Annotated in this window: 687 protein-coding genes, 3 tRNA genes, 3 rRNA genes, 73 pseudogenes and 1 riboswitch (2 of these 767 cut by a window edge); of the genes and pseudogenes, 373 read left to right on the top strand and 393 right to left on the bottom strand. The window is 69.7% G+C overall.

Annotated features, from left to right (window positions below):
- The 3 genes from AC4BEG_RS30885 to AC4BEG_RS30875 form a co-directional block, all read left to right on the top strand.
- On the top strand, nucleotides 1-715 hold the 3' portion of the coding sequence (locus AC4BEG_RS30885) for an acyltransferase family protein (protein ID WP_490702949.1). The gene continues 407 nt to the left of window position 1, outside the view; 715 of the gene's 1122 nt are visible here — the last part of the coding sequence; its start codon lies beyond the left edge, outside the window; it ends in the stop codon at nucleotides 713-715.
- Nucleotides 716-1245: 530 nt separating this feature from the next.
- On the top strand, nucleotides 1246-3294 hold the full coding sequence (locus AC4BEG_RS30880; protein WP_490702948.1) for a galactose-binding domain-containing protein: 2049 nt from the start codon (nucleotides 1246-1248) through the stop codon (nucleotides 3292-3294).
- 225 nt (nucleotides 3295-3519) lie between these two features.
- Complete coding sequence (locus AC4BEG_RS30875) at nucleotides 3520-4014, top strand: MFS transporter (RefSeq protein WP_490702947.1); 495 nt, start codon at nucleotides 3520-3522, stop codon at nucleotides 4012-4014.
- On the opposite strand, the gene AC4BEG_RS30870 is transcribed toward AC4BEG_RS30875, so the two are convergent.
- Complete coding sequence (locus AC4BEG_RS30870; RefSeq protein WP_490702946.1) at nucleotides 4011-4658, bottom strand: TetR/AcrR family transcriptional regulator; 648 nt, start codon at nucleotides 4656-4658, stop codon at nucleotides 4011-4013. The genes AC4BEG_RS30875 and AC4BEG_RS30870 overlap by 4 nt on opposite strands.
- Before the next feature lie 61 nt (nucleotides 4659-4719).
- Between AC4BEG_RS30870 and AC4BEG_RS30865 the strand changes: the two genes are divergently transcribed.
- From AC4BEG_RS30865 to AC4BEG_RS30855, 3 genes are all read left to right on the top strand, one after another.
- Entirely contained in the window at nucleotides 4720-6054 is a 1335-nt protein-coding gene (locus tag AC4BEG_RS30865) for a GH1 family beta-glucosidase (protein WP_490702945.1), read from the top strand.
- A gap of 448 nt (nucleotides 6055-6502) precedes the next feature.
- A complete protein-coding gene (locus tag AC4BEG_RS30860) occupies nucleotides 6503-6844 on the top strand; it encodes a hypothetical protein (RefSeq protein ID WP_490702944.1) in 342 nt (113 codons plus the stop codon).
- Nucleotides 6813-7181 carry a DUF4232 domain-containing protein gene (locus AC4BEG_RS30855; RefSeq protein WP_490702943.1) on the top strand — a complete coding sequence of 123 codons (369 nt, stop codon included), beginning with the start codon at nucleotides 6813-6815 and terminating at the stop codon, nucleotides 7179-7181. Before AC4BEG_RS30860 ends, AC4BEG_RS30855 begins: the two co-directional genes overlap by 32 nt.
- A gap of 253 nt (nucleotides 7182-7434) precedes the next feature.
- Here the strand turns inward: AC4BEG_RS30855 and AC4BEG_RS30850 are convergent, their stop codons facing one another.
- The gene (locus AC4BEG_RS30850; RefSeq protein ID WP_490702942.1) at nucleotides 7435-8286 is read right to left on the bottom strand and encodes a LysR family transcriptional regulator; all 852 of its coding nucleotides are present in this window, start codon (nucleotides 8284-8286) and stop codon (nucleotides 7435-7437) included.
- 81 nt (nucleotides 8287-8367) lie between these two features.
- Here AC4BEG_RS30850 and AC4BEG_RS30845 point away from each other — a divergent pair, with 81 nt between their 5' ends.
- The 4 genes from AC4BEG_RS30845 to AC4BEG_RS30830 all read left to right on the top strand — a co-directional run bounded on the left by AC4BEG_RS30845 (nucleotide 8368) and on the right by AC4BEG_RS30830 (nucleotide 11653).
- A complete protein-coding gene (locus AC4BEG_RS30845) occupies nucleotides 8368-8862 on the top strand; it encodes a cupin domain-containing protein (protein ID WP_490702941.1) in 495 nt (164 codons plus the stop codon).
- 253 nt (nucleotides 8863-9115) lie between these two features.
- Entirely contained in the window at nucleotides 9116-9811 is a 696-nt protein-coding gene (locus AC4BEG_RS30840) for a hypothetical protein (protein WP_490702940.1), read from the top strand.
- A gap of 383 nt (nucleotides 9812-10194) precedes the next feature.
- Entirely contained in the window at nucleotides 10195-11457 is a 1263-nt protein-coding gene (locus AC4BEG_RS30835) for a vanadium-dependent haloperoxidase (RefSeq protein WP_490702939.1), read from the top strand.
- A gap of 28 nt (nucleotides 11458-11485) precedes the next feature.
- Nucleotides 11486-11653 carry a hypothetical protein gene (locus AC4BEG_RS30830; protein ID WP_490702938.1) on the top strand — a complete coding sequence of 56 codons (168 nt, stop codon included), beginning with the start codon at nucleotides 11486-11488 and terminating at the stop codon, nucleotides 11651-11653.
- A gap of 142 nt (nucleotides 11654-11795) precedes the next feature.
- Here AC4BEG_RS30830 and AC4BEG_RS30825 read toward each other — a convergent pair whose 3' ends face one another.
- From AC4BEG_RS30825 to AC4BEG_RS30815, 3 genes are all read right to left on the bottom strand, one after another.
- Nucleotides 11796-12497, bottom strand: a complete 702-nt coding sequence (locus AC4BEG_RS30825; RefSeq protein ID WP_490702937.1) for a zf-HC2 domain-containing protein — start codon at nucleotides 12495-12497, stop codon at nucleotides 11796-11798.
- Entirely contained in the window at nucleotides 12494-13003 is a 510-nt protein-coding gene (locus tag AC4BEG_RS30820) for a sigma-70 family RNA polymerase sigma factor (RefSeq protein WP_490702936.1), read from the bottom strand. Before AC4BEG_RS30820 ends, AC4BEG_RS30825 begins: the two co-directional genes overlap by 4 nt.
- A gap of 481 nt (nucleotides 13004-13484) precedes the next feature.
- Entirely contained in the window at nucleotides 13485-13886 is a 402-nt protein-coding gene (locus AC4BEG_RS30815; protein ID WP_490702935.1) for a hypothetical protein, read from the bottom strand.
- A gap of 985 nt (nucleotides 13887-14871) precedes the next feature.
- Here AC4BEG_RS30815 and AC4BEG_RS30810 point away from each other — a divergent pair.
- Together AC4BEG_RS30810 and AC4BEG_RS30805 are read left to right on the top strand one after the other, a co-directional pair.
- Complete coding sequence (locus AC4BEG_RS30810) at nucleotides 14872-15171, top strand: hypothetical protein (RefSeq protein WP_490702934.1); 300 nt, start codon at nucleotides 14872-14874, stop codon at nucleotides 15169-15171.
- Nucleotides 15172-15248: 77 nt separating this feature from the next.
- On the top strand, nucleotides 15249-15434 hold the full coding sequence (locus AC4BEG_RS30805; RefSeq protein WP_490707350.1) for a hypothetical protein: 186 nt from the start codon (nucleotides 15249-15251) through the stop codon (nucleotides 15432-15434).
- Nucleotides 15435-15863: 429 nt separating this feature from the next.
- Here the strand turns inward: AC4BEG_RS30805 and AC4BEG_RS30800 are convergent, their stop codons facing one another.
- A complete protein-coding gene (locus tag AC4BEG_RS30800) occupies nucleotides 15864-16757 on the bottom strand; it encodes a methyltransferase domain-containing protein (RefSeq protein WP_490702933.1) in 894 nt (297 codons plus the stop codon).
- A 1312-nt stretch (nucleotides 16758-18069) separates the two neighbouring features.
- On the opposite strand from AC4BEG_RS30800, the gene AC4BEG_RS30795 reads away from it, so the two are divergent.
- Nucleotides 18070-19179 carry a metal-dependent hydrolase family protein gene (locus tag AC4BEG_RS30795; RefSeq protein WP_490702932.1) on the top strand — a complete coding sequence of 370 codons (1110 nt, stop codon included), beginning with the start codon at nucleotides 18070-18072 and terminating at the stop codon, nucleotides 19177-19179.
- Between the two features lie 396 nt (nucleotides 19180-19575).
- Here AC4BEG_RS30795 and AC4BEG_RS30790 read toward each other — a convergent pair whose 3' ends face one another.
- Nucleotides 19576-20088 (bottom strand): hypothetical protein, encoded by a 513-nt coding sequence (locus AC4BEG_RS30790; protein ID WP_490707263.1) that lies wholly within the window; start codon nucleotides 20086-20088, stop codon nucleotides 19576-19578.
- Here AC4BEG_RS30790 and AC4BEG_RS30785 point away from each other — a divergent pair.
- The 3 genes from AC4BEG_RS30785 (at nucleotide 20087) to AC4BEG_RS30775 (ending at nucleotide 20930) form a co-directional block, all read left to right on the top strand.
- Nucleotides 20087-20416 (top strand): hypothetical protein, encoded by a 330-nt coding sequence (locus AC4BEG_RS30785; protein WP_490702931.1) that lies wholly within the window; start codon nucleotides 20087-20089, stop codon nucleotides 20414-20416. The genes AC4BEG_RS30790 and AC4BEG_RS30785 overlap by 2 nt on opposite strands.
- A 63-nt stretch (nucleotides 20417-20479) precedes the next feature.
- Complete coding sequence (locus AC4BEG_RS30780) at nucleotides 20480-20728, top strand: hypothetical protein (RefSeq protein ID WP_490702930.1); 249 nt, start codon at nucleotides 20480-20482, stop codon at nucleotides 20726-20728.
- On the top strand, nucleotides 20712-20930 hold the full coding sequence (locus AC4BEG_RS30775; RefSeq protein ID WP_490702929.1) for a hypothetical protein: 219 nt from the start codon (nucleotides 20712-20714) through the stop codon (nucleotides 20928-20930). Before AC4BEG_RS30780 ends, AC4BEG_RS30775 begins: the two co-directional genes overlap by 17 nt.
- Before the next feature lie 214 nt (nucleotides 20931-21144).
- Here AC4BEG_RS30775 and AC4BEG_RS30770 read toward each other — a convergent pair whose 3' ends face one another.
- On the bottom strand, nucleotides 21145-22215 hold the full coding sequence (locus tag AC4BEG_RS30770; protein WP_490702928.1) for an Lrp/AsnC family transcriptional regulator: 1071 nt from the start codon (nucleotides 22213-22215) through the stop codon (nucleotides 21145-21147).
- A 118-nt stretch (nucleotides 22216-22333) separates the two neighbouring features.
- On the opposite strand from AC4BEG_RS30770, the gene AC4BEG_RS30765 reads away from it, so the two are divergent.
- Entirely contained in the window at nucleotides 22334-23560 is a 1227-nt protein-coding gene (locus AC4BEG_RS30765) for a M20 metallopeptidase family protein (RefSeq protein ID WP_490702927.1), read from the top strand.
- Nucleotides 23561-23615: 55 nt separating this feature from the next.
- Entirely contained in the window at nucleotides 23616-24941 is a 1326-nt protein-coding gene (locus tag AC4BEG_RS30760) for an MFS transporter (protein WP_490702926.1), read from the top strand.
- Nucleotides 24942-25050: 109 nt separating this feature from the next.
- Here the strand turns inward: AC4BEG_RS30760 and AC4BEG_RS30755 are convergent, their stop codons facing one another.
- The 4 genes and pseudogenes from AC4BEG_RS30755 to AC4BEG_RS30740 all read right to left on the bottom strand — a co-directional run bounded on the left by AC4BEG_RS30755 (nucleotide 25051) and on the right by AC4BEG_RS30740 (nucleotide 28353).
- Entirely contained in the window at nucleotides 25051-25527 is a 477-nt protein-coding gene (locus AC4BEG_RS30755; RefSeq protein ID WP_490702925.1) for a hypothetical protein, read from the bottom strand.
- An 846-nt stretch (nucleotides 25528-26373) separates the two neighbouring features.
- Nucleotides 26374-26742, bottom strand: coding sequence for a hypothetical protein (locus AC4BEG_RS30750; protein ID WP_490702924.1), 369 nt, complete (start codon nucleotides 26740-26742; stop codon nucleotides 26374-26376).
- 113 nt (nucleotides 26743-26855) lie between these two features.
- A pseudogene (locus tag AC4BEG_RS30745) lies at nucleotides 26856-27383 on the bottom strand (transposase); the annotation flags it as partial.
- A 400-nt stretch (nucleotides 27384-27783) separates the two neighbouring features.
- Nucleotides 27784-28353, bottom strand: a complete 570-nt coding sequence (locus AC4BEG_RS30740) for a TetR/AcrR family transcriptional regulator (protein WP_490702923.1) — start codon at nucleotides 28351-28353, stop codon at nucleotides 27784-27786.
- Between the two features lie 70 nt (nucleotides 28354-28423).
- Here AC4BEG_RS30740 and AC4BEG_RS30735 point away from each other — a divergent pair, with 70 nt between their 5' ends.
- The 3 genes and pseudogenes from AC4BEG_RS30735 to AC4BEG_RS30725 all read left to right on the top strand — a co-directional run bounded on the left by AC4BEG_RS30735 (nucleotide 28424) and on the right by AC4BEG_RS30725 (nucleotide 30952).
- Nucleotides 28424-29317 (top strand): NADP-dependent oxidoreductase, encoded by an 894-nt coding sequence (locus AC4BEG_RS30735; protein ID WP_490702922.1) that lies wholly within the window; start codon nucleotides 28424-28426, stop codon nucleotides 29315-29317.
- Nucleotide 29318: 1 nt separating this feature from the next.
- Nucleotides 29319-30137 (top strand): annotated as a pseudogene (locus AC4BEG_RS30730) (FAD-binding protein); the annotation flags it as partial.
- A complete protein-coding gene (locus AC4BEG_RS30725) occupies nucleotides 30134-30952 on the top strand; it encodes an SDR family oxidoreductase (RefSeq protein ID WP_490702921.1) in 819 nt (272 codons plus the stop codon). The pseudogene AC4BEG_RS30730 and the gene AC4BEG_RS30725, both read left to right, overlap by 4 nt.
- 524 nt (nucleotides 30953-31476) lie before the next feature.
- On the opposite strand, the gene AC4BEG_RS30720 is transcribed toward AC4BEG_RS30725, so the two are convergent.
- Entirely contained in the window at nucleotides 31477-32109 is a 633-nt protein-coding gene (locus tag AC4BEG_RS30720; RefSeq protein ID WP_490702920.1) for a TetR/AcrR family transcriptional regulator, read from the bottom strand.
- 332 nt (nucleotides 32110-32441) lie between these two features.
- On the opposite strand from AC4BEG_RS30720, the gene AC4BEG_RS30715 reads away from it, so the two are divergent.
- The 8 genes from AC4BEG_RS30715 to AC4BEG_RS30680 all read left to right on the top strand — a co-directional run bounded on the left by AC4BEG_RS30715 (nucleotide 32442) and on the right by AC4BEG_RS30680 (nucleotide 45756).
- Nucleotides 32442-32828 (top strand): ATP-binding protein, encoded by a 387-nt coding sequence (locus AC4BEG_RS30715; protein ID WP_490702919.1) that lies wholly within the window; start codon nucleotides 32442-32444, stop codon nucleotides 32826-32828.
- A gap of 489 nt (nucleotides 32829-33317) precedes the next feature.
- On the top strand, nucleotides 33318-34793 hold the full coding sequence (locus AC4BEG_RS30710) for an APC family permease (RefSeq protein ID WP_490702918.1): 1476 nt from the start codon (nucleotides 33318-33320) through the stop codon (nucleotides 34791-34793).
- Nucleotides 34794-34893: 100 nt separating this feature from the next.
- Nucleotides 34894-36495, top strand: coding sequence for an amidohydrolase (locus tag AC4BEG_RS30705; protein WP_490702917.1), 1602 nt, complete (start codon nucleotides 34894-34896; stop codon nucleotides 36493-36495).
- Nucleotides 36496-36881: 386 nt separating this feature from the next.
- Nucleotides 36882-38924, top strand: coding sequence for an NAD(P)H-dependent oxidoreductase subunit E (locus tag AC4BEG_RS30700; RefSeq protein WP_490702916.1), 2043 nt, complete (start codon nucleotides 36882-36884; stop codon nucleotides 38922-38924).
- Nucleotides 38921-41608: a formate dehydrogenase subunit alpha gene (gene fdhF, locus AC4BEG_RS30695; protein WP_490702915.1), complete on the top strand. Its 2688-nt coding sequence runs from the start codon at nucleotides 38921-38923 to the stop codon at nucleotides 41606-41608. The genes AC4BEG_RS30700 and fdhF overlap by 4 nt, the downstream gene beginning before the upstream one ends.
- 22 nt (nucleotides 41609-41630) lie before the next feature.
- On the top strand, nucleotides 41631-44447 hold the full coding sequence (locus tag AC4BEG_RS30690; protein ID WP_490702914.1) for a cation-translocating P-type ATPase: 2817 nt from the start codon (nucleotides 41631-41633) through the stop codon (nucleotides 44445-44447).
- Nucleotides 44444-45103, top strand: coding sequence for a potassium channel family protein (locus tag AC4BEG_RS30685; protein WP_490702913.1), 660 nt, complete (start codon nucleotides 44444-44446; stop codon nucleotides 45101-45103). Before AC4BEG_RS30690 ends, AC4BEG_RS30685 begins: the two co-directional genes overlap by 4 nt.
- Nucleotides 45100-45756: a potassium channel family protein gene (locus AC4BEG_RS30680; RefSeq protein ID WP_490702912.1), complete on the top strand. Its 657-nt coding sequence runs from the start codon at nucleotides 45100-45102 to the stop codon at nucleotides 45754-45756. Before AC4BEG_RS30685 ends, AC4BEG_RS30680 begins: the two co-directional genes overlap by 4 nt.
- Before the next feature lie 36 nt (nucleotides 45757-45792).
- Here AC4BEG_RS30680 and AC4BEG_RS30675 read toward each other — a convergent pair whose 3' ends face one another.
- The 4 genes and pseudogenes from AC4BEG_RS30675 to AC4BEG_RS30660 all read right to left on the bottom strand — a co-directional run.
- Nucleotides 45793-46212, bottom strand: coding sequence for a CBS domain-containing protein (locus AC4BEG_RS30675; protein WP_490702911.1), 420 nt, complete (start codon nucleotides 46210-46212; stop codon nucleotides 45793-45795).
- Nucleotides 46213-46394: 182 nt separating this feature from the next.
- On the bottom strand, nucleotides 46395-49031 hold the full coding sequence (locus tag AC4BEG_RS30670; protein ID WP_490702910.1) for a cation-translocating P-type ATPase: 2637 nt from the start codon (nucleotides 49029-49031) through the stop codon (nucleotides 46395-46397).
- The gene (locus AC4BEG_RS30665; protein WP_490707349.1) at nucleotides 49028-49237 is read right to left on the bottom strand and encodes a hypothetical protein; all 210 of its coding nucleotides are present in this window, start codon (nucleotides 49235-49237) and stop codon (nucleotides 49028-49030) included. Before AC4BEG_RS30665 ends, AC4BEG_RS30670 begins: the two co-directional genes overlap by 4 nt.
- A gap of 34 nt (nucleotides 49238-49271) precedes the next feature.
- A pseudogene (locus tag AC4BEG_RS30660) lies at nucleotides 49272-49457 on the bottom strand (universal stress protein); the annotation flags it as partial.
- A gap of 273 nt (nucleotides 49458-49730) precedes the next feature.
- Here AC4BEG_RS30660 and AC4BEG_RS30655 point away from each other — a divergent pair.
- The 4 genes from AC4BEG_RS30655 to AC4BEG_RS30640 all read left to right on the top strand — a co-directional run bounded on the left by AC4BEG_RS30655 (nucleotide 49731) and on the right by AC4BEG_RS30640 (nucleotide 52518).
- Nucleotides 49731-50501, top strand: coding sequence for a CBS domain-containing protein (locus AC4BEG_RS30655; RefSeq protein WP_490702909.1), 771 nt, complete (start codon nucleotides 49731-49733; stop codon nucleotides 50499-50501).
- Between the two features lie 66 nt (nucleotides 50502-50567).
- A complete protein-coding gene (locus tag AC4BEG_RS30650; RefSeq protein WP_490702908.1) occupies nucleotides 50568-50822 on the top strand; it encodes a hypothetical protein in 255 nt (84 codons plus the stop codon).
- Nucleotides 50823-50845: 23 nt separating this feature from the next.
- Nucleotides 50846-51514, top strand: a complete 669-nt coding sequence (locus AC4BEG_RS30645) for a CBS domain-containing protein (RefSeq protein ID WP_490702907.1) — start codon at nucleotides 50846-50848, stop codon at nucleotides 51512-51514.
- Nucleotides 51515-51639: 125 nt separating this feature from the next.
- The gene (locus AC4BEG_RS30640; RefSeq protein ID WP_490707262.1) at nucleotides 51640-52518 is read left to right on the top strand and encodes a universal stress protein; all 879 of its coding nucleotides are present in this window, start codon (nucleotides 51640-51642) and stop codon (nucleotides 52516-52518) included.
- A gap of 21 nt (nucleotides 52519-52539) precedes the next feature.
- Here the strand turns inward: AC4BEG_RS30640 and AC4BEG_RS30635 are convergent, their stop codons facing one another.
- The 5 genes from AC4BEG_RS30635 to AC4BEG_RS30615 form a co-directional block, all read right to left on the bottom strand.
- A complete protein-coding gene (locus tag AC4BEG_RS30635; RefSeq protein ID WP_490702906.1) occupies nucleotides 52540-55269 on the bottom strand; it encodes a bifunctional acetate--CoA ligase family protein/GNAT family N-acetyltransferase in 2730 nt (909 codons plus the stop codon).
- Nucleotides 55266-56168 carry a polyphosphate kinase 2 gene (gene ppk2, locus AC4BEG_RS30630; RefSeq protein WP_490702905.1) on the bottom strand — a complete coding sequence of 301 codons (903 nt, stop codon included), beginning with the start codon at nucleotides 56166-56168 and terminating at the stop codon, nucleotides 55266-55268. The genes AC4BEG_RS30635 and ppk2 overlap by 4 nt, the downstream gene beginning before the upstream one ends.
- A 33-nt stretch (nucleotides 56169-56201) precedes the next feature.
- Nucleotides 56202-57074: a universal stress protein gene (locus AC4BEG_RS30625; protein ID WP_490702904.1), complete on the bottom strand. Its 873-nt coding sequence runs from the start codon at nucleotides 57072-57074 to the stop codon at nucleotides 56202-56204.
- Between the two features lie 115 nt (nucleotides 57075-57189).
- Entirely contained in the window at nucleotides 57190-58044 is an 855-nt protein-coding gene (locus AC4BEG_RS30620) for a universal stress protein (RefSeq protein WP_490702903.1), read from the bottom strand.
- A 110-nt stretch (nucleotides 58045-58154) separates the two neighbouring features.
- Nucleotides 58155-58829: a CBS domain-containing protein gene (locus AC4BEG_RS30615; RefSeq protein ID WP_490702902.1), complete on the bottom strand. Its 675-nt coding sequence runs from the start codon at nucleotides 58827-58829 to the stop codon at nucleotides 58155-58157.
- Nucleotides 58830-59044: 215 nt separating this feature from the next.
- On the opposite strand from AC4BEG_RS30615, the gene AC4BEG_RS30610 reads away from it, so the two are divergent.
- Entirely contained in the window at nucleotides 59045-60271 is a 1227-nt protein-coding gene (locus AC4BEG_RS30610) for an Acg family FMN-binding oxidoreductase (RefSeq protein WP_490702901.1), read from the top strand.
- A gap of 32 nt (nucleotides 60272-60303) precedes the next feature.
- Here the strand turns inward: AC4BEG_RS30610 and AC4BEG_RS30605 are convergent, their stop codons facing one another.
- The 3 genes from AC4BEG_RS30605 to AC4BEG_RS30595 all read right to left on the bottom strand — a co-directional run bounded on the left by AC4BEG_RS30605 (nucleotide 60304) and on the right by AC4BEG_RS30595 (nucleotide 62145).
- Nucleotides 60304-60972, bottom strand: coding sequence for a CBS domain-containing protein (locus AC4BEG_RS30605; protein WP_490702900.1), 669 nt, complete (start codon nucleotides 60970-60972; stop codon nucleotides 60304-60306).
- A gap of 100 nt (nucleotides 60973-61072) precedes the next feature.
- The gene (locus AC4BEG_RS30600; protein WP_490702899.1) at nucleotides 61073-61399 is read right to left on the bottom strand and encodes a hypothetical protein; all 327 of its coding nucleotides are present in this window, start codon (nucleotides 61397-61399) and stop codon (nucleotides 61073-61075) included.
- Nucleotides 61396-62145 (bottom strand): GAP family protein, encoded by a 750-nt coding sequence (locus AC4BEG_RS30595; protein WP_490702898.1) that lies wholly within the window; start codon nucleotides 62143-62145, stop codon nucleotides 61396-61398. Before AC4BEG_RS30595 ends, AC4BEG_RS30600 begins: the two co-directional genes overlap by 4 nt.
- Nucleotides 62146-62775: 630 nt before the next feature.
- On the opposite strand from AC4BEG_RS30595, the pseudogene AC4BEG_RS30590 reads away from it, so the two are divergent.
- The 6 genes and pseudogenes from AC4BEG_RS30590 to AC4BEG_RS30565 form a co-directional block, all read left to right on the top strand.
- Nucleotides 62776-63456, top strand: a pseudogene (locus tag AC4BEG_RS30590) (amidohydrolase family protein); the annotation flags it as partial.
- The gene (locus AC4BEG_RS30585) at nucleotides 63453-63683 is read left to right on the top strand and encodes a hypothetical protein (RefSeq protein WP_490702897.1); all 231 of its coding nucleotides are present in this window, start codon (nucleotides 63453-63455) and stop codon (nucleotides 63681-63683) included. The pseudogene AC4BEG_RS30590 and the gene AC4BEG_RS30585, both read left to right, overlap by 4 nt.
- Nucleotides 63638-64003 (top strand): AMP-binding protein, encoded by a 366-nt coding sequence (locus AC4BEG_RS30580; RefSeq protein ID WP_490707261.1) that lies wholly within the window; start codon nucleotides 63638-63640, stop codon nucleotides 64001-64003. The genes AC4BEG_RS30585 and AC4BEG_RS30580 overlap by 46 nt, the downstream gene beginning before the upstream one ends.
- 174 nt (nucleotides 64004-64177) lie before the next feature.
- Nucleotides 64178-64759 carry a PAS domain-containing protein gene (locus AC4BEG_RS30575; protein ID WP_490702896.1) on the top strand — a complete coding sequence of 194 codons (582 nt, stop codon included), beginning with the start codon at nucleotides 64178-64180 and terminating at the stop codon, nucleotides 64757-64759.
- Nucleotides 64759-65517, top strand: a complete 759-nt coding sequence (locus AC4BEG_RS30570) for a PP2C family protein-serine/threonine phosphatase (protein WP_490702895.1) — start codon at nucleotides 64759-64761, stop codon at nucleotides 65515-65517. The genes AC4BEG_RS30575 and AC4BEG_RS30570 overlap by 1 nt, the downstream gene beginning before the upstream one ends.
- Nucleotides 65514-65939: a SpoIIE family protein phosphatase gene (locus tag AC4BEG_RS30565; protein WP_490702894.1), complete on the top strand. Its 426-nt coding sequence runs from the start codon at nucleotides 65514-65516 to the stop codon at nucleotides 65937-65939. The genes AC4BEG_RS30570 and AC4BEG_RS30565 overlap by 4 nt, the downstream gene beginning before the upstream one ends.
- 30 nt (nucleotides 65940-65969) lie before the next feature.
- Here AC4BEG_RS30565 and AC4BEG_RS30560 read toward each other — a convergent pair whose 3' ends face one another.
- The 4 genes from AC4BEG_RS30560 to AC4BEG_RS30545 form a co-directional block, all read right to left on the bottom strand.
- Nucleotides 65970-66686: an acetate uptake transporter family protein gene (locus tag AC4BEG_RS30560; RefSeq protein WP_490702893.1), complete on the bottom strand. Its 717-nt coding sequence runs from the start codon at nucleotides 66684-66686 to the stop codon at nucleotides 65970-65972.
- 374 nt (nucleotides 66687-67060) lie between these two features.
- Nucleotides 67061-67675, bottom strand: a complete 615-nt coding sequence (locus AC4BEG_RS30555; protein ID WP_490702892.1) for an FMN reductase — start codon at nucleotides 67673-67675, stop codon at nucleotides 67061-67063.
- The gene (locus tag AC4BEG_RS30550) at nucleotides 67672-68769 is read right to left on the bottom strand and encodes an LLM class flavin-dependent oxidoreductase (protein WP_490702891.1); all 1098 of its coding nucleotides are present in this window, start codon (nucleotides 68767-68769) and stop codon (nucleotides 67672-67674) included. The genes AC4BEG_RS30555 and AC4BEG_RS30550 overlap by 4 nt, the downstream gene beginning before the upstream one ends.
- Nucleotides 68770-69220: 451 nt before the next feature.
- A complete protein-coding gene (locus AC4BEG_RS30545) occupies nucleotides 69221-69799 on the bottom strand; it encodes a Dps family protein (protein ID WP_490702890.1) in 579 nt (192 codons plus the stop codon).
- A gap of 239 nt (nucleotides 69800-70038) precedes the next feature.
- On the opposite strand from AC4BEG_RS30545, the gene AC4BEG_RS30540 reads away from it, so the two are divergent.
- On the top strand, nucleotides 70039-71406 hold the full coding sequence (locus AC4BEG_RS30540) for a dihydrolipoyl dehydrogenase family protein (protein ID WP_490702889.1): 1368 nt from the start codon (nucleotides 70039-70041) through the stop codon (nucleotides 71404-71406).
- Nucleotides 71407-71456: 50 nt separating this feature from the next.
- On the top strand, nucleotides 71457-72584 hold the full coding sequence (locus tag AC4BEG_RS30535) for a low temperature requirement protein A (protein WP_490702888.1): 1128 nt from the start codon (nucleotides 71457-71459) through the stop codon (nucleotides 72582-72584).
- 88 nt (nucleotides 72585-72672) lie between these two features.
- Here the strand turns inward: AC4BEG_RS30535 and AC4BEG_RS30530 are convergent.
- Both AC4BEG_RS30530 and AC4BEG_RS30525 read right to left on the bottom strand, forming a co-directional pair.
- Nucleotides 72673-73314: pseudogene (locus tag AC4BEG_RS30530) on the bottom strand (alpha/beta hydrolase); the annotation flags it as partial.
- Nucleotides 73236-74207, bottom strand: coding sequence for an alpha/beta hydrolase (locus AC4BEG_RS30525; protein ID WP_490702887.1), 972 nt, complete (start codon nucleotides 74205-74207; stop codon nucleotides 73236-73238). The gene AC4BEG_RS30525 and the pseudogene AC4BEG_RS30530, both read right to left, overlap by 79 nt.
- A gap of 429 nt (nucleotides 74208-74636) precedes the next feature.
- On the opposite strand from AC4BEG_RS30525, the gene AC4BEG_RS30520 reads away from it, so the two are divergent.
- The 5 genes from AC4BEG_RS30520 (at nucleotide 74637) to AC4BEG_RS30500 (ending at nucleotide 80669) form a co-directional block, all read left to right on the top strand.
- Complete coding sequence (locus AC4BEG_RS30520) at nucleotides 74637-76523, top strand: amidohydrolase (protein ID WP_490702886.1); 1887 nt, start codon at nucleotides 74637-74639, stop codon at nucleotides 76521-76523.
- Between the two features lie 124 nt (nucleotides 76524-76647).
- A complete protein-coding gene (locus AC4BEG_RS30515) occupies nucleotides 76648-77310 on the top strand; it encodes a hydrolase (protein ID WP_490702885.1) in 663 nt (220 codons plus the stop codon).
- Nucleotides 77311-77358: 48 nt separating this feature from the next.
- Nucleotides 77359-77883 carry a DoxX family protein gene (locus tag AC4BEG_RS30510; RefSeq protein ID WP_490702884.1) on the top strand — a complete coding sequence of 175 codons (525 nt, stop codon included), beginning with the start codon at nucleotides 77359-77361 and terminating at the stop codon, nucleotides 77881-77883.
- Nucleotides 77864-78601: a YoaK family protein gene (locus tag AC4BEG_RS30505; protein WP_490702883.1), complete on the top strand. Its 738-nt coding sequence runs from the start codon at nucleotides 77864-77866 to the stop codon at nucleotides 78599-78601. Before AC4BEG_RS30510 ends, AC4BEG_RS30505 begins: the two co-directional genes overlap by 20 nt.
- 409 nt (nucleotides 78602-79010) lie before the next feature.
- Nucleotides 79011-80669: an MFS transporter gene (locus tag AC4BEG_RS30500; protein ID WP_490702882.1), complete on the top strand. Its 1659-nt coding sequence runs from the start codon at nucleotides 79011-79013 to the stop codon at nucleotides 80667-80669.
- A gap of 316 nt (nucleotides 80670-80985) precedes the next feature.
- Here AC4BEG_RS30500 and AC4BEG_RS30495 read toward each other — a convergent pair whose 3' ends face one another.
- From AC4BEG_RS30495 to AC4BEG_RS30485, 3 genes are all read right to left on the bottom strand, one after another.
- The gene (locus tag AC4BEG_RS30495) at nucleotides 80986-82014 is read right to left on the bottom strand and encodes an AraC-like ligand-binding domain-containing protein (RefSeq protein WP_490702881.1); all 1029 of its coding nucleotides are present in this window, start codon (nucleotides 82012-82014) and stop codon (nucleotides 80986-80988) included.
- Nucleotides 82015-82307: 293 nt separating this feature from the next.
- Nucleotides 82308-85055: an ATP-binding protein gene (locus AC4BEG_RS30490; RefSeq protein ID WP_490702880.1), complete on the bottom strand. Its 2748-nt coding sequence runs from the start codon at nucleotides 85053-85055 to the stop codon at nucleotides 82308-82310.
- The gene (locus AC4BEG_RS30485; RefSeq protein ID WP_490707260.1) at nucleotides 85056-86459 is read right to left on the bottom strand and encodes a helix-turn-helix domain-containing protein; all 1404 of its coding nucleotides are present in this window, start codon (nucleotides 86457-86459) and stop codon (nucleotides 85056-85058) included. It lies immediately after the preceding gene.
- A 310-nt stretch (nucleotides 86460-86769) separates the two neighbouring features.
- Here AC4BEG_RS30485 and AC4BEG_RS30480 point away from each other — a divergent pair, with 310 nt between their 5' ends.
- Entirely contained in the window at nucleotides 86770-89517 is a 2748-nt protein-coding gene (locus AC4BEG_RS30480) for an ATP-binding protein (protein WP_490707259.1), read from the top strand.
- Nucleotides 89518-89570: 53 nt separating this feature from the next.
- On the opposite strand, the gene AC4BEG_RS30475 is transcribed toward AC4BEG_RS30480, so the two are convergent.
- Entirely contained in the window at nucleotides 89571-89912 is a 342-nt protein-coding gene (locus AC4BEG_RS30475) for a GNAT family N-acetyltransferase (protein ID WP_490702879.1), read from the bottom strand.
- Between the two features lie 10 nt (nucleotides 89913-89922).
- The gene (locus AC4BEG_RS30470; RefSeq protein WP_490707258.1) at nucleotides 89923-90903 is read right to left on the bottom strand and encodes a pirin family protein; all 981 of its coding nucleotides are present in this window, start codon (nucleotides 90901-90903) and stop codon (nucleotides 89923-89925) included.
- Nucleotides 90904-91029: 126 nt separating this feature from the next.
- Here AC4BEG_RS30470 and AC4BEG_RS30465 point away from each other — a divergent pair, with 126 nt between their 5' ends.
- The 7 genes and pseudogenes from AC4BEG_RS30465 to AC4BEG_RS30435 all read left to right on the top strand — a co-directional run bounded on the left by AC4BEG_RS30465 (nucleotide 91030) and on the right by AC4BEG_RS30435 (nucleotide 97384).
- Nucleotides 91030-91536, top strand: a complete 507-nt coding sequence (locus tag AC4BEG_RS30465; RefSeq protein ID WP_490702878.1) for a carboxymuconolactone decarboxylase family protein — start codon at nucleotides 91030-91032, stop codon at nucleotides 91534-91536.
- Between the two features lie 431 nt (nucleotides 91537-91967).
- On the top strand, nucleotides 91968-92804 hold the full coding sequence (locus AC4BEG_RS30460) for an alpha/beta fold hydrolase (RefSeq protein ID WP_490702877.1): 837 nt from the start codon (nucleotides 91968-91970) through the stop codon (nucleotides 92802-92804).
- Nucleotides 92805-92947: 143 nt separating this feature from the next.
- Nucleotides 92948-93246, top strand: a pseudogene (locus tag AC4BEG_RS30455) (integrase); the annotation flags it as partial.
- A 382-nt stretch (nucleotides 93247-93628) separates the two neighbouring features.
- Nucleotides 93629-93859 carry a hypothetical protein gene (locus AC4BEG_RS30450; RefSeq protein ID WP_490702876.1) on the top strand — a complete coding sequence of 77 codons (231 nt, stop codon included), beginning with the start codon at nucleotides 93629-93631 and terminating at the stop codon, nucleotides 93857-93859.
- Between the two features lie 204 nt (nucleotides 93860-94063).
- Complete coding sequence (locus AC4BEG_RS30445; protein WP_490702875.1) at nucleotides 94064-94855, top strand: GNAT family N-acetyltransferase; 792 nt, start codon at nucleotides 94064-94066, stop codon at nucleotides 94853-94855.
- On the top strand, nucleotides 94852-95076 hold the full coding sequence (gene infA / locus AC4BEG_RS30440) for a translation initiation factor IF-1 (RefSeq protein WP_010981942.1): 225 nt from the start codon (nucleotides 94852-94854) through the stop codon (nucleotides 95074-95076). Before AC4BEG_RS30445 ends, infA begins: the two co-directional genes overlap by 4 nt.
- 736 nt (nucleotides 95077-95812) lie before the next feature.
- Complete coding sequence (locus tag AC4BEG_RS30435) at nucleotides 95813-97384, top strand: FAD-dependent monooxygenase (RefSeq protein ID WP_490702874.1); 1572 nt, start codon at nucleotides 95813-95815, stop codon at nucleotides 97382-97384.
- A gap of 205 nt (nucleotides 97385-97589) precedes the next feature.
- Here AC4BEG_RS30435 and AC4BEG_RS30430 read toward each other — a convergent pair whose 3' ends face one another.
- The 3 genes and pseudogenes from AC4BEG_RS30430 to AC4BEG_RS30420 all read right to left on the bottom strand — a co-directional run bounded on the left by AC4BEG_RS30430 (nucleotide 97590) and on the right by AC4BEG_RS30420 (nucleotide 100828).
- Nucleotides 97590-98792: an IS110 family RNA-guided transposase gene (locus tag AC4BEG_RS30430; protein ID WP_490702873.1), complete on the bottom strand. Its 1203-nt coding sequence runs from the start codon at nucleotides 98790-98792 to the stop codon at nucleotides 97590-97592.
- Nucleotides 98793-99284: 492 nt separating this feature from the next.
- Nucleotides 99285-99613, bottom strand: a pseudogene (locus tag AC4BEG_RS30425) (transposase); the annotation flags it as partial.
- Nucleotides 99614-100093: 480 nt separating this feature from the next.
- Nucleotides 100094-100828, bottom strand: coding sequence for a dienelactone hydrolase family protein (locus AC4BEG_RS30420; RefSeq protein ID WP_490702872.1), 735 nt, complete (start codon nucleotides 100826-100828; stop codon nucleotides 100094-100096).
- A gap of 460 nt (nucleotides 100829-101288) precedes the next feature.
- Here AC4BEG_RS30420 and AC4BEG_RS30415 point away from each other — a divergent pair, with 460 nt between their 5' ends.
- The gene (locus AC4BEG_RS30415) at nucleotides 101289-102275 is read left to right on the top strand and encodes an NACHT domain-containing protein (RefSeq protein WP_490702871.1); all 987 of its coding nucleotides are present in this window, start codon (nucleotides 101289-101291) and stop codon (nucleotides 102273-102275) included.
- A gap of 1 nt (nucleotide 102276) precedes the next feature.
- On the top strand, nucleotides 102277-102738 hold the full coding sequence (locus AC4BEG_RS30410) for a hypothetical protein (RefSeq protein WP_490702870.1): 462 nt from the start codon (nucleotides 102277-102279) through the stop codon (nucleotides 102736-102738).
- A gap of 289 nt (nucleotides 102739-103027) precedes the next feature.
- Here the strand turns inward: AC4BEG_RS30410 and AC4BEG_RS30405 are convergent, their stop codons facing one another.
- Together AC4BEG_RS30405 and AC4BEG_RS30400 are read right to left on the bottom strand one after the other, a co-directional pair.
- The gene (locus tag AC4BEG_RS30405) at nucleotides 103028-103870 is read right to left on the bottom strand and encodes a MerR family transcriptional regulator (RefSeq protein ID WP_490702869.1); all 843 of its coding nucleotides are present in this window, start codon (nucleotides 103868-103870) and stop codon (nucleotides 103028-103030) included.
- A gap of 49 nt (nucleotides 103871-103919) precedes the next feature.
- Nucleotides 103920-105254 carry an IS701 family transposase gene (locus AC4BEG_RS30400; RefSeq protein WP_490702868.1) on the bottom strand — a complete coding sequence of 445 codons (1335 nt, stop codon included), beginning with the start codon at nucleotides 105252-105254 and terminating at the stop codon, nucleotides 103920-103922.
- Between the two features lie 187 nt (nucleotides 105255-105441).
- On the opposite strand from AC4BEG_RS30400, the pseudogene AC4BEG_RS30395 reads away from it, so the two are divergent.
- The 3 genes and pseudogenes from AC4BEG_RS30395 to AC4BEG_RS30385 form a co-directional block, all read left to right on the top strand.
- Nucleotides 105442-105549, top strand: a pseudogene (locus AC4BEG_RS30395) (IS481 family transposase); the annotation flags it as partial.
- A gap of 28 nt (nucleotides 105550-105577) precedes the next feature.
- Nucleotides 105578-106363, top strand: a complete 786-nt coding sequence (locus tag AC4BEG_RS30390) for a hypothetical protein (protein ID WP_490707348.1) — start codon at nucleotides 105578-105580, stop codon at nucleotides 106361-106363.
- A 9-nt stretch (nucleotides 106364-106372) separates the two neighbouring features.
- Nucleotides 106373-107290, top strand: coding sequence for a haloalkane dehalogenase (locus AC4BEG_RS30385; protein ID WP_490702867.1), 918 nt, complete (start codon nucleotides 106373-106375; stop codon nucleotides 107288-107290).
- A gap of 179 nt (nucleotides 107291-107469) precedes the next feature.
- Here AC4BEG_RS30385 and AC4BEG_RS30380 read toward each other — a convergent pair.
- The 3 genes and pseudogenes from AC4BEG_RS30380 to AC4BEG_RS30370 all read right to left on the bottom strand — a co-directional run.
- Nucleotides 107470-107571, bottom strand: a pseudogene (locus tag AC4BEG_RS30380) (IS5/IS1182 family transposase); the annotation flags it as partial.
- Nucleotides 107572-107735: 164 nt separating this feature from the next.
- The gene (locus tag AC4BEG_RS30375) at nucleotides 107736-107972 is read right to left on the bottom strand and encodes an nSTAND1 domain-containing NTPase (protein WP_490702866.1); all 237 of its coding nucleotides are present in this window, start codon (nucleotides 107970-107972) and stop codon (nucleotides 107736-107738) included.
- Between the two features lie 37 nt (nucleotides 107973-108009).
- Nucleotides 108010-108736: pseudogene (locus AC4BEG_RS30370) on the bottom strand (IS5 family transposase).
- 301 nt (nucleotides 108737-109037) lie between these two features.
- Between AC4BEG_RS30370 and AC4BEG_RS30365 the strand changes: the two are divergent.
- Complete coding sequence (locus tag AC4BEG_RS30365; RefSeq protein ID WP_490702865.1) at nucleotides 109038-109478, top strand: hypothetical protein; 441 nt, start codon at nucleotides 109038-109040, stop codon at nucleotides 109476-109478.
- An 11-nt stretch (nucleotides 109479-109489) separates the two neighbouring features.
- Here the strand turns inward: AC4BEG_RS30365 and AC4BEG_RS30360 are convergent, their stop codons facing one another.
- Complete coding sequence (locus tag AC4BEG_RS30360) at nucleotides 109490-110236, bottom strand: TetR/AcrR family transcriptional regulator (protein WP_490702864.1); 747 nt, start codon at nucleotides 110234-110236, stop codon at nucleotides 109490-109492.
- A 134-nt stretch (nucleotides 110237-110370) separates the two neighbouring features.
- Here AC4BEG_RS30360 and AC4BEG_RS30355 point away from each other — a divergent pair, with 134 nt between their 5' ends.
- Together AC4BEG_RS30355 and AC4BEG_RS30350 are read left to right on the top strand one after the other, a co-directional pair.
- Nucleotides 110371-111570 (top strand): FAD-dependent oxidoreductase, encoded by a 1200-nt coding sequence (locus AC4BEG_RS30355; RefSeq protein WP_490702863.1) that lies wholly within the window; start codon nucleotides 110371-110373, stop codon nucleotides 111568-111570.
- The gene (locus AC4BEG_RS30350; protein WP_490702862.1) at nucleotides 111567-112412 is read left to right on the top strand and encodes an alpha/beta fold hydrolase; all 846 of its coding nucleotides are present in this window, start codon (nucleotides 111567-111569) and stop codon (nucleotides 112410-112412) included. The genes AC4BEG_RS30355 and AC4BEG_RS30350 overlap by 4 nt, the downstream gene beginning before the upstream one ends.
- A gap of 10 nt (nucleotides 112413-112422) precedes the next feature.
- Here the strand turns inward: AC4BEG_RS30350 and AC4BEG_RS30345 are convergent, their stop codons facing one another.
- From AC4BEG_RS30345 to AC4BEG_RS30335, 3 genes and pseudogenes are all read right to left on the bottom strand, one after another.
- Entirely contained in the window at nucleotides 112423-112653 is a 231-nt protein-coding gene (locus tag AC4BEG_RS30345; RefSeq protein ID WP_490707347.1) for a hypothetical protein, read from the bottom strand.
- Between the two features lie 62 nt (nucleotides 112654-112715).
- Nucleotides 112716-112856, bottom strand: a pseudogene (locus tag AC4BEG_RS30340) (membrane dipeptidase); the annotation flags it as partial.
- Between the two features lie 138 nt (nucleotides 112857-112994).
- Complete coding sequence (locus AC4BEG_RS30335; RefSeq protein ID WP_490702861.1) at nucleotides 112995-113237, bottom strand: membrane dipeptidase; 243 nt, start codon at nucleotides 113235-113237, stop codon at nucleotides 112995-112997.
- A gap of 145 nt (nucleotides 113238-113382) precedes the next feature.
- Between AC4BEG_RS30335 and AC4BEG_RS30330 the strand changes: the two are divergent.
- A pseudogene (locus tag AC4BEG_RS30330) lies at nucleotides 113383-114481 on the top strand (helix-turn-helix domain-containing protein).
- A 196-nt stretch (nucleotides 114482-114677) separates the two neighbouring features.
- Nucleotides 114678-115070, top strand: coding sequence for an integrase core domain-containing protein (locus AC4BEG_RS30325; protein ID WP_490702860.1), 393 nt, complete (start codon nucleotides 114678-114680; stop codon nucleotides 115068-115070).
- A gap of 271 nt (nucleotides 115071-115341) precedes the next feature.
- Here the strand turns inward: AC4BEG_RS30325 and AC4BEG_RS30320 are convergent.
- Nucleotides 115342-116609: pseudogene (locus AC4BEG_RS30320) on the bottom strand (IS256 family transposase).
- Between the two features lie 104 nt (nucleotides 116610-116713).
- Nucleotides 116714-117730, bottom strand: coding sequence for a sugar ABC transporter substrate-binding protein (locus AC4BEG_RS30315; RefSeq protein ID WP_490702859.1), 1017 nt, complete (start codon nucleotides 117728-117730; stop codon nucleotides 116714-116716).
- A gap of 350 nt (nucleotides 117731-118080) precedes the next feature.
- On the opposite strand from AC4BEG_RS30315, the gene AC4BEG_RS30310 reads away from it, so the two are divergent.
- From AC4BEG_RS30310 to AC4BEG_RS30295, 4 genes and pseudogenes are all read left to right on the top strand, one after another.
- Nucleotides 118081-118380 carry a transposase gene (locus tag AC4BEG_RS30310; RefSeq protein WP_490702858.1) on the top strand — a complete coding sequence of 100 codons (300 nt, stop codon included), beginning with the start codon at nucleotides 118081-118083 and terminating at the stop codon, nucleotides 118378-118380.
- Between the two features lie 207 nt (nucleotides 118381-118587).
- Nucleotides 118588-118665, top strand: coding sequence for a hypothetical protein (locus tag AC4BEG_RS30305; RefSeq protein ID WP_490707257.1), 78 nt, complete (start codon nucleotides 118588-118590; stop codon nucleotides 118663-118665).
- Nucleotides 118666-118894: 229 nt separating this feature from the next.
- Nucleotides 118895-119364, top strand: a pseudogene (locus AC4BEG_RS30300) (integrase); the annotation flags it as partial.
- Between the two features lie 468 nt (nucleotides 119365-119832).
- Nucleotides 119833-120246 carry a VOC family protein gene (locus AC4BEG_RS30295; protein ID WP_490702857.1) on the top strand — a complete coding sequence of 138 codons (414 nt, stop codon included), beginning with the start codon at nucleotides 119833-119835 and terminating at the stop codon, nucleotides 120244-120246.
- A 333-nt stretch (nucleotides 120247-120579) separates the two neighbouring features.
- Here AC4BEG_RS30295 and AC4BEG_RS30290 read toward each other — a convergent pair whose 3' ends face one another.
- The 4 genes and pseudogenes from AC4BEG_RS30290 to AC4BEG_RS30275 all read right to left on the bottom strand — a co-directional run bounded on the left by AC4BEG_RS30290 (nucleotide 120580) and on the right by AC4BEG_RS30275 (nucleotide 123911).
- Nucleotides 120580-121005, bottom strand: a complete 426-nt coding sequence (locus AC4BEG_RS30290; protein ID WP_490702856.1) for an integrase core domain-containing protein — start codon at nucleotides 121003-121005, stop codon at nucleotides 120580-120582.
- A 642-nt stretch (nucleotides 121006-121647) separates the two neighbouring features.
- A pseudogene (locus tag AC4BEG_RS30285) lies at nucleotides 121648-122091 on the bottom strand (integrase core domain-containing protein); the annotation flags it as partial.
- 367 nt (nucleotides 122092-122458) lie between these two features.
- On the bottom strand, nucleotides 122459-123025 hold the full coding sequence (locus tag AC4BEG_RS30280; RefSeq protein ID WP_490702855.1) for a DUF5994 family protein: 567 nt from the start codon (nucleotides 123023-123025) through the stop codon (nucleotides 122459-122461).
- Between the two features lie 601 nt (nucleotides 123026-123626).
- Nucleotides 123627-123911 carry a hypothetical protein gene (locus AC4BEG_RS30275; RefSeq protein WP_490702854.1) on the bottom strand — a complete coding sequence of 95 codons (285 nt, stop codon included), beginning with the start codon at nucleotides 123909-123911 and terminating at the stop codon, nucleotides 123627-123629.
- 756 nt (nucleotides 123912-124667) lie between these two features.
- Here AC4BEG_RS30275 and AC4BEG_RS30270 point away from each other — a divergent pair.
- Nucleotides 124668-125150: a hypothetical protein gene (locus AC4BEG_RS30270; protein WP_490702853.1), complete on the top strand. Its 483-nt coding sequence runs from the start codon at nucleotides 124668-124670 to the stop codon at nucleotides 125148-125150.
- A 6-nt stretch (nucleotides 125151-125156) separates the two neighbouring features.
- Nucleotides 125157-126074, top strand: a complete 918-nt coding sequence (locus tag AC4BEG_RS30265) for an SRPBCC family protein (RefSeq protein WP_490702852.1) — start codon at nucleotides 125157-125159, stop codon at nucleotides 126072-126074.
- Nucleotides 126075-126156: 82 nt separating this feature from the next.
- Here the strand turns inward: AC4BEG_RS30265 and AC4BEG_RS30260 are convergent, their stop codons facing one another.
- Genes AC4BEG_RS30260 through AC4BEG_RS30250 form a run of 3 tightly spaced genes read right to left on the bottom strand, consistent with a single transcriptional unit; the run spans nucleotide 126157 to nucleotide 127705 of the window.
- Nucleotides 126157-126516 carry a hypothetical protein gene (locus AC4BEG_RS30260; protein ID WP_490702851.1) on the bottom strand — a complete coding sequence of 120 codons (360 nt, stop codon included), beginning with the start codon at nucleotides 126514-126516 and terminating at the stop codon, nucleotides 126157-126159.
- The gene (locus tag AC4BEG_RS30255; RefSeq protein ID WP_490702850.1) at nucleotides 126513-127178 is read right to left on the bottom strand and encodes a hypothetical protein; all 666 of its coding nucleotides are present in this window, start codon (nucleotides 127176-127178) and stop codon (nucleotides 126513-126515) included. The genes AC4BEG_RS30260 and AC4BEG_RS30255 overlap by 4 nt, the downstream gene beginning before the upstream one ends.
- Entirely contained in the window at nucleotides 127169-127705 is a 537-nt protein-coding gene (locus tag AC4BEG_RS30250) for an RNA polymerase sigma factor (protein WP_490707256.1), read from the bottom strand. The genes AC4BEG_RS30255 and AC4BEG_RS30250 overlap by 10 nt, the downstream gene beginning before the upstream one ends.
- A gap of 340 nt (nucleotides 127706-128045) precedes the next feature.
- Here AC4BEG_RS30250 and AC4BEG_RS30245 point away from each other — a divergent pair, with 340 nt between their 5' ends.
- The 9 genes from AC4BEG_RS30245 (at nucleotide 128046) to AC4BEG_RS30205 (ending at nucleotide 134917) form a co-directional block, all read left to right on the top strand.
- Complete coding sequence (locus tag AC4BEG_RS30245) at nucleotides 128046-128528, top strand: Asp23/Gls24 family envelope stress response protein (protein ID WP_490702849.1); 483 nt, start codon at nucleotides 128046-128048, stop codon at nucleotides 128526-128528.
- A 34-nt stretch (nucleotides 128529-128562) separates the two neighbouring features.
- Nucleotides 128563-128823: a hypothetical protein gene (locus AC4BEG_RS30240; protein ID WP_490707346.1), complete on the top strand. Its 261-nt coding sequence runs from the start codon at nucleotides 128563-128565 to the stop codon at nucleotides 128821-128823.
- Nucleotides 128820-129236: an Asp23/Gls24 family envelope stress response protein gene (locus AC4BEG_RS30235; protein WP_490702848.1), complete on the top strand. Its 417-nt coding sequence runs from the start codon at nucleotides 128820-128822 to the stop codon at nucleotides 129234-129236. The genes AC4BEG_RS30240 and AC4BEG_RS30235 overlap by 4 nt, the downstream gene beginning before the upstream one ends.
- Before the next feature lie 31 nt (nucleotides 129237-129267).
- A complete protein-coding gene (locus AC4BEG_RS30230; RefSeq protein ID WP_490702847.1) occupies nucleotides 129268-129963 on the top strand; it encodes a DUF6286 domain-containing protein in 696 nt (231 codons plus the stop codon).
- A gap of 46 nt (nucleotides 129964-130009) precedes the next feature.
- Nucleotides 130010-130606, top strand: a complete 597-nt coding sequence (locus AC4BEG_RS30225; protein WP_490702846.1) for an alkaline shock response membrane anchor protein AmaP — start codon at nucleotides 130010-130012, stop codon at nucleotides 130604-130606.
- Nucleotides 130607-130925: 319 nt separating this feature from the next.
- Entirely contained in the window at nucleotides 130926-132092 is a 1167-nt protein-coding gene (locus AC4BEG_RS30220; protein ID WP_490707255.1) for a PP2C family protein-serine/threonine phosphatase, read from the top strand.
- Between the two features lie 151 nt (nucleotides 132093-132243).
- Nucleotides 132244-132399 (top strand): DUF6131 family protein, encoded by a 156-nt coding sequence (locus AC4BEG_RS30215; protein WP_490702845.1) that lies wholly within the window; start codon nucleotides 132244-132246, stop codon nucleotides 132397-132399.
- A gap of 675 nt (nucleotides 132400-133074) precedes the next feature.
- Nucleotides 133075-133965, top strand: coding sequence for a hypothetical protein (locus AC4BEG_RS30210; protein WP_490702844.1), 891 nt, complete (start codon nucleotides 133075-133077; stop codon nucleotides 133963-133965).
- A gap of 115 nt (nucleotides 133966-134080) precedes the next feature.
- Nucleotides 134081-134917: an integrase core domain-containing protein gene (locus AC4BEG_RS30205; RefSeq protein ID WP_490702843.1), complete on the top strand. Its 837-nt coding sequence runs from the start codon at nucleotides 134081-134083 to the stop codon at nucleotides 134915-134917.
- A gap of 150 nt (nucleotides 134918-135067) precedes the next feature.
- On the opposite strand, the gene AC4BEG_RS30200 is transcribed toward AC4BEG_RS30205, so the two are convergent.
- Entirely contained in the window at nucleotides 135068-136063 is a 996-nt protein-coding gene (locus AC4BEG_RS30200; protein ID WP_490702842.1) for an Lrp/AsnC family transcriptional regulator, read from the bottom strand.
- 136 nt (nucleotides 136064-136199) lie between these two features.
- Between AC4BEG_RS30200 and AC4BEG_RS30195 the strand changes: the two genes are divergently transcribed.
- Nucleotides 136200-137798, top strand: a complete 1599-nt coding sequence (locus tag AC4BEG_RS30195; RefSeq protein ID WP_490702841.1) for an AbgT family transporter — start codon at nucleotides 136200-136202, stop codon at nucleotides 137796-137798.
- A gap of 45 nt (nucleotides 137799-137843) precedes the next feature.
- On the top strand, nucleotides 137844-138998 hold the full coding sequence (locus tag AC4BEG_RS30190; protein ID WP_490702840.1) for a M20 family metallopeptidase: 1155 nt from the start codon (nucleotides 137844-137846) through the stop codon (nucleotides 138996-138998).
- A gap of 583 nt (nucleotides 138999-139581) precedes the next feature.
- Here AC4BEG_RS30190 and AC4BEG_RS30185 read toward each other — a convergent pair.
- Nucleotides 139582-140634 (bottom strand): annotated as a pseudogene (locus AC4BEG_RS30185) (integrase core domain-containing protein).
- Between the two features lie 121 nt (nucleotides 140635-140755).
- On the opposite strand from AC4BEG_RS30185, the gene AC4BEG_RS30180 reads away from it, so the two are divergent.
- The 6 genes and pseudogenes from AC4BEG_RS30180 to AC4BEG_RS30155 all read left to right on the top strand — a co-directional run.
- Nucleotides 140756-141325 (top strand): hypothetical protein, encoded by a 570-nt coding sequence (locus AC4BEG_RS30180; protein ID WP_490702839.1) that lies wholly within the window; start codon nucleotides 140756-140758, stop codon nucleotides 141323-141325.
- A 1-nt stretch (nucleotide 141326) separates the two neighbouring features.
- Complete coding sequence (locus AC4BEG_RS30175; RefSeq protein ID WP_490702838.1) at nucleotides 141327-143519, top strand: MMPL family transporter; 2193 nt, start codon at nucleotides 141327-141329, stop codon at nucleotides 143517-143519.
- A 51-nt stretch (nucleotides 143520-143570) separates the two neighbouring features.
- The gene (locus AC4BEG_RS30170) at nucleotides 143571-144758 is read left to right on the top strand and encodes a sensor histidine kinase (RefSeq protein ID WP_490702837.1); all 1188 of its coding nucleotides are present in this window, start codon (nucleotides 143571-143573) and stop codon (nucleotides 144756-144758) included.
- Nucleotides 144759-144760: 2 nt separating this feature from the next.
- A pseudogene (locus AC4BEG_RS30165) lies at nucleotides 144761-144919 on the top strand (response regulator); the annotation flags it as partial.
- Between the two features lie 94 nt (nucleotides 144920-145013).
- Nucleotides 145014-145229 carry a hypothetical protein gene (locus AC4BEG_RS30160; RefSeq protein ID WP_490702836.1) on the top strand — a complete coding sequence of 72 codons (216 nt, stop codon included), beginning with the start codon at nucleotides 145014-145016 and terminating at the stop codon, nucleotides 145227-145229.
- A gap of 6 nt (nucleotides 145230-145235) precedes the next feature.
- A pseudogene (locus tag AC4BEG_RS30155) lies at nucleotides 145236-145845 on the top strand (integrase); the annotation flags it as partial.
- A 95-nt stretch (nucleotides 145846-145940) separates the two neighbouring features.
- Here AC4BEG_RS30155 and AC4BEG_RS30150 read toward each other — a convergent pair.
- Nucleotides 145941-146150 (bottom strand): hypothetical protein, encoded by a 210-nt coding sequence (locus tag AC4BEG_RS30150; RefSeq protein WP_490707345.1) that lies wholly within the window; start codon nucleotides 146148-146150, stop codon nucleotides 145941-145943.
- Between AC4BEG_RS30150 and AC4BEG_RS30145 the strand changes: the two are divergent.
- From AC4BEG_RS30145 to AC4BEG_RS30135, 3 genes and pseudogenes are all read left to right on the top strand, one after another.
- Nucleotides 146055-147048 (top strand): annotated as a pseudogene (locus AC4BEG_RS30145) (integrase core domain-containing protein). The gene AC4BEG_RS30150 and the pseudogene AC4BEG_RS30145 sit on opposite strands and share 96 nt — an antisense overlap.
- A gap of 110 nt (nucleotides 147049-147158) precedes the next feature.
- Nucleotides 147159-148208: a transposase gene (locus AC4BEG_RS30140; RefSeq protein WP_490702835.1), complete on the top strand. Its 1050-nt coding sequence runs from the start codon at nucleotides 147159-147161 to the stop codon at nucleotides 148206-148208.
- A gap of 319 nt (nucleotides 148209-148527) precedes the next feature.
- Nucleotides 148528-148914: a transposase gene (locus AC4BEG_RS30135; RefSeq protein ID WP_490702834.1), complete on the top strand. Its 387-nt coding sequence runs from the start codon at nucleotides 148528-148530 to the stop codon at nucleotides 148912-148914.
- Nucleotides 148915-149132: 218 nt separating this feature from the next.
- Here AC4BEG_RS30135 and AC4BEG_RS30130 read toward each other — a convergent pair whose 3' ends face one another.
- The 7 genes from AC4BEG_RS30130 to AC4BEG_RS30100 form a co-directional block, all read right to left on the bottom strand.
- Nucleotides 149133-160790, bottom strand: a complete 11658-nt coding sequence (locus tag AC4BEG_RS30130; protein WP_490702833.1) for a type I polyketide synthase — start codon at nucleotides 160788-160790, stop codon at nucleotides 149133-149135.
- 32 nt (nucleotides 160791-160822) lie between these two features.
- Complete coding sequence (locus AC4BEG_RS30125; RefSeq protein ID WP_490702832.1) at nucleotides 160823-171637, bottom strand: type I polyketide synthase; 10815 nt, start codon at nucleotides 171635-171637, stop codon at nucleotides 160823-160825.
- A gap of 54 nt (nucleotides 171638-171691) precedes the next feature.
- A complete protein-coding gene (locus AC4BEG_RS30120; RefSeq protein WP_490702831.1) occupies nucleotides 171692-187249 on the bottom strand; it encodes a type I polyketide synthase in 15558 nt (5185 codons plus the stop codon).
- Nucleotides 187250-187299: 50 nt separating this feature from the next.
- Entirely contained in the window at nucleotides 187300-193938 is a 6639-nt protein-coding gene (locus AC4BEG_RS30115; RefSeq protein ID WP_490702830.1) for an SDR family NAD(P)-dependent oxidoreductase, read from the bottom strand.
- Nucleotides 193939-193999: 61 nt separating this feature from the next.
- Entirely contained in the window at nucleotides 194000-210577 is a 16578-nt protein-coding gene (locus AC4BEG_RS30110; RefSeq protein WP_490702829.1) for a type I polyketide synthase, read from the bottom strand.
- Between the two features lie 495 nt (nucleotides 210578-211072).
- Entirely contained in the window at nucleotides 211073-211549 is a 477-nt protein-coding gene (locus AC4BEG_RS30105; protein WP_490702828.1) for a thioesterase II family protein, read from the bottom strand.
- A gap of 73 nt (nucleotides 211550-211622) precedes the next feature.
- A complete protein-coding gene (locus tag AC4BEG_RS30100) occupies nucleotides 211623-211835 on the bottom strand; it encodes a thioesterase domain-containing protein (RefSeq protein WP_490702827.1) in 213 nt (70 codons plus the stop codon).
- A 267-nt stretch (nucleotides 211836-212102) separates the two neighbouring features.
- Here AC4BEG_RS30100 and AC4BEG_RS30095 point away from each other — a divergent pair, with 267 nt between their 5' ends.
- Entirely contained in the window at nucleotides 212103-213098 is a 996-nt protein-coding gene (locus AC4BEG_RS30095) for an FkbO/Hyg5 family chorismatase (RefSeq protein WP_490702826.1), read from the top strand.
- Nucleotides 213099-213218: 120 nt separating this feature from the next.
- A pseudogene (locus AC4BEG_RS30090) lies at nucleotides 213219-213430 on the top strand (tRNA (adenosine(37)-N6)-threonylcarbamoyltransferase complex transferase subunit TsaD); the annotation flags it as partial.
- A 25-nt stretch (nucleotides 213431-213455) separates the two neighbouring features.
- Here AC4BEG_RS30090 and AC4BEG_RS30085 read toward each other — a convergent pair.
- From AC4BEG_RS30085 to AC4BEG_RS30070, 4 genes and pseudogenes are all read right to left on the bottom strand, one after another.
- Complete coding sequence (locus AC4BEG_RS30085; protein WP_490702825.1) at nucleotides 213456-214259, bottom strand: integrase core domain-containing protein; 804 nt, start codon at nucleotides 214257-214259, stop codon at nucleotides 213456-213458.
- Nucleotides 214256-215352, bottom strand: a pseudogene (locus tag AC4BEG_RS30080) (integrase core domain-containing protein). Before AC4BEG_RS30080 ends, AC4BEG_RS30085 begins: the two are co-directional and overlap by 4 nt.
- A 398-nt stretch (nucleotides 215353-215750) precedes the next feature.
- Nucleotides 215751-216689, bottom strand: a complete 939-nt coding sequence (locus tag AC4BEG_RS30075; RefSeq protein ID WP_490702824.1) for a fumarylacetoacetate hydrolase family protein — start codon at nucleotides 216687-216689, stop codon at nucleotides 215751-215753.
- A gap of 230 nt (nucleotides 216690-216919) precedes the next feature.
- Nucleotides 216920-217744 carry an MBL fold metallo-hydrolase gene (locus tag AC4BEG_RS30070; protein WP_490702823.1) on the bottom strand — a complete coding sequence of 275 codons (825 nt, stop codon included), beginning with the start codon at nucleotides 217742-217744 and terminating at the stop codon, nucleotides 216920-216922.
- Between the two features lie 335 nt (nucleotides 217745-218079).
- Here AC4BEG_RS30070 and AC4BEG_RS30065 point away from each other — a divergent pair, with 335 nt between their 5' ends.
- Nucleotides 218080-218643, top strand: a complete 564-nt coding sequence (locus tag AC4BEG_RS30065; RefSeq protein ID WP_490702822.1) for a TetR/AcrR family transcriptional regulator — start codon at nucleotides 218080-218082, stop codon at nucleotides 218641-218643.
- Between the two features lie 345 nt (nucleotides 218644-218988).
- Here AC4BEG_RS30065 and AC4BEG_RS30060 read toward each other — a convergent pair whose 3' ends face one another.
- Entirely contained in the window at nucleotides 218989-219765 is a 777-nt protein-coding gene (locus tag AC4BEG_RS30060; RefSeq protein ID WP_490702821.1) for an IclR family transcriptional regulator, read from the bottom strand.
- 172 nt (nucleotides 219766-219937) lie between these two features.
- Between AC4BEG_RS30060 and AC4BEG_RS30055 the strand changes: the two genes are divergently transcribed.
- The 8 genes from AC4BEG_RS30055 (at nucleotide 219938) to AC4BEG_RS30020 (ending at nucleotide 227522) form a co-directional block, all read left to right on the top strand.
- A complete protein-coding gene (locus tag AC4BEG_RS30055; RefSeq protein WP_490702820.1) occupies nucleotides 219938-220768 on the top strand; it encodes a CoA transferase subunit A in 831 nt (276 codons plus the stop codon).
- A complete protein-coding gene (locus AC4BEG_RS30050; protein WP_490702819.1) occupies nucleotides 220768-221493 on the top strand; it encodes a 3-oxoacid CoA-transferase subunit B in 726 nt (241 codons plus the stop codon). Before AC4BEG_RS30055 ends, AC4BEG_RS30050 begins: the two co-directional genes overlap by 1 nt.
- A gap of 90 nt (nucleotides 221494-221583) precedes the next feature.
- Nucleotides 221584-221985: a Zn-ribbon domain-containing OB-fold protein gene (locus tag AC4BEG_RS30045; RefSeq protein ID WP_490702818.1), complete on the top strand. Its 402-nt coding sequence runs from the start codon at nucleotides 221584-221586 to the stop codon at nucleotides 221983-221985.
- Nucleotides 221986-222271: 286 nt separating this feature from the next.
- On the top strand, nucleotides 222272-223807 hold the full coding sequence (locus AC4BEG_RS30040; RefSeq protein ID WP_490702817.1) for a long-chain-fatty-acid--CoA ligase: 1536 nt from the start codon (nucleotides 222272-222274) through the stop codon (nucleotides 223805-223807).
- A 53-nt stretch (nucleotides 223808-223860) separates the two neighbouring features.
- Nucleotides 223861-224709 carry an SDR family oxidoreductase gene (locus tag AC4BEG_RS30035; RefSeq protein ID WP_490702816.1) on the top strand — a complete coding sequence of 283 codons (849 nt, stop codon included), beginning with the start codon at nucleotides 223861-223863 and terminating at the stop codon, nucleotides 224707-224709.
- A 230-nt stretch (nucleotides 224710-224939) separates the two neighbouring features.
- Complete coding sequence (locus AC4BEG_RS30030; RefSeq protein ID WP_490702815.1) at nucleotides 224940-225506, top strand: helix-turn-helix transcriptional regulator; 567 nt, start codon at nucleotides 224940-224942, stop codon at nucleotides 225504-225506.
- A 64-nt stretch (nucleotides 225507-225570) separates the two neighbouring features.
- Complete coding sequence (locus AC4BEG_RS30025) at nucleotides 225571-226728, top strand: acyl-CoA dehydrogenase family protein (protein WP_490702814.1); 1158 nt, start codon at nucleotides 225571-225573, stop codon at nucleotides 226726-226728.
- An 83-nt stretch (nucleotides 226729-226811) separates the two neighbouring features.
- Nucleotides 226812-227522 (top strand): enoyl-CoA hydratase-related protein, encoded by a 711-nt coding sequence (locus AC4BEG_RS30020; protein ID WP_490702813.1) that lies wholly within the window; start codon nucleotides 226812-226814, stop codon nucleotides 227520-227522.
- A gap of 398 nt (nucleotides 227523-227920) precedes the next feature.
- Here the strand turns inward: AC4BEG_RS30020 and AC4BEG_RS30015 are convergent, their stop codons facing one another.
- From AC4BEG_RS30015 to AC4BEG_RS29995, 5 genes are all read right to left on the bottom strand, one after another.
- Nucleotides 227921-229153 carry an IS4 family transposase gene (locus AC4BEG_RS30015; RefSeq protein WP_490702812.1) on the bottom strand — a complete coding sequence of 411 codons (1233 nt, stop codon included), beginning with the start codon at nucleotides 229151-229153 and terminating at the stop codon, nucleotides 227921-227923.
- Nucleotides 229154-229345: 192 nt separating this feature from the next.
- A complete protein-coding gene (locus AC4BEG_RS30010; RefSeq protein WP_490702811.1) occupies nucleotides 229346-229525 on the bottom strand; it encodes a hypothetical protein in 180 nt (59 codons plus the stop codon).
- Complete coding sequence (locus AC4BEG_RS30005) at nucleotides 229513-229890, bottom strand: transposase (RefSeq protein ID WP_490702810.1); 378 nt, start codon at nucleotides 229888-229890, stop codon at nucleotides 229513-229515. Before AC4BEG_RS30005 ends, AC4BEG_RS30010 begins: the two co-directional genes overlap by 13 nt.
- Nucleotides 229891-230082: 192 nt before the next feature.
- Complete coding sequence (locus tag AC4BEG_RS30000; protein ID WP_490702809.1) at nucleotides 230083-231987, bottom strand: ATP-binding SpoIIE family protein phosphatase; 1905 nt, start codon at nucleotides 231985-231987, stop codon at nucleotides 230083-230085.
- Between the two features lie 607 nt (nucleotides 231988-232594).
- Entirely contained in the window at nucleotides 232595-233167 is a 573-nt protein-coding gene (locus AC4BEG_RS29995; RefSeq protein ID WP_490702808.1) for a PadR family transcriptional regulator, read from the bottom strand.
- Between the two features lie 236 nt (nucleotides 233168-233403).
- Between AC4BEG_RS29995 and AC4BEG_RS29990 the strand changes: the two genes are divergently transcribed.
- Nucleotides 233404-234777 (top strand): carotenoid oxygenase family protein, encoded by a 1374-nt coding sequence (locus AC4BEG_RS29990; RefSeq protein ID WP_490702807.1) that lies wholly within the window; start codon nucleotides 233404-233406, stop codon nucleotides 234775-234777.
- Between the two features lie 531 nt (nucleotides 234778-235308).
- Here the strand turns inward: AC4BEG_RS29990 and AC4BEG_RS29985 are convergent.
- Nucleotides 235309-235505, bottom strand: a pseudogene (locus AC4BEG_RS29985) (transposase); the annotation flags it as partial.
- Between the two features lie 2 nt (nucleotides 235506-235507).
- Between AC4BEG_RS29985 and AC4BEG_RS29980 the strand changes: the two are divergent.
- Nucleotides 235508-235735: pseudogene (locus tag AC4BEG_RS29980) on the top strand (transposase); the annotation flags it as partial.
- A gap of 847 nt (nucleotides 235736-236582) precedes the next feature.
- On the opposite strand, the pseudogene AC4BEG_RS29975 reads toward AC4BEG_RS29980, so the two are convergent.
- Both AC4BEG_RS29975 and AC4BEG_RS29970 read right to left on the bottom strand, forming a co-directional pair.
- A pseudogene (locus AC4BEG_RS29975) lies at nucleotides 236583-238781 on the bottom strand (glycosyltransferase family 39 protein).
- Nucleotides 238778-239743, bottom strand: a pseudogene (locus AC4BEG_RS29970) (GtrA family protein); the annotation flags it as partial. The pseudogenes AC4BEG_RS29975 and AC4BEG_RS29970, both read right to left, overlap by 4 nt.
- Nucleotides 239744-239867: 124 nt before the next feature.
- Here AC4BEG_RS29970 and AC4BEG_RS29965 point away from each other — a divergent pair.
- From AC4BEG_RS29965 to AC4BEG_RS29955, 3 genes are all read left to right on the top strand, one after another.
- Nucleotides 239868-240215, top strand: a complete 348-nt coding sequence (locus tag AC4BEG_RS29965) for a DUF6247 family protein (RefSeq protein ID WP_351904950.1) — start codon at nucleotides 239868-239870, stop codon at nucleotides 240213-240215.
- Nucleotides 240212-240472, top strand: coding sequence for a hypothetical protein (locus AC4BEG_RS29960; RefSeq protein ID WP_490702806.1), 261 nt, complete (start codon nucleotides 240212-240214; stop codon nucleotides 240470-240472). The genes AC4BEG_RS29965 and AC4BEG_RS29960 overlap by 4 nt, the downstream gene beginning before the upstream one ends.
- A gap of 489 nt (nucleotides 240473-240961) precedes the next feature.
- The gene (locus AC4BEG_RS29955; RefSeq protein ID WP_490702805.1) at nucleotides 240962-241906 is read left to right on the top strand and encodes a methylenetetrahydrofolate reductase; all 945 of its coding nucleotides are present in this window, start codon (nucleotides 240962-240964) and stop codon (nucleotides 241904-241906) included.
- A 48-nt stretch (nucleotides 241907-241954) separates the two neighbouring features.
- On the opposite strand, the pseudogene AC4BEG_RS29950 reads toward AC4BEG_RS29955, so the two are convergent.
- Nucleotides 241955-243034, bottom strand: a pseudogene (locus tag AC4BEG_RS29950) (IS256 family transposase); the annotation flags it as partial.
- A gap of 278 nt (nucleotides 243035-243312) precedes the next feature.
- Here AC4BEG_RS29950 and AC4BEG_RS29945 point away from each other — a divergent pair.
- The 8 genes from AC4BEG_RS29945 to AC4BEG_RS29910 all read left to right on the top strand — a co-directional run bounded on the left by AC4BEG_RS29945 (nucleotide 243313) and on the right by AC4BEG_RS29910 (nucleotide 248985).
- Complete coding sequence (locus tag AC4BEG_RS29945) at nucleotides 243313-243636, top strand: integrase core domain-containing protein (RefSeq protein ID WP_490707254.1); 324 nt, start codon at nucleotides 243313-243315, stop codon at nucleotides 243634-243636.
- Between the two features lie 372 nt (nucleotides 243637-244008).
- A riboswitch (guanidine-III (ykkC-III) riboswitch) is annotated at nucleotides 244009-244079 on the top strand.
- 132 nt (nucleotides 244080-244211) lie between these two features.
- On the top strand, nucleotides 244212-244370 hold the full coding sequence (locus tag AC4BEG_RS29940) for a hypothetical protein (RefSeq protein ID WP_490702804.1): 159 nt from the start codon (nucleotides 244212-244214) through the stop codon (nucleotides 244368-244370).
- A 4-nt stretch (nucleotides 244371-244374) separates the two neighbouring features.
- Nucleotides 244375-244803, top strand: coding sequence for an ACT domain-containing protein (locus AC4BEG_RS29935; RefSeq protein WP_490702803.1), 429 nt, complete (start codon nucleotides 244375-244377; stop codon nucleotides 244801-244803).
- Between the two features lie 95 nt (nucleotides 244804-244898).
- Nucleotides 244899-245852, top strand: a complete 954-nt coding sequence (locus AC4BEG_RS29930) for an ABC transporter substrate-binding protein (protein WP_490702802.1) — start codon at nucleotides 244899-244901, stop codon at nucleotides 245850-245852.
- Nucleotides 245853-245899: 47 nt separating this feature from the next.
- Entirely contained in the window at nucleotides 245900-246838 is a 939-nt protein-coding gene (locus AC4BEG_RS29925) for an amino acid ABC transporter permease (RefSeq protein ID WP_490702801.1), read from the top strand.
- A gap of 5 nt (nucleotides 246839-246843) precedes the next feature.
- Nucleotides 246844-247596 carry an amino acid ABC transporter ATP-binding protein gene (locus AC4BEG_RS29920; protein WP_201871674.1) on the top strand — a complete coding sequence of 251 codons (753 nt, stop codon included), beginning with the start codon at nucleotides 246844-246846 and terminating at the stop codon, nucleotides 247594-247596.
- Nucleotides 247597-247605: 9 nt separating this feature from the next.
- Complete coding sequence (locus tag AC4BEG_RS29915) at nucleotides 247606-248073, top strand: integrase core domain-containing protein (RefSeq protein ID WP_490702800.1); 468 nt, start codon at nucleotides 247606-247608, stop codon at nucleotides 248071-248073.
- Nucleotides 248074-248571: 498 nt separating this feature from the next.
- Nucleotides 248572-248985, top strand: a complete 414-nt coding sequence (locus AC4BEG_RS29910) for a transposase (RefSeq protein WP_490707253.1) — start codon at nucleotides 248572-248574, stop codon at nucleotides 248983-248985.
- A gap of 70 nt (nucleotides 248986-249055) precedes the next feature.
- On the opposite strand, the gene AC4BEG_RS29905 is transcribed toward AC4BEG_RS29910, so the two are convergent.
- Together AC4BEG_RS29905 and AC4BEG_RS29900 are read right to left on the bottom strand one after the other, a co-directional pair.
- Nucleotides 249056-249873 (bottom strand): IS5 family transposase gene (locus AC4BEG_RS29905; protein WP_490702799.1). Its coding sequence is split into 2 segments (ribosomal slippage): nucleotides 249056-249531 and nucleotides 249531-249873, totalling 819 coding nucleotides; the frame shifts between segments, so codons are not numbered across the junction.
- 45 nt (nucleotides 249874-249918) lie between these two features.
- Complete coding sequence (locus AC4BEG_RS29900; protein ID WP_490702798.1) at nucleotides 249919-250503, bottom strand: DinB family protein; 585 nt, start codon at nucleotides 250501-250503, stop codon at nucleotides 249919-249921.
- A 5-nt stretch (nucleotides 250504-250508) separates the two neighbouring features.
- Here AC4BEG_RS29900 and AC4BEG_RS29895 point away from each other — a divergent pair, with 5 nt between their 5' ends.
- From AC4BEG_RS29895 to AC4BEG_RS29885, 3 genes are all read left to right on the top strand, one after another.
- On the top strand, nucleotides 250509-250637 hold the full coding sequence (locus tag AC4BEG_RS29895; protein WP_490702797.1) for a hypothetical protein: 129 nt from the start codon (nucleotides 250509-250511) through the stop codon (nucleotides 250635-250637).
- Between the two features lie 73 nt (nucleotides 250638-250710).
- Entirely contained in the window at nucleotides 250711-251736 is a 1026-nt protein-coding gene (locus AC4BEG_RS29890) for a hypothetical protein (protein ID WP_490702796.1), read from the top strand.
- 535 nt (nucleotides 251737-252271) lie between these two features.
- Entirely contained in the window at nucleotides 252272-252670 is a 399-nt protein-coding gene (locus tag AC4BEG_RS29885; protein WP_490702795.1) for an integrase core domain-containing protein, read from the top strand.
- Nucleotides 252671-252738: 68 nt separating this feature from the next.
- On the opposite strand, the gene glgB is transcribed toward AC4BEG_RS29885, so the two are convergent.
- The 5 genes from glgB to pgm are packed head-to-tail and all read right to left on the bottom strand — an operon-like array spanning nucleotide 252739 to nucleotide 262298.
- Entirely contained in the window at nucleotides 252739-254940 is a 2202-nt protein-coding gene (glgB, locus tag AC4BEG_RS29880) for a 1,4-alpha-glucan branching protein GlgB (protein WP_490702794.1), read from the bottom strand.
- A complete protein-coding gene (locus AC4BEG_RS29875) occupies nucleotides 254937-256988 on the bottom strand; it encodes a maltotransferase domain-containing protein (protein ID WP_490702793.1) in 2052 nt (683 codons plus the stop codon). The genes glgB and AC4BEG_RS29875 overlap by 4 nt, the downstream gene beginning before the upstream one ends.
- 10 nt (nucleotides 256989-256998) lie before the next feature.
- On the bottom strand, nucleotides 256999-258171 hold the full coding sequence (glgA, locus tag AC4BEG_RS29870; protein WP_490702792.1) for a glycogen synthase: 1173 nt from the start codon (nucleotides 258169-258171) through the stop codon (nucleotides 256999-257001).
- A 51-nt stretch (nucleotides 258172-258222) separates the two neighbouring features.
- Complete coding sequence (glgP, locus tag AC4BEG_RS29865) at nucleotides 258223-260655, bottom strand: alpha-glucan family phosphorylase (protein ID WP_490702791.1); 2433 nt, start codon at nucleotides 260653-260655, stop codon at nucleotides 258223-258225.
- A 5-nt stretch (nucleotides 260656-260660) separates the two neighbouring features.
- Nucleotides 260661-262298, bottom strand: a complete 1638-nt coding sequence (gene pgm, locus AC4BEG_RS29860; protein WP_490707252.1) for a phosphoglucomutase (alpha-D-glucose-1,6-bisphosphate-dependent) — start codon at nucleotides 262296-262298, stop codon at nucleotides 260661-260663.
- A 412-nt stretch (nucleotides 262299-262710) separates the two neighbouring features.
- Between pgm and AC4BEG_RS29855 the strand changes: the two are divergent.
- A pseudogene (locus AC4BEG_RS29855) lies at nucleotides 262711-263949 on the top strand (IS110 family RNA-guided transposase).
- Between the two features lie 42 nt (nucleotides 263950-263991).
- Here the strand turns inward: AC4BEG_RS29855 and glgC are convergent.
- The 3 genes and pseudogenes from glgC to AC4BEG_RS29840 form a co-directional block, all read right to left on the bottom strand.
- The gene (gene glgC / locus AC4BEG_RS29850) at nucleotides 263992-265230 is read right to left on the bottom strand and encodes a glucose-1-phosphate adenylyltransferase (RefSeq protein ID WP_490702790.1); all 1239 of its coding nucleotides are present in this window, start codon (nucleotides 265228-265230) and stop codon (nucleotides 263992-263994) included.
- 221 nt (nucleotides 265231-265451) lie between these two features.
- A pseudogene (locus tag AC4BEG_RS29845) lies at nucleotides 265452-266263 on the bottom strand (helix-turn-helix domain-containing protein); the annotation flags it as partial.
- 139 nt (nucleotides 266264-266402) lie between these two features.
- Nucleotides 266403-266861 (bottom strand): ATP-binding protein, encoded by a 459-nt coding sequence (locus AC4BEG_RS29840; protein WP_490702789.1) that lies wholly within the window; start codon nucleotides 266859-266861, stop codon nucleotides 266403-266405.
- A gap of 790 nt (nucleotides 266862-267651) precedes the next feature.
- Here AC4BEG_RS29840 and AC4BEG_RS29835 point away from each other — a divergent pair.
- Nucleotides 267652-268887, top strand: a complete 1236-nt coding sequence (locus AC4BEG_RS29835; RefSeq protein WP_490702788.1) for an ROK family transcriptional regulator — start codon at nucleotides 267652-267654, stop codon at nucleotides 268885-268887.
- A 527-nt stretch (nucleotides 268888-269414) separates the two neighbouring features.
- Here AC4BEG_RS29835 and AC4BEG_RS29830 read toward each other — a convergent pair.
- The 5 genes and pseudogenes from AC4BEG_RS29830 to AC4BEG_RS29810 all read right to left on the bottom strand — a co-directional run.
- On the bottom strand, nucleotides 269415-270893 hold the full coding sequence (locus tag AC4BEG_RS29830) for a carboxylesterase/lipase family protein (protein ID WP_490702787.1): 1479 nt from the start codon (nucleotides 270891-270893) through the stop codon (nucleotides 269415-269417).
- A 28-nt stretch (nucleotides 270894-270921) separates the two neighbouring features.
- Nucleotides 270922-272157: an MFS transporter gene (locus AC4BEG_RS29825; RefSeq protein WP_490702786.1), complete on the bottom strand. Its 1236-nt coding sequence runs from the start codon at nucleotides 272155-272157 to the stop codon at nucleotides 270922-270924.
- A 473-nt stretch (nucleotides 272158-272630) separates the two neighbouring features.
- A complete protein-coding gene (locus AC4BEG_RS29820) occupies nucleotides 272631-272846 on the bottom strand; it encodes a lantibiotic dehydratase (protein WP_490702785.1) in 216 nt (71 codons plus the stop codon).
- Between the two features lie 227 nt (nucleotides 272847-273073).
- Nucleotides 273074-274525, bottom strand: a complete 1452-nt coding sequence (locus tag AC4BEG_RS29815; protein WP_490702784.1) for an amidase — start codon at nucleotides 274523-274525, stop codon at nucleotides 273074-273076.
- Nucleotides 274526-274770: 245 nt separating this feature from the next.
- Nucleotides 274771-275519: pseudogene (locus tag AC4BEG_RS29810) on the bottom strand (transposase); the annotation flags it as partial.
- 170 nt (nucleotides 275520-275689) lie between these two features.
- On the opposite strand from AC4BEG_RS29810, the gene AC4BEG_RS29805 reads away from it, so the two are divergent.
- A complete protein-coding gene (locus AC4BEG_RS29805; RefSeq protein ID WP_490702783.1) occupies nucleotides 275690-276829 on the top strand; it encodes an ROK family transcriptional regulator in 1140 nt (379 codons plus the stop codon).
- A 41-nt stretch (nucleotides 276830-276870) separates the two neighbouring features.
- Here the strand turns inward: AC4BEG_RS29805 and AC4BEG_RS29800 are convergent.
- Nucleotides 276871-277650, bottom strand: a pseudogene (locus AC4BEG_RS29800) (transposase family protein).
- A gap of 90 nt (nucleotides 277651-277740) precedes the next feature.
- On the opposite strand from AC4BEG_RS29800, the pseudogene AC4BEG_RS29795 reads away from it, so the two are divergent.
- A pseudogene (locus AC4BEG_RS29795) lies at nucleotides 277741-277986 on the top strand (helix-turn-helix domain-containing protein); the annotation flags it as partial.
- Here the strand turns inward: AC4BEG_RS29795 and AC4BEG_RS29790 are convergent.
- A pseudogene (locus tag AC4BEG_RS29790) lies at nucleotides 277985-278386 on the bottom strand (transposase); the annotation flags it as partial. The pseudogenes AC4BEG_RS29795 and AC4BEG_RS29790 sit on opposite strands and share 2 nt — an antisense overlap.
- 327 nt (nucleotides 278387-278713) lie before the next feature.
- Here AC4BEG_RS29790 and AC4BEG_RS29785 point away from each other — a divergent pair.
- From AC4BEG_RS29785 to AC4BEG_RS29765, 5 genes and pseudogenes are all read left to right on the top strand, one after another.
- Nucleotides 278714-279559: pseudogene (locus tag AC4BEG_RS29785) on the top strand (MFS transporter).
- Nucleotides 279523-279846, top strand: a complete 324-nt coding sequence (locus tag AC4BEG_RS29780) for an MFS transporter (protein WP_490702782.1) — start codon at nucleotides 279523-279525, stop codon at nucleotides 279844-279846. The pseudogene AC4BEG_RS29785 and the gene AC4BEG_RS29780 overlap by 37 nt, the downstream one beginning before the upstream one ends.
- 33 nt (nucleotides 279847-279879) lie before the next feature.
- A complete protein-coding gene (locus AC4BEG_RS29775; RefSeq protein ID WP_490702781.1) occupies nucleotides 279880-280893 on the top strand; it encodes a carbohydrate kinase family protein in 1014 nt (337 codons plus the stop codon).
- A gap of 38 nt (nucleotides 280894-280931) precedes the next feature.
- Complete coding sequence (locus tag AC4BEG_RS29770) at nucleotides 280932-283244, top strand: glycoside hydrolase family 65 protein (protein WP_490702780.1); 2313 nt, start codon at nucleotides 280932-280934, stop codon at nucleotides 283242-283244.
- 23 nt (nucleotides 283245-283267) lie between these two features.
- The gene (locus AC4BEG_RS29765) at nucleotides 283268-283987 is read left to right on the top strand and encodes an HAD family hydrolase (RefSeq protein WP_490702779.1); all 720 of its coding nucleotides are present in this window, start codon (nucleotides 283268-283270) and stop codon (nucleotides 283985-283987) included.
- 665 nt (nucleotides 283988-284652) lie between these two features.
- Here the strand turns inward: AC4BEG_RS29765 and AC4BEG_RS29760 are convergent.
- From AC4BEG_RS29760 to AC4BEG_RS29720, 9 genes and pseudogenes are all read right to left on the bottom strand, one after another.
- On the bottom strand, nucleotides 284653-287382 hold the full coding sequence (locus AC4BEG_RS29760) for an AAA family ATPase (RefSeq protein ID WP_490702778.1): 2730 nt from the start codon (nucleotides 287380-287382) through the stop codon (nucleotides 284653-284655).
- A gap of 316 nt (nucleotides 287383-287698) precedes the next feature.
- The gene (locus AC4BEG_RS29755) at nucleotides 287699-287818 is read right to left on the bottom strand and encodes an integrase core domain-containing protein (protein WP_490707251.1); all 120 of its coding nucleotides are present in this window, start codon (nucleotides 287816-287818) and stop codon (nucleotides 287699-287701) included.
- Between the two features lie 177 nt (nucleotides 287819-287995).
- Nucleotides 287996-288145 (bottom strand): hypothetical protein, encoded by a 150-nt coding sequence (locus AC4BEG_RS29750; protein WP_490702777.1) that lies wholly within the window; start codon nucleotides 288143-288145, stop codon nucleotides 287996-287998.
- 39 nt (nucleotides 288146-288184) lie between these two features.
- Nucleotides 288185-288730, bottom strand: a complete 546-nt coding sequence (locus AC4BEG_RS29745) for a transposase (RefSeq protein ID WP_490702776.1) — start codon at nucleotides 288728-288730, stop codon at nucleotides 288185-288187.
- Nucleotides 288727-290048, bottom strand: a pseudogene (gene ccrA / locus AC4BEG_RS29740) (crotonyl-CoA carboxylase/reductase). The gene AC4BEG_RS29745 and the pseudogene ccrA overlap by 4 nt, the downstream one beginning before the upstream one ends.
- A 64-nt stretch (nucleotides 290049-290112) precedes the next feature.
- A complete protein-coding gene (locus AC4BEG_RS29735; RefSeq protein WP_490702775.1) occupies nucleotides 290113-290664 on the bottom strand; it encodes a hypothetical protein in 552 nt (183 codons plus the stop codon).
- A gap of 249 nt (nucleotides 290665-290913) precedes the next feature.
- Entirely contained in the window at nucleotides 290914-291747 is an 834-nt protein-coding gene (locus AC4BEG_RS29730; protein ID WP_201875085.1) for an SDR family NAD(P)-dependent oxidoreductase, read from the bottom strand.
- A gap of 348 nt (nucleotides 291748-292095) precedes the next feature.
- Entirely contained in the window at nucleotides 292096-293277 is a 1182-nt protein-coding gene (locus tag AC4BEG_RS29725) for an LLM class flavin-dependent oxidoreductase (RefSeq protein ID WP_490702774.1), read from the bottom strand.
- Nucleotides 293274-293573 (bottom strand): hypothetical protein, encoded by a 300-nt coding sequence (locus tag AC4BEG_RS29720; RefSeq protein ID WP_490702773.1) that lies wholly within the window; start codon nucleotides 293571-293573, stop codon nucleotides 293274-293276. The genes AC4BEG_RS29725 and AC4BEG_RS29720 overlap by 4 nt, the downstream gene beginning before the upstream one ends.
- 727 nt (nucleotides 293574-294300) lie before the next feature.
- On the opposite strand from AC4BEG_RS29720, the pseudogene AC4BEG_RS29715 reads away from it, so the two are divergent.
- Nucleotides 294301-295676, top strand: a pseudogene (locus AC4BEG_RS29715) (IS1380 family transposase).
- A 286-nt stretch (nucleotides 295677-295962) separates the two neighbouring features.
- Here the strand turns inward: AC4BEG_RS29715 and AC4BEG_RS29710 are convergent.
- The 11 genes from AC4BEG_RS29710 to AC4BEG_RS29660 all read right to left on the bottom strand — a co-directional run bounded on the left by AC4BEG_RS29710 (nucleotide 295963) and on the right by AC4BEG_RS29660 (nucleotide 334351).
- Complete coding sequence (locus AC4BEG_RS29710) at nucleotides 295963-297159, bottom strand: cytochrome P450 (RefSeq protein ID WP_490702772.1); 1197 nt, start codon at nucleotides 297157-297159, stop codon at nucleotides 295963-295965.
- Nucleotides 297160-297185: 26 nt separating this feature from the next.
- Complete coding sequence (locus tag AC4BEG_RS29705; RefSeq protein ID WP_490702771.1) at nucleotides 297186-297377, bottom strand: hypothetical protein; 192 nt, start codon at nucleotides 297375-297377, stop codon at nucleotides 297186-297188.
- A 58-nt stretch (nucleotides 297378-297435) separates the two neighbouring features.
- The gene (locus AC4BEG_RS29700) at nucleotides 297436-298257 is read right to left on the bottom strand and encodes a thioesterase II family protein (protein ID WP_490702770.1); all 822 of its coding nucleotides are present in this window, start codon (nucleotides 298255-298257) and stop codon (nucleotides 297436-297438) included.
- A gap of 155 nt (nucleotides 298258-298412) precedes the next feature.
- Nucleotides 298413-298889 (bottom strand): nuclear transport factor 2 family protein, encoded by a 477-nt coding sequence (locus AC4BEG_RS29695; protein WP_490702769.1) that lies wholly within the window; start codon nucleotides 298887-298889, stop codon nucleotides 298413-298415.
- A gap of 96 nt (nucleotides 298890-298985) precedes the next feature.
- A complete protein-coding gene (locus AC4BEG_RS29690) occupies nucleotides 298986-299828 on the bottom strand; it encodes a mycofactocin-coupled SDR family oxidoreductase (protein WP_490702768.1) in 843 nt (280 codons plus the stop codon).
- Nucleotides 299829-299936: 108 nt separating this feature from the next.
- Complete coding sequence (locus AC4BEG_RS29685; RefSeq protein ID WP_490702767.1) at nucleotides 299937-300359, bottom strand: allene oxide cyclase barrel-like domain-containing protein; 423 nt, start codon at nucleotides 300357-300359, stop codon at nucleotides 299937-299939.
- Between the two features lie 28 nt (nucleotides 300360-300387).
- Entirely contained in the window at nucleotides 300388-300747 is a 360-nt protein-coding gene (locus tag AC4BEG_RS29680) for a nuclear transport factor 2 family protein (protein WP_362437366.1), read from the bottom strand.
- Between the two features lie 39 nt (nucleotides 300748-300786).
- A complete protein-coding gene (locus AC4BEG_RS29675) occupies nucleotides 300787-302037 on the bottom strand; it encodes a cytochrome P450 family protein (RefSeq protein ID WP_490702766.1) in 1251 nt (416 codons plus the stop codon).
- Nucleotides 302038-302102: 65 nt separating this feature from the next.
- Nucleotides 302103-320480, bottom strand: coding sequence for a type I polyketide synthase (locus AC4BEG_RS29670; RefSeq protein WP_490702765.1), 18378 nt, complete (start codon nucleotides 320478-320480; stop codon nucleotides 302103-302105).
- Entirely contained in the window at nucleotides 320477-333508 is a 13032-nt protein-coding gene (locus AC4BEG_RS29665; protein WP_490702764.1) for a type I polyketide synthase, read from the bottom strand. Before AC4BEG_RS29665 ends, AC4BEG_RS29670 begins: the two co-directional genes overlap by 4 nt.
- A gap of 321 nt (nucleotides 333509-333829) precedes the next feature.
- A complete protein-coding gene (locus tag AC4BEG_RS29660; RefSeq protein ID WP_490702763.1) occupies nucleotides 333830-334351 on the bottom strand; it encodes a pyridoxamine 5'-phosphate oxidase family protein in 522 nt (173 codons plus the stop codon).
- Between the two features lie 368 nt (nucleotides 334352-334719).
- Here AC4BEG_RS29660 and AC4BEG_RS29655 point away from each other — a divergent pair, with 368 nt between their 5' ends.
- From AC4BEG_RS29655 to AC4BEG_RS29630, 6 genes and pseudogenes are all read left to right on the top strand, one after another.
- Nucleotides 334720-346521 carry an SDR family NAD(P)-dependent oxidoreductase gene (locus tag AC4BEG_RS29655; protein ID WP_490702762.1) on the top strand — a complete coding sequence of 3934 codons (11802 nt, stop codon included), beginning with the start codon at nucleotides 334720-334722 and terminating at the stop codon, nucleotides 346519-346521.
- 54 nt (nucleotides 346522-346575) lie between these two features.
- Nucleotides 346576-350637: a type I polyketide synthase gene (locus AC4BEG_RS29650; RefSeq protein WP_490702761.1), complete on the top strand. Its 4062-nt coding sequence runs from the start codon at nucleotides 346576-346578 to the stop codon at nucleotides 350635-350637.
- Between the two features lie 29 nt (nucleotides 350638-350666).
- Nucleotides 350667-351566 carry an SAM-dependent methyltransferase gene (locus tag AC4BEG_RS29645; RefSeq protein ID WP_490702760.1) on the top strand — a complete coding sequence of 300 codons (900 nt, stop codon included), beginning with the start codon at nucleotides 350667-350669 and terminating at the stop codon, nucleotides 351564-351566.
- A gap of 526 nt (nucleotides 351567-352092) precedes the next feature.
- Entirely contained in the window at nucleotides 352093-352896 is an 804-nt protein-coding gene (locus AC4BEG_RS29640) for an SMI1/KNR4 family protein (protein ID WP_490702759.1), read from the top strand.
- Nucleotides 352897-353240: 344 nt separating this feature from the next.
- Nucleotides 353241-353927: pseudogene (locus AC4BEG_RS29635) on the top strand (IS701 family transposase); the annotation flags it as partial.
- A gap of 271 nt (nucleotides 353928-354198) precedes the next feature.
- The gene (locus AC4BEG_RS29630) at nucleotides 354199-354699 is read left to right on the top strand and encodes a transposase (protein ID WP_490707250.1); all 501 of its coding nucleotides are present in this window, start codon (nucleotides 354199-354201) and stop codon (nucleotides 354697-354699) included.
- A gap of 94 nt (nucleotides 354700-354793) precedes the next feature.
- Here the strand turns inward: AC4BEG_RS29630 and AC4BEG_RS29625 are convergent, their stop codons facing one another.
- The 7 genes from AC4BEG_RS29625 to AC4BEG_RS29595 form a co-directional block, all read right to left on the bottom strand.
- Nucleotides 354794-356209, bottom strand: a complete 1416-nt coding sequence (locus AC4BEG_RS29625; RefSeq protein WP_490702758.1) for a sensor histidine kinase — start codon at nucleotides 356207-356209, stop codon at nucleotides 354794-354796.
- Nucleotides 356206-356940, bottom strand: a complete 735-nt coding sequence (locus tag AC4BEG_RS29620) for a response regulator transcription factor (protein ID WP_490707249.1) — start codon at nucleotides 356938-356940, stop codon at nucleotides 356206-356208. The genes AC4BEG_RS29625 and AC4BEG_RS29620 overlap by 4 nt, the downstream gene beginning before the upstream one ends.
- 196 nt (nucleotides 356941-357136) lie before the next feature.
- On the bottom strand, nucleotides 357137-357691 hold the full coding sequence (locus AC4BEG_RS29615; protein WP_490702757.1) for a hypothetical protein: 555 nt from the start codon (nucleotides 357689-357691) through the stop codon (nucleotides 357137-357139).
- A 52-nt stretch (nucleotides 357692-357743) separates the two neighbouring features.
- Complete coding sequence (locus tag AC4BEG_RS29610) at nucleotides 357744-358148, bottom strand: PepSY domain-containing protein (protein ID WP_490702756.1); 405 nt, start codon at nucleotides 358146-358148, stop codon at nucleotides 357744-357746.
- Between the two features lie 256 nt (nucleotides 358149-358404).
- Nucleotides 358405-358812 carry a hypothetical protein gene (locus AC4BEG_RS29605; RefSeq protein WP_490702755.1) on the bottom strand — a complete coding sequence of 136 codons (408 nt, stop codon included), beginning with the start codon at nucleotides 358810-358812 and terminating at the stop codon, nucleotides 358405-358407.
- Nucleotides 358809-359156, bottom strand: coding sequence for a hypothetical protein (locus AC4BEG_RS29600; protein WP_490702754.1), 348 nt, complete (start codon nucleotides 359154-359156; stop codon nucleotides 358809-358811). Before AC4BEG_RS29600 ends, AC4BEG_RS29605 begins: the two co-directional genes overlap by 4 nt.
- 33 nt (nucleotides 359157-359189) lie before the next feature.
- Nucleotides 359190-359576, bottom strand: coding sequence for a hypothetical protein (locus AC4BEG_RS29595; protein ID WP_490702753.1), 387 nt, complete (start codon nucleotides 359574-359576; stop codon nucleotides 359190-359192).
- A 30-nt stretch (nucleotides 359577-359606) separates the two neighbouring features.
- Between AC4BEG_RS29595 and AC4BEG_RS29590 the strand changes: the two genes are divergently transcribed.
- Nucleotides 359607-359897, top strand: a complete 291-nt coding sequence (locus AC4BEG_RS29590; protein ID WP_490702752.1) for a hypothetical protein — start codon at nucleotides 359607-359609, stop codon at nucleotides 359895-359897.
- A 262-nt stretch (nucleotides 359898-360159) separates the two neighbouring features.
- On the opposite strand, the gene AC4BEG_RS29585 is transcribed toward AC4BEG_RS29590, so the two are convergent.
- Nucleotides 360160-361290: a hypothetical protein gene (locus tag AC4BEG_RS29585; RefSeq protein WP_490702751.1), complete on the bottom strand. Its 1131-nt coding sequence runs from the start codon at nucleotides 361288-361290 to the stop codon at nucleotides 360160-360162.
- A 317-nt stretch (nucleotides 361291-361607) separates the two neighbouring features.
- Here AC4BEG_RS29585 and AC4BEG_RS29580 point away from each other — a divergent pair, with 317 nt between their 5' ends.
- Nucleotides 361608-362108: a hypothetical protein gene (locus AC4BEG_RS29580; protein ID WP_490702750.1), complete on the top strand. Its 501-nt coding sequence runs from the start codon at nucleotides 361608-361610 to the stop codon at nucleotides 362106-362108.
- A 369-nt stretch (nucleotides 362109-362477) separates the two neighbouring features.
- Here AC4BEG_RS29580 and AC4BEG_RS29575 read toward each other — a convergent pair whose 3' ends face one another.
- The gene (locus AC4BEG_RS29575; protein WP_490702749.1) at nucleotides 362478-362756 is read right to left on the bottom strand and encodes a hypothetical protein; all 279 of its coding nucleotides are present in this window, start codon (nucleotides 362754-362756) and stop codon (nucleotides 362478-362480) included.
- A 295-nt stretch (nucleotides 362757-363051) separates the two neighbouring features.
- Here AC4BEG_RS29575 and AC4BEG_RS29570 point away from each other — a divergent pair, with 295 nt between their 5' ends.
- Complete coding sequence (locus AC4BEG_RS29570) at nucleotides 363052-363849, top strand: S1 family peptidase (RefSeq protein ID WP_490702748.1); 798 nt, start codon at nucleotides 363052-363054, stop codon at nucleotides 363847-363849.
- Nucleotides 363846-364661 carry a S1 family peptidase gene (locus AC4BEG_RS29565; RefSeq protein ID WP_490702747.1) on the top strand — a complete coding sequence of 272 codons (816 nt, stop codon included), beginning with the start codon at nucleotides 363846-363848 and terminating at the stop codon, nucleotides 364659-364661. The genes AC4BEG_RS29570 and AC4BEG_RS29565 overlap by 4 nt, the downstream gene beginning before the upstream one ends.
- Before the next feature lie 130 nt (nucleotides 364662-364791).
- On the opposite strand, the pseudogene AC4BEG_RS29560 reads toward AC4BEG_RS29565, so the two are convergent.
- A pseudogene (locus tag AC4BEG_RS29560) lies at nucleotides 364792-364908 on the bottom strand (DNA-binding response regulator); the annotation flags it as partial.
- Between the two features lie 647 nt (nucleotides 364909-365555).
- A pseudogene (locus AC4BEG_RS29555) lies at nucleotides 365556-366431 on the bottom strand (helix-turn-helix domain-containing protein).
- Nucleotides 366432-366598: 167 nt separating this feature from the next.
- Between AC4BEG_RS29555 and AC4BEG_RS29550 the strand changes: the two are divergent.
- The gene (locus tag AC4BEG_RS29550) at nucleotides 366599-366898 is read left to right on the top strand and encodes a putative quinol monooxygenase (RefSeq protein ID WP_490702746.1); all 300 of its coding nucleotides are present in this window, start codon (nucleotides 366599-366601) and stop codon (nucleotides 366896-366898) included.
- 230 nt (nucleotides 366899-367128) lie between these two features.
- Here AC4BEG_RS29550 and AC4BEG_RS29545 read toward each other — a convergent pair whose 3' ends face one another.
- The 6 genes from AC4BEG_RS29545 to AC4BEG_RS29520 form a co-directional block, all read right to left on the bottom strand.
- A complete protein-coding gene (locus AC4BEG_RS29545) occupies nucleotides 367129-368118 on the bottom strand; it encodes a hypothetical protein (protein WP_490702745.1) in 990 nt (329 codons plus the stop codon).
- The gene (locus tag AC4BEG_RS29540) at nucleotides 368060-368494 is read right to left on the bottom strand and encodes an ATP-binding protein (protein WP_490702744.1); all 435 of its coding nucleotides are present in this window, start codon (nucleotides 368492-368494) and stop codon (nucleotides 368060-368062) included. The genes AC4BEG_RS29545 and AC4BEG_RS29540 overlap by 59 nt, the downstream gene beginning before the upstream one ends.
- A 93-nt stretch (nucleotides 368495-368587) precedes the next feature.
- Nucleotides 368588-369169 (bottom strand): GTP-binding protein, encoded by a 582-nt coding sequence (locus AC4BEG_RS29535; protein WP_490702743.1) that lies wholly within the window; start codon nucleotides 369167-369169, stop codon nucleotides 368588-368590.
- Nucleotides 369156-369518 (bottom strand): DUF742 domain-containing protein, encoded by a 363-nt coding sequence (locus tag AC4BEG_RS29530; protein ID WP_490707248.1) that lies wholly within the window; start codon nucleotides 369516-369518, stop codon nucleotides 369156-369158. The genes AC4BEG_RS29535 and AC4BEG_RS29530 overlap by 14 nt, the downstream gene beginning before the upstream one ends.
- A gap of 85 nt (nucleotides 369519-369603) precedes the next feature.
- Entirely contained in the window at nucleotides 369604-370050 is a 447-nt protein-coding gene (locus tag AC4BEG_RS29525) for a roadblock/LC7 domain-containing protein (protein WP_490702742.1), read from the bottom strand.
- A gap of 58 nt (nucleotides 370051-370108) precedes the next feature.
- Entirely contained in the window at nucleotides 370109-372385 is a 2277-nt protein-coding gene (locus AC4BEG_RS29520) for a sensor histidine kinase (RefSeq protein WP_490702741.1), read from the bottom strand.
- Between the two features lie 1362 nt (nucleotides 372386-373747).
- Here AC4BEG_RS29520 and AC4BEG_RS29515 point away from each other — a divergent pair.
- Nucleotides 373748-374826, top strand: a pseudogene (locus AC4BEG_RS29515) (integrase core domain-containing protein).
- Nucleotides 374827-374921: 95 nt separating this feature from the next.
- On the opposite strand, the pseudogene AC4BEG_RS29510 reads toward AC4BEG_RS29515, so the two are convergent.
- Nucleotides 374922-376173, bottom strand: a pseudogene (locus AC4BEG_RS29510) (IS21/IS408/IS1162 family transposase).
- Between the two features lie 596 nt (nucleotides 376174-376769).
- Between AC4BEG_RS29510 and AC4BEG_RS29505 the strand changes: the two are divergent.
- The 4 genes from AC4BEG_RS29505 (at nucleotide 376770) to AC4BEG_RS29490 (ending at nucleotide 380362) form a co-directional block, all read left to right on the top strand.
- Nucleotides 376770-377252, top strand: coding sequence for a hypothetical protein (locus tag AC4BEG_RS29505; RefSeq protein WP_490702740.1), 483 nt, complete (start codon nucleotides 376770-376772; stop codon nucleotides 377250-377252).
- The gene (locus AC4BEG_RS29500; RefSeq protein ID WP_490702739.1) at nucleotides 377245-379458 is read left to right on the top strand and encodes an ATP-binding protein; all 2214 of its coding nucleotides are present in this window, start codon (nucleotides 377245-377247) and stop codon (nucleotides 379456-379458) included. Before AC4BEG_RS29505 ends, AC4BEG_RS29500 begins: the two co-directional genes overlap by 8 nt.
- Before the next feature lie 474 nt (nucleotides 379459-379932).
- Complete coding sequence (locus tag AC4BEG_RS29495; RefSeq protein ID WP_490702738.1) at nucleotides 379933-380064, top strand: hypothetical protein; 132 nt, start codon at nucleotides 379933-379935, stop codon at nucleotides 380062-380064.
- Between the two features lie 85 nt (nucleotides 380065-380149).
- On the top strand, nucleotides 380150-380362 hold the full coding sequence (locus AC4BEG_RS29490; protein WP_490702737.1) for a hypothetical protein: 213 nt from the start codon (nucleotides 380150-380152) through the stop codon (nucleotides 380360-380362).
- Between the two features lie 265 nt (nucleotides 380363-380627).
- On the opposite strand, the gene AC4BEG_RS29485 is transcribed toward AC4BEG_RS29490, so the two are convergent.
- The 3 genes from AC4BEG_RS29485 to AC4BEG_RS29475 form a co-directional block, all read right to left on the bottom strand.
- Complete coding sequence (locus tag AC4BEG_RS29485) at nucleotides 380628-381530, bottom strand: HpcH/HpaI aldolase/citrate lyase family protein (protein ID WP_490702736.1); 903 nt, start codon at nucleotides 381528-381530, stop codon at nucleotides 380628-380630.
- Between the two features lie 31 nt (nucleotides 381531-381561).
- On the bottom strand, nucleotides 381562-382779 hold the full coding sequence (locus AC4BEG_RS29480; RefSeq protein ID WP_490702735.1) for a CaiB/BaiF CoA transferase family protein: 1218 nt from the start codon (nucleotides 382777-382779) through the stop codon (nucleotides 381562-381564).
- A 177-nt stretch (nucleotides 382780-382956) separates the two neighbouring features.
- Entirely contained in the window at nucleotides 382957-383583 is a 627-nt protein-coding gene (locus tag AC4BEG_RS29475) for an ATP-binding protein (protein ID WP_490702734.1), read from the bottom strand.
- Nucleotides 383584-383921: 338 nt separating this feature from the next.
- Between AC4BEG_RS29475 and AC4BEG_RS29470 the strand changes: the two genes are divergently transcribed.
- The 4 genes from AC4BEG_RS29470 (at nucleotide 383922) to AC4BEG_RS29455 (ending at nucleotide 388852) form a co-directional block, all read left to right on the top strand.
- A complete protein-coding gene (locus AC4BEG_RS29470; RefSeq protein WP_490702733.1) occupies nucleotides 383922-384887 on the top strand; it encodes a LysR family transcriptional regulator in 966 nt (321 codons plus the stop codon).
- Between the two features lie 240 nt (nucleotides 384888-385127).
- Nucleotides 385128-386330 (top strand): M20 metallopeptidase family protein, encoded by a 1203-nt coding sequence (locus tag AC4BEG_RS29465; RefSeq protein WP_490707247.1) that lies wholly within the window; start codon nucleotides 385128-385130, stop codon nucleotides 386328-386330.
- Complete coding sequence (locus AC4BEG_RS29460) at nucleotides 386327-387904, top strand: amino acid ABC transporter permease/ATP-binding protein (protein ID WP_490702732.1); 1578 nt, start codon at nucleotides 386327-386329, stop codon at nucleotides 387902-387904. Before AC4BEG_RS29465 ends, AC4BEG_RS29460 begins: the two co-directional genes overlap by 4 nt.
- A 108-nt stretch (nucleotides 387905-388012) precedes the next feature.
- Nucleotides 388013-388852: an ABC transporter substrate-binding protein gene (locus tag AC4BEG_RS29455; RefSeq protein WP_490702731.1), complete on the top strand. Its 840-nt coding sequence runs from the start codon at nucleotides 388013-388015 to the stop codon at nucleotides 388850-388852.
- Nucleotides 388853-388963: 111 nt separating this feature from the next.
- Here AC4BEG_RS29455 and AC4BEG_RS29450 read toward each other — a convergent pair.
- The 3 genes and pseudogenes from AC4BEG_RS29450 to AC4BEG_RS29440 form a co-directional block, all read right to left on the bottom strand.
- A pseudogene (locus tag AC4BEG_RS29450) lies at nucleotides 388964-389498 on the bottom strand (polyphosphate kinase 2 family protein); the annotation flags it as partial.
- 39 nt (nucleotides 389499-389537) lie between these two features.
- Nucleotides 389538-389618, bottom strand: coding sequence for a hypothetical protein (locus AC4BEG_RS29445; RefSeq protein WP_490707246.1), 81 nt, complete (start codon nucleotides 389616-389618; stop codon nucleotides 389538-389540).
- Nucleotides 389619-389714: 96 nt separating this feature from the next.
- Nucleotides 389715-389915 (bottom strand): hypothetical protein, encoded by a 201-nt coding sequence (locus AC4BEG_RS29440; RefSeq protein WP_490707245.1) that lies wholly within the window; start codon nucleotides 389913-389915, stop codon nucleotides 389715-389717.
- Between the two features lie 382 nt (nucleotides 389916-390297).
- On the opposite strand from AC4BEG_RS29440, the pseudogene AC4BEG_RS29435 reads away from it, so the two are divergent.
- Nucleotides 390298-391098 (top strand): annotated as a pseudogene (locus AC4BEG_RS29435) (integrase).
- A gap of 116 nt (nucleotides 391099-391214) precedes the next feature.
- On the opposite strand, the gene AC4BEG_RS29430 reads toward AC4BEG_RS29435, so the two are convergent.
- The 3 genes from AC4BEG_RS29430 to AC4BEG_RS29420 are packed head-to-tail and all read right to left on the bottom strand — an operon-like array spanning nucleotide 391215 to nucleotide 393720.
- On the bottom strand, nucleotides 391215-391520 hold the full coding sequence (locus AC4BEG_RS29430; protein ID WP_490702730.1) for a hypothetical protein: 306 nt from the start codon (nucleotides 391518-391520) through the stop codon (nucleotides 391215-391217).
- The gene (locus tag AC4BEG_RS29425) at nucleotides 391517-392152 is read right to left on the bottom strand and encodes an RNA polymerase sigma factor (RefSeq protein ID WP_490702729.1); all 636 of its coding nucleotides are present in this window, start codon (nucleotides 392150-392152) and stop codon (nucleotides 391517-391519) included. The genes AC4BEG_RS29430 and AC4BEG_RS29425 overlap by 4 nt, the downstream gene beginning before the upstream one ends.
- Nucleotides 392149-393720, bottom strand: a complete 1572-nt coding sequence (locus tag AC4BEG_RS29420; protein ID WP_490702728.1) for a sodium:solute symporter family protein — start codon at nucleotides 393718-393720, stop codon at nucleotides 392149-392151. Before AC4BEG_RS29420 ends, AC4BEG_RS29425 begins: the two co-directional genes overlap by 4 nt.
- Before the next feature lie 169 nt (nucleotides 393721-393889).
- Here AC4BEG_RS29420 and AC4BEG_RS29415 point away from each other — a divergent pair, with 169 nt between their 5' ends.
- The 4 genes from AC4BEG_RS29415 to AC4BEG_RS29400 all read left to right on the top strand — a co-directional run bounded on the left by AC4BEG_RS29415 (nucleotide 393890) and on the right by AC4BEG_RS29400 (nucleotide 397193).
- Entirely contained in the window at nucleotides 393890-394114 is a 225-nt protein-coding gene (locus AC4BEG_RS29415; protein ID WP_490702727.1) for a DUF3311 domain-containing protein, read from the top strand.
- A 48-nt stretch (nucleotides 394115-394162) separates the two neighbouring features.
- Nucleotides 394163-396283 (top strand): carbon starvation CstA family protein, encoded by a 2121-nt coding sequence (locus AC4BEG_RS29410; RefSeq protein WP_490702726.1) that lies wholly within the window; start codon nucleotides 394163-394165, stop codon nucleotides 396281-396283.
- Nucleotides 396280-396468 (top strand): YbdD/YjiX family protein, encoded by a 189-nt coding sequence (locus AC4BEG_RS29405; protein ID WP_490702725.1) that lies wholly within the window; start codon nucleotides 396280-396282, stop codon nucleotides 396466-396468. The genes AC4BEG_RS29410 and AC4BEG_RS29405 overlap by 4 nt, the downstream gene beginning before the upstream one ends.
- A gap of 332 nt (nucleotides 396469-396800) precedes the next feature.
- Entirely contained in the window at nucleotides 396801-397193 is a 393-nt protein-coding gene (locus tag AC4BEG_RS29400; RefSeq protein WP_490702724.1) for a hypothetical protein, read from the top strand.
- A gap of 226 nt (nucleotides 397194-397419) precedes the next feature.
- Here AC4BEG_RS29400 and AC4BEG_RS29395 read toward each other — a convergent pair whose 3' ends face one another.
- Nucleotides 397420-398247 carry a helix-turn-helix domain-containing protein gene (locus tag AC4BEG_RS29395; RefSeq protein ID WP_490702723.1) on the bottom strand — a complete coding sequence of 276 codons (828 nt, stop codon included), beginning with the start codon at nucleotides 398245-398247 and terminating at the stop codon, nucleotides 397420-397422.
- Nucleotides 398248-398324: 77 nt separating this feature from the next.
- Here AC4BEG_RS29395 and AC4BEG_RS29390 point away from each other — a divergent pair.
- Nucleotides 398325-399602: pseudogene (locus tag AC4BEG_RS29390) on the top strand (IS701 family transposase); the annotation flags it as partial.
- A 157-nt stretch (nucleotides 399603-399759) separates the two neighbouring features.
- Here AC4BEG_RS29390 and AC4BEG_RS29385 read toward each other — a convergent pair.
- On the bottom strand, nucleotides 399760-400302 hold the full coding sequence (locus tag AC4BEG_RS29385) for a class I SAM-dependent methyltransferase (protein WP_490702722.1): 543 nt from the start codon (nucleotides 400300-400302) through the stop codon (nucleotides 399760-399762).
- A gap of 304 nt (nucleotides 400303-400606) precedes the next feature.
- Here AC4BEG_RS29385 and AC4BEG_RS29380 point away from each other — a divergent pair, with 304 nt between their 5' ends.
- The 3 genes from AC4BEG_RS29380 (at nucleotide 400607) to AC4BEG_RS29370 (ending at nucleotide 403903) form a co-directional block, all read left to right on the top strand.
- Complete coding sequence (locus AC4BEG_RS29380; RefSeq protein ID WP_490702721.1) at nucleotides 400607-402082, top strand: tyrosine-type recombinase/integrase; 1476 nt, start codon at nucleotides 400607-400609, stop codon at nucleotides 402080-402082.
- Nucleotides 402083-402556: 474 nt separating this feature from the next.
- Nucleotides 402557-402832 carry a hypothetical protein gene (locus AC4BEG_RS29375; protein ID WP_490702720.1) on the top strand — a complete coding sequence of 92 codons (276 nt, stop codon included), beginning with the start codon at nucleotides 402557-402559 and terminating at the stop codon, nucleotides 402830-402832.
- Between the two features lie 510 nt (nucleotides 402833-403342).
- Nucleotides 403343-403903 carry an enoyl-CoA hydratase-related protein gene (locus AC4BEG_RS29370; protein ID WP_490702719.1) on the top strand — a complete coding sequence of 187 codons (561 nt, stop codon included), beginning with the start codon at nucleotides 403343-403345 and terminating at the stop codon, nucleotides 403901-403903.
- A gap of 429 nt (nucleotides 403904-404332) precedes the next feature.
- Here the strand turns inward: AC4BEG_RS29370 and AC4BEG_RS29365 are convergent, their stop codons facing one another.
- On the bottom strand, nucleotides 404333-405487 hold the full coding sequence (locus AC4BEG_RS29365; RefSeq protein WP_490702718.1) for an FAD-dependent oxidoreductase: 1155 nt from the start codon (nucleotides 405485-405487) through the stop codon (nucleotides 404333-404335).
- Between the two features lie 118 nt (nucleotides 405488-405605).
- Between AC4BEG_RS29365 and shc the strand changes: the two genes are divergently transcribed.
- The 10 genes and pseudogenes from shc (at nucleotide 405606) to AC4BEG_RS29315 (ending at nucleotide 417654) form a co-directional block, all read left to right on the top strand.
- Nucleotides 405606-407498: a squalene--hopene cyclase gene (shc, locus tag AC4BEG_RS29360; RefSeq protein WP_490702717.1), complete on the top strand. Its 1893-nt coding sequence runs from the start codon at nucleotides 405606-405608 to the stop codon at nucleotides 407496-407498.
- Nucleotides 407499-407513: 15 nt separating this feature from the next.
- Nucleotides 407514-408257 (top strand): class I SAM-dependent methyltransferase, encoded by a 744-nt coding sequence (locus tag AC4BEG_RS29355; protein WP_490702716.1) that lies wholly within the window; start codon nucleotides 407514-407516, stop codon nucleotides 408255-408257.
- Nucleotides 408254-409156 (top strand): prenyltransferase, encoded by a 903-nt coding sequence (locus tag AC4BEG_RS29350; RefSeq protein ID WP_490702715.1) that lies wholly within the window; start codon nucleotides 408254-408256, stop codon nucleotides 409154-409156. Before AC4BEG_RS29355 ends, AC4BEG_RS29350 begins: the two co-directional genes overlap by 4 nt.
- Before the next feature lies 1 nt (nucleotide 409157).
- Nucleotides 409158-410249, top strand: a complete 1092-nt coding sequence (locus tag AC4BEG_RS29345) for a polyprenyl synthetase family protein (RefSeq protein ID WP_490702714.1) — start codon at nucleotides 409158-409160, stop codon at nucleotides 410247-410249.
- Nucleotides 410246-411592 carry a cytochrome P450 gene (locus AC4BEG_RS29340; protein ID WP_490702713.1) on the top strand — a complete coding sequence of 449 codons (1347 nt, stop codon included), beginning with the start codon at nucleotides 410246-410248 and terminating at the stop codon, nucleotides 411590-411592. Before AC4BEG_RS29345 ends, AC4BEG_RS29340 begins: the two co-directional genes overlap by 4 nt.
- A gap of 10 nt (nucleotides 411593-411602) precedes the next feature.
- The gene (locus tag AC4BEG_RS29335; RefSeq protein WP_490702712.1) at nucleotides 411603-412850 is read left to right on the top strand and encodes a flavin-dependent oxidoreductase; all 1248 of its coding nucleotides are present in this window, start codon (nucleotides 411603-411605) and stop codon (nucleotides 412848-412850) included.
- A 1023-nt stretch (nucleotides 412851-413873) separates the two neighbouring features.
- Nucleotides 413874-414943, top strand: a pseudogene (locus AC4BEG_RS29330) (integrase core domain-containing protein).
- 177 nt (nucleotides 414944-415120) lie between these two features.
- Nucleotides 415121-415426 carry an integrase gene (locus tag AC4BEG_RS29325; RefSeq protein ID WP_490702711.1) on the top strand — a complete coding sequence of 102 codons (306 nt, stop codon included), beginning with the start codon at nucleotides 415121-415123 and terminating at the stop codon, nucleotides 415424-415426.
- Nucleotides 415427-415807: 381 nt separating this feature from the next.
- Nucleotides 415808-417044 (top strand): annotated as a pseudogene (locus tag AC4BEG_RS29320) (IS256 family transposase).
- Between the two features lie 49 nt (nucleotides 417045-417093).
- On the top strand, nucleotides 417094-417654 hold the full coding sequence (locus AC4BEG_RS29315) for an integrase core domain-containing protein (RefSeq protein ID WP_490702710.1): 561 nt from the start codon (nucleotides 417094-417096) through the stop codon (nucleotides 417652-417654).
- Nucleotides 417655-417812: 158 nt separating this feature from the next.
- Here AC4BEG_RS29315 and AC4BEG_RS29310 read toward each other — a convergent pair whose 3' ends face one another.
- The 3 genes from AC4BEG_RS29310 to AC4BEG_RS29300 all read right to left on the bottom strand — a co-directional run bounded on the left by AC4BEG_RS29310 (nucleotide 417813) and on the right by AC4BEG_RS29300 (nucleotide 419251).
- On the bottom strand, nucleotides 417813-418247 hold the full coding sequence (locus AC4BEG_RS29310; protein WP_490702709.1) for a DUF2267 domain-containing protein: 435 nt from the start codon (nucleotides 418245-418247) through the stop codon (nucleotides 417813-417815).
- A gap of 68 nt (nucleotides 418248-418315) precedes the next feature.
- Entirely contained in the window at nucleotides 418316-418711 is a 396-nt protein-coding gene (locus AC4BEG_RS29305) for a DUF2267 domain-containing protein (RefSeq protein WP_490702708.1), read from the bottom strand.
- 108 nt (nucleotides 418712-418819) lie between these two features.
- Nucleotides 418820-419251 (bottom strand): Hsp20/alpha crystallin family protein, encoded by a 432-nt coding sequence (locus AC4BEG_RS29300; protein WP_490702707.1) that lies wholly within the window; start codon nucleotides 419249-419251, stop codon nucleotides 418820-418822.
- Between the two features lie 128 nt (nucleotides 419252-419379).
- Here AC4BEG_RS29300 and AC4BEG_RS29295 point away from each other — a divergent pair, with 128 nt between their 5' ends.
- A complete protein-coding gene (locus tag AC4BEG_RS29295; RefSeq protein WP_490702706.1) occupies nucleotides 419380-420030 on the top strand; it encodes a type III effector protein in 651 nt (216 codons plus the stop codon).
- A 198-nt stretch (nucleotides 420031-420228) separates the two neighbouring features.
- Here AC4BEG_RS29295 and AC4BEG_RS29290 read toward each other — a convergent pair whose 3' ends face one another.
- Entirely contained in the window at nucleotides 420229-420573 is a 345-nt protein-coding gene (locus AC4BEG_RS29290; RefSeq protein WP_490702705.1) for a helix-turn-helix domain-containing protein, read from the bottom strand.
- A gap of 1971 nt (nucleotides 420574-422544) precedes the next feature.
- Here AC4BEG_RS29290 and AC4BEG_RS29285 point away from each other — a divergent pair.
- Nucleotides 422545-422757 carry a type II toxin-antitoxin system VapB family antitoxin gene (locus AC4BEG_RS29285; protein ID WP_014059306.1) on the top strand — a complete coding sequence of 71 codons (213 nt, stop codon included), beginning with the start codon at nucleotides 422545-422547 and terminating at the stop codon, nucleotides 422755-422757.
- A complete protein-coding gene (locus AC4BEG_RS29280; protein WP_490702704.1) occupies nucleotides 422754-423173 on the top strand; it encodes a PIN domain nuclease in 420 nt (139 codons plus the stop codon). Before AC4BEG_RS29285 ends, AC4BEG_RS29280 begins: the two co-directional genes overlap by 4 nt.
- Nucleotides 423174-423517: 344 nt before the next feature.
- On the opposite strand, the gene AC4BEG_RS29275 is transcribed toward AC4BEG_RS29280, so the two are convergent.
- Both AC4BEG_RS29275 and AC4BEG_RS29270 read right to left on the bottom strand, forming a co-directional pair.
- A complete protein-coding gene (locus tag AC4BEG_RS29275; RefSeq protein WP_490702703.1) occupies nucleotides 423518-424519 on the bottom strand; it encodes a hypothetical protein in 1002 nt (333 codons plus the stop codon).
- Nucleotides 424520-424590: 71 nt separating this feature from the next.
- The gene (locus tag AC4BEG_RS29270; protein ID WP_490702702.1) at nucleotides 424591-424731 is read right to left on the bottom strand and encodes a hypothetical protein; all 141 of its coding nucleotides are present in this window, start codon (nucleotides 424729-424731) and stop codon (nucleotides 424591-424593) included.
- 318 nt (nucleotides 424732-425049) lie between these two features.
- Here AC4BEG_RS29270 and AC4BEG_RS29265 point away from each other — a divergent pair, with 318 nt between their 5' ends.
- The 5 genes and pseudogenes from AC4BEG_RS29265 (at nucleotide 425050) to AC4BEG_RS29245 (ending at nucleotide 431099) form a co-directional block, all read left to right on the top strand.
- The gene (locus AC4BEG_RS29265) at nucleotides 425050-426609 is read left to right on the top strand and encodes a DUF1254 domain-containing protein (RefSeq protein WP_490702701.1); all 1560 of its coding nucleotides are present in this window, start codon (nucleotides 425050-425052) and stop codon (nucleotides 426607-426609) included.
- 51 nt (nucleotides 426610-426660) lie between these two features.
- Nucleotides 426661-427329, top strand: a complete 669-nt coding sequence (locus tag AC4BEG_RS29260) for a hypothetical protein (protein ID WP_490702700.1) — start codon at nucleotides 426661-426663, stop codon at nucleotides 427327-427329.
- Nucleotides 427330-427389: 60 nt separating this feature from the next.
- Nucleotides 427390-428814, top strand: a complete 1425-nt coding sequence (locus AC4BEG_RS29255; protein WP_490702699.1) for a DUF1254 domain-containing protein — start codon at nucleotides 427390-427392, stop codon at nucleotides 428812-428814.
- A 243-nt stretch (nucleotides 428815-429057) separates the two neighbouring features.
- Nucleotides 429058-429341, top strand: a pseudogene (locus tag AC4BEG_RS29250) (transposase); the annotation flags it as partial.
- Between the two features lie 273 nt (nucleotides 429342-429614).
- A complete protein-coding gene (locus tag AC4BEG_RS29245) occupies nucleotides 429615-431099 on the top strand; it encodes a DUF7059 domain-containing protein (RefSeq protein ID WP_490702698.1) in 1485 nt (494 codons plus the stop codon).
- An 81-nt stretch (nucleotides 431100-431180) separates the two neighbouring features.
- Here AC4BEG_RS29245 and AC4BEG_RS29240 read toward each other — a convergent pair whose 3' ends face one another.
- The 4 genes from AC4BEG_RS29240 to AC4BEG_RS29225 form a co-directional block, all read right to left on the bottom strand.
- A complete protein-coding gene (locus AC4BEG_RS29240) occupies nucleotides 431181-432482 on the bottom strand; it encodes an HTTM domain-containing protein (protein ID WP_490702697.1) in 1302 nt (433 codons plus the stop codon).
- Between the two features lies 1 nt (nucleotide 432483).
- Nucleotides 432484-433131, bottom strand: coding sequence for a DUF5819 family protein (locus tag AC4BEG_RS29235; protein WP_490702696.1), 648 nt, complete (start codon nucleotides 433129-433131; stop codon nucleotides 432484-432486).
- Between the two features lie 28 nt (nucleotides 433132-433159).
- Nucleotides 433160-433447 carry a hypothetical protein gene (locus AC4BEG_RS29230; protein WP_490702695.1) on the bottom strand — a complete coding sequence of 96 codons (288 nt, stop codon included), beginning with the start codon at nucleotides 433445-433447 and terminating at the stop codon, nucleotides 433160-433162.
- Between the two features lie 139 nt (nucleotides 433448-433586).
- Nucleotides 433587-434243: a DUF5819 family protein gene (locus tag AC4BEG_RS29225; protein WP_490702694.1), complete on the bottom strand. Its 657-nt coding sequence runs from the start codon at nucleotides 434241-434243 to the stop codon at nucleotides 433587-433589.
- Between the two features lie 686 nt (nucleotides 434244-434929).
- Between AC4BEG_RS29225 and AC4BEG_RS29220 the strand changes: the two genes are divergently transcribed.
- Nucleotides 434930-435610 (top strand): universal stress protein, encoded by a 681-nt coding sequence (locus tag AC4BEG_RS29220; RefSeq protein ID WP_490702693.1) that lies wholly within the window; start codon nucleotides 434930-434932, stop codon nucleotides 435608-435610.
- Here the strand turns inward: AC4BEG_RS29220 and AC4BEG_RS29215 are convergent.
- Nucleotides 435534-435818: a hypothetical protein gene (locus tag AC4BEG_RS29215; RefSeq protein ID WP_490702692.1), complete on the bottom strand. Its 285-nt coding sequence runs from the start codon at nucleotides 435816-435818 to the stop codon at nucleotides 435534-435536. The two genes, AC4BEG_RS29220 and AC4BEG_RS29215, sit on opposite strands and share 77 nt — an antisense overlap.
- Before the next feature lie 1144 nt (nucleotides 435819-436962).
- Between AC4BEG_RS29215 and AC4BEG_RS29210 the strand changes: the two genes are divergently transcribed.
- The gene (locus tag AC4BEG_RS29210) at nucleotides 436963-437247 is read left to right on the top strand and encodes a DUF1540 domain-containing protein (protein WP_490702691.1); all 285 of its coding nucleotides are present in this window, start codon (nucleotides 436963-436965) and stop codon (nucleotides 437245-437247) included.
- Nucleotides 437248-437506: 259 nt separating this feature from the next.
- Here AC4BEG_RS29210 and AC4BEG_RS29205 read toward each other — a convergent pair.
- Nucleotides 437507-437717: pseudogene (locus AC4BEG_RS29205) on the bottom strand (universal stress protein); the annotation flags it as partial.
- Between the two features lie 259 nt (nucleotides 437718-437976).
- Here AC4BEG_RS29205 and AC4BEG_RS29200 point away from each other — a divergent pair.
- The 5 genes and pseudogenes from AC4BEG_RS29200 to AC4BEG_RS29180 all read left to right on the top strand — a co-directional run bounded on the left by AC4BEG_RS29200 (nucleotide 437977) and on the right by AC4BEG_RS29180 (nucleotide 440581).
- Complete coding sequence (locus AC4BEG_RS29200; protein ID WP_490707244.1) at nucleotides 437977-438378, top strand: Crp/Fnr family transcriptional regulator; 402 nt, start codon at nucleotides 437977-437979, stop codon at nucleotides 438376-438378.
- A 24-nt stretch (nucleotides 438379-438402) separates the two neighbouring features.
- A pseudogene (locus AC4BEG_RS29195) lies at nucleotides 438403-438474 on the top strand (CBS domain-containing protein); the annotation flags it as partial.
- A gap of 4 nt (nucleotides 438475-438478) precedes the next feature.
- Nucleotides 438479-438925, top strand: coding sequence for an IS110 family transposase (locus tag AC4BEG_RS29190; RefSeq protein ID WP_490702690.1), 447 nt, complete (start codon nucleotides 438479-438481; stop codon nucleotides 438923-438925).
- Nucleotides 438926-438939: 14 nt separating this feature from the next.
- Entirely contained in the window at nucleotides 438940-439503 is a 564-nt protein-coding gene (locus AC4BEG_RS29185) for a transposase (protein ID WP_490702689.1), read from the top strand.
- A pseudogene (locus AC4BEG_RS29180) lies at nucleotides 439484-440581 on the top strand (integrase core domain-containing protein). Before AC4BEG_RS29185 ends, AC4BEG_RS29180 begins: the two are co-directional and overlap by 20 nt.
- A gap of 16 nt (nucleotides 440582-440597) precedes the next feature.
- Here AC4BEG_RS29180 and AC4BEG_RS29175 read toward each other — a convergent pair.
- Nucleotides 440598-440969, bottom strand: a complete 372-nt coding sequence (locus tag AC4BEG_RS29175) for an SRA domain-containing endonuclease (RefSeq protein WP_490702688.1) — start codon at nucleotides 440967-440969, stop codon at nucleotides 440598-440600.
- 170 nt (nucleotides 440970-441139) lie between these two features.
- Nucleotides 441140-441589 carry a very short patch repair endonuclease gene (locus tag AC4BEG_RS29170; RefSeq protein WP_490702687.1) on the bottom strand — a complete coding sequence of 150 codons (450 nt, stop codon included), beginning with the start codon at nucleotides 441587-441589 and terminating at the stop codon, nucleotides 441140-441142.
- A 295-nt stretch (nucleotides 441590-441884) separates the two neighbouring features.
- On the opposite strand from AC4BEG_RS29170, the gene AC4BEG_RS29165 reads away from it, so the two are divergent.
- On the top strand, nucleotides 441885-442013 hold the full coding sequence (locus AC4BEG_RS29165; RefSeq protein WP_490702686.1) for a hypothetical protein: 129 nt from the start codon (nucleotides 441885-441887) through the stop codon (nucleotides 442011-442013).
- 194 nt (nucleotides 442014-442207) lie between these two features.
- Here the strand turns inward: AC4BEG_RS29165 and AC4BEG_RS29160 are convergent, their stop codons facing one another.
- From AC4BEG_RS29160 to AC4BEG_RS29125, 8 genes and pseudogenes are all read right to left on the bottom strand, one after another.
- The gene (locus AC4BEG_RS29160; protein ID WP_490702685.1) at nucleotides 442208-443608 is read right to left on the bottom strand and encodes a tetratricopeptide repeat protein; all 1401 of its coding nucleotides are present in this window, start codon (nucleotides 443606-443608) and stop codon (nucleotides 442208-442210) included.
- Between the two features lie 55 nt (nucleotides 443609-443663).
- Nucleotides 443664-443795: pseudogene (locus AC4BEG_RS29155) on the bottom strand (IS110 family transposase); the annotation flags it as partial.
- Between the two features lie 829 nt (nucleotides 443796-444624).
- Nucleotides 444625-445341 (bottom strand): nucleotidyltransferase domain-containing protein, encoded by a 717-nt coding sequence (locus AC4BEG_RS29150; RefSeq protein WP_490702684.1) that lies wholly within the window; start codon nucleotides 445339-445341, stop codon nucleotides 444625-444627.
- Between the two features lie 163 nt (nucleotides 445342-445504).
- Nucleotides 445505-446755 carry a hypothetical protein gene (locus AC4BEG_RS29145; RefSeq protein ID WP_490702683.1) on the bottom strand — a complete coding sequence of 417 codons (1251 nt, stop codon included), beginning with the start codon at nucleotides 446753-446755 and terminating at the stop codon, nucleotides 445505-445507.
- 767 nt (nucleotides 446756-447522) lie between these two features.
- A complete protein-coding gene (locus AC4BEG_RS29140) occupies nucleotides 447523-447858 on the bottom strand; it encodes a helix-turn-helix domain-containing protein (protein ID WP_490702682.1) in 336 nt (111 codons plus the stop codon).
- Nucleotides 447855-448049, bottom strand: a pseudogene (locus AC4BEG_RS29135) (tyrosine-type recombinase/integrase); the annotation flags it as partial. The pseudogene AC4BEG_RS29135 and the gene AC4BEG_RS29140, both read right to left, overlap by 4 nt.
- 184 nt (nucleotides 448050-448233) lie before the next feature.
- On the bottom strand, nucleotides 448234-449157 hold the full coding sequence (locus AC4BEG_RS29130; RefSeq protein ID WP_490707243.1) for a GNAT family N-acetyltransferase: 924 nt from the start codon (nucleotides 449155-449157) through the stop codon (nucleotides 448234-448236).
- 257 nt (nucleotides 449158-449414) lie between these two features.
- A complete protein-coding gene (locus AC4BEG_RS29125) occupies nucleotides 449415-449822 on the bottom strand; it encodes a hypothetical protein (protein ID WP_490702681.1) in 408 nt (135 codons plus the stop codon).
- Nucleotides 449823-449842: 20 nt separating this feature from the next.
- On the opposite strand from AC4BEG_RS29125, the gene AC4BEG_RS29120 reads away from it, so the two are divergent.
- Entirely contained in the window at nucleotides 449843-449977 is a 135-nt protein-coding gene (locus tag AC4BEG_RS29120; protein ID WP_490702680.1) for a DUF8832 domain-containing protein, read from the top strand.
- Nucleotides 449978-450024: 47 nt separating this feature from the next.
- Here AC4BEG_RS29120 and AC4BEG_RS29115 read toward each other — a convergent pair whose 3' ends face one another.
- Nucleotides 450025-450210, bottom strand: coding sequence for a hypothetical protein (locus AC4BEG_RS29115; protein WP_490702679.1), 186 nt, complete (start codon nucleotides 450208-450210; stop codon nucleotides 450025-450027).
- 25 nt (nucleotides 450211-450235) lie between these two features.
- Nucleotides 450236-451069, bottom strand: coding sequence for a GntR family transcriptional regulator (locus AC4BEG_RS29110; protein ID WP_490702678.1), 834 nt, complete (start codon nucleotides 451067-451069; stop codon nucleotides 450236-450238).
- A gap of 276 nt (nucleotides 451070-451345) precedes the next feature.
- Here AC4BEG_RS29110 and AC4BEG_RS29105 point away from each other — a divergent pair, with 276 nt between their 5' ends.
- From AC4BEG_RS29105 to AC4BEG_RS29070, 8 genes and pseudogenes are all read left to right on the top strand, one after another.
- Complete coding sequence (locus tag AC4BEG_RS29105) at nucleotides 451346-452551, top strand: NAD(P)/FAD-dependent oxidoreductase (RefSeq protein WP_490702677.1); 1206 nt, start codon at nucleotides 451346-451348, stop codon at nucleotides 452549-452551.
- 101 nt (nucleotides 452552-452652) lie between these two features.
- Nucleotides 452653-454011, top strand: coding sequence for a rhodanese-like domain-containing protein (locus tag AC4BEG_RS29100; protein ID WP_490702676.1), 1359 nt, complete (start codon nucleotides 452653-452655; stop codon nucleotides 454009-454011).
- Nucleotides 454012-454051: 40 nt separating this feature from the next.
- Nucleotides 454052-454345, top strand: coding sequence for a rhodanese-like domain-containing protein (locus AC4BEG_RS29095; protein ID WP_490702675.1), 294 nt, complete (start codon nucleotides 454052-454054; stop codon nucleotides 454343-454345).
- Complete coding sequence (locus AC4BEG_RS29090; RefSeq protein WP_490702674.1) at nucleotides 454342-455088, top strand: sulfite exporter TauE/SafE family protein; 747 nt, start codon at nucleotides 454342-454344, stop codon at nucleotides 455086-455088. The genes AC4BEG_RS29095 and AC4BEG_RS29090 overlap by 4 nt, the downstream gene beginning before the upstream one ends.
- Before the next feature lie 353 nt (nucleotides 455089-455441).
- Nucleotides 455442-455654 (top strand): annotated as a pseudogene (locus AC4BEG_RS29085) (transposase); the annotation flags it as partial.
- 330 nt (nucleotides 455655-455984) lie between these two features.
- A pseudogene (locus AC4BEG_RS29080) lies at nucleotides 455985-456254 on the top strand (FtsX-like permease family protein); the annotation flags it as partial.
- Between the two features lie 169 nt (nucleotides 456255-456423).
- A pseudogene (locus AC4BEG_RS29075) lies at nucleotides 456424-457404 on the top strand (ATP-binding protein); the annotation flags it as partial.
- 439 nt (nucleotides 457405-457843) lie between these two features.
- Nucleotides 457844-458146 (top strand): annotated as a pseudogene (locus AC4BEG_RS29070) (SDR family oxidoreductase); the annotation flags it as partial.
- A gap of 7 nt (nucleotides 458147-458153) precedes the next feature.
- On the opposite strand, the gene AC4BEG_RS29065 reads toward AC4BEG_RS29070, so the two are convergent.
- The 4 genes and pseudogenes from AC4BEG_RS29065 to AC4BEG_RS29050 form a co-directional block, all read right to left on the bottom strand.
- On the bottom strand, nucleotides 458154-458996 hold the full coding sequence (locus AC4BEG_RS29065) for an IS5 family transposase (RefSeq protein WP_490707242.1): 843 nt from the start codon (nucleotides 458994-458996) through the stop codon (nucleotides 458154-458156).
- A 465-nt stretch (nucleotides 458997-459461) separates the two neighbouring features.
- A pseudogene (locus AC4BEG_RS29060) lies at nucleotides 459462-459580 on the bottom strand (amino acid ABC transporter ATP-binding protein); the annotation flags it as partial.
- 241 nt (nucleotides 459581-459821) lie between these two features.
- Nucleotides 459822-461243, bottom strand: coding sequence for an amino acid permease (locus tag AC4BEG_RS29055; protein ID WP_490702673.1), 1422 nt, complete (start codon nucleotides 461241-461243; stop codon nucleotides 459822-459824).
- Nucleotides 461244-462081: 838 nt separating this feature from the next.
- On the bottom strand, nucleotides 462082-463758 hold the full coding sequence (locus AC4BEG_RS29050; protein WP_490702672.1) for a PucR family transcriptional regulator: 1677 nt from the start codon (nucleotides 463756-463758) through the stop codon (nucleotides 462082-462084).
- 101 nt (nucleotides 463759-463859) lie between these two features.
- Here AC4BEG_RS29050 and AC4BEG_RS29045 point away from each other — a divergent pair, with 101 nt between their 5' ends.
- Genes AC4BEG_RS29045 through AC4BEG_RS29035 form a run of 3 tightly spaced genes read left to right on the top strand, consistent with a single transcriptional unit; the run spans nucleotide 463860 to nucleotide 466854 of the window.
- Nucleotides 463860-464642: a GNAT family N-acetyltransferase gene (locus AC4BEG_RS29045; protein ID WP_490702671.1), complete on the top strand. Its 783-nt coding sequence runs from the start codon at nucleotides 463860-463862 to the stop codon at nucleotides 464640-464642.
- Complete coding sequence (gene menC, locus AC4BEG_RS29040; protein WP_490702670.1) at nucleotides 464639-465748, top strand: o-succinylbenzoate synthase; 1110 nt, start codon at nucleotides 464639-464641, stop codon at nucleotides 465746-465748. The genes AC4BEG_RS29045 and menC overlap by 4 nt, the downstream gene beginning before the upstream one ends.
- A complete protein-coding gene (locus tag AC4BEG_RS29035; RefSeq protein WP_490702669.1) occupies nucleotides 465745-466854 on the top strand; it encodes a M20/M25/M40 family metallo-hydrolase in 1110 nt (369 codons plus the stop codon). Before menC ends, AC4BEG_RS29035 begins: the two co-directional genes overlap by 4 nt.
- A gap of 412 nt (nucleotides 466855-467266) precedes the next feature.
- Here the strand turns inward: AC4BEG_RS29035 and AC4BEG_RS29030 are convergent.
- The 3 genes and pseudogenes from AC4BEG_RS29030 to AC4BEG_RS29020 form a co-directional block, all read right to left on the bottom strand.
- A pseudogene (locus tag AC4BEG_RS29030) lies at nucleotides 467267-467485 on the bottom strand (Tn3 family transposase); the annotation flags it as partial.
- 81 nt (nucleotides 467486-467566) lie between these two features.
- A complete protein-coding gene (locus tag AC4BEG_RS29025; RefSeq protein ID WP_490702668.1) occupies nucleotides 467567-467722 on the bottom strand; it encodes a hypothetical protein in 156 nt (51 codons plus the stop codon).
- A 112-nt stretch (nucleotides 467723-467834) separates the two neighbouring features.
- Nucleotides 467835-468778: pseudogene (locus AC4BEG_RS29020) on the bottom strand (integrase core domain-containing protein).
- Nucleotides 468779-469018: 240 nt separating this feature from the next.
- Between AC4BEG_RS29020 and AC4BEG_RS29015 the strand changes: the two are divergent.
- The 3 genes and pseudogenes from AC4BEG_RS29015 (at nucleotide 469019) to AC4BEG_RS29005 (ending at nucleotide 471786) form a co-directional block, all read left to right on the top strand.
- The gene (locus AC4BEG_RS29015; RefSeq protein ID WP_490702667.1) at nucleotides 469019-469606 is read left to right on the top strand and encodes a hypothetical protein; all 588 of its coding nucleotides are present in this window, start codon (nucleotides 469019-469021) and stop codon (nucleotides 469604-469606) included.
- A 69-nt stretch (nucleotides 469607-469675) separates the two neighbouring features.
- A pseudogene (locus AC4BEG_RS29010) lies at nucleotides 469676-470125 on the top strand (NACHT domain-containing protein); the annotation flags it as partial.
- Between the two features lie 500 nt (nucleotides 470126-470625).
- The gene (locus AC4BEG_RS29005; protein ID WP_490707241.1) at nucleotides 470626-471786 is read left to right on the top strand and encodes a formylglycine-generating enzyme family protein; all 1161 of its coding nucleotides are present in this window, start codon (nucleotides 470626-470628) and stop codon (nucleotides 471784-471786) included.
- Here AC4BEG_RS29005 and AC4BEG_RS29000 read toward each other — a convergent pair.
- The 8 genes and pseudogenes from AC4BEG_RS29000 to AC4BEG_RS28965 all read right to left on the bottom strand — a co-directional run bounded on the left by AC4BEG_RS29000 (nucleotide 471758) and on the right by AC4BEG_RS28965 (nucleotide 479252).
- Nucleotides 471758-472147: a hypothetical protein gene (locus AC4BEG_RS29000; RefSeq protein WP_490702666.1), complete on the bottom strand. Its 390-nt coding sequence runs from the start codon at nucleotides 472145-472147 to the stop codon at nucleotides 471758-471760. The two genes, AC4BEG_RS29005 and AC4BEG_RS29000, sit on opposite strands and share 29 nt — an antisense overlap.
- Nucleotides 472148-472526: 379 nt before the next feature.
- Nucleotides 472527-473951, bottom strand: a complete 1425-nt coding sequence (locus AC4BEG_RS28995; protein WP_490702665.1) for a DUF6177 family protein — start codon at nucleotides 473949-473951, stop codon at nucleotides 472527-472529.
- A pseudogene (locus AC4BEG_RS28990) lies at nucleotides 473948-474219 on the bottom strand (hypothetical protein); the annotation flags it as partial. The pseudogene AC4BEG_RS28990 and the gene AC4BEG_RS28995, both read right to left, overlap by 4 nt.
- A gap of 157 nt (nucleotides 474220-474376) precedes the next feature.
- Nucleotides 474377-475249 carry an immunity 49 family protein gene (locus AC4BEG_RS28985; RefSeq protein WP_490702664.1) on the bottom strand — a complete coding sequence of 291 codons (873 nt, stop codon included), beginning with the start codon at nucleotides 475247-475249 and terminating at the stop codon, nucleotides 474377-474379.
- Nucleotides 475246-478044 carry a hypothetical protein gene (locus AC4BEG_RS28980; protein WP_490702663.1) on the bottom strand — a complete coding sequence of 933 codons (2799 nt, stop codon included), beginning with the start codon at nucleotides 478042-478044 and terminating at the stop codon, nucleotides 475246-475248. The genes AC4BEG_RS28985 and AC4BEG_RS28980 overlap by 4 nt, the downstream gene beginning before the upstream one ends.
- On the bottom strand, nucleotides 478037-478495 hold the full coding sequence (locus tag AC4BEG_RS28975; protein WP_490702662.1) for a DUF6507 family protein: 459 nt from the start codon (nucleotides 478493-478495) through the stop codon (nucleotides 478037-478039). The genes AC4BEG_RS28980 and AC4BEG_RS28975 overlap by 8 nt, the downstream gene beginning before the upstream one ends.
- 90 nt (nucleotides 478496-478585) lie before the next feature.
- Nucleotides 478586-478897, bottom strand: coding sequence for a pore-forming ESAT-6 family protein (locus AC4BEG_RS28970; protein ID WP_490702661.1), 312 nt, complete (start codon nucleotides 478895-478897; stop codon nucleotides 478586-478588).
- Nucleotides 478898-478919: 22 nt separating this feature from the next.
- Complete coding sequence (locus AC4BEG_RS28965; protein ID WP_490702660.1) at nucleotides 478920-479252, bottom strand: hypothetical protein; 333 nt, start codon at nucleotides 479250-479252, stop codon at nucleotides 478920-478922.
- A gap of 411 nt (nucleotides 479253-479663) precedes the next feature.
- Between AC4BEG_RS28965 and AC4BEG_RS28960 the strand changes: the two genes are divergently transcribed.
- Nucleotides 479664-480785: an IS630 family transposase gene (locus AC4BEG_RS28960; RefSeq protein WP_490702659.1), complete on the top strand. Its 1122-nt coding sequence runs from the start codon at nucleotides 479664-479666 to the stop codon at nucleotides 480783-480785.
- A gap of 72 nt (nucleotides 480786-480857) precedes the next feature.
- On the opposite strand, the gene AC4BEG_RS28955 is transcribed toward AC4BEG_RS28960, so the two are convergent.
- Both AC4BEG_RS28955 and AC4BEG_RS28950 read right to left on the bottom strand, forming a co-directional pair.
- Nucleotides 480858-481235, bottom strand: coding sequence for a nuclear transport factor 2 family protein (locus AC4BEG_RS28955; RefSeq protein ID WP_053663874.1), 378 nt, complete (start codon nucleotides 481233-481235; stop codon nucleotides 480858-480860).
- A 73-nt stretch (nucleotides 481236-481308) separates the two neighbouring features.
- A complete protein-coding gene (locus tag AC4BEG_RS28950; protein WP_490702658.1) occupies nucleotides 481309-482238 on the bottom strand; it encodes a hypothetical protein in 930 nt (309 codons plus the stop codon).
- A 1386-nt stretch (nucleotides 482239-483624) separates the two neighbouring features.
- Here AC4BEG_RS28950 and AC4BEG_RS28945 point away from each other — a divergent pair.
- Together AC4BEG_RS28945 and AC4BEG_RS28940 are read left to right on the top strand one after the other, a co-directional pair.
- Nucleotides 483625-483894 (top strand): hypothetical protein, encoded by a 270-nt coding sequence (locus AC4BEG_RS28945; RefSeq protein WP_490702657.1) that lies wholly within the window; start codon nucleotides 483625-483627, stop codon nucleotides 483892-483894.
- On the top strand, nucleotides 483891-484247 hold the full coding sequence (locus AC4BEG_RS28940; RefSeq protein ID WP_490702656.1) for a hypothetical protein: 357 nt from the start codon (nucleotides 483891-483893) through the stop codon (nucleotides 484245-484247). Before AC4BEG_RS28945 ends, AC4BEG_RS28940 begins: the two co-directional genes overlap by 4 nt.
- A gap of 179 nt (nucleotides 484248-484426) precedes the next feature.
- Here the strand turns inward: AC4BEG_RS28940 and AC4BEG_RS28935 are convergent.
- Both AC4BEG_RS28935 and AC4BEG_RS28930 read right to left on the bottom strand, forming a co-directional pair.
- Nucleotides 484427-484696, bottom strand: a pseudogene (locus AC4BEG_RS28935) (4-hydroxy-2-oxovalerate aldolase); the annotation flags it as partial.
- A complete protein-coding gene (locus AC4BEG_RS28930) occupies nucleotides 484651-485019 on the bottom strand; it encodes a hypothetical protein (RefSeq protein WP_490707344.1) in 369 nt (122 codons plus the stop codon). The gene AC4BEG_RS28930 and the pseudogene AC4BEG_RS28935, both read right to left, overlap by 46 nt.
- A gap of 681 nt (nucleotides 485020-485700) precedes the next feature.
- Here AC4BEG_RS28930 and AC4BEG_RS28925 point away from each other — a divergent pair.
- From AC4BEG_RS28925 to AC4BEG_RS28905, 5 genes and pseudogenes are all read left to right on the top strand, one after another.
- Nucleotides 485701-487050, top strand: coding sequence for an ABC transporter substrate-binding protein (locus AC4BEG_RS28925; protein ID WP_490702655.1), 1350 nt, complete (start codon nucleotides 485701-485703; stop codon nucleotides 487048-487050).
- Nucleotides 487051-487128: 78 nt separating this feature from the next.
- Nucleotides 487129-488088 carry a carbohydrate ABC transporter permease gene (locus AC4BEG_RS28920; protein ID WP_490702654.1) on the top strand — a complete coding sequence of 320 codons (960 nt, stop codon included), beginning with the start codon at nucleotides 487129-487131 and terminating at the stop codon, nucleotides 488086-488088.
- Entirely contained in the window at nucleotides 488085-488969 is an 885-nt protein-coding gene (locus AC4BEG_RS28915) for a carbohydrate ABC transporter permease (protein WP_490702653.1), read from the top strand. Before AC4BEG_RS28920 ends, AC4BEG_RS28915 begins: the two co-directional genes overlap by 4 nt.
- Nucleotides 488966-489963, top strand: a pseudogene (locus AC4BEG_RS28910) (alcohol dehydrogenase catalytic domain-containing protein). Before AC4BEG_RS28915 ends, AC4BEG_RS28910 begins: the two are co-directional and overlap by 4 nt.
- Nucleotides 489960-490697 carry an HAD family hydrolase gene (locus AC4BEG_RS28905; RefSeq protein WP_490702652.1) on the top strand — a complete coding sequence of 246 codons (738 nt, stop codon included), beginning with the start codon at nucleotides 489960-489962 and terminating at the stop codon, nucleotides 490695-490697. Before AC4BEG_RS28910 ends, AC4BEG_RS28905 begins: the two are co-directional and overlap by 4 nt.
- Nucleotides 490698-490981: 284 nt before the next feature.
- Here the strand turns inward: AC4BEG_RS28905 and AC4BEG_RS28900 are convergent, their stop codons facing one another.
- Nucleotides 490982-491155 carry a hypothetical protein gene (locus AC4BEG_RS28900; protein ID WP_490707343.1) on the bottom strand — a complete coding sequence of 58 codons (174 nt, stop codon included), beginning with the start codon at nucleotides 491153-491155 and terminating at the stop codon, nucleotides 490982-490984.
- Between AC4BEG_RS28900 and AC4BEG_RS28895 the strand changes: the two genes are divergently transcribed.
- Nucleotides 491084-492025, top strand: coding sequence for an integrase core domain-containing protein (locus tag AC4BEG_RS28895; RefSeq protein WP_490707240.1), 942 nt, complete (start codon nucleotides 491084-491086; stop codon nucleotides 492023-492025). The two genes, AC4BEG_RS28900 and AC4BEG_RS28895, sit on opposite strands and share 72 nt — an antisense overlap.
- 309 nt (nucleotides 492026-492334) lie before the next feature.
- Here AC4BEG_RS28895 and AC4BEG_RS28890 read toward each other — a convergent pair whose 3' ends face one another.
- From AC4BEG_RS28890 to AC4BEG_RS28880, 3 genes are all read right to left on the bottom strand, one after another.
- Nucleotides 492335-492685: a hypothetical protein gene (locus AC4BEG_RS28890; protein ID WP_490702651.1), complete on the bottom strand. Its 351-nt coding sequence runs from the start codon at nucleotides 492683-492685 to the stop codon at nucleotides 492335-492337.
- Nucleotides 492682-493269, bottom strand: a complete 588-nt coding sequence (locus tag AC4BEG_RS28885; protein WP_490702650.1) for a hypothetical protein — start codon at nucleotides 493267-493269, stop codon at nucleotides 492682-492684. Before AC4BEG_RS28885 ends, AC4BEG_RS28890 begins: the two co-directional genes overlap by 4 nt.
- A gap of 197 nt (nucleotides 493270-493466) precedes the next feature.
- Nucleotides 493467-494204 carry a hypothetical protein gene (locus AC4BEG_RS28880; RefSeq protein ID WP_490702649.1) on the bottom strand — a complete coding sequence of 246 codons (738 nt, stop codon included), beginning with the start codon at nucleotides 494202-494204 and terminating at the stop codon, nucleotides 493467-493469.
- Nucleotides 494205-495607: 1403 nt separating this feature from the next.
- Here AC4BEG_RS28880 and AC4BEG_RS28875 point away from each other — a divergent pair.
- The 3 genes from AC4BEG_RS28875 to AC4BEG_RS28865 all read left to right on the top strand — a co-directional run bounded on the left by AC4BEG_RS28875 (nucleotide 495608) and on the right by AC4BEG_RS28865 (nucleotide 498064).
- Nucleotides 495608-496177, top strand: a complete 570-nt coding sequence (locus AC4BEG_RS28875; protein WP_490702648.1) for a transposase — start codon at nucleotides 495608-495610, stop codon at nucleotides 496175-496177.
- 135 nt (nucleotides 496178-496312) lie between these two features.
- Nucleotides 496313-496678 (top strand): hypothetical protein, encoded by a 366-nt coding sequence (locus tag AC4BEG_RS28870; RefSeq protein WP_490702647.1) that lies wholly within the window; start codon nucleotides 496313-496315, stop codon nucleotides 496676-496678.
- A 114-nt stretch (nucleotides 496679-496792) separates the two neighbouring features.
- Entirely contained in the window at nucleotides 496793-498064 is a 1272-nt protein-coding gene (locus AC4BEG_RS28865; RefSeq protein ID WP_490702646.1) for an IS256 family transposase, read from the top strand.
- Nucleotides 498065-498152: 88 nt separating this feature from the next.
- Here the strand turns inward: AC4BEG_RS28865 and AC4BEG_RS28860 are convergent.
- Nucleotides 498153-499237: pseudogene (locus AC4BEG_RS28860) on the bottom strand (integrase core domain-containing protein).
- A 155-nt stretch (nucleotides 499238-499392) separates the two neighbouring features.
- The gene (locus tag AC4BEG_RS28855) at nucleotides 499393-500184 is read right to left on the bottom strand and encodes a phytanoyl-CoA dioxygenase family protein (protein WP_490702645.1); all 792 of its coding nucleotides are present in this window, start codon (nucleotides 500182-500184) and stop codon (nucleotides 499393-499395) included.
- Nucleotides 500185-500261: 77 nt separating this feature from the next.
- Here AC4BEG_RS28855 and AC4BEG_RS28850 point away from each other — a divergent pair.
- Nucleotides 500262-500907, top strand: a pseudogene (locus AC4BEG_RS28850) (transposase family protein); the annotation flags it as partial.
- Nucleotides 500908-501518: 611 nt separating this feature from the next.
- Here AC4BEG_RS28850 and AC4BEG_RS28845 read toward each other — a convergent pair.
- Nucleotides 501519-502352, bottom strand: coding sequence for an integrase core domain-containing protein (locus AC4BEG_RS28845; protein ID WP_490702644.1), 834 nt, complete (start codon nucleotides 502350-502352; stop codon nucleotides 501519-501521).
- A gap of 697 nt (nucleotides 502353-503049) precedes the next feature.
- Between AC4BEG_RS28845 and AC4BEG_RS28840 the strand changes: the two genes are divergently transcribed.
- From AC4BEG_RS28840 to AC4BEG_RS28800, 9 genes are all read left to right on the top strand, one after another.
- Nucleotides 503050-505872, top strand: coding sequence for an AAA family ATPase (locus tag AC4BEG_RS28840; RefSeq protein WP_490702643.1), 2823 nt, complete (start codon nucleotides 503050-503052; stop codon nucleotides 505870-505872).
- Nucleotides 505873-506273: 401 nt separating this feature from the next.
- Nucleotides 506274-506456 (top strand): hypothetical protein, encoded by a 183-nt coding sequence (locus AC4BEG_RS28835; protein ID WP_490702642.1) that lies wholly within the window; start codon nucleotides 506274-506276, stop codon nucleotides 506454-506456.
- Between the two features lie 138 nt (nucleotides 506457-506594).
- Complete coding sequence (locus tag AC4BEG_RS28830) at nucleotides 506595-507782, top strand: M50 family metallopeptidase (RefSeq protein WP_490702641.1); 1188 nt, start codon at nucleotides 506595-506597, stop codon at nucleotides 507780-507782.
- A complete protein-coding gene (locus AC4BEG_RS28825) occupies nucleotides 507779-510325 on the top strand; it encodes a hypothetical protein (protein WP_490702640.1) in 2547 nt (848 codons plus the stop codon). The genes AC4BEG_RS28830 and AC4BEG_RS28825 overlap by 4 nt, the downstream gene beginning before the upstream one ends.
- Nucleotides 510322-511143, top strand: coding sequence for a thiopeptide-type bacteriocin biosynthesis protein (locus tag AC4BEG_RS28820; RefSeq protein WP_490702639.1), 822 nt, complete (start codon nucleotides 510322-510324; stop codon nucleotides 511141-511143). Before AC4BEG_RS28825 ends, AC4BEG_RS28820 begins: the two co-directional genes overlap by 4 nt.
- A complete protein-coding gene (locus AC4BEG_RS28815; RefSeq protein WP_490702638.1) occupies nucleotides 511124-512488 on the top strand; it encodes a YcaO-like family protein in 1365 nt (454 codons plus the stop codon). Before AC4BEG_RS28820 ends, AC4BEG_RS28815 begins: the two co-directional genes overlap by 20 nt.
- Nucleotides 512489-512499: 11 nt before the next feature.
- A complete protein-coding gene (locus AC4BEG_RS28810) occupies nucleotides 512500-513150 on the top strand; it encodes a hypothetical protein (protein ID WP_490702637.1) in 651 nt (216 codons plus the stop codon).
- Nucleotides 513147-515579 carry a nitroreductase family protein gene (locus AC4BEG_RS28805; RefSeq protein ID WP_490702636.1) on the top strand — a complete coding sequence of 811 codons (2433 nt, stop codon included), beginning with the start codon at nucleotides 513147-513149 and terminating at the stop codon, nucleotides 515577-515579. The genes AC4BEG_RS28810 and AC4BEG_RS28805 overlap by 4 nt, the downstream gene beginning before the upstream one ends.
- A 30-nt stretch (nucleotides 515580-515609) precedes the next feature.
- Complete coding sequence (locus tag AC4BEG_RS28800) at nucleotides 515610-517226, top strand: SagB/ThcOx family dehydrogenase (protein WP_490702635.1); 1617 nt, start codon at nucleotides 515610-515612, stop codon at nucleotides 517224-517226.
- Between the two features lie 102 nt (nucleotides 517227-517328).
- Here AC4BEG_RS28800 and AC4BEG_RS28795 read toward each other — a convergent pair.
- The 5 genes and pseudogenes from AC4BEG_RS28795 to AC4BEG_RS28775 form a co-directional block, all read right to left on the bottom strand.
- Nucleotides 517329-517418: pseudogene (locus AC4BEG_RS28795) on the bottom strand (transposase); the annotation flags it as partial.
- 130 nt (nucleotides 517419-517548) lie between these two features.
- The gene (locus AC4BEG_RS28790; protein WP_490702634.1) at nucleotides 517549-519915 is read right to left on the bottom strand and encodes an ATP-binding protein; all 2367 of its coding nucleotides are present in this window, start codon (nucleotides 519913-519915) and stop codon (nucleotides 517549-517551) included.
- On the bottom strand, nucleotides 519912-521069 hold the full coding sequence (locus tag AC4BEG_RS28785) for an ABC transporter permease (RefSeq protein WP_490702633.1): 1158 nt from the start codon (nucleotides 521067-521069) through the stop codon (nucleotides 519912-519914). Before AC4BEG_RS28785 ends, AC4BEG_RS28790 begins: the two co-directional genes overlap by 4 nt.
- On the bottom strand, nucleotides 521066-521953 hold the full coding sequence (locus AC4BEG_RS28780; protein WP_490702632.1) for an ABC transporter ATP-binding protein: 888 nt from the start codon (nucleotides 521951-521953) through the stop codon (nucleotides 521066-521068). The genes AC4BEG_RS28785 and AC4BEG_RS28780 overlap by 4 nt, the downstream gene beginning before the upstream one ends.
- Complete coding sequence (locus tag AC4BEG_RS28775; protein WP_490702631.1) at nucleotides 521950-522375, bottom strand: GntR family transcriptional regulator; 426 nt, start codon at nucleotides 522373-522375, stop codon at nucleotides 521950-521952. The genes AC4BEG_RS28780 and AC4BEG_RS28775 overlap by 4 nt, the downstream gene beginning before the upstream one ends.
- 535 nt (nucleotides 522376-522910) lie before the next feature.
- Between AC4BEG_RS28775 and AC4BEG_RS28770 the strand changes: the two genes are divergently transcribed.
- Together AC4BEG_RS28770 and AC4BEG_RS28765 are read left to right on the top strand one after the other, a co-directional pair.
- Nucleotides 522911-523456 (top strand): IS3 family transposase, encoded by a 546-nt coding sequence (locus tag AC4BEG_RS28770; RefSeq protein WP_490702630.1) that lies wholly within the window; start codon nucleotides 522911-522913, stop codon nucleotides 523454-523456.
- Between the two features lie 33 nt (nucleotides 523457-523489).
- Nucleotides 523490-523876 carry an integrase core domain-containing protein gene (locus AC4BEG_RS28765; protein ID WP_490707239.1) on the top strand — a complete coding sequence of 129 codons (387 nt, stop codon included), beginning with the start codon at nucleotides 523490-523492 and terminating at the stop codon, nucleotides 523874-523876.
- A gap of 649 nt (nucleotides 523877-524525) precedes the next feature.
- On the opposite strand, the gene AC4BEG_RS28760 is transcribed toward AC4BEG_RS28765, so the two are convergent.
- Nucleotides 524526-524596, bottom strand: a tRNA-Leu gene (locus tag AC4BEG_RS28760).
- Between the two features lie 301 nt (nucleotides 524597-524897).
- Nucleotides 524898-525551 (bottom strand): integrase core domain-containing protein, encoded by a 654-nt coding sequence (locus tag AC4BEG_RS28755; RefSeq protein WP_490702629.1) that lies wholly within the window; start codon nucleotides 525549-525551, stop codon nucleotides 524898-524900.
- Nucleotides 525552-525655: 104 nt separating this feature from the next.
- Between AC4BEG_RS28755 and AC4BEG_RS28750 the strand changes: the two genes are divergently transcribed.
- From AC4BEG_RS28750 to kdpB (AC4BEG_RS28725), 6 genes are all read left to right on the top strand, one after another.
- A complete protein-coding gene (locus tag AC4BEG_RS28750) occupies nucleotides 525656-527626 on the top strand; it encodes an APC family permease (RefSeq protein WP_490702628.1) in 1971 nt (656 codons plus the stop codon).
- 92 nt (nucleotides 527627-527718) lie between these two features.
- The gene (locus tag AC4BEG_RS28745; RefSeq protein WP_490702627.1) at nucleotides 527719-528243 is read left to right on the top strand and encodes a hypothetical protein; all 525 of its coding nucleotides are present in this window, start codon (nucleotides 527719-527721) and stop codon (nucleotides 528241-528243) included.
- 555 nt (nucleotides 528244-528798) lie between these two features.
- Entirely contained in the window at nucleotides 528799-529617 is an 819-nt protein-coding gene (locus AC4BEG_RS28740) for an SDR family NAD(P)-dependent oxidoreductase (RefSeq protein ID WP_490702626.1), read from the top strand.
- 26 nt (nucleotides 529618-529643) lie between these two features.
- A complete protein-coding gene (locus tag AC4BEG_RS28735; protein WP_490707238.1) occupies nucleotides 529644-529721 on the top strand; it encodes a 50S ribosomal protein bL37 in 78 nt (25 codons plus the stop codon).
- Nucleotides 529722-529882: 161 nt separating this feature from the next.
- Nucleotides 529883-530662: a GNAT family N-acetyltransferase gene (locus tag AC4BEG_RS28730; RefSeq protein WP_490702625.1), complete on the top strand. Its 780-nt coding sequence runs from the start codon at nucleotides 529883-529885 to the stop codon at nucleotides 530660-530662.
- A gap of 424 nt (nucleotides 530663-531086) precedes the next feature.
- A complete protein-coding gene (kdpB, locus tag AC4BEG_RS28725; protein ID WP_490702624.1) occupies nucleotides 531087-533228 on the top strand; it encodes a potassium-transporting ATPase subunit KdpB in 2142 nt (713 codons plus the stop codon).
- Between the two features lie 40 nt (nucleotides 533229-533268).
- On the opposite strand, the gene AC4BEG_RS28720 is transcribed toward kdpB (AC4BEG_RS28725), so the two are convergent.
- Nucleotides 533269-533550: a hypothetical protein gene (locus AC4BEG_RS28720; protein ID WP_490702623.1), complete on the bottom strand. Its 282-nt coding sequence runs from the start codon at nucleotides 533548-533550 to the stop codon at nucleotides 533269-533271.
- A gap of 116 nt (nucleotides 533551-533666) precedes the next feature.
- On the opposite strand from AC4BEG_RS28720, the gene AC4BEG_RS28715 reads away from it, so the two are divergent.
- Entirely contained in the window at nucleotides 533667-534059 is a 393-nt protein-coding gene (locus AC4BEG_RS28715) for a hypothetical protein (protein WP_490702622.1), read from the top strand.
- A 22-nt stretch (nucleotides 534060-534081) separates the two neighbouring features.
- Here the strand turns inward: AC4BEG_RS28715 and AC4BEG_RS28710 are convergent.
- The 3 genes and pseudogenes from AC4BEG_RS28710 to AC4BEG_RS28700 form a co-directional block, all read right to left on the bottom strand.
- Nucleotides 534082-534356: pseudogene (locus tag AC4BEG_RS28710) on the bottom strand (potassium-transporting ATPase subunit B); the annotation flags it as partial.
- Between the two features lie 126 nt (nucleotides 534357-534482).
- Nucleotides 534483-535817, bottom strand: coding sequence for a diaminopimelate decarboxylase (gene lysA / locus AC4BEG_RS28705; RefSeq protein WP_490702621.1), 1335 nt, complete (start codon nucleotides 535815-535817; stop codon nucleotides 534483-534485).
- A gap of 14 nt (nucleotides 535818-535831) precedes the next feature.
- Nucleotides 535832-536071 carry an SAV_915 family protein gene (locus AC4BEG_RS28700; protein ID WP_490702620.1) on the bottom strand — a complete coding sequence of 80 codons (240 nt, stop codon included), beginning with the start codon at nucleotides 536069-536071 and terminating at the stop codon, nucleotides 535832-535834.
- Nucleotides 536072-536470: 399 nt separating this feature from the next.
- On the opposite strand from AC4BEG_RS28700, the gene AC4BEG_RS28695 reads away from it, so the two are divergent.
- Nucleotides 536471-537049: a universal stress protein gene (locus AC4BEG_RS28695; protein ID WP_490702619.1), complete on the top strand. Its 579-nt coding sequence runs from the start codon at nucleotides 536471-536473 to the stop codon at nucleotides 537047-537049.
- A 140-nt stretch (nucleotides 537050-537189) separates the two neighbouring features.
- On the opposite strand, the gene AC4BEG_RS28690 is transcribed toward AC4BEG_RS28695, so the two are convergent.
- Together AC4BEG_RS28690 and AC4BEG_RS28685 are read right to left on the bottom strand one after the other, a co-directional pair.
- Nucleotides 537190-538317, bottom strand: coding sequence for a hypothetical protein (locus AC4BEG_RS28690; protein WP_490702618.1), 1128 nt, complete (start codon nucleotides 538315-538317; stop codon nucleotides 537190-537192).
- Nucleotides 538305-539468, bottom strand: a complete 1164-nt coding sequence (locus AC4BEG_RS28685) for a hypothetical protein (protein WP_490702617.1) — start codon at nucleotides 539466-539468, stop codon at nucleotides 538305-538307. Before AC4BEG_RS28685 ends, AC4BEG_RS28690 begins: the two co-directional genes overlap by 13 nt.
- 594 nt (nucleotides 539469-540062) lie before the next feature.
- Here AC4BEG_RS28685 and AC4BEG_RS28680 point away from each other — a divergent pair.
- From AC4BEG_RS28680 to AC4BEG_RS28655, 6 genes are all read left to right on the top strand, one after another.
- Nucleotides 540063-540404 carry a hypothetical protein gene (locus AC4BEG_RS28680; RefSeq protein WP_490702616.1) on the top strand — a complete coding sequence of 114 codons (342 nt, stop codon included), beginning with the start codon at nucleotides 540063-540065 and terminating at the stop codon, nucleotides 540402-540404.
- Between the two features lie 186 nt (nucleotides 540405-540590).
- Nucleotides 540591-540680, top strand: a complete 90-nt coding sequence (kdpF, locus tag AC4BEG_RS28675; RefSeq protein ID WP_490702615.1) for a K(+)-transporting ATPase subunit F — start codon at nucleotides 540591-540593, stop codon at nucleotides 540678-540680.
- Nucleotides 540680-542344, top strand: a complete 1665-nt coding sequence (kdpA, locus tag AC4BEG_RS28670; RefSeq protein WP_490702614.1) for a potassium-transporting ATPase subunit KdpA — start codon at nucleotides 540680-540682, stop codon at nucleotides 542342-542344. Before kdpF ends, kdpA begins: the two co-directional genes overlap by 1 nt.
- Complete coding sequence (gene kdpB / locus AC4BEG_RS28665; protein WP_490702613.1) at nucleotides 542344-544479, top strand: potassium-transporting ATPase subunit KdpB; 2136 nt, start codon at nucleotides 542344-542346, stop codon at nucleotides 544477-544479. Before kdpA ends, kdpB (AC4BEG_RS28665) begins: the two co-directional genes overlap by 1 nt.
- Nucleotides 544480-544502: 23 nt before the next feature.
- Nucleotides 544503-545132, top strand: a complete 630-nt coding sequence (gene kdpC, locus AC4BEG_RS28660; protein WP_490702612.1) for a potassium-transporting ATPase subunit KdpC — start codon at nucleotides 544503-544505, stop codon at nucleotides 545130-545132.
- A gap of 158 nt (nucleotides 545133-545290) precedes the next feature.
- A complete protein-coding gene (locus tag AC4BEG_RS28655) occupies nucleotides 545291-547210 on the top strand; it encodes an NAD-binding protein (RefSeq protein WP_490702611.1) in 1920 nt (639 codons plus the stop codon).
- 60 nt (nucleotides 547211-547270) lie between these two features.
- On the opposite strand, the gene AC4BEG_RS28650 is transcribed toward AC4BEG_RS28655, so the two are convergent.
- From AC4BEG_RS28650 to AC4BEG_RS28640, 3 genes are all read right to left on the bottom strand, one after another.
- Entirely contained in the window at nucleotides 547271-548494 is a 1224-nt protein-coding gene (locus AC4BEG_RS28650) for a diaminopimelate decarboxylase family protein (protein ID WP_490707237.1), read from the bottom strand.
- Nucleotides 548495-548689: 195 nt separating this feature from the next.
- On the bottom strand, nucleotides 548690-551260 hold the full coding sequence (locus tag AC4BEG_RS28645) for a sensor histidine kinase (protein WP_490702610.1): 2571 nt from the start codon (nucleotides 551258-551260) through the stop codon (nucleotides 548690-548692).
- A gap of 228 nt (nucleotides 551261-551488) precedes the next feature.
- On the bottom strand, nucleotides 551489-551578 hold the full coding sequence (locus AC4BEG_RS28640) for a potassium-transporting ATPase subunit F (RefSeq protein WP_490702609.1): 90 nt from the start codon (nucleotides 551576-551578) through the stop codon (nucleotides 551489-551491).
- 205 nt (nucleotides 551579-551783) lie between these two features.
- Between AC4BEG_RS28640 and AC4BEG_RS28635 the strand changes: the two genes are divergently transcribed.
- On the top strand, nucleotides 551784-553346 hold the full coding sequence (locus AC4BEG_RS28635) for a Na+/H+ antiporter (RefSeq protein ID WP_490702608.1): 1563 nt from the start codon (nucleotides 551784-551786) through the stop codon (nucleotides 553344-553346).
- 14 nt (nucleotides 553347-553360) lie between these two features.
- On the opposite strand, the gene AC4BEG_RS28630 is transcribed toward AC4BEG_RS28635, so the two are convergent.
- Nucleotides 553361-554569: a GlnX family signal transduction membrane protein gene (locus AC4BEG_RS28630; protein ID WP_490702607.1), complete on the bottom strand. Its 1209-nt coding sequence runs from the start codon at nucleotides 554567-554569 to the stop codon at nucleotides 553361-553363.
- Nucleotides 554570-554586: 17 nt separating this feature from the next.
- On the bottom strand, nucleotides 554587-554709 hold the full coding sequence (locus tag AC4BEG_RS28625; protein WP_490702606.1) for a hypothetical protein: 123 nt from the start codon (nucleotides 554707-554709) through the stop codon (nucleotides 554587-554589).
- A gap of 725 nt (nucleotides 554710-555434) precedes the next feature.
- Here AC4BEG_RS28625 and AC4BEG_RS28620 point away from each other — a divergent pair.
- The 5 genes and pseudogenes from AC4BEG_RS28620 (at nucleotide 555435) to AC4BEG_RS28600 (ending at nucleotide 560934) form a co-directional block, all read left to right on the top strand.
- Nucleotides 555435-555884, top strand: coding sequence for a hypothetical protein (locus AC4BEG_RS28620; RefSeq protein WP_490702605.1), 450 nt, complete (start codon nucleotides 555435-555437; stop codon nucleotides 555882-555884).
- A 9-nt stretch (nucleotides 555885-555893) separates the two neighbouring features.
- Complete coding sequence (locus tag AC4BEG_RS28615; RefSeq protein WP_490702604.1) at nucleotides 555894-556913, top strand: hypothetical protein; 1020 nt, start codon at nucleotides 555894-555896, stop codon at nucleotides 556911-556913.
- 578 nt (nucleotides 556914-557491) lie between these two features.
- Entirely contained in the window at nucleotides 557492-558853 is a 1362-nt protein-coding gene (locus AC4BEG_RS28610; protein ID WP_490702603.1) for an IS5 family transposase, read from the top strand.
- Between the two features lie 235 nt (nucleotides 558854-559088).
- A complete protein-coding gene (locus AC4BEG_RS28605) occupies nucleotides 559089-559448 on the top strand; it encodes a hypothetical protein (protein WP_490707236.1) in 360 nt (119 codons plus the stop codon).
- A 453-nt stretch (nucleotides 559449-559901) separates the two neighbouring features.
- Nucleotides 559902-560934, top strand: a pseudogene (locus tag AC4BEG_RS28600) (integrase core domain-containing protein).
- A 33-nt stretch (nucleotides 560935-560967) separates the two neighbouring features.
- On the opposite strand, the gene AC4BEG_RS28595 reads toward AC4BEG_RS28600, so the two are convergent.
- The 3 genes and pseudogenes from AC4BEG_RS28595 to AC4BEG_RS28585 form a co-directional block, all read right to left on the bottom strand.
- Nucleotides 560968-561198, bottom strand: coding sequence for a hypothetical protein (locus AC4BEG_RS28595; RefSeq protein WP_490702602.1), 231 nt, complete (start codon nucleotides 561196-561198; stop codon nucleotides 560968-560970).
- Nucleotides 561199-562007: 809 nt separating this feature from the next.
- Nucleotides 562008-562145, bottom strand: a pseudogene (locus tag AC4BEG_RS28590) (dienelactone hydrolase family protein); the annotation flags it as partial.
- A complete protein-coding gene (locus AC4BEG_RS28585) occupies nucleotides 562142-562663 on the bottom strand; it encodes a glycosyltransferase (protein ID WP_490702601.1) in 522 nt (173 codons plus the stop codon). The gene AC4BEG_RS28585 and the pseudogene AC4BEG_RS28590, both read right to left, overlap by 4 nt.
- Before the next feature lie 98 nt (nucleotides 562664-562761).
- On the opposite strand from AC4BEG_RS28585, the gene AC4BEG_RS28580 reads away from it, so the two are divergent.
- Both AC4BEG_RS28580 and AC4BEG_RS28575 read left to right on the top strand, forming a co-directional pair.
- On the top strand, nucleotides 562762-563784 hold the full coding sequence (locus AC4BEG_RS28580; RefSeq protein WP_490702600.1) for a helix-turn-helix domain-containing protein: 1023 nt from the start codon (nucleotides 562762-562764) through the stop codon (nucleotides 563782-563784).
- Nucleotides 563785-564171: 387 nt separating this feature from the next.
- Complete coding sequence (locus AC4BEG_RS28575) at nucleotides 564172-565446, top strand: site-specific integrase (protein ID WP_490702599.1); 1275 nt, start codon at nucleotides 564172-564174, stop codon at nucleotides 565444-565446.
- Nucleotides 565447-565561: 115 nt separating this feature from the next.
- Here the strand turns inward: AC4BEG_RS28575 and AC4BEG_RS28570 are convergent.
- Both AC4BEG_RS28570 and soxR read right to left on the bottom strand, forming a co-directional pair.
- A tRNA-Pro gene (locus AC4BEG_RS28570) sits at nucleotides 565562-565638 on the bottom strand.
- A gap of 159 nt (nucleotides 565639-565797) precedes the next feature.
- Nucleotides 565798-566271 (bottom strand): redox-sensitive transcriptional activator SoxR, encoded by a 474-nt coding sequence (gene soxR, locus AC4BEG_RS28565; protein ID WP_490702598.1) that lies wholly within the window; start codon nucleotides 566269-566271, stop codon nucleotides 565798-565800.
- Between the two features lie 117 nt (nucleotides 566272-566388).
- On the opposite strand from soxR, the gene AC4BEG_RS28560 reads away from it, so the two are divergent.
- Nucleotides 566389-567090 (top strand): thiamine pyrophosphate-binding protein, encoded by a 702-nt coding sequence (locus AC4BEG_RS28560; RefSeq protein ID WP_490702597.1) that lies wholly within the window; start codon nucleotides 566389-566391, stop codon nucleotides 567088-567090.
- Nucleotides 567091-567146: 56 nt separating this feature from the next.
- The gene (locus AC4BEG_RS28555; RefSeq protein ID WP_490702596.1) at nucleotides 567147-568037 is read left to right on the top strand and encodes a transketolase family protein; all 891 of its coding nucleotides are present in this window, start codon (nucleotides 567147-567149) and stop codon (nucleotides 568035-568037) included.
- 51 nt (nucleotides 568038-568088) lie between these two features.
- On the opposite strand, the gene AC4BEG_RS28550 is transcribed toward AC4BEG_RS28555, so the two are convergent.
- Nucleotides 568089-569057, bottom strand: coding sequence for an alpha/beta hydrolase (locus tag AC4BEG_RS28550; protein ID WP_490702595.1), 969 nt, complete (start codon nucleotides 569055-569057; stop codon nucleotides 568089-568091).
- A gap of 275 nt (nucleotides 569058-569332) precedes the next feature.
- Here AC4BEG_RS28550 and AC4BEG_RS28545 point away from each other — a divergent pair, with 275 nt between their 5' ends.
- Nucleotides 569333-572584 (top strand): amidohydrolase family protein, encoded by a 3252-nt coding sequence (locus AC4BEG_RS28545; protein ID WP_490707235.1) that lies wholly within the window; start codon nucleotides 569333-569335, stop codon nucleotides 572582-572584.
- Between the two features lie 101 nt (nucleotides 572585-572685).
- Here AC4BEG_RS28545 and AC4BEG_RS28540 read toward each other — a convergent pair whose 3' ends face one another.
- Complete coding sequence (locus tag AC4BEG_RS28540) at nucleotides 572686-573111, bottom strand: VOC family protein (protein ID WP_490702594.1); 426 nt, start codon at nucleotides 573109-573111, stop codon at nucleotides 572686-572688.
- 43 nt (nucleotides 573112-573154) lie between these two features.
- Nucleotides 573155-574198 (bottom strand): LysR family transcriptional regulator, encoded by a 1044-nt coding sequence (locus AC4BEG_RS28535; RefSeq protein WP_490702593.1) that lies wholly within the window; start codon nucleotides 574196-574198, stop codon nucleotides 573155-573157.
- A gap of 70 nt (nucleotides 574199-574268) precedes the next feature.
- On the opposite strand from AC4BEG_RS28535, the gene AC4BEG_RS28530 reads away from it, so the two are divergent.
- Nucleotides 574269-575501, top strand: a complete 1233-nt coding sequence (locus tag AC4BEG_RS28530; RefSeq protein ID WP_490702592.1) for a TDT family transporter — start codon at nucleotides 574269-574271, stop codon at nucleotides 575499-575501.
- Here the strand turns inward: AC4BEG_RS28530 and AC4BEG_RS28525 are convergent.
- The 3 genes from AC4BEG_RS28525 to AC4BEG_RS28515 form a co-directional block, all read right to left on the bottom strand.
- Entirely contained in the window at nucleotides 575473-576210 is a 738-nt protein-coding gene (locus tag AC4BEG_RS28525) for a helical backbone metal receptor (RefSeq protein WP_490702591.1), read from the bottom strand. The two genes, AC4BEG_RS28530 and AC4BEG_RS28525, sit on opposite strands and share 29 nt — an antisense overlap.
- A gap of 142 nt (nucleotides 576211-576352) precedes the next feature.
- Complete coding sequence (locus tag AC4BEG_RS28520) at nucleotides 576353-578977, bottom strand: ABC transporter permease/substrate binding protein (protein WP_490702590.1); 2625 nt, start codon at nucleotides 578975-578977, stop codon at nucleotides 576353-576355.
- Entirely contained in the window at nucleotides 578970-580118 is a 1149-nt protein-coding gene (locus tag AC4BEG_RS28515; RefSeq protein WP_490702589.1) for a quaternary amine ABC transporter ATP-binding protein, read from the bottom strand. Before AC4BEG_RS28515 ends, AC4BEG_RS28520 begins: the two co-directional genes overlap by 8 nt.
- A 189-nt stretch (nucleotides 580119-580307) precedes the next feature.
- Here AC4BEG_RS28515 and AC4BEG_RS28510 point away from each other — a divergent pair, with 189 nt between their 5' ends.
- Both AC4BEG_RS28510 and AC4BEG_RS28505 read left to right on the top strand, forming a co-directional pair.
- Nucleotides 580308-581264 (top strand): 5'-3' exonuclease, encoded by a 957-nt coding sequence (locus tag AC4BEG_RS28510; protein ID WP_490702588.1) that lies wholly within the window; start codon nucleotides 580308-580310, stop codon nucleotides 581262-581264.
- 47 nt (nucleotides 581265-581311) lie between these two features.
- Nucleotides 581312-582184: a siderophore-interacting protein gene (locus AC4BEG_RS28505; RefSeq protein WP_490702587.1), complete on the top strand. Its 873-nt coding sequence runs from the start codon at nucleotides 581312-581314 to the stop codon at nucleotides 582182-582184.
- An 85-nt stretch (nucleotides 582185-582269) separates the two neighbouring features.
- Here AC4BEG_RS28505 and AC4BEG_RS28500 read toward each other — a convergent pair.
- Nucleotides 582270-582690 (bottom strand): annotated as a pseudogene (locus AC4BEG_RS28500) (hypothetical protein).
- Nucleotides 582687-583160: pseudogene (locus AC4BEG_RS28495) on the bottom strand (hypothetical protein); the annotation flags it as partial. The pseudogenes AC4BEG_RS28495 and AC4BEG_RS28500, both read right to left, overlap by 4 nt.
- 448 nt (nucleotides 583161-583608) lie before the next feature.
- Between AC4BEG_RS28495 and AC4BEG_RS28490 the strand changes: the two are divergent.
- Nucleotides 583609-584394: an IPT/TIG domain-containing protein gene (locus tag AC4BEG_RS28490; RefSeq protein ID WP_490702586.1), complete on the top strand. Its 786-nt coding sequence runs from the start codon at nucleotides 583609-583611 to the stop codon at nucleotides 584392-584394.
- A 146-nt stretch (nucleotides 584395-584540) separates the two neighbouring features.
- On the top strand, nucleotides 584541-586304 hold the full coding sequence (locus AC4BEG_RS28485; protein WP_490702585.1) for an IPT/TIG domain-containing protein: 1764 nt from the start codon (nucleotides 584541-584543) through the stop codon (nucleotides 586302-586304).
- A 29-nt stretch (nucleotides 586305-586333) separates the two neighbouring features.
- On the opposite strand, the gene AC4BEG_RS28480 is transcribed toward AC4BEG_RS28485, so the two are convergent.
- The 11 genes from AC4BEG_RS28480 to AC4BEG_RS28430 all read right to left on the bottom strand — a co-directional run bounded on the left by AC4BEG_RS28480 (nucleotide 586334) and on the right by AC4BEG_RS28430 (nucleotide 597822).
- Nucleotides 586334-589156 carry a DEAD/DEAH box helicase gene (locus tag AC4BEG_RS28480; RefSeq protein WP_490702584.1) on the bottom strand — a complete coding sequence of 941 codons (2823 nt, stop codon included), beginning with the start codon at nucleotides 589154-589156 and terminating at the stop codon, nucleotides 586334-586336.
- Nucleotides 589157-589296: 140 nt separating this feature from the next.
- On the bottom strand, nucleotides 589297-590271 hold the full coding sequence (gene tatC / locus AC4BEG_RS28475) for a twin-arginine translocase subunit TatC (protein WP_490702583.1): 975 nt from the start codon (nucleotides 590269-590271) through the stop codon (nucleotides 589297-589299).
- Nucleotides 590272-590334: 63 nt separating this feature from the next.
- Nucleotides 590335-590625, bottom strand: a complete 291-nt coding sequence (gene tatA, locus AC4BEG_RS28470) for a Sec-independent protein translocase subunit TatA (RefSeq protein ID WP_490702582.1) — start codon at nucleotides 590623-590625, stop codon at nucleotides 590335-590337.
- A gap of 230 nt (nucleotides 590626-590855) precedes the next feature.
- Nucleotides 590856-591083 carry a hypothetical protein gene (locus AC4BEG_RS28465; RefSeq protein ID WP_490702581.1) on the bottom strand — a complete coding sequence of 76 codons (228 nt, stop codon included), beginning with the start codon at nucleotides 591081-591083 and terminating at the stop codon, nucleotides 590856-590858.
- Nucleotides 591084-591186: 103 nt separating this feature from the next.
- Entirely contained in the window at nucleotides 591187-591438 is a 252-nt protein-coding gene (locus AC4BEG_RS28460; protein WP_490702580.1) for a hypothetical protein, read from the bottom strand.
- A gap of 4 nt (nucleotides 591439-591442) precedes the next feature.
- A complete protein-coding gene (locus AC4BEG_RS28455) occupies nucleotides 591443-592402 on the bottom strand; it encodes a helix-turn-helix transcriptional regulator (protein WP_490702579.1) in 960 nt (319 codons plus the stop codon).
- A gap of 19 nt (nucleotides 592403-592421) precedes the next feature.
- The gene (locus tag AC4BEG_RS28450) at nucleotides 592422-593399 is read right to left on the bottom strand and encodes a helix-turn-helix transcriptional regulator (protein ID WP_490702578.1); all 978 of its coding nucleotides are present in this window, start codon (nucleotides 593397-593399) and stop codon (nucleotides 592422-592424) included.
- A gap of 114 nt (nucleotides 593400-593513) precedes the next feature.
- A complete protein-coding gene (locus tag AC4BEG_RS28445; RefSeq protein WP_490702577.1) occupies nucleotides 593514-593885 on the bottom strand; it encodes an FKBP-type peptidyl-prolyl cis-trans isomerase in 372 nt (123 codons plus the stop codon).
- A gap of 40 nt (nucleotides 593886-593925) precedes the next feature.
- Nucleotides 593926-594921 (bottom strand): FKBP-type peptidyl-prolyl cis-trans isomerase, encoded by a 996-nt coding sequence (locus tag AC4BEG_RS28440; RefSeq protein ID WP_490702576.1) that lies wholly within the window; start codon nucleotides 594919-594921, stop codon nucleotides 593926-593928.
- A gap of 114 nt (nucleotides 594922-595035) precedes the next feature.
- A complete protein-coding gene (gene pafA, locus AC4BEG_RS28435; protein ID WP_490702575.1) occupies nucleotides 595036-596397 on the bottom strand; it encodes a Pup--protein ligase in 1362 nt (453 codons plus the stop codon).
- A gap of 135 nt (nucleotides 596398-596532) precedes the next feature.
- Nucleotides 596533-597822, bottom strand: a complete 1290-nt coding sequence (locus tag AC4BEG_RS28430) for an MFS transporter (protein ID WP_490702574.1) — start codon at nucleotides 597820-597822, stop codon at nucleotides 596533-596535.
- 175 nt (nucleotides 597823-597997) lie between these two features.
- On the opposite strand from AC4BEG_RS28430, the gene AC4BEG_RS28425 reads away from it, so the two are divergent.
- Nucleotides 597998-599083: a LacI family DNA-binding transcriptional regulator gene (locus AC4BEG_RS28425; RefSeq protein WP_490702573.1), complete on the top strand. Its 1086-nt coding sequence runs from the start codon at nucleotides 597998-598000 to the stop codon at nucleotides 599081-599083.
- A 369-nt stretch (nucleotides 599084-599452) separates the two neighbouring features.
- On the opposite strand, the gene prcA is transcribed toward AC4BEG_RS28425, so the two are convergent.
- The 5 genes from prcA to arc form a co-directional block, all read right to left on the bottom strand.
- The gene (gene prcA / locus AC4BEG_RS28420; RefSeq protein WP_490702572.1) at nucleotides 599453-600217 is read right to left on the bottom strand and encodes a proteasome subunit alpha; all 765 of its coding nucleotides are present in this window, start codon (nucleotides 600215-600217) and stop codon (nucleotides 599453-599455) included.
- Between the two features lie 53 nt (nucleotides 600218-600270).
- Complete coding sequence (gene prcB / locus AC4BEG_RS28415; protein ID WP_490702571.1) at nucleotides 600271-601116, bottom strand: proteasome subunit beta; 846 nt, start codon at nucleotides 601114-601116, stop codon at nucleotides 600271-600273.
- A gap of 112 nt (nucleotides 601117-601228) precedes the next feature.
- The gene (locus AC4BEG_RS28410; protein WP_069869121.1) at nucleotides 601229-601447 is read right to left on the bottom strand and encodes a ubiquitin-like protein Pup; all 219 of its coding nucleotides are present in this window, start codon (nucleotides 601445-601447) and stop codon (nucleotides 601229-601231) included.
- Nucleotides 601448-601582: 135 nt separating this feature from the next.
- Entirely contained in the window at nucleotides 601583-603094 is a 1512-nt protein-coding gene (gene dop / locus AC4BEG_RS28405; protein ID WP_490702570.1) for a depupylase/deamidase Dop, read from the bottom strand.
- A gap of 258 nt (nucleotides 603095-603352) precedes the next feature.
- Nucleotides 603353-605119: a proteasome ATPase gene (gene arc, locus AC4BEG_RS28400; RefSeq protein WP_490702569.1), complete on the bottom strand. Its 1767-nt coding sequence runs from the start codon at nucleotides 605117-605119 to the stop codon at nucleotides 603353-603355.
- 257 nt (nucleotides 605120-605376) lie between these two features.
- On the opposite strand from arc, the gene AC4BEG_RS28395 reads away from it, so the two are divergent.
- Nucleotides 605377-605667 (top strand): ferredoxin, encoded by a 291-nt coding sequence (locus tag AC4BEG_RS28395; RefSeq protein WP_490702568.1) that lies wholly within the window; start codon nucleotides 605377-605379, stop codon nucleotides 605665-605667.
- 19 nt (nucleotides 605668-605686) lie between these two features.
- Here AC4BEG_RS28395 and AC4BEG_RS28390 read toward each other — a convergent pair whose 3' ends face one another.
- From AC4BEG_RS28390 to AC4BEG_RS28380, 3 genes are all read right to left on the bottom strand, one after another.
- On the bottom strand, nucleotides 605687-606283 hold the full coding sequence (locus AC4BEG_RS28390; protein ID WP_490702567.1) for a hypothetical protein: 597 nt from the start codon (nucleotides 606281-606283) through the stop codon (nucleotides 605687-605689).
- 126 nt (nucleotides 606284-606409) lie between these two features.
- The gene (locus tag AC4BEG_RS28385; RefSeq protein ID WP_490702566.1) at nucleotides 606410-607372 is read right to left on the bottom strand and encodes a tRNA (adenine-N1)-methyltransferase; all 963 of its coding nucleotides are present in this window, start codon (nucleotides 607370-607372) and stop codon (nucleotides 606410-606412) included.
- A 129-nt stretch (nucleotides 607373-607501) separates the two neighbouring features.
- Nucleotides 607502-608743 (bottom strand): site-2 protease family protein, encoded by a 1242-nt coding sequence (locus tag AC4BEG_RS28380; protein ID WP_490702565.1) that lies wholly within the window; start codon nucleotides 608741-608743, stop codon nucleotides 607502-607504.
- Nucleotides 608744-608871: 128 nt separating this feature from the next.
- Here AC4BEG_RS28380 and AC4BEG_RS28375 point away from each other — a divergent pair, with 128 nt between their 5' ends.
- Nucleotides 608872-609804 carry a RecB family exonuclease gene (locus tag AC4BEG_RS28375; protein WP_490702564.1) on the top strand — a complete coding sequence of 311 codons (933 nt, stop codon included), beginning with the start codon at nucleotides 608872-608874 and terminating at the stop codon, nucleotides 609802-609804.
- A gap of 27 nt (nucleotides 609805-609831) precedes the next feature.
- Nucleotides 609832-610503, top strand: coding sequence for a response regulator (locus AC4BEG_RS28370; RefSeq protein ID WP_201881745.1), 672 nt, complete (start codon nucleotides 609832-609834; stop codon nucleotides 610501-610503).
- A 111-nt stretch (nucleotides 610504-610614) separates the two neighbouring features.
- Here AC4BEG_RS28370 and AC4BEG_RS28365 read toward each other — a convergent pair whose 3' ends face one another.
- The 4 genes from AC4BEG_RS28365 to metH form a co-directional block, all read right to left on the bottom strand.
- Complete coding sequence (locus AC4BEG_RS28365; protein WP_490702563.1) at nucleotides 610615-612207, bottom strand: ABC transporter substrate-binding protein; 1593 nt, start codon at nucleotides 612205-612207, stop codon at nucleotides 610615-610617.
- Nucleotides 612208-612262: 55 nt separating this feature from the next.
- Nucleotides 612263-613867 (bottom strand): ABC transporter substrate-binding protein, encoded by a 1605-nt coding sequence (locus AC4BEG_RS28360; RefSeq protein WP_490702562.1) that lies wholly within the window; start codon nucleotides 613865-613867, stop codon nucleotides 612263-612265.
- Between the two features lie 338 nt (nucleotides 613868-614205).
- A complete protein-coding gene (locus AC4BEG_RS28355; RefSeq protein ID WP_490702561.1) occupies nucleotides 614206-614907 on the bottom strand; it encodes an HAD family hydrolase in 702 nt (233 codons plus the stop codon).
- Between the two features lie 138 nt (nucleotides 614908-615045).
- The gene (gene metH, locus AC4BEG_RS28350) at nucleotides 615046-618555 is read right to left on the bottom strand and encodes a methionine synthase (protein ID WP_490702560.1); all 3510 of its coding nucleotides are present in this window, start codon (nucleotides 618553-618555) and stop codon (nucleotides 615046-615048) included.
- Between the two features lie 293 nt (nucleotides 618556-618848).
- On the opposite strand from metH, the gene AC4BEG_RS28345 reads away from it, so the two are divergent.
- From AC4BEG_RS28345 to AC4BEG_RS28320, 6 genes are all read left to right on the top strand, one after another.
- Nucleotides 618849-619613, top strand: a complete 765-nt coding sequence (locus tag AC4BEG_RS28345; protein WP_490702559.1) for an IclR family transcriptional regulator — start codon at nucleotides 618849-618851, stop codon at nucleotides 619611-619613.
- A gap of 254 nt (nucleotides 619614-619867) precedes the next feature.
- Nucleotides 619868-620665: an MIP/aquaporin family protein gene (locus tag AC4BEG_RS28340; RefSeq protein WP_490702558.1), complete on the top strand. Its 798-nt coding sequence runs from the start codon at nucleotides 619868-619870 to the stop codon at nucleotides 620663-620665.
- Between the two features lie 38 nt (nucleotides 620666-620703).
- A complete protein-coding gene (gene glpK / locus AC4BEG_RS28335; protein WP_490702557.1) occupies nucleotides 620704-622251 on the top strand; it encodes a glycerol kinase GlpK in 1548 nt (515 codons plus the stop codon).
- A gap of 3 nt (nucleotides 622252-622254) precedes the next feature.
- Entirely contained in the window at nucleotides 622255-623865 is a 1611-nt protein-coding gene (locus AC4BEG_RS28330; RefSeq protein WP_490702556.1) for a glycerol-3-phosphate dehydrogenase/oxidase, read from the top strand.
- A gap of 269 nt (nucleotides 623866-624134) precedes the next feature.
- A complete protein-coding gene (locus tag AC4BEG_RS28325) occupies nucleotides 624135-624605 on the top strand; it encodes a hypothetical protein (RefSeq protein ID WP_490702555.1) in 471 nt (156 codons plus the stop codon).
- A 137-nt stretch (nucleotides 624606-624742) separates the two neighbouring features.
- Nucleotides 624743-625414 (top strand): FadR/GntR family transcriptional regulator, encoded by a 672-nt coding sequence (locus tag AC4BEG_RS28320; RefSeq protein ID WP_490702554.1) that lies wholly within the window; start codon nucleotides 624743-624745, stop codon nucleotides 625412-625414.
- A gap of 15 nt (nucleotides 625415-625429) precedes the next feature.
- Here the strand turns inward: AC4BEG_RS28320 and AC4BEG_RS28315 are convergent, their stop codons facing one another.
- From AC4BEG_RS28315 to AC4BEG_RS28285, 7 genes are all read right to left on the bottom strand, one after another.
- A complete protein-coding gene (locus AC4BEG_RS28315) occupies nucleotides 625430-626281 on the bottom strand; it encodes an amidohydrolase family protein (RefSeq protein ID WP_490702553.1) in 852 nt (283 codons plus the stop codon).
- 11 nt (nucleotides 626282-626292) lie between these two features.
- Nucleotides 626293-627294: an aldo/keto reductase gene (locus AC4BEG_RS28310; RefSeq protein ID WP_490702552.1), complete on the bottom strand. Its 1002-nt coding sequence runs from the start codon at nucleotides 627292-627294 to the stop codon at nucleotides 626293-626295.
- Between the two features lie 26 nt (nucleotides 627295-627320).
- The gene (locus tag AC4BEG_RS28305) at nucleotides 627321-628358 is read right to left on the bottom strand and encodes an ABC transporter permease (RefSeq protein WP_490702551.1); all 1038 of its coding nucleotides are present in this window, start codon (nucleotides 628356-628358) and stop codon (nucleotides 627321-627323) included.
- The gene (locus AC4BEG_RS28300) at nucleotides 628355-629998 is read right to left on the bottom strand and encodes a sugar ABC transporter ATP-binding protein (RefSeq protein WP_490702550.1); all 1644 of its coding nucleotides are present in this window, start codon (nucleotides 629996-629998) and stop codon (nucleotides 628355-628357) included. Before AC4BEG_RS28300 ends, AC4BEG_RS28305 begins: the two co-directional genes overlap by 4 nt.
- A 2-nt stretch (nucleotides 629999-630000) precedes the next feature.
- Nucleotides 630001-631038 carry a sugar ABC transporter substrate-binding protein gene (locus AC4BEG_RS28295; protein ID WP_490702549.1) on the bottom strand — a complete coding sequence of 346 codons (1038 nt, stop codon included), beginning with the start codon at nucleotides 631036-631038 and terminating at the stop codon, nucleotides 630001-630003.
- 65 nt (nucleotides 631039-631103) lie between these two features.
- Entirely contained in the window at nucleotides 631104-631907 is an 804-nt protein-coding gene (locus AC4BEG_RS28290; protein WP_490702548.1) for an SDR family NAD(P)-dependent oxidoreductase, read from the bottom strand.
- Nucleotides 631904-633376, bottom strand: coding sequence for an enolase C-terminal domain-like protein (locus tag AC4BEG_RS28285; protein ID WP_490707234.1), 1473 nt, complete (start codon nucleotides 633374-633376; stop codon nucleotides 631904-631906). Before AC4BEG_RS28285 ends, AC4BEG_RS28290 begins: the two co-directional genes overlap by 4 nt.
- A 255-nt stretch (nucleotides 633377-633631) precedes the next feature.
- Here AC4BEG_RS28285 and AC4BEG_RS28280 point away from each other — a divergent pair, with 255 nt between their 5' ends.
- Nucleotides 633632-634765 (top strand): PAC2 family protein, encoded by a 1134-nt coding sequence (locus AC4BEG_RS28280; RefSeq protein WP_490702547.1) that lies wholly within the window; start codon nucleotides 633632-633634, stop codon nucleotides 634763-634765.
- Between the two features lie 306 nt (nucleotides 634766-635071).
- Here the strand turns inward: AC4BEG_RS28280 and mshC are convergent, their stop codons facing one another.
- From mshC to AC4BEG_RS28260, 4 genes are all read right to left on the bottom strand, one after another.
- Entirely contained in the window at nucleotides 635072-636301 is a 1230-nt protein-coding gene (gene mshC, locus AC4BEG_RS28275; protein WP_490702546.1) for a cysteine--1-D-myo-inosityl 2-amino-2-deoxy-alpha-D-glucopyranoside ligase, read from the bottom strand.
- Between the two features lie 199 nt (nucleotides 636302-636500).
- Complete coding sequence (locus AC4BEG_RS28270; RefSeq protein WP_490702545.1) at nucleotides 636501-637418, bottom strand: SCO1664 family protein; 918 nt, start codon at nucleotides 637416-637418, stop codon at nucleotides 636501-636503.
- The gene (locus AC4BEG_RS28265) at nucleotides 637382-637972 is read right to left on the bottom strand and encodes a DUF3090 domain-containing protein (RefSeq protein ID WP_490702544.1); all 591 of its coding nucleotides are present in this window, start codon (nucleotides 637970-637972) and stop codon (nucleotides 637382-637384) included. Before AC4BEG_RS28265 ends, AC4BEG_RS28270 begins: the two co-directional genes overlap by 37 nt.
- Before the next feature lie 147 nt (nucleotides 637973-638119).
- On the bottom strand, nucleotides 638120-638815 hold the full coding sequence (locus AC4BEG_RS28260) for a histidine phosphatase family protein (protein ID WP_490702543.1): 696 nt from the start codon (nucleotides 638813-638815) through the stop codon (nucleotides 638120-638122).
- A 95-nt stretch (nucleotides 638816-638910) separates the two neighbouring features.
- Between AC4BEG_RS28260 and corA the strand changes: the two genes are divergently transcribed.
- Nucleotides 638911-639903, top strand: a complete 993-nt coding sequence (gene corA, locus AC4BEG_RS28255) for a magnesium/cobalt transporter CorA (protein ID WP_490702542.1) — start codon at nucleotides 638911-638913, stop codon at nucleotides 639901-639903.
- A gap of 115 nt (nucleotides 639904-640018) precedes the next feature.
- Here corA and AC4BEG_RS28250 read toward each other — a convergent pair whose 3' ends face one another.
- On the bottom strand, nucleotides 640019-640816 hold the full coding sequence (locus tag AC4BEG_RS28250) for a ferritin-like domain-containing protein (RefSeq protein WP_490702541.1): 798 nt from the start codon (nucleotides 640814-640816) through the stop codon (nucleotides 640019-640021).
- 245 nt (nucleotides 640817-641061) lie between these two features.
- Nucleotides 641062-642111, bottom strand: a complete 1050-nt coding sequence (locus AC4BEG_RS28245; protein WP_490702540.1) for an LLM class F420-dependent oxidoreductase — start codon at nucleotides 642109-642111, stop codon at nucleotides 641062-641064.
- A gap of 127 nt (nucleotides 642112-642238) precedes the next feature.
- On the opposite strand from AC4BEG_RS28245, the gene AC4BEG_RS28240 reads away from it, so the two are divergent.
- Nucleotides 642239-643219, top strand: coding sequence for an aldo/keto reductase (locus AC4BEG_RS28240; protein WP_490702539.1), 981 nt, complete (start codon nucleotides 642239-642241; stop codon nucleotides 643217-643219).
- A complete protein-coding gene (locus AC4BEG_RS28235) occupies nucleotides 643216-645765 on the top strand; it encodes a helix-hairpin-helix domain-containing protein (RefSeq protein WP_490702538.1) in 2550 nt (849 codons plus the stop codon). Before AC4BEG_RS28240 ends, AC4BEG_RS28235 begins: the two co-directional genes overlap by 4 nt.
- A gap of 270 nt (nucleotides 645766-646035) precedes the next feature.
- Here AC4BEG_RS28235 and AC4BEG_RS28230 read toward each other — a convergent pair whose 3' ends face one another.
- Nucleotides 646036-646701 carry a hypothetical protein gene (locus AC4BEG_RS28230; protein ID WP_490702537.1) on the bottom strand — a complete coding sequence of 222 codons (666 nt, stop codon included), beginning with the start codon at nucleotides 646699-646701 and terminating at the stop codon, nucleotides 646036-646038.
- Nucleotides 646702-646748: 47 nt separating this feature from the next.
- Between AC4BEG_RS28230 and AC4BEG_RS28225 the strand changes: the two genes are divergently transcribed.
- Complete coding sequence (locus AC4BEG_RS28225) at nucleotides 646749-646937, top strand: DUF5703 family protein (protein ID WP_014059547.1); 189 nt, start codon at nucleotides 646749-646751, stop codon at nucleotides 646935-646937.
- Nucleotides 646938-647054: 117 nt separating this feature from the next.
- Here the strand turns inward: AC4BEG_RS28225 and AC4BEG_RS28220 are convergent, their stop codons facing one another.
- Both AC4BEG_RS28220 and AC4BEG_RS28215 read right to left on the bottom strand, forming a co-directional pair.
- Nucleotides 647055-647933, bottom strand: coding sequence for a chaplin (locus AC4BEG_RS28220; RefSeq protein WP_490702536.1), 879 nt, complete (start codon nucleotides 647931-647933; stop codon nucleotides 647055-647057).
- A 385-nt stretch (nucleotides 647934-648318) separates the two neighbouring features.
- Nucleotides 648319-649656 (bottom strand): M20/M25/M40 family metallo-hydrolase, encoded by a 1338-nt coding sequence (locus AC4BEG_RS28215; protein WP_490702535.1) that lies wholly within the window; start codon nucleotides 649654-649656, stop codon nucleotides 648319-648321.
- A gap of 251 nt (nucleotides 649657-649907) precedes the next feature.
- Here AC4BEG_RS28215 and AC4BEG_RS28210 point away from each other — a divergent pair.
- Nucleotides 649908-649995 (top strand) — tRNA-Leu (locus AC4BEG_RS28210).
- An 87-nt stretch (nucleotides 649996-650082) separates the two neighbouring features.
- Here the strand turns inward: AC4BEG_RS28210 and AC4BEG_RS28205 are convergent.
- Nucleotides 650083-650211: a hypothetical protein gene (locus AC4BEG_RS28205; protein WP_490702534.1), complete on the bottom strand. Its 129-nt coding sequence runs from the start codon at nucleotides 650209-650211 to the stop codon at nucleotides 650083-650085.
- Nucleotides 650212-650510: 299 nt separating this feature from the next.
- Here AC4BEG_RS28205 and AC4BEG_RS28200 point away from each other — a divergent pair, with 299 nt between their 5' ends.
- Nucleotides 650511-651383 (top strand): DMT family transporter, encoded by an 873-nt coding sequence (locus tag AC4BEG_RS28200; protein WP_490702533.1) that lies wholly within the window; start codon nucleotides 650511-650513, stop codon nucleotides 651381-651383.
- Between the two features lie 257 nt (nucleotides 651384-651640).
- The gene (locus AC4BEG_RS28195; RefSeq protein ID WP_490702532.1) at nucleotides 651641-652192 is read left to right on the top strand and encodes a hypothetical protein; all 552 of its coding nucleotides are present in this window, start codon (nucleotides 651641-651643) and stop codon (nucleotides 652190-652192) included.
- 162 nt (nucleotides 652193-652354) lie between these two features.
- Here the strand turns inward: AC4BEG_RS28195 and AC4BEG_RS28190 are convergent, their stop codons facing one another.
- Entirely contained in the window at nucleotides 652355-660775 is an 8421-nt protein-coding gene (locus AC4BEG_RS28190) for a type I polyketide synthase (RefSeq protein WP_490702531.1), read from the bottom strand.
- Between the two features lie 183 nt (nucleotides 660776-660958).
- On the opposite strand from AC4BEG_RS28190, the gene AC4BEG_RS28185 reads away from it, so the two are divergent.
- The 9 genes from AC4BEG_RS28185 to AC4BEG_RS28145 all read left to right on the top strand — a co-directional run bounded on the left by AC4BEG_RS28185 (nucleotide 660959) and on the right by AC4BEG_RS28145 (nucleotide 666249).
- On the top strand, nucleotides 660959-661141 hold the full coding sequence (locus AC4BEG_RS28185) for a hypothetical protein (protein WP_490702530.1): 183 nt from the start codon (nucleotides 660959-660961) through the stop codon (nucleotides 661139-661141).
- Between the two features lie 273 nt (nucleotides 661142-661414).
- Nucleotides 661415-661993, top strand: coding sequence for an MPN domain-containing protein (locus tag AC4BEG_RS28180; RefSeq protein WP_490702529.1), 579 nt, complete (start codon nucleotides 661415-661417; stop codon nucleotides 661991-661993).
- Nucleotides 661994-661998: 5 nt separating this feature from the next.
- Nucleotides 661999-662424, top strand: coding sequence for an SgcJ/EcaC family oxidoreductase (locus AC4BEG_RS28175; protein ID WP_490702528.1), 426 nt, complete (start codon nucleotides 661999-662001; stop codon nucleotides 662422-662424).
- A gap of 17 nt (nucleotides 662425-662441) precedes the next feature.
- A complete protein-coding gene (locus AC4BEG_RS28170) occupies nucleotides 662442-662849 on the top strand; it encodes a VOC family protein (protein WP_490702527.1) in 408 nt (135 codons plus the stop codon).
- Between the two features lie 580 nt (nucleotides 662850-663429).
- Nucleotides 663430-663828: a hypothetical protein gene (locus tag AC4BEG_RS28165; protein WP_490702526.1), complete on the top strand. Its 399-nt coding sequence runs from the start codon at nucleotides 663430-663432 to the stop codon at nucleotides 663826-663828.
- 10 nt (nucleotides 663829-663838) lie between these two features.
- Complete coding sequence (locus AC4BEG_RS28160; RefSeq protein ID WP_490702525.1) at nucleotides 663839-665182, top strand: hypothetical protein; 1344 nt, start codon at nucleotides 663839-663841, stop codon at nucleotides 665180-665182.
- Between the two features lie 221 nt (nucleotides 665183-665403).
- Nucleotides 665404-665547, top strand: a complete 144-nt coding sequence (locus AC4BEG_RS28155; protein WP_490702524.1) for a hypothetical protein — start codon at nucleotides 665404-665406, stop codon at nucleotides 665545-665547.
- Between the two features lies 1 nt (nucleotide 665548).
- Complete coding sequence (locus AC4BEG_RS28150) at nucleotides 665549-665986, top strand: VOC family protein (RefSeq protein WP_490702523.1); 438 nt, start codon at nucleotides 665549-665551, stop codon at nucleotides 665984-665986.
- Between the two features lie 38 nt (nucleotides 665987-666024).
- Nucleotides 666025-666249, top strand: coding sequence for a hypothetical protein (locus AC4BEG_RS28145; RefSeq protein ID WP_490702522.1), 225 nt, complete (start codon nucleotides 666025-666027; stop codon nucleotides 666247-666249).
- A gap of 2 nt (nucleotides 666250-666251) precedes the next feature.
- Here AC4BEG_RS28145 and helR read toward each other — a convergent pair whose 3' ends face one another.
- The 3 genes from helR to AC4BEG_RS28130 all read right to left on the bottom strand — a co-directional run bounded on the left by helR (nucleotide 666252) and on the right by AC4BEG_RS28130 (nucleotide 670313).
- Nucleotides 666252-668420, bottom strand: a complete 2169-nt coding sequence (helR, locus tag AC4BEG_RS28140) for an RNA polymerase recycling motor ATPase HelR (protein WP_490702521.1) — start codon at nucleotides 668418-668420, stop codon at nucleotides 666252-666254.
- Between the two features lie 296 nt (nucleotides 668421-668716).
- On the bottom strand, nucleotides 668717-669469 hold the full coding sequence (locus AC4BEG_RS28135) for an ABC transporter permease (RefSeq protein WP_490702520.1): 753 nt from the start codon (nucleotides 669467-669469) through the stop codon (nucleotides 668717-668719).
- 55 nt (nucleotides 669470-669524) lie between these two features.
- Complete coding sequence (locus tag AC4BEG_RS28130) at nucleotides 669525-670313, bottom strand: ABC transporter ATP-binding protein (protein WP_490702519.1); 789 nt, start codon at nucleotides 670311-670313, stop codon at nucleotides 669525-669527.
- A 73-nt stretch (nucleotides 670314-670386) separates the two neighbouring features.
- Between AC4BEG_RS28130 and AC4BEG_RS28125 the strand changes: the two genes are divergently transcribed.
- Nucleotides 670387-671025 (top strand): TetR/AcrR family transcriptional regulator, encoded by a 639-nt coding sequence (locus AC4BEG_RS28125; protein WP_490702518.1) that lies wholly within the window; start codon nucleotides 670387-670389, stop codon nucleotides 671023-671025.
- Nucleotides 671026-671027: 2 nt separating this feature from the next.
- A complete protein-coding gene (locus tag AC4BEG_RS28120) occupies nucleotides 671028-671336 on the top strand; it encodes a DUF6204 family protein (protein WP_490702517.1) in 309 nt (102 codons plus the stop codon).
- A 32-nt stretch (nucleotides 671337-671368) separates the two neighbouring features.
- Here AC4BEG_RS28120 and AC4BEG_RS28115 read toward each other — a convergent pair whose 3' ends face one another.
- A complete protein-coding gene (locus AC4BEG_RS28115; protein ID WP_490702516.1) occupies nucleotides 671369-672103 on the bottom strand; it encodes a CDP-alcohol phosphatidyltransferase family protein in 735 nt (244 codons plus the stop codon).
- A 125-nt stretch (nucleotides 672104-672228) separates the two neighbouring features.
- Here AC4BEG_RS28115 and AC4BEG_RS28110 point away from each other — a divergent pair, with 125 nt between their 5' ends.
- The 5 genes and pseudogenes from AC4BEG_RS28110 to AC4BEG_RS28090 all read left to right on the top strand — a co-directional run.
- Nucleotides 672229-673206 carry a zinc-dependent alcohol dehydrogenase gene (locus AC4BEG_RS28110; protein ID WP_490707233.1) on the top strand — a complete coding sequence of 326 codons (978 nt, stop codon included), beginning with the start codon at nucleotides 672229-672231 and terminating at the stop codon, nucleotides 673204-673206.
- Nucleotides 673207-673306: 100 nt separating this feature from the next.
- Nucleotides 673307-673705 carry a 6-pyruvoyl trahydropterin synthase family protein gene (locus AC4BEG_RS28105; protein WP_490702515.1) on the top strand — a complete coding sequence of 133 codons (399 nt, stop codon included), beginning with the start codon at nucleotides 673307-673309 and terminating at the stop codon, nucleotides 673703-673705.
- A gap of 32 nt (nucleotides 673706-673737) precedes the next feature.
- Nucleotides 673738-674808, top strand: a complete 1071-nt coding sequence (locus AC4BEG_RS28100) for a glycosyltransferase family 4 protein (RefSeq protein WP_490707232.1) — start codon at nucleotides 673738-673740, stop codon at nucleotides 674806-674808.
- Nucleotides 674736-675647, top strand: coding sequence for a class I SAM-dependent methyltransferase (locus tag AC4BEG_RS28095; protein ID WP_490702514.1), 912 nt, complete (start codon nucleotides 674736-674738; stop codon nucleotides 675645-675647). Before AC4BEG_RS28100 ends, AC4BEG_RS28095 begins: the two co-directional genes overlap by 73 nt.
- Nucleotides 675644-676582, top strand: a pseudogene (locus AC4BEG_RS28090) (lysylphosphatidylglycerol synthase transmembrane domain-containing protein); the annotation flags it as partial. The gene AC4BEG_RS28095 and the pseudogene AC4BEG_RS28090, both read left to right, overlap by 4 nt.
- A 171-nt stretch (nucleotides 676583-676753) precedes the next feature.
- Here AC4BEG_RS28090 and AC4BEG_RS28085 read toward each other — a convergent pair.
- Nucleotides 676754-677398: pseudogene (locus AC4BEG_RS28085) on the bottom strand (RibD family protein); the annotation flags it as partial.
- Nucleotides 677395-678147, bottom strand: a complete 753-nt coding sequence (locus AC4BEG_RS28080) for a creatininase family protein (RefSeq protein ID WP_490702513.1) — start codon at nucleotides 678145-678147, stop codon at nucleotides 677395-677397. The gene AC4BEG_RS28080 and the pseudogene AC4BEG_RS28085, both read right to left, overlap by 4 nt.
- A 97-nt stretch (nucleotides 678148-678244) precedes the next feature.
- Between AC4BEG_RS28080 and ribA the strand changes: the two genes are divergently transcribed.
- A complete protein-coding gene (ribA, locus tag AC4BEG_RS28075) occupies nucleotides 678245-678901 on the top strand; it encodes a GTP cyclohydrolase II (protein WP_490702512.1) in 657 nt (218 codons plus the stop codon).
- Nucleotides 678902-678933: 32 nt separating this feature from the next.
- On the opposite strand, the gene AC4BEG_RS28070 is transcribed toward ribA, so the two are convergent.
- From AC4BEG_RS28070 to AC4BEG_RS28055, 4 genes are all read right to left on the bottom strand, one after another.
- Nucleotides 678934-679944, bottom strand: coding sequence for a Gfo/Idh/MocA family protein (locus tag AC4BEG_RS28070; protein WP_490702511.1), 1011 nt, complete (start codon nucleotides 679942-679944; stop codon nucleotides 678934-678936).
- Nucleotides 679941-680942, bottom strand: a complete 1002-nt coding sequence (locus AC4BEG_RS28065; RefSeq protein WP_490702510.1) for a Gfo/Idh/MocA family protein — start codon at nucleotides 680940-680942, stop codon at nucleotides 679941-679943. Before AC4BEG_RS28065 ends, AC4BEG_RS28070 begins: the two co-directional genes overlap by 4 nt.
- Before the next feature lie 55 nt (nucleotides 680943-680997).
- Complete coding sequence (locus AC4BEG_RS28060) at nucleotides 680998-681774, bottom strand: SDR family oxidoreductase (protein WP_490702509.1); 777 nt, start codon at nucleotides 681772-681774, stop codon at nucleotides 680998-681000.
- A gap of 72 nt (nucleotides 681775-681846) precedes the next feature.
- On the bottom strand, nucleotides 681847-683025 hold the full coding sequence (locus tag AC4BEG_RS28055) for a phytanoyl-CoA dioxygenase family protein (protein ID WP_490702508.1): 1179 nt from the start codon (nucleotides 683023-683025) through the stop codon (nucleotides 681847-681849).
- 108 nt (nucleotides 683026-683133) lie between these two features.
- Between AC4BEG_RS28055 and AC4BEG_RS28050 the strand changes: the two genes are divergently transcribed.
- The gene (locus AC4BEG_RS28050) at nucleotides 683134-684192 is read left to right on the top strand and encodes a LacI family DNA-binding transcriptional regulator (RefSeq protein WP_490702507.1); all 1059 of its coding nucleotides are present in this window, start codon (nucleotides 683134-683136) and stop codon (nucleotides 684190-684192) included.
- A 31-nt stretch (nucleotides 684193-684223) separates the two neighbouring features.
- Here AC4BEG_RS28050 and AC4BEG_RS28045 read toward each other — a convergent pair whose 3' ends face one another.
- From AC4BEG_RS28045 to AC4BEG_RS28035, 3 genes are read right to left on the bottom strand one after another with little or no spacing between them, the layout of a single operon-like run.
- Nucleotides 684224-686170, bottom strand: a complete 1947-nt coding sequence (locus tag AC4BEG_RS28045; protein ID WP_490702506.1) for a GMC family oxidoreductase — start codon at nucleotides 686168-686170, stop codon at nucleotides 684224-684226.
- Nucleotides 686167-687633, bottom strand: a complete 1467-nt coding sequence (locus AC4BEG_RS28040; RefSeq protein ID WP_490702505.1) for a tocopherol cyclase family protein — start codon at nucleotides 687631-687633, stop codon at nucleotides 686167-686169. The genes AC4BEG_RS28045 and AC4BEG_RS28040 overlap by 4 nt, the downstream gene beginning before the upstream one ends.
- Nucleotides 687630-688322, bottom strand: a complete 693-nt coding sequence (locus tag AC4BEG_RS28035) for a FadR/GntR family transcriptional regulator (protein ID WP_490702504.1) — start codon at nucleotides 688320-688322, stop codon at nucleotides 687630-687632. The genes AC4BEG_RS28040 and AC4BEG_RS28035 overlap by 4 nt, the downstream gene beginning before the upstream one ends.
- Before the next feature lie 180 nt (nucleotides 688323-688502).
- Here AC4BEG_RS28035 and AC4BEG_RS28030 point away from each other — a divergent pair, with 180 nt between their 5' ends.
- The 13 genes from AC4BEG_RS28030 (at nucleotide 688503) to AC4BEG_RS27970 (ending at nucleotide 710582) form a co-directional block, all read left to right on the top strand.
- Nucleotides 688503-689018, top strand: coding sequence for a 2Fe-2S iron-sulfur cluster-binding protein (locus AC4BEG_RS28030; protein ID WP_490702503.1), 516 nt, complete (start codon nucleotides 688503-688505; stop codon nucleotides 689016-689018).
- On the top strand, nucleotides 689015-690004 hold the full coding sequence (locus AC4BEG_RS28025; RefSeq protein WP_490702502.1) for an FAD binding domain-containing protein: 990 nt from the start codon (nucleotides 689015-689017) through the stop codon (nucleotides 690002-690004). The genes AC4BEG_RS28030 and AC4BEG_RS28025 overlap by 4 nt, the downstream gene beginning before the upstream one ends.
- Nucleotides 690001-692130: a xanthine dehydrogenase family protein molybdopterin-binding subunit gene (locus AC4BEG_RS28020; protein WP_490702501.1), complete on the top strand. Its 2130-nt coding sequence runs from the start codon at nucleotides 690001-690003 to the stop codon at nucleotides 692128-692130. Before AC4BEG_RS28025 ends, AC4BEG_RS28020 begins: the two co-directional genes overlap by 4 nt.
- A gap of 89 nt (nucleotides 692131-692219) precedes the next feature.
- Nucleotides 692220-692852 carry a nucleotide exchange factor GrpE gene (locus AC4BEG_RS28015; RefSeq protein ID WP_490702500.1) on the top strand — a complete coding sequence of 211 codons (633 nt, stop codon included), beginning with the start codon at nucleotides 692220-692222 and terminating at the stop codon, nucleotides 692850-692852.
- 36 nt (nucleotides 692853-692888) lie between these two features.
- Nucleotides 692889-694466 (top strand): Hsp70 family protein, encoded by a 1578-nt coding sequence (locus tag AC4BEG_RS28010; RefSeq protein ID WP_490702499.1) that lies wholly within the window; start codon nucleotides 692889-692891, stop codon nucleotides 694464-694466.
- A 34-nt stretch (nucleotides 694467-694500) separates the two neighbouring features.
- Complete coding sequence (locus AC4BEG_RS28005) at nucleotides 694501-697185, top strand: hypothetical protein (RefSeq protein WP_490702498.1); 2685 nt, start codon at nucleotides 694501-694503, stop codon at nucleotides 697183-697185.
- A gap of 34 nt (nucleotides 697186-697219) precedes the next feature.
- A complete protein-coding gene (locus AC4BEG_RS28000) occupies nucleotides 697220-698362 on the top strand; it encodes a TRAFAC clade GTPase domain-containing protein (protein WP_490702497.1) in 1143 nt (380 codons plus the stop codon).
- Nucleotides 698363-698368: 6 nt separating this feature from the next.
- The gene (locus tag AC4BEG_RS27995) at nucleotides 698369-700219 is read left to right on the top strand and encodes a GAP1-N2 domain-containing protein (protein ID WP_490702496.1); all 1851 of its coding nucleotides are present in this window, start codon (nucleotides 698369-698371) and stop codon (nucleotides 700217-700219) included.
- Nucleotides 700220-700223: 4 nt separating this feature from the next.
- Complete coding sequence (locus AC4BEG_RS27990) at nucleotides 700224-703040, top strand: hypothetical protein (RefSeq protein ID WP_490702495.1); 2817 nt, start codon at nucleotides 700224-700226, stop codon at nucleotides 703038-703040.
- A gap of 31 nt (nucleotides 703041-703071) precedes the next feature.
- Nucleotides 703072-703500, top strand: a complete 429-nt coding sequence (locus AC4BEG_RS27985; protein WP_490702494.1) for a hypothetical protein — start codon at nucleotides 703072-703074, stop codon at nucleotides 703498-703500.
- A gap of 9 nt (nucleotides 703501-703509) precedes the next feature.
- Nucleotides 703510-704403: a hypothetical protein gene (locus tag AC4BEG_RS27980; RefSeq protein WP_490702493.1), complete on the top strand. Its 894-nt coding sequence runs from the start codon at nucleotides 703510-703512 to the stop codon at nucleotides 704401-704403.
- 51 nt (nucleotides 704404-704454) lie between these two features.
- Nucleotides 704455-707853 (top strand): CHAT domain-containing protein, encoded by a 3399-nt coding sequence (locus AC4BEG_RS27975; RefSeq protein WP_490702492.1) that lies wholly within the window; start codon nucleotides 704455-704457, stop codon nucleotides 707851-707853.
- Nucleotides 707854-708017: 164 nt separating this feature from the next.
- Nucleotides 708018-710582: an ATP-binding SpoIIE family protein phosphatase gene (locus AC4BEG_RS27970; RefSeq protein WP_490702491.1), complete on the top strand. Its 2565-nt coding sequence runs from the start codon at nucleotides 708018-708020 to the stop codon at nucleotides 710580-710582.
- A gap of 18 nt (nucleotides 710583-710600) precedes the next feature.
- Here the strand turns inward: AC4BEG_RS27970 and AC4BEG_RS27965 are convergent, their stop codons facing one another.
- Nucleotides 710601-710975 (bottom strand): winged helix-turn-helix transcriptional regulator, encoded by a 375-nt coding sequence (locus AC4BEG_RS27965; protein ID WP_490702490.1) that lies wholly within the window; start codon nucleotides 710973-710975, stop codon nucleotides 710601-710603.
- A 169-nt stretch (nucleotides 710976-711144) separates the two neighbouring features.
- On the opposite strand from AC4BEG_RS27965, the gene AC4BEG_RS27960 reads away from it, so the two are divergent.
- On the top strand, nucleotides 711145-712098 hold the full coding sequence (locus AC4BEG_RS27960; protein WP_490707231.1) for an NADP-dependent oxidoreductase: 954 nt from the start codon (nucleotides 711145-711147) through the stop codon (nucleotides 712096-712098).
- Between the two features lie 231 nt (nucleotides 712099-712329).
- Here AC4BEG_RS27960 and AC4BEG_RS27955 read toward each other — a convergent pair whose 3' ends face one another.
- Nucleotides 712330-713184, bottom strand: a complete 855-nt coding sequence (locus AC4BEG_RS27955; protein WP_490707230.1) for a Rossmann-fold NAD(P)-binding domain-containing protein — start codon at nucleotides 713182-713184, stop codon at nucleotides 712330-712332.
- Between the two features lie 99 nt (nucleotides 713185-713283).
- Here AC4BEG_RS27955 and AC4BEG_RS27950 point away from each other — a divergent pair, with 99 nt between their 5' ends.
- A complete protein-coding gene (locus AC4BEG_RS27950) occupies nucleotides 713284-714234 on the top strand; it encodes an AraC family transcriptional regulator (protein WP_490702489.1) in 951 nt (316 codons plus the stop codon).
- Here the strand turns inward: AC4BEG_RS27950 and AC4BEG_RS27945 are convergent.
- On the bottom strand, nucleotides 714185-715384 hold the full coding sequence (locus AC4BEG_RS27945) for a glycosyltransferase (protein ID WP_490702488.1): 1200 nt from the start codon (nucleotides 715382-715384) through the stop codon (nucleotides 714185-714187). The two genes, AC4BEG_RS27950 and AC4BEG_RS27945, sit on opposite strands and share 50 nt — an antisense overlap.
- Nucleotides 715385-715660: 276 nt before the next feature.
- Here AC4BEG_RS27945 and AC4BEG_RS27940 point away from each other — a divergent pair, with 276 nt between their 5' ends.
- Nucleotides 715661-717604: a glycosyltransferase family 2 protein gene (locus AC4BEG_RS27940; protein WP_490702487.1), complete on the top strand. Its 1944-nt coding sequence runs from the start codon at nucleotides 715661-715663 to the stop codon at nucleotides 717602-717604.
- Nucleotides 717605-717653: 49 nt separating this feature from the next.
- Here the strand turns inward: AC4BEG_RS27940 and AC4BEG_RS27935 are convergent, their stop codons facing one another.
- The 3 genes from AC4BEG_RS27935 to AC4BEG_RS27925 all read right to left on the bottom strand — a co-directional run bounded on the left by AC4BEG_RS27935 (nucleotide 717654) and on the right by AC4BEG_RS27925 (nucleotide 720869).
- Nucleotides 717654-718349: a cytochrome b/b6 domain-containing protein gene (locus tag AC4BEG_RS27935; protein WP_490702486.1), complete on the bottom strand. Its 696-nt coding sequence runs from the start codon at nucleotides 718347-718349 to the stop codon at nucleotides 717654-717656.
- A complete protein-coding gene (locus AC4BEG_RS27930) occupies nucleotides 718333-719064 on the bottom strand; it encodes a molybdopterin-dependent oxidoreductase (protein ID WP_490702485.1) in 732 nt (243 codons plus the stop codon). The genes AC4BEG_RS27935 and AC4BEG_RS27930 overlap by 17 nt, the downstream gene beginning before the upstream one ends.
- Nucleotides 719065-719213: 149 nt before the next feature.
- Nucleotides 719214-720869: an FAD-binding dehydrogenase gene (locus tag AC4BEG_RS27925; RefSeq protein ID WP_490702484.1), complete on the bottom strand. Its 1656-nt coding sequence runs from the start codon at nucleotides 720867-720869 to the stop codon at nucleotides 719214-719216.
- 251 nt (nucleotides 720870-721120) lie between these two features.
- Here AC4BEG_RS27925 and AC4BEG_RS27920 point away from each other — a divergent pair, with 251 nt between their 5' ends.
- Genes AC4BEG_RS27920 through AC4BEG_RS27905 form a run of 4 tightly spaced genes read left to right on the top strand, consistent with a single transcriptional unit; the run spans nucleotide 721121 to nucleotide 723130 of the window.
- Nucleotides 721121-721789 carry a hypothetical protein gene (locus tag AC4BEG_RS27920; RefSeq protein WP_490702483.1) on the top strand — a complete coding sequence of 223 codons (669 nt, stop codon included), beginning with the start codon at nucleotides 721121-721123 and terminating at the stop codon, nucleotides 721787-721789.
- A gap of 27 nt (nucleotides 721790-721816) precedes the next feature.
- Nucleotides 721817-722386, top strand: a complete 570-nt coding sequence (locus AC4BEG_RS27915) for an NUDIX hydrolase (RefSeq protein ID WP_490702482.1) — start codon at nucleotides 721817-721819, stop codon at nucleotides 722384-722386.
- Nucleotides 722383-722793, top strand: a complete 411-nt coding sequence (locus AC4BEG_RS27910) for a YidH family protein (RefSeq protein ID WP_490702481.1) — start codon at nucleotides 722383-722385, stop codon at nucleotides 722791-722793. The genes AC4BEG_RS27915 and AC4BEG_RS27910 overlap by 4 nt, the downstream gene beginning before the upstream one ends.
- A 4-nt stretch (nucleotides 722794-722797) precedes the next feature.
- Nucleotides 722798-723130: a DUF202 domain-containing protein gene (locus AC4BEG_RS27905; protein WP_490702480.1), complete on the top strand. Its 333-nt coding sequence runs from the start codon at nucleotides 722798-722800 to the stop codon at nucleotides 723128-723130.
- Between the two features lie 779 nt (nucleotides 723131-723909).
- On the opposite strand, the gene AC4BEG_RS27900 is transcribed toward AC4BEG_RS27905, so the two are convergent.
- Nucleotides 723910-724836, bottom strand: coding sequence for an NADP-dependent oxidoreductase (locus AC4BEG_RS27900; protein WP_490702479.1), 927 nt, complete (start codon nucleotides 724834-724836; stop codon nucleotides 723910-723912).
- A gap of 327 nt (nucleotides 724837-725163) precedes the next feature.
- Between AC4BEG_RS27900 and AC4BEG_RS27895 the strand changes: the two genes are divergently transcribed.
- Both AC4BEG_RS27895 and AC4BEG_RS27890 read left to right on the top strand, forming a co-directional pair.
- Nucleotides 725164-726186, top strand: a complete 1023-nt coding sequence (locus AC4BEG_RS27895) for a phosphotransferase family protein (RefSeq protein WP_490702478.1) — start codon at nucleotides 725164-725166, stop codon at nucleotides 726184-726186.
- Between the two features lie 6 nt (nucleotides 726187-726192).
- Entirely contained in the window at nucleotides 726193-727410 is a 1218-nt protein-coding gene (locus AC4BEG_RS27890; protein ID WP_490702477.1) for an acyl-CoA dehydrogenase family protein, read from the top strand.
- A 261-nt stretch (nucleotides 727411-727671) separates the two neighbouring features.
- Here AC4BEG_RS27890 and AC4BEG_RS27885 read toward each other — a convergent pair whose 3' ends face one another.
- From AC4BEG_RS27885 to AC4BEG_RS27870, 4 genes are all read right to left on the bottom strand, one after another.
- Nucleotides 727672-728265, bottom strand: coding sequence for a TetR/AcrR family transcriptional regulator (locus AC4BEG_RS27885; RefSeq protein ID WP_490702476.1), 594 nt, complete (start codon nucleotides 728263-728265; stop codon nucleotides 727672-727674).
- Nucleotides 728266-728285: 20 nt separating this feature from the next.
- Nucleotides 728286-729929 (bottom strand): class I adenylate-forming enzyme family protein, encoded by a 1644-nt coding sequence (locus tag AC4BEG_RS27880; RefSeq protein ID WP_490702475.1) that lies wholly within the window; start codon nucleotides 729927-729929, stop codon nucleotides 728286-728288.
- A gap of 147 nt (nucleotides 729930-730076) precedes the next feature.
- Nucleotides 730077-730862, bottom strand: coding sequence for an SDR family oxidoreductase (locus AC4BEG_RS27875; RefSeq protein ID WP_490707229.1), 786 nt, complete (start codon nucleotides 730860-730862; stop codon nucleotides 730077-730079).
- Between the two features lie 164 nt (nucleotides 730863-731026).
- On the bottom strand, nucleotides 731027-732076 hold the full coding sequence (locus tag AC4BEG_RS27870; protein ID WP_490702474.1) for a LysR family transcriptional regulator: 1050 nt from the start codon (nucleotides 732074-732076) through the stop codon (nucleotides 731027-731029).
- Nucleotides 732077-732370: 294 nt separating this feature from the next.
- On the opposite strand from AC4BEG_RS27870, the gene AC4BEG_RS27865 reads away from it, so the two are divergent.
- From AC4BEG_RS27865 to AC4BEG_RS27855, 3 genes are all read left to right on the top strand, one after another.
- Nucleotides 732371-736774 carry a putative T7SS-secreted protein gene (locus AC4BEG_RS27865; protein ID WP_490702473.1) on the top strand — a complete coding sequence of 1468 codons (4404 nt, stop codon included), beginning with the start codon at nucleotides 732371-732373 and terminating at the stop codon, nucleotides 736772-736774.
- 2 nt (nucleotides 736775-736776) lie between these two features.
- Nucleotides 736777-737031 carry a hypothetical protein gene (locus tag AC4BEG_RS27860; RefSeq protein ID WP_490702472.1) on the top strand — a complete coding sequence of 85 codons (255 nt, stop codon included), beginning with the start codon at nucleotides 736777-736779 and terminating at the stop codon, nucleotides 737029-737031.
- A gap of 110 nt (nucleotides 737032-737141) precedes the next feature.
- Entirely contained in the window at nucleotides 737142-738431 is a 1290-nt protein-coding gene (locus AC4BEG_RS27855; protein WP_490702471.1) for a lipase family protein, read from the top strand.
- Nucleotides 738432-738530: 99 nt separating this feature from the next.
- On the opposite strand, the gene AC4BEG_RS27850 is transcribed toward AC4BEG_RS27855, so the two are convergent.
- Nucleotides 738531-741353 carry a penicillin acylase family protein gene (locus AC4BEG_RS27850; RefSeq protein ID WP_490702470.1) on the bottom strand — a complete coding sequence of 941 codons (2823 nt, stop codon included), beginning with the start codon at nucleotides 741351-741353 and terminating at the stop codon, nucleotides 738531-738533.
- 213 nt (nucleotides 741354-741566) lie between these two features.
- On the opposite strand from AC4BEG_RS27850, the gene AC4BEG_RS27845 reads away from it, so the two are divergent.
- Together AC4BEG_RS27845 and AC4BEG_RS27840 are read left to right on the top strand one after the other, a co-directional pair.
- Nucleotides 741567-742181, top strand: coding sequence for a hypothetical protein (locus tag AC4BEG_RS27845; RefSeq protein ID WP_490702469.1), 615 nt, complete (start codon nucleotides 741567-741569; stop codon nucleotides 742179-742181).
- Between the two features lie 229 nt (nucleotides 742182-742410).
- Nucleotides 742411-742872: a MaoC family dehydratase gene (locus AC4BEG_RS27840; protein ID WP_490702468.1), complete on the top strand. Its 462-nt coding sequence runs from the start codon at nucleotides 742411-742413 to the stop codon at nucleotides 742870-742872.
- A 376-nt stretch (nucleotides 742873-743248) separates the two neighbouring features.
- On the opposite strand, the gene AC4BEG_RS27835 is transcribed toward AC4BEG_RS27840, so the two are convergent.
- Entirely contained in the window at nucleotides 743249-743878 is a 630-nt protein-coding gene (locus AC4BEG_RS27835; RefSeq protein ID WP_490702467.1) for a TetR/AcrR family transcriptional regulator, read from the bottom strand.
- A gap of 115 nt (nucleotides 743879-743993) precedes the next feature.
- On the opposite strand from AC4BEG_RS27835, the gene AC4BEG_RS27830 reads away from it, so the two are divergent.
- Entirely contained in the window at nucleotides 743994-744515 is a 522-nt protein-coding gene (locus AC4BEG_RS27830) for a DUF402 domain-containing protein (protein ID WP_490702466.1), read from the top strand.
- Nucleotides 744516-744586: 71 nt separating this feature from the next.
- Here AC4BEG_RS27830 and AC4BEG_RS27825 read toward each other — a convergent pair whose 3' ends face one another.
- The 5 genes from AC4BEG_RS27825 to AC4BEG_RS27805 form a co-directional block, all read right to left on the bottom strand.
- Nucleotides 744587-745669 carry a Zn-dependent alcohol dehydrogenase gene (locus tag AC4BEG_RS27825; RefSeq protein ID WP_490702465.1) on the bottom strand — a complete coding sequence of 361 codons (1083 nt, stop codon included), beginning with the start codon at nucleotides 745667-745669 and terminating at the stop codon, nucleotides 744587-744589.
- Between the two features lie 211 nt (nucleotides 745670-745880).
- Nucleotides 745881-747194: an MFS transporter gene (locus AC4BEG_RS27820; RefSeq protein ID WP_490702464.1), complete on the bottom strand. Its 1314-nt coding sequence runs from the start codon at nucleotides 747192-747194 to the stop codon at nucleotides 745881-745883.
- Nucleotides 747195-747197: 3 nt separating this feature from the next.
- Nucleotides 747198-748640, bottom strand: coding sequence for a CitMHS family transporter (locus AC4BEG_RS27815; protein WP_490702463.1), 1443 nt, complete (start codon nucleotides 748638-748640; stop codon nucleotides 747198-747200).
- A gap of 128 nt (nucleotides 748641-748768) precedes the next feature.
- Nucleotides 748769-751018, bottom strand: a complete 2250-nt coding sequence (locus tag AC4BEG_RS27810) for a molybdopterin oxidoreductase family protein (protein WP_490702462.1) — start codon at nucleotides 751016-751018, stop codon at nucleotides 748769-748771.
- 168 nt (nucleotides 751019-751186) lie between these two features.
- Nucleotides 751187-751846: a TetR/AcrR family transcriptional regulator gene (locus tag AC4BEG_RS27805; RefSeq protein ID WP_490702461.1), complete on the bottom strand. Its 660-nt coding sequence runs from the start codon at nucleotides 751844-751846 to the stop codon at nucleotides 751187-751189.
- Nucleotides 751847-751922: 76 nt separating this feature from the next.
- Here AC4BEG_RS27805 and hmgA point away from each other — a divergent pair, with 76 nt between their 5' ends.
- The 3 genes from hmgA (at nucleotide 751923) to AC4BEG_RS27790 (ending at nucleotide 756177) form a co-directional block, all read left to right on the top strand.
- Entirely contained in the window at nucleotides 751923-753260 is a 1338-nt protein-coding gene (gene hmgA / locus AC4BEG_RS27800; protein ID WP_490702460.1) for a homogentisate 1,2-dioxygenase, read from the top strand.
- Nucleotides 753261-753327: 67 nt separating this feature from the next.
- Nucleotides 753328-754077: a GntR family transcriptional regulator gene (locus AC4BEG_RS27795; protein WP_490707228.1), complete on the top strand. Its 750-nt coding sequence runs from the start codon at nucleotides 753328-753330 to the stop codon at nucleotides 754075-754077.
- A gap of 888 nt (nucleotides 754078-754965) precedes the next feature.
- Complete coding sequence (locus AC4BEG_RS27790; protein WP_490707227.1) at nucleotides 754966-756177, top strand: type ISP restriction/modification enzyme; 1212 nt, start codon at nucleotides 754966-754968, stop codon at nucleotides 756175-756177.
- Nucleotides 756178-756431: 254 nt separating this feature from the next.
- Here the strand turns inward: AC4BEG_RS27790 and AC4BEG_RS27785 are convergent, their stop codons facing one another.
- Nucleotides 756432-757157, bottom strand: coding sequence for a TetR/AcrR family transcriptional regulator (locus tag AC4BEG_RS27785; RefSeq protein WP_490702459.1), 726 nt, complete (start codon nucleotides 757155-757157; stop codon nucleotides 756432-756434).
- 64 nt (nucleotides 757158-757221) lie between these two features.
- Between AC4BEG_RS27785 and AC4BEG_RS27780 the strand changes: the two genes are divergently transcribed.
- Together AC4BEG_RS27780 and AC4BEG_RS27775 are read left to right on the top strand one after the other, a co-directional pair.
- Nucleotides 757222-758214, top strand: a complete 993-nt coding sequence (locus AC4BEG_RS27780) for an ATP-binding cassette domain-containing protein (protein ID WP_490702458.1) — start codon at nucleotides 757222-757224, stop codon at nucleotides 758212-758214.
- Nucleotides 758211-759011 carry an ABC transporter permease gene (locus tag AC4BEG_RS27775; RefSeq protein WP_490702457.1) on the top strand — a complete coding sequence of 267 codons (801 nt, stop codon included), beginning with the start codon at nucleotides 758211-758213 and terminating at the stop codon, nucleotides 759009-759011. Before AC4BEG_RS27780 ends, AC4BEG_RS27775 begins: the two co-directional genes overlap by 4 nt.
- Nucleotides 759012-759159: 148 nt before the next feature.
- Here the strand turns inward: AC4BEG_RS27775 and AC4BEG_RS27770 are convergent, their stop codons facing one another.
- On the bottom strand, nucleotides 759160-759423 hold the full coding sequence (locus AC4BEG_RS27770; RefSeq protein ID WP_490702456.1) for a hypothetical protein: 264 nt from the start codon (nucleotides 759421-759423) through the stop codon (nucleotides 759160-759162).
- Between the two features lie 222 nt (nucleotides 759424-759645).
- On the opposite strand from AC4BEG_RS27770, the gene AC4BEG_RS27765 reads away from it, so the two are divergent.
- The 4 genes from AC4BEG_RS27765 to AC4BEG_RS27750 all read left to right on the top strand — a co-directional run bounded on the left by AC4BEG_RS27765 (nucleotide 759646) and on the right by AC4BEG_RS27750 (nucleotide 765904).
- Nucleotides 759646-761157 (top strand): DUF4331 domain-containing protein, encoded by a 1512-nt coding sequence (locus tag AC4BEG_RS27765; RefSeq protein ID WP_490702455.1) that lies wholly within the window; start codon nucleotides 759646-759648, stop codon nucleotides 761155-761157.
- 120 nt (nucleotides 761158-761277) lie between these two features.
- Nucleotides 761278-762630 carry a tetratricopeptide repeat protein gene (locus AC4BEG_RS27760; protein WP_490702454.1) on the top strand — a complete coding sequence of 451 codons (1353 nt, stop codon included), beginning with the start codon at nucleotides 761278-761280 and terminating at the stop codon, nucleotides 762628-762630.
- Nucleotides 762627-764210 carry a HoxN/HupN/NixA family nickel/cobalt transporter gene (locus AC4BEG_RS27755; protein WP_490702453.1) on the top strand — a complete coding sequence of 528 codons (1584 nt, stop codon included), beginning with the start codon at nucleotides 762627-762629 and terminating at the stop codon, nucleotides 764208-764210. Before AC4BEG_RS27760 ends, AC4BEG_RS27755 begins: the two co-directional genes overlap by 4 nt.
- Nucleotides 764211-764254: 44 nt before the next feature.
- Entirely contained in the window at nucleotides 764255-765904 is a 1650-nt protein-coding gene (locus AC4BEG_RS27750) for a serine/threonine-protein kinase (protein WP_490702452.1), read from the top strand.
- A 2-nt stretch (nucleotides 765905-765906) separates the two neighbouring features.
- Here the strand turns inward: AC4BEG_RS27750 and AC4BEG_RS27745 are convergent, their stop codons facing one another.
- Nucleotides 765907-766713 (bottom strand): SGNH/GDSL hydrolase family protein, encoded by an 807-nt coding sequence (locus AC4BEG_RS27745; protein WP_490702451.1) that lies wholly within the window; start codon nucleotides 766711-766713, stop codon nucleotides 765907-765909.
- A 421-nt stretch (nucleotides 766714-767134) separates the two neighbouring features.
- Between AC4BEG_RS27745 and AC4BEG_RS27740 the strand changes: the two genes are divergently transcribed.
- Nucleotides 767135-768247, top strand: coding sequence for a DUF5925 domain-containing protein (locus AC4BEG_RS27740; RefSeq protein WP_490707226.1), 1113 nt, complete (start codon nucleotides 767135-767137; stop codon nucleotides 768245-768247).
- 66 nt (nucleotides 768248-768313) lie between these two features.
- Here the strand turns inward: AC4BEG_RS27740 and ddaH are convergent, their stop codons facing one another.
- Together ddaH and AC4BEG_RS27730 are read right to left on the bottom strand one after the other, a co-directional pair.
- Nucleotides 768314-769090, bottom strand: a complete 777-nt coding sequence (gene ddaH, locus AC4BEG_RS27735) for a dimethylargininase (RefSeq protein WP_201877322.1) — start codon at nucleotides 769088-769090, stop codon at nucleotides 768314-768316.
- A 72-nt stretch (nucleotides 769091-769162) separates the two neighbouring features.
- On the bottom strand, nucleotides 769163-769540 hold the full coding sequence (locus AC4BEG_RS27730) for a GntR family transcriptional regulator (protein WP_201877323.1): 378 nt from the start codon (nucleotides 769538-769540) through the stop codon (nucleotides 769163-769165).
- A gap of 149 nt (nucleotides 769541-769689) precedes the next feature.
- On the opposite strand from AC4BEG_RS27730, the gene AC4BEG_RS27725 reads away from it, so the two are divergent.
- The gene (locus AC4BEG_RS27725) at nucleotides 769690-770619 is read left to right on the top strand and encodes a GNAT family N-acetyltransferase (protein ID WP_490702450.1); all 930 of its coding nucleotides are present in this window, start codon (nucleotides 769690-769692) and stop codon (nucleotides 770617-770619) included.
- Here the strand turns inward: AC4BEG_RS27725 and AC4BEG_RS27720 are convergent.
- From AC4BEG_RS27720 to AC4BEG_RS27690, 7 genes are all read right to left on the bottom strand, one after another.
- Nucleotides 770582-771766: a methyltransferase domain-containing protein gene (locus tag AC4BEG_RS27720; RefSeq protein ID WP_490702449.1), complete on the bottom strand. Its 1185-nt coding sequence runs from the start codon at nucleotides 771764-771766 to the stop codon at nucleotides 770582-770584. The genes AC4BEG_RS27725 and AC4BEG_RS27720 overlap by 38 nt on opposite strands.
- 37 nt (nucleotides 771767-771803) lie before the next feature.
- Entirely contained in the window at nucleotides 771804-772553 is a 750-nt protein-coding gene (locus AC4BEG_RS27715; protein ID WP_490702448.1) for an SAM-dependent methyltransferase, read from the bottom strand.
- Between the two features lie 74 nt (nucleotides 772554-772627).
- Nucleotides 772628-773236, bottom strand: coding sequence for an NADPH-dependent FMN reductase (locus AC4BEG_RS27710; protein WP_490702447.1), 609 nt, complete (start codon nucleotides 773234-773236; stop codon nucleotides 772628-772630).
- Between the two features lie 203 nt (nucleotides 773237-773439).
- Nucleotides 773440-774705, bottom strand: a complete 1266-nt coding sequence (locus tag AC4BEG_RS27705) for an MFS transporter (protein WP_490702446.1) — start codon at nucleotides 774703-774705, stop codon at nucleotides 773440-773442.
- Nucleotides 774702-775871 (bottom strand): PLP-dependent cysteine synthase family protein, encoded by a 1170-nt coding sequence (locus tag AC4BEG_RS27700; protein ID WP_490702445.1) that lies wholly within the window; start codon nucleotides 775869-775871, stop codon nucleotides 774702-774704. Before AC4BEG_RS27700 ends, AC4BEG_RS27705 begins: the two co-directional genes overlap by 4 nt.
- 714 nt (nucleotides 775872-776585) lie before the next feature.
- The gene (locus AC4BEG_RS27695) at nucleotides 776586-777317 is read right to left on the bottom strand and encodes a cation efflux transmembrane domain-containing protein (RefSeq protein WP_490702444.1); all 732 of its coding nucleotides are present in this window, start codon (nucleotides 777315-777317) and stop codon (nucleotides 776586-776588) included.
- Nucleotides 777318-777319: 2 nt separating this feature from the next.
- On the bottom strand, nucleotides 777320-777655 hold the full coding sequence (locus tag AC4BEG_RS27690; RefSeq protein WP_490702443.1) for an ArsR/SmtB family transcription factor: 336 nt from the start codon (nucleotides 777653-777655) through the stop codon (nucleotides 777320-777322).
- 445 nt (nucleotides 777656-778100) lie between these two features.
- Between AC4BEG_RS27690 and AC4BEG_RS27685 the strand changes: the two genes are divergently transcribed.
- Together AC4BEG_RS27685 and AC4BEG_RS27680 are read left to right on the top strand one after the other, a co-directional pair.
- Entirely contained in the window at nucleotides 778101-778949 is an 849-nt protein-coding gene (locus tag AC4BEG_RS27685) for a helix-turn-helix domain-containing protein (protein WP_490702442.1), read from the top strand.
- Complete coding sequence (locus tag AC4BEG_RS27680; protein WP_490702441.1) at nucleotides 778928-779140, top strand: DUF397 domain-containing protein; 213 nt, start codon at nucleotides 778928-778930, stop codon at nucleotides 779138-779140. Before AC4BEG_RS27685 ends, AC4BEG_RS27680 begins: the two co-directional genes overlap by 22 nt.
- A gap of 15 nt (nucleotides 779141-779155) precedes the next feature.
- Here AC4BEG_RS27680 and AC4BEG_RS27675 read toward each other — a convergent pair whose 3' ends face one another.
- The 5 genes from AC4BEG_RS27675 to AC4BEG_RS27655 all read right to left on the bottom strand — a co-directional run bounded on the left by AC4BEG_RS27675 (nucleotide 779156) and on the right by AC4BEG_RS27655 (nucleotide 787103).
- Nucleotides 779156-780346 carry a type III PLP-dependent enzyme gene (locus AC4BEG_RS27675; RefSeq protein ID WP_490702440.1) on the bottom strand — a complete coding sequence of 397 codons (1191 nt, stop codon included), beginning with the start codon at nucleotides 780344-780346 and terminating at the stop codon, nucleotides 779156-779158.
- Nucleotides 780343-782082 (bottom strand): IucA/IucC family protein, encoded by a 1740-nt coding sequence (locus tag AC4BEG_RS27670; protein ID WP_490707225.1) that lies wholly within the window; start codon nucleotides 782080-782082, stop codon nucleotides 780343-780345. The genes AC4BEG_RS27675 and AC4BEG_RS27670 overlap by 4 nt, the downstream gene beginning before the upstream one ends.
- An 86-nt stretch (nucleotides 782083-782168) precedes the next feature.
- Complete coding sequence (locus AC4BEG_RS27665; RefSeq protein ID WP_490702439.1) at nucleotides 782169-784109, bottom strand: IucA/IucC family protein; 1941 nt, start codon at nucleotides 784107-784109, stop codon at nucleotides 782169-782171.
- Nucleotides 784106-785395: an ATP-grasp domain-containing protein gene (locus AC4BEG_RS27660; RefSeq protein ID WP_490702438.1), complete on the bottom strand. Its 1290-nt coding sequence runs from the start codon at nucleotides 785393-785395 to the stop codon at nucleotides 784106-784108. The genes AC4BEG_RS27665 and AC4BEG_RS27660 overlap by 4 nt, the downstream gene beginning before the upstream one ends.
- 76 nt (nucleotides 785396-785471) lie before the next feature.
- The gene (locus tag AC4BEG_RS27655; RefSeq protein WP_490702437.1) at nucleotides 785472-787103 is read right to left on the bottom strand and encodes a carboxyl transferase domain-containing protein; all 1632 of its coding nucleotides are present in this window, start codon (nucleotides 787101-787103) and stop codon (nucleotides 785472-785474) included.
- Between the two features lie 276 nt (nucleotides 787104-787379).
- Here AC4BEG_RS27655 and AC4BEG_RS27650 point away from each other — a divergent pair, with 276 nt between their 5' ends.
- Nucleotides 787380-788420 (top strand): lytic polysaccharide monooxygenase auxiliary activity family 9 protein, encoded by a 1041-nt coding sequence (locus tag AC4BEG_RS27650; RefSeq protein ID WP_490702436.1) that lies wholly within the window; start codon nucleotides 787380-787382, stop codon nucleotides 788418-788420.
- A 260-nt stretch (nucleotides 788421-788680) separates the two neighbouring features.
- Here the strand turns inward: AC4BEG_RS27650 and AC4BEG_RS27645 are convergent, their stop codons facing one another.
- On the bottom strand, nucleotides 788681-789163 hold the full coding sequence (locus AC4BEG_RS27645) for a MarR family winged helix-turn-helix transcriptional regulator (RefSeq protein ID WP_490702435.1): 483 nt from the start codon (nucleotides 789161-789163) through the stop codon (nucleotides 788681-788683).
- A gap of 115 nt (nucleotides 789164-789278) precedes the next feature.
- On the opposite strand from AC4BEG_RS27645, the gene AC4BEG_RS27640 reads away from it, so the two are divergent.
- Complete coding sequence (locus tag AC4BEG_RS27640) at nucleotides 789279-789695, top strand: organic hydroperoxide resistance protein (RefSeq protein ID WP_490702434.1); 417 nt, start codon at nucleotides 789279-789281, stop codon at nucleotides 789693-789695.
- A gap of 151 nt (nucleotides 789696-789846) precedes the next feature.
- On the opposite strand, the gene AC4BEG_RS27635 is transcribed toward AC4BEG_RS27640, so the two are convergent.
- The 3 genes from AC4BEG_RS27635 to AC4BEG_RS27625 all read right to left on the bottom strand — a co-directional run bounded on the left by AC4BEG_RS27635 (nucleotide 789847) and on the right by AC4BEG_RS27625 (nucleotide 796025).
- Nucleotides 789847-790653: an esterase/lipase family protein gene (locus tag AC4BEG_RS27635; RefSeq protein WP_490707224.1), complete on the bottom strand. Its 807-nt coding sequence runs from the start codon at nucleotides 790651-790653 to the stop codon at nucleotides 789847-789849.
- 291 nt (nucleotides 790654-790944) lie between these two features.
- Nucleotides 790945-791997, bottom strand: a complete 1053-nt coding sequence (locus tag AC4BEG_RS27630) for a DNA polymerase Y family protein (protein WP_490707223.1) — start codon at nucleotides 791995-791997, stop codon at nucleotides 790945-790947.
- A 452-nt stretch (nucleotides 791998-792449) separates the two neighbouring features.
- Nucleotides 792450-796025 carry a DNA polymerase III subunit alpha gene (locus AC4BEG_RS27625; RefSeq protein WP_490702433.1) on the bottom strand — a complete coding sequence of 1192 codons (3576 nt, stop codon included), beginning with the start codon at nucleotides 796023-796025 and terminating at the stop codon, nucleotides 792450-792452.
- 190 nt (nucleotides 796026-796215) lie between these two features.
- Between AC4BEG_RS27625 and AC4BEG_RS27620 the strand changes: the two genes are divergently transcribed.
- Both AC4BEG_RS27620 and AC4BEG_RS27615 read left to right on the top strand, forming a co-directional pair.
- Nucleotides 796216-796701: a PPOX class F420-dependent oxidoreductase gene (locus AC4BEG_RS27620; protein ID WP_490702432.1), complete on the top strand. Its 486-nt coding sequence runs from the start codon at nucleotides 796216-796218 to the stop codon at nucleotides 796699-796701.
- Nucleotides 796702-797132: 431 nt separating this feature from the next.
- Nucleotides 797133-797576: a subtilase-type protease inhibitor gene (locus AC4BEG_RS27615; RefSeq protein ID WP_490702431.1), complete on the top strand. Its 444-nt coding sequence runs from the start codon at nucleotides 797133-797135 to the stop codon at nucleotides 797574-797576.
- A 176-nt stretch (nucleotides 797577-797752) separates the two neighbouring features.
- Here AC4BEG_RS27615 and AC4BEG_RS27610 read toward each other — a convergent pair whose 3' ends face one another.
- The 5 genes and pseudogenes from AC4BEG_RS27610 to AC4BEG_RS27590 all read right to left on the bottom strand — a co-directional run bounded on the left by AC4BEG_RS27610 (nucleotide 797753) and on the right by AC4BEG_RS27590 (nucleotide 803433).
- A complete protein-coding gene (locus AC4BEG_RS27610) occupies nucleotides 797753-798826 on the bottom strand; it encodes a S1 family peptidase (protein WP_490702430.1) in 1074 nt (357 codons plus the stop codon).
- A 485-nt stretch (nucleotides 798827-799311) separates the two neighbouring features.
- Nucleotides 799312-800244, bottom strand: coding sequence for a slipin family protein (locus AC4BEG_RS27605; RefSeq protein ID WP_490707222.1), 933 nt, complete (start codon nucleotides 800242-800244; stop codon nucleotides 799312-799314).
- Nucleotides 800245-800479: 235 nt separating this feature from the next.
- Nucleotides 800480-801385 carry a S1 family peptidase gene (locus AC4BEG_RS27600; protein ID WP_490702429.1) on the bottom strand — a complete coding sequence of 302 codons (906 nt, stop codon included), beginning with the start codon at nucleotides 801383-801385 and terminating at the stop codon, nucleotides 800480-800482.
- A gap of 325 nt (nucleotides 801386-801710) precedes the next feature.
- Nucleotides 801711-802029 (bottom strand): annotated as a pseudogene (locus AC4BEG_RS27595) (F420-dependent methylene-tetrahydromethanopterin reductase); the annotation flags it as partial.
- Between the two features lie 147 nt (nucleotides 802030-802176).
- Nucleotides 802177-803433: a DUF5685 family protein gene (locus AC4BEG_RS27590; protein WP_490702428.1), complete on the bottom strand. Its 1257-nt coding sequence runs from the start codon at nucleotides 803431-803433 to the stop codon at nucleotides 802177-802179.
- A gap of 232 nt (nucleotides 803434-803665) precedes the next feature.
- On the opposite strand from AC4BEG_RS27590, the gene AC4BEG_RS27585 reads away from it, so the two are divergent.
- Complete coding sequence (locus tag AC4BEG_RS27585; protein WP_490702427.1) at nucleotides 803666-804100, top strand: cell division protein SepF; 435 nt, start codon at nucleotides 803666-803668, stop codon at nucleotides 804098-804100.
- 274 nt (nucleotides 804101-804374) lie between these two features.
- On the opposite strand, the gene AC4BEG_RS27580 is transcribed toward AC4BEG_RS27585, so the two are convergent.
- Together AC4BEG_RS27580 and AC4BEG_RS27575 are read right to left on the bottom strand one after the other, a co-directional pair.
- Nucleotides 804375-805562: an acyl-CoA dehydrogenase family protein gene (locus tag AC4BEG_RS27580; protein ID WP_490702426.1), complete on the bottom strand. Its 1188-nt coding sequence runs from the start codon at nucleotides 805560-805562 to the stop codon at nucleotides 804375-804377.
- A 167-nt stretch (nucleotides 805563-805729) separates the two neighbouring features.
- Entirely contained in the window at nucleotides 805730-807514 is a 1785-nt protein-coding gene (locus tag AC4BEG_RS27575) for an MFS transporter (protein WP_490702425.1), read from the bottom strand.
- Between the two features lie 319 nt (nucleotides 807515-807833).
- Between AC4BEG_RS27575 and AC4BEG_RS27570 the strand changes: the two genes are divergently transcribed.
- Together AC4BEG_RS27570 and AC4BEG_RS27565 are read left to right on the top strand one after the other, a co-directional pair.
- Complete coding sequence (locus AC4BEG_RS27570; protein ID WP_490702424.1) at nucleotides 807834-809021, top strand: hypothetical protein; 1188 nt, start codon at nucleotides 807834-807836, stop codon at nucleotides 809019-809021.
- Between the two features lie 321 nt (nucleotides 809022-809342).
- The gene (locus AC4BEG_RS27565) at nucleotides 809343-810401 is read left to right on the top strand and encodes a phosphatase PAP2 family protein (RefSeq protein WP_490702423.1); all 1059 of its coding nucleotides are present in this window, start codon (nucleotides 809343-809345) and stop codon (nucleotides 810399-810401) included.
- 145 nt (nucleotides 810402-810546) lie between these two features.
- Here AC4BEG_RS27565 and AC4BEG_RS27560 read toward each other — a convergent pair whose 3' ends face one another.
- Nucleotides 810547-810762 carry an I78 family peptidase inhibitor gene (locus tag AC4BEG_RS27560; protein WP_490702422.1) on the bottom strand — a complete coding sequence of 72 codons (216 nt, stop codon included), beginning with the start codon at nucleotides 810760-810762 and terminating at the stop codon, nucleotides 810547-810549.
- Nucleotides 810763-811363: 601 nt separating this feature from the next.
- On the opposite strand from AC4BEG_RS27560, the gene ctaD reads away from it, so the two are divergent.
- Nucleotides 811364-813046, top strand: a complete 1683-nt coding sequence (gene ctaD / locus AC4BEG_RS27555) for an aa3-type cytochrome oxidase subunit I (protein WP_490702421.1) — start codon at nucleotides 811364-811366, stop codon at nucleotides 813044-813046.
- A gap of 13 nt (nucleotides 813047-813059) precedes the next feature.
- Here the strand turns inward: ctaD and AC4BEG_RS27550 are convergent, their stop codons facing one another.
- Nucleotides 813060-814019: a helix-turn-helix transcriptional regulator gene (locus tag AC4BEG_RS27550; protein ID WP_490702420.1), complete on the bottom strand. Its 960-nt coding sequence runs from the start codon at nucleotides 814017-814019 to the stop codon at nucleotides 813060-813062.
- A gap of 63 nt (nucleotides 814020-814082) precedes the next feature.
- On the opposite strand from AC4BEG_RS27550, the gene AC4BEG_RS27545 reads away from it, so the two are divergent.
- Nucleotides 814083-815270: an epoxide hydrolase family protein gene (locus AC4BEG_RS27545; RefSeq protein WP_490702419.1), complete on the top strand. Its 1188-nt coding sequence runs from the start codon at nucleotides 814083-814085 to the stop codon at nucleotides 815268-815270.
- 34 nt (nucleotides 815271-815304) lie between these two features.
- Here AC4BEG_RS27545 and AC4BEG_RS27540 read toward each other — a convergent pair whose 3' ends face one another.
- Entirely contained in the window at nucleotides 815305-816165 is an 861-nt protein-coding gene (locus AC4BEG_RS27540) for a hypothetical protein (protein ID WP_490702418.1), read from the bottom strand.
- 65 nt (nucleotides 816166-816230) lie between these two features.
- The gene (locus tag AC4BEG_RS27535; RefSeq protein WP_490702417.1) at nucleotides 816231-817469 is read right to left on the bottom strand and encodes a glycosyltransferase family 4 protein; all 1239 of its coding nucleotides are present in this window, start codon (nucleotides 817467-817469) and stop codon (nucleotides 816231-816233) included.
- Between the two features lie 280 nt (nucleotides 817470-817749).
- On the opposite strand from AC4BEG_RS27535, the gene AC4BEG_RS27530 reads away from it, so the two are divergent.
- Complete coding sequence (locus tag AC4BEG_RS27530) at nucleotides 817750-818649, top strand: DUF8842 C-terminal domain-containing protein (RefSeq protein ID WP_490702416.1); 900 nt, start codon at nucleotides 817750-817752, stop codon at nucleotides 818647-818649.
- Nucleotides 818650-818804: 155 nt separating this feature from the next.
- The gene (locus AC4BEG_RS27525) at nucleotides 818805-819113 is read left to right on the top strand and encodes a hypothetical protein (protein WP_490702415.1); all 309 of its coding nucleotides are present in this window, start codon (nucleotides 818805-818807) and stop codon (nucleotides 819111-819113) included.
- Nucleotides 819114-819272: 159 nt separating this feature from the next.
- On the opposite strand, the gene der is transcribed toward AC4BEG_RS27525, so the two are convergent.
- From der to pyrG, 14 genes are all read right to left on the bottom strand, one after another.
- Nucleotides 819273-820736, bottom strand: coding sequence for a ribosome biogenesis GTPase Der (gene der / locus AC4BEG_RS27520; protein WP_490702414.1), 1464 nt, complete (start codon nucleotides 820734-820736; stop codon nucleotides 819273-819275).
- A 58-nt stretch (nucleotides 820737-820794) separates the two neighbouring features.
- Nucleotides 820795-821400, bottom strand: a complete 606-nt coding sequence (locus AC4BEG_RS27515; RefSeq protein WP_490707221.1) for a lysophospholipid acyltransferase family protein — start codon at nucleotides 821398-821400, stop codon at nucleotides 820795-820797.
- Between the two features lie 68 nt (nucleotides 821401-821468).
- Complete coding sequence (cmk, locus tag AC4BEG_RS27510) at nucleotides 821469-822185, bottom strand: (d)CMP kinase (RefSeq protein WP_490702413.1); 717 nt, start codon at nucleotides 822183-822185, stop codon at nucleotides 821469-821471.
- 121 nt (nucleotides 822186-822306) lie between these two features.
- Nucleotides 822307-823392, bottom strand: coding sequence for a prephenate dehydrogenase (locus AC4BEG_RS27505; RefSeq protein ID WP_490702412.1), 1086 nt, complete (start codon nucleotides 823390-823392; stop codon nucleotides 822307-822309).
- Nucleotides 823389-823751 carry a chorismate mutase gene (gene aroH / locus AC4BEG_RS27500; RefSeq protein ID WP_490702411.1) on the bottom strand — a complete coding sequence of 121 codons (363 nt, stop codon included), beginning with the start codon at nucleotides 823749-823751 and terminating at the stop codon, nucleotides 823389-823391. Before aroH ends, AC4BEG_RS27505 begins: the two co-directional genes overlap by 4 nt.
- Nucleotides 823752-823915: 164 nt before the next feature.
- The gene (locus AC4BEG_RS27495; protein ID WP_490702410.1) at nucleotides 823916-825016 is read right to left on the bottom strand and encodes a pseudouridine synthase; all 1101 of its coding nucleotides are present in this window, start codon (nucleotides 825014-825016) and stop codon (nucleotides 823916-823918) included.
- Nucleotides 825016-825687 (bottom strand): SMC-Scp complex subunit ScpB, encoded by a 672-nt coding sequence (gene scpB, locus AC4BEG_RS27490; protein WP_490702409.1) that lies wholly within the window; start codon nucleotides 825685-825687, stop codon nucleotides 825016-825018. The genes AC4BEG_RS27495 and scpB overlap by 1 nt, the downstream gene beginning before the upstream one ends.
- Nucleotides 825684-827675, bottom strand: a complete 1992-nt coding sequence (locus AC4BEG_RS27485) for a segregation and condensation protein A (RefSeq protein ID WP_490702408.1) — start codon at nucleotides 827673-827675, stop codon at nucleotides 825684-825686. The genes scpB and AC4BEG_RS27485 overlap by 4 nt, the downstream gene beginning before the upstream one ends.
- 68 nt (nucleotides 827676-827743) lie before the next feature.
- Entirely contained in the window at nucleotides 827744-828331 is a 588-nt protein-coding gene (locus tag AC4BEG_RS27480; protein ID WP_201877400.1) for a hypothetical protein, read from the bottom strand.
- The gene (locus tag AC4BEG_RS27475) at nucleotides 828316-829332 is read right to left on the bottom strand and encodes a ParA family protein (protein WP_490707220.1); all 1017 of its coding nucleotides are present in this window, start codon (nucleotides 829330-829332) and stop codon (nucleotides 828316-828318) included. The genes AC4BEG_RS27480 and AC4BEG_RS27475 overlap by 16 nt, the downstream gene beginning before the upstream one ends.
- A gap of 513 nt (nucleotides 829333-829845) precedes the next feature.
- The gene (ald, locus tag AC4BEG_RS27470) at nucleotides 829846-830961 is read right to left on the bottom strand and encodes an alanine dehydrogenase (protein ID WP_490707219.1); all 1116 of its coding nucleotides are present in this window, start codon (nucleotides 830959-830961) and stop codon (nucleotides 829846-829848) included.
- A gap of 189 nt (nucleotides 830962-831150) precedes the next feature.
- On the bottom strand, nucleotides 831151-833673 hold the full coding sequence (locus AC4BEG_RS27465) for a tetratricopeptide repeat protein (protein WP_490702407.1): 2523 nt from the start codon (nucleotides 833671-833673) through the stop codon (nucleotides 831151-831153).
- A 322-nt stretch (nucleotides 833674-833995) separates the two neighbouring features.
- The gene (locus tag AC4BEG_RS27460) at nucleotides 833996-834622 is read right to left on the bottom strand and encodes an NUDIX domain-containing protein (RefSeq protein WP_490702406.1); all 627 of its coding nucleotides are present in this window, start codon (nucleotides 834620-834622) and stop codon (nucleotides 833996-833998) included.
- A gap of 82 nt (nucleotides 834623-834704) precedes the next feature.
- Nucleotides 834705-836360 (bottom strand): CTP synthase, encoded by a 1656-nt coding sequence (gene pyrG / locus AC4BEG_RS27455; protein WP_490702405.1) that lies wholly within the window; start codon nucleotides 836358-836360, stop codon nucleotides 834705-834707.
- 437 nt (nucleotides 836361-836797) lie between these two features.
- Here pyrG and AC4BEG_RS27450 point away from each other — a divergent pair, with 437 nt between their 5' ends.
- Together AC4BEG_RS27450 and AC4BEG_RS27445 are read left to right on the top strand one after the other, a co-directional pair.
- The gene (locus tag AC4BEG_RS27450; protein WP_490707218.1) at nucleotides 836798-838600 is read left to right on the top strand and encodes a glycoside hydrolase family 15 protein; all 1803 of its coding nucleotides are present in this window, start codon (nucleotides 836798-836800) and stop codon (nucleotides 838598-838600) included.
- A gap of 47 nt (nucleotides 838601-838647) precedes the next feature.
- Entirely contained in the window at nucleotides 838648-840303 is a 1656-nt protein-coding gene (locus AC4BEG_RS27445) for a PucR family transcriptional regulator (RefSeq protein WP_490702404.1), read from the top strand.
- A 44-nt stretch (nucleotides 840304-840347) separates the two neighbouring features.
- On the opposite strand, the gene AC4BEG_RS27440 is transcribed toward AC4BEG_RS27445, so the two are convergent.
- From AC4BEG_RS27440 to AC4BEG_RS27415, 6 genes are all read right to left on the bottom strand, one after another.
- Nucleotides 840348-841511: a glycoside hydrolase family 64 protein gene (locus AC4BEG_RS27440; RefSeq protein ID WP_490702403.1), complete on the bottom strand. Its 1164-nt coding sequence runs from the start codon at nucleotides 841509-841511 to the stop codon at nucleotides 840348-840350.
- Between the two features lie 136 nt (nucleotides 841512-841647).
- The gene (locus AC4BEG_RS27435) at nucleotides 841648-842787 is read right to left on the bottom strand and encodes a glycosyltransferase family 4 protein (protein ID WP_490707217.1); all 1140 of its coding nucleotides are present in this window, start codon (nucleotides 842785-842787) and stop codon (nucleotides 841648-841650) included.
- 246 nt (nucleotides 842788-843033) lie between these two features.
- Complete coding sequence (recN, locus tag AC4BEG_RS27430) at nucleotides 843034-844785, bottom strand: DNA repair protein RecN (protein WP_490702402.1); 1752 nt, start codon at nucleotides 844783-844785, stop codon at nucleotides 843034-843036.
- Between the two features lie 258 nt (nucleotides 844786-845043).
- On the bottom strand, nucleotides 845044-845922 hold the full coding sequence (locus AC4BEG_RS27425; protein ID WP_201877451.1) for an NAD kinase: 879 nt from the start codon (nucleotides 845920-845922) through the stop codon (nucleotides 845044-845046).
- A gap of 68 nt (nucleotides 845923-845990) precedes the next feature.
- Complete coding sequence (locus AC4BEG_RS27420; protein ID WP_490707216.1) at nucleotides 845991-846863, bottom strand: TlyA family RNA methyltransferase; 873 nt, start codon at nucleotides 846861-846863, stop codon at nucleotides 845991-845993.
- Nucleotides 846864-846905: 42 nt separating this feature from the next.
- On the bottom strand, nucleotides 846906-847265 hold the full coding sequence (locus AC4BEG_RS27415; RefSeq protein WP_490702401.1) for a hypothetical protein: 360 nt from the start codon (nucleotides 847263-847265) through the stop codon (nucleotides 846906-846908).
- A gap of 63 nt (nucleotides 847266-847328) precedes the next feature.
- Between AC4BEG_RS27415 and AC4BEG_RS27410 the strand changes: the two genes are divergently transcribed.
- Nucleotides 847329-847676, top strand: coding sequence for a sterol-binding protein (locus AC4BEG_RS27410; protein ID WP_490702400.1), 348 nt, complete (start codon nucleotides 847329-847331; stop codon nucleotides 847674-847676).
- On the opposite strand, the gene AC4BEG_RS27405 is transcribed toward AC4BEG_RS27410, so the two are convergent.
- The 4 genes from AC4BEG_RS27405 to AC4BEG_RS27390 form a co-directional block, all read right to left on the bottom strand.
- Entirely contained in the window at nucleotides 847624-848532 is a 909-nt protein-coding gene (locus AC4BEG_RS27405; protein WP_490707215.1) for an ABC transporter ATP-binding protein, read from the bottom strand. The two genes, AC4BEG_RS27410 and AC4BEG_RS27405, sit on opposite strands and share 53 nt — an antisense overlap.
- A gap of 191 nt (nucleotides 848533-848723) precedes the next feature.
- Entirely contained in the window at nucleotides 848724-849785 is a 1062-nt protein-coding gene (locus AC4BEG_RS27400; RefSeq protein ID WP_490702399.1) for a FecCD family ABC transporter permease, read from the bottom strand.
- Nucleotides 849782-850831 (bottom strand): FecCD family ABC transporter permease, encoded by a 1050-nt coding sequence (locus AC4BEG_RS27395; RefSeq protein WP_490702398.1) that lies wholly within the window; start codon nucleotides 850829-850831, stop codon nucleotides 849782-849784. The genes AC4BEG_RS27400 and AC4BEG_RS27395 overlap by 4 nt, the downstream gene beginning before the upstream one ends.
- Before the next feature lie 236 nt (nucleotides 850832-851067).
- On the bottom strand, nucleotides 851068-852120 hold the full coding sequence (locus AC4BEG_RS27390; RefSeq protein WP_490702397.1) for an HAD-IIA family hydrolase: 1053 nt from the start codon (nucleotides 852118-852120) through the stop codon (nucleotides 851068-851070).
- Nucleotides 852121-852199: 79 nt separating this feature from the next.
- Between AC4BEG_RS27390 and AC4BEG_RS27385 the strand changes: the two genes are divergently transcribed.
- Nucleotides 852200-853486 carry a DUF1015 family protein gene (locus AC4BEG_RS27385; RefSeq protein ID WP_490702396.1) on the top strand — a complete coding sequence of 429 codons (1287 nt, stop codon included), beginning with the start codon at nucleotides 852200-852202 and terminating at the stop codon, nucleotides 853484-853486.
- Nucleotides 853487-853545: 59 nt separating this feature from the next.
- Here AC4BEG_RS27385 and AC4BEG_RS27380 read toward each other — a convergent pair whose 3' ends face one another.
- The 6 genes from AC4BEG_RS27380 to AC4BEG_RS27355 all read right to left on the bottom strand — a co-directional run bounded on the left by AC4BEG_RS27380 (nucleotide 853546) and on the right by AC4BEG_RS27355 (nucleotide 862148).
- The gene (locus tag AC4BEG_RS27380) at nucleotides 853546-854382 is read right to left on the bottom strand and encodes a tetratricopeptide repeat protein (protein WP_490707214.1); all 837 of its coding nucleotides are present in this window, start codon (nucleotides 854380-854382) and stop codon (nucleotides 853546-853548) included.
- A 23-nt stretch (nucleotides 854383-854405) separates the two neighbouring features.
- Nucleotides 854406-855608 carry a hypothetical protein gene (locus AC4BEG_RS27375; protein WP_490702395.1) on the bottom strand — a complete coding sequence of 401 codons (1203 nt, stop codon included), beginning with the start codon at nucleotides 855606-855608 and terminating at the stop codon, nucleotides 854406-854408.
- Nucleotides 855609-855830: 222 nt separating this feature from the next.
- Nucleotides 855831-855947, bottom strand: a 5S ribosomal RNA gene (rrf, locus tag AC4BEG_RS27370).
- Between the two features lie 109 nt (nucleotides 855948-856056).
- Nucleotides 856057-859181 (bottom strand): 23S ribosomal RNA (locus tag AC4BEG_RS27365).
- Between the two features lie 257 nt (nucleotides 859182-859438).
- Nucleotides 859439-860960: ribosomal RNA gene (locus tag AC4BEG_RS27360) — 16S ribosomal RNA — on the bottom strand.
- Together the 16S, 23S and 5S rRNA genes form the textbook arrangement of a ribosomal RNA operon.
- 525 nt (nucleotides 860961-861485) lie before the next feature.
- Nucleotides 861486-862148, bottom strand: coding sequence for a DNA-3-methyladenine glycosylase (locus AC4BEG_RS27355; RefSeq protein ID WP_490702394.1), 663 nt, complete (start codon nucleotides 862146-862148; stop codon nucleotides 861486-861488).
- Between the two features lie 169 nt (nucleotides 862149-862317).
- Here AC4BEG_RS27355 and AC4BEG_RS27350 point away from each other — a divergent pair, with 169 nt between their 5' ends.
- The gene (locus tag AC4BEG_RS27350) at nucleotides 862318-863100 is read left to right on the top strand and encodes a sporulation protein (RefSeq protein WP_490702393.1); all 783 of its coding nucleotides are present in this window, start codon (nucleotides 862318-862320) and stop codon (nucleotides 863098-863100) included.
- Between the two features lie 96 nt (nucleotides 863101-863196).
- Here the strand turns inward: AC4BEG_RS27350 and AC4BEG_RS27345 are convergent, their stop codons facing one another.
- The gene (locus AC4BEG_RS27345) at nucleotides 863197-863514 is read right to left on the bottom strand and encodes a barstar family protein (RefSeq protein WP_490702392.1); all 318 of its coding nucleotides are present in this window, start codon (nucleotides 863512-863514) and stop codon (nucleotides 863197-863199) included.
- A 263-nt stretch (nucleotides 863515-863777) separates the two neighbouring features.
- Between AC4BEG_RS27345 and AC4BEG_RS27340 the strand changes: the two genes are divergently transcribed.
- Complete coding sequence (locus tag AC4BEG_RS27340; RefSeq protein WP_490702391.1) at nucleotides 863778-864317, top strand: YbhB/YbcL family Raf kinase inhibitor-like protein; 540 nt, start codon at nucleotides 863778-863780, stop codon at nucleotides 864315-864317.
- A gap of 104 nt (nucleotides 864318-864421) precedes the next feature.
- A complete protein-coding gene (locus tag AC4BEG_RS27335; RefSeq protein WP_490702390.1) occupies nucleotides 864422-864925 on the top strand; it encodes an HNH endonuclease in 504 nt (167 codons plus the stop codon).
- Nucleotides 864926-865016: 91 nt separating this feature from the next.
- Here AC4BEG_RS27335 and AC4BEG_RS27330 read toward each other — a convergent pair whose 3' ends face one another.
- From AC4BEG_RS27330 to AC4BEG_RS27320, 3 genes are all read right to left on the bottom strand, one after another.
- Nucleotides 865017-865976: an SPFH domain-containing protein gene (locus AC4BEG_RS27330; protein WP_490702389.1), complete on the bottom strand. Its 960-nt coding sequence runs from the start codon at nucleotides 865974-865976 to the stop codon at nucleotides 865017-865019.
- 150 nt (nucleotides 865977-866126) lie between these two features.
- Complete coding sequence (locus AC4BEG_RS27325; RefSeq protein WP_490702388.1) at nucleotides 866127-866552, bottom strand: NfeD family protein; 426 nt, start codon at nucleotides 866550-866552, stop codon at nucleotides 866127-866129.
- An 82-nt stretch (nucleotides 866553-866634) separates the two neighbouring features.
- Complete coding sequence (locus AC4BEG_RS27320) at nucleotides 866635-867426, bottom strand: ABC transporter ATP-binding protein (RefSeq protein WP_490702387.1); 792 nt, start codon at nucleotides 867424-867426, stop codon at nucleotides 866635-866637.
- A 109-nt stretch (nucleotides 867427-867535) separates the two neighbouring features.
- Between AC4BEG_RS27320 and AC4BEG_RS27315 the strand changes: the two genes are divergently transcribed.
- On the top strand, nucleotides 867536-868339 hold the full coding sequence (locus AC4BEG_RS27315) for an Rv1486c family protein (RefSeq protein WP_490702386.1): 804 nt from the start codon (nucleotides 867536-867538) through the stop codon (nucleotides 868337-868339).
- Nucleotides 868340-868468: 129 nt separating this feature from the next.
- On the opposite strand, the gene AC4BEG_RS27310 is transcribed toward AC4BEG_RS27315, so the two are convergent.
- The 3 genes from AC4BEG_RS27310 to AC4BEG_RS27300 all read right to left on the bottom strand — a co-directional run bounded on the left by AC4BEG_RS27310 (nucleotide 868469) and on the right by AC4BEG_RS27300 (nucleotide 870724).
- Complete coding sequence (locus tag AC4BEG_RS27310; RefSeq protein WP_490702385.1) at nucleotides 868469-868705, bottom strand: chaplin; 237 nt, start codon at nucleotides 868703-868705, stop codon at nucleotides 868469-868471.
- A 218-nt stretch (nucleotides 868706-868923) separates the two neighbouring features.
- The gene (locus tag AC4BEG_RS27305; RefSeq protein ID WP_490702384.1) at nucleotides 868924-869574 is read right to left on the bottom strand and encodes a response regulator; all 651 of its coding nucleotides are present in this window, start codon (nucleotides 869572-869574) and stop codon (nucleotides 868924-868926) included.
- Nucleotides 869567-870724: a GAF domain-containing sensor histidine kinase gene (locus AC4BEG_RS27300; protein ID WP_490702383.1), complete on the bottom strand. Its 1158-nt coding sequence runs from the start codon at nucleotides 870722-870724 to the stop codon at nucleotides 869567-869569. The genes AC4BEG_RS27305 and AC4BEG_RS27300 overlap by 8 nt, the downstream gene beginning before the upstream one ends.
- 446 nt (nucleotides 870725-871170) lie before the next feature.
- On the opposite strand from AC4BEG_RS27300, the gene AC4BEG_RS27295 reads away from it, so the two are divergent.
- On the top strand, nucleotides 871171-871956 hold the full coding sequence (locus AC4BEG_RS27295; protein WP_490702382.1) for a transglycosylase SLT domain-containing protein: 786 nt from the start codon (nucleotides 871171-871173) through the stop codon (nucleotides 871954-871956).
- A gap of 162 nt (nucleotides 871957-872118) precedes the next feature.
- On the opposite strand, the gene AC4BEG_RS27290 is transcribed toward AC4BEG_RS27295, so the two are convergent.
- Nucleotides 872119-874794, bottom strand: a complete 2676-nt coding sequence (locus AC4BEG_RS27290; protein WP_490702381.1) for an ABC transporter ATP-binding protein/permease — start codon at nucleotides 874792-874794, stop codon at nucleotides 872119-872121.
- A gap of 235 nt (nucleotides 874795-875029) precedes the next feature.
- Between AC4BEG_RS27290 and AC4BEG_RS27285 the strand changes: the two genes are divergently transcribed.
- From AC4BEG_RS27285 to serB, 3 genes are all read left to right on the top strand, one after another.
- Nucleotides 875030-876496: a streptophobe family protein gene (locus tag AC4BEG_RS27285; protein ID WP_490702380.1), complete on the top strand. Its 1467-nt coding sequence runs from the start codon at nucleotides 875030-875032 to the stop codon at nucleotides 876494-876496.
- A gap of 207 nt (nucleotides 876497-876703) precedes the next feature.
- Nucleotides 876704-876913, top strand: a complete 210-nt coding sequence (locus AC4BEG_RS27280; RefSeq protein WP_490702379.1) for a hypothetical protein — start codon at nucleotides 876704-876706, stop codon at nucleotides 876911-876913.
- 78 nt (nucleotides 876914-876991) lie between these two features.
- Nucleotides 876992-878227: a phosphoserine phosphatase SerB gene (gene serB, locus AC4BEG_RS27275; protein ID WP_490702378.1), complete on the top strand. Its 1236-nt coding sequence runs from the start codon at nucleotides 876992-876994 to the stop codon at nucleotides 878225-878227.
- Nucleotides 878228-878357: 130 nt separating this feature from the next.
- Here serB and AC4BEG_RS27270 read toward each other — a convergent pair whose 3' ends face one another.
- The 4 genes from AC4BEG_RS27270 to AC4BEG_RS27255 all read right to left on the bottom strand — a co-directional run bounded on the left by AC4BEG_RS27270 (nucleotide 878358) and on the right by AC4BEG_RS27255 (nucleotide 880925).
- The gene (locus tag AC4BEG_RS27270) at nucleotides 878358-878876 is read right to left on the bottom strand and encodes a SixA phosphatase family protein (RefSeq protein ID WP_490702377.1); all 519 of its coding nucleotides are present in this window, start codon (nucleotides 878874-878876) and stop codon (nucleotides 878358-878360) included.
- Nucleotides 878877-878991: 115 nt separating this feature from the next.
- Nucleotides 878992-879246, bottom strand: a complete 255-nt coding sequence (locus AC4BEG_RS27265; RefSeq protein ID WP_490702376.1) for a hypothetical protein — start codon at nucleotides 879244-879246, stop codon at nucleotides 878992-878994.
- A 127-nt stretch (nucleotides 879247-879373) separates the two neighbouring features.
- Nucleotides 879374-879490 carry an SGM_5486 family transporter-associated protein gene (locus AC4BEG_RS27260; protein ID WP_490702375.1) on the bottom strand — a complete coding sequence of 39 codons (117 nt, stop codon included), beginning with the start codon at nucleotides 879488-879490 and terminating at the stop codon, nucleotides 879374-879376.
- 73 nt (nucleotides 879491-879563) lie between these two features.
- Entirely contained in the window at nucleotides 879564-880925 is a 1362-nt protein-coding gene (locus AC4BEG_RS27255; protein ID WP_490707213.1) for a CynX/NimT family MFS transporter, read from the bottom strand.
- A gap of 106 nt (nucleotides 880926-881031) precedes the next feature.
- Here AC4BEG_RS27255 and AC4BEG_RS27250 point away from each other — a divergent pair, with 106 nt between their 5' ends.
- Nucleotides 881032-881733, top strand: coding sequence for a FadR/GntR family transcriptional regulator (locus AC4BEG_RS27250; RefSeq protein WP_490702374.1), 702 nt, complete (start codon nucleotides 881032-881034; stop codon nucleotides 881731-881733).
- Between the two features lie 246 nt (nucleotides 881734-881979).
- Here AC4BEG_RS27250 and AC4BEG_RS27245 read toward each other — a convergent pair whose 3' ends face one another.
- The 3 genes from AC4BEG_RS27245 to fabG form a co-directional block, all read right to left on the bottom strand.
- The gene (locus tag AC4BEG_RS27245) at nucleotides 881980-882303 is read right to left on the bottom strand and encodes a hypothetical protein (RefSeq protein ID WP_490702373.1); all 324 of its coding nucleotides are present in this window, start codon (nucleotides 882301-882303) and stop codon (nucleotides 881980-881982) included.
- A gap of 215 nt (nucleotides 882304-882518) precedes the next feature.
- Nucleotides 882519-883289 (bottom strand): enoyl-ACP reductase FabI, encoded by a 771-nt coding sequence (gene fabI, locus AC4BEG_RS27240; protein ID WP_490702372.1) that lies wholly within the window; start codon nucleotides 883287-883289, stop codon nucleotides 882519-882521.
- A 5-nt stretch (nucleotides 883290-883294) separates the two neighbouring features.
- The gene (gene fabG / locus AC4BEG_RS27235) at nucleotides 883295-883999 is read right to left on the bottom strand and encodes a 3-oxoacyl-[acyl-carrier-protein] reductase (RefSeq protein ID WP_490702371.1); all 705 of its coding nucleotides are present in this window, start codon (nucleotides 883997-883999) and stop codon (nucleotides 883295-883297) included.
- A 310-nt stretch (nucleotides 884000-884309) separates the two neighbouring features.
- Here fabG and AC4BEG_RS27230 point away from each other — a divergent pair, with 310 nt between their 5' ends.
- The gene (locus AC4BEG_RS27230; RefSeq protein ID WP_490707212.1) at nucleotides 884310-884663 is read left to right on the top strand and encodes a DUF6247 family protein; all 354 of its coding nucleotides are present in this window, start codon (nucleotides 884310-884312) and stop codon (nucleotides 884661-884663) included.
- Nucleotides 884660-884932: a hypothetical protein gene (locus AC4BEG_RS27225; protein ID WP_490702370.1), complete on the top strand. Its 273-nt coding sequence runs from the start codon at nucleotides 884660-884662 to the stop codon at nucleotides 884930-884932. Before AC4BEG_RS27230 ends, AC4BEG_RS27225 begins: the two co-directional genes overlap by 4 nt.
- Before the next feature lie 16 nt (nucleotides 884933-884948).
- On the opposite strand, the gene AC4BEG_RS27220 is transcribed toward AC4BEG_RS27225, so the two are convergent.
- Complete coding sequence (locus AC4BEG_RS27220) at nucleotides 884949-885485, bottom strand: ATP-binding protein (protein ID WP_490702369.1); 537 nt, start codon at nucleotides 885483-885485, stop codon at nucleotides 884949-884951.
- A gap of 101 nt (nucleotides 885486-885586) precedes the next feature.
- On the opposite strand from AC4BEG_RS27220, the gene AC4BEG_RS27215 reads away from it, so the two are divergent.
- The 8 genes from AC4BEG_RS27215 to tyrS all read left to right on the top strand — a co-directional run bounded on the left by AC4BEG_RS27215 (nucleotide 885587) and on the right by tyrS (nucleotide 897178).
- Nucleotides 885587-886477: a helix-turn-helix domain-containing protein gene (locus AC4BEG_RS27215; RefSeq protein ID WP_490707211.1), complete on the top strand. Its 891-nt coding sequence runs from the start codon at nucleotides 885587-885589 to the stop codon at nucleotides 886475-886477.
- Nucleotides 886474-886692 (top strand): DUF397 domain-containing protein, encoded by a 219-nt coding sequence (locus tag AC4BEG_RS27210; RefSeq protein ID WP_490702368.1) that lies wholly within the window; start codon nucleotides 886474-886476, stop codon nucleotides 886690-886692. The genes AC4BEG_RS27215 and AC4BEG_RS27210 overlap by 4 nt, the downstream gene beginning before the upstream one ends.
- Before the next feature lie 221 nt (nucleotides 886693-886913).
- Nucleotides 886914-887234: an SseB family protein gene (locus AC4BEG_RS27205; protein ID WP_490702367.1), complete on the top strand. Its 321-nt coding sequence runs from the start codon at nucleotides 886914-886916 to the stop codon at nucleotides 887232-887234.
- The gene (locus AC4BEG_RS27200; RefSeq protein ID WP_490702366.1) at nucleotides 887221-887742 is read left to right on the top strand and encodes a hypothetical protein; all 522 of its coding nucleotides are present in this window, start codon (nucleotides 887221-887223) and stop codon (nucleotides 887740-887742) included. Before AC4BEG_RS27205 ends, AC4BEG_RS27200 begins: the two co-directional genes overlap by 14 nt.
- The gene (locus tag AC4BEG_RS27195) at nucleotides 887742-892199 is read left to right on the top strand and encodes a putative T7SS-secreted protein (RefSeq protein ID WP_490702365.1); all 4458 of its coding nucleotides are present in this window, start codon (nucleotides 887742-887744) and stop codon (nucleotides 892197-892199) included. Before AC4BEG_RS27200 ends, AC4BEG_RS27195 begins: the two co-directional genes overlap by 1 nt.
- A gap of 550 nt (nucleotides 892200-892749) precedes the next feature.
- Nucleotides 892750-894291: a TldD/PmbA family protein gene (locus AC4BEG_RS27190; protein ID WP_490707210.1), complete on the top strand. Its 1542-nt coding sequence runs from the start codon at nucleotides 892750-892752 to the stop codon at nucleotides 894289-894291.
- Nucleotides 894288-895700: a metallopeptidase TldD-related protein gene (locus AC4BEG_RS27185; protein WP_490702364.1), complete on the top strand. Its 1413-nt coding sequence runs from the start codon at nucleotides 894288-894290 to the stop codon at nucleotides 895698-895700. Before AC4BEG_RS27190 ends, AC4BEG_RS27185 begins: the two co-directional genes overlap by 4 nt.
- 59 nt (nucleotides 895701-895759) lie before the next feature.
- The gene (gene tyrS / locus AC4BEG_RS27180) at nucleotides 895760-897178 is read left to right on the top strand and encodes a tyrosine--tRNA ligase (RefSeq protein ID WP_490702363.1); all 1419 of its coding nucleotides are present in this window, start codon (nucleotides 895760-895762) and stop codon (nucleotides 897176-897178) included.
- A gap of 138 nt (nucleotides 897179-897316) precedes the next feature.
- On the opposite strand, the gene AC4BEG_RS27175 is transcribed toward tyrS, so the two are convergent.
- Entirely contained in the window at nucleotides 897317-897598 is a 282-nt protein-coding gene (locus tag AC4BEG_RS27175; RefSeq protein WP_490702362.1) for a GlsB/YeaQ/YmgE family stress response membrane protein, read from the bottom strand.
- 211 nt (nucleotides 897599-897809) lie between these two features.
- On the opposite strand from AC4BEG_RS27175, the gene AC4BEG_RS27170 reads away from it, so the two are divergent.
- A complete protein-coding gene (locus tag AC4BEG_RS27170) occupies nucleotides 897810-898214 on the top strand; it encodes a DUF3099 domain-containing protein (protein WP_490707209.1) in 405 nt (134 codons plus the stop codon).
- Between the two features lie 193 nt (nucleotides 898215-898407).
- A complete protein-coding gene (locus AC4BEG_RS27165) occupies nucleotides 898408-898644 on the top strand; it encodes a hypothetical protein (RefSeq protein WP_490702361.1) in 237 nt (78 codons plus the stop codon).
- A gap of 39 nt (nucleotides 898645-898683) precedes the next feature.
- On the opposite strand, the gene moaA is transcribed toward AC4BEG_RS27165, so the two are convergent.
- The 3 genes from moaA to AC4BEG_RS27150 all read right to left on the bottom strand — a co-directional run bounded on the left by moaA (nucleotide 898684) and on the right by AC4BEG_RS27150 (nucleotide 901805).
- Nucleotides 898684-899673, bottom strand: a complete 990-nt coding sequence (moaA, locus tag AC4BEG_RS27160; RefSeq protein ID WP_490702360.1) for a GTP 3',8-cyclase MoaA — start codon at nucleotides 899671-899673, stop codon at nucleotides 898684-898686.
- 216 nt (nucleotides 899674-899889) lie between these two features.
- Complete coding sequence (locus tag AC4BEG_RS27155) at nucleotides 899890-901491, bottom strand: solute symporter family protein (RefSeq protein ID WP_490702359.1); 1602 nt, start codon at nucleotides 901489-901491, stop codon at nucleotides 899890-899892.
- Nucleotides 901488-901805 carry a DUF485 domain-containing protein gene (locus AC4BEG_RS27150; RefSeq protein WP_490707208.1) on the bottom strand — a complete coding sequence of 106 codons (318 nt, stop codon included), beginning with the start codon at nucleotides 901803-901805 and terminating at the stop codon, nucleotides 901488-901490. The genes AC4BEG_RS27155 and AC4BEG_RS27150 overlap by 4 nt, the downstream gene beginning before the upstream one ends.
- Before the next feature lie 605 nt (nucleotides 901806-902410).
- On the opposite strand from AC4BEG_RS27150, the gene AC4BEG_RS27145 reads away from it, so the two are divergent.
- The 6 genes from AC4BEG_RS27145 (at nucleotide 902411) to AC4BEG_RS27120 (ending at nucleotide 908941) form a co-directional block, all read left to right on the top strand.
- Nucleotides 902411-903952: a S8 family peptidase gene (locus AC4BEG_RS27145; RefSeq protein ID WP_490702358.1), complete on the top strand. Its 1542-nt coding sequence runs from the start codon at nucleotides 902411-902413 to the stop codon at nucleotides 903950-903952.
- A gap of 233 nt (nucleotides 903953-904185) precedes the next feature.
- Nucleotides 904186-905181 (top strand): DEDDh family exonuclease, encoded by a 996-nt coding sequence (locus AC4BEG_RS27140; protein WP_201874403.1) that lies wholly within the window; start codon nucleotides 904186-904188, stop codon nucleotides 905179-905181.
- 63 nt (nucleotides 905182-905244) lie between these two features.
- Nucleotides 905245-905478: a hypothetical protein gene (locus AC4BEG_RS27135; protein ID WP_201874402.1), complete on the top strand. Its 234-nt coding sequence runs from the start codon at nucleotides 905245-905247 to the stop codon at nucleotides 905476-905478.
- An 82-nt stretch (nucleotides 905479-905560) separates the two neighbouring features.
- Nucleotides 905561-906364 carry an SURF1 family cytochrome oxidase biogenesis protein gene (locus AC4BEG_RS27130; protein WP_490702357.1) on the top strand — a complete coding sequence of 268 codons (804 nt, stop codon included), beginning with the start codon at nucleotides 905561-905563 and terminating at the stop codon, nucleotides 906362-906364.
- A 28-nt stretch (nucleotides 906365-906392) separates the two neighbouring features.
- Nucleotides 906393-908180 carry a glycoside hydrolase family 15 protein gene (locus AC4BEG_RS27125; RefSeq protein WP_490702356.1) on the top strand — a complete coding sequence of 596 codons (1788 nt, stop codon included), beginning with the start codon at nucleotides 906393-906395 and terminating at the stop codon, nucleotides 908178-908180.
- Between the two features lie 5 nt (nucleotides 908181-908185).
- Nucleotides 908186-908941, top strand: a complete 756-nt coding sequence (locus tag AC4BEG_RS27120; protein ID WP_490702355.1) for an SDR family oxidoreductase — start codon at nucleotides 908186-908188, stop codon at nucleotides 908939-908941.
- 681 nt (nucleotides 908942-909622) lie between these two features.
- On the opposite strand, the gene amaP is transcribed toward AC4BEG_RS27120, so the two are convergent.
- Genes amaP through AC4BEG_RS27095 form a run of 5 tightly spaced genes read right to left on the bottom strand, consistent with a single transcriptional unit; the run spans nucleotide 909623 to nucleotide 911899 of the window.
- Nucleotides 909623-910180 carry an alkaline shock response membrane anchor protein AmaP gene (gene amaP, locus AC4BEG_RS27115; RefSeq protein WP_490702354.1) on the bottom strand — a complete coding sequence of 186 codons (558 nt, stop codon included), beginning with the start codon at nucleotides 910178-910180 and terminating at the stop codon, nucleotides 909623-909625.
- A gap of 6 nt (nucleotides 910181-910186) precedes the next feature.
- Nucleotides 910187-910810, bottom strand: coding sequence for a DUF6286 domain-containing protein (locus AC4BEG_RS27110; RefSeq protein WP_490702353.1), 624 nt, complete (start codon nucleotides 910808-910810; stop codon nucleotides 910187-910189).
- 16 nt (nucleotides 910811-910826) lie between these two features.
- Nucleotides 910827-911156 (bottom strand): Asp23/Gls24 family envelope stress response protein, encoded by a 330-nt coding sequence (locus tag AC4BEG_RS27105; protein WP_490702352.1) that lies wholly within the window; start codon nucleotides 911154-911156, stop codon nucleotides 910827-910829.
- 9 nt (nucleotides 911157-911165) lie between these two features.
- Nucleotides 911166-911357, bottom strand: a complete 192-nt coding sequence (locus AC4BEG_RS27100; protein WP_490702351.1) for a hypothetical protein — start codon at nucleotides 911355-911357, stop codon at nucleotides 911166-911168.
- A 41-nt stretch (nucleotides 911358-911398) separates the two neighbouring features.
- On the bottom strand, nucleotides 911399-911899 hold the full coding sequence (locus AC4BEG_RS27095) for an Asp23/Gls24 family envelope stress response protein (protein WP_490702350.1): 501 nt from the start codon (nucleotides 911897-911899) through the stop codon (nucleotides 911399-911401).
- Between the two features lie 222 nt (nucleotides 911900-912121).
- On the opposite strand from AC4BEG_RS27095, the gene AC4BEG_RS27090 reads away from it, so the two are divergent.
- Nucleotides 912122-912835, top strand: a complete 714-nt coding sequence (locus AC4BEG_RS27090; RefSeq protein WP_490702349.1) for a nucleopolyhedrovirus P10 family protein — start codon at nucleotides 912122-912124, stop codon at nucleotides 912833-912835.
- A gap of 74 nt (nucleotides 912836-912909) precedes the next feature.
- Here the strand turns inward: AC4BEG_RS27090 and AC4BEG_RS27085 are convergent, their stop codons facing one another.
- Both AC4BEG_RS27085 and AC4BEG_RS27080 read right to left on the bottom strand, forming a co-directional pair.
- Nucleotides 912910-913524 (bottom strand): response regulator, encoded by a 615-nt coding sequence (locus tag AC4BEG_RS27085; RefSeq protein WP_490702348.1) that lies wholly within the window; start codon nucleotides 913522-913524, stop codon nucleotides 912910-912912.
- A complete protein-coding gene (locus AC4BEG_RS27080) occupies nucleotides 913521-917855 on the bottom strand; it encodes a HAMP domain-containing protein (protein WP_490702347.1) in 4335 nt (1444 codons plus the stop codon). Before AC4BEG_RS27080 ends, AC4BEG_RS27085 begins: the two co-directional genes overlap by 4 nt.
- A gap of 94 nt (nucleotides 917856-917949) precedes the next feature.
- Here AC4BEG_RS27080 and AC4BEG_RS27075 point away from each other — a divergent pair, with 94 nt between their 5' ends.
- Entirely contained in the window at nucleotides 917950-919833 is a 1884-nt protein-coding gene (locus AC4BEG_RS27075; RefSeq protein ID WP_490702346.1) for a SpoIIE family protein phosphatase, read from the top strand.
- A 97-nt stretch (nucleotides 919834-919930) separates the two neighbouring features.
- Here the strand turns inward: AC4BEG_RS27075 and AC4BEG_RS27070 are convergent, their stop codons facing one another.
- The 3 genes from AC4BEG_RS27070 to AC4BEG_RS27060 all read right to left on the bottom strand — a co-directional run.
- Complete coding sequence (locus AC4BEG_RS27070) at nucleotides 919931-920710, bottom strand: enoyl-CoA hydratase/isomerase family protein (protein WP_490702345.1); 780 nt, start codon at nucleotides 920708-920710, stop codon at nucleotides 919931-919933.
- Between the two features lie 115 nt (nucleotides 920711-920825).
- The gene (locus AC4BEG_RS27065; protein WP_176183654.1) at nucleotides 920826-921047 is read right to left on the bottom strand and encodes a helix-turn-helix domain-containing protein; all 222 of its coding nucleotides are present in this window, start codon (nucleotides 921045-921047) and stop codon (nucleotides 920826-920828) included.
- Between the two features lie 421 nt (nucleotides 921048-921468).
- On the bottom strand, nucleotides 921469-922746 hold the 3' portion of the coding sequence (locus AC4BEG_RS27060; RefSeq protein ID WP_490702344.1) for an ABC-F family ATP-binding cassette domain-containing protein. The gene runs 321 nt beyond the window's last position; the window shows 1278 of its 1599 coding nt (coding positions 322-1599); its start codon lies beyond the right edge, outside the window — the gene reads right to left on this strand; it ends in the stop codon at nucleotides 921469-921471.

Below are 922746 nucleotides of genomic sequence, written 5' to 3'. Positions count from 1 at the left end.
CTGGAAGGAGCAGTGGTGGCAAGCACTCAACCCGGTCAGCTGGTCGCTGACCTGCGAGGCGTTCTTCTACGCGGCCTTCCCCGCCATCTTCGCCCTCCTGCGGCGCCTCGGCCCCCGCCCCCTCACCGCCCTCACGATGGCCAGCACCGCGGCGGTGATCCTCATCCCATGCGTCAACCTGACCTTCGCCCTGGGCTGGAGCCCCCACTTTCCCCTCGTACGCCTCCCCGAATTCGTCGTGGGAGCCGCCGCCTGCCGCCTGGTCCAACTCGGCGCCTGGCGCGGCCCCGGCCTGGGCACCTCCACAGCCTTGAGCCTTACCGGCTACATCCTGATGTGGCCCCTTCCCAGCGCCTTCGGCTACGCCGCCTGCACGGTCATCGGCCTGGTCTGCCTCATCTCGGCCGCCGCCGTCGCTGACCTCAACGGCACACCGACCAGATGGCGCCGCCCCCGTCTGGTGCGCCTGGGAGAGTGGTCCTTCGCCTTCTACATGATCCACATCCTGGTCATGCGCACCGGCGAACAGCTCTTCGCCATCAGCCCCCGCCTCGACATTGCCCCCGCCCTCGCAGCGACGACCGCCGCCTTCCTCGTCTCCCTCGGCCTGGCATGGGCGCTCTACGTGGTCGTGGAACAGCGGTGCAGGCACTGGATCCTCCGGGGCATCCAACGCCCGAGGCGACTGCGCCTCTCCCCTCCCGCTGAGCACTGACCGTTCTCTGTTCCTCCGTGTTCGCGAGGAGGTTGATGGAGGCCCAACCGTGGTCGACCGGGACGCCGAGCGCGACCAGGACGTCGGTTGCAAGGCATGAGGGCAGGCGCGCAACACCGTGAGCCGGGATTCCGGCAGTTCGCCTACTCGAGTTCACACCAACCGATCAGCACCGTGAGGCCGTGCCGGGCGGGTTCTCGCCGAACCGCGGTCAGCAGGGCCCGATAGTGCTTGAACACTGCCCAGTGAAGCGTCTGTTGAGTAGTGGCGAGGCAGTTCCCTGGGGTTCGTTCGGGGTGACTGGTCAAGGTGTCTGTGACCATGCGTAGATGGGTGCTCCAGCGCGACCTACCGGACATGTAGCGGTGGACCGTTCCGTAGGCGACGCTGCCACCCTGACCAAGGATGCGTGAACTGCCGAACGTGAACGCCGCCAGGGGGTTGGCGTTGCGGGCTCGCGTCCCTAACGTAGAGCAGAATATGAGCCCTGCTCACCTTTAAGGATCTACGCGATGGTCATCGTTCAACCTATGCGCCGCAGACTCAGATCACTCGCGGTGGTGTCGCTGCTAATCGCCGTGACCGCCCTGGTGCTCGGTCCGGTGCCCAGCTCCGCGGCGGAGTCCAACTGGTGGGATCCCTCCGCGAGGCCCGCACCCGACTCGCAGATCAACGTCACGGGCGAGCCCTTCAAGGGCACCGACGCGCAGGGCCGCGTCAGGGGCTTCGTCGACGCCCACGACCACATCATGTCCAACGAGGGCTTCGGCGGCCGGCTGATCTGCGGTAAGCCGTTCTCGGAGCAGGGCGTCACCGACGCGCTCAAGGACTGCCCCGAGCACTACCCCGACGGCTCGCTCGCCATCTTCGACATGATCACCAAGGGCGGCGACGGCAAACACGACCCCAACGGGTGGCCCACCTTCAAGGACTGGCCTGCCCACGACTCGCTGACCCACCAGCAGAACTACTACGCCTGGATCGAGCGGGCATGGCGCGGCGGCCAGCGAGTGCTGGTCAACGACCTGGTCACCAACGGCGTGATCTGCTCGGTCTACTTCTTCAAGGACCGCAGCTGTGACGAGATGACCGCCATTCGTCTCGAGGCGAAGAAGACATACGACATGCAGGCCTTCGTCGACAAGATGTACGGCGGCCCGGGCAAGGGCTGGTTCCGGATCGTCACGAACAGCGCGCAGGCCCGAAAGGTCATCGAACAGGGCAAGCTGGCCGTCGTCCTGGGCGTCGAGACCTCGGAGCCGTTCGGCTGCAAGCAGATCCTGGACGTCGCGCAGTGCAGCAAGGGGGATATCGACCGGGGCCTGGACGAACTGAAGGAACTGGGCGTCAGCAGCATGTTCCTGTGCCACAAGTTCGACAACGCCCTGTGCGGGGTGCGCTACGACTCCGGCACCCTCGGTACGGCCATCAACGTGGGCCAGTTCCTGTCGACCGGCACGTTCTGGAAGACGGAGGACTGCCGCGGGCCGCAGCACGACAACCCCATCGGCAACGCGGCGGCACCGGAGGCGGAGAAACGGCTCCCGAAGGGCGTGGCCGTCCCCACGTACGCCTCGGGCGCGCAGTGCAACACCCGCGGGCTGACCGACCTGGGCGCGTACGCGGTGCGCGGCATGATGAAGCGCAACATGATGCTGGAGCTTGACCACATGAGCGTCAAGGCCGCTGACCAGGCCTTCGACATCCTCGAATCCGAGTCGTACCCCGGCGCCATCTCCTCGCACAGCTGGATGGACGCGGGCTGGACCGAACGCCTCTACAAGCTCGGCGGGTTCGCCGCCCAGTACATGAGCGGCTCCGAGGCGTTCAGTGCGGAGGCCAAGCGCACGGCCGCGCTGCGCGAGAAGTACAAGGTCGGCTACGGCTACGGCACCGACATGAACGGTGTCGGAGGCTGGCCGGCGCCACGGGGCGGGGACGCCCCGAACCCGGTGAAGTACCCCTTCCGCAGCACGGATGGCGGCTCGGTGATCGACAAGCAGACCACCGGCGAACGCACCTGGGACTTCAACACCGACGGCGGCGCGCACTACGGCATGGTCCCGGACTGGATCGAGGACATCCGGAACGTCGGCGGCCAGGGGGTCGTCGACGACCTCTTCTCGGGAGCCGAGTCCTACCTCCGCACCTGGGGGAACACCGAGAAGTACCAGGTCGGGAAGAACCTGGCCGCGGGCGCGGCCGCGACGGCGTCCTCGTCGGAGTGGTGGAACCCGGCCGTCAGCTTCAAGCCCGGGAAGGCGGTGGACGGCGACACGGGCACCCGCTGGGCCAGCGAGTGGAACGACGACCAGTGGCTGCGGATCGATCTCGGATCCGCGCAGCCGGTCAAGCGCGTCACCCTCGACTGGGAGCGGGCGTACGCGAAGTCGTACCGCGTCGAGCTGTCGGAGGACGGCACGAACTGGAAGACGGTGTGGTCCACAGCCTCCGGTGATGGCGGCCTGGACACGGCCCGTTTCGCCGGAGCCCAGGCGCGCTACGTACGCGTCAAGGGGCTGGAGCGCGGCACCAAGTGGGGGTACTCGCTTCGCGAGGTCGGCGTCTACGCCGACTGAGGCACCGACGAGGCGGTGTCCAGGGCCCGGCCCCGGTGGAGCGATCTTCGACAGCCCGGTCAGGGGGTGAGCGTTGGGGGCTCGCGTCCCTCACGTATGTGCGGAACATGAGCCCAATCCACGTGTCAGGATTCGAGTGATCACTCACCACTCCGAAGCCAGCCTCTGGCTTCGGAGCACTCCTGGCACCTCCTACGCCTTTCGGCTGGCGACGTCCCCCGGCATATGCACTGGGGCCGGCCGCTGACCCTGGAACTGGCCGTCCTCATCGCGGCCGACCTGCCCGAAGAGGACCCCGACGGCGGCGACCCCGGGGAGGAGTACGTGGTCGAGGGCGGCCTGCACTTCGGGACGCCGTCGCTGACCGTCCGGTTCGGCGACGGCGTCCGCGGCTTCGACTCCTGGACGACTACCGGATCAGCCCGCGCGCGCCCCGACTTCGTCCGGGCGATGAGCTCCCGGTTCATCATGGGCCTGGGCTACGGCGTGTACCTGGCCGTCGACACCGCTCTGGTCACCGAGGTGCTCCCTGCCTCGGCGGACCGCGGCACGGACATGGCCCTGGCCAACCTGATGACTTCCCTGCCGTACGTTCTCGTTCCCCCGATCGCCTCGGTGGTGCTCGGCAGTCGGGGGGGCTACCACTCGCCGTTCCTCCGCTCCGCGGCCATGTCCGCACTCGGTGCGGTACTGGCCCGGAAGGTCAAGACCGTCCGCTAGGACTGCTGACTGGTCGCCAGGAGCCGGAAGCGATCGTTCAGATAGCTGTTGAGGACCCGTTTGCACTCGGCGATCAGCTGGGGGTCGCCCTGCGGATCGGTACGGAAGGCCAGTTGCAGCACGCCGTCCGCGCACTCAAGGGCCACCCGCACGGCGATCTCGAGTTCGGCGTTGTCCTGGACACCGGTCAGGGAGGCGGTCAGTGCGCGCAGCGATCCGGCGACCGCAGTGTTGTTGTCCCGGTTCGGCTCCAGGATGTGGTCCTGTCCCACCGCGCCGAAGTCGACCACGCCGAACCCGGTGATCGTCCGGCGCATGGCGACGAACTCGTCGACGGTCACCTCCACGATGCCCGAGACGCCGTCGGGCGCCTCGCGCTCCAGCCGGTCCGCGACCCGCGCCAGGAAGGACTCCAGATTGCGGGCGGCGAGCGCGCCGATCAGCCCCTCCCTGTCGGAGAAGAACTGGTAGAGGGTGCCGATGGGCACCTCGGCTCTGCGTGCCACCTCCTTGGTGGTCAGCGCGGCATAGCCGACCTCGTCCAGGAGTTCGGCGCAGGCATCCAGCAGCCGTTCGAAGCGTTCGACGCTGCGCTTCTGGACCGGCAGCCGGCGCAGCGTCCCTGAAGTGCGGTCTTGATCCATGCTTCCATCATCCCATCGGAGCGACTAACGTGAGCACTACTCATGTTTCGGGGGGTTGTACGTGACACTGGACCATCTGCCCGCGGACTTCATCTGGGGTGCCTCGACGGCGTCGTATCAGATCGAGGGCGCCACCGAGGAGGACGGTCGCGGACCGTCGGTATGGGACACCTTCACCGCCCGCCCCGGTACGATCCGCGACGGGCACACCGGTGACGTGGCCTGCGACCACTACCACCGGTACGAGGAGGACCTCGCGCTGATGGCCGAGGCGGGCCTCACCGGCTACCGCTTCTCCATCGCCTGGCCCCGGATCCAGCCGACCGGCAAGGGCGAGGTCAACCTCCGGGGCCTGGACTTCTATGACCGGCTGGTCGACGGCCTGCTGGCACGCGACATCGAGCCCGTCCCGACCCTGTTCCACTGGGACCTCCCGCAGGGCCTCGAGGACGATGGCGGCTGGCTGAACCGCGACACCGCGCACCGCTTCTCCGAGTACGCCGCCGTCATGGCCGACAGGCTGGGAGATCGCGTCCAGAAGTGGATCACGATCAACGAGCCGTTCATCCACATGGTTTGGGGCTACGGCCTCGGCACCCACGCACCGGGCCGCGCCTTGTTCCTGGACTGCCTGCCGGTCGCCCACCATCAGCTGCTCGGTCATGGCCTGGCGCTGAGGGAGCTGCGGGCGCGCGGCCTCCAGGTGATGATCTCCAACAACTGCACCCCGGTCTGGCCCGCCTCGGACACCCCCGCCGACCGTGCCGCCGCGCGGGCCTATGACAACCTGCACAACCGCCTGTTCAACGATCCGATCCTCACGGGCACCTACCCCGATCTGTCGGCCTTCGGCTCGGACGCCACTCTCGGCGGCTCCGTCCGGGACGGCGATCTCGAACTGATCTCGGCCCCCCTGGACGCGCTCGGTATCAACTACTACAACCCGACCCGGATCCAGACGCCGACGTCCGAGGGGCTGCCGTTCGAAGAGGCCCCCATCGAGGGCTACCGCCGCACCGCCTTCGACTGGCCCGTCGTCCCCGACGGTCTACGGGAACTGCTCGTCGGCCTCAAGGAGCGCTACCCGGCACTCCCGCCGGTCTACATCACGGAGAACGGCTGCTCGGCCGAGGACGTCGTCGCCGCGGACGGCACCGTCGTGGACCTCGACCGCATCGACTACCTCGACACCCATCTCCGGGCCGTCGACGCCGCCGTGGCCCAGGGTGTCGACGTGCGCGGCTACTTCACCTGGACCCTGATGGACAACTTCGAATGGGCCGAGGGTTTCCACCAGCGCTTCGGACTCGTCCACGTCGACCACGACACCCAGGTGCGCACCCCGAAGGCGTCCTTCGCGTGGTACCGCGACCTCATCCGCGCGCAGCGCAGTTGAGCTCCCGGAACAGGGCCACAACGCAGGTCAGGCAGCCCCCAACAGCGTTCGCACCAGCTCAGCGTCCACTTCGGTGAGGTCGAAGCGCGGTCCGCTGAGGAGATCTCCGACCGGGCCATCACACAGTCCAGCAACGGACGCCGGCGACGCCCACGTAAGGCGTCCACGTACGACAGCTCGACGTACGGCTCCGCAAGATCTACCCCAGCCGGTACAGCCACCCGCCACCCCCAGCACGATCACCCGCACGACTGGGGGTCCGCTCGTAATGTCTACGGCAGACGGACATGTAGCACCGCGTGACGGGGGTCGAGCGATGGCGTGGAGACCAACGCTGGGCCGTGTCAGCCGGGTGTTGGTGGAGCGGCAGCCTCCCAATAGTGGCCTCGACCAGAGTGGGTGACGTACCGAGGAGAGACCGACACAAACCGCCCCGGGGGGAACCGAAATGAGCTCCAGCACCACTGTCCGCACCGCCCGTCGCCGCACCCTGCGCGTCGCCGCCGCGGCCCTGACCGCAGCCGCCGCTTTCTCTCTGACCGCCTGTAACAACTCGGACGACACCGCCTCGAAGCCTGCGGCCGGGTCCAGCAGCGCGGGCTCCTCCGCCGGAGCGCAGGGCACCGATGGCCAGCCGGACAGCGCCAAGTCGGGCTCCGGCGACGACACCTCGCCCGGTGCCGACTCCGGGAACGGTGCGGCGAAGGGCGGGGGGGAAGAGCACGTTCTGCCGCACGAGCGACCTGACCATGGAGGCCGTGGACAGCTCGCCCGACGAGACGGTGGGTGAGGTCACCGTTCAGATGACCAACAAGGGCGCGAAGACCTGCTCGGCGACGGGCTTCGCGGGTGTCGACTTGAAGGACGCCGATGGCACGTCCGCCCCTGTCCACCGCGGTGGTGAGCAGCCCCGCGTCACCGACCTGAAGCCCGGTGACACCGCCACCTTCAGCATCTCGTACAAGGTCGACTTCAGTGGCGACAGCCTCGCGTCCCCGACCGACATCATCGTGACGCCGCCGAACGAGACCCACAGCGTGTCCCTGAAGTGGCCCGCGGATGCGCTGAAGCTGGCCGGCCCGTACGACGACAAGATCCAGGTCCACCCCGTCGGCATAGCCAACTGAGTACCGCGAAGACGGCCCTGTGCTGGTGAAGCTCCGGCCGGAGCTTCACCAGCACAGGGCCGTCCAGGTTCGGTGAGACGGAAGGCACAACGACTCGGTTCGCCGAGTAAACGACTCGACCGGATGACAGCGGTCAGCGGCCACTGGCTCTGTACCCGAGAAGGGCAGCAGATGTTCACCACTTCGGGAGGCAGTCCCGGAGGCCGCGGCGTGCGAATTGTTCACGAGCTGCGGCAGCGTCGGTTGCCAGCGCTCAGCGACGGTACGCGGCTGTCGCGATCTCGATGAATGATCGGATCAACGGGTTGGTGTCACCTTCGTTCCACACCGCTACCACTCGGCTCGGCGTCATGTCGGCCAGCGGTACCACGGCCAGCTCCGCGGGCAGGTCATGTCCGAGCGGGGTCAGGCCGACCGTGCCGTTCCACAGCACGGCTTGCAGGCATTCCTGGACGGCGCGCACCACTGGTCCCTCGCGTGGCCTGCCGCCGCTCCAGTACGACTGCCAGATGGGGTCGGTGCCCTGCGGGAACTGGAACCAGCGGCGGTCGCTCAGCTCGGCCAGCCGCAGCCGGTCGCGGCTGGCCAGCGGATCGTCAGCGCGCAGGACCACACCGACCGGATCGGTCCTCAGCGCACGCACCGTCAGGGCCGTCTCGTCGAACGGCGCCCGGGTGAGGGCGACGTCGACCCGTCCGGCGCGCAGCCCGCACGTCGGGTCGGTCAGATCGGTGTCGCGGATGCGGATGTCGATGCCGGGGTGGTGTCGGCGGTAGGCCCCGGCCAGCCTGGACACTCCCGGGTCGGTGCCGTCGCCCAGGATGCCGACGGTGATGGTCGCGACGCCGACCGCCGCGCTCACACGTACACGGACGCGGTCGGCATGGTCGAGTAGGGCTCGCGCCTCCTCGAGCAGCACGGTGCCCACCGGAGTGAGCGTGACGCCGGCAGGCGAGCGGGCGAAGAGCAGGGCCCCGACATCGGCCTCCAACTGCTTGATCGCCCGGCTCAGCGGCGGCTGACTCATGTGCAGTCGGGTGGCGGCCCGGCCGAAGTGGAGTTCCTCGGCGACCGCCACGAAGTAGCGCACGGTTCGTAGCTCCACACTGCAACGATACCCACGAGGTATCGGCGCCGCGGGACAGGTCTTGGACAGCCCTGGGGCCCCGGCGGTGAACTCGTGAACATGACCGAAGAAACGAAGACCGGCGAGCCGCAGGCCGACCCCGCCGTATCGGTGATGGGTCCCGGCGATGGCGAGATGATCGTTCTGGGTACCACACGCATGCGGGTTCTGGAGGACGGCAGCCACACCGGGCATCGCCTCGCGATCGCCGAGTCCGTCCTCGCCCCGCATACCCAGGGACCACCGCAGCACCGTCATGGCCAACACGACGAGGGCTTCTACGTCCTGTCCGGCACCGTGCGGTTCACCGTCGGGGACGAGGACTACGACGCCACCACGGGCACGCTCGTGATGGTTCCGCCCGGCACCCCGCACACCTTCGCCAACCTGACCGACCAACCCGCCGTCATGCTCAGCACATTCACCCCCGACCTGTACGTGCAGTACTTCCGAGACCTCCAGGAAGTACTCGCCGACGGCCGGCCGCTGACGCCACAGGCCAACATCGACGCGATGAACCGCTACGCGACCGAGCCCGCCACCGACCTCACCTGAACCCGACGGGACGGAACGGCCCGGCCGCCCTCCCCTCGACCAGCAGGGCCGTGGCGCTCCCGCCTTTCATGTCCGGACCCCTCGGACGACGGACCGGGCCTTCTCCAGGGGCTTGCCTGGCAATCGACGCAATCGACGGGCCCCACGAATTGACAGAGAGGGATGCATTACTGGTCAACCTGCGGGCTGAACCGGGTGCCGCATGTGGTCGTACACGTGACCGCAAGCCTCCCAACACTCAGGAGAACACGTCATGAGGAAGAAGAAGCTCGGCTGGACCCTCGGCGCGGGTGCGACCATGACCCTCGGCCTGGGCGTCGCGGCCTCCGGGCTGTCCAGCGCGAACGCCTCAAGCCCGGACATGTCCGCCTCCACCAAAACGCACCCGGTCAAGGTGGAGGTCCTCGCACCCAAGAGCGGGGACAACGCGGGCGTGGAGGGCAAGGGCTGGTTCGTAGACCTGAAGCTCTCCTTCCGGGGGAAGACCCTGGCCCAGACCGGCTTCAACGGGCTCCAGCTCACCGGCCCGGCCGCGCACAACAACATCGCCCCCTTCCCCGGCACGTTCTCCACCGGCCAGGACGACAAGATCCCTGGACTGGTCGTGCTGGACTCCACCACCAACAGCACCCTCCCCGGCTTCTCCGGGCCCGGCACCAACCTGGCCAACCTGTTCAACCTCTCCGGCGTCACCAACCGCACCCCGCACAAGACCGAACTGTGGGACAGCTGGATCGTGGGCGCCCCCATCGCGGGGCAGAATGTCGACACCACCCTGACCGTGGCCGTCGTCGACGACCTCAACCACGACGGCATCTACGACGACGCGCCCAATGCCGTGAAGGACCTCAACGGCGATGGGAAGACCGACGCCAAAGACCTGGAACTGATGGGCGTCGCCTCCAACATCGTCACCGTCCCCTTCCACATCAACGCCGACCCCGCCTGATCCCCGCCAGGTCAGGAGGGCGCCGCCGCTGGGCAGGTGAACGCCTGCGCGTGCGCCGCGGTGCGCGCTGGTGCTGATGAGACGGAGCGACGACGATGTCGTCTCGGCCGTCTTCGTCTGCTCCGTACGTGGTCCCCTGCGGACACCCGTCACTCGGCCGCAGACATGCCTGGGCACTTCCTGGGCACTTGCTGGGCTCGTCAGTTCCCCGGATACATCGTTGCCGGCGCACGCCCGGCCATGCCGAAGACCGCCCCTGCCCGCAGTGGTATCCCTCTCCGCGGGCAGGGCGTCCGGTCTCAACTCTCTACGTCCCGTCGCACATGACTGCCAGACGGGGTGGGGCCGACACCCGGCCCCACTCCATATGAGGAGCTACGCTCATGAACTCCCCGAATACCCGTGTGGCCCTGGTGGCCTCCACGGCACTGCTGGTCGCCTCCGGCGCAGCGCCGAGCGTCACCGCCGCCCCTGCGCCTGGGCACGGTCGCACCTCCGTGGCGCTCGCCTGGTACGACACCACAGCTGACACGATCGCGAAGGCTGGCTCATCACTCGCTGCAGTGACCAACAGCCGTACTTGGGCGGTCAGTTGGATCGGGGCGGCGCGGGCCTTGCAACACGTGCCGCCGGGGGTCGACCGCAGGGACTACCAGGACGCGGCGCTGGCCGCCGCGGTGCACCGTGCCCTGGTCGAGCTGGTGCCTTCCCGTGCCCCGGAGCTGGATGCCGCCCTCCAGCAGACCTTGGATCAGACCCCCGACGGCCCGGCCGAGACCTTGGGCACCGCAGCCGGCGAACACCAGGCGCTGAAGGCCCTGCACGAACGCGAGGGAGACGGGCTCGACGCGGCCTCGGTGAACGCGCCCTTCACCCTGCCGCCGGGCGCGCCAGGCGTCTGGCAACCCACCCCGCCCGCGTTCGCCCCCGCCATCCAAAACGGCAGCCGGTTCGCCCAGCCCTTCCTGCTGAAAAGCGCCGGCCAGTTCCGACTGCCCGCGCCTCCCGCTCCGACGTCCAAGCGGTACCAGACCGACCTGAAGGAGGTTCGAGACTTCGGCGAACTGAACAGCACCGTACGCACCGCGCGGCAGACCGACACGGCCAACTTCTGGTTCGACTCCTCTCCGGCCCTGTGGACCAAACCGATTCGCGTCGCGCTCGCCGCAACCTCCCACCAGCCGCTGCTCAAGCAGGCCGAACTCGTCGCCCTGGTCAACGCCACGCTGGTGGACACTCAGATCGCCACCTCCGACAGCAAGTACACCCACCAGCTGTGGCGCCCTGTCACCGCGATCCGAACCGGCGTCGGCGAGATCCCTGCCGACCCGTCATGGACCCCGCTGCGCACCACCCCGGCGCACCCGGACTACCCCAGCGGCCACAACACCTACGCAGGTGCGGCGGAAACCGTTCTCACCGCCCTCGTAGGACCGCGCACGGCCCCGTTCACCCTGACCAGCGCCACCGCACCAGGCGTCGTCCGCACCTACACCGCATGGCACCAGCTCACGCTGGAGAACATCGACGCGCGGGTCTGGCTGGGCATCCACACCCGACTCGCGGACGAGGCCGGGGAAAGACTGGGTACCGATGTCGCCAGGTACGGCCTGGACCACGCCCAGTCGCTGTTCCAGGAGCACTGAGTGGGGGTTTAGAGGCGGCACCGTTCAGGTGGAAGCGGACCGCCTCGATCTTCGAGGCCACGCCCAGGGCCTTGAGATCCTCTTCCTCGACGCGCCCGTCACCGTTCGCATCCTTCACGGCGGCGGGCGCGTCGTCGTACACCCCGTTGTGGTCGAGGTCGTCGACAACGGCGACGGTCAGGACGGTGGTCCGTGAAGGGGGTTGTCACGGTGACCCTGTTCCTACGGAACATCCTCGTTCCCACTCTGACCTCCTCCGATGACCGGTTCCGGTGCCGTGTACGCCCGGTGGTGCCATCCGTTTCACCGGTCGCGGAAGATAGATCGGGACTGAGTGTTCAGGGACGCAGTTCGAGCAGGGGCTTGCCGTTCTGGGTCGCCACGCGCATCATCACGACCCGGTCGCGCGGTATCGAGGACGCGCCGCGCAGGCGTGCGCTGCCGTTCGGTGTAGAGGCCCAGACGGCGGCCTGCTCACGGTGTCCGTTCCGGTCGACGACCCATGCCACGAAGCGATCGCCGCGTGGCATGCCCTCGATGTGCAGGGCGACCTCGGTCCCCCAGGGCCGCGCTTCGAGGCTGCCGTGGCCGCTTGCGGAGCTGCCCGCCATCGCGATCAGAGGTTTGCCGTCCGCGCCAGGTCCGGCGGACCCGCTGGAGTGGTCACCGTTCAGGGCGACCATGCCGACCGCGCCGCCGCTGAGGACCAGGGCTGCCGCGGCCGCAGCGGCCGCCAAGGCCAGGCGCGGGCGGCGGGTCCAGGGCCCGCGGCGGACGGTGGCTCGCTCCGCCCGCTCCGAGCGGGCGGAGGCGATCAGCTCGTCCCACATCGGCTGCGGCGGCGGGACGGGCTGCGGCGGTGGCCCCGCCTGGTGGAGCAGTCCGGGCAGGACGGCGTACTCAGACAACTCCTCCCGGCAGGAGTCGCACCGCGTCAGATGAGATTCCAGCCGCTCCCGGTCCCCCGCGCCCAGGCCGCCGAGCACATAGGCCCCGAGCAGCGTCCGCAGCTCCTCGTGCTGCTGCCCCAGCTCTGTCATCGGACCACTCCCATTTCCTCCAGCACCGTTCGGAGCGAACGTACGGCGTAGTACGCCCGGGACTTCACGGTCCCGGCGGGTATCCCGAGCTTCTCGGCGGCCTCGGCGATGCTGCGCCCCACGTAGTACAACTCGACGATCGTCGAACGGTGCTCGGGAGAGAGTCGTTCCAGCGCCTCGGTCACCAGCCAGCCATCGAGCATCCGCTCGAGTTCGTCGGCAGCCGCCGCGGACTGCATTGCCTCGTCGTTCTGGATCAGGCGCGGCCGACGCTGCTCGGCGCGCCACTGGTCGGTCAGGATGTTGCGCGCGACCGAGAACAGGTAGGAGCGCGGATTGCCCTGGTGCGGGTCGATGGCATCCAGATTCCGCCAGGCCCGCAGAAGCGCCTCCTGGACCACGTCCTCCGCACGCTGCCGGTCGGACACATAGCGCAGTACGAAGGCGTGCAGAGCTCCCGCGTGTTCGTCGTACAGCGCGCGCAGCAGGTGTTCATCCGCCGTCATGGCCCACTTCCGGTCCGCCGATCATTAGGTCACCACGGGGGTGTACGTCGGGCTTGCGCCCGCGGTTCACGGCGCCGTCGGGTCGCACCGAGCGGCAGCACGCGGTGCGGCTGGATCGCCACCAACTTCCAGTGCACCCACCCAGCGCCTCGTACCGGTCGGCCAACCGCAGGGGCCGGGCTGCGGGGCGCCCGGCGTGGGCGCGGCTGTGTCCGGCCCGCCGCTTCCGAGCGCGAGGTCGGCTGTGGAACATCGTTGGGAAGGTCGCTCATGGCGGGCAGCTGCACGGCCCATTCGTCGCGGCGGGCAGGCGTCAATGCGAGAAGAGCAGCCATGCGGCATCAACGATGGAGAACCGATGCGCTTCCGCGTACTCGACCCAGAGGGTCACGACGGCGTGCGGTGTTCGACATCGATACCGCTGTACTCCGACTCCCCGCTTTCAAGCACACGGAGCAGGAAAGCCGTGACGACGCGTGTGCTACGGCCGATCCATAGGCACCTCGGTGCGCGGCGCTCCGGTGTGCTCCAGAGCCTTGCGGGCAGCGAGATAGCCCGCAATTTTGAAGGCCAGCTCGTGGGAGCCGAATGTCTCGGCGCGGGCCTGCCGCAGCACCACCTTGGTGGCGGTCACGACACCGTGCTCGGGAAAGCTCAACTGTTCCTTGATCCCCGCGGCGACTGCGCCGAAGAAGGGCGGCAGATCCCCGGCGGGTTCGTACTCCACCGTCAGCCCCTCGGCCACTTCGAAGGAAAAGCCCTCGGCCGCGGGCTCGAAGTCCACCGTGATCTCCGCGAAATGCGGTGCGCAGTTCTGCCGTTGATGGAGCACGCGCACGCCACGGATCGGGTACGGCGGGAACCGGGTCGGCACTGACGTCATGCCGCAACGCTATCCCTCCGTGACGTGCGCCTGTCCTTGTGACAACTCTCGTGCTTCGGCGCAGCGGCCCGCCCCGCTGAGCCGAAGCACGTCAGGGCCTCCCGGGACGGGGCGGGTCGGTGATGGCCAGGCAGGTGCTTCAGGCGCCAGCGGGCGGTGATGGTCCCGGATTGCCGAAGCCCGCACCATCGCTCAGGCCAGCGGGACCCAGGGCACAGCCAGAAAGCCAGATCGAGCGGGCTTGCGCGGCCTGGAACCTCGCCGCCCTCATCGCGGCCGACTACGGCATGCCCGGCCTCGCAGCAGACCTGTGCCGGAGAGAGTTCGGCACCTTCCGTGCGGCGTGGCCGGTTACCGGCCGAACCGCGATGCGTTCTTCCGCTCCCGACTCGGCACGACCGCGATTGACCTCGCCGACAATGTGTGTCCCACGGCAGCTAAGGCCGTGTGCGTCAGGCTGATCCGTGATACCGCATCGTCTGACGATGCCTTTACCGCTCGGGAAGTCCTGCGCCACAACTCGACCCGGAGCCATATGACGGCCGACGAGGAACACACCTTGAGTGCACTCGTCCGAGAGGCTGGCCTTGGTCGCGGAGCTATCCCTCCGTCATTGCTCGCCAGCCTGATGGAATCAGTCGAGATCGCTGCCACCAGCCTCACCGGAGCCCTTGGGGTGTCCGCGTAGACCGATCGAACCGCCCCCTCTCCGCGAAGCGGGCTACCGGTTGGGTGATCTTCGAAGTACCGGAGGACCGCGAGCCCTGGTGGGGGTACGCCGGATGGTGGGGTTCGCAGCAACACGTGAGCGGGTTCAACGGGCCGATGGGCCCCTACCCGAAGCGTCAGCCGCCGGGCGTATTCACCGACGAGCGGTGTGAGGGTGGCGCCGACCGGCCCCCGGCGGATCCCTCCGGGGAACAGCCCACGCCCAGGACGAAGGAGGGAGCGATCCGGCGGTACGAGCAGTACGTACCTCCACGCCTTGGGCCGGGAGGACATCGACACGGTCTGCGAGGTGGCCGGGCCCGCGGCGAAGAAGGCGCAGGACCAGGGGTACGGTCCGTGCACGTCGACGTACGCCGTCGTGTTCCAGATGATCTCGCCCGCGCAGAAGAAGGCGCTCCAGACCGCGACGGTCGACCCTCAGCGCGTCGTCGTGCAAACACCCGACAGGGTCGAGATGCCGGTCGAGGCGGTCAGGGCCTCGGCCACCTTCTCCGAGAGCGACCTCGGCAGCTACACCTTGGAGTACATCAAGGGCAAGTGGTACATCACCGACTGAAGCCGGCCCGACGAGCCGTGTGTACGGGCCGTCCTCTCGCTCGTCGGACAATTCGCCCGACGCGCACGTGGTCGGCGATGCCGCTCGCGTTCCCGGCGTTGCTGTTGCGCCGGGATAAGGCCAAAGACGCGGAACTGCTGGTGCTGCGACACCAGAACACGGTGCTGCGCACGCAGCACACGAGGCCCGTGCGGTACGAGTCGGCGGATCGGCTGTGGTGCGCGGCGCTGTCGTCGCTGATCCCCCCCGACCGCCAGCAGTGAGGTGGCTCCGGTCAGTACGGCACACGCGCTCAGCGCGAGCACGGCGGCCAGGGCGTGGAGCACTCCGCGCGGGTCACGCGGGTCGGGCACTTCGGCCAGCCGCTCCAGCAGCCCCGGGATCTCCTCGGAGCGGGGTTCGGGCTGCTCGCGGAGTGGGTCAAGAGCAGCCGGGATCGGGGAGGGTGTGTCGACAGGCACGGTCTTCCACTCGGATCACGGGGTGTCGAGAACTCCATGATCTTCGAAGCCCGTGCCTGTCTGTCGGTGTGTGGGCTCAGGACTTGGTTGACGTTTTGTCGTTGGGAGATGTTTGACGGGATCGCGGGCTGGCCCCAACTCCGGTGACGCGCGGCGCGCACCTGCGCGAGCTGCCTGGCCTCCCTCGACGAACAGCGCTGTGGGCAGGTCGGACAACGCCTGGATCCGCACCTAACCGAGTGCCGACGGGTGCTCGGCTGGACGGCGTCCCCAGGCCGAGATCAGCGGCGCGAGTGTCAGGTCGAGTTTGCCCGCCTGGATGGCGGCCAGGTGCGCGTCGATCTCGGCGTCGTCGGCCAGGCCGGCCGCGAGCAGCTCGCCGCGCACGTGCCGGATGGTCGCCGCCTCCAGCCGGTCGCAGGCCAGCCCGCCGACCGGGAAAAAGCCCCCCGCGGCGACATCAACCAAGCCGGCCTCACGCAATGCCCGCGGCAGTGTCCGGCCGTAGCGCAGGTCCGCGCCGCGGCGCGTCAGCAGCTCCCGGACCGCGTCACGCAGCCGGTTGGCTCGCCGCTGCGCAGGGCCGCTGTCGTCCAGGCATGCCAGTGGCTGCAGAGCGGTATCGGCGTCCTCGACCAGCAGCCAGCCGCCGGGCCGTAGCGCTGCCGCCATCGTGGCCAACGCCCGAGCCCGGTCGGGTACATGGACCAGCACGAGCCGGGCGTGCACCAGATCGAACGTCCCCGGCTCCGGGGGCGGGTCGGCTGCGACGTCGTGCTGGCGCACCTCGTACCCGTCGCCTGTCTTCAGCCACGACGGGTCGATGTCCGTGGTCAGCACGTGCCCGGTCGGACCGACGGCCGCCGCGAGCGCCTCCGGGATACTGGGGCCACCGGCCCCCACTTCCCAGCAGCGCGAGCCAGCCCTGACCCCCAGTCGATCGAAGTGCCCGCGCGTCACACCGTCGAACAGCTCGGCCAGCCAAACGAATCGCTCGCCCGCCTCGGCGCGCGCGTTGTCCAGCAGGTACCCGCGGGCGGGAGCGGACTCTCCACCGAGCCCGGTAGTCCCGTCTATCGGATCCGGTCGGCCAACAACGTGCGGCGGGCGGGTCGAGGAGGTCATGACTACATGGTCAACCTTCCCAGGCCGCCAGCGCCACGACGACGGGAGAGGGATGTCTCACACAGCCAGCCAACCCCGCACGTCCTACAGCACGGTTCTGCACCGTGACGCGCCGGAAGGTCGGCTACGGCCGGTTCGACCTCGTACTGGACGCCTTCGATCACGACGTGAAGTCGGGGCCAGCGGATCCAGCAGGGCACGTCCCCGTTCATGACGGGTGGTACCTCTTCTCCGGTTCGGGATCCGGGGCTGTCCGGCACTGTCTTACGCCCAGGGCTTCCCACCCGACAGACCCTCATGAACCGGACACCATCCGACTACGCCGAAGCCCTGCACAAACACCCGCGACGGGTTTCCCGAAACGGCACAAGCTTGACCGACTCCGCAGCACCGCAAGCCAGCTGTAACCACTCACGACCCGCTTGGCACACTATTTTCATCAGCCTGTCCCGGTCGGCCCTATCACAACGGCACACCAGAGACCGATACGGCACTCACCCCCTGGGAGTGCCCCGTCTGCCGCCCGGAACCAAGGGGCTTTGCCCCGCCTTGATGTGGCAAGCATCTGGCGACCGGAGAGCCCACACGGCGACTGCCTGCGGAAACGACCGCCGGATGCCGCCAACGCAGCCAAGCCTCCCCCGTCGCATGGGGAGCACGAAGCCGTGCTCCCGCCCAGAAAAGGGGTCGGGAGCCGTCAAGGGGTTCTTATGCCTCTCGACGACGAGGACATTCATACCGGCAGGGCGACCTCGGCGCCCTACGGTTGACAGCACGCACAGCTGCGCACTACCGCGCACTAGGTCGACCGGATCGGGTGACAGACAAATCTGACAGACTTGCCCCGTCTGCGAGTTGGGAGCATGAGGGCCCCCAGAGGGCTCCCCATCGCTCCCAGCCTGGGAACGACAAAGGCCGCTCCCGCTACCCGCGGAAACGGCTTGGTTGCAGCGGCTCGACTGAAGGCGGCACTGAGGGTTTAAATGAAAGGAAGTCCCGTTCCAGCTAGTTCAAGCACTAGTCACGACCGTCCCACTATTTCCGAATTGCCCGGTGGTGGAGACCTGGTCAGTGAAGTTGTTTGGCTGTCGCGGACCGGGGTAGCTTTTCGCGCATTCACTGGTTGTCGCGGATCGGTGAACGGTCGCCCAAGTTAGCGGTTGTCGCCCAAGTTAGCAATTATCGACTTGTGAGGAGACACGGCCGGGTGGTTACCAGCGGCGAACAACAGCATGTGCAGCGTCGGGGGATCTGGGCGGTCCGCGCGGCGCGGCTATTTGACGGGCATACGTTGCGACCGGGGCGCCCACTTGTGCTCATCGATGGTTCGCGCATTGCAGGTGTCGATATGACGGGAGCGCCTCCTTCTTCCGACCTGCGTGTTCTGGATCTTGGTGATGCCACGCTCTGCCCAGGGCTCATCGACTCTCACGTACACCTTGCTTTCGACCCCGACGACAAGTCGAAGCAGGCGATGGCAGAAGAAGACGATCACATCACCTTGGCGCGCATGCGCGTCCATGCCGGACACCAGCTGCGGGCGGGTGTCACCACCGTACGGGACCTCGGCGATCGTCGTTTTCTTGCCATATCGCTCCGGGACCACTACACGGCAGGGACGGAGATAGGGCCGGAGCTCCTCGCCGCCGGACCGCCCATTACGCGAACTCGCGGACACTGCTGGTTCCTGGGCGGCGAAGCCGACGGCATCTCGGCCGTGGAGGCCGCAGTCGAGGAGCGCGTCGCACGCGGCGCCGACGTAGTCAAAATCATGGCAACCGGTGGCGTGATCACCCCTGGATGGGGGCCGCACCAGTCACAGTACTCATTTGACGAACTCGCAGCAGTGACCTGGGCAGCCCATGCACACGGCAGACCGGTCACAGCACATGCTCATGGTCGGCAGGGAATGGCTGATGCTGTCGCGGCCGGCGTCGACGGTATCGAGCATGCCTCCTTTTTTACCGAAGACGGAGTCGAACCCGATTGGAGGACCGTTGAGGCCGTGGTGGAGGCAGGCATCTTCATCGGTGCCACCGAAGCATGGCTCCCGACAGGCACGATGGTCGCACCACACATGGCCAAGCGCGTAGAGCAGCGAAGCGCGAATTTTGCGCGGATGCACCGCGAAGGGGCGCGGCTGGTCTGTTGCTCCGACGCTGGTGCCGGTCCCCGCAAACCCCACGGCGTGCTACCCCACGGAGTCATCCACTTCGGCTCGCTCGGCCTCACCAACACCGAAGCCCTGGCTTCGGCCACCACCCTCGCCGCGCAAGCATGTGGACTGGCCGATCGCAAAGGAAGGATCGCCGTCGGTTACGACGCCGACCTCATCTCAGTGGCTGGCAATCCCCTGGACCACCTGGAAACCCTGCTCGATGTCCGAACCGTGATCCGAGCTGGAAGGATATTCAAAGGCTAATACTCCAGCAGGATTTCGCTGTCTGACCTGTGGGTTTGACTGGGCGGCTGGAGTGTAGCGGGCCATGGAGCGGTGAGGAGCGGTCTTATGGAGGCCGCCCCTCGTACGTGTGCCGTCGCCGCTGGTAATGGCAGTGCCGGGGAAACCTGTGGGGCTCGGCTATTCTCGCCCGCTCGGATGCCTCGAAGGACACAGGGATTTTGATGCTCCGGCATCAACTCGCCATCGCACGCCGTGCCCAGCCACGGCCGCGCTTCTCCTGGAGCGACAGGGCTGCACATCGCCGACATCACCCGACCGCGACCGGCCCCTGGATCACCCAGCAAGCACGGCCCAGCGCAGGCCACCATGCTGCCGGTCATTGAGATCGACCGGCATCCGACAGGGCAGTAGCGCTCAACGGCCCAGCCGGTGCCGAACGTAATCTGGCTGGGCCGCACCGACCTCGATGCGGTTCTCGTCGAGGCCGTTGACGATCCGCAGGCAGTCTCCGGCGAAGACGAACTCCACCGCTACCGTTCCGGCCGCCAGGTCACGGTCTGCTGGCCGCCACTCAAGCAGCGCGACCTCGCACAGCTCCTGGCCGACAAACGGCTCCAGGCGTTCATCATGGTGAGACCACTGAGGCGTGAGCTCGAACCACTCCCACCCGGTGATAGTCGCCCCAGTGTCGATCGTGTCCCAACCGATCGAGAGTTCATCGAACTTCGAGTGGGAAACCTCTACCTGAACGCCGTCGAAGTCCAGCACCACCGGGCATTCGGCGAACCAGTCTCCGTCCTCGACGAAGCGCACGAGGGCGAACCCTGTCAGCCGCCTCTCAGCGAGCGCTGCCAGACCTGATTCGTGCGCCTGTCGAACCGCCTCGATCCCGACCAGGAAGGACGGCTTGAAACCAGAGAGCCCCATGTCCACAGCAGCGAGTCTCCCGGCCTTCAGCCCGCCCGGCCAGCCCCCCGAGGACCTGGCCCACATCTCGCCGTACCTGACCGAGCACATCCGCCGCCTCGGCGAGTACTCCACCTACGAACTCGGCCTTGAGCCCGAGGCGTACGAACCGCACCTGGACGTCGACTTCAGCGCGCCGCGCGGCGAACGGCCCCGGCGCGGACGGCTACGGCCAGGCAGCCTGACCACCCATGCCAGGTCACTACTTCAGCGGCAGCGTGATGCCGTCCGGCACCAGCGCCATGCACACGCACGCGCACTTGGATCGGCGAGTGTGCGGCCGGTGTAGGAGGTCGAAATACTGATCTTGCGCCACGAGGTCGCGACCCTGCGTCGGCAGGTTGCTGCCCCGATGCCGACATGGGCTCACCCCACCCCCGCCTGGGCGACCCAGCAGGCCCGCCAGTTGCACTGGCAACTCGACGACCGCGCAACCAAGTTCACCCACCTGGTCCGCGACCGGGGCACAAAGTTCACGGCCGCCTTCGATGCCGTCTTCGCCAGCGAGGGCATCACCGTAGCCAAGATCCCTCCGAGGAGCCCCAACTGCGACCCGCACGCCGAGCGGTTCGTGCACCCGGTACGTGAAGAAGTGCACTGACCGCCTGCTCATCTTCCACCGCGGACACGCCGAGAAGATCCTCCACGACTGCGCCCGGCACTTCAACGGCCACCGACCCCATCAGGGCCGAGATCAGCTCGCGCCGCTGGACGCCCCAGACGTCATCCCCCTGCCGTCAACCCGGATCGAACACCGACAAGCCGTTGCCGGACTCGTCAACGAGTACCGCAGCGCCGGCTGACCACCCGACGAAACCCCGGCGCACCGGCTATGAAGCCATTCTGAAGCGGTACGGTGCGGCGTTGGCGGAGTCCATCTGTGCCCCGAACGAGCCGGGCCGTCTCGTTGAAGGCCTGGAGAAACCCTCCACTGCGGGCGGCTGAGTAGGGGGCGGAATGACAGCCTCCGGCTCTGGCGTGGGCCAAGCAGGCAAGTCCCCCGGACGCGGGGGCTGCTTACTGTCCGGGCTGCTCGTCCGGGTTCGTGTTGATGTGGGTGTCGTGGGGGATGTCCGCCCAGGGATTGACGGGTACCGGGCTGGTATTTCGACCGTGGTCATCGAGTAGCCAGCCCATGCGTTTGCTCATGCGCAGGACGATGGCGCGTTCGGTCAGTGTCAGCGTGGGGAAACGTTCGGCGAGTCTGGTCTCCAGACGCTGGCTGTCGCCAAGGGAGCGCAGCCAGACGATGACGAGCAGGTTGTCCGTTCCGGTGATCGCGGCGCACATCCTGATTTCCGGCAGTGTCAGCAGCGTCTGAGCGATCCTGTCGAGTTCGTGGGCAGGGACGCGGGCCCAGAAATAGGCGTGCACGGGCCAGCCGCTGATGATGTCGGACACTTCGCAGCGGAAGGACACCAAGCCCTCTCGGGCCATGCGTTCCAGGCGCCGCCGGGTGGTGGACACGCTTGTCGAGGTGAGGGCGGCAAGTTCGGCGGCTGTCCGGCGGCCGTCGGAAGACAGGGGAAGCAGAAGATCGCGGAACCCTTCGTGGGACGTCCGGCTTCCTGGAGAGGTTTGCGGGTTGTGGCGGGTCAGGTGGGCGCGCTGGTCGGGCGAGAGGGCTTGGAGCCGCCACTTGTTGCCTTCGCTGTAGAAGCGGGTTGCGGTGCGGGTACGGGTGCCGCGCACTCCGGGCAACTGGCTGACGTAGTCCAGCACGAACCGCGACAGCGCCTGAAGGTCGGTGAACAGGGCCACAAGGAACAGGTCGCGGCCGCTGGCGACCTGGGAGACCGAGGCGATCTGCGGCACCCCGGCGAGCACGTCCACCACCTGCTTCCGGGCGGTGGGTTGACAGTCGACTTCGATGAAGGCCAGACAGCGCTGTTCGGTCCACAGCGCCAGGTTCGGGTAGGCGGTCACCCAGACGACGCCCTGTTCGGTCATGCGCTCCCAGCGCCGCGCCACAGTGGCCGAGTGGAGGCCGAGAACCTTTCCCACTTCGGTCCAGGTAGCCCGCGGCGCTATCTGCATCACATTGATCAGCGACAGATCAGCTTCGTCGAGGCTGAACGAATCTTGCATTGGATCGCACCCTGTGAACGTTCCTGCTGATTTCGGCGCTGCTGTCGCGCGCCTGTCCACCCTAGGGACATCCGCCGTTCGGCACCATGCCCAAGCCTCTGGAGGTGCATCCGCTGTCATGGCGATCTGTGAGGATGCGACTGCGTTGCGCGATGATCTGGTCCGGCTGCGCCGCAGCCTGCACACCGATCCCGAGGTGGGGTTGGTCCTGCCGCGCACCCAGGAGAAAGTGCTGGAGGCGCTGGACGGCCTGCCACTGGAGATCTCCACGGGCGGCCGGCTGTCCTCGGTCACGGCAGTGCTGCGCGGAGGGCGGCCGGGACCCGCGGTGCTGCTCCGGGCGGACATGGACGCCCTGCCGGTGACGGAGCGCACCGGTCTGGAATTCTCCTCCGCGACACCGGGCGTCATGCACGCCTGCGGCCACGATCTGCACACCACGATGCTGATCGGTGCCGCCCATCTGCTCGCCGCGCGGCGGCGGGATCTGGCCGGCGACGTGGTGCTGATGTTCCAGCCGGGCGAGGAGGGGTGCGACGGAGCCGGGGCGATGCTGGCCGAAGGCATCCTGGAGGCGGCGGGACCCCGGCCGGTCGCGGCCTACGCACTGCATGTGTTCACCACCGACTTTCCCACCGGTGTCTTCATGGCGCGCAGCGGTGCGACCATGGCGGCGACCAACGACGTGGATGTCACCGTCATCGGGGCCGGCGGACACGCCTCGGCGCCGCACCGTGCCAAGGATCCGGTGCCCGCGGCATGCGAGATGGTCACCGCGCTCCAGACCATGGTCTCCCGAACCTGCGACCCCTTCGATCCGGTCGTCCTGACCATCGGTTCCTTCCACGCCGGCACCCGCCGCAACGTGATCCCCGAAACGGTGCGGCTGGAGGGCACCGTGCGCACGTTCTCCACCCGGGCGCAGAACCGGATGCAGGACGCGGTGGTGACCCTCGTACGCCAGATCGCCGCCGCCCACGGTCTGCGGGCGGAGGTTGAGTTCACCAAGCGCTACCCGGTGACTGTCAACGACGAGCGCGAGACCGCCTTCGTCCGGTCCACCGTCACCGAGACCTTCGGCGAGCACCGCTTCCGGCCGCTCGCCCACCCCCTCACCGGCGCCGAGGACTTCTCCCGCATCCTGGGCGAGGTGCCCGGCAGCCTGGTCATGCTGGGCGCCGCTCCGTCCGGTGCAGACCCCTCGACCGTGGCGAACAACCACTCGCCGTATGCGGAGTTCGACGAGGGCGTGCTGTGTGACGGCGCAGCTCTCTACGCCGATCTCGCCACCCGCCGACTGTCAGCACAGCCAGCCGGCGGAGTTGCTTCGGCTCTCGCCTGCTGACCGACCCCCGTCGCTCACCTTGGCCGCCCCCCCGTCGCTCACCTTGGAGGTCCCCTTGTCACCCGCGCCCTCGACCCGCTCGGTGCCCGTCACCGCGCCGGGCCACAGACGCTCCAGCCGAGGACAACGGCGCGCCCTCGTCGGCACCGGCATCGGCAACGCGCTCGAGTGGTACGACTGGCACGTCTACGGCATCTTCGCGCCGTTCTTCGCCCAGCAGTTCTTCAACCCGGACAACGAACTGTCGGCCTTGCTGTCCACACTGGCCATCTTCGCCGTGGGCTTCGCGATGCGGCCGATCGGCGCCTTCGTCTTCGGTCGGCTCGCGGACCGTAAGGGCCGGCGCCTGGCCATGCTGCTCTCCATCGGCATGGGGTCGGCGGGCAGTCTGGCAATAGGCCTCGCCCCCACCTACGCGAGCATCGGCGCCGCGGCCTCGCTGATTCTGCTCCTGGCCAGGCTCATACAGGGCATGGCCCATGGCGGCGAACTCCCCTCTTCCCAGACCTACCTCGCCGAGACAGCCCCACCCGAGCGCCGCGGCCGGTGGACCAGCGCCATCTACGTCTCCGGGGCCTGCGGCATGCTGATCGCCACCCTGCTGGGTGCCGGCCTCGCAGCCCTGTACGGCACGGAAGCCCTGGAGGCATGGGGCTGGCGGGTACCGTTCGTCATCGGCGGGCTGCTCGGCGTCTACGCCCTGTTCCTGCGGCGCAAACTCACCGAGACGCATGCCTTCGACAAGGAGCACACCTCCCACAGTGCGGCCCCGCAGCGCCTGTCCGTGCTGCGCGGCATGTGGCAGAACCGTGCCGCTGCCGGGCGGGTGATCGGCCTGACCGCAGGCTTCACGGTGACCTACCAGGCCTGGACCACCGCTGCCCCCACCTACGCCATCAGCGTGACGAAGCTGGACTCGACCGCAGTGCTGCTCGCCGAGGTGGTCGCACTCTTGATCTTCATCGCTGCGCTGCCGCTGTGCGGATCGCTGTCCGACCGGCTCGGACGCCGACCCAACATGCTGATCTTCGCTCTGGGCATGGCAGTGCTCGCCTACCCCTTGCTGCTCCTGGCCCGAGCGGGCCGAGTCTGGCAGCTCGGCCTGGCCATGACCATCGCCCTGCTGTTCACCGCGATGTGCGCGTCCATCGCGCCCGCGATCTTCGCCGAACTGTTCCCCACCCACGTGCGTACCACCGGCACCGGCGTCCCCTACGCGATCGCCGTGGCGCTCTTCGGAGGAACCACCCCCTACCTTCAGACCTGGCTCGCCAGCCACCACGCACAGAACTACTTCACCGGCTACAACATCGCTCTGCTGCTCGTCAGCGCCCTGGTCGTCCTCACCAGCCCCGAGACACGAGCCAAGCCACTGGAGTAGGCCCCAGCCAGACCAACGGCGGGCCGCGTCCTGCCACCACCCGAGGCGGCCGGGGCCCACCGTCCGGGCCTGTCCACGCCGCGTGCTGGCCGATGTACGGGCGTGGATGTCAGCGGGCAGGGCGCCGGAACCAGTACTTGGATTGCTTCTGGGCGAGTAGGACCAAGATGACGACGCCAGCCACGAACTGCACGAGCACGGCGGGCAGTTGCCGTAGCGAGCCAAATCCCACAGCGATCATCAGCACAGCGATGACCGTCGCGGACCCCTTGCCCTTCCCCTTTCCAAAACGCAGAGCACTGACGAACCCGATGAACACGTGAAGGTTTACCCCAGTGATCATTCCGGACTTCTCCACGTCGCCAGTCGTGGCAGCGATCACGATGCCGAGCAGTGCGAGGCCCGCCGCTATGAAAAAAGTGATCTGCGCGGCTCGGACTGTCCCTGGCATGCCCATTTGTTGCGGCAGACCGCCATCGATCCCGGGGCCATGCGGATGAGGAGCGTTGGGAGCCGGTGGGCCGTAAGCCGTGGGGTAGGGGGACCCGTAGCTTGCATTCCATTCTGGAGGTTGTTGACTGGACATGATCAGCAACCTATCAGCGACAATTTGCTCAACACCAGTTACTCCTACGACAGTTGCCACCCAATGTTCAAAGCCGCACGGGATCTGGAGCACCGCGGGCGGCCCTACCTGGACTGACTCCCTGCCATGCCTGAGAACGTCCACGAGTAGCGAATGATGCGGCCACGCATGGCCGCGGGCGCGCCCGTACAGCTCCCGCTGTGGCTGCTTCGGAGCCTGTCGCACTCGCCCGTTCCGTTCGGGGGGTGCAGGTGTATTCACGCCAGACGTTGGGCGCCTGCGTACCGACATATGGGAGGGTAGAGCTGGATTTTGAGCCGCTGCCCGACGGGGTGGCGTCCTATTGCGAGTTTGCCTGTACAGCGCAGCCAGAGCCGGAGCCTTGCTACCAGGATGCACTCCGAGGACGTCATGCAGGAGCTGGCCGGCGAGAAGGTCGAGGGCGCTGAAGGCCGTCGTGGCAACCCGGTGAGGGCGCGTGTCGTCGTACGCGCCTTGTCCTGGCACTGGGTCGCTGCCTGTGAGCAGGTCCAACGCCCACTGCGAGAGAATCATCGGCACCCTCCGCCGAGAAGTCCGTGACCACGCACTCATCCTGAGCGAAGCTCACGCGTAACCAGACCCTGACCACGTACCAAAGGCACTACAACACACATCGCCCCCACCGGGCCCGATGCCAACTACCTCCCCAAGCCCCCGAACACCGCCCCCGGTCCCCATGTTGGTCAGCCGCAGAGTCCTGCGCACCCGCGTGCTCGGCGGCGTGATCAACGAGTACAGACATGCCACCTGACCACGAGCGATGATTATTCGAGCCCCACAAGTCGGCGGCGCCTGCCAATGCCACTACCGACTCATTCCGTTCTCAGCTTGCGGTTTCCGGCTCGGTTCTTCGCGATGTTTCGTGTCTTCTTGGTTCTGCTTGACTCGGCGATCAGGGCGAGTACCGCCGGCGACGTCGACTCCTTGGCGAGGACGCGCTGCATCCAGTCCGTGACCTTCGCCCTCGGCCGGTGTCGGCGGATGACCATCCTTGATGGACAGGTAGACCAGCCAGTCGTGGATGCGGCGGCGAATGAACTCGCGGTACGCCTCCGTCTTGAGCTGGTCGATCTCCGGCAGGAGTTCGGCCGACCACTGCCGGAACTCGGCGGGACCGGTCACCTTCATCGCGATCCTGTCCACGAGGTCGACCACCGCCGTCTTGGACACCATGTCGATGGGGTCGGACGTGCTCGTCCGCGACGGCATCGTCGACGTCCACGTCGACGATGCCGGCCCCCGCCAGCAAATCGGCCACATCCGAATGCAATGTCATCGCTTCATCCGCGCAGTTGTCGGGCGGTGACGGTGGCGGTGTCGTCGCCGGATGCCAGGCGGAGGGCGTCCAGGGGCGCGGTCCACGAGCTGCGGCCGGGCGCGAGGGCGCAGATGATGGAGTACGGCCAGCCGGGGATGGGGATGTGCTGGACTTTGCCGCGGCCGTAGGTGTGACACCGGATCCGTTCCGGTGAGGTGTGGGCGTCGGGCCGTAGCCAGCAGGTGATGTCGATGGTCAGGACCAGCCGACCGTCGGCAGCCCTGGGCAGTGGCACCGCGGCCAGGGCCCGCCGCAGTCGGCCGGTGTTGACCCGGCCCTGGGCGAGGGCGGCGTAGAGCCCTCCGTGGCCGCGGTGGTCTTCGCCCACCAGCGGGGGTTCGGCCAGCGACCTCACCGGCCCGTCGCCACACAGAACGGCATCAGCCAGCTCGAACAACGCACATCCGAACGAGCGGTCAGACGGCGTAGAACTCGCCCCGGAAGCATGACAGTTCCGCCCATGCATCCTGCCGGCATCGTGATGCAACAGACTCATCCTCGCGGCCTTCGTGCTGGACGTGTGTGTTCCTTGGTCGGAGCACGTGTTGCGACGAAGGCCGCTTTGGCGTACGGCGGTTACCTAACCGCGTGATCAAGTTCGACACACCATTCGACGCCGGACGTTAAAGATCAAGCTAGCGGTGGATCCCCCACGAAGCCGTCTCCGCCCCCCGAGCATGGGAACGTGTCCGCATCGACATCCTCATCGCCGACGACTGGTGACCCCACGCGACGAGATGAGCATCGCCACCGTGCCGCAAAGCCACCAGCGAGTTCGAACGGTTCGTCGTCGCCTGCCGCGGCGACGCCGGCTTCGTGTGCTGCCGCGGTGGCTGACGCGTTTCATGCGCCGTCGGCCGCGGCCAACCGCGGCCCTGACGACTGCTCGCAGAAGATCAGGCGGCCTCCCAGGCCGCCTCGATCATCCGGAAGATCTCGTCCACGGCGGCCTGCGGGTCGTCCGCCTCGCGGGCCACCGCGTAGGCGTCGATCACGAACCGCGCGATCGCCCGGCACGCGGTGGTGGCCGGTGGCAGGCCGAGGTCGGCGGCGATGGCCGTGGCCAGGGACTCCGCGTGGCGCAGCCGCATCGACTCCTCGTACTCCCGCAGGGCGGGTGACGCGTCGATCATCTGCCAGACCGGGGCGTTGCTGTCCGCCGTGCAGTGGCGCACCAGGGCCTGGGTCTCGCGGCGCAGTGCGGGGATGAGCGGCTCGCCGGGGGCCCGGTCGGTGGCCGCCCGGGTGAGGCGTTGCTCGAAGTCCTGGTCCTGCTCGAAGACCAGGGCCTCCTTCGCGGCGAAGTGGGAGAAGAGCGTGGTGACAGCCACGTCGGCCTCGGCGGCGACATCGCGGATGCCCACCGCGTCGTACCCGCGTTCCAGGAAGAGCCGCAGGGCGGTGTCGGCGATCTTCTGGCGGGTCGCGGCCTTCTTGCGCTCACGGCGTCCGGTGGGCTCGGTCATGGCCTGACGCTACCAAATGCGAATCTGTAACCGTTTCAAAAAGCTAATTGCTAGTGTTACGGTCGGCGGCATGAAGAAAGTGAGCTTCGCCGAGTTCGGCGGCCCTGAGGTCCTGCAACTCACCGACGCCGAGGAGCCCCACGCCGGCCCCGGCCAGATACGCGTCGCCGTACGGGCGGCGGGTGTGAACCCCGTCGACTGGCGGATCCGCGAAGGCCAGTTCCAGAAGGTCCGTCCGGTCGAATTGCCCGCCGGAGTCGGGCAGGACGCCGCCGGGGTGGTGGACGAGGTCGGTGAGGGCGTCGAAGGGATGGAGGTCGGCACCCACGTGTTCGGGCGAGGCTCAGGCGCCTATGCCGAGTTCGCCGTGCTGGCGGCCTGGGCCCCGATGCCCGAGGGGCTGTCGTTCGAAGAGGCGGCCGGCTACCCCTCCGTGGTGGAGACCGCGCTGCGCATCATGCGCCAGACTGCGGTGCAGCCCGGGCAGACGCTGCTGGTCAGCGGCGCCTCCGGCGGGGTCGGATCGGCGGTGCTGCAGATCGCCCGTGACCGCGGCATCACGGTGATCGGCACGGCCGGGGCCGCGAACCAGGACTACCTGCGCGGCCTGGGCGCCCTCGCCACGACGTACGGCGAGGGCTGGACCGAGCGGGTGCGACAGCTCGGCCGGATCGACGCGGCCCTCGACCTGGCCGGCTCGGGTGTGATCCGCGAACTTGTCGAACTGACCGGAGACCCGCAGAGGGTGGTCTCCATCGCCGACCTCGGGGCGCCGGAGTTCGGTGTCCGGTATTCCGGCGTGACCGGGAACGTGCCGCAAGCCCTCGCCGAGGCCGTCGACCTCATCTCACGGGGAAAGCTCCACATCCCGGTCGAGAAGTCGTACACGCTCACCGAGGCCGCGGCGGCACACATCGACAGCAAGGCCGGTCACACGCGCGGGCGCCGGGTCATCGTCGTCTGAGCCGATTCCCGACCACGCGATCCGGATCATTCCCGGCCCGTCGCCGGTGTGGCTCGACGCCAACGGTGACCGCCTTCAGGCGCCGTACTTCCCCGGGTCCGACACGCTCGGGACGCTCAGGCGGATCCTCTCCACCGGCCACGACTACTCATGGTTCATCCTCAACGAGACGATCATCGGCAGGGAGTTCACGCTGTCCGGCTCCGAGCAGAACCCCGACATCACCGGCAAGGACATCAGGCACACGCTCCGCAGCCGGCTCGCGAAGGGCGCACCCGGGCCGGTCGACGCGTTCCGGCGCAAGGGCATCGACTTCGTCGTACGCGACAACCTGCGCGACCTCGTGGCCGGAATGAACGAACTCGCCCGCGGGCCCAAGCTGGACCACGACCATGTTGAACGCCAGCTGCGAGCGCGTGACCGGGAGACCGGGAACGCGTACTCCAAGGACGCCCAGCTGGCTGCCATCGCGAACGCGCGCCGCTACCGAGGCGAGCGGCTTCGCATCGCCAAGCCGCACCGGCTGCTCGATCCTCGGCACGGGCCGCTGATCGCGGTGCGCCTCAACATCCTCACCCGCAAGACCCTCGGCGGGATCGAAACCAACCTCGACTCGCAGGTCATGCGCACGGACGGCAGCCCGTACCCGGGGCTGTACGCCGCCGGCGAGGCCGCCGGGTTCGGCGGCGGTGGCGTGCATGGCTACAACGCGCTCGAAGGCACCTTCGTCGGCGGCTGCATCTTCTCCGGCCGCGCTGCCGGACGGGCGCTCGCCCGCCGGCTCGCGCCCGCCGACCGTCGTACGGAGGGACGCGCATGAGCAGGCAGCGGACCGCGCTGATCACCGGCGCCACATCCGGCATCGGCCGCGCCACATCCGACGCGTTCATCAACCGCGGCTACACCGTCATCGGCACCAGCCGCGACCCGGACTCGATCGATCCCGCCGCTCGGATCGACGGCGTCCGGTACCTGGCGCTCGATCTGGCCGACCGGGACAGCATCAAACGCTGTGCGAACAGCGTGGGGGCCATCGACGTACTGGTCAACAACGCCGGGGAGAGCCAGGTCGGGCCACTCGAAGAGCTCCACGACGACGCCGTGCAGCGGCTCTTCCAGCTCAACGTGCACGGCCCCGTCCACCTCACCCAGCTGCTGGTCGGGGGTATGCGAGAACGCCGTTACGGGCGAATCGTGATGGTCGGATCGATGAACGCGAGCTTCCCCGCCGCGTTCCGCTCCGCCTACGTCGCGTCAAAAGCGGCGCTCAAGGGATTCGCGACCGCCGCCCGCTACGAACTCACGCCGTTCGGAGTCTGGATCACCACCGTCGAACCCGGGGCGATCAGCACGGGCATCAGCGGGCGGCGAACGAAATACATCGCCGACGACTCGCCCTACCGCGAGCGCTACCGAACACTGCTGACCGCCCTCGACCGCAACGAACGCCGCGGCATCGACCCGGGGCGCGTCGCCGCGACGATCGTGTCGGCGATCGAAGCACGCCGGCCGAAACCCCTGTACGCCGTCGGCAGCAACGCCCCCATCGCGTTCGCGCTCAAACGGCTCCTTCCCGGCTCCGCGATGGAGCGGATCACCGCCAAGACCCACGACCTGGATCGACCATGGAGATGACATTCGACGAGTGGGTGGCCGGAGGCCGGCTTCCCTCAGCTTCAACCCCACTGCTACGACAGCGGGTTGGTGCATTTTTCACCTCCACTCCACCAACAACGCCTCACGGCGCAAACAAGATCAGCGACACACCTCGTTCATCCGAGCGCGATCCTGCACTTCAGCTCGCACGTGGGCACCTGTGCCGAATGCGGCTGATGGCCGCACCGACAGCGTGCCGCGTCGGCACACGAACTGATCCGACTCCCCGTGGTCCGGCGCAGATGCTGAGGTCCTTTGCCGGGACCGGCTCCGCGACCGCGGACACGATCTCCAGAATCGCGCCTGGGGCGGCAGCGCGCTCGTGTCCGTCCCCCGGCGCGCGGTGCGGGACCACAGCAGGCTGCCCGTTCCGGGTGCTCCGGTTCTTCAGCTATGACCGTGGTCTCGGCCGGTCCGGCCCGCTCGGCCTCGATGAACTGCCCGATCACCACCTCGGCCGCCCCAGGGCCTGGACACCGGACGCGGGGTCCTGCCGGGCCGGTTCACCCGGAGAGGAAATTTTCGGTGAAGCCCGCGAGCAGGGCGGCCAGGCCCACCTCGAAGGCGCGCTCGGCGCGCTCCGCGCCATGGGGTGCGGCCTCCAGGGCCCTGGCCAGTTCAGGGGCCTCGGCATCGTCGGGGATCTCCCACATGACTGCGGGGGCTGCAAGGTCCAGCGCGGAGCCGATGATGAAGTTCTCGACCGCGGTCACGACGGTCAGGGAGTCCTGGTCGGAGAAGCCCGCGTCGTGCAGCATGGCGATCACCCGCTCGTACGCACTGATGGAGAGGGGTGCGCGGACGGTGGTGGTGGCGAGGATGGGCACGAGGCGCGGATGGGCGGCGAACACCGCGCGGTAGGACCGGGCGAAGTCGGCCGTGTTCGCCTGCCAAGGGCGCTGGCCGAGCTGGTCGAGCCTGCCGAATTGGTCGAAGTCCATCTCCTCGACGACCTTCTCGCGCAGCAGTTCGATGACGCCTGCACGCCCGTCGACGTGGTGGTAGATGGAGGAGGTCTGCACGTTCAGTGATCGGGCGATCGCGGGCACGGTGAAGTCCCCCGTCTCGTCAACGATCGCCATGGCGGCGTTGGCGATGCGTTCGCGGTCCAGCAGCGCTACGTGCGGCCTGGCCATCGACAGTCCCCTCCTCGCGAGTTTTTTCTGTGGACTCTTCCTTCTCCGTGCTGCCCATGTTAGCTTGCATTTATCTAAAACGAAACGGTTTAGATAAAATGACCGGCGCCCTTGGATCGGCGCCCGCTCACCCTGGACCCTGCGATGGACGTCACCAGGACAGATTCCCCCCACACCGCCGCTACTCCACACCAGGTGCGGCGCGGCAACATCGGCGCCGACACCGTCTCGGGGGGCGTCGCCCACCCGCTTCCCCCCGGTCCGCCGGAGCCCCGCAGCCGCTGCGTCGCCCGACCGCCACCCGCGTCGGCGGCCGGCACACCTCCTGGCCCGTGGGCTGCGATCTGGCCGAAGTCGGTCGCGTCCGGCGCCGAGTCACCGCGCAGTTGCACAACTGGGCCCTGGAAGAAGACCTCATCGACACCGTGGAGTTCCTGGTCAGCGAGCTGGTCACCAACGCCCTGCGCTACGCCCCCGGCCCTGTCCGGCTCAACATACGGGTCCTTGGGCCCTTGCTGCGGTGCGAGGTCGAGGACACCAACCCCACCAGGCCACAACGCCGCACCGTCGCCTTGGACGCCGAAGGCGGTCGCGGCACGGTACTACTCGACGCGTTCACCGAAGCCTGGGCAAGTACCAGCACTCCCACCGGCAAGACCACCTGGTTCACACTGGCGCTTCGCGACACCTGGAAGAGCGGCCCGCGCACCGCTGCCTGAACTCACGACGAGCCCAGGGCAACCGGCGACGGCCACCGCCGCTAGCTGCGGCTCCAGCCGATGGGCACCTCTGGCCGAGCAAGCACTCGGCCGCCCCAGGGTCCAGGCGCCGGGCGCGGGCCCCTGCCAGGGCCGGTTCACCCGGCAGGCAGGCTCTCGGTGAAGCCCACAAGCAGGGCGGCCGGGGCCACCTCGAAGGCGCGGTCGGCGGGTTCCGTGCCATGGGTGCGGTGCCGCCTCGACGCCGAGCCCCCTGAGTCACGCAGCAGCTCGACAGCGGCGGCGCGTGACGGCGGCGAGAAGAGGTCTGCACGTTGAGTGCTCGGTCGGTGCCAGTTCCTCCACCACGTGACGTTTTCGAGACCCCCAGGCTCTTCCCCTCCGGTGCCGCACAGGTTAGCTTCCAGTTATCTAAACCGAAACGGTTTAGATAACTGCTGGCGCCCGCCGGTCGGGCGCCCGCCCCCTGACCCTGCGATGGGAGTCGCCATGACAGATTCCCCCCTCACCCCCGCTCCTCCGCCCCAGGCGCTGCGCGGCAATCTCGGCACGGGTGACGTCGCCTTCTTCGTGATCTCTGCTGCGGCTCCGCTGACCGTCATGGCCGGGATCGCCCCGGTCGCGATCATGTCCGGAGGCATCGGCGCACCCGCCGCCTACCTGTTCGCCGGTATCGCACTGGCTGTCTTCTCCGTCGGCTTCACCACGATGGCGCGCCACGTCGACGCAGGCGGTGCGTTCTACGCCTACATCACCCGAGGCATGGGCAAGCGGACCGGCATCGCTTCCGCATGCCTGGCCGTGTTCGCCTACAACGCCTTGCAGATCGGCATGTACGGGCTGTTCGCGACCGCCACCCAGGCCACTGTCCAGAGCCTTGTCGGCCTCGACATCCCGTGGCCGGTCTACGCGTTCGCCGCGATCGCCCTGGTCGCCCTCGCCGGCTACCGCAACATCGACTTCGGCGCGAAGCTCCTCGGTGTCCTGCTCGTCGCCGAGACCGGCATCCTCGCGCTCACCGACGCCGCGGTCGTCGTGCGGGGCGGAGCGCATGGCCTGGAGCTGTCGTCGTTCGCCCCCACGAACGCGGTCAGCCCCGGCACCGGGATCCTCCTCGCGTTCGCGTTCGGCGCGTTCATCGGCTTCGAGTCCACCGCGATCTACCGCGACGAGGCCCGCGACCCCAAGCGCACCATCCCCCGCGCCACCTACATCGCCGTCGGTTTCCTCGCCCTCTTCTACGCCTTCACCTGCTGGACCATCATCGAAGCGGTCGGCGCCGACCACGCCGTCCAAATCATCACCAAGGACCCGACGTCCGTGGTGTTCACCATGGCTGGCCAGTACCTCGGCGGCTGGGCCAGGAGCACCATGTACCTGCTGTTCGTCAGCAGTGTGTTCGCCGCGCTCCTGGCCTTCCACAACGCGATCAACCGCTACACCTTCAGCCTGGCTCGGGAAGGCATCCTGCCCGCCCGCCTCGGCCACACGCACCCCAAACACTGCTCCCCGCACACCGCCGGCACCGTGCAGACCGCACTCGCCGTCGTAGTCGTCGCCGCGTTCGCAATCGCCCACGCCGACCCCTACCTCCACCTACTGATCTGGGTGAACACCCCCGGGGTCATCGGCATCGTGCTGCTCCAGACCCTCACGGCACTCGCCGTCCCGCTGTACTTCAAGCGCACCGCCCACCAGGAAGGCCTGGTGCGCACCACGGTGGCGCCGGTCGTTTCCGCAGTCCTCATGGCAGGCGCGCTCTGCCTCATGATCAGCAAGATCGTCCTCCTCACCGGCGCGTCGGCCACCGTGAACAGCGTCCTGGTGGGCAGCGTCCCCGTCGTCCTCGTCGCCGGGTATGCCGCCGCCGCCGTGGTCCGTTCCAAGCGCCGCGAGGCCTACGACAGCCTCGCCCAGCCGCGCGAGGCTCTCACCCCCGAGCCCCCCGCAAACACTGCGAGCTGACCCGCGAAGCCCATGCCCCTTCGGTCCGGGCCACCCGACCCCCGTCTCCCCCCGCCTCAGCTTCGCCACCCCGCCCTTGTTGATGTGAGGAGCCAGCACCATGCCGCAGGCCGACACGATCGTCCTCGCCCACCGAATCCACACCCTCGACCCCGACAAGCCCGGCGCCACCGCCGTCGCCGTCACCGACGGCCTGATCACCGCTGTCGGCGACCACCACGACATCCGCGACTGGCGCGGCACGCACACCGAGATCATCGACCTCGAGAACTGCTATCTCACCCCTGGCCTGGTCGACGGCCACACCCACCCCGTCATGGGCCTCGACCTCGCCACCGGTATCGATCTGTCCACCGTCGCCACTCTCGACCAACTGCGCAACGTCCTCGCGAAGGCCGCCCAGTCCACTCCCCGCAGCGGCTGGGTCACCGGCTTCGGCCTCGAACACAGCGCCTTCGACGGCACCCCCATCACCGCAACAGTCATCGACGACGTGCTCGGCGACGTCCCCGCGCTACTGGGCCTGTACGACGGGCACTCCGCGCTCGCGTCCACCACAGCCCTGCACCTGGCCGGCATCACCGGCCCCCGCGACTTCCCCCAGCGCTCCACCATCGTCTGCGACCCGGACGGCCGACCCACCGGACACCTCCTGGAAGCGGCCGCCATGGAACTCGTCCACCGCATCGTCCCCCGCCCCGACAAGGCCCAGCGCCGCGCCCAACTGCGCACTCTCCTCGACGACATGGCATCCGCAGGCCTGACCGGCGGGCACGTCATGGACTGCGAAGGTGACGCCCTCGACCTGCTCACCTCACTCGACGACGAAGACGGGCTGCCACTGCGGCTGCGCCTGGCGCCGTGGTGCAGCCCCGGAGTCACCGACGACGAGCTCGACAGCCTGATCCGCGACCACGGCCGGCACGGCCGTAACTGGCAGCTCGGTGCCGTGAAGTTCTACATCGACGGAACCGTCGAAGGCGGCACCGCGTGGCTCGAACACGCCGACTGCCACGGGCAGGGCACCGAATCCTTCTGGCGCGACCCCTCCGCATACACGCGCGCCGTGCACCGTCTCGCGGCCGCGGGCGTCCAGACCGCCACCCACGCGACCGGCGACGCCGGAGTCCGCCACGTCCTCGACACCCTTGAAAGCGCCGACACCCGCTCCGTCATGCATCGCATCGAGCACATCGAGTCCCTGCCCCTGGAATACACCGGGCGATTCGCGAAGCTGGGCGTCGCCGCCTCGATGCAGCCAACCCACGCCGCCTACACCCGGGCCGATCACACCGACGAGTGGTCCCGCCGACTCGGACACCAGCGTGCCAATCGAGCCTGGTGCACCGGCGACATCCACGCCACCGGTGCCACCCTCGTCCTCGGCTCCGACTGGCCCATCGCCCACTACGACCCTCGGGAAGTCCTCGCGACCGCACGCCTGCGCCGCCTGCCCAGCCGTCCCGACGCCGCCCCTGTCACCCCCGGGCAGGCACTCGACGCGCTCGCCGCGCTCCATGGCATGACCACGAACCCCGCGAAAGTCGCCGGAGAGCAAGCGTCGACAGGGCGTATCGCCCCCGGCTACCGAGCCGACATCACCGTGTTCGGCGCGGACCCGGTGCACGCCCCCGCGGACGAACTCGCCGACGCGCCCATCGCGCTGACGATGCTCGGCGGCAACGTCACCCACCGCGCCTGACGCAAACGGGGCATCGATCTGACGACCTCGCGTAGTAGCCGAGCATGCGGGCGACCACGGGGGCGGGGTGGCGCAGCACGAGGTGGCGGATTGCCGTTCCGTGGTCCGCACGAGGAGCGGCACGCAGGTGTTCGCCGAGGGCGGCCAGTGGCAGATCGATGCCCTCGACTCCGGGCAGCACAATAGGCCAAGCCCTCCACCGTGCGCACAACGCCTCTGGTCATCTGACGAACCGACGTTCCGTCCGCCAGCACTCGCCTCAGTGATCTCGAACCTGCAGGGGCGCCGTATCGGCAACTCGCGTCAGGAGCGTGACTGCAAGATCGTGTAAGTGCTCATGCAGAGAGACGGCATCAGGAGGTGAAGGGATCGCCGCAGCGGCCGGAATGACCGGACAGGAAGTCACCTCGCTCTACCGACTGCTCGCCATCGCCAAGTACCACGACCGCTACGTCATCCCCACCGCATACGAAGCAGAAGGCCGACAGCTCGAAGAGACCGGGTGCAGTCTCATCGCCGCCCCGGAACAGCGGGGCGCCCGGATCAACCTGCTGAACTGGGACGCAGGGGCTGCCCCGATGGTCTCTTCCCGCCCGAGCGCCCGCAGGCGAAGGCGGCCGTGTCCGGGGCGCCGACAGCCCAGTGGAGGCGCCGTCCAGGCGCGAGCGGTCCCCCTGCCACAGTCGCACGCACACGGCGGTGTCGGGGATGCGGCTTCGGGTGACTGCCTCCACGATGAGGTCATGGTTCCCGTGGGTCCTGCGGACCGTTTCGATGCTTTCCGGGCCCTCGCCTCCCGGCGTGGGCGGCCGGGAGACCGGCTGATCGAGTCGCTGACCAAAGCCAGGGCGGGCAGAGCGGACGATCCCGAGGTCTGGGCTCCGGCGGTCGCCGCCGGTTTCGGCCTGCCCGCCGCCACCGCTCTCGGACCGGCTGGCTACTACGCGGACCTCGCCGCCCCGCACGGCCGCCGTCACGTTCGGGTCTGTGTGGCGACGGCGTGCTTCGCCTCGCAAGCCGGGCGGCATCTCACTGACGTGGAGGGGGAGCTGGGCGTCACCGCGGGCACGGTCTCACCAAGCGGCGCGGTGTCGGTGCAGGCCGTGCGCTGTCTGGGGTACTGCTACGCGGCACCCGCGGCGCTCGACGATGACACGCCCTGCACCGGCCCGACGCTGGCCGGTCAGCTGGCAGGGCACGAGCCCCCGCGGGCACCGCCGATCCCGGCGGCCGACGACACCGGAGACCCCGTGCTGCTGGGAGGCGTGGTCGCCGGTGAGCCCGCGTGGCAGGTATGGCCGCGGATGGTGACGGCAGGCACTCCTGACGAGGTCCAGCTGGAAGTGGCCGCATCCGGGCTGCGGGGGCGTGGCGGCGCGGGCTTCCGGGTCGCGGCGAAGTGGGAGGCGGCCGAGCGGGCACCCGGCACCGTTGTGGTGGCCAACGGAGACGAGGGAGATCCCGGCTCCTATGCCGACCGGCTGCTGATGGAGGCGGATCCCGAGAGGGTGCTGGAGGGCTTGGCGCTGGCCTGCTTCGCATGCGGAGCACGGCGCGGTGTGGTGTTGGTGCGCTCGGAGTACCCGCGTGCGCTGGCGCTGATGCGGGAAGCGGTCGGGCAGGCATACGCGGACGGGCACTTCGGCCCGGCGGTGCACGGCACAGACACGGCACTGGACGTCCAGGTGGTGGAGGGTGCCGGGTCGTATGTCGCGGGTGAGGAGACGGCCCTGATCGCGAGTTTGGAGGGGGACCGGGGCTGCGCCCGGCCGCGCCCGCCCTACCCGACCCAGCGCGGGCTGTGGGACGCGCCGACGGTGGTGAACAACGTCGAGACCCTGGCCGCCGTCCCGTGGATCGTCTCCCGGGGCGGTGAAGCGTACGCCCGGCGCGGGGCCCGCAACGAAACCGGGACGAAGCTGGTCTGCCTGTCCGAGCGGTTCGCCCGGCCGGGGGCGTACGAGGTCGAGCTCGGCACCCCGGTAAGGCGGATCGTCACCGAGCTGGGCGGCGGTCTGAAAGAAGGCGCCGAGTTGGCCGTGGTCCAAGTCGGCGGGCCGCTGGGCGGCTTCCTCGCCCCCGACGCACTGGACGTACCGCTGACCGCCGCCGACCTCGATGCCCGGGGCGCCGCCCTCGGCCACGCGGGTCTCGTCGCCTTCGACCAGCGCGTTGCTGCGGAGGATGTCATGCGGCACATCTGGCAGTTCGCCGCGGCCGAGAGCTGCGGAGCGTGCTCGCCCTGTCGCGTGGGCTCGCGCCGGGGCTTGGAGCTGGCCGCCGCGGGCGACCCGCCGGGAGATCAGTGGCAACGGCTGGCGCACGTTCTGGCCGAGGCGAGCCTGTGCGCCTTCGGACGGCGGATCCCCCCTGCTGTGCACAGTCTCGCCCGCGCCTACGGAGACCGGCTCGCGGGATGGGCCCCATGACCGGAATCGAGATCGAGGTCGACGGCAAGGGCGTCGACGTGCCCGAGGGAGCTTCGCTGCTCGCGGCGGTGCGGGCGGCCGGAATCGAGCTGCCCGCACTCTGCTCCGACGACCGGCTCAGCCCCGCCGGCTCCTGCCGTACGTGTCTCGTGCGGGCCGACGGGCGGATCGCGGCGGCCTGCGTGACCCCGGCCGCATCCGGGGCCCGGATCGAAACCACGACCGACGATCTTCGGCAGTTGCGCCGGGACGCGGTGGAGCTCATCGCCTCCGCCCTGCCGTCCCGTGCCCTCGCCGACGACAACCCCAGCGAGCTGGCGCATGTCTGCCGGTCGCTGGGGATCAGCCGCGAGGCGGCGCAGGGGGCCGGAGGCCGGGGCGGGGACGAGTCCCACCCGTACGTTCATCTCGACCGCGACCTGTGCATCGCCTGCGGCCGGTGCGTCCGCATGTGTGCCGAGGTGCAGGGCACTTTCGCCCTCACCCTGCTCGGCCGGGGTGCTGACACCGTCGTGGCCCCGGGTACAGGAGGGTCCTGGGCCGACTCGGACTGCGTGGCCTGCGGCGGCTGCGTCGACACCTGCCCCACCGGGGCGATCAGCGAGCCCGGTCCGGCGCGTGGGCTCACGTCCGGGATCCGCCCGGTGGCTGCCCGCACGCGCACCACGTGCGGCTACTGCGGCGTCGGGTGCGCGCTGGACGTCGTCACCAGCGACGGCGAGGTCACAGCGGTTCTGCCCGCCCGGGACGGCCCGGTCAACCAGGGGCACGCATGCGTCAAAGGGCGCTTCGCCCACGGATACCTCACCTCCCCCGAACGGCTCACCCGGCCCCTGATGCGACGCGGCGGCCGCCTGGAGCCGGTCGGCTGGGACGAGGCACTCAGCCATGTCGTCCGGGGACTGCGCGCGGCCGTTGACGCCGGCGGCCCGGACGCCGTGGCGGCGATCTCCTCGGCCCGGGCCACCAACGAGGAGAACTACCTCATCCAGAAGTTCATGCGGGTCGTCTTCGGCACCAACAACGTCGACAACTGCTCCCGGCTCTGCCACTCCCCCTCCGCCGCCGGCCTGACCGCCTCCTTCGGGCTCTCCGGCGGCACCGACAGCTTCGACGACGTCGAACGGGCCGACTGCCTGCTGGTGGTCGGAGCCAACCCCGTCGAAGCCCACCCCGTGGTCGGAGCACGACTGTTTCGCCGCGTGCTGCACGGGGCCAAGCTGGTCGTCGCCGACCCCCGCGCCGTCGGCCTCGCTCTCCATGCCGACGTTCACCTGCGCCCCCGCCCCGGCACCAACGTCGCGCTCTTCCACGGCCTCGCCCATGTCCTGCTCGTCGAAGGACTGACCGACGAGGAGTTTCTACGCGAGCGGGCCAACGGCCTACCAGAACTCACCGAGCTGCTGAACGACTACCCGCCCCACCGGGTCTCCGGCATCACCGGCGTACCCGCTGCGGACCTGGTCGCCGCCGCCCGGCTGTACGGCCGCGCCCGGCGGCCCGCGATCGTCTACGGCCTGGGCGTCACCGAGCACCTCCACGGCACGGACGGGGTGCGGTCGCTGGCCAACCTGGCGATCCTGCGCGGCGCCGTGGGCACCGACAGCGGGCACGGGGTCAACCCGCTGCGCGGCCAGAACAACGTCCAGGGCGCCTCCGACATGGGCGCATTGCCCGACCTCCTTCCCGGCTACGGAAAGGTGAGTGACCCGGCCGCACGGTCCCGGGCCGAGGCGGTGTGGGGCGTACCGGTTCCGCCCCGGCCCGGCCTGCGGATCCCGGACATGTTCGCCGCCGCACGGGGTGGGGATCTGCGTGCGCTGTGGGTCATCGGCGAGGACGTCTGCGCCACCGACCCCGACGCCAACCGGGTAGCCCAGGCTCTGGACGCGTGCCCGCTCGTGGTGTGCAACGAACTGTTCCTGTCCGAGACGGCCCGTCACGCGGACGTGGTGCTGCCGGTCGCGTCCTGGCTGGAGAAGGACGGCACCTTCGTCAACTTCGACCGCCGGTTCCAGCGGGTCCGCCCCGCCGTGCGCCCGCCGGGGGACGCCCGGACCGACTTCGATGTGATCCACGCCGCCGCCTCCGCGATGGGTGTCGACCTCGGTTGCCCGACCCCGGCCGACGCCCTGGCTGAGTGCGGACGGGTCGCGCCCGTCTTCGCCGGTCTCTCCCACGACCGACTGGACCGGGAGGGCGCCATCCCGTGGCCCTGCCCGGAACCCGGCCGTCCGGGGGAAGCCACCCTGTACGCGGAGAGGTTCGCGACGCCGGACGGGCGGGCCCACCTGGCCGCGGCCCCCTATCTCCCGCCCGGTGAACAGCCCGACGACGACTATCCGCTGGTCCTGGTCACCGGTCGGCGCTGGGCCCACTACAACTCCGGCAGCATGACCCGACGCGGCGCCAACCTCGCACTCGATCCGGTCGACTTCCTCGACCTGCACCCCGACGACGCCATGCGGTACGAGGTGCGGGACGGCGCGCAGGTCGCGGTGGAGAGCCGGCACGGGCGGGCCCGGCTCATCGCCCGGGTCAGCGAACAGACAGCCCCCGGACAGGTCTTCTGCTCCTTCCACTTCCCCGCAAGCGGCGTGAACCGCCTCACCTCCGACCACGCGGACACCGTCACGTCCTGCCCCGAGTACAAGGTCACCGCGGTACGCGTGGCCGCGCCGTGACCGCGTCCCGCCAAGGTGGCCGATGGGTACCGGAACTCCCGTACTGAAGCCCGGTGACGGGGACCGCGAGCCGGCGGCCCCCAGCGGGGAGCGCGGCCCCGCGGTGCAGACCCTGGCAACCGAGGACGTCTTCGCCACGCTGGAGACCTCGCCGCGGGGCCTGGCGGCGGCGGACGTGGCGGCGCGGCGGGACCGGTTCGGGTCCAACGAATTGCCACGCGCCGGGCGGAGAGGGCTGTGGCGAGACCTCGCCGGCCAGTTCACCGACCTGTTCGCCGTCGTGCTGCTCGTCGCATCGGCGATCACGTTCCTGGCCTATGGGCTTCAGGAGCCCCGTGACGTGGGCACCTTGCAGCTGGCCGTGGCGATTCTGGCCGTGGTGTTGCTGAACGCGGCGATCGGCTTCGCGCAGGAGTACTCGGCCGAGCGGACGGCGGAGTCGCTGCAGGCGATGGTGCCGCACACCTGCCGGGTGCTGCGCGACGGGGAGCGGCAGGAGCTGCCCGCGCGGGACCTGGTCCCCGGAGACGTCGTCGTCCTGGAAGCCGGTGACGCGGTGTCGGCGGACTGCCGACTCGTCGAGGCGCACGAGGTCTCGGTGAACAACGCGGCCCTGACCGGAGAGAGCGACGCCGTCGCGCGGACCGGTGAACCGGTGGCGAGCGGCCCGGTGCTTCAGGCCCGCAACTGCGTCTTCATGGGCACCGATATCGTGGCGGGCTCCGCGAAGGCCGTGGTGTTCGCCACCGGTGCGGCAACGGAGTTCGGACGCATCTTCCGGCTCACCGCAGCGGCGCCGCGGCAGAAGACCCCGCTACAGCGCCAGGTCGCCTTGATGGCCCGCCGGGTGGCGGCAGCGGCGTTGGCCATCGGAGCGGCCCTGTTCGCGGTGCGGGAGCCCACCGGGCAGCCATTCGTGGAGACCTTCGTGTTCGCCCTCGGGGTGATGGTCGCACTCGTGCCCGAAGGGCTGCCCGCGACGCTGTCAGTGTCGCTGGCGATCGGCGTTCGGCGCATGGCCCGTCGGCACGCGCTGGTCAAGCAGCTACTGGCGGTGGAGGCGCTCGGCTCCACCACCGTCGTGTGCACGGACAAGACCGGGACACTCACCCAGGCCGAGATGACCGTCGTCCAGGTGTGGGCCGACGGCGTTCCCCATGCCGTGTCCGGGGTGGGGTACGCGCCGGTCGGCGACGTGGCCGATCCCGGGCCGGTGCGCGAGCTGCTCCGGGCGGCGGGGCTGTGCTCCAACGCCCGGCTGGTCCTGCCGTCGGACCGCGAGGGTTGGCGGGTGCTCGGCGACACCACTGAGGGGGCACTGCTCGTCGCCGCGGCGAAGGCCGGTCTTGACCTGGCCGCCGAGGAAGCCGCCGCGCCACGTGTGGCGGAGTACCCGTTCGACTCAGCACGCAAGCTGATGAGCACCGTGCACAAGACATCCGATGGGTACAGCGCCTTTGTCAAAGGCGCACCGCAAGAACTCCTCGCCCGCTGCACCGCCATCAACTGGAGAGGTGAGCGGCAGCCGCTGACCGACGCACTGCGCGCGGCGGTGACCGTCGCCAACGACCAACTGGCTTCCCCAGGGCTGCGCGTGCTGGCGGTGGCATCGCGGCCCCTGGCCGAAGCCCACCCCGACCGGCACGAGGCCGAATCGGAGCTGACCCTTCTGGGCCTGGTCGGCATGCTCGACCCGCCGCGGCCGGAAGTCAGCGACGCCGTCGACGCCTGCCGACGGGCGGGGATCCGCATCGTCATGGTCACCGGGGACCACCCGCTGACCGCGGAGGCAGTCGCCCGTCGCGTCGGGATCGTGCGTCAGCCCGCGCCCGATGTCGTGACCGGCGCCCGGCTGGCCACGCTCGACGACGACGACCTTGACGGTCTGCTCACCGACTCCGGCGAGCTGCTGCTGTGCCGGGTCAGCCCCGAACACAAGATGCGGGTGGTCACCGCTCTGCAGCGGCGCGGAGAGGTCGTCGCGGTCACCGGCGACGGGGCGAACGACGCCCCTGCCCTCAAGCACGCTGACATCGGCGTCGCGATGGGCGCCTCCGGCACCGACGTCGCCCGGGAAGCCGCGGTCATGGTGCTGCTGGACGACTCCTTCGCTTCCATCACCACCGCGGTGAGACTCGGCCGATCGGTCTACCAGAACATCCGCAAGTTCCTGATCTACCTCTTCAGCCACAACATCGCCGAACTCGTGCCGATCCTGGCCGCGACCTTCGCCGGGTTTCCCCTGGTGCCGATCACCGCCGTGCAGATCCTCGCGATCGACCTCGGCTCCGACGTCCTGCCCGCCCTGGCGCTCGGCGCCGAGCCGCCAGAACCCGATGTCATGGACCGCCCGCCGCGCTCCCGGCGCGAACGGCTGTTCTCCACCGCCGTGATGGGGCGCATCCTCTTCCTGGGAGGCATCCAGGCCCTCGGCGTGACCGCCGTGTTCTTCTGGCATATCCACGCCTCCGGAATTCCGTACGCCGACTTCACCGAGGACGACGCCGTCTACCGGGAGGCGATCACCCTGGTCCAGGCAGGAATCGTGGTCAGCCAGTTCTTCAACGCACTCGCGGTGCGCACCGACCAGCAGAGCGTGTTCCGGATCGGGCTGCTGTCCAACCCGTGGCTGCTGGCCGCCGGATGCTTCGGCATCACCCTGATGGCGGCCATCAGCTACCTGCCCCCACTGCAAGCCGTCTTCAACACCGCGCCGCTGGACGCCGCCGACTGGGCGGTCCTCGCCGGGTTCGGAGCACTGCTGCTGGCCGCCGAGGAGACCCGCAAATGGTGGCTGCGCCGCCACCGGCCGACGAGTTCCAAGGGAGCAGCGGAATGAGAGTGATCATCACGGGCTGTGGGCGGGTGGGATCCACGCTCGCCGTCCAGCTCGTCGCCGAAGGCCACGACGTACGGCTCATCGACCGCCTGCCCAGAAGCCGCAGACTGCTGCCGACCGGTTTCCCCGGCCAGTTCCACGAAGGCAACGGGTACAGCCGCGCCGTGCTCGAGGCCGCCGGAATCGAGCACGCCGACGCGTTCGTCGCTGTCACCTCCGGGGACAACAGCAACATCGTCAGCGCCCGGACGGCGAAAGAGACCTACCGGGTCCCGATCGTCCTTGCCCGCATCTACGACCCCCGCCGCGCCGACATCTACCGTGAACTCGGCATCCCCACCATCGCCAGCGTCCGCTGGACGGTGCACCAGATCCACCAGATGCTGCTGCACCGCCACCTCACCCCCGAACTCACCTTCGGCAACGGCGAAACCCTCCTGATCCGATCCGAACTCCCCGCCTACCTCACCAGGCGGCGGCTGACCGAGTTCGACGTCGACGGCGAAATCCGCGTCGTGGAAGTCACCCGCGGCGGGCGCTCTCTCGTGCCCGCCCACAGCACCCCCGCCGAACCCGGCGACGTGGTCACCTTCGCCGTCGCCGCCACCGCCCTCGGCCGCCTGCGCGTGTTTCTGGACAAGGAGCTGGGGACATGAAGGCCCTCATCGCCGGCGCCGGGCGCCTGGGCACCCAGATCGCCCAGGTCCTCGCCGCCGCCCGCAACGACGTCACCCTCGTCGACGTCGACGAGGACCGCATCGCCGAGCTCGAAGGCCACCTTCCCGTACGCCTCGTCGCTGGTGACGCCTGCGAGCCCACCCTCCTCGAACACGCGGGCGCACTCACCGCCGACCTCATCATCGCCGCCACCGGCAACGACGAGGACAACCTCGTCATCAGCCTCCTCGCCAAGCGGCAGTTCGCCGTCCCCCGCGTCGCGGCGCGCGTCAACGACGCGGAGAACACATGGCTCTTCGACCAGGACTGGGGCGTCGACACCGCAGTCCCCACCGCCACGCCCCTCATCTCCCTCATCGAGGAAGCCACCGGCGCCACGGACACCGTGGCCCTCCTGCGCCTGAGCAAAGCGGGTGTCGATGTCATCGAAACCGCCATCACACCCCAGTCCCGCGCCGCAGGCCACACGCTCGCCGAGATCAGCCTCCCCGCAGGCACGGTCATAGCCACCGTCATCCGCGAAGGCCAACCCACCGTCCCGGCCCCCGAGATGCGGCTCCAGCCCGGCGACGAACTCCTCGTCGTCTCCCACGCCGCCACCGAACAAGAGATCCACGCCGCCTTCCAGTGACGGCCGTGGGCCCGCCCGGGGCCCACGGTCATGTGGTCACTTCGCGGCGCAGACGACCTCGACGAAGTGACCCACCTGCTCCTCCGGCAGACGACGCGCGAGATCCGCCTCACTGATCATGCCGACCAGGCGACGGTTCTCGATGACCGGAAGCCGCCGGATCTTGTGCTCCTCCATGGCCCGCAGGACTTGGTCCGTGTCGGCCGCCGCATCGATCGTGATCGGCTTGCCCTGCTCGAGCATGCCCGCGGTCATCGTCTTCGGGTCCTTGCCCTTGGCGAGACACTTCACCACGATGTCACGGTCGGTAATGATCCCGTGGAGCCGGTCGTCCGGCCCGCAGATCGGGAGAGCTCCGATGTCCAGCTCACTCATCCGTCGCGCCGCGTCCGCCAGCGTCTCGTTCTCCTGGACGCAGGTGGCACCGCTGTGCATGATCTCCCGTGCAGTGGTCATGACCGTCTCCTTCGAGCCTAGTGATCCGCGCGGGGAGAGCTTATGGAGCCGGGCCCGCCCCGACCGGTACTCCCTCAGCCCAGTGTGGATTCTTCGCATCCCGTGCGCATGCCGGGAAGATCCGAAGACCGGCGGCCAGGTCACACTGTGGCGCTCGCCCGTGTCCCGGAGCGACGACGTTCTCAACGTCCCCGGGCTTTCGGTGCGCCCGTTGGTGGGCGTTCCGGTCTCAGCCGTGCTTGGAGACGCATGACGACATGGCCGAGGCCGGACAGAACGCAGGCGATCGCCAGGTCGATGAGCGGAAGTGGCTCCGTACCCAGCAGGTCCCGCAAGGCGGGCAGATAGACACCGGCTGCCTGGAGGCTCAGTGCCGCGCCTACGGCGACCAGCAGGAACGGGTTGGCAAGGCTTCCCGGGCGAGCCCGGGAACCCAGCGCCACGCCGAGCTGCGTGGCACCGAGGATCAGGAACATCATGGACTGCCAGGGGCGGCCGGTCTCGCGCGCCCAGACGCCGGCCGCGAGGGTCACCGTGGCGACGAAGGCCCCCATGAGCAGGATCCGCGGCCACAGTCCGGCACCCAGCACGCTCTCCTCCGGAGGCCGGGGCGAGTGGCGCATCGTCTCCGGGGCGACGGGCTCGGCGCCGAGAGCGACACCGGGCAGGCCGTGGGTGAGCAGGTTGATCCACAGGATCTGCGCGGGGAGCAGCGGCAGTGGCATCCCCAGGAACGGACCAACGAGCATGACCAGGATCTCCGCGGTGCCCCCGGCGAGTGCGTAGAGCAGGAACCGGCGCACGTTCGCATAGACACGGCGCCCCTCCTCAACGGCCGACACGATGGTGGCCGGGTTGTCGTCGGCGAGCACGAGATCAGCCGCCTGGCGTGCCACCTCGGTGCCGCGCCGCCCCATGGCGACGCCGATGTCGGCCCGGCGCAGAGCCGGGCCGTCGTTGACACCGTCGCCCGTCATCGCCACCACGTGCCCCGCCCCGCGCCACGCCTGAACGATGTCCAATTTCTGTTCCGGCGTGGTCCGCGCGTAGACACGCACGCCCGTCAGGTCGCCCGCTGTGCCTTCCCGGATGCGCTCGCCAGTGGTGACCTCCTCATCCCGGGAAGCAATGCCCAGCCGCCCGGCCACGGCCCGTGCGGTCAGCGGATGGTCACCGGTGATGAGTACGGGGACGATGCCGGCCCGCTTACAGGCGGCCATCGTCGTCTCCGACGCGCGCCGGGGCGGATCCAGGATGCCGACGAGACCGAGAAGCGACAGGCCCGACTCCCACGTCCGAGGCCGTTCCGCCGGTTCCTCATGGTCGGCCGACGCGACGGCGAGCACTCGATACCCGCGGCGTGCCAGCACCTCCGCCGAAGCCGCCGCCCGGGCGAGCACGTCCGAGCCCTCGGCCAGAACCTCCGGCCGGAGAAGCGACTCCGGCGCTCCTTTGCACGCGACCCACACTCCGCCCTCCGGCCGACGGTGCACGGTCGTCATGCGTTTGCGCCCGCTGTCGAACGGAATCTCCTCCACCCGCGGCATCTTGCGCTCCAGCGCCTCCCGGTCCAGCCCGAGGCGGGCCCCGGCCACGAGCAGGGCGGCCTCCGTGGGGTCGCCCAGGGCGCGCCATTCCGCGGAGCGGTCCGACGGTGGCTCCAGCGCGGCGTCGTTGCACAGCATCGCGCCCCGCAGCAACGCGGCCAGGTCGGGCGCATCGCCCGGGGTGACCGTCTCGCCGTCGCGGACGACCCGGCCCTCGGGTTCGTAGCCCGTACCCACGACTGTGGCCTCGCCGCTTGGCGTCCACAGCTGCTCGGCGGCCATCCGGCCCTCGGTCAGGGTGCCGGTCTTGTCGGTGGCGATCACCGTCACAGAACCCAGGGTCTCCACCGCGGGCAGCCTGCGGACGATCGCCTGCCGATCCGCCATTCGCCGTGCTCCCAGCGCGAGAGCGAGCGTCACGACAGCGGGAAGGGACTCCGGAACGGCAGCGACTGCGAGGCTGATCGCCGCCACGATCATCAGCTCCACGGGCTGTCCGCGCACCAGCCCGAGCGCGAGAACGACGGCACACAGCGCCACGGTGACAGCTGCCAGAACCCGGCCGAAGCTCGCCAGCCGATGTTGCAACGGCGTCAGGCCGGGCGCGGCGCCCATGAGGGAAGCGATCCGGCCGAGCGCGCTCTCGGCTCCGGTGGCGGTGACCACGACGCGTCCTCGACCGCGGACAATGACCGTGCCCGCCGACACCGTGCCGCGCGATGCGTCGCTGTCAGGGGCCTTCTCCACCGGAACGGACTCGCCCGTCAGTGAGGACTCATCCGCCAGCAGCAACGCCGCGGCCTGCACGTCTCCGTCCGCGGGAACGATGTCTCCCTCAGCTACCAGGACCAGTTCAGCGGGCACCACCTCGGCAGCCGGGATGGAACGTTCCTCGCCGTCCCGTACCACCCTCGCGGCGGGGGCACTTATGGCAGACAGGGCCATGACCGCGGCCTCTGCCCGTACCTCCTGCACGACGCCGACCACGGTGTTCACGGTGATCACGAGCAGAATCACGGCGGCATCGGAGAGATCGCCGGTGGCGATCGTCAGAGCGGCGGCCACGAGCAGTACCAGGATCAGCGGATCGCGCAGCTGCTGAAGCACCCGCCGCCACACGGGGGTCCGTCGCTCCTCCGGGATCTCGTTGCGCCCGTAGAGTTCCAGTCGCCGCGCGGCCTCGTCCGACGACAGGCCCACCGCTGCGGGTGTTGTGCTCCGGAGTTCGTCGCCGTCCGCATCGGGCCTCCGGCTGCCCCTGTACTGGTTCACTGCCTCAGCGGAGCCGCATCCGCACGTCCACGCAGCTGGGCGCTTTGCGCCGGAGTGGCGATGACGGCGGCCTGGATTCGCCATTCCGTACCGAGCTTGGCCACTACGCGCGAGATCTGGTTCTCGACCGCCTTCTCAGCGAGGTCGAGCCACTGGCCGATCTGCCGACCCGGAGTGTCAGAGCCGGGCCTTTCGCTCTTTGCCATCAACCGCTCCCGTGGGGTACCGAGCCAGCGCCCCTGCCATGACCTCTTCAGCGGGACGCCCCGTGCCGAAGGACAGGCGGCCTCCCTCGTAACGCTCCCGCAGGGACGCATGGATCAGACGCAAGGGAAGCCCGTGGCGTGCCGCTCCGTCCATCGCCCAGTCGACCGCTGGCAAGCTGAGATCCGATCCATCGACACCCACGACCAGCGGGAGCTCCATCCTTCCCACCGCCTTCTTTTCGGCCACTGAGAGCGTCCCTGTGAATACCGTCGCACCACACGAGGTCCACCGCGACATGCGGACCGGCTCTCAGGGGGACCTTCGGCCAGGTCGCACCGCGCCGGTTCGGGGCGATGGTGGAGTCATACGGCCCGGTCGGCCCACCTTCGTGCCCTCTCAGACCCTGGGGCCGGGCGCCTTCTCGCCGGAGGCTGTAGCTGAGGGCAGGACAAGTGGCCGGAGAAGGCCCCACCTGGAGAGGGAAAGCTATCGATGAAGCACAGCAAGATCGGCAACCTGATGGTCAGCGACGTGGTCTCGGTGATTCCGCAGACCCCGTTCAAGGAGGTCGCCAAGCTGCTCGCGGTGCACCGGATCAGTGGTCTGCCCGTGGTCGACGCCAACGACAAGGTGCTCGGGGTGATCTCCGAGAGCGACCTCATACTCCGGCAGGCGGACGTTCCGCCCGAGCCGGGACCTATCCGCAGCGCACGGCTGGCCTGGCGGACACCGCCGACCGGTGGCGCCGACACCGCAGGCGACACGGACACCAAGGCGCACGCGATGAGCGCCGAGGACCTGATGTCGCAACCGGCGATCACCGTCCAGGCCAACGAGACGGTCGCCGTGGCCGCCCGCACCATGGCACAGCATCGCGTCGAGCGGCTGCCCGTGGTCGATGAGAAGGGCCGCCTGGTGGGCATCGTGACCCGCCGCGACCTGCTTCAGGTCTTTCTGCGACCGGACCCTGACATCCGCCGGGAGATCGTCGACGAGGTCCTGGACCGGACGCTGTGGGTGTCCCCCGGCGCGGTCAACGTACGGGTGATCGACGGTGTGGTCACCCTCGAAGGACAGCTGGAGCGGTTCAGCGAGATCCAGGTCGCGGTCCGGTTGGCGCAGCAAGTGGACGGGGTGGTCTTCGTCATCGACAGGCTGACGTACCGCTATGACGACTCCGGCTCACGTCCTGCCCGGCAGACGCCACCTCCTGTCCAGAACGACGCCGGGCGCGGCGGCGTCCATCGGGAGAGGTCACCGTGATCACGCGGAGTGGTTTCTTCAGGCCACTGCCCGAGGAACAGCGCGGTCGGCTCATGTCACTCTCCCGTGAGGTGTCCTTCGCAACAGGCGTGGTCCTGGCTGACCCCGCCCCAGCACTGGCACCTGGGGGACGAGGCCGGCAGGCCGGTGCGCGCCTGCGCGTTCGATGTGTCCGCGGTCCGTGAGCTGCGCGGGAAGGCCCCCGCGCTGGACCGTGCGCTGTACGCCTATGTCGCCGGGTTGATCGCAGACCGGCCCAGGGCTGACAGCCGACCGCTGCTCGATCTGTATGCGCCCTACAGCGCGGGCCAGGTGCCCTGACGAGGGAGAGGAGGAGGTCTGACGTGCCTGAGACTCCGCACATCGTGAGCGATGTGATGTCCCTGCCGGTCGCAGCCGTCGGGCGGGACGTGACCTTCAAGGAGATCGTGCGGATCATGAAGCAGTGGAAGGTCAGCGCCCTGCCGGTACTGGAGGGCGATGGTCGCGTCATCGGTGTCGTCTCCGAGGCCGACCTGCTGCCCAAGGAGGAGTTCCACGACAGTGCCCTGAACCTCATCCAGCAGCGGCAGCGCCTGACCGACCTCGCCAAAGCGGCAGCAGTGTCCGCGGAGGAGCTCATGAGCACCCCTGCCGTCACGGTGCATCCCGGCGCCACCCTGGCGCAGGCCTCGCGGATCATGGCCGTGAAGCACATCAAGCGACTCCCCGTGGTCGACGACGAGGACATGCTGCGCGGTTTCGTCAGCCGTGCCGATCTGCTGAAGGTCTTCCTCAGGCCGGACGAGGAGATCGAGGAGGAGATCCGCCGCACGGTGGTCGCCTTCCTCTTCCCCGCCTTCAGCCACGCCATCCACGTAAACGTGAACGAGGGAGTTGTCACCCTCCGCGGACAGATCAGCGACACCTCACTCATCTCCGCTGCCGCGCGTCTCGTCCGCGCCGTGGAGGGCGTCGTGGACGTCGAGTCCCATCTCACCGGCGAATCAGCGCCACCGGAAGGCGCGCGATAGCAACTCCACCCCCCGGATGACTCGCCGGGTATGACGGAGACGCGGGCGCTGACCCCGAGCGGTGCGACGGCGGCCAAGGGGTACCCGGCGTGGAACCGTCAGTCACAGGAAAGGCGGTGGGGACGATGGAGCTCCCGCTGGTCGTGGGCGTCGACGGATCGGACTCCAGTCTGCAGGCGGTGGACTGGGCCGTGGACGAGGCGGCGCGCCACGGGTTGCCCTTGCGCCTGGTGCACACCTCCCGATGGGAGCGCTACGAGGAAACCCTCCCCTCCTTCGGCACCGAACGCCCCTCGGGGGAGGTGCTGGCCGAGCACATCGTCGCCTCCTGCGCGGAACGCGCCCGGCTGCGGAAGCCGGATGTGAAGGTGTCCTGCGAGGTGATTCCCGATGACGCGGTGGATGCGCTGCTGGAGGAGAGCCGCCAGGCTTTCGCCGTGGTGACGGGCAACCGCGGCCGAAGCGAGCTGCCCGCGATACTGCTGGGGTCGGTGAGTCTGGCGGTGGCGGCCCGGGCCGTGTGCCCGGTGATCGTCGTCCGCGGCGCGGAGCGAAACCGCAACGGGGAATGGGGAGCGGTGGTCCTCGGGGTCGGCGACCTCACAGAGGACTCGACGGCCGTACGGTTCGCGTTGCGCGAAGCGCAGGTGCGGGGCGCCGAACTGGACGCCGTACGAGCCTGGCGCCGTCCGGCTCACGAATCCGTGAACCAGCCACTGCTCATGCGGGAGGCCGGGTCCCTCATCCGTGAGGAGCAGGCATCGGCGATCATCAGTGACGCATTGGGCCGGGTGGAGCGCGACCCCGACAAGACCGCCTTGCGACGCGATGTGGTCGAGGGGCCCGCGCACAAGGTTCTCCTGGCCGCGTCGGAACGCGCAGACCTGCTGGTTGTCGGTGCCCTCAGGCCCCATGGCCACCTCGGGCTACAGCTCGGCCGGGTCAGCCATGCCGTGCTGCACCACGCCGCCTGCCCGGTCGCAGTCGTCCCGCAGCAGGTATGACCGCGAGCGTCCAGGGCGTGTTCAGGCTCGGCGCTGCCGTCCGGCGGCACGCAGTCGGCGCAGGTAGGGGTCGTGGGCGTGGCGGGGCAGGATGCGCAGCCGGACGTCGAGCGCGACGACGCCGTCGGGGCGGACCACCACCGGGTTGAGGTCGGCCTCGGCGAGCTGCGGCAGGTCGCAGGCCATCCGGGACAGCCGCAGGAGAAGCTGTTCCAGCCCCTCCAGATCCACCGCCCTGCCGCCCCGATACCCGAACAGTAGCGGGGCGCAGCGCGGCGACGTGATGAGGGTGTGCACATCGCGGTCGGTGAGCGGGGCGAGTCTGGCGGCGTGGTCGGCGAGGAGGTCGGTGGCGGTGCCGCCGAGGCCGAAGAGCACCAGCGGGCCGAACACCTCGTCCTGGACGACTCCGGCGAACAGCTCGGTGCCACGGTGTGCCATGGGCTGCACCAGCGCCCCGGTCATGCGATCGCCGAAGCGTTCCCGCAGGTCACGGTAGGCGTCGCGGACCTGGTCCGCGCCCTGGAGGTCCAGCAGCAGCGCACCCTGGTCGCTCTTGTGCACCAGACCGGGCCAGTACGCCTTCAGGGCCACCCTCGCGTCCCCTTCAGCAAGGTGCCGGAGGGCCGCCGCGGCGGTGTCCTCGTCCTCGGCCCAGGCCCAGGGCAGCTGGGGGATGCGGTAGTGGTCGAGCAGGGCGGCGCAGTCACGGGGATCGAGCCATCCGCCGCCGGGGTGGTGGGTGAGGAATTCCTCCACGGTGGCCGTGGCCCCGCCAGGGTCGATCCCTGACAGCGGCGGGATGCTGCCTGGCGGTTCGGCACGCCAGCGGGCGTAGCGGGTGGCGTGAGCGAGGGCGCGGGCGGCCGATTGGGGCTCGGCGTAGGACGGGATGGTGCATGCGTCGGCGCTCGGGAGCAGGCGTACGAAGGCCTCCTGGTCCAGGAGGACCGCAGCCACCGGGCGGGGGCGCGGGCCCGGGGTCCCGGTGAGGGCCAGCAGGGGGTCGTCTTCGGTGCCGGTGGCCAGCGCGGTGGGGACCAACACCACCAGCACCGCGTCGACGGCTCCATGAGCGGCGAGCCGGTCCACGCAGCCGCGCATTCCATCGGCGGTCACCGCGGCCGTGGTGTCCACGGGGTTGGTGGTGGCCGCGCCAGGCGGGAGGAGCGCCCCGAGTTCCTCGGCAAGGGCGGCGTCAAGGGCGGGCACGTTCAGCCCCGCCTCCGTACAGGCGTCGGCGGCGAGCACACCGGCGCCCCCGGCATTGCTGACCACCGCCACATCGGCTCCCTGGGGCAATGGCTGGGTGTACAACAGAGCCGCGGTGTCGACCAATTCGGCGATGCTCCGGGTGGCGATGATCCCGGCCTGGTCGAAGAGCGCCCGGCGGGTCATGGTGGGGGTGGCCGCGGCTGCGGTGTGCGAGGCGGCGGCGCGCCGTCCAGCCTCGGAGCGGCCCGCGTCCACGGTGAGGACGGGCATGGTGCGGGCGACGCGTCGCGCGGTGCGGGAGAACGCCCGCGGGTTGCCGAAGGACTCCAGGTGGAGCACGGCGAGGCGGGTTCCCGGGTCGGCCTCCCACCACTGCAGCAAGTCGTTGCCGCTGACGTCGTACTTGTCACCGAGCGAGACGAAGCTGGACACACCGATGCCGAGGCGGCCGAACCGCTCCAGCAGGGCGATACCGACGCCTCCGGACTGCACGGCGACACCGGCGCACCCCGGCAGCGGGGGGTGCGCGGCGAATGTGGCGTTCAGGCGCGCCTCGTCCGCCGTATCGGCGATACCCAGGCAGTTGGGGCCGACCAGGCGCATCCCGTGGCGTCGGCATGCGGTGAACAGCGCCTCGGCCTGGTCGGCGTCGAGCCCGGCCGCCAGGACGACCAGCGCCCGCACCCCCCGGACGCCGCACTGCTCGGCCACTTCCGGGACCGCCGCGGCGGGTACGGCGAGCACGGCGAGGTCCGGTGCCCCGGGCAGCGCCGCCACCGACGGGTACGCCGGTGTCCCCCCGACGACCGGGGCGTGCGGGTTGACCGCGTACAAGGTTCCGCGGAATCCGCCGGAGCGGAGATTTCCGAGCACGGCACGTCCGACGGATCCGGGGCGGCGGCCCGCCCCGACGACGGCCACCGAGCGCGGCCGCAGCAGCGGACGCAGGCTGGCCACATCTGCGATCCGGCCGCGCCGGTCCACTGCTGAGAGATAGCGCTCGTGCTCCTCCAGGTGCACGGTGCAGCGGACGTCGGTGCCGTCGAAGTGCCGTGAGGTCCTCAGTCCCAGATCGGCGAAGACCTTCAGGACCTCGTGGTTCTCGGCGAGCGCCTCGGCGGTGAAGGTCGAGATCCCCGCGTCCCGGGCGGCGTGGACGAGGTGTTCCAGCAGCAGGGTGCCGATGCCCTGTCCGTGGTGGCCCTCGGCGACGGCCAGCGCGATCTCCGCGGAGTTCTGTTCACCTTCGGCCGGGGGAAGGGCGGTGTATTCGGCCACGCCGACCACGCGCTCGCGCGCCACCGCGACGAGCGCCTGGTAGCCGTGGTGGCCGGGCGCGCAGATACGGTCCGCTGCCGCGTGTGCGTAGCGCGGGTTGACTGCGAAGAACCGCAGCCGCAGATCCTCCGGCGACATCTCCTGATGCATGCGCAAGACCTCGTCCCGGTCCTGTGGCAGCGCGGCACGTATCTCGACGGTGGTGCCGTCGGCGAGCAGCGCGTGGACAGTGTCGGGTCGGTGCGACGTGTCCGTCATCCGTGGCTCCCTCCGCTGTCGGGCGAGCGGCCCTCCGAGCCGGCCGGCCGGCTCTCCGGCGCCATCAGTGCGGCGGCGTGGTCGGGCACATAGGTCTGCAGACGGCGCGGCGGCCGCTCGTAGCCGGTGGGCGGGGGGCGGTCCGGGAGCCGGAGGTCCGGCAGGTGGACATCGCCGTACGGAACGGTCGACAGCAGGTGCGCGATCATGTTGATGCGGGCCGATCGCTTGTCGTCGCTCTCGACGACGTACCAGGGGGATTCGGGGATGTCGGTGCGCGCGAACATCTCGTCCTTGGCCCGGGAGTACGCCTCCCAGCGTGTGATGGACTCCAGATCCAGTGCCGAGATCTTCCACCGCCGGGTGGGATCGCTCAGCCTGGAGTGGAACCGCTGCTCCTGGACGGTGTCGCTCACAGAGAACCAGTACTTGCGCAGCAATATTCCGTCGTCGACCACCATGCGCTCGAAGACCGGACATTGGTGCAGGAAGCGCTGGTGTTCCTCCCCGGTACAAAAGCCCATGACGCGTTCGACGCCGGCGCGGTTGTACCAGCTGCGGTCAAAGAGCACGATCTCGCCCGCGGCGGGGAGCTGCTCGACATAGCGCTGGAAGTACCACTGGGTGCGTTCGCGCTCGGTGGGCACCGGAAGGGCGACGATCCGCGCGATGCGCGGGTTGAGCCGCTCGGTGACCCGCTTGATCGTGCCGCCCTTGCCTGCCGCGTCCCGCCCATCGAAGAGCACCACGAGCCGCTCGCCCTCGGCCCGCACCCACTCCTGAAGCTTCACCAGCTCGATCTGGAGACGGCGCAGTTCTTCCTGGTACCGGGCCCGGGGCAGACGGCCGGGCTCGCCCTGGTTCCGCGGCGTGCCGTCCTGCGGTGTGCTGTGCGGCATCCACTTCCCTTTCGACGTGCTGCCGACCGTGCGTCATTCGTGGGGGACGACCGCGACGGGGCATGCGGCATGGTGGAGCAGGGCGTGAGCGACATGGCCGAGGCGCGGGCCCAGGGCGGACCGGGGCGTGTGCCGGCCGACGACCACCAGCCCCGCTCCCGCGGCTGACGTCAGCAGCACCTCCGCGGCGTTGCCCATCTCGACATGCTCGGTCACCGGCACCTTTGGGTACTTCTCCCGCCACAACAGGACGGCCTCGCCCAGCCGTTTCCGCTCACGGAGCTCGATGCCACCGGCCTTGCTGAGGGCCCGCAGCGACGCCGGGCCGTACTCGGACACCCCCGGCAGCTTCCAGGCCCGTACGGCGCGCACTCCCGCGCCTCGTGCCGCGGCCGTGGCGAACGCGAACTCGATCGGTGCGGCCGACTCGGGCGGATCCTGGATACCCACCACCGCATCTCCCCCTGAGGCCCCGGGCGTCTGGCCGCTCCTGCGTCGCACCAGCACGACCGGGCACGCGGTCCGGCCCAGCACCTGCAGCCCGGTAGACCCGAGCAGAAAGCCGGCCACGGCACCACGGCCCCGCGAGCCCAGCACCAGCATCTCCGAGTCCGCGCCATGGGCCACCAAAGCCGGGACTGCGGTCTCCGGCACCAGCTCGGTGGAGACCGACACGTCCGGGTAACGGGTGGCCAGGTCGGCTTCCGCATCGTCCAGGACCTGCTGTGCCCACTCCTTGCGGACCTCGGGAGCCTGAGCGGTCCGAGCCGTCTGCGGCGGCAGCGTCCAGGCGTACACCAAACGCAACGGCGTATGACGCCACCGCGCCTCCCGCGCCGCCCAGTCGACAGCGTCCGGGCACTCGGGCGACCCGTCCAGACCTGCGGTGATGGGCTGTGTGGTCATGCGGATCTCCAGCATCGGTGGCCGATTCCGCGCGAGGCCCACGGGAGTACGGCGCCCGGCGGACCCTGTCGTGGGACCGCCCTGGTGTGTGCATCACGGGCTGGCGCCATCGCGGTCACTCGTGAGGGATGACGGCGACCGGGCAGGCCGCGTGGTGTACGGCCGCCTGTACCACGGGGCCGAGGTGGGGGCCGAGGGCAGGCGGGTGCTTTCGCCGTCCGACCATCAGCAGATCGCGGTCGGCCGCTGCCCGTACGACGGCCTGGGCCGGGCTCTCCACGCGGACCTCGTCGATGACCCTGACCCGGGGAAACTTCTCCCGCCACGGCCGCAGAACATCATCCAGTTCCTCTCGCACACGCTGCTCGAGATCATGTGCGGCCTCGGCACCCACGCCCCGAGCGCCGTGGGCCCGGTCCGGTTTCCTTCCGTGGACGGCGTGCAGTGGCACGCCTCGCGTGAAGGCTGTGACGTAAGCGAACTCCAGGAGGTTGTCCTGCGGACCGTGCAGACTCAGCCCCACGACCACATGCCCCTGGCGTTCCTCCGCCTGCCGGTCCGCGCGCACCAGTACCACGGGCCGCTCCGCCCGGGTGACGACGTGCAACCCGATGTCGCCCAGGAAGAAGCTCGCCACCGGGTCCAGCCCCCGCGATCCGAGCACCAGCATCCGGGACCGCGCGGCGGCGTCGAGCAGGGCTTTCTCGGGCTCGTCCGCGACCATGTCCTCGATGATGGTCAGGTCGGGGTGGAGCCGGGCCAGCTCGGCGTGCGCATCGTGCACGATGCGCTTCGCCCAGTAGTTCTGGTCGTCCGCAGCCGGGCTGTCGGGAGTGGGCGGCGACAGCAGGATCCAGGCGTGGGTCAGGCGCAGGGCCAGTTCGCGCCGCTTCGCCTCGTCGGCGGCCCAGTGCGCGGCGGTCAGGCTCTCGGCCGAGCCGTCGAGGCCCACGGTGACCACTTGTTCCATGGCAGTGCCCCGTCTCCCGGAACGTCTCCGCTCGGCGAGTACCCCGAAGCGGCACAACCACCACGCGGATATCTCGAGCGCCTGCCCCGCTGTCCCGGCACTGTCGCCGGCTACGCGGCAGTGCCACTCGCGCCGGTGTCATCGGTCTCGTAAAGGATGTGCTCCGTGACCGACACCACCCCGTCCACGCTCCGGCACAGCCGCACGAGGACCGGGATCAGGCTCCTGGTCTCCACCGATCCGTTCAGCGTGACCTCGCCCTCCCGCACCTGGACCGTTACGGCCGAGGGAGCCAGGCGCAGGGTCCGTAGCAGCAGGTCCCTCTCGATCTCGTCCTGGATCGCTTCGTCGTGGCGAAGGAAGATCCGCAGGAGGTCACCACGGCTGATGATGCCGAGCAGCGTGCCGGTCTCGTCCACTACGGGAAGCCGCTTGATGTGCCGGTCCGACATCAACCGAGCCGCCTCGACGACCGACCACTCCGGACGCGCGCACACCGCGGGCGACGACATCAGTTCCTCCGCCCTCGCGCCCTCCGCCTTCGCGCGTTCCCACGCCTCCAGATGCGGAATCGGCAGACGTCCGGACGGGTCGGCCTGACCGGACGATTTGCGCAGCAGATCGGCCTCGGACACCACTCCGATCGGGTGTCCCGAACCGTCCACGACCGGCACGGCGGTCACATCGTGCTCCGTGAGGAGGCCCACGAGTTCCTTGAACGGCATATCCCGCGGGGCCCGGACCACCGGGCGCGTCATGAGCTCTCCGATCGTTCTGTGGTGCATGCAGCGCTCCTCTCGGGACTCACGGCAGGTCGGCCGATGTCCTCCCATCGAGCCTGTCAGCTCGCCGCCACGGCCGAGTGAGCCTCATGGCCCCCTTTCCCAGCCGCTCGGCCCACACCGGGGCCGTCCGGCCCCTGGCTCGAGGACTTTCCGCCCCAAGGACACCACCCGCGCGGGGTGACACATTGGAAGTCAGACAGAGAGGTGGGATGTCGATGCGTGCTCACGTCGGCGACCAACTGATTGTCGAGAGCCCCACCACCGGTGCCACCAAACGGGACGGTGAGATCGTCGGGGTCCACCATGACGACGGGACACCTCCCTATGACGTTCGGTGGTCGGACTCACAGCAGGTCACCCTTGTGTTCCCGGGTCCGGACGCACACATTCACCACATCGTGCGCGGGCCGGAAGGGCAAGCCGAGGCGCTGGGCGACCGCGGATCCTCAGGGGCGCCCCAGGGTGCGCTCTCCGAAGCGGTGGTCACTGCTCTGGTGCGGGACGCCACGGCCGCCCCCTCGATGCACAACGCCCAGCCCTGGCGGTTCCGGTACTTCCGGCGCAACCGCGTCTTCCAGCTGAGGGCCGACCTCCGGGGCTCTCTGCCGCACACCGACCCCGAACTCCGCGCCCTGCACATCGGCTGTGGTGCCGCGCTGATGAACCTGCGGGTCGCGGTCGCACACGAGGGCCGGCAGGCGGTGACCCGGCTGCTGCCCGACCCCGGCGACCGGATGCTGCTGGCCTCGGTAACGCTGACCGGCCCGCTCGGCGACGAGGACGATCCGGCGGCTTTGTACCCCGCTGTGCACACCCGGCACACCAGCCGGTACCCCTTCGCCGAGAGAGCGATACCCGATTCCGTGCGCACCGCTCTCGTCGAGGCCGCGCGAAAGGAGCGGGTTTCGCTGGACTTCCCCTCCGGCTGGCATCTGCAGTCGGTGCTGGACTTGATGCTGGAGGCCGAGGCCCGCAACCTCACCGATGCCGACACCGCGGCGGAACTGGCCCGCTTCACCCGCAGGGCGGACGATACGGGTCCGGCCACCGAAGGAGTCCCGGAGTCCGCCTTCGGGCCCCGCCGCCGGACCGGCAAGGCGCCCGTGCGGGACTTCGCGGGCGGCAGAACGGTCCCCGGCCGCCCGACCGCCGACTTCGAGACCACCCCCCACCTGGCCTTGCTCAGCACCGCACACGACCAGCCCGAGGACTGGTTGCGGACCGGTATGGCGGTGGAACGGGTACTGCTGACGGCCACCCTCGAGGGGCTGGCCACCTCGTTCGTCACCCAGGCCCTCGAATGGCACGAACTGCGCTGGCCACTGCGCGACCCGACCTCGGGCATGGCCTATGTGCAGATGGTGCTCCGGCTGGGGTACGGCCGCCCCGGTACGCAAACCCCCCGACGGCCCGTCCAGGACGTGCTGGACATCGAGCCGTAGGCACCACCCGCACAGCCCCGGAGAAATCACTCTCAGCCGGTGCGGGGGCCCTCGTCCGGTCCCACACCACGGAAATGGCATTCGGCATCGACAACACCTTCCACGGCCCGGGTCAGCCGCGCCGCCACCGGGATCAGCGCGGTGTCCCGCAGCTGTCCGCTCAGGGTGACAACTCCGTCGGCCACCCGGACGCGAACGCTGGTGTTGCCGGGGAACAGGTACGACACCACGGTGCGCCGGACCTCCTCCTCGATGTCCTCTTCCGGACGGAGGAAGACCTTCAGCAGATCCCCCCGGCTGACGATGCCCCGCAACATCCCCTCTGCGCCGACCACGGGAAGCCGCTTGACCCCATTGACAGCCATGATCCGCGCCGCCTCGGCCAAGGTGGCGTCCGTATGCACCGTCACCGCCGGGGAGCTCATCAGCTCCTCCGCCACCACCCCGCCGGCCTTCGCCAGGTCGGGGAGGCGTCGTACCTGCTCGAAGCGGTCCGGATCGGTGTCCCGGAATTCCTCCTTCGGCAGCAGATCCGCCTCGGAGACGACACCGATGACCCGCCCCTCGCCCTCCAGCACCGGCACGGCACTCACATGCCACTGGCCCAAGGTCTGCACCAGCTCTTTGAAGGGCGCGTCACGCCCCACAGCGACCACCGTCCGTGTCATCACATCACTCACGATGTGCGGAGTCTCAGGCACGGCACTACCTCCTTCCTCCCCCTTCGCAGGGCGCTCTCTCTCCCCACCAGTGCCAGTGTCCGGCCTCCGGCTGTCTGCCCACCACCGGAGACCAGTCCAGTCAGCAGACTCGGGGCAGTTGCTCGCCGAGCGGCAGATCCACGATCCGGCTGCCGCCGAGGCCAGTGCGGGCCGCGCAACGTCGTACAGACCCAAAAGGTCGCGAGCTCGCCAACCAGAGAAGGTCAAGCGGCTCCCGGTCGGCGAGCGGAAAGACGGCAATGAGAAGGCCGGAAAGAGCGCGAAGGCGCAGCTTGAGCAGCTGAGCGAGGGCGAGCTGTACGAGCAGGCGACCAACCTGGCCATCCCCGCCCGGTCCGAGATGAACCCACATCAGCTGATCCAAGTCCTCGGCAAGGCTGCCACTCCTGACAGGGATGGCTTTCAAAGCCGCTCCGCCGACCTGCTTTGTTGCATGTCTGCGATCGAACCACACAGCGATGCGAGCAAGCCGGTCAGGAGGTGAGGATGGAGATGCCGTCCCCGAGCAGTTTCAGCCCGAGGACGAAAAACAGGACCGCCATCACGGCGCCATTGTGCTGAGCTGCCCAGTCTTTCCAATTGCCGAGCGTGGTCCTGGCTCGCTCTCCCCCGAGCAGGAAAGACTCCCAGTGGGGCCAGCAGGCCGAGGGTGGCGATCAGGACGAAGATCGCCAGAGATGCGATCTGCTGCCCCACCGGCAGGCCGGCCGAGCCGATCGAGGCCCCCGCGGCCACGGTCAGCGGGGCGTTCTTGGCGTTGAGCGCGGCCAGGGCCAGCCCGAGTGCGAAGACCTTGACCGGCGTGAGGCGGTCGATCGCGCTCATCCACCTCGGCAGCCGGGCCCGCGAGGGATCCTTTGGGCGCCGGTGCCATTGCCGGACGCCGAAGAGGACGAGGAACAGGCCCAGGGCGAGTTTGAGGGCTCCCACCCAGGTGGCCGGGTGGTTGTGGGCGGAGGCGCCTGCGGGGGAAGCGATCGCCAGCATCACCGCGCCCAGCACCGAGAGTCCCAGGATCCAGCCGATGGTGAAGAGGACTCCGTTGAGACGTCCCCGAGGCGTGGCGAGTATGAGGATGACGGCGATGATGGGGAGCGGGCTGACAGCGACGGCGGACGCTAAACCCAGTACGTCACCGAGAACTGCGCCCATGGTTGACTCCGCATGAGGTCAGGATAGCGATCCGGTTGAGCAGGGCTTGACGCGAGCGGGGTCCCGACCGCCTCGGCGGCGCAACGGGTCGGTGTGCGATCGGCTGCGCCACTGTCTCCACGGCCGTGCGCAAGTGGCTGCCCGGGAATCGTGACGACGACGTACTCGGCACGTCCCACCCGTTCCATCTTCCTGCGCATGGCCGGATCTGTCCTCGGGAGCCTCTAGGGACGGGAGGGACCAGGCCGGACTCCGCAGTGCCGGAGTTTCCCGGCTGCAACGACAGGTGCAGCCCAGTCACCGCGCCCCGATCGGCCAGGCAGGTCGGATGGGGTCTGTAGCGAGTTCACTGTCTTCACCGAGATCAAGCCGGGTCATGCGGATGCGTTGCGTGAGGATCTCGCCGCGATGGCCGACGCGGCGGCTGCCGAGAGGACTCATGCGGCCTGTCGAAGACCCCTCCAGTCAACGCACTGCTGTCGAGCTACTGGACGATGGGCGCGGTCCGGCACGGGGACTACATCGCCAAGGTGCGCATCACCCCCGCCCCGTCCTCCGCCGCCGCGGTGGTCCGGCGCACCATCGACCCGACCTCCGCGCAGGAGGTCTTCCGGCCGGCCCTGCAGGCGGACGGGAAAGCCGCCCCGGGTCTCCAACGAGGAGATCGCCGACCAGGCGGAAGCGCATGCCGATGTGCTGATCCCGTTCGCGAGCGTCGACCCCGGGCGCGGGGCCGCCGCCATCCGGATGGCCAAGCGCCTGATCCGGGACCACGGTGTGCGGGGCTTCAAGTTCCACCCGAGTGACCAGGGCTTCTTCCCGAACGACCCGACGGTTTACCCGCTCTACGATGTCATTCAGGAGGCTGGGTTGCCAGCGCTCTTCCACAGTGGTCAGACCGGCGTCGGCGCAGGTCAGCGGGCAGGCGGCGGGATCCGGCTGAAGTACTCCAACCCGTTGCACCTCGACGACGTCGCCGTCGACTTTCCCGACATGCCGATCATCATCGCTCACCCGTCCGTACCGTGGCAGGACGAGGCACTCTCCATCGCCGCGCACAAGCCGCAGGTGTACATCGATCTGTCCGGCTGGTCGCCCAAATACTTTCCGCCGCAGCTCGTCGCACAGGCGAATTCGCTACTCAAAAGAAAGGTTCTTTTCGGTTCCGATTTCCCGGCGCTTACTCCAGAACGCTGGTTCGCGGATTTCGAGAAACTGCCGATCAAGGATGAGGTCCGACCGTTGATCCTCAAGGAGAACGCCGCCCGGTTGTTCGGGCTGTCCGGCTCCGCTCAGGAGAAGGGCGAATGATCGGCATGGACATGTCCTTCAGCACCATGTGGGAAGCGGTGGCCCGGATACTGCCCGGCGCGGTGGCGATCTCCGAACCCGGCCGCGACTACACCTATGCCGAGTTCGACGATCGCGCCTCACGTCTGGCAACCGCTCTTGAGGTGCCGGAGTCGGTCCCGGCCGTACCGTCGCCTGCTATCTGTACAACAGCGCCGCCTACCTGGAAACGGTGTTCGCCGCGCTGAAACTCGGCGCCATCCCCGTCAACGCCAATTACCGCTACACCGAGCAGGAACTGTCCTCCCTCCTTGAGGACGCGGACGCCGACGCGCTCGGCGGAGCCCTCGCCGGAAACGTGGCACACGCCGCCGAGCACGTCTCCACACTCCGGCTGCTGGTGCGCGTCGGAGACCTGCCTGCCGGCGGACCCTCTGGGCCGCAGGCGCCGACTCTGGAGGACGTCCTCGCTGTCACCGCGCCCAGGCCGGCCACCCCTCGCCCCGGAACGGACCGCCTGTGGTGTGCCACAGCGTCGGCTGGGCGGGGATCGCGGGCGGTCGGCTGACCGGAGCTGCGAAGATCATCGCTGAAGTCCTCCTCGTCCGGCGACTGCCTTGGCGTCGCGGGACTTCGTTCTCCGACTTCCTCACCATCCTCCGGTCGATCCGCGACGGGCTGCTGACCCCGGGCCGGACACTGTGGTGCTCACCGGACACTGCGAGGCCACAAACCATTGGCGATGTTCGGCGGCGTCGGTGTTCCGGTCGGCAGCCTGTTCCACGAGTTCTTCAACGCTCAGCACGCCCCGGAGGTGGAGCGCCGACTGCGTCAGGTCGTCGACGGGAATGCCGCCCTGTCCGGCTTGGAGATTCCCGTCGTTCCTGCGATCGGGTTCTCCGGCAATCCGTGCATGCTGTCCCTCACGGCCGCACGGCTGGAGGTCGAGGACGGGCAAACGATCGGGCTGGTGGTGGATCTCAGGGACGTCTCCGAACAGCACCGCTCGCGGCACCGCCTGGAACTGCTCCACAGGGCGGCAGACCAGATCGGCACATCGCTGGACGTCGACCGAACCACACGGGACCTCGCGGACCTGCTGGTCCCCTCGCTCGGCGATCTCGCCCACGTGTTCTTGGCCGAATCCGTTCTCGTCGGAGACGAGCCCCCGGAGTTGGCCGCCGGGGTGGGAAGGCATCACTTGCAGTGCGCTGCGGTGCGGTCCCTGGGTCCCTGGCCCGGCGGCATGATTTCGCCAGGAGAGCAGCTTCCTTCACTCCCCGACCGGCGGAGTACTCTCAACGTGCTTCGCGCAACGCCGTAGTGACCACCCCTCGCGAACTCGCGCACATCTACGGTGCGCACTCTCCACTCGTCACGCAGCTGATCCCGCCCGATGGGCATTCGGCAGTGGTCGCTCCGTTGTTCGCCCGCGGGCTGGCTCTGGGGAGTGTGGTGGTCTGGCGAGTGCAGAACGACTCCCCGTTCGACGAAAGAGACTCCCAGCTCCTGCTCGAGATCGCGTCCCGGGCAGCACTGAGTGTCGACAACGCCCGGCGCTTCACCAGAGAGCACCGCGCCGCCGTCACCCTGCAGCGCAGTCTGCTTCCGCTTTCCTCGGCCCACATCACAGCCGCGCAGACGGCCGGCGTCTACCGGCCTGCCAGTAGCGCAGCCGGCGTAGTCGGTGACTGGTTCGATGTCGTCGCCCTGTCCTCGCTGCGGGTGGCCTTCGTCGTAGGAGACGTCGTCGGGCACGGCTTGCACGCCGCGGCAACAATGGGAAGACTGCGCGCTGCCATTCGGACCATTGCCTCCTTGGACCTCCCACCTGATGAGGTCCTCATGCAGCTCGACGACCTGGTCGAGGAGCTCGCCACCGACGCCGAGGGCAGCGACAACGGTTCCGACAGCACCGGAGCGACGTGCCTGTACGCCCTCTACGATCCCGTAACCTGCCGCTGCGCGATCGCGAGCGCCGGCCACCCGCCCCCTGCGCTGGTAAGCGCCAAGGCACAACTGACTTCATCGAGCTGGCCCCCGGTCCCCCACTCGGTGTCGGCGGCATGCCCTTCGAAGTGACCGAGATCGACATTGAGCCCGCCAGCATCCTCGCCCTGTACACCGACGGATTGGTCGAGCAGCCACACATCAGCCTGGGCATGGAACGGCTCAAGTCCGCACTCACCCGAGCGTGCCGATCAGGATGCAACCTGCGGGAAGAGGGCGACCGGCTGCTCACACAACTGTGTGGCTCAACTACCCGTGATGATGCGGCACTGCTGCTGGCGCGCACTCATTGCGTGCTCGGCGAGAACACGAGGTCTTGGGAATTTCCGCGCGACCCCGAGATCGTCGCGCAGGCGCGCAACCTCACCTCGAGGCAGTCACCTGATACACCAGTGAGACGATCACCAGGCATGACCCCAGCGTGCCCACGAGGCCACCAGATCCCCGATGAGCTGCAGCGACGCTCAGTTCCCGGAATCCGGAATCCGGAATGAGCGTGCCTCCCCCTCGATGCGTTCACAGACTCACAGGGTGCGCCGGACGCCCGCCTGACGTTCGAGGTTGCGCAGTTGCACGGCCAGGTCCCCTTCCACTGCGTCGTACGCCGGGCCCCGACGTCCGACGGGTAGGACCTCCTCGCCCCTCATGTCCTCCAGCATGAGCGCGAACGCGGCATACATGGCCACACCCGCGAGGAGCAGTCCGAGGGCCCCGGACACGTAGCCGAGCCAGGCGACACCGGTGAAGTTGAAGAGCGCCGCGACCGCGAAACGCGGCACGGCCACGCACAGCACGAACCACATCACGCGCTTGCGGTGCGCGACGGTCGCCATCAGCAGGGCGAAGACGGCGAACACGAGGTTGAGCAAGCCGAGCACCTTGATGCCTGACGGCGGTTCGAGGCCCAGCACCAGGGAGTTCGCCAGCCAGGTTCCGGAGAAACACGCCATGAGCGTCGCAGCGAGCACGTCCCTCGCACCGAACGCCAGGATGCTGACGATCAGTTGCAGGATGAAGGCGGGCAGGATCGTCAGGGCGACCGCCCGATGGGCGCCGTCACCGAAGAAGCCCAGTTGCAGCCCTCCGGCGATGACGGAGGCGATTGCCACCGCGAAGAAGCCGACCGGCATCGGGGAAGCGATGGGGCGGAGATTGATGCGGGTCATCGCACGCAGGTCCGGTTCGAAGTGCCGGCCCGTCGGCTCGGCCCGCTCCGGGGATGATTCGGGACTGGTGCTCATGGTGAACTCTCCTGTGAGCCGTGCTTGCAAGGGGACAGAGGGGCGAGCCGGGTCCTGGGGTAGGCCTTGGCGTTGGGTACAAGCAGTTGAGCGCCTTGCTTCCTCGGGGACAACCGCAGCGTAGGAGCGTGCGGCGGTACCGGTTTTTCCGTCAACGCACGATGTGTTGACCCTGGGAGCACGCCCCGTGGGAGACGATCGTGATCGTCATGCCGTGAGGGAGGCAGTCCCCATTCGGCTGCACAGGGCGTGTTCTGCCGACGCTTGCAGTGACCCAGTGGACAGGTGAATGATCGGGCAATCCCGGGAGGCGATGAGCCTCTCTTGAAGCCGTTTACCAGGTGCTATTGACCGACGGGAATGCGATTGAGCGCTCAGTCGAAGTGCAGATTGGAGAGCTGCTTCTCGAACGAGGTGATGTCGTCTTCGGGTCCGGGATCGGCTGCCCTGGCGGCCAGGAGCGTGGCCAGCTCCCCGCCTGCCCGGCGTATGCGTGCGGGCAGGCCCTGCGTGTATGCGTCGCCGCCGGAGCCCCAGTCCTCGGACGCGGCGTAGACCGCCGTGGGGACGACGACGGCGCGCAGGTAGGTGAACAGCGGGCGCAGGGCGTGTTCCAGGACCAGCGAGTGGCGGGCCGTGCCCCCCGTTGCTGCGATCAGGACCGGCTTGCCGGTGAGGGCCTCCGGATCGATCAGGTCGAAGAAGGACTTGAACAGCCCGCTGTACGAGGCGGTGAACACCGGAGTCACGGCGACCAGGCCGTCGGCGCCCGTGACCGATTCGATCACGGTGGCCAGCTGTGGCTGGGGGAATCCGGTCACGAGGTTGTTGGCGACGGCGACGGCCAGGGCCCGCAGCTCGATGACGTCGACCTCCACCGTGTGGCCCCGGTCGGCGAGGTCATCGCGGACCGTATCGGTGAGCCGGTCGGCGAGCAGCCGCGTGGAGGACGGGACGCTCAGCCCCGCCGAGACGGCGACGAGCTTCATGGGGCGGTCACCTTCTCCGGTTCCGAGGCGGCGGCGAGCAGGGACTCGTGGGTGGGCCCGTCCGGCACCCCGGCCGCGCGCCCCTTGGCGAACTCCTCGCGCAGCACGGGCACGACCTCCTCGCCGAGCATGTCGATCTGCTCCAGGACGGTCTTCAGCGGCAGTCCGGCGTGGTCCATCAGGAACAACTGGCGCTGGTAGTTGCCCGCGTACTCCCGGAAGGACAGCGTCTTCTCGATCACCTGCTGGGGGGAGCCGACGGTCAGTGGCGTCTGATCGATGAAGTCCTCGAGGGACGGCCCGTGCCCGTACACGGGCGCGTTGTCGAAGTACGGCCGGAACTCGCGCACCGCGTCCTGGGAGTTCTTCCGCATGAACACCTGCCCTCCCAGACCGACGATCGCCTGCTCGGGCGTGCCGTGCCCGTGGTGCGCGTACCGGGTGCGGTAGAGCTCGACCATGCGCTTGGTGTGGTCGGCCGGCCAGAAAATATTGTTGTGGAAGAAGCCGTCGCCGTAGTAAGCGGCCTGTTCGGCGATCTCCGGCGAGCGGATCGAGCCGTGCCAGACGAACGGCGGGACCCCGTCCAGCGGCCGAGGGGTGGAAGTGAAGCCCTGCAACGGGGTCCGGAACTTCCCCTCCCAGTTCACGACGTCCTCGCGCCACAGCCGGTGCAGCAGCGCATAGTTCTCAATCGCCAGGTTGATGCCTTGCCGGATGTCCTGCCCGAACCAGGGGTAAACCGGGCCGGTGTTGCCCCGCCCCATCATCACGTCGACCCGGCCGTCCGCGAGGTGCTGGAGCATTGCGAAGTCCTCGGCGATCTTCACCGGGTCGTTGGTGGTGATGAGGGTGGTGGAGGTGGAGAGGACTAGCTTCTCCGTCCGCGCCGCGATGTAGCCGAGCATCGTGGTCGGCGAGGAGGGCACGAAGGGCGGGTTGTGGTGCTCGCCGGTCGCGAAGACGTCGAGGGCGACCTCCTCGGCCTTCAGCGCGATGGCGACCATGGCCTTGATGCGCTCGCGTTCGGTCGGCGTACGGCCCGTGGTGGGGTCCGGTGTGACGTCGCCGACGCTGAAGATCCCGAACTGCAAGGTTCCTCCAGTTGTCAGATGATTGAGTGCTTCTCGAACGGTAGGAGTCCACCGCATGGCTGGGATGACTGTGCGTGCATGGGAAGTGGTCCCACAGCGTTCTCTTCTCCTGCCCTGGTCATCGGAGCGGAGGTTCCGCATCGCATGCCGCGCCGTGCGACAAGCGAAGGCAGCGCTCGCCGAGGGGATTGGCTCTCTCGCGGCGCGTCAAGGCCGTGCCATGGCAGTTGGTGTGGACTCGTCGGCGGCCCGTTGGCCGACCGCGTCGCAGCAGCGGTCCGCGCCCTGCTCGCGTGCAACTCCGCCAGCTCGGAACAGGCACGTAGCCGGGCATGACGTTCGACGCTGCGACTGCCCGGATGGCCGAGAGGCGCCCGGTCGCCGTCAGGTGATGATGTGCCGCAGCAGCGCGGCGACCGCCGGGGGCGCCTCGCCGGGAGTCTGCCATTCTTCACGCGCGGACCAGCGGGGTGTCGACGAGATGCTCGGCCAGGAACCACGCCTGCCGTTCACCGGTCCGGATCACCTGTGACACCAGCAGGTCGATGGTGCCGTCGTCACCCCACTCGGCGGTTCGGGCGGCGGCGTCGTGCGCGGCGATGAGGATGGCCTCATGGGCCTCCAGCAGCCGTGACAGCATGGCCGGCACCTCCTCCACCCCGTCCGGGGGCCGCGGAATCGACGTGATCTCCGCGACGTGCCGGGGGTCCCCCACCGCGACGCCGCCCAGGGACTGGACGCGTTCGGCGATGGTGTCGACGATTTCGAGCTGCTCCCCCGCGTGCTTGTCCAGTACCAGGTGCAGCTGATAAAAGGTCGCGCCGCGCATCAGCCAGTGATGCTTCTTGTAGAGGCCGTAGAGGATCTGCGTGTCCGCGAGGACCTTGTTCAGGCGCTGGCATGAGTACATCCGTGCCTCGTAGGTCAGGCCGACCGGGAACTGCTTGACGGTCCCGAACTCCTGGATCACCTCGCCCTTCTGGTGCAGCCATGGCTGGCTGCTTTTCACGGGCTTGGAACTAGTGATCATGGTCCGCCTCCTTGTGGTGCCGTGTTGTGCGTACCCCGATGACGCTAGGTGCCCGGTCGGGGGACGGCTTGACCGGCAGCGCATGCGGTGGTGCCCGCCAGCGCACTGGGCCCGGTGCCCATGCCCGGCGTTCGCTCTCGGGCAAGCCTCCGTGCGCTGGCGGACTCGGGCCATCGTCCGGTCGCTCTAGCCTCGGCGGGACAGTCCATGCCCGGAGAGCCGGCGGAACGAGGAGAGGCATGAGCACGAACGAGCAGGCGGATGTGGTGGTTGTCGGGCTGGGGCCGGGCGGCGAGTACATCGCCGGCACGCTGGCCGAAGCGGGACTGGACGTGGTGGGGGTCGAGGCGGAACTCGTTGGAGGGGAGTGTCCGTACTGGGGGTGCGTGCCGAGCAAGATGATGATCCGGGCGGGGAACCTGCTCGCCGAGGCGGGCCGTGTGCCCACCCTCGCAGGCGACGCGGTCGCGACTCCGGACTGGGGCAGGGTTGCCGGGCGTATCCGCGGCGAGGCCACCGACGACTGGAACGACCAGATGGCCGCCGACCGGCTCGCGGCCAAGGGCGGTCGGCTCATCCGGGGGAGAGGACGCCTCGCCGGGCCGCGCCGGGTGACAGTCGGTGACCGCACGTTCGAGGCCCGGCGAGGTGTCGTGCTGGCCACTGGTACCCGGCCCCGGATCCCCCCGGTGCCGGGTTTGGAAGGAACGCCATACTGGACCAATAGGGATGCCATGGCTGCCAAGGAGCTGCCGGCGTCGATGGTGGTGCTCGGCGGGGGTGCCATCGGCGTCGAACTCGCCCAGGTCTTCGCCCGTTTCACGTGCGCGGTCACCGTGATCGAGGGACAGGACCGGCTGCTGGCGCAGGAGGAGCCGGAGGCAGGGGAGTTGGCCGCGCAGGTTCTGCGCGCGGACGGTGTCACCGTTCTCACCGGTGCCCGGGCGCGGCAGGTCAGCCATGACGGCACCGAGTTCACGGTCCGCCTTGCGGGCGATGAGCAGATGCTGAGTGCTGAGCGGCTCCTGGTCGCCACCGGACGCCACGCCGACCTGACCTCGCTGGCGGTCGACACGGTGGGGCTCGATCCGACGGCGGGAGTCGTGCCCACGGACGGGCAGATGCGGGCCGGGGAGGGGCTGTGGGCGGTCGGCGACATCACCGGCCGTGGCGCCTTCACCCACGTGTCGATGTATCAGGCGGAGATCACCGTTCGGGACATCCTCGGGCAGCCCGGTCCCGATGCCGACTACCGGGCGCTGCCCCGCGTCACGTTCACCGATCCGGAGATCGGGTCCGTAGGGTTGACGGAGCGTCAGGCGCGAGAACGGGGCCTGCGGGTGCGCACCAGCATGGTGACCATCCCTTCCTCCACGCGCGGCTGGATCCATGGGCTGGGCAACCAAGGGTTCATCAAACTCGTCGAGGACGCCGACCGCGGCGTGCTGATCGGCGCGACCTCGGCGGGGCCGGCGGGAGGCGAGGTGCTCTACGGGCTGAACGTGGCCATCCATGCCGAGGTCCCCGTCGACCGGCTTCAGCACATGATCTACACCTATCCCACCTTCCACCGGACGATCGAGGCGGCCCTGGGAGCCCTCCGCTGAGCCGCGTCCCGATCACGAGCACGGACCCGGCCGTCCGGCGGTGGCGCAGCATGGTGGGCCGCGACCCCGGCGAGCCGCACCGGGCCGCCACCTCGCTGGAGCTCTTCTTCGACCTGTGCTTCGTGATCGCGGTGGCGCAGGCGTCCGGGAGTCTGCGCGGGGCGCTGACAGACGGGAACTACGCCACCGGATCGCTGCGCTTCGCGCTGGTCTTCTTCACCATCTGGTGGGCGTGGATGAACTTCACCTGGTTCGCCTCCGCCTACGACCCGGATGACGTCCCGTACCGGCTGACGGTGTTCGCTCAGATCACGGGCTCGCTCGTGCTCGCCGCCGGCGTTCATCGCGCGTTCGAGGACGGCGATCTGCGCGTCATCACGCTCGGATACGTCGTGCTGCGTACGGCGTTGGCCGGGCTGTGGCTGCGCGCCGCCCTTTCCGATCCCGCCCGGCGGAGAACCACGCTGCGTTTCGCCACCGGGGTTATGGTGTGCCAACTCGGATGGGTTGGGCTGCTCTTCCTCCCCGCTTCCCTGCGGCTGCCCGGCATCGTGGTGATGATCGTCGCCGAGCTCTCAGTCCCTGTGTGGGCGCAGTCCGCTGGGATGACGCCATGGCATCCGCGCCACATCGCGGAGCGCTACGAGTTGTTCACCCTTATCGTGCTCGGTGAGTCCGCCGCGGCCGCCACCGTCGCCGTCCGGAACGCCTTCGACCGGCACCATGCCACCGGTTCGCTCTACGCGGTAGCGGCCGGCGGCCTGCTCATGGCCTACGCCATGTGGTGGCTGTACTTCGCCAGGCCCGCGCACACCCTGCTCGCGACCACGCACCAGGCCCATCGCAGGAGGTTCCCCTGGGCCTACGGCCACTACCTGATCTTCGCCTCGGCAACCGCCGAAGGAGCCGGCCTGGCCGCGTACGCCGATCACGTCACACGTCACTCCGGCGCCTCGTCGCCGGCCGCCGGTGCGGCGGTCTCCGTCCCGGCGGCCGTCTTCCTGATCACGCTGTGGGCCGTGCACCTCCGACCCCACCAAAGGAGCGCGGCCGAGCGGATTCCGTACCCCGTCGCCGCGGTGGGCATCCTGCTGGCTGCCTGGTCCCCGGCGCCTGCCCTGGCCGCTGGTGCGCTGCTGGCGGTCCTGGTCGCGGTGGTCACGGTGCAGCGCCGGTGAAGAGGCCCGCCCGGGACGGACAATCCGCCGGACGACCCCGTACGGGGAGTTCGTTCGCGCGGCTGTTCACGCTTCCGCTCGACGCTCGTCAGCTCGTCGCGCGTACCGCGTCGAGGATCAGATCGGCGACCTCCTTGGGCTGGGACACGGCCACAGCGCGCGAGGCGCCCGCAAGCTCGACGACCGTCGCCCCGGCCCGCTTGGCACCGAAGCGCTGGACCTCGGGGTTGATCGCCTCATCGGCGCCGGCCACGAGCGCCCAGGAGGGCTTGGCCTTCCAAGCGACCGCCGAGGCCGACTCCGTGAACGCCGCGGCGGCCAGCGGACGCTGCGCCACCGCCAGGACCTTGGTGACGGCGGCCGGGACGTCGGCGGCGAAGACGGCCGGGAACACCTCGGCCCTGATGGTGACCTCGACCCCGGGCTCCGCTTCCTCGACGGCGGGGTACGTCGCCTGCCTCAGGTTGCTGACGAGCGGAGAGCCGGGGAAGCGCCCTTGCAACTCGCGGCGGCCTTCGCCCTCTTCGAGGACGTAGGCTGCTACGTAGACCAGCCCGACGACGTTCTCAGTGGTGCCCGCCACGGTGATGAGCGCAACGCTGTAGGAATGGCCGACCACCGCGACGTTGTCGGCTGCGTCGGAGCGCGGTGTCAGCCGGCGTGGAGCACGGTGCGCAGGGTGCCGGTGGCCAGCGTGATGGCGGCCTCGGCGGCGTGCGTGCCGCGCAGAGAGTTGAGCATCACGAAGTCGTGGATGATGCCCTGGAAACGCACGGCGGTGACCGGGACGCCGGCCTCGCGCAGCTTGTTGGCGTACGCCTCGCCCTCGTCCCGCAGCACGTCGGCCTCGCCGGTGACGACCAGGGCCGGCGGCAGATCCCGCAGCTGCTCAGTGGTGGCCCGCAGTGGGGAGGCGGTGATCTGGGCGCGCTCGGCCTCGTCGGTCGTGTACTGGTCCCAGAACCACTGCATGCCGTCGCGCCGCAGGAAGTAGCCGGTGGCGAATTGGTGGTAGGAGCCGGTGTCGAAGCTCGCGTCGGTGACCGGGTAGAACAGCACCTGCTGCACCAGTGGGACGTCGCCGCGCTCCTTGGCCATCAGCGTCAGCGCGGCGGCCATGTTCCCGCCGACGGAGTCACCGGCCACCGCCAGCCGTGAGCCGTCCAGGTCCTTGGACGCGCCCTGCTCCACGACCCACCGGGCCACCGCGTAGTTCTGCTCGATGGCGACCGGATAACGGACCTCGGGAGAGAGGTCGTACTCCGGGAACACCACGGCGGCGTTCGCGCCGACGGCGAGTTCGCGCACCAGGCGGTCGTGGGTGTGAGCGTTGCCGAACACCCAGCCCGCGCCGTGGATGTAGAGAACAACTGGAAGGGCGCCCTCGGCGCCGGCGGGCTTGACGATGCGTGCCCGGACGCTGCCGGTCGGGCCGCCCGAGATGATCACCCACTCCTCGTCGATCTGCGGCTTGGCGATCTCGCCGGACTGCACCTCGTCGACCGCCTTGCGGCCCTCGGCGGGCGGCAGGTCGAAGAGGTAGGGCGGGTTGGCGGTGGCCTCGGCGAACGCGGCTGCCGCCGGCTCCAGGACCGGCTGGACCGGCTCGATGGCGTCGGACATGTGATTCTCCCGAGTTTCATGTGCTGCGCTCGTCTCTCCGGCGAGGGAAGGCGACTCCGGGCCGGACGCAGCGATCTGCGGAGTCGTCGATCACCACGCTAAACCGCGCGGGCGACGGAAATTGCCCACCAGCGCACCGGCGCTGGCCCCGCAGTGCACGGAAAGGGAGGCAGTGCACTGTCGGAACATATCCAGTGCACTGCCGGGATACACAGCTGCTTCCGCTCGAAATAGCCTGGCGGCGAAGCAGTCGCGGGTCGCCGGGGTTTGGGTCTGTGCATCACACAAAAGCCCACTCGAAATTAAGTTGGATTGAGTGCCGGAGCGCAGCGCATACCCCGCCTCTCTCCCGCGGGCCACGGTCGACGCAGAAGGAAGTCGATCCAGATCGAACTCGACGCTGTTCACGCCGAAGGAGGTTGCCGAAAGGTGTCCACCATGCCGGTCGGTGGGCTGGTTCCCAGCTCCACCGACAACGCCGCGGACCTCGTGGTCCGCAACGCGAAAATCCATACCGGAGACCCGGGCCGCCCGCAGGCCGAGGCGATCGCCATCCGCGACGGTGTCATCACCGTCGTCGGTGACGACAAGGACGTGGCCCCTCACGTCGGCCCGGCCACGAAGGTGGTCGACGCCCTCGGCCGCCGGATGGTCCCCGGCCTCAACGACTCCCATCTGCACGTCATCCGGGGCGGGCTCAACTACGTACTGGAACTGCGCTGGGACGGCGTCCCCACACTGCGTCAGGGCCTGGCGATGCTGCGCGAGCAGGCCGCCCGAACGCCGAAAGGGCAGTGGGTACGGGTGGTCGGTGGTTGGTCGGCCGAGCAGTTCGCCGAACGGCGGCTGCCGACCGTCGCCGAACTGAACGCCGCCGCGCCGGACACCCCGGTCTTCGTGCTGCACCTGTACCAGTCGGCCATCCTCAACCGGGCGGCGCTCAAGGCCGCCGGATTCACCAGGGACACCCCCGACCCCAAGGGTGGCCAGATCGTTCGGGGCCGGGACGGTGAGCCCACGGGCATGCTGCTGGCCGCCCCCAGCGCCCTGATCCTCTACTCGACGCTGGCCAAGGCCCCCGTACTGGAGGGTCAGGACAAGAAGACCTCGACCCGTCACTTCCTTCGGGAACTGAACAGGTTCGGACTCACCTCGGCGATCGACGCGGCCGGGGGATTCCAGAACTTCCCCGACAACTACAGCACGGTCGTCGAACTGGCCAAGGCCGGCCAACTTTCGCTGCGTATCGCCTATCACCTCTTCCCACAGACAGCGGGCCAGGAAATCGACGACCTGGCCCGCTGGATCGAAATGGCCCGTCCCGAGGACGGAGACGAATGGCTGCGACTCAACGGCGCCGGCGAGAATCTCACCTGGGCGGCAGCGGATTTCGAGAATTTCGCCGAGCCGCGCCCGGAACTCGCCGACTACGAAGCGGAATTCGAGAAGGCGGTACGTCTCCTCATGGAGAACGGCTGGGGATTCCGGCTGCATGCCACCTATGACGAGACCATCCGCCGCGATCTCGGCGTATTCGAGAAGCTGGCCGCGGAAGGACTCTTCCCGGCCGGGAACCGGTGGTTGTTCGACCATGCGGAGACGGTCTCCGCGGACAGCCTCGACCGCATAGCCGCCCTCGGCGGCGCCATGTCCGTGCAGAACCGGCTGTCCTTCCAGGGCGAGGCGTTCGTACGCCGCTACGGCCCCGGTGCCGCCGCAGACGCCCCTCCCATCCGGGCCATGCTGGAGCGCGGCCTGACCGTCGGTGCCGGCACCGACGCCACCCGGGTCTCCACCTACAACCCGTGGGTCGCCCTGCACTGGCTGGTCACCGGCCGCACCGTCGGAGACCTGGCCGTCCGCCCGCCGCAGAACCGCGTCGACCGGCGCACGGCGCTCGCGATGTTCACCGAGGCGGGTGCCGCGCTGACCGGCGAGCAGAGCGTCAAGGGAGTTCTGCGCCCGGGCTTTCTCGGCGACCTCGCGGTCCTGTCCGATGACTACTTCACCGTCCCTGAGCCGGACATCGCGCATATTGAGTCCCAACTGACGGTCGTCGGCGGCCGGATCGTCTACGCCGCCGCCGAGTACGAGGGCCTTGACGAGGAACTGCCGCCGATCAGTCCCGAGTGGAGCCCGGTGGCGCATTTCGGCGGCTACCAGGCCACGCCCGGCACCGGCCTTTCGGGTGCCCGCCAGGCCGAGTTGCTCGGCCAGGCCGTCGCCGAGTCGGAACAGCACCGTCAGTGGCGCGCGCGACGCGGCCTCGCCCCCGAATCCGCGAGCACGTTCTTCGACCCCTGCTTCTCCCTCTGATCTCCAGGGAGGGGCCCGGCCATGAGCCGCCCCTCCCTGGACACCCCTCGCGCCGTCCACCCGACGGCTGATTCCAACAGCGGACATCCGTCCGTGATCACAACACATATGGAAAGGCTCTCTCATGGTCAACGTCTCCGAGGTCACCGCGGCCCCCAGCCCCGACCTGCTGACCCCCGACAACTGCGCAGTGCTCTTTGTGGACCACCAGCCGCAGATGTTCTTCGGCACGGGCAGCGGCGACCGTACCGCGATCATCAACTCCACTGTGGGCCTGGCCAAGGCCGCGAAGGCGTTCGACGTCCCGGCCGTGCTGAGCACTGTGGCCGCCGAGTCCTTCTCCGGCCCGATCATGCCGCAGCTCGCGGACGTCTTCCCCGACAACAAGATCATCGACCGCACCACGATGAACGCATGGGAGGACCCCGCCTTCGTCGAGGCCGTCAAGGCCACCGGCCGCAAGAAGCTCGTCCTGGCCGGTCTGTGGACCGAGGTCTGCGTCGTACTGCCCGCCCTCTCGGCCCTCGCCCAGGGCTATGAGGTCTACGTGGTCACCGACGCCTCTGGCGGCGTCAGCCCGCAGGCCCACGAACACGCTGTCCAGCGCATGATCCAGGCCGGGGCCGTCCCGGTGACCTGGGTTCAGGTGCTGCTCGAGCTCCAGCGGGACTGGGCCCGAGGCGAGACCTACGGGGCCGTCATGGACGTGGTGAAGGAGCACGCCGGCGCCTACGGCCTCGGCGTCGTCTACGCGCAGGCCGTCATCGGCGCCCACGCCGCCGGCTGATCTCTTCACACGGTCATCGACGGAACGTCAGGAACAGGTAGGAACAGCATGGACTCCGGACTGTTGGTCCTCCGGCTGGTGGCGGGCCTTCTCATCGCCGGGCATGGAGTGCAGAAGGTCAGTTTCCGGCTGGGGGGCAACGGCCTGGCGGGCGGAACCGAGGAGTTCCGGCATGACGGTTTCCGCGGCGGCCGGCTCACCGCGCTCGCCGCGGGCGGCACCCAGATCGGCGCCGGTCTGTTCCTGGCGGCCGGCCTGCTCACGCCCGCGGCGGCGATGGCCGCGATGGGGGTGATGACGGTCGCGAGCACCGTCAAGTGGCGCAACGGGCTGTGGGTCCAGAACGACGGTTACGAGTATCCGTTGGTCCTCGTCGTCGTCTCCGCGGTGCTGGCGCTGACCGGTCCCGGCCACTGGTCGGCCGACCACGCCCTCGGGCTGACCCCCTGGCCGCTGTGGGTCTCCGTTGCGGCCATCGTGCTCGGCCCGGCCAGCGGACTGCTCACCCGAGTGGTACTGCACCGCCCGCCCGCTCCTGGCGGGAGGACTGCCTGTGCACAAGCCACTGACTGACACGGCCCGTACCGTGGCCCCGTCCAGGGGAGACCGGCACGGCCCTCTGCCGCCGCTCATGCTGACGCTGACAGTGGTGACCGGCCTGGTCGACGCTGTGAGCTATCTGTCGCTGGGGCACGTCTTCGTCGCCAACATGACCGGCAACGTCGTCTTCCTCGGGTTCGCCCTGGCAGGCGCCGACGGGCTGTCCGCGCCTGCCTCGGTCGTATCGATGGTCGCGTTCCTCGCCGGTGCGCTGGCGGGAGGGCGGCTCGGCACCCGGTTCGCGGCACACCGCGGGCGGCTGCTGACCATTGCCACGGCGCTCGAGGCGGTGCTCGTCGCCGGGGCGGTCATCGCGGTCGCGGCCTCGCACGGAAGGGTGACCACCACGGTCCAGTACGCCCTGATCGTGCTCCTCGGCCTCGCCATGGGTCTGCAGAACGCGGTCGCCCGGCGCCTCGGGGTCCCGGACCTGACCACGACCGTACTGACTCTGACCCTGACGGGACTGGCCGCGGACTCCACCCCGGCCGGTGGATCGGCCCCGCGGCCCGGACGGCGGATCCTGTCCGTGCTGGCCATGTTCCTCGGAGCCCTCGTCGGTGCGGCGCTGCTGCCGCACGCCGAGCTGTCCCTCACCCTGGGCCTGGCGCTGGTGTTGCTCGCGGTGACCTCCGTAGTCACCCATCGCCTCTCGGCATCCGACGCCGCCTGGATCAGGCCGCAGTCCTGAACGCGGCGTCGGCCCCTCATGCAGATCGCGGGTGAGGGGCCGACGCCTTCCCCTCACCGTGTTCCGCGCCGCCGAGCCGCCGAAAGGACCCGGGGTGAGCCCCACTGCGTTCGCTTGGACGCGGCCCGGCAGCGCAATGTGCGGGATGCAGTGCGACCGCAGTTCACTTCCGGACCGAAAGAAGTGCGTTGGTGAGCAATAGAGCTATGCCGGGGCGCCTTACGCCCTCCTGTGCGGGCCTGGTCGCGGAATACCGTCGTGGAGTGCGCTCAGGGGCGACAGCTGGTGCGCTCTTGGCCAACCGGCTTCCGCCGACCGCCCGCCGAATGACCATCGACCATGCCTGCGCGGCACCTGAAGACACTGCCGGATGCAAGGTGCGCGCGTCCTCCTTCCGGTATGGACCAGCATGAGTGCCACACCACCACCCAAAGTTCCCCGCCCCGCGCCGGATTCGGCCTGGGCCCCGCTCGCGGCGCGCGTCTTCCGCGCGCTGTGGATCGCGCAACTGGTCTCCAACATCGGCAGCTGGATGCAGACCGTGGGTGCCCAGTGGCTGCTGATCGGGCACGACGCCGCCCTGGTGACGCTTGTCCAGACCGCCTCCAGCCTCCCCGTCGTGCTGCTGGCCCTGCCCTCGGGCGTGCTGGCTGACCGTTACGACCGCCGTAGGGTGCTGCTGGCCGCGCAGTTCGCCATGCTCGCCGTCTCCACCGTGCTGACCGTGCTGGCGTTCGCGGACGCGCTCACTCCCCAGCTGCTGCTCGGCCTCACCTTCCTGCTGGGATGTGGCACCGCTCTGATGGGTCCGGCCTGGCAGGCGATCCAGCCGGAGCTCCTGGAACGCCGCCAGTTGGGACAGGCGGCCGCGCTCGGCGCCGTGAACATGAACCTGGCCCGCGCCCTCGGCCCGGCACTCGGCGGAGCGGTGGTCGCGGCAGCGGGCGCAGGCTGGGTCTTCGCCTTCAACGCCGCGTCCTACCTCGGCATCGCAGCCGTTCTCACGCTCTGGAGGCGGCCCCCGACCCAGGCGCCCACGGCTCAGGGCGAGAAGCTCCTGACGGCTCTGCACGCCGGCCGCCGCTACGTGTGGTACGCGCCCGGCGTCCGTCGAGTCCTGCTGCGTACGGTGCTGTTCATCCCCGGCGGTGCTGCGCTGTGGTCGCTGCTGCCCCTGGTCGCGAGCCGCTCCCTGGGCCTGGGCTCGGGAGGGTACGGGCTGCTCCTCGGCGCGGTCGGAGTCGGTGCCGTGGGCGGGGCCTTCGTGCTGCCCGCCGTCCGCCGCGCCCTCGGCGCCAACGGCACTCTCGCCGCAGGAGCCGTCGTCTTCGCCGGAGTGCTGGCGGTGCTGGCCACGGCCCGGATCCCCTGGCTCGCGGTGGTCGTGCTGCTGCCGGCCGGGCTGGCCTGGATCGGCGTGCTGTCCACCCTCAACGCGGCCCTCCAGACACGGCTGCCCGGCTGGGTCAGGGCACGGGGACTCGCCGTCTATCTCCTGGTATTCCAAGGCGGGCAGGCGCTGGCGGCACCCGTGTGGGGTGCGCTGGCCGACGGGCTGGGGCTGACCGTCTCCCTCCTGGTCGGCAGCGGGCTGCTCCTGGCCGGCGCGGTGAGCGTGCGCCGCTGGCCGCTGCACGGCGCGGACGGCATCGATCCGACCCCGTCCGACCACTGGCCCGTTCCACCCCTGCTGTTCGAGCCCGGACCGGCCGACGGCCCCGTGCTGGTCTCCGTCGCCTACCGGGTCGGCCCCGGGAACAGGGCCGCCTTCATCGACTGCATGGACCACGTGGCCCGTTCCCGCCGGCGCACGGGAGCCCTCACCTGGGGGCTCTACCAGGACGGCACCGATCTGGAGCGGTTCATCGAGAACTACCTGGTCGCCTCGTGGTCGGAGCATCTGGCCCAGCACCACAGCCGACTCACGACCACCGACCGCCGTTACGAGGAGCGGGCACGCCGCCTGCTCGTAAAGGGCACCGCACCGGAGGTGACCCACGCCTTCGACGCCGCCGCGGGCCCCGTGGTGCCCGTGACGGAGGGGACGGCCGACGCGATGAGCACGTAGGGGCGCCGGCTCTCACCGGAGGACCGGGCGAGGACGGACGCGACCGCGTTGCGCCTCAGTCCTGCTCGCCCGTGAGCTCGGCGAGGGCACGGTCCCTGTCCATGTGACGGCTCTCCGTCCCGGGAGGCACGAGTGAGACCGTCCGCCTCAGGAACGCGTCGACCGCTGACCCCGCGATGTCGACCAGCGCGTGGCCGGCGGCGCCTCAACATTGGCTGCATGAGTGGATTTCCTGCGAATGAGCCTGAAACTCCGCCAGGGGGCGCCTTATTGAGGAATGCCCGGAATATGGTCCGAGAAAGAACGAACATCGCGTTCAGGCATCAAGGAGCCGCGTGGGTGACGGGGTGTACTGCGTCAAGCCTTGGGTGTCGCGCCATTCACGTGGGGAAATCCCGTAGGCGGCCCGGAACACCCGGCTGAAATGCGCGGCGCTGGTGAAACCCCATTGGTGCGCCACCGCGGCGATCGTGGCGCCATTCGCGTGGCGCGCCAGATCGCGTCGGCACTCCTCCAAGCGACGCCGCTGGATCCACCGGCCGACAGTGGCGTCTTCGCTCTCGAACAGCTTGTGCAGATAGCGCAGGGATATGCGGTGGGCTCGGGCGATGGCCTGCGGGGTCAGATCGGGGTCCGCGATGTGACGGTCGATGAACGCCTGGATCCGCAGCAGCAGTGCCCGGTGTCCGCCGGGCGTGTCCGCGCTCGTCCGGCCGAGCCGCTCGTCGGCCAGCACGCCAAGCAGCTCCACGAGATTACGAGCCATCAACTCGCTGGCGCGTGGCGGGTAGGTTCCCGCGCCGTCCACGAGCCCGGCCAGGAAGGGCGACAGCAGCCCGCCCAGGGGCGTGTCGGGGCCGAGCGGGGAGGCCGTGACGTGAGCCATGTCGGACTCGCGCAGCCCCAGAACGTCTCTCGGCAGGACAAGGGACTTCGTCCGGAAGGGCTGGGGAAGGTCCAGCCGACCGGGACGCGCCATGTCGTAGACGAAGACGTCCCCCGGCCCAAGGAGTGCCTCACGGCCGTCCTGCTCGATTCGGCCGACTCCTCTGTCCAGCAGTTTGACGACCACGTGGTCGTCTTCGCTGCCCTGCGCGACGTGTCGCCGGGTGCGCAGGGCGGACAGGCCGTCGCCGTCCACGGTGACGGCCTGGAGCCGGCCGAGCGGTGTCGTACGGATCGTGCCGGAACACACCTCGTCGGGGACGGTCATCTCCACAGCGCCGAACGTCCGGGACAGGGCTTCGCGCCAGTACGCCCGTCTGCGGTGGGCGGGCACCGAATCCGTGGTGTTGAGGGTGCCCGGGAGCTGCCCGGGCTCCAGGGTCGAGGAATTCGGCGACATGATCTCCGCCCTTCAGCTGGTGTGCTTTCTGAAACACCGTGCCAGTGGGCCTGGGGCAGCACATCGCGTGAATCCGCTAGATCAGGGATGCAGGAGAGCTGGAACCTGCGATGACCATCGGCAGGTCGACGACGGCAGGATGAGGCATCGGTGAACGCCCCATGCACAAGCACGATGGTCGGCGCTACGGGGGGTGGGTTCGTGCATGTCGGTGACCTCCGCATGGATGTGGTTCCGCAGCCAAGCGCATTCAGGTACGACGGGGCATCGCGCGAACGTACCAACAGGTCCGCTCAGTTGTCGGGCAAGGCCATGACCAGGTTGGCGAGCTGAACCCGTGAGTTGACCGACAGCTTGCGGAAGGCGGAGGTCAGGTGAGTGTTGACCGTGTGCGGGGAGACGACGAGCAGGTCGGCGGCCGACCGGTTGGTGTAGCCCTCGGCGATGAGGCGCGCGACCTTCTTCTCTGAGGCCGTGAGGGCCCCCCATCCCTGGACGGGGCGCTGCGTGGACGCTGCCCTGCGGCTGCCGGCCCCCGCACCATCGAGATCGCGCTGCATGCGTGCCGCTGCGGCATGGGCACCTGACTCGGCGAACGTGCCCTGGGCGTGCGTCAGGGCGGCCACTGCCTGAGATCTCCGGCCCGCTGCGAGGAGTGCCTGTCCGAGATCGGCGTAGGCGGCGGCCCGGACCAGCGGGCGAGGGCTTGCCCTGAGCAGTGCCACGGAACGTTCCAGCAGGGCGAGATCGTTCTTCACGAGTCCGAGGGCCTGCGCCCCGATGCCCGTGGCGGTGGGCACGGCCGGGTTGCGTTCGGCATGGGCTTCGGCCTGTGCGGCGAGGTCCTCGGCGAGTTCGTGGTCCGCGCCCCGCAGAGCTATGCGTATCGCGGAATCAACCCAGTTGCGCAACAGTGTCCAGCGCATGAAGAATCCTTTCCGCTGCACCTGTCGAATCTTGTCGATGGCAAGCCCGATCTCTCCGTCGGCCTCGGCGTGGACCGCTTCCAGGAAGCGCACCGCTGCCGTGTTGCCCGGGTTCGGTTTGGCTGTCAGTCTTTCTTGCGCTGCGGCCAGGTGCTCCCGCGCCGCTTCCCGATCGCCGCGCAGCAGGGCGATCCAGGAGCGGATCACGCGAGCGTTCACCTGCTGGACGGGTACCTGTACGTCGTCTTCCAGTCGCTCCATTGTCACGAAGCCGGCGTCGGCGTCGGCGAGCCTGCCGAGCCCCAGATCGTGCTGACACTGTGCCCACAGCATCATTGCCTGACGCATCGACCCGGCATTGTCTGCTGCCTGCAGGAGCAGGCGTTCGCTGGACTCGAAGTCGTCCACGTGCAGGTGCGCGACGATCTCTTCGGGAAGGAAAGCGGAATCGACGGCACTGAGTGAGCTGAAGCACTCCAGCGCGACGACGTTCTCACCCGCGCTCCGCGCGATCTCGCCGAGCGCGGACAGCGTCAGGACGTGCGCCTCCCGGTCACCGATCGCGGTAGCGGCACGCAGCGCGGTCTCGCCGGCCTCGCGCGCCGCGACAAGATCATGGTCCCGGGACAGAGCCAGCGCACGCAGAGCGGCCAGCCTCGCCCCGACCTCCGGCGCGGCGACGCCGATCGCGAGGGCCGATTCGGCCCGTCGGCGTAGTTCCTCAGCGAGATCCATGTTCCACAGCGTCCTGCCGAGGGCAGCCTGCAGCCGACTGAATGCCTCCAGTGGCGGACGGAGGATCAGCAGCCGGTCGCCGGTCAACAGCGCCTCTCGGCTCCTGCCGGCCCGAGTCAGGCAGACGATCGCCTGCTCACCCACTTCGAACCGCAACGGCCGCGCGGGCGGCACCAATTCCAGGGCGCGCGTCATCAGGTCGGCCGCGAGGCCCGGCGTGACCGGCAGTACGTCGTCAGCGGCTTGCCGCAGCAGTGCCACGGCTTCCTCGTCTCCGGGCAGGGCGCCCCTGAGGATGTGCGGCACCGCGTCGATCGGCTGACGGCCCGCGGAGACAAGCTGGTGGGCGGCCTCTCGGTGCAGAGCCTTCCGGGCTGACGGCGGGATGTCGACGTAGATCGCTTGGCGCAGCAGATCATGCCGGAAGGTCAGATGATCGCCGTCGTCGTCCAGGAGGCCGGCGCGCACCGCCTCCTCGAGCGCCGCGATCAACGTTGCGGACGGTTGGCCGCAGAGCGCGGCGGCGTCGTGGAAGCCGAACCTGCGTCCCAACACCGCTCCCATCTGAAGGAAGCGCAGTGTGCTGGGCGGCAGGGATCTGAGCCTGGCGCGCACACCCACCACGAGCCCTGGGGGCACAAGTTCACCCGAGGCCTTGACAGTCCGCAGTCCCGCGGGCATCTCGACCGCCGGAAACGGGTTCCCGTCGGCTCCGTCGAGCGAGTCCCGTACCCATTCGTCAACGGCTGCACCCAGTGTGTCGCCGGCCGGTTGGCCGATGGTGGCGCCGGGCAGTGGCCCCAACGGCACAGTGAGCGTCGGGAGTGTGTCCATCGCGGCTGCGACGACCTCCTCCGCTGGACTGGCGGGCTCCAGTCGCCCGGTCAGCAACCACAGGACCGGCGAGGTCCGCAAGCGTGTCGGAAGCCGCTTCAGGGCGAACCAGCTCAGCGGGTCGGCCCACTGCACGTCGTCGAGAGCGATCAGCACCGGCACGCTGCCGGCTCTGGCTTCGATCGCCTCCGCCAGGCGCTCCACCAGCCAGATCCGGTGATCGTGATTGCGCGCAAGATCGGCAAGGGCATCGCCGGACAGCAGCGGCTGATCGCCATGCAGGATGCAGGTCGCCAGCGACGAGAGCGGGACGATGCGATGCAGCTCATCGGCCTTGCCGAGGCCGACTGAGAATCCCGCTGACCTGGCCCTGGTGACGGCCTCGGCGAGCAACGTGGTTTTGCCGACGCCCGGTTCGCCCTGGATCAGGGCCAAGCCGCCGCTTCCGGTCCGGGCCACCGAGGCGATCAGTGCCTGTAGCTCTTCGAGCTCGGCCTCTCGGCCGCGCAGACCATTAAGGGACAGCGATCCGCCTGACCCCGCCACTCACGCGCCTTCCTGTCCGCACTCGCCGGCCGAAGCCGGGCTCAGCCCCTGCCGACTGGTGACTGCGCCCTTCGGGGTCGCCTGTCGGCGCTGGAAGGTCTCAGCGCCGGAAGGACCGGCGAGCGCCTCGGGCGGCAGATCGGTGGCGGGCTCACGTTCTCCGTCGGCGTGGAAACGCCCGAGGGCGTGCGTGACGTCCAGCGGGTCGCGGCTCTCCGCGGGCTCGCCATGCGTGGCCGTCTCGCGGCAAGCCAAGCCCACCGTCTGAGAGTGCTTCGTCACTGCGGGTCTGCGGTCGTACTTCTCGTGCCGACGCGGAGCATGACAGAGATCGTCTTCCTCGACGCCGAGTGGGAGGCGGACGCGATCAGTGGCCCGTTCTCCTCGCTGATCATCATGCTGCTCGCCACGGCCACGGCGAGCCTCCTGCCGCACCCGTTCCGGCGCAATGCAGTTGCTCTCCGCTGACATCGGGAAAGGCCCGTCCACCACGGCTGACGGCTCGGTTGGCGTAGCGCCGGCCCGAGTGTCACGCCACTGGCTCGGAGACATGCCGTACGCATCGCGGAAGAGTCGGCTGAAGTGGGCCGGATTGGTGAAACCCCAACGCCGGGCCACGCCGGAGACTGTCGTCTCACCGATGTCGCCCCGGGCGAGATCCCTGGCACACTCCCGCAGCCTACGGCGCTTGATCAGGCGACTGACGGTGATCTCTTCCCCTTCGAAGAGCTTGTGGAGGGACCGGAGGGACATCCGGTGAGCAGCCGCGATGGTGTCCGGACTGAGCCCCGGATCCCCGAGGTGGCGGTCCACGTAGGCGCGGACTTCCCAGGTCTGGCGGTATCGGGAATCGACCGTGCCCTCCACGTCACCGGCGGCCTGCTCGGTGATGAGGGTGGCCACCAAGTCAGTGAAGTTGCGGGCCAGGCGGCCGGCAACACGCTCAGGACAGTCCGCCGCTTTCTCGGCCATCGTCACGAGAAGCGGTCCGACCAGGGCGGCCACCGGACCGGCCGCGTCGATCACGGTGGCCGTCACCCGCTCCAGTTGGTCGTCCCGTACGCCGAGAGCGCTGCGGGGGACGAGGCAGGCCTTGATGGCTACACCGCGCGGAAAGTCGACCACATGCGGGCGCTCCGTGTCCCAAAGGGCAAGCGTTCCGGCGGCGAGCTCAGCCGTTCTTCCGCCCTGCCGCAGCACAGCACTGGTGGCCCCCACGACGGCGACCACCACGAAGCCCTCGGTCTGCCCCGCATCACGGGCGATCCGTCGTCGGCTGCGGGTGAAGCGTTGCGGATCCGCGTCTGTCGTGACGAAGAGCAAGTGCCCCAGTGGCTGGGTCGTCATCCGGCCTTCCAGCGATGGCCCCCCGTACGAAGCAACCGACACCGGGAGAGTTGCCATGGAGACAGCCCGGCTCCAGCGGCGAATCCTGTTCCCGCAGTCCGGAAATCTGGCTGTGTCGATCACAGGTGTCATAGGGGTCCTCCAGCCGGTCACGCGTGCCGGAACCCATCGCCGCACAAGCTGTCGGCTCGGCACAGCGTCCATCTTGGAAGGCCCGATGACTTACGTCGTCGGCATGATGACTGCGAAGTGACTGTGAGGAGGCGGTGCGCCGAGAGACATGTGATTCTCAGTGCGCCGTGGTGTTCTCTGCGCGCACTTAGACTGTTCCTGTCCAGGTCAGAACAGTGGCGCAGGGGAACATCGGATGTCGGGCAACATACTGTTCGGTAGGGACAAGGAGCTGGCGACTGTCGACGAATGGGTCGACGGACTACCGGAGCGCGGCAGTGCACTGCTGATTCAGGGAGCCCCGGGGATCGGCAAGTCCTCCCTCTTGGCCCACGCTGTCACCCAGGCCCAGAACTCAGGATTCATGGTCCTCAAGGCGTCAGGTGTACAGGCGGAGACCCATCTGCCATTCGCGGGGCTGCACCAGCTGACCCGGACCATGGTGGATCGGGTCTCGCACCTTCCTCCCATCCAGGCGGATGCGCTGCGGGGCGCCTTCGGCATGGCAGAGCCGTCCCCCAGTGCCTCCGCGCCCCAGTTCTTCATGATCGCCCTGGCCACGCTCAGCCTGCTCGTCGAGGCGACCGCGGAAGCCCCCGTTCTGCTGATCGTGGACGACGCCCAGTGGCTCGACGTCCCGACCCTGGACGTTCTCGGATTCATCGCACGGCGCCTCGGCGCCGAACCTCTCGGCCTGCTGTTTGCCCTCCGTGAAGGCCACGCGGCGTCGCTGGGCACCCTGGACATCCGCGAACTGCACCTGAAGCCCCTGGAGCCAGCCGCGGCCGATGCTCTGCTGGACGCCCGCGAACCCGGTCTCGACCCGGGCGTACGTCGCCGTGTGGTGGAGACGGCCGCCGGCAACCCTTTGGCGCTGATCGAGCTCCCGATCACCCTCGGCGCTGACGGGGAGACCTCGGGGGCCGTGGCATCGACAGCACTCCCCCTCACCGCCAGACTCGAGCGTGCTTTCGCCTCACGCCTGGCCGATCTGCCGTCCGACACACGCAGTGCGCTGCTCGTCACCGCCGCCGACGACGGCGGTGCGCCGATCGATGTGCTGGCCGCCGCTTCGATACTCACGGGCACAGAGATTTCCGCACGCTCCCTGGAGCCCGCCATAGCCGCACGTCTGGTGTCCGCCGATGAGTTCCGCATCGACTTCACCCATCCCTTGGTGCGCTCGGCCGTCCTGGGCTCGGCAACGCTCGCGGACCGTCTCGCCGCCCACGGCGCACTGGCCGACATCCTTCATGGACAGCCTGACCGGCAGGCATGGCACCGGGCTGCGGCCATCGGTCGTCCCGACGAAGCGGTGGCGCGGCAACTGGACCAGGTGGCTCTCCGAGCGAAAGGGCGTGGCGCCGCCGCGGTGGCCATGATGGCGTTGGAACGCGCCACAACACTGAGCGAAATTCCTTCCGGAAGAGTGGCACGCCTCCTGGGCGCCGCGGAACTGGCCCTTGAACTCGGCCAGACGGACCGAGCGTCAAGCCTGTTGCAGCAGGCCGAACCGCTGGAGCTCGGCGTGCTGGAGCGGGCACGGCTACTCCTGCTGCGCGAGGGGCTCGAAGTGGATGTCGCGGGGAGCACTCCCCGGCTCCATCTACTGATCACAACAGCGGAGCGGGCCTCCGAGGCCGGCGATCCCGAACTGGCCCTGCGGCTGTTGCGCGCAGCCGCGCGGCGGTGCTGGTGGTCCGATCCCGGACGGGAACTACGGGAACGCGTAGTGGCTGCGGCCGAGCGGCTACCCGTTCCGGAACTCCACCCGGACCTGGTGTACACACTGGCCGCGGCCACCCCGGTGGAGCGGGCGGCGACGGTACTCGAACGCCTGGAGCGCGTCGAACGTCAGGGCGGGTACGACTTTCTGGCCGCTGCCACCCTGGGCACGGCGGCCACGATGGCGAACGCGTACGACCACGCCACCGGATTTCTCCGGCACGCGGCGGCCGGGCTGCGTGCCCAAGGCTGTCTGGGCCTGCTGGCCCAGACACTGGTGCCCCTCGCCTTCAGCGCCCTGCACACCGTCGACTGGGAGACCGGACTCCCGGCTGTGGCCGAGGCGATGCATCTGGCCGAGGAGAACGCCCAGCCGCGCTGGCTGACCGGCGCGCGAATCGCGAAGGCCCAGTTCGCCGCATTGCACGGAGATCTGGACACGGCGCTCTCCGTCATCGACGAGGCGGAGCGTCAAGGGTTGTCCGTGGCCAATGCCTCCAACCTCGCGTTCATCCAGATCACGCGCGGCCGGATCGGGCTCGCCGCCGGCAACCACGCCGAGGCGTTCCACTGCATCTGGCGGGTGTTCGACCCGACCGATCCGGCTTACCATCCGTTCCTGCAAACCACCGCCATCGCGGAGTTGGCCGAGGCTGCGATGGGCGATGATCAACGAGCCATGGCGAGGGTCGCGTTGCGACAGCTCGACGCGTCCGCCGGATCCAGCGAGGCCCAACTGATCCGGATAAACCTGGGATTCGCCCGTGCGCTGCTCTCCGACGATGAGCATGCGGAAGAGCGCTTCCGCTCGGCGCTCGATCTGGACATGTCCCATGCGCCCTTTGCCCGCGCCCGACTCATGCTCGCCTACGGCGCCTGGCTCCGACGGCGTCGCCGCGTGATGGAAGCCCGCACCCCGCTCCGGATCGCCCGAGAGTCCTTCGGGGTCCTCGGTGTGGAGCCCTGGTGCGAACGCGCCTGCCACGAACTCCGCTCGGCAGGCGAGGGCAGCAAGCGTCAAAGCCGTACCGACTGGGACCTGCTTACACCTCAAGAGCTGCAGATCGCCCAGCTCGCGGCGGAAGGCCTCTCCAACAAGGAGATAGGTCAGGAACTGTATCTGTCACCGCGAACGATCGGCGCGCACCTGTACCGCATCTTCCCGAAGCTCGGGATCACCTCTCGCGGCCAGCTGAGGGACAAGCTGAGCGCGAACTGAGCATGACCCTCCTGCCCCCACACGCTTGTTGTCCCGCACAGCACAGCGGGCAGTCACTGCGGCAGCACGGTCGCCAGCCACTGCTGGACTTCGGGGGCCACGGGGTCGGCTATGTCGGCGAACTCGTCGTGCTTCTTGAGGAACTTCGCCACGTAGGGACAGACCGGCACGATGCGCTTCCCGGAGGCACGTACGTCGGTCAGGGCCTGCTGGACGAGGAGCGAAGCCAGGCCCTGCCCGGCGAAGGCGTCGTCGATTTCGGTGTGGTAGAAAACGCGCTGGTCATCGCGGTCGCGGTACGCGGTGAGGCCGGCGGTTTTGCCGTCTACCAGGATTTCGTACCGGTCATTGGCGTCCACTCGCTGGACGGTCGGAGCGGCGGCGGGCTTTGTCATCGTGTGCCTTTCAGTGGCGCGTTGGGTTTGTGCGCGGCGAGATGGTGGCTTTCGGAAGGGCGGGCGCGGGAAGGCGATCGCCGTCGTAACCATCGACCCTGCCGAAGCGGTCGGATGCGTTCTGCCACGCTTCCCTGGCTTCGACGATGTCTTCGTGGCTGCGACCGATGAAGTTCCACCACATGACGATCTGTTCCTCGAACGGCGTCCCGCCCAGCAGCACCGCCCGGGCAGGGGTGTCCGTCTCGTTTGTCAGCGTCAGCGTGTCGTTTCCCGTGCCGAGGTAGCCCAGCTCCGCCGGGCGCAGGAGCGTTCCGGCCATGCGGACGTCCCCTTGGTCGACGAGAAGGCCGTGCTCGAAGGCGGCATCCACCGGGAGTGTGGCCGTCGAGCGCGGCTCAAGGACGAGTTCGGCGCCGAGCAAGGGCGTGAACGTTCGCACCGGAGAGGTGTCCCCGGAGAGGGATCCCAGAAACACTCTGATTTCTGCGCCGCCCACCCGGACCGGGCTCGGCGCGTAGTGCCGGAAGTCCCTGCTGGTGTGCCGGTGTTCTTCGGGCAGCACCACCCACAACTGGACGCCGTGCAGGGTCGTGGTACGGGTGGTGGAGACTTCCGAGTGGCAGATGCCGTACCCGCCGGTCATGAGGTTCAGCTCGCCGGGCCGTACGAGCGCGTGGCTGCCCAGGCTGTCGCGGTGCTCGATCTCTCCGCTGAACAGCCAGCTCGCGGTCTGAAGGCCGGTGTGCGGACGGGGAGCGACGTCCATGCCGCCCGTGTCAGCGACGTTGTCTGGGCCGTAGTGGTCGACGAAACACCAGGCCCCGATCAGCGTCCGGGCCCGCTGCGGCAGCGTGCGCCGCACCGTCGTCCCTCTTGGCCCGCCCAACGGGACGTCCCGCGCGGTCAGCACGTCGACCTGCGGCGCGGCCTCACCGTGGTCCGCGGCGCCGCAGCGCAGTTCGGCGGGATCCACTTCTACGTTGCTCATCGCACGCCCCTCTCGCACCCGACGTTGATTTCATATTCAATAATCACGCCTGATAGTAAGGTCCAGCCCCATCACATGCACGGCAGAGCGAACGAGGGCCGGGGGGCGGCCCTGAAGGAGTCCACGTTGAGTCACATCACAGCAGACCCCGCGAGCCGGCGTGTCTTCATCGACAAGCAGAGCCCCAAGGCCTACCACGCACTGGTCGAGACGGCCGATGCGGTCCGCGCGGTCGCCGCCGAGTCGGGGCTGGACCGCAGCTTGGTAGAGCTGATCAACCTCCGCGTGTCACAAATCAACGGCTGCGCCTACTGCCTCAACGTGCACACCAGGGCCGCGCTGCGCGCTGGTGAGACCACCCAGCGTCTGGGCGTGCTGGCCGTCTGGCGCGACACCGAACTGTTCACGGAACGGGAACGCGTGGCACTCGCCCTGGCGGAGGTGACCACCGAACCCGCGAACGCCGTCGCGCAGGAGAGCGCCTACGAAACAGCTCGCCACGTCCTCAACGACGACGAGATCTCCGCCGTGATCTGGGTGGCGATCACCATCAACGCTTTCAACCGGGTCTCTATCCTGAGCAAGCACCCCGTCCGCGGGATCCCCCTGATACCTGGTTCCCCACGTGGGTGATCGCCACCTCGGTCCGCTCAGCAGACAGCGCTCAAGATCAGGTCGGTAACGGGGCCGGGCGGGACCGGCGCAGGCGGTGTCCGAGCCAGGCGATGGGCCGCAGGCTTGAACAGCACATCAGGGGCGGCCGGTGGAGGTGCCGTGTCTGTTGGTGCACCACGTGGTCCGTCCGCGCCTCCGAGGGGTGCGGGGGCGTCTTCGACGTGCGCAGCAGCGGGCCGGGACACGTCCCTTCCTGGCACTTTCAGGCAAGAAGCGGTGCATTCGAGGACAACAGGCGGCGCGATGTCGCCCTAGCGTGATGACATCCCGTGCCGCGAAGCCCGGACGTCGGACGCCGATGGGTCGATGCCGTCCGTACAGCGCCCTGCCTCATCGAGACAGAGCGTGGTCCTGCGCGCGCCAGTCACTCCGGACGAAGGAACGCGACCTTGCCGTACATCACCGTGGGTCAGGAGAACTCCACCTCCATCGACCTCTACTACGAGGACCACGGAACCGGGCAGCCGGTCGTCCTCATCCACGGATTCCCGCTCGACGGCCACTCCTGGGAGCGGCAGAGCGCCGTGCTGCTCGACGCGGGCTACCGTGTGATCACTTACGACCGCCGCGGTTTCGGGCAGTCCAGCCAGCCGACGACCGGCTACGACTACGACACCTTCGCGGCCGACCTGAACACCGTGCTGGAGACCCTCGACCTGCGGGACGCCGTCCTCGTCGGGTTCTCGATGGGTACCGGTGAGGTCGCCCGGTACGTGTCCCGCTACGGCTCCGCCCGGATCGCCAAGGTCGCTTTCCTGGCCTCGCTGGAGCCCTGCCTGCTGAAGAGCGACGACAACCCGGACGGGGTCGCCCCGAAGGAGTTCTTCGACGGCGTGGTCGCGGCCGTCAAGGCGGACCGCTACGCGTACTACACCGCCTTCTACAAGGACTTCTACAACCTCGACGAGAACCTCGGTACCAGGATCAGCGAGGAGGCGGTCCGTAACAGCTGGAACATCGCCGCGGGCGGCGGCTCCTTCGCCGCCGCTGCCGCACCGTCGACCTGGTACACCGACTTCCGTGCCGACATCCCGGCCATCGACGTGCCGGCCCTGATCCTGCACGGTACTGCCGACCGGATCCTGCCCGCCGAGGGAACCGCGCGGCCCTTCCACAAGGCGCTCCCATCCGCCGACTACGTAGAGGTCGAGGGCGCCCCGCACGGACTGCTGTGGACCCACGCGGAGGAGGTCAACAACGCGCTGCTCACCTTCCTGAGCAAGTGACCCCCTGCCAGAGCAAGTGACCCCCTGCCGAGGCCCGCCCGGCGGGCCTGCGGATCGAGGCTGCTGTCGGGATCGCTGGGGACGGGGATGCCGACGGCGCTCGCGCGCGGTCGGTGCCGCTGCGGTGTGCCTCGTAGGAATGTCGCCGGATCCACGGCGAACTCGCGGCCCTGGCATCAAACTCGCCGCCTCCACCGTCTGGGAGATCCTCCGCGAGCACGGCATCCCACCCGCACCCGAACGGCAGAGCACCACCTGGACCGACTTCCTCCGCAGCCAGGCCGAGACCCTTCCCGCCTGCGACCTCTTCGAAGTCCGCACGCTGACCGGAGCACGCCTGTACGTCTTCACCGTCACCGAGCACATCACCCGTCGCATCAGGATTCTGGGCGCCAGCGCACATCCGACCGGGGACTGGACCGTGCAACTCGGGCCCAACCTTCCTGCACCAGGACATCGCCTGGCAGCAACTCCTCCCGCTGGACCTGGGGTTCGGGTCCGGGCAGACCTGCTGGCGGCGCCTGGACCGCTGGCAGCGGGCCGGAGTCTTCGAGCGGTTGCACCGGATCCTGCTCGCCGAGCTCAACGCGCCTGGCGAGCTCGACTGGACCCGCACGTGCGTGGACGGCTCTCACGTGCGCGCGAAAAGGCGCCGCGACCGGTCCGTCACCGGTCGACCGGCGGAAGACGGGCAGCTAGCACCACCTGGTCTGCGACGGCAAGGGCACCTCGCTGCACGTCATCACGACCGTCGCCAACGTCAACGGCATCACCCAGACCATCGACCTCGTCGACGGCATTCCGCCCGTCGCCGGACGAAGGATGTGCGTGAGCTGCGACGCCGCCGCATCCAGGCGGTGATCTCCCGCAAGGGCTCCCCGAACATCAAGGGCCTGGGCAGGCTCCGCCACGTCGTCGAGCAGACCTTCGCCCTGCTCCACCAGTTCAAACGCCTCGAGGTCCGCTGGGAAGGACGTATCGAACTCCACGACTCCTTCCTCTCGTTGGCTTGCAGCCTCATCTGCTGGAGACGCCTCAAGAAGACCGGATCATGATCGCGTCATGAGCTCATAGGAAAGGAGTTGAGCGAGGCGGCACCCGCTGCTACTTTCGCGGTGGACCGTGAAGTCGTCGTATGGAGGTGAGCCCCGTGAACACAGTCACCCATGGGTGCTCCCTCAACCCGTCACGGTCCGGCGGCTGACGTTCGGTGTCGCCAGGAGCGCCTGAGATCGAGGCACTCCTGGAAGGAGACTCCGATGAACACGAAGCCCTTCACATCTGGCCTGAGCGAGAACGCGGTAATGATCACACGCGTCGCGGACAGGCAATGGCATGCACTGGATGACAACCTGGTGGTCGGCCGCGGGCATGCGCAACACCGGCCTGACGGACGCTTGTTCGTCAGCATCGACGCCTGGCACGACGCCACCTTCGACCGGCTCGCCGAGGCGATGCTGGCGGAACTGCCGGCGCCGCTGTACACGGTGGTCGACGAAGCCGACATCGAGCTGACGGCCGGCTGGCGGCGGGCCGGTTTCACCATCCGGCGCCGCGAGTGGGAGTACGTCGTGCCGACCGACCCGCGGGTCACAGGGCTCGAAGCAGTCCTGCCGCCTTCGGGCGTGACGATCGTGCCCGCCGGTCAGGCGGACCAGAGTCTGCTGCGGGCGGTGGACCGCGCGATCCGTGACGAAGTCGAGGCGACCGTCGGGTGGCAGTCGATGCCCGCGGAGGTAATTCCCCGCCCCGAAGACGACACCATCGTCGATTCGTCGAAGTACGCGGTGGCCGCGGCGCCGGACCGCTACCTGGGTCTGACCCGGGTGGTGACCGTGAAGCGGCCGCGCATCGGGCTGGTCGCGGTCCGGGCCGGTGAGCAGCGCCGCGGCATCGCGCGGGCCCTGCTGGCCCACACGCTGGGGACGCTGCACCGCTCCGGGTTCGCCGCGGCCTGGACCGAAGTCCACGAGTCCAACCAAGCAGCCTCGGCGCTGTTCGAGGGCATCGGCGCCCGGCCGATGAGCAGCAACCTGGAGCTGGTGCGATGACGAAGAACAAGAACGTCATCGAAGTCGAGGGCAAGGTCGTCGAGTGCCTGCGCAGCGCCATGTTCACCGTGGAGCTCGAGAACGGCCACCAAGTGCTCGCGCACATCAGCGGGAAGATCCGCAAGAACTACATCAAGATCATGCTGGAAGACCGGGTGCTGGTGGAGCTCCCGCCGTACGACCTGACGCGCGGCCGGATCGTGTTCCGGTACCGGAACTAGCGGCGATCGGCACCTTCCGCGGTACCTGATCCTGGGGCCCCGGTCACAGCGTTTCCGTGACCGGGGCCCCGATGATGGCTCGCACGGCCAGCGGCGGCCACCGCTCCAGCCTGTGCCGTTCAGAAACCCGTCCCGGCAGGTCAGGCCGCGTACCTGTACTGGTTGATCAGGCCGCCGAGGACGCGAGTCTGGAGTAGTCGTCGCGGAGTGCTCGCCTTGGTCAATGCTGCGACTTGGCGGTCGCTAAGGGGCGGACGTTGCCCTCGGGCCTGACGGGGGCGCCTCGTGGCGCACCACGGGATGTCACACACTCCCGGCGCGGGAGGCACCTGGTTCACTGACGGCGGGGGCATAAAACCGCAGCGCAACGCAGGGGCCCAATTCTGGAAACCCACACCCTCCGCGGTGCACGGTGGCTGTGCGGCACGTTCGGGTGTACGCCGAAGCGCCAGCATGGCGACCGGCCGCCGGATGCGGCAGATTGGCCTCATGGCGGTTCAGGTCATCGTAGAGGCGGCCATCGCGTCAGGGGATGGGATCGGCGTGCCAGTGGCGGCCAATGTGCGCCTACAGGTTGCATGCCTGTTGCGGTCACCCGGAAGCGCTCCGGCTGTCCGCCGAGGCCACCGCACCCGTTGTTGTCGGCGCCGGCCTGATCACCGTTGGGACCGGAGCAAATCGCGAGACGCATGGCTGACAGAAACAGAGTGCCCCAGGTGAGCAGCAGGAGCTCGATATGCCCGTAGCAAACGCCGAGGTGGCTGTATTGATCGTCGGCGCTGGGCCAGTCGGGCTCACCGCCCGAGCGCTACTGGAGCGCTGGGGCCTGCGAGTATTACTGGTCGAAAAACACGGCGAGCTGTCGCCTTTTCCCCGGGCCCGGCTGGTCAACCTGCGCTCGATGGAGATCTATCGTCAGCTCGGGCTCGCTGCCAAGATCACGGCCAATGCGTTCGCACCAGAGTACGGCCGCATCCGCTTCCGCGACACCCTACGCGACCGCGACTTCGCCACAGCAGCGATGGTCGGGGTCAACGCTCCGGTACCCGAGAGCCCCGTGATCGGTGTGGTCACCTCGCAGGATCTCTTGGAACCCACTCTGCTCGCCGCAGCAGACGCACACGTACGGTTCGGGGTCGAGCTCATCGGCCTGGCCGAAGAAACCGACAGCATCGTTGCCTTGCTGGTCGACCACCAACGCGGTAACGAGGTACGCGTCCGTGCCCATTATGTACTCGCCACCGACGGCGCGAACTCCACCGTCCGACGACTACTGGGAATCGACACCACTGGCCCCGGAGCGATGGGGGGCTTCACCACCGTCCTGTTCGACACCGACCTCAACCGCTGGTGCGCCCACCAGCCCGCCGGGGTCTACTTCACCGCGCACGGATTATTCGCCCCGCTCTACCCCGAACGAGGCTGGGCCTGGTTCACTCCCACACCCGAAGGCGCTGCGCACGCCGACTGGCCCGGACTCCTCTCGCACGCCCTTGGTCAGTGCGTCGGCGTACAAGCCGACGCATTGCGGGTCGAGCACTGGGTGATGAACGCGTTCGTCGCCGAGCGCTTCCGTCACGGCCGGATCCTGCTGACCGGCGATGCCGCGCACGCAATCCCCATCATCGGCGGCTTGGGCATGAACACCGGCATCGCCGATGTGCACAACCTGTGCTGGAAACTAGCGGGCGTTCTCCACGGGTGGGCCGAACCGAGCCTGCTGGAAACCTACGAGACGGAGCGACAACCCGTCGCCCACCGAACGCTCCGCCAAGCGGTGGCCAACACCCGGCTCATGCTCCAAGTGCAGAACCGGCGCCGCGAGCAGCGCCACATCAGCGAAGCAACGCCGAGCCACATCGAACTTCCCTGGTCGGACCGGTACTTCGCTCAGCTCGGCCTCGTGCTCGGCGTCACCTACCACTCTGACGCTGTCCTCACCGACAACAGCACCCCACCCGAGTCATCCGACACGGGCACGGATTATGTCGCCGCCGCAACACCAGGCCATCGCATGCCACACCTCTGGCTCACACGCAACCGATCCACCCTCGATGCCTTTGGTGAATGGTTCACCTTGCTCACTCCTGACCCCACCCACTGGGCACAACACACCACCGCAACATGGCCGCTACACATCGAGACCCTTCCCGACGAGCACATCGAGCTCTGCGATCTTCGCCCACATGGAGCACTGCTCATCCGACCTGACGGCCACATCGGAGCCCGCTGGCGCGACCGCCCACTGAGCGACGCGCCCCTCCACCACGCCCTCACCGCAATTACCCACCCCGCACCGCCCCCCTGATGGCGCAGCACCCCATGACAAGTACCGCCAGGCTGCCTGAGCGAAAGCATCGCCACAGCTCACGTGCGCCGCTCGAACATCACCGCCGCAAGTTGTCCGCCCTCACCTTGAGCACTCTTGACCACTGCGTGAGTCGAAGCTGTCTCCGTACACCGAGCCCCGCATGCCGCTGGTCGGGGGCTATAACGTGCCTCTATGTCTTTCGTCAAGCGAGGCGTGGGGTTCGGGGTTCGTAGAGGGTGCCGTCGCGGAGCATGGCGAACAGCACGCTGATGCGGTGGCGGGCGAGGCGGAGGAGGGCTTGTGTGTGGGTCTTTCCCCGGGCTCGGCAGCGGTCGTAGTAGGAACGGGAGGCGGGGTCGTGCAGGGCGGCGAACGCGGACAGGAACATCGCGCGTTTGAGCTGTCGGTTGCCGCCTCTGGGTGCGTGTTCGCTGTGGATGGAGGTTCCCGAGGACTTCGTTGTCGGGGCCAGGCCGGCGTAGGAGGCGAGGTGGGCTGCGGTGGGGAAGCTGGTGCCGTCGCCGACGGTGACCAGCAAGGTTGCGGCGGTCCTGACCGCGACCCCCGGCATCGAGGTCAGGACCTGGGAAAGAGGGTGTTCCTCCAGGAGGGCCGCAATCTGCGTTTCCAGAGCTTGCCGCTGTTTGTGAACGGCGGCAAGTGAGCGGGCCAGCGAGGGGATCACGACGTCGAGAGTGCCGGTTCCGGGGACGGTGACGGTCTGCTCGTCGAGTGCGTCGAAGACCTCGTCGATCAGGCGCTGGGCCATGCGTGGGGCCTTGGGCCGGATCACTTCGACCAGCCTGCGTCGGCCGGCCTTTCGCAGGGCGGCCGGGGATCCGTAACGTTCCAGCAGCCAGGTCACGGCCTGGTGGTCCAGGCGGGGCCCGAGGACGCGCTCCAGGCTGGGGTGGAACTGGGTGAGCAGGCCGCGTATCCGGTTGGAAGTGCGGGTGGCCTCGGCTGCGAGGTCCTGGTCGAAGCCGACCAGCACGGTCAGTTCGGCGGTGATCTCGTCGGTCACCTGAAGCGAGCGGATGGTGTGTGGCATCGTCCGGGCTGCGTCCGCGATTACTGCGGCGTCCTTGGCGTCGGTCTTCGCCTCGCCCGGGTAGAGATCGGCGATCCGCCGCATGGCCAGGCCCGGCAGGTAGGCGACCCGGCAGCCGGTGTCCCGGGCGACTGTCAGTGGCAGGGCTCCGATCGAGGCGGGCTGGTCCACGATCACCAGCACGGTGCCGAACTTCGCGGCCAGCTTGTCGAAGACAGCCCGCAGCTTCGGCTCGCTGTTGGGCAGCTGCTTGTCGAAGACCTTCTTGCCGGCCGGCGTGAGGCCGTGCCCGTGATGGGTGCTCTTGCCGACGTCCAGGCCGAAGAAGACGCCCACGTCGTCGATGTCGTCCAACCCATCCTCCCGAGCGGGGTTCGTGCGGTGCTGGCCAGGGGCTTCGGGGCCGTACGCGCGCATCCACGTTATGCAGACCTGCCGCCCGCAAGCGGCCTGGCGTTGCGCCAGGCCAGGCGGTAGTCGGACCTCTCATCAGCGTCTCCAACGGCACCCCTCGGGCCCGGCGACACCACCCCCCAGGTCATCCCTTCGACAGGGGGGAACAGTCATACCGGGCCCGGAGGCCAGCGGCCCTCTTGCAGGACCGCGAAGAAGATAACGGGGGGCGCGTGGTGAGCCTGCTGGACTTGCTTCCCGACGACTTCACTCCCGCCGGCGAGGGCGACCTCACGTGAAGAAAGCATTCAGGTCAGCCAGTTGCTCGACCGTGCTCCTTCGGTCAGGGAAGGCTACTGAGGGAGGGCGAGGGCTCGGGCCTGCTGTGACAGCCGTCGCCAGCAGATGAGTGCGCATCCAAGGGTGAGGAAGACACATCACGATGCCAAGGTGTCAAGCCGCGGCAGCCATCTGAGTGGGGAAGGCGGTCTCTTCATCGAACAACTCGCCTTTCTGGAGGCAGCGGTAGAGCTGGTCGAGCATGCGATTGAAGAGATGTCGCTGGGCGGCGGCGTGCCAGTCTCCGTGGTCGTCGCGGCGCCGCCGATAGTGGTCCATGGCTCCGGGCGAGGCCCGGAGAGCGGAGAAGGCCCATAGGTATGCGGCGTGTTGAGCCGGTCGTTCTTGACCCACCGGCGGGTGATACTCGGCTTCTTCCCGGAGGCCCTGGTGATGGGCGAGGAGCCGGCGTATGCCTTCAGGCCAACACCGGAGCCGAACCTGCACAACCTCGACGGCGGGCAGTCCCGTCCGTGCCTGCTCCAGGAGCGCGGCGCGCACCGGTACCCGTGCTGGCCTCGACCTGCCCCAGATGGAGTTCGTGCGGCGCGTGGACCTCCCAGTGCTGGAGTCAACTCGTAGATCACGTGATCCGACTGCGTACTTGACCAGTACGAACCCGAATAGTGCTTCTGCCCTATGTACCAGCGGAACGTCCGCCACGGCTCGGCCGCGTACAGCATCTCCAACGGCACGACGCCCACGCGAGACCTTCGGACGCCTCGTCCTCGGCAAGCCGAACACGTACCTCGGCATCCACCATCCGCCCCCCAGCGTCCGTGTAACTGACCTTGATCGCAAGGCAGTTACACGGGCACTGGAGTACGAACAGCCACACTCAATTCCGATCACCCGAAAGGGTGATCAACCAACCCCTAGGACTCCGGAGCCGTATGTTTCAGGTCGGTATCCAAGCTGGAGCCTCAGCTGATGGCCAGGGTGCGGTCCAGGAGGGGGAGCAAGCGATCCCAGTGGCGCTTCAGCCCGGAGGCGCTGAAAGCGTCGGTGTCGGACATGGTGAAGCCATGGATGGTGCCGGGGTAGATCTCGGAGGTGTAGCCGACACCTGCGGCATCCAGGGCCTGGTTGAGCTCGCCGAGTGCCTCGGGTGTCATGTCGCCTTCGGCGTGGCCGAGGTGGACCTGGGCGGTGAGCTTGGAGAAGAGGTCGGGTCCGTCGATGCCCACGGGGCCGTGGAATGCGGCGATGGCGGCCACCTGGCCGGGGTGGGCCGCGGCGGTGCGCATCGCCAGGAGGCCGCCTATGCAGTAGCCGGTCACCGCGACCGGTCCGGCGTCGACCTCGGGCTGGGTGGTGAGGAATCTGAGGTAGGCGTCGGCGTCACTCAGAACACGTTCGGTGGTGTGCGCCTCGATCAAGGGCATCAGCTGGGCGAAGACCGCGGGCCGGGCCTCTTCTCCGATGTGCTCGGGAAGCTCGACCACCGGTGCCGGGCCGTGCCGATAGAAGAGATTGGGGACGAGCACGTAGTACCCGTGCCCGGCCAGTTCGTGGGCCATCTCCCGCAGTACGGGCCGGATACCGAAGCCGTCCGCGTACATCAGCACCCCTGGGTGCCGCTCACCGGAGTCGGGGAAGGCGGCGAATGCGTCGGCCTGACCGTCCACGGTAGCGATCTGCAGCGTCTTGATGGGCATGAATCCTCCTGTCGTGGTTGATATGTCGAACCTGTGATCAACACGACAGAGGCGGAGCTCGCGCAGCAGCGCCAGATCCTCGCTCGAACAGCGGGCCCGCACCGGCCCGTACGGCGCTCAGAAGAGCACCGGGTCACCGATCCGTGTGTGGCGCGAGGCCGTCCCGGTAATCATGGTCGCGCAGCGTAGTCCACTGGACCAAGCCAACGCCAGCACGCAAGTCCCCATTGCGGGTTGGCGAGGATGGCCTCGGACTCGGAACCCAGTCGCCGCGCTGCCCGTCCGCTGCGGGTCACCTGGCCGTAGCGAGGACCTGGTTGGCGTCTCTCTGGCCGGGCGTGAGCTTGTCAGTGCGACTGACGGTGAAGCCCGCGCTGAGCCTGGAGACCCACGCCGCCGAGTACTTCCCGCCCGCTAGGTCGAGCTGTACGCGGCGATCCGGCGGGACCATCGCGGCGGCATGACGATGCGGGAGCTCGAACGCAAGTACAACCATGCCGCCGAGCTGCGCAACGTGCTGGAGACCACCGGCGGTGAACTGCTCAAGACCCGGCTGCCCAAGCTCACCCGGTTCGTCATCCTCGACGATGCGGTGGACCAGGTCCGCCCACTGCTGGGGCAGGATTACCGAATCGTGGGCTACGAAGGGTTCATCGACACCATCGTCGACCTTCAGACCCACTTGGCCTCCTGCGCCACGGCCGCACCGGAGATGCCGCGCGAGCGTCAGCCCTTACCCGGTGCCCTGTTCACCAGCGACCCGCGCACCGGCGAATCCCGCATCAGCGATGTGGAAGACGCTGAACCACTCCTGGCCCGGCTCATGCAGGAGTCGGCCAACGTCCTGGTCATCGGCAAGCCGGGAAGCGGCAAAAGTACCCTGCTGCGCGCCCTGGTCAATGACACTCCCGCTACGGCGCGCCGTTTCCGTTTCTACTTCGACCTCAGCTTGAAGCCCAAGGACGAGGCCTTTGCCGAATACGTGGCCCGCATGCTGGCGCCCTGTGTGCCGGGCGAACGGGCGCGCGCCTTCGACCTGTTTCTGTACCTGATCCGCTCCGGTTCAGCCCTGTGTGTCCTGGATGCCGTCGACGAGGCCGTGGACGAGCCCAGCCCCAAGGGATTCCTGCGTTTGTTCGCGGACCTGGCCTCGGTGCTGTCGGCCGAGTCCTGCGTCGTGCTCAGCTCCCGTGTCTCCTTCCTGGCCGATTCTCCGCAGATCCGGCGCCTGCTCGACTGCTCCAGCGCGAGGTCCGAGCAACTGGTCGAGCAGATGTACACCAACGGCGTGGATCCCCAGCGCGTCCCCCGCTTCAGCATGCTGCGCCTGACGGACGCACCGACCGACCGCGAGCCCCTCGGATACCGGCCCCGCCGTCCTGTCCACGCCGCTGGCACGACGCCTCCAGAACGCCCTGGACATCGCGGGGACCCCAACGGTTGCTGAGTTGATCGGCACCCATATCGACCAGGTCCTCGCCGACGCCGGCGAAGCCAACCGCCTCGCCGGCCTCGAACGCCGGATCGCCCACTTCCGCAGCACCTACTGGCGCCAGCACCTCACCACCCACGGCACCGCCAACGACCTCCTCATCGCCTACCAGCACCAATACCGCCTCTCCGACCGCTTCACCGAAATCCTCGCCGAAGCAGCCGACCACAACCGGCTCATCCAGACCCAGGAAAACCAGCAGATCAGCGGCGCCCTCGGCATCCTCACCATCCTCGGCCTCCCCCTCGGCACCGCCCGGGGCGCACTCCAAGTCCTCGGCGACCAGAACCCCTGGCACCTCCTCACCGCAACCACCGGCGCCCTCGCCGCAACCGCCGCACTCCTCACCACCCGCTATGGCCGCCTCGTCCTCACCTCGCTCCGAGGCCGCCGCCCCCTGACCGATCAAGACAACTGACTGGCTTCGTAGGTCTCTGGGAGCAGCAGTTGTCGGCGAGTTCGGGAGGTGGTTCGGGGCGCCTCGGCGCGGAGATGTCGACGAGAACCGACGGCACGTCTGCGGCCGAGGCGTCGTGGCGTCCCTCGCGCGGCGGATGGGCTGAGGTGTCAGCGGCCAGTCCGGAATCCCCACGTACGGCCAGTTGAGATGTCACTCTCGGTTTCGGATTGACCGGTTCCTGATGTGGCCGGTCACGTACAGGTGGACGCGATGGGATGCCGGCCAGGTCGGTACCGGGCACAGGCGATCAACTGTCTGCGCAGGCGTCTTGGCCGACGAGTTGTGCCACGCGCTCCATGCAGCGCATCCGGGCAGGAGAGAAGTCGTAGGGCATCTTGGTGATCGCCTCCGAGGCGCCCATCTGCGTGTCCTCCTCCTCTGCCAGGTCGGCGTCGCAGGTCTCGAAGAGCTCGTCATCGGCCGTGTCCAGCCCGGCTGCCGTGATGGCCTGCATGAGGGCCATGTGGTGGGTGTATCGCTGTACGGCGATTTCCTCGACGCGCGGGTCATCGGGGTCGACGCCGTCGTCGAGGGCGGCCTCAGCCTCGTCGAGACGGTCCTCCTCGGCCCGTAGGTCGGGATGGGTGGCCAGCACGATGTACACGCTGGCCTGTATTGCGGAGCCGAGCGGACCGAAGATCCGTTCCGTGACCAGCAGGGCCTCCATGTCGGAGGCGCGCAATGCGCCAGGGGGCAGGTGGCTGAGCCGATCCGTCACCAGCTCGGAGAGCAGGCCCTGCGGGCTGCCCACAGCCCGCAGGCGCCCGACGGCCGCGCGCTGACGTTTGATGTCGGCCTCCTGGGCAGCCAGGGATTCCTCCAGCCGGCCCAGGGTCTCCTCGATGTCCCCGGATTCGTCGAAGGCAGCTCGCATGTCGTCCAGACTGATGCCGACCTCCGCCATTCTGCGGATCCACAACAGGCGGATCATGTCGGCGTAGCCGTAGCGGCGGCGGCCGTCTCCACCGCGCTCGGGTTCCGGCAGCAGACCGATCTGGTGGTAGTGGCGGATAGCGCGGGGGGTGGTCCCGGCGAAGGCGGCAGCAGCGCCGATCTTGACCTGGCGGGGCGGTGTGATGGAGGGGTACATCGCAGACGGAGCCTTTCGTGCTGTGGTGCCTCGACGACACCACATGCCGCTACGGCAGGTGCAACAACACACCACCCGGGTTCCACCGACCGCAGCTCGCGGGCGACCTGGTAGAGACTCGGGCCGACGCCGTCTCTTTTGGGGAGCGGGTGATGCGCTGGAGGGTGCAGAAGGCGTGGGCGACGGAGACGAGGGTGACGTGGTGGTGCCAGCCTCGCCAGGTGCGGCCTTCGAAGTGGGCCAGGCCCAGGGCCTGCTTCATCTCGCGGTAGTCGTGCTCGATGCGCCAGCGCAGCTTCGCGGTGCGGACCAGGGTGGCCAGCGGGGTGTCGGCGGGCAGGTTGGACAGCCAGAACTGGACGGGTTCGGGCTCGGTGGCGGGCCATTCGGCCAGCAGCCAGCGCACCGGCAGTTCCGGGCTGCCGGCGGCCTTGCGGATCTCGCGTCCGGCGGGACGCACCCGCAGGGCCACGAAGCGTGAGTGCATGCGTTTGAAGCCGCTGCGGCCGCTGCCCGGGCGGGAGCCTTCGCGCCACTGCACCGGCTTTGCGGCCTGCTTGCCGGCCGCGATGACCAGCTTCTTCACCGTCTGGGCAGGCTCGGGGTAGACGGGCTGAGGCCGGGGGCCTCGACCGCCATAAGGCGGGGTATGCGGCCGTGCCGCTTCCGGCTGGGCGGTGGTCGTGGTGGAGATGCCGACCGCGTAGCTGAGGCCGTGTTCTTCCAGGCCCAGCCGGAAGGCTGCCGTATCGCCGTAGCCGCCGTCGGCAACGACGAGCGGGACCTCGATGCCCCACGACCTGGTCTCGTCGATCATGTCCAGGGCCAGCTGCCACTTCTCGACATGGCCGACCTCTTCAGGGATGCCGCACTTGGTGCGGCGGGCCACCTTGGCTCCATCAGCCTTCGGTGAAGCGGGGTCCCAGCTCTCGGGCAGGAACAACCGCCAGTCGACAGCCGCCGACGCACTGTCGGATGCCAGGTGCAGCGACACCCCGGCCTGGCAGTTGGTGACCTTGCCGGCGGTGCCGGTGTACTGCCTGGCCACACACGCCGACGCATCCCCGTCCTTGAGGAAGCCCGTGTCATCGACGATCAGCGCGGTCGGCTTGATCACCTGCTGCATCCGGCATGCCAGGCGGGCCCGCACATGCGCCGCCTCCCACGGGCTGGTGGTGATGAAGTGGGCCAGGGCCTGCCGGTTGCCGTCCTCACCCAGCCGGGCGGCCATCGGCTCCACCGACTTGCGCCGCCCCTCCAGCAGCAGGCCCCGCAGATAGACCCCGCCCCACCGGCGCTGATCCGCCCGCCCGAACGAATCGAACATCTCCGCCGCGAAGTCCTCCAGATCACACCGGACCGCAGCCAACTCCCCACCCATCACACCCAGTCAACGACGCACCAATCAGACGGACACGCCACCAGCGAATGAACCTGACCAAGCACTACTAGGTGTGTGGTCCGGGGACGTTGGTGACAGGTGACACGCTCTGAGTGGTCCTTGAACGAGGCGAGGGCCTCTGGTTTCGGTGTGGATTGCGACATCTACCACCGGCACGCAGGAGGCCCTCGTGATCCACCGTAACGCCCCGCTGACTCCGACCGGCAGGCTGCGTCTGGCCCGGTGCGTCGTCGACGACGGCTGGCCTCTGCGGCGAGCCGCCGAACGGTTCCAGGTCCCACCACGTCGCGCTGTACGCCCCCGTCATGTTCCGCCGCGAAGCCCGGCGGCGCGGGGCGGAGTTCCACGGCGCCGGAACGAACTGGACCTGCGATCCCCTCGTTCAGCAGACGGCGAGCGAGATCTGGACGGGCTTGGGGAACGCGCGCTTCAACGGGTACGTCTTCGGCCACCTCTGGCCGGAACAAGCCGAGGCGAAGGCCCGTGACCTGCTCATCGCGTGGACACGGGCACGGCCCGATCTGGTGATCGCCGAGTGCAGCGACCTCGGCGCGCACCTCGCGGCCAAGGTCCTGGGGCTGCCTCTGCTCGCAGCGGACAACGGCCTCGGACCGGTGCTTCTGGACCTCTGGGACATCGATATCGCGCCCGCGCTGCTTCCCCTCTACAAACAGTACGAGCAGGACACGCCCGTGCTTCCTCCGATGGTCGCCCCCGCGCCGGTCGAGTGGTTCTACCCGGTTCCCCCACCCTCGGCACGCCCGGTCCGACGCACCGTCGCGGGATTCCGCACCATCCTCCCCGGGTGGCTGGATCGCTCCCTCTCCTCCCGTCCGCTCGTCTACGTGAGCCTCGGCACCTTGACCACCGCAATGACGGGCCGGTCTGGCCGGGCCGCACGTGGACTACCTGGAACCCATCGTCCGCCGGTATCGCCACCTCAGTCGGCGGGGGCTTCCCCCTCCCACCGGGGTCGTGCCGGACTCCGCACCGGCGGCATGCTGGGCCTGCATACGGTGTGGCGCAGCGCGGGAAGGGATACGTTCCTGAAGGCTGATTGGCCACCTCCGGCAGACCGTACATCCCCCTAGAGTCGTCCTATGAATAGCCTTCGTACGCCTGATGAGCGGTTCGCCGACCTTCCGGACTACCCCTTCGCACCCCACTATGCCGACGTGGCGGCGGGCGACGGCAGCGACGAGTCGCTGCGGGTGCACTACGTCGACGACGGCGACGGTTCCTCGGGCGAGACCGTGTTGCTGCTGCACGGGGAACCAACCTGGTCCTACCTCTACCGGCACATGATTCCGGTCCTCTCCGCGGCGGGGCACCGGTGCGTCGCGCCCGACCTCGTCGGCTTCGGCAGGTCGGACAAACCGGCCCTGCGCTCGGACTACACCTACCAGCGCCATGTGGACTGGATACGCGAGGCTCTGTTCGACCGGCTGGACCTACGCGGCATCACCCTGGTGTGCCAGGACTGGGGCGGACTCATCGGCCTGCGCCTGGTGGCGGAGGCACCCGACCGCTTCGCGCGGGTGGTCGTGGCGAACACCTTCCTGCCCACCGGGGACCGCGATCCCGGCGACGCCTTCCGTGCATGGCGTGAATTCAGCCAGAAGACCCCGGAGTTCCGCGCGGGCGACATCGTCAACGGCGGCTGCACGACAGCGCTTGCTCCCGAGGTCGTCGCCGCCTATGACGCGCCCTTCCCCGACGAGACGTTCAAGGAGGGGGCGCGGCAGTTCCCGGTGCTGGTACCCGTGTCCCCGGACGATCCCGCCGCCGAGCCCAACCGCCGGGCGTGGCAGAAGCTTCGGAGCTTCGCCAAACCCTTTCTGTGTTCCTTCAGCGACCGGGACCCGATCACCCGCGGTGCCGACCGGGTCTTCCTCCAGCTCGTTCCCGGCTGCGCGGCGCAGGAGCATGTCGTGGTGAAGGACGGCGGACACTTCCTCCAGGAAGACCGGGGTGCCGAGTTCGCGGAGATCGTGAACCGCTTCATCGCCGGAAGCTGACATCCGGGCGCGGTGCACCTCCCCAGGCGAGGGGCGGCGCCACCCCGGTTCCCGACCCGTCTTCCCGCGCGGTCTTCCGCGTCAGACGGCATCGGCACCCCGGCGGCCGTCGGCCTGGCCTCATGACGCCTGGACCGGACGGTTGTCGGCGTAGGGGTACCCCACTCTTCTCGCCGGCGTCAGGTAGGGGTGTTCGCGCCGGTGAGGCGGCGGACCATCACATGGGTCATCGCCCAGTAGACGCGGGAGGACCGGGAGGACGAGGAGGAAGGGCGGTGTTCGCTGAAGGCGTCGTGATCGGAGCGCCGGCGCGGGAATGATGACTCCGACGGCTCAGCGCCCGCTGGTGACGCGAGGGCGCGTCGAGGTCGACCACCCCGTCGTCCACACCCCGCCTGCGGGGTCAGCGCCGCGCGGTGGGTGCGGGCCGGGTGCTCGCCCGGCGTCAGGACCCGGATGACGGCGGGCGGCGGTGGAGCCGACGGGCGCCACCGCCGTTCCCGGGGTTCCGGAGCGCGGGGATCAGCCCTGCCCGCAGGAGCGAGGACTTGCCGCTTCGGGAGGGGGCGAAGACGGCGGTGAACCAGTCGCTCCGCGCCAGCTCCATGACGTAGGCGGCTGGTGGTGACCGGCTGCCGTCCCTGACGGGAATGCGGTGGGCCGCCGCCTTCCTCGTCTTCATCTTCCATGTGAAGAGCATCGACTATTTACACCGTGTCCTACATGGTCGGTTTGAGGAGGCGCTTGTAGCAGCACAGGGCTGCGGCGAGTCCGAGAAAGGCCAGGTAGTTGCGGGGATGGCGCTCGTAGCGGGGTGACAGGCGGCGGTAGCCGGTGAGCCAGGAGATGGTGCGTTCGATGACCCATCTGCGACGGCCCAGTCGTTCGCTGGAGTCGATGCCCTTACGGGCGATGCGGACGCCGATGTGCTGGCTGCGCAGCCATTGCCGCAAGCCAGAGAGGTCATAGGCTTTGTCGGCGTGCAGCCGCTTGGGCTTGGAATGGTCGCCGTGGAGTTCGTGTCCTATGGGGAAATGGGCGACCATCGGCTTCAGTCCGAGGCTGTCGTGGACATTGGCGGCAGAGACACCGACGCGGAGGGCAGGCCGTTCGCGTCCGACAGGATGTGCATCTTGGAACCCGGCTTGCCCCGGTCCACGGGCGACGGACCTGCAAGTTCGCCCCCTTTTTCGCCCTGACATGGGCGGAGTCGAGGACGACGCGGGAGACATCGACCAGACCGGCGTCGTCCAGCCGGTGCAGGACGGCCTCGTGCAGCCGGCCCCACACACCCGCTCTGGACCAGATCAGAAACCGACGGTGGGCGGTTGACTTCGACACGCCGAAGCACGGTGGCAGGGCTCGCCACGCACACCCGCTGACCAGTACACCGGTCTTCAACCTTGAGGGCGGCGCCGGTAGCAGTGCCCTTGCCAGAAACCTCATCCGCCCTGGTAGGGGCTGGTGCATCAGGTTTCCCGAAATCTGGCCGCGGTCGTCTGAGTCGGCGCTCTCGCGCAGCTGCCGTCAGCACGTCATGATGATCGATCGTGCTGCCGCGGTGAGCGCCAGCCTCGCGAGAGCGCCTGTTTCGGCGACTTCGCTCGACCTCCGGTACACCGCGCGCACCGCCTCCCACCAGGGCGGATGACATTTTCGGCAAGCGCAGATCCTCACCTACGCCCCGCTCGGCCAGACCACCTACCAGCACCCGGATCTGATCCCGAAGACCCACTTCTCCTACCGGGTGCGGCCGTACTACGGACCCGCGTCCCGGCCGGTCGACGTCACCCTGCCGAAGGGGTCGTTCACCAAGGCGGAACAGCACCAGGAGCACACATGTGCGCCGCCGCGCACCATCCGGCGGGCCGGGGTGCGCACCAGCCCCGTCCGGCGACCCACCGCGACCCCGACCGATCTGCGCGCGACCGTCATGCACGCCAACGGCATCCGGTTCACCTGGACCGACCATGCCGAGGGCGAGCGCGACTATCTGCTGGAGGACCGGCCCCGGGGCGGCGGCTCCTTCCGCCCCGTCGCCGTACTCGACCCGGACATCAACTCCTTCGGGCTGATCACCCTGCCGAACGAGAAGCGGGCCTCCTATCGGGTCCGGCCCTTCACCTACGGCGAGCGGTCCAATATCGCCCGGATCACCACCGGCGAGCGGCCCGCCGGGCGCGGCTGAGCACCACCGCCTCAGTCGCCGGTGGCCTCGGTGGCCTCGGTGTCCGCCAGGGACGGGGAGAGCTCCTCCGGCAGCGGGGTGTGCCGCGCCCCGGCGACGAGGACATCGAAGGCCCAGGCCAGCCGGTCCTGGGGGGACCCGGACAGCAGCCGCGGACCGAGCGCGGCGATATGCGGATGGGTCCGCGGTGAGACGTCCCTCACCACCGTGGCGAGCGCCTGCCAGTCCGCCTCGTCCTGGGGGGTGTCGCCGGGGGCACGGTGGGCGTGCTCGGCCGCGGTCGCGGTGGCGAACTGGAGCAGTAGATCGAGCAGCCACGCGGCCCGGTCGGGCTCGAGGCCGCCCTCGTCCAGCAGCGCCAGCAGCGCCTCCACCAGATTCAGAAAGTGCTTCCCGAAGGGGCGGGCCACCAGGGCGGACTGGGCGAGACCGGGGTACTCGAACAGCACCGAGGTGTACGAGGTGAGGATCCGCACCAGCCGGTCGTGCCAGTCGCCCGCCGCCTTGGCCGGGCTCAGGTCGACCGCGCCGAGGAGCTCGTCCAGGACCGCCGCGTGCAGCTCGGCCATGTTGCGGACATAGACGTAGAGCGAGGCCGGCCCGGTGTCCAGCTCCTTGGCCAGGCGGCGCATCGTCACCCGCCCCAGACCCTCGGCACGCATGAGGTCGACCGTGGTGGCGATGATGCCTTCCCGGGTCAGGGCCGGTTTCGCCGGACGTTCCCGGCGGCTCCGCGGGGCGGTGGGGTGCGCTGTCATGGCGCCATCGTACCCGTTGGCGAACACGTTCGTGGCGAGCGCGTTCGTGACGAACCTGTTTGTCACGAACGCGTTCGCCGCCCTACGCTCCTCCCATCCGCCGGGCACCTACTCCGAGCCAGGGAGGCATCGCCATGGCCGCCACGGTCGCCATGTCCACTATGTCCGCTACCTTCGCAATTCCCCGTATCGCCATCGTGGGAGGAGGGCCGGGAGGGCTGACGCTGGCGCGCGTGCTGCACGTCCACGGCATCCCCTCGACCGTCTACGAACTGGACGCGTCGGCGACCGCACGCGACCAGGGCGGCACGCTCGACCTGGACGAGGAGTCCGGCCAGCGCGCACTGCTCCACGCCGGTCTACTCAAGGAGTTCCGGCCGCTCAGCCGTCCCGAGGGCGGGGAGTTGCGCCTGCTCGACAAGGACGCCGGCCTCGGCCTCCACATCCCCCCGCCGGAAGACGGCGACGGCAACGACCGTCCCGAGATCGACCGCAGGGTGCTGAAGGAGCTACTGCTGGGCTCGCTGCCCGAGGGGACGGTCCGCTGGGACCGCAAGGTCAGGGCGGTCGCCATCGGCGCAGCGGGGCGGCCCACGCTCACCCTGGCCGACGGCGCGACCGTCGAGGCGGATGTGCTGGTCGGCGCGGACGGGGCGTGGTCCAGGGTCCGGCCCCTGCTGTCCGACGCCGAGCCGGTCTACACCGGGGTGTCGTTCGTCGACGGTCTCCTGGACGACGTCGACACCCGGCACCCGGCCGTCGCCGAACTCGTGGGCCAGGGCTCGATGTTCGCCCTCGCGGATGAGAAGGGGTTGTGCGCCCAGCGCAATGGCGGCGGCCGGATCCGCGTCTACACCGCGGTCAAGGTGCCGGAGGAGTGGAGCCGTTCGGGCCTCATCGACCCGGCGGACCCGGCGGCGACCAGAAAGCGGCTGCTGGACCTCTTCCCCGACTGGGACGAGGGGCTGCGCGCGCTGATCGCCGACGGCGACGGCCCGCTCGTCCCACGGCCCATCCACGCCCTGCCCATCGGCCACCGCTGGGAGCGGGTGCCCGGCGTCACGCTCCTGGGCGACGCCGCCCATCTGATGTCCCCCTTCGCGGGGGCGGGCGCCAACCTCGCCATGCTCGACGGCGCGGAACTCGCGCTCGCCCTCGCCACCCACGACGACACGGAGACAGCCCTGAACACCTACGAGACGGCCATGTTCCCGCGCGCCGAAGCGGCGGCCGCGCAATCCGCCAACCACCTCGTCGACTTCTTCCAGCCGGACGCCCTGCGGATCATGCGGGACGTCTTCACCACGATGCGCGCCGGAGGCACGGACCGATGACCACAGCCAGCGAATTCACCGGGTCGCCCGGATCCCCCGGATCCCCTGAATCCCCCGTCTCCCCCGGGTCGCCCGGATCCCTTGGATTCACCATCGAGCCCTACCCCGGCCTGCCCCTGACGGTGCGGGACGTGGGCACGGGCCGGCCCGTGCTCGTTCTGCACGGCGGCGGCGGACCCGCCACCATGACCGGCGTCGTGGATCACTTCGCCGCCACCTCCCGGGTGCTGGCGCCGACCCACCCGGGCTGGGAGGACACCCCGCGGCCCGAGTGGTTCTCGGACGTGGGCGACCTCGTCGAGACCTATCTGGATCTGCTGGACGACCGCGACCTGCGCGATGTCCTGGTCGTCGGCTGCTCCTTCGGCGGCTGGATCGCCTCGGAGATGACCGTGCGCGACAGGGGCCGCCGCATCGGCGGGCTGATCATCATTGGCGCCCTCGGACCACGGGTCGAGGGGCACGAGGTGCGGTTCCCCACCGCCCCGCCCGGCCAAGGCTCCGGGCCCGGCCAGGGCCCCGGCCAGGACTCCGGACCCGGCGCACCGGCCCCGCGCCAGGGCCCCTCGCCCGCGGCGCTCCAGGCGGTGATGGCCTACGCGGGGCCGTTTAAGTCCGACCCGAAGCTGCTGCACCGGCTCGCCCGGGTGACGGTGCCCGCCCTCGCGGTGTGGGGGGAGAACGACACCGTCGTCACGCCCGACTTCGGCCGCGCGTACGCCGCCGCCATCCCCGGGGCGCGTTTCGAACTGATCCCGGGCGGGGGCCATATCCCCACCCGGGAGACCCCGGAGGCCACGTTCGCCGCGATCGACGCCTTCGTGGCCGCCGCCGGGCGATAGCCGCCGAAACTCAGCTGGGGCGGCCCAGCTCCTTGCGGAAGAGATCCAGCACATTGCCGCCGAGGATCTTCTCGATGTCCCCCTCGGGACGGCCCCTTCGGACCAGCGCCTCGGTCACCAGAGGCAGTCCGCGGGGGCCTTCGAGTCCGGGGACCACCAGTCGCGCGTACTCGACGTCCTCGCAGCACGGCGGTGTGGTGTCATCGCTGACCTCCTTGATGAAGTCCGGCCCCAGACCCATATGGCGACACCAATCACCTCGGCGATGTGGACAATGTGATCGCCCAGCCGGTCCACCGTACGGTCGGCCGGGGCGGTGGCCAGGAACTCGCCGAGGAAGTTCACGCACACCGTGCCGCCTGTCGCGGCGATCCCGCACAGCTGATCGTCGGTGAGGTTGCGATGGTGGTCCAGCAGCGCGCGGGCGGAGGAGTGGGTGGCCATCACCGGGCGGGTGGCCAGTCCAGCACATGGGCCACCCCAGAGGTGCCGAGATGGAAGACGTTGAAGAGGATGCCCAGGCGCTCCATCTCCGTCAGCGCCCGGACCCCGGCCTCGGTGAGCCGACTTCCGGTGGCGTCCTCACCGCTGCCGTCGGCCAGGGCGGTCGGTCCGGCCCCGGTGGGCGAGCGAGGCGATGCGCACCCCGAGGCGGTGGAGGGTCGGCAGGAGCTCCACGTCCGCGTCCAGCCCGGGGGCGCTCTCCAGCGCCAGCACCGGGGCGATCCGGCCGTCGGCGAGCGCCGCGTCGACGTCGTCGCCGTCCAGGCACAGCCGTACCTCGTCGGCGTTGCCCTCGGCGAGGGTGTGGGCGCACTCGATCATCCGCAGCGTCTCGCGCAGCGCTGCGCTTGCCGAAAAATCCGTCTGTCCTGGTGGGAGGCAGTGAGCGGGGTGTTCGGGCTTCGATGGCGATCGGTTGAGCCGCGCTCTCGCGCGGGTATCGATCACCGCGGAATGATGGTCGGCCGTGCTGCTGCGACTGGGCTACCTGGCTGTAACTCACGCGTTCGCCATGCTTCGCCTGCTGCCGATGAGCGACCGCGACAAGGACACGGAGATCCTCGCCCTGCGCCACCAGCTCATGGTGCTGGAGCGGCAACTCGGCAAGGAGAGGGGGCGGTTCACTCCGAGCGACCGGGCGATCCCGGCCGCACTGCTGCACCGGCTGCCACGGGACATGCTGAGCAGACTGCGACTGGTGGTCCGTCCCGACACGGTACTGCGCTGGCACCGCGACCTACTCGCACGCCGCCACGCGGCCACCTCCCGGCCCAGACCTCCGGGCAGGCCCCGTACCGTGCGTTCCGTCCGGGCCCTGGTGCTGCGCCTGGCGAAGGAGAATCCCGGTTGGGGCTACAGGAGGGTGCACGGTGAACTTCTTGTCCTGGGTGTGAAGGTCGCCGCGTCCACTGTCTGGCAGATCTTGAAGGAAGCTGGGCTCGACCCGGCACCCGAGCGGGCCTGCAGCACGTGGGCCGACTTCCTGCGTTCCCAGGCCGATGCCCTGCTGGCCTGTGACTTTCTGGAAACGGTCACCTTGTCCGGGGCCCGACTGTACGTGTTGGCGGTCATCGAGCACGCCAGCCGACGCATCCCGATCCTGGGTGCGACCGCGCACCCGAGCGCATCATGCGTGGGGCAGGTGGCCAAGAACCTCGTCACGGACCTTGAGGACGCGGGCTGCCGGGCGCCGTTCCTGATTCGGGACCGGGACGGGAAGTTCCCCGGCCTTGTTTGATGCCGTCCTTACAGATGCGGGGATTGTGGTCATGCTCAGCGGCGTTCGGATGCCGAGAATGAACTCGATTACGGAGCGTTGGGTGCAGACCTGCCGGCGTGAACTGCTGGACCGGACGTTGATCTGGAACCAGCAGCACCTGCTCCATGCGCCGCGGGAGTTCGAGCAGTTCTACAACGCTCATCGGCCACACCAGGGCCTCGCGAACGCCCGACCGCTGCACCCGTTACCCGCGCCGATCACCGAACCGGACCAGATCGCCAGTCTCGACAGACGAAGACGCGAGCGCCTCGGCGGCATGCTCCACGAGTACCGACATGCCGCATGACCTGCACGGATGAGATTTCCGGCAAGCGCAATCCTCGCCGCCGACTTCCTCCACCTCGACACCATCTCCTCAAGCGCCTGTACGCCCTGGTCTTCATCGAACACGGCACCCGGCGTGTTCACCTCGCCGGCGTCACCGCGCGCCCCACCGCCCGGCGGACCGTCCAACAGGCCAGAAACCTCACCATGACGCTGGGATGCCGGATGGACACCCTGCGCTTCCTCCTCCGGACCGGGACAGCAAGTACACCAGCGCCTTCGACGCCGTCTTCCAGGCCGACGACATGGAGATCCTGCTCAGCCCGCCTCGGGCACCGAAGGCGAACGCAGTCTGCGAGCGAGCCGTGGGCACCCTACGCCGCGAAGTCATCGACCGGATCCTGATCTACAACGAGACCCATGCCGTGAAGGTGCTGACCGAGTGCATCCGGCACTACAACCGGCACCGCCCCCACCAGTTCCGGCAGCAACTGCCCCCGGACAGTACCGAACTACCCGCTCTGGCCAACGTCACCGACCTCAAGGCCCATCGAATCGAACGACAGCCCGTCCTCGGTGGCCTGATTAACGAGTACCGCCAGGCTGCCTGACCGAACGGCATCGCCGCAGCTCACAGCACCGAATCGTATTTCCGAGCGGCACAAGAGTTCGCGGCCCTGCGTTACTTCGCACTCAACGGCACCGACCATCGCAGCCACGACGAACAGAACGCCGCCATCGCCGCTTACACCCGCTGCACAACGCCCGCGCCGAGCCGAAGACCAACTTCGCCCCCGACTCACCCATCCGCGCTTGGACCGATTCCCCCGCCAAGGTCCTGACGAGCGGGCGTGTACGGAACTTTGTGTAAGTCCTTGAGTTTCACATGGTGTTGAGCCGGTCCTCGAAGAAGAGTGAGAACTGGTTCCCTTCTTCCAGTGTGCCGCGACGTGGTTGATATCGCGCACTTTGGGGGTGATCTGCTCGCGGACGGCGAGGTAGAGCACCTTCAGCGCGGCCTGCTCGGAGGGGAAGTGCCCGCGGTTGCGGGTGGCTTTCCGTAGCCGTGCGTTGATCGATTCGATCAGGTTCGTCGAGTAAACGACCTTCCTTATCTCGGGCGGGAAAGCCAGGTACGGGGTGAACTCACTCCACGCGGACTGCCAGGTCCGCACGATCGCGGGATACCGCTGGCCCAGCTCGCCTGCCGCGAAATCAGCGAGGGCCTGCTCGGCGGCCTGCTCGGTCGATGCGGTGTAGATGGCCTTCAACTCCGGTACCAACCGTGCGTGATGCTGCTTGGCGGCGAACCTGAGCGAGGCACGGATCAAGTGGATCACGCAGGTCTGGACGGTGGCTTTGGGCCAGGTCGCGGTGACCGCGTCGGGCAGGCCTTTCAGCCCGTCGCAGGCGACGATGCACACGTCCTCGACCCCGCGGTTGCGGAGCTCGGACAGCACGGTCATCCACGTGGTGGCGCCTTCGCCCTCATCTCCGGCCCACAGGCCGAGCAAATCCTTGCAGCCGTCCATGTCCACCCCGACAGCCACGTAGACCGGCCGGGAGACCACCGACCCGGAGCGGATCTTCACCCACAGCGCGTCGATATAGATGATCGGCCAGATGGCGTCCAGGGGCCGGGTCTGCCAGGCGTCGAGTTCGTCGGTGACGGCATCGGTGACCTTGCTGATCAGGTCCGGTGAGACCTCGACGCCGTACACGCCGGCCAGGTGGGAGCGGATGTCGCGCACGCTCATGCCCCGTGCATACAGCGACAGAATCCGCTCGTTGAACCCCGCCAGCCGCCTGGCGTGCTTGGGCACCAGCTGCGGCTCGAAGGACCCGTCACGGTCCCGGGGCACCGCCACCGTGACGGCCCCGGCATCGGTCAGCACCGTCTTCGACGAGGTGCCGTTGCGGCTGTTGCCCGACCCACGGCCCGCCGGATCGTGCTTCTCATAGCCGAGGTGTTCGGTCATCTCCGCGTCCAGAGCCCGCTCCAGCACGGCCCGTGTGACCTCCGTCAGCAGCCCGCCATCACCCAGCAGCGCCACACCCAAGGCGTCAGCGCGGTCCATCAGCCGCTCGACGACCTCGTCCACCAGCTCGTCTCCGACCGGCTCGACAGCCGGAATCCCATGGTCGTTCATGTCCGTCCGTCCCAGCTGGTCAAGGCCCAGATCCAAGCCCAGGCCCAGGCCAGCCTGTCACATCACGGACTTACACGATCTTTCAGACACGCTCTGACGAGCCACTAGACGCGGTTGCCCCACAGTGATGGGTCGTTCACGTTTCGCTTGGTGACCACGGGGGCGGGGAGCTGGTCCTCAAGGAGTCCGCTGGGCAGCCGGACGATGGTGCTGCCGTGGTCCGTCGGCCCCGGTGTGAACTTCTGTCTCTCCATAGCCTTCTTAATGTAGCTCATGGCGTATTTCGCGTAGAGATCGATGGGCTGGGAGACGGTGGCGTCGATCTCTCCTTTGCGGATCGCATCGAGTTCCTGCGGGATGCCGTCGTTGGCGACGATGGTGATGTGTCTGGGGTCGCCGACCGGGAAGAGGGCGTTGTTTCGTTGCAGGATCGACAGCGCCGGTACCAGATAATCGCCGCCTGCCTGCAGGTAGATGCCTTTGATATTGGGATTGGCGTTGTACAGCGAATCCAGGCCGACCGCGGCCTTGCTGGCCTGCCAGTCCGCGGGGATGTTCAGAACCTTGATGCGCGGGTAGTGCTTGGCCATGCAGGTAAGGAAGGATTCCGTGCGGTCTCGGCCGTTGACCGACGCCAGGCCGCCCTGGATCTGCACGACCTTGCCGGTCTTGACGGCATCGCCGAGGTACTGGCATGCCTTCCGGCCAAAGGCGCGATTGTCCGCCCGGACCACCATGGCGACCTTGCCGCTGTCCGGTGCGACGTCCACCGCGACCACCGGCACCCCCGCCTGCCCGGCCGCACGCAAGCCGGGCCGGATCGCCGCAGAATCCAGCGGCCCGACGACGAGGCCCTTGACCTGCTGGACCAGCAGGGTGTGGATATCAGAGATCTGTTTGTCGATGTCGGATTCGGAATTCACTGCGGGGAGCATTTTGACGCCGTGCGCCTTGGCCTGCGAAGGGACGGCGGCATTGTAGGCCCGCCAGAATGGCGTGGTCTTCGGAATGACCACTCCGACCACCCCCGTGGTGGCCGTGGGACCGGCCGTTGTGCCGCCGCCGCAGCCCGTTGTCGCAAGGCCGCAGGCGAGCGCGAGGATGGTCGCGGCGGTGGCCATGCGCCTCGTGCGGCCCGGCCTCGGAACTCGGGGCACGGCGGAGCGGCTGGGGGCCCGGAGCACCGGTCGCCTCCAGAGTTCTCGCCCGTGATGTGTGCCCATTCAGCCGTTCCCTCGGGAAAGACACCTCGGCGCGGCGGTGAAACCGGGCGGGCCGTTCTCTGCCCGCTGCCTTCTTATCCTAGTGGCTCGTCAGGACCTTGGCGGGGTAATCGGTCCAAGCGCGGATGGGTGAGTCGGGGGCGAAGTTGGTCTTCGGCTCGGCGCGGGCGTTGTGCCAGCGTGAAGCTTCCCCTGGTAACTGGACACCTGGAGACTGAAACATGAGGTTCCAGAGGAAGTAGTGCCAGGTGGGTAGTCAGCACTCGAAGCGGTATTCGGAGGAGTTCAAGCGGGACGCGATCGGGTTGGCCCGTGCCTCCAGCAAGACCATCACGGAGGTCGCGCGGGATCTGGGGGTGAGTCCGGAGAGCCTGCGTGGCTGGGTCAAGCGTGACCGGATCGATGCCGGTGAGGGAGGGGCGGGTGAGCTGACCAGCGCGGAGCGCGAGAAGCTCAGGCGACTGCGCAAGGAGAACCTCGAGCAGCAGAAGACAATCGAGATCCTGAAAAAAGCCGCGGCCTTCTTCGCTCAGGACAGCGACCGGTGAGCGAGGTCTACCGGTTCATCGCCGCGGAGAAGGCCACATATCCGGTGGCCCTGCTGTGCCGTGTCCTGGGCGTGCCCCGCTCCTCTTTCTATGCCTGACTGGAGGCTGAGGAGGTCCGGCAGGCGCGCGAGCTTGTCGATATGGCTCTGCTCCACGAGATCACGGTGATCCACCTGTCCTCGAAGGGCACCTACGGGGGTACCGCGCGTGCACGCCGAACTGCGCAGACTGGGCCGGGCTGTCAACCGCAAACGGGTGGAGCGGATCATTGCGGGTGCCGATTAATCATCCACGCAGGTGGGGGCTTGATCAGCAATCTTCGGCTCTGCCTGAGCTCGCCCCGGCGTCTTCACCTGTCCATGGCTCCGAGGGCATGGTGCTGCTGCGCCTGACCTTGCGGGTGCCGATAAATCATCTACGCAGGTCGGGATCCTGATCACGGATCTTCGATTCTCCTCGACGTTCGCCCCGGGGTCTTCACCAGCGCAGGGCCCCGGCGGCATCATGATCTGTCGTGCTGCTGCGTCTGGCCTACCTCGCCGCGACCAGCGCCCTGGCTTCCTACGCCTCCTGCCGATGAGCGACAGGGAGAAGGACGTCGAGATCCTCGTACTCCGGCACCAACTGCTCGTCCATTAACGCCGGGTCAGCAAGCCGACCTTCACCGACACAGACCGCGCCATCCTCGCCGGCCTGCTCCACCACCTCCCCAAAGACAGACCGCGGCACCTTCTGCTCCTGGTCCGCCCCGACACAGTCCTGCGCCGGCATCGCAACCTGCTCAAGCAGCGCCATGCCGCAACCTGCGTACCCCGACGACGCGGACGCCCACGCACGATCCGATCGATCCACGCCCTGGTCCTGCGCCTGGCCAAGGAAAACGCCTCGTGGGGGTATCGCCGGATCCACGGCGAACTCGCAGCACTGGGTATCAAGATCGCCGCCTCCACCGTCTGGGAAATCCTCCGCCAGCACGGCATCCCTGAAGGGTGTCAATATTCCATTTAGGCTGCTGAGCTGGGCGTTTCCTGTGGATGGTGAGGAAGCCGGGGTGACGTGGTGTGGTACTCGTTGAGCAGTCCGCCGAGTACCTGGCGGCGCCTGACCGCGGCAGCGGGCAGGGGGATGACGTTCGGGTCGTCGTCGGGTGCTCGTAGGCCAAGGCTTCGGTGGGCGGCTTCGTTGATTTCTAGGAACAGCCTTTGTCGACGGCTTCCGGAGGAAGTTGGTGATCAACCGACTAGGGAATGTCGAGGAGAACTGACGGCACTGCCGTGGCCCCGGACGCGGGACGGCCGACCGCTCGTCTGACAGCGGCCAGCTCGCATTCGCCACGTACGACCAGTTGTGGTGTCACTCTGTGGAAGAGGGCGTCGCTGAACTCCGACGGGGCGATCTCAGAGATCGCGGTTGAGTCAGAACCGGAGCCGGAACTGGGCTAGAAAGGTGGGTATGGAACTCACCCAGATACGCTTGTTGGTGTCCGACTTCACCGCCGTCTACCGCTTCTACCGGGACGTGCTCGGGCTCAAGCCGCAGTTCGAGGCCGAGAGCGGCCCGTACGCCAAGCTCAGCCCCGACACTGGACAAGCCGGAATCGCGCTGCAAGACCGCACACAGATGGCCGGCGTGCTGGGGCGGTTGGGGGCAGAGCCGGAGGGATATCGCGCGCTGGTGGTGCTGCGGGTGGACGACCTGAACGCCGCCCACGCCGAGCTCACCTCGCGAGGTGCGGAGTTCACCCGAGGCCCGGGCCCGATGGGCGACCGGATGCGGGTCGCATACCTGGAAGACCCGGAAGGCAATCTGATCGAGCTTCAGGAGTGGCTGACGCTGCGCGAGCAGGCTGGTTGCGCGCCGGCCTAGAAGGACCACCGGCGGCCGGATAGGTACCCACCGACTGGCCGCCGACGGGGATAGCCCAACCGGCCGCACCAGCCAGGCCGAGTCCAACGCCTTCCGCACCGTCCGCCACGTCACGCCATACTTGCGCTCAAGCTCCCGCATCGACATGCCGCCCCGATGGTCACGCCGGATCGCCGCGTACAGCTCGACCTTCGACATCTGCGGCATGACCAGCACCTTTCACCAGGAGCATCCCGATGCTGCCCTGGCAAGAGACCTGGTGCCTCCCAAACTCATCAACACCACCCGACCGTGGATCGGGGCGCCTCCCAAACCCATCGACAAGTGCCGTCGCTACTGCTCGATAAGCCAGGTGGGCCGGTCCGTGTTGTAGTGCTCGGCGTACAGGTTGAGGACCGTACGCAGGTGTCGTTCACCGGTGATGAGGAGGCGGTCGGTGCATTCGGCGCGGGCTGTGCGTATCCATCGTTCGGCGAACGCTTTGGGCCGGGGACGTTGCGGCGGGGTCGGTATGACGGCTGTGCCGTTGTCGGCGAAGACGGCGTCGAACGCGGAGGTGAACTTGCTGTCCCGGTCACGGATGAGGACCCGGAAGCACCCAGCCCTGTCGCCGAGGTCCATGAGCAGATTGCGGGCGAGTTGAGTGACCCATGCGCCGGTCGGGTGGGCGGTGACACCCAGGACGTGAACGCGCCGGGTGGCAGTCTCCATGACGAAGAAGACGTAGAAGCGTTTGAGGAAGACGGTGTCCACGTGCATGAAATCGCAGGCCAGAAGCGTGTGGGCCTGGGCTCGGAGGAAGGTACGCCAGGTCTGCTGGGAGGCCCGCTGCGGTGCGGGCGGTAGACCGGAGCAGCGCAGGACGCGCCGGATCGTGGCGGCGGCAACCCGATGGCCAAGCCGTCGGGAGCTCACCTTGGATCCTGACGTACCCCCAGGTCGGGTTCTCTCGCGCCAGGCGCTGGATGAGCGCCGCAATCTCTTCTGCCAGCGGTGGCCGACCGGGTCTGACCGACGTCTGACGCCACTTCCAGCACACCAGACGACGGTGCCAGGCCAGCAGCGTCCCCGGGGTAACCAGCAGATGGCGGCGCAAGACGGATGGCAGATGCCGGGCGAGAGCGGAGAGCACGGCACGATCAGCCCATGAAAGCCACGGCCGCACTACTTACCGGCGAAGCACAGCCACCTCATGACGAAGCGCGAGGATCTCGGCGTTGTTCGCGGCGGTCGACCGGCCCAGCAAAAGAAGGCAGCCCAGTAGCCAGCAAAAGATCAAGTAGAGCAGTCACAGACCCACAATCAGTGATCATGCCCATACGTGGACGATCACAAAGCCCCAGGTCAGCGACCATACGGCAATAAAGACACCCTTCAGTCGTTGTGCCAGATCGCGGCGGTAATCAGCGCGTGATCGAGGAGTTCACACCGCAGTGTCCCGACAACTCTCTCGCAGTGCGCGTTCATCCGCGGGGACCGTGGGGCGGTCTTCAGGGTTTCGATGCCCTCGGCTTCGAAGACCGCGTCGAAGGATTCGGTGTATTTGCTGTCCCGATCGCGGATCAAGAAGCGCAGTGACTCCAGGCGCACACCTTCGTCGAGGGCAAGGTTGCGGGCCTGCTGGGCTGTCCACTGTGCGGTCGGATGTGCGGTCACCCCGGCGACGTGGACGCGGCGTGTTCCGTGCTCGAGGAAGACCAGCGCGTAGACCCGGCGAAGGCTTACCAGGTCGATGTGCAGGAAATCGCAGGCCACGATGGAGCCAGCCTGAGCCGTAAGGAACTCGCGCCATGTCGGCCCGCTGCGGTGGGGGGCAGGGTCGACACCGGCTGCCGTCAAGACCTCGGCGTCACCGCTCACCCCACCGCCGCCTGGGCGACCCAGCAGGTCCGCCAGTTGCTCTGGCAACTCGGCCACCGCGCAACCGAGTTCACCCACCTGGTCCGCGACCGGGGCACAACGTTCACGGCCGCCTTCGATGCCGTCTTCGCCAGCGAGGGCATCACCGTAGCCAAGATCCCTCCGAGGAGCCCTAACTGCAACCCGCACGCCGAGCGGTTCGTACGCTCGGTACGTGAAGAGTGCACCGACCGCCTGCTCATCTTCCACCGCGGACACGCCGTTCGTCCGTCTGCGTGCAGTCTTGCCCGAAGGACCGACTTGCTACCAGCCCGGACCGCGCCGGCTCCGCCACATGCGTGGTGACACATCCTCACCTCCCGTGGGCGGCGCTCAGCGTCCGGTCTGGTCGGCTTCCGGTCACCATCGAGGCAGGCCCGCCATCGGTCTCCCACTCCTCTTCCCTGCTGGCATCCTCCCGGGCGTCACGGACGGCGGTCTCGCTCGCCATCAGACCGCTGGCGGTGAGGTGGCCGCCGACGGTCGCCGCGGCGGCCATCAGCCGGGCGGCGGCTGCCGCACTCGTCTCCGGCGGGATCACCAGAAGATCCGAGCGGCCCGCGGTATAGGAGAGCAGAATCAACTTGTGGGGGTCCTGCTCGTCAGCGAACCAGCCCACGTGCACCGTGTGCCCGGTCGCAGGCACCTTGCGCGGGATCACGGGCCAGTGGGTCGGGTTCACGGAGACGCGAGTGATCCGGCCCCAGCGTGCGTCCAGCACATCCGTCAGGACAGGCAGCTCGCCCAGCAGATCGCGGGAACGAGGCCACCACGCACCGTCAAGAAGACCTGGAACCGGACTAGTCGGGGTCAGTGACAGGCGGACCGGTGGCGAGGGCACGCGCCCGTTGGCGGTCGTATGGTCGATGGTCACGGTCATGGCGCGACCTGTCCCCGGGCGCCTCTTCAACGTCCCGGTGTTGTTGCTCGCCGAGAACGACACCCGCGTGAAAGCGGTGTGCGAAATACTCCCGGTGATTTCAGCGTACTCCGAGGGCCCGCTGAGCCTCCGTGTGATCAGCGACTTCTTCAGGAACCCGGGTCGGGATCCGCAGGGCGTTGGGGGGAGCCCGGGCGTGGGCTCGAGGTACGGGGAGAGTGCCGCGGGGTGGGGGATGAAGCGGACGCCCGGGAGCATGGGTCGGCTCCCTGCCAGGAAAAGCGGGCAGTGTATATCCATCTCAGGATGCGGCGCCCATCGGTGGTTGACCTCCGGACGATGCCACACGGTGGCGTCCGCGGCGTCGGGCATGCGGTCACTGCGGGCAGCGACCCTGCCGATGCGGCAAACACCCACCCGTCTCATCGGGAAGCGGCAGGCAGGCTCATCTCACGCGGGCGGCGAACCGGGAGGGCGTGCCGTAGCCATGACGCGGAACCCGCTGATCGCCGGCGGCGACATCGGCGTGGAGAGGGTGACATCACGGGTCCCGGCGACCGGGCCCGTATTGCCTCGGTTTTGGCGTGGCCGTGGGGCCCTGCTACGCAGTTCCTGTCATCTGCCGTTTCCGGTCTCCGTCCGTGTGCGCCTTCCCCATCAGCGAGCCCTCTTCCTGCTCGTAGTGCGACAGGGCGAGGCCGAGGCCGAAGAACGTGGGTGCCCACTCGCCGACGTAGATGCCCCAGCGGTCAGCCCGGTCGAGTCCGACGCCGGGCTCGGCACGCAGGGACGTGGCCCAGGTCAGCATGGAAAGTCCGATGGAGGCGACAGCGGCGGTGTAGGCGTGCTCACTGCGCAGGCCCATGTCGTGAAGCTTCTTGATCATGGCGGTGGCTCCTTAAGGTAGTTCCCCCCTCGGGGCTCACCTTCGGGTTCCCCCTGCGTAGCGAGTGACGCGGGTCGAGCGAAGTATCCAGGGGAGCCCTTGAGAACGAAGTGAATGGGTCTTCGGGGCGCGTGCCGGTCTGGAGGGGCAGGGCCGGACCGACAGCCCGGTCAGCGACCGGAGCTTTGGCCGGGAGATCGCGCGTCGTGTTCGAGAGGCGCTCGACGCCCACACGGTCGGACCTCGTTGTCAGTCTGGTCGCGGAGTGAGCCCTTGGGGGCCATGGTGGAAATGTTGACTGCTTCGCTGTGGCGCACGGATATCGACTCCCCGCGCCGACGGCGGGCTGACAGAATTCGGCGCTTCCTCAGCCGTGGTGCGCCGCGCGATCGTCAGCTGCCGGTGGCGGCCCCATGAGCCCGGCATCTTCCCGGTCAGCCACGAGGAGGCCGCGACCGTCGGCGCGCCGCGATCACTCGCCATGCCGCAGTACCGATGCCGCATGGGTCCCCCGTCCTGAACTCCCGCTGCGAGGCGCATCACTGACCCTCCAGGAGGCGATCGGCGGATCACCGACGGCGACTCGTGCCGGCCCCTGGCGCTTGCGGCCAGAGGCTGTACGGCCCGCACCCGGCAGAGTCGTGGCGCAGCCATGACCCGAGGCATAGCCGCATTTCCCGATCGAGCGATATGCACCATACTTGTCTGTATGGCCTGATTGACGGCCTCGTCTTGGGGGCGGGAGGAGGAGCGAGCATGAAGAGCACCCAGGCTGCCCTGGCTTTCACCGGCGGTTATCTCGTCGGAAGCAGGCACAAGATGCGGTGGGCTATCACCCTCGCAGGACTGACGGCTGGGAGACGCCTCCTGTCCGGCCACGATGTGACCGGTGGGGGGCAGGCGAAGTCCTCCGAGCTCGGCCGGCTCGGCCAGGAGCTTCGCGGTGAGTTGATGACCGCGGGGCGTTCGGCGGCCATATCGACGATAAGCAACCGGATGAATTCGCTGAGCGATGCCCTGGGGGAGCGAGCCTCGGCGTTGCGTCCCGGCCCGAATGGCCAGGAGCCGGATGAGCCGACGTCGCAGGAGGACACAGCACGGGGGGATGAAGCCGAATCGCGGAAGGAGCCCAAGGACGAGGGGCGGTCCCGAGCCGGCACATCGAAGAAGTCAGCTGACCATCCGGCCGAGCAGGAAAAGCAGACCGAGGCCGCAGGGTCCAGACGGAGCGGAGGGTGATGGGGCATGGCTGAGAAACCGGACGACCAGCACACAGGCGGGCTCGGCACTCTCGCCCAGCAGTTGCCCACCGACCGCCTGAAGCAGGAAGCACAGAGCCTCCTCACCGCACTGGGCGAGAAGGCCCTGTCATCGCTGAGCAACATCAGCGGGGACGGCAACCCCGGAGGCGGGCTTGGCGACGCGGTGAAACCCATGATGAAGGCCGGATTGGGCATGGCCAAAGACAAGGTCATGGACAAAGCCAAGGAGGCCATACCGGGCCTTGGCGGCGGCGGTGGCGGCGGCAAGGACAAGAAGCTGAAGGTCACCAACATCGTCGAGCAGATCGACGTCAGTGCCCCCGTGTCCCTCACCTACAACCTGTGGACCCAGTTCGAGGACTTTCCCAACTTCATGAAGAAGGTCGAGGACGTCTCACAGGAGTCCGACACAGAAATGGAGTGGAAGGCCCAGGTCTTCTGGTCCCACCGCAAGTGGCACTCCGAGATCCTCGAGCAGGTGCCGGACAAGCGGATCATCTGGGAATCGCGGGCCGAGAAGGGTCATGTGAACGGGGCTGTCACCTTCCATGAGATAGCTCCGGAACTCACCCGGATCCTGCTGGTCCTGCAGTACTACCCCCAGGGCTTCTTCGAGCGCACCGGAAACATCTGGCGGGCCCAGGGCCGCCGCGCGCGTCTTGAGCTCAAGCACTTCCGTCGCCATCTCATGGCCGAGGTGCTGCTTGAACCCGACGAGATCGAGGGCTGGCGGGGCACGGTGCACGAGGGCGAGGTCGTGGAAGAGGAAGAAGAGCCCGAAGGCGAGGAAGAAGAGGAAGAAGAGGAAGAGGAAGAAGAAGCCGAGGAAGAAGAAGAGCCCGAGGACGCGGAGGATGAGGCCGAAGAGAAGGAGAAACCACGGCGGCGCTCGCGTCGTTGACGGAAATCTCCTCCTCAACGGGGACCGCGCTCGGGTTGCCGCGGAAGCACGGTGGATCCGGGAGAAGCCCGGTCACCGGGAATCACTCAATGCGGGTGACGACCACGACGACGGTGACGGGTTCCGGGGTGCCGGAGCGCGGCACCAGTGAACTGACCGTCGATCTGACGCTCCCCTGGACGTCGCGCGCGGTGTCCAGGGCACGGCGGTCCCCTGTGACGACGCAGCGGACTTCGACGATCCAGGCGCCGGTTCGAGGACTGCGCTCGGCGCGGATGCCCGCTTCGGGCGACGGCGTGGTGGAGCCCATGGCCCGCCGGACCCGGGCGCCCGCCACGGCCAGAGTGTGGCGCAGGCTCGGCTGCAGTCCGGCCACCCCGGGCACCGCCAAGGCCGCTTCTGCGGCGGCCCGTTCGATGCCCGCGGTGCCGAGCGGGGTCATCGTCCGCTCCGGTTCCGTGGCCTGGGTTCGGCGGGAGCGGTGGGTGTCGAGGGTTCCAGTTCGGACACGATGGCCAGGTCGATGCCGCTGACAGCGACGCCGAGTTCGTCCTCGGCGGCGCACCTGACCGCCCGGCGTACCTCGGCGGCCCGGCCGGGCAGGGGACGGTCGAGGGTCATGGCGAGGGTCATGGCGATGACCACCGTGGTGTTGCCCTCGTCAGGGATCAGGCGGCAGCTGGCGGCCCGCACTCCCGCGACGCGGTCGGCGGCCCGCCGCAGAACCTTCGCCGCCGCGGTCTCGGCGACCCACAGCTCCGTCGCGGAACCGTCCAAGGGCAGCAGCCGGCCGAGCCGGGCTTCGGCCCGCACCGCGCGCATGACCCGGTCCGCGACGATGTGAGCGCTCGGGCGCATCCCGCGGAGGGTACGGGCGGCCGCGTCCAGGGCGGTGAGTCCCTCGACCGCCTGGCGGCAGGACGCGCAGCCGGCCGTGTGGGAGTCGGGGCCACCGCTGGTCCGGGCCTGTTCCCAGACGTGGCTGATCAGTCGCCCGCAGGGCAGCTCTTCGTCTCCGACGAGCTGTGCCGCGTCGGTGTCCGTCCGGGCGCCGGTCGGCCCGTCACTCGCGGGTGTGGCACGCCCGTGGTCGTCTAGCGCCATGAGGCCATCTCCTTCACCAGTGTGCGCCGCGCCCGAAAGAGCCTGCCGCGTACGGTCGGTTCACTCTCGCCCACCACCCGCGCGATCTCCTCGTACGACAGCCCGTGCAGCTCCCGCAGGACCCAGCAGGCACGCTGAGCGGGCCGGAGCTCCCGGAGGGCTCGGGCAAGCGCTGCGGTGGCGGCCTCGCCTTCGGCGGCACGGGCTGGTTCGCCGCCGACGTCGTGGGCGGTCGGCTCGGGAATGGTGTCCAAGGACACGGGAGGGGCATGCCCGCGCAGGATGTTCATGCACTTGTTGGTGACGATGCGGTACATCCAGGTACGGAACGTGGCGTCTCCGCGGAACTCAGGAAGCCGCCGCCATGCGCTGATGAGTGCGTCCTGCACAGCCTCCTCGGCATCCGAGGCGTTCCCCAGCATGCGGCACGCCAATGCCAGCAGCGGTCCGCTGTGACGGTGCACCAGTACGGCGAACGCGTCCTCGTCGCCCTCGGAGGCCCGGGCGACCAGCAGCCCATTGCCCAGGTTCCACAGACCGTCCCCCGTGGTACCGCCGTCCCGCTCCGTCGAGCGCGGCTCCGCTCCGGCCGGCGGGGACGCACCCTCATGCCGGGACGGTGACAGTCCCTGCTTCCCGTTCACGGTTCGCTACTCACGCGATTCGTTCCGTGGAACGCGTGACCGCGCCGTCCCGGTTGCGCCTGACAGCGTGGTCCGACCAGGCGTTCCACTCATCAGCCTACGTGAGAAGGGATCCACGGAGAAAAACAGATCCGCGAAAAGAGTGAGGATTGCCGTCGCTCTGTGTCGAAAGTGATGACGGGCACTGATGCGGTGCCCCGCACAGCCCGACAAGGAGCACATCATGACGGACACGACACCCCGCCCGGCCACCGAAAGGAGCCGGCCTGCCGCAGAGACAACGGCACAGCACGGCCCGAAGCCCAGCCGCCAGGCGCCGGAGACCCGTGGGCGGACCACGATCGCGGACACCGTCGCGGAGAAGATCGCCGGGATGGCAACCCGTGAGGTCCCGGGCATTCACAACCTCGGCTCCGGAATGGCGCGGACCATCGGGGGCGTCCGTGAACGGATGCCCGGCGGACAGCCCAGCATGACCCGCGGTGTCCACGTCGAGGTGGGCGAGCACGAGGCGGCAGTCGATCTCGACGTCGTCGTCGACTACGGATACCCCATCACCGATGTCGCCGCCGATGTCCGCACCAGTGTCATCGCCGCCGTGGAACGCATGACCGGTCTGGACGTCGTCGAGGTGAACATCGCTGTCGACGATGTCGACCTGGGGGACGAGGACGAGGCCGAAGACGGTGAGCACCGGGTGGAGTGACTTCCCCCCAGCTCAAGAGACTGGTGAATGAACGATGAACACGACCATGGCGGGGCTCCTGACAGGTCTGGCACTGGGTTTCGCCGGCTACTTCGGTGGCTTCGGGGCTTTCCTCGTGGTGGCGGCTCTGGGCCTGGTGGGCTTGGTCGTCGGCCACCTGGCACGCGGCGATGTGCACATCCATGACTACGTCCGCACCCGGGAGAACGACGGCCACCGAGGGGAGACCTTCGAACGCCACCGGACCACATCAGGGCCCCACTCCCGCACTGAGCACAAGAGGCGTGTGCAGTGAGCAGCAAGCCCCCGTCGCACCCCCTCCCGGGCACCCCCAGAGGTGAGGAGGCGGACACAGCATCCCTCCCCGCGCCCGCGGGACGTGGTGCGACGCTGATCCCCGATGCCGTGGTGGCCCGCATCGCGGCGCGGGCGGCACGCGAAGCCCTCAGCCGGCAAGAGGGCGGAGCCCCGCCACGTCCCGGCCTCGGCACTCCCCGCTCCACGGCGACCGTGCACAACGGCGCGGCCCGCCTCGGTGTCTCGCTGGGGCTGCCCTATCCCGTCGACATCGCCGGTACCTGCGGCGAGCTACAGCGCTACATCGCCGACCGGGTCGGCTACCTGACCGGCATGCGCATCGACAACGTCAGCGTGTCCGTCCGGCGACTCGTCCCCGATGTGAACCCGCGACGAAGACGAGTCCGATGAGCCGGCGGCACGCGTCCGTGACAGGAGGAGCATGACTTCCCGCACGCCGAACGCCGCACCCCGCCCCGGCGGCGATCACTCGCGACGACGTCCGGACACCACGGCGGCACCGGCCGGGCACACACGGCCCGACGAGGTGCCCTCCGATCCGCCGACACGTCAGCCGACACAGACGGAACCATCCCGCCGCCCCTGGGGTGCGCGACGGGCCCCGGCCGGACTGGCCGCATCACTCATCCTTCTCGCGGCGGGCGCACTGCTCTTCGAAGCCGTGTGGCTGCGTACCGGACACCGGGCCACTCCTTCGTGGAGGAGCCTGACCGATCAACTGGCCACTCGGCCGGTGGACGATGTCTGGATCCTCTGCGGTGCCGCCCTCGCGGCCGCCCTGGGCCTGTGGCTGGTGATCCTGGCCCTCACCCCGGGTCTCCGCCGCCAACTGCCGTTGCGGGTCCCCGCCGACGGTCATGGGCGGATGCGCGCCGCGCTCAACCGCAAGGGCGCGGCGCTGCTCCTGCGGGACGCAGCGATGCGTGTCCCCGGGGTCAGCGCGGCTCGAGTCCGGGTGCGCCGCCGCAAGATCACCATTCGCGCCGATGTGCGCTTCCGGGAAACAGGCGACGTCAGGGATGAACTCACCACCGCCCTCCGGCGCGCTGAGCGCGAGCAACTCGCTCTGGTCCGCCTCCCGCGGCTGGCGGTCCGCATACGCCGGAACGCCACCTGACGGACGTGGACCAGAACACCGGCGCCGACACGCACAGGAGAAGACGATGACGGAACCCACCAAGACCAACCGCGTTCTTCTGGGTCTGCTCGGACTCGTGCTGCTGGGTGGCGGGCTCTTGGTGCTCGCCGCCGGCGGCGACCTCTACCGGCGCTGGAACCTCACACCGCCCGCAGGCTGGCCACTCACCGCTCCGCACGACGTCCTGTTCCCCCGCGCCGACCAGAACCGGTGGGCTGACCAGGGCTGGTGGTGGGTGGCTTCCGCGGCCGCACTGGCCCTGCTCCTCCTGCTCGCCCTGACGTGGCTGCTGTCCCAGCACCGGCGGCGCCCACACCGGCTGTCTGTCGCAAACACCTCCAGGGAATCCGTCGTGGTCAACAACCACGCGCTCGGCGAGGCCCTCACCACCGAACTCGACGTGTCGCGGGGCGTCCGGCGGTCCCGGGCACGCTTCTTCGGGCCTCCCACTCATCCGCGGGTCGGGATCGACCTCACCCTCGAACCCGGTGGCACTCCGGAGCACGTGCTGAAGGACGTGCGCGACGCCACCGATCGAGCCCGTAGCTCCGCGGGCTGGGACCAACTCCCCAAGGAGGTCCGCCTGGGCATTGCCCGCCATGGGCCGCACCGGGCCGAGTGACGACGGCGTTTCGCCCCCGCCCTGTGCCGGGCCCACCCTCCCCCGGCTCCGAACGCGGCGGAGCGTATCGTTGCGTCGGTCTGCGCCGTTCGAGGGTTTCGCCGTCGGCGAGTGTCGCAGGGACCGGTGGTTCCCGGGCCGGCAGGCGATGATCAGGCGATGCGAATCTTCGGCAGCCACACGACCGTGACCGCTGTACACGCATGGCCGACAGCCGGCCACTCAGGGACGACCAGGACCGTCCGTGACGGGGCCTGAGCGACTCCCTGACCCGGGGACGGTCGATCGCTCGGAAGGATTCGGCGAGCGATTGCTCGGGATGGTGCTCGATCGCGCCCATGAAATGCCGCCGCAGCTGATCGCCCCGCTTGTCGCGGAAGAGGTGGCCACCATCGGAGGCCGTGAGGTCTCGCTCTACCTCCAGGACTACGCACAGCTGCTCCTGGTGCCCCTGGAAGGCCGAGGACTGATGGTCGGCGAACCCGAGGACATCGACGCCTCCCACGTCGGCACGGCCTTCTTGCGCGCGGTCGTGACCGAGGTGCCGCAGCCCGACGGCATCCGGCTGTATCTGCCGCTGCTGGACGGCAGTGACCAGGTGGGGGTGATGGCCCTCACCCTGGACACCATCGATGACAACGACCGGCGGCTCCTGCGCAGACTCGCCAGTCTGGTGGCCGACATGCTGGTCATCAAGCACAGCTACACCGACGAGTTCTTCCTCGCCCGCCGCCGTGAACCGATGAGCGTCGCGGCGGAGATCCAATGGTCGCTACTGCCGCCGCTGACGATGGTCGTACCGCGGGTCGCGGTCGCCGGAATCCTGGAGCCCGCGTACAACATCGCAGGTGACAGCTTCGACTACGCCTTGAACGACGACGTCCTCCACATCGCGGTCGTCGACGCGATGGGACACGGCCTGGACGCGGCCACCATGGCGACCGTCGCCGTCGGTGCCTACCGGCACGCACGGCGTGCTGATGTCGACCTGGCGCACATCTACTCCTTCATGGACCAGGCCATCGCCGAACAGTTCGGGCCCGACCACTTCGCCACCGCGCAGATGATGCGCCTGAACGCCACGACCGGCCGTCTGCAATGGGTGAACGCGGGCCACCCCGCGCCGCTGCTGATCCGCAACCACCGGGTCACCCGGCAACTGCACGGTCCAACCACCCTGCCTGTCGGGTTCGGCGGTGAAGAACCCCTGATCAGCGAGGTGGAGCTGGAACCCGGTGACCGGCTGCTGTGCTACACGGACGGTCTGATCGAGGAACACCGCGACACTGGAGTGGAGTTCGGCGAGGAACAGCTCATCGACTGCGTCAACCGCATCGAACAGGCGGGAGAGGGAGTGCGGCGAGCGGTGCGCCGGCTCTCCCACACCCTGAAGCAGGAACGGGGTGGAATCACGAGCGACGACTCCACCCTGTTCCTGGTCGAGTGGCGCGGGGGCGCCGCCGATGACCTCGCCATCCTGGGCTGAGTGGTCAACCGGACGCGGACGGCAAGCACCTCGCGACGAGGCACGCTCACCATACGTCGCACCCGGCAGAGCGACGGAAGTCACCGACTGGCGCCGGAGCTATCGAGAGAACACAGTGAAAGTGAAGTGTTTTCCGAGATCGGAGGATGTCATGGTTATTCTCGGGGTCATTCTCCTCGTCATCGGGCTTCTGACGGGCCTCTCCATCCTGTGGACCATTGGAATCATCCTCCTGGTCATCGGAGCGATTCTGTGGGTCCTGGGCGCCCTCGGACACGCGGTCGGTGGGCGTCGGCACTACTGGTAGCGAACGCCCGCGTACGCGGGCAGTGGGGCTCCATGCGGCGGATACTCGGCCGGGGCGCCCTCCAGGCGGCTTCAGCGGCCTCAACGGTGGTGTGGGTGGGGAAGACCTGTTCCAGGCCCACGATGCGGAAGATGCGGCTGACACGGTCGGCGATCGCCGCCAGGGTTGCGCGCGGCGATCAGGACGGTGATCCCGGTGGAGTCGCAGAAGGTGAGGCGTCCGAGATCGAGGACGAGTTGTTGCCCCGCTCGCAGCTCGAGCCCCAGTAGCAGCGGTCGATGGCACCACAAGAAAAGGCCGGGCACATGAGGCGCGACCGGATAGGCGCGCCCTTGGGGTCCGGGCGGTCCCCGAGGCGTACCTCCGTTCCGAAGCGCATCAACTCCCCTGCCCGCGCTCGGCCTGTGGAGACGACGTTTCTCGGGGCCCGACCAGGGCGCGCGCGGTCCGGCATTCGGGGTGGTGTGAGGAGTCGACCAGGATCACCTAGTGTGTCGATTTGGTCACTCGAAGTGTTGTATGCGCGAACGGACGGCGCGCTGCCCACGCGTCCCGTCGACTCCGCAACCTTGTTCGACTCCGGGCGCGGAATGCGGGTGCCGCCTCTAGCGTGAAAAGCAGCGGCATGCTCGCACGCACACGTCGCATGCCCGTGCGCACACCGTGAGGGGCAGTATGAGAGACCACGCTGATGCGGAGCACGAGCCGGAGGACGAGGGTGAGCTCCTCAAAGGCGAGCTGGAAGAGGCGTCTCCGTCGCGGCCCGCCGCATCGTCCGGCGATCCGGACGTCCTCCTCGACGTACCGCAACTCCAGGTCGAGGAGATCAACTTGCAGGTCGAGGACCTGAAGGCCAGGGTCTCCCTCCAGGCGGAGGTCCTGGACCTCCTCAAGCTCAACGTGGGCGCCGATGTGTCGCTCGGCCATGTGGAGCTCGACATCAAGGGCGTGGAGGCGCAGGCGCTGCTCAAGGTCCGGCTCGACAATGTCGCCGCGATCGTCGGCCGGGTGCTGTCCACCATCGACCGCAACCCCCAGATCCTGGAGCAGTTGACGTCCGGCCTCGGGTCCGCTGCGGGGAGCCTGGGCAGCGGCGCCGAGAAGGCGGTCGGCGAGCTGGGGGAGGGCGCCGCAGAAGCAGTCCAGGACGTGGGCCAGGGCGCGGGCAAGGCTGTCGAAGAAGTCGGGGAGGGCGCGGGCGGAGCCGTGGAGGACGTGGGCCAGGGCATGGGCGGAGCCGTGGAGGGCATCGGTGAGGGGGCCGACAGAGCGGTGGGAGAGGTGGGCGAGGGGGCCGGGAAGGCCACCGAGGAGGTGGGGGAGGCGGCCGAGGAGACGGGCGGGACCGCGGCCGAGACCGCGCGGTCGGGCGGACGTACGGTGAAGAAGTCCATGGGCAGGGCGTCCGGCAAGGTCTCGGGCAAAGCCTCGGGCCACGCTTCGGAGGCCACTGGGCGAACCGCGAAGAAGCCGGGCTCGGAGACCAAGGGCGGGGGCAAGTCCGGGCGGGCCCTGCACAGGAGCAAGGGCACAACCCGGAGCCGCGAGCGGGAACAGCCGCCATGAACGGCCGCCCCGGACATCGAGGCCACCTCCACCGTGGAAGCCGACCGGCCGCGTTCCCGCAGGTCCTGCCATCGGTAAGGACGTCGAGCTCCTGGTCCTGCAGCACAAGGTTGCGGTGCTGCGCCACACGAACCCAAGGCCATCCTTCGGCTGGACCGACCGCGCCCACCTCACCGCGCTGATCCAACAGCTGCCCAGGGCGCTGCGCCGGCACCGTCTGGTCACACCCGGCACCATTCTGCGGTGGCACCGACAGCGCATCCAGGGTGAGCTCCTCAAGCTCGGTCACCATGTCGGCGCTTCGACGATCCGAAGGGTCCTCCAGCGCGTGAAGATACCCCCTTGCCTCCAAGCACCACACGACCCGACGTGGCGGCAGTTCCTCCGCACGCAGGCCTCGACCATGCTTGCGGTTGATTTCTTCCACGTGGACTGTGCGGTGACCCTGCGGCGGCTGTATGTGTTCTTCGCAAGGGAAGTCGGCACCCGCTATGTACACCTCCTAGGCACGACCTCTCATCCGAACGGCTTCTGGACCACGCAGCAGGTCCGCAACCTTTTCTTGGACCTCGGCGACCGAGCAGGGGAGTTCACGTTCCTGGTCCGGGACTGGGCCGGCCAGTTCAGTGCGGCCTTCGATGCGGTCCTGGCCGGAGCCGGCATCACCGTCGTGAGGATTCCTCCGCGTTGTCCCCACGCAAACGCGTATACGGGAAGGTTCGTGCGCACTGTCCGCTCACAGGTCACCGACCGAATGCTCATCTTCGGCGCGCGCCACCTGCACACCGTGCTGCACAAGTACGCCCAGCACTACAACGGACGAAGACCGCACCACGGATGTCACCTCCGCCCACCCCGGCTCGACCAGTCCGTCACCGACCTCTCCCAGGAGAGAGTCAAACGCCGCCCGATCCTTGGCGGCCTCATCAACGAATACGAAAGGGCAGCGTAAATCTGCAAGCCAACGCCGCAGCCCAGTTCTGGAACCCCACAGGGCCGACGGCAGCCACACCGGCAGCCTCATCGAGTACTGCTTCACCGCTCTCTCGACAAACGCAGCGACGACACGCGCGGCTTCGTGGTGCTGCCCAAACAGTGGCCGTCATCCGCCCGTGGAGACCAGATAGCCGTCCTCTCGGCCGATCCAGTACCGGCGCAGCACGTCGAGCATCACCGACACCTCGCAGGCGGTGATGCCAGGGAGGGCGGCCAGATCTCGGGTGAGCAGCTCGGCAAGCCCTTCCTCATCCCGGAACACGCCGTGGTGGATCACGGAGGAGGTGCCCGCGACGATCGAGACGTATCGCGACGACGGGTGACGGGCCAGCGCGTCGGCCACCTCCTGGATGGCTCCAGGGGCCACGTGCAGCTCGGCCACGACCTCAAGCGTGTACCCCAGGAGCGTCGGTTCGATCTCGACCCGGGGCCGTACCAGACCACGCTGGAACAGTGATTGGGATAGCCGGTAGGCGGTCGACTGGCTGATGCCGACCGCACGTGCCACATCGGCGGCGTTTGCGCGTCCATCGTGCCGGAGCAGCTCGACCGCCCGGAGTTCATCGGCGCTGAGGTCGGCGACGGTGCTGGGCTCGTCCTGCGTGTCGGCGACCTCCCGCAAGGCTCGCACCTGGGTGTCGTTGAGTCGACGCAGCCGCCACGAGTCGGACTTCGTCGAGGCCCGCAGGACCAGTTCTGTGTGTGCCGACCGGATTCCCGGGACGGACGGGATCTGTGTCATCAGCAGCTCGCGCGCCCGGCTCTGCCGCGCCGCGTGGACGGAGCAGTAGACATCCGTCCGTCCTGTGGTCGTCGCCACGAACGGGATCTCGGGCAGTTCGGCAAGGCGCCGGGCGACCTGTCGTGCCTGACCCGGGGCCGTGGACACCCATACATGCATGGGATTGCCCTCAGCCAGCATCGGCCACTCCACCTGTCCGATCACCCGCAGTAGCCGCTCTTCCTCGAGCCGGCTCAGCCGACGGCTGATGGTGCTGGCAGAGATTCCGAGGACATCGGCTAGCGCGCTCAACGGTGCCCTCGGGGCCACTTGCAAAGCGGCCACCAGGTCGAGGTCCACATTGTCCAGTTTCGACATCATGGACGTAACTGTATCGTGCGATTCAAGCCCTAGCAACGAATGATCCATGCATCACCTTCCCGCTTCTTGCCTTATTCCATTAAGCCATCTCTAATGGCGGCCATCTGCTGCGTCACCGACGAAGGAAGTGCGGACGGTGAATTCGAACGACACCACTACCACGCCCGACAACACGCCAGGCCGAACACCTCCGGACAAGCCTGGCGATGGCTCACCGGTGCTGTCGGGCCTGCTCCGGCTGCTTGGCGCCATCGAACGCGCGGGGAACAAACTGCCCCATCCGTTCTGGCTGTTCGCCGTCCTCAGCGCCATTCTCGCGCTGGTGAGCTGGGTGCTGGCCGCCGCGGACGTCTCTGTAGTCGATCCGGCCAGTGACAAGACCGTGGCCGTGCGCAGCCTGGTCTCGGCCGACGGCGTGCGATCGTTGATCACTGACGCCGTCACCAATTACGCCACCTTCCCTCCGCTGGGCACGATCCTGGTCGTCATGCTCGGTGTCGCCGTCGCCGACAAGTCAGGGATGCTCACGGCGATGTTGCGGGCCGGTGTCTCCCGGGTTCCGGCGCGGTGGATGACCTTCGCCCTGGCCTTCACGGCCATGATCGCCCACATAGCCTCCGACGCCGCCTACATCGTGCTCGTCCCGCTGGGCGGCCTGGCCTTCCGCGCGATCGGACGGAGCCCGATCCTCGGGATCGTGGTGGCCTTCGTGGGTGTGTCGGCCGGCTACGACGCCAGCCCGCTGATCACTCCGGTGGACGCTGTCCTGTCCGGGCTGACCACGGCCGCCGCGCACACCGTGGACCCGGACTATGTCGTCACCCCGCTGTCCAACTACTTCTTCTCGCTGGCCTCGTCAGTGGTACTGGCCGGTGTGATCACCTTCGTCACCGAGAAGGTGCTGGTCAAGCGGGTGGCAGCGCTGCCGCCCGAGCCTGAGGAAAACACCGCGGAGCCCAGCTTGGGCGAGCTCGCCCAGCGTCCCGAGGAGGCCCGGGGACTGCGCCGCGCCGGGCTCACCCTCCTCGTCTTCCTCGCGGTGGTCGTGGTGATGATGATCCCTTCCGGATCGCCACTGCGGGGCGAGGGCGGCAGCATCGTTGAGTCGCCTGTGCTCTCCGGCATCGCCGTGGTGCTCGGGCTTCTCTTCGCCGTCCTCGGCACGGTCTACGGGCGCGCGACCGGGACTGTGCGCGGCAGCCGCGACATCCCGGACTTCATGGCACAGGGCATGCGGGAAATGGCCCCCATCCTGGTCCTGTTCTTCGCCATCTCCCAGTTCCTCGCCTACTTCAAATGGACCGGCGTCGGCCAGGTGCTCGCCATCCGGGGGGCCGACCTGCTCAAGGACCTCGGAGTGACGGGGCCCATCGCCTTCCTGGGCATCGTGGTGGTATGCACGGTGATCAACCTGGCGATGACCAGTGGCTCGGCCATGTGGGCACTCGTCTCCCCGGTGTTCGTGCCGATGCTGATGCTGCTGCACATCCCCCCGGAAGCCACCCAGGCGATCTACCGCATCGCCGACTCGTGCACCAACGCAATTACCCCGATGAGCGCTTACTTCGTCATGACACTCGGCTTCCTCCAGCGCTACCGGCGCTCCGCGGGTATCGGGACCCTGGCCTCGCTGACCCTGCCGCTCTCCGTGGCCATGCTCATAGCCTGGACTCTCCTGTTCTACGCCTGGTGGGCGCTGGGCATCCCGCTCGGCCCCGGCGCACCGGTCCGCTGACCCGCTGCCGCCCCGCTTTCATGCAACCCGGGAAGGATCACCTTGATGACGATCTCCGACATCGCCGCCCCGACGCGGCAGGCGCTGCCCGAGATGATCAAAGACCTGCGGACACTGGTGGAACTGGAGACGCCGAGCAACGACAAAGGGCTGCTGGACGCAGGGCTCGCGGTGATCAGCAGATGGCTCGTCGAGCGGCTCGGCGAGCCGGACGAGTCGGAGCACCACGACGGCGGCCCGTACGGCGATGTACTCGCCATCACCTACCGTGGCACGGCGCCCGGCACGGTGCTGTTGCTGTGCCACTACGACACGGTCTGGCCGGCCGGGACGCTCGCCGAGTGGCCCTTCGAAGTGGTGGACGGCCGAGCGAGCGGGCCGGGCGTCTTCGACATGAAGACAGGAATCGTGCAAGCGGTGTGGGCGTTGCGGCTGCTGCGCGAGCTACGGCTGCCCCACCCCTCGGTACGGCTGCTGCTCAACGGCGACGAGGAGATCGGCAGCCCGGCCTCCAGGCCGCATATCGAGCGGCTGAGCGAGGACGCGCTCGCCACGCTGGTCTTCGAAGCGTCGCTGGACGGGGCGCTCAAGACCTCGCGCAAGGGCGTGGGGCTGTTCAACTTGACGGTGCAGGGCATCGAGTCGCACGCGGGGCTCGATCCGTCCGCGGGGGCGAGCGCCATCCACGCCCTGGCCGAGGTTGTTTCCCACATCACAGGCCTCGGCTCTCCGGAGCGCGGGACCACCGTGAACGTCGGGCTGATCAGCGGGGGCACGGGGCGTAACGTGGTCGCCGCGCAGGCGAGTTGCGGCATCGACATCAGGATCGCCGAACCGGCCGAGACGGCGCGGATCGACGCCGCGCTGAGCGCCCTCGCCCCCTCCGACCCGCGGGTGCGGCTGACCCTCAGCGGCCGGTGGAACCGCCCCCCGATGGTCCCGAACGACGCGTCTCGGCAGCTGTTCAAGCAGGCCCACGACGTCGCGGCCGAACAGGGCTGGGCGCTGGAGGAGACTGCGGTCGGCGGCTCGAGCGACGGCAACTTCGTCTCCGGACTCGGCCGTCCCGTCCTCGACGGGCTCGGCGCCCTGGGCTCCGGTGCCCACGCCCGGCACGAGTACACGCTGCTGGCCCCCATCCCCGCCCGTACCGCGCTCGCCGTCGGCCTGCTGCGTGCCCTGGCGTCCGACGCGTCGTAGAGACGTACCCGCGGAGTGATCAGCAAGGCCACCTGGATACGTCTTTGTTTGCTCACGATTCGGGGCAGTGGTGCCATGACGGCCCTGTCACTCCAGGAGAAGTGGGGCCGTGGCTGGGCGCTTCGTGCGATGGCGAGTTGATGCCGGAGCATCAAGATCTCTGTGTCTTTCGGGGCATCCGAGCGGGCGTGCAGGGCAAGCCTCGGAAGGTCTGGCAGGCGAGCAGGTAGATCAGCCATATCACCACGACCGGCATGCTGCCTCAGAAACGGCTTGTTGCTCCTGAGGTCTGGCAGATCCGAACCAGCAGGTCAGCCCGGGTGACATAATTCCCGGCACCCACAGGCTCCAAGGCCCTGAAGGGTGTCAATATTCCATTTAGGCTGCTGAGCTGGGCGTTTCCTGTGGATGGTGAGGCAGCCGGGGTGACGTGGTGTGGTACTCGTTGAGCAGTCCGCCAAGTACCTGGCGGTGCCTGACCGCGGCAGCGGGCAGGGGGATGACGTTCGGGTCGTCGTCGGGTGCTCGTAGGCCAAGGCTTCGGTGGGCCCGTCTGTGGGTGCCGATAAATCATCCGTGCAGTTCAGGCAGCATGCTGGTACTGGTGGAGGGTTCCGCCGAGTCGGTCTCGTCTGCGGACTTCCAGGTGAGCGAGTCGGGCTTGTTGCGTGATGGGTGTGGTTAGCGGGCAACATTAGCGGCTTGTTGCAGCGCTCTATGCGGGCGGTGTTCGTTGTAGAAGGCCTCGTACTCGCGCAGGGCGTGGAGGAGGTGGGTCTGGTTCCAGATCAGGGTCCGGTCCAGGAGTTCAGTGCGACAGGTCTGTATCCAGCGCTCCATGAGGGAGTTCATCCGCGGAATCCGAATGCCGGTAGTGACGATCTTGAGGCCGCCGTCGATCATCAGGGCGTCGAAGGCGTCGGTGAACTTCGAGTCGCGGTAGCGGATCAGGAACTTCGCCCTGCTGCCCACGTCCTCAAGGTCCATCAGGAGGTTGCGTCCGAGCTGCACGATCCACTCCCCGGTGGGGTGCGCGGTGGCGCCAAGGATCCGGATGCGCCTGGTGGTGTGCTCGATGACGGCAAAGACGTACAGGCGCGCTCCGGTCAGCGTGCGGACTTCGAAGAGATCGCAGGCGAGAAGGGCCTTGGCCTGGCTGCGGAGGAAGCTGGCCCAAGTCGTGTTCTGCCGTTCGGGTGCGGGTGGGATGCCATGCTCGCGAAGAATCTCCCAGACGGTGGAGGCGGCGACCTTGATACCCAGCGCCGCGAACTCGCCGTGGATCCGGCGGTATCCCCATGAGGCGTTCTCCCTGGCCAGGCGTAGGACCAGGGCGCGGATCGATCGGATGGTGCGTGGGCGACCGCGTCGCTTGGGCATACAGGCCGCGGCACGGCGTCGCCTGAGCAGTTCCCGATGCCAGCGCAACACCGTGTCGGGGCGGACCAACAGCAGAAGGTGCCGCAGCCTGTTTCGGGGGAGGTGGTGGAGCAGGCCGGCGAAGACAGCGCGATTACTCGTACCGCACCGGACCCGCAAGTTGCCTGCGTAGCACCGCGTTTTCATGCCGAAGCACCAGCAGTTCGGCGTCCTTGCCAGCCTGCTTGCGTAACAGCACCGCCGGAACGGAGAGCAGGCTCCGCGTCACCTGATACACCAGTGAGACGATCACCCAGGCATGATCCCAGCGTGCCCACGAGGCCACCAGATACCCTATGAGCTGCAGCGACGCATTTCTGAACGGCACACATCCCTTCGTGGCTCACCTCGCCGACGGCGTGCGCGAACACGTTGAGGCAGCCATCAGCGGACAGGTCGCACCTCACCACTCCAAGCGGGACAACCCGGCCAGCACGACCAGCCTCCGCGTCGATCTCGAACTGTCCCGCGAGGAGATCCGCAAACTCCACACCGAACGCGACCAGCTCCAGCACAACGCACGCCTCCACCTCGGCCAGCAGCTCGACCAGATCGGCGCCGCCGATCTCACCATTCGGGTCCATGAACTCAACCAGGACAAAGCCGAGTTGGAAGCACTCCTCGGCACCAAGATCGCCGAGGCCGAAGGCCTCGCACGCCTGGGTGACCGCGCTCGAAGACGAGCTCACCGCCGCCCGCACCAGCCTCCGTCAGATGCTCAAAAACCAGAGCAAAGGAGCCGCATCGTCCACATGACTACCCGGCAGCCGTCAGCTGTCCAGACAAACCTGACGGTCTTCCACACTCTCAGCTTCCACTCAGCCGGACGGGGGTCCACCAGTCGGTGGACCTCAAGTTCAACCGGTCACTGCTGTCGGCACCACACCCCCGACGAAGAGCATGGATGACATGAAGAATCTTCCCGTACGCATGGCTCGTTGGAGCGCCGCCCACCCCTGGCGGGGCATCGTCGGCTGGTTCGTGTTCGTCGTCCTGTGCCTCGGGATCGGCATCTCCGCCGGCACCAACGCGGCGACCACCGAGGACTTCCGCATCGGAGAAGCGGGACGCGGCGAGGCGATCGCCGCGGAGGGCGGGTTACAGCAGCGCCCAGTCGAACACGTCCTGATCACCGCGAAGCCGGGGACCGGAAAGCTCGACATCGCCGCGGCCGACTCGGCCGCCGCCGACGTCGCCGCCCGGATGGCCAAGCTGCCTGAGGTGCTCTCCGTCGCCGACCCGGTGCGCAGCGCGGGCAACACGGCGGTGCGGGTCACCGTCACCATGAAGGGCCCGGAGCTGGAGGGCAAGAAGCACGTCGACGCGCTGATCGAGCAGACCGCGGCCGTGCAGAAGGCCAACCCCGGGCTGCGCGTCGAGGAGACCGGGTCGCCGTCCATCAGCAAGGGCGTCGACACGCTGCGCGGCGATGACCTCTCGCGCACCGAGGTGATCGCCCTGCCGGTCACCCTCGTCACCCTGCTGCTGGTCTTCAGCTCCGTGGCGATGGCCCTCGTACCGCTGCTGCTCGCGCTGACCTCGATCGCCGCGGCCGTCGGGCTGTCGATGGTGGCCTCGCACGTCTTCCCCGACGCGGGCGTCGGCACCAACGTCATCCTGCTCATCGGTCTCGCCGTCGGCGTCGACTACACACTCTTCTACCTCAAGCGCGAACGTGAGGAGCGGGCGCGCGCCAGCGGCAGTCTGAGCCCGCAGGCCGTCGTCGAACTCGCCGCCGCCACCTCCGGTCGGGCTGTCGTTCTCTCCGGTCTCGCCGTCGCCGTCTCCAGCGCCACCCTCTACCTCGCCGACGACGTCGTCTTCTCGTCCATCGCCACCGGCGCGATCGTCGTCACCCTCGTCGCCGTCGTCAGCTCCCTGACCGTGCTGCCCGCCCTCCTCGCCAAGCTGGGCATGCGCGCCGAGCGCCGGGCGGCCCGCGGGCTCGCGCCGAAGAAGCAGAAGACGCACAGGACGGGCCCCGGCCGGCTGACCGCCGCTGTGCTGCGCCCCGTCGCCAAGCACCCCGTCGCCACGCTCACCGTCACCGTTGTCGGGCTGCTCGCCCTCGCCGCCCCGGTCCTCGGCCTCAAGCTCACCGACATGGGCCGTGAGACGCACTCCCGCTCCATCGTCGCCATGCAGGTCTACGACCGGCTGAATGCGGCCTACCCGGAGCTGAAGTCCATGCACCAGGTCCTCGTCCGCGCCGACGCCGACCGTTCGCCCGAGGTGACCGCCGCCCTGCGCGAACTCGCCGCCGACGCCAAGGACGACCCGCGCCTGACCGGCATCTCCCGGCTGACCACGTCTCCTGACAAGCGGATCGGCATGCTCCAGCTACAGGTCCCGCACTACGTCAGCAGCGACGAGGCCCAGTCCTCGCTCAAGGACATCCGCAACCGTTACATCCCGAAGACCCTCGGCCAGGTGAAGGGCGCCGAGTTCGCGGTGACCGGTGACGTCGCCCGCTACGCCGACTACCCGACCCACCAGGAACAGAAGCTGCCCCTCATCATCGGGGCACTGCTCCTGGTCACCTTCGCCATGACCGTCTACGCGTTCCGCTCCGTGGTCCTCGGCCTGGTCGGCATCGTCCTCAACCTCCTCTCCGCCGCCGCCTCGCTCGGCATCCTCGTCATGGTCTTCCAGCACACCTGGGCCGAAGGCCTGGTCGACTTCACCTCCACCGGGTCGATCGGCTCCCGTGTCCCGCTGTTCCTCTTCGTGATCCTGTTCGGCCTGTCGATGGACTACCAGGTCTTCGTGATCAGCCGGGTCCGGGAGGCCGCCCTGCGCGGAGTCCCGACCCGCAAGGCCGTGATCGAGGGCATCGGCAGCTCGGCGGGCGTGGTGACCAGCGCCGCCGTAGTCATGGTCACGGTCTTCGCCAGCTTCGCGGCACTGCACCTGATCGAGATGAAGCAGATCGGCTTCAGCCTCGCGGTCGCCGTCCTCCTGGACGCCTTCGTCATCCGTATGCTGGTTCTGCCGTCCCTGATGCTCCTGCTCGGCGAGGCCAACTGGTGGCCCTCCCGCGGAGTGCGACGTGCCCGCCGCAGCACCGAACAGGCCCCCCGCACCCTGGAATCGGTAAGCTGATCGACTCGACCGCCCGCCCCTCAACTCCCTTACATAACGAGGTGAATCAGCGTGGCTCAGCGGCAGCAGCAGCCGGGCGATCGGCTCACCCCGGACCGTATCCGACGCTGGAACTCGGCAGGCTGGATCCTGTTCGGCCTGCTGCCCCCGGCCATCGCCGTGCTCGACGCGTCGCCGGCCCGGAGGAACTGGCTGCTCGGCCTGCTCGCCCTGATCGCGCTGTGTCACACCGTCGCTGTCACCCGGCCGGACAACCCCCTCCTGCGTCCCCGCACCTACCTCGGTGTCCTCACGCTCGTCCTGGGCGCCACGGCCTACCTTCTGGACGGCGGGGCCGCCTTCTACGTGGTGTCCCTGCCGCAGTTCTGGCTCTTCACCCGCGTCCCGCGGGGCGCGATCACGCTCAGCGGGGCCGCCGCGGCGCTCACCGTGTTCGGCGGCACGCTCGGCCAGGGCTGGAGCCCTCAGTTCCTCACTGGGAACACGATGTTCACCGTCGTCGCCTACGTCGCAGGGGTGGGCGTGGGGCTGTGGGTGCACCGCTTTGTCGGCCAGAGCAACGAACGGCAGGAGCAACTGACCGCGGAACTCGTCGTCACCCAGGAGGAGTTGGCTGCCGCCTATCAGCGGCAGGGAGCGGCTGAGGAGCGCGAACGGCTCGCCCGGGAGATCCACGACACCCTCGCCCAGGGCTTCGCCTCCATCGTGGTGCTCGCCGAGGCCGCCCGCGCCGCCACCGTTGCCGACCCCGTACGCTGCGCCGAGCAGCTCACCTCCATCGAGCAGACCGCGCGCGAGAACCTGGCCGAGGCCCGGGTGCTCGTCGGCTCCGCCCCCAAGAGCGGCGTCGCATCCGGCTCGCTGGCCGCCACCCTGCGCAGAACCCTGGACCGTTTCGTCCAGGACACCGGTCTCACCGTCACCGCTGAACTGCCCGACATGGACCTGGACCAGCGCACCCGCATCGCCCTGCTGCGCTGCACGCAGGAGTCCCTCGCCAACGTGCGCAAACACTCGGGCGCCTCCACCGTCGGCGTCGTTCTCACCGAACTCACGGGCGGTGTCGAGCTGGAGATCACCGACGACGGCTGCGGCTTCGTCGTCGAGGAGTCCCATGGTTTCGGCCTCGACGGCATGCGCCGACGGCTGGCCGAACTCGACGGCGAACTCGCCGTCACCAGCTCCCTCGGGGACGGCACCCGTGTCCTCGCCAGCCTTCCCACGCACGGTCAGGACTGACCATGACCGACACCGCGTACGGCCGGATCCGCGTGGTCGTGGTCGACGACCACGCCGTGATGCGCGCCGGAGTCATCGCCCTGCTGACCAACGAGCCCACGATGGAGATCGTCGGTGAGGCGAGCGACAGCCGCGAGGGCGTCGACCTCGTCGAGCGGCTCTGTGGGTGCCGAAAACCTCATCCGTAGGCTGTGACCTGCAGGATTAAGGATGCGGCTGAGAGTCACCGGGCTGGGTACGCCAGGATGATCCATCGTGCTGCTGCGACTGCTCTACCTCACGCCTACCAACGTGTTCGTTCTCCTACGGCTGCTGCCGATGAGCGACACTGACAAGAACGTCGAGATTCTCACCCTGCGCCACCAACTGGCCGTCCCTCAACGCCAGGTCGCCAAACCCCGGCTCACTCCGCCCGACCGCATATTCCTCGCCGCCCTGCTCCACCGGCTCCCCCGCACCACACTCCAGTGACTTCATCTGATCGCCTCCCCCGACACGGTCCTCCGCTGGCACCGCGACCTCTTACGCCGCCGCCACGCCAACGCTTCCCGCCCCAAACGGCCAGGCCGACCCCCACCCACCACGGCATCCAAACCCTCATCCTGCGCATAGTGAGAGAGAACCCCGGCTGGGGATACAGAAGAATCCACTGCGAACTCGCCACCCCCGGGATCAAATGAGGCCCCTCCACGGTATGGGAGATCCTCCAGCGCAACGGCATCGATCCCGCACCCCAGCGCGACCGCCAGACCTGGACCACCTTCCTCCGCGGCCAAGCACACGCAATTCTTGCCGCCGACTTCTTCGAAACCCGGACGCTGACCGGAGCACGCCTGTACACCTTCGCCGCCATCGAACACGCCACGCGGCGTATCCGCGTCCTCGGCGCAACCGCCCACCCCACCACAGACTGGACCACACAACTCGCCCGGAACCTCGCCATGGACCTCCACGAGGCGGCGCGACGGTGAAGTACCTGATCCGTGACCGCGACAGCAGATACACGGATGCCTTCGACGCCGTACTCGAAGACGAAGGCGTCGCAATCATCAAGACCGGTATCCGCGTACCCCTGCGCTTGCCGAGAATGTCATCCGCCCTGGTAGGAGCAGGTGGACCGGGCCCCACGATCGCTGGCCTCGGTTGCTCGTGCGGACGCTCGCGTAGCCGGTAGTCCACGCGTCATGATGATCGATCGTGCTGCCGCGACTGGCCTATATGGGTGTGACGAATGCGTTCGCGATGCTGCGCCTGCTGCCGATGAGCGACCGGGACAAGGATGCGGAGATCCTGGCCCTGCGCCGTCAGATCACGGTCCTGGAACGCCAACTCCAGCAGAAAGAAGTCCGGTTCGGCCCAAGCGACCGGGCGTGCCTGGCGGCGCTGCTGCACCAGCTGCCGTTGCCCGCCCTGCGGCGTGTGCGGCTGCTCGTGCGTCCTGACACGCTGCTCCCGCTGGCATCGCGACCTCGTCACACGCCGTCATGCCGCCCTATCGCGCCCCAAGCGACCCGGCCGACCTCGCACGCTGCGCTCCATCCGGATTCTGGTGCTGCGTCTGGCGAGGGAGAACCCGCAGTGGGGGTACAGGCGTCTGCACGGCGAGCTGCTCGTGCTGGGAGTGGAGGTGGTCGCCTCGACCGTCTGGAAGATCCTGAAGGATGCCGACGTCGATCCAGCGCCCGACAGGAGCTCCAGCACGTGGGGCGACTTCCTGCGCTCCCAGGCCGACGCCCTCCTGGCCTGCGACTTCTTGAGACGGTCACCTTATCCGGCGCGCGGGTGTACATCCTCGCGGTGATCGGACACAGCAGCCGCCGCATCCGGATCCTGGGCGCCACCGCACACCCGACCACTTCCTGGGTAACACAAGTGGCGAAGAGCCTGGTCATGGGCCTCGAGGATGTCGGATGCCGGGCACGAGTCATGATCCGAGACAGGGACAGGAAGTTCCCAGGATTATTCGATGGCGTCCTCGCGGACGCGGGCAGTCGTCCTCAGTGGCATCCAGATGCCGAGAATGAACTCGATCACGGAACGGTGAGTGCAGACCTGCTGACACGAGCTCCTGGACCGAAACTTGATCTGGAACCAGCGCCACCTCCTTTACGCCCTATGAGAGTTCGAGCAGTTCTACAACTCCCATCGACCGCACCAGGGCATCGCGAACGCCCGACCGCTACGCCCACTGCCCACACCAATCGAGGATCCGGACACGTTAAGCCACCTCGACATACGACGCCACGACCGCCTTGGCGGCATCCTCCACGAATACAGGCATGCCGTGTGACCTGCACGGACGAGGTATTCGGCAAGCGAAGGATCTTGGTGGTTAATTCTAATTCACCTGCTGTGAGACGGAGTTATCGCTGAGGAACGACGACTCCAGCGGATGGGATCATGCTGATTGTTGATCTTGTGGTGGTTCCTTGTGGATCGGAGTGTGTCGTGTCGATGCAGCCGCAGTCCTGGCCTGAGCCGGATCCGCAGGTCGCGGCGGCGATCCGGGCGATGTATCGGGGCAGGCGGGAGGCGCCGCTTGCGGTGCAGGTTCGTGACCGGCTCGGGGAGCTGTTCCCGGACGCGGCCTTTGCTGACGCGTTCGGTCAGGTGGGCAAGCCGGGCTGGTCGCCGGGGCGTCTGGCGCTGGTCACGGTGCTGCAGAAGGCCGCGAACCTGACCGATCGGCAGGCTGCTGACAAGGTTCGCGAGAACCTCGCCTGGAAGTACGCACTCGGCCTGGACCTGGAGGATCCGGGCTTCGACCACAGCGTGCTGTCAGAGTTCCGCTCCCGTGTTGTCGCCCACGGCCTGGAGGAACGTGTGCTGGACCTGTTGCTGGAGCGCCTGCACACCCTGGATCTGGTGCGGGCGGCCGGCAGCCAGCGCACCGACTCCACGCACATCGTTGCGGCGGTGCGCGATCTGAACCGACTCGAGCTGGTCGGCGAGAGCGTCCGCGTGGCCCTGAACGCGCTGGCCGCCGCATGCCCCGAATGGGTCGATGAGGTGCTGGTGGTAGAGGACTGGAGCCACCGCTACGCGGACCGGATCGACAACTGGCGACTGCCTGCCTCCAAAACCAAGCAGCACGAACTCGCGCTCGCCTACGCCGCCGACGGCTACACGCTCCTGCAAGCCGTCTACGCCCCCGCCTCGCCGGGGTGGCTACGCGAGCTGCCCGCAGTGCAGACCCGCCGGCCCGGTCGCTGGTGCAGAACTACACCCGCACCACCGACCGGGCCGGCAGACTGCGGATCCGGCAGCGCGAGCGCACCGAGGACGGCGGCGACGGCCTGCCGCCCGCCCCGGCCCGCCTGGCCTCCCCCTACGACACCGACACTCGCTGGTCCGCCAAGCGTGACCTGTTCTGGAACGGCTACAAGCTGCACGTCTCAGAGACCTGCCACCCGCAGGCCGACGGCGACCGGCCGACCCGCCCGAACCTGATCACCAACGTCACGACCACCTGTTCCACCCTGCCGGACAGCAAAGCCCTGGACACGATCCACCAGGCCCTTCGCCGCCGCCACCTGCTGCCTGCCCGGCACTACCTCGACTCCGGCTACCCCAGCGCCGATCTGATCGTTTCGTCCGCCAAGGACTACGGCATCGCCTTGGTCACCCCGGTCCTGCTCGACACCTCCCGCCAGGCCAAGGCCCAACAAGGCTTCGCCGCACACGACTTCACCATCGACTGGGATCGCAAACGAGCCGTCTGTCCGACCGGAAAGATCAGCGCCACCTGGAACGACGTCGTCCAGGAGGCGTGCCCAAGACCGTCGTCGCCTTCGCCGCCCTGGAATGCATCCCCTGCCCGGTCAAGGAGCAGTGCACCAATTCACGAAAGGGCCGCCGGCTCAGCCTCTACCCGCGTGAGCTCACCGAGGCCATCCGCACCGCCCGCGCCCAGCAACAGGACGGAACCTGGCAGCGCGACTATGCGCTCCGCGCCGGGGTCGAGGGCGCCATCCGCCAGGCGACCCACACCACCGGCCTGCGCCGAGCCCGCTACCGCGGCCTTGCCAAGACACACCTCGACCACGCCACCAGCGCCACCTCCCTCAACCTCATCCGACTCCATGCCTGGTGGAACGGCCCCCCCTCGACCGCGCCAACCACAGCCACCTCGCCCGACTCCAACTCCGCCTCATAGCATAGAAGTTGGAATTAACCACCAAGATCGTGCAGAGCCCGAGCGCCCACCGTACCCGCCCGGTCGCCGCCGCGCCCGCGGCCGTCCCGCTGCGCCGCGGGTGACGGCGCCGAGAGACGACGGAGGAAGCGGAAAGACGCAGGGGCTTGCGCCGCGCGGCGCAAGCCCCTGCGTTCCGTGGCGCCACCCCGCGCGGGAGCGGGGTGGCGCCTGCGGGGTCACTCCATGTCCGCCAGCCACTCCTCGACGGCCTGCGCGGTGGACTCCGAGTGCTCCTCCAGAATCGTGAAGTGGTCCCCGGAGATCTTCACGACCTTGGCCGGGAGGTTCCACTGGGCCCGCCAGATGTCCTCGGGCACCTCGCGCAGTTGCTCGGAGAACGGGTCAGCGGCCTGGAGGAACAGCGTGGGCGTGCTGATCGGCTGCGCCTGCCACTCCATGAAGATGCGGTTGTAGCCTCCGCTCGCCGTGACACTCAGATCCGTGATGGACGAGTGCGTCCCGTCGCGCAGCAGCACCCCACTCATCATCGCGTCCGCCAGGTCGGTCCCCACCGCACCGCTGGCGGCGTAGCTGTCGAGGAGCACGAGCGCCGCCGCGGGCGTCCCGAGTTCCTCCAGCTTGGTGGCGACCGCGTGCGCGATCCACCCGCCCGCGGAACGGCCGACGAGGACGAACGGCTCACCGGCGGCGCAGCTGCGCGCCACTTCGGCCTGCACCCATGCGAGCGCGTCCACCGAGTCCGGCAGGCTCTCCCCCGGGGCGAACCCCGGCTGCGGGATCACGTAGACATCCCGCCGCCCGCGGAAGACGGCCGCAAACCGCGCGTACTCGTGAGGACCCGCGGTCACGCTGAACGACGGGAGGCAGATCAGCGCGGGACCGCTGTCACCACGAGCCAGCCGGAGGGGGACCGGCAGGCTCTCCACGTCGCTCGGGGAGGAGAAGGAGGGACTGATCGCGGAGGCGAGAATGCCGACCTGCATCGCCTCGGTGATCTTCCCCTGTTCACCCGCCTTCCGGTACAGCGCGGAGATGGTGACCGGCTCAGGACCGCTCGCCCCGGGCTCCGGAACGGCCGGGGCGGTGGCAGCCGAGGCCGCGGCGGAGGGATCACGGACGCCGTCCTCCACCAGCCGCGCCCGCACGTACGCCACCAGCGCGGCCGGCGTGGACTGGTCGAAGACCACGGTGGGCGGCAGCCGCAGACCGGTGACGGCGTTGAGGGCGTTGCGCAGTTCCAGCGCGGTCAACGAGTTGAAGCCCGACTCCAGGAACGTCACCCCGCTGTGCATCTCGTCGGTCGGCAGGTGCCCGAGCACGACCGCCGTCTGCGCACGGACCGTCTCCAGCAGGACCGCGTCCCACTCGGCCGCGGGCAGTGCGGCCAGACGCTGCCGCAGCACGACCGGCTCGTCGCGCACCGTTTCCACCGCACGGCGCGCCGGGGTCCGCACCAGGCTCCGCAGCAGCGCGGGAACCCCGGCGGGCCAGGACTGGCCGCGCAGCGCCGCGACGTTCAGCCGGGTCGGGACGAGCAGCGCACGGTCGTCCGCCAGACCGAGGCCGAACAGCGCCACGCCCTCCTCGGAGCTGAGGGGTGCCATCCCCGCACGGGAGATGCGCTGGGCGTCCACGTCGTCGAGCGCGCCGGTCATGGTGCTGGTCTCCTCCCAGGCACCCCACGCCAGGGAGACACCGGCCAGGCCCACGGCCCGGCGCGCTTGCGCGAGCGCGTCGAGGAAGGCGTTGGCCGCCGCGTAGTTGGCCTGACCGGCCGCTCCGAGGATGCCCGCCGCCGAGGAGAACAGCACGAAGGCCGACAGGCCGAGTTCGCGGGTGAGCTCGTGGAGGTTGAGCGCCGCGTCCACCTTGGGCCGCAGCGCTCCGTCCATGCGTTCCGGGTTGAGCGCGGAGATGATTCCGTCGTCCAGGACACCGGCCGAGTGGACCACACCCGCCAGCGGGCGATCCGCCGGGATGGTGTCCAGGAGTGCGGCGAGCGCATCGCGGTCCGCGGCGTCGCATGCCGCCACCGTGACCTCCGCACCCAGCGCCGTGAGCTCGGCCGCGGCTTCGGCCGCTCCCTCGGCCGCCGACCCGCGGCGGCTGGTCAGCAGCAGGTGCCGGACACCGCACTCGGTGACCAGGTGGCGGGCCACCAGCACACCGAGGGTGCCGGTGCCGCCGGTGATCAGGACGGTGTCCTGCGGGCCGAACGTCCCGCGCGGCACGGCCGTTGCCGTACCGGACGCGTCGAGTGCCGTGTCCCGTGCCTCGGCCACGGTGCCGTCGGCGGCGCCGTGCGAGGAGCGCGCCCGCACCAGCCGGGGCACCAGAGTGCTGCCACGGCGCACCGCCAGCTGCGGTTCGCCGGAGGCCACCGCGGCCCGCACGACCCGGCCGGCATCCTCCTGGTCCTCCAGCTCGTCCACGTCGAGCAGAACCAGCCGGTCCGGATTCTCCGACTGCGCGGAACGCACCAGGCCCCACACCACCGACTGTGCCAGACCTGGCACTTCCTCGCCGTCGACCGCCGCGACACTGCCGCGCGTCACCAGGACCAGGCACGAGGCGGCGAACCGTTCGTCCGCGAGCCACGCCTGCACCAGCGCCAGCGCCCGGTGCGCCGCACCGTGCACGGTGCCGGTCAGTCCGTCCGGGAAGCCGGTGGCTCCCCCGTCCGCCGGGTCCGACGGGGCGAACGGCGCCAGCACCACATCCGGCACCGCCACGCCCGCCTCGACGGCTTCACCGAGGGCGGCGAGGTCCGGGTGGGCATCGACACCGGCACCGGAGGCCAGCAGCGCCGCGGCCAGACCGATCCCCTCCTCGCCCAGCAGCGCCCATCGGCCGCCGGGCGCGGAGTCCGTCCGCGGCTCGGCCGCCGTCCACGCCACCTCGAAGAGCGACTCCTGCCGGCCGCCGCCCACCTGTCCAAGGGTGAACGGACGCAGCACCAGCGAGTCGACCGAGGCAACCGGCCGGCCGAGCTCGTCGGCAGCGGTCAGCACGACGGCGTCCGCGCCCTGCGAGGCGAAGCGCACCCGCAGCGTGGAGGCTCCCGAGGCGTACAGCCGGACCCCGCTCCAGACGAACGGCAGCCGGGCACGGCCGGCGTCCTCGACGAGCTTGCCGAGTCCGATCGCGTGCAGGGTGGCATCGAGCAGCGCCGGGTGCAGGGCGAAGCTCTCACCCTGCGGGCCGGCGTCGGCCTCCAGCGCCACCTCGGCGAAGACCTCGTCCGCCGCGCCGAGCCAGGCCCGCCGGAGCCCGCGGAACGCCGGACCGTAGCCCAGGCCGGACTCTTCCAGCCGGTCGTAGTGTCCGTCGAGGTCCACCTCGGTGGCACCCTCCGGAGGCCAGACCTTCAGGTCGTATCCGGCCTCCTGCGTGCCGGGGGCAACCACGCCGCTGGCGTGGCGTGTCCACTCCGCACCGTCAAGCCCTTCGGCGCGCGAGTGCACCGTCAGGCTGCGCTGTCCCGACGCGTCGGGAGCGCCCACGGCCATCTGCACCTGCAGCCCGCCCCGGTCCGGCAGCACCAGCGGCGCCTCCAGGGTGAGCTCTTCGACCCGGCCGCAGCCGACTTCGTCACCGGCGCGCACCGCCATGTCGACGAAGGCGGTGCCCGGCAGCAGCACGGTGCCGGACACCGTGTGGTCACCGAGCCACGGGTGAGCGTTGAGGCTCAGGCGGCCGGTGAACACATAGGTGTCCGTCTCGGCGACCCCGATCGCCGCGCCCAGCAAGGGGTGCTCGGCCGGGACAAGACCGGCTGACGTCACGTCACCGCTCGACTTGGAGGCATCCAGCCAGTAGCGCTCGCGCTGGAAGGGATAGGTGGGCAGGTCGACCCGACGCGCCCCACTGTCACCGAACAGCGACGCCCAATCCACATCGACTCCGCGCGCGTGCGCCTCGGCCAACGAGGTGAGCAGCCGCTCCCGACCGCCCTCACCACGGCGCAGAGTACCGATGGTCACCACCGGCCGGTCGGCACTCTCCGCCGACTCCTGCACGCCCATCAACAGCACCGGGTGCGCACTCGTCTCGATGAACGCACCATGACCCTCATCCAACAGCGTGGCAATGGCCTCGGCGAACTCCACCGTCTGCCGCAGATTCCGATACCAGTACCCCGCATCCAGACCCGAAGTGTCGATCCGGGCGCCAGTGACGGACGAATAGAACGGAACGCGGGCACTGCGCGGCTGGACCGGTGCCAGGGCCTCCAGCAGACGGCCCTCGATCTCCTCCACCTGCGCCGAATGCGAGGCGTAATCCACCGGCACCATCCGCGCCCGGACACCCTCAGCCTCCCACCCAGCCTGAAGCTCCAACAGCACCACACGCTCACCGGAAACCACCACCGAACCAGGACCGTTGACCGCAGCCACCGACACCGAGTCACCGAACCCACCGATCCGCTCAGCGACCCGCTCCACCGGCAACGCCACAGACAACATGCCGCCATCACCACTCAGACCCAGCAGCAACCCACTCCGCAGAGCAACAACCCGAGCAGCATCCTCCACAGTCAGCGCACCAGCCACACAAGCCGCCGCGATCTCACCCTGCGAATGACCCACCACCGCGGCAGGCTCCACACCATGGGACTCCCACACCGCGGCCAACGACACCATCACCGCCCACAACACCGGCTGGACCACATCAACCCGCTCCAGCCACACCCCCGACCCATCCCGCACCACATCAAGCAGCGACCAGTCCGTAAACGGCGCCAACGCAGCCGCACACTCAGCCATCCGAGCAGCGAACACCGGCGAAACCTCCAACAGCTCCACCGCCATCCCCAACCACTGCGAACCCTGACCCGGGAACACGAACACCACACCACCCGGGGAGCCCGACACCCCCCGGACGGCCTGGGCGGTGGCCTGGTCGTTGACGAGAGCGGTCAGCCCGCGAGCGAGTCCTTCGCGGTCCGTTCCGAGCACCACCGCGCGGTGCTCCAGGCTCGCCCGGCCGGTCGCCAGCGAGAACCCGGCCTCCACCAGGTCCAACTGCGGCTGGTCCTCGACGAAGGCAGCCAGCCGCCGGGCCTGCGCCCGCAACGCCTCCACACTCCGCGCCGACAACACCCACGGGACGAGGGCGACGGTCCCACCACTCGGCGCAGTCGCGTCCTCGGGCAGTTCAGGAGCCGGAACACCTTCGAGGATGACGTGGGCGTTGGTGCCACTGACACCAAAGGAGGACACAGCGGCCCTACGCGCCCGGCCCGTCTCGGGCCAGGCGATCTGCTCGGTCAGCAGCTCGACCGCGCCCGCCGTCCAGTCCACATGCGGCGTCGGCTCATCGACGTGGAGGGTCTGCGGCAGCACACCGTGCCGCATCGCCATCACCATCTTGATGATCCCGGCCGCGCCGGCGGCCGCCTGGGTGTGGCCGATGTTCGACTTCACCGAACCCAGCCACAACGGACGGTGGTCAGCGCGCTCCTGCCCATAAGTCGCCAGCAGCGCCTGCGCCTCGATCGGGTCACCCAGCGCCGTACCCGTGCCATGTGCCTCGACCGCGTCCACCTGATCGGCCGACAGCCGCGCGCTGGCCAGCGCCTGCTGGATCACCCGCTGCTGCGACGGACCGTTCGGCGCCGTCAGACCATTCGAGGCACCATCCTGGTTCACCGCCGAGCCACGGATGACCGCCAGCACCGGGTGACCGTTCCGCTCAGCGTCGGAGAGCCGCTCCACGAGCAGCATGCCCACGCCCTCGGACCAGCCGGTCCCATCCGCCGCACCCGCGAACGCCTTGCAGCGACCATCGGGGGAAAGGGCACGCTGGCGGCTGAACTCCACGAATCCCACTGGCGTGGACATCACGGTCACGCCGCCCGCGAGTGCCATCGAGCACTCACCCTGACGCAGCGACTGCGCCGCCAGATGCAGGGCCACCAGCGACGACGAACACGCCGTGTCCAGGGACACCGCGGGGCCCTCCAACCCGAAGATGTAGGAGATCCGGCCCGAGACCACGCTGCCCGCGCTCCCGGTGCTCAGCTGGCCTTCCACGGATTCGGGGGTCCGGGCGAAGCGGGCGGCGTAGTCCTGGCCCATCACGCCCGCGAACACGCCGACCCGCTCGCCGCGCACCGACAGCGGATCGATACCGGCGCGCTCGAACGCCTCCCAGGACGTTTCCAGGAGCAGCCGCTGCTGCGGATCCATGGCCACCGCCTCTCGCGGCGAGATCCCGAAGAACGCCGGGTCGAAGTCCGCCGCGTCATGCAGGAAGCCACCGTCGCGTGCGTAGCTGGTGCCCGTGTGCTCCGGGTCCGGGTGGTAGAGCGCATCAAGGTCCCAACCGCGGTCGGTGGGGAAGGGCGATATGCCGTCCCCACCCGCCGCGACCAGACGCCACAGGTCCTCGGGGGAGGCAATGCCGCCCGGGTAGCGGCAGGCCATACCGACGATGGCGATCGGCTCGTCGGCGGCCACGGATGCCGACGCCTTGGCTGGCGCACCGGCGCTGCCGGTGTCCGCCAGCTCGGCGTTCAGGTGCTTGGCGAGCGCCTCCGGCGTCGGGTAGTCGAAGATCAGCGTGGCAGGAAGCCGCAGCCCTGTCGCCGTGTTGAGCCGGTTGCGCAGTTCGATGGCGGTCAGCGAGTCGAAGCCGAGGTCGCGGAAGGAACGCTCGGCCACGATGGCGCCGGAGGACGTGTGCCCCAGCACGGCCGCCACATCGCTGCGGACCATGTTGAGCAGTGCCCGCTCCCGCTCGGCGCCGGAGAGCCCGGCGAGTTGCGGCGACGCCGCGCTCCCCGCCTCGGCGGCACGGCGGTTCGGCGCGCCGACGAGGCCGCGCAGCAGCGCCGGCACCTGGCCGGACTGGGCGCGCAGCCGCGCCACGGCCAGCCGCATGGGCACCAGCACGGACGCCTCAGCACCGTGGGCGGCGTCGAACAGCCCCAGCCCCTCCTCGTTGGAGAGTGCCTCGGAGCCATTGCGGGTCATGCGATCGACGTCGGCGCCGGTCAACTGACCCGTCACGCCGCTGCTCTGGGCCCACAGGCCCCAGGCGAGCGACTGCCCGGCCAGGCCCAGGCCGTGGCGGTGCTGCGCCAGAGCGTCGAGGAAGGCGTTGGCCGCGGCGTAGTTGCCCTGACCGGGCGCACCGAGGATCCCGGCAGCGGAAGAGAAGAGGACGAACGCGGACAGGTCGAGGTCGCGGGTCAGCTCGTGCAGATTCAGCGCGGCGTCCACCTTCGGACGCAGCACCGTCTCCAACCGCTCCGGCGACAACGACTCGATCACACCGTCATCCAGCACACCCGCCGTGTGAACAACACCCGTCAGCCGATGCTCGGCAGGGATCGTGCCCAGCAGCCCGGCCAGCGCCTCACGATCAGCCGCGTCACAAGCCACGACCGTCACCCGAGCACCCAGCCCGACCAGCTCATCACGCAGCCCGACCGCGCCCGGAGCCTCCACACCCCGGCGACTGGTCAGCAACAGATGCCGAACACCATGCTCAGCCACCAGATGCCGGGCCACCAACGCACCCAGAGCACCCGTGCCACCCGTCACCAAAACCGTGCCATCCACATCCCAGACGGGACCCGAATCGGCCGGCGCGGAGACCGCCGCACGCGCCAGACGCGGCACACGCACCACACCCGCCCGCACCGCCACCTGCGACTCACCCGAACCAACAACAGACGGCAGGACGGTCGCCGCATCAGCACCCTCGTCCACATCGACCAGAACGAACCGGTCCGGATTCTCCGACTGCGCGGAACGCACCAGACCCCACACCGCGGCATGCGCCAAGTCCGCAACGCCCTCACCGGCGCCCGTGTCAACGGCGCCGCGGGTCACCAACACCAGACGCGACGCGGCGAACCGCTCATCCCCCAGCCACTCCTGCACCAGCCCCAGAACACGACCAGTCGCACCACGCACGCCGGAGGCGAGGTCGGAGCGATCACCGTTGCTCACGGTGGTGTCGACCACGACGACTTCGGGTGCCTGGCTGTCATCCGCCGCCATCCGCTCTCGCAGAGCGTCGAGGTCGGGGTACGCCTCCGCGGTGGCCTGGCCCGTGTCCGATGCCGGGAAGAGGGGGCCGTCGGGTTCACCGAGCACCACCCAGCGGTCAGCCACGGTCCCGGCCGCGTCCTGCGGCACCGTCGGCAGGGCGACCCAGTCCAGGCGGAACAGCAAGTCGCGCGCGGCGGAATGGCTGTCGCGCAGCTTGTCCACCGCTACCGCTCGCATGGTCAGTTCGGCTACGCGGCTCACCAGTCGGCCGGTGCCATCGGCCAGTTCCAGCGACACGGCTTCGGGGCCGCTCGACGTCAGCCGTGCCCGCACCACCGAAGCACCCGCCGCGTGCAGCGACACGCCGCGCCAGGAGAACGGCAGCCAAGCCTGACCCTGATCGCCGGAGGGAGCCTGGAGGAGCCCGCCGAGGCCGATCGCATGCAGGGTGGCATCGAGCAGTGCAGGGTGCAGGCCGAACGCGCGGGCATCGGCCTCGGCCACCTCCGGCAGCGCGACCTCGGCGAAGACCTCTTCGCCACGCTGCCAAACGCCCCGCAGACCCCGGAACGCGGGCCCGTAGTCATACCCGGAATCGGCCAGACCGTCGTAGACGCCCTCGAGGTCGACCGCGGTGGCGTCCTGCGGCGGCCACACCGCCAGAGTGGACTCGTCCGCGTGCGGACGTGCGTCGGCCGGTGCGAGCACACCGGTGGCGTGCCGGGTCCAGCCGTCGTCGTGGGAAGCGTCGGCGATCACCGGTTGCGCCGTCTCCGGAGCCGGTCGGGAGTACACATCCAGCTGCCGCCGCCCCGCGTCATCCGTGGCACCGACCGCCAACTGCACCTGCACCGCACGATCGTCGGGCAGGAGGAGCGGCGCTTCGACCGTCAGCTCCTCGACCTGGCCACAACCCACCTCGTCACCGGCGCGCACCGCCAGCTCCACGAACGCGGCGCCAGGCAGCAACACCGACCCGGCCATCGCATGGTCGGCCAACCACGGCTGCGCGTCCAGGGACAGCCGCCCCGTCAGCACGGCCCCATCGGTGCCGGCCAGTACCACTACAGCGCCCAGCAGGGGGTGATCCACCGATCCCAGGCCGGCCGAGGAAACGTTCTCCGGGCGGATGTCGGACGGGTTCGGCCAGTAGTGCTGGTGCTGGAAGGCGTAGGTGGGCAGGTCGACCCGGCGGGCGCCGGTACCAGCGAAGACCGCCTCCCAGTCCAGTTCACCACCCTGGACATACAGCGCCGACACCGCGGTCAGCAGCGTCTGCTCCTCGGAGCGGTCACGACGCAGGACAGGGACGAGCACGGCCTCGCTGTCCTCGGCCAGGCAGTCGCGGGCCATGGCGGAGAGCGTCCCGTCCGGACCCAGCTCCAGGAACCGGGTCACACCCTGAGCCTCCAGCGTGCGAACACCGGCGGCGAACAGCACCGCCTCCCGCACATGCCGCACCCAGTACTCCGCCGAGCACAGCTCCTCAGCCGACGCGATCTCACCCGTCACATTCGAAACCACCGGGATGCGAGGAGCCTCGAAAGCAATCCCCGCCGCGACCCGCCGGAAGTCCTCCAGCATGCCGTCCATGTGCGGCGAGTGGAACGCGTGACTGACCCGCAACTGCTTCGTCTTCACACCCGAGGCGGCAAAACCCTCACCGATACGCGCCACAGCCTCGGCATCACCGGAAATCACCACAGACAACGGACCGTTGACCGCAGCCACCGACACACCGGCGGTGCCGACAAGCGCCGACCGGACATCCTCCTCCGGAGCCGCGATGGACACCATCGCACCACCCTGCGGCAGAGCCTGCATCAAACGAGCGCGCGCGGCCACCAACGCCGCCGCATCCGCCAGCGAGAGCACACCCGCCACATGCGCGGCCGACAACTCACCGATCGAATGCCCAGCCACGAAGTCGGAACGGATCCCCCACGACTCGATCAGCCGGAAGAGAGCCACCTCGATCGCGAACAGCGCAGGCTGGGTGAACCCCGTCTGATCCAGCACATCGGCCTCAGACGCGAAGATCACCTCACGCAGCGACCGCTCCAAATGAACGTCCAACTCCGCACACACCGCATCGAACGCCTCCACGAACACCGGGAAACGCTCACACAACTCACGGCCCATACCAACACGCTGCGCACCCTGACCCGTGAACAACACCGCGAGCTTCCCGCTGGACACCACGCCCTGAACCGTGTCGGCCGGGGCCTGACCGGCAGCCAGCGCCTCAAGAGCCGCACGGAACTCCGCACGATCCGAGGCCACCAGCGCGGCCCGGTACTCCAACGCAGCTCGCGAGACCGCCAGTGAATAGCCGACATCCGCCAGGCTCACATCAGACCGGGACCCCACGAACGCGGACAGACCCGCCGCCTGCCCCCGCAGCGCCTCCGCGCTCCGCGCAGACACCACCCATGGCACCACACCATCGGTGGCTCGCTGATCGGCCGATTCTGTATCGGCGGCCGGAACGCCTTCGAGGATGACGTGCGCGTTGGTGCCGCTGACACCGAACCCGGAGACGGCGGACCGGCGCGGCTGGCCGGTCTCCGGCCAGGCCACCTGCTCGGTCAACAGCCGCACGGCACCCGCCGACCAGTCCACCTTCGTGGACGGCTGGTCCACGTGCAGGGTCTGCGGCAGCACACCGTGCCGCATCGCCATCACCATCTTGATGATCCCTGCAACACCCGCAGCAGCCTGCGTGTGACCCAGATTCGACTTCACCGAACCCAGCCACAACGGACGGTCGTCGGGACGACCCTGCCCGTACGTCGCCAGCAGCGCCTGCGCCTCGATCGGGTCACCCAGCGCCGTACCGGTGCCATGTGCCTCGACCGCGTCGACCTGGTCAGCGGTCAGACCGGCACTCGTCAGCGCCTGACGGATGACCCGCTGCTGCGAGGGACCGTTCGGCGCCGTCAGACCACTGCTGGCACCGTCCTGGTTCACCGCCGAGCCTCGGATGACCGCCAGCACGGGGTGGCCGTTGCGGCGGGCGTCCGACAGCCGCTCCACGAGCAGCATGCCCACGCCCTCGGCCCAGCCCGTGCCGTCGGCGGCGTCGGCGAACGCCTTGCAACGACCGTCGGAGGCCAGCCCGCCCTGTCGGCTGAACTCCACGAAAGCGCCCGGCGTCGACATCACGGTCACGCCGCCGGCCAGTGCCATCGAACAGTCACCACGGCGCAGTGCCTGGCAGGCGAGGTGGAGGGTCACCAGCGACGAGGAGCACGCCGTGTCGACGGTGACCGCCGGTCCCTCCAGACCGAAGGAGTACGCCACCCGGCCGGAGAGGATGCTGCCGGCGCTGCCGTTACCGAGAAAACCGTCACCGCCGCCGGGCGTCCGCTCCACGAGCCCCGCGTAGTCGTGGTACATGAGTCCGGCGAATATGCCGACCTGGCTGCCGTGCAGCGACAGCGGATCGATACCGGCCCGCTCGAACGCCTCCCAGGACGCCTCGAGCAGCAGCCGCTGCTGCGGGTCCATCGCCAGCGCTTCACGCGGCGAGATCCCGAAGAACCCGGCGTCGAACTTCGCCGCACCGTCGAGGAATCCACCCTCATGGGTGTGACTCGCGCCCTTCGCCTCGGGGTCGGGATTGCGCAGTGCATCCAGGTCCCAGCCGCGATCAGTGGGGAAATCCGCCACCCCGTCGCCTCCTGAGGAAAGGAGTTCCCACAGGGCGTCAGGGGAGTCGATGCCGCCCGGATAGCGGCAGCTCATCCCGACGATGGCAATCGGTTCCGTCGATACTTTGGCGAGCTGCTGATTTTGTTGCCGCAGCCGCTCATTCTCTTTCAGAGAGGCACGCAGTGCCTCGACGATCTTCTCGGTAGAAGTGCTCACATTATCCTCCGCAACCGGCACTTTCGATTTCTTTATTCCTGAGCATTGCCCAGTGCCCGCTGCACGAGGCTTTCCACGTTCAATTCGTCGATGAGGTCCAGGTCCGTCGCGTTGCTTTCGTCCTGCGGCTCGTCGCTCTCGGATTCCGGTTGGGCCAGCTGAAGCAGTACGTCCAGCAGGCCCGCCTGCCGGAACCGGCTGATCGGAATGGACGCCAGCGCTGCTCGCAGCTCGGCCTCCGCGGGGTCGGTGTCCCCCGCCCCGCCGGCGCTCGGGAAGAGCTCCTCGCGGAGGTGCTGCGCGAGGGCGAAGGGCGTGGGGAAGTCGAACAGCAGCGTCGACGGCAGCCGCAGGCCCGTGTCGGCACCCAGGACGTTGCGCAGCTCGACGGCGGTCAGCGAGTCGAAGCCCGAGTCCAGGAAGCCCGCACGGGGCGGGAGCGCGTCCTGACTGGCGTGTCCGAGTACCGCCGCAGCCCGCGTGCGGACGAGGTCTAGGAGTACACGCTCACGGTCGGACTCGGGAGTGGCCAGAAGCTGCTCCTTCATCCCGCTCTCCTGGCCCCGACCCGCCTCGGCGACACGCCGTGCGGGCGTCCGCACCAGGGAGCGCAGCACTGCGGGGAGACCCGGCTGACCTGCCAGCGCAGCGCCGTTCACATGCAGCGCGGCCAGTGTGGCATCGCCCGCCGCTCGTGCCGCGTCCAGCAGCGCCAGACCATCGGACTCCGACAACGGACGCAGACCCGCACGCGTCATACGCGAGACATCCGCCTCCGACAGACCACCGGTCATGCCACCGGCCTGAGCCCACAGGCCCCAGGCGAGCGACTGCCCCACCAGACCCTCCGCACGACGCCGCTCAGCCAACGCGTCCAAGAACGCATTCGCCGCCGCGTAGTTGCCCTGACCCGACGCGCCGAGAAGCCCGGCCGCCGAGGAGAAGAGCACGAACGCGGACAGGTCGAGGTCACGAGTCAACTCGTGCAGATTCAGCGCGGCATCCACCTTCGGACGCAGCACCGTCTCCAACCGCTCCAGCGACAACGACTCCATCACACCGTCATCCAGCACACCCGCCGTGTGAACAACACCCGTCAGCGGATACTCGGCAGGGATCGTGCCCAGCAGCCCGGCCAGCGCCTCACGATCAGCCGCGTCACAAGCCACGACCGTCACCCGAGCACCCAGCCCGACCAGCTCATCACGCAGCCCGACCGCGCCCGGAGCCTCCACACCCCGGCGACTGGTCAGCAACAGATGCCGAACACCATGCTCAGCCACCAGATGCCGGGCCACCAACGCACCCAGAGCACCCGTGCCACCCGTCACCAAAACCGTGCCATCCACATCCCAGACGGGACCCGAATCGGCCGGCGCGGAGACCGCCGCACGCGCCAGACGCGGCACACGCACCACACCCGCCCGCACCGCCACCTGCGACTCACCCGAACCAACAACAGACGGCAGGACGGTCGCCGCATCAGCACCCTCGTCCACATCGACCAGAACGAACCGGTCCGGATTCTCCGACTGCGCGGAACGCACCAGACCCCACACCGCGGCATGCGCCAGATCCGCAACACCCTCACCGCCACCCGTGGCAACGGCGCCGCGGGTCACCAACACCAGACGCGACGCGGCGAACCGCTCATCCCCCAGCCACTCCTGCACCAGCCCCAGAACACGACCAGTCGCACCACGCACATCCGCAGCACTGGACCCACCGGACAAGCACGGCACCAGCACCACATCCGGCACCACACCACCAGCACCCAGCGAAGCAAGATCCGAAACGACCTCACCCACGCCCAACGACGCCGGCAGACCAGAATCCTCCGAACCCAGCACCGCCCAACCAGCAGCACCCACACCAGCCTCAGCCACCGACAGCGACGCCGACAGCGACTGCCAATCCACCCGGAACAGGGAGTCCTGACGGGTTCCCTGGCCCGCACGGAGCTGTTCCGCGGACAGCGGCCGAACCACCAGCGATTCGATGGACGCGACCGACTGTCCCGAGCCGTCGGCAACGGTCATCGACACCGCGTCGGTGCCGGTGGGCGTCAGCGCTACACGCAGCACGGACGCACCCGTCGCGTGGAGGGACACCCCGCTCCAGGAGAACGGGAGATGAGCCTGACGGGACTGTTCCGAGTCACCGACCGCCATGGCGTGCAAGGCGGCGTCGAGGAGGGCCGGGTGCAGACCGAAGCGGTCGGCCTCGGAGCTGATCCCCTCCGGCAGAGCGACCTCGGCAAAGGTCTCCTCACCACGCCGCCACACCGAACGCAGCCCCTGGAACGACGGCCCATACACCAGACCCGCATCCGCGAACCGCTCATACAGACCGGCAAGCTCCACCACCTCCGCACCCACCGGAGGCCACTCCACCAAACCAACCGACGACAACGCCACACCACCAGCGACCAACGACCCACTGGCATGCCGCGTCCACGGCTCATCCACCCCCAACTCAGCCGAGCGCGAATAGAACACAAACCCACACCGGCCACCCTCACCGGCCGCCGACACAGAAATCTGAAGCTGCACCGCCCCCCGCTCAGGCAAAACCAGAGGAGCCTCCAACGTCAGCTCCTCCACACGATCACACCCGACCTGATCCCCGGCTCGCATGGCGAGTTCAAGGATGGCCGTTCCCGGGACCACGGTGATGCCTGAGACGGCGTGGTCGGCGAGCCATGGGTGCGTGTCCACGCTGAGCCGTCCGGTGAACAGGTAGCCGTCGTCTTCCGCCAGTCCCACAGCGGCACCCAGCAACGGGTGATCGGCGGGGGCGAGGCCCGCCGAGGTGACGTCACCTGCCGGAGCGGTGGCGTCCAGCCAGTAATGCTGGTGCTGGAAGGCGTAGGTGGGCAGGTCGACCCGGCGGGCGCCGGTACCGGCAAAGACCGCCTCCCAGTCCAGTTCACCACCCTGGACATACAGCGCGGACACCGCGGTCAGCAGCGTCTGCTCCTCGGAGCGGTCACGACGCAGGACAGGGACGAGCACGGCCTCGCTGTCCTCGGCCAGGCAGTCCCGAGCCATCGCCGAGAGCGTCCCATCCGGACCCAACTCCAGGAACCGGGTCACCCCCTGAGCCTCCAGCGTGCGAACACCGGCGGCGAACAGCACCGCCTCCCGCACATGCCGCACCCAGTACTCCGCCGAGCACAGCTCCTCAGCCGACGCGATCTCACCCGTCACATTCGAAACCACCGGGATGCGAGGAGCCTCGAAAGCAATCCCCGCCGCGACCCGCCGGAAGTCCTCCAGCATGCCGTCCATATGCGACGAGTGGAACGCGTGACTGACCCGCAACTGCTTCGTCTTCACACCCGAGGCGGCAAAACCCTCACCGATACGCGCCACAGCCTCGGCATCACCGGAAATCACCACAGACACCGGACCGTTGACCGCAGCCACCGACACACCGGCGGTGCCGACAAGCGCCGACCGGACATCCTCCTCCGGAGCCGCGATGGACACCATCGCACCACCCTGCGGCAGAGCCTGCATCAAACGGGCACGAGCAGCCACCAACGCCGCCGCATCCGCCAGCGAGAGCACACCCGCCACATGCGCGGCCGACAACTCACCGATCGAATGCCCAGCCACGAAGTCGGAACGGATCCCCCACGACTCGATCAGCCGGAAGAGAGCCACCTCGATCGCGAACAGCGCAGGCTGGGTGAACCCCGTCTGATCCAGCACATCGGCCTCAGACGCGAAGATCACCTCACGCAGCGACCGCTCCAAATGAACGTCCAACTCCGCACACACCGCATCGAACGCCTCCACGAACACCGGAAAACGCTCACACAACTCACGGCCCATACCAACACGCTGCGCACCCTGACCCGTGAACAACACCGCGAGCTTGCCGGAACCCGCGACACCCTCGACCGCACCCGCCGGGGCCTCACCAGCAGCCAGCGCCTCAAGAGCCGCACGGAACTCCGCACGATCCGAAGCCACCACCGCCGCACGGTACTCCAACGCAGACCGCGACACCGCCAGCGAATACCCGACATCCACCAGGCTCACATCAGACCGAGACCCCACGAACGCGGACAGACCCGCCGCCTGCCCCCGCAGCGCCTCCGCGCTCCGCGCAGACACCACCCACGGCACCGCCACACCGGCGGCTCGCTGATCGGCCGATTCGGTGTCAGCGGCATCACTCGGTGTGGATTGCTCGATGATGACGTGGGCGTTGGTCCCACTGATCCCGAAGGAGGACACACCCGCCCGGCGGGGCCGGCCCGTCTCGGGCCAGGCGATCTGCTCGGTCAGCAGCTCGACCGCGCCCGCCGACCAGTCAATGTGCGGCGACGGCTCGTCGACGTGGAGGGTCTGCGGCAGCACACCGTGCCGCATCGCCATCACCATCTTGATGATCCCTGCAACACCCGCGGCCGCCTGCGTGTGACCCAGGTTCGACTTCACCGAACCCAGCCACAACGGACGGTCCGGAGAGCGGTCCTTGCCGTAGGTGGCCTGGAGCGCCTGGGCCTCGATGGGGTCGCCCAGGGTGGTGCCCGTGCCGTGCGCCTCGACGACGTCCACCTGATCGGCGGAGAGGCGGGCGTTCGACAGCGCCTGGCGGATCACGCGCTGCTGCGAGGGACCGTTCGGCGCCGTCAGACCATTGGACGCGCCGTCCTGGTTCACCGCCGAACCCCGCACCACGGCCAGCACCTGGTGGCCGTTCCGCTCGGCGTCCGACAGCCGCTCCAGCACCAGCATGCCGACGCCTTCGCCCCATCCGGTGCCGTCCGCCGCGCCCGCGAAGGACTTGCAGCGGCCGTCGGAGGCCAGACCACGCTGTCGGCTGAACTCCACGAAGACACCGGGGGTGGACATCACGGTCACGCCGCCCGCGAATGCCATCGTGCACTCGCCCTGGCGCAGCGCCTGCGCCGCCAGGTGCAGGGCGACCAGCGAAGACGAGCACGCGGTGTCCACGGTGACCGCGGGACCCTCAAGGCCCAGGGTGTACGAGATACGGCCAGTGGCCACGCTGCCCGAGCTGCCGTTGCCGAGGTAGCCCTCCAGCCCCTCCGGGATCTCCCGCACCCGTGCGCCGTAGTCGTGGTACATCACGCCGGTGAACACGCCGGTGCGGCTGCCGCGCAGCGACTGCGGGTCGATGCCGGCACGCTCCAGCGCCTCCCACGAGGTCTCCAGCAGCAGCCGCTGCTGCGGGTCCATCGCCAGTGCCTCACGTGGCGAGATCCCGAAGAACGCAGCGTCGAAGTCCGCAGCGTCGTGCAGGAATCCGCCCTCACGGGCGTAGCTGGTGCCCGAGCGACCCGGATCCGAGTCGAAGAGGCCGTCCAGCTCCCAGCCACGGTCGGTGGGGAAGGCGGACACGCCGTCGCCTCCGGATGCCACCAGCTGCCAAAGGTCCTCCGGCGACAGCACCCCGCCCGGGTAGCGGCAGCTCATGCCGATGATCGCGATCGGCTCGTCGTCCGTTGCCGAGGCCGAGACGGCCGGAAGCGCTGTGGCCGCCGCCAGGGCGTCGTCGCCCAGAAGCTCGGTCCGCAGCAGGTCCGCGATCGCGGTCGGCGTGGGGTGGTCGAAGACCAGCGTGGCTGGCAGTCGGAGTCCCGTGTCCGCGATCAGCCTGTTGCGCAGTTCCACGGCAGTCAGCGAGTCGAAGCCGACTTCCTTGAACGCACGCAGGGGCTGCACCGCGTCCGGTGAACCATGCCCGAGCACAGCCGCCACGTGGCCACGGACGAGGTCGAGGAGTACACGCTCACGGTCCTGCGCGGGAGTGGCCAGGAGTCGTTCCTTCAGCCCGCCCTCCTGGGCCCGCCCGGCATCGGCGACGCGCCGGGGCGAGGTGCGCACCAGAGAGCGCAGCACTGCCGGGAGACCTGCCTGACCAGCCAGCACGGAGGAGTTCAGGTGCACCGGAGCCAGTACGGCATCGTCCGCCGCGCGGGCGGCGTCGAGGAGGGCCAGCCCGTCGGACTCCGACAGCGGGCGCATCCCCGCACGCGTCATACGCGAGACATCCGCCTCCGACAGACCACCGGTCATGCCACTGTTCTGGGCCCACAGGCCCCAGGCGAGCGACTGCCCGGCCAGGCCCAGGCCGTGGCGGTGCTGCGCCAGAGCGTCGAGGAAGGCGTTGGCCGCGGCGTAGTTGCCCTGACCGGGCGCGCCGAGGAGCCCGGCCGCCGAGGAGAAGAGCACGAACGCGGACAGGTCGAGGTCGCGGGTCAGCTCGTGCAGATTCAGCGCGGCGTCCACCTTCGGACGCAGCACCGTCTCCAACCGCTCCGGCGACAACGACTCGATCACACCGTCATCCAGCACACCCGCCGTGTGAACGACACCCGTCAGCGGATACTCGGCGGGGATCGTGCCCAGCAGCCCGGCCAGCGCCTCACGATCAGCCGCGTCACAAGCCACGACCGTCACCCGAGCACCCAGCCCGGCCAGCTCATCACGCAGCCCGACCGCGCCCGGAGCCTCCACACCCCGGCGACTGGTCAGCAACAGATGCCGAACACCATGCTCAGCCACCAGATGTCGGGCCACCAACGCACCCAGAGCACCCGTGCCACCCGTCACCAAAACCGTGCCATCCACATCCCAGACGGGACCGGAATCGGCGGGCGCGGAGACCGCCGCACGCGCCAGACGCGGCACACGCACCACACCCGCCCGCACCGCCACCTGCGACTCACCCGAATCGACAACAGACGGCAGGACGGTCGCCGCATCAGCACCCTCGTCCACATCGACCAGAACGAACCGGTCCGGATTCTCCGACTGCGCGGAACGCACCAGACCCCACACCGCGGCATGCGCCAAGTCCGCAATGCCCTCACCGGCGCCCGTGTCAACGGCGCCGCGGGTCACCAACACCAGACGCGACGCGGCGAACCGCTCATCCCCCAGCCACTCCTGCACCAGCCCCAGAACACGACCAGTCGCACTCCGCAGCCTCGACGAGACGTCGGAAGCCTCGTCTTCGTCATCGGCGGCGACGACGAGAGGAACGAAGACGGTGTCGAGTATCTCTTCCGATCCTGCCGCGTCCGTCAGAAAAGCGACGGAGAGCTGGGGCAGCCCGAGGGCGGATGCCAGCCCGAGCGGATCGTCGTCCAGGACCGCCCACCGCTGAGTGGCCGGGGCCGGGCTGGCCGGAAGCGCCAGGGGCTGCCAGTCCATCCGGTACAGCGACTGCTGGTGCCCGCTCGCGAGCTGGTCTCGGGATATGGGGCGCAGTACGAGGGAATCGACCACGGCGACCGGCGCCCCGGTGCCGTCACTGACAGTCAGTGAAACCGCGTCAGCACCTGCAGGCGCGAGCCGTACCCGCAGAACGGATGCGCCGACGGCGTACAGCGACACGCCACCCCATGAGAACGGAAGGCGCGCGCCATCGGGTCCCTCCAGGCCGTCGGCACCCATGGCGTGGAGGACGGCGTCGAGGAGGGCCGGGTGCAGACCGAAGCGGTCGGCCTCGGAGCTGATCCCCTCCGGCAGAGCGACCTCGGCAAAGGTCTCCTCACCACGCCGCCACACCGAACGCAGCCCCTGGAACGACGGCCCATACACCAGACCCGCATCCGCGAACCGCTCATACAGACCGGCAAGCTCCACCACCTCCGCACCCACCGGAGGCCACTCCACCAAACCAACCGACGACAACGCCACACCACCAGCGACCAACGACCCACTGGCATGCCGCGTCCACGGCTCATCCACCCCCAACTCAGCCGAGCGCGAATAGAACACAAACCCACACCGGCCACCCTCACCGGCCGCCGACACAGAAATCTGAAGCTGCACCGCCCCCCGCTCAGGCAAAACCAGAGGAGCCTCCAACGTCAGCTCCTCCACACGATCACACCCGACCTGATCCCCGGCCTGAAGGGCCAGTTCCACGAAGGCGGTGCCGGGCAGCAGTGCCGAGCCCATCACCTCGTGATCGGCGACCCAGGGGTGGGTGCGCAGCGACAGCAGGCCGGTCAACAGCAACCCGTCGTCGTTGGCCAACGACATGGCCGCGCCAAGCAGCGGGTGGTCGGCCGCGTTGAGTCCCGCCGCGGTGACGTCACCCGACGAAGGAGCAGGGTCCTTCGGCCAGTAGTGCTGGTGCTGGAAGGCGTAGGTGGGCAGGTCGACCCGGCGGGCGCCGGTACCGGCGAAGACCGCCTCCCAGTCGGCAGCGACACCATGCACGTACAGCTGCCCGAGGGCCGTCAGCAGCGTCTGCTCCTCGGAGCGGTCACGACGCAGGACAGGGACGAGCACGGCCTCACCGTCCTCGGCCAGGCAGTCCCGAGCCATCGCCGAGAGCGTCCCATCCGGACCCAGCTCCAGGAACCGGGTCACCCCCTGAGCCTCCAGCGCACCGATCCCATCGGCGAAACGCACAGCGTCGCGCACATGCCGCACCCAGTACTCCGCCGAGCACAGCTCCTCAGCCGACGCGATCTCACCCGTCACATTCGAAACCACCGGGATGCGAGGAGCCTCGAAAGCAATCCCCGCCGCGACCCGCCGGAAGTCCTCCAGCATGCCGTCCATGTGCGGCGAGTGGAACGCGTGACTGACCCGCAACTGCTTCGTCTTCACACCCGAGGCGGCAAAACCCTCACCGATACGCGCCACAGCCTCGGCATCACCGGAAATCACCACAGACACCGGACCGTTGACCGCAGCCACCGACACACCGGCGGTGCCGACAAGCGCCGACCGGACATCCTCCTCCGGAGCCGCGATGGACACCATCGCACCACCCTGCGGCAGAGCCTGCATCAAACGGGCACGAGCAGCCACCAACGCCGCCGCATCCGCCAGCGAGAGCACACCCGCCACATGCGCGGCCGACAACTCACCGATCGAATGCCCAGCCACGAAGTCGGAACGGATCCCCCACGACTCGATCAGCCGGAAGAGAGCCACCTCGATCGCGAACAGCGCAGGCTGGGTGAACCCCGTCTGATCCAGCACATCGGCCTCAGACGCGAAGATCACCTCACGCAGCGACCGCTCCAAATGAACGTCCAACTCCGCACACACCGCATCGAACGCCTCCACGAACACCGGAAAACGCTCACACAACTCACGGCCCATACCAACACGCTGCGCACCCTGACCCGTGAACAACACCGCGAGCTTGCCGGAACCCGCGACACCCTCGACCGCACCCGCCGGGGCCTCACCAGCAGCCAGCGCCTCAAGAGCCGCACGGAACTCCGCACGATCCGAAGCCACCACCGCCACACGGTACTCCAACGCAGACCGCGACACCGCCAGCGAATACCCGACATCCACCAGGCTCACATCAGACCGAGACCCCACGAACGCGGACAGACCCGCCGCCTGCCCCCGCAGCGCCTCCGCGCTCCGCGCAGACACCACCCACGGCACCGCCACACCGGCCACATCCGCGGCGGGCTGCTCCGCAACAGGCTCGGCCTCAGCGGCCGGAGCGCCCTCCAGGATGACGTGCGCGTTGGTGCCGCTGACGCCGAAGGAAGACACACCCGCCCGGCGCGGCTGGCCGGTCTCCGGCCAGGCCACCTGCTCGGTCAACAGCCGCACCGCGCCCGCGGACCAGTCCACCTTCGTGGACGGCTGGTCCACGTGCAGGGTCTGCGGCAGCACACCGTGCCGCATCGCCATCACCATCTTGATGATCCCTGCAACACCCGCAGCAGCCTGCGTGTGACCCACATTCGACTTCACCGAACCCAGCCACAACGGACGACCCTCGGCACGCTCCTGCCCATAAGTCGCCAGCAGCGCCTGCGCCTCGATCGGGTCACCCAACGCCGTCCCGGTGCCATGGGCCTCGACCGCGTCCACCTGATCGGCGGACAGCCGGGCGCTGGCCAGCGCCTGCTGGATCACCTGTCGCTGGGCGGGGCCGTTGGGCGCGGTCAGGCCGTTCGATGCGCCGTCCTGGTTGACGGCCGAACCGCGGATGACCGCCAGCACCGGGTGACCGTTGCGCTGCGCGTCCGACAGCCGCTCCAGCACCAGCATGCCGACGCCCTCGGCCATGGCCGTGCCGTCGGCCGCGTCGGCGAATGCCTTGACCCGGCCGTCGACGGCCAGCCCGCGCTGGCGGCTGAACTCCTGGAAGATGCTGGGCGTGCCCATCACGGTGACGCCGCCGGCCAACGCCAACGTGCACTCACCCTGGCGCAGCGCCTGGCCCGCCAGGTGCAGGGTCACCAGGGAGGACGAGCACGCGGTGTCGACGGTGACCGCAGGGCCCTCCAGACCCAGGGTGTACGACACCCGGCCGGACAGCACGCTGGCCACGGCGCCGGTCATCAGATAGCCGTCGAACTCGTCGGACGACCGTTCCATGCAGGCCGCGTAGTCCTGGCCGTTGGTGCCGGCGAAGACGCCGATCCGGCTGCCCCGTACGGACTGCGGGTCGATACCGGCGCGCTCCAGCGCCTCCCACGAGGTCTCCAGCAGCAGCCGCTGCTGCGGGTCCATCGCCACGGCCTCACGCGGCGAGATCCCGAAGAACCCGGCATCGAATCCGGCGGGGTCGTCGAGGAAGCCGCCCTGCCGCACATAGCTGGTACCCGGGTTGTCGGGGTCCGGGTCGAACAGCCCCTCCAGGCCCCAGCCACGGTCCGCCGGGAAATCCGAAATGCCGTCACCGCCGGTGGCGAGCAGCTGCCACAGTTCCTCGGGCGTGCTGACACCGCCCGGGAAGCGGCAGCTCATGCCGACGATAGCGATCGGCTCCTGGTCCCTGGCATCCAGCACACGCAGGCGCTCGTGCGCCTGCTCCAGGTCAGCCGTTACTCGCTTGAGGAAGTAACGAAGCTTTTCTTCATTCCCCATCAGAATCTCCGTACTTGGGAACTCGACACGTCACAGCAGAAGGGAGCGGTGAGGTCAAGAAATTCCGAACTTCTTGCTGAGCAGGTCGAACATCTCGTCATCCGTGGCCGACTGGAGGTCGTCGGTCTCACTCGGCCCGGACTCCAGGTCGCCCGGCTCCCGCCACTGCGAGACCAGCGCCTGCATGCGCATCATGATCCGGGTGCGCACGGAGCTGTCGGGTTCCATCTCCAGGAGCGTGGTCTCCAGCTTCTCGAACTCCTCGAGGGCCGAGGCGGACGATGCCTCGCCGCCCTCTCCCGCCTCCGGGTCGAGTTCCTGCAAGAGGTAGTCGGCCACGGCCTCGGGGTTCGGGTAGTCGAAGACCAGGCCGGTCGGCAGGCGCAGGCCGGTGAGGGCACCGAGCCGGTTGCGCAGTTCGACGGCGGTGACCGAGTCGAGCCCGAGCTCGCGGAAGGCCCGGTCGCTTCGGATGGCCCTCTGCGAGGTGTATCTGAGTACGGCGGCCGCCTGGGCGCGCACCGCTTCGACCAGCAGCTGACGTCGCTGTTCCGCCGCGGTGTCGGCCAACTGCGCCACCAGCTCCGGCACCTGCGCCGCCGCTTCGGCGCCGGCACCGGCGTCGGTTCCGGAGCCGCGCAGTCGGCGCACTTCCTCGATGCCGCTGATGAACGGGTTCGGCCGACTGGCGGTCAGGGCGACGGAGAAGCGTTCCCAGGAGACGTCGGCGATCATGACGCAGGTGTCGTCGTGGTCCAGGGCCCGCCGCAGGGCGGCCGTGGTGAGACCGGGGTCCATCGCGGGCAGCCCATGCCGGTCCAGCAGCTCGCCGAACGAGCCCTCGGCCATGCCGTCGCCGTCCCAGGCGCCCCAGGCCACCGAGGTGGCCGGCAGTCCGCAACTGCGGCGGTGGTGCGCCAGCGCGTCCAGGTAGGCGTTTCCGGGCGCGTAGTTCCCCTGTCCCGAGGCACCAATGGTGCCGGCCACCGAGGAGAAGAGCACAAACGCGGACAGGTCCATGTCCCGGGTGAGTTCGTGCAGGTGCAGCGCACCGCCCACCTTCACCCGCAGGGCCCGGTCCAGCTGCTCCGGCGTCAGCGAGTCCACCATGCTGTCGTCCAGAACCGCCGCCGTGTGCACCACCGCGGTGAGCGGGTGCTCGGCGGGCACCGAGTCGAGGAGCCGCGCGAGGGCTTCCCGGTCGGTGACGTCGCAACGGGCCACGGTGACGCGGGTGCCGCTCTCGGCGAGCTCGGCCTCCAGCTCCGCGACCCCGGGTGCGTCGGGGCCGCGCCTGCTGACCAGCAGCAGGTGCTCGGCGCCCGCATGGGCCAGCCAGCGTGCGGTGTGGGCGCCCAGCGCGCCGGTGCCACCGGTGATCAGCACCGTGCCGGAGGGCTGCCAGTCCCCCACCGCCGGGGCCGCGCCCAGCGGGGCCCGCTCCAGCCGGCGGCCGAACACCCCGGACGTACGGACCGCGAGCTGGTCCTCGTCGTCCCTTCCGGCCAGCACCCCGCGCAGCAGGGACCGGCTCCGCTCGTCCAGCGTCTCCGGCAGGTCGACCAGGCCGACCCACTGCTCGGGGTGCTCCAGACCGGCGACCCGGCCGAAGCCCCAGACCAGTGCCTGGGCAGGGCTGGTGACCGGGTCGGCCGGGCTGACGCCGACGGCGCCTCGCGTCGCGCACCACAGCGGCGCCTCGATCCCCGCGTCGCCGAGCGCCTGGAGGAGCGCCACGGTCAGTGCGAAGCCGGCCGGAGTGTCCTGGTGCTCCTTCAGCGGCTGCTCGGCGAGCGCCAGCATCGACAGCACGCCGGTGAAGGCGGACACCTCGCCGTCGAACGGTTCCGTGTCGTCCTCCTCGCCGCCCGGGACCAGGCCGATCAGACGCTCGGCCAGAGCCGCGCGATCGAGGTCGGCTTCGCTCAGTTCGGCCGTGACGACGCGGACGCCGTGCGTGGTCAGCGCCTCGATGGCGCCGCTGACGGTTCCGTCGTCCTGGTGACCGGTCGTCGTCACCACGAGCCAGGTCCCGGACAGCGCACCGTTCGGTGTGCCGGCGAGCGGCTGCCATGTGGTGCGGTACCGCCAGGAGTCCGCCACTTCCTGCTCGCGGTGGCGCCGCCGCCAGGACGACAGGGCGTGCACCAGCGGGCTCAGCGTGGACTGCGCGTCGGCGCTGTCGATGGCCAGCGTGCCGGCGACCGCGGCGACGTCCTCACTCTCGACCGCCTCCCAGAAACGGGTCTCCGCGACCCCCGCGCTCTGCCCGGCGACGGACTCCGGCACCGGAGCGGAAGCGTCGAGCCAGTAGCGCTCGCGCTGGAAGGGGTAGGTGGGCAGGTCGACCCGACGCGCCCCACTGTCACTGAACAGCGACGCCCAATCCACATTGACTCCGCGCGCGTGCGCCTCGGCCAACGAGGTGAGCAGCCGCTCCCGACCGCCCTCACCACGGCGCAGAGTACCGATGGTCACCACCGGCCGGTCGGCACTCTCCGCCGACTCCTGCACGCCCGTCAACAGCACCGGGTGCGCACTCGTCTCGATGAACGCGCCATGCCCCTCATCCAACAGCGTGGCAATGGCCTCGGCGAACTCCACCGTCTGCCGCAGATTCCGATACCAGTACCCCGCATCCAGACCCGAGGTGTCGATCCGGGCACCGGTGACGGACGAATAGAACGGGATACGGGCACTACGCGGCCGAACCGGCGCCAGGACCTCCAACATGCGGTCCTCGATCGGCTCCACCTGCGCCGAATGCGAGGCATAACCCATCGGAACCGAACTCGTCCGAGCCCCAGCAGCCTTCCACTCAACCTGCAGAGCCTGCAGCACCTCACGGTCACCAGAGACGACCACCGAACCCGGACCGTTCACCGCCGCCACCGACACCGCACCGCCGAACTCCTCGACCCGCTCCGCCACCTGCTCCAACGGCAACGCCACCGACAACATCACACCGTCACCGGGCAGATCCGTCAGCAACCGACCCCGAAGCGCCACGATCCGCGCGCTGTCCTCCAGACTGAGCGCACCGGCCACACAAGCCGCGGCGATCTCACCCTGCGAGTGACCCACCACAGCAGCCGGCTCCACACCATGCGACTGCCACACCGCGGCCAGCGACACCATGATCGCCCACATGACAGGCTGGACCACATCGACCCGCTCCAGCCACTCCCCCGACTCATCCCGCACCACATCAAGCAAAGACCAGTCCGTAAACGGCGCCAACGCAGCCGCACACTCAGCCATCCGGGCAGCGAACACCGGCGAAGCCTCCAACAGCTCCACCGCCATACCCACCCACTGCCAGCCCCCACCAGGGAAGACGAACACAGCGCCGCCACCAGAGGCGTTCGCCTCGGCACGGACCACGCCAGGGATATCACTGCCCTCAGCAAGCGCGGCCAGGGAACGCAGCGCGGACTCGCGAGTTTCGGCGAGGACCACCGAACAGTGCCGGAACACCGACCGGCTCGTCACCAGCGAATAACCAACATCCACCAAACCCAGCTCGGTCCGGTCCACAACGAAGGCAGCCAACTGCCGGGCCTGCGCCCGCAACGCCTCCACACTCCGCGCCGACAACACCCACGGCACCACGGCACCGCTGTCAGCAACCGGGGCAGCCGCGTCCTCGGACCGCTCGACAGCCGCAACACCTTCCAAAATGACGTGGGCGTTGGTGCCGCTGACGCCGAAGGAGGACACGCCCACCCGGCGGGGCCGGCCCGTCTCGGGCCAGGCGATCTGCTCGGTCAGCAGCTCCACCGCGCCCGCCGTCCAGTCCACATGCGGCGACGGCTCATCGACGTGCAGGGTCTGCGGCAGCACACCGTGCCGCATCGCCATCACCATCTTGATGATCCCGGCGACACCAGCCGCCGCCTGGGTGTGGCCGATGTTCGACTTCACCGAGCCCAGCCACAGCGGACGGTCGTCAGCGCGGTTCTGGCCGTACGTCGCCAGCAGCGCCTGCGCCTCGATCGGGTCGCCCAGCGTGGTGCCCGTGCCGTGCGCCTCGACCGCGTCCACCTGGTCGGCGGAGAGCCGGGCGCTGGCCAGCGCCTGCTGGATCACGCGCTGCTGCGAGGGACCGTTCGGCGCCGTCAGACCATTCGAGGCACCGTCCTGGTTGATAGCGCTGCCTCGGACGACGGCCAGCACGGGGTGACCGTTCCGCTGGGCGTCGGAGAGCCGCTCGATGAGCAGCATGCCCGCGCCCTCGGCCCAGCCGGTGCCATCCGCCGCACCGGCGAACGCCTTGCAGCGGCCATCTGCGGCCAGGCCCCGCTGGCGGCTGAACTCAACGAACACGTCCGGCGTCGACAGCACGGTCACACCACCGACTAGCGCCATCGAGCACTCACCCTGACGCAGCGACTGCGCCGCCAGATGCAGGGCCACCAGCGACGACGAACACGCCGTGTCCACCGTCACCGCCGGACCCTCAAGCCCCAGCGTGTACGCCACCCGGCCGGTGGCCACACTGCCGGCACTGCCGTTGCCGACGTAGCCCTCGACACCGTCGGGGACCGAGGTCAGCCGCGCGCCGTAGTCGTGGTACATCACGCCCGCGAAGACACCGGTACGGCTGCCGCGCACCGACAGCGGATCGATACCGGCGCGCTCGAACGCCTCCCACGAGGTTTCCAGGAGCAGCCGCTGCTGCGGGTCCATCGCCAGTGCCTCACGCGGCGAGATCCCGAAGAACTCCGCGTCGAAGTCCGCCGCGTCGTAGAGGAATCCGCCACTGAGCGTGGTCGAGGTCCCGTGCCGCTGGCGGTCGGGGTCGTGCAGGCCGTCCAGCACCCAGCCACGGTCCGTGGGGAAGGCGGAGACCGCGTCTCCACCGGCCGACACGAGCCGCCACAGGTCCTCCGGGGAGGTGACCCCGCCCGGGTAGCGGCAACCCATGCCGACGATCGCGATCAGGTCGTCGTCGGTGGTGGCGGCGACCGTAGCCGGCGTCGCCGGGCCGGATACCCGCGCGGATTCCAGCAGCTCGCCCTGGAGGAAGTCGACCAAGGCCTCCGGCGTCGGGTAGTCGAAGACCATCGTGGCGGGCAGGCGCAGCCCGGTGACGGCGTTGAGCCGGTTACGCAGTTCGACGGCGGTCAGCGAGTCGAAGCCCAGCTCACGGAAGGCCCGCGTCTGCTCGATGCCTCCGCCGGACGCATGGCCGAGGACGGCCGCCGCGTTCGTCCGGACCATATCCAGCAGGACGCGGTGCGCCTCAGTACCGGAGAGGCCCGCCAGCTGCTGCCGGAGCGCCGAAGCACCGGCCTGCGCTCCCGCTGCGGACGCGGCACTGCGCCGGGCCGGTTCGCGAACCAGCCCACGCAGCAGTGCGGGCAGGCCGACGGCACCGGCCTGGGCGCGAAGCGCCGCGGTGTCGAGGCGCACCGGCGCGACCACGGCCTCGTCGGTCGTGCAAGCACCGTCGAACAATGCCAGGCCCTGCTCGGTGGAGAGCGGACTCAGTCCCATACGGGTCAGGCGCCGCAGATCCTCGTCGTCGAGGTCGCCAGTCATGCCACTGGCCTGGGCCCACAGGCCCCAGGCGAGCGACTGCCCCACCAGACCCTCCGCACGACGCCGCTCAGCCAACGCGTCCAAGAACGCATTCGCCGCCGCGTAGTTGCCCTGACCCGACGCGCCGAGAAGCCCGGCCGCCGAGGAGAAGAGCACGAACGCGGACAGGTCGAGGTCACGAGTCAACTCGTGCAGATTCAACGCGGCATCCACCTTCGGACGCAGCACCGTCTCCAACCGCTCCAGCGACAACGACTCCATCACACCGTCATCCAGCACACCCGCCGTGTGAACAACACCCGTCAGCGGATACTCGGCAGGGATCGTGCCCAGCAGCCCGGCCAGCGCCTCACGATCAGCCGCGTCACAAGCCACGACCGTCACCCGAGCACCCAGCCCGACCAGCTCATCACGCAGCCCGACCGCGCCCGGAGCCTCCACACCCCGGCGACTGGTCAGCAACAGATGCCGAACACCATGCTCAGCCACCAGATGCCGGGCCACCAACGCACCCAGAGCACCCGTGCCACCCGTCACCAAAACCGTGCCATCCACATCCCAGACGGGACCCGAATCGGCCGGCGCGGAGACCGCCGCACGCGCCAGACGCGGCACACGCACCACACCCGCCCGCACCGCCACCTGCGACTCACCCGAACCAACAACAGACGGCAGGACGGTCGCCGCATCAGCACCCTCGTCCACATCGACCAGAACGAACCGGTCCGGATTCTCCGACTGCGCGGAACGCACCAGACCCCACACCGCGGCATGCGCCAGATCCGCAACACCCTCACCGCCACCCGTGGCAACCGCACCACGAGTCACCAACACCAGACGCGACGCGGCGAACCGCTCATCCCCCAGCCACTCCTGCACCAGCCCCAGAACACGACCCGTCGCACCACGTACATCCGCAGCACTGGACCCACCGGACAAGCACGGCACCAGCACCACATCCGGCACCACACCACCAGCACCCAGCGAAGCAAGATCCGAAACGACCCCACCCACGCCCAACGACGCCGGCAGACCAGAATCCTCCGAACCCAGCACCGCCCAACCAGCAGCACCCACACCAGCCTCAGCCACCGACAGCGACGCCGACAGCGACTGCCAATCCACCCGGAACAGAGGGAGTTCGGATCCGCGCCGTGCGCCATCGAGCTGCTCCCTGGAAACCGGCCGCAGGGACAGCGCGTCGACGGATGCCACCGGAGCGCCGGTGCCGTCCGCGACCGCCAGCGACACCGCTCCGTCATCGGCCGGCGAGATGCGTACCCGCAGGACCGAGGCGCCGGAGGCGTGCAGGGAGACTCCTCGCCACTCGAACGGCAGCCGCGCCTCTTCGGAGTTCTCCAGCGCGAAGGCGTGCAGCGCGGAGTCGAGCAGGGCGGGGTGCAGACCGAACCGGCCTGCTTCCGCCACCGCGTGCTCGGGCAGGGCGAGCTCGGCGAAGATGTCGTCGCCGCGGCGCCATGCCCGCCGCAGGCCCTGGAAGATGTCGCCGTACACATAGCCGGCCGCGGCGAAGCGCTTGTAGGCGTCATCGGCGGCGACCTCCACGGCATCGGCCGGAGGCCATGCTTCGAGGTCGAAGGAGGCCGGCTTCACGTCGCCGGAGAGGACACCGCTGGCGTGGCGCGTCCACACCTGGTCGTCGGCCAGAGCGGCCTCACCCTCGACACGTGAGTGGATGGTCAGCGAGCGTCGGCCCGCTTCATCGGCTGCGCCGACGACGAGTTGCAGACGGGCCCAGCCCTGTTCCGGGAGCGTCAACGGTGCTTCGAGCGTCAGCTCCTCGACGCGTGCCCCACCGACCTCGTCGCCCGCACGGACCGACAACTCCACGAAGGCGGTGCCAGGCAGCAGCACGGTGTCCATCACCGCGTGGTCAGCGAGCCAGGCGTGCGTGTGCAGCGACAGGCGTCCTGTGAACAGATACGTGTCCGCATCGGCAAGGCCGATGGCGGCGCCCAGAAGCGGGTGGTCGGCCGGGGTCAGCCCCGCCGAACCGATGTCCCCCGCACCGGGTGCTGCGTCGAGCCAGTAGCGCTTGCGTTGGAAGGGATACGTCGGCAGATCCACCCGACGCGCCCCAGTACCCGCGAACACCGACGCCCAGTCCACCTCGACGCCCTGCGTGTACGCCTCCGCCAGGGAAGCCAACAGCCGCTGCTGCCCGCCCTCACCACGGCGCAGGGTGCCGATCGTGACGACCGGGCGGTCCGACGCGTCCGCGGTCTCCTGCACGCCCATCAACAGCACCGGGTGCGCGCTCGTCTCGATGAACGCACCATGACCCTCATCCAGCAGGGTCGCGGTGGCCTTGGCGAACTCCACCGTCTGCCGCAGATTCCGATACCAGTACGCGGCATCCAGACCCGAAGTGTCGATCCGGGCGCCAGTGACGGACGAATAGAACGGAACACGGGCACTGTGCGGCTGGACCGGTGCCAGGGCCTCCAGCAGACGGCCCTCGATCTCCTCCACCTGCGCCGAATGCGAGGCGTAATCCACCGGCACCATCCGCGCCCGGACACCCTCAGCCTCCCACCCAGCCTGAAGCTCCAACAGCACCACACGCTCACCGGAAACCACCACCGAACCAGGACCGTTGACCGCAGCCACCGACACCGAGTCACCGAACCCACCGATCCGCTCAGCGACCCGCTCCACCGGCAACGCCACAGACAACATGCCGCCATCACCACTCAGACCCAGCAGCAACCCACTCCGCAGAGCAACAACCCGAGCAGCATCCTCCACAGTCAGCGCACCAGCCACACAAGCCGCCGCGATCTCACCCTGCGAATGACCCACCACCGCGGCAGGCTCCACACCATGGGACTCCCACACCGCGGCCAACGACACCATCACCGCCCACAACACCGGCTGGACCACATCAACCCGCTCCAGCCACACCCCCGACCCATCCCGCACCACATCAAGCAGCGACCAGTCCGTAAACGGCGCCAACGCAGCCGCACACTCAGCCATCCGAGCAGCGAACACCGGCGAAACCTCCAACAGCTCCACCGCCATCCCCAACCACTGCGAACCCTGACCCGGGAACACGAACACCACACCACCCGGGGAGCCCGACACCCCCCGGACGGCCTGGACGGTGGCCTGGTCGTTGACGAGAGCGGTCAGCCCGCGAGCGAGTCCTTCGCGGTCCGTTCCGAGCACCACCGCGCGGTGCTCCAGGCTCGCCCGGCCGGTCGCCAGCGAGAACCCGGCCTCCACCAGGTCCAACTGCGGCCGGTCCTCAACGAAGGCAGCCAACTGCCGGGCCTGCGCCCGCAACGCCTCCACACTCCGCGCCGACAACACCCACGGCACCACGGCAGCACTGCCGGCAGCCGGGGCAGCCGCGTCCTCGGACCGCTCGACAACCGCAACACCTTCCAGGATGACGTGGGCGTTGGTGCCACTGACGCCGAAGGACGAGACGCCCGCCCGGCGCGGCCGACCCGTCTCGGGCCAGGCCACCTGCTCGGTCAGCAGCCGCACGGCACCCGCCGACCAGTCCACCTTCGTGGACGGCTGGTCCACATGCAGGGTCTGCGGCAGCACACCGTGCCGCATCGCCATCACCATCTTGATGACCCCGGCAACACCCGCAGCGGCCTGCGTGTGACCCAGATTCGACTTCACCGAACCCAGCCACAACGGACGGTCGTCGGGACGACCCTGCCCGTACGTCGCCAGCAGCGCCTGCGCCTCGATCGGGTCACCCAGCGTGGTGCCCGTGCCATGCGCCTCGACCACGTCCACCTGATCGGCGGAGACCCGGGCGCCGGCCAGCGCCTGCTGGATCACCCGCTGCTGCGACGGACCGTTCGGAGCCGTCAGACCACTGCTGGCACCATCCTGGTTCACCGCCGAACCCCGCACCACGGCCAGCACCTGATGACCGTTCCGCTCAGCGTCCGACAGCCGCTCCAGCACCAGCATGCCGACACCCTCGGCCCACCCCGTGCCATCAGCCGAATCCGAGAAGGACTTGCAACGGCCGTCCGCCGCCAGACCCCGCTGACGGCTGAACTCCACGAAGACACCCGGTGTCGACATCACGGTGACGCCACCGGCCAGCGCCAGGGTGCATTCGCCCTGCCGAAGGGCCTGGCAGGCCAGATGCAGGGTGACCAGCGAAGACGAGCACGCGGTGTCGACCGTGAGCGCGGGACCCTCCAGACCCAGGGTGTACGACACCCGGCCCGACACCACACTGCTGGCGCTGCCGTTTCCGAGGAAGCCCTCAAGCCCTTCGGGCACCTCATGGAGCCGCGCGCCGTAGTCGTGGTACATCACGCCCGCGAAGACACCGGTACGGCTGCCGCGCACCGACAGCGGATCGATACCGGCGCGCTCCAGCGCCTCCCAGGAGGTCTCCAGCAGCAGCCGCTGCTGCGGGTCCATCGCCAGCGCCTCACGCGGCGAGATCCCGAAGAACCCGGCGTCGAACTCGGTCGCGTCGTGCAGGAACCCGCCCTCACGCACATAGCTCGTGCCGGTGCGGTCCGGGTCCGCGTCGAAGAGGCGGTCGATCTGCCAACCGCGGTCGGACGGGAACTCCGAGATCCCGTCCCCGCCGGCTGCCAGCAGCTCCCACAGCTCCTCCGGCGAGGTGACGCCGCCCGGATAGCGGCAGCTCATCCCCACGATGGCGATCAGGTCGTCATCAGTGCCGGTCGACTCCGACGGGATCGGAAGCAGCGGACCCCGGGCCTCGCCGACCAACTCCTCACGCAGATGCTCCGCGAGGGCAATCGGCGTCGGGTAGTCGAACAGCAGCGTCGGGGGCAGCCGCAGGCCTGTGGCGGAGCCCAGCGCATTGCGCAGTTCTACCGCAGTGAGCGAGTCGAAGCCCGCGTCCAGGAAGCCCAGACGAGCGGGGATGGCGTCCGCTTCGGTGTGGCCGAGCACGGCCGCCGCTCGCGTACGGACCAGGTCGAGCAGCACCCGATCCCGCTCCGCGGCGGATGCCTGTGCCAGTCGCCGCATCAGCTTCTCGGCGTCGTCCCCGCCCGTGCTCGCACCAGCACCGGCGTGTGCGGTGCGGCGTGCCGGGGTACGGACCAGGGAACGGAGAACCGCGGGCAGCCCGGGCTGCGTTGCGAAGCCGGCCGGGTCCAGGTGGATCGGAGCCAGTGTGGCATCGCCCGCCGCTCGTGCCGCGTCCAGCAGCGCCAGACCATCGGACTCCGACAACGGACGCAGACCCGCACGCGTCATACGCGAGACATCCGCCTCCGACAGACCACCGGTCATGCCACCGGCCTGGGCCCACAGGCCCCAGGCGAGCGACTGCCCCACCAGACCCTCCGCACGACGCCGCTCAGCCAACGCGTCCAAGAACGCATTCGCCGCCGCGTAGTTGCCCTGACCCGACGCGCCGAGAAGCCCGGCCGCCGAGGAGAAGAGCACGAACGCGGACAGGTCGAGGTCACGAGTCAACTCGTGCAGATTCAGCGCGGCATCCACCTTCGGACGCAGCACCGTCTCCAACCGCTCCAGCGACAACGACTCCATCACACCGTCATCCAGCACACCCGCCGTGTGAACAACACCCGTCAGCGGATACTCGGCAGGGATCGTGCCCAGCAGCCCGGCCAGCGCCTCACGATCAGCCGCGTCACAAGCCACGACCGTCACCCGAGCACCCAGCCCGACCAGCTCATCACGCAGCCCGACCGCGCCCGGAGCCTCCACACCCCGGCGACTGGTCAGCAACAGATGCCGAACACCATGCTCAGCCACCAGATGCCGGGCCACCAACGCACCCAGAGCACCCGTGCCACCCGTCACCAAAACCGTGCCATCCACATCCCAGACGGGACCCGAATCGGCCGGCGCGGAGACCGCCGCACGCGCCAGACGCGGCACACGCACCACACCCGCCCGCACCGCCACCTGCGACTCACCCGAACCAACAACAGACGGCAGGACGGTCGCCGCATCAGCACCCTCGTCCACATCGACCAGAACGAACCGGTCCGGATTCTCCGACTGCGCGGAACGCACCAGACCCCACACCGCGGCATGCGCCAGATCCGCAACACCCTCACCGCCACCCGTGGCAACGGCGCCGCGGGTCACCAACACCAGACGCGACGCGGCGAACCGCTCATCCCCCAGCCACTCCTGCACCAGCCCCAGAACACGACCCGTCGCACCACGTACATCCGCAGCACTGGACCCACCGGACAAGCACGGCACCAGCACCACATCCGGCACCACACCACCAGCACCCAGCGAAGCAAGATCCGAAACGACCTCACCCACGCCCAACGACGCCGGCAGACCAGAATCCTCCGAACCCAGCACCGCCCAACCAGCAGCACCCACACCAGCCTCAGCCACCGACAGCGACTGCCAATCCACCCGGTAGAGCGACTGCTGCTGCGGGGTGGAGGCGAGGTCCTCGGGGGCGACCGGACGCAGCACCAGGGACTCGACGGAGGCCAGGAGGGCGCCGCGGGCGTCGGCCGCTTCGATCGAGAGTGTGTCCGTGCCGACGGACCGCAGACGTACCCGTAGGGAGGTGGCGCCGGTGGCGTGGAGCGACACTCCGGTCCAGGCGAACGGGAGGCGGGCGCCGCCCGTGTCCTGGACGAGCAGGCCGTCGCCAATGCCTACCGAGTGGAGAGCGGCGTCGAGGAGCGCGGGGTGCAGGCCGAAGAGAGGTGCGTCGGTCTCGGCGCCCTCCGGGAGGGCCACTTCGGCGAAGACATCCTCACCGCGCCGCCACACCCGCCGCAGTCCGCGGAAAGTGGGGCCGTACACGGTGCCGTTCTCGGCGAGGCGTTCGTAGACGCCGCCTATGTCGGCCTCGGTGGCGTCTGCCGGGGGCCAGGCTTCGAGGTCCGTGGCGGGGGTTCCCCGCTTGGCGGCCGCGAGGACGCCGCCCGCGTGGTGGGTCCAGGGGCCGTCGGCTTCGGCAGTCGCCTGCCGGGAGTAGAGGTTGAACGGGTGGCGCCCGGAGTCGTCGGGGGCGCCGACCGAAATCTGGAGCTGCACCGCGCCGTGCTCCGGCAGGACCAGCGGGGCTTCCAGGGTCAGCTCGTCGACTCGGTCGCAACCGGCCTGGTCCCCGGCTCGTACGGCGAGTTCGAGGATCGCCGTTCCCGGGACGACGACCGCGCCGCCGATCATGTGGTCGGCGAGCCAGGGGTGTGTCTCGACGCTGAGACGTCCGGTGAACAGGTAGCCGTCACCGTCGGCCAGGCCGACGGCGGCGCCCAGCAGCGGGTGCTCGGCCCGTGTCAGGCCGGCCGCCGAGACGTCACCGGCCTGGGTGGCGGAGGGCTTGGGCCAGTACTGCCGGCGCTGGAAGGCGTAGGTGGGCAGCTCGACGCGGCGCGCGCCGGTACCGGCGAAGACGGCTTCCCAGTCGGCCGGGACGCCGTGGACGTGCAGTCGGCCGAGGGCGGTGAGGAGCGAACGCTCCTCGGGCCGGTTGCGGCGCAGGGCGGGGACGAGCGCGGCCTCGGAGCCCTCGGTGAGGCAGTCGCGGACCATGGCGGAGAGGGTCCCGTCCGGGCCCAGTTCCAGGAATCGGGTCACGCCCTGGGCCTCCAAGGTGCGGATGCCGTCGGCGAAGCGCACGGCCTCGCGCACATGCCGGACCCAGTACTCCGCCGAGCACAGCTCCTCCGCCGTCGCGATCTTTCCGGTGACATTGGAGACAACGGGGATGCGGGGCGCGTGGTAGGTGAGGATGTCGGCGAACCGGCGGAAGTCCGCGAGCATCGCGTCCATGTACGACGAGTGGAAAGCGTGGCTGACCCGCAGCTGCTTGGTCTTCACCCCGTCGGCGCCGAAGCCCTCGCTGATACGCGCCACGGTGTCGGCGTCGCCGGAGATCACCACGGAAGCAGGGCCGTTGACCGCCGCCACCGACACTCCGGCAACACCCTCAAGCGCCGACCGGACGTCCTTCTCGGGGGCGGCGATGGAGACCATCGCACCGCCCTGCGGGAGGCCCTGCATCAGGCGGGCGCGGGCGGCCACCAGGGTCGCCGCGTCCTTCAGCGAGAGCACACCGGCCACGTGTGCGGCCGACAGCTCACCGATGGAGTGTCCGGCCACGAAGTCGGGGCGGATTCCCCACGATTCGGCCAGCCGGAAGAGGGCGACCTCGATGGCGAACAGGGCGGGCTGGGTGTTTCCGGTCTGGTCCAGCAGCTCGGCGTCGGATCCAAAGATCACCTCGCGCAGCGGCTGCGCGAGGAACCGGTCCAGCTCCGCGCAGACCGCGTCGAATGCCTCCGCGAACACCTGGAAACGCTCGTACAGTTCCCGGCCCATGCCGAGCCGCTGGGCTCCCTGGCCGGTGAACAGCACCGCGAGCTTGCCGGGGGACACCGCGCCCTGGACCGTGCCGGCCGGGGTCTCGCCGGCGGCCAGCGCCTCAAGGGCGGCGCGGAACTCCTCGTGGTCCGAGGCCACCACGGCGGCCCGGTACTCGAATGCGGTCCGGGTGGTCGCCAGGGAAAGGCCCACGTCGGCGAGGGACAGGGCGGGCGAGGAGGCCAGATGGGCGGCGAGGTTACGGGCCTGGGCGCAGAGCGCGTCGGTGCTCCGGGCGGAGAGCACCCACGGCAGGACCGGGGGGGCGTCGCCGAGCGGCGTGGGCGTCTTCTGCGCGTCGGCCGGCTGCTGCGGCTCGGGGGCCGTCGGGACCGTTTCGAGGATGACGTGGGCGTTGGTGCCGCTGACGCCGAAGGAGGAGACGCCGGCCCGGCGGGGCTGGTCGGTCTCCGGCCATGCCACCTGCTCGGTCAGCAGCTCGACGGCGCCGGCCGACCAGTCGATGTGCGGCGACGGCTCGTCGACGTGCAGGGTCTGCGGCAGCACGCCGTGCCGCATCGCCATCACCATCTTGATGACGCCCGCCACACCGGCGGCCGCCTGGGAGTGGCCGAAGTTGGACTTGATCGAGCCGAGCAGCAGCGGCCGGTCCTGCGGGCGGTCCTGACCGTAGGTGTCCAGCAGGGCCTGGGCCTCGATGGGGTCGCCCAGGGTGGTGCCCGTGCCGTGCGCCTCGACGACGTCCACCTGGCCGGCGGAGAGCCGGGCATTGGCCAGCGCCTGGCGGATCACGCGCTGCTGCGAGGGACCGTTCGGAGCCGTCAGACCGTTCGACGCGCCGTCCTGGTTCACCGCCGAACCCCGCACCACGGCCAGCACCCGGTGGCCGTTCCGCTCGGCATCCGACAGCCGCTCCAGCACCAGCATGCCGACGCCCTCGGCCCAGCCGGTGCCGTCGGCGGCCGCGGCGAAGGACTTGCAGCGGCCGTCAGAGGCCAGGCCACGCTGCCGGCTGAACTCGACGAACACGCTCGGGATCGCCATCACGGACACGCCGCCCGCCAGGGCCATCGTGCACTCTCCCTGGCGCAGCGCGTGGCAGGCCAGGTGCAGGGCGACCAGCGAGGACGAGCAGGCAGTGTCGACGGTGACCGCGGGCCCTTCCAGGCCCAGGGTGTACGAGGCCCGCCCGGACACCACGCTGGGGGTGTTGCCGGTCATCAGGTAGCCCTCGACATCCTCGGCGGACTGCCTGAGCAGGGTGGCGTAGTCCTGGCCGCTGGAGCCGACGAAGACACCGGTCCGGCTGCCGCGCAGTGACTGCGGGGTGATGCCGGCCCGCTCCAGCGCCTCCCAGGCGGCCTCCAGCGACAGCCGCTGCTGCGGGTCCATCGCCAGTGCCTCACGCGGCGATATGCCGAAGAACGTCGCGTCGAATCCGTCCGCGTCGTGGATGAAGCCGCCCTCGCGGACGTAGCTGGTGCCCGGCCGGTCCGGGTCGGGGTCGAACAGCTCCTCCAGGTTCCACCCGCGGCCGGTCGGGAACGCGGACATCGCGTCCCGACCGGCAGTGACCAACTGCCACAGCTCATCGGGGGAGGTGACGCCGCCCGGGTAGCGGCAACCCATGCCCACGATGGCGATCGGCTCCTGCGCCATGTCCTCGATCTCCTTCAGGCGTGCGTGCGCCTGGTCGAGGTCGGCCGTGACCCGCTGGAGGTACTGGAGGAGCTTGTCTTCGTTGTCCATGGGTTGTGTCACCTGTGTGAGTGGTCGAGGAGGGCGGTCGAGCGGGTCGGTCAGCTTGTGCCGTACTTCTGGTCGATGTAGGCGAACAGCGACTCTGCGGTGACCGGTTTCCCGGATTCGTCGTCCGAGCTGGTGACACCAGTCGGCGTGGCGGACTCATTGAGCTGCGTCAGCAGGGCTTGCAGGCGTTCCGCGACGCCGGTACGCGTGGCGTCGTCGGGGTTGGCCGAGGACAGCGCGGCTTCGAGCCGGTCCAGCTCCGCGTGGAGCGAGGCCGAGGTGTGGCCCGGTCCGTGCCCGCTGGGCTGGGCGGTTCCGCCGGCTGCCGCCGCTCCGTCGGGGAGCAGCTTGGCCGCCAGGTGGTCGGCGAGCACCGTGGGGTTCGGGTAGTCGAAGATCAGGGTCACCGGCCAGCGCCTGCCCGTGCTCGTGCCGAGGCGGTTGCGGAATTCGACGGCGGTGAGCGAGTCGAAGCCGAGTTCCCGGAAGGCCCGGTCGGGCTCGATCAGGTCCGGGGAGGAGTGTCCGAGGACCCCGGCCGCCTGGGTCCGCACCACGTCGAGCAGTGCGGCGGTGCGCTCCGGTGCCGGGAGCGCGGTGAGGCGTTCCAGGAAGGTGGGCCCGTCGGCGGTCGCCGGTCCGGTGGCCGCCCGGCGCGGGCGTCGGCTGCCGCCGGCGATCGCCCGGAACAGGGCGGGGACCTGGCCGTCCGGAGTGCGCAGTGAGGCCGTGTTGAGCGGGACGGCGACCATGAGCGACTCGTCGGAGGCGTCGGCGAGGTCGTACAGCTCCAGGCCCTGCTCGGAGGTGAGCAGGGCGGCGCCCTTCTTCTTGATGCGGGTCAGGTCGGTCGCGCCGAGGTGGCCCGTCATGTCGCTGGCCTGCTCCCACAGCCCCCACGCCACGGAGGTGGCGGGCAGTCCGCGGGCGCGGCGGTGCTGGGCCAGCGCGTCGAGGAAGGCGTTGGCCGCCGCGTAGTTGCCCTGTCCTGCGCTGCCGAAGGTGGAGGCCGCGGAGGAGAAGAGCACGAAGGAGGTGAGGTCCAGGTGCTGGGTCAGCTCGTGCAGGTTGACGGCCGCGTCGACCTTCGGTCGCAGCACCACGTCGAGACGATCCGGGGTCAGCGATTCGACCACACCGTCGTCGAGGACGCCTGCGGCGTGGACCACGCCGGTCAGCGGGTGTTCCGCGGGGACGGATGCCAGCAGCTCGGCCAGTGCCTGGCGGTCGGCGGTGTCGCAGGCGACCAGGTTGACCGTGGCGCCGGCGGCGGAGAGCTCGGCCAGCAGTTCGCCGGCGCCGGGCGAGTCGGGTCCGCGGCGGCTGGTGAGCAGCAGGTTCCGTACACCGTGCCGGGTGACCAGGTGGCGGGCGAGCAGGGTGCCGAGCGTTCCGGTGGCGCCGGTGATCAGCACGGTGCCCTCGGGTGCGGGGGCGGACGGCAGGGTCAGCACGACCTTGCCGATGTGCCGCGCCTGGCTCAGGAACCGGTACGCCTCGGGAGCGCGCCGGATGTCCCAGGCGGTCACGGGCGGGGGGCTGAGCACGCCGCGTTCGAAGAGCTCCAGGATCTGCTCGAGCAACTGCCCGATCCGCGGCTGGCCGGCTTCGCCGAGGTCGAACGCCCGGTAGCGGACGCCCTCGTGACGGGCGGCCACCTCGTCGGCGTCGCGGATGTCGGTCTTGCCCATCTCCAGGAACCGGCCACCGCGCGGCAGCAGGCGCAGCGAGGCGTCGACGAGTTCCCCGGAGAGGGAATCGAGCACCACGTCCATGCCCCGGCCGTCGGTGACGGCCAGGAACCGGTCCTGGAAGTCCGTGGTCCGCGAGGAGGCGATGTGCGCGTCGTCGAGGCCCAGGGAGCGCAAGGTGTCCCACTTGCCGGGGCTGGCGGTTCCGAAGACCTCCGCGCCGAGGTGGCGCGCCAGTTGCACGGCGGCCGTGCCGACTCCGCCGGCTGCCGCGTGGACGAGCACCGCCTCGCCCGGCTGCACGTCGGCGAGGTCGGTGAGGGCGTAGTACGCGGTCAGGAAGGTCACCGGCACGGAGGCGGCCTGGAGATACGACCAGTTGGCGGGCATGCGGGCGATGACCTTGCGGTCGGTGACGGCCACCGGGCCGAAGCCGCCGACGAACAGGCCCATCACCCGGTCGCCCGGGGCCAGGTCGGTGACGCCCGGCCCGACTTCGAGGACCACACCGGCGCCTTCGCTGCCCATGGTCTCCTCGTTGGGCACGACACCGAGGGCGAGCACCACGTCCCGGAAGTTGAGGCCGGCGGCGCGGACCGCGACCCGGACCTGGCCCTCGGTGAGCGGTGCCAGGGCCGCCGCGTTCTCGACGAGGGCCAGGTTGTCCAGGCTTCCCTTGACCGGGATGTCCAGGCGCCAGGCGGCGGCTCCGGCGGGCGGCGACAACCGTGCTCCGGTGCCGGCGGTGGCACGGGCGAGCCGGGGTGCGCGCAGGGTGCCGCGCCGGATGGCGAACTGCGGCTCGTCCTTCACGAGTGCGGCCGGCAGCACCGGGTACGAGCTGTCCTGGCCGTCCAGGTCCAGCAGCACGAACCGTCCCGGGTGCTCGGACTGGGCCGAGCGCAGCAGGCCCCACGCCGGGGCGTTGGCCAGGTCGGTGACGTGCTCGCCGCGCTCAGTGGCCACCGCCGCATGGGTCACCAGCACCAGGCGGGAGGAGGCGAACCGCTCCTCGGCCAGCCATCCCTGCACCAGCGCGAGGGTGCGGTGGGTGGAGGTCCGTACCGCGTCGGCGACGGTCTCGCCGCCGTCCACGTCGAACGGCGGGGCGAAGACCAGCACCGATTCGGGGACCGTGGTGCCCGCGGCGACGGCTTCTCCCAGGGACGCCAGGTCCGGGTAGCGGCTCACGTCGGCGAGGACCTTGGCCGCCTGCTCGGCGATGTCGCCGACCACGGCCCAGCGGCTCGCCTCAGGAGTCGTCCCCGGGGCGGCTTCGCCGGCCGGCAGGGTGGTCCAGTCGACGCGGAACAGGGCGTCGTGGTGCGCGCTCGGCGGGGTGAGCTGGTCCAGCTCCACGGTGCGGAGCGTCAACGCCTCCACGGTGGCGACCGGCTGGCCGGTGCCGTCGGCCACGGCCAGCGCGATCCCGTCGTCGCCGGCCGGCGACAGCCGGACGCGGAGGGTCGAGGCGCCGGTGGCGTGCAGGGAGACCTCGCGCCAGGAGAAGGGGAGGCGGGCCTGGCCGCTGCCTGCTTCGGCGCTGAGCCCGTCACCGAGGCCGATCGCGTGCAGGGCGGCGTCGAGCAGCGCGGGGTGCATGCCGTACCGCTCGGCGTCGGCGACCCCTTCCGGCAGGGCGACCTCGGCGAAGACCTCGTCCCCTCGCCGCCACGCCCGGCGCAGCCCCTGGAACGCCGGGCCGTAGCCGTAGCCGCGCTCGCGCAGGTCGTCGTAGCAACCGCTGACCTCCACGGCCTCCGCGTCCGCCGGCGGCCAGGTCAGGGCCTCGGCCGCGCGTGCGCGGGTGTCGTCGGCGGATTCGGGGGCCAGCAGACCGCTGGCGTGCCGGGTCCAGGGCTGGTCGTCCGGGGCGTTGTCGGGACGCGAGTAGAGATACATGGCCCGGGACGCGTCCTGGCTGTCCGGGTCGCCCGGCTCCTCGGGACCGTCGACCACCAGCTGCACCTGGACGCCGCCCTCTTGGGGCAGTACGAGCGGAGCCTCCAGGGTCAGCTCTTCGACCGTTGGGCAACCGACCCGGTCACCGGCGTGGGCGGCCAGTTCCAGCAGGCCCGTGCCCGGCAGCAGGACAGCGTCCGCCACGGCGTGGTCTGCGACCCACGGGTGCGACTGGAGCGACAGTCGGCCGGTGAAGAGGAATCCCCCCGTGTCGGCCAGCCGGACGCCGGCGCCCAGCAGCGGGTGTTCGGCCGATCGCATGCCGATGGACGCCACGTCGCGCAGCGAGGTGGACGTGGCACGCGGCCAGTAGCGCTTGCGTTGGAAGGGATACGTCGGCAGATCCACCCGACGCGCCCCAGTACCCGCGAACACCGACGCCCAGTCCACCTCGACGCCCTGCGTGTACGCCTCCGCCAGGGAAGCCAACAGCCGCTGCTGCCCGCCCTCACCACGGCGCAGGGTGCCGATCGTGACGACCGGGCGGTCCGACGCGTCCGCGGTCTCCTGCACACCCATCAGCAACACCGGATGCGCGCTCGTCTCGATGAACGCACCATGACCCTCATCCAACAGCGTGGCAATGGCCTTGGCGAACTCCACCGTCTGCCGCAGATTCCGATACCAGTACCCCGCATCCAGACCCGAAGTGTCGATCCGGGCGCCAGTGACGGACGAATAGAACGGAACACGGGCACTGTGCGGCTGGACCGGTGCCAGGACCTCCAGCAGACGGCCCTCGATCTCCTCCACCTGCGCCGAATGCGAGGCGTAATCCACCGGCACCATCCGCGCCCGGACACCCTCAGCCTCCCACCCAGCCTGAAGCTCCAACAGCACCACACGCTCACCGGAAACCACCACCGAACCAGGACCGTTGACCGCAGCCACCGACACCGAGTCACCGAACCCACCGATCCGCTCAGCGACCCGCTCCACCGGCAACGCCACAGACAACATGCCGCCATCACCACTCAGACCCAGCAGCAACCCACTCCGCAGAGCAACAACCCGAGCAGCATCCTCCACAGTCAGCGCACCAGCCACACAAGCCGCCGCGATCTCACCCTGCGAATGACCCACCACCGCGGCAGGCTCCACACCATGGGACTCCCACACCGCGGCCAACGACACCATCACCGCCCACAACACCGGCTGGACCACATCAACCCGCTCCAGCCACACCCCCGACCCATCCCGCACCACATCAAGCAGCGACCAGTCCGTAAACGGCGCCAACGCAGCCGCACACTCAGCCATCCGAGCAGCGAACACCGGCGAAACCTCCAACAGCTCCACCGCCATCCCCAACCACTGCGAACCCTGACCCGGGAACACGAACACCACACCACCCGGGGAGCCCGACACCCCCCTCACCACATCGGCCGCGCCTTCACCTGCGGTCAGCGCGTGGATGAGCTGCTCGCGGTCCGTTCCGAGCACCACCGCGCGGTGGTCGAGAGCGGCCCGGGTAGTGGCCAGCGAGTACCCCATGTCCGCCGGCGCGGTCTGGGGCCAGTCGCCGACGAAGGTTGCCAGCTGTGCCATCTGAGCGTTCAGCCCGGCCGCGTTGCGTGCGGACAGCACCAGGGGAACGACCGTGGGGACCGTCTCCGATCCGGTCTCGGTGGGCTGCGCCGTCGGCGCGCCTTCGAGGATGACGTGGGCGTTGGTGCCACTGACGCCGAAGGCCGACACGCCCGCCCGGCGGGGCTCGTCGGTCTCCGGCCAGGCCACCTGCTCGGTCAGCAGCTCGACCGCGCCCGCCGACCAGTCCACCTTCGTGGACGGCTGGTCCACATGCAGGGTCTGCGGCAGCACACCGTGCCGCATCGCCATCACCATCTTGATGACCCCGGCAACACCCGCAGCAGCCTGCGTGTGACCCAGATTCGACTTCACCGAACCCAGCCACAACGGACGACCCTCGGCACGCTCCTGCCCATAAGTCGCCAGCAGCGCCTGCGCCTCGATCGGGTCACCCAACGCCGTACCCGTGCCATGCGCCTCGACCGCGTCCACCTGGCCGGCCGACAGCCGCGCGCTGACCAGCGCCTGCTGGATCACGCGCTGCTGCGAGGGACCGTTCGGCGCCGTCAGACCACTGCTGGCACCGTCCTGGTTGATAGCGCTGCCTCGCACCACGGCCAGCACGGGGTGACCGTTCCGCTCGGCGTCCGACAGCCGCTCCAGCACCAGCATGCCGACACCCTCGGCCCACCCCGTGCCATCAGCCGAATCCGAGAACGCCTTGCAGCGGCCGTCCGCCGCCAGACCCCGCTGACGGCTGAACTCGATGAAGGCTCCGGGGGTGGACATCACAGTGACGCCACCGGCCAGTGCCAGGGTGCATTCACCGTGCCGCAGTGACTCGGCCGCCAGGTGCAGCGCGACCAGCGAGGACGAGCAGGCCGTGTCGACCGTGACCGCGGGACCCTCCAGACCCAGGGTGTACGACACCCGGCCCGACATGGCGCTGGCCGCGTTGCCGGTGCCGAGGTAACCCCCGGTGTCCTCCTCCGCGGCGGCGAGCAGCTGCATGTAGTCCTGGCCGTTGGTACCGGCGAAGATGCCGGTACGGCTGCCGCGCAGCGACAGCGGAGAGATGCCCGCCCGCTCCAGGGCCTCCCAGGAGGTTTCCAGGGTCAGCCGCTGCTGCGGGTCCATGGCCACGGCCTCGCGCGGCGAAATCCCGAAGAATCCCGCGTCGAACTCCGTGACCTCGTGCAGGAATCCGCCCTCGCGGACATAGCTCGTGCCGGAGTTGTCCGGGTCCTCGTCGAAAAGCTGCTCAAGGGGCCAGCCGCGGTCCGTCGGGAATTCCGAGATCGCGTCACCTCCGGCCGCCAGCAGCTGCCACAGCTCCTCCGGCGAGCTGACGCCGCCGGGGAACCGGCAGCTCATCCCGACGATCGCGATGGGCTCCTGCGCGCCGTCCTCCAGCTCGGACAGACGGCGGCGCGTCCGCCGCAGGTCGTTCGTGACCCGCTTGAGGTATTCGCGGAGCTTCTCTTCGTTCGGTACCTCATTGGACACAACACATCACCCCAGCTGGAATTTCGAGACGGTCGGATCTATCGGTTCGGATTCGTCGGTTTCAGAGGTCCCCGAACTCATCGTCGATGAGTGCGAAGATCTCCTCGTCCGTGGCCGCGTCAATCCGGCCGTCGTCGTCCTCGTCCGTTGCGCGCACGGTGCCGCGCCACTTCGTCAGCATGTCGTTCAACTTGGCGACGACCTTCGTACGATCCTCGTCCGACTCCATGGACGACAGCGCCGCCTCGACCTTGTTCAGCTCCGTCAGCGCGGAGTCGGCCGAGGCCGGATCATTCGCCTGACCGTCATGGTCGGCGGGAACGATCGCGGCACGCAGGTGCGCGGCGAGCGCGGCCGGCGTGGGGTAGTCGAAGAGCAGAGTCGCCGGGAAGGTGAGTCCGGTCATTCGCTGGAGTCCGTTGCGGAGTTCGACCGCGGTGAGCGAGTCGAATCCCAGGTCCAGGAAGCCGCGTTCGGGATCCACGGTCCGCGCCGAGGCGTGTCCCAGGACGGTCGCGGCGTGGGTACGGACCACGTCCAGCAGGACGCGCTCCCGCCCTCTCTCGGACAGACCGGAGAGGCGGTGGGTCAGGTCCGTGCCCGCGGATCCGGAAGCGGAGGCCGCATCCTCGTCCGACGCCGCACGCAATGCCTCGCGCGCCTCGGGCAGTTCGCCCAGCAGCGCGCTGGGGCGGGTGGCGGTGAAGGACTGGGCGAAGCGCGGCCAGTCCAGGTCGGCGACCGTGACCGCGGTGTCTTCATGGTCGAGCGCCTGCCGCAGCGCCGACAGCGCCAGCTCCGGTGCCATCGGCACGACACCGCTGCGGCGCAGCCGCTCCTCCACGAACTGGGCGTCGGCGGCCATGCCGCTGTCCGCCCAGGCACCCCAGGCGATCGAGGTGGCCGTGAGGCCGTTCTGCCGCCGGTGCTGGGCGAGCGCGTCCAGGAACGCGTTGGCCGCCGCGTAGTTGCCCTGCCCCGGGCTCCCGGCGGTGCTCGCCAGCGAGGAGAACAGCACGAAGGCCGACAGGTCCATGTCCTGCGTCAGCTCATGGAGATGCCATGCGGCGTCGGCCTTGGGCCGCAGCACGGCGTCGATGCGCTCTTCGGTGAGCCCGTCCACGACGCCGTCGTCCAGGATCCCCGCGGTGTGGACCACCGCGGTCAGCGGATGCTCGGCCGGCACGGCCGCCAGCACTCCGGCGAGCGCCTGCCGGTCGGCCACGTCGCACGCGGCCAGGGTCACGGACACCCCGAGCCCGGACAGCTCCTCGCGCAGCGCTTCAGCACCCGGCGCCTGAGCACCACGCCGGCTGACCAGCACCAGATGTTCCGCTCCCGCGGCGACCAGCCAGCGTGCCACATGCGCGCCCAAGGCGCCCGTGCCGCCGGTCACCAGCACCGAACCACGCGGCGACCAGCTTCGGTCGGCCGACCCGCCGCCGAGGCGGGCCCGCACCAGCCGGCGCACGTACACGCCGGACGAACGGATGGCGAGCTGGTCCTCCTGGCCGCCGTCGGCCAGCACGCGGCACAAGCGGTCCAAGGTCCGCTCATCCGCGGCCTGCGGGAGGTCGATCAGCCCGCCCCAGCGGTCCGGGTGCTCCAGCGCGACCACCCGGCCCAGGCCCCAGACCTGAGCCTGGGTGAGATGGGTGAGCTGATCGGCCGGCCCGGTGGACACCGCGCCCTGCGTGAGCAGCCAGAGCGGCGCCTGCACACCGGCGTCACCGAGCGACTGTGCCAGCAGCGCCGTGTCGGCGGCGCTCGTTGGCAGCGCGACCACCCCGGAGATCACCGGGTACTCCGACACGACCTCCTTCATCCGCTGAGCCAGCGCCGCCCGGTCACCCGCCGCGTCCGTCAGGTCGATGCGCATGACCTCGACGCCGCGCGCCGCCAGGGCGTCAGCGATCCGGCCGCTGTCCTCACCGGCTCCAGGAGCCACCACCAGCCATGCGCCGGAGAGCGGCGACACGGTCGGCTCGGCCGCGGGGACCCAGTCCACGCGGTAGCGCCAGTCCCGGATGGCCGAGCGCTCACGACCCTCCCGTCGCCACCGGGACAACAACGGCAGCATCGCATCGAGCGGCTCGTCTTCGCCGACCTCCAGCACATCGGCAAGCGCACTGACGTCCTCGCGCTCAACCGCCTCCCAGAAGGCGGAGTCCGCTGTATCAGCCGTCTGCCGGTCGGTCTCTTCCGGCACGATCCAGTACCGCTCACGCTCGAAGGCGTAGGTGGGCAGGTCGACCCGGCGCGCGCCGGTACCGGCAAAGACCGCCTCCCAGTCGGCAGCGACACCATGCACGTACAGCTGCCCGAGGGCCGTCAGCAGCGTCTGCTCCTCGGAGCGGTCACGACGCAGAGCCGGGACGAGCACGGCCTCGCTGTCCTCGGCCAGGCAGTCCCGGGCCATCGTCGAGAGCGTCCCATCCGGACCCAGCTCCAGGAACCGGGTCACCCCCTGAGCCTCCAGCGCACCGATCCCATCGGCGAAACGCACAGCGTCGCGCACATGCCGCACCCAGTACTCCGCCGAGCACAGCTCCTCAGCCGACGCGATCTCACCCGTCACATTCGAAACCACCGGGATGCGAGGAGCCTCGAAAGCAATCCCCGCCGCGACCCGCCGGAAGTCCTCCAGCATCCCGTCCATGTGCGGCGAGTGGAACGCGTGACTGACCCGCAACTGCTTCGTCTTCACACCCGAGGCGGCAAAACCCTCACCGATACGCGCCACAGCCTCGGCATCACCGGAAATCACCACAGACACCGGACCGTTGACCGCAGCCACCGACACACCGGCGGTGCCGACAAGCGCCGACCGGACATCCTCCTCCGGGGCCGCGATGGACACCATCGCACCACCCTGCGGCAGAGCCTGCATCAAACGGGCACGAGCAGCCACCAACGCCGCCGCATCCGCCAGCGAGAGCACACCCGCCACATGCGCGGCCGACAACTCACCGATCGAATGCCCAGCCACGAAGTCGGAACGGATCCCCCACGACTCGATCAGCCGGAAGAGAGCCACCTCGATCGCGAACAGCGCAGGCTGGGTGAACCCCGTCTGATCCAGCACATCGGCCTCAGACGCGAAGATCACCTCACGCAGCGACCGCTCCAAATGAACGTCCAACTCCGCACACACCGCATCGAACGCCTCCACGAACACCGGAAAACGCTCACACAACTCACGGCCCATACCAACACGCTGCGCACCCTGACCCGTGAACAACACCGCGAGCTTCCCGCCACCGACCGCGCCCTGAACCACACCAGGCGCCACGTCACCAGCAGCCAGCGCCTCAAGAGCCGCACGGAACTCCGCACGATCCGAAGCCACCACCGCCACACGGTGCTCCAACGCGGCCCGCGACACCGCCAGCGAATACCCGACATCCACCAGGCTCACATCAGACCGAGACCCCACGAACGCGGCCAGACGCGCCGCCTGTCCCCGCAGCGCCTCCGCGCTCCGCGCAGACACCACCCACGGCACCACACCGTCGATGAAGCGGACGTCCTCCTCGGACGCCTCCTGCTCGACGGCGGGAGCACTTTCCAGGATGACGTGGGCGTTGGTGCCGCTGACGCCGAAGGAGGACACACCCGCCCGACGCGGCTGGCCGGTCTCCGGCCAGGCCACCTGCTCGGTCAACAGCTCGACCGCGCCCGCCGTCCAGTCCACATGCGGCGTCGGCTCGTCCACGTGGAGGGTCTGCGGCAGCACACCGTGCCGCATCGCCATCACCATCTTGATGATCCCTGCAACACCCGCAGCAGCCTGCGTGTGACCCACATTCGACTTCACCGAACCCAGCCACAACGGACGACCCTCGGCACGCTCCTGCCCATAAGTCGCCAGCAGCGCCTGCGCCTCGATCGGGTCACCCAACGCCGTACCCGTGCCATGCGCCTCGACCGCGTCCACCTGGCCGGCGGACAGCCGCGCGCCGGCCAGCGCCTGCTGGATCACCCGCTGCTGCGACGGACCGTTCGGCGCCGTCAGACCATTCGAGGCACCGTCCTGGTTCACCGCCGAACCCCGGACCACGGCCAGCACGGGGTGACCGTTCCGCTCGGCGTCGGAGAGCCGCTCCACGAGCAGCATGCCCACGCCCTCGGACCAGCCGGTCCCATCCGCCGCACCCGCGAACGCCTTGCAGCGACCATCCGCGGCCAGACCGCGCTGACGGCTGAACTCGACGAACGCCGCCGGCGTCGCCATCACCGTCACACCACCCGCGAGCGCCATCGAGCACTCGCCCTGGCGCAGCGACTGCGCCGCCCAGTGCAGGGCGACCAGCGCGGACGAGCAGGCGGTGTCGACCGTGACCGCCGGACCCTCCAGGCCCAGCGTGTACGCGACCCGGCCCGACACCACGCTGGCGGCGTTGCCGATCCCCCGATAGCCCTCGGTGCTCTCCGGGGAGCTCATCGCGACCGTGGCGTAGTCCTGACCGTTGGTGCCGACGAAGACGCCGATCCGGCTGCCCCGTACGGACTGCGGGTCGATACCGGCGCGCTCCAGCGCCTCCCACGAGGTCTCCAGCAGCAGCCGCTGCTGCGGGTCCATGGCCACGGCCTCACGCGGCGAGATCCCGAAGAACCCGGCGTCGAAGTCCGCCGCGTTGTGCAGGAATCCGCCCACCCCGACATAGCTCTTGCCGGGGCTGTCCGGGTCCGGGTCGAAGAGCCCGTCGACGTCCCAACCACGGTCCGTGGGGAATCCGGAGATCCCGTTGCCGCCCATGGCCAGGAGGTGCCACAGCTCCTCGGGGGAGCTGACCCCGCCGGGGAAACGGCAGCTCATGCCCACGATCGCGATCGGCTCGTCGGCCACGGCCGCGGCGGGCGCATCGAACGGCGCGGCACCCGCGGGGTCCGCGTCCGGGCCGACGAGCAGGTCGGCCAAGTGCTGGACCAGGGCCTGCGGGGTCGGGTAGTCGAAGGCAAGGGTGGCCGGCAGCGTCAGTCCGGTGCTCCGCTGCAGGCGGGTACGGAGTTCCACCGCGGTGAGCGAGTCGAACCCGAGGTCCCGGAAGGCGCGGGTCGCCTGCACCGCGTCCGCTGTGGCGTGCCCGAGGGCGGCGGCCGCCTGCCCGCGGACGAGGTCCATCAGCTCGGATTCGCGTTCCGCGGCGGAAAGTCCCGCCAGCCGCTGCCGGAGGGTGGTGAGCGGGTCCGACGCGTCGTCGTTCGCCACCGATGCCGCCAACGCCTCCTGGGCCTCGGGGAGTTCGCCGAGCAGCGAGCCGGGGCGGGTGGTGGTGGCGAGCGTGGTGGTGAAGACGTCCCAGTTCAGGTCGGCGACAGCGATCGCCGTCTCGTCGTGGTCGAGCGCCTGCTGCAGGGCGGTCAGGGCGAGCTCGGGGGCCATCGCGGAGACACCGTTGCGTGACAGCCGCTCCTCGGCCGCCCGTCCGTCGACGGCCATGCCGCCGTCCGCCCAGGCGCCCCAGGCGATGGAGGTGGCCGTGAGGCCGTTCTGCCGTCGGTGCTGGGCCAGCGCGTCCAGGAACGCGTTGGCCGCCGCGTAGTTGCCCTGCCCGGCGCTGCCTGCGACGCCGGAGAACGAGGAGAACAGCACGAACGCCGACAGGTTCAGCTCGTGGGTGAGTTCATGCAGGTGGAGGGCTGCCTCGGCCTTCGGCCGCAGCACCGCCTCGACCCGCTCCCCGGTGAGCGCGTCAAGGATTCCGTCGTCCAGCACACCAGCCGTGTGCACCACCGCGGTCAGCGGGTATTCGGCCGGGAGGGCCGCCAGCACCCCGGCGAGCGCGTCGCGGTCGGCGACGTCGCAGGCCGCGACGGTCACCTGTGCGCCCAGGTCCGTCAGCTCGTCCCGCAGCGCCTGCGCGTCCGGAGCGTCCGAGCCGCGCCGACTCAGCAGCAGCAGATGCTCTGCGCCCGCACCGGCCAGCCAGCGCGCCACATGCGCGCCCAAGGCGCCCGTGCCACCGGTCACCAGGACCGTGCCGCTCGGCGCCCAGGCGCGGGACGCAGTGCCGGTGTTACGTGCCCTCACCAGCCGACGGGCCTGGACGCCCGAGGCGCGGACGGCAAGCTGGTCTTCCCCGCTGCTCGCCGTGAGCGCCCCGCACAACTGGTCGAGGGTACGTTCGTCGGCCGCCTGCGGGAGGTCGATCAGTCCGCCCCAGCGGTCCGGGTGCTCCAGCGCGATCACCTGGCCCAGCCCCCAGAGCTGAGTCGCGGCGGGACGGGTGAGCCGATCGGCGGGACCGGTGGTCACGGCACCCGCGGTGAGCAACCACAACGGGGCCTGAACACCGGCGTCGCCCAGAGCCTGCGTCAGCAGCACCGTGGCCGCGGTGGCCGCCGGAAGCGCGGAGTGGGTCGCCTCGGCCTCAACGCCCAGCCCCAGCAGCGACAGCACGCCGGTGACCGGCTGCGCGTCCGTGATGCCCCGCAACTGATCGGCGAGAACGCCACGATCGGCGGACTCATCGACCCGTACGGGCACGATATGAGCCCCGCGGGACTCCAGCCCCGTCACCCACGGGTCGCCGGCCTCGCCGGAGGGCAATACGGCCAGCCAGGTACTGGAGAGCGTCGAGGCACCGGCACCGGTGAGCGGGGTCCAACTGATGCGGTAACGCCACTCGTCCACAGCGGACAGGTCACGATGCTGCCGCCGCCAGGAAGACAGCGCGGGCAGCACGCTGCTGAGCGGGGCCTCATCGTCCACCTTGAGTGCGGAGGCCAGCGCGGTGAGGTCCTCGCGCTCGACGACCTCCCAGAAGGCGGAGTCCGCTGTATCAGCCGTCTGCCGGTCGGTCTCTTCCGGCACGATCCAGTACCGCTCACGCTGGAAGGCGTAGGTGGGCAGGTCGACCCGGCGCGCGCCGGTACCGGCGAAGACCGCCTCCCAGTCGGCAGCGACACCATGCACGTACAGCTGCCCGAGGGCCGTCAGCAGCGTCTGCTCCTCGGAGCGGTCACGACGCAGAGCCGGGACGAGCACGGCCTCGCTGTCCTCGGCCAGGCAGTCCCGGGCCATCGTCGAGAGCGTCCCATCCGGACCCAGCTCCAGGAACCGGGTCACCCCCTGAGCCTCCAGCGCACCGATCCCATCGGCGAAACGCACAGCGTCGCGCACATGCCGCACCCAGTACTCCGCCGAGCACAGCTCCTCAGCCGACGCGATCTCACCCGTCACATTCGAAACCACCGGGATGCGAGGAGCCTCGAAAGCAATCCCCGCCGCGACCCGCCGGAAGTCCTCCAGCATCCCGTCCATGTGCGGCGAGTGGAACGCGTGACTGACCCGCAACTGCTTCGTCTTCACACCCGAGGCGGCAAAACCCTCACCGATACGCGCCACAGCCTCGGCATCACCGGAAATCACCACAGACAACGGACCGTTGACCGCAGCCACCGACACACCGGCGGTGCCGACAAGCGCCGACCGGACATCCTCCTCCGGAGCCGCGATGGACACCATCGCACCACCCTGCGGCAGAGCCTGCATCAAACGGGCACGAGCAGCCACCAACGCCGCCGCATCCGCCAGCGAGAGCACACCCGCCACATGCGCGGCCGACAACTCACCGATCGAATGCCCAGCCACGAAGTCGGAACGGATCCCCCACGACTCGATCAGCCGGAAGAGAGCCACCTCGATCGCGAACAGCGCAGGCTGGGTGAACCCCGTCTGATCCAGCACATCGGCCTCAGACGCGAAGATCACCTCACGCAGCGACCGCTCCAAATGAACGTCCAACTCCGCACACACCGCATCGAACGCCTCCACGAACACCGGAAAACGCTCACACAACTCACGGCCCATACCAACACGCTGCGCACCCTGACCCGTGAACAACACCGCGAGCTTCCCGGAACCCGCGACACCCTCGACCGCACCCGCCGGGGCCTCACCAGCAGCCAGCGCCTCAAGAGCCGCACGGAACTCCGCACGATCCGAAGCCACCACCGCCACACGGTGCTCCAACGCAGACCGCGACACCGCCAGCGAATACCCGACATCCACCGGCGACATGTCATCCGCACGCTCGATGAGTGCGGTCAACCGCCCGGCCTGGGCGCGCAATGCGGTCCCGGTGCGTGCCGATAGCACCCAGGGCACCACACCGTCGATGACGGGTACGTCCTCCTCGGACGCCTCCTGCTCGACAGCCGGGGCGCACTCCAGGATGACGTGGGCGTTGGTGCCGCTGATTCCGAAGGAGGACACGCCCGCCCGACGCGGCTGTCCGGTCTCGGGCCACGCGACCTGCTCGGTCAGCAGCTCAACCGCGCCCGCCGACCAGTCCACATGCGGCGTCGGCTCGTCCACGTGGAGGGTCTGCGGCAGCACACCGTGCCGCATCGCCATCACCATCTTGATGACGCCCGCCACACCGGCAGCCGACTGGGTGTGGCCGATGTTCGACTTCACCGAACCCAGCCACAACGGACGGTCGTCAGCGCGGCCCTGCCCATAAGTCGCCAGCAGCGCCTGCGCCTCGATCGGGTCACCCAGCGCCGTACCCGTGCCGTGCGCCTCGACCGCGTCGACCTGCGCGGGGGACAGTCGGGCATTGGAGAGCGCCTGGTGGATCACCCGCTGCTGCGAGGGACCGTTCGGCGCCGTCAGACCATTGGACGTGCCGTCCTGGTTCACCGCCGAACCCCGGACCACGGCCAGCACCTGGTGGCCGTTCCGCTGGGCGTCGGACAGCCGCTCCAGCACCAGCATGCCGGCGCCTTCGGCCAGGCCCATTCCGTCCGCGGCACCGGAGAAGGCCTTGCAACGGCCGTCGGCGGCGAGGGCGCGCTGGCGGCTGAAGCCGGCGAACGGTTCCAGGGTGGGCATAACCACCACGCCACCGGCGAGTGCCATCGTGCACTCGCCCCGGTGCAGGGCCTGCACCGCCCAGTGGAGGGCGACCAGCGAGGACGAGCAGGCGGTGTCGACCGTGACCGCCGGACCCTCCAGGCCCAGGGTGTAGGACACTCGGCCGGAGAGCACGCTGGCGGCGGTGCCGGTGACGAGGTGCGCCTCCGCGCCCTCCGGTGCGTGCTTCGGGTCGCCGCCATAGCGCTGCGCGGCCGCGCCGACGAAGACTCCGCCCTGGGTTCCCCGCAGGCTCAGCGGGTCGACGCCAGCACGCTCCAGCGCTTCCCAGGAGGTTTCGAGGAGCAGTCGCTGCTGCGGGTCCATGGCCAGCGCCTCGCGGGGCGAGATCCCGAAGAACCCGGCGTCGAAGTCCGCCGCCTGGTGCAGGAATCCGCCCTCCCGGACGTAGCTCTTGCCGGGTCGGTCCGGGTCCGGGTCGAAGAATCCGTCCAGCTCCCAGCCGCGATCACCGGGGAAGGCCGAGATCGCGTCTCCACCGGCGGCCAGCAGCTGCCACAGTTCCTCGGGCGAGTTGACGCCGCCCGGGTAGCGGCAGCTCATGCCCACGATCGCGATGGGTTCGTCGTCCACCGTCGCGGCGGGCACGGGGGCCGGTGCGGCGCCCGCGCGGTCCGCTTCCGACCCGAGGAGCGTGTCGGCGAGATACCGGACCAGCGCCTGCGGGGTCGGGTGGTCGAAGATCATGGTCGCCGGGAGCCGGACGCCGATCGCCGTCTGCAGCCGGTTGCGCAGCTCGACCGCGGTGAGCGAGTCGAAGCCGAGGTCGCGGAAGGCGCGGTCGGTCGTCACGGCGTCGGCGGACGCGTGGCCGAGCACGGCGGCGGCGTGGGTGCTGACCAGCTCGGCGAGGGCCGAGTCGCGTTCGGCCTCGGACAGTGCCGCGAGCTGCCGCACCAGCGCGCTGCCCTCGGCCTCTGCGTCACCCGCGCCGGTGCCTGCTCCGGCCGTCACGGCCAGGTCGGCGCGGTCCGCGGATTCCACGGCCGCGCGTGCCTCGGGCACTCCGTCGAGCAGCGGGCGCGGTCGTGCCATCGTGAAGGCCGGGACGAAGCGCTCCCAGTCGACGTCGGCCACGGCGATGAAGGTCTCGTCGTGGTCGAGGACCTGCTGCAGCGCGGTGAAGGCCAGCTCCGGCTCGATGAACGGCAGGCCCTGCCGACGCAGTGCTTCGGGGAGGACCTCGGCACGGTCGGCGCCGCTGTCCCAGATGCCCCATGCCACCGATGTCGCCGTCAGGCCCCGCGAACGGCGGCGCTCGGCCAGCGCGTCCAGATAGGCGTTGGCGGCGGCATAGGCGGCGTGGTTGCCGCTGCCCCAGACTCCCGAGATCGAGGAGAAGAGCACGAAGGCGTCGACCTCGGGTCCGAAGATCTCGTCCAGGTACTCCGCGCCTCGGGCCTTGGCCTCGACCACGGCGGCGAAGTCGGCGACGTTCGTCTCGGCGAGTGCGGCCAGCTCGGTGTAGGCCGCCGCGTGGATCACGGCGCGTACCGGGGTGCCCTCGTCGGCAAGCCGCTCGGCCAGTGTGGCCACGGCGTTCCGGTCGGTCATGTCGCAGGCGACGGTGCTGAACCGGATGCCGAGTGCGGTGAGTTCGTCGGCCAGCTCGGTGGCGCCCCCGGCCTCGGGGCCTCGTCGGCTGGTCAGGACCAGATGCTCGGCGCCACTGCGGGCCAGCCAGCGTGCGATGTGCGGCCCCAGCCCGCCGGTCGCGCCGGTGACCAGGACCGTTCCGCGCGGTTCCCAGGTGCGGGAGCCGGGGGTGTCGGCGAGGGGCGCGCGGACGAGCCGGCGCACATAGACGCCGGACGGACGGATGGCGAGCTGGTCCTCGTCCTCGGCGGCGGTCAGCACGCCGCACAGCCGGTCCAGGACCCGCTCGTCAGCGGCCTGCGGAAGGTCGATCAGGCCGCCCCAGCGGTCCGGGTGCTCCAGGGAGATCACCCGGCCAAGGCCCCAGACCTGGGCCTGCTGCGCGTCGGTGAGCTCGTCGGCGCGGCCGGTGGCGACCGCGCCCTCGGTCAGCAGCCACAGCGGGGCGTCCACTCCGGCGTCTCCGAGGGCCTGCGCCAGCACCACAGTGGCCGCCGTGCCGCCGGGCAGGCCGGCATGGAGCGGATGGGCACCGTCTTCCAGGGCCGCCATCGACAGCACGCCCGCGACCGGGCCGGCGGCGCAGGCATCCCGCAACTGGCCGGCCAGCGAGCCGCGGTCCGGTGCCGCGTCCAGCTGGACGCGCACCAGGCGGCTGCCGCGCTCCTCCAGCGCCGCGACCCACTGCTCGCCGCCGCCGCTCGACGGCAGCACCGCGATCCAGGTGCCCGACAGCGAACGCGCCTGCGCACCCGGCAGCGGACGCCAGTCGATCCGGTAACGCCACTGCTCCACGGTCGACGCGTCCCGCTGCTGACGGCGCCACGACGAGAGCGCTGGCAGCACCGCACTGAACGGGTCCTCGTCCCCGACCCGCAGGACCGAGGCCAGCGACGCCAGATCCTCGCGCTCGACCGCGTCCCAGAAGGTGGTCTCGGCGGCACTGGTGCCCTGGCCGTTGGTGGGCTGCTGATCGGCTTCGGGAGCGTCGAGCCAGTAGCGCTTGCGTTGGAAGGGATACGTCGGCAGATCCACCCGACGCGCCCCAGTACCCGCGAACACCGACGCCCAGTCCACCTCGACGCCCTGCGTGTACGCCTCCGCCAGGGAAGCCAACAGCCGCTGCTGCCCGCCCTCACCACGGCGCAGGGTGCCGATCGTGACGACCGGGCGGTCCGACGCGTCCGCGGTCTCCTGCACACCCATCAGCAACACCGGATGCGCGCTCGTCTCGATGAACGCACCATGACCCTCATCCAACAGCGTGGCAATGGCCTTGGCGAACTCCACCGTCTGCCGCAGATTCCGATACCAGTACCCCGCATCCAGACCCGAAGTGTCGATCCGGGCACCGGTGACGGACGAATAGAACGGAACACGGGCACTGCGCGGCTGAATCGGTTCCAGAACCTCCAGCAGACGCCCTTCGATCTCCTCCACCTGCGCCGAATGCGAGGCGTAATCCACCGGCACCATCCGCGCCCGGACACCCTCAGCCTCCCACCCAGCCTGAAGCTCCAACAGCACCACACGCTCACCGGAAACCACCACCGAACCAGGACCGTTGACCGCAGCCACCGACACCGAGTCACCGAACCCACCGATCCGCTCAGCGACCCGCTCCACCGGCAACGCCACAGACAACATGCCGCCATCACCACTCAGACCCAGCAGCAACCCACTCCGCAGAGCAACAACCCGAGCAGCATCCTCCACAGTCAGCGCACCAGCCACACAAGCCGCCGCGATCTCACCCTGCGAATGACCCACCACCGCGGCAGGCTCCACACCATGGGACTCCCACACCGCGGCCAACGACACCATCACCGCCCACAACACCGGCTGGACCACATCAACCCGCTCCAGCCACACCCCCGACCCATCCCGCACCACATCAAGCAGCGACCAGTCCGTAAACGGCGCCAACGCAGCCGCACACTCAGCCATCCGAGCAGCGAACACCGGCGAAACCTCCAACAGCTCCACCGCCATCCCCAACCACTGCGAACCCTGACCCGGGAACACGAACACCACACCACCGGACGCGTTCGCCTGACCGCGAAGGACTCCGGCGGTGGCGTCGCCTGCGGCCACAGCGGTCAGAGCAGCCGTGAATTCCTCCCGGCCCGAGGCCACGATGGCGGCACGGTGCTCCAGGGAGGCGCGGGTGGTCGCCAGCGAGTAGCCGATGTCCGTCGGCGATGCGTCGGCCTCGCTCTCCACCAGCTGGATGAGGCGCTCCGCTGCCGCCCGCAGGGCCTCCGGGCCGCGGGCGGAGAGCACCCACGGGACCACGGCGGCATCGGTGTCACCGGCGAGGTCGGTCGCGTCCTCGGGCTGTTCGGGAGCCGGGACGGCTTCGAGGATGACGTGGGCGTTGGTGCCACTGACGCCGAAGGCCGACACGCCCGCCCGGCGGGGCTCGTCGGTCTCCGGCCAGGCCACCTGCTCGGTCAGCAGCTCGACCGCACCCGCGGACCAGTCCACCTTCGTGGACGGCTGGTCCACGTGCAGGGTCTGCGGCAGCACACCGTGCCGCATCGCCATCACCATCTTGATGATCCCGGCGACACCAGCCGCCGCCTGGGTGTGACCCAGATTCGACTTCACCGAACCCAGCCACAACGGACGGTCGTCGGTGCGCTCCTGCCCATAAGTCGCCAGCAGCGCCTGCGCCTCGATCGGGTCGCCCAGCGTGGTGCCCGTGCCGTGCGCCTCGACCGCGTCCACCTGGCCGGCCGACAGCCGCGCGCTGGCCAGCGCCTGCTGGATCACGCGCTGCTGCGAGGGACCGTTCGGCGCCGTCAGACCATTCGAGGCACCGTCCTGGTTGATAGCGCTGCCTCGGACGACGGCCAGCACGGGGTGACCGTTCCGCTGGGCGTCGGAGAGCCGCTCGATGAGCAGCATGCCCGCGCCCTCGGCCCAGCCGGTGCCATCCGCCGCACCGGCGAACGCCTTGCAGCGGCCATCTGCGGCCAGGCCCCGCTGGCGGCTGAACTCAACGAACACGTCCGGCGTCGACAGCACGGTCACACCACCGACCAGCGCCATCGAGCACTCACCCTGACGCAGCGACTGCGCCGCCAGATGCAGGGCCACCAGCGACGACGAACACGCCGTGTCCACCGTCACCGCCGGACCCTCAAGCCCCAGCGTGTACGCCACCCGGCCGGTGGCCACACTGCCCGCGTTGCCGGTTTCCAGGTATCCCTGAACGCCCTCGGGGAGGGCGTTCAGGCGGCTGGCGTAGTCGTGGTACATCACGCCCGCGAAGACACCGGTACGGCTGCCGCGCACCGACAGCGGATCGATACCGGCGCGCTCGAACGCCTCCCAGGACGTTTCCAGGAGCAGCCGCTGCTGCGGGTCCATCGCCAGCGCCTCACGCGGCGAGATCCCGAAGAACCCGGCGTCGAAGTCGGCGGCGTCGTAGAGGAATCCGCCCTCGCGGGCGTAGCTGGTGCCCGGGTGGTCGGGGTCCGGGTGGTAGAGCCCGTCGAGGTCCCAGCCACGGTCGGTGGGGAAGGCGGAGATGGCGTCGCTGCCGCCTGACACCAGGCGCCACAGTTCCTCGGGGGAGGCGATGCCGCCCGGGTAGCGGCAGCCGATGCCCACGATGGCGATCGGGTCGTCGGCGGCGGCGAGCGGGCCGCTCGGGCTCGGGCCGACGAGGGCGTCCTGGCTCTCCAGCAGTTCCGCTTGCAGGTAGCGGACCACGGCCTGCGGGGTGGGGTGGTCGAAGACGAGGGTGGCCGGCAGACGCAGCCCGGTGGCGGCCACCAGGCGGTTGCGCAGCTCCACTCCGGTCAGCGAGGTGAAGCCCTGCTCCCGGAAGCTCCGGCGGGGCTCGAAGGTGGCCTGGCCCAGGTCGCCGTGGACGGCCGTCGCCTGCTCGCGCACCAGCTCGTGCAGGGTGCGTGTCCGCTCGGCATCGGACATGCCGGCGAGTCGATCGCGCAGCGCGGACAGGACGGCGTCGCCGTCCCCGTGCTGCGGGTCGGCGTGGCGGACGGGCCGCAGCCGGGGGGCATAGGCGGTGCCGGCGCGTATCGCGAGCTGCGGTTCTCCCCAGGTGGTGGCGGTGGTGATCAGTGCCCGTGACGCTTCGTCATCGTCAAGGTCGAGCAGGGTCAGCCGGTCGGGGTGCGCCTCCTGGACGGTGCGCAGGAGGCACACCAGGTCGGCGTCGGCCGGGTCGGGTCCGCCCTCGCCGGGAGTGGCGGAGACTGCCCCCTGGGTGACGATGACCAGGTGGGAGGAGGTGAGTTGGGGGTCGACGAGCCATCCGCGGACCCGGTCCAGCGACTCGTCGCCGGTCGTGCGGGCCTGCGGGGGGTCGGCCGCGGGGGCGTCCGCCGGAGCGATGTGCCGGTGCGGGATGGCCACGAAGCCGGGGGTGGGCGTGCCGGAGTCGATGGCGGCGCCGAGCGCGGGAAGGTCCGGGTACGTCTGGGCGTCCGGCACGAGCGCGTCCGGGCCGATCTGTGCCCAGCCGGTGGCCGCGTGCGCGGTGTCGTCGGCGGCTCCGGTGGCGGCCGTCCCGCCGGCGGAACCGGTCACCTCGATCCAGTCCAGCCGGAAGAGCGACTCGTGGGAGGTGTCGCCCAACGCGAGGAGCTGGGCGGGCCGTTCGGCCAGGAGATGGCGGATGATCTTGCCGGAGCCGGTGCGCGGGATCGCGTCGACCTCGTACAGCTCCGCGGGCACCTTGTAGTTCGCCAGTCGATCCCGGCAGACCGCGAGGACCTGGTCGCGGTCGAACGCGCCGGGCTCGTCCAGGATCAGGTAGGCGATCGGGACTTCGCCCAGGGTGTCGTGGGGCTTGCCGGTCACCGCCGCGTCAGCGATGCCGGGGGCGGCGCGCAGCGCTTCCTCGACCTCGGCGGGGTGGATGTTCTCACCGCCGCGGATGATGAGTTCCTTGATGCGGCCGCTGATGGTGAAGTAGTCGTTGTCGTCGCGCCGGGCGAGGTCTCCGGTGCGGTACCAGCCGTCGTGCAGTGCCGCGGCGGTGGCCTCCGGCTGGTTGTGGTAGCCGACCATCAGGCTCGGGCCGCTGACCCACACCTCGCCCTCCGCGCCGGCCGGCACGTCCTGGCTGGTCTCCGGGTCGACCAGGCGCACTCCGAGGCCGGGCACCGGCTGCCCGCAGGAGCCGGTGACCCGCTTCCCGCCGGGCGGGTTGATGGTGATCAGGCCGCAGGTCTCGGTGCTGCCGTAGGCGTCCAGCAGGGGCAGGCCGAAGGTGTCCTCGAAGGAGCGGGCCAATGAGGGCGCGGTCACCGCTCCGGCCACCATGCAGGCGCGCAGCTCGGTGGTGTCCAAGGGCTCCTGGTCGGCGGCGAGCACCATGTGGTGGTACATGGTCGGCACGCCCACCAGCAGGGTGAACGATTCGGCTCGCATCAGCCTCAGGACGTCCTCGGCCACGAAGCCGCCCATGATCCGGGCGGTGGCTCCGGTCGCGGTGACGCCGATGACGCAGAGGATGTGGGCGAGGCTGTGGAAGAGGGGCAGCGGCCAGAGCACCCGGTCCCGTTCCGAGAGGCCCAGCACCGGTGCGTAGCAGGCGGCGACCGACCACAGGCAGCTTCGCTGGGTGGACAGCACGCCCTTCGGCCGCCCGGTCGTCCCGGAGGTGTAGAGCATCCAGGCGACCTCGTCGAGTCCGAGGTCGTCCCGGGCCGGCTGGGTCGGCTCGGAGGCGGCCATCGCCTCGAAGGAGGCGTGCCCGGCCGCCGGGTCGTCTTCGCCGACGACCACGACTCGCACCTGTTCGCGTCCGTCGGCCAGGATGCGGGTGACCTGTTCCAGGTGGGCGGTGTCAGCGAAGACGACTCGGGCGCCACTGTCGTCGAGCATGTGGGCGACTTCGCCGTCGGCGGACTGGGGGTTGACCGGCACGCCGACGCAGGCTGCCCGGGTGACGGCGAGATAGCTCTCGATCACCTCGACGCTGTTGTTGAGGAGGATCACCGCACGGTCGCCGCGCCGCAGGCCCAGCCCGGCCAGGTGTCCGCCGAGGCGAGCGGTGCGCCGCTCCAGCTCCCGGTAGCTCACGCTGCGCCACTCATCAGCGAAAGCGATCTGGTCGCCTCGCTGTTCGGCGTGGGCACGCAGCAGTTCGGGCAATGGCTGGATCAGCTCTGCACGCACCTTGGATTCCTTTTCCTCGCCTCGTTGACAGCACGTGCCGGGGTTCGTTCCCGGCAATGGGCGCACCAGCCCATGGATGTGTGTGATGGCGTGCCGCGACATTTCTCGCGGCAGGCCGACGCCTGTCAGGGAATGTCTATGCCGGCACCACTCAGTGCCGAGTGAATGCCCCCGCCGAAGAATTCGGACAGGTGTGGTGGGTAAGTTGCGAGGCTCCGATGACCGCGCCGAAACTCCGCGACCGCATGAACAGCGTCGCTGGCTCGGCTCCCCGTGATTGCTCCATGGCAGTGAGGTCGTGCCGGTCGAGCATGTGTGATTCTCCCCCGCGTCGTGCTGTCGCCACCCCCGCGACGAACAATAATTTCAGCGTTTACACGTGCGCATCGGCAGTATACCTCTCCCGCTCGACTGGAATTCGACCGGTCACTGTCAGGACCCCAGCGTACGTGGCGACCTGACAGTGCCTCGGCTCGGCGGGCGGGCGCCGGCGGCTCAGCGGTCCGCGGGGAGGCCGGGCAGCAGCCTGGTGGCCACGGCCTGGGCGACCTCCGTGCGGTGGTCGCTGAGGTAGAAGTGGCCGCCCGGGAAGGTCGGCAGCTCGAACGGACCGGTCGTGTGCTCCTCCCACGCCTCGGCCTCATCCCGGTCCACCCTGGGGTCGGCGTCTCCTGTGATCGCGGTCACGGGGCACGCCAGCGGCGGTCCGGGCTGGTAGACATAGGTTTCGGCTGCCGTGCAGTCGCCACGCAGGGCGGGCAGGACCATGCGCCGCATCCCCTCGTCCTCGAGGAGCCGGGTGTCGGTTCCGCTGAGTTCCGCCAGCTCGGCGATGAGGCCCGCGTCGTCACGCACGTGCTCGTCCTCGTGGCGGGAGCGGGACGGCGCGCCGCCGGAGACGAACAGGTGCTCCGGCGGGGCGCCTTGCCCCTCAAGGCGGCGGGCCACCTCGAACGCCAGGGTGGCGCCCATGCTGCGACCGAACAGTGCGAGGGCTGACCGATGTACGGCCCCAACTCCTCAAGGACGCGGTCCGCGAGTTCCCTCAATCCACGATGCAGGGCTCAAGGCGCCGACCCTGACGTCCCAAGTGCTGGATGGCCGGCATCTCCACGGCGGACGGCAGCAAGCGCGAGAACGGGTGGTAGAAACTCGCCGCGCCTCCGGCGTGCGGGAGACAGATCAGGCGCACATCGCCGGAAGGCACGGAGTCAAATCTCTGTATCCAGGCGCTGTTTCGGGCGACGTCAGTGGGCATCTGGCTTCTCGCCCTCCAAGCTGGGCTACTCGGCAGCTACGAAAACCCGTCAGGAAGCTGCAACGTCGCCCCGATCACAGAAAACAAGTTCGCATAGAGAAGTACTGACGTATGGTGGGGGCGTTGGCACGGATCGGCATGCGTCGCGCGGCGACCCTCCGACCCGCACCCTGGCCAGCCTTCACTCTGCGTATTCCTACGCATTCTTCCCGCAATTATCTGGTCCCTCATCACCAAGCCGTGACCTGCGGCGCGTTGGAGTTTCCCATGCTGCGATGCGATTACATCGTCCCCGGTCAATTGCCCGAGAACCAGCCTGGCCGCTTCGTCCTCGGGGAGGTCACATACGGACTGGAGGGCTCGAATCCGCTTGTGCTGGAGGGCGTGCCGGTGCTTCCCACGCACATGGCGGCCGATGAGACGGAGGTCCGCATCGAGCGGTGGACGGTGGACCAGCCCGTCCGCACGGGCACCGAGAACGGCCTGGTGTACGGGTATACCGACGACTATCTGTTCTGCGCGGGCCACATACCTGGGCAGGGCACGTACACCGATGCGACCCGGGCCGCCTACACGGCGGTCTTCGAGCTGGTCGAGCGGCTCGATTACCCCGGCATCTTCCGGATGTGGAATCTCATCGGCCGGATCAATGAGCCGAACGCCGAGGGGCTCGAGGTCTACCAGGACTTCTGCCGGGGCCGCGCCGAGGCGTTCGAGAGTTACGCGGCTGAGGGCCGGGACATGCCCTCGGCCACCGGCATCGGCTCCCGCGGGGAGGGCGTCGCCTTCTACTTCCTGGCCTCCCGGACCGCAGCCCGGGTCAACATCGAGAACACCCGCCAGATCCCGGCCTACAACTACCCGGAGCAGTACGGGCCGAAGGCGCCGAGCTTCGCCCGGGCCACCCATCTGACGCCGCGTGACGCCGAAGCCGGTGCGGCGCACCTCTACATCTCCGGCACCGCGGCCATCCTCGGCCACCAGACGGTCCACTCCGACAGCATCGACAAGCAGTGCCGGGTGGCGCTGGAGAACATCGAGCACCTCATCAGCGACCGGAACCTCCAGGAGCACGGCATCACCCGGGGCCATGAGCTGTCCGACCTGACCCAGGTGAAGGTCTACGTCCGACACCTGGACGACATGCCGCAGGTCCGCGAGGCGTGCCAGGAGGCCTTCCCGGACCCGGTCGACATCGCCTACTTCAATGTCGACATCTGCCGCGCCGACCTCCTCGTCGAGATCGAGGGCATCATCGCGTAACGCCCGCAGCCCGGGTAGGCGGCCTGTCCCACCAGGGCAGGCCGCTTCCGCATCTTATTGCAACTGATGTGCAACCACACTCCAGGGGCAATCAACGCGAAGACGGCGGGGAAGGCACTCATGGCAGCTCGGCAGATCGTGCTCGGGATCGAGTCCTCGTGCGACGAGACCGGGGGCGGGGCTGGTCAGCGACGGCCGACTGCTCGGACACGCGGTCGAGTCGAGCATGGACGAGCACGTCCGGTTCGGCGGTGTGGCCCCGGAGATCGCCGCGCGCCCATGTGCACGCGCTCACCCCGGTGGTACGCAAGGCACTGGACGAGGCCGGTGTGGGGCTCGAATAATCGTTGGTGCTGGTCAAGCGGCATACCTGTACTCGTTGATCAAGCCGCCGAGGACGCGAGTGCATAGGGCTTGGCGGCTGGTCGGCCCAAGGACTGGAGGTGGCTGTTCGTAAGCAAGGGGCGGTATTTGGCGTCGGGCCCGGTGGGGGCGGTGCGTGTTGTAGTGCCTTTGGTATTCGGCCAGGACTTGGCGCGCGTGAGCTTCGCCAAAGATGAGTGTGTGGTCGAGGACTTCTCGGCGGAGGGTACCGATCACGCGTTCGCAGTGGGCGTTGGCCCTTGGCGCGCGGAACGGGGTCTTGATGATCTCAATGTCCTCGGCCTGGAACACGGCGTCGAAGGTGTCGGTGTACTTGCTGTCGCGATCTCGGACGAGGAAGCGCAGCGAATCCATGCGTATGCCCAGGCCGGTGGCGAGGTTGCGGGCTTGCTGGGTGGCCCAGGCAGCGGTCGGGTGTGCGGTGACGCCGATGACGTGCAGGCTCCGGGTGTGGTGCTCGAGAAAGATCAGGGCGTACAGGCGTTGCAGGCCGATGGTGTCGATGTGGAGGAAATCGCAGGCGATCAGGCCGGTGGTCTGCGTAGAGACGAACTCGCGCCAGGTCGGGCCAGTGCGGCGTGGGGCGGGATCGATTCCTGCGGCGTGGAGGATCTGCCAGACGGTCGAGGCGGCGATCGGGTGTCCGAGCCGGGCCAGTTCACCTTGAATTGGGCGATGGCCCCATCGGCTGTTCTCGTGGGCAAGACGCAGCACGAGCTTCTTGATGGCAGCCTGCGTGGGCGTGCCCTTGCCGGAAACCGCATCCGTGCAGGTCACGCCACATGTTGATATTCGTGGAGGATGCCGCCGAGGCGATCGCGTCGGCGTATGTCGAGGCGGGCTAACGCGTCGGGATCGTCGATCGGCGGGGGCAAGGGGTGCAGTGGCCTGGCGTTCGCGATGCCCTGGTGTGGTCGGTGTCCGTTGTAGAACTGCTCGAACTCGCGCAGAGTGTGGAGGAGATGTCGTTGGTTCCAGATCAATGTCCGGTCCAGGAGCTCGCGGCGACAGGTCTGTATCCAGCGCTCCGTGATCGAGTTCATTCGTGGCATCTGGATGCCGCTGAGGACGACGTCGATCCCCGCGTCCTTGAGGACGGCATCGAAGAGGGCGGGGAACTTCTTGTCCCGGTCTCGGATCATGAACCGTGCGCGGCAGTCGAGGTCTTCGAGGTCCATGACGAGGTTCTTCGCCGCTTGCGCTACCCAGGATGCGTTCGGATGCGCGGTGGCGCCCAGGACGCGGATCCGGCGACTGCCGTGTTCGATCACCACGAGCACGTACATCCGCATCCCCGACAGGGTGACTGTTTCCATGAAGTCGCAGGCCAGCAGGGCATCAGCCTGAGAGCGAAGGAAAGTAGCCCAGGTACTGGAGCTCCGCTCGGGTGCTGGGTCGATGCCGGCCTTCTTCAGGATCTCCCAGACGGTGGGCGCGCCTACCTTCACCCCCAGCACGAGCAGCTCGCCGTGCAGACGTCTGTACCCCCAGCTCGGGTTCTCCTTCGCCAGCCGCAGGACCAGGATGCGGATGGAGCGTACGGTGCGTGGTCGTCCCGGGCGTTTGGGTCGGCAGGAGGAGGCATGGCGACGTGCGACGAGGGTGCGGTGCCAACGCAGCACCGTGTCAGGGCGTACGAGCAGCCGTAATCTTCGCAGGACGTGCAGTGGCAGCCGGTGCAGCAGCGCCGCCAGGAATGCCCGATCGCTGGGCGTGAACCGGACCTTGTCCTTGCCGAGTTGGCGTTCCAAGACGGTGATCTGGTGACGCAGGGCGAGGATCTCCGCGTCCTTGTCCCGGTCGGTCATCGGCACAGGCGAAGCATCGCGGACGAGTTCGTCACGCCGAGGTTAGCCAGTCTCAGCAGCACGGTCGATCATCTTGCCGCGGTGACCGCCAGCCTCGCGAGAGCGCCTGTTTTGGCGACTTCGCCGGTCGACCTCCGGTACGCCGCGCGCACCGCCTCCCACCAGGGCGGATGACATTCTCGGCAAGCGCAATCTCAAAGTCCTCCGGCAGGTTGCCGCCCCTATTGCCTCCCGGCATACGCCCTGCGCCGAAGGACATCGTCGTCGGTCCGGCCGTCGGGTTCACCCCACCCATCGCCGATCCGGATCCGCCACCCTCAGAATCGACGTCTTGACACCGCCGATCACCCCGTAACTTCATGGCCTTGCCCTTTAGCCCGGGAACAAGTGGTGTCACCATCCGCCCCAACACTCCGCCGAATGCCTGGCAATTTCAAGATCGCTACAACAACAGCAGCACTCAGAGCCGACGGCGGGCCGCGGGCACCGCGACTGCTGCCGTGCCGGGGACGACGGTATTGCTGATGGTGCCGATGCCTTCGACGATCATGGTCACCGTGTCGCCCGGCGCCAGGGGCGGCGGGGTGTGGGATCCGTTCCGGCCCCACAGTTCGGCCAGGCAGCCGCCGTTGCCGCAGGTGCCGGAGCCGAGGACATCGCCTGGTTGAACGGTCGTGCCGCGTGAGGCGTGGGCGATCATCTCCTCGAATGTCCAGGCCATGTTGGCGAGAGTGTCTTGGCCTACCGTGACGCCGTTGACTTCGACGGTCAGGTTCAGGTCGAGGAAGCCCTCAGCGTTGCGATGGGGTTCGATTTCGTCTGCGGTGACCAGCCAGGGGCCGAGTGTGGTGGAGCTGTCCTTTCCCTTGGATGGGCCGAGCATGACCTGCATTTCGCGGCCCTGGATGTCCCGCGCGGTCCAGTCGTTGAAGATGGTGTAGCCGAGGATGTGCTCACGAGCCTGTTCAGGCGTCAGGTCCCGGCCCGCGCTGCCGATGACCGCCGCGACCTCAAGCTCGAAGTCGAAGACCTCGCAGCCCGGGGGCACCGGTACGTCATCGTGGGCGCCGATCATGGCGTACGGATTGGTGAAGTAGAACACCGGCTCGGCGTACCAGGCATCGGGCACAGTGGAGCCGAAGCCGCGTGCGACACCTTCGAGATGGCTCTCAAAGGTCAGGTAGTCCCGTACTGTGGGCGGCTGAAGGGGTGGCAGTAGCCGGACGTCCGTCACGTCGTACGCCGACGGGCTGGCCGTGGCTGCCGCGTCCCGTAGGGCCTGCGGACCGCGCCGGATCAGCTCCAGCAGAGCCACTGCCTCCCCGAAGGGGTGGACGGAGCCGTCCCGCACCACCCCTGACCGCACTGTTCCCTGATGTTCGAAAGTAGCGAAACGCATTGTCCTGACTCCCACGAATTGGTACGGGTACGGATGTCTCAGCGGCCGGCAGCAGTGAGCTGCTCGGCGGACTCGGTCTGCGTAGGAGGGAGTCCGCCGAGATCGCAGCGGGGACATGCCGGCGGGACGGTGATGACCAGCCGGAAGCCGAGGCCATGGAGGAGCAACGGCGCCGAGGACGGGCATAAGGGCTCCGGGATCTGCGGTGCCGGAGACCATGGGAATCCTCCTCAGCTGTGAGGGGAAGGGTGTGCGAGTTCGGCCATGCAGCCGAAGAGGGCGAGGGCGTCGAGAGGAGCCAGTCCGGGATCGAGTTCGCGGTAGACGGTGTGTACGTTGACCGCCAGGCGTTCACTCTCCCCGAGCGCCGCGAAGGGCCCCAGACGGATGTCGCGGGCCGCTTCGACGGCGGGCATTCCTGCGGCGAATCGGGTGGCGGCCTGTTCGTGGACGTACTCCAGGTAATTCCGTGTGTCCCGGACCGCGTCCTTACTGGTCACGGGGCCGTGGCCGGGCACGATGGTGTCGACGTCAAGTCTCAGCAGCAGGTCGCAGGCCCGGACCCAGTTGTCGAACGGCCCGTGCCACACCACCGGAGTGCCGCCCGCGAAAATGATGTCCCCGGTATAGACAGTCCTGGCCCGCGGAACGTGCACGATCGTGTCGCTGATGGAGTGAGCCGGCCCGACGTCGATCAACTGGACATCGACACCGCCGATGTCCAGCGCGGTCTCGCCTTCGTAGACCCGGCTGGGATACACCGGCTCGACCGCTGCGAAGTCGAAGACGCCGAAGATCTTCCGGGCGAACGGCCCGGCGGGTGCTCCGCTGCTGATCAGCGCGTGCATCTCCCGCGGACTCACCTGCCGCATGTCGGTGAGGGAGCCGGCGGCGGCGATGATCTCGGTGTGGGCGACCAGTTGGTTGCCGAACCAGTGGTCGCCGTTGCCGTGCGTGTTGACCACCGTGGAGATCGGCGCGGACCGGGTCACCGACTGCAGCCCGTCCAGCATCTGCTGGGTAAGCCGCAGGTCGTAGAGGGTGTCAACCAGCAAGGACTCGCCTGCGCCCGTGATCAGTCCGGCATTGCTGAACCCCCAGCCACCGTCCGGCGAACCCCACGCATGGCAGCCGCCACCGAGGTCCGTGTGTAGTGCCGCATTTCTGGATCCCATTGCCCATCCCATCCGAGACACCGGACACGAACCCACACTTCAGTCCGTTGTTAGACTTGAGTATAGGTATGGATGGGAATCTAGTGAGCGAGCATGCGACTCGTCAAGAGAGGCCCTGATCCGTGTTTACTGAGACCATGACAAGCGCACGAGCAGCCACACCTCCGGCGGCGACCACGCCTCACCAGGGAAGACGGGAACGCAAGTGGCAGCAGATGCATGACCGGCTGTACACCTCTGCGGTCGAGCTCTTCATGGAGCGCGGCTTCGAAGCCACGACCATGGACGCCATCGGCGAGCGGGCCGACGTCGCGCGGGCAACGGTCTTCAATCACTTCCCGCAAAAGGCCAGCTTTCTGGACGAGTGGGGGGTACGGCGCTGGGTTCGGGTCACCGAGATCCTGAGCCGCGAACAAGCGGCCGGGCTGCCCGCCGCCATGCGCCTGCGGCACTATCTCCGCGCGTTGGCCGACCTCAACACCGAGTCCCGGGCACTGACAGTCGTCTTGATGGATGCCTCCACGCATTTCGGTCGGCTGCTGCAGGACCCATCACTGGGCGTGGAGCTGGCAGCAATCGTCGAGGACGGACAGCGCGACGGGGAATTCAGACCCGGCGTGGATCCCGGCCAGGCCGGCTCGCTGCTCGCGGTCGGCTACTTCTCTGAGGTCTCCCGGTGGATCGCCACCGAGCCGGCACCCGTCGACCTCGCCGACCGCCTCGTCGAGATGCTCGATCTCGTGATCTCCGGCTTGCACACCGACCCGCGGACGCCGTGAATCGGGAGCTGTCGTCCCAGGCCCGATTCCGATGCTGGGAGTTGCGCTGATCCGGCCTCGAGTCTTTCGAGCACCCACCCGCGCACGGAGCCCGCGCACGGAGCGGGCGACCGACGTTCTGTGCAGTGACGCCCAGCGCATGTGGCGGGCTCGCCTGGGGCGCACGCAGCCTGACGCCCGAGCGTTGCATGCGCCAGGTGCTCCGCACCGGTCACCCGCAGGGCCTGGACGAACCGTTGTGCAACGACCGTCCGGTCAGCAATGGCTCCCCGTGTGAGGAGCGCTGCTCCTGCTCAGCGCGGCCGGCGTCCCAGTTGGGGCAGCACCCGGGACGCTCGCCGCGGGCTACGCACGCGTACCCGGACGGGAACGGATCAGCAGGCCGGTCAGGCGATGAGCCTCGTCCAGCAGGAGCTGCCCCAGCTGCGGGCGCCGGTCAGGAGAGAACCGCTGCTCGACCCCTGTGAGTGACAGGGCTCCGACAGGGTTTCCCTGAACATCGAAGACGGCCGCCCCCATCCCCCAGCTGCCGGCGACGAGAAGATTGGGATTCGTCGAGTACCCGTCCCGCCGGGTCAGCACGAGCCGCTCACGGATGGCGGCCGCGGAATGACTCTCCCCCCAGGCGGACGTCAGGTCGTTGTCGGCCAGATAGGCGTCGGCCCAATGCTCCGGGAGGAACGCCAGCACCGCCAGCCCGGCCGAGGCCACCCCGAGCGGCAGTCGCAGTCCCTCATGAAGCACGAACGAACGGATCGGGAAGCTTCCGTCCTCCCGCACCAGACAAACGGTTTCCTCTCCGCGACGCGTCGAGAAGAAGGCGCTTTCCCCGGTCGCCTCCGCCAGACGGCGCACCGATGGACGGGCTTGCTCCGTCACGTCGAAGCGAGAGGCCGCGGCAGCACCGAGAAGGAAGAGTTCAGGCCCCAGCACCCACCTGCCGCCAGGGGTGCGATCGACGAAGGCCTCGGCCTGCAGGGAGGAGAGCAGACGGTGCGTGGTGGGGCGGGGCAGCCCGATCCGGCGCCCCAGAGCGGCCGTAGTCTCCCCGCCGGGCTCGGACTGGGCCAGGGCATGCAGTACGGCGGCGGCGCGCCCCAGAACGGAAGCAGGTGGGTTCACACCGGGCAGTCTATGCGTCCACTCAGTGAACGCGCGGGCTCGCCTTGTCTTGGGCAATGAGCAATCCCGCAGGGAAGGTCGATGTCACCTTGACCCCGTGACACCTGCGGTTCTTTCATCGGTGAGCCCGCCTCGGGCGGAAGACCGCTGATTTCCAAGGAGTGGACGACACATGGACAAGGTGGTGACGAGCGCGGCGCATGCCGTGGCGGACATCGACTCAGGAGCAACCATCGCGGTGGGCGGGTTCGGGCTGTGCGGAATCCCGTCAGTGCTGATCGATGCCCTGCTGGACCAGGGGGCCGACCAACTCGAGGCCATCTCGAACAACTGCGGAGTGGACGACTGGGGCCTGGGCCGTCTGCTCCAGGCCGGACGACTGCGCCGCGTGGTCTCTTCCTACGTGGGAGAGAACAAGGAATTCGCGCGGCAGTACCTGGAAGGTGAGCTGGAAGTCGAACTCACCCCGCAGGGCACTCTTGCGGAGCGGATGCGTGCGGGAGGCTCGGGAATCCCCGCCTTCTACACCGCCACCGGGGTCGGCACCCAGGTCGCCGACGGCGGGCTGCCCTGGCGCTATGACGCCGCCGGCGGGGTGGCCGTCGCCTCGCCGGCCAAGGATGTGCGGGTGTTTCCCACCTCCGAGGGCGAAAGGGAATTCGTCCTCGAATCCGCCGTCACCGCCGACTTCGGGCTGGTGCGCGCCTGGAGGGGGGACCGCCACGGCAATCTCGTCTACCGGTCCGCGGCACGAAACTTCAACCCCCTCGCCGCCATGTGCGGCCGCATCACCCTCGCCGAGGTCGAGGAACTCGTCGAACCCGGTGAGCTTGACCCCGACGAGATCCACACCCCCGGCGTCTACGTGCATCGCGTCGTCGCCCTGAGCCCCGAGCAGGTCACCGACAAGCGCATCGAGCGACGAACGCTCCGAGCCACGCCGGCAGCCGACCAGAAACAGCGGAGCACGGCCAGCCAGAGCAAGGGAAAGGACAGGAACTGATGGCCTGGACACGGGACGAAATGGCCGCCCGAGCCGCCGCGGAACTCACCGACGGCTCTTACGTCAACCTCGGCATCGGCCTGCCCACCCTCGTACCCAACCATGTGCCCGACAGTGTCGAACTGGTCCTGCAGTCCGAGAACGGGATCCTGGGCATCGGTGCCTACCCGGACAGCGAGGACGCCGTCGACCCCGACCTCATCAACGCCGGCAAGGAGACCGTCACGGTGCGCCGTGGAGCATCGTTCTTCGACTCCGCCACCAGCTTCGGCATGATCCGTGGCGGCAAGATCGACGCCGCCGTCCTCGGAGCCATGCAGGTGTCCGCCCAGGGTGACCTCGCCAACTGGATGATCCCCGGAAAGATGGTCAAGGGGATGGGGGGCGCCATGGACCTCGTCCACGGCGCCCGCAAAGTCATCGCACTCATGGAGCACGTCGCCTCCGACGGAAGCCACAAGATCGTCAACGAGTGCACACTCCCCTACACCGGGCGCCGCGTCATTCAGCGGATCATCACCGACCTGGCCGTCATCGACGTGCTCGATCCCACCACCGGCGCACAGGCGCAATCCGGTGCTCCCGGCCCGCGGGTCCTCCAGGTCGTCGAACTGGCTCCTGACGTCACAGTCGACGAGGTTCGTGAGAAGACGGGGCCCGAGCTGGAACTGGCCGACGGCATCGGGGACTTGTCAGGCCGTGCCACTGGTGGCGTGCCAACGTAGGACGGGACGGGCTGCTCTCCATGACGACCTGCCCGTTCGAACTCGTCGACCTTGCCAACCTCTCAACCATAAGGAAAGCGGGGTAGAGCGATGACCATCAGCACTGACCCGACGGTCACCACCGACCCCGCCGCCGCGGCGGATTCAGCCCCGACGCACCAGCCACCCGGCGCGCCAGTGGCGCTGTACTTCCAGCGCTGCGGCTGGTGTTCCAGCCCGGTGTTCCCCGCCAGGCTGGAGTGCCCTGTCTGCGGTTCCGGAGAGCTGAGACGTGAGCAGAGCCGGGGGACGGGCCGCGTGCACAGCCGCCGTAGCGGAAACCAGCAGTTCACGTCCGTGACGATCGAGCTCGATGAGGGTGTACGCGTCATGGCGCTGATCAAGGGAGTCCCGTGCGCGTGTATCGCGGTCGGTACCCGTGTCCGCTTCGGCGGGATGGACACCGGGCGTGACTCACTGCCGGTCTTCCACCTGGAGGCGGGTGACCACTGACCGTACCTGCGCCCGGCGCCGCACCCGCAGCCGGATCCAGACCTCCCAAAGGAGTGAAGTCCCGCCTTCAAGCTGCGAGTGGCCCAGCAGCTTCGACCCGCTCAGCAGCACCTCACACACCGCCACCGGCCATTTCGGCCCGTGGTTCAGCACAGCGGCGCACGCACTCCGACCACCACCCGCTGGCCGGCCCTCACCGCTCCCTGTTCCCTGATCTCCCATGGCCCGGGCATTGACACTCAGACATAGGTTGGCCCAACCTATTCATATAACTCATGCATTTCCGATGCCTTCCGAGGACGTGAACATGGGGATCAATCTCTGCCAGGTGCTCACCAGCAGTGCCGGCCTACACCCGCGGCGTCAGGCAGTCGCCGGGGCCTCGCCCACCACGTTCCGACAGCTGGACGAGCTGACCGGCCGGTTCGCCGCGCTGCTGCGCGGCAAGGGCCTGCAGCCCGGCGATCGGGTGCTGGTGCGAATGCCGAATTCGCTCGCGTTCGTCGTCGCGTACTTCGGAGCTCTCAAGGCCGGTGCTGTCGTCGTGCCTGCCACCACCATGCTGCGGCAGGCCGAGCTCGGCCACATGGTTACAGACGCCGACGTCACCTTTGTGGTCAGTCCTGACGAGGCTGCCGCCCGCTTCGCGGGCGTGGCAGTGGTGACCCTGCCGGCGGACGCAGAGGCCAGTGATCTCCTCCGTCTGCTGGCGTCGGAGCCTGCCAGCAAGTGGGTGGAACGAGCGCCGGAGGACATCGCGGTGGTCGTCTACACCTCGGGCACAACCGGCTGCGCAAAGGGTGCGGCCTTGACCCACTCGAACATGCTGTGGAACGCCGCAGTCATGTCGGACGCCCTCAGCTACACGCCGGATGATGTGGCGCTGATGGCGCTACCCGGCTCGCATGTGATGGGTCAGAGCATCATCCTCAACGCGGCACTGGCATCGGGTGCCAGCGTTCTTCCGCTCGCACGGTTCGAGCCGGAGACGGCGCTGCAGCAGATGGCCGAGTTCGGCGTGACGGCTCTTGTCGGGGTTCCCACACTGCTCACCGCGCTCCTCGATACGTATACGCCTGGCAAGCATGCCCGGCTCAACCTGCGGCTGGCGGGCGCCGGCGGAGCTCCAGTGCCCGACGCGCTGCTTCGCAGCTTCGCGGACGTCTTCGGCTGCACGGTTTTCGAGGGGTACGGACTGTCCGAGTGTTCCGGCGCAGCAGTGGTCACGCACACCGGCCGAGTTCGAAAGCCCGGATCGGCTGGCCAACCGATCTGGGGGGTCGAGGTCCGCATCGTCAACGCTCTCGGGGCTCCCGTGCCAGCCGGCGAAGAAGGCGAGATAGAGATCCGGGGGCACAACGTGATGGCCGGATACCTGAATCACAACGAAGCAACAGCACAAGTCATGCGGCCTGGCGGCTGGATGGCGACCGGCGACATCGGCCGCGTCGACGAAGACGGAGACGTCTTCGTCCTCGACCGCGCCAAAGACGTCATCATCAGGGGTGGCTTCAACGTCTACCCGCGTGAGGTGGAGGAGGTACTCCTCGGCCATCCTCACATTCGCGAGGCCGCGGTCGTAGGTGTTCCCCACCGACTCCACGGCGAGGAGATCGCCGCTGTCGTGGTGACTGACGGCGCTCAGCCGGACCCCGACGATCTGCGTGCCTTCGTCCGTGAACGGCTCGCCCCGTACAAGTACCCGCGGCTGGTCACCTACGTCGACCAGCTCCCGAAGGGGCCCACCGGCAAGTTGCTGCGGCGTGAGGCATGGACCAGCACTCTCAAGCCGGACGCCGGATCCCCCGACACCCCGGTCTGACTCTGCCCGCCCCAACCAAGCACTCCCTCGAAGCTCACCTCATAGGAGAACTAATGAACAAGCCCCTTGAAGGCCGTGTCGCGGTCATCACCGGATCCAGTCGCGGCATCGGCCGTGAGTTCGCGCTGCGGCTCGCCAGGGAAGGCGCCGACATCGTCATCACCGGCAAGAGCGAAAGCGACAGCGAACAGCTGCCCGGGACCATCTACTCGGTTGCCGAAGAGGTGCGCCAGCTGGGCCGCCGCGCGCTGGCGATCAAGGTGAACGTGCGGGAGGAAGCAGACGTTAAGCGCATGGTCGACCGTACGCGGGCCGAGTTCGGCAGGCTGGACATTCTCATCAACAACGCAGGGGCTCTCTGGTGGGAGCGTGTTATCGATACTCCGCCCAAGAGGGTGGCGCTGATGTACGAGGTCAACCTGCGGGCGAGCTACTATGCGACCTACTACGCCCTTCCGCACATGATTGCCGGCGGGTGGGGGCACATCATTATGAACAGCCCGCCCATCACGGTCGAGGCCACCCCCGGGTACGCGATGTACTACTCCACGAAGATGGGTATGACCCGCCTGGCGATCGGTGTCGCCGCCGAGCACCACGACGACAACATCGCGGCGAACAGTCTGTGGCCCGCGACACCTATCGAGTCCTACGCCACGAAGAACTGGTCCGAGGACAAGATGGGGCGCCCCGATCAGTGGCGCACGCCGGAGATCATGTGCGACGCCCTGATGGAGATCCTTTCCTCCGAGCCGAAGTCCTGCACGGGCCGGCAGATCATCGACGAGGAGTTCCTCCGCGAACGGGGCTGGACCGACGAGCGCATCGATACGTACTGGACGACCGGCGTCGCTCCGTCGGACCCGATGTGGATCGACGAACGCGCCTACCAGAAGAAGTAGTTCGCTGCCTCTGTCCTCATCGATTGCTGCGACGCAGACAAGGAACAGCCCGGGCCGCGAAGGACAGATAATGACACGTTGCGGTGGAAGTTCAGATCGCCTCCTCCTCACGTGGCTGCGTGCGCCGCAGGAAGCGCTCGACTCCCATGCGAGATGGCGTGATGCAGTGCTGCACGCAGTCCGCTGCCGTGATCGGCAGCGGGTGAATCGAGAGATGATGGGTGGAAACAATGGAGACGACCACATCCGGCTACGTCGTACTGGGCATGATTGCCATCGGTTCCCGCTCCGGGTACGAGGTCCGTCGTTCCGCGGAGCTGTCGCTGAGACACTTCTGGTCGATCTCCCCACCACAGATCTACTCCGAATTGAGCCGTCTGGAAGATGCCAAGCTGATCCGGGGCTCCGACGATCCGAAAGGCAATCGCAAGCGTCGCATCTATCAGATCACCGCGGACGGCACCCAGGCACTGCGGGAGTGGATCCTGCGAGACGACCGAGCGGACCTGGAGATCCGTGATCTGCTCCAGGTGAAGATCTTCTTCGCAGACGTCCTCTCCCTCGAGGAAACGCAGGCTCTGATCACGCAAGTCCGGGAACGTTCGATCCGCTACCTGGACAAGCTCAGGCAGAAGGTGCTCCCAGCGGCGCAGAAGACCCAGGACCGGCATGCGGCCGACGCTCCCATCCGTCTCGCCCACCTTCATGTCGAGCTTCACGAGTTCCTGCTGTCCTGGTGCGACCGGGTCTCCGCAGAACTCACCAACCCATCGCACCACACCGACGTCGAGCGCTAACGCCTCCGAGCGCGCTGCTGCACGCGCATCGCGTCGTCCGGAACCAACGCAAAGAGAGCCGTCTGTGGATTTCAACGAATCTGATGAACACCGTGCGCTGCGCAAGGCCGTATCGGAGCTTGGCACTCGCTTCGGGTTTGGCTATATGCGCGACAAGGCCAAGGCCGGACAGTCGACCACTGAACTGTGGCGGGAAGCTGCCGGGCTGGGCTTCCTCGGCGTACACCTGCCCGAGGAGTACGGTGGCGGTGGCGCTGGCATGTACGAACTCGCCCTCGTCCAGGAGGAGCTCGCAGCAGCTGGCTGCAGCCAGTTGATGATGGTGGTCTCGCCCACCATCTGCGGAACGCTCATCACACGCTTCGGTACCGAAGGCCAGAAGGAGCGTTGGCTGCCTCCCCTCTCTGACGGCTCCGTTCTCATGGCGTTCGGCATCACCGAGCCCGACGCCGGCTCCAACTCGCACAACCTCGCCACCACGGCACGTCGCGACGGCCAGCAGTGGGTCCTCAACGGCCGTAAAATTTACGTCAGCGGAGTGGACCAAGCCGCGGCGGTGCTCATCGTCGCCCGTACCGAGGACTCACGAAACGGGCGGCTGAAACCGGCGCTGTTCATTGTGCCGACCGACACCCCGGGCTTCGAGTACCGCCCCATCGACATGGACACCGCCATCCCGGAGAAGCAGTTCCTGCTCTTCCTCGATGAGGTACGGCTCCCCGCCGACGCGCTCGTCGGCAGCCAGGACGCGGGACTGGCCCAGCTTTTTGCCGGGCTGAATCCGGAGCGGATCGCAGCAGCAGCGATGTCCACAGGCGTCGCGCGCTACGCACTCGGCGTAGCTGCGTCCTACGCCAAGGAAAGAGTGGTCTGGGGACAGGCCATCGGCGCCCACCAGGGCGTCGCCCACCCGCTGGCGCAGATCAAGATCGAACTCGAACTCGCCAGGCTCATGATGCAAAAGGCCGCCAGTGCCTACGACGCGGGGGACGACAAGGCTGCCGGCGAAGCCGCCAACATGGCCAAGTACGCCGCAGCCGAAGTCGGCGTCAAGGCAGCAGATCAAGCTGTTCAAACCCTCGGCGGAAATGGGTTCGCCAGCGAGTACAACGTCAGCACGCTTCTCGCCAGCACACGGATCGCGCGCGTGGCACCCGTAAGCCGAGAAATGATCCTCAACTTCGTGGCCCAGTCCAGCCTGGGCCTACCGAAATCCTACTGACTCGCCGTGCCGGTCCCACATGCCCCGGCACGCGTCCGTGATCAGGCCACCACTCGGTATCCGCCACGCGAAGGAGCCCCGTCTTGCCACTGCTTGAGCGTGAGAGAGATGTATTCATCCTGACACTGGGTGCCACGGAGAACAGATTCCACCCGGACTGGATGGCTACCGTGTCCGCCCACCTCGACACCATCACGGGCACCCCCGGGCCGAGGGCACTCGTCACCACGGCGCACGGCAAATTCTTCTCCAACGGACTGGACCTCGAATGGCTCTCCAGCAACGCAACCCAGAGCGATGACTGCGTGATGCAGGCGCACCAGCTGCTCGCACGCGTTCTGTCACTGCCCGTGCCGTCGATCGCAGCGGTCCAGGGCCACGCATTCGGCGCGGGGGCCATGCTGGCGCTGGCCCACGACTTCCGCCTCATGCGACGGGACCGAGGGTTCTTCTGTCTGCCCGAGGTAGACATTGACTTGCCCTTCACCCTCGGCATGGCCCTGCTCGTCCAAGGACGCCTCCCGCAGCCGGTCGCCCACGAAGCGATGACAACTGGCCGTCGCTACGGGGGTGCGGAAGCCACAGATCTTCACATCGCCGAAGCTGCCGTAGACCAGGCGGCTGTTCTTCCGCTCGCTATTGAGCGGGCGGCCAAGCTCACCACCAAAGCGGGCCCCACCCTGGGCGCCATCAAGGAGCAGATGTACGGAGAAGTCCTGGCCTCGCTCCGCGATACCGAGAATCATCAAACCTCCAATGACACCGGTCCAACGATACCGCGGCGCCGTCCCTGAGGGAGTTGCGCTCCTTCAGATCAGACCCCACGCAAAAGCCCCGCTCATGCGTCGAGGACAGCACCACCACACATAACGAACGGTCTGCGGCGAGCGCACCGCAGGCGTCGCGGATCGGACGGGCCAGGTCCGTCGAGATGACGTCGGGTAGTTGGCCCACTCTCATTCTCATCGATCACCCGCGAGGAAGGCGTCTAACCTCAATACCGGTAATTTAGGGCGTTTATGTTCGTTTGACCCGTTTGGGTTTGGTGGCACCAACGATGGTGATGGCCAGCACGCGTGGGCGGTCTGTAACGCGGTGGGCGGCGCGTTTGAGGGGCCAGCTGGCGACTTTGCGTTTGATGACGCGGGGGTTGGTCCGGCGGCGTCGTGGTGGCAGGAGGCGTTCGAGGAGTTCAGCGTGGGTGGCTTTGACGGCGCGGGTGAGTCGGCCGGGGGGAAAATGCCGCCTGGTCGGTGACCTGGCGGCGCACGACGCGCAGTGAGCGGGTGAAGGAGATCCGGTCGGGGTCCCGGCCGGCTTGTCGTGCGGCCTGGTGCATCAGGTGCCGGATGGCGTGGTGGACGAGCAGGAAACCGTAAAGCTCCTGCTCGGCCCCGTCCGGGTGCTGCGACCGCAGTACCAAGTGCGACCCGCCAAGGTGGGTTTTGATTTCGTCGAGGGTGGACTCGAACTCCCATCGCTGGGCGTAGAGGGCGGCCAGTTCCGCGGCCGGGGCCTCGTCCGGGTCGAGGATCGTGGTGAGGAGCCGGTAGAAGCCCTCGTGGCCGGCGATGGTGTACTCCACCGCGCGCACCGGCACCCCACGACGGGTGTGGTGGATGTCGCTCCGGTCGAAGATCTCAGTGAGATAGGAACCGTCCGGCAGCTGCTCGACCACCGGCAGCACGAGGTCTTTGCGGACTCGCCACAGCAGGTCCGCCCCCGTCGCCGCGGCTGTGCGCCACAGGTCCACGCCGTAGAAACCACGGTCGGCCAGCAGCAGCATCCCCGGCCGCAAGGACACCAGGACCGCCCGGGCCAGAGCCTGCTCTCCGGTGCGCAGACCTCCGATCGCGGCATCGAAGATGGCGTGGGTGCCGCACTCCACCAGGCCGACCATGCGCAACTGCGGCCAGCCGACGTCCTGTTCACCGCGCCCGGAGCGGGGCGGACGGCCGAACGCCTCCACATTCGCCTTCGTATCGGGCAGGTCGAACGTGGTGCCGTCGACCGCGGTCAGCCGCCAGCCGCGGTAGAAGGCGCCCCGAGTGTCCGGTGTGGCAACCGGACGGCACACCCGCGCGAACAACTGCCGCAACGGCGCCACTCCCAGCCGGGACCTGGCTTTCCAGATCGCAGCCGTACTCGGCACCACCCACGATGTACGCCAACCCCGCGCACCCTGCAAACCCGCGGTCAGCAGTCGGGCGACCTCCTCGTAGCTCTGCCCCGAGAACAGGCACATCGCCAACACGAAGTAGACCACCAACCGGGCCGGCAACAGCCTGTTCCGCTGCTGCACCCGACCCGTCTCCGCCAACACCTCGTCCACAAGCGACTGAGGAAACGCCTGCGTCAGCACCCCGACCGCGACTCGGTCCGACAACCGCTCGCCAGATGACTTCAGCTGACCCGCTCTTGCCACGCCAACAACAACGACCAGATTGCCCCTAAGTTACCGGTATTGCGTCTAACCTCGCCGTTTCGGTTGGGGCGATGAGGCGTCGTTGATCGTCAGCTGTCGGGTGGGCGAAGTGTTTTCGCTGCTTGGTCATGGCGGAGCCCTGGCGCGGTTGCCGGGTTATCCAATGCCTTTCGAGTCGTGGGCGGGCAGGGGTTAGGTGTAGCCGCCGTCGACGAGGTGCTCGTTCTTGCCCAGGCGGACCGGACGGCCATAGCGGCGTCCCCACTCCTCGTCCACCAGGCCGACCAGCAGATGCGGGGCAGTGCCGGCGAGCTCCTCCAGCGCGGCCCGCACCGCCTCGCTGATCAGCCCCAGCCGAGTCAGGTCACGCACTGCGGCCAGGACATGAGTGGAACCGGTGCGCTGCGTGGTGCGCTCACGCACCAGCCCGGCCTCCTTGAGACGCGCCAGCGCGAGATCGAGGAGACGGTCAGCGCGATCGCCTGGGTGAGGCGCCCACGGAAGTCGGCCAGCACACTGTGATGGAAGCCGGGATCGTCCAGTTCCAGGGCCAGGGAGTACGTGAAATCGATGCGGCAGCGCACCGCCTCGGCAGCCTGCCGATCCGACAGGTCGAGCAGGAACTGCAGCACGCAGACGGTGGCCAACTGCGCGGGCGAGAGACCGGGACGTCCGTCCCGCGGGTACCAGTCGGCGAAGTCCTCATCGCACCACAGGCAGTCCAGCCGGTCTCTCACCCACATCGCCGTCGTCCCACCCGGGTTACTCGCCCGCTCAACCTGCGCAGTCAACGACGGGACCTGCTCACCGGAACGGGGACGGAGCGACAACGGACACCTCGACAACTGCATCGGCCTTCGGAACAACCCGAGCATGCCCGTTGATCACGCTGTCGCACCGGCAAAATCCAAGATCCCGACAGAGTCAAGTTAGCTGCCGATGGGCAGGTGTTGCTCGGTCCAGATTGACTTGCCAGTAGGCGTGTAGCGGGCTCCCCATCGGTCTGCGACTGCGGCGATCAGATAGAGGCCCCGTCCTCCCTCGTCGGTTTCCAGGGCACGGCGGATACGAGGCATGCTAAGGCTGCCGTCCGAGACCTCGCAGATCAGCGTCCGGCTACGCAGGAGGCGCAGTGCGACCGGTCCCTTGGCGTGACGCACCACATTGCCCACCAACTCGCTGACGATCAATTCGGTCGCCATCAGCAGTTCGTCCAGGCCCCATGCGGTGAGCTGCTCCCGGACGTAACCGCGGGCCCGCCCTGCGGCCACAGGGCCATCGGGCAATAGCCAGAAGGCGATATCCCCCCGGGCTGATCTGCAGGTGCGGGCGACCAGGAGGGCAACGTCGTCGCTCGTATGTCGCGGTTCAGGCACCAGCGCCGCAACAAGAACATCGCATATACGTTCGAGATCGGCGGTGTTGCTCCACTGTTCAGTGCCCCCGAGTTGCCGGGCGAGGTGGGCCATCCCCTGGCTGATGTCGCGTGTCGATGACTCGACCAAGCCGTCGGTGTAGAACACCAGGAGGCTGCTCTCGGGAAGCTCCAGTGTGCCCGTGTCGAAGGGCGGCGTTGCGGCGCCAAGTGGCGGATTCAGCGGGATGTCGGGGAAGCGGACGCTCCCGTCAGGTTGAACTACCGCTGGGGGCGGGTGGCCGGCCCTGGCGATGGAGCACTGGCCGCTGGTGGGGTCGTAGACGGCGTACAGGCATGTGGCGTAGAGGTCGTCACCAAGGTCGCTGATCATTTCGTTGAGGCGGAAGAACAGCTCGTCTGGGGGCAACTCCAGATCAGAGAGGGTACATACCGCCGTACGCAGACGACCCATGGTGACAGCTTCGGACAAGCCATGGCCCATGACATCCCCGACGACCAGCGCGACCCGGTCCCCGGACAAAGCGATCACGTCGTACCAGTCGCCACCTACCTCCGCTGCCTCACCGTTCGGCAGATATCGGGCGGCTACGGTGACGGCGGGGAGGGACGGCAAGGTGCGGGGCAGAAGACCACGCTGCAGTTCGCGAGCCCGGCGGTGCTCGGTGTCGTACAGCCGAGCCCGCTCCAGAGCCTGTGCCACCAGGCCGCTCAGCGCCGTGATAAGGGTGCGCTCCTCGGAGGTGAACGTGTGCGGCTGGTCGTATGAGATGACGCAGACCCCGACCGTGCGTCCCGAGACAACGAGAGGCAGGTACGCCCACGCCTGCTTACCGCTTTTAACCACGACCTCCGCTAGCTGCGGGTAGCGGCGGATGCTTTCCTCCCGTGAGGAGATGAAGATTGGGATGCGGTCGGCCAGGGCTTGTTTGATCGGCTGGTGGGGCTGGTTGGGCAGGATTCTCTCCAGCCACTCGAGGAACTCGTGCGAGTACCCAGTAGCACCCACAGCGAAGACGCGCCCACCTTCCACGGCCCAGATTCCGACACCAACCGCGCCGAACAGCGACAGGATGTGCTTGTCCACTACCTCTACGACATCTCGCGCAGTGACCGCCGCAGTAAGATCCCGGGTCAGCTCCGCGATCCGAGCAGTGACTTCCGGGGCGGATCCCGTCCTGGCTTGTTGGGCTTCGCGCTGCTGGGTGCCGGTGCCCGTCCGCCCCTGGGTGAAGTGGCTAGCGGTGACGGCCCGCAGGGTTCCGCCGCTCCATCGGGCCTTGTGCTTTTCTTGCCGAGCGGTACGCGGCCACATACCCTTCCACACTGCGAGCTCCCGTCGTGCCCGGTACTCGATGCTGTAGGCCGCGAGAACGTGGATCGCCTTGTTGAAGCCATGCACGCCCCCGCTCGGGGCGACTCCCGACCGCTGCGGCCAGTCCGCGTTCACCGGGCCCATGCCGCCGAAACGATGCCGCCCGGTACCAGCGCGGAGTCGCAGTTGGCTCCCTCTTCCGGCGTTGCATCGAGCGGAGGTGAATGGCGCGCCGCTAAAGAACGGATTCAACCCGGAAGCAACATTAAAACAACCCTACACCCCGTTCGGAGGGTGACCGAACGCATGAAACCCTGACGGGTGTCTTTATAGCTGTACGGTGTGACCTGGGGATTTGCGATCGCGTAAGGATCGACGTGATCACTGCTCGTGGGCCTGCGACGGCTCTACCTGATCTTCCGCCGACTACTTGGCTGCCTCCTCATGCTGGGCCGTTCATCCGCCGCGAGTAACGCCGAGATCCTGGTGCTTCGCCATGAGGTCGCTGTGCTTCGTCGACAGAATTGAGCGGCCGCGGCTCTCGTGGGCAGATCGTGCGGTGCTCTCCGCTCTCGCGCGGCACCTGCCGTCCGCCTTACGCCGCCACCGACTGGTCACCCCGAGCACGCCCGCCGCCTGGTGCGCTGGAAATGGCGCCAAACGTCGACCAGCCCCGGCCGGCCACCGCTACCGGAAAAGATAGTCGCGCTCATCCAGCGACTGGCGAGGGAGAATCCGACCTGGAGGTACGTCAGGATTCAAGGCGAGCTGCGCCGTGCCGGGCGCGCAGGATCTGGGCGGTCTGGGTGCACCATTCGGCCGTTTCCTTCTCGAAGCGGAGGCCGCGCAGGCAGGTCAGGTACGGACCGATCCGGTCGCCGGTGGCCAGGAAGGTCGGCTCGTCGAGGTCGCCGCGCAGGCGTGAGAGGGCGTTTTCGAAGATGTCGGCCTTGGCGGCGGCGAGGGTAGCTCGTTGGTCGAGCTGCTCGACCACGGCGGCGGCGGAGATATGGTCCACGGCCTGCACTTTGACCAGGAGGTCATCGCGGATCACGGAGGGTTTCGCCGCCCCTGCGGCGAAGCGCTCCAGCTCGGCCAGGCCCGCGTCGGTGAGGGTGAACAGCCGCTTGGTCGGTCGGCCCTCCTGGGCGACATCCCGGCCCTCGACGAGGCCACTCTCCTCCAGCTTGGACAGCTCCAGGTAGAGCTGCTGCGGCAGTGCGTGCCAGAAGTTGGCCACCCCTCGGTCGAATGTCTTGGCCAGCTCATAACCGCTGGACTCGCCGTCGAGCAGTGCCGCCAGCACCGCGTGTCGCAGGGCCACGGTTGGTCTCCTCCTGTGCTCGGTCGTTTCCGCTAGCTGACTCACGCGGAGCCACCCTGTCTAGCATAGTCATGAATGAGAGTAGTAATGTTTATGACTATCGAGAGTGCGGGTCCCGCACCCTGCTACGTCGAGTGCCGCGCTCGCGGCTCGCTCCCTCCAAGCAGAGCTCCAGCCGTCTAAAAAGCCCCCTCCCGCGACCACCGCACAGAAGCACCCCCATGAGAGGAAAGGGCATGAGCCTGACCAGTAGGCCCCCGTACACCGGCGGCTTTACACCGGTGACCGAGGAGGTCACCGCATTCGACCTGCCCGTCACCGGCCGCATCCCGGCCGCACTCAACGGCCGCTACCTGCGCAACGGCCCCAACCCGATGAACCTCGACGACCCCCGACTGCACCTGTTCACCGGCGACGGGATGGTGCACGGCGTACGGCTGCGCGAGGGCAAGGCCGAGTGGTACCGCAACCGATGGGTCCGCTCCGCTCACATCGCCGAGGCACTTGGCGAACAGCCCCGCAACGGAGCCTCCGTCCACCTCAGGGACACCGGCCCCAACACCCACGTCATCGGCCACGCCGGCCGTACGTTCGCCCTCGTCGAGGCCGGGCCGAGGCCGTATGAACTCACCTACGACCTCGGGACGGTCGGCCCCAGCGACTTCGGCGGCACCCTGCCTGCCGGCTTTACCGCCCACCCCAAACTGGACCCGGCGACCGGCGAACTGCACGCCGTCACCTACGGCCGGAGCGACATCGTCCGATACCTGGTGGTCTCCCCAGCCGGCCTGGTCACCCGCAGCGTGTACATCCCCGCCGCGCACGCCCCGATGATGCACGACTTCGCGCTGACCCAGAAGTACGCCGTGCTCTACGACCTGCCGGTCACCTTCAGTCGCGAGGCCGCCCAGGCGGGCAGCCCTCTCCCGGTGGCGTGGAACGAGAGCCGGGGCGGGCGCATCGGCCTGCTGCCTCGCGAGGGGGAGGAGGTGCGGTGGTTCGACATCGACCCCTGCTTCGTCTTCCACACCCTCAACGCCTACGACGACGGCGACAAGGTCGTGGTCGACGTGGTCCGGTTCCCGAAGATGTTCGTCAACGCCGAGCTCAGCGGCAACAGCCTTCCCACACTGGACCGCTGGGTCATCGACACGGTCACTGGGACGGTCACCGAAACCCGGCTCGACGACCGCCCACAGGAGTTCCCGACGATCAGCCCCGCTGTCGTCACCGGCACGCACCGCTACGGATACTCGGCCGTCACCGCGGACCTGCTCCGTTTCGCCGGCCCGGCCGCGGGATTGGAGGACCTGTCCAACGACTCGTTGACCGACGCACTGCTCAAGCACGACCTGAGCAAACAGCTCACCGAGGTCCGCTCCTTCGGCAGGGGACACCACACCGGTGAGGCGGTCTTCGTACCCGCCGAGAACGCACGGGCGGAGGACGACGGCTACCTCATGGCCTACGTCCACGACCCGGATCGCGGCGCGAGCGACCTGGTGATCCTCTCCGCACAGGACTTCACCGGTGCCCCTGTCGCAACCATCCACCTCCCCGCACGCGTACCGCTCGGCTTCCACGGCAGTTGGATCCCCGACCCGGCCTGACACCCCGCCGGGCATCACCGGCCGCCGCAGGTCAAGCTCTGGATCACCGCCCGTCACGTCCCGGGCAGCCCCTCCCGACCATGCGGAGACCAGTGCCGCATCAGGCACGTTCGGCATGCCGACGTCCGGCAGTACGTGCCGGTCGTCGGCATGCCGGTTCCGGCAGCCGACCGGTACGAACGGCTGCCGTCTGCGCACGGGTACTACGGGGTGCCCGCAGGTGGAATCCGGTTCCCGGTCGGCCTATGTCAACCTGCGCCCGGCCGAAGCCAGCCGGGCAGCCTGGAGCGAGGCGATGAGGAGGGCGGTCGCCCCGACTGCCGCTACTGCCGTCCCAGCGGACGGGAAGCCGCGAGAGGACCGCCAGGACAACACCGACCACCGAGATTGCGCGGACAACAGCGACCCTGTACTCAGCCAAGACCCGGCCGAGAGGCAACGACAGAGCGGAACCCACTGAGCAGACCGACAACGCGCTCCCCACTGAGCAGACCGACAAGGTGCTCCCTACCGAGCAGACCGACAGCACCGGGCGTCGGGGCCGTAGGCCCAGGTGCTGTGCCGGGGCTTGAGGGCCATCACGAACGGCAGGCCGGCGGCGTGCAGGCCGGCGCGCGGAAGCTGTCCTGGTCGCCGTAGGCGCAGTCGGCGGCCACCGCGCGGAAGACCAGCCCGGCCGCCCTGGCCTGGATGGCAAGGTCGGCCGCGATCTGCGGTTTGGTGCGAAAGGCTCGAACTGTCCCTGACCGCAATCGACCTGCTGGCCTGGACACGCCTGCTGCTGGACGGCGAGTTGGCCACCGCGGCACCCAAGAAGCTCCGCTACCGCATCCTGCACGTCGCTGCCCGCATCACCCGCGGCGGACGCCGCCTCCACCTGCGAATCTCCGCAACCTGGCCCTGGCGACACGAGCTGACCAGCGCATTCGCCCGCCTCACGGCCCTGCCACGGCCATCCACCTGGCCCGCGACACCGTCCCTGCCTGCCCACGACTCGAGGAACCCTGGAGCACCCGACCCGAGCGTCGAGCCCCAGCCATGCCCACTCGACGACCGGCAACCGAATCACCCAGCCGCCGCGATCAGGCCAGCTCAACCACCCGCAACGAAACAGGGAGACTAGTCTCTTCGCCCCGAACACGTCGGAAGCACCAGTCATCACGTTCAGCGAATCGCTTCGGTTCAGGAACTGGCGGAGCGCGGTGAGGAAGTCGTCCGGTACGACACGGCCGACTTCCCCACCGCTCCCGCCTGGCCGTCTCCCTCACGGGGGACGGCTGGCTTATTGAGAATTCTCATTCGTGCACGGCAGAGCGTCCTTGCGGGGCTGTGCCGGCCTCGCCCGCCCTGGCGAACCGCAACCGCGTTTGCCGTGACGAGGTCGCGGGCTGCTCGTTGAGCTGCGCATGGGTGGGGATGCCTTCACGCAGGACGCGGCTCGGTGGTCATCGGGGCCGCCCGAGTTGGACGAGCGGTTCATTCACCGGTTCGCTCGGAGTGAGCCGCGGTAGTCGGCGCTGGCGTATCCGGCTGATCGCTCCGCTGGAGCGGATATGCCATCCACGCCGGACCAACGGTCACCGCCACGACGAGTAACGAACTCCACCACATGACGCGCCGTCAGCCCGACAGGCTCGGAGACAGCACTCTGACCAGCTCGGGTACCGAATCACTGCTGGAGTCCAGAAGCCCCGCTCTACGCCGTACGGCGAATCGCCCCGTCTCGCCGCCCGCGTCGGACAGGGGTACGGGCCGGTGGCCGCGGGGGTCCCGGACACCGGCCCGTACGTTCGGGGCCGAAGGCGTCAGCTGGACGTCTTCGAGGACGTCGACGCCTTCTGGGTCAGGTCATAGAGCGTGGTGCTGCCCACGGTGACCTTCTTGTAGGTGGCCTTGACTCATGAGCTGATCTTGGAGGAGGTGCCGCCACCGCCGGGGCCGCCGCCCGCCTGGCCCGAGTCGATGAAGTAGTGGATCTTGCCCTGCTTCACATACGCCTGGAACTGGGCGAGGGTCGGGGACGGGTCACCGCCGGCGAAGCCGCCGATGGACATGACCGGGTCCTGGGTGGCGAGCTGGTACCCGACGGTGTTCTGCGAGCCGATCGCCGCGGCGACCCAGGTGTAATCGCCGGAGTGCTGCTCCAGCTTCGCCGTTACCTTGGCGTTGACCTGCTGGCCCACCATCCCCTGCTGGTTGCCCTGCCCCGGACTGCCGTTCTTGCCCGGGCCCTGTGTGCCCTGACCACTCCCCGTGCCGTTCCGCGGGGGCTGGCCGCCGCCCGGGAAACCGCCGCCGGGGAACGCCCCGTTCTGACGGTCCTGCGGGCCACCGCCCATGCCGCCACCCGGCTGGTCGTGACCGGTCTGACCCTGCTGACCGGCTGACCCTGGCCCTGGCGATCGCCCTGCATGCCGAACAGCCCGCGCCCGGGGCCTGCCGAGCCGCCCTTCACCGCGGGCCCGGCCGTCGGGATCGAGCCGCCGTGCGGGGTATCGACCGTGTTCAGGGTGTACGCGACCGGCCCGGCCAGCACTGCGGCGAGACCGAGCCCCGCCACGCCCAGTGCCAGACTCCGGTCCAGCCGCGCCGCCGGCAGCAATCCGACCGCCGCGGCGAGACCGGCGATCAGCACCACCCACCGCAGCCACGGGTGCCAGTCCGCGGAGCGGCCGAGCAGCACATACGGCCAAACGGCCGTGACCGCCACCGTGACGGCCAGCGCTGCCGAGGCCGGCAGGCCGGACCGCCGCTCCCACAGCAGCACCGTCCCCATGCCCACGATCGCCGCGATATACGGCGCGAGGGCGACGGTGTAGTACTGGTGGAAGGTCCCGGACATAAAGCTGAAGATGACCCACGTGATCAGCAGCGCCCCGCCCCACGCCAGGAACGCCGCGCGCTGGGTGTCCGTGCGCTTGGCCCGCCAGGTCAGCCAGATCCCCGCCGCCAGCAGAATGAAGGCGGCGGGCAGCAGCCAGGCGATCATGCCGCCCAGGTCGGAGCCGAAGAGACGGCCGATGCCGGTCTCGCCCCACACGCTGCCGCCACCGCCACCGCCACCGCCAAGGCCTTCACCGCCGGAGTGCTCGTTGCCGCTGATCCGTCCCAGGCCGTTGTAGCCGAAGGTCAGCTCCAGAAAGCTGTTGTGGTCCGAGCCGCCGATGTACGGCCGCGAGGATGCGGGCCACAGCTCGACGATCGCGACCCACCAGCCGCCGGAGATGACCAGCGCGAGCCCCGCGAGCAGCAGTTGGCTGATCCGCTTGCCGAGCCCGGCCGGGGCGCACACCGCGTACACCACCGCGAGCACCGGCAGGATCAGCCACGCCTGGAGCGTCTTGGTCAGAAAGCCGAGCCCGAAGCAGACGCCCGCCAGCACCAGCCACTTTGTCCTGGCGTCCTCCAGCGCGCGCAGCACGCAGTAGACGGCCGAGACCATCAGCAGACACAGCAGCGAGTCGGGGTTGTTGAAGCGGAACATCAGCGCGGCGACCGGGGTGACCGCGAGCACGCCGCCCGCTATAAGCCCGGCGGCCGCGCCGGACCTGCGCCGTACGGCCGCGTAGAGCACCCCGACCGTCGCCACGCCCATCAGCGCCTGGGGGGCGAGGATCGCCCACGAGCTGAGCCCGAAGAGCCGCACCGACAGGACCATCGGCCACAGCGCGGCCGGTGGCTTGTCAACAGTGATGGAGTTCGCGGCGTCCAAGGAGCCGAAGAAGAACGCCTTCCAGCTCTCGCTGCCCGCCTGGACGGCGCCCGAGTAGTACTGGTTGGCGTAGCCGGAGGCGCCCAGGCTCCACAGATAGAGCACGGCGGTCACGGCGAGCAGGGGCCCACAGGGCGGGGCGTGCCCAGCGCGGGTCCTCCGGCCGCCCCCACCACATCCGCGCCAGGCGCGAGCCGCCGGGGCCCTGCGGCCCCGCCCGGTGGGATGCGGCGGCCGGGGGCGGCTGGGGCGGTGCTCCGGCTTCCGAGGTGCCGGGGTTGTACGTCGTCATCGGGGGTTCCTCGGGTCGTGGTCGGTCGTGGTCCTGCTGTCCGACGGGAAGACCCAGGCTCGGAAGAGCAGGAAGCGCAGAACGGTCGCGGCGAGGTTCGCCGCGATCAGCACGGCCAGTTCGGTGCCGTGCGAGGGGGTGCCGGGGGCGGCGTCGAGGGCGGCGAGGGAGCCACTGGTCAGCACCAGGCCAATGCCGAAGACGACGAGCCCCTGCGCCTGATGGCGCACCGCCCGGTCCCGTCCGCGTACCCCGAAAGTGAGCCTCCGGTTGGCCGCGGTATTGCCGAGCGCGGACAGCAACAGCGCCAGCGCGTTGGCCGTCTGGGGGCCCGTGCCGAGCCGGAAGGCGGAGTACAGCAGCAGATAGACCAGCGTGCTGAGCGCGCCCACCACACAGAAGCCGACGAGCTGCCGGGGCAGTCCGCCCGGTACCCCGCTCAGTTCGCGGTCGCGCGGATCGTCACCGAAGGGGCGGCGCACCCGGTCCAACGGCAGCGCGCCGGTTGCCAGCGCGCGCCCCACCCGCCAGACGCCCTTGAGGTCATCGGTGGCCGTCCTGACGATGTGCACTGTGCTGTGCGGGTCGTCGACCCAGTCCACCGGCACCTCGTGGATCCGCAGCCCCGCCCGCTCGGCCAGCACCAGCATCTCGGTGTCGAAGAACCAGCCGGAATCCTCGACCAGCGGCAGCAGCCGCTCGGCGACGTCCTTGCGGATCGCCTTGAAGCCGCACTGCGCGTCCGAGAAGCGCGCGGCCAGACTGCCGCGCAGGATCAGGTTGTACGCCCGCGAGATCAACTCCCGCTTGGGCCCACGCACCACCCGCGAACTGCGGGCCAGCCGTGAGCCGATCGCCAGGTCGGAGTGGCCGGAGATCAGCGGGGCGACCAGCGGCAGCAGCGCGTTGAGATCGGTGGACAGATCGACGTCCATATAGGCGAGCACAGGCGCCTCGGACAGCGGCTTGCGGTCACGATTCCCCGATGCCGTGGCGCCCACCACGCACCCGCTTGTCCACACGCCCACACCGCTGGGCACCCGCACGGTATGGTGCGAACAGCAATCCCCCGCATCGGAGGTCATCGTGAGCGCGCAGCCAGACGGCCCGCATGGACCGCTGATCCCCATGCCGGACCTCACCCCTGATGCACTGCGCGCGGCTGTGGCCCGGATCGCTCCCAGCAGGATCCCTGCACTCACCCAGCATCTGTTCGAGGCAACTACAAACGCACAACAGACACAGAGCCTCGCTCCCCTTCGGGCTTTCATCCACTCGTGGGCTGTGTTCATCGCCATCGAGCGACACCCAGAACGTGCAGCCCGCCTCCGTGAACTCGAGCGAATCGTAGATACGGCCGAACAAGACCCCACGACGGTCATCGATGAAATTCAGCAGATCCGCAAGACAGCGGAGGCCGAGGCCGGGCTGTGACCGACTGGATCTGGGAGTACAACCCGAGCGAGGAGCACGTCGCTGGCGGACTTGCGCCGGGCGTAGTGGCAGAGGTTGAGCGGCTGGCAACCGAGTTCGCGGCCCTCGGAGTTGACGCGGCAAAGGTGGGCCGACCCTTGGACCGGGAAGGCGGACTCCGGGAATTCGACATTCTCGGCGGACGCGGCTTTATCAGCTTCCTCGCAGTGGCGCGCCACCACTGCGTCTACGTCTGCAGTATCACCTGGTACGGCTGACGTCGTCCGCGTTGCGCTCGAGGCAGGAAGATCAATCGGCCTGTCCCGCTCGGTAACTACGATTCTGTCTCTGGCCTGCAGCTTCTCCGCTCTGAGTGGCGGCCTGTACGGCGTCTGGGATGATCTCCCGATGCCACTGTCGATCGTGTGCCGCTCAGAAACGCGTCACTGCTGGTCATGCTGCGTACCTGTACTCATTGATCAGGCGCCGCCAAGGACACGGGTCTGGAGCAGCCGTCATGGGGTTTTCAGGTCGGTCAGCGGCGCAGTGTGGTGGTCGGCGAGGGGAGGTAGTTGCTCTCGGGCCTGATGCGGTCGATGTCCGTTGTAGTGTCCGGCGTAGGTGCTGAGAACAGGGAGAGCGGAGCAATTGTCAAATCCTGTGGATCTGGTCCGCGCGGCCGGACGTCAGTTGGTTCAGAACCGAGTCCGGTCTCACAGGGTGGTGTTCGCCTGCCGCATGGCGGATGAGCTGCTAACTTCCGCGTCATGGCGAACCAGAGCGACGGCACAGATCTCCGAAGCCGGGTGGCCGATGCCGACAGCGGTGTCCTGTTGTTCGGCATCACGCCGCCCCGCCTGAGCAACACTCCCGAGCGGATCCGGGAGATCACCGCAGCCACCCTGGCACGGTTGGAGTCCCTCGATGTCGACGGTCTGGCGCTGTACGACATCGACGATGAGAGCGATCGTAATCCGGCGCAGCGGCCGTTTCCGTACCTGCCGACCATCGACCCTGCCGTGTACCACGCGGACTATCTCGGCAAGTGGAACCGCCCGGTGGTCGTCTACCGGTGCGTCGGCAAGTACTCCCAGACGGAGCTGCGGACCTGGCTGCGGACGGCCGACGCCGACCGGCTGCTCGGCGTCTTCGTCGGCGCGTCCTCGAAGGGGAAGGCGGTGCGGACCGGCCTGTTCGAGGCGCAGGACCTGCGCCGCGATGTCCGCCCAGACCTGCTGCTCGGTGGCGTGGCCATCACCGAACGCCCCGAGGAGCATCTGCGGCTCGTCGCCAAGCAGGTGGCCGGATGCGCGTACTTCATCTCGCAGGTCATCTACAGCGCCGACGCGGCGAAAAGCATGGTCTCCGACTACTACTACGCCTGCCGCGAGCGGGACCTCGAACCGAGGCCCGTCCTGTTCACGCTCTCGGTGTGCGGCTCGGTGAAGACGCTGGCGTTCCTCCAATGGCTCGGCGTCGACGTCCCGCGCTGGCTGGAGAACTCCCTGCGCCATGCGGACGACACCCTGGCCGAGTCATACCAGCACTGCTTGGCGAACGCCCGGGACCTGATCGCCTTCTGCCGCAAGCTCGGCATGCCGTTCGGCTTCCTCGTGGAGAGCGTGTCCATCCGCAAGGTCGAGATCGACGCCTCGGTCGCCCTGGCCCACGAGCTCAGCAGGCTGCTCGGACGAGGTACACCCTCGGTGTGAAGCCGGGCACGAACGTGCGGCTGTCGAATCCCGCGATCGGGACGCGGCTCAGGCCGCGCTGGCGTCCTCCCGTTCGACGAGGACGCCGCGCTTGAAGCGGGCTCCGGCTCGCACAAGGGCGACCAGGTGCGGCGCATTGACCGCGCGCCAGCGTTCCTGGGCGGACTCGATCAGCTTGAACGTCATCGCCAGAGCGGCCGACCGCGACCCGGCGCCGCGGGTGACCTTGGTGCGCAGCCGCACGGTGGAGAAGGTCGACTCGATCGGGTTCGTGGTACGCAGGTGGATCCAGTGCTCGGCCGGGTAGTCGTAGAACGCCAGCAGCACGTCCTCGTCGTCGACGACCTTCGCCACGGACTTGGGGAACTTCGCGCCATACTGCTTCGCGAACGCCTTGACGGCGGCCCTGGCCTGGTCTTTGTCCTCGGCATTGTAGATGTCTGCGATCGCGTTCTTCGCCGCCGGCTGCGCCGACTTCGGGAGAGCGTCCAGGACATTTGCCGTTTTGTGCACCCAGCATCTCTGCTCGCGCGTTTCGGGGAACACCTCGCGCAGCGCCTTCCAGAAGCCCAGCGCGCCGTCACCGATGGCCAGTACCGGGGCGCGCATGCCGCGCCGGGCGCAGTCGCGCAGCAGGTTCGCCCAGGACTCGCCGGACTCCCGGTAGCCCTCGTCCAGGGCTATCAGCTCCTTGCTGCCGTCGGCCCGAACGCCGACCATGACCAGCACGCATGCCTTGGCCTCGTCCAGGCGCACCTTCAGGTGCACGCCGTCGGCCCACACGTAGACGAAGTCGGTCTTCGACAGGTCCCGTTTCTGGAACGCTTTGTGATCGTCGCTCCACTGCGCGGTCAGCCGCGACACGGTCGCCGACGACAGCCCGGCGGCCGAGCCGAGGAACTGTTCCAGTGCCGGGACGAAGTCGCCGATGGACAGGCCGTGCAGGTACAGCAGCGGCAGCACCTCCGATATCTTCGGGGTCTTGCGGGCCCACGGCGGCAGGATCGCCGAGGAGAATCGTTTGCGCTCCCCGGTCTCGGCATCGATCCGCCGGTCGTTCACTCGCGGCGCTTTGACCTGCACCGGCCCGGCCGAGGTGGCTATCGTCCGCTCTGCGTGGAAACCGCTTCCTGAAGTCCCAGACCCACGGCTTCCTCGCCACCGACCTGTTCCACGTCGACACCCTCGCCCCGCACCGCCTGTACGCCCTGTTCGTCATGGAGGTCCGCACCCGCACCGTGCACATCCCCGGCGCCACCGCTCACCCCACCGCCACCTGGGCGACCCGGCACGCCCGCCAGCTGCTCTGACAACTCGGCCACCGCGCAACCGAGTTCACCCACCCGGTCCGTGACAGGGACACAACGTCCACGACCGCCTTCGATGCCGTCTTCGCCAGCGAGGGCATCACCGTAGCCAAGATCCCTCCGAGGAGCCCCAACCGCAACCCGCACGCCGAGCGGTTCGTACGCTCGGTACGTGAAGAGCGCACCGACCGCCTGCTCATCTTCCACCGCGGACACGCCGAGAAGATCCTCCACGACTACGCCCGGCACTTCAACGGCCACCGACCCCATCAGGGCCGAGATCAGCTCGCGCCGCTGGACGACCCAGACGTCATCCCCCTGCCGTCAACCCGGATCGAACGCCGACAAGCCGTTGCCGGACTCGTCAACGAGTACCGCAGCGCCAGCCGACCACCCGACGAAACCCCAGCGCACCGGCTATGAAGCCATTCTGAAGCGGTACGACCGAAGGAGGACGTACTACCGGGTGTCCGTCGAGGACGAGGTGCGGATCACGACGAGACTCCGTGACAGCCGGGGCCGAGCTGGGTGTCGAGTACCCAGCTGGCGGTGGCCTGCCGGAGCGATGGATCCGCCCAACCGAGGTTTCCTCGACCGGCGAGGCATAGACGGCGCGCGGACTGCCCAGCGGCCGGGCCGAGCCGGGACGGGCGCTCACCTGGACGGTGAGTGACTACACGGGTTCGGTACGTGTTCAATGCCAGGTTTCCTGCTGGTCAGGCGTGGTAGGCGCTCGGACGGAAAGCCAAGGTGATTCCTATAGTCGTGGGCATGGAGTTCGTGCTAGCGTCGCCCGCGGCGGCGCTGTTCTGCGCCAGCCCCGGACGAGAGCGCTGCCGTACCCGGCCGAGCAAAGACGGCGCGCATCACAACGATGTCGCTTCAAAATCTTGCTGAGCTTTGTGGCTCTCTGTTCGTCCTCTCGTCCTTCCTCGCTGCGCAGGCAGGACGACTGAGCCAAGGTCCACTACCTCGCGCTCAACCCGGCTGGTTCCTCGGTGCTCGCGATCGTTGCGCTGGACCGGCATTCCTGGGGCTTCCTCCTCCTTGAGGGAGTCTGGGCTGCCGTGTCCGCAGCAGCCCTGGTGCCCGTTTCAGGAGCGGGGAGTGATCTCACCCCCCGGCTCCTCTCACCCTCATTTCATGGCAAGGAGTAGGAAGTTGGCTGGAGAAACCCATCTGTCAGCGCTGCTCAGCGGCATGCGTCCGGAACTTCACCCTGGTGAGTACGTATTCGTCTCGATCCCCGGTGCGGCGATTCCCGCAGGAGTGGCTCCGGTCGTGACGGTCGCGGAGGAAGAGGGGCTCACGCTCGTCCTGCGCAAGGAGGACGCCGACAGGCTAGGACTGGGATACGAGTACGTGGCCGGCTGGATCACACTGCGGGTGCATTCATCCCTGGCAGCCGTCGGCTTGACGGCTGCCATCTCCGAGGTACTGACCCGTGCGGGGCTCAGCTGCAATGTCGTGGCCGGTTTCTACCACGATCACTTGTTCGTCCCGCATGACAGCGCCGCCTTGGCGGTCAAGCTGCTCGAAGGTCTCGCTCGGGAGTCGCACGCTGGTCCTGGTCGCCCGGCCGCCGGATGAGCCAAAGTGCGGACACGATCAGAACGGGCCGGAGACACGCAAAAGTGTGTTCCCGCCATCTCGGACATCCCCTTCATCCTGCGGGAGGAACCAGCATGACCGCCAGCTTCACGCGCCGTCGGGCCACCACGAAGTCCCGGATGGCCACAGCCGGCGCGGTAGCGGTCGTGGGCGCCCTGCTCCTGACGGGCTGTGGCGACCAGACCGACAAGGCCACGGGCGGCTCCTCCAGCGCCGCGGGCAAGGGTCCGCTCTTCAGCGCGCTGCCGAAGCGGATCCAGGACGCCGGCGTGATCAAGGTCGGCTCGGACATCAACTATCCGCCGGTCGAGTTCAAGAAGAACGGCCAGGTCATGGGCCTGGACCCGGATATCGCCGATGCCCTGGGCAAGGCGCTCGGTGTGAAGTTCGAGTTCAACAACGCCACGTTCGACACCCTGCTCTCCGGTCTGCGCTCCAAGCGCTACGACATCGCGATGTCGGCCATGACCGACAACAAGGGTCGCCAGGAGGGTGTGGACCCGGACACCGGTAAGAAGGCGGGCGAGGGCGTCGACTTCGTCGACTACTTCACCGCCGGTGTCTCGATCTACACCAAGAAGGGCGAGACTGAGGGAATCACCAGCTGGAAGGATCTGTGCGGGAAGAAGGTCGTCCTCCAGCGCGGCACCGTCTCGCACGATCTCGCCAAGGCCGAGTCCAAGAAGTGCGGCAAGGACGGCAAGATCAAGATCGAGGCGTTCGCCAACGACACCGAGGCCCAGACCCGGCTGCGCGGTGGTGGCGCCGACGCTGCCTCCAGCGACTTCCCCGTGGCGGCCTACGCCGTGAAGACCTCCGGCGGCGGCAACGACTTCGAGATCACCGGTGAGCAGGAGGAGGCCGCGCCGTACGGCATCGCCGTCAGCAAGGACAACACCGAGCTGCGTGACGCCCTCAAGCAGGCCCTGGCCTTCATCGTCGCCAACGGCGAGTACGACAAGATCATCGCGAAGTGGGGCGTCAAGGACGGCGCCGTCACCAAGGCCATCATCAACGGCGGCAAGTGACCCGGCCCGTTTCCTTCCTCGCGCGCTCGCGCTGAAAGGCACAATCCGTGACAACTAAGATCGACAAGGCGGACCCGGTCGACGCCCCGCCGCCCGCGCCGGAGAACATCAAAGCCATCCCGGTGCGGCACTACGGCCGCTGGATCACCGCGGTCGTCGCCATCGCCCTCATCGTGACACTCGTCATGGCCTTCGCCCGCGGCGATGTCAACTGGGGCGCCATCCCGGACTACTTCTTCGACAAGGAAGTGCTCCGCGGTGTCCGCAACACCGTCTGGATCACCATCCTGTCGATGGCGCTCGGTGTGGTCCTCGGCATCATCCTCGCGGTGATGCGACTGTCGAAGAACCCGGTGACCTCCTCCATCGCCTGGGGCTACATCTGGTTCTTCCGCGGCACCCCGGTCTACGTCCAGCTGCTGGTCTGGTTCAATCTCGGCCTGGTCTTCAACTACATCAACCTCGGCCCGATCTACAAGGACGAGTGGTCGGACTTCATGACCCCGTTCCTGGCCGCCCTGCTGGGCCTGGGCCTGAACGAGGCCGCGTACATGGCCGAGATCTGCCGCGCCGGTCTCCAGGCGGTCGACGAGGGCCAGACCGAAGCCGCCCAGGCACTGGGCATGAGCCACGCCAAAACGCTGCGCCGGGTGGTCCTGCCGCAGGCGATGCGGGTGATCGTGCCGCCGACGGGCAACGAATTCATCAACATGCTCAAAACCACCTCACTGGTGATCGCCGTGCAGTACTGGGATCTGTTGCAGGCCACCACCAACGTCGGCCAGAACACCGGCGCCACCGCCGAGATGCTCTTCCTGGCCGCCGCCTGGTATCTGATCCTCACCTCGGTACTGAGCGTGGGCCAGTACTACCTGGAGCGGTACTACGCCCGCGGCTCCAGCCGCTCCCTCCCGATGACCCCGCTCCAGCGGATCCGGGCCAACCTGCTCTCCTTCAGCAACCGATCCGGAGGTGTCCGCGCATGACCGCCATGGTGAAGGCCGAAGGTGTGCACAAGTCCTTCGGCGCGGTCCAGGTCCTCAAGGGCATCGACCTCGAGGTCGCCCCCCGCGAGGTGTTCTGCCTCATCGGCCCGTCCGGCTCCGGGAAGTCCACCTTCCTGCGCTGCATCAACCACCTGGAGAAGATCAACTCCGGGCGGCTGTACGTCGACGGCGACCTGGTCGGCTACCGGCAGAAGGGCGACAAGCTCTACGAGCTCAGGGACCGCGAGGTCGCCGAGAAGCGGCGCGACATCGGCATGGTCTTCCAGCGCTTCAACCTCTTCCCGCACATGACCGCGCTGGAAAACGTCATCGAGGCGCCGGTCCAGGTCAAAAAGGAGACCAAGGCGGTCGCGCGGGAACGCGCGCTGAAGCTGCTGGACCGGGTGGGCCTGGCCGACAAGGCGGGCAACTACCCCTCCCAGCTCTCCGGCGGCCAGCAGCAGCGCGTCGCCATCGCCCGCGCGCTGGCGATGGAACCCAAGCTGATGCTCTTCGACGAGCCCACCTCAGCCCTCGACCCCGAACTGGTCGGCGATGTCCTCGACGTCATGCGCGGACTGGCCGAGGACGGAATGACGATGATCGTCGTCACCCATGAAATGGGCTTCGCCCGCGAGGTCGGCGACTCGGTCGTCTTCATGGACGACGGAGTCGTCGTGGAATCCGGACACCCGCGCGAAGTGCTGACCAACCCACAGCACGAGCGGACCAAGTCCTTCCTGTCCAAGGTCCTCTGACCAGAACCCATGCGACAACACCAGGGCGGTACGGCCATTGACAGGCCGTACCGCCCTCGCGCGTTACTGACTTCGGCTCGTCAGGGTGCACTTTCGCGAAGTCCCTGCTGGGCCTGGAGTGGTGGCTGTATCCCGTGGTGTGTGAGGTATGCGGATGCGGGCGGGCTGACTGCTGCGGGACGGCGGCGCCGGGAGACAGTACGGATGCAGGCGGCCGAGCTGTTCTGCGAACGGGTCATCGGAACCCTGCGACGCGAGGTCCTAGACCACCCGCTCACATGGAACGAGACCCACGCCCGGCAGACCCTCGACGCCTACGCCCAGCACTACAACCGCCACCGCCCACACCAGGCTCGGGCACAGCTCCTTCCCGTCGCCCACGAGCACCCGAAGCCCATGAGTGCCCCGACTGCTCACCGGCTCCTACACACCCCCATACTCGGCGGCGTGATCAACGAGTACAGATACGCTGCCTGACCAGCAGCGACGGGTTTCCGAACGGCACAGGTTCGCCACCGAGGCCCTGGCCACCGGTGGCCGCCGGCTGCACCGGAGTGCGTATCCTGCGGGCGGACTCGCAGTTCTACAACGCCGACGTAGTGGCCGCCTGCCGCCATGACGGAACCCACTCGATCAGTACGGGGATGAACCCCTCGATCAAAGCGGGCCATCGCCGCCGTTGCCGACACCGCGTGGCAGCCGATCCGCTATCCCCGGGCGGTCGTCGGCCCGGACAGCGGCGAGCTGATCTCGGATGCGGAGGTTCGCCGAGATGTCCGACTACACCGCCTTCACCGGCCGGAAGAAGGCCGAGCAGGTCACGGCCCGGCTCATCGTGCGCCGGGTCCGTGACCTGGCCAAACGCGCCACCATCGGCGAGCAGGGCGAGCTCCGGTTTGGCGCTACCACCCGTTCTTCACCGACAGCCCCTTCGCCACCCTCCAGGCCGAGCGGCAGCACCGCCACCACACGGTCATCGAGCAGGTCATCGCCGACGGCAAAGCCGGGCCCCTGGCCCACCTGCCCTCTGGGAAGTGCAACGCCAACGCCGCCTGGCTGATTCTGTGGGCGATCTCCAACAACCTGTTGCGGGCCGCGGGCACCCTGGCCTCGGTCTTCCACGCCAAGGCCACCACCGCCACCTTGCGCACTCACCTCATCCACATCCCCGCCAGGATCGCCCGCTCCGCCCGCCGCCTCACCCTGCACCTGCCAAAGCGATGGCCCTGGCAGCACGCATGGACACAGCTGTTCACCACCGTTCACGCCCACCCGACGCAGCCTGACCTCCCCGACCACCCCGCCCACCAGGGCCCGACCGGAGCCGAACTCATGGAAGAGCTGGACAGACCAGCAGATACCGCCTGCTCACAGCTGGCCAACGGCTGAAGAACCCGCCCCTCGAACTTCAAAAGATCACATCAGAAGCCGACCGGTGGATCGAGGCTTAGAGGGTGTCTCACGTGGCACGTTTCGCGAGCTTCTTGTAGCAGGTCAGGGCGGCGGCCAGGCCGAGGAAGGCGAGGAAGTGCGAGCCCTTTCGTTCGTATCGGACGGTGAGGCGGCGGTAGCCGAAGAGCCAGGCGATCGACCGTTCGATCTTCCAGCGGTGCCGACCGAGGCGTTCGCCGGACTCGATGCCGGGCCGCGCGATGCGCGCGACGAGCCCGCGCTCGCGCAGCCAGGCCAGGTGTTCGGCGGAGAAGTTCGCCTTGTCCGCGCGGAGTTTGACGGGGCGGCGCCGCCGTGGTCCCCGGCGGGACCGGACGGCGGGTATGCCGCGGATGAGCGGCTTGAGGGCGAGGCTGTCGTGCATGTTCGCGCTGGACACGGCGACGGCGAGCGGGATGCCCTGGGCATCGGACAGCACGTGCAGCTTGCTGCCCTTCTTGCCGCGATCGACCGGGTTCGGCCCGGTCAGCGATCCCCCCTTTTGGCGCGAACGGAGGCCGCGTCGACAATCGCCGAGGTCCAGTCCACATCGCCCCGGGCCCCGAGTTCGTCCAGCACCGCCCGGTGCAGCCGACGCCACAGACCGGCCTCGGTCCATACCGTGAAGCGGCGATGCGCGGTGGCGGGCGACGTGCCGAACGTCGGCGGCAGATACCGCCAGGCACAGCCGCTGGTCAACGCGTACACCACTGCCGTGAACACGGCCCGCTCGTCACACGGAGCGGTCCCACCACCTTGCGGACGAGCAGCGAACGACGGCAGCAACGGGGCGGCCAGCGCCCAGAGTTCATCAGGAACCAGACGCTTCGATAGATCAGCACCCACGACCGGCATCATGCCGCACGAACATCAAGTCACGTGAGACAACCTCTAAGCCTTGATTGATGCGGCCGACCTGGCGGCCTGCTCGATCTTCGCGCAGTAGGCTGCACGGGCTTCCTCGTCGATCTGCTTCTCGTTTTCGGCGCGCACCCCGGTCCGGCCGTCGAGGCCCTCGCGCAGGATATCGGCGTGCCCGGCATGCCGGATGGACTCGCCGAGGACATGGACCATGATGGCGAACAGGTTCGTGTTGGGATAAGGCTCCGGCCACCACGGCACGTGGCCGGGGGCGTCGAGGGGAAGCTCGTTGATCGTCGCGTCCGAGTGTTCCCACGTGCGCCGGTAGAACCCGATGATCTGATCACGGGTCTCGTCCTCGGTCGCCCACAGATCGCTGCCGTTGTAGTCCTGCCACCGGGACAGCGGTTCCGGGGGAGGGCGGTCGAAGACCTCGCCGAAGTACCTGGCCTCGACGGTGGCCACGTGTTTGACCAGGCCGAGGAGGTTGGTCCCGGTCGCTGTCAAAGGTCGGCGGGCGTCGTATTCGGACAAGCCGTCGAGTTTCCAGAGCAGCGCCTTGCGGTCCCGCCGCAGTCTCCCGTGCAGGTTGCCTTTCGCGAATTCATCGATCATGCGGCATGAGCCTGCCATGGGCTGCTCGTGGTCTCAAGATCCCGTACGTGGTCCGCAACGACTGGCAGATCCGAGGCCTGGCCATGGCCGCCGCCCTGACCTGCTACAAGAAGCTCGCGAAACTTGCCACGTGAGACACCCTCTTCGTCAGGAGGAGTGTCCGGCCTTCTTACATTCCTCTCACAACTGTGCTGCACCGTGGGGTTCATGGTGACCAAACGAACTGCTGTCGGTGTCGGAATTCTCGTGGCGATGGGCCTGACGGGCGCGGCCGCGGTGGCCTCTGGGGCTCCCGCTTCGGTGTCCGGAAAGGCTTCCGCCGCAGCGCCCGGAAAGAAGGCGAAGAACTATCTTTACGCCTCCATCGGGGATTTCGACGCCAATGTGAAGCCGTTGATCGATCGTCCCGATATCGCCGGCGTGCAGCTGGTGGTGCCGTGGAAGGCGATGGAGCGGCAGAAGAATCAGTACGACTTCTCGGAGATCGACCGGGCGCTGAACGCTCTGCAGTCCCGCCACAAGAAGCTGTTCATCCAGGTCCAGGACCGGTTCTTCGCGCCGCACCCGAGGCTCCCGGACTATCTGTTGAAGGATCCGGAGTACAAGGGAGGCGCGGCTCCGACAAAGAACGAGAACGGCCTCGGCACCGGTCCGCCCGGGGCGGTCGCGGCGCAATGGAACCCGCAGGTGCGGGACCGCTTCCAGCAGCTGCTGAAGATGATGTCACAGCGGTTCGACGGTCGCCTCGCCGGGGTGAACCTGCCGGAAACCGCAACCGAGGTGGACACCAAGAAGGACCACACCGGCTACAGCGACGACGCCTACTTCAAGGCAGAACTCGACAACATGGCCTACGGCAAGAAGGTCTTCACCAAGACGCCGTTCATCCAGTACGTCAACTTCTGGCCCGGTGAATGGAACAACAGCCGCAAGTACATGAGCCGCACCTTCGAGTTCGCCAAGGCGCACGGAATCGGCCTGGGGGGACCGGACATCCTGCCGGACCGCCCGGCGCAGATGGAGAACTCGTACCCCTTCTTCAAGAAGTACCGGGGGCAGCTCCCCATGGTGGCCATGGCCGTACAGGAACCCGACTTCCAGTACACCAACCCCAAGACGAACAAGCCATACACCCGGCAGGAGTTCACCGACTTCGGCACGAACACCCTCGGAGCCGACGTCATCTTCTGGGCCACCAGCTCGCCCTGGCTCCACCAGCCGACGGCACGATAGAGCCCCCCATCCCCCGCGGCTGGGGAAGGCGCCTTGTCACCTGAGGTCATGAGGTGACCTCACGCCCGTCGGCCAACCCACCCGGCGGGGCCAGTTGGGAAGGTGAGGTCTTCAGTCGCCGGAGCCGTTCTGCCGTGCCGACGCCTTGGTTTGGGTGACGGTCACCAGGATGGTGACCGTCATGCCGGGGTGCCGTGCCGGGCCAGGTGGTCGGTGACTGCCAGGCGGACGTGGTGGCGTACTTCCCGGGCGGTGTCCAGTGCGCGGCGCTCCTCGTGCAAGATGCAGCGCACTTCCACGCGCCAGCCGCAGGCCCCGGGGGTGCGTTCGGCCCGGATACCGGCTTCGGGGGGGGGCAGAGCAGGGATGCCTACGGCGTGTTGGGAATCGGCTGCGGCGCCGGCCAGTCTGTGGCTGAGGCTGGGCTGCGACTGGACGTTCAACGGCATCACACGGCACCCGGCGGGTGCACATCGCCGGCATCACCCGACACCCGACCGGCCCCTGGATCACCCAGCAGGCACGCAACTACCTCATGGACCTCGACGACCGCGCGGAGGCGATGAGGTTCCTCATCCGGGACCGCGGCGCGTACTTGACCGACAGCTTCGACGCCGTCTTCCAAGCGATCGGCGTGCGGGTCATCCCGACACTGCCGCAGGTGCCCCGGATGAACGCCATCGCAGAACGCTGGATCGGATCATGCCGCCGCGAGGCCACCGACCGCATCCTGATCACCGGCCAGCGCCACCTACACCTCGTCGTCAACGAGTACGCGGAGCACTACAACAGACACAGGCCGCACCGATCCCTCGAACAGCGGGCGCCGGACCGACTCACCGAGCCCGGACCACTCATCGCCGCCGACAACACTCGTATCCATCGACGCGACCGACTCGGCGGCCTCATCCGTGAATACACGCAGGTCGCATAGGGGTGACACAGTTTCCGGCACCCACAGGGATCAGCAGGCCATAGGCGCAGCGGTCGCGTCGGCGGGTCTCAGGCCGGACGGAGGGTGTGTTCGGCCGGCTCCAGCCAGATCGCGCCGCAGGGGGGTAGCTGGATCGTTGCCGAGGCCGGACGGCCATGCCACGGCTGTGCGGTCGCGGTGACCGTGCCGAGGTTGCCCACCCCCGATCCGCCGTAGTCTTCGGCGTCGGTGTTGAGCACCTCGCGCCAGCGGCCGGGGGCCGGCAGGCCGATGTGGTAGTCGTGGTGCGCTATCCCCGCGAAGTTCGCCACGCAGGCAAGGACACGGCGGTGGGGGTCGGCGGGGTCGATGCGAAGGAAGCTGAAGACGTTGCTGGCCGAGTCGTTCGCGTCGATCCAGGAGAAGCCGTCCGGTGTGTGGTCCGCCGCCCAGAGCGCGGGGGTTTTGCGGTAGTGCGTGTTGAGGTCGCGGACCAGGGTGGCGATGCCCGCGTGCAGCGGGTCGTCGAGCAGGTGCCAGTCGAGTGACTGCGTATGCGACCACTCGTCGCGTTGGCCGAATTCTCCGCCCATGAAGAGCAGTTTTTTGCCCGGGTGGGCCCACACGTAGGCCAGCAGTGCTCGCAGGCCGGCTGCCTTGTTCCAGTCGTCTCCTGGCATACGTGACCACAGCGAGCCTTTGCCATGGACGACTTCGTCGTGGGAGAGCGGGAGTACGAAGTTCTCGTGCCAGGCGTAGAGCTGGGCGAAGGTCATCTCGTGGTGGTGGTATGAGCGGTGCACTGGATCGCGTGAGACATAGCGCAGAGTGTCGTTCGTCCAGCCCAGGTTCCATTTGAATCCGAACCCCAGGCCGCCGTGGTGGGTCGGGTGTGTCACGCCTGGCCAGGAGGTGGAGTCCTCGGCGATCATCATCACGTCGGGGTGGTGTCGGTAGACGGTCGCGTTGAGTTCTTGAAGGAAGCACACCGCGTCCAGGTTTTCCCTGCCGCCATGCTCGTTGGGCAGCCAGGCCCCTTCGGGGCGGGAGTAGTCCAGGTAGAGCATCGATGCGACGGCGTCGACGCGTAGTCCGTCGATGTGGAACTCGGTGAACCAGAAAAGGGCGTTGGCGACGAAGAAGTTCCGGACTTCGGGTCTGCCGAAGTCGACGATGTAAGTTCCCCAGTCGGGGTGTTCGCCCCGGCGGGGATCGGGATGCTCATACTGTGCGGTGCCGTCGAAGCGAGCCAGCGCCCAGCTGTCGCGGGGAAAGTGTGCGGGGACCCAATCGATGATCACGCCGATGCCGCGGGTGTGGAGGGTGTCGATCAGATGGCATAGGTCGTCGGGTGATCCGTATCGGGAGGCTGGTGCGTAATAGGAGGTCACCTGGTATCCCCAGGAGCCGCCATAGGGATGTTCGGCCAGCGGCAGCAGTTCGACGTGGGTGAAGCCCATCCGGGTGGCGTAATCGGCCAGCGCGGTTGCCGCGGTGCGGTAGTCGAGTCCTTGGTGCCATGAGCCCAGGTGCACCTCGTAGATGCTGATCGGTGTGCGATGGGGCGGAGAGGCGGTGCGGGCGGAAAGCCATGCGGAGTCGTTCCAGGTGTAGCTGGAGTCGAAGACCACCGATGCCGTGCCGGGCGGAGTTTGGGCCCGAAAGGCGAGGGGGTCCGCTTTTTGGTGCCAAGTCCCGTCAGCGGCCAGTATCCGGAAGGTGTAAGGGGTGTGGGCGCCGATACCGGGCAGGAAGAGCTCCCAGACTCCCGCCGTTCCCAGCGAGCGCATCGGATACGCCTGGCCCGACCAGTCGTCGAACTCGCCGCACACGCGTACGCCCTGGGCGGTCGGTGCCCACACCGCGAACGAGACTCCCTCCACCACGCCGGAGGGTGTGTCGTAGCTGCGCAGGTGTGCTCCCAGGACCTCCCACAGCCGTTCGTGGCGGCCTTGGGAGATCAGGTGCAGGTCGAACTCGCCAAGTGTGGGAAGCCATCGATAGGGGTCGTCCAGGACGACGGTGTGGTCGTGATAGCGCACTTCGAGCTGGTAGTCGCCCAGGGGAGAGTCCACCAGGCCGGTGAAGAACCCGTCTGCCAGGTGGGTCAGCGCGACCCGCCTTTCGTCGGTGAGCACGGCGATGGCTTCGGCGCCCGGGCGATAGGCGCGTACGGCCGTGCTGGTGCCGTCGTGGGGGTGTGCGCCGAGTACCGCGTGGGGGTTGTGGTGGGTGCCGCTGGTGATCCGGGCGATGTCCGCTTCGCTGGGCCGATCGGCTGAGGTGGTCATCCCTGACCGCCTTCGGTGGTCGGGGCGGCGCCGTGTTCGGCGTGCTCGTGCGGTGGGTGGGGTGGGTCGAGGTGCACGATGTGGCATACCGCGTGCACCGGGTTGAGTTGAACGAAGTTGCGCTCGCCCCATTGCCATCTTTGCCCGCTCACTTCGTCGTATGCGCTCAGCTGGGCGTGGCTGGGGTATCCGAGTGCGGCAAGGTCGAGTCGCAGTGTGGCCGTCTGGACGTGGTGGGGGTCCAGGTTGACCACGACGACAACGGTGTCGCCGGTCGCCGGATCGTGTTTGGAGTAGGCGATCAGTGCGTCGTTGTCGATGTGGTGGAAGCGCAGCGTGCGTAGCTGGTGCAGTGCGGGGTGGCGCGCACGGATGGCGTTGAGCATGGTGAGCCATGGCTCAAGTGAAGCGGTCGCAGCGAGGGCGGCTGCGAAGTCGCGCGGGCGCAGCTGGTATTTCTCTGAGTCCAGGTATTCTTCGCTGCCTTCGTGCAGTGCCTGGCTTTCGAAGAGTTCGTATCCGCAGTAGACGCCCCAGGTCGGGGACAGCGTGGCGGCCAGGGCTGCTCTGAGGGCGAACATGGCTTTTCCGCCGTGCTGCAGTGTGGGATGCAGGATGTCGGGGGTGTTGGCGAACAGGTTGGGGCGCATCTCGTGGGCGTGCTCGATGAGTTCGTTTCCGAAATCGGTCAGTTCTTGTTTGGTGGTTCGCCAGGTGAAGTAGGTGTAGGACTGGCTGAAGCCGCGTCGTGCCAGACCGTAGAGTCGGGCGGGGCGGGTGAATGCCTCGGCGAGGAACAGTACGTCGGGGTGGGTTTGTTTGACGCGTTCGATCAGCCAGCTCCATAGGTGGGGTGGTTTGGTGTGAGGATTGTCGATGCGGAAGATCCGCACGCCGTGGGATATCCAGTGTTGGACGATTCGCAGGACTTCCTGGAACAGTCCGGGCGTGTCGTTGTCGAAGTTCAGCGGGTAGATGTCCTGGTATTTTTTTGGGGGGTTTTCGGCGTAGGCGATGGTGCCGTCGGGCTGTGTGGTGAACCATTGGGGGTGGTCGGTGACCCAGGGGTGGTCCGGAGCGCATTGCAGCGCGAGGTCGAGGGCCACCTCCAGGCCTAGTGCCCCGGCGCGGGCGACGAAGACGTCGAAATCTTCGAGGGTGCCGAGTTGGGGGTGGACGGCGTCGTGGCCGCCCTGGGCGGTGCCGATCGCCCAGGGGGAGCCGACGTCGTCCGGTGTTGCGGTCAGGGAGTTGTTGCGGCCCTTGCGGTGGGTATGGCCGATGGGGTGGATCGGTGGCAGGTAGACGACGTTGAACCCCATGGCCGCGATGCGTTCCAGGGCCGCCGCGGCGGTGTGGAAGGTGCCGTGGAGGGGTGTGCCGTCGGTGTCCAGGCCGCCTGTGGAGCGGGGGAAGAACTCGTACCACGCGCCGGCGAGTGCCCTGGAGCGTTCCACCTGGAGCCAGCAGGTGGGGCCGGGCGTCAGCAGGTCGCGTATGGGGTGATCGGTGGCGAGATGGTGCACCGGCTGCGACAGCGCCGCGGCAATGCGGGCGGTGACCGGTTGGGTGGCGTCGCGTAGGTCCTGGGCGGCTTGGGTGAGGGGCGTTGGTGGGGTGTCGGGTGGGAGGTGCCCGGCGATCCGGTCCAGCAGCCGTGCTCCGATTTCGAGGTCACCTGCGAGTTCGTCGGCGCCCTGGCCGGCGTCGATCTTGGCGCGCATCGTGCCGTGCCAGGTGCTCCAGGGGTCGCTCCATGCATCGACGCGGAAGGTCCACAGGCCCTCGGAGTCGGGGGTGATGGGTGCTGCCCAGCGGTCTGCGCCGGCGTCGAGCAGTGTCATCGGTGTGGTGCGCGGTGCCTGGTCGTGGGGGCCTTGCCAGACCACGGTCGCTGCGACCGCTGCGTGTCCCTCGCGCCAGACGGTCGCTTCGACGGGGATCTGCTCGCCGACCGTTGCTTTGGCCGGGTATCGGCCGCAGTCGACGACGGGGTGGACATCGTCGACGGCGAGCCGTGCGGGGGAAGCGGTGTCGGTGTGGATCACGCCACGCTCCTTACTGCCGGTGGTTGAGCAGGACCGAGCGGTAGACCGTCACCGTCCGCTCGGCGATCGAACGCCAGCCGAACTCGCGCTCTGCTCTGTCGCGGCCGGCCTCCCCCATGGTTTGCGCCCGTGGTGGATCGCCGATCACTGCGTTGATCGACGACGCCAGGTTGTGCCGGAAGGCTTCGGGGTCGTGTTCGTCGTAGTGCACCAGCAGTCCGGAGAGGCCGTGGGCGACGGCTTCTGGGATGCCGCCGACGTCCGAGGCCACCACTGCGGTGCCGCAGGCCATGGCTTCGAGGTTGACGATGCCCAACGGCTCGTAGACCGACGGGCAGACGAAGACGGTGGCGTGGGAGAGGATCTCGCGTACCTCGTGGTGGGTGAGCATCCGGTCGATCCACACCACTCCTGGTCGCGCGGCGGCCAGGGCGGTCACGTCCGTGCGGGTCTGTTCGGCGATCTGTGGGGTGTCGGGGGCACCGGCGCACAGCACGAACTGTGCGGCCGGGTCGAAGTGGTGGGCGGCGGCGATCAGGTGCTCGATGCCTTTTTGTCGGGTGATGCGTCCGATGAACGCGACGATCGGGCGGCCCGGATCGATACCGTGTGCGCGGAGTGTGTCGGTGGTGGTCACCGGGTGGAAGCGGGTGGTGTCGATGCCGTTGTGCACGACATGTATCCGTGCGGGATCGAGCGCCGGGTAGCAGGTGCGTACATCGGTGCGCATGTGGTGGCTGACCACGATGACAGCGTCTGCGGCCTCGTAGGCGCTGCGTTCCACCCATGAGGACAGCCGGTATCCGCCGCCGAGTTGTTCTTCCTTCCACGGCCGTCGCGGCTCCAGCGAGTGGGCGGTGACGACGTGGGGGATGTGGTGGAGCAGTTTGGCGGTGTGTCCTGCGAAGTTGGCGTACCAGGTGTGGGAATGGACCAGGTCCACCTCGCCCACCGCGGCGGCGATCGACATGTTGGTGGACAGGGTCGCAAGGGCGGGGCTTGCCGAACGCAGTGGGGGTGCGGGCTGGTGGGCGACGGCGTCGGGGCGTGGGGCGCCGAAGCAGTGGACGTCGACATCCACCCAGGTGCGTAGGTGCGGTACGAGGGCCGCTACGTGTACCCCGGCGCCGCCGTAGACCTCGGGTGGGTACTCGCGTGTGAGCAGGCCGATCCGTGGGGCCATCGCTGCCTCCCAAAGGTGGGCGGAGAGGGTTGGTGGTGTGTGCGTGGCGGGTCACTGACCCGGAGCGGGGTCGGCTTCGCACACCAGGCCCAGGGGGATCGGCCCGAGCTGTGGGTGATGGGGCACGATGCGGGCGGTGTAGCCGAAGGTGCCGGCGTGCGGCAGGGTGAGGGTGGCTTGGTAGTGCGGGTCTGGGCCTGTGGGGAGCATCGGCGCGGTGGTGGGGCTGAGCAGGTGGTCGGCGTCGAGGGGGCCGCAGAACGCCTGCACCTTGACGTCGTCGGGAGACAGTGGCCCAAGAACCACCTCGGCGCGCAGGGTGAGCAGGTGGTTGCCGTCGGCGGAGGTGGGGCCGAGGTGGGCGTCCAGGGTGTTGATGTGGACTTTTGGCCATGCCTGACGTACCCGGTCGGTCCAGGCGGCCAGGTGGCGGGCGAGGCGGTGGTCGTCCTGGGTCAGGGTGCGTGCGGCGTGGGCGGCCGGTGTGTAGAGGGACCTCACGTAGTCGTTGACCATGCGGTCGGCGAGCAGGGTGGGTCGCAGGTCGGTCAGGACGGCGCGGACCATGCGCAGCCATTGCCGGTGGTCGTGGTAGAAGAGCGGGATGACCTTGGTTTCCAGCAGGTCGTACAGGGCGGCCGCTTCGGCCGCGTCGCGGCCCACTGTGCCGGCGGGGCCGGGGGCGGAGTCGATGGCCCACCCGTAGGCGGGGTCGTAGCACTCCTCCCACCAGCCGTCGCCTATGGACAGGTTGAGGCCACCATTGAGTGCGGCTTTCATGCCTGAGGTGCCGCATGCCTCCTGGGGGCGCAGTGGGGTGTTCAGCCATACGTCGCAGCCGGCGACCATCCGTGCGCCCAGGGACATGTCGTAGTCGGGGAGAAAGACGAGGCGGCGGCGCAGGGCGGGGTCGCTGGAGAAGGCGATCAGTTGCTGGATCAGCTTCTTGCCGTCGTCGTCGGCCGGGTGTGCTTTGCCGGCTACGACCAGTTGGATCGGGTGGTCGGGGTGGAGCAGGAGGCGGCGTAGGCGGTCGGGGTCGGTGAGCATCAGGGTCAGACGCTTGTATGTGGCCACGCGGCGGGCGAATCCGATGGTCAGGATGTCGGGGTCGAGGCAGTCGTCCACCCAGGCGGTTTCGGTGGCCGGTCCGGTGGGGGGTGGTGCGGTGCGCAGGTGGCGGCGGGCGTGCTGAATGAGGCGGGTGCGCAGGTGGCGGCGGGCTGCGCGCAGAGCGTTGTCGTCGAGGGTGGCGTCGGGTGCGTGGGGCGCCCATGTGGCCCGGTGGACGCCGTTGGTGATGTGGCTGATGGGGATCTGTTCGTGAGCGAGTCCGGGCCACAGCGGGGCGAACATGGAGCGGGCCAGTGCGCCGTGGGGCTTGGAGACGCCGTTGCAGTGCTGGGCGAGGCGTAGCCCCATGTGGGCCATGTTGAACAGCGCGGTGGTGGGGTCGGCGCCGAGGTCGAGGCAGGCGTCGAGGGGTACGTCGGGCAGCGCGGCGGCCAGGTGGGCGCCGACCAGGTCGCGTGGGAACCGGTCTATGCCTGCGGGCACCGGTGTGTGGGTGGTAAACACCGTTGCTGCGCGGACGGCTGTCAGTGAGGTGGCGAAGTCCAGGCCGGCCGCGGTCAGTTCGCGGATGCGTTCCAGGCCGAGGAAGCCGGCGTGGCCTTCGTTGCTGTGGTAGACGGTCGGGTCGGGTGTATGGGTCAGGGCGCAGTAGGCGCGCAGGGCGCGTACTCCGCCGATGCCGAGCAGCAGTTCTTGGCGGAGTCGGGTGAGGGTGTCTGCCTGGTAGAGCCGGTCGGTCAGGGTGCGGTCGGCGGGGCTGTTGCGGTCGTCGTGGGTGTCGAGCAGGAGCAGTGGGACGCGGCCGAGCTGTGCGACCCAGATGCGGGCGAACAGTTGTCCGTGGTCGGGGAGGGTGAGGTGGATGTCGGTGTCCGCGAGCAGGGTGAGGCCGACGTCTTGGGGGTGGAGCGGGGGGTGGTGCTCGTGTTGCCATCCGTTGTCGGCCAGGACTTGTGTGAGGTATCCCAAGCGGTACATCAGGCCGACGCCGATCAAGGGTATGCCCAGATCGCTGGCGGTTTTGAGGTGGTCACCGGCGAGGACGCCCAGGCCGCCGGAGTACAGCGGCAGCGAGGGGGTGACGGCGAACTCCGGGGAGAAATAGCCCACGGTGGGCGCTGAGGTGGAGGTCGGCTGCTGCATGTAGGCGGTGAGGTCCGCGTGGAGTGCGTCCATCCGCGCCAGGAAGTTCGGGTCGGCGCGCAGTTGTGCGACGCGGGTGGTGGGCAGTGCCGTCAGTAGCCGATGGGGGTTGTGTCCGGTGGTGGTCCACAGTTGCGGGTCGGCGGTGCGGAACAGGGCGCGCGTGGGTGGGTGCCATGCCCATCGCAGGTTGGTCGCGAGCTGGTGGAGGGGGGCCAGTTCGCCGGGGAGCGTGAGCGGGACGTTGAGGTATTGATGAGCTCGCACCTGTGTTACCTGCCGTTCAGGGCAGCCGACACGAACGCCTGTGCCTGTTGTTGGATCTGGTGCAGGTGGTCTGCTGACTGGAAGGATTCGGCGTAGATCTTGTAGACGTCTTCGGTTCCGGAGGGTCGGGCGGCGAACCATCCCGAAGGAGCGACCACTTTCACCCCGCCGATGGGCGTGTGGGTGCCTGGTGCCTGGGTCAGGACGGCGGTGATGGGCTCACCTGCCAGGTCGGTGGTGTGGATCTGGGCTGCCGACAGGTTGGCCAGGGCGTGCTTGTCGCGCCTGGTCGCGGTCACGTCGATCCGCTCGTAGTGTGGGGCTCGGTGTTGCTGTACAAGGTGGGCGTAGTACTGACTGGGGGTTCGTCCGGTCGTTGCGGTGATTTCGGCAGCGAGCAGGCACAGCGCTATGCCGTCTTTGTCGGTGGTGAAGGGTGTGCCGTCTTTGCGCAGCATGGTCGCCCCGGCGCTCTCCTCACCGGCGAAGACCATCTGGGAGTCCAGGAGGCCGGGGACGAACCACTTGAAGCCGACGGGGACTTCGGCCAGGGCGCGGCCGTGGTGGTGTACGACGCGGTCGATCATGGAGGAGGACACGATCGTCTTGCCGACGGCTGCGGCCGGCGGCCAATGGGGGCGGTGGGTGAGCAGGTAGTCGACGGCGGTGGCCAGGTAATCGTTGGGTTTCATCAGTCCGGCGTCGGGGGTGACGATGCCGTGGCGGTCGGCGTCGGGATCGTTGCCCGTTGACACGTCGAACTCGCGGCGTTGTGTGACCAGCGAGGCCATGGCCCAGGGTGAGGAGCAGTCCATGCGGATCTGGCCGTCCCAGTCCAGCGTCATGAACTGCCAAGTGGGGTCTACGGTCGGCTGGGTGACGGTGATGTCCAGGCCGTGTGTGCTTGCGATCTCGCTCCAGTAGGCGACGGCGGCGCCTCCCATCGGGTCGGCGCCGATGCGGACTTTTGCTGCGCGGATGCGCTTGAGGTCGATCAGGGACGGCAGGTCCTCGACGTAGCTGCCCAGGAAGTCGTAGCGCATGGTGGTGGGGGCGGCTTTGGCGCGGGCCCAGGGGATTCGTCGGACACCTGTGAGGTCTGTTTCCAACAACAGGTTCGCCCGCTGTTGGATCCACTGGGTCGCGGCGGTGTCAGCGGGGCCGCCGTGGGGCGGGTTGTACTTGAACCCGCCGTCGGTGGGCGGATTGTGTGAGGGCGTGATGACGATTCCGTCCGCCCGACCAGCGGCGCCGCCGCGATTGTGGGAGACGATCGCGCGGGAGACGGCTGGTGTGGGGGTGTAGCCGTCTCGTTCGTCGATCAGCACGATCACCTCGTTGGCGGCGAGCACCTCAAGGACCGTGACGGTGGCGGGTTCGGACAGGGCGTGGGTGTCGCGGCCCAAGAACAGCGGGCCGTAGATGTGGTGTGCTGCCCGGTAGTCGCACAGAGCCTGGCTGGTGGCCAGGATGTGTTCTTCGTTGAAGCTGTGGTTCAGGCTGGAGCCACGATGCCCGGACGTTCCGAAGGCGACGCGCTGTGCGGGCAGGTGTGGATCGGGGCGTTCGTAGTAGGCATCGATCAGGCGCGAGAGGTCGACGAGATCGTCCACAAGCGCAGGTGTCCCAGCCCGTGGATGCATGGACATGGTTGTCTCCGTAAGTTGTCAAGCGGCCCGGGAGGGCCGGGTGTGGCTGATGGTTGCTTGCCGTTCGTGGCTTCCACGGAGTGGCCGCCGCCCTGGCTGCTGATTGAGATGTGCGCGCCATGTGCGGTCGCCGATTACGGAGATGACAGCGGGGTGTTCCTCGGGCCGACGGCATGCCGTGCGGAACGAGGGGGGCGGATGAGTGAGCGACGGGCCCGGACCTGGGCAGGCATCGACGCAGGCAAGGGCCATCACCGGGCGGCGATGGCCGATGAAACCGGCGCGAACCCGTCGTCAGGCACCCGAAAGTGTTGCTTCGAGCATGTGAATCAGATTCTTTTGCCTGCTTGGTCCCCGCCGGACGGCTGCTGCACAACAGCACACCGCACGAGGGGAGGACCGGGGCATGGACGTGGTCCACGAACGATGCGCCGGAATCGACATCGGCAAGGCGGATGTGAAGGTCTGCATCCGTATCCCCGGCACTGGCAAACGCCGGCGCAAGGAAGTCCGCACTTTCTCCACCATGACCCGGGACCTGCTGGCCATGCGGGACTGGCTGATCGCCGAGGGCATCACCGTGGTCGGCATGGAAGCCACCGGATCGTACTGGAAACCGGTGTTTTACCTGCTGGAGAACGACATCGAGACATGGCTGCTGAACGCCCGCCACATGAAAAACGTCCCCGGCCGCAAGACCGACGTCACCGACTCCGCGTGGATCTGAAAAATGGTCGAACACGGCCTGGTGCGGCCCTCGTTCGTCCCGCCGCCGGAGATCCGGCAGCTGCGGGACCTGACCCGCTACCGCACCGAGATCATCCGCGAACGCACCCGCGAAGCCCAGCGGCTGGAGAAGCTCCTCGAAAACGCCGGCATCAAGCTGTCCGCCGTCGTCTCCGACCTGCTGGGCAAGTCCGCCCGAGCCATGCTGGAGGCGCTGATCGCCGGTGAACGCGACCCGCTGGTCCTGGCCGAGATGGCCAAGGCCAGCATGCGGGCCAAACGCGAGATCCTGGCCCAGGCGCTGACCGGCCGGTTCACCGACCACCACGCCTTCCTCGCCCGCACCATGCTCGACCGGATCGACGCGCTCACCGCCACGGAGATCCGCCTCAGCTAGGAGATCACCCGGCAGCTCACCCCCTTTCGCCGCCAGGTCGAGCTGCTGACCACGATCCCGGGCGTCAACGCCAAGTCCGCCGAGGTGATCCTCGCCGAGATCGGCGTCGACATGGCCCGCTTCCCCAGCGCCGCCCACCTGGCCTCCTGGGCCGGAATGTGCCCGGGCAACCACGAATCTGCCGGCAAACACACCTCCGGCAAGTCCCGCCCCGGCGACCCCTGGCTCAAGGGCGCCCTCGGACTCGCTGCCACCGCAGCCGCCCGCAGCAAGGACACCTACCTCGCCGCCCGCTACAAACGCATCGCCGTCCGCCGCGGCAAGAAGCGGGCCCTGGTCGCCGTCGGGCACACGATCTTGACGTCCGTCTGGCACATGCTCACCAACGACGCCGAGTACCACGAGCTCGGAGGCGACTACTTCGTCCAACGAACCGGCCGGGCGGGGCAAACACGTCGCCTGGTCAGCCAGCTCAACATGCTCGGCTATCAAGTGTCCCTCCAATCAACGGAAGCGGTCTGACCTGCGTGAATGGTTGATTTTCGAATCAGACTCCACGGGCTGTCATCTCAGTGCGATGTGCTGCTGCTTGGCGACGACGACCACGCCGTGCTGGCTCATGGCGTAGGCGGTGCTGTCGTGGTCGTTGTCGATGCCGATGGTGGCTCCGGCGGGGATGATCACGTTCTTGTCCACGATCGCGTTGCGTACGACGGCGTTCGGGCCGATCTGCACGTTGTCGAACACGACGGAGCCCTCGATGTCGGCGCCCGCAGCGACCTGGACATCGCGGGAGAGCAGCGATCGGTGGACGCGGGCGCCGGACACGATCACGCCTGGTGACAGGACCGAGTGCTGGATGTCGGGCAGTTGGCCGTCTGCGGGGACTATTTTCGCCGGTGGCCGGGAGGGCTGATAGCTGAGGATGGGCCAGCGGTGGTTGTACAGGTTGAACACCGGGTCGTCGGCGATGACATCCATGCTGGCCTCGTAGTAGGCGTCGATGCTGCCCACGTCGCGCCAGTAGCCGCGGTCGCGATCGGTGGTGCCGGGCACGGCACCGTCGTGGAAGTCGAAGACGGCGGCGTCCCCCTCTGCTACGAAGGACGGGAGGATGTCACCGCCCATGTCGTGCTGGGAGGTTGGATTCTGGGCGTCCTTTTTGACGGCGTCGACAAGGGCTTCGGTTTGGAACACGTAGTTGCCCATCGATGCGAAGACTTCGTCTGGGGAGTCCGGAAGGCCGACGGCGTCGGTGGGCTTTTCCCGAAAGGACGTGATCCGGCGGCCGTGGGTGTCGGTCTCGATGACGCCGAACCGGTGGGCATCCGCCCTCGGTACTCGGATGCCGGCGACCGTCACGCCGGCGCCGCAGGCGCGGTGCGCGGCCAGCATGTGCCGGGGGTCGATGCGGTAGATGTGATCGGCGCCGAACACCATCACGTGCCGGGGTCGTTCGTCGTAGATGAGGTTGAGGGACTGGTAGAGCGCGTCGGCCGAGCCTTCGAACCAGCGGCGGCCGGTGCGTTGCTGGGCGGGAACCGGTGTGACGAAGTCGCCGAGCAGTGCGGGCAACCGCCAGGTCAAGGACACGTGGCGGTCCAGGCTGTGGGACTTGTACTGGGTCAGCACGATAATGCGCCGGATTCCCGCGTTGACGAGGTTCGACAGCGCGAAGTCGATCAGTCGGTAGGTGCCGCCGAACGGGACTGCCGGTTTGGCGCGGTCGGCGGTCAAGGGCATCAGGCGTTTGCCTTCGCCCCCGGCGAGAACGACGGCAAGCACATGGGTCACGTCCTCCATCACGCCTCCGTTTTGTGGTGGTGCAGCGTCCGCCGGCTGCATGCGGACTGTGGACGTCACCGGCAGGTGTGGGGCGATGCGCGACACAAACGTCGCTTCCGCCGCCTTCAGGCGATGCCGTCTACCGCGAGGAACCGGTGCATGCGGTTCTCTACGAGCCGGGTGGGTGTCTGGTGGTTTTGCCTGTCATGCATGGGCTTCATGGGTGATGCGCACAGCCGCCACTTCGCGACCCGCCGGCACCGCTTCGTTGTCAGGTGCGGGGAGTAGTTGTCACAGACGATCGCCATGCGTACGTCCATCGGGTGCAGGGAGCGCAGTGTGGGCGGGTGTACGTCGCTCGGCGGCGGGGCCGGGGCTCGCGGTCGGGATTCTTGTGTCGGCCACCACGTTCGGCCCTTTGCCGGCTGGGGTGGGGCTGGAGGTTGAGCGGCCCGAACTCGTCCATGCAGAAGATGACTTCAGGCTCGTCTTCCTCGGGTATGACCTCGCCGTCGGCGATCGCGTAGAGATGCTCGACCCGGGCCAACCCGGGCCTTCTTGCCCGCGTAGTCCGGGTCGTGTGACGTCTTCCAGGTCTTCACGCGTTGAAACCAGTCGCCCTCCTTGCGGAGCAGGACCCAAAGGCCCTCATGGCTGATGTCGTCGACCACCCCCTCGGCGACCAGGGAGTCGGCCGGCTTGGCCAGGCTCCAGGTCGAGAACGGCAGGCCGTCCTCAGCCGGCCTGGACTTGGCGATCTTCTTGATTTCCCGGCGTTCCGGGAGGGTGAACGTTCTTGGCCGACCGCCCTTGTACTTGGGGTAGAGCGAGTCGAAGCCGTCGGCGTTGACGTTGTGGAGCACGTCACGGACCCGGTCCGCGCTGGTGAACGTCGCCTCGGCGATCTTCGCCACAGGCATGCCCTGCACGGACAACAGCGCCATCTGGGCCCGCCGCCAGGTCACCACCGAACCGGTGCCTCTTCGGATGATCGCAGCAGCCGCCTGCCTTCGTCATCATCAATCTCCCGGACCTGCACGCGTTCAGCCACGTGATCATTCTGGCCGTCCGGTGCCGCCAGGCACAGCAACCAAGCGATGCGTCACGACGGGGCGAACGTTTCCTGATGTGGCACTAGGCCGCATGGTGGGGAGGGGCTTCAGCGGGGACGCGAAGGTTCCGCAGGCGGATCAGGCGGCCTCCGCATGCTGATTCGGCGTCTGTGAAAGGCTCAAACCGAATGATGCCCGCTCTCGGGGCAGAGAGCACCAGACTTCCGCGCTTTCGCCGCTCACACCCCAGCGGCCTCCGTACTCCGTCGTGATCGATGCGATGATGCGCAGGCCGCGACCGGACTCATCGTCGGTGGTCGGGGTTTTCATTCGGGGATGCTGGCTTGAGCAGGTTTTGACGGTGAGGTCAACGGAGTTGCGTCTACAGGCCAGGAACAGGGAGACCTCGGTTGAGGTGCCGTGTTGCAGTGCGTTGGTCACCATTTCGCTCGTCAAGAGTTCCACCGGTGCGACGAGTGTGTCCAGTTGGCAAAGGTGTAGTTGGGCCGCAACAACGTGGCGCATTTGCTGAACACGCTGGGCGTCCTGCGCCGGCAGTAGGCCGTCGTGAAGGGGCGGTCTTCTTTCGAAGGCCACGCAACATCTGCCTTGCGGTGTGGTGCGCGATGCGCGCCGGGAGGTCGCAGGAGGGGTCATGGTTCCGTGCCGCCGTGGCTCAAAAGGGTCTTTGGGGTGTGGTTCGCTCGGCGCCGGCAGCGCCCGGGCTGCGGGGCGCGCAGTGCCTGCGTGCCCTGCTCTGAGGTCCGGCCGCACTCAGGGGCCGTGCGACGCGTAAGGGTGGGGTGGTTGCGGTAGGCAGGCCGACGGTGGTGGCGAGGTGGTGGTGTGGTGCCGCCGGAGCGGGCAGAAGCGGGACCGCGCGACCTGCGCAGGCTGCTGTGGGAGGGACATCCGTGCCGCGGTCGGCCATGAGGGGCTGGTTTCGTCCCGCAGCGGGCCTGGCTTGGGTGGGGGTGCTTGCAGTGGAGACCGCAGGTGAGCTCTCGGCTTTCATCGGGGCCCTCCTCTCCACTGGCGGCGGCGTGGGCCGCATCACCGCTGTAAGACGAGAATCACACCCCATACCCAATTAAGTCAACACTTGAAATAAATAGAGTTGCCGTTGCGGGGGAATCCTGGGCCCCACCTGCATCGATACCCTCGTCGGCGGCAGAGCCGGGCCGCCTGGAGCGAGACAAATGGGTCAGACTTTGAAAAAAATGGATGCGCGGGCACCATGGGACCCGGGGGTGGTACCGATTTTCGGTGACACCGCAGCGACGAGGGAGGCGGGCCCGGCAATTATGACAAGGCTTGAAATAAATGGTACGTGCGACCACCGGGCATTCCGGCCCGGGGGAACACCTCAGAGCGGACGATGATTCCCATGGCTCCACGGGCAGACTCCGCCAGCGTACGACGCCACAATCTGTCCCTGGCGCTGCGCCACATCGCCGCCCAGGGCCCCTGTGCGCGCACTGAGATCGCCGAAGCCACCGGGCTGGTCCACGCCTCGGTGAGCGGGCTGGTCACCGACCTCATGGAACGCGGTCTGGTCCGTGAGGTCGGCAACGCCGCTCCCGTCTCCAGAGGACGGCCGCGCCGTCTCCTACAGATCGTCCCCGAACGCCTGACGACCATCGCGGTGCAGGTCTCGCAAGAATGCATTCATGTGCTGGCCGCCGACTTCGCCGGAAGCGTCGTCCATCGCGCATCGGTACCGCACCAAAGTCCCTACGGCGCCCCGGAAGCCGTAGCCGAGGCCATCGCCGGCGCCGTCACGCGCGCCGCGCAGGCAGTGGAGACATCGTGCCGGGCAGCCCACCTGGCACACCTCGTGATCGCGATGGCAGGTCCGGTGGCCCCCTCGGACATCGTCGCCATCGCCATCGACTTCGGCTGGCGCGTAACAGACCTGCGGGCGATGGTCGCCGCACGCCTCCCCCACCTGCCCTGCCCCCTCGCCGTGGTCAACGACGCCAACGTCGCGGCCCTGGCCGAAGACCAAGCGCTCGCCGCCCAAGGCAAAGACCGACCCGATACCGTCGCCTACATCAAGGCCGACACCGGCGTCGGCGGGGGCTTGCTGATCAACGGAAACATTCACACCGGCAGCCACGGCATGGCCAGCGAGCCCGGCCACATCCCGCTGGCCATGGACGGGCCGGCATGCGGCTGCGGATCGCGCGGCTGCATGGCCACCTACGTCGGCCCGGAAGCACTGAGCGACGCCGCCGGACTCCAGCACATCGCCCACACCCACGGCATCGACGCGGCCCTGGCGGAACTCGACAGAAGACTGCGCCTGGACGAACCACGCGCTGTCGCGGTCCTGCGCGAGGCCGGTGAAAGACTCGGCGCAGCCATCCTGACGATCAGCAGCCTGACCGACGCCGGTGAGGTCATCCTCGGCGGCTACCTGGCCACCTGGGGACCATGGCTCATGCCCGGCCTCGAAGCGCGACTGGCCGGACGAAAAGCAGCAACGTCGGGCGCAGTACCGACCATCACCTTGGGCACATTGGGACAACACGCGCCCCTGCAAGGAAGCCTGCAAGTAGGCCGCGACGCCGTCTTGGACAACCCCACCACCGTTCCCTTCACCACCCCCCACCCCGACTGAACCACCCACCGCACAACGATTACGCCCCCACCCCCGGCGACAGCGCGTGACACAGGTACCGGCCCCGCCGTGCGCGACCGGCTGCGCACGCTCACCCGCGTAAACCACCCGGCCCCGCCTCCTCACACCCACCCCACTCCCCCACCCCGACCACCGCCCTCGGATAGGCCCGGATTTCGCGAGTCGTTGATTCGTGCGGTGTGACCGGTTCGGGGGTGTCCTTGACGGGGGTGTGGCGTCCTGGCGAGCGCGACTTCCTGCTGGTCGCCGACTCCAAGATGTGACCTGCGGCGACTGGTGAACGGTGTGGTGCGGCGGTTCCGCACGGGCAGTCCGTGGCGGGACATGCCCGAGCAGTGGGCGGCTCCCGTGGCGGGCTGACCGCCAGGCCACGACCAGGACCCTTACCCCAAGCCCCTCCCCCGCCGCCTTACGCATACAGCCAGCTCCACCACACGACCTCACACCACCCACCACAGGCCACCCGCCCAACCCCGGGCCGGGCAGCAACCGTCTGCGCCTCCCCCTCATCGGGTCGGGGGTCTGGGGCGTGGCAAGGGGCTGACGAAGAGTTCCCGCTCGGGCCGCAACGGGTCCTGGGCGATACGAGGCTCGGCGTCCCACAGCATCGTGCTGCGGCGTTTTTGCTCATAGCGCGGCCAAAGGGCCCCGGGGTCGAGGTCGCGGATGAAGGCGGCCCAGCTGCCGTGCAGGGCGTCAGCCAGCGACTGGGACGGGTCCTGTCCGGCCGCTTCGATGACGCCTTCGGCGTGCAGCACATCGAAGGCGAACGGCAGGTCGAGGCAGTGGTAGGCGTATCCCTGACGCCGGGGCGCATGCGAGGTCCATTCAAACTGGTAGAGCCAGGTGGGCAGGCCATGGCGAATCCGGGCCTCGGCGATGCAGAGGGACGGTGCCCGGAAAATCGTGTCGGTCGCTGCCTGACCGGTGATCCGGGCCGCGCCGGCACCACCATGCCGGCCGACATACGAGGCGATGGCCTCGGGTGTCAGCCCCCAACCGGACAGCAGCGCATGCGCCTTCCCGGCCGGGGCGTCGTCCATGTCCGCGTGGAATTCGTCGCGGGCGAAACCGAGCACCATCGGCACCGGGGCGACGGCACCCCGCTCGAAGGCATCAAGAACCGGCTGGGGGATCAGCTCTCCGTCAGCGAACGGCGCAAGCACAAGATCAGGAAGCGGCTCCAGATCAGGTCCCGGGGTGTGGAGCTTATCCATCAAGGCCAGCAGCTCGCCGTCGGACAGGGAACGCAGCGCCGCAGCAGCAGCGGGCACGCCGGTACGGCGGGAAAAGACGCGGGAAATCGCGTGAGCATCGGTGCGACGCTGCGGTCGCATGATCGCCCCGGACATCGAAATCGCCGCGCGGAAAAGGCCACGGGCCGCTGGAGTCGCCAGCAGCGTCTGCACCGCGCCACCACCTGCCGACTGGCCGGCAATCGTGACCTTATCCGGATCGCCGCCGAAACCAGCGATATTCTCCTGCACCCATCGCAGGGCCGCGATCCAGTCCAGAACACCACGGTTGTCCGGAGCGTCATCAAGGTGAAGAAAGCCCTCGATACCCAGCCGATAGCCAATCGACACCAACACGACGCCGTCCCTGGTGAAAGACGAACCGTCGTACCACGGACTGGCGGCGCACCCAGCGATATAGCCGCCCCCGTGGATCCACACCAAGACCGGCAGACCAGCTCCCGGCTCCGCTACCGGGGTAAAGACGTTGAGGTTGAGCACACCCGGCCCGGGAATCGACGGTTCCGGGATGGTCGTTGGGCCATCAGAAAACGGCCGTCGCTGAGCCGTCGGCCCATAAGAACCAGCTTCCAGCGGTTCGGTCCACCGATCAGGCGCGACGGGAGCAGAAAAACGCAAACCTCCGATCGGCGGCTGAGCATACGGAATACCCAAGAAACGGGCCTGACGTCCATCCCACCGGCCACGGACCGGCCCTTGGGCCGTCACGGCTGTCACATGCTCTCTCACGAGGTCGTCCTTGTCCAGGTGATCCGATTTACCGGATGCTCTTGATCGGCATGATGGCAACCGCGCCGAGCAGAACCGCGAAGATAGCGAAGCCGAACATCACCCGGTAACCGGGCACCTTGTCGACCCCAGTGGAAAAGGCAGTGATGAGTGAGGCCGAAATAATCGGACCCAGAGCCTGGGGAACATTAGTGGCAATATTAAGGATGCCCAAATCCTTGCCCGCAGCTGACTTTCTGGGAAGGACCTCTGACATCAAGGCCATATCCAGCGCCATGTACGTACCAAAGCCCATACCAGAGATCAACGCGTAGGCGTACATCGCACCCAACGTAGGACTGACCATGGGGATGGCCACCGAGATCGCGAGGGTAATCGACGACGCCACCACGAAGATCTTTCTTCGGCCGGTGGCGTCAGAAACCTTACCGGCCGGGATCGAAGCTACCACAGTGCCCACGATGGTAAGCACAGACATCAGCGACTGGGCATCGTTCACCGCCGCGCCATCAAGGTGGACATAATCCTGAAGAGCGTAGCGCTGATACACCAGCACCCCGAAATACCCCAGGATCAGCGCCATCCTGGCAACGAAAGCCCAAGCGAAGTCCGGATACTTTCGCGGCGAAACCCAAAACCCAGACAAAAAGCCCTTCCAGGAGAACGGGTCCGCAGGCTCCGTCGCCGTCCGATCGGGGTTGATCAAAACGAACGCCAACGTGACGGTCAGCACCACCCCGGCAATGACCCCATACCCCAAACCAAGCCGGGCCGCATACCGGGCCGCCACTATCACCCCAAGCGTCGTACCCACCTGAATGCCAATACCGATGACCGCAGAAAACAACCCCCGACGCTCAACACGCACACGATCCGGCAACACCGCCGTCAAGGGAGCCTGAATCACATTCAGCAACACCTGCACCACCACCCACAACAACGTCAACCACAACAACGTCGTCGCATGAGAGATGGCCAACAACCCCACCGTCGAGCCCACAGCCCCCAACACCATCCACGGAGCACGCCGCCCCCAACGACTCCGCGTCCGATCCGAGAGCGCACCCACCACTGGCTGAACGAACAACGTCACGATCGACGACGTCATCGTCACCAGCGCGAGATTCGACTCCTTGGCCACCGCATCCAAGTGCTGCACCTGCACCGGCAACAGCACCACCACCAAACCGACATACGCCACATACAAGGCGGTGAATCCCGCCCCCATCGACCACAACAACGACGTCGACCCCTGCCCCGGCACGAGCCCCTCACGGGACCCCCCAGGCAGGTCAGCAGACCGATTCTGAGATGACATGACGACGACCTCTCCAGGAGGACAGCGGCCACACGACCGCAGGTGTCATGAGGATCGAGCTACCCCAGAAATAAGTCAAGGGTTGAAAAAAAGAATCTCCGCACACCCAAACCACCACGAACATCAGCAACCATGCAACGTCACCACGGACCCCACCACACACGAGCCGTAGAGGCACCAGGGGCAGACCGCAGCACACACCACCACCCCGTACAGACCACACGCCCGTCGGCGGCGCTTTCACCATCACACTCACCGCCCGCATCACGGCCCTCATTCGTCCTGGCCGCCACCCCCACCTGATGCGGCCAGGAAGCCAGGACGCCGCACAGCGACAAGGACCGTAAGGGGTCAAACGCCCCGGGGCCCCGAGTTACTCAGGGCCCCGGCCAGCGGCCAGCGGACATTGGACAGCGGCCTCAGGATGACCGCACGCGTGCCGCTTCTCCCTGGATGGGGCCCGGTTCCGTGCCGGGCTCGACCCTGGGCAACGTGGCACACGTCGTGCCGGTGATCTCGGGAAACAGGTGCCAGAACCGGCCCGTCATGGAACTGACGGACCGGCTGACGGTGGCCACCCGGAAGCGGAAGTCACCGCGGTCCGGGGCCCGCCTGGAGTGGGCTTGGACCTGCACCGCCAGTTCGAGGTCGGGCGGCGCACGGGCAATGACCGTCGTCAGGGTCGGCGCCAGCAGCGCAGCGAAGCTGCAGGCCCGGATCCGCTTCGGCCTCGCCGGTCCGGCGACCTTTTGTCGTGTTGCGGGAGGCGGGTGACATTCGCGTTCCGGGCAGCGGCTGCGCGCATTCGGAGGGTCTCGTCGTGGTCCGCACCTCGTCCTCGACGGACGCCCGGTAGTACGTCCTACGTGGGTGCCTGGAAGCCGCCGATCTTCTGCTCGAGCAGTTCGGCCAGCCGCAGCGGGGTGCGGTCCTCGAACATCGGCCCGATGAGCTGCACTCCGACGGGCAGGCCCTCGGGGGACCGGCCCGCTGGTATGGCGGTGGCGGGCAGGCCGGGCATGGTGGCCACACCGGCCCAGACGAGCTGGTCGAGGTACGGGTACTCGACGCCGTCGATGTCGATCCGGCGTCCCCTCGGATCGGGGGTGTGGTCGTGCGGGAACGCTGGAGTGGGCGTGATGGGACACACCACCGCGTCGAACTCGGCGAACAGCTGCCGCCAGCCGTGGCGGTGGAGCTCGCGACGGCTGTTCACCTCGATCCAGTCGCGATGGCTGAGCACCATGCCGCGCAGCCGCGCCGCATCGAGACTCTGGTCGTCCGCGCTCAGTCCGGCGGCGTGGGTCCGCAGCTGCTCGTACGCTTCGACGGGAAAACGCGCACTGGAGCTCGAGAAATGCAACTGCGTGTAGAGCGCCGCGGCTTCGGCCAGATCGGGCAGCAGCGCACTGTGCCGTTCGACGCGGGCACCGCCGTCGACAAGCGCGTCGGCCACCCGGTTCACGCCCGCCCGCACAGCGGACCCGGTCGGAATGAGCGGATGCGTGTCGAGGACGAGGACTCGGAAGTCGCAGAGCTGTTCGTGACGCGTGGGCGGCAGCGTCACGTCGTGCGCCACACCGAGCGTCAGCGGGTCCGGTCCGGCCATGACGTCGAGCAGGAGCATGAGGTCGCGGGCAGTGCGCGCCATCGGACCGACGACGGCGAGGTCAAGGTCGACCGGCAAGGCCGGCGCGGGCGGCGGGGCCATACCGCGGTTCGCCGCCAGCCCGAGTGTCGGCTTGTGTGCGTAGACACCGCAGAAATGTGCGGGGGTGCGCAACGAACCGCCGATGTCGGAGCCGATGGACAGCGCGCCGAATCCGGCCGCCAGGGCCGCCGCTGATCCGCCGGAGGATCCACCCGACGTGCGACCGTGATCCCACGGGTTATTGGTGGTGCCGTAGATCTCGTTGAAGCTCTGGATATCTTGCAGCCCCACGGGCACATTGGTCTTACCCAGCACCACCGCGCCCGCGGCCTTGAGCCGCGACACCTGCACCGCGTCCTCGGCCGGCATGTAGTCCCGGTGCAGCGGCATGCCCCAGGTCGTGGGCAGCCCCGCGATGTTGTACGACTCTTTGACCGTCACCGGAACGCCGAGCAGCGGCCGGTCCTCACCGCGGGCGCGCGCCTGGTCGGCACCGCGGGCGGCGGCCCGTGCACGGTCGAAGTCCGGCACACAGATCGCGCTGATCGCCGTGTCGTCCCGCTCGATACGGGCGATCGCCTCGTCGGTCAGTTCCGCCGAGGTCACCTCACCGGCGCGCAAGGCAGCCGCGAGTTTTTCGGCCGTCTGAAAATTCCCCTCCATGAATCGGACCGTACTGGCCTGTGTGGCAGGCCATGAAATGCCGCTTCGCGCAATGGGATTGGGGTCTCCATACTCATCATGTTTCTCTCGAGCCATAGACAATTCGCCCGACCGCCGGCGATGGCGACGCGCGGCGGGATCGGTGTCGGCCTGGGAGTTCAGGAGACCTTCAGCGGACACCCGCGCGTACTACGCTGCGGGTCTGGGACGCCGTCAACCACGAGCCGATCGGCGACCCGCTGCCCGGTCGCCGATATCCGCAAGCGCAGACACCGGCCGCCGCGGGTGAGGCGTGCGGCGACGTGCAGCAGCCGGTAGCGGAGCTTCTTCGGCTCGGCAGCCGCGAGTTCACCGTCCAGCAGCAGGACGCGCATCCAGGCCAGCAGGTCGATCGCTGCGAGGCTGAGTTCCAGCAGGCGGCATTGATGTTGAAGTCGCGGGAGGGGAAGCGGCCGAAGCCGGTGGTCTTGCCGCACCGGATGTGGTCCTCGACGCATGCATGGCCGCGGTGAGGGACCTCCAGGACTGCGCGGAGCCGCCACCGGGGTAAGGGGTGTCGGTGAGGAACACCTGATGACGCAGGGCCTCGTCCTGGTCGAACAGGGACAGCTGTGCTCCGGGGTGCGGCCTCTCCCGGCGCACGATGATGCGGGTGCCGGCCGGATAGCCGTCCAGGTCGACCATGCCGGTCAGCTCGGCGACCTCGGCGCCGTCACGCAGTGTCCCGTCCTGGTCCAGGGCAGGATGCCAGAGGTGGTTGGGCATGGCCCGAATGGCGCGGCGCCGCCAGTGTTGGCCAGGAAGCACAGCAGCGGGTGGTGGCCGAAGCCGCCCTTGTAGGTGGGTGCGGCCTGCTGTTTCTCGGAGTGGCAGGTGATCAGCGGGCATCGAGGTCCAGGACCAGACCGGGCAGCGTGCGTCCCGCGGCCCGGGCCGCGGGTATGCCCTCACCGTGCTCGGCGGCCTGCAGCCAGGCGACCTCCCGGGCCTGGGCGCACTGCCCGCCAACGCAATCGGCTCTGCCGTAGGGACGTACTATCGTAGCAGCGGTCACGGTGATCGGAGACCAGTGAGTAACAACCTCGAACCGGCGGGCGCGACGTGACATCACGCAGTGCGAGCCCTGGCTCGCCGTCGGCGTTGCGTGCCCTGAACCGTGAGCGCGTGCTGGCGGTGTTGCGGGCGTACGGCGGGATGGCGCAGGTCGAGCTGGCCAAGGAGACGGGTTTGGCGCCGGCGACGGTGTCGAACATCATTCGCGATCTGGCGACCGCTGGCGACGTCGTAGTCGAGTCCGGGCACGGTCGCCGGCAAAAGGTGCGACTCGCCCGGCAGGTCGGGGTCGTCGTGGGAGTGGATTACGGCCACCGTCATGTGACCGTGGCGGTCAGCGATCTGGCCCACGAGATCCTGGCGGAGAAGCGCGCCGACCTTCCTGCCAGCCTGTCGGCGGCCGACGGCATGGCGACCACCGCCCGGCTGATGACGCAGGTGCTGCGGTCGGCGGGGGTCCGACGCGCCGAGGTGGTGGGCGCGGGAATGGGTCTACCCGCCCCGATCGACTGGACCACCGGACGCGTCGGGTCGCCGTCGATCTTGCCCGGCTGGGTGGGTGTCGATGCGTCCGCCATGGCCACGGAGGCGCTCCGTCTTCCTGTCCAAGTCGCCGTCGACAACGATGCGAACCTCGGCGCGCTGGCCGAACGGCAGTGGGGTGCTGGTATCGGGCTCACGGACCTGGTGTACGTCAAGTTGTCGGAAGGCGTCGGCGCAGGACTCATCGTCGGTGGCCACCTGTTCAACGGCATCACCGGGACCGCAGGCGAGATCGGGCATACGACGGTCGACGAGTTCGGCGAGGTGTGCCGGTGTGGCAACCGTGGATGTCTCGAGACGCTCGTGTCCGCTCGCCGAGTCGTGTCGTTGCTGGCTCCGGTTAGCGACACCGAACTGCCGGTGAGCACCATCGTGAGCCGGGCCGAACAGGGTGATCGAGCGTTCGCTCGTGTGCTGCACGACGTCGGTCGCCAGGTGGGCAGGAGCCTCGCCGACCTGTGCAACCTCCTCAACCCACAACTGATCCTCATCGGCGGGGAACTCGCGCAGGCGTCGACGATCTTGATCCCTGCGATCGAGCAGGTGGTCGCGCGATGTGGGATCCCGGCGGCGTCCACTGCCGTCCGAATCGCGCCGGCTCAGCTCGGAGCTCGAGCGCATGTCCTCGGCGCCGTCGCACTTGCTGTGGCCGATGCCCACACGCTGCACGTCAAGGCTCGTGACGCCGACTCTTCAGAGACTCATTAAGCCTTTCTCGGTAACGTCTCGCAACTCTTGGTAATCTTCGCTCAGGTGGTGCGGTCGTCTTCGAGCTGGAGCAGGACGAGGGCGGCTCGGGCGATTCGGGTGATGGCTGCGGGGTCAAGGCTGACCCGGAGCAGGGCGTTGGCGCGTTCGGCGACGGCGTGGACGCCCCGGATCACAGCGTTGAACGCGTTGTCAGCGTAGGCGAGTTCACCGCCCTTGGGCTTTTTGACCGGGTGGCGGAAGCCGTCGCCGACGTTCTCGTAGCCGAGGCCGGTCAGGGTGGGGATGCCGAGCGTGGTGGCGATCCGGTTGAGGGCGTCGACGAGGCCGTGGGCGCGGGCGCAGGTGGTGTTGTGCTCGCGGCCCGGACGGACCGGGGAGACCCACAGCGGCGGCCAGCCGTCCGGGGTCGAGATGACCTGCACGTTCCGCCGTGGTGCTTGTGTTTGCCGGACCACCACAGGTCCGCGCCGTTGGGGCCGGCGGCGACCACGCGGTCGGTGTGGATCACGGTGCCGTCCAGGTTGAGGCGGGTGTACCCGGCTGCTGCCGCGCGCTCCAGCGCGGTGGACAGATCGGGTGCGTCGTCGGCCAACACGGTCAGGCCCTCGTGCAGGTAGCAGTAGGCGGTCGGGGCCGGGATGCCGTTGTCCCGGGCGAGTTGGGCCAGCTGGGGTGCCGTCGACGAACCAGCGCAGCACGAGCACCGCCTGCCTGAAGACGCCCAGTGCGCGGGTGCCCTTGCGGGTCCCGAGTCGCTCGCGGTGTCCGCGCAGCAGCTTCGCGAGGTGCTCGGCGGTCGCCCTACGTACATCGAGCACGGCGGTGTAGGTGATAGTGGACGACACGTGAAGCCCCTGGTCGTACCGAACGTGATCTTGGCAGACCCGTTCCTATCAGGGGCTTCACGAAGGCGTGTCCTGAACTCGCCGTGTCGGAAGCTGGGTTGCTTCAAGCAGGCCATGCTCGTCCTCCCCCACCCGCGGAAGAACGAGACGTTCGCCCAGGTGGGGGCCGCGTTCGGGGTGTCCGAGTCGACTGCGTGGCGGTACGTGGACGAGACCGTCGAGGTCCTGGCCGCCTGGGCGCCGGGCCCGCACGAGACCCTTATGGGTCTGGGCGAGGGCGACTTCGCCATTGTCCCCAATCGTGTTGTCAAGCCGTAGCAGTGACGGGAGGTGAGACGTGGTAGCACTCTCCGTCACGGATCATCGCCCACAAGACATTGAACCGACGGCGGGCGAGGGCCAGGACCGCCTGCTTGTGTCCCTTGCCTTCGCTCCTCTTGCGGTCGTAGTACGCCTTCGAGACCGGGCAGCAGCGCAGGCTGACCATGGCCGACAGATACATGGATCGCAGCAGTCCGCGGTGGTAGCGGCGGGGTCTTCGAAGGTTGCCGCTGACGCGTCCGGAGTCGCGAGGCTGCGGGGCCAGGCCGGCGAAGCCCGCCAGTCGGTGCGCGCTGCCGAAGGCGTCCATGTCTCCGCCAGTCGCGGCGAGGAACTCAGCGCCGAGCCTGGCACCCATGCCCGGCAGGCTCCGGATCACCTCCCCGTGTGATCCAGGACGGCCAGTTCGCTGTGTGCGCACGGAAGCCACCATGCCCGCCACGCCGAGATCAACGACCCGCGGGCTTGTTGATCGAAACTCACTTCAGCTTTGAACTCCACACTCGTCCTCATCGGACATTTACATGATCAGTCTTCACCCTCGCCCGATCTCGGAATAGCGGGACAAAAGGTATCTTCATTTCTTGAACATACATAGAAATTCTTACGCTAGTCGTTTCCATCTCTTGTATTTCGGGTGAGCACCCTGTTGTATATGGCCAACCCAAGTCCAGCGCCGAGTGCTCCTGGTCTCGGCATATCGAAGGGGTGAGGCATGAGCGAAGGCAGTGCGCTCACCAATCAGCAGTCAGAAGATGAACAGTCGTCCGGCAAGCGTGTCATCCGGATCGCTGCCGTGGCAGCGCTGGGCGGTCTGTTGTTCGGCTACGACAGCGCGGTGATCAATGGCGCTGTCGCATCGATCCAGGCGAACTTCCATGTCAGTGACGGCGCGCCGGGAGCCGCTGTCGCCTCAGCGCTTCTCGGCGCGGCGGCCGGGGCGATGACGGCCGGCCGGATCGCCGACCGCATCGAGCGACTGAAGGTGATGAAGATCGCCGCCCCGTTATTCCTTATCAGCGCGGTCCGCACGGCCCTCGCCCCAGAAGTGTAGACGCTGGTGATCTTTCGGGTGGTGGGCGGGATCGGGGTGGGCGTCGCGTCCGTCATCGCACCCGCTTGCATCGCCGAGACCTCGCCCGCACACATCCGGGGTCGACTCGGTTCCTTGCAATAGCTCGCGATCGTGCTAGGGACCTTCCTTTCCCTACTCGTCGACTACGTGTTCGCGCATGCGGTCGGCGGCGCCAACAACGAACCGGCGTTCGGACTGGCCGCCTGGCGATGGATGTTCATGGCCATGGCGCTCCCCGCGGTGGTCTACGGGGTGCTGGCGTCGGCGATCCCCGAATCACCGCGCTACCTGGTCGCCGCGCAACGCATTCCCGAGGCAGGGCGGGTGCTGACGCTTCTGTTCGGGGAGAAGAACCTCGAGCTCACCATCACGGCGGAGCACAACAGATCCCGAACGCGCAGGGTGTGCTCGAACCGCACCTGGCCGGGGCTGGCGGACCGATCGCGCTGGTGGCAGCCAACCTCTTCGTGGTGTTTTTCGGAATGAGCTGGGGTCCGGTGGTGTGGGTGCTGCTCGGCGAGATGTTCCCCAACCGGATTCGCGGTGCCGCCCTGTCGCTGGCAGCGGCGGGCCAGTGGGCGGCCAACTGGGCCATCACCATCAGCTTCCCCAGTCTCAAGACCTTCTCGCTGGGATTCGCCTACGGCATGTATGCCCTGTTCGCCTTGCTGTCGCTGTTGTTCGTCACCAGGTTCGTAAAGGAGACGAAGGGCATGTCGCTCGAGGACATGGACGAGGCCGTCGGCATCGAACACCCGACCGCCACAGCCTGACCGCACGCACGAATCACTACTCCGGAGTTCATCATGTCCGCATCATCGCCAACGCGTCCTGGCCGGGCCATCGCGGTACTTGGACCGATTCCCCGCGATCACATCACCACGCACCGCGGCGAGGTGATCGACAAGTACGGGTGTGTCCTGTACACGGTCGCAGCTCTTGCGACACTGCTGGGACCCCACGACGTGGTCCGCCCCATTGTCCACGTACGGGCGGCCGACCTCGACTCGATCCGAGCGCAGATCGCCGGGTTCACGAATGTCGACCTGACGGGCATCCGTGCCGAAAGCGACCGGGGCGACGTCGTTGAACTGACATTCCGGGACCAGAACTTCCGCACCGAGCGGCAGACCGGTTTCATGCATCCGATTTCGCCCGCGGACGTCGAATTCGCGCTCGACTCGGACGCGTTCGTGTGCGTACCGATCACCGACTACGAGGTAGCCCAACCGACACTCGCGTACATTCGGGCGAACAGCAACGGGATAATCCTGCTGGACTGCCACGGACCGACTGTGGCGCTCACCGCGGCCGGGCAACGGGTCGGCCGACTGTGGATCGACCGCGACGCGTGGCTTCCGACGATCGACATCATGAAGATGAACCTCGAGGAGGCCGGGTGCGCGTGGTTCCCGCCGCCCGGCAGTGATCCGGATCAGTTGGGCGCTCCGCTGGCGAAGGAGCAACTGCCGGAGTTCGCAGCACACTGTTTGAACAACGGAGTCAAGGCTGTGTGCGTCACGCTCGACGAGGATGGCTGCGCCTTGTACTTCCGAGAACCCGACGGTTCCATCCGGGAGGAAATGGTGCCTCAGATCGTGGTCGAGGACGTGGTGGACACCACCGGATGTGGCGACTCCTTCGCCGCCGGAATGGCATTCGGCTACCTCGAGTCGGGCGACTTCATCACCGCCGCCCGGTACGGCAACGCGATGGGCGCGCAGCGGTGCTCCGGCAAGGATCTGTCCGTGTACCGCACCCTGTCAGAGACGACCGCGCAGATCCGGGCCGCATACGGCAGCGAGGCAGTGGCGCTGTGAACACCAGTACTGATGCCTCGCCCGACACCGCTACCTGGGTGGTGACCGAAGACGGCTGGGATCCCGCTCGGGCCAACTACTTCGAGACGGTGTTCACCGTCGGAAACGGACGCCTCGGCACCCGAGGCAGCATCGAGGAGCGGCACACGGGAGCGTTGTCGGGGACCTTCCTTGCGGGCGTGTACGACGCATTCGACTCACCCGTGATCGACCTCGTGAACGCCCCGGACTGGCTGGTCACCGAGGTCGACGTGGACGGGCAGCGGCTGGATCCCGAGTCCGCGACGATTGAGTCGCACCGCCGTCAACTCGACCTTCGGGCGGGTGTTCTCTCGCGACAGACGGTGTTCGTCACGACCGATGGGAAACGAATCCAGCTGCGCACCGAGCGATTCGCGAGCATGGCGGATCGAGACCTGTGCCGTCTGCGGGTGGCGGTGACGCCGCTCGACGGTGCCGCCGAGGTCACCGTCAGGACCGGAATCGACGCGCACCGGCGCAACCTTGAGAGACTTCCGTCCTATCCGGACGGGACATCGTTCGGGTACGACCGGAAGTGGGACAAGTGGGCGCTGTCCACCCATCTCCGCTGCGCTGGCAGCGGGTTCGACGGTGACATCGGACACGTCGAGGCCCGCACCATCACGTCGGACATCGGTATCGCCTTTGCCTTCCAGGCCACGACCGCGACCGAACCCCTCAATACCCGCACGCTGCGCCGACGCGAATACGTCGGCGTGGAACTCGATTTCGAGATCGACGCGGGTGAGACGGTGACGATCGACAAGGCCGTGGGAATCGCCACCAGTCGCGACTTCGACAGGGACGCACCCCCGCTGGAACGAGCAGTGGCCACCGTCCGTCGCTCGGACAGCTTCGACACGGACGCGAACGCGTCGAAGGACGCCTGGGACGCCCTCTGGTCCGATTCGGACTGTGAGATCGTCGGTGACGCCCGCGCCTGCCTTGCCCTCCGGTTCTCGATCTACCATCTGCTGATCGCCGCCAATCCCGACGATCCCACGGTCAACATCGGCGCGAACGCGCTGTCCGGGGAGAGGTATCGGGGACACGTGTTCTGGGACACCGAGATCATGATGCTCCCGTTCTTCCTGTTCACCCAGCCTCGAACCGCACGGTCTCTTCTCGGGTACCGCCACCACACCCTGTCCGGCGCACGGGAGGTCGCCGTCGCGAACGGGACCACCGGCGCCCGGTACCCGTGGGAATCGGCGGACACCGGCCGTGAGGAGTGCCCGCAGTTCACCGCCGACGGACAGAACCGCTTGTACACACGCGAGGAGCAACTCCACATCACGGCCGACGTCGCCTACGCGATTCTGCGATACACGGACGTCACCGGGGACGTTGACTACCTGTACGGTGAGGGCGCGCGGATACTGTTTGAGACGGCCCGGTACTGGGTGCAACGCTGCGCGACCGACGGCGACACGATGGTGTTGCGCACCGTAATGGGCCCCGACGAGTTCCACTCCCACATCGACAACAACGCGTTCACCAACCGCATGGTGCGCTGGCACCTCGAGCGCGCCGCCGAGGTGTACCGGAACATGGACCAGCACCGCCCGCAGCAACTGGCCGCCCTGGCCGACACCATCGGTGTCACCGACGACGAGGCCACTGGCTGGGCGCACACCGCCCGGCGGATCGTCGCACCGACGAACCCCGACTGCGGGGTGATCGAACAGTTCGACGGCTACTTCGACCGTGAGATCGTGCCGATCGCCGAGTGGGACGTCAACGACATGCCGCGTTATCCCACAGGCTACAACCACTTCAACTGCGAGGGCACCTCACTGCTGAAACAGCCGGACGTCGTGATGCTGATGTTCCTCCTACCCGACGAATACAGCCTGCCGACCCGCCGCGCGAACTACGAGTTCTACGAACCCCGAACCCTCCACAAATCGTCGCTCAGCCCATCCATCCACGCCATCGTCGGCCTACAGGTGGGCGACCCATCCAAGGCCGAGCGCTACTTCGCGAGGTCGGCGTTCGTCGACCTGGATGACAACCAGGGAAACACCGAAGACGGCATCCATGTGGCGTCCGCGGGCGGCACATGGCAGGCAGCCACACATGGCTTCGGCGGATTCCTGGCCACCCACGACGACATCCATTTCTCACCCGCGCTGCCGGACTCATGGCGGCGCCTGCGCTTTTCGACCCACTGGCGGGGACACGCGATCCGCGCCGACCTCGGTCACGACGACGCGAGTTTCGAACTGGTCGGCGACGGTCCGGACCTCACGATTACGGTGTGGGGCGGAAAAGTGGTGCTCCGGCCTGGAGAGACGACGGTCGTACAGCGCCCTGGAGCGCCGCGATGACGGCGCCACACCGGAGACTGCCGGTGTTCGCCGCTGCCGCGGTGCTGTTCGACCTGGACGGCGTCCTCACCGACACCGCGTCGGTGCACCGCCGTGCGTGGGCCGACCTGTTCACTGCGTATCTCGGAACCACAGCCCCGGACAAGCCGCCGTACACCGACAATGACTACTTCACACTCTTGGACGGCAAGTCACGCATTGCCGGGGTGCGAGCAGTGCTCGAATCACGCGGCATCGACCTGGACGACGGAACGCCCGACGATCCCCCCGGCACCCCAACGGTCAACGGGCTCGCGAACGAGAAGAACGCCACGTACGGCGAGATCCTGCGGAACGAGGGCGTCAAACCGTTCGCCGACTCGTTGCGGCTCGTCGACGCACTGGCCGAAGCGCACATCCCCCTCGCGGTGGTTTCCAGCTCCCGCAACGCTCGCGCCGTGCTTGCGACAGCGGCCCTGCAAGATCGATTCGCCGTCGTGATCGATGGTGTCGACGCCGCACGGTGCGGCCTGCGAAGCAAACCCGCGCCCGACACATTCCTGGCCGCGGCCAAGCTGCTCCATGTCTCGCCCGAGCACTCAGTGGTGATCGAGGATGCCGTATCAGGAGTCGAAGCCGCGCGCGCGGGCGGCTTCCACGTCGTTGCCGTCGACCGCGGCAGTAGCAGACAGTCGCTGGCGGAGGCGGGCGCCCACGAGGTCGTGGCCGATCCCGCGGAACTGCTCCAGCGGGCAACTCCATAGTGGTGGTGCGGTAGCGAAACGTTGGTTACCCGCACACTGGGTGCGCAACAGCGACCGGCAACACGCCGATCGCGGCCGGCTGATCAACCACCACCAACAGAGGCCCGTGCTGCGCGAGCTTGTTGAGTCGGCGTGCTCCTGTGGGTGCCGGAAATTATGTCACCCGGGCTGACCTGCTGTTTCGGATCTGCCAGACCTCACCAGGCCGCAAGCCGCTCTGAGGCAACAGGCCCGTCCTGGTGATACGGCTGATCTACCTGCTCGCCTGCCAGACCTTCCGATGGCTTGCCCTGCTCGCTCGCTCGAGTGCAGCGAAAGACACAGAAATCTTGATGCTCCGGCATCAACTCGCCATCGCTCGACGTGCCCAGCCACGGCCCCGCTTCTCGTGGAGTAACCGGCAGAAGATCAAGTAGAGCGGTCGCAGACCCACAATCAGTGATCATGCCCATACATGGACGATCACAAAGCCCCAGGTCAGCGACCGTACAGCAATAAAGACACCCTTCAGGCTGCCCGAACCAGTAGGTCGCCCATCGTGCTGACCTCGGTGCACTGGACGCGCTCGGTCACGAGGTGCTCCCGGCGCGGTTCACCGGGGTGCTGGGTATCGCCCCGGGATTAGCTAGGCGGAGGCGTCCTGAAGAGCGGGGGGGTGGTTGGAGTCAGAGGCGGGACTGCAGCTGTACTCGTGAGCTGACCCCCAGTTTGCGGTAGGTCCGGGTCAGGTGCTGCTCCACCGTGCTGGTCGTGAGGTAGAGCTTGCGGGCGATCTCCCGGTTGGTCAGGCCCTTTGCCGCGGCCTTGGCGACCCTCCGCTCCGCATCGCTGAGGGCAAGCATGTCGACTTCCGTCTCCTCCAGCACGTCCGGCGCGCCGACCCGCCGAGCGGGTTGTTCTGCGAAGCACGCCTGCCTGATGCTGTTGGTCTTGCGTGCCACTGACCGCGCCCGGCCAGCATCACCAAGTTGGGTGTATGCATCGTGCAGGGCGGCGAGCGCACTCGCCAACTCGAACTTATCCCCGCTTCGGTGCAGCACATCCACAGCCTCGCACAGCATAGGTGGTCGGAGGTGCAGTTCGCGGGTCGCCGCCAGCAGCCGCATGGTGCGCCCGCGCACCCGCATGTGGCCGTCTGTGCCGATCCGGCGCAGCTGCTCGCGAGCGTAGCGCGCGGCTATTTCGTGGTCCCCGAGTTGCAGGTGAGCGGCGGCCATCTCCGTGCGCCACGGCAGTGTCTCGGTTTGGGCCATCCCCCACTGGTCGAGCAGGTCAGCGACGGCCTGGAAATCGTCGAGGGCGACCTGGGCGAGACCGCGCTCGACGTAGTGACGGCCGCGCGCCAGCAGGTAGGACAGGCCGAACGGCGTCTCGAACATCACGTCCGGCACTCGCAGGGCGAGCGTGCGTGCCGCTTCGTCGTGTTTGCCCTGCAGCGTTTGCGCCGTCAGCAGGGTACTCAACGGTTCAGCGGCCAGCACGCCCCATTCGGCGACCGGGATGAGTTCGAGCGCGGCGGTCGCCCGGGAGACCGCGACGCTGAGCGAGCCCCGGCGCAAGGCGATGTCCGCTGCGATCGCGCAAAACAGCGCACGCCAGGTGGGCGCCTGGAGGTCGAGACAGGTCTGCATCAGTTCCCGGCACCGCTGCTCGGCTTCCTCCAATCGCTCGGCATACACCATCGTGTGCAACGCGAGAATGAGCGGCAACAGATTGACCTCGGTCAGCGGCTGTTGCCAAAGCGCCTCGTCGGCTTGGACCAAGCGTTCCGCGGTTGCCCCCTGGTGGTGGGAGCTCTGGAAGTGTTCGAGCAATCGATAACCGATAGCGCCCGGAGGCATGATCGGCGTGCCGTTCGTCCTGCTCTCGTCGGCCACGCGCCGGAAGATGCCCGGATACATGTCGGCCAGCCACATCCGTACCATCTCGAACTCCCATGAGGGCCGGGAGCCCGGCGGCACGTCGGCCGCCAGCCGGGAGAGCACGGAGCAAGCATCCTCCACCCGCCCCTGGAGCAGCAGCATGATGATGGGCATCGTCGCGTGCCGACCCCGAAGTCGACCGCTCAGCATCGCCTCGGTCAGCTCGGGCAGATGCCCGACCGAGGCTCGCAGATCGTCCCGCCACTCCGCCCGCAGCAGCAAGGCCAGAATCTCCACCCGACGCCGGCCGTCGGTTTCGACCTGGTACGCCAGCCGCAGCAGCTCTGTGGCCCGCCGCGAGTGGCCCTCCTCCAGCGCCTGCTGCGCCCCCTCCACCAGGTTCAGCACGGCCGAGGGGTCGTCGAGACGGCCGGAGGCGACGAAGTGCTCCGCGATCGTCAAGGAGTCCGCACCGCACGCCTTGAGCAGATCCACAGCGCGCCGGCTCAGCTCGGATCGATCCGCGGCCGAGAAGGCGTTGAGCACGGCGCTGGCCATGATCGGGTGCCGCATCCGGCCGGCCTCCACCAAACCGGTCCGGGTCAGTACCTGCATGGCGACAGCGACCCGGTCCGACGCGACGCCGACCAGCCGGTCGAGGTACGCGAACCGCGACGGCTCACCGATCACCGAGATCGCACCCGCGACCCGCAACGTCACCGGATCGCACCGGCGCAGGACGAGCTGGACCGCCCGCTCGAACTCGGGCCCGGTGTTCAGCTCGGCCGGCGGGCCATCGCCGCGGGTGGCAGCCCGACTGTCCTCCAGTAACGCATGCAGCAGCAGCAGATTGCCACCGGTGAACTGGTGTGCCTCCGCGGCCAGTTCCGTCGAAACGGACTCGAGGAGTCGCTCGGTCATGACCTCCGCGACGCCGCTCGACGACAGTGGAGCCAGCAGCAGCCGCCGCAAGTAGGCCTGTTGGTAGAGTTCGGCACACAGTAGCCGGGAGTTGCTCGGAGACATCTCGATGTCGTCGTCGCGCCAGCCAAGGACGATTAGGATGCGGGCGAGCCCGGCACGGCGGATCAGATAGATCAGCCAATCCTGGGAGAACGCGTCGAGATACTGTGTGTCGTCAATGGCGATCACCACCGAGCTCTGCTCGGCCAACTCCAGAACCGCCGTCGCCAACCCGTCCAACACCCGAGAGCGACTCACCCCGTCGCACTCCGCATCGGCGAGCAGCTGGTGGTCGAGCAAACCACGCACGATCGCCGCCCTGTCGCGGTCGAAAACCTCACCAGCAAGCAACTGACGCACGATGCCCAAGGAAAGCGAGCACTCGGTCGGCGCCCCACTCGCCCGGAGAAATCGCGCCCCCGCCCCACGAGCCCGGCTGCCGAACTCCTCGATTAACGCTGTCTTACCGGTCCCGACAACCCCCTGAAGCACGACAACCCGCACACCCCCAGCCGCGGACTCGGCAAAAGCTGCATCCAGCTCAGCGAGCTCAGACTCTCGCTCGATCATGCACGATATCCTGTCCCTCATGGAGCGGTTCCTACGTCGCACGCACTGACAGACCGCGCGGAAGAAGGATCGGAAATACGGAAATCGACCGATTAAGACTAGAGATCAATGCCACAAAACTGATTCGACCATCCGTAGGGCTGGCATTGGCCACACCAATGGCCACACCCATGTCTACCCCAGTCGATCACGCCGTTGAACCTGTGGGCAGAATGGTGAACCGCCCCTGGTTCGATCTCAGTTGGTGGCTGCGAGCTGGGGGTTCGTGGTTGCTCGGTAATAGTTGGCTTCGTATGCCACAGGAGTAGTTGGCTTCCTATGCCACAGGCGGTATGTGCCCTATCTCACCGTGGAGCCGACGGTGGTTGTACCAGTCGACCCAATCGGCGGTGGTGAGCTCGACGTGCGAACGCGGCGTCGGCGTCGAGGGACAGATCGAGGGCGGCAGCCGCCGCCACTCCGAGTTGCAGCAGGTTCTTGCGCAATGTGGTCATACCTTTCAAGACTCTGGCCGGGCCCGCGAGGCCGACAGAGTAGAACATTCATTCTCCAGATAGAATGTACAAGGAGGGTCGCAACGTCAATAACGAACGTTCTGCCTCTAGTTGGACTGCTAGACCTCCTTGATCTGTTCCTTGATCTGTTCCTTGATCTGTCCCTTGAGTTCTTCGTCCCGCACGGTTCCTGGCGAGGGCGCCAACTCGCGTTTCCTGGCTGCGTAGTAGGTGGAGGGGGCGATGCTGATGCCGTGTGCTGCCCGCACGGTGCAGCCGAAGCAGTCCCGCAATCTCGTCGATGAACACTACGAGCGCGTGTGTGGCCGGTCGAGCTCGGCCGCGAAAAAGGCCGAGGCCGCCTTGCGGATCCCGTTCGCCCGCTTCAGCTCGGCGATCTCCTTCTTCAGGGCCTTGACCTGCGCGGCCTCCTCGGTCGTCGTTCCCGGCCGCTGCCCGGTGTCGATCTGGTCCTGGCGGATCCACTTGCGCAGCGTCTCGCGCGAACCGATGCCGAGCTTCTCCATCACCGCGTTCAGCGCGGCCGTCTCAGTCGGATAGTCGTCGCGGACCTCCGCGACCATGCGGACCGCGCGCTTGCGCAGCTCGGGCGGGTACATCGAGGGTCGTGCCATGCCTCGGAATCCATACACGGAATCGAGTCCCCACCTCACCCGGGGCAGTTCACCGACCCCGACCCCGAACTCGTCGCTTACGGCCACGCCTCCCTCCACGATGCCCAGCGAGTCCACACCCGCCCGGCTCAACGGCTCGGCGGGATCCATGTGCTCGAGCCGGGCACCCTGTTCGGCCAGCACGTCGATCAGGAAACGCGCCACAGTGTCGCGCGTCACCGGCCGGAATCCCGGTGCACCTGGCGGAATGCGTTGATGCTGCCGAGGTGCCGGGCACGCTTGTCCTTGTCCCGCACGCCGAGGCCCTCTTCCGGCGCGAGGCACAGCACGCCGACCTTGCCGTGGTGCGCGTTGCGGTGCACGTCAAGCGCGGCCTGGCCGGTGTCCTCCAGCGCGTAGGACTTCGACAGCGTCGGGTGGATGAGCCCCTTGTCGATCAGCCGGTTGGCTTCCCACGACTCCCGGTAGTTCGCGAAGTGCGATCCGACGATCCGCTTGAGGTTCATCCACAGGTACCGGTTGTCGAACTGGTGCGTGTACCCCGAGGTGGACGCGCAGGTCACGGTCCTGCCGCCCTTGCGGGCCGCGTAGACCGAAGCGCCGAACGTCTCCCGGCCCGGGTGCTCGAACACGATGTCCGCGTCGTCGCCGCCGGTCAGCTCCCTGATTCGGGCGCCGAACCGCTGCCACTCCTTCGGGTCCTGGGTGTGCTCGTCCCGCCAGAACCGGTACCCCTCGGCGCTGCGGTCGATGACCAGCTCCGCACCGAGGCGGTGGCAGATCTCCGCCTTCTCCGGACTGGACACGACGCACACCGGGATGCCGCCGCCGTTGAGGACGTATTGCGTGGCGTACGAGCCGAGCCCGCCGGAGGCACCCCAGATCAGGACCACGTCGCCCTGCTTCATGTTCGCACCGTTGCGCGACACCAGCTGCCGGTACGCGGTCGAGTTGACCAGCCCGGGGCTTGCCGCCTCCTCCCACGTCAGGTGCGCGGGTTTGGGCATCAGCTGGTTCGCCTTCACCAGGGAGATCTCGGCGAGGCCACCGAAGTTGGTCTCGAAACCCCAGATCCGCTGCTCGGGATCGAGCATCGTGTCGTCGTGGCCCTCGGGGCCTTCCAACTCGACGCTGAGGCAGTGCGCCACGACCTCGTCGCCGGGCTTCCAGCGGTGCACCCCGGGCCCGGTCCGCAGCACGACACCCGAGGCGTCCGAGCCGACCACGTGGTGGGGCAGGTCGTACCGCTTCGACAGCGGGGACAGCTTCCCGTAGCGCCGGAGGAACTTGAAGGTCGGCAAGGGCTCGAAGATCGAGGTCCAGACCGTGTTGTAGTTGATCGCGCTCGCCATTACCGCGATCAGCGCCTCACCGGGCCCGAGCTCCGGTGTCGGTCCTCCGCGTGCAGCGACTTGCGCGGGTCCTTGTCCGCGCCGGCGATGCCCTTGAACATCTCGGTCTCCTCGGCGTGCACGGTCACGCCGCGGTAGCTCTCCGGCACCCGCAGCCCGGCCAGCGTGCCCGGGTCCCCGGTCAGACGGCCTGCTGGATCTCCTTGATCTCTGCGTTCGGCACGGCTTTCCTTCCTTCGCTGGTCCGGTTCACGACAGGAGGCCCGCCTCGGCCTCGTCGTCCTCGCCGGCGGCACGCTCACCCGGGTGCCACCAGCCGTTCCCGTTCGCCGGCGGTCGTCCGGCCGCGGAGTCAAGGGGGTTGTCACCGGGCCTGCTCAGCCACTCCCGCAGCGCTTCGGCCCACCAAGCCGTGTCGACGACCCATTCGAGCGCCGGCTGGTCCGCCAGGTGCACCTGTCCCGCGCGGACGCGCGCCAGCTCTTCGGTCCAACCGGCGACGGCGGGTCCGAGAACGGCCTCCGGGTCGGCGACCCCGAGCGCCTCGCCGATGACCGGCCAGCCGATCCCCTCGGCCCGTGCGGCCACGACGGCCCTCTCCACGTAGCGGGAGACCAGCTCGGTCAGTGCTCGCCCGGCGCGCAGCGCGGCGAGATCGGTTTCGTGCGGCCAGTGGTGTTCCGGGACGACCGTGTGCCGCGCGCAGCGAGCAACCGCCCACGCTGCCTGCGCGGCGGCGACTTTCGCATGCAGTGCAACGGGAAGCCCGTCGAGTTCAGCGTCCGCGCGCGCGTCGGCCACGGCTTTCACCGGTCCCCGGTCCGGATCGTGCCGACCGGCAGCCGTTCCGTCACCGAGACCACACCTCGCTCGCTGAGAACCAAAGTGTGCACACCTCCGTTGCCACTGCTCACGGGCTAACAGGCCCGACTTCCGGATCACGGACTCGACCACGTCCACCCCGCCGGCCCGGGCGGCACGGCCGGGGGACGTTCGCGCCGTGGGGCCGAGCAGAGCCCGGCCCTGCGGCGCGATGCGAAACGGTCAGGCTCAGTCGCGGTGCGCGGTGGCCAGCGCCTTGCTGCGCCACGGGGCGATGTGCTCCGCAACCATCGCGTTCTTGACCTCGAGACGCTCGTAAGCGTCGCTGCCCACCAGCAGGTGCGAGGGCAGCGTCTCGCCGTCGGTCACCTCGACGATCAGCGCCGCGCCCTTGACCGGGTCCCCGGGCTGGGCGTGGTTGGCCGCGTCGACCCCGTCGCGCACGAGGTGGGCGGGGGTGCCGTCGTAGGCCGCCAGCCGCGCTCCGGAGACCGACAGGGAGCTGGCGTCGAAGAGGTCGGTGCGGAACGCCCCGGGCTCGACGACCATGCTCTGGATCCCCAACGGACCCAGCTCGGCGGCGAGGGCTTCGCTGATGCCGGCGACCGCGAACTTCGAGGCGCTGTACAGGCTCACCCCGGGCTCGCCCTCGAACCCCGCCCGGGAGCCGATGTGCACGATCTTGCCTTTGCCGGCAGCACGCATCGTCGGCAGGACCGCTCGCGTCACGTTGATCAAACCGAAGACGTTGACGTCGAACAGCGACCTGGCCTCGGCGTCGGTGACCTCCTCCAGTGCACCCACCAGCACGCGACCCGCGTTGTTGACCAGCACGTCGATCGTGGCGAACCGATCGACGACCTGCGCGACGGCACGGTCGATCTGGGCCTGGTCGGTAACGTCGAGGGTGACCGGATGGCATCGCTCGGCGCCGCGCAGGTCGTCGGGCAACGCGTCGACACGCCGGACGCCGACGGCGACGTCGTGTCCCGCCTCCAGGGCATGCCGGCCTATCTCAGCGCCCAGCCCTCGGGCGGCTCCGGTGATGAACCATGTCGCCATGACGGAAACGTCTCCTTCTGCAGGCATCGGTGCTCGCTGCCGGACCGCGGTCCACGGTCCGGCGAAGTTCCTTCTTGATGTGGCGGTGTCGCTCGCGGTGGGCGGTGGCTATTCGGCCCCGTTCTGCGCGGGACCCGGAACGTGTTCGGCCCGGTCGCGTCCGATCCGACGGTGTCCCGGCTGCTCACTGCGCTGGCCGGCGACCCGGTGCGGGGTCCTCGCTCCGGGTCGCCGGCCAGCGCCGCGGCCCCCAAGACCGTGTGGCGATGCGCCGGTGCCACAGCCCCGGACCACGAGATCCCCTGGCCGCGTTCGTCGACCACGGACAGGCGTGTCACGACGGCACGGTCAGGCCCCCCCGGCCACCTCGTCGGCGTACTTGCGGTTCATGTGCTCGAGCGCCGCGCCGGCTGCGATGCTCGCCTCCTCGCGCCGCGCGAGAATCCGGGCCCGGGCGTCGTGGGACGACTGGGCGTGGGTCGTCCCTGATCCCTGGAAGTGCGGGGCGACCTGACGGGCGACGAGTTCCCACGAGCGCCACTTCGCCGTCGGGTCGGCCCAGTCGTGCGCCAGCAGCAGCACGGTGCCGAACCCGCCGGACTGGTCGACCATGCGCTGGATCTGGCGGCGGACGTCGTCGGCCGTGCCAATCGCGCCCAGGCCCGATTCGTTGACGAACTCGATCAGCTCCCGCGTGCTGCCGTCGGGCAGCGCGAGCCCAGGCGTGGCCGCGTTGTCGTTCAGGTGCCTCGACCAGTCCCGCAGCCCGAACTCGACGTCGCGGTATGCCTGCTCCCGGGTCTCGGCGACGTGCACGTTCGTGACCAGCCGCCAGGTCGCGCGGTCGGGCGCCGGCCGTCCCGCGTGGGCGGCGCGCTCGGTGGCGATCCCCCAGTGGTACGCCAGCGCGTCGAATCCGTCCTGGCTCATGGTCGCCCCGAGCGAGATCAGGCTCGCACCGCGGCTGCCGGCCAGGCGCGCGCCGGTCGGCGACGCCGTCGCGGCCACCGCGATCTCGAAGCACGGCTCGGTGAACGGGCGCAGCTGCAGCGTCGCGTCGACCAGCGTGTGGCTCCCGACCGTCGTGGTGACCGACTCACCGGCCAGCAGCCGCTGGATAACGTCGAGATGGGTCTCGAGGAGCTCGCGGCTCTCGGTGGGGGTCATGCCGATCATGGCGACGTCGGAGGGCAGGGAGCCGGGACCGACCCCGAGCATCACCCGGCCCTGCGTGAGGTGGTCGAGCATCACCATCCGGTCGGCCACCCACAGCGGATGGTGGTACGGAAGCGAGGTCATGCCGGTCCCGAGGCGGATCCGGGTGGTGCGCTCCGCTGCCGCCGCGATGAAGATCTCGGGCGAGGCGATGAGGTCCCGACCGGTCGAGTGGTGCTCCCCGATCCACGCCTCGTCGAAGCCCAGCCGGTCGAGGTGCGCCATGAAGTCCAGGTCGTGGCGCAGCCACCACGTCGGGCTCTCCCCCAGCGGGTGGATCGGGGGCAGGAACGCACCGAAGCGCAGACTAGTCACAAGTTCTCCACCAGGTCGGCGTTCACATCAGTCACTCGCGGCCGCAGCGCTTCCACACGACGGGCGGTGAATGCGCCGGCGATGAGCCAGCGCGGACGGGTGTGCTCGGGCGGGTCGGTCGGCACCTGGCGCACGTCCTCGTAGCGCGTGACCAGCCAACCGGTCTTGCCGTCAGCGAGCCGGAACCGGGTGACCGGACGGTCCCGTTGCAGCTCGTTCAGCTCTGGCGGGGGATGGAAGAGTGACGGCGCGGGCGGAAAAGGGGTCAAGACTGGCGCTTGGTCGGCGTGAACCATGAATTAGCCTCCGGAAAGCTGCGTGCGCCCCACGGTAGGCTCTGCGACTCGGCGAGCCATCCCCTAGTTTTCCCGGTGAACCATCCCCTAGTTGTCACAAGGCATCTCTGGGGTCTCTGGGTCACCCTCCCCATGCCCGACCTGGCGGCGGGACTCGACATGCAGGGGCCGGCAGGCCCGACGTGGACGGAGCTGGTCTTCAGCGTCGTGGCGACCACACAGAGCCCTTGGGAGATCGTGAAGCCGCCCAACAGCCCGAGCATCGTCGCGGCCAGGTCCGCGGGCTCCGCATCGGGCAAGCGCTCCTCCTTCGACCAGATGGCACCGTCCGACCCAACCGGAGCCACGGGAACGGCCCGGCACCACGGGCGCCGGGCTGAGACGCCGCCCGGTGACACGGTCGGTCTCCGACATTGATCGCGACCTACCCAGGTTGTGATCTCGAGTCGGTGTTGGTAGGTCAGGCCACGTCACCCCGAAGCCAGCCGCCCCCTCTTACTGAAGACAGAAGACGAGCGCGCCGGCCGCCACGGCCCGAGCCCGCGCTTCGGTCGACGACCGAAGCGCGGTCAGGTCAGCGATGAATGCCGCGTCGTCGGAACTAGCCTCGCGCTTTCGCGAGTGTGGGTGTCCGAGGCTTGATCAAATAAGCGAGGAGTGCCGCTGGCCTAGGACGATGGGACTTGTCTAGGGTCCTGTTCGTCGCAGAGAAAGCTGCACTCCTCAGGTGAAGAAGCGTATCGGGTCGTATCCGCGTGTGCATGTCGAGGGGGTGGCCGTGGCATGGTGGGGCAGGCCGGATCTGTGCTGCTGGTGGAGACATCTCGCAAGAGCGGCCTGGACGTGGCGATATCGGCGGCGTTGGCGCCGTGGCGCAAGCCGCGTGCAGTACACGATCCGGGCAAGATCCTGCTGGATGTCGCCCTGGCGGTGGCGCTGGGTGGGGACTGCCTGGCCGATGTGGGCATGTTGCGGGCCGAGCCGGCCGTGTTCGGGCCGGTGGCCTGCGACCCCACGGTCTCCCGGCTGATCAGCAAGCTGGCGTCGGGCGGACAGCGGGTCCTGGCCGCGCTGCGGGACCGCCCGTGCCGAAGTACGCGAACACGTATGGCGGTTGGCCGGTGAAGCAGCACCGGACCCGGGCGGGCAGGTGATCGTGGACATCGACGGCGTCCTCGTCCTGGCGCACTCCGAGAAGCAGGACGCCGCCGCGACCTGAAGAAGACGTTCGGGCACCACCCACTGATGGGGTTCGTCGACCACGGCCGCGGCGGGTCCGGCGAACCGGTCGTGGGCATGCTGCGACCCGGCAACGCGGGATCCAACACCGCCGCGGACCACATCGAGGCCACCAAGCCGGCCCTGGCCCAGCTGCCGAAGCGGTTGCGGCGCGGCCGGCAGACACTCATCCGTACCGACTCCGGCGGCGGCACCCACGAGTTCGTCGCCTGGCTCGCCCAGCGCGGAAGGTGGCTGTCGTACTCGGTCGGCATGACCATCACCGACGCCATCCACCAGACCGTCCTGAAGGTCCCGGCCTCGGCGTGGACACCGGCCGTGGAACCCGACGGCGACATCCACGACGGCGACTGGGTCGCCGAACTCGCCGGCGACTGCTTGACGGGCCGGCCGAAAGGGCTGCGGCTGATCGTGCGCAAGGAACGGCCGCACCCCGGCGCCCAACTCCGCTTCACCGATGCCGACGGCATGCGGCTGACCTGCTTTGCCACCAACACCAACAACGTTGCGACCGCGGCTCTGGAGCTGCGACACCGCCAGCGGACCAGAGCCGAGGACCGCATACGCGCCGCACGGGCCACCGGCCTGCGCAACCTTCCCCTGCACGACGCCGCGCAGAACCAGCTCTGGCTGGAGACCGTCCAGGTCGCTCTGGACCTGCTGGCCTGGATGCCAATGCTTGCCCTCACCGGCACCGCCCGCCGGTGGGAGCCCCGCCGACTGCGCCTGCGGCTGTTCTCCGCCGCCGCTCAGCTCGTCACCACCGGCCGCCGCCGCATCCTCCGCCTGGCACAGCACTGACCCTGGACCGACGTGATCACCAACGCCCTCGCCCGGCTCGATGCCCTCCCAAACCCTGGCTGACCAGCAGCGTCCCGCCCCTACGAGCAGCACCACCTCGGAACCGTGGAACCCGACGCCCACCCGACGCGACAGCCGGGCCATCAACCTGCCCGCAAGCGGAAATCTCCGCTCTGGACAAGCGGAGAGTTTCCGTCAGCAAGCTGACAGACCCCCATACAAGATCGAGGCTAGAGGGCGTCTGAAAAGCTGGTCGGCGGGCAAGTGAAGCGGAAACTTACGGCCGGAGTACTGGAAGTAGGTCCACCTCGCCAACCAATGAGACAGATTGCCGCTCTCTGAAGATCAATCATGCCGCTTTGATCGGGATCCCCCGAAGGCCCCGCAGCGTGAAGTCGGGGCCGAATTCGATTTCGCCCGCGATCTCGTACTCCGGCAACTTGTCCAGCAGCCGATTCAACCAAATGCGCATCTCCATCCGAGCCATATGAATTCCAAGGCAAATGTGAGGCCCGAAACCAAAGCCAATATGTGCTTTACGGAGACGGAAGATGTCGAAGGAGTGTGGGTTGTCCCAGCGAGCGGGATCGCGATTCGCGCAACCCAGAAGAGCCACGACTGCGGAACCCTCGGGGATCGTAAAACCCTCGACCTGCGACTCGTCGCTACAGGCAAAGCGCAAAACCGACTGCGTGAGAGTCGACCAGCGGTGGACTTCCTCGAGCGCGGCCGGAACAAGCGACCTGTCGGCGACCAGCGCGCGACGTTGGTCAGGATGGCGTCCCAGCGCATACAACATCATCGCCATCACCTGCGCCGTACTCTCATTCGCCGCAACCGTCAGCATCGTCCCGTTTGCCAATATTTCCCGATCAGGCATGGACGGCGCGAAATCGTCGAACACCATCTGGGCCATAAGCGATCCATCACTCACACCCAGCGCACGGTGCTTTTCGATGAGGCCGGCGATGTACGAGTTCAAAGCAACTGCTGCCGCAGCGCCGTCGGCGATAATCTCTTGACCCCTCGGAGTCGGGTCCAGCCGTGCGCCGAGAACCGCCGCCGTTGCGTCACTCCATTTGATGAAGTCTTCGTACACATCCTCTTCGGCGCCCAGCAATTGGGCAGTGACAACAGTGGGGATAATCCGCGTCATCCCCGCGAGAGCGTCGAGAGATTCGCCGGAGCGAAGGCGTTCAACGAATTGATCCACGTATACGTCCACAACGCGATGTATCCGCGCCGCCCAGTCAGCTTCGACAGCCCTGCGCTCGAATCCTGGCTCCCAAATTCTGCGGACCGTCTGATGCCGTGCACCATCAGTGCCGAGAAAAGTCGGTCCGCCGAACGCTTTCTCCATCTCCGGGAGCACGTTTGCAGAGTTGAAATGGCGGATGTCACCAAGCACTCGCGCGCAGTTGTGATGCGACGTGATCATGTACTGATCGTGATGAGAGTTATAGACAACCGGCCCCAAGGCTCGCCATGCAGCCATGGTCTCATAGGGGTCCTGCACGAAGTCAGGATCAAGCATGTTCAGGTCCACGGTAGGACATTCCGCCACTGCAGAGTTCATTGCACGTCCTCTCCCTGATCGGGATCGATATCACCGGGCGTCATTGCGGCCAACACGTGTTCAGCGGGAACGTTATAGCGGTGGGCATCAATCGTGTGTAGCTGGGACAAGCGGATGAGCTCATCTTTGTCAGTCGCCTCGATGAGACCTCCGCACATCGGGCAGCTCACTTCAAGTCCGACGTCCATGGCCGCACCCCATTTCCGGTTCGTCGCTGAACAGACCCTGGCGTTCCGCCGTGACGCCTCATGAATGACCTCGACTCTGGGATGCCACATCGACGCGCAGCGGTCGAGTGCGTTCGGAACGGAAGCCGAAGAGCACACGCCTCACACAGTCGGCTATCTCGGCGACGTGCTCGTGTATGAAGAAATGGCCTCCGGTCAGGACCTTTATCTCGAAGGATCCCGCTGCATGTCCTCGCCAAGCACTCGCTTCCTCGAGCGACACGCTCGGATCGCGATCGCCGGTTATTGCCATGATCGGCACGTTCAACATCGTCTCTGTTGTTGGCGCACGATAAGCCTCGACTGCCCGATAATCGCCACGGATAACGGGAAGGATCACGCGTCTCATCTCGTCATCGTCGAGAAGAGCCGAGTCGGTTCCACCCAGCGATCGAAGGTTGGCAATGATACTGTCATCATCGGCCGCATGAGAATCCTCATCACGATGACACGACGGGGCGCGGCGCCCAGACGCGAACAATGCGAGCGGCGCGCGTCGCTTATCTCGCTGGAAGCGACGCGCTACCTCGAACGCCACCACCGAACCCATGCTGTGGCCGAAGAATGCGAGTGGCCGCGTTTCCCACGGGATCAACGCCTCACAAATCTCATCGGCGAGCTGACCAATGTCCTCGATCAAAGGCTCGTGACGACGGTCCTGTCGCCCTGGATACTGGACTCCGAGCACCGATATATCCGGTTCGAGCGAGTTTGCCAGCGAGCGAAAATACCCGGCGGAACCGCCCGCGAACGGAAAGCAAATGAGGTGTACTTGACCGCGCTGAGGTGAACTTCGCAGCGGCCTGATCCATGATCCGCCACTCGTGGTTGATGCGTGCACGTTCCTTCTTTCTCGGGCCACGCGACCGGCAATACTTCTGATCGCCGAGAATTGGAATCTAAAGCAATCGATGCACGACCACGTGGTCAGCACCGGCCGCGGGGAGTCCTGCGATCCGACACGCGATGGCAGCCTCAGACCGTGGCTGTCCAGGTCTACTGATCGAATGGGCTCTGCCCTGCCGGAAATTCGAAAGTACCGACTTCCGGTCTGGTCAACGGGATCACTTTGCGACTGGAGAACTTCCAGACCCCATCCTCGCGAACGTATTCATCCTTGTAGTACGCGGTAGCCCGAGAAATACCGCCGGCCCGTACATCACCCTGGGCGAAGACATGGCAGTTACCAGACGCTCGGGATTCGAGAATCTCGTTGATGACATGGTTGACCGTCATGTGGCAAAGATTCTCCATCTGTCCGTAGATATCGGCTTCGAAGTGATGCCGGATCTCGTCCTTCCCCGTGAACTTTCCCAGCCCGAAGCCTTCTTCGTCGAAAACCGGGCTGTCGTCGCTCCACAGCTCCATCAAAGAATCGAACTGGCGAGTATCGAGTCGATACGCATATTTGGCCGTCAACTCAATGATATCGAGTCGATCGACCATGAGAGAGAATGCGTTCTCCGCCATCATGAGAAAGCCTCCGGTAACTTGTTCGCGCCCCTGAGACGCTGACAGAATTTCGGTTGACCAATGAGCGACGTCTTATTCGTGGATCGGCACCAGCTCCTATCGCATTTTATTGGGAAGCATCATTCCAGCGTCCACGGGAAGAGTGATTCCAGTAATGTGACGCGCCTCTTCCGACGCCAGATAGACCACGGCGTCGCTGACCCCTTGCGAGTCCAGCCAGCCGGTGGGCAACGCGCTCATGTCTTTCATCACTTCGTTTGCGTCCTCCGGTGTCGGATCGGAGACTTCGGGCAGGTAGATTTTTCGCATCGGAGCATTGTTGACCATCGGCGTGTCGACATTTCCGGGATTGACCGAATTCACGCGTATGTTGTGTGGTGCCAGCTCTGCTGCCAAGGCACGCATCAACCCGACCACGCCGTGCTTGGATGCGGTGTAGTGCGCCATGGTCGGCACGCCAATCAACCCCGCTGTCGAGCTGATGAAGACCAGTGATCCGCCTTCATTCCGTTCGATCATGTGGGGAATCACCGCTTTGACGGTTTTCCACGATCCTGTCAGATTGACGTCGATAATTTCTTGCCAGGCTTCATCGGTAAGTTCCCATGAGAACCCGAAGCTGGACATTCCAGCATTTGCGCACACGACGTCGATATGACCGAACTCAGCTATCGCCTCATCGACGACACCCTGCAATTCGTTGAAGTTGCGCGTATCCGCCCGGCGTGCAAGGATCCGCCGGCCCAGCTGTTCGACCAGTTGCGTCGTCGAGGCAAGATCTTGACCGTTCGCTCCTGGATACGGCGCGGTTTCGAGGTCTGTGCACAGGTCAACAGCTACGATGTCTGCCCCTTCTTGGGCAAGTCGCACCGCATGCGAACGTCCCATTCCACGCGCAGCGCCAGTAACCAATGCGACTTTCCCGGCGACCCGGCCCATTTCTCAACCTCCACGTCAGAAAACAGAAGTGTCCAATTCGCGGCGAAAGAAATACCCTGAATATTGAACCTTGAGTACCCTCACCTCATCGCGGCACCGCGGGATCGTTCACTCAGCAGAGGCGAACATAATCAGTTTCACGTCGGCTCCTTCCACCTTACCCAGATCGTAAGGGCGCCAGGCCATGAAACCTGTTTGGCCGAGGTACCGGCCACTGGTACCCACACTCGGATAGTAAGCCCAGTCCCCTGACAGGAGTGAGCCGAGATCGATCCAACCGGCAACCCGGATCGTTCCGGACCCGTCCTCGAAGACGACTTCGTTGGTCAGATAAGCCATGAACTGCTTGTCGGATTCTCGCTGATAGAGAATCTTGTAGCCACCTGAGGTGGTGGCCACTTTTTCACCGGACTTGGTGAACAGGGCGTGCTCGTAGCTACCACCCTGGCCAACCTGGATGTCCTGAAAGTCCTCGATGTCAGTGGTGGCACTGATCGTTGTCTCGACCAGTTCCTCGTAGCTGTTGATCACGGTTTCGACCCCTTCTTGATTGAGTTTTTCAGGCCTTGCGGTAGACGTCTTTGAGCACGATCTTCCCGTCGCTCAGGATGAAGAGGTCAACACCACGATTGACCACCTTTCCGTCATCGGTCTCCACGGTCCACCGAACCAGCCCCATGTTCTCGCCGAACATGATCGGCGATTCGAACTTCCCGTCGACCCCAGAGGCGACCATCTTTTCGCGCATCGCGTTCATACTGGTGATCAGATCGCCGATCTGATCCTTGGTGTGGACCGTCCCGAGTCCGTCTCCGTCGGGCGTGATCCACTCCCCGTCATCGGCAAAACATTCGACGGCGGTCTCGATGTCGCCGGCACCCGAGCTCTTGAAGAATCGGTCGATCACTTCTGCTGACATGGGTCCGCTCCGTTCTCGTCGTTGACGGATGTTCATGAATCATGCGTGCAGCCTGACCGGTAGCCGCTCCAGACCACGGAACTGCAAGGTGTAACGCCAGGTGAGTCGTTCCAGTGGCTCGGCCGCCTCCCACTGCGGGAACCTGTCCAACAGCCGGGCCAGCACGATTTCGCCTTCCAGTCGTGCCAGCGGCGCGCCGACACAATGATGGATACCGTGACCGAAGGCCAGGTGCGTAGCAGCATTACGGCGAATGTCCAGCCGGTCCGGCTCCGCGAACCGATCCGGGTCTCGATTCGCCGAGGACAGCGCCAGAAACACCACTTCGCCGGCGGGGATAAGAGTATCGCCGACCTCCACCGGTTCGGTGGTGTAGCGCAATGTAGAAAGGTTCAACGGGCTTTCATAACGCAGGAATTCCTCCACTGCGTTCGGTATGAGAGTGGCATCCCCGCGCAATAGCTCCAACTGTTCGGGATGCTTCAGCAGAGCGTACACCGAGCTGCTGATCAAGTTCGCGGTGGTCTCGTACCCCGCGTTCATCATCAGGAAGATGGTGGAAAGCAGTTCGGACTCTTCGAACCGCTCCTCGTTGTCCGGATCGATCATCGCGTTGATCAGGTCGTCTGCGCCGTCATGACTGCTCGCTTTCTGGGCAACCAGGGTCCGGAAGTAGTCGAGTGACGCCATGTAGGCCTGATACTTCTCCGACGGCTCCGAGTCGACGCTGGTCAGCGCGCGGTTCCACCGACGAAGATCGTGGTGGGCGGCGCGAGGTACGCCGAGCAACTCGCCGATCACCGCAATGGGGATGGCCATCGCCACCGACTCCACCAGGTCGATCTCGGCTCCCGTCGGGACCGAATCAAGTAGCTCGTCGGTGAGTTCCTCGATGCGCGGCCGCAGATTCAGTGTCCGGCGCATCGTGAAAACCCTACTGAACATCCGCCGCAACCGCGAGTGTTGCGGCGGATCGCTGAACAGCATGCTGTCCGACGTGATCGACGCGCCCGAGACCTCCTCCGTGCTGTGCTTGGCGATGATCGGTGCGGCACCCCCGGCCGCCTTCGAGAGTCTGGGATCGGCGAGCAGCCGACGCACATCGCTGTATTCGGTGACCAGCCACGAACGCAGACCTGTGCTCAATGTCTTGATGACGAGCCGCCGAGGACCCGTCCCGGCGCGCATCTCCTGGTAAGTCAGGTACGGGTCCTGGATGAAGTCCCAGTTCAACAGGTCGGCCTCGGCTGTCTCGGTGCCGGAGGTGTAGGGCTTCGTGGAGTCAGTCATGAGGGGGCGTCCCTTGTGCTCAAGTGGCGAAACGAGGGAATCAACTGGTCTGGACTGGTCTCGATTCACTGGCTGGGACCGCCCAATTCTCGATTGATGAAGTCGAACAGTTCGTTGTCGTCGGCGTTCGCGATGAGCTGGCTCTGCTCGGAATGGCCGCCTTGATCGGCGAGCGCGGCGGCCATCTTCTGGACTCGCCGCAGCACCTGGTTCTTGGCCGCCTCGTCGATGCCGTCGTCTGCCGTCACTGCCGAGAGCACCTCCTCCAGCCGGTCGAGCTCGGCCAGCGCGGACTCGGCCTGGTCGGCGTCCGCGCCGAACATCGCCGTCCGCAGGTGGTCACGGAGCGCCAGCAAGGTCGGGTGGTCATAGGTGAGGGTCACCGGCAGCGTCAGCCCGGCCGCCGCGACGAGCCGGTTGCGCAGCTCGACCGCGGCGAGGGAGTCGAAACCCAGTTCGACGAACGCCTTGGTCGGCGACAGGGCCTCGGTCGAGCTGTGACCGAGCGCCTCGGCCACCTGCGCCTGCACCAACTCCATTAGCACGGCGTCACGTTCGGCGCCGTCCAGAGCGTCCAGCCGCGCCCAGGACCGGGACCCGCCGTTCGGCTCGGCGAGCCGATCCCCCGCGACGGCCACCGGGAACGCCGCCCGGTACTCGGGCAGGTCACTGATGACCGTGCACTTGACGGTGCCTGCGGTCGCCTTGATGAATCGGGTCCAGTCTACGTGCGTCATGGCGATGTAGGTCTCGTCGTGGTCCAGTGCTCGCCGCAGTCCGGCCAGCGACTGGCCGGGATCCATCGGGTGCAGACCCCGACGGCTCGCCCGGTCGGTCGCGCCGGTGTCGTCGGCCATGCCTCCGCCGGCCAGCAGGCCCCAGCCGATCGTCGTGGCCGGCAGACCGCGCGCCCGCCGGTGGTGGGCCAGGGCGTTGAGGAAGGCGTTCCCTGCCGCGTAGTGCGACTGGCCGGGTGAGCCGATGAGGCCGGCGGCCGAGGAGAACAGCACGAAGGCCGAGAGGTCCAGGTCCTGGGTCAGCTCGTGGAGGTTCCACGCTCCCTCCACCTTGGGCCGTAGCACGTTGTTCAGCCTGTCGAGAGTCAGCTCGGTGATGACGCCGTCGTTGGCCACCCCCGCGCTGTGGAACACGGCGGTCAACGGCAGGTCGTGGGGAAGGTTCGCGAGCAAGGCCTTCACCTCGCCCCGGTCGGCGACGTCGCAGGCGGCGATGGTCACCGAGGAGCCCAGGGCGGTGAGGTCGGCTTCGAGCTCGATGGCGCCCGGCGCTTCACGCCCCCGGCGGGAAGTGAGCACGAGGTGAGGCGCGCCCTGCTCGGCCAGCCAGCGCGCGGTGCGGGCGCCCAGGCCGGTGAGGCCGCCGGTGACCAACACACTGCCCGAAGGTCGCCATTTCCGACGAGGCGGCTCATCCGGGTCGGCGCGGACCAGCCGGCCGCCCAGAACGGCGCCGTCCCGCAGCGCTGCTTGCTCCCCGGTGCCACCGTCACCCAGCAGGCGGATCAGCCCGGCCGCCGAGGCGTCGTCGGGGGTGACCGGCAGGTCGACCATACCGCCCCAGCGGTCGGGGCGTTCCAGTGCGAGGGTCCGTCCGAAACCCCACAGCAGGGCTTGGTCGGGATGGTCGAGGTCGTCGCCGGGGACGACGTTCACCGCGCCCTGGGTGAGACACCACAGGGGCGCGTCGATCTCGCGGTCCTCCAACGCCTGGACCAGGCTCACCGTGGCGGCCAGACCGACCGGCACGCCCGGGTGTCCCGGGACGCGGGACTGCTCCACCGCCAGCAACGAGACCACCCCGGCGAGCGGCGGCTCGCCGAGCCGGGTCGCCAGCGCGGCCCGATCCAGCTCGTGCTCGCCGACCTCCAGGCCACGGACCTCGGCCCCGGCGGCGGTCATCGCCGCTTCGATCGGCGCGACCCAGGCATCGTCGCGGTGGCCGGTGGGCACCACCAGCAACCAGGTGCCGGTGAGCGTGTCCTCGGGCCGGGTCGGCACGGGCCGCCAGCTCAACCGGTACCGCCAGCTGTCCACCACCGTCTTCTCACGCCGGCCGAGGCGCCACCGGGTCAGTGCGGGCAGCACGGCGCCGAGGCCGTCCCGTTCCTCGGTGTCCAGCTCGGCGCTCAGCGCGTCGAGGTCGCCCTGTTCCACCAATCCCCAGAACCGGCTGTCCACGGCGTCCGGGTCGGCTGTTGTCGTGGCCGGTGTCTCCGGCGTGTCCGGCCAGTAGCGCGTGTGTTGGAACGCGTACGTCGGCAGCGGGGTCTGGCCCGCGCCGGCCGCGGGGAACAGAGCCGGCCAGTCGACCTCGACCCCGGTGGCGAACAGGGTGCTCAGTCCGGCGAGCACGGATTCGGTCTCGGGACGGCCTCGCCGGAGGCTTGGCACGGCGACGACATCACCACCTGTCACGCATTCGCGGACCAGACCGGTCAGGGTCGCGTCCGGCCCCAGCTCCAGGAAGCGGGTCGCCCCGCCGGCCCGGAGTTCGGAGACCGTGTCGGCGAACCGCACCGCGTTCCGGACGTGCTGGACCCAGTACTCGGGGGTGGCCACTTCGCTGCTGGTCATCGGTATCCGCGGTGGCTGGAACTCCAGACCGTCGAGCGCGGCCCGGAAGTCCGCGAGCATGGGGTCCATGAGCGGGGAGTGGAACGCGTGGCTGACGGCCAGTTGCTTCGTGCGGTGTCCGGCGTCGCGGAGGCGTTGTCCGATCTCGCTGACGGCGAGTTCGGTGCCGGAGATGACCACCGACTCCGGGGTGTTGACCGCGGCGATCGATACCGCGGCGCCCTGCTCGGCCACTAGCGGCGCCACCACGTCCTCACCGGCGTTGACGGACATCATGATCCCGCCCGGTGCGAGCCCCTGCATGAGCCGGGCCCGCGCGGTGACCAACGCGCAGGCATCGGTCAGCGACAGCACGCCCGACACGTGGGCGGCGGTGATCTCGCCGACGGAATGGCCGGTGACGAAGTCGGGCCGGATGCCCCAGGACTCGAACAGCCGGAAGAGGGCCACTTCGATCGCGAACAGCGCGGGCTGGGCGAACTCGGTGGTGTTCAGCCGGGCCTCGCCCTCATCGAAGATCATGTCCCGCAGCGACGGGTCCAAAGCCGCGCACACCTCGTCGAACGCCGCCGCGAAAACCGGGAAATCGCGGTGGAGTTCCCGGCCCATCCCACCTCGTTGTGACCCCTGGCCGGTGAAGACAACGGCCAGACCACCGCTGCCGGCCACACCGGTGGCCTCCGCGCCAGGTGCGGCGGTGTCGTCGGCGAACGCCGCGAGTCGCTCGCGCAGTTGCTCGCGGTCGGCAGCGAGCACCACCGCCCTGTGATCGTGCATCGCGCGGTCGGTCACCAGCGACCGCGCGACGTCGGCCAGCGTCAATTCGGGCCGGTCGGTCACGTGGGCGTGGAGGCGCGCCGCCTGGGCGTGCAGGGCTGCCGGCCCCCGGGCCGACAACACCACCGGCTGCACCCGCCTGCTCGCGGAGCCCTCGTTCGGGGCCGGCGCCGTCGGCGGCGTGCGGAAATCCTCGGGCGGTTGTTCCAGGATGATGTGCGCGTTGGTTCCACTGAGGCTGAACGCGGACACGCCCGCCCGCCGCGGATGGCCCTGTTCGGGCCAGTCACGGGCCCGGTCCAGCAGTGCCACCCCACCGGAGGACCAATCGGCCTCAGGGGACGGGGTCTCGGCGTGGAGCGTCCGGGGCAACAGACCGTGCCGCATCGCCATGATCATCTTGATTGTTCCGGCGGCGCCGGCGGCGGCCTGCGAATGCCCGATGTTCGATTTGATCGAACCCAGCCACAGTGGGGTGTCGGACTCACGTTCGCGTCCGTAGGTGGCCAACAGGGCCTGCGCCTCGATGGGATCGCCGAGCCGGGTCCCGGTGCCGTGTCCCTCCACCACGTCGACCTCGCTCGCCGTCAGGCCAGCATTGGCCAGCGCGGCGCGGATGACCCGTTGCTGCGACGGGCCGTTGGGCGCGGTGAGGCCGTTCGAGGCGCCGTCCTGGTTGACCGCCGAGCCGGCCAGGACAGCCAGCACGCGATGGTGGTTGCGGCGGGCCTCGGAGAGTCGCTCCAGCACGAGCAGGCCCACGCCCTCGGCCCAACCGGTGCCGTCCGCTCCGGCACCGAAGGCCCGGCACCGACCGTCCGGGGACAAGCCCCGCTGCCGCGCCATCTCCACGAACATGGCGGGGGTGGCCATCGTGGCGACCCCGCCGGCCAGCGCCAGCGAGCACTCGCCGGAGCGCAGCGCCTGGGCCGCCAGGTGCATGGCCACGAGCGAGGACGAACACGCCGTGTCGATGGAGACGGACGGCCCCTCGAATCCGAACTCGTAGGACAACCGCCCGGAGATGATGCTGGCCGCGTTGCCGGTCAGCACCCGGCCGCCGAAGTCACCGGAGTCGCGGGTCAGCAGTGCGGGGTAGTCGCTCCCGTTCGCACCCACGAACACCCCGACCGGGCCGCCGCGCAGGACGGAGGGGACGATGCCGGCGTTCTCGAACGACTCCCAGGCCGTCTCCAGCAACAACCGCTGCTGTGGGTCGATGGCGATGGCCTCGCGCGGCGAGATGCCGAAGAAGTCGGAGTCGAACTCGGCCAGGTGGTTGAGGAACCCGCCCCCCTGGGAGTACGTCGTGCCGACCTGGTCGGGATCCGGGTCGTAGAGGCCGGCCAGATCCCAGCCGCGGTCGACCGGGAAGCCGGTGATCCCGTCGCGGCCCTCGGCCACCAGCCTCCACAGTTCGTCCGGCGAGTTCACCTCGCCCGGGTACCGGCAGGCCATGCCGACGATCACGATCGGGTCGTCACCGATCGCGGTGACGGGCCCGGCCGGAGTGACGTCGACGGTGTCGACCTCGTCGCCCACCAGCTCGGACCTGACGAATGCGGCCAGCGCCTCAGGGGTGGGGTGGTCGAACACCAGCGTCGCCGGCAGCCGCAGCCCGGTGGCCGTGTTGAGCCGGTTGCGCAGTTCGACCGCGGTGAGCGAGTCGAACCCGACGTCGTGGAAGGCGCGGGTCATGTCGACCGAGGCGCCGCTCGGGTGGCCGAGCACGGCGGCGACCTGCTCGCGCACCAGTTCGCCGATGGCCTTCACCTGGTCGGCCACGGAGGAACCGGCCAGTCGCACCGCCTCCCGTCCCGCCACCGACGATGTTGCCGCGCGCCGGGCCGGACGCCGCACCAGGCCACGCAGCAGGGCGGGCACCGTGCCGGCCGACCGCACAGCGGCCAGGTCGAGGCGAGCGGCCATCACGTTCGGGCGAGCCAAATCGGCCGCTTTGCCCAGCAACTCGAGGCCCTGGGCGGTCGCCATCGGCAGCATCCCGCCCCGCCCCATGCGAGCCACGTCGGTCTCGTTGAGGTTCTCGGTCATACCGCTGCTCTCGCCCCACCAGCCCCAGCTGATCGAGACCGCGGGGAGGCCCTGCCGGTGTCGCTCGACGGCCAGCGCGTCGAGGAAGGCGTTGGCGGCGGCGTAGTTGGCCTGGCCCGGTGCTCCGAAGGCCGTGGCGGAGGAGGAGAACAGCACGAACGCGGAGAGGTCCAGCTCCCGGGTCAGTTCGTGCAGGTGCCAGGCACCGTCGACCTTGGGGGCCAGCACCGCGTCGACCCGGTCGGTGGTCAGGGAGTCGAACACGCCGTCGTCCAGCACTCCGGCGCAGTGCAGCACCGCGGTGAGCGGGAACTCGGGCTCCACCGAGCGCACCAGGGCCGCGACCTGCCCGCCGTCGGCGACATCGCAGGCGACGACGCGCACCGCGGCGCCGAGCTCCGCCAGCTCGGCAGCAAGCCGGACGGTCCGGGGCGAGTTGTCGCCCTGTCGGGAGGTCAGCAACACATGTCGCACGTGGTGGTCGGTGACGAGGTATCGAGCCACGTGCCCTGCGAGCGCACCCGAGGCACCGGTGATCAGTACGGTTCCAGCCGACCACGAGGTGGCTTGCACGGGGTCGGTGGTTCCCAGGCGGGCCAGCCGCCGGGCCCGGAGCACGCCGCCGCGCACCGAGACCTCCGGCTCACCCGATTCCACGGCCGCGTGCAGCGCCGCGGTGGTGGTCGCGTCGGCGCCACCCTCGACGAGGACAATGCGGTCGGGGTTCTCCGACTGTGCCGAGCGCAGCAGGCCCCGCACGGCCGCGCCGGTCAGGCTGTCGGTCGTCACCACCACCAGCCGCGAGGACTCCCAGGCGGGATCGGCCAGCCACGTCTGCACCGAGCGCAGCACGCTGTTCACCGCCGCGTGGACGTCGGCGGTGACGGCGAGCCCCTGCCCCGGTACCGACACCGCCACGAGGGCCGGAACCTCGGCTACCTCGTCCCGCCCGGACATCAGCTCCGCGAGCTTGAGCGGGCCATCCAGCACGGTGGCCTCGGAGCGGGGCGCGATGTCGTCGACCCGGCCACACTCGACCCAACTGATCTCGAACAGCGAGTCGTCGCGGGACGCGGCGGCGCGGAGCTGGTCGGCGGACACCGAGCGTGAGGACAGCGCCGCCACACTGAAGACGGGAGCGCCGGTGTCGTCGAAGGCGTCCAGGGCGACCGTGTCGGTGGCCACCGGTCGGACCCGGATGCGCAGCGCGGTGGCGCCCGAGGCGAACAGCCGCGCTCCGGCCCAGGAGAACGGCACCAGACCCTGGGGGGTGTCGGAGGTGAGGGCCCGGAGCACGCCGCCGTGCAGACCGGCATCCAGCAACGCCGGGTGAACGCCGAAGCGCTCGGCGTCGGTCCCGCTCGGCGGCAACGCCACCTCGGTGTAGAGCTCCGCACCGCGCCGCCAGCAGGCCACCAGCCCCTGGAACGTCGGCCCGTAGTCGTGGCCCGCCTCGGCGAACAGGTCGTACGCGTCGTCGACGTCGACGACGTCGGCTCCCCGCGGCGGCCATTCGGTGAGCGGATCGGGTTCCGGCAGGCTCCCCGTGCCGGACACCGTTCCGGTGGCGTGCCGTGTCCAGGGGGTGTCGTCGGCGTCGCCGTCGGGGCGGGCGGAGATCGTGATCTTCCGACGGCCCCCCTCGTCGGCCGCTTCCACCAGAATCTGCAGCGCGACCGAGCCCGCCGCAGCGATCAGCAGGGGCGCCTCGATCATCAGCTCGTCGAGCACGGTGCAGCCGACCTGCTCGGCCGCCCGCAGCGCCACGTCCACGAAGGCGGTGCCGGGTAGCAGGGCCTGCTCGAACAGCACGTGCTCCCCCAGCCAAGGCTGGGTCTGCGGCGCCAGCCGGCCGGTCAGCAGCACGGCCTCGCCGTCGGCGAACTCCACGCCGGCCAACAGCAGTGGATGGTCGAGCGGGTCGAGGCCCACCGCGGCGAGATCGGCCGGCGGCTCGGGGATGTCGAGCCAGTACCGCTGGTGCTGGAACGCGTACGTGGGAAGCGGGGTGTGCCGAGCTCCGGTGCCGTCGAACAGGGCCGGCCAGTCGACCTCCACTCCGGCGGCGAACAACGTGCCGAGTGCGGTGAGCACCGTGTCGGCTTCGTCGCGGTGCCGACGCAGGCTGGGGACTGCGACGACGTCCGGCTCGACGAGACACTCGCGGATCGCGCCGGTCAACGGCGCGTCGGGGCCGATCTCGAGGAACCGGGTGACGCCGGCGCCGTGCAGTTCGGACACCGTGTCGGCGAACCGCACCGTGTCTCGCACGTGCCGCACCCAGTACTCCGGGTCCGTCACCTCCTCGCCGCCCACCATCGGAATGCGGGGCGGCTGGAATGCCAGGCCATGGACCAGGGCGCGGAACTCGTCGAGCATCGGGTCCATGAGCGGCGAATGGAACGCATGGCTGACGACGAGCTGTTTCGTGCGGTATCCGTCCTCGGTCAGGCGCCGCACGATCTCGGTGACGGCCGGCTCGAGCCCCGAGAGCACCACCGAACCGGGGGTGTTGACCGCCGCGATCGACACCGATTCGGCGTACTGCGCGACCAGCGGGGTGACCACCTGCTCGCCGGCGGTCACCGAGACCATCACACCGCCCGGGTCGAGCCGCGCCATCAGCCGGCCACGCTCCGACACCAGCCGGCACGCATCCGGCAGCGACAGCACGCCGGCGACGTGCGCAGCCGCGATCTCGCCCACCGAATGACCGGTGAGGAAGTCCGGCCGGACACCCCAGGACTCGAACAGCCGGAACAGCGCGACCTCGACCGCGAAGAGCGCCGGTTGGGCGATCTCCGTGGCGTCGAGCCGATTCTCCCCGTCGCCGAGGATGGCCGCCCGGACGGCAGGATCCAGCTGATCGCACGCCTGGTCCAACGCGGCCGCGAAGACCGGGAACTGCCGGTGCAGTTCCGAGCCCATGCCGGGGTGCTGCGCGCCCTGACCGGTGCACACCATCGCCAGCGGGCCCCGCCGGGCCACATCGGCGACGGCCCCGGCTCCGTCGCCCCCGTGCGCGTACTCCGCCAACCGCTCCAGGGCCTGCGCGCGGTCGGAGGCGAGCAGTACCGCCCGGTGGTCGTGGCCGGCCCGGTCGGCCACCAGGGAGTAGGCGACGTCCGCCAACGCCACGTCGGACCGGTCGCGCAGGGAGGAGCACAGTCGATCCGCCTGACCCCGCAGGGCCGCAGGCCCGCGAGCCGTCAGCACGAGCGGCCACACCGGCAGGGTCGCCGCGGGAGGCGGGGCCGGGGCGGTGAACTCGGCCGGGGGCTGTTCCAGGATGACGTGTGCGTTGGTCCCGCTGACGCCGAAGGAGGACACCCCCACCCGGCGGGGCCGGCCACGATCCGGCCACTCCCGAGCCCGGTCGAGCAGCGCGATCGCGCCCGACGACCAGTCGACCTGCGGCGACGGGGTCTCCGCGAACAGGGTCTTGGGCATGATCCCGTGCCGCATCGCCATGATCATCTTGATCGTGCCGGCGATGCCCGCCGCCGCCTGGGTGTGACCGATGTTCGACTTGATCGACCCCAGCCAGAGCGGCGCGTCCTTGGTGTGCTCGCTGCCGTAGGTGGCCAGCAACGCCTGGGCCTCGATCGGATCGCCCAGCCGGGTCCCCGTGCCGTGTCCCTCGACGACGTCCACGTCGGAGGCGGACAACCCGGCGCTGGCCAGGGCCTGGCGGATCACCCGTTGCTGGGACGGACCGTTGGGGGCGGTCAGCCCGTTCGACGCGCCGTCCTGGTTCAGCGCCGAGCCGGCCAGCAGTGCCAGCACCTGGTGTCCGTTGCGCCGCGCGTCGGACAGCCGCTCCAGTACTACCAGGCCCGCGCCTTCGGACCAGCCGGTGCCGTCCGCGTCCGCGCCGTACGCCCGGCACCGACCGTCCGCAGCGTTCGCGCGCAGCCGGCTGTACTCCACGTACAGGTCGGGCGTCGCCATCACCGTCACGCCGCCGGCCAGCGCGAGCGAGCACTCCCCCGACCGCAGCGCCTGCGCCGCCAAGTGCATGCTGACCAGCGATGACGAGCACGCCGTGTCCACCGTCACAGCGGGGCCCTCGAAGCCGAACTCATAGGCGACCCGGCCCGACGCGATGCTCCCGGCGCTGCCGTTGCCCAGGTAGCCCTCGAGCTCCTCGGGCTTGGTGTGCAGCCGCGAGCCGTAGTCGTGGTACATCAGCCCGACGAACACGCCGGTCGGGCCGCCACGCAGCGAGGTGGGATCGATGCCCGCGTTCTCGAGGGACTCCCAGGCCGTTTCCAGCAACAGCCGCTGCTGCGGGTCGATCGTGATTGCCTCGCGCGGCGAGATGCCGAAGAACTCGGGGTCGAACTGGTCGGCGTCGTGCAGGAAGCCCCCCTCACGGGTGTAGGTGGTCCCGGGATGATCGGGGTCCGGGTGGTAGAGCTCGGCCAGGTTCCAGCCCCGGTCGGTGGGGAAGGCGCCGATCACGTCCCGGCCCTCGGCGACGACGTCCCAGAGCTCGTCGGGCGAACTCACCCCACCCGGGAAGCGGCAGGCCATGCCCACGATCGCGATCGGGTCGTCTCCGGTCCTGGCCGCGGTCGCGCTGACGGCCGGCCGGGCCGGGGCGGCCGCCTCGCCGCCGATCTCGCCCCGCACGAACTCGATCAGGGCGGCCGGGGAGGGGTAGTCGAAGATCAGTGTGGCCGGCAACCGCAGCCCGGTGGCCGTGTTGAGCCGGTTGCGCAGCTCCACCGCGGTCAGTGAGTCGAACCCCAGAGCGGTGAAGGGCTGCCGGTCGTCGATGGCGTTGCTTGCGGAGTGCCCGAGCACGGCCGCGGCATGGGTGCGCACCAGCTCGGCGACGACCTGGTCGCGCTCGGCTGGCTCCAGTGCCGCCAGGCCCTCGCGAGGTCCGGCCCCTCCGGCCAGGTGGGGTTCGACGACCCGCCGCGCCGGACGGCGCACCAGCCCGCGCAGCAGTCCCGGGACCGTGGCCGCGGTGGACAGGCCGGCGAGGTCGAACGGGGCGGCGATGACCCGGCCCTGTCGGCGGGCGGCCGCGTCGAACAGGGTGAGACCGAAGTCGTTGTCCACCGGGCGGATGCCGGTGCGGGCCATCCGGGCCCGGTCCTGGGTTCCGAGGTGGCTGCCCATCCCACTGGCCTCGGCCCACCACCCCCAGGCGATCGACACCGCCGGTAGGCCGAGTGTCCGCCGGTGCTCGGCCAGCTCGTCGCAGAACGCGTTGGCCGCCGCGTAGTTCGCCTGGCCGGCGGCGCCGAACGCCGACGCGGCCGAGGAGAACAGCACGAACGCCGACAGCTCGGCGTCCTGGGTGGCCTCGTGCAGGTGCCAGGCACCGTCCACCTTGGGCCGCAGCACCGCATCGACCCGGTCGGGGGTCAGTGAACCCACGGTCGCGTCGTCGAGCACACCCGCGCAGTGCACCACGGCGCTGAGCGGGAACTCCGGCGGCACCGAGCCGACGAGGTCCATCACCTCTTGGCGAACGGCGAGGTCACACGCGACCATCCGCACCGAGGCACCCGCCTCGGTCAGCCGCTCGACCAGCTCATCGGCACGCGGAGCGGCCGGACCCCGCCGCGACACCAGCACCAGCCGTCGCACCCCGCACTCGGCCACGAGGTGCTCGGCCACCAACCCGGCCAACACGCCGGACGCCCCGGTCAGCAGCACGGTCCCCGTGCCCCACACCGAAGACCGCTCGTCCGGCGCCGGCCCGGCGGGCTCCGGGAGCGCCTCGGCGGCGACCCTGTTCAGGCGGGGCGACCACAGCCGTCCGTCGCGAACCGACACCTCCGGCTCACCCGATTCGACCGCGGCGCGGGCGAGCGCCTCCACCGACCGCGCCCCGGCCGGCTCCGGATCGGCGAACGCCTGCTCGACGAGAACCACCCGCTCCGGGTTCTCCGACTGTGCGGAGCGCACCAGACCACCGACCGCCGCACCCACGAGTCCGCCGTCGGTCACCACGACCAGTCGCGACCGCTCCCACCGGGCATCGGCGAGCCAGTCCTGCAGCACCCGCAACGTGCCGTTCACCGCGGTGTGCACCGAGTCGACCGTCGACTCGGGTGCCCGGCGGCCGGGAACGCGCAGCACCACCAGCTCGGGCAGCGGCGCGCCACCGTCCACCGCCGAGCCGAGCGCGGCCAGGTCGGGGTGGAACCACGCATCGACCGTGTGCCCGTCCTCCGACGGCGCGGCCTGCGCCGGATCGGACGGCACCACCCAGCCGATCGGTCCTTCGACGCTCGCCCCCGAACCGGCCTCGGCCGGTCCGCACTGCACCCAGCCGAGCCCGAACAGCGCGTCGCGGTGTGCGGTGTCGACGTCGCGCAGTTGCTCGGCGGAAACCTCCCGGGCGACCAGTGAGTCCACCCTCAGTACCGGGCGACCGGTGCTGTCGAACCCGTCCACCGACCACGAGGATGGCCCCGTCGGGGAGAACACGAGCCGCAGTGCCGCGGCGCCCGAGGCGAGCAGCCGCACCCCGGACCACAAGAACGGCGCTCGCACGCCGGGGTTGTCCGGGTCAGCCCCCCGCGAGTCGAGCTGGTCCAACGCCAGGCTGTGCTGACCGGTGTCCATCAGGGCCGGGTGCAGGCCGAAACGCACCGCATCGGCCGCGAGTCCCTCGGGCAGCTCCGCCTCGGCGAAGACCTGGTCACCCATCCGCCAGGCCCGGCGCAGCCCGGTGAAGGCGGAGCCGTAGTGGTAACCGAGCGCGCTGAGCCGCTCGTACGATCCGGCGACGTCCAGTTCGGTTGCCCCGGTCGGCGGCCAGGTCACGTCTGTCGGCCACGGCGCCGGCTCCGGACTGTCGCCGGGCACCGCGCTCCCCCACGCGTGCCGCGTCCACGAGGCACCCACGGCCTCGCCGGGTTCCGCCGACTGGGAGTAGACCTCGACGGTGCGGCGGCCGTCGCCGTCGAGAGCCCCGACGAGCACTTGGACCAGCACGTCGTGCTGGCTCGGCAGGATCAGCGGCGCCTCGATGGTCAGCTCCTCCAGCCCGCCGAGGCCCGCCTCATCGGCTGCGCGGATCGCCAGCTCGAGGAACGCCGTACCGGGCAGCAGCGGTCGATCGAAAAGCGCGTGGTCGACGAGCCACGGGTGAGCGTGCGGCGAGAGCCGGCTGGTGAACAGGAAGCCGGCGTCACCCGCCAGAGTCATTTTCGCCCCGAGCAGAGGGTGATCGACCTGTTCGAGGCCGCTGGCGGCCAGGTCGCCGGGCGCGGACGCCGACGCAGTCGGCCAGTAGCGCTGCCGCTGGAAGGCGTAGGTCGGCAGGTCGACCCGCCGCGCCCCGGTGCCGGCGAAGGCCGCGGACCAGTCCACGGTGAGCCCGGCCCGCCACGCGGCAGCCACCGATCGCAGGAACATCTCCGGGTCGCTCTCGCCGCGGCGGAGGGTCGTCAGCACGGTCGCCTCGACGCCGCGCTCCTCGGCGGTCTCCTCGATCGCGGGAGCCAGCAGCGGGTGCGGGGCCACCTCCAGCAGCACGCGGTACCCGTCGGCCAGCAGCACGGCGGCGGTGTCGTGGAACCGTACCGGCTGCACGAGGTTGGTGAACCAGTACCGGCCGTCGAGCTCGTCGCCCTCCACCCGGCGGGCGAACGTCGTGGAGTAGTACGGCACCGAGGCGGTGGCCGGGCGGATGTCGCTCAGGAGCGCGAGGAGCTCGTCCTCGACCACCGCCATGTCCGGGGAGTGCGTCGGGTAGTCCATCGGGATGGGACGCGCGCGGACACCGGCGGCCTCGTACTCGGCCCGCAGCGCGGCGACTCGGTCGAGCGGACCGGTCACGACGACCGATCGCGGACCGTTGATCGCGCTGACGTGCACGTCGGTCAGCCGTGCGACCTGGTCGCGCACCTGCTCGACCGGCAGCCCGACCCAGAGCGTGGCGTACCCGGTCACCTGGCCGGACACGCGCGCCCGCGCGGTCAGGACCCGGGCCGCGTCGGCGAGGGTGAGGATGCCGGCGATGTGCGCGGCCGCGACCTCTCCCACGGAGTGCGCGATGATCGCGGAGGGCACCACCCCTCGGGAGATCCACAACCGGGCGAGCGAGACCATGACCGCGAACAGCATCGGCTGGACCTGCTCGGCGTGCTCGAGGTCCACGCCGTCCGCGCCGGCCAGAAGATCGCGCAGGGTGTGGCCGTGCCAATCCACGTACGGCGCGAGCGCCGCCTCGCACTCCGCCATGGACGCGGCGAAGACCGGCGAGGAGTCCCACAGCCGCAGGGCCATCCCGACGTACTGCCCGCCCTGCCCCGGGAACACGAACACCGGATCGGTGTTGCCGGAGCTGACGGGTCCGGTGACCGGGGTGGTGCCTGCCACCAGGTCATCCAGCCCGGACAGGAGTTCGGTGAGGTCAGCGCCGAGCACCACGGCCCGGTGATCCAGCGAGGAGCGGGTGCTGGCCAGTGAGAACGCCACGTCGGCCAGCTCCGCCGGGCCGGTGGCCCCGAGTGTCAGGAGGTGCTCGCGCAACCGCACCGCCTGACCACGCAGCGCGGCTTCGCCGCGGCCGCTGAGCAGCAGCGGCAGCACCTGCGGCGCGTGGGACCGATCCGCCGGTTCGACCTCGGGTTCAGTGTCCGGAGCCTGCTCCATGATGACGTGCGCGTTGGTCCCGCTCGCCCCGAACGACGACACCGCTGCCCGTCGGGGACGCCCGGTCGTCGGCCACGGCCGGGCGTCGCCGAGCAGCCGGACCGTTCCGCTCTCCCAGTCGACGTGCTCCGAGCGCCGGTCCACGTGCAGGGTCTTCGGCAGCACACCGTGCCGGATCGCCGTGATCATCTTGATGACGCTGCCGACCCCGGCCGCTGCCTGGGAGTGGCCGATGTTGGACTTGAGCGAGCCCAGCCAGAGGGGCTCACCCTCCCCTCGGTGCCGGCCGTACACGACCTGCAGCGCCTTGATCTCGATGGGGTCGCCGAGCACCGTGCCGGTGCCGTGCCCGTCCACCGCGTCCACCTCGTCGGGGCGCACGCCGGCGTTGGCCAGTGCCTGTCGAAGGACCCGCTGCTGGGCAAGGCCGTTGGGCGCGGTGAGGCCGTTGGAGGCACCGTCCTGGTTGATCGCCGAGCCACGGAGCACGGCCAGCACGGAGTGGCCGTTCCGGCGGGCATCGGAGAGCCGCTCCAGCACCAACAGGCCGGCGCCCTCGGCGAAACCGGTCCCATCGGCGCCCGCGCCGAACGCCTTGCAACGACCGTCGGCGGACAGCCCTTGCTTGTCGAACTCCTGCAGGTCGACCGGGGTCGCCATGACGGTGGCCCCGCCGGCCAGTGCCAGCGCGCACTCCCCGGAACGCAGCGCCTGCGCGGCCAGGTGCATCGCCACCAGCGAGGACGAGCAGGCCGTGTCGACCGTCAACGCCGGCCCCTCCAGGCCGAACTGGTAGGAGACCCGCCCGGCGAGCACCGCGGCGGAAGTCCCGGTGAGCAGGTAACCGTCGGCCAGCTCGGCGCTGCCGCGGAGCAGGTCCGCGTAGTCCTGGTCACTGGTGCCGGCGAACACACCGGTCTGGCTGCCCCGCACCGACTTCGGGTCGATCCCGGCCCGCTCCAACGCTTCCCAGGTCAGTTCCAGCAACAGCCGCTGCTGCGGGTCCATCGAGGCCGCCTCGCGCGGCGAGATCCCGAAGAACCGCGCGTCGAACTGCGCCACGTCGTCGAGGAAGCCACCGCCACGCACGTGGGTGGCGCCCTGACGCATCGAATCCGGGTGCAGCAAGGTGTCGAGGTCCCAGCCTCGGTCGGTCGGCAGCCCCGACACCGCGTCGCGCCCGCCGTCCACCAGCTCCCACAGCTGCTCCGGCGAGCCGACCCCACCCGGGTAGCGGCAGGCCATGCCGACCACGACGATCGGGTCGTCGGCGAACGCGGCAAGGGGGACGGCCGTGCCGGGTTCCTCGTCAGTCGCGTCGGTCACCAGTCCGACCAGGTACGACGCAAGGGCCGCGGGGGTGGGGTAGTCGAAGGCCACGGTGCCGGCCAGCCCGAGATCGAGCGCCGCGTTCAGCCGATCCCGCAGCTCCACCGCCGCGAGCGAGCTGAAGCCCAGGTCCTGGAAAGTGCTCTCGAGGTCGACATCGGCCGGCGAGTCGAGGCCAAGCACCAAGGCGACCGAGGTCCGCAACAGATCGTTCACGACGCGACGCTGGTCCACGACGGCCAGCACGTCCGTGACCCGGGCGTCGGTGCTCGGCTCGGGCGTGGCGGCCGAAGGTGGGTCCGAGGGAGCCGGGGCGACGGAGCCGTCGCGCGGCAGCCAGTGCCGATGCCTCTGGAAGGCGTAGGTCGGCAGGTCGACCCGCCGGCTCTCGTCGGGGAACAGCGCCGCCCAGCTCACCTCGCCGCCGCCGGTGAAGAGGCGAGCGACCGCGTCGAGCAGGGCAACGGCCTCGGGCCGGTCACGGCGGGACGCGGCCACCGCCGTCACCCGCCGGTCGGTGGACAGGCATTCCCGGACCATGGCCGAGAGCACCGCGTCCGGTCCCAGCTCCAAAAAGCGGGTGACACCTCGCTCGTGCAGGGTGGCCACCCCGTCGGCGAAACGCACCTGCTCGCGTGCCTGCCGGACCCAGTACTCGGGCTCGCCGAGCGTGGCCGCATCGGCCAGGGCACCGGTGAGGGTGGACACCACCGGGATGTCGGGCGCGCCGAAGGTGAGTCCGGCGACGACGGCCCGGAAGTCCTCGAGCACCGGGTCCATCAGTGGCGAGTGGAACGCGTGGCTGGTCGTGAGCCGACGGGTCCGGTACCCGGCCGCGGCCAACTGGGCCACGACCTCTGCCACCGGTTCCTCCGCACCGGACACCACGACCGAGTCAGGGCTGTTCACCGCGGCCACGGACACCCCGTCCGCGGCCGCGACCAGCGGGGCCACCACATCCGGGGCGGCGTTCACCGCGACCATGGCACCGCCGTCGGGCAGCGCCTGCATCAACCGGCCGCGCGCCACGACCATGCGACCGGCGTCGGCAAGGGACAGCACGCCGGCCACGTGCGCGGCACTGATCTCGCCGATCGAGTGACCGGCGACGAACTCGGGCCGGATGCCCCACGACTGGACGAGCCGGAACAGTGCGACCTCGAAGCAGAACAGCGCCGGCTGGGCGAATTCGGTGCGGTCCAGCAGTGGACCACCCTCCCACATCAGCTCACGCAGCGATCGGCCCAGCAGCTCGTCGACCACTCCGCAGACCTCGTCCAGCGCCGCGTCGAACACCGGGTACCGCGCCGCCAGCTCTCGCCCCATTCCGGCGCGCTGGGCACCCTGGCCGGTGAAGACCATCGCCAGGCGGCCTTCCCTCGCCCGATCGACGTGCACCGCGGGACTGTCCGTGCCGGCGGCCAGTGCGGACAGACCGGCCAGCAGGGCCGCCCTGTCCTCGGCGACCACCACGGCACGGTCAGCCAGCACGGCGCGGGTGGTGACCAGGCTTCGTCCGACGTCGGCCGACTCCAGCTCCGGGTGGCGCTCGACGAAGGAGCGCAGCTCCTCGGCCTGACCGCGCAGCGCGGCGGCGCCCCGGCCGGTCACCACGAACGGCCACGGACCGGTGCGGGCCCGCCCCGTCGGCACGGACGCGGCCTCGACCGGGTCATCGGGAGCCTGCTCCAGGATGACGTGCGCGTTGGTCCCGCTGATCCCGAACGACGACACCGCGACACGCCGGGGACGGCCCCGGTCGGGCCACTGCCGCTGGTCGGTGAGCAGCCGGACCGTCCCCGCCGACCAGTCCACGTGGGAGGTCGGCCGCTGGGCGTGCAGCGTCCTGGGCAACTCCCCGTGGCGCATGGCCAAAACCATCTTGATCACGCCGCCGACGCCGGCCGCCGCCTGCGAGTGTCCGATGTTCGACTTCAGCGATCCGATCCACAACGGCGTGTCCACCGTTCGCTCCCGGCCGTAGGTGTCCAGCAGGGCCCGGGCCTCGATCGGGTCGCCCAGCCTGGTGCCGGTGCCGTGCGCCTCGACCGCGTCGATGTCGGTCGAGGCCACACCGGCGTTGGCTAGCGCGGCCCGGATCACCTGGCGCTGAGCCGCGCCGTTCGGCGCGGTGAGGCCGTTGGAGGCGCCGTCCTGGTTGAGGGCGGAGCCTGTCACGAGGGCCAGCACCTGGTGGCCGTTGCGCTGGGCGTCGGACAGCCGCTCGACCACGAGCACGCCGACGCCTTCCGCCCAGCCCATGCCATCGGCCTCGTCACTGAAGGCCTTGCACCGGCCGTCCGGGGCGATCCCGCGCTGCCGGGCGAACTCGATCAGCGAAGCCGGGCCCGACATGATCGTCGCCCCGCCGACCAGGGCGAGCGAGCACTCCTGCAAGCGCAGCGCCTGGGCGGCCAGGTGCAGCGCGACCAGCGAGGAGGAGCACGCCGTGTCCACGGTGACCGCGGGCCCCTGCAGACCGAACGCATAGGACAGCCGTCCGGAGACGACGCTGGCGATGTTGCCGGTCAGCACGTAGCCCTCGTAGGTCGACGGCACGGTGCGCAGCGAGATGTGGTCCTGGTAGCTGACGCCGACGTACACGCCGGTCTGGCTTCCTCGTACCGCGTCGGCGCTGATCCCGGCTCGTTCAAAAGCCTCCCACGAGGTCTCCAGGAGCAGCCGTTGATGCGGGTCCATCACGGTCGCTTCCCGAGGGGGGATGGCGAAGAACTCGTGGTCGAACAGGTCCGGCGACCGCAGGAAACCGCCGCCCCGGGAGTACGTCCGGCCCACCTTCTGGGGGTCGGGGTCGTAGAGCTCGTCCAGGTTCCAGCCGCGGTCCGTCGGGAAGCCGGACACCGCGTCGGTACCGTCGGCCACGAGCTGCCACAGGGCTTCGGGGCTGTCGGCGTCCCCCGGGTAGCGGCAGGCCATGCCGACGATGGCGATCGGCTCCTGGTTCTGCGCCTCGACGTCGCCGAGCCGCTGCCGGATTCGCTCGTTCTCCTTGAGTGCGTTGCGCAGCGCGTCAACGAGCTCGTTCATGGACGGGGTGGTCATGAGGTCGGCCCCTCCGCTCGGTCGCTCGCGTCGGCTTGGCCGTATGCGGCGCGTATGAGATCAGCCATGTCCATCGAGTCGATCGCGGTCGTGGACCCGGCGCTGTCGGCCGGCTCGCCCCCGGGAGCGGTCTCAGCCAACCGGAGCAAGGCGTCCACCAGCCCGGCCTGCCTCAGCGAGGCGATCGGAATGCGGTCGATGATCTTCTTCAACCCTGCGTCGTCGACGTCCTCACCGGTCTCGCTCCCGTGGGTCCCGGTGTCCTCGCCGAACAGCTCGGCGTACACCAGCTCCGCGACAGAGGCGGGCGTCGGGTAATCGAAGATCAGCGTGGCGGGTAGCTGCAAGCCGGTCGCCACGCCAAGCCGGTTCCGAAGCCGCAAGGCGGTGAGCGAGTCAAAACCGGTTTCCTGGAAACTGCGCCCTGACTCGACCGAGCTGACGTCGGTATGTCCCAGCACGGCCGCCACCGTGGCCCGGACGAGGTCGGTGATCGCATACGTCCGCTCGGTGGCGGGCAGGCCGACGAGCCGCTCGCGCACACCGGTGTCGGCCGCTCCGTCCGCCGACCCTTCGGGGTCGTTCTCCCTCGCCTCGAGCAGCTCGGCGAGGAGCGACATCGATCGAGTGCCGACGAGCTCGGTGGCGAACGAGGACCACTCGACGTCCACCACGACCACGGCCGTCTCATCGCGGTCGATCACCTGGCCCATGGCCTGGACGGCGCCGCGCGGGTCCATCGCGCGCAGGCCGCGGGCCGCCAGCCGGTGCTCCACTCCGTCGCGGTCGGCGATCCCTGGGCCTTGCCAGAGTCCCCAGGCGATGGAAGTCCCGGTCAGACCGAGAGCCCTGCGGTGCGCGGCCAGTGCGTCCAACGAGCTGTTCGCGGCGGCGTAGTTGGCCTGGCCAGCCGGGCCGACGGTGCCGACGAACGACGAGAACAGGACGAAGTCGACGAGGTCGCGGTCTCTCGTCAGCTCGTGCAAGTGCCACGCGGCGGCCACCTTCGGGCGGAACACCCGCTCGAAGCGTTCCGGGGTGAGCCGGTCGATGATGCCATCGTCGAGCACGCCCGCGGTGTGCACGACCGTGGTCAGCGGATGTTCGACCGGCCAGTTGGCCAGCAGGTCGGCGAGCTGCGCCCGATCGGCCACGTCGCAGGCGACCACCGACACCGAGGCACCCCGCTCGGTCAGCTCGGCGGCCAGCTCGGCTGCGCCGGGTGCGGCCGGGCCACGACGGCTGGCCAGCACGAGGTGTCGCGCACCGCGCCGGACGAGCCAGCGCGCCGCCTCCGCCCCGAGAGCGCCGGTGCCGCCGGTGACCAGAGCGCTGCGCTCGAGCGGCTGATTCGTCCGGAGCGCGGGTGCGGTGACCCGGGTCAGCCGGCGGCAGAACACCGCGCCGCCTCGCACCGCCAGCTCACTCTCGCCGTCTCCGAGCGCCCCGGCCAGCGCCACCAGGTCCGCTTGGCCGACCTCGCGTGGCAGGTCGACGACGCCACCCCACGAAACGGGTTGCTCCAACCCCGCATGCCGGGCGAACCCCCACAGCGCGGCCTGCCGTGGCTGGGTAACGGCGTCTCCCGGCCGGACGGCGACCGCATCCTGGGTCACGCACCAGATCGGGGTCGACAAGCCGAGCTCACTCACCGACCGCACCAACGCGAGCGTGCCGCTCAGGCCGACCGGCACGGATACGGCGTCGGTGTCCTCGGCTGTGTCAATCGCCAACAACGACAAGATACCCCCGGCCGGTTCGCCGTCCAGCGCCGTGACGAGCTCGTGACGGACCGCCTCGACATCCGCCGCTCGGGGGACATCGACCCGGCTGACCTGAGCCCCTCGGGCGCTCAGCGCTGCGATGACCTGCTGGGGCCACGTCGGCTCGGCGATGTCCGCCGGCACCACGACCAGCCAACGGCCGGTGAGCGGTCGGTCCGATCCTTCGGTGGGGCGCCAGGCGACGCGGTACTGCCAGCCGGCCAGCGTCGCCTGCTGCCGGCTGCGCTCACGCCACGACGACAGGGCCGGGAGCACGGTGCCCAGCGAGGATCGGCCGGCGTCGTCGGAGAGGGCGAGGGCCGTGGTCAGTCCGTCGAGGTCGCCCTGGTCGACCATCTTCCAGAACCGGGTGTCGACTTCGGTGCCACGAGACGAGCGGCTGGGCGGCGTCTCGATCCAGTAATGGGTGTGCTGGAAGGCGTAAGTGGGCAGCTGCACCGGCTGCTGACCCGAGGGGAACAGGTCGGACCACCGCACGTCGACGCCACCCACGAACGCCTCGGCGGCGTTGCGCAGGAATTCCCGCGCGCCGCCGTGGCCGCGACGGAGCGTTCCGACCGTCGTGACCGACGTCCCCTTGGCCTCGGCGACCTCCTGTATCGAATTGACGAGTACCGGGTGCGCGCCGACTTCGTGGAACGATCGATGCCCGTCGCTGAGCAGCTGGTCAACCACCTCCGCGAAACGCACCATCTCGCGCAGGTTCCGGTACCAGTAGTCGGCGTCGAGCTTCCGGCCGTCGAGCAACGAGCCGGTCACCGTCGAGTAGAACGGAACCGTGCCGGGCGAGCACTCGACCACACCCAGCGTGTCGGCCAGCTCAGCCCGGATGACCTCTACTACCGCCGAATGCGACCCGTAGTTGATCGGTACGCGCCGGACCCGCGCTCCCTCCGACTCCCAGACCGACAAGAGTTGATCGAGCTCGGCGGTGGCCCCGGAGACAACTGTGGACATCGGTCCGTTCACCGCGGCGACGCCGAGCGCGGGATAATCGGCCAGGCGTTCGCACACCTCGTCTGCCGATCGGTTCACCCAGCCCATGCCGCCTTGCGTTGCCAGACGCCGAAGCACCCGAGATCGCAGAGACACGACGCGTGCGCCTTCGGTCAGCGACAACGCCTCCGCCGCCACGGCAGCAGCGAACTCACCTTGGGAGTGCCCGACGACAGCCGAGGGTCGAACGCCGAGTGATGCCCACAGCCGGGACAATGAGACCCCGACCGCGAACAGCGCCGGCTGGACGACGTCGTCCCGGTCGAGGCTCGGCGCACCTGGCACCCCGGCGAGCACGTCCCACAGCGAGAACCCGTCCCAGTCGACCCATGGCGCCAGCGCCTCGTCGCAGGTCTGCATCAGCTCCGCGAACGTCGAACTGCTCCTCCACAGCTCGATGCCCATCCCGAGCCACTGGCCCCCCTGCCCGGGGAACACGAAGACCGGGCCGTCGTGGTCGGCTTCACCGGCTCCCGCCACCACCAGGGCCGAGTTCTCCGACTGGCCCGCCGCGATCGCGTCAAGGCCGGCCAGCAGCTCATGGCGGTTCTCCGCGATCACCACAGCTCGGTGGGAATGCGTGCCCCCGCCGTTGGTCAGTGCCGCGCCGAACCCGGCCACGTCGGTGTCCGGTGAGTCAGCCAGCGCGGCCCGCAACCGGGTTGCCTGGCCGGCCAACGCCGCCAATCCCCGGCCTGACACCGGGAAGGCGGAGACTCCGAGCCGCGTCACGGCGTCCGACTGCCCGGCCGCCGGCTGCTCCGGCGCCTGCTCGAGGATGACGTGCGCGTTCGTGCCACTGATACCGAACGAAGAAACGCCGGCACGGCGGGGCCGACCGGTCCTCGGCCAGTCGTGGTTCCGGTCGAGCAGAGCGACGGCTCCCTGCGACCAGTCGATGAACGGCGAGGGCTGCTCGGCGTGCAACGTCTGCGGCAGGACGCCGTGACGCATCGCCATGACCATCTTGATGACGCCGCCGACCCCGGCGGCAGCCTGGGTGTGCCCGATGTTCGACTTCAGCGAACCCAGCCACAGCGGGGTTTCGCGGTCCTGGCCGTAGGTGGCCAGCAGCGCCTGGGCTTCGATCGGGTCGCCGAGCTTCGTGCCGGTGCCGTGCCCTTCGACCACATCGACGTCCGACGTGGACAGACCAGCCGAGGCCAGCGCCTGGCGGATCACCCGCTGCTGCGAGGGACCGTTCGGGGCGGTCAGGCCGTTCGACGCGCCGTCGGAGTTCACCGAGGAGCCCTTGAGCACCGCGAGTACCTGGTGGCCTTGTCGGCGTGCGTCCGACAACCGCTCGAGCACCACGAGGCCGACGCCCTCGGCCCAGCCGGTGCCGTCCGCGCCCGCGCCGAACGCGCGGCACCGGCCGTCCGGGGACAAGGCTCGCTGGTGACCCAGGTCGACGAACGTCATCGGGGTGGACATCACCGTGACCCCGCCGGCCAGCGCGAGCGAGCACTCGCCCGACCGCAGTGCTTGTGCGGCTAGGTGGAGTGTCACCAGTGACGACGAGCACGCGGTGTCGACCGAAACGGCAGGCCCCTCCAGGCCGAACTGGTACGCCACCCGCCCCGAGAGCACGCTGCCCGCGCTACCGGTCAGAACCGCTCCGCTGAGCTGGTCCGGAACCAGGTCCACTGCCGGCGCGTAGTCGTGGTACATGACACCGGAGAACACCCCGGTCCGGCTGCCGCGCAGTGAGTCCGCGTCGATACCCGCGCGCTCGAAAGCCTCCCAGGCAACCTCCAGCAACAACCGCTGCTGCGGATCCATCGCCGTCGCCTCACGGGGCGAGATCCCGAAGAACCCGGCATCGAACTCACCCGCGTCGTGCAAGAACCCGCCACCACGCGCATACGTCGTCCCCGGATGATCCGGATCCGCGTGATACAAACCCTCCACATCCCAGCCACGCAACTCCGGAAAACCAGTAATCCCCTCCCTGCCCTCGACCACCAGCGACCACAAATCCTCCGGAGAACCCACCCCACCCGGATAACGGCAAGCCATCCCGACAATCACCACAGGATCATCGGGGTCGCTCGTCGGCGAACTGGTCGTGTCCGCTGTCTCACCGCTCGGGGTGAGCTCGCCGGACAAGTGGTCGGCAAGGGCCCGTGGGGTCGGGTAGTCGAACACGGCCGTGGTCCCCAAGCGCGATCCCGTGATCACGTTGAGCCGGTTGCGCAGCTCGACGGCGGTGAGCGAGTCGAGTCCGAATTCCTTGAAGGTGCGGTCGACACCGATCGAGTCCCGCCCGTCGTAACCGAGTACTCGCTCCGCCTCTGCGCGCACCAACTCCAGCAGTCGCCCAGGCTGGGATGTCACGTCCTCGCCGACACGGCGCGGTCCGTCCGGACGGCCCGGTACGGCCGCTGGGCGAGCCGGGCGCGGCGCGCTCGTGATCAGTTCGCGGAGCAGCGGGTGCACGTTCCCGCCGTCCGTGGCGGAGGCGGTGTCCAGCCGCAGTGGCACGAGCAGCGGCTCGCTCCGCCGAAGAGCGGCGTCGAAGAGTGCGAGCCCCTCGGTTTCGGACAACGTCGCTATTCCGGAGCGAGCCATCCGGTTGAGGTCGCCGGCGCTGAGCGCCGCCGCCATACCGCCCTGCTGATCCCACAGTCCCCACGCCAGCGACGTCGCCGGGAGTCCGAACTGGGCGCGATGGTGGGCGAGCGCGTCGAGGTAGGTGTTGGCGGCGGCGTAGTTGGCCTGGCCCGCTGCGCCGATCAGGCCCGAGATGGAGGAGTACAGCACGAACGCCGACAGCGGCATGTCGGCGGTGAGCTCGTGCAGGTTCTTCGCCGCCACCGCCTTCGGACCCATGACCGCGTCGAGGCGCTGCGGACTCAGCTCGGTGAACACGCCGTCGTCGAGCACACCGGCCGTGTGGACCACAGTGGTGAGGGGGCGATCGGCGGGCAGCCCGCGAAGCACCGCGGCGAGCTCGGCGCGGTCGGCGACATCGCAGGCTTCGGCTCGCACGTCCAGACCCAGCGCGGTCAGCTCGGCCACCAAGGCGCGCGCCTCGGGCGTGACGGGGCCGCTCCTGCTGACCAGTAGCATGCTCGTCACTCCATGCTCGGTGGCCAGGTGCCGCGCGAGCAGCCGGCCGAGTCGGCCGAACGCCCCGGTCAGCAGCACGGTTCCGCGCTCGGGTATCGGCTTCTCGGCGGCGGGGTGCGAGCCGGGATCCACGGGCAGGCGCGTGAGGCGCGGGACACGAACGCCCTTGGCGGACAGAGCCAGCTGCGGCTCCCCCGTGGCTACCGCGGCGGCGAGCCGTCGGGCCCCCTCACTGCCCGGCGCCACGTCGACGAGCACCATGCGGCCGGGGTGCTCGGACTGCGCGGCACGCAGCAGACCCCAGACCGGCGCGTTGTCGAGATCAATGCGACCGTTGCCCCCCGTGTCGACGGCACCGGTGGTGACGACGACCAGTGGCGCGTCGGCCATCGTCTCGTCGGCCAGCCAGTCCTGTACCAGTCGCAGGATGCGGTGCGCGCCGCCGACGTCCGTGACGTCGGTCGGGGGAACCACGGTGATCACCGTGGACGGCGTCGGGGTCCCCGCCGCCATCGCGGCCCGCAGCGCGGAGAGATCCGAGTACCGGTCGAGCGGTGAGCTGTCACCGGCCAGCTCGGCACCGAGGTCGTGCGGGTCCTCCCCCACCATCGCCCAGTGACCGGTGCCGGGGTGGGCGCCGACCTCCTTCGGCAGCCACGACAACCGGAACAGCGCCGCCTCGCTCTGATCCGTCGACGGAGTGCGTGGAGCGTCGGGCGCAGGCCGCAGCACCAGCGAGTCGATCGACGCGACCGGGTTGCCTTCGGGGTCGGTGAGCATCATGGCCACCGAGTCGGCGCCGGTCCTCGAGATGCGGGCCCGCAAGGCCGGCGGGGCCGCGGTGTGCACGGTGACACCACTCCACGCGAACGGCACCAATGTCTCGCCCGCGGTCCCGAACAGGCCCACCAGCGCGGCCTGGATGGCGGCGTCCAGGAGGGCGGGATGCAGGTCGAACACCGGGCCGCTGTGTCCCGCCGCCTCGCCCAGGACGATGTCGGCGAACACCTCGCCGTCGCCGCGTCGGACGGCTTGCAGTCCTCGGAACGCCGGCCCGTAGTCGTACCCCCGGCGGGTGAGTTCCGCGTATGCGGTGGCGATGGCGATCGGCTGTGCGTCGGGACCGGCCTCGCCGTTCCAGCCGGTTCCGGACGCCGATCCGACCGGCGAGAGCCCGGCAGGTGGGGCAACGGTGCCTTCGGCGTGCCGGGTCCAGGTGCCGTTCCCGGCGGTGTCTCCCACTCGGGACAGCACGCGCAGCGCACGGCGACCGGTGCCGTCCGGCGCATCGATCACCACCTGGAGCTGGGTGTCGCCGTGCTCCGGCACGACCAGGGGGGCGCGCACGACGAGCTCTTCCACCGGGCCGGCGCCGGTTCGCTGCGCGGCGTGCAAGGCCAGGGCCAGAAATCCGGTTCCGGGAAGGATCGGAGTGCCCAGCACCACGTGGTCGGCCAACCACGGTTGCTGGTTCACGGACAGTCGGCCGGTCAGTACGAGCGCGCCGACATCGCCCAGCGGCATCTCGGCGCGCAGGAAGGGGTGATCGACCGGCTCCAGGCCGACGGCGGCGAGGTCGGTGTCCGGGAGGGAGGAGGGTTCCAGCCAGTAGTGTTGGCGTTGGAAGGCGTAGGTGGGCAGTTCGGTGTGGTGAGCGCCGGTCCCGGCAAACAACTCCGACCAGTTCACCGCCACCCCGGCGGTGAACAACGCACCCAGCCCCGCCAGCACCGACTCGACCTCGCCATGACCGTGGCGCAGACTGGGCACCGCCGTAATGTCCTGGCCGTCCAAGCATTCCCGCACCGACCCGGTCAGCACCGCGTCCGGACCCAGCTCGACAAACCGCGTCGCACCCCGCTCATGCAACTGCGTGACACTGTCGGCGAACCGAACCGTGTCACGCACATGCCGCACCCAATACTCCGGATCCGCTATCGCCTCATTCACGGTCGCGATATGCGGCGGCTGAAAAGCCAACCCGGCCACCACCGCGCGGAAATCGTCCAGCATCGGCTCCATCAACGGCGAATGGAACGCATGACTCACCACGAGCCGTTTCGTCCGGCAACCCCGCTCCGACAACCGCCGCACGACCCGCTCGACCGCGGACTCGGCCCCCGACACCACCACCGACGTCGGACTGTTCACCGCGGCGATCGACACCTGGACGCCCCGCTCAGCCACCACCGGCGCCACCACGTCCTCACCCGCGGCGACCGCCACCATCACCCCACCGGGCGCCAGCCCCTGCATCAACCGACCCCGCGCGGTCACCAACGCGCAGGCATCCGCCAGCGACAGCACCCCCGACACATGAGCCGCGGCGATCTCCCCCACAGAATGACCGGTCACAAAATCCGGGACCACACCCCACGACCCGAACAACCGGAACAGCGCCACCTCAACGGCGAACAACGCCGGCTGCGCGAACTCCGTCGAATCCAGACGGCCCCCAGCACCGTCCTCGCCGAAAACAGCCGCCCTCACCATCGGGTCCAGCAACTCACATACCTGATCAAAAGCAGCCGCGAACACGGGGAACCGCCGATACAACTCCCGGCCCATCCCGACCCGCTGCGAACCCTGACCGGTAAACACCACCGCCACACGGCCCCGGCCCGCCACACCACACCCGGCCCCGGCCCCGGCCCCGGCCTCACCCTCGGCAACAACCGCCAGCCGATCCAGCAACTGCTCCCGCCCCGACGCAACCACAACCGCCCGATGCCCATGCACAGCACGATCAGCCGTCAACGAATACGCAACATCCACCAACGCCACATCCGGCCGCTCCACCACAAACGACCGCAAACGAGCAGCCTGACCACACAACGCCCCCGACCCACGACCCGACAACACAAACGGCAACACCGGCACTTCACGCGTAGCTGTCGGCGTTGGCCGCCGATCGGCCATTGCTGGTTCATTCGGTGGTTGCTGCAGAATGACGTGTGCGTTCGTCCCGCTGATGCCGAACGAGGACACTCCGGCTCGCCGGGGTCGGCCGGTGTCCGGCCATTCCCGTGATCGGGTCAGCAACGCCACCCCACCGGAAGACCAATCCACCTCGGTCGAGGGGTCCTCGGCGAACAGGGTTCTGGGCAAGAACTGGTGCTGCAGCGCCATCACCATTTTGATGACCCCGGCAATGCCTGCCGCCGCCTGCGGGTGTCCGATGTTCGCTTTCACCGATCCGAGCCACAGGGGTGAGCCGTCGGTGTGCTCCCGCCCGTAGGTTGCCAGTAGTGCCTGTGCTTCGATCGGGTCCCCGAGTCGAGTACCCGTGCCGTGCCCTTCCACCACGTCGACATCGGCGGCCGTTAGCCCTGCGTTGGCCAGCGCCTGCCGGATCACCCGCTGCTGCGATGGTCCGTTCGGGGCCGTCAGTCCGTTCGAGGCCCCGTCCTGGTTCACGGCCGAACCCGCCAGCAGCGCGAGCACCCGGTGCCCGTTGCGCCGCGCATCGGACAACCGTTCCAGCACCACCAGGCCCACGCCCTCGGACCATCCGGTGCCGTCCGCGCCCGCACCGAACGACCGGCACCGGCCGTCCGGAGACAATCCACGCTGCCGCGCGAACTCCGTGAGGATCATCGGAGTGCCCATGACCGCGACACCGCCGGCCAGCGCGAGCGAGCACTCGCCCGATCTCAACGCCTGCGCCGCCAGGTGCAGTGCCACCAACGATGACGAACAGGCCGTGTCGACCGTTGTCGCGGGTCCCTCGAAGCCGAACTGGTACGCGATTCGCCCGGACAGGACCCCAGGCGTGGTACCGGTGAGCAGGTATCCGCCGGCGTCAGTTCCTACCGCACCGTATCCGTGCGGTGTTGCTCCTACCACCACGCCGGTCTGGGTGCCGCGCAGTGAGTCCGCGTCGATACCCGCGCGCTCGAAAGCCTCCCAGGCAACCTCCAGCAACAACCGCTGCTGCGGATCCATCGCCGTCGCCTCACGGGGCGAGATCCCGAAGAACCCGGCATCGAACTCACCCGCGTCGTGCAAGAACCCGCCACCACGCGCATACGTCGTCCCCGGATGATCCGGATCCGCGTGATACAAACCCTCCACATCCCAGCCACGCAACTCCGGAAAACCAGTAATCCCCTCCCTGCCCTCGACCACCAGCGACCACAAATCCTCCGGAGAACCCACCCCACCCGGATAACGGCAAGCCATCCCGACAATCACCACAGGATCATCGGGATCAGCAATCGACGCAGACTGGGTGTCGACGTCGACATCTGCGCCCAACACCACTGATTGCAAGTGTTCGATGAGAACAGCGGGAGTGGGGTAATCGAAGATCACCGAACTCGGTAGCGTGATCTCCAGGGCGCGCGCGAGCCTGTCCCGCAGTTCGGCGGACATCAAGGAATCGAAGCCCAGATCCCTGAACGTCTGACCGAGTGCACCCTCACCGAGCACGCCGCTGCCGAGAGTGGCTGTGATGTGCGCGCGAGCCAGCTCCGTCATCCGATACGTGCGCTCGGTTTCACCGAGCCTCCGCAGCTCACTCACCAGAGCCGACGTCTCTACCGACGTCTTCTCGTCGTCGAGCGGCATGTCGAGCCAGTAGTGTTGGCGTTGGAAGGCGTAGGTGGGCAGTTCGGTGTGGTGAGCGCCGGTCCCGGCAAACAACTCCGACCAGTTCACCGCCACCCCGGCGGTGAACAACGCACCCAGCCCCGCCAGCACCGACTCGACCTCGCCATGACCGTGGCGCAGACTGGGCACCGCCGTAATGTCCTGGCCGTCCAAGCATTCCCGCACCGACCCGGTCAGCACCGCGTCCGGACCCAGCTCGACAAACCGCGTCGCACCCCGCTCATGCAACTGCGTGACACTGTCGGCGAACCGAACCGTGTCACGCACATGCCGCACCCAATACTCCGGATCCGCTATCGCCTCATTCACGGTCGCGATATGCGGCGGCTGAAAAGCCAACCCGGCCACCACCGCGCGGAAATCGTCCAGCATCGGCTCCATCAACGGCGAATGGAACGCATGACTCACCACGAGCCGTTTCGTCCGGCAACCCCGCTCCGACAACCGCCGCACGACCCGCTCGACCGCGGACTCGGCCCCCGACACCACCACCGACGTCGGACTGTTCACCGCGGCGATCGACACCTGGACGCCCCGCTCAGCCACCACCGGCGCCACCACGTCCTCACCCGCGGCGACCGCCACCATCACCCCACCGGGCGCCAGCCCCTGCATCAACCGACCCCTCGCGGTCACCAACGCGCAGGCATCCGCCAGCGACAGCACCCCCGACACATGAGCCGCGGCGATCTCCCCCACAGAATGACCGGTCACAAAATCCGGGACCACACCCCACGACCCGAACAACCGGAACAGCGCCACCTCAACGGCGAACAACGCCGGCTGCGCGAACTCCGTCGAATCCAGACGGCCCCCAGCACCGTCCTCGCCGAAAACAGCCGCCCTCACCATCGGGTCCAGCAACTCACATACCTGATCAAAAGCAGCCGCGAACACGGGGAACCGCCGATACAACTCCCGGCCCATCCCGACCCGCTGCGAACCCTGACCGGTAAACACCACCGCCACACGGCCCCGGCCCGCCACACCACACCCGGCCCCGGCCCCGGCCCCACCCTCGGCAACAACCGCCAGCCGATCCAGCAACTGCTCCCGCCCCGACGCAACCACAACCGCCCGATGCCCATGCACAGCACGATCAGCCGTCAACGAATACGCAACATCCACCAACGCCACATCCGGCCGCTCCACCACAAACGACCGCAAACGAGCAGCCTGACCACACAACGCCCCCGACCCACGACCCGACAACACAAACGGCAACACCGCGGGTGACCGCCCGGAGTCCGCTTCACCGGTCTCAGGTTTCCTGCGCGAGGCGGTCGAGCCGGGCGGGACATCACTGATGACCAGGTGACAGTTCGTGCCGCCCATTCCGAAAGAACTGACGCCGGCGATCAAGGGGCTATCGGGCGCTTCCCACGAACCGAGGTCCTGCTGCACTCGAAGATTGAGCTCGTCCAGCGCGATCTCCGGGTGCGCCAGCTCGAAATTGAGGCTGGCGGGGAGTTTGCGGTGGCGGATCGACATCGTCACTTTGATGAGGCCCGCGATCCCCGCGGCTGCCCCCAGATGCCCCAGATTCGTCTTGACCGATCCGACGGGCAGCGGTTGCGTTCGCGGCCGGGCAGAGCCGACAACGGCACCGAGCGCCGAGGCCTCCACAGGGTCACCGGCGGGTGTTCCCGTTCCGTGCAACTCGACGTATTGGAGTTGTGTGGCACTGATTCGAGCGCGCTCGTGAGCGCGGCGCAGGACGTCTCGTTGTGCGAGCTCATCAGGCTGGGTCAGGGCGTGACCGTTGCCGCCGTGATTCACCGCGCTCCCGAGAATCACGCATTGCGGGGTGTCACCATCGGCCAGGGCGTCCTCGAGCCTCTTGAGTACGACCAGACCGCCGCCTTCACCTGGCACATAACCGTTCGCGCGAGCGTCGAAGGTGTAGCAACGGCCGTCCGGTGACAGTGGCCCCCAACGGTCTGCGATGTCCACGGACTCCGGCAGCAGGTTGAGCTGCACGCCGCCCGCGACGGCGAGGTCCGACTCACCGGTGAGCAGACTCTGGCAGGCCAGGTGAACGGCGACCAGCGATGAGGATTGACCGCTGTCGATACCCACACTGGGCCCGTGCACATCCAGGAAGTGGGAGAGCCGGTTGGCGATCACCGCACGTTCAATGCCGGGGTAGGTGTGCTGAGTCGCCGTAGTGGAACCGTTGCGGTGCACGAGATGGGCGTAGTCGTCGGCGAAGGCACCCACGAAGACACCGAGTCGGCCGCCGCGCACGCTGTCCGGCACGATCCCCGCGTCCTCCAGCGCCTCCCACCCCAGCTCCAACACGAGTCGCTGCTGCGGGTCGACGGACGCCGCCTCGCGGGCGGAAATACCGAAGAACTCGGCATCGAACTCGTCGACGGCGTCGAGGAACCCACCCCAGGGGGGCGCGACCGTCCTGTCCGAGCCACGACGTCCGGGCGGGCGCTCGGTGATCGCATGACGTCCCGCAGCCAGGAGGCGCCACAGTTGCCGAGGCCCATCAGCGCCGGGGAAACGGCAGGACGCACCAACCACCGCGATGTTGCCACCTTGGGCCTGGACATCCACCCGGATCGTCCCCTTCCACGTTCAAATTGCGGCTTGCGAGGTCACGGCAGCGAGCGCCAGACACAGTGAGTTGCCATAGGCCCCACCAGGGCGAAGGTCTGGCACAACCAGCGCGGCGTGATTCCCACAGGTTGCGCCACCACCGGTCCACGAAATGGAATGAAATCTTGAGCGTGACCGTGCGGCAGGACGTGATCGATCGCACAGTGGGAAAACAGACCTGGAGAACGGTGCCGCGAGCACGACACACGTTCGCCTCATTCTCGGCCGTGGCGCGTCGAATTCCCTCGGCCAGATTACTGCGCAGCCAATTTCAGTCGGTCAAGACTGCGGAAAGTCCCACCTGGTCGCGGACTCCCATCCGGCAATTCCCGCCCAACCGTAGACCCGTTCGGGATTCAGCCGAAACACCGGAGCGCTCTGACCGAAACGCGTGTGGACACGATCCTCGCTCACCGAGAGTTCCCAGTCGTACTTCACCCCGACGCCTTCGGCGAGCACGTTGATGTCGTCGTCCCCGATCACTCGGGAGCAACTGCCCTCGATCATTACCACGTCCTCGCCAACCTGCAGGTTCACGGAGGCCCGCGGGTTGACCTTCAGGAATTCACCGCAGCGGTTCTGGCTCGAGAACCAGAAGGTGTTCCTCTGCCAGATACCCCACAAGGGCCTGCTGTGCGGGTGTCCGTCCGGGCTGGTGGTGACCAGCCAGTACGTGGACGCGGACTCGAGCAAATTCTCCGCCCAGCTCCACGGTTGTGTTGGCCCCGGCGCGGTCTGGCTGAAGATGAATGCCGACGTCCCCTTCGGCTTCTCCTTGTTTTTCAACACCTCGGCAGTCATGTTGCTGTCCCTTCGCTCGTCCGCTGTGGGCGACCAGCGAGACGCACCGGTCTGGCTTTCACGGTTCATGCTCGCAGCGCGACTGCGACACCGACACCCCAAAAGAACCGCGCGACCACCGGGGCGGCGACTAGGGGGGTTAGGGGGGTGCCCGCGCCGACGTCGCAAGAGCATGGTTGTTCACGCGACCGCCCAGAGGCGGTCTTGATCGTGGTCCCACCCAAGCCTTTTCTGCGCAAGCTTTTCGCCGGACTGCCGGCCTCAGCAGACGCCTGCCACGTGTCCAGGCACGACAAGTCCGGGGTACGCCGGACCACTCCGGGGTCCCCGGGCCACTGGAACAGACAGAGACAGATGGGGTTGTTCGCATGGAGAACGAGGACAAGCTTCGCCAGTATCTCAAGCTGGTCACGAGCGACCTCTACCAGGCTCGCAAGAAGATCACTGAGATGGAGGCCCAGGACACCGAGCCGATCGCCATCGTCTCGATGGCCTGCCGCTTGCCCGGCGACGTCTGGTCGCCGGAGGACCTCTGGGAGCTGGTCGCCAGTGGAACCGACGCGATCGGCGACTCGCCGACCGACCGGGGCTGGGACATGGACAGCATCTACGACCCGGAGCCCGGCAAGCCCGGAAAGACGTACACCCGCGAGGGCGGCTTCATGTCCGGCCTGGCCGACTTCGACGCGGATTTCTTCGGCATCTCCCCACGCGAAGCTCTTGCCATGGACCCGCAGCAGCGGATCGTCCTCGAGGCCGCCTGGGAGTCGTTCGAACGTGCCGGCATCGACCCGGAGACCCTCCGCGGCACCGAGACAGGTGTGTTCATCGGCTCGAACACCCATGACTACGTGCCGTTGACCGTCACGGCACCCCGCGAGGTCGACGGCTATCTGCTGCTGGGCAACGCGCCCAGCGTGCTCTCCGGCCGCGTCGCGTACACGTTCGGCTTCGAGGGCCCCGCTGTCACCGTCGACACCGCCTGTTCCTCTTCGTTGGTCGCGATGGACTACGCCGTTCGGGCCTTGCGCCGCGGCGAGTCCACGATGGCTTTGGTCGGCGGCGTCGCGTCGATGTGCTCGCCACTGGTCATGGTCGACTTCAGTCGACAGCGCGGGATCGCGCCCAACGGCCGGTGCAAGGCGTACGCGGACACCGCGGACGGCACCGGCTGGTCGGAGGGGGTCGGCCTGGTCCTGCTCGAGCGGCTCTCCGACGCGCAGGCCAACGGCCACCCGGTGCTTGCCGTCATCCGTGGTTCGGCGATCAACCAGGACGGTGCCTCCAACGGCCTGACCGCTCCCAACGGCCCCGCCCAGCAACGGGTCATCCAGGCGGCGCTGGCCGACGGCCAGGTTCCGATGGAGCAGGTCGACCTGGTCGAAGGGCACGGCACCGGCACCCGGCTGGGCGACCCGATCGAGGCACAGGCCCTGCTGGCCACCTACGGCCACAAGAAGAAGGACGGCGAGCCACTGTGGCTGGGCTCGCTGAAGTCGAACGTGGGTCACACCCAGGCGGCCGCGGGCGTCGTCGGCGTGATCAAGGCAGTGATGGCCATGCGCCACGGCGTCCTCCCCAAGACGCTGCACGTGGATGAGCCGACGCACGAAGTGGACTGGTCGGCCGGCGGGGTCAAGGTGTTGACGGAGAACCGCCCGTGGCCGGAGAACGAGTGGCCGCGCCGGGCAGGTGTGTCGTCGTTCGGCATGAGCGGTACCAACGCGCACGTCATCCTCGAGCAGGCGCCCGCGCCGGAGGCGGTCGAGGCCGAGCCGGTGAGCGCACAGCCGACCGCCTTGCCCTTCCTGCTCTCCGCCCGTACTCCGCAGGCCCTGGCCGGTCAGGCGACGCGGCTCCGTGACTGGCTCGCCGACGAGGACGTCGCCCTGCTCGACGTCGCGAAGTCGCTCGCGCTGCACCGCGTGACGTTCGAGCACCGCGCCGCCGTGGTCGCGGGCAACAAGGAGGACCTGCTCGCGCAGCTCGACCTGCTGGCCGGCGGCGGCAGCGGTGCCACGGCGGTCGTCGGCACCGAGTGCCGCGGTCTCACCGCGGTGATGTTCCCCGGACAAGGCTCACAGCGCATCGGCATGGGCGCCCAGCTCGCGGCCGCGTTCCCCGCCTTCGACACGGCGTACTCGGAGGTGCTGGGGTGGCTCGACCCCGAGCTGCCGCAGATCATCGCCGAGGGCGGCCCGACGCTGGATCGGCCCGAGTACGCGCATCCCGCGCTGTTCGCGATCGAGGTGGCGCTCTACCGCCTGGTCGAGTCGTGGGGTCTGCGGCCCGACCACCTGCTCGGTCAGTCCTGTGGGGACATCGCGGCGGCGCACGTCGCGGGGGTGCTGTCGCTCAAGGACGCGGCCACCATGGTCACCGCCCGAGCACGGCTGATCCAGACCTCGGCCGCCGGCGTGATGGTCTCGGTCGCGGCCGGCGCCGACGTGGTGGAGCCGGTCATCGCCGACATCGAGGGCGTTTCGCTCGCCGGTATCAACAGCCCGAGCTCAGTCACCCTCTCGGGGCTGGAGGGCCCGGTCGAGGCGGCTGTGGCGCGACTGTCCGAGCTCGGCCACGCGTCCCGCACGCTGCGGGTCGGCGTCGCGGGCCACTCGGTCACGATGGAGCCGATCCAGGCCCAGTTCCGGGCCGTGGTGGAGACCTTGACCTATTCGGCCCCGACCATCCCGATGGTGGTGCCCGCCGAGGTGCTGTGCACCCCTGAGTTCTGGGTCCGGCAGATGCGCGACCCGGTGGACCTCGTCGGCGGCGTGGCTCGGCTGCGCGAGCGCGGCGTCACCCGATTCATCGAACTGTCGCCCGCCGCGTCGATGAGCAGCGACGTACGCAAATGCTATGGCGACGAGTCGGTGGTGGTCACGCCGTCCCTCCGCAGTCGGCGCGACGAGGTGGAATGCATCGCCGTGGCGATGGCTACCCTGCACGCCGCCGGCGTCGAGGTGGACTGGGCAGCCTTCTTCGCCGACACCGGCGCGCAACGCGTCGACTTGCCCACCTACGCGTTCCAGCACGAACGCTTCTGGCTCGAGACCAGCCACGTCGGAGGGCACGACCTCAGTTCGATCGGCCTGCGCTCGGTGGACGCCCCGCTCCTGGGTGCCGGCGTCTCGCTCGCCAACGACGGCGGCTTCCTGTGCACCGGCCGGCTGTCGCTCTCCACCCAGCCCTGGCTTGCCGACCACGCCCTGTTCGGCCGCACCCTGCTGCCCGGCACCGCATTCGTCGAGTTCGCGCTGCGCGCGGCGGACCAGGTCGGCTGTGAGCTGGTCGAGGACCTGACCATCGAGGCCCCGCTGCTGCTGGAGCGAGGCGGCGTGGCGCTGCAGATCGTGGTCGGCGAGCCGGAGGAGTCCACCGACCGACGGTCGATCACCATCTGGTCGCAACAGCAGGACCCGGACTCCCCCGACATCGACGCGGCCTGGACACGGCACGCCAGCGGCTTCGTCTCAGCGACCGCTGGTGTGAGCCGCGACGACCCCGAGATGGCCGAGTGGCCACCCGCCGGTGTCGAGGAAGTCGAGCTCAGCGATCTTTACGAGACCTTCGCCGCGGCCGGGTACGCCTACGGGCCGGTGTTCCGCGGCCTGAAGGCCGCCTGGCTGCGTGACGGGGAAATCTTCGCCGAGGTGGCTCTGCCCGAGCACGTGGGCGACGCCGGCGCGTACGGCATGCACCCTGCCCTGCTGGACGCCGCGCTGCACGCGATCGCGGTCACCGGCACCACCCAGGGTGTCATCCCCTTCGTGTGGTCGGGCGTCCGGCTGTACGCCGTCGGTGCTTCCGCGCTGCGCGTACGAGTGACTCCGGTGGGGACCGACACAGTGGCACTGCTGGTCGCCGACGGGACCGGCCGCACGGTGCTGTCCGTCGACTCGCTGACCTTGCGGTCCGCCACCGCGGAACAGATCGCCGAGAGTGCTCCCCAGGCCCACGACTCCCTCTACGAGATCGAGTGGATCTCCGCGGGTGAGGTCGAGGCCTCGTCGCCCACCGGCTGGGCGAACCTGGGCGGCGGCGCGCCCACGACAGGCACGGCGTACGACGGCTTCCCCGCGCTGCAGGCCGCCCTCGACGCCGGGGGCGAGGTGCCCACTGTGGTGCTGGCCGCTCCCGGTCACGACCACGACCACGACGTGGCCGCAAACGTGCACTCAGGTGTCAACCAGATGCTCGAACTGGTCCGCCACTGGCTGGCCGACGAACGGCTGGCCACCTCACGGCTGGTCCTGGTCACCCGTGGCGCGTTGGCCACGTACGAGGGTGAACACGTCCGTGACCTGATCGGCGCGGCCCTGCACGGCCTGTTCCGCTCGGCGCGTGCCGAGAACCCGGGCCGGCTCGTCCAGGTCGACCTCGCGCCCGGCGAGCCCGACTCGGCCGTGGTGGCGGCGCTCGACGCCGGGGAGGACGAGGTCGCCGTACGTGCGGGCACGATCCTGGTGCCGCGCCTGGTCAAGGTCTCCTCTTCGACGACGCTCGCGGTGCCGGCGGAGTCGACCGCCTGGCGCCTGTCCGCCCCCCACCCCGGCACTTTCGACGGGCTCGCCTTGATCGAGTCACCGGAGGCGGTCGCACCCTTGGCCGAGGGTGAGGTGCGGGTGGCCGTCCGAGCCGCCGGCATGAACTTCCGGGACGTCATGTCCACCCTGGGCTTGGTCCGCGGTCAAGAAGTGCTCGGCGGCGAGGCGGCCGGCGTGGTGACCGAGGTCGGCCCAGGAGTCATCGGTCTCAAGCCCGGGGACCGGGTGATGGGCCTGTTCTTCGGGCCGTTCGGGCCTGTGGCCGTGGGCGACCACCGGATGGTGGTACCGATCCCGGACGGGTGGTCGTACCTGCAGGCCGCGACAGTCCCGATCACCTACTTGACCGCGTACTTCGGGCTCGTCGACGTGGCCGACCTGCAACCCGGCGAGTCCGTGCTCATCCACGCCGCCGCCGGTGGCGTCGGCATAGCGGCCGTGCAGCTGGCCGCCCATCTGGGCGCCGAGATCTTCGCCACCGCCAGCCCCGCCAAGTGGGCGGCCATTCGCGAGCTCGGCATCCCCCGCGAACGCATCTCGAACTCCCGCACCGCACAGTTCGAATCCGATCTGCTCGGCGCCACCGACGGCCGCGGCGTCGACGTGGTCCTCAACTCGCTCACCAACGAGCTCGTGGACGCCTCGCTACGACTGCTGCCGCGCGGCGGCCGGTTCGTCGAGATGGGCAAGACCGACATCCGCGACGCCGACTGGGCGGCCGAGGCGTTCCCCGGTGTGCGCTATCAGGCGTTCGACCTGCTCGGGGTGGCGCCCGAACGGGTCCACGAGATGTTGGTCGAACTGCTGGACCTGTTCGACCGTGGCGCTCTCACCCTGCCTCCGACCACCACCTGGGACGTCCGCCGGGCCCCGGATGCGTTGAGGTTCCTCAGCCAGGCTCGGCACATCGGCAAGATCGCCCTGACCATCCCGGTGCCCGTCGATCCAGCCGGGACCGTGCTTCTGACCGGCGCCTCCGGCGCACTGGGCGGCCTGGTCGCCCGGCACTTGGTCGCCGAGCACGGCGTACGCAACCTCGTGCTGGCGAGCCGGCGCGGCCCAGATGCCCCCGGCGCCACCGAGTTCGCCACCGAGTTGACCGAGCTCGGCGCCTCGGTGACGACTGTTGCCTGTGACGTCTCCCACCGCGAATCGCTGCTCGGGGTGCTGGCCGCGATCCCCGCCGAACATCCGCTGACCGCGGTTGTGCACATCGCGGGCACCAGCGACGACGGCGTCATCGGCTCGCTGACGACCGAGCAGGTCGACACCGTGTTGCGTCCCAAGGTGGACGCCGGTTGGCTCCTCCACGAGCTGACCAAGGACCTCGACCTCTCCGCCTTCGTGCTGTTCTCCTCCGCCGTCGGGGCATTCGGCGCGCCGGGCCAGGCCAATTACGCCGCCGCCAACGCGTTCCTGGACGCTCTTGCCCGACACCGCCGCGCGTTGGGGCTGCCCGCCGTCTCGCTCGACTGGGGCCTCTGGGCCGCCACGAGCCACATGACGACCTCCCTGCAGGAGGCCGACTGGGAACGGATGACACGCGCCGGCATCAAGGCGATATCCGACGAGGAAGGCCTGGCCCTCTTCGACGCGGCCCTCACCGTCGGCGCCCCGGTGGTGCTACCGGTCCGGCTCAACCTGGCCGCATTCCGCGGGGAGGTGCCGCCCCTGCTGCGCAACCAGGTCTCCGGGCGGGTGCGACGTACCGCCGTCGCGAGTGGCGGCGGTGCCAGCTCGTGGACCCGCCGTCTGCTCGCCCGGCCGCCGGCCACCCGGCATCGGATCGTGCTGGACGCTCTCGCCGCCGAGACCGCGGCCGTGCTCGGGCACACGTCGGCGTCGAGACTCTCGCCGGACCGGACCTTCAAGGACATCGGCTTCGATTCGCTGGCCTCGGTGGAGCTGCGCAACCGGATCACCGCGCTCACCGGCTTGCGGCTGCCGGCAACGGTGGTCTTCGACTACCCGGACCTCACTTCGCTGACCGAATACGTGCTCGGCGAGGTGGTCAGCGCCAGCTCCTCCGCGTCGGCGGCACCCGCGATCGTCACGGCGGACACCAGCGGCGACGCGATCGCCATCGTCGGCATGGCCTGCCGCTACGGCGGCGGGGTCGACTCGCCGGAGGCGTTGTGGGCGATGGTCGAGGAGGGCCGGGACGCCGCCACGGAGTTCCCGTCCGACCGTGGCTGGAACCTGGCCGAGCTGTTCGATCCCGAGCCCGGCCGCTCGGGCACGACCAACGCCCGGGCGGCCGGCTTCCTGCCCGGCGCAACCGAATTCGATCCCGAGTTCTTCGGCATCTCACCTCGTGAGGCCACCGCGATGGACCCGCAGCAGCGTCTGTTGCTCGAGTCGGCGTGGGAGGCGTTCGAGCGTGCCGGTATCGACCCGTTGGCGCTGCGCGGCACGAAGACCGGCGTGTTCGTCGGCCTCAGCGCCCATGACTACGGCAACTTGCTCGCGCTCGAATCGCGCGGTCTCGATGGCCACCTGCTGACAGGAACGGCGCCCAGCGTGGCCTCGGGCCGCATCGCCTACGAGTTCGGCCTCGAGGGCCCCGCGTTGACGGTCGACACCGCCTGTTCGTCCTCGCTGACCACGCTGCACATGGCGGCCCAGGCGCTGCGGACCGGTGAGTCCGACCTCGCGCTGGCCGGCGGTGTGGCCGTGATGTCCACACCGGTGGTGTTCCAGGAGTTCGCGCTGCAGGGCGGCCTCTCCGAGGACGGCCGCTGCCGGGCGTTCGGCGCGGACGCGGACGGCACCGGCTGGGCTGAGGGCGTCGGACTGCTCGTGCTGGAGCGCTTGTCGGACGCCCGCCGCAACGGCCACCAGGTCCTCGCGGTGGTGAAGGGCTCCGCGGTGAACCAGGACGGCGCCTCCAACGGGTTGACCGCGCCCAACGGCCGCTCGCAACAGCGTGTGATCCGAGAGGCGCTGGCCAATGCCGGTGTCTCCGCTGCCGATGTGGACGTCGTGGAGGGACACGGCACCGGCACCAAGCTCGGCGACCCGATCGAGCTGCAGGCACTACTGGCGACGTACGGGCGAGAGCACACCGAGGAAAGCCCGCTCTGGCTCGGCTCTCTGAAATCGAACCTGGGCCACGCGCAAGCGGCGGCCGGCGTGGCCGGGGTGATCAAGATGGTCCAAGCGCTGCGACACGGCCTACTGCCCCGGACATTGAACGCCGAGGAGCCCACCCCGCACGTGGACTGGTCGGACGGTGCCGTGAAGCTGCTGACCACAGCACAGCAGTGGCCAGAGCGCAACCCGCCCCGGCTCGGCGCCGTCTCCGCGTTCGGAATCAGCGGCACCAACGTGCACGTGGTGCTGGAGCAGGCACCGGAGCTCGGCGAGCCGCCCGCTCCGCCCGCGCCCGATCGGGTGCTCGCACAATCCGTCAAGCCGTTCGTCCTCTCAGCACGCGGCGCGGCGGCACTGCGCGGTCAGGCAGCCAGGCTCAGCGCCTACCTCGCCGAGCACCCGGAGGTGGACCTCGACGCGCTCGGCCGCTCGCTCAGCGGCCGAGCCACATTGGAGCACCGGGCCGTGGTGCTCGCCGAAAACCTGGGCACGCTGACCGCGGGGCTCACGGCGATCGCCGCCGGCACGACGGACTCGGGCGAGGACGTCGTGCTGGGCAACGGCGGTGACACGACCCAGCCGGTCTTCGTCTTCGCAGGTCAGGGTGGCCAGTGGAGTGGCATGGCCCTCGACCTCTGGAACACCAGCCCGCTGTTCGCCGCCGCCATGACCGAGTGCGACGCGGCGCTGGCCCCGCACGTCGACTGGAACGGCGCCACACTGTCGGACGTCCTCACCGGCACTCCGGGCGCGCCGAGCCTGGACCGGGTGGACGTGGTCCAGCCCGCGCTGTTCGCGGTGATGGTGTCCTTGGCCCGGCTGTGGCGGTCGCTCGGGGTCGAGCCGGCAGCAGTGGTCGGTCACTCCCAGGGCGAGATCGCGGCGGCCGTGGTGGCCGGTGTCCTCACGCTGGCCGACGGCGCCCGCATCGCCGGTTTGCGCTCGCGCTTGATCGCCGGCCTGACCGAGCGCGGCGGGATGGGCTGGATCGGCCTGCCGGTCGCCCGGGTCCAGGAACGGCTCGTCGACTACCCGGGGCTCGGCGTCGCCGCGGTCAACGGGCCGCGGTCGGTGGTCGTCTCCGGCGCCGCCGACGAACTGCAGAGCCTGTGCGCGGCGCTCGCGGCCGAGGAGGTCCCGGTGCGCACGCTCCTGGTCGATTACGCGTCGCACTCGCACGGGGTGGAGGAGCTGCACGCCGAACTCATCGACGCGCTGGCCGATGTCGCGCCTGCTGAGGCAGAAGTGCCGTTCTACTCCACGGTCACCGGCGGGCGGGTCGACGGCACCGAACTGAACGCCGACTACTGGTATCGCAATCTTCGAGAGACGGTGCGGTTCAGCGCGGCCGTCGAGGCTCTTCTGAACGACGGGCACAGCTGCTTCGTGGAGCTCAGCGCGCACCCGGCCCTCGTCGACGCGGTCGAGGCAGTTGCCGAGGCCCGAAACGCCGAGGTCGCCGCGTCGTGGTCGTTGCGGCGGAACGGCGGTGACGTCGCGTTCACCCGCTCTCTGGCCACGGCCTTCGTGCACGGGGCAACGGTACGCTGGGGGAAGGCGTTTCCCGCCGGAGGGCGAATCGACCTGCCCACTTACGCGTTCCAACACCGCCGGTTGTGGGTCGAGCCCGTCGGCGCGGTGACCGCGAGTGCCGCCGACTTGGGGCTGGCGTCCGCCGATCACCCCCTGTTGGGCGCCGCCGTGGAACGCGCCGGCGAGGACCAAGTGCTCTTCACCGGCAGGTGGTCGCTGGCGACCCAGCCGTGGCTGGCCGATCACGTCGTGCTCGGCACCCTCCTGCTGCCTGGAGCCGCCTTCGTCGAGCTGGTCACCCACGCCGGGCGTCACGTCGACTGCGCCCGCTTGGAAGAGCTGGCCTTTCAGGCGCCGCTGGTGCTCTCGGAGAAGTCAGGTGTGGCGGTGCAAGTCGCGGTCGGCGCCGCCGACTCCACCGGTCGGCGTTCGGTCACGGTGCACTCTCGGCGCACCGAGTCCGGCGCCGACAGCAGGTGGATCCTGCACGCGGAAGGCACGCTCGCCCCTGTCGGTACCGGCCCGGTGCCGGGCAATCTGACGGCCTGGCCGCCAACCGGCGCGGAGGCGGTCGATGTGACCGACATCTATGCTCGGCTCGCCGAGCGCGGATACGCCTACGGGCCTGCCTTCGCCGGGATCCGTGCGCTGTGGCGGGACGGCGAGGACATGTACGGCGAGGTCGCGCTGCCGAGCACGGTCCGTGCCGAGGCGGGGCGGTTCGGCCTGCACCCGGCGCTGCTGGACGCCGCCCTGCAGGTGCCGGTCGCCGGACTGATCGACAGCGAGAGCGAGGCAGTGATGCCGTTCTCCTGGAACGGCATCACCGTGCACACCCGAGGAGCGAGCTCGCTGCGGGTCGCTTTCCGGCGCAAGGGCTCTGACTCCTCCACGATGCTGCTCACCGACGGCGCGGGCGAGCCCGTCGCCTCGTTCGACTCCATCGTCGCGAGGCCGGTCAGTCGTGCACAGCTGCGGAGCGCCGTGGACACCGCGACCGACACGAACGTCAACGACGAGAGCTACCGCGTCAAGTGGCGCGCGCTGCCCAGCGGCACGCGCACGCCGATCGGCGGTACCTGGCTGGCGGTGGTCGCCGAGGGGCAGCCGGCCGAGGGCTGGGCCGCGGAAACCGTGCGCCGCCTCGCTGCCCACGCGCCCGGCCTGGTGACCTGGGCCGTACCGTGCGGGAACCTCGACCGGGCGGCGCTGGCCCAGCGGCTCCGCGAGCTCGCGGCGAACGGCACGAGCCCGGTCGGGGTGCTGTCGCTGTTGGCCGAGGACGAGACCCCGTGCGAAGACTCATCAGCGCTGCCGCAAGGGCTCGCGGGCACGGTGGTGCTCACCCAGGCCCTGCTCGACGCCGAACTCAACGTCCCGATCTGGGCGGTGACCCAGGGCGCGGTGGTGACCGGTCCCCAGGACCGCATCGGCTCGCCCACCCAGGCGCTGGTCTGGGGTTTCGGACGTGTCGCAGGCCTCGAACACCCGCGGCTCTGGGGCGGCCTGATCGATCTGCCGGAGACGGTGGACGACCACGCGGTCGCCGAACTGGCCGGTGTGCTCGCGGGCAACGGCGAGAACGAGGTCGCCGTACGATCCCAGGCCGTCCTGGCCCGCCGTCTGGTCAGGGCGACAGTGCCCGAGCAGGAGCCGCCCGAGTGGCGGCCGCGCGGTACCGTGCTCGTGACGGGTGGCACGGGTGGCCTTGGTGCCGAAGTGGCCCGCTGGCTGGCCGACCGCGGTGCCGAACATCTGGTGCTTGCCAGCCGCAGCGGCGCCGATGCGGCCGGGGCCCAGCGCCTGGTCGAGGAACTGGCCGCCAAGGGCGTCTCGGTCTCGGTGATGGCCTGCGATGTCGCAGACCGGGCCGCCGTGATCGAATTGCTGGCCTCCGTTCCCGCCGAGCGCCCGCTGACCGCGGTCGTGCATGCCGCGGGCAGCCTCGATGGCGGGCCGATCGTCGACACGACGTTGACCGAGTTCGGCGACATCTTGGCTGCCAAGGTGCTCGGTGCGGCGCACCTCGACGAGCTGCTCGACCACGACAGCATCCAGACGGTGCTGCTGTTCGGCTCCATCTCGGCGACCTGGGGCGTCAGCAACCAGTCCGCGTATTCGGCTGCCAACGCGTACCTCGATGCCCTGGCTCGGGAGCGGCACGACCGCGGCGGCCACACCATTTCGGTGGCGTGGGGCCCGTGGGAGGCCGGAATGCTGACCGAGGACGAGGAGATGGCCGACTCGCTGCGCCGCGGAGGTCTGCCCCTGCTGCCGGTGGACTCCGGACTGGCGACCCTGGACCGAATCGTCACCGAGGACGAACCTTGCCCGGTCGTCGCACGAGTCGAATGGGCCCGGTTCCATTCCCGCTTCACCTCGCTGCGGCCCAGCCCGCTGCTGGCCGACCTGCCGGATGTTCGCCAGCTGCCGACGGCGGAGTCCCAGACCTCGGTCGAACGCGGCGCGGCCCTGATCGAGAAGCTCACCGCGCTGCCCGAGGAGGATCGGGAACCGGCCGTGCTCGATCTGGTCTGCTCGCACGTCGCGGCCGTGCTCGGCCACGACTCTCCGGAGGAGGTCGATCGCAAGCGGGCTTTCAAGGACGTCGGCTTCGACTCGATGCTCGCTGTCCAGCTGCGCAACCGGCTCAATGCGGCAACCGGGTTGCGGCTGCCGGTGACGCTGGTCTTCGACTACCCGAATCCGACGAGCCTGGCCTCGTTCCTGCGCTCCGAGGTGGCCGCCAGTGTGCCGTCGCCGACGGACGCGGCACTGGCCGAGTTCGACCGGCTGGAGGCGTCGCTCTCCGCGCTACCGACCGAGGAGACGGAAGTGCGCGACGTCCTCGTCAGCCGGGCGCGAGAACTGCTCAGCCGGCTCTCGGGCCCGACGCAGGCCGCGAGCGCCGAGGGCGACGTGGCGTCGCTGACGGCGGCCTCCGACGACGAACTGTTCAGCTTCATCAACACGCAGCTCGGCCACCAGGACGAGTGATCCGTGTACACACGTGGGACTTGCCGCGGCGTCGGATGAGAGGTTGAGGAGCAGATGGACGACAACGAGCACAAACTGCGGCGCTACCTGAATCTGGTCACGGCAGACCTCGTGCGGGCCCGCAAGCGGTCGGAGGAGCTTGAGCGGCGGGTCGGCGAGCCGATCGCGATCGTCGGCATGGCCTGCCGCTATCCGGGCGGAGTGCGCTCACCGGAAGATCTGTGGGAGCTGGCGATCACCGGGCGGGACGCGATCACCCCGTTTCCCCGCGATCGGGGCTGGGACCTCGACTCGCTCTACGACCCCGACCCGAATCACCCGGGCACCAGCTACACCCAGCAGGGCGGCTTCCTGACCGACGTCGCGGACTTCGACGCGCAGTTCTGGGGCATCTCGCCCCGTGAGGCCACCGCAATGGATCCACAGCAGCGACTGCTGTTGGAGACATCGTGGCAGGCCCTCGAAAGGGCTCGGATCGATCCGCACTCGCTGCACGGCAGCGAGACCGGGGTGTTCGTGGGCCCGAGTGTGACCGACTACGCGGCCCTGTTGGCGCGCTACCCGACCGGGTTCGAAGGGCTCCTGCTCGGCGGCCTGGCAGGAGCCATCATCTCAGGCAGAATCTCCTACCTTCTGGGGCTGGAGGGTCCGGCGGTGACCCTCGACACCGGTTGTTCCTCGTCACTCACCGCCTTGCACCTCGCGGCGGGAGCGCTGCGCGCCGGAGACTGCTCACTCGCCCTGGTCGGTGGCGTTTCCGTGTTGGCCACGCCGGGCTCGTTCGTCGAGTTCAGCACCCAACGCGGGCTCGCTCCTGACGGCCGGTGCAAGTCCTTCGGCGATGCCGCGGACGGTACGTCCTGGGCCGAGGGCGTCGGCATGGTCGTGGTCGAGCGGCTTTCCGACGCCCGCCGCCACCGGCACCCGGTCCTGGCGGTGCTGCGCGGCTCGGCCATCAACCAGGACGGGGCGTCGAACGGGCTGACCGCGCCGAGTGGCCCGTCCCAGCAGCGGGTGATCCGGCGTGCGCTGGCTGCGGCCGGGCTCAAGTCCTCCGACATCGACGCCGTCGAGGCACACGGCACTGGCACGACACTGGGCGACCCGATCGAGGCCCAGGCGCTGCTGGCCACGTACGGGCGTGACAGGCAGCCTGGTCGTCCGCTGTTCCTGGGGTCGCTCAAGTCCAACCTGGGCCACAGCCAGTCCGCCGCTGGAGTGGGCGGTCTGATCAAGACGGTGATGTCGCTTCGGCACGGCATGTTGGCACCGACGCTGCACGCCGACCCACCGTCCACCGAGGTCGACTGGACGGCCGGCGACGTCGAACTCCTGCAGGAGTCGCGGTCGTGGCCGGAGCCGGAGGACCGGCCACGGCGTGCGGCAGTTTCCGCCTTCGGCATCGGCGGCACCAACGCGCACGTCATTCTCGAGGCGGTGCCCGAAGAAAACGCCGGACGGGAGGGCGACGGCGTCGCGCACCGCACGCTCGCGGCCGTTCCCTGGTTGGTCTCCGGCCGCACCGTGGCCGCGATGCGCGCCCAGGCCGCGCGGCTGGCCACCTTCCTGACGAATCGGGCTGAACCGGCCGACCTCACCGACGTCGGATACTCACTGGCCACCACGCGCGCCGCCCTGAACAACCGCGGCGTCGTCGTGGCCGCCGATCGAGACGACCTGCTCGCCGGGCTCAGCGCACTCGCCGGGGGCACACCGCATGCCGCGGTCACGACAGGCACCACAGCGCGCGGACGGCTGGCCTTCCTGTTCACCGGCCAGGGGGCGCAGAAGCTGGGCATGGGCCGCGAGTTGTACGCGGAGCACCCCGTCTTCGCCGAGGCGTTCGATGCTGTCTGCGCGCACCTGGACGGTCCGCTCGGCCGTTCGCTGCGTGACCTGACCTTCGCCGAGGACGACCCGCTGGGCCTGCTCGACCGCACCGGATTCGCCCAGCCGGCCCTCTTCGCCGTCGAGACCGCTCTGTTCCGGCTCGTCGAGTCGTGGGGTGTACGCCCGGACTTCGTCGCGGGGCATTCCATCGGCGAGGTCACTGCCGCGCACGTGGCCGGGATACTGTCACTCGAGGACGCTTGCGCGTTGGTCGCCGCCCGGGCGCGCCTCATGCAGAGCATGTCACCCGGCGGCGCGATGGTCGCTGTCCGTGCGGCCGAAGAAGACATCCTGCCGATGCTGGATCAGCTGACCGGCCTCGTGTCCGTCGCCGCGGTGAACGGTCCCACCTCGGTGGTGCTCTCCGGCGACGAGAAGACGCTCACCACTCTGATGGCGAGACTCACCGACAAGGGCCTCCACCCGCGCGAACTGCGGGTGAGCCACGCTTTCCACTCACCGTGGATCGAACCGATCCTGGCCGACTTCCGATCGGCGATCGAGAGCATCTCGTACGCCGCGCCGCGCATCCCGATCGTGCCGCTCGCTCCGGGCGAAGCGGACCGGGGCGAGCGGATGCGTTCGGCGGACTACTGGGTCGCCCAGGCCCGTGCAGCGGTGCGGTTCCACGACGGTGTCGTGCGCCTGAGCGAGGCCGGTGTCACCACCTACCTGGAGCTCGGGCCGGGCGGGGTCCTCGCCGCCCTCGGCCAGGACTGCCTGCCGCCGGCCGGTCCGGGCGTACCAGAGCGGGCCTTCGTGCCGACACTGCGTCAGGGCCGGGCCGAGCCGGCCGCGCTGCTGGACGCGGTGGCTGCCCTTTTCGTCCGCGGTGTGCCGGTCGACTGGCGCGCGGTCTACGCGGGCACCGGCGCCGCCCAGCTCGACCTGCCCACGTACGCCTTCCAGCGCCGCCGCTACTGGCTGGTCGATCACCTGCCGGCGGGGGCGAGCCTGCTGGCCGACCAGGGCGTCGTCGGCGGGACGGGCGCCCCGCTGCCGGACGCGGTGACGGCCGAGACGGTCACCGAGATTCCCTCCGTACGCGGCAAGATGGCCGATCGCCCGCGCCAGGAGTGGGCGGGGATCCTGCTCGCCGAAGTGCGTGAACAAGTGGCGCGGCTGATGGGCTACGACGCGCTCGAAGACGTGAACCCCCAGCGGGGCTTTGCCGAGCTGGGCTTCGACTCGCTGACCGCAGCCTGGCTCATCGAGCGCCTGAGGGCCGTCACCGGTCTGGAGCTGTCCCGCACACTGGTCATCGACTGGCCGACGCCGCACGCCGTCGCCACACATCTGGCCGACTGCTTCGCCGCGCTCGAGGACCTCGAAACACCACCGGCCGCCCCCGCCGCCGCACCGGCGCGTCCGACGCCGGCGGGCGCGGGCCGGGCGACGCCACCAACGACCGATCCGCTGCCGGTCCTCTTCGCCCAGGCCTGCGCGCAGAACCAGGTGAAGGACGGGTTGGAGCTGTTGGCCGTCGCCGCCCGGATGCGCGTGGGTACCGGCTCGCCGAAGATGCGGGAACCAGTCAGTTTCTCCCAGGGGTTCGCGGGCCCGACCCTGGTCTGCATCCCGTCCGTGATGGCTCCCTCCAATGTCTACCAATACGCTCGGATGGCCGACACGCTGCGCACGACGCACAACATGGCTGTGCTGCCGTTGACGGGCTACGCCGACCACGAGTCCCTTCCCCCGACCCGAACCGATCTGGTGGCTGCGGTCGCTGAGACGGTGCTCGGCAACGTGACCGGCCCCTACGTCCTCGTCGGATACTCCTCCGGCGGCTGGATCGCACACGCGGCAGCCGCCCGACTCAAGGATCTCAACACCGCACCGGAGTCACTCGTGCTGCTGGACAGCCACCTGCCCGGCAGTACGGGTTTGGCCGAGATCCAGGTCGACCTGCTCGGCGACGCGTACGCCGAATGGACCGCGACGCAGCCGCTGCGCGGCGCCGAACTGACCGCGATGGCACACCACCTACAGCTGTTCGACGACTGGGCACCAACCGACATCGGCGGCGTATCGACACTGCTGCTGCGCGCCACCGAACGGATGGGCGGCCAGCCCCGCACAGGCGAGCACTGGCAGGTCCACTGGGGTCCCGACCACGACGCCATCGACGTGCCCGGCACCCACCTGAGCATGATCGACGAACACGCCGCGAGCACCGCCTCAGCAATCAGCGGCTGGCTGGCTCGACGGCCCGCCCATCCCTGACACACCGACTCGATCATGCAAGAAACCCCGTGATCGAAGCACGCCAGTTGAACCGCCCCCCGTCCGTGTCGACTGATCACGCCATAGAGAAGAAGGACATGACTGACAAAATGGATACCCAGCCGGAGTTGGTATCGGACTTCTACGACGTGTTCACCCATATGTTCCTGCGTTTCTGGGGTGAGAACTTCCACTACGGATACTGGCTTTCCGACGAGGACGACAGTTCCGTGGACGTCGCTACAGATCGGCTCACCGACCTGCTCATCGAGCATCTGGGGCTGCGGCCCGGCCAGCGGATGCTCGATGTCGGCTGCGGTATCGGCACGCCCGCGCTCCGCCTGGCCGGTACGGTCGAGGCGGACATCACCGGCGTCACGATCAACTCGGGACAGGCACAGGAGGCCAACGCCCGCGCCGCGGTGGCGGGCCTGTCCCATCGCGTCCGGTTCGATCATGCCGACGCGATGGCGCTGCCCTATCCGGACGCCTCGTTCGACGTGGCCTGGGCGTTCGAATCGCTACTGCACATGGAGCGTTCCCGCGCGCTGGCGGAGATGAGGCGTGTGCTGCGCCCCGGCGGCCGCCTGGTGATCGCGGACACGTGCCAACGTGAACCGATCAGGCCGGAGTACCAGGACATACTCGACGACGCGAAGGCGAAGTTCGCCATCGTCGAACTTCCCAGCATCGACGACTACCGGGCCCTGATCACCGGCGCGGGCCTGGAGTTGGACGAGCTGCTGGACGTCAGTGAGCACACCAGGCGAACGCTGCGGATTATGGCCGATGGCGCGAGCGAGCACCGTAGCACCCTGGAGGAGCAGTTCGGTGACGCGGCCCGACAGTTGATCGAGGTCCTGGTGCATCCGATGTCCGCGCTGCCAGAGTTCGGCTACCTGGTGGCCACGGCGCGCAAGATGCCGTAAGCGCGTTGCTGGCCGGCGCGCGACCACCGATGAGAGGTGGCGCAGTTTGATGCGTGCGTCGTGGGTAGTGAACTGCCAGTTCACCTGACGTTGGTCGGTGTTGGCGGCGTTCTGCCAGGCTGAGAGTTCGGTGGCACGGTGCGAGGCCCGGCAGGCAACGTCGATTCCCAGGTGCAGTCTCAACAGGGTTCCCGTCTGGTGCAGCGGCAGGTTGGCCGTCGTCCAGACCCTCCGCCACGACCCGCATGGCACGTGTTCCGCAGGGCTGTGCTGACCGGACATTCGGTAGCAGCGGTCCGCGCTGGCCGCGGCCACGGGTTCCCAACAGGGACGCACGTGCGTCGGGAGGTTCAACCAGCCGTCGATCAACGTTGAGAAGTCATCCGCAAGCACACGCTTCGGTCAGTGATCCAGCCGTGCCGGAAGAACCGGACCCGACGCACCCTACGCAGCCCCCGAAGATCCCGAAGATCCCGAAGGCCAACGTCGAAGCTAAATGTCAGTGCGGTGCGCTTCACTGTCCGCCATGGAGCTCACGCAAGCGACCGTCAACGACCTGCTGGCCCGACTCGGCCCGGGGGACGGCTACATCTACCTGCCCAGCGACCTGGACCCACAGGACCTGACCGACCTCCTCGCCGACAGGTACGGTGCCCCGCGCACCCTCGTCCTCGACGGCTTCACCGATCCGACGGTCGACGAGTCCAGGGGCGCGGCTCTCCTCGCCCCCTTCGAGGACCGGGCCGTAAAGATTCGGGCGTGGGCGTATGGAGATCAGTGGGTCGGCACGGGTACGGCGCGGGACGCCGAGGGGGCCGAGCGGCCGGTGTTGGTGGTCGCTCACAGGGACGTGCCAGAACCCTTGGCGGTCGCTCCGGACGACGACAAGCACGTCGACTGGATGGAGCGGCTCAGACGGATCACCGGCTGGACACAGCCCGCCCAGCGGCCGGACGTGGACTGGGCGGAGGTGGAGTCGCGCCTGGGCACCGCGCTGCCGAGCGACTACAAGCGCATGGTCGAGACGTTCGGCAAGGGCGCCTTCGACGGATACCTGGACCTGAACCAGGAGCCGTGGACGCGTCTCAGGGAGGACGGTTTGCTCATCTGGGCGGGCACCGAGCACGAGGACCTGTACTGCTGGAGGGCCGACGGCGACGACCCCGACCGTTGGCCCGTCGTGGTCCGGTCCTTTGACGGCGGGGACGTCCCCTTTGACTGCCAGGCCGCGGAGTTCATCTGCCGCATCCTCATCGACCCGCACCACCCATTCACGATGGCCCGCTATTTCGACACCCACTGGTTCATGAACTACCGGGAAAGCGGCTGACCGAACCCCGCCGCCAACGGCCCCGGCTCTCCTCGGACCTACGAGGCTCTCCACACCCGGCATCGCGATTCCAGCGAACCGGCAACGCGACGGATGATCACCTGCTACCGATCACGCCCACGACCGGCACGAGCACCTCAGCCCCCGCCCACGCCAGCCCAATGACCAGCGAATTCACGTTGAACAACTCTCATTGGCTGCGCACGCAGCGCCAGATTGCTTCCAGCCGACTCGTCGACCCAGCCACAGAGTTCATTGAGGCAGCCACGCACGCATGGGAAGCCGTGGCCCGCCCCGAATACGCACACACCCGTCGACGCGACATCGAATCCCGCAAACACCTTGATCCAGCCCTCTACGAGCCGCTGAAGAAAGGATACGTCCTGGCCGTCGCCTGCTCGACCCAGGTACGGATCAACCACGGCCACACCCCTGTCCGCGCGGACACGGTCGCCGCCCGCCTGCCCGAGGAGTCCTGGCACCGGCAAAGCGCCGGAGCCGGAGCGAAAGGCCCGCGCTACTACGACTGGGCCTGGAGACAGACCGGGACCGGCGACCACCGCCACCTGCTGGTCCGCCGCAACCGGGCCACCCGCGAACTCGCCTTCTACCTGTGCCGGTCACCCGCCCCAGCAGTCTTGTCGGAACTGATCCGCGTGGCCGGCACCCGCTGGTGCGTCGAGGAGTGTTCCCAGGCCGCCAAGGGACAGGGCGGCCTCGACCACTACCAGGTCCGCAGCTGGACCGCCTGGCACCGTCACATCACGCTCGCCATGCTCGCCCTGGCCTTCCTGACCGCCATCGCCGCCACCACGGCCCCGACCCGGCCCGACGATCCGAACCGCCCCGAACGCAGCCACGAGCCGATACACCTGACCGTCCCGGAGATCCGCCACCTACTCGCAGCCTCGTTCACCCCACCAACGTCCCCAACCAGACTGCTGCACTGGTCAAACCGGCGCAGACTCCACCAGGCCATGGCCCGGCGAAGCCACTACCGACGACGGCTCGCAGACGCACCCAGCGGATAGCTCACGAAGCCGCACTGGAGTATTAGAAGGCTCATGAAGATCTTGGGTTCTGGCCCTGCCACGTGAGCGGTGGGGCCAGACTGTTTGGTGTGGTGATGGGGGAATGTACCGGGGAGACGGTCGGGCCGGATGTGTTGGAGACCTGCGGGGAGTTGATCCCGGGTGCGCGTTTCTGGCCGAGCATCGTGGTGTGCTGTTTCCGGTGGAGATGTTCCGTATCCGTCGGTGAACGGGCGGCCGAGGCCGAGGACTCCGACGGCCGTGCCGTGCGCTGGCGCATCGCCCCGGGTCACCGCCTACGACCGGATGGTCTCCACCGTCGATCCCGAATCCCGGGACGTCCACAAAACCCGCGCACGCCGGCAGGACGGGTACAAAGCCCACCTCGCGATCGAGCCGGAGACCGGTTATACACCGCTGTCGCCCTCACGCCCGGGGCCGACCCGAGCATCACGAGGCAGCCGTCGGCCTGGACCTGCTCGCCGATGACAACAGCCCACTGGACGTCTTCGGCGACACCGCCTACTCCACCGGCGACGCCCGCCACAGCCTCGACCACGCAGGTCACCGGCTGTTCCTCAAACCCGCCCCGCTGCGGCCTGACTACCGGCGCTGGCGGCCACCTATCGAACACGCCGTCGCCTGGCTCGTCCACCACGGCAACCACCGCCTGCGCTACCGCGGAACCATCGCCGACAACACATGGCTCCACACCCGAGCAGCCGCCCTCAACCTCCGCCGACTGGTCTTCCTTGGCAAGTCAGCGTGTTGAAGTAGTCGTCAGTCAGGACAGCGGCCGCGGCTTCAACAGCGTGGGGCCTCCAGAAGAAGGGACGATCCATCGGTACGGCACTCCGGATTGGTGATCACCGCCCTCGGCCTGCCGCACCTGATATGGCGGTCGCCTGGAAGCGGCGTTCCCGGCCGACGGGGCGCAGCCGGACGTGGGCGTCCAGACCGCCGCCGGGGGCCGCCCGCAGGGTGATCTTTCCACCGGAGGCGTGCACGAGGTGGCGGACGATGGGCAGGCCCAGGCCTGTGCCGTCGTGATGGGAGTCGGAGGCGCGCCAAAAGCGGTCGAAGGCCCGCTCCTGGTCAGCCTCCGGCATGCCGGGGCCCTGGTCGATGACGTGGAGATCGGTGCCGGGGGCGCGGGCGAGGGTGACGGTCATGCCTGGTGGGGAGACTCGCAGCGCGTTGGCGACCAGGTTGTCGATGATCTGCTCCAGTGCTCCGGGGATCGCCCACACCCGGCCGGCTGCCGGTCCGGAGACCATGATGGTGACATATTGCTCGGCGGCGAGTGGCTCCCACATGGCCGCCCGCTCTGCGAGGACGGCGTCCGCGTCGACGGGTTCGGGGGTGGTGGCGGTGTTTTCCAGGCGGGCCAGGGCGAGCAGGCCGTGGACCATGCGGCTGAGGCGTTCGACCTCCCCGATGGTCTCTTCCAGGCTGGGATGGGCGCGGGGGTCGAGGTAGGGCTCGAAGTTCTCCAGGCGCAGCCGCAGCGAGGTCAGCGGGGTCTTGAGCTGGTGGGAGGCTTCGGAGGCGAAGCCGTGCTGGGCTTGGAGCAGGTGCTGCAGGCGGGTGGCGGTATGGGTGAACGCGGCGGCCAGGCGGCGCAGTTCGGGCGGTCCGCTGCTGGCGTCGGGCGGGTTGTCCAGACGGCCGGCGGCGAGTTGGGTGGTGGCGCGTTCCAGGGTGCGCAGGGGCTGGGTAATCCAGCGGGCCAGAGTGAACGCCACGAGCGCCACAGCGGCCAGGACGCACGCGCCGACCAGGGCGAGGGCGGCCCATATGCGGTGTTCCCGGTCGGTGACCATGGTCATCGGGTAGGTCATCCGCAACGCGCCGCGGATGGTGGTGCCGGAGGAGCCCGGCATCGTTGCCGCCAGAACGTCACCACCGTCGGTGCCGGCGCGGGTGGCAACGGTGGTCTGGTTGCGCAGGGCGGCGGCGATGTCCGGCTCGCCGGCCAGCGTGGTCCCGGTGACGGTGGTGCCGGCGGAGTCGGTGAGCACCTGGCCGGTGCGGTCGACGATCACGACACGGGCGCCGGTGTTGTCCTCGGCGTACTCTCTGGCCAGTTCCGGTAGGGCCGTCAGGTTGCCCTTCTCGATGTTCTCCTCGGCGACTTCGGCCAGCATCGAGGCGTCGCGTTCGACGCTCTGGGAGAACCGGGATTCCTCCCCGCGGGCGTAGAGGTAGCCGAGTGGGATTTCCAGCCCCAGCAGTACCAGCAGCGCCAGCGCGAGGTAGCTGAGTATCAGGCGCCGGGTCACGACGCCCCCTCGGCCGGCCTCGCCTCACCGGGAACGGTGAGGCGGAAGCCCACGCCGCGCGCGGTGATGATCCAGGCGGGATCGCCCAGCTTGCGGCGCAGTGCCGCGACGTGCGCGTCGAGGGTCTTGGTGGGGCCGAAGAAGTGCGGGTCCCACACTGTGTCCATGATCTGCTGGCGGGAATGCACGGCGCCGGGATCGTCGGCGAGGTAGACGAGCAGGTCGAACTCCCGCGGGGACAGCGCGATATCGTGGCCCTTCAGGCGGACCTGCCGGGTACGGCGGTCGATCTCCAAGGGACCCAGCCGCTGCACCGCGGCTGCCGGCGCCTCCTCGGATACCGGAGCATGCGCTGCCTGGGGCAACGTCTGCCGCGCGCCGGTACGACGCGTGACCGCCCGGATACGGGCCACCAACTCCCGCACGCCGAACGGCTTGGCGAGGTAGTCGTCCGCGCCCAGTTCGAGTCCGACGACCCGGTCGGCTTCCTCACCCCGGGCAGTGATCATGATGATGGGGATCGCGGACCGGGCGCGCAGCGTGCGGCACACGTCCAGACCGTCCATGTCCGGCAGCCCGAGATCGAGCAGGACCAAATCGGGAGCCTGAACGGTGTCGGCGAGGCCGGCTGCGCCGGTGCGTACCCGGTCGACGGTGAACCCGTACCGGCCGAGCCCTTCGGTGAGGGGCCCGGCGATCCGGTCGTCGTCTTCTATCAACAGCAGCCTCATGGCGACAGGCTCGCACAGCCGTGCAGCAGGAGCCGGAGCGTTCATCACAACCCGCCTGGGACCAGAGGAAACGGACGATGCGACAGATCTGACGGAGCAGATGAAAAGGGGCCGTCCGGCCGATTCAACGCGGGGCTTGTGATCGGCCGGACGGCAGCAGCGGGACAGCGGTCGACGACGGAAGATGGTGGGGGTGTCAGCCGTCGTCGGAGCGGTCGCCGTCCTCGCGTCGGTCCTCGCGCCCGTTGTCCTCCGGCTCGTCGTCCTGGCGATCTCCGGTGACGGGTGCACTGGTCTGCGGCGCAGCGGTGCCCGTCCCCGCGCCGCTGTCCGTCGGCGGCACGGCACTGGTCGGCGGCGCGGACGGTGTCACCGGCTGCGAGGCGGAGACCTGGCCGGGCTCGGAAGCGGGACCGGGTGACGGGCTGGAGGAAACCGTGTCGCTGACCATCGACAGCGCCAGCCCGAAGCCGCCTGTGATCAGCAGGACCGTAGCCATCAGAAGGACCGGCTTACGCCTGGCTGCCACCTGCTGCCACACGCCCGTGGCGCTGTCCGCCAGATCCGTGGCCCGCGCGGGCGGCTCACCCGCCGCCCAGTCCTGGGCTGCGGCCGGCGCGGGATAGTCGAAGGAGTCCGCCGCGTTGCGGTCCCCGTAACCAGCTGGCCCGGCATCCGCGGGCAGTGGGTCGAAGACCGCCGTCTCGGCAACTTCCGGCTGCGAGGCCGGCTGTGAACGCCTGGGATCCACCGGCACGACTCCTGCTCCTGTTCGCGAGACGGGCCAGCCAACGGCAGGGCCGTCAGCCCTCGTTCTCCTCGGTGCCCTCCTGCTTGGTGCCGGTGACGTTGTAGCTCTTGTCCAGGTAGACCTCGACCGACGTGCCGTCCGACTTCTTGACCTCCACCGCGAGCATGCCGGGCTTCTCCCTGTCTTCCTCGGACTTCACGACCGTGCCCGGGTACTTGGCCAGCGCCGCCGCCTCAGCCTTCTGCTTGACTTCACCGGTCAGCGGCGTCTCCTTCTCCTCACCGGCCTCGTCCTCGGCCTGGCCCGCCTGGGCGTCCCCGGCGTTTTGCGCCGACTGCTGGGTGTCCGCGGCCTTCGAGCTGCCGGAGCCGGAGTCGGACCCTCCACAGGCGACCAGCGCGAACATCATGACGGCGGCAGGGGCGGCGAGCAGGGCACGACGAGGCAGAGCACGCATCAGGAATCTCCAGAAGGATTGCGGGGTGCGGTGGTCCGTGTGGCTGGATCACCGAGGGACGCACACGACTCTAGAAACTCGCTCTCCAGAGCACGGCCAGCAATCGACAGCAACAGACCAGCAAACCGCCAATCTTTTGCCGCAGTCACAAAACAGCAGGTCACAACCGGTTGCCAGGGGCGCAAGCTCACCGTGCGGCCCGCAGCGCGCCGCAGCACCAGGAGGCACATGCCAGCACCGCATGGCGCGGGCGGTGCTACCTCGCCGTCGGGCGCAGCGGAACGACGCGGGGCGACGGCGGCCGCAGTTGCTGGCGTAGTCCTTCGTTCTCGGCGGTGAGCTGGTTGAGCGCTCGTACGAGTGCGGGGACGTCCTCGCGCAGTCGGGTGAGTTCCTCGTTCTTGTTGGCGGTGGTCTGCTTCAGGTTGACGATCTGCGCGCGCAGGCGGGCCTCGGTGTCGGGGATGCCGCCTCGTTCCCGGACGTGTGTGTAGAACTCGTTGCGCAGATCGGGGTGGCGCTGGGTGAGGGCGTTGCGGGGAACCTGGGCCTCGAGGGCGAGGGCGACCAGGGTCAGCGCGCCGTTGGAGTGTTCGGGACGGCCGATGAGGATGCGCTGAATAGCGGCGCGGATCCGGTCGCGTTCGTCGGGCGCTGGGCTCACGTTCTGGGCTCCTGGCAGGTGATGCGGGTGCGGTAGTGGGTGTCGGCGAGGTTGCGCAGCTGACTGGCCGTAGTGAGGAAGCGGTCGGCGATCGGCCGGAGCAGGTGGAGTGCCTGACGGGCGAGGCTGTCGGCCCGGTCGCGGAGCTGCTGGGCGTGGTGATCGGTGCGGACGGTGTTGGCGCAGCCGGTGACACAGCGGTCCAGGGCCGGCGTGGTGCTGTCGGCGGGCCGCTCGCACAGCGCCAGGTCGCGTTTGTAGCGGCACAGCAGCAGGGCATGGGGGTTGTCGTAGAGGACGGTCCCGTCGCGGGCGAGGTACTTGCGGGCGAAGTCGGCCTTCACGGTGGTGCCTTCGAAACGCCGGGTGGTGCTCGCCTAGTGCGGGGCCTGGCGGGCGGCGGGACCGGAGACGCCTTCCCCTTGGCTGTAGCGCTCGTTCAGGTCGGCCGCGGTCTCGGCGGTGCTCAGGGCGGTCTCGATGTCGATGAGGTCGTGGATGCCGCGGCGGGAGCGAGTGCCGTAGCCGCCGGCGACGTCGGTGTCGAGGACCGTCCGCAAGTGGCCGTACTGAATCGCGAGAGCGACGAGGCCGCCGGGTCGGCGGGCGATGTGCCAGGCCAGGGAACGGCGGAAGCGCACCGCAGTGACCGGCCCGGCGGGGTCCGCGGGGATGACTTCACGGGTGAGGCCGTGGCGGGCGGCTTCCTGGTAGGCCCAGGCGATGAAGTCGCTGATGCGTTCGCGTATCCCGTCGCTGCCCATGGCCTTGCCACGGTGACGGATGGCACCGCGGTGGTAGTCGCTGGCGAAGAGCAGCTCCCCTTCGGGGACGATTTGCTCCAGTACTCGGACGGCCGCGACGACGAGGGCGATGGCGACCCAGGGGACGTCCCGCTCGACACCGGCAGAGAGGTGGTTGCCGTCCTCGTCGACGGCGGTCTTGAACTAATAATCGGCACCCACAGGGTCTTCGCGATCGCCGATGCCCGCCCCGACCTGCTGCTGCGGTGGACCCGCCGCACCCGTCACCTGTGGCCGCTGGGCGTGACGCTATGTCGTCCAGTTGGAAGTCCTCAAGACTGAACTCGTCACCGCGCCCGCAAGGAGCTTGCCGAGGCGCTGGCCGAGCTTGACGCGCTGCGTGCTACGGCCGCAGCGATGTTCCTCGGTGCCGTACCGGGCATGTGAATCAAACTTATCGACGGGTTCCGCACAGCTTGCGCGGCGGTCCACGCGCAGGCGCGCGTATACGCAAAGGAGCCCCGGCATCTGCGGATGGAGTGCAGCCGCCTGTGGGGGCTGAGCGGGGGGCGGCTTGCCGGTGGCAGGCCGCCCTGGGCCGCTGCTACGACGGTTCGGGAGCTTTCCAGCGGGTGACCGAGAAGGTCACCGAGGCGGGGCGCTTGGCGGTTACGGAGGTCACCTTCAGCAGAGCGACGTCCTTGTCGAGACTGTCGAACCTGCACAACCGGTCCCCGGTCCGCAGTTCGGAGACCGGTACCTCGAGTTCGTTGCTCTCGCCGCGCGCCGCGGCGTCCTGGCAAGCGGTGAGGTCCACATCGGCGGTGCCCTCCACCCGGGCCACGTATCCGCGGAACCACATTTTCGGGCTTCCCAGACAGCTCGGGGAGTACTCGATGTCTCCCCCGCCGCCGTTCAGTCTGCTCCTGTACGTAACGACCGGCATGTCCGAACCGAGCCCAACGCTGCCGAGGACGCAGCCGCGCGCCTTGGCCACCTCGTCGGACACCGTGACGGGCTGGTTCTCATAGACCTTGTCACCGGGCTGCGCCGGCGCGCCCTCGGTCTTCGCCGGCCCGGCCCACAGGGTCGCCGACAATGTCAGCTCCCCGACGGGGGATCCACTCACCTTCACCACGCGCAGGAGGACCACGCGGCCGCCCGCGGCGAAGTCCTCGCAGAACCGGTCCCCCGCCGCCAGGGCCCGGGTCTTGTAGCGGTCGACGTGCGTGCCGTTGCCGACCGCTGCCCGTGCGGCATCCTGGCAGCCCGCCTGGTCGAGGTCCCCGGCGTCCGCGGCGACCTTGGCGACGGGCACGTCGTCGAAGTCCAGCACCTCGTTGTCCCAGGAGCAGGGAGGCTCCCATGACAGGACAGGCGGCCTGCCCTCGTCCGTCTGGTCCCCGTCGTCGTTCAGGCGCGGGTTAGACTCATGGGGCCCGAGGACGCGCGGCCCGCTGTCCGTGAACTCCACGTAGAAGTTGAAGTCGGACGGGCATCCGTTCTTGATCGCCTGGACATTGCTCAGCGAGACTTTCTTGTCCCGGTAGAGCAGCCCGGTCCTGGAACCGCCCGACGCACCGGACGCCGATCCCTTGGACGCACCCGTCGCCGAGCCGGTCGGGCCTTCGGACTGCCCGCCGCCGTCCCCGCAGCCCGCGAGCACCACGGCCAGCAGCAGCGCGAGACCGCCGCCCCATAACGCCCTTGCCGTACGGCCTTTGTCTCCCCACACGTCAACTCCCCGTTCGCATTCGAAGGGCCACCCACCGTACCGCCTACGGGAGGGTGCCGACAGGAGCCGAGAATTCCGGACCTAGTCAGATGGCTTGGATCATCGGGCGCCAGGTACAGACCGAGAGGCTGGAGGCCGCGGAGGATGAGAAACACGCACTGACCTTGTTCTTTATCTTCTGGTCGCTTGAAATGCGGCGATAGTAAGTTCGCGTTTGACGGTCCTGCCGACGTCGTAGCGGGGTGCCCCTCGTATGGGGGAGCTCGTCATCCTGCGTGCTGATGTGCGGGCATCTCCGCGTGAGCACGATGGAACGCATGTTGAAGATCGACGCGCTGCCCAATGTTCCGCGTTGGGCTGTCCTAGCCGCCCATACGGTGCCACTTATCACCTTGCCGTCCGGCCTGTGGCGGATCGCCCAGGTTGCCGGGCTCCCGGTGGCCGAGCAGTTGGGCCGGAACGGTCGCGAGGTGGTGGTGGCCATCTCGCTGACCTTGATAACCGAAGGTCTCGCCCTGCTCACACTCGGATTGGTGCGGCCTTGGGGCGAGGTCGCACCCCGCTGGCTCCCGCTCATCGGCGGACGGCGCGTGCGTACACTCGCGGCGGTAATACCAGCGTTGCTCGGGGCGGCGGTGCTGTGCGCGATCGGGGGCTGGTTCACCTGTACCCAGGCGGCAGGGCTGATTGGGCGTGTCACGCAGACGCCAGCCCAGCAAGTGCTCCTCGTGGTTTGCTACTCTCCGCTGCTGGCCTGGGCGCCCCTCCTGGCGACCACGACGCTCGCGTACTACCGGCGCAGGGTGACTGTGCTGTGAAGTCCATCCTGAGCTTTGTTCTTTATCGTCCGGCCTCGAACGGTGTACGTGCCAGAAACTTCATCCGTGCTGGTCACGACGGGTACCACGCCCCCCTTGCAGACCTCGCCTCCCCACACCAGCATGGTGGAGTGCTGCTGTGACTGCTCCATCTGACCTTGACGAGCATGTTCACCCTGATACGACTCCTGTCAAAGAGTGAGCACGACAAAGAGGCCGAGATCCTGGCGCTACGCCACCAACTCGCCGTGCTGCGGAGACAGACCGACAAACCGAGGGTGACCTGGCCAGACCGCGCACTGCTGGCCGCCCTCCTGCATCGCCTCCCCCAGGTACGTCTTCGCCGGCTACCACGTCGACGACGGTCCGCTACACCGTCGAGGGCCGCGACGGCGTCTGCGAGCACTCGCCGTCGGCCACCGCGCCGGCGGCGGCGTTCAACTGCACGCCGGCCCGGATCGTCGCGGCCGACCAGGACCGGCCCGGACTGCTCACACCGGGGTTCGTGTTCGAGTGCAACGGCCCGCAGGTCGCCATCGACACCAGCCCGCCCGGCAGCGAGGCGACACTCGCCGGGGTCGCCGGGGCCTTCCAGGCAAACGGTGTCCCCTTCGACGCGGCCCGGATCGTCGCGCTCGACGCGGACACCCCAGGCATGTTCCGTCCCGGGGCGCTGAGCGGTCCTGGCACCCGCGGACCTCGCGCCCCTGAACACGCGGACCGCCGATCGGTTCCCGCCCGGCACCCCGGTGTTCCTCATGGCGGAACCGGCACCGGAACCGGGCGACGACACCCTCTGCCCGGCCGGCCCGCTGATCGAGGCTGCGCGGGGCGGCTCGCAGTAGCCAGTTCGCAGACAACCCTGCGGCGGTGCACGGCCTCTTCACGGGTGACATTGTTCGATCGCCACGGAGGAGCGATGAACACAGCGAGAATACGCCAAATGTCCCTGATAGGCGCAGCGTTGGTCGGGGCAGCGCTGGTCGCCTCAACCGCCCCGCCCGCCGCAGCGGTCGTCGGCGGAGACCGGGCCGACATCACGAAGTACCCCTGGACGGTCGCCCTGACGTCGTCGGACGACGTGAAGACGCCGGAATGCGCCGGCACGCTCGTCGCACCGAACAAAGTGCTGACCGCCTCCCACTGCGTGAAGCAGACCACCATCAGCGATGTTCGCGTGGTCGGCGGACGGGAAGACCTCCGGCGCACCGGCGAGGGCACGGTCCGCAAGGTCACGAAACTATGGATCCACCCCAAGGCCAACACCGAGGGGAGCAGGGCCACGTATACGCACGACATCGCTGTCCTCACCCTCAACGCCCCGATGAGATACCGGACTTTGCCGCTCGCCACCCCCGCGCAGCAGAAGCTGTACGAGGAAGGCACGCCCAACAGGGTCCTGGGCTGGGGCTCCACGACCGGCCGCGAGGGTGACGACCGCGTGCCGCCGTTGCAGACGGCGCTGGTGCCCAACCGGGGCGACGAGCAGTGTGTCACCGCGTACGGCAGCCGCCGCTACGACAAGCGCTACACGATGTGCCTGGGCTACCCGGCCGGCGGCGTCAACGCCTGCCACGGGGACAGCGGAGGACCGGTCGTCGCGGGCGGGCGCCTCGTCGGCGTCATCAGCGGCGGCGGCAGCTGCACCGACCGCCTCTACCCGGGCGTCGCCAACAAGACCGCCTCCTACTACGCGCTCCTCCAAAGCCAGATAGCCGGAGAGGAAGGGCGGCCCAAGTGACCCGACGACTCACGTACGCACGCCTGCCCGCCCTGGCCGCCTGTCTCATGGCGGCCGTCGTCCTCGGACTCGCCGGGCTGCCGGCTCCCGCCGCGCACGCCATCGTCGGTGGGCAGAAGACGAATACGGTGCGGGCACCCTGGACCGTCGCGATCAACCTGTGGCGGCAGACCGACACCTACCCGCGTTCGGGGCAGTTCTGCGGCGGCACCCTGGTCACGGCGACGAAGGTCGTCACCGCCGCCCACTGCGTGGCCGACGAGGTGCCCACCGATCTGGGGGCCGTCGCGGGCCGCACCGACCTCCGCCGCCACGATGGCACCCTGCGCAAGGTGACCAAGGTCTGGATCCACCCGCGGTTCGGCCGCCACCTGGAGAACGACATCGCCGTCCTCACCCTCGACAAACCCATGCCGGCGACGTACACACCGCTGCCGATAGCCACCCCCACCGATACCGACCTGTACCGCCCGGGTACCCACGCACGGGTCTACGGGTGGGGCGTGCTGGACGAGGAAGGCCGCGAGGCGAACGTGCTGCGCTCGGCGGACCTGCGCGTCCTGTCGGACAGGACGTGCCGACGGCTCAACCCGTGGGGCGACTATCACCCCAGGATGCACGCCTGCGCCAACGATCAGGTCACCGGCGCCCACCACGCCGAAGGCGACAGCGGTGGTCCACTCGTCGCGGGCGGAAAGCTGATCGGGATCGTCAGCCACCTGTCACCCGACAACGCCTCCACACCCACACCCGGCGTCTACACCCAGGTCTCGGCCTACTCCGACGAGATCGCCGACCGGCTCCGGCAGTAGACACAGACAGCGGACATCCGGCGAACCGGGCGTCCCCGCCCGCCGCAACGCACGTCCTCCCGGGCACACAGGGGCGGGCGGGGCCGCTTCCGGGCACCGGGCCGCCCCATCCGTGCCAACGTCGATAGTGGCCCGCTCTCGCCGCGCGGGCCGCGCTGATCAGTTCCTGCGGGCCTTCGTCCTTGAGCAGGAAGCCGGTGGCGACGGCCGCCAGAGCCCGCAGGACGTTCTCGTCGGCGCCGAAGGTGCCGCGTCCGCCACGTCCTCCGCCCCCAACCCAGCAGCGGGGTCTGCGGGATGTCCGCCATCACGCGGAACCCGCCGCCCGGCGTCGCACCCGCCTCCACGGTGCGGCCGAGCAGCGCCACCCGCTCCCGCGGGCAAGTCAGCCCCGGCCCGGAGCCGAGCCCAGAGGTGGCGGCGGGCGGGACGGGCGGGGCGCCGTTGCGTACCCGGACCTCCACCCGTTCCCCGGGAATGCGTCACGGCGACGGTCTCATGGGCCCCTGCCACGTACCGGTGGACGTTGGTCAGCGCCTCACGCACCACCCGGTGCACCGCCCGCCGCACCCGCGCCGGCCGCGTATCCAGATCCTCGCCCTCTCACGAGAACGCGACCGGAACACCCACGCCACGCGACTCCGCCACCAGCGCCACAATGTCCGCACGGGTACCCGTCGCATCCCTCGGCGCGTCGGTGCCGGTGTCCCGCGCAGCCGGTCCCGCTGCCCACCGCGGTGCCGACCAGGCCCGGCGCCAGGACCGTGGTCGCAGCCGGCACTTCACCGGGCACAAGCCCGTACGGCCTGCTGCCCAGGCCCTGTACCGGAGCCGGCGCGAAGCCGGCCAGGCGGGAGCGCGCCTTTGTGGTGCCGGGGGGCGTTGCGGCTCGGTTCAGAGGGTGCTCTTCGCTGGAGCGTCCGCCGTTTCCGGAACGGGTGGTGTGGTGAGGCTGGCTAGTAGCTGGAGGGTGGTGGCCGCTTCGGAATCGGGTGGTGCACTGTAGATCATCATGGTCATGTCGGGGTCGTCGGGGGCCCGCATGGCGACGTAGTCGAGAGCGAGTTCACCGAGCTGAGGATGGTTGAACCGCTTGCGGCCGCGGGTCTTGCCGTGGACGTTGTGGTCGGCCCACAGACGGCGGAAGTCGGCACTGCCCAGGGAGAGTTCACCGACCAGGGTGGCCAGCTTCGGGTCGTCGGGGTGACGGCCGGCATCCAGGCGGAGGTTGGAGACGGTGTCGCGGGCCTTGCTCTCCCAGTCGGGGTAGAGGTCCGTGGCGGCGTCGTCGAGGAAGACCAGGCGGGCCATGTTCCGCTCGGCCGCGGGCAGGGCGGGGAAGTCGGCGATCAGGGTCCGGGCCAGATCGTTCCAGGCCAGGATGTCCAGTCGGCGTCCGATGATGTAGGCGGGGACAGCGGCGAGGGCCTGGAGCGCCTGGCGCATCTCGGGGCCGACCCTTTGCGGGCGGGCCGGGCGCTTGCGGGCACTGGTGGGCTTGGCGAGGTTGTGCAGGTGGGCGCGCTCGTCGGCATCGAGACGGAGCGCCCCGGCGACGGCCTCCAGGCCGTCGGGGGACACGTTGCGGGCCCGGCCCTGTTCCAGGCGGGTGTAGTAGTCCACGCTCACCCCGCCAGCAGGGCCAGTTCCTCACGACGCAGGCCCCGGCACGCGCCGCTGGCCACCGAAGTTGCCCGCGCCGACGTCTTCGGGCCGCAGGCGGGCGCGTCGGGTCTTGAGGAACTCGCTGAGCTGCTGTGCACGATCCATGCTTCCAGTGTCGGCCAGGGCCGCGCGGTTGTGCCTGGTCCTGCCAGACCCAGGCAGGGCGGACCCGGGTTGGGCGGAGCTCTGGGTGGACCTGGCGCGGGTGCGCAGGATGGACATCGTTCGCCGGCGAACAACAGCACCAACCTCACCAGACCAGGAGTCACCCCATGTCGAACACGCTCACGATCGTTGCCGGCTTCGTCGCCAAGCCGGGGCAGGAGCAGCGTCTGCGCGACGAGTTGGACGCGGTGATCGCGCCGTCCCTGGCGGAGGAGGGCTGCCTCGGTTACCAGCCGTTCGCCGACCCCAGCCGCACCGACCGCATGATCATCGTTGAGGAGTGGACCAGCAGCGCGGCTCTGGACCACCACTTCTCGCTGCCGCACTTCACGCACGTCGCCCAGGTCCTGGACGAGATCCTCGCCGAGCCGTTCACCCTGCGCCGTCTGACCGACGTCCCTGCCTGAGACCCCCGCGCCGGCGGGCCGCCCGTGAGGCCGTCCACCAGCGAACGTCGCGGGTGGACGGCCTCACGGGTTGTGAGCCCGCTCGCCGGGACCAGGAGTCGGGACCTGGAGTAGGGCGCGGACGAGGGGCAAGGCGGTGGAGGCCGTCCACCAGCGTGAAGAACGGCAAGGAGAGCATGGACATCCTGGAGGCGTATGACCTCGCCGGCAGCTACCGGGCGGCGGCCGATTCAGGGACGTCGTAGACGTCGTTGTGGTGTGCGTGGCCGGTCTGGTCTCGCTTCCGGGTCGTCATACGGGTCTTCGACGAGGCCCTGCCCACCATCGCGGCCTGCCTGGATGCCACGCTGCGGCAGATCGGCGGGGTCCCGGCCTACGACCCGGACGGCATCGGCCTCATGGCTCGCCGGCTTCGCTGAGGCCAGACGCGGGCCGCCCGGCGATGCCGCGTCGAGCAGGTGAGCCGCTGTCCGTTCGGGTGCCGCCCCGGCGCCCGCAAGGGCCTGGGCGGCTCTCAGGTGCAGCAGGGCGCGCGCCGAGCCCGGCACGGCATCGTAGAGGGCATGCCGGACGAGGTCATGCCGGAAGGCCAGCCGATCACCGGTATCCCGCAGCACTCCGGCGGCCTCGGCTTCGACGACGGCCCCGAGCAGTGTGTGCACCGGTGTGCCCAGCAGGGCCGCGAGATCGGTGATGGTGAAGCTGGTGTCCAGCACGGAGGCGACGCGTAACGTCTGGAGGACCTCGTCGCGGAGGTGGCGCAGCCGGTGGGTGATCAGGGTGGTCAGCGGCGGCAGGGGCGTGCCGGCGGCGATCTCGGCGACCCCGTCGCGAATCCCGATCGCCTCATCGCGCAGCAGGGCCGCCACCAACTCCGAGACATACAGCGGGTTTCCCGCCGCTCCCTCGGCCATGCGCCTCAGTCGCGGACCGGCCTGGGCGCCGCAAAGATCCGTCATCAGCGCCCCCACCGCCGGCGCGCTCAGCCCTGCCAGCCTCAGCACGGTGCGGTTGCGAACGCCCAGACTCCGGGAGAGCTGCTCCACTTCCGGGACCCTGGGAACCGGTAGGCAGGCGCCGACGACCAGAAGCAGTAGCTGGTGCACCGACCGCATCAGCCGGTCCAGCACCAGCAGACTCGCCGAGTCGGCCCACTGGAGGTCATCGAGGAACAGGGCCAACGGCCCCCGCGCACACAACTCGTCGACCAGGCCGAGCATTGCCTCGTACGCTGCTGAAGTCCGCCTCGCGCACCCCACCCATCGCACCCGGGACTCCGTACCGGGCATCGCCACGCAGGATCCTGGCAACCCGTGCCCGGAACGTGTCGGCCGACGCCGCGTCCACTCCCAGGCAGGCCGCGACCAGGGCGAACGGTTGCTGCCGTGTCACCTCCTGCGCCGTCCCGCACAGCACCTCCATCCCCACGAGGCCGGCGTTCACAGCCGCTGCCTCCAGCAAGGCCGTCTTGCCCAGCCCGGCCTCTCCGATCACGAACGCCGTCTGCCCCTCACCGGCCATCGCGGACACCGCCAGACCGGCCAGTTCCGCCGTCTCGTCCTTCCGGCCGACGAGTTCTCCCCCGGGACGGGCCATGCCCTCACCTCCGCGCATGCTCCTCCGCCGGAACTTTCCGGCGGCGGCTCGTCGCCGCGCTCGCGGTCCGCGTCCCAGCAGCCATCGGACGGCTCATGAGCGTGATGCCGTCGAGGTGGTGGCGGTGGTGATCGCATGGTCCACCAGCGCTATCAGGACGTCGCGGCAGGAGGAGCGGTCGCGGGCGTCGAACATGCACAGGCGGGTGTCCGGGCGCAGGGCCAGCGCCCCGCGGATCTGGTCGGCGGTGTAGGGCTGGCGGCCACCGAAGCAGTTGACGGCCACCACGAACGGGATGCCGCGCCTTTCGAAGAAGTCGATCGCGGCGAAGCTGGATTCCAGGCGTCGGGTGTCGACCAGGACCACGCCGCCCAGGGCTCCGACGGCGAGGTCGTTCCACATGAACCAGAAGCGTTGCTGGCCTGGAGTACCGAAGAGGTAGAGAACCAGGTCGGAGGTGAGAGTGATACGCCCGAAGTCCAACGCGACCGTGGTGGTCGTCTTCCTCTCGAGGCCGGCGAGGTCGTCCACGCTGAGGCCTGCCGTGGTCAGCACTTCCTCGGTGCGCAGCGGAACGATCTCGCTGACTGAGGCGACCGTGGTGGTTTTGCCAACGCCGAAGCCTCCGGAGATGAGGATCTTGACTGCGTCGGGGGCGGTGTCAGAGGCGGGCAAGACCGTCCCTCACTTTCTGCAGCAGTGCGATCTGCGGGCTGCCGGTCGGGTCGGGGGCCGCCTGGACGGGCGGGCGGGCGGTGATCCTGCCTGCTTCCAACAGGTCGCAGAGCATGATCGTGACCACCGAAACCGGAAGATCCATCTGAGCGGCGATCTCCGCGACGGCGGTGGGTCGGGGACACAGGCGCAGGATGCGCAGGTGTTCGGGCTGGAGAGCGCTGCCCACCGTGACCGGGGGGTGTTCCACCGCGTTCACCAGGGTGATCAGGGTGAAGACATCCTGGCTGGGCCGTGTCCTGCCACCGGTGAGGGCGAACAGCCGCACCAGGCGACCGTATCCGCTCACCGGGTCGGTCTCGCTCACCTCGTACCGGCCGTCAGCTGTGGATCTCCAGCCCGACGGAGGCCCGGCCCGCACCTCGGTCCCCAGCTCATGAAGGCTGTGCGTCAACGGATGGGCGTGTGGGGGTGCGCGGAGGACGTGGAGCGGCGCCGAGATGCTCGCCGATTCTCTTGACGAGCGTGTTCATCTCGAACGCGACCACGCCGACGTCCGCCGTCGCCGTGGCGAGGACTGCCAGGTAGGCACCGGCGCCTCCAGCGGTGAGGACCAAATAGCCCTCCCGCATCTCGATCAGTGCCTGGGTCACCGCCCCGCCGTCGAAGTCGGTGCAGACGCCGCGTCCCAGACTCATCAGGCCCGACGCCGTGGCCGCCAGGCGCTCGGCCTCGGGCCGGGCGAGGGAGGTGGACTTGCTGACGACCAGTCCGTCCTCTGAGAGGACGACGGCGTGGCGGACGTTGGCGACCTGTTCGACCAGGCCGGTCAGCATCAGGTCCAGTCCGCTGTGGGGGTCGGGTGTGGGGGGTGTGGACATCGGTCGTTCTCCTGGAGGGGGGCGGGATCGGCAGCAGCGGGAGGGGACGTCGTACGGCTTATCGGCGGTGCCGCGGCGGCTCGCCGGAGTGCCGCGCCTGCGTGGTACCGCGCTGGAACGCGGACATGGTCCGCGCGGCCTGCTCCGCCGAGGGCAGGGGTCCGGCGGACGGGGTGTGCTGCGCCTCGAGGGTCGGGGTGTGACGCAGTTCCTGGGCCAGGCTGGCCTGGGGAATGCGTTCCGGAAGGGGCGGCAGCGAACGGGGTGGGTCCTGGTCCGTAGCGGTACTCCCGTTCGCCGTGGGGGCAGGGGCGAAGGAGACCGGTGCCATGGGGGCAGCCTGGGCGGGCGAGTCGACGGGAGCTCCCGCGCGCCGTGGCGCGAACACGTCGGGCTCCTCGGCGTCGAGACCTGACGGTGCCGGTGCCGGTGCCGGTGTCTGTGCCTGCACCTGTGCCTGTGCCTGTGCCTGTGCCTCGGCGGCGTCGCCTCGCTGAGCGGTCTCACGGACGACCAGCACCTCGGGAATCAGGACGACCGCGGACGTGCCACCGAAGGCCGACGCCCTCAACGTGATCTTGATGCAATGGCGGTCGGCGAGCCGGGCGATGACGAACATCCCCAGTCGGGCGTCGTCTTTCAGGGAGAGCACATCGAAGGGGGGTGGTTCGGCCAGCCTCTGGTTGGCCACGGCGTATTCCGGGTCGGACATCCCGACGCCGCGGTCTTCGACTTCGACGGCGACGCCCTTCCCCACGGTGTCCCCTCTGACGAATACCGGACAGACGGGCGGCGAGAAGTGGACAGCGTTCTGCACGAGTTCGGCCAGCAGATGGATGACGTCGGCGACCGCATGGCCGGCGAGACTCACCCGGTGATCAGCGCTCACGGTGACGCGCTGGTATTCGGAGACCTCACCCACCGCGCTGCGCAGCACATCCGCCAGGGCAACGGGCTCGTTCCAGCGGCGCCCCGGGCTGCCGCCACTGATGACCAGCAGGTTCTCCTCGTAGCGGCGCAGTTGGCTTGCCCTGGAGTCAAGCTGATACAGGTCCTTGAGGACATCCGGCTCCTGGTGCTTGCGCTCGAACTCGTCCAGCAGGGCGAGCTGGCCGTTCACCAGGTTCTGGGCGCGGCGGACAGTGACCAGGATCGCCTTCTGAAAGCCACGGCGGGCCTCGGCCAGGGTCACCGCGCTGCTGATTCCGGTGCGCTGCACGGCGTTGAACGCCTGGGCGACCTGACCGATCTGGTCGGTGCCGTAGTCCAGCTCCATTGCCTCGGCTTTGACATCGACGGTCTCACCGCGGTTCAGCCGGTCGACCACGTCCGGAAGCCGTTTGTGGGCCAGCTCCAGGGTGGCCGCCTTCAGCCCGGCCATACGGCGCAGCAAGGAGCGGGAGACGCGCCACGAGAGCGTGGCGGAGATGATGACGGCGAGAAGCCCCGCAAGGCTGATCGCACCCTCGTGACGCAGCGTTTGGTAGGCGGTGTCGTTCTGCGACGCGAGCAGCTTTGTGCCGTCGGCCGCGATCTGGTCCTCCAGCCCGGCTTCGACCTGGTCCAGGGACGAGCGCCACTGGGCAGCCGCGGGCAGAGCCGTGCCGGAACGGGACTCGGCGCGCGCCGTGATGACGGCGTTCTCCACCGCCACCATTCTCTTCCACGCGGCGGTGTTGGTCACCTTCGCCACCGCGGCTTGTTCGGAGCGGGACTGGATGGAAGGCAACACGGCGAGGAGTGACCGCTGCAGGCCCAGCGGTGACATGAACGCGACCCGCTGCTCCGGGCTCATTTTGCCGGAAGGCAACGCCTGGGACATCACGGTGTCCTCCATGTGGATCGCCTGCTCGATCTCGATAAGCATCGAAAGTGGCTGAGCCTGCGACACCAGTGACCCCTGAGGTACCTGGCGGACCTCGAACACCGACGTTATCTCCATGTTGATCAGGGAAGTGAACGCCGCGATCACCTCGGGTCCGCTGACAGCCCTTTGATCGATTCCCGAGCGAAGCCGCTTCAGTGGAAATCGCTCCAGTGCTTCGACGAACGGCATTTCGGCGTTTCGGACATGAGCGGGGGCGTCCGCAAGCTTCTGACGCAGATTTCCCAGTGCCCTGACGGAAGCATCCGTCCTGTTTCGCTGGCTTTCCAGAGCGCTAGGAGAGGCATCCGAGTCAGCCAGCCAACCGGCGCTCTTACGAAGCTCCACCTCAAGATTCCAACGGAGGCTGTTCAATCGGGGGTCGATAGTGCGACCGAGACGTGACTGCTCGGCCAGATCCATCCCCTGGGAAAGCAACTGGTACGTATTCTCGGCCCAGATGAGGGCCAAGGCTGTACTGGGGACCAGGGCGAGCGTGAGAAGCGAGGTGAGCAGGGATCTCCGTCGGCGCCAGTGCTTTCTCCGTGGTGCCATGTGACGTCCTTGTGCGGGGAGGGAGCTGGGCGGCCGAAGGGGCGCCATGGCAATGCCGGGTAACGGCGCCTCCGGCCCCATAGCGCACCGTTACGCTAGCAGCGTCTTACCTGTTTCGACACCAGTCGCCGCGACCTGATGGTTCATCAATTGCCATCTGCCTCCCATCATGACGGATCGGCGGTGGCCTTGATCGCCGCATGCGACATGGTTCGGGTAACCGCCGTCCCGTCAGGCTCGGTGGATTCGGGAAAACTTCTTCCCGGACCGCCGGCACCTGACCCAAGTGGCGACTGAGTGCCTTTCAGAGGGGAAAATCTGCGTTGCGCTGCGGACCGCTGACGCTTTACGGCCCGGTAGCGTTATGTTGCCAATCCGTACCGTCACCCCGATTCCGCTCCGCGGTGATCTGCGGCAATGAGCAAGCCTCACGACCGGGATGCGCCCCCACGCCGGGCGGGGCCCCGGCACCTTCGGTATCCCGGCGCCGCGCTGCCGTCGCATCCGAACCCAGCGCGCCCGGAGAAATATCCGTCAGTTGACGCATGTAAGGCACATCTCATTTGCGCAGATTGCCACTCGTGGGGCCCGGCGGGCAGTACCTGTCGCCCTACGAACCTGACCGTGCTTTCCAGGGGTTCGCGGGGCTACGTCACGTTCCCTGCAGCCCGGTCCCCCCTGTCGGCCCGGACGGGCATGGCACAGAGAAGGGGAAGAGAAAAGCAATGATCATCAGTCTGCGAAGTCACACCGCGCGACCACGCGGAAGCCTCGCACTGCTGGCGGCATGCGTGACGGCCATCGGACTCGCGGCATCACGGTGACGGCGGTGGCCCAAGCCCTGCAGATCGCTCAGAGTCTGGTGACGCTCTTCTTCTGACCGAGGTCCCCGGCGGGCCCCCGGGTGTGGTCAGCGATACCGCTGGCTCATTCGGGGGTCCGACGTTTCCCCATCATCGTGGACACCTGTCTCACGCCATCAGATCGTGGGCGCTTGCCCGGCCGGGACGGACCGCGCCTCAGCTCGGCCAGAGTTGACCGCCTTCTCGCTCTGAGCGATCCACTCCTTGACGGCGCCTCCCGGACCGAGAACAAGACCCAGCCCGTCGACGACGCGGTCCTGCGGCCGATACTCGCCGCCGCCCTGTTTCTGGTGTCCTCCCTGGGACCGCACGCTGTTGGACCCGCCCTGTCCCGCTCGGAAATACGATTTTGCCTCTGGCCTGCGGCTTCTCCGCACCGGGCGGCGGCCTGCACCGCGCCTGGGATGATCTGCCGATGACACTGTCGATCGTCACCGCGCTGGTCCGGAACCTGATCAAGGTGCCCGCTGCCATGCTGCGCAGCCGCGTGGCCAAGGACGCGGAAGTCTTGGCGTTGCGGCACGAGAACGCGGTCCTACGCCGCCAGATCGCCCGAGTCCGCTACGAGCCCGCCGACCGAATCTGGCTCGCCGTCCTTTCCCATCTGGTCCCGCGACAACGCTGGCGCCACGTATGCGCAGTCACCCCCACCACACCGCTGGCCTGGCACCGGCACTCCTGGCGCGGAAGTGGACGTTCCCCCAGCACCGCCGCCCCGGCAGGCCGTCCACCGCGCCCACCATCAAACAGCTCATCCTGCGCCTGGCCAAGGAGAACAACACATGGGGCCACCGCCGCATACAGGGCGAACTCGCCCGCCTCGGCTACCCGATCACCCCATCCACGGTCTGGGAGATCCTTCACGCGGCATCGATCCCGCTCCGCACGCTCCGGCCCAACCTGGCGTGAATTCCTCACCGCCCAGGCCCACGGCATCCTCGCCGCCGGCTTCCTCCACATGACACCATCGCGCTCAAGCGCCTGTACGCCCTGGTCTTCATCGAACACGACACCCGGCGCCTTCACCTCGCCGGCGTCACCGCGCGCCCCACCGCCCGGTGGACCGTCCAACAGGCCAGAAACCTCACGATGACACTGGGGTGCCGGATGGACACCCTGCACTTCCTCCTCCGCGACCGGGACAGCAAGTACACCAGCACCTTCGACGCCGCCTTCCAGGCCGACGACGTGAGGATCCTACTCAGCCCGCCTCGGGCACCAAAGGCGAACGCAATCTGCGAGCGAGCCGTGGGTACCGTACGCCGTGAAGTCCTCGATCGAATCCTGATCTACAACGAGGCCCATGCCCAAGCAGTTCTGACCGAGTACATCAGGCACTACAACCGGCACCGCCCCCACCAATCCCGGCAGCAACTATCCCCAGACAGTACCGAACCTCCCGCACCGGCCGACGCCACCGACATCCAAGCCCACCAAATCCAACGACGGCCCGTCCTCGGCGGACTGATCAACGAGTACCGCCAAGCTGCCTGAGCAAAAGACGTCGCCGTGCTCACAGACCGAATCGTATTTCCGAGCGGCACAGGCGTCGGCGGCCTGCTCGGTCAAGCCTCGCTGGCGGGGCAGGGTCATTGCGCTTCTCCCTCACGGTGGTCACCGCCGCTTTCACGACGACGTCGGAGCAACTGGTCATAGGGGGTCACCGAGGGCAGCGGCCTGGTGTCCGGCGGAAGATGAGCCAGGCGCCACTCGTGCAGGGACGTCACCGTCGCCGACAGCTTGCTGGACACCATCTGGCCTGCTCCGCGAGTGGGTTCGGTCTCGGCCTGGGCGGCCTTGCGAGCCTCCAGAGCAACAGCGTCCGCGGTCATGGCCCCGGCCCGCAGAGCCGCGGCGAGGCCGGCGACGTGGATCAGAGCCTCCAGGTAGTGGTCCAGATCCAGGCGGACGGCGCCTTTGGCGATCAGCCTCTCGTGCCGAGCCACTTCCACGTTCTTGTCGTAAACCACCAGGTGAGAAGCGTGCAGCACGACCCGAACCCGTCTCCCGATCAGCCTGATCGGGACCGAGTAGCGGTTGGTGCGGACAGCGATCTGGCTGTAGCGGTCAACCCGGGGTGTGAACAGCCGACCCGTCTCGAAAGGTTCGTCGGGTAGCGGTCGCAGCAGCGGCTGTTCGAGCGCGAAGCACTCCGCGACCGTCTTGGATCTCCCCCCCGATGCGGCGTGCGTCGTCCTGCCGGTCCCACTGCTCGACCATCTCATTCAGTTCAGCGAGCGAGGAGATCTCGGAGACGGGAACGAAGTGGTTGCGGCGGAAGTAGCCGATCTGGCCTTCGACTCCGCCCTTCTCGTGGGCGCCTTCGATGCCAGGTCGACAGTAGAAGCTCTCGATGCCGAAGTGCGATTTGAACGCGATCCACCGGTCCGTTTCCACCCGGGCCCGACTCAGTCCCAGCACCTGGGCGACAGCGGCCTTGAGGTTGTCGTAGCGGACCTTGCCCCGCGGGACCCCGCCCAGCGTCCGCAGCGCGTGGACGTGGCCTTCAAAGAAGGCTTCCTGGCCGGCCGAGGCGAACACCCGGTGGACGGCCGTGCTCCTCGACCAGCCGATGAAAGATCCGGGTGACCGTGTGCCGCTGTTTGCGCGGCGCATCCAGATCCGACCGCAGGATCTCGTCGATTACCGGCTTGAACGGGTCCAGGGAGGATGCCCGGGGCGGGAGCTGCTTGCGCGGCTCCGGCCAGGCCGAGTCCAACGCTTTCCGCACCGTCCGCCACGTCACGCCGTACTTGCGCTCAAGCTCCCGCATCGACATGCCGAACCGCGATGGTCACGCCGGATTGCCGCGTACAGCTCGACCTTCGACATCTGCGGCATGACCAGCACCTTTCACCAGGAGCAACCCGATGCTGCCCTGGCAAGAGACCTGGTGCCTCCCAAACTCATCAACATCACTCGACCATGGTTTGGGGTACCTCCCAAACTCATCGACAAGTGACATCGCTACTGCTCGATAAAGCCAGGCAGGGGAGTGAGACGAACGCCGAGGGGTACTGCGGGCGGCAAGCGGAGCAGACACAGCACCTATTCCTTCAGGGTGTGCTGTGCGGGCATCTGATACGGCGTTACCGTGCTGGCGTGAGCTTGGTCTTGGGGAGGGAAGAACGGGGATGCTGGAATAGGCATTTGTGGCGTTGGCTGCGGCAGGTGGGACCGCAGTGGTGCAGGCTGCCGGAGACGGACGTGTGGACCGGGCTGCGGCAGGCCGTGGCACGTTGGTTCGGCCGGGGCGACGGGCAACGCGAGCCGGCGGAGTGGCTGCGGGCGGATCTTCCAGGTTTCGCTCCCACCCGCCGCTCTGGCGTATCACCCGATCGAGGGTATTCACCGCTGGGAGCCCCAGGCGGCCCCCCTGGTTCGGAAGGGTAGCGGCACCGGCATGCCCTGGTAGGCGAACAGGGAGAGGAGTGCAAGTGGACAGCGAACTGGCGACCCTGGCGTCAGCTGCGGCCACGGCCCTGATCGGGGCCATGGCCACGGACGGGTGGAACCGGACCAGACAGGCGCTGGTGGACCTGTGGCACGCGGTGCGGCCGCAGCAGCGGGACGATGCGCTAGCCGCCGCGCTGGAGGAGACGCGGGCCGAGCTCATGGAGGCGCGGCAGCGCGCGGACCTCGCGGCCCAGGACGAGATCCTAGCCCGGTGCCAGCGCTTCCTGGGCGAGCTGCTGGCCGCCGACGCCGGAACCGCCGAGCGGCTCAGTGCCGTGCTCGGGCTCGAAGCACATGGGGCCGCCGGGCGAGGGGCAGGCGAGGTCCGGTTTGGATCGGCCACCCACTACGGTTCGGGCGACATCAACCAGGTCGGCCGCGACCTGTCCATCCACCAGGGGCGGCGATCGGCCCTCCCGCCCCCCGCCGACGCCACGCCCGGCGAGGACCCGGACCGTGGATGAGGCGGCAGGCCCGTCCACTCCGCACCGCCGGGGGCGGCCCGGCAGTGCCGACCGATCGGCAGAGCGGAGTCCCGGCGCCCCGGGCTCGGCGGTCCATCAGGGGTACGGCGACATCAACCAGGCCGGCCGCGACTTGGTCGTCCACCTGCCGCTGCCCGCGCCCCTGCCGCCGCCCCGACAGCTCCCCCCGGACGTCCGGTACTTCACCGGCCGCAGTGCCGACATCGCCCGGCTCGACGCAGTTCTCTCCCAGAACGGGGGCGGTGGCCCCGGACCGGTCCTGGTTTCGGCGATCGCGGGCACGGCCGGAGTGGGTAAGACAGCTCTCGCGGTGCATTGGGCCCACCGGGTCCGTGAGCGGTTCCCGGACGGGCAGCTCTACATCGATCTGCGCGGCCATGCCGGAGGGCTGCCGGTCGAGCCGGCCGAGGCGCTGAGGACGTTCCTGACCGCGCTGAACGTGCCGCCCGCCCAGGTCCCCACCACGCTGGCCGAGCGCCAGGCGTTGTACCGGTCGAAGCTGGACGGCAGCCGGGTGCTGGTCGTCCTCGACAATGCCGCAACTCCGAAGCAGGTGCGGGCTCTGGTGCCGAACAGCCCGTCCTGTCTTGTGCTGGTGACCAGCCGCAGCGACCTGGCCGGGCTGGTCGCGCTGGACGGCGCTCAGCGCGTCACCCTGGGCCTTCTGCCGCCCGACGAGGCCGTCGCTCTTCTGCGCAGGATCGTCGGCGCGGAGCGGATGGACTCAGAGGCCGACGCCGCAGCAGCGTTGGCCGGGGCCTGCGCCTGCCTCCCGCTCGCGCTGCGGATCGCGGCGGAGCGCGTAGCCGCACGGCCACACAGCAGCCTGGCCGACCTGCTGGACGAGCTCGAAGCCGACCGGCTCGACACGCTCGGCGTGCACGATGACCCGGCAGCGGCCGTGCGCGTGATCTTCTCTTGGTCGTATCAGGTCCTCGCTCCTGACCAGGCGCACCTGTTCCGCTTCCTGGGCCTGCACCCCGGTCCGGACATCGGCCTACAGGCCGCGGCTGTGCTGGTCGGCACCGCGCCGGACCGCGCCCGCCGGCTGCTGCGCGGGCTGGCTGGCGTGCACCTGCTGGAGGAGACCGGGCCCGACCGGTACCGCTTCCACGACCTGCTGCGCGACTACGCGGCCGAGCGTGCCGAGACCGAGGAGGCCGAGCCCGACAGGGCCGCCGCGGTGCACCGGCTGCTCACCTGGTACCTGCACACCGCCGACGCCGCCGACCGGATCCTGGTCCCGCCCCGCCGCCACGTGCTCCTCGACCCCCCTGAGGCGTCTAGCCGACCGCTGTCGTTCACCACCCGTCGGCAGGCGCTGGACTGGTGCGAGGCGGAGCGGGCCAACCTGGTAGCTGCCGTCCGCTCGGCTGCCGAGGAGGGCCTCGACGCCCTCGCATCGCAGCTCCCAGTGGCGATGGTCGGTTACTTCTACTTGCGCAAGCCCTGGGGTGACTGGACGGCCACCCACGAGGTCGGCCTCGCCGCAGCCCGGCGCTCGGGGGATCGGCGCGGCGAGGCATGGCTGCTGTGCAACCTCGCGGACGCCTACTACGATCTCGGCCGGCTTCAGGAGGCCCTGGCCCACTACCGTCAGGGCCTGGCGATCGCCCGGGAGATCGGCGACCGCTGGGCCGAAGGCTTCGCGCTGCACGGTATCGGTGCGGCCCTGGGACGGCCTGAGGATGCGCTCGTCAACTACCGGCAGGCGCTGGCAATCGCCCGGGAGATCGGCGACCGCTGGGCCGAAGGCTTCGCTCTGAACAACCTGGCCGGAGTCAAACACATGCTGCACCGGTCCGAGGAGGCCCTCGACGACTACGAGGAGGCGCTGGCCATCCGGCGGGAGGTCGGGGACGCCTGGGCCGCGGGCACCACGCTCCACGGCCTCGGCGACGTGCACCAGGACCTCGGCAGGCACGACCGCGCGGCCGAGCTGTACCGGAGCGCGCTGGCCACCCGCCGTGAGGTCGGCGACCGGCACGGCGAGGCTGAGAGCTGCTACCGCCTCGGGGATGCGCTGCACGCCAGCGGCAGCCCGGAGGCGGCCCGCGCGTCCTGGCAGCAGGCGCTGGACCTCTTCGAGGCCCTGGACGACGACACCCTGGCGGGCGTGGTGGCCGTACGGCTGCGGGACCGTCCCGATCCGCCAACCACAACCGACAAAGGGACATCAATGTGAGACAGAAGGGCGGGGGACATGAGCTGAGACAACCACAGAACGGCAGGTCAGTGGCGCCCCCGAGGACGTCAGAGGCGCCCCAGAGGACGTCAGAAACGAGAACCTACAACGAGGGGACCAGCGGACCGGGGCTGTCTCGGGTGCCTGCCGACGGGATGCACTGCACACTCCTGCACGCTGTGGGGCTGGGACGCGGCGCCGTCGATGTCGACGCGCTCCTCGACGACGTCCGGACTTCCGCACGGGCCTTGGAGCCTGTCATCCTGACCTTCGACCGGCCCTCCGTCGGCGCCTTCGCCGTCGAGGTCAGCGGCTGGCCCGGCAGCCCCTTCCGGACGCTCGTGGACACCGTGGCGGAGGCGACGGCCCGCACGGGGGCCGGCTACAGCGCGGCCCCGAGCCGGTACCCCCACGTGTCCCTCGGGTACACGACGGCTGGCGCCGAAGCCCTCGACGCGGTCGCGCTCCGGGCCCTTGTCCGCGATCGAGCAGCCGCTGTCCGCGACGGTCCTCGCCGACCGCCTGCACCTCGTCGAGCAGTGGCACGACGACGAGGACATCCGATGGACCCCGATCGCCGAGGTGCCGCTGGGAGCGAGCGCATGAACCCCTTCCCCGGGCCCCGCCCGATCCACGGCGACTCCGTCCACCTCGGCGTCGCACCGACACCCTTCTCATCACTGGGGACATCGTGTGCCAGGGCGTCTGCGAGGACGGCCGCGGCTACGTCGAGCTGACCCTCCCCGACGGCGACCCCGAGCAGCGGCGCGCCCTGGAACGGCACGGTCAGTTCGATTTCGACCTGCGCCGCGGCGGAGGATCCCTCTACGCCTGGCCGGCGCTGACTTTGATCTCGACCAGGAGGACGAGCACCGGGGCCGTCGTCCTGCGAGGAGCCTCCTAGCAGGACCCCCCGTGCGGGCCGTGTCCCCCAGCGTCATGCGCCACTGTGGAGCTGTCAGCATCGGGCCTCGCGGGTTCAGCCGACGCGACGCTCAGAATCCCACAGGGCTCAAGGTCAACGGTCAAGGACCAGGAGCGAACGCCGGCAAACAACGGCGGGTCAACGCCGTGCCCCGCTCGCCCTGAGCGGCGCAACCGATGAGTTGTGTCGCATCAGGTGAACGGAGCGGCAAAGCCACACCCCGCAAACGTGGGGCCACCGCCCGTCACCGTGCTCCCCGGGCCGCACACGGCTGGCTGTCCGCTTGGCGTCCCAGGGCATGGCGTGCGGTGGCGGCCATGGCCTCGTCCACCATCTCGCCCTCGAACAGCACCGCGCCCGCTCCGGCGGCCTGCGCCGCCTCCACCGCGGCTATCAGCCGTGCGTAGCGGGTGAGTTCCTCCGGGTCGGGGGAGAAAACTTCGTTGATGACCGGGACATGGGACGGGTGGATCGCCATCATGCCTTCGTAGCCGATGGAGCGGTTCTGCTCGGCGAATGCCCGAAGCCCGACGAGGTCGGTGATACGGGTCCACAGTCCGGTGACCGGGTGGGGCGCTCCTGCCGCCCGGGCGTCGAGCAGGACGCGGGAGCGCAGTGTCAGTGTCTCGGCCCCCTCCGGGCTCCAGCGGTAGCCGACCGCACGTTCCACGTCGCCGCCCGCGGCCGCGAGCGCGCCCAGGTAGGCGATGCGGCGGGCTGCTCGGGCGATGTCGTAGGCCTCCCGCAGACCACGGGCCGTCTCCAGCAGCGGTACCAGGGCGACGCTGCCCACGGGCAGGCCCTGCTCCTGTTCGCACCAGCGGAGCAGCTGGTCGGCGATCCGTACATCGTGGGCGCAGCGCACCTTGGGCAGGACGACCCCGGTGAGCCCGGGGCGTACCAGCGCTCGGAGTTCCGCGGCCCCCACCCAGTCGTCGAGTGGGTTGATCCGTACGAAGAGCGCGGTGCGTTGCGCGGGATCTTCCTCGCCACGGGCGAGGGCGTCGGCGACGCGCGCACGGGCGAGCGGCTTGTCCGGTTCGGGTACCGCGTCCTCCAGGTCGAAGATCACCGCGTCCGCGCCGGCGGCCTGTGCCTTGGGCAGCCAGTCGGTCCTGGTCCCGGGAACGAAGAGCAGAGAGCGCAACGGAGGCCGGGGTGGCGCCGGCGCGTGGGCGTCAGATGACATCGTTCTTCTCCAGGTCGGCCAGTTCCCGCTCGCTGAGCCCCAGCCAGTCGCGGTAGACGAGGTGGTTGTCGTGCCCCAGGGCGGGCCCGGTCCGCCACACCGCGCCGGGCTTCTGCCGGAAGTGCGGGAGCACGGCCTGCATCCGGACCGGCCCCAGATCGGGGTCGTCGACGGTCACGATGTCACCGCGTTCGGCGTAGACGGGGTCGGCGGCGATGTCCGCAGCGTCGAACACCCGGGAGGCCACGACCTCGGTGCGGGCGAACTCCCGAAGGCACTCGTCGGTCGTCCGCGCCGCGATCCACGCCCGCAGTCCCTCGTCCAGCTCATGGCGCCGGGCGTACTGCTGCTCCGCCGTCGTGAACTCCGCCTCGGACAGCCCGAGCAGGGCGGCCACATTGCGCACCGAGCGCAGCGTCGCCGAGGTCACGGTGATCCAGTCACCGTCTCCGGAGCGGTAGGTGTTGATCACCGCGGCCGGGGCGACCGCCAGCTGGTTCCCGGACCGCTCGGGTGCCTTCCCCAGCTGGTCGTAAACGATGACCTGCCATTCGACGAGCCGGAACAGCGGCTCGAAGAGCGCGAGGTCGATCCATTCGCCGTCGAAATCGGCGTCGCGTTCACGGCGGTGCAGGGCGGCGAGCACGGCGTAGGCCCCCATCAGCCCGGTCACCGCGTCACCGTGGGAGAAACCGGTGTGCACCGGGGGGCCGTCGGGGAATCCCGTCAGGTGGACGACGCCGCTGCGGGCTTCTCCCATCTTGCCGAAGCCCGGGGCGTCGGCGAGGGAGGAGGTGGCGCCGAACCCGGATATCTGCAGCAGTACGGCCTTCGGGTTGATCCGGTGCACGGACTCCCAGTCCAGTCCCCAGCTGCGCAGCCGGCCGGCTCGCAGGGTGACGATGACGACATCGGCCCAGGCGATGAGCCGCTCGGCGACGGCCCGGCCCTCCACTCGGTGGAGATCGAGGGTGACTGAGCGTTTGTTGCGTCCGGCGACCTTGAACCACAAGGAGACTCCGTCGCGTTGGGGGCCCATGGTGCGTGCGGCGTCGCCGGTGGTGGGTGGCTCGACGTGCACCACGTCGGCTCCCTGGTCGGCGAGCAGCGAGCCGGCCAGGGGCCCGGCCACCACATGGGCGAACTCGACCACCTTCAGCCCGCTCAATTGCCCGCTTCCGGCGGTGTTCCGAGGTTCATCCGGCACGATGCGCTCCCTCGCGGTGTTGTGCTCCATCTCCTCCGCCCCGGCGTCCCAGCGTCCCGGACGTCATCGGGGGTTCTTCAGAATCCGCAAAGTGGAAATGCCTGTCCAGCAACAAAATTCCATCAATACATGCAGTGAACGCATCAATCATGGAGGGGTGCGGTGCGGCCGCCGTCCTCACTGCTGTTTTCCGGCGGGCCGCGCCTCACCGCCCACGGAGACCACAGCCCATACGAACTTTTCTGCGTACTGGGGCAGTTGGTGGCAGCCCCAGGCGGCAGCCGCCCCGTCGACCAGGGCGAGCCCTCGCCCGCCGTCTTCATACGGTGCGCGCAGGTGGGGCTGGTCGGGACAGCAGTCCGCCAGGGCCACGGTGATCGCATCCCGCCCGCGGGGCCGGCGGTGCAGCAGCAGGGCCAGCGTGTAGGGCGGGGCGGCATGCCGCAGCGCGTTCGAGAAGAGTTCGGTGACGATCAACTGGACGTCGTCCACCAGCGCTTCCGCCTGCCAGGCAGCCAACTGGCGTCTGCACAGCCGGCGTACGGTGGCCGCCTTCTGCGCCGTGGCGGGCAGCAGCCAGACACCGGACCGGCCCGGGGACAGCTCCGGGTGCGGGAACACCTGCACCGGCTCGTCGCACCGCGTGAGGCCATGGCGCCGACGTTCCCGTTCGACGACGGAGCAGAGGCAGAGGGCGGTGGAGCGCACATGCCGGGGGACGGGATGCGCGGTGCCGGGAGTCTGCCGTGGCACGGCCTTGCGGTGTCGCGGTGGGGCGGCAACAGAGAGGGGGGCGTTCATCATGTCCGCTCGGCTCCTTTGCAGTGGGACCGGTCTCGGCGGACGGGCCGGTGGTGGTCCGATCCCTGCGACTGTGCGCGACGGGCGCGAAGGAGTCGCGACCCGTGGTGGGCGAGCCCTCTCGGGAAGGCTGGCTTCTTCCGACGCGATGTCTTACAGGAGCCATATTCCGTGGCAAAATAGTGCATGTCCAACATCAAAAGCTCATCGATTCATGAAGCGAATGCATTATTGAGCAGGACGCTCGTCTCAGTGGGGCCCCTACGGGATGCCGGGGATCCCGCCCCCAGGGCATCGGTGCCATCGCGGCAATGAATCAGGGTTATTTATCATCTGGAATCATGGATCTCTCGTTGCGCCAGCTGGAGGCATTCGCGGCGGTCGCCCGAGCCGGCAGCTTCACCGCCGCCGCCGGTGAGCTGCATGTTTCCCAGTCCGCACTGAGCCGGACGGTGGCCGAGCTGGAGCGGACCCTGCGGGTGCGGCTCCTGGTGCGGGACACCCGCAACGTAGCGCTCACACCCCAGGGCGCCGAGCTGCTGGCGGTCGCGGAGCGGGTGCTCTCCGCACACCGGGCGGAGATGAACCAGCTGGGCCGCTTCCTGTCCGGGGAGCGCGGGACGGTCACCATCGCGACACTGCCGTCCGTGGCGGCCGTACTGCTCCCTCCGGTGATCTCGACGCTGCACGCCGAGCGCCCGGAGATCAGCATCCGCATACTCGACGGGCTGGCCCGCGGTGTACTCGATCACGTCATGGCCGGGGATGCCGATCTGGCGATCACCGTTCCCCGGCAGTTGCCCGAAGGGCTGGTGGCCCGGCCCTTCGTCCAGGACCGCTTCTTCGCCGCGGTGCCCCCTGGCCATCCCCTCGCCGAACGCGAGGAGTTGAGCTGGTCCCACCTGGCTGGCGAGCAGTTCGTCTCCATCGGAGCCGACTCCAGCGTGCGCTCCTTCACCGACGCGGCGTTCGCGCAGGCCGATGTGCGGGTGGCGGGCGTTGTCGAGGCCAGCAACGTCGCCACCGTCGGCGGACTGGTCGCCGCAGGGCTGGGCGTGACCGTGCTGCCCGCCCTGGTCCAGGCGCTGATGAGCTTCGCCACCCTCACGCACCGGCCGATCGGGGATCCGGTCGTGGAACGCAGGCTCGATGTCGTCACCCGCGCCGACCGGGCCCCGTCGCCCGCATCCCAGCACGTGCTGGAACTGCTGGGAAATCTCCGCGTCACCGGGCACGAACTGCCGACCGGAGTGAGCTGGACGGACGACGTGCCGGACCGGGCCGAGGTGGACACAACGGGCGCCTAGGGCGGCCTCAGGGACCAGCCGCAGGCCCCCGGGGCGAGCCATTGCGCCGATGGAAACGCCGTGATTCAGCCGGGGACGCGCCCCCCCTTTTCTATGCATTGAGTGCATGAGTCAATGCACTATTGATGCTGGACGGTGGCATGTGGCTGGGACACGATGGTGGCGCAGGCCACAGGCGTACCAGGCCCCGGGAAACGGGCGGACGCCTGACAGCGAACACCAGGAGGCGGAATGCCCCACATGGAACTGGCGAAGGAAGCGCGAGAGCGTCTGGCGCCGGATCTGACGGAACTGAGACACACTCTCCACCGCCACCCGGAGATCGGCCTCGATCTTCCCGTCACCCAGCAGACCGTTCTCACCGCCCTCGACGGTCTGGGGTTGCAGATCGCCACCGGGCGAGAGCTGACGTCCGTCACGGCTGTGCTGCGTGGAGGGCGCCCGGGCCCCGCCGTCCTGCTGCGCGCCGACATGGACGCCCTTCCGGTGCACGAGCGCAGCGGCGTGCACTTCGCCAGCCGGATCGAGGGGGCGATGCACGCATGCGGGCACGATCTGCACACCACCATGCTGACCGGCGCCGCCCGGCTCCTCGCCGCGCGCAGGGAGACGCTCGCCGGCGATGTGGTCTTCATGTTCCAGCCCGGGGAAGAGGGCTGGGACGGAGCGCGACACATGATCGAGGAAGGGGTGCTCGACGCCGCCGGTTCCCGGGTGACCGCGGCCTACGCGCTGCACGTGATGTCGGCCCGGCTCCCCCGGGGAATCTTCGCCACCCGCCCCGGCACCGTTCTCTCCGCGAGCAGCGTGCTGACCGTACGGGTCAACGGCAGCGGCGGGCACGGCTCGGTCCCGCATCTCGGTCTCGATCCGGTGCCGGCCACCGCCGAAATGGTGCTGGCGCTCCAGGCGATGGTGACCCGCCGGTTCGACATCTTCGATCCTGTAGTGCTCAGCGTGGGCACCATTCACGGCGGTACCGCGCCCAACGTCCTTCCGGAGCAGGTCAGTTTCCGGGCGACCGTGCGTACGTTCTCGTCGGCCGCGCTGGAGCGGATGAAGGAGCAGACGGCCCAGATGTGCGGGCAGATCGCCGCGGCACACGGGCTCACCGCCGACGTCGACTTCGTGACGCAGTATCCGGCCACCGTCAATGACCCCGGCTGCGCGGAACTGGTAGCACAGACCGCGCTTGAGATGTTCGGGCCGGAACGCTATGAGCACATGGACTTCCCACACGCCGGCTCGGAGGACTTCTCCCGGGTGACCGACGAAGTGCCGGGCTGCTTTGTCGTGTACGGCGCCTGCACCGGTGACGACCACACCGTCGCCCCCGACAACCACAGCCCGTCCGCCGCCTTCTCCGATGACGTGCTCGCGGACGGTGCGGCACTGTACGCGGGCCTCGCCATGCGCCAGCTGGCCACGGAGGGGTCCCGATGAACAACATCCTCCAGACATTCTTCGACTGGGACACCATCGTCGGCATCATGCCCCGCCTCCTCACCGAGGGCCTGGCCAACACCCTGCTCATCGCCGCCCTGGCGGTGTCCATGGGAGTGGTCCTGGGACTGCTCCTCGCGGTGGGGCTGCTCTCACAGCGGTGGTGGGTGCGGCTGCCCGCCCGGACCTACGTCGACATCTTCCGCGGTCTGCCGTCGATCCTGACCGTGATGATCTTCGGGGTCGGACTCCCTGCCGCAGGCATCCGGCCCTTCGGCGAAGACCCGTTCGGCTACGCGGTCCTGGCCATCGGCGTCATCTCCGCGGCCTACATGGCCGAGATTTTTCGCTCGGGGATCCAGAGCGTCGACCGTGGCCAACTCCAGGCGGCCCGCAGCCTGGGCATGGGCTACCTCCAGGCCATGCGCCTGATCGTGGTACCGCAGGGCATCCGGGCCGTACTGCCCGCCATGGCCGGCCAGTTCGTGATCGACATCAAGTACACCTCCCTCGTCTATCTCCTCGGGCTGGGCGTCGGACAACGCGAGCTGTTCTTCATCGCGCAGGAGGAGGCCACCCGCACCTACAACATGTCGCCGCTGACCGCGGTGGCCCTGTGCTACCTGGCGATCACCGTGCCCCTGACGCACCTGGTGAACTGGCTCGACCGCCGACTACGCGAAGGCCGCTCCCCAACGGCGCCGGCCGGCGACACGGTGCAAGCCGCCGAGAATCCCGCGCTCCCCGTGAAGGACGCGGACCGACCCGCCACACCTGTCGTCCACGAAGCCGCCGAGGCGGCCCCCCAGCAGCCGGTCTCCGCCACTCTGGCAGTGCCCCAGGGGGACGCCATGATCACCGTAAGGGACCTCCACAAGTCGTTCGGCGCGTCGGAAGTGCTGCGCGGGGTCTCCTTCGACATCCCGCGCGGGCAGACCGTCTGTGTCATCGGCCCGTCCGGCTCGGGCAAGTCGACTCTGCTGAAGTGCGTCAACCTCCTCGAAACACCGACCAGCGGCAGTGTGGTCATCGACGGGGAGGAGATCACCGACCCGGGCTGTGACGTCAACCGCGTCCGCTCCCGGGTGGGGATGGTGTTCCAGCACTTCAACCTCTTCCCGCACATGTCGGTGCAGCGGAACGTGGAGCTCGCGCTCACCAAGGTCCGCGGGATGACGCCGGAGGAGGCCCGGCACCGCGCCCATGACTCCCTGGAGCAGGTCGGCCTCGCCCACCTTTCCGACCAGCGCCCCTTCCGACTCTCCGGAGGGCAGCAGCAACGCGTGGCCATCGCCCGGGCGTTGGCGATGCGGCCCGACGTGATGCTCTTCGACGAGGCCACTTCGGCCCTCGACCCGGAGTTGGTCAAGGGTGTCCTGGCTGCCATGCGCGATCTCGCCAGGTCCGGGATGACCATGATCGTGGTGACCCATGAGATGGGCTTCGCCCGCGAAGTGGCGGACCACGTCATCTTCATGGACCAAGGCGTCGTGGCCGAGCGGGGCACACCGACCGAGATCTTCACCACCCCCGCCACCCCACGTCTCAACGAATTCCTCTCCCAGGTGCTCTGAGCCGTCCCGCACCGCCCGCACCCCGAACCGAAAGGACGACAGATGAATGCACCACAGAGGGAAACACGTCCGAGACCGGCACGGTGGAGACGACGCTCCGGGAGGACCGTGGTCCTGCTGACCGTGCTCACCGCCTGCACCAGCACGCTGGTGGCCGGCTGCGGTGCCGAGGACTCCGGCCCCAACCCCTACCATCTGATCCGCCCCGGCGTTCTGACGGCGGCCGCCCAAGGCGACCAGAAGCCCTTCTCCTTCTCCGGCGACAACGGGCCCCAGGGCTTCGCCATCGACCTCATCAACGAGGTCGCCCACCGGCGCGGTCTGAAGGTCGAGTACCGGACCACCGATGTCTCCGGTCTGCTCACCGGTATCAGGACCAGGCGCTACGACATCGGCGCCGCCGCACTCAATCCGACCCCCGAGCGCAAGAAGAACGTGGCCTTCACCAAGCCCTTCTACTGGGGCTACACCGCCGTGCTCACCACCCGCTCCTCCACCGCGGACGCGGTCGCCGACTTCGACGGCGAGAAGGTCGGCGTCACCCTCGGCTCCGTCCAGGAGACGTACGTCGCCGAGCACATGCCCAAGGCCAAAATCACACGCTTCCGGGACGTCAATGCCGCCGTCGGCCAATTGCGGTCCGGTGGGATCGAGGCGGTCGCCCTCGGCGGCACCGTGGCGGAGGACCTCGTCAAGGAGTACCCATCGTTGCGCATCGCCATCGAGACGCCGCAGCCCATCGGCGCCTCCCTCCCTCTGCCCAAGGGCTCGACCGCACTGCAAACGGCGATCGACACGACGATGGGACAGATGATCAAGGACGGCACTTATCTGAAGCTCTACCACAAGTGGTTGAAGAAGCCACCACGGAAGCAACTGATCAAAGTGTGGCCCGCCCTCGCTCCCCAGGCGACCAAGTCTCCAGCTCCCGCCACTCCCCGGAACTGAGCGTCCGCGTTCCCGCTCGCTGCCGTCCGCCGGCAGCCCATCGACGGTGCCGGTCATGGGCGGATGTCTTCCCCACCGATATCCGTTCCGGGGGCCGGGGGCGGCAGCCAGGAGCGAGGCGGTGTGGTCGGGTACGAAGGTCTGCAGGTGTCTGGGCGAGCGCCGTAGCCGGTGTGCGGCGGGCGGGGCGGCAGTTGCAGTTCCAGCAGCCGCACCTCGCGGTGCGGCACGGACGACAGCAGGTGGGCGATCATGTCATCCGGGCCGCGCGCTTGTCGTCGCCGTCGACGACGTACCACGGAACCCGGGTGTACCAGCTGCGGTCGAAGAGCACGATCTCCCCCGCCGCGGGAAGCTGACCGACGTAGCGCTGGAAGTACCACTGGGTGCGTTCGCGGTCGGTCGGCACCGGCAAGGCGACGGTTCGCACCACACGTGGGTTGAGGCGCGCGGTGACCCGTTTGATCGCGCCGCCCTTCCCGGCCGCGTCGCGCCCTTCGAAGACCACCACGAGGCGCCGGCCCTCGGCCCGCACCCACTCCTGGAGCTTCACCAACTCGATCTGGAGCCGACGCAGTTCCTTCTCGTACCGGCTACGGGGCACTCGTCCCGGCCCGCCGTCGTCCGGTGGTGTACTGCGCGGCATGGGACCTCCTCCCTTCCGGACCGCCCGGCCGCATGGTCTTCAGTCGTGCGGGACGACGGCGACGGGGCACGTGGCGTGATGGAGGAGGGCGTGGGCGACGTGACCGAGGCGCGGCCCCACGGCGGGGCGGTGGGCAGGGCGGCCCACCACCACCAGCGCGGCCCGCGGCCGCCCCCACAAGGACCTCCGCCGCGTGGCCGCGTTCGGCTTCCTCCGTCACCGGGACACCGGGATACTTCTCCCGCCACAACGCGACGGCCTCCGCCAGACCACGACGTCGCCCTCCCCGGGCCCGGCCCGCACACCGCCGCTCCGGTGCACCACCACCACGGGATGCGTCGACAGCGTCGGCACCCGCAGCCCCATGGACCCGAGCAGGAAGCCGCCCACGGCGCCGCGCCCGTGCGAACCGAGCACCAGAAGCCGTGCGGCAGCGCACTGAGCCACCAGGGCTTCGACGGGTGTCTGAGGCAGCACTCACCGCAGCGGCGCCGCGGCAGAAGACCCCGCTACAGCGCCAGGCCGCCTTGATGGCCCGTCGGCACGCGCTGGTCAAGCAACTACTGGCGGTGGAGGCGCTCGGCTCCACCACCGTCGTGTGCACGGACACGACCGGGACACTCACCCAGGCCGAGATGACCGCCGTCCAGGTGTGGGCCGACGGCGTTCCCCATTGCCCTTGCCGGAAGTCTCATCTGCCCTGGTGCGGAGCGCTTCTTCGGGTTCCCGAGACCTTGGCCGCGGTCGCTCGAACCGACACTCTCGCGCAGCCGCTGTCAACGCGCCATGATGATCGATCGTGCTGCTGCGACTGGCCTACCTGGGTGTGTCGAGCGTGTTCGCGATGCTTCGCCTGCTGCCGATGACCGACCGGGACAAGGACGCGGAGATCCTCGCCCTGCGCCACCAGATCACCGTGCTGGAACGCCAACTCGGCAACGAAAAGATCCGGTTCACGCCCGGGGATCGGGCATTCCTGGCAGCGCTGCTGCACCGGATGCCACTGCACGTCCTGCGAAGATTACGGCTGCTCGTACGCCCTGACACGGTACTGCGTTGGCACCGCAACCTCCTCGCACGCCGCCATGCCGCCTCCTGCCAGCCCAAACGCCCGGGACGACCACCCACCGTGCGCTCCATCCGCATCCTGGTGCTCCGGCCGGCGAAGAAGAACCCGAGCTGGGGGTACCGACGCCTGCACGGCGAGGTGCTTGTGTTGGGGGAACGGTTCATGATCCGGGACAGGGACGGAAAGTTCCCCGCCCTCTTCGACGCCGTCCTCAAGGACGCGAGGATCGAAGTCGTCCTCAGCGGCATCCAGATGCCAGGAATGAACTCGATCACGGAGAGGTGGATACAGACCTGTCGCCGCGAGGTCCTGGACCGGACGTTTGATCTGGAACCAGCGACACCTCCTCCACGCCCTCAGCGAGTTCGAGCAGTTCTACAAGGACATCGACCACACCAAGGCATCGCGAACGCCAGACCGCTACACCCCTTGCCCCCACCGATCGACGACCCGGACACATCATCCCGCCTCGACATACGTCGAGACGATCGCCTCGGCGGCATCCTCCACGCATACCGACATGCAGCGTGACCTGCACGGATGAGATTTCCGGCAAGGGCAATCCTCCCGGGGCAGAACCCTGATCTCGAATGTCCGTCAAAACGGATCAACCTCAGGCCTGCCATCGCCCCATACGCACTACACGTTCATGGGCTGATGACCGGCCGGACCGGCGGGTGGGGTGCTGAGCCGGCCGGGCTGTGGGCGCCGGTGAAGATCGCTCCGGAGCCGGAGGGCGCCTGGTTGAGGACCCAGAGGCCGATCAGTACGGCGAGGGCGAAGACGACCGCGATGAGGACCGCGAGGACCAGGCGGCGCCTGCGTTCTCGGCGGAGCCAGTCGCCGCGGGCGGTGCGGTAGGCGTCGGGGGCGGGTTGCACCTGGTGGGCGAGGGCTTCAAGGGTCTCGCGGAGTTGCTTCTCGGTGCCGGGAGCGCCCGGGGTGGTGGTCATCGCCGGGCCTCCATCGCCTGGGTGAGAGCGGCGAGGCCGCGCGCGGTGTGGGTCTTTACCGATCCTGCCGAAATGCCCATCGCCGCGGCGATCTCGCTTTCCTTGAGGCCGAGCCAGTGGCGCAGCACGAGGGCTTCGCGCTGCCGGGTGGGCAGTTGCTCGAGAGCGTTGACCAGCACCTGCTGATCGTCACGGAGCAGAGCCGAGTTCTCGGCCGAGGTGACCGGGTCGGCCGGCGAGACCTCGGAATGCCGGCGGACGACCTGGAGATGGCGTATGCGCATGCGGGTCAGATTGCAGACGGTGGAGCGCAGATACGCCTCCGCGGACTCGGCATCGCGAAGTTTCCGCCACTTTCGGTAAATCTGGTAGTAGGCCTCGGCCACGATATTCTCGGGGTCGTCGGCGCCCAGCAGCGCGGCGAGGCGAAGCATCGAGGCATAGTGCTGGTCGAAGAGCCGGGCGACGGCCGCCTCCCGCTCCTGGCCGACCGGGTCGGCCGAGGCCGAGGGAGACGCAGGAGCCGGCGCTGCCGTCCGGCCCGGCCTGGCAGCGTCATCGGCAGCGCCGCCGTTCACCACCGGCTGTCCCGCGGGCCGCGGGACAGCCGGGGTTTTGATGGTGCGTCTCATGAGTTGCTCGCTCCCGTCCCGGGCTGGTGCCTGACTTTCAGGCAGGGGGAAAGTGCGGTGGAGTCCGTGCCTCGGGGTGTGCCGATCCAGTCCAATACCGCGGTGCCGGTCAGCGCGATCACCAGGTTGATGATCAGGGCGGCCAGTCCCGCGTAGATCTCCGGGGGATGGCCGGACATGCCGGGCAGGCCGAGTGATACGACGGGTGAGAAGCCCTCGCGTACGACCATGACCGTGCCCCACACCATCCCGGCGGCCCATCCGGCGAGCAGTGCCCGGTGATGCAGCCGGCGGGTGAACAGTCCGATGGCCACCGCGGGGAAGATCTGGATGATCCAGACGCCGCCGAGGAGCTGGAGGTTGATGGCGTCCTGGTCCCGCAGCCCGAGGACGAACGCGACCGCTCCCGCCTTCGCAGTGAGGGAGACGGTCTTGGCGATGCGTACCTGACGCTTGGGGGTGGCGGTGGGGTGGAAGTACTCGGCGTACACATTGCGTACGAACGAGGTCGCGGCCGCGATCGACATGACGGCGGCCGGGACCAGCGCCCCCACGGTGATCGCGCCGAAGACCACACCCGCCAGCGGCGCCGGCATCAGGCGGTTCACCAGGATGGGGACAGCGGCCTCGGCGCCGCCCTCGGGGGCCTCGACGCCCGAGGCAAGCGCCGCAATGCCGAGCAGTCCGAACAGCGCGAGCAGCGCGGTCCAGGCGGGCAGGGCGACGGCGACCCGGCGCAGGACACGCGGACCGGAGGCGGCGAAGGCGGCGGTGAGGACGTGCGGGTACATCAGCAGGGCCAGCGCCGAACCCAGGGCCAGAGTGGCGAAGGCCGGCTGCTGGTCAGGGGTGAGGACGAGGGCGGCGCCGCCGGAGTCCGGGCCGGTGAGCCGGTGGGCAGCCTGGTCGAAGACCGCCCCGGGGCCGCCAAGACGGGCCAGGACGAGCCAGCTGACGGCGAGTACCGAGCCGAAGACCGCCACGCCCTTGAGCGCGGAGATGACGGTGGGTGCGCGCAGACCGTGCCGGTAGGTCGCCACCGCGAGACCGGCGAAGACCGCGGCCATCGCCAGGTCACCGGTGACGGCACTCGGGTAGAGCCCGCCCGCGGTGAGCACGGCGCGGATACCCAGGAGCTGCAGGGCAAGGTAGGGCATCGTGGCGAGGATGCCGGTGAGCGCGACCACCAGGGCCAGCGGTGCAGAACCGTAGCGTCCGCGCACGAAGTCGGCTGCGGTGACATATCCGTGGTCCCGCGCCACGCTCCACATCCGGGGCAGCAGAATGAAGGCGAGCGGACAGACGATCACGGTGTAGGGGAGGGCGAAGAAGGCGGGCGCACCGTTGCCGTACACCAGGCCGGGTACGGCGGCGAAGGTGTACGCGGTGAAGATCGTGCCGCCCAGCAGCAGCCACGTCCAGAGGGTGCCGAGGCTCCGGTCGGCCAGCGCCCAGACCTCCAGGGAGGGCAGGTCATCGCTGGTATGCAGGCGGCGGGCGGTGACGGCGAGCAGGGACGCACCGCCGATGACGGCGAGGAACGCCGCGGCCATGGGGCCTTCGATCATCGGTCACCGTCCTTGGTGTCCTGGGGTGCGCGATCCCTGTCGCATACGAGTTGCGCGGGAAGTCGGCTGCGATGACAGGAACTCCGGGGAAATTTCTTGGAAATCTGCTGTCAACCGAATCGCGGACATCGGCAACTCTTGCACAGACCGACAGGAACGAGGAGGCGCTGTGGTACGGATCGCACCCCCTTACCACGTCTGGCGCCGGGTCGCGGCCGGTGTCTGCCTCGTCGCTCCCGTGGTCGCCCTGCTCTGGGTGCCCTGGTACTCACAGGACCGGCCGCAGCTGGCTGGGGTGCCGTTCTTCTACTGGTACCAGCTCGCCTGGGTGCCGGGGTGCAGCCTCACCCTACTCGCGGCGTATCTGCTGACCCGGCGTCCGCCCCAACCCTGACGCTTTCCCCTTCAGCCTTCTCCTGACCCACCGAGGCGAGGATCCGCCATGCCCAAAATCACCCACGCGCGTCCGAAATCCATTATTTTGTGGACCTGTATCGCCCTCCTCGGGGCCGTCGCCTGGGGCATGGTGGCCCTGGCCCGCGGCGAGGAGATCTCTGCCGTCTGGCTGGTGGCTGCGGCGCTGGGTTCGTACGCCATCGCGTACCGCTTCTACTCACACTTCATCGCCCGGCGCGTGCTGAAGCTCGACGACAGCCGGGCCACCCCCGCCGAGCGGCTGGAGGACGGGGTCGACTTCCAGCCAACCGACCGCCGGGTGCTGCTGGGCCATCATTTCGCGGCGATCGCCGGGGCCGGGCCGCTGGTCGGGCCGGTGCTCGCGGCCCAGATGGGGTATCTGCCGGGGACCATCTGGATCGTCGTCGGCGTGATCTTCGCCGGGGCGGTGCAGGACATGGTGGTGCTCTTCCTGTCCATGAGACGTGACGGCAAGAGCCTGGGCCAGATGGCACGCGAGGAGATCGGCAAGGTCGGCGGGGCGGCCGCGCTGATCGCCGTCTTCGTCATCATGATCATCCTGCTGGGTGTGCTGGCGCTGGTCGTCGTCAACGCCCTCGCCCACTCCCCGTGGGGCACCTTCTCAGTTGCCATGACCATCCCCATCGCCCTCTTCATGGGCTTCTACCTGCAATACCTGCGCCCCGGACGGATCACCGAGACCAGCCTGATCGGTGTCGCGCTGCTGCTCCTCGCCATCGTCGGCGGAGGCTGGATCGAGAACTCCTCACTCGCGGACGCCTTCACCTGGAGCCCCACGACCCTCGTCTTCTGCCTGGCCGGCTACGGATTCGTCGCGTCCGTCCTGCCTGTGTGGATGCTGCTCGCGCCGCGCGACTACCTCTCCACCTTCATGAAGATCGGCACCATCGCGCTGCTGGCAGTCGGCGTGCTGGTGGCGGCGCCCACGCTCCAGGCGGACGCGGTGAGCGACTTCGCCGCCTCCGGCACCGGACCGGTATTCGCGGGCTCCCTCTTCCCCTTCCTCTTCATCACCATCGCCTGCGGCGCTCTGTCCGGCTTCCACTCCCTGGTCGCCTCCGGGACCACCCCAAAGCTGATCCAGAAGGAATCCCAGGTACGGATGATCGGCTACGGAGCGATGCTGATGGAGTCCTTCGTAGCCGTCATGGCCCTGATCGCCGCCGCGGTCCTCGACCCGGGCCTGTACTACGCGATGAACGCCCCCGCGGGGCTGCTCGGCACCACCGCCGAATCCGCGTCCCAGGCGGTGGCCAGCCTCGGCTTCTCCATCACTCCCGACCAGTTGACCGCCGCCGCCAAGGCGGTGGAGGAGCAGACGCTGATCGCCCGCTCCGGCGGTGCGCCCACCCTCGCCGTCGGAATGTCGGAGATCTTCTCCGGGGTCTTCGGAGGCGCCGCGATGAAGGCCTTCTGGTACCACTTCGCGATCATGTTTGAGGCGCTGTTCATCCTCACCACGGTCGACGCGGGCACCCGGGTGGGCCGCTTCATGCTCCAGGACATGCTCGGCAACGTCTGGAAGCCGATCGGCCGCGTCAACTGGAAGCCGGGCATCTGGATCACCAGTGCACTGGTCGTGACCGCCTGGGGCTACTTCCTCTACACCGGTGCCACCGACCCGCTCGGCGGGATCAATCAGCTCTTCCCGCTCTTCGGCATCGCCAACCAGCTGCTTGCCGTCGTCGCCCTCACCGTCTGCACCACCGTCCTCGTCAAGTCCGGACGGCTGCGCTGGGCATGGGTCACTGCCGTCCCGCTGGCCTGGGTGGTCGCCGTCACCTTCACAGCCGGCTGGCAGAAGATCTTCTCCGACGACCCGCGCGTCGGCTTCTTCGCCCAGCGGCAGAAGTACGCCGACAGCATTGACGCCGGCACCGTCCTTCCTCCCGCCAAGATCATGGATGACATGCACACCGTGGTCACCAACTCCACCGTCGACGGCGCCCTCATCGCCGTCTTCCTCCTGCTGGTCGCGATCGTGATCGCCAACGCGGCCGTGGTGTGCGTCCGCACTCTGCGCTCGCCTGCCCTGCCGCCGACCACGGAGGCGCCGTACGTCGCCTCGCAGATCGAAGCACCGGTGCCGGGACACCGCAAGGAGCTTGCCGGAGTGCGCGAATGACGCCCCGTCACGTTCTGGACGGACTGCGCTGGTACGTACGGGAGTTCACCGGCGAGACCGCCTACGACCGTTACTGCGAACGTCACCGCCGCAACCACCCATACGCCCCCGTCCCCACCCGCCGGGAGTACGAGCAGCTGCGCACACAGCACCGAGAGACCCACCCGAGCAGCCGCTGCTGCTGACCGACCCGGGGTGCCGCGCCGTTGTCCCAGCGCGGCACCCCCTCCCCTCCAGGACCCCAGATGCTGCGACGCCGAGACCGGATCCGAAAGGTCCGCTTCAGCCCCGAACTCGACGACCGCGACCTGCGCCGCGCCCTCGCCGAGATCCGCCCCTCCCGGCCGACCCCACTCCCTGGATCGCGCTGCTGTCCCTGCTGCGCGCCATGCGCATACCGGTACGGCACGCCAGGCCGGTCTGGAATGAGATCGCCGCACGAGATCCCACGAACCGCTGCGCACATCACGAACTCCTGCGCTACATCTCCCCTCGTGAATGCGGATCCCTCATCGGCATGGACGAGTTCGCCAGAAGCGCCGCGGAAACCGCACCGCACGGCTCGCCCCTCGCCATGCTCCCACTCGCCGCCCGCACCGAGCAGCTCGCTCACCGCCTGCGCCCCGACAGCCCGGACGCCATCGGCGCCGGCACTCACTGGCACAGCCCCCACGTCGCCAAGGAGATCGACACCGCACTCACCCGCTGGTTCGACACCCCCGCCGCCCCGCACGCCCAGGACATGGCCGACCTCAACCTCCTCGCCTTCGCCCTGACCCGCACCCAGCGCCTTCCCGAGGCGGCCCGGGCCTTCCGCCGCATCGGCCGCCATATGACGCTGTACCCGTGGGACCTCGTCCCCGATCCCGTCGACACGTTCCTCTACTGGAGGGACCGGGGCCGCACCTGATGCCCCGCGAGACAGGGCCAGAGCGGCCGTCAAAGGGGTGCCCTCGGCCTTCCTGACCCCGGCAGACGCCGGTGCCCGGTGATGCTCGCACGGGGCGCAGGATTCCCGCGCGCCAGCTGTAGGTCCTGCGCACCCGTCCTGCGGATCGATCGGCTTCTCCGGACGCCCCACTCACTCTCCCCTCCCCCGGTACAGCCCGCCTGCCCCTGAAAACCACCGGGCCGGTTCACTCCCCAGCCGCCGGGCCCCCGTGGGTCTCGGGGAACGGGTCCTCCCCCTTGGTCAGCCGCGGCGGCTCGCCGCCGTCCAGCTGCTGCTCGGTACGCAGCGCCTTCACCCGGTCCATCATCTTGGCCACCGCCGACATCGGCAGCATCTCAATGTAGCTGGAAATGTCCCCGCCCCCGATGTAGTTGGGCACCTGCATACCCGAAATCGCCTTGATGATGTGGATCATCGCGACGTTGTCCCGACCCAGTGCCCCGATCTCGGCGTCGAGTTCGAGGGCGGCGCGGCGCCGCTCCACCCGCAGGCGCTCCTCGTCGATCTCCGCCTCGAGCCGCGCGTTGTCCCGCTCCTGGATGAGCAGCTCGCCCCTCTGCTGCTCCTCGAACGTCCGCTTCAGGGCGTCGTGGAGCGCCTCGTCCTCGGCCCGGAATTCGCCCAGGGTGGTGAGCCGGGCCTCCATACCGGCCGCCTGCAGGGCGTTGCGGACCTGCGCCGCGAGGTCGGTGCGCGTCTCGGCGTAGGTGCGCAGAAACTCCGAGACCGTGGCGGCGGCCGCGATCTCGTTGAAGTACGGCGCGACGGTGGCGCCGAGCACCCGCTCGACGAATCGCTGCACCGGGATCGGGTGGGCATGTGGTGCGGGGCGCTGGAGCTCCTTCAGCCCTTCCAGGCCCTCGGCTTCATACCGCCGCTGCCACCGGTAGTAGCACTGACGGCTGATCCCGTAGTAGCGGCAAGTCGCCGCCACACTGCCGCTGACTTCCTCGACGTGCCACAGCACCGCCAGTCGATGCCGGGTATGCCGTTGCAGTTCCCGTTCGGTCATGCAGGCCTCCTAGTAGTGCTTGGTCAGGTTCATTCGCTGGTGGCGTGTCCGTCTGATTGGTGCGTCGTTGACTGGGTGTGATGGGTGGGGAGTTGGCTGCGGTCCGGTGTGATCTGGAGGACTTCGCGGCGGAGATGTTCGATTCGTTCGGGCGGGCGGATCAGCGCCGGTGGGGCGGGGTCTATCTGCGGGGCCTGCTGCTGGAGGGGCGGCGCAAGTCGGTGGAGCCGATGGCCGCCCGGCTGGGTGAGGACGGCAACCGGCAGGCCCTGGCCCACTTCATCACCACCAGCCCGTGGGAGGCGGCGCATGTGCGGGCCCGCCTGGCATGGCGGATGCAGCAGGTGATCAAGCCGACCGCGCTGATCGTCGATGACACGGGCTTCCTCAAGGACGGGGATGCGTCGGCGTGTGTGGCCAGGCAGTACACCGGCACCGCCGGCAAGGTCACCAACTGCCAGGCCGGGGTGTCGCTGCACCTGGCATCCGACAGTGCGTCGGCGGCTGTCGACTGGCGGTTGTTCCTGCCCGAGAGCTGGGACCCCGCTTCACCGAAGGCTGATGGAGCCAAGGTGGCCCGCCGCACCAAGTGCGGCATCCCTGAAGAGGTCGGCCATGTCGAGAAGTGGCAGCTGGCCCTGGACATGATCGACGAGACCAGGTCGTGGGGCATCGAGGTCCCGCTCGTCGTTGCCGACGGCGGCTACGGCGATACGGCAGCCTTCCGGCTGGGCCTGGAAGAACACGGCCTCAGCTACGCGGTCGGCATCTCCACCACGACCACCGCCCAGCCGGAAGCGGCACGGCCGCATACCCCGCCTTATGGCGGTCGAGGCCCCCGGCCTCAGCCCGTCTACCCCGAGCCTGCCCAGACGGTGAAGAAGCTGGTCATCGCGGCCGGCAAGCAGGCCGCAAAGCCGGTGCAGTGGCGCGAAGGCTCCCGCCCGGGCAGCGGCCGCAGCGGCTTCAAACGCATGCACTCACGCTTCGTGGCCCTGCGGGTGCGTCCCGCCGGACGCGAGATCCGCAAGGCCGCCGGCAGCCCGGAACTGCCGGTGCGCTGGCTGCTGGCCGAATGGCCCGCCACCGAGCCCGAACCCGTCCAGTTCTGGCTGTCCAACCTGCCCGCCGACACCCCGCTGGCCACCCTGGTCCGCACCGCGAAGCTGCGCTGGCGCATCGAGCACGACTACCGCGAGATGAAGCAGGCCCTGGGCCTGGCCCACTTCGAAGGCCGCACCTGGCGAGGCTGGCACCACCACGTCACCCTCGTCTCCGTCGCCCACGCCTTCTGCACCCTCCAGCGCATCACCCGCTCCCCGAAAGAGACGGCGTCGGCCCGAGTCTCTACCAGGTCGCCCGCGAGCTGCAGTTACTCCTCGCGCTCTGGACCGGCGCCTGCCCCACCTGTCACCAAGACATGCCGGAACCGATATCAACCTGACCAAGCACTACTAGGAATCAGAGACCCACCTGTCAACAACCTCCGTCAGTTTTAGAGCTAGTGGGCGCTCAGGGCTTTCCGTGCACGGAAACGGCATACTTCCCGTCGGTGTATGGGTCGCGGGACCAAGTCGCGTACCTGGCTTCCATGGTGAGTCCCACCGCACGGCAGTGCGCGTCGTAGTCGTCCAGCGTGTAACCGCGGTCCAGGGCGAAACCCGCGACGAGACGGCCGGCCGGACGCACGTGGGCCGCCGCCCCAGCCACCAGGGCCGGTTCCGTTCCCGGCGGGGTGAACAGGGGGACATTGCCCGCCAGCACCACGACATCGAAGGACAACCCCAGGTCGAGGTTGATCAGATCCTGCTGGTACCAGCGGATCTCCGGGGCCAGCCGCCGGGCGGTGGCAAGCATCGAATCGTCGATGTCCACGCCCGCCACCTCGATCCCGTGACGGGCCAGCTCGATGGCCACCCGGCCGGTGCCGCACCCCGCATCAAGGACCGTGGTAGGCCCGAAGGAGCGGACCAGCGCAGCTTCACCGTGGATGTCCCCTCCTCCGGCGGCGATGCGGTCAAACCGCGACTGGTACTCGTCACCGTTCCACCTCATGCGGCCAGAGTGTCACATGCATGGGCGCGCGCGACGATACGGGCAGCGAACGCCTCTGGCCGCTCCCGGAACCCGCCCGAGGAAGCTGCGGTCAGCCCGACTCAGCCCCCTCAATGGAGACGCTTGGCACACTATTCTGCATTGATCATCCGCCACGCATCAACTGCCGCACTACCGCACCTGTCGCCACGACAAGGGGAACACACAGGTCAGACGCCTATGAGGCTTGAGGTGATCGCATGGTGTGTCCGCGGCGGAGACTGGAATCGTCGGCACATTGCATCACTCCCAAGAGGCGATCCTCATGCGCTCCTCTGTCGACCGCGGACGTGTCTACCGCCGTTGCGGGTGCCGCGACGCACACCGCCACCAGCCCGGAACCCACTGCCCACGACTGGCAACCGATCGTGACCACGGAAGCTGGACCTTCGCCGTCGACCTCCCCTCCCCCGACCACCGCCGTACCACCATCCGCCGCAGCGGCTTCCCCACTCAGGACGCCGCCCGGACCGCTCTGCAGCGCATCCTCGAAGGCGAAGCCGGCGGATTCAACGGCGACCCCAACCAGACCGTGGCCAACTACCTCACCGCCTGGCTGGAGACGAAGGCCTACGTGCTCAAGCCCACCACTCTCGCCCGCTATCGCGACTACGTCACCGGCGACCTCATCCCAGACCTGGACACACTCAAGCTCGACGATCTCGGCCACCGCCACATCGCCGGATTCGCTCACACCCAGCTCGCCGCAGGCCGCGGCCAAGTAACCGTCTACCGATGCCTGGCCACCCTCTCCAGCGCCCTGGGCGACGCCGTCCGCCAGCACCGCCTCACCCACAACCCCGCACGCCCCTCCGTCCTGCCCCGACCACCCACCGCCGAGCGGCGCATCTGGACAGCCGAGGAAGCAACCCGATTCCTGCGCTACTGCCACCACACCGACCCACTCATCGCCGACCTGTGCGAGCTCCTCATCGGCACCGGCATGCGCAAGGGAGAAGCCCTCGCCCTCCACTGGCACGATGTCCACCTCAACGAACAGGTGCTCTACGTCCGTTACACCCTCTCGGCCATCAACAACGCCCGCGTCGTCACCTCGCCCAAGACCCGCAGCAGCAAGAACAGGGTCGCCATCTCGCCGCGCATGGCAGCCGCGCTCACACACCGTCGCGCAGCCCAAGCCCCGGAGTCAGTGCGGTCCGACCGCTCCGACGATCCGTTCACCGGACTGGTCTTCTGCCGACCCGACGGCCGACCACTACGGCCTCAGACCGTCCTGGACCGCTTCCGCCGACGAGCCAAGGAAGCAGGCGTCCCTCGCATCACCTTGCACGACCTGCGGCACCTCGCCGCCACCCTCTCCATCACCGCGGGCACCCCACTCACCGTGGTCTCCAAAACCCTGCGTCACTCCACGCTCTCCACCACCGCGAACCTCTACAGCCACCTCACCCAGCAAGCAGCCCACGACGCCGTGGACGCCATCGACGCCGCTCTGACCGAGGCCGACCCCAGCGTCGACCGCCACCCCCACTGGCCCGCCTGGCTGCGACCACACCGCGACCACCCGAACGCGCCCCGGGCACGCCTCACGCTGCCCTATTTCGCCGCCCCCGCCGCCAGTTCACCCAACGCCTCCACACCTCAAGGCGTGCGTGCGACCACCCTGCGACCACCGCGCCGCACAACACGAAGAAGGCCGCTTCCCCATCTCTGGAAAAACGGCCTCCGACCTGCGAAAACGCTGGTCGGGACGACAGGATTTGAACCTGCGACCCCTTGACCCCCAGCCCAGCAGCGGTGATAGGAGCATGCGCCGGCCTGTATCCAGCGGCCCGGGCCGCGCGCACCCCACCGGCCGAAGCCCTCGCATCCGCCTGACACACCGCCCACCACCGAACACCGATCAAAGGTACCCCTGTGCGGACCGACCGAAGCCAAGCAGCATCTGATCCACAACGTCGACGCTGCCGCTTGTGCCCAAACGTGAGGGAGCAAGTCCAAGCGGCCCTCAGCTGACGTCTCCGGATCGTCGGACGGAGTCCATGGGTGAACCGGCCGTTGGGCACGACCCCGCGGCCGGCGGCCTCGGAGATCGCCGGCCTGTGGCCCCTCGCTGAGCGGGGCCACGCAGTCGTGCTCGTCACCCCGTGGGTGCCGGAAATTATGTCACCCGGACTGACCTTGTTCTTTATGGTCGGCCCGGCCTTCGTAACGCGTAATCGGGCTCGATAGGACGCTCAGTAGGGTTGTGGCCATGACCAAGGCAAGGGGGCGGTGGCCCAAGCTCGATCCTGACAGCGGTGTTGAGGATGCGACGCTGCTCATCTTGGAACGGCTCGGCGAGCAGGGTGTGGGAGCCATGATCCGGGTCGACGCGGAACGCCTGCGGGAAGGCCGGCCGGCGTGGACTTTTGCCGCCAGCGGTGGTCCGTTGGCCAGTGGACTGCGGGCTGACGGGGCTTCGGTCGCCGAATGTATGGGCAGGGCACTGCTTCGACTGCGCGAGGCAGAGCTGACCGTTCCGTTCTGAGTTTGTGCTTCGTACCTGCCCTTGAACCACTCGCCGAACATGATCGCCCGTACGGGGATTCCCCAGATGTGAACACGACCTTCGTCTGATCCTGTGCTCCGACCAAAGAGGCACTTTCCGGCGCCCACAGGGGTTTGGCGCCATTTCCAGCGCACCAGACGGCGATGCCAGGCCAGCAGTGTCCCCGGGGTGACCAGCCGGTGGCGGCGTAAGACGGGTGGAAGGTGCCGCGCGAGAGCGGAGAGCACCGCACGATCGGCCCATGAGAGCCGCGGGCGCTCGATCTGCCCGGCGCAGGACAGCGACCTCATGGCGAAGCGCGAGGATCTCGGCGTTGCTCGCGGCGGTCGATCGGCCCAGCAAGAGCAGGCCGCCCAGCAGTCGGCAGAAGATCAGGTAGAGCAGTCGCAGACCCACGATCAGTGATCGTGCCCTACTTAGGCGAACGAAAAGCTCCGGTCAACCACCGCGCGGCAATAAAGACACCCTTCAGGCGTCTTCAGCGCAGGCATGGATCTCAAGGCCTTCGCGAGAGGCGACACACCCGTCATCGAAGGACGGGGCTTCGGGGGCATCACCCGCACCGACATCAAGACCCCGCTCATCGCCGCCGTCGAGGGCTACGCGCTGGGCGGCGGCACCGAGATGGCCCTCGCCTGCGACATGATCGTGGCTGCCCGGGACGCCACCTTCGGCCAGACCGAGGTCCCCTACGGCATCGTGCCTCCCGAGGGCGGCATGGTGCGCCTGCCCGAGCGCATCCCCCGCAACATCGCGCTGGAGCTGTTCCTCACCGGTGACCCGCTGCCCGCCGAACGTGCCGAGCGGCTCGGTCTCGTCAACCACCTCACCGAGCCGGGCGAGGCCCTCACCCGGGCCCTGGAGCTCGCCCACCGCGTCGTGCGCGCCCCTCTCGCCGTCGCCGCCGTCAAACGCGTCGTCAACGAGCGGACCGCATTCCGCGACGGGGACGCCCTGCGCGAGCAGGACCAGTTCGTCACCCCCGTCCTGGCCTCCCAGGACGCGGAGGAAGGCGCCCACGCCTTCGCGGAGAATCGCTCGCCCCACTGACAGGGCCGCTGACCCGTGCCCCCGCCCCGGCGGATCCCGGTGGCGCCACGTCGCGGGTGAACTCGCTCATGGAGCGCTGGATACAGACCTGCCACACCGAACTCCTGGACCGGACCCGATCCGGAACCAGAGCCACCTTCTCCACGCCCTGCGTGAGTACGCATCCTTCTACAATGAACACCGCCCGCACAGAGCCCTGGAACAAGCCGCTCCCTGTCGCGCGCTACCCACACCCAACACGCAACGAGCCCGGCTCGCCCACCTGGAAGTCCACAGACGAGACCGACTCGGCCGAATCCTCCACGCATACCAGCGAGCAGCCCGAACTGCACGGATGACGTATCGGCACCCACACACTCTCCATGTCTGACACTCAGCCGAAAGCTCCAGCAAGTTCGAGGCCGCGGCCACAGGCGATAGACGCCAAGCTCAGCGGGTCCTCCGTCGGCCCGAGCCGCGCAGGTAGTCGCTGGTCTGTGTGAGCCAGTGGCCGTACGCCCAGCTCACGACAGGGCTGGGAGTCAGCCGATCGATCACCGGCGGTCGGTAGCGGTAGGTGTACTCCGTGGCGGCGAGCCGCGCGATCGGGGCGGCCCTGCGGCGTCTGGTGCGTTCGTAGCCGCGGAGCGTATCGGCCGTGCCGTCGGGGCCGCGGGCGGTCGTCTCGGTCAGGCGTCCGGTGAGCACCCACGCGTCCTCAAGGGCCTGGTTGGCGCCCTGCGCGACGACGGGCGGCATGGTGTGGGCCGCGTCGCCGACCAGCGTGGCGCGGCCTGTGCCCCATCGGGGCGGGACGCGGTGGGTGTAGTGCGGGAACATTTCGATCTCCGCCTCGTCAACCTTCTCCAGCACCAGCGGCACCGGATCAGCCCAGGCGCCGTAGCGGCGGCGCAGCGCCGGCAGGTGCGGGCCGCCGCGGTCGGTGGTGCACGGGCAGCTGAACCACCATTGCAGCAGGCCCTCCCCTGCCGGCATCAGGCCGCAGAAGCCGTCACGGCCGTTGATCATGATCCCGCGGTGGGGGCCGGTGACATCGGCGAGGAAGGTCCCGAGGCCCTGCCAGGTGGCCCACCCGGCGGGCGCCGTGGGGTCGTGCCCCCAGAGCTGCCGACGGACGGCCGAGCGGTGGCCGTCGGCGCCGATCAGTACGTCCCCGGTGGCCGTGGAGCCGTCCGCGAAGGTGATCGTGACGCGTTTCCCGTCGTCGGTGAAGCGGTTGAAGCTCCGGCCGTACTCGATGGTCCCGGACGGCAGACCTTCGGCCAGCCGCTCCAGGAGCGACCGGCGCGGGACGGTCAGGCTCTCGTGGCCCAGTCGCTTCGTCGACGTGAGGACGTCGATCGTGTAGAGGCGTTCTCCCGCGTCGGTTCGGGCGTCGATGCTATCGATTCGGGCGCCGGCCTCGTCGAGGCGCACGCCGAACTCGCGCAGGATTCCGACGCCTCCGGCCCAGACGGTGATGGCGGCGCCCGTGGTGCGCGGCTCCTCGGCGCGTTCGAAGACGCGCACGTCATGGCCTGCGGCGAGTGCTCCGCGCGCGACGGCCAGGCCGCCGACCCCGGCTCCGACCACCAAAAGTTTCAAGACACTCAGCCTCCCTTGCGGCCGATGAGGCCTTCTGGAAAGAAGTGAATCGTCCTGCCTACACTGTCGGACCGGCACATGTGTACCACTTTGGTGACAAAATGTCAGGAGTGGGTCTATGCACTTGGATACCCCGGATACGAAGCTGGTCCTGGAACGCGGCATCGACCGGCTGCTGGCCATGCAGGACGCGGACGGCTGGTGGTCGCGCTGCCCGGACGCCAACGTCATGGTCGACGCCGTCGACGTGTTCATCCGCGAACTCCTGGGCGTACGCGACGAGAAGACGGTGTCCGCGAGTGCCCGTTGGATTCGGTCGCAGCAGTCCCCGGACGGCGGCTGGACGATCTATCCGCACGGGCCCGGCGACCTTTCGACCACCGTAGAGGCCTACCTCGCGCTCCGCCTATCGGGAGACGAGCCCGAGCTTCCCCATATGCGGGAGGCCGCCCAATTTGTCAGGTCACAGGGTGGTTTGGAATCCTGCCGACTCGAGGCCAAGATCTGGCTGGCCTTGTTCGGCCAGGGCTCCTGGGACAGCGTGCCCACGGTCCTGCCAGAGGTCGTCCTGCTGCCGCCCGCGGCGCCCATGTCACTGTACAAGCTCTCCACGTGGACCCGGCTCGCCCTCGTGCCGCTGGGCCTGGTCCATGACCGGCGGCCGGTCGTCGACCCGGGCTTCCGGCTGGACGAACTCCACTCCATCGGGGGCAAGTCGACGGACGCCCGGCACCACTCCCCATCCTCCCCTCCACGCGTCGCGCAGCTCCTGGACCAGGGCGCGCGCAGCCTCAACCGCCTTTCTCCCGGCCCCCTCAGGCGGCGCGCAGTCCGCCGCTCCATCCAGTGGATCCTCGACCGGCAGGAGGCGGACGGCGCGTGGCTGGCGTGCAACGTCGCCTCGGTCTTCTGCCTGCTGGGGCTGTACGCAGCGGGCAAGGACGCGAAGGATCCAGAGATCCAGCGGGGCCTCGAGGGCCTGGACCGCTTCGCGGTGTGGCTGGAATCGCCCGAGGGGGCGATGCGCCGGATGAACTGCATGCCCACCCCAGTGTGGGACAGCGCGCTGTGCGTTTGGGCGCTGCTCGACGCCGGACTTCCGGCGGATCATCCCGCGCTGCTGCGGGCCGCCGACTGGCTGGCGGGTCAGGAGGTCCGCGCCTACGGCGACTGGGCCGTGGCTCGGCCGGGCAGCGCGGCGGGCGGCTGGTCGGTCGGGTTCGTCGAAGAGAGCTATCCGGACTGCGACGACACCGCCGTCGTTCTCGAGGCCCTCTCACGGGTGCAGCCGGAGGACCCGGAGGCGGCCGCGGCCCGACGCGGCGCCATCAACCGAGGCATCAACTGGCTGCTGACGATGCAGTGCGGCGACGGCGGCTGGGCCGCATACGACGCCGACAACACCTCCCTGATCGCGAGCAAGTTGGCGACTCTCGACTTCACCGAGCTCACCGACCCGCCGTGCCCGGACATCACCGCCCACGCCCTCGAGGCCCTGGCCGCCCAGGGGCTGCAAGACCACCCGCGCGTGCGCCAGGCCGTGCGGTGGCTCCTGACCCACCAGGAGAAGGACGGTTCCTGGTACGGGCGTTGGGGCGTCAACTACCTCTACAGCACGGGCTCGGCCGTCACCGCGCTGCGCCGCGCCGACGTCCCCGAAGACCACGACGCCGTGCGACGGGCCGTCCTATGGCTGACCAGCCGTCAGAATACTGACGGCGGCTGGGGCGAAGACTCGCGGTCCTACGAGGACCCGGCGCTGCACGGACGAGGAGATTCCACACCCAGCCAGACGGCCTGGGCCCTGCTCGCCCTGCACGCGGCGGGCGTCGCCGCCGGGGACGGACGCGTCCAGCGCGCCCTGGGCTGGCTCGCCGTGACGCAGAACGCGGACGGCAGCTGGGACGAGGAGACGTTCACCGGAACCGTCCTGCCCCGGCAGTTCTACATGAGCTACCCCATGTACCGCCAGCTGTATCCGGTCATGGCAATGGGGCGTTATTCACGATAACTCTGAGGGGGACAGATGAAGAAAAGGATCGTCTCCGCCAACGATCTTACTCAGTACGACGACCTGGCGGACCAATGGTGGAATCCGCGAGGTCCTTTCACCGCGCTCAGCTGGATCGCCGCGAAACGCGGCGAGATGATTCCGCCGGCCGCCGGACCGGGCGCCACGCTGGTGGACGTCGCCTGCGGCGGCGGCCTGCTCCACCCCCACATCCAAGGCAAGGGCTACCGCCACATCGGCGTGGACCAGTCCCAGCGGTCGCTGGAGGTGGCCCGTGCGCACGGCGTCGACGAGACGGTCCACACCGATGTGACCAAGATTCCCTTCGACGACGGGAGCGTGGACGTCGTCGTGGCGGGCCAGTGCCTGGAGCATTTCGACGAACCCTATGCTGTGGTCGCCGAATGCTGCCGGATTCTGCGGCCGGGCGGATTCCTGCTGCTCGACACCATCGCCGACACACTGCTGGCGCGAGTTCTCATCGTGACGCTCACCGAGAATCTACCGCTGCCGGGCATGGCGCTGAAGGGCACGCACGACCACAGGCTGTTCATCGACCGGATCCGGCTGGCCCTGGCGGCCGAACACCACGGCGTCCCGCTGCGGATGTACGGGCTCTGGCCCCGGGCCACCGACCTTATCCCCTGGTTCTTCGGTCGCAAGGGAACCGTACGCATGGCCACGACGAAGTCCACCAACGTCATGTTCCAGGCGGCCGGCACCAAGCTCGCCGTAACCGGCGAAAGGGGGCGGGCATGACGTCGGCACAAGCCGCCTCCGGAGCGCGTCAGCCCACCCTGGCCGCCTGGATCGTCGCCTCGGGACCACCTCTCCTCCTCGTCATCGTCCTTCAGGGCGCGTACGCGATCTCCGCTGCCCACCACAGCGGCGACCTGTCGGCCTGGCGGGTCGCGCTGACCCTCCTCATCCTGGTGCCCGACTGCGCCGGACGGCGATTCATCAACGACTACGAGGACTACGTACGCGGGCTCGACCAGCCCGACGGCGTGCGACCGCAGAGCTCGCTCGCCCTGGGACTGGACATGCGGCGACTGCATGCCGTCGGCCTCGCCTGCTTCGGCGTCGCCTGGGTCGGCCTCGCCGTGCTCGCGATCACCACCAGCCTGTGGCTGCTACCGCTGATCGCCCTGTGCTACCTGGCGTACTTCAGCTACGCGGGCGGGCCCCGGCCTTTCGGCCACCGGGCCATGGGCGAGCTGCTCGACTTCGTTGTGACGGGCGCCGGCGTCACCCTCATCCTCGCCTGGCTGAACGTCGGGCGCGTGGACGGCACCATCGTCCTGGCGTCGCTGGGCCCCGGGTTCCTCTTCGCCGGGCTGATGCTGCACAACAACGCGCGGGACGTCGACAAGGACCGGGCGGCCGGGAAGACCACGCTCCCTCACGTCGTCAGCCCCGCGGTGACCAAGGCCCTCTACGCCTGCTGCCTCCTCGGGTTCTACCTCGTCGTCCTCGCCCTGGCGCTCCGCCTGGACTCCGCGGCCGTCCTGCTCCCCGCAGTGACCCTGCCCTGGGCGGCTGCCCTGGTGTGGTCCGTCTCCCGGTCCCGGATCGGGCCGGAGATGATCTCCTGGGCCTGGCTCTACCACCTGATGATCACCGACTTCGTGCTCTTCTCGGTCGGAGCGTGGCTCTGAGATGGGCGCCGAGAGCGGCCCGCCCCGGGCCCAGGACGCGACGTCGGCCGGGCTCGCCGAGGATTTCCCCGCGCTCCGCGGCGATCTCGCCCGCGTCCACGACAGAGTGCTCAAATCCCTCACGACAGGCGACCGGCGGATCGACGAGGCGCTGCGCCATCTCGCGGCGCGCCCAGGCCGGTACCTGCGGCCGAGCCTGACCCTGACCTCCGCGTATCTCGTCGCCGGTGACACGCCCACGTCCGAGCGGACCGTCACCGCCGCGGCCGCCGTGGAGACGCTCCACCTCGCCACGCTGCACCACGACGATCTGTGCGACCAAGCCGCCGAGCGCCGCGGGCGGGCCACGGCCAATGCGCGCTACGGAGACGATGTGGCGCTCGTCCTTGGCGATTATCTGCTGACCACCGCTCTGGGGCAGGCCGCCTCGCTCGGCACGGAGGAGTCCAGGGCTGCGGTCCGGTGCGCGCAGCGCATTTGCGTGGGCCAGCTCATGGAGCTGCACGACGCCGGACGCCCGGAACGCTCGGTGGATAGCTATATGGCCTCCATCTCCGGGAAGACCGCCGAGCTGCTCTCCCTCAGCGCCCTGCTGGGCGGTCTGACGGCGGGTGCGAGCAGCCGCCAGACCAAGGTGCTGGCCTTGTACGCGTACGAACTTGGTGTGGCCTTCCAGATCTGGAATGACGTATGCGACCTTCGGCCCCCGGCGGGACCGGTGGGCGCCACACCCCACAGCGCCGACCTGTCGCACGGCGTCTATACCCTGCCCGTCATCCATGGGCTGCGCCGGGCGGGCGCCCGGCTGCGTCCCCTGATCGGGCCGGGCGCCGGCCCAGAGGCAGTCGCGGAGGCGATCCGGGTCCTGGAGAACAGCGGATCCGTGGCGACCGCCGTCGCGACCGCGAATCAGCATCTGCGGCAGTCTCTCGACGAACTCGACTCTCTGGACGGCGCGTTCTGCGACGCGTCCCAACGGATCCTGCGCACCATGCGACTGCTGCTCCCAGAGATGGACGCACTGGTCAGCCCTCGCCCGCACCAGTCGGACGTTCGCGGCACGGACCGCTCCTCGCCGGAGGACGGCCGATGAGCCAGACCATGCCCAGCCTCTCCCCGCGTCGGGTGCTCCAGTTCGCTCTCGACCCCTTCACCGGGATGATGGACGCGTACCGTGCCCACGGCTCCGTGGTGGGCGTCGGATACGGTTCGCAGCGCACGACCTTCGTCTTCGGACCGGAGGCGAACTCCTTCGTCTTCGCCAACCCCTCGCTCTTCTCCTGGCGCGACTCGTTCGAGGTGATGCTGCCCGTCCTGGGCGACACCGCGCTGCTCGTCACGGACGGCCCCGACCACCAGAGGCGACGTCATCTGACGCTCCCCGCGTTCCACCGGCGGCGCATCGACGCGTACGTACGCCTGATGGCACGGAACACAGCGGCGGCCGTGGAGACCTGGGAGAGCGGCCAAACGATCGATCTCTACCAGGCGCTGCGCTCGGTGATCCGCCGCAATACGGTCGAGGCTCTCTACGGCGCCCCGCTGGCGACGGACAACCACATGATCGGAGCACGGCTGCAGATCGCGCTCAACTCCACGGACCTTCCCCTGGGCATGCAGCTCTTCCTGACCGGGATTCCCAACCCCATGACGGCCAAGGCGAAAAAAGCCCGTCGGCAGGTGGCAGCCAGGGTGCAAGCCGAGATTAGCCGCCGTCGCGCCAGAGGACCGGGCGCAGCGGGAGCGGGAGGCTGCGAGGCCGAAGGAGGCGACGGGCTGGGGATACTGCTGGCCGCCCGGGACTCCGAGGGGCGCAGCCTGGGCGACCGCGAGCTCGAGGACCAGGTGATCAGCCTGATCGTCGCGGGGTACGAGACAACCAGCGCGGCCATGGGGTGGACCGTGCACGCGACGCTCCGCACTCCAGGCGTGTGGGACGACGCCCGCAAGGAGGTCGACTCCGTCCTCGGGGACGCCGAGCTCACCGGCGAAGCTCTGGAGCGGCTGCCCTATGTGGACGCGGTCGTGCAGGAGGCCCTGCGGCTTCACCCGCCGGTCGTGGTCCTGCCCCGGGTCGCGGCCCAGGACTTCGAGTTCGCCGGCCACACCATCCGGGCCGGCTGCCGTCTGGCCATCAGCCCGTACGTCACTCACCGGATGCCCGAGGTGTGGCCTCAGGCAACGGAGTTCCTGCCCGAGCGCTGGAGTCCCGGGCACCCCGGGCACCGCCCGGCGACGCCGTCCACCTTTCTGCCCTTCGGCGGCGGCGCGCACCGGTGCATCGGCTCGCCGTTCGCGACGGCCGAGCTGAAGACGATCCTGATCGAGCTGCTGCGGCGGACCGAACTGCGGCTGGCGGGGAAAGTGACCCCGGCCAGCATCATGGCCATGCGGCCCCGCCGGGGCGTTCCCGTTGTCGTGCGACGCCGAACGTGATGGGGGACAAGTGAGAATCATCGTGGTGGGTGGTGGGATCGCCGGTCTCGTCACCGCTCTGAGCCTGCACACGGCGGGGTTCAGCCCGCTCGTCCGCGAGTCCGCCCGCGAGATCCACGCGGTCGGCGTCGGCATCAACCTGCTGCCCCACGCCGTACGCGAACTGACCGAGCTGGGACTCGGCGACGAACTGGCCGCGATCGGCCTGCCGCCGAGGGAGCTGCTCTACTGCGACCGGGCCGGCGAGCGGGTGTGGTCGGAGCCCCTCGGCATCATCGCCGGCTACCGCTGGCCGCAGTACTCGGTGCACCGCGGGCAGCTGCAGATGATGCTGCTGGCGGCGGTACGGCAACGGATGGGCGAGGACGCCGTCCGCACGGGTATGTCGTTCCAGCGCTTCGAGCAGCGCCCGGCCGGCGTGCGCGCCCACTTCGTGGACCGCCGATCGGGGGCGGAGTGCGTCGAGGAGGCCGACGTGCTCATCGGCGCGGACGGCATCGACTCCAGGTTACGGGCTCAGCTACACCCCGGCGAGGGGCTCACGCACTGGAACGGCGTTCACATGTGGCGTGGCGTCAGCGAGTACCCGCACGTCCTCGGCGGCCGCACGATCGTGGTGGCGGGGGGCCGACCAGGATCGAAGTTCGTCGCCTATCCCATCGTCGACCCTCCGGCCGAGGGCGGGAACGCGCTGATGAACTGGGTGCTGGAGATCCGCAAGAAGGAGGGGGCGGGTACGCTCGACCGCTCCAACCGCCCGATACGGACGAGCGAGGCGCTCGGGCAGCTGTCCGACTGGAAGCTGCCGTGGATCGATCTGCCCGCTCTGATAGGCGAGTCCACGGGAATCTACGAATACCCCATGCTCGACCGGGATCCGCTCCCCCGGTGGAGCTTCGACCGGGTCACGCTGCTCGGCGACGCGGCGCATCCCATGTTCCCGATGGGCATGAACGGCGGATCGCAGTCGATCGTCGACGCCCGGGTGCTGGCCTGGTGCCTCACGCGGCAGTCCGACCCGGCCCGGGCGTTGCTGCGCTACGAGGCCATGCGCCGGGAGCCGCTGAACCGACTGGTGCTGGCCAACCGGCAGCTGGGCCCCGAGAAGATCATCGCGCTGGCAGAGGACTTCGGCGGGGAGTTGCCCCGGGAACGGGCGGAGAGCGTGTCGAGGGAGTACAAGCGGCTGGCCGGCTGCACGGCCGAAGGGCTCAACGAGAGGCACTCCTGGTCGACGTCGCCGGGCAGGTTCCACTGAGCGACTCGTCAATGGGCGGCGCCCCGTTGGCGCGGTGCTCAGGCGGCGTACCCCAGCGCCAGGGCTGAACGTGCCAGAAACCTCGTTCGTGCTGGTCACGACGCCGGAGCGCAGCGGCCCGCCGCTCAACCATGGCAGAAGAGGAACCACTGCGCCCGTTGCCGACCTTGTGGGGTGCCGAGAAGTCCATCCGCACAGGTCAAGGATGGATGGCGCTGTTTAACCACCAGGGAGGGAGGGCGTCGATGGGCATGATGGTCGATCGTGCTGCTGCGCCTGGCTTATCTGAGGATGACGAACCCCTCACCGTGCTACGGCTACTGCCGAGGGGCAGTAGAGAGAAGGACGTGGAGATCCTGGCGTTGCGGCACCAACTCGCCGCGCTGGAGCGTCAGCTCCGAGGAGCCCGCCCCAGTTTCACGCCTGTGGACCGCACATTCCTCGCCGCCTTGCTCCACCACCTTCCCCGGCTACTGGTGAGACCGGACACCGTGCTGCGCTGGCACCGCGCCCTCCTCCGCCGCCTGCGCAAGCACCCTCATTTCGGGTACCTCACACCCCACGAAACACGACAGCGGTTCCGCAACGACCAAACACTCGCAGCGTAGAAGAGTGTCCAGGATCACGGGGAAACTTCACCTCGGAGGCGATCACTGGGCTGGCAATGGGCAGCAGGCCGATCACCGACCCCGATCCGACCATCGTCAGGGACAGCACTCGTGCCTCTCGACGCCACCTCGCACCGCAGCGCGCATCCAGCAGACGTGGCGTACCTTCCTCCGCTCCCAGCCCCACACGCTGCTCGCCTGCGGCTTCATGCACGTGGACACCGTCTTCCTCAAGCGTCTCTAGGTCTTCTTCGCCACGGAGATCAAGACTCGGCGCATCCACGTCCTGGGCGTCACCACCCAGCCCACCGGTGCATGGGGCACCCAACTCGCCCGCAACCTTGTGGGGCTCGGTTATTCATCGCTGCTGGTCAAACGCCCCACCCGGCGTGCAGAGAGCTGCGACCATGATGGGATGATCGTGTCGCTTCTGTACCAGGTGACTCGACGCCTTCTCGCCGTCCCGAGGGTGCTTCTACGGCGGGACACCTCGAAGGAGGCCGCACTTCTCGTCCTGCGACATGAAAACGCCGTGCTACGACGCCAACTACAAGGGCGAGTACGGTACGGACCCGCGGACCGCCTGTGGTTCGCCTCCCTGTCCTCGCTGATCCCCCGCCGCCGCTGGGCAAAGGTCTTCCCCATCACGCCCAGCACGCTATTGGCCTGGCACCGCAAACTCGTCGCCCACCGCTGGGACTACTCCCGACAACGCCGCGGTCCCGGACGGCCACCCACGCAAGCCGCCGTCAAGAACCTCGTACTGCGTCTTTCCCGCGAGAACAGCCGATGGGGCCATCGCCGGATCCAAGGTGAACTGGCCCGGCTCGGACACCCGATCGCCGCCTCGACCGTCTGGCAGATCCTCCACACCGCAGGAATCGACCCCGCACCACGCCGCGCCGGCCCAACCTGGCGAGTTCCTCTCAGCCCAGGCCACCAGTCTGATCGCCTGCGACTTCCTCCACATCGACACCATCAGCCTGCAACGCCTATACGCCCTGATCTTCCTCGAGCACCACACCCGGCGCCTGCACATCGCCGGCGTCACCGCACACCCCACCGCGGCCTGGACCACCCAGCAAGCCCGCCCTCGCCACCGACCTCGCCACACGCATGGACTCCCTGCGCTTCCTCATCCGAGACCGCGACAGCAAGTACACCAACGCCTTCGACGCCGCATTCCAGGCCGAGGACATCGAGATCATCAAGACACCGGTCCGCGCACCCAAAGCCAACGCCCACTGCGAACGAGTGATCGGCACCCTCCGCCGAGAAACCCTCGACCACATACTCATCCTCGACGAAGCTCACGCCCGCCACGTCCTGGCCGAATACCAGAGGCACTACAACGCACACCGCCGACACCAACTACCTCCCCAAGCCCACCAACAACCACCTCCGGTCCTGAAACCAGCCAGCCGACGAGTCCTGCGTGCCCGCATCCTCGGCGGCGTGATCAACGAGTACAGCTATGCCGCTTGACCAGGAGCGACGATTATTCGAGCCCCACACGATGTCGGGATGCTGCGAGCGGAGCCGGACGTGTTCGGGCCGGTTGCCTCCGACCCGACGGTCTCCCGCCTGGTCGACACCCTGGCAAAGGCCGGACCGAGAGCCCTGTGGGGTTCCAGAACTCGGCCGGCTGCGTGACCAGCAGCGATGGATAGAGCATCGCGGGCCGGGAATGCTCTCAGACTGTGTCTGCTCTATCTGATCCTCGCCCGGCTGCTCGGCCGGCTCGTGCTGCTCAGCCGTTCTTCCAGGTCCAAGGACATCGAGCTACTGGTCCTGCGGCACGAGGTCGCGGTACTGCGCCGCACGAACCCCAAGCCACGCTTTGACCGGGCCGACCGCGCCTACCTCGCAGCTCTGATCCGACAGCTGCCCAGGGCGCTGCGACAACACCGTCTGGTCACGCCCGACACGGTTCTGCGGTGGCACCGCCGACTGGTGGCACAGAGGTGAACGTACCCGAACCACGCCGCCCGCCCGCCGATCGACGAGGCGATCGCCACGCTCATCGAACAACTTGCCCTGGAAAACGGCTCATGGGGATACCAACGCATCCAGGGCGAGCTCCTCAAGCTCGGCCATCGCGTGGGCGCTTCGACGATCCGCAGAGTCCTCAACCGCTTGAAGACACCCCCAGCACCCCAGCGGCAGACCGACACCACATGGCGGCACTTCCTCCGTACGAAGGCCTCGTCCATGGGTTGCGTCCTGAGAAGTGGTGTACGGGCTCCCGCCTGATCCGGGCGTTTGTCCCGGCGTCGGAGTGAGTGTCCGGATACAAGAACGGCCACCGGCTGATCTTCGAGTTGTCGAAGCTCGAAGGAGATCAGCACGATGACCGCACCTGACAGTCTGCCGCTGCACGCCCTCGCCGAGGACAACCTGGCCGCGGCGAGTCCCGATCTCCTGCGCGCGATGATCAAAACATTCGCCGACGCACTCATGTCCGCCGAGGCCGACGCCCTCTGCAACGCCGAATACGGGCAGGTCAGCGACGAACGCGTCAACCACCGCAACGGCTACCGCCCGCGCGAGTGGGACACCCGGGCCGGCACCGTCGAACTGGCCATCCCCAAACTGCGCCAGGGCAGTTACTTCCCGCACTGGCTCCTGGAACGCCGCCGCAGGGCCGAGCAGGCCCTCATCTCCGTGGTCGCCACCGCCTACCTCCTCGGCGTCTCCACCGCAGAGTCGAGAAGCTCGCCGAGTCCCTCGGCGTCACCCAGCTGTCGAAGTCCCAGGTCAGTTCGTTGGCCAAGCACCTGGACGAGCAGGTGGCAGCCTTCCGCAACCGGCCCCTGGACGCCGGCCCGTATGCGTTCGTCTGGGTGGACGCGCTGACCCAGAAGGTCCGCGAGGGCGGCCGCATCATCAACGTCCACGCGCTGATCGCGGTCGGCGTCAACGCCGACGGACACCGCGAGATCCTCGGCCTGGGCGTCGCCACCGCCGAGGACGGCGCCGGCTGGCTGGCCTTCCTGCGCTCGCTGATCGCCCGCGGCCTGTCCGGTGTTCAGCTCGTCATCTCCGACGCCCACGCCGACCTGATCGACGCCATCGGCGCCGTGCTGCCCGGCGCGTCATGGCAGCGATGCCGCACGCATTACGCCCGCAACCTGCTCAGCCAGGTTCCCAAGTCCGCCCAGCCCTGGGTCGCCCCGCTACTGCGGACCATTTCGAACAGCCCGACACCGACGCGGTCCGGGCCCAGATGGCACACGTCCTGGACGCCCTGGATGCCAAGTTCACCAAAGCCGCAGCCCACTTGGGCACTGCCCAGCACGACCTGCTGGCCTTCATCGCGTTCCCGCGTGAAATCTGGCGGCAGATCTGGTCGAACAATCCACAGGAACGGCTGAACAAGGAGATCCGGCGTCGCACCGACGTGGTCGGTATCTTCCCCGACCGCACCGCCGTCATCCGGCTGGTCGGCGCGGTGCTGGCCGAGCAGAACGACGAGTGGACCGAGGCCCGCCGCTACATGGGACTCGACCTGCTGGCCAAGGCCCGCCTCCACCCGATCGAGTCAGAATCCGACGAGACCGCCCTGCCCACCGAACTCACCGCGTAGCCTCAAAACGAGATCACCGAGTGGCCGTCAATACACCACTCCAGCGGACGTGACCTCGTCCATGCTCGCCGTCGACTTTTTCCACGTCGACTGCGCAATCACCTTGCACCGACTGTACGTATTGTTTGCGATGGAAGTCGGTACTCGCTACGTGCATATCCTTGGTATCACCGATCGTCCGGACGGCCCATGGACGACGCAGCAAGCCCGAAACCTTATGGCAGATCTCGGCGACCGTGCTGCCGAGTTCACGTTTCTTGTACAAGACCGGGCCGGTCAGTTCACCCCAGCGTTCGACGCGGTCCTGGCTGGAGCGGGCATCGAGGCTGTGAAGATCCCGCCTCAAAGCCCGCGAGCGAATGCGTACGCCGAGAGGTTCGTGCGCACCGTTCGATCCGAGGTCACCGACCGGATGCTCATCTTCGGCCGGCACCACTTGCGCACCGTGCTGGACGAGTACGCCCACCACTACAACGGGCGGCGGCCTCACCGCGGACAACGGCTGTGCCCGCCACGACCCGACCATCCCATCGCCGACCTCTCGCACGAGCGGATCAAGCGCCGACCGATTCTCGGAGGCCTTATCAACGAGTACGAGCGGGCGGCGTAGACACACAGGTCATCGCAGGTGGCCACGTTCTGGAACCCCACAGGGTAAATTCGCAGGTCAAGTCAGCGGCCCTGTTTTGGAACCCCACAGGGGGGCGCAGGGCGGACAGCGACGCGGCGGTCGTCGCGCGCGCCCGCCCAGAGCACGCACGTCCCCGTCTACGCCGCGGGGGTGAGTTCTGCGCGGCCGAACAGCAGCGCGTAGCCGGAGGGGAGCTGGCGCAGGATGCGGGTGATGAGGTCGGGGCCTGCGTAGGCCGCGACGGCGGAGAACACGGATCCGGTGTCCCAGCGGGTGGTGGCCAGGGAGGCGCCGGTCCGGGCGGCGAGGTCCTTGACGAAGGCCCAGCCACCCAGCGGCTGGATGTCGGGGATCTGGGCGGTGAGGACGCGTGCGGCTTCGAGGGGGAGGCGGGCGGCGAGTTCGACGCGTTCGTCGCCGGTCAGCTGGCGTCCCAGTCCCGCGAGGACGAGGCGGACGGCTTCCTCGGCCTTCTCACGGTTGGGGTAGGCGCCGTCGTAGCGGACCTTTTCCAGCATGTGCTCGTACGCCCTTCCGTAGGGCTGCTGGAGCGGTGCGCTCGGGTCGGACATCACTGCGGTGGTTGCCTTTCTGTCACCAGGGTCGTGGTGGCCGGTGTGCGGTCACCGGGGGTGGATGGTCAGGCGGGCTGGGGGCGGCCGAAGAGGAGGTCGAAGCCCGCGGGGAGCTGGAGCAGGATCTCCTCGATGAGGTCGTCGCCGGCGGCGTCGGCGACCGTGGACAGGACAGCGCTGACGTCCCAGGCCGCGGTCTGTTCGGTGGCCCCTTCGATCCAGGCCGCGGTCGCGCGCACGAACCGCTCCGGGGGTAGCGGCTCGGCGCTCTGCAGCGGGTTGAGGAGGATCAGGGCGAAGTCCTCCGGCAGACGCGCCGCCAGCTGGGCGCGTACCTCGCCGACCAGGTGTGCGCCCAGCAGGGCGAGCACCACGCGGGCCACGCGCTTGGCTTCCTCCAGGGTGTCGTACTCGCCGCGTTCCTTCATATGGTCGAGGAACGCTTCGCGTCGCACAGTCATGTCGGCCGCCGCCCCCTTCCTCGGTTCGCCGGGGCGCGGAGGACGGGCGAGGGGGAGATCAGATGGATGCCCGTCCTCCGCCGCTGTGCAGCCCTCATTGGGTCCGGTTCAGCCGGAGATCTCCTTGCGGTCGGTTCCGACGCCGATGGTGATCTTGCGGGGCTTGGCGCGCTCGGCGATCGGGATGCGCAGGGTGAGCACGCCTGCGTCGTAGTCGGCCTGGATGTGCTCGGTGTCCAGCGTGTCGGCGAGCACAATCTGGCGGGAGAAGGCGCCCAGCGGCCGTTCCGACAGTTCCATCTGCACGTCGTCGGCCTTTGTCACGGGCCGGCGCTCGGCCTTGACGGTCAGCATGTTGCGTTCGACGTCGATGTCGATCGCGTCCGCGCTGACGCCGGGGATGTCGAAGGCCACCACGTACTGGTCACCCTCGCGGTAGGCGTCCATCGGCATCGGGGACGGCCTGGACCAGGTACCCGGGCCCATCAGCTGCTGGGCCAGCCGGTCCAGCTCACGGAAGGGGTCAGTGCGCATCAACATCGGAAAACACCTCCAGGAAGGTTCAGGCAGTTGCTGCCAATGCGCCTCACTGACACCGTTGTAGCATGTCATCCAATGGATGACAAACGTGGTGTCGTCCAAAGGACGACTACCCGAGGGAGGTGCCCATGACCCCGGCCGACCAGCCGGCATCGTCCAGCGCCGACGCACAAGGTCCGGCGTCGTTCCTCGCCGCCGCGGCGGCCCTTCAAGCCATAGACGACGCCCTGCATGCCGCCCGGCACGAGGTCCCCGGTGCTGCCGAGACTCACGACGTCGGCCCAGAGCAGGCCCTGGCCTCGCTTCTGCTGCTGCGGCAGGTACGCGAGCAGCTCGCCGGATGGGAATCCGGCCTGATCGAGACCGCCCGGGATGCGGGTGCCAGCTGGGCGGACCTCGCCCACCCCCTCGGCGTCGCCAGCCGCCAGGCCGCCGAACGCCGCTACCTGCGCAACCGGCCTGGCCCAGCCGGAACCACCGGCGAACAACGCGTCCAGGCCACCCGCGAACGCCGCGCCGCCGAACGCACCACCGCCACCTGGGCCCGCGGCAACGCAGCCGACCTGCGCCGCATCGCAGGTCAGATCACCGCCCTCACCGACCTGCCCACCGCGGCCCGCCTCCCGCTCAGCCGGCTCCACGCGGCCCTTGCCCACGACGACCCCGCCGAACTCATCCGCCCCCTCAACGCCACCCGCCCTCACCTGACCACCACCCACCCCGAGCTCGCAGCCCAACTCGACGCCCTCACGCCCGGGGACCAACGGAACAGACATTAGCGCTGGGAGTTGATCTTGGCCGGGCGCTACGTCTGCGTCATCCGCAGGCAGACGTTCGCGAAAGCCGACACAATGGGCGACGCCGCCGTCGGCGCTTCCGTAGCCGAGGCCCTGGACGCGGAGGCTGAGCGGCCGGCGCGGACCGTGCCGATGCCGGACAGCGACTCCAGCGGGCGGCCCGGGGTCCGGCGTCCTGGTTCAGGCTGAGGTCTGCGATTGTGACTCGCTGCCCTGGGTGCGCAGTTGCTCGTTGATGCGTTGGGCTTCTTCGAGTTGATCTTCGAGGATGACGATGCGGCAGGCGGCCTCGATGGGGGTGCCCTGGTCGACGAGTTCGCGGGCGCGGGCGGCGATGCGCAGTTGGTAGCGGGAGTAGCGGCGGTGGCCGCCTTCGGAGCGCAGCGGGGTGATCAGGCGGTGTTCGCCGAGGGCGCGGAGGAAGGCGGGGGTGGTGCCGAGCATCTCGGCGGCCCGGCCCATGGTGTAGGCGGGGTAGTCGTCGTCGTCGAGATTGTTTATGGGACGGGGACCGGCAGGGGGCATAGGCCTCTTCTTCCAGGGGACGCGTCGGGGGGCCCGGGTGCCGTGCGGCACCCGGGCCCCGAGCTTTCAACACCATCTACCGGCGAACTGCGCCGGCCTTCTTTGTCCGCAGGTTCCGCCTGGGAGGGCGGGGCTGCGGGGATCGCGGATACGTGACCGGGGATCACCTTCCAATCCGGGGCCTGCGGTACCCGGGCGGACTTCTTCCTCGCCCGGGCGATCCTGATGGCGTTCTGCTCCTTACCTTCGGTTACTCGGTTGTACTGCTGGATAACGCGGGTACTGCTCGCGACCCCTGGGGGCCGCGTCCTGCTTGACCTGCATGCACGGCAGTTCATCTCTGCCGTGCCCTCATCGACGTCCTGGGTACAACGGAAACGATAACCCTGCGACGAGCCAATGTCTACTGTGACCACGACAGGTTTTCTTCAGCCTCGATGCGTGGAGTTCTTCCGTAGGTACACCTGGAAGAGTGACGCCCCGGGGTGCCCCCCGGCGGGCACACGCTGTACCTGGCGGCACAACCGATCCAAAGCGGGGTGGTAGCGCATGACCGACACGGAGACGACGCGCACGCAGGCCCCCAGAGCGCCTGTGGTTGTTGAGGGTGACAACCCCGCCGGAATCGCTCACGCTCGTGACGTCGCCCGCACCTTCGCCAAGGGCCTCGAACCGGCTCCGGCCCCCGGGACGGCGGAGACCCTTGCTCTCGTCGTCTCCGAGCTCTGCGTGTGCCGATAAACTTCGGGGTAGACGGCCTTGTAGCCGAGCGTGAGCCGCGCTTCCGACCGTGGATTCGAGCAGACCGCCCATCTGGTTGATGAGGTCGTCGAATTCCAGAAGTGGATTGCGCGCCCAACCCCTGGGACGCTCCACCGTTCCTTGGCCTCGCTGTCGGCGAACCGGCATATTCATCGTCCGTCCCTCCGGTCGTGTTGGTTGGTGGGTAGCGGATCTGATGTGTGACCACCGCCCAGATCGGCGAACCGGCCGGACGGAGCTTGTGTGTCATCGGGGTGGCGCGCGACGTCGACAGTCGTGCGGCCGATGGTGCTGGAGCGGCAACTCGGCAGGGAGAGGGTGCGGTTCACTCCGAGCGACCGGGCGATCCTGGCCGCACTGCTGCACCGGCTGCCACGGGACATGCTGAACAGACTGCGACCGGTGGTCCGTCCCGACACGGTACTGCGCTGGCACCGCGACCTACTCGCACGCGGCCACCTCCCGGCCCAGACCTCCGGGCAGGCCCTGTACCGTGTGGGGTTCCATATTTGCGGCCAGGCCTCTTGACCAGCAAAGATCGATGGAGCGTCACTGATCGGGCAGGATCGTAGTCTGTGTCCTTGCGCCTGCTCTACCTGCTCGCCACTCGGCTACTCAGGTGGTTCGTGTTACTCGCCCGTTCCTCCGCATCCAAGGACGTCGAGCTACTCATGCTCCGCCATGAGGTAGCCGTGCTGCGCCGCAGTACTCCGAGGCCGCGCTTAACCTGGGCGGACCGCGCGATCCTCACCGCTCTCGTCCGACTTCTGCCGAGAAAGCTGCGCGCACACAGACTGGTTACCCCCGGGCACGCTCCTGCGCTGGCACCGCCGCCTGGTGGCACGAAAATGGACCTATCCGCACAAGGTCGGCTGCCCTCCTCTCGACGAAGCAATCGCCACGCTCATAGAACGGCTCGCAACAGAGAACCCGTCCTGGGGGTACAAGCGGATGCAAGGGCCGGAAGTAAGCGGGCCGCCTCTCGGCGGCCCGCCAGTAACCTCAAGCGCACCCAACGAAACCGTGAGTGCCAGCAATTCATACGTCGAGGCCGCAGGCTTGATCACCGAACGGAGCCCCTTTGCGGTTTTGCGTCCGCGCAGGGCCGCAGCGACGCCCACACGGCCATCAACCCTTAAACGACACCATTTCAACGCCTCATACTGCTATCATTTTGAGGGTCGCCGCCCCCAGCGAGAGGGTTCTTCGATGTCGCGCACCATGATCGATCTCGACGATGAGATGGTGGAACACGCCATGCGCCTGTACGGCGTGAAGACGAAGGCCAAGGCTGTGCGCATGGCCATGGAGGAAGCTGTTAAGCGCCGGCTGCGACAGGAGGGCATCGACGCGATCAAGTCCGGTGACCTGGACCTGACCTACGACAGCCGGACGGAGCCCGACAGCAGGAACGTGGCGTGAGTGAGCGCTTCCTGATCGACAACTCCGCCCTCCAGCGATGGCGCAAGCCGAAGGTGGCCGAGGTTCTCGACCCACTCCACGAGGATGGCGTACTGGCTGTGTGCGGACCGGTCGAGATGGAGGTGATGTGCTCCGCACGCAACGACAACGACGCGAAGCGTCTGCACTGGTTCCTGTCCGGCTTCGATTACCTTCCGATGCCAGACGAAGTGTGGGACCGGGCCAAAGACATCCAGCGACAGGCCATCACCAAGGGCAATCACCGCGCACTGTCCATGCCGGAACTGCTGATCGCCGCAGCGGCCGAACGGCATGCGGTGACCGTGCTGCACTATGACCAGGACTACGACATGATTGCCGCGATAACAGGCCAGCCCATGAAGTGGGTCGTGGAGGCGGGCGCAGCGGACCACTGACTCTTCACCGCGCAGGACGGCCCCTGCTGCCAAGCGACGCGGATGCCGCTCGAGAGGCCCCCGTATGGATCTTGGTCATTCACCGCCGCTGGTCAAAACGCTACGGCCCGGCGCGTAGAGCCGCGACCATGTTTGGAACCCTGTGGGTGCTGGTAACGGTGTCACCCGCATGGGGGGCTTCACTTCGCTGCTGAACCGCCGGACCATCCACCACGACGTGGAACGGGTCCTCGCGCCCCATGGCCACCCCGCCCGCCACGAAGTCGGCGTGGCCGACTCGGACGCACGGTTCGCTGCGTCATCTGCGGGGCGGCCGTGAGGTGGTGGTGACGGTGATGTCGTCTTCAGTGTGGGGTGTCGTGGATGGCTCGTTCGTAGACGCGCCGGTCGCGTTCCCGGCCGAAGACAATGTTGTTGATGGTCATGGGCGTGAATGGGCATTTGGCTGCGTTGTTGTCCTTACGCGCCATCGCAGTGGCGATCCAGACGCCGCCACCCTGGTGCCAGCCGCGAATGGTGAGGTAGTCGCCCCAATCTCCCTCCTGCGGCGTAAGCGGATTGTCGGGGCAGGCGTTGCCCTTGCCGGGGAGGAAGTAGTCGACGGTCGGGGCGACTAGGGTGATGTCGTCGAAGGGGGCGATCATGGAGCCAGGGAAGTAGTCGGTGTTCCCCGTGCCGCCACCGAAGGTGTCGACGTAGCCGATGTGGCCGCGCTGGTCCGGAGCGATTGCCGGATAGGCGTGGCTGACGGTGCGGCTGTACACATCGTGGCTGGGGCCGATGCGCAGGTCGGACTCGCGGCGGGTGTTGATTCTGACGTACGGGAACGGGCGTTGTGTGCCGTACCGCTGAGCCACCCAGGCGAACCAGAGGTAACCGCGGGCGCGTGCTGCGAACACGCCACCGGATGTGGTGTCGCTGCACCAATTGGTGACCTCCTCGTCCTGACTACTGCAGTCCCCCTCCCTCTCCGGCACCTGAAATGTCATGTAACGGAAGGGCGGGACAGTCCGGTCCACGGTGGTCACCCACTTGGACCTCTCCGGCCAGACCAACAGGCGCAGCCGACGACCCTTGCCCTCCGGCAGGGTGGTCGATGCCGCGTAGGCGACATCGGTGATGCCCTGCGGGACTCGCAACTCCCCGTCTTCGCCACCTCCGACGGTGTCGATGCGGGCGATGGCGTCATAATGCGCCGCGCGGCGCGCGCTGAACTTGGGGGGCCGGGGCAGGAGGGCCGGTCTGCGCGTGTACCGGGGCCCCGGCTGCAGTACCCCGCTCAGGGCACGCTGCGGCCTCGGTGTCGACCACCTCTTCGCCACGCCCGTCGAGGGCGTGGTTCCCACCGCGGAGCTTTCAGCACCGGTGCGCACCGCTCGGCAGCGGTGCTGTGCGTGACGGGCCGGGCGGGTCTGTCTCAGTCCTCGGTGAAGAGGTCCTCGGCGTCGGTGATGGTGAGGGCACGGTCGAGCCACCGGTCGAGGACCTCAATGTCGGTGCAGCAGGTGATCCGGTCCCGGTCGCTGACCGGCGTGAAGATCCGCCGCCTTTCCAGCACCCGCAGGGTGATGGATGCACGACTACGTCGCCGCTTGGTGGGACGACGGAACCAACCAGGTCATCCACGAGCTCACGTGGCGGCATGGACCGCAACCCGCCGGCCCCATGCGGGGAACGACACCGTGACGGTCCTACCCCGCGTCGTCTCGCCGTGATTCGCGCCGTCGGCTGAACCACGCACCGCTCGACTTCGAAGACCCTCCGATGGCCTAGTCGCGGTGGTGGTCTGCGGTAGGCAAGGCCATGGTTGTAGGGCACCCTTTCCCGAGAGCGGAGCGATTCCTTGCAGCAAGCCGCACAGATCTCATCACAGGTCATGGAGTCGATCTCAACTCCCGAGCGGGTCGAGACGCATCTGGGCAATCTGGAATTTCCGCTGGGCATGCCCACCGATGAGACCGCCGATCGCGTCTACGACCATCTGGACCATGTGCACGCCTTCCGTGCGTTCCTCGACGCGTACTCCGGCGTCAATCTGTGGGCGGCCCGCAAAGGCTTCCTGGATGCGGGGGTCAAGGACCACGACGTCCTGCTCTTCTCGGAGTTCATGGACGCCAAGACGGTGCTGCTGACCGGGAACGCGGACACGGTCTACTTCATGACGTTCCTCGACCTGACCGAGGGGCCCGTGGTGGTGGAGATGCCGCCCCTCACCCTCACTTTCGTCAATGACATGTGGTTCCGCTGGGTCACCGATCCCGGCATGCCCGGACCCGACCGCGGGGCCGGCGGCGCCTACCTCTTCGTACCGCCCGGTTATGAGGGCCCGCTTCCCGAGGGCGGGTTCTTCACGCACCGGGTCCGCACCACGCGGCTCATCCTGGGCGGGCGGGCGTTCCTGGAGGGCGACGACCCGAAGCCGGCGGTCGAGCACGTCAGGGAGGGGCTGCGCATCCACCGCTACGTCCCGGGACTGTACGGAACGAGTGTCGCGGAGATCGTCACCGGGGGCACGGCTCCGCCGCTGCCGTGGACCGCGGAGACCTGGACCGCCGCGCTGCACAGGCCCGATCCGCCGCGATTCATCGAGGGCTCCGGAATGCCCGTGAACACGATTCCCCCCGCGGACAAGACGTACTTCGACTTCGCGAACGAGCTGGTGCAGGATCAACCGGCCGAGGCGCTCGATCCCGAGATCGCCGGTCCGCTCGCCGCGCTGGGGATCGTCAAGGGCGAGCCCTTCCAGCCGGACGCGCGGGTGCGGGAGATTCTCACCGAGGCGGCCGCGGTGGGGAACGCCACGGCCCGCACCCTCGCCTGCCGTCCGCGTCCGTCAGAGGGGGCGCACTTCTATGGCGCATCCTCCCAGTGGGTCAACGGCCTGCTCGCGTCCGGCTACGACTTCATGACCCCGCCCGCGGACATCACCGACAGCGGCGTCGAGCCTCGTCCGAGCAGCGGCGCCCGGAAGCTGAACCTGCGGTCCTGGTGGTGGTACCTGGCCGTGGGCATCAGCCCGACGTTCGCCACGCGATTGACCGGCGTAGGCTCGCAGTACGTGTTCTCGTTCGCGGACCAGGAGGGCCGGGCCCTCGACGGCGGCAGGCGCTACCGCCTGGTGCTGCCGCCGGACATTCCCGCCGCCAGGTTCTGGTCGTGCACCGCCTACGACAACCAGACGCGCTCGATGCTCGACACGCCGCAACGGTTCCCACGGGCCGGAAGCCAGGACTACCCGAGCCCGGCAGCGGTCCCCGACGCATACGGCACGACCACGGTGCACTTCGGGCCCGACCGACCCGACGGCGTGCCGGAGGGCAACTGGATCCAGACCACGCCGGCCCGGGGGTGGTTCGTGGTCCTGCGGCTCTACAGCCCCCTGCGGCCGTTCTTCGACAAGACCTGGCAGCCGGGCGAGATCGAGGCGGTGGGCTGACGACGCGCGGCGGCGATCCGAAGGTATGACGGGTCGGACGGTGAGGTGGCCATGAGCACCAACTCACTGGGGAGTTGGAACGACGGTGCCACGAAGCGGGCGATCGTCGAGTTCGTGACGTCCGGGACGGAGGAAGGGGCGTCGGGCTTCGTTTCGCCGGCGGACCGGGTCGCCGTGTTCGACAACGCCGGAACCCTGTGGATCGAGAAGCCCGCGCCGGTGCAGACGGCGTTCGTCCTCGGGAAACTGGCCGCACGGATGAAGGCGGATCCTTCACTGGCCGACGAGTGGCCCTACCGGGCGATCGCCGACAGGGACGAGTCGTTCCTCCGCGCATTGGACGTCCAGGACCCCGACGCCGTGACGTCGATGGTGGAGGCCATCGGCTCGGCCTGGGAAAGGCACCACCTTCGGGGAGTTCGAGGCGGAGGACGCCCGGTACCCGGCGTCCTGGCGCCACGAGCGCTTCGGACTGCCCGCCACCGGCCTCTGCACGGCCCCGTCACGATCGGGCCCGGAAAACCGGAGTACGTCCTCGCCCGAACCGGCCGACTGCCGCACTTCGCGGCCGGCAACGACGACGTGGACATCGAGTTACTCGAGTCCGCGCAGTTCGCCCTGCTCGTTGTGCACGACGACGCCGGGAGTACGCCTACACCGACGGCGCGGACAGGGCACGCGCGACGGCCGGGGAGGTCGGCTGGACGACGGTCAGCATGAAGAACGACTGGAACGCCGTTCTCAAGGAACGACCCCACGAGGAGGAATGCGGTGCCTCACGTGAGCGACGCGCCCAGCCCGGGCACACCAGCCGAGACCCTCGCGTCGATCAACGTCCCGGACCGGCTGGAGACGGCCTTCTGCGCGATGGGCTTCTTCGACGGTATGCCCCTGCCCGACACGGTCACGCGCAGCTATGACGCACTCGATCTGCTGCGTGGGATCGAGGTCTTCCTCAACTGCCTGCCCGGCGCCACGATGGTGGCGATGCGGCGCGGGCTGCGGCGCCTCGGTATCGACTCCCACACCATCGGCTACACGGCCCCGCGGTGCAGCTCGGCGCCCTTGATGCTCACGGCGAACACGGAAACCACGTACGGGTTGGCCTTCTTGGCGCTCGATCGGGACGGCCCGACCGTGATCGAGGTGCCGGAGGGCTCGTTGAGTGTCGTCGACGACCTCTGGCAGCGCTACGTCGCCGACATGGGGATCGCCGGGCCCGATGGCGGCAAGGGAGGCAAGTACCTCTTCCTGCCCCCCGGCTACGACGGCAACGTCCCTGACGGCTACTTCGTCTCCCGGTCGCCGACCTTCTCCTGTTGGGCGGCGCTCCGCGTGCTCGGTGGTGTCGAGAGTCTGCTCAAGACGCGGTTGTACCCGCTCTCCGCCGCGGCCGACCCGCCCGAGCAGCGCTTCGTCAACTTCGCTGGCTCGGACTTCAACACGGTCCCCGCCAATGACTTCTCGTTCTTCGCGGAGGTCGACGAGATCATTCAGCAGGAACCGCCCGAGGCACTCGACCCGGAACGCGCGGGCCAGCTCGCCTCGATCGGTATCGTGCCCGGCAGGCCCTTTCAACCGGACGACCATATGCGCTCGATCCTCGACACCGCCGCGCGGGTCGGGTCGGGCCTCGTGCGGACATTGCTTTACAAGCCGCGTGACCCGAGTTTCTACTACTACCCGGGCAGCTCGTGGAAGAACATGTTCCCGTCGGGAAGTCACGAGTTCCTTTCGCCGCAGGGTGCGCGCCTGCTGGACGCTCGCGCTGTGTTCCATTACGCGGCGCTTGTGATCACACCGGCGATGGCGACGGCGGCGGTCGGGGCAGGATCGCAGTACGCCTATACAGCAGAGGACTCCACCGGCGCCTGGCTCGACGGCGAGAAGAGCTACACGCTCGCCCTTCCCAAAGGCATCCCGGCGAAGAACTTCTGGGCCATCGACGTCTACGACCCTCAGACCCGGTCGCTGCTGCGCACCGACAACCCCTACCCGAGCGTGAACAGCCTCTCGGACGCCGTGCAGGCCGAGTGCGGCGGCGGCACGGTCATCCACTTCGGCCCGACCGCGCCGCAGGGCAAGGAGGCGAACTGGATCCAGACGGTCCCCGGCAAGGGATGGTTCGTCGTCCTGCGGCTCTACGGTCCGCTCGAAAGCTGGTTCGACCAGAGCTGGCGGCCGGGCGAGATCGAACCGGCGTGAGGTAGCGGGACGTGGCGCGGTAATTCTCCCTGTTTGCTCCAGCTTAAGACTCTCGCGGACCTGGCGCGTCGTCAAGCTCTGCGCGGCTCCACATACCGCGGCCGTCAAGTGCCAACTCGGCGCGCCTCACCATTCGGACTGCGCCTGATGTTCGCCCCCTGGCCCTGGGGGCGCATCCACTGTGCGGCCGGCGTCTGGGCCAGGACTCCGGGGCCTTGCCCGGGTAGTGGCAGGAGCGAGCGGGCCGCCTACACCGGCCTGGCTCCGGTCACGCGCGCCTCCGGCTCCTCCATCCGCGGCGAACACCCCGCTCGGCGAGGTAACAAGCAGCTCAAACGCGCCTTCTACCACGCCGCGTTCGCCTCGCTCTCGCAGCCGGCGTCACGGCCTCCTACGACAGGAAACGCCGCGAGGGGAAACACCACGTCGCAGCGCTGATCGCTCTCGCCCGCCGACGCATCGACGTACTCTTCGCCATGCTCCGCGACGGCACCTTCTACGAGCCGCCGACCCCCATCGCGGCTTGACGAAGGCCAGAGGGGCACTTTTTCATGTCGAAGATCAGCGCGAGTCCAAGGCTTTCGTACAGTGGCCGCCTGTGTTCGGGGGCGGCGGCGAGGAGCCGGTCCTTGAGGCACTCCCTGGCACGAGCAGCAGGAGTTCAGCCGCGCTACCGCGACCGGCCCATACTCACCGCCTGATCGACAGCACTCTCATTGGCTCTGCACCCTTCGCCCATCGGGGCGAACGGGCCGTGTCGCGCGGACCTGTGGTCGCGGGCCGCGCCGCAGGATGGCGCGATGACCGAGGGACTTCTCTCTTCCAGCGGCGGCGTCCGGCTCGCCGACGCCTTGATCGGACAGGGCTTCACCTGTACCGGAATCACCGCACGGGTCGGCGAGGAACCGACTCTCGCCCTCAACCGGTACGACCCCGAACCGGCCCTGGCCGTGCTCGCCGACGACCCGCTGGGAGCACTGATCCGGCTGTTCCTGTACGCGCGTCCGCTGCCGGTCGCCGAGGCCGGCCGTGCCCTGTCGCCGTTCCCGCTGGCCGAGGCGCTCACCGCCGGCCTGCTCGCCCGGCACGGCGGGGACGAGGTACGCGCCACGGTGCACGTGCACCCCTACGGGGAGGGATGGACCGTCTCGGACTTCCCCCTGTTCCTCCAGCCCTCCCGGCACGGCGCGGAGTACGTGCTGCCCCCCGGGCCCAGCGGGGTCAGGCTCCAGCACGCGACGGTGCCCCATCCGGTCAGCACGGCGCTGGACCTCGGGACCGGCTGCGGCATCCAGGCACTGCACCTGTCCGCTCGCGCACGGCAGGTCACGGCCACCGACCTCTCGGTGCGGGCCCTGCGCCTGGCGGCGACGACGGCCGCCCTCAACGGATGCGACTGGGAACTGCTCAGGGGCGACATGGTGCGGCCCGTGGCAGGTCGCCGCTTCGACCTGGTGGTGAGCAACCTGCCGTACGCGGTGGGGCCGGGCACGGTGGACCACATGTACCGGGACTCCGGGCGGACCGGGGACCGGATCGGCGCCGAGTTGGCCGCAGCGGCTCCCGCTCTCCTCACCGAAGGGGGTTTCCTGCAGTTCCAGACCCAGTGGGCGCATGTGCGCGGCGAGGACTGGAGGGAGCGGGTCGCCTCCTGGGTACGGGGCACCGGTATGGACGCCTGGATCGTGCAGAGTTCGGTGACCCCGCCCGCCCCGTACGTGGACGGCTGGCTGAGGGAGACCTGCGAGGAAGGCGACCGGGAGAAGCGGGCGGCGTGGCTGGAGTGGCTGGAAGGACAGCGGGTCGAGGGGATCGGCAACGGGGCGGTGGTGCTGCGCAACAGCGGGCGGCACGATTCGGTGGTGCGCGTGGAGGAGTTGAGCCCGGAGGCGGGCGACCTGCTCGGCGCGCAGGTCGCCGGATGGTTCGCCCGGCAGGACTGGCTTCGCGACCACGATCCGCTGGCGGCGCGCTACGTGGCTGCCCCCGGTCTGACGCTGTGGCAGCAGGGGGAGCACCGGGGGCGGGACGGCTGGCAGGTACGGCGGCAGGTGCTGAAAATGCCTGTCGGCGGTTTCCACTGGACCGAGGAGGCGTCCGCGCTGGCCGTACGTCTCCTGGATGACTGTGATGGCGCGCGGACCCTGCGCGAACAGCTGCAACGGCTCTCCGACGACCTCGAGGTGGACCCGGCGGAGCTGGCCGGGACCGTGCTCCCGCAGGTGGCCCACCTGGTGGAGCGCGGTGCCATGGTGCCCACCGAGCTCACCGGACAACCGGGCTGACCCACCCCCTTCCCTTCCAGTGAGCATCCGAAGTCCGCCGGATCCACGTCGGACTTCGGATGCGAAGGGCCGTCCCAGCCCTCAGGGGAGCGGCACGGTGCTCTTGGCGCGGTCGCCGGCGGGTCCGGGCGCCCGGCGACCCGGGGCGATGTGTCCCCACAGCTTCCGTGCGGCACGGGCGCAGCCGTCACCGGCGCGGACCAGGAAACCGGTGGGCAGGAAGACGGCGTCGCAGACGATGATGATCAGCGACATGAAGGGGATGCCGATGAGGATCCCGATGCCCGCGTGCTCCAGCGTCAGGACCGCCAGCATGATGTTCTTGGCCCTGCGGTTGAGGAGCGTGAAGGGGAAGGATGCCTGCGCCAGGACCGTGCCGTAGGTGAGCAGGAAGACCACCAGCATGCTGGACGAGAGGAGATCGCTGAGCCACGGCCACGGGCGGTAGTAGTCCAGGTGCAGTGCGTAGTAGACGGCGGTGCCGTCCTGCCACCGGGAACCCTGGATCTTGTACCAGCTCGACGTCAGGTAGATCAGGCAGACCTGCCCGGCCACCACCAGCATGGCGCAGTTGTGCAGCATGGCGGCGGCGTCGTCCAGCAGGGCGCGGGTCCGGTGCCAGGGGAACCGGTTCGCCGCGTACCAGAGCCCCTGGGCGCCCCAGAGCGTCCAGAAGAACACGGACCAGGCATCCACCCGGGTTCCGTAGGCCCACAGCAGGAGCAGTCCGAGCAGTTGCCACATCGCCATGCCCGCCCGTCGGCAGCGGGCCTGCGGTTCGTAGCGCCGGTTGCGGCGCGCGTCGAGCGCCCAGACCGCTCCGCAACGGACGAACACCAGGTAGATCGCCAGGAGGTGGACGGCGTTGTCGCCGCCGTCCATGACGAAGGGGTTGCGGGCATGAATGGACAAGACGCCGACCATGAACAGCACGGAGGTCCCGCGGGTGCGCCAGCCGAGCATCAGCAGCACGGCTACAACGATCGTGGCGTGGTAGACCAGTTCGAACCACCACCGCCCGTTCCACCACATCAGCACGGAGAAGGCGTGGTTCTCGGCGAGCACCGAGCCGGCCATTTCCCACGACCAGGGGCTCCGGTCGCCGAACAGCACCCGGCGGTGGGGCCACTCCCGCAGCAAGCCGGCGGCGACGACGAAGGCCAGCCCCATCCGCAGCACAGCGGCCTGATGGGGCACGTGGACCCGGGCGGCCCAGGCGACGAGTGCCGCCATCCGGCCGGGGAGACCCGTGTCGGGCGGGGCGGCGGCCTCCGCGGGTGGGGTCGCAGGGGCGGCGGGTGAGGGCACCCGGGCTGGGCCGGTGTCGGCCGGGCGGGCGGGCGCGGGGAGAGCCGAAGCCCTGTCAGTGGTCTCGAAGTGCACGTCAGAGCCCTTGGTAGTCCTGGTCCTGTACCCGCCACCAGGGCAGCACCTTGGCCGCGGGTCGGTCAGTGGTGGTGGGCAGGGAAGCCCAGGGCGGCGGTGGCATCGGGTCGAACCGGACCCGGAGCTGCAGACCGGTGATTCGCCGCCCGCGTTGCTGAGGCACGAGGCGTTGCAGAGCGGTGCGCTTCAGGTTCTCTGCCATCAGCCTGGCCTGCTGGGGATGCCCGGTCAGCCGGTCGTGCCAGAGCGTGTAGTAGTCCCAGGCGTAGGGGAGGAGGTCCTGGTCCGCGCGTCCGGGCAGGAGGTTGCCCCGGATGGCGGCGATGTCGGGGGCCGTGAGGTCGGCCCAGCCGCCGGTGTGGCGGGCACGGGTGCCGTTGACCGTTCTGACCCGGGCCTCGATCACCGTGTTCGCCTGCGGCGGATCCGGGGCGAACAACTTCCAGTTCTGTTCCAGCTCCGGATGGACGTGGTCGGCGATCCGCTGCGGATAGTGCTTGCTGAGGGCGTTCGGCGGGGCGACGCTCAGCGAGACCGCTCCGAGGTGCCACGCCGCGGCGCCGAGCAGCACGGTTCCGAGGGCCGCGAGCACGGCCAGTGAGGAACGGGACCGCGCCGCCAAGGCGCGGTTGTCCTGCTGCTTCACCCTGCTCCTTGGCATCCTGCTCAACGCCTCAGACCGGCTTCGGCACCGGGACCTTGCCCACGGGTGCGGGCGCGGGGTTGAAGGTGATGCCGCTGCGGGTGTCGCAGTCGTTGCGCTGGCGCGCCTCGCCGGAGCCGACGTTGACGCACCGTGCGCCGGTCCCCTTGGCGGGGTCGTGGGTGGGGAAGGGGGAGAAGACGGTGCCTGCTCCGGAGAAGGGCCACTCGTAGCTCTCGGCATGGCCCGCGGCGCCACCGTATTCCAGGGCTCCCACGGCCACGACGACTACGCCCAGTACGCGGAACGACTTTTTCATCGGGCGGCTTTCTTGTCGGGAACGGATGACTTTGCCGCTGTAGCGTCCAGTGACACCGGGTACCGGCCGGGGAACGACACCCGAGCGGATGGTGTGTTCACCCGCTCGGCGGAACACAGCCGCGCGGCCCGACGGCGGCTCACAACCCCTCGTAGTCCCGCTCCCTCACCGGCCACCAGGGAAGTGCCCGGTAGAGGGGGCGGCGGGCGGTGGCCGGCCCGCTGTCCCACGGCGGCGGAGGCACCCGGTCGGTCCGGCACCGGACCTGCAGGCCGGTGATGTGCTCTCCGCCGAGCCGCCACATCAGGCGTTGCAGCACCGCCCGTTTGAGGTGCGCGGTCGACAGTTCGGCCTCCGAACCGGAGGCGGACTCTCGGCGTGGCGCGTGCCACACCTGGTAGAAGGACCATGCCATCGGGAGGACATCCTCGTTCGCATGGCTCGGCAGCCTGCCCCTCATCGCGGCCAGGTCGGCGGAGGTGAGGTCCAGCCACCGTCCCGTTCGGACGGCGCCCTCGCCTGCGGTCGCCCGTACTCGGGCCTCGACCCTGATGGTCTCCTGGGGCGGATCGGGTGCGAAAAGCTTCCAGTTCTGGTCCAGCTCAGGATCGACGTAACCGCCGACCACCGACGCATATCGGTGGCTGACGTGGTTCGGTGGCACGGTGGCCAGGGCGATCGCGGTGAAGTGCCAGCCCACGGCAGCGAGCAGGACGGCGCCGAACGCCCCCAGCGCGGCCAGGGACGAACGGTGCCGCACCACCGGGGCACGGGCACCGCCGGGCTGCTGCTCCATGATGCTACTCCTCGCCATCTCCATACCGGCGGACAGAGCGGGCCGCGGGGCGCAGTGCCTCGCCGAGGCCGTCCTGCTCCCACCAGAAAACGCACCTGCGCCGGTAGCTTTCCCGCGATGGGCACGGCCGGTGGGGCGACACGTCCTCATCACCCCGGATTGCCCCGGTTGGAGTAATGCGGGTGATGGTCTGGCCGACCCGCCGCAGGGGGCCGGGCGGCGCCACAGCCTGGACGCCCACCTGGAGCGCTGAGCCGCGAAGGGTGTCATTACTGCCGCATGGCGGCTGACCTGGAGCTTTGCGATGGCCCGCATAGGGGCATGATCAGTGATCGTGGGCCTGCGACTGCTCTACCTGATCTTCTGCCGACTGCTGGGATGCTTCCTCCTGCTGGGCCGTTCGTCCGCTGCGAGCAGCGCGGAGATCTTCGCGCTTCGCCACGAGGTCGCCGTCCTACGCCGACAGGTTGAACGGCCTCGGCTTTCGTGGGCCGATCGTGCCGTACTCTCCGCTCTCGCACGGGATCTGCCATCCGGCTTGCGCCGCCACCGGCTCGTCACCCCAGGCACACTGCTGACCTGGCATCGCCGTCTGGTGCGCTGGAAATGGCGCCAGACCCCGGTCGGCCAGTTGGTCTCCGAGAGAGCTACGGCGGTACAGGACCTGCCGTCCGTGGCGCGCCCGGGTGACCAGGCCCGTGGCCGAGGCCACCGCGATCGCCCTGGACGCCCACCCGGACCTGGACGTGACATCCGCCGTGCCTTCCGGTGCCCCAGCACCTGTGCTGCTGGCCGAGGCCGAGCATGCTCACACGGTGGTGCTCGGCGCCAAGGGCCGGGGCGGCTTCGGGAGCCTACTGCTTGGTTCGGTGGCCTTGCAGGTCGTTGGCCACGCAGCCGTCCCCGTGGTCATCGTCAACCACATCACCACCGGCCATCGTCACATTGTCGTCGGCGTCGACGGGTCGGAGTACTCCAACGCCGCTCTGGCCTACGCCTTCCAACAGGCGTCCCTGCGCGCCGCCCAACTGCAGGCCCTGCACGCCTGGAGTCCCCCGGTGCCTCATGCGGTGGTCAGCGCTGCCCAGGACGCCATGGCCAAGGAGCACCAGGAGGCCCTGGAAGAGTGGCTGGCCCCGCTGCGCGAGGACTATCCCGACGTGGAGGTGGTGGAGCAACTCCCTGATGAATCACCGGTCCTCGCGCTCGCCCGTGCCTCCGACCGGGCCGATCTCCTGGTCGTCGGCTCCCGTGGACGCGGTGGCTTCCGCGGCCTGGCTCTCGGTTCCGTCAGCCACCACCTCCTGCTGTTCTCCCTGTGCCCTTTGGCAGTCGTTCGCCCACGCACCCGGACCGCCCCTGCCTGACAGCCGAATAGCCCCCCGGGGCCCTTGGGACGCCGGATGCCACGCCGGTACCGACAAGCAAGCCTGACCCAATCGCCGTTCCACGGTAGCTCCGCCGAGGCGGCGGATGGCCGACCAGGCCCGGGACGATATCGGCTGCGGTCAGCACCCCGGCGAGACGTCCGTCATCGTCCAGCACCGGTAGGGCGTCGGCTTCGGTGCAGGTCATGAAGTCGGCTGCGTAGCGTACGGTCTGCTCCGTTTGGACGAGCGCCGGTCTGTGGCCGGCAGGAGTTCATCCCCACGCAGGCCGGACAGCGAAGCCACTGGTGGCGCACAGGCGACCGCCATGTCGGCCCTGCCCGGCAGGCCGGCACAGCAACCGCCGGATGCACGACGGGGAGGTGACGCGGGAGCCGGAAATCGCTCCATCAACTCCGATGCCACGAGCGCGGTTGCGTCGACAGCGATCGTGACCGCGGCAGGCCGGATCAGACGGCGACCGTCCGCGCCAGGACCTGCTCATCGTGGATCTCCCCCAACTGCTGTTCCGTGGCCGCCTCCCTTCCTTCTCATGCTTGTGTGTGCGGGCCTCGTGCTTGTGTGGCGGGTGTCTCCGCGGCGTCATGGGGAGGGCGTCGGCTTCCCTGCCGCGACGGGGTAGTGGCCGTCCGGCCGCTGTTGCCGTGGGAGTACGACGAGGACCACGGGCCCCTCGACGATCTCGCGGGTGGTGAGCCTGCCAGGGTCTCCAGCGCCTCGCGTGGTCACGCAGCAGAGCCACGGCACGTTCCAAGGCGTGCCGCACCGGGCGGGCGATCTCCTCGTCGACCACGTGCTGGGTCTGCTCTGAGCAGGGCCCGGTGCAGCGTGCCCTCGGTGCTCTCGCCGCCGAGGCAGCCGGGGCGCCGGAGCCGTATCCGACGGGCCGAGGGCCGGGGACAGTCCGAACTCGCGGACCATACGGGCGGCGATCTGGGGGGCGCCGACCAGGTCGTCGACGGCTCCGGTCGAGCCCTCGCCCAGGACAGCCGGCGACGTCCTCGAAGCGGGTGGTCGGCCGCTCAGTCTCGATGATCTTGGCTCGGGCCCGCCCGATGGCGCTGAGGCCGCCCGCCCAGTGTCCGGGCCGCCCGCCGGCCGCTCCACAGGAACAGGGCCCCGTCGCGGTCGTCCGCCCACGCCCCGAACCACCCCTCCCTGACAGCACGACGCAGTCAAACGCCCATGGCGTTGCCCCATTCGGCGTAAGTCCGCTGGCCGTCGGCGGTGCTGACGACCACGCTCGACCCGGTGGGCCATGCTCACGTCAGTCGCCTGCCGCTCACCGTCGGCGGGCCGGAAAAACATACCCGTACGAGGAGACCGCCGTCATGGAAATGCCCGTCGTGACCGAGTGCACAGTCGAAGACTGCGCCTACAATCGGGACCGCGCCTGCCACGCTATGGCCATCACCGTGGGGGACGTTCGGCACGCACACTGCGACACCTTCTTCACCGCCCGGGCCAAGGGCGGCGACCCGTCCGTCACCGGCCGGGTCGGCGCCTGCAAGATGTCCGACTGCCGGCACAACGTCGCCTTCGAATGCCATGCCCCCGGCATCACCGTGGGCTACCAGCAGACCGGGGTCGACTGCCTGACCTACGCACCCGCCTGAGCCCCCACGGGCATCACCAGATACCGACCGAATGCTGTGGCGCACGGTCATCGGCTGCGCCGCTGCGCGGCGGCCGCCGAGCAGCAAGCCGGGGCTCGCACCTGGATCAGGACACCGTAACGGCACGTACGGACTTGCATGAGCCTGGCGGTTACGGGGACCCGAGGCTCACCCTCGGCATTCCGAACGACCGGAGAGGCGAGCCGATGACCGACATCCAAGGCTTGCTGGGCAACGAGGCCAAGCACCAGCTGACCTATACGCCGACCGCCACACGGCCGAAGGAGCCCTGCCGGTTCTGCTCCCCGCCGCGGACCACGATGACCGGGCACACGGCGCTGGCGCCCACCGTGAGGCTGACGGTCCCAGCAGGATGTCGCGTGCGGCAGCCCGGACACGGCGTCGGTGATCAGCACGTCGCTCGACACCGTCACTTCTGGATGGCGCAGCCGGGCGCGTTCCGCGCAGGACCGGTGATGTGCCCATCGCTTCACCCGGACTCTCGCCAGGGGAAACTCGGCCCAGATTGCACCGTGTCGATTCACGACGATGGTGGAGTGAGGGGCTGGGAGAAAGAGCGGGGTGTCGCTACCCGCGTCGCCACCACGGCCGTCTCATCGGCGTGATACGAGCCAGCCTCCGCTTCGAGGTCAAGGTGAAGGGAAGACGATTGTGGTTGGGAGGACCGGCGTTTTCGGCGCCCTGACCAAGGAGCATCGCGAGCAGCTCATGTCGCTCGCTCGTGAGGTCTCGTTCGAGATCGACGAGCGCATCTTCAACGAGGGCGGCGATGCCGACCGCTTCTGGATCATCCACACGGGCACCGTCGCTCTCGACGTTCGCGTGCCCGGCCGCCGCGCAGCGGTCATCGAGACCCTCGGTGCCGGCGAACTGCTGGGCTGGTCCTGGCTGGTCCCTCCCTATCACTGGCACATGGGAGCCCAGGCCAGCAGTCCGGTCCGTGCCTACGAGTTCGACGCGGCCGCGGTCCGTGAGCTGTGCGGAAAGGATCCGGAGCTGGACAACGCGCTCTTGACGTATGTCGCTGGAGTGATCGCGGGCCGACTCAGGTCCGCCCGGGTGCGCCTACTCGACCTGTACGCGCCCCACGGCGCGGGCGAGGTGCCCTGACGAGGCGAGACGAGGAGACCTGAAGTGCCTGAGACACCGCACATCGTGAGCGATGTGATGACCCGGACGGTCGTAGCCGTGGGACGCGACGCGCCACCAGGTGGCCCAGCGCCGGTTCGTCGTCAATGCCGGCACCTTCCGGCAGCTGATGCGCTGGTGCGAGCAGTGGCCTGAACGCCGCTTCGCCATCGAAGGCGCCCGCGGCCTGGGCCGCACGCTCGCCCAGCAGCTGGCTGCGGCGGGCGAGGACGTGGTGGACGTGCCCTCCACACTGTCGGCTCGCGCCCGGCTGCCGGCCACCGGCGGAGACCGCAAGACCGACGCCGCGGACGCCCTCCACGTGGCCCAGGTCGCCCTGTTCGGGGATGACTTGCGGATCGTCGTGCCCGGGGACCAGACCACCATCCTTCGGCTTCTGACCGAGCGGCACGACGACCTCGTCCACGAACGCACTCGTGTCCTGAACCGGCTGCATGCCGTCTTGCGTGACCTGGTGCCCGGCGGCGCTCCTACGGGCTGCCCGCCGACAAGGCCGCCGCCGTCATGAAGAGCATCCGGCCCATGACCGCCACCGACGCCTGCCGCCGGGACATCGCCCGCGATCTGCTGGGTGACCTGCGCCGTCTGGACCGGCAGGTCAAAGACAACGAGCCTGACATGCGCGACGCGCTCGCCGCGGCCCGCACCACGCTGATGAACCTGCCGGGCCTGGGCACCGTGCTGGCTGCCAAGGTCATCGGCCACGTCGGCGACGTCAGCCGCTTCCCCACCGAACACCACTTCGCCAGCTACACCGGCAGCGCGCCGCTGGACGCTTCCAGCGGCAACAACCTCCGCCACCGGCTCAACACCGGCGGCAACCGGGCACTCAACTCCGTGCTGCACATCATCGCCGTCTGCCAGATCCGCGACCGCGGGCGCGGACAGGAGTGCTACCTGCGAAAGATCGCGGAAGGGAAGACGCCCGCGGAGGCCCTGCGCTTGCCGAGAATGTCATCCGCCCTGGTGGGAGGCGGTGCGCGCGGTGTACCGGAGGTCGACCGGCGAAGTCGCCAAAACAGGCGCTCTCGCGAGGCTGGCACTCACCGCGGCAAGATGATCGACCGTGCTGCTGAGACTGGCTAACCTCGGCGTGACGAACGCGTTCGCGATGCTTCGCCTGCTGCCGATGACCGACCGGGACAAAGACGCGGAGATCCTCGCCCCTGCGCCACCAGATCACCGTGCTGGAACGCCAACTCGGCAAGGACAAGGTCCGGTTCACGCCCAGCGATCGGGCATTCCTGGCGGCGCTGCTGCACCGGCTGCCACTGCACGTCCTGCGAAGATTACGGCTGCTCGTACGCCCTGACACGGTGCTGCGTTGGCACCGCACCCTCGTCGCACGTCGCCACGCCTCCTCCTGCCGACCCAACGCCCGGGACGACCACGCACCGTACGCTCCATCCGCATCCTGGTCCTGCGGCCGGCTCAGGAGAACCCGAGCTGGGGGTACAGACGTCTGCACGGCGAGCTGCTCGTGCTGGGGGTGAAGGTAGGCGCGCCCACCGTCTGGGAGATCCTGAAGAAGGCCGGCATCGACCCAGCACCCGAGCGGAACTCCCGTACCTGGGCCACCTTCCTTCGCAGCCAAGCTGATGCCCTGCTGGCCTGCGACTTCATGGAAACAGTCACCCTGTCGGGGATGCGGATGTACGTGCTCGTGGTGATCGAACACGGCAGTCGCCGGATCCGCATCCTGGGCGCCACCGCGCATCCGAACGCATCCTGGGTAGCGCAAGCGGCGAAGAACCTCGTCATGGACCTCGAAGACCTCGACTGCCGCGCACGGTTCATGATCCGAGACCGGGACGGGAAGTTCCCCGACCTCTTCGATGCCGTCCTCAAGGACGCGGGGATCGACGTCGTCCTCAGCGGCATCCAGATGCCACGAATGAACTCGATCACGGAGCGCTGGATACAGACCTGTCGCCGCGAGCTCCTGGACCGGACATTGATCTGGAACCAGCGACATCTCCTCCACACTCTTCGCGAGTTCGAGCAGTTCTACAACGGACACCGACCACACCAGGGCATCGCGAACGCCAGGCCACTGCACCCCTTGCCCCCGCCGATCGACGATCCCGACGCGTTAGCCCGCCTCGACATACGCCGACACGATCGCCTCGGCGGCATCCTCCACGAATATCAACATGCGGCGTGACCTGCACGGATGCGGTTTACGGCAAGGGCAGGGTCTTCGTATCGCTCCCAGGTACCTTGCCCACTCGCGTGAAGACTCGCAGCACCCGGCCCTCCTCCGCGTGCTGAAGAATCGCCCGGTTCCCTGTGCCGGCGGTGCCTTCGAAGGTCTGGTCACCGGATTTACCCGCGCCGGTGTACTCGAAGACGGCTCCCAGCTCGTCTTGCTCCGCCAACCAGCCATCGTAGTAGCCCACTTGCTCGCCCACATCCGGGTCTGAGTAGAGGTTGACGCTGTGCTTGCTCATCGAGGGGCAGATCCCGCCTTGCGGACTCCCCCCGAACACTGCACGAATCTGAGCCCGCGTGCGGACATCACCAGGGTTGATCACTTCAGCACTAGCGGTCATGAGTTGACGTTAGATCACCGCACTGACAGCGCTGCCAGCATCGCGCCAAGGAGCCAACTTGCCTGCTGGAACATGGGAGGCGCACGGGGCCTCCGATGCCACCGACAGCCGAGGAAGCCGGCACGAACACCGTCCACCCGCTCCTCGCCCCAGTTCAGTTGCCGCTGGGATCACCGGGCGACGTTCTGCCGACGGGTCGCCACCACGTGGCGAACTCGCGCAGCGACTGCATCCGGTACCTCATGCTCCCAGAAGCGCAAAACAGCCCAGCCCAAGGCGCTCAGGTGCTCCGTGGTCTCGCGATCTCGCAGCACGTTGCGCTCCAGCTTCGCCCGCCACCAATCAGCATGCTTCTTCGGACTGGTCGCATGGCTAGGGCAGCCGTGCCAGAAGCATCCGTCAAGGAGGACGGCGACCTTCTGTCTGGTAAAGGCAATGTCGATGCTTCGGCGAGGCAGGCCAGGCACCGGGATGTGGATTCGATAGCGTAGCCCGGCCCGATGAAGGATCCGTCGAACGGCCAACTCCTGGAATGTGTCACGGCCAGGCTGCAGACTCATTCGGGCGGTAACGGCGGGAGACGAGGGCAAGGGAGAGGCCATAGCCCCAGTTTCTCCCATCCGCCCCGAGCTGTGGTTTGTTGGACCAGGGAGTAGGGGTTGAGGTGGTGTCCTCTGCTGACCGCGTCGAGCAGGGCCTGCAGTTCGGGAGGTGGGGGCGTGTCGGACCATGCCCGCCAACAGCGTCGCAACGCGGTCGAGGTGGTAAGCCAGCTGCGGACTGCGAGCAGTGCCCGCGGCCAGTAGGGCAGAAAGGGCTGTTGGGGTAAGCGTGGGCCCCCACTCTGGCCGCCCGGTGGGGTCGGCGTTGGGGACGAGCTCGGGGTTCGGGTCCGGATCAGGCTGGCTGGTCCAGGTGTCCCAGCAGAAGGAGAAAGCGCGGTTGACCAAGGTCTGGTGGCGGCGGATGACGGTATCGGAACGGACCTGGAAGTCGGCCCAGCCCGAAGGCGCCAAGGCCACCGGCGAGACCCGAGAACCATGACGTGCCTCACGGCAACCCGCAGGGTGACCAAGGCAACGACGGGGACAGCCGCAAGACCGTGAAACAGTCCCCGCAGCACTACCTTCCGAATCGAAGCTCGCAGATCTCGTACTTGATCGTTGTCTTGGCTATGTGTCCCCGGCAGGGACGGCTCGTGCGATCCAGCCCCGTCCAGCACCGCCACGAAAACGAAGTTACGGTGACTCTATAGGCCCGTTCAAGGTGGCGAGTTGCTGCTGGACGCGGAGCGCATCGCCCTCGCGATGTTGCGCCTCATACAGTTCGAGCGCTTGTTGCCACGTTCGGCGGGCCTGGTCTTTGTCGTGGATGGCGTGGGTGTGGCCGAGGTGGTCGAGCGTGTCTGCTTGGGCTGATGTGTCGCCGAGGTACCGGTAGTGGCTGAGGGCCTGCTGGTAGTGCTCTGCCGCCTGGTCGTGCTGGCCTGTGTGGTGAGCGATGTAGCCCAGGCTGATCAGGGTTCTTGCTTCGCCGCTCCGGTCTCGTCCGTTACGGCACCGGTCCAGGGCCTGGGTACAGTACTGGTGAGCCTGTTCATAGTTGCCGAGTCTTGCTGTGTACCAGCCAACTTCGTTGAGGGCGTGGGAGCCACTGACTTTGACGCCGAGTTCCTCGTATAGCCGCAACGCCTGCTGAACGTGCTCCAGCGCCCGCTGGTTGTCGCCCTGTTGTTCCCACGCCACAGCAACGGCGCGATGGGTGTGTGCCTGGCCGAGGTAATCACCGTCCCGCTCCGCGCCTGCAAGACCTTCCTCCAGGAAGGCAAGGGCTTCGTCATGCTGCCCGAGTTGTGCGCAGGCACGGCCAAGGTGCCGGTACGAGCGGGTGCGGGTGTGCGGATCGTCGAGGTGCTTTGACGCTTGCGCACCAGCCTTCCACGCGGTCAGGTTGTCGTGAAGGTGCCCTTGCCTAAGCTGGAACGTGGTGAGTGTCCACGCCAACTGCCACACTGGTGCATGCCATGCCTTTTCCACGGCCATGTGCTGGATGGCCATCAGGTTGGCGCGTTCGGCGTTGAACCATGCCATCGCCTCACTGGCATCGGCGAGTGGCTGTGGCTGGCACCCGTCGGGAAGCTCACCGAGCTCGATCGAGGCGTGGTGCCGGGCAATGAGCCGGTCCGCGGCGTGCGCGGTGTGCGTGCTGAATTCAACCAGGCGCTGCAATGCCAGATCGCGTTCACCAGCAGGCTGGTCTTGGCACACCTGGTCGGCTGCGTACACCTGGACAAGGTCGTGCATCCGGTATCGGCCCGCAGCATGCTGTTCCACCAGGGAGACTCGCTCCAGCGCGCGCAGCACAGTCCTTACCCGCGCCACCGGCAAACCCACGAGACTGGCGGCAGCGGGCACACTGATGTCCGGGCCGGGAGCCAGCCCCACCATGCCGAACACCATGGCCTGCTCCGGTGTCAATGCCTGGTAAGACCACGACAACACCGTTCTCAGGCACGCCATCGGCGCCCCGATATCCAGCGCCCCCAGCCGCGAGGAAGTATCGCACAGCTCGGCGGCCAGCTCCGCGAGAGGAACGTGAGGCTCCAGAACCGCCCGGCTGGCAACGATGCTCAACGCCAACGGCAACCCCGCGCACCACTGGACCAGCTCCGCTACCGCAGCCGGTTCCGCCGCCACCGATCAGCTGCAGCAGCTCGGGCTCGTCGTTGGCGACCCGCCGCGACAACAGCGTCTTGCCGTCTGTGTCCAGGGCGAGGCCGTGATGGTGGCCCTTGCCGCTGTCGATCCCCGCCCATATCCGACTCATCGTGCTCCTGACATGTGTGTTCGCTCTGTTCGTGCCCCGGACGACCTCGCCGGCATTGCTCTACGCAGCGGCTTGTTCGCATTTCCTAATCGGCGGCCGAGTCGTCGTGGGGCGCTGGGCGGCGAAGCCAGATTAGCCACGAGACGGCAGCCGCCTGATAGCCACACCCAGCACCCCTGGGCGACCCAACCCTACGAATGGCTCGGTCAACCCGACCAAGAAGGTAGAGCCGCCTGATCAACCCCCGAAGGACTTCCAGCGCCAACCACTTAGCGCTACCACGAGCCGGTGCCGGGAGTGCCGCCGTCGGCGATCGTGACGGTCCGGCCGACGGCGGCATCGAGCCGCACCCACGCGCTGCCTCTGGCTGGTCAGTCGACCCCAAGGGCAGCGATGACATCGTCGCTACCTTCGGCTGGCTGTCGTCGTCACGATGACGTCAACGGGCCAACTCGACCGTGATCTCCGCGTCCGGACAGCCAGCCGCGACCTGCTGGAGTACCGCCACCTCGGCCGGGTCCGCTGAGAGGCGCCAGCGTGTTTTCACAGCTGCCCAGTCCTCTACGTACCGGCAGTGTGCGTCGGGATCTGCTGGCAACCAGGTAGATGGGTCCTGGTCAGCCTTCTGCCGGTTCTGCTGCGCACTCACCGCGTCCAACGCCCGGCTGTCACCCAAGTCGTTCGCGTAGTCCTGCCGCTCCTGCGCCGTCCATGCCGACGCTCCAGCTGGCGGGGAGCGTCATTCGCAACGTGCGGTATTCCGCTGAGAACCCGTCCGTGAACTCAGCAGGAGGGGGCGTGGGGGCGGAGAGAGCCGTGTCCGTTCCGGCTATCGCTGCATGTAGCCCTCTCTCAGTGGGCCGCCGATGAGATCGAGGATCCGCTCCACCGCGGCCGCGAGTGATGCCGTGTCGCCGCGTTCGGCCACGCGTTGATGGCCGTCCAGCAGGGCTCTGCCGCGTGCGGGATCCGCGCTGAGGAGTCTGCGGGGCAGCCACTTGCCAATGCCTGTCCAGGCTCCGTGGTGGGCGGTGAGGAGATGCGCGGCTTCGCGCAAGGTGTGGTCGGCCAGGGCAAGCTGTTCATAACGGTTGGTCGACGGGGTGTCGAGCAAATCGTCCATGAAGCAAGTGAGGAGGTAGCGGCCTCGCTCCCATTCGGCGGGGGTGAGGGCGATGGGGCCCTTGGCGAGTAGCGCTCGGGCCTGTGTGCGTGAGCGGTCCACATCGCCGTGGAGGTCCAGCAGGGGCAGCCCTTGGTCGTAGATGAAGAGGAGAGTGCCTCGGCGGTTGCCTCTGTTGTGCTCCAGAGCCTGCTGGATGTCCGCGGTGGTGTGGATGAACAGCTCGGCCAGCCGACCGGCGTGGCGGATGACTTCGCGGCGGCTGGTGTCTGAGTCGGGCAGGAGGACAGCCACGTCCAGGTCGCTGCTTGGCGAGGTGCGGCCTTGCGCGGCTGAGCCGCCGAGAATGGCGCCCACGGCATGCGGGAAGCGGTGCGTGACCAGGCGCAGAGCTTCAGATGTTAAGCCGTCTTGATCATTCATGAGTGTTGATCGTGCCAGCCTTGGTCAACCGGGACCAGCCTCAACTCCTTGTACCGCTGCCGACCGATGCTTTCCACCTTGGGTATGACGGCCATGACGGTGCCCTGCGGTCCAAGGCGCCGGACTCTCCTAGCCAACGGCGAACCCCTCTCACACTGAAGCATCACCCTTCCAATTCTGCAGCGACTTGTAGCTGAATATCCTCGGAGTGCGGGTTCACGGAAGGGCTCTGAGCACCGTTGGCGCGGGCTGCGAGGTAGGCGGTCCAGTCGGTGCCGGCTCGGCGGCGCCACTGCGCGGCGGTGATCGGGTGTAGTCCGAGCACGGGCCCCAGGATCGCCGGAGGCAGCTCTTGGGCGAGAGCGACGAGGGCGGTGGTGCGGGCTGGGCGGTTGGGGATGTGGTGGGCGGCCAGATGGCGGCTGAGGACGGCTGCGGAGAGATGGGCGCCGGGGAGGTGTCCGGGGAACAGCCAGCCGGAAGGTGTGTTCGCGGCCCAGCCGGTGGCCGCGGGACGATCCACGAGGTCGGTCAGGAGTCGGGCGAGGGAGGCGGGCAGAGGGATGGGAGTGCGGTCGAGCGTGAGGAAGGTTGTCTCGTCTGCAGTGGACAGGGCGGCGGTCGTCAGCGCGGCAATTCTGGTGAGGTGCTGGCCGAAGAGCAGGAGAATTGCCCCCGCCACTCGGACGTCGAGTGGGAGGTCGGTGTCGGTCAGGCACTGGTGCAGGAGGTCCCACTGGGAGTCCTCATCTAGTCCGACCGGATAGGCCTTGGGGCGGTGTGGAACCTCCAGGGCCCGGGCATGGTGGCGGCGGTGAGCCCAGACGACGAAGTCGCGGACCTCATGCCGGGTCCCGGAACTCCCTGCGAGCCAGGCGTCGACTTGATGCTGGGTGACCTGTCCGATGGTCAGTTCGTGGACCGCCATCGTTATGAGGAAGTCCGCGGCGACGTTGATGCGGGTGTAGGCCCAGCGGATCCGGTGCTTCACCCCGCCGCCCCGGAGGCGTTGGTGGCGGCGGGCGCGGGGAAGCAGGGACCAGCGGACGTAGGAGCGGAGCAGGACCGCGTGATCGGGGTGGCGGGTGGTGACCCGGTCGAGGTGGCGGGTGATCCGGGCGGTGAGCTCGTCGCGTTCTGGGAGCACCTGGTAGGCGACGAGGAGGCCGCGCAAGTAGTCGGCGATCACCGCGTTGGATCGACTGCCGGCGGCAGTGGCGTCCAGGTCGGCGTGGGTGAGGGGGCGTCCGGTGGCGATGAGCTCCGCGAGCAGACGGGCGGAACGGGAGTTGCGCAGCCAATTCAGAGCTGTACCCGGTTCCGGGCAGTCGGCGAGGGCCGCACGCATGTGGGCGTACTGGCCGGTGTCGCTGTCGGGGGTGGCGTCGAACAGTGCGGTAAGTCGGTCCTCCACCGCGCATCGGTCGCACAGGTCGCGGACCTGGTAGGAGCGGGGCTCGCCGCATCGGGGGCAGGCGTAGCGGTCCGAGTGGCCAGCGCACGGGCCGCAGACGCGCCGGTGTTGAGAACGGGCGATGAGAACTCGGCGTCGCTCGCAGCTCGGGCAGATGGATGGCCGACGGCAGGCGTCGCCGTAGCAGCGCTGGCACACCGGCCCGACGGGCCACCTTGCGCATACCGGGGCGCTGGTCCGGCATAGGGCACAGGGGGTGTGCGGGCGGGGCCGACAGTTCGAGCACGGATCCGTCGCCGCGTGCCTTCCGCAATTCGAACAGACCCGGTCGGCGGCGAGTTGGATCCGGCGGCAGCTCGCGCAGGTCTTGCGAGTGGGTCGGGGGCCGATCTTCCCGCACACGCTGCACGGGCCGACGTCTCCTCGCGCCGCGAGAACGCCTTCGCAGCCGAGGCATACCCGGCCGCCGGGCACAGCCCGCCGCAGCGGCCGTACTCGCCCGCACCGCAGACACGCTGGTCTCCTCACCCCTGGCACCCCGGCCTCAGCCAAGGTGATGATCAAGGCCTGAACGGAGCGCGGTGCGGTGGAGTCGCCGCTGAGCAGCCCGTCCGGGTGCGCGGTCAAATGGGCCCGGATACGACCGCGGGCCGACGGCGTCAGCTCAGCCACAATCCGGTCCGCCTCCTGTGAAGGCAGCTCGGGAAGGTATCGGGTGATCAGCTGGGCAAGTTCAGTCCACGCCGGCCTCGCGGGGCCAGGACCAGTCACCGCTCGCCCGGGCGCCGCACCTGGACCCGGCGCGCCGGCGGTGCCTTCGATTCACTGGTGTTCTCTCCGGTCGCCGTCGGCTTGGCGACCTGGACGCGGACCTCGGTGACCGTGATCAGGTCGGCTGGTGTGACGTCGAGGATCCCGCACAGCGCGGCCAGGACGTCCATTGACAGCCGTTGCGGGGGTTGTGCGACCAGGCGATAGACCTGTTCGCGGGAGAGGTGGACACCGTAGTCGGCCAGGAGCGGGACCAAGTCGGTGGTCTGGTACATATCTCGCTCCGCCATCAACCGGCGCAGGTTCCACGTGAACCCCATGCGCTGCATCACCGCGGCATCAACACCCCTCCGTCACCGCGCTCCAGCTGCCGCTGGAGCGCGTCCTCGATCAGCCGGTTGCGGTACTCGTCCGACACCCAGGTGTACAACGCGGTCGTCGAAGCGTAGGCGTGCCCGACTTGTTCCTGGACGAACCTCTCGGGATATCCGTCCTCGGTCAGGTGCGTGATGTAGGAATGCCTTGTGTCCGCAGAGGCCGTGTGCGGTTGGGTTCGTGTGGTCATTGAGCTGGTGTGCTCTCGACGCCCCGTTCGTGACGATGACAGCAGCGCGTGTTGCATTCCAGCCTCGCTGGTGTTATGCAGTTCACTCTGTTGATCGCGGGCGAGCGGGCGGGACGCCGTTGCGGGAGCCCCGCGCCCTCGGTCAGCTCCAGATCATGCAGATCCGGCGTGCGAAGTTGACGTATCCGATGCGCTGGAAAGCGTTCGCCATGGGGGTGTTGCCGAGATCCGTGGCTGCCCGGATGCGGGGGACATCCTGCGCGCTGAGGATCCGGGTGCCTTCGGCAAGGATCTCGTCGATGTAGCCGTTGCCCCGATGTTCGGGGAGTACGGCGAGGTAGCCGATGACGGGGTTGTAGTCGTTGCGGGCCGGGGTGACGAACCCCACTGGCTCGCCGTCCGGCAGGGTCGCGATCCGCCACCAGTCCTGCGGGCTCCGGAAGTGCGCGAGTTCCTCCTCATAGTGTCTGGCCGCCGCTTCGCGGGGGGACATCCGGGTCAGGTTGTCCCTGCTGTGCGCGTCCAGCGTTCCGTCCAGGACCCGAGTCATCAGGGCGAGGATTTCCTCGGTGTCGCGGACCGGCCGGAACACCAGGCGCCCCTTCGGCTCGGGGAGTGGCGTCCCGGGACGCCACTCCAGAAGCAGCCGTTCGACGAACTGGCGGGCGCCGGTCCGTTCCAGGGCGAGCATGCGGTCCTCGACGATGCGCCCGATCACTCCGCCCTCGCACCAATCGGGTGGGACGGCTCGGTTGTACTCGGGTGGACGGGCGTCGGCTGGGACCACTGCGGCCGTGGCAGCCCGCAGCAGCCGCACGCCGATGTCCACGCGATCGCGATCCGCGCTGCTGTCGTCGATATCGAAAATGTCCAAAAGGAATGGTGTGTCGTCTCCAGCCCGACCCCACCATGCGACCCTGGCCAGTAGACGATCGCCGCGAAGGGCGACCCACATCCATTCCGGACGTCGGCGGCCGGCGGCAAGGTCGTCCGCCAGTTCCTCGTTGAGGGTGTAAGGCAGTTGGGAGAAGAGGACGAGTTCTTCGCGTCCGGTGATCGGACGCATGGTCAGGTCGTTCTGTTTCACGGTCAAGGCACGCTCCGGTGAAGGCGCCTGCCCGCTCCGGGGTCAGATGTGGTCCGCACCCCGGGAGGACACAAGCGCGGTGATCATGAGAATCATGGGCTTACCCCTCCTCTCGCTGTCGTGGCCCCTCACTCTCGTGGTGGGGGTTCCGCCGTAACGTCTAGCCAAGCGCCGCCCCGTCCGCAAGCCCTTTTCGATCACCCTGCGTCCGACAGTGCCCAGTGAATCCCGGTGTGTCAGCTGCATGTTCCGATTGCTGTGGTTCGCGGTGCGGGAAGCTGGCTCACGCGGCTTGTGCCGAGGGCGGCTTCGCGGAGTCGGACGATCTCTTCGTGCTGGGCGGCGAGCCGTGCCAGGGCCTGGGCGCGGAAGTCCATAAGCTCGTTGATCGTCTGTTCGGATCGGGTCAGCCGTTCCCTGAGCTTGGTGCTCTCCGCCTTGAGTCGGACGATCTGGGCTTCACGGGGGTCGGGGTTGTCTCCGGTCTGCTGCAGGGCCTGGCGGCGACGCTCGAACTCGGCACGGAGATGGGAGTAAGGACGGGTGCCATAGAAGGCCGTGCGGTCGACGCCCGCTTCGCGGGCGAGGGTCTTGATGTCGCACTTTCCGCCGGGCGGGAGCTCGCCGCGCAGGAGGCGGTCCATGGCGGCCCAGATGGACCAGGGTGGAGGGCGACACGGGCGGACCGGACCTGGCCTTCCAGGCCATGCTGCCCACGTCCGGCAACTGGCGGCTGTTCCTGCAGTTCCAGACCGGCGGCAAGCTGCATACCGCCGCACTCACCCTGCACGTCGGCTGACACGCGTCCCGCTGGGGGCGGCACCGTGGTGCTGTCCCCAGCGGACATCAATATGTCGTCGCTGACGGCGAGCTGGTGCCCAGCATGGTGCGCATCTGGGTGATCTCGGCGGTCTGGGTGGTGATGATGCTGGCGGCCATCTTCTTGGCCACTGCGCTTGCCGAAAATGTCATCCGCCCGGTCGGGGAGTCGCCGACCGGGACTGGCGCCTTGGCGGGCGTGCCACGATCCACGAGCCTGCCCCTTCAACGAGCCGGGTCACGTTGGCGTAGGTTCCGGTCCGGGGGAAGAGAGGCGGGTCGCGGCGAGGTTGAGGCGGTATCCGGCGCGGGCATCGAACTGCGCCACGGCGCTGAACCGGTCGCCGCGGATGAGGGTTGTGCGCCATTCGACGGCGCGGCCGCGTGCGCGACCGAGGCGTTCGATGGAGAAGGCCGCGACGTTCGCAGGGAGTTCGAGCAGTCGTTGTTCGGCGGCGGTGGGGATGACCGCTTGGATACGTTCCTGGCCGTCGGTGAGATGGATGCCGCACCGGCGGGCGAGCTCGTCGTAGAGCGCTGTGTGACTGAAGTCGACGTCGAGCAGCGCACGGGCGTCCGTGGCGAGCAGCCATACCTTGTCATGGGCGAGCGGTTCTCCACCAGCCAGGCGGAGGCGTTCGAGGTACAGCAGCGGCGTCGACTCCTCCATGCCCAGCCGCACCGCGACATGCGCGTCCGCGCGGATGTCGAGGTTGCGCACGATGCTGCGCTGCTCAAGGCCGACCGCTTCGACGGAGGCGAACAGACTGTAGAGGGCCCCCACGGGCTGCTCTATGACCGGCTCGGTCACCGGGCGCGGCTGTCGTCCTCGCGCCGCGGTGATCAGGCCTTCCTGCCGGAGCTCGCGAAGCGCCTCCCGGATGGTGTGCCGGCTGACCCCGTACTGCGTGCGCAGCTCGTTCTCGCCGGGGAAGGAGTCGGTGAACTCCCCTCTCTCCAGGCGCGCCCGCAGGTCGTCGCGGACGTGCCGCCACAGCGGAGTCTTCGGAGTCTTCCTCCGTCCCGCCGCGGAGGGCTCAGGCGCGGCAGCCGAGGGACCGGCATTGGCCATGATCTTTTCCGTTTCTCTGAGGTCCGGACATTTGCAAATCTAATGTTCGTACATTACCTTGCCAGTAGAGATCACGGCAGGGAGCCGTGCCAGTAGAGCTCATCAGTACCGATGGGCACGGGGTCCGCAGGTATGTCGCGCACACGGTACGGGCCGTACTCGTGGACCCGCGATGCCGCGGCGTGATCTTGACCGATGACGACTACGGCCACGCAGTCGCCTCGGACTGACCTGCAGCTGAGCACTCGGATCCCTCGGACCGGAAGGAACACGGTTGTGACCGTCAATGCCCATCACCAGGTCCTCATCGTGGGCGGGGGAACCGCCGGCATCAGTGTCGCTGCCCGGCTGCTGCGCGCCGGCATCCGCGACGTCGGGCTCATCGATTCCGCCACCACTCACTACTACCAGCCGCTGTGGACCCTCGTCGGCGGCGGCCGTGCCCCTGCCGAGGCGAGCGCGCGCCCTCAAAGCTCCGTCATGCCGAAAGGTGTCTCCTGGATACGGGAGCGCGCCGAGGCCATCGACCCCGAGGAGCGGACCGTCAGTACCGAGGGCGGCCGCACCATCGGCTACGACAGGCTCGTGGTCTGCCCCGGCATCCAGCTCGACTGGAACAAGGTGCCCGGGATGACGGAGGCGGTGGCCGCGCCGCATACCTCCAGTAACTACCAGTACGACCTTGCGCCAAAGACCTGGGAACTGATCCGCTCGATGCGCTCGGGCACAGCCGTGTTCACCATGCCCACCGGACCGATCAAGTGCGGCGGGGCGCCGCAGAAGATCGCGTATCTCGCCGCCGACTACTGGCGCGAACAGGGCGTCTTGAAGGACATCCGGGTCGTGCTCGTGCTGCCCACGCCGGGCATGTTCGGGGTGCCGGTGTTCTCCGAGGAACTGGAGCGGGTGGTGGCCCGCTACGGCATCGAGGTACGCACGAACAGCGAACTTGGCGAGGTGGATCCGGACGGCCGCCGCGCCACGGTCGTCGACCACGGCTCCGGCACCGAGGAGTTGATCCGCTTCGACATGATGCACCTTGTGCCGCCCCAGTCGGCCCCCGACTGGCTCAAGGAAACGCCGCTGGCCGACCCGGCGGATCCCGCCGGATACGTTGAGATCGACAAGCACACCATGCGCCACGTCCGCTACCCCGACATCTTCGCCCTCGGCGACGCCGGATCCTCGCCCAACTCCAAGACCGGGGCAGCGATCCGCAAGCAGGCACCCGTCGTCGCGCGGAACGTCGCCGCGAGCCTCGGGGGAGCCGTCTCGCTGCCGGCCTCCTACGACGGATACTCCTCCTGCCCGATCGTCACATCACGGCAGAAGATGCTGCTCGCCGAGTTCGACTACACCATGCAGCCGCGCCGCACCTTCCCCGTCATCGACACGACACACGAGCGCCGGGACATGTGGTACCTCAAGCGCTACGGGCTGCCCTTCCTCTACTGGAACCTCATGCTGCGCGGACGCGCCTGACCACGTATCAGGCATGGGCGCTCGTTTCATCCCGAAACCGCTCCGGGTCTGTCTTCGAGCACATCACTCCATGAGTAATTTCTCCTGGTTTTGGAGGACGCGTGTACTTCATCGAGACCTTGGCCATAGCCGGGCTGGGGAACCGCAGCTATCTCGTCGGCGGGTCCGCCGCCGCGATCGCGGTCGACCCGCCGCGTGATATCGAGCAGGTGCTCGCCGCGGCAGGCCGGCACCAGGTGCGCATCACCCACGTCGCGGAGACGCACCTGCACAACGACTACGTCTCCGGCGGCCTGGAGCTGGCGCGGATCACCGGTGCCCGCTACCTGGTGCCCGCCGACGCGAACGTGGCGTTCGCCCGCGTGCCCGTAGCCGACGGCGACAGGTTCGACCTGGAGGACGGCCTGGTACTGCGGGCCATGGCCACCCCGGGGCACACCCCGCACCACACCTCCTACATCGTGGAGGCCGACGGCTCGCCGGTCGCCGCCTTCACCGGCGGATCGCTGCTGATCGGCAGCGTCGGGCGGCCCGACCTGGTCGAGCCCAGGCTGACCGAGCAACTCGCCCGCGCCCAGCACACCTCCGCGCACCGCCTGGCCCAACTCCCCGACGATGTACGGGTGCTGCCCACCCACGGCTTCGGCAGCTTCTGCTCCTCCACGCAGGCCGAAGGTGACGCCTCCACCATCGGCGCGGAGAAGGCGCGCAACGACGCCCTTGTCAAGGACGCCGACACCTTCGTGGCAGAGCTGCTGGCCGGGCTGGACGACGTCCCCGCCTACTACACGCACATGGGCCCAGCCAACGCCACCGGACCCGCCCCGGCGGACCTGACCGAGCCGACGCGGGCAAGCGCCGCCGAGATCGCCGCACGCCTGGCCGCCGGGGAGTGGGTGGTCGACCTGCGCAGCCGGATCGCCTTCGCCGACGGCCACGTCGCCGGCACCTACAACTTCGAGGCCGACGGGCAGCTGGCCACCTACCTGGCCTGGCTCATCCCCTGGGGCAGGCCGGTCACCCTGCTCGGCGAGAGTCCGGAGCAGATCGCAAAGGCCCAGCGCGAACTGGTCCGGGTAGGCATCGACCGCCCCACAGCGGCCGCCACCGGCACGCCCGACGAGTGGGCCCTCGACCCCGCGACCGTGCGTTCCTTTCCCCGCGCCGCCTTCGCCGACCTGGCCAAGTCCCGCGCCCGCGGCGAGGACCTGCTGATTCTGGACGTGCGGCGTACCTCCGAACGCGCCGGAGGCTGGATCAGCGGATCCGTCCACATCCCGCTGCACGAGCTGCCAGGCCGCATGCGCGAGATCCCCGACACAACCGTGTGGGTGCACTGCGCCGCAGGCACGCGGGCCGCCATCGCCGCCTCCCTCCTGGACGCGGCAGGCCGCAACGTCGTCGCCGTCGACGACAGCTTCAGCAAAGCCTCCACCCACGGCCTCGTCGTGACCAGCTGAGTCAACGCGGCATCACTTCTGGTCGATTTGGAGGAAGACCATGGCTGCCACCCCACGGCCCGGGCGAATATCCCCGGCCGAGGCCCACACCCGCACCCAGGCAGGCGAGGCGGTCCTGCTCGACGTGCGCGAGGAGACCGCACTACTGCCCGAAGCGGTCAAGGGTCGCCCGGTGCTGGCCATCTGCCGCTCCGGCAACCGCTCCCAGAAAGCCGCCGAACTCCTCATCGCACGCGGCATCGAAGCCCTCAACGTTGACGGCGGCATGCAGGCATGGGCCCAGGCCGGACTGCCGGTCCGCAACCCACAAGGCGAGAACGGAAAGGTCGCATGACCTCCCTCATCCTCGCCCTCGTCGCCGGCGGAGCCGTCGGCCTGGCCTTGGGCACACTGGGCGGGGGCGGCAGCATGCTCACCGTCCCCGCCCTGATCTACCTGCTCGGCTTCAGCCCCGCCCGGGCCACCACCGCCAGCCTGCTCATCGTCGCCGTCACCTCCCTGACCGGGCTGCTCACCCACGCGGACGCCGGGAGGGTGCGGTGGCGGTCCGGAGCTCTGTTCGCCGCCGCCGGGCTGCCGGCCGCGGCCGCCGCCGGGGCCCTGTCCTCGGCCCTACCGAGCCGGATCCTCACCACGGCCTTCGCCGTCCTCGCGGGCCTGGCTGCCTGGCGCATGATGACCCCCCGGCACGCCACCGCACCCGTACAGGCGGCCAGCCCGGTCCGGTCGGCCGCCGCAGGCGCGGGGCTCGGCGCGGTGACCGGTCTGCTCGGCGTCGGCGGCGGCTTCCTGGCCGTCCCGGCCCTGATCTCCGTCCTCGCCTTCCCCATGGCCGAGGCGATCGGCACGAGCCTGCTGGTGATCAGCGCCAACGCCGTGGCCGCCGTTATCCCCCGACTCGGCCATGCCGGAATGATTCCCTGGGCCGTGGTCGGCCCCTTCACCGCGGCCGCCATCCTCGGCGCCTGGGACGGCAAACGCTGGGCGGACAGGCTCCCCGAACCCGTCCTGCAAAGAACCTTCGCCATCGCCCTGCTGGCCGTCGCAGCCCTCATGCTCGCCGGCGCACTGACCTGAACCCTCTCCCAACCAGCACAGGACACGTCACACCCATGGCAACTCCCCCGGGCCCCCGCGGCCGTCGGCGGCCATGCCGCCGGAGCCTACGCGTACAAGGACATCCCCACAGACGAGATATCGCGGTCCCGCGGCATCCCCTGCGGCAATGCCTGCAGCTTCCCCTGCTGGATCCCTTGAGCCTTATCTTGCGCGAGCCGTCCCGATCTCCCGCAGTCTGTCCAGTACTCCAGTCGCAGATTCCCTTCGTCGCTGGTCAGGAGCGTGTCTATGAGTGTGCTTGCCTGACGCACTGTCAGGCTCTGTGAGTTCGTGACTTCGGGTACGGCGGGCCGTTGCGCTTGTCACGCAACCTGGCCCACCTGCCCTCGGGGAAGTTCAACGCCAACGCCGCCTGGCTGATTCTGTGGGCGATCTCCTACAACCTGTTGCGGGCCGCGGGCACCCTGGCCTCGGTCTTCCACGCCAAGGCCACCACCGCCACCTTGCGCACTCACCTCATCCACATCCCTGCCAGAATCGCCCGCTCCGCCCGCCGTCTCACCCTGCACCTGCCAAAGCAATGACCCTGACAGCACGCATGAACACAGCTGTTCACCACCGTTCACGCCCCACCCGACGCGGCCTGACCTCCCCGACCACCCCGCCCACCAGGGCCCGACCGGATCCGAACTCATGGAAGAGCTGGACAGACCAGCAGATACCGCCTGCTGACAGCCGGCCGACGGCTGAAGAACCCGCCCACAAGCCCTCCTCCGCCTCGCCCGCCACCGCATCAGCGTGCTGTTCGCCATGCTCCGCGACGGCACCCTCTACGAACCCCGAACCCCACGCCTCGCTTGACGAAAGACATAGAGGCACCCCCCATCCCTCCGGCTGGGGAAGGCGCCTTGTCCGACCGCCACGGCATCAAGCAGATGGTGCGCCTGGAGTCCCTGGTGATCTCCCTCTTCGGCGGAGTGCTCGGCATCGGCCTGGGCGTCTTCTTCGGCTGGGCCGCCGGCGAACTGATCAGCAACCGCCACTCCACATACGAACTGGTCCTGCCCTGGGGGCGCATGGGCCTCTTCCTCACCCTCGCCGCGACCATCGGCGTCCTGGCCGCCCTCTGGCCCGCCCGCCGAGCGGCCCGGATGAACATGCTCACCGCAATCAAGACCGAATAGCCCGCTGTCTGGGCCTGACGGCTGGCCCACGCACCCTCCCCCGGGGAGGGTGCGTGCCGGCTGGGCACAAGCCGGGGAATGCAGGCATTCCTCGAAGGGAACAACGCGGCCGGTCGCATGCGCCTCGTTTGTGATCGAGCACGGAGAGTCCGGGGGACAGGACGGGGTCATGGCAGGTTCTAGACGCGGTAGCGGGTACATACCGGCTGAGGTGACGAACTTCGTGAGGCGACGGCACGAGGTGGCTGAGGCCCGGCGGTTACTGGCTCGGACGAGGCTGCTGACGTTGACCGGCGCCGGCGGTATTGGCAAGACTCGGCTGGCCCTCAGAGTCGCCGGTGAGGTGCGGCGATCTTTCCCCGGCGGGGTCTGGGTGGTGGATCTGAGCGCGGTTGGTGACGGCGCCCTGCTCGCCCAGACGGTGCTGGCGGCGTTGGGGCGCGATCAGTGCGCAGGGCGGCCACCGCAGTCCGTGCTGGCCGATCACCTCGCGGACCAGCGGCTGCTGCTGGTGCTGGACAACTGCGAGCATCTCCTCGACGACTGTGCGGCGCTGACCCGAATGCTGCTGGCCGTGGCGCCGGGCCTGCGGGTACTCGCGACCAGCCGGCAGGCCCTGAGGGTTGACGGCGAGCGCCTGATGACCGTGCCGCCGCTGAGGTCTCCCGATGCCCGCCAACCGCTGTCCATGGAGATGACGGCGCGCTATGAGGCGGTGCAGCTGTTCGTGGACCGGGCCTCAGCGATGATCGGTGGTTTCGCGCTCAACGAGGACAACCATCGCGTCATCGCCCGTATCTGTCAGCGGCTGGACGGGATCCCGCTGGCGATCGAGCTGGCCGCGGCCCGGATGCGGGTGCTGTGCCCGCAGCAGATCCTCGACCGCCTCGACGACCATTTCGCTCTGCTGAACCGGGGCAGCCGGGCCGCGCCGAAGCGCCAGCAGACCCTTCGCGCGGCGATCGACTGGAGCTACGGGCTGTGTACGGCCGACGAGCAGCAAGGATGGGACCGACTCTCGGTGTTCTGCGGCGGTTTCGACCTTGAAGCGGCGGAAGCCATCTGCGGCGAAGAGAACCACGCCGACGGCCATGTCCTGGAACTGATCACCGGGCTGGTGGACAAGTCGATCCTGACCCGGGAGGAATACCACGACACTGCGCGCTACCGCATGCTGGAGACCATACGCCAGTACGGGCGGGGACGTCTGCGTCAGGAGGGCGAGAAGACCGCGTTGCGCCGCCGCCACCTCGACTACTACCGGCAGCTGGCAGCCCATGCGGAGGCCGACTGGTTCGGTCCTCGCCAGGACGCCTGGTACAGGCGGTTGTGTAGCGAGCACGGCAACATCCGTGCGGCTTTGGACTTCTGCCTGAGCGTCCCCGACGAGGCGCGCGCCGGCCTGCAACTGCTCACCTCGTTGTGGAGCTACGTACTGAGCGCGGGCAACCTGGACGAGGAACGCCATTGGCTCCGCCAGGCCCTCGCGCTGGACCACCGACCGAGCCCGGCCAGGGCCAAGGCCCTGTGGAGCGACGGATGGCTGGCGCTCCTGCGAGGTGAAACCGCCACCGGCAGAGTCCGGCTGGCTCGTTGGCAGCGTGGCCGGCCACATCTACACGCCGGGCAACATTTACGGCGCGACGAAGTGGGCCGTCACCGGCATCGCGGAGAACACCAGGAGGATGGTGACCGCCGATGGCATCGGCGTCACCCTCGTCTCGCCAGGAGCGACGAGGACGAACTTCTTCGACAACGCACCTGGCGGGCTGCCGGATCGCGATTTCCTCTCCGCGGATCAGTTGGGTAAGACGATCGTGTGGGCCATCGAGCAGCCGAGCGGTGTCGATATCAACACGGTGATCGTCAGGCCGATCGGCCAGCCTGTGTAAGCGCAGTTCACGGTCTGCGGTGAGGGCGGGTCTGCCAGCGGTGCGTCGTCCATGCACGGCGGATGAGGCTACGGATGGTGACGATCGTGTCGGTGAGGTCGAAGAAGGCTTCGATGACGCTGCCTCGTCGTTCGTAGCAGCGTGCCAGTCGGTGGAAGGCGTTCTGCCAGGCGTGGGTGCGTTCGACATGCCATCGCCGGGTGGCCTGGACCGGTGCCCTGGTCCCCTTGTGCGCGATCTGACCATGCAGTCCCCGTTCACCGAGCACGGCGCGCGACGTGGCCGAGTCATAACCGGCGTCGAGGTGAACGGTGATCTCGTCGGGCAGTGACCCAAGTTTATTCAGTAGACCGAGAGTTGGAGCCAGGAGCGGCGAGTCGTGGCAGTTGGCACCGGCGAGGACGCGGCCGAGTGGGATGCCGTAGCCGTCGGTCATGCCCGAACGCTTCATTCCCTGCTTGCCCCGGTCGACCGGTGAGCGTCCGGCCGCTTCCCCGCCACCGGGGGCCTTGGTGATGGCTCCGTCCACGGCGATCTGATCGAGGATGAGACCGACGATGCGGTCATAGGCATCGAGCGCGATCTGCTTCAGCTGGGCGAACAATCCCAGGCGTATCCACTCGTCGCGGCGGTTGCGGATCGTGGTGGCTGAGCAGGTGGAGTCCGCGATCGCCTCGTAGGAGCAGCCGAAGCGAAGGACTTGCAGCAACTTGTCGAACACGATCCTGTCGCTGATCCGGCGTCGGTGGCAACCCAATGGGTGGGCCGGATCGAACTCGGACCGCTGCGGCAGCAGGGCAGCGAATTGGTCCCATAGCGGTTCGGTCAGCCATGATGGCAGCGCAGGCACAGGTCTCCCGTGATCGCAGAGCGCTCGCAACTCCATGATCACGGAACCTGCGCCTGTCTCGTCTGGCAGCCAGCACCCGCCCACCGCCTATATGCGTGACTTCTTAGTACGAGCGTGGTGTTGCCGACCGCGGGCGGCATACCAGGCAGACTGGTACACGCCGGGCTGACGTGCGAGGCGCGACCGCTGCAGCCAGGCGAAGAACTCCGCGAGATCCTCCAGGCCCAGGCGCCGGAAGTCGGCGTCGCGTTGCCCGGCCACTCGAAGAAGTCCCGCAGGTCGTGCGCGTACGCCTCCACGGTGTACGACACCCGATCCGAGTCCGGAACTCGCACCCGCTGAACTCGCATAGCTCCCCGCCCTGCGTCGATGACACGACCGCACCGGGTGTCCTCTACGAGCCCTCGACGCTGCCCACTTCAACGACGAAGACGTCGAAGACGGCACGCAGCGAGCTGTTCATAAGCGCTCCTGTTGCGGATCGCCGATCACGTGGTCCGTTCAGCCCCCTGCTCGACAATGACACCGCCGTCCATGGAGAAGACTCGCTCTGCCACCTCTCTCGCGAAAGCCATTTCGTGAGTGTGCGCAGATGGTGAGCTTTCCAGGAGGCACCAGCCCCATACCGTGCACCTTCCCATCACCGCCCTCGGCCCCACTTCCGCAGGCAGTCACGGACAATGCCAATGCGGCAATGGTCGGCGCGGCCAGTCGGACGGGGAACCTGCCCCGGTACTGAGTTTTTCATCGCTGCGCTCCTCCATCGCCGCACGCTTGCTCGGGATCTCGCTCGTATCTGCGCCTCTCTTGATCTTCCTGGAATGGTCAGGCCCCGGACCGGGGTTCGGGGACGCGCCGGGAGATCCGGTAGCCGACGCTGAGCAGCGTGAACCAGACCGCCCAGACATACAGACCGAGGCGGGTGTCGGCGTTGGTGGCCATCAACACGACCACGAAGCCGAGGGCGAGGAAGGCGATCCAGTTGGTGAACGGGGCACCGGGCATCCGGAAGTCGGAGGCGGGCAGGACCCCAGCGCGGACCTTGGCCCGGTAGCGCAGGTGCGCGGCGAGGATCACGGACCAGGTCCACAGGCACGCGCAGGTGCTCACCGAGGTGATGTAGACGAACGCCTTGTCCGGGGAGACGATGTTGACGATGACACCGACGCCCATGAGCAGGGTGGACAGCACGATCGCGGACAGTGGGAGCTGGCGGCCACTGAGTCTCTTCATAGCGCTCGGGGCCTCACCCTTGAGGGACAGCCCGCGCAGCATCCGGCCCGCCGAATAGATGCCGGAGTTGCAGGAGGACAGGGCGGCGGTGAGAACGACGAAGTTCATGATGGCGGCGGCGCCGGGGATGCCGACCTTGGCGAAGACCTCGACGAAGGGGCTGACCCCCGGGGTGTATGTGGTCCAGCTCAAGACCGACAGCAGGATGATCAGCGTGCCGACGTAGAAGAAGGCGATGCGGACCGGGACGGTGTTGATCGCCTTCCGCAGAGTCTGCCTGGGGTTCTCAGCCTCGCCGGCGGTGAGGCCGACGAGCTCGATGCCCGTGTAGGCGAAGACGACGCCCTGGATGGCGAGCAGGGAATGCCAGGCTCCGCTCGGTGCGAAGCCGCCGTCGGCCCACAGGTGGGAGACGGAGGCGGTGTCTCCGACGGAGGAGAAGCCGAAGGTGAGGATGCCGACGCCAATCACGATCAGCGCGATGATGGCCACGACCTTGATAGCGGCGAACCAGAACTCCAGCTCTCCGAAGAGCTTGACCGAGACCAGGTTTGCGACGAAGAGCACGGCCAGTGCCACCGCGGCCGTGGCCCAGACCGGCACTGCGGGCCACCAATACTGGATGTAGTGCCCTGCGGCGGTCACTTCGGCCATGCACGCGGCGACCCACGCGGCCCAGTAGGACCAGCCGGTGACGAAGCCTGCGAAAGGACTGCAGAACTCGCGGGCGTAGTCCGCGAAACTGCCCGAGGTGGGCCGGTAGGTGAGGAGTTCGCCCAGGGCCCGCATGATGAAGAAGATCACGATGCCGGCGGCGGCGTAACACGCGATCAGGCTGGGGCCGATGTCCGCGATGCCCGCGCTCGAGCCGTAGAAGAGGCCGGTGCCGATGGCGCCGCCGATGGCGATCATTTGAACATGGCGGGCACCGAGCCCGCGACTGTAGCCCTCGTCGGGCGCGGGCTCCACGGCGTGACTGCCGCCGTGGTGCTGATCGGTTTGTACCGAGCTCATGACGGTGAACCTTTCGTTCCATGCCTGTTCAGCCCTGTCGCCAGAACAGGGCTGACTCACTTCAGGGGGCTTTCCTGCGAAGAGTTCTTTGAGCGCGCGCTGCGTCGCTCAGAGGTCAGGCGAGTGCGGTGGCCGTCCGCCGTACCGCTTCGGTGATCAGTTCCGGTGAAGTCGCCAGGTTCGCCCCTGCGAAGGCGCCGCCACCGGTAGCGAAGTTCATGCTGGAATTGAGAGCGGTCCTGCCTGGCTCCAGGAAGACGGGCGCCGGGTCATCGCCGAAGCCCAGCGCGCGGTGGTCCGACCTGGGGGCGATGGTGGGACGTAGCCGCGGGCGTCCGTGACGGCGACGGACTTGTCCCGGACCAGGTGAAGTCCATCGGCGGGAAAGGAGCCGGCTGGCGGAGGTGAACGCCTCGGCGGAGTGAGGCCGGACGGAAACCAGCGAGATGCCGCAGCTGCTGTCACCTCAGTGGTAATGCGCTGCGAGATCGTGCTGGTGTCGTCCTCGTCGAGCAGCGGGGCGTTGTCGGCGTGCGCGTGCACATCGATGAATTTGGGCGCGACCACGAGCCCGGACACGTCGTGCACCGGCACGTCGTCGACGGAGATCCTCCCCAGGGGCCTCGACAGCCGCGTTCCGTCCGCGGGGGACCGGCTCGGAGCCGCTCCCGTCAGCGACCGCTCGCCCTCTGATCAGTACATCTTGGGCCTGCATGCTCAGCACCTCCAGGATGGCGTGCGCGGACGGAGACGTGAACAGCCACCGGCAGGGCGCCGACGGCGGGTCACGCGGGTTGTTGGGTAAGTCTGCGGGTCCCTGGAAGGTGCGTCTTGTGCCTCACAACGAAATCGCGTTACGTGATTTGTCGTCTGCGTCGAAGGCGGTGGATCGGGCGGTCGCCTCGCGCAGCCGCATCTGCAGCTGGACCAGCAGCATCTGGTCGGCGTCTTGAAAGTCCAGTCCGGATACCTCCCGGATCCGACGCAGCCGGTAGCGCAGCGTGTTGACGTGGACCTGTAGCCGTGCCGCGGCGTCGTCGGTCACGGACCCCGCGGCCAGGAAAACGGCGAGGGTCTCGGTGAGGACGCCGTCGGGGCCGTCGTGCGCGGCAAGGCGACGCAGCGGACCGGTGGCCGGCGGCAAGCCGAGCGACTGAGCGATGTCACCGAGATGCTGGAGCATCACGGGGAGCGCCATCTCGTCGAGGGTGGCCACGGCGGGCGCCGCGCCCCCGGCCTGGCGTAGTGCGCGGAGTACCGCATCGGCCTGGACTCGCACGGCGGGGACGCGGCCTGGCTCGGTCGCGGGCCCGGCGACGGCGGCGAGATAGCCCGCGCCGGCTCCGGTGGGCGACCGCGCGAGGAAGTCCGCGGCCATCGAGCGGGCCGCCGCCAGGCCCTCGTCCGGGCCCAGCTTGGGCCATGCAGCCAGCACGTACACGGCGTGGACTCCCCGCACAGCCACCGCGGAGGGGTGCACGGCGGTGAGGTAGAGCGTCAGGACGTCCTCAAGCCGGCGCAGGTTGGCAGCGGCGCCGGCGTCCTCGACAAAGGTGGCCTCCGAAGCCGTGTCCGGGGCGGCGCTCCGCGGGCGCAGGCCCACGGCGAGCATGCACAGGGGCCTGTTGTCCAGCCGCAGCTCGCGGGCCGCGCTGACCCCGGCCGGCCCCCCGGCCAGCACGGACGTGGCCAACTCGCGGCGCTGCTCCCGGGCCCAGAGCGAGCTGTCGGAGCGGGTGTTGGCCAGATGCAGGGCAACGACCGGCGCGAAGAGTTCGAGCCAGCGGGTGTGCTCCTTCGGCAGCGGGCCGCTGACCACCGCCCAGACGTATCCGAGGATCTCGGCGTCGGCCCGTATGGCAACAGCCACGCGGGGCAGCATGGCGGGTTCGTACGATTCGACGTACACCGGCGCGGTAGAGGCGCGCAGGCGCTCAAAGACGCCGTGGTCCGCGAGCCTGCGCAGTCGTTCCGGGCTTACCTCGCGGCCCAGGATCGTCTCCACCCGCGACTCGTCGGCCTCGTCCTGGCCCGCTGACCAGGCCAGGACCGCCGAGGCCGCGTCCTCGATGGTGACTGGGGCATGGATCATCGTGCTGATCGTGTTGGCCAGCGCGAACAGGTCGCTGGTGGCACCCGCCGGTTCCCATTGCGCCCGTGCGTGGTCCTGAAGCCGCTGGCGCACCATCGTCGCGACATGCATCCAGGAAGCGTCACGGTTGACCTCGACAATCGGCACCGGGCAGTCGGCGGCCTCGGCCGGGGTGGGCCCTTTCACCGCGAGCCCGCGCGCACCAGCACGCAGGGCGGCGCGCCCGAGGGCGAGTAGATCCCGTCCCGAGCACACTCCCACACACAGCACCAAGCAGCCCGCCGCCATCCCACCCGCGTCGGCCGGGTCATGGATGGCCACCCCGGTGATGGGCCGGTCCGCGCCGTCCGGGTCGACGGCGAGCCGCAGCAGCGGCCGGCCGATGTCGCGGACGAGGCGGTTCAGAGTGAGGGCCTGTTCCATGCACCAAACCCTAGTTGGATTGTTGCAGACGTCCATCCTCAAGCCCGAAGTTTGATGCTCAGCACAAAAGGCCGGATGCCGGACTGCGGCATGCTGCGACCATGGTCGTGAACGTGGACGTACGGGAGCTGGCCGGCGTCGAGGAGATGCTGGCGGCGACAGCCCTGATCTCCGAGGTGTGGCAGACGGAGATACCGCCGGTGCCGTTCTCCTTCATACGGGCTCTGAGTCACTCCGGGGGACAGGTCCTCGGTGGTTTCGTCGACGGCCGGCTCGCAGGGGTGGCGGTGGGCTTCCTCGGCTCCGACGCCGACGGACCTCTGCTGCACTCGCATGTGGTGGGCGTCGGCGAAGCGTGGCGCGGTACGGGAGTGGGCCGGGCGCTCAAACTCAGCCAGCGCAACTGGTGTCTGGGGCGCAGCATCAAGCGGATCGTGTGGACCTTCGACCCGCTGCGGGTCCACAACGCCTGCTTCAACCTGGCCCGGCTCGGCGCCACAGGTGTCGCGTACTACTCAGACTTTTACGGCGAGATGGACGACGCCCTCAATCGCCACATGCCGACCGACCGGGTCCTGGTGCACTGGGACCTGACGGAGGCCGGGCCCGGCCGTGCACCCTGCCCCGCCTCACTTGGCAGTCCGGTGCTGGACATCGGCGAGGCGGGGCAGCCGGTGCGGCGTACCGCGGCCCACCGGCCCGGCGAGGACGTGCGACTGCGTGTCCCGGCCGCACCGCTGGATGACGCGTCCCTGGTCCTGGACTGGCGGCTCGCCCTGCGCGAAGCGATGGAGCCCTTGCTGCTGTCCGGACACCGATGGACGGGAGCCGACGGGGACGGCACCTATGTCCTCACCGCTCCCCCGACCGAAGGAACCCGATGAACATCGAAGCTGTCGAACTGCGGCGGATCGCCATCCCGCTGGTGTCCCCCTTTCGTACCTCCTTCAGCACACAGACGCAGCGGGACGTGCTGCTGGTACGCGTCCTCACCGACCAGTCCGAGGGCTGGGCCGAGTGCGTGGCAGGCGCCGACCCGCTGTACTCCAGCGAGTACACCGACGGCGCGCACCGCGTTGTCGCGGACCATCTGCTGCCCCGGCTGTTCGCCGCCGAGCGCGTCCATGCCGATCTGGTGGCTTCGCTGCTGGAGCCGGTGCGCGGGCACCGCATGGCCAAGGCAGCGGTCGAGACGGCCGTACTCGACGCTCAGCTGAAGGCCGCCGGGGTTGCGCTCAGCCACCACCTGGGAGCGACCGCAACGCACGTCGACTGCGGTGTCTCCGTCAGCATCTACGACGAGATACCCGCGCTGCTGGAGGCGGTGGCGGGCTACCTGGACGCCGGGTACCGCCGCATCAAGCTCAAGATCGCTCCCGGCTGGGACCTCGCGCCGGTCGCCGCGGTACGCGAACACTTCGGCGGAGACATCCTCCTCCAAGTGGACGCCAACTCCGCCTACACCCGTGCCGACGCCCACCACCTCGCCCAGCTCGACGAGTTCGGACTGCTGCTGATCGAGCAGCCGTTTGATGAGGAGGACGTAGCGGGCCACGCTGAGCTCGCCCGGGTCGCCCGGACCCCGATCTGCCTCGATGAGTCGATCGTCTCAGCACAGGCCGCACACGAGGCGATCCGTACCGGCGCCTGCGCGATCATCAACATCAAGCCCGGCAGGGTCGGTGGCTACCTGGAGGCGCGACGCGTGCACGACGTCTGCGCAGCAGCCGGGCTCCCCGTCTGGGCGGGTGGCATGCTGGAGACCGGCGTCGGCCGCGCGGCCAACCTCGCGCTCGGCGGCCTGCCGGGCTTCACTCTTCCCTCGGACATCTCGGCCTCCGCCCGCTACTTCGACCAGGACCTCACCGAGCCGATCACGATGAGCGCCGACGGCCGCATCGAGATCCCTACCGGCCCCGGCATCGGCATCGCGCCGATCCCCGAAGTGCTGGAGCAATTCACCGTCTCCACTCAGGTGGTGAAGCCATGACCCTGCTCGATGAACTCATCGCGCATACCGAGGAGATGGCGCGGGACGTCCTCGAACTGTGCCTGATCGAGTCGCCCTCCGACGACGTCGGCCGGCTCACCGAAGCCGCGGAGCACACCGCCGGGATCGGCAGCCGCCTCCTCGGGCGCGCCCCTCAGTGGATCAGCGAGCAGGACCGGCCCGCGCTGTACTGGGAGCCGGATCCGGGCGGTGTGCTGCTGCTTGGTCACCTCGACACGGTGTGGCCGGTCGGCACCCTGGCCCGCTGGCCGCAACCATGGCGCACCGAGACCACGCTCTCGTGCCCGGGCGTCTTCGACATGAAGGCCGGGGTCGTGCAGGGCCTGTACGCGATGGCGGCGCTCGGCGCCCCGGCGAGCTGCGGCATGCTGCTGACCACCGACGAGGAGATCGGCTCGCCCGTCTCCCGGCCGCTGATCGAGAAGGCCGCCGCCCGTGCCGGGGCGGTGCTGGTGCTGGAGGCGAGCGCGGACGGCGCGCTCAAGACCGGACGCAAGGGCGTCAGCCTGTACGTGGTAAGGGTCTCGGGGCGGGCCGCGCACGCCGGCCTGGAGCCCGAGAAGGGCGTGAACGCGTTGCTGGAGCTGGCCGAACAGGCGCGCACCGTCGCCTCGTTCAGCTCCAGTGGCGTCACCGTCACGCCGACGCTCGCCGCCGCGGGCACCACGACCAATACCGTGCCGGCCGAGGCATGCTTCCATGTGGACGCCCGCGCCACCACCCAGGCCGAACAGGACGCCCTGCACACGCGGATGATCACGCTCACCCCGGTGCTTCCCGGCGCTCAGGTACGGGTGGAGGGCAGCCCCAACCGACCGCCGATGGAAGCAGCCCAAGCCGCCCCCCTGCTGGACCTCGCCCGCGCCACCGCCGCAGACCTCGGTCTCGGCGACCTCCACGCGGTCAGCGTCGGCGGCGCCTCTGACGGCAACTTCACCTCCGGTATCGGCATCCCCACCCTGGACGGCCTGGGCGCGGTCGGCGCCCACGCGCACGCCGAGGGCGAGTACGCGCTCATCGTCGAAATGCCCCGCCGGGCCGCCCTGGTCGCCGGCCTCGCCGCCCGCCTGCTCCGCCCGGCCTGACGGGACGCCGTCACCGCCTGAGGCGTCGCAGCAGCACCCTCGATCCTCTCACCGCTGTGAGCGCCGGCCTCGCGAGAACGCCCGTTCGGGCAGCTGCGCCGGTCGACCTCCGGTACACCGTGCGCACGCCTCCCATCAGGGCGGATGGGAGGCCGAGGCGATCATCGCCTGCGACTTCCTGCACATCGGCCTGATGGATTTTCGCCGGGTCTACGCGCTGGTCTTCCTCGAGCACGGTATGCGTCGCCTCCACGTCGCCGGGGTGACCGCACATCCGACGCACAGTGGACAGCCCAGCAGGCCCCCCGTGCCGCAGCCGGTCGGCGTCGTCGATACTGTTCGCCCCCGCGCACATCGCCGCCACCAACGACAGCACCTTCGCCCCCGGCTCTGCACCGCCGCCGTCACTCGCCTATTCCGCTTCGCCGTGGTTATCGTCCCCGGCCTCCGGGTCACGCAGCGGCCGCAGTCCGCGGCCGGGCCCGCTGGCGGTGATGTTGAACTGGTAGCGGCCCAGAATGAAAGTTGATGTGCCGGTCCTTGAGCGGCGACAGCCTGGTGATGTCCTCGTCCGTAAGTGGCCCTCGGTGCGGAGCTGAGCGACGGCGGCGTCAAGGTAGCGGGTGTTCCAGGAGGTATCCGGGGCAAACGGGTGAACGGACGTCGTTTATGCAGGTAGACCGCTTGCGGTCCTGTCCGTGAGCGATCGGTGTCAGGGGGTCTCGGAGCGGGCTGTGAGACGGGGGCCGAGGCGGCGTCGCAGTTCGAGGTTCTCGCTCTGGGCGGCTTCGAGAGCCTGCCGCAGGGCTTGGACCTCGTCGCAGTGCCGTCGCTTGAGCTCAGCGAGTTGGGCGGTGAGTGTGCGCACGACGCTGCTGGGTGAGTCGTCGAGCGGTTGCGTGGCCGGCCGCGGCGGGTGGCTTCGCTGCTGGTCCCGGAGTTGCTCGACGCTGTGGGTGCCGATAAATCATCCGTGCAGTTCAGGCAGCATGCTGGTACTGGTGGAGGGTTCCGCCGAGTCGGTCTCGTCTGCGGACTTCCAGGTGAGCGAGTCGGGCTTGTTGCGTGATGGGTGTGGTTAGCGGGCAACATTAGCGGCTTGTTGCAGCGCTCTATGCGGGCGGTGTTCGTTGTAGAAGGCCTCGTACTCGCGCAGGGCGTGGAGGAGGTGGCTCTGGTTCCAGATCAGGGTCCGGTCCAGGAGTTCAGTGCGACAGGTCTGTATCCAGCGCTCCATGAGGGAGTTCATCCGCGGAATCCGAATGCCGGTAGTGACGATCTTGAGGCCGCCGTCGATCATCAGGGCGTCGAAGGCGTCGGTGAACTTCGAGTCGCGGTAGCGGATCAGGAACTTCGCCCTGCTGCCCGCGTCCTCAAGGTCCATCAGGAGGTTGCGTCCGAGCTGCACGATCCACTCCCCGGTGGGGTGCGCGGTGGCGCCGAGGATCCGGATGCGCCTGGTGGTGTGCTCGATGACGGCAAAGACGTACAGGCGCGCTCCGGTCAGCGTGCGGACTTCGAAGAGATCGCAGGCGAGAAGGGCCTTGGCCTGGCTGCGGAGGAAGCTGGCCCAAGTCGTGTTCTGCCGTTCGGGTGCGGGTGGGATGCCATGCTCGCGAAGAATCTCCCAGACGGTGGAGGCGGCGACCTTGATACCCAGCGCCGCGAGCTCGCCGTGGATCCGGCGGTATCCCCATGAGGCGTTCTCCCTGGCCAGGCGTAGGACCAGGGCGCGGATCGATCGGATGGTGCGTGGGCGACCGCGTCGCTTGGGCATACAGGCCGCGGCATGGCGTCGCCTGAGCAGTTCCCGATGCCAGCGCAACACCGTGTCGGGGCGGACCAACAGCAGAAGGTGCCGCAGCCTGTTTCGGGGGAGGTGGTGGAGCAGGCCGGCGAAGACAGCGCGATCACTGTCGTTGATGGTCGGCTTGCCAACCTGGCGCTATAGGACCAGTAGTTGGTGCCGAAGCACAAGGATCTCGAGGTCCTTGTCTCTGTCGCTCATCGGCAGAAGGCGCAGGAACGCCAGGGTGTTCGTCGCGGCGAGGTAGGCCAAGCGCAGCAGCACGACACCTCATGATGCCGCCGATGCCCTGTGCACGTGAAGACACCAAAGCGAGCCCAAACAGAGCCAAAGATTACTGATCAAGCCCCCACCTGCATGGATGATTTATCGGCACCCGCACACCATGAGGTGGCCGGTGACCCGTCCGGTCGCATGCTCAGTGAGCTGATCAAGGGCTGCCGCCCGCACATCCGCAGCGCAACAGTCCTCAACGCTCTCACCGACATCCAGCGCCTACGCAATCGCTCCACCCACGACGGCTACGAGATCGCCGAAGAAGACGGCCTGTTCGCGGTGCGCCGCCTGGTCGATGTGCTGGCCTGGTTCACCAGCACTGCCAGTCCCGCCCTGACCGGGGACGACCCGCGGATGCAACCTGAAGTCGCGCGCCGGGTGGAGTTCCTCGCCGGCCTTTACCTGACGCTGGGCTACCGGGTATCCAAGCGCTTCGTTCTCTCCACCGAGACCGTCTACCAGCTGTTCTGCCGCCAATCCGGCGTGCGCCTGGAGTACGTCGAACTCCTGCTGTCCAAGGATGCCGCCGAACTGCGCAACGTGCTGGAGACCAACGGCGGTGAACTGCTCAAGACCCGGCTGCCCAAGCTCACCCGGTTCGTCATCCTCGACGATGCGGTGGACCAGGTCCGCCCACTGCTGGGGCAGGATTACCGGATCGTGGGCTAGGAAGGGTTCATCGACACCATCGTCGACCTTCAGACCCACTTGGCCTCCTGCGCCACGGCCGCACCGGAGATGCCGTGCGAGCGTCAGCCCTTACCCGGTGCCCTGCTCACCAGTGACCCGCGCACCGGCGAATCCCGCATCACCGATGTGGAAGATGCTGAACCACTCCTGGCCCGGCTCATGCAGGAGTCGGCCAACGTCCTGGTCATCGGCAAGCCGGGAAGCGGCAAAAGCACCCTGCTGCGCGCCCTGGTCAATGAGACTCCCGCTACGGCGCGCCGTTTCCGTTTCTACTTCGACCTCAGCTTGAAGCCCAAGGACGAGGCCTTTGCCGAATACGTGGCCCGCATGCTGGCGCCCTGTGTGCCGGGCGAACGGGCGCGCGCCTTCGACCTGTTCCTGTACCTGATCCGCTCCGGTTCAGCCTTGTGTGTCCTGGATGCCGTCGACGAGGCCGTGGACGAGCCCAGCCCCGAGGGATTCCTGCGTTTGTTCGCGGACCTGGCCTCGGCGCTGTCGGCCGAGTCCTGCGTCGTGCTCAGCTCCCGTGTCTCCTTCCTGGCCGATTCTCCGCAGATCCGGCGCCTGCTCGACTGCTCCAGCGCGATATCCGAGCAACTGGTCGAGCAGATGTACGCCAACGGCGTGGATCCCCAGCGCGTCCCCCGCTTCAGCATGCTGCGCCTGACGGACGCACCGACCGACCGCGAGCCCGCCTCGGATACCGGCGCCGCCGTCCTGGCCACGCCGCTGGCACGACGCCTCCAGAACACCTTAGACATCGCGGGGACCCCAACGGTTGCTGAGTTGATCGGCACCCATATCGACCACGTCCTCGCCGACGCCGGACTGACGCACCTCTCCCCGTCCCTCGCTGATACGTGCGGCCAGGCCTTCCTGGAAGACCGCACGGTCTTCCCCCTGCTCGAATTGCACAACGTGCTCGGACCGCAAGCCTTCGACGGCGGCCGGATCACTCCCGATAACTTTCGCCTGATCCCGCTGTTCCGCCCCGCCGGATCCCAGGCACTGGCCTTCATCCACTCCGCCTACCAGGAGCTGCTCGCCGCCCGTTACCTCAGCACCCCGGACGGCCGCGAACAGGCGGTCGGCTTGCCCTCAGGCCCCTACTTAACCGAACAAGTCCGTTCCTTCCTCGCCGCACACCCCGCCCTCCCCTCGCATCCCGCCCCGGCAGAGGACTGCGTGCTCCACCCCGGGGTGCACCTCGTCGGCCCAGCCGAACGGCTGCTGCTGCGCCGCGTCCACCACCCCATCCGATTCGACCGCCACCCGGTCACCGTCGCCCGCTACCGCCCCTTCCTCCAGGCCCTGCGCCCCGACGGAACCTCAACCTGGGACCACCCCGACCAGCCGCCCGGCACCACCCACGCCCCCTGGACCGAGCGGCTGCGTGCCCCGGACTACTACGACGACCCCGCTTCGACGACCACCCGGCCATCTGCGTCAGCTGGTGGGCCGCGTACGCCTTCGCCGCCTTCGAAGGCAAACGCCTGCCCACCTCCCTGGAATGGGAAGCCGCCGCCCGCGGCACCGACGGCCGCCTCTTCCCCTGGGGCGACACCCCCGACCTCCAAGCGGTGAACTGCGCCGAAACCTGGGCCGGCCGCCCCCTGGTCACCTACCAGGCATGCAAAGAAGAATTCGACCGCGGCGGCCTGGGCCAAGCCTGGGTCACCCCGGTCGACGCCCGTCCCGCCAACCGTTCCCCCTACGGGATCGCCGACATGGTCGGCAACGTCTGGGAGTGGACCTCCACCAGCGTCAACAATCCGGACGAGGCCGTCATCTGCGGCGGCGCGTTCGACAACCCTCTGCGCGCCGTCCAGGCCAGCGCCAAGCCCTGCTCACCCCTGGCCGACGGTCCCTGCCTCGCCTCAATCTGGGCCGGGACCACCGCCGATGGCCCACCACCCAGCAATGGCTCTGGGCACTCGCCTCCCGCACCAACACCGACGACTACCCACCCGACCCCGCCACCGTCCCCCAACTCACAGCCGGCGCCCTGCGCATCTCAGCCGACTGGAGCGCCCTTGTCCTCCGCCAGGGCGCCGCCTTCATCGGCCACCGCCGCGACCACGGGCCCAACGACCCGTTCTACGGCTACGCCGAACTCCACATGCGCAGCATCTACCTCGACGCCCTCCTGTTCGGCATGATCCAGCGCACCACATCGACCACCTCACCGAAGACCTCGCCCAGGTCTTCACCGGCCCCGGCGAAGCCAACCGCCTCGCCGACCTCGAACGCCGGATCGCCCACTTCAGCAGCACCTACTGGCGCCAGCACCTCACCACCCACAGCACCGCCAACGACCTCCTCATCGCCTACCAGCACCAATACCGCCTCTCCGACCGCTTCACCGAAATCCTCGCCGAAGCAGCCGACCACAACCGGCTCATCCAGACCCAGGAAAACCAGCAGATCAGCGGCGCCCTCGGCATCCTCACCATCCTCGGCCTCCCCCTCGGCACCGCCCTGGGCGCACTCCAAGTCCTCGGCGACCAGAACCCCTGGCACCTCCTCACCGCAACCACCGGCGCCCTCGCCGCCACCGCCGCACTCCTCACCACCCGCTATGGCCGCCTCGTCCTCACCTCGCTCCGAGGCCGCCGCCCCCTGACCGATCTAAACAACTGACGCCCTGTCACCGAACATGCTGATCGCCTCGAACTCCTGTTGTCAGACCTACGCCCTACGCTGGCTCTCCTGCACCTCGTTGTGGCAACAGAGGAGACCGTGCATGGCGGTCACCGCCCGCAGACCTCGCACCGGCCTCGTGCATCACAGCGACACGGTGCGCTGTCGCCATGGTCCGCATCAGCAGGCCACCCGGTCAGCCACTGATGGCTGCCGTCAGGCGCACTTGATAGAGCAACGGATTCGCATCGGCTACCGCCTATCTCCTGCCCTCGGCCGAAGGAGTCTTGAGGTGTCGCACGAGCTGCTGGAACGTGGCCCAGACAGCGGCGTCCCTGCCGTCACCGAGCGGATAGTGGACGGCCGCCCGTCGTGCTCTGCCGAGCTGCCGGGGCCGGAGATCGAGAGGCGGGTGTAGGGCGTGGGACAGGCCGATCTTCGCCGTCTCGTGCACGCCGAGGGAAAACGCCACGGGGATGGTTGGTGCTTCGAGGTGTGGCGATGTGGTGAGGTCGTGACGGGCCGGGCGCAGGCACGCCAGCAGCGTCGTCGCCGAGTGCTCGAGGGTCAGCGCGGTCGCCAGATTCTCCAGGGCATCCAGGGGCGGGGTCTCGTCTGAGCCGTAGCCCACCGTGAGGGTGATATCTTCCTCCACGCCTGCTGTGGTGCGGGTGATGTGGATGGTGGCCATGGCGGGGCGGTCAGGGTGGCCAACTGCGGTGAGCCAGGTGGGCTGGGGCGCACGGTCCCGGGCCAGCTCTGTCAACTGCCGAGAGGACCATGGGTTGTTGATGGGTTCGGCAGTGCTCCAGCCGGCCGGTGGTTTGCCCGTGAGGATCTTCCAGGCAGTTTCGAGCGCGGTGCCGAGAGTCAGGTCCCTGTCGGGGGTGTAGCGGGTGCGGAAGGTGCAGATCAGTTGGCGTTCCCCGGTGGGGCGCGCATCCGTGAAGGGTTTCGCTGCCGGCGTTGTTCCGTCTTCTGCGTGGACGGGGGTGAAGGCTCCGTCCTGCCAGCGCAGGACGGCTCCGGAGAGGCCGTCGTAGTAGCCGCATCCGTCGTCTTGGACGACCCAGCGGTTGGGGTGGCCGACGAGTGCTGTGCGGAGGGGGAGGGTCAGGCGGCTGGTGGGTGGGGTGACGATCTGCAGAGCGCGGTCGGTGGCGATGCAGGTGCGCAAGATGTCAGCGAGCCAGATCGTCAAAGCCACACGGGGGCGTTCGGTCAGGACCACCGCCGCCTTCTCCGTGAGGACGTCGACTGCGGGGAGGGCGTCGTCGGGTGTGCGGAGAGCCGTGGTGTCGCTGGTCAGCTCGACTGGGTCGAGGGTGGCGGTGTCCGGGGGCCATGTGGTTCCGCCGCACAGGGCGTTGAGGCGGCCGGCGAAGCTTGCGGCGAGGCGTTCGGCTTCGGGGATGGCAGGGGAGGCACGGGCCTCGGTCCACCACACCGGGCCTTCAGGCACGGGGGTGTCGGTGCCGAGGAGGCGGGCCACTTCGCCTTCGACCTGGATGAAGATCGGGGCCTCGATCGTCATCAACGGGCGAGCCTCGGACGTGGTGAGGCGGATGACCGCGCCCTCGTGGGCCGACTGCAGACCCAGGTCGGGGCCCCCGGCGTACAGGCCCATCAGGATCGCCGTCGGGTCGGGCATCTTCTCGGTGAGCGCGATGAGGTCCTTGGTCACAAGGGGCGATCCTTCTGGGCGAGGGCGGTGTGGATGAGTTGGTGTCGGCCGCCTCGGTCGGCCAGGGTGCCGCGGCCTGGTGGCTGCGGGGCGGGATACAGGCCGGGGAAGAATGGGCCTTCAGCGCGTTCGCCGTTCATCACCAAGGCAGAGGTGCCGGATTCGCGCAGGGTTTGCAGGAGGGGTTCGTAGAGGCCCGGCCCGAGCCTGCGACGCGGCGGGCCAGGACGAAGTGCAGACCGACGTCGGGGACCGCGGAGAGGTAGGGAGCGTGCCGGAGAGCGATCGGTGGAGGGCTCTGGACGCATTCGCTGCACAGGCAGGAACGAGACCGCCTTGAGAAGTTCCTAGACCGGGGGCTGGTGTATGACTACTCATCAGACGCTGAGCTTTTGTGCCGAGCTACCTTCACTATGCCAGGTGCCTCACGTGGGGAACTCGCCCAGCCATCCGTGCTGCAAGAGGTGCTTGGGCAGGTACTCCGACTCGACCTCGATCGGGAGTTCTCCGTCGTAAGCGAGGCAGGCGATTGCGAGAGGGCCCAGGGCGATGCTGCCGTCGATGTCCGCTTCCCGTTCCTCGTTCAGGGTCCAGTATGTCTTGTGCAGCTTCAGCGCCTCCACCAAGGCCGGACTGAAGCCTTCCTCGTCCTTGCGCACGAAGTGGTAGAAGAGGTTGATCGGCGGATAGAGCAAGCCATCTAGCAGATCTCGCGGGGCGACACGTGCCACTGCTGGATCCGACGCCTGGAATGTGGCGGTGAGCTTCTCCACCAGCCCCGGCCGCCGCATCCAGTACGTCTGCAGGGTGTCCACCCAGTGGTAGATGTACTCGTCGTACTGCCCGTCGGGCGAACGCAGCCGCTCCAGCGGGATCTCGCACAGCTGCGTCATCCGCCGCTGATCACGGCAAATGACGGCCAGCCAGAATGTCGTCAGCCAGTTTCCCGCATCCGCAGTTGACATCGGGCCGACGGCTGGAAGCGTCCGCACCTTCCGATTGATACGGCACTCGACGTACCCCTCGCTCGCCCCCGTCACGGCGAACAATGCCGAGCCCAGCTGCATCGCATTGACCGCGGCCTCCCATGTCTCCACCGCCGCTGCTCGCGGATCCACGACACAGCGAGCGCGCAATACCAGGAGTCCGGTGTCGAAATGGGAGTCGATCAAGCCCGAGGCGCCGACGGAGTCCTCAAGACCGTCGATGCCCTCGATCAAGTGTGCGCTCAGCCGCTCCGCGAGCTGCTCGGCGTCAGGTCCTGCCGACAGGCCATGCCGGGAGATATTTACGGTCACGGAAGAGTCCCCTTGCTGATATCGAAGCGCCGATATTGGAGGCCAGTGTACGCCCCTGCGTTCCTCTCCCCCTTGACGACGACATATTCTAGCTTCCCGTCGACCAGAGCCTTCTCCAGGTCTCTCACAATCCCGACCTCGCCGCGCTTTTTCATCATGCGAATAATGTCGAAGAAGTACTCCCTGCTTCCCTGGGAGACCCTTCTACCGTTCGGGAGAGTGCGAGGACCGAGACGAGTACCAGTGCCGCTCTTGGCCTCGATGACGACAATTCGACCGTCCTCGTGCTTCCATACCTGGTCGAACTGGTCATTGCCGTTCTTCGGGCCGAGGAGGGTCTGTTTGTCGAAGTCCGGGTAGTGCTCAGCAATAAAGTGGTGCTCGGCCGCCTTCTCGCCAAATTTCTCGGCTAGGTCCCCCATCTGCGCGTGGGCTTCTTTGTAAGCCCCCTTGGCCTCACCCCAGAGTCCTCCTGATTCGAGAGTGGCGTGGGCGTTGTGCGTGTTACCGGCCTCCGCCTTCCAGTTCTCGACGAGCTTGTCCCACTGAATGGCGAAATGGCGGTCCTGCGCGGCTTCGTGGAGAATGTTGAGTCGGGATGGGTTCGTGACGCTGTCCGCACCCATACGGATGTAATCGTCGTCGAGGTAATGCGGCGCGGGAGGCGCAGGAGTGTCCTTGGCCCGGATCAACGGGCCGTCGTCCAACAGCCGGGTCAGCTGAGGCGGAGTGAACCCGCTCTCGTCCGTGAGTTCCAGGTTCTTACGGTCGCCGAAGTGGTCGCCGCCCTTGTAGTAGTCCTCGAAGTACCCGGGTTCGTGGTTGGCACGGTAGACCTGGATCTCCTCGATCTGCTCCTGGGTGAGGGAGCCACGAGGACCGTATGGGTTGTCGCCCTCGCGCATGAAGCTGGGACGCGGCGCAGGATCACGCTGCGGCGGGACCGTGCCGTCACCTGGAGGATCAGGGTGGCCGGCGCTGCCGGGGTCGTTGTCGGCGGCAGAGCTGCCGGGCAGGTCGCGGCCGCCACCCGTTGTCGGGGTTTCGGCATGGCCGCCAGTGCCGGCCTTCCAGACGTGCTCGTCCTGGATCCGTTTCCGCTCTGCAGGGGTGAGTTCCCGTTCTGCGGTTCCGTCACCGCTGCCTGGATGCTCGTCAGCATGCCTTCCGTGGGGCGTCGACTCATTTTCGGCGGATACACCGGAATCGTCCTGTCCAGCGCCATCGTCACCTGAGCGGCTGTGAGACGAGTCCCCAGTGTCACGGCCTAGATCATCGAAACCACCGCCGCCTGGGCCTCCGGGGGGCGCAAGGGGGCCTCTTCTCCCACCATTGGGTGGGGCCTGGCTCGCCGTTGTTGCCTCACGCTCACGAGCCCCCTCGACGGGATGGACGCCCGCCTCGTTGGTGCGGCCTCCGACGCCTGCGGGCTCACGCACCGCTGAATTCTCTGCGGCCAGACGAGCGCGATTGTCAGCCGACCATTCGTGGCGCAGGTCGTCACCTGTCTTGACGGTGCCGTCCGCGTTGTAGAGAGCCCCGTTCTCACTACTGAGGTAAACGGGGTTGCCCTTGGTGTCGAGGGCCGCCACGTACTTCTCCGGCGGGAACTTCACCTCGTCGAAGACCGCTTCGGGCCGGTCCGGAATGCGGTACCGGGTGCCGTCGACGAGTTCTACGTAGGAGCCGTTGCCCACGCCGCGAATGTTGCCCATCACTTCGCGGACTTTGACGGTGGTGTACTTGCCGGCCTTGGCGATGTAGGTGGCCGGGTCCACGGCACGGGCGGCCTTGCCGGTCACCGAGATGATCTTGGGCGCGTTGGAAGCGGCTCCCACGCCGTTGAGGAAGGTCAGGACGTTGAACGAGGCGGCGCCGGCGGCGCGGTAGTTGTTCTTGCCCCACTGGTCGTAGGCGATGATTCCTTTGCCGAAGTCCCGAAGCGCCTTCTTTTGGCGTTCTTCGTCGGAGTTGTCTTCCGGTTCCCCGAACGTCCAGTCCAGGATCTCGTTGTAGGGGGTCATGATGTAGGCGCTGACGCCGCCGAGGGCGTCTCCGAGCTGTCCCCACGCCTTGTCGGCCGCGTCCGAGCCGTTCCCGCCGGCGAGGGTGTAGAGGCCTTTGAAGAAGCCTCCGACTCCGTCGATGATGAAGCCGTCCCAGAGGAATCGTTTGCCCATGCGGTGGACTTCCCACCACTCCAGGGACTCTTCGACCGGCTTGCCCCAGGGTGTTTCGGAGCCGTCGAAAGCCCCGTCCTTGAGGGCGTAGGCGTTCTTCGGGTGCGAGCCGTCGTCGGTGACGTAGCGGAAGTCACTGAACAGCGCGAAGATCTTGTTCGCGCAGGTCTGTTCGGCCTGTCGGAACGCGATGAAGGCTGCGTTCACTTCGGCGAGGCGGGCGTTGTTCTCCTCGGTCTTGTCGCCGTCCTCGTTCCAGTCCTCGTCCCCGGCGATCTGGGTCTTGAACGCGGCCGCATCTGCCTTGAGCCGTTTCAGCTTCTCTGCCAGGGGGCGGACTTCGGCCGCGTAGTCGCTCAGGGCCTTGGAGATCGATTCCAGCTCACCGCTCAGCTTGTCGGCCTTGGCGGCCACCGGTGCGGTGGTGGTGAACAGTTGCTCCGCTTCCGGCGCGTCGTAGTGCGCGGACAGGCCTTTGAAGGTGCTGTCGATCTGGTTACCGGCAGTCCACACCGAGATCGCGTCCGTGGACAGGGCGGTGACGTCGAGCTCCAGTTGTTCGAGGTTGCCGGTGAATTCGGGTATCGCCTCGGGGTCTACGGGCTGCTCAGCCACCGAAGTCTCCCCGTGTCTGGTCCTGGACCTGCTTCCCGATCCGGCTCTGGGCGTCTTGGACCTTGGCTGCGGCGATGGCCGAGGCCTGGCAGTCGGCGGCCTGCTGCAACTGCCCTTGCGTATAGGCGTTGGTGGCTGAGGCCGCACCGTTGATCGCGTTCGCGGTCCGGGTCGCCATGAACCGCATGGGCGCCTGCCGACTTTGCAGATACTGACCCAGCGCCTGGCCGATCGGACCCATGGGGCCGGTCCGTGACGTCCCGTCTGCCACCGGGCCGATCGCCGGGGCAGGCGTGTATGTGGTGCCCTCGACGACCGTACCGGCGGAACCGGCCGCGCTCAGCACATCCTTCACCAGCGTCTCGACGGCGTCCTTCATCTTCTCCGCGCCGTCCTTGGTCAACGACAGCGTGAACGCGACCCCGGCCGGGTCGATGTCCCAGCGCGTCACCTACATCCCCCTCCTGTACCCGTGTCCGACGTACGCGCTTGGCGTGCCGGACGCGGCCCCGTTGGTGTCTTGCCCTTGCCGAGCCGCGGCTCAGCCGATGCTGTCGACCGAGGCCTTCGCCTTCGCCAGCGTGGAATGGGCGGTGTTGTCGTTCTTCTCCAGCGTGGTGCGCAGCAACTGGATGATGGTGCGGACCTCGTTGGCGGCTCGGTTCCACCGCTGTTCCTTGCCGTGGTACTCCTCGGAGACCCCGTCGGCCCGGAAGTCGGCCATCGCGGTCTTGACCGCGGCATCGCGCTGGCCGAGTACCTGCTCCAGGCGCTCGATGACGCTGTTCAGGTTGGTCTGCACCTCGATGGAAGCGCCGATGTCATAGGAGTTGCGGTCCTGGTTCTGGCCCATGCCTCGAAATCCCCCGTGTCCTTCAGCGCCCGCCGAATCGGGCGGCGTCGAAGTTGGCCGCGCTCATGTTCTGCCGGGCGTTGTCGGCCTGCTCCTGGGTGCCGGCGGTGAACGCGGTGTCCATTCCGTGCCGGCCGGTCAGGATGGCCTGGAGCGAGCTGTTCAATGCGGCCTCGATCTCATCCGCACGGACCTTGAACGAGTCGAACGTGGCCTTACCCGCGCCGTTGAACTTGCCCTCCAGCGGCTCAGCTGCGGCAACCAACTGCCCGCTCAGCAACCCCAGATCATCGCTGGACGAGGTCGTGCGCTTGCCCAGTTCGGAGAGCGTCGTCGACCCCATGTCGAACTTCATGAACCCACCCCGTGATCGCAAACCTCGACGGTTTGCTCGTAACGGCATACCTGCACGTCACGTGCGTAGCATGTCGATCAGTTGTATCAACGGCCTTGTTGCAGGCGCAACGCGAAACCAGCCAGAGTCGCCGTGCGCTGTCTCACGCCAACCGAGTTCGACGGTGGGTAGGTACACGGCGGGGCCGAAGTCGGGGATGACCTGCGACGATGGGCGCTGCGGCCATGCATATCGAGACCACCGATGCCGAGGCGATCGCCTGCCCAAACCTGAGGTCGGTGTGGACGACGAGTCCGGGCAGGGGCTGTTGCTCGCTCGCCGACGTCTAGTGCTGTGACCGCGTAGGTTCGCCAGGTTGGTGGTCGTGACGGTTGGATGTGCGGTGACGTCCATTCGACCGCTGGAGGCGCGGTGGCTGAGCCTGTCCGTGTACGCAGATTGACCGACAAGGAGGGGCAGAAGCTGAAGCAGATCGTGCGCCGGGGCAGCACGAGTTCGGTGCGTTACCGGCGGGCGATAATGCTGCTCGCTTCGGCGGGCGGAAACCGGGTGCCGGTGATCGCCCAGCTGGTCCAGGCCGATGAGGACACCGTGCGCGACGTGATCCACCGCTTCAACGAGATCGGCCTGGCCTGCCTGGACCCTCAGTGGGCGGGAAGCCGTCCCCGCCTGCTCACCCCTGACGACGAGGACTTCGTCATCCGGACGGCCACCACCCGCCCCACCAGGCTCGGCCAGCCCTTCACCCGCTGGTCGATCCGCAAACTCGCCGCCTACCTGCGGGAAGTGCACGGACGTGTCATCCGCATCGGCCGTGAAGCCTTACGGTGCCTGCTCCGGCGCCGCGGCATCACCTTCCAGCGCACCAAGACATGGAAGGAATCACCCGACCCTCATCGCGACGCCAAGCTCGACCGGATCGAGCAGGTTCTGGACCGCTTCCCGGACCGGGTCTTCGCCTTCGACGAGTTCGGGCCGTTGGGGATCCGGCACACCGCAGGCTCCTGCTGGGCGAAGCAGGGCAAGCCAAACCGGCTGCCGGCGACCTACCGCCGCACCCACGGCGTCACCTACTTCCACGGCTGCTACTCCGTGGGCGACGACCGCCTGTGGGGCGTCAACCGCCGCCGCAAGGGCACCGCCAACACCCTGGCCGCGCTGAAGTCGACCCGCGCCGCCCGACCCGACGGCGCCCCGATCTACATCATCCTGGACAACCTCTCCGCCCACACCGGCGCCGACATCCGCCGCTGGGCGAAGAAGAACAAGGTCGAGCTGTGCTTCACCCCGACCTACGCATCCTGGGCCAACCCGATCGAGGCCCACTTCGGCCCGCTGCGGCAGTTCACCCTGGCCAACTCCCACCACCGCAGCCACCCCACGCAAACCCAGGCACTGCACCGCTACCTGCGCTGGCGCAACGCCAACGCCCGCCACCCCGACGTACTTGCCGCCCAACGCAAGGAACGCGCCCGCATCCGCAGCGAGAAGGGCATCCGCTGGGGCGGACGCCCTCTCAACGCCGCAGCCTGACCGACCGCGAACCGCAGCCCCGGAGTGCCGAAAGGGACAAGTTCACGAGAAGGACAGCGACAGAAGGACGACTCAGGAGGCGGACGGCTTGATTTCCCCCGCAAAGACGATGACCTGGTCGATGAGGCTCCGCCGCAGATGGACGACGTCCGTTCCCGCCAGGCGGGGGCCTCCATCCGGCGTGGTGAAGACCCACTGGTACCGGGCCCACTCGTCAGGCATGTCCACCGCTGAGCAGCGCACCATCGTGCCGGTCCCCGCCGGGTGGCGCCGGATGTCCAGCACGAACCGCTCGACCGCCGCGATTCCTTCGCTGCGACCCAACGGCCCCCAGAAGACCACGTCTGAAGTCAGGGCCTGGGAGAGCAGGGCAGTCACATAGCTGTCGTCCGAGGCGTTAAACGCGGAGATGAACGTGTCGATCGCGGAGCGTGCCGTCTCTTCCTGCATGCCCCAGTAATACCAGCCGTTGCGCGTGCGCTCGTCCCGCGAGCCGCCTTCCGATCACGGTGGACCATCCCGGTCACAGCACTAGCCCTGTGAGCCTCACCCACCGTATGGGGAGACGGTCTGGCCGAGTATTCCCTGTGGGGCGCGTCAACGGTGGGGTAACGCAGGTGTTCCCGTCGGGTTCCCCGAGTCCGGCCCACCCTTCAGGACACGTCCCGGCTCTCCCAGCGGTCCCGGAACCAGGCCAGGTCTCGGTGAGCAGCTTGCGGTTGTGGTCCTTCTCCAGCAGGGACAGCCGGAAGCTGGGCCGGAGCTCCAGCTTGCCCTCCGGGATGTCAACACCCTCCAGTTCGTTGAGGCGCCTGAGGAGTTCGGCTCGCAGAGCGCGGTCGGTGAACGGCTCGCGCGCCGCGAGGTGCTGGAAGACCACCTCGGCCGTGCCGCCGCGGCCGCTGCCCGGGTAGAGCGTCAGCGGCCAGAGGCCGCGTCCCGGTCCGCCTGCCTCTCCGAGCATGAGGGCTGCGCTGGTGGTGACGTGTCCCGCGCCGTAGCCGATCCAGCCGCCGAGCGCTTCCCAGTGCGCGAGGAGTACGCGCACCGCCTCCACCGTTTCGGGGGAATCGTCCGCCGCGAGCTGACGGAAGAACCGGTCGGCGCGTGTCTCCTCGTCCTGGTCGCCTGTCGCAGTGCCCTGTGCGGTGTCCTCGCCGTCCGTCTGGTCCTCGTCGGTTCCGGCGGCCAGCAGGGCGAGATCATCAGAGGTGAGACGCTGTGCCGGGTCGGCGGCTCCGGAGATCGTGAAGCGGACGCCGTCGGCGGTCAGCCGGGCGCGGATGTCGCCACCGGTGTCCTGGGGTGCCCAGCGGAAGCCGTCGGAGACCTTTCCGTCGGAAGTGAGCACCCGGTACGCGTTGGCCACCCCGGGCGTGTTGGCCAGATGGTTGCCCACGGCCTGGGCGCCCGAGCCGAGGAACGCGGCGAGGTCGCGCACGCTGCGCGTCATGCGACCCGCGTCTTCGGTAGACGCACCAACATCGTCACGACCAGGGGATTTCCGCAGGTCACAGCGGGGGCGGCACGACCAGCCCTCGCTTGTGGCTCCTGCCGGGGACTCGAACCTGCGGCCAAGCACCGTCCCGGCAGGCCGATGGGCTTCCTCACCGGCCACGGATCACCGCAGTACTCGAACCAGCGCAAGGCAGCGCCACCCGCCCGGCACCGCCGGGCGTGGCCCCCGTCGGAGGCCCGGCGCGGGCCCATGCGCGGCGCGCCGTCAGCGCCCCGGAACGCCCCTACGAGGGCCTGTGACGACGAAATCCGTACCCGGACACACCTCAATCCAGCTGACATGCCGTCAGCTCGATCCAGCGCCGATCCAGCAGCGGGTACGTAGACGGGGTCGGCCCCGTTGAGGGATGACCCCGTTTGACCTGCACGTTTGCCAGACCACCACGTCGATGCTCTGGCGGCCACTAAACGTTGAAGCGGAACTCAGCCACATGCCATACCTACTTCGCCAACCGCACCCACCCCCCAGTCAGCAAGAACGCACGAACACCCCACCGTGCAAGTGATGCGTCCCGACGCCACCCCATCGACCTCTCATCGGGGACTGTTTGGCACACTATTTTGTCTCCCCTGAAGCCTCTCCCGGATGTCTCGCTACGGCGCTACAGAGCCGACTACGGCGCTCACGCCCTGGGAGTGCCCCGTCTGCCGCCCAGCGCAAAGGGGCTTTGCCTTGCCTTGGCGTGGCAAGTATCAGGCGACCGGAGAGCCCGAGTGATCACTGGCCTGCGAAGACGGCCGCCCGGCGTCGCCAATGTGGTCGGGCCTCCCTTGTCGCATGGGGAGCAAGAAGCCGTGCTCCCACCCCGGAAGGGGGTCGGGAGCCGTCAAGGGGTCCTTATGCCTCTCGATGGCGAGGGCATTCATACCGGCAGGGCGACCTTCGCGCCCTACGGTTGACGACGGCGCGCGGCGGCGCCATACCGCGCGACAGGTCGACCGGATCGGGTGACAGACAAACCGGACAGGATTGACCCATCTGCGAGTTGGGAGCACGAGGGCTCCCAGAGGGCTCCCCATCGCTCCCAGCCCGGGAACGACAAAGGCCGCCTCCGCTACCCGCGGAAACGGCCTCCGACCTGCGAAAACGCTAGTCGGGACGACAGGATTTGAACCTGCGACCCCTTGACCCCCAGCGCGGCAACTCTCCGCGACGATCCGTATCACTCCGTAGCAGCACGCCTTGGGGCCGTACACCACCGTACGGAGCAAGAGGACACCGCTCCCAGCACCCCTCCCGAGCAGGCCCATCCTGCTACCACACTCCTATATTCTGGCTCCCGTCGATTCCGGTGCCCGAAAGCGCCAAGGAGGACGATCCGTGAGGCCGGCCACCACCGCAAAGCTCCGCGCCAACGCCACGACCATCCGCCAACTCGGACGCCGCCACGGCCTGCACTCCTTCGCCCTGAGCACCGAGCCCGGAGAACTCGTAGCCACCCTGGACGCCGACCGCTCCTACTTCGACATCACCACCTTCGAAACAGACCTCTCCAGCATCCTCGGCGCCCTCGTAGAAGTCGTCCCACGCGGCCCCGGCGTGGAAGTCGAAGAAACCGAACCTCTGAACGACCTGCGCGGGGCGGCGTGACCCACACCCGCACTGACCGGGAAAACCGGGAGCTGCTACGCCTGACCGATGCAACGACAGCACTCGACCAAGCCCGCTCAATCCTCCACGACGGAACACCCAAGCCAGGAAACGAGCGCCTCCTCGCCCTGGCCTACTGCATGCTCACCTTCGGCGAAATGCTCAAACAGGCATCTCACGGCACCGTGGCACAGGCATACAGCGGCCCCATCGCCCTGCGCGACAAACTCGCTCACGTACCACACCGCAAGCTCAACGCCGAAGTACTCGCCACCTCCGTCGAACGAGCCGCAAGCGAAATCCTTCCCCTGCTACAAGCCCGCATCCAGGACCTGAGCAACACCACCTCCTGAGAACAGACCCACGAGTCGGGCATCCCCGGACCGCGACCATGTTGCCTTGGCTGCGCTCGCCGAAAGGGCCGGGCAAGTTCACAGGTCGACACAACGGCCCTGTTAGGGAACCCTGTGCCGCTCGTGTCTGCCGTCAGTGTGGGTTTGAAATAGCCGTGTGGCGAGCGGTCAGATGGAGGTCACCTCGCCGGTGTCACCTCGACCGCCGCGAGGTCGAGGGCGATGTCGACGATCATGCCCTCCTGGCCGCCGACCAGGCCACGGCGGCCGACCTCGAGCAGCAGGGTGCGGGCGTCGACGCCATAGCGTTGGGCGGCGATCTCGGCGTGGCGGAGGAAGGAGGAGTACACGCCTCCGTAGCCGAGGGTGAGCGTCTCGCGGTCGACCTGCACCGGGCGGTCTCTCAGTGGGCGGACGAGGTCGTCGGCGGCGTCCTGGAGGGCGAACAGGCGACCCGGACGGGCCGTGGACCACGTAACAGGCCCGCGGTCTCCTGATGGACCTCGGCCACCGCGCATCCGAGTTCGACGTCCTCGTAGGCGACCGGGCCGACCAGTTCAGCAGGTCGTTCGACATGGTCCTCGCCAGCGAGCCGTGTTCTGGAACCCCACAGGACCGTACGGCGGCGCACCCCGCGCCCGTGCGGCAGCACCAGCTCGGGTGAGTAACGGCCGACACCTTCCGCCGGCTCGCCCGGCGGCGTGCGGCCCGCCTCGCCGGGACGCCATGGCAGCAGACGGCCGTGGCGTGCGGGCTCCTGGGCCAGGAACACCGCAGCCCAGCCATCTCTCAGCAGCCCGGCCGCCCACCGGACGGCCTCAGGATCGGCGAGGGTCGGGCAGTTGCCCGGCCCTCGCCGGTTCCGGCTTCCTGATCGTCAAACGCACCCTCCGCCGGCTGCCGCTTTCAGCCGCCCGCCGTACTGTTCCGGGCCACCGCATCACAATCCGTCCGCCGACGGCGAGCTCTGGCCGGCCCATCACTCCATGGCCCCACCGACCGGCCATGTGCCCTATCCACGCCAACTCGGACCGGGTAGGCCGCTGCCGGGCGGCAAAGCCCCGCAAACCTGCGTGGACGTCTACGAGAAAACGGTGCTCGGAAGTTCGGTACTCCGCCCGTGACCTGGTCATCAGCCGCCGTGGCGGCGACCGGAGGTGGAGGGGCGAAGGAGTCCCGCACTCCCTGCGCCCCGCACCCCCTGCGAGACGATCGACGATAGATTCGGAGAAGTTCTCTCGCAAGATGTGTTAACAAACGTGCAGTCTTCTGCTAATAATTCCGCCATCGATACCGCGCCCGACACCCCAGGGCTGCATCCACCCCTCCCTCCCCAGCCGAACCTCAGTCGAGGTCCCGACGAGCCCCGCTGATCGGCTGCTCCCGACGCACGGCGCCGCCGTAGGAGCCCCTGCGCCGTTTCCTGAGCCACCCGTACGAGAGGTCCCCCGTCATGCGATCGACCAGATACGCCCTCATCGCCGGCGCCGCCGCCACCGTCCTCATCGCCACCGCCTGTTCCGGAGCCGGAGCCGGCGGGTCCTCGGGCAGCGGCAAGAGCATCAACGTGCTGATGGTCGGCAACCCGCAGATGGAGGACATCGCGAAGCTGACCAAGAGCACCTTCACGAAGGACACCGGCATCAAGGTGAACTTCACGGTCCTTCCCGAGAACGAACTCCGCGACAAGGTCACCCAGGACATCGCCACCCAGGCCGGCCAGTACGACGTCGCCACCATCGGCGCATACGAGGTACCCATCTGGACCAAGAACGGCTGGCTGCACGAACTTGGCTCCTACGCCGACAAAGACGCGAGCTTCGAAAGGGCCGACCTGCTCAAGCCGATGGTCAAGTCGCTGTCCGGCTCCGACGGCAAGCTCTACGCTCTGCCGTTCTACGGCGAGTCGTCCTTCCTCATGTACAACAAGGACGTCATGAAGGCGAAGGGCATCACGGTGCCCGAGCGGCCGACCTGGCAGCAGATCGCCGACATCGCGGCCAAGGTCGACCGCGCCGAGCCGGGGATGCGGGGCATCTGCCTGCGCGGTCTGGCCGGTTGGGGCGAGCTCGGGGCGCCGCTGACGAGTGTGATCAACACCTTCGGCGGCACCTGGTTCACCAAGGGCTGGAAGGCGCAGGTCAGCAGCCCGGCGTTCAAGAAGGCGACGAACTTCTACGTCGACCTGGTCAAGAAGCACGGTGAGGCGGGAGCGGCGCAGGCCGGCTTCACCGAGTGCCTGAACGCCATGAGCCAGAAGAAGGTCGCGATGTGGTACGACGCGACCAGCGCGGCCGGTTCGCTGGAGGACCCCAGCTCCAGCAAGATCGCCGGTCACGTCGGCTACGCCTACGCACCGACCGTCGAGACGGACAGCAGCGGCTGGCTGTGGGCCTGGGCCTGGGCCATGCCCAAGACCACGAAGAACGCCGACGCCGCCTCGAAGTTCATGCTGTGGGCCTCCAGCAAGAAGTACGAGAAATTGGTCGGCGAGAAGCTCGGCTGGTCGCGCGTCCCGGCCGGCAAGCGGGCCAGCACGTACGAGCTCCCCGCGTACCAGAAGGCCGCCTCGTCGTTCGGTGACATCACCCTGAAGTCCATCGAGGGAGCCGACCCGTCCAACCCGGGCGTCCAGCCCAGGCCGACAGTGGGCATCCAGTACGTGGCCATCCCCGAGTTCCAGGACCTGGGAACCAAGGTCACCCAGGAGATCTCCGCCGCCATCGCCGGAAAGACCAGCGTGAACAAGGCGCTGAGCGACGGCCAGAAGCTCGCCGAGGAAGTCGCCAAGAACTACCAGTGACCGTCACTGCCCGGCCGGCCTCGGCCCGGCCGGGCACCGCTTCCCCGGCCCCGGCCGTCACCGGCAGAGGAACCATCCATGACCACGCTCACCGCGCCCCCCAAGACAGCACCACCGCCCACCCGTCGTCGGACGCGCTCGGGCATCGGCAAGTGGAAGCGCCGCATCCCGCTGCTGCCGGCGCTGATCTTCACCATCATCGTCACGCAGCTGCCCTTCCTGGCCACGCTCGTCATCTCCACCTTCCAGTGGAACATCCTCAGGCCGGGAGACCGGCACTTCACCGGCGTGTCCAACTACGCGTTCGTCTTCACCGACGAGCGGCTGCGTGCGGCGGTGCTCAACACCATCGTCCTCACCGCGTCGGTGGTGCTCATCAGCGTGGTCCTCGGACTCGGTCTGGCGCTGCTGCTCGACCGCCGGTTCGTCGGCCGCGGGCTGGCGCGCACCCTGCTCATCGCCCCGTTCCTCATCATGCCGGTCGCCTCGGCGCTGCTGTGGAAGCACGCCATCTACAACCCCGACTACGGACTGCTCAACGGCACCCTCAATGCCGTCTACCAGTTCTTCGGCGCGGACCACGGCCCCACGGTCGACTGGGTGTCCTCCTACCCCATGCCCGCCGTCGTGACCTCGCTGGTATGGCAGTGGACCCCGTTCATGATGCTGATCCTCCTGGCCGGCCTCCAGGCACAGCCGGGGGACGTCCTGGAGGCGGCCCGGGTCGACGGGGCGTCGGCCCTGGAGATCTTCCGCTTCGTCACCCTGCCGCATCTGCGCCAGTACCTCGAGCTGGGCATCCTGCTCGGGACGATCTACGTGGTGCAGACCTTCGACGCGGTCTACTCCATCACCCAGGGCGGTCCCGGCTCGCAGACGACCAACCTGCCCTACGAGATCTACCTGACCATGTTCCGCAAGTACGAGTACGGCGAGGCGGCCGCCGCCGGTGTCGTCGTCGTGCTCGGCTCGATCGTGATCGCGACCTTCGCGCTGCGCACCATCGCGTCGCTGTTCCGCGAGGAGATATCCCGATGACTCACGCAGCAGTCGCCGCCCCCGGGGCGAGGCTCAAGAAGCTCCTTCGCCGTCACGACGACCACGGTGGTGCGCCGCGGCTGTCACCGCTGTGGACCTTCGTCGCCTGGCTCGCCACGCTGGCGTTCTTCGCGCCGGTGGCGTGGATGGTGCTCACCTCCTTCCACCAGGAGGCGGACGCGGCGACCAACCCGCCGTCCCCCTTCGCCCTGCTCACCTTCGACCAGTACAAAACGCTGTTCAGCCGGGACATCACTCCCTTCCTCCTCAACTCGGCCATGGCCAGCGTCATTTCGACGCTGCTGGTACTCGCCCTGGCGGTGCCGACGGCCTACGCGCTGTCCATCAAGCCGGTCGAGAAGTGGACCGACGTGATGTTCTTCTTCCTGTCCACGAAGTTCCTCCCGGCCATCGCGGCCCTGCTGCCGGTGTACCTGATCGTCAAGGACATCGGGATGCTGGACAACGTGTGGACGCTGATCGTCCTCTACACCGCCATGAACCTGCCGATCGCAGTGTGGATGATGCGCTCGTTCCTCGCCGAGGTGCCCAAGGAGATCCTGGAGGCGGCCGAGGTCGACGGGGCCAACCTGTTCACCGTGCTGTGGCGGGTCGTCGCGCCGGTCACCATGCCCGGACTCGCCGCCACCTCACTGATCTGCTTCATCTTCAGCTGGAACGAGTTCATGTTCGCCGTCAACCTCACCGCGACGCAGGCGTCGACCGCGCCGGTGTTCCTGGTCGGCTTCATCACCAACGAGGGCCTGTTCCTGGCCCGGTTGTGCGCGGCGGCCACGCTGGTGTCGCTTCCCGTCCTCATCGCCGGCTTCGCCGCCCAGGACAAGCTCGTGCGCGGCCTGTCCCTGGGAGCCGTCAAATGAGGGCCACCGTCATCGCCGGGCCGGGCAAGGTGGAACTCACCACCGTCGACGACCCGGCCCCCGGCCCTCGCGAGGCCGTCATCCAGGTGGCCGCGTGCCGGCTGGTCGGCACCGACCCGCACATCCGGCAGGGCAAGCACGCTCCCAGCCTGCCGATCGTCCCCGGCCACGAGTTCGCCGGAGACCTCATCGCCGTCGGCTCCCGAGTGACCCAGTTGACGGTGGGCACCGAAGTCGCGGCCGACCCGAACCTGTACTGCTCCGAGTGCCACTACCGCCGCCTCGGCCGTAACAACCCGTGCGAGCGGTACGCGGCCATCGGCGTCACTCATCCCGGCGCCGCCGCCGAGTTCGTGGCCGCTCCCGTCGCCAACCACACGGTCCTGCCCGACGGCGTGCGCACCGAGGACGCGGCCCCGACCAAGCCGCTGTCCTGCGAGGTACACGGCTACGACGTCCTACGCAGCCGCCTTGGCCTCCCGCGTATCCGTCAACGGCGCCGGAACCATAGGGCTGATGATGCTCCAGCTCACCAAGGCCATCAGCGCCGCCCGATCGACGTCGTCGGCCTCAACGCCGAACGGCTCACCACCGCCCTACGACTGGGCTGCCCCGCATACGCCATGTCCGCCGACGAACTCGAGCGGCCGCGGCACAGCTGGGACGTGGTCATCGACGCCACCGGCAACGCCCAGGCCATCCAGAATGCCCTCGGCCGGGTCGGCAAGCACGGCATCCACCAGCGGTTCGGCGTCGCCTCCCCCGCCGCCCGCGCGACCATCGAGCCCTACAGGATCTACAACGAAGAGATCACCATCACCGGCTCCATGGCCGTCCCGCACAGCTTCGAAGCGCCGCGGACCTCTTCGCCACCGGCGTCATCGACCCGGACGTCTTCATCACCGACACCGGCACCCCCGACGCGGAACTCGCGGCCATAGGCGACCCCGGAGTCCCCGTCGAGACAGTCGAGCCCGAAGAGTCCTCCCCGTGATCCACACCCTGTTCGAAACACCGAGCGCCTACCGCCCCAGCGACGTCGAGATGGCCGCGCCCGTGCCCCCGGTCCAGGCCGTACTGTTCGACTTCAGCAACACCATCTTCCAGATGATCGACCTGGAGACATGGCTGCGACGGATCGGCGCCGCCTGCGACCGCCTCGCCGCGCTGGACGAGCCCGGCGCGGTGGCCAAGATCTCCGACCAGTTGCGCGCCGCCTTCCGACTGTCCTCCGTCATCGCCCTCCAGGAAGGCCGCGATCTCTCTTCCGCACAGCACCGCCGCGCCATGCGGGGATGGTGGGAGCAGGCGGACTTCCTGCGCGGCGCGGAAGAAGCGGCCTACCGCGAACTCACCGCCCCGGACGCCTGGGTCCCCTATCCCGACACCGAACCGGTCCTGCGCGCCCTGCGCGAACGCGGACTGCGCATCGCCATCGTCAGCGACTTCGCCTGGGACCTGCGCACCCACCTCGCCCACCACGGGCTGGACGCTTTGATCGACAGCTGTGTCATCTCCTACGAGCAGGGCCGCGAAAAGCCCGACCCGCAGCTGTTCCTCAAAGCCTGCGCCGACCTCGGCGTCGATCCCCGCGCCACCCTGATGGTCGGCGACAACCCGGTTCGCGACGGCGGCGCGACCGCCTGCGGTCTGCGCACCTACATCCTGCCGGCGGAACACCGCACCGGTGAGCGCGGCCTGGCGGACGTGCTGCGGCTCGTGGTCTGACAGACAGTGGCGGGGTGGACGCCCGGCACCTCGGTCAAAGAGCCACGTACGCTTCGCTGTTGCCGATCGCCCTCACTCTGCGGCCGAACTTCCGGTTCAGCAGCGGCATCAGCACGCTCCCGAACCGTGCCGGCGGCCGCGTTGTGGGTGCCGAAAACCTCATCCGTAGGCTGTGACCTGCAGGATTAAGGATGCGGCTGAGAGTCACCGGGCTGGGTACGCCAGGATGATCCATCGCGCTGCTGCGACTCCTCTACCTCACACTTACCAACGTGTTCGCTCTCCTACGGCTCCTGCCGATGAGCGACACTGACAAGAACGTCGAGATTCTCACCCTGCGCCACCAACTGGCCGTCCTTCAACGCCAGGTCGCCAAACCCCGGCTCATCCCGCCCAACCGCATATTCCTCGCCACCCTGCTCCACCGACTCCCCCGCACCACACTCCAGCGACTTCATCTGATCGTCTCCCCCGACACGGTCCTCCGCCGGCACCGCGACCTCTTACGCCGCCGCCACGCCAACGCCTCCCGCCCCAAACGGCCAGGACGGCCACCCACCCACCGCACCATCCAAACCCCCATCCTGCGCATGGCCCGAGAAAACCCGAGCTGGGCATACAGAACAATCCACGGCGAACTCGCCACCCTCAGGATCAAATCAGCCCCCTCCACGGTATGGGAGATCCTCCAGCACAACGGCATCGATCCCGCACCCCAGCGCGACCGCCAGACCTGGACCACCTTCCCCCGCGGCCAAGCACACGCAATACCTGCCGCCGACTTCTTCGAAACCCGGACGCCGACCGGAGCACGCCTGTACATCTTCGCCGTCATCGAACACGCCACGCGGCGTATCCGCGTCCCCGGCGCAACCCCCCACCCCACCACAGACTGGACCACACAACTCGCCCGGAACCTCGCCATGGACCTCCACGAGGAAGGCGCGACGGTGAAGCACCTGATCCGTGACCGCGACAGCAGATACACGGATGCCTTCAACGCTGCACTCGAAGACGAAGACCTCGCAATCATCAAGACCGGTATCCGCGTACCCCGCATGAACGCAGTAATGGAACGCTGGATCCGCTCCTGCAGAACCGAACCCCTCGACCGCACCCTCATCTGGAACCAAGCGCACCTCCTCCACGCGCTCCGCGCATACGAAACCTTCTACAACCAGCACCGACCCCACCGCACCCTCCACGCCACAGCACCCCTGCGCCCACTCCCCCATCCCCTCACCAATCCCGAACAGCCCAACCGCCTCGACATCCGACGGAAGGACCAACTCGGCGGCACTCTCCACACCTACGAACATGCCGCCTGACCAGCTCGGATGTAATAATCGGCACCCACACTGCCGCAGGGAGCTCCTGGACCGGACCTTGATCTGGAACCAGCGACACCTCCTCCACGCCCTGCGCGAGTACGAATCCTTCTACAACGCACACCGCCCGCACAGGGCCCTGAAGCAAGCCGCCCCATGCCGCCCGCTACCCCCAGGAATACCAACACGCGGCCTGACCTGCACGGATGATGTATCGGCACCCGCAGCGCTGTCGACCTAGCAGGTCACCCAAGCGAGCCGCCCAGCCTGCTCGCCACCCCGGACGGACGGCGCAGTTCCCACACCGCGTCAAAGCTGGTGGTAGCCGGTGTTCGCGCGGCCGCCGTTCTCGGCCCGTGCCTCTGCGGTCCCGTCGACTTCCACGCCTCCGTGCACACTCCCTTGAACGGTCAGACCGGTGTTGGCTTGCGAGCCCACCCCGACCGCGGTAGCCGGACCGGTGTTCGCGATCCGCACCGCCCCGTCACGGCCCGATATCAGAGCCAGGACCCCGGTTCCCAGGGCCACGACGCCCACCAGCGCCGAGACGATCCCGGCGACCTGGTTGGCCCGGTCCCAGCTCAGAAAGCAGAAGACCCCGGCCAGCACCGCCACCGCCAGTCCCGTCAGGCTGGCCACCAGTCGCTGCCGTGCGCTCATCGGCCTATCTCCTCCTCGTCGTCGTATCCAAGCCGGTGTGCTGCCGCTGTCCCCGCTTGGGCCGTGTGCCCAGGGTCGGTCCCCGGACGTTTTGGGGTGATCAGTCGAGTCAGAAGTTCCACGGTCTCCGGCGCAATGTCGGGCAGGCAAGCGACCACCTCCTGCAAAGGGCCGATGTCGAGTGCCTCGGCCAGGAGCACACGCCCGTCGAGGATGTCCCGACACTTTCTCGCCGTGGACGTCAACGTCTTGACCCGTTGTCCGGGGTCCTTGAGCGTGCGGGCCGCGTTGACGGCTTCTCGCCCGACAACTTCGGCCTGGTCCCGGCACCCCGCGCGGCTCAGGGCACGGGCGACGCCCGTCAGTGCCGTCACGCGTCGGCCGAGGTCCTTGAGCGTACGGGCGAGCTCGGCGGCCGCCTGGGCGAAACCGACGGCCTGCTCGTGGTGCCCGTCGTGGGTCAGCACCTCGGCGGCGGTCGCCAGCGTTCGGGCGCGCCAGTTCGGATCCCCCGCCTCGTGGGCGAGGTCGACGGCTGTCCGGGAGAGTTCAACGGCCTCCTGCCGGTACCCTGCTCGGGCCATGGTCCTGATTATGACGGTCAGAGCCCTGCCCCGGCTGGTCGACCGGGTGATGCCCAGGGCGAGGTCGACTGCTTGCCGGTGACATCCCGCGTGGGCCAGGGCCGTGGCGACGGCTGCCTGTGCCTTGGCCTTCCGGTCGGGGGCGTCAACTGTTCCTATGAGTTCGATCGCTTCCCTGGGATGCCCCGCGTGCGCAATCACAACGGCAACGGCACCATAGCCCCATCCAGCAAGTCGGGTTCGGTGACCATTCGTGCGATGTCAATCGCTTCCCGATAGCGTCCGGTGCGCGCCATGGCCCTCGCGGCGAGCGTGAGGGCCCTCGCAGGTTGACCGGACCCTTTGGATTCGTGGGCGAGCATGGCCGCTGTGTGGGCAAGTTCAGCTGCCTGCTCGTGACGTCCCGTGAGTGTCACGGCCTCGGCGACGACCCCCAGCAGTGCGGCCTTCGGCCCGAGGACGGTCCCGCCGCGGGCAAGCTCTGCCGCCTCGTCGGCGAGTTCGACTGCCTGCTGACCAGCACCGGCGTGGGCCATGAGCGCGACGACAGCCGCCAGGGTGTTCGCGCGCCGGTCGGTGTCGGCCATGGCGCGGGCGAGTTCCGCGGCCAATGCATGGTGCCCCTTCCGGGCCACAGCCCGGGCAGCGACCGTGAGCGCTCTGTCCCGTTCGTCATGGTTGACGATGCCGCGAGCTAGGCGAGCGGCTTCGTCGGCAAGTTCGGTGGCCTGCCGGTGGAATCCACTCAGGGCCAACTTCTTGGCTATGGCGCCCAGAACTTTGGCCTGTCGGTCCGGGTCAGAGATGCCGCGGGCGCGTTCGGCTGCTTGCTCTTGGTCCTTCGCGAAATGGTCGCCCTCGACGGCCTCGGCCGGGATCCGGGCTTGCCAGCCCGAGCGCGTGAGGAGTGGGGGCGTACACATTGGCCTGCTCATCGTCCGCGGCTTCGGCAGCAGCGGCGGACAGCGAGCCCAGGACTCCGTTCCGCCGTTCGGGGGCGACGATGCCTCGGGCAAGCTCCACGGCTTGCTCGGGGCGCCCCGACTGGGCCAGTGCCCTGGCCGCGGAAGCGAGAACTCCGACCTGCCGGTCGGGGTCGGCGATGCCGCGGGCGAGTTCGGCGGCCTGTCGGGGGGCTCCGCTCCTGGCCACCGCACCGACGATGGCCGCGAGGGCGTCGTCGCGCCGGTCGGGCCTGGCAATGTTCCGGGCGATGTCTGCGGCTTGCTGAGGGTATCCGGCGCCGCAGAGGGCATCGGCGACGTCCCGTAGTTCCCTGGCGTCCTGGACAGGGCTCAGGAGTTGGCGGGCCACCGACCCTACGACTGACGCGGTGTTGTGGTCTGCTCTCCCTCCGAAGAGGATCCGTCTGACGAGGTCGGGAATCTGTCGCGAACCATGGGCCACCTGGGTCAGCGTGAGGGCACGTCGTACATGCCCTGCGATCGCCCAGGTCTCGATGACGTCGTCGGGGATACTGACGACATGCCCGCGGATCTCGTCGCGGCGGTGAGCCAGCAGCACACACGCCTGCAGGTCTGGGTCGGTGGCGGCCCGGTGGAGACGGATGGCGTCGGCGATCTCGGCTAGCGCCTCGGTGTCGGAGCCCGTGGTCTCCCACAATCTCTCGTGCCGCACCGCATCGGTCGCCAGTGCGGTGAGACGAGTGGTGCCGCCAGATTACGCAGCATCTGCGGGTAGCCGACGAGGGCGTATTCCGGTGTGTCGGGTGGCCAGCTGGCCTCGTGCCAGGCGTCGGTGAAGGCGTGCACCCGCGCGCGGTACCTCTCCAGCGCCGCCCGGGAGATGCCCTTCACAGCGCCCTGTTGCAGCTCTTGGTGGGCGAAGGAGAACAGATGCACCGGTTGATCGCCGGGGGCCGGCCATTGGGCCGGCCGGTGCTGGAAGGACCGGCCCAATGACCCCTCGTGTTTTGCACTTTTGGGATCACCGGGTCGGTGAACGGGTGTGCGTTGATGCGCTCGATCGGGTGGCGCGGGGCCGTACTGCTCATGGAATGTGACGGAGAGACAGAAGCATCGGCGGTGTCTGTTTCACCCAGTTGAGAGTGATCCGCCGATGCTTCCAGTGGGCACGATACCGCCGTCCCTATCCGCTTTGCCGGCTGTCTGCCGTTCCTGCTTCACCGCTCCGACGTTCCGCACGTTCTGCGTTCCGCTGACCGGGCTGATCGCGCAGACTCGCCGCCGCACAGTGTGCGAGATGTTGCTGGACACGGGATTGGAGCGGGTGTGGCACCACGCCCGGTGTCACCGACTGTTCTCCACCACCCGCTGGTCGCCCGACGAGGCCGGCCCGGCCCTGGCGGCTTTTAGTCGTGGCACGCCTTCTCCCGGACGGTGCACCGCTGCAGGTCGCGGTCGACGACACCCTGTTCAAACGGTCGGGAAAGAAGATGTTCGGCGCGGCCTGGCAGCACGACGGCGCCGCGAAAGGGCCGCGCCCGGCCGGCTTCGGCAACTGCTGGATCGTCGCCGGGATCGTGGTGACCGTGCCGTTCCTGACCCGGCCGGTGTGCCTGCCGGTCCTGGCCCGCCTGTGGCGCCCCAGACACACCGGAAAGATCCCCCTGGCCCGCGAGATGACCGAACTGCTCCCCGCCCACTTCCCCGACCGCACCCTGCACACAGTTGGAGATGCCGCCTACGTCGGCGAGCACCTGCGCGGCCTCAGCCCCCAGACCACCTGGACCAGCCGGCTGAAGGTCACCTCCGCGCCGCACCAACTCCCGCCCCCACGCACGGGCAAGAAAGGACGCCCGCGCACCCGGGGCCCACGCCTGGGGACACCCACCGATCTCTCCCAGCTGCTGGACTGGCACCGAACCAAGGTCCGCCGCTACGGACACATCGACACCGTGTTCCTCGCCGAGCACACCTGCCTGTGATACGGCTCCTCTCACACCCAGCCCATCAGAGTTGTTCTGGTCTGGGACAGCAACTGCGGGCCCCGCACCACCCGGGACCGCGGCTACGGCGCCGCCCAGGTCACCACCGACCTCACCACACCGGCCGAACAGATCGTGGAACGCCACGCGTCCCGCTGGGCGATCGAGACCGCCTTCTTCGACGCCCGGCAGACCCTCGGCGTCGGCGAGGCCCGCAACCGCACCCGCCTCGCAGTGGAACGCACCATCCCCTTCGGTCTGCTCGCCTGCACCGTGGTCACCACCTGGTACGCGCTGGCCGGCCACCAGCCCGCCGACGCCGACGAGCACCGCGCCAGAGCCCGCTGGTACACCACCAAAACCCAGCCCTCCTTCGAGAACATGACAGCCAAGCTCCGCCGCACGATCATCGCCCACCGTTTTCGCGGCCCACACCCCCACCAGGCACAACCCGAAGAAATCCAGGCCGTCCTCACAGCCTGGGCCACCGCCGGAACCTGATCACTCAAGACAGCGAAACAGAGCGTGTCTGAAAGATCGTGTAAGTCCGTGATGTGACAGGCTGGCCTGGGCCTGGGCTTGGATCTGGGCCTTGACCAGCTGGGACGGACGGACATGAACGACCATGGGATTCCGGCTGTCGAGCCGGTCGGAGACGAGCTGGTGGACGAGGTCGTCGAGCGGCTGATGGACCGCGCTGACGCCTCGGGTGTGGCCCTGCTGGGTGATGGCGGGCTGCTGACGGAGGTCACACGGGCCGTGCTGGAGCGGGCTCTGGACGCGGAGATGACCGAACACCTCGGCTATGAGAAGCACGATCCGGCGGGCCGTGGGTCGGGCAACAGCCGCAACGGCACCTCGTCGAAGACGGTGCTGACCGATGCCGGGGCCGTCACGGTGGCGGTGCCCCGGGACCGTGACGGGTCCTTCGAGCCGCAGCTGGTGCCCAAGCACGCCAGGCGGCTGGCGGGGTTCAACGAGCGGATTCTGTCGCTGTATGCACGGGGCATGAGCGTGCGCGACATCCGCTCCCACCTGGCCGGCGTGTACGGCGTCGAGGTCTCACCGGACCTGATCAGCAAGGTCACCGATGCCGTCACCGACGAACTCGACGCCTGGCAGACCCGGCCCCTGGACGCCATCTGGCCGATCATCTATATCGACGCGCTGTGGGTGAAGATCCGCTCCGGGTCGGTGGTCTCCCGGCCGGTCTACGTGGCTGTCGGGGTGGACATGGACGGCTGCAAGGATTTGCTCGGCCTGTGGGCCGGAGATGAGGGCGAAGGCGCCACCACGTGGATGACCGTGCTGTCCGAGCTCCGCAACCGCGGGGTCGAGGACGTGTGCATCGTCGCCTGCGACGGGCTGAAAGGCCTGCCCGACGCGGTCACCGCGACCTGGCCCAAAGCCACCGTCCAGACCTGCGTGATCCACTTGATCCGTGCCTCGCTCAGGTTCGCCGCCAAGCAGCATCACGCACGGTTGGTACCGGAGTTGAAGGCCATCTACACCGCATCGACCGAGCAGGCCGCCGAGCAGGCCCTCGCTGATTTCGCGGCAGGCGAGCTGGGCCAGCGGTATCCCGCGATCGTGCGGACCTGGCAGTCCGCGTGGAGTGAGTTCACCCCGTACCTGGCTTTCCCGCCCGAGATAAGGAAGGTCGTTTACTCGACGAACCTGATCGAATCGATCAACGCACGGCTACGGAAAGCCACCCGCAACCGCGGGCACTTCCCCTCCGAGCAGGCCGCGCTGAAGGTGCTCTACCTCGCCGTCCGCGAGCAGATCACCCCCAAAGTGCGCGATATCAACCACGTCGCGGCACACTGGAAGAAGGCACTGAACCAGTTCTCACTCTTCTTCGAGGACCGGCTCAACACCATGTGAAACTCAAGGACTTACACAAAGTTCCGTACACGCCCGGGTGACACAGGTTTCCGGCACCCTGTGCCGTTCAGAAACGCGTCACTGCTGGTCATGCTGCGTACCTGTACTCATTGATCAGGCCGCCAAGGACACGGGTCCGGAGCAGCCGTCGTGGGGTATTCAGCTCGGTCAGCGGCGCAGTGTGGTGATCGGCGAGGGGAGGTAGTTGCTCTCGGGCCTGATGCGGTCGATGTCCGTTGTAGTGTCCGGCGTAGGTGCTGAGAACAGGAAGAGCGTGGCGCTCGCTCCAGAGCAACAGGTGGTCGAGTGCCTCGCGCCGCAGTGTCCCGATGCCCCTCTCGCAGTGTGCGTTCATCCGCGGGGACTGCGGGGCGATCTTGACGGTTTCGATGCCCTCAGCTTCGAAGACGGCGTCGAAGGACTCGGTGTATTCGCCGTCCCGGTCGCGGATCAAGAAGCGCAACGACTCTAGGCGCACGCCCACCTCAAGAGGGGGTTGCGGGCCTGTTGGGCCGTCCACTGTGCGGTCGGATGCGCGGTTACGCCTGCGATGTGGAGGCGGCGTGTGCCGTGCTCGAGGAGGACCAGCGCGTGTACCCGGCGAAGATCCACCAGGTCGACGCGCAGGAAGTCACAGGCAACGATGGCCTCGGCCTGGGATGTCAGGAACTCACGCCATGTCGGCCCGCCGCAGCGGGGAGCCGGGTCGATACCGGCTGCGGTCAAGATCTTCCATACCGTAGAGGCGCCGATCCCGTGGCCCAGCCGGGCGAGCTCCCCTGGATCCTGCGGCACCCTGGCGGGTTCTCCCGTGCCAGCCGCAGCACCAACTCCTTCACAGTTTCCGCTATCGCTGGCCGGCCCGGCCTGCTCCGGCACTCGCTGTAGTCCCACCTGCGTGCAACGAGACGTCGATGCCAGCCGAGCAACGTCCCTGGTGTCACAGGGAACATCTCCGCCCAGCGACGCCGGGGTATCCAGCAAGGACAACGCCGCGAACCACAACCGGTCCACCCACTGGTACCGCACTCGACTCGCAGGTTGCCTGCGCAGCACCGCATTCTCGTGCCGGAGCACGAGCAACTCAGCGTCTCTGGCCGTCTGCCGACGCAGCAACACCGCTGGGACCGAGAGAAGCTTCCGCGTGACCTGATACACCAGTGACACGATCACCTGGACATGGTCCCAGCGCGCCCGCAGATCCCACCAGGCCGCCTACGACCTGCAGCGACGCATTTCTGAACGGCACAGGACTGACCACATCCTGCTCACCTGCGGCGATGACTTTTCGAGCGGCACAGCCTCAAGTGACCTATTTGCCGGTCGGTCTAACGCTGACCGAGGCCGCGTCTGATCGCGATCTCGACCGGTGAGTAGGCCCCGTCCTCCCGCGCGAGCCGGAGCGGCTGGGCCGGGGCGAGCTTCGGCTGGCCCAGGAAGCGCGGACTCGTTCCGCGGTGCGGTTGGCCGGCGTGCACCAGGAACGGGTGGCAGAGATAGACGTCCCCGGCCTTGCCCGTGGCGTACGCGAGCGGGCGATGCCCGGTGGCGGCCGCTGCGCGCCGGGCAAGCTCCCTGGCGTCCAGGCCCGTCTCGCCCTCGGGCTCCAGCACCCGTGCGGCGTCCAGATGGGAGCCGACGCGGATGCGGGTGGGCGCGTCGCCCTCGCCCACGTCCGAGAACAGGAAGAACATCCGCAGCGCGCAGTCCCGGGACTCCACGTTCGCCCGCCAGCGCATGTAGTCGGTGGACCCGGCGTCCAGATCCTCGCCGGGAAAGCTGGCATCGATGTGCCAGCCGTCGACAATGGCCGGTTCGCCGCCAGGAAAACGGACCACGAAACCGCCCAGCGCCTCACGTGACGCCCAGCGCCCCTGGCCCACGAGGACGTCGAACGCGGCATGCAGCAGCGGCGAGTCGGCCGCTGTCTTGAACGGCGCTTCCGCACGGTCCCCGAGTCCTGCCACCGGCCGCGGCCAGGTGGCCGGATCGTCGGGGTCGGCGTCCATGGCCCGCCAGATGAGCTCGCGGCACTCGGCCGCCGTCTCCCGGGAGAATGCGCCGTCGATACGGACGAAGCCGTCCTCGATGAATGCGTTCACCTGCGCGTCGCCGAACATGATCCCACCATGCCCGGCGGCCAGCGTCCGTCGCCAGCCGATTTCCAGTCCGCCGCGGCCCACTCCGGTCTCATATGGGCATATCAGAGCAGGTCCACGCGCTGGCGCTGCAGGCGTACGACCGGATGATCGGCCTCGCCCTGGCCGAGATCTCCGTGGACGGCTGCATCACGAAGGCTCCCTCGGGCGGCGAGAAAGCCGGACGCTCTCCGGTCGACCGAGACAAGCAGGGGCTGAAGCGATCAGTCGCCTCCGACGCGGCCGGGGTCTCTCTCCGAAGGCGCCAACCGGCACGACTCGCCACTGCTCGGCCCCACCCTCGAAGCAAGGAAGGCCCAGGTAGGAGCACTCCCGGAGCAAGTGAACGTCAATCTCGACCGGAGCTACGGCAGTGCCAGGACCCGTTCCTTGCTCGATGAGTTCGGCTTGACCGCCGAGATCGCCCGTAAGGGCGTGCCTGCACCGATCCAGGCCCAGCAAGCGGTGGGGGGTCGAACGTTCCCAGAAAAGGACCCGTCCCGACGGGCGCCTCGCCGCGCGGCCCACCCATCCTTGTGGATGAGCGGCTACGGCAAGCTTCGGCGCTGCACCGAGAAGAGCGGCAACACCGTGGACTTCTACCTCAATCTCGCCGCCGCTTTCGTCACGCTCCGCATGCTCATCCGACGCTCGACGACCCGCTACCGCTGGGACGACCTCCCCACAACCCAACGCCTCAAGTGATCCATTTGCCGGTCGGTCTTATCACTTATCTGCCCACGGTCCTCCACCAGTCCCAGCTGGCCACCGCTGCCTCTCCTCAGATGGCCATGAGGACCCCCGGCAGCTGATGGCCGCGAGGCCAAGCTCCTGGGTGATAACGCCGCTATCACCCAGGAGACAGGTACATCCGTGCAGGCGTAGCACATACCGCCCTTACCGTCGGGGCTCCTACGAGGAACGCCGAAGGGCGCTGGGCCGAACTCTTCCTGGCACCCTTGCGGACGTGCCGGAGTTCGAGGAGGGTCACGAGCAGTGCCCCCGTGTCCGGGCGTACCAGGGCGAAGGTGTCCCGTCGGCCCGCCCACTCCGCGGGGCTGTAGCTGGTGGTGTGCGGTGAGTCGCGGGTCTGGGCGACCGTCACGGCCTCCTCGCTCCTGAATAGGGGTCTGCGCTGCAGTTGGGTGGGTGGGTGTTCCTGTCGCGAGGTGTCCGGGCTGTGGACCACGGTCTGTTCCGTTGGCACGGCTTCCCCTTTATGTCTTGGGGCGTACGTGCCTTGGGCGCCTTCGTGCCCTGGTGCCTCGGCGCGCTGTGGGGTTCCAGAACGTGGCCACCTGCGATGACCTGTGTGTCTACGCCGCTCGCTCGTACTCGTTGATAAGGCCTCCGAGAATCGGTCGGCGCTTGATCCGCTCGTGCGAGAGGTCGGCGATGGGATGGTCAGGTCGTGGCGGGCACAGCCGTTGTCCGCGGTGAGGCCGCCGCCCGTTGTAGTGGTGGGCGTACTCGTCCAGCACGGTGCGCAAGTGGTGCCGACCGAAGATGAGCATCCGGTCGGTGACCTCGGATCGAACGGTGCGCACGAACCTCTCGGCGTACGCATTCGCTCGCGGGCTTTGAGGCGGGATCTTCACAGCCTCGATGCCCGCTCCAGCCACGGCGAGCATGGACGAGGCCTGCGTACGGAGGAAGTGCCGCCATGTGGTGTCGGTCTGCCGCTGGGGTGCTGGGGGTATCTTCAAGCGCTTGAGGACTCTGCGGATCGTCGAAGCGCCCACGCGATGGCCGAGCTTGAGGAGCTCGCCCTGGATGCGTTGGTATCCCCATGAGCCGTTTTCCAGGGCAAGTTGTTCGATGAGCGTGGCGATCGCCTCGTCGATCGGCGGGCGGGCGGCGTGGTTCGGGTACGTCCACCTCTGTGCCACCAGTCGGCGGTGCCACCGCAGAACCGTGTCGGGCGCGACCAGACAGTGTTGTCGCAACGCCCTGGGCAGCTGTCGGATCAGAGCTGCGAGGTAGGCGCGGTCGGCCCGGTCAAAGCGTGGCTTGGGGTTCGTGCGGCGCAGTACCGCGACCTCGTGCCGCAGGACCAGTAGCTCGATGTCCTTGGACCTGGAAGAACGGCTGAGCTGCACAAGCCGGCCGAGCAGCCGGGGGAGGATCAGATAGAGCAGACGTAGCCACACAGTCTGAGAGCATTCCCGGCCGCGATGCTCTATCCACCGCTGCTGGTCACGCAGCCAGCCGAGTTCTGGAACCCCACAAGCACAAGGGATCACCCGTTCGGAACCGACACGAATGGAGCCGCGGAGAAGGAGATCAGCTGTCCGTGGACAGGGAGGTCTCGTGTCCGCCTACAAGGATCTTGGAATGTCCACTGTCAGCGCCATCGGCGCATGTCACGTATGAAAGCACGTAATTTTACCCTATGCATCGTGGCCCCTCATGAAACACCCTGGGAATCGACGCTATGCCAGTTCCTCTCCGAGGCGAAACAGCGTCGATGACGCGCTACAGAACTAACCTTTGCCCTCTACCGAAAGCCTCAAGACGAGCTGTCGGGCATCACGACTCGTCACCCAAGCCAACCGCCACAAGCAACATCCTGAGAATCCGCCCAAAAGATCATTACAGATGCCAACCGGTGGACCAATTGGCTACGTCACTCGACGGATGTGACTCTCGACCGATGAGAACAATCGACAGCCCGCCTTCCCTTGACTGCTGTTCCTCACCCCCTGATCGCGACGATGACCCTGCGTGACGGAGGCTTCACCCGCGTCCAGGCGCAAGGCGTATATGGCCGACCAAGATAAAGAATTTCCAACTCGTCGACCTGTAAAGGGCGCAGTCAGCATCTTCGCTGGAATGGAAGGGGGGCCGATGAGCAACTCGGCGTCGCACCTTCTGGATCGAAATGCTGAGCTGATTCGAGTGGAGAGTCTCCTGGACGATACCGCTCGCGGAGTCTCCGGTCTGCTCGTCGTCCGGGGGCTCGCCGGTACCGGGCGGACCACCATGCTGAGCAGAGGCTGCCAATCGGCACGTCATCGAGGTTTTGTGGTCCTGTCGGCGTGCGCCGGCCCGTGCGATCGTGACTTCGCTCTCGGTATCGTCCGGCAGCTCTTGGAACCGGTGTGCTACGCCCCCTCGGGGCCGGGCCGGGACGCGCTGCTGGGGGGCGCGGTCGCCGAGGCGATACAGGTGCTCGGGGCAGAGGGCCTGGATGGCAAGGGAGACGTGAGCCGTGGCGAGTTGCAGACGTTGCTTCGCTTGGTGGCCATGGTCGCTGTGCGCCGGCCTGTGCTCGTCGCGGTCGATGATCTGCAATGGGCCGACGTACCGTCGTTGCATTGGCTGAATTGGTTGCTCTGCCCGGGCAAGGACCTGCCTGTCGCCGGGCTGATCAGTATCAGCGACAGTGAACGGAGCGCCGATACCTCTGTGATCGACGAGATCCTGAGCTGCGCCCAGCAGCTGCGGCTGGGTCCGTTGACCGAGGTAAGTACTGGGTTCCTGGCAGAGGCTTTCCTGGGCGCTGCCCCTGACGAGGAGTTCGTGCAGGCCTGTCACGTGGCAACGGGCGGCAACCCGGCCACCGTCCGCACGCTGCTCGCCGCACTGGCTGATGACGGGCTGAAGCCGACGGCCGCGGTGGCGCCCACGCTTCGGGATCTTGATGTACCCCAGTTGCTTCCTTCGCTGTACTCCCGAATGCGTCGTGTATCGCCGTATGCCCTGAGCGTGGCCAGGGCGGTTGCGGTGCTGGGCGATCAAGCCCGTCTCGATTGGGCTGCGGCGATAGCGGGTGTGGAGGGCGCCGTCGCGGCAGAGGTGGTGTCTTCGCTGACCCGGACGGGTGTGCTCAGTGGCACAACTGATGCACTGACCTTCACCTGCACGTTGGCGAGAACAGCACTGCTGGGTGACTTCGCAGAAGTCGACAGGGCCGTTGCCCACTCCCGTGCGGCTCGCCTGCTGTACCAGGACGCGGCATCGGCGGAGAGTGTCGCCTCCCACCTCCTGCAGAGCCCGGCCCTGGATGCCCCCTGGGCCTGCGACGTCCTCCGTGCCGCAGCCCGGACAGCAATGATCGAGGGCAGGCAGAGGACCGCCGTCTTGTACCTTCGCCGGTTGCTCCGCGGTTCGCTCGACAACCGTCGTCGTGCGACCGCTCTGATCTCGCTCGGCCGTACGGAGCTGGGAGTCGAGGTTCCCTCAGCTGTGGAGCACCTCGTGAGCGGTCTGGAAAAGCTGGACGACCCACGTATGTGGGTCGAGACCGCCCGCACGGTTTCCCAGGCGCTGGGGCTGACCGCCGGATACGACACGGGTATCGCTCTGCTGAAAGAAGCAAGGGCCAAGATCGGGCATGAATACCCGAGCCAGGCCGTCGATTGTGAGAGCGATCTCGTCGCCCTCGAGGTCTCTCAGATCTCCAGCGCTGGGGACGGGTGTGCGCGGCTGGCCAACCTTGAGTCGGTGGACCGCGCCGGGGAGCCTGCACAGACTGTCACTGCCTTGCGCAGCTATCAGGCAAGCCAGCTCGGCGAGTCGGCTGAGACGACGGTACATCTTGCTGAACTAGCCCTGGCCGGAGGGAAATTGGGTGACGGAGCCCTGCCGCCCGCTCTCGCGTTGCTCGCGCTGATCCGCGCGGACGCGCTGGGGTCGGCTCTGCACCACTGCGACGACGGTCTTCGGGACGCTCAGTGCGGGGCGTTTCCCCCGATGCTCGCCGTAATGCGGTCCCTGCGTGCGCAGGTCGCGCTGCGGCTCGGCCGGGTAACGGACGCATGGGCCGACGCTCAAGCGGCCGTGGAGTGCTTCGACAGCTTGGGACTGGGACTTGTGCCCGGCGCGGTCAGCTGGGCCGTTGCTCCCCTCGTGGAAGCTCTTGTCGAACGAGGCGAGTTCTCCAACGCCCTCGCATTGCTCCAGGCCAGAGGGCTCGCCGGACCCCTGCCCGAATCGTTGCCGGCCACCTACGTGCTCTACAGCCGAGGCCGGCTGCATACGGCCCTGGGAGACGCTCGGCGGGGCCGCGAAGATCTGCTGCTGTGCGGGAGATGGTGGCACGCGTTGGGGGCACGTAGTCCCTCGGTCGGCCCCTGGCGTTCGGAGGCAGCCCTGGCTGTCGCGGCGCTTGGTGACGGCCCGGAAGCCTGTCGGCTGGCTGAGGAGGAACTGGAGCTTGCGCGGCGATGGGGGACACCCGGCGTGGTTGGCAGGGCCATGCGTGCCGTCGGCGCTCTGACCGGTGGACGCATGGGCATGGAATTGCTGACGGCGTCGGTGGACGTGCTGGAAGGCTCTCCCGCCCGGCTCGAGCTGGCCCGGGCGCTCGGCGACCTCGGCGCAGCCCTCCGCCATTCGGGAAGGAACTCACACGCTCGCGAGCGGCTCCACTCTGCGCTCGACCTCGCCCGCGGCTGCGGGGCCGACGCACTCAGCGATCGACTCCGCGACGAGCTACGCGCCGCCGGCGGCCGTAGCCGTTGCGATCAGGGTGCACGCACGGCCGGGCTGACCCCCGCCGAGACCCGTGTCGCCATGCTGGCGGCGCGGGGACATACCAACCGGGACATCGCCAAAGCCCTCCACATCACCCAGCGAGCCGTTGAGTTTCATCTCACCAACGTCTACCGAAAGATGCGCATCGGCGGGCGCTCCGAACTTGGCGCGCTGGGCACATGCGTAGATTGACTCCGGGACACCGCCGGCCGACACCGTCGGCCACAGGGCCGCGGCCAGGTGGACGGTGTCCTCGGCGAACCCGAACCGGTGCCCACGATCGCCCGTGCGTTGTCATCGCCGCCGGTGCCGGTCAGTCCGGCCGCGAAGAAGTGCCGCTGCGAGGTGCGTTCGGTGGGCGACCACGATCGCTCAGCCTATGGAGAGCCCACCTCGCGACAGCGCGAGGTTAAGTCTTCGGTGCCGTCCGTAGGGCCACTCCGGCGCCGCGGGGACATCCTCGCTGAAAGGTCCTGGTGATGCCGCACACCGCTGCCGAGGACCCCGTGCCACAGGGCCTGACCCGGACCCATCGTTCTTCCCCCGAAAGCCCTGCGGCGCACCCCACCTGAACACCAGTGAAGGAGAACAACATGATGACGGACGACGTGCTCGACCTGGTCGCCTCCGAGACTGCCGACGAGGAGCTGTGGGCCAGCGAGCTTCCCGAGCAGACCGCCGGGTGCTGCAAGGGCACCGCCAGTACGGAGAGCTCCCTCAGCACCCCGATCCTGAGCCTCTTCGCCTGCGTGGCCTGCATCGGCTCGGCCTGCTGACCCACATCAGGTGATCCCGTGCCGCTAGGCCGGGATACGACCGGAGGGCTCATGAGAGCCCTCCGGCTCCGGGGGCCGACGGCATACCGGCCACCTCCCACACAAGGATCATCACGACCGCGAGGGACATCCCGCATCATGGCAGCCGATTCCACGAGCCCTTCGAGGGACGCCGAGCGTCAGACCCGTGCCGAGCACCACGATCACATCGACGGCATTGGCCCGGCGACTCCGCTCCGGTTTGTTGCGGATGTCCAGCTACTGGAGGGGCCGGACAGCCGGCCCATGCTGTTCAACGGGGAGAACCAGAGCTACATGCTGCTCGGCCGCGGTGCCGCGGCGCTGGTCCCCGCTCTGCGCAGGGGCACGACGCTCGCCGAACTGGTCGACCTGGTGGGGCGGACGTCCGACCTGCCGGATCAGGAACTCGAACGGCGGCTGCGCGCCGTACTGGAGGAGATGCGGCATGCGAACCTCTTCGACGGGCTCACGGCTCGGCGGATGGACAGGGGATCACGGCTGGCGCGCAGCCTGCTGAGGGTTCCCCAGTTCCGTGTGCGCCTGTCGAGGCGAAGTGCGGACGAGCTGTTCAAGCTGCTCGCCCGGCCGATGCACGCCGGTCCCGTCCGTCGGTACCTTCTGCCCGTGCTGTGGACCGGCGGCCCCTTGGTCTACCTGTTCGCGGCCTGGACCGTGCTCGGGGGCGGACCGACCGCACCGCCTGCGGGGCTCACCCTGTTGGTGATCTTCCTGGTAACCATTCTCCAGCTGTTCTTCCACGAGGCGGCCCACGGAGTGTGCTGCCGGTACTACGGCGTTCCGGTACGCGAGGTCGGCGTATCGATGTGGTACTACATCATGCCGGTCACCTATGTCGATCACAGTGACACCTACCGGCTGCCCCGACGCTGGCCCAGGGTGGCGATCAGCCTCGCTGGACCGCTTGCCGATATGTACTTCTGCGGCGTGATCGCGCTCTTCGTATATCAGGACCAGGGCGGCATCACCGAGCAGGTGTGGCGAGCGGTGCTGCTGGTGCAGTGCCTCACTCTGTTGCTGAACTTCAACCCACTCCTGCCCACTGACGGGATTCACGCGGTGGAAGCGGCGACGGGCCAGGTGAACCTGCGGGGCCGGTCGATCTCGTACGTCCTGCACCGGATCCTGCGCCGTCCGCTGCCCTCCGGCCTCAGTCTGACGGGCGTCCGCTACGGGCGCTTGCTGGCCTGGAGCTACGGGGTGGCCTGTCTGCTGTATCTCCTGGTCATGATCGCTGCGACCGGCTATCTGCTGTCGATGCTCGTCCGGATGGTTGCCGGATCATGACTGCGACACTTCCCCCGCTGCGAGGTCCGGTATCGGCCGACGGAGCCGGCCCTCGGGAGGACGGCTTCGACCCCGTTGAGGTCCTGACTCCCATGGTGCTCCGCTGCTGCGCCATCCCCGTCGAGGAGATCGACCTGCTCGCCGCTCCCCGCACCACCGAGGCGCTCACCGCCGCGCAGCGGGCGCACGAGTCTGCGCTGTCCGCTGCGGAGCTGCTGACCACCCGTCTCTATGAGCTCATCCCCCTGCTCCGGGAGGACCGCGTGCGACGCTCGGCGATCCGCCTGAGGCGGGATGTGTTCAACGACCGGTTCACCGACCGCACCCACGCCGACACCGAACGGCTCATTCCGGAGCTGTCGGCCGAGACCGCCGGCCTGCTGCATCGATGGGTCCGGCGGCAGCAGAGGTACCGGAGCCGTATGACTCTGGCCGAGGGCCGGCTGCGCGTGGAAGCCGAGGCATCAGGGGCCTGTCTGGCTGCCGCGTTCGCCAGGCCGGACCGGCTGCCCGGTCTGGCGGTCGCCTCGCCCGTGCTCGCCGGCAGACTCGCCGACGGCAAGGCGGGAGACCTGACGCTGGGCGGTCGCTCCGCCCGCTCCCTCGCTTCCTACCTGTCCAGAGCAGCGGTGAAGACCAGTCCCTTCGGCCAGTTCGCCACGCTGACGACTGCCCGGTTCGGGCCCCAGCCCCCGGGCGGGCGCACGAACCGGGCCGCAGAACAGCCGTCGGCAACCATCGCGCTGTCCCGTGCCGTGGCCGTACTCGTCCTGCACGCACTGGCCGTGAATCCCGCGACGGCGGGGCTCCTGGGTGATCCGGTGCCGGTCCGGGTGACCCGCACGGGGGACGGCGCGTTGGCCATCCGCCGGGCGTGGACCGTCGGGGACACGATGCTGTTCACCTACGAGTGGGTGGATGTGCGCCGGGACATCGGCCTGCTCACCGATGCCGATGCGCTGCGGGCGCTGCGCGACGAGGATCCCGCGGCCCTGCGGAGGCTGCTGGGCCTGGGGCTGGCCGCGGTGCGCACGCCATGGTGCCACGACGGCACGCGGTACTTTGCCGCGCTGGCGGATGCGCTGAACGCCGGGGCTGATGGCGGTCCGGCGGCGGGCACCTGCCGTCGGCTGGCCGAGCTGGAAGCCGGTTTCGCCGGGGCCGACGCCGCTCAGCGCAGCCGAAGCGATCGGCAAGTCCGTGCCGAGGTAAGGGCGTTGGTGGAGGAAGTCGGCGCGCCCGCACCGGCGTGGCTGGACACCGTGCACCTGTGGCATGAGGCGGCCGAGTCACCGCACGGAGAAGTCCGGCTGCCGCGGAGTGTGCAGGACGACCTCGCGGCCGTGTCCCGCCAACGATTCCAACAGGCGCATGTATCCGTGCTGTACCGCCGCATGGCAGAGGCGTTCGAGCAGCGGTACGGGAGCGGGGGCCGCTGCGACGACGTGCTGGGGTTTCTGGCGCATTTTCTCCGAGGCCCCCGCGCGGCAGTCCACCTGTCACAGGCGCCGCTGGACGACGCGCGTACCGGGGCCGCCGACCAGGAACTGCAGGGTGGCCACGGCACCCTGGGCCCGGTCACCGCCGTGGTGTACGCCCAGCTTGCCGCGCGGCGGGAGCCGGACCTGGCCGCCGGGGACTACCGGCTCGTGGTCAACCAGCTGGGCGGGGGCGGGTGGGGCGTCAACGCGCGCTGGCTCGGGCTGGGGGCCCTGGGCCGGGAGCTGACTGACAGCCTCCCGCGGTGGCTGGCCACCGCCCACCCCGGTTGCCGTCTGATGCAGCTGTCCGTGGGCAGCGAGATCTGCGACCTGCAACTCGCGCCGACCTCGCTGCTGCCCGCCCTGGACTGGAACGGACAGCTGGCTGATGCGGCGTCCGAGCCGATCGCGTCGTTCACCCTGCACCATGACCCGTACACCCGTACCTTGCAGCTCGCGGACCGCGGTGGCGCACCGGTGGCCTTGTGCTATCCAGGTGTCGTTCCGCCTCATCTGCTGTCGCCGCTGCCACGCCTGCTGATCCTGCTGAGCGACCCCTGGTGGATCCCACCGATCAGCCCGCACTCGCGCGGTGAGGGGCGGGCGGCAGCCGCCGGGCCTTCCTCGGCCTCCCGCGGAGCGGCCGACGTGCGGTACCGACCACGGACCGAGACGGGGCGGATCGTGCTGCACCGGGCCGAGTGGGAGATGGACTCCGCTCAGGTACCCCGGCCGGAGCCGGGTCAGCGGCTCCAGGCGGCGCATCTGCTGCGGCTGCGCGAGTGGTTCATGGCCAGAGGCATTCCGTGCGAGGGCTTCGTCCGGCCCCAAGGCGGGGTGTTCGGCCCCCAGTCCGGGAAACCGATCTGGTTCAGCCTCGACCATCCGCACAGCGTGGCCGCGGGATTGCTGCCGTTGCTGTCCCGTCAGGCGGTGATACGCGTCGTCGAGGCGCTGCCATCCCGTGAGCAGCACTGGGCCACGGGGCCGGACGGCCGTCACCACGCTCTGGAACTGACCGCCATGACCAGGGTCGGACCGAAGGCGGGGGGCAGACGTTGACCAGGAACTGGCTGTACTACCGGGTAGCGGCTCCCGGCTCCGACCCGACCGCGCCCGTGATCGCCGGCCTGCTGCCCCGGCTGGTGGCGCGGCTGCACGGCGACGATCCCCAGGGGCAGTGGTTCTTCCTGCGCTTCACCGACTGGCTGGGGCCCCATGTGCGCATCCGATTCCTTTCCACGCCCGCTGTGAACGACGCCATCGAGCGGGAGATCACGGAAGCATCCTGGGCGCAGAAGTTTGCCACCGTCCTCGACTACTACGAGCCCGAGACCGCCAAGTACCCCGGACCGGCCGGAGTGGCATCCGCGGAGAAGGTCTTCCACGCCTCGAGCGAATGTGTGCTCACCCTGCTCGACGGCGCCGGCACGGTCACCCCCCGTACCCTCCTGCCGCTGGTGACACGGCATCTGGGACAGGTAGCGCACATGCTGCCGCCCGAGCAACGGGTGTCATTCCTGTTCCACTACTGGTGCTACTGGACGGCTGGTCTGGGCATCGCGCAGCGCACAGCGATTGGCGAGCGTGCCGTGGGCAGTGCGGCCGCGGTGTGGGCGACGGCGAACGCCCTGCGTCTCCCCGAGCGGGCTCGCGACCCGTGGCAGCACTACCTGTCCGCGCTGCGCACGACCGCGACCGACCAGCGAGGGAACAGTTCCGCACCGAGCAACCACCAGGTGTTCCACCACGCACATCTCATGCACAACCGGCTGGGGGCCTGGCCCGTCATGGAAGCCCTCGCGGCGAGGATCCTGCATCTTCGGCTCGTGGCCTGCCCCCCTGGTAACGGGAGGACCGATGACGACCACGGCTGGTGAACGGACCGTCCCTTCGGCGGAGCAGCCGGAGGTCGCAGCGCGCCTGGAACACATGGTGTCTCCGTTCGGGGGCCTGATCGGCGCAGTGACGCGGCTGGCCGATATGCCGGGGGAGCCGGCGATGCCGATCTTCACGGCAAGCCTCGGGGATCCCGCCGAAGTCGTCGAGGGGGTCGCGCTGTGGCAGCGCCGGCTTCGGGTGCCCACGGCGAACAGCATGGACGGGGCAGGCGGTGACCTCGACCCCCGGACCGGTCGCTGGCTGTCGATCGCCGAGGCGCTCGAGCGGTACTGTTCCCTCGTCTGCCGTCCGGAGCAACTCATCACGGCCACCGCCGAGGAGCTCGGCCACGAGGCCGTCGATCTGGCGGAACTGCCACAGCTGTCGGAGCGCGAACTGGCCATGGCGGGCCAGACGCTGGTCCCGCCGGACCCGGCCGCCCCCAGGCGCTGGGTGCGCGGAATCCGGCTCCGGGACGCGAAGCCGACATGGCTCCCGGCGATGTACGTGTGGCTGTACCTCACCGCCGAGTCCCGGGCCGAGATGATCACGCACGGGATCTCCACCGGTTGCGCCGGGCACACCGATGCACGGACCGCACTGGTGAAAGGTTTGTGCGAAGCGGTGGAACGGGATGCCGTCGCGTTGGTGTGGCTGCAGATGCTGACCTTGCCCCGGCTGGACTGCACGGACGCCGCACCTGAGCTCCGAGAGCTTCTGGAGCGTCACGAAGAGCACCCCGGATTCCGGATGCACCTGTTCGACGCGACCACCGATATCGGTCTGCCCACCGTCTACGCGGTGCGGGTGGCCCAGCACAGCACCTGCACCCACACAGTCGTGGCGGCCTCGACGGAATTCGACCCGACCCGTGCAGCCGTCAAGGCGATCCGGGAGACGATCTCATGCCGACTGGCGTTCGAGAGGCTGCCGGAGGATCACTCCGACGTCGCCGACTTCCAGAGCGCGTGCGCCGGTGGGCAGTACATGGCGCACGCAAGCCGGGCCCACGCCTTCGACTTCCTCCTCGACTCGCCGCACAGCAGGCCGATCGCCCACCTGCCCCGTATACCGGCCGCTGACCCGGCCCAGCAGCTCGCGGCGGTGCTCGACCGACTGGAGGCCGCGGGGTTCGACGCGTACGCGGTCGACCTGACCACCGACGAGGCGCGGGAGGCCGGGGTGACCGTGGTGCGGACCCTGGTGCCCGGACTGCAACCGCTGTCCTTCGTCCACCGCAGCCGATACCTCGGCCATCCGCGACTGTACGACGCTCCGCGACGTATGGGCTTCCCGGTGCGATCCGAGGGTGACATCAATCCCTGGCCCCAGCCGTTCGCATAAGGGGGAATGACATGTCCGCCATACCGTCTTGGGTCGTGGTGCACACCGGTGACTTCGGCGCTGCGGTGGCAGCCGAGGTACGCCATCGGCTTCCCGGTGCCGACGCGGTCCACGCCGACGCGTTCCCCGGGCCCCAGTGCCCCCCGGGCGGGCTGATTCTCCTCGCGACCAACCGGCCCCGCGTCGATGTGGAACTGACCGTGGACCGATGGGCGATGGAGCAGGAGTGCCTTCTGATTCCGGTGGCACTCGAGCATCCGTTTCTGCGCATCGGCCCCGTCCTCGGGCCGCGCGCCCACGCCACCCTCGACTGCTACCGGCGGCGGGTGCGCCAGCACAGCCGCGACCGCGAGGTGCGCCGGATGGCGGAGGAGCAGTATGCCGCCGAGACCGCCCTCCAGCCCCACGGCTACCTTCCGACGCTGGTCACGCTCGCGGTGAGCACGGTGCTCGATCTCGGCAGGCGGCTGGCGGACGGCGTGGACGACGAGTTGCAGAAGGTGCGGCTGCTGGATGTCTACACCTTGAGCACCCGCTGCAGCCGCCTGGTAGGCCGGCACGGCAACGCCCGCTCGGCTCCGGTGTACGCGGAGGCGGAACGGTCCTACCGCGCGCTCCTTCCCGTCGTGCGGGACGTCGCGGAGATGAGAGGAGCGCGGTGACCATGACACCGGACCCGGCCGCCGACACCCGCGAATCGCCCGCCGTCCACGGGATGTTGCCTGCCCGCGCACCAGCGGTACCGCGGCTGCCCAGGCTGCTCCCAGGCCTGGCCAAGCTCACGTTGGCAGACGCATATCTGGTCGAGGGGGCGGCCCAGAACCAGGTGTTCCGCGGCCGGGCCGCCACGGGTCTGCTTCCCCGCCTGGTGGAGGTGCTGGACGGCACGCGTGACGTGGCCCGGCTCGCCGAGCACCTCCAGGTGCCGGAAGGGCACATCCGGAACGCGGTGGCGTTGCTGCACACCCGGGGACTGCTGGAAGATGGGGCGGATCCGGCAGCACCTGCCGGCCCCGTGCCCTTGTGGCTGGGCCGGGCCCTGGGAACCACCCGGCAGCACCGCAGCGCGGCTGCGATGCTCGCGCGGCTGGCCGACGCAAGGGTCGGCATCCTGGGCGACCCTGATCTCGGCACGCGGCTGTTGCACCACCTCCACGGACTCGGGGTGCAGGCTGAGCTGTCGCCGTCGGAGCCCGTGCCGGACGGCAACGGGATGGCGCTGGTCGTCGCGGTCGCCGCCGCGCCGGAGCCGGTGCCGTGGTTCACCTCGGTCGACGCACACTGGCGACGGCGCGCGCCGTGGCTGAGGGTCCTGCTCGACGGTTCCGTGATCGAGATCGGGCCGCGCTTCGATGCGCGGGTGACCCCCGAGTACCGGCTGTGGCAGGAGAGCAGGCTGCCGAAACCCTCCGGTGGTGAGGGCTCACCTTTCACCGACGCAGCGCTGTCCGTGGCCGCAACCGAAGTCCTGCATCTGGTGGCGGGAATCGGCAGCCCGCAGACACTGCGCAGCAGACTCCGATTCGACCTGGAACGGTGGGAGACACAGCAGCTGCCCGTCACCCTTCCGCCGTGTCCGGTCGGAACCGGCAAGGCCGGAAACCCTCAGCGCGTTTCCACGGCCGGCGCGTTCGAGCATCTGGCCCGGCCCTGGCCCGACGATCTCGACCCAGGGGCCGGAAGAGCCCAGGAACGGGCCTCCGGAGAACGGCAGTGGAAGAAGGGGTACTTCGCGCACCGCCGTGATGCGCTGCCCGATGCCGTCCCCGCGTGCCCCCCGGCCGTGAGCGAGCCGGCCCGGGATACGTACCGTCTGTCCGCTGTACTGCGCTCCGTGCCGGGCGTGCGGGGTGAGGACGACGGACCGGTGCCCCGCGCTTCGGCTGCGGATGACGCCGCATCGCCTCACTGCTATCTCATAACCCTTGGAGCGTCGGGCCTGTCTGCGGGTGTCCGCTACTACGACCCGGACGAGCACGCACTGGTGACGTTGACAGAGTTCAGCCGTGAGAAGGCGCGCCAGGCGCGTCAGGCGCTCGGCACGGCGGAAGACGTGTTGGTCGTCCTGACCGGGGAAATGACCCACGTCAGACCCGGCGGTCTCGCGCCCGCCCTGCGCACGGGCATGATCGATGCGGGGGAGGCGGTGCACCGCATCGCACGGACGGCCACCTCCGTGGGGTGGCGGGCTGCACTCAGTGAGCAGGCTCCCTTCCTCAGGGTGAGTCGACTGCTGGGGATGGACCCTGCCCGCGAACCGGTCCTGGCGGTCGTGGGCCTGGCCGGTACCGAGCAGCCGTCAGTGTCGGTGGCGCCCGGCGGCAGCACCAGGAATCTCAGCGGCGGTGCCGATGCGGCGGACGGTGCGGACGAGTGGGCCGAACGCCCGGTGGAGGCGGATCCGCAGAGTCTCAGTGCACTGGTCACCGATCTCGTGACCGAGCTGCATGAGAACGCACCCGCACCGACGCCGGAAGCTCCCGGGCCATTGCTCGGCATGTCTCTCCTGCCCCGCGAGGTGACCGTCGGGGGGCGGCGGCAGCCCGCCCGTCACCGAGCCGGATCGGTTGCCCTGACGGGCGAGGTGCTGGTGGGCCTGCTGGCGAGGGCCTCTCAGGCGTCCAGCCAGGGCTGGCCGGACGCCGAACAGGTCCCGTTGTCCTTCGTCGTGCTGGTGTACTGCGTCGCCGGACTCGAAGCCGGGGTCTACCGTTACGGCCCCCTCCCCACCGAGCGAATTCTGCGGGTGCCCGGTGCTCTTCCTCCCACCACCCTGGCGCCATGGACCGGCCGTGCCGACGCATCCGCGCTCGTGACGGTTGTGGGGCCGTTGCCCCGAGCCGTCAGTCGGAACGGCGCCCACGGATACCGGCGATTGCTGCTGCGCAGCTCGGCAGCTGTGGCAGAGGCGTCACTCGTAGCGGCTGAACGGGATCTGGCGGCGTATCACGTGGCCGGTGCGCCGCCCGAGTATGTCCGGCAGTGGGCAGAAGTCGACCCGGGCACGGCCGTCCCACTGACCGCCCTGGCGGTCGGCCCTTCGCTGAGGAACGGGGGAACTCACCGTGAAGCGGCAGCAGGCGGCAACTGAAGACGGACAGCTCGACGAAAGGGGCACCCGATGAAGACCAACTCCGCCGCCACGCAGGTAGCCACGGCGACGCCCGCCACTGGGCCGTCCCGATTGCTGGCCTTCCGGAACGATGTCGAGGTTGTCCCGGAGGAGAAGGGGGTGAAGCTCGTCGGCGCGGCCGAAGTCGTGCGGACGACGCGGGCCGGTACCGCGCTCCGCACGGTCCTCCGAGCCCTCGCTGCCGGGCCGGTGGCGATCAGCGAGCTGACGGACACGCTCCGCACCGGCGACGGGAAGGGCGACGCCAGCGAGAACGACGAGATCCGGTTCGCCTCGTTGCTGAAGGGACATGCCCATCTGTTCGCGTGGTCCGTGGCTTGCGACGCAGCCCCGTTGGTCACGGTCGAGCCGATCAGCAGATGGAGCCGCTTCGACCTGCAGTTGCCGGATGACACCCTTCCCTTGCGGCTGTCCCGGTTCGCCTACGCGCGGCGCCAGGGCGACCAGTTGGTCGTGGAATCGCCGCTGTCGCTCTTCCGGGTGCGGCTGCAGTCACCGCTGGCACGAGAGGTGGTGTCGGCTCTGGGGGAGGTCACCTCGGTCGCAAGGCTCGCCGCTGGGCAGGAATCCGGTCTGGGACTCGAAGCCGTGCGCATGGTCGTGGGGCACCTCGTTGCCGCGGAGGTGGTCGATGTCGGCACGAAGTCCGGCGCCGATGGCGCCGGTGGGGAAGTCGGTGAGCACAAGGCCAGGTTCGCGGAAGACTGGGACGACGTTCTGCGCCAGTGGGCGTTCCATGATCTGCTGTTCCACGCACGGAGCCGCTTCGGACGACACGATGAGCCGTTCGGCGCCACGTTCTCCTTCATCGGCGACATCGAGCACGAACCTCCGGTGAAGCAGCGCCCCGTCGGTCCCACGACGCCGCTGTACCGCCCGGATCTGGACGACATCCTCACCCACGATCCTCGGTTCACCGCAGTCGTGGAGTCACGGCGATCCATCCGAGCCTACGACGAGCAGCCCATGACGGCGCGGCAACTCGGGGAATTCTTGTACCGGGTTCAGCGCGTGCGCGCGATCTATGGGCCGGACGAGCTATCGGGAGTTCCCTACCAAGGAGTGGACCGGCCCTATCCGACCGGCGGCGCCACAGGTGACCTCGATGTCTACGTCACCGTCAACCGGTGTGCGGACCTTCCTCGCGGGGTCTACTACTACGACTCCGCCGATCATCAGCTCGTTCTGATCGACAAAGAAGAGAAGGCGCTGCAGACGATGCTGGGGATGGCGTACCGGGCCTGCGCGGGCGCGGTCGTCCCGGACGTCCTTCTGACGATCACTGCCCGGTTCCAGCGCATGGCGTGGAAGTACAGCAACATCGCCTATGCGAGCACTCTCAAGCACGTCGGGGTTCTCTATCAGACGCTGTACCTGGTTGCCACGGCCATGCAGCTGGCTCCGTGCGGTCTGGGCTCCGGTGACATCCAGACGTCTGCCGACATCTTCGGTCTGGACTGGCGCCGCGAGTCCTCGGTCGGCGAATTCATGCTCGGCAGCCGTCCTCCCGAGTACGGCTCTGGCGGTGCGAGGAGGGTTGAGTTCGCTGGATGGCAGCACATGAACGATCCCCAGTGGGCGACCGAAGCCCTACGAGACGTCTGAATCGGCGACCGACGAGACGGACTTTTGCGCGGTGTACCAGGCGGCCACTTGTGCCCTGGAGGTGAATTCAAGCTCGGTGAGTATGTTGCTGATTTCGGCTCGTCAAGATGACACTGGACCGTCGAGAGTCAGGCCGGTGCCCGCTATGGAGCCGGCGAGGGTGTCGGGCCGGTACTGAAGTCGTTTGAGCCGGTACCAACGAGCGGCCTACTGCGCGGCACGTCGGATGTGCGCCACCAAGAGTGCTCTGCACTCTGAGATCCGGAAAGCGTAGAACTACGCGCATCTGTATGGTACTTGCGCCAGGCCGGCAATCGGCGTTCTACGGCGCTTGGGCGAGGTGGGCCATGGCCCAGGTGGCGGCTTGTGTGCGGGTGGAGACGCCGAGTTTGGCCAGGATGCGGTGGACGTGCCCTTGGGCGGTGCGGGGGGAGATCACCAGCTTGGCGGCGATTTCCTTGTCGGTCAGGCCGCGGGCGAGCAGTGTGACGACTTGTTGTTCCCGCCGGGTCAGGCGGGGCCCCGCGGGTTCGGCAGGTGGTGTGGCTGCCTGGGTGCGGGTGAGGGTGCGGCCGAGCGCGTTCGCAGCCGCCTGGCTCAGGCTCAGCTCTTCGCCCGCCCGTACGGCGGTGGCGTAGGCGGCGTCGCCCAGAGCGTGCCGCAGCCGCCCCTCGCAGGTGGTGTGATATCCCATCATGCGGCCCAAGCCGGGGATGGCGATCCCCACCGACCGCCAACGCGCTTGGGCGGCCCCGAGAAGGGTGGCGGCCGGTTCCCAGCGTTCTTCATTGGCCGTGGCCCAGGCCAGAACTTCCAGACATTGGGCAGCGCTCAACAGGTCGCGCGAGGTCTGGGCCAGGCGGAGGCCGTCATGAAGGAGGGTGATCGCGCGGGCGGCGTCCCCGTCGAGCCAGTGTTGCAGGCCCAGCAGCCACAGCGCGTAGGACCGCGACCAGCGGGCATCGTGGGCATCGCACAGAGCGAGGCAGTCCTCGGCTGACGCGCGGGCCTGGGAGCTGCCGGCCAGGCAGCGGGCCAGGGCGAGCAGGAACAGGGCGGTCCACTCGGTCCACACATCGCCCGTGGCGCGGTGGCGGCGCAGTGCCTCGTGCAGCAGGGAGGCGGCCGCCTCCAGGTCGTCTTCGAAGAGCGCCTGTAGACCGCTGAACTGTACCGTGTGCGCCACTGCTTCCGGGCTGCCGAGCTCTTCTGCGAGCGCGCGGCATTCGGCCAGCCGGACTCTGCCGGTGGTGGTTTCACCTCGCAGAAGCGCCAGCCATCCGTCGATCCACAGCGCCTTGGCCCTGGCCGGGCTCGGTCGGTGGTCCAACGCGAGGGCCTGGCAGAGCCAATGGCGTTGCTCCTCCAGGTTGCCCGTGCTCAGTACGTAGCTCCACAACGAGGTGAGCAGTTGCAGGCCGGCACGCGACTCGTCGGGTTGGCTCAGGCAGAAGTCCAAAGCCGCACGGATGTTGCCGTGCTCGCTGCACAACCGCCGGTACCAGGTGTCCTGGCGAGGACCGAACCAGTCGGCCTCCGCACGGGCTGCGAGTCGCCGATAGTAGTCCAGGTGGCCGCGGCGCAACGCGGTCTCCTCGCCCTCCTCCCGTAGATGTGCCCGCCCGTACTGTCGTATCGTCTCCAGCATGCGGTAACGCGCCGTGCCGTGATGTTCCTCCCGGGTCAGGATCGACTTGTCCACCAGCCCGGTGATCAGTTCCAGGACGTGGCCGTCGGCGTGCTCCTCAAGGCCGCAGACGGCTTCCGCCGCCTCCAGGTCGAAACCACCGCAGAACACCGAGAGTCGGTCCCATCCCTGCTGCTCGTCGGCCGTGCACAGCCCGTAGCTCCAGTCGATCGCCGCGCGAAGTGTCTGGTGGCGCTTCGGCGCGGCCCGGCTGCCCCGGTTCAGCAGCGCGAGATAGTCGTCGAGACGGTCGAGGATCTGCTGCGGGCACAGCACCCTCATCCGGGCCGCGGCCAGCTCGATCGCCAGCGGGATCCCGTCCAGCCGCCGGCAGATATGGGCGATGACGCGATGGTTGTCCTCATTGAGTGCGAAACAGCCGATCACCGCTGAGGCCCGGTCCACGAACAGTTGCACCGCCTCATAACGCGCCGTCGCCTCCACAGACAGCGGCTGGCCGGCATCGGGAGACCTCAGCGGCGGCACGGCCATCAGGCGCTCGCCCTCAACCGTCAGGGCCTGCCGGCTGGTCGCGAGCACCCGCAGGCCCGGCGCCACGGCCAGCAGCGTCCGGGTCAACGCCGCACAGTCGTCGAGGAGATGCTCGCAGTTGTCCAGCACCAGCAGCAGCCGCTGGTCCGCAAGGTGATCGGCCAGCACGGACTGCGGTGGCCGCCCTGCGCACTGATCGCGCCCCAACGCTGCCAGCACCGTCTGGGCGAGCAGAGCGCCGTCCCCAACCGCGCTCAGATCCACCACCCAGACCCCGCCGGGGAAGGAACGCCGCACCTCACCGGCGACCCTGAGGGCCAGCCGGGTCTTGCCGATACCGCCGGCGCCGGTCAACGTCAGCAGCCTCGTCCGAGCCAGTATCCGCCGGGCCTCAGCCACCTCGTGCCATCGCCCCACGAAGTTCGTCACCTCAGCCGGTACATACCCGCTACCGCGCTTAAAACCTGCCATGACCCCGTCCTGTCCCCCGGACTCTCCGTGCTCGATCACCAACGACGTGCATACGACCAGCCGCGCTGCCGCATCGGGGCGACGTTCGCGCTCTCCCCCGAGTCGCGAACCGGGCGTTGCTGCGCTGCAAGCGGCCTGGCGAGCCTTGGACGGCACCCTTCGTCGCCGCGGCTGGCCACTCCCATAACCACTCGGTCAGGCGATGAGGCGGAGGCGGCGGACGGCCAGGTAGAGCAGGAGCGCGGCCAGGGCGAGGAAGGCGACGGTTTCGATGGTCTGGAAGGCCCAGAAGCGATCGGCGGGCTGGTACTGGATCCAGTTCTTGAACGGCGCGGGGCCCAGACCCTGCTGGACAAGCTTGCTCTCGCACGATGCGGCTCCGGAGGAGGCGTGTGCGCCTCCAGGAGGGGCGGCGCAGGTGTATGTGGCGTCGACGAGTTTGCCGTTGGCGTTGATGACGCCCTGGGAGTAGATCCAGTCACCGGAGAAGGTGTTGAACTGCTGGTTGCGGGTGATGGAAACCTCAGTGTTTTGGGAGCCATGTAGCGGGGCCGGGCCAGGGTCTCGATAAGGATGCGCACGAGGGCGTATCCGGCGAGGGTGACGCCCATGGCGGGCAGGACCTTGCGGTAGACGGTTCCGGCGAAGATGCCCAGGGCCAGGGCGAACAGGGAGTAGCCGATCGGTGCGATTCCCTGTACGTCGAAGGTGGTGTAGGACAGGCGTCCGCCGCCGGCGGCGGCCAGGGGCGCGAACCACCAGGACACCCCGAGTGCGTAGACCACGGCGAGGACGATGGCGAAGGTGCCGACCAGGCCGAACGCGACCAGCGCCCAGCGCAGGCGGGTGACGCCCTGGGTCCATACCAGCCGGTGGGTGCCGTGCTCGACTTCGCGGGCGAACAGGGGGGCGCCGAAGAACATGCCGACCAGCAGCGGCAGGAAGATGAACAGGATGCCGACGTAGGTCAAGCCCTGGTACTGGTTATTGAACTTCTGGGCGAGGGAGGCGCAGGCGTCCATCGACGTCAGTGTGGAGGTGCCGAGCTTGTCCAGGCAGGCGGCCAGACCGGAGTCGGTGAACGTGCGGTGCATCGCCACTCCGGTGGGCACCGTGACCGCGGCCAACGCGGCCAGGGCCATGACGGTGAACAGGGCCTGCTTGCGGTGCTGGCGCCAGGTAAGCCAGATCATGCCGTCACTTCCCTACAGGTGGGGGCCGTGGGAGTGTCGGCGGCGGCGAGGTAGGCCAGGACGAGGTCTTCGAGGGTCACCTCGTGCTGCGCCCACGCCGGGTTCTCGAGGGGGCGCTCGATGCGCGCGAGCAGGGTGGACTGCCGGTCGGTGTGGCTGGCGCGGATGACCTGTGCGCCGCCGGGGAGGGCGCCGGATGCGGTGCGGGGGCCGACCAGGGTGCGGTGTTCGGCGAGCAGGTCGTCGACCGCGCCCGCGAGCTGGACGTGGCCGGTTCGCAGCACGATGAGGTAGTCGCAGACCCGCTCCAGGTCGGCCATCAGGTGAGAGGAGAGCAGGACGGTGGCACCGGTATCACCGACGGCGCCCATCAGGGTTTGGAGGAACTCGCGGCGGGCCAGGGGGTCCAAGGCGGCGACCGGCTCGTCGAGCAGCAGCAGACGGGGGCGTTTGGCCAGTGCCAGGGCGAGTGCGACTTGGGCGCGTTGCCCACCGGAGAGCTTGCCGACCGGCCTGTCGGCGGGGATGCCGAGCTGGGCGAGCCGGGCGCGGGCAAGCTCGGCGTCCCAGCTCTGGTTGAGCTTGCCGCCCATGGTGATCAGCTCGGTGGCGGTGAAGTCCCGGTACAGCGGGGTCTCCTGGGCCACGAACCCGATGTCGGTCAACACCGCGGTACGCGGGTCCTGGCCGAAGACGCGTACCTCTCCCTCGTCCGGCCGTAGCAGACCCACGGCCAGGTGCAGCAGCGTGGACTTGCCCGCACCGTTCGGGCCGACCAGCCCGGCAATCTGCCCGGCCGGCAGGTGCAGTGTGCATCCCCGCAGCGCCCAGGTGCGCCCGTAGCGTTTGCCGAGCGCGCCGGTTTCCAGTGCTATGCCTGTCATATGTGCTCCCGCGCTGTTCGCAGGGTGTCCGTCACCGCTGGACTGTCGAGGGCGGCCCGCACGGTGGTGTCGATCAGGGCTGTGATGTCCTCCGGAACGAGCCCGGCGACCTGAGCCCTGTGCAGCCAGGCCACCAGTTCCTCACGCAGCTCGGCCTGATTCGCCAGCGACGGGCCGGCGAGGGTGCGCACGAGGAAGGTGCCCACCCCCGGTCGGCCTTCGGCAAGGCCCTCGATCACCAGTACCCGGTAGGCCTTGAGGACCGTGTTCGGGTTGATCGCCAACGTCTGTGCCACGTCACGCACCTTGGGCAGCTGATCACCGGGCTGCGCCAGACCGACCCGCAGCGCCTGTTTGACCTGCAGCACCAGCTGCGTATAGGTGGCCACCTTTGAGCGGCCGTCGAGCACGAACTCGATCATCTCTCATCTCCTACTGTCCTAGGACAGTGGGAGAACTTTGTGTGGCATTGGCCAGCCTGTCAAGACCAACCGGCCTGCCCGCTGAGCGAGGGTTCGACCGAGGCCGCCTGCACCTTCGACCGCGAAGCGGCGCTCAGGCCACTGCTCGCACCGGCGCATCAGCCGGCCGAAGGTTCCCGCGTTGATGACGAAGCGCCGCTGGCCGATCTTGTGGCCTGCGGCGTCGACGGCGACAGCGGTGTGAGAGGGACTTGTGGGGGTCGATCCCGATGGTGATCAACCGCATCCTGACCCGGCACTCGAAGCGACAGAAGTGTGCTTGCTCGTGGGCGTGTGGGCACGGTCGAGGCCGGACGCTCGGGTCGGGTGCTCCAGGGTTTTTCGGGTCGTGGGTGGGCAGGGCGGTGCCGTGGTTCAGATTGCTGGCTGTGGCAGGGCCGCCAGGCGGGCGAATGCGCTGGTCAGCTCGTTTCGGCAGAGGAAGAGGTCGAACTACTGATCTTGCGCCACGAGGTCGCGACCCTGCTCCGGCAGGTTGCTGCCCCGATGCCGACATGGCCGGACCGGGCACTGCTCGCCGCCCTCGCTCGCCTCCTTCCGGACGCTGCGTGGCCATCAGATCGTCTCCCCGCGCACCCTGCTCGCCTGGCACCAGCGATGGGTCAAGAACAAGTGGACTCAGCCCCTGTCCCCGGGCCGACCTCCCCTGCCGGAGGAACCGCGCGAGTTGATCACGCGGCTCGGAACCGAAAATCCGCAGTGGGGATTCCGGCGCGTCCACGGTGAGCTCCGCCGCCTCGGGCACAAGGTCAGCCCGGCCACCGTCCGCCGCATCCTGCGCGCCGCTGGACTCAGACCCGCCCCACGCCGTCACCCCGCACGCGGCGAGTGGACAGCGTTCCTGAAGTCCCAGACCCACGGCCTCCTCGCCACCGACCTGTTCCACGTCGACACCCTCGCCATGCACCGCCAGTACGCCCTGTTCGTCATGGAGGTCCGCACCCGCACCGTGCACATCCTCGGCGTCACCGCTCACCCCACCGCCACCTGGACGACCCGGCAGGCCCGCCAGTTGCTCTGACAACTCGGCGACCGCGCAACCGAGTTCACCCACCTGGCCCGCGACCGGGACGCAAAGTACACAGCCGCCTTCGATGCCGCCTTCGCCAACGAGGGCATCACCGTAGCCAAGATCCCTCCGAGGAGTCCCAACCGCAACCCGCACGCCGAGCGGTTCGTGCGCTCCGTACGTGAAGAGCGCACCGACCGCCTGCTCATCTTCCACCGCGGACACGCCGAGAAGATCCTCCACGACTACACCCGGCACTTCAACGGCCACCGACCCCATCAGGGCCGAGATCAGCTCGCGCCGCTGGACGACTCAGACGTCATCCCCCTGCCGTCAACCCGGATCGAACACCGACAAGCCGTTGCCGGACTCGTCAACGAGTACCGCAGCGCCAGCCGACCACCCGACGAAACCCCAGCGCACCGGCTATGAGGCCATTCTGAAGCGGTACGGCCCCACTTCCCCAGCCAGCAAGAGCACATTCACACCCCACCGTGGAAGTGATGCGTTCTGACGCTACCAACCACTCCTCACTGCTTGGCACACTATTCTTCCTCCCTTGAGACCCCAACCGGATGTCTCCCTACGGCGCTGCAGAGCCGACTACGGCGCTCACGCCCTGGGAGTGCCCCGTCTGCCGCCCAGCGCAAAGGGGCTTTGCCCCGCCTTGGCGTGGTAGGCATCAGGCGACCGGAGAGCCCGAGTGATCACTGGCCTGCGAAGACGGCCGCCCGGCGTCGCCAACGTGGCCGACCCTCCCCCGTCGCATGGGGAGCACGAAGCCGCGCTCCCACCCCGGAAGGGGACCGGGGGGCCGTCAAGGGGTCCTTATGCCTCTCGATGGCGAGAGCATCCATACCGGCGGGGTGACCTCGGCGCCCTACGGTTGACGACGGCGCGCGGCGGCGCCGTACCGCGCGACAGGTCGACCGGATCGGGTGACGGACAAACCGGACGGGGTTGACCCGTCTGCGAGTTGGGAGCACGAGGGCTCCCAGAGGGCTCCCCATCGCTCCCAGTCCGGGAACGACAAAGGCCGCTTCCGCTACCCGCGAAAACGGCCTCCGACCTGCGAAAACGCTGGTCGGGACGACAGGATTTGAACCTGCGACCCCTTGACCCCCAGTCAAGTGCCCATTGTGATATATCCTGACATCCGCGACTAAGGAGTCGCGGATTCCGTGTGCCAGTAGGGGCGTTGTTCAGGTGCGCGCATGCCGTGTGGTCCCAAACTGGTCCCAAGGGAGTCAAGGCATTTCGTGCAGTTCTGTCCTCATTTACAGCGTCCCTCGGTCGTGCGCGATACACAAGCCAGGGGCCTCAGCTTGTTGGTCCCCACACCACGCAGGCGCCCGCCGTCCGCCGAGGCGTTCAGTTCTGCGGAAGCGGACCAGCGTCGAAGACATCGAGAAGACCCAAAATGAGGTTCAGGCTGGTTGCCACCCTGTGCCGTTCAGAAACCCGTCGCGGCTGTTCGGGCCGCATACCTGTACTCGTTGATCAGGCCGCCGAGGACCCGAGTCTGGAGTAGTCGTCGCGGAGTGCTCGAGTCGGTCAACGCTGCGACCTGACGGTCGCAAAGGGGCGGACGTTGCCCTCGGGCCTGATGGGGGCGATGGCCGTTGTAGTGCCGGGCGTAGACGTCGAGGACGTGCCGAGCATGGGTCTCGTTCCAGATCAGCACGTGATCGAGGAGTTCACGCCGCAGCGTCCCGATCGCCCTCTCGCAGTGCGCGTTCATCCGCGGGGACCGCGGGGCGGTCCGGATGGTTTCGATGCCCTCAGCTTCGAAGACCGCGTCGAAAGACTTGGTGTATTTGCCGTCCCGGTCGCGGACCACAAAGCGCAGCGACTCGAGGCACACGCCCACCTCAAGAGCTAGGGCCTGCTGGGCCGTCCGCTGCGCGGTCGGATGAGCGGTGACGCCAGCGATGTGGAGGCGGCGCGTGCCGTGCTCGAGGAAGACCAGCGCGTAGATGCGGCGAAGATCCACCAGATCGATGTGCAGGAAGTCGCAGGCAATGATGGCCTCGGCCTGGGATGTCAGGAAGTCGCGCCAAGTCGGCCCGCCGCGGCGGGGAGCCGGGTCGACACCGGCTGCCGTCAAGATCTTCCCAGACCACTGTGGGGCCCGGAGACGGCCCCGCTTACCCTGATCTGGCCGTTTTTCTTCGATGGCGTGTTCGGTAAGCGATGTGACAGGAGTACGCGATGGCCACCTCCACCGATGTGGGGACCCGTCCGGAGGGCCATGCGGGAGGTCGTCTGCGGACCTGGCTGCTGGAGGGCCTGGCCGACATGGCCAAGCAGCAGCCGGGACCGCACGCCCAGGTGCCGCAGGGGCACCGTGGGCAGCGATGGTGGCGGGTGATGTGTCTGACCGGAGTGGACTACTTCTCCACCCTCGGTTACCAGCCAGGTATCGCCGCCCTCGCCGCCGGGCTCCTGTCCCCCATCGCCACCATCGTGCTGGTGGCCGTGACGCTGGCCGGCGCCCTGCCCGTATACCGGCGGGTGGCGCAGGAGAGCCCGCACGGCGAGGGGTCGATCTCCATGCTGGAGCGGCTGCTCACCTTCTGGAAGGGCAAGCTCTTCGTCCTGACACTCCTGGCGTTCGCGGCCACCGACTTCCTGATCACCATCACCCTCTCGGCAGCCGATGCCTCCACCCACCTGGTGGAGAACCCCCACTTCACCGGCACCCTGCACGGCCACGAGGTCGCCATCACCCTCGGCCTGGTCGCCCTGCTCGGCGCCGTCTTCCTCAAGGGCTTCATGGAGGCCATCGGGGTGGCCGTGGTCCTCGTGGGCGTCTACCTCGCACTGAACGCCGTCGTCGTGGTCGTCGGCCTGTGGCATGTGATCACGGCTTCTCACGTGGTCACCGACTGGTCGCAGGCGCTGACCGCCGAACACGGCAACCCCGTGGTCATGATCGGGCTGGCACTGGTGATGTTCCCCAAGCTGGCGCTCGGCTTGTCCGGGTTCGAGACCGGCGTGGCGGTCATGCCCCACGTCGAGGGCAGTCCTGGTGACACCGAGGAGCGACCCACCGGACGGATCCGGGACACCAAGAAGCTGCTCACCACCGCCGCCGTGATCATGAGCGCTTTCCTGATCTGCACCAGCTTCATCACCACCCTGCTCATCCCCCAGGACGAGTTCAAGTCCGGCGGCGACGCCAACGGGCGTGCCCTGGCTTATCTCGCCCACCACTACCTGGGCTCGGTGTTCGGCAGCATCTACGACGCCGCGACCATCGGAATCCTGTGGTTCGCGGGCGCCTCGGCCATGGCCGGACTGCTCAATCTGATGCCGCGCTATCTGCCCCGCTACGGCATGGCCCCGCACTGGGCCCGCGCGGTACGTCCGATGGTCCTCGTCTTCACGCTGATCGGCTTCCTGGTCACCTGGCTCTTCGACGCCGACGTGGACGCCCAGGGCGGCGCCTACGCCACCGGCGTGCTGGTCCTCATGACCTCCGCCGCGGTCGCCGTCACCATCGCCGCCCGCCGCGCCCGGCAGCGCGGCTGGACCCTCGCCTTCGGCACCATCTCCGTGGTCTTCGGCTACACCACCGCGGTCAACGTCGTGGAGCGGCCCGACGGTGTGAAGATCGGCGCCTGCTTCATCGCCGGCATCATCGCGGTGTCCCTGTTGTCCCGGCTCGCCCGCGCCTTCGAGCTACGAGTCACCGACATGCAGCTGGACGCCATGGCCGAACGCTTCGTCCGCGACACCGCCACCCGTCGCATACGGTTCATCGCCAACGAGCCCGACCGCCGGGACATGGCCGAGTACCGTGACAAGATCCACCAGATACGCGCCGACAATGATGTTCCGGACCACGAGGACTTCATCTTCGTCGAGGTGACCGTCCGCGACCCCTCCGACTTCGAAACGGCGGTACGAGTGCACGGCGAGGTACTGCACGGCCGCTACCGCGTACTGACCCTCGACGGCTCCAGTATCCCCAACTCGCTGGCCGCCCTGTTGCTGCACGTCCGGGACGAGACCGGGTGCAGGCCGCATATCTACTTCGAGTGGACCGAGGGCAGCCCCTTCGCCCACTTTCTGCGGTTCTTCCTGTTCGGCCAGGGAGAGGTTGCCCCCGTCACCCGCGAAGTCCTCCGCGAGGCCGAACCCGACCGGGCCCGCCGCCCTCACGTCCACGTCGGCTGACCGCCAGGATCCCGTCAAGGACGAGCGCAACGGCGTAAGAGGGGTGTCAGGGCCGAGTCCGTCCGCCACACGCTCCGCCTAACGTGAGCGCTATGGAACGGCTGACGGGCCGGTTCGCCACGACGCCCGGGGACCGCCGCTGGCGTACGGACGCACGGTGTGCGGTGTGCCTCGCGCTGGCCTTTGCCGGGATGACGACCCTGCTCGACTGGGCTTCGGGCGGGCTAACCGTGGAGCGGGCCGATCTCTGGTCCCTGCTCGCGGTGCTGGTGTTCACCGTACTGCGGCCGCCGCGCGTGACCGCGGGCGACGGGTGGCTGACGGTACGGGGATTCCTCCGCGTCCGCCGGGTGCGCACCGACGCCCTGGCCGTGGTGCGGCAGGACGGCCGGATTGCCACCCGTCTCCTCCTGCGGGACACGTACGGCCACTTTGTGGCAATCGACCCCCGCATCCTGACCGCCAATCCGCTGCTGTGGCACGAGCTGGATACCGGAGCCCGGCACTCTCTCGCGCACGGCACCCTGCGGCAGGGGGCCGACGTCCTGCGTCAGCTGCGCGAACGCATCGACGGTGGAACCGCGCGGGCGATCCTCGGGGCGTCCGGCCTGGAGTAGGCGCCCGGTGCCCCAAGCACCCCAGAGGGCAGCCAACGGCATCTGACGTCGGGGAGGTGGTGGGGGGATGTTGGCTATGAACAACACTCCGCGGCACGACGGCCGGCCACCACACAGCGTGCCGCCGGGTCCCGCGTCCTGTTCTTCCCGTCACACGGAAAGACCGCCAACGGAAGCCGTCCGCTCACCGGAAGTGGCAGTGGCAGGAAGAGCGGCCGCTCCCGAACGCCGAGGGGCCCCGTCAAGGACTCGTAAGGGCACGTCAGAAGCGCGTCAGGGACAAGGCGTCGGGCTTGCCTCGGCTCCGCGACACGGCTTCCATGGATGGTGTGAACAGCGCTTGGCTCCACCTCGACCGGCCGCCGAGTCCCGCTCGGCCGCCCGGCCGTGAGCCGCGCCGTGCGGAAGCACCCGCGTCCGTGTCCCGCTGACGCGCTGCCCGCACCCACCCGCGGGGCGCCGTGACCGACCTCCGGCGCTCCGCCTCCTCCCACTTCGCACGCCCGCCGCCCCGCACCGGGGCGAAGCCGCGTGCCCGCACCCCCGGATGTGACCATGTCTGACACCGTCGTACCCACCCTCGCCTCCCGCACCGTCCTCGTCACCGGAGCCACCTCCGGCATCGGGTACGAGACCGCCCGGCAGCTCGCAGAGAGCGGCGCCACCGTGCTGCTGCACGGCCGCACCGCCGAGGACGCGCGGGCCGCCGCGGACCGGCTCATCGCCACCGCGGGCATCGACGCGGCCCGACTGTGCACCTACGCGGCCGACTTCAGCCGCCTCGACGAGGTCGAGACGTTCGCCCGCAGGGTGACCGGTGACCACCCCCACCTGGATGTCCTGGTCAACAACGCGGGTATGGCCGCCCCCGAGCGGCACACCATCACCGCAGACGGCAACGAGATCACCTTCCAGGTCAACTTCCTCGCCCCCTACCTGCTGACCTGTCTGCTGGAACCGGCGCTGACCAGCGATCCCGGGGGCCGCGTCGTCAACGTCTCCTCCTCCCTGCACCGCACGGCCTCCATCCAATGGTCCGACCCCAACCGCACCCGCCGCTACTCCCGTCTCGCCGCCTACGCCCAGTCCCAACTGGCCCTCACCGTGTTCGCGGCCGACGCGCGGGTCACCGCTGTCTCCGTGCACCCGGGCGTCTGCGACACGGCCCTCCTTCCGCTGTACGCGTCCGAGGGCGCCACGCCGGACGAGGGCGCGGCACACGTCGTCCGGCTGTGCGACCCGGCCGTCGACATCGCCAACGGCGCCTACTACGACCGCGACCAGCCCGTCGGCCCGGCTCCGGCAGCGACCGAGGACCGGACCATCAGGCGCCTGAACAAGCTGGCCGACCTGCTCGTCGGCCGCGCCGCCTGAGCCACGGAGCAAGGGAGTCAGCACGGATGTCGAAGCGCGCCCGGAAGAAGAAGGCCCGCCGCAAGAAGAAGGCCAACCACGGCCGCAGGGCCGGCCACAGCTGACACCCCCGGTTGGGCAAGGGGCAGGTGAGCGAGGACTGCCCCCGTACCCGCGTCGGCACCACCATCGCTGAGGGACGACCGCTGAGGCGCGCCGCCCCGCATCCCCGTTCGCCCTGGACAGACCTCCTCAACCACTGGACCGGCCGGAAACGGAGACCCAGTTGATCGAACTCGCCCCGCATCACCTGCCCGCCCTCTCCCACTGGTTCCCCGCGGACGCCTCCGGCCCGGCGCTCGTCGGCGAGCATGTGCTCGCCACCGGCGTGGGCCGCTGGTGGGCCGACCGCTCCCGTCAGCCCCGCGTTCTCGCTGCTTCCTGCGCCGGCCACGTCGTCCTGCGCGGCGCCCCCGAGACCCTCGATCCGGAAACCCTGGCGCCGCTGGCCGGAACGCGTATCCACGCACCCGTCGGCTTCCTCCCCGCTCTCGGTACCGCGTTCGACCGGCTCACCCCGTGGGAACGGATGGTGTGGACGTATCAGGCCGGGCCCCAGCCATGCGCCACGCCGCGCGGCATCACCGTCCGCCGCCTGGAACCAGCGGACACCGATGCCCTGGAAGCCCTTGGGCCCGACGCCACCTGGATCACCGCCAGTTGGGGCGGTTCCCTCGGCCTCGCTTGCTCCGGCCACGCCTGGGCTGCCGTCGACCGGCACCGCCGGGTGCTGGCGATCGCGTGCACCTACTTCCGTGGTACCTGCTACGAGGACGTGGCCGTCTACACCGCCCCTGATCACCGCCACCACCGCCTCGCACTGGCCTGCGTCACCGCCCTGTGCGCGGACATCGCCGCCCGGGGGCACACCCCCAGCTGGAACTGCTCCGTCCATAACCGCGCCAGCCGTCTCCTGGCCTGGACCGCTGGTTTCCGCCTGGTCCGCGAGTACGTGCAGTACTCCGTCGGACGTCCGGTATCCCCATCCGCCCGGCTCGGCGCATAGCCCTAAGCGGGGCGGCGCATAGCCCTAAGCGGGGCGCGGTGTCGTAGGCCCGGTTCCGGCGACGATCAGTCCCCTGGCAGAGCTCAGCCGGTCGCGGCAGTGTTGACGCGACCCTGACGCAGTCTCAGGTTTCCCTGACGGATGATTGACGTCGTGCGGGACGTCTCCGTATGGGAGCCGCAAACATCCTGCCGGACAGGCGGATTCGGGCCTCAGAAGTGGATATGTTCCTGCTGGCCGCGCGAGGAGGGCCGCAGGCGTCAGTGCCCCCTCCGGCTCCGGAGTCCACTGTCCGATCCGGATCGCGGCGGCCCGGTACCCGTGCGATGGACCGGCACCGGCGCACGGGAGCCTTGGTCGTCGTCCTGTCGCCGACGACCGTGCACCGCCGTGCCACCGTCCCCGTCAGCTCACGAAGGTCGTCATGTCCACCACCGCGCCCGAGCAGGCCCCGCCGTCCCGTCTCCAGCACCGGCCGACGGAGAACGCCAGACGCCGCGGTGCCAGCGGGCTGTTCGAACCCGCCCAGTTCGTGAGGTCCTTCCCCGAGGCTCTGCGCAAACTGCACCCGCGGGTCCTGGCGCGCAACCCGGTGCTGTTCGTGGTCAGTGTCGGCGCCGTCCTGACCACGCTCTCGGCACTCCTCCATCCGGCCGTCTTCACCTGGGTCATCAGCCTCTGGCTGTGGCTCACTGTGGTCTTCGCCAATCTCGCCGAGGCCGTGGCCGAGGGCCGCGGCAAGGCCCAGGCCGAGTCGCTGCGCAGGGCGCGCACGGACACCGTGACACTGCGGCTGCTCGACTGGCGCTACGGCACGAACCCGCGCACGGCCCGCGGCGAGACCGTCGCCGCGAGCGAACTGAAGCCGCTGGATGTGGTGTTGGTCGAGGCGGGCGAGATGATCCCGGGGGACGGTGACGTCGTCGACGGCGTGGCGGCGGTCGACGAGTCGGCGGTGACCGGCGAGTCCGCGCCCGTCATCCGGGAGGCGGGCGGCGACCGCAACGGTGTCACAGGGGGTACGACGGTCCTGTCCGACCGGATCGTCGTACGGATCAGCGCCCGCCCCGGCCACAGTTTCCTGGACCGGATGATCGCCCTGGTCGAGGGCGCCTCCCGGCAGAAGACCCCGAACGAGATCGCGCTGAACATCCTTCTGGCGGCGCTCACCCTCGTGTTCATCCTGGTCGTGGTCACGCTCCAGCCCATGGCCTCGTACGCGGACGCCGCCCAGTCCACGACCGTGCTGGTCGCACTCCTGATCACGCTCATTCCGACGACGATCGGCGCCCTGCTGTCCGCGATCGGCATCGCGGGCATGGACCGCCTCGTCCAGCGCAACGTCCTGGCGATGTCCGGCCGCGCGGTCGAGGCCGCGGGCGACGTGAACACGCTGCTGCTCGACAAGACCGGCACGATCACCCTCGGCAACCGCGAGGCCAGCGCGTTCGTCGCACTGCCCGGTATCGACGAGCGGCAGCTCGCAGAGGCGGCCCAGCTGTCGTCGCTGGCCGACGAGACGCCCGAGGGCCGCTCGGTCGTCGTCCTGGCCAAGAACCGGTACGGCCTGTGGGCCCCCGCCCAGGGCGAGTTGAGCAACGCCCGCTGGGTGGCGTTCAGCGCGCGGACCCGGATGAGCGGCGTCGACCTGCGCTGGGACAACGGAGCCGGGTGCGTCATCCGCAAAGGTGCCGCGCAGCAAGTGATCGAGTGGGTCAGGATGTGCGGTGGCCACGTCCCGTCCGAGGCACGGAACTTCGCCGACGCGGTGGCCGCCTCGGGCGGCACCCCGCTGCTGGTGGCCGTGCACAACTGGCACGGCCCGCGCGTCCTCGGTCTGATCCACCTCAAGGACGTGGTCAAGGAGGGCATCCACGAACGGTTCGCCGAACTGCGCCGCATGGGCATCCGCACGGTCATGATCACCGGCGACAACCCGCTCACCGCCCGCGCCATCGCCCAAGAGGCGGACGTCGACGACTACTTGGCCGAGGCCACCCCCGAGGACAAGCTCGCCCTGATCAAACGGGAGCAGGCCGACGGCAAGCTCGTCGCGATGACCGGGGACGGCACCAACGACGCCCCGGCGCTCGCACAGGCGGACGTCGGCGTGGCGATGAACACGGGCACGTCGGCCGCCAAGGAGGCCGGCAACATGGTCGACCTCGATTCCAACCCGACCAAGCTCATCGAGATCGTCGAGATCGGCAAGCAACTCCTCATCACACGAGGAGCGTTGACGACGTTCTCGATCACCAATGACGTCGCCAAGTACTTCGCGATCATCCCGGCGATGTTCGCGAGCGCGTACCCCGGCCTGGGGTCACTGAACATCATGGGTTTGCACAGTCCGACCTCCGCGATCACCTCGGCGATCATCTTCAACGCGCTGATCATCGTGGCGCTGATCCCCCTGGCGCTTCGGGGCGTGCGCTACACGCCTTCGTCGGCCCACGATCTGCTGCGGCGCAATCTGCTGCGCTACGGCCTGGGCGGCCTGGTGCTGCCCTTCCTGGGTATCAAACTGATCGACCTGCTGATCTCCGGGGTGCCCGGCCTGGGCTGAGCCGCGCCCGCTGCCCTGGTGCCGAGTCGTCAGGGCACGCTCACGGACTCGTCGAGGGTCCCGGCTCCGCAGTGGGCCCGGAGCCGGCCCCGTCCGTCGCGGAGGGCCAGGACTCCAGCGGCGCAGTCGACGGGCTCCAGGGACTCGGCTCCGGCGTCGCGAAAGGGCCCGCGTGCTTCTCCATGAGGACCATCATCACCACCGCGAAGCCCAGGCTGATCACCATCAGCGCGGCCCCTACCGGATTGCGGTGGTTGTAGACGTAGCGGTTCGTGCCCCACCGACTGCGGACGAAGACCGGCTCGTGATCGTCATGATCCATGCCCCGGAGGCTACCGACCACACCGGGATCGGAGAGCCCCCGTACCGCATCAGAAGCTCGTCAAGATGCGCCGGAGTCCTTGAACCTCCGATGCGCGTCCGCGTTGGATCAACGGTGTGAACACCCGCCCCCAGCCCAACAGTGGTCACCCCAGCCTGGCCGTCCTCGGCGGCCGCCACCTGCTGACGATACGTGAACTGACCGTCGATCAGGAGTCGTTCACCCTCCACTACACGGTGAGCCCGCCCCTTCCGGACGAAGACGGTGACGGGATTCCCATGCTGGTGATGGAAGCAGAGGACGACCTCGGAAACGCATACGTGGACTGGGGAGGCCTCTACGGCCCGGGCCCCGAAGGCTCCTGTACCAACGGCAGCGTGACAGGACAGCCCGCTCCTCCGGCAGGGGCACACGTCCTGCGCGTGCGGGTCACTTTCCTGCGCGGCGGCGACGAGTTCCCGTGCGATCTGACACTGCCTCTCCACGGAGCCACTGGCCTCTCCGGCTGATCGCAGGGTCGCGCCGAGGGTGTGACAGGACGCGCGTACCGCCGGTGACGGCCGGGCAATCGCCGTCCGACTCCCGGATCACCGGCACGGATTCCCGGTGATCGCCGACTCGTCGATGCCGGGGACTCCTTAGGCGTACTCCCCCTCTGTGGCCCCCGGCCGCCGGCCGGTGAGCCGCCTGGCGATGGTCTGGCGGCGCATACCGCGCAGAGTGTCTGCCTGCGCGCGACCGCGACTCTCGGCGACGGCTTCCGCCAGGCCCGCGAAGCCCACTGTGAGCCACAGCCGGACAGCGATCAGCCCGACGATGTTCTCGGCCGCCACAGGGACCTCACATGTCGCACAGAAGGGGCGCGTGGTGCGCCTCCGGGCGAGGGCTGGGCCGTGGCTCGCCCGGAGGCGGATCGGGGAGTTGGCGGGAGGCTAGAGACCCACGTCGCGGCTGCGGATGTCGTCCAGGGACTCCCGGCGCACCAGGAGCCGGGCATGACCGTCGCGCACGGCGGCGACGGGCGGGCGGCCGACCAGGTTGTACCCGGAGGCCATGGACAGGTGGTAGGCGCCGGCGACGGGAACGGCGAGCAGGTCCCCGGGGCGTACGTCGTCGGGGAGGTCCACATCCGTGGCCAGCACGTCACCGGCCTCGCAGTGCCGGCCCACCACGGTCACGGGGGCCAGGGTCGGGCTGCCGCGCCGGCCCACCAGGTGGGGTGTGTAACGGACTCCGTACAGGGCCGGTCGCGGGTTGTCGCTCATACCGCCGTCGACGGCGACGTAGGTGCGCTCACCGGTGCGCTTGACGGTGAGTACGCGGTAGAGGGCGATGCCCGCCGGTCCGGCGATGGCCCGGCCCGGTTCGATGATCAGGCGAGGGACGGTCAGCCCGGCCGTCGCGCACGCTTCGATCAGTTCGGCACGGACCTTGCGGGCCAGCGTGGTCAGGTCCAGGGCCGGCTCATCGGGACGGTAGGCGATGCCGTGCCCTCCGCCGAGATCGAGCTCGGGCAGGACCAGGCCGTGCTGCTCGTGGAGGCGGGCCATGAGGCCGACCACGCGGCGCACGGCGGCCAGGTACGGCTTGACGCTGGTGATCTGCGAGCCGAGGTGACAGTGCAGGCCGGTGAGTTCGAGCTGCGGCTGCTTCAGTATCCGGGCGATGGCGTGCTGGGCGTACCCGTCGGAGATGCTGAGGCCGAACTTCTGGTCCTCGGTGCCCGTGCGGATCTTCTCGTGGCTGCCGGCGCTGATCCCGGGCACCACCCGGACCATGACCTTCTGGTGGCCGCCGGGTCCGACGGCGGCGGCCAGCAGGGCGATCTCCGACGGACTGTCGATGACGATGCGGCCCACGCGCAGCCGGAGGGCCGTCTCCAGGTCCTGCGGGGACTTGGCGTTGCCGTGGAGCACGATCCGCTCGGGCGGGAACCCGGTGCTGACCGCGAGCTCCAGTTCTCCGGCCGAGCAGACGTCGAGCCCCAGGCCCTCCTCGTCCATCCAGTGGATCATCGCGCGGCACAGGAACGCCTTGGCCGCGTACAGGACCTCGGCCTCGGGGAAGGTGTCCCGGTAGGTACGGCAGCGGTCGCGGACCTCGGCCTCGTCGAGGACATAGACGGGGGTGCCGAAGCGGTCGGCGATCTCCGCGAGGGATACGCCACCCACGGCAAGGTCGCCCGGGCGGGGCTCGGCGGTGGACGCCGGCCAGACCGACAGGTCGGTGGGGATGGTGGTGACCGCGGGGTCGTGAACGGTGGTCATCGTGGTGTCCCCGCTCAGCCGACGCGCAGGGCGAGCGCGGGAACAACGGGGTTCAGCGGCCGGGCAGACCGGGCCGTGAACCGGGGATCCACCGTGACGGTGGTGGCGCCGAGCGGTGCGGTCAGCGCCCGCAGCGCGGGCTCGGCGAGTCTGATCCACGGCTGCGCCGGGCCGAGCGTCGCGATCAGCCGGTGTTCGGAGGTGAAGCCGATGGCCGTACGGGCGCCGAGAGGAGTACGGAAGATACGCGTCACACACCCGGGTGATCCCGGCCGGACGGGGACGAACAGGGGTCCGGCCGGGAACCGATCGATAGGTTCCGGGTCTTCGCCGCACAGGATGTCTGCCATGGGATACCTCCGAGGAGCATGCGGTCCGGGTCGATGTGCTTGGCAGCCCCGGACACGGGGAGGCGGAACGGGGCTCACCGCTGACGCTATGCCCGACCGCCCCGGTTCTCCGGAGGCCGATGACGCGATCCTGACGGGCATCGAACGGATACTGACGCGATGCTGACACCAGCGTTGGTCACCCCACGGCGAGGCTGTCAGAAGAGCGCCAAGAAGCAGCGTCGGGCCTGTCCACATCGCTCACACCAGGTGTGAGATGGAAGACGCACCTCAAGGTGCGCGCCTGCGAGGAACGGTGATGCCATGCCTGATCCCGATGCGCGTTCCGACGCTCGGCGAACCGCTCGCGTCGTGGGGGGCGTGAGCGGTTCTCCGGGCAGCCTGACGGCCCTGCGCCAGGCGGCCGAAGAGGCACGGCACCGTGGCGCCGAACTGTGGGCGGTCCTCGCCTGGGAGCCGCCGGGCGGTGAGTTCAACGCCCGGCGTTCGCCGGTCCCGCCGCTGGTGCTCGAACACTGCCGTCAGCTCGCCGGGGACAACCTGCTCGACATCGTCGCCACCATGTTCGGCGCCGCCGGTCCGGGGGTTCCTCTGCACGCGTTGATCGCCCGTGGCCGGCCCGGCCAGGTCCTGGTGCAGATCGCCGACCGCGACACCGACCTCGTGGTCGTCGGCGCCGGCCGCCGCGGCCGCCTGCACCGGATGATTTCCCCTTCGGTCAGCCGCTACTGCCTCGGCCACGCCACCTGCCCGGTCCTCGCGGTCCCACCGTCCCCGCTGGAGGCCGACCTCGCGACCGTACGCCGCCACAACACATGGCACCTTCGCCTGGACACCCGGCATCTTGCCGAGGAGTCGCGAGGGCACACCCAGGGCACATGAACGGGAAAAGCAGCGCATCGGGTCGCCACCGCGAACCCTCCCGTGCGCTGGCGGCCGTTCTCGGCCACGCCGAGGTCCTGCTGGGCTCGGCATCGTCCTGAGAGCCGTAGCTCTGCCGGCAGTTTGCTGATGCTGCCTGGTCAGGGTGTGGCGGGCGCGGAACAGCCGTGAGCCTTGGCCGATCGCCGGGCGAAGACCTTGAGCGCGGAACGCTCGTAGGCCCGGTCGGCCGCCGAGGTCTTGGAGTCGCCGGACGGCCGGAGCGAGAAGAAGGCGGGCTCGCCGTGCCGTGGGCACACGGCACTGGTCCAGTAGCCATTGCCGTACAGCTCTCCCGCACGGCTGCCGGACGAGTGCCCAGGGGCCCCGGGGCGCTCGAACTGGTTGTACCTCGCGTCCTCCGCGAACGGGCCGTAGTGAGCGGCGAGTACGTAGACAGTGTGGCCGCGTGAATTGCCCAGTACGCACTCTTCGTACGGTGTCTCGCCCGTCTTGCTCTCCCAGGCCCAGGACACCGACTTCCGTCGGGCGGGGACGTCGGCACAGGTGCCCTTGGCCTCGGCGGGCGGGACCCGTTCGTCCTCGTTCACCGGCAGCGGGGCCGTGGTGAGCGGGCGGCCGAGATCGGCGTCGCAGCCCCAGTGGTGGGAGGCGTCCGCTGCCGTGGCGGTGGCGATGCGGGCGAACTCCGTTCGACGGTCGGGGTTGTCGAGCGTGATGTCCTCCGCCTCCGCATGCACCGTGACCAGGAGATCGCTGCGGCCCTTTGCGCAGTCGAGCAGTACGGCGGTGGTGGACCCGGCCTCATCGTCGTAGGTGTCGGAGGTGCTGAAGACACCGTTCCAGCCCTGGCCGAGAGGACTGGGCGGGAGGGAGGAGGGCACGCCCGGGTACAGCCCGTCGTACCGGTCCTGGCGATTGACGGTCGGTACACCGCTGATGACGACCTCGACCGACGCATCGTGCGTCGCCTTGCCGGCATTGTGCTCAACATCGCGCTGGATGTCGCACTCCACCCGCAGGGAAGTCTCCTTGTCCTCGAGGCCACCCTCGTTGCGATCGCGTTCGGGCCCGTTCTCCAGACCCCGGTCGCCCAACACGGCCCGCACCTCGTCGGCCGGAAGCACTCCATCGCAGGCATCCTCGATCAGGCGCCCGGTCGACCAGCGGTCGTAGCCACCGCCGAACCAGAAGTATCCGCCCGACAGCAGCGCCAGTGCGCAGACCACGACAGCGATCTTCGCCGCGTGGCGCTTCAACGGGCCCATTCCTCAACCTCTCCCAGGATGGTGGTGTCCCGGCAGTGCGAACGCTTCGGCCAGGCATCGCCGTCGGCCAGGTAGCGCCGCAGCGTGGCGCGGGCATCGGACGAAAGCTTCTTGCGCTGGGCCCGGGTGAGGGCGACCTCGTCGTCTTCGTCCTGGTCGCCGAACTCGAGCGGGACCGTGATGGCGATCCGGTGGTAGCTCCTGCCGCCGTCACACACCGACTTCGCCCACAGGGCGAGCTCGGGAGGCAGTCCCGTGTTCTTGATCACCGTCTTGCCGCCGGGCGTTGCGGGCGAGGGCTTGTCCCGGCCAGGCACATCGCCGGTGTCCGCATAGCGCTCCCAGGCACCACGCGCGAATTCTCCGGCCCAGCTCTCCGCCTTCACCTCATCCACCGGCAGGTCCTCCACGTACGCGGGGAGGCCGGACACCTGGCCACCGCAGGACCCGGCACGCTGGTTGTACGCACTGTCGCCGGTGAACCGCCAGTCGTACGGCTTCTCGGATTCCATGCTCTCGGCGAAGTTCAGAGCCTTGGGATCCAGCCATGAGCACACCTGCGTGGGCGTGCGGCCCGTACGGAGCACCGTCGCGCCCTCGGTGCTGATCGGATCGCGGCCGCAGTTCTGCTCCCGGGTGACCCAATTGGCGACGCGGACCGCCGTACGGGCCGCGAGGAGGCGGTCGGCATGAGACACGTCATAGTCGCTGTCGGCCTTCGACGGCAGTGCCACCGAGACGCTCAGCAGCTTCGACGGAAGCTTCCTGCCGGTCAACCCGTTCGGACACCCCACCCGCAACGAGGCATCCACCTCACTGCCGTTGAGTCGGTCTTCTGCTCCCGTGCTCCCCTTCGCCCCGGGCGGGAGCGGCAGAGCGAAGTCGCCGGGAGAGTCCCCGTCAGCGGAAGAGTCCTTCTCCGCGGAAGCGTTGTCCCCCTGCGTGGCCAGCACGGCTTCCGCCCGGACCCGGACCTGCGCATCGGGCTCCCAACGGCCGGCGCCCCAGGAAAGTGTGCAATCCAGCAGGGCCCGGCTCTCCTGATGCGGGTCGAGCATCGTGCCGTACTGCTCCAGCGCGCCCGAGCTGTCGGACGGGACGAATCCCCTCAGCTCCCGCTGTGGCAGGAGCCCCGCACAAGCGTGTTTCAACTGCGCCTGATTGACCGCTCTTTGACTACTCCGCATCAACGAACACGACACAGCCACCACAACGATGGCAACGGCGACCGCACCACACGACACCACGGCAACGAGCCACTTGCGCCCCCACAGGCCGCGCATCCCCCGTCCTTCCCCCGTAACTCAGTCGCGAACGCTCTCAGTGTGCTCGACCCTCGGCGGCGACAAGTCGCCCGGACCGACCACACGGACACACTCTCGGTTGTCGGGGTCGGTGACCACCCTGTGCCGCAATCTTGATGAACTACTGATTCTCATCAGCGAAATACCCTCCTCGCGTCGCATCACGGACCTCGCCGTCGTCGAGGTGGACAGCGGCCCGCTGGTGGTCTGCGCCACTTTGGCGGGGCCCGCGTGGACCTGGGATCCGCTGCGGGTCGTGGGCAGAAGGCGTGTGCCGCCCGGTGGCCACCCGAGGACGTCCTCGGGTGGCCACCGGTCTGGTCCCGGCCGGACGCCGCGGCCACGCCGTCTCCCTGGTCTCGACGGCATCGCCGTCTCAACGGTGGTCGGTGGCCACTGGGCAGGCTGGTCGGACAGACGCCGGGCCGGGGGGTGCCGGCGATGCCGGCCGTGGGCGTACTGCTGATGGACGCGCAGTTCACCGCCCTGACCTCCCTGGCACTCGTCCTTGGCGGGCTCTGGCCCTCCGGCTCCAACGCGGTGCGCTTCGTCGGGGCACTGGCCGCCGCCCTGGGCGCCTCAGCGGTCAACGCGGGTATCGCCTCCGGTGCGGCGGTCGGTGGACGGGCGGCGTCCGCGTACGGACTCGATCGGGTGCCGCCGGCCGCCCTGGTGGTCTGCGTGGCGGCGCTCCCCGCCGTCTGGGTCACGCGCCGGCTGAACGCCTCCGCCACCACCGCGGGGGCCGGTCACCCGTTCGCGGTGCCGAACGGGCGTCAGTGAGGGCTATACGGGCGGTGGCGTGCGATGAGGAGTCTCCGCGCGGGAAACCCTCAACGGTTGCCGATACGCGCGCCCCACCGCCACCCTCGCTTGAGGTGAATCGCAGATGACCGACCTTGCCTTCATCGGCCTCACGATCCTCGTCTTCGCCGTGGTCTCCCTGGTCGCCAAGGGAGCCGAGCGGCTGTGACCGCCGACAACATCGTCGGCCTGGTGGTCGCCGCCGCACTGATCGGCTATCTGGTGCTCGCCCTGATCCGGCCGGACAAGTTCTGATGAACGCCACACTCGCGGGCTGGCTCCAGGTCCTGCTGCTCGTCGTGCTGCTCGCCGCCTCGTACCGCCCGCTCGGTGACTTCATGGCGCACACCCTCACCACCAGGCGCCATCTACGGGTCGAGCGCGCCATCTACCGCGTCGGCGGGGTGAACGGCGACGCGGACCAGAGCTGGCCCGCGTACCTGCGCAGCCTGCTGGCCTTCGCCGCCGTGGGTGTCCTGTTCCTGTACGCCTTCCTGCGGCTCCAGAACCACCTGCCGCTGTCGATCGGCAGGGGACCTGTGGACCCGGACGGCTCGTTCAACACCGCAGTCTCCTTCGTCACCAACACCAACTGGCAGTGGTACTCCGGCGAAGCGACCATGGGTCATCTGGTCCAGATGGCGGGCCTGGCGGTGCAGAACTTCGTGTCGGCCGCCATGGGCGTCGCCGTGGTCGCCGCCCTTATCCGCGGGTTCACCCGCAAGCAGACCGACCGGGTCGGCAATTTCTGGGTGGACCTGACCAGGATCACCGTACGCGTGCTGCTCCCCTTCTCCTTCGCCTTCGCGATCGTCCTGGTCGCGGGCGGCGCCATCCAGAACTTCCACGGCGTCCACGAGATCACCACGCTCTCCGGGGGCTCCCAGGTGCTGACCGGCGGCCCGGTCGCCTCCCAGGAGGCCATCAAGGAACTGGGCACCAACGGCGGCGGCTTCTACAACGCCAACTCCGCCCACCCCTTCGAGAACCCCAACGCGCTCACCAACCTCATCGAAACCTATCTGCTGCTGGTGATCTCGTTCAGCCTGCCGCGCACCTTCGGCCGGATGGTCGGCGACCACCGTCAGGGCTACGCCATCCTCGCCGTGATGGTCCTCGTCTGGGCCGCGTCGGTGGTCATCGTCACCGCCAACGAGCTGCACAGCGTCAGCAGCCCGGCCGGGCACGCCGCCGGGGGGATGATGGAGGGCAAGGAGCAGCGCCTGGGCGTCTGGGCATCCGCGCTCTTCGCCGTCTCCACCACCCTCACCTCGTGCGGAGCCGTCAACTCCGCCCACGACTCCTTCTCGCCGGGCGGCGGCGGGCTGTTGATCTTCAACATGCTGCTCGGCGAGATCGCGCCCGGCGGTACCGGGTCCGGTCTGTACGGCATCCTGATCCTGGCCGTCGTCGCGGTCTTCGTGGCCGGGCTCATGGTCGGCCGCACCCCGGAATACCTCGGCAAGAAGCTCGGCCGCCGGGAGATGACGTTCGCCTCGCTGTACATCCTGACCACTCCGGCGGTGGTGCTGGTCGGCACCGCGGCGGCCATGGCGAGCCCCGGAGCGCGCGCCAAGATGCTCAATACGGGTGAGCACGGCTACTCGGAGGTCCTGTACGCCTTCAGCTCCGCCGCCAACAACAACGGATCCGCGTTCGCGGGCCTCACGGTCGACGGCACCTGGTACAACACGGCGCTCGGCCTGGCCATGCTCGTCGGCCGGTTCCTGCCCATGGTGTTCGTCCTGGCGCTGGCGGGCTCGCTCGCCCGGCAGAAACCGGTCCCGGTGACGGCGGGCACGCTGCCCACCCACCGCCCGCAGTTCGTCGGCCTGCTGACCGGCGTGGTCCTGATCGTCGTCGGCCTCACCTACTTCCCCGCGCTCTCCCTCGGCCCGATCGCGGAGGGGCTGACCTGATGCCCCACACCGCACGACCTCCCGCGGCGCCACGGGGCTCGCGGACCGCGCCCCATCCTCCGCACCGTGTCCAGGGCGGGCTGCTCGACCCCAAGCTGCTGTGGCGGTCGCTGCCCGACGCCTGCCGCAAGCTGGACCCGCGGACGCTCTACCGGAACCCGGTCATGTTCGTGGTCGAGGTCGGCGCCCTCCTCACCACCGCGTCGGCGATCAAGGATCCGTCCGTCTTCTCCTGGCTGATCACGGCCTGGCTGTGGCTGACCGTCGGCTTCGCCAACCTGGCGGAGGCAGTGGCCGAGGGGCGTGGCAAAGCCCAGGCCGAGACACTGCGCAGGACCAGGACCGCCACGACCGCCCGCAAGCTCGTCGACTGGCGGCCGGGGGCACCGCAACCGCGGGAGCGGCCGGTGCCCGCGGCCGACCTGACTCTGGGCGACCATGTGGTCGTCGAGGCAGGGCAGGTCATCCCCGGCGACGGCGACATCGTGGAAGGCATCGCCAGCGTCGACGAGTCCGCGATCACGGGCGAGTCCGCACCGGTGATCCGCGAGTCGGGCGGCGACCGGTCCGCGGTCACCGGCGGCACGAAGGTGCTGTCCGACCGCGTCGTCGTACGGATCACCTCCCGGCCCGGCGAGACCTTCATCGACCGGATGATCGCTCTGGTGGAAGGCGCCGCCCGGCAGAAGACCCCCAACGAGATCGCGTTGAACATCCTGCTGGCCTCCCTCACCATCATCTTCCTGCTCGCCGTCACCACCCTCCAGCCGCTGGCGATCTACGGGCACGCCGAGCAGCCCATCGTGATCCTTGTGGCCCTGGTCGTGGCACTGATCCCGACCACCATCGGCGCGCTGCTCTCCGCGATCGGCATCGCCGGGATGGACCGGCTCGTCCAGCGCAACGTCCTGGCGATGAGCGGCCGGGCCGTCGAGGCGGCGGGCGACGTCAACACCCTGCTGCTCGACAAGACCGGCACCATCACCCTGGGGAACCGGCAGGCGGCCGAGCTGGTCCCCGTGGGCGGTACGGAGCCCGTCGCGCTCGCGGACGCCGCGCAGCTGTCCTCCCTGGCCGACGAGACGCCCGAGGGCCGCTCCATCGTGGTCCTCGCCAAGGAACGCCACCAGCTGCGGGCCCGCGCCGAAGGGGAGCTGGCGCACGCCGAGTTCGTGCCCTTCACCGCCCAGACCCGCATGTCCGGCGTGGACCTCGGCGGCGAGCACCTCCGGCAGCTCCGCAAGGGCGCCGCGACGGCCGTGATGAAGTGGGTACGGGACAACGGCGGCCATCCGACCGACGAGGTCGGTCCGGTCGTCGACGCGATCGCCGCCAGCGGCGGCACCCCGCTCGTCGTCGGCGAGGCCGCCACCGAGAGCGGGCGCACCACGGCCCGGGTGCTCGGCGTGATCCACCTCAAGGACGTGGTCAAGGAGGGCATGCGGGAGCGGTTCGACGAGCTGCGCCGGATGGGTATCAAGACGGTGATGATCACCGGGGACAACCCGCAGACCGCACACGCTATCGCCAAGGAGGCCGGGGTGGACGACTTCCTCGCGGAGGCGACTCCCGAGGACAAGATGGCGCTCATCAAGCGGGAGCAGGCGGGCGGCAAGCTGGTCGCGATGACCGGCGACGGCACCAACGACGCGCCCGCGCTGGCCCAGGCCGACGTCGGCGTGGCCATGAACACCGGCACCTCCGCCGCCAAAGAGGCCGGGAACATGGTCGACCTGGACTCCAACCCGACCAAGCTCATCCAGATCGTGGAGATCGGCAAGCAGCTGCTGATCACGCGTGGCGCGCTCACCACCTTCTCGATCGCCAACGACGTCGCCAAGTACTTCGCGATCCTCCCCGCGATGTTCGCGGCCGAATTCACCGGCCTGGACCGGCTCAACATCATGGGGCTGCACAGCCCTGAGTCGGCCATCACCTCCGCCATCGTCTTCAACGCGCTCATCATCGTCGCGCTCATCCCGCTCGCGCTGCGCGGAGTGCGCTACCGCCCCTCCTCCGCGGCCGCGCTGCTCAGCCGCAACATCTACCTGTACGGCTTCGGTGGTCTGGCGCTGCCCTTCGTCGGCATCAAACTGATCGATCTCATCGTCCAGTTCGTCCCCGGACTGCGCTGACCGCCAAGGGAAGGTGGAGTGCCATGACCCCGTTCCTCCCAGCCTGGATCCGCCTCTACCTGTCGGGCCTGCGGATGCTGCTGGTCTTCACCGCCATCACGGGGGTGTTCTACCCCCTGGCGGTGACGGGCGTCGCCCAAGCGCTCTTCGGGGACGAGGCAAACGGCTCGGAGATCAAACGGAAGGGCACGGTCGTCGGATCCAGCCTCATCGGCCAGCGTTTCGACCTGCCAAAGAAGAACCCCGACGACCTGAACGAGCAACCACGCCCCGACCCACGATGGTTCCAGCCGCGCCCCTCCGCCGGTGGCTACGATCCGCTCGCCTCCGGCGCGTCCAACCTCGGTCCCCACGACAAGCGGCTCATCGACGCCATCGACCAGCGCCGGAAGGGCATCGCCCGCTTCAACCACGTGCCCCCCGCCCAGGTCCCGGCCGACGCCGTGACAGCCGGCGGCTCGGGCCTGGACCCGCACATCTCGAAGGGGTACGCCCACCTCCAGGCCGCGCGCGTGGCCAAAGCCCGCGGCTTGGACGAAGCCGCCGTCCGCAGGCTGGTGGACGACCACCTCCACGACCGCATTCTGGGGTTCCTCGGCGAAGAACGCGTCAACGTGGTCGAGCTCAACCACGCGCTCACCGAACTGAGATGAGGCGGTTGCGGCGCCGCCGCAGCGGATCCCGCCACCGTCGCGCCGAAGCCATCCTGAGCGTGTCGTCAGAGGGAACGCTGTCCGCATATACGAAACCTTGACGTCGAACTCGCGTACGACCGGAACCGACACCCTTCCGCCCTCCCCTCTTGTCTGACGTGACGTCAACCACCCCTTCGGCAACACCTCGCGGCATCCGTTCCCAGCACATGGTGATCTGCGGTGACGACCGACTCGCCCACCGGCTCGCCGTCGAACTCGACGCCATCTGCGGTGAGGTCGTCACCGTCGTACTGCCATCCGGCAACGACCAGCGCCTCCCGCGGATCACCGCCCTCCACGACGACCCCGACTCGCCGGTGGAGCTGCTGGTCTCGGCGCGCCCCAACGAGCAGACCCTGCGCGCGGCCGGTGTCGAGCGGGCCGCGGCCGTGGCCCTCACCTACCGCGACGACCAGGTGAACATGACGGCGGCACTGCTGGCGCGGAGCCTCAACCCCGCCGTACGGCTGGTGATCCGCATGTACCACCGCGAGCGTGGCCGGCACCTGGAGCGGCTGCTGGACCGGGCCGCCATAGTGCGCGACCGCGCCGAGGACGAGGGGCCCATCGACACATCGACCACTGTCCTGTCGGATGTCGAGACCGCCGTCCCCGAGCTGGTTGCGGCGGCCGCGGTCGGCCAGGGCCACACCCTTCAGGCCGACGGCAAGGTCTTCCGGGGCGTCGTACGGGCCGCCGGGGCCCCGCCGCAGGCGACTGACCTGGCCACCCTGGCCGTACTCTCCGGCACCCACCAGGACGACCCCGGCAGCGAGGACAGCGCGGAGACCCCCGGCGCCGACGGTACGCAGCTGCTGCCGGACACCTCCACCGCGTACCACCGTACGTTCACCCACGCGCGGCTCATGCTGGAACAGGTCACCCACCGGGCGACTCCCGAGAGCCCGGGAGAGCCGCGCGCGACCCGCGGCTGGATCCGGGACCGGCTCACCCGCCTGCCGTGGAAGGTGTTCGTCTCCCGCGAAGTCACCGCCGTCTTCGGAGTGCTGGGGGCGATCGTCGTCCTGCTGGCGATCGCCACGGCCCTGGTCCACGACGGCCCGCTGTGGCAGTCCGTCTATCTGCCGCTGCTCGACATCTTCACCATGGGCGACCCGGCCATCGACGAGGGCCACGGTCGCCAGGTGCTCCAGCTCGTCGCGGGCTTCGTCGGGCTGGCCGTCCTGCCGCTCGTCGTGGCGGCGGCCATCAACGCGACCGAGGCGTTCCGCGCCGGATCGGCCAGCCACCCGCCCGCCGACGACCTCCGCAACCACATCGTCCTCGTCGGCCTCGGCAGGATCGGCACCCGCGTCCTCGCCCAGCTCGGCACCACCCGCCACAAGGTCGTGGTCATCGAACGCAACCCGCAGGCCCGTGGCGTCGGCTTCGCCCGCGAACTCGGCGTACCACTGCTGATCGAGGACGCCGCCACCCCCGGCGTCCTGGAGCTCACCCGCATCGACCGGGCCGCCTCCCTGCTCGTCTGCACGCGTGAGGACGGGGAGAACCTGGACATCGTGATGGCCGCCCGTGAGATCAACCCGCGTGTGCGTGTGGTGATGCGGCTGTACGACGACGATTTCGCGGCCACCGTCTCGCGTACGATGCGCGCTTCCTACCCCGACGCGCTGACCCGCAGCCGCAGTGTCTCGGCGCTCGCCGCGCCTGCCTTCGCCGCCGCGATGATGGGTCGGCACGTACTGGGCATCATGCCGATCGAGCGCGGCGTCCTGCTCTTCACCGTGGTGGACGTCGGCGGACACCCGGCGCTGGAGGGGCATTCGATCCATGAGGCGTTCAAGCGGAACGCGTGGCGCGTACTGGCCGTGGGGCCCGCCTCCGTACAGCCCTCCTCGGACACGGACACGCTCGGCGGAGGGCTGCGCCTCGACCCGCCGGGATTCGACTGGCGTCCGCCGCACGGCCGCGTGCTGCGGTCGGGCGACCGCGTGGTCCTGGCGACCACACGGCGCGGGCTGGATGTACTGATGGCGGGGGTGCAGCCCGTCCGGACGGATCCGCCACGCGGCTAGCGGCGCGAGTCGAGAGTGAGGACGACCACACTGCGCGGCCCGGGCCGGTCTGCCCCTTCTTCAAAGGCTGATGTCGCGGCTGTGCACATCGGCGAGCGTCTCGCGGCGTACCAGGAGGCGGGCTCGCCCTCCGGAGACGGCGACCACCGGCAGGCGGCACACCAGGGCGCGGCCGGGCACCGCCGGGACGGGGTGCGTGTCGAAGACGGGCAGCGCGACCACGTCCCCGGGCCGTGGATCGCCGAGTAGCGGACCACCGGACTCTGCCCCGTATCGCAGACCGTCCCGCACACCACCGTCGACCGCGACGGTGAACGTTCGCGCGGCGGTCCGTTCGACCGACAGCACGCGGTGGAGCGCGACAGCCGCGGGACCGACGACCGCGCTCCCCACGCCGATGGTCAGCCGCGGCACCGTCATGCCCGCCGCCGCGCAGCTCCTGATCAGCGCGGTCCGCAGCATGTGGGCGATGCCGCCGCTGTCGGCGGCGTCCTCGCCGGGGGTGCGGGCGAGACCGGGGCCGCCGAGGTGCAGTTCGTGGAAGGCGGTGGCGTGCCGGTGACGTACGCGGGCCAGGAAGCCGATGATGTTCCGCACCGCCGATACCCAGGTCCTGGCGGTGGCGGTCCGCGCCCCGAGGTCGGCGTGGAGGCCGGCCAGTTCCAGGCGTGGCTGGTCGAGTATCCGAACAATGGCGTGATGCGCGGTCGCGTCGTTGAGCGACAGACCCGGCGTCCTGCCGCCGGTGACGATGCCCGGCGACACCCGGAGCAGGACCCGCCGGCGGCTGCCTGCCGGGACCGCGGCGGCCAGCCGGGCGGTAGCCGAGGCGCTGTCGATGATGATCCGGCCCACGCCCAGCCGCAGGGCGGCGGCGAGATGCTCGGGGTGCCGCGGTATGCCGTGCAGCACGATGTGCTCGGGCGGGAGGCCGTCCACGACCGCGAACTCCAGCTCCTCGGCCGATCGCACCGCCAGGCCCAGCCCCTCCTCCCGCACCCAGTGCGCCACGGCCCGGCACCAGAGGGCGTCGGCTTCGTACAGGACGCCGCCGTCGGGGAGGGCGTCCCGGAAGACCCGGCAGCGTCTGCGGACTTCGTCCTCGTCGAGAACGCAGGCGGGGGTGCCGAAGCGGTCGGCGATCTCGGCGAGCGGCACCCCGCCGATGGCGGGAGAAGGGGCGCGGCCGGTTGCGGGGCCGTCATGGGGAAGGCGCTCCGACGGCCCCGGCCGCCGAGGCGGACCGTCGCGGTCCGCCACTGCCGGGACGTCACTCGGCGGCATGCTCACGTCGGGAGCCTCCTCGCGTCCGTACCAACACCCCCCGTACGACAGGCGCCCCGGCCGTGGCACGAGAAACCGGGGCGCCTCACGTGACGGTACGGCTCCGGCGGCCCGCCCGGATCGGCCCCATATGGATCATTGACGCACCACGCCTGAGCCTTGACGTGCTCCTATCACCCCGCCGCTGCGGATCGGCTAGCGGGCGGGCGGCGGGGCCACGCCGGGCAGGCTGAGGATCATGGTGACGCCGCCGCCGGGCGTCTCGTCGGGGACGAGGGTGCCGCCCATCGCCTCGGCCAATCCGCGCGCGAGGGTGAGGCCGAGCTCGGCTCCGGCGTGGCCCTCCTGGGCGCCCAGGCGCTGGAAGGGGCGCAGAGTCCGCTCGTGGTGGGGCGGGTGGGTACCGGAGCCGTGGTCGATCACCCTGATCTCCACGCGGCCCGCGTGCGCGCCGGCAGTCAGCAGCACCCGCTGCCCGGCCGGGCTGTGATGGCGGGCGTTGGAGACCAGGTTGACCAGGATGCGCTCCACGAGAGCGGGGTCGGCGAGGAGTTCGGGGACGCCGTCGGGGATGCGGACGTCCACATGGTGGTCGGAGGGTCCGAGGCTCTCCAGCGCCCGCGGCAGGATGTCCTCGACGGCCAGCGGCTGCGGGGCGGTCCCGAGGGTGCCCGCCTGGAGGCGGCTGACGTCCAGCAGGTTTCCGACGAGTTGGTCGAGGCGGGCCAGGGAGCCCTGGGCCGTGGCGGCGAGCTGTTCGCGATCCGCGTCGGTGAGCGCGACGTCGCGGTCGGCCAGGCGGTCGACCGCGTCCCTGGCGGTGGTCAGCGGGGTACGCAGATCGTGGCCGACGGCGTGCAGCATGGCGGTACGGGCCCGGTCGGCCTCGGCGATCGGGCGTGCCTCCTCGGCCGCCTCCTCCAGCCGCTGCTGGCGCAGGGCGACGGCTGCCTGGGCCGCGTACGCCTCCAGGACCCGCCGGGCCGCGGCGGGCAGCGGATGGCCGCGCAGCACCAGCGACAGCCCGTCGCCGACGGGGATGTCGGCATCGCCCTCGTCGGGACTCGTGGACGGCTCGTCGCCGACGGTGGCGGCGATCCGCCAACTGCCCGGGTCGCGTTGACGGTCCGGGGTCAGCGGCGTGCCGGGGCGACGTTCGAGCAGCGTGACGGAGGTCAGCCCGTAGGTCTCCCGCAGCCGTTCCAGCAGCACGTCGAGGGCGCGCTCTCCCCCTCGCTCCGCTGGGAGGACCCCCATGCGCAGCACACTCCCGGCGAGCGTGGACAGCGCTTCGGCGTCGGCGGTGGCACGGGCGGCGTCCCGGGTGCCGCGGGCGGCCACGTCGACGACGGCGCTGACCGCCACGGCGGCCAGGACGAACGCCACCAAGGCGCTGAGGTGGTCGGCGTCGGCGACGGCGAAGGTATGGACCGGCGGGGTGAAGAAGTAGTTGAGCAGCAGGAAGCCCGCCACGGCCGCGGTCAGCGCCGGATACAGACCACCCACCAGCGCGACGCCGATCACGGCGAAGAGGAAGGCCAGGATGTCGCTGGACAACGACAACTGGCCGCGCAGGGCGGTGAGAGACAGGGTGAGCAGCGGCAGGGCCCCCGCGGCGAGCAGGAATCCAGCCAGGCGCCGGCGCCGCGTCAGTCCCTCGCGGGTCGCCGCGCGCCTGCCCCGCCCGATCTCCTCGTGGGTGACCAGATGAACGTCGATCGGTCCGGACCGCGCGACCGTGGTCACCCCGACGCCGCGCCGGAACAGCTGCCCGATGAGTCCGCGGCGGGAGGCGCCGAGCACCAGCTGCGTGGCGTTCACACCGCGCGCGAAGTCCAGCAGCGCGGTGGGGATGTCATCGCCGACCACCTGGTGGTAGGTGCCGCCGAGGCTCACCACCAGCGCCCGCTGCCGGGTCAGGTTGGCCGGGGTGGCGGCAGTCGCCAGCCCGTCGCTGCTGGTCACGTGGACGGCGAGCAGGTCGGCGCCCCGGGTACGTTCGGCGATGCGGGAGGCGCGACGGACGAGCGTGTCGCCCTCGGGTCCGCCGGTGAGGGCGACGACGACGCGTTCCCGAGCCTCCCACGTTCCGGCGATGGCGTGGTCGGCGCGGTAGCGCTCCAGCTGGTCGTCGACCTTGTCGGCCAGCCACAGCAGGGCCAGCTCCCGCAGAGCGGTCAGATTGCCGACCCGGAAGTAGTGGGTGAGCGCTGCATCGATCTTCTCCGGCGGATAGATGTTGCCGTGCGCCATCCGGCGGCGCAGTGCCTCGGGTGTGATGTCGACCAGCTCCACCTGGTCGGCCTGGCGCACCACCTCGTCGGGGACGGTCTCGCGCTGCGGCACCCCGGTGATCTGCCGGACCACGTCGTTCACCGACTCCAGGTGCTGGATGTTGACCGTGGACAGCACGGTGATCCCCGCGTCCAGCACCCGCGCCACGTCCTGCCAGCGCTTCTCATGGGGTGAACCCGGCACATTGGTGTGCGCCAACTCATCGATCAGAGCCACCTGCGGGTGGCGGGCGATCACCGTGTCGGCGTCCAGTTCGGTGAAGGTCGTGCCCCGGTAGGCGATCGTCTTCCGGGGGATGGTCTCCAGCCCGTCGAGCAGCGCCTCCGTCCGGGGGCGGCCGTAGGTCTCCACGTATCCGATGACCACGTCCGTCCCGCGCTCGGCCCGGCGCTGCCCCTCGGCGAGCATGGCGTACGTCTTGCCGACCCCGGGGGCGGCGCCGAGGTAGATCCGCAGCTGCCCGCGTTCCATCTCCGGCCCTCCCTCCGATGGATGTGAGGCCGTCTCTGATCCCCAGTGTCCGCCCACGGCGCGGCCGCCGACCGGCTCGACGCACCGGGCCGCCGCACAGGGATCGCCCGCGGTCGGACAGCCACGGATGCCGGTGTGGTGACAGGTGGACGCTGCGTTCAGCACCCCGCGGGAATGGGCACGACAGCTCGGCGCGCACTCTCTTCTTCTCGATCATGCCGAGCGGGCTCAGAACTTCTCCGGGAAGAACCAGGCCAGCACCAGGTACCCGACCAGACAGCCGGCAACGATGAGTCCGACGACGTTCTCCGTGCTCACGGGCGATCAACTCCCTCGTCCACGATGAGGAGTGCACCCCGCCCGCCCCTCGCCCGGCAATCGTCCCTGACGGCTCTCTGGCACGCATCGTGCCTACGTTGACGCCGCCTTGACGGGTTCTTTACGGATAGGGTTGAACCGGTGTGCCGGGAAGACTGGTCGGCTGGCCGGGCCGCGTGGGCCCGCATTCGAGCCAGGGAGCGGCATGCGCAGCGTCGGTACGGTTCTCTTCCTTGTGGTGCTCGCCACCGTGGTGGCGACCGGCGCCCGCCGCTGGCGCATACCCGCGCCGTCCCTCCTCGTCGTCGCGGGCCTGGCCGTCGCCCTGCTGCCCGGCACCCCGGAGATCACGGTCGACCCGCAGATCATCGGCCTGGTGGTACTGCCGCCGCTGCTCTACGCCAGCGCCGAGGAACTGCCGTGGCGCGAACTGCGCCTCGTGTGGAAGCCGGTCGGCGTCCTGGCGGTGGGCCTGGTGCTGGCGTCGGCGGCGGCCGTGGGCGCGGTCGCCGCCGCCCTCACCCCGCTGTCCTGGAAGATGGCGTTCGTCCTCGGCGCGGTGCTGGCCAGTACGGACCCGGTGGCCGTGACCGCGCTGGGCAGACGGCTGGCACTGCCACCGAAGGTCCAGGTCCTGGTACAGGCCGAGAGCCTGTTCAACGACGCCACGTCCCTGGTCCTCTTCCGGGTCGCGGTAAGCCTCGCCATCGCCTCCTCCGCCATGAGCGGGCAGAGCATGGGGGCCGAGTTCGCGCTGCTGGCCGGTGGCGGCACCCTCATCGGGGCCGCGGTCGCCGGTGTGGTGGCCGTCATCCGCCGCCGGACTGAGGACCCGGTGCTGGAGACCGTGATCACGCTGGTCACCCCGTACGCCGCCTACGTACTCGCGGAGACCGCCGAGACCTCCGGGGTCACCTCCGTGGTCGTGGCGGGAGTGGTGCTCGGCGGCCGCGGGGACCGGCTGACCAACGCCCGGATCCGCCTGCACCTGCACGCCGTCCACGGCACGGTCATCTTCCTGCTGGAGAGCGTGGTCTTCAGTCTCATCGGGCTGGCGCTCCCCGGGCTCATCCGCGCCCTGTCCGACAGCTACCGGCTGTGGCCGCTGCACGCGCTCGCCATAGCGGCGACCCTCCTCGCCGTACGCGTGCTGTGGGTCTTCCCGCTCTCCGCCGTCGTTCAGCGCAAGGGCGGCCGGCGGCGCCCCTCCTGGCGCGTGCCCATGGTGATGACATGGGCGGGCACCCGCGGTGTTGTCCCCCTCGCGGCGGCCCTGTCCATCCCCGTCATCGCCGATGACGGATCCGTCCTCCGGCAGCGCCCGCTGGTCCTCGTGCTGGCGACCTCCGTGGTGGTCGTCACCCTGATCGCCCAGGGCTTCACCCTCGCCACCGTCGTCCGGCGCTCCGGCATCGCCCTGGAGCCCGACCACACCGAACGCGAGGAGGCCGCCGCCCGGTGCAGCCTCGCCGGCGCCGGCATCCGGCGCCTCCAGGAGATATCCGAACTCGAAGCCGTACCCGAGGTGGTGATGGACCGGCTGCGCCGCAGCTTCCAGGCCCGCCTCGACCACGCCCGCGACCGCCTCGAGGACGCCGACCCCACCGAGTCCGCCGACCACGTCTACCGCCAGCTGCGCAGGGACCTCCTGCTGGTGGAGGCCGCCGAGCTCCAGCGGCTCTACGACGAGCACGAGATCAGCGACGCGACCCGCAGGAGTCTCCAGCGCTCCCTCGACCTGGAGGACGCGCGCCTGGCCGACACATGACCGGGTGGCGGACGTCAGCGGAACTCGTTGAGGCGGGGCCTGAGCCCCACGACGGTGAGCAGGGCGGCCGCGAGCAGGGCCCCGCCCGCCCACGGCAGCGTCCCGGACAGCGCGTCCCGCCCGTCACGCACCGAGGCGTCGAAGGCATGCCGGTTGATGTCGGTGGCCTCGTCGAGGGCGGCCATCCACGCGCCGAAGTGGGCGTTGGACTTCCCCGGGTCCCAGCTGATGCAGAACTCGACCGCCTCGCGCTCTCTGCCCTGCGCGACCAGGCGCCGGATCGTCCGGTCGTTTCGCTCGTACACGGCGTACGCCTCGACGGTCTTCTCGGCCGCCGCCCGCTCCCCGGTGAAGGTGATGTTGTCCAGTTCGCGGCGGAACTCGCCGCTGAAGCGCAGATCGCCGTGGTCGGCGCCGTAGCGCTGCCAGGTGGCGTCCAGCCGGGCGGAGTACGTGTCCAAGGTGGCGCCCTCGATGCCGTACAGCCGCTGCGACTTGTCGAGGAACGCGCGCTCGTACCGGTCGCGGCGCACCGGGTCGAGCAGAAAGCGGCTCTCGTCGGCGTTGGCGTCATACGCGACGGCGCGGGCGCGGGACAGCGCGACGACGGAGTCGAACGCGTCGTGCCGGGCCACCCGCAACTCTTCGGAGGAGTCGGAGGACAGCATGCCGCCCAGGACTGTCGCGAGGAGGGCGCAGAGCGTCGCCGCCAGCAGGGTCGGGTTGAACACCCGCCGGAAGGTGCGGGCCAGGTACCACTGCAAGCCACCGAGCACGAACAGCGGCAGCGCGCCCAGCAGCACGGTGACGAGGAGCTGGACGGTCAGCCGGGAGCGCGCCGCGTCATATTCCGCTTCGAAGCCGCCATCGTTGGCGTCCACCAGCGTCCGTGACGCGGGCAGCAGCTCACGGTCGAGGAGATCGGTGGCGACACGGTAGTCGGCGCGGGCCGCGGACTTGGCCCCCGCGCGGGAGTCGTTCTCCAGGGCGCGGCCGACGAGTTCCTGATAGCGCGCGAAGTCATCCGTGAGCGTTTCGACGGTGCGCTGGATGCTCCGGTCGCCCTCGGCCGCGGCGGCCAGCGCCCGCAGTTCCCGGCTCACGGTGTGCCGGGCGTCGCCGTAGAGGCGGACGGCCTTGTCGTGGGAGACGCGCAGCACCCCTTCGCCGCCCCCGCCATCCTGGCCGCTGGACAGCAGGATGTTGGCGACCTGGGCGTCCATGTCGTTGAGGGCGAGGTTCAGGCCCGCGGCGCCGATGGTGCGGGGGCCTGCCGCTCGGCGACGGCGTCCCAGGTGCCGGAGAGCGTCAGTCCGGTCACGACGAGCAGCAGCCCGAGGGCGGCGGCCATCAGCAGGCTCAAGCCGCGCAGCAGACGCAGCCGGGCCGGGAGCGTCGCCCGGAAAGGGAGGCGTAGCGCGGTGGCCAACTTCCGGGCGAGCCCCCGGCCCGCGTCGCCACCCGGCCGCGGCCCTCTTCCGCGCCGTGGACCGGGGCGCCTGATCACCGGTACGCGAGCGCCGTGGTGCGCTGTCGTCGCAGTCGGATCTCCCGCCTCCCGATCACGCGACGTACCTGACGACTCGTTCCCGGGTGGCCCAGGGTTTCTGGATGCCCTGCTCCACTGCGCCCCATCCGCGCACGGAACCGGCCAGCGCTCCCAGCCCATCGTGATCTGCGGCGACGACGGCCTCGCGCACCGGCCGGCCGTCACGCTGCACGCCGTGTGCGGGGAGGCCATAACCGTCGTGCTGCCCTCCCGGCGCGATGCCGCGTGCGGGCGACCGCGTCGTCCTGGACACAACGCGGCGCGGCCTGGACGTCCTCATGACCGGGATCAGCCGCGCCGGACGGGCCCGGCACGCGCCGCTACAGGCGTGGGTGAGTGGGCCTGTGCTGCGCGGCCCGGTCTCACGGCGACAGCTCCAGGCGAACGGCAGAGGCGACAACAACGTGCCAAGTACGCGTTAGAGCCTCGTAAGAGCCGCCCATGGGGCTCTGTTCTCGAAGGGGCTTGTTGTTAGCGTCGCGAGTCCGCAGATGATCAACCGCCGTTGGAACACGGCGGCTTGGACGGGGGAGCGGAAGGTGACATTCGAGAAGGAATGGTCGCAGCACAAGGCCACCGCCGGCACACGGCTCAACCAGGCTGCGGGCAGTCCCAGAGGTGGCGGGTCAGCGGATCTGATCGTGCATGCGGATGACCTGGGCGCCGTCGGCCACGAGGCGTACATCCTCCACGAGGGCTTACACAAGGCCGGTGACGTCACGCGCGGCGCCAAGGACGGCAACGGCAACACGGCCAACGCGATAGCTGAGCTGAAGAAGGAGGACTTCGCCACGGCGGGGGCGATCAGCACCGCAGTCGAGACGTGGAACTCCCAGCTCAAAACGGTCATGCAGGCGTGTGCCCATATCTCCAATCATCTTGACTACTCCAAGAAGACACACGCCCGGGACGACGAAGAGATCGCAGCAGATCTGATGCGGGCCAACCGCGCTGTCACGGTCTCCGCGATCGAGAAGTACTTCACGTAGGGGACGAGCATGACCAAGCTGACCTACAGCAACATCATGGGGGTTTCCCTCGAGAGCCTCGGCAAGGCGGTCACCGACTGGAAGACCATGGTGACTCAACTGGAGAAACTCGCGAAGGCCGCGTACAGCGGTCTGCTCCAGAAGTCGGACGCGGCCCGCTGGGCCGGGATGAACTCCGACGTCACCAAGGAGTTCGTCCGGAAGACCGCCAAGGAGTTCCAGGACGCGCACCTCGAGGCGAAGAGTCTCTCGGTCGTACTTGACCAGGCGCATACCGACTTCACCGAACTGAAGTCGAACATCAAGTCAGCCGTCAAAGTGGCCCAGGACAAGGGGATCTTCCTCCAGGAGAAGTCAGACGGTACGGTCAAATGCGAGTGGACCCAGTGCACCGTCGAGCCACACAGCAAAGAAGACGAAGAATGGAAGAAGTTCCAGGAAGACTACATCAACTCGATGATCGCCGAGATGCAGGAGGTAGATGCCGGCGTCACCCGGGCGCTCAAGAAGAGCCATGGCGGCGACAAGCACAACTTCGGCCACGAGAAGTACGAGAGCCTGGACGACGCCCGGGGCGAGCAGACACCGGAACCCGCTGAGGATCCTGAATACACACGGACGGCCGGTTGGGGATGCAGCACCGTCCAGCCTTACGCCGAATTTCTGAGTTACCGGTCGTGGGCAAACGCCGGCTTCTATGGATTGCACGGCGACAGCGACAAGTTCTGGTACTACCTGGAGGGAGGTACCCCTTCATACGTCGCCGGACAGGTGAGTAAGCGATTCGAGAAGTTCGGCGGTAGCGGCATTCATCGCAAGCCAACCGTCCTGAACAAAATCGGCAAGTTCGGCGGTAAGATATTCGGCTGGCCCGTTGGGCTGGTAGCCACCGGGGTGGACTTCTACTGTACGCCACCCGGCCAGAACAAGCTGCCGGGTGACACCAAGGTGTTGGCGCCCGGGGAGCTCAACCGGGTGGAGTATGGAGGCGGAAGCCAGTCGTCGGGCACCAAAAAGCCCATCATGTAGACGCATAGGCAGGTTGCCGATCATGCACGCGAACAACATACCTGGACGCAAGCGGCGCAAGCGTTCACCGTGGGCCTGGGCCGGGGACCTCCTGGACCACCGCCTGCTTGTCCTCGGCGTGTCCGCAGCGGTCGGTGGAATCGCCGGCGCCATCAAAGGAGTGGCGGACGGAGCAGCAGTTCCGCAGACTCTGGGCCTGGCGGGCATGGGGATTCTTGGGACGGCGCTCGCGGCCGCGTGCATCGTGCGGTACTCGAAGCGATGAGTTCCCGTCAGCCCACACCACCTGGCAGGCGGCACCCGAGCCTTACTGGCTGTTGTTCTTTCGGCTGTGGCGCGTGCGCTTCGAACGTCCATCCCAGATCGGGTGATCGTCGGGTCGAACCGGCATGCGGACAGGGCCTCTTGGTAGCTGAAAGGTTGCGAAACCGGACGAGTACCAGGAGGCCCTGTTGCCGCAGTTGTACGCCCCAGGGACCGGCGAGTCCACTTCCGCCACCGGTTCGTGAGACTGTCTGGCTCACCGGTTCGGTAACGCCGCCGACTATGGGGAGCGGGCCCGCCGGTATCCGAGCGATATGACCGATGAGCAGTGGACGGTGGTGCGTGCGGCGATGCCGGTTCCGGCCTGGCTGGAGAGCGGCCGTGACCGCCCGGAGTCCTACTGCCGCCGGCAGATGATGGACGCGGTGTTCTACCTGGTCGACGGCGGCATCACATGGCGGGCAATGCCGGTCGACTTCCCGCCCTGGGACCGCGTGTATGCCTTCTGGAGGCGCTTTAGGGACCGCGGCTGGATCATCGAACTGCACGACAGGCTGCGCGGAGCCGTCCGCGAGGCGGCCGGACGGGACCCGGAGCCGACCGCGGGCATCATCGATTCCCAGACCGTCCGTTCCACCCCCACCGTCGGCTCCGCCACCAGCGGCTACGACGACGGCAAGCGGACGGTGGGCCGCAAACGCCATCTGGTCTGCGATGTTCTGGGCCTGGTGCTGACCGTGCTGGTCACCCCCGCCGATGCCGGGGACCGCAGCGCCGGGCAGGAACTGCTGGCCAAGGTCGCCGCTCGGCACCACCGGATCAAGCTGGTCTGGGAGGATGCCGGCTACACCGGCTTCCCTGTCGCCTGGTGCACCGCCGTACTGGGACTGGTGCTGCAGATCATCAAGCGCAACCAGGACGTGAGCGGGTTCCAGGTGCTGCCACGCCGGTGGATCATCGAGCGCACGAACGCCTGGATCTGCCGCACCCGCCGACTGGACCGGGACTACGAACGCCGCTGCGACTCGTCCGAAGCGATGATCTACTGGTCCATGGTCATGCTGATGACACGCTGGCTGGCCCGTCGGCAGCATGAACCGGCCCGCCTCGGTCTGAACGGCCCAGCCGCGATCGGCCAGACGCCGGGCCCGGGAACGCACCACTCCCTCGATCTTGGACGGGGTCAGCTCGATCCCCATCACGGTGGCGATCTGCTGGCACGTCAACGGCGGCTGCTCGCATCGGCAGGCGTCGGTCAACACCGACAGGATGCGCTGGTAGTCAGCCGCCAGAACACCGGGGTCAGCGCCCTGACTCCACCGCGGGACGACCGTTCCGGGCCTGGCCGACTCCACAGCCGACGCCGCCCTGGCGTTGTCGGCCGAGGACGCCGCAGCATCCGGCACAGCCTGCCGGTCAGACTCGGCATCGTGCTGTCCGGCCAGGACCCAGCCCACCCGCTGCTGAGCGATGACCAACTCATGCCAGTCCGTCTCGGCCTCACTCAACTCAGCCAACAGACGGTTGGCCTGCTCGCGCAGCACCTCCACCCGCTGCCGGACAGCCAGTCCCTCCGCTTCCAACATCCCCATCACCGACGGCATCAGCAGCTCCCTCCACGATGGCGACGACGCAACACACAATCCCTGCCGAACCACTGCGGAGTTCATACCTGACCTGCGGAAATCAACCGATCACGCTCGAAAGAACAACAGGCAGTTAGGCAGTTTGCTTGGATCCTCGGGCGTCAGGTGCAGGCCGAGCGGCTGGAGGCCGCGGAGGCCAGAAACACGAACTCACATCTTGGCCTCGGAGTCCCGCGACATCTCGCCTGCCAGACAGCACAGCTAAGCTTTCTGTGGTCCGCACAAGGAGGAGTGGAGCGTGGCGACATGGGGACTGATCGTCGAAATGACCGTAGGAACAGGGGAGCGAAAGCACTCTGAGGCTTACGTGCTGACACACGTGGAGGGTCCCCGCGAAGAGGCTCTGGCGGAGCTGGGAAGGCGTGCCCGACGTTACGCTCCGGAGCATCCCCGGAGTCCGAAACGCCGTCGGCTCTTCCAGTACGGCGAAGGCTTCCTCTTGGTCATCGATGGTGCCTGGCAGTCCTACAGCACCCGGTTCACGCTCGCAGAGTTGCTGGAGGACAGTGCCGCACCGGCCGCGCCGACGGCCACACAAGAGGCCGAGCCGAAACCTGCGGAGGAGCGATACGCGGACGGGGTTCCGGTGAAGCCCAACTGGCTGGGTCGGACCGATCTGTCGTGACGCTCCGTCGTGTCTCGTATGCCTGTGGGGTTCCATAATCCGGCCAGGACCTTGACCAGCAAGATGGAGCGTCACTGATCGGGCAGGATCGTAGTTCGTGTCCTTGCGCCTGCTCTACCTGCTCGCCACTCGGCTACTCAGCTGGTTCGTGCTACTCGGCCGTTCCTCCGCATCCAAGGACGTCGAGCTACTCGTGCTCCGCCATGAGGTAGCCGTGCTGCGCCGCAGCACTCCGAGGCCACGCTTGGCCTGGGCGGACCTCGCGATCCTCACCGCTCTCGTCAGCCTTCTGCCGAGAAAGCTGCGCGAACACAGACTGGTTACCCCCGGCACGCTCCTGCGCTGGCATCGCCGCCTGGTGGCAAGGAGATGGACCTTGCCCTTGCCGGAAAGCTGCTGCGACTGGCTTACCTGGGTGTGTCGAACGCGTTCGCGATGCTTCGCCTGCTGCCGATGACCGACCGGGACAAGGACGCTGAGATCCTCGCCCTGCGCCACCAGATCACCGTGCTGGAACGCCAACTCGGCAAGGACAAGGTCCGGTTCACGCCCAGCGATCGGGCATTCCTGGCGGCCCTGCTGCACCGGCTGCCACTGCACGTCCTGCGAAGATTACGGCTATTGTCCGCCCCGACACGGTACTGCGTTGGCACCGCACCCTCGTCAAACGCCGTCATGCCTCCTCCTGCCGACCCAAACGCCCGGGACGACCACGCACCGTGCGCTCCATCCGCATCCTGGTGCTGCGCCTGGCGAAGGAGAACCCGAGCTGGGGGTACAGACGTCTGCACGGCGAGCTGCTCGTGCTGGGGGTGAAGGTGGGCGCGTCCACCGTCTGGGAGATCTTGAAGGAGGCAGGCATCGATCCTGCACCCGAGCGGAACTCCAGTACCTGGGCCAGTCTTCTGCGCTCCCAAGCTGATGCCCTGCTGGCCTGCAACTTCATGGAAACAGTCACCCTGTCGGGGATGCGGATGTACGTGCTCGCGGTGATCGAACACGGCAGTCGCCGGATCCGCGTCCTGGGCGCCACCACGCATCCGAGCGCCTCCTGGGCAGCGCAAGCGGCGAAGAACCTCGTCATGGACCTCGAAGACCTCGACTGCCGGACACGGTTCATGATCCGGGACAGGGACGGGAAGTTCCCCGACCTCTTCGATGCCGTCCTCAGGGACGCGGGGATCGACGTCGTGCTCAGCGGCATCCAGATGCCACGAATGAACTCGATCACGGAAAGGTGGATACAGACCTGTCGCCGCGAGCTCCTGGACCGGACAATGATCTGGAACCAACGACATCTCCTCCACACCCTGCGCGAGTTCGAGCAGTCCTACAACGGACACCGACCACACCAGGGCATCGCGAACGCCAGTCCACTGCACCCCTTGCCCCCACCGATCGACGATCCCAACGCGTAGCCCGCCTCGACATACGCCGACACGATCGCCTCGGCGGCATCCTCCACGAATACCAACATGTGGCGTGACCTGCACGGATGCGGTTTCCGGCAAGGGCAGGTTCAGATGGCGGCAGCCGCCCAGCCAGCCATGGTGCGCTCGATCGTCCAGCGGTGCCGACCCAGCTGAGCGGAGGCCCCGATGCCCTTGCGGGGGATGCGCTGGCGGATGCCACGCTCGCGAAGCCATCGGCGCAGATGGTCGTGGTCGTAGCCCTTGTCGCCGTGGAGTTCGGCGGGGCGTCTGCGGCGCAGGCAGCGGCGGAAACGGATCGGCGGGATCCCCCGCACCACGGCTTGGAGTGCCTGGCTGTCGAGGAGGCTGGCGCCCGAGATCCCGATCGGCCGCCCAGCTTTTGGCCGTCGTGCACTGCTGGCCGTCGACCGCCTCGACCCCCTCGACGCGGGAGTCGGAATACCTCGACGGCTGCGCGGCCTCCCGCTCCCGGTATGTCGCGGGTTCCCACCCACCAGTGCACGAGAGCTTAGCGTCCTGGCGAGTCGGATCAGCTGAACAAGGGCGGGAGTCGCTGGGCCGCCTGGGTCTGGGCGGGTCCGTTACCCGGGCGGCCACGCCTCACGGATCCCCATCACGAGTTCTTGCGTGAGCCGATGTAGCGCCGTCCAAAGTAGAGCGCCCCCAGCGCTCCAGCAACTACGCCAGCCCCACACAGTGCCGTCACCCATGAGGCCATGTCTTGCGTGATCCATAGCAAGCTCACCGCGATCAGAGCGATGGAGAACAAGAATCGCTCTCCATAACCCGTACCGCGGCGACTGGTCAGTCGCGAGTGGCGGTGCATGAGTATTTTACACCCTTCATTTTGATTGTCCGCCAACCTATCTTCGCTTCGAGCGGGGCGACATCAGTGCCGCCACCGCCACCCTCTTTTCGGCAGTAATAGCCGAGGGCCTCCAGCTTCCCGAGGGCACTCTTTGACTGGTATCTTCTGTACGACCTCATCATGGCCGCTCGGTTGCTCGCAGGCGCAGCATTTTTTGCCTTCGAGTATGCGTAACACCCAAGGCTAGCGCCGATTCCTACCCACGACGCACCCTTGGCCAGCGCCTTGGTGAGGCCTGCCGCACCGCTGCCAATCCCTAACCTCGCTAAGCCCCATCCCTTCAGGCCCGATCAGGACTGCGAGCCGGCGGTCGGCACCGGCGGGGAGCGCGAGGTGCCCGATCATCGTGAGAGCGTCGGCCGAGTATTCGACCGCACGCGTTATGACCGTCTTCATGAGGCTGGACTGTAGCGACTGTCGGGCCCGGTCAGGCCGGTGTTGACCGCTGGCAGACGGTGGTCTGTTCCGGCTGCACCACCAGGGCATGCGCCGCCTGTCGTCAGCCGAGGAGGGAATTCCCTCGTGGCAAAGGCCGGCGCGAGGTAGGTACCGATGACGGGGACGGTGAACGCCTCCCCGGCCGCCTGGCTGAGTGATGCGGGACCGAAGGCGGTGAGCACCAGGTCAGTGCCGTCCGCCACGGCCGCCACCACCCCATCTGCCAGCCGGTCCAAGAACGCCGAGGTCACCGCCCGCGCCTCCTGCGGTGACGTCGCCAGAGCACGGGCGCGGATCAACTCCTGCGGGTCTCCTGGCAGAGGCCGGTGGTCGAGGCCGCACCCGGCGACGAGTCCAGTGAAGGGCAGGTGCGCGGCCACGGCGACCTGGTGCCCGGCGCCCAGCAGACGCTGCCCCAGGCCCGTGAACGGCGCGACGTCCCCGCGCGAACCGGCGGTGACGATCAGAATCCGCATGTGATGATCCTCCTCGGCCGGTGCCGCCCCAGGCGCGTCAGAAGGCGGCGGTAGCCGTGGACGCTAACGGCTCCCACGCGATGGAGGTTCAACCAGCTGTGACGCACGGCACACAAGGCGAGAACACGGTGGGCATCGGCGAGCTGGCCGCGCGCACGGGGCTGCCGGTGAAGACCATCCGCTACTACTCCGACATCGGGCTGCTGCCCGAGAGCGGACGCAGCCGAGGCGGCCACCGCAGGTACGCCGCGGACGCGCTCCCCCGGCTCCGACTGATCCAGCGCCTCCGCGCGCTCGACACGCCAATCGCCGCGATCGCCACGGTGGTGACGGGGGAACACTCCCTGGCCGACCTCGTCACCCGAGAACTGGACACCGTCCGGGCGCACATGAGTGAGCTGACGTGGCGCCAGGGGATACTGCGGGCCCTGGTCGACTGCCCCCAGCTGGAACGACTTCGCCGCCTCGCACTACTCGCCGAGGTGGGCAAGCTCGACGAGGCCCACGACCGCCTGGTCCGTTACTGGCACTGGGCGCTCCCGACCAGTTTGCCGCACCGCTTGACCCGGGCCGTCATCGAAGGCGCGGTGCCCGTACCGCCATCCACCCCGACCAGCACGACCGCCCTCGCTTACGCCGAACTCCACGCCCTGACCACCGGAAACGACCGGCGCCGCCAACCGCGGAGCCACCAGGTCGGCGACGTCGCGTCGTTCTACTCCGGCATCATGGACGCCTGCGCACTGGCCGCCGAGGCCCTGGCCTCCGGCTGCCCGGCCCCACGCGCCGAGGCCCTCGACCACTTCGTACGCACCTACGCCCGCATCAGCGGCCACGACGACACCCCGGCGTTCCGTGCACACCTCCGCACCCGGTTCCGCCACGCAGTGCACCCCGGCTCGTTCCCGCTGCACTACTGGCGACACGCCCTCGCCGTCACCAGCGAAACCCCGCCCCGATCCACCGCCACCGGCCAGGGACACCTCGCCGCTTCCCTCGCCACCCTGCACCAGCAAGTCGCCGGCCTCCCCTTGACCGCGGACACTGGGCCGACAACGACGGCACCACCGTCCGCCTCGCCGAAGAGGCCAGCGGAACTTGGCGCCGCTACACCCCGGTGACCACTCAGGGTGACCACGCCCCCTCACCGACCGAAGAAGGCCCCGGCTGCGCCGGAGCCCAGGTTGACCTCCCAGCCTTCCGCATAAGTGGTTGATCGGCTGGGCGCGCCTCTGCCGCTCCCGGAACTCACCCGACAAAGCTGCAGTCGGCCCGACTCAGCCACCTCTATGGAGAAGCTTGGCACACTATTTTGTATTGATCGTCCGTGCACCCCCCAACTGTCGCGCCACCGCACTTGCCGGGAAAGTAAAGGGATCGCCACTGGTCAGGCAACGAATCAGAACAGTGGTGGTCGGATTATGGTCGTAAGGAATTTCCATTCTCCTTAGTCGCGATTCACAATGAAAATGCGCAACAATTCCATGCAGCCGTAGAAGGTGATCACTATGCGCGCCCACGAGACCGTGGGGCGCGTCTACCGCCGGTGCGGCTGCCGCGACGAGCAGCGCCGCCAGCTCGGCGCTCACTGCCCTCAGCTGATTTCCGATCCCGCCCACGGGACCTGGACCTTCGCCGTAGACCTTCCTGCCACCGAGCCCGGTGGGCACAACCGCACTGTGCGCCGCGGCGGCTTCCCCACCGAGGACGACGCCCGCAGCGCCCTGCACCGCTACCGTGCCGGACGCCGGATCGGCGTCAATGCCGACCCGAACCAGACCGTCGCCGACTACCTGACCCAGTGGCTCGCGGCCAAACGACTGCGACTCAAGCCCACCACATGGGTCCGCTACCGCGACTACGTCCACGACGACCTGATTCCGGCCCTCGGTCCGATCCGCCTGGACGAGCTCGCCTACGAGCACATCCACCACTTCGTACTGGCCCAGCTCGCCGCCGGCCGCGGACGCCCCACCGTGTGGCACATCCTCGCCACCCTCTCCAGCGCGATCGGCGACGCCGTCCGCCAGCACCGACTCCCCACGAACGTCGTCCGGCCCACCGTGATCCCGCGCCCCGCCGCTGGCGAGCGCACCATCTGGACCCCGGCTCAGGCGATCCGCTTCCTGCGCCACTGCCGCACCAACGATCCGGACTTCGCCGATCTGATCGAGTTCCTCATCGGCACTGGCCTCCGCAAAGGTGAAGCCCTCGGCCTGCACTGGGACGACGTCCACCTTGAGGCACACACCGTCTATGTCCGCTGGACTCTCTCAGCGATCGACAACAACAAGCTCACCCTAACCGCACCGAAGACCCGCAAGAGCAGCGACTGGGTCGCCCTGTCACCCCGCATCCACGCCATCCTCACCCACCGCAAAACTCAGCGCGACATGGCCAGCGACCCGGGCGGCGGATTCGTCTTCCACCGCGAAGACGGACACCCACTGCACCCGGAGTACGTCCTCAACCACTTCCACTACCTAGCCCGCCAGGCAGGCGTTCCACGCACCAGCGTCCACGACCTCCGCCACCTCGCCGCAACGCTGGCGCTGACCCATGGCATCGAGCTGACCATCGTGTCGAAGACCCTGCGCCACTCCACAATCTCCACCACGGCCAACATCTACGGCCACCTCACCAAGCCCGCAGCCCGTCAAGCCGTCGACGCCATCGCCAAGCAGCTCGACCGTGAAGAAGAGCGCTACGACCACAAAACGACCACCATCCCACCCGCCCAACGAAGCCAGCCCCACAGCGCCCAGTACACACAAGCAGCATGAAACGAAGTCAGGGCCAGAAGCGTGCCCAGACCCGAATTACGACCACCAAACGACCACCAACCGAAAAGGCCGCCCCCGCCTTTCGGCGGAAACGGCCTCCGACCTGCGAAAACGCTGGTCGGGACGACAGGATTTGAACCTGCGACCCCTTGACCCCCAGTCAAGTGCGCTACCAAACTGCGCCACGTCCCGGTGCTTGTCCGGCTTGGGCCTTCGCCCTCGCCGACCGCGCACGAGAACAATACCGCACTTCAGGGGGTGGTCGCTGCCATCCCTGGAGGGGCGGTGGATCTCCGCCAGGGTGGGCGACGGCGCGGGAGGGGTGGCGCGGGACAGGTACGTCCAGGGGTGTCACGCTGAGTGGCCTGGTGGTGGCGGTTCGTCGCCGAGGAGGTAGCGGGCGCCGGGGCCGTGGGTGGAGGCGGTGTCGGAGGGGTTGTAGAGGGAGCATCTGCGCAGGGACAGACAGCCGCAGCCGATGCACCCGGTGAGCTTGCGCTTCAAGCGCTCCAGGTCGGCGATCTGCTGGTCGATGCGGTGGGACCAGGTGCGGGCGACCGCGTTCCACTGGGTGGCGGTGGGGGCGCGGTCCGCGGGGAGGCGGTCGAGGGCGGCGCGGGTTTCGTCGAGGGAGAGGCCGACCTGCTGGGCGGCCCGGATGAAGGCGACACGACGGAGGGTGGAGCGGGCGAAACGGCGCTGGCGGCCGGTGGTGCGCTGGGAGTGGATCAGGCCGAGTTCCTCGTAGTAGCGCAGGGCCGAGGCGGCCAGGCCGCTGCGGGCCGCCAGCTCCCCGATGGTGAGGAGGTCGGAGGTCGACGTCATGGCGGTCGATCCTAGGGTCGCCTCGGCTCCAGGCCCCCGGGGTGGTTCTCCTCAGGGCCCCTGGAGCCGGCCCCGAGCGCTTGACTTCAAGTCCACTTGAAGTTGCACGCTCTTTTCATGACCTCCACCGCAGTTCACAGCGCATACGCCTACGCCGACCTTCCCCGGCTCATGGCCCTGATGACCGGCGACGAGAAGCACGGCCCGGCGGCCACCTCCACCCTGGACGCGCTCTGGGTGCTCTACGACCGGGTGCTGCGGGTCTCGCCGGAGAGTGTGGACGACCCCGAACGTGACCGGTTTCTGCTCTCCAAGGGGCACGGGCCGATGGCGTACTACGCGGTGCTCGCCGCCAGGGGCTTCCTCAGCGAGTCGCTGCTGCCGGGCTTCGGGTCCTACGACTCACCGCTCGGCCACCATCCCGACCGGCTGCTGGTTCCCGGCGCCGAGATCAGCAGCGGGTCGCTCGGACACGGGCTGCCGCTGGCCGTGGGGACGGCGCTCGGGCTGCGGGCTCAGGGGCGCGGCGGGCCCGCGGTGTGGGTGCTCATCGGCGACGCGGAGCTGGACGAGGGCAGCAACCACGAGGCGATCGCGTACGCCGGGGCGGTCGGGCTGGAGCGGCTGCACACGCTGGTCATCGACAACGCCTCCGCCACCCACGGTCGGCCCGGAGGCATCGCCGCCCGCTTCGCGGCCGGGGGGTGGTCCACGGCCACCGTGGACGGGCGTGATCACCAGGCCCTGTACGAGGCGTACACCGCACCCCACCCGGGGCGGCCGCACGCCGTCGTGGCTCGGGTCGAGCCCAAGATCTGAGCCTTGGGCGATCCGCGGTATTCGTTCACTCCTCTTCGCGAAAGGACCTTCGCACCATGGACACCATGCGTGAGCGCTTCGCCTCCACCGTCTCCCGTCTCCTCGACGACGACCCCCGGCTGGCGGTCGTCCTCGCCGAGATCGGTGTGGCCGGCTTCGCCGACGCCCAGCGCGCTCATCCCGACCGTGTGATCAACGTCGGCATCCGGGAGCAGTTGCTGGTCGGGGTGGGCGGCGGGCTGGCGCTGACCGGGATGCGGCCGATTCTGCACACGTTCGCCAGCTTTCTGGTCGAGCGCCCCTTCGAACAGCTCAAGCTGGACTTCGGGCACCAGGGCACCGGTGGGGTGCTGGTGAGCGCGTCCGGTTCGTACGACTGGCCCGCGGGCGGCTTCACCCATATGTCGCCCGGGGACATCGCCCTGCTGGACACCCTCGACGGCTGGACCATGCATGTGCCCGGCCACCCCGACGAGGCCGAAACGCTGCTGCGGCACGCCGCCGCGGCCGACGACGACGCCGTTTACGTCCGGCTGTCCGACCACACCAACACCGCCCCGCGCGCCATCACGCCCGGCCGTTTCCTGACCGTACGGGAGGGGCGCGAGGGTGTGGTGATCGCGGTCGGGCCGATGCTCGACAACGTGCTCGCCGCCGTCGAGGGGCTGGATGTGACCGTGCTGTACGCCACGACCGTCCGCCCCTTCGACGAGCACTCGTTGCGCGCCGCCGTCGGGACGGACGTCGTGCTTGTCGAGCCGTATCTCGCGGGAACCTCGACCGCCGCCGTCAACGACGCCCTCGCCGATCTGCCGCACCGGGTGCTGGGGCTCGGTATCGGACGGCGCGAGTTGCGCCGCTACGGCACCATCGACGAGCACCTCGCCGGTCAGGGGCTGGACCCCGGCTCGCTCCGGCGGCGTATCTCCGGCTTCCTCGCCCGGTGAGGCGGTCCGGTGACATGACCCTGGTGCGGCCGACCCGCGTACTCCGCCGCCTCAGATGTGTTTCTCCAGCCAGCCCAGCAGGTCCGCCTGCACCTCGTCCCGGTTGGTCTCGTTGAGGATCTCGTGCCGGGCACCCTGGTAGCCCCTCCAGCTCAGCTCCCGCGTACCGATGTAGCGGAAGTCCTCGAGCAGTTCGTGGACCAGGGTCATCCGCTGGTTGCAGGGGTCCTCGGTGCCCACCACCAGGTGCACCGGCAGTCCGGCCGGGATCCGGGCCTGCTGACGGGGGTCGTTGATCTTGCGTACGGCGCGTACCCAGTCCAGGGCCAGGCCGGCGCTGAAGGCGAAGCCGCACCGGTCGTCCGCGGCGTACGCCGCCACCTCCGCCGCGTCCCGTGAGAGCCATTCGAAGCCCGTGGTGCTCTCGTACGGGTCGTTGAACGAGGCGAAGAGGGAGGGGGTGAAGGCGGACGGCGCGCTCCGGCCGCCGGCCGCGATCTCCTCCTCGATCCGCGCCATGGCGTCCTCGATCTCGACGCCCGGGAGGGTGCGGAAGGTTCCCGAGAGGATCAGCCCGGCCAGCTCCGCGCCGTACTCCTGGGCAAAGTCGCGGGCCAGCATCGAGCCCAAGCTGTGGCCGAAGAGAACCAGCGGCAGACCGGGGTGCTCGGCGCGGGCGCGGGCGCCGATCGCGCGCAGGTCCGAGACGATCGCCCGCCAGCTGTCGCCCTCCGCACCGACGACTCCGACGCCCCCGACACCCCCGACGACTCCAAGGCCGCCCGTGAACGCCGCGGTGGCACCGTGTCCGCGGTGGTCCGAGGCCACCACGGCGTAGCCGTGCCCGCTCAGGAAGCGGGCGAACCGGTCGTAGCGCTGGGCGTGTTCGGCGGCGCCGTGGGCGATCTGCACGATCGCGCGCGGCGCGCGGCCCTCCGGCAGCCAGGTGTACGTCGCGATGCGCACACCGTCCGGAGCGGGCAGGTGGTCGGTGCGGTAGGTGGTGCCGCCTGCTGGCATACCGTCTCGTCTCCTGGGGGTTGAGGGCCGGGGTCCCACTGGAACGCACAGCCCACTTTCCCCCTGCCCGAGGCTCAAACCAAGGCTGTTGGCCGGGAGGTGTTGACCACGAACCTGTGGGGTGTGCAACGATCAAGCGTTTTGTCTGCCGTTTGTGCACTCCTGACCCATGCAACCCCCGTGTTACAGGAGGACAGTTGGACACTCCAGATGCCCCAGGCGACATCAACGCTTCCGCCGCCCTCGGCGCTCCAGAAATCCCGGACACCCCGGATATCCCGGAGGCCCCGGACACCCGGGACACCTCTCTCTCCGCCCTCTCCCGGCGGCGTTTCCTCCAGGCAGCCGCCGCCGGCACCGCAACCGCCGCCGCCGTCACCGCGCTGCCCGCCGAAGCGGCCGCCGCCGTCGGGGCGCAGGCCGCCCCTCGGACGCGGCGCGCCTCGCTCTCCTTCACCGCGGCCACCAACGGCGCCGCGACCCTCGCGCCCTCCGGCAGACGCCTCGTCGCCGAGGTGCAGAACGTGCTGTGGTCCGTGCCCCGTGACGGCGGCGACGCCACCCCGCTCACCCCGCCCGAGCTCGAACCCACCCGCCCCGTCTTCTCCCCCGACGGCAAGCTGCTGGCGGTGTGCGCCTACAAGGGCGGGGGGTTCCACATATGGACGCTGCGCCCGGACGGTACGGATGTGCGACAGCGAACGGACGGTCCCTGGGACGACCGCGGTCCGGCCTGGTCGCCCGACGGCACCCGTATCGCCTTCGCCTCCGAGCGCGGCGGTGACCCGGTCGCGGGCAGCCCGTACCGGGTGTGGGTGCTGGACCTGGCGAGCGGCGAACTCACCCGGCTCACCGGGCTGCCCGGCCAGGAGGGGCCGCTCCAGGACGGCGCCTGGGAGGATTTCGACCCGACGTGGTCCGCGGACGGCGAGCGGGTGCTGTTCGTCCGCGGGGTGCCCGGCGGATTACCCGTGGGGAGCGTTCTGGACGCCCGTACGGTGGCCTCCGTACGGGCCGACGGCAGTGGCTCGGTGCGGGTGGAGCACACCGAGACGGCCACCGGTACGCAGGTCATGACGCCCGCCCTCTCGGCGGGCGGACGGCTGGCCTATCTGCGGACCACCCCCGCGCCGAGCGCGTCCTGCACCCTGGTGGTGGACGGCGAACCGGTCGCCCTGGAGGGCGAACCGCATCCCGTGCCGCCGCGCTGGACGCCCGAGGAGCAGCTGCTGCTGACCGTGGACGGGCGGTTCCGGATGGTGCGGCCCCATCCGTCCGGCGGCGGTGGGGACGCCGGGCGCGCGGCGGAGGAGATACCCTTCCGCGCCACCCTCCCCGTCGACCGGCCCCGCTACCGTGTCAAGGACTACGACTTCGACGGCGGCGGAGCACGGCCGGTGCGCGGGATCCATCTGCCCGCGCTGTCCCCCGACGGCCGCCAAGTGGCCTTCGCCGCGCTCAACTCCCTCTGGGTCGCGGACATCTCCGGCGGCCGAACTCCCAAGCGGGTCGTACGGGCCGCGCCCACCCGCTATCTGCTGGCGCCCACCTGGACGTCCGACGGGGGCGCGCTGGTGTACGCCGACGACCGCGACGGGCTGCTGGCGGTGCGTCGCCGGGACCTCCGTTCCGGAGAGGAGACCGTGCTCGCCTCCGGGGGCCGGGTGCATCCCGCGCTGTCCCCCGACGGCAAGCGGCTCGCCTGTGTCGACATGTCGGGAAACCTGGTCTTGCGCGATCTCGAGGCCGGTACGGAACGGGTGCTGGCCGCGCCGTTGGGCGCGGGCGGGCTGCCGGGGCGGCCCAGCTGGTCCCCCGACGGCCGGTATATCGCGCTGTGCGATCGCAACCGTCTGAACCAGCGGTTCCGTGAGGGCTACAACCTGATCCGGGTCGTGGACGCCGGCAGCGGTGCGGCGAAGCTGCACGCGGTGGCGGCGCACACCTCGATCTCGGACCGCTATGACTCCGGGCCCGTCTGGTCCCCCGACGGCCGCCATATGGCGCTCATCGCCGAATCCGCGCTGTGGCTGCTGCCGGTGCGGACCGACGGCACCCCCGACGGGAAGCCGCGGCGGCTGACCGGCGAGGCCGCCGACCACCCGTCCTGGTCCGGGGACTCACGCCGACTGCTGTATCTGTCGGCGGGCCGGCTGCGGCTGCTGGACGTGGAGTCGGGTGAGGCCCGTACGGTGCGGGTGCCGCTGGACCGGCGGCGGCCGCGCCCGGCCGACACCGTGGTGCACGCCGGGCGGTTCTGGGACGGTACGGGCGGTGGCGGCACGGTCCGCGAGGACGTCGACATCGTGGTGCGCGGCGGGCGGATCGCCGCCGTGGAGCCGCACCGCGGCGGGCGGGTGGCCAAGCGCCGTGTCGACGCCTCGTCCCGTACCGTCCTGCCGGGGCTCTGGGACGCACACACTCATCCCTGGCAGTACACCTACGGCGGCCGTCAGACGGCCCTCCAGCTCGCCTACGGCATCACCACGGCGGTCTCCCTGGGCGGTTTCGCGTACGAGCAGGCGCGGCTGCGGGAGGCGGTCGCCGCGGGCGCCCTGGCCGGACCGCGGCTGCTGGCCACCGGTGAGCTGTTGGACGGGCCGCGGGTGGCGTACAGCATGGGCCGCGCGCATCGCACCCGGGACGGACTGCGCCGGTCGCTGGAGCGCGCCTCCGGGCTCGACTGGGACTTCGTCAAGACCTATGTCCGGGCGCCCGGTTGGGTCATGGAGGAGGCCGCGCGGTTCGCGCACGAGCGGCTCGGGGTGCGCACCGGAAGCCATCTGTGCACCCCGGGTATCCAGCTCGGCCAGGATCTGACGACCCATCTCCAGGCCACCCAGCGGCTGGAGTACGGGCATGCGACAACGGCCACCGGGCGGGCGTACCAGGATCTGGCCGAGGTCTACACGGCCACATCGGACTTCCGGCTCATCGCGACACCGTTCACGGCTTCGCCGCTGATGGGCGACGATCCCTCCCTGGCGGCGGACGAGCGGGTCACCCGGCTGATGCCGCCCTGGGACACCGCGCTGGTCCAGAAGGCCGCCGGAACACCGCCGACCGACGCCCAACTCGCCACCCTGCGCACCGAGATCGGCGTCTACCGGAGGATCCTGGCGGCGGGCGGGGTGGTGGCCCTGGGCACCGACCAGCCGCTGGTGCCGGTGGGTCTCCATCTGCACCTGGCACTGCGGGCGCTGCACCGGTACGGGTTCTCGCCCGCCGAGGCGCTGCGCACGGCGACCGTACTGCCCGCGCGGACCTTCGGCGCCGAACGCGATCTGGGCACCCTGGAGGTCGGGAAGCTGGCGGATCTGACGGTCGTGGACGGCGATCCGTTCACCGACTTCGACTCCCTGGTGCGCACGGTGGCGGTGCTGCGCGGCGGGATTCCGTTCCAGAGCCGGGACCTGGTCGAGTCCTTCCCGGCCGCCGGGCAGCCGCTGCGCGGGAAGACGGCCGACCGCTGGCTGGAGGTGGGACGGCAACTGCGCCGCGACACCTGCTGCGAGCTCCACGGCTGACGAGAGGGGTGGTGGGGCGGCGCCGGGTGCTCCTGGCCCGGCGCCGCGCCGGTCCTCTCCGGCCGCGCCGCGCCGCTCAGCTCAGCTCAGCTCAGCTCAGCTCAGAACACCAACTGGCCGACGCCCAGCAGGTTTCCCTCGCTGTCCCGGAACCAGAAGGCGCGTTCCCCCCGGGCGCCCTTGCTCGGGTAGTTCCCCTCGATCTCGGCGATCCCGCCCCGCGTACGGAACCCGGGGACGTCGACCTCCTCGAACACCACACCGCGCCCGCGGAGCTCGGTGGCGGCCGCCTCGAGGTCCTCGACCTCCCAGCCCATCTGGGTGAAGGTGCCGGGCGAAGTGCCCCTTGACTGGAACACCGCGAAATCCACGCCTCCGCAGCGGTACAGCAGCCCGCCGGGGCGTTCGTCGACGGGCTCCAGGCCGAGCTTCTCGGCGTAGAAGCGCCGGGCCCGCTCCAGGTCCTGGGCGGGAAGCCGGGTCGCCACGCGGCCGCGGCCCAGGGCACCGCTGTTGTCTGCGTTCATTCCCCCACTGTGCCCGCGACGGGTCCGCTCGGCCCGCCGCCGTTCAGCCATCCGCCGGTTCACCGCCATGGGCCGCCGGCCGGGTCAGCCCCAGGAGGTCGCGGGCGGGGCCGGTGGGGCGGTGTCCGGCGGGCCAGACCGCGCGCAGGTCGCGGCGCAGCATGACGTCCGCCACGGCGACCTCCACCAGCCGCCGGGCCGCCAGTTCCTCGTGCACGGCCAGTCGGCTGAGCACGGCGGGTCCGGCGCCGCTGACCGCCGCCGCCTTGACCGCCGTGGTGGAGGCCAGCTCCAGCAGCGGGGCCGCCAGACCGCCGTGCTCGGCGAGTGCGGCGTCCAGGACCTGCCGGGTGCCGGAGCCGCGCTCGCGCAGGACGAGCGGGGTGGCGGCGAGTTCGGCGAGGCCGACCGGGGCGCGGCGGCGCGCCCAGGGGTGGGCCGGGGCGGTGACGACGGCCAGCCGGTCATGGCCGATGACCACGCCGTCCAGCCCGCCGGGCACATCGAGGCCCTCGACGAAGCCGATGTCCGCCTCGTCGCCCAGCAGCCGCCCGGCGACGGCCGCGGTGTTCCCGGCGAGGAGGGAGACGGCGGTGTCCGGGCGCAGCGTGCGCAGCGCTATCAGCCAGCCGGGCAGCAGATATTCGGCGATGGTCATGCTGGCGGCCACCCGCAGCCGGGAGTCGCGGCGGTCGCGCAGCGCGTGGACGCCCGCGTCGAAGGCTTCGGCGGCCTCCACCACCCGCCGCGCCCAGTCGGTGACCAGCGCCCCGGCCTCGGTGAGCCGGGATCCGCGCGGTGAGCGGTCCACCAGGCCGACGCCCAACTGCCGTTCCATGGCCCGGATCCGGCTGCTGGCGGCGGGCTGGGTGATGCCGAGCTCACGGGCAGCACGGCCGAGGCTGCCGAGGCGGGCGACGGCGAGCAGCAGCTCCAGCGCGCCGAGGTCGGGGACGCGGTGGGAGACGGGCGCGGCCTCCGGGCCGCCGCCGTTTCCGGTGGGCGCCGCGCCACCGTGTCTCGTGGGCGGGGCCGCGCCACCGTGTCCTGTGGGCAGCGCCGCGCCACTGTTCCGTCCCGCGCTCATAAAACCAGTTTATGTCCTCATAGGCAGGCGGTGTCTGGTGGCCGCGGGCGGGGCGCGCGAGGCTGCGGTCATGGTCACTGTCACGTCTGCCCGCTCCCTCCCCGACGCCGTGGGCGGACGCCCCCGGGCGTCCGTACGCCATCTGGGTCCCAACTGGTACGCCACGGTGATGGGCACCGCGATCGTGGCCGGTGCGGGCGCCGGTCTGCCGGTGGAGGTTCCAGGGCTACGGGAGGTCTGCCGCCCGGTGTGGGGGCTGTCGGTGCTGATGCTGGCCGTCGTGCTGGCGGCCCGTACGGTGCACTGGGCCCGCCACCGCGACCGGGCCCGCGCCCATCTGCTCGATCCGGCGGTCGCGCCGTTCTACGGCTGTCTGGCGATGGCGCTGCTCGCGGTCGGCGGCGGCACGCTGACGGTCGGCTCGGATGTCATCGGTGTCACCGCGGCGGTCGCCCTGGACGCGGTGCTGTGGACGGCCGGGACACTGCTGGGCCTGGTGGTCGCGGCCGGGATCCCGTACCTGATGGTGGCCCGCCACCGGATCGGCGCCGCGGACGCCTCGCCGGTGTGGCTGCTGCCCGTGGTGGCGCCGATGGTGTCGGCGGCGCTCGGCCCGGCCCTGGTGCCCCATCTGCCCGCCGGGCAGTGGCGGGAGGCCATGCTGCTGGCGTGCGCCGCGCTGATGGGGGCGAGTCTGCTGGCGACGCTGCTCATGCTGCCGCTGGTCTTCGCCCGGCTGGTGTGCCACGGACCGCTTCCGGCGGCGCAGACACCCGCGCTGTTCCTCGTCCTCGGGCCGCTCGGCCAGTCCACGACGGCCGCGGGCGCACTGGCCGACGCCCTGCGGTCCGCGGGGTACACCGGGGCCCCGGAGGCCGCCGCGCGGTTCGCCTCGGTGGCGTACGGGGCACCCGTGATGGGGTTCGCGCTGCTGTGGCTGGCACTGGCCGGGGCGCTGGTGGTGCGGGCGGTACGGCGCGGGATGCCGTTCGCGATGACGTGGTGGGGCTTCACCTTCCCGGTCGGCACCTGTGTCACGGGGGCGGCGGCGCTGTCGCGCCACACCGGGCTGCACGCGTTCAGCTGGCTGTCGGTGGCGCTGTACGGCTTTCTGGTGGCGGCGTGGGCGCTGGTGGGGGCGCGTACGGCGATGGGCCTGGCCCGCGGCACCCTGCTCGGGCCCCCGCCGTCCAGCGGTACGTCCGGCGGACAGAACACGTCCGGCGGGCAGGGAACGTCCGGCGGACAGGGCGTGCCCAGCCGCCGCCTCGGCCTCAACGCGCCGATGACAGCGCCGCGTTGAGCACCGCGGGCGCCTCCGCCAGCGAGGGTCCGTACCAGGTGAGATGACGGCCGCTGACCAGGGCCGCGGGCAGACCGGGGAACGCCTCGGGCCCGTCCTCGGCCGTGAAGCGGTACGGCTCGTCCGGCAGCACCACCAGATCCGCGCCCCGCGCCGTCAACTCGTCGAGGGGGATACGGGGATAGCGCTCGTCGTGGCCGCTGTAGAGGTGGTCCACCCCCAGCCGGGCGAGAACGTCCCCGGCGAAGGTGTCCCGGCCCAGCACCATCCACGGCCGCCGCCACACCGGGACGACGGCGCGCCGCACCGGCCCGGTGGGCGTTACGTCCGCCCAGGCGGCCTCGGCCTCGTCCAGCCAGCCGGGGCGCGGCAGTCCGCAGCCGCGCACCAGGACCCGGTCCAGTTCGCCGAACGCCTGGTCCAGCGTGCGCACTTCGGTGACCAGCACCGTCAGACCGGCGGCGCGCAGGGCGTCGAGGTCGGGGGCGCGGTTCTCCTCCTCGTTGGCGATCACCAGATCGGGCGCGAGGGCGGCGATCCGGGCGGTGTCGGGGTTCTTGGTGCCGCCGATGCGCTCCGCGCCGAGGCCGGGCGGATGAGTGCACCAGTCGGTCACCCCGGCCAGCAGCTCGGGCGCGGTGGCGGCGACCGCATCGGTGAGCGAGGGCACGAGGGACACCACACGCCGTACGGGGGTGCGAGGGCTCATCGCTCCACCGTACGGCGTGTGTCCGCCGATCTCGTACCGGTTGGGGCCGCCGTGGATCCGGGCGATGAACGCCGCCGCCGCGGCCCGGAGCGGATGCTCCGGGCCGCGGCGGCGGGCGGTCGTGGGTGGTGACGCGGTGGGGTCAGGAAGCCACCGGCGCCATCTTGTCCACGATGCCGGGGTGGGCGTCCATCCACTTCTGGACGCCCTTCTCCTCATTGCCCTTGCCCGCGTCCTGCACGGACGCCTCGAGGCTCGCGAGCTCCTTCTCGCTCATGTGCCACTTCTTCAGCCACCCGGTGAACTCCGGGTACTTCTGCGGGAAGGACTTGTTGGCGAGGGTGTGCAACTGGTTGTTGGCCCCGAACGCCTTCTGCGGGTCCGCCAGCTTGGTGAGCTTGTACTTGTTGTACGCCCAGTGCGGGGACCACAGGACGACGGCCACCGGCTCCTTCTTGGCGTACGAGCGCTGGAGCTGCGCGAGCATCGCCGGGGAGGAGCCGTTGGTGACCTCGTACTCCTTGTCCAGGCCGTACTGCTTGAGGACCTTGGCCTTGAGCAGCTTCATCTCGCCGGTGCCCGGCTCGATGCCGACGATCCTGCCCTTGAAGAGCCCGGACTTCCCCTTGAGGTCCGCCAGGGACTTCACGTCCTTGACGTAGGAGGGCACCGCGATCTCCAGCGAGGTCTTGTCGTACCACGCCCCGACATCGACGAGATTCTTCTTGTACCGGTCCCAGTACGGTTTCTGCGCGACCGGCAGCCAGCCGTCGAATTCGACATCGACCTGTCCGGTGCTCATGCCGGTGAACATCGACCCGACGTCGTACTGCTTGATCTCCGGCTTGTAGCCGCGCCGCTCCAGGACGTTCTTCCACAGATAGGTGGTGGCGATGTCCTCGTCCCACGGGAAGTAGCCGATCTTGGGCGCGGCACCGGCGTCCTTGCCCTTCTGGTCGCCGCCACCGCCGGGCACCGGAGCGAGCTTGTTGGCGATGCCGGGGTTCTCCTTCAGCCAGGCGCGCACGCCCTGCTGCTCGTTGCCCTTGCCCGCGTCCTGGATCGCCGACTCCAGGCTGGTGAGCTGCTTCTCGCTCAGCTTGAAGTGCTTCATCCACTTCGCGACCTGCGGGTTCTCCTTGGAGAAGCCCTTGCGCGCAATGGTGTCGATGTGGTCGCCCTTGCCGAAGGCGCCCTTGGGGTCCTTCAGCTTGGTGAGCTTGTACTTGTCGTACGCCCAGTGCGGGGACCACAGGGTGACGGCGATCGGCTCCTTCTTGGCGTAGGAGCGGTCCAGCTGGGAGAGCATGGCCGCGGTGGAGCCCTTGACCAGGGTGTAGTCCTTGTTCAGGCCGTAGCCGGGCATGACCTTGTCCTGCATCAGCTTCATCTCACCGGCGCCGGGCTCAATGCCGATGATCTTCTTCTGGAAGGTGGAGGACTTGCTCTTGAGGTCCTCCAGGGACTTCACGCCCTTGACGTACGACGGCACCGCGACCTCCAGCGAGGTCTTGTCGTACCAGGAGCCGAGTTTCTCCAGCTTGTCCTTGTACTTCGACCAGTACGTGGCGTGGGTGGCGGGCAGCCAGGCGTCGGTCTGCAGGTCGACGTTGCCCGCGGCCATACCGGTCCACAGGGCGCCGACGTCGTACGACTGCACCTTGGGCTTGAAGCCACGCTGCTCCAGGAGCTCCTTCCACAGGAAGGTGGAGGCGACGCCTTCGTCCCAGTTGATGTAGCCGATGTTGACCGACTGGCCCTTGCCGACGTTGGCGGACACCTTGGGGCCGCTCTCGCCGCCGCCGAACATGCTCATACCGCCGGCGACCAGGGCGAGCACGACGATGCCGACCATGGCGACCGAGGTCGCGGGCCGCCAGTGCAGGACCTTGAGGCCCTTGACCGCCTTGGTCTGCTCCTTGGCCAGCGCACGGCGGGCGAGCGGGGAGACGCGCTGATTGAGCGCGCTGGTCATCCGGTCCAGGTACATGGCCAGGATGACCACCGCGATACCGCCCTCGAAGCCCATGGCCACGTCGACGGAGCTGATCGCCTGGAAGACGGTGGCTCCGAGGCCCGCGGCGCCGACCATACCGGCGATGACGACCATGGACAGCGCCAGCATGATCACCTGGTTGATGCCCGCCATGATGGTGGGCAGGGCGAGCGGCAGCTGGACGCGCAGCAGGGTGCGGCGCGGATGAGTGCCGAAGGCGTCGGCCGCCTCGACCAGCTCCGCATCCACCTGGCGGATGCCCAGTTCCGTCATGCGGACGCCCGGGGGCATCGAGAAGATGACGGTCGCGACGACACCGGGGACCACCCCGAGGCCGAAGAAGAAGATGCCGGGGATCAGGTAGACGAAGGCGGGCATCGTCTGCATGAAGTCCAGCACCGGGCGGATCAGCGTGCTCACGGTGCGGTTACGGGAGGCCCAGATACCCAGCGGCACCGCGAACACGATGGTGATCACACCGGCGACCAGCACCAGGGCGAGGGTGTTCATCGCCTCGTCCCACAGCTGGATCGAATCGATGAGCGCGAATCCCGCGAAGGCGAGAACGGCGGGCAGCAGCCCGCGCAGCCACCAGGCGAGCACCGCGAGGATGCCGGCCAGCAGCAGCGGCTCGGGGGCGCTGAGCACCGAGTTCACCGCGTCGTACATGCCCTGCACGACCGTGGTGATGAAGTCGAAGAACCAGCTCAGGTTGTCGCGGAGCCAGTTGACGCCGGAATTGATCCAGTCGCCGAGCGGAATCCTAGGCATCGGCGATCACCTTCTTTCCGGACTCGGGCGCGTCCGGTTCACCGGGGGAGGTCGGCTTCGCGCCGTCGGGTCCGGTGTCCGGTTCGCCGAGGGCGGCCAGCAGCCGGGCGCGGGAGACCACGCCGACGAGCGAGCCGTTGTCGTCGGTCACGGCGACCGCGACACCACTGCGGGAGCAGGGGGTGAACAGCTCGATGATCGGGGTGTCCTCGGTGACGGTGGCCGGGGCCGCGTCCAGGACGTCCCGCTCGGTGCGCAGCGTGGTGCCGTCGTCGGTGGTGGTGCCCAGCGCCTCGGCGGGGTCGGTCATGATCGCTCCGGCGGTGAGCACCCGGCTGCGGTCGACGTCCTGGATGAAGGAGGCGACGTAGTCATTGGCCGGGGAGACCAGGATGTCCTCGGCGCTGCCGATCTGGACGATCCGGCCGTCGCGCATGACGGCGATGCGGTCGCCGAGCCGCATGGCCTCGTTGAGGTCATGGGTGATGAAGACGATCGTCTTCTTGAGCCGCTTCTGGAGCTGGAGCAGCTGGTCCTGCATATCGCGGCGGATCAGCGGGTCCAGCGCGCTGAAGGACTCGTCCATCAGCAGCAGGTCGGCGTCGGTGGCCAGGGCGCGGGCGAGGCCGACGCGCTGCTGCATACCGCCGGACAGCTCGTCGGGCCAGGAGCGCTCCCAGCCGCCGAGGCCCACCAACTCCAGCGCCTCGGTGGCGCGCTGGAACCGCTCCTTGCGCGGTATGCCCTGGACCTCCAGGCCGTAGGCCGCGTTCTCCAGCACACTGCGGTGCGGGAAGAGGGCGAAGTGCTGGAAGACCATGCTGATCTTGTGGGAGCGCACCTGGCGCAGATCGCGCGGCTCCAGTCCGGTCAGATCCTGGCCGTCGAAGTGGACACGTCCCGCGGTCGGCTCCAGCAGTCCGTTGAGCATCCGCAGCAGGGTGGACTTACCGGACCCGGACAGACCCATGACGACGAATATCTGGCCCGCCTCGACGTCGAAGGAGGCGTCGATGACCGCCGCCGTCGTACCCTCCGCGCGCAAGCTCTCACGGTCGGTGCCGCCCTCGAGTTTCGCCACCGCCTCATCAGGTCGTCTGCCGAACACCTTGTACAGGCGTTCAGCGCGCAGCTTGGACACACACACCTCTCAGATAGCACCAAAAAACGACCCGCCACCCCCGCCGGCGGGTCGTGGAGCGACGCGATATCGGACCGCATGCCCCATGCAATAGTTGAATTATTGAACGGGTCCGCTCCGGCAGCGCGCTTGCCCTGATTCGGCTGACGCAAACCCTACAGTGACTCACCTCACACTCCCCGCGCGTTGATGTCGGCGGAGTGCGGCATCATGCGAGGCGTGACGCGACGCCTGATGCTTCTCGATACCGCCTCTCTCTACTTCCGAGCCTATTTCGGAGTGCCGGATTCAGTCAGAGCTCCGGACGGCACTCCGGTGAACGCCGTGCGTGGACTGCTCGACTTCATCGCCCGGCTGGTGCAGGACCACCGGCCGGACGATCTGGTGGCCTGTATGGACTTCGACTGGCGGCCCGGCTGGCGGGTCGCCCTGATCCCCACCTACAAGGCGCACCGGGTGGCCGAGGAGGCCCCCGAGGGCGAGGGAGTGGACGAGGAAGAGGTGCCGGACACCCTCTCCCCACAGGTCCCGGTGATCGACGCGGTGCTGGACGCGGTGGGTATCGCCCGAGTGGGCGCCGCGGACTACGAGGCGGACGACGTGATCGGCACCCTCGCCGGGCGGGCCACCGGGCCGGTCGACATCGTCACCGGTGACCGCGATCTGTTCCAGCTGGTCGACGACGGGCGGCAGGCGCGGGTGCTCTATCCGGTGAAGGGGGTCGGCACCCTCCAGCTGGTGGACGAGGCGCATTTGCGCGAGAAGTACGGAGTGGACGGCCCGGGGTACGCGGATCTGGCGCTGCTGCGCGGCGACCCGAGCGACGGACTGCCCGGGGTGCCCGGGATCGGCGAGAAGACCGCGGCCAAGCTGCTCGCCGCCCATGGCGATCTGGCCGGGATCATGGCCGCCGTGGACGACCCGACCTCGAAGCTGACGCCTTCACAGCGCAAGCGGCTGGACGAGGCGCGACCGTATGTCGCGGTGGCCCCGAAGGTGGTACGGGTGGCCCACGACGTCCCGCTGCCCGCCTTCGACCCCGCGCTGCCGCGGCGGCCCCGCGATCCGCGGGCACTGGGCGCACTGGAGGAGCGCTGGGGTTTGGGCGGATCTTTGCACCGCCTCCTGTCCACCCTGGAGGGATGAGCTGTTAGGTTAGGTAAACCTAACTCTTGTTGATCAGGGAGACCGCCATGGCAGAGCGTCCGGCCCGCAGGGTTCCTCGGCCCCACCGTGCCCAGGTGGTGCGCACCGACCGGCTCACCCCCCATATGGTGCGGGTGGTGCTGGGCGGTGACGGCCTGGCCGAGTTCTCCGCGGGCGAGTGGACCGACCACTACGTCAAGCTGCTCTTCCCGGCTCCGGGCGTGAGCTATCCGGAGCCGTTCGACATCGAGCGGATCCGGGCCGATTTCCCTCGCGCCCAGTGGCCGGTAACGCGTACGTACACGGTGCGCGCCTGGGATCCGGCGGCGGGTGAGCTGACCCTCGACTTCGTGGTCCACGGTGACGAGGGGCTGGCCGGACCCTGGGCGCGGCAGGCCGCACCGGGCCAGGAGATCCATCTGCTGGGGCCGGGCGGTGGGTACGCCCCCAGTGCGGACGCGGACTGGCATCTGCTCATGGGGGACGAGAGCGCGCTGCCCGCGATCGCCACCGCGCTGGAGCGGCTCGCCAGGGAGCCTGCCGGGCCCGGCGGCGCGGACCGCGCTCCGGTGCGCGCCTTCGTGGAGGTCGCGGGCCCGGAGGAGGAGCAGAAACTGACCGTGCCGGAGGGGGCCGATGTCGTCTGGCTGCACCGGGGCGGAGCGCCGGTGGGTGAGGCGCTGGTGGACACCGTGCGCTCGCTGGAGTTCCCACCGGGCCAGGTGCACGCCTTCGTCCACGGCGAGGCGGGTTTTGTGAAGGAGATCCGCCGCCATCTGCGTCTGGAGCGACAGGTCGCGCGCGAGTGGCTGTCGATCTCCGGCTACTGGCGGCGCGGTCACAACGAGGACGGCTGGCAGGCGTCCAAGCGGGAGTGGAACGAGCAGGTGGAAGCGGAACAGGAGGGCGCCGCGGCGTAGGGAGCGTGCCGCGGCGTGAGGACCGTACGGGCCTCGGTTCGCCACTGGGATGCGGCGTGGCCGGGGTCCACTGCCCCGCGGACGGTCAGACCGACCGCCGGTAGGAGCGGAAGGTACGGGTCGACAGCCACACCGCGACGGCCGCGAGCCCGAGCAGCGCCCCGCCACGGCCGGGCACCCGGCCCCGGTCCGGGTCGGCGGACATGGCCGAACGGCGTGCGGTCAGCGCCCAGTTGACGGGGCTGACGTCGGCGAAGTGCCGCACCCGGCCCGGCATCAGGGCGGGGCCATGAAGGTGGAGAAGAGGAACGCCCGGGACCGGATGGTCCAGATACGAAGTGGCGCCGAAGCCGCCGAGGTCGAATACCTTGCGGAAGGGGCGAGCCGAAGAGGAACCGCCAGTTCACCGGCTGGATGAGATTGATCACCAGGAAAACGGGCTGCCGCAGGACCGTAGTCAGCTGACGCTGAGCCATGTACCAGGTCCAGGTCACGGCCGTGCTCACCGGGCACCTCCGGTGAGGTCCGCCGGTACAGGCGCCTCGGCCGCGGCTTCCGCCTCGGAGAAGCTGCGGCCCGCGCAGCGCAGATGGACATCGTCGAGGGAAGGGCGGGCGACGGTCGCGAGGGCGGTGCCCGCCCGGTCCAGGACGGCGGTGCCTCGCCCGTTCCAGGGTGGCGAGCAGGGCGGGCACGGCGGAGGCGCCGTCGTCGGCGCGGACACTGATCGCCGCCCTCGAGGTCACCTCGTGCACGCCGGACAGGAAGCCGAGCGTGTCACGCAGCGACGTCCGGTGGCCATCGACGATGGACTCGCGCAGCAACAGCAAGTGGACGGCGTCGCCGCACAGTTCACCTTGAGTCCGTATAACCGGCCCTGGAGCAGCAGGTTCTCCCGACCGGTGGCCACCGGGTCGGCGCCGGACCACTGCGCGACGACGCCGATGGCGCCGCGCACCCGGCCGGGGTGGCGGAGCGCGTGCAGCCGGTACTCGGTCTCGATGACGAAGACCCCCGTGGAGATCCTTGGCGAGGATCTCCAGCGTGCCGCTCGCGAGTTCGCCGAACACGTCAAGTGGCGCGTATCGCGACTTCCGCGAAGAGCGACGAGGCGCGCTCCGGCACGCATGACAACTTTCAGAGTTTTAACTCTATTTTCATATCAATTCCCGAATGCTCCAATTACACCTATCGCCCGCATCACCCGGTCGCTTTAATCAATCTCAGCAAGGTTGACGGCGCCCGAGATTCCGGCGCCGATTCGCCTTCACGCCGCATCACCTGCCCCAGGCGCCGGCCCCGAGGCGACAGGTCTTCGCGCTTCCCCCACACCGAGATGGCACGCGCGGCCATGAACCGCGCCGGCCATCGGCCTGCTCTTCACACGAACGGAATGAGCGGAACCCACCGAAGGAGAAACACTCATGGCAACCATCACCTCGCTCAGCCCCACCCAGGGCCACAGCGGGCAGACGCTCACCATCACCGGAACCGGCCTGGGGGCCACGACCAAGGTGAACTTCGGGGCGAAGTCGGTGGCCCCCGCCACCGTGAGTCCCACCACGGTCACCGTCGTCATCCCGGTGCTGTGTTGCGGCCAGGTGGCCGTCAGCGTGACCAGCAGCTCCAACACGACCAGCAACTCCATGCCGTTCTTCTACATCTGCACGCCGGACTGCGGTGGGCTGAGCACCGTGTGCGGGCCCGCGGCCGGTGGCACCTCGGTCACGGTCTACGGCAGTAACTTCCTGACCGCGACTGGCGTCACCGTCGGCGGCACCGCGGCCGCCGGGACGTTCCCGCCCGCCTCGGACACCCAGGTCACCATCACCACTCCCGCGCACACCATGCCGGTCGGTGCCTGCACCGACACGGTGGACGTCATCGTCGCCACCGCCGGTGGTTCCACCATCCCGGTCGGCAACCTCTGCCAGTTCACCTACTACGCGGCTCCGGCCATCACCACCGTCAGCCCCTCGACAGGACCGGTCGGCTCGACCATCACCATCACCGGCACCTGCCTCCTCGACGCGAGCGACGTGTCGTTCCACTTCGGAGCCACCGCCGTCCCGGCGAACTTCGTGAACGTCTCCGACACCCAGATCACCGCCACCGTGCCCGCCACGCTCATCTCCGGCAACACGTACGACGTCAGCGTCACAACCTGCGGTGGCACCGCCAACGCCGTTCTCGCCTTCACCGTCGCCTGACCGGTCGGCCACGACCGGGCATCGACGGCACAACCACACAGTCGCCCCCGTCCGCACCCCGTGACGCGGAGCGGAGCAAGCCGCCGCGCCCTGGCCGACATCTGTCAGCCGGGGCGCGGTCGCCTGAGAGGCACGAGAAGGAGAACATGATGGCCCCTGTAGTGACCAGCGTCAGTCCCGCCCAAGGCGTTCCGGCGGGAGGCACCTCCGTCATCATCACGGGCACCGGATTCACCGGCGCCACCGTGGTCAGGTTCGGCGCCAACCTGGCCACCAACGTCGTCGTCGTGAGCAACACGCAGATCACGGCCAAGACGCCTCCGGGAACCGGCACGGTCAACGTCACGGTCACCGGGCCGAGCGGGACCAGCAGCCAGACCGTCTCCTTCACCTACACCACGGTCGCGGCTCCCGCCCTCACCGCCCTCAACCCCACATCCGGCCCCACCACCGGCGGAAACACCGTCACCATCACCGGCACCAACCTCACCAGCGCCACCCAAGTCCTCTTCGGAGCCACCCCCGCCACCATCCTCACCAACACCACCACCCAGATCACCGCCACCGCACCCCCAGGCACCGGAACCGTCAACGTCACCGTCACCACCCCCAGCGGCACCAGCAACCCACTCCCCTACACCTACACCGCCGTCCCGGCACCCACCCTCACCGCCCTCAACCCCACATCCGGCCCCACCACCGGCGGAAACACCGTCACCATCACCGGCACCAACCTCACCAGCGCCACCCAAGTCCTCTTCGGAGCCACCCCCGCCACCATCCTCACCAACACCACCACCCAGATCACCGCCACCGCACCCCCAGGCACCGGAACCGTCAACGTCACCGTCACCACCCCCAGCGGCACCAGCAACCCACTCCCCTACACCTACACCGCCGTCCCGGCACCCACCCTCACCGCCCTCAACCCCACATCCGGCCCCACCACCGGCGGAAACACCGTCACCATCACCGGCACCAACCTCACCAGCGCCACCCAAGTCCTCTTCGGAGCCACCCCCGCCACCATCCTCACCAACACCACCACCCAGATCACCGCCACCGCACCCCCAGGCACCGGAACCGTCAACGTCACCGTCACCACCCCCAGCGGCACCAGCAACCCACTCCCCTACACCTACACCGCCGTCCCGGCACCCACCCTCACCGCCCTCAACCCCACATCCGGCCCCACCACCGGCGGAAACACCGTCACCATCACCGGCACCAACCTCACCAGCGCCACCTCCGTGAAGTTCGGCCTCAACAACGCCACCATCCTCACCAACACCACCACCCAGATCACGGTCGCCGCGCCCGCGGGGGCACCGTCGTCGGTCAACGTCACGGTCACCACCCCCGGCGGCACCAGCAATCCGCTGCCGTACTTCTACATCGCCGCGCCGACCGTCAGCGATGTCGACCCACACTTCGGGCCCGCCACCGGGAGCAACACGGTCACCATCTTCGGCACCAATCTGACGCTCACCAGTGCCGTGCTCTTCGGGGCCACTCCGGCCACCGGCATCACCGTGGTCTCCAACAGCCAGCTGACAGTCATCGCACCGGCCGGGACCGGGACGGTCGGGGTCACCGTCACCACGCCGGGTGGCACCAGCGTCGTGGGGCCCGGGAACCCGTACTACACCTATCTCGGGGCTCCGGTCCTCACCACGCTGACCCCGCCGCAGGGCCCGGACACCGGCGGCGACTCGGTCGTCCTCACTGGCATCAACCTGACCTACACCGACACGGTGACCTTCGGCGGCATCCCAACCTCCTTCGCCGCGATCTCCGACACCCAGGTCGTTGCGACGAGCCCGCCCGGGGCACCCGGCACTGTCAATGTCCAGGTCCACACCCCGGCCGGCAACAGCAACACCCTGCCGTACACCTACGAAGCGACATGATCCGGCCGCCCCACGGCGACCGGTGACCGTCAGCCGACCGAGGAGTACGCCACGACGCCGCGCAGCAGCCCGTCGACCGCACGACGGGCGCTGCGCGCCACCGTGCCCTCGGGGGCCGCGGCCGCGATCTGGCCGAGCACATCGATGACTTGCTTGCTCCAGCGCACGAAGTCACCTGCGGGCATGTCGATTTCGCGCAGCACCTCGTCCAGACCGTGCCCGGACGCCCAGCGGTAGGCGGCCCAGGCGAAGCCGAGGTCGGGCTCGCGCTGGCCGACGCCCTCGGCCTGGTTGATCTTGTGCTCCTCCTCCAGGGCGTCCAGCCGTCCCCAGATGCGCACCATCTCGCCCAGCGCCTCCTTGGCGCGGCCCGCGGGCAGCTTGGGCGGCAGCGCGTCGTCCGCGGCGCGCGCCTCGTAGACGAGGGCCGAGGCGCACGCGGCCAGCTCGGCGGGGGCCAGGCCCTCCCAGACGCCGTCGCGCAGACACTCGCTGGCGAGCAGATCCAGCTCGCCGTAGAGCCGGGCGAGCCGCTTGCCGTGGTCGGTGACCTCGTCACTGCGCAGATAGTCCAGCTCGGTCAGGAGCGCGCAGATCCGGTCGAAGGTGCGGGCGATGGTGTTCGTCCGGCCCTCGATCCGCCGCTCCAGTTGCCTGGTGTCACGCAGCAGCCGGTGGTAGCGCTCGCCCCAGCGGGCGTGGTCCTCGCGGTCGGAGCAGCCGTGGCAGGGGTGGGCGCGCAGGGCTGCGCGCAGCCGTGTGATCTCGGTGTCGTCGGCGGCGGCCGAACGCTCCTTGCGGTGGCGGCGCACATCGTGGTGACCGGCCTTGGTGCGCAGCGCGGAGGCCAGGTCCCGGCGGGACTGGGGGCTGCGCGGATTGAACGACCGGGGGATCCGCATCCGGTCCAGCGGCTCGACCGGGACCGGGAAGTCGATCGAGGCGAGCCGCTTGACCTGGCGCTCGGCGGTGAGGACCAGCGGCCGCGGCCCGTCGTGGTGGTCGAAGCCGCGATGGCCGTTGGAACGGCCCGCGGGCAGCCCGGGGTCCAGCACCAGCGCGAGCCCGGCGAACTTGCCGGTGGGCACATGGATGACATCGCCCGGCCGCAGCTTCTCCAGCGCGACCGCGGCGGCCGCCCGGCGCTGGGCCACACCCTGCCGGGCGAGCTCGCTCTCCCGGTCCTTCAACTCACGGCGCAGCCGGGCGTATTCGTCGAAGTCACCGAGGTGGCAGGTCATGGAGGCGCGGTAGCCCTGGAGGCCCTCCTCGTTCCGCTGGACCTGGCGGGAGATGCCGACGACCGCCTTGTCGGCCTGGAACTGCGCGAAGGAAGTCTCCAGCAGCTCGCGCGAGCGGTGCCGCCCGAACTGCGAGACCAGATTGACCGCCATGTTGTACGACGGCCTGAAGGAGGAGCGCAGCGGATAGGTGCGGGTGCCGGCGAGCCCGGCGAGCCCGGCCGGGTCCATGGCGCGCTGCCACAGCACCACCGCATGGCCCTCGACGTCGATACCGCGCCGTCCGGCCCGGCCGGTCAACTGGGTGTACTCACCGGGGGTGATGTCGGCGTGCTGCTCGCCGTTCCACTTGACCAGCTTCTCCAGCACCACCGAGCGGGCGGGCATGTTGATGCCGAGTGCCAGGGTCTCGGTGGCGAAAACCGCCTTGACCAGACCGCGGGTGAACAGCTCCTCGACGACCTCCTTGAAGGTGGGGAGCATTCCGGCGTGGTGGGCGGCGATGCCCCGCTCCAGGCCCTCCAGCCATTCGAAGTACCCCAGGACATGGAGGTCTTCGTCCGGGATGCCCGCGGTGCGCTCCTCGACTATGGACCGCACCTGGGCACGCGCCGTGTCGTCGTTGAGCCTCAGCCCGGCGTACAGGCACTGCTGGACGGCCGATTCACAGCCCGCGCGGCTGAAGATGAAGGTGATGGCGGGCAACAGCCCCTCGGCGTCGAGCCGGTCGATGACCTCGGGTCTGCCCGGGGTCCAGATCCGGCTGCGCTGACGGCGCTCGCGCTCCCGGTCGGCCTCCCGCATCGAGCGGCCGCGGCGCTTGTCGCGGCCGAGGGAGGGGCGGCTGTTCTCCATCCGGGCCAGCCGGACCAGATCGGGGTTGACCTCACGGCGGCCGCGTTGGTCGCCGTCCTGGCCGTTCTTCTCCTCGAAGAGGTCGTACATCCGGCGCCCGGCGAGCACATGCTGCCACAGCGGCACCGGGCGGTGCTCGGAGACGATCACCTCGGTGTCCCCGCGGACGGTGTCCAGCCAGTCGCCGAACTCCTCGGCGTTGGAGACCGTGGCGGACAGTGACACCAGGGTCACCGACTCCGGGAGGTGGATGATGACCTCTTCCCAGACCGCTCCGCGGAACCGGTCGGAGAGGTAGTGGACCTCGTCCATCACCACATAGCCCAGGCCGAGCAGCGACTGCGAGCCCGCGTAGAGCATGTTGCGCAGCACCTCGGTGGTCATGACGACCACCGGGGCCTCGGAGTTGACGCTGTTGTCGCCGGTGAGCAGGCCGACCTTGTCGGCGCCGTAGCGCTTGACGAGGTCGGTGTACTTCTGGTTCGACAGCGCCTTGATGGGCGTGGTGTAGAAGCACTTACGGCCCTGGGTCAGCGCCAAGTGGACGGCGAACTCGCCCACGATGGTCTTGCCCGAGCCGGTGGGGGCGGCGACCAGCACGCCCTTGCCGGTTTCCAGGGCCTTGCACGCCTCGATCTGGAAGTCGTCCAGCGCGAAGTCGTACATCTCGCGGAAGGGGGCCAGCGCGGTGGCCTGCTCGGCGGCCCGGACCCGGGCCGCGGCATAGCGCTCGGCGGGAGATAGCTCGTCGGTCATCGTACGTACGAGACTACCGGCCACCTCCGACAGCGCACGCGATCTTTATCCGGGCTTTGTTCCGCCCTGGGTCAGCAGCCCGGCGGCCGCACCGCGCGGTGGCCGCTGGGGCGGTCACCGTCCGCGTACGCGGGGCCGCGTCAGGTGACGTCGTCGTAGCCGTTCCGCCGGGTGGGGCCGGACTCGTCGTCACCGCCGGTCAGCTCCGCCGGGGTGGCACTGGCGCCGACCGCCTCGGGCGTCAGATCCAGGTGCGACGCCTCGTCGTCGTCCAGGCCGAAGTCGGGATCGGCGGCCTGGCGGCGTGCCTTGCGCCGGTCGTTGAGCAGCGCGATGCCGCAGGCGCCGAAGTAGAGCACGGTGACCGGCCCGGCCAGGGCGAACATACCGACCGGGTCGGTGCTCGGGGTCGCGACGGCACCGAAGACGGTGATGCCCATGATCATGCCCCGCCACCAGCCGATCATCCGGCGGCCGCTGAGGATACCGGTGAAGTTCAGCAGGAGCAGCAGCAGCGGAAGCTCGAAGGCGAGCCCGAAGACCACGATCATGCGGGCCAGCAGATCGAGGAAGTCGTCCAGCGGGAGAAGGTTGTTGGCGCTCTCGGGGGTGAAGCCGAGCAGCACCTCGGCGGTGGTCGGCAGGATCATGTAGGCGAAGAAGGCCCCGCCGACGAACAGCGGCACCCCGAGCCCGACGAAGAACAGGCCGTACTTCTTCTCGTTGCGGTGCAGACCGGGCGCGAGGAACGCCCACAGCTGGTAGAGCCAGATCGGGGTGGCGAGGACCACACCGGCGGTGAAGGAGACCTTCAGCATGATGGTGAACGGCGACAGCAGACCGTTCACGGTGAATTCCGCGCACCGCTTCCCGGCGTCCTTACCGCCGTCACCGGTGAGCTGGGACATCCGCGTCCCGTCGGGGCAGCCGACGGAGTCCAGAACCGGCTTCATCAGGAAGTCGACGATGTCCTTGTAGAAGAACATCGCCACGATGGTGATCACGCTGATCGCCAGGACCGACTTCAGCAACCGGTTGCGCAGCTCACGCAGGTGCTCCGCGAGGGGCATCCGCCCCTCAGGGTCCTTCTCCGTCTTGCGGGCAGACTTGAGCAACCCACGTCCTCATCTCGTGCGTCAGACGGCGGCTCGTCCAGGCCGCCTCCAAGTGGCCCTCGGTCAGCGCTTGGTGGTGTCGCTCGGCTCGGAGACCGGACGCGAACTGGTGACATCACCCGGGGCGGCCTGGATGGTGCGGTGCGCGCTCTGGTCCTGACCGGGGGTGGGCGGGTCGGCCGGGGCGTTCTGCTGCTGCTGGCCGTCCGACTTCATCGCCTTGGCCTCGCTCTTGAGGATCCGGGCGGACTTGCCCAGGGAGCGCGCCATGTCGGGGAGCTTCTTCGCGCCGAACAGCAGCACGACCACGACCAGGATGAGGATGATCTCGGGGGCGCCGAGCCTTCCGAACATAAGCGTCTACCTTCTCACCGAGACGGCTGGGGGTGGGGCTGCCGGACTGGTCGGACGTACATCCGGTCGCCGTACTGTCAGCGATCGTAGCGCGCACGGGTAAACCCGGGGCAATCCCCATGCAGACGCCTGGTTGCGGCCCTCCGCCTCGAGTCCAGGGCCGCGAAAAACCAGCGTACCTCGGGTGTCTGGCTCCCAGCAGGGTGCCCGCACCCGGGGTTCCAGGCGCGTCAGTCGCGGTCGGTGGCGGCGGCCGGTGCGGCCGGCCCGCTGCCGCGCAGCGCGTCCACCTGGGAGCCGAGCGGCGCGGTCGCCCGCTCCAGGTCCTCCGCGGCCCGGCTGATCCGCCGCGAGCTCTCGGCCACCTGCCGGGACAGTCTGCGCGTCTCCGCGTAGACCCGCATCGCGCACAGCGCGAGTACGGCGATTCCGCAGAAGGCGAGGGAGAGTGCGAGCATCGGCCAGAGCATGACGCAGAGCCTAGCGCCGCGTCAGCCAAGGTTCGCCCCGCTCGCCGCCCAGACGGCGTGGGCTGATCCACGAAGATCGACAGGACAGGACCTACACCGTGGAATGCAGCCGCAGCGTACGCACCCCGCCGCCGGTGAGCAGCTCCACGATCCGCTCCCCGGCCGGTTTGCGCACCGCCGAACCGCAGTCCGGGCAGGTGAAGGAGTAGAAGGTGGTGCGGTGGCTGGCGCCGATCGCCAGCCGGAGCGCCCCCGCGGCCAGCTCGAAGCGGCTGCGGCAGTCCGGGCAGGCTGCCTTGAAGAGCACTGAGGCGGGATTCCTCCCAGGGGTCACTATGTGCATCCCTTCACTCACCGTACGCCGCGAGCGCCCGCTGCGCCGCGTCCCGCGCACTGTCCGCGAGGCCCCGCGGGGAGACGATCCGGCCGTCCCTGCCCAGCCGGAGCGCCAGTCGCCGCAGCGAACCGGGGTCGGGGGTGCGCAGGGTGATCCGCAGCCCGCCGTCGGGCAGCTCCTCCGCGCTGTCGTGCGGGTAGTACTCGGCGACCCAGCGCCCGCCGGGGGCCACCTCGATGACCACCTCGGGGTCCTCCGCGCCGGTCTGCACCAGTCCGGTGGACAGGTCCGACAGATCGCGCAGCTCGATCCGCGGCGGGTCGGACGCCTCGTCCAGCAGCTTGATCTCCACGACCCGGTCCAGCCGGAAGGTGCGCCGCGCCTCGGAGAGCCGGCACCACGCCTCCATATAGGTGCGGCCGACGGCGAACAGCCGGATCGGGTCGACCTCCCGCTCGGTGATCTCGTCGCGCGCGGGTGAGTAGTAGCGCAGCCACAGCCGCCGCCGCTCGGAGATGGCCCGGTCGACGTCGGCGAAGACACCGCCCTCGGACTCGAAGGTGACCGAGAGCCGGGCGCTGGCCCCGGCCGCCTCGCCCGCGGCGGCCTCCAGCTTGGCGGTGGCGCGCAGCAGCGCGTCCCGGTCACTCTCGCGCAGCCCGGGGAGGGTGGCCACGGCGCGGGCGGCCACCAGCAGCGCGGTGGCCTCGTCGGCTGCCAGCCGCAACGGTGCGGCGACATCGTCGGGGTTGTGCCACCAGATGCGGTCACCGTCGGTGTCGATGTCGAGCAGGTCCCCGCCGCGGAAGCTGGTGCCGCACAGCGGCAGCACATCGAGGTCGGAGATCAGCTCGTCCTCGCTGATACCGAAGGCGCGGGCGACGTCGGCGACCCGGGCACCGGGGCGCTCCCGCAGATACGTCACCAGCGACAGCATCCGGCGGGTCTGGTCAATGGCGTTTCCGGCCATATGAAGTCGGTCCGTCCCCTCAGCCCTTGGCCACGGCGCGCAGCCGGTCGACGACATCCGCCCGCAGTTCGTCGGGCGCCAGCACCACCACGTCCGGGCCGAACTCCACCAGCCAGGCGTCCAGCCCGTGCCCGTACGGGATCTCCAGCTCGTCCCAGCCGTCCCCGGCACCGGTGGTGGACAGCGCCTTGGCCCGCAGCGGATAGCCGTGGCCGGAGCGCAGCCGGATCCGGGCGGTGCGGGTGGCGGTCTCCCCCGACCACCGCTCCACGGTCTCGCGGACGGTGACGTGGTCGGGCACCTCGGCGGTGTAGGCGCCGGTGCGCAGCCGGACCCGGCCGCAGATCCGAGAGAGCCGGAAGACCCGCTCGGCGGCTCGCTCACGGTCCCATCCGGCCAGGTACCACTGGCCGCGCCAGCACTCCAGCGCCCAGGGCTCGACTTGGCGCGGCTCGGGGCGGGCGGCGTTGGCCTTGCGGTAGTCGAAGACGACGGGGCGGCGGTCCCGGCAGGCGAGCATCAGCGGTTCGAAGGCCGCCTCGTGGACCGGGATATGCGGCTCCAGCGCGCTGTGCGCCTGGGTGTCGTACGGGTCCTCGGCGACCGGCATCCCGGCGGCGCGCAGCTTCTGCAACGCGCCGCTGGCGGCACCCGCGAGCCGGGCCTGCTGCCAGACCTTGGCGGCCAGGCCCAGAGCGGCGGCCTCCTCGGCGTCCAGGGTGATGGGGGGCAGCCGGTTGCTGTCGCGGCGGGCGAGATAGCCGATCTCGCCGTCGATGCCCTCCACCGTCTCGATGACCAGGCCGAGTTCGCGCAGATCGTCCTTGTCGCGCTCGAACATGCGGTTGAAGGCGTCGTCGTTGCCGCCGCTCGCTGCGCCACCTGCCTCCAGGTACGCCTCGATGGAGCCGCGCAACTCCCGTTTGGTCAGCGGGCGCCGGGTTCCCAGCAGGCACAGCGCCAGATTCATCAGCCGCTCGGCCTTGGCAATCGCCATCGACGCCCTTTCTCTGTGACCTTACGACCGTGACCGTACCGCTACCGGGACGCGGGGCAAAAGCCGAGGGCCCCTGCCCGCAGGCAGGGGCCCTCGGCGGGGCTCACCCGGGTCTCAGGCGGAGACCAGGTCGCAGACGAAGATCAGCGTCTCGCCCGGCTTGATCCGGCCACCGGCGCCGCGGTCACCGTAGGCCAGGTGCGGCGGGATGATCAGCTGGCGGCGTCCGCCGACCTTCATGCCCTGGAGACCCTGGTCCCAGCCGGGGATGACCTGGCCGACACCGAGCTGGATCCGCAGCGGGGTGTTGCGGTTGTAGCTGGCGTCGAACTCCTCGCCGGTGCTGAAGGCCACGCCGACGTAGTGGACGGCGATGTTGCTGCCGGCCTTGGCCTCGGGGCCGTCACCCTCCCAGATGTCCTTGATCTGAAGATCGGCCGGCGGCTCGCCACCCGGGAAGTCGACCTCGGGCTTCTCGATGCTCACGAAATTGCTCCTCGTTACGTTGTGGGCAACCCGCACAGTCTTACAGAACCGCCAGGATGTCGACGGAGAAGACCAGTGTGGAGTTGGCCGGAATGCCCGGCTTGGCCTCGTTCTTGTAGCCCAGGTCGGGCGGAACGACGATCAGCACCCGGCTGCCCACCTTCTTGCCCGTGAGCCCCTGGGACCAGCCCTTGACGACCTGCTGGAGGGAGAACTGGGCCAGCTCGCCGCGCTTGTAGGTGGAGTCGAACTGCTTGCCGTTCTTCCACAGCACGCCCTTGTACTGGACGAGCAGCGCGTCGGACTTCTTCACCTTCGGGCCGTCGCCCTCGATGACGTACTCCGAGACCAGCTTCTTCGGCTCGGGCTTCTTGGGGACGGTGATGGTGGGGGCCTTGCCGTCGGTGTTGTCGGACACCTTGGGCAGGTCGATGTTGCTCTGGGCCACCTTGTCGCCCTTGGCCGAGCTCTTGCCGTTGAAACGGTTCACGACGTCGATGACGAACACCAGCGTGTCGGTGCCCTTGATGCCCGCCTGCGGTTGGCCCTGCTTGCCGTAGGCGAAGGCGGGCGGCACCGCGAGCTCCAGTCGGCTGCCGACGTTCCGCTTCACCAGCGCCTGGTCCCAGCCCGGGATGACCTGGCCGGCGCCCAGCTGGAACGTGGCCGGCTTGTGCTTGTCGAATGACTGGTCGAGGACCTTGGCGGAGCTCCAGATCTGGCCCAGATAGTTGACCTGGAGGAAGTCCTTCTTGGCCGTGGTCGGGCCGTTCCCCTTGATGACCGTCTTGACCGCCAGGTCGGACGACGGCTTGCCCGTCCCCTTGGCAATCTTCGGCTTCTCACCGAATTCCTTGCCGGAGGTGATGGGGGGCACCGGTCCGCTCACGATCTTGCCGGTGGGGGCCGGCGACGGCGTCGGGCTGGTGGGCTCCTTGGACGGTGATGCCTTGTCGGATCCTGACTTGTCGTCACCGCAGCCCGCCAGCGTCAGCAGGCCCGCGGGCACGGCAAGGAGTACGGAGCGTCGGCGCACGGAGTCCTCGTTACGTAGATCTTGCGATGGACGATGCGCGTCACTCTACGTTGTACGGCGGGCCCCGTCCGAGGAACGCACGGGGCCCGCACGGAACATAAGCCGTCCGCCGCCTCACATACCGGCGATGAGTTTCTCCACCCGGTCGTCGACCGACCGGAACGGGTCCTTGCACAGCACGGTGCGCTGCGCCTGGTCATTGAGCTTCAGATGCACCCAGTCCACGGTGAAATCGCGGCGCTGCTCCTGGGCACGGCGGATGAAGTCGCCGCGCAGCCGGGCGCGGGTGGTCTGCGGGGGAACCGACTTGCCCTCGAAGATTTTCAGGTCGTTGCAGACCCGGGCCGCCTGACCACGCTTCTCCAGCAGGTAGTAGAGCCCCCGGCGGCGATGGATGTCGTGGTAGGCGAGGTCTATCTGGGCGATGCGCGGATGGGACATGGTGATGTTGTTCTTGGCCCGGTACCGCTCGATGAGCCTGTACTTCATCACCCAGTCGATTTCGGTTTCGATCCGGTCCAGCTCCTCGGTGCGGACCGCCTCCAGGGTGCGGCCCCACAGCTCCAGGACGCGCTCGACGGTGCCGGTACGGATACCGCGGCGGTCGCAGAAGTCGACGGCCTTCTCGTAGTACTCCTGCTGGACCTCCAGGGCGGATGCCTCACGCCCGCTGGCCAGCCGCACCTTGCGCTGACCGGTGATGTCATGGCTGACCTCGCGGATGGCCCGGATCGGGTTCTCCAGGGTCAGATCGCGCATCACCGTGCCCGCCTCGATCATGCGGAGCACCAGGTCGGTGGCGCCGACCTTGAGCAGCATGGTGGTTTCGGACATGTTGGAGTCGCCGACGATGACATGCAGCCGGCGGTAGCGCTCGGCGTCGGCGTGCGGCTCGTCGCGGGTGTTGATGATCGGCCGGGAGCGGGTGGTGGCGGAGCTGACGCCCTCCCAGATGTGCTCGGCCCGCTGACTGACGCAGTAGACCGCGCCGCGCGGGGTCTGGAGCACTTTGCCCGCCCCGCACAACAGCTGCCGCGTCACCAGGAACGGGATGAGAATATCGGCGAGCCGGGAGAACTCCCCGTGACGGGCCACCAGATAGTTCTCATGGCAGCCGTAGGAGTTGCCCGCCGAGTCGGTGTTGTTCTTGAAGAGATAGACGTCGCCCGCGATTCCCTCCTCGTGCAGGCGGCGCTCTGCGTCCACGAGCAGACCCTCGAGAATGCGCTCGCCTGCCTTGTCGTGGGTGACCAGCTCGGTCACGTTGTCGCACTCGGGGGTTGCGTATTCCGGGTGCGAGCCCACGTCGAGATAGAGGCGGGCGCCGTTGCGCAGGAAGACGTTGCTGCTGCGGCCCCAGGAGACGACACGGCGGAAGAGGTACCGCGCCACTTCGTCAGGAGACAGCCGGCGCTGTCCCCTGAATGTGCACGTGACGCCGTACTCGTTCTCCAGCCCGAAAATGCGGCGGTCCATGCCTGAACATTACGCCTGATGGCCTGCTCTGAAACCGGGTTCGGCCGCACGGTTGCGATCATTTTCCGCGGCGGGTGAACAGAGCGCCGGGAGAAGCGGATCGGAAACCGGGTCCGGACCCGGCTCGGCGGGCGACTACGCGACCGGCTCGGTGCGGGGTCCGGTGCCCGGCTCGGTGGCGGGTTCGGCGGCCGGATCAGTACCTGGCTCGGTGCCCGGCTTGGTGTCCGGCTTGGTGTCCGGCTTGGTGTCCGGCTTGGCGAGAAATCGCCGGGCGGCCAGCAGCACCGCCAGCCCGGCGGCTCCGGCGATCCCGGGGACGGCGAACCCCGGGCCCACGCCCCCGAACTCGACCGCCGGTCCGGCGGCGGCCGTTCCCACCGCGTTGCCGACCACGAAGGTGGTCACCAGCCAGGAGAACGCCTCGGTGACGGTACCGCTGGGGGCGTGCCGGTCGACCACGATGAACGCGCAGGCCAGCGCCGGGGCCAGAAACACACCCGCCACCCCGGCCAGGACCGTCATCGGCACCACACCGGGCACCAGCATCAGCGGCAGATAGCCCAGCGCGAGCGCGGCCACCAGCACCAGCAGCCGCCGTTCCGGCGCTCCGGCCCACGGGCGGGCCCCGTAGACCACCCCGCCGACCAGCGCGCCCACACCGAGCGCGGACAGCAGATAGCTGGCGACCATGCCGCCGCCGTGCTCGTCCGCGTAGGCGACCGAGGCCACCGCTATGGCCCCGAGAGCCAGTCCGATGAAGAAGAACGAGCCGAGCAGCACCAGCAGCCCTGGTGAGCGCAGCGCGCCCAGCCAGTGCGCCTCGCGCGGTGCGGAGCGCCACGCGCGGGACGGTGGCGACGCCACGACCGACAGCGCGCCCGCGACCCCGAGGGCGTTGATGACCAGCAGCGCGGCCCCCTCCGACCACACCGCCACCACCAGGGTGACCAGCAGCGGGCCGACCGCGAACATCACCTCCTGCGCCACCGCGTCCAGCGCGTAGGCGGCGTGGATGCGGTCCTCACGCCCCAGCACGCTCGGCCACAGCGCCCGCAGCCCGCCCTCCAGCGGCGGGGTGAAACCGCCCGCGATCAGCATCGCGGCGTAGGCCACCGGCAGCGGGTCGAGCCCGACTGCCACGAACAGCGCCATACCGAGCGCGGACACCACCGCGGCCGGCAGCATCACCCGCGGCTGGCCGAGGCGGTCCACGGCCCGGCCCAGCAGTGGCTGGCCGATGGCGTTGGCCGCGCCGTAGACGGCCGACAGCGCCCCGGCCAGGGCGTAACTGCCGCCCTCCGCGCGGGCGAAGAGCAGCACCGCGATGGAGGCCGTGGCGTTCGGCAGCCGTCCGACGAGCGTGCCGGTGAGCAGCCGCGCCGCATGGCGCGTACGCAGCAGGTCCCCGTAGCCAGCCGCCATCGTGCGTTGCCTCCTCGTGGGTCGGTGAGTCCGTGGGGTGTGGTGCCCCGCGGTTCATGGTCGCGTTTTACGTATAACGTCCGTCGTCATACGTACCATGGCCGCCAGCCGCGGGTCCACTCCCGGGCACGCGAACGGGGCGGATCGCCGGACACGGCGGAGGGAAGCGGAGGCGATGGTGGCGAGCGGGGCCGCTGAGAAAGGTGTCCCGGAGACCGGCCGGACGGGTGACACCGCGCCGGGCGGGGACCGCACGGTGGCGGGGCGGGCCACCAGCCGGGACGTGGCACGGGTCGCGGGCGTCTCGCAGGCGACGGTCTCCCTGGTCCTCGGGGACAAATGGGCGGGCCGGGTCTCGCCGCGCACCGCCGGGACGGTACGCGCCGCGGCACAGCAACTGGGCTACCGGCCCAACCTCGCGGCACGCAGTCTGCGGCTGGGCCGCACCCGGACCGCGCTGCTGGTGGTGCCCGCCCTGACGACCGAGTTCTTCGCCCGGGTGTACACCGGCGCCGCCCGGGTCGCCGCCGACCACGGGTTCGGGGTGGTGCTCTATCCCTCCCCCGAGGGTGTCGGCCCCGCCCGGGACCCCTTCGACTCCGCCCGCGCCTCGCTCGACGGTGTGATCGCCTCCTCCATGGCGGCCGACGCGCTGGCGGCGGTGCGCGGTGGCGGACTGCCGCTGGTGATGCTCGACAGCGACCCGGACGACGCGGCCGCGGTCGCCACCGTCAACCTCGATATCGCCGACGGCGCCCGGCAGGTGGCGGACCACCTGCTCGCCCTCGGCCACCGCCGTATCGCCCATCTCGCGGCGGCTGTGGACTCCTGGACCTTCCGGGTCCGCGCCCGTGCCCTCGCGTCGGCGCTGGGCGCGGCGGACGGTGTGGCCCTGCGCACGGAACCGGCGGGGCTGAGCGTCGAGGAGGGCCGCCGGGCGGCCGAACGCGTCCTGTCCGCCCCGGGGCCCCGGCCCACGGCGCTGGTGTGCGACGACGACATCATGGCGGCGGGCGCCTGCAAGGCGGCCCGACGGCTGAGGCTGCGGGTGCCGGACGACGTATCGGTGACGGGCTTCGACGACCTGGCGCTGGCCACCGCGGTGGAGCCGGAGCTGACGACGGTACGGCTGCCCGCGGAAGCGGTGGGCGCGGCCGGGATGCGGGCCCTGATGGCAGTCCTGAACGGCGAACCGCCCCAGGACACCACGCTCCCGGTGGAACTCCTCCCCCGAGGGTCCACGGCCCCGCCCTCGGACTAGGTCCTGTCCTGTCGATCTTCGTGGATCAGCCCGCGGCGTCTGGTGAGGGGGCACCTCCCAGCAGGTAGCTGAGGGAGGATCGCAGGAGGGTCGCCCTCGTACCGGGCGTACTCGGACGATCCCGACAACGCGGCGAGGCGCGGTGCCAGGCGTCGCGGGCCCGCGAAGATCGGCAGGACAGGGCCCAGGTGTGTGGTCCGGGGACGTTGGTGACAGGTGCCACGCCCTATTGCGACATCTACCACCGGCACGCAGGAGGCCCTCGTCACCCGGCAGGGCCTCCCGGAGTGTGGGCGGTGCACGGCGGGGCACACGCACCGCGCCCCGGGGCCCTTGGGCCGCCGGGGCGCGGAGGGAGGGCGTGGTGGATTACTCCTCGGTCTCCTCGGACTCCTCGGCCTCGGAGGAGGCGGACGAGTCCTCCGCGGCGGTGCCCTCCGGCTCCAGGAGCCGGGAGAGCTGGCGGCCGAGCACCCGCTTGAACTTCCGCTGCTGGGGCCGCTTGCGGTCCAGGACCGCGACCTCGAGCTGCTCGGCGGTGAGGCTGCGCTCACCGCCGTTGGTGTCACGGGTCAGCGACTCGATGGCCAGCTTGAGGGCTTCGGCGAGGCTCATGCCGTCCCGGTGACGCTGGTCGAGATAGCTGCTGATCTGGTCGGCGTTGCCACCGACCGCGACCGAGCCGTGCTCGTCCACGATGGAGCCGTCGTGCGGCAGACGGTAGATCTGGTCGTCCTCGGGGGCCTCCCCGACCTCCGCGACGATCAGCTCGACCTCGTACGGCTTCTCGGCGGCGCTGGAGAAGATGGTGCCGAGCGTCTGTGCGTAGACATTGGCCAGGCCCCGGGCCGTGACATCGTCACGGTCGTAGGTGTAGCCGCGCAGATCGGCGTACCGGACACCGCCGATGCGCAGATTCTCGAACTCGTTGTACTTGCCGACCGCCGCGAAGGCGATCCGGTCGTAGATCTCGCTGACCTTGTGCAGGGCACGGGACGGGTTCTCGGCGACGAACAGGATGCCGTCGGAGTACTGCAACACGACCACGCTGCGGCCGCGCGCGATGCCCTTGCGGGCGTATTCGGCGCGGTCGGCCATGGCCTGCTGAGGAGATACATAGAACGGCGTCGTCACCGGCTGTCCGTCCCTTCTGTCAGTGGCGAATGCATTCCGGGTCAACCGTCCTCTCAGAGCAGGGCGGCGCGGGGGCCGTCCGGCTCTTCGAGCCGCCGCTCGTGGATGGCGCGGGCGATCTCGGACACCTCTGCGTCGGAGTACCTCTTGTAGCCGTCCTCGGTGATGACCGTGACGAGGGGGTAGATCCGCCGGGCCAGATCGGGCCCGCCGGTGGCCGAGTCGTCGTCGGCGGCGTCGTAGAGCGCCTGGACGACGGCGGTGGCGGCCTGGTCCTCCGCCAGGTCGTCGCGGTAGAGCTTCTTGAGCGCGCCCCGGGCGAACACCGAGCCCGAGCCGGTGGCCGCGAAGCCGTGCTCCTCCGAGCGCCCGCCGGTGACGTCGTAGGAGAAGATACGGCCCTTCTCCCGGTCGACGTCCCAGCCCGCGAAGAGCGGGACGACAGCCAGGCCCTGCATCGCCATACCGAGATTGCCGCGGATCATGGTCGACAGCCGGTTGGCCTTGCCCTCCAGGGAGAGGCCGGTGCCCTCGACCTTCTCGAAGTGCTCCAGCTCCAGCTGGAAAAGCTTGACCATCTCCACGGCGATACCGGCGGTGCCCGCGATGCCGACGGCCGAGTACTCGTCGGCGGGGAAGACCTTCTCGATGTCCCGCTGCGCGATCACATTGCCCATGGTCGCGCGGCGGTCACCGGCGAGCACCACACCGCCGGGGAAGCTGGCCGCGACGATCGTGGTGCCGTGCGGGGCCTCGACGGCGCCCTGCACCGGGGGAAGCGGACGGTTTCCCGGAAGCAGGGCGGGCGAGTGCGCGCCCAGGAAATCCATGAACGACGAGGAGCCGGGCGTCAGGAAGGCAGCCGGCAGACGCCCTGTGTCACGAGTGTTGGCTTCCACACGTTTCCTTCCACCAGATCTTGAAATACTGCACGGACCATACCCCTGGCCATGGAAGTCATCCGTCCTGCGCCCCCCTCTTCGCGGGGACGCAGGACGGAGAACACGCGCCTTACTGGCCGCCCTTCTGGACGAAGGACCGCACGAAGTCCTCCGCGTTCTCCTCGAGCACGTCATCGATCTCGTCCAGCACGGAGTCGACGTCGTCGGAGAGCTTCTCCTGCCGTTCCTTGAGGTCTTCCGCGGCCTGTGCGTCCTGCGTCTGCTCCTCGACCTCCTCGGTCGAGCGCGACGCCTTCTGCTGTCCGCCGCCGGTGTCCTTGGTCGCCATATCCCTCACCCCGCTCGGTTCGCCCGCTGATTCGATAGGTCTCAAGATCAGACCCTACAATCCGGGTCCGACATCGGCCTCCCACTTGCTACAACGCACGGAGGCCACCTCGATGATTCCCGGCCGGAGCCCGTTTCAGCCGCCCGAGAGCACCCGGACCAGGTCTTCCGCGGTACGGCAGCGGTCCAGCAGCTCCTTGACGTGGTTCCGGGTGCCGCGCAGCGGCTCGAGCGTAGGAACCCGTTGCAGAGAGTCACGACCCGGGAGATCGAAGATCACCGAGTCCCAGGAGGCGGCGGCGACATCGTCCGCGTACTGCTCCAGGCAGCGGCCGCGGAAGTATGCGCGGGTGTCCTCCGGGGGCTTGTTCTGGGCCCGTGCCACGTCCTGGTCGTCCAGCAGCCGCTTCATCTTGCCGCGCGCCACCAGACGGTTGTACAGGCCCTTCTCGTGCCGTACGTCGGCGTACTGGAGGTCCACCAGGTGGAGCCGGGCGGCGTCCCAGTCCAGGCTGTCGCGGCGCCGGTAGCCCTCGAGCAGCTCGCGCTTGGCGACCCAGTCCAGCTCGCCGGACAGGCTCATGGGATCGCGCTCGAGCCGGTTGAGCACGTCCTCCCAGCGGGTCAGCACATCCCGGGTCTGGTCGTCGGCGTCGGCCCCGAAGCGGTCCTCGACGTACTTGCGGGCCAGCTCGAAGTACTCCATCTGGAGTTGTACGGCGGTAAGCGTACGTCCGCTACGCAGAGTGATGAGACGGCCCAGCGTCGGGTCGTGGGACACCTGGTGCAGGGTGCGCACCGGCTGGTCCACCGCCAGGTCCACCGCGATAAAGCCGTCCTCGATCATCGACAGCACCAGCGCGGTGGTGCCGAGCTTGAGGTAGGTCGAGATCTCGGAGAGGTTGGCGTCACCGATGATCACGTGCAGCCGGCGGTACTTCTCGGCGTCGGCGTGCGGCTCGTCACGGGTGTTGATGATGGGGCGCTTGAGGGTGGTCTCCAGACCCACCTCGACCTCGAAATAGTCCGCTCGCTGGCTGATCTGGAAGCCGTGCTCATGCCCGTCCTGGCCGATGCCGACGCGGCCGGCGCCGGTGACCACCTGGCGGGAGACGAAGAAGGGCGTGAGGTGGCGCACGATGTCCGAGAAGGCGGTCTCCCGCTTCATCAGGTAGTTCTCGTGCGTGCCGTAGGAGGCGCCCTTGTTGTCGGTGTTGTTCTTGTACAGATGGATGGGCTGGGCACCGGGCAGCTCCGCGGCGCGCATGGCGGCCTCGGCCATGATGCGCTCGCCCGCCTTGTCCCAGAGCACCGCGTCCCGCGGATTGGTGACCTCGGGGGCTGAGTACTCCGGGTGCGCATGGTCCACATAGAGCCGGGCGCCGTTGGTGAGGATCACATTGGCCAGGCCGATGTCCTCGTCCGTGAGCTGGCTGGCGTCGGCGGTCTCACGCGCGAGGTCGAAGCCGCGGGCGTCCCGCAGCGGGTTCTCCTCCTCGAAGTCCCAGCGGGCGCGGCGCGCCCGGTGCATCGCCGCCGCGTAGGCGTTGACGACCTGGGATGAGGTGAGCATGGCATTGGCGTTGGGGTGCCCCGGGACGGAGATCCCGTACTCCGTCTCGATTCCCATTACGCGCCGTACGGTCATGCGGCCCTCCTTGCCCGGCGCCGCCCCCGGACGGGGTCGACGCTCAAGTACCGCTGCGCTCCTGGTCCGTGCGCGGCCTCCGATCCCCCACGCCGCGATACTGCGGTACCGACGAGCCTAGGACGGCTTTGCGGTGAAGCGGAGATCATGTCAGTCATTGCTCCGTCGGGCTCGTAGGACTCATACGAAGAATGCGGTCCGAAAAGCGCATCCGGCTGCGGATGCCCCGTCGTGGACATCCGCAGCCGGACAGCGGTGTTACAGGTACTGACCGGTGTTCGCCACCGTGTCGATGGAGCGTCCGGTGTCCGCGCCCTGCTTTCCGGTGACAAGGGTGCGGATGAAGACGATCCGCTCGCCCTTCTTTCCGGAGATCCGGGCCCAGTCGTCCGGGTTGGTGGTGTTGGGCAGGTCCTCGTTCTCCTTGAACTCATCCACACAAGCGGCGAGCAGATGGGAGACGCGGAGTCCCTTCTGGTTGTGGTCGAGGAATGCCTTGATGGCCATCTTCTTGGCCCGGTCCACAATGTTCTGGATCATGGCACCGGAGTTGAAGTCCTTGAAGTAGAGGACTTCCTTGTCACCGTTGGCGTAGGTGACCTCCAGGAAGCGGTTCTCCTCGGATTCCGCGTACATCTGCTCGACGACCGACTGGATCATGCCCGCCACGGCGGCCTGCGACGATCCGCCGTGCTCGGCGAGGTCGTCCGCATGCACCGGGAGGGTGTGCGTCAGGTACTTCGAGAAGATGTCCTTGGCGGCCTCGGCGTCCGGACGCTCGATCTTGATCTTCACATCGAGTCGGCCGGGGCGCAGGATCGCGGGGTCGATCATGTCCTCACGGTTGGAGGCGCCGATCACGATCACGTTCTCCAGGCCCTCGACACCATCGATCTCCGAGAGCAGCTGCGGAACGATGGTGTTCTCCACGTCCGAGCTGACACCAGAGCCGCGGGTGCGGAACAGGGAGTCCATCTCGTCGAAGAAGACGATGACGGGCGTGCCCTCGCTGGCCTTCTCCCGTGCCCGCTGGAAGACCAGCCGGATGTGCCGCTCGGTCTCACCGACGTACTTGTTGAGCAGCTCGGGGCCCTTGATGTTGAGGAAGAAGCTCTTCCCCGCGGGCTTGCCGGTCACCTCGGCGACCTTCTTGGCAAGGGAGTTGGCGACGGCCTTGGCGATGAGCGTCTTGCCGCAGCCGGGCGGGCCGTACAGCAGCACACCCTTGGGCGGCCGCAGTTCGTGCTCCTTGAAGAGGTCGGGGTAGAGGTAGGGGAGCTCGACCGCGTCGCGGATCAGCTCGATCTGGTTCCCCAGACCGCCGATCTTCGTGTAGTCGATGTCCGGGACCTCTTCGAGGACGAGCTCCTCGACCTCGCTCTTGGGCACGACCTCGTAGACATAGCCGGACCTGGGCTCGAGCAGCAGGGCGTCACCGGGGCGGATGGTGGTTTCCAGCAGCGGCTCGGCGAGCCGCACCACACGCTCCTCGTCGGTGTGCCCGATCACCAGGGCTCGCTCGCCGTCCTCAAGGACTTCCTTGAGGGTGACGATGTCCCCGGCGCGCTCGAACTCCATGGCGTCGACCACGTTGAGCGCCTCGTTGAGCATGACCTCCTGGCCACGCTTGAGGTCGTCGAGATCGACGCTCGGGCTGACGTTCACCCGGAGCTTGCGGCCCCCGGTGAAGATGTCTGCCGTGCCGTCCTCGTTCGCCTTCAGGAACGCTCCGAAGCCGGCCGGCGGCTGTGCGAGCCGGTCGACCTCTTCCTTGAGGGCCACGATCTGGTCGCGGGCCTCACGGAGTGTGTTCGCGAGCCGCTCGTTCTGTGCGGAGACTCCCGCCAGATTTGTCTGCAACTCGACGATCCGCTCTTCGAGAATCCTCGTATGCCGCGGAGAGTCGGCGAGCTTGCGGCGCAGGACGGCGATTTCCTGCTCGAGATAAGCAACCTGACCGGCTGGGTCATCAGACCCCCGCCCCGGCCGGATGCCGCGGTTGATGTCGTCGTCGTGGGCTGCCACGGTCCTCACCTCCTCCAAGGGGAGCTGGACGCTTCCTGACCCTACCTGGGCCGGTGCGGGTTGAAACCCCTAGATCACAAACCCGGTCGGCGTGTGTCCGATCTTCACCCTTGCGCACTCCCTCACGCCAGGTGAATACCCACCCAACAACATCGGAAAGCGAGCGGTTGTATCGTCGAGACGGTCAACACCCGCCAGAGCTGGCGATATTTAGTCAATGTTGAATCACGTATCGAGGGAACGGCAGGCGACGTACCGTGCGGAACGAGGAGCTCGGCGATCTTGAAGTCTGGATTGACCAGGACCTGTGCACGGGCGACGGGATCTGTGCCCAGTACGCCCCCGAGGTCTTCGAACTCGACATCGACGGTCTAGCCTACGTCAAGAGCGACGACGATGAGCTGCTCCAGGACAAGGGGGCCACCACCCCCGTTCCGCTCCAGCTGCTGACCGAGGTGGTGGACTCCGCCCAGGAGTGCCCCGGCGACTGCATCCATGTGCGCCGCGCCGCGGACAAGGTCGAGGTCTACGGCCCCGACGCGGATTGACGGGACGCCCCGTAACCGATCACACACTCCCCGGGACCGGCAGCGCCTTGAGTACGAACTTGCCGTCCCGCCACCGCCAGTTGACCTGGCGTTGCAGATCCGGGCAGCACCGCGGGACCTTCGTCGAGGAGTATCCCAGCAGGGTGGCCGAAACCTTCTTTCCGCGTACCGCGAAATCCCGGATGCTCATGCCCTCCTCGGGATCCACGAACGTGGCCACGATCCGGGGCGCGGCGCCCTTGCCGCCCTGGCCGTCGGCACGTTCCGCGGACGACAGGACATAGACGCCGCTGGGCGGGGTACCGGTCGCCGAATGACAGCGCACCACCGCGACGGTCTCCGGCCGCCCGTCCCCGTCCAGATCTCCCGAGCCCCGGTCCACCACATCCGGCCGGGCCCCGCCGCAGTCCATCGGATACCGCGCCGCGCGGGGATCGGGGGCCTTGGCGGCCGCGGCATGCGGCGCGCTGGTGGTGGCCTTGGCGCCCGACGGCTGGAGGAATGATGATCCGGCGACGACCGCGGCGACGGCGGCCGCGGTCGCGAGCCAGTGCACCGGACGGGGATGGGTGTGCGCGAGATCCGGGCCCAGAGGCTGCACGCGGGATGACTCCATGTGAGAGCTGAGGCGAGGGGTGCCCCGCATGGTGCCACATCTCACACGGCGCGGCCACCGTCCCGCGAGGGGAAGTCGGCGGCCGCGCCGGGGCGTTGATGCCGGAAACGTGGTCCGGCGGGGCCGTCAGGAGCGCCCGGAGGCGGTGTCCTGGCCCTCCTCGGCGGCGCTCTTCGTGCCGCCCGTGGCGGCGGTGTCCTTCCCGGTGGCGCCGTAGCCCGTGTAGTCCTCACCGTAGGCGCCCTTGGCGGGGCGGCGGCGGCGCAGCGGCGGCTCCACACCGTCCGCGAGGCGGCGGGCGGTGAGCAGGAATCCGGTGTGGCCGATCATCCGGTGGTCGGGGCGTACCGCCAGCCCTTCGACGTGCCAGGTGCGGACCATGGTCTCCCAGGCCGACGGCTCGTTGAAGGTGCCGTGCTCGCGGATGGCCTCGACGGTCCGGGCGAGCTGGGTGGTGGTGGCGACGTAGGCGCACAGGATGCCGCCGGGGACGAGCGCCTTGGAGACGGCCTCCAGGCACTCCCAGGGGGCGAGCATGTCCAGGATGACGCGGTCGACATCGGTGTCGGACAGATTGTCCTGGAGGTCGCCGACGGTCAGCCGCCAGGCGGGGTGCGGGGAGCCGAAGTAGCGCTCGACGTTCTGGGAGGCGATCTCGGCGAAGTCGGCCCGGCGCTCGTAGGAGTGCAGCATGCCCTGGTCGCCGATGGCCCGCAGCAGGAACGTGGAGAGCGAGCCGGAGCCGACGCCCGCCTCGACGACCCGCGCGCCGGGGAAGATGTCGGCCATCGCCAGGATCTGCCCCGCGTCCTTGGGGTAGACCACGGCGGCACCGCGTGGCATGGACAGGACATAGTCGGGGAGCAGGGGGCGCAGCGCGAGATACGCGACGTTTCCCGTGGTGCGCACGACGGTTCCCTCAGGGGCGCCGATCAGCTCGTCGTGGGGGAAGGAACCCTTGTGGGTGTGGAAGTTCTTCCCGGCCTCGAGCGTGAAGGTGTAGTGGCGTCCCTTGGGATCGGTGAGCTGGACCTGGTCCCCGACCTGGAAGGGCCCGCGACGGCGGGCGGCACCGGTCGGTTCGGACATGTGAACAGCCTACCGGGCGCCCGCCCCTGCCCGGGACCGCAGGGCTCCCGCCGACGCCGGGACGGACGTCTGGGCGAGATTCCGGTGCCCGGCGGCGGGCGAGCCTCCGGGAGAGGCCGCGAGCGTGCCTCAGGAGGGCGTACGGGCCATGGCGGCGACGAAGGCGCGCTCGACGTCGGCCGTGGACAGCACGCCGAAGATCTCGCCGGTCTCCTCGATCACCAGGTACTCGGTGGCGGGGGTGGCCCGCAGGGTGTCCAGCAGCTCCTCGCCGGTCAGCTCGGCGGAGACCCGCATCCCGTCCTTGAGGTCCTGGGCCAGACCGCTGACCGCGACCCAGGGGCGGCGGTGCTCGGGGACGCCGACGATGGCCGCCTCGCGCACCACGGCGGTCGGAGTGCCGTGCGCGTCCACGACGACGAGGGCGCGGGCCCCGGCCTCGTTGGCCCGGCGCAGCGCCTCCGAGAGCGGGGTGTCGCCCTCGACCGGGACGGCGCGGCGGGTGAGCGTACGGGCGCGCAGATCCGGCAGCCGCTCCCGCAGCCTGGCCATCCGCAGGCTGTTGCCCGCACCGGTCCAGATGATCGCGGCCAGTATGGCGGCGAGCAGCGCGTCGGTGAGCGAGCTCACGCTGCCGAAGTTCTCCGGCTCACCGCCGAGGCCGCCGGCCTGGGTGAGCAGCGGCAGACCGACCAGCACCGCGACGGCCAGCGCCCGGCCGCTCCAGGCGGCGGCGACAGTGCCGGTCATGGGCTTGCCGCTGAGCTTCCAGACCACGGCGCGCAGCATCCGCCCGCCGTCCAGTGGCAGCCCGGGGAGCAGGTTGAAGGCGGCCACGATCAGGTTGGAGATCATCAGGCCCGCGAGCAGCACTCCGGGCACCGTGCCGGGCTCCACCAGCAGCATGCCGAGGTAGAAGACGCCGGAGAGGACCAGGGAGAGCAGCGGACCGACAAAGGCGAGGACGAACTCCCGGCCGGGGGTCTCGGACTCCTTCTCGATCTCCGAGACGCCGCCGAAGAACTGGAGCTGGATCCGGCGCACGGGCAGCTTGAAGCGGAGCGCGGCCACCGTGTGCGCCAGTTCGTGCACCAGCACGGAGGCGTAGAAGGCCACGGCGAAGAAGAGCGAGACCAGATAGCGTGCGGCACCGAGCTCGGGCAGGACGCGCTCGAGCTGTTCACCGAAGACCCAGGTGATCAGGGCGGCGACCAGGAACCAGCTGGGCGATACGTAAACGGGTACGCCGAAGGGCCGGCCCATCAGGATGCCACCGCCCGACTCCCGTGGGCGCTGCGGTTTACCGGCCTCCGGCTCGGTCGTGCGGTCCGATCCCCCGCTGTCGGACTGCGGCTGCCCGCTGTTGTCCACGGTGTCCCCTCGTCGGATGCGTCGGTCGCACCCAGTTTTGATACGGTCCCCACGATCATGCAGTGCCAGGGGCTCGGACGTCGATGGTATGCGTCCGGCTGTCGGTGGCGGGCCGTAGGGTCTTCGCCATGGGAACCACCACCGGGAAGGCCGAACAGACGGACGGACCACCGCAGTCCGACCGCTCCGCGTCGCTGTCGCCGTCACGGGCGTCCGACTTCATGCGGTGCCCTTTGCTGTACCGCTTCCGGGTGATCGACAAACTGCCGGAGAAGCCGAGTGCGGCAGCGACCCGAGGCACGGTGGTGCACGCCGTGCTGGAGAGGCTCTTCGACGCGCCGGCGGCCGAGCGCACCGCCCCGCGCGCCCGGGCGCTGGTGCCGGGTGAGTGGGAGCGGCTGCTCACAGACCGGCCGGAGCTGGCGGAGCTGTTCCAGGACGACGACGATAGCGATGGTGGCGACAGCGGCGGTGAGGGCGGCGCGAGCGGGCCGGCCCCGGAGCGGCTGGCCGAGTGGCTGGCGGAAGCCGAGCGGCTGGTGGAGCGCTGGTTCTCGCTGGAGGACCCGCCACGGCTGGAGCCCGCCGAGCGCGAGCTGTTCGTGGAGACCGAGCTGGAGTCCGGGCTGACCCTGCGCGGGATCATCGACCGCGTGGACATCGCCCCCACCGGCGAGATCCGGATCGTCGACTACAAGACCGGCAAGGCCCCCGCCCCGCAGTACTCGGCGGAGGCGCTGTTCCAGATGAAGTTCTACGCCCTGGTGCTGTGGCGGCTGCGCGGCACGGTGCCGCGCCGCCTCCAGCTGGTCTACCTGGGCAGCGGCGATGTGCTGAGCTACGACCCGGACGAGGGCGATCTGCGGGCGGTGGAGCGCAAGCTGCTGGCCCTGTGGGAGGCGATCCGGCGGGCCACCGAGTCCGGCACTTTCCTGCCCCGGCAGACCAAGCTGTGCGGCTGGTGTGACCATCAGGCCCATTGTCCGGAATTCGGCGGTACTCCCCCGCCCTATCCCCTGCCGATCATCCCCTTTCCGTCCCCCGGGACGGCTTCGGGATAATGGGTCCGGCCGAGCGAAGGAGATCCCGTGGCAATCCGTGTCCTACTGGTCGATGACCAGCCGCTGCTGCGCACCGGTTTCCGGATGATCCTCGAGGCGGAGCAGGAGCTCGCGGTCGTCGGTGAGGCGGGGGACGGTCTGCAAGCTCTGGACCAAGTACGCGCCCTGCAACCCGATGTGGTGCTCATGGACATCCGGATGCCCCGGATGGACGGCGTGGAGGCGACCCGTCAGATCACCGGCCCCGGACGGGACGGCCCGGCCAAGGTGCTGGTGCTGACCACCTTCGACCTGGACGAGTACGTGGTGGAGGCGCTCCGCGCGGGGGCCAGCGGCTTTCTGCTCAAGGACGCGCCCGCCACCGAGCTGGTGCAGGCGATCCGGGTGGTGGCGGCGGGCGAGGCGATGCTCGCGCCGAGCATCACCCGGCGGCTGCTGGACAAGTACGCCGGGCATCTGCCCTCCGGCGAGGAACCGGTGCCGGACACCCTGCACACCCTCACCGAGCGCGAGGTCGAGGTGCTGAAGCTGGTGGCCCGGGGGCTGTCCAACGCGGAGATCGCCGCGGATCTGTTCGTCAGCGAGACCACGGTGAAGACCCATGTCGGCCATGTGCTGACCAAGCTGGGTCTGCGAGACCGGGTCCAGGCGGCCGTCTACGCCTACGAGAGCGGACTGGTCCGCCCCGGCGCGCAGTAGCCGGACGCGTCAACTGGCCGGTACCGCCGGGGTCTTCCGCACAGCACAGCCGGAACTCCTCGGTGCTCCGCCCCGGCGCCCTGCGGGCAGCCGGGGCGGACGCCCGCGTCGTCAGTCCTGGGGCGACTTGCTGATCTCCCAGAAGCGGAAGACGGTGGACGAGTCGAGCGTCCACTGAAGCCCGGAGATGGAGTTCTGGGCCACCGCGTACTGCTTGCCCTGCCACAGCGGGAGCATGGGCACATCGTCGGCGACGATGTCCTGTATCCGCTGGTAGTCGCCGACCGTGGCCGAGCGGCTGGGCTGCTCGGCGGTGGCCGGTATCAGCTGACCGGTGAGCAGCGCCGAGGTGTAGTGGTTGGCCAGGACGTTGTCGTCACCGAAGAACGGCGCGACGAAGTTGTCCGGGTCCGGGTAGTCCGGGACCCAGCCCTTGACGTACACGGCGTACTTCCCGTCCGCGACGCCCTTCTCGTAGGACTTGACGTCGGTGCTCTTCACATCGACGTCGAACAGCCCGCTGGCGTTGAGCTGCTTGGCGATCGCGCGCAGCCCGGGGACGGTGCCGGGGCCGTAGCGGATCGGGGTGCCCCACAGGGTCAGCTTGACCTTGCCGGAGATGCCCGCCTCCCGCAGGGCCTGCTTGGCCTTGGCGGGCTGCGGCCGGTCGCCGTACTTGTCGTAGAAGGCCGTGTTGTGGCCGGTGATTCCGGCCGGGACGACCGAGTACAGCGGTTCGGCGGTGCGCTTGTAGACGTCGCGCACCAGGGTGCTGCGGTCGACGAGGTAGGCGATGGCCTTGCGCACCCCGCGCTTGCCCGCCACCGGGTCCTTCATGTTGAAGATCAGGTGCTGGACCTCGGCGCCGGTGCCCTCGACCACGTCCAGGCTCTTGCCGCCGACGCTGCGCGCCTGGAGGTCGGCGAGGTCCTTCATGGCCAGTCCGCGGTAGGCGAGGTCCACATCGCCGTGCTCCACGGCGCTCTTGAGCCGCTGCTGCTCGCCGTGGAAGAACTTCATGGTCAGCCCGGTGTTCTTGGCCTCGGCGGGGCCCTTGTAGCCCTCGTTGACGGCGAAGTCGGCCTTGGTCTTGTCGTACGACTTCAGGGTGTAGACACCGGAGCCGACCGCCTGGTTGTCGGTGCGCAGCTTGTCGGCCGGGTACTCCTGGTGGTCGACGATGGAGCCGGCGCCCGAGGCGATCTTCTGCGGGAAGGTGGCGTCCGCCTGCTTCAGGTTGAACACCACGGTCCGCTTGTCCGGGGTCTTGATGGACCCGATGGAGGCGAACATCAGCGCCGGACCGTTCTTGTCGTTGATCCGCAGGGTGCGCTCGAAGGAGAACTTGACGTCCTCGGAGGTCAGCGGGTGCCCGTTGGAGAACTTCAGGTCGTTCCTGAGCGTGCAGGTGTAGACCCGGCTGGCGTTGTCCTTGAAGCTGCACGTCTCCGCGGCCTCCGGCTGCGGGGTGGTGCTGCCCTTGGGGAAGCTCAGCAGTGACTGGAACACGTTGTTGAACAGCAGCCAGGAGCCGGGGTCGTAGCCGGATGCCGGGTCGGTGGCGAGCACCTCGTCCGACATCCCCATGACCACGTGCTTACCGCCGTCGGCGGCGTCACCGTCCTCGCTTCCGCAGCCGGTCAGCAGGGCGGCGGCCAGCCCCGCCCCGAGGGGGGCTGCCAGCCACTGGTCACGTTTCCTCACGGATTGGTTCCTCACAGTTTCGTCGTGTTCTCACTCTGCCCCCGTCGGTTTGGGGTCAGCCCCCGGCGCCACGCCCGAGCTCCCAGAGCTGGAGCGTGGTCGAGGAGTCGTATGCGTACTCCACGCCGGTGATGTTCTCCCGGGCGGCCACATACGTGTTTCCCTGCCACAGCGGCAGGTAGGGGACATCGTCGGCGACGGCGTTCTGGATGGACTGGAAGTCCTTGGAGGCCAGAGAGCGCTGCGCTTCCTGCCGCGTCTTGGGGATCAGCTCGTCCTGGATCACGCTGTTGCGGTAGGGCGAGTTGAGGAAGTTGTCCTTGGTCAGGAACGGCGCGATGTAGTTGTCCGGGTCCGGGAAGTCCGGCAGCCAGCCCATGCCGTAGACGGGGTACTCGCGCTTGATGAGCTTGGGGCGGAACTCCGCCCACCGCACACCCTTGATCTTGATGGCAAACAGACCGCTGGCGTTGAGCTGCCGCTTCAGCTCCTTGAACTCCTGCGCGGTCTCCGGACCGTAGTGGTCGGTGGTGTACGTCATCGTCAGCTTCACCGGGGTGTGGATCCCGGCCTGGCGCAGCACCCGGCGGGCGGCGGCGGGGTCGGGGTCGCCGTACTCGTTGTGGAAGGAGTTGGTGTGCGTGGTGACGCTGGACGGGATCAGCGAGTAGAGGGGCACGCCGGTGCGCTTGTACACATCGCGCACCAGGGCCTGCCGGTCGACGAGGTGGGCCATCGCCTGGCGTATCGCCTTGTTCTTCACCGACGGGTCGGCGGTGTTGAAGCCCAGGTAGCGGATGCCCTGGCCGGACGCCTCGAAGAGCCGGACGCCCTTGACCTTCCCGCGGTTCAGCCGGTCGATCTGGTCGGGTGAGAAGCCGCGGTGGACCACATCGACATCGCCCTTGGCCAGCGCCCGCTCCAGCTCCGCCGAGGTCTTGTAGAAACGCATCTCGACCTTGTCGGCCTTGGGCTCGGCATCGCCCGTGTAGTGCGGGTTCTTGGTGAAGTTGACCTTGACCAGCCGGTTGTCGCGCACCTCGGTCTTGGCCTCGTACGGACCCGAGCCCACCATCTCGAAGCCCTTGTGGAGCCGGTCCGGCTCATAGACCTCGCTGTCGAGGATGGCCGCGGCCGGGGTGGTCAGCTTGGAGGGGAAGGTGGCGTCCGGGGAGGCGAGGTGGATGACCACCTCGCGGTCGTTGGGGGTCTCGACCTTGTCCACGTTGGAGAGCAGGGAGACCGGACCGTTGCGGTTGTTGATGCGCAGGATGCGCTCGAGGGAGAACTTGACGTCCTCGGAGGTGAGCGCGTGGCCGTTGGAGAACTTCAGTCCGCTGCGCAGGGTGCAGCGGTACTGCTCGCTCTGCCGGTCCTGGAAGCCGCACTTCTCGGCGGCGTCGGGGATCGGTTCGGTGCCCGAGCGGGGCAGCCGCATCAGCGTCTGGAAGGTGTTGTGCAGGACGCTCCAGGAGGCGAAGTCATAGGCGAGGTCCGGATCCAGGGGCGCGGGGGCCTCCTTGGTGGCCTCGATCCCGTCCGTACTGCCCAGGACGAGCGCATCACCGTCCGACCCCGAGCCGTCGGTACCGCCGCACGCGGTGAGCGCTGACATCAGTAGGCCCGCCACGGCCGGCAGCACCAGCGACTTGCGCTTCATTGTCGGGAGTCTCCCTGCGATCGATCAACCACTCGCGACGAGATTAGTCCGCGGCGCCAGCCATGCTGAGGCACAACGAAGTTGAGGCAATATCACGCCCCGATAACGAGCAACGACGGACCGATATGCGGACGCGGTCGCGTTTCGTACGGCATGTCACCAATCCGGACACAAGGGCGTACGCAAACCGCATCAGACGGGGCGCGCAGCATAGACCCACCCCGCGTGTCGACGGCACGTTCAGTGATAAACATCACGCTCGTTATGTCGCCGTCCACGAGGGAAAAGACCCGCGCGTTATTCAATCTGCAATGTACAGAAATACGCTCAGTATGCGATCAGTGCATTCCCGTGACCAGGGCTTGAAGAAAAGGGAGATCGACTTCTTCGAGCGATCCGACGACCGTACGGCCCGCCGCGGGTTCGATCGGCACCACGGACGGAACCGCCACCACCTGGCAGCCCGCCGCCTCGGCCGCCCGCACCCCGGTCGAGGTGTCCTCGACCACCACACAGCGGGACGGGTGGGCGGCCAGTTCGGCGGCGGCGAAGAGATACGGGTCGGGGTGCGGCTTGGTCCGTGCGATCTCGTCGCCCGCGACCGTCAGGGCGAAGTGCTCGGGTCCCAGCGAGCGCAGCACCCGGTCCATCACCCGCCGGTGCGAGGCGGAGACCAGAGCGGTCGGGACGCCGTGCGCGGCCAGCTCGGTGAGCAGCCTGCGCGCTCCGGGCAGCATCGGCACGGTGCCGTCGATCAGCTCGGTGAAGCGGCTGTTCAGCAGGCCGGTGAGCTCCGCCAGCGCGATATCGGCGCCGGTGGCCTCGATCAGGAAGGAGGCGCTGCGGGTCATCGGACCGCCGACGACGACGTGGCGGTACTCCTCGGCCAGTGCGTGGCCGAGCTCGGCGAAGATCGAGACCTCTGCGTCCCACCAGATGCCCTCGGTGTCGACCAGGGTGCCGTCCATGTCGAGCAGAACGGCTTGCAGAGCGGATCCTTCGGCCGTACGGGCAGTGACGACGGGGATGCTGCTGGTCATCCAAACACCTCCGGATACGGGGCACGAAGGCCGGTCTCCTCCCATGGACGGAAGGCGACCGGCCTCTACCGGATCGACCAGTTTACGACGTGCCGCCGCGCGGCGCCTCATGGCCGCTCGCGGGCGGTCCCGCGGCCGTCACCGTGCGTTGAAGTACTTGGCCTCGGGGTGGTGGATGACGATGGCGTCCGTGGACTGCTCGGGGTGCAGCTGGAACTCCTCGGAGAGCTTCACGCCGATGCGCTCGGGCTGGAGGAGTTCGGCGATCTTGGCGCGGTCCTCCAGGTCGGGGCAGGCGCCGTAGCCGAGGGAGAAGCGGGCGCCGCGGTACTTCAGCGCGAACATGTCCTCGATCTCGCCGGGGTCCTCGCCGGCGAAGCCGAGTTCGGCGCGGACGCGGGCGTGCCAGTACTCGGCCAGCGCCTCGGCGAGCTGGACCGACAGGCCGTGGAGCTCGAGGTAGTCGCGGTAGGCGTCGGACTCGAAGAGTTCGGCGGTGGCTTCGCCGATCCTGGAGCCGACGGTGACGACCTGGAGGCCGACGACATCGGTCTCGCCGGATTCCTCGGGGCGGAAGAAGTCCGCCAGGCAGAGCCGCCGTCCGCGGCGCTGGCGGGGGAAGGTGAAGCGGGTGCGTTCACTGCCGTCCTCGTTTAGCAGCACCAGGTCGTCACCCTTGGAGACACACGGGAAGTAGCCGTAGACGACGGCCGCCTCCAGCAGGTTCTCGGTGTGCAGCTTGTCCAGCAGACCGCGCAGCCGCGGACGGCCCTCGGTCGCCACCAGCTCCTCGTAGCCGGGCCCGTCGCCGGTACGGGCCTGCTTCAGCCCCCACTGCCCCTTGAACAGCGCGCCCTCGTCCAGCCAGGAGGCGTAGTCGGCCTGCTGGATGCCCTTGACCACGCGGGTGCCCCAGAAGGGCGGCGTCGGCACCGGGTTGTCGATGGCCACATCGGAGCGCACCGGCCCCTCGTCCGGCTCCGGCTCCCGCACCTGGACGGCCTCGCGGCGGGGGACGCGGCGCTGCTTGAGCTCGGGGAGGACGGCGCCGGGGACGCCGCGCTTGACGGCGATCAGGGCGTCCATCAGCCGCAGGCCCTCGAAGGCGTCGCGGGCGTAGCGCACCTCGCCCTCGTAGAGCTCGTGCAGGTCCTGTTCGACATAGGCCCGGGTGAGGGCGGCGCCGCCGAGGATGACCGGGTAGTCGGCGGCCAGCTTGCGCTGGTTGAGCTCCTCCAGGTTCTCCTTCATGATCACCGTGGACTTCACCAGCAGCCCGGACATGCCGATGACATCCGCGCGGTGCTCCTCGGCGGCCTCCAGGATCGCGGAAACGGGCTGCTTGATACCGAGGTTGACCACGTTGTAGCCGTTGTTGGACAGGATGATGTCCACCAGGTTCTTGCCGATGTCATGGACGTCGCCGCGGACAGTGGCGAGCACGATGGTGCCCTTGCCCTCCGCATCCGACTTCTCCATATGCGGCTCCAGATGGGCCACCGCCGTCTTCATGACCTCGGCGGACTGGAGCACGAACGGCAGCTGCATCTGGCCGGAGCCGAACAGCTCACCGACCACCTTCATACCGTCCAGCAGCGTCTCGTTGACGATGTCCAGGGCCTTACGGGTCTGGAGGGCCTCGTCCAGATCTGCTTCCAGACCGTTGCGCTCACCATCGATGATGCGCCGCTTGAGGCGCTCCTCCAGCGGAAGGGCCAGCAGCTCCTCGGCCTTGCCCGCCTTCATGGACTTGGTGTCGACGCCCTCGAAGAGTTCCAGGAGCTTCTGGAGCGGGTCATAGCCCTCACGGCGGCGGTCGTGGATCAGGTCCAGGGCGACCTGCACCTGCTCCTCCTCCAGCCGCGCGATGGGCAGGATCTTCGACGCGTGGACGATGGCGGAGTCCAGGCCCGCCTTCACACACTCGTCCAGGAAGACGGAGTTGAGCACGATCCGGGCGGCCGGGTTGAGGCCGAAGGAGATGTTCGACAGCCCCAGGGTGGTCTGGACGTCGGGGTGGCGGCGCTTGAGTTCGCGGATGGCCTCGATGGTGGCCACGCCGTCCTTGCGGGACTCCTCCTGGCCGGTGCAGATGGTGAAGGTGAGGCAGTCGATGAGGATGTCGGACTCATGGATGCCCCAGTTGCCCGTCAGATCGGCGATGATCCGCTCGGCGATCTCGACCTTCTTCTCGACGGTACGGGCCTGGCCCTCCTCGTCGATGGTGAGTGCCAACAGCGCGGCGCCGTGCTCCTGGGCGAGCCGGGTCACCCTGGCGAAGCGGGAGTCCGGTCCGTCGCCGTCCTCGTAGTTGACCGAGTTGATGACCGCACGGCCGCCCAGCTTCTCCAGACCGGCCTGGATCACATCGACCTCGGTGGAGTCCAGCACGATCGGCAGGGTGGAGGCGGTGGCGAAACGCCCCGCCAGCTCCGCCATGTCGGCCACCCCGTCCCGGCCCACGTAGTCCACGCACAGGTCGAGCATGTGCGCGCCCTCACGGATCTGGTCCCGAGCCATCTCCACGCAGTCGTCCCAGCGGCCCTCGAGCATGGCCTCGCGGAACTTCTTGGACCCGTTGGCGTTGGTCCGCTCACCGATGGCCAGATACGAGGTGTCCTGGCGGAACGGAACGGTCTGGTAGAGCGAGGCGGCACCCGGCTCGGGCCGCGGTTCGCGCTCGCCGGGGACCAGACCGCGGACACGCTCCACGACCTGGCGCAGATGCTCGGGCGTGGTGCCGCAGCAGCCGCCCACCAGGGACAGGCCGTACTCGCGGACGAAGGTCTCCTGGGCGTCGGCCAGTTCGCCGGGGGTGAGCGGGTAGTGGGCGCCGTCCTTGCCGAGCACCGGCAGCCCCGCGTTGGGCATACAGGACAGGGGGATGCGCGAGTGGCGGGCGAGATAGCGCAGATGCTCGCTCATCTCGGCCGGGCCGGTGGCGCAGTTGAGCCCGATCATGTCGATGCCCAGCGGCTCCAGGGCGGTCAGCGCCGCGCCGATCTCCGAGCCGAGCAGCATCGTGCCGGTGGTCTCCACGGTGACCGAGCAGATCAGCGGGAGGTTCGCCCCGGTGGCGTCCAGCGCGCGGCGGGCGCCGAGGACGGCGGCCTTGGTCTGGAGCAGGTCCTGGGTGGTCTCCACCAGCAGGGCGTCGGCCCCACCGGTGATCATGCCTTCGGCGTTGGCCTGGAAGGCGTCGCGCAGCACGGTGTAGGGGGCGTGGCCCAGGGTGGGGAGCTTGGTGCCGGGGCCCATCGAGCCCAGCACCCAGCGGTCGCGTCCGTCGGCGGCGAACTCGTCGGCCACCTCGCGGGCGATCCGGGCACCGGCCTCGGACAGCTCGTAGACGCGGTCGGCGATGTCGTACTCGCCGAGGGCGGCGTGGTTGGCGCCGAAGGTGTTGGTCTCGACGCAGTCGACGCCGACCTCGTAGTAGGCGGCGTGGACCGAGCGGACGATGTCGGGGCGGGTGAGGTTGAGGATCTCGTTGCAGCCCTCGAGCTGCTCGAAGTCGTCGAGGCTGGGCTCCTGCGCCTGGAGCATCGTCCCCATCGCGCCGTCGGCGACCACCACGCGGGTGGCCAGGGCCTCGCGGAGTGCGTCGGCTCGGGCGGCGGATGTGGGCGATGGCATGTGCAAGGCCATGGATGGGCTCCCTGAGGTGCGACGGCTGTCGGCTTTGCGCCCCCATCGAGGGGACGCACCAGGCCAGGGTAGCCGCCGGGCGCGGAACGTCGATGTCCGTTTCATCTGCCGGGACGCGGCACCCCCGGGCCCGGCCCGCGCCCGGCCTCAGTGGAGGATGTGGCGGAGGGTGCGGTGGAGGCCGCTGTGAAGGCTGTGGCTGAGGTTGATCATTTTCGTCCGACCTCCTGTACCGCAACGTCGGCATGGACCGATAGTGTTCAGCATTGTCGAACACGGTCGGGAGGTTGGCGATGGCCCGGAACATCCAGTCGTTGGAGCGAGCCGCGGCGATGCTGCGCCTGCTCGCCGGTGGTGAGCGACGTCTTGGGCTGTCCGACATCGCCTCCACCCTGGGGCTGGCCAAGGGCACCGCACACGGCATCCTGCGCACCCTCCAGCACGAGGGCTTCGTCGAGCAGGACGAGGCGTCGGGCCGCTATCAGCTCGGCGCGGAGCTGCTGCGCCTGGGCAACAGCTATCTGGACGTCCACGAGCTGCGCGCCCGCGCCCTGGTGTGGACCGACGACCTCGCGCGCTCCAGCGGGGAGAGCGTGTACCTGGGCGTGGTGCACCAGCAGGGCGTCCTCATCGTCCACCACGTCTTCCGCCCGGACGACAGCCGCCAGGTGCTGGAGGTCGGGGCCATGCACCCGCTGCACTCCACCGCCCTGGGCAAGGTGCTCTCCGCCTACGACCCGGTGGCGCACAGCGAGGCGGCCGAGGGCGAGCGCAAGGAGTTCACCCCGCACACGGTGACCGCGACCGAGGAGTTCGAAGGCGTCCTCGCGCTCACCCGGGCCCGGGGCTGGGGCTCCGACGTGGAGGAGACCTGGGAGGGCGTCGCGTCGGTCGCGGCCCCGATCCACGACCGCCGACGGCTTCCGGTGGGGGCGGTGGGGATCACCGGCGCGGTGGAACGGGTGTGCGACGACGGGGAACTGCGTTCGGAGCTCGTGGCGGCCGTCCGGGACTGCGCCCGCGCCGTCTCCCGGGACCTCGGCGCCAGCCGCTTCTGATCACGTCCGCGCAGGTCCGCAGCGGTTCACAACGGTTTCACATCCCCGCGATTTTTCCGCCACACGACCCTTGACGAGGTCTCCCCTGTGAAGAAAACTGCCGTGCATCGGTCGGCATTGTCGAACACCTAACGGCAATATTCGCTATGGTGGACTCGCCGCGGGCCGACCAACGCCCTCACCTGAGGGCGCGGACCACCGGAGGGACCCGGGGGTTCGCCTTCCCCTGGACGAAGGACAAAGGAGTCGCGGGTATGTCCAGCTCCGACATCTTCATCGGCGAGACCATCGGTACCGCCGTTCTCATCCTGCTCGGCGGCGGTGTCGTCGCCGGCGTTGTCTTGAAGCGTTCCAAGGCGCTGGGCGCGGGATGGCTCGCCATCACCTTCGGGTGGGGCTTCGCCGTCCTCACCGCCGCGTACATATCGGCCCCGCTCTCCAAGGCACACCTCAACCCGGCGGTGACCCTCGGCCTCGCCCTCACCGGCGGCACCGAGTGGAAGGATGTGCCGGTCTACCTCACCGGCCAGATGACCGGTGCGTTCCTCGGCGCGGTCCTGGTCTGGATCGCCTACCTCGGTCAGTTCCACGCACACCTCTCCGACCGCGAGATCGTCGGCGGTCCGGGGGCGCAGGACACGGCCGCGGCCGATGCCAAGCAAGCCGCGAGCAGCGCGGGCCCGGTCCTGGGAGTCTTCTCCACCGGCCCGGAGATCCGGAACACGGTGCAGAACCTCCTCACGGAGATCATCGGCACCAGCGTCCTGGTGCTCGCCATCCTCACGCAGGGTCTGAACAACGAGGGCAACGGCCTGGGCCCCGTCGGCGTCCTCGTCACCGCGCTGGTCGTGGTCGGCATCGGTCTCTCGCTCGGCGGCCCCACCGGCTACGCCATCAACCCGGCCCGTGACCTGGGCCCGCGCATCGCCCACGCCCTCCTGCCGCTGCCCAACAAGGGCGGCTCGGACTGGGGCTACGCATGGATCCCCGTTGTCGGCCCGCTCCTCGGCGGTGCCCTCGCGGGCGGTATCTATGAGATCGCCTTCGCCTAGTCCCCACCCCTCAAGACAACGCAGGAGAGCCAGCGAACATGACTGACACCCACACCACCAGCGCCTCGTCCCACGGCCACGGCCCGTTCATCGCGGCCATCGACCAGGGCACGACCTCCAGCCGCTGCATCGTCTTCGACCGCGACGGTCGCATCGTCTCCGTCGACCAGAAGGAGCACGAGCAGATCTTCCCCAAGCCGGGCTGGGTCGAGCACAACGCGACCGAGATCTGGGAGAACGTCCAGGAGGTCGTCACCGGCGCCATCACCAAGGCCGGGATCACCGCCGCCGACGTCAAGGCGATCGGCATCACCAACCAGCGCGAGACCACCCTGCTGTGGGACAAGAACACCGGTGAGCCGGTGCACAACGCGCTCGTCTGGCAGGACACCCGCACCGACACCCTGTGCCGTGAGCTCGGCCGCAACGTCGGACAGGACCGCTTCCGCCGGGAGACCGGCCTTCCGCTGGCGTCCTACTTCGCGGGCCCGAAGATCCGCTGGCTGCTCGACAACGTCGAGGGGCTGCGCGAGCGCGCCGAGTCCGGCGACATCCTCTTCGGCACGATGGATTCCTGGGTCATCTGGAACCTCACCGGCGGGGTCAACGGCGGGGTGCACGTCACCGATGTCACCAACGCCTCCCGCACCATGCTGATGAATCTGCACACCCTCGACTGGGACGAGAAGATCCTCGCCTCGATGGGGATCCCGGCCGCGGTGCTGCCGAAGATCCGCTCCTCCGCCGAGGTCTACGGCCACACGGCCGACGGTGTCCTCGCGGGTGTGCCGGTGGCTTCCGCGCTGGGTGACCAGCAGGCCGCCCTGTTCGGTCAGACCTGCTTCGCCGAGGGCGAGGCCAAGTCCACCTACGGCACCGGCACCTTCCTGCTGATGAACACCGGCGACCAGCCGGTCAACTCCTACAACGGACTGCTGACCACCGTGGGTTACCGGATCGGCGACCAGAAGCCGGTCTACGCCCTGGAGGGCTCCATCGCCGTCACCGGTTCGCTGGTGCAGTGGATGCGGGACCAGATGGGCCTGATCAACAGCGCGGCCGAGATCGAGACGCTGGCCAGCTCGGTGGACGACAACGGCGGCGCCTATTTCGTACCGGCCTTCTCCGGTCTGTTCGCCCCGTACTGGCGGGATGACGCGCGCGGTGTCATCGCGGGTCTGACCCGCTATGTCACCAAGGCGCACATCGCCCGCGCGGTGCTCGAGGCCACTGCCTGGCAGACCCGCGAGATCGTCGACGCGATGACCAAGGACTCCGGTGTCGAGCTCACCGCCCTCAAGGTCGACGGCGGTATGACCTCCAACAATCTGCTGATGCAGACCCTCGCGGACGCCCTGGACGCACCCGTGGTGCGCCCGATGGTCGCCGAGACCACCTGCCTCGGCGCGGCCTACGCCGCCGGTCTTGCCGTCGGCTTCTGGCCCGACACCGACGCCCTGCGCGCCAACTGGCGCCGGGCCGCGGAATGGACCCCCCGCATGGACGCGGACGTACGCGACCGCGAGTACAAGAACTGGCTCAAGGCCGTGCAGCGGACCATGGGCTGGATCGAGGACGAGGAGTAATACATGACCACCCTGCAGAGCGTTCCGTCCCTCGGAACGCACCCGGCTGCCGGTTCGAACCCGGGCCGCGCCGAAACCCGGGAACAGCTGTCCAAGGCTTCCTACGACCTCCTGGTGATCGGCGGCGGCATCCTGGGCATCACCACTGCCTGGCACGCCGCGCAGTCCGGGCTGCGGGTGGCGATGGTGGACGCCGGCGACTTCGCCGGCGCCACCTCCTCCGCCTCCTCCAAGCTGCTCCACGGCGGCCTGCGCTACCTCCAGACGGGCGCGGTCAAGCTGGTCGCCGAGAACCACTTCGAGCGGCGCGCGGTCTCCCGGACCGTCGCTCCGCACCTGGCCAACCCGCTCACCTTCTACCTGCCGGTCTACAAGGGCGGTCCGCACGGCGCGGCCAAGCTGGGCGCGGGTGTTTTCGCCTACTCCGCGCTGTCCGGCTTCCGTGACGGCGTCGGCCACGTTCTCAGCGCCGAGAAGGCCGCACGTGACGTCCCGGAGCTGCGCACCGACGGCCTGAAGGCGGTCGCGGTCTACGGCGACGGCCAGATGAACGACAGCCGGATGGCCCTGATGACGGTCCGGGCGGCGGCCGAGGCCGGTGCCACCGTGCTCAACCACGCCGAGGTCACCGGGTTGCGGATGACCGACGGCCGGGTCACCGGCGCGGACCTCAAGGACCGCACCGACGGCACCGAGTTCGGTGTCAACGCCCGGCTGGTGCTCAACGCCACCGGCCCCTGGGTGGACCACCTGCGCCGGATGGAGGACCCGGGCGCGGCCCCGTCGATCCGGCTGTCCAAGGGCGCGCACCTGGTGCTCAAGCGCACCTCGCCGTGGAAGGCGGCGCTGGCGACCCCGATCGACAAGTACCGCATCACCTTCGCCCTCCCCTGGGAGGACATGCTGCTGCTGGGCACCACCGACGAGGAGTTCGAGGGCGACCCGGCCGATCTCGCGGTCAACGACAAGGACATCACCCAGATCCTGGACGAGGCCGCGTTCTCCATCCGCGACCAGCAGCTCTCCCGTGATCTGATCACCTACTCCTTCGCGGGTCTGCGGGTGCTGCCCGGTGGCCCCGGCGACACCTCGAAGGCCAAGCGCGAGACCGTGGTCACCGAGGGCAAGGGCGGGATGCTGTCCATAGCCGGCGGCAAGTGGACGACCTTCCGGCACATCGGCCGCACCGTGATGAACAAGCTGGCCGAGCTGCCCGGCCGTCCCCTCGCGGACGACATGGAGCCGGTCAAGCAGCTGCCCAAGCACATGCCGCTGCCGGGAATCGCCAACCCGCACGCCGTGGAGCACCGGCTGCTGGTGGACGGTGGCACCCCCGGCCCGCGGATGGCCGCCGACACCGCGCGCCACCTGGCCACCCACTACGGCTCGCTCTCCTTCGACATCGCACGGCTGGCCAGCGCCGACCCGGCGCTCTCGAAGCGGATCCACCCGGACGCCCCGGAGATCTGGGCGCAGGTGGTCTACGCCCGCGACCACGAGTGGGCCGAGACGGCGGACGATGTGCTGCGCCGCCGCACCACCCTCACCATCCGCGGTCTGGACTCGGACGACATCCGGGGCCGGGTCGAGGACCTGCTGGCCAAGCGCGCCTGACCCCCGCGGGCCGCTTCCGGCCCGGACGGCCGGGCGGGAGGAACACTCTCCTTCCGCCCGGCCGTCCGGCTTTTCCCAGTCGCGTCAACTCACTGCCCTCATGGGGCAGTTGGGGGCCTCGTATACCCTCCGGTCCGGTGGGGCGAAAAAGCAACGGGATCGCTCTTGCCTTCTTCGGTGGCACGCGCATCAATGACAGCGCCCCCTCTTCTGACGGGCAGTCAGCACATTCCGCTTCACGCACCTCCCCCACACCGGAAGGCACCCTCATGAGACGTATCACGCTCGGGATCAGTACGGCACTGGGAACAGCGGCACTGGCCACCGGAGCGCTCGCCCTGGCGCCGACGGCCACCGCGGTCACCCCCACGACCGCCACCATCACGGCCGACTGCGGGACCTTCGGCTCCGGATCGGCGACACTCGTCGCCACGCAGAGCGGCACCTCCGCGACCATCACCCTGTCCTCGTCGGCGGTCAAGACGCCCGTCGACGTGCCCGCCGGGTCGGTGAAGTCCACTCTGACACTGTCGAAGAACGGCTCGGGGACCACCACCTTCACCGGCAACGCCAACCCGGCCATTCCGGCCAACTCCGATGTCACCACCGGCCCGCTGAAGGGTACGGTCGCGGCGGGCGACAAACTGGAGGCCAAGTCCCTGAAGCTGGTCGTCTTCGGCATCATCACGGTGGACTGCAAGGCCACCTCGGCCCAGTCGCCGGGTCCGTTCACCTTCTGAGCCCGTTCGGCTCCGCCCGGCCACGGTGAGCCTCGCCGGGCTCCGGCGGCGGCCCGGTGGCGCTCTCGGCAGACGCCACCGGGCCCGTCACGCCATAATGGACGCATAGATCGGATGTTTGCTCCGGGAGGTCCACCATGGCGGTCACCGACGAGGCGATCGAGAAAATCAAGGGCATGATCGTCTCGGGTGCGCTGCGCCCGGGAGACCGCCTCCCCAAGGAGAGTGAACTCGCCGCCGACCTCGGCCTGTCCCGCAACTCGCTGCGCGAGGCGGTACGGGCGCTGTCACTGATCCGGATCCTCGACGTACGGCAGGGCGACGGCACCTACGTCACCAGCCTGGACCCCCAGTTGCTGCTGGAGGCGCTGAGCTTCGTCGTCGACTTCCACCGGGACGACACGGTGCTGGAGTTCCTCGCGGTACGCCGCATCCTGGAGCCCGCGGCCACCGCGCTGGCCTGCACCCGGATCAGCGACACCGAGCTGGACGCGCTCAGCGCCCAGCTGGACGCGCTGGGGCGGGAGCCGTCGGTGGAGGAGCTGGTGGCCTGCGATCTGGAGTTCCACCGGGGCATCGTCCAGGCGTCGGGCAACAAGGTGCTCTGCTCGCTGCTCGACGGGCTCTCCGGCCCCACCACCCGGGCCCGGGTGTGGCGCGGACTGACCCAGGAGGACGCGGTGAGCCGCACCCTGCACGAGCACCGGGCGATCCTGGGCGCGCTGCGCGACCGGGACGCGGAGGCCGCGCGCTCCTGGGCGACGGTGCACATCGCCAGCGTCGAGCAGTGGCTGCGCTCCACGCTGTGAGGCCCCGCCCGTGATTCAGCCGTTCAGCCCGTAGACCCCGGCCGCGGTGCCGCCGAAGACCGCGTGGCGCTCGTCCTCCGTCAGCCGCAGCACGGCCCGCTCCGCCAGGGCCACCACCTCGTCGTACGAGGCGGCCAGGGTGCACACCGGCCAGTCGGAGCCGAACAGCACCCGGCCGGGCCCGAACGTGTCCAGTACGTGCCGGGCGTACGGCAGGATCTGCTCGGACCGCCAGGTGTCCCAGGACGCCTCGGTGACCAGGCCGGAGAGTTTGCACACCACGTTGGGCAGGGTGGCGAGCGCGGCCAGCTGCCAGCCCCAGGGGTCGCGTTCACCGGCGGCGACGGGTGGTTTGGCGGCATGGTCCAGGACGAAGCGGAGTCCGGGCAGCTCGCGTACGGCGTCGATGGCCGCGGGGAGTTCGCGCGGGGTGACCAGCAGGTCGTAGACCAGGCCCGCGTCGGCCACGGCGGCCAGCCCGCGGCGGACGTCCCCGCGCGACAGCCAGTGTGGGTCCGGCTCGTCCTGCACCTGGTGGCGCAGGCCCACCAGCCGGTCGCCGCCGGGCCCGGCGGCCAGCGCGGCGAGCACCTCGCGCAGCCGGTGGTCGGTGAGATCGGCCCAGCCGACGACGCCCGCGATCCGGTCCGACCCCTTGGCCAGGGCGAGGAGTTCACGCGTCTCCTGAAGGGAGGAGCTGGACTGGACGAGGACGGTGGCGCCGATCCCGTGGGCGTCCAGATGCGGCGCGAGGTCGTGCTCGGTGAAGGTGCGGCGGATGGGGTCGGCCCAGGGGCCGTCCATCCACGGCTGCTCCCGGCGGGTCAGGTCCCACAGGTGGTGGTGGGCGTCGATGCGCTGCGGCACGGGTCGCTCCTTCACGGTCGGACCGGCAGCGGGAGGTCGTCGTCGAGCAGCCCGCGGCGCACCAGAGCGTGCCACAGCTCGTCGGGGATGTCGTGGCCGAACAGGGCGGCGTTGTCCCGGACTTCGGCCGGTGCGGCGCAGCCGACGACCGCGGCGGCCACGGCGGGATGGCCGAACGGGAAGCGCAGGGCGGCGGCCCGCAGCGGCACCCCGAATCCGGCGCACACCTCGGCCAGGCGCCGGGCGCGCTCTATGGTCTCCGCCGGCGCCGGCCGGTAGTCGTAGCGGGCTCCGGGGCCGGGCGCGGCCAGCAGGCCGGAGTTGTAGACGCCGCCGACCACCACCGAGGTGCCGCGCCGCTCGCACTCCGGGAGCAGATCGTCGTAGGCGGTGCGCTCCAGGAGGGTCCAGCGTCCGGCGCACAGCACGACGTCCACATCGAGGTCGGCGACGAAGCGGGCGAGCACATCGCTGTGGTTCATCCCGAAGCCGATGGCCCGGACCACCTTCTGGTCGCGCAGTTCGGCCAGGGCCGGGAAGCCCGTCTCATAGATCTCACGGATGTGGTTTTCCGGATCGTGGAGGTAGACGATGTCGAGGGCGTCGACCCCGAGCCGTTCCAGGGAGGATTCCAGGGTGGCGAGGATCCCGTCCCGGGTGAAGTCCCAGGCGCGGACGCGGTCGGGGGTGCCGGCGAACCCCTCCGGCTGGGCGGGCTCCCCGGGCGCGCGGGGCCGCAGCCGCCGCCCCACCTTGGTGGAGAGGGTGTACGTGGTGCGGTCGTGCCCGGCCAGCACCCGCCCCAGGCGCTCTTCGGAGAGGCCGACGCCGTAGTGCGGCGCGGTGTCCAGATAGCTCAGGCCCGCGTCCAGGGCGGCCCGTACGGTGGCTTGGGCGCGCTCCTCGGGCACCGCCGTGTAGAGGTTGCCCAGCGGTGCGCAGCCGAGCCCCAGGGGCGGTACCCGGACGCCGGAGCGCCCCAGTTCCCGCGGTCCGCGCGGTATCCCCGCCATGGCCGCCTCCTCCCTCCCCGTTCCCCTCAGTCCTGCTTCTCGCCGCTGGCGTAGCGGGAGATGATCAGCGCGACGATGATGATGGAGCCGTTGATGAACTGGTTCCACAGCGGCGGAACACCGCCGAGGGTCATCACATTGACCACCAGTTGGAGGGTCAGCACACCGGTGAGCGCGCCGAAGAGGGTGCCCCGGCCGCCCTTGAGGCTGATACCGCCGATGACGGCCGCGGCGAACACCTGGAAGATCCAGCCGTTGCCCTGGGTGGCGGCGACCGAGCCGTAGTGGCCGGTGTAGAGGACCCCGGCGAACGCGGCGAGCAGCCCGCCCGCGCTCAGCACGATCCAGGTGATGCGGTCCACGCGGATGCCCGCCGCGCGGGCCGCCTCGGGGTTGCCGCCGATGGCGTACAGCGCCCGCCCGTGGCGCAGATAGGCCAGAGCGAGGCCACCGATCGCGTAGAGGCCGAGGCAGAGCCATACGGCGGCGGGGGCGCCCAGCCAGTCCGCCTTGCCCAGGTAGCGGAAGGACTCGGGGACGTTGACGATCGACTGGCCCTCGGAGATGCCGACTTGGAGCCCGCGCAGCATGGTGAGCATGCCGAGCGTCGCGATGAAGCCGTTGACACGCAGTTTGAGCATCAGGAAGCCGTTGGCGGCCCCGATGGCCGCTCCGACGGCCAGACACAGCGGGATGGCCGTCCACACCGGCAGCAGCCCGAGCCCTTCGAACCGGGCGCCGTGCGCGGGCAGGACGAGCCACAGGGCGATCACGGGGGCGACCGCGATGGTGGACTCCAGGGAGAGGTCCATCCGTCCGCTGATCAAGATCAGCGCCTCGCCGAGCACCAGCAGTCCCAGTTCGGTCGACTGCTGAACGACGCCGATCAGGTTGTCCTCGGTGAGGAAGGCGGGCGAGACGATGAAGCCGATCACCCCCAGGACGAAGATCACGGGGACCAGGGACAGATCGCGCCAGCGCGCGATGTCCAGCCGCGGGCGGGCCCGGTCAGCCGGTCCCTCCACCACCGGCTCGATGGCCCGCTGCCGTGCGGTATCGGTCATGACGTCCTTCCTCCCGTGCCGTCGTGCCCACCCTGGTGGCCCGTGTGCGTGCTCTCGCGCGCGCCGCCGGGTGCCCCGGCCATGTCCCGTTCCGTGTCCCGCTCCGTGTCCCGTTCCGCGATGCCTTCCATCGCCGCGACCAGTCCGCGGTCGGTCCAGCCGCTGTCGAACTCGGCGACCACCCGCCCGTGGAAGAACGCCAGGACGCGGTCGCAGACCCTGAGGTCGTCCAGTTCGTCGGAGACGATGACCGCCCCGCTCCCGGCCGCGGCGACCTCCCGCACCACCCCGAGCAGCGCGTCCTTGGACTTCACATCCACTCCGGCGGTCGGGCGGATGGCGACCAGCACACTGGGCTCGCGCGCCAGCGCCCGCGCGATGACGACCTTCTGCTGATTTCCGCCGGACAAACCCGAAACGGGCTGCGAAGGCCCCGCGGTTTTGATGTCCAGCGAAGTGATCATGCGCTGGGCGAAGGCGCGGGTACGCGAGGGCAGTACCGTGCCGTACGGCCCGAGCTGGTCGGTGACGGTCAGCGTGGCGTTCTCCGCGACACTGCGCCCCGGTACGAGCCCCTGGCGATGCCGGTCCTCGGGAACGTAGCCGATCCCGGCGTCGAGGGCGTGCGGCACACTGCCGGTGCGCACCGGGCGGCCGCGGACCGCCAGCCGTCCGCCGTCCGGGCGGCGCAGCCCCACCAGGGTCTCCCCCACCGCGGTGTTGCCGCTGGCCGTCGCCCCGGCCAGGCCCACCACCTCACCCGGCCGCACCACCAGGTCCAGCGGTGCGAACGCGCCCTCCGCGCACAGCCCTTCGGTGCGCAGCACCGGCTCCCCGCCCGGCTCGGCCCTCCGGCGGGTGACCGGGGCGCGCACGGCCGCGCGGGAGTCGCCCCCGGGCGCCTCGGCGGTGTCCCCGGTCATCGCCGCGACCAGGTCCTCCTTGGGCAGTTCGGCGACGGGGGCGGTCAGCACATGGCGGGCGTCACGGAAGACGGTGACGGTGTCGCAGAGTTCGTAGACCTCTTGCAGATGGTGCGAGATGAACAGGAACGCGACGCCCTGGGCGCGCAGTTCGGCCAGCCGGGCGAAGAGCCGGTCGATTCCGCCCGCGTCGAGCTGCGCGGTGGGCTCGTCGAGGATGATCAGCCGTGCCCCGAAGGACAGGGCGCGGGCGATCTCGACGAACTGCCGCTGCTCGACGCCGAGGTCCTTCGCCCGCGTCCGCGGGTCCACCTCGACGCCGTACTCGGCGAGTGTCGCGCGGGCGGCCTCGCGCAGCTCCGGCCAGCGGATGCGTCCGCTGCCCGGGAAGCGGCCCAGATAGAGGTTCTCGGCCACGGTCAGCTCGGGGACCACCATCGACTTCTGGTAGACGCAGGCGACCTTGGCGCGCCAGGCGGCGGTGTCGCCGTAGCGGGGTGCGGGCTCGCCGGAGAACGTCACCTCGCCCTCGTCCGGGCGTGCCATGCCGGTCAGCACGGAGACCAGCGTGGACTTGCCCGCCCCGTTGCGCCCGACGAGCGCGTGGGCCTCGCCGGGTGCCACGGCAAGCTGGGCCCGGTCCAGGGCGACGGTGGGTCCGTACCGTTTGACGATGCGCCGGGCGCGCACCGCGGTGGGCTGTTCCACGGTGGCCATGGCTACTTCTTCTTCTCGAGCTGGTTGGCCCACAGCGCCGGGTCGTCGACGTTCTTCTTGGTGACGAGCGGCGCCGGGAGCTGGTCCTCGAGACCGTTCTCGATCTTGACGATCTCCGAGCCGTGGTCGGTGCGGCCGGGCTTGAAGGTCTTGCCGTCCAGCGCCGCCCTGGCGTACTTCAGGGCGTAGGTGGCGTAGAGGTCGGCGGGCTGGGAGAGGGTGGCGTCGATCTTCCCCGAGCGGATGGCGTCCAGCTCCTCGGGGATGCCGTCGTTGGAGATGATCGTGATGTGCCCGGCCGAACCCGCGGGCTTCAGCAGCTTCTTCTGTTCCAGCAGCGCCAGGGTGGGCTGGAGGAAGGCGCCGCCCGCCTGCATATAGATGCCGTCGATGTCCCGGTGCTGGGCCAGCAGGCTCTGGAGCTTGGCCGAGGCGACATCGCCCTTCCAGTCGGTGGGCAGCTCGTGCACGGTGATGCCGGGGTACTTCTTCTTCATGCAGGAGGCGAACGCCCGCGACCGGTCCCGGCCGTTGATGGAGCTGAGGTCGCCCTGAAGCTCGGCGACCCGGCCCTTGCCACCAAGCTTCTTGCCGAGGTATTCGCACGCCTTGGTGCCGTAGGCCCGGTTGTCGGCCCGGACCACCATGTAGACCTTTCCGGCGTCGGGGCGGGTGTCCACGCTGATGACCGGGATCTTCTTCTCCGCCAGCCGCTCGAGGGTGGACGAGACGGCGCCGGTGTCCTGGGGAGCCATGACGATGGCCTTGGCGCCCTGGTCGCTGAACGCCTGGACGTTGGCGACCAGCTTGGAGATGTCGTTCTGCGAGTTGGACAGCGGCAGGGCGGAGACGGTGCCCTTGTCGATGCCCTTCTCCAGATACTGCTGGTAGGAGTTCCAGAAGTCGGTGTCCGTGCGCGGCATGTCGATGCCGACCTTGCCGCCACCGGCGCCGCCGCTCTCACGGTTGCAGCCGGTGAGCGCGGCGACGGCCAGCAGCACGGCGCAGGCGGCGGTGCCGGAGGTGCGCAGTCTCGTCATCGGGTCCCGTCCTTGGTCGATCCTGGTTCATACGGTGCGGGTGTGGGGGGTGGTCGGGGGGCTTCTCAGCGCTCCGGCTCTCCGGAAGGTTCGGGGCGCAGCCGCAGCCCCTGCATCCCGCCGTCCACCGCCAGCGCGGTGCCGGTGACGGCCGCGGCCGAGGGTCCGGCCAGATACGCGACGGCGGCGGCGACCTCCTGCGCGGACACCAGCCGTCCGGTCGGCTGACGGGCCTCCAGGGCGGCGCGCTCGGCCGCCGGGTCGGCCGCCCGGTCCAGCAGCCGCCCCACCCACGGGGTGTCCACGGTGCCGGGGTTGACGCAGTTGACGCGGATGCCCTCGCGGATGTGGTCGGCGGCCATGGCGCGGGTGAGCGCCAGTACGGCGCCCTTGCTGGCGCTGTAGGCGGCACGCTGCGGCAGCCCCGCGGTGGCGGCGATCGAGCAGGTGTGGGTGATGGACACACAGCCGGGGCGGTCGGCGGCGGCGGCGCGCAGATGGGGCAGCGCGGCCCGCGCGGTGCGCACCAGGCCCAGCACATTCACGTCCAGCAGCCGTTGCCACTCCTCGTCCGCGGTGTCCTCGACGGTGCCGACGGCGCCGATGCCCGCGTTGCCGACGACGGTGTGCAGGGTGCCGAACGCGGCGACGGTCTCGGCCACCGCGGCCCGTACCGCCTCGTCGGAGGTGACGTCGGCGGTGACGGGGAGGGTGCCCGCCGGGGCGCCGGTGGGGTCGCGGTCGAGCACCGCGACCCGGGCGCCGCGGTCGCGCAGCGCCATGGCGACGGCGGCGCCGATACCGGAGGCGCCACCGGTCACCAGGGCGGCCAGCCCCTCGAAGTCGCCGGTGGAATGCGGCTGGTTCACGGGTTCCCTCCGGTCGTACGGGCGGTGGTGGACGCGGTGCGTTCCGTGGTTGCCGTATGTTCCGCGGCCGACATGGCGTGGGGGGTGCTGGGGACACGGCCGCGCCACTCGGGTCCGTCGGGATAGCGGTAGGCGGCGATGGACGCGGGACGCATCCGCGCGGAGAAGCCCGGCGCGGCCGGCGCCCGGTAGCGGCCCGACTCGACGACCGCCGGGTCGGTGAAGTGCTCATGGAGGTGGTCGACGTACTCGATGACCCGGTCGTCCCAGCTGCCCGAGACGGCCACGAAGTCGAACATGGACAGGTGCTGGACGAGTTCGCACAGGCCCACACCGCCCGCGTGCGGACACACTGGCAGTCCGTGTTTGGCGGCGAGCAGCAGGATCGCGAGGTTCTCGTTGACCCCGGCGACCCGTGCGGCGTCGATCTGGACGAAGTCCACCGCACCGGCTTGGAGCAGCTGTTTGAACACCACGCGGTTGGCGACGTGTTCACCGGTGGCCACCTTGACGGGCTGTCCCGCGCGGATGGCGGCGTGGCCGAGGACGTCGTCGGGGCTGGTCGGCTCCTCGATCCAGTGCGGCTGGTACGGGGCCAGGGCGCGCATCCAGCGCAGCGCCTCCGGCACGTCCCAGCGCTGATTGGCGTCGACGGCGATCCGGACACCGGGGCCGACGGCCTCACGGGCCAGCCGCATCCGTCTCAGATCCTCGTCGAGATCGGCACCGATCTTCAGTTTGATCTGGCCGAAGCCGTCGGCGACCGCCTCCTGCGCCAGCTTGATCATTTTCTCGTCGGTGTAGCCGAGCCAGCCGGGCGAGGTGGTGTACGCGGGATAGCCGCGCTCGCGCAGCCGCGCGGCGCGCTCGGCGCGGCCCGGTTCGGCGGCGCGCAGGATGGCCAGGGCCTCGTCGCGGGTGAGGGCGTCGGTGAGATAGCGGAAGTCCACCAGCTCCACCAGTTCCTCGGGGGACATGTCGGCGAGGAACTGCCACAGCGGTTTGGCGGCGTAGGTGGCGGCCAGGTCCCATGCGGCGTTGACCACCGCCCCGGCCGCCATGTGCATCACGCCCTTCTCCGGCCCGAGCCAGCGCAGCTGCGAATCATGCGTCAGATCGCGGTGCAGTGCGGCGAGCTCGGTGGCGGTGTACGGGGCGGGGCGGCCGACCACATGGGGGCGCAGCGAGCGGATGGCGGCCGCGGTGACGTCATTGCCACGGCCGATGGTGAAGACGAATCCGTGCCCCTCGGCCACGGCGGTGTCCGGGCCGCCCGAGGTGTCCGGATCACCCGCGGCGTCCGGATCACCCGCGGCGTCCGGATCGCCCATGGCTGGAGCGTTCGTCCGCAGCACCACATAGGCCGCGGAGTAGTCGGGGTCCGGGTTCATGGCATCCGAGCCGTCGAGCCGCTCCGAGGTGGGAAAGCGGATGTCGTGGACCTCGAGTTCGGTGACGACGGGACGCAGTATCAACGGGGCTCCCTGAACGTGACGCGACAGAACATCGGACCTTTCGCGATGATCCGATGTATAGCGCTGTTGTTCGCGCGGCGTCCAGAGGTGCGTCGCAGTTTTCGCGGGACAGGTCGGATGAATCTAAGTGTTGTGGTGTACGGGGGCTGCGGCGGGAGGCCCCCTAAGCCGTAGGCTTGGGTCGCACGCAATGGAACTGGAACCGGGGGCGGTACCGACCCGTCCGCCCCGGTCGGAAGGAGGCGCTGGGTGATCGAGCTTGAGGGGGTTCCCGAGCTGATCGACCCGGTCATGATCTGTGCCTTCGAGGGCTGGAACGACGCCGGAGACGCGGCCTCCACCGCGGTGGGGCATCTGGACCGGGAGTGGAAGGGCGAGGTCTTCGCCGCGCTCGACGCCGAGGACTACTACGACTTCCAGGTGAACCGTCCCACCGTGGCCCTGGATTCCGGGGTGCGCAAGATCACTTGGCCGACGACCCGGCTCTCCGTGGTGCGCGCGGACACCGGTGAGAAGACCCGCGATCTGGTGCTGGTGCGCGGTATCGAGCCCAGCATGCGCTGGCGGTCGTTCTGCAACGAGATCCTCGGCTACGCCCATGAGTTGGGCGTGGAGATGGTCGTGGTCCTCGGCGCACTGCTCGGCGACACCCCACACACCCGGCCGGTGCCGGTCAGCGGTGTCACCTCCGATCCGGATCTGGCCCGCAGCCTCGACCTGGAGGAGACCCGCTACGAGGGCCCCACCGGCATCGTCGGGATCCTCCAGGAGGCCTGCACCCACGCCGGTGTTCCGGCGGTGAGCCTGTGGGCGGCCGTACCGCACTACGTCTCGCAGCCACCGAACCCGAAGGCGACCCTGGCCCTGCTCAACCGTCTCGAGGACCTGATCGGCGTGCGGATCCCGCTCGGCGAGCTGACGGAGGACGCACGGGCCTGGCAGCTGGGCGTGGACCAACTGGCCGCCGAGGACAGCGAAGTGGCCGAGTATGTGCAGTCCCTGGAGGAGGCGCGCGACACCGCGGAGCTGCCGGAGGCGTCGGGCGAGGCCATCGCCCGCGAGTTCGAGCGCTATCTGCGGCGGCGGGACGGCCAGCCCGGACCGGGTGGCCACGCCACCGAGAGCGGCGGTGTCGCGGACGGTCCGGGCCCCGGTGGGTATCTGCGGGACTCCTCCAGCGGCCGTACGCGCCCGCGCAAGCCGTCACCGAAGGACGAGGTGGCCCGGGAGGAGAGCGAGGGTTCCGACGGCGACGAGAGCGCCACGGAAGGCACCGACGGACCCGACGGCCAAGACGGCCAGGGCGGCCAGGGCGGCCAGGGCGGGAACACCCGGGACCGGGACAGCGGGGACGGCGACAACGGGCCCGGCGCCGGCGGTTAGGCCCTGTCCGGCGGGTCTTATCGGGCCCGCGACGTCTGGCACCGCACCTCGCGGCGTTGCGAAAGTCGCCCGAGTACGCCCAGTACGAGGGCGATCCTCCGCCGTGCGACGCTCCCCCCGCTAACGCTGGGAGGTGCCCCCTGCACCAGACGCCGCGGGCTGCTCCTCAAAGACCCATCGGACAGGGCCTCGCCCGCACAGCGCACACAGCACGACGGACGGGCCCGCACCGGGGAGTTTCCCGGTGCGGGCCCGTCCGTATGGTCAGGGACCGATCAGAGCGCGGTCAGAAGACCGTCAGGACGGTCAGAGCGCAACACCCAGCAGTGCGTCGACCGCGCGCGACACCAGACCGGGCGCCCCCTCGTCCGTACCCCCGGAGGACGCCTGCACGGCGGCCCAGCGGTCCACCGCGGCCAGGGCGGACGGGGCGTCGAGGTCGTCCGCCAGCGCCTCGCGGATCTCCTCCACCAGCGCGTCGGCCGACGGTCCGTCCGGCCGCGAGACGGCGGCGCGCCAGCGGCCCAGCCGCTCTCGCGCCTCCCGCAGGACGTCGTCCGTCCACTCCCAGTCGGCCCGGTAGTGGTGGGCCAGCAGCGCGAGCCGGATGGCCGCGGGGTCCACACCGTCGCGGCGCAGCGCCGAGACAAAGACCAGATTTCCCTTGGACTTGGACATCTTCTCGCCATTCAGGGCGACCATCCCGGCGTGCACATACGTTTGCGCGAACGGCCGCTCACCGGTGAGGACCTGGGCGTGCGAGGCGCCCATCTCATGGTGCGGGAAGGCGAGATCGGAGCCGCCGCCCTGCACGTCGAAGCCCATGCCGAAGTGGTCGAGGGCGATGGCCACGCACTCGATGTGCCAGCCGGGGCGGCCGGGGCCGAGCGAAGCGCCGTCCCAACTCGGCTCGCCCTCACGGGCGGCCAGCCACAGCATCGGGTCGAGCGGGTTCTTCTTGCCGGGGCGCTCGGGGTCGCCGCCGCGCTCGGCGGACAGCAGCCGCATCGCCTCGGCGTCGAGCCTGCTGACCGATCCGAACGAGGGGTCGGACTCCACGGAGAAGTAGACGTCGCCCTCGAGCTCATAGGCGGCGCCCAGGTCGCGCAGCCGCTCCACCAGCGGCACGATCCCCGGTATGGCCTCCACGGCGCCGATGTAGTGGCGCGGGGGCAGCATCCGCAGGGCCGTCATGTCCTCGCGGAAGAGGGCGGTCTCGCGCTCCGCGAGCGCGGTCCAGTCGTCGCCGTTCGCCACGGCCCGTTCCAGCAGTGGATCGTCGACATCGGTGACGTTCTGGACGTAGTGCACCTGCCGCTTGGTGTCGAGCCACACGCGCTGAACGAGGTCGAACGCGTTGTAGGTCGCCGCATGTCCCATATGGGTGGCGTCGTACGGCGTGATGCCGCAGACGTAGATGCGGGCGACGGGGCCGGGGGTGAGGGTGATCGGTCCCCCGGTCGCGGTGTCGTGAATCCTCAGGTCGCGGCCTCTGCCGGGCAGGGCGGGAACCTCAGAAGCGGGCCAGGCATACATGCCATGAGCGTAACCGGATGCCAGTTCCGGATACGAACCGGACCAGACCTGTTGGCCGGATAGGCACTCTTGTGCTCCTACCCAGAAGATGCTGTGCCCATGTGCGACGGCCGCCGCGGGGTACGGACAGCGGCCGCCCGGCCCGTTCGGCCCGTTCGGCCCGTTCGGCCCGGACCGGCGGCCGCCCGGCCCGTCCGCCTCAGACCGGGGGCCAGGGGATCGCGGGCCACTGCCCGCTGGGCTCGGGGTGCGCCTTGGTGCTCAGCAGCACGGCCACCCGGGCCCGCAGCGCCTCGATCTCGGCCGCGGTGATCAGCTCCGCCAGCCGGGCGCACAGCGGCCCGCCGTCGGCCAGCTGCTCCGCCAACCGGCCCAGTACCTCGAGCACATCGTCCGGAAGCGGCTCCCCCGCCCATCCCCACAGCAGGGTGCGCAGCTTGTCGTCCGCGTTGAAGGTCACCCCGTGGTCGATCGCGTAGAGCCGCCCTCCGGCGGCGGGCAGCAGATGGCCGCCCTTGCGGTCACCGTTGTTGATCACCGCGTCCAGGACGGCCAGTCGGCGCAGCCGGACGTCGTCGGCGTGGACCAGCAGCGCGGTGCGGCCCTCGCCCACCTCGGCGAAGCCGACCGCCTTCCAGCCGGGGCCGGGCTCATCGCCCTCTATCAGCGCGAGGAGTTCCGTACCGCCCCCATCGTCCTGGGGTCCGTCGCTCCCGTCGGCTCCCGCCCCGTCCGATCCGTCGGTGCCCGATCCATCGGTGTCCGATCCATCGGTGTCGGCCACCTCGACCCACAGCTGGCACATCCCCTGCCCGTACGGACCGTCGCGCAGCACGGTGGGCGGGACCAGCCCCCAGCCGGTCGCCTCGGAGATCTCGTACGCGGCCACCTCACGCTGGGCCAGCGTGCCGTCCGGGAAGTCCCACAGCGGGCGCTCTCCGGCCACCGGCTTGTAGACGCAGGGCGCGCTGTGGCCCTGGTACTCGACCGTGCAGTAGAGCACCGCGTTGGACGCCTCCCGGACCCGGCCGCGCACCGTCAGCTCGCCCAGGGCCAGCAGCTCGGACGGCTCCGGAGGCGTCATGCTCCGCGGCGGTATCCGTTCTGGCGCGGACATACGTGTCCCTCCGGGTCGAGCGGCAGGCTGCACAGCGGGCAGGGCGGCCGGCCGGCGTTGACGACGTCCAGCGCGCGCTTGGCGAAGGCGCGGGCCTGGGTGCCGGTGAGCCGCACCCGCAGCATGGGCGGCCCGTTCACATCGTCCTGGAGCAGCCGCTCCTCGGCCTCGGCCAGGTCCTCTTCGGACTCGGCCTCCAACTCGACGAGGGCCTGCGCTTCGACGATCATCCGCTGTTCCTCGCCGTCCCAGGCGAGCGCCATGGTGCCGACCCTGAACTCCTCCTCCACGGGGGCGTCCAGCGGCTCGGTGTCGGCGAGTTCGGCGGGTGCGACGGCGGGGACCGGGGCGTTTCCGCCGGTGCGCCGGACCACTTCGTCGAGCAGCTCGTCTATCCGCTCGGCCAGTGCGGCGACCTGGGTCTTCTCCAGGGCCACACTGGTGGTGCGGCCACTCGCGGACGCCTGGAGGAAAAAGGTGCGGCGACCAGGCAGCCCGACCGTACCGGCGACGAAACGGTCCGGCGGGTCATAGAGGAACACCTGACGGGACAACGTCCTGCTCCATTTGGTTCGACTGCTCGGCTGGTTGACTGCTGGTTGCTGACGGTCACGACTGCCCGGTCACGGCGGTCACGGCGGGTGTGCGCCGCGGCACCACCCTACTGCGCACGGAGATCACGTCGCGCCCGCCCACGGCGATCACGGTGCTCCCGCGTCGCCACCCACCGCCGCGTCCCCGCCCTGGTCGCCGGGCGGGTGCTCGCGCGGGATCAGACCCGCGAAGTCACCGGTGTCCCCGAGCCGCACGAGGAACGGCCGGGTCGGGGTGTAGCGGATCGCGGTGACCGAGCAGGGCTCGACCGAGATCCGCTGGAAGAGGTCGAGATGCAGCCCGAGGGCGTCCGCCACCAGCGACTTGATGATGTCGCCGTGCGAGCACATCAGATAGACCGCGTCGGCCCCGTGCTCCGCCTCGATCCGGGCGTTCCAGTCGCGCACCGCGTCGACCGCCCGCGCCTGCATGGCGCGCATCGACTCACCGCCCGGGAAGGCGGCGGCCGAGGGGTGCTGCTGGACGACGTTCATCAGCGGTTCATCGGCGAGCTCGGCCAGTTTGCGCCCCGACCAGTCGCCATAGTGGCACTCGCCGATCCGTTCCTCGGTGTGCAGGGGCAGCCCGGGGCGGGCGGTGAGCAGCGGGGCCAGCGTCTCCTGGCAGCGCTGGAGCGGGCTGGTGACGGCCGCGGCGAGCGGCAGCCGCGCCAGCCGTCCGGGCAGCGCCGCGGCCTGTGCGGCGCCGCGCTCGTCGAGGGCGACACCGGGCGTCCAGCCCGCGAGGACACCCGCGGTATTGGCGGTGGACCGGCCGTGCCGTACGAGGATCAGCGTGGGCATGCCTGCCACCCTACGGCCACGCACGGGCACCTCAGGGGGTGCGCCCGCCTCCCTTCACCGGCCCCCTCGTGCGTATCGGAGCCAGGGGCGGCAGAATGCCCCGCGTGATCGTGGATTGTGCCATCTACCAGGACGGGCGCCGCACCGAAGGGCCCGCCGACTTCTCCGACGCCCTCGACCAGGCGCGAGCGGCGGGTGACTCCTTCCTCTGGATCGGGCTCCATGAGCCGACCGAGAAGGAGTTCGAGCTCGTGACCAGCGAGTTCGGACTGCATCCGCTGGCCGTCGAGGACGCCTTGCACGCCCACCAGAGGCCGAAGCTGGAGGTGTACGACGACTCCCTGTTCCTGGTGCTCAAGCCGGTCCAGTACAACGAGAAGGCGGGCACCGTCACCGCGGGTGAGCTGATGGTGTTCGTGGGTGACTCCTTCGTGGTGACCGTCCGGCACGGGGAGGCCAATCCGCTCAGCACGGTGCGGGAGCGGCTGGAGCGGGCGCCCGATGTGCTGCGCCACGGGCCGACGGCGGTGATGTACGCGGTCTCCGACGCGGTCGTGGACCACTACCTCGATGTCGCGGACGAGCTCCATGAGGACCTGGACGGGCTGGAGACCGATGTCTTCGCGCCGGACAGCGCGACCAGGCAGAACACGGCGGGCAGGATCTACGCCTTCAAGCGCGAGGTGCTCGAATTCCGCCGGGCCACGGGCCCGTTGGCCGAGCCGATGGAGCGGCTGGCGGGCGCCGGGGTGCCGTTCGTCCACGAGGGCTCGCGGCCGTTCTTCCGCGATGTCAGCGACCATTTGACCCGGGTGAACGAGCATGTGGAAGGGCTGGACCGGCTGCTGTCGGACATCCTCGCCGCCCATCTCGCGCAGATGGGCGTACGGCAGAACGACGACATGCGGAAGATCTCGGCGTGGGCGGCGATGGCCGCGGTGCCGACGCTGATCGCCGGAATCTACGGCATGAACTTCGACCACATGCCGGAGCTGAAGGAGCCGTGGGGCTATCCGGCGGTGCTGCTGCTGATGGTCGGTGCGATCACACTGCTGTACCGGATGTTCAAACGCCGCGGCTGGCTCTGAGCGAGCGGGGCAGGGCGCCCGCCCGTTCCGGCAGACCGCCCGTTCCAGCAGCTGTTTCGGCAACTGTTTCGGCAGCCCTCCGAGGGGCTTGCCCGGGGCCCGCCCGGGGCCTGTCTCAGGCGAACTCGCGAGCCTCGGAGGCATTGGTCGAGGGGCCGCCCAGGGCGTCCCGCCGCTCGGGCATCCGCAGCGTGACCATACGCCGCCAGCCGCCCAGCCGCTCGACGCCGTACATGGCGTGCACACCCGCCGCCAGCACCGCGGCCTTCGCCGTGGACCAGCCCAGGATGCGCCCCATATGGGACATCACGGCGAGGCTCACATCCCGGTAGACCTCGATCTCGGCCAGCGCGCTCTCCCGCAGCGTCCGCTGGATGGTCCGGCCGTAACCGGCGGCGGCCAGCCGCAGCAGTTCCTCATGGCAGTAGGCGAGGTGGTTGTCCTCGTCGTTCGAGATCATCTGCACCGCGCGGCCGATCACCGGATGGTCACCGAAGTACTTGCGCAGCATCAGCATCTGGGCGGAGGCCCGCTGCTCGGTGACCCGGCTGTGCGCGAGATAGACGACGATGTCGTACTCGGTCAGCATCTCGTCACGGCGCAGCTTGTCATGGGCCAGCCCGATGCCACGCGCCTCCAGCAGCATGGTGTAGTCGGTCTCGCGGGGGACCTCCATGGGCTCCAGTCCGCGCTTGCGCAACAGAGCGTTGAAGATCCGGCCGTGTTTGTCCTCGTCGGCGCCATGCCGGGTGATCTTGGGCGCGAGGGCACGCTGACTGTCGGGCACGAGGGCGGCGATCCGGCCGTTCTCCCAGCCCCCCTGGGCCTCGCCGCTGGCCGCGATGGAGCAGAAGAGCCGGAACGACTCGTCGTTGTCGAGGATCTCCTGGAAGACGCCTTTCGCCGAGATCATCTCTGCCACCTCCGTGCGCTCCGTGCACGACATTCGCGCAGAAAAAGTCAAATGCCGGGTGTGCGCAGCGGCAACAGGGGAGGGGTCCGGCTCGTCCGTACGGGCGATTCCGGAGAAGACCGGGCGGGCGTAACCAGCCGGGGGCACAGGCGTTGTGCACAGTGACGGCCGTGGCGGGGAAGACCCCCGAGCCCCCACCACGGCCGCAGGACTTTTTCGGCGGCCTTACGCCGGTCCGGGCGGCCTTACGCCAGCCCGGCCCGCTCCAGCGCCTCGACGCCCGCCCGCAGACCGGCGAGTCGCTCCTCGAGCGTGAAGCCCGCGGGGGTCAGCGACAGGGTGGTGACCCCGGCCTGGGCGTACGCCTGCATACGGTCGGCGATGCGCTCGACGGGGCCGATCAGCGAGGTGGAGTCGATCAGCTCGTGGGGCACGGCCGCGGCGGCACCCTCCTTGTCGCCGCTGAGGTACTTCTCCTGGATCTCGGCGGCCTCCTTCTCATAACCCATGCGCTGCGCCAGCTTGTTGTAGAAGTTCTGCTTGGCGCTGCCCATGCCACCCACGTAGAGCGCGGTGTACGGGCGGAAGTGGTCGGCGAGGCCGCGGACGTCATCGCCGACGGCCATCGGGACGGTGGGCACCACATCGAAGCCCTCGAGGTCCTTGCCGATCTTGGCCCGGCCCGCGCGCAGCGAGCCGAGGGTGGTCTCCTCGGCGTGCTCGGGGGCGTAGAACAGCACCAGTGCGCCGTCGGCGATCTCGCCCGTCTGCTCCAGGTTCTTCGGGCCAATGGCCGCGATGTACAGCGGGATGTACTCGCGCACCGGGTGCACGGTGAGCTTGAGCGGCTTGCCGGGGCCGTCGGGCAGCGGCAGCGTCCAGTTGTCGCCGTCGTGCGTGAGCCGCTGGCGCGACATGGCCTTGCGGATGACCTCCACGTACTCACGGGTGCGGGCGAGCGGCTTGTCGAACCGCACGCCGTACCAGCCCTCGGAGACCTGCGGGCCCGAGACGCCGAGGCCGAGGCGGAAGCGGCCGCCGGAGAGGGTGTCGAGGGTGGCGGCGGTCATCGCCGTCATGGCGGGCGTACGGGCCGGGATCTGGAAGATGGCGGAGCCGACGTCGATGCGCTCGGTCTGCGCGGCGACCCAGGCGAGCACGGTGGCGGCGTCCGAGCCGTACGCCTCGGCCGCCCAGCAGACCGAGTAACCGAGCCGGTCGGCCTCGCGGGCGACCGCGAGGTTGTCCGCGTCCATCCCGGCACCCCAGTAGCCGAGGTTGATTCCGAGCCTCATACCGCACCTCTTACTGATCAGTAACGTCCCTGTTCCGGGGACTCTAGCGCGCGGGACCGCGATACGTCAGGGGGAGGTTATCCACAGGCTGCCACGGCTCGCTTTCCGGCCAGTAATCTCGATGTTCATGGAGCAAAGGCACCTCGGCCGCACGGGCCTGCGCGTCTCCCGGCTCGGGCTCGGCACGCTCACCTGGGGGCGGGACACCGACGAACACGACGCCGCCGACCAGCTCAAGGCGTTCTGGGAGGCGGGCGGCACACTGATCGACACCGCGGATGTGTACGCGGACGGCGGCGCCGAATACCTCCTCGGGCAGCTGCTGGAGGGGCTGGTGCCCCGGCGCGACCTCCAGATCGCCACGAAGGCGGGCAGCGTGCCCGATCCCGACCGGCGCTTCGACGGCTCGCGCGGCCATCTGCTGGACGCGCTGGACGCCTCGTTGGAGCGGCTGGGCACGGACTATGTCGACCTGTGGCAGGTGCACGCCTTCGACCCGGTCACCCCGCTCGAGGAGACCCTCCAGGCACTCGATATCGCGGTCAGCAGCGGGCGGGCCCGATATGTGGGCGTCTCCAACTTCTGCGGCTGGCAGCTCGCGAAGGCCGCCACCTGGCAGCTGGCTTCGTCCGGCGCCCACACCCGGCTCGCCAGCACACAAATGGAGTACTCCCTACTCCAGCGCGGCGTCGAGCGCGAAGTGCTGCCCGCCGCCCTCGACCTGGGGATCGGTCTGCTCCCCTCGTCACCGCTCGGCCGGGGCGTACTGACCGGGAAGTACCGCCATATGACCCCGGCGGACTCCCGCGGCGCCTCCGAGCTCGCGGCCTTCGTCGCGCCGTATCTCGACGAGGAGGCGAGCCGCGTCGTCGAGGCCGTCGCCATAGCCGCCGACGGACTGGCCACCACCGCGCTGCATGTCGCCCTCGCCTGGGTCCGCGACCGTCCGGGCGTCGCCGCGCCGATCGTCGGCGCGCGCAACGCCCAGCAGCTGAGGGCGGCGTTGTCGGTGGAGACCCTTAGTCTTCCGGACGAGATCTGCCAGGCGCTCGACGATGTGTCGGCGCCCGTGCACCGCTATCCCGATCAGGACTGGAGCACCCTGTGAGTACCGACCGCCTCGCCGGCGAGGCCGCATCCGCGCCCGAGGAGGCCGACACGACCCCGCGGACGACCGCGCCGGAGGCCGGGCAGGCCGGGGACGCCGGTGGACGGGCGGAGCCGGGGACGGAAACGGGGGCGGAGCCGGGGGGTTCGGAGTCCGCCACCGTCCGGGAGACCTCGGCGGCCGGGGGCGATGCCTCCGCGGGGACGGATGAGCCGGGAGAGGACACGCCAGCGGCCCCGGACAGGGAGGACGCCCATGGGGCCGCGGCGGCGTTGGGTGACCACGGTCCCGCCGCGGCCGCAGGGGGCGAGTCCCCGGAGGGGGCGGATGCGCACACCGGCGCGGAGGCCGACGCCGAGGGCTCGCCGAACCCGCCCGTCAGGGCCGAAGCCACCACACCGGAGCCGGAAGGCACCGGTGCCGCGGCCGGAGCGGCAGCCGGGACCGATTCCGGAACCGCCGCTGCCGCCGCAACAGCGGGCAAGGGGCGGTCGGCTGCCGCCGAGGCGCTGGCCGCCGCGGTGCGGGCCGTGGAGAGCGGTGAGCGGTCGGCGGCGTCGTTCTTCAACGAGCCCGCTCCGACCCGCCGTCCGGCGCCCAGCCCGGCGCCCGCCGCCGCGCCCCGACCCCAGCAGTCACGTCCTGACGCCCCCGGTGGCGGGGGCGTCCCGGCCGACCCCGGCCCGAGTGGTGTGGTCCGGGCGGCACCCCGGCCGGTGCGCGGGCCGGACGGCGAGATCGCGGGGGCTGCCGACGTCCGGCAGGTGCTCGCGGCGGGCGGGGCACCCGAGACGCTGGCCGGGCGAGTGGCAGAGGTACTCGGCGAGCGGGCGGCCGAGGCGCTGCGCGAGGACCCCTGGCTGCTCCTGGCGGTCCCGGGGGTCCGCCACGACCAGGCTGACGGCTTCGCGCGCGCCCTGCTCGGCCCCGACTGCCGACCGGACGACGAGCGCCGTGCGCGGGCGCTCACCGGCTGGCTGCTGGAGCGCGCCGCGCTCGAGGGCCACACCGCACTCGAGTCCGGTGCGCTGTCCGCCGCACTCGCCAAGGTGTCCGTACCCGACCCGGACGAGGCGCTGCGCACCGTGATCGCGGACGGCGAAGTGCTGGTGTTCCAGGACGCGCTGGACACTCCAGGAGCCGCCCGCCCCGCCACCGCCGACGCCGAGGAGGGCGCCGAACAGCCCGTCCGGGTCCTGCTCGGCCTGGACCGCTACGCACTGGCGGAAGAGAGCCTGGCCGACGGTCTGGCCCGGGTGGCCAGTACCTTCACCGGGCCGCCGAGCCCCCCGGAGGGATCGGCGGACGGCGCAGAGGCCGGTGAGCCGGGCACCGGTGAGCCGGGCGCGCCCGACTGGGAGAAGGCTGCCGCCGCCGCTCCGTCCCCCTCCGCCGCCGAGTTGATCCGCACCGTGGGGGCCCACGGCCTGGTCACCCACAGCGGTGGTGAGGCGGCCCGCGCCGAACCGGCGGCGCTGGTCGCCGCCGCCCGCGCGATGGGCCTGCGGGCGTATGCGGCGACGCACAGCGAGAACGGCAGACGGCGCCTGGCCGCGCTGATCGACACCGACCCGTCCGGTGCCGCGGCGCCGTCGGCCGTCACCGTCGCGGGGCTGCTGTCCGGCGGTGAGGGCCCCGGCCGCGACGAGGAGGGAGCGCTGGCGCTCAATCTGCTCGCCGTTCTCGACGCGCCGCAGCTCGATGTGGAGACGGCGGCGATGCTCGTCGAGTCACTGCCGGACGGCGCACGGCTGGTGCTGAGCGGGGATCCCGGGGTCCTCTGGTCCGCCGGGCCGGGCCGGGTCTTCGCGGATCTGCTGGCGGCCCGCCGCTGCCCGCAGGTCGTCTCGCGCACCCCCGACCCCGGGCCGATCGGCGAACTGGTCTCGGGGATCGGCATCGGCGAGCTGCACCAGGTCGAGGCGCCGGGCAAGGATGTCGTGATCGTGCCCGCGCGTGACGCGGGTGAGGCGGTGCACCGTACCGTGCAGTTGGTCGCGGACTCGGTGCCGCGCGCGATCGGCGTTCCGGCTGAGCAGACGCAGGTGATCACCCCGGGCCACGGCGGCGCCGCCGGGACGCGTGCGCTGAACAGCGCTCTCAAGAATCGGCTGAACCCCGGCCCCGGCCGGTTCGGCGGCTTCGACCCGGGCGACCGTGTGGCCTACACCCCGGCCCCGGGCCGCACCGTGCTGGCCACGGTGGTGTCGGCGGACGCCGACGGGCTGCGGCTGGACTGTGCGGGCACACCCGTGGTGGTGGGGCGCGAGGAGGTCGGCGAGCTGCTGCGGCACGGCTGGGCGATCACCGCGCACCAGGCCGCCGGATCGCGCTGGCCCGCGGCGGTCGTAGTGCTGCCGGGCGACGCGGCGTCCGCCCTGACCCGGGCCTGGGTCTACACCGCGTTCAGCCGTGGCGAGCGCCATCTGTCCGTGGTCCACGGCGTGGATGCGGCGCTTCCCCGAGCGGTGGCGGAGATCCCGTTCAAGGACCGCACCACCCGCCTGCGCTCTCTGCTCGAGGCTCAGGTGCCACCGGCGGGCTGACCGGAGACACCCGGGTACAGGCGCCGTGCACCGGAAACGGACGACGGAGCCGGGCGGCAGGCCGGGGCGCCCGGCTGCCCGGCGCACGGCTTCCACCCCGATCGCGGGGCGAGGCTGGGTTCCGGCCGGGCACGCTGCCGTGCAGGGGCGCGCGATGACGCGGCGGACGCCCCCCACGGCAACTCAGGCCCGGCCTACCCGGCCTCCCCAAAACGCGGAACCCAGGAAGACAGGCCGGGACCAACGGCCCCCGCGCCCCGGGAGCGCGGCTCAGCCTCCCGGGCCCAGCACCTCGAGGTCTTCCTCGCCCTCCTCGTCGAAGACCGAGCTGACGTCGAAGCGGCAGACCACCAACTCCGGGTCGGCCTGATCGAAGGGGGCGGACAGCCACTCCCCCGGTTCGGCGGGCTCCTCCGCGGCCGCCACCCACAGGGTGGAGTCGCCCTCCTCCAGTCCGAATTCCTTGTGCCGGGAGGCGATCTCATCCGGCTCGAATTCGCCGAAAAGCACCCCCAGCGCGGCGTGAACGCTCTCCCCGACGGCGGCCGGTTCGCCGCCCAGCCGACCGTTTCCGGTGGCGGAGTCCGGATCGAGGTCGGCGATCCGCTGGGCCTGCGAGAGCAGACGCTGCGGTTCGGCGATCGTGTAGTCCCTCCGGATCAGCACGTTCAGCACGCTGGGCTCGTCCGGTCCGGCATAGGCCGGCAGCGCGTCGTCCCCGGGGATCTCGAAGGGGGTGACCTCGTCGTAGGCGTCGTAGAGCAGTTCGTCGTAGACCTCGGCTGCCGCTGCCAGTTCGTTGAACGCGGCATACACGGCTGGGTCTGCTTCCCCCGACCGGCGTTCGACAGCGTCGAGGTGACGATCCAGTGCGGCTTTCACCGCTTCGGCGGCGGCGCGTACCTCGGCAGCGGATGGCTGCGCAGCATCAGACATAGTGCAGACGCTATCCGTAGCAGGGCAGTTCCCGCACAATAGATGCGATGCCGGAATATGAATTCTGCGACGTGTATGTGCCGCGTGGGGTCTCCCGCAAGGCGACTACCCGCCTGCTCACCGACCATGCCGAATACGGACACTGGGAGTTGGATCGTCTGAGACTCAACCCCGACGGCAGCCGCAGGGTGCGGCTGCGGCGGCGGATCATCCGCCAGCTGCGCGCCACCTGGTAGGGGCAGCGGAACAGGGAGCGGGCCCCGCGCCAGCGCGGGGCCCGCCGAGAGTCACATCGCCCTCACACCGCGTGGTGCAACGTGGCGATATGTGATGCATGACGCACGGAGCGTGGGTCAGCGCCGTGCCGTACGGGCGCGGCGGTAGAGCACCGTGCCCGCGAGCAGCATTCCGGCGGCGGCCGGAATGGCCAGATCAACCGGTCCGGCACCGGTGTGGGCCAGCTGCTCGTCGCCCGCGAGGTGGGAGCCACCGAGGTTCGACGACGGGTTGGGCCCGTGGACTCCGGTCTGCTCCTGGCCGCCGGGCTTGTCCGAGTCATCGCCGGGGTTGTTGTCCCCCGGGTTGTTCGGCTGACCGGGGTTGTTCGGCTGCCCCGGGTTGTTCGGCTGACCGGGGTTGTTGGGCTGCCCCGGGTTGTTCGGCTCACCGGGCTCGTTCGGCTCACCCGGGTTGTTGGGCTCCCCCGGCTCGTTCGGCTCACCGGGCTCGTTCGGCTCACCCGGCTCATTGGGCTCACCGGGCTCGTTCGGGACCGCATCGACCACACCGCAGTCGCCGCCGTCCGTGGAATTCCCGACCGCGGCCACCCCGATGTTGTTCCCGCAGGCATTGACCGGAACGTGGACCGGCGCCTGGACATTGTTGCCGGAGCCGATCCCGGACGATCCCTCGGTGCCGCCCTGGGCCTGGGAGCCGCTGGTCGAGCTGGAGCCGCCGGAGCCACCGGAGCCGCTGCCCGAGCCGCTGGCCCGCTCACCACCACAGCCCCCGCCACCGGCGCTGTTCATCAGGCCGATGACGGACACCGTGTTTCCGCACACGTTCACCGGCACGTGGACCGGCGCCTGGATGGAGTTGCCCGACACGATCCCCGGCGAGTTCGCGGCACCGCCGTCCGCCCCCGAGCTCGCGTGGGCGTAGCCACCGGTCACGGCCAGCACGCCGCTCGCCGCCACTACGGTGATCAGGCCCTTTTTCGCAACCTGTCGCATAACTTCTCGCTCCCCTGCCTTCCGTCCCGGCCGGGATGCGCGCGGGCGTCTCCGCCCGCACCCCCATGCCCGAGCCGCTCCGGAGCGCGTGGCACGCCCTCCGGAGCCACCCGGGATCACATCCCGGTGGACCGTGACCCAATGTCACATGATCGATGCGGTAGTTGCCGAAGGCGGGGCACTGCCCCCACCCCCTTTTCGGCATCGCGGCCCCTGTCACGAGCCGCACACACCATGTAACGAGGAGGGAGCAATCAAGCTATCAAGCTACGACAGCATTCACTCTTTTCGGTTCTTTCGGTATGTGTGATCGATTAGGCCGAACCGGTGCGAGGGAGTAACCCCGTCGGCGTTCGCACCGGTCACAGCCGTGATCAGCAAGTGATCAGCAGGCGTCCAGGAACCGGTCCAGCACCCTCACGCCAAACTTCAGCCCGTCCACCGGCACCCGCTCGTCGACCCCGTGGAACATCCCGGCGAAGTCCAGCTCCGGAGGCAGCCGCAGCGGCGCGAAGCCGAAGCAGCGGATGCCGAGGTCGTCGAAGGACTTGGCGTCCGTACCACCGGAGAGGCAGTACGGCACGGCGCGGGCGATCGGGTCCTCGGCCTTCAGCGCCGACTGCATCGCGTCGACCAGCGCTCCGTCGAAGCTGGTCTCCAGCGCCTTGTCCGCGTGCACATCCTCGCGCTTGACCCGCGGGCCGAGGATGCGGTCGAGGTCGGCGAGGAACTCCTCCTCGTGCCCCGGCAGGAAGCGCCCGTCGACATGGGCGGTGGCGTGCCCCGGGATCACATTGACCTTGTAACCGGCGCCGAGCATCGTCGGCGAGGCCGTGTTCTGCAACGTCGCTCCGATGAGCTTCGCGATACCGCCGAGCTTGGCGAGCGTCTCGTCCATGTTCTCCGCGTCGAGCGGGATGCCGAGCGCGTCGGACAGCTCGTCCAGGAACGACCGCACGGTCTTGGTCACCCGCACCGGGAACTTGTACCTCCCGAGCCGGCCGACCGCCTCCGCAAGCTCTGTGATCGCGTTGTCGCTGTTGCTCATCGAGCCGTGCCCCGCGGTGCCGTCCACCGTGAGCCGCATCCAGTGCATGCCCTTCTGGGCGGTCTCGATGAGGTACAGCCGCAGCTCCTCGTTGACGTCGAAGGAGAAGCCGCCGACCTCGCCGATCGCCTCCGTCACGCCCTCGAAGACCTCGGGGTGCTCATTGACCAGATGACGCGCCCCGTAGACCCCGCCCGCCTCCTCGTCGGCGAGGAAGGCCAGCACGATGTCGCGCGGGGGCTTGCGGCCGGTGCGCAGGCGGTCGCGTACGACCGCGAGCGTCATCGCGTCCATGTCCTTCATATCGACCGCGCCCCGGCCCCAGACACAGCCGTCCACGATCTCTCCGGAGAAGGGGTGGTGGGTCCAGTCCTCGGCTTGGGCCGGCACCACATCGGTGTGGCCGTGGATGAGCAGCGCCGGACGGGAGGGATCCTCGCCCTCGATCCGCGCCACGGTCGAGGCCCGGCCCTTGTGCGATTCGAAGATCTTGGGCTCGAGCCCCACCTCGGCCAGCTTCTCGGCGACGTACTCGGCTGCCACACGCTCGCCGGGGCCGGAGTGGTCACCGTAGTTACTGGTGTCGATCCGGATCAGATCGCGGCAGAGGTCGACGACCTCGTCCTCACCCCTGACCGCACCGGCCGTCGTCGCGTCCGAAAGCGACTCACTCACGCTGCCTCCTCCTGTTCACTGCCGCGGGGCACCGCCCGCACCCGGGCCGGCCCGCGACGGGGTCCACGAGCCATACTCCCTCGCCCGCCCGTCCAGCCCAAGGCGGCAATACGGTCGTCATGCCCCTGCACACGCTCCGCCGCCCCGGCGGGAGCCGTGCAGGGTGGGCGAGCACGTGTGATCGAGCACGCCCGGATGTTTGCTATGGTTTCCACGTCGGAACGGCCGCGGGCCGGGACGGCAGACACCTGGTCCGGGTGGCGGAATGGCAGACGCGCTAGCTTGAGGTGCTAGTGCCCTTTATCGGGCGTGGGGGTTCAAGTCCCCCCTCGGACACCAGACGAGACCCCTGTTCATCAGGGGTCTTTCGCCTTTCTGAGCTGTGACATGACCAACCACGTGACCATGGCCCAGTGAATCCCCAGGTCAGACCAGGGACGACAGGCCGAGTCGGCCCGCACCGGAGGCGGCCAGTCGGCGCGCTCCGTCCTGACGAGAGTGGCCGTACCGGGCCATGGTGTAGCCCGGCGAGTGGTGCCGGACGTTGGCGCCCACCTCGGTCCCCCTGGTCCCTGCCGGAGCCCGCTTCGCGAACGGCCACCTCGTCGAACGCCCCGAGGCCGTAGCAGCCTGACGAAGATGATGCCCCGGCCCGACCACCAGGAAAAGCAGTCCCATCCGCCGAAGCGGCCACGCTAGGGTTCCGCCCATGCGCTTCATGATCTTGCCGCCGCCCGTCCGCTAGCGGGCGGCGCAGACCAGTCCCGACCCTGGCCACACAGCTGCCGGGGCGATGGATGCCGCCCGCACACCAAGCGGACCCCATCCGGCTATCCATCGTGGAGACGCACCACATGATCACGCATGCCTTCACGCCGCTTCGGCGTGGCCTGCTCTCCGTTTCCGCCGCCGCAATCGCCTGGGGTGCCGGCGGCGCGGCAGCACACGAACTCTTCCGTACCAGCGGCCTCGGCCCCATCGCCGTGTCGTTCTGGCGCTTCGCCATCGCGGCAGCCGTCCTGACCGCCCAACGCTCGCGCGAACCTGCCGGCGTCCGGACCACGCCATGCCGACGCACCGCCGTGTTCACCGGCGTCGCTCTGGCGGCCTATCAGACGGCCTACTTCGGTGCCGTCCGGGACGCCGGGCTCGCCCTCGGCACCATGGTCGCCCTTGGCGCGAGCCCGATCCTGGTCAGCGCCGGAGCACACGTCTTTCTGAAAGAGAGGCTCACCAAGCGCGGCACCGCCGCGATCGGGACCGCGCTGCTCGGCCTGCTGCTTCTGGTCGCGCGCCCGGTCTCCGGGCCCCGCCCCGTTGTGGGCATCGCGCTGGCCCTGCTCTCCGCCGTCGGCTACAGCGCCGTCACCTTGCAGGCCCGCCGCACCGGGAAAGCAACCACAGACGCGGTGACTTGGAGTGCAGGGGCAGTGTGTCTGTTTCCCTTGGCGCTGGTCCAGGGAGTCTGGCCACGCGCTGAACACGTCGGCGAGTCCACCGGCTGGCTCATCTTCCTCGGTGTCGTGCCGACCCTGCTCGCCTACCGCTGGTACTTCTCCGGGCTGATCACGGTCCGCAGCACCACCGCGGCCGTGCTCGTGCTCCTCGAACCCGCCACAGCCGCGCTCCTAGCCGTCCTGCTCGGCGAGCAGATCAGCACGCTCCTGGTACTCGGGTCGGTCCTGCTGCTGACAGCCATCGCCATCCTGGCACGCGACAAATCCTGAGCTCGCGGCCCTCGCCCCCGCTCGGCCGGCGAGGGCCACCTATCCGAACTGATCCACAGTTCTTGACAATTGCTCGTCCGTCACGCCTACGAACTGGCCCATCGGGACGCATCCGCGGAAGAACGCAGCGCAGTGCGATTCCAACTGCGGACGACCGTACGAGCAGTCGGAGTAATCTCCGGCCGGTGATGTGAGACAGAGCCGCCTCTCAGCACAGGCTGAGGGGCGGTTCGCTCCTCCGGAGAGGATCAGAATTCATGGCCGAAGCAGCCTCGTACGCGATCCCCACCAGCGTCTTGGAGTCGCTGGCGGCCTCAGGAAGGCGGCTCGTACTCGACCGGCGCCGATCAACCGTTTGGGAGGTCGAGACGCAGCAGGGCCGGTATGCCGTCAAGCTCGGCTATGCGATCAAAGCAACGAGCGAAGGGGAGGCCCAGGAGTGGACTGCCCTGGCCCCCGGCCGTGAGGGCGCAATCTTGCAGCACCTCGACCGGGACCACGTCAGTTATGGCGACTGGGAACACGGCACCTGGAACGTCCAGCCCTGGCACCAGGGCAGCAGCCTCTACGACCTTTGGCAGCCGCACCCCGCCGAAGGGGCCTCGTCAGAGCCCGACCCAGGTGAAGCAGTGTCGTGCGCGGAAGCCGTAGCCGCGTTGCACGCCGCAGGGTGGGCGCACGGGGACATCCAACCCGCGCACCTGATCATCAGCGATGAGGGAACGGCTCTCATCGATCTCGCGCTGGCCCATGGCGGAGACACCCACGCCGCGGCCGAAGTCTGCAAGGAACTGAGCAGCGGGCGGTGAGCCCCATTGATCGCCCCGCCCAGCGGACGAGCCCGCGGTGGTGGGCTCCCGGGCCGGGAGGCGGTGGAGTCGGTCGAGGTGGCTGACGCGGGGACGTCGGGCGCGAGGACGGCGGGTGCGGGGGACGGAGGCGTCCACACCCGCGCCTCTCCCGGGACGGCCTCAGGCCGGGCCGGCCCTCAGCCACTCGTGGATGGCGAGTGCGGTGGTACGGGCGTGTTCCTCCAGCATGGTGAAGTGGTCCCCGTCCACCGTGACCTCGGCGTGCGGCAGGCTCCAGTCCGGGGCGGGTTCGGCGCCGGGCAGTAGGTCCCGGGCTCGTACGTACAGGGTGGGACAGGCGAGCGGCGCGGGTTTCCAGTCGCTGAAGAGGTCGAAGTATCCGGCCATGGCGGTGAGCCGGTCGAGGTCGGCAGAGGCGAAGTCCGCCGCCCGGCGCAGCATGTCCGACGTCATCGCGGAGAGCTCCTGACCCCGGTCGCCGTGACCGGGGGGATAGGTGTCCATCAGGACGACGGCCGCCGGGGCGGCGCCCTCGGACTCCAGACGCTCGGCCACGGCATGGGCCACCCAGCCACCGGCCGACCGCCCCAGCAGTACCAACGGGCCTCCGGCCGCGGCCGCGCGGACGGCGATGGCCTGGGCGGTGACGAGAGCATCCAGTGTGGCGGGCAGAGCCTCTCGGGGCTCGAACCCCGGGTGCCGCAGCGCGGAAACCGGACGCAGCCCGCGCAGCCCGGCGCCGAGGCGCGCGTACTCCCGTGGTCCGGACACCGCGCTGAACGCGGGGGAACAGACCAGCCGGGCTCCCGTGCCGCCCGCCGTGAGCATGACGGGTTCGTGCGTCGCACCGGGCGCCCCGGTCCTGTCGAATACCGGGCGCAGGCGCGCGGCGATGGTGAGGAGCACCATGCCGTCCCAGCTCTCTCCCCGGGCACATGTGGCACGGAAGAGTGCGCCCAGGGAGTCCGGGGCTTCCCCGGCGTGCGGGGCGTCGGCGGCCTGCACCCCGGGGTCCGGCGGAGCGCCTGCCTCCGGATTGCCCTCCGCTCCGTCGTCCGCCGGTCGGCCCGGGGAGCCCGGAGGGCCGACGGCCGCAGGCCGTGCCGGGCCGTCGGACGTGGCGCCCGCAGCAGGTGCCTCGGCGGCGTACCGCCGCGTCAGTTCGGTGGCGAGCGCGCGCGGTGTCGGGAAGTCGAACAGCAGCGTGGACGGCAGTGCCAGCCCCGTCCATGCCGCGAGCTCATTGCGTAGCTCGACCGCGGCCAGGGAGTCCAGTCCCAGGTCCGCCAGCAGGGCGTCCTCGTCGATCTCGCTCGCCCCCTCCACGTAACCCAGGACGCGGGCCGCCAGGGTCCGGACCTTGGTGAGCAGCACCCCGCCCTGCTGGCCGGGGGAAGCAGCCGCCAACGCCCGGCCGAGTCGGTTGCCGCCCCTGTCGCCCGCGTCGGCAGCAGGGGTTCGGAGCGGGTTCGCCGCCGGGTCGCTGCCGCGGAGAGCGGCCGGGGCGAGGCGGGCCGCCACCACCACGGGTTCGTCACCGGCCACGGCGGCGTCGAAGAGGGCCAGACCCTCTTCCGGTCCGAGCGGGCCGAACCCGGAACGGGCCATCCGCTGCCGGTCCGTGTCGCCGAGGTGCGCCATCATGCCGTCGTCCTGCCGCCAGGGGCCCCAGACGATCGACGTGCCGGGCAGTCCGAGCCGACCGCGGTGTCGCGCCAAGGCATCCAACACGCAGTTGGCCGCGGCGTAGTTGGCCTGGCCGGCGGAGCCGAAGGTGCCCGCCACCGAGGAGAACAGCGCGAACACGGCCACGTCGTGACCGCGGGTCAGTTCGTGCAGAGCGAGCGCGGCGTCCGCCTTGGGGCGCAGCACCCGCCTCAGGCGGTCGGTGGTGAGCGCCGTGACGACGCCGTCGTCCAGCACCCCCGCGGTGTGCACGACGCCGGTCAGCGGGTGGGCCGCCGGTACCGCGTCGAGCAGGGTGGCGAGCGCGGTCCGGTCCGCGACGTCACAGGCGTGAACGGTCACTTGGGCACCCGCCTCACGCAGCTCCGCGACGACTTCCCGGGCCCCCGGAGCGTCCGGCCCGCGTCGGCCTGCGAGCAGCAGATGACGGACGCCGTGGACGGTGACCAGGTGCCGCGCCACCAGCATGCCCAGGGAACCGGTGCCGCCGGTGACCAGGACTGTGCCCTCCGGGTCGAGCGGCCGTCGCTTCCGAGGCTCCGCTACCGCCGTGGCCAGTGGCACCAGCTTCGGCACATACGCCGTGCCCCGGCGTACGGCTGCCTCCGGTACCGAGGCGGCCAGCAGGGCGGGCAGGGCGCTCCAGGAGTCGGGGTGTTCGTCCACGTCGATCAGGGCGAAGCGGTCCGGGTTTTCGCTCAGCGCCGAGCGGACCAGTCCCCACACCGGTGTGTGCAACGGTACGCCGGACTCGCCATCACTCCCGCGGCCCGCGGCACCGTCCGTGGAGGAACCGTCGTCGGCCGACGTGACGGCACCGGACGTCACGAGGACGAGGCGGGAGCGGGACAGGTGCGGTTCGGCCAGCCACTCCTGCACGAGCCGCAGCGCCCGGTCCGCTGCCCGCAGCAACCCGGCAGCCTGGTCCTGCGCGCCGCCGGTCGGGTCGAGCGGTGGGCACGGTGCCACGACGACGGCCGACGACGCGTCGCACTCCGCCGGGCCGCGGTACACCGGGACGCCGGAACCCGGCGGCGCGAGGGCGTCCACCAGCCGTGTGCCCGCCGTGCCCAGAACCCCCCAGCGGGGCATCGCCACGGGTGCGGGCGGCTCGGTCAGCGGCACCCAGTCCGTCCGGTGGAGCGCACCGGTGACCGCGTCCGCCGTCGCTGAGCCGGTACGCGGCAGGGGCCGGAGCGTCAGCGAACGGACCGTCGCCACCGGTGAGCCCGTCTCGTCCGTCAGCTCCACTCCGGTCTGCCCATCGGGCCCGGGGGCCACTCGTACCCGCAAGCGCTGTACGCCGGTGGTGTGCACGCGCACTCCGCTGAAGGCGAACGGCAGGGACAACCCGCCGGCCGCCGGACCGGCTGCCCCGGAGCCGTTGGGGACAAGGCCGTCCAGGGCCAAGGCGTGCAGCGCCGCGTCGAGCAGTGCGGGATGCAGGACGAACTCCGGGCCGTCCGCCTCCGGGCTCGGCGCTCGGGCCGCTTCGGGCAGCGCGACGTCGGCGTACAACTCCTCCCCGTGCCTCCAGGCGGCGCGCATGCCCTGGAAGGCGGGACCGTAACGCAGCCCGTCGGCGGCCAGTTGCTCGTACGGTCCGGTCCCCGGACCGTCGGCATGCAGGGGCACCGCCGCCTCCGGCGGCCAGGACGCGTGCGGCCGGGGCACGCCGCCGGGACCGGCGGCGGCCGCTTCCCGGTCCGCGGGCGGCTGCGCCGGCGAAAGCGTGCCGACGGCGTTCCGAAGCCAGGGCCCATCACCCGCCGCGGTGTGCGGCCGGGAGTGGAAGAACACGGCCCGCCGTCCCACGTCGTCCGCCTCCGCCACCTTCACCTGCAAGGCGACAGCGCCTTCCGAGGACACGGGCAGCGGCGCGGTCAGGACGAGCTCGTCCAGGACGGCAGCGCCCGCCAACTCACCGGCGTGCAGGGCCATATCGACGAAGGCGGTCGCCGGCAGCAAGATCTCCTCAGCCACCACATGGTCGGCAAGCCACGGCTGGTCGTGCACCGAGAGCACCCCGCTCAGCAGCAACCCGTCGTCGGCGGCCGTGCGGGTGTACGACCGCAGGAACGGATGGGCGGGCTCGGCCGTCGGGAACGCGGGCGGCTGCTCCGGGGCGGTCTCCAGCCAGTACCGGCGACGCTGGAAGGCGTAGGTGGGCAGTGCGACGCGCCGCCCGCCGCGCCCGGCGAAGACGGCCCGCCAGTCGACGGGCACGCCGTGGGCGTGCAGCGCGGCCAGCGTGTCGAGCAGGGCGTCCGCTTCCGACCGCGTCCCGCGCAGAGTGGGCAGGACCACCGGTGCCGGGCCCCGCTCGCCGCCACCCGCCTCGCCCGCGTCCGGACCGGCCGGGGCCGGATCGTCCGCGTCCGCTCCGGACGCGGCGAGGCAATCCCGTACCAGGCCGGTGAGCACCCCGTCCGGCCCCAGTTCGACGTAGTGTGCCGCGCCTCGCTCACCCAGGTGGGCCACCGAATCGGCGAAGCGGACCGGACGGCGGACATGGTCCACCCAGAACTCCGCTGTGCACAGCTCCTCGTCGGTGGCCGCCCGGCCCGCCACTGCGGTGAGCAGAGGCAGCCGTGGCGCGGCGAAGGACAGCCGCCGGACCACGTCCGCGAAGTCGGCCAGCATGGGCTCCATCCGAGCGGAGTGGAAGGCGTGGCCGACCCGCAGCGGCCTCACCGAACGGCCCCGCTTCCGGAAGTACGCGGCGGCCTCCCGCACCGCGGCCTCGTCGCCGGAGACGACCACCGAGGCAGGCCCGTTGACCGCGGCGATCTCCACCGCGCACCCGGTCTCGGCGAGGTGGGCGGCCACCTCGTCCGCGCCGGCGGCCACCGCCGCCATCGCGCCGCCCGCGGGCAGCGCGTCCATCAGCCGGCCCCGGGCCGCCACCAGTGTGCACGCGTCCGCGAGGGACAACACCCCGGCGACATGGGCTGCCGTCACCTCACCCACCGAGTGCCCGGCCACCGGACCGGGGTGTACCCCCCATGCCTCGAACTGCCGGAACAGGGACGTCTCCAGGGCGAAGAGCGCCGGCTGCGCGAACCGGGTCGTCTCCAGCAGCGCGCCCGTCTCCGTACCGGGCCCGGCAAACATCACGTCCCGCAGGGGCACCGGCAGCAGCGGGTCGAGCAGGGCACAGCACTCGTCCAGCGAACGGGCGAAGGCCGGATGCAGATCCCGCGACTCGTACAGTTCACGGCCCATACCGGCGCGCTGGCTGCCCTGGCCGGTGAACAACAGGGCCGTCGGACCGTGGTGGCGGGCCGTGCCCGTGTGCACTCCGGGCCGGCCGTCGTCCTCCGCCACGGCCCGCAGGGAGCCGAGCAGTTCGGCACGGTCCCTGGCCACCACCACGGCCCGGTGCTCGAAGGCCGCACGCGTGGTGGCGAGCGAGTACCCGAGGTCCACCAGGGACGCGTCGGGGTCGGAGACCACATGGTCGTACAGCCGTCGTGCCTGGGCCCGCAGCCCCAACACGCTCCTGGCCGACACCGGAAAGGCTGTCGTACTTTCCCGCACCGCCGCCCCGGGCCCGACGCGGCCGCTTGCGGCCCCGCCGTCCGCCACGGCGGGCGGTGCGGCAGGCGGTGCGGCCTCCCCGTCGCCCGGAGGCTCTTCGAGCACCACATGGGCGTTGGTGCCACTGATACCGAAGGAGGACACCCCCACCCGGCGCCGGCGGTTGGTCGCAGGCCACTCCACCGCCCGGGTCAGCAGCGCGATCCGCCCCGGCGACCAATCGACACGGGGGGTCGGCTCGTCGGCGTGCAGCGTGCGCGGCAGTACGCCGTGCCGCATCGCCTGCACCATTTTGATCACGCCGGCCACTCCGGCGGCGGCCTGGGTGTGACCGATGTTCGACTTCACCGAGCCCAGCCGGAGGGGACGCTGCCGCGCGTGGCGCCCGTACGTCGCGAAGAAGGCCTCCGCCTCGATGACGTCCCCCAGCCGGGTGCCGGTGCCGTGCGCCTCCACCGCGTCGATGTCCCCGGGATTCAGCCCCGCGTCCGCGAGCGCCTGCCGGATCACCCGCTGCTGCGCCGGTCCGTGCGGTGCGGTCAGCCCGTTGCTCGCCCCGTCCTGGTTCACCGCCGAGCCGCGCACCACGGCCAGGACCGGAAGTCCGGCGCGGCGCGCCTCGGACAACCGGCTCAGCAGCAGCATTCCGGCGCCCTCGGCCCACCCTGTGCCGTCGGCGGACGCGCCGAACGCCTTGCAGCGGCCGTCCGGTGCCAGCGCCCGCTGGCGACTGAACTCCACGAACGACGAGGGCCCCGACATCACCGTGGCGCCACCGGCCAACGCGAAGGCACACTCACCCCGGCGCAGCGCCTGGGCCGCCAGGTGCAGGGCCACCAGGGACGAGGAACACGCTGTGTCCACGGTGAGGGCCGGTCCTTCGAGGCCGAAGGTGTAGGCGATACGACCCGAGGCGACGCTTCCGGCGTTGCCGAGGCCGAGGTACCCCTCGACCTGCTCGGGCGTCCTGGTCAGGCGGCGGGCGTAGTCGCTGTACATCAGCCCGACGTACACCCCGGTCGCCGAGGAGCGCAGAGTGGCGGGGACGAGACCGGCGTACTCGAAGGCCTCCCACGCCACTTCGAGCAGCAGCCGGTGCTGCGGGTCCATGGCCAGCGCCTCGCGGGGAGAGACGCCGAAGAAGCCGGGGTCGAAGCGGTCCGCGCCGGAGAGGAAACCGCCCTCGCGCACATACGTCCGTCCGGGGCGCCCGGGGTCCGGGTCGTACAGCGCCTCGGTGTCCCAGCCCCGGTCGGTGGGGAAGGGACCGATGGCGTCCGTCCCGTCGGCCACCAGCCGCCACAGTTCCTCGGGAGAGGTCACGTCTCCGGGATAGCGGCACGCCATCCCCACGATCACCACAGGATCGTCGTCCGACCGGGCCGCACTCCGGTCCACGGGCCCGGCACCGGCCGGCCCGGCGGCGTTCCGTTCCCCGAGGTGGGCGGCGAGCGCGGCGGCCGTGGGAAAGTCGAAGGCGACGGCCTCGGAGAGCGGCAGGCCGGTCACCGCCGACAGTCGCTCCCGCAGCACCGTCGCCGTCAGGGAGTCCATACCCAGGTCCCGCAGTGCCGTGCCCGGCTCCACTTCCTGAGGCGTACCGCCGAGCACGGCCGCCACCTCGCTCCGCACCAGGGTCAGCAGGTCCTCCGACGGCTTCCCGGCGGCCTCCACGCCCAGCGCCCGCGCGGGCAGGCCGGCGAGGTCCCACCGCACGATCTTCCCGGAGGCGGTACGGGGAAGGTCCGCCACCTCGAACAGCTCGACCGGCACCTTGAAGCCGGACAGTTCGGCACGGCAGGCGGCCAGGATGCGCCCCCTGTCCAGCTCACCGCCGGGCCCGGCGACCAGATAGCCGACCGGCACCTCGCCGAAGCCGGGGTGCGGGCGTCCGGTCACGGCGGCGTCCGCCACTCCCGGAAGCCGCCGCAGCACCGCCTCCACTTCCGAGGGATGGATGTTCACCCCGCCCCGGATGATCAGATCACTCGCCCGGCCGGTGACCGCCAGTTCACCGGAGGCATCGATCCTGACCAGGTCACCCGTGCGGAACCAGCCGTCGCGCAGTACCTCCGCGGTGGCTTCCGGTCTGCCGTGGTAACCGACCATGACCCCGGGCCCGCTGACCCACAGCTCGCCCTCGCCCGTGTCCTGGCCGTCGGAGCCCCCGCCGACCCGGACCCGGGTACCGGGCAGCACCCGGCCGCACCCCCCGGGCGCCATCGCCTCGCCCGGCGCCGCCATGGTGACCGGGCCCGCCTCCGTACTGCCGTAGTGCTCCAGATAGGGGACGCGGCAGATCGCCTCGAAGGACTCGCCGAACCCGGGCCCCGCCGCGGCACCAGCGCTGATGCAACCCCGCAGCGCGGAGGCGCCGAGACCGACACCGTCCTTGTCACCCTCCTCGCCCCGGACCTCGTCGAGCAGCGCCGAATACGTGGTCGGGACCCCGCCGAGCAAGGTGAACGAGCCGTCTCCACGGCGCAGTTCGCCGAGCACACCCGCCACCGAGAACCGGGGCAGCAGCACCGCGCTCGCCCCCACCGCGGTCACCCCGAGGAAGCACACCACCTGGCTCATGGCGTGATGGAGGGGCAACGGCCACAGCACGCGGTCCCGTTCGGACAGGCCCAGGACACCGACGAGGCCCGTCGCGACCGGCGAGAGGCGGTTGCGCTGGGTGGACAGGACGCCCTTGGGCACGCCGGAGGAGCCCGAGGTGTAGAGCAGCCAGGCCACTTCGTCCAGTGCGAGATCGTCCCGGGCCGCCATCCGCGGCTCCGTACCCGCCAACTCCTCGTACCGCAGCACACCGTCGGCGACCACGGCGGCCCGGCCCCCGGCCACGCCGGCCTCGTCCGCCGACTCCTCGGCGTCCGCGCACGAAGGCGAACTCCCGGCTCCGGCCCCGGCCTCGGCCCCGGCCCCGTCGTCGTCCTCGTCGTTGCCTTCGGCCACCACCATGGTCAGCCCGGTCCGTAGCGACAGCGTTCGCCGCCGCGTCAGGCTGGCGCCGTCGGTGATGAGCACCCGTGCCCCGCTGTCGTCCAGCAGGCGGGTCAGCTCCTCCTCCGAACTCCCGGGGTCCAGAGGCACGCCCACGCCACTCGCCCGGGTGACGGCGAGCAGGCTCTCGACCGCCTCGACACGGTTGCCGAACAGTACGGCCACTCGGTCACCGCGCGCCAAGCCGAGTCCGGCCAGGTGACCGGCCAGCCGTGCGGTCCGCCGTGCCAGCTCCCGGTAGGTCACGCGCCTGAGCCGGTCCTGGAAACTGACCTTGTCCCCGAGGCGACGGGCGTGGTCCTCGAGCAGTTCCGACAGCGGTTTGACGATGTCGGCGTGCGTACCCACCGCGTGACCTCCTTGAGACGACCCGTCGTTGAGGACGACGGCACGATCCACCTGGTTGCCCGCCGACGGAGGTGGCCCGCGCCGAACGATGGCTAGAACTTTCAAGTTCTTTCCCGCAGAATACGTTTGGCCTCAAACCACCCCGAGCGCTTCGACGTTCACACCCCCACTCATGGAGTCACGATGTCTGGAGTTTCCGAGACAGCTTCAGTCCGGCGCGGCACGCTCGCCGTGGCGGGCGGCGTGACCGGCACGCCGGACGGGTTCCGGCCGCTGAAGCCGGGGGCGTACGCGCCGGTCGCGGCCGCGGCGGTGAACGCCGCCACCGCGTACCGCGGGGCCAGGCCACTGCCCTCGGCCGGCTGAACGCGCTCGCTGCCTGCGCGGACACCCCGGCCGCCGTGCGCTGCCGGATCGTCCGCGCCACCGGCCGGGCGAGTCTCCCCGGTGTCACGCCGGTCGCACAGCGGCGGTGCGGAGGCGCCGGCCATCTCGAAACCCTCAGCTCTTGAGGAATCACAGACATGCCCCATGCTGCGGGGCACCGACGTCGAGCGAGGGATCCTCGACCACCCCCACGGAAGCGTATTTGCCATGTCCTTATCTGATGCATCGACACCCGGCCCCGGGACCGTCCTGATGGACGACCGCGCCCTCGACGAGTTCCTCGTCGCGGCCGTCGGCCAGTACCAACTGATCACTCCCGAGGCTCCGTTGCCCTGCTTCGCCCTGCTCCTGGGCACCTCCGGCGAGACGGTCCACCACGTGCGGCGGGTCGCCTTCGCCCGCAACGCCCGTACCACCGACCCGGCCGCCCGCCGCGAGTTCGCCGAGTCGCTCATCCCCCGCTTCGGCCCCGCGTACGAGAACGAGACCCGCGGCTGGTGGATCGACTCACAGGATCTGCTGACCGCCACCCGCGCGGCCGAGGCCGAGGGGCTGGAGATCCTCGGATCCATCCATATGCACCCCGACTGGCACCGCATCGGTCCACAGGCCGAACGAGGGCTCACGCTCAGCGAGCACCCGACGCCGATGGACCAGCATGTGTTCGGCCACACCGGGTGGCCCGTCAACGTCATCTGCTATCTGGAGCGGCGCGGCGGCACCGTCTACCACGCTCTCGCCGCCTGGGCCCCGACCAGCCGGCCGGAAGGCGGGTGCGTCGAGATTCCGCTGCGGATCCGCACCGCCGCGATGACGAGCGCGGGAGCGTGAGCCCGGTGACCACCACTGACGACGAACGCGTCCGCGCCCTGTGGGACGCCATGTCCCGTGCCTGGGCCGCCGGTGACGCCGACGCCTTCGCCGCCGTCTTCGCGGAGGACTGCGACTTCACCACGGTGCGCGGCGAGAAACCGCCCGGCCGGGCCGGCATCGCCGCGGGCCACGATCAGCTCTTCCGCACCGCCTTCCGCGCCACCCGCCTGGAGGTGCGCATACGGTCCGTCCGCCTGCGGAGGCCGGACCTCGCCACGGTGGACGTGGAGTCCAGCGTGGTCGCGGCGGACGGGAAGACGGTCGCCGACACCCATGCCCTCGCCGTCGTGGAACGCCTCGCGCACGACGGCGATGACGGAACCTGGCACATCACCGCCTTTCACAACATGATCCCAGCCCCCCGACCGGCCACCCTTCCGGCCAACTGACCCCTGAGGAGTCGCACATGTCCACCACCCCCACGAAGCCCAAGCTGCGTCATCTGGCCCTCGTCGCCCGCGACCCCGAGAAGCTCGCCGAGTTCTACAGCGGGATCTTCGACATGGAGATCTTTCACCGGGACCCCGACGGCAGTTGCTTCCTCTCCGACGGGTACTTCAGTCTCGCCCTGATCAAGCACCAGCTCGACGGCGAAACCCCGCTGGGCATGAACCACTTCGGCTTCCATGTGGCCGACACCGCCGAGACCTCGGCCGCTCTGGTCGCCGCAGGAGCCCAGGAGCCCGCCGAGCGCTTCACCAACCGTCCCTTCGCGGAGTACCGGGCCATGGACCCCGAGGGCAACTGGTTCGATCTGTCCGCTCACGGCTTCGGCGGCCCCCGTCCCTCGGGCGAGTCGGACGACGACCAGTGACCGGGCGCCCGGAAGTGCCGGCCTGAAGAAGAAGCGCCTGGGCCGCCCTACGCCTGGACGCACGCCTCGGTGAACCGCCCCCGCCGATCGGAGACACCCGTCGTACCGCTGTCGCCGACCGGTCCTGCCCGCGCGGAGCACGGCCCGGCGGGGGTGGCCCGGCGACGTCGGCGGGACGGTCCGGGTCCGGGACGACCACCCGGGCTCCCCATGCCTCCGCCTTCTCCCGGAGGCGGAACCTGCCGCCCTTCCCGCCGCCGGAGCGTGGATTCGTGATCAGGAACGGCCGCTCCGGTGGCGCGACCCGCCGTTCCCGGGGGCGGCCCCGGAGCCCGGTCGCCTGCGGCGAGGGCGAGCCGTGGCGTCCAAGGCGCTGTCGGGCCCGGGACCACCCGAGGCGGGTGATCCCGGACGGCCGGAGGCCACCGCGTGGCGATCAGCGGCGGACTCGCGTAACGATGGAACCACCGGTTCGGACGAACGAGCGGGCACGGCGGCCGATACGCGAGCCTGCGCGCAGACACCGCGTTCCGACGAGTTCCCGCGACGGCGCCCGGCTCCCCATCCGGTGGTGGTGTCGATGCTCCCGAGCACTGCTCACCCGGTCGGATACGCGGCCGGACACACTTCCGACCCAGCTGTCGTCCCGCTGGACCCGGCCGGGGAGCCGCTGCTCGCCGCAAAGCTGTTGGTGCCCGAGGAGCCGCGCACGCACGTCCGGCGTCGGCAGCTCACCGACCGGCTGACCGGCGCGGCGGCCGGGCCGCTGACCCTCGTCACCGGCTCGGCCGGCGCGGGCAGGACCACGGCGTCCGCCTCACGGGCAGGTGGCGGAGAGTCGCCGGCCGGCGGATCGAGGAGATGCGGCGCCTGCCGGACTGGCTCACCGGCCACCCGCGCCGGGCCCGGTGGCACCGCCCGGTGGCACCACCTTGAGCCGGCCCGCACGGATTCCTCCACCCCGTATGCACCCGTGTGAGGGAGGACTCATGAATCCGTCCGCTGACGCTGCCTCCGGCGCCTCGGAGCCACATCCGCTGAGCGACGCCGAAAGGAGGGAGTACGACCGGCTGCGGGCGGCGGCATCCGTACGCCACCGCCGCCTGCGTCACGTCGGCGCCTGCGTGCTGCTCGTCCTGGCACTCCTGCTCTCCCCGCTCGCGGTCGTCGCCACCTGGCTGCACGAGCAGGTGGCCGACAGCCACCGGTACGTCCAGACAGTCGCCCCGGTCGCCAGGAAGCCGTCCGTCCAGGCCGCCGTTACCGACCGGCTCACCAAGCGCGTGGTCGACCAGGTCGACGTGCCCGCCATCACCGCCCAGCTCTCCAAGAGCCTGGACAAGGCCGGCGCCCCGGCCATCGCCGTGAACGGCGCCGGGGCGCTGCGTGGACCGCTGGAGACCGCCCTCACCAGCAGCGTGCACGGGATCGTGCACAAGGTGATCACCAGCGACCAGTTCCCGCTGGTGTGGGACGCCGCCAACCGCCGCGCCCACGCCGCCGTCGTCAAGGTCCTCACCGGCGAGGGCAGCAGCGCCGTCCAGGCACGGGGAAACACCATCGTGCTGGACATCGGCACCGTCATCGACAGCGTCAAACAGCGCCTCGTGCAAGCGGGCTATGAGAAGGCCGCCAAGTTCCCCCACGTCGACCGTCAGGTCACCCTGCTGAAGACGGACAAGCTCGACGAGGCACAGGGCGCCATGCGCCTGCTCAACGTCCTCGGCACCTGGCTGCCCGTCATGACGGTCGTGCTCGCCGCCCTCGCCGTGTGGACTTCCCCCGCCCACCGGCTCATGCTGATGGCGACCGGGATCGGCACTGGCGTGATGATGATCGCGCTGCTGGTCGCCCTGGCCGTGACGCGTGGCATCTACCTTGACTCCGTCCCGCCCACCGCCCTGCCCCGGAACGCGGCGGCCGACATCTTCGACACCCTCGTACGCTTCCTGCGCGAGAGCACCCGCACTCTCCTCGTCCTCGCCGTCGTCACCGCGCTCGCCGCCTACCTGTACGGCCCCGGGCGCGTGGCCCGCGCCGTCCGGTCGGCGGCGGCACGCGGCACCGGCGCCATCGGCCGGGGTCTGGCCCGCGTCGGCGCCCGCACCGGCGGCTTCGGCCGCTGGCTGGACACCCACCGCCCCTGGACCACAGGCGTCACGATCGCGGGCGGCGCACTCGCCCTGGTGCTGTGGAACCACCCCACCCCGGCGTCGGTCGCCCTCGTCCTCGGCGTCGTCGTCCTCGTCCTCGTGCTGCTCGGCGTCCTCGCCGGCGCGTCCGGCCCCGCCGGGGCCGCGGCGGACGCCCGCGACGGGAATCGCCGAGCGTGAGGGCGGCGCGCCGTACGTTCTCCATGTCGGGGGATCGGCCCAGCGGTGGCCCGCCCACCTGGCACGAGCGAACCGGCCGCCGCTCGCCGCGCCGTTCGAGGAATGATGAGGGACGCGATCCGCGGGCGCTGACGGCGGGGTCCAGCTGTTCCACAGATCATGGAACGAATCGTCCGCTATAGCGGAACGATCCTGTCCGCAATACGCGGGAGGCTGGACCCATGACCGACCAGATCTGGAACCCCTTGCTCCGAGACCAGCCCACCTGGCACTGGACCCAACCCGATCCGCCACCGTTCACGACGATCGCCTGGCGGCTCAGGCATGTGATCGTCGGTGTGCACACCCGACAGGAGGCGAGCTGAGATGGCCCGCGATGTCCAGCTCACTTTCGACTGCGCCGACCCGGCGGGACTGGCCGCGTTCTGGGCCGAGGCCATGGGCTACCGACTTCAGGATCCGCCCGAGGGGTTCGCGTCCTGGGATGAGGCCCTGGAGGCGATGGGCGTGCCGCCCGAGCGGCGCAACGACGCGTCGGCGTTGCTCGATCCCGAAGGCTCCGGGCCGCGGCTGTTCTTCCAGCGGGTGCCGGAGGGCAAGCAGGCCAAGAACCGTGTGCACCTCGATGTGCGGGCCGCCCCCGGGCTCGTGGGCGACGCGCGGATGGCGGCCCTGGAGGCGGAGGCCGAGCGGCTCGTCTCCCTCGGTGCCACCCGGCTCGAGCGCCATGAGCCCGCTCCTCCGCTCGGTGCCGGTCATATCGTGATGGCCGACCCCGAGGGCAATGAGTTCTGCCTCGACTGATCAACCGCGTGGCGGGCCAGCCCACTTGCGTTCACACCGTGTCCCGTTCGGGACCAAGAAACCCTGAACGGGACACGGTCAGCACGCTGAACCTGCATGAGCCGGGCACCGTCAGGGCGCTGCTCGACGCGGCCCTGAGCAAGGGATGGTGTCCCGACGATCCCCCGCTCGAAGAGATCGACGGCTGGACCCTCTTCGACGCGGTGGCCGCGCAGCGCGCCGGGAGCTCGCGCGAACGGCAGGCAGACGGCCCGCAAGCCTGACGTCAGGAGCTGGTGAGGATGACGAGTTGCCGGGTCGCCCGGGTCATCGCGACATAGCGGTCGACCGCTCCTTCGATGCCCGTGCCGAACTCCTCCGGGTCGATGAGGACGACGAGGTCGAACTCGAGCCCCTTCGACAGCTCGGGGGTGAGCGACCGGACGCGGGACGTCGCCCGGAATGTGGGATCGCCGATGACACAGGCGGTCCCCTCGGCATGTGCGGCGAGCCAGGTGTCGAGGATCGGGTCCAGATCCGCAGCGGCTCCGTGGACGACGGGGACATCGCCGCTGCGGATGGAAGTCGGCACATTGGCGTCCGGGAGCGCGGCCCGGATCACCGGCTCGGCTTCCGCCATGACCTCTTCCGGCGTCCGGTAGTTGATGCTCAGGGAGGCCACGGTGATCCGGTCGAGCCCGATCCGCTCGAGCCGTTCCTGCCAGGACTCGGTGAACCCGTGCCTGGCCTGAGCGCGGTCCCCGACGATGGTGAAGCTGCGGGAGGGGCAGCGGAGCAGCAGCATCTGCCACTCCGCGTCGGTCAGTTCCTGCGCCTCGTCCACGACGATGTGCGCGAACGGACCGGCGAGCCGGTCCGGTTCTGCGCTGGGCAGTTCGGCCTCGTCGACCAGGCTGACCTGGGCGTCCTGGCCGCGCAACATCGTCACCAGACCTTCGCCGTCGTCGCCGTCGGCCCCGGAGTCGGCTGCGGCGTCGATCAGGTTGTCGACGACCTGCGCCATGCGCTCGCGCTGGGCGGCGAGGGCGGCAGCGTGCCGGCGCTCGCGCCGTGCCGTCTCCGGGTCGCCGAGCCGCTGCCGTGCCGCGTCCAGGAGCGGCAGGTCGGACACCGTCCAGGCATGGGGGTCCGTGCGTTGCAGCTTGCGGACGTCATCGGGGTCGAGCCAGGGAGCGCACATCCGCAGATAGGCGGGTACCGACCAGAGGTCTCCGACGAGGTCGGCCGCCTCGAGCAGCGGCCATGCGCGGCTGAAGGTGGTGATCAGCTCCTCGTCGTGGAGCAGCGACCTCCGGAAGAGGTCGGGTGAGACGTCACCGTCGTACTTGTCCAGCAGGATCGTGACCAGTTCCGCCCAGATCTGCTCGCGCGCCTCGTTGTGCGGAGTACCTGGGCCCGCCGCTGCGAATGCCTCGGCCCAGTCGTCGGCGCTCAGCCAGATGTCGGACCAGTCGGTCGTGACCGTCATCCCCTCGGCGGGCGGCTCTTCGTAGAACCTGACGGCCGTCTCGATCGCCTTCACCATGTCCGCGGACGACTTCAGGAGAGCCACGTCCGGGTCGTCCTCGAGCGCCGCTCCGGCTCCCTCGGCGATGAGGTCCCGCAGGGTGCAGGTCTGTACGCCCTCTTCGCCGAGGCTGGGCAGGACATCGGCGACGTAGGCCAGGTAGGGCTGGTGCGGACCGACGAACAGCACACCACCGCGACGGTGACCGAGGCGAGGGTCGGAGTAGAGGAGGTACGCGGAGCGGTGCAGGGCGACGACGGTCTTCCCCGTACCCGGGCCGCCGTCGACGACAAGAGCGCCGCGGGAGCCCGCCCGGATGATGGCGTCCTGGTCGGCTTGGATGGTGGCGAGCACATCCCGCATCCGGGCTGACCGGCTGCTGCCCAGGCTTGCGATGAAGGCGGACTGGTCGTCGAGTGCGGCGTGCCGTTCCAGCCCGTCGGCGGTGAACACCTCGTCCCAGTAGTCGCTGATCCGGCCGCCGGTCCAGCGATACCTGCGGCGGCTCGCCAGCCCCATCGGGTTGGCGTGGGTCGCCGCGAAGAACGGCTCGGCCGCGGGGGAGCGCCAGTCGACCAGCAGCCGACGGCCGGTGCTGTCGGTGAGGCCGAGTCGTCCGATGTACCGGGGCTCGGGGTCGTCCGCGGTGACGATGTGCCCGAGGCACAGGTCCAGGCCGAAACGGCGCAAGGCGCGCAGCCGGCCGGTCAGCCGGTGGACCTCGGTGTCCCGGTCCATCGCCGCCCGGCCCACGCCGCCGGGTGCCTTGAGCACGGCGTCGAGGCGGTCGGACAGTTCGGCGATCGCCTGCTCGAGGCTCTCCGCGATGGCCGCGAAGTGCTTCTCGTCCTCGGCGATCAGTGTCGGGTCGGCCTTGAGGGCGAGGCGGTCGGGAAGGTCGAACGCGCTGGTGGTCAGGGAGTTCATATCAGCGGCTCCGATCCGGGGTCGCGCCCGCGAGATCCAGCGGCACGCACATCCGCACCCCGGCGTCAGCGCCTGGCTCAAAGACTGACAACAGCACACGCACTTCGTGAGTCCCCCATTTCCGCGGGTTCGGGCCTTGGCCAGCGATTTTGCGGCAGAGAGGGGGCCTTGCCGCAAGGCCCCCCGTGCGCTATACGTTGAGAGTGGCAAGGAGTGGGTATTCCCCCTTGCCACTCTCACTCGCTCCGGACCTCACTCCCGACGACGCTCCGGACGCCGGCGCCCCTACGGCCTTCTCAGGCGGGCGCGTTGCGGAAGAGGCGGGCGCCGCCGAGCAGACACAGCACCGCCAGAGCCAGGGTGACGGCCGCGCCGGCGGCCACGGTGCCGTTCGCGTAGTGGCCCTGGAACACCTCGCGTACGGCGTCGACCGTGTACCGGAACGGGACGGCGTGCGAGGCGCCGTCGAGCCAGCCGGGGGCGAGCGACATCGGCAGCAGCAGTCCGGCCAGCAGCATCAGGGGCATCCCCACCGTATTGACGACGGCGGCGAACTCCGGTGCCGTCCTGATGTGCATCGCCAGCCCGTAGGAGAGCGCGGAGAGCGCCGCCGACACCACGGCGACGAACAGCAGGCCGATCAGAACGCCGGCCAGCGGGGCGCGCAGTCCGAAGGCCACGCCGAGGAGGACGAGCAGAACCGCCTGGATCACCAGCTGGACCACATCGCGCAGGGTACGGCCGAGCAGCAGCGCGAGCGGGCTCACCGGTGTGACCCGCATCCGGTCGACCACCCCGAGGTTGCGGTCCATGAGCAGTCCGAGTCCTACGTACGACCCGCCCAGCAGGGTGAGCTGGATGAGCACCCCGGGGACCAGGGCCTGCCAGGAGGAGCCGCTGACGCCCATGTCCAGCTTGGTCAGCAGCGGGCCGAAGAGCGCCAGGAAGAGGAGGGGTTGGAGCATGCCGAAGAAGAGGTTGGTCTTGGAGCGGAGCGTCGTGCGCAGACAGCGCCCGAAGACGATGCCGGTGTGAGTGAGAAGTGTCATGGGTTTCATGGGGGTCGGAGGGGTGTGACGTGAAGGATGGGCGGGCGGCGGGGCGTCAGATGGCGACGGGTTCATCGGCCGTACTCCGCCCCGTGATGGCGAGGAACGCGTCCTGGAGGCTCGCCGCCGGATCGCCGGTGTAGCGGCTCTTGAGGTCGGCCGGGGAGCCCTCGGCGACGATCCGCCCGGTGTCCACGACCACGACGCGGTCGGCGAGGGCGTCGGCCTCGTCCAGATAGTGGGTGGTGAGGAAGACGGTGGTGCCGTGTTCGGCGCGGATGCGCTCCACCAGTTCCCACAACTCGGCCCGGCTGCCCGGGTCGAGCCCCGTCGTCGGTTCGTCGAGGAAGACCACCTCGGGCCGGTTGACCAGGCCCATCGCGATCTCGAGCCGACGGCGCTGACCGCCGGAGAGCGCGGCGGTCGGGCGGTCCATGAGGGCCGAAAGGCCCAGATCGCGGGCGAGTTCATCGGCGCGATCCCGCGCCGCGCCCTTGGACATCAGATGCAGTCGGCACTGGGTGATCAGCTCCTCACGGACACCGCAGGCGGGGTCGAGGCCGCCCGACTGGGCCACATAGCCGATGCGTCGGCGGACGCCCGCCGGGTCGCGCAGCAGATCGTGGCCCGCGATCTCGGCGTCGCCGCCGGTGGGCGGCAGCAGGGTGGTGAGCATCCGCAGCGTTGTGGTCTTGCCCGCCCCATTGGGGCCGAGGAAGCCGAGGATCTCGCCACGGCCCACGGTGAGGTCGATTCCGCGGACGGCGTGCACCGGTCCGCTCTTGAGCTGGAAGGTCCGGGTGAGACCCCGGATCCGGATGACGGATGAGGAGTTGGAGGACATGGCAGGGATGGAAGCACAACAGACTGCAAAGCTGCAATCGACTTAACCTTTGCAGTGCAGTTAGACTTTCGTCATGGCTGAAGGACTGCGCGAACGGCACAAGCGGCGAACACGCCGGCGCATCACGGAGACGGCGGTGGCCCTGTTCGTGGAGCGGGGGTTCGACCGGGTGACGGTCGCCGAGGTCGCCGAAGCGGCGGAAGTCTCGGTGAACACGCTGTACAAGTACTTCCCCGCGAAGGAGGACCTCGTTCTGCCGCCCGACCAGGCGTCTCCCGAGCGGCTCGCCGACTTTGTGCGGCAGCGCGGCCCCGGCGAGACCGCCGCGCGGGCGGTCCTCGAGGGGCTGCGGGAGGAAGTGCGCAGACGCGACCGCGCCGTGGGGCTCTCCGAGGGATACGGCCAGTTCTTCGCGATGGTCCGGGCGGCACCCACACTCCTCGCCCGCCTGGAGGACCTGGGCTCCCAGATGACCGACGCGCTCACGACGGTCCTCGCCGAGGAGACCGGGGCCGCGCCGGACGATCCGCTGCCACGGGTGATGGCCACGCAGATCAGCTGCAACCACGCACTGGTCTACGCCGAGATCGGCAAGCGCACCACGGCGGGCGAGCCCCCGGACTCCATCGCCGCATACGTACTCGAACTCCTCGACACCATCGAGGACACACTGGGCGAGCGGGTGCTCGGCTACGCCCCGCGGAAGGACTGAGCGTGTTCAGGGTGACGATCCGCGGTGCGTTCGACGGACTGAGCGACGCCCAGCGCACCGCCCTCACCGCCGACTCCGGCTCCCTCCAGGCCGCGTTCACCGAGGCGGGCAGCTTCACCTGCGACGCCAGTCTGTCGGCGTTCACCTTCCGCTGCCAGGTGCCGACGGCGGAGCCGGACGATGGTGAACAGGGCGCCACCCGGCGGGCGCTGGCGGCCCTGGACGCGTATGGCTATCCGTACCGGGTGCTGCGGGTCGGGGTCACGGATATGCGCGCCATCAAGGTCCGCCGCAAGGGACGGCGTTCCTAGGCCCTGCTAAGGGGCGGTCCGCCCACGGCGGATCAGCTCTGCGCGGCGCGCTGGTGGCGGGTGCGCCACAGCCATCCGATGTCGCGGGTGAAGGACCAGCTCAGCAGGGCCAGGGCCAGCAGCACTTCGGTCAGGGCCGCGGTTCGCGGAAGGATCCCGGCCGCGGCCACCAGCAGGGCGATGCCCTGGAGCGCGGCCACCGTCTTACGGGCCGTGCTCGGCGGGAGTTCACCGCGCAGCCACGGCAGGAACCGGGACGCCACGACGAACGCGTAGCGCATACCGCCGATCAGCAGCACCCAGGCGCCGAGCGAGGTGGCCACATAGGCGCTGAGCACCAGGATGAGGAACGCGTCCACTTCCATGTCGAAGCGGGCGCCCAGCGGGGACGAGGTGCCGGTGCGGCGGGCCACCTTGCCGTCCACCGCGTCCAGGATCAGAGCCACCGTGGTGAGCGCGACCAGCACCGTGACCCGCGGCGGGCTCTGGAAGGAGTCGGCGACCAGCGCGGTCACCCCGCCGACCAGCGTGGCTCGGGCCAGGGTGACGCGGTTGGCCGCCCCGAACGAACGCAGCCATGAACGGGACACGGCGCGGTTGAGCACCGCCCAGGTGGCGAAGGCGAAGGCCACCCCGGTCAGCCATCCCGCGGGACCGAGCCCGAGTGCCATGCCGAGCAGGGCGAGCAGGGCGAGCTGTGCTCCCGCACCCGCCGCGGTCTCCTGGCGCAGCGGTTTGGTGTTGTACGTGTCATTCAGGGTTGCCACCGTGCACCCTCCGGCTGTGTGGCGGAGTCCATGAGTGCCGCGTACCGTGATCGCGGCTGGTTATCCGTACGTGTGCCGCCGCCCGATTGTTCAGCTGTTCAGCGCGATCCTTCTGGAGGATGTCGATGGAGCGCGTCGCCCGCGCCTTCTGGCTCCGCTCCCCCGGCCACGGCGAGATACGGGAGGTGACGCTGCCCGAACCCGACGATGGCGAGGTGGTGGTGCGCACCCTGTGCTCCGGGGTGAGCCGGGGCACGGAGACCCTGGTGTTCCGGGGCGGGGTGCCGGAGAGCCAGCACACCGCGATGCGGGCGCCGTTCCAGGAGGGCGCGTTTCCGGCACCGGTGAAGTACGGCTATCTCAATGTGGGTGAGGTGGAGCAGGGGCCCCGGGAGCTGCTGGGGCGCACGGTGTTCTGTCTGTATCCGCATCAGACCCGTTATGTGGTTCCGGCGAGCGCGGTGACCGTGGTGCCGGAGGACGTGCCCGCCGCGCGGGCGGTGCTGGCGGGCACGGTGGAAACCGCGGTGAACGCCGTGTGGGACGCGGCACCGCTGCTCGGCGACCGGATCGCGGTGGTGGGGGCCGGGATGGTCGGGGCGAGTGTCGCCGCCGTACTGGCCCGTTTTCCGGCGGTACGGGTGCAGCTGGTGGACGCGGATCCGGCGCGCGCCGATGTCGCGGCGGCGCTCGGGGTGGAGTTCGCGCTGCCGGAGGGGGCCGCGGACGGCTGCGATCTCGTGGTGCACGCCAGTGCCACCGAGGCCGGGCTCGCCCGCTCGCTGGAACTGCTCGCCCCGGAGGGCACCGTGGTGGAGCTGAGCTGGTACGGCGACCGGCGGATCAGTCTGCCGCTGGGCGAGGCGTTCCACTCGCGGCGGCTGACCGTGCGCAGCAGCCAGGTGGGCACGGTGTCGCCGAACCGTGGCCCCCGCCGCGGCTACGCCGAGCGGCTGGCGCTGGCGCTGGAGTTGCTGGCCGACTCCTCCTTCGACGCGCTGGTGAGCGGGGAGTGCGCCTTCGAGGAGCTGCCGGGGGTGTTGCCGAGGCTCACCTCGGGTGAGCTTCCGGGACTGTGCCACCGTGTGCTGTACGGGCCCTGAGGTCGCCGCGAAATCGGTCTGAACACGGGGAACGCATCGGCCGTACTACACAGTGTGCCCCGGCAGACGGGCCCGACGCGCGCACCTGGAGGGTCATCCGTTGTTCAGCATCACCGTCCGCGACCACATCATGATCGCCCACAGCTTCCGCGGCGAGGTCTTCGGACCCGCGCAGCGGTTGCACGGAGCGACGTTCCTCGTGGACGCCACGTTCCGCCGCACCGAGCTGGACGACGACAACATCGTCGTCGACATCGGGCTGGCCACCCGTGAACTCGGGCAGGTCACCGGAGCGCTGAGCTATCGCAATCTCGACGAGGAACCGGACTTCGCGGGCATCAACACCTCCACGGAGTTCCTGGCCAAGGTGATCGCCGACCGGCTGGCCGAGCGGGTGCACGAGGGAGCGCTGGGCGAGGGCGCCCGGGGGCTTTCGGGTCTGACGGTCACCCTGCACGAGTCGCATATCGCCTGGGCGAGTTATGAGCGTGCCCTGTGAGCGGCGGTGAACCGCGGGCGGTGCACATCGTGATGCCCGGCGATGTGCACGATCCCACCGCGCCGAGCGGTGGCAATGTCTACGACCTGCGGGTGTGCCGCGATCTGCCCGGTACCGGCTGGCAGGTGCACGAGCACGCGATGGCCGGGGCCTGGCCCCAGCCGACCGCCGGGGCCCGCGCCGAACTGGCCCGGACCCTGGCGGAGCTGCCCGACGGCAGTGTGGTCCTCCTCGACGGTCTGGTGGCCTGCGCCGTGCCGTATCTCATCGTTCCCGAGGCGCGGCGGCTGCGGCTGGCGGTGCTGGTGCATCTGCCGCTGGGGGACGAGACCGGGCTGGCCCCGGGCCGGTCGGCGGATCTCCAGGCCCTGGAGGGCCGGACCCTGCGCGCGGTGGGCGCGGTGGTGGCCACCAGCGACTGGGCGGCGCGGCGGCTGGTGGAGCTGCACGGGCTCGCCCCGGGGCAGGTGCATGTGGCCGCGCCCGGGGCCGATACGGGGCCGTCGGCGGAGGGCAGCGAGGACGGCACCCGGCTGCTGTGTGTGGCGTCGGTGACCCCGCGCAAGGGCCAGCGCCGGCTGATCGAGGCGCTGGCCGGGATCGGCGATCTGCCGTGGGAGTGCACCTTCGTGGGCGGTCTCGACCGGCACCCCGGCTATGTGGGCCGGGTGCGGGAGCTGATCGGGCGGGCGGGTCTGGAGGACCGGCTGCGGCTGGCCGGACCGCGCTCCGGCGCGGAGCTGGAGGCCAGTTACGCCGCCGCCGATCTGCTGGTGCTGCCCTCGCACGCCGAGACCTACGGCATGGCGGTCACCGAGGCGCTGGCCCGTGGCATTCCGGTGCTCGCCACCGAGGTGGGCGGGGTGCCGGAGGCGGTGGGCAAGGCGCCGGACGGCAGTGTGCCGGGGATGCTCGTCGACCCGGAGGATCCGGAGGCGCTCACCGCCGCGCTGCGCCGCTGGCTGGCTGAGCCCGCCACGCGACGGCGGCTGCGGGAGGCCGCGGCCGGACGGCGTACCGCCCTGGACGGGTGGGACATGACATCGCGGAGTCTGGCCACGGCGCTGGACCGGCTCCGCCGGGACACCGGGAGGGCCGCGTGACGGCGACCGACACACCGCGCTACACCCCCGACTGGCTTCAGTTGCGCGAGGGTGCCGACGCGGCGGCCCGCGCACCGGAGCTGGTGGACTCGCTGCGGGCGCATCTCGCGGCGCGGCCGGGCCCCGACGGTCCGCTGGTGGTGCACGACCTGGGCTGCGGCACCGGGTCGATGGGCCGCTGGCTGGCGCCCCGGCTGCCCGCGCCGCAGCGCTGGGTGCTGCACGACCGGGATCCGCGGCTGCTCCAGCGGGCCGTCGAACAGCCGCCGTGCGATGCCCAGGGCACCCCGGTGGCGGTCGGGACGCGGCGCGGCGATCTGGGACGGCTGACCGCCGACGATCTGGCCGGTGCCTCACTGGTGACCGCCTCGGCGCTGCTGGACGTGCTGACGCGCGAGGAGGTGGACCGACTCGCCGCGCTGTGTGCGGAAGCCGGGTGTCCGGTGCTGTTGGCGCTGTCGGTGGTGGGACGGGTGGAGCTGACTCCGGCGGATCCGCTGGACGACGAGATCCTGGACGCGTTCAACGCCCATCAGCGCCGTGGTGTGCGCTTGGGTCCGGACGCGGTGACGGTGGCCACCGCGGCGTTCGAACGGCGGGGAGCGGTGGTCCGGACACAGAGCAGCCCGTGGCGGCTGGGCCCGGAGGAGTCCGCGCTGACGGCCGAGTGGCTACGGGGCTGGGTCGGTGCGGCCAAGGAGCAGCGGCCGGACCTCGGGGCGCGCGCCGAGGCGTATCTGCGGCGCCGTCTGGCGGTGTGCGAGGCGGGCGGGTTGGGGGTGGTGGTGCACCACCGCGATCTGCTGGCGCTGCCCGCAGCGGTGGAGGCGGCGGCATGAGCGGGGCGGTCCGGGCGCGGCTCGGCGCGGTGGCCGGTGCGGCCATCCTCGTGGTGCTGCTGTGGCGGCTGGGCACGGGCGCGTTTGTCGACGGGCTGCGCAGGATCGACGGGCCGACCCTGCTGGGCGCCCTCGGCTTGGGCCTGCTCACCACGGTGTTCAGCGCATGGCGCTGGTGTCTGGTGGCACGGGGTCTGCGGATCCGGCTGCCGCTGGGCCGGGCCGTGGCGGACTACTACCGCTCGCTGTTCCTCAACGCGGCGCTGCCCGGCGGGGTGCTGGGCGATGTGCACCGCGCCGTACGCCACGGGCGCACCGCCGGTGATGTCGGGCGGGGGGTGCGCGCGGTGGTCCTGGAGCGGGTCGCGGGCCAGGTGGTGCTGATCGCGGTGGGGATGGTGCTGCTGCTGGCGCATCCGGCGGTGGCGCTGGAGCAGACCCGCCGGGTGGCCGCTGCCCCGGGCGCCGTACCGGTCCTGGCCGTGGTGGCCGCGGGTCTGGTGGCACTGGCGGTGTGGTCGCGGCGGCGCGGAGCGGCCGGCCCCTCCCGGGGGCGGCGGGCGCTCCGCGGCGCGCTGGCCGAGGCGCGCCGCGGGCTGCTGGCCCGCGGCAGCTGGCCGGGGGTGGCGGTGGCCTCGGCGGTGGTGCTGACCGGGCATGTGGCCATGTTCCTGCTGGCGGCGCGGGCCGCGGGGTCAACCGCGCCGGTCGCCGTGCTGGTGCCGCTGCTGGTGCTGGCCCTGATCGCGATGGCGCTGCCGCTGAACGTCGGCGGCTGGGGACCCCGGGAGGGTGTCACCGCCTGGGCCTTCGGCACGGCGGGCCTCGGCGCGGGCCAGGGTCTTTCGGTCGCCGTGGTGTACGGGGTGCTCACCTTCGCGGCGAGCCTGCCCGGTGTCGCGGTGCTCATCGGGCAGTGGATCGCCGGACTGCGGCGTCCCCAGGTCGAGTTCGAAGAGGGTGTCCTCGCCGAGGACACCTCGGCGCACGGGCGGTCGGAGCGCGTCCCGCAGCACCGGGGTACCGGCGAACCGGAGTCCGGGGACACCATCGCCGATCAGGACCGGCGCCACGGTGACGTAGAGCCGGTGCAGCGCCCGCTCGTGCAGAAAGCGGGACACGGTCACCCCGCCGCCCTCGACCAGTATCCGGCCCAGGCCGCGCCGCGCGAGTACGTCCACCAGGCGGTGGGGGGCGAACGCGTCGCGGTCCGGCAGTGTCAGCACCTCCACGCCGTCCGGGATGGCCGGGCGCTCGCTGTCGGCGGCCACCACCCACAGCGTCGGCGCTGAGCCGTCCGTGAACACCCGGCGAGTGAGGGGAACCCGGCCATGCGGATCGACCACAACACGCACCGGATGGTCACCGGCGCAGGCGCGGACGGTCAGTTGGGGGTCGTCGGCGGCGGCGGTTCCGGCGCCCACCAGCACCGCGTCGGTGAGCGCCCGCAGCCGGTGCAGATGGCGGCGGTCCTCCTCGCCGGTGACGTAGTCGGCGTCGCCGGTGCTCGTGGCGATGAAACCGTCCAGGCTCTGGCCGAGCTGGGCCACCACCAGACGGGGTCCGGCCAGGCACAGCGGGGCGTAGCGCGCGGCCAGCTCCCCGGCTTCCGGCGAAGCGGGCTGCCGCCACCGGTACGTACCGTCCGCGTCCCGGACCAGACCGGCCGCCCCGGCCTCCGCCCCGGTCCGGACCGCGCGCAGCAGATCCCATGCGCGCGCCGCGTCGAGCACGGCAGTGCGGTCCGTCATCGCGTCTCCTCCCGGGCGCCGAGCAAGGAGAGATACTCATCGAAGGAATCGACAAGACCGGCGAGAAGTGCCTTTCCCTTTTCGGCGGAGGCCAGGGAGGGGCGGCCTATGACCCCGGACTCCGTATAGGCGGACATACCGAGGGTGAGCAGATGCTTCCGGTCATCCGCTATCCAGTCGGCCTTTTCCTGGCCGGGCCGGACGAGTTCCGGGCGGACTCGCAAGAGGATGGAAGTCTCCACTTCTCCCGCATGCATATCGGTGTTGGACGGCGTCTGCACTCCGGCCCGTTCGCGCGCGGCCGCCCAGTCGGCCGAACCCGGGAAAAGTGCCATGCGCATACCGGTGCCCACGGATTCCTGAACCACGTTCCGCAGCACATAATTCCCGCCGTGTCCGTTGACCACGGCGAGAGCGTGGACGCCGGCCGCCCGCAGCGAATCGGCGATGTCCCGGACGACGGCGTGCAGCGTGGCGGCGGAAATGCTGACCGTGCCCGGCCAGCCGGCGTGCTCGTGCGAACAGGAGACGGTGATCGGGGGAAGTGCCAGCACCGGGTGGGCCGCGGCGATCTCACTGGCGATGGCGCAGGCCACGACCGTGTCGGTGATCAAGGGAAGCCCGGCGCCGTGCTGTTCGAAACTTCCGACGGGCAGAACGGCGACCCGGGCTCCCCGGGCCCGGACGTCCTCCGTCGTATCCATCGGCAGAAGATCCGGGACCTGTGGTCGCGTTCCCGAACTGCTCATTTTCTCGGGCCTTTCGTTCGTACACCGGGGCAACGTGTTGACACGTGCTCGCCATTTTCACCTACACCGCAGGCAGTTTGCCAGATAGGATCGGGACATGACAGTAAGTGATAGCGTGGTCGACTCCAGTGCTCGCACCGCGGGTGCCAAGCGCGTGGCGAATCTCCAACTGTCCACCGTGTATGGCGAATTCCGCGCGGTCGGCTACCTCGACCTCAATCGCGGGGATGAACAAATAGCCCTGGTATACGGTGATGTCGAGGGTGCGGACGTCCTTACCCGGCTGCATTCGGAGTGCTTGACCGGAGATGCCTTCGGCTCCAAGCACTGCGAGTGCGGGGATCAGCTCTCGGCCGCGCTGAACACCATCACCCGCGAGGGCCGCGGCATTCTGATCTACCTCCGCGGCCATGAGGGCCGGGGCATCGGACTGCTCTCGAAGTTGCAGGCGATGCAGCTCCAGGCGGAGGGCATGGACACCGTCGAGGCCAATCTCGCCCTCGGGCTGCCCGCCGACGCCCGCGACTACCAGGTGGCGGCGGAGATGCTGCACGACCTCCAGGTGCGGTCGGTGCGGCTGCTGTCCAACAACCCGCTCAAGCGGGAGGCGCTGCTGCGCCACGGCATCGAGGTCAGCGAGCAGGTGCCGCTGCTGACCCCGCCGCGCGAGGAGAACATCAGCTATCTGCGCACCAAGCGGGACCGGATGGACCACTATCTGCCGCATCTGGAGGCCGCGGCCGACCGCTCGTGAGGGCGGCCGACCGGACCGGTGGCGAGGGTGGGTCAGAGGGCCCGCGGGCGGGGCGGGAAGCCGGCGGCGCGGTAGCAGGCGTCGACCAGGGTCATGGTGGCCAGGGCGTCGTCCGCGTCGAGTGGCGGCGGAGTGCCGTGCCGTACGGCGTCAGCGAACGCCTCCAGCTGGTAGGTGTACGAGGAGCGGCGGCCGAGTTCCTCGGTCCGCTCCCCCGCCCGGGTGCGCACCACGACGCGGTCGTCCAGATGCGGCTGGACGAAGTTCAGCGCGGTGGCCTCGCCGAGCGTGCCGGTGATCCGGCAGCTCATCCGCCACTCGCCTGCGGCCATATGGCAGCGGGCGAGGCCGGTGGCGCCGCCGGGGAAGGCCAGTTCGGCGTCGAGCCATTCGTCGACGTCCTCGGCGCCCGGCCGCTCCGCGCCCCGGGCGGCCACCAGCCGGGGCACGCCACCGGCCCAGGGGGCGAGCATCCGCTGCGCGTGCAGGCTGTAGCAGCCCAGGTCCATCAGGGCGCCACCGGCCAGCGACAGCGACCAGCGCGGATCGCCGTCGGGCGGGGCGGGCATCGCCATGATGGTCTCGACATGCCGGAGCTCACCGAGTTCACCGGAGTCCAGCAGCGTATGCAGCCGCCGGGTGACCGGGTGGAACAGGTAGTGGAAACCCTCCATGAAGACGGTGCCCGCGGTGGCGACGGCATCGCGGATCTCGGCGGCCTCCTCCGCGTTGCACGCCGAGGGCTTCTCGGTGAGCACATGCTTGCCCGCCGCGAGGGCGGCCAGGTTCCAGGGGCCGTGCAGACCGTTGGCGAGCGGGTTGTAGACGATGTCGACCTCGGGGTCGGCCACCAGCTCGGCGTAGCCGTCCACCACCCGTTCCACCCCGTGCTCGGCGGCGAACCGCTCGGCGCGGCCGCGGTCGCGGGCGGCCACGGCCACCAACCGGTGGCCGGTGGCGCGGGCCGGGGCGACGACGGACAGCGCGGAGATACGGGCCGCGCCCAGCACGCCGATGCGCAGGGGCGCGGTGGCTCCCGTCATCCGCGGCGGACCTCCTCGATCGTGACCGCGCGGCGCTCGCGCAGCGACAGGGTGCACGCCTCGGCGATCCAGCCCGCCTCCAAGGCGTCCTCCACGGTGCACGGCGAGGGCCGCGTCCCCGCGACGACCTCGGTGAACGCGGTGAGTTCGGCGCGGTAGGCGGCGGCGAAGCGGTCCATGAAGAAGTCGTGCGGCACCCCGGCGGGGAAGGTCGCGCCGGGCTCCACGGAGCGCAGCGGCAGCTTGTCCTCAAGACCCACGGCGATGCTGTCCTGGAAGCCGTGCAGCTCCATACGGACGTCGTAACCGCGGGCGTTGTGGCGGCTGTTGGAGACCAGCGCGAGGGTGCCGTCGTCCAGGGTGAGGACGGCCGCGGTGGTGTCGGCGTCGCCCGCTTCGGCGATGTAGGAGGCGCCGCGGTTGCTGCCCCGGACGTACACCTCGGTGACCTCGTGGCCGGTGACCCAGCGGATGATGTCGAAGTCGTGGACCGAGCAGTCGCGGAAGATGCCACCGGAGGCGGCGATGTACGCGGGCGGCGGCGGCGCGGGGTCCAGGGTGGTGGACCGCACGGTGTGCAGCGGGCCCAGCTCACCGCTTGCCACGGCCGCGCGGGCGGCGGCGAAACCGGTGTCGAAGCGGCGGTTGTAGCCGATCTGGATCGGCACCCCGCTGTCCTTCACCGCCTGCCGCACCTCGACGCCCTCCTTCATGGTTCCGGCGACGGGCTTTTCGCAGAACACCGGGACACCTGCCCGCACGGCGGCCTGGATCAGACCGGGGTGGGCGTCGGTGGCGGCGGCGATGACCACACCGTCCACTCCGGCGGCGAGGACGGCTTCGGGTGAGTCGGCCACGGTGGCGCCGAGCCGTGCGGCGAGGGCCGAGGTGTCCGCGTAGGGGTCGGTGACGACGAGGGATTCCACGGCGTCCAGTCCGCTCAGGGTCTCGGCGTGGAAGGCGCCGATCCGGCCGAGTCCCATGATGCCGATGCGCATGGCTGTCGCTTCTCCTTAGGGGGTGGTTCTGTGAGGTGGGGTAATGAGAGGGGCGTCAGTCGAGCGCGCCGACGACGTTCTGGTCCCAGTCGATGACCGAGCCGGTGACCACACCGCTGCGGTCGGAGAGCAGCAGGACCGCGAAGTCGGCGATCTCGTCGGGCTGGCCCAGCTTGCCCATGGGCAGCGCCCGTGCGGCCTCCTCGCGCCAGTCGTCGCCCGCGCCGTGGAAGGTGCGCTGGGTGACGTCCTCGCCCTCGGTGGCGGTCCAGCCGATGTTGAGGCCGTTGATCCGGATGCGGTCCCAGCGGTGGGCGTGGGCGGCGTTACGGGTGAGCCCGGCGAGTCCGGCCTTGGCGGTGGAGTACGCGGCGAGATGGGGCGGGCCGCCGTGGGCGCAGTTGGAGATGATGTTGACGATGGTGCCGGGGGCCTTGCGCTCGACCATGTCGGCGACCGCGGCCTGCATGGCGAAGAACGGGGCACGCAGATTGATCGCCATATGGGCGTCGAAGAGCTCCGGGGTGGTGTTCAGCAGCGAGCCGCGCGAGGTGAGCCCGGCGGAGTTGACCAGGCAGTCGATCCGGCCGTAGGCCGCCACCACCTGCTCCACCACACCCTTCGCCTCGGTGGCGTCGGACAGATCGGCGCGGAGGAAGGTGGCGGTGGCGCCGTCCGCGGTCAGTTCGGCCACCAGCTCCTCACCGGGGCCGGGGCGCCGTCCGCTGACGGCCACCTGGGCGCCCTGGCGGGCGGCCGCGCGGGCGATGGCCGCGCCGACGCCCTGGCTTCCGCCGTTGACCAGCAGGACCTTGTTCTCCAGGAGTCCCATGATGTCTTTCCTTGTCTCAGCTGTGTGCTCTTGGCCGTGTTGGCTCAGCCGTGTTGGCTCAACGGTGTTGTCTCAGCCGTGGCGGCGGTCGGCGGCGGCCCGCAGGGCCTGGCCGAGCGCCTCGGACGTCCAGTTCTCGTCCAGGGCGCGTTGCATCAGGTCCGCCTGGGTGGGTGGGGCGAGCCCGTCCACCGGCGGGTCGCGGTCGAGGTCGGTGGGGAAGGTATAGCCGTCGGCGCAGGCGGCGATCACGGTGTGCAGCCACTCCGGCGCGGCGCCGCGGGCCTTGCGGTCGCGCAGCACCGGGAAGACGGCCTCCGTCATGGCCCGGCGGTCCACGGTTTCCATGGCGCGGCCGAAGGCGGAGGAGATCTGGAGCAGATTGGCCATCCGCCGCACCCCGGTGGTGCGATTGGCGCCCGCGGCGTGGAAGAGCGCCGGGTTGAAGAACACGGCGTCGCCCTGGGTGAGCGGCAGCTGGATGTGGTGGTGCTCGAAGTACTCCTGGAAGCGGGGCAGCCGCCAGGCCAGATAACCGGGCTCGAAGGTCTGGGAGTAGGGCAGGTAGCGCGTGGGTCCGGAGGCCACGGGCATGTCGCCGTGGGCGACCGCGCCCTGGAGAGTGAGCGCCGGGGAGAGCCGGTGGACATGGGCGGGGTAGCCGGCGGCGGTGGCGTTGGACAGGAAGCCGAGGTGGTAGTCGCGGTGCGCGGTCTGCGCCGGGCCACCGGGGTTGACCACGTTGATCTGTGAGGTGATCTGGTAGCCGGGGCCGAGCCACGCGGTGGACACCAGGGCGACGATGTCGTTGGCGTAGTAGTCGGCGAACGCCTCGGGGTCACGGACGGCCAGCTTCTCCAGGGCGTTCCACACCCGGTCATTGGTGCCCGGCGCGGCGAAGTGGTCCCCGGCGGCGGTCCCGGTCGCGCGCTGTTCGTCGATCAGGGCGTGGAACGCCCGGGTGGCACGGTCCATCACCGCGGCGTCGGGGAAGGCGCGGCGGAACACCACCACACCGGAGCCGTCGGCGAGGGCGTGGACCAGTTCGGCCTGGATGGCGCGGCGGCCGTCCGGGGTGGCGGCGGCAGTGCGCACCCGGTCGCTGTCGTAGACCGGCACACCGTGCTCGACACCCACGGCATACGGACAGGTGGCCGGGTCGGTGGTGCGCTCGACCAGGGCCCGGAAGGCGTCGAGATCGCAGTCCGCCTCGGACAGCCAGGTCCGGGCGGCCGCGGGGGTGGCGGACATCGGCGTCCTTTCGGGGGTGGCGCGGCGGCGGTGCGATGTCATTCTTGTGACACCCGCACCCCTCGGGCAATCGGCAGAAGCCCATCAAAAACCCCTCAAGGAGCCGCCGTGCCGTCCCATCCGTTTCCGCTCCGGGAGATCGCCCGCCAGGCCGGGCTGAGCGAGGCCACCGTCGACCGGGTGATGAACCAGCGGGGCGGGGTGCGGGAGAGCACCGCACGCGAGGTGCACCAGGCCATCACCGATCTGCACCGGCAGCGGGACCAGGTCCGGCTGGGCGGGCGCACCTTCATGATCGACATAGTGATGCAGGCGCCCGAGCGCTTCTCCACGGCCGTGCGGACGGCGCTGGAGGCCGAGCTGCCGTCGCTGCACCCGGCGGTGCTGCGCTCGCGATTCCACTTCCGTGAGACGGGGCCGGTCGGCTGGCTGACCGCCACACTGGACCGGATCGCGAAGAAACGGCAGTCGCAGGGGGTGATCCTCAAGGCCCCTGACGTCCCCGAGGTCACGGCGGCGGTCGCCCGGCTCACCGAGGCCGGGATTCCGGTGGTCACCCTGGTGACGGACCTGCCGACCAGCGGCCGGATCGCCTATGTCGGTATCGACAACCGCGCGGCGGGCGCCACCGCCGCGTATCTCATCGGGCAGTGGCTGGGCGACCGCCCCGGCCATGTGCTCACCAGCCTCAGCAGAGGTTTCTTCCGCAATGAGGAGGAGCGCGAGATGGGTTTCCGGGGTGCCATGCGGGCGCTGTGTCCGCAGCGCACCGTGGTGGAGATCTCCGAGGGCGACGGGCTGGACGCCGCCACCCAGCGCGAGCTGGCGCTCAACGCCCTCGCCCGGGATCCGGAGATCCGCGCCGTGTACTCGATCGGTGGCGGCAACATCGCCACGCTGGAGGCGTTCGAGGCGGCCGGGCGGGAGTGCGCGGTGTTCATCGCCCATGACCTCGACCACGACAACACCCGGCTGCTGCGGGAGGGGCGGCTGTCCGCGGTGCTCCACCACGATCTGCGGCAGGACCTGCGCTACGCGTGCCGGCTGGTGATGCGGGCCCATGGCGCGCTGCCCGCGGACACCGCGCCGCTTCCGCCGTCCGCGATCCAGGTCGTCACCCCGTACAACATGCCGCCGGGGGAACCGCTGCCGGACGTGTCGCGCTGAGCGCGGAGGAGCAACCGGCCGGACACACCGGTCATTCGACACCGCCGCAGACCGCCACGGCCGTTTCCACGCCCTCCAGATGGGCTTCGCACACCGCGAGGGCGGCGGCCATGATCGACAGCTGCGGATTGACCTCGGGGCAGCTGGGCAGCACCGAGGCATCGGCGATCAGCACTCCCCGTACCCCGCGCAGCCGTCCCGCGGGGTCCGCGGGGGCAGCTTGCGGATCGGCGCCCGCCGCGGCCGTACCGGTGGGGTGGAACGCCGACAGATGCAGCTGACGCACACTCACCTTGGCCAGCGCGGCATCGAGTTCGGCGAGGCTGCGCACCCGGGGTGTGGCGGGGATTCCGGTGAGCACCTCCTCCGCGCCCGCCGCGAGAAGGAGTTCGCCCATGGCGCGTACCGCCCGCACCAGTCGGCCCGCGTCGCGGCGGTCCAGACCGTAGCGGAGCAGGGTGCGGTTGCGGCCCAGTACCCGGCCGGACGGCCGGTCCGCGATCATGGCGCCGAAGGTGGCGAGCCGGTCGGAGGTCTCCAGTTCGCGGCGGAGCGCGCCACCGAGGCCCGGGAGGACGAAGGAGCCCATGCCCGGCGGGGTGGCGGTGGCCTCGATGAGGATGCCGTCGGAGTGGTGTTCCTCCACCCCGACGCTCTGGAGCACCCCCTCCCACGCGGTGACGGGCCGGTCGAACCGCCCGGCCACACTGGTCGCCGGATGCACACTGAGGTTGCGGCCGAGCATCGGATGGCCGCCGAGTCCGGAGCGGCGCAGCAGCGGGGGTGTCTCCAGGGCGCCCGCCGCGACGACCACGAGCGGGGCGAGGATCTCGAACGTATCGCCGTCCTCCCGCCGCGCCTGGACCCCGGCGGCGCGCGGGCCGCCGGGGCGGTCGCGTTCGACGAGGATCCGCCGTACCCGGGCGCCGGTGACGATCCGGGCTCCGTGGGCGCAGGCGTCGGGCAGCACGGACAGTTGCACACTCTGCTTGGCGCCGGTCGGGCAGCCCACGACGCACTGGCAGGAGCCCTTGCAGCCGGGGGCGTTACGGCGCAGTGGCGACGCCTGCCAGCCCAGCCGTTCGGCGCCGATGAGGGCGAGCAGCCCGTTGTTGCCGAGCACGTCGACCGGCTGGGTGGCGACCCGGATGGTCTTCTCGGCCTCGTCCAGCGCCGTGTCGAAGCGGTCGGCGAGCTCGAAGCCGAAGGTGCGGCGCCACCGGTCGAGCACATGGTCCGGAGTGCGGTAGCAGGTGCCGGAGTTGACGACGGTGGTGCCGCCGACGGCCCGTCCGACCGGCAGCAGCAGAGGCGGGTTGCCGACGGCCACGGTGGCGCCGCCGTCCCGGTACAGCTCGGTGAACCGGTCCAGCGGGGTGCGTTTCCCGAAGGAGTCGGTGGAGTGGTGGTGGCCCTCCTCCAGGACCACCACGCGCAGTCCGAAGCGGGCGAGGGTGCGGGCGGCCATGGCGCCGCCGGCACCGGAGCCGATGACCACGGCGTCGGTGGTGGTACGGGCGGGCCAGGCGTCGGCGGGGGTGCAGTCGAGCGGGGGGTCCTGGCGCGGGAGGGCCGTACCCGGCAGGTGGCCGCCGTGGTCGAGCATGCGCTCGGTTCCGGCCGCGAGCAGGACCGGGATCTTGACCACGTCGAGCAGCGGGAGCAGCGCGGACCGGGCGCCGAGCGAGCCGAGCAGCCGCTCCCGTTCGGCCGGGCCGAGGGCGATGAGCCGGCGGCCGGTGGTGGCGAGGGCGTAGGCGTCGAGCGCGGCGGCGGCGGTGCGCACTCCGGCGCGGGCGGGCAGCGGCATGGCGGCGAGTACGGACTCCAGCCGCCGGGGCACCCTGCCTGGCCACGGGGTGGCGCCGTCGTCCGCGAGGAGGGCGGCGACGAGGCCGTCAAGACTGCCGCGGGTGTGCGGGGCGCGCAGGCGGGTGGCGGCGCCGCAGAAGGCGCTGCGGGGGGTGTCGGGGCTCATCGGCCGCCCACCTCGGCGTGCGCGGTGCCGTCCAGGGTCCAGACGGCTTCGGTGCGCCACCTTCCCCACCACCGTTCGAGCAGGATGTGGGCGTCGGCGCGCTCGCTGTTGCGGCAGACCGCCGGGGAGCCGTCGGGGTCGGCGTAGTCCAGGGCCAGGGTCCGTTCCGCGGGCTGGGTGACCCCGACGCGGATCCGGCGCAGCCCGGCGCGTCCGGTCACCGTCCAGCTGGGCAGGCCGACATCGGCGCGGAACCGCCCGAGCCCGGCCCAGCCCACCGCGGTGCGCTCGGCCCGCCGGGGCCAGGTACGGCCGCGGTGGCGCAGCCGCAGGAAGACCAGCGGGGGCAGCCGCCGCAGTCCGGGGCGGGTGGAGACGGCGGCGACGATCTCCAGAACGCCGTCGTCGCCCAGGTCGGCGTGGAGCCATGCCCAGCGGTGGGCGTTGCCGTGGCCGTAGATCCGGGCCGAGGCGCCCGGCGCGCCGTCGAGGGTGAGGGTGGTGTCCTGGTAGGCGAAGGTTCCGGTGTAGCGGGCGCGGGCGGCCGGGAGGAGCTGGGCGGCGGGCAGCAGGGGGCGCCGCCAGGACCACCGGGGGAAGGTGTACAGCGGTGCGTCGGTGGCCTGTTCGGCCAGCCGCCATCCGAACCCCCCTGCCATTCCGCTGAGTTGACCGGGAACGGCCTGGACGCCGTCGCCGCGGAATCCCTCGGCGGGGCGGGTCCACGGGGTGGGGCCGAAGCGGGTGTGGCGCACCGGACCGTCCTGGGGGAAGGCGGCGGCCCAGCCGTGGGCGAAGGGCGGGGATCCGTCGGCGGGGGCGACGAGTTCATGGTGCAGCCACAGCCCGGTGCCGGTGGCCGGGTCGGTGACGGTGGTGTACCAGACCTCGGTACGGCCGGGGGTGCCTCTCCAGCGGGGGGCCACCAGCGGGGCGCCGTCCTCGCGGCGCGGGAAGCGGAAGCTCGCGAGGAACGGCAGGAGTTGGGTGGCCAGGGGAAACCGTACGGTGCCAGTACCCACCGCCGTGCCGTCCTCGTACAGGGTGTACGGCAGCACGGTCATGGAGGCGAGCGGGCGGCGCGGGCTGATGGACTTCCAGCCGTCGAGGGTGAACCGGCGGCCGTCCGCGGTGAAGCCGATGCGGTAGCGGATCCGGCGCCTGGCGAGCGGGGAGATCTCCAGTGTGCCGACGGCCTCGGGGTCGTCGGCCCACCCGGCGATACGTATCCGCCCGGTCAGCCGCGCCGGTGTGGTGCCGAGGGGGTGCGGCACCCGGTCGGCCGCGGCATGCAGATCGAGGCGGACCGGGCGGTCGCGGTCCTCGTCGTCGAGGCGGATCCGGCCGAGCATGGTTTCGCGGAAGGTGGTGCCCCGGCCGGACGGGCGGGGGTGTTCCGGTGCGCGGGCGGTTTCGGCTCCGGGCGGGCCGGTGCGCTCCGGGGTGGTCGTACGCGTGCTCACGCGAGGCCCTCCAGCATGATGCGTTCGGTGGCGGTCAGATACGCCTCGGCGGCCCGGTGGGCGGCGCGCTGGTTGCCCCGGACCACGGCCTCGACCACCGGTGCCAGCCGGGCGCGGGCGGCGGCCGGGTCGGTGAACGGCCCGGCCAGGGCGGTGCGTACGGGCAGATAGGCGTTGAAGAGGGTGTTGGTGAGCAGGGCGTAGACGCGGTTGCCGGTGGCGCGGGCGAGTGCCCGGTGCACCTCGACATCGGCGAGCTGCACCGCGTCGGTGTCCTCCGCCTCGCCCACCGCGGCCAGCAGGGTGCGCAGTTCGACTTTCTGCCCGTCGGTGGCGCGGGCGGCGGCCCGTTCGGCGATCAACGCGCCCACGGAGCGCCGCACTTCGAAGATCTCGCCGATCCAGTCGGGGCTGTGCCGCACCAGCATGGGCAGCAGATCGGCGCCACCGAGCCGGGCGTAGTCGCGCACCCGGGTACCCACGCCGTGCCGGGTCTCCAGCAGTCCGGCCTGGATCAGACGGCCGAAGGCGTGCTTGAGGGTGGTGCGGGTGACCCCGTAGCCCTCGGCAAGTTCGCGCTCCGGCGGGAGCAGGGTGCCCGCCGGGTGGCGGCCGGTGAAGATGTCCTCCCGCAGACGGTTCTCGAGGACGTCGACGATGGTTTCGCGGGGCAGTGCCTCCACGTTCATCCTCCCCCAGTGGCTCAGTGGATGAGCCACATGGAATCACCGGGCACAGACGGCGTCAAGACGCGAGGCAACCACCGCCGGACGGGCGATCAGTGCACATATGTCCGATACTGAGCAGAGCCGCGCGACATCCCGGAGAGACAACGATCAAGGGCGGAACCGACGATCAAGGACGGGACCATGGACGTGGAGATCACGCTGCGGGTGGACGGCGCCGAGCACCGGCTCATCGTCGACACCCGTACCACGCTGCTGGACGCCCTGCGCGAACGACTGGGGAACACCAGCCCCAAGAAGGGCTGCGACCACGGACAGTGCGGCGCCTGCACCCTGCTGATCGACGGCCGGCGGGCGTTGAGCTGCCTCGCGCTGGCCGTGGCCCACCAGGGCGCGGACCTCGTCACCGCGGCAGGTCTGGCCAATGGCAATGGCGGCGGTCTGCATCCGCTCCAGCGGTCGTTCATCGCCCATGACGCCTTCCAGTGCGGCTACTGCACCCCCGGCCAGATCGTCTCGGCCGCCGGGATGCTGGCCGAGGCGGAGGCGGGCTGGCCGAGCGCGGTCAGCAAGGACCCCAGCGCCACCGATGTGGTGCTGGACGACGAGGAGATCGCCGAGCGGATGAGCGGCAACCTGTGCCGCTGCGCCGCGTACGCCAACATCGTCCCGGCCATCGCGGAGGTGGCGCACCGATGAAACCCTTCCGCTACGAACGCGCCGACGACGTGTCCTCCGCGGTCACCGCCGTGGCGGAGGAGCCGGATGCGGCCTTCCTGGCCGGGGGCACCAATCTGGTGGACCTGATGCGCCTGGAGGTGGCCACCCCCGAGGTGCTCATCGACGTGACGCGGCTGACCTCCGACCGGATCGAGGAACTGCCCGACGGGGCACTGCGCATCGGCGCCGCCGTGCCCAACAGCGACCTGGCCGCCGACCACCGGGTCCGGCGGCGCTATCCGATGCTCTCCCAGGCCGTGCTGTCGGGCGCCTCCGGACAGTTGCGCAACGTCGCCACCACCGGCGGCAATCTGCTCCAGCGCACTCGCTGCGCGTACTTCCAGAACGTCACCACACCGTGCAACAAACGCGAACCGGGGTCGGGCTGTTCGGCGCTGGAGGGCTATCAGCGCGATCTGGCGATCCTGGGCTCCTCGCCCGCCTGTGTGGCCACCCACCCCTCGGACATGGCGGTGGCGCTGGCCGCGCTGGACGCGGTGGTCACGGTGCGCGGACCGGGCGCGGAGCGGCGGATCCCGGTGACCGAGCTGCACCGGCTGCCGGGAGACGCCCCCGAGCGGGACACCGTGTTGGAGCGCGGTGAGCTGATCACCGGGGTCGAACTGCCCCCGCCGCCCCATCTGACCGCCTCCCGCTACCGCAAGGTGCGCGACCGGGCGTCGTTCGCCTTCGCGCTGGTCTCGGTGGCCGCCGCGCTGGACGTGGCCGACGGCACCGTACGGGACGTGCGGATCGCGCTCGGCGGAGTGGCGCACAAGCCGTGGCGGGCCACCACCGCCGAGACGGCGCTGCGCGGCGCGCCCGCCACCCGGGAGAGCTTCCGGGAGGCGGCGACCGCCGAACTGGCCCCGGCGCGCCCGCTGCCGGGCAACGCGTTCAAGGTGCCGCTCGCCCGCAACACCCTCGTCAGCGTGCTGCTCGAACTGGTTCAGGAGAGACGATGAGCGACGTCCGCGCCCGGCCCCACGCCATCGGCAGCCCGCTGGACCGGATCGACGGCGCGCAGAAGGTCACCGGCACCGCCACCTACGCCTTCGAATGGCCCGTCGAGCACGCCGTATATCTCCACCCCCTCCAGTCCACGATCGCCGCCGGGCGGATCACCGCGGTGGACACGGAGGCGGCCGAGGCCGAACCCGGCGTGCTGGCCGTGCTCACCCATCTCAACGCGCCCTCGCTGACCCGGCCCGAGGACCCCGAGCTTGCGGTGCTCCAGACCGACGAGGTGGCCTGGCGCGGCCAGTTCACCGGTGCCGTGGTGGGCGAGACCCTGGAGGCCGCGCGCGCCGCCGCGGGTCTGGTCCGGTTCGCCTATGCGCCGCGGGAGCACGATGTGGTGCTCCGCGCGGACCGCGAGGACCTCCGCAAGCCGGTGCACGCCGCCGTGTTCGGCATGGAGGCGGGCGAACTCCAGGACGGCTCGCCCGCCGACAGCGTGCTGGGGGATGTGGCCGCGGCGCTGGATTCGGCCCAGGTCCGGCTGGACGCCACCTACACCACGCCGATGTACCACAACAACCCGATGGAGCCGCACACCGCCGTGGTCAGCTGGGACGACGGCGCGCTGACGGTGTACTGCTCCACCCAGGGATCGTCGTTCAGCCAGACGCTGATCGCCGGGGTGCTGGGGCTGCCACCGGACCGGGTCCGGGTCATCTCCCCGCATGTCGGGGGCGGTTTCGGCGCGAAGGTCTTCCCCCACTCGTACGCCGTGCTGGCCGCGATGGCCGCCCGCACCGTACGCCGTCCGGTGAAATTCGCGCTGACCCGCCAGCAGATGTTCGCGCTCGTCGGCTATCGCCCGGCCTCGATCCAGCGGATCCGGCTCGGCGCCGACGCCGACGGCCGGCTCACCGCCGTCTCCCACGAGGTGGCCGAACAGACCGCCAAGGCCAAGGGGTACGCGGACCAGGTGGCGGTGTGCACCCGGATGATGTACGCCGCCCCCAACCGGCGCACCACCCACCGGCTGGCGCCCCTGGACATCCCGGTGCCCACCATCATGCGGGCGCCGGGCGAGGGGCAGGGGATGTTCGCGCTGGAGTCGGCCATGGACGAGATGGCCTTCGCCTGCGGTATGGACCCCGTGGAGTTCCGCATCCGCAACGAGCCGGAGGTCCACCCGGAGTCCGGACTGCCGTTCTCCAGCCGCCACTTGGTGGACTGTCTGCGCGAGGGCGCCCGCCGGGCCGGATGGGAGCGGCGCGATCCCACCCCCCGCGCGCGCCGGGACGGGCGCTGGCTGCTGGGCAGCGGGGTGGCGGCCTCGACGTATCCCTCGCCCCGGCTGCCCGGGAGCAGCGCCACCATCCGGGCCACCCCCGACGGCCACCACCGGGTGCTGATCGCCGCCGCGGACCTGGGCACCGGCGCCTGGACCGCGCTCACCCAGATCGCGGCGGACGCGCTGGAGGTCCCGGTCGAGCAGGTGGAGGTACGCATCGGGGACACCGCGCTGCCGCCCGCGTCGGTGGCCGGGTTCTCCTCCGGCATCAGCAGCTGGGGCAGTGCGATCTGCGCGGCGGCGGCGCGGCTGCACGAGGTCCTGGAGTCCGACCACGGCGGCACGGTCCCGGCACAGGGCCTGGAGGTCACCGCGGACATGCCCGCCAACCCCGACGAGGACCGTTACGCCATGCACAGCTTCGGCGCCCAGTTCGCCGAGGTGCGGGTGGACCAGGACACCGGTGAGGTGCGGGTGGCCCGGCTGCTGGGGATGTTCGACGTGGGCCGGGTCATCAACCCCAAGACCGTCCGCTCCCAGCTGATCGGCGGGATGACGCAGGGGATGTCGATGGCGCTGTACGAACACAGCGTGCTCGACCCGAGGTTCGGACATGTGGTCAACCACGACTTCGCGCAGTACCACATCGCCGCCAACGCCGATGTGCACACGGTGGAGGCGCACTGGGTGCACGAGCGGGATCCGCACACCAACGCGATGGGCGCCAAGGGCGCGGGCGAGGTGGGCATCGTCGGCACGACCGCGGCCATCGCCAACGCGGTGTACCACGCGACCGGCGTCCGGGTCCGCGAACTGCCCATCACCCTGGACAAGCTGCTGTCCTGACCAACTCCGCGCGGCACGGCAGCAGTTCTGCCCTCGGCTACGGCGATTGCGCTAGGGTCTGATACGCCGCACAGACTCGGGGGGCGCGCGTGCCGGAGACGGACGAGAGTACGACGACCGACGACCCGGCACGGGATGCCGAGGACGGTCCGGTACCGGAGGCCGGGGACGGTCCGGTACCGGAGGCCGGGGACGGTCCGGCACCAGAGGCCGGGCAGGACAGCGGGCTGGAGCGCGCCGCGGCGGAGTTCACCGCCGCGCTGGCGCGTCAGCAGGATCTCGCCGACCGGCGCGAGGAGATCATCACCCGGCTGCACACCGAGCTCCAGGAGCTGCGCCGCGGTGAGCTGGACGCCGCCCTCGATCTCGTACGCCACGGTCTGATCCGGCTGCACGACCGCATCCTGCGGCAGGCGGAGCAGATCGACGCCCCGCTGGGCACCGCCGAACTGCGGGCGCTGCTGCGGGCGCTGGCCGACGAGGCGGCCGACACCCTCGTGGGCACCGGCACCGAGGCGTACGCCCCGGAGGAGGGCGAGCCGTTCGACAGCGCGCGCCACCGCCCGGTGGGGCGCGCCGAGGCCGCCTCCGAGGACGCGGACCGCACCGTCGCGCGGGTGGTGGCGGCCGGATTCGCCCAGGGCGAGCGGGTGGTGCGCAAGGCCGAGGTCGTGGTGGCGCGCTGGGAGCGGCCCGGCGGTACTCCGCCGTCCGCGGGGTAGTGATCGGGGCAGGGAAGCACAGCGGAGGGGGCACGAATGGCCGTCTACGGCATCGACCTGGGAACCACCTATTCCTGCATCGCCTGTGTGGACGATGTGGGCAGACCCACCGTGCTGCGGAATCTGGAGGGTTCGGACACCACCCCCTCGGTCGTGTACTTCGAGAGCGGGGACGGCACCGTGGTGGGCCAGTCCGCCAAGGACGCCGCCGTGGTGGACCCGGACGCCGTGGTGCAGCTGATCAAGCGGGACATGGGCGAGGCGGTGTCCCGGGAGTTCCACGGCCGGTCGTTCACCCCGGAGGAGATCTCCGCCCGCATCCTGCGCAAACTCGCCGACGACGCACAGGTCAGCGGCGGCCATGAGGTGCGGGACGTGGTGATCACGGTGCCCGCGTACTTCGGGATCGCCGAGCGCGACGCCACCCGCAAGGCGGGCGAGATCGCCGGGCTGCGGGTGCTGGACGTGGTGGCCGAGCCCATCGCGGCCGCCCTCGACTACGGCGCGCTGGGCGCGGGCGCGGACGGCGGCGACCGCGCGATCCTGGTGTACGACCTGGGCGGCGGCACCTTCGACACCACGGTGCTGACCCTGCGCGGCACCGAGCTGAAGGTGGTGTGCACCGACGGCGCCAAGGAGCTCGGCGGATCCGACTGGGACGACCGGCTGGTGCTCCACCTGGTGGACGCCTTCCGGACCAGGTTCCCCGACGCGGGCGATCCGCTGGCCGATCCGCAGACCGAGACCCAGCTGCGCAAGGACGCCGAGGAGGCCAAGAAGGCGCTGTCGTTCCGGGGGAGCTATACGGTCCGGGTGATGCACCAGGGGCTGGTGGAACCGGTCGAGCTGACCCAGGAGCTGGTCGAGGAGCTGACCCGGGATCTGCTGGACCGCACCGTCGACCTCACCCGGCGCACCGTGGAGCTGGCCCGGGAGCGCGGTGTGGCGCGCTTCGACGACGTGCTGCTGGTGGGCGGGGCCACCAAGATGCCCGCCGTGGCCCGGCGGCTGCGCGAGGAGTTCGGCTTCGACGCCAGGCTGCACAACCCGGATCTCGCGGTGGCCCGCGGCGCCTCGCTGTACGCCCTGGACCGCGCGCTGTATGTGATCAACAGCGGGGAGGTGTCCGCCGAGGAGGCACCCCAGGTGCCGGACACCGGCCGGATCACCCACCAGCCGTACACGATCTCCACCGTCGCCTCACGCGGCTACGGCATCCAGGTGTGGGACCTGGACCTGGAGCGGGATTATGTGACCCATCTGGTGCACGCCAACGACTCGTTGCCGGTCGCGGTGGTGCAGGACTTCTACACCATCCGCGCCGGGCAGCGGAAGGTACTCATCAAGGTGATGGAGCAGGCCGGGGCGGTCGAGTCGGACGAGCTGGGCCACAACACGGCGGTCGCCGAAGGCGAGTTGGACATCCCGCCGGACAAGCCCGAGCGCTGGCCCATCCAGTGCGAGTTCGCGCTGGACACCTCGGGGCTGCTCACCGTGGTGGCCACTGAGCGGGAGACCGGTGAGCGGCTCACCCTCACCGTGCGGATCGGCCAGATGACCGAGGAGGCGGTCGAGGAGGCCAGGATCTCGCTCACCAAGGAGCGGATCGCCTGAACCGGCCGCCGACGGACCGCCGTGGGGGTGAGACATGGCATTCGACGAGGCGCGCTACCGCCGTGAGGTACTGGACCACGGGCTGCCGCTGAAGGACGATCTGCGCTGGCGCTACCAGCTGGACGAGCCGCTGACCGCCGCCGCGGTCGCCGAGGCGGTGAAGGAGGTCCGGGCGTGCTGGCGGCGCGGCCGGTCCCGGCTGAAGTACCGGCCGGTGATCGAGGCGCTGGAGGCCGGACACCCGGTCCACCAGCGGGTGTTCGACGCCGCCGCGGCGGGCGATCTGGAACCGCTGCGGACCGCGCTGGCCGAGCAGGACCGCCACGAGGGCGACGGACGGCGTCGGCTGCTGGCCGCCCTGGAGGAGGCCGCCGACGGACTGGGCCTGATCGCGCCCGGCACCGTCGAGGAGGTGGCCGCTGCGCATGGGGTGACCGAGGCCCGGGTGCATGAGGCGCTGCGGACGGTACGGATCGAGGTCAGGGAGCCGGACGCGCTGCCCACCGCCGCGCACCCCGCGTATCTGCGCTGCGCCCGGCAGTTGGGGCTGCTGCGGCTGCGCCATCTCGCCGACTTCCTGGCCGCGGACGGCCCCGGCGGACGGGTGTCCGCGCCGCTGGAGCCGTTCACCCAGCCCCCGCCCGGTGAACGGGCGCTGGACGAGGCGGCGGTCCGCTGGGCGCGGCTGCCGCACAGCACGGCCCAGACCGCCGCCCATGGCGTGGTCACCGCGCTGCGGCAGGTGCTGCGCGAGCGCGGTCCGGAGGGCCTTGGCGCGGTGCTGGTGTACGAACTGGCCGCCTCGGTGCGGGAGCACCGGGCGGCCCGCGCCGGGGCCGCCACCCTGCTCGCCCACGCCGCCAGGGGGCTGTCGGTCGCCGAGGCCGACGCCCGGCGGCTGGTCTTCGCCGTGCTCCACGAACGCTCGGGGGACCCGGTCACCGGGCGGCTGCGCCGACTGGCCGCCGATGGGCAACTCGCCCAGGCCGCCGCCGTCCTGGACCGGCTCCCGGACGGGGCGCTGCCCGAGGAGGCGGCGGCGCTGGCCGCGCACATCCGGGAGCGGCTGGCCGAGGCGCTGCGGCTGCGCGACCGGGCCGACGCGCTGCGCACCGGCGATCCGGACCGCGGCTGGGAGCTGCTGGACGAGGCCGAGCTGATCGCCGCGGATCTGCCCGGCGCGGATCCGCTGCGCCGTGCGCTGCCCGCCCGTCCGGTGCCGCGCTCGGTGGCGGTCTCCGATGACGCGGGAGTGCTGGTGGAGTGGGAGCCCACCCCGTCGACCGCCGGGGAGCCGGAGTACGTGGTGGTACGGCGGGTGGGCCGCCCGCCGCGCTCCGCACTCGACGGCACCGTACTGCGGCCGGACTCCCCCGGCGCTACCTCGCTCCGCGACACCTTCGCCCCCGACGGCACGGCCCTGTTCGTGGGCCGTCCGCTCTACTACGGCGTGGCGGTGCGGCGCGGCGCGGAGTCCGGCACCCCGCCGTCGGCGCTCGCCGTCTGCGGGCCGGTCTACCACCGGCCCGAAGTGGCGGGCGTGACGCTGCGGGTGGGCGACGCCACGGTCACCGGCGCCTGGCGGTGTCCGGCCGGAGCGGAGTCGGTGGAGGTGACCCGCGACGGGGGCGGCGGGCGCGGGGTCCGGGTGACCGCCCGCCGGGACGGTTTCACCGACAGCGGGCTCAGCAACGGCACCGCGCACCGCTATCGCATCGCCGTGGTCTACCGCGGCCCGGACGGCTCGCGGACCGTCACCGAGGGCGTCCGGCTCTCGGCCACCCCGGTCTCCCCGCCGCAGCCGGTGACCGCGCTGCGGATGGAGCCGGTGGCGGACGATCCGGCGGCGCTGGTGGCCCGGTTCCCCGCGCCGCGCGGCGGGGACGCGGCGCTGTATCTGCTGGACGGCGCGGTGCCCTGGCCCGCCGGGACCCGACTGCCGGTGTCCGGGCTGCGGCCCGCCGCACGGCCGTTGACCGCCTCGCCGGTCCCCGGCGGCCTACGGTTCCCGGCCCCGGCGCGCAGTGCCACGGTGCTCGCGGTCACCGTGGCCGGGGACGAGGCGGTGACCGGCCCGCACCTGCGGGTCGACGTGCTGCCCGGGATCGGCCGGATCGAGGCGCGGCGGCTCGGCGGCGAGGTGTCCGTGGCGTTCGACTGGCCCGCGCACGGGGTGGACACGGCCGAGGTGTCCTGGACGGTGGACGGTTCCCCGGCGGGCCGCAGGACCGTCACCCGCGCCGCGTATCTGCACGAGGCGGGGGCGCGGATCCCAGTGGCGGACGGCGCGGCGGTGGAGATCGAGGTACGGGCGGTGGCGTCCGGTGCGGGGCCGCGCCTGGGCGGCGCCCCCTCGCTCCTCTCGCTGCCCGCGCGGGTCGAGGTCGGCTACCGGCTGACCCGGTCGGGGCTGCCCGGACGGCGCACCCTGCGCGCGGTGTTCACCGCCCGCGCCGCGATCCGCGCCGAACGGCTGCTGCTGGTGCGGGCGTACGGCGAGAGCTGGCCGCTGGCGCCCGGGGACGGCGAGACGCTCGGCGAGCTGATCGAGGTCGACCTGCCCGCCGGGCGGCCGGTGGAGCTGACCGTGCCCGCGCCCGGCGGGAAGGGGCCCGGCGGGCGGGGCTACTGGCTGCGCTGTTTCGCCGTCGGCGACGGGGTGCTGCTGCGCGATCCGCCGACGAGCGAACTCCGCGTGGGACGAGGGAAACAACGGTGAAACGGCTGAAGCGGCTGAAGCGGGTGAGCGACCGATGAGGTTCAGGGGCAGCGGGCCGGGCGGGCGCGGCTGGGTGTGTCCGCACTGCTTCCGGCGCCAGGGCCGCGACGGCTTCGGCTTCGTCTGCACGACGGGCGGCCGGGAGTGCGCCGACGACAAGCGGCTGGCCGCGGCGAATCCGCTGGACCGCCAAGCGACCTGCGGCAGCTGCGGACATCTCACCACCCGGCGCCGGTGCCACGCCTGCGGCGACCGGCTGCCAGAGGGCTATCTGGAGTCACCCGGGCGGATCGTGGCCCTCGCCGGGCCGGTCAGCTCCGGCAAGAGCACGTATATCGCGGTGCTGGTGCACGAGTTGCTGCACCGCCTCGGCGATGAGCTGCGCACCTCGCTGGTGCCGTGCGACGACCGCACCACCGACGACTACCGGGAGCGCTACGAGCGCCATCTGTACGACGCCCACCGGACCGTGCCCAAGACCCAGGAGCGGGACGGCGGCCGCCCCCTGGTGTACCGGCTCGGCCGCACCCGCCGTGGCGCGTTCGGCACCAGCCGGGACACCGCCCTCACCCTGGTCTTCCTGGACACCGCGGGGGAACACTTCGGCTCCCGCGACCGGATGGAGACCCAGCTGCGCTATCTCGCCGAGGCGGACGCGGTGGTGGTGCTGGTCGACCCGCGGGACCTGGCCGGGTCCGGGACACCCGGCCCGGCCGCGGGCGGTGCGGTCCGCACCGCCGAGCAGACCGCCGGACCGTCGGCGGACGTGCTCACCCGGGTGCTGCGCCACCTCGGCGAGGTGCACGGCCCCGGTGGCGGGCGGAAGGTGCCGATCCCGGTCGCGGTGGCGCTGACCAAGCTGGATCTGCTGTGGTCCCGGCTGCCCGACAACTCCCCGCTGCACCGCACCCGTACCCCCGGCCCGGTCTTCGACACGGAGGACCGTGCCGCCGTGCACACCGAGCTGCGGGCGCTGCTGGCCGGGTGGCGGGAGAGCCAGCTCGACCTGCGTCTTGACCAGTCCTGCGCCGACTACCAGCTGTTCGCCATGTCGATGCTCGGTTCCGCACCGCGCGGCGCCGATCTGGGCCTCGGCGGGGTGCGGCCGCACCGGGTGGAGGATCCGCTGATGTGGCTGCTGCACCGGTTCGCCATGCTCGACCGGGGAAGGGTGTGAGACGCCGTGGCCGGACAGGCGCACTACTCCTCCGCCCCTCCCGGTGCCGGTGACCGGCAGGGAGGTTTCCGCTTCACCGCGGTGTCCGCGGACCTCTCGCGGGCCACGCTGGAGGGCCTGCGCCCGCTCATGGCGTACACCCCGCCGCCGGGCGCGGTGGCCGAACCGGCCTCCCACCCCGTGGCGTTCGCGTACGACCGGCTCGGTGAGGTCCGCGCGGTGACCCGCGTCCGCAGCGTCGGCCAGGACTACACGGGCCGCTGGGGCAACTACTTCTGCCACTCCGTCCTCGCCGCGCCGGAGGAGCTGACCGGGCTGCGCCCGGTGGAGCTGTGGGGCGCCCCGCTGTGGGCCGAGGCCCCGGCCGCCGACGACGGCCGCCCGCTGCCGGACATCGGTGAACTGCCCCTGGGCAGTACGGTCGGCCCCGACCGGGTCCGGCGGCTGCTCCACGGGACCGGCGCGGCGGGCGGGCGGCTGCTGGAACGGCTCCTCGCGGCGGTGCTGAGCGCCCTGGAGCGGACGCCGTCGGACGCCGAGGGGGACACCCCCGGTCCGGTGGTGCTGGTCTCCTCCTCCGGCGACCGCGTACTGGACTGGCTCACCGCCGTCTCCTACGCCCTCCCGGCCCCGCTGGCCGCCGAGTTGACGTTCATCACCTACACCGACCGGCCGTACGACGACCACCGGCTGCTGGTGGGCACCGTCCCGGAGGTGTGGGAGCGCTGCGGCGGTGAACGTCGTGGCGGCGAGCACGGCGTCTTCCACCTCGATCCGCCCCTGACGGATGACCCTGTCCCCGGGGGCACCTCGCACGGTACGGCCGCCGGGCTGCTCGCCCGCGCCTGGGCCGAGGACGACCTCGATGTGTTCGACACCGTCGCCGACCTCTGGTCCGCGGCGCCCGCGGACGGGGCGGGCCGGCTCACCACGGTATGCGCCCTGGTGGCGCTCGCCCGCGGCACCTGGGACGCGGTGCGCGCCCCACGGCCGGAGCGGGACGCGCTCGACGCACTGCTCGGCTCCTTCGCGGAGCACCCCGACCGCCTACCGCCGGAGGTGCACCGGTCCCTGGCATCCGGTCCGGCCGGTCTTGACGCGCCGCTCGCCGCCCGGCTGCTCACGGTCTCCCCCGCCTTCCGGGACACCGCCCGCCACACCCTCGAACGGGCCCTGCTGACCGGTGCGTTCCCGGACCCGGCTCCGGCACCGGCGGCGGACGGCGCGGGGTCGGCGCTCGTACGGTTCGTGGACGGTGTGGTGCGGCTGCGGCTGGCCGAGGCGGACGTCGCGCCGGAGGCCGTACGGGACGGCGCGGAGCAGTGGCTGACGGCCCGCCCCGAGCCGTTCGGCGACGCCCTCGCCGCACTGCTGCCGCCGGATCCCCGGCCCGCACCGCCACCAGCGGTCCCGCCCCGCCCGGCGCGACCACCGGGCACCACCCTCGCCGACGCCTACCGCAGGGCGGTACTGGCCGGGGTGCTGCGGGCGTTGGAGGGCTCCACGGCGCTAGGGGAAGCGGCCCTCACCCCCCAGGTGTGCGCGGCGCTGACCCGGCGCCCGCCCGATCCCCTGGGGGTGGCCGAGGGCGGCGAGCCGTGGGCGCAGGCGCCGCGCACCGCGGTGCGGGTGTGGCTGACGGGCACCGGGGCGCACCCCGGGCGGCGGCACGAGGCCGCGCTGCGAGTGCTGCGGCTGTACAAACAGGGGCTGCTCGGCGAGGAGGAGACCTGCGCGGCCGTCCGCGAACTGGCCGTCCCCGTACCCGCGGAGCCGCCGCCCGAGCCCGTGGAGCCGGCTGAGGACAGCTCCCCCGGACGTCTGCTGCGGCGTGTGCTGTGGCGGAGCGAGGGGTGAGCCGGTGCCGCTGATCATCCTGCCCGCGCAAGCCATCGCGGTGGCCGGGGTGCTGTTCCTCAATCTGCCCGCGCTGTTCCTGCTTCTGCTGGGGCGTCATCTGGTGATCCTGTGGGGGACGCTGGGGCGCCCGGTGTACGGGCGGACCGGTGGGCTGTTCGCCCTCGGGGTGCCCTTCCGACGGCTCTCCCTGACCGGTTCACGGGTGCTGCCCGCCACCCGCTCCGCGCACGCGCCGAGCACCCACCGCCCCGGTGGCGACGCGGACGAGCCCGCGTACCGGGCGTATCTCCACGGCCCGGCCCCTCGCGATCTTCTACGGCTGTACCGGGCCACCTGGGAGGACTGGCGGAAGGTGCTCCCGGCGGCCCGTGCGGGCGCCCGGACGACGTACCTCAGGTCCGAGGGCGAGCCCGACCGGACCCGCACGGCCTGTGTCGGACTCGGCTATCCGGTGTTCCTGCTCGGCGTTCTGCCCGTTGTGCTGCTCGCGGCGGTGCTGTGTCTGCTGGCGGCGGTGGTCCAGTTCGTGGTGTGGGCGGTGGCGTCCACCCTCCGGACGGTGGTGTGGTGGGCGCCCCTCGCGGCCGTGGACCGGGCCGGGAGATGGCGGCGCGACCGGGGCGCGGTGTGCCCGCATCCGGAGTGCGGACGGCCGGTGGCGCTGCCGGTGCACCGGTGTCCGGCCTGCGGGGCGGGCCACCGGCGGCTGGTGCCGAACCGGTACGGGGCGCTGCGCCATGTCTGCCGCTGCGGGGCCCGGCTGCCCGCGTCGCCGGTGTTCGGGGCACGCCGTCTGGAGACGTCCTGTCCGTCCTGCGCCCGGCCGCTGCCGCGCCGCGCGGGGCGGGACCGGGCGCGGACGCGGGCCGTGGTGCTGGCCGGAGGCCCCGACTCCGGTCGGAGCGTGGTCCGTTACCGCGCGCTGGCACAGGCGCGGGAGCGGGTGGCGGCGCTCGGCGGCGTGCTGCGCCCCGAGCCGGTCGCGACGCAGGCCACCACGCTGACCGGACTGCGGGGGGCGTACGTACCGCTGGTCGTCCACGATCCGCCGGGCCCGGCGTTCGGCCGCCAGGAGTCGGTGGACGCGCTCGGCTGTCTGCGGCGCGCCGACGGGCTGGTCCTCGTGGTGGACGCGCTGGCGCTGCCGTCGGTACGGCGTTCGCTGGGCGAGGGCGAGCGGGAGGCCGTGGACCGGGTGCCGGTCTCGTCGCAGGACCCGTCGCGGGCGGTGGAACGGGTGCTGCATGTTGTCGCCACGCTCCCGGCCCGGCGGCGGCCCCGGCGGATCGCCGTGGTGCTGACGAAGTCCCAGGCGGTGCGGCGGACCAGGATCGGCGCCGATCTGCCGGAGGCGGCGGGGCCGGGCGACGCGGTCCGCGGCTGGCTGGAGCGTTCGGGCGGCGGCAATCTGGTGCGTACGGTCGAGCGGTTCGGGGGCCGCGTCCGGTATCTGACCGATGGCGGCCCAACGGCTGAGAGCTCCGACGACGACGCCGCGACCCCACTGGGCGAACTGCTGCTGTGGGCCGCCGGGATACGGGTCGCGCGCCGCCGCCGTCTTCCCGGCTCCGCGGTACGTTCCGCGTTCCGCGGAAGGGCCGTTCGCCGTCGCCGTACCGCCGCCGAGCGGCTGGCGCTGCGGGAGCGGCGGGCGCGTGCGGCCGAGTGGCGGTGGCGGCGGATCCGGCACGCGGTGCCCGGGGCCGTACGACGGCCGCTGGCGGCGCTGCTGGCCGCCGGTGAGCGGCGCGGCCGGACGCGCCGCACCCTGCTCGAGAGCGCCCGCCACTCCGCCCGGCGGCGGGCCGACGGCTGGGTGCCCGGCGGGCGCGAGGGCGCGGCGGCCGGGGGCATGCGGACGGCGCGCGGCGGGCTGGTGACGGCGCATCTGGCGGGGCTGCTGGCGTTGCCGCTGGCGCTGTCGCTGCTGGTGGCGGGGGTGCTGCCGCCGACGTGGTTCTTCGGGCTGCCGGGGCGTTACGACGCCTGGCGGCATCCGCTGGCGGATTCGGTCCATGACGTGGACCTGGCCGCGTACACCCCGGGCGCGCACTGGCCCCTGGCGCTGGCGACCTACTCCGCCCCGGGCACCTCCCCGGCGATGGCGCAGGACGGTCACGCCGGGGAGGTGTGGTCGACCAAGGGCAGTCCCAACGCCGAGGACCAGTGGGTGCTGCACTTCGGAACGCCGGTACGGATCAGCCGCGTTGACGAGGAGTGGCGGAACACCGGCCCGGTCAGCCTGGTCGACTACCGCGTCGGAACACGCTGGGTCAGTCCGCCGCGCGGAAGCCGGCGGTTCGATCTGGACGAGGACCATCCGGCCCGTCTCAACAAGTGGTCGACGGTGCTCAAGCGTCCGGTCGAGGTGACGGCGGTGCGGGTGTGGGTACTGCATTCGCGCGACGGTGGCGACGACCGGCTGCGCTCGCTGCGGGTGTGGGGGCGGTCGTCGTCGATCGTACGGCTGCGCCCCTCGGCCGACGGTGAGCGGCTGCGCGTGGCGAACACCGCGGCCCGCGAACTGGCCGTGGATGTCCGCCCTCCCGTGCTGCCCACCGGCTGGCGGGCGGTTCCGGTGGGCCGTGCGCCGCGCGAGGTCGGGCCGCACGGCCGGGTCGGCGCCCGCTGGACGATCGAGCCGCCCGAGGACCGGGCGGCGGCGCGGCGGGGCGGTCCGGTGGCGTACGCCGTGCGGATCACGGAGGACGGCCGCACCGTGACCGCCTGGTGCCGCGGGGTGCTGACGGCGGCGGGGAAGAAGAACACCGCGAAGACGGCGGATGCGAGGTATCGGGTGGTGCCAACGACATGTTGATCACGGTGAGTTCACGCATAGGATCACCTCCGTGACGAGCGAATCCGAACGTTCCGAGCCTTCCGAACGGTCCTGGCGGTCCGAGCTCTCCGAGCGGCAGGCGCTGGCCGCGTTCTGCGCGGCGCTGCCCCGGCTCCGGGCCATGCTGCGGGGCCCGGCCTCGCGGACCCGGCGGGCGACGGTGGAACAGGTGGTGCTGGCGGCGCGGCGCGGCCAACCGGTCGGCGAACTCCTGGCCGGGCTGGGGATGGACAGCACCGAGCCGGTGCCACCGGTGCCGGCGGGCCCGTCCCGCGCCACACTGCCGCCGCCCGTGGAGGAGGACCGGCCCGCACAGGTCACCGGCGTGTACCTCTGCCCGCTGGGCACCTGCCCGCGCGCGGAGGAGCGTACGGCCTCCTCGGAGCTGCCCGCGTGCGGTATCCATGACCAGGCCCTGCGCTTTGTCGCCGACCGGTGAGCGTGCTCCATGGTGAGCGGGTTCCTCTCCGAGTTCGGCCGGAAGGTCGCGGAGCGCTGGGCGACCCAGGTGATCCTGCCAGGGCTGCTGTTCACCTCCGCCCTGGCGGTGGCGTCGGCGCTGGGCCAGCGGCGGTGGTCGGACACCCGGCTGCTGTGGCGCACGCTCGGCGAGTTCGCGGCGGTGGGCGGGGCGAACCAGCAGGCGGCGGGGTCGGCGCGGACCGTGATGCTGGTGATCGGCGTGGTGGCGGTGTCGGTGGCGGTCGCGCTGGTGGCGCGGGCGCTGGGCGGGCCGGTGACGTCGCTGCTGTCCGGGCGCTGGCCGTTCTTTCTGCGCCCGCTGGCCCGGCGGCTGACGGCCCGGCGGGTCGCGGCCTGGCGGCGGCACGACGCGGCGTACGAGGCGGCCCGGGAGGCGGGTGAGGACGCGCACCGACTGGGTGAACTGGCCGCGCTGCGCAACGCGGTGGCGCTCACCGAGCCCCGTCGGCCCACCTGGACCGGGGACCGGCTGGCGGCCCCGGCCACCCGGGTGCGGGACCAGTACGCGCTGGATCTGACCGCCGCCTGGCCCCGGCTGTGGCTGCTGCTGCCGGACACCACCCGGCAGCCGCTGACCGACAGCAGACAGGGCTTCGACGAGGCGGGCGCGCTGGGCGGTTGGGCGGCGCTGTACGGGGCGCTGGGGGTGCTGTGGTGGCCGTCCGCGGTGGTGGGCCTGGGCGCGGCGGTGGTCTGCCGGCGGCGGGCGCGGGAGACGGCCGAGGCGTACGCGGAGCTGGTGGAGGCCGCGGTGGATGTGCATCTGGACGAACTGCTGGACCGGTTCGACGAGGAGTTGCGGCCGATCCGGCCGGGCCGCGGGGCGGCGGTCACCGAGCGGTTCCGCAAGGGCATATGAACCATGGGCGGCCGGGGGCGCGGCGGCCCGCGGCCGTCGGAGGGGGGAACGATGCGTGACCGGCTTCTCGCCGCCGTGCAGTCCCGGCTGGACCTGGCGGTCCGTAGCGGCGATCTCTCGGGAGCGCATGCGCCGCGGGCCGGGGAGGAGGCCGACGAGCTGCTGGCGTTCCTGGCCACCCCGCGGGGTGTGGACGCCCAGGTGCTGTACACGGCGGGGCTGTTGCACTGGTTCCGCTCCGCCCTGCCCGGGGAGGAGGGCCGGGAGTCCTGGGCGCTGGCGGTGGTCCTGCTCATGCCGTTCTACATGAGCCAGGTGGAGGCGCTCCCGGACGCGGTGCGCGCCTCGTTCACCCGGGGGCTCTCCCCGTCGGTGCGGCCCGCCGGGCAGGAGCTGGTCCGTGCGCATGCGGAGGCCATGGGCAATCTGGGCATGCTGCTGGTGATGCGGCTGGTGCGGCAGCGTGAGCGGCAGGCCGGGCGGGTGGGGGCACGGCTGCTGCGGGACGCGGAGCGGGCGCTACCGCCGGGCCATCCGTCCCGTCCCCTGGTGCTGTGCAACCTCGGCTACGCGCTGGTGCTGAACGACCTGCTGGCGCACCAGGGCGAGGATCCGCCCCCGATGCCGGAACTGGAGACGGCGATCGAGGTGCTGCGCGAGGCGTTCGCCACCACTCCGCGCGCCCATCTCAACCACGCGCGCTGCGCCAACGGGCTGGCGCTGGCCCTGCGTTGCCGGGCGATGCTGACCCGGGACCGGCCGCTGCTGGGCGAGTCGGTCGAGCTGCTGCGGACGGCGGTGGCCACCGCCACCGAGGTGGACGAGAACCTTCCGCAGATGCGCGCGGACCTCGGGGCCGGGCTGCTGATGTGGGCGGAGTCCGGGGCGGAGCGCCCCGGCGATGTGGACACGGCCCTCCTCGACGAGGCCATCGCACAGCTGGAGCAGGCGGTGGCCGGACTGCCGGACGGCAGCGAGGAACAGGCCCGTGCGATGGAGGGGTTCACCCGGGCGACCATGCTGCGGGCCCCCAGCCGGGTCCGGGAGCGGCGCGATCCGCGGACCCGGGAGCATCTGGAGGTGCTGGACGGCTTTGTCTCGTCGATGGTCCCCCGCCAAGGTTCCGACGGCGCCGAGGACTCCGGCAACAGCCGCCATCCGATGGCGGTCGTCGCCAAGCTGCTGGGCATGGCGGCCGGCGGTGGCGACAGCCGCAGCGCACAGCTGATGGACTTCGCGACGACCCTGATGCGCTACCCCGACGAGGTGGGGATGGCGGAGGTGCACATCAAGGCGATGGAGACGCTGGAGGCACAGTTCAGCCATCTGCCCCCGGGCGAACGCGAGGAGGCGATGCGGGAGTATCTGGAGGGGGCCGAGGAGACCCCGTCCCCGGTCTTCGGGCCCGCGGACACCACCGATCTCGACGCGCTGCTGGAAATCCATGAGCGGGTGCTGCGGGAGGTGCCCGAGGACCACCGGGACCGGGTGCTGCTGACGTTCAGCCGCCACGCGCTGCTGCTGGCACGGCACCAGTACGGCGGCGAGGAGATGTCGCGTGACGCTTGGGTGGCGGGGCTGGCCGAGCTGGCGCCGATGATGACGGAGGCGGAGGGCGGAATCCCGGCGATGATGGCCCGGATGGGTCTGGATCCCGACCATATGGAGTCGTTCGTGATGCTGGCCTACGCCCAGCAGTCGCCCTTCGAGGCGCTGGCCCGCACCGGGGACGCCATCCGGCAGGGACGGCGGCGGCTGGCCACCCTGCCGGTGGACGACCCGGCGTACTCACAGGCCCAGAGGGCCCTGGCCCATGCGCTGTTCGACCATTACCAGCTCGACCACGACGAGGCGGACTACCAGGAGGCGTGCGAGCTGGCCCGCCGGGTGCTGGACACCCTGCCCGCCGCCGATCCGTATCTGCCGTTCCTGCTGATGCCATGGGGCTCCGCGGTGTCCAGCCGGTTGCAGCACAGCGCGCTCACCCAGGGGACTCGGGCGGCGGAGGGCGATCAGCCGAGCAGCGGTGTCGCCCGGCTGGCCTCCAACTCCGCTGCCGACGCCCTGGGTTACCGGGACGCGCCCGGCGCCCTGGAGGCGCTGGAGGACGGCCGGGCCCACATGCTGTCCAACGCGCTCAACGCCCGGCGGGAGCTGGAGCACCTGCGCCGGACCGACGCCGCTCTCGCCGCACGCCTGGTGGAGCTGCGCGAGCGGGTGCAGGCCCTCCAGGCACGGGGGGCCTACGGGCGGCTGCCGCGCCCGGAGGACATGGCCGAGTACCGGGATCTCGCCGGGCAGTGGAAGGAGTTGATGGACCGGTTGCTGGAGCTGCCCGGTTTCGAGCGCTTTCTGCTGCCGCTGCCGCTGGGGCTGACGGATCTGCTCCCGGCCGCCGCCGAGGGTCCGGTGGTCAGTGTGAACGTCAACCCGCGCCGCTGTGACGCCCTGGTGCTGCGCCCGGACGGGCTGGTGCCGGTCGCGCTGCCCGAGCTGCGCGCCGGGGAGCTGATCGAGCAGGCGGACGCGTTCCACGAGGCGATCGCGGTGCTCACATACGGCGGGGACGGACTGCTGACCGGCCAGGCCCGGCAGGTGGTCGGCGAGACGCTGGGCTGGCTGTGGGACGTCCTGGCCGAACCGGTGCTGGACGCCCTGGGGTTGACCGGTCCCCCACCACCGGACGGGCCCTGGCCCCGGCTGTGGTGGTCGCCGAGCGGGCCGCTCAACTCCCTGCCGCTGCACGCCGCGGGCCATCACAGCCGGCCCGGGGACTCGGTGCTGGACCGGGCGGTCTCGTCATACACCCCGACCCTGCGCGCCCTGCTGCACAGCCGTGCCCAGGCGGTGGCGGCGCGGCGCGCCACCCTGGCGGTGGCGATGCCCACGACGCCCGGCCACGCCCCGCTGCCGCGCACGGTGGACGAGGCGGGCGCCCTCGCCGCGCGGATGGCGGGCGCGGTGCCGCTGGTGGGGCCCGCGGCCACCCGGGAGGCGGTGCTCGCGGCGCTGCCCGGGGCCGCGGTGGCGCACTTCGCCTGTCATGCGGGCAGTGATCCGGCCGATCCGGCCGCCGGTCATCTGCTGCTCCACGACGGGCCGTTGAGCCTGACCGCCATCAGCGCGCTGCAACTGGACGGGGCGGAGCTGGCGTATCTCTCGGCCTGTGGCACGGCGCGCGGCGGCGCCCGGCTGGCGGACGAGGCGATCCATGTGGCCTCCGCCTTCCAGCTGGCCGGGTACGCGCAGGCGGTCGCCACCTTGTGGGAGATCGGCGACGAGGTGGCGGCCGAGGTGGCCGCCGGTTTCCACGGTGCGCTGGACGGCGCGCTGGACGCCCCGGACCGGCTGCCCGGGGCGCTGGCCCTGCATACGGTGACCCGGCGGATGCGGGAGGCTCGGCCCGGTGAGCCATGGCGCTGGGCGGCCCTGCTGCACGCCGGGGCGTAGGGGCACGCGGACCCGGGCCGGGCCGGGTGGGCCGCTGTCGATCCGGCACCGATCCGATGCGATATTTCGTCTTTCATCTACCCATAACCGGGAACATGGAGGAGAGAGCACAACGCGGGCATGCGCTGGAACGGTCCCGCGCGCCCGCGGCCGGAGGTGAGCGCATGGCCGGGCAGATCCCCCTGGACGAGGCCGCTACCGCCCGACTGCGTCTGATCGTCAAGGCCGGTGCGGAGTTGCACGGCGCCGAGCTGCTGAGCTTTGTGCTCGAGCAAGCGGTGACGGAGTCCGGCGGCCTGGGCGGCATGGTGCATCTGCGCGGCCCGGACAGCCGGAAGCTGCTGCTCACCGCGGCGCACGGGCTGGTGCGCACGGTCGCCGGGGGCTGGGCGGAGATCAGTGCCGACGGCACCACCGCCCCGGCCCGAGCGGTGGCCCGCGGTCGGCCGGTGTGGGTGGCCGCCCGGCCCGGTGAGAACGGCAGCGGCCCGGTGCTGCCCGCCGGGACAGGGCTGCTGGCGGTGCCACTGGTCAGGGCGGACGGCTCGGTGGCCGGGGCGCTGTCGGTGCTGACCGCCGCCGAGGAGCCCGCCGCGGGACGCAGGGCGGCCGTCGAGGAGCTCGCCGGGTGGACCGGGCCACGGCTGCCGGACCCGCGGGAGCATCCGCCGGAGCCGTGGCACGGGGACCGCGCCGAGCACCGGATCGCCCAGGATTCGGTCAGCCGGGCGCTGTGGCACATGAGCGACGCGTTCTTCGCGGTCGACGCCCAGTGGCGGATCACCTTCGTCAATGTGGAGGCGGAGCGGCTGCTCGGCGCCTCGCACGCACTGCTGGGCCGGCCCCTGTGGGAGACCTTCACCCGGCTGGGCATCGACGCCGTCGAACCGGGCCTCCCGGGGCGCTACCGCCGGGCCGCCGACAGCGGCGCCCCGGCCGGGTTCGAGGTGCGCTGGCCCACCAACCAGCGCTGGTACTACATGCGGCTGGTCCCGGTGCCGGACGGGCTCGCGGTCTACGCGGCCGACATCACCGAGAGCCGGGCGCGGGAGGTGGAGCGCGCCGCCACCGAGCGCGCCGCGGCCGAGCGCAGTGCCCGGATCGGCGAGCTGACCGGTGCGCTGGCCCAGGCGCTGACGATGCGGGATGTGGTGAAGGCGGTCGCCGACCGGGTGCTGCCGCCGTTCAGGGCCGCGGGGTTCATCGTCCACCTCATCGAGGGGGGCTTGGTCCAGGTGGCGGGAGGGGTCGGCTATCCGCAGACGTTCCTGGAGGCGATGGACGGATCCCCGGTCGGCGACGAGCTCTCGCCGATCTGGGAGGTGTACCACACCCGGGCGCCGGTCTTCATCGACTCGGTCGAGGAGTTCAACCGGCGCTACCCCACCCAGGCCGACCGCCCGCTCGCGGCCCGCAAGGCGGCCTGGGCCTTTCTGCCGCTGGTCGTCTCCGGCCGGGACATCGGGTGTTCGGTGATCTCCTTCGCCGAACCGCGCCATCTCAGCGGTGAGGAGCGCGCCCTGCTCAGCGCGCTCAGCGGGCTGATGGCGCAGGCCATCGAGCGGGCCCGGCTCTACGACAGGGAGCACACCCGGGCCAAGGAGCTCCAGCGCGGGCTGCTGCCGCGCGCCCTGCCACCGGTCCACGCGGTCACCACCGCCGCCCGCTATCTGCCCGCGAGCGAGGGTGTCGAGGTCGGCGGCGACTGGTACGACGTGATTGCGCTGTCCGGCGCCCGGGTGGCGCTGGTGATCGGCGATGTGATGGGCCACGGGCTGTCCGAGGCGGCCACCATGGGGCGGCTGCGCACGGCCGTGCACACGCTCGCGGATCTGGAGTTTCCGCCCGCCGAGCTGCTCACCCGGCTCAACGACCTGGTGAGCGACCTCGGGGACAGTTTCTACGCCACCTGTCTGTACGCGGTGTACGACCCGGTCACCGCCACCTGCGCCTATGCCCGGGCCGGGCATCCGCCACCGGCCGTGGTCCGCCCCGGGGAGCCGGTGCGGTTCCCCGGCCACGCCCCGGATCCACCGCTGGGCGCGGCCCGGCCGCCGTTCGAGACCACCGAGGTCCCGCTGCCCGAGGGCAGTCTGCTGGTGCTGTTCACCGACGGTCTGGTGGAGTCCGCAGCGCGGGACATGGAACAGGGGATGGAGTATCTGGCGCGGACGCTGACCGCCGCCGTCTACGGCCCTTCGGACTCGGGCCCGGTCTCAGGCCCGGGGCGGGACGGGGGGCGCGGCGACAGCGCGTCGCTGGAGCGGCTGTGCGACGAGGTGCTGGCCAAGCTGGTGCCGGAGCAGGGCACGGCGGACGACGCGGCGCTGCTGATCGCGCGTACCCACGCCATCGCCCCGGAGGACATCGCCGGCTGGCCGCTCTCACCGGGGCCGGTCGCCGCGAGCGAGGCGCGCGACCATGTCCGGGAGCAGCTGCGGCGCTGGGGGCTCGCGCCGCTGACCAGCACCGCGGAGCTGCTGGTCAGCGAGCTGGTCGGCAATGCGATCCGGCATGGCAGAGGTCCGGTGGAGCTGCGGCTGCTGCGGGGCGAGGGGCTGATCTGCGAAGTGTCCGACGGCAGTCTGACCACCCCGCGGATCCGCCATGCCTCGGAGACCGACGAGGGCGGGCGCGGGCTCCAGCTGGTCTCGGCCCTGTCCCATCGCTGGGGCACCCGCTACACGGCGGCGGGCAAATGCATCTGGACCGAGCAGCGGGTGCCATGACGCCCGCACCCCGCGGTCTCAGCCCGCGCGGCGGACCGGGCCGATGTCGTCGAGATGCTCCTCGACCCAGCCGCGCAGCTGCCCCAGCGGTTCGGAGACACTGCGCCCGAGTGCGGTCAGCTCGTACTCGACATGCGGCGGGACGGCCGGATAGACGGTGCGGTTCACGAAACCGCCGTCCTCCAGCCGGCGCAGGGTCTGGGTGAGCACCTTGGGGCTCACCCCCTGCAACCGCCGCTGGAGCACTCCGAACCGCTGCGGCCCGTCCTCCATCGCGCCGATCGCCAGCGCGGACCACTTGTTGGCGAGCAGGTCGAGCACTTCGCGGCAGGGGCACTGGGCGGCGTAGACATCATGCAGATCATGACGGCCCGAGTCACAGGTGGTGGCCATGGGAACGCTCCTGACGCGGCACTGACGTGGATACTTCCCAAACGATAGCAGTAGCCCTTGCAGGTAACTACGGGCCGCTGGGTAGCTTCGGGTCCCTGTTCACGACGTCGCTCACGACGTCCGAGATGTCCGTGATCCCCGAGGAGGACCCGTGTCCGCATCACCTTCCATGCGTGCCATCAGCCAGGACGAGTTCGGCGGCCCGGAGGTGCTGCGCCCGGTGGAGGTACCCCGGCCCGAACCGCTGCCCACCGAGGTGCTGGTGCGCGTGGTGGCCACGGGGGTGAACCCGGTGGACCACAAGACCCGGGCCGGCGGCGGTATAGCCGGGATCCTGGGCGAGCCGCCGTATCTCCTCGGCTGGGACGTCTCCGGTGTGGTCGAGGAGACCGGCTTTGGAGTGCACACCCTGGCGCCGGGGGACGAGGTGTACGGCATGCCGTGGTTCCCGCGGCCCGCCGGCGGCTATGCCGAGTACGTCACCGCCCCGTCCCGGCAGTTCGCCCGCAAGCCGAAGAGCCTCAGCCATGAGCAGGCCGCCGCGGTGCCGCTGGCCGCGCTGACCGCGTGGCAGATCCTCACCGACACCGCCGGTGTGCGGTCCGGTGAGCGGGTGCTGATCCACGCGGCGGCGGGCGGTGTCGGCCACTTCGCGGTCCAGTTCGCCAAGCATCTGGGCGCCCATGTGATCGGCACCGCGCGCGCCGCCAAGCACGACTGGCTGCGCGGGCTGGGCGCCGATGAATTGGTCGACTACACCGCCGTGCGGTTCGAGGAGGCGGTCCGCGAGGTCGATGTGGTCGTCGACCTGATCGGTGACGGCGTCGACAGCACCAGCACCCGTTCGCTGGAGACGCTGCGCCCCGGCGGCCGGATCGTGGCGGTGTCCTCGGGTGTCTCCCCCGAGCTGATCGAGCGCGCCGAGGCCCGCGGCTTCCGCGCCTTCCCGTACCTGGTGGAGCCGGACGGCCCCGCGCTCACCCGGATCGCCGAGCTGATCGACGCCGGTGCGGTGGCCGTCGAGGTCGAGGACGTCCTGCCGCTGGAGCGGGCCGCCGACGCGCACCGGCGGCTGGAGGAGGGCCGCACCCGCGGCAAGCTGGTGCTGCGGGTGGCGGACTGACACTCCTGCCCCGGTCACGGACGGAGGCCCGGCTCGGCTGGGGGGAGAGTGCCGGACCTCCGCCGTCGGACGTTCCGTCAAGGGGCGAGGAACGCCACGGGAACCGCCTTCCTTTGCGGCCGGGAAGCGGTTCCGACCCCTGTCTATCCGCACGGCGCGCATCCCGGCAATGATCACTTCAGGAAGTTGCCAGGCCGCCGCCGACCGAGGCCGGGCGTGCCGGGGATGGCCTCAAACGGCCCAGGCTCCCCGCGCCGCCGCCGCGCGGGCAAAGTCGGTGAAGTCCCGGGGCGCACGGCCCAGGGCCTGCTGTACCCCGTCGGCCGGCTGGGCGTTGCGCCCGTCCAGCAGGGTGGCGAACAGCTCGGTCAGAAACGCCACCAGCTCCCCCGGCAGCCCGTGTTCCGCCAGCGCCGCCCCGTACTCCTCGGCGGAGACCGGCACATAGCGCACCGCGCGGCCGGTGGCGGCCGCGAGCTCCGCCGCCGCCTCGGCGAAGGTCAGCAGCCGTCCCCCGGTGACCTCGTAGATCCGGCCGGCGTGGCCGTCCCGGGTCAGGGCCGCGGCCGCGACCTCGGCGATGTCCTCGGCGTCCACGAACGGCTCCTTGACGTCCCCGGCGGGGAAGACGATCTCTCCGCCGAGCACCCCGTCCCGCAGGAAGCCCTCGTCGAAGTTCTGGAAGAACCAACTGGCCCGGATGACGGTCCACTCGGCGCCGGGCACCGCCACCGCCCGCTCGGCGGGCAGCGCCGCGTCCTCGCCGCGGGCCGACAGCAGCACCAGCCGCCGTACCCCGCCCGCGACGGCCTCCTCGGCGAAGGCTCGGATGACGGCGGCGGCCCCCGGGGCGCCGATGTCCGGGTAGTAGGCGAGGTAGGCGGCGGCCGCACCGCGCAGCGCGGGTGCCCAGGTGGCGCGGTCCTCCCAGTCGAAGCGCACCTCGCCGGAGCGGGAGCCGATCCGCACCGGCACTCCGGAACGGCTCAGCGCCCGCGCCACCCGGCGGCCGGTCTTGCCGGTGCCGCCGAGCACCAGCACGGGCCCGCCAATGGCCGCCGTGCTCTGCGTCTCATCGCTCTGCATATCGCTGCTCTGTGTCATACGGACAGTCAACTGCCGCCGCATGAGACGGGCCATGGCTCTCAAGCTCAGCTCCATACGTCAGCGTCTACGCTTGCGGCCATGGACGCACTGGCGAGTCTGCTCGACGGACCACGGGCCCGGGGGGCCTTTCTGCTCCGGGCCGTGATGGAGCCGCCCTGGTCCGTGCGGATCGAGGACCGCGCCCCGCTGTGTGTGATGACCATGGCGCGCGGCGAGGCATGGGTGGTGCCGGACACCGGGTCGGCGCTGCGGCTGCGCCCTGGGGACGTGGCGATCGCGCGCGGCCCGGACCCGTACACGGTGGCCGACGATCCGGCCACCGCACCGCAGGCGTGGATCCTGCCCGGTGAGGTGTGCCGGACGGCCGAGGGCGAGGACCTGGCCGAGACGATGGCGCTCGGTGTCCGTACCTGGGGCAACAGCCCGGACGGCTCGGCCACCATGCTCATCGGCAGCTATCTGCTGGAGGGGGAGATCAGCGGGCGGCTGCCGGCCGCGCTGCCGCCGCTGGTGGTGGTGCCCGGGGAGCAGTGGGACTGTCCGCTGATGCCCTGGCTGGCGGAGGAGATCGTCAAGGATGAGCCGGGGCAGGAGGCGGTCCTGGACCGGCTGCTCGACCTGCTGCTGATCTCGGTGCTGCGGACCTGGTTCTCCCGGCCGGAGGCCGAAGCCCCGGCCTGGTACCGGGCGTTGGGCGATCCGGTGGTGGGCCCCGCGCTGCGGCTGTTGCAGAACCATCCGGCGCACCCCTGGACGGTGGCCGGGCTCGCCGCCAGGACGGGCGTCTCCCGCGCCGCGCTGGCCCGCCGCTTCACCACACTGGTGGGCGAGCCGCCGATGGCGTATCTGACCGGGTGGCGGCTGGCGCTCGCCGCCGATCTGCTGCGGGAGCCGGACGCCACGCTCGGCTCGGTGGCCCGGCGGGTCGGCTACGGCAGCGCCTTCGCGCTCAGCGCCGCCTTCAAACGCGAACGGGGCGTCAGCCCGCGGGAGCACCGCGCTCGCCACGCTGCGGCATCCGCAGGCTGATCGGCGGCACCCGCAGACAGCCGTCCGGGCCGCAGGTGGTGGTGCGGTCGTAGAGGTCCATCAGCCGCCGTGCGCCCCGGGCGATGTCATAGCGGTCGACCACGTCCGGCACCGGGAACCGCCGCGGCCCCGCCGCGGCGAGTTCCCGCAGCCCCTCGGTCAGGTCGGCCGCACCGGGGCCGATCCGGCGGGCGCCGGGTGCCGCGCCCTCGGGGAGTTCGTCCAGCGCCGGGCAGACGGTGTGCAGCACCGGCAGCCCGGCGGCCAGCGCCTCCAGGGCGGCGAGGCCGAACGCCTCCTCGGCGGACGGCGAGACCAGCACATCCATGGCGGACAGCAGCGCGGGCAACCCCGCGGGCCGGTCGTCGGCCGGGGCCACCGCCCCGTCGCGCTCACCCAGCAGCCGGACCCGTCCGGCCACCCCGAGCCGGGCCGCCAGGTCCTCCAGGGCGGCCCGCTGCGGGCCCTCGCCGACCAGCAGCAGCCGGGCGCCGGGCAGCTCGGCGACGGCGCGCAGCGCGGTGTCGAAGCGCTTGCCGGCGACCAGCCGCCCCACCCCGCCCACCACAAAGGCCCGTTCGGGGATGCCGAGACGGGCGCGGGCGACGGTGCGGGCGGCGGACGAGAAGCGGAAGTGGCGGGCATCGATCCCGTTGGGCACCAGGTGGATGCGCTGGTTGGGCACACCCCACTCGCGCAGCCGGTCGGCGACGGCGGCCGAGACCGCGACGGTCGCCGCACCCAGCCGCTCGGTGGCCAGATAGCGGGTGCGGACGGCGGCGGTCAGCGGACGGCCGTCGATCTCCCGCTCCCCCAGGGCGTGCTCGGTGGCGACCACCGCCCGGACCCCCGCCAGCCGGGCGGCGGTCCGGCCCAGCACACAGGCCCGGTACAGATGGGTGTGCACCACGTCGTAGCCGCCGGAGCGGATGGTGCGCACCAGCGAGGGCAGGGCACTCCATCCGGGCTCACCCCCGCCCGTGGGCAGATGGGTGACGGGAGTGCCGTCCGCGCGGATGCCGTGGGCGGTGGCGCCGGGGCCGGTGAGGGCGACGACGTCACAGCGCACCGGCAAGTGGCGCAGCAGCAGCCTCAGTTGCTGCTCCGCGCCACCCGCGCCGAGGCGGGAGATGATGTGCAGAACTCTCATCGGACGGCCGCGCCCCATCCTCCGTATTCCGCGGACTCCATTCCGGGCCGACCCTGCCAGACAGCGGAATGTAAATCACGTAAGACGCGCGCTGATGGGCCGTCGGAGTGGATGTCTTTCGCACCGTCAACGGGGCACGCCGAAAATACGATGTCCACAGTTCCGCTCCATGGGATTGTTACCTTCTCATCTCGCGCGATGACATGAAGAATGTGGTACGTCCGGGTCATCGCGGCGCGACATTCCCTTCCACAGAGCCCCCGCGGGAGTGCCCAGATGCCTGCACAGATCCCCGTCAGACGTAAGCGTCATCAGGCCGGTGCGCCCGCCGCCGCGCATCGTGCGTCGCACCCCGCACCCCCCGCCGCGCGCACCGCTTCCGGCACCGCGCACCACCGCCCCGCCGCGGTGTACGAGTACAAGCGCTACAGCGAGCTGGCGGGTCCGCTGACGGAAGTCCGTGCCGACCGCCCCTACCGGGTGCGCACCCGCAGTCTGCTGGCCCAGGAGCCGCACCGGTTCCGGGCGGCCCTGCTGCTGTGCGCGGCGCCGGTGTGCTCGGCGCTGCTGCTGCTGTGGCTGCTGCGTCCGGACCACTGGGTGGAGCGCGAACATGTGACGGTGTGGGAGACGGCGGCGGATACGGTCATGCTGATCTCGATCGCGCTGATCGAGAGCTTCCGGCTGTTCACGGTGGTCTCCAACGCCCATGCCACGCTGGTGGCCCGCGACCCGGTGCCGGTGGTCGCCGAGCCCGGCACCAAGGTGGCGTTCCTGACCAGCTTCGTCCCCGGCAAGGAGCCGCTGGCGATGGTCCGGGCGACGCTCGAGGGCGCGGTACGCGTCCGGCACACCGGACCGGTGGACGTCTGGCTGCTCGACGAGGGGGACGACCCGGAGGTCAAGGAGCTGTGCGCACGGCTGGGCGTGCACCACTTCTCCCGCAAGGGAATCGAGAAATGGAATCAGCCGAAGGGGAGTTTCCGGGCGAAGACAAAGCACGGGAATTACAACGCCTGGCTCGACGCGCACGGCGACGATTATGAATTCATGGCGTGTGTGGACACCGATCATGTTCCGCTGCCCAACTTCCTGGAGCGCATGCTCGGTTACTTCCGCGATCCCGATGTCGCGTTCGTCGTCGGTCCGCAGGTCTACGGCAACTACGACAACGGGGTCACCAAGGCCGCGGAAAGCCAGCAGTTCCTGTTCCACGCGCTGATCCAGCGGGCCGGGAACGCCTACGGCGGCCCGATGTTCGTGGGGACCAACAACGCCGTACGGATCAGCGCGCTGCGCGGCATCGGCGGGCTGTACGACTCGATCACCGAGGACATGGCCACCGGCTTCGAAATGCACTGCCACCGCAACCCCGTGACGCGGAAGAAGTGGCGCTCGGTCTACACCCCGGATGTGCTGGCGGTCGGCGAGGGCCCGAGCACCTGGACCGACTTCTTCACCCAGCAGCTGCGGTGGAGCCGGGGTACCTACGAGACCGTGCTCAAGCAGTTCTGGAAGGGCCCGTTCTCGCTCTCGCCGGGCAAGCTGCTCAACTACACGCTGATGATCACCTACTACCCGATGACCGCCCTCAACTGGGTGCTCTCCGCGCTGTCCTGCGCCCTGTTCCTGATGCTGGGCGCCTCCGGGGTGCACATCCCCGCCGAGATCTGGATGATGCTCTACAGCGACGCGGCGATGCTCCAGATCGGGCTGTACATCTGGAACCGCCGCCACAACGTCTCCCCGCACGAGCCGGAGGGCTCCGGCGGACTGGCCGGCATGCTGCTGTCCGCGCTGTCCGCCCCGATCTACGCCAAGTCGCTGTGCGACGCGGTGCTGCGCCGCGGCAGCAAGTTCGTGGTTACGCCCAAGGGGGACTCCTCCAGCCCGGACCGGCTGACCACCTTCCGGATCCATCTGCTGTGGGCGGGGGTGTTCGGCTCCTCGCTGACCGCCTCGTTCTTCCTGGGCCATGAGCACGCGGCGATGCGGACCTGGGCCTCGCTGGCCCTGGCGCTGTGCCTGGCGCCGGTGGTGATCTGGTACGGCGGGGTGCTGCGCGGCCGGCGCGGGCGGCCCGCGACCCCGGCGGTGCCCACCGCGCGGTCGGACAGCCCGTGTGCGCCCGCCAAGGTGAGCATCGTGAAGGACAGGCCGCGGGACACCGCACCGGACACGTCGGCGGAGGACAAGGAGGCGGCGGTCTGCGCGCTCTGACCGACACCGCCGACGCCCGGCTCTCCCCCCAAGGAGAGCCGGGCGTCCCTCATGAGCGTGGTTCTTCGGCGGAGGCGGAAGACAAGGGATGCCCGGGGCTCTCGGGACGCCACAGCGGATGTTCCCGGGCCGCCCACTCCGGATCCACCCGCCCGGTGCGCATCCCGCGCCGGGCCTCGGGGTCGGCGAGCGCCTTCCCGATGTGCCCGAGCAGGACCAGGCCGAGGAAGAGCGCCAGCCAGTCATGGACGAAGGTGGCGCTGGTGCGCCACATCAGCGGGGCCAGACCGGTGAACCACATCAGCACCCCGGTGCCCGTCATCACCAGCACCGCACCGGCCAGATACGCCGCCCACAACTTCTGCCCGGCGTTGAACTTGCCCGCCGGACGCTCCTGCGGCCTGGCGTCGCGCCGGAGCGCGGCCCGCAGCCAGCGGCGGTCATGCGGTCCGAACCGGTTGAGGCGGCCCAGGTCGGCACGGAAGGCCCGGGAGACCAGACCGAGCAGCACCGGGGCCGGGGTGAGGATGCCGGACCAGGTGTGGACGGTGACGACCAGCGCCCGGCGGCCCACCAGTTCAGCCAGTTGAGGGAGGTACAGACAGGCCGCGCTGAGCACGCACAGGCCCATCAGGACGGCGGTGCCGCGGTGGATCCAGCGCTCGGCCGGGGTGAAGCGGAGCAGCCGCGGCCGGGCGGCGGTCCCGGCGGCGGTCTCCGCCGCGGTGTCAGACGGTGGGCGCATCGTCACGTCCGTTCGACCGGCCGACCCAGGCGTCCACGTCATAGCCCCGGCGCTCCCAGTAGCCGGGCACCACCTCGTCGGTGAGGGTGATACCGGAGAGCCACTTCGCCGACTTGTAGAAGTACATCGGCGCCACATACAGCCGCACCGGGCCGCCGTGGGAGTGGCCGAGCGGCTTGTCCCGCATCCGCAGGGCCACCAGCACGTCCTTGCGGCGCGCCTGGTCCAGGGTCAGGCTCTCGCTGTACGCGCCGTCGAAGCAGGTGAAGCGGACCGCGGTGGCCTGCCGCCGGACCCCGGCCGCGTCCAGCAGATCCGAAAGACGCACCCCTTCGAACGGGGTCTGCCGCACCCGCCAGCCGGTGACGCACTGGACGTCGCGGACCACCCGGGCTTGTGGCAGTGCGCGCAGATCGTCCAGCGTGTAGCGGGTGGGCCGGTCCACCAGCCCGCCGACGGTGAGCCGGTAGTTCCCGGCGTCCTTGTGCGGTACGGAGGAGGTGACGGAGTAGTAGCGGAACCCGCCGCCGTTGGGCAGGTAACCGGTGACGCCGGTGGGGTCGTTCTCCGCCACCGCCCCGAGGGCGGTCTCCAGCCGCGCCTGGAGCCAGGGCGCGGCGGCCATCGCGCCCGCGCCCAGCCCGACCATGCCGAGCACGAGGCGGCGGCCGACGGGGGCGCCGGTGCGGTCGGCGTCGCCGGTGTTGGGATCCATGCCCTCGATAAGAGCACCGGGCCCGGCCCGGCGCCATCTCCTGCGCGGATCCGTCAGACTTCCGTCAGACTTCCGTCGGACTTCGCAGGACTGCCGTCAGACTTCGCACCTCCGCCGGATCCCGTGGCCCGTGCGCCCCCGGGCGGGTGTCACCCCACCGCGGCGGCCGCCGCCCGGCCCGCGGTGCGCCCGGAGAACAGACAGCCGCCGAGGAAGGTGCCCTCCAGCGCGCGGTAGCCGTGCACTCCCCCGCCGCCGAAGCCCGCCACCTCGCCCGCCGCGTAGACACCGGGCAGCGGCTCACCGCCCTCGGTCAGCACCCGCGAGGACAGATCCGTCTCCAGCCCGCCGAGCGTCTTACGGGTCAGGATGTTCAGCCGTACGGCGATCAGCGGGCCCGCCTTGGGGTCGAGCAGCCGGTGCGGCGGCGCGGTGCGGATGACGCGGTCGACGAGATAGCGGCGAGCCCCGCGCACGGCGGTGACCTGGAGGTCCTTGGTGTAGGGGTTGGCGATCTCACGGTCCCGGGCGACGATCTCGCGGCGTAGCTCCGCCTCGTCGATCAGCGGTTCCTTCGTCAGCTCGTTCATCCGCCGCACCAGCGCGGTCAGCGAGCGTTCGACCACGAAGTCGGCTCCGTGGTCCATGAACGCCTGGACCGGGCCCGGGGCCCCGCCCCCGGCGCGGCCGAACACCCCGCGGACGCTCTTGCCCGTCAGATCCGGGTTCTGCTCGGAGCCGGAGAGGGTGAACTCCTTCTCGATGATCTTCCGGGTGAGCACGAACCAGGTGTGGTCATGGCCGGTGCGCATGATGTGCTCGAGCGTGCCGAGGGTGTCAAAGCCGGGGAAGAGCGGCACCGGGAGCCGTTTGCCGCGGGCGTCCAGCCACAGCGGGGAGGGGCCGGAGAGGATCCTGATGCCGTGCCGGGGCCAGATCGGGTTCCAGTTCTCGATGCCCTCGGTGTAGTGCCACATCCGGTCGCGGTTGATGATCCGGCCGCCCGCGGACTCGGTGACGCCGAGCATCCTGCCGTCCACATGCGCCGGGACGCCGGAGATCATGCGCTCGGGCGGACTGCCCAGCCGCTCGGGCCAGTTCTCCCGTACCAGGTCGTGATTGCCGCCGATGCCGCCGGAGGTGACGATCACCGCCTGGGCGCGCAGCTCGAAGGCGCCGGTGACCTCCCGGCTGCTGGCAGTGCCGCGTTCGGTGTCGCTGGGTTCCAGGATGTCGCCGGTGACGGTGTCGACGGCGCCCGCGCTGCGCGCGAGTCCGGTGACCCGGTGCCGGAAGCGCAGCTCGACCAGACCGCGGGCGGCCGCGGCCCGCACCCGCCGCTCGAAGGGGGCGACCACCCCGGGTCCGGTGCCCCAGGTGATGTGGAAGCGGGGTACGGAGTTGCCGTGCCCGGTGGCGTCGTAGCCGCCGCGCTCGGCCCAGCCGACGAGCGGGAACAGCCGCAGCCCCTGGGCGTGCAGCCAGGACCGCTTCTCCCCGGCCGCGAAGTCCACGTACGCCTCGGCCCAGCGGCGCGGCCAGTGGTCCTCCTCGCGGTCGAACCCGGCCGTGCCCAGCCAGTCCTGCCAGGCCAGTTCCCGGCTGTCGCGGATGCGCAGCCGCCGCTGCTCGGGCGAGTCGACGAGGAAGAGGCCGCCGAAGGACCAGTGGGCCTGGCCGCCGAGGGACTGTTCGGGCTCCTGGTCGAGCAGGATCACCTTCCGGCCCGCGTCGGCCAGTTCCGCGGTGGCCGCGAGGCCCGCGAGGCCCGCACCGACCACGATCACATCCGCGTCGTACGCCATGGTGGTGTTCCGTTCTGGTCGGCCCGCCGACGGTGTCGTCGCTGCGATCCTTCCTACCGGCCGGTATGCCGTCAACCCGCCGTTGGGAGCGCTTTCCGGCCCGCCAACTCCCGGATGACACGGCCTTGTACATCAAAGCGTGACAATCGTTCACCGAGATTGGACAGTATTCGGCCAAGGCGGCATCATCAACGTCCATGGCTGACCGCCCCGTTGAGCACTCAGGGCCGCCGCACCCGGCGGAACGTCGCGTGGTGAATCCGACCCTGGTCACACCCGGCCCGCAGCCCGTCGAAGCGGCCGGAACCGGCGCCGACGATGTGCCCCAGGTACTCCGCGGCGAGGTGGTCGGCCCCCGGCACGCCCGCCGCCGCCCGGTGGACAACCGGCGCAAGGCCGCGGCCGGGGCCATCCTGCTGTCGGCGACCGGCGCCGCCACCGCACTCTTCCTGCTCATGGGCAAGGACGCCCGGCAGCCCACCGCCGCGCCGGACACCTCCTCGTCCGCCCCCGACCGGCCCGACGCGCACACCTCCTCGCTCGGTGAGTCGGCGGTCGGCGACACCCCGCTGCGCGGCTCGCGTGCGGAGCCGCCCGCTCAGGCCGCGGCGGACCGGGTCGGCGCACCGCCGTCCGACATATCGGCGCACGGGCCCGGCTCCTCCTCCGGACAGGGGCACTCCGCCGCGTCCCGGCAGGCCCGGCCGTCACGGGGGTCCGGCCACTCCGGCGACTGGCAGGACGGTGCGGAGCAGCTGCGCCGCTGGGCCCACGCGTACGCCGAGCAGCACAACGGCGGCCAGGGCCAGGGTCAGGGCCACGGCAAGCACCGGTACGACGGCGGCGGCAACGGCCATGGCAACGGGTACGGGAACGGCCAGGGCGAGCCGGGCGGCTGGGGCGGTGGCCACGGGCGCTGACCGCCCACCATCTGCTTGTATGGCGACATGCCTGATCAAGAGCCGCTGTCCCCCGACGGGCCGCTCGCCGACGAGCCAATGTCCGCCGACGAGCTGCTGGACATCGTGGACGAACAAGACCACGTGGTGGGCCAGGCCCGGCGCGCCGATGCCATGGCCAACCGGCTGCGCCACCGCTGTGTCTTCGTACTGGCGCGGGACGCCCGGGGCCGGATCTTCGTCCACCGGCGCACCCCGCAGAAGATCGTCTTCCCGTCGCACTACGACATGTTCGTCGGCGGAGTGGTCGGCGCGGGCGAGAACTACGACGACGCGGCGCTGCGCGAGGCGCAGGAGGAGCTGGGCGTCACCGAACTGCCCACGCCCGAACCGCTGTTCTCCTTCCTCTACGAGACGCCCGAGCACACCTGGTGGAGCCGGGTCTACCAAGTGCGCTGCGAGCCGCCCGTCACGCCGCAGGCGGAGGAGATCGCCTGGCACGCCTTTCTCACCGAGGAGGAGCTGACCCGCCGGCTGCCGGAGTGGGAGTGGGTGCCGGACGGGCTGGAAGCGTACCGGCGGCTGCTGGAGCTGCGCCGCGAGGGGCTCGTCCCGTGACCGGCCCCCGCCCGCCGAGGAGCGGGCTCTCGGCGGTACGGCTCTGGTTCGCGCCCGAACGCCTCCGCGAGGAGGGCGGTACCCCCGACTACCGCTTCTCGCTCGCCAACGAGCGCACCTTCCTGGCCTGGCTACGGACGGCGATGGCGCTGGTGGGCGGCGGTTTCGCGGTCGACCAGTTCCTGACCGACACCACCCGCCCGCTGCGGCTGGCGCTGTCCCTGGTCCTGCTCGCGGGCGGCGCGCTGTGCGCCCTGCGGGCGATCAACCACTGGATTCGCTGTGAACGCGCCATGCGCCGCGGTGAGGATCTGCCCAGCTCACGTTTTCCGGTGGCGCTGGCGCTGGCCGTCGGGGTGGTCGCTCTGGGCATGGTGCTGGTGGCCGCCTTCGGCTGGGGTGTGTGAGCCGGTGCCGGAAGGGAAAGGACCGGTCGGGAACGGGGCGCGGGACCCGGGGCTCCAGCCGGAGCGCACCCGGCTGGCCTGGCGGCGTACGACGCTCGCATGCGCGGTGGCCGCCTCGCTCGCCGGACGCCAGACCCTGGCCTCCGGTACCGGTCCGATCCCCCTGCTCGGCCTGGCCCTGACCGTCTTGGCCTGGCTGACCTTCCTGGGCGTGGCACATCGCCGCATCCGGACCATGCACGTACCACGGCCGCCCGCACTGTCCCCGCGGGCGGCCGTGGTCGCGGTCGCCTGCGTATTGGCGATGGCCCTCTTCGGCGCGGCGACCCTCCGCTGAGCGCTGCCGCCGTACGACTGGGCGCGTACGACGGCGAGCGCCATGGGCCCGCTTCCCGGCCCCGCCGCGGCGGTCCCACGCCCCTGCTCGCGGGACGCCCCCGCACACGGGGCGACCCCGAACGCCCGAGCGCGGGGCCCCGCTCCGCCGTCAGCGACGGCTACAGGGCCCTGCCGCCCGGCAAACCCGCGCACACAGCACAGCACGCGGGCCGGGCCCGCACCCGCCATGACGGGACGGTGGTTCGGCGCCACCGCGCGTCGGAGCCGCCTCCACGCGTCGCGCCGTGGAAGCCCGAGTCCGGGGTGGACGCCCCCGCGCCCGTACCGCCGCCAGAGCGATACGGCTGCGCCGTATGTCCGGGCGCGGGGCGCCGTGGGCCCCGCCTTGCCGTCATGGACGGCCACGGGGCCTTGCCGCCCGGCAAACCCGTGCGGTGCGCCGGCGGCCGGGCCCGCGGTGCGGTTCGGGTGCGCCCCGAAGGGGCGCGGGGCTGTGTCGATGTGCGGCTCCGCCGCGGCTGTGTCGATGTGCGGCTCCGCCGCGTGGGCGACCAGCCACGACGCGGCCGCAGACGCATGACCGCACCTCGCGTCACACTTCCCGCGGAGCGTTTAGGTCCTGTCCTGTCGATCTTCGTGGATCAGCCCGCGGCGTCTGGTGCCGTGGATTGCAAGGCGGAGGGTCGTCCTCGTACTGGGCGTACTCGGATGATCCCGACAACGCGGCGAGGCGCGGTGCCAGGCGTCGCGGGCCCGCGAAGATCGGCAGGACAGGGCCTAGTCGATCGTGATGACGATCTTGCCTCGGGTGTGGCCCTCGGCGCTGAGGCGCTGGGCCTCCGCTGTTCTCGGGAGGGGGAGGACGGCGGCGAGTTCCACTCCGAGGGCGCCGCGTTCGGCGAGGTCGGTCAGGTCCTGGAGGTCGTTGGGGTCGGGGCGGACGAAGACGTAGCGGCCGCCGAGGCCCAGCACCTCCGGGTCGGCGATCGAGGCGAGCCGTCCGCCGCGGGCCAGGAGTTCCGCGGAGGTGGTGAGCGCCTGGCCGCCGACCAGGTCCAGTGCCGCGTCCACCCCGCGCGGCAGCAGCTCCCGCACCCGGTCGGCGAGCCCGTCCCCGTAGACGACGGGCTCCGCGCCCAGCGTGCGCAGATAGTCGTGGTTGCGCTGGCTCGCCGTGCCGATGACCCGCGCGCCCATGTGCCGCGCGAGCTGGACCGCCATCGAGCCGACCCCGCCCGCGGCCGCGTGCACCAGGACGCTGTCGCCCTCGGTGACCCGCAGCGCCCCGGTCAGCGCCTGGTACGCCGTCAGCCCGGCCAGCGGGATGCCCGCGGCCTGGGCGAAGGACAGATTGCGGGGTTTGCGGGCGAGTGTGCGCAGGGGCGCGGCCACGTACTCGGCGAAGGTGCCCCGGGAGAGGAAGTCCTCCCGGACATATCCGATCACCTCGTCACCCGGCCGGAACTCCGTCACCGCGGGGCCCGGCCGCTCCACCACTCCCGCGACGTCCCAGCCGGGAATGACGGGGAAGACGGCGTCCAGGACCGGGTCCAGGTATCCGGCCTGGGCCTTCCAGTCGACGGGGTTCACGGCGGCGGCCCGGACCCGGATCAGCACGCTGTCGGGGCCGACCTTGGGGTCAGGGACCTCGCCGTAGTCGAGGACCTCGGGGCCGCCGTAGCGGCGGTAGGTGATGGCCTTCATGGTGGCGGCTCCTTGCGTTCCCCGAGGTGGCCCTGTGGTGCCCGTGCGCAGTCGGCCCTTGGCCCTGCGGTTCGCCCGTGCGCAGCGCGTCAGCGGCGTCTCAGCCGTGCCCGTACGGCAGGTCCATCGGGCGGGGCCGTACGACACGACGTCCGTACGACACGACCGCGTCGCGGTGGCCTCCCTTCGACGCTCCTTCTCCCGCCGCCTCCGCGCAAACCGGCGCCCATCGCCGTACCGCACTGGACTACATACCGACTGGTCGGCATCATGGTCCGCATCATGGTCGGAACCGTTCGCCCGTTCTCCCCCGGAGGCAGAGATTCGATGAACGCAGGCAACCCCCCAGGGCTCGATCTCGAACGGCTCCGCGCCCATCTCGACCGCGAGCGGGCGGGGCTGGTGCGCGGGCCGCTGAGCGCCGAGCTGATCGAAGGAGGCCGGTCGAATCTCACCTACACCGTCACCGACGGCGTCTCCCGCTGGGTGGTCCGCCGCCCGCCGCTGGGCCATGTGCTGGCCACCGCACACGACATGGGGCGCGAGCACCGAGTGATCAGCGCGCTGCACCCGACCAGCGTTCCGGTGCCGGAGCCGGTGCTGCTGTGCGAGGACGCGTCGGTCATCGGGTCGCCGTTCTACGTCATGGAGTTCGTCGAGGGCACCCCGTACCGCACCGCCGAACAGCTCACCGCGATCGGCCCGGAGCGCACCCGGGGCGTGGTGCTGTCCCTGGTGGACACGCTGGTGGCGCTGCACTCGGTGGACCCGGCCGAGGTGGGGCTCGGGGACTTCGGGCGGCCGGAGGGCTTCCTGGAACGGCAGCTGCGCCGCTGGGGCAAGCAGCTGACCGCCTCGCGCAGCCGTGACCTGCCCGGGATCGACGAGCTGCACACCCGGCTCGGCAAGGCGCTGCCCGCCTCCCCCGCGCCCACCGTGGTGCACGGCGACTACCGGCTGGACAACGTCCTGGTCGGTGCCGACGACCGGATCAAGGCGATTCTCGACTGGGAGATGTCCACCCTCGGCGATCCGCTGACCGACCTCGGTCTGATCGTGATGTACAGCACCCATCCGGCCCTCCCCGACTCCCCGGTCTCCAGCACCTCGGGTGCCCCGGGCCACCCGGGCACCGACGAACTGGTGCGGCGGTACGCCGAGGGCTCGGGGCGGGACGTCAGCGGCGTCGCCTGGTACACCGCCTTCGCCTACTTCAAGCTGGCGGTGATCCTCGAGGGCATCCACTACCGCTTCACCCTCGGACAGACCGTCGGCGCGGGCTTCGACCGTATCGGCGACATCGTCCCGGGCTTCATCGACCACGGCCTGACCACCCTCCAGGAGAGCTGAGACGTCATGGACTTCGCATTCGACGCCCGTACCGAAGAGCTCCGGGCCAAGTTGCTCGCCTTCATGGCCGAGCATGTCCATCCGGCCGAGGCGGTCGCCGAGGAGCAGCGTGCCGCGCTCGCGTCCCCCTGGGACACCCCGCCCGTCGTCGAGGAGCTGAAGGCCGAGGCCCGCAAGCAGGGCCTGTGGAATCTCTTCCTGCCCGACGCGGAATACGGGGCCGGGCTGACCAATCTCCAGTACGCCCCGCTCGCGGAGATCACCGGTCACAGCCCCCAACTGGCGCCCACCGCCCTGAACTGCGCCGCCCCGGACACCGGCAATATGGAGGTGCTGGCCCAGTTCGGCAGTGAGCGGCAGCGCGAACAGTGGCTGGAGCCGCTGCTCGCGGGCGAGATCCGGTCGGCGTTCGCGATGACCGAGCCGGAGGTCGCCTCGTCCGACGCGACCAACATCGAGACCCGGATCGAGCGCGACGGCGACGACTACGTCATCAGCGGCCGCAAGTGGTACATCTCCGGGGCGATGAACCCGGACTGCAAGATCTTCATCGTGATGGGCAAGACCGATCCGGAGGGCGCCGATGTGCGCCGCCAGCAGTCGATGGTGCTGGTGCCGCGGGACACCCCGGGGGTCGAGGTCCGGCGCGCGATGCGGGTCTACGGCTATGAGGACCACTACCACGGTGGCCATGCCGAGGTGGTCTTCGACCGCGTCCGGGTCCCGGCGTCCCACCTCATCGGCGAGGAGGGCGGCGGGTTCGCCATCGCGCAGGCCCGGCTCGGCCCCGGCCGTATCCACCACTGCATGCGGCTGATCGGGATGGCCGAGCGCGGTATCGAGCTGATGTGCCGCCGGGCCCTGACCCGTACCGCCTTCGGGACCACGCTGGCCCGGCAGGGCCAGGTCCACGAGTGGATCGCGGACGCGCGGGTGGCGGTGGAGCAGCTGCGGCTGCTGGTGCTGAAGACGGCCTGGCTGATGGACACGGTCGGCAACCGCGAGGCCCACACCGAGATCCAGGCCATCAAGATCGCCACTCCGCGCGCGGTGGTGGACATCCTGGACCGGGCGGTACAGCTGCACGGCGCGGGCGGGGTCAGCCAGGACTTCCCGCTGGCCGAGTTGTGGGCGGCGGCGCGGACGCTGCGGCTCGCGGACGGCCCGGACGAGGTGCACCAGCGGTCGCTGGCCCGGCGGGAGCTGAGGAAGTACCGGAGCTGAGGACGTACCGGTAGCGCACATACGGCTAGGTCCTGTCCTGTCGATCTTCGTGGATCAGCCCGCGGCGTCTGGTGAGGGGGCACCTCCCAGCGGTAGCTGGGGGAGGATCGCAGGAGGGTCGTCCCCGTACTGGGCGTACTGGGAAGATCCCGACAACGCGGCGAGGTGCGGTGCCAGGCGTCGCGGGCCCGCGAAGATCGGCAGGACAGGGCCTGGGGGCGCCCGTTCATCGAACGGGCGCCCCCAGCACGGTACGGCGGCTCAGGGGCGCAGCGCGCGCAGCAGCAGATCCGCCAGATGGTCGGCGACCTGCTGGGGGCTGAGGGCTCCGCCGGGGCGGTACCAGGTGCCCAGATGGTGGACGGAGCCGAAGTGGTAGTCCACCACCAGGTCGGCCGGGGTGTCCGAGCTGAACACCCCGGACTGCTGGCCCTCCTCGATCAGGGCGCGGAACCGCTCGTGGTAGCGGCGGCGCTCGGCGCGCACCTGCTTGTGCTTCTCCGGGCTGAGGTGGTGCATGGACCGGAAGAAGATGGTGGCGTCGTCCAGGTTCTCGATGGTGGTGACCACCACGTCGGCCGCCGCGTCCCGCAGCCGCCGCTCCACCGGGGCGTCCGCGTCCGCGAAGGCGTCCAGCCGCTCCTGCTGGAGCCGCAGCACCCGGCCGTAGATCTCATGGAGCAGATCGTCCTTGGAGCCGAAGTAGTGGTAGAGCGCGCCCTTGGTGACGCCCGCCGCCTCGACGATCTCCTGGACGGACGTCCGGTCGAAGCCCTGCTCCGCGAAGAGGCGGGTGGCAGCGGCCAGCAGCCGCTGCGGCACCGGCTGTCCGTCACTGTCCGTCGTCCTGGCCATCGTCGCCACTCCGATCTCTCTTATCCTCGCAGTTCCCGTCGGAGGATCTTGCCACTCGTCGTCTTCGGCAGCTCGGGCAGGATGTCCACCTCACGGGGGTACTTGTACGCCGCGAGCCGTTCCGCACAGTAGGCGGACAGCTCCCCCGGTGTGGCGGCGGCCCCCGGTCGCAGGCTCACATACGCCTTGACGGTCTCTCCCCGGTACGCGTCGGGCTTGCCCACGACGGCCGCCTCGCGCACCGCGGGGTGCGTGTAGAGCACGTCCTCGACCTCGCGCGGCCACACCTTGAAGCCGGATGCGCTGATCATGTCCTTCTTGCGGTCCACGACGAAGAGCCAGCCGTCGGAGTTCATGAAGCCGATGTCGCCGGTGCGCAGTTCGCCGTCGGGGAGGGCGGCCGCGGTCGCCTCGGGGTGACGCCAGTAGCCGGGTACCACCATGGGGCCGCGCACGACGATCTCGCCGGGTTCACCGAAGGGCAGGTCATTGCCCTCGTCATCCACGATACGGACGACGGTGTCCGCACCGGGGACCCCGACGGCGAGGGTTCCGGAGACCGGGTCGACCGGGGCCCGGACGCCGGGCGGGACGCTGGCGCACGGCGCGGTGCACTCGGTGAGCCCGTAGCCGTTGTGCAGATACGGACCCAGGGTGGACTGGAACCGTTCGACCAGCGCGGGCGGCAGCGGAGCGCCGCCGGAGGAGACGATCCGGAAGGACGAGAAGTGGTCGCGAGTGGCCTGGGGATGGGCCATCAGCGCCATGAAGGCGGTGGAGGGGCCGACGGTGTAGCGGGGGCGGTGCTCGGCGAAGGCGTCGAGGACCACACCGGTCTCGAAGCGGTGGGCGAGCGCGAGGGTTCCGGCACCCGAGATACAGGCGGAGAGCTGGCAGACCATACCGGTGATGTGGAACAGCGGTGCCAACGCGAAGATCGTCGAGCCCGGGGGAAGCTCATGCAGGCGGTGCTGCCGGTCGGCGTTGTAGGCGATATTGCCATGGGTGTTGATCGCACCCTTGGGGGTGCCGCTGGTCCCGGAGGTGTAGCTGATCAGCGCGGTGTCATCGCGGCCCGGGGCGGGGACGGCCGGCGGGCGGGCGGCCTCGCGCGCGACCGCGAGCAGGTCCCGGGTGTCCTCGGGCACGGCTATCCGCCCGTCGCGCAGCACCCGCTCGTCGTCACGCGACTGGAGGTCATGGGCGTCGGCGGTCAGCGCGATGCGCACCGGGGAGGCGGCGGCGGTCTCCCGGACGTAACCCTCCCAGGCGTGGCGGGAGCAGACCAGGGCGGTCACCTCGGCGTCCGCCAGCACATGCCGCAGTTCGGCCCCCTTGTACATGGGGTTGACCGGAACCACCGCACCGCCCGCCTTCCAGGCTCCGAGCAGCGCCAGGACGAACTGCGGGGTGTTCTGGAGCATGATCGCGAGCCGGTCACCGGGGCGGAAGCCGCGTCCGGCGAGATGCCCCGCGACACCGTCGGAGAGTTCGTCGGCCTCCCGGTAGCTCAGCCGCCCGTCGAAGTAGACCAGCGCCGGATGGTCGGGGGCGGTGCGCACGGCGTCGCGGAAGGCGTGCAGCACGCTCGGCCGCGGGGTGAACGGTTCACGCTGTTTCGGGGTGAGCTGGGAAAGCCAGGGCTGGTCCTGATACGTGGTCATGGGGAAGCGGCCCCTGTCGTGAAAGAGGGTGGTGGTGCGGAGAGGGGTGGCGACGGAACGGAGCGAAAATTCCGGGGGACGGAACAGGACGGTACGGAAGGGGAGATAACGGCCTGGGCAGAACGGGACGAAGCGGCCGGGAGCGGCTCAGCCGACGGGCTGACCGGCCGCACGCTGCTCCTCGAGCGTGCGCTGCATCCGGTTGACGCCGTTGAGCCACCGGTCGGTGTCGGTGGCCCGAGCAGCGTAATAGCGAGCCACTTCGGGGTGCGGAAGGACCAGGAACCGCTCATCGGCGATGCCCTTCAGCACGGCGTCGGCGACCTCCTCCGGCTCGATCGCTGTGGGCACCAGCACCAGTTCGCCCGCGTCACCGGTGGCGTCCAGCATGTCGGTGCGCACACCCTGCGGGCAGACGGCGTGGACAGAGATCCCGCGATGGCGATAGGTGGCCGAAAGCCATTCGGCGAACGAGAGCGCGGCGTGCTTGGTGACGCTGTACGGCGCCGAGCCCACCATGGTGAGCAGCCCGGCCGCGGACACGGTGGCCACGAACCGCCCGCTGCCCCGCTCCAGCCATTCGGGCAGCAGCGCACGGGCCGCCCGGACATGAGCCATCACATTGACGTCCCAGGACCGCTCCCACAGCAGTTCGTCGGCCTCGGGACCGCCGGAGTGCCCCACCCCGGCATTGGCACAGAAGATGTCGATGGTTCCGCCGAGCGCCTCGCGCGCCTCGGGCACCACACCGGAGGCGTCGCCGGGGACGGAGATCCCGCCGATCTCCCCGGCCACGGACGCGGCCTTGGCGGCGTCGAGATCGTTCACCACCACCCGGGCACCCTCGGCGGCGAACCGGCGGGCCAGCGCGGCGCCGATGCCTCCGCCCGCTCCGGTGACCACAACACGGGCTCCACGCACGGCATCCACGATCGCAACGCTCCTTCGGATCAGTTCAACAGGCTCGACACGCTCGACTGCATCGGCAGACTAACCAGTCGGTATGTTGAACGGAAGGGGCGCCACCGCCATCGAAGAGATGTCATGGAACGATCCCGCCAAGGCCGGTCGGGCCGGGCGGAAACCCCCGACGGGCCCTACAGCCCGGTCTTCTCCGGCCGGTCCTTGCGCATCACCCGGCGCCACCGGGCGTTCTCCCCGGCGAGCGCGCTCCACAGGACGTTCAGCGGATGGACCTCGTCCTGCGCGGCCCGCTCCCCGGCCCGGACGAACACCCCGACCAGCACCTCCAGCTCCGGCCCGACGTCGTCCTCCAGCTCCAGCGTCCGCAGCCCGGCACCGGCCTGGAGCCGTCCGTCGGCGACCGCGTCCCCGATCCCCTGGGTGACCAGCACACAGCCGCGCAGCACCCCCGAGGCCAGCAGCTCAAGACCGTACTGCACGGTGTCGATCTCCGCCGCGATATGCAACTCCTGGCGGTAGCGCCCGCCGAACCAGCCGCGCAGAAAGCCGGGTATCAGCCCGTCGGCCGAGACCGCGAGCGGCAGCTCCGGCAGCCGCCCCACCGGCATCGAGGGCCCCGGCAGCTCCTCCGGGTCAAGATTGGTGACCAGCGAGAGACCGCTGCGCCGCCACTCCATCACCTCGAAGCCGTCGAGCCGCCCGTCGTGGCCCGCGCGGGTCAGCACACTGCCGCAGACCAGATCCAGCTCCTTGGAGTCCAGCCGCTCCAGCAGATCGCGGGTGCGGACGTGCTCGACCTTGAGCTCGACCCCCCGGCGCTCGAAGTCCTCGGTCACCAACTCCACCGCGTTCAGCAGGAATCCGAGGGTGTAGCGGGTCGAGCCGACGACAAGACGGCTGCCGAGCCGGCGACGGCAGTCGTGCACCCCCTCCTGCCAGTCCTTCAGCGTGCCGCGCGCGAGGTCGACCAGACTCTCCCCGGTCGGGGTGAAGAGCACGTTCTGACTCCGCCCCCGCTTCACCACCAGCGGCTCCCCGCACAGCGTCCCGAAGTTCCGGTTCAGGGTGTCGAGTTGTTTCTGCACACTGGACTGCTCCCGCCCCAGCAGCCGGGCGGCGCCCAGCGCGGTGCCCGCCTCGTGAACCGCGAGCAGTGTGCGGAGCTGGTCCATGGTGGTGTCCAGCAGTGCCGCGGGAAACCGCCACCGATCGCTGAGGGGCATTCCGGCCTTCCGGTGAGAGCATTCCGTCGCGCACTGACCGTTCTGTTCTCGCAGCATAGTGCAGGGCGATCCGGCGAACTGATCTCGAGAACAGCGGTGCCATTCCCCGGATTTGTCGCCGCACGGGGAGCCACCCGCTATCTGATAGCGGGCAACGCACCACACCGCGGGAGCCGGTGACGGTACCGCACCCGGTCCGTGTGAAGATCGGTGCCATGTTCAACGGGCGACCTGCTCCCTCCCGTTGTGTCAACCGGGGAGCGGGCCGGCCGACGGGGGAAAGGAAACCATCGCATGACACAGAAAGACGCCACCGAGGGCGGCGCGACCGAGCGGATACCGCAAGGCGCCAAGCCGTCCGAGGTGATTCCGGGCTCGCCGAAGACGGTCGAGGATCTGGCGGTCAAGCTGCGGGCGTATGCGGGCGCGTTCAAGGACGGGGAGGACCAGCTCGGCGTCCTGTCCTTGATGAACTGGACCGGCGCCGCCAACGAAGGCTTCAAAGGCGCCACCGACAAGCTGCCGCTGGAGCTGGAGTCGGCGGAGAAGTACTTCACCTCGGCCGCCGGCGCCCTGGATTCCTACGCCGGAAAGCTGCGATCGGTGCAGAAGCGGGTCAAGCCGATCATCGACGACGCGGATGAGGCGCGGGCGGCGTCCAAGCGGTACTGGGAGCGGGTGAGCAAGTACAACGAGGCGGTGGACCGCAAGGACGAGACGCTGCCGGAGCGCCCACCGGAGGAGGACCCCGGGCTGGCGGCGTTGAACAGCGCTTACGAACGCCTGGACAAGCTGGAGAAGGAACTCCAGGGCGTGGTCACCGCCGCGAAGAAGAAGCTGGACACCGCGGCGAAGGAGGCCCCGGACAAGCCTGCGGCCCCTTCGGGGTGGGACAAGGTCAAAAAGGGTCTGGGGGACTTCTTCGGCGGGGCGGGTGAGACCGTCGAAGGCTGGTACAACGACATCGACGACCTCATGAACGACGGCGTGGGGGGCGCGGGGCTGCGGCTGGCGGGCATGGTCGACGGTGCCGCCTATGCGGTGGATCACCCCAAGGAGTTCGCCAAGGCCGTCGTCAACTGGGATGAGTGGCAGCGCAACCCCGCCCGCGCGGCCGGGCAGCTCACGCCCGAACTCCTCCTCGCCCTGGCCTCCGGCGGCTCCGGCGCCGTGCGGCGCGGCGCCTCCACCGCCAAGAGCGCGGCACAGCGCCTGCTCAGCCGTGAACGCGCGCTGAGCCGCGACGGCAAGGCGCGCGGGCACACCGACGAGAACCCGAACAAAGGCTGCACCCCCGGCAAGAAGAGGTGCACCGCCGGTGAGCCCATCGATGTGACCACCGGTGAGATGGTCATGTTCGCCACGGACGTCAGCCTGCCGGGGGCGCTGCCCCTGGTGCTGGAGCGGCACTATGTCTCCGGGCATCCCTGTGGCGGTTGGTTCGGCCGTACCTGGGCAGGCACGCTGGACCAGCGGCTGGAGATAGACGACGCGGGTGTCGTCTACATCGCCGATGACGGCATGCTGCTCACCTATCCGGTGCCGGAGCCGGAGGTGCCGACGTTTCCCACGTCCGGTCCTCGCTGGCCGCTGTGCTGGGACGGCAAGCCGGACGGCACGTTCACCATCACCGCACCCGAGCACCACCGCACCCTCCACTTCGCCTCCCTCCCGGCAGGTGGCCGGGAACTGGCCCTGACGGCGATCACCGACCGCACCGGCGACGTCGACGGCGACCGCGTCACCATCGGCTACGACGCCCAGGGCACCCCGACGGAGATCAACCACTCCGGCGGCTACCGCATCGCGATCGACACCGATCCGAAGTCGCTGCGCATCACCGCGCTGCGCCTGCTCCACGGTGAGGATCAGCGCAGCACCACACTGATCTCCTACGGCTACAACGCGGCCGGAGATCTCTCGGAGGTCATCAACTCCACCGGCAGGCCGCTGCGTTACGCCTACGACGAAGCACACCGCATGACGTCGTGGACGGACCGAAACGGCACGACGTACGCGTATGTCTACGACCATCGCGGTCGGGTGCTGCGCGGTATCGGCCCGGACGGCATCCTGTCCGGGCGGATGCACTACGACGCCGACGGGCGCACCACCCGCTACACCGACTCGCAGGGCAACACCACCACCTACGTCCGCAACGATGCCTACAAGGTGATCGCGGAGACGGATCCGCTGGGCAACACCACCCGCACCGAGTGGGATGAGCACAACCTCCATCGGACCGCCGTCACGGACCCGCTGGGGTACACCACGCGCTACCGCTACGACGACCAGGATCGCCTGATCGCCGTCGAACGCCCGGACGGCGGTGTGGTGGAGGCGGTGTACGACGACCGTGGTCTGCCGCTGGAGATCCGCGAACCGGGCGGTGCGGTCTGGCGTCACACCTATGACGAACGCGGTGCCCGTACCTCCACCAGCGACCCCACCGGCGCCACCACCCACTACGCCTACAACACCTCCGGCCACCTCACCTCGGTCACCGACGCCCTGGGCCACACCACGGAGGTCACCCCGAACGCCGCGGGCCTGCCCATCGCGGTCACCAACCCCCTCGGGCACACCACGCACGTCCGCCGGGGTCCCCACGGCCGTATCACCGCCCTCACCGATCCGCTCGGCCGGACCACCCGCCACGGGTGGACCATCGAGGGCAAACCCGCCTGGCGCGAGGGGCCGGACGGCGCCCGGGAGGTGTGGCAGTGGGACACCGAGGGTCAGCTCGCACGCCACACCGACCGGGCCGGACACACCACCACCTACACCCCCACCCACTTCGACCAGCCCGCCACGCGCACCGATCCCGACGGCGCGCACTACGCCTTCGGCTATGACACCGAACTGCGTCTGACCACGGTCACCAACCCCCAGGGCCTTCAGTGGCGGTACGCGTACGACCCGGCGGGGCGGTTGATCGCGGAGACCGACTTCAACGGCGCCACGCGCACCTACACCCGCGACGCCGCGGGCCGCCTCACCAGCCAGACCAACGCCCTCGGCGAAACCTGGCGCTACACCCTCGACGCGGTCGGGCGCGTGGTCGCCCAGCACGACGAGTCCACCGGTGAAGAGACGTCCTTCACCTACAACGCGAGCGGAGTCCTGCTTCACGCGGCCAACGCGGAGACCGAACTCACCAGGGAACACGACCCGCTCGGCCGTGTCGTCGCCGAGACCGTCAACGGCCGGACCTCGACCTACGCCTATGACGCGGTGGGAAACCGCACTGACCGCAGCACACCCTCGGGTACGACCTCCGCCTGGACCTACGACCCGATGGGCCTCCCGGCCACCCTCACCACGGCCGGGCACACCCTCACCTTCACCCACGACGCCACCGGTCGCGAAACACAGCGTGCCACCGGAGCCGTCACCCTGGACCAGACCTGGGACCCCTCGGGCCGGCTGGCGGCCCAGAGCCTGACCGCCTCACCTCAGGACGAGCTGCTCCAGCACCGCTCCTACACCTACCGCCCCGACGGCCATCTCACCGAGATCCGCGAACTCACCACCGGTACCCGCCACTTCACCCTCGACACCATGGGGCGGGTGACCGGGGTCCAGGCACACGGCTGGACCGAGAAGTACGCCTACGACAGCGCGGGCAACCAGACGAGCGCCACCGCCCCCGACCACCCCGCCACCGGCGACCGCGCCTACGACGGCACCCTCGTCCGCCATGCGGGCCGCACCACCTACGCACACGACGCCGCGGGCCGCCTCATCCGCAAGACCCGCAAACTCCTCAATGGCCAAACCCGCACCTGGACCTACACCTGGAACACCCACGACCGTCTCACCAAGGCCACCACCCCCGACGGCCACGAGTGGACCTACACCTACGACCCCCTCGGCCGCCGTACCACCAAGACCGGCCCCGACGGCAACGCGCTCACCTTCACCTGGGATCACACCCGCCTCGCCGAACAAACCACCCCCCACGGCCTGGTCACGACCTGGGACTACACCCCTGACACCCACCAACCTGTCACTCAGACCGACCAGGAACCCGGCGCCACCCGCTTCCACACCGTCGTCACCGATCCCACCGGCACCCCCACCGAACTCATCACCCCCGACGGCACCCTCGCCTGGCAGGCCCGCACCGCCCTCTGGGGCACACCGCTGACCGCACCGCCCGACGCCGCGGACTGCCCCCTCCGCTTCCCCGGCCAGTACGCCGACCCCGAAACCGGGCTCCACTACAACCACCACCGCTACTACGACCCCGAAACCGCCCGCTACCTCACCCCCGACCCCCTCGGCCTCGCACCGGCCCCGAGCCCCCACGCCTACGTCCCCAACCCCCACGCCTGGATCGATCCGCTCGGCCTCGAAGGCTGCCCGCGATTCGTCGACGGCGATATCTGGGACGACGCGTTCGAGGTGTCCGGTCAGACCGTCGAGACGATGGCGACGGTGCGCGCCGCGGGCGACACCCTGCATCTGGAAGGCTTCATGGTCTTTCCGAAAGGCACCGAAGGACTCAGCCGGGCCCCGGTCGGCCCTGACGCGCTCAGGGAGATGAAATACGCCCTGGCGAAGCAGGCGCAGGCGGATGGCTACAGTACCGTGGTGCTCAACTATGAGCGCCATATTCCGAAATCGGATGGATCCGTATTCAAACGTCCCGGCTCCATGACCTTGGACGTTGAAAAGATACTGGGAGGAGGCTGACCATGGATCGATCGCGTCTGGACACACTCGCGGCGCGCTTCACCGACGATGGCCTGACCGAACGGGAAGAAGTCTTCCGGGAATTGCGTGACCTCGGAATGTCTCCCATCGAAACCATTTACGTGGCGTCACAGGTGCTCGGTCTGTCATTGCCGGAAGCCAAAACCGCGCTCTACGAGAGCGCGTCCTGGCGGGACCAGCACAACAGCTGGCAGAGCACTCAATCCTCTCTCGATCAAGGACGACATTCCGGGTAAGGCGAACGGCTGGCGGATTGATCGACGCATGCCGTAGGCGTGTCGTATGGTCACCGGACGGGGCGGTTGGGACGATTGCACGCGGATCGGACCAGCCGAGGGGAACAGCCATGACGGGGATGACAGTGCGGCCGTACTGGGAGCTGAGATTCGACGCGGAGGGGGATGTCGACACCCGGCAGCGCGACCGGCTGACCGAACAAGTGGCGCAGCAGCGCATCACCGATCTGGTGGTGTTCGCCCATGGGTGGAACAACGACCGCGCGACGGCCACCGCGCTCTACGAACACTTTTTCGCACCCTTTCCCGGTCTGCTGGGAGAGGCCGAAGGGGTGCGGCTCGGCTATGCCGGGGTGATCTGGCCGTCGATGCGGTTCACCGACGAGGCTGTGCCCGCGTTTCCGCCGACGACGGCGGCCGGGGCGGAGCCCGGTCTCGACGCGGGGACGCGCCGGGCACTGGAGGCGGTCTTCCCCGGGCGGGGGCAGATGGTGGCGCGGCTGGCCCAGTTGCTGGCCGAGCGGCCCGAACAGACCGCGGCGCTGGACGAGTTCACGGTGCTGGTGCACGGGCTGGCCCGGGTGCCCGAGGGGTCCGGCGCGGCGGTGTACGCACCGGATGTGGACGGGGACGAGGTCCCCGCGATGCTCGAGGAGGGCGCCGCGTACTGCGAGCTGTTCGCCACCACGCTGGCCGGGTCCGAGGAGCGCGGCTCCGGGCTGCTCGGAGGCGGGCTCGGCGGGCTGTGGGACGGGGCCCGGGAGCTGCTGCGGCAGACCACGTACTACGCCATGAAGCGGCGGGCGGGCACGGTGGGGCGGCACGGTCTGGGCCCGGTGCTCGGCGATGTGGCGGCCGCGCGGCCCGGCACGCGGATCCATCTGGTGGGCCACAGCTTCGGCGGGCGGCTGGTGTCGTATGCGCTGGGCGGGCTGCCGGGAAGCACCTCGGTGGCATCGCTGACCCTGCTCCAGGGGGCCTTCTCGCACTACGCGTTCGCCGAGCGGCTGCCGCACGCCACCGACCGCGGCGGTGCGCTGCGGGCCGACCGGGGGCGGGTACGCGGCCCGCTGGTGTCCTGCCACTCGCGGCATGACTCCGCGCTGGGGGTGCTGTATCCGCTGGCGTCGCAGGCGGCGCGGGACGACGCCGCGCTGCTGGGGGGCGACGACGCCCGCTGGGGCGCGATGGGCCACAACGGGATCCAGGCCGTGGCCGGATGCGCCCGGCTGGATCTGGCCGAGGCGCTGAAGGGGCCGTTCCCGGAGGACGGCTGTGTGAGCGTGGATGTGTCGTCCGTCGTACGCCACGGCGGGCCGCCCGCGGGAGCGCACAGCGACATCTGCCATGAGGAGCTGGCGCGGGTGGTGCTCGCCGCCGGGCGGATCGCCGGACGCTGAAAACGCCCCCGGGCCATGTGGCCCGGGGGCGGTGGATCAGCGGTTCCGGTACGTCAGCCGTGTGTCCAGCGGCGTTTCCTGTGTGCTTCCAGTGGTGCTTCAGCGGTGTGCGGGGAACTCCACGACCTGCTGGTAGGTGGGGCGGTTCTGCCAGCTGATGGTGTCGTGGCCGATACCGCCGACCGCCCGGTGAATGATCGCGTCGGCGCACCACTGGTCGCCCGCCTTGCAGCCGGCGTCACCGGGGTAGACCTCGGTGGCGGGCTTGTCGGCGGCCTGCTTGAGGGTGGTCAGCAAGGCGTCACGGCAGGCGCTGAGGTCACCGCCGCCGCAGTAGGACGCGGCCATCGGGCCCTTCACATCCTCGCCGAGCAGCTTCCGCAGGTCCTTGTCGACATAGGACCACCAGCCGTACTGGAAGGAGGATCCGGCGTGCGAACCCGTGGGGCCGTGGCCCGCCGACGGCGCTTCGTCGATGGGCAGATTGGCCTTCAGGGCGTCGTAGAGCTCACTGCCCAGACCGGGTTTGAACGCGGACTCCACCAGCAGCGGCCACCACGCGTCCATGATCCGCACGGCGTCCGGGTGGCCGTAGGTGTGCGACCCGGCGCTGGTCTCCTTGCGCTGCGCGCCCGCGCTGCGCCAGGACTCCAGCTGCTGTACGGCCGTGGCCGCCTTCGGGTCGTCGATGGGCTTGGACCGCACCACCTTCAGCAGTTCGGGCAGCACGTCCTCACCGCGCAGATCGGTGACGGCGGCCTCGGCCATCGCGCGGGTGAGCGCGGCGCGGGTGACGCCACCCTTCTTGACCAGCGCGCTGACCCGGTCCTCGAGCAGGTTGCCGCGGTGCACCGAGCCATTGCCGAACCCGGCCACGGCGTAGTCCTTGGCCAGCTTGTTGTTCCAGCTGACGTAGTAGTCCTGGTCGATGGACTGGGGATGTTCGGCGGGCGGGGTGTAGGCGGCGGTGTTGTCGGACGGCTTGAAGTCCTGCCACTCATAGGCGGGTTCGGCCTTCACCGGCAGCGAGGAATCGATGTCCTCGGCACGCGCGGGGTTCAGTCCGCTGTTGTAGTACGCGGTCTGCTTGGAGTCGGCGTAGAACCAGTTGAAGGTGTAGTTGATGTTCTGGGCCGCGGTCTGGAAGGACTTCGGATCCTTCACATGGCCCGGGTCGTTGAGCATCTGGAAGCCGATGATGGAGTCGGCCTCGTGCCGGTAGGTGGCGCGCAGCGAGGTGTAGGCCACGGGTTTGCCGCCGATGGTGGCGCGATGGGTCACCAGGCCGTATTTGGTTCTGTAGACCTGGAGCCGGTAGGAGCCCGCGGCGGTGGAGTCGGCGATGGTGGGCTTCCAGGCGTTGCGCCGCTCCAGCTTCTCCATCGGCAGGCAGTCACCGTGGTAGCGGTAGTACGTGGCGTCCTTGGTGGGGGTGCCGCCGTCCGGGGAGCAGAGTTCGACCGCGTAGGTGTCGGTGATGTCCTGCCCGGAGGTGGTGGCGCTCCACGCGTAGTCCTGGCCGCGGCCGAGCTGGACATACATTCCGACGCCCGCGAACGAGGCGCCGCGCGCGCTGATCCCGGGGCCCTGGAGCTCCTGGAGCATCAGCAGCTGCGGGGCGAAGTAGCCGGTCTGGGGGCCGAAGACGGCCACGGGGTGGCCGCTGGCGGTGTACTTCCCGGAGACCACCAGCGCGTTGGACATGCCCTTTTTGCGGCTGAACAGATCGCGGGGCAGTACGCCGTTGTCGTAGATGCCGCGCAGCTTCTCCAGGGAGCGCGTCGGTGCCTTCACCTTGACGCGGTCCTTGGTGGCCGCGCCGCCCTCGCGGTCGTAGACGAGCTGTTCGGGGGTGACGGAGCCGCGGTCGGGCATGGCCGTGCCCTTGGCGTCGGCCGGTTTCCCGCCGTACGGGAAGCTCTTGCCGTCGTGGAGGGTCTGCACCGCCTCCGGGTCGTTGCGCTGCCGGAAGGACTCCCACACCTTGGTGCCCTCGGCGAGGCCGTACTTCTGCTGGGCGGCGAGCAGCGAGAGCGCGCCCTGCACCTCACCGCCTCCGCCGTTGCCGAAGAGGGCGCCGACGACGGAGGCGAGGGCTATCAGATCGGTGAGCTTGAACGGCTGGATCTCACCGGCGTTGGTGATCGCGTCGATATGGCCGGTGAGCACGTACTCACCGGGGAAGTAGCGGCCGTCCTTGGCCTTCTTGGCATAGGCGTTGATGCCGTCGACATACGACTGGGCGTCGGCCAGCGCCTGCTTTCCGCGCTCTCCGCCATGGGCCAGGATGAAGTCGACCTGAGCCTGGTAGTCCTCCTCCTTGTAGGGCGCCTGGCGGAAGAAGTCCTGTTCCAGACCCTGGTTGGCGGCGGCGCCACCGGCGAACGGGGTGAGTTCGCCGCGGCCGACGTGGCGGAAGAGGTCCATCAGCCACAGCCGGTCCTGGGCGGCGGCGTATCCGGCGCCGAATTCGGTGCCCTCACGGGTGGTGCCCTGGATGTGGGGGACCCCGGTCTTCTTGTCCCGGGTGATGGTCACGTCGTCGCGGGGCTTGGTGACGGACGCCACCTGGTCGGCGGGGACGCCGAAGGAGGAGTCGTTGAAGAAGCTGGTCAGCTTGTCGTCGGTGAGGGTGGGATAGGCGCCGGCCAGATCGTTGTACGGGCCGAGCTGATCGGTGCTGTGTTCGGGGTGGGTGCCGAACACCTTGTTGCCGAGGATCTCGGCCAGGGTCGCGTTGCCGTTGGCTCCGGGCGGGAGGATGTCGGCGCACTGACCCTGGCAGTAGTCGGTGGCCGCCGCGGGGGCGGCGGGGGCCGCCTGCACCGGTTGCGGCAGTGGTGCCGCGAGCGCGGCGCCGAGGCCGAGCACGGCGGCCGCGGCTATCACGGTTCTGGTGAGCTTGCCGGTTCTTGGTCGCATGCTCGCTCCTCCCGGTTGCCGATGCGACGGAGGTTACCGGCGGTACGGCCTGGCTGGAAGATGAGCGACCGTCAACTTGACCGTGCATTCACGGTCATTGAGGGCACGGATCGGCCTATTCGGCAACTTCCGGGGAATCCGATGGATCCGGATCGCGCTCCGTTACGTCCATTCCACAACGAGTCGGGTCCGCGATTGCGGAGGTGGTAAGAAGTGGCCGGTTTCAGAGCACTCGCACGAGAGGTGCGCAATCCACACAGACACATCACCGCCCGGCGCACCTCGCTGCGCAAATGCCTCGAACGGTTCGCGCCGTACGGGCACCGGGCGACCTGGCACCATCTGTGCACCAGGACGGGGATCGTCCCGGAGGACCGGGAGCCCGAACCACTGCGTCTGATCACGGCCCTCGAGGAACTCGAGGACGCCCGCACCCTCTGGCTCGCGTACGAGGCGGACTTCGCCGCCCGGCGCCGCGAGGAGAAGCACATCGGCATCCGCCAGCCCAGCGCCGTCGACGACTGGCATCTGCACACCTGGGGCGGGTGCGACATCATGCCCTGCGAAAGCCCCTCGACCCACCCCGAAGGCCCGCTTCCCGATGTGCTGCGCCGGCTGATATCGGCGATGGAGTCGGGGCCCGGCTCCTCCTGCCCGGTCTGCGGACAGGAGCGCCTGGCCTGGCGTGAGGACCTGGACCGCTACCCCTCGGCCGGGCCGGTCTGCGGGGACTGCGGCATCGTGGTGCCGGCCCCGCTGCTGACCACCGAGGCGCTGTCGGCCGCGCGGCGCGCCCGGTGCGAGAGCCGCCGGTACGCGACCGTGTGACACCCGGCCGCCCCGGACCGCCCTGAGGCACGCTCGCCGGGGCCCGCTCTGGTCACGGGCCCCGGCGGCAGGCACGCCACGCCGTCCGGACCGCCGGTGTGCCACCCGGACCGCCGGTGGACCGCCGGTGGAGGGAAGCGTGCCCGAGTGCGTCGGAGCGCGTTGACACGGCGAAGGCCATCCGAGCATGCTGAGCAAGCGCTTAGTGAGCTGCCCGGGAGGCAACAGCATGGCAGAGCCCAGGATCTTCACCTCAACCGATGAGCTGCGGTCCGCGATCGGCGAGGAACTCGGCCCCAGCGACTGGCTGGAGATCGACCAGAAGCGGATCGACCTGTTCGCCGACGCGACCGACGACCACCAGTGGATCCATGTGGATGCCGAGAAGGCGGCCCAGGGGCCGTTCGGCACAACGATCGCGCATGGCTATCTCACGCTGTCGCTGCTGCCCGCGTTCACTCCGCAGCTGATGCGGGTCGACGGTGTACGGATGGGCATCAACTACGGCGTGAACAAGGTCCGTTTCCCCTCCCCCGTCCCGGTCGGCTCCCGACTGCGGGCCACCGCCCGGATCGCGGAACTCACCGAGGTGACCGACGGCGTCCAGCTGACGCTGGTGGTCACCCTCGAGCGGGAGGGCGGAGCCAAACCGGTGTGCGTGGCGGAGAGCGTCGTCCGGTACTACGCCTGACCGGCCCGCCGGGCTAAGCGGCCTCGCTGAAGTCCGGTGCGGTTCGGGTGCGCCCCGAAGGGGCGCGGGGCTGTGTCGATGTGCGGCTCCGCCGCGGCTGTGTCCATGTGCGGCTCCGCCGCGTGGGCGACCAGCCACGACGCAGCCGCAGACGCATGACGGCACCTCGCGGCACTTCCCGCGGAGCGCTTAGGTCCTGTCCTGTCGATCTTCGTGGATCAGCCCGCGGCGTCTGGTGAGGGGGCACCTCCCAGCGGTAGCTGGGGGAGGATCGCAGGAGGGTCGCCCTCGTACCGGGCGTACTCGGAAGATCCCGACAACGCGGCGAGGCGCGGCGCCAGGCGTCGCGGGCCCGCGAAGATCGGCAGGACAGGGCCTAGCGGCCTTGCGCCCCCACCATCCGCAGGACGAGTGCGGCGTACAGCTCGCCGACCTCGTCCGGGGTGCTGCGGCCCTGGGCGTTGAACCAGCGGGCGACGTCGATGCACAGGGACAGTACCGCCACCGTGGTGCCGCGGACGTCCGGTACGTCGAACTCCCCCGTCCGCACGCCGTCCTCGAGGATCGCGCGCACCGCGCCGTCCGTCGCCTTGCGGATGGCGATGACCTCGGCGTGGTGTTCCTCGCCCAGCGCGCTCAGCTCGTACTGGACCACCCGCGCGGTCGTATGGTGCTCGGCGTGCCAGCGGACGAAGGCGCGTACGGCATGGCCGAGCCGCTCGGCGGGGGCGCCGCCGGAGTCCCGGGCATCCTCCACGATCTCCAGGGCGCGCTGATGGCCGACCCTGCTGATCTGGTAGAGCAGCTCTTCCTTGGTCTTGTAGTGGATATAGAGGGCGGCCGGGCTCATCCCGGCGCGGCCCGCGATGTCCCGGGTGGTGGTGGCGTGGTAGCCGCGCTCCGCGAAGGCGTGCACAGCGGCGGTCATCAGCCGCCGGGCCGCGTCCGGGGTGATGTCCCCCCATTCCTCGGCCCTGCCCTCGTCCTTCTTCGGCTCCGCGTTCATGGCGGACACCCTACACGGAGAGTGAGCAAGCGCTTAGGGGGCGGCGGGCCCGGAAATGCCGGGTACGCAAGGGGCATGGGCGGCCGCTTTGACAGCGGACCCTATGCTCGGCCCCATGTCGCAGTCACTGGTCCAGGTCAACTACACCAAGTACGACGGCACTCTGCACTGGAATCTGCGGATGCGCAGACTGGGCGAGGACGAGCACGGCGTCTGGCTGGGCCTGCCCGGCGGCTCGGTGATGCGCAAGGGCCACGGCCCCGACGTCCCCCTCACCTGCGCCCATGTGATCCTCTTCCCGCGCGGGGACTGGTGGACCGCGGCCTTCAACGCCGCACCGCGCGAGACCGAGGTGTACGTCGACATCACCACCCCTCCCCAGTGGGTCTCCCCGGACGAGGTCACCATGGTGGATCTCGACCTCGACGTGGTGCGCAAGCGGACGGACGGGAACACACTGCTGGTGGACCAGGACGAGTTCGCCGAGCACCAGGTGCGCTTCGGCTATCCGGCCGAGGTCGTCGCGGAGGCCGAGGCGGCCGGGCAGTGGCTGCTGAAGGCCGTCACCGAGGGCACCCGACCGTTCGGGGCCGAGCGCGACCGCTGGCTGGGCATGGTCGACGGCGCCCCGGCCTGAGGGCCACTGAGCTCCCGGCCACGGCACAGCGCCCGGCCACGGCATGGCGCCCAGTCACGGCATGGCGCCCGTCAGAACACCACGAGGGCCCGTCCGCCACGTCCGCCGAGCATCGCGTCGAACGCCGCCGGGATCCCGTCGAGGCCGATCCGCCCGGTCACCATCGCCGACAGATCGAGGCGCCCCTCGCGTACATGCTCGGCGAGCACCGGCAGATCGCGCGCCGGGTCGCTGTTGCCGTAGACACAGCCCGAGAGCGTCCGGCCGAAGTAGAACAGCTCCAGGGCGGAGAAGGACACCTGCTGGTCCTTGCCGCCGATCCCGACGACAGTGGTCCGGCCGCCGCGCCGGGTGGCGGACCAGGCGGTGCGGATGGTCTCCGCGCGGCCGACGCACTCGATGGCCACATCCGTGCCGTGGCCGCCGGTGAGGAAGCGGATCCGCTTGGCGGCGTCCTCACCGGACAGCAAGAACTCGGTGGCGCCCGAGGCGCGGGCCAGTTCCTCCTTCTCCGGGGAGACATCCACCGCGACCACCGTGCCCGCGCCCGCGATCCGCGCCGCCTGGAGCACCGCGAGCCCCACCCCGCCGACGCCGAACACGGCCACCGACTCCCCGGGGCGTACCGCGGCGCTGTGGTGCACCGCGCCGTAGCCGGTGAGCACCGCACAGCCGAGCAGCGCGGCGTCGGCCAGCGGCACCCCGTCGGGCAGCGGGAGGACGGCGTGCGCGGGCACGACCGTCTCCTCGGCGAACGCGGCGGTGCCAAGACCCGGGTACAGCTCGTCGCCGCCGTCGGCCAGCTTGGCGTACGGCACGGTGGCGGCGGCGCCCGCGCCCGCGCACAGCCAGGGCTCGCGGAGCCCGCAGTGGTGGCACTCCCCGCAGGACGGGGCCCAGTTGAGGACGACTCGGTCACCGGGGGCGACCGCGGTGACGCCCTCCCCCACGGCGCTGACGGTGCCCGAGCCCTCATGGCCGAGGACGGCCGGAACGGGCTGGCGCAGGGTGCCGTTGGACAGCGACAGATCGGAGTGGCACACCCCGGCCGCCGCCAGCCGCACCCGTACCTGGCCCGGACCGGGGTCCGGGAGGTCGATCTCGGCAAGCCGGAGCGGGGCGCCGACGGCGGGGAGGACGGCGGCTCGGGTCATGGACGGCTCCTCGGGGTGGTCGTCGGCTCCTACGTTTTCCGGCGGCTTCGTACGTATCACGGACGGCGGCGCGAGCGCTGTGGCGGAGGTCGCGGGGGGTGGGGCCCGGGGCGCGGGGGGCCCGGGGCGCGGGGGGCCCGGGGCAGAACTGGAGCGACTCCTCGAGGCCGGAGGCGCGCCCCGCCAACAGGAGAGCCCCGTCCCGGGGGTCTCAGCGACCGGGAGTGTCCGCGTTCCGGGCGGAGGAGCGACCGGCCGTGCCGGAGGAGTCCCCGGTCCGGCTGGACGGTTCCTGGTCCCGACGGGGGGCTCCCCTTCCCGGGCGGGGGACGCCATCGCACAGCGGCCGTACTGCGATCGCGGACGAGACCAGCAGCAGTCCGCCCAGCATCGCGAACGGGGCGGCCGTGCCCGCGAGTCCGGCCAGCAGACCGGCGGAGGCGGGGGCCGCGACCTGGCCCAGGCGGTTGCCCGTCAGACGCAGCGCCAGGGCGGTGCTGCGGGCTCCGTCGGGGGCGGCCTGGACGACGGTGGTCATCGACAGCGGCTGTCCGACGCCGAGGCAGAAGCCGAGTCCGGCCAGCAGTACACCGAGCGCCCAGGCGGGCAGCGGCAGGGCGATACCCGCGCACAGCAGCGCGGCGCCCAGACAGCTGGTGGCCATCAAGGTGGTGCGTCCCAGCAGCCGGATCATCGGGGTGATGGCCAGTCGGCAGCCGATGGTGGCCGCGGCGCGCAGGCTCAGCAGCAGTCCGACCACCGAGGGCGAGATCCCGCGCTGTTCGCCGACGACCGGCAGATAGGCGGTGAGGATGTCGGTCGCGGAGAGCACGGCGAGGCTGATGAAGATGCCCGAGGCGACTCCGCGGGTGGTGAGGATGGCGCGTACCGGCACCCGTCGCGCCTCCCGCGCGGACGCGGCCTCCAGCCGGGCGTCGTGGTCCCGGTGCTCGATGCGCCACAGCGCGGAGACCGAACAGGCCGCCACGGCCGCGGAGACCGCCAGTGCGGCGGCGCTGGTGCGGGCCATCGCCCCGTCGTGGCCGGAGACCACCAGACCGGCCGCGACGGGCCCGATGAGCTGGCCGAGCGAGGCGCCGATGGTGAAGTGGCCGAAGTTGCGGTCCTGTTCGTCCGGGGCGCTCTGCCGGGCCACGATGGACTGGGCGCCGATCACGAACGCGAGATGGCCGAGGCCCATCACCCCGCTCCACGCGGCCATCCCCGGCAGCGACCCGGCCGTCGCGCTGCATACGCAGCCGGTGGCGATCAGTACGACACCGGCGGGCAGCAGCGGGGCGCACCGCCCGTGGTCGGTGCGGCGTCCCAGCGGTACGGCGGCGAACAGCGGCAGCAGGGCGTAGATCCCGGCGATCACCCCGACCGCGCGGGCGTCCGCGCCCAGCGCCAGGGCCCGGTAGGAGACGGCGGGCCGGGCCATGCTCACCGCCGCCTGCGCGAACGAGAAAGCGATGACCAGGCGCAGCAGCCAGCCCCTGCCGGGCCGTTGAGGCGTCCTGTGCACGGATCAGATGATGCCGAAGGCCAGCCCGGCGGCCAGGACCACCAGGGAGGTGAGCGCCGCCCACTTCACCGTGAAGCGGGTGTGGTCGCCGAACTCCACCTTGGCCATGCCGACGAGGACGTAGACGGCGGGGACCAGCGGGCTGGACATGTGCAGGGCCTGTCCGACGAGCGAGGCGCGGGCGATCTCCAGGGTGGACACCCCGTGGGCGGCTCCGGCCTCGGAGAGGATCGGCAGGATGCCGAAGTAGAAGCCGTCGTTGGACATGAAGTAGGTCAGCGGGATGGACAGCACACCGGTGACGATGGCCATGTGCGGCCCCATGGCGTCGGGCACGCCGTCGACGAGCCAGCGGGCCATGTGGTCGACCATGCCGGTGCCGGTGAGGACGCCGGTGAAGACGGCGGCGGCGAAGACCATCCCGGAGACGTTGACGACGTTCTCGGCGTGGGCGGCGACCCGGGCCTTCTGGTCGTTCATGTGGGGGAAGTTGACGGTGAGGGCGATGGCGGCGCCGAGCAGGAAGAGCACCGGGATCGGCATCGTCTCCATGACCATCATGGTCAGCAGGCCGAGGGTGAGCGCGGCGTTGAACCAGTAGAGCTTGGGGCGCAGGGTGGGGCGGTGCGGGTCGAGTCCCTGGAATTCGCCCTCGTCGCCTTCCCCGGACTCCGCAGCGGCCTCCGCCGCCTCGGCGTCGGTACCGCCGCCGGAGCCACCGGTGGTCGTGGCGGGAGTGTGCGCGGCGGCCTTGGAGCCGCCCTTCTTCCCGGCGCCCGCGCCCACGAGCACCTGCTCGGACTCCTCCGCCGTGGTCTGGTCGAGCGTCAGCAGCCCCAGCCGCCTGCGCTCGCGCAGCCCGAAGGCGTAGGCGAGGGCGAAGACGAAGACCAGTCCGACCGCGAGGGCGGGGATCATCGGCACGAAGATGTCGCTGGCGTCGACCTTGAGCGCGGCGGCGGCGCGGGCGGTGGGGCCGCCCCAGGGCAGGGTGTTCATCACGCCGTTGGCCATCGCGGCAACGCCGGTCATCACCACCAGGCTCATCTTCAGCCGTCGGTAGAGCGGCACCATCGCCGACACGGTGATCATGAAGGTGGTGGAGCCGTCGCCGTCGAGCGAGACGATCGCCGCGAGCAGGGCGGTACCGACGACCACCCGCATCGGATCCGCCTTGCAGAACCGCAGGATGACCCGGACGATCGGATCGAAGAGTCCGACGTCGATCATCACCCCGAAGTAGATGATGGCGAACATCAGCATCGCGGCCGTGGGGGCGAGGTCACCGATGCCGTCGATGACGTAGTCCCCGAGATGCGCCCCCTTCCCGACAAGGACGCAGAACAGCGCCGGGATGAGCACCAGAGCACCCATCGGGGACATCTTCTTCATCATGATCAGGACAAGGAATGTCGCGATCATGACGAATCCGAGGACTGTCAGCATGGTGGCTACCTCACGTTCGCCGGTGAACTCCCGAACTCCCCCAGATGTGGCGGTCGAGGCGACGTTAGGTGGCCGAACTTTGCGTTAACAAGGTCTTGACGCGTGAGCAATAAGCGCAAAACCCCTGGTCAGTCCGGTAGCGCCGGAGTGGGCTCGGTGACCGGGGCCAGCTGCACCGGGCAGCCGTTCAGCACCGCGGTGCCCGACAGCGGATCCAGCCGTGAGCCGTCGATGAGCTGGTTGGCGTTGACTCCGGCGTGGTTCCCGGCCACCGACATCCGGGTGCCGGGACGGCCGTGACCCCAGCCGTGCGGCAGGCTCACCACTCCGGTGCGCACCGCGTCCGTCACCTCCACCGGCACCTCGAGCTCCCCGCCGTCGCCCTTGACCCGGGCCTGGCCGCCGTCGGCCAGGCCCAGCCGGGCTGCGTCCTCGGGGTGCACCTGGAGGGTGCAGCGGTTACTGCCGCCCACCAGCGCGGGGACGTTGTGCATCCAGCTGTTGTTGGAGCGCAGATGGCGGCGGCCGATGAGGACAAGACCGGTGGGCCGGTCGGCCAGCGCGCGGCGCAGCCGGTCCACATCACGCACGATCGGCTCCGGGCACAGCTCCACCGTGCCGCTGCGGGTCCTCAGCAGGGCAGGCAGCCGCGGGCGCAGCGGGCCGAGGTCGATACCGTGCGGCCGGTCGAGCAGTGTCCGAAGGGTCAGCCCGTCGGGGTCGGCGCCGAAGCCGTCGCCGTACGGGCCCAGCCGCAGCATCATGTCCAGCCGCCGTTCGGGGCCGCTGCCGCCGGTGAGCTGTGCGGTCAGCTCGGCGGTCTCGCGTCCGTGCACCGGCGACGCGGGGTCGGCCACGGCCTTGCCGAGCGCGGCCTCGATCGCCATGGCGTCCACCGTCGCCGGGTCGGCGCCGCCGTGTCCGCTCGCGCACAGCACCAGCCGGGCCAGGATGTCGCTCTCGCTCATCCGGTCCGGATCGAGGGGGACCGCGGGGCGGGAGTAGCGGACCTGGTTGCGCACGGCCAGGTAGTTGAAGGTGAAGTCGAAGTGCGGGCTCTGGCTGGGCGGGGGCGGCGGCAGCACCACATGGGCGTGGCGCGCGGTCTCGTTGAGGTACGGATCGACGCTGACCATGAAGTCCAGCCCGGCCAGCGCTCGTTCCAGCCGGTCGCCGTCGGGTGCGGACAGCACGGGGTTGGCGGCGATCGTCAGCAGCGCCCGGATCCGCCCCTCCCCCGGGGTCTCGATCTCCTCGGCGAGGGCGACGGACGGCAGTTCGCCCTTGGCCTCGGGGTGGCCGCTGACCCGGCTGCGCCAGCGGCCCAGCGCAAATCCCTTGCCGGGGCGCGGTGTCCGCTCCCGGCGCGCGGTGGCGGCGAGCGGGAACATCATGCCGCCGGGGCGGTCCAGGTTCCCGGTGAGCGCGTTGAGGACATCGACCAGCCAGCTGGTGAGGGTGCCGAACTCCACGGTGGTGGAGCCCATCCGCCCGTACACCGCGGCCTTGGGCGCCGCGGCCAGCTCCCGGGCGAGGGTGCGGATCTCCTCGGCGGGTACGTCGCAGGCGGCGGCCACCGCCTCCGGCGGGAAGTCCGCGGCCAGCCGCCGGACCTCGGCCACCTCGGTGAGATGGGCGCCCAGCTCGCCCGTCGCCACCAGGTCCTCGTCGAACAGCACCCGCACCATGGCGAAGAGGAGCAGGGCGTCGGTGCCGGGACGTATCGCCACATGCTGATCCGCCATCCTGGCGGTGCGGGTACGCCGCGGGTCGACCACGATCAGCTTGCCGCCGCGCCGCCGCAGCGCCCGCAGCCGGCCGGGGAAGTCGGGGGCGGTGCACAGACTGCCGTTGGAATCCATCGGGTTGGCGCCGATCATCAGCAGATGGTCGGTGCGGTCCAGATCGGGCACCGGCAGCGCGTTGGCGTCCCCGTAGAGCAGTCCGCTGGAGACATGCTTGGGCATCTGGTCGAGGGTGCTGGCGGTGAAGACGTTGGGGGTGCCGAGCGCGCCGAGCAGCAGCGAGGGGTAGAGCCCCCCGGCCACGGTGTGGACGTTGGGGTTGCCGAGCACCGCGCCCGCCGAACGCCCTCCGTACTCACGCAGCACCGGCCACAGCCCGGCCTCGACAGCGGCGAACGCCTCGTCCCAGTCCGCCTCCTGGAGCCGTCCGCCGCGCCGGACCAGTGGCCGTCGCAGCCGGTCGGGATCGGCGTCGAGCTCACCGAAGGCCGCACCCTTGGGGCAGATGAAGCCGCGGCTGAAGACATCCTCGTCATCGCCTCGCGCCCGGGTGACCCTGCCGTTCTCGATGGTCAGGGTCAGCCCGCAGGTGGCTTCGCAGAGCGGGCAGATACGCAGGGCGGTACGGCTCATGGCTCACTCCCGTTTATCGAGGGGCTCGGTTCGCCTCCGAACGGGGCACCGCACACCGGTGCCCCCGGCCAGGACCCCTCACCATACCGACTGGTACGCATGTCCGGGAGGCGCCGGAGTGAACTCCCTCCCTCCATGGGACGGCACGCCTGCCGACAGGGCCGTGGTTCAGTCCAGGATGCGCGCCAGATAGGCGCGCAGCAGCTCCTTGGTCTCCGCCACGATCGCCGGATCCCCCTCGGGGTCCGTCCGGAACGCCAGCCGCAGCAGGGCGTCGGCGGCCTCGACCGCGAGCAGGAAGGCGATCCGCAGCCGCTCCCCGGCCTCGCCCTCGCCGTCGACCCCCTCGGCCCCCTCGCTGCGCAACCGGTCGGCGAGCAGCGCCCGCAGCCGGTCCGCCACGAGGTGGTTGGGCTGGTCCGCGACCCCGGTGGCCGGGACCGGCATCCCGAACTCGATGAGCGCGAAGCCGGGCGCCCCGCGCTTCATCGCCAGGTACTCGTCGACGACCACGTCCATCGCCTCGCGCCAGCCGGAGTCGGGTCCGGACTCCGCCAGGCGCCGGGTGATGCGTTCGGCGTACTCGTCGAGATTGCGGTGGGCCAGGGCGTCGGCCATGTCTCGCTTGTTGGAGAAGAAGCGGTAGACCGAGCCAATGGGGACATTGGCGCGCTCGGCCACCGCGCGGGTGCTCAGCTGCTCATAGCTGATCTCGTCGAGCAGTTCGGCGCAGGCATCGAGGATCCGGCCGAGGCGCTCGGCGCTGCGGCGCTGAACCGGATTGCGGCGGAGGGGCGGTATGGGCACGCCACCATCCTGCCCGATCATTGACGGACCTGCCTTCGATTCCTATCGTCTGACATAGGAATCGCTGGGTGGCGAGGTCGAGCTTCGGGAGCGGACGATGGACGACAGCACGGGGATCGAGCAGGCGCGGAAGACCGCCGAAGGGCTGGCCCACTCCTCCGGATTCGGCAATGAGCACAGCAGTGAGGCCGTGCCCGGGGCCCTGCCCATCGGGCGCAACTCCCCCCAGCGCGCCCCGCTGGGGCTCTACGCGGAGCAGCTGAGCGGCACCGCCTTCACCGAACCGCGCGCCCACAACCGCCGCTCCTGGCTGTACCGCATCCGCCCCTCGGCGGCCCATCCGCCGTTCGTACGGATCGACAACGGCGCGGTGCGCGGCGCGCCGTTCACCGAGAACGTGCCGGACCCCAACCGGCTGCGCTGGGACCCGCTGCCGGAGCCGCCCGCGGGCACCGACTTCCTGTCCGGGCTGTGGACCCTCGGCGGCAATGGGGACGCCACCCAGCGCTCGGGCATCGCCATCCACCTCTACGCGGCCAACGCGTCCATGACCGACCGGGTGTTCAGCGACGCCGACGGCGAGCTGCTGATCGTCCCCGAGCGCGGCGGGCTGCTGCTGCGTACCGAGTTCGGGCTGCTGCGCGCCGAGCCGGGGCATATGGCGCTGATCCCGCGCGGGGTGCGGTTCCGGGTGGAGCTGCTGGACCCCAGCGCGCGCGGCTATGTCTGCGAGAACTACGGCCGTCCGTTCGTCCTCCCCGACCTCGGCCCGATCGGCGCCAACGGGCTGGCCAACCCGCGGGACTTCCTGGCCCCGGTGGCGGCGTACGAGGACGTCGAGCGACCGGTGCAGGTGGTCAACAAGTTCTGCGGCAATCTGTGGGCCGCGACCTACGACCACTCCCCGCTGGACGTCGTCGCCTGGCACGGCAACCACGTGCCGTACGTCTACGATCTGCGCCGCTTCAATGTGCTGGGCACCATCAGCTACGACCACCCGGATCCGTCCATCTTCACCGTGCTGACCTCGCCGTCGGACACCCCGGGCCTCGCGGGCGTGGACTTCGTGGTCTTCGCGCCGCGCTGGCTGGTGGGCGAGGACACCTTCCGGCCGCCGTACTTCCACCGCAATGTGATGAGCGAGTACATGGGGCTGATCGAGGGCGCGTACGACGCCAAGACCGCCGGTCCCGGGGGCTTTGTGCCCGGCGGCGGCTCCCTGCACAACATGATGTCGGCGCACGGCCCGGACCACGAGACCTTCGAGCGCGCCAGCGCGGCCGAGCTGGCGCCGCGCAAGGTGGACGACGGGCTGGCCTTCATGTTCGAGACGCGCTGGCCGGTCACCGCCACCGCGCAGGCGATGGCGGCGGACCACCTCCAGACGGGCTACGACGACGTATGGCAGGGTCTGGAGCGCCACTTCCGCCCCTGACAAGCCCTCGCCCCCCTTCTCCCCGCCCAGGAACGTGACCGTGACCGCGACCGGCGACCGCGCCCCCGTGACCACCTTCGCCCCCGACTCCGTGGCCCTGAACCGCAAGCTGCCGCTCTGGTACCAGGTCTCGCAGTCGCTGCGCGCCTCCATACTCGGCCGCGGGCCGCACGACCCGCTGCGGCTGCCGACCGAGGACCGGCTCGCCGAGCACTACGGCGTCAGCGTGCTCACCATGCGGCAGGCGCTGAAGGAACTGGAGACGGAGGGGCTCATCAGCCGCCACCGGCGCCGCGGCACCTTCATCGAGCCGAGCGCACGGCGCGGTGCCCCGGTACGGCTGCTGGGTTCGGTGGACGCGATCGTGGCCCAGCAGTCCGGTGAGCGGACGACAGTGCTGGACCACGGTTTGGCGGCGGTCCCGGCCGAACTGGCCGAGTACTTCCCCGGCCTGGACGAGGCGGCCGGATACCGGCGGCTGCGCCGCGACGGGCGGAGCGGCGAGCCGACCAACTGGGCCGAGAACCTGGTCCGTCCCGAGCTCGCCGACCGCATCGACCTCGCCGATCTGGAGCGCTGGCCGATGACGAAGGTACTGCGGGACGTGGTCGGGGTGCGCATCAGCCGGATCACCGACACCGTCGAGGCCCGCCTCGCGGACCCGGAGACCTCCCGCCTCCTCCAGGTCCCCCTGCTCAGCCCGATCCTGCACTACACCGGGGTGACCTACGACGAGGGCGGGCGGGTGGTGGACGTGGCACGGATCCACTACCGGGGGGACCGGTTCTCGTTCACGGTCACCCTCGAGACGGAGTGACCGCCGTCGGCCGAGTGGTTCGTCGGGGGTGCGCCTCGATTCCCCGGGGGACTGCGTCCCCCGAACTCCCTTGGGGGCCGTGCCCCGAACTCCCTTGGGGCTGCGACCCACCGAACCCGTCGGAGGTCTACGTCCCGCCGATGATGGGCGGCCCGACGAGGGGCGCGCCCGGCACCACACGCGCCCCGGCCCCCAAGGGCGACCGCCGTCAACCACGTACTGCGCTCTCCAACGCTCGCGGGGCCGCACCAGGCTCGGCCCCGCCGGGCCATGCCCCACCTCGGCAGCAGGCAGGCACCAACAGGCGGGCACCGCGCCACACGCGCCCCGGCACCACGGGTGACCGCCGTCGGCCGAGTAGTTCGTCACGCGCCCGCGCACCGACTCCGGGGGACTGCGTCCCGCCGAACTCCCCTGGGGCCGCGTCCAGCCGAACCGTCGGGGGTATACGTCCCCGCCGACGATGGGCGGCCCGACGGCGGGCAGGCCCGGCACACACGCACCCCGGCGCCACGGGTGACCGCCGTCGGCTGGTGCTGCGGTGCCCAACGCCCGCGGGGCCGCACCAGGCTCGGCCCCGCCGTGCCATGCCCCACCTCGGCAGCGCGCAGCCCGACAACGGGCAGGCGTGGCACCACGCCGCCCAGCACCACGAGCCACCGCCGTCGCCAGCCGCGCTTCGCCTCAGCCGAAAAGGTCACCGCGGCGAACCGCGCGGTTCCACGCCCCACGGCTACAGCGCCGCACCCCCAACGCCCGCGGGGTACGTCCGCCTCCGCGGCACGCGGACCCGACAACAGGCAGGCACGGCACCACACGCCCCAGGGCCGAGGACGTGCGGCAGTGGCCGCACGCGGGCAGCGGTGGTGCGGGCCCGGCATGGATACCATGCCGGGCGTGGGAGAACGGGACGCACCGCTGCTGGGGGACCTGATGCCGTGGTCCGTGGCGCCGCTGCGGCTGGGTCGGGCGTGGGTGATGGCGCCCGACGCCGCCTCGCTCACCGCGCGGTGGGACCGGCTGGTGGCCACCGAGGACGAGGCGGAGCGCGGCGCGCTGTTCCGGCCGTCCCGGGCGCGGAACCTCCACACCTCCGTGGCTCAACTGCCCGGTCAGCGCACCTCCACCGCCCGGCTGGTGCGGGCCGACGGGCCGTGCCCCGAGCCGGTGCGGGTCGCGTACGGGCCGTTCGATCAGCAGTGGCTCATACCTGACCACCGGCTGATCGACGCCGCCCGTCCCGAGCTGTGGCGGGTCGCCGACGACCAGCAGATCCATGTCGTCGAAGCGGCGGCCGGGCCCGATCCCGACCCGGTGGTCACCTTCTCCGCGCCGCTGCCGGACGGCTGCTCCGCGGCGGGCCGCCCAGGCCGGATCCGCCCGCTCTACCGGCGCCCCGGTGGCCGGGAGCCCAATGTCGCGCCCGGACTGCTGGAGCATCTCGGCGCCCGGCTGGACCGGCCCGTCTCCGCCGAGGATCTGCTCGCCTGGACCGCCGCCGCCGCGCACTCCACGCCCTGCGCCGTTCCGCTGACGGCCGATCCAGAGGTGTGGGTGCGGGGCGTGGAGCTGGGACGCCGGGCGCTGTGGCTCCATACGCGCGGGGCGCACAGTGGTGAACGCCCGCGCATGCCGGGCGGGCGGCGCCCGTACGTACGCGCCGCGCTTCCGGCGCGCGGTCTGCCGCACTCCCTGGACTACGACCCGGAGGCGGGCGCGCTGCTTCTGGGTGAGGGCCGGATCTCCCCGGTGCCGCGGGGCGCGTGGGAGTTCCACGCGCATGGGGTGCGGGTGCTGGAGAGCTGGTTCGAGCGGCGTACGGCCCGGGGCGAGCCGGGCACGCTGGAGGCGGTCGTACCGGGGGCCTGGCCGTCCGCCTGGACCTCCGAACTGCTGGAACTGATCACCGTGCTGGCGCTGCTCGCCGAACTCCGGCCACAGCTCCGCGATCTGGCCACCCGGCTGATGGACGGCCCGCTGATCGCCGCGGCGGAGCTGAGTGAGGCGGGCGTGCTGCCGGTGCCCGCCTCGGCCCGCCGCCCGGCCTCGGTGCTGGACCACCACGAGGAGGGGCCGGAGGGCCAGTTCGCCCTGTTGTGACGCCCGGTTCGGCCCTGGCGTCGGCAGGAAGGCCCGATCACACCACCCGGCCCCGGGCAACGCCTGCCTCGGGCCTGCGAGTTCCACCGACCCCCTCCGCAGCATGCGAACGCGAGGCGCAGGACCGCGGCCGGCCCGCACAAGACGGCGCCCCGGCCACACCACCCGAACCCGGCCGCAAACGCCGGAGCGAGCCACGCGAGCCGGATGGGCCGGATGGGCCGGGCGGGCCCCGGGGGGAAGACCCCGGGAAATCAGCGGCACGCGGCGGCGTACCCGGCCAGGACCCGGCCCAGAAGCCGGCCGAACGTTTCGTCCGGGTCACCCGCGGCCGGGGCGGCGGCGAAGGTACGGGAGAGGTGGGGGTAGGCGCCGCCGGCGATGACGCGTGCGAGATAGGCGGTCTGGGCCGCCTGCCGCTGCTCGGCGGTGTGCGCCGAGTCCTTCCGCTGCCGGGCGGTGGCCAGCTCGGAGGAGACGTACGAGATCACCGCCCCGTTGACCATCCCGATCAGCTCGATCTTGAGGCCGTCGTCGAGACACGAACCCTCCAGCGCGGCCAGGCAGAACTCCATGTACCGCAGCCCGTTGGGGCCCAGGGCGGCGGTGGGCAGGACCGCCGCGGGCAGCCAGGGGTGACGGTGCATCAGGGTACGGCCCTGGCGGGCGAGGCCGAGGATGTCGGCCTGCCAGTCCCCCGACGGCTTCTCGGGCAGCTCGTACTCGCCGGAGACCCGGTCCACCATCAGATCGACCAGGTCCTCCTTCCGCGGCACATAGTTGTAGAGGGACATCGTGCCGCAGCCGACGGCCGCCGCCACCCGGCGCATCGACACCGCGTCCATCCCCGCCTCGTCCGCGATCCGCACCGCGGCCTCGGCGATGTCGTCACGGGTGTACGCGGGGCGCGGGCCGCGGCCGGTGCGCTCGGGGAGCGCCCAGATCACATCCGGTCCGGCCGCGCGGCCACTGGCTGCCATTGATCATCACCTCGCCCACTATCCTAGTTACGTACATCGTACGTAGTGAGCTACAGTGAGCGGCATGAAAACTACGTACGCCGTACTTAGTGAGGGCCTGTCCAAACGCTACGGCGAGGTGCACGCCCTGCGCGGGCTCGATCTGGCCGTCCCGCCCGGCACCGTCTGCGGTCTGCTCGGCCCCAATGGCGCGGGCAAGACCACCGCGGTACGCATCCTGACCACCCTGAGCACCCCGGACTCCGGCACCGCGTACGTCGCGGGCCACGACGTCGTACGGGACCCCGGCGCGGTGCGCCGGCGGATCGCCGTCACCGGCCAGTACGCCTCGGTGGACGGGGATCTGACGGGCCGGGAGAATCTGCGGCTGTTCGCCCGGCTCCAGCGGCTGCGCGGGGCCGCCGCCGGGAAGCGCGCGGACGCGCTGCTGGAGCGCTTCGAGCTGACGGAGGCGGCCGACCGCCCCGCCCGCACCTACTCCGGCGGGATGCGCCGTCGGCTGGACCTCGCCGCCTGTCTGCTCACGGAACCGGCCGTCCTCTTCCTCGACGAGCCGACGACCGGTCTGGACCCGCGCAGCCGGGGCGCGATCTGGGACAGCGTCCGGGCGCTGGCGGAAGCGGGCACCACGGTGCTGCTGACCACCCAGTATCTGGAGGAGGCCGACCGGCTGGCCACCGACATCGTGGTGATCGACCAGGGCGGGACCATTGCCACCGGCACACCCGAGGAGCTGAAGACCACCGTCGGCCAGCGGATCGAGGTCGTGGTCGCGGACGCGGAGGCCGTCAGCGGCGCGGGCTTGGTCCTCGGCAACCTCACCGGTGCGACGCCGGAGCTCGACACCGAACACCGCACCGTCGGCGCGGCGTCGGGCGACCCCGCGCTCACCCTGCCCCGGGTGGTCCGGGAGCTGGACGCGGCCGGGGTGCCGCTGGTGGACGCCTCAGTACGGCGCCCCACCCTGGACGAGGTCTTCCTCCGGCTCACCCACCGCACCACCGGCTCCAGGACCGCCAACCCCGCGTCCGCGGCCCCCGAGGAGGCTTCCGTATGAGCGACACCACGCTTCGCTGGGCCGTGCGGGACACCGCGGCCATGCTGGACCGTCAGCTGACCCGGCTGCGGCACGCCCCAGCGCTGTTCACCATCACCCTGGTCGCACCGCTGATGATGCTGGTGCTCTTCGGCTATGTCTTCGGCAGCGCGATCCAGGTGCCGGGGTCGGGCGACTACCGCGAGTATCTGGTGCCGGGGCTGTTCGTCTCGATCGCCGCGGGCGGCATCCTCACCGGGATGATCGGCACCGCGCAGGACATGCAGCGCGGGGTCATGGACCGCTTCCGCACCCTGCCGATGAGCCGCGCCGCCGTACCGCTGGGCCAGGCCGCCTCGGAGGTGCTGATCGCCGCCGTGGGGCTGGTGCCGCTGGCACTGCTGGGGCTCGCGGTGGGGTGGCGGATACGGGGCGGGGTGGCAGCCGCGCTCGGGGCGTTCGCACTCCTGCTGCTGTTCCGTCTGGCCACCGCCTGGATCGGGCAGTACCTGGGGATGGTGGTGGGCAAGGAGGAGGCCGCGGGCCAGCTCTCCAGCCTCACCTTCTCGCTGCCGATGGTGTCCAACACCTATGTGCCGACCGACGGGATGCCCGGCTGGCTGCGCTTCGTCGCCGACTGGAACCCGATCAGCGCGGTGGTGGCCGCCTGCCGTGATCTGTTCGGGAACGCGGCGGCGGACCCGGACGCGGCCTGGCCGCTCGCCCACCCGGTGGCGGCGTCGATCGGCTGGTCGCTGCTGCTGGTGGCGGTGTTCATGCCGCTCACCGTCCGCCGCTACGCACATGGCGGACGGTGAAACGGAGCGTCATCCTTCGTCGGCGTCCCGGAACGGCCCGGGTGTGCGGTGCCTCACAGCACCGCCACACCGGCTGGAGCGGGTCGGGGTGTCCCCGTGCCTGCCCGGGATGCCGACAACAAACTTCGGAACCGGCGGACTGGGTGGGTCAGCCGTGACTGCCGAAGAGCGAGCGGCGCAACCGGCGCAGCGGCGCGAAAAGCGAAACCCGCGCACCCCGGCTGTTCCTCGCGCGCACATGGTCGCGCGCGGTCAGCTCCTGCATCAGCATCGTCGCGCCCTCGGCCTCCCGCTGCGGGACGGCAGGGCCGCCCATCACCGCGAGATGGCGTTCGAGGCGCGCACTGGACGCACCGCTCCCGCAGTTGATCGCAGGCACTCGTGGCCTGCTCCGTACCGTTATCTGCTCCATGACACTCCCCACCCGTACGAGGGCACCCGCCCCGGGCAGAGTAACCCTACCTCCCCGAGCCGTCACCCGCGCATCCCATGTTCCGGATTCACCACCGCGTCAAGGGTGTTGACGGTAACTGTCACACGCGGACAAATTGTCGGACGGACCAAGCCATCCGCCCGTCGGCACCGAACTGCTGCTTGAAGGAATACCCCGACAAGCGTGCGAAGGACCGACAGGATGACCGCATTCACCAGGAGCTTGGCCGCGCTGGTCAGCTGCGCACTGGCCGCGGGCGGGCTCGCGGCCGCCGGTGTGGCCACGCTCCGACCGGAGACGGCCCAGGCGTCCAGCCACCGGGAAGCGCCGCTGATCTCCGGTCAGCCGCAGTACGACACCACGGATGTGTACGGGTTCGTCAGCCCCGACAAGCCCGATACGACCACCATGGTGGTCAACATGCTGCCGTTCGAGGATCCGGCGGGCGGACCGAACTTCTACAAGTTCGCCCATGACGCCCGCTACGACCTGCATGTGGACAACGACGGGGACGGCCAGGGCGATCTGCTCTTCCGGTGGACCTTCAAGGACCACCTGCGCAATGGGGACACCTTCCTCTACAACACCGGCCCGGTGACCTCCCTCGAGGACCAGGACCTCAACTTCTTCCAGACCTATGACATCGAGCTGATCCGCCTGAAGGACCAGCACCCCGTCTCCCGCAAGAAGATCGCCAAGAACCAGCTGGTCGCCCCGTCCAACGTCGGCAAGGCGTCCATGCCCGCGTACCAGGACCTGCGCGACCAGGCGGTCTACCAGCTGCCCGGCGGCGGCTCGACCTTCGCGGGCCAGGCCGACGACCCGTTCTTCCTCGATCTGCGCGTCTTCGACCTGCTGTACGGCGGCGACATGTCCGAGGTGGGGCAGGACAGTCTGAAGGGCTACAACGTCCAGAGCCTCGCCCTCCAGCTGCCCACCAAGATGCTGACCGAGTCCGAGCAGCAGCCGGTGATCGGCATGTGGTCCACCACCCACCGCAAGACGGCGAACGGGGACTGGGCGCAGGTCTCCCGGCTGGGCAGCCCGCTGGTCAACGAGGTGGTCATCCCGCGCAAGGACAAGGACAAGTTCAATGCCTCGTCCCCCTGGGACGACGGGCAGTTCCTGAAGTTCGTCCAGGACCCGGAGCTGGCCCGGCTGGTGGAGCAGATCTACAAGATCAAGGCGCCGCCGACACCCCGCGACGACCTGGTGCAGGTCTTCCTCACCGGAGTGCCCAAGCTGAACCAGCCGCCGAATGTGCGCCCCGCGGAGATGCTCAGGCTCAACACCTCCATCAAGCCGACCGCCAGCCCCAAGCGCCTTGGTGTACTCGACGGTGACAACGCCGGATTCCCCAATGGCCGGCGGCTGACCGACGATGTGCTGGACATCTCGCTCCAGGCCGTGGAGGGCGAACTCGTCGGCAAGAAGAACGACCTGGGCGACGCGGTGGACGAGAACGACCAGAAGTTCGGCGGATCGTTCCCGTATCTGGCACTGCCCAACTCCGGTTCGGATGCCACCGCGACCAAGAAGAGCGCCGGGGAGTCGCTGCTCAACGGCGGTGACGGCGTCGGCTCGTCCTCGGACGACACCATGCTGCTGGCCGGGTCCGCGGCGGGCGGTGGCGGGGCCGTACTACTGCTGGCCCTCGGATACGCCTGGTGGCGACGCTCGCACCGCCGCCCGGCCCGGGTCCGCAGGCACTGACCGGTCAAGCGAGACCGGACCCGTCCCACGGGCGCGGCCCCGCACCTCCCGCGCGGCGGCCGCGCCCACCCTCCCTCCCCCCGTTCCCGGCGTACGCTCCGGCGAAAGGCAACAGTCACCATGGCTCTTCGGCCCCTCCTCCCCCACACGCCCCGCACCGCCGCGGTCGTGTGCGCGCTCGCGGTGGGTCTGACCGCCGCCTCGGTCGTGATCGACGGGCCGGGCGGATCCGATGACGGGCCCTCCGCGGCCCGCGACGCACGGCCCGCCGCGGCCCGGCTCGAGCAGATCACCGCGGACGGCCTCGCCGACCGGATCAGCGCGATGCAACGGCATCTGCGCGCCGAGCCGAAGGACGCGGTGGGCTGGGCCCAGCTCGGCTCCGCGTATGTGGAGCAGGCCCGCGGCACCGGCGACCCCACCCGCTATCCGCAGGCGCAGAAGGCGTTCGCCCGGTCCCTGACCGCCCAGCCGCGCGACAACGACACCGCACTCGCCGGACGCGCCTCGCTCGCCGCCGCCCGCCATGACTTCAAGGGCGCGCTGCGCGACGCCGACCAGGCGCTGAAGGTGAACGCCTACAGCCAGGCCGCGATGGCGGTCCGCGTGGACGCGCTCGTCGAACTCGGCCGCTACCAGGACGCGTACAAGGCCGCGGAGCACGCCGACGCCACCCGCCCCGGCATCCCCGTCTTCACCCGGCTCGCCTATGTCCTGGAGCTGCGCGGTGAACCGGCGAAGGCGCGGAAGGTGCTGCTGCGCGCCAAGGACTCCGCGACCTCGCCCAGCGACCTCGCCTACGTCTCCACCGCGCTCGGTCAACTCGCCTGGGGCCAGGGCCGGTACACCACCGCCCGGGACGCCTACGACACCGCACTGCGGGCCGTCCCCGGCTATCTGCCCGCGTTGGAGGGGCGGGGCCGCACCGCGGCGGCCGACGGGCGACTGGACGCCGGGATCCGCGATCTGAAGAAGGTCGTCCAGCGCTATCCGCTGCCCGCGGAGCTGGCGGCCCTCGGCGAGGCGTACGAGGCGCGCGGCGACCGTACGCAGGGGCGCCGCCAGTACGCCGTGGTGGACACCTGGATCACCCTGGCGAAGGCCAACGGCGTGGCGACCGACCTCGACAGCGCGCTGGTCGCCGCCGATCACGGCGACGCGAAGGAGGCGTTGAAGGCGGCCCGCGCCGAATGGGACCGGCGGCGGACGGTGCACACCGCCGACGCCCTCGCCTGGGCCCTGCACCGCACCGGCGAGGACAAGAAGGCCCTGGGCTACGCCGAGCACGCCGCCGAACCGGGCTATCGCAACGCGGCGTTCCTCTATCACCGGGGCATGATCGAGAAGTCGCTGAACGAGAAGGCCGCCGCCCGCCGCCACCTCGGCGCCGCGCTCGACCTCAACCCCGGCTTCTCCCCCACCGCCTCCCGTACGGCGAAGGCGGCGCTGAAGCAGTTGGGCGGTGCCCGATGAGGTTCCGGTTCCGGTTCCGCGTGCGCCCGCTGATGGCCGCCGCGGGCGTGCTGACGGGCGCCGCGGCGCTGGTGGTGCTACCCGCGGGCAGTGCCTCCGCGCATCCGCTCGGCAACTTCACGGTCAACCGCTACGACGGGCTGGTCGTCGCCCCCGGACAGCTGCGGGTGGACCATGTCGAGGACCTGGCCGAGATCCCCTCCTCACAGGCGAAGCCGGAGATCGACCGCGATGGCGACGGCTCCCTCGCCGCACACGAGGTGAACGCATGGGCTGCGCGCCGGTGCGCAAGCGCCGCGCGCGGGGCGCAACTGACCGTCGACGGGCGCGCGGTGGCGGTACGCGTCGCCCACACCGCCGGTCACACCCGGCGGGGCCAGGCGGGGCTGCCGACCCTGCGTGTCGAGTGCCGGCTGACGGCCGCGCTGGAGCGCGGGGAGCGGACGGCCGTCTCGTACCGTCCGAAGGACATCGGAACCGGCCCCGGCTGGCGGGAGATGACGGCCCAGGGCGACCGGATGACGCTCTCCGGCGCCGACGTGCCGGAGGACTCCGCCTCCCGGCGGCTGACCGGCTACCCCGAGGACCAGCTCTCCTCACCGTCCGACCAGCGCTCGGTCACCCTGCGGGCACGCCCCGGCGGCCCGGCGCTCGCCGCCTCGCCCGACGACGAGGACGAGGCGAAGGGGGTGGCCTCGGGGGTGCTGCCGCGCGGTGTCGACCGCTGGACCGAGGCGCTGACCTCCATGGTGGCGCGCCATGACATCACCTTCGGCTTCGCGCTCACCGCGTTCGGCACCGCCGTGCTGCTCGGCGCGATGCACGCGATGGCCCCCGGACACGGCAAGACGATGATGGCTGCGGCCGCCGCGGCGGGCGGGCGCAGCGCGCTGCGCGATGTGGTGGTGCTGGGCGCGTCGGTGACGGTCACCCACACGATGGGGGTGTTCGCGCTGGGGCTGCTGGTCACGGCGGGGTCGGCGGCGGCGCCTTCGGTGATCTCCTGGCTGGGCATCGCGAGCGGACTGCTGGTCTCGGTGGCCGGGGCGCGGCTGCTGCGCAAGGCGCTGCGGCGCCGACGGCAAGTGAGCCATCAGCACCATCATCACGACCATGAACACAGCCATGAAGACGGCCATACGCATGACCACGAGCACGGCCACCGTCACGACCACGGGCACACCCACGACCACGGGGACGGGCACACCCACACCCATGAGCTGCGGCCCACCCTCCGCGGCACGGTGCTGCTCGGTTTCGCCGGGGGTCTGGTCCCCAGCCCCTCCGCCGTCATCGTGCTGGTGGGCGCGGCGGCGCTGGGACAGGCATGGTTCGGCTTCCTGCTGGTGCTGGCGTACGGGCTCGGTCTTGCGCTGACCCTCACGCTCGCCGGGTTCGCGGTGGTGCGGCTCGGCCACCGGGCCGCGGAGCGGCTGAACGCCCGCCGCGCGGCGGCCACGGGCCGCGCCCACCGGCTGCTGGCGGCGCTCCACCGCGCCTCCCCGGTGGGCACCGCCGCCGTGGTGCTGGCGCTCGGATGCGGATTGGTGCTCAGGGGGGCCGCAACTACGCTCGGTTGAGGTACATTCACCCCGAGTTGCTGGCTTGGGGGGAGGGCTCGGCCATGAGCGACGAGGCGAGTGAGCCGGAGGGGCGCGGCCCGGTCGGGGGGCGTTACCGCCTTCTGGACGTGCTGGGCCGCGGCGGGATGGGTGTCGTGTGGCGGGCGTACGACGAGGCGCTGGGCCGCGAGGTCGCCATCAAGGAGGTCCGCGCCCCGGCCGGGCTCGGCGAGCGGGACATCGGGCGGCTCTACGCCCGGCTGGAGCGTGAGGGCCGGGCCGCCGCGCGGGTCTCGCACCGCAACGTGGTCACGGTGTACGACGTGGTACTTGAGGGCGGCCGCCCCTGGATCGTGATGGAGCTGGTGCGCGGTCTGTCCCTGTCGGACGTCCTGGACGCGGAGGGCCATCTGCCGCCCGCGCGGGCGGCGTTCATCGGCGCCGAGGTGCTGACCGCGTTGCGGACGGCCCATGCCGTCGGGGTGCTGCACCGGGATGTCAAACCCGGCAACGTACTGATCGCCAACGACGGCCGGGTGGTGCTCACCGACTTCGGTATCGCGGTGGTGAAGGGCGATTCGGCGCTGACGCTGACCGGCGAGCTGGTGGGCTCGGCGGAGTTCCTCGCGCCGGAGCGCGCCCTCGGTGAGCCGCCGGGTCCCGCCACCGATCTGTGGTCGCTGGGCGTGCTGCTGTACGCGGCGGTCGAGGGCGTCTCGCCGTTCCGCCAGGACACCCCGCTGAGCACCCTGCGCGCGGTGGTGGACGCGTCGCTCCCGGAACCGCGCCGGGCCGGACCGCTCACCCCCGTTCTGGAGGGGCTGCTGCACAAGGATCCACAACTTCGGCTTCCGGCGGCCGAGGCGGAGCGGATGCTGCGGCTGGTGGCGGCGGGCGGCACGCCACGGGCGTCCTCGGGCCCGGTGCCCGCGCCCGTACCGTCGGCGGATGTCGCCTCGGACGGACCGGGCGCCGCGCCGTTCGACCTCAGCTCCGCCGCTCCCGCTGCTCCCCCGCCCGACGACGGGCCGCCGTCGGGCCCTCGGCCCCGCCGCGCGGTGGCCGCGCTGTTGACAGGGGCGCTGCTGGCCGCACTGGCGCTGGGCGGAGTGACCTGGGCGCTGCTCGACGACAGCGGCCAGGGCGCCAACACCTCACGCGGTGGCGGCGGTTCGCACACCGCCACCCCCACCGCAGGGGGCGCGGACCGCCCCACGTCCGGCACCACCGCGGGCAGCGGCGGTTCGGACTCCCGTCCGGCGGACGGCACCTCGTCCTCGAAGCGGCCGTCCCTCACCATCACCATCGTCGTGAAGGCGGTGCGCGGCGGCTACCACGGAGCGTGCCCGCCACCGCGGGACGAGGCGCCGTCCTTCACCGCGACCGTCACGGTGAACCGCGCGCCCACGACGGTGGAGTACCGCTGGATCACCGGAAGCGGCGAGGTGTCCGATCCGGGCTGGAAGAAGCTGGAGTTCACCGGCGGTGCGGCGGGGTCGCGCTGGTCCCGGACGGTGCGCCATACGGAGGCGGCGCCCGGGGCCCGCAAGGACTGGATCGCCGTGGAGGCCAGGAGCCCGAAGGCGGTCGCCTCCAAGGTCGCCTCCAAGAAGGTGTCGTTCACCGTGATGTGCGAGGAGGCCCCGACGGACGGAGCCTCCTCTTCGGCTTCCACTTCGGCTTCCTCACCGCCCTCGTCCGAGGGCGGTTGAGATCAGGCGGCCGCGGAGAACGCGGGGAGGTACCCGCCGGACTGTCCGGCGGCGTTGGGGTGGTACGAGTCGTCGATGGGCCAGGTGACGCTGTTCAGCCAGGCGCTGCCGGAGCAGATCTCATGGCCGGTGAAGCGGCTGGTGACATCGGCGAAGGCGAAGCCGTGGTCGGCGGCGCGCTTGGCGGTGATGGAGTTGAGCAGGTCGGCCGCCCCGTTGATGGCGGCGCGCTCGTTCTCGGACAGGCCGAGGAGACAGGAGCCGTTCAGCTTGTAGAAGCGCGGGTAGCCGAGGACCACGACATGGGCGGAGGGGGACTTGGCGCTGATCGCGTTGTAGACCTGGTCGAGCCTGCCGGGCAGGGTGTTCTGGGCGAAGGCGCGAGCGGTGGCGATCTTGTTGAGGCATGCGCTCTCGCCGGGGAGCACACAGGTGGTCATGACGTCGGCGAACCCGGCGTCATTGCCCCCGATGCTGATGCTGACCAGTCCTGTCCCGGAGCTGAGCGGTCCGAGCTGGCCGTTGAGGACGTCGGCGGTCTTGGCACCTGAGCATGCGGTGAAGTTGAAGCTGGAGGGGGAGTGGGAGGCGGCCCAGAGCGCGGGGTACGCCTTGGTGCTGCGTTTGCAGCCGCCGCTGGAGCTGTCGTAGCTGCCCGCGCCGACGCCGGATGAGTAGGAGTCACCCAGCGCCACATACGCGGGACCCGCGCTGTTCTCGGTGGCGTGAGCGGCACCGGCCCCGGTGAGGGCGAGGACGGCGCCTACGGCGAGCGCTCCGACGGTCGCCGTGAGTCTGGACAGTTTCATTCGATCTCCCTAGCAGGGTCTCTGCTGTGCCGATGTGAGGCGCGGTCACCCCAGAAGGGGGCAAACGCGTTCGAAACCGTCAGTCACGCCGCCGTCCGCACCGACGACATGACATGGCTATGTCATCCCGTCGAACGGACCCATCCATGCGCACAGTTGGCAAAATATTGCGGTTCACCGGGGTCGTTGACCCCGAGCGCCCCCAGGCGCACACCGGGCGCACACGGCGCCACAGACAGCCGGGGCAGGTGGCGCCGCGCCGCTGGGGGTAGGAGCATCCGTGAACGCCCCCATTCCAGTGGGCTTCTCAGGAACCACTCGCCAAACGGCCACAAACCCCGGTGCGTGGAAGCCCCTCGTGCTGGATCATGGGGCAGGTGCGCTGACCGACGCACCGACCCGCGTATCCAGGAGGCAGACCCTGCCCGCGACACCCGCCGAACAGTCCCTCCCGATCCGGCTGAACGTCGATGACAGCGACTCGCCGTCGGATGTTGTCGACGCGCTCTTCCTCGGGCGCTTCGCCACCGGGGAGCAGCCGTACGCCCGCAGCCACTCCGTGGACCGCGTCAAGTCCGGGGTGACCCTGCTGCCGCCCTCGGCCACCGTGCTGCGCGCGGCCCGTGACGACGACCGAAGCGCGACGCTCGCCGAGGGCGACGGCTGGACGCTGCTGGTGTCCCGGTGGAACCGGGGCGCGGACGTGACCGTGACCGCCGTCGACGACGCGCTCGCCGAGAAGGTGCTGCGGCAGGCGGTCGACGGCGCGGAGGACGAACCGGAACCCCAGCCGGAGAACGTGTCGATGGGCTTCTGGTACGTCTCCCCGCGGCGCGGTCCGCACCGCACCACCCGTCAGATCGCCGCCGGGACCTGGGAGGAGATCCGCGGCAACTACACCGCTCCGGTCGCCGAGGCGATGGACGGGCTGATGAAGATCACCCCCGATGACATCGCCGGACGGCTTCTGCTGCTGCACGGCCCGCCCGGCACCGGCAAGACCTCGGCGCTGCGCACCCTGGCCCGCTCCTGGCGGGACTGGTGCCAGGTGGACTGCGTACTGGACCCGGAGCGGCTGTTCACCGACGTCGGCTATCTGATGGACATCGCGATCGGCGAGGACGACGGCTCGGCCAAGGGCCGCTGGCGGCTGCTGCTGCTGGAGGACTGCGACGAGCTGATCCGCGGCGAGGCCAAGCACACCGCGGGCCAGGCGCTGTCCCGGCTGCTGAACCTGACGGACGGTCTGCTCGGCCAGGGACGCAATGTGCTGGTCGGGGTGACCACCAACGAGGATCTGGAGCGGCTGCACCCGGCCGTGGTCCGCCCCGGCCGCTGTCTGGCCCGGATCGAGGTCGGCAAGCTGACCCGCGCGGAGGCGCTCGGCTGGCTCGGCGACGAGGCCCACGGCCGGGAGGACACCGTCGGGCGGGACGGCGCCACCCTGGCCGAGCTGTTCGCGCTGCGCCGCGGCACCCGGCCCGCGTCGGTGCCCGTCCAGCCGGGCGACGCGGACGCGGGGCTGTATCTGTAGAGCCGTCGGCCCCGGCCTCAGGCCCTGCCCTGTCGATCTTCGTGGATCAGATCGGCGGGACAGGGCCTAGCCGTAGAGCTCTCGCAGCCGTACGGACAGGCAGGTCACACAGCCCTCCATCTTCTCGAACTCGCTGATGTCCACCGGCACCGGCTCATAGCCGAGGTCGGCGAAGAGCTCGGCGCTGCGCGGCGCGCTCTTCGCCATCAGCAGCCGCCCGCCGCCGAGCAGCACCACATGGGCGCCGGACTCCTCGGGGACGGGCAGGAAGCGGGGGAACGCGGCGGGGTCGTCGACCAGCGGCGGATAGCCGATGACGGTCCCGTCGGGAAGGGCGGTGACCGCCGACTTCAGATGGAGCACCCGGCTGACCGGTACGGCCACCACCCGGGCGCCCAGGGGCTCGAAGACGGCGCGCAACTGCCGTACGCCCTCGCCGTTCGTGCGTCCGCCGCGCCCCACGTACAGCGTGTCGCCGATCTTGAGGATGTCGCCGCCGTCCAGCGTTCCGGGCTCCCGGACCCGGTTCAGGGAGCAGCCGAGGGCGGTCACGGTCTCCTCGGCGGCGGCCGTCTCCGGCCTGCGGGACCCGGCGCCGGGGCGGGCGATCAGTGCGACGTTCTTGTGGACGACCATGGTGTCCTCGATGAACACCCCGTCCGGGCAGTCGTCGAGCGGCGGCACCTCCACCGTCTCCCAGCCGTGCGCGCGCAGGCAGGCGACGTAGTCCTCCCACTGCCGCAGGGCGAGCTCCGGGTCGACGGGCTTGCGGTCGATATGGGTGACCAGTCCGTCGGCGAGGCGCGGGCTGGGGCGGCGGACGAGGGCTTTCCGGCTGGCCATGGGGTGGGGCTCCTTGTCGGGGCGGGGAAGTGGCGGGGAAGTGGTGATGTCGAGGTCGGGGATTTCGGGGATTCAGGACGCGTCGTACGCGGCCCGCAGCGCGTCCTCGACGGCGGCGAGCGCGTCCGCGCGGTCCAGGCCGAGGCGTTGCGCCCGCTGGACGTAGGCCGAGGCGGCCTCGGCCGCCTGACGCCGGGCCGCGTCGCCCGCCGCCGCCACGAAGGAGCCATGACGGCCCCGGGTCTCGATCACCCCGTCGGACTCCAGCGCCCGGTACGCCTTGGCGACCGTGTTCGCCGCGAGCCCCAGCTCCTCGGCGAAGCCGCGCACGGTGGGCAGTTTGTAGCCCACGGGCAGCGCGCCGGAGCGGGCCTGTTCGGCGATCTGGGCGCGGATCTGCTCGAAGGGGGCGGTCGCCGCGTCCGGGTCGACGGTGATCTGCAAGGCCACGCGGGGCTCCTCGGCGTGTGGGTGGGGGATGGTCCGGCGGTGGTCCGGCGGGTTTGTTCTCCCCATTGTGTGATGTTGTCGTGTGACGTCGTACCGGTGTCCGGAAATCGTGCGGCACGCCGGGCGGGGACACCGTAGCCTGCGACACCATGACCATGATCGTGCGCGATTTCCGTCCCGCCGACGCGGAGGCCGTGGCCGCGGCGCGCCGTTCCGCCTTCCCCTATCTGGTGACCACGGCGGAGACCGTGACCTGGGAAGTGGCCGGTGCGCCCGCCGAACGGCAGTACCGGCTGCTGGTCGCCGAGGTCGACGGCCAAGTGGTGGGCTCGTCCGAGATCGGTGTCTTCCACGACAGCGAGGAACCGGGGCTGACCTTCGCCAACACCTCGGTGCGGACGGACACGCTGGGCCGGGGCGTGGGTTCGGCGCTGGTGACCGCGGCGGAGGAGCGGCTCGCCGGGCTCGGGGCCGCCAAGATCTTCGCCTGGACGCTGGAGGCCCCGCACGCGGTGACGTTCGCCGAGCGCCGCGGCTACCGGCGCGGGCGTTCCTCACGGGTCCAGCGGCTGGACCTCAGCACGGCCGCCCTGCCGCCGCTGGACCCGCACGGGCTGCCGGACGGGGTGGAGCTGCGGACGGCGGCGGACTTCACCGCCGATCCGCGTCCGCTGTACGAGGCGGACGTCGAGTGCACCCAGGACGAACCGGGGGACGTGCCTGCCGGCCGGCTGCCCTACGACCAGTGGATCGCCCAGAACTGGGAACACCCCGCATTCGACCCCGAACTGACCACGGTGGCCGTGGTGGACGGGACCGTCGCCGCGTTCAGCGTGGCGCATACGGACGGCCACGGCCGCTACTGGTCGGGGATGACCGGTACGCTCCGCGCCTTCCGCGGCCGGGGGCTGGCGAAGCTGGCCAAGAACGACGCACTGCACCGCGCGCGAGCGGCCGGCTGTCGCGAGGCGTTCACCGGGAACGACGGCGACAACCAGCCGATGCTGGCGATCAACAAGTGGTTCGGCTACGAGCCCGCGGTCACGGAGTGGCGCTATATCCGGGAGTTGGCGGCGTAACGGGCGAGGACATCGGCAGCGGCAGGAGCCGGTCGGGACCCGCGGGTTCGAACCCGATGGTGTCCCCCGGCTCGTGCCAGTGCAGAACGAACCGCTCGCCCGCCCGGTACGCGTCCAGGCCCGCGCGGCAGTACGCCACCATGTCGTCCGGCAGCGCGTCCAGCGGGAACCAGCCGAGCTCCGAGCACTTGTCCGGTTCGCGGTTGACCGGCTCATGGCCCGCCCCCGGCCCCGCCTCGGCGTCCGCCTCGAAGAACCAGCCGGTGCGGGGCGCGCCCACGGGCGACTTGTGCTGCATGACCAGCGCGACCCGCACCTCGTCGGGTGCGAGGACGATCCCGGTCTCCTCCTCCGCCTCGCGGATCAGCGCGGCCCGTACGTCCTCGCCGTCCTCGACATGGCCGGACGGGGCGTGCAGCAGTCCGTCGGCATAGCCGGTGCCGGAGCGGCGGGCGAGCAGCACCTCCCCGCCACGGCGCAGGATGAGATGGACGTCGACGATCTCGGTGTGGCGGGTGGGGTGGGCGGGGCGGGCGAGGTCGGCGACGAGGACATAGCGCTCGTCCCGCACCTCCCGTCCCCACAGCGCCGCGTCCGGACCGAGCTGCTCCAGCTGGGTGCGGACCGCCAACGGCGCGATCATCCGGGTCAGTTCGGCCGACTCGAGACCGACCGGCTCGGACTCCCCCCAGCGCCCTTCGACCAGCACCAGCCGTCCGCCGGGCCGCAGCAGCCGCGCCCAGTGGCGGAGCACCGCCTCGGGCCGGGGCAGCAGCCACAGCAGATGGCGCACCACCACGACGTCGAAGGCCCGCTCCCCCACCGGCGGCGCCGCCGCGTCGCCGACGAGCACGGTGGCGCCGGTCCCGGCCAGCTTGGCGCGGGCGCGCTCGGCCATGGGCGCCGACCGGTCGACACCGGTCACCCGATGGCCGTCCTCGGCGAGCAGCAGTGCGAGAGAGCCCGTACCGCAGCCGAGGTCGAGGACGTCGAGCGGCCGGCCGGGCGGTCGTTCGGGAAGCCAGTCGCGCAGCCGCGCCGCCCATGCGGCCCTTACGTCCGGATCGCGCAGTCCGTGGTCCGGCTCGTTGTCGAAGTCCGCCGCGGCGGCGTCCCAGTAGGCGGCGGTGGAGTTCTCGGATCCCATGCGAGCGATGGTGCCAGCCGCCACTGACAGCCCGGACTCACCGGGGTGTTGACGGCCGCAGCAGCAGGGTGAGGAAGCCGAGGGTGCCCCGGTAGCCCTTCAGCCAGGCGTCGCGGTGCTCGACGGCGGCCCGGTGGGCCGGTGCGGCGCCGGGGTCCTCGGGGTGGTCCAGTGCCCACCGCTCCAGTGCGCCGGTCCAGCTCCACTCGTAGTCGTCCCACTCCTGGAGCGTGCTGGTGTGCCCGTGGACCGGTGTCCAGCCGTCGGCGACAACGCGGTCCACGGTGGTCGCCAGGTCGGCGTAGTCCTCCGGCACGGCGTCCAGCGCGTCGAGTGTGGCCTTTCCGGGCTCACGCTCCCAGAAGGCGTCGCCGATCAACACCCGGCCGCCGGGGGCGAGATGGCGCCGGGCCGCGGCGAGGGTGGGCAGCAGACCGCCGAAGGCATGGGCGGCGCCGATGCTGAGGACCACGTCGAAGCGGTGCGGCGCGGTGAACGCGGCGGCGTCGCCCTCGTGCAGCACCAGCCGGTCCCCGACCCCGCGGTCCCGGGCCTCCTCGCGCCCCAGGGCGAGCGCCGCCCCGTCGGTGTCCACGCCTTCAGCCACCGCGTCCGGCCGCAGCGCGAGTACGCGCTGAAGCCAGGTGGCCCGTCCGCAGCCGAGGTCCAGCACCCGCGCCCCTTCGGGTACCGCTCGCTCCAGCAGCCCTTCGACCGTGGGGTCGGCGAGCGGTGCGGCGATGGGGTGGTCGGCGTGCGCGAGTCGGGAGATCCGTTGTCGGTCCATCGGGGCAGCCTCGCAGCGGTTCCCGGCTCGCGCATCCGTATTTCCCGGGCGTGCCGCCGACCACCCCGCGGTGGCTACTCCGCGGCGGCGTACGGCCGGTCACGGCGGGCGTCGTGGAGGACCTCGGCCCACCAGTGCAGCTCGTCGAGCATGGCCTTCGCCGCGCCGTTCGGGCCCTCCGGGTCCAGCAGCGCGCCGTCGGGGCCGAACAGCTCGTAGTAGCGCGGGAACGTCACATGGCGGCCGAGCGTGTGCGCCCGCAGCTCGGCGAAGACATGGCGCAGCTGCTCCGCAGCGAGGAGGCCGCCGCTGCCCCCGCCGCTGTAGCCGACGAAGCCCACCGGTTTGGCCGCCCACTCGGGGTAGTGCCAGTCGATGGCGGCCTTCACGGAAGCGGGGAAGCTGTTGTTGTACTCCGGTATCACCATGACCACCGCGTCGGCCTCCGCGATACGGCGGGTGAGTTCCTCCATCCCGGCCGGGCGCGGCGGTTCGGGGTCGAAGGCGGGCGGTGTGGCGGGGAGGGTCAGGGGGAGGGGGATATCGGCCAGGTCGACGAGGTGGACCGCGAACCGGCCGTACTCCTCGGCCCGTTCGGCGAACCACTTCGCCACCACCGGGCCGAACCGGCCCTCCCGGACGCTGCCGGTGATCACTGCGAGATTGAGGGGTTCGCTGGGCATGGTCGCGCTCCTAGCGTATGAGGTGGCTGGACGCCTGTTGTGGGTGGACGGCTCCAACCTGCCGGGAGCGGCGGACACCAGGAAGGCCGTGCTGAGACTGGCTGTGACAGGGCCACCCTCCGGGCAGGCCCCGGCTGTTAGGGAACCCCCGATCCGTCCGCGGGTTCCGGCCCCTTGGCCAGGAACCCGCGGACGGCGGGCGGTCAGGCCGTGGCGGGCTGGACGGGGGGCGTGTGCAGATGTCCGGCGCGGGCGAGGGCGGTGAGTGCCGTCGCACATCCGGCGCCGGTGGCCACCAGCACGGTCCACACCAGCCAGGGGCTGTCGGTGTGGGCGGCATCCCAGAGAGCGCCCAGGGCGAGATTGCCCAGTGTGATGCCGAGGCCGGAGACGGTGTTGTAGAGGCCGTAGTGGGTAGCGACCAGGTTGTTCCCGGACAGAGCGACCACGGTGTCCATCTCGAACGGGTACACCACTGCCCCGGCGGCGGCGAGGAGCGCGACCGATACGGCTAGGGCCGCCAGCACCCCGGCCGCGGACCCGGCGGGCACCACGGCCAGGGGCACGAACGCCGCACCCATCGCGGCCAGGCCGACCGCCAGTGCCTGGTGCGGGGCGAAGCGTCGCTTGGCCCAGCCGGTCAGCCGCAGCTGTCCGGCCACCGCCACCGCGGCCGAGACCACGAACAAGCCGCTCGTCGCCTTTGTGCCGTCTGCGCCGAGAGCGGTATCGGCAGCCAGCGGCAGCACCAGGTAGACCTGGAAAGTCAGCACGTAGGAGCCGGTCATCGCCGCGGAGAACAGCAGGAACGGCCGGTTGGAGACGACCTGCCGCCACTGCCCCCACACCGAGAGTCCGCCCGCGCCCCCGGTCGCTTTCGGGTGCGAGCCGGTGCCATGACGGGCGGGCAGCGCGCGGGCCTGGAGCACACTCAGAGCGGCGAAGACCGCCGCGGCCACCGTACACACCACACGGAAGTCGGCGGCCAGCAGCGCCAGTCCGACCACCGGGCCGAGCAACATCCCGGCCTGGTAGTAGACGTTGAACGTGGCGAACGCGTCCACCCGTCGCTCACCGGCCTCGGCGGCGAGGTAGGCGCGTACCGCGGGGTTGAACAGCGCCCCGGCGAACCCGGTCGCCGCCGACGCGGCGATCAGTGCCGGGAGGCTGTCGACCCAGCCCAGCAGGGCGAACCCGCCGGTGCGCAGCAGGCAGCCCGCCAGGATCGGGGCCTTGTAGCCGAGGCGGTCGGCGATGGTGCCGCCGATGAGGAACATGCCTTGCTGGGAGAGGTTGCGCACGCCGAGCACCAGGCCGACCGTCCATGCCGCCAGGCCCAGGTCCCCCGAGAGGTGGGCGGCGAGGTAGGGCATGAGCATGTAGAAGGCCAGGTTGATGGCGAACTGGTTCACCATCAGCAGCCGCGCGGCAGGGCTGAAGGAACGCGTCTGGGACAGGAGCTTGTTCATCGGCCCGCCCCCGCCACACTCGGGTTTCCCGCGCCGGTGTCCGTGCCGGTGGCGGGACGGGGGTTGGTGACGGTGCGACAGCGGGTCCAGCGGGTGACCACCGCCTCGCCGGTGTGGGTGATCTCGTCCGGTTCGTCGGCCGGTTCGTGGCCGAGCAGCCGGTGGGTGCGGCAGTAGTCGTCGTCGAAGACGGTGGAGACGTAGCGGTGCGGGCCGTCGGGGAAGACGGCTGCGATGCGCTCCTCGGCCGGGGATGTACGGGTGATGAACCGGGCGACCAGCGCGACCGCGCCCACGCTCCAGCCGCCGGTGGCATACCGGGTGCGGGCCAGAGCACGGGCGGCCCACACGGCCTCGGGAGCGGCCACCCAGTGCACCTCGTCGAACATCTCGTACGCGATGTTCTGCGGGTAGATGGACGAGCCCAGGCCGCGCATCAGCCGGACCCCGGCGGGCTGTCCGAAGATGGTCGAGGCGCAGGTGTCCACGCCCACCACCCGCAGCGCGGGGAAGAACGTGCGCAGGACGCGGCCGATGCCAGCGGAGTGGCCGCCGGTGCCGACCGAGACGACCAAGGTGTCGATCCGGCCGAGCTGGGCGACCAGTTCGTGGGCGAGGGACCGGTAGGCGGCCACGTTGTCGGGATTGTGGTACTGATCCGGACACCACGCGTCCGGGTGCGCGGCCAGCAACTCGGCCACCTTCTCCCGGCGAGCCTGCTGCCAACCCCCTTCCGGGTGCGGGGTGGTGACGGTGTGGACCTCGGCGCCGTAGGCGCGCAGGAGCCCGGTGACCTGTGCTTCCATCCCGGGGTCGGTGACCAGCGAGACGGGATGGCCGAAGGTGATGCCGGCCAGGGCCAGGCCCAGGCCCAGGGTGCCGGAGGTGGACTCCACGATCCGGGCGCCGGGCAGCAGCGCGCCGCGCTCGCGGGCGGCGGCCACCATGTACAGGGCGGTGCGGTCCTTGATACCGCCGGGGTTGTGGCCCTCCAGCTTGGCCCAGAACCCGCGCCCGGCCGTGGTGAACGGCTCGCCCACCCACAGCACGGGCGTATCGCCGACCAGGGCGGCCGGTGTGGCGGCCGACCGCGCGGAGGCGGCCAGCAGCTGGGCGGGAGAGGAAGGAACAGCGTCGAGGACGGATGACAAGTGATGGTGGTTCATCGTGACGGCTCTCCCACCGCCGTTGCACGGCAGCAGCCGGAACAGCGGTGTTCAGGTCGGGGGTGGCAGAACACAGCTCGTCCCGCCGCGCCGCACGCCTGATCGTGGCGCGCGGTGCGACGAGGCCCTGTCAGTTCCTCCAGACCTGTAACGCCGCCCGCGCTCCACCACTGGAATGCCCCGCTTCCGCCACCGGCGGCCCCCGCACGGGCGGCACACGCGGTACGGCACCGACGGCAGGCAACAGGGACTGAGAAAGCGGCCCCTTGGCCCCGTCGGCCTGCCCCAGCGCCGGCTCGTCGACACCGGTGCACTGCTGGGGCTCGTGATGCCGGCTGTCGCATGAATCCGACCACGCCAATACCTGCCCCGTGGCCTTGTGCGACCCGGTGGGCGAGGCCATGCCCGCGGCCGTGAGAGTGTCGGTCCGCCAGGAGGTGTCGGCCAGTGAGCCGTGGGAGCAGCCCACGACATGCATCAATGCGACGAGCACCAGAGCGAGCCATGGCCCCCGCGCCACAGCCCGTCGTGTCCTCGACACCGCATTGATCATCACCAACACAAAGTAAACCAAGGCTATGTAAAGTTCTTGTCAGCCTGCCGCTTCGGGCACCGGACCACCCTTACGCCGGAGGGGTCTCGGCCAGTGTCAGGCGGCGAGTCGGCCGATCCCGGGGAGGAAACGTCCGGTGCGGGCGGCGTAGGTCACGTTCATCACCTCTCCTTCAAGCCGACTGCGCAGCAGGCGCGTTCGGAGCCGCATCCGCACGCGTCCGTCTTTGCGGCGGACACTGTGACGGTGGACGGGGTGCAGCACCCCTTGCCCCGCCAGGCATCACGGCCTTCCTTGACGGCGATGGCGGCGATGACCAGGGCAGCGATGGGGTCGGCCCAGCTCCAGCCGAGGGTGGCGTTGAGGACCAGCCCGGCAAGGAGGACGGCGGACAGGTAGGTGCACAGCAGGGTCTGCTTTGAGTCGGCGACCGCGGAGGCGGAGCCGAGTTCGCGGCCCGCGCGCCGCTGGGCAGCCGACAGGAAGGGCATCACCGCGAGGGAGAGGGCGGCGATGACAGTGCCGGGGATGGAGCGTCCGGCCTCGCCGGTGCCACTCAGGGCGCGGATGGCGTCGACGGCGACGTACATGGCGAGCGTGAAGAACGAGACCGCGATGATCCGCAGGGTGGTCTTCTCCCGGGCTTCGCGCACGGCGTGGTCGTGGGCGGAGAACTGCCAGGCGACCGCGGCGGCGGAGGAGATCTCGATGACGGAGTCCAGGCCGAAGCCGATCAGGGCGGCGGAGGAGGCGAGGGCACCGGCGGTGAGGGCGACGATCGCCTCGATGACGTTGTAGGTGATGGTCGCGGCGACCAGCAGACGTATCCGGCGGGTGAGCGTGTCGCGGCGGGCTGCGGAGGGGCCGAGGGAGAGGGGTATCTCGGCGGCCATGGTCAGCAGCACCCTTGGGTGTCGGCGTCCGGGCAGGTGCGGTCGGTCTCGACGGCGACCACGGCGGTGCGCAGGTCGTCGAGCGCGTGGCCGAGGCGGGGGTCGGCCAGCTCGTAGCGGGTGCGGCGGCCGTCGGGCACCGTGATGACCAAGCCGCAGTCGCGCAGGCACGCCAGGTGGTTCGACAGGCGGGTGCGCGAGACGCCGAGGGCGTCGGCGAGGTCGGCTGGGTAGGCGGGAGCGTCACGCAGGGCGAGCAGGATGCGGCAGCGGATCGGATCGGCGAGGGCGCGGCCGAACCGGGCCAGCACCTCGATGTCGGAGGCAACAGTCAGCACACCACGACAGTACACGGAACCCTGAATTCAGGAAACCATGAACTACCGGATGCGGCACAGGCTTTCGGGCCTGGCCGACCAGTCAGTGACTGGCGGACCAGGCCCAAGGGGGGGTGGATCGTCAGAGAGGTGCAATGTCCGCACCGTCGCGGTGGCGAGGGCACCGGCACGGCGGGAACTGGCTGGACTGCAACGGCGCGAGCTTGTCCTCAGCCATGACAATCACTCGGCCCAGCTCCTGCGTGACGGTCGCGCCGTCCGGGGATACGCGGTAGACGCGCATCGTCATGCGTGGACGGACTGGTTCCGCATCCTTGCCCTGGAACACCTCGAGCCGCCTCCCTGATCAATTACGTTGAGTGCACACAGCGTTGCGTTCCGGCACGTAGGCTGAAAAGAGGCGACCCGTCCCAGCCAAGATCGCGGGACGAGAGGGGATGAACCGATGACGTTTCAGCCACGCGAACTCTTTCCGGACCGTTCGGCCCGTGACCTCTTCGGCGCGGAGATCCGGCGTCACCGTGAGAAGGCGGACATGTCGTTACGACGGCTGTCCGAGGTGCTGAATTACAGCAAGTCGCATCTCGCGCGGATCGAGGCGGCGGAGTCGCTGCCGTACGACGACCTTCCGGCGAAGCTGGACGCGTGCTTCGGGACGGACGGGATGTTCGCCCGGATCTACGCGCTGGCGAAGAACGAGCCGTATCCGTCAAAGCTGCGCCGGGTAGTGGAGGTTGAGCGGCGTGCTGTGGCCGTTGAAGAGTACGCCTGCGCCACGATCCCCGGCCTGCTCCAGACCCCCGAACTCGCGAAGGAGTCGCTGCGCATTGGCAATCGGTTCGCCCCGGACGCCGAAATCGAGGAGTGGACGAACGTCCGCATCGACCGACAGAAGCGGCTGAATGAGTCTCGACCGCCGCACTGCTGGTTCATCGTGGACGAGGCGGCGTTGCGCCGCGCGGCGGGTGGACCTGAGGTGATGTGCCGCCAGATGGCGTCCCTCCTTGAGCACGGGACACAGCCATACGTAACCATTCAGGTTCTGCCTTTCCGCGCGGGACAGCACGTCGAGGCGGGCAGTTCGCTGATGCTCTTCACACTGCCGGACGCGCTGACACTGGCCTACGAAGAAGGCAGCCGTTTCGGGACAATCATCGAGGACCAGGAGCAGGTCGCAGCGCGCCGAAAGAACTACGATCTGCTCAGGGCCATGGCCCTCTCGCCCCTCGACTCCGAGGCGATGATCCGAGCCGTGATGAAGGACTGGACCTCATGGGAACCGCCCCAGATCTGAGAACCGCTTCGTGGCATAAGAGCAGCTACAGCAGCAACGGAGGCGGCGCTTGCGTCGAGGTCGCCGACAACCTCCCCGGCATCGTCCCCGTCCGCGACTCGAAACAGCCCGACGGCCCGGCCCTCGTCTTCTCCAAAGACGCGTGGTCAGCGTTCATATCCGACGTCGTGACACACCACACCCCCGAGTGACGAGGGCCTGACCGGTCAGCCGCCCAGGTAGTGGAAGCCCGGCTTCGGATGCATCAGGAAGTCATGGTGCGAGATGTTCCAGGCGTAGGCACCGGCGAGGGCGAAGGCGATCCGATCACCCACCCGCAGGGCGTCCACCGGCACCTGCCGGGCCAGGACGTCCTTGGGGGTGCACAGTTGGCCCACCAACGTCAGCTTCTCCCCCGTCACAGCGGGGCGCCGCCACGCGCGGTCCCAGCGGTCGGCGGGCAGCACCCGGAAGGGCTGGTCGTGCTGTTTGGTGGCCGGGGTGCGCAGATGGTGGGTGCCGCCGCGCAGTACCGCGAACGCCTCGCCCCCGCTGTGCTTGAGGTCCAGCACCTCGGTGACGTACCAGCCGCAGTAGACCGTCAGTGATCGGCCCGGTTCGATCCGCAGGGTGAGTCCGGGGTGACGGCGGGCCACTTCGGCCAGGCCCGCCCCGTACGTGGCCCAGTCGAAGCGCTCCTCGGGGCGGGTGTAGTCGACGCCCATGCCGCCGCCGACGTTGACCTCGGTGAGCCCCAGGGCGTGCCGGTCGGACAGCTCCTGGGCCCAGGCGGCGATCCGTCCGGCCACACCCACCTGGGCCTGGGCGTCGAGTCCGCTGGCGAGATGGGCGTGGATCCCGCGCAGTCGCAACGGGCCGCCGTCCGCCGTGAAGTGGCCGAGACAGTGCTCGACCTGGTCCGGGTCGAGGCCGAACGGGCTGGGGCGGCCGCCCATGGCGAGCGCCGCGCCACCCAACTCCCCCTCGCCCAGTGGGAGGTTGACGCGCAGCAGCACCTCGGCCGTGAGGCCCCCGGCCCCGGCGATCTCGCCCAGCAGCCGCAGTTCGTGCTCGCTCTCGACGTGGAAGCGCTCCACACCCAGCTTCAGCGCGCGCCGCAGTTCGGTTTCGGTCTTGCCCGGTCCGCCGAAGGCCAGTGGCCGTCCGGGCACGGCGTCGCGGACATGTTCCAGTTCACCGCCGGAGGCGACTTCGTAGCCGGTGACGTACGGGGCCAGGGCGGCCAGAACGCGCGGCGCGGGGTTGGCCTTGGCCGCGTAGTACAGCTCGACGGCGGGCGGCAGGGCCTCGCGTACGGTACGGGCGTGGGCGGCGAGCGCGGTCAGGTCGTAGACGTAGGCGGGCAGGTCGTCGCCGCTGAGAGCGGTGGCGCGGTCGGCGACGGATGGGGTGATCATCGGCTGCTCCCGGGTGAGATGACATGGGCCGCCTCGGACAGCAGGGCGGAGGCGAGCGGACTGGCGATGCGGACGTAGCCCGCCTCGCAGTCGGCCTTCCGGGCCCAGCGGGTGAGGAGGTTGGCCTTGGCGGGCAGTGGGACGCCCGCGACGAGGGCGCGCAGCGGGGGCGGATCGTCATGGGCGGCGGAGCGTTCGCACAGCGTCCGGCGGACGGCCGACCACAGGGCGGGCTCCAGCCGCGGATGCCGGTCGGCGAGGGCGGCGACCATCTCGGCGACATGGTTGACCAGCAGGCAGTACACCACCCGGTCCCAGCCGCGCTCACGCTCGTACGTCATGGGGCGGGCGACGGCGGGCGGCAGGGCGGCGAGCGCCGCGGTGTGGTGGTCGGGCAGCAGCTTGGTGCCTTCCAGGTCGCGGAAGAGCACCTGTCGCGGGGTGCCGGAGGCGTCGACGCCGATGACCACGTTCTGGAGGTGGGGCTCCAGGACCACGCCGTGGTCGAAGTAGGCGGCCAGCACGGGCGGGACGAGCAGTCCGAGATACGCCTCCCACCAGGCCAGCGCGTGATCGGGCCCGGCCCCGGCGAGCAGCCGGGAGACCTGGGCGCCGCCGGTCGGGTACTCATCGGCGACGGCCGCCGCCAGCAGCCCGGTCAGCCCCGGCCGCAGCCGGGCGGTCAGCCCCTCGCGGACGATCACACCGAAGCCCTCGGCGAGTTCGCGGTGGCCCAGGTCGAGGGTGCGGTAGGCGGGTTCGCGGAGCAGCTCGCTGCCGGGGAAGCGGGCGGCGAGGTCGGCGGCGACCGCCTCCAGCAGCCGGGTCAGCGCTACGGCGCCGGACAGTTCGTAGTCGGCGTTCTTGCGCAGGCAGTTGGTGATCCGCACGTTCAGGCTGAACTTGAGGAAGTCCCTGCCGTCGTAGAGGGTCCGCACCGACGCGGTCGGCGCGAAGTCCGGTCCGCCGGGCCCGAGGTCGAGCACATCACCGCGGCCCAGTGCCGCCCGCAGCGCCCGGTGGTCGCGCAGCATGGCGTACTGCCAGGGGTGGGCGGGCAGCAGCCGGTAGCCGTCGGGGACCGGCCGCTGCCGGTCGAGGGCGGCGAGCGCCCCAGGGGACACGGACTCCTCGCGGACGAACTCCTCGCGCACGGCGAGGTGGTGCAGGGGGAAGCGGGCCCCGGCCTCGGGGGCGAACAGCGACCAGGAATCGGCGCTGCCAGTGCGGGCCTTGGGGGTGGGGTGGAAGCGGTGGCCGAAGAACAGCGACTGCTCGGAGGCCAGATAGGCATCGTCCGCCGGGACGGCCGGGGCCGGGGCGGTGGCCTTCTCCCGCTCCTCCAGGGCCGCCGTCATCCCCGCGTGGCTGGAGGCGACCTGGTCCAGGAACTCGTCGTTGCGCACCCCGGTGCGCAGATGCAGTTCCCGGTGGATGAGCTCGGCGAGGTCGCGCCAGGTGACCTCGGTCCAGGTGCCGTCGCGCCGTTCGCTGACCGGTCCGGTGAACCGGTGGGCCCCGATGAGCGAGGTACGGCGCAGTCCGACGCGCAGCAGCACCCCGCAGCGCGGCAGCCGCAGCCGCAGCCGTCCGTCGGCGACGACGGTCTGGTGCTCCGGCCCTGACACCTCGCGGAGCAGGCAGTTGAGGAGCGTATGCGCGGCCACTTCGTCGGCGGAGGCCACGGCGGTGGCCACAGCGGTGGCGACGGTGGGCGGGGAGGAGGGCGAGGGCATCGAGCGGCTCCAGCGGGTGCGGAGGGGGGTGGTGGGTGCGGGGCGGGATACCGGCCTGGTGGGTGGACCGGCCGGCGGCTCGGTGGTCATCTGCCGCTCTCCCGCAGCAGGTAGTTGGGCCCGGTGACGTAGTGCTTGTTGATGTCGGCGGCGCCGGTGCGTTCCTTGGGCAGCAGTGTGCCCGCCGTGACCATCGCCTTGACCGGCAGCCGGGGCGCGTCCAGCAGCCGGGCCCGCAGCAGATCGGCCGTCGCGCCCGGCCGGGTCCCGGCCATCCGGTCGACGGCCTCGGTGAGCCGGTGGCGCAGCTGCCGCAGCAGGGTGTCGAGCGGCGCCCGGCCGAGCGCGGCCAGCTCGAAGACGAGGGCCGCGGCGCACAGATGGACGGTGATGGTGATGAACACATCGGTCACCGGCCCGTCGCCCGCGGTCAGGATCCTGCGGTCGTCGAACCCGCACAGATCGGCGGCGGCGCCCCCGCCGATCATCGCCGCGAGCCGTATCGCGTGGACGCGCGGACCGTCATGGTCCTTGATCAGCAGCCGTAGGCGGGGGCCCTGCGCGCCGTCCTCCAGCACCAGGGAGGTGTTCTGCTGATGGGACTCCAGCGCGATGCCGTGGGCGAACAGGGTGGTGTGGAAGTCGAACAGCAGCCGGTAGTAGGCGTCGAGGAGAGCGTGCAGATCGCCGCCGTAGTAGCGGTCGGCGAGCGCGTCCACGACCAGACCGCCGTCCGGTGTCCGGGCGAGCAGCCCGGCCAGCGGCACGATCCGGGCACCCTCCAGACCGGGCGGATAGCGGCGTACCAGGGCCGCCAACAGCTCGTGCCCGGCGTGCAGATGGGTGGTCTCGTCGGCGAGCAGCACGGTGTCGATGAACCGCGGCTCCCGTTCGATCACCGCCTCCACCAGCCGCTGGGCCACTTCGCCGTCGATCAGCGTGCCCGGTTTGACGGTCCGCCGGTTGCGCAGCCCCAGGGTGGAGGTGGTGAGCGGCAGCTTGAGGTGGACGAGGGGGTCCCGCACGACGGCGACGGTCCGCATCGAGAGGGTGGGGACGACGTCGAGGTGCGTACGCTCGGCCAACCGCGCGGAGCCATCGAGCCCGGTCTCCCGCAGCGCGTCGGCCAGCGGGCGGCCGACGGTGAGCGGGTGGACGGGGACGGCCAGATGCGTACGGTCCGGGCCGCGCCCCAGCCCGAGTTCAGCGGGTGTGGGCCACCACCCGGGCAGCCGGGAGGGATCCCCGGCGACCGCCTCATGGGGCAGCGCGACCCAGCGCAGCGGGAACGTCGGGTGGAACTCGGGCGCATGGGCGCGTAAGGCGACCTCGCCGAAGCCGGAACGGACGCGGCCGGTCGGATAGACGGGGTGATCGCGGAAGGCGGCGAGGGTGTCGTACGCGAGCGATCCGGACATCCCGGTCCACCCGGGGCCGTAGCGCGCGGTCAGCCGCCCGACGACCGTCGGGCGGACGCGGTCGTGCAACCGCGCGGTGGCCAGGGCCTGTTGGCACTCGCCGACGAAGGCGTCGTAGCCCGCCCGGTCCTCGGCCGGGACGACCCGCCGCAGCACCCCGAGGACGGCATCGAACCCGGCGATGACCCTGGCGGCGGGGGCGTCGCCAGGGTGCGGCCGCACAGCGATTGCCATAGTCCCGGACGGCACGGGCCGTCGCGCGGGATCCGGCACCACACCTGACAGGTGCGCCACCGTCCGCAACACGACATCGCCGCCCACCGCCTCCGGCAGGGGCACGCACTCCAGCCGTACCGGGCGGCTTGTCCGGATCTCGCACTGGAAGCCGTCGTCCTCCACCGGCAGCGACAGCACGCACTCGCCGCCCTCCAGCGCGATCCGCAGCCAGTCGCGCCCGTCCGCGCGGCGTACGGTGCGAGAGCGGCTGCGCAGTCCGTACGCGTCCTCGCGGAGCAGGGTGTCGAGCACCCGTCCGAGAAGCTCCTCTTCGGCCCTCCCGCACCCGCCGGTGCGGGACCGGAAGCCGTCGGCCGCCCCGGGCTCGCTCATGGCGTGATCTCCCATCGATGGGCCGCCAGGAACTCCGCCACGGCGGCGTCGATCAGCGTCTGGTCGGTGCCGGTCGCGCGCAGGACGCCGAGGAAGTCGCGGTTGGTGCGGTAGAGCGGGTGTTCCTCGCCGATGTCACGCAGGGGACGGTAGTCCAGCCGTACGCCGTCGCGCTCGCTCAGGTCCGCCGCCGGAGCGGAGACCAGCCGTCCGGCGCGGTCCGCCAGGACGTATTCCATCCGGGCCCTGCCGTCGGTGCGCGCGCCGAGGTCGTCCGGCAGCGGCTCGCCGAGGTGGGTGCGCAGCACATGCTCGAAGAGCGGGATGCCGAGGAGTTCGGCGAGCACCAGGTCGCACTGGTCGCCAATGGCCCGGTAGTTGACCTCGATCAGCCGCGCCCGGTCGCCCTGGACGACGTATTCGGTGTGGCAGATGCCGAAGCCGACACCCAGCGCCCGCAGTTGGTCCAGCACCTGGCCGGTGTGCGGCTCGGGCGGCGGGGCGGGCAGCAGCCGCAGCCGTTCCTCGATGAAGTGCGGGGGCGGGGAGAGTTCGGTGCGGAACCCGCCGAGGACATGCAGGGTGCGGCCGTCGCCGAGGGTTTCGAGGGTGCGGAGTTCACCGTCGAGGTACTCCTCGACCACCAGCGCCGCGCCGGGCCGCCGTTCGCGTATGGCGCGGCACTGTGCGACCAGTTCCGCCGCGTCCGCGACGAGTACGACGTCTTCGCTGGCCACACCCTCGCGCGGTTTGAGAACACAGGGGTAGGGCGCGTCGAGCCCGGTGAGGGCGGACGGGTCCTGTCCGGTGCCGAGTTCGGTGGACCAGACGGTGTCGGCGCCGGCCGCGGCGAGGGCACGGCGCAGTTCGGCCTTGTTCTTGGTGCGCAGTGCGGCGCGCCAGTCCTTGCCGGGGAGGCCGAAGTAGTCGGCGGCGAGGGCGGCCTGGGCCTGGAGGTGGTCGCTGTTGGTGAAGATCGCCCGGGGCCGCTGTCCGGTGGCGGCGATATGGCTGATGACCTCGCGGAAGTCCCGTATGTCGCAGTGCTCGAGGGCGAGTTCGGGCAGGGGTGCGGTACCGGCCGCCCGGAGGCGCGCGTAGACGCGCTCATGCACCTCGGGCTGGTCGGTGAGCAGGGTGACCGCGAGCCCCAGTCTCGCCGCCGCCGGGAGGAATCCCTCGGTGACGGAGTCGGTGGGGTTGACGGCGAGGAGATGGAGCCGGTCGGGCCGCCGGGCAGGGGAGAAGGGCGGCCGTGGTGCCGCCTCGGGATCATGCTCGTTCACGGCCCGAGATTAGGTTAGGCATGCCTAAGACTGCCAATTCGCCGGGCCGGTCTGCCTGTTTGGTCCTGTTTCGCCGTCAACCGGATACCCCGATACGACGGTGCCGAGCCCGGCGCGCGGCCAGTCGCTCGTCCTGGTCCCGCGCCCGGAGGGCGGCGAGTTCGGCACCGAGGATACGGCCGAGCCGGTCGAGGAAGATCTCCGGGCGGCCCTCTTCGGCGTCGGACTCGTCCACGATCCGGTCGACGATGCCCTGGGCGAACAGATCGGCGGAGCGTACGCCCTGGCGTCCGGCGACCTCGTACGCCCGCTCGGTGGTGCGGTGGAGGATCGCGGAGGCGCCCTCGGGCGGCAGCGGTGACAACCATGCATGGCGCGCCGCCACGACCCGGTCGGCGGGCAGCAGCGCGAGCGCGGCGCCTCCGGCGCCCTGACCGAGCAGCAGACACAGGGTGGGCGCGGGCAGGGTCACCATATCGGCGAGGCAGCGGGCGATCTCCCCGGCGAGCCCGCCCTCCTCGGCCGCGCGGTTGAGCGCCGCGCCCGCGGTGTCGATGACGGTGAGCAGCGGAAGCCCCAGTTCGGCGGCGATCCGCATCCCGCGCCGGGCGGTCCGCAGCCCCGCGGGGCCGAGCGGCTGCCCCTCCCCCGGCCCGTCACCGGCCTCGCCCTCGCGCGCGCTGCGGCGGTTGTGCCCGAGCACCACACAGGGTGTGCCGCCGACGCGCGCGAGGGCGAGCAGCAGCCCGGGATCGTGCTCACCGGCGCCGGTGCCGCTGAGCGGAGTCACGTCCTCGGCGGCGATACGCAGCAGATCCCGCACCCCGGGGCGGTCGGGCCGCCGGGAGGCCCGTATCGACTCCTCGGCGGAGGGCACCGCGCCGGACCCGAGGGCAGGGCCCTCGGACGCCCCGGCCGCTGACGCGGATCCCGCCGCCCGCCCGGCGCCCTCGGGGGTGGGGTCTCCGCACAGGACGCGCAGGACCTGCGCCGCCACCCCCGCCAGGCGGCTGGCGGGGAGCACGGCGTCGATCAGGCCGTGGTGCATCAGATGCTCGGCGACCTGGACGCCGGGCGGGAACTCCTCGCCGTAGAGCGCCTCGTGCACGCGCGGACCCATGAAGCCGATGAGGGCGCCCGGCTCGGCGGCGGTGACATGCCCCAGGGAGCCCCAGGACGCGAGGACGCCGCCCGTCGTGGGGTGGCGCAGATGGACGAGGTAGGGCAGGCCCGCGGCCTTGTGGTCGGTTATCGCCGCCGCCACCTTCACCATTTGCAGGAACGCGACCGTGCCCTCCTGCATCCGCGTCCCGCCGGAGGCGGGGGCGGCGAGCAGCGGAAGCCGCTCCGCGGTGGCCCGCTCCACCGCCCGGACCAGGCGTTCCCCGGCGGCGACGCCGATCGACCCGGCGAGGAAGCGGAACTCGCACGCCACGAAGGCCACCCGGCGCCCGTCGAGCCGCCCCTCCCCCGTGATCACCGACTCGTCGAGCCCGGTGCGCTCACGCGCTCGCTCCAGGTCGGCGCGGTAGTCGGGGTCCTCGGTGGTGATCTCGACCGGTTCGTCCCACGACCGCCAGGTGCCCGGGTCGAGGACGGCCTCGACCAGCTCGACGGCGGACCTGCGCGACACCGGCGTGGAGGGGGTCGGGGACGGCGTCCGTCCGGGACCAGCGGCGTCGTTCGTACGAGAGTTCGTTCCGGTCATGTCGTCACCATCCCACGGACCCGGCCCTCCGCAATCACTCCACCATTCTCGGCATGCGCGGGCTCGCGCGCTCGGGATCAGCCGGGCGGGCCGACCATCCCGGGCAGACAGCGGACGGTCACACTCCGGTCCGAAACGGGCGTCATTCTCAGCTCAGTCTGAGCTGCTCCTTAACGCCGCCATAAGCGCGGCAAACGGCCTGATGGGCGTGGTTAGCGTGCTGCGCGTCGCCCCCCGCCACCCCCACACCCCCATCAGCAACAGGAGTTACCCACCATGACCGCTCGTCGCAAGGTCGCACGGATCGCCGCCCTCGGTGTGGTGCCGCTCGCCCTCACCACGCTGAGCGCGGCCCCGGCCACCGCCCACGGTTCGATGCAGGACCCGGTCAGCCGGGTGTCGGCCTGTTACGCCGAGGGGCCGGAGAGCCCGAGATCGGCGGCCTGCAAGGCGGCGGTGGCGGCCATGGGCACCCAGCCGCTGTACGACTGGAACGAGGTCAACATCGCCGACGCCGCCGGGAGGAGCAAGCAGATCATCCCGGACGGAAAGCTGTGCAGTGCGGGCCGCGACAAGTACAAGGGCCTGGATCTGCCGCGCGCCGACTGGCCCGCCACGGCGATGAAGGCCGGGACCCACACCTTCACCTACCGGGCCACCGCCCCGCACAAGGGCAGCTTCGAGCTGTACATCACCAAGGACGGCTACAACCCCACCAAGCGGCTGACCTGGTCCGACCTGGAGGCGAAGCCGTTCGCGAAGGTCACCGACCCGACGCTGAAGAACGGGAGTTACGTCTTCACGGGCACGGTGCCGAAGAAGTCCGGCCGCCATCTGATCTACAGCATCTGGCAGCGCTCGGACAGCCCGGAGGCGTTCTACACCTGCTCGGACGTGACCTTCGGCGGCTCAGCCGGGGCCGCCGGTGCCCCGAAGGAGTCGTCGGCCCCGGCCGCGCCGGCTCCGAAGGCGTCCGCGCCGAGCGACGCACAGATCGCCGAGGGCGCCGAGAAGTCGACCGTCGATCACCATGGACACGGCGGCCACAAGCCGAAGGCGGCGGAGTCCAAGCACACCAAGCACGGCAGGAAGGCCGCCGAGCACACCAAGAAGCCCGAGACCGGCAGCAACCTCGAGGCGAAGAACGCCAAGGCGCCCACCGCCATCGACAGCAGCGGTGACCACCTCGCCCAGACCGGTGGGGACGACAACACCACCACCCTCGCCATCGGCGGTGCCACGGTCCTCGCGGCCGGGGCGGCGCTGCTGTTCACCGTGAACAGCCGCCGCAGGACGGCGCGGCGCGGCCGCGGCTGACGCGGGCCGCAGGCCGGGCCACAGGCCGGGCCACAGGCCGGAGTCGGCTCCGAGGGTTCATCGACCGCCCCCTCGGAGCCGACTCCTCCAGGTCCGTCCCCGCAAGGCGGCACGGCGCCACTGCCGCGGGCCGCAGGCGGGGCGGACCGGAGCCGGCTCCGGGGGGTTGCTGTCCCCCCTCGGAAGCCGGCTCCGCCATGTCCGTACGACGCGTCCGTACCCGAGTCCGTAACCGACGCCCGTACGCGGCCGACCTGCGCTCAGGCGTCCTCGTCCCCCTCCGCCTCCTCGGCGGCCAGCGCCGCGTCAAGCGCGGCCGTCAGCCGCTGGAGGCGCGTGCGCAAGTCCACCATCTCCTCCAGTTCGAGACCGCTGGCCTCACCGATCTTCAGCGGGATGTCCTGCGCCTTCTCGCGCAGCGCCGCACCCTCCGCCGTCAGCCGCACCGTCACCGAGCGCTCGTCCTGGGCGCTGCGCTCGCGCTGGACGAGACCGGCCGTCTGCATGCGCTTGAGCAGCGGCGAGAGGGTGCCGGAGTCCAGCCGCAGATACTCCCCCAGCCTCTTGACCGGCATCTCCCCGTGCTCCCACAGCACCAGCATCGCCAGGTACTGGGGATAAGTCAGCTCCGTCTCGCGAAGTATCCGGCGGTAGACGCCACCGAAGGCGCGCGAGGCGGCGTGCAGGGTGAAGCAGAGCTGGAGATCGAGCCGGAGGAGGTCGGGGCGGGACTGGTGTGACATGCCTCCAGCGTACCCTTTAGTTGTGCACAACTTAATTGTGTGCTGTACTTCGTATCGATCCGGGGCGGGCGCACCGAGCGCCCGCCCCGCACCGGACTTGAAAGGGATGGTCTCCATGGATGCGCTCTACACCGCGGTCGCCACGGCCAACGGACGCGACGGCCGCGCCGTGAGCTCCGACGGCCAGATCGACCTGGCGCTGGCCATGCCGCCCGTGCTCGGCGGCAGCGGCAAGGGCACCAACCCCGAGCAGCTGTTCGCCGCGGGCTACGCCGCCTGCTTCGCCAGCGCGCTCGGTCTCGTCGGCCGCCAGGCCGGGGTCGACACCAAGGACATCTCGGTGACCGCCGAGGTCGGCATCGGCAAGGACGAGGCCGACGGCGGCTTCGGCCTCAAGGTGACGCTGCGCGTGGAGCTGCCCGCGGAGCTGGAGGGCGAGAAGGGCCGCGGCCTGGTCGAGCAGGCCCACCAGGTGTGCCCGTACTCGAAGGCGACCAGGGGCAACATCGCGGTCGAGCTGATCGCCGAATAAGGCGAATCAGCGGGACCCGCCCGCACCACGGCGACCGGCGTCGACGCCGGGCTGGTACGCGGGAGGCGGACCAGGCCGACGGGCGACGCGCCCTGCTCGTCAGAACCGAGGCAGGGCGCGCACCGGGCCGTCAACCGCCTTCTGTCAAGAGTCAGTCGTCCGACTCACAGGTCGTCGGAGTGGCGTGTTCTGGATCGAGGGCGTTGACGGCTTCGTGGAAGGCGAGGCCGTCGGTGAGCCCGATCGCGAGGTGCTCGGATATGTCGGTCCGGCACAGGTCCTGGAGCACCACGTTCTTGACGTCGGGGCCGGACAGGAACTGCCCTTGGTACGGCGTGGCGACCTCGTCGTACCTGGTCGCGATGACCGTGTACCGCACCCCGGGGACGGTGTCGCCGCCCTCGTTGAGGCGCTTGAGGAAGTCCGAGCCGATGACCTGGTCCATCAACCCCGGCGCGGCCTTGGCGATCAGATCACCGGCGCCCGGGAAGTAGTCCAGCAGCTTGGTCAGTCCGGACAGGGTGGTGCCGTGGTTGTTCGGGGCGAGGCCGACCAGGGCGTTCACCTTCGGCGCCCCGCCGAGGAACTTGAGGTAGTAGCGGGGCATCATGCCGCCCTGCGAGTGTCCGACCATGTCGACCTTCTTGGCGCCGGTGGCGGCGAGTACCCGGTCGACGTAGGCGGACAGCTGCTCGGCGGACTTGTCGATCCGGTTGAGGCCGTGGAAGAAGGGCACGAGCGGCAACTGCCCGTAGTCGAGGGAGAAGACGCAGTACCCGCGCTTGACCAGGTACGGGGCGAAGCCCAGCCAGTTGTCGACGGAGTTGCCCAGGGTGCCGTGCACCAGCACCACGGGGCGGGGATGTTGGGCCGACGGCTTGCAGGAGTAGTTGTTCCAGCCGCTGCTGACCGAGGCGCCCGCGCTCGCCGCCTCGGCCGCGGTGGGTACGGCCGTCATCGCGACGGTCAGCGCCAGGGCGGGCAGTAATCCGCGGGACGTGCGGGATGACCTGCGGGCCTTCAGGGACTTCTGGGACTTCTGGGACTTGTGCGGCTTCTGGAACCCGTTGATGCCACGGATATGCCTCCAGGGCAGCATCACATGAACTCCTCGCTGTGGGGGAGAGAGAGTTGCACTGACGGCGCGTCCTGCGATCCGGATCACAAGTGGTGGTGCGCTGAGAAGAAATTACGCGTGAGTAGCAAAGGCATCCAGCCATCGACCGGTGAAGGAATGTCTACGCACTTTTCACACGACGTCCAGGAATCCGGCGGGCCGTACCGCGGACGGACCGAAGCGGGCACGCGCCCGGTCGGCCGCCGCCTCCAGCCGACGGGACTTCTCGTCCGCGGGGTCGAACGTCAGCTGGTGCGCGGCGAGTTCGGCGTCCATCAGCCCCTCCAGCCGCAGCGCTACGGACCGCACCCGGGCCCGTTGCAGCCCGAGCGCGTCGTGCAGCGCGTACGCGGCGGCGGTCAGCAGCGGGGTGTGGGCGGTCGGCTCGGCCAGGGTGCGGGAGCGGGTGGTCGTGGAGCGGTCGGCGTACCGGACGGTGAGCACGAGTACGGCCGCGGTCTGCCCGCTCGTCCGCAGCCGGGCGCCGAGCCCGTCGGCGAGCGTGAGCAGCGCCCGGCGCCGCCGGACGGGGTCCAACTCGTCGTGACGGAAGCGGTGTTCGGCGCCCATGGCGCGGGTGGGGGCGTTCGGGGTGACGGGCGCCGGGTCGATACCGCGGGCCCAGGCGTGCACCGTGCGCGCGGTCGCCGCGCCGAGGATCCGCTGAAGGGTGCCCAGCGGCGCGTCGGCGATCCGCGCGGCGCTGTCGAGCCCGTACGCACACAGGGTGCGCGCGGTGGCCGGACCCACGCCGGGCAGCGCGGTGGGCGGCTTGCGGGCGAGGAACGCCGCGACGGCGCCGGGTTCGTCGGGCACGGTACGGACGGCGCCGGGGGTGTCCGGCGAGGCGTCCTGGGCGGCCATCCGGGCCAGCATGGGGTTGGCGGCGACCCCGACGGTGCAGTCGACGCCGTACCGGGCCAGCGCCCGGACCCGCACGATCCCCGCAAGACCGGCGGCGTCCCGCCCGAAGTACCGCAGCGCGCCGCGGACATCGGCGAACGCGGCATCGGGCGGCAGCGCCTCGACGACGGGCGTCAGCTCCCCGAGCAACGCCAGCAGCCCCTGGTAGACATCCTCCCCCAGCGCCCCACTCCCCCGCTGGAACCGCACATACAGCACATGCGGCTCCCCACCGAGGGATTCGACCGGCCCCGCCACCGGAGCGGACCGCGACTCCCCCACGGCCCCGGCCGGGGCTCCGGTGGCCCCCGCCACCGGCCCGGACACCGGGTCCGGCCCACCGGCGTCGGCACCGGCACGGCCCGCCGACGCGGCAGACGGCAGCCCCGCCGGGGACCCGGACCCCGCCGACGGTTCGGCCGCCCCCGCCACCGGGGCACACGACGCCCCTGCATCGGCCTGGGAACCCGCGGGCGTGGACGGCTCGGACGCCGAGCCCAGTCGCCCAGACGTGGCGGCACCCGCCGGACGCGCGGTACGCCCAGCCGACCCGGTGGACCGCTCCCTCGCCAGGGACCCGGCGGATCCGCCCGCCGAGGGCGGGGCGCCGACCGATGGCCCGCCCCCCGGCGGAGGTTCGGTGGACCCCACCACCGGATCGGCGGGTGCGGGCCGTGGCGCCGGGCGGGGGCCGCGGAGGGCGTCGGTACGGGGCTCGGGGGCCCGGTCGGGGGTCATCCCGCGCTCCCCGGGCTGGCGTGCCACAGTTTGCGGCCGGTGGCGGACTGGTCGCCCGCGGGCTGGAGGTCGGCCCACGGGTGCATGGCGTAGCCGGTGGACATCTGGATGCGGCGGCCGGAGTCGGCCCCGGCCGGTTCGCGCGTACCGTCGTCCGGGCCCGCCGCGAGTTCGGCGGCGACCGCCTCCAGGCCGCCTTCGCGGCGGAGCCGGGCCAGTTCGGCGAGGTTCCAGACGGCCGAGCCGACAACGCTGAGGCTGCGCGGACCGCGCCGCTGGACCACCCCGCGTACCAGCAGCAGCCACGAGTGGAAGACGGTGTGCGCGCACGCGGCGTGGCTGTCGTCGAAGAACGCGCAGTCGACCAGGCCGGTGCCGTCGTCGAGGGTGGTGAAGATGACCCGGCGGCCGGAGCGGATCGGCGGGGTCTGGGTGGCGGCCTTGGCCCCGGCGACGAGCACGGTCTCGCCGTGCCGGGCGTCCCGCAGCCGCTTGGCGGACATCGCGCCCAGCTCCTCCAGGAAGTCCCGGTGGTCGCCCATGAGATGGCGGGAGACGTCCATGCCGAGGATGCCGAGCTCCGCGCCGAGGCGTTCGTCCGCGTCGAGGTCGGGGAGTCCGGCGGGGGCGGCGGGCTCGGCCTCGGTCAGCGGGAGCTGGCCCGCGCCGCTGTGCCGGGCGGCGCCCCGCTGCTGCCGGTGCAGTTCGGCGATCTGCAACAGCAGGTCGCGGCGGCTCGTACCGAACGCGTCCAACGCGCCGACCTGGGCCAGCCGTTCGGCCACCGGCCGTCCGGGGTGGGCGCGCAGCCACAGGTCCTGGAGCGAGGAGTACGGCTGTCCGGCCGCGATCCGCCCGGTCTCCGCCTCGCTGATGCCGTGGACGTCGGAGAGGGCCAGCCGGACCCCGATACCCGGGCCGTCATCCGACGAGCCGCCGCCGGACGGGCCGCCGCCGGACGGGCCATCACCCGACGAGCCGCCGCCGGACATCAGTTCGATTCGATAGGCGGCCCCCGAGCGGTTCACATCCAGCGGAAGGATCGGCACCCCGCGCCGCCGCGCGTCCGCCAGCAGCAGCCGCTTGGGGTACATCCCGGGGTCGTGGGTGAGCAGCCCGGCGTAGAAGGCGGCCGGGTGGTGCGCCTTGAGCCAGGCGGACTGGTAGGTCGGCACCGCGAAGGCGACGGCGTGCGCCTTGCAGAAGCCGTACGAGCCGAACGCCTCGACGATCTCCCAGGTGTGCGCCAGCACCTCCGCCGGGTAGCCCCGCTTCGACGCCTCCGCCCGGAACCAGGCACGTACCCGCCCCTGCCGTTCGGGGTCGGACAGCGCACGCCGCGCTTCGTCGGCGAGGTCCCGTTCACAACCGGTCATGATCGAAAGGATCTTGATGATCTGTTCATGGAAGACCACCACGCCGTAGGTCTCGCGCAGCGCCTCCTCCAGGTCCGGATGCGGATAGCGCGGCGGCTTGCGGCCGTGCCGGGCGTCGATGAAGGGGCGCACCATGTCGGCGGCGACCGGGCCGGGCCGGAAGAGCGAGATGTCGACCACGAGGTCGTGGAAGGAGGTGGGCTGGAGCCGTCCGAGGAGATCACGCTGTCCCGGGGACTCGATCTGGAAGCAGCCGAGCGTCTCGGTGGAGCGGATCAGATCGTAGGTGGCCGGGTCGCCGGGGCGGACCTGCGCCGGGTCGTCGAGGTCCAGCGTGCGCCCGGTGACCCGTTCGGTCTCGGCCACCGCATACGCCATCGCGGACTGCATCCGTACCCCGAGCACATCGAGTTTGAGCAGCCCCAGCTCCTCGACGTCGTCCTTGTCGAACTGGGACATCGGGAAGCCCTCGCCACTGGTCGGCACGATGGGCGTACGGGCCCGCAGTCCGGCGTCCGAGAGCAGCACCCCGCAGGGGTGCATGGCGAGACCACGGGGCAGCGCGTCCAGCGCCTCGACCAGCTCCCAGAACTTGCCGAAACGTTCCTGCTCGGCGGTCGCCTCTCGTAGCGCCCGCAGTTCGGGCAGTTCGGCCAGGGCCGCGCGGGCGTCGCGGGCCCGGATGTGCGGGAAGGACTTGGCGAGCCGGTCCACCTCCTCCGGGTCCATGCCGAGCGCCGCGCCCACGTCCCGTACGGCATGGCGCACCCGGTAGGTCTCGGGCATCGCGACGGTCGCGACCCGCTCCGCCCCGAAGCGGTCGAAGATGGCGCGGTAGACCTCGAGGCGGCGCGCGGACTCCACATCGATGTCGATATCGGGCAGCGCGGCCCGCCGCACCGACAGGAACCGCTCCATCAGCAGCCCGTTGGCCACCGGATCGGCGTGGGCGATACCGAGCAGATGGTTGACGAACGAGCCCGCGCCGGAACCGCGGGCGGCCACCCGGACCCCGAGCGCGCGGGTGTCGTCGACGACCTGGGCGACGGTGAGGAAGTACGAGGCGAAGCCGAGCCGTTCGATGGTGCGCAGCTCGTCCTCCAGCCGCTCCCAGCGCACCCGGTCGCGGTCGTAGCCGCGCAGCACCATGGCGGCGGCGCAGCGCGACCGCAGCACCCGCTCGGCGCTGCGCCGTCCGGCACCGACCAGCCGCGGTTCGGGGAAGTGGACACTGCCGAGGCCGATGTGGTCCTCGGGGTCGACCAGGCACTCGGCGGCGGTGCGCCGGGTCTCCTCCAGCAGCCGGTACGCGGCGTCCCGCCGCATCCCCGCCGCCTCCACGATCCGTTCGGCGATCCCCGCCATGTCCCGCGGGCCCTTGAGCCAGCGCTCACCGCTGTCGAGCGAGCCGGGGTGGCTGGTATCGATCGGGACCAGCCGGCGGGCGGCGTCCAGGACATCGGCGACCGGGCCCTCCCCCTGGTCGGCGTAGCGCACGGCGTTGCTGAGCACGGCCCGTACGCCCTGTTCGGCGGCGAAGCCGACGGTACGGGCGGCCAGCCGCAGCGAGCCGGGGCCGGTGCCGGTGCGGTCGTGCCACACGGCCTCCAGACGCAGGGCGTCACCGAGGAGTTCACGCCAGGGGGCGATCAGCCGGGCGGCCCGGTCGGGCCGTCCGGCGGCCAGGGCCCGGCCGACATCGGAGTCGGGGCCGAGCAGCACGGTCAGCGCGGAGAGCGCGCCGCCACCGCCGCCGATCAGGTCGCGCCAGTGCAGCAGGGGCGGTCCGCCGCCCTGGGTACGGGCGGAGCCGCGGTGGTCGAGGTCGGCGTGGGCGGCGGAGACCAGCCCGCACAGCGCGGCCCATCCGGCCGCGCCGTCCCGGGCGAGGAAGACCACACGTGGCGCGGATTCATCGATGAACGCCCCACCGCGCACCGGGGTGCGGCGCCGGACCGTATGCCCCGGCTCCGGGGGTTCCGCCCGGACGGCCAGATCCACCCCGAAGAGCGGTCGCACTCCCGCGGCCTCACACGCGCGGGCGAACCGCACCGCTCCGGCGAGGCTGTCGCGGTCGGTCAGCGCGATCGCGTCCATGCCGCGCTCGGCGGCGCGCTGCGCCAGCCGCTCCGGATGCGCGGCACCGTACCGCATGGAGAATCCGGACGCGGTGTGCAGATGCGTGAAACCTGGCATCCGCACCTCCCGCTGCTCACACCCCCTGACCGACCCTGTTCGTCCCACGCCCCACCATAACCCCATTCTCGAACAAGCGTGCGAGTCGGTTGGACCGTCCTTCCATATACACCATAAGCACGCAAAACGCCCCGACATTCCGCGTGTCGCACCGCGAAGACCGGTCGTTCGCCGCCTACGCTCGACCCTTATGACCGAGCACCCCGGGGACTCCGCCACGCCCTCCCAGGACGCCCTGCTCGGGCTGTTGCGGGAGCAGCGCACCGGTGCGCTGGTCACCCTCAAGCGCGACGGACGACCCCAGCTGTCGAATGTCGCCTTCACCTACGACCCGGCCACCCGGCTGATCCGCATCTCGGTCACCGACGACCGCGCCAAGACCCGCAATCTGCGCCGCGATCCGCGCGCCAGCTTCTACGTCACCAGCCAGGACCGCTTCTCCTATCTGGTGGCCGAGGGCGACGCCGAACTGACCCCGGTGACCACCGACCCCCATGACGCCACCGCCGACGAGCTGGTCGAGGTCTACCGCGCCATCCAGGGCGAGCATCCGGACTGGGAGGAGTTCCGCGCCGCGATGGTGGCCGACCGGCGGCTGGTGGTGCGGCTGCGGGCCGGCCGGGCCTACGGCTGGGGGCGGCAGAGCGGCCCCCTGAGCCGCGACCTGGACAGCTGACCGCGCGCTGCACACCACCGCTCCGGGCCCCGAGGGCCCTTTGAGCACCCGCCCGCCGGTCGCCTTGCGCTGGCAGGATCTCGTCCACGCGCCCATCGGACCCCATGCCCGGGGCAGATGACGGACGGATCATCACCCGCTGTCCCATATGGCCGTTCCTGATCACATACGAGTGCTCTGAGCATGTCGTTTCCTGAACCGGCGGACACTCCGGACACCTCCACGCCGGGCGCACTCCCACCGGTTCGCCCCACCTGCCGCGCATCCGCTCGCTACGCGGCGTTCCGCGGAGCGACACCCCCCGCGCGCGACAATAAGCCACTGAATGACTACATATAGCGACCGGAAGTGTTCGATCGACATGCGTTCCTGGTGCGCACGGCGTAGAACTCCGTCCGGTATCTGAAACCACGAGCAAGGGAGCGTTCGAAATGCGGAAGACCACAGGGGCGATCGGTCTGGGGGCCGCCGTGGCTCTGAGCGCCGCGCTGGGGATCGGTGCGAGCGGCACGGCGAACGCCGCGCCCGCACAGCCCGACAGCCTGTACCCGGCCTCTGCGTTGGTCCTCACCGTCGGCTACGGCGCGGACGCGGCCACGGCCGACGTACAGCGGGCGGTGACGCTCAGCTGTCAGCCCACCCCCTCCGGTACCCACCCGGCGCCCGCCAAGGCATGCAGCGAACTGCGCGCCGTCGACGGTGCGTTCAACTCGCTGACGCTGTCGGCTGAGCCCGGCCGGGTCTGCACCAAGGAGTGGCGGCCGGTGACCGTCACCGCCGAGGGGATCTGGGACGGCCGCCGGATCTCGTACGAGCACACCTTCGGGAACAACTGCGAGAGGAACGCCGTCACCACCCAGGTCTTCGGGTTCTGACGGCGAACGACCGAGCAGCGCAGCACCGAACGATGCACCACCCCCGCACTACCGCACCACGCACCACGCACCACGCACCACCGAACGCAGGGCAAGGGGAGGCCCCCCGGACACCGTCCACGGGTGTCCGGGGGGCCTCTGCCTTGGGTGCGGACCAGGGGAACTGGCGCGCGGGATCAGCCGATCGAGGCGCCGAACGCGTCCAGCGCCTCCGGAACCGGCTGGAAGAAGGTCTCGCCACCGCCGGAGCAGTTACCACTGCCGCCGGAGGTCAGCCCCAGCGCGGTGTCGCCCGCGAAGAGCGAGCCGCCGCTGTCGCCCGGCTCGGCGCAGACGTTGGTCTGGATGAGCCCCTCGACCGTGCCCTCCTGGTAGTTGACGGTCGCGTTGAGGGCCTTGACCTCACCGTCGTGCACCTGGGTGGTGCTGCCGCTGCGCTGCACCTTCTGGCCGACCGTGGCGTCGCCCGCCTTGGCGATGGCCTGAGTGCTGCCGTTGTAGAGATCCACCGCGCTCGGGTGCTCGACCTCCTTGGTGTACTTGACCAGGCCGTAGTCATTGCCGGGGAAGGAACTTCCCTCGTTGGCCCCGATCTCCTCGCCGCCCTGCGAGTCCGACCAGCTCTTGATCGCCTCGGTGCAGTGCCCGGCGGTCAGGAAGTACGGCTTGCCGTCCTTGACCACGTTGAAGCCGAGCGAGCAGCGCCCGCCGGCGCCCCAGATGGCGTCACCGCCGGCGATGAAGGTCGAGAACGTGCCCTTCGAGCGCTTGACCTCGACCTTGTCACCGAGACCACCGGTGACCTCGGTCAGCTTGGCCAGCGCTTCGCCCTTGACGCTGCGGTCCGCGGTGACGACGACCTTGTTGCTTCTGGGGTCCACCGACCACGCGGTGCCGGGAATGGTGGCCTTGTCCTTGAGGGTCGCCCGCGCCGAGTTCAGCTGGGCCACGGTGTACTTGACCACCTTGGCCTCGGCCCCGGCCGCGCGGACCTTGTCCGCGGCGGCGTCGTTCACCACGTTGACCACGAGCTTCTTGGCCTCGGCGTCGTAGTAGCTGCCCGCGGAGTCAGCACCCAGCGAGGAGACGAGACTGTGTGCGAGCTTGCCCGCGGCCTTCACCGACAGGGAGTCCGGCTGGTCGGCCGGGGCGGCGTGGGCGCTTTGAAAGGTGAGTCCCGCGGCGACCAGAGCCGCTATGCCGGCTCCGGCGATGGCGACACGACGCTTGGGTATGCGGCGGTGCTTCAACTCAGAACCTCCAGTGGGGGGTTGGGCCCGTTCGGCAGTGGGGTGCCGGACCCGGAGGACGTGGCGGCAGGGGGGCGTCTGCCCTATCAGGGCGCGTCCATGCCAACTCGCCGCCGAGTATTCCCAGGGGTTCCGGGGCCACACAAGGGCGTGTTCACGTCATATCTGTGAAATCCACGAAACGGCCCCGTGTACGGGCACGACGAAGCCCGCGCACCGACGAAGGGTGCGCGGGCAGGACCCTATGGGTTCCGATCACCGTCCACGGGCCATGAGCAGGGGACGGACCGGGGACAGGCCGAGCGCGGGCCGAACGCGGGCGGGCGCGAGCGGGCGCGGGCCGGGCGCGAGCGGGCACGGGCCGGGCGCGAGCGGGCACGGGCCGAACGCGGGCGGGCGCGCACGCGCGGGCGGGCGCGGGCGGGCGCGGGCCGAGCGCGGGCCGGGGATCGCGGCCGCGGGGTCAGCCCTCCGTCAGCACTCCGTCAGCGCTCCACGGTCCGCCGCGGCTCCGGCTCGCGTTCGGTGAGGGTGGGCACCGGCCGCGCGGACCGGCCTTCCCTGCCGGAGGTGCCGGAGGTGGCGGAAGCGGCGGCCGGAACGGCCTCCCGTTCGGCGGCGCCCTCCCGCTTCCCTTCCGTCCGGCCCGCCTCCAGGGGCTGCTGCCCCCTCTCCAGGAAGCGCAGCAGCTCCACCGGGATGGGCAGCACCAGTGTGGAGTTCTTCTCCGCGGCCACCGCCATCACCGTCTGGAGCAGCCGCAGCTGGAGCGCGGACGGGGTGTCGGCCATCTGCGCGGCGGCCTCGGCCAGCTTCTTGGAGGCTTGCAGCTCCGCGTCCGCGTTGATGACCCGGGCGCGACGCTCCCGGTCGGCCTCCGCCTGGCGGGCCATCGACCGCTTCATGGTCTCCGGCAGCGAGACGTCCTTGATCTCGACACGGTCGATATGGACGCCCCAGCCCACCGCCGGGCTGTCGATCATGAGCTCAAGGCCCTGGTTGAGCTTCTCCCGGTTGGAGAGCAGATCATCCAGATCGCTCTTGCCGATGATCGAGCGCAGCGAGGTCTGGGCCATCTGGGAGACGGCGAAGCGGTAGTCCTCCACCGCGACGATCGCCTCGGCCGGGTCCACGACCTTGAAGTAGACGACCGCGTCGACGCGGACCGTCACATTGTCGCGAGTGATGCCCTCCTGAGCGGGCACGGGCATCGTCACGATCTGCATATTCACCTTGTGGAGCCGGTCGAAGACCGGGGCGATCATGGTGAACCCCGGCCCCCGGACGTCCGACCGCAGCCTCCCGAGCCGGAAGACCACTCCCCGCTCGAACTGCTTGACCACACGGGCCGCCGCCAGGGCGCAGACCACACCCAGGCAGGCCACTACCACGATCACTGTCACCAGCGCACCGATCATCACGGCCACCTGCCGTCCGTATCACGATCAATGCCCCATCTGGGGTATTGATGTCCACGATAGTCCGGCTCGACGACCGGGGGGAGCCCCCGCCCGGCACTCCGGGCGGGGGCTCCTTCGCCGAATGCCGGCGGCCGGTGGGGGTGGGCCGGTGGCATGCCGATGACGGCGAGGGTGAACGGACCGATGAGGGCGCGGACGGGCCGGTGAGGGCCGTCACGCCGGGGGCGGGCGATCAGTAGACGTTGACCCCGTAGGCGTTCAGCGCTTCGACGACCGGCTGGAAGAACGTGGTCCCGCCGGTGGAGCAGTTGCCGCTGCCGCCGGAGGTGAGGCCGAGTGCGGTGGACCCGGAGTAGAGGGGGCCACCGCTGTCGCCGGGCTCGGCGCAGACGGTGGTCTGGATCATGCCGTAGACGATGTCGCCGCCCCCGTAGTTGACGGTGGCGTTCAGTGCGGTGACCCGGCCGCTGTGGGTGCCGGTGGTGCTGCCGCGGCGGGTGACCGTCTGGCCCACGGTGGGGTTGGCGGCCCGGGTGATGTCCTGGCTGCCGACGGTGCCGGACGGGCTGACCGAGCCGCTGTACCGGACCAGACCGTAGTCATTGACCGGGAAGCTGGAGCCGGCCGTGGGGCCGATGGTGGTGGTGTGGCTGGAGTTGGACCACCAGGTGCCCGCGCCGTCGGTGCAGTGGCCCGCGGTGACGAAGTAGTTGGCTCCGCTGCTGTTGCGGACGTTGAAGCCGAGGGAGCAGCGCCAGCCGCTCGCGTAGATGGCGTCGCCGCCGGAGATCAGCTTGCCGAACTTGCCGGGGGTGTGCTTGACCTTGATCGCGTCGGCGCTCGCACCGGCGCCGTCCTTGATCTTGGCGATCTCGCTCGAGGAGACGGTGCTGTCGACGGTGACCACAAGGGTATTGGTCGCCTTGTCGACATACCAGGCGGTGCCCGCGACATCGGCCTCGAGAACGGCGTCGCTCGCCGCCTTGGCCTCTGACGCGCTGAAGGTGGTGACCCGGTCGCTTCCCGCGTAGGCGGCGGGGGCGGCGAGTGCCGTTCCGGCCAGCAGCGCGGAGGTGGCGGCGATCAGGGCCGTGCGTCTCGCCTGGGTGCCGTGGGGGGCAGTGCGCTTGATCCTCAACTCTTCCTCCGAGGGAATCGGGGGTCCGCTTGGGTGGGCAGGCCCGTGAGGCGCAGTCAACGATCACATCGAACTGGGATTTCCGACGTGTTCCTGACAAGCGCTTCCCGAAGTATTCGGGCCATTACCCTCAGCGCGCAAGAGGACAATCCGGAACAGTCGGCGTGCGCCCGGCACATGGCCCCGGCGGCTTCCGGCCGCCGGGGCGGTGCGCCCATCCCCTGGGTATCCATGAGGACGCTGCTACGGACGCTCAGGTTCCATCGGTTTCCATCGGTCCGCCCGATACCTGTCCGCTCCGGTGCGGAACCCGTCACGGAACCCCTCAGCCCTCCCCTCCCGGATGGCGAAACCCCAGATGGTCGCGGAGGGCGCGGCCGGTGTACGCGGTGCGGAACACCTTGCGCTCCTGGAACGGCGGGACCACCCGGTCCACGGAGTCGTCGAGTCCGCCGGGGCGGATGCGGGAGGAAGGTGATGCCGTCGGCAGCCTCGCCCCGTACAAAAGCGGCCACCTCGGCGGCGACCGCCTCCGGGATGCCGATGAACGACTGCCGCCCGGTCACCTCGATGACGGGCTGCCGGATGGAGAGCCCTTTCTTCTCCGACAGCGCCCACCACTTGGATTCCGCCGCGAGCGGATCGGCATCCAGAAGTCCCACAACTCCCGCGCGGTGGCCACGAACTCGGCGACCCGGGGAACTCAGCGGCCCGGATGGCCGAGCTCCGGCCGGTCAACGCGGCGGCCTCGGCGGTGAGTTCGGACGGAAGGGGCCGCGCTCAGCCGATCGTCAACAACCGCAGTCGCAACCGCAGTCGCAACCGTCACAGCAATCGCAGCCATCACAGCAGTTGCAGCAGTCACAGCAATCGCAGCAGTCCGAGCAGTCATCGCACTTGTGGCACAGACCCTCGCGCGGCTCCCCGGTCCACGGGTCGTGGTACGGGTCCTTGCAGCACACCTGACAGGTACAGAAGAGCCCGGCCCACACCGCGCAGCCGGCTATCAGCCCGCGGCGGCGGCCCCGGTTCGGCGGCTCGGGCGGCGCGCCGCCGGGGCCGCCGGGCGGGTTGATCCACGGCGACTGCGGGGGCGGCGCGCCCTGGGATCCCTCGGGGCCGAGCATCTCGAGCTCCGGCGCGCCGGACCCGCCGTGCGTGGCATCGGTGGTGTGGGCGCAGCCGGTGGTGCCGAAGGCGCGGTCCACCGCGCGCGGCAGTTCGTGCGCCAGCAGCACATGCGCCAGCTTGCCGGAGCCCTTGCTCGCGAACCGGGTGTCCTTGAGGGCGAGCCGCACGCCGTGCACCGCGTCGTCGCAGAGCCTGCGCACCTCGGCGAGATCCGCGCCGGTGGCGGTGATCGGGTTCCAGGCGCCGGTCTCGGCGTCCTCGACCAGGTCCTCCACCGCGTCCAGCAGATGGGCCAGCCGTCCGAAGAGCCGTCCGGCCTCCTCCAGCGGGGCCTGATTCTCCGGCCGCCCGGCCAGGATCGCGGTGTGGCCGAAAGCCGCGGCGGTCGCGGTCTCGGTGGGCTCGGTGATGGTCAGCAGTGAGGTGCCGATCCCGGCCGCGCTCTCGACCCCGGCCTGCCGACCGACCGCGTCGAGCAGTACGGCGGTGTCGAAGCCGATGTCGGCACCACTGCGCGCCCCGGCCCGGTCCCACCGGGCGGCGACCCGACGGGCGGCCGCGGCGACCGGCCGCCGGGCCAACGCCCCGTCGCCGTCCTCCACATGGTCACGCACCTTCGCCGAGGCCAGCACCAGGGAGACGGTGGCGGCGAGCCGGGCGCCCTCGCCCTGCGCGACGGAGGCGGTGCGCATCCCGCGCAGCGGGCACGGCCCGGCGGTACGCCGCCAGTCGTCGGAGCGTCCAGCCTGGGCCTCAACCAGTACGGAGATCACCAGACCGTCGTAATTGGTGGCAATCCGGGCGAACTGCCCATGGTCACCCCTCAACGCGAGGCACAACCCGCACAGATGCGCCATCCACTCCGTCCGCAAGTTTTCCGACAGACGGTGGCGGCAAGGCCGGATAATGCCAAACACAAAGATCCCCGTTCACCCGTACGTCCCCGACGTCACCCGTCCGGCCCGGCGGAGTCTACCCAGCGCTCCGTCAGCCCCCTTAAGCAGGTGGAACTCTGATATGGCGCCAGCCGTTGTGTGCCAGTAACGTCACGAATCCCCTGTGCGGCCGCAATCCACGTGGCACACCATCCGCATCATGGACGACCATAGAGGGGCGGACAGTACACACCGTTAGCGAAAGGAGGCGTCCATGGGATCGGTGCGCAAGGCGAGTGCCTGGCTTGGCCTCGTCGACGACAGCGATGACGAGCGCTACTACGACGACGACTACGCCGAGGGACCCGAGCCCGGCGACTCCTGGGTGACCGACCCGCGGGTGCGGGTGGCCGACCAGGCCGCGCAGGACCAGGGCACACGCATCGCCACGGTCACCCCGGACGGCTTCCGGGACGCCCGGGGGATCGGGGAGCTGTTCCGCGAAGGCGTCCCGGTCATCGTCAATCTGACGACGATGGAGCCCGGCGACGCCAAGCGCGTGGTCGACTTCGCGGCAGGGCTGACGTTCGGGCTGCGCGGCTCCATCGAGCGCGTCGCCAACCGCGTCTTCCTCCTCACCCCGGCCGACTACCAGATCGTCAGCGGTGAGTCCCAGCGCTCGATCGGTGGCTTCTTCAACCAGAGCTGAGGCCCCCCTTTTTCGGGGGGCTCGGTTCGCCTCCGGGGCGCCAAAGCCCCTGACGACAGTCGACCGTGCTCGGCGCCCCTCTTTTGGGGAGCTCGGTTCGCCTCCAGGGCGCCAAAGCCCCTGACGACAGTCGACCGTGCTCGGCCCTTCGTTCCTCAGGGCCTCCGCGCGCTCTCCCTTTCGCCAGGGTCGCGCCCCTTCGGCTCACTCGCTCAGGTCGGCTCAACTCACCCAGGTCGGCTCACTCGCCCGGGGCTGAGGCGTCCCGGCCGCCTCAGCGGAAGGCGTCGAGACCGGTGAGCGCCTTGCCGAGCACCAGTTGGTGCATCTCGACGGTGCCCTCGTACGTGAGCACCGACTCCAGATTCGTGGCGTGCCGCATCACCGGGTACTCCAGTGAGATCCCGTTGGCGCCCAGGATGGTCCGGGCCGTGCGGCAGATGTCGATCGCCTCCCGCACATTGTTCAGCTTGCCGAAGCTGACCTGCTCGGGGCGGAGCCGCCCGGCGTCCATCCGCCGCCCCAGATGGTGGGCCAGCAGCACCCCCTTGTGCAGCTCCACCGCCATATCGGCCAGCTTGGCCTGGGTGAGCTGGAAGCCTCCGATCGGGCGGCCGAACTGCTCACGGGTGCGGGAGTAGTCGAGCGCCGCCTCGAACGACGCGCGGGCCGCTCCCATCGCGCCCCAGACGATGCCGTAGCGGGCGTGGCTGAGACAGCCCAGCGGTCCGCGCAGCCCGGTGACCTCGGGCAGCACCGCGTCGGCGGGCAGCCGTACCTCGTCCATCACCAGTTCGCTGGTGATGGAGGCACGCAGCGACCACTTGTGCTTGATCTCGGGAGCCGAGAAGCCCGGGGTGTCGGTGGGCACGGCGAATCCGCGGATGCCCTCGTCGGTGCGGGCCCAGACCACCGCGACCCCGGCCACCGAACCATTGGTGATCCACATCTTGCGGCCCGTCAGCACCCAGTCGGAACCGTCCCGTTTGGCATGGGTGCGCATGGCGGCCGGGTCGGAGCCGATGTCGGGCTCGGTGAGTCCGAAGCAGCCGATGATCTCCCCGGAGGCCATCCCCGGCAGCCACCGCTGCTTCTGCTCCTCGGAACCGAAGCGGTGAATCGCGTACATCGCCAACGAGCCCTGCACCGATACCAGGGAGCGGATCCCGGAGTCGGCGGCCTCCAGCTCCAGACAGGCCAGTCCGTACTGGACGGCGCTCGCGCCCGCGCAGCCATAGCCCGTCAGCGACATCCCGAGCGCCCCGATCGAGCCCAGCTCCCGGGCGAGTTCGCGGATTCCGGGCAGCTCACCGCGCTCGTACCAGTCGGCGATATGCGGCAGCACGCGGTTGGCGGCCCACTGCCGGACGGTGTCGCGGACCGCCAGGTCCTCGGGCCCGAGAAGGTCGTCGATGCCCAGCGGGTCGCTCGGGTCGAACGGCGGCAGGGTGCCAGCGGACATGGGTAGCGGCCTCCGGTGGGATACGGCGGGTGCGGCGGATGCCCACCGGTGGCCGGGCGCGCCCTCCGCCCCTGGACCGCTGATCATCCGTGTCGGCTCCGACGCTACGGCCGGGTCCCGTCCGCCGTCCAGACCCACTCGGGCCCGTTCGGTGGCTCCGCGCCAGGTCAGCCGGAGGACTCGGCGCCCACGACGGCCGCGCGGTCGCGGCGGGCCGGGAGCTCAGCGGCGTCCGGCAGCTGCGAGGCGTTCGGGACCTCCGCGGCGTCCACACGGTCCGCGGTGCCCAGACCCTCCCCGGCGCCCTGGCCCTCCCCGGCGCTCTGACCCTCCGCGGCGCTCTGACCCTCCGCGGCGCCCGGCGCGGACGCGGCCTCGTCGGCGGGGGCGCACTCCATGGTCTTCGGCAGCCGCAGCGCGGCCAGCGCGCCGATCAGCAGCAGACCGGCGCTGACCACGAGCGTGACGTGCAATCCGTGGACGAACGAGGCGCGGGCGGCGGCGCGCAGCGCCTCCCCGGCCGCCCCGCCGAGCTCCTGGGAGACCTCGTACGCCGCGCCCAGCGACTGTCCGGCGTCGGCGCCGGCCTGCTGCGGCACCCCGGTGACCGAGGAGACACCGGGCTTGTAGGCGGCGTTCATCACGCTGCCCAGCAGCGCTATGCCGATTCCGGCGCCGAGTTGGTAGGAGGTCTCGCCGATGGCGGCCGCGCCCCCGGCCGACTTCGCGGACGCCTCGTTCAGCATGGACTCATAGGCGCCGAAGAGCGTGGTCTCCAGGCCGAAGCCGAGGACGATGAAGGCGCCGCAGAGCACCGCGGGCTGGTCGGACTGGCCCATGACGGTGAGGGAGAGCACCGCGGCGGCGGTGAGCCCGAAGCCGAACGCCACCATGGTGCGCGGGCCGAGCCCCTGGAGCATCCGGGACCCCGCGAGTCCCGCGGCCATGGCGGCGAAGGTGAGCGGCAGCAGCCGCAGCCCGGTCTCGAGCGGGGTGAGTCCCAGTACCAGCTGGAGGTACTGGGCCGCTATGAGCTCCAGGCCGACGAGCGCGAGCAGGGCCAGGACGATACAGCCGACCGAGATCGAAAAGGCCGCCCGGGCGAAGAGGTTGAGATCGACCAGCGGATGCGCCCGGCGCCGCTGACGGCGGACGAACAGCACCAGCAACAGGACGCCGCACAGCGCCGGGAGGGCGGTGACCGGCTCCAGCAGACCGAAGCCGCTGCCCACCCGCTTCACTCCGAAGACCACGCAGAACAGTCCGCTGGCCGCCATGATCGCGCCCAGCACGTCCCACGGCCCGTCGCCTTCGCCGGTGGACTCCGGCAGCAGCCAGCGGCCGACCGGAAGGGCCACCGCCATCAGCGGGAGGTTGATCAGGAAGACCGAGCCCCACCAGAAGTGCTCGACCAGGAATCCGCCGAGCAGCGGGCCGACGGCCGCGCCGACGGCGGCCACCGCGCTCCATATGCCGATGGCGAGGGCGCGCTCCCGGCGGTCGGGGAAGACCTGGCGCAGGATCGACAGCGTGGCGGGCATGATCATCGCGCCGCCGACGCCCAGCAGGGCACGGGCCCCGATGAGGATCTGGGGGTTGGCGGCGAAGGCCGCGAGGGCCGAGGCGGTGCCGAAGAGCCCGTAGCCGAGCAGCAGCACCCGGCGTCTGCCGACGCGGTCACCGAGGGTGCCGAAGAGGATCAGCAGCGACGCGCACACCAGGGGATAGGCGTCCACGATCCACAGCAGCTCGATCGCGCCGGGGCGAAGGTCCTCGGTGACGGCGGGAACGGCCACGTGGAGCACGGTGGCGTCGACGGCTACGAGCAGCAGGCTGACGCAGAGCACCAGCAGGACAACCCAGCGGTTCGCACCGCCGCCCGCTTCGGTGCCGCGCCATTGCCGGGGAACGCCCGCCGTCCGCTGATCGCGGCCCGTGGTCGTCCCGGACATGTACGCACCTCCCTGGTCTTGCGCTCGCGATCCGCCCGGCGGGGCGGAAACGTCACGTCGTGGGGACGCGTCCGGTGACCCGGTGGCGAAGGCGCGAGTGAGAGGTCAGGGTACGCGAGTCGGCGCGCCGACCGTGTGCCGCAGGTCATGTTGCACCTGGCACACGAGGCGGTTACGGAGGCGTACGTTCCGTCGTTCCCCTTTTGTCCCTTGGCTCGCCCGCGTCGCCCTGGCGTCATGGAGGTGGCGCCAGGGTGTCGGACTCACGGTTATCCACAGGCGCCGCGGGCGATCCGGATCGTGCTTGATAATCGTCGCCGTGACTGATCTCGCCCATGCCGCCACCGTGCCGCGCAGCGACGACGGCCGTCCCGGCCGCACCGTGCGCGCCGCGCTGCGCCGAGCCGCCCCCGCGCTGCTCGTGTATGCGGGGACGCGTCTGGTCGGGCTGGTGGTTCTGGCGATCTGGGGGGCGGTGGCGGACAAGAGTCCCCACCAGCTTCTCGCGGCCCGCTGGGACTCCCTCTGGTACTCCCGTATCGCCGAGCAGGGGTACGGCTACACCCTGCGTCTGGCAGACGGCTCGATCCACTCGAACCTGGCATTCTTCCCGCTGCTGCCCACGCTGGAGAGGGTGATCTCGGCCATATCTCCGCTGGACGCGGCCGACGCGGGGCTTGCGGTGAGCTGGGTCACCTCGCTGTTCGCCGCGTGGGGGATCTTCGCGGTCGGCGATCTGCTGTACGGACGGCGGGTGGGCACCGTGCTGGCGGCGCTCTGGGGAGTGCTGCCGGTCGGGATCGTGCAGTCGATGGCGTACTCCGAGTCGCTCTTCACGGCGCTGGCCGCCTGGGGCGTGTACGCGGCGCTGACCCGCCAGTGGCTGTGGGCGGGTGTGCTCGCGGCCCTCGCGGGGCTCACCCGGCCGGTGGGGGCGGCGGTGGTCGCCGCGCTGTGGGTGGCGGCGGCCGTCGAGCTGCTGCCCGGGGACAGATGGCGGCGGGCCTGGCGCACCCATCCCCGGCTGCTCGCCGGAGTGGCGCTGGCACCGCTGGGCTGGCTGGGCTATGTGGGATGGGTCGGCTTCGAGACCGGCAGCGTCACCGGTTATTTCGATGTGCAGAACGGCTGGGGGAACGGCTTCGACGGCGGCCTGGCCTTCGCGGGCTTCATCGGCGGGATGCTGTTGGGCCCGTCCCTCCCCGCCGGGCTCGCGCTGCTGGCCGGTGTCGCGGCGCTGCTGTGGCTGTACGCGCACGGTGTGCGGCAGCGCCAGCCGCTGCCGCTGCTGGCGTACTGCGGGTCGGTGCTGGTGCTCGCGCTGACCGCGAAGGGCTACTTCGGCTCGAAACCACGGCTGTTGATACCCGCCTTCCCGCTGCTGCTGCCGCTCGCGCTGGCGTTGGCCCGGCAGCGTCCGGTGCGCACGGCGCTGGTCCTGGGCTCGGTGGGGCTGGCTTCCGCGCTCTACGGGGCGTTCTGGCTGCATGGTTCGGGACCGCCGTGATCCGGCCATCCGGCCGAGCGGCACCGGCCCGGCGGGCGGCCCCGTACGGACCGGCGTCGGCCCGGCATCGACCCGGCATCGGCGCGGGAAACGGGTGGGAACGGCACGGCTAATCACCGATAAACGCCGCTGTAAGAAATCCATAAAGGACTCGTTGACCGTCGATAGGAAGGCCGTGCGCACAAAAGCTCTGTGCGCTCGTGGATTACGCCGGAAAGGCGCGGCCAAAAGCCGCCGACGAGACGAAGTCCACATCACATCGTCATCACAAAGCGACCTGATCGACCGAACCCGCCTGTCACGCAATGTAACGTCGATTAGGTGCGTACCGAAGACAAGCTCCCCGAGGCGGAGGAGCGCCCGACCGATCTCGCGCGACCGCGCATGACCCGCACCCGCCGCTGGCTGCTCGGGTCCACTCTGGCGGTCTACGCGGCCACCGTCATCGGCGTGCTCACCACCTCGTGGCTGGTGAAGCTGGACTGGCAGGTCATGCTGTTCCGGCCCTACAAGCAGTGGCCGGAGTTCCACACCTTCCTGGACTACTTCGTCGTCATGGGCCAGCGCGGCCCCACCGCCGTGGCGGTCGCCGCCTGGCTGGGATGGTGCTGCCACCGGCAGCGCACCCTGCGTCCGCTGCTGGTGCTCGGCTCCTCGCTGCTGCTGCTGAACATCACCGTGGGCTCCGTGAAGCTGGGCTTCGGACGGCTGGGCCCGCACTACGCGACGACCGTCGGCTCCAATGAGATGTGGGCCGGCGGCGATATATTTCCTTCGGGTCACACCGCGAACGCCGTGGTCACCTGGGGTGTTCTGGCATATCTGGGGACCACTCCGGTGGCCCGCAGAGTCGCCTCGCTGATCGCCACGGGCTTCGCCTTCGGCGTCGGCATGACCACCGTCTACCTCGGCACCCACTGGCTGAGCGATGTGGTGCTCGGCTGGGCCGCGGGCGTTCTGGTGCTGCTGGCCCTGCCCTGGCTTGAGCCGGTGATGTACCGCGCCGAGGTACTGCTGCTCGGCCTGTGGCACCGACTGCGCCAGCACAGCGGCCGGGCGCCGGTACCGGTTCCGGTCCCCTCGATCCGGCCGGTGGCCGGATCCACTCTGGCCACCCCGCGGATCGCCCGCGACGACGAACTGCAGCCGCGTGAGCCGGTGGGCGTGGCCGGGCGCCCCGGCGGCCCCACCGCCCGGATCGCAGAGCCCCGCCAGCACCATCCGGTCCGCCAGCACCAGCACTCGGTGCGTTCCGAGCGGACCCCGGTCAGCCCGGCCGGCAGCCGCCGCCCGCCACACGCCGACCGGGTGCCCCGCACCGCCACCGGCCCCTACGGCTCCGGCGCGGGCCGCGGGCGTACGACGGCCACCGGCGGCTGACGCCCGCCCTGGCCACGGGACGGTACGCACAAGCGCCCCGTAAGGCCGCCGCACAAGGACCGCGCACAACGGCCCCGAACGCTCGGGTGAGAGCGTCCGGGGCCGTTGTGGTCGTACCCGGTGCCGCGTGGGCGTGGCGGGCGGCTCAGCCGCGCCAGCAGCGCCGTACGACGCCGTCGGCGACTTCGAAGTTGATCCGCCCGAAGAGGTATTCCATGGTGATGATCGCGCCCGGCGGCACCGCCCGCACGGTGCTCCAGCCGCGCTCCCGCGCCCGCTCCTCAGCGGTTCTCGCGTCGAGTCCCACATAGCTGTCGAGGTCGTCGTCGGGTTCGTCCGGACGGTTCGGTACAGGTCCCATGACAGCCACGGTAGGCGGCGCCGAACGGGTGGGAAAGCGAGATCTGGATCACGGCGAGCACGGCCTCATCCGCCCCGAGTCCACCATTCGTCACACTTGTGTTACAGAAAACACGCCCGGGTTTGTTAGTGACTTTGTCACTCTTCCGGGGCTCAAGTTGACGACTCCGGGATGGCCGGTCTCTTTTTCATTGATTTCCCGCGTCAAAGGCGCTGGCCTGGTATAGGACAGGCCCGCGGATCGCCTTGTCGAACAAATTGCGCGGCCGACGGAAAAGCATCGCTGGGAAGATCGCCCGGAAGTAGCCGGAGCACACAATTCCACCACAAATCGCCGATCGTGAGAGGTCGGGTTTACCGGCGGGTGGACGCGTACACCGTGCTCACTGGCTACCGCCGTATCCGCCGCTACGAACGCGGGGGGTGTGCGAGCGCTACGGCGTCCAGCCGTCGGATCTCAGTCCGGACCTTGGGCCACTCGGTCCGCTGTTGCCCCCGAGGGAGTGACGCTGGGCAGCCCTCCGCGGATCGGAGTGCCCATCGGGTGATCATGGGCGGAAAACCGTTTCGCATCCGGTCTCCGGACGCGGAGGGAGCCTTCGATGACGACGCACACCACGCGCGCCGCGACCGGCGAGGTGTGGCTGCCGCGACGGGGCCGGGTGGCCGTGGACTGGCTGACCACCACCGACCACAAGAAGATCGGTCATCTCTATCTGATCACCTCCTTCGGCTTCTTCCTCATCGGAGGGGCACTGGCCATGGTGATGCGGGCCGAGCTCGCCCGGCCGGGGATCCAGCTGATCTCCCAGGAGGAGTACAACCAGGCGTTCACCCTGCATGGCACGGTCATGCTGCTGCTGTTCGCCACCCCGACCTTCGCGGGGTTCGCCAACGAGATCATGCCGTTGCAGATCGGTTCGCCGGATGTGGCCTTTCCCCGGCTCAACATGCTCTCGTACTGGCTGTTCCTGTTCGGCGGACTGATCGTGGTGTGCGGTCTGATGGTGCCCGGCGGCGCTGCCGACTTCGGCTGGACCGCCTACGCCCCGCTCAACAGCGCGATGCGCTCCCCCGGGGTGGGCGCCGATATGTGGATCATGGGGCTTGCGCTGGCGGGCTTCGGCACCATCCTGGGCGCGGTCAACTTCCTGACCACCATCATCGTGATGCGCGCCCCAGGGATGACGATGTTCCGGATGCCCATCTTCACCTGGAACACCCTCTTCACCTCGATCATGATCCTGATGGCGTTCCCGGTGCTGGCGGCGGCGCTGCTGGTGCTGGAGGCGGACCGGCGGTGGGGGGCGGTGGTCTTCGATCCCCGGTTCGGCGGGGCGCTGCTGTGGCAGCATCTGTTCTGGTTCTTCGGCCATCCCGAGGTCTACATCATCGCGCTGCCGTTCTTCGGCATCATCACCGAGATCATCCCGGTCTTCTCCCGCAAGCCGATCTTCGGCTACCTCACCCTGATCGGCGCGACGATGGCCATCACCGGGCTGTCGATGGTGGTCTGGGCGCACCACATGTTCGCCACCGACGCGGTGCTGCTGCCGTTCTTCTCGCTGATGTCGTTCCTGATCGCCGTGCCGACCGGGGTGAAGTTCTTCAACTGGATCGGCACGATGCTGAACGGTTCGCTGTCCTTCGAGGCGCCGATGCTGTGGGCCGTCGGCTTCCTGGTGAGCTTTCTGTTCGGCGGGCTGACCGGGGTCATCCTGGCCTCGCCGCCGCTCGACTTCCAGGTCACCGACACCTACTTCGTGGTCGGCCACTTCCACTACGTGGTGTTCGGGACGGTCGTCTTCGCGATGTTCGCGGGCTTCTACTTCTGGTGGCCGAAGTTCACCGGGAAGCTGCTGAACGAGCGGCTGGCCAGGATCCACTTCTGGACGCTGTTCACCGGCTTCCACACCACCTTCCTGGTGCAGCACTGGCTGGGCGTGGAGGGGATGCCGCGGCGCTACGCCGACTATCTGGCGGCGGACGGCTTCACCACCCTCAACACGGTCTCCACCATCGGGGCGTTCCTGCTCGGACTCTCCACGCTGCCGTTCCTCTACAACGTCTGGTGGACGGCCTCGTACGGCGAGAGGGTCGAGGTGGACGACCCCTGGGGGTACGGCCGCTCGCTGGAGTGGGCCACCTCCTGTCCCCCGCCCCGGCACAACTTCACGGCGCTGCCGAAGATCCGCACCGAATCCCCCGCCTTCGATCTGCACCATCCGGAGGTGGCGCGGGCCGCACAGACGGAGGACCAGCAGACCAGGCCGCGCAGCGGGTGACCGGGCGTGCGGTTCAGTTCAGAGCGCGGTCCAGCCGGTCTCTGATCCGCCGGACGTGGTCGGCGAGTTCGGCGGGCTCGCGCACCTCGAAGTCGAAGCCCATCAGCATGATGTGGATCACCATCACGTCGAGGCTGTGGGCGCCGGTGTGCAGCAGGCAGCTGTGCTCGTCGACCGCCTCCAGCACCCCGGCCGAGGGCGAGACGCGCTCGGCCGCCCGCTCGGCGGAGACCCGCAGCAGCACGGTGGCCTTCTCGGCGTACACGGCGGTGGAGACCCCCCGGGAGACATAGGCCGCGAGGTCGTCGGCGGGTGGGCGGCGCGGGGCGACCCGCGGACCGTGCGGCGGGGTCGGGGTGATCCGGTCGACGCGGTAGGTGCGCCAGTCCTCACGGTCCACGTCCCAAGCGACCAGATACCAGCGGCGCTGGGTGCAGACCAGCCGGTGGGGTTCGGCGGTACGGCGGCTGACGGTGCCCCCGTGGTCGCGGTACTCGAACCGCAGCCGGCAGCAGTCCCGGCAGGCGTTGGCCAGTTCGGTCAGCACCTCCGGGTCCACCCCGGGCCCGGGGATCCCGCCGATCATCGGCACGGTGAAGGCACTGAGGGCGCCCACCCGGCGGCGCAGCCGGTCCGGCAGCACCTGCTCCAGTTTGGCCAGGGCCCGCACCGAGGTCTCCTCGATACCCTCGACTCCGCCGCCCGCGGCCTGGCGCAGCCCGACCGCGACCGCCACCGCCTCGTCGTCGTCGAGCAGCAGCGGGGGCAACTGGGCGCCCGCGCCCAGCTGGTAGCCGCCTGCCGCACCCGGTGCGGAGTGCACGGGGTAGCCGAGTTCGCGCAGCCGGTCGATATCCCGGCGTACGGTGCGCGGGGTCACCCCGAGCCGGTCGGCGAGGTCCGCGCCGGACCATTCGCGGTGGGCCTGCAACAGCGAGAGCAGGCGGAGCAGGCGTGCCGAGGTCTCCAACATGAAGGGGAGTCTGCCATCCTTTGAGGACAGAAACTGTCCTCAAAGGACCGTAGCGTTTGAGCCATGGACATCACCAGGGAAGACCAGAAGACCACCGAGGACATCCGGCCCTTCCGGATCGAGATCGCTCAGGAGTGGCTGGACGACCTCCACGAGCGGCTGGACCGCACCCGCTGGACCGACGCGCTGCCGGACGCGGGCTGGGAGTACGGAGCCGCGCTCCCCTATGTGCGGGAGCTGGCCGAATACTGGCGCACCGGCTACGACTGGCGGGCACACGAGGCGGAGCTCAATGAGCATCCGCAGTACACCACCGTGATAGACGGCGCTCAGGTGCACTTCCTCCATGTGCGCTCCCCCGCGCCGGACGCCCTGCCGCTGCTGCTCACCCACGGCTGGCCGGGCTCCGTCGTGGAGTTCCTCGATGTGATCGGCCCGCTGTCCGATCCGCGCACCCACGGCGGCGACCCCCGCGATGCCTTCCATCTGGTGATCCCCTCGATCCCCGGTTTCGGTCTCTCCGGGCCGACCCGGGACCGCGGCTGGAGCACCCGGCGGGTGGCACGCGCCTGGGCGGAGCTGATGCGCCGTCTCGGCTACGAGCGGTACGGGGTGCAGGGCGGCGACTGGGGCGCCGTTATCTCGCCCGAGGTGGGACGGGTGGCCCCGGAGTCGGTGGCCGGAGTGCATGTCAACGCCGCGTCGGTGGGGTTCGCCCCGATCGGTCCGCTGTCGGAGGAGGACCGCGACCGCTTGACCGAGCGGGAGGGCGAGCGGCTGGCCGCGGGCGGCTTCGGCCAGGACCGGATGGGCTATGCCGCGATCCAGTCCACCCGGCCGCAGACCCTTGCCTTCGGGCTCCATGACTCCCCCGTCGGCCAACTCGCCTGGATCATCGAGAAGTTCCAGGAGTGGACCGATCCGTCGGTCGCCCTCCCCGAGGACGCGATCGACCGGGACCGACTGCTGACCAATGTGATGCTCTACTGGCTGACCGGCACCGCGGGCTCCTCGGCGCGGCTGTACTACGAGAGCGTCCGCGACGGCGTCTGGGGGCCGCCCCCCGCCAAGTCCCCCGTGCCCACCGGGGTGGCGAACTTCACTGAGGACCGTGCGGTCCGGCCGGTCGCCGAGCGGTCCAACGCGGTTGTCCACTGGAGCGAGTTCGAGCGCGGCGGGCATTTCGCCGCCCTGGAGGCCCCCGATCTGCTGACCGGGGACCTGCGGGCGTTCTTCCGGGAGCTGCGCTGACGAGACCTAGGCCGAGCGGACCGCCCGGCACGGATCAGACGGGCGCCTCGACCCGGACCGCCAGGTCGTTGTCCCGGGTGTAGTACGGACGCACCCGCGCCTGGCCGTGCGGGGCGGTCAGCTCCATGGACGGATAGGTGAAGATCTCCTTCTTGTCCGGCACATCGTCCAGGATGCGGGCCAGCCGCGCGGGCGGCTCCTCCGCGTCCGCCGGGCGCAGCCACAGGTCCCAGAGGTCCGCGCCGCCGCCCCAGCCCTCGGTCAGCTCGGCGAAGGGCAGGGTGCAGCGGAAGTCCGCGCCGTCCGCGGTGACCGGCACGGTGCGCACCCGGGCGGTGTCCCGGCGACAGCGCGCCTCGAGGACCGCGCCGGCCAGCCACTCCGCGGGGTGCTGGACGCGGTGGAGCCGCCCGCGGACGGCCATCGCGCCGTCCTCCAGCAGGATTTCCCCGGCCTCGGCGTGCGGGGCCCGCCGCCAGCTGCGCAGGGAGAGATTGCCGTGCTTGGTGGCGTACGGGATGCGCACGGACAGCGGTGAGGTGCTCGGCCCGGGTCTGCGGTCCACCAGGGAACGCAGATCGTTCAGCCCCGGTACCAGCCGCCGCGGTTCGGCGTCCCCGTACGCCACATGGACGTCCCAACGGCCCTCGGGCAGCGCCACGGTGCTCGGCAGCGCGGCCTGGAGACGGCCGTCCCCGGTCGGGCCGAACGGCAGCCGCACCTCGCCGCCGTCGCGGTCCTCCGCGCCCCGGAGGGTCAGGACCAGCGCACCACTCCAGTCGTCGTAGCTGCCGGGCTGCGGCCGGACCCAGTCGGTGATGTGGAAGGTGAGCCCACCGGCGGAATCCGCCACGCAGTCGGCGCGGGTGGGGGCGGCCTCTCCGGCCTCGCTCATGCTGTCCTCCTGGGTCCGCTCCGCTGCCCCCGCTGACGTCATGGACACACCTCCGCTCAGCGCACTCATGCCGCCCGCACCTTCCACAGCGAGTCCTTCGTCGCCAGCGCACCGCTGAGCAGGGTGCCGCGGGCGCGGTGGAGGGTGCCGCGCAGTCCGCTGCGCGCGACGAGGTCGGCGAAAAGGGAGTCGTAGCGCCCGGCCACCCGGGAGGGGTCGAAACGGGCCGAGTCCTTCAGCGCCGCCTGCCCCATCCGCTGCCGCAGTTCATCGTTGTTGATCAGCTCCAGCAGGGCTCCGGCCACCGCGTCGGCGTCACCGGTGGGCACCAGACGGCCGTCCACCCCGTTGTCGATGATCTCGGCCGGGCCGTGCGGGCAGTCGGTGGAGACCACCGGGAGCCCGCAGCGCATCGCCTCCACGATGGTCATGCCGAACGACTCCAGGCTGGACGTGACGGCCGCGATGGAGCCCTTGGCCCACTCGGGATCCAGCGGATGGGCCGGACCCATCAGGAAGACGTGGTTGTACAGGCCGAGTTGATCGATCAGCGCACGCAGCTTGTCGTGCTGGGCGCCGCCGCCGTAGATCCGCAGCCGCCAGTCCGGGCGGGCCGCGCTGACCTTGGCGAACGCCCGGATCAGCAGGTCGTACCGTTTGACCGGGGCCAGCCGCCCGGCCGCGACGACCCACTTGCCGGTGCCGTCGGCGGGCTCGAGTCCGGGCTCGGGCACACTGTTGGGCACCGCCTCGATCCGTACGCCCGGCAGCCGCATCTGGCCGCGGTAGGTCCTGGCGTCGGCCTCTGTGACGGTGGTGACGGCGTCCAGCCGCGGATAGACACCGCGCAGCGCCCGCTTCAGCCCCCGGGAGTGGGTGCTGAGCGTCAGATGCTCCTGGCCGACGCGCATCGGGCCGCGCCGCGCCTCACGGGCGATGTGCACATTGAGGCCGGGGCGGGTGCCGACAACGACATCGGCCTCGAGCCCCCTGAGGTGTTCGGCGATCCGGCGGTCGGTGAGCACGCTGTACTGCTGGTAGCGGCCCTCGTCGGTGGGGAAGACCTTCGCGGGGCGGGCGTGGTCAGGGTCCGCTCCGTCGTAGGTGGGGCTTCCCTTGCGGATGTCCACCAGATGGCTGAGCCGCACATGCGGCCCGGGATCGAAGATCGGCCGATCACGGTGCCGGAACACCGAGACGATCTCCACGTCGTGCTGCTCGCCCAGGGTGCGCGCGAGGTTGTACGTGGTCCGGATCGTCCCGCCGATCCCGTACGCGTTGTGAATCAGGAATGAGATGTGCATCCGTCCCCGTCGTCCCCGTATCGGACTGGTTCCCCGCGGACGAGTGACTCGTCCGCCTACCACGTGGAAAGACCTCGCCCCGGTTGGCAGGGTTGGGCCGCATCACCGCTTTGTTCCAGAACAGATGTGAAATCGGTAGCGAACCGAGGGAACTTCGAGGGCTTCTGACGCATCGGCGCCCAGGGGTGGCCGGGCCGCGTGACCCCCGCCGTGGATGGCCCGTTGTTCTCCATATGGGCCGGGAGATGCCCGGCACAGGACCGATACCGAGGAGCCACCCGTGCCGCGCATGCTCGACGTCAGCAATGACGTACGCGCCGAGATCGGCGACGACGAAGCCGACCGGCTGCTCGCCGGTGACAATGCCCCGGGCGCCTACGACTGCACGTCCTGCCGCACCCCGGGCAACACCGACCAGGAGCGGACCAGCACCGTCCTCTTCGTCGGGCAGGAGACGGCCGTGCTCGCCTTCGCGCACGCCACCTGTGTTCCGTCCCAGGTGGTGCCGGTCTCCGAGGAGCAGTTGCGCGGCGCGGTGCGGTCCATCACCGGGGAGGACGCCGCCGATCCGCTCCCGGCGGCGGCGCACTCCGCCGCCGCGCCCTCCGGCTATGGGGCCCCGTCCGGCTATGCCGAGGCACCGCAGCCGCAGGCCCGGCCCCAGGCCGTCCAGGCCCCCGCGCAGTCGCCGGAGCGGGCCGCGTCGTCGTCGCAGGCCGTGCTCGGGGTCACCAGCGGGGTGGTGCTGGTGGGCGGGGAGGCGCGGCCCGCGCTGGTGGTCGAGCCGACGGCGCCGATCACCCGGCCCGGATCAGGCCGGCGCGACGACTTCCTGTCCCTCCTCACCGAGCAGGGCTTTCTGCCGGTCGTCGATCTGAACCGGCCGCCCGGCGCCAACCACGGCTGGTCGGTGCTGATCGCCATGGGGCAGCTGCACGCGGTGCTGATGCCCTCGGCGAGCGGCGGCGCCCCGGTGGCCTGGTGGCAGGCGCACCACCCGATGCCGCTCAGCGAGGGCTGGCGGCATGCCGTCAGCCGCTCCCAGCAGGTGATGCTGTACGCCGCACCGGCGGGCACCATCGGCACCCAGCCGCGCGAGGACCAGCTGCGCGCGGCACTGGACCGGGCCGCGGCGAGCGGTGCGCTGGTCGGCGCCTCGATGCCGCTCGCGGGCACCTGACGCCCATGGCCTCCGCCGTTCCCGGCCCCGCCCATCTGCCGCGGGCAGCCCATTCGCCACCGATGCCGCATCCGACGGGCGGCCGGGTCGTTGGCACATACGTGCACGCATACGACCTCCCCTATCGTTCCCCCTCATACGGCTACATTCCGGCAATGCGCCCCGCGTTGGAGGAATCGGCAGACCCCTGGCGGCAGTCGCCCACGCCGATCTACGACGCGCTGTACGCGGAGTACCGAAGGCTGTTCCGGGCGCTGCCCGGCGACCGTTCGGACGAGGAGGATCTGGGGTTCGTCGCGTTCAGCGCCATCGGCCACACCGGTCAGCCCCGCGGTCTGACCAGCGGGGGTCATGGTCAGGTGGGCGGCCACAGCGGATCGTGGGACACCGGCGGTCCGTACTACCGCGGCTATCTCCCCGCCCTGCCGCCGGGTCAGCGCGACGGGCGGGGACACGAGTACTGAACCGGCGCCCCCCTGGCGAGTGAGCCGAAGGGGCGCGACCCTGTCGAAAGGGAGAGCGCGCGGAGGCCCTGAGGAACGAAGGGCCGAGCACGGTCGACCGTCGTCAGGGGCTTTGGCGCCCCGGAGGCGAACCGAGCCCCAAAGAAAGGGCGCGCGCCGTTACTTCTTGCGGCCGCGCTTCTCCCGCACCCGCACCGAGATCTGGATCGGGGTCCCCTCGAAGCCGAACTCCTCGCGCAACCGCCGCTCGATGAAGCGGCGGTAGCCCGCCTCCAGGAAGCCCGAGGCGAACAGCACGAACCGCGGCGGCCGGGTCCCGGCCTGCGTCCCGAAGAGGATGCGGGGCTGCTTGCCGCCGCGGATCGGGTGCGGGTGCGAGGCCACGATCTCGCCGAGGAACGCGTTCAGCCGCCCGGTGGGAACCCGGGTCTCCCAGCCGGCCAGCGCCGTCTCGATCGCCGGGACGAGCTTCTCCATATGACGGCCGGTGCGCGCGGAGACATTGACCCGCGGCGCCCACTGGATCTGCCCGAGCTCGGTCTCGATCTCGCGCTCGAGGTAGTAGCGACGCTCCTCGTCGAGGGTGTCCCACTTGTTGAAGGCGAGCACCATCGCGCGTCCGGCCTCCACCGCCATCGAGATGATCCGCTGGTCCTGGACGCTGATGGACTCGCTGGTGTCGATCAGGATGACGGCGACCTCGGCCTTCTCCACGGCGGCGGCGGTGCGCAGCGAGGCGTAGTAGTCGGCGCCCTCCTGGAGGTGGACGCGTCGGCGGATACCGGCGGTGTCCACGAACTTCCAGGTCACGCCGCCGAGTTCGATCAGCTCGTCGACCGGGTCGCGGGTGGTGCCCGCCATCTCGTTGACGACCACCCGCTCCTCGCCCGCGACCTTGTTCAGCAGCGAGGACTTGCCGACGTTGGGGCGGCCGATGAGGGCGATCCGGCGCGGTCCGCCGACCGTCGCGCCGAAGGTCTGGGCCGGGGCCTCCGGCAGCGCCTCGAGCACCGCGTCCAGCATGTCGCCGGTGCCGCGGCCGTGCAGCGCCGAGACCGGGTGGGGTTCGCCGAGGCCGAGCGACCACAGCATGGCGGCGTCCGCCTCACCGCTGGGCCCGTCGACCTTGTTGGCGCACAGCACCACGGGCTTGCCCGCCCGGCGCAGCAGCTTGACCACGGCCTCGTCGGTGTCGGTGGCGCCCACCGTGGCGTCCACCACGAAGACCACCGCGTCGGCGGCCTCGATGGCGAACTCGGCCTGCGCGGCCACGGACGCGTCGATACCGAGCACATCCTGCTCCCAGCCGCCGGTGTCGACGACCTTGAAGCGGCGGCCGGACCACTCTGCCTCGTAGGTCACCCGGTCCCGGGTGACGCCGGGGCGGTCCTCGACCACGGCCTCGCGGCGGCCGATGACACGGTTCACCAGGGTCGACTTACCGACATTGGGACGGCCGACGACGGCCAGGACGGGCAGCGGACCGTGTCCGGCCGCGGCGAGGTCGCCCTCGACCTGCTCGAGGTCGAAACCCTCCTGTGCGGCGAGCTCCATGAACTCCGCGTACTCGACGTCGCCGAGCTCTCCGTGCTCGTCGCCGCCACTGTGGATCTGGTCGTCCATGAAGTTACGTTCCTCGTCGTCCCTTAAGGCCGCGGCCCGTTGTGCGGGCTCGCGGATCTCATGTCTCGTCGTGGCGGCCGGTGAGCCGCCTGGCGTTCCCCAGGTGCGTGCCCAGTCGCTTCTGGATGCGTGTGGTCGCCTCGTCCAGGGCCGCCCGGGTCCGTCGGCCGCTGCCGTCGCCCGCCTCGAACGGGTCACCGAAGACCACGTCGATCCGGCTGCGCAGCCGCGGCACCGTCCTGACCTGTCCGTCGCCGTTGCGCTGGTCGCCGGAACCGAGCACGGCCACCGGCACGATCGGCGCCCCGGAGCGGACGGCGAAGTACGCGAGCCCCGCGCGCAGCGAGGCGAAGTCGCCCTCGCCGCGGGTGCCCTCGGGGAAGATCCCCAGCACTCCGCCGCGCTCCAGCACGCCCAGGGCGGCGGTGATCGCCGTCCGGTCGGCGGTCGTACGGTCCACCTTCAGCTGCCCGATCCGGCGCAGGAACGGGTCCAGCGGACCGACGAACGCCTCCTTCTTGACCAGGAAGTGCACCGGCCGGGGCGCGGTGCCCATCAGCATCGGGCCGTCGATGTTGTGGGTGTGGTTCACCGCGAGGATCAGCGGCCCGGTGGGCGGCACCCGCCAGGCGCCGAGCACCCGCGGCCGCCACAGCCCGTACATCAGGCCGATGCCGATCCGGCGTCCCACCGCGGCTCCGGCCGCGCTCGGCAGTGTGTCGGCGGGTCCGGTCACACGCCCGTCCGCTTCTCCTCGACGAGGGTGACCACACACTCGATGACCTGATCGAGGGTGAGCTCGGTGGTGTCCACCTCGATCGCGTCGTCCGCCTTGGCCAGCGGCGAGGCCTTCCGGCCGGAGTCCAGGGCGTCCCGCTTGGCGAGCGCCGCCTGGGTGGCGGCCAGGTCCGTCGCCTCCTTGCCCTTGAGCTCACCGCTGCGGCGGGCGGCGCGGGCCTCGGCGGACGCGGTCAGGAAGATCTTGACGTCGGCGTCGGGCAGCACCGTGGTGCCGATGTCCCGGCCCTCGACGACGATGCCGCGCGGGGCCTCGGCGGCGATGGTCCGCTGGAGCTCGGTGATCAGGGCCCGCACCTCGGGGACCGCGCTGACCGCGCTCACCCGGGAGGTGACCTCCTGGGTGCGGATCGGCCCGGCGACATCGGTGCCGTCGACAGTGATGGCCGGGGCGGCCGGGTCGGTGCCGGAGACGATGACCGGCTTCGCGGCGGCGTCGGCCACGGCGACGGCGTCCTCGACATCGATGCCGTTGTTCACCATCCACCAGGTGATCGCCCGGTACTGGGCGCCGGTGTCCAGGTAGCCGAGGCCCAGCTTGGCGGCGACGGCCTTGGAGGTGCTGGACTTGCCCGTGCCAGCGGGGCCGTCGATCGCGACAATCACTGCTGCCGGTGCGGTCCGGGCGGCGGTTTCCACGGTGACAGACACCTTTCGTGTGCACGGGGCTGGGTCGGAGGGGGCGGATGGAGCCTCGGACAAGGTTACTGGTTCACACGACCGCGCCGGACAACGTGGTCATGCCCGGACCGCCGGACCGTCCGGTCCGTGGTCACTGCCGGATCGACCAGCCCCGCTCGCGGAGCGCCGCGGTCAGCCCGGGGGCAGCCGTGGGCTCGACCATCAGCTGGATCAGACCCGCCTGCTGCCCGGTGGCGTGCTCGATCCGGACGTCCTCGATGTTGACGCCCGCCCGGCCCGCGTCGGCGAAGATCCGGGCCAGCTCGCCCGGCTGGTCGCCGATGAGCACCGTCACCGTCTCGTAGACGGCCGAGGCGGCGCCGTGCTTGCCCGGCACCCGCTCGCGCCCGGCGTTGCCGCGGCGCAGCACGTCCTCGATCCCGGAGGCGCCGTGGCCGCGCTTGGACTCGTCGGCGGACTGGAGGCCGCGCAGCGCCCGTACCGTCTCGTCGAGGTCCGCGGCGACCGCCGCGAGCACATCGGCGACCGGGCCGGGGTTGGCGGACAGGATGTCGATCCACATCGCCGGGTCGGAGGCGGCGATCCGGGTCACATCGCGGATCCCCTGCCCGCACAGCCGTACCGCGGTCTCGTCGGCGTCCTTCAGCCGCGCGGCGACCATGCTGGACAGCAGATGCGGGGTGTGCGAGACCAGGGCCACCGCGCGGTCGTGGGCGTCCGCGTCCATCACCACGGGCACCGCGCGGCACAGCGCCACCAGCTCGAGGGCGAGGTTGAGCACCTCGGTGTCGGTGTCCTGGCCGGGGGTGAGCACCCACGGCCGCCCTTCGAAGAGATCGGCGGTGGCGGCCAGCGGCCCGGAGCGCTCTCGGCCGGACATCGGATGGGTGCCGATGTAGCGGGTCAGATCGCAGCCCAGGGCCTCCAGTTCACGGCGCGGGCCGCCCTTGACGCTGGCCACGTCCAGCGCGGCGCGGGCGGTACCGCGGCGCAGCACATCGGCGACCGTCCGCGCCACATACGCGGGCGGTACGGCGACGATCGCCAGGTCCACCGGCCCGTCGGGCTCCTCCTGCGTACCGGCGCCGAGGGCCGCGGCGGTACGGGCCTGGTCCGCGTCGTGGTCGGCGAGATGGACGTGGACCCCGCGTCCGGCCAGGGCCAGCGCGGCGGAGGTGCCGATCAGACCGGTGCCGATGACGAGTGCGGTTCTCACTGGGCGATGTCCTTGCGGAGGGAGGCCGCGGCGCCGAGGTAGACGTGGGCGACATCGGGCTTGGGCAGGTCCGTCTCGACATGCGCCAGGATGCGGACAACCCGCGGCATGGCGCCCTCGATGTCCAGCTCCTGGGCGCAGATCAGCGGCACATCGGTGATGCCGAGCTTGCGTGCAGCGACCGCGGGGAAGTCGCTGTGCAGATCGGGGGTGGCGGTGAACCACACGCTGATGAGGTCGTCCGGCACCAGCCCGTTGCGCTCCAGGATGGCGGTCAGCAGCTCCGAGACCTGCTGCCGCATATGGCCGGACTCGTCCCGCTCCAGCTGGACGGCTCCCCGGACCGCTCGTACCGCCATGTCTGTGCTCCCCTGCGCGCATCTGGTCACCTAATGCCGCGCCGCCGTGGACGCGGGTCCCGGCGCGCTCACGATCAGCCTAACGAGCGGGCCGGACGGGCTCCCGCCGCGCCCGCCCTGCGAGACGCGGGACGTGGCGGGGGCGGGTTACGTCGGGGTCCGGCTCAGAGGTCGACCTCGCGCATCAGCATGCCGACCTCGGTGTTGGTCAGCCGCCGCAGCCAGCCGGACTTCTGGTCGCCCAGCGCGATCGGCCCGAAGCCGGTGCGCACCAGCCGGTCGACCGGGAATCCGGCCTCGGCGAGCATCCGGCGCACGATGTGCTTGCGGCCCTCGTGCAGGCTCACCTCGACGAGGTAGTTCTTGCCGGTGTTCTGCACGACCTTGAAGTGGTCGGCGCGGGCGTAGCCGTCCTCGAGCTGGATGCCGTTCTTCAGCTGCTTGCCCAGGTCGCGCGGCAGCGGGCCCTGGATCGCGGCGAGGTAGGTCTTGGTGACGCCGTAGCGGGGGTGGGTCAGGCGGTGGGCCAGCTCACCGTGGTTGGTGAGCAGGATGATGCCCTCGGTCTCGGTGTCGAGGCGGCCGACGTGGAAGAGCCGGGTCTCGCGGTTGGTGACGTAGTCGCCGAGGCACTGGCGGCCGTCGGGGTCCTCCATGGTGGAGACGACACCGGCGGGCTTGTTCAGCGCGAAGAACAGGTACGACTGGGTGGCCACGGTGAGCCCGTCGACCTTGATCTCGTCCTTCTCCGGGTCGACCCGGAGCCCCTGCTCGGTGACGATCTTGCCGTTGACCTCGACGCGGGCCTGGTCGATGAGGTCCTCGCAGGCGCGGCGCGAACCCATACCGGCGCGGGCCAGGACCTTCTGGAGGCGCTCGCCCTCCTGCTCGCCGAACGTCTTCGGCAGCTTGACCTGGGGCTTGTTGTGACGGGCGCGGTTGCGCTCCTCTATCTGGGCGTCGTACTCACGCGGGCGCGCCGGGCCACTGGGCTTACGGCCGCGACCGGCGCCGGCGCCGGTCTTGGGTCCGCCCTTGGCCCCCGCCTTGGGTCCGCCCTTGGGGCCGCCTTTCGGACCGGCCTTGGGACCGGCCTTGGGGCCGCCGCCCTGGGAGGCTCCGCCCACGTCGTAGCGGCGCTCCTCGGGGCGGGGGCGGCCCGCGCGCTTCTGCTTGTCGTCGCGCTGGTTGCCCGCGCCGCGGTAGTTCCTGCCTCCGGCGCTACCGCTACCGCTGCCCCTGCTGTTCCTGCCGCTGCTTCGCATCACGTTCCGTCTGAGAGTGTCTGGGAGTGGCCTACTCCGTCGTCCGCGTCATCGGCGTCGACGGCGTCCGGGTCGAACGACGGCACACCCTCCTGGGACTCGCCCTCGACCGCGTCCGCCTCGGGGAGGAACGGCGCGAGCTCCGGAAGCTCGTCCAGACCCCGCAGGCCCATCCGCTCCAGGAAGTAGTTCGTCGTCCTGTACAGGATCGCACCTGTTTCGGGTTCCGTGCCCGCCTCCTCGACCAGCCCCCTCTGGAGGAGGGTCCGCATCACTCCATCACAGTTGACGCCGCGGACGGCCGAGACCCGGGAACGGCTGACCGGCTGACGGTACGCGACCACCGCGAGGGTTTCCAAAGCGGCCTGGGTGAGCCGGGCCTGCTGGCCGTCCAGGACGAAACCCTCGACGGCGGCGGCGTACGCGGGGCGGGTGTAGTAGCGCCAGCCGCCCGCGACCAGCCGCAGCTCGAAGCCGCGGCCCTGGGTCGCGTACTCGTCGGCCAGCTCGCGCAGCGCGTCCGCGACCGCGCGGCGCGGGCGCTCCAGGACCTTGGCGAGGTGTTCCTCGGTGGCGGGCTCGTCGACGACCATGAGGACCGCCTCCAGGGCGGGCTTGAGGTCGAGTACCGCGACGTCCGAGGCCGCGGCGGGGGTCCACTGCTCGCTCAACTCCGTACCTCCTGCTTCTCCTTCTCCTCGGGCCGCTTCTCCGGCGGCTCCTGCCGGGGTCCGGCCTCCTGGTCGAACTCATCGGTGACGAGCGGCCGCTCACCGTCGGCGCCCGTCCAGCGCACCATGAGCGAGCCGAGGGCCTCTGGCTGGTCGAGCACGACCGCGCGCTCACGGTAGAGCTCCAGCAGCGCCAGGAAGCGGGCGACCACGGTGAGGACATCGGGGGCGTCCTCGGTGAGCGTCCGGAAGCTGACCTCCCCCAGCTCACGCAACCGCGCCACCACCACCTCGGCCTGCTCGCGCACGCTGACCAGGGGGGCGTGGATGTGCTCGACGTACACCTGCGGCTTGGGCCTGGGCTGCATCGCCTTCACGGCCAGCTTGGCGAAGCCCTCGGCGCCGATGCTGATGACAACGTCGGGCAGCAGCTCCGCGTGATGCGGCTCCAGGCCGACCGTACGGGGGTGCCGGGCGGCCTCGCTGACCAGCCGGTCGTTGAAGATGTCCGCGATCTGCTTGTACGCGCGGTACTGGAGCAACCGCGCGAACAGCAGGTCCCGCGCCTCGAGCAGCGCGAGGTCGGCCTCGTCCTCCACCTCGGCGGCGGGCAGCAGCCGGGCCGCCTTGAGATCGAGCAGTGTCGCGGCGACCACCAGGAACTCGGTGGTCTGATCGAGGTCCCAGTCCGGCCCCATGGCCCGGATGTGCGCCATGAAGTCATCGGTGACCTTGGACAGGGCGACCTCGGTGACGTCCAGCTTGTGCTTGGAGATCAGCTGAAGGAGGAGGTCGAAGGGGCCCTCGAAGTTGTCGAGCCGCAGGATGAAACGGTTGCCGTCGCCGGAGTCCCCGCCCTCACCGCCCTCACCGTCTGACGTATCGCTGCGGTCGGCGGCGGGGGCGGAACCGCCGCTGACGGAAGCACCGTCGTGAGGTGCGCCGCCGCGGGAGGCGCCCTTGTCGGGAGCGTTACCCGGGGAGGCTCCGTCGCCGGGATGTTCGGCCGAGTCCACTGACGCCCCGCTGACGGCCTCGCCGACCGCGCCCCCACTCCGGGCGCCCCCCGCTCCCGCGGGGGGCCGTACGGGCCCGTCGGCCCCCTCCTCGGCCCGCGCATGCGCCGGATCCGGCTCCGGCCGCCCCACGAACCGGGCACCCACGACGGAATCCGCCGTATGCCGCCCAGCCGCGCCCGGCTCGGCCACGGACGCCGCCGCCCCACCGGCCGGGACGTCCTCCGCCGTGGACCCACCGGCCGGGGACGCCGTGCCCGGCTGGGCCTGGGCCGTAGTGGCTTCGGCGTCGGAGTCACGCGGCTCGGCGGGCGGCGCGGTGTACGGCTCCGCCGGGGCCGCCGCCCCACTGGCCCGGGACGCCGTGCCCGGCCCGCCCGGAGCCACGTCTGCGTCGGTGGTCCCGGCGTCCAGGCCACACGGCTCGGCGGACAGCGCGGTACCCGACTCGACGTCAGGCGCGCCGCCTCCCGCCCCCGCAGGAGCGGCCTCGGCAGCCGCACCGGACTCGGGCCGACCACCGGACGGCGTCGGATGCGGCCCGGTCCGGGACACCGCCGCCCCACCGGCCGGGGTCGCCGTGTCCGGCAGCGCCTGATCCGTGGTGGCTTCGGAGGTCCGCGCGTCGGAAGCATGTGTGCCAACCGGCGGCCCGGTGGGCGGCTCGGGCGGGCGCGCCGCCCTTTCCGCCCTCCGCGCGGGCCCTGCCGCGGGGCCTCCGGCAGACGACGGGGCCGTCTGCGGCTCGGCCGGGGGCTCCACCGGGGGCACGGCGGCCTCGGCGATGCCCGCCTCGGAGTGATTCGCCGCATCGGCCGACCCCGTACGCGGCTCAACGCCACCCGCATGCTCCGCCGCCGGCCGGGCGGCAGGGGCGGGGGGCGGGTCGGGGCGCGCCGCCTGGGCCGCGCCGGGGCCGCGGCCCAGGGTGCGGCGGCGGGGCGGCGGGGTGGGGGCGTCGTTCGTCGGCATCGCGGTCCAGGGTGCTCAGGGCCGGGCGGGGCAGCCCGTACGACCGGGCAGGCTATCGCCCGGCCCGGTCACCGGCCGCGTAGGCGGCGCACCAGGATGCTCGCGTCGCCGCGCGACTCGAGGTCGGCGAGGACGACCGCGACCGCCTCGCGGACGATCCGGCCGCGGTCGACCGCGAGTCCGTGCTCGCCGCGGAGCACCAGACGCGCGTGCTCGAGGTCCATCAGCTCCTCGGCGGAGACATAAACCGTGATCTTCTCGTCGTGCCGCTCACGCCCGCTGGGCCGCCGGTTCGCCGCGCGGGTGCGGCGGCGAGCCGGTTCGGCCGCGCCCGCCGCTCCGGCCGCCTGGCGCGCCTTGGGGTGGCCCGCCGCCGCGGGGCGCCGCTCGGCGGCGTCCTGCGTGGCGGCGGCCGTCTCACGGCCCGTGTGCTCGGCGGCGCCGGACTGCTCGCCCTCCGCACGGCGGCCGCCCTCGGCCGTACCGTCCTCGTGCGGTTCGGCGGCCGTGTCGGGCTCGGCGGCGGGCGCCGGGACGCGGGCGGCCTCGCCGTTCGCCTGGCGGCGGCCGGACGCGGGAGAGGAGGACTGGAGCCCCATCCCTCCCGTGGTGCGGAACAGTTCGTCGGCTCCCGGCAGACTCACTCGGCGTGACACCGGGCGAGCACCTCCCTGGCGAGCTGGCGATAGGCGGCGGCGCCGACGGAGTTGGACGCGTACGTGGTGATGGGCTCACCCGCGACGGTGGTCTCCGGGAAGCGGACCGTACGGCCGATGACCGTGTGGTAGACGTGATCGTCGAACGCCTCGACCACGCGGGCGAGGACCTCGCGGCTGTGCACGGTGCGCGAGTCGTACATGGTGGCGAGGATGCCGTCCAGCTCCAGGTCGGGGTTGAGCCGCTCCTGGACCTTCTCGATCGTCTCGGTGAGCAGGGCCACCCCGCGCAGCGCGAAGAACTCGCACTCCAGCGGCACGATCACCTTGTGCGCCGCGGTGAGCGCGTTGACGGTGAGCAGACCGAGCGAGGGCTGGCAGTCGATGACGATGTAGTCGTAGTCCGCCATCAGCGGCTTGAGCGCGCGCTGGAGGGTGGACTCGCGGGCGACCTCGCTGACCAACTGCACTTCGGCAGCCGACAAGTCGATATTGCTGGGCAGCAGGTCCATATTGGGCACGGCCGTCTTGAGCAGCACCTCGTCGGCCGACATCCCCCGCTCCATGAGCAGGTTGTAGACCGTGAGGTCGAGCTCCATCGGGTTGACCCCGAGGCCGACCGAGAGGGCGCCCTGCGGGTCGAAGTCGACCAGCAGGACCCGGCGGCCGTATTCGGCGAGCGCCGCGCCCAGGTTGATGGTGGAAGTGGTCTTGCCGACGCCGCCCTTCTGGTTGCACATCGCGATGATCTTCGCGGGGCCGTGCTCGGTCAGCGGACCGGGAATCGGGAAGTACGGCAGCGGCCGCCCGGTGGGGCCGATGCGCTCGCGGCGCTGACGGGCCGCGTCGGGCGCGAGCGTGGCCGCGTACTCGGGGTCGGGCTCGTACTCCGCGTCCGGGTCGTAGAAGTGCCCCTCGGGGAGGTCGTCGTAGTCGGCGAAGCGGGCGGGATCCGTGCCCCCCTGGTCGCCGGCCATGGCGTTCACGTGATGGCCGTCCATGCTCTGGCTCTGGTGGGCTGTCGTCATGCTCTGGCGGGTTGCGAAGGTGCGGACAGCGACGGAGCCGACAGCCTCGAGCCCCGAGGGACCCTGGCCCCGCGCAGCCGATCCTGGTTGACCACCCCCGGGAGAAAATGTCGACTCATTCACAAGTCGTCCTACCTCCTTGGTGACCAGGAAATTTCTAGATAGGTCAGCGTGACACCATGCCGACGGTTGGCGACTCTATGGCGTGTCGGCGGTCCACAGCAACACAATCCACCGGACACGGCATGATGTGTCGGCAATCGAACACCCCGATGTCAAGGGCGTATGAACGGCGATGGAGCGATTTCACCACCGCACAAAGCGTCTGAAGAGTTGCATTTAGGGCGAGTTGACCAGGCTCACCCCGCTCGCGCGCAGCGCGCCGTCGGACACACCTGCGGCCGGGTCCCGCCCTTCGGCAAGACCCGGCCGGATGCCCGGTATTGACTTGGTGTTGACGGTCGGAGTTGACCGTCAGCGGGCTTGTCAGCCGATCAGGGTGCTCAGTTCGACGTGGGGCAGCCCGTGCGCCTCGGCGACCGGACCGTAAACGACCTGGCCCTCGTGGGTGTTGAGGCCCTTGGCCAGGGCGGCGTCCCGGCCCAGCGCCTCGCGCCAGCCGCGGTTGGCCAGCTCCACGATGTACGGCAGCGTGGCGTTGGTGAGCGCGTAGGTGGAGGTGTTCGGCACCGCACCCGGCATGTTGGCCACGCAGTAGAAGACCGAGTTGTGGACCTCGAAGGTCGGCTCGGCGTGGGTGGTGGGACGGGAGTCCTCGAAGCAGCCGCCCTGGTCGATCGCGATGTCGACAAGGACACTTCCCGGCTTCATGCGGGAGACCAGCTCGTTGGTGACCAGCTTCGGGGCCTTGGCGCCCGGGATGAGCACCGCGCCGATGACGAGGTCCGCCTCCAGGACGGCCTTCTCCAGCTCGAAGGCGTTGGAGGTGATGGTCTGCACCTTGGTGCCGAAGATCTTGTCGGCCTCGCGGAGCTTGTTGACGTCACGGTCGAGCAGGGTGACGTGGAAGCCCATGCCGATGGCGATCTGCGCGGCGTTCCAGCCGGAGACACCGCCACCGATGACCACCGCGCGGCCCGCGGCCACACCCGGCACACCACCCGGCAGCACACCGCGGCCACCGGCCGAACGCATCAGGTGGTACGCGCCGACCTGCGGCGCGATCCGGCCCGCGACCTCGGACATCGGCGCGAGCAGCGGCAGCGCGCGGTTCGCGGTCTCGACCGTCTCGTAGGCGATGGCGGTGGTACCGGACTCCAGCAGCGCGTCGGTGCAGGCGCGGGAGGCCGCGAGGTGGAGGTAAGTGAAGAGGGTCTGGTCCTTGCGCAGGCGGTGGTACTCCTCCGCGATGGGCTCCTTGACCTTCAGCAGCAGGTCGGCCGTGGCCCAGACCTCGTCGGCGGTGTCGAGGATGCGCGCACCGGCCGCGGTGTATTCCGCGTCCGTGATGGAGGAGCCCAGGCCGGCGCTCTGCTCCACGAAGACCTCGTGGCCGTTGCGGACCAGCTCGTGCACACCGGCAGGGGTGATGGCCACACGGAACTCGTTGTTCTTGACCTCGCGGGGGATACCGACCTTCACGTCGATCACGGTCCTTGAATGGGGGGGAACGGAATATAACGTCACAGCCAGAACAGAACCAGCCATGGACATGTAAACCGGACACGGTGTCCGCATGCCGGTGACGACCGCATCATTCGCGGTACAGCCAGTTTAATGAAGGACGTCGCGCTGTCTAGCCTTGCAATGCATCAATCTTTCGCGAGACCACTACTGATTTCGTAGGTCGATCTCGTCTTCTTCCATGGCCCTGGGTGCCTCAGGGGGTGTCGTGGAGGGCGACTCCTCAGGTGAGAGCCCCTTCTCGGGCGCCTCCGCACGCCCCGCCTCCCGCCGCAGCACACGGGCCACCACGGGGTCACCGCCCAGCCGGTCGACGGCCTCGGCGGCACGCAGTGCCAGCTCACCGTGCAGCCGGGCGTCCCCGCAGCCCCGGGCGACCGTCACCGCCTCGCCCCAGCCGCGCAGCGCCTCCCGCGTCCGGCCGATCTGCTCCTGGGCACGGGCGGTACCGCTCAGCGCCCGTGCGCATCCGGCCAGGTCGTCCGCCCGGCGGCAGGCCGCCGCCGCGGCGCGCCAGTCGCGCAGTGCCTCGGCCCAGCGGCCCGCGTAACCGTGGACGGTGCCCAGCCGTGCGTACACCCGGGCGCCGCCCGCCACATCCCGACGGCTGAGCCTGAGCTCCAGGGCACGTCCGTACCAGTCGGCGGCGCGGTGCCAGTCCCCCAGCTCCTGGTGGATACCGCCGATGGACTCCAGGGCCCGCCCCGTCGTATACGCGTCACCCGCCTCGCGGGCGGCCTCCAGCGCGCCCTTGTAGCGGGTCAGCGCCTGGTCGACGCGGTCCGCACGGGCGTCGAGGTCGCCCAGGTTGAGCAGGGCCGCCGCCCGCTCCACCGGCAGCTCGCGGCGTTCGGCCACATCCAGCACCAGCTGGTGCAGCCCGTACAGCTCCGGCGCGGCGCCCTCCGCGCCCCGGTGGGCGCTGAGCGCATGGGTGAGCCCGGCCACCAGCCGCCGGGCCAGCGTGTCCAGTTCCCCGGCCTCGACGGCCAGCCGGGCCGCCTCCAGCAGCACCGGCAGCCGTGCCTCCAGCCAGTCGGCCGCGGCCGACGACGACGAAAACCGCAGCGGCCGTGGCATCTCCGCCAGCTCTCTGCGGGCCGGAGAGCCCACCGGTTCGGCGGCCAGCCGGCATGCGTGCAGTTGCCGCACGGTGCGCTCCAGCATCCGGGCGCGGGCCAGCTCCACCTCCGCCGGGCGCTCCACGGACTCCAGCAGCTCCCGCAGCAGCGGCTCCAGACAGCCCGGCACCTGGTACCGGCCGTGCTCGACCGGGCGCAGCAGCCCGCACCCGGCGAACCCCTCGAGCGCCGCCTCGCCGTCCTGGACCGAGCACCCGGCCAGCGCGGACGCGACATGGGCATCGGGCGACGCGGCGGGCGCGAGCACCAGCAGCCGCAGCATCCGGGCGACGGCGGGCGGCAGCAAGTCGTAGACCAGCCGGAAGGTGCGGGCCAGCGGCCGTACGCCGGGATCGGCGTCCGCCGAGGAGGGCGGCAGCTCCCGCAGCCGCGCCACCAGATCGGCCACGGACGCCTCGGGCTGTACGGCCAGCCAGCCACCGGCCAGAACGAGCGCGGCGGGCTGCCCCGCGCACTCCCCCACCAGCGTCTGCGCGGCCACCGGGTCGCAGGTGATCCGGGTGGGTCCGGCGTACTGCGCCAGCACTCCGACGGCCGCGCTCACATCGAGCCCGCCGACCGTACAGGGCCGGACGTCCGGCACCCCGGTCAGCGGACCGCGCGAGACGGCGACGACCAGACAGCCGGGCTCGTCCGGCAGCAGCGCGTCCACCTGCTCGGCACCGGCCACATCGTCGAGCAGCAGCAGAAGGCGTTTGCCGGTCAGCTTCTCGCGCAGCGCCTCGCTGAGATCGTCCTCGTCCGCCCCGGGCGGGGCGGTCACCCCGAGCCGGCCGAGCAGATCGCGTGCGGTGCGGAGGGTGGGCACCGGCTGCCCGCCGGAGGTCGTCAGCCGCGCGGTCAGCACACCGTCGGGATAGTCGTCGGCGAGCCGCCGGGCCAGCTCCTCGGCCAGCGCGGTACGGCCCCAACCGGGGCGTCCGGCGATCAGCAGCACCCGGCTGCGGGCGGCCTTGCGGCCCGCGAGGGTGTCGAGACCGGGGCGGTCGATGTCGGCCCGCAACGACAGCAACTCCCGCCGCCGTCCCGCGAACCCCTTGCCCACGGTGGCCGCGGCGGCGAACAACACGGCCCGGGTGGCTCCACCCCACACCCCGCCGTCGCCCGCTCCGCCTCGCGGGCCGGGCGGCCCAACGGGGGCGCGGCGGCCGGAAACCGGGGCCGCGTCCGCCGTGGCCGCGGACCCCGCGCCGGCGTCCGCGCCGGTGTCCGCGCCGCCGGCCGGGGCCGGGGAACGGGCCGGGTCCGCGCGGCCCGTGGCGTGGCCGGTGCCCGGGGCCGGGCGGCGGGCCGGATCCGCGGCGTCGGCGCTCGTACGGGAGCCGGGGCCGGAACGCGCCACCCCCGGGCCGGTGCCGGTGTCCGAAGCCGCGGAGCGGGCCGGACCCGCGCCGGGACCGGACCCCGGGGAGCGGGGCGGAACCTCCGCGTCCATGCCCGCCCCGCGCGGGGACGGCGCTGGTGGCGGCACGGAGGATTGGCGGGAGGCCGGTGGCTCCCCTTCGGTGTCGACCGCCTGCTCCGCCACGGGCCCACTCCCGTCCACCTGCGCAATCACGAGCCCGCCGCGGTCGCGGTCGGGTTGGTGCGGCTCGGTTCGCCCCGGGGCGCCTGCGCCGCTGTCGACGGTCGACCGTGCTCGACCCCTCGTAACCTCCGGGGCGCGCGAGAGCGCGTGGTGTCGCGCGCTTCGCTTGCGCGTACCCCTTCGGCGCTTATGAGGGTAGTTCACTCCGCGTCAGGAACCCGGCACTCCCGACCGGCAGACCAGGCTGAAAATCACTCCACCGGATCCACTGATCGTCGGAGCGGGCGGGACGGGTGGGACAGCCGCCTCGGTCAGGCCGTGGTCAGGCTTCGAAGGGGCGGGCCGGCCAGGGGGCGTCCGCCGGGCGCAGCGCGTCCAGGCCGTCCCCGTCCAGCGCGGCCCGCGCGGCCAGGACGCCGACCGTCAGGCAGGTGTTGTGCAGTTCGCCCGCGAGGACACCACGGACCAGGTCGTCCAGCGGAACGCGGGCCAGCTCCATGTCGGCCTCCTCCTCGGAGACCTCGAAGCGCTCGCCCTCGGCCGTGGAGATCTCCCGGGCGAGGAAGATCCGCACCGCCTCGTCGGTACCGCCGGGCGAGGTGTAGACATCGGTGAGCACACGCCAGTTCTCGGCCTTGACGTGCGCCTCCTCGTACAGCTCGCGCTGAGCGGCGTGCAGCGGGTTCTCACCGGGGATGTCGAGGAGCCCGGCCGGGATCTCCCACAGCCGCTGGCGCACCGGGTGGCGGTACTGCCGCACCAGGATGACCCGCCCGTCCTCGTCGAGGGCGAGGACGGCGACCGAGCCGGGGTGGACCTGGTAGTCGCGCTTGGCCCGGCTGCCGTCGGGCATCACGACCTCGTCGGTGCGCACGCTCGTCTTGTTGCCGGTGAACGGCGTGGCGGTGGCAGTGATCTGCCACTCCTCGGGGGTGTCCTGGATGCCCATGGGTGTGCTCAGCGTCCTCTCGGTGCGATGGCCGGGGTGCGGGCCGCCGACACGGCCCGCACCCGGGGTTCCACCGTATCGGTCAGGCGCCCGCGCCCTGCTCCTGAGCAGCGGTCTGCCGCTCGACGGCGGCCTTCACCAGACCCGCGAAGAGGGGGTGCGGGCGGGTGGGGCGGGAGCGCAGCTCGGGGTGGGCCTGGGTGCCGACGAGGTAGGGGTGCACCTCGCGCGGGTACTCCACGTACTCGACCAGCTTGTTGTCCGGGGAGGTGCCGGAGAACACGATTCCGGCCTTCTTCTCCAGCTCGCCGCGGTACGAGTTGTTGACCTCGTAGCGGTGGCGGTGGCGCTCCTCGACGTACGGCTGGTCGCCGTAGACCTCGCGGACGATCGAGCCCTCGGCCAGCTTGGCCGGGTACATGCCCAGCCGCATGGTGCCGCCCATGTCGCCCTCGCCCGCGACGATGTCGAGCTGCTCGGCCATGGTGGAGATGACCGGGTCGGTGGTGGCGGGCTCGAACTCGGTGGAGTTGGCGCCCTCGATCCCCGCCAGGTTCCGCGCGGCCTCGACGACGATGCACTGAAGTCCCAGGCACAGACCCAGCAGCGGGATCTTGTTCTCCCGGGCGTAGGTGATCGCGCCCAGCTTGCCGATCACACCGCGGTCGCCGAAGCCGCCGGGAACGCAGACCGCGTCGACGTCCTCGAGCTGCTGCCGGGCACCGGCCGCGGTCTTGCAGTCGTCGGAGGTGACCCACTTGATCTTGACGCGGGCGCTGTTGGCGAAACCGCCCGCGCGCAGCGCCTCGGTGACCGACAGATAGGCGTCGGGCAGGTCGATGTACTTGCCGACGAGCGCGACGGTGACCTCGTGGTCGGGCTGGTGGACGCGCTCCAGCAGGTTGTCCCACTGGGTCCAGTCCACGTCCCGGAAGGGCAGATCCAGCTTGCGGACGACATAGGCGTCCAGGCCCTCGGAGTGCAGCACCTTGGGAATGTCGTAGATCGACTTGGCGTCGATGGCGGCGACTACGGCGGCGTCGTCCACGTCGCACATCAGCGAGATCTTGCGCTTGATGGAGGTGGGCACGTCGCGGTCGGCGCGCAGCACGATCGCGTCCGGCTGGATACCGATATTGCGCAGGGCGGCGACCGAGTGCTGGGTGGGCTTGGTCTTCAGCTCACCGGAGGGGCCGATGTAGGGCAGCAGGGAGATGTGCACCACAAAGACGTTGTCCCGGCCGACCTCGTGGCGGACCTGGCGGACGGCCTCCAGGAACGGCAGCGACTCGATGTCGCCGACGGTGCCGCCGACCTCGGTGATGACCACGTCGACGTCGTCGGTGGCCATCCGTCGGATGCGATGCTTGATCTCATTGGTGATGTGCGGAATCACCTGCACGGTGTCACCGAGGTACTCACCGCGCCGCTCCTTGGCGATCACGGTCGAGTACACCTGGCCGGTGGTCACGTTGGCCGAGCCGTCGAGATCGACGTCGAGGAAGCGCTCGTAGTGGCCGATGTCCAGGTCGGTCTCGGCGCCGTCGTTGGTGACGAACACCTCACCGTGCTGGAACGGGTTCATCGTGCCCGGGTCGACGTTCAGATACGGATCGAGCTTCTGCATGGTGACGCGCAGACCGCGCGCCTTCAGCAGGGCACCCAGGCTGGAGGCGGTCAGGCCCTTGCCGAGTGAAGAAGCGACACCCCCGGTGACGAAGAGGTGCTTGGTCGTCATGGGCTTAGCGGCAATGGCCAAGAGGGGGCTCCCGTGGTCGCGTGTGAGGATGCGGTCCGGCAGCTGCCCCGAAAATCGGGGGGTGCCGTCGCTGAGGTTCGGGGGTTTTGCGCCCGCCGCTCCACGGGCTACCAGGGTATCAGTGCCCCGGGGCGGCCGCTTCAGGCCATGTCCGCGCAATCGCGCGGACACCTTGCGTGACCTGGCCGGGGACCGCGCCCGGCGAGCCGGCCACCCGATCGGCCGTGAGATGCGAGCCACGATATGGACGAACACAAACGGATCATCGTTGTCCGTCGTATCCTGCTCGGACGCACGCATGCGAGCCACCCCGGCACGGCACCACCAGCACGCCCCCGGAACAAGAGCTCGTCGAGAATTTCCGAGACCGTAAGAACGCCTCACGGGGCAGTACGGCCGTTCGAATGGGGAAGCACGTGGCCGGGCGTATCGAGGACTACGCACTCATTGGGGATATGCAGACCGCCGCCCTCGTCTGCCGAGACGGGACGGTGGACTGGCTGTGCCTTCCGCGTTTCGACTCCCATGCCGTCTTCGCCGGTCTGCTGGGGACCGAGGAACACGGATTCTGGCGGCTGGGCCCGGCCCACGTCTCGGGCAGTGAGCCGCCGGCCGCCGATCGCCGCCGCTACCGGGGGGACTCGCTGGTCCTGGAGTCGGAGTGGGACACCCCGCGCGGCACCGTCCGCGTGATCGACTTCATGCCGCCGCGGGACGGCGCCCCGCAGCTGATCCGGATCGTGGAGGGCGTCAGCGGCCGGGTGCCGATGCGCTCGGCGCTGCGGATGCGCTTCTCCTACGGCTGGGTCGTGCCCTGGGTGCACAAGGTGGACTCGCGCACAGTCGCGGTCGCCGGTCCGGACTCGGTGTGGCTCGACACCGATGTGGACACCTACGGCAAGGATCTGACCACCTACGCCGACTTCACCGTCGCCCCCGGCGACCGGATCGCCTTCACCATCAGCTGGCAGCCCTCGCACAAGGAGCAGCCCGCGCTGCCCGAGCCGGAGGCCGCGCTGGAGGCCACCGAGGCGTTCTGGCGCGAGTGGGTCGAGCACTGCACGTACCACGGCCCGTACCGGGACGCGGTGGTCCGCTCGCTGATCACCCTCAAGGCGCTGACCTACGCCCCCACCGGCGGCATCGTGGCGGCGCCCACCACCTCCCTCCCCGAGGACATCGGCGGTGTCCGCAACTGGGACTACCGCTTCACCTGGCTGCGGGACGCGGCGATCACCCTGTCCTCGCTGCTGCGCACCGGCTACCGCGAGGAGGCCCGCGCCTGGCGCGAGTGGCTGCTGCGCGCGGTCGCGGGCGACCCGGAGAACCTCCAGATCATGTACGGGATCGCGGGCGAGCGGGAGTTGTCGGAGGCCGAGCTGACCTGGCTGCCCGGCTATGAGGGCTCCCAGCCGGTCCGGGTCGGCAACGGCGCGGCGGGCCAGCTCCAGCTGGATGTCTACGGCGAGGTCACCGAGGCGCTGCACCTGGCCCATATGACCGGCCTGGCGCGCAACGACTACGCGAGCATCCTCCAGCTGAAGCTGATCCGCTACCTCGAGGAGCACTGGGACGAGCCGGACGAGGGCATCTGGGAGGTGCGCGGTCCGCGCCGCCACTTCGTGCACTCCAAGGTGATGGCCTGGGTCGCGGTGGACCGCACCGTCAAGCTGATCGAATCGGGCGATGTGGACGGCCCGTTGGAGCGCTGGCGGGAGCTGCGCGACGAGATCCACCGCGATGTGTGCGAGAAGGGTTACGACGCCGAGCGCAACACCTTCACCCAGTCCTACGGCTCCAAGGAGCTGGACGCTTCCCTGCTGCTCATTCCGCAGATGGGCTTCCTGCCCCCGGACGACAAGCGGGTCATCGGCACCATCGAGGCGATCCAGCGCGAGCTGTCCACCCCCGACGGCTTTGTGCTGCGCTACCCGACGGCCGGTGAGGACGCGGGCGTGGACGGTCTCGAGGGCGATGAAGGGGCCTTCCTGGCCTGCTCGTTCTGGCTCGCCGACGACCTGGCGATGATCGGCCGGGTGGACGAGGCCCGCAAGCTCTTCGAGAAGCTGCTCGCGCTCCGGAACGACCTGGGGCTGCTGGCGGAGGAGTGGGACCCGCGCCTCCAGCGGCAGGTGGGCAACTTCCCGCAGGCGTTCAGCCATGTGCCGCTGATCGACACCGCGCTGCGGCTGACCGCCTCCGGCGCGTACGGCGGCTGACCGACGCCCACCGGCCCGTGCCGCCCGCGCCGGGTAACGTCCTGACCATGGAACCGCAGGGTCCCCAGGGGACGATCACCGTGGCGCGGGCGCTCGACCTTCCGGCGCTGCGCCGCGGGCTCCCGGAGGTGGTGTCCGGGGAGGATTTGCTGGACCGGCCTGTGCGCTGGGTGCACGCGGGCGAGGCGCCCAATATCGCGGCGCTGCTGCGTGGCGGGGAACTGCTGCTGACCACCGGTCTCGGCGTCGGACCGCGCCCGGCCGAGCAGCGCGCGTTCGTCCGCAGACTGGCCGAGCGGGGGATCGCCGCGCTGGTGGTGGAGCTGGGGCCGCGGTTCCGCGCACTGCCGGGGCCGGTGGTGGACACCGCGCGCTCCTGTGGGCTGCCGCTGGTGCAGCTCCATCGCGAAGTGCCGTTCGTGGCGGTCACCGAGGAGATCCACACCGAGATCGTCAATGAGCACTACGCCCTGCTGCGCCAGGCCGATGTGGTGCACCGCCAGGCGACCGAGGTGCTGCTGCGCGGCGGCGGGGTGCCGGAGATCCTGCGCCACTTCGCCCGGTTCGCGGCCAACCCGGTCTTCCTGGAGACCCCCGACGGGCAGCTGCTGTACGCGGCGGGGCCGGGCGAGGAGGCGGCCCGGCCGGGGCTCGCCGATCCGCTCCAGGTGTGGGAGGGGCTGCGGGCGCGCCGGGCGGCCGAGCAGCCGGAGCCCCCGGCGGGCAGTGTGATCGCGGACGTCCCGGGCGGCGGACACGGCCCGGGGTCGGTACGGGCCCGGCTGACCGTGCTGCCGGTGGCCGGACCGCTGGGGCCGGTGCACCGGATCGCGGCCGAGCGGACGGCGGATCTGCTGGCGGTGGTCATGCTGCGGGCCCGCCAGGAGGAGGAGTTGGCGGCCCGGGGCCGGGGCGACTTCCTCACCGATCTCGCGGAGGGCCGGATCGAGCCCTCGGAGGCGCCCGCCCAGGCGCGGGTGCTGGGCTTCCGGCCGGGGGACGGCCCGCTGCTGCCGGTGGTGGCGCGGCTGGCGGAGGAGGTGCGTCCGCTGGCCGGCGGGGAGAGCTGGGCGGCGCTGGCCCACGCTCTCCAGAAGGACTTGGCGGCGGCCGGGGTGCCGGTGCTGCTGGGGGTGCGGCTTCCGGAGGGCCGGGTGCCGCTGCTGGCCGGGCTGCGGGACGCGGTGGAGCGCGGTGCGGTCGCCGAGCGGATCGCGGCGGGGTTGCGGACCGCGGTGGAACGGGCCTGGCCGGACCGGGCGGGTTCGCGGCCGCCGGTGGTGGTCGCCGGTCTCGCGGTCGGCTGGGAGACGGCCGGGACGGAGCTGCGGCACGCCGCCGAGGCGGCCAACGCGGCCCGGGGCCTGCCGGACCGGGACTGGTACGACGTCCGCAGCCTGGATGTCGATCTGTTGCTGTGGCGACTGCGTGAGCACGGGGATCTGGCCGCCTTTGTCGACCGGGTGATCGGCCCGCTGCTCGCCCATGACCGCACCGCCCGCCCGCCGCTGGTGCCGACGCTGGAGGTGTATCTGCGGCATGCGGGCCGCAAGGCGGAGACGGCCCGCGCGCTGCATCTCAACCGGCAGACCCTGTACGACCGGCTGGCCCGGATCTCGCGGCTGCTCGGCAGCGACCTGGAGGACCCCCGGACGGTGCTCGCCCTGGGGGTGGCCCTCCAGGCCCGCCGCCATGTCCGCTGAGCGACGGCACACCCAGCGGGCTCAGAACGCCACACCCAGCGGGCTCAGAACGAGGTCAGGGTGAGGGTCATCGCCGTCGGCGCGGTGTCCTGGATGTAGGACGCGAAGTCGGCGACGTCGTCGAAGGCGAAGCCGTACGCCTTGCCGTCGGTGGTCGCCGCGTGCATGGCCTTGGCGTAATGGTGGGTGATCCGCTCGGTGTAGAAGGCGGCCGGGTCGGTGACCGGCTGATCGGCCGAGCTGTGCAGGGTGGTGCGGTTGAAGCCCGCGCCGAGGATCGCCGCGACCGGGCCCGTCGTCCCGTCGTTGGGCGCGGCCAGTGCGCCGTCGCAGAACAGCACGTCCTTGGTGGAGGGTTTGGCGAACGAGACGGACGCGGGGCCGGTGAAGGAGAGCTGTCCGCCGCTGACCCGGCCGGTGAAGGTGCCCGCGTTGGTGGTGACCTTGAGGTCCTTCGATCCGTAGGTGTCCCAGACCTGGTCGATGTAGGACGCGAAGTAGTCCTCGGGGAACAGTCCGGCGCCCAGACCGTGGCCCGGGGCGATCACCCGCAGCCGGTCGCCGAGCACCAGTCGGCCGAAGTCGTCGGTCGCGGCAAGATCGGAGAACACCTTGTCCCGGGCGCCGTCCTTGAGGGTGCCGGTGGTCTGGTCCTTGGCACCGGTGAGGTGGATCGCCAGCGGCACGCTGAACATGTCCACCATGGTGGTGTTGCAGAACATGCCGTCGGCGGTGAAGGTGAACTCCGCGCAGTCGTGCAGGACTTGGTAGTTGGGGTCCCCGGAGACCCATCCGGCCGGGTACTGCAACGCGGGTTTGCCCGCGCCGTCGGCGACCGCCTTGAACTTCAGCCGGGAGCCCAGCGCGACATAGATCCGGCCCGACATCCGCGGCAGGGTCAGCTTGGTGTCTCCGCTCCCGGCCAGCGGGATGGCGTAGTCGGTCCAGCCGTCGGAGCCGTTGTCGGACAGGGCGATGGGGGCGAGTTGGCCGTCGGGGGTCACCCGCACCTGGCGTCCGCCCTCGTTGCCGACGATGTAGAGCCATATCGACGTATTGGCGAACTGACCGGTGCGGTTGACGACGGTGAGCGGCAGGGTGTCGGCCCGCTGGGCGCCGACGGCCCGGCCGCCGGTGAGGGCGAGTCCGGAACCGGCGGCGGCCGCGGTCGCGGCGAGGGAACCCAGCAGCTTTCGGCGACTGATCACGGTGTAGTGCTCCTCGGCGTAGTGGGGGTTGCCGGGACATGCGTGGGGGGTGACGTACAGCGGTGACCTGCAGCGCGGTTGAGAGCGCTCTCCGACCGTCACTGCGCAGCACCCTGCCCATCGCCGCCGGGGGGCGTCAACCCCCGTGACACCAAAAGGTCTGAACCAACTCGTCGTAGATGCTGAGGACATGGCCGACCGTGTCGTCCTCGGTGGGCCAACCGGCCGTCCGCGCCCGCCCGGCAGCGGCCAGCGCCACCCTCCGCGCCGGGTCGGCGAGCAGCCCGATGACGGCGCCGGCCAGCGCCTCCGGATCGCCGTACGGCACCAGTTCGGCCGCGTCCCCGACCAGTTCGGGCACTCCGCCCACGGCCGTGGCGACCAGCGGCACCCCCGCGTGGAGGGCCTCCTGGGCGAGCAGCGAACGCGCTTCCCAGCGGCTGGAGAGCACCGCGACATCGGCCGCCGCGAGCAGCTCCGGCACATCGTCACGACGGCCGAGCAGCCGCACCGGCAGCCCTTCCGCCTCGATCCTGCGCTGGAGCGGCGCACGGTCCGGCCCCTCCCCCGCGACCACCAGCACCGGCTGCGGGTCCAGCGCACGCCACCGTCGGGCCGCGTCCAGCAGCGGGCCGAAGCCCGTCGTCTCCAGACGGCCCACGGTGATCAGCAACGGCCGCTCCACGGCGCCCAGTTCGGCCCGCGCCTTCTGCGCGTCACCCTCGCCCGCCCCGTCCGGGCCGCCCGCGGCACGCGGCGCCGGGACCGCGACCGGTGCCAGCCGCGCGTCCCGGGCACCCCGGGCGCGGGCCCGGTCCACCAGATCCGAGGAGGCGCCCAGCACGATCGAGGCGGTGCGCGCCACCTTGCGCTCCATCAGCCGGACCACCGGTGCCCGCACCCCGTCGGTGTCCACCGCGGTGTGCCAGGTGACGATCAGCGGAACGCGCCGGCCGCGCAGGGCCATCGCGGCCAGCAGTCCGGAGCGCAGCCCATGGGCGTGCACCAGCCCGGCGCCGAGCGAGGCCGAACGCAATGAGGCGACGCTTCCGGCGTCGGTCAGCGCGTCGAGGGCGGCGAACCGCGCGCCCGCCTCGGTGAAGCCGTACCCGACTTCGGCGCTCCAGGGCCCGCATACGGTCACCCGCAGCCCGCGCGCCACCAGCCCGGCCGACAGCGACCGCACATGCACCCCGCTGCCCGAACCGCCCTTCCCCAGCACCTGGACGGCGTGCAACGACGGCTGCCCGTGCGGCGGGACCGGGGTGGTGCTCACGGTACTGCTCACTCGGGCGGAGCTCCTGAGGCGGTATGAGGCGGTATAGGGTCGAGGACGGGGCGCGGCGATGCGGGGCGGTACGAGTGCGCTGGGCCCAACAATGCCAGCACTCGCGGTGCCCCCGCGGCAATGCCTGCGCGGGGCGCCCGGCCCTGACTCGGCCGTACGTCCGCAGCACCACCCGTACGGGTGACCCCGGGAAGCCCGGTGGGGTCCGGTCGCGCCCCGAAGCCCGCGAAGCGCTCAGCGTCCCGCGCGCGCGGTCTCCAGCAGCTCTTCGGCGTGCGCCCGCGCCAGTTCCGAATCCTCCTGGCCCGCCAGCATCCGCGACAGCTCCCGTACGCGGTCCTCGCCCGCCATGGCCTTGACCCCACTGCGGGTCACCGACCCGTCGTTGGTCTTCTCCACCACCAGGTGCCGGTCGGCGAAGGCCGCGACCTGGGGCAGATGTGTGACCACCACGACCTGTGCGGAACGGGCCAGCCGCGCCAGCCGACGGCCTACCTCGACCGCGGCCTTGCCACCGACGCCCGCGTCCACCTCGTCGAAGAGATACGTCGGCACCGGATCGGAACCGGCGAACACCACCTCGACCGCGAGCATCACCCGGGACAGCTCACCGCCCGAGGCACCCTTGGCGATCGGACGGGGCGGGGCGCCGGGGTGGGGGGCGAGCAGCAGCTCGACCTCGTCGGCGCCGTGCGGACCGTAGAGCACGGCCCGGCCGCCCACCTCGATGCCCGCCGTCTCATCCGCGGCGTCGGTCTGGCGGATCGCGAAGGTCACGCGGGCGTGCGGCATGGCCAGTTCGGCCAGTTCGGCGGTGACCGCCTCGGCGAAGCGGGCGGCGGCCTCGGTCCGGGCGTCGGTGAGCGTCTGCGCCAGCTCGCCGAGTTCGGTGCGCAGCGCGTCGCGCTCGGCGGTCAGCTCGCCGATGCGGTCGTCGTCGCCGTCCAGTTCGGCCAGCCGGGCCGCGCCCTGCTCCGCCCAGGCCAGCACGTCCGCGATGCTCTCGCCGTACTTCCGGGTCAGCTGGCCCAGCGCCGCGCGGCGCTCCTCGACGGCGGCCAGCCGCAGCGGATCGGCGTCGAGGTTGTCGGCGTAGCCCGCCAGCTCCTGGGCGACGTCGGACAGCAGGATGCCGACCTCGCCGATCCGGTCGGCCAGCCCGGCCAGCGCCGGGTCGTGGGAGCGTACGGCTTCCAGGGCGCGGTGGGCGCCCCCGACCAGGGTGGCGGCGTCCACCCCCTCGGGGTCCTCCGGGTTCCCGGCCAGGGCGGCATGGGCGACGGCGGCGGCAGAGGCCAGGGCCTCGGCATGGCCGAGCCGCTCGGCCTCGGCGGCCAGTTCGGAGTCCTCCCCCGGGCGGGGCTCGGCGTCGGCCACCTCCTCGAGACCGAAGCGGAGCAGATCGGCTTCCTGCGCGCGCTCACGGGCGCGGGTGGTCAGCTCGTCCAGCTCGGCGGTGACGGCACGCAGTCTGCGGTAGGCGCCCGCGTACTTCTCCAGCGGTCCGGCGACCGCCTCGCCCGCGTACCGGTCCAGTGCCTCGCGCTGCCGGGCGGGCCGCATCAGGCCCTGCTGATCGGTCTGGCCGTGAACGGCCACCAGGTCGTCGGCCAGCTCGGCCAGCAGCCCCACCGGGACCGACCGGCCGCCCACATGGGCGCGGGAGCGGCCTTCGGCGGAGAGCGTACGGCTGATCAGCAGCGCGCCGTCATCCAGTTCGGCGCCCGCCTCCTCGGCCCGCACCGCCGCCGCCGAGCGCGCGTCGACCGTGATCCGCCCCTCGACGACCGCCGCCTTGGCGCCGATCCGCACCAGGGCGGCGTCCGCGCGGCCGCCCAGCAGCAGCCCCAGACTGGTGACCACCATGGTCTTGCCCGCGCCGGTCTCACCGGTCACCGCGGTGAAGCCGGGTGACAGCTCGACGACCGCGTCGTCGATGACGCCCAGCGCACGTATCCGCATCTCCTCCAGCACGTGCACGACCATACGAGGTTTGGCGGGTCGGACGCGACGACGGGGCTCACCTTCCGGGTTCCGCCCGCACAGATGACCGGGCGGACGGAGCCCGGCGGGTGCGCCCCGAAGGGGCGCGGGGCTGTATCGATATGCGGCTCCGCCGCGTGGGCGCGACCGGCCACGACACAGCCGCAGCCGCAGCCGCATGACGGCACCTCGCGGCACTCACTTCCCGCGGATCGCTTAGGTCCTGTCCTAGTGGGGGGCGCCGCACTTCCCGCGGAGCGCTCAGTGGGGGGCGCCGCGCCAGCCCGCCACCGGGAGGGCGAACTTGGCCACCAGACGGTCGGTGAACGACGCGTGGTGCAGCCGCGCCAGCCGCACCGGTACGGCACCCCGCCGCACCTCCACCCGCGCCCCGGCGGGCAGTTCCACCGTGCGGCGCCCGTCGCACCACAGCACCCCGTGCGGCGTCTGCGGCTGTACCTCCACCGCGAGCACCGAGTCCGGCGTGGTCACCAGCGGCTTGGCGAACAGGGCATGGGCGCTGATCGGCACCATGAGCAGCGCCTCCACCTCCGGCCAGACCACCGGCCCGCCCGCCGAGAAGGCGTACGCCGTCGAACCGGTGGGGGTCGCGCAGACCACACCGTCGCCGCCGAAGCGGGACACCGGACGGCCGTCGACCTCGGTGACGACCTCGAGCAGCCGCTCACGGGCCGCCTTCTCCACCGACGCCTCGTTCAGCGCCCAGTCGGTGTGCACGATGTGGCCGTCGTTGCGGACGAGCACATCGATCGTCATCCGCTCCTCGACCTCGTACTGCCGGGTCACCACCCGGTCCACGACCTTGTCCAGGTCATCGCGCTCGGCCTCGGCGAGGAAGCCGACCCGGCCCAGGTTGACCCCGAGCATCGGCACCCCGGAGATCCGCGAGAACTCCGCCCCGCGCAGCAGCGTCCCGTCCCCACCGAGCACCACCAGCAGTTCACAGCCGTCCAGGACGTCCCGGCCCGCCTCCACCCGTTCGACCGAGGGCGGCAGCGGAAGGTCCTCGGCCTCGGCGGCGAGCACCCGTACCCCGATACCGCTGCGCAGCAGCCCCTGCACCACCAGCTCCGCGCTGCGGATGGCCGCGGGGCGGCCGGTGTGCGCGAGCAGGAAGATGGTGCGCCTGGCCGTCGGCTCTGCCCGATCGGCTTGATCCGCTGATTCCGACGCTGCTTCTGAAGTGGTCAACTGGGCCCCTCCGCCACTGCACGGTCAACATCGGCCGGGTCCAGTGCCGGCGCCCCGGCGCGCATCCACAAAAAGTACTCGACATTGCCCGACGGCCCGGGCAACGGGCTGGCCGTCACACCCAGCACTCCAAGACCCAGACCCGCCGCCTGTTCCGCCACCGTGCGCACCGCCTCGGCGCGCAGCTCGGCGCTGCGGACGACACCGCCGCTGCCGAGCCGTTCCTTGCCGACCTCGAACTGCGGTTTGACCATCAGCACCAGATCGGCGCCGGGCGCGGCACAGCGCACCAGGGCGGGCAGCACCAGCCCCAGTGGAATGAAGGAGAGATCGCCGACGACCAGGTCCACGGGCTCCCCTCCGATCTGTTCGAGCGTCAGCTCGCGTACGTTCGTACGGTCCAGAACGGTCACGCGTTCATCGCTCTGGAGGGACCACGCGAGCTGTCCGTATCCGACGTCCACGGCGACCACACCGGAGGCGCCGGCGCGCAGCAGGACATCGGTGAAGCCCCCAGTGGACGCGCCCGCGTCCAGCGCCCGCCGCCCGGCGACCGCGAGCGCAGCCCCGGGCAGCGGCCGGACGTCGGTGACCTGCCCGGCGCCGGGACCGTTCCGGTACTCCTCGCTGAAGGCGTAGAACGCCCCCGCCAGCTTGTGGCCACCGCGCGAGACATACTCCGGATCGCTGTCGTCCTTGATCACGACGACGGCGGCGCTGGTCTCCACCTGGGTGGCGGCCTTGGTCGCGGTCATCCCGCCGACGGTGACACGGCCCGCGGCGATCAGCTGACTGGCGTGCTCACGGGAACGGGCCAGCTCGCGGCGCACCAACTCCGCGTCGAGTCGTACGCGTCGTGGGCGGGTCACTGCCACGGGTGATTCAGCTCCTGAGGTCGGTTCCGGAGGTGGTCATACGGGGCCTTGCGGGGCGGGGGCCGGAGGTCCGGGCCGCCGGTCGAGTGCCGTCAGCGTGTCGCGCAGGCCCTGGTGCACATCCTCGTACACCTCCAGGTGCTCGCCCGTCCCGAGGTGGTCGGCATCGGCCAGCCGCTCGAGCCGTGCGTCGACCTCGGCGACGCCGGTGGGGGTACGGGGGACGCCGAGCGGAGCCGGTTCCGCGAGCCCGGGAGCCTCGGCGGACGGGGCGGGGGCGGCGTCCGGGGACGGTTCTGCCGCGGGCCGCGGCACCGTGCCCGCTGTGAGGTCCGGCACAGCGGGCACGGCGCCGGACTCTGCTCCGGGCCGTACGCCCGGCATCGGCTCACTCATGCCCCGACGCTACCGCGAACCGTACGTTCTCCGACGTGCGCGACCTGGGGTACGGTCATCGCGATGGCGACCTTGGAACAGTGCCGTGGCGCACTCGACAAACTGGCGGAGAATCTCGCGGGCGCGAACGGGGACCTCCGCGGCGCCGCCGCGCTCGACCGCTCGGTGAGCTGCTGGATCACCGACCTCGACACCACCTTCGTCGGCCGGCTGGTGGACAGCCGGATCGAGGATGTGACGACGGTGTCCGGCCCGCCGCCCGAGCGTGCGCAGATCCGGCTCGCGATGAGCGGTGACGACCTGGTGTCGCTGGTCGACGGTGAGCTGCACTTCGCCCGAGCGTGGGGCAGCGGCCGGATCAAGCTCGAGGCGGGCCTGCTCGATCTGGTCCGGCTGCGGAAGCTGCTGTAGCGGTCGACAGCTCACGGGACCTGCCGTCCGGGCGGCCCGGAGATCCGGCCGCGTCCGAGGCGCCCGGCGTACCGGAGGAGGTACGGGCCCGGCGAGCGGCCGGGATGACCAGCGGGGTGCCGGTCTCGGGGTCGTCGATCACCTGGCAGCGCAGTCCGAAAACCCGCTCCACCAGCTCCGCGGTGACCACCTCACCCGGCGCCCCCTCGGCGACGATCACCCCGTCGCGCATCGCGATCAGATGGGTGGCGTAGCGGGCGGCGTGATTGAGGTCGTGGAGGACCGCGACGAGGGTGCGGCCCTGCTCCTCGTGGAGCTGGGCACACAGGTCCAGCACATCGATCTGGTGCTGGATGTCCAGATAGGTGGTGGGCTCGTCGAGGAGCAGCAGCGGGGTCTGCTGGGCGATGGCCATGGCGATCCACACCCGCTGGCGCTGGCCGCCGGAGAGCTCGTCGACATAGCGGTCGCCCAGCTCACCCACGCCGGTGGCGTCCATCGACTCCTGGACGATCCGCTCGTCCGTCTCCGACCACTGGCGCAGCAGCCCCTGGTGCGGATAGCGGCCGCGGGCGACCAGGTCGGCGACGGTGATCCCGTCCGGGGCGATCGAGGACTGGGGCAGCAGTCCGAGGGTGCGGGCGACCTTCTTGGCGGGCAGCGAGCCGATCGCCGTCCCGTCCAGCAGCACCGATCCGGCGGCGGGCTTGAGCATCCGGGACAGGGCGCGCAGCAGGGTGGACTTACCGCAGGCGTTGGGCCCGACGATCACCGTGAAGGAGTGGTCCGGGACGGTGACGGAGAGGTTCTCGGCGACCGTACGGCGGTCGTAGGCGAGGGTGAGCCCCTCGGCCATGAGCCGCTGCGGCCCGCCGGCGGCGCCATGCGTACGCGTACCGGTGCTGGTGCTGGTGCTGGTTCCGGTGCTGGTGCTGGTGCTGGTGCTGGTGCTGGTGCTGGAAGCCACGGTCTGCCGGGTGTCCTTGTCCTGCCGGGTGTCCTTGCCCATGGTGTGTTCCGTGTCTCCGTCCGCGCCGTTGTGTTTCCTCATATCCGCCCCGCCTTGCGTTCGGTCACCAGCAGCCACACCAGATAGCCGCCGCCCAGCATCCCGGTGAGCACGCCCACCGGCAGCTGATCGGCCCCGAAGAGCCGCTGCGCCGACCAGTCGGCGGTGATCAGCAGCCCGGCGCCCATCCAGGCCGACGGCAGCAGATTCGGCCCCGAGGAGCGGGTGAGCCTGCGGGCCAGCTGCGGGGCGGTGAGCGCCACGAAGGCGACGGGCCCGGCGGCGGCCGTGGCGGACGAGGTGAGCACGATGGCCGCGAGCATCAGCACCAGCCGGATCCGCTCCACCCGCACCCCGAGGGCGTAGGCGCTGTCGTCGCCCATCTCCAGCATCCGCAGATCCCGGGCGTGGCCCAGCACCACGGGCAGCAGCACGGCGCAGACCACGGCCAGCGGCCAGACCTGGGCCCAGTCCCGCCCGTTGAGCGAACCGGTCAGCCACACCACCGCGCGGGTGGCGTCCGGGAGATCGGCCTTGGTCAGCAGATAGCCGTTGACGGCGCTGAGCATCGAGGAGGCGCCGATACCGACGAGCACCAGCCGGTAGCCGTGGACGCCCTGCCGCCACGCCAGCGCGTAGACCCCGCCCCCGGTCACCAGACCGCCGATGACGGCCCCGGCCGCGACCGCGCCGGGGCTGCCCTGGAACAGCACGATGACCGCGAGCGCACCGGCGGCCGAGCCCTGTCCGAAGCCGATCACGTCCGGACTGCCCAGCGGATTGCGGGAGATGCTCTGGAAGAGTGCGCCGGACAGCCCGAGGGCCCCGCCGACCAGCAGCCCCACCAGCACCCGCGGCATCCGCAGCTCATTGATGATGAAGTCCTGGGCGGCGGTGCCATTGCCGGTCAGAGTGCGGATCACATCGGTGGGGGCGATGGGGAAGTCGCCGGTGCCGATGAGGACAACGCTCATCACCAGCGATACGGCGATCAGCAGCAGACCGACGACCGCCCCGCGCAGGTCCAGGCGCATCGAGAACCCGCGGGTGCGCAGCGTCACCCCGCGCGTCCTGGGCGTCAGGCGCTTGCTCGCGTTCACAGTTGGGCCATCCTCCGGCGGCGTACGAGGTAGATGAAGACGGGCCCGCCGATGAAGGTGGTGACCACTCCGACCTGGAGTTCGGCGGGCCGGGCGGCGATCCGGCCGATCACGTCGGCACCCAGCACCAGCACCGGTGAGAGCACCGCGGCGTACGGCAGGATCCAGCGCAGATCGGGGCCGGTGAGCGCGCGCACCAGGTGCGGCACCATCAGCCCGACGAACGCGATCGGCCCGCAGGCGGCGGTCGCGGCCCCGCACAGCAGGGTGATGGCCAACATCGACAGCGCCCGAGTACGGCCCAGATGGGTGCCGAGCGCGCGGGCGGTGTCGTCGCCGAGCGCCATGGCGTTCAACGGGCGGGCCAGCGCCAGCGCGAGGACCGAGCCGACCAGCAGGAAGGGCGAAACCTGCTGGACGGTCGTCATGTTCGCGGAGGCGAGCGAACCGACCATCCAGAAGCGCATCTTGTCCAGTGCCACCCCGTCCAGCAGCTGAACGGCGTTGACGTATCCGTAGAGCGCGGCATACACGGCCGTGCCCGCGAGCGCGAGCCGCACCGGGGTGGCCCCGCGGCTGCCCCCGAGCGCGTACACCAGGGCGGAGGCCGCGGCGGTGCCGAGGAACGCGAACCACACATACCCGGTCAGCGAGGTGACGCCGAGAAAGCTGATCGCCGAGACGACGGCGGCGGCCGCGCCCGTGCTCAGACCCAGCAGCCCGGGATCGGCCAGCGGATTGCGGGTGAGCGCCTGGATGACCGCGCCGGAGAGCCCGAGACCGATGCCGACGAGCAGCCCGAGGATGGTGCGCGGAACCCGTAGGTCCCGGATCACCACATCGCTGTTCTCGCCGCTGTAGTGGAACAGCCCGTGCCAGACCTCATCCAGGGGGATCGGCTTGGCGCCGATGGCGATACTGGCCGCGACGACCACCAGCAGCACGGCGACCGAGGCGACCAGCCCGGCCGCTCGACGCGCGGTGCGGCGTCCCGGTGGCGCGGTCGCTGTCTCGGTCCCGGCTTTCACCGGACTGACCAGGGTCACGCGGAACTCCACCTCACAGCACGGCCGATCAAGATTTAGGTTAGGTTACCCTAAGCCTCAACGGCCGAACCCTGGCGGGATCCGGAAGACCGGGAGGTCGGCGAGGTCCGCGAGATCGACGGGATCCGCGAGATCGAGGGCGTTCGCGAGATCGACGGGATCCGCGAAATCGAGGGGGTCGGCGAGTTCGACAGGCTGTCCGCGAGATCACTCACCGGCCCCGGTCGCCCAGGCGCTCACCACCCCAGTCGCGCCAGCGCCTTCCCCGCGTCCGCGGTGCTCACACCGTCACCCGCCGCTGTCCAGGCCGCCGCGCACAGCGCCCGCAGCCCGTCCATCGGCTCGTCCCCGTCACCCTCCAGCAGCAGCGCGCCGTCGTGCACCTGGGCCGTCCAGCCGCCGCACCGGAACCCGTCCGCCACACGGTCCGCGGCCCCGATGGGCTCCACCTCGGGCTGGGAGTTGAGCAACCCCCTCAAGTCGCGGTCCACATACGTCGGCCGGTGCTCCGGCGGGGCCGCCAGCAGCTGCGCCGCGTCCGTCACCCCGGTCAGCACCAGCAGCGAGTCCACCTCACCCGCGTACGCGCCCTCGATATCGGTGTCCAGCCGGTCCCCGACCACCAACGGCCGCCGGGCACCGGTCCGCAGGATCGTCTCCCGGTGCATCGGCGGCAGCGGCTTCCCCGCCACCTGCGGGGACCTTCCCGTGACGATCCGTACGACCTCGACCGCCGCGCCATTGCCCGGGGCGATACCCCGACCGCTCGGAATCGTCAGATCCGTGTTGGACGCGAACCACGGCACCCCGCGCCCCACCGCGTACCCCGCCTCCATCAGCCGGGACCAGGGCATCTCCGGTCCGCCGTACCCCTGCACCACCGCCGCCGGATCGTCGTCCGCCGACTCCACCGGCGTCAGACCGCGCTCGCGCAGCGCCACCCGCAGCCCCTCCCCACCGGCCACCAGCACCCGCGCGCCCGACGGCAACTGCTCGGCGATCAGCCGGGCCACCGCCTGCGCCGAGGTGATCACGTCCTCGGGCCCGGCGGGCACCCCGAGACGGGTCAGATGCTCGGCCACCGCCTCCGGGGTGCGCAGTGCGTTGTTGGTCACATACGCGAGCCGCATCCCGTCGTCCCGCACGGTGCCCAGCGCCTCCACGGCGTGGTCGATCGCCTCACCGCCCGCGTACACCACCCCGTCGAGGTCCAGCAGGGCGGTGTCGTACACCTCGTTCAGCGGCCGCTGACTGCCCTCGGGCCGGGTCCGGACGGCGGTCTGGTTCATGGCTGGACACACTCCTCGCAGATCTGTGCGTTACGCCCCCGATCATCGCCCATCCCCGTACGGGGCATAGCATTCTCAAATGAGCATTCCAGGGCCTGGCGGGCAAGGTCTCCAGCTCACCCCGTTCCGTGGGCTGCGCTACGCGGCGGAACGGGTCAGCAGTATCGCCGCTGTCACCTCCCCGCCCTATGACGTCGTAGTTCGGCCCGACGGTCTGCGCGCACTCGAGACCGCGGACCCCTACAACATCGTCCGATTGATCCTTCCGCAGGCCGGCACCCCCGCCGACCGCCACCGGCAGGCCGCCGAGACGCTGCGCCGCTGGCAGGCCGACGGCATCCTCGCCGCCGACCCGGAACCGGCGCTCTACATCTATGAACAGCGCGACGGCCAGAGCCTCCAGCGCGGTCTGATCGGTGCCCTTCGGCTGAGCCCTCGCGAGGAGGGCATCGTCCTCCCGCACGAGGAGGTCATGCCGCATGTCGTCGAGGACCGCGCCGATCTGATGCGCGCCACCGCGGCCAATCTGGAACCCCTGCTGCTCGCCTACCGCGGCAACGGCGGGGTGAGCGGTGCCGCCCATGTCATCGAACGCACCGTACAGCGCGAGCCGTTGCTGTCCACGACCACCGAGGACGGGATCGACCACCATCTGTGGCGGGTGACCGACCCGGGCGATCTCGTCGAGATCGCCACCGACCTCCGCCGCCACCAGGCCCTCATCGCCGACGGCCACCACCGCTGGGCCACCTATCTGCGGCTGCGCGAGGAGCGGCCCGAACCCGGCCCGTGGGACTACGGCCTCGTCCTGCTCGTGGACACCACCCGCTACCCGCTCCGGGTCCGGGCCATCCACCGGCTGCTGAGACGGCTGCCGCCCGCCAAGGCACTGGCCGCGGCGGGCCACGCCTTCCGGATCCAGGAGATCGAGGGCCCACTGCCGCGCGCCCTCGACGCGCTGGCCGAGGCCAGGACCGCGGAGCCCGGCGGAAACGCCTTCCTGCTCACCGGGGACGGACGCTTCCACCTCCTGGACCGCCCCGACGCCGAACTGCTGGCCCGTACAGTCCCCGAGGGACGCCCGGAGGCATGGCGCACCCTGGACGCGACGGTCCTCCACTCCGTGCTCCTGGAACACCTCTGGAACGTCCCGGACGCGCCCGAGCACATCGGCTACATCCACGACGCGGAGGCCGCGGTCGAGCAGGCGGAACGGCTGGGCGGCACGGCGGTGCTGATGCATCCGGTGGACGAGGACGTCGTCCACGACCTGGCCCGCCAGGGCGTCGCCATGCCGCACAAGTCGACCTCCTTCGGGCCGAAGCCGGCCACGGGCCTTGTGCTGCGCAGTCTGACGCTGGGCTGAACCTGACGCGGAAGAGGGCGGCACCCGTGTGACACGGGTGCCGCCCTCTTCACGGTCTGTCAGCGGTCGTCGCCGTCCTGCGGTTCGACGGTGTTCTCGACGGCAGGGGTGACCTCGGCGGCCTCAGCGGCTTCGGTGGCTTCCGCTGTGGGCTCAGCAGCCTCGTCGTCCTCGGTCGCGTGGTCCTCGGTCTCGGCGTCCTCGACAGCCTCGGCGGCCTCGGCAGCCTGGACCTCGGGCTCGTCCTGAACCGCCTCGTCGGGGTCGAGGGCGTCCACGAACTCCACACCGTCCAACTCCGCGAGCCGGTCCGACGCGTCCGTGGTCCCACCCTGGTCGGCCTCGAGCGCCTTGGCGAACCACTCACGGGCCTCGTCCTCACGCCCCACGGCCAGCAGCGCGTCGGCGTACGCGTAACGCAGCCGCGCGGTCCAGGGCTGGACGGAGTGCGAGGCCAGCTCCGGGCTCTGCAAGGTCACCACGGCGGCGTCGGCCTGGCCCATGTCGCGCCGGGCACCGGCGGCCACCAGCCGCATCTCGACCTGACCGGCCCGGTCCAGCTTCTGCACCTCGGGCTCACCGGCCATGGCGAGCGCCCGCTCGGGACGGCCCATGCCACGCTCGCAGTCCGCCATCACCGGCCACAACTCCGAGTTTCCGGTCATCCGCCGGGCGGCCCGGAACTCGGCGAGGGCCTCGGCGTACTTCCCCACGGCGTACGAGGCGAAGCCCGCGGCCTCGCGCACGGCGGCCACCCGGGAGGCGAGCCGCAGCGCGACGCGGGAGTACTGGTACGCCTGCTCGGGCTCGGTGTCGAGCAGCTCGGCGACCATGACGAGGTTCTTCGCCACGTCCTCCGCCAGCGTCTTCGGCAGGCTCATCAGCTCCTGCCGCACCGACTTGTCGATCTCGTCGCCAGTCACGTCCTCCGGGATCGGCAGCCGCTTGATGGGCTCGCGGTCCCCGCGCTCCCGGCCCCGGTCGCCCCGGTCGTCACGCCGCCCATAGCCACCGGAACGGTCGTCACGACGCCCGTAGCCACCGCCGGACCGGTCATCGCGCCCACGGCCCTGGCCGTACGGACGACGCGGACCGCGATCGTCCCGGTCCTCGCGCCGGAACCCGCCATCGCGATCATCACGACGCGGACCGCGCGGCCGGTCATCACGCCGATCATCCCGGCGCTCATCGCGGCGGTCATCGCGGCGGAACCCACCACGGTCATCACGGCGCTCATCCCGGCGATCGTCACGCCGGAACCCACCACGGTCGTCACGACGGTCATCACGCCGATCGTCACGACGGAAACCGCCACGGTCATCGCGCCGATCATCACGGCCGAACCCACCACGGTCATCACGGCGCTCATCGCGCCGATCGTCACGGCGGAAGCCACCTCGGTCGTCACGGCGGTCATCACGGCGGAACCCACCGCGGTCGTCATCACGACGGACGCCGGGACGGTCATCACGGTCACGCCGGAAACCGCCCTGGCGGAACCCTCCGTCGCGGTCGTCACGACGCGGACCGCGCGGGCGGTCATCCCGCCGGTCATCGCGCCGGTCGTCACGACGCTCATAGCCACCGCCCGGCCGACCGCCACGGTCATCACGGCGCCCGAAGCCACCGCCACCGGGTCGACCACCACGGTCATCATCACGACGCGGCCCACGGTCGTCGCGCCGGTCATCGCGGCGGAAGCCACCTCGGTCGTCACGACGCTCATCGCGCCGGAACCCACCACGATCGTCATCGCGCCGGTCGTCACGGCGGAAGCCACCTCGGTCGTCACGGCGGTCATCACGGCGGAACCCACCGCGGTCGTCATCACGACGGACGCCGGGACGGTCATCACGGTCACGCCGGAAACCGCCCTGGCGGAACCCTCCGTCGCGGTCGTCACGACGCGGACCGCGCGGGCGGTCATCCCGCCGATCGTCACGCCGGTCGTCACGACGCTCATAGCCACCGCCCGGCCGACCGCCACGGTCATCACGGCGCCCGAAGCCACCGCCACCGGGTCGACCACCACGGTCATCATCACGACGCGGCCCACCCTGCCGATCATCACGGCGGTCGTCGCGCCGGTCATCGCGGCGGAAGCCACCACGGTCGCGGTCACGGCGGGGTCCGGAATCGCGGAAGTCCCGCCGGTCGCCGCCGTCCCGGCGCCGCGGCTCGCGCTCCGACCGGTCGTCGGGAGAGTTGGTGGACATCGGCATGACTCCTGTCTTGAGGTACTTCAGTCATTCTCCCGCACCGGCCCAGCCGATGCGGAAACAGCAAAAACAAAAGGACCCTTGGTCCCAGCGTTGAACGCTGGGACCAAGGGTCCTGAAAGATTGTTCGGCGGCGTCCTACTCTCCCACAGGGTCCCCCCTGCAGTACCATCGGCGCTGAAAGGCTTAGCTTCCGGGTTCGGAATGTAACCGGGCGTTTCCCTAACGCAATGACCACCGAAACCCTATCGGGTTCTAGCGAACAAGCACACTCTTCAATTAATAAAGTGGAATCTGTTCACCGGTGCGACTGTTCGCAACCCGGGAACCACACAGTGGACGCGAGCAACTGAGGACAAGCCCTCGGCCTATTAGTACCAGTCAACTCCACCGGTCACCCGGCTTCCATATCTGGCCTATCAACCCAGTCGTCTACTGGGAGCCTTACCCTCTCAAGGAGGTGGGAGCCCTCATCTCGAAGCAGGCTTCCCGCTTAGATGCTTTCAGCGGTTATCCCTCCCGAACGTAGCCAACCAGCCATGCCCTTGGCAGGACAACTGGCACACCAGAGGTTCGTCCGTCCCGGTCCTCTCGTACTAGGGACAGCCCTTCTCAAGACTCCTACGCGCACAGCGGATAGGGACCGAACTGTCTCACGACGTTCTAAACCCAGCTCGCGTACCGCTTTAATGGGCGAACAGCCCAACCCTTGGGACCGACTCCAGCCCCAGGATGCGACGAGCCGACATCGAGGTGCCAAACCATCCCGTCGATATGGACTCTTGGGGAAGATCAGCCTGTTATCCCCGGGGTACCTTTTATCCGTTGAGCGACGGCGCTTCCACAAGCCACCGCCGGATCACTAGTCCCGACTTTCGTCCCTGCTCGACCCGTCAGTCTCACAGTCAAGCTCCCTTGTGCACTTACACTCAACACCTGATTGCCAACCAGGCTGAGGGAACCTTTGGGCGCCTCCGTTACCCTTTAGGAGGCAACCGCCCCAGTTAAACTACCCACCAGACACTGTCCCTGATCCGGATCACGGACCCAGGTTAGACATCCAGCACGACCAGAGTGGTATTTCAACAACGACTCCACACTGACTGGCGTCAGCGCTTCACAGTCTCCCACCTATCCTACACAAGCCGAACCGAACACCAATATCAAGCTATAGTAAAGGTCCCGGGGTCTTTCCGTCCTGCTGCGCGAAACGAGCATCTTTACTCGTAATGCAATTTCACCGGGCCTATGGTTGAGACAGTCGAGAAGTCGTTACGCCATTCGTGCAGGTCGGAACTTACCCGACAAGGAATTTCGCTACCTTAGGATGGTTATAGTTACCACCGCCGTTTACTGGCGCTTAAGTTCTCAGCTTCGCCAACCCGAAGGTCGACTAACCGGTCCCCTTAACGTTCCAGCACCGGGCAGGCGTCAGTCCGTATACATCGCCTTACGGCTTCGCACGGACCTGTGTTTTTAGTAAACAGTCGCTTCTCGCTGGTCTCTGCGGCCACCACCAGCTCCGGAGGTAAACTCCATCACCAGCAATGGCCCCCCTTCTCCCGAAGTTACGGGGGCATTTTGCCGAGTTCCTTAACCATAGTTCACCCGAACGCCTCGGTATTCTCTACCTGACCACCTGAGTCGGTTTAGGGTACGGGCCGCCATGAAACTCGCTAGAGGCTTTTCTCGACAGCATAGGATCATCCACTTCACCACAATCGGCTCGGCATCAGGTCTCAGCCCTATATGTGCGACGGATTTACCTACCGCACGGCCTACACCCTTACCCCGGGACAACCACCGCCCGGGCTGGACTACCTTCCTGCGTCACCCCATCACTTACCTACTACCACCTAGGGTCAGCGGCTCCACCACTCCCCCTCACTCCGAAGAGATCAGAGGCGGCTTCACGGCCTTAGCATCAGAGGATTCGATATTGGGCGCTTCAAAGCGGGTACCGGAATATCAACCGGTTGTCCATCGACTACGCCTGTCGGCCTCGCCTTAGGTCCCGACTTACCCTGGGCAGATCAGCTTGACCCAGGAACCCTTAGTCAATCGGCGCACACGTTTCCCACGTGTGTATCGCTACTCATGCCTGCATTCTCACTCGTGAACCATCCACAACTCGCTTACACGGCTGCTTCACCCGGCACACGACGCTCCCCTACCCAACCCAGCCCCCGTTAGGGGTACATGCTGGATTGACACGACTTCGGCGGTATACTTGAGCCCCGCTACATTGTCGGCGCGGAATCACTTGACCAGTGAGCTATTACGCACTCTTTCAAGGATGGCTGCTTCTAAGCCAACCTCCTGGTTGTCTCTGCGACTCCACATCCTTTCCCACTTAGCATACGCTTAGGGGCCTTAGTCGATGCTCTGGGCTGTTTCCCTCTCGACCATGGAGCTTATCCCCCACAGTCTCACTGCCGCGCTCTCACTTACCGGCATTCGGAGTTTGGCTAAGGTCAGTAACCCGGTAGGGCCCATCGCCTATCCAGTGCTCTACCTCCGGCAAGAAACACACGACGCTGCACCTAAATGCATTTCGGGGAGAACCAGCTATCACGGAGTTTGATTGGCCTTTCACCCCTAACCACAGGTCATCCCCCAGGTTTTCAACCCTGGTGGGTTCGGTCCTCCACGAAGTCTTACCTCCGCTTCAACCTGCCCATGGCTAGATCACTCCGCTTCGGGTCTTGAGCGTGCTACTCAACCGCCCTATTCGGACTCGCTTTCGCTACGGCTTCCCCACACGGGTTAACCTCGCAACACACCGCAAACTCGCAGGCTCATTCTTCAAAAGGCACGCAGTCACGACGCAGAGACAAGTCTCTGCGCGACGCTCCCACGGCTTGTAGGCACACGGTTTCAGGTACTATTTCACTCCGCTCCCGCGGTACTTTTCACCATTCCCTCACGGTACTATCCGCTATCGGTCACCAGGGAATATTTAGGCTTAGCGGGTGGTCCCGCCAGATTCACACGGGATTTCTCGGGCCCCGTGCTACTTGGGTGGTTCTCAAGCAAGTTGCCGACATTTCAGCTACGGGGGTCTTACCCTCTACGCCGGGCCTTTCGCATGCCCTTCGCCTACATCAACAATTTCTGACTCACCGACCGGCCGGCAGACCGATCAAGAGAACTCCCACAACCCCGCATGCGCAACCCCTGCCGGGTATCACACACATACGGTTTGGCCTCATCCAGTTTCGCTCGCCACTACTCCCGGAATCACGGTTGTTTTCTCTTCCTGCGGGTACTGAGATGTTTCACTTCCCCGCGTTCCCTCCACACTGCCTATGTGTTCAGCAGCGGGTGACAGCCCATGACGACTGCCGGGTTTCCCCATTCGGACACCCCCGGATCAAAGCTCGGTTGACAGCTCCCCGGGGCCTATCGCGGCCTCCCACGTCCTTCATCGGTTCCTGGTGCCAAGGCATCCACCGTGCGCCCTTAAAAACTTGGCCACAGATGCTCGCGTCCACTGTGCAGTTCTCAAGCAACGACCAGTCGTCCACCAACTACTTGAACTCCGGCCCTGAGGAAAGAAAAACTCCATTCCCTCAGATACCCAACAGCGTGCCCGACACCCCTCATCCATCCCACTGCGTTCCACGCCGAAGCAGTACTAACAGGAAACATCCAAGAAGTGCCGAGTAGTCAACGTTCCACCCATGAGCAACCGTGCAAGACACTTGCTTGCAGTCGGCTATGTGCTCCTTAGAAAGGAGGTGATCCAGCCGCACCTTCCGGTACGGCTACCTTGTTACGACTTCGTCCCAATCGCCAGTCCCACCTTCGACGATTCCCTCCCACAAGGGGTTGGGCCACCGGCTTCGGGTGTTACCGACTTTCGTGACGTGACGGGCGGTGTGTACAAGGCCCGGGAACGTATTCACCGCAGCAATGCTGATCTGCGATTACTAGCGACTCCGACTTCATGGGGTCGAGTTGCAGACCCCAATCCGAACTGAGACCGGCTTTTTGAGATTCGCTCCACCTCGCGGCTTCGCAGCTCATTGTACCGGCCATTGTAGCACGTGTGCAGCCCAAGACATAAGGGGCATGATGACTTGACGTCGTCCCCACCTTCCTCCGAGTTGACCCCGGCAGTCTCCTGTGAGTCCCCGGCATAACCCGCTGGCAACACAGGACAAGGGTTGCGCTCGTTGCGGGACTTAACCCAACATCTCACGACACGAGCTGACGACAGCCATGCACCACCTGTACACCGACCACAAGGGGGCACCCATCTCTGGATGTTTCCGGTGTATGTCAAGCCTTGGTAAGGTTCTTCGCGTTGCGTCGAATTAAGCCACATGCTCCGCCGCTTGTGCGGGCCCCCGTCAATTCCTTTGAGTTTTAGCCTTGCGGCCGTACTCCCCAGGCGGGGAACTTAATGCGTTAGCTGCGGCACGGACAACGTGGAATGTCGCCCACACCTAGTTCCCAACGTTTACGGCGTGGACTACCAGGGTATCTAATCCTGTTCGCTCCCCACGCTTTCGCTCCTCAGCGTCAGTATCGGCCCAGAGATCCGCCTTCGCCACCGGTGTTCCTCCTGATATCTGCGCATTTCACCGCTACACCAGGAATTCCGATCTCCCCTACCGAACTCTAGCCTGCCCGTATCGAATGCAGACCCGGGGTTAAGCCCCGGGCTTTCACATCCGACGCGACAAGCCGCCTACGAGCTCTTTACGCCCAATAATTCCGGACAACGCTCGCGCCCTACGTATTACCGCGGCTGCTGGCACGTAGTTAGCCGGCGCTTCTTCTGCAGGTACCGTCACTTGCGCTTCTTCCCTGCTGAAAGAGGTTTACAACCCGAAGGCCGTCATCCCTCACGCGGCGTCGCTGCATCAGGCTTTCGCCCATTGTGCAATATTCCCCACTGCTGCCTCCCGTAGGAGTCTGGGCCGTGTCTCAGTCCCAGTGTGGCCGGTCGCCCTCTCAGGCCGGCTACCCGTCGTCGCCTTGGTAGGCCATCACCCCACCAACAAGCTGATAGGCCGCGGGCTCATCCTGCACCGCCGGAGCTTTCCACCACCAGACCATGCGGTCGGTGGTCATATCCGGTATTAGACCCCGTTTCCAGGGCTTGTCCCAGAGTGCAGGGCAGATTGCCCACGTGTTACTCACCCGTTCGCCACTAATCCCCGGCCGAAACCGGTTCATCGTTCGACTTGCATGTGTTAAGCACGCCGCCAGCGTTCGTCCTGAGCCAGGATCAAACTCTCCGTGAATGCTTCCGGGATATCCCGGCAACACTGCACGAGAGCGGAACCACCGGAGGAATAGTCCGATGGTTCACAGCGTCCTCGCTGTGTGTTTTTCAAAGGAACCTCGTCCACGAGTGGACGGGGTATCAACATATCTGGCGTTGACTTTTGGCACGCTGTTGAGTTCTCAAGGAACGGACGCTTCCTTCGAAACCGTTTCACCGGTTTCTCCGGGCGCTTCCCTTCGGTGTTTCCAACCTTACCAGATCCGTTTTCCGGTCCGTTTCCGAACCGAATTCCGTTTCCGGCCCCCTGTTGGAGCGGGGTTTCGCGCCTTTCGGCGTGTTCACTACTTTAGCTGATTTCCATTCGGGCTCCTAATCGGAGTCCCAGGCCATAATTTCGCGCAGCGAAAAGAGACCCCTGTTATGGGAATCATCGGTAGTGGTTGGCCGCTCCGGGGCTACTCCGATCCGACCTGCTGGTCGTGATGACAGAGCTGCCCGTCTCAAGCGGCTCGGGCTACGTTAGGCGTCCGGCAGTTCGGAGTCAAGTTCCCACCTGACGACTCGTCGGACTCCGGCGACGTGGGGTGTGGGCCCGGTACGGGCTGACCGATGGTTCGCCGTCGATCCAGAAGCGCCAGGGGTGGGTGGCGCCCTCGCCGCCGACGCCCGTGCGGGGTCCGCTCAGCACCTGCTCGGGCCGGGCGGGCCGACCGGTGAGGATCTCCATCGGGGCGTCGGGGCCAGCGCAGACATCGGTGCCGTCCAGCCGGCGGTCGACCCCGAGGGCGGTGGCCAGCCGGGCCGGCCCCTTGGTCAGTTCCTGGTCGTTCCTGGCCTTCGGCCGTCGCTGATGCGCCCGCTCATGGCCGTGCAGTACCTCGCCCGCGCGCAGCAGCACCCCGCTCGGGGTGCCCTCCGGACCGCAGACGAGGTTCAGGCAGTGCCACATGCCGTAGGTGAAGTAGACATACGCATGACCCGGGGGTCCGAACATCACTGCATTGCGCTCGGTGCGGCCCTTGTAGGCGTGCGAGCCGGGGTCGGCGAACCCCGCGTACGCCTCGACCTCGGTCAGCCGCACTTCGATCGGTCCGTCGGGGGTACGCCGTACCAGGACGCGCCCGAGGAGGTCCGGGGCGACCTCGAGGACGGGGCGGTCGAAGAAGCTCCGGCTGAGCGGCATACGGTCAGGTCCTGCTGTCACGCGGCCCGAGCGTAGTGGAACAGATATCTACCGGTGGTTGGAGCCGGACCGGTCCGCTGCAAGGGTAGATCCAGCGGAACCGCCCATGGCTGTTTCGCGTACTTAGGGTTCAACAGGGATCGACTGCGATCGAGTGAGGGCACGGTGACGTGTCCTTGAGAGGGAGAACATGGGCTTCAAGAAGCTGCTCGCGAGTCTGGGTGCCGGTGGCGCGTCGGTGGAGACGGTGCTGACCGAGGAGAACGTCGTTCCGGGCGGCATCGTGCAGGGCGAGGTCCGTATCCAGGGCGGCTCGGTCGCGCAGCAGATCGAGGGACTCTCCGTCGGCCTTCAGGCGCGGGTCGAGGTGGAGGGCAACGACCAGGAGTACAAGCAGGACATCCAGTTCACCCGGCAGCAGCTGGGCGGGGCGTTCGAGGTCCAGGCCGGCGCCGTGCACACGGTGCAGTTCGGCCTGGAGATCCCGTGGGAGACCCCGGTGACCATGTTCCTGGGCCGTCATCTGTCCGGGATGAACGTGGGTGTGACCACCGAGCTCCAGATCGCGCGTGCGGTGGACTCCGGTGACCTGGACCCGGTCAATGTGCATCCGCTCCCGGCCCAGCAGGCGATCCTGGACGCCTTCGGCGCCCTCGGCTTCCGGTTCAAGAGCGCCGACCTGGAGCGCGGTCACATCCGCGGGACCCGTCAGCGGCTGCCGTTCTACCAGGAGATCGAGTTCTACGCGCCGGAGCAGTACCGGGGTCTGAACCAGGTGGAGCTGTCCTTCGTCGCCGACGACCGCGAGATGGACATCGTGCTGGAGATGGACAAGAAGCCGGGGCTGTTCACCGAGGGCAGCGACTCCTACCGGTCGTTCACGATGAACCTGTCGTCCTTCCAGGAGACCGACTGGGCCGCCTACTTGAACCAGTGGCTCGCCGAGGTCGGCGGCAAGCGCAGCTGGTTCTGAGCCGTCGGGTCCTTCCGGACGGTCTGTCCGTCGTGGGGCGTGCGCCGAAGCTGTTTCGGTGCGCGCCCCGCGCGTTTGCCCGGGGGGCCTCGGTGCTCAGAGCGCGTCGGCGCAGTGCACGGTCATCGGGGTACCGCGGGCGGCCCAGTACGCCACGGTGTCGGCCAGGATGTCCGAGGCGATGGCGGCTGCTTCGGGAGCCGCCTCTCGGAAGGCCGCCCAGCCCCGGACGTGCAGCAGATAGCCACCGGCCTCGCCCCACCAGGACAGATCGGTGAGGCAGTCGGCGAGCGCGTCCCAGTTGTGCCCGAACCAGTCGGGGAAGCGCAGGTCCTGGGCGCAGCGGAGGAGAAGGCCGTCCTTGTCGGACACACCGTCGAGGTTCAGCGAGAGGGCGGGGGTCGGGCCGGTCATGGCCGCCATGGTGCCAGCCTCGTGGGTGTCGATCTCGTTAGGCCCTGTCCGGCGGGTCTTATCGGGCCCGCGACGCCTGGCACCACGCCTCGCCGCGTTGTCGAAAGTCGCCCGAGTACGCCCAGTACGAGGGCGATCCTCCCCCAGCTACCGCTGGGAGGTGCCCCCTCACCAGACGCCGCGGGCTGCTCCTCAAAGACCCACCGGACAGGGCCTAGGCTGGCCGGGCAGCTGATCCAGCGCGATTCTCAGGAGGTTTCGACGTGTCCGAGCAGAAGCGGCGCCCGCTCCCCCACGATTTCCATCCGCAGGTGCCGTCGTTCACGGTGGTGAGCGACGATGTGGAGCCGCAGGGCACCCTCAAACCGGCTCAGGTGGCGGCGAAGGGGAATACCTCTCCGCACCTTCGCTGGGAGGGGTTCCCGGAGGGGGCGAAGAGCTTCGCCGTCACCTGCTTCGACCCGGACGCGCCCACGGGCAGCGGGTTCTGGCACTGGGTGCTCTTCGACATCCCGGCGAATGTCACCGAGCTGCCGGCCGGTGCGGGCAACGGTGACTTCCCGGGGCTGCCCGCGGGTGCGGTGCATGTGCGCAACGACTACGGCACCCGGGACTTCGGCGGGGCCGCGCCGCCGCCCGGGGACGGTCCGCACCGCTATGTGTTCACGGTCTACGCGGTGGACTCCGAGAAGCTGGGGCCGGACGCCGAGGTGTCGCCCGCGGTGGTCGGCTTCAATCTGCGCTTCCACACGCTGGGGCGGGCCCAGTTGATCGGTGAGTACGAGGTGCCGGCCGCGGGCTGACGCGGCGAAATTGCGTTGTCCTCGGCCGTGCTCCCGGCCAGAGTTGATCCCGGCCCGCCCATGTCGGCGGCGGGCCGGGACACCGGGATGCGGGGGTGGTCGGGATGCGCGAGACGCTGGTTCTGAACGCGAGCTTCGAGCCGCTGGCGACGGTGACGCTGCGGCGTGCCGTGGTGCTGGTACTCCAGGACAAGGCCGTTGTCGAACGCGCCCATCCCGGGCTGCGGTTCAGGGCCGCTGATGTCGATCTTCCGGTGCCACGGGTGATCCGGCTCTGCCGGTACGTACGGGTGCCGTTCCGAAGACGTGCGCCGTGGTCGCGGCGCGGGGTGCTGGTCCGGGACCAGCACCGGTGCGCGTACTGCGGCCGCCGGGCGACAACCGTGGACCATGTGCTGCCGCGGTCGCGCGGAGGTGGGGACACCTGGCTGAATACGGTGGCCTCGTGTGAGGAGGACAACCACCGCAAGGCGGACCGGACGCCGGAGCAGGCGGGGATGCGGCTGCTCAAGGCCCCGTTCGAGCCGACGCCTTCGGATGCGCTACTGCTGGCGCTGGGGGCGGCGGAGCGGGACGGGCTGCCGGAGTGGCTGGCGCTGCCCGCCTGATCGCGTCGGGGCGTCCGCACCGCGGTCGTACGCCCATCGCGGGCCTGGGGCCAACTCATCGCCTTCGGCGGTGGGTTGGCCCCTCGCCGTTTCACTCGATCGTGGGCTGCTCACGGCGCGGGGCGGGCTCCTTGCCGGTGGCGGCGGCAGCACCGCCGCCGTTGCCCCCACCGGTCATCGGGCCGAAGTTGCCGATGGCACCGCCGAGTCCCTTGAGGGCGTCGCCGATCTCGCTGGGCACGATCCAGAGCTTGTTGGCGTCGCCCTCGGCGATCTTCGGCAGCATCTGGAGGTACTGGTAGGAGAGCAGCTTCTGGTCCGGGTCTCCGGCGTGGATGGACTCGAAGACCGTACGGATCGCCTGGGCCTCACCCTCGGCGCGCAGTGCGGCGGCCTTGGCCTCACCCTCGGCACGGAGGATGGAGGACTGCTTCTCACCTTCGGCGCGCAGGATCTCGGACTGCCGGACACCTTCGGCCTGGAGGATCGCGGCGCGCTTGTCACGGTCGGCGCGCATCTGCTTCTCCATCGAGTCCTGGATGGAGGTCGGCGGCTCGATCGCCTTGAGCTCGACGCGGTTGACGCGGATGCCCCACTTGCCGGTGGCCTCGTCGAGGACGCCGCGCAGCGCCGCGTTGATCTCCTCACGAGAGGTCAGGGTGCGCTCGAGGTCCATGCCACCGATGATGTTCCGCAGGGTGGTGACGGTCAGCTGCTCGATCGCCTGGATGTAGCTGGCGACTTCATAGGTGGCGGCGCGGGCGTCGGTCACCTGGTAGTAGATGACGGTGTCGATGTTCACGACCAGGTTGTCCTGGGTGATCACCGGCTGCGGGGGGAACGGCACGACCTGTTCCCGCAGATCGACCCGGTTGCGGATGGAGTCGATGAACGGGACGACGATGTTGAGGCCCGCGTTGAGGGTGCGGGTGTAGCGTCCGAAGCGCTCGACGATGGCGGCACTGGCCTGTGGGATGACCTGGATCGTCTTGATCAGTGCGATGAAGACGAGCACCACCAGGATGATCAGGACGATGATGATCGGTTCCACAGCGGCTCCCCGTGCCCTTCATGCGTGACTGGTTGGTCGGGATGATCAGGTCTGGTGGTTCTCGAGGGTGGAGTCTGTCAGATCGGCGGTCGAGTCCGCAGCTCAACCGGGGGGCGCTCAGCTCTTGGCAGGATCCGGTGGCTACGGCGGCTACATGACAACGGCCGTGGCACCGTCGATCTCCACCACATCGACCTGCTGGCCGGGTTCATACGTCTGGTCGGGGTCGAGCGAACGGGCCGACCAGACTTCACCGGCCAGTTTGATCCGGCCGGCCCCGCTGCTGTCGACGCGCTCCAGGACCACCGCCTGACGGCCTTTCAGCGCATCGACACCGCTGCGCAGTCCGGGCTGCTGACGGCGGCTGCGGACCGCCATCGGCCGCACCACGGCGACCAGCGCGACCGAGACGGCGCAGAAGACGACGACCTGGAGGACCAGGCCACCGCCGAGCGCGTCGGTGATGGCACCGGCGACCGCGCCGACGGCGACCATCCCGAACTCGGGCATCGCGGTCAGCACGAGCGGAATGCCCAGACCTACGGCGGCGATCAGCCACCACACCCACGGATCCACGCGTTCATGGTAGTTGCCGGGCTCGACCGGGGACAGAGCACAGATCAATTACCGGAGGCACACCCGGCGCAGGGGGCGGACATCAGGTCAGCGGCAGACCCTGCGCGGTCCAGCGGCCGCCGTTGGTCTCCACGACCAGCGGGAGGCCGAAGCAGCGCGAGAGGTTGCGCGAGGTCAGCTCGGTCTCGACGGGGCCCGCGGTGAGCACCTTGCCCTGGCGGATCATCAGCACATGGGTGAAGCCCGGGGGGATCTCCTCGACATGGTGGGTCACCATGATCATGGAGGGGGCGTACGGGTCGCGGGCGAGCCGGCCGAGGCGGCGGACGAGGTCCTCCCGGCCGCCGAGGTCGAGACCGGCCGCGGGCTCGTCGAGGAGCAGCAGTTCGGGGTCGGTCATCATGGCGCGGGCGATCAGAGTGCGCTTGCGCTCGCCCTCGGAGAGGGTGCCGAACTTCCGGTCGAGGTACTCGGTCATACCGAGGCGGTCGAGGAAGGCGCGGGCGCGGCTCTCGTCGATGGCGTCGTAGTCCTCGTGCCAGTGGGCGGTCATGCCGTAGGCGGCGGTGAGGACGGTCTCCAGGACGGTCTGCTTGCGCGGCAGCTTCTCGGCCATGGCGATGCCCGCCATGCCGATGCGCGGGCGCAGATCGAAGACGTCGACGCCGCCGAGCCGCTCGCCGAGGATCGTGGCGGTGCCGGAGCTCGGGAAGAGGTAGCTGGAGGCGACGTTGAGGAGGGTGGTCTTACCGGCCCCGTTGGGGCCGAGGATCACCCAGCGCTGCCCCTCTTTGATCGACCAGGAGACCTCGTCCACCAGAGCCCGACCATCGCGGACCACGGATACGTCCACCAGCTCCAGAACATCGCTCATGAGCGCGTTGTCTCCCATTGCAGTCTCGAGTGTCGCGTACGCCTGTGGGCGCAGCCCCCAGGGAAAACCTACGCCACGCATTGTCGGTACCAGTCCTTAGGCTGGTGCCATGCTCGATGAACCACGTTCAGGGCGCCTTGCGGCCTGGGGAAATGCCCTTCTTGCCGGACTTGTCTCCCCGGATGAGGCCGCGCACCGGATCGCGGGCGAGGACGCGTCGCACAGAGTCACCGGGCTTCCCGGGGAGTCCGGTGCGGTCGGTCTCACACTGGCGCTGGGGCGGCTGCGGGCGCTGGGGGCCAAGGGGCTGCGGTTGGCGCTGCCGATAGCCGGGCATCCGCTGGGGCTGAGCGGTCCGCCGGAGTTCAACGCCCAGGCGCTCGACGCGAGCGAGGCGGTGATCGCCACCGGGGTGGCGCTCGGGCTGGTGCCCGAGGTGACGGCGGTGGGCCCCGAGGACGACCAGCATGTCGAGGTGGTCTGGCGCTGTCTGCCGGTGCGGGAGGCGCCGCCTGCGGATGTGCCGTCGCTGGGCGAGGCCGAGCGGGAGCTCGCGGAGGCGCTGCGGGAGGCCACCGAGGTGCTGTCGCGGCTGAATGTGGCCGGGGCGGGCCCGATTGCCCAGGCGGCGCTGGAGGCGTACCGGGCGCGGGCCCAAGCGGGGCGGGAGGTGCTGGCGCCGGGCTATCCGCCGAGGGCGATCCGGGTGCTGGAGCTGGCACAGCGGGTGGGGGCGCTGATCGGCATCGCGTATGCGGCGGGCGGGGACGGCCAGGAGCACGGCGGGGCGGTGAGCGCGTCGGAGATGGCGGCGCGGGCCGAGGCGCTGCGACCGGTGGAGCGCACCTCGCGGCGGGCGCAGGTGGCCGCGTACAACGCGTATGTGGAGGAGCGGGAGCGGGGCGGTTCCTGACCGCCGCGGTCGGCCCGGCACGTAAGCAAGGGCGGAAAGCACCAGCGGAAAGCACAAGGGGCCGACCCCGGAGGCGATGCTTCCGGGGTCGGCCGGTGGTACGTCACGCGCGGGCGCGGCGGACCGTGCTCACATGCAGGGGCTCGGCATGGTGGCGTTCATTGCACCGACGGCGGTGATGGTGTTGCCGCAGACGTTCACCGGGATGTGGATCGGCGCCTGGACGTTGTTGCCGGAGACGACTCCGGGGGACATCACAGCTCCGCCGTCGGCCTGGGGGGTGTCGGCGGAGGCGACACCGGCGCCGGCCATGGCGAGACCGCCGGCAGCGATGGTGATGGCCGCGAGCTTCTTGATGTTCTTCACTGTTGTAAAACCCTCCATAAGCGCGTCACTGCGGTGGAACTCCGCAGTACGCCGTGGAGAACGTCGCGCGGCCGATCAAGTTGCGCTGTTCGGGTGACATACACACGACGGTATGAATCCCGCACCAAACGACGGCATTTCTGTATCAGCGTCAGATCAGCCCAGGAGCGGTCTGATTGCGTAAGCCAATGCTTTGAGTTCAATCATAAATGATCTATTCATGCTCCGATCCCATGCCGAACCGCCCATAGCGCGGCCTGGGTACGGTCGGCGACGTCCAGTTTCATCAGGATGTTGGAGACATGCGTCTTGACGGTTTTCTCGGACAGGACGAGCGCACGAGCGATCTCCCGGTTGGACCGGCCGTCCGCGATCAGCGCGAGCACTTCGCGCTCCCGTTCGGTGAGCGACCCACCGCGCCCCTGGCCGCCGCCGCTCTCCTCCTGGGAGAGCAGGGCGACCGCCACCTCGGGCTGGAGCAGCACATGCCCGGCGTGGACGGAGCGGATGGCGCCCGCGAGCGCCTCGGGGTCCACGTCCTTGTAGACATAGCCCGCGGCACCCGCGCGCAGGGCGGGTACGACGGTGCGCTTCTCGGTGAAGCTGGTGACGACCAGCACCCGGGCCGGGTTGTCGAGGTCGCGCAGGGTGCGCAGGGCCTGGATGCCGTCGACGCCGGGCATCTTCACGTCCATGAGGACGACGTCGGGGCGCAGCTCCTCGGCTCGGGCGATGCCCTCCTCCCCATCGGACGCCTCGCCCACCACATCGATGTCGTCCTGCACCTCGAGGAAGGTGCGCAGCCCGCGCCGCACCACCTGGTGGTCGTCGACGAGCAGCACTCGGATCGTGTGTGCCGGCTCAGCCACCGGGCACCTCCATCTCGATCACGGCGCCCCTGCCGGGCGCCGAGTCCACGGTCATGGTGCCGCCGACCCCCGCGGCGCGGTCACGCATCGACACCAGGCCGAGGTGACGTCCGGCGCGGCGGACGGCCGAGGGGTCGAATCCGCTGCCGTCGTCGCTCACCCGCAGCCGGGCGCCCTGGCCGTGCCGGGTGAGCGAGACCCCGACGTGTCTGGCGTCGCCGTGGCGCAGCGCGTTGTGCAGTGCCTCCTGGGCCACCCGCAGCAGCGCCTCCTCCTGGGCGGCGGGGAGCGCCCGCACTCCCTGTGAGGAGAAGGTGACACGGGCGGAGTGGGCGCGGTCCAGTACCTGCACCTGGGTACGGAGGGTGGCCACCAGGCCGTCCTCGTCGAGGGCGGCGGGGCGCAGCTCCACGACGGCGGAGCGCAGCTCGTCGGCGGCCTCGGCGGCGAGCAGAGTGATCTGGTGGAGCTCTTCCTTGGCGCGGAGCGGGTCCCGGTCGACCAGAGCCGTGGCGGCCTGAGCGGTCAGCCGGAGTGAGAAGAGCTTCTGGGAGACGGCGTCGTGCAGGTCGTGGGCGAGCCGGGCGCGCTCCCCGGCGATGGTCAGCTCGCGGCTGCGCTCGTAGAGGCGTGCGTTGGTGAGGGCGATGGCGGCGTGCTGGGCCAGGATGCCGAGCAGCTCCTCATCACGCTCGGTGAAACCGCAACTGCCTTCCGGCTTGGGACACCGCTTGTTCGCGAGGAAGAGGGCGCCGAGAACTTCGTCCCCATCCGCAATGGGAAGTCCAATAAAGTCCGACATGTCCGGATGCGCACTGGGCCAGCCCTCAAAACGCGGATCCTGACGGACATCGGCCAATCGCTGCGGGGTGGCGTCCTTGAGCATCGCGGCGAGGATCCCGTGCTGGCGCGGCAGCGGCCCGATGGCCTTCCACTGCTCCTCACTGACCCCATCTACTACGAACTGGGCAAAACCCCCATGGTCGTCCGGAACCCCCAGTGCGGAGTACTCCGCATTCAGTACGTCACGCGCAGACACAACGATCGTCTTTAGGACATCTCGGACTTCCAGATGCCTGCTCATGGCGAGCAGCGCACTGCTGACACAGGCCAACCCCGCCCCGGCTCCACCGCCCGCTCCATCGGTCATGGGGCTCACCGTACCGGCGGCTCAGCGGGGGGCGTATCGGCCGGTCGTCGGCCATCGATTAAGACCTCGGCCCTAGGGCGAACGGCGCACAGGAAGCCGCCGAAGGGGCTGAAATGCGGTCCGAAAAAAGCAAACACCCTGCGCATTTGCGCGGGCACACCGCGCCATATGGGAGGGTCCCCAATGTGAGCCCTGACACAGGACTTACATCACTTACGAACCAGGTTAGTGGACGTTATAAAGCGGCATGAGCGGGGAGTACGGCCGCTCACCCCGGCAGGGAAGGTCTACGTATCCACTAAGGAGCATCGTATGTCACACCTTTGCCACAAGTTTTTGCGACCGCTAAGAATTTCCCAGTCGCGCGGCGCCGTAGATCGAGAAACGGCGCACCAGGCGCCGATCCGGCCTGCGACACAGAGCGATTGGAAGAGGTCTACTCCGCCATGCCCCTCCCCAGCATTCCCGGTTACAACCGACTGACCAAGACGCATAAGTACTCCGCCGCCGGTATTGCCGCCGCGGGTGCCGCAGCGCTCGCCTTCGCCGTTGTCCCCGGCGGCGACGCCGACGCTACGACGACCGCTCAGGACCTGCCGGCCAAGTCGGTTTCCTGGGACTCGCACAAGGCTCAGCAGCACACCCTCCAGAAGCAGTCCGCGCTGGCCTCCAAGGAGGCCAAGGACGCGGCCGCCGCGAAGAAGGCTGAGGAAGAGGCCGCCGCGAAGAAGGCTGAGGAAGAGGCCGCCGCGAAGAAGGCTGAGGCGGCTGCCGCCGCGAAGAAGGCCGAGGAGAAGAAGGCCGCCGACGCCAAGGCCGCCAAGGAGCGCGAGGCCAAGCAGGCCGCGAGCCGCTCCGCCGGGCGCGCCCAGCCGGTCGCCGAGGCTGCCAAGGAGAAGAAGAAGGAGTACCCGAACAACCTCGACGGGTGGATCCGGGAGTCCCTCGACATCATGAAGGAGAAGGGCATCCCCGGCAGCTACAACGGCATCTACCGCAACATCATGCGTGAGTCCAGTGGTAACCCGCGCGCCATCAACAACTGGGACATCAACGCCATCAACGGCGTGCCCTCCAAGGGTCTGCTCCAGGTGATAGCCCCGACCTTCCAGGCGTACCACGTCGAAGGCACCTCCTGGGACGTCTACGACCCGATCGCGAACATCACCGCCGCCTGCAACTACGCGGCCGACCGGTACGGCTCCATGGACAACGTCAACGGCCCGTACTGAGCCGACGGCGCGTATCGAGCCCGGCGATGAACGCCTGGAGTAGGAACGCCCGCATAAACGCCGAAGGGCGGCGGCACCCTCTGTGTGCGAGGGGTGCCGCCGCCCTTCGGACATGTCCGGGCGCGGTACCGGGGCCGCGGTCGTACGGGCCGCGGCTCCCTGTTACTTGCGCATGACCTCCGGCTCATGGCGGCGCAGCAGCCGCGCGACCGCGATGCCGCAGAGGACACCGAGGATGATCAGCACGGCCATGTCGATCCCCCACTGCGTGGTGGTGTGCTCCCACAGCGGGTCCAGGTCGTTGGGCTTCTTGCTGTCCCACGGCGCCATCATGTGACCGGCGCCGGGGCCCAGGTCCAGGGTGGCTCCGGCCGCGCCGACCGCCCAGCGGGACGGCATCAGCCAGGCGAACTGCTCGACGCCCGGCGAATCGAAGATCTTGAACAGCACACCGGTGAAGACCACCTGGACGATGGCGAACATGACCAGCAGCGGCATGGTCTTCTCGGCGGTCTTCACCAGCGAGGAGATGACCAGGCCGAACATCATCGAGGTGAAGCCGATGGCGATGACGGCCAGGCACAGCTCGGCGGCCGGCGGCATCAGCAGCCCCTCTTCGGGCAGCTTCCGCGTGGAGAGGCCGATCGCGCAGATGATGACGCCCTGGAGGGCCGTGATCACGCCGAGCACGATCACCTTGGACATCAGATACGCGGAGCGGGAGAGGCCCACGGCCCGTTCCCGTTCGTAGATCACCCGTTCCTTGATCAGTTCTCGTACGGAGTTGGCCGCTCCGGTGAAGCACATACCGACCACGAGGATCAGCAGGATCGTCCCGGCCGCCTGGTTGAACGAACCCTTGGGCGCGAACTGGAGGCCGAACTTCGCGGGGATGACCACGCTCACCGAACCCAGCACGGCGGGCAGGATCACCATCAGCCCCATGAAGCCCTTGTCGGAGGCGATCACCGAGATATAGCGGCGCATCAGCGTCCACAGCTGGGATCCCCAGCTCTGTGGCTTCTGCATCCTGGCCGGCGGCGGCTGGACATGGACCGACTGCGGGGCCGCCGAGTCCAGGTCCGCGGCGTACATCTGGTAGTGCTGCGAACCGCGCCAGCGGCCCGCCCAGTCGTAGTCGCGGTAGTTCTCGAACGCGGAGAAGACATCCGCCCAGGTGTCGTAGCCGAAGAAGTTGAGCGCCTCGTCCGGCGGACCGAAGTAGGCGACCGAACCGCCCGGCGCCATCACCAGGAGCTTGTCGCACAGCGCCAGCTCGGCGACCGAGTGGGTGACCACCAGCACGGTGCGGCCGTCGTCGGCCAGACCTCGCAGCAGCTGCATGACATCGCGGTCCATGCCCGGGTCGAGGCCCGAGGTGGGCTCGTCCAGGAAGATCAGCGACGGCTTGGTGAGCAGCTCCAGCGCGACCGAGACCCGCTTGCGCTGACCACCGGAGAGCGAGGTGACCTTCTTCTCCCGGTGGATGTCCAGCTTCAGCTCGCGCAGCACCTCGTCGATCCGGGCCTCGCGCTCGGCCTCCGCGGTGTCACCGGGGAACCGCAGCTTGGCCGCGTACCGCAGGGCCTTCTGGACGGTCAGTTCCTTGTGCAGGATGTCGTCCTGCGGCACCAGACCGATGCGCTGCCGCAGCTCGGCGAACTGCTTGTAGAGGTTCCGGTTGTCGTAGAGGACATCGCCCTGGTTGGCCGGGCGGTAACCGGTGAGCGCCTTGAGCAGCGTGGACTTACCGGAGCCGGACGGGCCGATGACCGCGACGAGGGACTTCTCGGGGACGCCGAAGGAGACGTCTTTGAGGATCTGCTTGCCACCGTCGACGGTGACCGTCAGATGGCGGGCCGAGAAGGAGACCGCGCCGGTGTCGACGAACTCCTCGAGGCGGTCGCCGACCAGCCGGAAGGTGGAGTGACCGACGCCGACGGTGTCGGCCGGGCCGATGATCTGCTGCCGGACCGGCTGGCCGTTGACATAGGTGCCGTTGTGGCTGCCGAGGTCGCGGATCTCGAAGCGGCCGTCGGGCAGCGCCCGGAACTCCGCGTGGTGGCGGGAGACCTGGAGGTCGGAGACGACCAGTTCGTTCTCCAGCGAACGACCGATGCGCATGACCCGGCCTACGGCCAGCTGGTGGAAAGTGGTCGGGCTGCGGTCGCCCTGAGCGGGCGCGGCGCCGTTCGGTCCGGCGGGGCCGGTACCGGGGACCTGCTGCGGTACCTGCTGCGGCGGCACCTGCTGGTGAGGCGCCTGCTGCGGGGCCTGTTGCTGCTGTGGGATGAACGGCTGCTGCTGCGGCGGCGCCTGAGGATGCTGCTGCGGCTGCTGCCAGCCCTGGGGCGGCTGCTGACCGCCCTGCTGCGGCCAGCCGGGGCCATGCTGCGGCTGATGCGCCTGCTGCGGCTGATGCTGCGCCTGCGGCGACTGCTGCGCCGAAGGCTGCTGGCCCTGCTGAGGCATACCCATCGCGGCCTGCTGCTGGCCGTAGGCGCCCGAGCCGCCCGCCGGGGCGGCGCCCGCCCCGCCACCGGAGAGGCTCATCCGGGGACCGTCGGTCGCGTTACCCAGATGGACGGCCGCCCCGGGGCCGATTTCCATCTGCTGAATGCGCTGGCCCTGCACATAGGTGCCGTTGGTACTGCCGTGGTCCTCAATGACCCAACTACGCCCGCCCCACCGCACGGTGGCATGCCGCCAGGAGACTCTCGCGTCGTCCAGCACCATGTCGCCCTGTGGGTCCCGCCCCACGCTGTACGACCTGGACGGATCAAGTGTCCAGGTCTGTCCGTTCAATTCCAGTACGAGTTCCGGCACTCCATGCCCCACTACTTGTCCCCCGAGCTACCCCAGGCGCAGGAAGTCTGCACAAGGAGTCTAGGGATGGCGAACATCGTGAGGAACTATTTCAGGCTCAGTCCCTTGACCGGAAGTCGGGTTTTGACAAGAGCACATCTCGGGCAGCGTCGACTCATCCGAAAGGCCCTCGGAAAGTGGTAAGCGATGACGGATAGTGCAGATGATGGACTATCCGGGCAACTCGCATGGTTCAGGAGCCGAGGGCATGAGCGGGAGCGACGGCAGCCGCCTGCCCTGGGGGCATGCGACACTCGCCGCCATCTCGGCGGTGAGCTGGGCCTTTCTGGCGATGGCGGGAATCGCGGCGCTCGGTCTGCATCTGATCGGCGCCGATGGAGCCGGGGCACTCGGCCCCATGACCGCCGCCGCGATGGTGCTGGCGCTCGGCGGCACCGTGACCCCGTCCGGGGATATCGAGACGTTCGGGCTGAAAGGCGCCGAAGCTCATAGCGCCATCGATATCGCGCCACTTGGGGTAAGCCTGGTCGGAGCGCTGCTGTTGGGATGGCTTTTTCTGCGTTCACTTCGCTCGGCGGGGGCGACTGCGCCAGGGGCCGAACTCGCCCTGCGTGCGGGCCTGGTGATCCTGGTCTTCCTGTTGTTGCTCACCGGGCTCACCTGGGTGGGCAACGATACGATCACGATCGACAGCGAGACGCTCGGTCTGGACGAACTCGGCAGGCGCGCGGAGCAGGAGCTGCAAAAGCGGCTCCCCGAAGAACTGGGCGATCTCGGGCAGATCGGCGCCGGACTGCTGCCGGACCGGCTCGCCGGACTCGTCGACGCCAAGGCATCGGTCGGCTTCACCGTCGAGGCCGGGCGCTCGCTGCTGGGCGGCGCCATATGGATCGTGGCTGTCCTGCTGCTCGCGCTGCTGGCCTCACGCCGTACGCCGCTGCCGCGGGGCGCGGAGGCGCTGCACCGTACGGTCCGGCCCGCCGTGTCCGCGCTGTGCGGGGTGATGGTGCTCGCGGTCGTCGCCGGTCTCGTGGCGGCGGTGTACGCGGCGGCCGGTGACGACCATCCCCGGCTGGTGCTGGGTACGGCGCTGCTCACCGCCCCGAACGGGGTGTGGCTGGGCACCGCGCTGGGGCTCTTCGTGCCCTGGCACGGCAGCGTGACCGGGGCGCTGGCGCGGGTGCTGCCCGCCCCCTTCGACGAGTTGCTGGCCGGGCGGGGCGATGAGCCGATCACGGTGGGGCGGCTGGCCGAACTGGACGGACGGGTGTGGCTTCTGGTGGTCGCGAGTGTGCTGATGATGCTCGCGGCCGGGGTGCTGACGGCGGTACGTACGCCCACCGAGGGCGCCCACCCCCGGCCGCTCGGCGCGACGGCCGGGGTGTGCGCCCTGCGCCTCGGGCTGGTGACCGCGCCGGTGCTGGCGCTGCTGGTGTGGCTGACCAGGGTGTCGGCAGGAGCGAGTCTGTCGGTGTTCGGCTTCGACGCGTTCGGCGCCGGGCTGGAACTGCACGGCAGCGTGCCACTGGCCCTACTGCTGGGCGCGGCGTGGGGCGCGGCGGCGGGCGCCGTCGGCGCGGCAATCACCCGCGCCGCCGGCGCGGAGGGACGATGGGCCACCCCGCTGGCCCGGCGCATGGCACGGGGTGACAGGGGCGGTGGCGGTGACGGTGGCGGGGGCGGTGGCGACGCCGCGAAGCGTGGGCACCGGTGACAGCGGCGGACGGGCTGTGGGCTACAGCGGGCCCGGCACGGGAGACCAGGTCACCCGGGCACCAGCAACGACCATGGCACGGGACGGACAGGGGCACGGCGCGGGCGGCGCGAACGCCACCCGGTGACGGCCCCGGCAGCGCCCCCGTCCGGGCCCGGCGGCGGAGGCATTACGACGACCGCGGCGCGGGTCGGCTCGGGCCACGGCTTGAGCGGCTCGAGCGGCGACCGGGAGTCGGCAGCCGAAGCCGCGCCGGAGGCCCGGGATGGCGGCACCGGCCCCGGCGATGACGGAGGCGGCCCGGTCGGCCTGGGCACCGGCAACACCGACCGCGGCACCGGCCGCAGCCACGGTTGCCGCACCGGCGACGGCGGACCCGAACGCGCCCGTGGTGACATCGCGGCGGCCGGGGCATGAACGTTGGGCGCCGGGTGGCTGTCCAGCACGCGGGCTGCCGCGCGCGCCCGGCGGGCGGCCGGATACGGTGGGAGGACCATGAGCACATCGCAGATCCCACCTGCCACCGCCGTTCCTGGCGACGATGTCCCCACGCTCCTCGTCAAGATCTTCGGCAAGGACCGCCCCGGCATCACCGCCGGACTCTGCGACACCCTGGCCGCCTACGACGTGGACATAGTCGATATAGAGCAGGTCGTCACCCGGGGCCGCATCGTACTGTGCGTGCTGGTGACCGCCCCCACCGCCGGTGACGGCACCGAGGGGGATCTGCGGGCCACCGTGCACAGCTGGGCCGAGTCCATGCGGCTCCAGGCCGAGATCATCTCCGGTCGGGGCGACAACCGGCCGCGTGGCACCGGCCGGTCGCATGTCACCGTGCTGGGCCATCCGCTGACCGCCGAGGCCGCCGCCGCCATCGCCTCCCGTATCACCGGCACCGGGGGCAATATCGACCGGATCTTCCGGCTGGCGAAGTACCCCGTGACGGCGGTGGAGTTCGAGGTGTCCGGCGCCGAGACGGAGCCGCTGCGCACCGCGCTGGCCACCGAGGCCGCGGACATCGGCGTCGATGTGGCCGTCGTGGCCTCGGGGCTCCAGCGCCGGGCGCAGCGGCTGGTGGTCATGGACGTGGACTCCACCCTCATCCAGGACGAGGTGATCGAGCTCTTCGCGGCGCATGCGGGGTGCGAGCCCGAGGTCGCCGAGGTCACGGCCCGGGCGATGCGCGGTGAGCTGGACTTCGAGCAGTCGCTGCACGCACGTGTGGCGCTACTGAAGGGCATCGACGAGTCCGTGGTGGACAAGGTGCGCGCGGAGGTCCGGCTCACCCCTGGCGCCCGTACGCTGATCCGCACCCTGAAGCGGCTCGGCTACCAGGTGGGTGTGGTCTCCGGTGGCTTCACCCAGGTCACCGACGATCTCAAGGAGCGTCTGGGGCTGGACTTCGCCTCCGCCAACACCCTGGAGGTCGTCGACGGCAAGCTGACCGGCCGGGTGGTCGGCGAGGTGGTGGACCGGGCAGGCAAGGCGCGGCTGCTGCGGCGCTTCGCGGCCGAGGCCGGGGTGCCGCTGGTGCAGACCGTCGCGATCGGCGACGGTGCCAACGATCTTGACATGCTGAACGCGGCCGGACTGGGGGTCGCCTTCAACGCCAAGCCGGTGGTGCGAAAGGCCGCGCACACGGCGGTGAATGTGCCGTTCCTGGACGCGGTGCTGTATCTGCTGGGCGTGACCCGCGAAGAGGTCGAGACGGCCGGCTCCCACGTGGACTGACCCGTGGCCTGACCCGCCCCGCGGCGGCCTCGGACGCGTACCGGCCCTCGCCCCGTCCTCCGACGGCGGGGCGAGGGCCGGTGGTGGCTCACTCGTGGTGGCTCACTCGTGGTGGCTCACTCGTGGTGGCTCACTCGTGGGGCGCCCAGAAAGTGGTGAGGCGGCCGACTCCATGCTCGACGGACTTCCATGAACCGCTGAAGGTCACCACCGCGAACCCGGAGGTGGGAAAGCCGGAGCGGGACATCCGCTCCCGGGTGCCCTCCTCGGCCTCGCCTGCGAGGGCGTCGGCGAGGGCGTGCATCCCGGGGTTGTGCCCGACGACCAGCAGATCGCTGATGTCGTCGGAGGTCTCGTTGAGCACCGCCAGCAGCTCGCCGAGCGAGGCGTCGTACAGCCGCTCCTCGTAGACGGTCTTGGGGCGCTGGGGCAGCTCGTGGACGACCAGCTTCCAGGTTTCACGGGTGCGTACAGAGGTGGAGCAGAGGGTGAGTTCGGGGGTGAGACCCGCTTCCGCGAGCCGGCGCCCGGCGATCGGGGCGTCCTTGCGGCCGCGCTCTGCGAGCGGCCGCTCATGGTCTGCCACCTGGGGCCAATCGGCCTTGGCGTGTCGGAGAAGGACAATCCTGCGGGGCACATCGACGCTCATGCGTCCCAGCTTCGCATGAATCGGTGGTCCAGGCGCAGGGTGCGGGAACGACCTGATCAAAGGTGAGTAACCACGGTCCGGTGGCGGCCGCGGATGATCGCCGCGGTTGTGGCGATCATGCCCCCTGATGCAGGACGACCTGCTGCACCAGCCCCAGGACGTGCGAGACCGCGCCCGGACCGGTGGCGGCATGGGCATCGGTGGGCCCCGCGAGCAGAAGCAGCAGCGCCGCGAAGGCGATGGCGGGAAGCGCGATCGCCCACCACGGCAGCCGTATCTCCACGCCGCTGTGCACCGGGGGTACGGGCCGGGGGTGGCTGCGGGCGGGCATGGGGATCGCCTCCGGGTCGCGGATCGGGTGGCGGTTCATCGGATGCTTCGACCTTACGGAGCGGGTACGGCCGCGCCCATCCGGTGATCCACCCACTTACCCCTGACCCTGGCCCCCTAGGGGATGGTGGTGCCAGCCCCACCCCCGTGCCCCAAAGGCCCGTCCGTCAGGGCGAGACGACGGTGGCGAGCACAGCGATGACCACGGTGATACCGAGCATCACGCCCAGGATGACGAGCAGCTTCTTCTGGCCGTTCTGGGGGTTCTCATCGAGCACAGGCATGCTCCGAGTGTCCCACCCCAGGTTCCGGAACCCCGGACCGGGGGCATCGCGCGGACGCTCCGGGCGGCGCCGGTCAGATCTCGTCCTCAAGGGTGCGGTTGCGCCCGGCGAACACACCCGCCACGATCTGCGGCACCATCAGCGCGGCCATGAACGCGATCGGCTGTCCCCAGCCGCCGCTGTGCTGGTAGAGCGCGCCGACCAGCAGCGGACCCGGGATGGACAACAGATAGCCGGTGCCCTGGGTGAAGGCGGACAGCCGGGCCACCCCCGCACTGGTCCGCGCCCGCATGCCGAGCATGGTGAGGGCGAGCGGGAAGGTGCAGTTGGCGACGCCAAGCAGCAGGGCCCAGAGCCAGGCGCCCTCCGCCGGGGCCAGATAGAGCCCGGCGTAGCCGCTCAGCCCGAAGACACCGAGGATCACCACCAGCACGCCCTGGTGGCGCAGCCGGGCCGCGATCGGCGGCAGTACGAACGACAGCGGCACCCCCATGGCCATGATCACGGCCAGCAGCACCCCGGCGGTGGAGGCGGAGACACCCGCGTCCCGGAAGATCTGCGGCATCCAGCCCATGGTGATGTAGGCGGCGGTGGCCTGGAGGCCGAAGAAGATGGCCATCGACCAGGCGATGGGGCTGCGGGTGATGGGCCGCGCCCGCCCGGCCGCCCCGGGCTCGTCCGTACCGGAGTCCGCACCGGAGCCCGTACCGGAGTCCGCACCGGACCGCGGCTCCTCCACGGCCCTCCCCGCGTCCTTCGTCACGGCCTTCCCCGCGTCCTTCGTACGGTCGCGGGCGAGGAACAGCCAGGGCACCAGGGCGATGGCGGCGAGCAGCGCCCACACCCCGAGCCCGGCCCGCCAACTGACGTCCAGCGCGCGGGTCATAGGCACGGTGGCCGCCGCGGCGGTCGCGGTGCCGAGCGAAAGACCCATGGAGTACAGACCGGTCATCGCGCCCACCCGGTGGGGGAACCAGCGCTTGACGATCACGGGCATCAGCACGTTGCTGACCGCTATACCTGCCAGCGCTAGCGCGCTGGCACCCACGAAGGCCGGGGTGCCGCCCGCGAAGGGCCGTAGCGCCAGGCCCGCGGTGACGGCGGCGAGACCGGCGCAGACCACGGCGCCGGGCCCCCAGCGGCGGGCCAGCCGGGGCGCGGTGAGCCCGAAGAGCGCGAAGCAGACCGCGGGGACCGAGGTGAGGAGTCCGGCCACGGTGCCGCTCATCCCGAGGTCGGCACGGATCTCCTCGAGCAGCGGGCCGAGGCTGGTGACGGCGGGCCGGAGGTTGAGGGCGGCGAGCAGGATCCCGACGGCCAGGAGACGCCCGCGCCAGGGAGAGCCGGTGGGGCGGGATCCGGGCTCCCGGGTGGCGTTGGGGGAGGCGGGCGGGTCGAGTGTCGCGAGGTCGTCCTGTGCTGGCATGCCGACCATCATAGAATGATGGGATGAATGCTTGTCCAGTTGATAGTGGCCGCCCGGTGACGCCCGGACGGCATCATGGAGGTACTCGCTTCCCCGCTCCAGGCACAGGAGAGTCATGCCGCTGACCTCACCCCAGCGCTCCGTCCTCGCCGACCAGGTGATCGCCCAGCTGCGCGCCCAGATCACCTCGGGCGAATGGCCGGTGGGCTCGCGGATTCCCACCGAACCCGAGCTGGTCGAACAGCTGGGTGTGGCCCGCAACACCGTGCGCGAGGCGGTCCGGGCGCTCGCCCACAACGGTCTGCTGGACATCCGGCAGGGCTCGGGCACCTATGTGCTGGCCACCAGCGAACTGGCCGGGGTGATGCACCGCCGCTTCGCCGCCGCCGATCCGCGGCATGTGGCCGAGCTGCGCAGCGCCCTGGAGACGAAGGCCGCGCAACTGGCCGCGGAGCGCCGTACCGAGCAGGAGCTCAAGGGGCTGGACGCCCAGCTGGACCGGCGGGAGCGAGCCTGGGACTCCGGCGATCTGGAGGCGTTCGTCGAGGCGGACGTGACCCTGCACATGGCGGTGGTGGCGGCCTCCCACAACGACGTCCTGGCCGAGCTGTACGCGGACCTGGGCGCGGTGGTGCGGGACTTCCTCCGCGCGGACCTGGGCGACGCGATGCGGCCCGAGCTGCATGTGGACCACGCGCGGATGGTGGAGGCGATCCGGGAGCAGGACGGCGAGCGGGCGGCGGCGGAGGCGAGCTTGCACCCGTTCGGCTGCCGCGGGGTCGCGGGCCGGCTGACCCCACCGGCCGGAGCCCCCTGAGCGCCTTGAGACCCACCGGCCAGGTCCTGTCCTGTCGATCTTCGTGGACCAGCCCGCGGCGTCTGGTGAGGGGGCACCTCCCAGCGGTAGCTGGGGGAGGATCGCAAGGCGGAGGGTCGTCCTTGTACTGGGCGTACTCGGATGATCCCGACAACGCGGCGAGGCGCGGTGCCAGGCGACGCGGGCCCGCGAAGGTCGGCAGGACAGGGCCTAGGTCGGCCTAGGTCCCTGTCCGGTGGACAGGGCCTAGCGGTGACTCACCCACGCCTTGCGGATCTCCTTCCAGCACCGCTCGGCGAGCCGTACGTGCTGGGCCGGGCCGACCTCGATGGGGTGGGCGTCCATATCCGGATCCCACCAGCGGGCGCATTCGACGTGCAGTTGCACCCGGTCCACGTTCGGATTGGGGTTGAAGCAGCTCGCGGTGGCGTGCGAACCGCGCACCCAGGTGTTACAGGCGGCGGTGCGGGGCCGGGGGCGCTCCTGGGCGGCGGAGTGGGACGCGGGGACGGCGGAGCCTGCCATTGCGACGATCAAGACTGCGGCGGCGACGCGCCGGGTCGTACGCATGGCGGGACCTCCTCGGCCGTGCTGTCGCTCCGCGAGTCGGTTCGTCGTACGTCGTCTTACGTACTCCACACTGCGCGGAACACCACCCGTACGCCCCTCCTGCTGGCCCGATCGGGCTAACGCGTCCGTACGGGCCCAACGGCCGCCGCCCCGCCCCCGCGCGGTGCGGGAGGCGGGGCGGCGGGCCGTTGGGCTCGTGGCGGCTACGGAAGGGCTCAGGTGCCCATCATGTGCACGCCGCCGTCGACATGCACGATCTCGCCCGTGGTGCGCGGGAACCAGTCCGACAGCAGGGCGACGACGCCGCGCCCGGCGGGCTCGGGGTCGGTGAGGTCCCAGCCGATCGGGGCCCGGTGGTTCCACACGTCCGCCAGCTCCTCGAAGCCCGGGATGGACTTCGCGGCCATGGACTTGATGGGCCCGGCCGAGACCAGGTTGCAGCGCACGTTCTGCTCGCCCAGGTCGCGGGCGAGGTAGCGGTTGGTCGACTCCAGGGCGGCCTTGGCGACGCCCATCCAGTCGTACTTCGGCCAGGCGAACTGCGCGTCGAAGGTCAGGCCGACGATCGAGCCGCCGCGCGGCATGACCGGCAGACAGGCCATGGTGAGCGCCTTGAGGCTGTACGCCGAGACGTGCACCGCGGTGGAGACGTCCTCCCAGCTGCCCTCGAGGAAGTTGAAGGCGCCCTGGGGGCCGAAGGCGATGGAGTGCACCACACCGTCGAGGTCGACGCCCTCGCCGAGGTGCTCGCGCACCTTGTCGGCCAGCCCGTCCAGCTGCTCCTGGTTCTGCACATCCAGCTCGATCACCGGGGCGGGCTTGGGCAGCCGCTTGGCGATCCGCTCGACGAGGGAGACCCGGCCGAAGCCGGTGAGGATGACCTCCGCGCCCTCCTCCTGAGCCAGCTTGGCGGCGTGGAAGGCGATGGACGACTCGGTGATGACGCCCGTGACCAGGATGCGCTTACCGGCGAGAATTCCACTCATGACGTTCAGTGACCCATGCCCAATCCGCCGTCGACAGGGATGACGGCTCCAGTGATGTACGCGGCCTCGTCGGAGGCCAGGAAGCGGACCGCCGCGGCGATCTCCTCGGGCTGCCCGTAGCGCGCGAGCGGCACCTGCTCCAGGATGCCTTCGCGCTGCTCGTCGCTGAGCGCGCGCGTCATGTCCGTGTCGATGAAACCGGGCGCGACCACGTTGAAGGTGATGTTGCGCGAACCCAGCTCACGGGCGAGGGAGCGGGCGAAGCCCACCAGGCCCGCCTTGGAGGCCGCGTAATTGGCCTGCCCCGCGCCGCCCAGCAGGCCCACGACGGAGGAGATCAGCACCACACGTCCCTTGCGGGCGCGCAGCATGCCGCGGTTGGCCCGCTTGACCACGCGGAAGGTGCCGGTGAGGTTGGTGTCCAGGACGGTGGAGAAGTCCTCCTCCGACATCCGCATCAGCAGCTGGTCGCGGGTGATACCGGCGTTGGCGACCAGGACCTCGACCGGACCGTGCTTCTCCTCGATCTCCTTGTAGGCCTGCTCGACCTGCTCGGGCTCGGTGATGTCGCACTTCACCGCGAGGAACCCGGCCGGCGGCTCACCGGACCGGTAGGTGATGGCGACCTTGTCGCCTGCGTCGGCGAAGGCACGGGCGATGGCGAGGCCGATGCCGCGGTTGCCTCCGGTGACGAGAACCGAGCGGCTCAAGGGACCACCTTCTCTTGTTGATGTCGTGCCGGGCGTCACAGTGTGTGCCGACCCCTACCCCCGCAAACTATCGGTCTCATGCCTCCGAGGAGGAATCGAGCACCCACAGGGGCGTGTGGGACACACTGTCGACTTCCTACAGAAGGTCCTACAGAAGGCCCGCGGTCAGCCGGTCCGGGCAGACCTGCTCGGCGAGCGCGCCACGGCCTCGCCCTCTTCACTCATCGTGTCACTCGAATGACTGACCGCACCTGCGTTCGCCCTCGGTACGCTGACCGCACGGATCAGAATCCCGCCCATGGGAGACATCATGACCGCCAGCGCCCCCGAACAGCCGCGCATCCCACAGCCTCCGGCGACAGTCACCGCCCTTCGACAGGCGGTCGCACAGATCGCGCCCGCGGCCCTGTCCGCCTTCACCCGGGAGCTGGACCAGGCCGCCGACCAGGCCCGGCAGAGCGCCGACCTGGCTCCGTTGCAACGGTTCACGGCCCAATGGGCGCTCTATGTCCAGATCCAGCGCCAGCCGACCGTCGCCGAGCGATTCCGGGAGCTGGAAGACCTCGCCACGACCGGTGACGCGGACCAGGCCCGCCGGGCAGCCTCCGAGCTGGGGCGGATCCTCGACGCCGCGAGGGTCGCGCTTGCCCAGGAGCAGCGTTGAGCGATACCTGGACATGGGAGTACGACCCGGATCATGAGCACGTCGCCGGTGGGATACCGGCACTCATCGTGACCGAAGTCGAGCGCCTCGTCGGCCAGCTCGTCGAGCTGGCCGACACAGGTGTGGACATCACCGATCTCGGCAACGGCCCCCGGCCCGGCGGCCTGCGCCGCATGGACGCGGCAGGTGGCTGGTTCTTCTTCCTTCCCAACCCTCGTGACCGCCTAATCATCGTCGTGCGCATCGTGCCTCCCTTTGAGGAGCTCTGAAGGCTCCTTCGCAAGCTCACGCCTCGGGGCGCGTATGCGGGCCACCGAGCCGAGTGGGCTCCACGGCGTACTCGCACCACACCGTCTTGCCGACGGTGCGGTCCGTCACGCCCCATTTGGAGGCGAGCGCGTCCACGAGCACCAGCCCGCGTCCGTGCTCCTCCTGGTGGGCCGCTGCCTCGGCGGTGTGATCGCGGAGCTCGGGGCGCCGCTCGCCTCGCGCGTCGGACACCTCGATACGGGCGGTGACCGGGGATCGCTGCCCTCCGGGCGCGGGTGGAGGCTGACAGGTCAGACGGAGGTGGAAGTGCCGACCGGGAACATGCCCGTGGCTCACGGCATTCGCCGCGAGCTCGCCCGCGAGCAGGGCGATGCCGTACGCGGCGTCGCTCTCCCGCGGAATGCCCCACTCCGCCAGCCTGCGGACGACGAGACGCCGGGCGAGCCGGGCGCCATGCCGGGAGGAGGTGAAGAACATCTCGAACGTGCCGGGCGGGGCCGGGAGTTGTGCGCCAGCGCCGAGCGTATTGCCAGGGGGATTTTCGCCATTCACGTCACCGAGCGTGGCGAAGCGTGCATAGCCTGGCCAGACAACTCGCGGGTACCCAGGGTCGCTGTACGGGCACTGAACGTGTACGTACGGGAGTGATGGCCGTGACGCGGGTGGGGAGGCACGACGTTCTTGTGCACGGGAGGTGGCGGGACATGACAGATCCGGAGCAGCCGGGGCAACGGGGGCAGGGCGAGTACGGGGCGGACATCCTCAAGTGCCTGGGCAAGCAGGTGAAGCTCTTCCGCGAGCGGGCGGGGCTCACGCAGGCGCAGTTGGGCGAGGCCATCGGGTACAGCGAGGAGCAGGTGTCCTCGGTGGAGCAGGGGCGGCGGGTCCCACAGCCGGAGTTCCTGGACGCGGCGGACGAGGTGCTGGACGCGTTCGGGGTGCTGCGGGCGGCGCGGGAGGAGGTGTCCAAGGCGCGGCTTCCGGCGTTCTTTCGTGGGGCGGCGAGGCTGGAGGCGCAGGCGACGGAGTTCCACGCGTACGAGAACCAAGTGATCAACGGTCTGCTTCAGACCGAGGATTACGCCCGTGCCGTGTTCACGATGCAGCGCCCGGTGCTGGATGAGGAGACCATTGAGCAACGGGTACATGCCCGGCTGGCCCGACAGGAGCTTCTCTCCAGCAAACCAGCACCGATCATGAGCTTCGTTACCGAAGAGGCGGTATTGCGCCGCCCATGCGGCGGTGCATCGGTGCTCCGTGGCCAGTTGGAGCACCTGCTGCATGTGGGCGCCATGCGGAACATCGAACTCCAGGTGACGCCAACGGCGGTGGAGGATCACGCCGGAGCCGCCGGGCCCTTCGCCTTGCTGGAGCCCAGAGGGCGTCAGATGATGGCCTACGTCGAGGTGCAGGACATCGGCAGGTTGGTGACCGACCGAAAAGCGGTCCGCACACTCGAGCAGCGATACGGCATCATCAGGGCGCAGGCTCTCACGCCGCGAGAGTCACTGGACTTCATCGAGAAGCTGCGGGGAGAGACATGAGCAACAAGCAAGTCAGAAACGACACATCAGAGCTGTCATGGTTCAAGAGCAGCTATAGCAGCGGTGAAGGCGGCATGTGCGTCGAGGTGGCCGCTGGCCCCGTCGCCATCCACGTGCGGGACTCGAAGCACGCGCAGGGACCGCATCTCGCTTTCCACATAGCCGAGTGGGGCGCCTTCATCGGCAGCCTCCGCGATGGAGAGTTCGGCGCGTAGCACCGTCCTGTCTCCGACACACCGAACAGGCCGTCCTGGGCAACCGGGGCGGCCGCTGTTGTTTTGAGCAGTGGCTGCGAAGAGCGGCGTGGTGGTCACCGACGGTGTCGGTCACCTGTGTGAAGATAGCCCTCATGTTTGGGGGAGGGAACAACCGGCCGCCGGGAAAGGGCGGCAGAGAGAGCCTGGCGGATCTCGTACGTCAGGAGACCGCGGCGGGGATGTCGGAGCGGGAGAAGTGGGCGGCGCTGCGCGAGGTGCGCCTGTACTTCCAGCGCCCGGAGAGTCCGGGCTTCCTGGTCTCGGAGACGGCGGAGGCCGGCCCGGTCGTGCCGGTGTTCACGTCGATCCCGGGCCTTGCCCGTTTCGCGGGTGCGTGCTCTTGGGCGTCGACGACGGTCGAGGATCTGGTGGGGCTGTTGCCGGAGGGTGTGCGGGCGTTCGTGGACCCGTTGGGTGAGCAACCTTTCCTGTTGGACGCGGAGATGCTGCGCGAAGCTGCGGAGGTTCACGAGGAGGGGGACGACCGTGGGCGATCCTGACGCGAGGAATGTGAACCGTGCGCCGAGTGAGGGGGGTGAGCACGGCAAGTACGGCGGTAATGAGGGCGCCGACGGCTACAAGATCGAGATCGCATCGGTGCAGAGTGTCATCGTCCCGCTGGAGGAGTCGGTGGTCGGGGCGCGGGCGGTCAAGAACGGCCAAGAGACCCTGACGGCCTATCTCAAGCACTGCGGCTCGCCCGAACTCCTCACGGCCGGCGAGGGGTTCATCAAGGCGTGGGGCTTTGGCATGGGCGAGCTCGCGGACCACGCGGATGTGGTGGTGGAGCGGCTGTATGAGGCGATCGCCGGGTACATGCTGGCGGATCTGCTGCGGGTGAAGGACTTCTGGCCGTCGGACGAGAACATGGCCAAGCTCCCGTCGGGCGCTGCGGGCAAGTGGTCCTGGGAGAACGTGGGCAGGCCGGAGATGGAAAAGCGTGAGACGACGTCGGGCGTGCAGAAGCTGGTGAACCAGGCGCTGCGTGAGTATGAGGACGAGTCCTGATGGGCGATCCGGACGCGGGGCGGACCCCGCAGATACGCATACCGGCGGGCGCCACGGCCAAGGACTTGATCCCGGGAAACCCGGACGACATCGATGACCTGGTGCTGGACTTGCGGGCGTATGCGGGTGCCTTCCAGGACGGCAAGGACAAGCTGCGGCCGCTGGGACTGACGGATTGGCAGGGCAGGGGCGCGGGGGAATTCCGGAAGGCGGTCGACCGCCTTCCGAAGGAACTGAGGTCGGGCCACGATGAGTTCACGTACGCGGCCAGCGCGCTGGCCGCGTACGCCAGGAAGCTGCGCTCGGTACAGAAGCGGTGTGGGCCGATCATCGAGGCCGCGGAGCGGGCGCGGGCGTCCTCCAAGGCGCACAACAAGAAGGTCGAGACGTACAACGACGCGGTCAAGCGCGGCGACGAGCAGTTACCGGAGCGGCCTTCGGAGACCGATCCCGGTGTCTCGGGGATGGAGGACTGCGTCGGTCGGCTGGACAAGCTGATCGAAGAGCTTCAGCTGGTCGTCGATACATCGAAGAAGAAGATCGACGAGGCGACGAAGAAGGCTCCGGACAAGCCGAGTAAGTGGGAAAAGCGCGGGGAGAGCCTCAAGGACGGGCTGTGGAAGGCCCATTACAGCATCCTCGGTATTGCCGAGCTCCCCGCTTCGCTGGTCAAGGGCGACCTGAACGCTTTCTCGATGCAGCTGGCCGGTATGGCGGACGGCGCGACGTACATAGCCCAGCATCCCGAGGAGTTCGCAAAAGCCATCCGCAACTGGAAGGGGTGGTCCCAGGATCCGCTGCGTACGGCGGGCGAGATCACCCCGACACTGCTGCTGGCCCTGGCCACCGGCGGCGCGAGCGCGCTGCGCAGGGGTCTGCACACAGGTAAGAACGCCGCGCAGCGCCTGGCCGCCCGCAGGAAGGCGCTCGGCCGGGACGGCGAGGCACGTGAAAAGGCGGGTAACAAGGGCAGCCACGACGAGCACACACATAACAGGAACTGTGAGCACGACCCGGTCGACGTCGCCACCGGCGAAATGGTCCTGCCGACCACGGACGTCTCGCTGCCCGGGGCACTGCCGCTGGTCCTGGAGCGCACCTTCGTCTCCGGCCATACCTGCGGCGGCTGGTTCGGCCGCACCTGGGCCGCCACCCTCGACCAGCGCCTGGAACTCGACGCGGACGGAGCCGTGTTCGTCGCGGCCGACGGCATGGTGCTGCGCTACGCGATCCCCCATCCCGGGGAGGACACCTACCCGGTCCGGGGCCCGCGCTGGCCGCTGCGCTGGGACGGCGCGGTGGGCGGCACCATGCGGATCGAGATCCCCGAGCAGGCCCACACCCTCCACTTCGCGCCCTTGGAGGGCGTGGAGGGCAACGAGCTCCCCCTCCAGATGATCGAGGACCGCAACGGCCGGTCCATCACCTTCACCTACGATGAGGAGGGTGCTCCACGGGAGGTGGCGCACTCCGGCGGCTACCGCATCGCGATCGACACCGACCCGGAACTGCTGCGCGTCACCGCGCTGCGGCTGCTGGGCGTCGGCGACACCGAGACCGGCACCACACTGGTGTCCTTTGGCTACAACGGCGCGGGCGACTTGACCGAGGTCTTCAACTCGGCCGAGGAACCGATGCGGTTCACCTACGACGACACCCACCGCATCACCTCCTGGACCGACCGCAACGGCACCAGCTTCGGCTACTTCTACGACCACCGCGGCCGCGTGCTGCGCACCATCGCCTCGGACGACATGATGGCCAGCCGCTTCCGCTACGACGCGGCCTCCCGCACCACCATCTACACCGACTCACTCGGCCACCACACCACTTACGTCTTCGACGACGCCTACCGGGCGGTATCCCGCACCGACGCCCTGGGCCACACCACCCACACTGAATGGGACCCCGAGGGCCGCCGACTGCCGCTGTCGGTGACCGACCCACTGGGCCACACCACCCGCTACGAGTACGACGACTCCAGCAACCTCATACGCATCGACCGCCCGGACGGAACGGCGGCCACCGCCACCTATGACGCGCACAGCCAGCCGCTGGAGGTGTGCGAACCGGACGGCGCCGTGTGGCGCTACGCGTACGACGAGCGGGGCAACCGCACCAGGACAACGGACCCATCGGGCGCGGAGACCCACTACACGTATGACGAGTCCGGCAACCTGACCTCGGTCACCGACCCGCTGGGCCACACCACTCGCGTCGCGTGCAACGAGGCGGGCCTGCCGGTCGAGGCCACCGACGCCCTGGGCAACACGACCACCGTCCGCAGGGGCACCCACGGCCGTATCACCCGCATCACCGACCCGCTGGGCCATGTCACCCGCCAAGGCTGGACGATCGAGGGCAAGCCCGCGTGGCGCACCCGGCCCGACGGCAGCCGCGACACCTGGAACTGGGACGCCGAAGGCAACCTCCTCGAGCACACCGACCCGGCAGGCAACACCACCCGCCACACCCACACCCACTTCGACCTCCCGGCGACGCGGACGGAGCCGGACGGGGCGGAGTACGCCTTCACCTACGACACCCAGCTACAGCTGACCCAGGTCACCAACCCCCAGGGCCTGAACTGGACCTACACCTACGACGGCGCCGGGCGGCTCACCTCCGAAACCGACTTCAACGGCCGCACGCTGTCGTACGAACACGACGCCGCGGGCCGCGTCACCGCCCGCACCAACGGGGCGGGCGAGCGGTTGCGCTACCAGCGGGACGCGCTGGGCCGTACGGTCTCCACACGCGCGGACGACAGCACCGAGACGACTTTCGCCTACGACGCCGCGGGCCGCCTCATACGCGCCACCAACCCGGACACAGAGCTCGCCCGCACCTATGACGCCGTCGGCCGGATCCTGACCGAGACGGTCAACGACCGCACCACGACGTACGCGCACGACCTTGCGGACAACCGCACCGAGCGCACAACCCCGGCCGGTGTGCGTTCCCAGTGGACCCACGACGCGGTATCGCGTCCGGTGTCGCTCACCACCGCGGACAACAGCCTGCGCTTCGGCTATGACGCGTCGGGCCGCGAGACGTCCCGCACCTTCGGTGCCGATGTGACGCTCACCCAGACCTGGGACGAACTGGACCGCATGACGGGTCAGACCGTCACCGGCCCGGCCGACACACTCATCCAGCACCGCGCGTACGGCTACCGCTTGGACGACCACCTCACCGAGATCCGCGAACTCACCTCGGGCACTAGGACCTTCGACCTCGACCCGGTCGGCAGGGTCACCGCCGTGCACGCCAACGGCTGGACTGAGACCTACGCCTACGACACCGCGGGCAACCTCACCACGGCCGAGGCTCCCAAGCACCCCTCCCCTGGCCCGCGTGAGTTCAGCGGCACCCTCATCCGCACCGCGGGCGGCGAGAGCAGCCGCACGATGTACGAGCACGACGCCCAGGGCCGCCTGATCCGCCGCACCCGCCGCCTCCTCAACGGCCAGCGCCACACCTGGACCTACGTCTGGAACGCGGAAGACCGACTCACCGAAGCCATCACCCCGGACGGCGCGCGCTGGCGCTACACCTACGACCCCCTGAGCCGCCGCACCGCCAAGCAACGCCTCGCAGCGGACGACACGGTGGCGGAGCGGATCGAATTCACCTGGGACGGCACGCGCCTCGCCGAACAGACCACGTCCGATGGCCACACCACCACCTGGGACTACGCTCCGGGCACGCACCGCCCGATATCCCAGACCTCGATATCGAAGCTCGCCGGAACCGAGTACGACACGCGCTTCCATGCGATCGTCACGGACCTGGTCGGCACCCCCACCGAACTCATCGCCCCCGACGGCACCCTGGCCTGGCACCCCCGCACCACCCTCTGGGGCACCCCTCTCCCCGCCCCACCGGGGACCCCGGAGGTGGACTGCCCTCTCCGCTTCCCCGGCCAGTACGCCGACGCCGAAACGGGCCTGCACTACAACTACTTCCGTTACTACGACCCAGAAGCCGCCCGCTACAATTCGCCTGACCCATTGGGCCTCCGCCCGGCTCCAAACAATTATGCCTATGTCCTGAATGCCCTAACACTGATTGACCCGATGGGCCTGAAATCAGGCGACAGCGAAGACGAGTACCTCTATCGCGGCATTCCGAACGGGCACTATAAGTACGATGAGGCCAAGCAAGGTCGCGCAGTGCCGTTGGGCGGCCACGACGACCCCGCAAGCCATAATGGAGGTGATACACACAGTGAGTTCACCTCGTGGACCACGGACTTCGACGGCGTAGCGGTTGACGCCGCCGACGAGCTGGGATCGGGAGGAATAGTCCTGAGAATCCCAAAATCCGCAATTCCCAAATCCAGAATAGCCGAGTCACCGGACATCTACGGAGAAAGCGAAGTACTAATCAGGGGTGAAGTGTCAGGAGCCCAAGTATCCACCAACAACGGAAAGAGCTGGAAATGTCCAGGTTGATTGAATCCCTTGATAGGGCGATCGATCGAGGGATTGTCGATAAATCATTCAAGACCATCGTTGGCAACATAAATAGAGTTGACGACTCACACGCCGGAGTGGGTATCGAATCACTACAACGAACATACAGGAGAAGGATCGCTAGATTTCCCCCGGACACTACGGAACACGCAGAGATCGACCGCCTGTTGCGGACCCTCGAATCCGTTACTGCAGATTCCGTCAGGTTGATCACAGTGTATGGAACCGAAGGCCGGAAGACCCTTGTCCTGGCTGACGAAACCGGCACTGAAATCCTCTACTGGTCCCCAATGTGGGTAAGCTAGTCAGTGACTGAAGACATGACATAGCGCCGCCATGGGTGAAAGCGCTATTGGATACCCTTTCGTCCCTAAGACTCTGGTGGTTCAGCCAGCGTTGGGTCCAATGCCTCTAGTGCAGCCGAATTCACCCCGGCGCAAGATGAGCCCGGTCGGGTGTGGCATGGTTCACTGCCGTCGAGCACATCAAGAGCACATCGCTCGGACACACCGACGAAGGGGAGTCGCCCGTGGCGCACGAGATCGATCCGTCATTCCTCGCGCTGCCGCTCAGGGCGCTCGCCGACGCGGCCCTCGCCCGCGCCCGCGCGCTCGGGGCCGAGCATGCCGACTTCCGGTTCGAGCGGGTGCGTAGCGCCTCGTGGCGGCTGCGGGATGCCAGGCCCTCGGGGTCCTCGGACACCACCGACGTGGGCTACGCGGTGCGGGTGGTGCACGGTGGGGCCTGGGGGTTCGCGTCCGGGGTGGATCTGAGTATGGACGCGGCGGCGCGGGTGGCCTCGCGGGCGGTGGCGATGGCGAAGCTGTCGGCCAAGGTGATCGAGGCGGCCGGGTCCGATGAGCGGGTGGAGCTGGCCGATGAGCCGGTGCACGCGGACAAGACGTGGATCTCCTCGTACGAGATCAATCCGTTCGACGTCCCGGACGCGGAGAAGACCGGACTGCTGGCCGAGTGGAGCGAGCGGCTGCTGGCGGCCGAGGGGGTCGCGCACGCCGACGCGTCGCTGCTGACCATCCAGGACAACAAGTTCTACGCGGACACCGCGGGCACCACGACCACCCAGCAGCGGGTACGGCTGCATCCGCAGCTGACCGCGTTCGCGGTGGATCCCACGACGGGTGAGTTCGACTCGATGCGCACCACGGCCCCGCCGGTGGGGCGCGGCTGGGAGTATCTGACCGGGGCCGGGGCCGGAGCCGGTGTCTGGGACTGGGACGCGGAGCTGGCCGAGATGCCCGTTCTGCTGGCCGAGAAGATGCGGGCGCCGTCGGTGGAGCCCGGGGCGTACGACCTGGTGATCGACCCGTCCAATCTGTGGCTGACCATCCATGAGTCGATCGGCCACGCCACCGAGCTGGACCGGGCGCTGGGCTACGAGGCGGCGTACGCGGGGACCTCGTTCGCCACCTTCGACCAGTTGGGCAAGCTGGTCTACGGCTCGGAGATCATGAACGTCACCGGTGACCGGACGGCCGAGCATGGGCTGGCCACGACCGGCTACGACGACGAGGGGGTGGCCGCGCAGTCCTGGGACCTGGTGCGGAACGGCACACTCGTGGGCTATCAGATGGACCGCCGGATCGCCCGGCTGACCGGTTTCGAGCGGTCCAATGGCTGTGCGTACGCCGACTCGCCGAGCCATGTGCCGGTGCAGCGGATGGCCAATGTGTCGCTGCGACCGTCGGCCGAGGGCGGGCCGTCGACCGAGGATCTGATCGGCGATGTCGAGAACGGCCTCTATCTCGTCGGCGATCGCTCATGGTCGATCGATATGCAGCGCTACAACTTCCAGTTCACGGCGCAACGGGCGTATCGCATCCGGAACGGCGCTGTGGCCGGGCAGGTGCGGGACTTCGCCTACCAGGCCACCACCACCGACTTCTGGGGCTCGATGTCGGCCGTCGGCGGTCCGCAGACCTACGAGCTGCACGGCGCGTTCAACTGCGGCAAGGCGCAGCCGGGGCAGGTGGCGGCGGTGTCGCACGGCTGCCCGTCCGCGCTGTTCCGCGGCGTGAACATCCTCAACACCACCCAGGAGGCCGGGCGATGACCAAGCCGCACGAGATCGTCGAACGCGCCCTGGAGCTGTCCCGCGCGGACGGCTGTGTAGTGATCGCGGACGAGACGTCCACGGCCCATCTGCGCTGGGCCGGCAACGCTCTGACCACCAACGGCGTCACCCGCGGCCGCTCGCTGACCGTGGTGGCCACCGTGGACGGCGCCAAGGGCACCGCCTCGGGTGTGGTGTCCCGGTCCGCCGTGACCGCCGAGGAGCTGGAACCGCTGGTCCGGGCCGCCGAGGCGGCGGCCCAGGAGGCGGGTCCGGCCGAGGACGCCCAGCCGCTGGTCGGACCGGACGCCTCGCTTCCGGACTCCCCCGGTTTCGCCGAGTCCCCCGCCGAGACCTCCTCGGAGGTGTTCGCGGCCTTCGCGCCCGCCCTTGGCGACTCCTTCGCACGGGCGCGGGCGGGCGGCCGGGAGCTGTACGGCTTCGCCCACCACGAGGTCGTGTCGACCTATCTGGGCACCTCCACCGGGCTGCGGCTGCGCCACGACCAGCCGACCGGCACGCTGGAGATCAACGCCAAGTCCCCGGCCTCCGACGGCGGCGGGCCGCGCTCGGCGTGGGCCGGGCGCGCCACCCGTGACTTCACCGATGTGGACCCGGCCGCGATCGACGCCGAGCTGGCCGCGCGGCTGGCCTGGGCCGAGCGGCGGGTGGAGCTTCCGGCGGGCCGCTACGAGACGCTGCTGCCCCCGTCCGCCGTGGCCGATCTGCTGGTCTATCAGATGTGGTCGTCGGCGGCGCGGGACGCGGCGGAGGGCCGTACCGTCTTCAGCCGCCCCGGCGGCGGGACCCGGATCGGGGAGAAGCTGTCGCCGCTGCCCATGACGCTGCGCAGCGATCCGCACGCACCGGGCCTCGAGGCGGCGCCGTTCGTGATCGCGCACTCCTCGGGGGACGACGCGTCGGTCTTCGACAACGGGCTGCGGCTGCCGGCCACCGACTGGCTGCGCGACGGGGTGCTGCACCAGTTGCTCACCACCCGGCACTCGGCCGGCCTCACCGGGCTGCCGGTGGCCCCGGCGATCGACAACCTGATCCTCGAGGCGGAAGGCACCCGCTCCCTGGAGGAGATGGTCGCGGCCACCGGCGGCCAGGGCCCGGCCCTGCTGCTGACCTGTCTGTGGTACATCCGCGAGGTCGATCCGGCCACCCTGCTGCTGACCGGGCTGACCCGGGACGGGGTCTATCTGATCGAGGACGGCGAGGTGATCGGCGAGGTGAACAACTTCCGGTTCAACGAGTCGCCAGTGGATCTGCTCTCCCGCGCCACCGAGGCGGGCCGTACCGAGCCCACCCTGCCGCGCGAGTGGGGCGACTGGTTCACCCGGGCCGCGATGCCCGCGCTGCGGATCCCGGACTTCAACATGAGCTCCGTCAGCAAGGGGGTGTGACCGGCCGAATACACTGGTCCCCGCCCATCCGTCCATCCATGACTCACCTCAGGAACCTCATGACACGCCTCGGCGAATCCGTCGCCCGCGCCAGCGAGCTCCTCAGCCAGGACCTCTCCTCCGACAGCATCGTCGAGCGGCTGCTGAACGAGACGGGCTCGCGGCGCTATCTGGATCTGACGGACCTGCCGCCCAAGGACCAGGCGGAGCTGATCGCGTCCCGCACGGTCGAGGTGCTGCCGGGCGTGGCCGAGCTGACCGAGCGCATCGAGCGGCGTCGGGCCGAGGGCAAGGGGCTGGGAATCAAGCTGGGCATCGACCCGACCGCAGCCGATGTGCACCTCGGCCACGTCGTACCGATGATCATCCTCAGCCGCTTCCAGCGGATGGGCCATGACGTCACCCTGCTGATCGGTGACTTCACGGCCAAGATCGGGGACCCGTCGGGCCGTACGGCGGAGCGTCCGCCGCTGACCGACGAGGACATCGCGCGGAACCTCGCGGGCTACCAGGAGCAGGTGCGGCCGTTCTTCGACTTCGAGAAGGTCAGCTTCCGGCAGAACAGCGAGTGGCTGGCGCCGTACACCTTCCCGGAGCTGCTGACGCTGCTCGCCCAGGTGCCGGTCTCCCAGCTGCTCCAGCGCGAGGACTTCCGTAACCGGCTGGCGGCGGGCTCCGGGCTGACCATGTCCGAGCTGCTGTACCCCATCGCCCAGGCGCTGGACTCGGTGGCGCTGGAGTGCGATGTCGAGCTCGGCGGCGCGGACCAGCTGCTCAACCTCCAGATGGGCCGCAAGCTGATGGAGCTGCGCGGGCAGACCCCGCAGCTGGTCGTCACCATGCCGCTGATCGAGGGCACCGACGGCACCGGTGCCAAGATGTCCAAGTCCAAGGGCAACTATGTGGCGCTCACCGCGACCGCCGACGATGTCTTCGGCAAGATCATGTCGATTCCGGACCGGCTGATGAAGCCGTACCTGGAGGCGTGGACGGAGTGGACGGACCTGGAGATCGCCGCCGCGACCGCCCGGGTGGAGGACCGTTCGCTGCATCCGATGGATCTGAAGAAGGTCCTGGCGGGCGAGGTCGTCGCGGCGCTGTACGGCATCGAGGCGGCCATGAAGGCGCGGGCGGGCTTTGTCGCCCAGTTCTCCAAGAAGAGCTTCGCCGATGTGGGCACCCTGCCGGTGGTGGACGCCGCCGAGCACGGTCCGGAGACCGTCGCGACCGTGCTGAGCAAGGTCCTGGAGTTCCAGCCCAGCGCGTCGGCCGCCCGCCGGGTCGCCAAGCAGAACGGGCTGCGGCTGGTCATCGAGACCGACGGCGGCCAGGAGTCGGTGGTGCTGCCCGAGGCGCAGGCGGTACGGCCGCTGGCCGAGGTGGTCGCGGAGACCCTGGCGGAGGCCGGACTCACCGCGGCCTCCGGCACCGTCTACCTCAAGGCCGGGCGCAAGATCGCCCACATCCAGGGGCTGTGAGCCCACATCCAGGGGCTGTGAGCCCACATCCAGGGGCGGTGACCGCCCCGGGGCGGTGCCATGCCGTCCACAACGGCCCGAAGCGGCGGCCGGTGCGCATCCACCACGCGCGCCGGCCGCCGCCGCTCAGGCGGCCGCCTAGGCCCGCTCCCGTCTTCCGCCGTGGCGAATGGTCTGCCACAGGGGGGTGCCGAGGGCGACGATCAGGACCGCCCCGGCCAGTTGGAGCAGATGCCGGATCCAGTCGAAGCCTTCGGTGTACCTGACTCCGACCCATCCGGCCACCGCGTTGCCCAAGATCGCTCCGAGGATGCCGAAGAGGCAGGTCAGCCACAGGGGGATGTGCTGCTTACCGGGGAGGATCGCCCTGGCAAGCACACCGAGGATGATTCCTACGACGATCGCCCACAGCCAGTTCATGTCGCCTCCTGACGCGGTGGGGATGCGCATTTCTTTCCAGTGTTCGACCAATTCGACTACGGCGCACGTCGGAGCGTCGGGTCCATGTCATGGCGTAATCGAGTGGCCACCCATCGGGGTGCCCCGGTCTCGAAGCCCGAGCCCGCGCGGCGTAACGTTGAGTACGTCCCAGAGCGGGGGAGCCTGCTCCTCGATCAGGTGGTGGAACGTGATGCGGAAGCAGGGCGGCCCGGAAGTCTTCCGGATCACCGGTGCCCGCCAGGGGCTGGCCGACGATGTGCGCGGTCGGCAGCGGCGCTATGTGATCTCGATGACCGTGCGCACCATCTCCGTCGTGCTGGCCGCGGTGCTGTGGAACGTGGAGCGCCATGTGGCCATCGTGGCGCTGGTGCTGGGCGCGGTGCTGCCGTATATCGCGGTGGTCATAGCCAACGCGGGCCGGGAGAACGCCCCTTCGCTTCCCGCCAGTTTCATCCCGCCTCCGCAGCGGCCCATGTTGATCTCCGCGCCGCACTCCGACGGTCCGCGTCAGGAGCCATCGGACGGCTCGCAGGCGGAATCCGGCCCGGAAGACGTTGGGCATACCAGTGAGGATGGACGCGGAGGACACGGCTGACCTGCCATGTTTCCGTAGGCTCAGGAAATCCTCAGATCAATCATGCTGTTCCGGTGCACTGCGCCCCATCCCTCGTGACATACTGCGTACGCGCTCCGCATCCCCCGTCGGAGCGACGGACCGACGCCGGGCGGCTCCCCCCGTGGCTGCCCGGCGTCGTCATGTCCGTGGCGGCTTCCGTAGAGTCTGCGGTGTGAACACCCGCGAGACCCCCGCCGAAGACGATGCCGTGATCTGCTCCGCCAAGGGCTGCCGCGCCCCGGCGGTCTGGGTGCTGGCCTGGAACAATCCGAAGATCCATACTCCGGAGCGGCGCAAGACCTGGCTGGCCTGCGAGGAGCACCGTGAGCATCTGTCCCAGTTCCTGGGCGTGCGGGGCTTTCTGAAGGACGTGGTCACGCTCGAGGAGTGGTCGGCCGCCGATCACTGATCCGGGCGGGCGGCCGACCACGACCGTGGGCCGCCCCGCTCAGCCGCCGATCGCCGACATCGGGCGGTCCGGCTGGAGGAACGACGGATCGTCCAGTCCGGACCCCGCCTTCTTGCCCCACATCGCCACCCGCCACAGCCGGGCGATCTCCTCGTCCGGGGCGCCGGAGCGCAGCGCCCCGCGCAGATCGGACTCCTCGCGGGCGAACAGACAGGTGCGCACCTGTCCGTCGGCGGTCAGCCGGGTGCGGTCGCAGGCGCGGCAGAACGGGCGGGTGACGGAGGCGATGACGCCGACGCGGGCCGGGCCGCCGTCGACGAGCCAGCGCTCGGCGGGCGCGGAGCCGCGCTCGCCGTCGTCCTCCGGGGCGAGGGCGAAGCGGGTGCGCAGACTGGCCAGGATGTCCCCCGCGGTGATCATGCCGTCGCGCTTCCAGCCGTGCTGGGGGTCCAGCGGCATCTGCTCGATGAACCGCAGTTCGTAGTCGTGCTCCAGGGCCCAGGCGAGCAGATCGGGGGCCTCGTCCTCGTTGAGGCCGGGCATCAGCACCGCGTTGACCTTGACCGGGGTGAGCCCGGCGGCGCGGGCCGCCTCCAGCCCGCGCAGTACGTCGCCGTGGCGCTTGCGCCGGGTCAGCGCCTGGAAGACCTCCGGGCGCAGGGTGTCGAGGGAGACATTGACCCGGTCCAGGCCCGCGTCGCGCAGCGCCCCCGCGGTGCGCTCCAGACCGACGCCGTTGGTGGTCAGCGACATCTGGGGGCGCGGGGCGAGGGCGGCGCAGCGCTCGACGATGGAGACCAGGCCGGGGCGCAGCAGCGGCTCGCCGCCGGTGAACCGGACCTCGGTGACGCCGAGCTCGGTCACCGCGATCCCGATCAGCCGGACGATCTCGTCATCGGTGAGCAGATCGGGTTTGGCCAGCCACTGGAGCCCTTCTTCGGGCATGCAGTAGGTGCAGCGCAGATTGCACCGGTCGGTCAGGGAGACACGCAGGTCGGTGGCGACGCGACCGTAAGTGTCGATCAGCATGGTGGCAGCCCCTCCACGGTTCGCAGGCATGCGTGCGTGCGCTACATCAATTGTTCCGCAGCGTACGCGACGGCTGTGACGATCGGATTTCCGCAGGACCGTCAGGGACCGCCCAGGACCGTGAGGGGGGCCACCCCGGGCCCGTACGAACCGGTCGGTTCACACAAGCCGGTACCGGCCCGTCGCTCGGACGAGCCGGTCGCTCGGACGAGCCGGTCAGTGCGCGCCGTATCCGGTGAGCGAGCGGACCTCCAGCTCCGCGTACTTCTTCGGGTCCGGCTCCTCCTTGGACAGCAGGGATCCCACCCAGCCGAGCAGGAAGCCGAGGGGGATGGAGATCAGTCCCGGGTTCTCCAGCGGGAACCAGTGGAAGTCGACGCCCTTGAACATCGAGCTCTTCGGATTGCCGGAGACAACCGGCGAGAAGAGCACCAGGAAGACGGAGGAGGCCAGCCCGCCGTAGATGGACCACAGCGCGCCCTGGGTGGTGAACCGCTTCCAGAACAGGCTGTACAGGATCGTCGGGAGATTGGCGGACGCGGCGACCGCGAAGGCCAGCGCGACGAGCCCGGCGACGTTCAGATCCCGGGCGAAGACCCCGAGCACGATCGCGACGATGCCGATGCCGACGGTCGCCCAGCGCGCGGCCTTGACCTCCTCCTCCTGCGTCGCCTGGCCCTTGCGGATGACGTTGGCGTACAGGTCGTGGGCGAAGGAGGACGAGGAGGCGAGGGTGAGCCCGGCGACGACGGCGAGGATGGTCGCGAACGCCACCGCGGAGATCACGGCGAGCAGCACCGGGCCGCCGAGCTTCTCGGCGAGCAGGGGTGCGGCGGTGTTCCCGGCCGGGTTCGACTTCTTGATGTCCGCCCCGTTCAGCAGCGCGGCGGCGCCGAAGCCCAGCGCGATGGTCATCAGGTAGAACACGCCGATGATGCCGATCGCCCAGTTCACCGACTTACGGGCGGCCTTGGCCGTGGGGACGGTGTAGAAGCGGATGAGGATGTGCGGCAGGCCCGCGGTGCCGAGCACCAGGGCGAGGCCGAGCGAGATGAAGTCGAGCTTGGTGGTGCCGGTGGCTCCGTACTTCAGGCCCGGCTCCAGGAAGGCGTGGCCCATACCGCTGTTCTCCGCCGCCTTGCCCAGCAGGTCGGACACGTTGAAGTCGAACTTCAGCAGCACCAGGAAGGTCATCAGCAGGGCGCCCGCGATCAGCATCACGGCCTTGACCATCTGCACCCAGGTGGTGCCCTTCATGCCGCCGATGGACACGTAGAGGATCATCACCACGCCGACGAGGACGACGATGAGGATCTTTCCGGCCTCGTTGGTGATGCCCAGCAGGAGGGAGACCAGCACGCCCGCGCCCGCCATCTGGGCCAGCAGGTAGAAGATCGACACGACGATGGTGGAGACGCCCGCGGCGGTGCGGACCGGGCGCTGGCGCATCCGGTAGGCGAGCACATCGCCCATCGTGTACCGGCCGGTGTTGCGCAGTGGCTCGGCCACCAGCAGCAGGGCGACCAGCCAGGCGACGAGGAAGCCGATCGAGTACAGGAACCCGTCGTAGCCGGTGAGCGCGATGGCGCCGGCGATGCCGAGGAAGGACGCGGCGGACATGTAGTCGCCGGAGATGGCCAGGCCGTTCTGGAAGCCGCTGAAGGAGCGGCCGCCGGCGTAGAAGTCGTTGGCGTCCTTGGTCTGGCGGCCGGCCCATACGGTGATGCCGAGGGTCGCGGCGACGAAGACCGAGAAGAGGGTGATGATCAGCGGCCGATGGTCCGACGCGCTCTCCACCGCGAGCTGATGAACGCTCATGCGCCGCCTCGCATACGGGACTTGATCGCCGCGGTCCGCGGGTCGAGCTTGGCGGCGGCGTGCCGGGAGTACCACCAGGCGATGAGAAAGGTGGTCAGGAACTGGGCGAGCCCGAACACCAGGGCCACGTTGATGTTGCCGACCACCTTGGTGGCCATGAAGCCGTGCGCGTAGTTCGACAGCAGGACGTACAGCAGGTACCAGCTGACGAACGCGATGGTGAGCGGGAAGGCGAACGAGCGGTGCGCGCGGCGCAGTTCGCCGAACTCCGCGCTCTCCTGCACCTGGGTGTAGGAGGGATGATCGTGTAGCAGCTGATCGCCTGGGCGATCGCCGGTTGGTGCGGTATTCACGGTTTCTCCTGGTGGGGACGGGTATGGCTTGATCCAGATCACGCATCGTAGGGCGCCCTCGGCCCTTCCGACAGGGGCCAGTTGATGGAAAGACGAGGGATCCACCTGGAACCTTCGACTCCGGGTGCTGTGGCGGGTTTTCTCACGGAATGCATTGATGCCCACGCCTGCTCAGCGATAGCTTCCTTCGTCATGTACCCGTCCAGTGCGCAACCGCGCCCGGACGGCCCGTACGGATGATGTGGAGACCCCATGGCTCATCTGAGATCGGCTCCTCCGAGATCGGCTCCTCCCAGACCCGGACGGCGGGCCGCACAGCGCCCGTCGCCGTCGTACCACCGCATCCGCACCACTCCCCTCCACGGCCTCGCCCCCGGCCTCGCGACGCACCGGGGCACCGAGGCGGCGGGCCCGGCCCGCCGGACCGCGGCCCACGCCGGGCGTATCCGCGTCCCCCGGGTGGCGCGCTGAACGCGCGCCCGCGCCCCCGGTCCGGAAATGCTGACGGCCCGGCCCGGTCCGCCCGCCCCACCGTCCACGTCCACTCACAGAGAACCGGAGTACCCATGACGTCGCGCCGCTCCTCCCTGCCGTTGCGCACCGCCGCCATACCCGCCGCCATGGCGCTCACCACCGCGCTGGCCTTCCTCCCGGTCACCGCGAACGCCCTCGGGCGGGACGGCCACGCCCCGGCCGCGGCCCCGGCCACCGCCGACGGTCCGTCGATGAGCTACGTCGTCAACACCCGCCCCGGGCACCACGATTCGTCCCGCGTCCGCAAGGCCATCGCGGAGGCCGGGGGCACCGTGGTGGTCGCGTACGACCGGATCGGCGTCATCGTCGTCCACTCCGCCAACCCCGACTTCGCCAAGACCATCCGCACGGTCCGCGGTGTCGCCTCGGCCGGTGCCACCCGCACCGCGCCGCTGAGCGCGCAGTCCACCACCGATGTGGGGACCCCGCAGGTGTCGACCGAGCGGGAGCAGAAGGCCGCGGCGGCCAAGGCCACGGCGGGTCAGGACCCGCTGGAGCCGCTCCAGTGGGACCTTCCGGCCATCAAGGCGGACAAGGCGCACGAGAAGAGCCTGGGCAGCCCGAACGTGACCGTCGGCGTCATCGACACCGGAGTGGACGACACCCACCCCGACCTCGCGCCCAACTTCGACCGCAAGGCATCGGTCAACTGTGTGGGCGGCAAACCGGACACCTCCGACGGCGCCTGGCGGCCGAGCGCGGAGGAGAGCCCGCACGGCACCCATGTCGCCGGTGAGATCGCCGCCGCGAAGAACGGCGTCGGGGTCACCGGTGTCGCCCCGGGCGTCAAGGTCTCCGGTATCAAGGTGTCCACGACCGCCGGGTTCTTCTACACCGAGGCCGTGGTCTGCGGTTTCGTCTGGGCCGCCGAGCACGGGGTGGACGTCACCAACAACAGCTATTACACCGACCCGTGGTACTTCAACTGCACCACCGACCCGGATCAGAAGGCGCTGGTCGACTCCATCACCCGGGCCACCCGCTACGCGGAGCGCAAGGGTGTGGTCAACGTGGCCGCGGCGGGCAACGAGAACTACGACCTCACCGCGGACTCCATCACCGACTCCTCCAGCCCGAACGACACCACCCCGGGTGACCGCACGGTGGACCCGAGCGTGTGCCTGGACATCCCGACCCAGCTGCCGGGTGTGGTCACCGTCTCGGCCACCGGCGCCAAGGGGCTCAAGTCCTCGTTCTCCAACTACGGTCTGGGGATCGTGGACATCGCGGCCCCGGGCGGCGACAGCACCGCTTACCAGAAGCCGGCGCCCCCCGCCACCAGCGGTCTGATCTACAACACGCTGCCCGGCGGCAAGTACGGCTACATGGCGGGCACCTCGATGGCCTCCCCGCATGTCGCGGGTGTCGCGGCCCTCATCAAGAGCACCCACCCGAAAGCCTCGGCCCGGCAGGTGAAGTCGCTCCTGGCCCGCCAGGCCGATGACACCGCCTGCCCGGACCCGTACGACATCGACGGCGACGGCACGGTCGACGCGGTCTGCGAGGGCGACGAGCGGTACAACGGCTTCTACGGCGCGGGGATCGCCGACGCCCTGGACGCCGTCCGGAAGTGATGGGCTGACGCGGCAGCCCGTACGGGCCGCCGGGTGGATGTCAGCGCCCGGCGGCCCGCAACACAGGACCGCCGCACCCCGGGCACCGGAGGACAGTTGCCGACCACTACACTGGCCGGGCTGTGAGCGGTCCCGCGGGTCGGCGTCCGACGGGCCGTCAACCCGGGCATGTGGCTTGCCCGTACCGGGGCATTGGTCCGGGCTGTCGGTATCGGCCCGTATCCTCATGGACCATGCTCGAGGACCCCACGGAAGCCGCACCGCAGCTCGCACCGCCGTCGTCGTGGCCGCCCGGCTATCCACAGGGGTACGCGGTCGTCGACGTCGAGACCACCGGGCTCGCCCGCGACGACCGCATCGTGTCGGCCGCGGTCTACCGGCTCGACGCCCGAGGCACCGTGCAGGACCACTGGTACACCCTGGTCAACCCGCAGCGCGATCCCGGCCCGGTGTGGATCCACGGGCTGACGCGGGAGACGCTGGCGGACGCCCCGCTCTTCCCGGAGATCGCCGGGGAACTCGCCGAGCGGCTGGACGGCCGGGTCCTGGTCGCGCACAACGCCGTCTTCGACTGGTCGATGCTGGCCCGTGAGTACGCCCGCGCCAAGAGCGCGGCACCGGTGCGGCAGCGGCTGTGCACCATCGCCCTCTCCAAGGAGCTGGGGCTGCCGCTGCCCAACCACAAGCTGGAGTCGCTGGCCGCGCACTACGGCGTGGTGCAGGAGCGCGCCCACCACGCGCTGGACGACGCGCGGGTGCTCGCCGAGGCGTTCCGGCCGAGCCTCCATCTGGCCGCCACGGCCGGGCTGCGGCTGCCCCTGCTGGCCTGCAAGCCGCTGACCGAATGGTCCGACGGACCGTCGGGCGGTATCGGCCACCAGCGCTCGTACCGGCCGACGAGCTGGCGCCCCAGCCGTAAGCGGCCCGCCTGCCCGTACCCCAACCCGGGGCGCTACGAGCCGGGCGGCGCGCTGGTGCAGGGGATGCGGGTGGCGTTCTCCGGGGACACCTCGGTCGACCGCGAGCTGCTGGAGGACCGGGCCGTGGACGCCGGGCTGCACGTGGCCACCAGCGTGTCCCGGCTCACCAGCCTGCTGGTCACCAATGACCCGGAGTCGGCCACCTCCAAGACCACCAAGGCCCGTTCCTTCGGCACCCCGGTCATCGACGAGGCGGCCTTTATGCAACTCCTCCAGGACGTCACTCCCGCACCGCCGACAAACAGGTGAAGTCGGCGCGACGCGCCCGCCCACCGCTCGCCCGCCACCGCGCCGCGCCGCACGCTGAAGCGCATGGCACGTTGTGAGGTCTGCGGAAACGACTACGGCATGACGTTCGAGGTGCATGCGCAGGGCGCCGTCCACGTCTTCGACTGTTTCTCCTGCGCCATCCACCGCATGGCACCCGTCTGCGAGCACTGTCGCTGCCAGATCATCGGGCAGGGCGTCGAGGCGGACGGCACCTTCTACTGCGGTGCGCACTGCGCCCGCGCGGAGGGGAAGGTGGGCATCGTCGACCACGTATGAACACCTGCTGAACACCTGCGTGGATTGTCGTCCGGCGCCCCCACCGGCCGGGGGACAATCCACGCCGAGTAGTGTCAAGGGCGTGTACCGCTTTCTGTTGACCCGGCAGTGGGTGATCCTCACGCTGGTAGGGCTCGTCCTGATCCCGACCATGGTCCGGCTGGGGTTCTGGCAGCTCCACCGCCATGAGCACCGGGTCGCGCAGAACCAGCTGATCGGGGACAGTCTGAAGGCCCCGGCGGTGCCCGTCACCGACCTCACCGCCCCCGGCCGCACCGTCCCCCGCGAGGACACCTGGCGGACCGTGCGGGCCACCGGCACCTACGACACCGCCCATGAGGTCGTGGTCCGCCAGCGCACCGGCTCCGACGAGCAGTCCATCGGCTACTTCGTCCTCACGCCGCTGAACCTCCCCGGCGACAAGGCCGTCCTGGTCAACCGCGGCTGGATCCCGGCGGGCACCGACCTCACCCGCTACCCCAAGGTCCCCGCCGCCCCCTCGGGCAAGGTCACCGTCACCGGCCGCCTCAAGGCCGACGAGACCACCGCCGACAGCGGGATCAAGGACAAGCGGGGGCTGCCCGCACGGCAGGTCAGCCTGATCAACAGCGAGCGGCAGGCCAAGGAGCTGTCCCGGCCGGTGCTCGGCGGCTACATCGAGCTGACGTCCTCCTCCCCCAAGGGCGGCAAGCAGCCCGAACCGGTGGCCGCGCCGGACCACAGCAGCATCGGCCCCCATATGGCGTACGCCATCCAGTGGTGGTTGTTCGCGGCCGGGGTGCCCGTCGGCTGGTTCGTCCTGGTCCGCCGGGAGCGCCGGGACCGCGCCGCCGAGAGCGCCGCCACGACCCAGGAGAAGGTCCCGGCCGCGGCCGGCGCCGAGTAGCTTTCCGTTTCCCGGGAAGATGCCCGATGTGTCTCAGCGCATCGACGACTACGCCCTCATCGGGGACCACCAGACCGCTGCCCTGGTCGGCCGGGACGGCTCGATCGACTGGCTGTGTCTGCCCCGCTTCGACTCGGCCGCCTGCTTCGCCGCGCTCCTCGGCGACCACGACAACGGCCACTGGCGGCTGGCTCCCCGGGGCGCGGGCGACTGCACCCGCCGGAGCTATCTCGAGGAGTCCCTGGCCCTGGAGTCCGTCTGGGAGACGGAGTCCGGCACCGTCAAGGTGATCGACTTCATGCCGCAGCGCGACCTGGCGCCCGATGTGGTCCGTATCGTCGAGGGCGTCTCCGGCAGCGTCGAGATGCACGGCGTCCTCCGGCTGCGATTCGACTACGGACATGTGATCCCGTGGGTGCGCCGCGACAACCACCACCGGATCGCGGTCGCCGGACCGGACTCGGTCTGGCTGCGCTCGGAGCCGGAGGTGCGCACCTACGGCAAGGACTTCAGCACCCGCTCGGAGTTCACCGTCTCCGCCGGGGAGAAGGTGGCCTTCGTGCTCACCTGGCACCCCTCCCACCAGCCCAGGCCCCGGCTCATCGACCCGTATGACGCACTGCGCTCCAGCCTCGAGGACTGGCGCTCCTGGGCCGCCCGGTGCAGCTATCGGGGCCCGTACCGGGAGGCCGTGGTGCGCTCCCTGATCACGCTCAAGGCGCTCACCTACGCGCCCACCGGCGGAATCGTCGCCGCCCCCACCACTTCCCTGCCCGAGCACCCGGGTGGGGTGCGCAACTGGGACTACCGCTACTGCTGGCTGCGGGACTCCACCCTCACCCTGAACGCGCTGCTGTCCGCCGGATACCGCGACGAGGCCGTGGCCTGGCGCGACTGGCTGCTGCGGGCGGTCGCGGGCGACCCCGCCGAGCTCCAGATCATGTACGGCCTCGCGGGCGAGCGGCGGATTCACGAGCACGAGCTCGACTGGCTGGAGGGGTTCGCGCACTCCTCCCCCGTACGGGTGGGCAATGGCGCGGTGGCCCAGCGCCAGCTCGACGTCTACGGCGAGGTCCTGGACACCCTGCACCTGGCGCGGATCTCCGGACTGCCCGCCGAATCACATGCCTGGCGGATGCAGAACGCGCTCATGGACTTCCTGGAGTCCGCCTGGCGCGACCCCGACGAGGGGCTGTGGGAGGTCCGCGGACCGCGCCGCCACTTCGTCCACTCCAAGGTGATGGCCTGGGTCGCGGCCGACCGCGCGGTGCGCGCCATCGAGGCCCACCCGGAGCTTGGCGGGGACGCGGACCGCTGGCGGGCGATGCGCCGGGCGGTCCACCGCGAGGTCTGCGAGAAGGGCTACGACGCCGCGCGCTCCACCTTCACCCAGTCCTACGGCTCGGCCGAACTGGACGCGGCGACGCTGCTGATCCCCCGGGTGGGGTTCCTGCCCGCCACCGATCCACGGGTCATCGGCACCATCGACGCGGTCCGCCGCGAGCTGAGCGAGGACGGGCTGATCCGGCGCTACACCGCCGACGGGGACGCGAACGTGGACGGGCTCCCCGGCCGCGACGGCGCGTTCCTCGCCTGTTCCTTCTGGCTCGCCGACGCGCTCCAGCTCGCCGGCCGCCGCAAGGACGCCCGCGCCCTCTTCGAGCGGCTGCTCGACCTGCGCAACGACGTCGGGCTGCTGGCCGAGGAGTACGACCCGGGCACCGACCGGCTGCTGGGCAACTTCCCCCAGGCGTTCAGCCATATCGGCCTGGTCGGCACCGCCCTTACCCTCGCCGGGGAGACCACGGCACACTGACTCCCATGGATCTTGGACTCAAAGACCGGGTGTACCTCGTCACCGGAGCCACCCGCGGGCTGGGCCTGGCCACCGCCCGTGAGCTGATCGCCGACGGTGCCAGGGTGGTCCTCACCGGGCGTGACGCGGACACCGCGTCCGCCATCGCCGCCGAGCTGGGGCCGGGTGCCCTCGGGGTCGGCGCCGACAACGCCGACCCCGCCACCGCCGCGCGTCTGATCGCCACCGCCCGCGAGCACTTCGGGCGCTTCGACGGGGTGCTGATCAGCGTCGGCGGACCCCCGGCCGGGCCCACCGCCGACATCACCGACGCCCAGTGGCAGACCGCGTTCGACTCGGTCTTCCTCGGCGCGGTCCGGCTGGCGCGCACCGCTGCCACGGAGCTCACCCCGGGCGGGGTGATCGGCTTTGTGCTGTCCGGATCCGTACGCGAGCCGATCCCCGGCCTGACCGTCTCCAACGGGCTGCGCCCGGGGCTGGCCGGATTCGCCAAGTCGCTCTCGCTGGAGGTCGGCCCGCTGGGCATCCGGGTCATCGGACTCCTCCCGGGCCGGATCGACACCGACCGGGTGCGCGAGCTGGACGGCCTGTCGGGCGACGCGGACGCGGCGCGCGAGCGGAACTCCGCGGCGATTCCGCTGCGGCGGTACGGCACGCCTGAGGAGTTCGGCAGGTCGGCGGCGTTCCTGCTCTCCCCCGCGGCGTCCTACATCAACGGCGTGATGCTCCCGGTGGACGGCGGCGCCCTGCACGCCATCTGAGCAGCGGCCGTCGGGCCTGGCCGGGGCCGGGCCCGACGGCCGGAGCCGGGCCTTCCGGTCGGTGCCGCGCTTGCCCGGCGGGTGCCGGGGCCTACCGGTCGGACCGGGGCCCAGCGGACCGCCCGGCCCGGTCGGGGGCCGGGAGCCTCCCGGTCGGTACCGGGGCTTTCCCGGCGTCGACTGACCCCACGGCCGCTACCCGGGCGGACGTCCACACGGCTTGCCCGAGCATGTCCGGCCGACACCCGGGCGGGTGTTCCACCACGCCCGCTCACCCGGTGGCTGGAGCCCTTCCCGGCCAACCAGCGGGACACCGGGGCCCTCCCGACCGGGCATTGGGCCCTCCGGCCGACACCGAGGCGGGACCTCTCACAGCGGGCCTCCTCGGCGGGACACCGACCCGCCAGGCCGATACCCACGGCCCTGCCCAGCCGACAACCGAGTCCTTCCCACCCGGCATCCGGGCCAGGGCCGGGCCCTCCTCCGATCCCGGGGCCGGGCCTGTACCGGGCTTTCCGGCCGACACCCGGGCGGACGACTGCGCACCGCCCGCTCCGCAGCCCGGACCACCGCCGCGGGACACCGGGGCCCCGCCCGGCCGGCGCCCAGGCCCGTAGCGGGGCGTAACAGGCTGCCCCGGCACGTCCTGGCCGGGCACCGGGCGGCACCGGGCGGGCGTTCCTACAGCGCCCGTTCCGCCCGGTGGCGGGTTCCGCGCAGACGGACCTCGGCGGGCAGGCGGTCCAGGCCGGCCGATCCGCGGGCGTGTTCCAGTGCCTCGTCGCGCAGCCGTTCCAGCGTCTCCACCGGCTCCGCCCGTGGCTCCAGCACCAGACCGATCCGGGCCTCCGGGGCGGTCCGCCGTCTGCCCCGCAAGCGCACATCGGCTCGCTCGACGCCCTCCAGCGCCTCCGCGTCGGCCGCCAGCACCGCTTCCAGGGCACGGCCCCGCAGCAGCGCCCCCTCGCCGTCGCCGGTCTCCACCAGCACCTCGGCCAGTCTGCGCTGCCGCAGCTGGGCCAGTGCCCACCACAGCGCGAGCAGCACCATCAGGGCGAGCACTCCGATGACGACGGGCCACCACCATGAGGCGTCCCGCCAGCGGGTGCGGTCCTCGCGGCTCAGCACCACATCGCTCCGCCCGTCGAACGGCGGCCAGCCGGCCAGCGTCAGCGCGCCCACGGCCAGCAGCACCACCCCGACGACCGCCAGCAGCACGCGGTTGACGATCCGCAGCATCAGCGGTCACCCCTTCGCCGGTCGGCGGACGCGGACGGTCAGTCCGGGCTGCCGGGCCAGGCCCAGCTGCCGGATGCCCTCGCCGAGCACCGTGACCAGATCCGCCCGTACCTCGTCCAGATCGCGGAAGTGCGCCTGGGCCCTGGCCCGGACCCGGTGGCGGCTGACCGAGACCCGCACCGAGCGGACTCCGGACACCTCCATCGCGCGGTCACGCAGCACCAGTCCGGCGGCGCCGCGGTCGATTCCGGCCCGGATGCCGTCCGTCTCCCGCATCGGGAGCAGCTTGCGCAGCCCCGGCGTCACCGCCAGCACCACCATCCACACGCCCACCACGACCAGGGCGACGGCCACACCCACGACCCAGCCGTCGTCGAGCGTCCGGGTGGCAAGCTGATCGGCGAGCCAGCCCCGCCACTCCATCGCGGTCCGGCCCGCGCGCACCGCCGCCACGTCGTACAGCAGCAGCCCGGCCGCGGCGGCGACGGCCAGCGCGAGCAGGGCGGCCGGGACCCGGCGCGCGGACCAGAAGCGTCCGGTGCGCCGGTGGTCACCACCGGTCCCGGCGCCGGATTCCGGTTCGTACGCCGCCATCGACGCGGACTGCCGCGCCCCGCGCTCCGCGTTCATCGCATCCGGTCCTCGTTCATCGCACCCTCCCCCGCTCCGCGCGGTCCAGCAGCGGCGAATGCAGCCGCTCCACCATCACCGCCACCTCGGGCACCTCCATACCCGCCAATGCGCCGATCCGCTCCCTCACTTGACGGCGCACCGCTCGGCACTGCGCGCCGATGTCCGAGGGATAGCCGAGTTCGACGGCGACCCGCACCCGGGCGACCCGCTCGTGCACCGCGACGACCGCGTGCGGGGGCAGCGCGTCCGCGCTGTCCAGCGCCTCCCGCGCCGCCTGCGCGGCGATCTTCGCGACGACGCGGTCCGCGATCCGCGTCGCGCCCCGCTCCCCGGGTTCGACCACGACGCCACCTCACCGGTGCCGTTCGCCGCGGCCGCGGGAACGGAAGAATTCGCCCGGTTCCAGGTCCCCGTCCAGGAAACGGCCCGCGATGAACCCCACGAAGCCCAGTGCGGCCACCAGCAGAAAGGCCCCGAAGCCGCCGAAGTATCCGGCGAAGGCCAGCGCCATCCCCGCGATCATCCCGACCACGGCCATGCTCATCGTGTGCTCCCCTACTGGAGCCGACCGGAGCCGTCACCGGCCTACTGGAGCCTGGGCTCCGTCGATTCCTCTTCTTCGTCCGGCAACTTCACATCGCTGACCGCGATGTTGACCTCGACCACCTCGAGTTCCGTCATCCGCTCGACCGCGGAGATCACGTTCTCCCGTACGGCGCGGGCGACATCGGCGATCGAGACGCCGTAAACCACCACGATCTCCAGGTCAAGGGCGGTCTGCACCTCACCCACCTCGGCCTTCACGCCACGGGCGACCGACTTGCCGCCGCCGGGCACCCGGTCCCGTACGGCCCCGAAGGTCCGCGCGAAACCGCCGCCCATGTCATGGACCCCGACCACATCGCGGGCCGCCATTCCGGCGATCTTCTCCACGACGCCGTCGGCGATGGTGGTACGCCCCCGGGAGCCCGGATCGCCCCCGCCGCGCCGAGTGGGGACGGCACCGCCGCCCAGCGTCCTGGGGGTGGCGGCGGACGGCTCGGTGGCGGGGTTCTCGGGCCGGTTCCGTGGTGCGGTCTCGGACATCACCGGTCGTCCTTTCCGAGGAGAAAGGTTCCGAGGCGAAGAGCGCGAAGAGGGTTCTTCCGCGCCTCTCCACCCTTACTGCCACAGTAAAGGCGCTTTCCCCGAACCGCCCCGGAGATGCGGCACTCGCGCGATCAGGCGCCGGTAAGTATCCGCTCACGCCCGATGTGCGGCAGGCTGGACCCAGTGGCACACAGGGCGTCACACAAGCCATGAGAGGTGATGGCGGTGGTCACGGGCCAGCTCGCACACGCGGTGCGGCAGCAGCTGCGTCTCGGCCGACTGCTGCCCCTGGGCGGACCGGAGGACGGTACGTGGCTGACCGAGCAGGCGGCGGAGGGGGTGCTGCGGCGGGCCGCCGCCGGGGTGCCCGGGATCCGTCTGGACGGGCTGCGGATCGGACCGGCCGACCCCGACGCCGTGGGCGTCTCCGTCGTACCGCCCCCGCCGAGCGCACTGCCGCCGGTGCCGCTGCGGATCGGCGCGGAGTGCGGGGCCACCGTGGACGAGCCGCTGCCGGTGGCGGCGGACCGGCTGCGGAACGCCCTGCTCGAAGCGGTGACGGACCGGCTCGGCCTGGCGGTCGACGCGGTGGATCTGCGGGTGGCGGAGGTACTGGACGGGCCCCCGCCGCCGCTGTCGCCACCGCGGGAGCGGGAGGTGGACCAGCCGGTGGCGCCGGAGGCGGTCGGCAGCCGTGAGGCGGCGGCCGCCGCGGCGGCGCGGGCGGTGCCCGGGGTGACGCGGCTGGCGCCGGTGCTGGGCTCCGCGCGCGGAGTGCACGCCGACGGAGCGCATCTGCGGCTCGAGGTGGCGGTGGCGGCCGATCACCGCGCGCTGGATGTGGCCCGGCAGGTGCGGACGGCCGTGGCGGAGGCGGTCGCGCAGCCGGTGACGGTGGCCGTGCTGATCACCGCGGTGGATGTGATCGCCTAGGTCCTGTCCTGTCGATCTTCGTGGATCAGCCCGCGACGCAGAGATCCACCGGACAAGCCTGACCGCGGCGCCGCTCAGCGGTGGGCCTCCGTACGCAGCTCCTCCACGGCGCGCTCCAGCTCCGACACCCGGTCGGCCAGTTCGGCAGCCTCGGCGCCCTCGGTGCGGCGCAGCAGCATCTCCGTACTGGACAGCTGTTCGGCGATGGTCGCGAACCGGTCCTCGGAAGGGGTGACCCGGTCGCCGATCAGCCGCCGTCGCAGCTGCTGGGTCTGGACCTCGAGCTGGCGGGTCTTGCGGTACAGCTCCAGGAAGACATTGACCTTCGTGCGCAGCAGCCACGGGTCGAAGGGCTTGGTGAGGAAGTCGGCGGCGCCGATCGCATACCCGCGGTAGGCGTAGTCCGTGTCGGCGTCGGTCCCGGTCAACAGGATGATCGGGACGTCCTTGGTCTGGTCGAGCCGTTTGATGTTGGCCGCGGTCTCGAAGCCGTCCATCCCCGGCATCAGGACGTCGAGGAGCACCACGGCGAACTCCTGCCGCAGCATCGCCTTCAGCGCCTCCTCACCGGAGTGGGCGCGGACCAGTTGCTGATCGAGCGGGCCGAGTACGGCCTCCAGCGCGATCAGGTTCTCCTCCATGTCGTCGACGATCAGAATCCCGGCCTTGTCGGAGGCGCTTGTGGTCATGACTCCCCCTGTCTGGGCCGCGGCGGACCGGCCTCCCCGAATCCGCTCTCATCCGGTGTGTTCGCGTCCTCGGCCTCGTTCCCGGCTTCGTTCCCGGCCTCGTCCGGGGCGGTGTTCTCGTTCTCCGGCCACGCGTCCTCCGGCAGCGGCACCTCGGCCGTCTCCGCGTCCGCGCCGCCCTCGGGGTCGAGCAGATCGATGATGGCCGACATCAGCCGGTCGACATCCACGGGCTTGGGCACATAGCCGTTGGCACCGCTGTCGATCGCCTTCTCGCGGTCGCCGGGCATGGCCTTGGCGGTGAGGGCGAGGATCGGCATCTCGGCCAGCCGTGGGGTGCTGCGGATGGCGTGGATGGTTTCGTACCCGTCCATCTCCGGCATCATCACGTCCATCAGGACCAGGGAGACATCCGGGTTTCGGTGCAGCACCTCGAGGCCCTCGCGGCCGTTCTCCGCGTACTTCACCGACATGCCGACCCGGCCCAGCACATGGGTGAGGGCGAAGACGTTCCGGATGTCGTCGTCGACGATGAGGATGCGACGCCCGGCCAGCACCCGACCGGGGCGGCCGACCTGCCACTCCTTGAGCCGGGTGGTCTCCGGCCAGGCCTCGTCCCGGCCGTCGGGCGTGTGGGTGCCCAGCCCGGCATCGCCGAAGACGCCGCTGGGGGCGTGGTCGGCGGTGTCCGGCAGCGGTTCGTCGGGGGCGGGCAGCACCGCCGGGACGGTGGAGCCGGTGGCCCGGGGGTCCGAGACGTCGGGGGCGGGGACGACCCCGGAGTAGTGGGACGGGATGTAGAGGGTGAAGCAGGAGCCGACGCCGAGTTCGCTCTCGGCCATGATCCGGCCGCCGAGCATTCCGGCGATCTCCCGGCTGATGGACAGACCGAGGCCGGTGCCGCCGTACTTGCGGCTGGTGGTGCCGTCGGACTGCTGGAACGCCTCAAAGATCACGGGCAGTTTCTCCGGTGGGATGCCGATCCCGGTGTCGGCGACGGAGAAGGCGATGACGGCGTCGGCGTCCCGCAGCGTCTCCTCCTCGAAGTTCGCCCCGGGCGACCGCTCGACGCGCAGGGTGACCCCGCCGGAGGAGGTGAACTTCAGGGCGTTGGAGAGCAGATTGCGCAGGATCTGCTGGAGCCGCTGCTCATCGGAGAACATCTCGCGCGGTACGTCCTCGCCGACGGCGATCTCGAAGGACAGCCCGCGGTCGACGGCCAGCGGCCGGAAGGTGGCGTTGACGTAGTCCAGCAGCTTGACCAGCGGCAGCTTCTTGGGACGGACATCCATCCGGCCCGCCTCGATCTTCGACAGATCCAGGATGTCGTTGATCAGCTGGAGCAGGTCGGAGCCGGAGCGGTGGATGGTGGTGGCGAACTGCACCTCCTGGGGGGAGAGCCGCTCGTCGGCGTTGTCGGCGAGCAGCCGGGCCAGGATGAGCAGGGAGTTCAGCGGGGTGCGCAGCTCGTGCGACATATTCGCCAGGAACTCCGATTTGTACTGCGAGGCGGTGGCCAGCAGCGCGGCCTTCTCCTCCAGCTCCGCGTTGGAGCGCTGGAGCTCGTTGGACCGCTGGCGCAGCTCGGTGGTGAGCCGCTGCGATTCGGACAGCAGCGACTCGGTACGGGCGTTGGCGATGATGGTGTTGATCGAGACACCGATGGTGTTGACGAACTGGTCGATGAAGGCGAGGTGGACCTCGCTGAACCGGCTGAAGGAGGCCAGCTCGATCACTCCGAGCACCTGGTCCTCGTAGAGGATCGGCAGGATGACCACGCTGGCCGGGAGGGCGGATCCCAGGCCGGAGTTGATGGTGATGTAGTCCGGCGGGACGTTGTTGATGAGGATGCGCTTCTTCTCCAGGGCCGCCTGGGCGACCAGGCCCCGGCCGGGGGTGCCGGTCTGCGGAAGCGGGTTGTCCTGGTTGGTGCCGTATCCGGCGATCAGCTCCAGACCCTCACCGGGCCCGGCTCCGGCGGCGCTGAGGAAGAACGCCCCGAACTGCGCGTTGACCAGCGGGGTCAGCTCACGCAGGATCAGATCGGCGACCTCGACCAGATCGCGGTGACCCTGCATCAGGGAGGCGATACGGGCGAGGTTGGACTCCAGCCAGTCCTTCGCGCGCGTGGTCTCGCGGAGGTTGGCGACCATCAGGTTGACGTTGTTCTTCAGCTCGGCGACCTCGCCCTGGGCCTCGACCGAGATGGAGCCGGACAGATCGCCCTGGGCGACGGAGGAGGCGACCTCGGCGATCGCGCGCACCTGGGTGGTGAGGTTGAGTGCGAGTTCATTGACGCTGGTGGTCAGCCGCTTCCAGGTGCCGTAGACGGCTTCGACCCGGGCCTGGCCGCCCAGCTGGCCTTCGCTGCCCACCTCGCGGGCCACGCGGGTGACCTCGGAGGAGAACGCGGAGAGCGTGTCGACCATCGTGTTGATGGTGGTCTTCAGCTCCAGGATCTCGCCGCGGGCGTCAACGTCGATCTTCTTGGACAGATCGCCCTGGGCGACGGCGGTGGCGACCTGGGCGATGTTGCGGACCTGGGAAGTCAGGTTCCCGGCCATGAAGTTCACGTTGTCGGTGAGGTCCTTCCAGACCCCGGAGACGCCGGGGACCTGGGCCCGGCCGCCGAGTTCACCCTCGGTACCGACGTCACGGGCCACCCGGGTCACCTCGTCGGCGAACGCGCGCAGCTGCTCGACCATCGTGTTGACGGTGTCCTTCAGCTCCAGGATCTCGCCCCGGGCATCCACGGTGATCTTCTTCGACAGATCGCCGTTGGCCACCGCCGTGGTCACCTGGGCGATGTTGCGCACCTGGGAGGTCAGGTTCAGGGCCATGAAGTTGACGTTGTCGGTCAGTTCCTTCCAGACCCCGGACACACCGCGCACCTGGGCCTGACCGCCCAGGTTGCCCTCGGTGCCGACCTCGCGGGCCACTCGGGTCACCTCGTCGGCGAAGGACGACAGCCGGTCCACCATGGTGTTGATCGTCGACTTCAGCTCCAGGATCTCGCCCTTGGCCTCCACGGTGATCGTCTTGGACAGATCGCCCTCGGCGACGGCGGTGGCGACCTGGGCGATGTTGCGGACCTGGGAGGTGAGGTTGTCCGCCATGAAGTTCACGTTCTGGGTGAGGTCCTTCCACACCCCGGAAACGCCGCGGACCTGGGCCCGGCCACCGAGCTGGCCCTCGGTACCGACCTCACGGGCCACCCGGGTCACCTCGTCGGCGAACGCGGAGAGCTGGTCGACCATGGTGTTGATCGTGGACTTCAGCTGGAGGATCTCGCCGCGGGCGTCCACGGTGATCTTCTGGGAGAGGTCACCGGTGGCGACGGCGGTGGTCACCTGGGCGATGTTGCGGACCTGGGACGTCAGGTTGGACGCCATGAAGTTCACGTTGTCGGTGAGGTCCTTCCACACCCCGGAGACCCCACGGACCTGGGCCCGGCCACCGAGCTCACCCTCGGTACCGACCTCACGGGCCACCCGCGTCACCTCGTCGGCGAACGCGCGCAGCTGGTCGACCATGGTGTTCACGGTCAGCTTCAGCTCGAGGAGCTCACCGGTGGCCTCGACGGTCACCTGCTGGGTGAGGTCGCCGCGTGCGACCGCCGTGGTGACCACGGCGATGTCGCGGACCTGGGCAGTCAGCCGCGAGGCCATGGTGTTGACGGCCTCGGTCACCGTCCGCCAGTCGCCGGAGAGCCCCTGGACCTTCGCCCGGCCGCCGAGCCGGCCCTCGGTGCCGACCTCCCGGGCGATCCGGGTCAGCTCGCCGGTGAACAGCGAGAGCTGGTCCACGGTGCGGTTCACACCGCGGCCGAGACGGCGCAGATCGCCACGGAGCTGGCGGTTGCCGTCGTGCAGATCCACCCGCTGGGTCAGATCGCCGGCCGCGACCGCGTCCAGCACCCGGGTGGCGTTGGATACCGGCCCGACCAGCGCGTCCACCAGCTGATTCGCCGCGTCCACACTGGAGGTCCAGGTGCCTTGGCCGGGGCTTGCGCTGATCCGTTCGTCCAGCCGGCCCTGGCGCAGCACCTCACGGCGTACGCGCTGGAGTTCATCGGCCAGATGCGCGTTGCGCAGCACCAGTTGGTTGAAGATTCCGGCCATCTCGCCGAGGACACCCTCGGCCGAACCGTCCATACGTACGGTGAAATCTCCGTCACACAAGGCGTGCATGGCTGCCAGGAGGGATCGCAACTCGGCCGAGCACACGGCCTCCTGGCCCCACTCCGCGCCGGATGACTGGGCGGGCGGCGGACGTTCCGGCGAGGAGCGCCGGACGGAAGATGTTTCCGTGGGGTTCGGGTCGAGTGCCATGGCGTCGTCCCTAAATGATCATTTCATATCCCTACGCCTGTCATAATATGGCACCTAGATGGCCTAATCCGCCCCAAATGTCCAGGAGCCGCACGTGGGAGCCTTGTTTCCTCTCTCGCGTGAGTCCGTCCAACGGACGACGCTGCCTGGAAGCGTGCGCGCACCCGGTGCCGCCAGGGCCTTTGTCCGTACCACGCTGACCGGGGCAAACGCCATGGAAACCCTGGGGCCGCGGACCCTGGCCGTACGGCTGGTGGACGACGCGGTCCTGCTGGTGAGCGAGCTGGTCACCAATGCCGTCCTGCACGCGGGAACCCGGGTCGAAATTGTCTGCCGCCTCCAAGCCGGGCACGGACCGGCCGAGCCCGCCCGGCCCACCGCCCCGGGGGAGCCGACCGCGCCCGAGGACGAGCCACGGCACCCCGGGATCGTCGTGGAGGTGTCGGACCTCCACCCCGCCAGCGCGGTGTACGGCGGACCGGAAGCCCAGCGCCGGGGCCGCGGCCGGGGTCTGCAACTGATCGGCGCCCTCGCCGAGTCCTGGGGGGTGACCTATCAGCGCACCCGGAAGACGGTGTGGTTCCGGCTGGACGCCGAGGAGGAGGAGCCCGAGCTCGAGGCCGTCCCCACCAGCGCGCTCGGCCGTGAGCTTCGATTCGCCGAGACCCTGGCCCCCTCCCCGCTGCGCGGGCGCCGTGACACCACCGCCGAGTGGGTCGACCGCGGCGGTCCGTCCTTCCTGGCCGAGGCCAGTGAGCTGCTGACCGGGCAGCTCGACGAGAACATGGTCGCCGCCCTCGCCGGACAGCTGCTGGTGCCCCGGCTCGCCGACTGGTGCGCGGTCTGGCTGAGCACCGAGTCCGGAGGGCTGGAGCTGGCCCGGGTCTGGCACACCGACGAGCGGCGTATCGACGCGCTGCGGGTGGTCCTGGAAGCACATCCGCCGCCCAGCGGGCTCGGCACCGCGGGCACCCCCTGGCCCTGGCCGCAGATCGCCGACACCCATGGCACGGGCGGCTCCGCGCTGGCCTTCCCGCTGATCGCCCACGGCCGCAGCCACGGGGTACTGCTGCTCGGGCGGGCGGGAGTGGCCCAGATGACCGAGGGTGTGGTGCGGCTGTCGGAGGATGTCTCGCGGCGGGTGGCGCAGGCCGTGGCCACCGCCCGGCAGTACACCCGGCAGGCGACGATCAGCAGGGCGCTGCAACGCCGCCAGCTGCCCACCTCACTGGCCCATATCCCGGGGATCGACACGGCGATCGTCTACGAACCGCACGGCGAGGGCCAGACCGTCGGCGGCGACTTCTACGACCTGTTCCCGATGGGCGAGCGCTGCTGGTGTTTCCTGCTGGGCGATGTGCAGGGCAGCGATCCGGAAGCCATGTCGGTCACCGGGCTGGCCCGCCATCTGGTCCGACTGCTGGCCCGTGAGGGCCATGGCGTGGAATCGGTGCTCAGTCGGCTGAACCAGGCGCTGGTGGAGGAGGCCACGGAGGCCGTCGCGGTCGGCGGCGAGCAGGCCCGCCCACGCTTCCTGAGCGTGCTCTACGGGGAGCTGGAGCTCGACGCGGGCGGCGGCGGGGGCGCCCGCTGCACCCTGGCCAGCGCCGGACATCCGCTGCCGCTGCTGCTGACCGCGGACGGTGCGGTCAGCCCCGCGGCCACCCCCCAGATGCTGCTGGGCATCGACGAGAACCCCGGCTTCCACGCCGACACCTTCGATCTGGCACCGGGCGAGACCCTGCTGTGCGTCACCGACGGGGTGACCGAGCGGCGCAACGGCAACCGTCAGCTGGACGACGACGACGGCCTCGCCGACATCCTGCGGGGCTGTGTGGGGCTCGGCGCCAAGGCGGTCGCGGAGCGGGTGCGGCGGGCCACCCATGAGTTCAGCGCCGAGCCGATCGACGACGATCTCGCGGTGCTGGTGCTGGAGGCGGTACCCACGGTGACGGTGGAGCTGCTGCGGGAGGCGTGAGGCGGTGCGGAGGCCGGTCCCCATGGCCCCCGCACCCACCGGAAGTCGCCGCTCCGCCGGGCCCGCCCGGTCAGTCGGGTCAGTCGGGTCAGTCGGGTCAGTCTGTCAGGCCCGCCAGTTCGCGCAGCCGACGTGCCTGGGCGGCGCGCTCGGCGGTGCGCTGCTCCTCGTAGGTACGGCCGACGGCGCCGCGCAGCAGCGCCTTGGTCTCGATCACGGCGCCCCGGTCGGCCGCGAGCAGCGCCGCCACGAGGTCCTGGACCGCGCCGTCCAGCTCGGCGGCGGGCACCACGAGGTTGGCCAGCCCGCTGCGCTCGGCCTCCTCGGCATGGACGAACCGCCCGGTGGCGCAGATCTCCAGCGCCCGGGCATAGCCCACCAGACCCACCAGCGGATGGGTGCCGGTGAGGTCGGGGACCAGCCCGAGGCTGGTCTCGCGCATCGCGAACTGCACATCGTCCGCGCACACCCGCAGATCGCAGGCGAGCGCGAGCTGGAACCCGGCGCCGACGGCATGCCCCTGGACGGCGGCGATGGAGACGATGTCGTTCCTCCGCCACCAGGTGAACGCGTCCTGGTACTCGGCGATGGTGGCGTCCAGCTCGGCGTCCGAACCGCGCGCCATATCGATGAACGACGGCTCGCCCTCGAAACCCTCGGGCGTGAACGCCTGACGGTCCAGGCCCGCCGAGAAGCTCTTGCCCTCGGCGCGCAGCACCACCACCCGTACGCTGCCCGGCAGCAGCCGTCCCGCCTCGGCCAGGACCCGCCACATCGCGGGCGACTGGGCGTTGCGCTTGGCCGGACGGGCCAGGGTCACCGTGGCGACCGTGTCATCGACGGTGAGCTGAACGCCGTCCTTGTCGAGCAGGGTCACAGGAAGCCTCCGGTCGGCCGCAGTCAGTACAAGTGACTGCACAGTAACCACCCGGCCGGACCGCCGGTCAACCGGGTGGCACTGCCATACCTTCCGGCGACGACGTGATACGGGATCAGGCCGATTGGGCCTTCTTGCCCCGTGTCGCGCCCCCGCGACCACGTAGGGAAACGCCTGATTCGCTGAGCATCCGGTGAACGAATCCGTAGGAACGGCCAGTCTCCTCGGCCAGCGCCCGGATGCTCGCACCGGAGTCGTACTTCTTCTTCAGGTCTGCCGCGAGCTTTTCGCGCGCGGCGCCGGTCACCCGGCTGCCCTTCTTCAGAGTCTCGGCCACCCGTGCCTCCTCATGGGAAGTGCGCTCTGGACTCTCATGATCACCCCTACTCGGCTTCCTGGCCACCCATTCGGCAAGGTCTGTGGAGGAAGGATTCCGTGAAATGGCGCTGTTACGGCCTTCGGAAGACAGGATTCCGACGCCGTTCGCCCTGACACTCCTTCGTGTTCATGGACGAACGGGCAGGTCAGGGCATATGTGCATGAGGTCGGACCCGTCTGCACCGGCGCACGGCATGCCGCGCGCGCCGTACCGTGGCGACGCGCCGCGATACCAGCCGTTCTCACTCAGATGATGGATCACACCTAGGCCGAATGATCTACAGGTGATCGACGGGAAGTGGATCAGAACGGATCAATCGGACCTCGCGCCGACCGGGCGGAGCGGGCCCGGGAGGGCGGCCCCCGGGCCGCCCCGGCGGTCAGGCGAGCGCGACCAGGTCCGCGTAGTCCTCGCCCCACAGGTCCTCGACACCGTCCGGAAGCAGAATGATCCGCTCCGGCTGGAGTGCGTCGACCGCGCCCTCGTCGTGGGTCACCAGCACCACCGCGCCGGTGAAGGTGCGCAGCGCGCCGAGGATCTCCTCACGGCTGGCCGGGTCGAGGTTGTTGGTCGGCTCGTCGAGCAGCAGCACATTGGCCGAGGAGACCACCAGGGTGGCCAGCGCGAGCCGGGTCTTCTCACCGCCGGAGAGCACTCCTGCGGGCTTGTCCACGTCGTCGCCCGAGAACAGGAACGATCCCAGGGTCTTGCGGATGTCCACCAGGTCGAGGTCGGGGGCGGCCGAGCGCATGTTCTCCAGGACGGTGCGGTCCGGGTCGAGCGTCTCGTGCTCCTGCGCGTAGTAGCCCAGCTTCAGTCCGTGGCCCGGGGTCACCTGGCCGGTGTCGGGCTTCTCCACCCCGCCCAGCAGCCGCAGCAGGGTGGTCTTCCCCGCGCCGTTCAGCCCGAGGATCACCACACGGGAGCCCTTGTCGACGGCCAGGTTCACATCGGTGAAGATCTCCAGGGAGCCGTACGACTTCGACAGGCCCTCGGCCGCCAGCGGCGTCTTGCCGCACGGGGCCGGGTCCGGGAAGCGCAGCTTGGCCACCTTGTCGGACTGCCGCACCGCGTCCAGACCGGAGAGCAGCCGCTCCGCGCGGCGGGCCATGTTCTGCGCGGCCACGGTCTTGGTGGCCTTGGCGCGCATCTTGTCCGCCTGGGCGTTGAGCGCGGCGGCCTTCTTCTCGGCGTTGGCCCGCTCGCGCTTGCGGCGCTTCTCGTCGGCCTCGCGCTGGGCCTGGTAGAGCTTCCAGCCCATGTTGTAGATGTCGATCACCGAGCGGTTGGCGTCCAGGTAGAACACCTTGTTGACGACCGTCTCGACCAGGTCGACATCGTGGGAGATCACGATGAAGCCGCCGCTGTAGGTCTTCAGGTAGTCCCGCAGCCAGATGATGGAGTCGGCGTCGAGGTGGTTGGTCGGCTCGTCCAGGAGCAGGACGTCGGAGTCCGAGAAGAGGATCCGGGCCAGCTCGACGCGGCGCCGCTGACCGCCGGAGAGGGTGTGCAGCGGCTGGCCGAGCACCCGGTCGGGCAGACCGAGGCTGGCGGCGATGGTCGCGGCCTCCGCCTCGGCGGCGTAACCGCCCTTGGTGAGGAACTCGGTCTCCAGGCGCTCGTACTTCTTCATCGCGCGCTCCTGGGTGGCCCCCTT

Source organism: Streptomyces sp. JLBJ103 (assembly GCF_058215575.1).
Note: the sequence above shows the minus strand (reverse complement) of the source record. Positions and strands in the feature narration are given on the sequence as shown.

What these genes read in the sequence shown, in the direction of transcription:
- AC4BEG_RS30755 (WP_490702925.1), bottom strand. Translation starts at nt 25,527, where the DNA reads ATGTCCAGTCAACAACCTCCAGAATGGAATGCAAGCTACGGGTCCCCC.
- AC4BEG_RS28740 (WP_490702626.1), top strand. Translation starts at nt 528,799, where the DNA reads ATGTCTGACACCGTCGTACCCACCCTCGCCTCCCGCACCGTCCTCGTC.
- AC4BEG_RS28460 (WP_490702580.1), bottom strand. Translation starts at nt 591,438, where the DNA reads ATGCACATAGTGACCCCTGGGAGGAATCCCGCCTCAGTGCTCTTCAAG.
- AC4BEG_RS28070 (WP_490702511.1), bottom strand. Translation starts at nt 679,944, where the DNA reads ATGACGGGAGCCACCGCGCCCCTGCGCATCGGCGTGCTGGGCGCGGCC.
- AC4BEG_RS27300 (WP_490702383.1), bottom strand. Translation starts at nt 870,724, where the DNA reads ATGACCGATGGAGCGGGCGGTGGAGCCGGGGCGGGGTTGGCCTGTGTC.
- AC4BEG_RS27705 (WP_490702446.1), bottom strand. Translation starts at nt 774,705, where the DNA reads ATGAACAAGCTCCTGTCCCAGACGCGTTCCTTCAGCCCTGCCGCGCGG.
- AC4BEG_RS30655 (WP_490702909.1), top strand. Translation starts at nt 49,731, where the DNA reads ATGAAGCACAGCAAGATCGGCAACCTGATGGTCAGCGACGTGGTCTCG.
- AC4BEG_RS30540 (WP_490702889.1), top strand. Translation starts at nt 70,039, where the DNA reads ATGAGCACGAACGAGCAGGCGGATGTGGTGGTTGTCGGGCTGGGGCCG.
- AC4BEG_RS29690 (WP_490702768.1), bottom strand. Translation starts at nt 299,828, where the DNA reads ATGGGCCGGGTCGCCGGGAAAGTCGCATTGGTTACTGGCGCTGCGCGT.
- AC4BEG_RS30685 (WP_490702913.1), top strand. Translation starts at nt 44,444, where the DNA reads ATGAGAGTGATCATCACGGGCTGTGGGCGGGTGGGATCCACGCTCGCC.
- AC4BEG_RS28155 (WP_490702524.1), top strand. Translation starts at nt 665,404, where the DNA reads ATGACCGACCAGATCTGGAACCCCTTGCTCCGAGACCAGCCCACCTGG.
- corA (WP_490702542.1), top strand. Translation starts at nt 638,911, where the DNA reads ATGCCCCGCGTGATCGTGGATTGTGCCATCTACCAGGACGGGCGCCGC.
- AC4BEG_RS27515 (WP_490707221.1), bottom strand. Translation starts at nt 821,400, where the DNA reads ATGTACGGGCTGTGGCGGCCGCGGGTGCTCGGCGCCTGGCGGGTGCCG.
- AC4BEG_RS28165 (WP_490702526.1), top strand. Translation starts at nt 663,430, where the DNA reads ATGCTCCCGAGCACTGCTCACCCGGTCGGATACGCGGCCGGACACACT.
- AC4BEG_RS27625 (WP_490702433.1), bottom strand. Translation starts at nt 796,025, where the DNA reads ATGCCAGGTTTCACGCATCTGCACACCGCGTCCGGATTCTCCATGCGG.
- AC4BEG_RS29655 (WP_490702762.1), top strand. Translation starts at nt 334,720, where the DNA reads ATGGAGAACGAGGACAAGCTTCGCCAGTATCTCAAGCTGGTCACGAGC.
- AC4BEG_RS30765 (WP_490702927.1), top strand. Translation starts at nt 22,334, where the DNA reads ATGGCGATCTGTGAGGATGCGACTGCGTTGCGCGATGATCTGGTCCGG.
- AC4BEG_RS30190 (WP_490702840.1), top strand. Translation starts at nt 137,844, where the DNA reads ATGACGATCTCCGACATCGCCGCCCCGACGCGGCAGGCGCTGCCCGAG.
- AC4BEG_RS29620 (WP_490707249.1), bottom strand. Translation starts at nt 356,940, where the DNA reads ATGAGGCTGCTGTTGATAGAAGACGACGACCGGATCGCCGGGCCCCTC.
- AC4BEG_RS29760 (WP_490702778.1), bottom strand. Translation starts at nt 287,382, where the DNA reads ATGATCGAGCGAGAGTCTGAGCTCGCTGAGCTGGATGCAGCTTTTGCC.
- AC4BEG_RS28750 (WP_490702628.1), top strand. Translation starts at nt 525,656, where the DNA reads ATGGCCACCTCCACCGATGTGGGGACCCGTCCGGAGGGCCATGCGGGA.
- AC4BEG_RS29290 (WP_490702705.1), bottom strand. Translation starts at nt 420,573, where the DNA reads ATGCCCCCTGCCGGTCCCCGTCCCATAAACAATCTCGACGACGACGAC.
- AC4BEG_RS27345 (WP_490702392.1), bottom strand. Translation starts at nt 863,514, where the DNA reads ATGACCGGCCCGACCCCCGCCCTCTCGCTGAACCTCGACGGTGTGTCC.
- AC4BEG_RS30845 (WP_490702941.1), top strand. Translation starts at nt 8,368, where the DNA reads ATGACCGAAGAAACGAAGACCGGCGAGCCGCAGGCCGACCCCGCCGTA.
- AC4BEG_RS27315 (WP_490702386.1), top strand. Translation starts at nt 867,536, where the DNA reads ATGCTCGATGAACCACGTTCAGGGCGCCTTGCGGCCTGGGGAAATGCC.
- AC4BEG_RS29775 (WP_490702781.1), top strand. Translation starts at nt 279,880, where the DNA reads ATGTCCGCATCATCGCCAACGCGTCCTGGCCGGGCCATCGCGGTACTT.
- AC4BEG_RS30615 (WP_490702902.1), bottom strand. Translation starts at nt 58,829, where the DNA reads ATGCACCACAGAACGATCGGAGAGCTCATGACGCGCCCGGTGGTCCGG.
- AC4BEG_RS29430 (WP_490702730.1), bottom strand. Translation starts at nt 391,520, where the DNA reads ATGACCACCACCCCGGGCGCTCCCGGCACCGAGAAGCAACTCCGCGAG.
- AC4BEG_RS29595 (WP_490702753.1), bottom strand. Translation starts at nt 359,576, where the DNA reads ATGGGCAGCGACGGGATACGCGAACGCATCAGCGACTTCATCGCCTGG.
- AC4BEG_RS27175 (WP_490702362.1), bottom strand. Translation starts at nt 897,598, where the DNA reads ATGAACTGGCTGTGGGCGATCGTCGTAGGAATCATCCTCGGTGTGCTT.
- AC4BEG_RS29815 (WP_490702784.1), bottom strand. Translation starts at nt 274,525, where the DNA reads ATGGAGGGGAATTTTCAGACGGCCGAAAAACTCGCGGCTGCCTTGCGC.
- AC4BEG_RS29215 (WP_490702692.1), bottom strand. Translation starts at nt 435,818, where the DNA reads ATGACCTGCACCGAAGCCGACGCCCTACCGGTGCTGGACGATGACGGA.
- AC4BEG_RS28535 (WP_490702593.1), bottom strand. Translation starts at nt 574,198, where the DNA reads ATGAGCGCGGGACGGAACAGTGGCGCGGCGCTGCCCACAGGACACGGT.
- AC4BEG_RS27560 (WP_490702422.1), bottom strand. Translation starts at nt 810,762, where the DNA reads ATGGGACCTGTACCGAACCGTCCGGACGAACCCGACGACGACCTCGAC.
- AC4BEG_RS29410 (WP_490702726.1), top strand. Translation starts at nt 394,163, where the DNA reads ATGCCCAAAATCACCCACGCGCGTCCGAAATCCATTATTTTGTGGACC.
- AC4BEG_RS27890 (WP_490702477.1), top strand. Translation starts at nt 726,193, where the DNA reads ATGGACTTCGCATTCGACGCCCGTACCGAAGAGCTCCGGGCCAAGTTG.
- menC (WP_490702670.1), top strand. Translation starts at nt 464,639, where the DNA reads ATGAACATCGAAGCTGTCGAACTGCGGCGGATCGCCATCCCGCTGGTG.
- AC4BEG_RS27640 (WP_490702434.1), top strand. Translation starts at nt 789,279, where the DNA reads ATGGATGCGCTCTACACCGCGGTCGCCACGGCCAACGGACGCGACGGC.
- AC4BEG_RS27755 (WP_490702453.1), top strand. Translation starts at nt 762,627, where the DNA reads ATGAGGTTCCGGTTCCGGTTCCGCGTGCGCCCGCTGATGGCCGCCGCG.
- AC4BEG_RS27285 (WP_490702380.1), top strand. Translation starts at nt 875,030, where the DNA reads ATGAGCGGGAGCGACGGCAGCCGCCTGCCCTGGGGGCATGCGACACTC.
- AC4BEG_RS29705 (WP_490702771.1), bottom strand. Translation starts at nt 297,377, where the DNA reads ATGGACGTCGGACTTGAAGTGAGCTGCCCGATGTGCGGAGGTCTCATC.
- AC4BEG_RS30725 (WP_490702921.1), top strand. Translation starts at nt 30,134, where the DNA reads ATGAGCAGGCAGCGGACCGCGCTGATCACCGGCGCCACATCCGGCATC.
- AC4BEG_RS28630 (WP_490702607.1), bottom strand. Translation starts at nt 554,569, where the DNA reads ATGGACGCCCAGGTCGCCAACATCCTGCTGTCCAGCGGCCAGGATGGC.
- AC4BEG_RS29045 (WP_490702671.1), top strand. Translation starts at nt 463,860, where the DNA reads ATGGTCGTGAACGTGGACGTACGGGAGCTGGCCGGCGTCGAGGAGATG.
- AC4BEG_RS27780 (WP_490702458.1), top strand. Translation starts at nt 757,222, where the DNA reads ATGAAAACTACGTACGCCGTACTTAGTGAGGGCCTGTCCAAACGCTAC.
- AC4BEG_RS27270 (WP_490702377.1), bottom strand. Translation starts at nt 878,876, where the DNA reads ATGAGCGTCGATGTGCCCCGCAGGATTGTCCTTCTCCGACACGCCAAG.
- AC4BEG_RS28005 (WP_490702498.1), top strand. Translation starts at nt 694,501, where the DNA reads ATGGCATTCGACGAGGCGCGCTACCGCCGTGAGGTACTGGACCACGGG.
- AC4BEG_RS27120 (WP_490702355.1), top strand. Translation starts at nt 908,186, where the DNA reads ATGGATCTTGGACTCAAAGACCGGGTGTACCTCGTCACCGGAGCCACC.
- AC4BEG_RS29125 (WP_490702681.1), bottom strand. Translation starts at nt 449,822, where the DNA reads ATGGACCGCCTCCTGCGCGGCGAGCTCCCGCCCGGCGGAAAGTGCGAC.
- AC4BEG_RS28485 (WP_490702585.1), top strand. Translation starts at nt 584,541, where the DNA reads ATGATGGCCCCTGTAGTGACCAGCGTCAGTCCCGCCCAAGGCGTTCCG.
- AC4BEG_RS30680 (WP_490702912.1), top strand. Translation starts at nt 45,100, where the DNA reads ATGAAGGCCCTCATCGCCGGCGCCGGGCGCCTGGGCACCCAGATCGCC.
- AC4BEG_RS27840 (WP_490702468.1), top strand. Translation starts at nt 742,411, where the DNA reads ATGGCAGAGCCCAGGATCTTCACCTCAACCGATGAGCTGCGGTCCGCG.
- AC4BEG_RS28340 (WP_490702558.1), top strand. Translation starts at nt 619,868, where the DNA reads ATGTCCAGCTCCGACATCTTCATCGGCGAGACCATCGGTACCGCCGTT.
- AC4BEG_RS28555 (WP_490702596.1), top strand. Translation starts at nt 567,147, where the DNA reads ATGGACACCATGCGTGAGCGCTTCGCCTCCACCGTCTCCCGTCTCCTC.
- AC4BEG_RS27250 (WP_490702374.1), top strand. Translation starts at nt 881,032, where the DNA reads ATGCCGCTGACCTCACCCCAGCGCTCCGTCCTCGCCGACCAGGTGATC.
- AC4BEG_RS29720 (WP_490702773.1), bottom strand. Translation starts at nt 293,573, where the DNA reads ATGGTTCACGCCGACCAAGCGCCAGTCTTGACCCCTTTTCCGCCCGCG.
- AC4BEG_RS28260 (WP_490702543.1), bottom strand. Translation starts at nt 638,815, where the DNA reads ATGCCCACGCTGATCCTCGTACGGCACGGCCGGTCCACCGCCAATACC.
- AC4BEG_RS28300 (WP_490702550.1), bottom strand. Translation starts at nt 629,998, where the DNA reads ATGGCCACCGTGGAACAGCCCACCGCGGTGCGCGCCCGGCGCATCGTC.
- AC4BEG_RS28830 (WP_490702641.1), top strand. Translation starts at nt 506,595, where the DNA reads ATGGCAGCCGATTCCACGAGCCCTTCGAGGGACGCCGAGCGTCAGACC.
- AC4BEG_RS30290 (WP_490702856.1), bottom strand. Translation starts at nt 121,005, where the DNA reads ATGCACGTGGACACCGTCTTCCTCAAACGCTTCTACGTCTTCTTCGTC.
- kdpA (WP_490702614.1), top strand. Translation starts at nt 540,680, where the DNA reads ATGAACGCCACACTCGCGGGCTGGCTCCAGGTCCTGCTGCTCGTCGTG.
- AC4BEG_RS29260 (WP_490702700.1), top strand. Translation starts at nt 426,661, where the DNA reads ATGAGCACCAACTCACTGGGGAGTTGGAACGACGGTGCCACGAAGCGG.
- kdpB (WP_490702624.1), top strand. Translation starts at nt 531,087, where the DNA reads ATGTCCACCACCGCGCCCGAGCAGGCCCCGCCGTCCCGTCTCCAGCAC.
- recN (WP_490702402.1), bottom strand. Translation starts at nt 844,785, where the DNA reads ATGGTCGTGCACGTGCTGGAGGAGATGCGGATACGTGCGCTGGGCGTC.
- AC4BEG_RS30740 (WP_490702923.1), bottom strand. Translation starts at nt 28,353, where the DNA reads ATGACCGAGCCCACCGGACGCCGTGAGCGCAAGAAGGCCGCGACCCGC.
- AC4BEG_RS28925 (WP_490702655.1), top strand. Translation starts at nt 485,701, where the DNA reads ATGCGATCGACCAGATACGCCCTCATCGCCGGCGCCGCCGCCACCGTC.
- AC4BEG_RS30325 (WP_490702860.1), top strand. Translation starts at nt 114,678, where the DNA reads ATGCCGGATGGACACCCTGCGCTTCCTCCTCCGGACCGGGACAGCAAG.
- AC4BEG_RS27900 (WP_490702479.1), bottom strand. Translation starts at nt 724,836, where the DNA reads ATGAAGGCCATCACCTACCGCCGCTACGGCGGCCCCGAGGTCCTCGAC.
- AC4BEG_RS29460 (WP_490702732.1), top strand. Translation starts at nt 386,327, where the DNA reads ATGAACAACATCCTCCAGACATTCTTCGACTGGGACACCATCGTCGGC.
- AC4BEG_RS27615 (WP_490702431.1), top strand. Translation starts at nt 797,133, where the DNA reads ATGCGGAAGACCACAGGGGCGATCGGTCTGGGGGCCGCCGTGGCTCTG.
- AC4BEG_RS27725 (WP_490702450.1), top strand. Translation starts at nt 769,690, where the DNA reads ATGACCATGATCGTGCGCGATTTCCGTCCCGCCGACGCGGAGGCCGTG.
- tyrS (WP_490702363.1), top strand. Translation starts at nt 895,760, where the DNA reads ATGACACGCCTCGGCGAATCCGTCGCCCGCGCCAGCGAGCTCCTCAGC.
- AC4BEG_RS28520 (WP_490702590.1), bottom strand. Translation starts at nt 578,977, where the DNA reads ATGCCTAGGATTCCGCTCGGCGACTGGATCAATTCCGGCGTCAACTGG.
- pafA (WP_490702575.1), bottom strand. Translation starts at nt 596,397, where the DNA reads ATGGACCGCCGCATTTTCGGGCTGGAGAACGAGTACGGCGTCACGTGC.
- AC4BEG_RS27245 (WP_490702373.1), bottom strand. Translation starts at nt 882,303, where the DNA reads ATGCGTACGACCCGGCGCGTCGCCGCCGCAGTCTTGATCGTCGCAATG.
- AC4BEG_RS30880 (WP_490702948.1), top strand. Translation starts at nt 1,246, where the DNA reads ATGCGCCGCAGACTCAGATCACTCGCGGTGGTGTCGCTGCTAATCGCC.
- AC4BEG_RS28010 (WP_490702499.1), top strand. Translation starts at nt 692,889, where the DNA reads ATGGCCGTCTACGGCATCGACCTGGGAACCACCTATTCCTGCATCGCC.
- fdhF (WP_490702915.1), top strand. Translation starts at nt 38,921, where the DNA reads ATGACCGGAATCGAGATCGAGGTCGACGGCAAGGGCGTCGACGTGCCC.
- AC4BEG_RS30595 (WP_490702898.1), bottom strand. Translation starts at nt 62,145, where the DNA reads ATGGGCGCAGTTCTCGGTGACGTACTGGGTTTAGCGTCCGCCGTCGCT.
- AC4BEG_RS28610 (WP_490702603.1), top strand. Translation starts at nt 557,492, where the DNA reads ATGACCGATGAGCAGTGGACGGTGGTGCGTGCGGCGATGCCGGTTCCG.
- AC4BEG_RS30280 (WP_490702855.1), bottom strand. Translation starts at nt 123,025, where the DNA reads ATGACCGTGACCATCGACCATACGACCGCCAACGGGCGCGTGCCCTCG.
- AC4BEG_RS27545 (WP_490702419.1), top strand. Translation starts at nt 814,083, where the DNA reads ATGGACATCACCAGGGAAGACCAGAAGACCACCGAGGACATCCGGCCC.
- AC4BEG_RS28245 (WP_490702540.1), bottom strand. Translation starts at nt 642,111, where the DNA reads ATGAGGCTCGGAATCAACCTCGGCTACTGGGGTGCCGGGATGGACGCG.
- AC4BEG_RS29175 (WP_490702688.1), bottom strand. Translation starts at nt 440,969, where the DNA reads ATGACCGCTAGTGCTGAAGTGATCAACCCTGGTGATGTCCGCACGCGG.
- AC4BEG_RS27540 (WP_490702418.1), bottom strand. Translation starts at nt 816,165, where the DNA reads ATGAGCGAGGCCGGAGAGGCCGCCCCCACCCGCGCCGACTGCGTGGCG.
- AC4BEG_RS29670 (WP_490702765.1), bottom strand. Translation starts at nt 320,480, where the DNA reads ATGACCACCCCGTCCATGAACGAGCTCGTTGACGCGCTGCGCAACGCA.
- AC4BEG_RS28100 (WP_490707232.1), top strand. Translation starts at nt 673,738, where the DNA reads ATGCCCGGCGATGTGCACGATCCCACCGCGCCGAGCGGTGGCAATGTC.
- AC4BEG_RS28525 (WP_490702591.1), bottom strand. Translation starts at nt 576,210, where the DNA reads ATGAGCCCTCGCACCCCCGTACGGCGTGTGGTGTCCCTCGTGCCCTCG.
- AC4BEG_RS28615 (WP_490702604.1), top strand. Translation starts at nt 555,894, where the DNA reads ATGACCAAGCTGACCTACAGCAACATCATGGGGGTTTCCCTCGAGAGC.
- AC4BEG_RS30000 (WP_490702809.1), bottom strand. Translation starts at nt 231,987, where the DNA reads ATGGGCCCGGTGAACGCGGACTGGCCGCAGCGGTCGGGAGTCGCCCCG.
- AC4BEG_RS30560 (WP_490702893.1), bottom strand. Translation starts at nt 66,686, where the DNA reads ATGAGCACCAGTCCCGAATCATCCCCGGAGCGGGCCGAGCCGACGGGC.
- AC4BEG_RS28490 (WP_490702586.1), top strand. Translation starts at nt 583,609, where the DNA reads ATGGCAACCATCACCTCGCTCAGCCCCACCCAGGGCCACAGCGGGCAG.
- AC4BEG_RS30535 (WP_490702888.1), top strand. Translation starts at nt 71,457, where the DNA reads ATGGTGGGCCGCGACCCCGGCGAGCCGCACCGGGCCGCCACCTCGCTG.
- AC4BEG_RS27140 (WP_201874403.1), top strand. Translation starts at nt 904,186, where the DNA reads ATGCTCGAGGACCCCACGGAAGCCGCACCGCAGCTCGCACCGCCGTCG.
- AC4BEG_RS28025 (WP_490702502.1), top strand. Translation starts at nt 689,015, where the DNA reads ATGAAACCCTTCCGCTACGAACGCGCCGACGACGTGTCCTCCGCGGTC.
- AC4BEG_RS27485 (WP_490702408.1), bottom strand. Translation starts at nt 827,675, where the DNA reads ATGCCGACGAACGACGCCCCCACCCCGCCGCCCCGCCGCCGCACCCTG.
- AC4BEG_RS27850 (WP_490702470.1), bottom strand. Translation starts at nt 741,353, where the DNA reads ATGCGACCAAGAACCGGCAAGCTCACCAGAACCGTGATAGCCGCGGCC.
- serB (WP_490702378.1), top strand. Translation starts at nt 876,992, where the DNA reads ATGAGCACATCGCAGATCCCACCTGCCACCGCCGTTCCTGGCGACGAT.
- AC4BEG_RS28800 (WP_490702635.1), top strand. Translation starts at nt 515,610, where the DNA reads ATGAAGACCAACTCCGCCGCCACGCAGGTAGCCACGGCGACGCCCGCC.
- AC4BEG_RS29420 (WP_490702728.1), bottom strand. Translation starts at nt 393,720, where the DNA reads ATGATCGAAGGCCCCATGGCCGCGGCGTTCCTCGCCGTCATCGGCGGT.
- AC4BEG_RS30035 (WP_490702816.1), top strand. Translation starts at nt 223,861, where the DNA reads ATGAACAAGCCCCTTGAAGGCCGTGTCGCGGTCATCACCGGATCCAGT.
- AC4BEG_RS27665 (WP_490702439.1), bottom strand. Translation starts at nt 784,109, where the DNA reads ATGAGCGAGCCCGGGGCGGCCGACGGCTTCCGGTCCCGCACCGGCGGG.
- AC4BEG_RS30700 (WP_490702916.1), top strand. Translation starts at nt 36,882, where the DNA reads ATGACCGGACAGGAAGTCACCTCGCTCTACCGACTGCTCGCCATCGCC.
- AC4BEG_RS30665 (WP_490707349.1), bottom strand. Translation starts at nt 49,237, where the DNA reads ATGGCAAAGAGCGAAAGGCCCGGCTCTGACACTCCGGGTCGGCAGATC.
- AC4BEG_RS30875 (WP_490702947.1), top strand. Translation starts at nt 3,520, where the DNA reads ATGCACTGGGGCCGGCCGCTGACCCTGGAACTGGCCGTCCTCATCGCG.
- AC4BEG_RS27320 (WP_490702387.1), bottom strand. Translation starts at nt 867,426, where the DNA reads ATGAGCGATGTTCTGGAGCTGGTGGACGTATCCGTGGTCCGCGATGGT.
- AC4BEG_RS29395 (WP_490702723.1), bottom strand. Translation starts at nt 398,247, where the DNA reads ATGACCGAACGGGAACTGCAACGGCATACCCGGCATCGACTGGCGGTG.
- AC4BEG_RS30230 (WP_490702847.1), top strand. Translation starts at nt 129,268, where the DNA reads ATGACTTCCCGCACGCCGAACGCCGCACCCCGCCCCGGCGGCGATCAC.
- AC4BEG_RS28320 (WP_490702554.1), top strand. Translation starts at nt 624,743, where the DNA reads ATGGCGGTCACCGACGAGGCGATCGAGAAAATCAAGGGCATGATCGTC.
- AC4BEG_RS28920 (WP_490702654.1), top strand. Translation starts at nt 487,129, where the DNA reads ATGACCACGCTCACCGCGCCCCCCAAGACAGCACCACCGCCCACCCGT.
- AC4BEG_RS30625 (WP_490702904.1), bottom strand. Translation starts at nt 57,074, where the DNA reads ATGACCACACAGCCCATCACCGCAGGTCTGGACGGGTCGCCCGAGTGC.
- AC4BEG_RS27870 (WP_490702474.1), bottom strand. Translation starts at nt 732,076, where the DNA reads ATGCCCCTCAGCGATCGGTGGCGGTTTCCCGCGGCACTGCTGGACACC.
- AC4BEG_RS29305 (WP_490702708.1), bottom strand. Translation starts at nt 418,711, where the DNA reads ATGACTGTGCGACGCGAAGCGTTCCTCGACCATATGAAGGAACGCGGC.
- AC4BEG_RS28160 (WP_490702525.1), top strand. Translation starts at nt 663,839, where the DNA reads ATGAATCCGTCCGCTGACGCTGCCTCCGGCGCCTCGGAGCCACATCCG.
- AC4BEG_RS30100 (WP_490702827.1), bottom strand. Translation starts at nt 211,835, where the DNA reads ATGCCCACTGACGTCGCCCGAAACAGCGCCTGGATACAGAGATTTGAC.
- AC4BEG_RS27620 (WP_490702432.1), top strand. Translation starts at nt 796,216, where the DNA reads ATGACCGAGCACCCCGGGGACTCCGCCACGCCCTCCCAGGACGCCCTG.
- AC4BEG_RS28855 (WP_490702645.1), bottom strand. Translation starts at nt 500,184, where the DNA reads ATGTTCGGCGACGCGCAGGTGAACGCATTCATCGAGGACGGCTTCGTC.
- AC4BEG_RS28455 (WP_490702579.1), bottom strand. Translation starts at nt 592,402, where the DNA reads ATGGCCGGAAACGCCATTGACCAGACCCGCCGGATGCTGTCGCTGGTG.
- AC4BEG_RS27925 (WP_490702484.1), bottom strand. Translation starts at nt 720,869, where the DNA reads ATGGCGTACGACGCGGATGTGATCGTGGTCGGTGCGGGCCTCGCGGGC.
- AC4BEG_RS28360 (WP_490702562.1), bottom strand. Translation starts at nt 613,867, where the DNA reads ATGAAGCGCAAGTCGCTGGTGCTGCCGGCCGTGGCGGGCCTACTGATG.
- AC4BEG_RS30405 (WP_490702869.1), bottom strand. Translation starts at nt 103,870, where the DNA reads ATGTACCCCTCCATCACACCGCCCCGCCAGGTCAAGATCGGCGCTGCT.
- AC4BEG_RS29680 (WP_362437366.1), bottom strand. Translation starts at nt 300,747, where the DNA reads ATGTCAGCAGAAGTGATCGACCGATTCTTCAAGAGCTCGGGTGCCGGC.
- AC4BEG_RS30265 (WP_490702852.1), top strand. Translation starts at nt 125,157, where the DNA reads ATGGCTGAGAAACCGGACGACCAGCACACAGGCGGGCTCGGCACTCTC.
- AC4BEG_RS30210 (WP_490702844.1), top strand. Translation starts at nt 133,075, where the DNA reads ATGAGAGACCACGCTGATGCGGAGCACGAGCCGGAGGACGAGGGTGAG.
- AC4BEG_RS30720 (WP_490702920.1), bottom strand. Translation starts at nt 32,109, where the DNA reads ATGGCCAGGCCGCACGTAGCGCTGCTGGACCGCGAACGCATCGCCAAC.
- AC4BEG_RS28605 (WP_490707236.1), top strand. Translation starts at nt 559,089, where the DNA reads ATGACCGTAGGAACAGGGGAGCGAAAGCACTCTGAGGCTTACGTGCTG.
- der (WP_490702414.1), bottom strand. Translation starts at nt 820,736, where the DNA reads ATGGACGACCAGATCCACAGTGGCGGCGACGAGCACGGAGAGCTCGGC.
- AC4BEG_RS28185 (WP_490702530.1), top strand. Translation starts at nt 660,959, where the DNA reads ATGTCTGGAGTTTCCGAGACAGCTTCAGTCCGGCGCGGCACGCTCGCC.
- AC4BEG_RS29540 (WP_490702744.1), bottom strand. Translation starts at nt 368,494, where the DNA reads ATGGCCCGTCCCGGGGGAGAACTCGTCGGCCGGAAGGACGAGACGGCG.
- AC4BEG_RS28180 (WP_490702529.1), top strand. Translation starts at nt 661,415, where the DNA reads ATGGACGACCGCGCCCTCGACGAGTTCCTCGTCGCGGCCGTCGGCCAG.
- AC4BEG_RS30515 (WP_490702885.1), top strand. Translation starts at nt 76,648, where the DNA reads ATGGTCAACGTCTCCGAGGTCACCGCGGCCCCCAGCCCCGACCTGCTG.
- AC4BEG_RS29640 (WP_490702759.1), top strand. Translation starts at nt 352,093, where the DNA reads ATGGAGCTCACGCAAGCGACCGTCAACGACCTGCTGGCCCGACTCGGC.
- AC4BEG_RS30525 (WP_490702887.1), bottom strand. Translation starts at nt 74,207, where the DNA reads ATGTCCGACGCCATCGAGCCGGTCCAGCCGGTCCTGGAGCCGGCGGCA.
- ddaH (WP_201877322.1), bottom strand. Translation starts at nt 769,090, where the DNA reads ATGGCCAGCCGGAAAGCCCTCGTCCGCCGCCCCAGCCCGCGCCTCGCC.
- AC4BEG_RS27195 (WP_490702365.1), top strand. Translation starts at nt 887,742, where the DNA reads ATGGGCGATCCGGACGCGGGGCGGACCCCGCAGATACGCATACCGGCG.
- AC4BEG_RS28220 (WP_490702536.1), bottom strand. Translation starts at nt 647,933, where the DNA reads ATGCGACAGGTTGCGAAAAAGGGCCTGATCACCGTAGTGGCGGCGAGC.
- AC4BEG_RS27950 (WP_490702489.1), top strand. Translation starts at nt 713,284, where the DNA reads ATGGACGCACTGGCGAGTCTGCTCGACGGACCACGGGCCCGGGGGGCC.
- helR (WP_490702521.1), bottom strand. Translation starts at nt 668,420, where the DNA reads ATGAACTCCCTGACCACCAGCGCGTTCGACCTTCCCGACCGCCTCGCC.
- AC4BEG_RS30860 (WP_490702944.1), top strand. Translation starts at nt 6,503, where the DNA reads ATGAGCTCCAGCACCACTGTCCGCACCGCCCGTCGCCGCACCCTGCGC.
- AC4BEG_RS29650 (WP_490702761.1), top strand. Translation starts at nt 346,576, where the DNA reads ATGGACGACAACGAGCACAAACTGCGGCGCTACCTGAATCTGGTCACG.
- AC4BEG_RS28505 (WP_490702587.1), top strand. Translation starts at nt 581,312, where the DNA reads ATGGCAGAGCGTCCGGCCCGCAGGGTTCCTCGGCCCCACCGTGCCCAG.
- moaA (WP_490702360.1), bottom strand. Translation starts at nt 899,673, where the DNA reads ATGCTGATCGACACTTACGGTCGCGTCGCCACCGACCTGCGTGTCTCC.
- AC4BEG_RS29955 (WP_490702805.1), top strand. Translation starts at nt 240,962, where the DNA reads ATGGCGAACCAGAGCGACGGCACAGATCTCCGAAGCCGGGTGGCCGAT.
- AC4BEG_RS29340 (WP_490702713.1), top strand. Translation starts at nt 410,246, where the DNA reads ATGAGCCAGACCATGCCCAGCCTCTCCCCGCGTCGGGTGCTCCAGTTC.
- AC4BEG_RS29055 (WP_490702673.1), bottom strand. Translation starts at nt 461,243, where the DNA reads ATGAGCTCGGTACAAACCGATCAGCACCACGGCGGCAGTCACGCCGTG.
- AC4BEG_RS28780 (WP_490702632.1), bottom strand. Translation starts at nt 521,953, where the DNA reads ATGACAGGCATAGCACTGGAAACCGGCGCGCTCGGCAAACGCTACGGG.
- AC4BEG_RS28955 (WP_053663874.1), bottom strand. Translation starts at nt 481,235, where the DNA reads ATGCAGGAAGAGACGGCACGCTCCGCGATCGACACGTTCATCTCCGCG.
- AC4BEG_RS28720 (WP_490702623.1), bottom strand. Translation starts at nt 533,550, where the DNA reads ATGGATCATGACGATCACGAGCCGGTCTTCGTCCGCAGTCGGTGGGGC.
- AC4BEG_RS30705 (WP_490702917.1), top strand. Translation starts at nt 34,894, where the DNA reads ATGCCGCAGGCCGACACGATCGTCCTCGCCCACCGAATCCACACCCTC.
- AC4BEG_RS30140 (WP_490702835.1), top strand. Translation starts at nt 147,159, where the DNA reads ATGCTGATTGTTGATCTTGTGGTGGTTCCTTGTGGATCGGAGTGTGTC.
- AC4BEG_RS28530 (WP_490702592.1), top strand. Translation starts at nt 574,269, where the DNA reads ATGGTCACTGTCACGTCTGCCCGCTCCCTCCCCGACGCCGTGGGCGGA.
- AC4BEG_RS27940 (WP_490702487.1), top strand. Translation starts at nt 715,661, where the DNA reads ATGCCTGCACAGATCCCCGTCAGACGTAAGCGTCATCAGGCCGGTGCG.
- AC4BEG_RS28635 (WP_490702608.1), top strand. Translation starts at nt 551,784, where the DNA reads ATGCGCAGCGTCGGTACGGTTCTCTTCCTTGTGGTGCTCGCCACCGTG.
- AC4BEG_RS28240 (WP_490702539.1), top strand. Translation starts at nt 642,239, where the DNA reads ATGGAGCAAAGGCACCTCGGCCGCACGGGCCTGCGCGTCTCCCGGCTC.
- AC4BEG_RS29545 (WP_490702745.1), bottom strand. Translation starts at nt 368,118, where the DNA reads ATGCTCGGCCTGGTCGACGAGTTGTGTGCGCGGGGGCCGTTGGCCCTG.
- AC4BEG_RS27710 (WP_490702447.1), bottom strand. Translation starts at nt 773,236, where the DNA reads ATGCCCAGCGAACCCCTCAATCTCGCAGTGATCACCGGCAGCGTCCGG.
- AC4BEG_RS27670 (WP_490707225.1), bottom strand. Translation starts at nt 782,082, where the DNA reads ATGCCCTCGCCCTCCTCCCCGCCCACCGTCGCCACCGCTGTGGCCACC.
- AC4BEG_RS30095 (WP_490702826.1), top strand. Translation starts at nt 212,103, where the DNA reads ATGCTGCGATGCGATTACATCGTCCCCGGTCAATTGCCCGAGAACCAG.
- AC4BEG_RS29695 (WP_490702769.1), bottom strand. Translation starts at nt 298,889, where the DNA reads ATGATGGCGGAGAACGCATTCTCTCTCATGGTCGATCGACTCGATATC.
- AC4BEG_RS29050 (WP_490702672.1), bottom strand. Translation starts at nt 463,758, where the DNA reads ATGGAACAGGCCCTCACTCTGAACCGCCTCGTCCGCGACATCGGCCGG.
- AC4BEG_RS27745 (WP_490702451.1), bottom strand. Translation starts at nt 766,713, where the DNA reads ATGAAACTGTCCAGACTCACGGCGACCGTCGGAGCGCTCGCCGTAGGC.
- AC4BEG_RS27980 (WP_490702493.1), top strand. Translation starts at nt 703,510, where the DNA reads ATGGTGAGCGGGTTCCTCTCCGAGTTCGGCCGGAAGGTCGCGGAGCGC.
- AC4BEG_RS27935 (WP_490702486.1), bottom strand. Translation starts at nt 718,349, where the DNA reads ATGCGCCCACCGTCTGACACCGCGGCGGAGACCGCCGCCGGGACCGCC.
- ppk2 (WP_490702905.1), bottom strand. Translation starts at nt 56,168, where the DNA reads ATGCCGCACAGCACACCGCAGGACGGCACGCCGCGGAACCAGGGCGAG.
- AC4BEG_RS29245 (WP_490702698.1), top strand. Translation starts at nt 429,615, where the DNA reads ATGACCGAGGGACTTCTCTCTTCCAGCGGCGGCGTCCGGCTCGCCGAC.
- AC4BEG_RS28385 (WP_490702566.1), bottom strand. Translation starts at nt 607,372, where the DNA reads ATGTCCGAACCGACCGGTGCCGCCCGCCGTCGCGGGCCCTTCCAGGTC.
- AC4BEG_RS27265 (WP_490702376.1), bottom strand. Translation starts at nt 879,246, where the DNA reads ATGAACCGCCACCCGATCCGCGACCCGGAGGCGATCCCCATGCCCGCC.
- AC4BEG_RS28410 (WP_069869121.1), bottom strand. Translation starts at nt 601,447, where the DNA reads ATGGCGACCAAGGACACCGGCGGCGGACAGCAGAAGGCGTCGCGCTCG.
- AC4BEG_RS30480 (WP_490707259.1), top strand. Translation starts at nt 86,770, where the DNA reads ATGTCGGGCAACATACTGTTCGGTAGGGACAAGGAGCTGGCGACTGTC.
- AC4BEG_RS27765 (WP_490702455.1), top strand. Translation starts at nt 759,646, where the DNA reads ATGACCGCATTCACCAGGAGCTTGGCCGCGCTGGTCAGCTGCGCACTG.
- AC4BEG_RS27145 (WP_490702358.1), top strand. Translation starts at nt 902,411, where the DNA reads ATGACGTCGCGCCGCTCCTCCCTGCCGTTGCGCACCGCCGCCATACCC.
- AC4BEG_RS28785 (WP_490702633.1), bottom strand. Translation starts at nt 521,069, where the DNA reads ATGATCTGGCTTACCTGGCGCCAGCACCGCAAGCAGGCCCTGTTCACC.
- AC4BEG_RS28130 (WP_490702519.1), bottom strand. Translation starts at nt 670,313, where the DNA reads ATGTCCTCCAACTCCTCATCCGTCATCCGGATCCGGGGTCTCACCCGG.
- AC4BEG_RS27135 (WP_201874402.1), top strand. Translation starts at nt 905,245, where the DNA reads ATGGCACGTTGTGAGGTCTGCGGAAACGACTACGGCATGACGTTCGAG.
- AC4BEG_RS30075 (WP_490702824.1), bottom strand. Translation starts at nt 216,689, where the DNA reads ATGCGTTTCGCTACTTTCGAACATCAGGGAACAGTGCGGTCAGGGGTG.
- AC4BEG_RS27085 (WP_490702348.1), bottom strand. Translation starts at nt 913,524, where the DNA reads ATGACCACAAGCGCCTCCGACAAGGCCGGGATTCTGATCGTCGACGAC.
- AC4BEG_RS27580 (WP_490702426.1), bottom strand. Translation starts at nt 805,562, where the DNA reads ATGTCCGCTGGCACCCTGCCGCCGTTCGACCCGAGCGACCCGCTGGGC.
- AC4BEG_RS27255 (WP_490707213.1), bottom strand. Translation starts at nt 880,925, where the DNA reads ATGGTCGGCATGCCAGCACAGGACGACCTCGCGACACTCGACCCGCCC.
- AC4BEG_RS27550 (WP_490702420.1), bottom strand. Translation starts at nt 814,019, where the DNA reads ATGTTGGAGACCTCGGCACGCCTGCTCCGCCTGCTCTCGCTGTTGCAG.
- glgB (WP_490702794.1), bottom strand. Translation starts at nt 254,940, where the DNA reads ATGACCACCTCAGCCGATCGGCCCAGCGAAGCGGACATCGCCCGGATC.
- AC4BEG_RS27080 (WP_490702347.1), bottom strand. Translation starts at nt 917,855, where the DNA reads ATGGCACTCGACCCGAACCCCACGGAAACATCTTCCGTCCGGCGCTCC.
- AC4BEG_RS27895 (WP_490702478.1), top strand. Translation starts at nt 725,164, where the DNA reads ATGAACGCAGGCAACCCCCCAGGGCTCGATCTCGAACGGCTCCGCGCC.
- AC4BEG_RS30510 (WP_490702884.1), top strand. Translation starts at nt 77,359, where the DNA reads ATGGACTCCGGACTGTTGGTCCTCCGGCTGGTGGCGGGCCTTCTCATC.
- AC4BEG_RS27185 (WP_490702364.1), top strand. Translation starts at nt 894,288, where the DNA reads ATGACCAAGCCGCACGAGATCGTCGAACGCGCCCTGGAGCTGTCCCGC.
- AC4BEG_RS27655 (WP_490702437.1), bottom strand. Translation starts at nt 787,103, where the DNA reads ATGACCGGAACGAACTCTCGTACGAACGACGCCGCTGGTCCCGGACGG.
- AC4BEG_RS30635 (WP_490702906.1), bottom strand. Translation starts at nt 55,269, where the DNA reads ATGACGGACACGTCGCACCGACCCGACACTGTCCACGCGCTGCTCGCC.
- AC4BEG_RS28430 (WP_490702574.1), bottom strand. Translation starts at nt 597,822, where the DNA reads ATGGCGGCTGGCTACGGGGACCTGCTGCGTACGCGCCATGCGGCGCGG.
- AC4BEG_RS29375 (WP_490702720.1), top strand. Translation starts at nt 402,557, where the DNA reads ATGACCAAGGCAAGGGGGCGGTGGCCCAAGCTCGATCCTGACAGCGGT.
- AC4BEG_RS29130 (WP_490707243.1), bottom strand. Translation starts at nt 449,157, where the DNA reads ATGCGTCCGATCACCGGACGCGAAGAACTCGTCCTCTTCTCCCAACTG.
- AC4BEG_RS27385 (WP_490702396.1), top strand. Translation starts at nt 852,200, where the DNA reads ATGAGCATTCCAGGGCCTGGCGGGCAAGGTCTCCAGCTCACCCCGTTC.
- AC4BEG_RS29350 (WP_490702715.1), top strand. Translation starts at nt 408,254, where the DNA reads ATGACGTCGGCACAAGCCGCCTCCGGAGCGCGTCAGCCCACCCTGGCC.
- AC4BEG_RS28550 (WP_490702595.1), bottom strand. Translation starts at nt 569,057, where the DNA reads ATGCCAGCAGGCGGCACCACCTACCGCACCGACCACCTGCCCGCTCCG.
- AC4BEG_RS30420 (WP_490702872.1), bottom strand. Translation starts at nt 100,828, where the DNA reads ATGCCCATCAAGACGCTGCAGATCGCTACCGTGGACGGTCAGGCCGAC.
- AC4BEG_RS29265 (WP_490702701.1), top strand. Translation starts at nt 425,050, where the DNA reads ATGGAGTCGATCTCAACTCCCGAGCGGGTCGAGACGCATCTGGGCAAT.
- AC4BEG_RS27835 (WP_490702467.1), bottom strand. Translation starts at nt 743,878, where the DNA reads ATGAACGCGGAGCCGAAGAAGGACGAGGGCAGGGCCGAGGAATGGGGG.
- AC4BEG_RS28885 (WP_490702650.1), bottom strand. Translation starts at nt 493,269, where the DNA reads ATGGCCCGAGCAGGGTACCGGCAGGAGGCCGTTGAACTCTCCCGGACA.
- amaP (WP_490702354.1), bottom strand. Translation starts at nt 910,180, where the DNA reads ATGCTGCGGATCGTCAACCGCGTGCTGCTGGCGGTCGTCGGGGTGGTG.
- AC4BEG_RS29930 (WP_490702802.1), top strand. Translation starts at nt 244,899, where the DNA reads ATGACCGCCAGCTTCACGCGCCGTCGGGCCACCACGAAGTCCCGGATG.
- AC4BEG_RS30805 (WP_490707350.1), top strand. Translation starts at nt 15,249, where the DNA reads ATGCCGCTCGCGTTCCCGGCGTTGCTGTTGCGCCGGGATAAGGCCAAA.
- AC4BEG_RS29355 (WP_490702716.1), top strand. Translation starts at nt 407,514, where the DNA reads ATGAAGAAAAGGATCGTCTCCGCCAACGATCTTACTCAGTACGACGAC.
- AC4BEG_RS28540 (WP_490702594.1), bottom strand. Translation starts at nt 573,111, where the DNA reads ATGAACGCAGACAACAGCGGTGCCCTGGGCCGCGGCCGCGTGGCGACC.
- AC4BEG_RS29035 (WP_490702669.1), top strand. Translation starts at nt 465,745, where the DNA reads ATGACCCTGCTCGATGAACTCATCGCGCATACCGAGGAGATGGCGCGG.
- AC4BEG_RS27760 (WP_490702454.1), top strand. Translation starts at nt 761,278, where the DNA reads ATGGCTCTTCGGCCCCTCCTCCCCCACACGCCCCGCACCGCCGCGGTC.
- AC4BEG_RS27295 (WP_490702382.1), top strand. Translation starts at nt 871,171, where the DNA reads ATGCCCCTCCCCAGCATTCCCGGTTACAACCGACTGACCAAGACGCAT.
- AC4BEG_RS27805 (WP_490702461.1), bottom strand. Translation starts at nt 751,846, where the DNA reads ATGATCGGGCAGGATGGTGGCGTGCCCATACCGCCCCTCCGCCGCAAT.
- AC4BEG_RS27675 (WP_490702440.1), bottom strand. Translation starts at nt 780,346, where the DNA reads ATGATCACCCCATCCGTCGCCGACCGCGCCACCGCTCTCAGCGGCGAC.
- glgA (WP_490702792.1), bottom strand. Translation starts at nt 258,171, where the DNA reads ATGGCCCCACGGATCGGCCTGCTCACACGCGAGTACCCACCCGAGGTC.
- AC4BEG_RS27585 (WP_490702427.1), top strand. Translation starts at nt 803,666, where the DNA reads ATGGGATCGGTGCGCAAGGCGAGTGCCTGGCTTGGCCTCGTCGACGAC.
- mshC (WP_490702546.1), bottom strand. Translation starts at nt 636,301, where the DNA reads ATGTATGCCTGGCCCGCTTCTGAGGTTCCCGCCCTGCCCGGCAGAGGC.
- AC4BEG_RS30200 (WP_490702842.1), bottom strand. Translation starts at nt 136,063, where the DNA reads ATGATGTCGAAACTGGACAATGTGGACCTCGACCTGGTGGCCGCTTTG.
- AC4BEG_RS29200 (WP_490707244.1), top strand. Translation starts at nt 437,977, where the DNA reads ATGTCGCTCGCTCGTGAGGTCTCGTTCGAGATCGACGAGCGCATCTTC.
- AC4BEG_RS30780 (WP_490702930.1), top strand. Translation starts at nt 20,480, where the DNA reads ATGCCGACATGGGCTCACCCCACCCCCGCCTGGGCGACCCAGCAGGCC.
- AC4BEG_RS30475 (WP_490702879.1), bottom strand. Translation starts at nt 89,912, where the DNA reads ATGACAAAGCCCGCCGCCGCTCCGACCGTCCAGCGAGTGGACGCCAAT.
- AC4BEG_RS28030 (WP_490702503.1), top strand. Translation starts at nt 688,503, where the DNA reads ATGGACGTGGAGATCACGCTGCGGGTGGACGGCGCCGAGCACCGGCTC.
- ribA (WP_490702512.1), top strand. Translation starts at nt 678,245, where the DNA reads ATGACAGTAAGTGATAGCGTGGTCGACTCCAGTGCTCGCACCGCGGGT.
- metH (WP_490702560.1), bottom strand. Translation starts at nt 618,555, where the DNA reads ATGGCCTTGCACATGCCATCGCCCACATCCGCCGCCCGAGCCGACGCA.
- AC4BEG_RS27335 (WP_490702390.1), top strand. Translation starts at nt 864,422, where the DNA reads ATGCGCGAGACGCTGGTTCTGAACGCGAGCTTCGAGCCGCTGGCGACG.
- AC4BEG_RS28775 (WP_490702631.1), bottom strand. Translation starts at nt 522,375, where the DNA reads ATGATCGAGTTCGTGCTCGACGGCCGCTCAAAGGTGGCCACCTATACG.
- AC4BEG_RS28735 (WP_490707238.1), top strand. Translation starts at nt 529,644, where the DNA reads ATGTCGAAGCGCGCCCGGAAGAAGAAGGCCCGCCGCAAGAAGAAGGCC.
- AC4BEG_RS30840 (WP_490702940.1), top strand. Translation starts at nt 9,116, where the DNA reads ATGAGGAAGAAGAAGCTCGGCTGGACCCTCGGCGCGGGTGCGACCATG.
- AC4BEG_RS28000 (WP_490702497.1), top strand. Translation starts at nt 697,220, where the DNA reads ATGAGGTTCAGGGGCAGCGGGCCGGGCGGGCGCGGCTGGGTGTGTCCG.
- AC4BEG_RS30120 (WP_490702831.1), bottom strand. Translation starts at nt 187,249, where the DNA reads ATGGACAACGAAGACAAGCTCCTCCAGTACCTCCAGCGGGTCACGGCC.
- AC4BEG_RS29890 (WP_490702796.1), top strand. Translation starts at nt 250,711, where the DNA reads ATGGTGACCAAACGAACTGCTGTCGGTGTCGGAATTCTCGTGGCGATG.
- AC4BEG_RS30710 (WP_490702918.1), top strand. Translation starts at nt 33,318, where the DNA reads ATGACAGATTCCCCCCTCACCCCCGCTCCTCCGCCCCAGGCGCTGCGC.
- AC4BEG_RS30350 (WP_490702862.1), top strand. Translation starts at nt 111,567, where the DNA reads ATGACCACAGCCAGCGAATTCACCGGGTCGCCCGGATCCCCCGGATCC.
- AC4BEG_RS28810 (WP_490702637.1), top strand. Translation starts at nt 512,500, where the DNA reads ATGTCCGCCATACCGTCTTGGGTCGTGGTGCACACCGGTGACTTCGGC.
- AC4BEG_RS27100 (WP_490702351.1), bottom strand. Translation starts at nt 911,357, where the DNA reads ATGAGCATGGCCGTGGTCGGGATGATCGCGGGGATGGCGCTGGCCTTC.
- AC4BEG_RS28645 (WP_490702610.1), bottom strand. Translation starts at nt 551,260, where the DNA reads ATGGAACGCGGGCAGCTGCGGATCTACCTCGGCGCCGCCCCCGGGGTC.
- AC4BEG_RS29550 (WP_490702746.1), top strand. Translation starts at nt 366,599, where the DNA reads ATGTCGAACACGCTCACGATCGTTGCCGGCTTCGTCGCCAAGCCGGGG.
- AC4BEG_RS28375 (WP_490702564.1), top strand. Translation starts at nt 608,872, where the DNA reads ATGGGAACCACCACCGGGAAGGCCGAACAGACGGACGGACCACCGCAG.
- AC4BEG_RS27535 (WP_490702417.1), bottom strand. Translation starts at nt 817,469, where the DNA reads ATGCACATCTCATTCCTGATTCACAACGCGTACGGGATCGGCGGGACG.
- AC4BEG_RS28575 (WP_490702599.1), top strand. Translation starts at nt 564,172, where the DNA reads ATGCGCGCCCACGAGACCGTGGGGCGCGTCTACCGCCGGTGCGGCTGC.
- AC4BEG_RS27445 (WP_490702404.1), top strand. Translation starts at nt 838,648, where the DNA reads ATGGAACCGCAGGGTCCCCAGGGGACGATCACCGTGGCGCGGGCGCTC.
- kdpC (WP_490702612.1), top strand. Translation starts at nt 544,503, where the DNA reads ATGACCCCGTTCCTCCCAGCCTGGATCCGCCTCTACCTGTCGGGCCTG.
- AC4BEG_RS29230 (WP_490702695.1), bottom strand. Translation starts at nt 433,447, where the DNA reads ATGAAAAAGTCGTTCCGCGTACTGGGCGTAGTCGTCGTGGCCGTGGGA.
- AC4BEG_RS27405 (WP_490707215.1), bottom strand. Translation starts at nt 848,532, where the DNA reads ATGGCCGAGGGGCTCACCCTCGCCTACGACCGCCGTACGGTCGCCGAG.
- AC4BEG_RS29920 (WP_201871674.1), top strand. Translation starts at nt 246,844, where the DNA reads ATGGTGAAGGCCGAAGGTGTGCACAAGTCCTTCGGCGCGGTCCAGGTC.
- AC4BEG_RS30545 (WP_490702890.1), bottom strand. Translation starts at nt 69,799, where the DNA reads ATGATCACTAGTTCCAAGCCCGTGAAAAGCAGCCAGCCATGGCTGCAC.
- AC4BEG_RS29610 (WP_490702756.1), bottom strand. Translation starts at nt 358,148, where the DNA reads ATGCGTGCTCTGCCTCGTCGTGCCCTGCTCGCCGCCCCTGCCGCCGTC.
- AC4BEG_RS27155 (WP_490702359.1), bottom strand. Translation starts at nt 901,491, where the DNA reads ATGAGCGTTCATCAGCTCGCGGTGGAGAGCGCGTCGGACCATCGGCCG.
- AC4BEG_RS28825 (WP_490702640.1), top strand. Translation starts at nt 507,779, where the DNA reads ATGACTGCGACACTTCCCCCGCTGCGAGGTCCGGTATCGGCCGACGGA.
- AC4BEG_RS28330 (WP_490702556.1), top strand. Translation starts at nt 622,255, where the DNA reads ATGACCACCCTGCAGAGCGTTCCGTCCCTCGGAACGCACCCGGCTGCC.
- AC4BEG_RS27230 (WP_490707212.1), top strand. Translation starts at nt 884,310, where the DNA reads ATGACCGCCAGCGCCCCCGAACAGCCGCGCATCCCACAGCCTCCGGCG.
- AC4BEG_RS27350 (WP_490702393.1), top strand. Translation starts at nt 862,318, where the DNA reads ATGGGCTTCAAGAAGCTGCTCGCGAGTCTGGGTGCCGGTGGCGCGTCG.
- AC4BEG_RS29225 (WP_490702694.1), bottom strand. Translation starts at nt 434,243, where the DNA reads ATGGAGCAGCAGCCCGGCGGTGCCCGTGCCCCGGTGGTGCGGCACCGT.
- AC4BEG_RS29475 (WP_490702734.1), bottom strand. Translation starts at nt 383,583, where the DNA reads ATGATGAACGCCCCCCTCTCTGTTGCCGCCCCACCGCGACACCGCAAG.
- AC4BEG_RS28345 (WP_490702559.1), top strand. Translation starts at nt 618,849, where the DNA reads ATGGCCCGGAACATCCAGTCGTTGGAGCGAGCCGCGGCGATGCTGCGC.
- AC4BEG_RS28915 (WP_490702653.1), top strand. Translation starts at nt 488,085, where the DNA reads ATGACTCACGCAGCAGTCGCCGCCCCCGGGGCGAGGCTCAAGAAGCTC.
- AC4BEG_RS30770 (WP_490702928.1), bottom strand. Translation starts at nt 22,215, where the DNA reads ATGCAAGATTCGTTCAGCCTCGACGAAGCTGATCTGTCGCTGATCAAT.
- AC4BEG_RS29150 (WP_490702684.1), bottom strand. Translation starts at nt 445,341, where the DNA reads ATGAATGATCAAGACGGCTTAACATCTGAAGCTCTGCGCCTGGTCACG.
- AC4BEG_RS30335 (WP_490702861.1), bottom strand. Translation starts at nt 113,237, where the DNA reads ATGATCGAGTGCGCCCACACCCTCGCCGAGGGCAACGCCGACGAGGTA.
- AC4BEG_RS28425 (WP_490702573.1), top strand. Translation starts at nt 597,998, where the DNA reads ATGGTGGCGAGCGGGGCCGCTGAGAAAGGTGTCCCGGAGACCGGCCGG.
- AC4BEG_RS27460 (WP_490702406.1), bottom strand. Translation starts at nt 834,622, where the DNA reads ATGGGCATCCAGGACACCCCCGAGGAGTGGCAGATCACTGCCACCGCC.
- AC4BEG_RS29885 (WP_490702795.1), top strand. Translation starts at nt 252,272, where the DNA reads ATGGACCTCGACGACCGCGCGGAGGCGATGAGGTTCCTCATCCGGGAC.
- kdpB (WP_490702613.1), top strand. Translation starts at nt 542,344, where the DNA reads ATGCCCCACACCGCACGACCTCCCGCGGCGCCACGGGGCTCGCGGACC.
- AC4BEG_RS27680 (WP_490702441.1), top strand. Translation starts at nt 778,928, where the DNA reads ATGGGAACCGCCCCAGATCTGAGAACCGCTTCGTGGCATAAGAGCAGC.
- AC4BEG_RS29835 (WP_490702788.1), top strand. Translation starts at nt 267,652, where the DNA reads ATGGCTCCACGGGCAGACTCCGCCAGCGTACGACGCCACAATCTGTCC.
- AC4BEG_RS30620 (WP_490702903.1), bottom strand. Translation starts at nt 58,044, where the DNA reads ATGGAACAAGTGGTCACCGTGGGCCTCGACGGCTCGGCCGAGAGCCTG.
- AC4BEG_RS28055 (WP_490702508.1), bottom strand. Translation starts at nt 683,025, where the DNA reads ATGTCCGCCACCCCCGCGGCCGCCCGGACCTGGCTGTCCGAGGCGGAC.
- AC4BEG_RS28310 (WP_490702552.1), bottom strand. Translation starts at nt 627,294, where the DNA reads ATGGCGGGGATACCGCGCGGACCGCGGGAACTGGGGCGCTCCGGCGTC.
- infA (WP_010981942.1), top strand. Translation starts at nt 94,852, where the DNA reads ATGACGAAGAACAAGAACGTCATCGAAGTCGAGGGCAAGGTCGTCGAG.
- AC4BEG_RS27715 (WP_490702448.1), bottom strand. Translation starts at nt 772,553, where the DNA reads ATGGACCGACAACGGATCTCCCGACTCGCGCACGCCGACCACCCCATC.
- AC4BEG_RS28815 (WP_490702638.1), top strand. Translation starts at nt 511,124, where the DNA reads ATGACGACCACGGCTGGTGAACGGACCGTCCCTTCGGCGGAGCAGCCG.
- AC4BEG_RS28745 (WP_490702627.1), top strand. Translation starts at nt 527,719, where the DNA reads ATGGAACGGCTGACGGGCCGGTTCGCCACGACGCCCGGGGACCGCCGC.
- pgm (WP_490707252.1), bottom strand. Translation starts at nt 262,298, where the DNA reads ATGCATCCACGGGCTGGGACACCTGCGCTTGTGGACGATCTCGTCGAC.
- AC4BEG_RS30610 (WP_490702901.1), top strand. Translation starts at nt 59,045, where the DNA reads ATGCGTGCTCACGTCGGCGACCAACTGATTGTCGAGAGCCCCACCACC.
- AC4BEG_RS27915 (WP_490702482.1), top strand. Translation starts at nt 721,817, where the DNA reads ATGCCTGATCAAGAGCCGCTGTCCCCCGACGGGCCGCTCGCCGACGAG.
- AC4BEG_RS27865 (WP_490702473.1), top strand. Translation starts at nt 732,371, where the DNA reads ATGACACAGAAAGACGCCACCGAGGGCGGCGCGACCGAGCGGATACCG.
- dop (WP_490702570.1), bottom strand. Translation starts at nt 603,094, where the DNA reads ATGACCGTACGGCGCGTAATGGGAATCGAGACGGAGTACGGGATCTCC.
- AC4BEG_RS29300 (WP_490702707.1), bottom strand. Translation starts at nt 419,251, where the DNA reads ATGTTGATGCGCACTGACCCCTTCCGTGAGCTGGACCGGCTGGCCCAG.
- ctaD (WP_490702421.1), top strand. Translation starts at nt 811,364, where the DNA reads ATGACGACGCACACCACGCGCGCCGCGACCGGCGAGGTGTGGCTGCCG.
- soxR (WP_490702598.1), bottom strand. Translation starts at nt 566,271, where the DNA reads ATGACGTCGACCTCCGACCTCCTCACCATCGGGGAGCTGGCGGCCCGC.
- AC4BEG_RS30040 (WP_490702817.1), top strand. Translation starts at nt 222,272, where the DNA reads ATGCCTTCCGAGGACGTGAACATGGGGATCAATCTCTGCCAGGTGCTC.
- AC4BEG_RS28480 (WP_490702584.1), bottom strand. Translation starts at nt 589,156, where the DNA reads ATGACCGACGAGCTATCTCCCGCCGAGCGCTATGCCGCGGCCCGGGTC.
- AC4BEG_RS30735 (WP_490702922.1), top strand. Translation starts at nt 28,424, where the DNA reads ATGAAGAAAGTGAGCTTCGCCGAGTTCGGCGGCCCTGAGGTCCTGCAA.
- fabI (WP_490702372.1), bottom strand. Translation starts at nt 883,289, where the DNA reads ATGAGTGGAATTCTCGCCGGTAAGCGCATCCTGGTCACGGGCGTCATC.
- AC4BEG_RS28865 (WP_490702646.1), top strand. Translation starts at nt 496,793, where the DNA reads ATGAACGACCATGGGATTCCGGCTGTCGAGCCGGTCGGAGACGAGCTG.
- AC4BEG_RS28690 (WP_490702618.1), bottom strand. Translation starts at nt 538,317, where the DNA reads ATGGGCCCGTTGAAGCGCCACGCGGCGAAGATCGCTGTCGTGGTCTGC.
- AC4BEG_RS28195 (WP_490702532.1), top strand. Translation starts at nt 651,641, where the DNA reads ATGGCCGAAGCAGCCTCGTACGCGATCCCCACCAGCGTCTTGGAGTCG.
- AC4BEG_RS27960 (WP_490707231.1), top strand. Translation starts at nt 711,145, where the DNA reads ATGCGTGCCATCAGCCAGGACGAGTTCGGCGGCCCGGAGGTGCTGCGC.
- AC4BEG_RS28295 (WP_490702549.1), bottom strand. Translation starts at nt 631,038, where the DNA reads ATGACGAGACTGCGCACCTCCGGCACCGCCGCCTGCGCCGTGCTGCTG.
- AC4BEG_RS27525 (WP_490702415.1), top strand. Translation starts at nt 818,805, where the DNA reads ATGCGCCCCGCGTTGGAGGAATCGGCAGACCCCTGGCGGCAGTCGCCC.
- AC4BEG_RS29465 (WP_490707247.1), top strand. Translation starts at nt 385,128, where the DNA reads ATGGAACTGGCGAAGGAAGCGCGAGAGCGTCTGGCGCCGGATCTGACG.
- AC4BEG_RS27750 (WP_490702452.1), top strand. Translation starts at nt 764,255, where the DNA reads ATGAGCGACGAGGCGAGTGAGCCGGAGGGGCGCGGCCCGGTCGGGGGG.
- AC4BEG_RS29170 (WP_490702687.1), bottom strand. Translation starts at nt 441,589, where the DNA reads ATGGGAGAAACTGGGGCTATGGCCTCTCCCTTGCCCTCGTCTCCCGCC.
- AC4BEG_RS28835 (WP_490702642.1), top strand. Translation starts at nt 506,274, where the DNA reads ATGATGACGGACGACGTGCTCGACCTGGTCGCCTCCGAGACTGCCGAC.
- AC4BEG_RS27810 (WP_490702462.1), bottom strand. Translation starts at nt 751,018, where the DNA reads ATGAGCCGTACCGCCCTGCGTATCTGCCCGCTCTGCGAAGCCACCTGC.
- AC4BEG_RS29570 (WP_490702748.1), top strand. Translation starts at nt 363,052, where the DNA reads ATGTCCCTGATAGGCGCAGCGTTGGTCGGGGCAGCGCTGGTCGCCTCA.
- AC4BEG_RS27880 (WP_490702475.1), bottom strand. Translation starts at nt 729,929, where the DNA reads ATGACCACGTATCAGGACCAGCCCTGGCTTTCCCAGCTCACCCCGAAA.
- AC4BEG_RS28035 (WP_490702504.1), bottom strand. Translation starts at nt 688,322, where the DNA reads ATGAACGTGGAGGCACTGCCCCGCGAAACCATCGTCGACGTCCTCGAG.
- AC4BEG_RS27390 (WP_490702397.1), bottom strand. Translation starts at nt 852,120, where the DNA reads ATGAACCAGACCGCCGTCCGGACCCGGCCCGAGGGCAGTCAGCGGCCG.
- AC4BEG_RS28270 (WP_490702545.1), bottom strand. Translation starts at nt 637,418, where the DNA reads ATGTCCGCGCCAGAACGGATACCGCCGCGGAGCATGACGCCTCCGGAG.
- AC4BEG_RS29110 (WP_490702678.1), bottom strand. Translation starts at nt 451,069, where the DNA reads ATGGCCAATGCCGGTCCCTCGGCTGCCGCGCCTGAGCCCTCCGCGGCG.
- AC4BEG_RS28355 (WP_490702561.1), bottom strand. Translation starts at nt 614,907, where the DNA reads ATGACCAGCAGCATCCCCGTCGTCACTGCCCGTACGGCCGAAGGATCC.
- AC4BEG_RS29185 (WP_490702689.1), top strand. Translation starts at nt 438,940, where the DNA reads ATGACCGCCACCGACGCCTGCCGCCGGGACATCGCCCGCGATCTGCTG.
- AC4BEG_RS30055 (WP_490702820.1), top strand. Translation starts at nt 219,938, where the DNA reads ATGGACAAGGTGGTGACGAGCGCGGCGCATGCCGTGGCGGACATCGAC.
- AC4BEG_RS27975 (WP_490702492.1), top strand. Translation starts at nt 704,455, where the DNA reads ATGCGTGACCGGCTTCTCGCCGCCGTGCAGTCCCGGCTGGACCTGGCG.
- AC4BEG_RS28390 (WP_490702567.1), bottom strand. Translation starts at nt 606,283, where the DNA reads ATGGAGTCATCCCGCGTGCAGCCTCTGGGCCCGGATCTCGCGCACACC.
- AC4BEG_RS29900 (WP_490702798.1), bottom strand. Translation starts at nt 250,503, where the DNA reads ATGATCGATGAATTCGCGAAAGGCAACCTGCACGGGAGACTGCGGCGG.
- AC4BEG_RS27170 (WP_490707209.1), top strand. Translation starts at nt 897,810, where the DNA reads ATGCGGAAGCAGGGCGGCCCGGAAGTCTTCCGGATCACCGGTGCCCGC.
- AC4BEG_RS27695 (WP_490702444.1), bottom strand. Translation starts at nt 777,317, where the DNA reads ATGGCCGCCGAGATACCCCTCTCCCTCGGCCCCTCCGCAGCCCGCCGC.
- AC4BEG_RS29295 (WP_490702706.1), top strand. Translation starts at nt 419,380, where the DNA reads ATGACCCCGGCCGACCAGCCGGCATCGTCCAGCGCCGACGCACAAGGT.
- AC4BEG_RS29400 (WP_490702724.1), top strand. Translation starts at nt 396,801, where the DNA reads ATGGACGAGTTCGCCAGAAGCGCCGCGGAAACCGCACCGCACGGCTCG.
- AC4BEG_RS27785 (WP_490702459.1), bottom strand. Translation starts at nt 757,157, where the DNA reads ATGGCAGCCAGTGGCCGCGCGGCCGGACCGGATGTGATCTGGGCGCTC.
- AC4BEG_RS30375 (WP_490702866.1), bottom strand. Translation starts at nt 107,972, where the DNA reads ATGAAGACGAGGAAGGCGGCGGCCCACCGCATTCCCGTCAGGGACGGC.
- hmgA (WP_490702460.1), top strand. Translation starts at nt 751,923, where the DNA reads ATGGACGACAGCACGGGGATCGAGCAGGCGCGGAAGACCGCCGAAGGG.
- AC4BEG_RS30360 (WP_490702864.1), bottom strand. Translation starts at nt 110,236, where the DNA reads ATGACAGCGCACCCCACCGCCCCGCGGAGCCGCCGGGAACGTCCGGCG.
- AC4BEG_RS28695 (WP_490702619.1), top strand. Translation starts at nt 536,471, where the DNA reads ATGCCTGATCCCGATGCGCGTTCCGACGCTCGGCGAACCGCTCGCGTC.
- AC4BEG_RS28890 (WP_490702651.1), bottom strand. Translation starts at nt 492,685, where the DNA reads ATGAGCGCACGGCAGCGACTGGTGGCCAGCCTGACGGGACTGGCGGTG.
- AC4BEG_RS30585 (WP_490702897.1), top strand. Translation starts at nt 63,453, where the DNA reads ATGATCGGCATGGACATGTCCTTCAGCACCATGTGGGAAGCGGTGGCC.
- AC4BEG_RS29370 (WP_490702719.1), top strand. Translation starts at nt 403,343, where the DNA reads ATGGATCTCAAGGCCTTCGCGAGAGGCGACACACCCGTCATCGAAGGA.
- AC4BEG_RS29310 (WP_490702709.1), bottom strand. Translation starts at nt 418,247, where the DNA reads ATGTCCGACCCGAGCGCACCGCTCCAGCAGCCCTACGGAAGGGCGTAC.
- AC4BEG_RS27815 (WP_490702463.1), bottom strand. Translation starts at nt 748,640, where the DNA reads ATGCTGACAGTCCTCGGATTCGTCATGATCGCGACATTCCTTGTCCTG.
- AC4BEG_RS30245 (WP_490702849.1), top strand. Translation starts at nt 128,046, where the DNA reads ATGACGGACACGACACCCCGCCCGGCCACCGAAAGGAGCCGGCCTGCC.
- AC4BEG_RS30835 (WP_490702939.1), top strand. Translation starts at nt 10,195, where the DNA reads ATGAACTCCCCGAATACCCGTGTGGCCCTGGTGGCCTCCACGGCACTG.
- AC4BEG_RS30690 (WP_490702914.1), top strand. Translation starts at nt 41,631, where the DNA reads ATGGGTACCGGAACTCCCGTACTGAAGCCCGGTGACGGGGACCGCGAG.
- AC4BEG_RS30215 (WP_490702845.1), top strand. Translation starts at nt 132,244, where the DNA reads ATGGTTATTCTCGGGGTCATTCTCCTCGTCATCGGGCTTCTGACGGGC.
- AC4BEG_RS29525 (WP_490702742.1), bottom strand. Translation starts at nt 370,050, where the DNA reads ATGTCCACACCCCCCACACCCGACCCCCACAGCGGACTGGACCTGATG.
- AC4BEG_RS27650 (WP_490702436.1), top strand. Translation starts at nt 787,380, where the DNA reads ATGACCGCTCGTCGCAAGGTCGCACGGATCGCCGCCCTCGGTGTGGTG.
- AC4BEG_RS27860 (WP_490702472.1), top strand. Translation starts at nt 736,777, where the DNA reads ATGGATCGATCGCGTCTGGACACACTCGCGGCGCGCTTCACCGACGAT.
- AC4BEG_RS28560 (WP_490702597.1), top strand. Translation starts at nt 566,389, where the DNA reads ATGACCTCCACCGCAGTTCACAGCGCATACGCCTACGCCGACCTTCCC.
- AC4BEG_RS27970 (WP_490702491.1), top strand. Translation starts at nt 708,018, where the DNA reads ATGGCCGGGCAGATCCCCCTGGACGAGGCCGCTACCGCCCGACTGCGT.
- AC4BEG_RS27110 (WP_490702353.1), bottom strand. Translation starts at nt 910,810, where the DNA reads ATGAACGCGGAGCGCGGGGCGCGGCAGTCCGCGTCGATGGCGGCGTAC.
- AC4BEG_RS28045 (WP_490702506.1), bottom strand. Translation starts at nt 686,170, where the DNA reads ATGAGCCCCGACACCCCCCGCAGCGCCTTCTGCGGCGCCGCCACCCGC.
- AC4BEG_RS30800 (WP_490702933.1), bottom strand. Translation starts at nt 16,757, where the DNA reads ATGACCTCCTCGACCCGCCCGCCGCACGTTGTTGGCCGACCGGATCCG.
- glgC (WP_490702790.1), bottom strand. Translation starts at nt 265,230, where the DNA reads ATGGAGGACGTGACCCATGTGCTTGCCGTCGTTCTCGCCGGGGGCGAA.
- AC4BEG_RS27095 (WP_490702350.1), bottom strand. Translation starts at nt 911,899, where the DNA reads ATGTCCGAGACCGCACCACGGAACCGGCCCGAGAACCCCGCCACCGAG.
- AC4BEG_RS27635 (WP_490707224.1), bottom strand. Translation starts at nt 790,653, where the DNA reads ATGACGGCCGTACCCACCGCGGCCGAGGCGGCGAGCGCGGGCGCCTCG.
- AC4BEG_RS28080 (WP_490702513.1), bottom strand. Translation starts at nt 678,147, where the DNA reads ATGAGCAGTTCGGGAACGCGACCACAGGTCCCGGATCTTCTGCCGATG.
- AC4BEG_RS30390 (WP_490707348.1), top strand. Translation starts at nt 105,578, where the DNA reads ATGTTCCGCCGCGAAGCCCGGCGGCGCGGGGCGGAGTTCCACGGCGCC.
- AC4BEG_RS30225 (WP_490702846.1), top strand. Translation starts at nt 130,010, where the DNA reads ATGACGGAACCCACCAAGACCAACCGCGTTCTTCTGGGTCTGCTCGGA.
- AC4BEG_RS30105 (WP_490702828.1), bottom strand. Translation starts at nt 211,549, where the DNA reads ATGGGCGCCACCCTGGCGTTCGAGGTGGCCCGCCGCCTTGAGGGGCAA.
- AC4BEG_RS27210 (WP_490702368.1), top strand. Translation starts at nt 886,474, where the DNA reads ATGAGCAACAAGCAAGTCAGAAACGACACATCAGAGCTGTCATGGTTC.
- AC4BEG_RS29580 (WP_490702750.1), top strand. Translation starts at nt 361,608, where the DNA reads ATGTTGAAGATCGACGCGCTGCCCAATGTTCCGCGTTGGGCTGTCCTA.
- AC4BEG_RS28585 (WP_490702601.1), bottom strand. Translation starts at nt 562,663, where the DNA reads ATGCGGATTCTGATCGTCACCGCCGGTTCGCGCGGGGACGTCGCGCCG.
- AC4BEG_RS30555 (WP_490702892.1), bottom strand. Translation starts at nt 67,675, where the DNA reads ATGAAGCTCGTCGCCGTCTCGGCGGGGCTGAGCGTCCCGTCCTCCACG.
- pyrG (WP_490702405.1), bottom strand. Translation starts at nt 836,360, where the DNA reads ATGACGACCAAGCACCTCTTCGTCACCGGGGGTGTCGCTTCTTCACTC.
- AC4BEG_RS28250 (WP_490702541.1), bottom strand. Translation starts at nt 640,816, where the DNA reads ATGATCTCGGCGAAAGGCGTCTTCCAGGAGATCCTCGACAACGACGAG.
- AC4BEG_RS27605 (WP_490707222.1), bottom strand. Translation starts at nt 800,244, where the DNA reads ATGATCGGTGCGCTGGTGACAGTGATCGTGGTAGTGGCCTGCCTGGGT.
- AC4BEG_RS27205 (WP_490702367.1), top strand. Translation starts at nt 886,914, where the DNA reads ATGTCGGAGCGGGAGAAGTGGGCGGCGCTGCGCGAGGTGCGCCTGTAC.
- AC4BEG_RS30640 (WP_490707262.1), top strand. Translation starts at nt 51,640, where the DNA reads ATGGAGCTCCCGCTGGTCGTGGGCGTCGACGGATCGGACTCCAGTCTG.
- AC4BEG_RS27495 (WP_490702410.1), bottom strand. Translation starts at nt 825,016, where the DNA reads ATGCGAAGCAGCGGCAGGAACAGCAGGGGCAGCGGTAGCGGTAGCGCC.
- AC4BEG_RS29095 (WP_490702675.1), top strand. Translation starts at nt 454,052, where the DNA reads ATGGCTGCCACCCCACGGCCCGGGCGAATATCCCCGGCCGAGGCCCAC.
- AC4BEG_RS30045 (WP_490702818.1), top strand. Translation starts at nt 221,584, where the DNA reads ATGACCATCAGCACTGACCCGACGGTCACCACCGACCCCGCCGCCGCG.
- lysA (WP_490702621.1), bottom strand. Translation starts at nt 535,817, where the DNA reads ATGACCACCGTTCACGACCCCGCGGTCACCACCATCCCCACCGACCTG.
- AC4BEG_RS27645 (WP_490702435.1), bottom strand. Translation starts at nt 789,163, where the DNA reads ATGTCACACCAGTCCCGCCCCGACCTCCTCCGGCTCGATCTCCAGCTC.
- AC4BEG_RS30815 (WP_490702935.1), bottom strand. Translation starts at nt 13,886, where the DNA reads ATGACGTCAGTGCCGACCCGGTTCCCGCCGTACCCGATCCGTGGCGTG.
- AC4BEG_RS28110 (WP_490707233.1), top strand. Translation starts at nt 672,229, where the DNA reads ATGGAGCGCGTCGCCCGCGCCTTCTGGCTCCGCTCCCCCGGCCACGGC.
- AC4BEG_RS27825 (WP_490702465.1), bottom strand. Translation starts at nt 745,669, where the DNA reads ATGACCCGAGCCGCCGTCCTCCCCGCCGTCGGCGCCCCGCTCCGGCTT.
- AC4BEG_RS27415 (WP_490702401.1), bottom strand. Translation starts at nt 847,265, where the DNA reads ATGAGTGAGCCGATGCCGGGCGTACGGCCCGGAGCAGAGTCCGGCGCC.
- aroH (WP_490702411.1), bottom strand. Translation starts at nt 823,751, where the DNA reads ATGGCGGTACGAGCGGTCCGGGGAGCCGTCCAGCTGGAGCGGGACGAG.
- AC4BEG_RS29470 (WP_490702733.1), top strand. Translation starts at nt 383,922, where the DNA reads ATGGATCTCTCGTTGCGCCAGCTGGAGGCATTCGCGGCGGTCGCCCGA.
- AC4BEG_RS29090 (WP_490702674.1), top strand. Translation starts at nt 454,342, where the DNA reads ATGACCTCCCTCATCCTCGCCCTCGTCGCCGGCGGAGCCGTCGGCCTG.
- AC4BEG_RS28840 (WP_490702643.1), top strand. Translation starts at nt 503,050, where the DNA reads ATGAGCAACTCGGCGTCGCACCTTCTGGATCGAAATGCTGAGCTGATT.
- AC4BEG_RS27790 (WP_490707227.1), top strand. Translation starts at nt 754,966, where the DNA reads ATGCCGGGCGTGGGAGAACGGGACGCACCGCTGCTGGGGGACCTGATG.
- AC4BEG_RS29380 (WP_490702721.1), top strand. Translation starts at nt 400,607, where the DNA reads ATGCGCTCCTCTGTCGACCGCGGACGTGTCTACCGCCGTTGCGGGTGC.
- AC4BEG_RS29915 (WP_490702800.1), top strand. Translation starts at nt 247,606, where the DNA reads ATGCGACAACACCAGGGCGGTACGGCCATTGACAGGCCGTACCGCCCT.
- AC4BEG_RS30260 (WP_490702851.1), bottom strand. Translation starts at nt 126,516, where the DNA reads ATGACCCCGCTCGGCACCGCGGGCATCGAACGGGCCGCCGCAGAAGCG.
- AC4BEG_RS30470 (WP_490707258.1), bottom strand. Translation starts at nt 90,903, where the DNA reads ATGAGCAACGTAGAAGTGGATCCCGCCGAACTGCGCTGCGGCGCCGCG.
- AC4BEG_RS28200 (WP_490702533.1), top strand. Translation starts at nt 650,511, where the DNA reads ATGATCACGCATGCCTTCACGCCGCTTCGGCGTGGCCTGCTCTCCGTT.
- AC4BEG_RS28650 (WP_490707237.1), bottom strand. Translation starts at nt 548,494, where the DNA reads ATGCCGCCGAGTGACGTCCCGGCAGTGGCGGACCGCGACGGTCCGCCT.
- AC4BEG_RS30820 (WP_490702936.1), bottom strand. Translation starts at nt 13,003, where the DNA reads ATGACGGCGGATGAACACCTGCTGCGCGCGCTGTACGACGAACACGCG.
- AC4BEG_RS30220 (WP_490707255.1), top strand. Translation starts at nt 130,926, where the DNA reads ATGGTGCTCGATCGCGCCCATGAAATGCCGCCGCAGCTGATCGCCCCG.
- AC4BEG_RS30125 (WP_490702832.1), bottom strand. Translation starts at nt 171,637, where the DNA reads ATGGGGAATGAAGAAAAGCTTCGTTACTTCCTCAAGCGAGTAACGGCT.
- AC4BEG_RS30270 (WP_490702853.1), top strand. Translation starts at nt 124,668, where the DNA reads ATGAAGAGCACCCAGGCTGCCCTGGCTTTCACCGGCGGTTATCTCGTC.
- AC4BEG_RS27965 (WP_490702490.1), bottom strand. Translation starts at nt 710,975, where the DNA reads ATGGCCACCACCTGTGACTCGGGCCGTCATGATCTGCATGATGTCTAC.
- AC4BEG_RS28150 (WP_490702523.1), top strand. Translation starts at nt 665,549, where the DNA reads ATGGCCCGCGATGTCCAGCTCACTTTCGACTGCGCCGACCCGGCGGGA.
- AC4BEG_RS30445 (WP_490702875.1), top strand. Translation starts at nt 94,064, where the DNA reads ATGAACACGAAGCCCTTCACATCTGGCCTGAGCGAGAACGCGGTAATG.
- AC4BEG_RS29730 (WP_201875085.1), bottom strand. Translation starts at nt 291,747, where the DNA reads ATGGCGACATGGTTCATCACCGGAGCCGCCCGAGGGCTGGGCGCTGAG.
- AC4BEG_RS30385 (WP_490702867.1), top strand. Translation starts at nt 106,373, where the DNA reads ATGAATAGCCTTCGTACGCCTGATGAGCGGTTCGCCGACCTTCCGGAC.
- AC4BEG_RS27410 (WP_490702400.1), top strand. Translation starts at nt 847,329, where the DNA reads ATGGCGACCTTGGAACAGTGCCGTGGCGCACTCGACAAACTGGCGGAG.
- AC4BEG_RS28135 (WP_490702520.1), bottom strand. Translation starts at nt 669,469, where the DNA reads ATGACACTTCTCACTCACACCGGCATCGTCTTCGGGCGCTGTCTGCGC.
- AC4BEG_RS30315 (WP_490702859.1), bottom strand. Translation starts at nt 117,730, where the DNA reads ATGGCCACCGCCGCGACCATCCTCGCGCTCGCCTGCGGCCTTGCGACA.
- AC4BEG_RS28965 (WP_490702660.1), bottom strand. Translation starts at nt 479,252, where the DNA reads ATGAAGTTCGACATGGGGTCGACGACGCTCTCCGAACTGGGCAAGCGC.
- AC4BEG_RS30500 (WP_490702882.1), top strand. Translation starts at nt 79,011, where the DNA reads ATGAGTGCCACACCACCACCCAAAGTTCCCCGCCCCGCGCCGGATTCG.
- AC4BEG_RS28465 (WP_490702581.1), bottom strand. Translation starts at nt 591,083, where the DNA reads ATGCTCGCACTCTCCCTCGCCTTCTGCGGAATCGCCGTACTCGCGCTG.
- AC4BEG_RS28170 (WP_490702527.1), top strand. Translation starts at nt 662,442, where the DNA reads ATGTCCACCACCCCCACGAAGCCCAAGCTGCGTCATCTGGCCCTCGTC.
- AC4BEG_RS29385 (WP_490702722.1), bottom strand. Translation starts at nt 400,302, where the DNA reads ATGAGGTGGAACGGTGACGAGTACCAGTCGCGGTTTGACCGCATCGCC.
- AC4BEG_RS30575 (WP_490702896.1), top strand. Translation starts at nt 64,178, where the DNA reads ATGTTCGGCGGCGTCGGTGTTCCGGTCGGCAGCCTGTTCCACGAGTTC.
- AC4BEG_RS29015 (WP_490702667.1), top strand. Translation starts at nt 469,019, where the DNA reads ATGGATGATTTATCGGCACCCGCACACCATGAGGTGGCCGGTGACCCG.
- AC4BEG_RS28065 (WP_490702510.1), bottom strand. Translation starts at nt 680,942, where the DNA reads ATGCGCATCGGCATCATGGGACTCGGCCGGATCGGCGCCTTCCACGCC.
- AC4BEG_RS27955 (WP_490707230.1), bottom strand. Translation starts at nt 713,184, where the DNA reads ATGCAGAGCGATGAGACGCAGAGCACGGCGGCCATTGGCGGGCCCGTG.
- AC4BEG_RS28225 (WP_014059547.1), top strand. Translation starts at nt 646,749, where the DNA reads ATGCCGGAATATGAATTCTGCGACGTGTATGTGCCGCGTGGGGTCTCC.
- AC4BEG_RS30345 (WP_490707347.1), bottom strand. Translation starts at nt 112,653, where the DNA reads ATGGGTCTGGGGCCGGACTTCATCAAGGAGGTCAGCGATGACACCACA.
- AC4BEG_RS29425 (WP_490702729.1), bottom strand. Translation starts at nt 392,152, where the DNA reads ATGAGACGCACCATCAAAACCCCGGCTGTCCCGCGGCCCGCGGGACAG.
- AC4BEG_RS30750 (WP_490702924.1), bottom strand. Translation starts at nt 26,742, where the DNA reads ATGGTGTCCAAGACGGCGGTGGTCGACCTCGTGGACAGGATCGCGATG.
- AC4BEG_RS27575 (WP_490702425.1), bottom strand. Translation starts at nt 807,514, where the DNA reads ATGTCCGGGACGACCACGGGCCGCGATCAGCGGACGGCGGGCGTTCCC.
- AC4BEG_RS28020 (WP_490702501.1), top strand. Translation starts at nt 690,001, where the DNA reads ATGAGCGACGTCCGCGCCCGGCCCCACGCCATCGGCAGCCCGCTGGAC.
- AC4BEG_RS29345 (WP_490702714.1), top strand. Translation starts at nt 409,158, where the DNA reads ATGGGCGCCGAGAGCGGCCCGCCCCGGGCCCAGGACGCGACGTCGGCC.
- AC4BEG_RS30050 (WP_490702819.1), top strand. Translation starts at nt 220,768, where the DNA reads ATGGCCTGGACACGGGACGAAATGGCCGCCCGAGCCGCCGCGGAACTC.
- AC4BEG_RS28950 (WP_490702658.1), bottom strand. Translation starts at nt 482,238, where the DNA reads ATGACGCGCAGCGTGCGCGACCTCGCCGCGTTCCTCGGCTCGGGCGCC.
- AC4BEG_RS28450 (WP_490702578.1), bottom strand. Translation starts at nt 593,399, where the DNA reads ATGGCGATTGCCAAGGCCGAGCGGCTGATGAATCTGGCGCTGTGCCTG.
- AC4BEG_RS28680 (WP_490702616.1), top strand. Translation starts at nt 540,063, where the DNA reads ATGCCGGCCGTGGGCGTACTGCTGATGGACGCGCAGTTCACCGCCCTG.
- AC4BEG_RS30065 (WP_490702822.1), top strand. Translation starts at nt 218,080, where the DNA reads ATGCATGACCGGCTGTACACCTCTGCGGTCGAGCTCTTCATGGAGCGC.
- AC4BEG_RS30355 (WP_490702863.1), top strand. Translation starts at nt 110,371, where the DNA reads ATGGCCGCCACGGTCGCCATGTCCACTATGTCCGCTACCTTCGCAATT.
- AC4BEG_RS28230 (WP_490702537.1), bottom strand. Translation starts at nt 646,701, where the DNA reads ATGTCTGATGCTGCGCAGCCATCCGCTGCCGAGGTACGCGCCGCCGCC.
- AC4BEG_RS30415 (WP_490702871.1), top strand. Translation starts at nt 101,289, where the DNA reads ATGACGATGCGGGAGCTCGAACGCAAGTACAACCATGCCGCCGAGCTG.
- AC4BEG_RS27685 (WP_490702442.1), top strand. Translation starts at nt 778,101, where the DNA reads ATGACGTTTCAGCCACGCGAACTCTTTCCGGACCGTTCGGCCCGTGAC.
- AC4BEG_RS29210 (WP_490702691.1), top strand. Translation starts at nt 436,963, where the DNA reads ATGGAAATGCCCGTCGTGACCGAGTGCACAGTCGAAGACTGCGCCTAC.
- AC4BEG_RS28305 (WP_490702551.1), bottom strand. Translation starts at nt 628,358, where the DNA reads ATGACCGATACCGCACGGCAGCGGGCCATCGAGCCGGTGGTGGAGGGA.
- AC4BEG_RS29895 (WP_490702797.1), top strand. Translation starts at nt 250,509, where the DNA reads ATGAGCCTGCCATGGGCTGCTCGTGGTCTCAAGATCCCGTACGTGGTC.
- AC4BEG_RS29990 (WP_490702807.1), top strand. Translation starts at nt 233,404, where the DNA reads ATGAGCCTGACCAGTAGGCCCCCGTACACCGGCGGCTTTACACCGGTG.
- AC4BEG_RS28060 (WP_490702509.1), bottom strand. Translation starts at nt 681,774, where the DNA reads ATGGGACTCCTGGAGAACAAGGTCCTGCTGGTCAACGGCGGAAGCCAG.
- AC4BEG_RS28510 (WP_490702588.1), top strand. Translation starts at nt 580,308, where the DNA reads ATGTCGGCGGAGTGCGGCATCATGCGAGGCGTGACGCGACGCCTGATG.
- AC4BEG_RS27885 (WP_490702476.1), bottom strand. Translation starts at nt 728,265, where the DNA reads ATGGCCAGGACGACGGACAGTGACGGACAGCCGGTGCCGCAGCGGCTG.
- AC4BEG_RS29660 (WP_490702763.1), bottom strand. Translation starts at nt 334,351, where the DNA reads ATGACTGCCGAGGTGTTGAAAAACAAGGAGAAGCCGAAGGGGACGTCG.
- AC4BEG_RS27720 (WP_490702449.1), bottom strand. Translation starts at nt 771,766, where the DNA reads ATGGGATCCGAGAACTCCACCGCCGCCTACTGGGACGCCGCCGCGGCG.
- AC4BEG_RS29325 (WP_490702711.1), top strand. Translation starts at nt 415,121, where the DNA reads ATGGATAGAGCATCGCGGGCCGGGAATGCTCTCAGACTGTGTCTGCTC.
- AC4BEG_RS29675 (WP_490702766.1), bottom strand. Translation starts at nt 302,037, where the DNA reads ATGACTGACTCCACGAAGCCCTACACCTCCGGCACCGAGACAGCCGAG.
- AC4BEG_RS27090 (WP_490702349.1), top strand. Translation starts at nt 912,122, where the DNA reads ATGGCGGTGGTCACGGGCCAGCTCGCACACGCGGTGCGGCAGCAGCTG.
- AC4BEG_RS30275 (WP_490702854.1), bottom strand. Translation starts at nt 123,911, where the DNA reads ATGATCAAGAAGCTTCACGACATGGGCCTGCGCAGTGAGCACGCCTAC.
- AC4BEG_RS27830 (WP_490702466.1), top strand. Translation starts at nt 743,994, where the DNA reads ATGTCGCAGTCACTGGTCCAGGTCAACTACACCAAGTACGACGGCACT.
- AC4BEG_RS30495 (WP_490702881.1), bottom strand. Translation starts at nt 82,014, where the DNA reads ATGTCGCCGAATTCCTCGACCCTGGAGCCCGGGCAGCTCCCGGGCACC.
- AC4BEG_RS30435 (WP_490702874.1), top strand. Translation starts at nt 95,813, where the DNA reads ATGCCCGTAGCAAACGCCGAGGTGGCTGTATTGATCGTCGGCGCTGGG.
- AC4BEG_RS30825 (WP_490702937.1), bottom strand. Translation starts at nt 12,497, where the DNA reads ATGACAGAGCTGGGGCAGCAGCACGAGGAGCTGCGGACGCTGCTCGGG.
- AC4BEG_RS27930 (WP_490702485.1), bottom strand. Translation starts at nt 719,064, where the DNA reads ATGGATCCCAACACCGGCGACGCCGACCGCACCGGCGCCCCCGTCGGC.
- AC4BEG_RS30870 (WP_490702946.1), bottom strand. Translation starts at nt 4,658, where the DNA reads ATGGATCAAGACCGCACTTCAGGGACGCTGCGCCGGCTGCCGGTCCAG.
- AC4BEG_RS30485 (WP_490707260.1), bottom strand. Translation starts at nt 86,459, where the DNA reads ATGGCAACTCTCCCGGTGTCGGTTGCTTCGTACGGGGGGCCATCGCTG.
- AC4BEG_RS30790 (WP_490707263.1), bottom strand. Translation starts at nt 20,088, where the DNA reads ATGGGGCTCTCTGGTTTCAAGCCGTCCTTCCTGGTCGGGATCGAGGCG.
- AC4BEG_RS30785 (WP_490702931.1), top strand. Translation starts at nt 20,087, where the DNA reads ATGTCCACAGCAGCGAGTCTCCCGGCCTTCAGCCCGCCCGGCCAGCCC.
- tatA (WP_490702582.1), bottom strand. Translation starts at nt 590,625, where the DNA reads ATGTTCGGAAGGCTCGGCGCCCCCGAGATCATCCTCATCCTGGTCGTG.
- AC4BEG_RS28125 (WP_490702518.1), top strand. Translation starts at nt 670,387, where the DNA reads ATGGCTGAAGGACTGCGCGAACGGCACAAGCGGCGAACACGCCGGCGC.
- AC4BEG_RS30030 (WP_490702815.1), top strand. Translation starts at nt 224,940, where the DNA reads ATGGAGACGACCACATCCGGCTACGTCGTACTGGGCATGATTGCCATC.
- AC4BEG_RS27700 (WP_490702445.1), bottom strand. Translation starts at nt 775,871, where the DNA reads ATGAACCACCATCACTTGTCATCCGTCCTCGACGCTGTTCCTTCCTCT.
- shc (WP_490702717.1), top strand. Translation starts at nt 405,606, where the DNA reads ATGCACTTGGATACCCCGGATACGAAGCTGGTCCTGGAACGCGGCATC.
- AC4BEG_RS29285 (WP_014059306.1), top strand. Translation starts at nt 422,545, where the DNA reads ATGTCGCGCACCATGATCGATCTCGACGATGAGATGGTGGAACACGCC.
- AC4BEG_RS29405 (WP_490702725.1), top strand. Translation starts at nt 396,280, where the DNA reads ATGACGCCCCGTCACGTTCTGGACGGACTGCGCTGGTACGTACGGGAG.
- glpK (WP_490702557.1), top strand. Translation starts at nt 620,704, where the DNA reads ATGACTGACACCCACACCACCAGCGCCTCGTCCCACGGCCACGGCCCG.
- AC4BEG_RS28970 (WP_490702661.1), bottom strand. Translation starts at nt 478,897, where the DNA reads ATGGGCCAGAACCAGGACCGCAACTCCTATGACATCGGCGCTTCCATC.
- AC4BEG_RS30175 (WP_490702838.1), top strand. Translation starts at nt 141,327, where the DNA reads ATGAAGAATCTTCCCGTACGCATGGCTCGTTGGAGCGCCGCCCACCCC.
- AC4BEG_RS27475 (WP_490707220.1), bottom strand. Translation starts at nt 829,332, where the DNA reads ATGGACGGCCATCACGTGAACGCCATGGCCGGCGACCAGGGGGGCACG.
- AC4BEG_RS28880 (WP_490702649.1), bottom strand. Translation starts at nt 494,204, where the DNA reads ATGAGCAGGCCAATGTGTACGCCCCCACTCCTCACGCGCTCGGGCTGG.
- AC4BEG_RS27945 (WP_490702488.1), bottom strand. Translation starts at nt 715,384, where the DNA reads ATGAGAGTTCTGCACATCATCTCCCGCCTCGGCGCGGGTGGCGCGGAG.
- AC4BEG_RS30240 (WP_490707346.1), top strand. Translation starts at nt 128,563, where the DNA reads ATGAACACGACCATGGCGGGGCTCCTGACAGGTCTGGCACTGGGTTTC.
- AC4BEG_RS28325 (WP_490702555.1), top strand. Translation starts at nt 624,135, where the DNA reads ATGAGACGTATCACGCTCGGGATCAGTACGGCACTGGGAACAGCGGCA.
- AC4BEG_RS27260 (WP_490702375.1), bottom strand. Translation starts at nt 879,490, where the DNA reads ATGCCTGTGCTCGATGAGAACCCCCAGAACGGCCAGAAGAAGCTGCTC.
- AC4BEG_RS27775 (WP_490702457.1), top strand. Translation starts at nt 758,211, where the DNA reads ATGAGCGACACCACGCTTCGCTGGGCCGTGCGGGACACCGCGGCCATG.
- AC4BEG_RS30295 (WP_490702857.1), top strand. Translation starts at nt 119,833, where the DNA reads ATGGAACTCACCCAGATACGCTTGTTGGTGTCCGACTTCACCGCCGTC.
- AC4BEG_RS30675 (WP_490702911.1), bottom strand. Translation starts at nt 46,212, where the DNA reads ATGACCACTGCACGGGAGATCATGCACAGCGGTGCCACCTGCGTCCAG.
- AC4BEG_RS27855 (WP_490702471.1), top strand. Translation starts at nt 737,142, where the DNA reads ATGACGGGGATGACAGTGCGGCCGTACTGGGAGCTGAGATTCGACGCG.
- AC4BEG_RS30255 (WP_490702850.1), bottom strand. Translation starts at nt 127,178, where the DNA reads ATGGCGCTAGACGACCACGGGCGTGCCACACCCGCGAGTGACGGGCCG.
- AC4BEG_RS28900 (WP_490707343.1), bottom strand. Translation starts at nt 491,155, where the DNA reads ATGAAGTCGCTGGAGTGTGGTGCGGGGGAGTCGGTGGAGCAGGGTGGC.
- AC4BEG_RS27770 (WP_490702456.1), bottom strand. Translation starts at nt 759,423, where the DNA reads ATGGAGCAGATAACGGTACGGAGCAGGCCACGAGTGCCTGCGATCAAC.